The sequence below is a fragment of the Nitratidesulfovibrio vulgaris str. Hildenborough genome (genome assembly GCF_000195755.1).
GTDB classification, from domain to species: Bacteria; Desulfobacterota; Desulfovibrionia; order Desulfovibrionales; family Desulfovibrionaceae; genus Nitratidesulfovibrio; species Nitratidesulfovibrio vulgaris.
In genome coordinates, this window is the sequence record NC_002937.3 from 57,672 (window position 1) to 980,417 (window position 922,746).

The following is a 922,746-nucleotide window of genomic DNA, read 5'->3' on the forward strand; positions in this document are numbered from 1 at the left end:
GGCCACCTTCTGCCCGATGAGCGCGTTAAGCAGAGTGGACTTGCCTGCGTTGGGCGGGCCTATCAGGGCGACCCAGCCGCAGCGGTGCGTGGTCTGGTTCATGGATATCTCCTCGGAGGCTGGGCCTCTGTGCTTCTTGTATGGGATGTTCCACAGCCACTGCACAGCGTCAAGGCGAAGCAGGTTGATGCCCGGAACGGGATGGCACTTTCATGCACTATCGCGGCGTGTGGTGAACATAATAGGATACACAGGTACAAAGCCGCTGGCAAGCGTCATGAAGAGGGTGGCTGCGGGCACGTCGGGGGTCGCCCGGAGACCCGTTCCGTGATAGGATGGTACCAACGTTGTACGTGCATCGAGGAAGCCATGGACGAGACGGAACGCACCGCACCGCACTGTGCGGACGCATCACAGGATGCAAACAGGGAACACGGGACGGGCATGGCGTCTTCGTCTGCCGTCGACCCGAAGGGGGAGGGCGAAGGGGCGCAGGCCCGAGGTTCGTCATCAGGTCAGGCCAATCAGGTCGGTCAGGCCGGAGAGGCCGGAGAGGCAGAAGAGGCCCACACCGCCACGGACGCCGGGGCCCGCACGGGCCTTTCGCCGTGGCAGCGCCTGCGCCACGCGGCGTTGCCGTTTCTGGACGACCTGCAGGGCTATACGTCGCGCACCTTCAGGCACGACGTCCTTGCGGCGCTGACCGTGGCGGTGGTGGCCCTGCCGCAGTCCATGGCCTATGCCGTCATCGCAGGGGTGCACCCCAAATACGGCCTGTACGCCGCCATGCTGCCCGTCATCGTGGCCTCGTTGTGGGGTTCGTCGCGCTACCTCATCGCGGGGCCCACCAACGCCATCGCCATGCTGCTTTTCGCCTCGCTGGCTGAGACGGCGGTGGACGGTGTGCTTATCGGTGCCATGCCCGAAGAGACCCGCATGGCCTATATCTTCGGGGTGGCCATCCTCGCCGGGGCGATACAGGTGGGCATGGGGCTGGCGCGTGTGGGCGAACTTGTGCACTTCATCTCGCACTCGGTCATCGTCGGTTTCACGGCGGGGGCTGCGGTGCTCATCGCCGTGGGGCAGCTGCGCAATCTGCTTGGCGTTTCCTTTGCCGCGGCCCCGGACTTCCCCACACAGGTGCTGCGTACCCTCGTCCATCTGCCGCAGACCAACCCGTGGGCGCTGGGTGTGGGTCTCGCCACCATCGCCCTCGCACTGGCGTTGCGGTATGCACCACGCAACCTGCCGGGGCCGTTCATCGCCATCGTGGTGGCTGCCGCCGCCACGCAGTTGCTGGGTCTCGAAGCGCACGGGGTGCGTGTGGTGGGTGACATCCCGCAGGGGCTGCCACCCCTGTCGCTGCCGCCTGCGCCTGATGGCGACGCCATCCGTATGCTGTTCATGCCCGCGCTGGCCATCGCCCTGCTTGGCGCGGTGGAGGCCCTCTCCATCGCCAAGACACTGGCGGGGGCCAAAGGTGAACCGGTGGACGGAAGCCGTGAATTCGTGGCGCAGGGGCTGGCGAACATGGCGGCGGGGCTCACCTCCGGCATCCCGGGTAGCGGTTCGTTCACCCGCAGCGCGGTGAACTTCACCGCCGGGGCGCGGACACGCTTCTCGGGGGCGTTCACGGGCGTGCTGACGCTGCTGGCGGTGCTCGCCTTCGCACCGCTGGCACGGGCCATCCCCGTGGCATCGCTGGCGGGCATCCTGTGCATCATCGCGTGGGGCATGATCGACCGCGACGGCATCCGTCTTTCGCTGAGGGCCACCCGTGCCGACCGCGCGGTGCTGCTCTGCACCTTCGGGGCTACGCTGCTGCTCGACCTTGAGAAGGCGGTGTTCGTGGGCGTGCTGCTCTCGCTGGGGCTGTTCCTGCGCAAGGTCTCGCATCCGCGCGTGGTGCGGCTTGACGCCAGCGGCAGTAGCGAGTTGCGGGGCCTGGATGGCGGGCCGTGCTGCCCCAACCTTGCCGTGTACGCCATCGAGGGTACGCTCTTCTTCGGGGCCATCGACGAGCTCGAAAAGAAACTCTACGAGTACGAAAACTTCGGGCACAAGGCCGTGGTGCTGCACCTGAGGCAGGTGCACTGGATTGACGCCACAGGCGTACATGCCTTCGAGCGTTTCCTGCGCAAATGCCGTGACAAGGGCGTGACACTGGTGCTCAGCGGGGCAAGGCCGCAGGTGCGCCGCGTGCTGGTGGATGCGGGGCTCATCGAACATATCGGCGAAGCCAACGTCACGGCAGACCTCTCATCCGCGCTGAACCATTGCTACACCACCTGCCTGCGGGACGAGGTGTGCGCGACGTGCAAGGCGGGCAACCACGGCGAGTGCCGCCGTCAGGGTGCCGCCATGTGCGAGGTCGACGCCGAACGCCATCCTGTGGCGCAGGAGTAGGCCTTGCGGGGGCCCCCGCGGTGGGGGCCGCATCCCGTCATATGGGTGCTGTCAGGTCTTCGCGATGCCGGCCTGTTGCTCCGGCACTTCGGGCGCGGCTGCCGGAGCGCCGCCTCTGCCGTGCCTCATGCGTTCGCCATCCGTACCGTCTCTGGAGACAGGCGTGACGGAGACGCATGACAGGCCGGGGTGTTACCGCGTACGGCACGTGCCAGATGCTTCACGGACGTGCCATCCCCGGATGCGTGGAGAGGCCCCGCGCCTGCGGGCCTGACGGCATCACCGGCTGGCGTTGCGAACGGCGTCACGCCTCCGTTGGCAAGCCGCGCCCTGCTGCGGTTGCCCTGCGTCGCGCATCGGTCTATGGTGCCAACCCTGCCGTTCCGCGGCTTCACCTCAGCGCCGGAACCCCGGTCCATCCGTCAGAGCATGAGCGAAACGCTGCCCATATCCCCCGACGCCCCGTGGCTGGCCCCGCTGGCGGGCTATTCCGACCTGTCCTTCCGGCTGCTGTGCCGTGAGGCTGGGGCCGCCGTGTGCTGCACCGAAATGGTCAGCGCCAAGGGGCTCATCTACTGCAGCCCCGGTACCCGCGACCTGCTTGCCACCACGCCGGAGGACGCACCTCTGGTGGTGCAGCTTTTCGGCTGCGACCCCGACATCATGGTACGCGCCATGGAGCCCTTGCTCGAACAGGGGTTCCGGTGGTTCGACCTCAACATGGGCTGCTCCGTGCCCAAGGTGGTGAAGACCGGTTGCGGGGCTGCCATGCTGCGTGACGTGCCGCAGGCGCTTGCCGTGGCCCGCGCCATGCTGCGTACCGCAGGCGCGGGGCGGGTGGGTTTCAAGTTCAGGCTTGGCTGGGACGTAGGTCAGGAGGTATGGGCCGACCTTGGGCGCGCTCTCGCCGACCTCGGTGCGGGGTGGGTGACGCTGCATCCGCGTTATGCCCGTCAGGGCTTCTCCGGCGAGGCACGGTGGAGCGCGCTGGGTGAGCTTGTACGGGCCGTTTCCGTGCCTGTCATCGCCAGCGGCGACCTCTTCACTGCTGCCGATGGCGTCCGCTGCCTGCGTGAGACGGGCGTGGCATCGGTGATGTACGCGCGTGGTGCGTTGAACGACCCCGGAGTGTTCCATGCGCATCGCGAACGTGTCGCCGGAAGGCCCGACCCCGGCTATACGCCGCAACGGTTGCGGGCACTCATCACCCGCCATGCCGAACTTGCACGGCAATATGCGCCGGGACGCTCGGCCCTGCTCAAGATGCGCACCTTCGTGCCCCGCTATGTGCGGCATCTGCCGGGAGCGCGGGCGTTGCGCCAGCATCTCGCCTCATGCTTCGAGTGGGAGATGCTGGATGAACTGCTGGCCACCTTTTTCGCGGACGTGCCCACCTGTCCGGTCACGCCGGAAGGACGGGGCGGTAACGCGGACGCCATGTCCGAATGTGTGACCGGTGCTGCGGAACACTCTGGTTGCAGGACGCACTCGGACATGTCCGGCCATGTAGCTGGCAGCGCGTCCTCTGAAGACCCTTCCGATGGCCCCTCCCGTTACCCCGCAGGAGAATCCGCCATGACGTCCGGCGAGGAGTCCGCCACGGCGGCGGGCACGGCAGGTCGTGGCCCGGAGGTCTCTTCCACGTGTTGTACGGGGCGCGCACAGCAACCCACGGAGTCAGACGCATGAATGTCATTCGCGCCCGCACGGCGGGTTTCTGCATGGGGGTGAGCCTCGCCTTGCGCAAACTCGACCGCGAGGTCGACCGTGCCGAGGAGAAGGCAGCGCAGGGCAGCCCGCGTTGCCGTATCGCCACCTTCGGTCCCATCATCCACAACCCTCAGGTACTGGAAGCCTATGCGGGCATGGGCGTGCGCTGCCTGCGACAGGTGGACGAGGTGGAGGCGGGCGACCATGTGGTCATCCGGGCGCACGGTGTCCCGCAGCAGCAGGAGAAGGCCTTGCGGTCCCGTGACGCGGTGGTGGTCGACGCCACATGCCCCAAGGTGAAGAAGGCCCAGCTTGGCATCGAGGAACAGTGCCGGGCCGGGCGCACGTTGCTGCTCTTCGGCGAGGCCGAGCACCCCGAGGTGCGGGGGCTTCTGTCCTACGCCGGAGAGGGGGCGCTGGTCTTCGGTTCGGTGGACGAACTCGAAGGGCTGCCGCTGCAACCGGAGACGGAGTACTTTCTTGCGGCGCAGACGACGCAGGACAGGGTGGCCTTCGAGGTTGCGCGGGCGTGGCTGCACGAACGACTCGGCCATGAGGTGCCCGTGCTGGAGACCATCTGCGACGCCACGCGCCTGCGGCAGCAAGAGGCCATCGACATCGCCCGCAAGGTGGATGCCATGGTGGTGGTGGGCGGCTTCGACAGCGGCAACACCCGGCGCCTTGCCGACGTGGCCGCCGCGCAGGGAGTGTTCACCGTGCATGTTGAGAATGAATCGCAGCTTCCTGTGGAACAATTGCGTGGCTGTGGCATCATAGGCCTAACGGCGGGGGCATCGACGCCGAAAAGTATTATTGACGCGACGCAGCGTTTCCTCGAATCTCTATAGTGATGCTGGCGTAGGCAAATCACGCGCCGTCGGAGGTCGTATGTCCCAGACGAACATCCTGCTCGAAGCGGGCACCAATGAACTCGAAATCGTCGAGTTCCATCTCGAAGAGGCCGCCGACACCCCTGAAGGTGCGCCCTATCGCGGGTATTACGGCGTGAACGTCGCCAAGGTGCTCGAAATCATTCGCATGCCCAAGGTGACGGAACTGCCTGAGGTACAACACCGCTCGGTGTTGGGGGCCTTCAATCTCCGTTCGCATATCATCCCCCTTGTGGACCTCAGCCTGTGGCTGGGCAAACGCCGGGCCGAAGGCACCGAACCCCCCAAGGTCATCGTCACCGAATTCAACAATGTGACGACGGCGTTCATGGTGTCGGGGGTCAACCGCATCCACCGCATCAGCTGGGAGTCTGTGGAACCGCCCAACAGATACGTGGCGGCGGTGTCCAACAATTCCATCACAGGCGTGGTGCAGCTTGAGGGGCGCATCGTATTCCTTCTCGACCTCGAAAAGATCGTGGCCGACCTCAATCCGCAGCTGGGCCTGCGTCTCGACCATGCCGTCGACTGGTCGGCCAACACCCGTTATCGTGCACTCATCGCCGACGACTCCGGCCTCATCCGTGAAATGCTCAAGGACTTGATGCAGAAGGCCAATTTCGAGGTCGAGGCGGTGAACAACGGCCGTGAGGCGTGGGACCGTCTGGCCGAACTCAAGGCCAAGGGCGAACAGGAAGGGCGGCCCATCACCGACTACGTGCAGGTTCTCGTCTCGGACATCGAAATGCCCAGCATGGACGGACACAACCTGTGCAAGCGCGTGAAAGAGGACAGCTACCTGCGCGGCATTCCGGTCATTCTCTTCTCGTCGCTCATCACCGACAAGCTGCGGCACAAGGGTATGGCCGTCGGGGCCGACGACCAGATATCCAAGCCGGAGGTGACACACCTCGCCAAACGCGCCCTCGCCCTCATCGAAGGGCGGGGATAGCGTATCACGTGACTGTCGCGGCATGTGCGCCAGTCACGTGAGGGAGGGCACACCCGCTTTTCAAGCCTCCCCCGCGAGAAGAGGGAACGCCCCTTCCCGCACATACATGCAGACCAGGCCCCCGTCGCGTCATCCGGCTCGGCGGGGGCTTTTGCGTGGCGTGGCTGCGGTGATGCGGCAAGACGTGCCGCAGGGGTTGACGCGTGGCGAAGGCTCGGACATAACACCGTTTCAAACAAGGGTTGAAACGGTGTTTTTTATGACGCAGCAGCAACAGGAACAGGGAACGCGCGAGAGGTTGCTCGAAGCCGCCGCGGAGGTCTTCGCGGAACACGGCTACGAGGCGGCCACGGTGCGTGAGATATGTCGCAGGGCCGGGGCCAACGTGGCCGCCGTGAACTACCATTTCGGCGGCAAGGAGATGCTCTACGCGAGCATGCTCAAGCATTTCATGGCCGTATGTGCGGCCCGTCACCCGCTGGATGCGGGCACGGGGCCGGATTCGACGCCGGAAGAACGTCTGTATGCCTTCGTCCGCAACCTGTTGTACCGTATCATGGGTGATGACGAGGCGCATGGTAAGCTGGTGGCGCAGGAGACCATAGACCCCTCGCCCGCCTTCGACGACATCGTCCACGAGTTCATGTTGCCCGTGCGCGCCGCCGTGGAGGACGTGGTCAAGGCGTTCCTCGGGCAGGACGCACCGGAGGCCTCTGTGCGTGCCTGTGCCGCGGGTATCGTGGGGCAGGCCATGTTCTACCTGCAGAATCGCAGTATCCTCGAACGGCTGTACCATGACCTCACCTATGACAATGAAGGACTCGACCGCATGGCGGAATCCATAACGCGTTTTTCGCTGGGCGGCATCGCCGCGTGGCGTTTCGGGGGAGGCGAGGCATGAGACTCATGCGACTGTTGCCGTTGCTGGGGCTTCTGGCGCTTGCCGCCTGCGGTGACGAACAGGGTGTGCGCGAGGCGTCACGCCCCGTGGGGGTGGAGGTCGCCGCACCGCTGGAGGGGGTCACGGGACGCCGCTACACGGCCACGCTGGAACCGCGTGAACAGGTCTCCGTGGCCTTCAGGGTCGGCGGCTATGTCGAAGACATCCTCACCGTGTCCGCCGGTGCGGAGGCGAAGGGGAACAACGCCCGCCGTGTGGATGCCGAACGTGGAGACCGGGTGCGCAAGGGACAGGTGCTGGCACGGTTGCGCACGACCGACTATCAGGGCCGGGTCGCAGCGGCGCGTGGCGCCGTGGACGAGGCCGTGGCCGCACGGCGTCAGTCAGCGCTGGACCTTGAGCGTCTGGGAACGCTCCTGCGCGACAAGGCCGTGGCCCAGGCCGACTATGACCGGGCGCGCGAGAAGGCCGATGCCACCGTCGCCCGCGAAGAGGCGGCGCGCGGCAGGCTGGCCGAGGCCCTCGACCAGTTGCGCGATACGGCGCTCATCTGCCCGCTGGACGGTGTGCTCACGAAGCGCTCGGTGGAGCGTGGCACGCTGGCGACGCCCGGCATGGTCGCCTATGTGGTGGCGGACATGACGCGGATGAAGGCCGTGTTCGGCGTGCCCGACACGCTGGTGGATGCCGTGCGCCCCGGAGCGCATCTCGATGTGCTCGTGCCCTCTGTGGGAGTGGCGCAGCAGGGGCGCGTGACGGCGGTTTCGCCTGCCGCGGACAAGCGCAGCCGCATCTTCGATGTGGAGGTGACGCTCGACAATGCCGGCGGACTGCTGCGCGAGGGCATGAGCGCGACTGTTGAACTGGGGGGCGGCAGTGCCGGCCCCGCACCCGCCGTTCCGCTGGCGGCGGTGGTGCGCCCTGCCGGGCGTGCCGAGGGCTATGCCGTCTTCGTGGTGGAAGATGTCGACGGCGGCACGGTGGCGCATGAACGCGAGGTCGTTCTGGGCATCGTGGAAGGCAGCCGTGTCGAACTGACGCAGGGCGTCAGGCCGGGTGAGCGCGTCGTGGTGCTGGGGGCGACCCTGCTCCATGATGGCGAACACGTGCGCGTGCTGCCCGGCGGTGCGGAGGTTGCACCCCGATGAGCGAGGGCGGACACAACGACGAACGCTGGCTGCACACGCGCAACAGCGCGCGCTTCTTCGTGGAACAGCGTCACATCGGCTGGGTGCTGCTCGTGGCGACGCTGGTGTGGGGCGTGTGGGCGTGGCATGCCATGCCGCAGCGCAAGGACCCGGAGATTCCCGTGCGTGCCGCCGCCGTGCTGGTGGCGTGGCCCGGTGCCCCTGCCGAGAGGGTCGAAGAGCGCATCACCCGCCGCGTGGAAGAGGCTGTGGGCGGCAACAAGTGGGTCGAGAAGATAGAGTCGGTCTCGCGCACGGGGCTTTCGGTGGTCACCCTGCATCTGCATGAGCGTGTGGCGCAGACAGACACGGTGCTGGACGACATCGGCTTCCGGTTGCAGGAGGTGGGGCAGCTTCCGGATGGCGCGGGGCCGCTTACCTATATCAAGGACTTCGGTGACACCTCTACCCTGATGCTCACGGTGGCGAGTCCGCGCGTGAGCGGGGTGGAGCTCGACATGCGAGCCGTGGGCGTTGCGCGTGCGGTGCGTGCGCTGCGGAATGACGCAGCAGGGGAGGCCCGAGCCGAAGGTGGCGTGATGGCGCGTGCCTCGCAGGCACGTGTCGGCGCGTCTGGTGCCGTCGCCACCGGGCGTCGGGATGTCCCCCGGACCGGCGTTGCCAAGGCAGAAGAAGGTACCCCGCTCCCTGCCATCAATGATGCAGGGGCCGGACGCATGGCCGTTGCGTGGGTCGCACCGTCCGCCATGGATGACGCGGTGTTGCGCCGCCTCGGCGGCCTTGCCGCCGACTGGCTGGTGGCGCACGGCGACGCGACCGCGCCGCGCCTGCACACCGAACCGGGCCTTGTGGTGCTGGATGTGTCGACCCGGCATGACGCCGCAGCGTTGTCGGCGCGTCTAGCCGTCTTTCGCGCTGAACGGGTAGGCGCCAACGCCCTGCATCCCGATCTGTGGGAACCCGCCGTCTTCGCTTCCGGGGACGATGCCCGCGCGGCCCTCGAAGCCGTGGCTGCCGACCGCTATTCGTGGCGCGACCTCGAAGCCTACACCGAAAAGGTGCGGGCCACCCTCGAACGGCTTGGCAGCGTGGGCAAGGTCTCCCGCTGGGGGGTGCGGCCCGAGACGATCTTCATCGACTGGTCGCAGGAGCGGCTGGCCTCGCTGGGGCTCGACCCGCAACAGGTGGCGCAGACGCTCGCCGCCCGCAACACCTCATTGCCCGGCGGGCAGCTTGAGACGCGGGGCCGGGGGGTGCTGCTCGACAGCGAAGGCGAATTGCGTTCGGCGACCGACCTCGCCGAGGTGATGGTGGCGACATCCGCCTCGGGTGCGCCCCTCTATCTGCGCGACGTGGCCGATGTGACCCGGTCGTACAGGGCACCCGTCGAAAACCTCAACCATTTCGTGCACCGCGATGCCGACGGTACATGGCGTCGTGGCAAGGCCATCACCCTCGCGGTGGAGATGCGTTCGGGCGAGCACATCGACGCGTTCTCGCGCGAGGTGGACGCGGCGCTCGGCGACCTGACGCAACGCCTGCCCGAAGACCTGCTCGTGGTGCGCACGTCCGACCAGCCTCGTCAGGTGACGGAGAAGGTCGACCTGTTCACCCTGAGTCTCGAAGAGGCGGTGGTGCTGGTGGTGGCGGTGGCCTTCATCGGTTTCCGTGAGTGGCGTTCGGCGCTGCTCATGGCCCTGTCCATTCCGCTGACGCTGGCCATGACCTTCGGCATGATGCACCTTCTTGGCATCGACCTGCAGCAGATTTCGATAGCCTCTCTCATCCTCGCGCTGGGCCTGCTGGTGGACGACCCGGTGGTGGCGGGCGACGCCATCAAGCGCGAGATAGCGGAGGGAAGGCCACGCCGTCTCGCGGCGTGGCTGGGGCCCACCAAGCTCGCGCGGGCCATCCTGTACGCGACCATCACCAACATCGTGGCATACCTGCCCTTTCTGCTGCTCACGGGTGACAAGGGGCGCTTCCTGTATTCCATGCCCATCGTGGTGGCGTGTTCGCTGGTGGCCTCGCGTATCGTGTCCATGACCTTCATCCCGCTACTCGGTTCGGTGCTGCTCGACGCGGGCAGACGTGAGGGCACGGTGGAGGAACGGCGCGCACGTGGGCTGGGCCGGCTGTACTACGCCGTGGGCGGGTGGGCCATCGACCACCGGTGGAAGGTGCTCGCGGGCTCATTGCTGCTGGTGGTGGCGGGCTTCTGGTTGCAGGGGCAGCTCAAGCCGCAGTTCTTCCCCAAGGACAGGTCGTATCTTTCGTACGTCGACCTCTGGTTGCCGGAGGACGCCACGGTGGAGGCCACGGCGCGCGTCGCGGCCGATGCCGCCCGCATCGTCACCGACAGGGTCGCGGCCTTCGATGCGGAGACGGGCCGGGCCGCCAAGGGGCTGCCGCCTGCGCTGCGTTCCGTGACCGTGTTCACGGGGGGCGGGGGGCCGCGCTTCTGGTTCTCGGTGACGCCCGAACTGCGTCAGCCCAACTACGCGCAACTGCTCGTGGAGGTGTCGGACAACCATCTCACGAAAGAACTCATCGGCCCCTTGCAGCAAGCCCTGTCCGAGCGTCTGCCCTCCGCGAGGGCGGATGTGATGGAACTGGAGAACGGGCCGCCCATCGGCGTGCCCGTGCAACTGCGCCTCTACGGCGACGACATCCCCGCCTTGCGGGCGGAGTCGGAACGGCTGAAGGCCATCCTGCGGGCCGACCCGGATGCCACGCGCGTCAAGGACAACTGGGGTGCCGACACCTTTGTCGCCCGCTTGCGGGTCGACCCGGACAAGGCGGCACTCTCGGGGGTGACCATGCTCGACGTGGCGCGTGCCACGGGCAACGCCGCCACGGGAACCACCGTGACGGCCTTGCGCGAGGGACGGCTCACCGTGCCTGTGGTCTCGCGGTTGCGGCCGGATGAACGTGCCGATGCCACCGATGTGGAGGGTCTCTATGTGGCGGGGCAGGGGGGAACACGCGTGCCCCTGGCGCAGATCGCAGAGCCTGAATATGGCATGGAGACGGCGCGCATCTTCCGGCGCAATCAGCAGCGCTGTGTGGTCATATCGTGTTTCCCGCGCGAGGGGGTGCTGCCTTCAGAGGTGGTGGCCCGCGCCATGCCCGCCATCGGGCGTTTCAGGGCGGACCTGCCCCCGGGCTTCCGGCTGGAGTTCGGCGGCGAGCATGAAGAGCAGGTGAAGGGGTTCAAGGAGCTGGCGGGGGTGATGGGCATCTCCATCGCCATGATCTACATGGCGTTGCTCTTCCAGTTCCGCAATGCCGTGAAGCCGCTCATCGTCTTCGCCGCCATCCCCTACGGCATGACGGGGGCGTTCGCTGCCCTGCGTCTCATGGGACAGCCTTTCGGCTTCATGGCATTCCTCGGCATCGCCAGCCTCATCGGTGTCATCGTCAGCCATATCATCGTGCTGTTCGACTTCATCGAGGAGAAGCGCGAAGAGGGTGAAGACCTTCGGACGGCCCTGCTGGATGCGGGCATCGTACGCTTGCGGCCGGTCATGATCACCGTGGCTGCCACGGTCATCGCACTCTTCCCTCTGGCGCTGCACGGTGGTGCATTATGGGAACCGCTGTGCTATGCACAGGCTGGCGGACTGACGGTCGCCACGTTCGTGACCCTGCTCATGGTTCCCGTCCTGTATGCCATCGCGGTGCTCGACCTGAAGGTCGTGAAATAGACTTCCCATTGTTCGTTTAAACAGGTTGACGGCGGAGTGGGTTGTCTGTAGATAACGCAAGAATAATTAGCTTGCTAATAAGTAACAGGCTTGCTCCGCCTGCGGGACGACTTCGCTACGGGGCGCATATCTTGCCGACATTCCCGGAGGAAACATGGCTTTGAGGTTCTTCATGGGGCAGCGGGTGCTGCCTTTCGTGCTGGTGGTCGCCATGATGGCGGCGCTTACGGGGTGCAAGGAAGAGGCCCAGAAGGGGGCACCGCCCGCTCCTCTCGTCGAGGTGAAGACCATCACCGCAGGCGATGTGCCCGTGACCAGCGAATATGTGGCCCAGACAGCGGGTTCGCGCGAGGTCGAGGTCAGGGCCCGCGTCACAGGCATCCTGCTCAAGCGCACCTACACCGAAGGGCGCCCCATCAAGAAGGGCGCACTCATGTTCGAGATCGACCCCGATACGTACAAGGCGGCGCTCGATCAGGCCGAAGGCCAGCTGGCACAGGAGCAGGCGCGCCTTTCCCGTGCCCGTCTCGAACGTGACCGCGTTCTCGCCCTCTACGCCGACAACGCCGTCAGCCAGAAGGACCGCGACGATGCCGTGACGGAGTTCGACTCTGCCAGCGCTGCCGTCAAGGTGGCACAGGCCCGTGTCAAGGAGGCCCGCATCAACCTCGGCTATACCCGCGTCGATGCGCCCATCGCCGGGGTCACCAGCAAGGAGGTGCGGTCGGAGGGTAGCCTTGTCAGCCCTTCCGCCGACGGCAGCCTGCTCACGACGATCACGAGACTCGACCCCCTGTACGTCAACTTCGGGGTTCCCGGTACCGAGATGAGTTCGCTGCGTCGCCTCATCGAATCCGGCAAGGCCGAGATGCCTGCCGACGGCCTTGCGGTACAGCTGACCCTGCCTGACGGCACGGTCTACGCCCGCACCGGCAAGATCACCTTCACCGACAAGCAGGTCGACCAGACCACCGGCACCGTGCGCAGCCGCGCCGAGTTCCCGAACCCCGAAGCCGAGGTGATGCCCGGTCAGTTCGTCCGGGCCAAGGTCCTCGGCCTCGTGCTCAAGAACGCCATCATCGTGCCGCAGCGTGCCGTTCTCGAAACCCAGAAGGGCCCCATGGTCTATGTGGTCGGTTCCGACATGGTCGCCAACCTGCGCCCCGTGGTCGTGGCCGAGGCTCTCGGCGGCGACTATCTCATCGAGAAGGGTCTTTCGGGCGGCGAGACCATCATCGTGGAGGGCATCATCAAGGCGCGACCCGGCCAGCCCGTGCGCGTGGCCCAGCCCGCCAACGGGGCCGCCCCCGCAGCCGCCCAGCCCGGCGCAGCCAGCTAGCCCGGAGGAACCCGGATGTTCTCTCGCTTTTTCATCATGCGGCCCATCTTCGCCACGGTCGTCTCGCTGGTCATCATACTGGCGGGCTTCATGGCGATGCGCGGGCTGCCCATCGCACAGTATCCCGACATCATCCCGCCGCAGGTCGAGGTCGAGGCCACCTACTCCGGGGCCAGCCCCGAGGTCGTGGCCGCCACCGTTGCCGCGCCGCTCGAACAGCAGATCAACGGCGTGGACAACATGCTGTACATCAACTCCACCAGTTCGAGTACAGGCACCATGAACCTCATGGTGACGTTCGAGGTGGGGACCGACCCCGACCAGGCGACCATCAACGTCAACAACCGGGTGCAGGCCGCGTTGCCGCAGCTGCCCGAAGACGTGCGCCGCCGCGGCGTCACGGTGACCAAGAAGTCGTCGAACATGCTTCAGGTCATCTCCATGAACTCGCCCGACGAGCGGTACGACACCATCTACATCAGCAACTATGCGCTGGTGAACGTCATCGATGAACTGCGCCGTCTCAAGGGCGTGGGTGACGTGGTGCTGTTCACGGCGCAGGACTACTCCATGCGCGTGTGGTTGCAGCCCGACAAGATGGCCCAACTGCGCCTCACGCCTTCTGACGTCATCGGTGCCATCCAGGAGCAGAACGCCCAGTTCGCCGCCGGTCGCATCGGGCAGCAGCCGCTGCACGACCCGGTCGAACTGACCTTCATGGTCAACACCAAGGGGCGCCTCTCCACCCCTGAAGAGTTCGAGAACATCATCCTCCGCGTCGAGGAGGACGGCTCGACCCTCAAGCTCAAGAGTGTGGCCCGCGTCGAACTCGGCGCCAAGGACTACAACTTCATGGGCAAGGAGAACGGCAAGCCCACGGTTCCCATCGGCATCTTCCTCGCGCCGGGGGCCAACGCGCTGGAGACGGCAGACCGTGTCAGCGCGGCCATGGCCGAGATGTCGCTGCGTTTCCCCGATGGTGTGAGCTATTCCATACCGTACGACACCACCAAGTTCGTGCGCGTCTCCATCGACGAGGTGGTCAAGACGCTGTTCGAGGCCATGGTGCTGGTGTTCATCGTCATCTACCTGTTCCTGCAGAACTGGCGTGCCACCATCATTCCCTGCCTCGCCGTCCCGGTGTCGGTCATCGGTGCGTTCGCGGGCATGTACATGCTCGGCTTCACCATCAACACGCTGACCCTCTTCGGTCTGGTTCTTGCCATCGGCCTCGTGGTCGACGACGCCATCATCGTGCTCGAGAACGTCGAGCGCATCATGGCCGAAGAGCACCTGCCGGTGAAACAGGCCACCATCAAGGCCATGCACGAAGTGGCCAGCCCCATCGTCGCCACCGTGCTGGTGCTGTGCGCGGTGTTCATCCCCGTCGCCTTCGCGGGCGGCCTCGCGGGGCAGATGTACAAGCAGTTCGCCATCACCATCGCGGTGTCCATGGCCATCTCCGGCCTTGTGGCGCTGACCCTTTCGCCCGCCCTGTGCGCCATGTTCCTGAAGCCGGGCCATCAGGAGCCCAACAGGTTCTTCCGCTGGTTCAACAACTGGTTCGAAGGCGTCACCAACCGCTATACGGCGGGCGTCACGTTCCTGCTCAAGCGCATGGCGCTGGGCCTTGTGCTCTTCGCCGGGTTGTGCGGTGTGACGTGGCACCTGTTCAGTATCGTGCCCGGCGGCCTCGTGCCCGACGAAGACCAGGGGTATGTCATGGCCATGGCCATCCTGCCCGACGGTTCGGCCCTCAACCGCACGGAAGTGGTCACCGACCGTCTTGCCAAGGCGGCCTCCAACGACTCCAGCGTACAGAGCGTCATGGCCTTCACCGGCTACGATGCGGTCTCCGGCACCAACAAGCCCAACACGGGCTTCAGCTGGATCATGCTGAAGCCGTGGGAAGAGCGCAAGGAGGAGTCGGAATCGTCATACTCGGTGGTGCAGCGCATCTTCAGGGAAGGTGCGGGCTATACCGAGGGCGTCGTCATCGCCTTCAACCCCCCGCCCATCTCGGGCATGAGCACCACGGGCGGCTTCGAGGTGTACCTGCAGAACCGTGGCACCGGCGACAGCAAGGAGCTTGCGGCCATGGTGCAGAAGTTCGTTGGCGCGGCCCAGAAGCGTCCTGAACTTGCAGGCGTCTCATCCACCTTCGGTGCCAATACCCCGCAGCTCTTCGTGGAACTCGACCGTAACCGCGCCAAGGCGCTGGGCGTGTCCATCAATGAGCTGTTCGCCACCATGCAGTCGACGTTCGGTACCTACTACGTCAACGACTTCAACAAGTTCGGACGTACGTTCATGGTCATGGTGCAGGCAGATGCCCAGTACCGCGACAACCCCGACGACCTCACGAAGGTGTACGTGCGCTCGAACAAGGGCGACATGATCCCGCTCGCCTCGCTCATCAAGGTGGAGCGCATCACGGGGACGGAAGTCGTTGAGCGCTTCAACGTGTTCCCCGCCGCGAAGATCGTGGGCGGCCCTGCCCCCGGCTACAGTTCGGGACAGGCTCTTGCTGTCATGGAGGAGCTCGCCGCCGAGGTGCTGCCCGCCGAGTATTCCCTCGGCTGGATCGGCTCGGCCTATCAGGAGCGCCTCACGGGCGGTACCTCGTTCATGGTGTTCGCCCTCGGCCTCGTGATGGTGTTCCTCATCCTCGCGGCGCAGTACGAGAAGTGGTCGTTGCCCCTGGCGGTCATCATGATCGTGCCCTTCGCCCTGTTCGGTGCCATGGCCGCCACATGGCTGCGTGGCCTCGACAACGACGTGTACCTGCAGGTCTCGCTGGTGACACTCATCGGCCTTGCGGCCAAGAACGCCATCCTCATCGTGGAATTCGCCATGATGCAGGTGCATGAGGGCAAGGGCATCGTCGAATCGGTGACCGAGGCGGCACGACTGCGCTTCAGGCCCATCATCATGACGTCCATGGCCTTCGTGCTGGGCTGCGTGCCGCTGGCCATCAGCTCGGGTGCTGGCGCGGCAGGACGGCACGCCATCGGTACCGGCATCATCGGCGGCATGCTGGCGGCGACCTTCATCGCCACCTTCTTCATTCCGCTGTTCTTTAGGCTTATCATGGAACTGAGCGCCCGTTTCACCGGCGGCCATCAGGCTTCCGGCGACGGGGAGGAGGCACGATGATACGGCGCATGACCGCGATGCTGCTTGGCGCCGCCCTGCTTTCGGGCTGCGCCATCGGCCCCGACTATCAGAGGCCCGGTATGGACCTGCCCTCCGCATGGCGTGCTGAAAGCGCCGATGCGGGCATGGTGGCGGGCGAGAAATGGTGGACGCTCTTCGGGGACGCCACACTCGACGCCCTTGAAGAGGAGGCGCTGGCGGCCAACGGCGACCTTGCCACGGCCATGGCCAACGTGGATGCTTCGCGGGCACAGCTCACCGTGGCGACATCGTACCTGCTGCCCTCCATCACCGGTCAGGGTTCGTCGGTACGCCAGCGCGGTTCGGAGCGTGGACAGAATCCGCCCGTCGAAGGCCGCGAGGTGACCGACCTGCACAAGGCTTCGGCCCTTGCCTCGTTCGAACTCGACCTGTGGGGCAAGTACCGCAGGGCGCATGAGGCCGCACGTGCCGGACTTCTCGGCACCGAGGCCGCCTATGCCACGGTGCGGCTTGCCGTGGTGTCGCAGGTGGCGCAGTCGTACTTCGGCTTGCGTGCCGCAGACAGGCAGCTCGACATCGCCCGCCAGACCCTCACCTCGCGTGAGGAGTCGCTCAAGATACGAGAAGCCCGCTTCAACTCGGGGCTCACCTCCGAGCTCGACTACCGGCAGGCACAGGCCGAGACGGCCTCCGCAAGAGCTTCCGTGCGGCAACTCGAACAGGCCGTGGCCGCTGCCGAGACGGCACTCTCGTCGCTGCTGGGACGCAGCCCGCGTGACATCGTCGAGCGCAGCCCCGAACGCGGTCTCGACATCGAGACCTTCGCCGTGCCGCCGCAGATTCCCGCCGGGTTGCCCGCCGGGCTTCTGGCCCGTCGTCCTGACGTGGCGCGCGCCGAGGCCGACCTGCATTATGCCACCGCCTCCATCGGCGTGGCCAAGGCCGACCTCCTGCCCGCCATCTCCCTGACGGGGCTCATGGGGTATGAGAGCATAGACCTCACCCGTCTCGTGTCCTCGTCATCGGGGACCTGGAGTTACGGGGCCAGCGCCACCATGCCGTTGCTCGACTTCGGGCGTACCCTCGCCAACATCGACATGGCCGACGCCAAGCAGCGTGCGGCACTCGCCGCCTATGAGCAGGCCGTGCGTGACGCCTTCCGCGAGACGCAGGACGCCCTCGTGGCCAATCGCAAGACGCGGCAGGTGGTGGATGCACAGGCCACGCAGGTGGCGGCGCTCGAGCGTTCGCTCACTCTCGCGCGACTCCGCTATGAGAACGGCTATTCCAGCTACCTCGAAGTGCTCGATGCGGAGCGCAGCCTCTTTCAGGCCCAACTGAACCTGGTAGAGGCCCGGCGCAACCAGCTGGATGCGGTGGTGCAGGTCTGCAAGTCGCTTGGCGGAGGATGGAAGGCCCCCGGCGAAGAGGGCGCGGATGCTACAGGGGCGGCAGAGGCCGCTTCCGGCGACGCCGATGACGCCGCCCCGCAGGGTGTTGCCCCCACCCCTCCCCGGACGGAGGGCTAATCGTGGGCCTTGACTATCCCTCCTGGCAGATGGTGGAGGAGAACCCCCGTGAAGGGTTCGGCATGACCGTCGGGGAAGTGGCCCGCCAGTGGCGCATCCTGCTGGATGCACGGTTGAAGCCGCTGGGGCTCTCCTTCTCACGGTGGGCCGTGCTGGTCACCCTGCATTTCGAGGGGCCCATGTCGCAGGTCGAGTTGGCACGCTACATAGGGGTCGAGGCTCCTTCGCTGGTGCGCCAGCTGGACAAGCTCGAAAAGGAAGGTCTGGTGCGTCGTGTCCAGCATCCCGCAGACAGACGCATCAAGGTCGTCGAGATAGACCCCAGGGCCTTCTCCATCTGCGAAAAGGTGCGCGCCATGGCGCTGCAGCTGCGCGACGAGGTGTTCGAAGGTATCGATGAACCCACCATCCGTGCAGCCCATCAGGCCTTGCTGACCATACGCGACCGCATGGCCCGTATGCAGGCATAGGACACATGATCGTATGCTTCAGGGGGTGCATCCCCCTTCAACCGACCGCCTCGCGGGGCGGCTTCATGACAACAGGAGATAGGATTCGATGCAGTTGAAAGAACTCGCCCGCCGTTTCGGTGTGGTGCTGGCGGCCTTCGGGCTTTCGTTCTCGCTCGTCGGCAGCGCAATGGCCGATGATTCCGTGCTGCGCTATGCCTATGGCGCTGACAGCGACCCCCTGAACATCACCGTCAACGGGCGTGCCGTGGGTGACGCCGAGGTGGGCAAGGGGAACTTCGGCATCACCGAGTACGGTGCGGGCATCGAGTACAAGTGGTTCAGCATGAGCTACAGCCGCGCCGACTACAACTGGAGCGACGTGGGCGGCCTGCCTTTCGGCAACGGTTCAGACGACCCGTGGGAAAGCCTCCAGACCCTCACCTTCGGTGCCAAGGCCGACGGCAGCTTCACCGACACCCTCGGGTGGTTCGCTGGCGGTACTGTCATCTCCGGTTTCGAAGAGGACATGGACGGGTCGTTCAGTCTCTTCTACCGCGGCGGCATCACCTATCGCTTCAGTGACGAATGGCGTGCCTCGCTGGGTCTCATGGGTATCGCCTCCCAGTTGAACCCCATGGCAGCCCCGGTCATCGGCCTCGACTGGCGTAGCCCCCGCGACCTCGGCTGGTCGGCGGGTCTCGGCATTCCGGCCACCTTCGTGAACTACCGCTTCAACGACTGGGCCGCACTGCGCGGGGCCGCCCGCTGGGACCGCAGCCAGCATCGCCTTGCCGACGACAGCCCCGTGTCCGAGAAGGGCTATGTGCAGCAGTCGTCGGTGACCACGGGTGTGTATCTCGACCTCAGCCCGCTTGAGCGTCTCACCGTCACCGTGGGTGCCGAATACTATCTCGACCGCGAGATGAAGCTTTACGACGAAGACCGCGACGAAATCGACACGTGGGACGTGGATAACGCCCTCGGTGGCGTGCTGCGCGTCCGCTACTCCTTCTGATTCCGAGAGGGTGGCTGCCCGCAAGGGCGGTTCCCATCCATATGTCCGGGGGGCCTTGTGCCCCCCGTGCCTGTTTCATGACCCCTTGGCGCGAAGGTTCGTGCCCGCCTTGCGGGCATCCTGTCCTGACGGGAGAGTCCGGCCGCAATGCCGACCGTCTCGTCATGCGGCGTCACCAAGGGGCCAGCCATCCTGCGGGCCTGTCGGGCCGGGATAGTACCACCATTCACCACAACGCAAGGAGGTGCTCCATGCGACATGTGTCGCAGCTGCTGTGCCTTGCGCTATGCAGCTTCTTGTTCGTTCTTTCGGGCACCATCCCTGCCGGGGCCATGGTCCCGGTGCGGGAGGCCGGAGCGTTGACGGGGCAGCCTCGGATACCACAGGGGCATCATGCTGCCGTACTCCGCACCGTGTCGCCATCCGTCCTGTCCGTAGCGAGGGGTGACGATAGCGCATGGCAGTCGCTGGAGGTGCCCGGCACCGAACGTCAGGGCGACCTCGCGGGCGGGGTGTCCTATTACCTGACCTACGACGTGCTCACGCCCGACGTCGCAAGTGACGTGTGGGCCGAACGCCCCGCAGCGCCCGCCCTGACCGTGGATGCCGGGGTCGTGGCGGCCTTCGGGCCGGACATGCGCCTGCAAGTGGGGGCCACGGCCCTGCTGGCACCCGTTGACGGTTCTGTGCTGCCTACCGCACTGTTGCACGTGGACTTCGGTGCGGACACGCTCACACTGGGCCTTCCGGAGAGTTCGTTCCGGCATGTGCTTGGCGACGGGCTTGCCCTTCGGCTATGCGCCAACCTGCGTTCCGGGTACGAGCCCGCATCCGCCAGCCCCACGGTCGTTCCGCGTGCCGACCGCGTCGCCCCCGGCATCGCCGCGGCATGGCTGGACTGGGACGTGGGGCGGGGGCTGCTGCTGACACTGGGGGCGGAGTACTTCTTCGCCACGGGTATGCCCCGGCTTGACGGGGCAGGAAGTCGTGCCCCAGCCGTCGATTCGGCAGGGGTCGGCGGGGTGCTTGGCGTACGACTGGTGTTCTGACGGCACTGCGGGTATGCGGAGTCGCGTTCACGACCGGTCGTCCGGCGCGACCGGGCATGGCGTGCGCAGGTCTGACCGGCTGGACGAAGGCCGCATGAGCCCGTAAGACACCGACCACCTCAAGGGCACCGCACGGCCCGCAGATATCCGCCGCTGTGGCGGCGTGACCAGAAACACGGACGGCCGAGGCCGTCTCGCAACCGCAGGAGTCATCATGCACGACGCACGTTTCGTGGAAAGGATGCTGGATGTCATCGAGCAGGACATCGTTCCCCTCACCGCCCACGGTGTCCGCATCGGCTGCAAGGTCTTCGGCGCGGCGGTGCTGCGGCGCGACGACCTCTCGCTGGTGCTGGCAGGCACCAACCATGAGGCCCTTTCCCCCCTGTGGCATGGCGAGATATGGACGATACGCCAGTTCTACGAGATGCAGGGACACCCCGACCCGGCGGATTGCGTCTTCCTGTCCACGCATCAGCCGTGCTGCATGTGCGCCTCGGCGCTGGCGTGGTCGGGTTTCCGCGAGGTCTACTACCTCTTCGGGTACGAGCATACGGGCGAGGACTTCAACATCCCCCACGACCAGCGCATGATACGCGAGATGTTCGGGTGCACCGAACCTGCGGCGGAGACGAGCTACACCACCAGCCGTTCGCTGGTGCAGATGATGGACGCCTTGCCGGAAGCCGCCTCGTTGCGAGCCCGGTTCGAACGTGTGCGGGCCACCTATGCCGCACTCTCCGACACCTATCAGCGGGGCGAGAAGCGCATGGTGCTGAAATAGGGACAAAGGAAGCCCGACGCCGTTGGCACCGTGAGAACCGTGGACGAAGTTGCGCCGTCGGTGCACGTGCGCAAGAGAACTCGTCTCCGCATCTTCCATGAAGAGCGGCAGGTTACGGCAACTGCGCCGGGATGCACGCGGCCTTTCGGCCAGGCCTTGCGGATTGAGAGTCAGCAAGCCGTGCCGTGGTCGAAGTATATGGCTACGGCAGCACCGACGCCTGAGACGAGAAGTACGGCAAGGAATGTCGAGAGAACGGGGGCGTCGGTGAGAAGCAGCCCGGAGAGGGTGTAGAGACCTTCCAGCATGGTGTCCTCCAGCGGTCCCCTTGTCGCCTTATGGCATGGGCGGCATGCCCTGTGCCACCTTTCGGCCCCCTCCCTGTTTGGTTCTTTGCCCGTGTCGGGGCCTTGGCGACCATGATGCCGTGCGGGCGTCTGGCTGGTGACGGGGCGTGGGCATCCGCGGGATTCCGGCATCCGGCGAGGTCATCCTGTCCCATCGGAAACGTGGCGCTCGGTCGGGCCTTTCGAGGGGTACCGCATATACACCATGAGCATCGCCTGTCGCAAACACGTGGCGACTGCGTGAACATTGCGTGACGGTGTGTCGATCTTCCGGGCCGCTGCCACGGCGCAGCCGCATACGGCACGCTGCGGATGTATCACCCGTGTTCGCCCGGACGTCGCTCACGCCTCTACGTCGTTTTCTTCCTGACTTCCGATTCGTTCCCTGCTTCAAACCTCGGGGGCCGCGTCTGACAATCTTCCCGCACTGGCGGTCGGCCTGTGCGTCGTGGCATCCGGGCCGGCTGCATACCGGCGGCCTTTTCAGGGCATGGGCAACACCCGGCCTTCAATCGATGCCCTTTCGCACCAGCGGCATGATACGGTCGAGTACGGCCTGTGCCAGCGTCGTCCGCAGCCCTGTCCCTTCTGCGATGCCGTGCCTGTCGGGCCTTCCGGAGGTCTCGGGCGTGTCGGGGGTGTTACCCCACGTCTCAGTCGGTGCCCCGGTCGTACAGGGGAGAGGTGCGTCCTCGAACGTGTAGCGCACCCGCAGGTGTGGGCGCGTCATGACGATGAGCCTTGCGAGGTCGACAGGCGTACCCGAAAGGACGAGGTCGCAGGGTGTGGCGGAGATGGTGTCGGCAAGGTCGCGCACCTGTTCCGGCGAATAGCCCATGGCGGGCAGGGCCCGGTCGAGGTGCGGATAGGCTTCGCGGGTGGCCCGTAGCGACGGTGCGGCATGGGGCCACGGGTCGACGGTCTGTGCTGCGCCGAAGACGCGTGCGGCCACGCTGGCGGCCCCGAAGGGCATGCCGCCATGGGTGAGGGTGGGGCCGTCCTCCACCACAAGGACGCGTTTGCCAGCGATGGCGTCGGGGGTGTCGACCGTCACGCGTGAGGCCCCTCCAAGCAGCAGGGCGCCGGGATTGGCGGCGGCTGCGTTGACGCAGACGCGGGCCACCTGTTCAGGTCTGGCATCGTCGGCCTTGTTCACCACCACGATGTGCGCCATGCGCAGGTTGGTCTCGCCCGGATGGTAGCCGACCTCATGACCGGGGCGCAGCGCGTCGCACAGGGTGATGTGCACGTCGGGCCGGAAGAATGGCGTGTCGTTGTTGCCGCCGTCCCAGATGATGACATCGGCCTCGGCTTCGGCTTGGGCGAGGATGCGTTCGTAGTCCACCCCGGCGTAGACCACCAGTCCGGCTTCGACGAGATGTTCATACTCTTCGCGTTCCTCGATGGTGCAGCGTGCGTCGTCCATGTCCTGTACGGAGGCGAAACGCTGCACCGCCTGCGCAGCGAGGTCGCCGTAGGGCATGGGATGCCGTACCACCACCACACGCAACCCCTCGTGCCGCAACGTGTCGGCCACGTGGCGCGTCACGGGCGACTTGCCGCACCCCGTGCGCACCGCGCACACGGCCACGACGGGCCGATGGGCGACCAGCATGGTGCGCGAGGGCGAGACCAGCGTGAAGTCGGCACCGCAGGCCAGCGCACGCGAAGCCTTGTGCATGACCTCCTCGTGGGAGACGTCGCTGTAGGCGAAGACCACTTCGTCGAGACGCACGCCGAGACAATAGGTGGAAAGTTCCTCTTCGGCGATGACGGGGATGCCCTCGGGGTAGGCGGGGCCCGCAAGCACCGCGGGGTAGTTGCGGCCCGCGATGTCGGGTATCTGCGCGGCTGTGAAGGCCAGCACCCTCACTTCGGGCGCGTGCCGGTAGAGCATGTTGAAATTGTGGAAGTCGCGCCCTGCCGCCCCCATGATGACCACGTTGCGCGGGCCCTCTTGGTGCCGGTCTCTACCGTGCAGGTCGGTAGCGCCTGGGGATTCCGGGGGTGTCGGCCTGCCGGTGACAATCGCAGCGTCCTTCATCAGCGTCTCCTTTCCGTTGCAATCGGCACACACGGGTGGAGTCCACGGGGGCTTCCCTGTGTGGACAGCCGCGAGCGAGGCGACGTCGCATCCAGTGCCGGGGGGCGACCGGTTGCGAGGCGGGCGTTGTCGCTACGGGGGCGAAGTGCCGCCCCCGGTGTCACATCGCGGCGAGGCCTGTCACGCGGGGGCCATGCGCCCCGACTCCACGGTGAAACTCTGCGCTTCGGGAACGGTATCCAGTAGCAAGGATACCGTATGCGGATGACATGTAAAGAACAGTATCTGATGTCCCGGCCCCGTGGCGTCGCCCCGTGCCAGCGTCGCCAGCGCGCGGGCGGTGCGGGCGGCACGGGCGGGGTCGAAGTTGACGAGGATGTCGTCCATGACCACGGGCAGGGGTTCTGCATGGGCGGCGTGGCTGCGGATGTAGGCCAGCCGCAGGGCGAGGTAGAGTTGTTCCTGCGTGCCCCGTGAGAGGGCCTCGGGCGCGATGGCTTCGCCGTGCGGTGGCGTGACGTGCAGGCTGTTGTCCTCCAGCGACGCGGCGATGCCCGTCCATGCCCCGTCGGTGATGGTCGCGAAGATGGCCGAGGCATCGCGGATGACCTGCGGCTGCCGCTCCTGTTCGAAACGTCGTTTTGCGTTCACGAGAAAGTGCCGTGCCAGTGCATGTCGTGCCCACACGAGGCCGTTCTGGCGGATGGTCTCGAGGAGGGACGCCTCCTGCCTGCGAAGGGCAGCGAGGGTGTCCGCCGTGGCCAGCGCGTTCATGCTGGCGCGGAGTGTGGCGGCCTCATCCATGGATTCGGATTCGCGGGCGCGCAGGTGTTCGCGTTCTGCCCGCAGGGTGGCGATATCCTCTTCGAGGGTGGCGAGGTCGGTGGCGGCAAGGGCCGTACGCAGGGCCTCAAGAGGTTCGTCTCCCGCGGCGACGGCGAGGGCGTTGTGCCGTTCGGCCAGCTGGCGTAGCAGGTCGTTACGCGTCTCCCATGCGGCGGCGCGGTGCCGGAAGGTCTCCGTATCCCGGGCGGCGCCCTCGGCAAGCAGGGCTTCGATGGCGGCGCGGGTGGTGGTGAGGGCCGTGGTGGCGCTCTCAAGTTCTTCGACCAGCACGGCGCGTTCGTTGAGAAGACGGTCGCGGCGTTCCTGCTGTGCGTGTGCCTCGTGCGCGGCCCGAGAGAGCGCATCGAGGGTCGCCAGCCAGTCGATGGCGGTCCCCATGTCCGTTTCGGAGGGGCGTGCAGCGGTCGGGAGGGAGGCGGGCGCGTGTTGGCCGGCTGTGCCGCCCTCGCCAGCGGCAAGGGCGGCGGTGAGCGTTCCCGGGGTGCGTCCCAGACGGGCGCAGAGGGCGGCAAGCGGTACGACGAGGGCGTCGCGTTCGGTCTCGCGCTGGCGGATGTCGGCGAGGAGGCGTTGCCCCCGGTCGTCAAGGGTTATGCACTCTTCGGCGATGGAGAGGGCATCACGGGCGGTGGCGGGCGTGAGGCTGGCATCGAGTCCCTGTGCCGCAAGCAGGTCACGCCATGCGTCCTGCGTGCTGGCGGTGCGGTGTGCGGCTTCGCGTAGCACCTTCTCCGCGGCGGTCTGCGCCGCGCGGCATCGTTCGAGACGCTGGCGTGCGGTGGCGAGGGCCGCCTCCGCCTGTCGGCGTTCCTGCCAGAGGCGTGCGGCGTCGCGCTGTGCCGCGAGGTATGAGCGCACCATCTCTGCAAGGGCGGCCCCTTCCGGCAACGACAGGGTGGCGAGGTCGGGCACGGTGGCGGCTTCCGTCGCCAGCGCGGCGACATGCGCCTCCAGTGCGGCGACGGTACGTGCCGCATCGGCCTCGCGGTCTGTCAGGGCGCGTAGTGTGGCGGCCCGTTCCATCAGGGGGGGCACGGCTTGCAGTTGCAGGCCGGGGGCGATGGCGGCAAGGGCCGCTTCGAGTGCGGCGCACGCCTTTGCGTGGTGGCGTGTTGCCTCTTCGGCGTGTTGCCGCGCTGTATCGTCACGCATGGCGACACGGTTCGTCTCCGAAGAACAGGTCTCGCATTCTTCGAGGTGACGGCGCAGCGTGGCGAGGGCGTCGCGCCAGCGTTCGATGCGTGCGGCGGCCCGTTCGAGCGCGGCGTCGTCGGCACCCTCGGCCCCAACTTGCGCTGTGAGTACGCCGACCTCGTCCGTGAGGCGGGCGCAGGTGGTGTGCAGGGTGTCGCGGCGTGCGGCAAGGCGGGTCGTCTCGGCGGTGTGGGCCGCCAGACCGGGGGCCTTGCGGGGCCATGTGGCTGCGGTGAAGCCCAATCCCGCGACGGCGAGGGCCGTGCCCAGCGGAGACGCCACCGTGATGCCGCCAAGGAGTGCCAGCAGGGATGCAGTGGCAGGCAGGGCCGCGACGGCGGGAAGAAGCGTTGCCAGAAGACCGACACCGCAGACGCACAGGGCGGCACCGAGGCCCGCCAGCGTGGAGTTGCCACGCCCCGCAGGCGTGGCCGCGTTGTGCGCGGCAAGGCGTTCTTCGATGCCGTCGAGGGTGTTGCGTTCAGTGCGCAGGTCGGCGGCGACGCGCGAGAGACGCCGCAGGGCCGCTGCCCTGGTCTCTATGGCGGACGCGAGGGGGGTGATGTCGGCCAGACGCGATGCGCGCTGTCCCGATGTGCGAAGCCCTGACGTGTCTTGCGCAGAGTTGCCGACGTTTGACGTCATCCGGCCCGGTACGTCATGGGCGTTGCCGTGCGTGAGTCCGCCCGGTAGGGCGTCCCCGGTCGCGTCTCCGGTCGCGTCCGCGCTGCCGTGATGAGGGGGGGCGTTGCCGAAGACCTCGCAGGTGAGGGCGTCATGCGCTGCAATGGCACGGCGCTGTGCCTCGCCCAATCTTTCGCGTGCCGTGGCAAGGTCTGTGGTCGTCTGAACAGCCTCGCGCCGTGCGGCTTCAGCCGCGTCGCGCGAGGTGGACACCGCATGGTCGAGGGCCAGCAGGTCTTCACGTGCGGTCAATAGCCGTGCTGCCAGCTGTGTGGCCCCCGGCGCTGCCCCAAGGGCAGCCCCTTGTGTCTCCTGTGCGTCAGGGCGGTCTGCGGCCCCGTCTGTCGTGCCGGACGCCATTGCCGTAGCGTCCGCGGCGTCACCGTCATGGTGCGGAGTGGTGAACGCGGCGGGCAAGAGCCCCTTGAGGGCGTCGCGTGTGGCCTCGCGGGCCGAGGAGAGGGCATGGCGGGCCTGAGGCAGGTCGCCGAGTGCCCCTGCGGCCCTGTCCAGCCGTGTGGCGAGGCGTTCGGCGGCTTCGGGGGAGAGAGGGGTGACCTTCGCGGCGGGCATGGCGTCCAGCGCGGTCTGCGCCAGTGCCACATCCTGCGCTGTACTGTCATGCTCGCGCTGGCAGCGGGCCAACTCGTCCGCGGCGCGTTGTTCGTCGCTGGCGGCGTCGAGAAGGGCCTTCTCGTGTCCGGCGATGCGTTCGCGGGCGAAGAGCGAGCGGTCGAGGGCGCGGGCGCGTTCCACAGTCCAGTCGGGGCCGAGGGCGGCGAGTCTGGTCGCCAGCATCTCACGGGCATGCGCGAGGTCTGCGGCGAGACCGGGCAGGGCCCCCATGGCGTTGCGGCAGCTGGCCTTGCGTTCGGTGAGCGTGTCGATGTCGGGCAGCACCGCAAGCAGTGCGGTGTCGGGGCGCAGGCCTTCAAGAGCCTCGTCGAGCCGTTGCTGCCGGGTGCGCAGATTCGTTTCGGTCAGCGCACGTTCTTCTGCCCGTTCCAGCAGTTCTTCGAGGCGGCGCACCCCATCGGCCGGAAAGGCGGTGACCACGGGGGAGAGGGCGTCGAGTTGGCCTTCGAGGCGCACGCTCTCCTCCCAGTGCTGCCACGCGGTGATGCGTCGCGCAAGGCGCGCCGTGTCGTCCTCGATGCTGCTGCGACGTTGCCGCAGGTCGGCCAGTTCCGTTTCGAGAAGGGCCAGCCGTTCCGCCGTGCGCTGATAGGTGGCGGCGTCGCTCTCGTGGTTGCGGAGGGTGTCGCGCACCTGCTTCAGGCGGGCCAACAACTGGTTGATGACAGGCTTCTGTCCGCCGTTCTTGAACAGGTCGGCCAGTTGCCCGTCGAGTTGCTTCAGGGCCTCGCCCGGCGGGCGCACGCCCATGCCGAAGCTCGCGCCGTACAGGGCGTTGCGCACCCCCTCGGCGTTGAGACTCTGGAAGCTCTGCAGTTCGTCGAGGCTGAAGCCGTAGACGTTGCGGTACACTTCGCGGGTGACCCCGGCGAAGAGGCGTTCGGCCAGCATGGCGTCCAGAGGTGCGCCCTCCGCGTCGGCGAGCGAGAGTTGCCCGCCGTTGCCGCCCGGTTTGCGGGTGAGCCGCACGCGACCGGCAAGCCCCGTCTCCAGCAGCAGGCTGCCGCCCCCCGCCCCTCCGTTGAGGGGTGCCCCGGAGCGTTGCTTGCCCTCGCGGGAGCGCCCGTCGGGGTAGCCTGCCAGCATGGCGCGAAAAAAGTCGAGGCAGGTCGACTTGCCGGCCTCGTTTCTGCCGAGGAACACGGAAAGCCCCGGCGTGAGGTCGGGCAGGGCCTGGGGGGGAAGGATGCCGAAGCCGTCGATATGGCCGTTGACGATGCGCATCAGTCGGACTCCAGAAGGTCGAGGCACAGGGTCCCCGCATCGGCGATGAGGGCGGCGAGCGTCGCCTCGTCGAGGGGGGGCAGTGCCTTGCGGGCGGCATGGTGCTCGTAGAGGGCGGCAAGGGCGGTTCGTGCCCCGGACATGCCGTCGGGCGATTGCAGGGCCTCCGTCGCGTTGCGAAGCGTTGCGCCCAGAAGGTCGTCACGGCGTAGCATGGCGTCCATGTCCACGTCGGGGCGCGTGTGCACCTCCATGTCCTTGACCCAGCACGGGGGAGTGAGGTCGGCCACCTCGCCTCGCAAGAGGTCGAGCAGGTCGGAGGCGTCGGTGGGGCGACGCAGCAGCCTGTCGAGCGGTCCGCGCCCCTCGAACACGAGGCGGATGACCATGCCGGTGCATCCCGCATGGGCCTCGGCTGCGGCCTCCTCGATGGCACGCACCGTGCGGGCGACGAGGCCGTCCACATCGGCGAGGGGGGCATCATACGCGGAGGTCGCAGCGGTGGCTTGCCGGGGCGTGTCCGTCGGGGGGCGGCCTTTGCTTTCCATGGTGCGCATGGCTGGCTGCGGGCCGATATCTACACGTACCGCCTGCCACCGTATGGGGCCGAGGGGGCGTTCTTCGAGGACGATGCCCCCTGCCGCGTCGACCCGGACGAGGGTGCATCCGTGGTCGCCCTCTTCGCCGATGTGCAACCCCTGTGTGCTGCCGGGGTAGACGACGCGGGGCGTCTCGCACAGCACCTGACGCAGATGGATGTGCCCCAGCGCCCAGTAGTCGAGCCCTGTGGACGCGAGGTCCTCGACGGTACAGGGCGCGTAGCGCTGCTCGCCGTCTGCCGTGCCGATGGTGCAGTGCAGCACCCCCACCTGCGGGCAGGCATCTGCCGTGCGTGCGAAGCGGCGGGCGAGGTTGCGCGTTTCGCGCGTGCTGGCGTGGCTGATGCCGTGCACCAGCGCGATGGTCTCGCCGTCGCGGACGACGGGATGGACGCTCACATCCTCACCGAAGACCACCGTGCCCGAGGGCATCACCAGCGAAGCGATGCGCGACGAGAGGGGGTCGTGGTTGCCGTGGGCGATGAAGACGGGAATGCCTGCCGCGTCGAGGCGTGCGCAGGCGTCGCGCAGGGCGATCTGGGCACGCAGGCTGCCGTCCTCGTGGTTGTAGACGTCCCCGGCGAGGACGAGGAAGTCGGCCTGTTCGGCGAGACACAGTGCCACGAGGCGGTCGAGGGCGACGAACGTGGCGCTGTGCAGACGTTCGGCGAACGCGGGCGGCATGTCGGCACCGAGGCCGCCCGAAGCGGCATCGAGGTGCAGGTCTGCGGCGTGGACGAAGGTTATGGGGCGCATGGACGTTCCGGGGTTCGGGTGCTGCGTCCGCGCGGTGGCGCGGCATGGGCAACCTAGCACAGCCGCCCGCCGACCGGAACCGTGCAGCACCGTGGGGAAAGCGGGGGAACAGGGGCAAGGGCATCTGCCGTTTTCAGGAGGATGTTGCTCCGTTTCACGACGGATAGTGGGCAGGTGTCCGGTTCGGCCCGGATGTCCTGTCCGGTCAGGACTCCCCCTGTCTCGTCTCTGTGCGTTGCGCACAAAGGCATGGCGTACCCGCCCCGTGTCACTCGTTCGTTCCGGATGCATTCCGAGGCGGCCCCTATGTGGTCAGATGTGGCCGCATGCGTCGCTTGGGGGGGCCGGAGTTCGTCGGGGATTCGCCCGGTGTACGCCCGGGGCCGTCCGGGGTGCGCAAGGCCCCGTTCCCGCCCGTGCCAGCTTCTGGTAGACGGAACACATGACAGCCGCCCCCGATCATCCGTCGCCCCCGGCAACGCAGCCCGGTCATGCCCCCCGGTCTGCCCGGTGGGTCATGCACATCGACATGGATGCCTTCTTCGCCTCGGTGGAGCAGCTGGACGACCCGTCACTACGCGGACGCCCCGTCATCGTGGGCGGTTCGTCGGAGCGCGGGGTGGTGTCCGCTGCTTCCTACGAGGCGCGCCGTTATGGTGTGCGTTCGGCCATGCCCACGGTGACGGCGCGCAGACTCTGCCCGCACGGGGTGTTCGTGTCGGGGCGCAGGCACCGCTATGCGGAAGTCTCGCGCATGGTCATGGCGGTGCTGCACGACTTCTCGCCGGTGGTGGAACAGGCTTCGGTGGACGAAGCCTACCTCGACGCCACGGGGCTGGAGCGCCTCTTCGGCCCGGTGGACGAGATGGCGCAACGCCTCAAAGGGCGGGTGCGCGAGGCTACGGGGGGGCTCACCTGTTCGGTGGGACTCGCGCCCGTGAAGTTCCTCGCCAAGATTGCCTCCGATGTGAACAAGCCCGACGGCGTCTTCATCCTGCCGCCGGAGGATGTGGCGGCGTTTCTCGCCACGCTGCCCGTGGGGCGCATCCCCGGCGTGGGCAAGCGGATGCTGGAGTCGCTCGACCTGCTGGGTGTGCGCACGGCGGGCGATGTGCTGCGCCACCCGGTGTCATTCTGGGAACGTCGCTTCGGCAAGGGCGGGCTGGTGCTGTATGACAGGGCGCGAGGCATCGACCCCCGCCCCCTCGAACCATGGACGCCCCCCAAGTCGGAGAGTGCCGAGGTCACCCTCGCTGCCGATACGGCCGACCGCGCCGTGCTGCGCCGGTGGCTGCTGGCGCAGGCGGAGAGGGTGGGCGGTTCGTTGCGGCGGCAGGGGCTGGCGGGTCGCACCATCACCCTCAAGGTCAAATATGCCGACTTCAGACAGCTGACCCGCAGCCGCACCCTGCCTGAACCCGTCTCCGCCACGCAGACCATCTTCGAAGAGGCGTGGGCCCTTCTTGAGGCACTCGACCTTGAGGCGAAGGTGCGTCTGGTGGGATTGGGGGTCTCGCATTTCGGCGGTGAACGGCAGATGAGCCTGCCCATCGGCGGCATGCCCCGCCGCGATGACACCCGCCGTGAACGGCTGGATGCCACACTGGACAGGTTGCGGGCGCGCTTCGGTGCCGGGGCGGTGATGCGCGGCGACCTTGTGGATTTCGGCGACGAGTGACGCCGTCCCCGCGCGGCCTTGTGCCGGACGCCACGCCTCTTCGATACCCATGGTGGCAGGCGGCGTGGTATCCGTGGTAGTCTCGAGGTGGCGCATGTGGCGTCGGGGGCAGTAACCGTGGCGGTATTCGTGGATTTGCGGGGTGCGCCCTATGGACAACCGGGGCGCGTCGGCGTATCTGTCACGCCACGGAGAAGGGCCGCTCCCGGTGTGACGGAAGTCCCCGGTATGGCAGGCATGACGGCGCATTCGCCGTGGACTCCGTGCCGCGTCGCGCGTCGCGCGTGGCGACCCCGCGTGCGGGCTTTCCGGCCTCGCCCGCACATGCCCCCGCTTTGCGGTACGGGCATGTTCTGCTAGGCTTCTTCGGGCATCCCGCCCGAGACCCCAACCAGAGGTACCCTGATGAAAGTCATCATCATGTGCGGCGGCAAGGGAACCCGCCTCCGCGAAGAGACCGAGTTCAAACCGAAGCCCATGGTCGAGATTGGCGGTCGCCCCGTCCTGTGGCACATCATGAATATCTACGCCCGCGCCGGGTACAAGGACTTCGTCCTGCCCCTCGGCTACAAGGGCGAGGTCATCAAGCAATATTTCTACGACTACCGGATGCGTAACAGCGACTTCACCGTCGACCTCGCCACCGGTGACGTGCGCACCCACGAGACGGGCTGCTGCACCGACTGGCGCGTGACCCTGTCCGACACCGGGCAGGAGACGCTGAAGGGCGCACGCATCAAGCGCATCGCCAAGCACATCGACACCGACCGCTTCATGGTCACCTACGGCGACGGCGTGTCGGACATCGACATCGCCAAGCTCGTGGAGTTCCACAAGAAGTCCGGCAAGATTGGCACGTTCACGGGTGTGCGCATGCCCTCGCGCTTCGGCGCGGTGCAGACCGACGAGAACGGCAACATCCTGTCGTGGCAGGAGAAGCCGGTACTCAACGAGTACATCAACTGCGGCTTCTTCGTGTTCAAGCGCGAGTTTCTCGACTACCTCGATGAAGAGGAGTCGTGCGACCTCGAGAAGCAGCCGCTGGAACGTCTGGCCGCCGAAGGGCAGCTTTCGATGTACCCGCACGAGGGCTTCTGGCAGTGCATGGACACCCTGCGCGACTACCAGAAGCTGAACGCCATGTGGGACAAGGGCGACGCGCCCTGGGCCCGCGGGTGGAAATAGGAGCGGAACATGTTCGGTGACATCTATCGCGGCCGTCGCGTCCTCGTGACCGGGCACACCGGTTTCAAGGGGTCGTGGCTCACGGCATGGCTGCTGCACCTCGGGGCCGAGGTGGCGGGCTTCTCGCTGGACGTGCCCACCTCGCCCGCCAACTTCGAGGTACTCGACCTCTCTGGTCGCATCTCCGACCTGCGTGGCGACATCCGCGACCGCAAGGCCATGTGCGAGGCCATCGAGGGCTTCAAGCCCGACGTGGTGTTCCACCTTGCGGCGCAGGCGCTGGTACGCAAGTCGTACGACGACCCGGCGGGCACCATCGAGGCCAACGCCATGGGTACGCTCAACGTGCTCGAGGCCGTGCGCTGCACGCCGTCCGTTCAGGCGGTGGTGTGCATCACCTCCGACAAGTGCTACCGCAACGACGAGTGGGTGTGGGGCTACCGCGAGACCGACCATCTGGGTGGCGAAGACCCGTACTCCGCCTCCAAGGGCTGCGCGGAAATCATCGCCCAGTCGTACTTCAAGTCGTTCTTCAAGAATGGCCCCCGCTGCGCCACCACGCGCGCGGGCAACGTCATCGGCGGCGGCGACTGGGCTGCCGACCGCATCGTGCCCGACTGCGCCCGCGCATGGTCGCAGGGGCGCCCCGTGCCCATCCGCAGCCCGTGGGCCACGCGCCCGTGGCAGCATGTGCTCGAACCGCTTTCCGGCTACCTGTGGCTGGGGGCGAAGCTGCTGGTCGACGCCAAGGGGCCCTTCCCCCTTTCGGGCGAGGCCTACAACTTCGGCCCGGCTGCGGACGTGAACAACACCGTGGCCGAGGTGGTGGACGCCCTCGCCCCCTACTGGCAGGGCTTCTCCAGCGAGATGGACAGGGCCGGGCAGGCGGGCATGAAGGAATGCACGCTGCTCAAGCTGTGCTGTGACAAGTCGCTGGCCTACCTGCGCTGGCAGGCCACGCTCACCTTTGCCGAGACCATACGCTTCACGGCCGAATGGTACCGCGCCTTCTACGCACCCACAGGCGGTGCGCAGGACATGTACGCCTTCACCATGGGCCAGATACTCGAGTACGCGGACAAGGCCCGCGCCAAGGGACTGGAATGGACGGCATAGCCGGGGTCGAGACGCAAGACCTGCGCATCATCCCCACCGACGGCGGGCCGGTGCTGCACATGCTGCGGCCCGACGCGCCCCTGTTCATGGGCTTCGGCGAGTTGTACTTCTCCGAGGTGCTGCCCGGCGCGGTGAAGGCGTGGAAGCGCCACACCCGCCAGACCCAGCATTTCGCCGTGCCGGTGGGACGCCTCAAGGTCGTCGTCTACGACGACCGCGAAGGGTCGCCCACCCGCGGGCGCGTGGAGGAACACATCCTCGGACGACCCGATGCCTACCGCCTGCTGCGCATTCCGCCGCTGGTGTGGTACGGCTTCACCGCCGTGGGTGATGTGCCCGCGCTCATATGCAATTGCGCCGACATCCCGCACGACCCGCAGGAGGGCGAGCGCAAGGACAGGGATTCCGCCGACATCCCGTACCACTGGTAGAATCCGTCGCGGCGGCGGTGCGGTGTCCCCTGCGGATGCCTGCCGTCGCCGCGTGTATCGGGCCCCTTCCGCAGAGTGGGCGCGGAGGGGACATGTCTGTGCCCCTTGCCGTCGTCTGCCGTGCCAGCCTGTTCCTCCCTGCCCGCCAGTAGCCTGCCCGTTCCGCATCGTCGCGCTGATGGCAGGCCAGCCGGAGGGCATCTGACAGGGCGGAATCAGGCGGGACAGCGGCGGCCTGACATCTTTCGACGATGCGCCTGCCGCGCGGGGCGCGGTACGCATCGGCCGGGGCAGGGCGCTTCGCCCGCAAGTCCCCTTTCATGAGGAAACGCCATGAGCACTCCCCTCCGTCTTTCCCGTTCCATCGTCGGACAGGCCGAAGCCGAGGCCGTAAGCCGCGTCATCATCGAAGACGGCTACCTTGGCATGGGCAGTGAAGTGAAACGCTTCGAAGAGGACATCGCCGCCTTTCTCGGCGTGCCTGCGAACCATGTCATCACCGCCAACACCGGTACCGCCGCCCTGCACCTTGCCGTGCAGGCAGCCGTGGAACCGGGGCGCGAGGTGCTGGTGCAGTCGCTGACCTTCGTGGCGTCGTTCCAAGCCATCTCCGCAGCCGGGGCCGTGCCCGTGGCCTGCGAGGTGCGCCCCGAGACCTGCACCATCGACCTCGATGACGCCGCCCGTCGCCTCACCGACAAGACCGCGGCCATCATGCCCGTGCACTACGCCAGCAACCCCGCCTACCTCGACGACGTCTACGCCTTCGCCCAGCGGCACGGGCTGCGCGTCATCGAAGACGCGGCCCATGCCTTCGGGTGCCGCCACGACGGCAGGCTGGTGGGCACGTTCGGCGACATCGCCTGTTTCAGCTTCGACGGCATCAAGAACATCACCAGCGGCGAGGGCGGCTGCATCGTCACCGCCGACCAGACCGTGGCCCAGCGCTGCCGCGACGCTCGTCTCCTGTCCGTGGAGAACGACACCGAGAAGCGGTTCACCGGGCAGCGAAGCTGGGACTTCGATGTCACCCGTCAGGGGTGGCGCTACCACATGAGCAACCTCATGGCCGCCATCGGGCGTGTGCAGCTGTCGCGCCTGCCCGGCGAGTTCGGCCCTGCACGCAAGGCGCTGGCCGCCATCTACCGTGAAGAACTCGCGGGCGTTCCCGGCGTAACCCTGTTCGCAACTCGGCCGGAGGATGACATCATCCCCCATATCTTCGTGGTGCGCATCGACGCCGCGCGGCGTGACGCCGTGAAGGAGGTGCTTGCCGCCGCGGGCGTGCCCACCGGCATGCACTACAAGCCCGCGCATCTGCTCTCCTTCTATGGCGGCGGGCGCACCTGCCTGCCGGTGACAGAGGCCCTGTATCACGAGATAGTGACCCTGCCGCTGCACCCCGGCATCACCGCCGAAGAGGTGCGCGTCATCTGCGCCGAACTGCGCAAGGCCCTTGCCGCCTGATGGAAGCCGGAGTCCACATGTCCACAGCACGCGACGCCGCGGAGGACGCCATGCCCTCGTCGACGACCGTACCCACGCGCCGGGGCCTCGTCTCCGGCCCTTCGTCCAGTGACGCCCACGGCGACATGCCCGCTGTCAGCGTCATCATGAACTGCCTTAACTGCGAGCGCGACCTTGCGGAGGCCATCGGAAGCGTCTTCGCCCAGACCTTCGACGACTGGGAGATCGTGTTCTGGGACAACGGTTCCACCGACCGCAGCGCGGAGATAGCGCAGGGGTTCGGCGAGCGAGTGCGCTACTTCCGCGCCACCGAGACCGTGCCGCTGGGGGCTGCCCGCAACCTTGCCATCGCCAAGGCGCGGGGCGAGTTCATCGCCTTTCTCGACTGTGACGACGTGTGGCTGCCCGAGAAACTCGAACGGCAGGTGGCGCTCTTCCGCGCCAACCCGCGCGTGGGCCTCGTCTGCACCGACACCGTCATGTTCACGGGCGCGAAGGACCTGAACAGGCTCTTCGAGCACGCGCATCCTGCGCGTGGTCACGTGTTCCGCGAACTGATGACCACGCAGTGGATTTCCATGTCCTCTGCCGTCATCCGGCGCAATGCCCTCGACGGCATGGACCACTGGTTCGACGAGTCGCTCAACGTGTGCGAAGAGGCCGACGTCTTCTACCGCATCGCGTGGGACTGGGAACTCGACCATGTGGATGCGCCGCTCACCCGCTGGCGGGTGCACGGGGCCAACACCACCTTCCGCAAGTTCGGGCAGTTCGCCGAAGAGACGTTGCGCATCCTCGACAAGCATCGGGCCATGTACCCCGGCTATGACGAGCGGTACGCCGACCTCGTGGCGTTGCTGCGCCGCCGCGCCGCCTTCCAGCGGGCCGTGGCGCTGTGGCGCGAGGGCAGGGGGGCCGAGGCGCGCGCCACCATCGCCCCGTTCGACGCCTCGCCCAAGTTCCGTCTTTTCCGGCTGGCGACGTACCTGCCGGGAGCGTTGTTCGACCCGCTGGCGCGTCTGTACTTCGCCCTGCCTGCCTTTCTGCGGCGATAGCGCGAAAGAAAGGGATGATTTCGCGGGCGGTGCGGCATGAGGCCGTGCCGCCCGTTTTGCGGTCTTTCCTCTGTATTTCGCTGTGCATGGCCCGTGCTACCCGATGCAGGCGGTGCTGACCATGTAGTCGATATGACGTGTCGCAGACGTCGGCACATGTGGTATATCGACTGCATGGGGGGGACTGCGTCTTGCCAACCGCAGGCAGGGGGGATAGACGGCGCAGGGTGTCGTGCCAGCGTATATGACGGTGCTACGATAGGCGAGGTTCTGGCGTCGACGATGGGCGTCGGGTGGCCTGTCTTGCGAGGCTGCGTATCCTGCAGGGCGACGCAGCAGCCCACATCAGGCGAGGAGGTTTCATGGACGGACGGGCATTGTGCGGGCGGGCCGTGCGCGGTCTGCGCAGCCGCGTGCCGGGCGCTTCGGTGCGGCACGGTATCAAGACGGGGCTGGCGGCCCTCCTGTCGTATCTCGTCACCGAATGGCTGCATCTCGACTTCGGCTACTGGGCGCCCATCACCGCCGTCATCGTCATGCAGACCAGCGTGGCGGAGTCCATCGAGATGAGCCTGTACCGCACGGTGGGCACCATGATAGGCGCACTCATGGGCGTCGTCTCCATCCTCGCCTTGCCCGACACCTTCGAGGGCAACGGCGCGGGGCTGTTCATCACCACCGGCCTCTGCGCCTTTCTCACCCGGTGGGATGCGCGCTACCGCATGGCGGCCATCACCGTCACCATCGTCATCCTCGCCAGCGTGGGGCAGCCGGACAGGATGCACTTCGGCCTCTTCCGGGTGCTGGAGATTCTCGTGGGCGTGGTCTGCGCTGTGCTGGTATCGCTCACGCTGTGGCCCCTGCGCGCCGGAGAGGCGCTGCGTGCCGACCTCGCCCGGCAGTTGCAGGCGGCGGCTGAGCGCGTGGGCGTGCTGGTGGAGGCCTTTCTTGCCGAACAGCAGGCCCTGCCCGAAGACATGTTCGATGGCGTGGCGGGTACGCTCAAGAGCAATCATGACAGACTCCGCAAGGCGCGGCGGCACGAATCGTTCCTGCACCGTGACGACCACGAGCATCTCGAAGCGCTGGTCATGGCTACCGACCACGCCGCAAGCCATCTTCAGGCCATGCTGCACAGCCTGAACGGCTGCCGGGGCGAGGGGTACACCATCATCATGGCGAAGGAGTTGCGCGACCTCGCCGCCGCAGCCTCGGAGGGCCTGCGCTGGCTGGCGGCCCCTGATGCCGCCACACCGCCCCCGGCGTTGCGCGGTGTCATCGACGCCGCCGAAGCGCGTCTCGCCGCCCTGCGCGAGGATGGTGCCACACGGCGCTTCTATCTGGGCAAGCTCATGCAGTTCTATGCCTTCTACCATGCGCTGCGTCGTCTTGCCGAGGACGTGGAGGCCATCGTGGAACGGCGTCAGGCGTGTTCCATGGCATGACCGGGCCGTAGGGCCGAAGTTCAGACAGACCGTAGTGGAGGAGCCCATGCCCGATACCCTCGACCTCATCGGCTACGCTGCGGGGTTGCTCACGTCGCTTGCCTATGTGCCGCAGGTGGTGCGGCTGTGGCGGACCCGTTCGGTGGCGGACATCTCGCTGCCCACCTTCTGCCTGCTCACCGTGGGCATCGGCCTGTGGCTGCTGTACGGCATGGGGCGGGAGGCGGGGCCGGTCATCGTCGCCAACGCCGTGGGTATGCTGCTCACCCTCGCCATCGTGGTCATGAAGTTGTGGTTCGGACGGCATAGCGCACAGGCGACGGATGAAGGGATAGGGCATCCGGTCAGGCAGGATGCTGCGAAGCCCCACCTTCGGCGCGACGCATAGCTTTACGCAGGGGCACTGCCGCACACCACACCGACTCCCACGGTCTGACATGATGTGAAGCCGTGTGCGAGCATGAGGCCCATGCCTTGAACGCGGGGCCTGTGCCGGGGACGCGATGGTGTACCCTTGGTTTTCGCCCATTCTCCGTCGCCACACATGTTTTCCCATGCAATATGCCGCAGCCCCTTTCCGAAGGCGCGTCTCACCTTCAGCCTCTCCCCGCACCCCACTGCGTGTGCCCGCCGAATCTCCCCCGCGGGATGCCTTCCCTGTGTCTTTTTCTTGTTGCGCTCCGTTCTGATGTGGTATTGAGCAGGGCTACACCGTCTCGTGCCCGTGTAAGCGGGCGAACGTTTCTCCCGGAGGCCATGGATGTCGTTTCTGCTTTCGCTGCCGCCCGTCGCCCAGGCCCTGTGCGCCGGCCTTTTCACGTGGGCCATGACTGCTCTCGGGGCGGCCTTCGTCTTCACGGCGCGGGAGATTCCACGGCGTGTCCTCGATTTTATGCTCGGCTTCGCCGCCGGGGTGATGCTTGCGGCGAGCTACTGGTCGTTGCTCGCGCCTGCACTCGAGATGAGCGAGTACATGGGAACATGGTCGTTCGTCCCTGCCGTGACGGGGTTCCTTCTTGGCGGGGTGTTCCTGCGGCTGGTGGACAGGTTCCTGCCGCACTTGCACGTCATGCAGAACCAGAAGGAGGGCATGTCGTCCAGTTGGCGGCGCAGCACGTTGCTGGTGGCTGCCATCACCTTGCACAACATCCCTGAAGGCCTCGCCGTGGGGGTCGCCTTCGGTGCCGTGGCCGCGGGGCTGCCCTCTGCCGACCTCGCGGGGGCACTGGCACTTGCCATGGGCATAGGTATCCAGAACCTGCCGGAGGGCACCGCCGTCTCCGTACCGTTGCGCCGTGAAGGGCTGTCGCGGACGAAGGCGTTCATGTACGGGCAGTTCTCCGGCACGGTCGAGCCCGTGGCGGCGGTGATAGGTGCGGCGGCGGTGACGGTGGCGCAACCCCTGCTTCCCTATGCCTTGGCTTTCGCCGCCGGGGCGATGGTCTTCGTCGTGGTGGAGGAGGTCGTGCCCGAATCGCAGGCTTCGGGGCACGGCGACCTTGCCACGGCAGGGGTCATGCTGGGGTTCGCCGTCATGATGACGCTGGACGTGGCACTCGGATGAGCATTCCGGGGCGTGCATCCCCGGTACGGAGGGCATGATGATGACACCGGCCGTACGCATCGAACATGACAGCATGGGGGCTGTGGAGGTTCCCGCCGACCGCTACTGGGGGGCCCAGACGCAGCGCGCACTGGAGCATTTCCGCATCGGCACGGAACGGATGCCGCAGGAGATGGTGCAGGCGCTAGGGCTCATCAAGAGGGCGGCGGCCGAGACCAATGCCGCGTTGGAGCTCCTGCCCCGGCAGACTGCGGACGCCGTGGCGCGTGCCGCCACCGAGGTGGCGTCCGGTGCACTGCCCAACCATTTTCCCCTCTGTGTGTGGCAGACAGGTAGCGGCACCCAGACCAACATGAATGTCAACGAGGTGGTGGCCAACCGTGCATGTGAACTGCTGGGCGGTGTGCGTGGCGACCGGAAACTCGTGCACCCCAACGACCACGTCAACCTCTGCCAGTCGTCCAACGATGTCTTTCCTGCGGCCATGCACATCGCAGCGGCGCTGGGCCTGCGCAGCATGCTGCTGCCCTCGCTTCAAGCGCTGGAGGCCGAACTGGAGGCACGGGCACACGAGTTCGCGGGTCTGGTGAAGGTGGGCCGAACCCACTTGCAGGACGCGGTTCCCCTCACTCTGGGGCAGGAATTCTCGGGGTATGCGGCTCAGCTTGCGTTGTGCCGCCGTCAACTGGAGGGCATGATGCCCCTCTTGTGCGCCCTCGCGCTGGGGGGCACTGCCGTGGGCACCGGGCTCAATGCCCATCCCGAGTTCGCGCGGCGTGCCGTGGCGCGTCTGGCGGGGTACACCGGCCTGCCGTTCCTGCCAGTGGACAATCCTTTCGCCGCTCTTGCGGGGCACGAGGCCCTTGTGGCCTATAGCGGTGCCCTGCGTACGCTGGCAGTGGCCCTTTTCAAGGTGGGCAACGACATCCGGTTGCTGGCGTCCGGCCCGCGCTGCGGTATCGGTGAACTGGAACTGCCTGCCAACGAACCCGGTTCTTCCATCATGCCCGGCAAGGTGAACCCCACCCAGTGCGAGGCCCTGACCATGGTGGCGGTGCAGGTCATGGGTCTGGACAACGCCGTGGGCATCGCCGGTTCGCAAGGGCATCTCGAACTCAACGTGTTCAAGCCACTCATCGCGAGAAATGTGCTCGAATCGGCGCGTCTGCTGGCCGACAGCATGCGTTCATTCCGTATGCATGCGGTGCGGGGGCTGCGGGCGGTGCCCGAACGCATCGCCTCGCATGTCGACCGGTCGCTCATGCTCGTCACGGCCCTGTCGCGGCATGTGGGCTATGACCGGGCGGCAGAGGTCGCCCATCTTGCCCATGCCGAGGGACTGACGCTACGGGAGGCGTGCCTGCGCCTTGGCCTCATGGACGGCGAAGCCTTCGACAGGGCCGTCGACCCTGTCCGGATGGCGCACCCGCACGACATGGGCTGAACGTCCTGCGCGCTCCCAACCTGCGGGGTCGTACGCCCTGTCTCCACATGCATGGTGGCGCCGCTGAAATCCGCAAGTACAGCACCTGCCGCCTGACACCTGCCTCCGCGTTGCAAGGGGGTGCGTCCGGGTGTGAGACCGCAGGGGGGCTCTCAGGACACGGGGCCGCCGCAGTCGTGCGTGTCGTCTCCCTCTTCCGCTCCCGGTTCTTTCATCGCATCGAGGGGCAGTTCCACGATGAACCGCGCGCCATGTTCCGGCAGTCGCAGGCGTTCCAGCCGGAGGGTGCCGCCGTGGTGCTCGGATACGATGAAGTATGAGACCGAAAGCCCGAGACCTGTGCCCATGCCGGGGGGCTTGGTGGTGAAGAACGGTTCGAAGATGCGCCGTGCCAGTTCATGGGGGACTCCGGGCCCGTTGTCCGTGACGCGGATTTCCAGCAGGCGGCCCACACAGCGGGTCTGCAGGTGGATGGTGGGCCGTGCGTCTTGCGGGGGGGCCTCATAGAGCACTTGCGCGGCGTTCTGAAGCAGGTTGAAGAGCACCTGCTCCATCTCTATGGGGTTGCAGACGATAGACGGCATGCCCTCCGCAAGGTCCTTCACGATGAGGATCTGCCTGAAATCGTACTTCTTCTTGAGGTCGTAATGATGGGCGGCGAGTTCAAGGGCCCTTTCGACCACCTTGTTGATGTCGATGGCGCAGCGCCTGCCCTCATCGCCCCTGCCGAAGCTGAGCATGTTCTCCACGATGTCTGCCGCACGGCGTCCGGCTTCTGCGATGCCTGCTATGAACCGGGGCAGTTTGCGCCGTTCGAGGTAGGTGTGCATGAGGTCGAGGTCGAGCCCTATCTCTCTCGCGATGTCGCGGTTGGCAGGCAAGCCGGGCGCGAGGCGGCGCTGTACCGTGTCCGCCCCTTGCAGGATGACGGCGAGCGGGTTGTTGATCTCATGAGCCATGCCCGCCGCCAGCCCCCCCAGCGAGAGCATCTTCTCCGTCTGGAGCATGAGCGATTCCATGCGGACGCGGTCGGTGACATCGTCTATCCGTACGACGAGTTGACGGCCTTCGGCCGTGGCGGCGGGGTAGAAGACCACATCCCTGTAGGTGGTATGCCTGCCGTGGCGCGATGCGTGGCGTGCCTGCCGCAACGGGGTCGTCGTGCGCAGCCCTGCCTGAAGCAGGGCGGCTTCCAGTTGCAGTGCCGGGGCGATATCCTCGAAGGGGAATCCCAGCGCCTCATCCGGCGACAGCCCGGATAGCTTCGAGGCTTCGTTGTTCCAGTACTGGACGCGGCCCTCCGTGTCACAGACCACCACGGCTGAAGGCATGGCGTCGAGGACGGCACGGCTGACGGCGCGTTCGGCGGAAAGGGCGGCGCGGGCCTCCTCCAGTTCGCGGATATGCCGGTACTCCCGCAGGGCGGCCACCACCGAAGATTCGAGGCTGTGTGCCGTCAGCGAGGTCTTTTCGCGGTAGTCGTTGATGTCATACTCATGGACGACACGCTCTTGCGGGGCCGACCCCGGCTGGCCCGTGCGGACGATGATGCGTGTCCGCCGGTTGTGCATCACGTCGCGCATGTGACGGACGAGGTCGAGACCCGCGTGTTCCGTCTCCATGACCACATCCAGCAACAGCACGGCGTATTCTTTCTCCGCCAGCAGGGTGCGGGCCTCGCTGGCGCTGGATGCTCCCGTGAGGGCGATGGCCCGCCCGTCGAATGTCACGTCCTTGAGTACGAGGTTGGTCACGGTCAGTACGGCCGGGTCGTCGTCCACCACCAGTACGTCCCACGGCCCTTGCGAGGCAGGCAGGGGCGAGTCGGCATCGTCCTGCGGGTCGTCGATGAAGTCGAGCATGTCCGGGTCTGTCGAGAGCATGATGCCTCCGGCGTGAGAGCAACGTGAACCGATGGTATTCGTCCACACCCGTTTTGTCATGCCGTTATAAAGACCGCGTCCGCGCCGCCGGCGTCACTGTGCGGTCGTATCCCGCCTGCCCGGTGCGGACGCATCCGTGAGGGGAAGGGCGCATGCGAATTCGCGCCGGGGCGGCAAGGCCCATGGTTCGCGTGACACGGGGGCACCCGTGGCCGCGGCGAGCCCGCACAGCATCCCCTTGAAGAGGCCCTTGTGCAGCGGGTAGAGGGCCCACCAGTAGGCCAGTCCCGCCAGCCCGCGCGGCAGGAACCACGAGAGCATCCACAGTTCGGTCCCGCCCGTGGCGGTGGGGGCGAGTCTGAATTCCAGCAGGGCGTCGCCCGGTACCTTCATCTCTGCCAGCAGCAGCAGACGTTCGCCGGGGCGCACGTCGAGAACCCGCCAGAAGTCCAGCGCATCGCCGACGCCGATATCGGTGGGATGCCGCCTGCCACGGCGCAGACCGGGGCCTCCCACCAGTTTGTCGAGCATTCCGCGCAGCCGCCATAACAGGTCGCCATGGTACCATCCGGTTTCGCCGCCGATGGCGCTTACCGGCTTCCATACCGTTTCGGGCGGGGCTTCGACCTGAATGGCGTAGGCGCATTCGAGCAGGTCTCCCCCCGCATAGGAGGCGTCCCCGCAGGTCATCCATTCGGGCATGTCGGGTCTGCCTGCGTCTGTCCAGCATGTGGGGACGGATTGCTCGCGAACCCTGTCGAGGGCCTTGCCTATGGCTTCGCGGCATGACAGCAACCGCTGGGGGATGATGTCGCGGATGCGGTCGTCGGCGCATACGACCCGGTTGCGAAGCCCCTGTATCAGCGGTGTTGCCAGGGCCTTGGGTATGGGGGTGACCAGATTTATCCAGTGGGCCGAAAGTTCGGGGCTGAGCACGGGGACGGGGATGATGGTGCGCCGTCGCAGCTGCGCCACCTCGGCGAAGATGTCGAACAACTCCCGATAGGAGAGGATGTCCGGCCCGCCGATATCGTAGGTCTGGCCCATGGTCTCGGGGTGGTCGAGACAGCCTTCGAGGTAGCCGAGGACGTTGGATATGGCGATGGGCTGGCAGAGGGAGTGCACCCAGCGCGGGGTGAGCATGACAGGCAGGCGGTCGACGAGGTAGCGCACCATCTCGAACGAGGCACTGCCCGAACCGAGTATCTGCGCGGCCCGCAGGACGGTGAGAGGGGTCTCTCCGCGGGCGAGGATGTCTGCGACCTCTGCGCGGGAGCGCAGGTGCGGTGAAAGCTCTTCTCCTTCGGGTACCAGCCCGCTGAGGTAGATGATGCGTCCCGGTCGGGCTTCGTCGCAGGCACGCACCATGTTGGAGGCCGCAGCCCTGTCCGCCTTGGCGAAGGTGTCGCGCCCGGTGACGTGCGGGTTCATGGAATGGACGAGGTAGAACACGGCGTCGCACCCTTCGAGTGCGGGCACCAGTGAACAGGCGTCGTCAAGGTCGCCCCGGATGATGTCGAGGCGGGGATGGCGCGCCCACGGGCGACAGAGCAGCTTGGCAGGGGTTCGGACGAGGGCGCGAACGCGCCAGCCGTGGTCGAGAAGACGGGGGACGAGCCTGCCGCCCACATAGCCTGTCGCCCCGGTGACACAGACCGTGCCGCGTGGTGTACTGTCGTTGTCCATGGAGTGCCTCCCGCAAGTCGTTCCCCCTCTGCCGCGCCAGTCATGCGGTAAGGGAGGGGCTTCATTCTAACAGAGCGTGGCCCAAGGTAAAGATGTATACGCATGAGCCGGTGCAAGCAGGGAGGAAAAATGACGGACGAGGTTCGACGGGGTGCGGTTTTGACCCCACAGGCATCGGCACGCCTTGATGAGGCCGTGTCGTTGTTCGCACGGGGCGAGTACCATGCATGCCATGATGTGCTGGAAGACCTGTGGCGTGAAGATGGAAGCCCTGTGCGGGACATCTACAAGGGGGTGTTGCAGGTAGGCGTGGCCTACTGGCATGCCGGACGCGGCAACTTGCGCGGGGCCCTTCGTCTGGCGGTGCGGGGAGTGGAGCATCTTGTCCCGTTCATGCCGTCCGCCTTCGGTCTCGACCTTGCAACGCTCGTGGAGGATGTGCGTCACGCCTCGCGCCTATGGGAAGAGGCGGCGATGCGTGGGGATTCTGCCCCGGATGTCCCGTCTCCACGTCTGGTGCGCGCCACGTCCCCCCGGCCGGAGGAGTAGAAGACCCTTCCCCTCCGGTGTCGCCGGAAAGGAAGGGTCTGAAGCTGGCTTTGTGCGGAAGGCTTCAGCCGTTAGAGACCGGCCTTGCGGAAGGCCTCGGCGATGCTCTCGCGGTAGGGGGCACGCAACACTCCCATTTCGGTGACGATGCCCGCGATGAGATGCGCCGGGGTCACGTCGAAGGCGAAGTTGAACACGGGCACGCCATCGGGCGTGATCTGCGTTGCACCCACATGCGTCACTTCGGTGGGGGTACGGTTCTCGATGGGGATGTGGTCGCCGTCGGGGGTCTCGCGGTCGATGGTCGAGAGAGGCGCTGCGACATAGAACGGAATGCCATGCTCACGCGCCAGCAGGGCCACGGAATAGGTGCCGATCTTGTTGGCGGCGTCGCCATTGGCGGCGATGCGGTCTGCCCCCACCACCACCTTCTGCACCATGCCACGTTTCATGAGCAGGCCGCAGGCGTTGTCGCACGCCACGGTGACGGGAATGCCATCCTCGTGCAGTTCGAAGGCCGTAAGACGTGCCCCCTGCAGGAACGGGCGCGTCTCGTTGGCGATGACGGTGATGTTCTTGCCCGCCTCCACAGCACCACGGATGACGCCCAGTGCCGTGCCGTAGCCTGCCGTGGCCAGTGCGCCCGCGTTGCAGTGCGTCATCACCGCGTCACCGTCGTCGATCAGTTCCGCACCGTGTTCTCCCATGCGGCGGTTGATGGCGATGTCGTCGCGGTGGATGCGTTTGGCCTCGTTCGTCCAGTAGGTGATGAGCGTGGCGAGGTCGGCCCTGCCCAGCGAGTGCCATGCCGCGCGCATCCTTTCCACGGCCCAGCGCAGGTTCACGGCGGTGGGGCGGGCATTGGCGATGCGTTCGATGAGGCCGTCCAGCACGGGGCGCCATGTCTCCATGCCGCTTTCGGCCGTTTCGTAGGCCGCGAGTACGCAACCCCACGCGGCGGTGACGCCGATGGCGGGCGCGCCACGCACGACCATGACTTGCAGGGCGGTCACGATGTCGTCGGTGTTGCGGCAGACGAAATCCTCTTCGCGGGTGGGCAGGTAGCGCTGGTCGAGCAGTATGAGCGACCGTGACGCGGCGTCGTAGCGTATATGGCGTTCCATCGTGAACCTCCGGGATGTTTGCCGACGCCGTGGCGCGGGCTTTCAACGGGTGTAGCCGCATGGCGCAGGCGTGGCAAGGCCGCGCAGAAGGGTGAGATGCGCGGGCGATAGCTTGCCGGGGGCGCCGGATGGTCACGCGAGTCTGTGGCTGACTTCGGCCCCTGCCAGAGTGTGGGCTATCCGTGGCGGTGGGCCCGGGGAAGGACAAGGGAGGCGCGCATACTCGTTGGAACAGGATGTCGCCTGTTCGTATAAAAGATAGTGGCACTCTAGGCGGATGGTGCCGACCGCATCCCCATCTCTTGACAAGGTACGGCAGGCGGTGCATGGTTCGCCCATGAACAGCGCACGTATCTTCAACCTCGCCTCCAATTGGTGGTGGCCCTGCTAGCAGGGCCGGGTTGTCACGCGCGCGTATAGGCAAGCATGACGCACAAGAAACCGCGGCCGGGAATCCCGACCGCGGTTTTCATATGCGCCAGAGGTCGGGCCGGCATACCTTCAAGGAGACCAGCCATGACCGCTACCGCCACCACCCTTCATCGTCCCGACACCTCCACCGGCTTCTTCGGCGCGTATGGCGGGCAGTTCGTGCCCGACCAGCTCAAGCCCATCCTCGACGACCTCGCTGCCACCTTCGACGCCTGCAAGGACGACCCTTCGTTCATCGAAGAGTTCACCTACTACCTCACCCGGTATTCCGGGCGGGCGACGCCTCTCTTCCTGTGCTCCAATCTGACCGCACGGCTTGGGGGGGCGCGTATCTATCTCAAGCGCGAAGACCTCAACCACCTCGGGGCCCACAAGGTGAACAACACCATCGGCCAGATTCTGCTTGCCAAACGCATGGGCAAGAAGAAGGTCATCGCCGAGACCGGGGCCGGGCAGCATGGCGTTGCCACCGCAGCCACCGCGGCGCTCATGGGGATGCAGTGCACCATCTACATGGGGGCTGAGGACATGGAGCGCCAGAAGCTCAACGTCTTCAGGATGCGCATGATGGGGGCGGAGGTCGTGCCCGCCATGAGCGGTCAGCGCACCCTCAAGGAAGCGGTGGACGAGGCCCTCGCCGCATGGGTGCAGGACGCCAACGAGACGTTCTACCTCTTGGGTTCGGCGGTGGGGCCGCATCCATACCCCGCCATCGTGCGTCATTTCCAGTCGGTCATCGGTCGTGAGGCGCGTGCCCAGATACTTGAGGCCGAAGGACGCCTGCCCGATTGCTGCATCGCGTGCGTGGGTGGTGGGTCCAACGCCATCGGTCTTTTCGCGGAGTTCGTGCCGGATACGTCGGTGCGTCTCATCGGGGTCGAACCTGCCGGACGCGGTCTCACCTACGGCGACCATGCCGCAACCCTGTGCCTTGGTGAACCCGGCGTCCTGCACGGGTTCTATTCCTACATGCTCAAGGACGACAAGGGTGAGGCCGCTGCCGTGTATTCCATCTCGGCAGGGCTGGACTACCCCGGTGTCGGGCCTGAACACAGCCACCTCAAGGACATGAACCGGGCCGAATACGTCAGTGTGACGGACGTGGAGGCTGTTGATGCCTTCTTCACCCTGTCGCGTGCCGAGGGCATCATCCCCGCGCTGGAATCGTCCCATGCTCTCGCCCATGCCATGAAGATGGCGCCTGCCATGCCGAAGGACGCCATCATCGTTGTGAATCTCTCCGGGCGCGGCGACAAGGACGTGGCACAGATAGAGGAGATGGTGTCGAACGGGCTTGTGACACCCCCTGCCATGGTGCGTGGGCTGTAATCGTCGATAGCTGTCCTGTCTTGCCGCCCATCGATGTCATGTGGAGTCGGTGGGCGGCAGAGTCGCACCGGGGGCTTGCGGGGCGATGTCCTGATCATGTCTCTCCCATGCCCCCCCCCTTTTTAAGAAGCCTGAACCGTTGGGCCCCAACGTTTTGCCGTAAGGCGAAGCAGGAAAATGCGAAGTTGCTGCAAAAAGTCGTTGACGGCGGGGCGTGAAAAGGCCTAGAAGGCTCCTCCGCGACGAGGACGGCTGCATGGCCCACGAGTCGCACGATCTTTGAGAGACAGGTTCGCGACGCCATCGAAAAAAAGTTTCGAAAGGCGGTTGACAGCGAAGGCGAAGCGGGGCATAACGCCTCCTCGCCGCGACGGAAACGCGCGGCCTGTTTTTCGGTTCCTTGAAAAGTGAATAGCGAGTCGGGAGAATAGAAGATCAGCCTATTTGAGTCATGTCCCGAAAGGGATGTGGTCTCTCCATTTTCTAACTGGAGAGTTTGATTCTGGCTCAGATTGAACGCTGGCGGCGTGCTTAACACATGCAAGTCGCGCGTGAAAGGGCTTCGGCCCGAGTAAAGCGGCGCACGGGTGAGTAACGCGTGGATGATCTACCCATGAGTTGGGAATAACGGCTGGAAACGGTCGCTAATACCGAATACGCTCCGATTTCAACTTCGGGGGAAAGGTGGCCTCTGCTTGCAAGCTACTGCTCATGGATGAGTCCGCGTCCCATTAGCTAGTTGGTGGGGTAACGGCCCACCAAGGCGACGATGGGTAGCCGGTCTGAGAGGATGACCGGCCACACTGGGACTGGAACACGGCCCAGACTCCTACGGGAGGCAGCAGTGGGGAATATTGCGCAATGGGCGAAAGCCTGACGCAGCGACGCCGCGTGAGGGATGAAGGTCCTCGGATCGTAAACCTCTGTCAGGAGGGAAGAACCGCCACGGTGCTAATCAGCCGTGGTCTGACGGTACCTCCAAAGGAAGCACCGGCTAACTCCGTGCCAGCAGCCGCGGTAATACGGAGGGTGCGAGCGTTAATCGGAATCACTGGGCGTAAAGCGCACGTAGGCTGCTTGGTAAGTCAGGGGTGAAAGCCCGCGGCTCAACCGCGGAATTGCCTTTGATACTGCCGAGCTAGAGTCCGGGAGAGGGTAGTGGAATTCCAGGTGTAGGAGTGAAATCCGTAGAGATCTGGAGGAACATCAGTGGCGAAGGCGACTACCTGGACCGGTACTGACGCTGAGGTGCGAAAGCGTGGGGAGCAAACAGGATTAGATACCCTGGTAGTCCACGCCGTAAACGATGGATGCTAGGTGTCGGGGCCTTGAGCTTCGGTGCCGTAGTTAACGCGTTAAGCATCCCGCCTGGGGAGTACGGTCGCAAGGCTGAAACTCAAAGAAATTGACGGGGGCCCGCACAAGCGGTGGAGTATGTGGTTTAATTCGATGCAACGCGAAGAACCTTACCTAGGTTTGACATCCGGAAGACCTTCCCGAAAAGGAAGGGTGCCCTTCGGGGAATTCCGAGACAGGTGCTGCATGGCTGTCGTCAGCTCGTGCCGTGAGGTGTTGGGTTAAGTCCCGCAACGAGCGCAACCCCTATTGCCAGTTGCTACCAGGTAATGCTGGGCACTCTGGTGAGACTGCCCCGGTTAACGGGGAGGAAGGTGGGGACGACGTCAAGTCATCATGGCCCTTACGCCTAGGGCTACACACGTACTACAATGGCGCATACAAAGGGCAGCGATACCGCGAGGTGGAGCCAATCCCAAAAAGTGCGTCCCAGTCCGGATTGCAGTCTGCAACTCGACTGCATGAAGTTGGAATCGCTAGTAATTCGAGATCAGCATGCTCGGGTGAATGCGTTCCCGGGCCTTGTACACACCGCCCGTCACACCACGAAAGTTGGTTTTACCCGACACCGGTGAGCTAACCAGCAATGGAGGCAGCCGTCTACGGTAGGGCCGATGATTGGGGTGAAGTCGTAACAAGGTAGCCGTAGGGGAACCTGCGGCTGGATCACCTCCTTTACCGAATACGAAACTCCCGACTCGCTGCTCACTTTCAAGGAGCCGAAGTGCTCTTTGCAAAGCAGAGCCGACGGGCCTGTAGCTCAGGTGGCTAGAGCGCACGCCTGATAAGCGTGAGGTCGGAAGTTCAAGTCTTCCCAGGCCCACCACGTCAGGCGACACGCACCAAGTGGGGGCGTAGCTCAGCTGGGAGAGCACCTGCCTTGCACGCAGGGGGTCAACGGTTCAATCCCGTTCGCCTCCACCATTTGGTGGACGACGGATGGTTCTTTGTCATGCGCGAATATGGTCGCAGTCACGAAAGATTCGTGGATGTCATCCAGGTTCGCGCCTGGCCTCGGCGGTAAGCCGAAGCTCATTGAAAATTGAATAGGGTTGGAAAGGAAGTTCGAAGAGAACAAGTTACCAAGGGCAACAGGTGGATGCCTTGGCGCTGGAAGGCGAAGAAAGACGTGGTAGGCTGCGATAAGTCTCGGGGAGGAGCCAAACATCCTTTGATCCGGGAATGTCTGAATGGGGAAACCCGGCAGGAGTCATGTCCTGTCACCCGCAACTGAACAAATAGGTTGCAGGGAGCCAACCCGGGGAAGTGAAACATCTCAGTACCCGGAGGAAAGGAAATCAAACGAGACTCCCGAAGTAGCGGCGAGCGAACCGGGATTAGCCCAAACCGGATGGTTTCGACCATCCGGGGTTGTAGGACCTCGATGTGGGATTGACTACTAGGCAGGAGAAGTGAGCTGGAAAGCTCCGCCATAGCGAGTGATAGCCTCGTATCTGAAACCGAACGTCACCCTAGAGGCACCTGAGTACTGCGAGGCACGTGAAACCTCGTGGGAATCTGGGAGGACCATCTTCCAAGGCTAAGTACTAACCAGCGACCGATAGTGCACTAGTACCGTGAGGGAAAGGTGAAAAGAACCCCTGTCAGGGGAGTGAAATAGAATCTGAAACCTGTTGCCTACAAGCTGTGGGAGCATCCTTGAGATGTGACCGCGTGCCTTTTGCATAATGAGTCAGCGAGTTACTCTGTCGTGCGAGGTTAAGCGAAAGTGGAGCCGTAGCGAAAGCGAGTCTGATAAGGGCGATAAGTACGACGGAGTAGACCCGAAACCGGGTGATCTATCCATGAGCAGGTTGAAGCAAGGGTAAAGCCTTGTGGAGGACCGAACCAGTAACGGCTGAAAACGTTTTGGATGACTTGTGGATAGGGGTGAAAGGCCAATCAAACTCGGTGATAGCTGGTTCTCCCCGAAATATATTGAGGTATAGCCTCGGGAAATTGTCTCGCGGAGGTAGAGCACTGACAGGGCTAGGGGTCCCACCAGATTACCAAACCCTTTCAAACTCCGAATGCCGCAGAGATGTACCCCGGGAGTCAGACGGCGGGTGCGAAGGTCCGTCGTCAAAAGGGAAACAGCCCAGATCGACAGCTAAGGCCTCCAATTCCATGCTCAGTGGGAAAGGTGGTGGAGTTGTTCAGACAGCCAGGACGTTGGCTTAGAAGCAGCCATCGTTTAAAGAAAGCGTAATAGCTCACTGGTCTAATGACTCTGCGCCGAAAATGTAACGGGGCTAAGCATGGAGCCGAAGCTTCGGGATCGTCTAGTACGATCGGTAGGGGAGCGTTCTCTGTGGGCTGAAGGTTTGCCGGAAGGCACGCTGGACTGCAGAGAAGTGATTATGCTGACATGAGTAACGATAAAACAGGTGAGAAACCTGTTCGCCGTAAACCCAAGGTTTCCTGGGTAAAGGTAATCTTCCCAGGGTTAGTCGGTCCCTAAGGCGAGGGCGAAAGCCGTAGTCGATGGGAAACGGGTTAATATTCCCGTACCTGTGCGTTCGCGCGATGGAGGGACGGAGAAGGATAAGCGAGCCGGCTGTTGGCTTAGCCGGTGCAAGTGCGTAGGCTTGGGGGAGAGGCAAATCCGCCCCCTTTAAGGCCGAGACACGAGTCCGTGACCGCAAGGTCTGAAGTCGCCGAGTCCATGCTCCCTAGAAAAGCTCCTAAGTATAGTGCGTACAGACCGTACCGGAAACCAACACAGGTGGGTGGGGTGAATAACCCAAGGCGCTCGAGAGAACTCTGGCCAAGGAACTCGGCAAAATGACCCCGTAACTTCGGAAGAAGGGGTGCTCTCTAAGGTGTAGGGTATACATCCAAAGCCTCGGAGAGCCGCAGTGAAATGGTGGTGGCGACTGTTTACTAAAAACATAGGTCTCTGCGAAGTCGCAAGACGACGTATAGGGACTGACGCCTGCCCGGTGCCGGAAGGTTAAGAGGAGGGGTCAGCGCAAGCGAAGCTCCGAATCGAAGCCCCGGTAAACGGCGGCCGTAACTATAACGGTCCTAAGGTAGCGAAATTCCTTGTCGGGTAAGTTCCGACCTGCACGAATGGCGTAACGATCTCCACACTGTCTCGGCCAGAGACTCGGTGAAATTGAAGTCGCGGTGAAAATGCCGTGTACCCGCAGAAAGACGGAAAGACCCTGTGCACCTTTACTATAGCTTGACATTGGGTTTTGGGCTTGCATGTGTAGGATAGGTGGGAGGCTGTGAACCCTGTACGCCAGTATGGGGGGAGCCATCCTTGAAATACCACCCTTGCAAGTCTAAGGCTCTAATCCCTACCCGTGATCCGGGAGGGAGACAGTGTCTGGTGGGTAGTTTGACTGGGGCGGTCGCCTCCCAAATTGTAACGGAGGCACGCAAAGGTTCCCTCAGCCTGATTGGAAACCAGGCGTCGAGTGCAAACGCATAAGGGAGCTTGACTGCAAGACAGACATGTCGAGCAGGGACGAAAGTCGGCGTTAGTGATCCGGTGGTTCCGCATGGAAGGGCCATCGCTCATTGGATAAAAGGTACGCCGGGGATAACAGGCTGATCGCGCCCAAGAGTTCATATCGACGGCGCGGTTTGGCACCTCGATGTCGGCTCATCACATCCTGGGGCTGAAGCAGGTCCCAAGGGTACGGCTGTTCGCCGTTTAAAGTGGTACGCGAGCTGGGTTTAAAACGTCGTGAGACAGTTTGGTCCCTATCTTCTGTGGGCGTAGGAGAATTGAGAGGGCCTGTCCCTAGTACGAGAGGACCGGGATGGACATACCTCTGGTGGTCCTGTTGTCGCGCCAGCGGCATAGCAGGGTAGCTATGTGTGGAAGGGATAACCGCTGAAAGCATCTAAGCGGGAAGCCTGCCTCAAGATAAGTTCTCCCCTCTTTTAGAGCTGAAGGGCCCAGGTAGACTACCTGGTCGATAGGCTGGAGGTGGAAGTGCGGCGACGCATGGAGCTGACCAGTACTAATAGCCCGAGCGCCTTGTTTTCTTCATAAAACTCCTTTCCACCCTATTTGATTCTATTTCGGTCCCGTACGAAGTGGCGGCGTAAGCATAGCCAGCCTTCCCGGACGGTGACCAAAGAATCTGTCCTGGCGTCCATGGAGGAGGGGGTACACCCGATCCCATTCCGAACTCGGAAGTTAAGCCCTCCATCGCCGATGATACTGCGGGGTAGCTCGTGGGAAAGTAGGCCGACGCCAGGACTTTTCTTTTTCAGAACACAAGGGGCGGTGACCATATCGGTCGCCGCGCCTTCGTGCGTTCTGGCACCAGCCGTGCCGCCTTGCGAAGCCCACCCCTCTGGGCCGCATGACGTCCCTCCTCGAGGCCCCCCATTGGAGCGTATCAAGCCCTCTGACCCCTTCGCCGACATCCGCTCGGAGCATCCCTCCTTGCCGCAGGATAGGCCCCTGCCTGGGCTCTCCCTCGGATGCCCTCTTTCTGCTGTGCCAAGCTTGCATAGCCTTGTTGGAAAGGCTCGCTCTTTGGCGTCTCTATTCAGCTTGATGAGCTGCTTTCCGACTGGAGGATGAGGGTGCAGTGACCTTCCCCGCCAAGAGTCCAGGGATACGTACGTAATAGGGGCTTCAGTATCTTGACCTTGCCCTGCGCTGCTTGCCGTGTGGGTGTTGTCTGTCCGTTGGTGTCGTCTCAACGTAACCCGCTGTCAGGATACACCCACAGTGGGGTAGCCCCGTGGCCGCCCCAACAAGGCACAGAGTGAGGTACTGGCTCATTACTTCCTTTCGGCTGTATCATCATGATGGACGGCCTGACTTCCGTTTCTATCTTGCCAGAGACGTCAGAATGAGGCCCAAAGTGTGCATGAGGCCGTATGCCACATGTGACGCTGCCTGACTGATACCCGGTGCGTACGTCTCATGAGTTTGCAACCTCCTGTCGCTGCCTCGGAGAGAGGCATTTCGGCCATGGACAGGAAGCTGACTGCAGAGGGGTGTGCGGGGCTGATTCGACTCACTCGCCTTTCATCGCAGGGGGTGCATGACCGAGACCGTGACCACGGCAGGATGTACCAAGGGGAAGGCACTGGCGCATTGGTCGTAAACGGACTAGGAAGTCGCTGCACCGACCGAACATCACACGCAACGGAGACCCGGTTTTGGCACAAGGAACACGAAAGGACCGTCGCTTCAGACAGGCAGACAGAGAGGCATTGCTCGCCCTGTTCGCCTACGCGCTCTATTTCATCTGGTGGTATGTCTTCGCGTATGGCTTGGGTAGCGGAAACCCAGACGACTACAGCTACGTGCTGGGCATGCCGGCTTGGTTCTTCTACAGTTGCATCGTCGGCTATCCCCTCATCACGCTCACTCTCTGGGCCATCGTACGGCTGTTCTTCAAGGATATGCCGCTAGGGGAAATCGATGACGACCCCGGCAGCCCTCACGGCGGTGCGTCCCCTTCGAAGGCGCAGGACGCGAAGGTCGTCTGTCCTTCCTCGTCTGTGACGGATGCCATGGCAGCCTCGCACGACACATGTCGGCCTGCACCCCTTGCCGGGTTCGCCTGTGGTGGTTCCGCCTCTGCAGGGGCCGGTGAAGGTCCGACTCTCAGTGTTGAACCCGGCGACGGCACGAAAGGAGGGCGAGCATGAGCGCACAGTTCATGACGACGGTCCCTGTGGTGCTGTATCTGGCGCTTTCGTTCGGTGTGGCGTTGTGGGCACGTGGCAGGACAGCGGAAGGCGGTAGCGCCAAGGACATCATCGAGGAGTACTATATCGGCGGGCGGTCCATGGGGGGCTTCGTGCTGGCGATGACCATCATTGCCAGCTACACCAGCGCAGGTAGTTTCGTGGGCGGCCCCGGCGTGGCCTACCGTCTTGGCCTCAGCTGGGTGCTTCTGGCCATGATTCAGGTGCCGACCACGTTCCTGACGCTTGGTGTACTGGGCAAGCGTTTCGCCATCGTCGCGCGCAGGGCCGGTGCCGTGACACTCACAGACTACCTGTTGGCACGCTACCGAAGCCATACCGTGGTGATTCTCTGTTCCGCCGCATTGCTCGTCTTCTTCATGGCGGCCATGCTTGCCCAGTTCATCGGTGGTGCACGCCTGTTCCAGACCGTGACAGGCTACCCGTATGTCGTGGGGCTGGCCCTCTTTGGCGTCACGGTGGTCCTCTATACCGCCGTGGGCGGATTCAGGGCCGTTGTCGTGACCGATGCCGTACAGGGCATCGTCATGGTCGTGGCGGTTGTCGTGGTGCTCCTTGCCGTCATCGACGCTGGCGGTGGGATGACGCAGTGCATCGCCACGCTCAAGGCCATCGACCCCGGGCTCATCACCCCGACGGGGCCGGGCGATGCGGTCCCTCAGCCCTTCATGCTCTCGTTCTGGGTTCTTGTAGGACTGGGTGTGCTTGGCCTGCCCCAGACGACGCAGCGCTGTATGGGCTACAGGGATTCGCGGGCCATGCACGACGCAATGATCATCGGCACACTGCTCATCGGTTTCATGATCCTGTGCGCCCACCTTGCGGGAACCTTGGGACGGGCCGTGCTGCCGGACCTGCCCGCGGGCGACCTCGCCATGCCAAGTCTCATCGTACAGCTGCTCTCGCCTTTCTGGGCGGGGGTCTTCATCGCGGGGCCGTTGGCAGCCATCATGTCGACGGTGGATTCCATGCTGCTGCTGGCTTCGGCTGCCATCGTCAAAGACCTCTATGTCCGCTATCGCCTTGGCGGGGACACTTCAAGACTGCGCCCGGTCACCATGAAGCGCATGAGCGTCGCCAGTACGGCGGTCATCGGCGTGCTGGTCTTCGTCGCGGCCATGGAACCGCCAGACCTGCTGGTGTGGATCAATCTCTTCGCGTTCGGGGGCCTCGAAGCCGTCTTCCTGTGGCCTCTGGTTCTTGGACTCTACTGGCGGCGCGGGAATGCCACCGGTGCCATCGCCTCGATTCTTTCGGGCGTGACTGCCTTCGTGTGGCTGACCATCGCCAAGCCCGACATGGGCGGCATACATGCCATCGTGCCCACCACGCTGTTGTCCCTTGTCATGTTCGTGGCGGGGTCGCTGGCAGGGCGTCCTTCCGGTCGGGAGGTCGATGCGCTCTTCGGCGGCGAGCGTTCCTGATTGCGGGTGCGCGTTCCGGCATGACGCCGATACCGGCCTGTGCGGCAGGGCGAGGCTACTCGTGTCTGGAGTAGGACTTCATCACGCCATTGCGGATGGCCTCGACGGTTCCTGCCCGCTGCATGGTGGCGAGAACGCGGTTGAACTGCGTGATGAAATCGTACTTGAAGGCAAAGCGCCCCTTGTCATTGTCGGTGATGCCCAGATGCCCGTATTCCTCTGATAGGACAGCGGTCTCGACGAGTTTTCCCGTCACGTCTCCCCGGCGGGCGAGGCGTTCCCACTCCACGAAGATGGATGCCGGGTCGTTGACGTACCCCTGAAGCCGGTCCCGATTGAGCTTCAGAAGGTTTTGTTCGGTCGTGCCGCTGTTGTCCCAGCGGATGCGTCCCTCGGTGATGGCTTTGGTCGCTTTACTGCAGAGTGGGGTGGAGAAGCCCGCATTCGTCCCGATGGCGAATCCGTCATAGTCGTCGGGCCAATGTTCGCGCGGGCGGGTCATGGACCGTTCATGGACGACCAGAGAGAGTCGTTCTTTGAGGATGGGGTCGGAATAGCTTATGTAGGGCCGTTCATGTGGACGGTAGTAGGGGGGGATGATGCCGAAGGCCTCTCCGTTCATGACCTGCAGCAGGCCCCGCTTCCACGGTACAGGCTGGATGCTGACGGCGTATCCGGGCATGCGCGAGGCGATTTCCCTGACGATTTCCACATAGATGCCCTTGACCTCTCCGGAATCGGCATACGAGTAGGGCGGGTAGCTGTCGTCGCACAGGATGACCACCGGCTGTGCCGCATGGGTCGGGAAGACGATACCGCATGACGCCAGCCAGACAATGGCGAAACACAGTCGTATCATGTCCTCCCTCCCGTGGTAGGTGCACCATTCTGATGCACGGTACATGGCGAATGGGCTGGCAGCCATTATTACAGCCTTGCCGTCAGGTAGACGTGCGGCGTTGTTGCAGGACTCATGTCCGGAGTGGGGGCATGTGCAAAGGGGCATCTCCTGATGGCCCGCACCTGCTGCATGGCTGCTTCGCCGTCGCCCGAGGCGGACGTGACCTGTCGTCATTGCGAGATTCTACGGAGGGGATTCCCTTTGTGCCTGTCGCGATGTACGGCTTGATGTGTTGATTCTGATGGCTGTACACGGTGATGGGCCAAGAGGTCGCACCGGGCTGTGGCGAGATGTCCTGGGTGGCACGGTCACGAGGATATCCCCATGGGGTATCGCATGCCGAATGAATGCCGGGAAAGCCTTTCTCCGGGAATACTGGCAGGCGGCAAGGCCATCATCCTTCAGGCGCGACAGGGTGAAGCCTGTATGTCTTTGGGGGATGACTGCAAGGCGGGTGAGGCCCCTGCCGTGACGGTGCAGGCTACCGGGTTGCCTGGTCGAACAGGGCGCAGGTTACGAAGGAGTAAGCGAAACATGGAGAAGAACGACAAGATTTACGTTGCGGGCCACCGCGGACTTGTGGGCGGGGCCATCGTCCGCAACTTGCGCTCGCGGGGCTTCGGCAACCTGCTCATGCGCAGTAGTGCAGAGCTTGACTTGCGGTGTCAGCGGGCTGTCGAGGACTTCTTCGCCGCGGAGAGGCCAGACTACGTGTTCCTCGCCGCCGCCAAGGTCGGGGGCATTCTCGCCAACGACACCTATCCGGCTGACTTCATACGCGACAACCTCCAGATGGAGGTGAACGTCATCGACGCGGCCCATCGTGCAGGAGTCCGCAAACTCTGTTTCCTGGGGTCGTCGTGCATCTACCCCAAGTTCGCGCCGCAGCCCATGAAAGAGGAACACCTGCTCACGGGCGAACTTGAGCCGACCAACGAGTGGTATGCCGTGGCAAAGATAGCGGGCATCAAGATGTGTCAGGCATACCGCCGCCAGTATGGCTTCAACGCCATCGCGGTCATGCCGACCAACCTGTACGGCCCGGGTGACAATTTCGACCTTTCCGGTTCGCACGTGCTGCCCGCGCTGTTGCGGAAGTTCCACGAGGCGAAGCAGGCGGGGGAACCCGAGGTCGTGGTGTGGGGGACGGGGACGCCGCGTCGCGAATTCCTGCATGTCGACGACATGGCGGATGCCTGCGTCCATCTCATGGAGGTGTACGAGGGCGAGAACATCGTCAACGTCGGGGTGGGCGAGGATGTCACCATCGCGGAGTTGGCGGGCCTTGTCGGACAGGTGGTGGGCTACACCGGACGCATCGTCTATGATGCTTCAAAGCCGGACGGGACACCGCGCAAGCTGCTGGACGTGACACGACTTGCGGCCACAGGCTGGCGGGCGCACATCGGGCTTGCAGAAGGTATCACCTCCACCTATGCGTGGTATCTTGAGCATCTCGGCGGACGCGCTTCTGCTGGCGGGCAGACTGTCCACGGCGGGGCATAGGCCCCATCGACCGCCGAAGCCGTATCCCTGAACCCGCAACACCGGGAGACTTATGCGACTCGCCGTTCTCATCGATGCCGACAACGCCAAGGCCGACGCCATATCCGACCTGCTTGCCGAAGTCTCGAAGTTCGGAGTGGCTACCGTCAAGCGCGCCTACGGCGACTGGACCACCACCAACCTGCAAGGCTGGAAGAAGCAGCTGCACAAGTATGCCATACAGCCCATGCAGCAGTTCAGCTACACACGCGGCAAGAACTCCACCGACGCATCCATGATCATCGACGGCATGGACCTTCTGTACACTGGCAATTTCGATGGGTTCTGCATCGTCTCATCGGATTGCGACTTCACACGCCTTGCGACCCGCTTTCGCGAAGCCGGGCTTTCAGTCTATGGCTTCGGTGAGAAGAAGACACCCGAACCCTTCGTGGCAGCCTGCGACCGCTTCATCTTCACCGAGATACTGGGCAAGGGCGAAACGCAGGAGAAGCCTGCCGCAACGGGCAAGGCGGACGAGTCGGCGGCAAGCAAGGAGTTGCTCAAGCTGTTGCGCAAGGCCGTGGCTGCGGTGTCGGGAGAGGACGGCTGGGCCTCGCTGTCCAACCTCGGTTCGCATATCTCGAAGATACGCCCCTCGTTCGACTCGCGGAACTACGGTTATTCCAAACTCAGTACGCTGGTGAAGAACCTCGACATCTTCGAGACGCGGATGGTGCCCAGTGCCGATAAACTGCACACCGACGTATTCCTGCGCCTGAAGGACGGCAAATAGCCCGGTAGGGCCGGTAGCGGTAAAGCCGTCGCGGTGTGGTGACGGTGCGCCGCCTGCTAGGCGGGAAGTTCGATGATGAACCGGGTGCCTTCGCCGGGGGCCGATTCCACGCGCAGCAGCCCCTTGTGAAAGCGCGTGACGATGAAATACGAGACCGAAAGGCCCAGCCCCGTCCCCTTGCCGGGAGCCTTCGTGGTGAAGAACGGTTCGAACACCTTGCGACGGACGTCTTCAGACATGCCGGGGCCGTTGTCTTCGACCTCGATGCGTACGCCCTTCTCCGTGCGGCGGCTGCGCAGGGTGATGGTCGGGGTGGTACTACGGACTGCCGCCATGGCGTGCAGTGCATTGCGCACGAGGTTGACGAGAACCTGTTCCATCTCCCCGGGGGCGCAGAGAATGGGCGGCAGGTCGGGTTGCGTCTCGAAGAGGATGCGCACCCGTTTGAAATCGTAGTCGTCGTGGATGTCGAAGTCGGCAGAGGCGAACTCCACGACCTTGTGCAGCAGGGCGTTGAGGTCGGTGGGTATCTTTTCGAGCGAACTGCGACGGCTGAACTCCAGCATGTTGCGCACGATGCGCGCCGCGCGTTCGCCCGATTCGCGGATGCCGTCCAGAAGAAACAGGATGCCGCGTCGCTGCATATATTGCTGCATGGCCTCCAGCGACAGGCCGCAGGCCTCTGCATCGGCGGCGTTGGCAGCAAGCGTCGGCGAGAAGCGCCTTCGTACGTTCTGCACACCCTGCAACACCCCCGCGAGGGGGTTGTTGATCTCATGCGCCATGCCTGCCGCAAGCCCCCCGATGGAAAGCATCTTTTCGTTCTGTACGACCATCTCCTCAAGGCGGACCCTGTCTGTGACGTCATCAAGCCGGAGCATGGCTTCGCCCCTGTGCGTTTTCAGGGCATCCTGCAACGGGTAGACGACCACATCGTCGAAGCGTTGCCCGCTGTCGAGGCGCAGGGCCGTGCGTTCGGCCCGCAATGTCGTGCCGCTGGCAAGCGATGTGCGCACCAGTGCAGCATAAGGGGCAAGACGCGGCAGGCTGGTGAGCGGCATCACGGGATGCTCGCGAGGCTCTCCATCGCCAGTTGGCGAGGCCGTTGCCCTTTCGTGCGGTCTGGGGTCACCGAAGCCGAGCAGCCGTCGGGCCGCGGCGTTCCAGCAGGTGACGTTCTCATCGGCGTCGATGCCGAACAGGGCCGAGGGCATGGCCTCGATGATGTCATGCAGGTGGCGTCGGGTCGTCTCCAGCGCGATTTCAGTGCGCTTGAGCGCGGTGATGTCCAGTACCACGCCCTGCCACAGGAAGCCGCCTCCCGCCCTTGGGGAAGGGGCGGAGCGCACATGCAGCCAGCGCACCTCTCCTTCATCGGCGAGGATGCGCAAGCGCAGGTCGAGCGGTTCGAGCGTCCTCTGGGCGTGGCATTCTGCCTTGGCAAGCCCTTCGAGGTCTTCCGGGTGGATGCGTTCGGCGACGACCGCGTCGAAGTCGTCGTAGAGGCGCTGGATGGGAACGCCCATCAGCCTGCCAGCCTGGCTGCTGGCATAGAGAAGGCGGCTGGTTCCCTCCGGCAACACCTCGCAGGTGTAGATGGCCCCCTCGTGCAGGCTGTCCCCGAGGGCAGTGAGAATGCGTTCATGCTCCCGCAGGGCATCGCGTTGCAGTACGAGTTGGGTCTCGTCGATGGCGAGGCCGTCCAGTATCCGGCACGCCCTGTCTGACGCATGACGGGCCATGCGCAGGTGAAGCCAGTGGATGCGCCCGGAGACGTGGGTGTAGCGCACGGTGATGTCGACGGGGGTGCCGTCGTCCAGACAGCGCTGGCAGGCTTCGCGGAGAAGGGCGCGGTCGCTCCTGTCGAACCTGGCCAGAAGGACGGAACTGTCTTTGTACAGTGACTCTGGCCTGATGCCGAGTTGTCTCTCGATTCCCTGACTCACGTACATGAACCGCAGTCCCTGTGCGTCCAGCGAGACCCGGAAGATGCCGCCGTGCGGCAGGTTGTCGCCGATGGCGGCGAGCATGCTCTCTCGTTCACGCAGGGCGTGCTGCTGTTCGACGGCGGTTGTCACGTCGGTGCAGACCCCGTCCCATGCGTGGCTGCTTCCGTCGTCATGGCGGGGTTTGGCACGCACATGGAAGATGCGGCGGCTGCCATCCGCCACGGCGATACGCAGCATCATGTCGAACGGGGTGCGGGTGCGGATGGCGTGTTGTTGCAGGGCGGTATGGCGAGACCTGTCCTCGGGGACGACAAGGGCCTCAAGGGCACGCGGGTCTGCGAGGACCGCTTCGGCGGAAAGGCCGAAGAGGCGTTCGACGCCCCGGCTGACGTAGGTGTACCTGTGCGGGCCGTCAGGTGGTGCGTCCACGCTGAAGAGCATGCCGTCGGGCATGTTGTCGCCGATGGAACGGATGGTGAGGTCACGTTCACGTAGTGAACGTTCCTGCTTCTTGAGATGGGTGATGTCGCTGACGCTGCCGTCCCAGATGCTGCTGCCGTCGGGCTGCGGGCGCGCGGCGGCGTGCACCTGTATCCAGCGCATGGCCCCGTCGTTCATACGGCGGATACGTATGGCCCCGTGAAAGGAACCCTGCGCCTGAATGGCGTTGGCGTCGAACATGTGACTGTCTTCAGGGACGACCACCAGTCGCAGAAGTTCTTGCGCGTTCATGGCCATCTCGAAGGGGATGCCGAAGAGTGAGGATACGCTGCGGCTGCGGTAGCGCGGGATGATGGTGCCGTCGGGAAGCACGCGTTGCGAGAAGATGGCGCAGTCGGGCAGGTTGTCGCCAATGGCGCGTAGTGTGGCCTCTTGCTCGAACATCTGCAACTCGCTGCGGCAGGGTGTGTCGGCGGGGGCGAGGTCTCCCGCGATGAAGGTCCTGTCCCCATGGGGCACCGGGAATATGCGCAGACGGAGGTAGCTGTCTCCCATAGCCGGTTTGATGAGCAGCGCGTGCGCCGGACTCAGGCCGCTTTGGACATCGGCGAGTGCCGTTGCCATCTGGGTGAAGGCGTCGGGCGTGAAAACCTCTGTGATATGCCGTCCCGTGAGGGTGTCCGGTGATGGCCCGACCGCGTTGCCGTGGCGACCGATGGCGTCGTGGCAAAGCAGGTCGGCCAGTGCAGGGTTGAGCAGCACGAGGCGTAGGTGGTCGTCGAGAACGAAGCGGGGTGTGGGGTCGGCATCCAGGACATGTCCGTGGAGTGCCGACAGGCCCGCCGCGGAAGTCGTCTTGTCTGGTACTGCGATGTCAGGTGTGCAGACCGTGCCCTCCGGCATGACCAGCGGCGATGTTCCGATACTGTCGCGCGTGCCGTTTTCCCCCGACCGACCTGCGCAGACATCCGGTGTCTCCCCCATCATTTCCCCCTTGCAGACAACGATGCGTGGTCAGGGGCACGCTACCACGGGCCACCACAGTGCGCAATGCGACGTGTCTGACTGCGGCACCGGCCTTGGGCCCGTATGACGCAGAGGGGAGGACGGGGGCTCTTCGTGCTCTGGTGTATGGCACCTGCAAGCCCCTGCCCCCTGAAGCCACATGATGCCCACTGATGCAGAGATGCTGTCGCCCGCAGGCTGGCGGCTGCACTGCGCAGCGATGTCTCTGGCGTGTCAGGCGGCGACCTCCCTGTACAACTCCCATTGCCGGGTGAACGCCGATTCGAACGAGCGGCTTTCGGCGTACGCGCGTGCCTCGGCACTCATGCGTCCCAGCCGGACGGGGTCTGCCGCAAGGTCGAGCATGGCTGCGGAGAGGGCGTCGGCCTCGCCTTCGGGGACGATGCATCCGGTGCGGCCGGGCAACAGGTTCTCTCTGGGTCCGCCCCGGTCGGTGACGATGACAGGCAGGCCCGAAGCCTGAGCCTCGAGCACGACGTTGCCGAAGGTGTCGGTGCCGGACGGGAAGACGAATATGTCCGACGATGCATACGCTTCAGCCAGTGCGTCGCCCTCGATGTACCCGGTGAAGATGACGGGAAGGTCGGTGAGGGTGCGTGCCAGTTCGTCGCGTATGGGCCCGTCGCCCACCAGTACGAGGGCCAGCCCCGGATTCTGGGCGCATGCCGTGCGAAAGGCCTCGGCGAGGATGTGCAGGTTCTTCTCGCGGGAGAGGCGGCCCACATAGAGCAGGCGGGTGCGTCCTGCGGCTTGCGGGTGTGCGTTGAAGTAGCCGTTGCGGTGAACGGGGCTGAACGCCTGCGTATCGATGCCGCGCGGATAGAAGACGATGCGTTCTCGCGGGATGCCCCGGGCGACGAGTTCGTCGCCGGTGGCGAGCGACGGCACATACACCTTGTCCATCTGCCCGTAGTACCAGATCATGTACTGCCACATGGCCTCTTCGAGCCCTGCGTCTTCGGTGAGTTGCATCACGTATTGCGGGAAGGCCGTGTGGTAGGTGCCGTGAATGGGGAGTTTCAGTATGCGCGCCACGGCGAGGGCCACAAGCCCCATGGGCCCGGGTGTGGCCGAGTGCAGGTGGGTGAACCCTGCATCATAGCAGTGGCGCAGGATGCGGAGCATGGGCGGATAGTGGAGCTTCAGTTCGGGGTATTCGGGCATGGCGAATGCCCCCGTGGGCGTGAAGGTGCGTACGTCGGCGCGTCCGGCGAAGGGCTGCTGCACCTCGTCCGGCGGGGCACAGGTGAGCACCTGCAGGCGCTTGCCGTGTTTGATCGCCATGTCCAGTTGCGTCTGCAGGGTGCGGGCCACCCCGTTCACATCGTAGAAGGTGTCGGTGAAATGCCCCACATGCAGCCGTTCGCGTTCGCCGTGTGCGGGCAGGAAGTGGGCGGCGCACTGGCGGGCGAAGGCCCTGTCTTTCGTGAACAGGGTGTAGGCCACGAAGTAGGGCGACAGGATGGCATACAGCGACCCGGCCGACCCGATGACCTGAAAGACGCTGAAAAGGTCTGCACCGACGGCGTTGTCCAGCAGCGTGTCGGCGAAATGCCTGAGCACCTTGTCCGACGCGCGGTCGACGAAGCGCATCCATGCCTGTTCGACCTCGTGTCCAGTGGCACCGTCACCTGCGGCGAGTGCCTGCAATTCGACGTCGTCGCTGATGATCCGCAAAGCTTCGTGGCGCAGGTGCTCTTGTACGGAGCGTGATGTGGTCGCCCGCCGCGGGCGGCGGAAGTGGATGAGTCCGTGCAGCCGTGCCAGCAGCCCCCCGGAGGGTTCAGGTGTGGCGGTGAGTGCGTGGTCGGCGAAGCGCAGCAACGGGTCGAAACCCACATGCCGCGCCAGCTGGAAGCGCTGCTTATAGAACTGGTAGGCGATGGCATAGAGGTTGTGGGCCATGGTCTCGGGCGAGGCGTCCGTGCCAGCCTGTTCTCCGCGACCCTGCATGACGCCTTCAAGCAGGCTTTCGACGCGCGCCAGCCCCTCTCCCCGCACGCCGCGCACGGTGGTGTGGCTACGGGCGATGTTGAGCGACGAGTGGTCGTCCGACCCGGCCATGAGGTGCTTCACGCAGGGCATGTCCATGCGGGGGGCGAGGTCGTGGCGCTCGGCCATGGCGTCCATGGTCTGTGGTGTCAGGCCACGTAGCAGGTCGCGGAGAATGGCGTTCTGGTAGGCGTCGCGCGAGCCGTTCAGTTCGAACACCCTGAAGAGCAGCAGCAGTCTCTCCATGTGGCTCACGGTGAGGCGTTCGTTCATGGAGTACATGGCATGGGCGCAGGCATGGGGAATGCCGGTGGCCACGAGATAGTCGACGAGGTCGTAGACGTTGGGGCGCAGCATGGTGATTTCACCGTGTTGCGCCTCTGTGATGTTCCACGCCAGCACGTGTATCTTGCAACCGTCTTCGGGGAAGTAGGTGGTGACCTCCTCGCTGATGAAGGCTCCCGGCAGGTGGGCGATTTCAAGGCTGCCGGCGATGGTGTTGTGGTCGGTGATGGTGACAAGGTCCATGCCCCGCTTGCGGGCGATGTCGTAGATGGCTTGCGGTGCGGTGTAGCTTTCCGAACAGCCTAGCTTCTGCAACAGCCATTGCGATGGACGGGTCGAAAAGCGGGAATGGACATGCAGGTCGACCTTCAGGGTGTCTGCGGACATGCCTCCTCCTTGCCTGCTGGCGGGCGTTCGGGGTGTATGGAGAGGGGATGCGCCCGCCGTGTGCCGGTGCGGTGGCTGACCGGTGTCGCTGCCTGACGTTGTGGTGACGATTCTGTCGTGGCGAGCCGTGGCGTGCAAGTCGCATTTGACATGTTTGTATTTTAAGAGGCATAGATGTCGTGCAAAGAATGCATTAGATTTGCGATATTGTAATTTCACGGAGGGTGCTACATGCTGGGAGTCGTGAAGAACGCGCGCGTGGGAACCCGGCTTGCGGGGGTTGTGCTTGCCTTCGGAGTGCCCCTCGCCGTGTTGCTGTGGTTCACGGTGGAGGGCTTCAATGCGGGCATCCGTTTCGCCACGCTGGAGTTGCACGGTGATGCCTACCTGCGTCCGCTCGTGTCCATGCTGTCTCCGCTTCATGAGGTGGGGCGTGCCGTCCGGACGGGGGACGCGCAGGCGGTGCAACGTGCCGCTGGCAACGTCGACAGGGCGATGCAGCATCTGGACGAAGTCAACGCCGAAGCGGGTGAGGCCCTGCAATTCACCGACGAAGGGCTGGCCCTGCGCAAGCGTGAAGGTGTGCACCCCACCCGTCTTGCCGCGCGATGGCGCGGCGTACGCGACGGCTGGCGGGCCATGCCCCCGGAGAAGGCCGAAGAGGCGACGCTTGCGCTGGTGGCAGACGTGCGCACCGCCATCACGCATGCAGGTGACACCTCGAACCTCATCCTCGACCCCGACCTCGACAGCTACTACCTCATGGACGTGGTGCTGCTGGCGCTGCCACAGACCCTCGACCGGCTTGGCGTCATCGCTGCCAGAGGGCGGGACCTTCTGGCCGGGGACGATTCTCCGGCGGCAAGGATGGAACTGGCCGTACTGGCGGCCCATCTGCGCGAGTCGGACATGGCGCGTATCGAAGGGTCGCTTGCCACGGCACTCAACGAGGACGCCCAATTCTACGGGGCTTCGGCGTCGTTGCGCGGGGCTGTCGACGGTGCGTTGACCCGCTACAGGGCAGAGACCACGGGCCTACTGCGAATCATGGACAACCTCGCCGGAGGAGGCAGCGCCGACACGGCCGGCTTCACACGTGCCGTGGCGGCAAGCGAGGCCGCGACACTGGCCCTGTGGGAGACCTCGGCCCGTGAACTCGACGTGCTGCTCAAGGTGCGTATCGCCGACTACGAGGCACGCCGGACGCGAGCGTTGGGGCTGAGTCTGGCGGCGGTGCTTTTCGCCCTGGTGCTGTCGTGGCTCACGGTGCGTTCGGTGACGCGTCCCTTGTCCCAGCTGGTGGAATACACGCGTTCCGTGGCCCAGGAGGGGGCAACCGCCCCTCTCGAAGGGCGCTACACGGCGGAATTCGCGACACTGGCGGCTTCGTTGGCCTCCATGGTGGATGGCCTCGCAGGACTGGTCGCGCGCTCTGAAGCGGCACAGCGCGACGCGGAGACCCAGCATGAACGCGCCGTGGCCGCCGTGGCCGACGCCGTGGCTGCGCGCAAGGCCGCAGCGCAGGCTACCGCCGAAGGTATGCAACAGGCGGCATCGAGCATCAGCGGCGTGGTCGAAAGGCTGGGTGCCGCAGCCTCGCAACTGGCCGCGCAGGTCGAACAGGTGAGCGGCGGGGCGATGCAGCAGCGCGATGCGCTGGCGCGTGTCGCAGGGCGGGTGGAAGAGATGAGTGCGGGCGGTGAGGCCGTGCGTTCAAAGGCCGTAACCGCCGCTGAAGGGGCCGGTGCCGCCAGCGAACAGGCCTTGGAAGGCGGGGCCGCCGTCGAGCGCTCCATGCGCGCCATCGCCGTGGTACTCGACCAGACCGGGCGGATGCGTGACGGCATGGACGAACTCGGACGCCGTGCCGGGGGTATCGGGGCCATCATGGGGGTCATCGGTGACATCGCCGACCAGACGAACCTTCTGGCACTCAACGCGGCCATCGAGGCGGCCCGTGCAGGCGATGCCGGACGGGGCTTCGCCGTCGTCGCCGACGAAGTGCGCAAACTCGCAGAGAAGACCATGAACGCCACGCGCGAGGTCGGCGACGTGGTGCGTGCCATACAGGACGGCACCCGCGCCAGTGTCGAACAGGTCGAACGTGCCGTGGCCGCGGTCGAGGAGGCCTCGTCGCATGTGCGGGCCTCTGAAGAGGTGCTGCAGGGCATCATGGGCAAGACGCGGGTGGCCGCCGATGAAGTGCGCGATATCTCCGGTGCCGTCGATGCGCAGGCCGCGGCGAGTCGTCTCGCACTGGATGCCGTGGACGAGGCGGAGAGGGTGTCCATGGAGACCATGACGGGCATGGACGAGGCCCGCAGCGCCGTCCATGAACTGGCACGCCATGCGCAGGAACTCCGGGGCGTCATGGAGACGTTGCGCACGGCGTAGGGCTTTGGGACGGAGGCGCTGCTTGCACCATGCGCCGTTCCCGTCCGCCTGTCTCTCGCGGTGGACGGCGGTGGAACAGGTGAACGGAAAAAGGCCGGTTCTCACGAACCGGCCTTCTCGTTTGCGGATGTCGTTTCAGGCTAGTCGGCGGTCTTCAGCATCTCCCAGTACTTCTCGTATACGTCGAGAGCCTTGCCCACGCCGTTGGTGAACTCGGAGTTCTTCAGGTCGGCGTCGGTGGGGGACGTGGCGCGGCTTTGCGCGTGCCTGGCGTCGAGAATCTTCTGGGCCGCGAGATTGGGCGTCGAGTAGTTGTATTCCTCGACACACAGCTTGGCGATGTCGGGGCGCAGCAGGAAGTCGATGAACTTGTGGGCGTTGTCCTTGTGCTCGGCCCCGATGGGGATGGCAAGGCTGTCCACCCACAGCGGCAGGCCTTCCTTCGGGTAGACGAAGGCGAGGTCGGGGTTCTCGTTCATGGCGATGAAGGCGTCACCGTTCCAGCTCATGCCGCCCTTCACCTCTTCGGCGATGAACGCCTGCTTGGTGGCGGTCACGTCGAAGACGCGTACCGAGGGCTTCAGCTTGAGCAGCCATTCGTAGGCGGCCTTTATCTCGGCTTCGCTGGTGGAGTTGACCGAGTATCCCAGCGCCTTGAGCGCGATGCCGAAGGTGTCGCGCAGGTCGTCGGAGAGGATGACCCCACCCTTGAACTCGGGGCGGAAGAGGTCGTTCCAGCTGGAGATGGTGGCAGGGTCGACGACCTTGCGGTTCACCATCAGGCCGGTGTTGCCCCACATGTAGGGCACGCTGAACTCGTTCTGCGGGTCGAAGGGCTGATGCAGCACGCGCGGGTCGAGGTTGGCGTAGTTGGTGAGCTTGGCCCTGTCGATTTTCGCCAGCAGGCCGTCCTTGCGCATCATGTCGATGAAGTAGGTGGAGGGCACCACGATGTCGTAGCCCTTGCCGCGCAAGAGCTTGATCTTGGCGTACATGGCCTCGTTCGATTCGTAGGTGGTGTACACCACCTTGATGCCCGTCTCCTTGGTGAAGCGGTCGAGCACCGTCTGCGGAACGTATTCCGACCAGTTGAAGACGTTGAGCACCTTGGGCTCGGCACTGACGGCGACGCCGGTCCAGAGCAGCAGCATGACGACGGTCGCAAGCAGTCTCTGCATCCTACTTCCTCCTCATGTTGGTCAGGGCCTGCGCCAGCAGGACCAGTACGATGGTTACCCCGAACATGACGGCCGAGAGCGCGTTGATGTCGGGCTTCACGCCAAGACGGACCATGGAATAGATCTTCAGCGGCAGCACCTCGAAGGAGGGGCCGGTGACGAAGAAGCTGATGAGCACGTCGTCCATGGAGAGGGTGAACGACAGCAGCCACCCGGCGGCCACGGCGGGCAGGGTGAGCGGCAGGATGATGTGGCGGTAGGCTGCGGCTTCAGAGGCTCCGAGGTCGCGCGCGGCCTCCACGAGGTGCTCGTCGAACTCGGCAAGGCGGGCCAGCACCGTCACGGTGACGAAGGGCAGGCCCAGCGTGGTGTGCGCGATGAGCAGGGTGACGAAGCCGAGCTCCATGCGCAGTGCGATGAAGAAGATGAGCAGCGAGATGCCCATGACGATGTCAGGCGACACGGTGAGCACGTAGATGGAACTGTGCAGCACCTTGCGCCCCGGAAAGCGGTAGCGGTGCAGGCACATGGCCGCCAGCGAGCCCAGAAGGGTGGCGAGCGTGGCCGAGAGTGTGGCCACCGAGAGCGAATTCAGGGCCGCGTCGACGAGGGGCGTGTTGGCGAGCAACTTCGCGTACCAGTCGAGGGTGAAACCGCTCCACGCCGTGGAGTACTTCGAGGCGTTGAACGAATAGACGATGACCACGAGGATGGGCAGGTACAGGAAGGCATAGACCAGCCATACCCACGCCATGCCGAGACGACGCATGAACATGGCTACCCGGCCTCCGTGAACAGCGCTGCATCCTGTTCGTGCTTCTCGCGCGCGGCCACCCGGCGGCTTGCCAGCCACCACGCCACGATGAGCAGCACGAGAAGCAGCGTGAGGATGGTGCTCGCGGCGGCGCCCAGCGGCCAGTCACGCGCCACGAGGAACTGGTTCTTGATGAAGTTGCCGATGAGCATGGCCTTGGCCCCGCCCAGAATCTCCGGGATGTAGAAGCAGGCCAGCGAAGGCAGGAAGACAAGCATGGAACCCGCCACGATGCCGGGCATGGTGAGCGGCAGCGTCACGTGCCAGAAGGCGCGCAGACTGCCTGCGCCAAGGTCCTTGGCCGCATCGAGGAGTTTCCGGTCGAGTTTGTCGATGGAGACGTACAGCGGCAGGATCATGAACGGCAGCAACGTGTAGGTGAGACCCACGAACACTGCGAGATCGCTGTACATGAGCGATATGGGGGCGTCGATGAAGCCGAGGAAGAGCAGCACGTCGCTGACCAGCCCCTGCGACTTGAGCAGGATGATGAGCGCGTAGGTGCGGATGAGCGAGTTGGTCCAGAAGGGGATGATGACCAGCAGCAGGAACCACGGGCGGACGCTGCGCCGCGCCATGGCGATGCGGTAGGCGAAGGGGTAGCCCACCAGCAGGCACACGAAGGTGCTTGTGGCCGCCAGCGCGATGCTGTCCCACAGGATGCGCAGGAAGGTGGGGTCGAAGAGGCGGGCGTAGTTGGCCAGCGTGAACACGGGTTCCACGAAGTCCTGTTCGCCCCGTTGCAGCACGGTGACGAGCAGCAGCCCCGCGTTGGGCAGCAGGGCGAAGAGCCCCAGCCACAGCGCCACGACTGCGATGCTCGCGTTGCGGAAGGCGTTACGCTTCGCCATCGGGCAGCACGACCTCCCAGCCGTCGACCCAGCTCACCGTGACGGTCTCGCCGGGATTGTAGTTGATGTCGACGTCGTCCTCGTTGAAGAACTCGGCAGCCATGAGCCTGCGACCATCGGAGAGGGTGACGATGAGGTCCACCGTGGCACCCTTGTACACCGACTCCTCGATGCGTCCGGTGAGATGCGGCCCCGCGGGGCGGTCTTCGGTGAGGGTGTACACGCGCAGGTCTTCGGGGCGCAGCAGCACGTTCACCTTGTCGCCGGGGGCGAAGGTGCGCTGGCTGCGTATCGGGAAGGTCACTCCCTCGATGACGGCATCGTACAGCCCGTCGCCGTGGTTCGCGGCGATGACCGCGTTCAGGATGTTGATCTCACCCACGAAGCGCGCCACGTACAGGTTGGCGGGTTCTTCGTAGATTTCCTGCGGCGAGCCTATCTGTTCGATCTTGCCGTCGTTCATGACCACCACACGGTCGGACATGGCAAATGCCTCTTCCTGATCGTGGGTGACGAAGACGAAGGTGATGCCGAGCTGCCGTTGCAGGTGCTTGATCTCGAGCTGCATCTGCTTGCGCAGCTTGTAGTCGAGTGCGCTGAACGGTTCGTCGAGCAGCAGCACCAGCGGGTTGTTGACCACGGCGCGGGCGATGGCCACGCGCTGCTGCTGCCCGCCCGAAAGCTGGCGGGGGCGGCGGTCGGCGTGGGCTTCGAGATGCACCATGCGCAGGGCGTCGTGCACGCGCCGGGCGATCTCGTCCTTGGGGCGACGCTGCATCCGCAGGCCGAACCCCACGTTCTCGCGCACCGACATGTGCGGGAAGAGCGCGTAGTTCTGGAACACCGTGTTGACCTGCCGCGCCTCGGGCGGGGCGTCATCCATGCGCTGTCCCTTGAGGGTGATGACACCCGCATCGGGCTTCTCGAAGCCGGAGATGAGCCGCAGGATGGTGGTCTTGCCGCAGCCCGAAGGGCCGAGCAGCGTCAGGAATTCGCCGTTACGGATTTCGAGGTCGATATTGTCGAGTGCGCAGGTGTCTTCGAAGTTCTTCGTGACGCCGCGCAATTCAATGATGTTGTCCTTTTCCGCCATGCCTTGCTCCGGCGGGAGATACCCGCCGTCTGTTAGGGGGTGGCAAACGAAGCCCGGTGCCGGTGCGCTATATGCGCTCCTGCTCCGGGGTCGGGCGTCGGTCCGGGGGCGGACTGGTGAAACGGAGGTGGGTGACGCCTACCGGGTGCAGGGCGCGTGCATACTTATGGCACGGCCCCGGGCGTCACTGGCGGACGCCTGGGCGCACGACGTTCGACCCGTTGCCGGGCGGCGTGTGCGGCGGCCGGGAAGCCCGGCGCGGAGGATACGGTAGGTTCTGTTCATGTTGTCCGGTGGGTCTGGGTGCGGCTGGCGCACCATTGTGTTCAGGGGGGGTTCTGCCATGTATGGGCGTCGGGCACAAGAGGAAATCGTCCCCTGTACCCCTTGGGGCAGAAGGAGTGACGGGGGCGGGAGTCAGCGGCTGGCGAGGTCGAAGCGGACGGGCAGCAGTACCCATGTGGGTACGGCGCGTCCTTCGCGTCTGCCGGGGGCGAAGCGCCACCGGGCCACAGCCTCCATGGCGCTCTGGTCGAAGATGCCGGGCGGGGTGGATTCCACGACGGAAAGGTGACCGGGGGCACCGTTCTCATGCACCAGAAGGCGCAGCACGACCCGGCCCTCGGTCCCTGTACGGCGTGCCCGGCGCGGGTAGTCCGGGGGCACCTTGCTGCAGACGGACGGGGGGGCGTCCACGTCGGCGAGGGCATACCCGAAGGGGGTTGCCGGACCTGCCTCGCCGTGCCCTGACGACTTGCCTTGCCCTGTCTTGGCGGTTTCGCCGCTGCCGCTGCCGCTGTTGTCGCCGGTGATGTCGCCGGTGCCGTCGTTGCCACTGCGCGGGGCAGCGTTGGCTGGTGTCCCCGATGTCGCCTTTGTTGCGGATGCCGGGGCAGTGGCTTCATGCGCAGGCGTGTCGGGCGGTGAGGTGACGTCTGTTGCCGTCGTATCGCTAGGGTGTGTCGTCGCGGCGGTGGGCTTTTCGGGCACAGGTTTCGGGGCGGGCTGTGCAGTTTTCATTTCGGGCCGATTGTCTACTCGCTTCTCGGGCCGCTTGTCGTGTCGGGGCGCGATGTCCCTCGGGCTTGTCTTGGCGGCTTGGCTGCGTTGGGTGGGCGTGGTTTCCGGTCGCGTTACCGTCTCTTGCTGCGTCTGCTGTGAAGGGTGGGGCGTGGCTGATTCACGGGACATGCGCCCCGAAGGTTCAGCAGGTGCCCCCGATGTGCCCTGCCCTGCGCCACCCGGCAGGCTTGCGAGGCTGACCATCATGTGCCCCGTCGACGAGGACGTGATGGTGCTGCCCCCAAGGGGGGCGGCTACCAGTGTCGCCACGGCGCACAGGTGGACGAGTACCGAACCCCACACCCCGCGCCAGCTGGCAAGTCGCGTTCCCATGCCCTTTGCTGTGAAGGTCTTCCGGCTGCAACCCGTGTGCAGGGAGGGCATGTCCGGCAGCGGCTGTCCTGCGGCTGGCGGGGTGTTCTTCTTCGATTCCTCCGGCTGTGCGGCAACAAGCCCATCAGCACACGATTGTGGCACTGCGTCCGTTGCCCCGTCCCGGGCGTGGCATCTCGTCATGTTTCCCCAGTCCCACGCCGGAGGCGTGCACACGACCGGCGTCTCCTCTTCGACGGGGGGATTGGCGCGCGCCAGCCTTCCGGGGTCGCGCCCGGAGTGCGTCAATGAACCCGGTTTGTTGCGTGTTGACATGCGCTGGAATTGCCTCTAGCAGTGTGTTACGAATTATATTTTCGTATGAACTGAACTCATATTCATCTATCAAAATGTCACACTGATGGGCAAGCCGTGTGACGCATCAGGCCTTTTTCGGGTCTGGCGAAAGCGCGGCGTGGGTGTGGCGACCGGGAGGCAGCATGGGCAAGAGGCTGATGGCGGCACTGGCACTGGCGGCGATGGTCTGTGCCGGTACGGCACACGCAGAGGACGCACCCCCCGCATCCGGCGGGGCGACATTGCTTGAAGAGGAGGTGGTGGTCTCCGCGCCCATCATCGAAGGCAACGAGGTGACACGGTACGCGGGGCAGTACACCGAGGTCACGCAGGAGCAGATTACCGACCTCAACGCGCAGGACATGTCATCCGCCCTGCGACGCACCCCCGGCGTGAACATCTCCCGCTACAATCCCGTGGGGTCGTTCGGCGGTGCCGAAGGCGGTGGTGTCTTCATCCGGGGCATGGGTTCCAGCCGTCCCGGCAGCGAAATCATGACCATGTACGACGGTGTGCCGCGCTACAACCCTGTCTTCAGCCATCCCTTGCTCGATATGCTGCCCATGGACCCGGCACAGTCCATCCGCGTGTACAAGGGGGTGCAGCCCACAGAATTCGGCAACGCCTTCTCCGCCATCGACGTCATCCCCAAGCGCATGACCGAAGACGGCTACCGCACGCGCCTGTTCACCTCGTACGGCAGCTACAACACCTTCACGCAGGGGGTGGAACACGGCGGCAAGCAGGGTGGCGTCGACTACTACGCCGGACAGAGTGTGCGTCTCTCCGACGGGCACCGTGAGCATTCCGACGGGCAGATAGAGAACTACTTCGGCAGACTCGGCTACGACCTGTATGAGAACTGGAACGTATCGTGGTTCGGCAACGTGACGCGCAACGTGGCACGCGACCCCGGCAGCAGCCTCTCTACGGGCAACGACGGGCGTTTCTACACCGACGACGTGCTCAACGTGATCACCCTCGCCAACGACTACGGCGATGCCGACGGACACATCAAGGTCTACTGGAACAACGGCTACGCCAACTGGGCAGGGCAGAAGGGCAATGCCGACACGACCATCAGCGACTGGGACCTCTACGGGCTGCGCGCCCGCGAGGCGTTTCGCGCGTGGGAGGGCGGTGAGGTGACGGCGGGCTTCGACTACGACGTCATGAGCGGCAAGGCCCTTTTCGAGAACGACAACGGCACCTCGTCGGAGTTCGAACGTGAGGACTTCGTCCTCTTCTCGCCCTACGCCGCCGTGAGTCACGAGTTCGGTTCCCGTGACGATTTCTACGCCATTCCCTCGGCGGGGATGCGTTTCTACACGCATAACGAGTTCGGCGACCAGGTGGCACCCCATACCGGACTCGTCTTCGGGTACCGCGACACGGAACTTCACGCGGGCTACGCACGCGGCGTCAACTACCCCGGTCTGAACGTGGCGGTGTTCTCCGAGAACGTCATTCCACCCATCATGGGCGGCCCCTTCCGTGACGACTGGAAGAACCTCGACCCCGAACTCGTCGACCATTTCGAAGCGGGCGTCAGCCAGAAGCTGTGGGGCAAGGTGAAGGCCGACCTCACCGCGTTCTGGGATGAGGGAACCGACCGTTACGCGGTGGTGCAGGGAACGCCGAAGCGGTTCCGCAACATCGAATCGTTCACCATCCAGGGGCTTGAGGGCACCCTGACCTACACCCCCTTCGCCGACCTTTCGGTGTACGCCGGGGCCACATGGCTGGACACCTTCCCGAGTGACCTCCCCTATGCGCCCGAGTGGACCTTCAGCGCGGGCCTCAACTGGCGCTTCCTGCAACACTTCAGGCTCAGTCTCGACGCACAGTATGTGACGGGCGAGCAGGTACTGAGTCAGGGCCGCACGGAGAATGCCGTCAATGCGAGCGAGGTCGACCCCTACCATGTGGTGAACGGCCGCATCGCCTATGTCTTCGACTACGCGCCGTGGGAAATCAAGGAAGCAGAGGTCTACCTCGCGCTGGAGAACATCACCGACTCGGACTACGAATACCGCCCCGGTTACCGTATGCCGGGTTCCAGTGCCACGGTGGGGTTGAGCGTGACCTTCTAGCATGACCGGGGCGGCTTTCGCCGCCGCACTGTGGGATGACGCCCGTCCCCTGCCGCATGTCGGCGGGGGGCGGGCATACCGCGCCTTGGCGCGAAGAGGAGCGAAAGGGAATGACACCTCTCCACGGGGCTGCGACCCCGGCATCCGCTTCTGCCGCTGGCAGCATGAAGGCCAGCCACGAGGCGTCGGCCGACCCGCGTTCACGGTTCTTCGACGAACGTGCCGCCACATGGGAGCAGCGCTGCTACCCGCCTGAAGCACGCCGGAGGCTGGCTGCGCTCGTCCCGCGTTTCGGCGTGGAACGCGGTGACTGCGTGCTGGACATGGGCACGGGCACGGGAGTGCTCATCCCGTACCTTCGCGATGGCGTGGGCGATGCAGGGCGCATCCTGTCCTTCGACGTGTCCTTCGAGATGGTCCGCCGTGCGGGCTGCAAGGAACGCGACGCCAAGGGGCTGTGCGTGCAGGCCACGGCCATGCGCATTCCCGCCCGTGACGGCGTCTTCGACCGCGTCGTATGCTTCGCGGCCTTTCCCCACTTCGCGGACAAGCCAGCCGCCATGCGCGAGATGGCGCGGGTGGTGCGCCCCGGAGGCGAGGTCGTCATCGCCCACCTGTTGAGCCGTGCCGAACTCGCCCGACACCACGGCGGGCATCCTGCCGTGGCCGAAGACGCGCTGCCCGATGATGCGACCATGCGTGGGCTGATGCACGACGCGGGCCTTGTGGAAGGTTCCATCACCGACGGCCCCGGCATGTACGTCGCCCGCGCCCGCAAGCCGCGCACTTGCCGCGCCGGGGAGGGTGGCGTGCCCGGTACGCCCGGTACGCCCGGAGGGCGTGCGGGCGGTTCAGCGGGTGGGGAGGGTGCGGAGTCTGCCATCGCCGGTGACGCGGAAGGGAACGGTTCCGGTGTGGAGGCGGGTTTCGAGGCGCGACGGGTGTTCACCGCCTTGAAACAGAACGACGCCATGCACCACTCCGCCGTCTATGGTGTGCTCTCCGGCTTGCTTCGTGCCTTTGCCTGCGATGCAGCCCTCCCGCACGGTGCACCGGGCCAGGGGGGCGCGTTGCGTATCCTCGACGTGGGATGCGGCGAGGCCGCCGACGTGGTGCAGGCCCTCGAGGGCGTCACGGTGGGGGCCTACACGGGGGTGGATACGTCCGCGCCAGCGCTGGCCGAGGCGCGGCGGCATCTTGCCGCACTGGGGTGCCCGGTGACCCTCATCGAGGGCGACTACCGCCTTGCGCTGAACACGTCGCAAGGCAGTGTCGACGTCCTGTGGATGGGACTGTTCCTGCATCACCTTCCGCGCGCCCTGAAGGCGGACTTTCTGCACACGGCCCATGGACTGCTGGCACCCGGTGGCATGGTGCTGGCGCATGACCCCATCATGGGCGAGGACGACACGCGCGAGACCATGCTGGCACGCATGGAGGCCATCGGGCGGGAACGCTGGCATTTCCTGACGCCTGAAGAGGTGGGCATGGTGCATCGGCACTGGTCGTGCCACGGGCATCAGGAACGTTTCAGCGACCTGTGCGCACTGGGAGAGGCCGCCGGTTTCGAGGTGGACATGGTGTGGCACGACGCCGACCGGACTTACGGGCTGGTGCGTTTCATGCGGCGCGGCTGAGACCGGCGGTCCCGCGATACCCCTATACGCATCAATGTGACCCGCTGGCTGGCTGCGGCCCGACGCGGTCCCTAATCCCGGGCAGGCCGACCGTTGCGGAAGTGGCACGCCGGTCGCGGTGCAGGCGGGCACGCCGCCGGCTTTCAGTGGTGGATTGCACGGTACATGAGCCCGTGAAGGAGGCGATATGAACGAAGTACATCCAGATGTCGGGCGAGGCATGGCCTTGTGTGCCGGGCCTGTGGCCTTGGCGTCCGCGCTGGTCATCCTGATGCTCTCGTGCTTCATGATGGCCCCTTCAGAGGCGCGGGCTGCGGAACGCCTCATGGTGCTCACGGGCACGACCCTCATCGAGGACGTGGTCAAGGACGTGGGAGGCGCGCGCGTGGAGACGCGCACCGTCATTCCGGGGGCCGCGTGCCCCGGGCATTACGACATGCGCGCCTCGGATATCGCAGCCTTCGCCCGTGCCGACATCATCCTGCTGCACGACTGGCAACGCGGGCAGAGTCACATCAAGGCCATGCTCGCCACCGACGCAGGCGCGGCAGGCAAGGTGCGTGTGCCCGAAGCCCCCGGAAACTGGATGCTCCCACAGGTGCAGGCGCGCGGTACTGCTGCTGTGACCGCCCTGCTGGCAGAGGCCGATACGGCGTTCGCAGAAGACTACGCCCGTCGCGGTGGTGAGCGAGTTGCCCGCATCGGGGCCGTGGGCGAAGAGGTGCGCGAGGCCGTGAAGCGCACCGGAGTCGTGGGTCAGCCTGTCATTGCCGACGCCATGCAACGGCCGTTGCTGGAGTGGATGGGCTTGCGCGTGGTGGCCGACTATGGGCGCTTCGAGGAGATGGGCGCAGAGGCCCTCGGGCGGGCCATGACCGCCGCGCGCGAGGCCGGGGCGGTGCTGGCCGTGGACAACCTGCAATCCACGGGCGGGGCAGGGGCGGCCCTTGCCGCTGACCTCGGTGCACGGCATGTGGTGCTCACCAACTTCCCCGGTGGGTTCCCGGATGCGCCGGACTGGGAGTCGTCGCTTCGCCGAAACGTCGAAATCGTGCTGGGGGCCTTGCGTGACAGCGTCTCGGTTGCCGAGGCTCATGGCGACGGGGGTACGATGTCGCCGGTACCCGTCGCATCGACCACACTCCGTACCGCATGTCCTGCGCCTGTGGGCCTTCCATGAACACGGTGCATCCTGAAACGCCTGCAACTGGCATGTGCACCGCGTATTCCTCCGACTGTCCGCCTGCTTCGTCCGCCTTGCATGGCGGTCCGGCAGCGCCCCCGGCTGCCGTCGCGGCGCCTGTGGTGTCGCTGCGCGAGGTCTCCGTCGTCCGGCGGGGCAGGTGCATCCTCGCGGTGGAGTCGTTCGAAGCGCAGTCCGGTGAATTCGTGGTCGTGGTCGGCCCCAACGGGGCCGGAAAATCCACACTCCTCGGCGTGATGAACGGCTTCGTCCGCCCCGCTTTTTTCAGGCCCGCCTTCTTCAGGCCCGGCAGTGGCGGCCCCGGCAACGGCAGGGCCGAGGTGCTGGGGTGCGACATGCGCTCCTTCGGGGGCTGGCGGGTGCGCAAGCGTGTCGCCCTCGTTGCGCAGATGGTGGACGTGGATGCACGGCTGCCCATAAGCGTTCTCGAGACGGTGATGGTGGGCGGCTACGGCAGGCTGGGGCTGTGGCGCAGGCCCGGAAAGGCATTGCGCGAACTTGCGTTGTCGCACCTCGAACGCACGGGTATCGCGCATCTGGCGCATCGTCCCTTCGGGCAATGTTCGGGTGGTGAGCGACAGCGGGCGGCCATTGCCCGTGCCCTCACGCAGGAACCCGACATCCTGCTTCTGGATGAGCCCACCTCGGCCCTCGACTGGCATGCCCAGCGGGGCATCCTCGCGCTGGTGGCCGACATCCATGCCGAACGCCGCCATACGGCGCGCCCGCTGACCACGGTGATGGTCACGCACGACCTCAACGCCCTGTATCACGGTGGCGAGGGTGAGGCGCGGCGCACCGTGCCCGACCGGGTGGTGTGCATGGCAGAGGGCCGTGTGACATGGTCGGGGCCCGTGGCGGACGCACTGGACGCCGAACGCCTGACGGCCCTGTACGGAACCCCCATCGACATCATCCGTCACGGGCCTCGGCCCGTGGTTCTGTTCTAGGAGGCCGCGTGGGTTCGTCACCGTTCGATCATGCCTTCATGCTGCATGCCCTCGCCGCAGGCGCCCTCGCCGGAGTGGCCTGTTCCGTGGCGGGGGTCTTCGCCGTGCTGATGCGGCTGACGTTCATCGGGGTGTGCCTCGCCCATGCCGCGTTCGCCGGAGGCTTGCTGGCACTGGCCTTCGGACTGCCCTCGCTGCCCGCAGCCCTTGCCAGCAGCATGGTCGCCGCACTGGTGGTCGGGCCACTGGCTGACAGGGGTGAGATTTCGCCCGACACCGCCGTGGGTATCGTCTTCTCGGCCATGATAGGTGTCGCCGTCCTGTGCATGGGGCTGTTGCCCGGCCCCAAGACCGAGGCCCTGAACCTGTTCTGGGGGTCGATACTCACCGTGCGCCCCCGCGACGTGTGGCTGCTTGCGGCGGTGGCGGGAGTCGCCGTCGTGGGTGTCGCGGTGTTCTTCAAGGAAGTGCAGGCGGTGGCGTGCCACCGTTCTGTGGCCGCTGCCGTGGGCATACCCGCCACGGCGGTGTTCTACGCCATCCTGCTGCAGACCGGGGTGACGGTCACGGCGTGCCTGCCCAGCGTGGGCGGGTTGCTGGTCTACAGCCTTCTGGTGAGCCCCGCTGCCGCTGCCTATCAGCTCACCTACAGCCTCGGGCGCATGTTCCTGCTGGCGATGTTCTTCGGAGCCCTGTCGGGCGTGGGGGGAGTGCTGGTGGCGTGGTATCTCGACGTTCCCGCAGGGGCGGCGGTGGTGCTCTTCTCTTGTGCGCTGTTCCTGCTGGCCGCGTGGTTCTCGCCCAAGCGAGACCGGGCTGCGCGGTCGGCCTCTTCGAGGGGGTGAACCTGCCTTTCGTGCAGCACGCCAGCCATTGGCAGGGCGTGAGTCCGCTGCGGGGCGAGTCAGCGTTCTTGCGGCACATCGGGCCATGCATCCGAACGCTTGTCCGGTCGTGCCCTCGTTCGCCGTCCTGACGACCTGTCCGGGCGGACGCTCCATCGTTCAGCCCATATGTCGGGCTTTCCCTGTGTCCACCCGCCTGAAACATGAGCGGGACGGAGTTCGCTCCGTCCCGCAGGGTGTCGTCTAATGGATGACCTTGCCCAGAAACTCCCGCAGGCGGGGGTTCTTCGGGTCGGCGAAAAGCTCGTTCGGCGGGCCTTCCTCCTGAATCTTGCCGTAGTCGATGAAGATGACCCTGTCGGCCACTTCGCGGGCGAAGCCCATCTCATGGGTGACCACGACCATGGTCATGCCTTCACGCGCCAGCTGTTTCATGACTTCAAGCACCTCCCCCACAAGTTCGGGGTCGAGGGCCGAGGTCGGTTCGTCGAACAGCAGCACCTTCGGTTGCATCGCCAGCGAACGGGCGATGGCCACGCGCTGCTTCTGCCCGCCTGAAAGCTGGTCGGGGTAGGCGTGCGCCTTGTCTGCCAGCCCCACCTTTTCCAGCAGGGCCAGGCCGAGGGCCTGCGCCTCCTGCCGGGCCATGCGGCGCACCTTGACGGGGCCGATGGTCACGTTCTCCAGCACGCTCATGTGCGGAAAGAGGTTGAACTGCTGAAAGACCATGCCCGCCTCGGTGCGCACATGGTTGATGTCGGTCTTGGGGTCGTAGAGGTCGTAGCCGTCCACGATGATGGTACCGGACGTGATTTCTTCAAGCCGGTTGATGCAGCGCAGGGCCGTCGACTTGCCCGACCCCGAAGGGCCGATGACGACGACCACCTCGCCGGTTCTCACGGTGAGGTCGATGCCGCGCAGCACGTGATGGTCGCCGTACGACTTGTGCAGGTTGCGTATCTCTATCATGGGGGTCATGGGAAACTCCTGTGCGGTTCGTGCACCGGAAGAGGCTCGCTGTAGCTGCCCCTTCCGGGTACGCCGTGCGTGACTAGCGTGCCGAGCGCGCCGAGAAGCTGCGCTCGAGACGGCGCAGGGCCCACGCGATGCTCAGGGTCATGGCGAGGTAGAACACGGCGACGGTGAGCCACACCTCGAAGGCGCGGAAGTTGACGGCGATGATCTCCTGCCCTTGCCGGGTCAGTTCGCCGACGCCGATGACGACGAGCAGCGAAGTATCCTTGAGGGAGATGATGAACTGGTTGCCCAGCGGCGGAATCATGCGTCTGAAGGCTTGCGGCCAGATGATGTAGAGCATGGTCTGGAGGCGTGTGAGGCCGATGGAACGGCCTGCCTCGGACTGCCCCGTGTCGATGGAGGCGATGGCGCCTCGCACGATTTCGGCGATGTAGGCCCCGGAGTTCACGGCAATGGCAAGGATGCCCGCCGTCTCGGGAGGGATGCGCATTCCGGTGGCCAGAGGAACGCCGAAATAGAGGAACATGACCTGTACGATGAGCGGCGTGCCACGGATGGCTTCAATATAGATGGTGGCCGGAACCTTGAAGGCCGCCTTGCGGCCCGAGTTGGCAAGGCCCGCCACTGCGCCGAGCAGAAAGCCCAGCGCGAGCCCGCCGAGCGTGATGAGGACGGTGAGCTTCACGCCGGCGAGCAGCAGCGGAGCCGTATCCAGCATCACCTGTGGTTGGAAGTCGAATGCCATGGGCTGTCGTTCTTTGTCTTGCGGGCGCGGCGTACCACCGTCGCCCCGGTTCGGAAAAGGACATAGGGAAGGCCCGAGCCTTCCCTATGTGTTACATGCGCAAGGCGTTGCAGGCTACTTCTTTTCGGGGGCGTAGCCGAACCACTTCACGAAGAGCTTGTCGTAGGAGCCGTCGGCCTTGAGCTGCTTGAGGGCGTCGTTGACCTTGCCCACAAGCTCGCTGCCCTTGGGGAAGCCGATGCCGTAGGACTGGCCCTGATACAGCGGGCCCACGACCTTGACCTTGCCCTTGCCGGCGGTCATGGCGAATTCCTTCACGACGGGCATGTCGAAGATGACGGCATCGGCACCGCCAGCCATCAGTTCAAAGAACATGCTGTCGTTGTTGGGGAACAGCTTCAGTTCCTTGGCCTTGCCGAACGACTTCATGAAGTCGACGGACGAAGTGGCGGTCTTCACGGCGACGATCTTGCCCGCGAGGTCTTCGACAGCCTTGATGCCCGTCTCGTTCTCGCGGACGAGGATCATCAGGCCGGAATCGTAGTAGGGGTCGGAGAAGTCGACCACGGCGGCGCGTTCGGGCTTGATGGTGATGCCAGCGATGCCCACATCGACGTTGCCGGTCTGGAGGCCGGGGATGATGCCGTTGAAGTCCATGGGCTGCAGCTTGTAGTCCACGCCCGCGATCTTGGCGATGGCCTGCCACAGTTCGATGTCGAAGCCGGTGTACTTGCCGTCTTCACCCTTGAACTCGAAGGGCTTGAAATTGGTGTCGTGGGCGACCACGAGCTGCTTCGCGGAGGCGGTGGCAGCGAGGCCGAGTACGAGGGCGAGGCCGAGTACGAGCTTGACGAGACGTTTCATGGAACCTCCCTTTGCGGTGCGCGGCCTGACCGCGCGGCTGTGTTGTTCGGAAGATGCTTTGCGGTACAACCGCGAAAACTTCGCACAATCCGCTGCTGAATGCAAGAAAACGCGAGGTGGAGTGCGCTGGTTTTGAGTGTTTTGCTCCACTACGCAGAGCGTTTTTTTGATCATTTCGACGGGAAGGAAACCACGTTTTTCGATCGGGTCGAGACGCGTTTTTTGTCGTTTTCGAAGGGGCAAGTGAGGCGATTCTTGCGTGAGGACACCTCGTGACACCGTGGTGGCCTGTCATGCAGGAAAGAGGGGCGCATTCCATATGCGTATGATTTGATTGTGTTTTTGTGAATCGGCGGCAGGCTCGCGCGTCCTGTAGGCGTGGGCCAACCGCCATCGCAAGCGCAGTCATGTGCGAAAAACACGCGGCGGGCGCGTCGCGTTTTCACTTTTTTTCATTCCTCAAGTCATCGATTCCGATGTGGTGCCGGAGCAGAAAACGCGCGTTTTCTGTTCTCTGGGGGCAGCAGAAACGAGGCCCCGTGTCTGTCTCACCCCATGTTTTTGTTTGGTCGTTCAGTGTGTGAGTGGGGGGCAGGGCACTCCGGTCGACTTGCCTCACCATCCTGCATACGACGGTTCAGGGCATGTTCCTCTGTGGCCAGTGCCTCTTTCCTCTGGGGTGTCGGCAGGTCGCGGTACCGGCGATGGCTGTGGGGGCAGCCCTGGGCGACCGACGTCTGCCCGTGGCCCCTTCGATATGAGACGTTTTAAGGACATCTCATGCGTGTGGCTGCCGGGAGAGAGCCACGTCTCCAGCAGAGGGCGAAGCGCCTATCTATATGATGTATACTGCGCTTGGTGCATTCCGGTGGCGCGGTGCGTCCGGGCTTTCGGACATGCATCGGGGCGCATGACCACATGCCACGTTATGCGGTGTGGCGAGGCACCGTTCATGCCGTCCCGCCGTGCCGCGAGACGCGCGCGCACCCCGTGCGCCTCTCCCGAACGGATTGTTCGTGCTGGAGAAGTGGGGTACATGTGGCGGTGATGGAGGCCCGACAATGAACTGGAAGCTCATCCCCCCCGGCGGAATCACGTCGAGCCTGCGGCTTCGCGTCGGGCTTCTGCTCTTTCTGCTGGTGGTGGTATCCATGGCGGCAGCAGCCCTGCCCCTACTCATGGTGGGGGGGCGTCTGACGCTGCCCGAACCTCTGGCGGACTTCGCCGCGAACCCGGCGGCCGATGCCATCGCCCTGCTGTGCACCATTCTCTTTCTGGCCGGGCTTCTCGGTGTGGTCATCTACCGGCAGGTGCTGGGGCCCATACGGCGTCTTGCCCTCGAAGGGGCCTTCGGCGGAGAGGTGACAGGCAACGAGGTCGAGGTTCTCGTGGGGCGTGTGCGCCACCTGCTGGACACCATGCACCGCACGCAGGCGCAGCTTGAAGAGAGTCACGAGACCCTGCGCCAGACAGAGAAACTGGCGCTTGTGGGCAAGCTTGCGGCAGGGGTGGCGCATTCGGTGCGCAATCCTCTCACGTCGGTCAAACTGCGTCTCTTCTCGCTGGAACGTAGCCTCACGCTGGACACCCAGCAGCGTGAGGACTTCGAGGTCATCGCCGACGAGATTCGCCATCTGGACGCCATCGTCTCGAACTTTCTCGAGTTCTCGCGCAGGCCCAAGCTCAGGATGCAGACCGTCAGCCCGTCCGATGTGGTGGACAACACGCTGCAACTGCTCAAGCACCGCATCGAGTCCTTCAACGTGCAGGTGCAACTGCACCGCGCCGAACGGCTGCCCGTGGTCAAGGGCGACCCGGAGCAACTCAAGGAGGCGCTGGTCAATCTCGTGCTCAATGCGTGCGAGGCCATGGGCTACGACGGACGACTCGACATCACCGAGGAACGGGGCATCATCAACCCGCTTGGTCGTGCCGTCGTCATCCGCATCGCCGACAGCGGTCCCGGTGTGCCCATCGACCGCCGCGACGACATCTTCCAGCCGTTCTTCAGCACCAAGGAGGAGGGCACGGGCCTTGGTCTGCCCATCGCCAAGAGCATCTTCGAAGAGCATGGCGGCTGGCTTCATCTGCATTCCGCGCCGGGCCGCGGCGCCACCTTTGTGGCCGTGCTGCCTGCGCTCAAGGACGACTCATGGCTAAGATCCTGATCGTCGACGACGATCACCAGTTGAGGCAGAGCTTCCAGCGTTTGCTGGCGGTGGAGGGGCACGATGTGCGTGGCGCATCATCGGGCGAGCAGGGCCTACGCATGGTGCGCGAGGAACTGCCCGAGTGCGTGATCATGGACGTGCGCATGCCGGGCATGAACGGCCTTGATGCGCTGAAGGCCCTGCGGGAGATCGACGCCCGTCTCCCGGTCATCATCATGACGGCCTATGCCACCACCGAGACGGCCATCGAAGCCACCAAGTTCGGTGCGTTCGACTACATCCTGAAGCCCTTCGACATCCCCGACATCCTCGCGCTCATCGACAAGGCGGTGGAGGCGGGCCGCCGGATGCGCGGACGGGTGGCCATGACGCCCGAGCCCGGTGACGGCGGTGACGCCGAGGCACTGGTGGGCACGAGCCGCGCCATGCACGAGGTCTACAAGGCCATCGGCCGTGCCGCGCCCACGGACGCGCTGGTGCTGGTACGCGGCGAGTCGGGCACGGGCAAGGAACTGGTGGCCCGTGCCATCTACCAGCACAGCCTGCGGGCCGAACGCCCCTACCTCGTGATCAACTGCGTCGCCATACCGGACACCCTTCTCGAGAGCGAACTGTTCGGCTACGAGAAGGGGGCCTTCACCGGCGCCACCCATCGCAGGGTGGGCAAGATAGAGCAGGCGAGCGGCGGCACCGTGTTCCTCGACGAGATAGGCGACATGCCCCTCGGCATCCAGGCGAAGCTGCTCCGGCTGTTGCAGGAGAGGCAGATCGAAAGACTCGGCGGACGCGAGACCATCCCCGTGGACGTGCGCATCATCGCCGCCACGAACACCGACCTCGAAGCCGCCGTGGCGGACGGGCGCTTTCGCGAAGACCTCTACTACAGGCTCAAGGTCGTCACCCTGTGGCTGCCCCCGTTGCGCGAGCGCCGCGAAGACATCCCCCCGCTTGCCCGCTTCTTCCTCTCCCGTTTCGCACGTGAGATGGACACCCCCGACCCCGGCATCTCGACCGAGGCCCTCGCCTACATGGAGGCCCATCCATGGCCGGGGAACGTCCGCGAACTCGGCAATGCCATCCAGAAGGCGCTGGTGTTCAACCGTGGCGCCCCCTTGCTGCCAGAGGACATCCGGCAGGCGCTCGAAGGCGTGCGCGGCAGCACCTCCACCCGCGAAGGCGACGAAGGGGCAGGCGACGACCTGCTGCAACTGGTGCGACGTACCCTCTCCGGGGGTGACGACAACGCCTTCGAGACCATCATGGACCATGTGGGGCGCATCGTCGTGCGCGAGGCCCTGCAATATACCGGCGGCAACCGCACACGTGCGGCGCGCCTTCTCGGCATGTCGCGTCCGACATTGCTGGCCCGCATGGAACGCTACGGCCTCAAGGTCGAGCAGCAGGTCTCCTAGCCGCGCGTTCCGCCTTCGCAGGCATGTTTTCACCATTCCTCCCGGTCAGGGGCTGACGGGGAGAGGTGCGTTGCGTCCCGGCGCACGACCGTGTAGCCTGAAGAGTGGACGATGTTCCATCACGGGGGAGACCATGACACAGGCAAGCATCGCCCGGACGGTGCTCATCATCGAGGACAGTCCGGTTCAGGCCAAGATCATCCGTAAACAGATTCAGGCCTATACACAGTTCGACGTGCGGGTGGCCCACTCGCTGGCCGACGCCGAAGACGTGTTGCGCGAGGCGCATGACACCATCTTCGTCGCCGTCATCGACCTCAACCTTCCGGACGCGCCCGACGGCGAGGCCGTCGACCTCTGCCTGCACTGGCAGATGCCGTCCATCGTGCTCACGGCCACGTTCAACGAGGACATCCGACGCCGCTTCATCGAACGGCGGGTGGTGGACTATTTCTTCAAGGGCTCCATTCAGGACATGGACCCCATGGTGACGAGCATCGAGCGTGTCTTCAAGAACCGTTTCGTCCATGCGCTGGTGGTGGACGATTCCCGCACCCAGCGCGGCATCATACGGCAATTGCTCGAAGTGCAGTGCGTCAACGTGCTCGAAGCCGAGAACGGTGTGGAGGGGCTGGCGGTGCTCGAGGCCAACCCGCAGGTGACCCTCGTCATCACCGACTATCAGATGCCGGAGATGGACGGCATCGAACTGGTGCGTGAACTGCGCCAGCGCCACCGCATGGACAAGATTGCCATCGTGGGGGTCTCGGCTGTGGGGTCCGGGCCGCTGACCGCACAATTCCTCAAGCATGGGGCCAACGACTTCCTGACCAAGCCCTTCGAGGTGGAGGAGTTCTACTGGCGCGTGAATCAGACGCTGGAGGGGCTCGACCTCATGTGCGACCTGCGTTCGTGCCGCGAACAGCTGGAGAGCAGGTGAGCGGGCGGGTGCATCCCGGAAGGGTGTGGCGCCATGGCGACAGCCGCGCCGTGCGCGGCCCCGTCCTGTACTGGATGCACCGCGAGCATCGTGCCCATGACAACTGGGCACTGGTGCACGCCATCGGAGAGGCGAAGGCCGCGGGTGCACCTCTCGCCGTGGTCTGGTGCCTCTCGCCCCGGTTCCTTGATGCCGCCTACCGGCAGTTCCATTTTCTGCTGCGCGGGATGCGGGGCACGGCAGAGACCCTGCGCGAGCACGGCATCCCCTTCTTCCTGCTGCAAGGCGACCCTGCGGATGAGGTGCCCCGCTTCGCCGCGACCCACGGCACCGGACTGGTTGTCACCGACTTCGATGTGCTGCGCCTCAAGCGTGCGTGGCTGGGGCAGGTGCGCGAGGCACTCGCCTGCCCGCTGCACGAGGTCGACGGACGTAACGTGGTGCCGTGCCGCATGGCCTCCGACAAGCGCGAGTACGCGGCGCGTACGCTACGCCCCAAGATTCACCGCCTGTTGCCAGAATACCTCGACCCCTTCCCGTCTCTTGCGACCGAGGCGTCAGGCGTCGCGGCGTGGAAAGCCCCCGTGCCCGACGCGATGGCAGCACCCGACTGGGACGCGCTTCTTGCCGCACACCCCGCCGACCGTAGCGTGCCAGCCCTCACCGGGCCGGATGCGCCCGTCCCCGGCGAAGAGGGGGCCCGCAGGACGCTGGAGACCTTTCTCACCAGTCGCATCCACCGGTACGAGAAGCGTAACGACCCCAATGCGGATGCCGTGTCGGGCCTGTCGCCCTATCTGCATTTCGGCATGATGGCGGCGCAGCGGGTGGTGCAGAGGGTGACGGCGAGCACCGCCGGAAGCGCGGACGCCCGAGCCTCCTTCATCGAAGAGCTCGTGGTGCGACGCGAGCTTGCCGACAATTTCTGCCTGCACACGCCCGACTACGACGCCGTGACCTGCTTTCCCGCATGGGCGCAGGGCACACTGGACAGGCACAGGGACGACCCGCGGCCCCACCTCTACGATGAGGCGGCGCTGGAGAAGGCGCGTACCGCAGACCCCCTGTGGAATGCGGGACAGACGCAACTGATGCGGTGCGGCGTCATCCATGGCTACATGCGCATGTACTGGGCCAAGCAGCTTTTGCTGTGGACCCCCACGCCCGAAGAGGCCATGCGCATCGCCGTGCGCCAGAACGACCGATGGGCCCTCGACGGTCGCGACAGCAACGGCTACGCGGGCATCGCATGGTCGCTGGGCGGTGTGCATGACAGGCCGTGGGGCGAACGCCCGGTGCAGGGCACGATACGTTGCATGACCTACAACGGTGCACGGGGCAAGTTCGACGTGGCTGCCTACATAGCCCGCATGGAGTCGTTACGCGGCGGGGGACAGGCGCGGTTGCCGAAGTCGCCATGCCAGCGTCAGTAGCGAAGCTACCTGTCAAAGGACATCCGGGGACTACCCGGTCGATGCCAGTCGACCTCCCGCCCGCCCCTGGCCCCCTCTCGGGTTGTGCCGTGTTCTCGCCACCGCCATCCCGCAGCTGTGTATCCGCTCCGGGGTAGCCCCTCTGTGTGCTCTTCTGCTCTATCGTTTTCGGCTCGCATCCGTACCGTGTCTTCGATGATAAACGGTGTGCTCCCTAGCGCGTCACCATTGCGCCTTGTTCCCCTTCCGGGGGCGGTGGAGAGACGCTCCCCGCCCGTCCTGCCTCCTCTGCCCGTTTTGCCTGTACAGGCCATCCTGCCGTTTTCGGACGTGCCACTCCGGCGACCTGCCACCCCGGTGCGTCGAATCGTCCGGGCCGCACTGCCCGTGCGGACCTACGTTGCACCCCTTGCCCCTGTCCTCGCGGGCTGACGCTGTCCTGCGCTCCCTCATCGACCGGAATGGTCACGGTGATGTCACCTCGTCGTGGCATCACGTCAGGGCATCACGTCGTGGCATCACGTAGGGGCGCGTAGGCGACGCCTATGCTCCGGTTGTGCTTCGGTGCTTGCCACCCATTTGCGGAAAATGTAGATTCCACCCCTTGTGGCGTTTCATAACCTCCAGCAAAGGACACCCTGATGACGGCTTTCGTTCCCGATTTCGGCAAGGCTGGCGGGCTTGTGCCTGCCATCGCCCAGGATGCCGACACCGGAGAGGTGCTCATGATGGCCTGGATGAATGCAGAGGCCTTCGAGATGACCCTCAAGACCGGTGAAGCCCATTACTTCAGCCGCAGCCGTGGCCGGCTGTGGCATAAGGGCGGAACGTCGGGACATACCCAGCATATCAGGGCCGTCCGCCTCGACTGCGACAGCGATACCATTCTGCTGCTCGTGGAACAGAGAGGTGGCGCGGCCTGCCATGAAGGGTACAGAAGCTGTTTCTACCGCGAAATGAAGGACGGCGAGGTCTCCATCTGCTCGCCCAAGGTGTTCGACCCCAAGGAGGTCTACAAATGAGTATCCGCACTCCCATGAAGCTGGGCATTCCCAAGGGCTCTCTCGAAGAGGCCACCATCAACCTGCTCGCCCGTTCCGGCTGGAAGATACGCAAACATCACCGCAACTACTTCCCCGAGATCAACGACCCCGAACTCACCGCCCGTCTGTGCCGCGTGCAGGAGATTCCCCGTTACATCGAGGACGGCATCCTCGACGTGGGACTCACCGGCAAGGACTGGCTGCTCGAGACCGGGTCCGATGTGGTCGTGGTGTCCGACCTCGTGTACTCCAAGGTGAGCAACCGTCCCGCACGCTGGGTGCTGGCCGTGGCGGGCGACTCGCCCTACACCCGCCCCGAAGACCTTGCGGGCAAGCGCATCGCCACCGAACTTCTGGGCGTCACCAAGCGGTACTTCGCGGATGCGGGCATCGAGGTGAACGTGCAGTACTCGTGGGGCGCCACCGAGGCCAAGGTCGTGGAAGGTCTCGCCGACGCCATCGTCGAGGTGACGGAGACGGGAACCACCATCAAGGCCCACGGCCTGCGCATCATCTCCGAGGTGCTGCTCACCAACACCGTGCTCATCGCCAACCGCGCGGCGTGGGAAGACCCCTGCCGCCGCCGCAAGATCGAGCAGATAGACCTGCTGCTGCAAGGCGCGTTGCGTGCCGATTCGCTGGTGGGTCTCAAGATGAACGTGCCCACTCGCTGCCTCGACGCGGTGCTCGACCAGTTGCCCAGCCTGAACTCGCCCACGGTGGCAGGGCTGCGCGACAACACGTGGTTCGCCGTGGAGATCGTGGTGGACAACGGGGTGGTGCGCGACCTCATTCCCCGCCTGCGTGAGGCAGGGGCCGAGGGCATCATCGAATATGCCCTGAACAAGGTCATCTAGCTGGCCGAATCTTCAGCCTGTCCGTCCGGGCGGGGCGGCGCTGCCGTCCCGCCCTTGTCTTTTTCTCATCGTCCTTCCACCTCCATGACAGGAGGCCCCATGTCTGCACCCATTCCCACCCGGTCGGTGAAGTTGTCTCAATCGCCCTGTGCGGCAGATTCGAGCGAATCGGCCCATCGCGTCCCGTTCCGTATCCCTGAACGGCTGTACGGCATCGTCGGGCATCCGCTCGGCCACACCCTGAGCCCGTTGCTGCACAACTGGGGCTTCGCCCTGCACAGCCTGCCTGCGGTGTACATGGCGTGGCCCGTGCCGCCGGGGAGGTTCGCGTCGTTCATGGAGGCTGTGCGCACGCTGCCTGTGCATGGTGCCAGCGTCACCATCCCCCACAAGGAGGAGGCATTGCGCCTGTGCGACCGTGTCACGGACAGGGCGCGGGCGGTGGGGGCGGTGAACACGCTCTTTCTTGAAGACGGGGTCGTGTGCGGGGAGAATACCGATGTGACAGGCTTTCTCGCCCCGTTGCGTGCCCGTGGCGTGCGCATCGACGAAGCCCTCGTGCTGGGTGCGGGCGGTGCTGCGCGCGCCGTGCTGGCGGGGCTTGTCGAACTGGGGGTGCGCCGGGTGCGCATCTCCAACCGTACCCACGACAAGGCCATGGAACTTGCCGGGGCGTTCGGTGCCGATGTCGTGCCGTGGGATGAGCGCGGGAGTGCCGCCGCGGGGCTTGTGGTCAACACCACCCCGTGCGGGATGCAGGGCGCACGCATGGGCGAATCGCCTTTGCCCGAAGGGGCATTCTCGGGCCGTGGCATGGCCTACGACCTTGTGTACAACCCCCTCACGACGCGCTTTCTCGCCGATGCGCGTGCGGCAGGGTGGGAGACGCAGGACGGGCTTGGCATGTTCGTGGAACAGGGGCGCGAGCAATTCCGCATCTGGACGGGACTGGACCTGCCTGCCGAGGGTGCGCGTCGTCTGATTGCGGAAGCCCTCGGGCTGTGAGTGGCGCAGAGGTTGACGCCGCCTCTCCCGCTAAGGCATCGGGTCTGCCGGGGCTCTGTTGGGTCGACCGGGTGTTGACTGGCCCTCGGGGGGGGTGGGGCGTTGTCGGGTACTTGAGGCGGGTGGTGTCTACCGGGATGCCGACCATGAGAGGCCGCAGTGGTGAGTGCCGGGTGACCGCAGGGTGAGCGTTTGGGACGAGTTGTCGGGGTGAGTTTCTGGGCGGGCTTCTGTGGCGTTCCGCCGTGGCGACAAGCGCGAGACCGGATGCGCTGAGGCATAGCCCTTGGCGGATGCTTGGCGGTGGTCAGGGGTCTCGTCTTTTTCAGGTGAAGAGTATGCTGGTTGTCGGTTGGCTGTCGATGCGTTTCCGATCGCTTTGCGATGATGTCACGCAGGCTGGCTTCGTGCGTCGCGGGTTTTCTCTAGCTGGTGCAGTGGCGCTGGGCTTGTGGGTGTCATGCATTGCCGCGCCATCGTACGGCCTTGCCGCTGACGGCAGCGACCTGCGTGGAGGTAAACCGGGGGCTTCCGTCGCTGAAGACCCGATGGTGTCGCTGGATGCACTGACAGCCCGCCTTGAAGCACGGTTTGGCGGACAGCGACCCACGGCGTGGGGCGAACGGCTTCCCGGCGTACTCACGCATCTTCCTGCCGCTGCGCTACGCGCTACGCCATCGCCCACGGGGGACGATTCGCTTGCACGACAGCGTGGTGCGACTCCGGCGCAGGGCCCCGCAACCCCGCATCGGGGCGTAGCATCCGGTCAACAGGTCCCCACGTCCGGGCAGTTGGCCGACACAGCCGGGGCGCAGGTCATGGCCCTCACCCTCGATGCCTGCGGTGGCGGCTATGATGCTGGCATTATCGCTATACTGCGCCGACTGCGGATTCCGGCGACCATCTTCGTCACCGGGCGGTGGATACGGGAACACCCCGACGCCTTCGCCGACCTCGCCGCCGACCCGCTTTTCGAGATGGCCGACCATGGTGAACGACATCGCCCCGCTTCGGTGACGGGGCGTAGTGCCTACGGCATCCGTGGGACGGTGTCCGTGCGTGAACTTGTGGAGGAGGTGGAATTTCCTGCGCGAGCCATTCTTGCCGCCACGGGAAAGCGCCCCGCCTTCTTCAGACCCGGCACTGCCTTCTGCGATGATGTGGCGGTGCAGGTGGTGGGGGCGCTGGGCATGACCGTGGCGGGGTACACCGTCGCCGCCGACGCGGGTGCCACCCTGCCTGCGCCCGCCGTGCGGCGCAACGTGGAGGCCGCGCCGTCCGGGGCCATCCTGCTGTGCCACATGAACCGCCCTTCCAGCGGCACGCGTGAGGGGCTGGCGCAGGCCCTTCCCGTCCTGTTGCAGCGCGGGGTGCGCTTCGTCACCTTGTCGGCGGGAGTGGCGTCGGGGCTGTGACCTCCGAGGCTGTACAGTCGCTACGGGGGTAGCCGTCGGGCCACGGACTATCCGGATTGCCCGGTTTCTCCGGACCGACTGGACTCCCCGGTTTTCCGGGGCCAACCGGGCAAGGCGGTGAAGAGACTGTCCGCCTGCGGGCCGAGTCGGGCCATGCAGTCGTCGCGGAAGGCACGCAATGCTTCGGCAGTGGGAATGACACCGCGCGGGAAGGCGGGCATCCACGTCTCTCCGCGCAGGATGGCCACGGCCCATCCGCGTACCTCCGGTGCGAAGAAGGCAGGCGTGCGCCGGACGATGGCGGCCTTGGCCTTCGCGTCATCCGCCGAGGCCCCGACCCAGAATCCGTCGTCGCGCAGCCGGTAGTGCACCAGCGGATAGGGTACGCGCACCCGCCGCATACCGCACGATGCGGCACGCACCCAGAAATCCCAGTCCTCGTAGGCCGTGGCGGCGGTGTAGCCACCTGTGGCCTCCCATACCTCGCGGCGGAAGAGCGAGGCGGAATGGCAGGGGTTCTGCGTCGGCAGGACGTTACTGTCGTCGTCGGGGATGTTCACACGGCGGATGTGTTCGCCCCTGTGTTCGAAGTAGTCGCTGCTGGCGACATGGGCATGGGGTGCGTTGTCGAGGGCTTCGACCATGCGTACAAGGGCTTCTGGTGCCAGCGTGTCGTCCGGGTCGAGGCACAGCATGAGCGCCGCTTGTGCACGCCGCAGTCCCGCATTGCGGACGGGGCCCGGTCGGCCGACCCTCGACAGGGGCACGACGGTGAACGCTTTCCACGGGTGGCATGCCTGCCAGCGGGCGGCACGTTCGAGTGAGTCGTCGCCGCTGGCGTCATCCACCACGATGACCTCCATCCGCTGCACCGGAAGGGTCTGGGCCGCGAGGGAGTCGAGGCAGGCGTCGAGGTACCTGCCGTAGTCGTGGTTGGGGATGACGATGGAGACCTGTGGCGACATGGTTTTCCTGTTATCTTGAGGATTGCGCCCATACGCTGCGCTGTCGTGCCGTTGCCTGCATGGGCGTATCCGGTTTGCCATGCCGCGTTCATCCATCCGGTTGCGGTCAGTCTGCCGACCGGCGGTCGACCGGGTGCAGCCCCGCAGCCCCCCCGCAGCCTGTGGCCACCCGTAGCTATCCGCAATCGCGCCTTGTACCGCCCTCGGGCCGTCCTTGGGCCGCCCTTGGGCAGGAGGTCGGGGAGGTTTCGGTGCGCATCGGACAAACCCCGCCCGGATGTCTCTGCTAGATGTCGATGGAAAGCTCTTTGAGCTTGAGCCACAACTGCTTGCGGCTGATACCGAGCAGGTCGGCAGCCTGTATCTTGCGGCCCCCCGTGCGTTCCAGCGCCTCCATGATGCGACGTCTCTCGAAGCGTGCCACCCCTTCGGCAAGGGACGCCGGGGTGTCGCCCGCGTCATCGTCGCAGGCGGGTGGCATGGACTGCGTGGCTGCGCGGATGCGTTCAGGCAGGTGCCCCACGTGAATCTCCCCTTCGGTGCAGAGCAGTACGGCATGTTCCACGGCGTTGCGCAGTTCACGCACGTTGCCGGGGTAGTCGTAGGCCAGCAGGGCAAGGCGGGCCTGTTCCGAGAGCGTGGCCTGACGTTCGTGCAAGGCGCAGAATCGCCGCAGGAAGCGTTCGGTGAGAAGGGCCACGTCGCTGCCACGTTCGCGCAGGGGCGGCAGCGTCACGGGCACGACGTTGATGCGGTAGTAGAGGTCTTCGCGGAATCTGCCGTCGGCTATGGCCTCCTCGAGGTTCCGTGCCGTGGCGAACACCGTGCGCACGTTGACCTTGCGCGGGGTGTTGCCCCCCACGGGGGTCACCTCCTGGTCTTCCAGCACACGCAGCAGCTTCGCCTGAAGGGGCAGGGGCATCTCGCCCACCTCGTCGAAGAACAGCGTACCGCCGTCGGCAGCCTCGAACTTGCCGATGCGCGCCTGCTGGGCACCGGTGAAGGCTCCCTTCTCGTGCCCGAACAACTCCGATTCGAGCAACTGTTCCGGCAGTGCCGCGCAGTTGATCTTGATGAACGGCCTGTCGCGGCGCTTGCTGCGGCGATGCAGCGCACCCGCCACCAGTTCCTTGCCCGACCCGCTGGGGCCGAGCACGAGTACCGGCACACAGGCGTCGGCGAGGGCGCGGATGCGGTCGAAGACCTTGAGCATGGCCGGGCTTTCGCCGATGAACTCGCCTTCTTCACGTTCTCCGCGCAGTCTGTCGTTCTCGCGCTTGAGGTCGAGAAAGCGGAAGAACCGTTCGACGGCGATGAGCAGCCCGTCACTCTGGAAGGGCTTGCACAGGAAGTCGAAGGCCCCGGCCTTGATGGCCTGTACGGCCAGTTCCACTTCGGGGAAGGCAGTGATGAGGATGACGCCCGTGCCCGGATGCATCTCGCGGATGCTGTCGAGCAGTTCCATGCCGCTCATGCCGGGCAGGCGCAGGTCGGTGATGACGAGGTCGAAGGGTCGTCGGTGCAGGGCGTGGCGTGCCGCCTCGGCGGTGTCCGCCGCGGCGACCTCGTAGCCTGCGCGCGAGAGCGCGTGCTGCATGCCGAGGCGCATGGAGAGTTCATCTTCGACGAGAAGTATGGAGTGGGGGGTCATGGCGTCTCCCTTGCGAGTGGCAGGCTGATGACAAAGGTGGCACCGGCGGGGTGGTCTTGCCCTGCGTGTTGTCCGCCGTGCGCGTGCGGGGTGGTGTCCGGGGGCGTGTCGGTACAGGCTCCCTTGTGGGCTTCGGGGCAGCCCTCGGGGGATGCCTCTGCGGATGGTGCCTCCGGTGCGGGCGGCGACTGTGCAGGCGGCGTCTGGATGAAGAGTGCGGAATCGGAGGGCCCCGCCTCGTCATGCGGCGGTTCCAGTGTCAGCGTGCCGCCGTGCCGCATGACGATGGACGCCGACACGGCAAGGCCGAGTCCTGTGCCGCTGCCTGCGGGCTTGGTGGTGAAGAACGGGTCGAAGATGCGTTCGCGGTGCTCTTCGGCCACACCGGAACCCGTATCCTGCACTTCGATGCGAACGTCGTCTCCGGCGCGACGGGCCGTGATGGTGAGCGTGCCACCGTCGGGCATGGCATCGGCCCCGTTGAGGACGAGGTTGAGCAGCACCTGCCCCATCTTGTCGGGGTCGATGGCAAGGGGGGGCACGTCGGGCGAGACATGGCGCACTACGTTGATGCGCCTGCGTTGCAGCGTGTAGTCCACGAGGGCCAGCGTGCGGTCGATGAGGTCGTCGGCACGCGCCTCGCGCACGGAAAGCGGGGCGGGGCGCGCATAGTGCATGAGTTCGCGCACGATGCGCCGTATCTTTTCGAGTCCGTCGTCGATGACCTCGATATGCTGGCGGCGGGTGGCTTCGTCCATGCCGCCTTCGGTGAGGTTGCGGAAGCAGAGGATGACCCCGCCGAGAGGGTTGTTGATTTCATGGGCCACGCCCGACGCCAGCTGGCCGATGGTGGCAAGCTTCTCGGTCTGGTACATGCCCTCCACTGCCCGCAGGCGTTCGCGTTCGGCGTCGCGCAGCCTGCGCGTCATCCACATGAAGCTGGCCTGCAACGTGCCTATCTCGTCATCGCGACGGGGCAGGTCGGGCAGCGGGCCCGCAAGGTCGCCGCGTGCGGTGATGTCGTTCATGGTGCGCGTAAGGGCGGCGAGGGGGCGCGCGAAGTGCCGCCCCGCATACCAGACCCCGGCGAGGGCCACCAGCAGCAGTACCGCGCTGATGCCCAGTACCTCGCGGCGCAGGGCGTCGAGGCTGCGGTACATCTCGCGCAGCGAGAAGCCGATGCGGCACACCCCCCAGCGTTTGGAACCGATGGACAACGGCACCGCGATGTCCAGATGGGGCCCGAGGTTTGCCGTGTCCTGTCTCGATACCGTCGGAAAAGTCGCCGCCAGTGCCGTGCGGGTCGTCTCGTCGGTGTGCCGCCTGCCGTATTCGCGCAGGTTGTTGTGCGCGATGACGCGGCCTTCGGGGTCGAAGACCATGAAATAGACGATACGCGTGTCGAGGCGCATGACGTCGGCCACGAAATAGTCGAGATAGTCCGACATGCCCGACGTGTCGACCATGCCGAGGTCTTCGTAAATACGGGCGTTGGTGAACAGCACCGCCGAGATGCGCGCGATGCCCATGCCCTGTTGCGTGGCGTTGCGCAGCAGCAGGTCCTCTTCGCGCTGGATGGTCACGAAACTGAGCACACCCGCGAAGATGGCGATGCACGGCACCGCGAAGAGGATGAACTTGGCCTGCATCCCGAATCTCACGGCTGTGCCTCCTGCGTATCCGGCGACAGCCCCACCCTGCGCTCCATGGTGCGGAACATCTCGTACACCGAGGCGTCCACCGTGCCGAATCCATGGCGCAGCACTTCGTTCCAGCCTTCCGAGAGTCGGGCCACGTCGGGGGCGTCGGGGTCGATGCCAAGCAAGGCGTCACGCAGGGCGTTGCGTACCTCTTCGGGGACATCGGCCCGCGCCACGATGATGAAGCCGGGGAAGGGCTGCGTGGCGTCCACGACCTTGAGTCCCACCCCGAGGTAGCGCACGGCCATGGGTTCGCCAAGGGCCCCGGCGTCGTATTCACCGCGAAGGACGGCACGCGCCACGGCATCGTGCGTTGTCAGGTTGGCATAGGTGGCGAAATCTTCGAGGGTGATGCCGTGTTCGGTGAGGTGGTCGAGGGGCGCGAGGTAGCTTGCGGTGGAGTCGGGCGACCCGAAGGCGAAACGCTTGCCCTTGAGGTCGTTCGGCGAGCGGATGTCCTGCCGGTCTTCGCGTGCCACGATGAGGCTTCGCGTCGTGGGGGTCCCGTCCCGGCCCAGGACGGCACAGAGCGGTATCAGCGGGGTGCGGCCCCGTGCCTGCAGGAAGGTGCGGCCCGCCAGCAGCGCGATGTCGAGGGTGCCCGCCTCCAGCCTGTCCACGATGGTCGAGTAGCGGTGTTCCAGTACCAGTTCGAAGCGCCATGGCTGGCGTTCGGCGAGAAAGTCGAGGAACGGCTGGTACTGCTGGTAGATGACCAGCGGGTGATTCAGCGTGATGACGCCGAAGCGGTAGGCGCGGGGCTTCGTGCCCGTTCCATTGACCTGCTGCTGTGTTCCGGCTTCGGGCGGGGGCGTGGCGGCATGCGCCGGGGCTGCGCGAGACGACGCGACCGCGAGGCACAGCGCGATGAGAATCAGGGCAAGGGGGCGGGCCATATGCGACTCCGGCCCGAAGGGGCCAGTGGGCCTTCGGCCCGTCGCGGGCCTAGGCCATGATGGTTATCTTGCAAGGGCTCGAACGGTTGAGGCGTTCGGCGAGATGCGGGGTGGTGAAGTCCATGCCCCAGCTGTGCGGGGGCAGCACTATCTCGTCTGCGCCGTTCTCGGTGGCGGCGGCAAGTACCTCGCGCAGGGGTTCGCCCCATCGCACCCCGAGCAGCGCGTGGACGCCGCTCTTGCGCGCCCGCTCGACGAAACCGCCCAGACGCGCCTCGCATTCGCTCTCGCCCTGCTCGCGCACGTAGTTTAGGAAGGTCTCCTTGTCACTCTGCGTGGCAAGCTGGTCCACCAAGCCATAATGCATGAGGTCGGTATCCACAACATGCAGGGCCATCACGCTGCCGCCTTCGCGGCGGAGGGTGGCGATGACGTGGTCTTCGGCGTGCCGTGCCTCTACGGAACCGTCGCTGCCGAGAAGGATGCGTCGCATGGCGTTCTCCTTGTGTGGTGCCGCCGCCGGAGGGTTCCGGCGGCGGCGTTGTGCTGGCGATGCTGGTGATGCCCAGTGATGCTAGGCGAGGAACTTGGCGAGGGTGATCACGGCGAAACCGAGGAAGACGACGATGGCGTCCTGACGGCGCGACTTGGAGAGGGACTTGAAGAACGACATGGTTATGCTCCTTTAGCTCATGAAGAGGAGGACAGCGGCAAGGGCGAGGGCGGCCTTGAGGCCAGCTACGCCGAAGCCGAACAGGAACCCGTTGAGGCCCGCAGCGCGCAGGTCGGAAAGACGGGTGGTGAGACCGATGCTGGCGAAGCCCAGCAGGAAGGCCCATTCCATGAAGTGCTTGGCCATCTTCACTTCGGGCTTGGTGAGAACGCCCGCCGTGTTGAGGCACACGATGGCGAGGAAGCCCAGGACGAACAGCGGGAACTTGTCGCGGATCATCTGCCACTTGTTGATCTTGGCGACTTCGTTGCCCTGTTCGGCTTCCTGTGCGGCGGCCATGATGGCGAGCATCAGCACCACGAAGGGCAGGAAGACCACGCGGCCGATGTTGTAGATGCCCGCGACGATGCCCGCTTCCTGACTGAAACCGAAGCCCGCGGCCAGCACCTGCGCCGAGTTGACGATGCCGACGCCCGCGAAGGCACCGAACTGCTCGGGGGTGAGGTTGAACACCTTGCCGATGAGCGGGAAGGCGATGAGCGCCAGCAGGCCGAACATGAGCACCACGGCGATGGAGTAGGCCATGTCCTCGTTCTTGGCCTTGACCGCGGGGGCGATGGCGATGGTGGCGGAAACGCCGCACACCGACATGCCCGCCGCGAGACACGCGGCAAGAGGCGTGGACATGCCGACCTTGCGGCACAGCCACATCATGACCAGCGCCGTTCCGAACAGGAACACGGCGATGAACACCAGCGCCTGTGCACCCACTGAGACAAGGCCAGCCAGCGAATAGCTGGAACCCATGATGACGATGCCCGTCTTGGTCATGATGGTCGAGTAGCGCAGCCCCGGCTGGAACACGGCGGGAACGCCCACGGTGTTGCGGATGATGATGCCGAAGATGATGGCGAGGATGAAGTCCTTGAGCGAGAGATAGGTCTTGAACAGCGGATAGGCTTCAAGCTTGGGTGCCACGAAGCTGGCGACGAGGGCCACCGCACAGACCAGCAGCAGGCCGGGAAGGCTCTCCGTCACGGCCCGTGCGAAACTCTGCTGGGCTTCGACAGGCTGGGAGATGACGTTCTGGGACATGGGACACTCCTGAGGGCAAAAGTTTACCTTGCCATGAGCAAATGGAGTGCCATGCCTTTTAGGTGTTCAATCACAGATGGTTACATCTTCGATGTCGTGTTTCTCGTGTGTGTTTGCGGGAAGGGAATGGAACGGTTCCACCAACGATGTTCCTTTGAGGGAACATGTTCCTGTTCGGGTACGCAGTCTGAAGGAACCTGAGCCCATCCTCGCTCCTGCCATGGCTTTGTGGTAGCGATAGGCCAAGGTGTATGACGGGATGTGAAGGTGGGCCTTCGTACAGCGGCATCCGGTGCAGGGTGTCACGGGACACCGGGCGGTAGACCGGGTGCGGAATCTCGCCGGAACACGTTGCAGGCCGCATCACGCCAGCCTTCACGGGCATGACCTGAAGCCCCGCACCGTCCTGTTTCGAAGCCGTCACACAGGAGCGTTGCATGAAGAAACGCCTTTTCGTTCTCCTTGTTCTTTTGGGTGTGGCGAGCGCTGCGGGGTGGTACGTGACCCGGCATGCGCCCGGAGATGGCCCGGAAGTGCTGCATGGGAACATCGACCATCGGCAGGTGGACCTCGCCTTCAAGGATGCAGAACGTGTGTCCACGGTGCAAGTGGACGAGGGTGACGCCGTTGCCGCCGGGGATGTGGTCGCCACGCTGGAAACGGAGCGCCTCGACCTTGAGATTGCCCGTTCCCGTGCCACGGTGCGGGCACAAGAGGCCGTCCTCGCCCGTCTTGAAGCCGGGTCCCGCCCGCAGGAGATTCGCCGTGCGGAGGCCGACGTGGCGGCGGCGGCAGCCGATGCGGTCAATGCCCGTGCCGTTCATGCGCGCATGGCCGCGTTGCTCGCCGTCGGGGGGGTGGCCCCGCAGGATGAGGAGAACGCCCGTGCCGCGCGTGATGTGGCCGAGGGCCGCGCCGCGCAGGCCAGGGCCCAACTCGCGCTGGTGCGCGAGGGGCCGCGTTCCGAAGACATCGATGAGGCGCGGGCCGCACTGGCGGCGCGCCGTCAGGAACTGGCGGTGCTCGAGCGGCGGCGTGTGGAGAGCGTGCTCGTCGCCCCCACGGCGGGTGTGGTGCGCAAGCGCCTTCTCGAACCGGGCGATATGGCTGCCCCGTCGCGCCCGGTGTGCACCATCGACCTCACCGGGGTGAAGTGGGTGCGGGTCTTCGTGCCGGAGTCCATGCTTGCGACCATGGTCCCGGGGCGCGCGGCGGAGGTGTCCGTCGACGGCGCACCGGGCAAGGTCTTCGCGGGCAGGGTGGCCCATGTGGCCGCGTCTGCCGAATTCACGCCCCGCAATGTGGAGACGCCTGAACTGCGCACATCGCTGGTGTACGAGGTGCGGGTGCTCGTGGATGACCCGGGAGGGCTGCTGCGACTCGGCATGCCCGCCACGGTACGGCTGGTGTCCCTCGCTCCTTCTGCAGCCTCTTCGGGTGGAGACGTGAACGCCTCCGACAGCGGGCCACTTGCGAGCAACAGGTCACGTGCGATGCCGCACAGGGGGGACGCTGGCCAGAGCGCTGCTGCGGCGAGCGGTGCGGCGCATGGCGGGGGGCACGATTCGTGACCCGTCGTCAGGGCCACGGCAAGGCACATGAAGTCCCTCGCGCGGTGTGCACGGTGCAAGGCGAAGGGGCTGCGCTCCTGTGCCGGGGGCTGGTTCGGGGCTTCGGTTCCGGCAAGGCGCGTGTCCGTGCCCTTGATGGTGTCACCGTATCACTCGCGAGAGGCACGGTGACAGGCCTCGTGGGGCCGGATGGCGCTGGCAAGACCACGCTCTTGCGCATCGCCGCCGGGTTGCTGGTCCCTGACGAGGGCGAGATGACCGTGCTCGGTCATGATGCTGTGCGTGACCCGCTCGCCATCCAGTCGCGCATCGGCTACATGCCGCAGCGTTTCGGCCTGTACGAAGACCTCACCGTGGCCGAGAATCTCACCCTCTACGCCGACCTGCAAGGCGTGACGTACGAAGCGCGTAAGCGTCGCTGGCCGCATCTCATGCGCCTGACGGGGCTGGCCCCCTTCATGGACAGGCTGGCTGGCAGGCTTTCGGGCGGTATGAAGCAGAAGCTGGGCCTCGCCTGCACGCTGGTGAAGTCGCCCGACATGCTGCTTCTCGATGAACCCACCGTAGGGGTCGACCCCCTGTCGCGCCGTGAGTTGTGGAACATCGTCCATGGTCTCGTCCGGGAGGACGGCATCACGGTACTCGTCAGCACTGCCTATCTCGACGAGGCGGAGATGTGCGACCGGGTGCTGGTGCTGGCCGGGGGAAGGGTGTTGGGTGACGCCCAGCCCGCAGACTACCTCAAGGGTCTTGCGGGATGCGCCTTTGCCGTCGCACCAGACGGGAGGCCCCCCCGCGAGGTGCAGCACGGACTGTACGGTGTGCCGGGCGTGCTGGATGCGACGGTGCGGGACGGCCGCGTGCACCTGCTGTGCGCGACGCCCCGGACTGTGGAGAGTCTACCGGGTGACGGCCCGTTCATGCCCCGTCCGTTACGTTTCGAGGACGGTTTCATGGCCCTCTTCCGACGCCGCAGGGCCGACGGCGAGACGCCATCTGCTCCCGACGCCGCAGGGGAGGGGCAGAACCTCACCCATGTCGCACCCGCCGAGGCCGACGTCTCTGGTGCTCTTGGTGCGTCAGGCGCGTCGGGTGGGGTGGCAGGGCGAGTCGGAAGGGCAGGGCCGGACATGTTGGAGGGGCGGGATGACCTTCGTACGGTCACACCTCCACCCGTCGGAGACGGAGATGGGGCCTCGTCGTCGGCATCGCGCCCTGTGGTGCTGGCATCCTCTGGGAATGACACGGTGACGGGGCACTCCAGTGAAGGGGCGCACCCGCATGCCGTGCCGGGACCTGCCCTTGTGGAGGTGCGCGGTCTCGAACGGCGTTTCGGGGCGTTCCGTGCCGTGCATGACGTCTCGTTCGATGTGCGGCAGGGTGAGGTGTTCGGCCTGCTGGGGCCCAACGGCGCGGGCAAGAGCACCACCTTCAGGATGTTGTGCGGCCTGTTGCCGCCCACGGCGGGAACGCTGCGTGTGGGCGGGGTCGACCTGCGTACGGCGGCGGCCGAGGCACGCAGGCAGGTGGGGTATGTGGCGCAGCGGTTCTCGCAATATGGCGGGCTTTCGGTGCGCGAGAACCTCGACTTCTACGCCGGGGCCTACGGGCTGCGGGGGGCGCGTCGCAACGAGCGCATCCTCTGGGCGCTGGAGGAGATGGGGCTGGCCCCGTGGCGGGATACCGCAGCGGGGACGCTGCCGCTTGGGCACAGGCAACGCCTTGCGCTGGCGTGTGCGCTGCTGCACGAACCGCGCATCCTTTTTCTGGACGAGGTGACCTCGGGCGTGGACCCTCTGGCGCGCCGCGCTTTCTGGCGTCGTATCACGGGGCTTGCGCGGGACGGGGTCACCATCATCGTCACGACACATTTTCTGGAAGAGGCGGAGTACTGCGACAGGCTGGCAGTGCTGGCAGGGGGTGAACTGCTGGCGCTGGGGACACCCGACGACGTACGCGCGCTTGGCGGCGGAACGTCCATCGAGGAGGCGTTCATCACGCTGGTGGAACGCCGTCGTGCGTCGCCGCAGGGTGGGGCGCCAGCCGGGGAATCCACCTCGGGGGACGCCGCTGTTGTTCCGGACTCTCTTGGTCTTGAGGGGCCGCAAGGGGAGACGACGGGCCTGTCGTCCTCTCCGGGGACGTCTCCGGAGACGTCCCCGGCACGGTTGTCACCACCTTCGCACGATGACGCGCCGTCTTTCACGGTATGTCCGGCATCGTCGCGTCCGGGACCGTCGCATCCGGGACCGTCCGTTGACGGCGCGGTGTGTCCTGCCATGGAAGGGGCGGGAGGGGCTGAACGGGCTGAGCGGGCCGCGACACGTGCGAAGGACGATGTCTCGCCGTTGCAGGCCTATCTGATGCGGATGCGCGGGCTGCTGGTGAAGGAGGCGTTGCAGATTGTGCGCGACCCCAGCAGCATAGCCATCGCCCTCGTCATGCCCGTGGTGCTGCTTCTGCTCTTCGGCTACGGCGTAAGCCTCGACGCGCGCAACATCCCCGTGGCGGTGGTGCTGGACGAGCGCAGCGACGAGGCCGAGTCGCTGGCTGCGCGCTTCCTTTCGGGAACCACCTTCAAGGGGGCGGTGTACCGGGATGCGGCGGCGGCCCTCGAGGATTTCCGTCAGCGACGAGTGGAGGCCATGGTGCGTGTCCCCGAAGGGTTCGCCCGCGGTCTGCAAGCGGGAGGCACCCCGGTGGTGCAGCTGGTGGTCAACGGTGTGGACGCCAACAGGGCGCGCCTCGTGATGGGCTACGTGAACGGGGCATGGCAGGGGTGGCTTGCCTCGCGGGCGACGGGCAGGCCCGGCTACCCGTCGATGGTCACGATGCAGGATGACGGCACCCCGCTGCGGGGAGGGCCGCCCGTGAACGTCAGTGCGCGCGTGTGGTTCAACCCCGAGGCTGAAAGCCGCAACTACCTCGTGCCGGGGCTGGTGGTGCTGGTGATGACGCTCATCGGGACACTGCTCACGGCACTGGTCATGGCCCGCGAGTGGGAACGGGGGACGATGGAGGCGCTGCTGGTGACCCCGGTGCGCATCGGCGAGTTGCTGGTGGGCAAGCTGCTGCCCTACTTCGTACTCGGCATGGCGGGTATGGGGCTGTGCACCTCGTTGGCATTGTGGCTGTTCGACGTGCCATTGAGGGGCTCGGCACTCGTGCTGCTTGGCATGGCCTCGCTCTTTCTTCTGGCGGCACTGGGGATGGGGCTGCTCATCTCCGTGCTGGCGCGGAACCAGTTCGTCGCCGGACAGGCTGCCATCCTTGTGGCGTTCCTCCCGGCCTTCTTCCTGTCGGGTTTCATCTTCGACCTCGCAGCGGCCCCCGCGCCCATCCGTGCCGTGTCGCACCTCATCGCAGCGCGGTATTTCGCCTCGTCACTCAAGACCATCTTCCTCGCGGGCGACGTCACGGCGGTGCTGCTGCCCGACGCATTGGCGCTTGCCATCCTCGCCACCGTGCTGCTGGGCCTTGCGCGGCGGCGCATGCACAAAAGGCTGGAGTAGGGCATGGAGACGCTCGTCCGCATCATGGCGCTCATCCGCAAGGAGTTCCTCGCCCTGTTCAAGGACAGGCGCAGTCGCGTGGTGGTGATCATCCCTCCGCTCATCCAGACCATCGTGTTCGGGTACGCGGCCACCTTCGATGTGGAGAGGGTGCCCTGCGCCGTCATGGACGAGGACAGGAGTGGTGCGTCGCGCGAACTTCTGGCGCGGCTTGAGGGTTCACGCGCCTTCCGCGTGGCCCTCGTCGCCACGGACGCCCGCATGATGGCGGATGCCGTGGACAGGGGGGAGGTGGTCATGGCCCTGCGCATCCCGCAGGGGTTCGAGCGCGCCGTGCACTCCGGCGCGGTGACCGTGCAGGCGGTGGTGGACGGGCGCAACTCCAACACGGGCACGCTGGCGGTCAACTACCTCCAGACCGTGGTGGCGGGATACAACGAGACGGTGCTGCACCGCATCTCCGGGGCAGGGCCTCCGGCGAATCTGGTGATGCGGGCGTGGTACAACCCCAACCTGCTCAGCCGCTGGTTCTTCGTACCGGGCATCCTCGCCATGGTCACGCTGGTGGTCACGCTGCTGGTGACGGCGCTGTCGGTGGCGCGGGAACGTGAACAGGGCACCTTCGACCAGTTGCTGGTGGCCCCGTACCGCCCTGCGGAGGTGCTGGTCGGCAAGGCGGTGCCCGGCATGGTCATCGGCCTCGTGGAGGTGACGGGCATCCTGTGCCTTGCGGTCTACTGGTTCGACGTGCCCATGCGGGGCAGCCTTCTCACGCTGTATGCGGGGCTGGGGCTCTTTCTCTTCTCGGTCGTGGGCGTGGGGCTCATGGTCTCGTCGCTGGCGGCGACCATGCAGCAGGGGTTGCTGGGAACCTTCCTGTTCACCATGCCCGCCGTCATCCTCTCCGGCTTCGCCACGCCCGTTGCCAACATGGCGGACGGGGTGCGGCAGATGACGGTGGTGAACCCCTTGCGCTACATCCTCGTCATCATCCGTTCGGTGTTCCTCGAAGGGGCCGACGCGGCGGTGCTGGCCCGTGAACTATGGCCGCTTGCCGCCATCGGCCTTTTCTGCATGACCGTGGCGACATGGCTGTTCAGGCGCAGGGTCTACTAGGTGACCGACGCCGTTGGCGTATCCCCGCGCCGTTGACCCTCGCTTGTTCGTCATGTGCGGTGTATGGCATCGCAACAGACCCCATCAGGCCCCGACAGGCACCGGAAGACACCGACACAGGCGTCATCAGGTGCCCTAAGGTGCCATCGGGTTTTATCGGGCGTTACCGCGAGGCCGTGGTGCATCGAAACATCTCGGCGGTAACGACCGGATAGCTACTCTCGTGGTTCGACCGCGCCAGAAACGCCTGATACGCCGGGTGCGCCGGGCAGTCCTTCGCGTGCGAGTTGCAGCCCGAGGGCAAGCAGCACGGGCCCAAGCAGGAGCCCCATGGGGCCGAAGGCTGCAAGACCGCAGATGATGGCAAGGAATATCAGTGCGATGGGGGCTTCGATGCCTGTCTTCAGGAAGATGGGCCGCAGGATGTTGTCCGACCCCGAGACGATGATGGCACTCCACAGCACGAGACCGATGGCCGCCGTGGTCTTGCCTGCGAACCACAGCCACGCACAGGCGGGAATCCACACCGCCATGGTGCCCACCACGGGGATGGGCGCCACCATCGCGGCGATGAATCCCCAGAATGCCGCTTGCGGTACGCCCGCCACGGCGAAGCCGATGCCGCACAGCACGCCCTGTATGGCGGCCACAAGGACCACGCCCGCCAGCACACCCACCACAGCCCCCCTGAAGGCCGTGACGCAACGGTCGAGCATCGCGCGGGGCATGGGCAGCAACGCCAGCGCGAAGCGCTGGATGTGCCGGGCGTAGGCGGTGAACACGAAGATGAGCATCAGCACGATGAAGCCCTGAAGCACGGCGTTGAGCGCACCGCCCGCAAGGCCCACCCCTCCCGCCAGCGCCGTCCGCGCCGCGGTGCCGAGGATGCCCGCCGCATTGCGTGCAAGCCCGCGCAGACCCCCCTCCAGCCCCGGCAGGTCGCGTAGCCGTGCGTCGATGTCATCCACAAGTTGTTGGGCCTCAGGGCTGGTGAACCAGTTCGATTCGCGCAGACCGTCGAGTACGGCAAGGCCCTGCACCGCCTGCGGTGCGGCGAGGCTGCCCACCACCGCCACCGGGATGACGAGGCACATGCCTGCCAGCGCCGTGGTGAGACCGGCGGCCACCAGCGGGCCGCGCCACGCTTCCAGACGTCTGCTCAAGGGGCGGAAGGCACAGGCAAGGCAGGCGGCAAAGAACAGCGCCTTGAGAAACGACGAGAACAGGGCCGCACCGGCGGCGAAGGCGGCCAGCAGAAGCCAGCGTGTGGACATGGGGTATCCCCTGCGTTTGAGGTGGGAGAGGTCGACGCAATACGCGTCATACAGCACGAGGGTTGCGCGTGTCCACTTGCGGACGTAGCAGCCGGGTTATCTTTCCGGCGCAGTATCCCGGGAGTCGCTCCTCTCCGGTTGTCACGGTTGGCGAATATATCCTTGCTTGTGTCACAAAAGCTCTGTAGGTACAGGAGGATGGGCATTAGATTCTAACGGTGGATCCCATCGCCGTGGAGGTTGCATGGGGCTGGATACGCGCTACAGGGCCATCTTCAAGTCGTTACCGCAGCCGGCGTTTGTCATCGACGGCCGGCGACGGATTCTCGATTGCAACGGGGCGGCTGTGCGGATGCTGGGCGTTGCGCCCTCGTGCCATATCGGCGACAGGCTCGAAACCTGCCTGCCGGGGCTCGAACCGGATGAGCTTGCGCCATGCGGGCCCACGGAGTTCGAGCGCAGATGGAACATGCACGGTGAAGAAAGGCATTTCCGTGTGCGCGTGGCCCCTGTGCTGGAACAGGAACGCAGACCCCCGGCCGTCGATTCAGGTAACGGTGCGGTTGTGGTCATCACCGACATCACCGAGCGGCGTCGGCAACTTTCCGAGCGGTTGCGGCTTGGGGCCATGGTCGAGTTCATCGACGACGCCATCGTCGCCTTCGATGGTGAAGGGCGCATCACCGCATGGAATCCGGGGGCCGAACGCACCTACGGATACCGGCGTGACGAGGTGGTCGGCCAAGATGTCATGCTGCTGATGCCACGAGACCGTAAGTACGAGGCCGTCGGGCTGCACGACAGGGTGCTTCGCGGGGGCGAGACGGTGCGGGTGGAGACGTTGCGCCGTCGCGCCGGGGGCGAGGTCTTTCCTGTTTCGCTCACCCTTTCGCCGGTTCAGGATGATGCGGGGCGAATCGTAGGTGTCTCGGCCCTCGCCCGCGACATCACCGACCGCTGGCGATTGCAGGAGGCGCGGGCCCGCCATCTGGGTGACCTGCGTGGTGCACTGGCAGGCACGGTACGCGCCTTGTCGCGTGCCGCCGGACTGCGCGACTCGTACACGGCCCTTCATCAGCAGCGGGTGGCGCGGCTTGCCGTGGCGGTGGGGCAGGAACTTGGCATGGGGGCCGCCAGTCTCGAGACACTCGAAACGGCGTCACTTCTCCATGACATAGGCAAGGTGTCCATCCCGGCGGAGGTGCTGGTCAAACCCGTCAAGCTGACGACGCTGGAGATGGCCCTCGTCCGTAGTCATGTGGAACAGGGGTGGGAGGTGCTGCACGACGTGCCCTTCTCAGGGCCTGTCGCCGAGGTGGTCTACCAGCATCACGAACGGCTTGACGGAACAGGCTACCCGCGCGGCCTGCGTGGTGACGCCATCCTGCAGGAAGCACGTATCGTCACCGTGTGCGATGTGGTGGAGGCCATGAGCAGCCACCGGCCTTATCGTCCGGCGCTGGGCGTCGAAGTGGCCCTTGCCGAGGTGGAACGCCACGCAGGGACGCGCTACGCGCCGGAGGTGGTGGCAGCACTACGCCGTGTGCTTGATACGCCCGATGGTGGTTTGCGCCGCGAATTGGCAGAGACCTTCTCGGATTGAGGACGCCGTAGCGAGGCGGGTTGTTCAAATCGCCTGCCGGGTGCGAATCGATGTGCCCATGGGCTGCCTACAAGGGCGTGAACATATCCGGTTTCATTCCGGTTGCATCGGGCGCGTGGGGCAGCACCGGACCGGTATCATGCCGTGCCGCGCCATCCCCTGCCGCGTGAGGGGCCGGTCAGCGCACTGCCGTGGCGACAAGGGACAGAAGGTCACCCGGAGCCTCGAGAAGCAGGTGCGCCCCGGCGGCCTTCAATTCCTCCGTACCTCTGAAACCCCACGGACAACCCACCGCGACCATGCCCGCCGCAAGCGCGGTACGCATATCCACGTTGCTGTCGCCTACGAAGGCTACCTCGGAAGGCGCGATGCCCCACGCCGATGCCATGCGCAGTGCCGCTTCAGGGTGCGGTTTGCGGGGTACGTCGTCCTTCGCCCCGGCGACCATGCCGAAGCGTGAAGGGCCGAAATAGTGTTCGACCATCTCCACGGTGAAGGGGTGGGGCTTGTTGGAGAGGACTGCCATGGGGATGCCCCTGATGCCGAGGGCTTCAAGCATGGGCATGATGCCCGGATAGGGCGCTGTGAACACGTCCCACGCGGTCCTGTATGCCACGCCCATGCGTTCCACCCCCCGGCGCACAGCCTCTTCGGGGCTGCCGGGAGGCAGGGCGCGGCGTAGCAGAGTCTCCATCCCATCACCCACGAAGTGCCTGTAGGCGTCGACAGGATGTGCGGGATGTCCGCCCGCCATGAGTGCGGCGTTGCCAGCCTCGGCAAGGTCTCGCAAGGTATCCAGCAAGGTTCCATCAAGGTCGAAGATGCAGGCGCGGATGTTCATGCCCGCCTTCATACTGCATGCCGCCCTGCCCTGTACAGATTCAAGGGGCGCGGCAAGGCGCGTCGCAACGTCTCGTCGTGGCGCAGGATATCTTTATAGCTGTAAAAAAAGCTGACACCGGGTATCGTGGGCGTTGATGGTGTGCTGTGTGTGACTTTATCATTATATTCTGGTGTGTTGCTGTTAAGACGTTAGATTGCGGGCTACATCTGGCAAGAATGCTGACGGTGGATGCCCGGAAGGAGGTCGCAGACTTATAAAAATCTTTTACTACAGTTGGTTATGAATAAAACCATGCCTGTGGGTACGGTATGGCACACCCGTTGCTTTTGTGAACGCGTGTCTCCGCCGCAGGGCTGCGGCAGGGGGTGCGACACTAGGTTCCGAAACTGCGTGCAGATTTACGGAGGAGTCACGTAATGGGTTTCGCAAGAGACGTATATGAATTCATGAAGGCAGGAGCCGTGGCCCACGCCAAGTGGGATATCGAGGTCTCCACGTCCATCATCCGCAACCGCAAGAAGATGCTCATCCTGCTTGCGATGCTGGTGCCCGTGTTCCTGTTCAACTTCGCCGAAGCGGGTGCGGTGCTTGGCAGCAAGACCGCCTACGCCCCGGCCTTCTACACGACGAAGATCTTCTTCGTCTCCATCGCAGTGGGTCTTGCGGCGGGCCTCATCACCGGCTGTATCGGTGCGGGGGGTGGCTTCATCATCACCCCGGCACTCATGGCCGCGGGGGTCAAGGGCATTCTCGCCGTCGGTACCGACCTCTTCCACATCTTCGCCAAGGCCATCATGGGCACCACGGTGCACAAGAAGCTGGGTAACGTGTCGGTGAAGCTGGCGGTGTTCTTCCTCATCGGTTCCGGTGGCGGTACGTTCATAGGCGGCGCCATCAACAAGGGCCTGTACAACAAGGACCCGCTGCTCTCCGAACTGTTCATCAGCACCATCTACGCGGTGCTTCTGGGCTTCCTCGGCTTCTACGCGCTGTATGACTTCATCAAGGCCAGCCGTGCAGGCGGCGGCGGTGACGCCCACGGCGGCGGTTCCGGCACCACGGCCATCTCCGTGAAGCTGCAGGGCATGAACGTGCCCCCCATGATCACCTTCGACGAAGACCTCGTGCCCGGCGGCCGTCGCATCTCCGGCTGGATCGTTGCCGCAGGCGGCGTCGTGGTGGGTATCCTCGCGGCCATCATGGGCGTCGGCGGCGGCTTCGTCACCTTCCCCATGTTCGTGTACATCTTCGGCGTGTCCTCCATGACCACCGTGGGTACCGACATCCTTCAGATCATCTTCACCGCCGGTCTCGGCGCCATCGCCCAGTACGCCATCTACGGCTTCGTGTTCTACACGCTGGCCATGGGCATGCTGCTCGGTTCGCTGCTCGGCATCCAGATCGGTGCGCTGACCACCAAGGTGGTCAAGGGCATCCATATCCGCGGCTTCTACGCCGTCTCCATCATCGCGGGCTTCATCAACCGTGCCGCCACGCTGCCCAAGAAGCTGGTGGAACTGGAGATGGTGTCGCTGCCCAAGGCGTTCGTCACCAACGTCGAGTTCTTCGGCAACATCATCTTCTGGGTGGTGGTCGCCGTGTTCGGCGTGTGGGTCTTCGGTAAGTTCTTCGCCAACATAGGCAAGCTGAGAGCGGAGGCGTAAGATGATCAACAACAAGTCGAGCTTCATGAAGGGATTGCTGCTTCTGGTCTCCTTCGCCGCAGTCTTCGTAGTCATCATGACGCCGGTCTTCCCGACCGACTCGGGCAAGAAGGAAAACGGTCTGCACTATGCGGACGACCTGTTCAACAAGCTGTCGAAGGGTTCCTCGTACTTCATCCCCGAAGTGCAGAAGAAGGTCGACGGTCTCGCTGGCAAGCAGATTGACCTTGCTGTGACGGTGAAGAAGGCCGACAAGGCCGCCGATGCCGCGAAGGTGTTCACCGCCGCTGGCATGACGGCCACGGCTGAAGGTGAAATCCTGAAGGTGAAGGGCGACCTCGGTGCGCTGCTGAGCGCCACCGTGAAGGACGCCGACTCCATGTACCATAACGATGCGGCTGCTGTTTCCGCCCGTTACGGCATGGAAGCCGCCGATGCCATGGAAGCCTCGTGGGAAGCCTACGCCGGCATGATCAAGGCCCTGCAGAAGGCCAAGCTCATCCCCGAATCGCAGGCTGTGGACATGGTGATGAAGAAGGCCATCGAACCCGGTTACAACTTCTACGGCATCAATGCCGCGAAGGTGACCGACAAGATGGGCATCATGACCGGTCTGCTCGTCTTCTACGTCATCTACACCATGTGGTACGGCTTCGCCATCTTCGAACTGTTCGAGGGCATCGGCCTGACCATGAAGAAGTCCAAGGTGAAGCAGGAAGCCTAGCCCCCTGCGGACGAAGGATTCTCTGGGCCCCCCGGTACGCCGGGGGGCCTTTTCGTTTGTGCTGTGCGGCATGGGGCGAAGCCGCCGTGGCTTGAGCGCGGGTTGTGGCGCGTATGAATGCCAACGTGCTCATGGCTGGTTCAGCCGGGGCAGTCCTTCCGAGGGCACTGCGGGCGCAAGCTGGCGTGGACCATCAGGGCTGGTCACGTCTACGCCGGTTGCCGGGTGAGGAAGGGAGACTGGAGGCCATGCGCGGACGGGCGTCACCGGGGTCTGCCCCTGTCGTGGCGGCCCCACTGGATGAGCGCGGTCGCGCTGGCTGTGCCGGGTACGCCGTCATGAGACGCACGGCTACGGGTGTCACGAGGCGAGGAGGTAGTCTTGTCCGGGCAGGTAGCCTGCGCCGTGCAGGAACAGTTCAAGCTCTTCGGCAGCGCCGTGTCCTGCCAGAAACGCCAGCATGAATCCCTGCCCGGGGGCTGGCATGGCCTCGCGTCCCACGACGGGAAGCCCCTCGACGATATTGCCTATCTTGTGCGGGTCGATGTCGACCCACGCCCGGATGCGGATGCCGTGTTCGCACAGCGGGCGGGCGCGGCGGCGGCTGGCCTTGCCCGCGCCGATGACCCAGACGTCGGGATGCTGCGGGTTGTGTGCGCACAACCAGCGCGCGAGGTACCGTGTGCGGAGGGCCACGAAGCCCGCTTCGGCGTAGTTGTCGTGCGTGCGAGTGAGGCGTCCCGGCGGGTCGTTCCAGACCAGCAGGTGTTCGGGCAGCTTTTCCATGCGCACACCGGCCTCGAGCCAGCGCAGCCAGAGTTCGTAGTCCTCCGGGAAGGGGCCGTTGGCGTAAGGGCCGAAGCGGTCGATGAGTTCTCGCCGGAACATGACCGAAGGATGCACGAGAGGCGATTCGCGAAAACGTCCGAGCGCGATGTCCTCATGGCAGAGAAGCGAGTTCGTCCAGTCCACATACCGCACGAAGCCGCCGCACTGGGCGGCGTCGCCGCCGAAGGTCACGCGACTGGCCACAAGGCCTAGGTGCGGCGCGTTGTCGAGGGCGTGGCATTGCAGGGCGAGTCGTTCGGGGTGGCAGGTGTCGTCGGCGTCCATGCGGGCCACATGGCGTCCCCGCACGTGGAGGAGGCCGTGGTTGAGGGCATGGACGATGCCCCCGTGTTCCACATGCAGGGGCCTTATGCGGGCGTCGCGGGCGGCGTAGGCCGCGAGAAGGGCCGGAGTCTCATCCTGCGACCCGTCGTCCACCACGACGGCCTCCCAGTCTTGGAACGTCTGTGACAGGAGTCCGTCGAGCGCGGCGGGCAGGTGTCGCACCGCGTTCCACGCCGGGATGAGGACGGAGACGGCGGGCGTGACGGAAGGGGAACGGTGGCTCACGGGTGATTCTCCGGCAGGCCATCTGGCAGTCTGGCCTTGAAAAAGCCGCCTGCCCGGTACGGGGAGGCGGCCTGGGCTGGTCAGTCCTTGGGGTTGGCCACGGCGTCGCGGATGCGGCAGACACCGCAGGTGCTTCCCGACGAGGTGGGGTACCCGCACGTCTCGCACGGGGCGAGCGTCATGCCCGTGGTGGCTTCCACATGGGCGAAGGCGGGGCGTCCGCGTTCGAGGAAGCCCTGATAGAAGTCGAGCTTGCGGCCCGGCATGGTCTCTTCAAGCTGCTGCCACAGGGTCTTGTAGAAGGTGAAACTGGCCCCCTTGCTGTAGGGGCAGGGCGCATAGTGATGCTCGATGCCCATGAGGAAGGCGTAGTTGGCCGTTTCGAACTCGGTGAGACGCCACAGGGGTTTGACCTTGCGGGTGAAGCCGTCCTCGCTGTCGAGACCGGGACCCTGGTCGCTGAGGTAGGCGGCGTCCCAGCGCAGGGTGTTGCTGAACAGCCGTGCAACCTCGTCGTCGAGGTTGTGGCCGGTGGCGAGCACCGTGAAACCCTCGTCGATGGCCGTCTTGTTGAAATAGTAGCGTTTGATCTTGCCGCAGGCCGAACAGATGGGACGGGTGAGGCGTTCCTTCACGGCAGGGATGGCGAGACCTTCGTTGGCCATCTCCTTGACGATGAGCGGCAGCCCGTGCAGGGCGCAGAATCGTTCGACGACCCCTCGTGCGGCGGGTGAAGAGACGGGAATGGCAAGGTCGATGTGCAGGCCTGTCACGTTGTAGCCTTGCCGCGACAGTTCCAGCATCAGGGCCAGCGAGTCCTTGCCGCCGGAAAGGGCGACGAGGATGCGGTCGTCGTGGGTGAACAGCTTCTGTTCGTGGATGCCCCTCTCGACCTGACGCGAGAAGAACAGCTTGAAGCAGTCGGGGCAGAATCCTGTGTTGTGGCTAGGGAGCGAGACGACGGCAGTCGCCTTGCAGCGCTTGCATTTCATGGTGTTTTCCGTGGGTTCGTGTGCTGGCGGCATCCTTCCGGCGGACGCCGTGCCTGTGTCGGGCCGCAACGCAAGGCGTGCGGGGTGCGTCGTCTGCCATGCCGTAACACAGAAGCGCTGGCGTGACGCCACGCGCGCAGTGGTGGACATGGAGTGCGACGGGCCTAGCCGCTGGAGGTGACCTTGCGGACGAGCAGTTCGTCGTTGGGCAGCACTTCGCGGTCCGGGGTGAGCAGTTCGCCATTGCGGGCCACAAGCGCTGTGCCGGGGCGGATTTCGAGCTTCTTGAGAAGCTGGAGTACCGTCTTGACGCGGGGCATGGTGACCACCTGCTCTTCGGGCTGGATGCGGACCGTGATGGTGGGAGGTGTGTACTCCGTCATGGGACTTCCGGGTTGAGGTTACCGGTGAAGCCGCATTCGCGCGCGGCTGCACCTCATGGCGAGCGGAGATTACCTGTTTCATGGCGGATGGCAACCGCCGCCTGCACGCCCGCGGCGATGATTAATCGCCTTTTACCGTTGTTCTCGCGGTGCAAGGCGTGGTATGTTGAGGGCATCATCTCCGCAACTCCTCGGGTGCGTTCCCGCTACATGACAGGAGGTTTCCGGCATGGCTGACAAGAAGATTCTCGTCGTCGACGACGAAGTGCACATCAGGATGCTGTATCAGGAAGAACTGGAGACCGAAGGCTACACCGTGGCGCTCAGCGACGGACGCGAGCCCATTCTCGACGTGATCGACCGCGAGAAGCCTCTGGCGGTGGTGCTGGACATCAAGCTGGGCACAGACCTTTCGGGACTCGACCTGCTGCAGCAGATACGCACCCGCGAAAAGACCCTGCCCGTGATTCTGAGTACGGCGTACGACAGTTTCCAGCACGACCTCAAATCCATCGCCGCAGACTTCTATGTGGTGAAATCCGTCGACCTCTCCGAACTCAAGACCAAGGTGGCGCTTGCCGTGGAAAGGGCGAAGGCGTTCGTCGCCTGACGCGCGTCGCCTCCCTGTACATCGCGCTGGTACGGCACGCATGGTGCGTATCGTCTCCTTCCGGGCTCGTTCGCCCCGTCTGTTGCCACGAGGGAACACGGGGCGAACTCGTTGCTGGCGTGGTACAGGCACGGTCCTGCCGCCCTTCGGGTGGCGCATAGCTGTCCCGGTGGGAAAGCGGCGCCGGGGGGTGGCGACATCCGAAAGCCTTTGTCGTTGCGCGTTCAATGGTACGCTGTTTGCTCTCTCTTGTGCGGAGCATCATGTCTTGCGCGATATCGCGCAAGCGAGCCGCAGGGGTAGCCATGCACGCCGAAACAGCAGGCGCACCGCGCCATCGCCGCACAGCCGTCAACCGTACCATCTACGCCGCCATTCTCGTGGCGTCGGTGATGCCCATCGCCATCATCCTCGGCGTCATGCAAGTGCACCTCGAGTCGACGTACAGTGCCATCGTCAGGCGTGGTTTGCGCGAAATAGCAGACCGGCACAGCCAGAAGGTCGATGACTTCCTGCACGAAAGACTCGCCAGTGTGCAGACGCTGGCCATGTCGCAAGGCGCGTTGCTCCTCGACCCCGCGCAGCTTGCCAGCCACCTTGAGACCTTGCAGCGCGTGCACAAGGGCGTCTACGTGGACATGGGACTGGTGGATGCGAAAGGCATCCAGCAGGTGTACGCGGGGCCACTCGACCTGCGCATGGCCGACTACAGCGGCAAGGAGTGGTTCCGTGAGGCCGTGTTGCGTGATTCGTTCATCAGTGACGTGTTCATGGGCATCCGGCAGGCACCGCACTTCATCGTCACCACCAAGGTCGTGCTGAACGGCCAGCCGTGGATACTGCGCTCGACCATAGACTTCGCCAGCTTCGTGAGTCTTGTCGAGGATATCCGGGTCGGGGCCACGGGCGTTGCGTGCATCATCAACCGTCAGGGCGAATTCCAGACGGCGGGCAACCGCCATCCCCTGCCGGAGGGCACGGCACTGGCGGCACAGGCCCGAAGGCTGTTCGGTCCCGGCTTCACGGCCCGTCCGACAGAACGTGTCTTCGAGGACGGCGGCAACCTCTACGCCATGTCGTTGCTGAAACATGGCGACTGGGTGCTGGTGGTGCAGGAACAGCGTGAGGAGGCCCTTGCCGCCCTCGCCGACGCCAAGCAGACGCTCTTCGCCGTGCTGGTGCTGGTGAGCATTGGTGTCATCGTGGGCGGGGTGCTGCTGGCGTGGCGCATCATGGACCGCCTCGACGAGATGGAAAGGGAGATGGCAGCGCTGAACGCACAGGTCGTGGAGGCGGGCAAGCTGGGCGCCCTCGGCGAGATGGCGGCTGGCATCGCCCACGAAATCAACAATCCCGTGGCCATCATGATGGAAGAGGCGGGCTGGATAGAGGATATCCTTGCCGACCTTGGCGAGGGCAACCCGGCTGCGCCGGAAATCGCGCGCAGTGCGGCACAGATACGCAGTCAGGGCAAGCGCTGCCGCGACATCACCCACAAACTGCTCAGTTTCGCCCGCAAGTCGGACCGCGACCTGCAACGGCTCGACCTCAACCATCTCATCCGTGAGCTTGTGGGGCTGTGCGACCAGCGTGCCGCCTCCGCCGGGGTGACGGTGTCGCTGGCGCTGGTGGACCAACTGCCGGCGGTGTTGGCGTCACCTTCCGAGATGCAGCAGGTGTTCCTCAACCTGTTCAACAATGCCTTCGACGCCATGGAAGGCAGCGGGGGGGCGTTGCGGGTGACATCGGGCGTGGCGGCGGGCAATATGGTGTTCGTCACCGTGGCGGATACCGGGCCGGGCATCCCCGAGGCCATCCTGCAGCGCATCTACGACCCCTTCTTCACGACGAAGCCCGTGGGCAAGGGCACCGGACTCGGCCTCTCCATCTGCTACGGTATCGTCAAGAAGCTGGGGGGCGAGTTGCGGGTGAACAGCCTTACGGGTGTGGGCACGTCGTTTCAGGTGCTTCTGCCCAGGGCGGGAGAGGGCGTACAGGCCGTTGAACGCCATGATTGAAGGCGGCAGACGCTTCGAGGGACTCATGCCGATGGGGTGCTTTGCCACCTGCAATGAGTAGCCATGCGTCTTGACGGCTGAAGCAAACAGTCAGGAAAGGAAGACCGATGACGAAGACGGAATCCGGGCGAAGCCTGCTGCTCATCGATGACGAGGACGGATTCCTCGCAGTGATGCGGAGAAGGTTCGAGCGACGCGGCTACGACGTGGCTACGGCGGGCAGCGGCGCGGAGGCCCTGCGTCTGTTGCGGGAAAGGCGTTTCGAGGCCGCTGTGCTCGACCTCAAGATGGGCGACATGGATGGTTTCGAATTGCTGCGCATCTTTCGGCGCATGGCCCCGGAGATGCCCGTGGTGATGCTGACGGGACACGGGGGTGAGACCGAGGCGGCCGAGGGGCTGCGGCTTGGCGCTGCGGGCTACCTTCTCAAACCGTGTGATTTCGAGGCGCTTGTGGAATGTCTGGATGGTGCGCTGACGCAGGACGACTCCGGCGGTGCCACGGACGGGCAGGCTACGTGACCCTGCCGCGTACGGGAGGGGATGCGTCCCGGGGCGTGCGGAGTGCCTGATGCACAGACATCCCATGAGGGCCGGAAGGTCGGATTCACCGGCGTGCGGTGTGTCTGTGGCCTCTGTGCCGGGCCGTGAGGTATCCCTGTCGTTCCCGTGCATGCCGTTGCGGTGCCCCGCTGGAGGGACGGCTGCGCAATGGAGGAAGGACTGCGAAGCTGACATGCGCCGCGTGCCGCGTGGATGCCATGCCGTCACCCTGTCCATGCCGGATGCCTCTGCCCTGCCGACACCGCGCCGCCCTTGCCCTTGGCGGTGGTTCGTGGTAGCCGCACACGATGTTCGACCTCGACATGTCCATGCAGGTCAGGCGTCTCGCCGTGGCCTTCGTCCCCATGCTTCTGGGCATCGTTTGCCATGAGGTGGCCCACGGCTGGGCCGCATGGCGACAGGGGGACCCCACGGCCCGTTCCCTTGGGCGTCTCACGCTCAATCCTGCCCCGCACATCGACCCCATGGGCGGGCTGATGTTCGTGCTCACCTCATTGATGGGACCGTTCATCATCGGCTGGGCCAAGCCCGTGCCGGTGAACCCCCGCTGGTTCGCCAACCCGCGGCGTGGCATGATGCTGGTCTCTCTGGCGGGGCCCGGTGCCAACGTCGTGCTGGCTGTGGCCTTCGGTCTCGTGCTCAAGCTCTTCGTCATGCTGCTGCCTCCCATGCAATGGCAGGGAGACGGCACCTACGACTTCTTCATGAACATGCTCATCACCGGGGTGTGGGTCAACTTCACCCTCGCGTGGTTCAACATGCTTCCGCTGCCGCCCCTCGACGGCGGTCACGTCGTGGCGGGGCTTCTGCCCTCGCGCCTTGCGTGGCGTTACGAACAACTCGAACGCTACGGCTTCGTCATCATCATCCTGCTGCTCGCAAGCGGTATCGTCGGGCGTGTCATCTACCCGCTCATCCAAGGCTCCGTCTACATGGTGCTCTGGTCGCTGGGTCTCGCCTGACAATCGCCCCATTCCCGGAGGAGAATCCATGACCAGACCCGAATCACGCACTGTTTCCGGCATGCGCCCCACAGGGCCGCTGCACCTCGGCCACTATTTCGGGGTGTTGAAGAACTGGGTGGAGATGCAGCACGAGATGGAGGCGTATTTCTTCGTCGCCGACTGGCACGCCCTGACCAGTGACTTCGCCGAACCTTCGCGCATCAAGGAATTCGTCCCTGAACTGGTGAAGGACTGGGTCGCCGCCGGTCTCGATCCCGAGAAGTGTGTCATCTTCCAGCAGTCGCAGGTGAAGGAGCACGCCGAACTGCACCTCATCCTCTCCATGATCACGCCGGTCAGCTGGCTGGAACGCAACCCCACCTACAAGGAACAGCAGCAGGAGATAACCACCAAGGACCTCGGCAACTACGGGTTCCTCGGCTATCCGGTGCTGATGGCTTCCGACATCCTCATCTATCGCCCCAAGTGGGTTCCCGTGGGGCAGGACCAGTTGCCGCACCTTGAGCTGACCCGCGAGATAGGCCGACGCTTCAACCATTTCTACGGTGACTTCTTCCCCGAACCGGAAGCGCGTCTGACCCCGGCGGCCAAGTGTCCCGGTCTCGACGGGCGCAAGATGTCCAAGAGTTACGGCAATGGCATCTACCTGCGCGACACCATCGAAGAGGTGGCACCCAAGGTGCGCGGCATGTTCACCGACCCCGCCCGCCTGCGCAAGAGCGACCCCGGCAACCCCGATGTCTGCAACCTCTTCCCCTATCACGTGCTGATGACCGACGCCGAGAAGCAGGCAGAAATCCGCGAAGGATGCACCAGCGCGAAACTCGGCTGCGTGGACTGCAAGAAGATGTTCCTCGAAAGTCTCGCCCGTTTCTTCGAGCCGCTGCATGAGCGTCGCCGTGTCCTCGACGCGGACCCCGAGCGCGTACGCGCCATCCTCGAAGACGGCAACACCCGCGCCCGCCGTGAAGCCGCCGCCACCATGGACGGCGTGCGTTCGCGCATCCACTTCTAGGGGGCTATGGCATGACATCCTCCGAAGAGCGCGACGCCACACAGGCGTTTCTGGACAGCCTGCCCGAGCTTGAATCGGGCGAGAGCTTCAGGTTCTCGTGCCACCCCGGCGTGCGGTGCTTCAACGCCTGCTGTTCCGACCTCACCATGCCGCTGACGCCGTACGACGTGCTCCGCCTGCGGCGGAATCTCGGCATGGACAGCGAGACCTTCATCGCCGAACATGCCCGTGTGGGGCAGTACCCCGATACGGGCTTCCCGCTGCTGCACCTGCGCATGAGCGACCATCCACTGAAGCTGTGCCCCTTCGTCTCCGACGAGGGCTGCACGGTCTACCCCGACAGGTCGAGCGCATGCCGTACCTACCCCCTCGGGCGTGCCACCCGTGAAGACGAGGACGGCAACGTGGTGGAGCAGTTCTTCGTCGTGCAGGAGGAGCACTGCCGGGGCTTTGAAGAGACCAAGGCGTGGACGTCGGCCACATGGTTGCAGGATCAGGGACTGGAGCCCTACTACCGCTGGAACGACGCCTATATGAGCCTCATGGCACGGCAGCGTCGCACCGGGACGGTACTGGGGCCCAAGCATGCGACCATGTGCCTGCTGGCGTTCTATCAGCTTGACCGCTTCGCCGATTTCGTGCGCGGGGTGCATCTGTTCTCCCGTCTCGATGTGGACGAAGCGCGGCAGGAACGCATCCTCGCCGACGAGGAGGAACGCCTCGGCTTCGCGCTGGAGTGGGCTGAACTCGTGCTCTTCGGCGATTGCGCCACCTTGCGGATGCTCTAGGGGCATTCGTAGTGCACCCGCCGCGTCGCTGGTCGTCCACTCCGTCGCCTCGCCGCGTGCGGTCATGACGCGAGGCGTATGCGCCGTATAGAGGCACCACGCCACGTCCCACCGGTCGGGTTCGGGCTGGATAGCCTTGCCGGAAGCCCGACCATCGCACACACCGTATCCAAGGCCACCCGCCCGTAAAGGCGGGTGGCTTCTCATCCCGCAGGAGGTTGCACCATGGCAGACACCACCGTGCCGCAAGGGGCGACAGGCGACGCACCCGGCAAGCATGCAGAGGGTGCGCACTCGGAAGGTGTGTCGGCCCCCAGTCTGGATGCCTGTGCCGGTGCGCTGCCAGCGCACCCCGGCGTGGTGACTCTGTCGCGTCTTGTCGACTGTCTCGCACCGCTTCGTGCCGCCGGAAAGCGCATCGTCTTCACCAACGGCTGCTACGACATCGTGCATCCGGGGCATGTGGACCTCTTGGCGCGTGCCCGTGCCGAGGGCGACCTGCTGGTGCTGGGCCTCAATTCCGACGAGTCGGTCAGGCGGCAGGGCAAGGGGGCGGACCGTCCGGTGAACCCCTTCGAGGTTCGCGCCTTCGTGCTGGCGCATCTTGCCAGTGTGGACTTCGTCGTCCGCTTCGACGAGGACACGCCCTATGAACTCATCAAGGCCGTGCGTCCCCATGTGCTGGTGAAGGGGGGCGACTGGGCCATCGACCGCATCGTCGGACGTGACATCGTGGAAGGTGACGGGGGACGGGTGTTGAGTCTGCCCCTGTTGCCGGGATTCTCCACCACCGCCCTCATCTCACGGATACGTACCACGCACCCCTGAAAGGCGTCGCAAGACCGCCGTCTTCTCTCCTCCCTCGCTTCCGGGGGTGTGTCTCCTCATTTCCCGCATCGTCCGAACGTGTTTTCCTGATGCAGTCTGGGGCCGAAGCCCGCATGCGCGACGCCGGCATTGCCCTTTTCTGTCCTGATTCAGTCCGGGTACTGTCCTGATTCAGCATGGGGGCTGTTCGCCGTTGCGCCGTGCATGCCAGCCAGAAGCGCTCCTGACGGTGCTGGAGATGTCTTGCCATGCCGGAGTCTTCTTTGTGGCGAGGGTCGGGTGATTGACGTGGTGCGCAACGCGGCATGACCCGGCCCATGAACGAGGAATGCCCGTGCAGGGCTACACGGGCATTCGAGGGAGGAGTGGGAGGGTCGGGTTTCGGTCAGGGTTTTGCCTCCCGTTCTTCGAGCAGGCGTTCGTAGACGTTTTCGATACGTTCGAGCAGTTCCTCGACGGGGCAGGGTTTGAGCAGATAGTCGCTGGCCCCGGCGCGCATGGCGTCGAGCGCGATGTCGGTGTAGGCGTGTCCGCTCAGGATGATGACCGCAGCATCGTCGCCCCGGCGCCGCATGGCGCGCAGCACATCCCGTCCGTCCATGTCGCCCAGCTGGATGTCGAGCAGGACGACATCTGCCGGGTTGCCGGAGAGATGTTCGAGGGCGTCGCCGCCACTCCGGGCCTCATCGACGTGGAGTCCGCGGTGGCGCAGGCGCCGTATCAGGGCGTCGCGGAAGCCGTCCTCGTCGTCGACAAGCAGGATGCGGCAGTGGGTGAGAAGTTCGCTTTCCATCGATTTCTCCCGTGATGACGCCGGGCGGATGCTGCGTGATCGTTTTGTCCCGTTTTCTCGTCGTACCTCGGCCTGCGGCCAGCGTCCGTCCTGATGGAGGGGCGAGGCGCGGCCTTAAAAAATGTCAGGCTGGACCCTTCCGTTCAGCATGCGGCTGCCTGTGCGCAGACGACATCACCCACCCGCACGGGGACTGATGCGTCGATGACGAGCACCGTGTCGTCGCGGTGGATTTCGCGTACCACGCCGTCGCCCACGAGACTTCCGTCACGTCGCATGATGCGGCAGGCCATACCGCTGGACACACCCATGGCGCGCCCGATTTCGCAGGTTGCCTCGAAACCGTCACCCGTGGGCTTGAGCTTGTAGATTTCGCCGCACCCCTCTTCTCGCAGCCTTCTGGCCCACAGGTGGCCCAGCAGGAAGTCCACAAGCGCAGCGAACAGGCCGAAGGGCAGAATGCAGGCTGCGGTCACGAACGGGTCGCGGTCGAGCCACCGTTCGATACGTGAGAATGATGCTGCGCGCATGGTCTCGGCATCGGGCCAGACCACGACTTCGAAGACGAGGGCCGGGTTCTGCTTCTCGCCGTAGGGGTCGCGTACGCTGATGACGTAGTTGCCTACCGTGGGCACGTCCCCAAGTTTCACCTCGCCGCGCCACATCCCGCCGCCGAACCAGTAGCCGGAGTAGAGTGCCTGCGGTTGCAGCACCACCTGGCCGTCGCGCGAACCGCCGTCGACCACGAACTCCTCGACGCGCTCCGTGTTGGGCGGCATGGGGCCGCTGACGGAGTAGACGCCGCCGGGGATGCCGTCGATGCGGTTCACGCCGCGCTGCATCTGGGCCAGCAGACCATCAGCCAGCGAGAGAAGGCTCAAGGCCAGCAGGACCATGGCGATGCGGCTTGAGAACCACTGTGCCCGTGCGATGGTGACGCTGCGTTGCATCATGAAGGCTGCCTTTCTTCGTGTCCGACGTTTTCGTGTCCGGCGTCTTCGCTGCGGGAGTTGCGGAGAAGACGCTTGCCAAGCCAGCCCACGAAGAGGGTGGGGACGAGGGCCGTGAAGAACGTCTTGCAGAATACGGGGGTGAACTCGTCGGGCTGGAGTGAGGCCCTGTACATGGCGAGGAACACGCAGGCCACCACGAGAAGGTTCACTGTAAGTACGAGGCCCCTGCGGGCAAGTTCGTGTCTGTAGTCACTCATGTCTATTCTCCCTGTGGGCGGCGGGGCCGGCCATCCGGCCCCGCCTTGCGTAGGGGGGGGTGTCTTTGCAGACTACTTCTTGAAGATGTCGGTCTTGCTGATGTTCATGAAGCGGAGCGATACACCTTCGGTCTTGTAGTATACGCGCACTTCGTCACCGGCTTCCCATGTATGATCGGGCATCGAGAAGTACTCGTCGGGTACCGAGAAGGTGCAGAGCATCTTCTGGCGACCGGAGTAGATGGTGATGGTCTTCTTGTCGCGATCGACCATGGGGAACTTCTTCGCCGTATCGGTGGCCTTGTCGAACACCAGCGGGTGCTGCCTGTCGATGTTCTGCTGAAGGTCGATCACGGTGATGGTGATGTCTTCGAACGCCTGGGTCTTGGGGTTGAAGATCTTCACGATGTTGGCCTTCGTGTCGAGCTTCATGCGCAGGCCGGCTTTGGGTTCAGGCCCCATCTCCGCCGGGTCGGCCGGCAGTTTGTAGGTGTGGGGCGGCAGGGTCGAGTAGTCGGGGTTCATGGGCTCTGCCAGCTTGTCCTGAATCAGGGTGACGGTCTTGGCCTGCTTGTCGAAGGCGATGACGCGTCCCTGGTCGACCTTGCCGTATTCGCCGCAGCCCACAAGGCCGAGAGGAAGGGCCATTACCATCAGCGTGAGCAGTATGCGCTTGATGTTCATCATAGTCTCCTTTCGTGGGCCGCTAGTTGGCGCGCTTGCGGGCCAGTTCCATCTGAACGCCCTGAACCATGCGGACGAAGATGTACAGCGACATGCAGGTCACGAGGCCAAGGACGAGTACGGTGGCACCGGCGTCGAGGAAGGCCTTGTACTGGGGCACCCAGGGCTGGACGAGCTTCATCAGGATGGAGATGGCGCAGCCGACGACGGCGAGGCCGAAGGCGATGCGGATGCCGTAACCCTTGATGTACTTGGTGGCGACAGCGCCCACCTGCGCACCCATGGCGGCACCGACGAGCATGATGATGGCGGCTACGAGTTCGGTACGACCCTTGTATGTGTAGGTCGCTGCACCGTAGAGGCCGGAGATCATGACTTCGAAGAGGTCGGTACCGACGGCCACGTGGGTCGGGCAGCCGATGAGGTAGATGAGGGCGGGCATGCGGATGAGACCGCCGCCGATGCCGAGGATGCCTGCGAGCCAGCCGGTGAGGAAACTCACGAAGATGGGCAGCCATGCGGAGCAGTAGATGCCGGCTTCCTTGAGGTGCACCATCGGGGGGATCTTGATCTTGTGCAGGGCCTTGTGCCATTCGACGCCCGTGGCGCCAGCTTCGAGCTTCACACCCTTGGCCGCGGCTTCACGTTCCTTCTGGCGACGCTTGGCCACGTCGTGGAAGACCATCCACGCGATGAGCGCGAGCAGCACGATGTAGATCCAGCGAACGACCTTCTCGACGCTGCCTAGCCGTTCGAGCCACATGACCATCTGTGCACCGGCTTCGAAACCGACGACCGTACCCACCAGCATGATCATGCCGAGTTTGTAGTCGACGTTGCCGAACTTGCCGTGGCGCATGGTGGAGATGAGCGACTTGCCCGCCATGTGCGCGATGTCGGTGCCGATGGCGAATGCCATGGGGAAGCCGAGGATGTTGAGGCCGGGGGTGACCATCCAGGCGCCGCCCATGCCGAAGAAGCCGCCGATGATGCCAACGCCCACGCCCAGGATGATGAGGCCGGGCCAGAAGATCTTAACGCCCGCGATGGGCATCAGGATATACAACCATTCCATGGTGTCCTCCGTCGTCCTTTCCTAGTGTTCCGCGAGATCGCGCGACTTCAGGTCGATGCCGATGTGGTTCATGATGATGTCGGCGATGACGCCGAAGATCACGCCCACGAGGGGAATCAGGATGATGGTGAGCACCGTGAACTGGAGATGGCTCTCATTGTAGAGGTTCGCCCACCAGGCGAGGACGCCGTCGAGTTTGCGCGTGTCGGCTACGATGACGACGGGGGCACCGCCGCCACCAGCGGCGAGCGCCGTGCCGGGCAGTGCGATGAGCATCAGCATCAGCGACCACCAAAGCTTGTTGAGTCTGGCCTTCATGTCTTCCTCCTTGCATGTTGCGTTCGGTGGCAAACTCCCGGCCCTGCCGGGGCGACCCTCTGCGGCCGGGTGCCACCCTGCCTCTTCCGCGTTCCGCCCTCTTGCCCGGGGCGGAGTGTTCCCGAAAAGCGTAAGACGCGTCGCGTCTGTTGCCTTTGCTTGAGCAATGGCCGTGCCAAAGCTGATTTTCGTGATGGCAACATGCTGAAATCGAAGGAAGCTTGTAAGAAGTGTTGCGCGATGCTCCGAAAGGAGTTACGCAGAAACAACACCTCTGCGCGATTCGTTCCGTCTGCGAAAACCTCTTTATGGGGGGGATATGCGCTTCTACCGGCCGCCCATCATCGGCAGCGTCTTCAGAACCGACCGCTCCGCCAGGGAGTGGAGCATCCCCAAACGGATGCTCCTTGTCGGAGTGCCGCTTCTGGCGGCGGTGCTGGCGTGTTTCGCCTTCGTCACCTACAAGGTGGGCGCGCACTATCTGACGACAGCATATTCGCGGAATTCTCTCACCCGTGCCAAGGCACAGGCCCACGAGATAGCATCCCGACTGGAGACGGCCCGCAACGAACTGCTGTTCATGGCCGACGGCATCCTCGACCCGAAAAGACTTGCCCGCTACCTGCAAGGACGCACGGAGGCCGAAGGGCTGCGCTACCGCGAGATAGCCTTCCAGGGAAACGGGGGCAAAGACGATGCCTTCGTGCTGCTCAACACAGGGCGTGGGGTGGTATCCATACCTCCCGATACGGCCCTCGCCACACGCTTCGGCCCCTTCACGCGGCAGAGTGCGCCCACCGACCCGCAGCCGGGGCAGGTGTATCTTTCGCAGCCGCTGGAGGTCATCTATCCCAGTGTGCCGGTGCCCGGTGGCGTGCAGACTCTGCCTCTTCATGTCATTCGCCTTTCGACGCCTGTCTTTGCAGAGGACGGCACCATGCGCGGCATGCTGCTGCTGTCGCTGGACGTGGTGGCCTTGCGCAACGTGCTGTCACTCTACGCCTCGCAGCGTTCCCCTCTGCACATCTATCCGCAGGAGAGCGAGCGGTATCGCAGTTTCATGTTCGACCCCGCGGGGTGGATACTCTTCCAGTCGGAATCGCCCGACCTGCCCGATGCCGACCTCTCCAATGACGTTGTGCGGTCCGGATTGCAGGGCGACCTTGGCAGGACAGGGCTGGACATCGCCTTCAGGCCCGGGCCGGAGAATGAGAACTACTGGGCCATGGTGTCGGAGGTGCAGGCGGGACGGGCTGGCTTGAGCACGCTGGGTTCGCGCTTCGCCGACGCCGCGTCCCTCAACCGTTCCAGCTTCGTGAGTTATGTCCCCATCGTCTTCCGGGGCGGGCCGGGGCAGCTGCCCTCCGTGTATGCCGGGCTGGGGTTCATCGACACCAGCTTCATGGTCATGGCCTCGTCCTACAAGTTGGCGGGTGCGCTTTCCGTTGCCCTCGGGCTTGGGGTGTTCGTCATCACCATCGTGATGGTGTCCATGGGGGTGCGCATTGCGCGCCCGCTTATCCAGCTTGCCAACGCCATCGAGAACAAGGCCGCTGAGGATGACATGTCACCCATGCAAGATGCGCTACTTCCACGGGAAGCGCATTTGTTGCGCAAGGGGGTGAACATGATCCTTGCGCGATTGCGTGAAGTGGTGCAGGCGTCGTCGTTGCATGATGCGCGATCGCTCGCTGCGCGCAAGAGGCAAAAGGTCTGTTTTGATACTGAGCTTGCCGTGAGCGCCTCCGACATGCCCGACCCCGACAGCGAGAAGATGCCGGGCATCGTGGGGGTCAGCCCTGCCGTGAAGTCGCTGCGTGCCCTCATACGCAAGGCCGCATCCATCGCCGCCGACGTGCTCATCATCGGCGAGACCGGTACCGGTAAAGAGCTCACGGCAGAGGCGATTCATGCCAACAGCAGCAGGGCGAAGGGGCCTTTCGTCAGCATCAACTGCGGGGCGCTTGATGAGAACCTGTTGCTCGACGCCTTGTTCGGTCACGTGAAGGGTGCGTTCTCTGAAGCGAAGGGAGAACGCAAAGGGGCCTTTCTCGCAGCGGATGGCGGTACGCTGCACCTCGACGAGATAGGCAACGCCTCTCCCAAGGTGCAGCAGGCCCTTTTGCGTGCCCTGTCGGTGCGTCGCATCAGGCCGCTTGGCAGTGACGACGAGATAGGCTTCGACGCCCGCATCATCGCCGCGACCAACGTCGACCTGCTGGAAAGCGCGGGGCAGGGGGCGTTCCGCGAAGACCTCTACTACAGACTGGCGGTCATCACCATCAAGACGCCTCCGTTGCGCGAACGCCGCGAAGACATTCCAGCCCTTGCCGGGTATTTCATCAAGCTGGCGTCCGTTGAGACGGGGCGCACCCTCATGGGGCTTTCACGTGGTGCCCTGGATGCCTTGCTGCGCTACCCATGGCCGGGCAACGTGCGCGAGATACGCAACGTCATCACCCGTGCCGTCGCCTTCGCCGAATCGGACATCATCTATGAAGAGGATTTGCGCTTCGGCTTTTCGGACGCAGGTGCCGAGGCTTCGGCCGAGGCCGACCCCGTCGCTGCAGAGTGGCCCGGTGTACCCGGCCTGTCGGGCATGCCCGGCAGCGTGACCGTCGCTTCTGCGGGGGGGCATCAGCAAGGCAGGGCGGGCACGGGGGCAGGACAGGGGGGCGAGGCCTACCCCGCCTCGGGTGGGGCGACCGGCATGACCGACGCATCGATGGCTGACGTCTCCCCGAATGGAGGCGGCGAGGGCGTTGGGGGCTTCCCTGTGGCATCGTTCCCCGCCGATGGCGGCGCCTTCGATGATGCAGCGCGTCCTCGTCGGCGTTCGTCCACCATGGGCAGGGGGTATGATGCCCCTCCGGCTGGCGATGATGCGGGTGGTGCGCCTCCTACGCGTGAAGTGGTGGAACGGTCCATGCAGGGTGATCGTGCAAGACCCGGTGCGGCGTTGCGCGATGCGGATGTTCTCGCCAGCCTCAACCCCCGACAGCAGTCGGTGTGGCCGCGCATCCTGCGCGAGGGTGGCATCACCCGTAGCGCCTATCAGCAGGCACTGGGTGCAGAGGTTTCGGTGCGTACGGCACAGTACGACCTTCAGGACTTCATGAAGCGTGGAGTCCTTGCCAAGGTCGGGCGTGGGCCTGCTTCGCGCTACGTGCTTATGGAGGACTATCGGGGGTAGGCATGGCGCAGGTGCGCCACACTCTGCCGTGATTCTGGTTGTTGCGCCGGATGCAACGTAGGAGGGCATGTGTCGCTGATCGATTTTTTCCGCCGTCGCCGGACTACTCCCACTGCCGAAGAGCGTGACGCCATCATGAAGGCGTTTCGCCAGAGGTATACCCATTTCAAGGACTTGCTACAGTCCAACAGTGAACTGGGGCGTATCATGTCCGACATGGAACAGACCCTGACAGGGCACAGCCTCTTCGGCATGAACTACATCCGTTCACAGGCGACGCGGGCGGTCTTTCATACGATGCGCATGGTGACGGCACTCAACGCCATCGCCGACGACCGTTTCAGCGGTCTGGTTGCCACGGTGGAAAGCATCAACACGCGCATCAGCGACATCCTCGATGCCCGTGCCCCGGTACGCGTTGCGGAATTCGTGCTGCCCCTCGCGGAAGTGAACCGCGATGTGGTCGACTGGGTGGGTGGCAAGAACGCCAATCTGGGTGAGATGATGAACCGGGTCGGTGTTCCCGTGCCGCGCGGCTTCGCCATCACCACCACCGCCTACCGGGCGTTCATGGACGGCAACGGCCTGATGGAGGAGACGCGCAAACTCTTGCGTGACGCCTTCGCAGACGACCCGGAAGGCCTCGTGAGAGTGTCGAAGGCCATCATGCGGCGTATCGACGAGGCCATCGTCCCCGACGAAGTGGTGGAGGCGATGCAAGCCGGATGGGATGCCACTTTCGGCCCCGGCCCCGTACGCTGCGCGTTGCGCTCCAGTGCTGTCAGCGAGGACGGCAGTCTCTCTTTCGCCGGGCAGTACCGCACCGTGCTCAACGTCACCCGCGATGAACTGCCTTCGGCTTTCCGTAGTGTGTTGGCCAGCATCTTCTCGCCGCGTGTCATCGCCTACCGCTTGCATCAGGGGGTGCCGTTCGAGCATTGCGCCATGGCCATGGTCTGCCTTGAGATGGTGGACGCAGTGGCAAGCGGAGTGGCTTTTTCGCGGCATCCTGTCGACCTGTTGTCGGATGCCGTCGTCATCAACGGCATCTGGGGGCTTGGCGAATACGTTGTCGACGGCGTCGTGCCGCCGGATACGTGGCTGGTGTCTCGCGTCCGGCCCGACAGGGTCGCAGAACGTTCCATAGCCACCAAGAGTGTGAGACTCATGCCAGCCCTGCACGGTGGGGGCACGGTGGAAAGTCCTGTGCCACCTGAACAGCGTTCCATGCCAAGCCTGACGGATGCGCAGGTGATTGCGCTGGCTGACATGGCGCTGCGCCTTGAAGAGCACTACAGGCATCCGCAGGACATGGAGTGGGCGCTGGATGGCGCCGGGCGGCTGGTGGTGTTGCAGACCCGTCCCATGCGGCTGGCCGATGCGCGTTCCGACAACCTGCCCGCTTCGCCCCGCATCGAGGGTGCAGGGCTGCTTCTCGAGGGCGGGGATGTGGCGTGTGCTGGGGTCGGCTGTGGCCCGGTCGTGATCCCGTCATCGGCAGAGGAACTCGCGGCATTCCCCTGCGGCGGGGTTCTCGTGGCGGCGCACTCGTCACCGAATTATGTGCTGGTCATGGACAGGGCGCAGGCCATCATCACCGATGCGGGCAGTGTCACAGGGCACATGGCGTCGCTTTCACGCGAGTTCAACGTGCCGACGCTGCTCAATGCGCGCGACGCCATGCGAACGTTGCGCCCCGGTCAGGAGGTGACGGTGGACGCCATCTCGGGCCGCGTCTATGAGGGGTGCGTCGAAGAGTTGCTGGCGCTGCGTCGTCCGCGGCAGGTGTGTCTGGGCGACACGCCCGTCCATATCGCCCTGCGGCGCGTCGCCGACCATATCCTGCCCCTGCACCTTGTCGACCCCAAGGCCGCCACGTTCATCCCGCGGTCGTGCACCACGTTGCACGACGTCATGAGGCTGGTGCACGAATTCTCGTACACAGAGATGTTCCGGCTGAGTGATACGGCTACCGTGGCGGGGTCGGTTGCTGTGGAACTCAAGGCGAGTGTGCCGCTGGACTTGCACGTCATCGACCTTGGCGGCGGGCTTGCCGATGTGGACGGGCCCTACGCCTACCCCGAGCAGGTGGCGTCGGCACCCTTCGGCGCGCTGCTCGAGGGAATGCTCGACCCGGAGGTGCATGTGCGCGGGCCGCGGCCCATCGACATGGGGGGCTTTCTCTCCGTCATGGGGCGGCACATGATCGAACCGCCCAACATGCACACAGAACGCTTCGGCGACCGCAGCTACGCCATCGTCTCCGACAAGTACATGAACTTCAGCTCGCGTGTTGGCTACCATTACAGCATCCTCGACGCCTACTGCGGCGCGACCATGAACAAGAACTACATCACGTTCGAGTTCAAGGGCGGGGCTGCGGACGAGGTGCGGCGGGAACGCCGGGTGAAGTGCATCGGCATCATCCTGCGCGAACTCGGTTTCACCATCGAGGTTCAGGGCGACCGTGTGCAGGCGCGCTACCTCAAGTACCCGCCGGAGGAGATTCGTGCCCGACTCGTGCAACTGGGCAGACTGCTCATCGTCACCCGGCAGATGGATATGCTGATGACCACCGAAGCCGCAGTGCAGACATTTGCCGATAACTTCCTCAAGGGTGACTATCATTGAGGGGCGCGGGCGGATTCGCGGCACACCGTTGCAGAAGTTCTGATCGAGAACAGAGCAGAGATTACAGGAAAAGCCCCCTTGATGGGGGCTTTTTGCGTGCGTGGAGACCTTGGGTGCAGACTGGTGCAGAATTCGTGAAAGAGCGGGCTAGGCGATAGACCTAACCCGCTGGTTTGTATGGTACCCGGAACGAGGATTGAACTCGTACAGCCCGAAGGCCGAGGGATTTTAAGTCCCTTGCGTCTGCCAGTTCCGCCATCCGGGCACGAAGCGGTTACTTCCTAGTATGGCGACGTGTTGGCGTCAACGGTGGACTTGATGGCAGTATGACGGGGCGTGCAGTGCAGTGGCGCTGCCCCTGCCGGGCGTCGCGCCCCTTTGCGGGGCATGCCTGTGGGCAGGGCAGTCCCCTCAATCAGCCATCAAACCCCAGTCGGTGCGCCACTGGTGCGCCGTCTACGTCCAGCAGCGTCCCAGCCCCTCACGCGCACCGGGCACGCGCAGCACGCCCTCACGCCATACCCCGTCGGCAAGCAGGTAGAGGTGCAGTGTGCCGAGGTTGCGGTCGACGAAGAGGATACGCCCCTCCACATCGCCTCGCAGCATGGGCGAGACGGCATCGCACACGGCATGGAATAGCCCTTCGTCATGTTCGGCGAAGAGGCATTGCACGTTGAGGGCGTCACCCGTGGGGGCGAACTCCACATGCGCACCACCCACGTCTTCGAAGGTGGTCTGCATGGTCTCGACGAGTTCGGCCTCGCGTTCGAGGAGTTCATTGTAGGTGAGAGTCTGGTCGTAGACGAAGTTGGCGAACATCTCACTGTGCATGAGGGCCATGGCGCCTCCGTGGGTGCCGCAGGGTCTCGACCCCATGGCAGGCATGGTCGTCGACGGCACGCCGCGCATGATAGCCGAAATCACGCTTCAGCGTCAAAATATCTGGTCGCGGGGGCCTCGTATGCGCAGATGTCATGCCCACTGGTCTGCTTCATGGGTTTTCGGCACAGGGTCGGGCTAGGGCACTACGGCGCGAAACGTGGCCGGTCTACACGAGGCGGAGTTGCGGCCGTTCTGTCCCATCTCCGGCGCCGCGAGGGCAGGCTGGCGTCGCCGTGCTGCCGTGTGCCCGGCAGGTGCATCCGGCTCGCGCCGGGTGTCCCGTGGCTGTCGCGTCGGGTGTCCCGTGGCTGTCGCCCCGGCGGCAGCGTCGCTGTTTGCCAGCGGCCGGCGGGCAGCCGACCTCTGCCCGCCATGCGTGGTGCTGTGCACTGGCCTTGCGGTGGGCCATCTGATAGAAAGGAAGAATGCACAACGACGCCCGCCAACGCATGGTGGTGCTCGGTCTGGACGGCCTGCCGCTGGACCTCGCCCGCGACCTCTGCGCCGCAGGGCGCACCCCGCACCTCTCCCGCATCGTCAACGCCGCCGGAACCCGCACCATCGAGGCGGAATTGCCCGAACTCTCGCCGGTGAACTGGACGTCGTTCTACACTGCCGCAGGGCCCGAGGAACACGGCGTGTTCGGGTTCACCCGCATCAACGCCGCGACCTATGCCCTGTCCTTGGCCGACTTCACGCAGGTGCGGGTGCCGACCCTCTTCGACCGCCTTGGCGAGGCGGGCTTCACCTCGCGCGTGGTGAACCTGCCCAACACCTATCCCGCACGCCCCATACCGGGAATGCTGGTCTCGGGCTTCGTGGCCACGGACCTTGCGCGGGCGGTGCATCCGCCCTTCCTGCTGGGGCCGCTGGCAGGTGCGGGCTACCGGCTTGAGGCCGACACCTCGCGCGGTGGCGACGACCCGGCACACCTGCTTGTGGAATTGCGCGCCACACTCGAAAGTCGCCGCAAGGCGTTGCGCTTGCTGTGGCCCGACCTCGCGTGGCATCTCTTCGTCTTTGTGCTGACGGAGACGGACAGGCTCTTCCATTTCCTGTGGGATGCGGTGACCGACGTTGCCAACCCGCTGCATGGGCCGTGTATGGATGTGCTGGCCCTGTGGGACACGGTGATTGGCGAAGTGCTCGACCTCGTGGCGGCACTCCCCGGCGGTGCCCGTCTCATGGTGCTGGCCGACCACGGTTTCACCCGGCTGGTGACCGAGGTCGACATCAACACGTGGCTGCGTCAGGAAGGGCTGTTGCAACTGGCCCCGGCGGGCCCCGCGGCAGATGCGGGAATGGAACTCGACGCCTCGCGCATCCTTCCCGGCAGCGTGGCCTTCGCCCTCGACCCCGGGCGCATCTACCTGCATACGCGCCGACGCTTCGCACGTGGCGGGCTTTCCGATGCCGAGGGCGTGGCCTTGGCTGCACGCCTGCGCGAGGGGCTGCTGGGATTGACCTACGCCGGACGCCCCGTGTTGCGTGATGTCCTGCCCGCCGACGGCCTGTACGACGGCCCCTGCCGCGACATCGCCCCCGACCTCGTCTGCGTCCCGCACGAGGGCTTCGACCTCAAGGCCAAGTTCAATCGTCCTGCCGTGTTCGGGCGTTTCGGGCGCACCGGAACGCATAGTGTGCACGGGGGCATCTTCCATGACAGCGAGGGTGGTGCCCCGCACCGCCTGCGTGACGCCGGAAGGCTGGTGCTCGAACATTTCGGCCTTTCCCGTCGACCCGACGCCGGAGGGCGTCTTGTGACCACTCCAACACAGGGCGCGTCCTGCATGCCCATAACGATGCACAAATGATAGAATTCGCCAAAGAACTCAACGCGGCCCAGTATGAGGCCGTGACCACGCTCGACGGCCCGGTGCTGGTCATCGCCGGTGCGGGCAGCGGCAAGACGCGCACGGTGGTCTACCGCCTCGCCAACCTGCTTGAGCGCGGCGTGCCCGCCTCGTCCATCCTGCTGCTGACGTTCACCCGCAAGGCGGCCAACGAGATGCTGCAACGCGCCAGCCGCCTGCTGGGCTACGGGGTGCAGGGCATCGCCGGGGGCACCTTCCACGCCTTCGCCTATTCGCTCTTGCGCCAGTACCATCCGGCACGCCTTGAGGGGCGCGACCTGACCATCATGGACGGGGCCGACAGCGTGGCCGCCATCCAGCACTGCAAGGATGCGCTCGGCATCGCGCGGGGGGACAAGTCGTTCCCCAAGACACAGACGGTGCTGTCGTTGCTCAGCAAGTCGCGCAACAAGGAACTGCCGCTGGACGAAGTGCTGCGCCGCGAGGCGTACCACCTGCTGGTACATGCAGACGGGGTCTCGCGCATCGGCGAAGCCTACGCCGAATATCGCGCGGAACACGGCCTGCTGGACTATGACGACCTGCTCTTCGAGGTGGAGCGCCTGTTGCGCGAACGGCCCGACCTGCTGGCCCACCTGCGCGACAGATACCGCTACATCATGGTCGACGAGTATCAGGACACCAACCTCGTGCAGGCGCGGCTGGTGCAGCTTCTGGCGGGAGAGGGCGGCAACGTCATGGCCGTGGGGGACGACGCCCAGTCCATCTACGCCTTTCGCGGCGCCAACGTGCAGAACATCCTGTCGTTCCCGCAGTTCTTTCCCGGTACGCGCATCATCAAGCTGGAAGAGAACTACCGTTCCACCCAGCCGGTGCTCGACCTCACCAACGCCATCCTCGCCGAGGCACCGCAGGCCTACCGCAAGCACCTGTACACCAGTCGCGAGGACGGCGTGCTGCCGCAGGTGGTGCGACCCCTGAGCGACCTCACGCAGGCATCCATCGTGGTGAGTCGCGTGAGTGAACTGCTGCGGACGTATCCGCCCCATGAAATCGCCGTGCTGTTCCGGGCGGGGTTCCACTCGTACCATGTGGAGGTACAGCTCAACAAACTGGGCATCCGCTTCCGCAAGTATGGCGGGGTGCGCTATTCCGAGGCCGCGCACGTCAAGGACGTGATGGCCTACGCCCGCCTTGTGCTCAACCCCCTCGACCTGCCGGCGTTCCAGCGTGTGGCGGCCCTGTCGCGCGGTGTGGGGCCCAAGACCACCCTGCGCCTCTACGAGGTCGCCCGACAGGGTGACCCGGCGGCGACGGCCCATGCCTGCGCGCGTTATCCGCAACTGCGGGCCGACCTTGAACTGCTCGACAGGCTTCGCAAGCGCACACCTGCGCCCGCCACGCTGCTGGAAGAGGTCATCGAGCATTACCAGCCGCGTCTCGAAGCCGCCTACCCCGACGACTGGCCGCGCAGACAGCAGGGACTTGAACAGCTTGTGCAGATAGCCTCGGCCTATCGCGACCTCGACCTCTTCATCTCCGACCTGTCGCTGGAAGACCCCGGCACCGAGGAGGAGGACCGCGACAGCGTGGTGCTGTCCACCATCCATTCCGCCAAGGGGCTTGAGTGGAGTGCCGTCATCATCCTCGACCTCGTGGAGGACAGGTTCCCGTCGCGCCATGCCGTGACGCGCGCCGACGACTTCGAGGAGGAGCGCCGCCTGATGTACGTGGCCTGCACCCGCGCCCGCGAACGGCTCATGCTCTTCGTGCCGTCCAGCCTCTACCAGCGCGGGGAGGGTGGCAACCAGCCCGCCGCGCCCAGCCCCTTCGTCCGGGAGTTGCCCGCGGCACTGTACGAGGAGTGGTACGAGAGCTATACCGGAGGTCTGCAACGGCGTGATACGTCGCGTCCGGTTGCGCGTCCGGCCGTGGCATCCACCTTCGGTTGCGCACCGCGTCCCGAATCGGCACCGGTGCCCGGCGGGCCGTCGCCCGTTGCAGGGGCGGCGAAGCTGGGGTTCTGCACGCACAAGATCTTCGGGCGGGGCAAGATCGTCCAGCATCTGCCGCCCGACAAGTACAGGGTGAACTTCCCCGGCGTGGGGCTCAAGGTCATCCTGGGCGACTATCTGACGCTGGAGGATGACGCATGAAGGGCCTTGCGAGCGAAGAGGACTTCATCGCCTGCATCGACAGGCATTTTCCCAACGCGCACAGACACGTGGTGGTGGGGCGCGGAGACGATTGCGCCGTGCTGGCCTGCCCGGAACGCCTGTGCGTGAGCACCGACCTGTTCATCGAGGACGTGCATTTCAGACGTTCGTACTTCAGGCCCGAAGAGATAGGCCACAAGGCGCTGGCCGTGAACGTGAGCGATGTCGCCGCCATGGGCGGTGTGCCGCTGGGGTTCAGTCTCGCACTCATGACGCCCCCCGGCATGACCCGCGAGTACGCAGACGCGCTCTTTGCGGGCATGTCCGGACTGGCTGCCGCGTATGGCATGGTGCTCACCGGCGGCGACCTGTCCCGTGGCGGAGTGCTTGGTCTTTCCATCACCGTGTGGGGTGAGCCCGTGCCGGGGCGCCGGTTCCTGCGTCGTGGCGGATGCCGCCCCGACGATGTGCTCTTCGTCGTGGGCAGCCTCGGCCTCGCACGGGCGGGCCTGTGCGCGCTGGAGGCTTCAGGGCGTGACGCCCTGCGCCTGTACCCCGAAGCGTGCGCCGCGCATCTCACGCCCAACCCGCAGGTGTCAGCGGGGCAGTTGCTGGCGCGGTACCCCTCTGTGGCGTTGATGGACCTCTCGGACGGGCTGGCGCGCGATGTGCCCCGTCTTGTGGGGCTCGACCGCGACGGCGGCCTTGGTGCCGCCCTTGAACTGCACGAGGACGACCTGCACGACGAGGTCATGGCCTATGCCATCGCCAACGGACTCGACCCGGTGGAGGAAGCCTTCGCCGGAGGAGAGGACTACGCGCTGCTGGGGGCCTGCCCCGAAGACGACTTCGAGGCGCTACGTGAAGAGGTGCAGGGCGTGGTACGTGTCGGCACCGTGACTGCCGACGGCCTGCTCACCCTCAACGGCCTGCCGCCTTCCAACAGCGGTTTCGATCATTTCGCCTGACCTCACGAGGAGGTTCGCCCATGCAACCTGTATTGCGTCCCATCGGCACCGTGCGCTCGCGTCTGACCCGCCTCGACGACTGTCCCAAGAACGGAGACGAGGGGGCCCCCGAGGCATGGATAGACATCCTGCCCGAATTCGCGGCGGGGCTGGATACGCTGGAGGCAGGGCAGGAACTGACCCTCGTCACGTGGCTGCATCTCGCCGACCGCGACACACTCGCAGTGCATCCGCGTGGCGACACGTCGCGGCCCATGCGCGGGGTGTTCAACACCCGTTCGCCCGCCCGTCCGAACCCCCTCGGCCTGCACGACGTGCGCCTCCTGGGCACCGCCCCCGGGCCGGACGGGATGGTGCGCCTTCTGGTGGCACCGCTTGAGGCCCTGCACGGCACTCCGGTGGTGGACATCAAGACCAGCCTCAGCCAGCGGCGTGATACGGGATGGGGCGACGGCGTCCCTCTGCGTGAGGCCGAGACGGTTCGCCGTCTGTGTCACACGGCGTGGCAACGGGGTCTGCTTTCGGGCTTCAACGGCAACGTGAGCCTGCGCCTAGGGGCGACCTGTCTCGTCACCTGTACGGGGGCGGCCAAGGGCGACCTCTCTCCCGGCGACCTCGCCGTGGTCGACATCGCCTCCGGCAAGCGCATCGCAGGAGGTAAGCCTTCCTCTGAACTCGCCATGCACCTTGAGGTCTATCGTCGGCAGCCCCGGGCACAGGCCATCGTGCACACGCATCCGCCACGCCTGCTGGCCCTCGGGCTGCGTGTCGCCCCGCAGCAGATGCTGCACATCGACGTCTACGAGGCGCAGATGCTCGTATCGCGCCTCGGGTCTGCCCCCGCCCATGCCCCCGGAACGCAGGCACTGGCCGATGCCGTGGGCGAGGCGGCCGTCACCCGCGAGGCGGTCTGGATGGAACGCCACGGGCTGGTGTGCTGGGGGGAGACGCCCATGCAGGCGCTTGCGCTGGGTGAAGAACTGGAACACCTCGCGGGCATCCATCTCTCGGTTTTGTAGTCACGGCGGCTTGATGCGCACCTGCGGCTGACGGGAAAGATGACGTGCGACAGGGCCGGTGAATGGCGTCATCTCTTGATATGACCCCGTTACGACAATCCCCGTCCTCGCATGAGGACGGGGATTGTCGCTTGTGGAAGAGGCGGACGGGGCACGGACTCGGTTCGTTCAAGGTCTCCCGTATCCTGCCCGCGGATTCGTCTCCGGGGGCGGCTACACTACGGGCTCGTCGTCGCAGGTGCAGTGCTGTGCGGCCTGTGCATCACGTTCGGCACGCCGTTCCTCGCGCCGCAGTTCACGGCGTCGGCGGGCTTCTACGCAGCGGCGTTCGTGGGTGGGCGTTTCGCACAACAGCGGCGGCACGGCCACGGGCTTCCTGTCCGGCCCCATGGCCACGAACGTGAGATAGGCCGAAGCTGCGTGGCGCACCTCGCCGGTCAGCAGATTCTCGGCTTCGACACGCACACCCACCTCCAGTGACGTGCCTCCCGTGAGGTTCACGCTGGCTTTCAGCAGCATGAGTTCACCCACGTTGACCGGCGCGCGAAAGTCCATGCGGTCGATGGACGCGGTGACCACGGGTGTGCGGCAGTGCCTCATGGCGGCGACAGCCCCGGCGAGGTCTATGTGCTTGAGGATGACGCCCCCGTGCACGTAGCCCGCCGGGTTGGCGTCCTGCGGCAGCGGCCTGTGCGTCATGACCACTTCGCTTTCCGATACCTTCTTGGCCTGCATGATGCCCTCGTATGGCGGTGCGGGGCTAGCCCGCGAACGTGACGCCGCCCTTGCCCAGCAGGTCGTGCAGGTGCACGAGGCCCACAAGCCGGTGGTCGTCGTCGGTGATGGGAAGCACGGTGATGGCCTTCTGTTCCATGATGTCGATGAGTTCGGCCACCGACTGGGTCTGCCGTGCGAAACGGGGGTTGCGCGTCATGATGTGGGTGACTCCCACGCGCGGGCCGTAGGTGCCGCGAAGGACGGCACGGCGTACGTCACCGTCGGTGAGGATGCCGGTCAGCCTCCCACCGCCGTCCGTGAGGGCCACGGCCCCGAAGCCGCCCTTGTCGAGGGCGAGAACGGCCTCTTCGCACACGGCCTCTTCGTTGACCACCGGAATGCCCTCGGTGTGCATGAGTTCAGCCACGCGCAGCCGCAGCCGCTGGCCCAGTGAACCGCCGGGGTGGTAGCGCAGGAAGTCGTTCTCGGTGAAGGACTTCCAGTCGATGAGGCAGACCGCCAGTGCGTCGCCAAGGGCGAGTACCGCCGTGGTGGACGCCGTAGGGGCAAGCCCCAGCGGGCACGCTTCACGCGGTACGCCGCAGTCGAGCACGATGTCGGCACCGCGTCCCAGTGACGAGTCGGCGCGGCCGGTCAGGGCGATGATGGGCGTGCCGATGGCGCGCAGGCTGGGCAGGATGGCGTTGAGTTCATCCGTCTCGCCGGAGTTGGAGATGGCGATGACCACGTCGTCGGCCTTGAGGCTGCCCATGTCGCCATGTGCGCCCTCTACGGGGTGCAGGAAGAAGGCGGGGCTGCCCGTGGACGAGAAGGTGGCGGCCAGCTTGCGGCCCACCAGCCCCGACTTGCCGAGGCCTGTCACAACGACACGGCCGCGGCATCCTGCCAGCAGGGCCAGCGCGGATTCGAACGAGGGGCCAAGCCTGTCGCGTACGGCACGGATGCCCTCCGCTTCGATATCGAGAACGTCGCGGCCGCGTTGCAGCCAGTCGGTCTGATGTATCTGGTCGTCTGTCATGTCATGTACTCCTTGCGGCCCTTCTTGTAAGGCACGGGCCGCAGGTTGAAAAGGGCACAAGAGTGCCTTCCGTAAAAGGGCGCTGGTGTGACGGTGCCCCCTTCGGGGGGCTGGCGGGGCATCCTGCGCAATGTAACGGGAACACAAGAGTGCACCGCCCTTGTCGCGCAGGTTGCATGGTGGCGTCCTTGGGCAGGCGTGGCAGCGATGTACGCCAGAGGGGCATCGTCGGTGGGGCTTGTGTCACGCAAAAGGGCCTCCGGCATGCCGGAGGCCCTTCATTGCATGGTCGCTTGCGGCGGCTAGCAGCCGCATTCAAGGCAGAGTTTGCCGCCACCGGCGCAAGGGATGGGATAGTCGCCGGTGAAGCACGCGAGACAGTAGTTCTCGGGATGCGAGACCGAGCGCAGCAGCCCTTCGATGGTGATGTAGTGCAGCGAATCGATGCCGATGAAGCGTTCGATTTCGGATACGCTATGATTGGCGGCGATGAGTTCGCCCTTGGAGGCGAAGTCGATGCCGTAGAAGCACGGGAACTTGATGGGCGGGCAGCTCACCCTGAAGTGGACTTCACGCGCACCCAGTTCTCGCAGTTTCTTCACGCGCGTCCGGATGGTGGTTCCGCGCACGATGGAGTCGTCCACGATGCAGATGCGCTTGCCCTTGATCATGCTCTTCACCGGGTTGATCTTCACCCGGACGCTGAAGTCGCGCATGTCCTGCGAGGGCTGGATGAAGGTGCGCCCCACATAGTGGTTGCGGATCATGGCGTGTTCGTAGGGCAGCCCCGACTCCTGCGCGAAGCCGACGGCGCTGTAGACCCCCGAGTCCGGGAAGGGCATCACGAAGTCCACATCGGGGGCCGATTCGCGGGCCAGTTCCTGCCCCATGCGCTTGCGGCACTGGTACACGTCTTCACCGAAGACCAGCGAGTCGGGCCGTGCGAAGTAGATGAGCTCGAAGATGCACTGGCGTGTGGGGGCTTCGGTCTCAATCTTGTAGCTTTGCACCTTCGTATCTTCGATGACCACCATCTCGCCCGGGTCGAGCGAGCGTATGAACTCTGCTTCCAGCAGGTCGAAGGCGCACGTCTCGGACGCGAACACATGCGCACCCGCCACGCGGCCCAGCGCCAGCGGACGGAACCCGTGCGGGTCGCGTACGGCGATGAGCTTGTTGTTGGCGAGGATGAGCAGGGCGTAGGCCCCTTTCACCTTGCGGCATGCCGCCATGACGGCCTCTTCGAGCGTATGCCCGTTGAGGTTGCGGGCGATGAGGTGCACGAACACCTCGCTGTCGATGGAGGTCTGGAAGATGGAGCCCTGTTCCTCCAGTTCGCGCCGCAATTCCAGCGTGTTCACGAGGTTGCCGTTGTGCGCGATGGCGATCTCGAGACCCTTGTAGCGCACGATGAACGGCTGCGCGTTGCGGATGAGCGACGCGCCCGTGGTGGAGTACCGGATATGCCCGATGGCGATGTCGCCCTTGAGTTCCTTGCCGAGGTGGCGTTCGTTGAAGACCTCGGGCACGAGACCCATGCCGCGGTGTTCACGCAGTTTCTGTCCGTCCCACGTCACGATGCCGGCGCTCTCCTGCCCGCGGTGTTGCAGGGCGTAGAGGCCGAAGTAGGAAAGACGGGCGGCCTCGGCATGGTTGTAGATGCCGAAGATGCCGCAGTAATGCCGGATCATGGCTCCCCCTTCTTCAGGAATGACGGCCTACAGGCCGTAGTATTCCTGAAGGCTCTTCACGTTCACGCCGCAGGTGCGGCTGGCTGCGATGGACTTGGCGATGGCACGCGCCCCGGAGACCGTGGTGCTGTAAGGCACGCCGTACATGAGTGTGGCCTGCCTGATGGACTTCGAGTCCTGCACGGTGCGCTTGCCCGATGCCGTGTTCACCACGAGGGCGATGTCGCCGTTCTTGATCATGTCGACGATGTTCGGACGCCCTTCGTAGACCTTGTTGACGTGGGTCGTGGGTACGCCATGCTCCTTGAGCAGCTTCGCCGTACCGGCGGTGGCCACGATTTCGAAGCCAAGGTCGGCGAAGATGCGCGCCACGTCGGGCACCAGCGTCTTGTCGCGGTCGTTGACCGAGATGAACACCTTGCCCTGCTGCGGCAGACGCTGTCCGCCCGCAAGCTGGCCCTTCAGGTACGCTTCTTCGAAGGTGGGCGCAATGCCCATGACTTCACCGGTGGAGCGCATTTCAGGGCCAAGCAGGATGTCCACGCCGGGGAAGCGGTTGAACGGGAAGACAGACTCCTTCACGGAGACGTAGCCCGAACGGCGCATGGACCACGGGTCGAGTTCCTTCAGGGTCTTGCCGAGCATCACCTGCGTCGCGAGGCGCGGCAGCGGCACGGCTGTGGCCTTGGAGACGAAGGGCGCGGTGCGCGAGGCGCGGGGGTTGACTTCAAGGATGAAGATGACGCCGTCCTTCACCGCGAACTGGATGTTCATGAGGCCCACCACGCGCAGTTCCTTGGCGAGGGCCACGGTCTGGCGGGAAATCTCGTCGGTGATGGACGAGGGCAGGCTGTAGGGGGGGATTGAACAGGCCGAGTCGCCGGAGTGGATGCCCGCCTCTTCGATGTGTTCCATGATGCCAGCCACGTAGACGTCGGTGCCGTCGGAGAGGGCGTCCACGTCCACCTCGGTGGCGTTCTCGAGGAACTTGTCGAGCAGGATGGGGTGCTCGGGGGCTTCACCCACCGAGTTCTGGAAGTAGGAGGTCAGCTGTTCCTCGTCGTAGACGATCTCCATGGCGCGCCCGCCCAGCACGTAGCTGGGACGCACCACCACGGGGTAGCCGATGGAGTTGGCGCCGGCGATGGCCTGCCTGAGGTTCATGACCGTGGCGTTGGCGGGCTGGCGCAGGTCGAGCTTGTGGATGAGCGCCTGGAAGCGTTCGCGGTCTTCGGCGCGGTCGATGGCGTCGGGCGAGGTGCCGAGAATGGGCACGCCTGCGCGTTGCAGCGGTACGGCGAGGTTCAGCGGGGTCTGTCCGCCGAACTGCACGATGACGCCGTCGGGCTTCTCCGCCTCGATGATGTGCATGACATCCTCGAAGGTGAGCGGCTCGAAGTACAGGCGGTCGGAGGTGTCATAGTCGGTGGAGACCGTCTCGGGGTTGGAGTTGACCATGATGGCCTGCACGCCCATCTCCTTCAGCGCGAAGGAGGCGTGACAGCAGCAGTAGTCGAACTCGATGCCCTGCCCGATGCGGTTGGGGCCGCCACCGAGGATGATCACCTTGCGGCGCGACTCGGCCTCGATTTCGTGGCCCGTCTCGTAGGTGGAATAGTAGTAGGGGGTGTAGGCCTCGAACTCGCTGGCGCAGGTGTCCACGAGGTAATAGGTGGGGCGTATGCCCGTGGCGTCGCGCAGGGCGCGTACGTCCGATTCGGGCCGCTTCCACATCTCGGCCAGCTGCCTGTCGGAGAATCCGTATTCCTTGGCGCGGCGCAGCAGGGTCACCAGTTCGCCATTGTCGGGGGTCATGGAGTTGGCGAGGGCGAAGTCGCGCAGGTCGCCTTCCATGTCGACCAGTTCGCGCATCTGGCGCAGGAACCACGGGTCGATGTTGGTGATTTCATGGATGTCGTCGATGGTCATGCCCGAGAGCATGGCGAGACGGACGTAGAAGATGCGGCGCGAGTTCGGCGTGCGCAGCTTGGCGACGATCTCCTCATGTTCGGGGAGCTTGTCGCGGAAGCGCGAGCCAAGGCCCGGTGCGCCCACCTCGAGCGAGCGCAGCCCCTTCTGGAGCGACTCCTTGAAGGTGCGGCCTATGGACATGGCCTCTCCCACGCTCTTCATGGCGGTGGTGAGTTCGTCGCGTGCGCCGGGGAACTTCTCGAAGGTGAAGCGCGGAATCTTGGTGACCACGTAGTCGATGGTCGGCTCGAAGCTGGCCATCGTCTCGCGGGTGATGTCGTTGGGTATCTCGTCGAGGGTGTAGCCCACGGCGAGCTTGGCGGCGATCTTGGCGATGGGGAAGCCCGTGGCCTTGGATGCCAGAGCGGAGGAGCGCGACACGCGGGGGTTCATCTCGATGACCACCATGTCGCCGTTGTCCGGGTTGATGCCGAACTGCACGTTGGAGCCGCCCGTCTCGACGCCTATCTCGCGCATGATGGCGATGGAGGCGTCACGCATCATCTGGTACTCGACATCGGTCAGGGTCTGTGCCGGGGCCACGGTGATGGAGTCGCCCGTGTGCACGCCCATGGGGTCGAAGTTCTCGATGGAGCAGATGATGACGCAGTTGTCGGCCTTGTCGCGCATGACCTCCATCTCGTATTCCTTCCAGCCGAGCACGGACTGCTCGATCATCACCTCGCTGGTGATGCTGGCGGTGAGACCGCGCGAGGCGATCTCTTCGAGGTCTTCCATGTTGTAGGCGATGCCGCCGCCCGTGCCGCCCATGGTGAACGCGGGGCGGATGATGAGCGGAAAGGGCATCTCCGTTCCGAGGCGACGCACGTCGTCCATGGAACGGGCGATGCCGCTGGCAGGCACCTTGAGGCCGATGTTGGCCATGGCAAGGCGGAACAGCTCGCGGCTTTCGGCCTTCTCGATGACCGCACGGTTGGCGCCGATGAGCTCCACGCCGCATTCATCCAGCACACCGGAGGCCGCCAGCGCGAGGGCCGTGTTCAGGCCCGTCTGCCCGCCCAGCGTGGGCAGCAGCGCGTCGGGACGCTCCTTGCGGATGATGGCGGCCACCGTCTCGGGCTCGATGGGCTCGATGTAGGTACGGTCGGCGAGACCGGGGTCGGTCATGATGGTGGCGGGGTTCGAGTTGACCAGCACCACCTCGTAACCCTCTTCCTTGAGGGCCTTCACGGCCTGTGTGCCGGAGTAGTCGAACTCGCAGGCCTGCCCGATGATGATGGGGCCGGACCCGATGACCATAATCCGCTTCAAGTCTGTGCGTTTGGGCATGTCGCTTCGTGTGGGGTGAAAGGTTGTCCGCGGGGCTGCAAGGCGGAGAAATCCTGACGGTACGAAGCGGAAGGAGGCGAACGCCCACGGAAGGGGGCGCGGGGGAGATGCCGTCCGCCCGCGATTGCGCCAGCGGGCCGCCCTCGGTACGCGCCGGTCAGCAATCTCCCTACCATATACCGGCAGGGGGTGACATGCAAGGGGCACAAGCCTTGGGCGCAGGTGACGCATCTCTGTATCCCGTTTCTGCAATCAGGCTTCGCTTGCGCCAAGGTGGCTCGTTGCCGTGTGATGATAATGCCGAAAGTCATTGCGTGTCGCGACGCTTGATGTGTACTGTGAGTGCAGTGCTACTGATGCAATATCTGCTTTGATGTTGTCATGATAATCACTTTCTTTTTCTTCATGGCAATGATTATCATCGATAGGAGTTGAGTAGTGCATCGCATTGGCATGAAATTGCAATGTGGTATCATATTCACTGTCCTGACAGGCTCCCTTGCCTGTCTGCACGGTTTTGACGTTGATGCATATGCTGATGACGGAAGACACGATAGGCATGGGGAACGACATGCATGGTCAACTGTGTCAAAAATGCCTGATGTTTATGTGAAATCTTGCGGAGGGTGCCACATGGCGTACCCTGCTGTACTGTTGGCGCATGAGGGATGGGCATCCATCGTCGGTTCAGCAAGCGACCATTTCGGGACGGTGGTCGAGATGTCTCCTGCGCAGCAGCAGGCTGTCGCCGCCTATCTTTCCGATAACGCGGCCGACAGGTCCGGCACCAAACTGGGCCGGAAGATCGCCCGTTCCATGTCTGATGGGAACGTGTCGCGCATCACGGAAGTGCCCTACATCAGGCACAAGCATCGCGATATCGGGGCTGCCGTGCTGACCAGGGAAAGTGTAGGCGGGCTGGCGAACTGCATTGCCTGTCATCCCGGGGCAACTGGCGGGCAGTTCGATGATGACGACGTGGCGATTCCGACGGACTGATACGGGCGCATGGCACGAGCAGGCCACCATTCACTTTGACTGCGGAAGGATGTGCGACGGATGATGTCTGAACAGCGCAGGGCTATCGCCTTGTCCCTCGTGTGCGGTGTGTGCATCCTCGTCCTGAAGATGCTCGCGTATCTCGTGACAGATTCAGCGGCACTCATGTCGGATGCATTCGAGTCCATCGTGAATGTGGTGGCGAGTGCTTTTACCATGTGGACCCTGTATGTGGCGCAGACGCCGCCGGACAGGCGCCATCCCTATGGGCATGGGCGAGTCGAGTTCTTCGCCGTGTTCTTCGAAGGGGCTCTCGTCATTGTTGCCGCACTGGGCATTATCGTCGCAGCGGCGCCTCGTATCATCGAACCGCGCGCAATGGTGCAGCTTGACATCGGCCTTGGGCTATCGGTCGTCGCCTCTGCCATCAACCTCGTTCTCGGCCTTTATCTCATCCGTGTGGGACGGCGCGAAGACAGGCTGGCACTCGTTGCCGACGGTAAGCACATCATAACTGACGTGTACACGACCGGTGGGGTGCTTGCGGGTTTGCTGCTCGTCCATGCCACAGGATGGCTGTGGCTCGACGGGGCCATCGCATGCGTCGTGGCCCTGCACATCCTCGGAGCGGGGTATGGGCTCGTAAGGGAGGCGGTGCGTGGACTCATGAACGAGCGCGACGAGAAGCTGCTGCTGCGTATCGAGGATGTCCTCAGACGCCATGAGCAGGATGACGGGATTGCAACGCATGATATCCGGGCATGGAGGTCGGGCCGGGACATCCATGTCGACCTGCATCTCGTGCTGCCCCGGCATATGACCATGGAGCAGGCACAGGCGCGCGCCACGGTCGTCGAAGATATCCTGCGGGGCCAGATTCCCCATGTCGTCGAGGTACTTGTGCGGGCCGAGGCCTGCGATGAGGCACAGTGCAGCGCCTGCCGCCATGCTGGCAGGTGCCATGAGAGGTAGGGGCCCTGCGTACGGTTCAGGGATTACGGGGTATTGGCAGCAGATGGCGTGTCGCTCCGGTGCCGCGGGCGGTGCGTAGCCTGCGGGGGGGCGTAACACATGACTTAAGCCCGGCGCTGGCCTAGCGTATCCCCGGCAGGTCGTACCCCCCGGCAGGGGATGCCACGTGGCCCACAGCGTGCGGGTGCGACTTCGTGTCGCTCAATGGAAAGGCCCGCATGTATGCGGGCCCTTCGTTTGTCTTTATGGGGGGGCAGTCACGGGGCAACCCGCGAGGCGCGCAGCTAGATGCGGCCTTCCTCCACGGCGTGACATGCCACCAGAGCACCGCCGGGCTGCGGCAGGGCGCGGGGCACCTCGTTCATGCAGCGCTTGTCGGCGTGGGGGCAGCGACCGTGGAAGACGCAGCCCGAAGGCAGGTTGATGGGCGTGGGCACGTCACCGGAGAGGCGGATGTGCTTCAGGCCCTTCTGCCCGATACGCGGAATGGCGGAGAGCAATGCCTGCGTATACGGGTGGCGCGGTGAACCGAACAGGTCTTCGCTGGTGGCGAGTTCACACAGTGAACCGAGGTACATGACCGCCACACGGGTGGAGATGTGCTCCACCACCGAGAGGTCGTGGCTGATGAACAGGTAGGTCAGGTTGCGCTGTTCCTGCATGTCCATCATCAGGTTCAGCACCTGCGCCTGAATGGAGACGTCCAGTGCGGAGATGGGTTCGTCCGCCACGATGAACTCGGGGTCGACGGCAAGGGCGCGGGCGATGGATATGCGCTGGCGTTGCCCGCCCGAGAACTCATGCGGATAGCGCGTGGCCCACACAGGGTTGATGCCCACCTGTTCCATGACGGCGGCGACCCTGTCGAGCACTTCGCCTTCGCCGATGCCGGGGTTGTGGAAGCGGATGGGTTCTTCGAGAATCTGGTTCACGCGCATACGCGGGTTGAGCGAGGCGTAAGGGTCCTGGAAGACCATCTGCATGCGGGTGCGGTAGGGCAGCATCTCCGTGTCGGAGAGGTGGTCGATGCGCCGGTCACGGTAGTGGATTTCGCCGGAATTGGGGCGGTACAGGCCGATGACCGTGCGTGCGAGGGTCGATTTGCCGCAGCCCGATTCACCGACAACGCTGAGGGTCTCGCCCTCGTTGATGGTGAACGAGACGTCGTTGACCGCATGGACGACAGTGCGCTTGCGGACGATGCCGGAGCCGGTGAGCCTGAGCTGGTCGAGAAAGCCGCCGGAGATGTCGAAGTGCTTGACGACATTGCGCAGGTTGAGAAGAGGTTTCTGTTGCATCGTAACTCCGCTAGTCCAGCAGGTGGCACGCCACAAGTCCGCCGTTGCGCTTGGGCAGGAGGCGCGGCCGCGAGGTGCGGCACACGTCCTGACACAGCTCGCAACGGTTGTGGAAGGGACAGATGCCGTGCGCGATCTCGGAGAGGCTGGGCATGGCACCCGGAATCTGGTTCAGGCGATGCCGCTTGCCCACGCAGCCCCCGCCACAGCTGTTGCCCTGCGGCAGGGCGGCGAGCAGCCCCTTGGTGTAGGGGTGCTGCGGGTCGGCCACGATGCGCGCGGTCTCGCCCATCTCCACGATGCGGCCCGCGTACATGACGGCTATCTTCTGCGTCACCTGCGAGACCACGCCGAGGTCGTGCGTGATGAGGATGAGACCCATCTTCTCGGACTCGCACAGTTCAAGCAGCAGGTCCATGATCTCGGCCTGAATGGTCACGTCGAGGGCCGTTGTCGGTTCGTCGGCGATGATGAGGCTCGGCGAGGTGAGCAGGGCTATGGCGATGACGATGCGCTGGCGCATGCCGCCGGAGAACTCGTGCGGGTACTGCTTGAGCCGCTTCTCGGGCGAGGGGATGTAGACCTTGCGCAGCTTGTCGAGGGCGATCTCTTCCGCCTCGCGGCGGCTCATCTTCTGGTGCGCGAGAATCGTCTCCACCATCTGCGAGCCGATGGTGAGCACCGGGTTCAGCGTCATCATGGGATCCTGGAAGATCATGCTGATGCGGTTGCCGCGGATGTCACGCAGCGTTTCGGCATCGGTGGTGACGAGGTCGTTACCCTCGAACAGCACCGAGCCACCGGCGATGAAGCCGGGCTTGCTGATGAGGTTGATGATGGAGAAGCCGGTGACGGACTTGCCCGCTCCCGACTCGCCCACAAGTCCGAGACGTTCGCCACGGCCCAGCGTGAACGAGACGTCGTTCACGGCGGTGAGCGCTTCGTCGCGGAGAGCGAACTTGACGGTGAGGTTCTGGACGTCGAGCAACGCTTCCATGGCTAGTCCTTGTAAAGCTTGGGATTGAGGAAGTCGCGCAGCCAGTCACCGAGCAGGTTGATGGACAGCACCAGCAGAATGAGCATGATGCCCGGGAAGAGCGTTATCCACCAGCTTCCGCTGAAGAAGTACTGGAAGCCCGACTTGATGAGCGAACCGAGCGAAGGCTGCGTGACCGGCATCCCGAGACCCAGGAACGACAGGGCCGCCTCGCTCATGACCGCGTTGGCCACCTGCACCGTGGAGATGACAAGCACCGGGGTGAGCGTGTTGGGCAGGATGTGCCGCAGCATGATGCGCCGTGCCGGAAGGCCGATGACGCGCGCCGCCTCGACGTATTCCTTCTTCTTCTCGGCCAGCACCGAGGCGCGTACGGTACGCGCTATCTGGGGCCATTCCGAAAGGCCGATGACGAAGATGAGGAAGGGCACGGCCACCTCTTCGTAGCGGCCCACGCCCACGACCATCTGCAGGATGGCGCCGAAGAAGATGGCCACCATGTAGGACGAGAACGAAAGCTGCACGTCGGCCACGCGCATGAGGATGGAGTCGATGCGCTTGCTGCCGTAGCCGGACACGAGACCCACGAAGATGCCGATGACGGATTGCAGGGCCACGGCGCCAAGGCCGATGACCAGCGAAACGCGCATCCCGTAAAGCATGGCCGAGAGGATGTCGCGGCCCTGGTTGTCGGTGCCCAGCAGGAAGTCGGCGGTGCCTTCGGGCTTCCATGCGGGCGGAAGTTCCGCGTTCATGATGTCGAGGGTCGCACCGTCATAGGGCGAATGGGGGGCGATGAGCGGCGCGAGAATGGCCGACACGGCAAGGATGAACAGCAGCGCGAAGCTGCCCACGGCCACGGGGTCGCGCAGGAAGCTGTAGAGGAAGTACGACTTGCGGAAGCGTCTGATGAGGGCGACCATGCTATTTCCTCCCCGCGATGCGGACCATGGGGTTCACCAGACCGTAGACGATGTCGACCACGGTGTTCACCGTCACGAAGATGGCGCCGCAGAAGATGAGGTACGCCACAAGCAGCGAGGTGTCGGCGCGTTCCACGGCGTCGATGAACATGAAGCCCATGCCCTGCCACTGGAAGACCGTCTCGGTGAGGATGGTGAAGGCGATCATGGTGCCAAGCTGCACCCCGCCGACGGTGATGACCGGCAGCAGCGTGTTCTTGAAGGCGTGAACCATGATGACGCGCCATGTCTTAAGGCCCTTGGCGCGGGCGAATTTGACGTACTCGGTCTCGAGCACTTCCTTCATCTCGGCGCGGATGAGGCGGATGAAGAGCGGCAGCATGATGGAGGAGAGCGAGATGCCGGGCAGGATGATGTGCTTGAAATTGGCCCACGTGGTGAGGTTCGTGTCCCATGAGCCGATGACGTGCTCAGGGTTGCCGCGCCCGAAAGAGGGCAGCCAGCCGAGGTTCACCGAGAAGATGTAGATGAGGAATATGGCGGTGAGGAAGACCGGCACCGACACACCGATGGTGCTTACGCCCATGAACAGACGTGAAAGCACGTCCTTGGGGCGGCACGCCGCATAGACGCCCACGGGTACGGAGATGAGGATGATGAGGCATGCCGCCACGAACACCAGTTCGAGGGTGGCAGGTGCCTTGTCGAGTATGACGTCGAGGGCGGGCTTGCGGTAGAAATACGAGATGCCGAGGTCGCCCTTGAGGGCGCCCGAGGCGAAGCGGGTCCACTGGACGGCGAACGGGTCGTTGAGGCCAAGCTCTTCGCGCAGGGCCTCGCGCTCCTTCACAGATACCGAAACGCCCATCATCTCACGCGTGGGGTCGCCGAACGAATACTTGATGGCGAACCCGAGCAGGCTGATGATGAACATGACAAGGAGCGCCTGGGCAACCCTGCGTATGATGAATGCAAACATGGGTGTTCTGCTCGTTGGAGGTTGCTGACGCGAGGCTCGTGATGACAGGCCCCGCGGGAGGGCTACACAATTATGTGAGTGCAGGCAAGTGCGTGAAACACCGTGCCCGGAGCCTTCCCGCGGGGCGCAACGCATCGCGGGAGGCGTCAACCTCCCGCGATTTTTGTCGTTACTGCATCATCAGATCGCCGAAGTAGGGGAAGTCCTGTGCGTTGACGACCTGCTTGGCGTTCTTGACGGTCTTGCGAGCTGCCCACGACAGCGGTTCCCAGTGCAGGGGCACGAAGGCGGCGTCGTTGTAAGCCATCTGCTCCGACTCCTTCAGGAGCGCGTCACGCTTGGCCGGGTCGGTCTCGCGGTTGGCGGCGTCGATGAGGGCGTCGAACTTGGGGTTGGCGTAGTTGCCGCTGTTGTACTGGCCCATGCCCGTGTCCTTGTTGGGGGTCATGAGCAGGTACTCGGAGTAGTTGGCGGTGTCCTCGGTGTCAGGATGCCAGCCGATCATCTGGATGTCGGCAACCTGGGCGTCGAACTGGTCCCAGTACTGCGCCTTGGGCATGGTCTTGAGGTTCACCTTGATGTTGATGCGAGCCATCATCGAAACGAAGGCCTGCGCGATCTTCTCGTCGTTCACGTAGCGGTTGTTGGGGGCGATCATCGACACTTCGAAGCCCTTCTCGAAGCCGGCGTCCTTCATGAGCTTCTTGGCGTTGTCGAGATTGTAGCGGGGCTTGAGGTCGGCGATGTAGCCAGCGAAGCCCTTGGGGGCCTGCTGCTGCGTGGTGGTGGTGTAGCCCTTCATGACCTTGGCCACGATACCGGCGGTATCGGTGGCGGCGATGATGGCTTCACGCACGCGCTTGTCCGCGAACTGGGGGAACTTCTTCTGGTTGAGCTGAATGGTGATGATGCGGGCGCTGGGCATGGTGATCAGTTCCACATCGGCATTCTTGGAAAGCTGGTCGTAGTCCTGCACGGGCACGGGCGAGATGAAGTCGACGTCACCCTTCAGGATGGCGGCCACGCGGGTGGCTTCGTTCTTGATGGGGGTGAGTTCGATGGTGTCGACGTTGCCGCGCTTGCCCCAGTAGCCCTTGTTGGCCTTGAGGATGAGCTTCACGCCCTGTTCACGCTCGGCCACGCTGTAGGGACCGGTGCCGGAGGCGTTGTCGTTGGCGAACGAGTAGCCGCTCTTCACGATGGCGTCCTTGGGCTGACCCTTGGCGTCGGTGCCAGTGTAGAACTTGCTGTCCATCGGGAAGATGTAGGTGGCGAGGTTCATCACGAGGCCGTAGGGCTCGGTGGTGATGATGTCGATGGTGTTGTCGTCGATGACCTTGGGCTCGGCGAACTTGATGAACAGGCCCTTGAAGTCGGGGGACTTCTTCAGGCGGTCGAGCGTCCATGCCACGTCCTTCGCGGTGAAGGGGTTGCCGCTATGGAACTTCACGCCCTTGCGCAGGTGGAAGCGCATGGTGGTGGGGTTGATCTGTTCCCACTTCTCGGCAAGGCGCGGCTCGAACTTCATGTCCGGGGTCCAGCGTACCAGCGGGTCGAAGACCCAGTGCGAGTATGCCAGGATGGGGCCGGAAAGCTGCATGTGGGGGTCGAGGGACTCGGGGTCGGACGCCATGGCGATGCGGAAGGTCTTGCCTTCGGCAGCGTTGGCGATGCCGCCGAGGGCGAGCATGGCCGCAAGAGCCAGGGACAACAACGCGATGAGACGCTTCATGCGGAACCTCCAGAAAAGGTGTGTGCAACACGGCAACGCGCCGGGAATGCCCGCCCCGACGCATGGTTGCCACGGTCACGTGACCGTATTCACAAGATAACACTCCTGTAAATCATCCGCCCCGCACCCCGTCAAGGGGGATGGCAGCCAAATATGCAGAATGCCGCTGACGGGCCGATGAGGGAAGGTCTTTTCCGAGTTGACGACGTGTGCGCAGGGCAGTGTCGCGGTCGTATGTGTGAGAGATGCTTTCGAATGCTGACGAGTCGCATCGACTGTGGCCCTTGGCGCACCGGGAATCCGTGCCTGCATCGTGTCATCAATGGTGGCAGGCGGGTACATTGCATCCGCTGTTTTTCGCCAAACCTATAATTGTCGACGCCTCAGGTCGGGGTTGCTTGTACAAAGTCATCATCGCCCCGGGGAGGCATCATGAAAGGATCCAGAGTCATCACAGCTGCCTTTGTCGTTCTGGTTCTGACCCTCATTGGCACGGTGCTGTTGCATGTGCAGGTCGAACGCTACCACGCGCAACGCGAAACCGCGGCCGAAGGGTTGATGCAGGTCAGTGCCGAAGGCAGCCGTCTCGTCCAGTTCTATGGTTCTGGCAAGGATGCGGGTGAAGGTGCGGGCGTGGCGACGCTTGAGCGGAAGGTCTCCTCGCTGCGCGCTTCGCTGCGTGGGCTTCATGAAGGGCGCGAGAACCCCGATTTGGCCGCTTCTCTCGGTTCGTTGGCGGAACAGGTGCAGGGCCTCAAGGTCGCCATGGAATCCGCCGCCCGACCGGAAGAGATGCTTCGGCGTACGGCCGACCTCTCACAGGCAGCGGCACGCGCCGAGAATCTCGTCGACAAGGCTATAGAAGGCCGCGTCGGATGGATGTCGCGGCTTGAAGGGGCCATGCTCTTCGTGACGTTCTTGGGCGTGGTACTGGCGGCGTTTCTCCTGCAATGGCGGGTCTTCAGGCCATTGTCCATGGTCGAGGCCTACGCGCGCGAACCCAACGGTGAGCGGCTGGCGCTCGGACGTGGCGTGGCCCGTGGGGTTGCCGCCATGGGGGCGGCTGTGGATGACATGCACCGCGACCGGGACAGGGCCCTTGAGAACGCCGAGCGTGAGCTTGAAGCGTTGAGGGCAGAGAAACGGGCGCTGGAGGAGCCCTTGCGCCGTGCGGAGGAACAGGAACGCATGGTGGCGGCCCTCATGAAGGGCATGAAGGATGCGGCGTCACGGGCTGGGGGTGTGTCTGAAGGGGTCTTCGGGGCCGTCGAGGAGATGAACGGCTGGATAGAGAGGGTGAACCGGGGCATCGAGGTGCACCATTCACGTATGGGGCAGGTCTCGGAAGCCATGGACGAGATGAACGTCGCCTCCGTCGAGGTGGCCCGCAACTCCGGTGGCGCGGCCCGGTCGGCTGAAAGTGCCCGCACTCTTGCCGGAACAGGTGCCGACCGGGTGCGCGAGGCACTGGATGCCATCAGCGCCATGCAGCGCAGGGTACTGGAGTTGCGCGATACCATGGGTGAACTCGGGCATCGTGCCGAGGCCATCGGACGCATCATGGACGTCATCAACGACATCGCCGACCAGACGAACCTGCTTGCCCTCAACGCCGCCATCGAGGCCGCCCGTGCGGGTGAGGCGGGGCGCGGCTTTGCCGTGGTAGCCGACGAAGTGCGCAAACTCGCCGAGAAGACCATGGGTGCCACCAAGGAGGTGGGCGACGCCGTGCAGGCCATGCAGAGTCAGGCGCGCACGAGCATCGCGGGTGTCGAGGAGGTGGGACGCCAGATGGAAGGTACGGCGGCCGCTGCGGAGGGGGCGGGCGGCGCCATGGGCGAGATAGTCGGTGTGGTGGAACAGACGTCGATGCAGGTGGGCGCCATCGCCACGGCGGCGGAACAGCAGGCGGCGGGGCTTGAGAGCATCAGCGAGGCCATCGGCGAGATATCGCGGGTGGCGGGCGAGACCGCAGAGAGTATGCGCCAGTGTACACGCGCGTTGCAGGGCATCGGGTCGCGCATGGAGGAACTCGATACGGTGGTGCAGTCCATGGCCGAAGGCCGTGTCGGTCTCGCCGGGGGCGGCGACAAGCTGTTCGAGTGGGATGATGCGCTGAACATAGGGGTGGCAGACGTGGACCCGCAGCACAAGGTGCTGGTGGACCTCATCAACGAGGTCTATGCCGCAATGAAGGCGGGGGCGGACAGGTCAGTGCTGCAGGACATCGTCAGGAGGCTTCGCGAATACACCGTAAAGCACTTCACCTACGAAGAGGGTGTCCTGCACACGTCCATGCGGTACCCGGACATGCAGGCGCACCTCAAGCAGCACAGGGCGTTCGTCGAACGCATCGCGCAATTCGAAGAGGCGCTGGGCAGCGGCCGTGTGACGCTGGACATGGAGATGATGCGCTTCCTGAAGAACTGGCTGAAGCAACATATCATGGGAACGGACAAGAAATATGTGCCATACTTCAACGGAGATGGCACACCGAAATAGCCAGCAACACGCTTCGGAGGAGCATTCTCTGACGGGGCGCACGGGCGGGTGTTCCGGGGAACATCCGGGAAAGGGCCGGGACGTTTGTTCCGGCCCTGCACGTCATGGGCATACGACTCTGCTGAACGGCGTATGAGCGACTACCCGCGCCGCAGAAGGCAACCGCCACACCCGGTCGTGTACGTCCGGTGGTTGCTCCTCTTGGGGTGTCTCTACGGGTGTCGTGCCTCAGGCGAGTCCTACGATCATGCGGGCTATGGCCGCCGAAAGTCTTGTGCGTGGCGTGGCGAGGTTGACGCGCAGGTGCCCTTCGCCTCCGGTACCGAAGAATCTGCCACCACTCGGCACGACACCTGCGGCGACGAGGCGACGCATCATCGTGGTCTCGTCCATGCCCGATGCCCTGCAGTCGAGCCATGCCAGATAGGTTCCTTCCAGCGTTGCCATGCGCACCCATGGGAGATGGCTGTGCAGTCTATCCTGCAACATGGCGGCGTTGTCGGCGATGTACATCCGCAAGGCGTCCAGCCACGGTGCGCCGTGCCTGTGGGCCGCCTCCTGCGCGACCATCCCGAAGAGGTCGCCGTGTGCGAGGCCGCGCCCGACCACGGCATGGGCGATTCGCTGGCGTAGTGCCCCGTCTGTGGCGACGACATAGGCGTGGGGCAGACCCCCGAGGTTGAAACTCTTGCTGGCCGAAACACAGGTGACGACCCGGTCCGGCTGGCATTGCGGCAGCGAGGCGAAGACCGTGTGCGTATGGCCCGGCAGGACGAGGTCGTGGTGTATCTCGTCTGCCACAACCATCACTCCGTAGCGCTGGCACAGGTCGGCAAGGGCGGAGAGTTCGTCGCGGGTCCAGACCCGGCCCACGGGATTGTGCGGGCTGCACAGCAGTAGCAGGCGAACGCCGCCTTTGAAGATGCCCTCCAGCCCACCAAGGTCCATGCCCCATCGTCCGTCCGTCTCAACCAGCGGATTCTCGACGACCCTTCGACCGGCAGCCCTCACGCAATCGAAGAGGGGCGGGTAGACGGGCGGCTGCACGGCCACGCCGTCGCCGGGGGCCGTGAGTTCGCGGATGAGCAGGGCCATTCCGGGCACCACGCCCGGCACCGTGACGAGCGACTCCTTGCCGGGTGCCCAGCCGTGGCGGTCTGCCAGCCATGTTGCCGCTGCCTCGCGAGGTGCCGAGGATTCGGCCGGGTAGCCGTAGATGCCCTGTGCCGCCACGTCCTTCACCGCGTTCTGCACGGCTTCGGGGGCGTGGAAGTCCATGTCCGCGACCCATAGGGGAATGGCATTCTGCGGCACAGGGCCGAAGATGCGCTCCATGTCGTCCCATTTGAGACTGCCCGTTCCGGTGCGGTCGATGAGTGTATCGAAGGTGTGGTCGAAGGCGGTGGACATCCGGCAGCATCCTTGTGCGAGGTGTTCGGTCGAAAGTGCGGAAGGCTATCCTGTCGCGGGCCCGAGGAAAAGAGGCGAAAGCGGGGCTTGCTGGAGACGGCATCCGTTCGCTGTCGGCAGGGGTGAACCCTGCCTGCTCACGTCGCCGCTCTCTGTCGTCGTGTCCGGCAGAGAGAAGGCCCGCGACGCCTATCGTCGCGGTCATGACAGGATGGCAACCCCCTTGGCGGGGCTTGCCGGAGACGGCATCCGTTCGCTGTCGGTAGGGGTGAACCCTGCCTGCTCACGTCGCCGTTCTCTGCCGTCGTGTCCGGCAGAGAGAAGGCCCGCGACGCCTATCGTCGCGGTCATGACAGGATGGCAACCCCCTTGGCGGGGCTTGCCGGAGACGGCATCCGTTCGCTGTCGGCAGGGGTGAACCCTGCCTGCTCACGTCGCCGTTCTCTGCCGTCGTGTCCGGCAGAGAGAAGGCCCGCGACGCCTATCGTCGCGGGCCTTACGCCTGTGGGAGGGCGTTGTTGCGGGAACAATGACCGAGGTGTGCAGGGCACGCCTCGGGGGTGGTCTATGGGCAGGATCAGGCCTGCCGGCTGAAGGCGGCCACCGCATCGCGGACGGCGTCGGGGCCTGCTGGGCAGGCTTCGTGCACGACAAGGCGCACCCCGGCATCCGCACAGGCCCGGGCGAGGTCGGCGAGGCCCGTGGCGGGGATTTTGCCGTCCTCATGGCTGGCGCACATCGTCGGGGGGCAGGCGAAGACGAGAAGGGCCTTCAGTCCTGCGGCAAGGAACTTCGGAAGCGACTTGGCGGCAAAGCGACGGGCGCAGCGCACCTTGCGCAGCATGGTCTGTGGCGGCAGGGGCACGTCACCGAGGTCGGGGCGCAGGCGGGCGTCCGAAAGGGCCATGCCCTGCGGGATGCAACCTGCCTCGTACGGCGTTGGCAGGGCGTCGTCGAGGGCCTGACACAGCACTACGAGGGTCTGCACCTCTCCTGCGGCGATGGCCTTCTCCACATCACCGAGGCGCGGCTGCCGCTGACCTTTCGGGGCGGGGGGCATGGAGGCAGGCACCGGGCGCGCCGCCACCTTGCGCACGGCGTCGATGCCGGTACAGGGCAGGGATGCGCCCACCTCTGCGGAAACCAGTTCAAGGGCGTGTGTGGTGCAGGCGGTGACGCAGGCGGGTCGCAGCCCGGCGTCGAGACGGTCGCGGCACAGGTCGCATTTGACGGCCTTTTCGGTGACGGGGTTCCATTGCGGTACGCGCCACGGGCAGGCGGTGATGCACGCCTTGCAGCCGACGCACGTGTCCGCGTCGATGGCGACGATGCCGTCGCTTTCGCGCTTGGCGATGGCCCCTGTGGGGCAAACGGGAACGCACCACGGTTCGTCGCACTGGAAGCAGGGCATGAACATGGTGCGGATGTCGGGCCTGCCGTCCACGTCGTGCGGTCCGGAGGCGATGTGCATGCCCAGACGCGCCCCGACGGGGACGTTGTTGGCGACCTTGCAATGCACCTCGCACGCCTTGCAGCTGATGCAGCGGTCCTGGTCGGTGACGATACAGTATCTGCTCATGATGTCCTCCTACCTGACCCCTGCTTTGCGGACAGTGACGAAGTGCTCTTGCAGCGAGACGCAGCCGCCCGACTTGTCATACACCGAGAGGCCCCCCGGCATGAGGTCCTGGTCGGCCACGCCGCGTCCGTAGGCACGCGACTCCACGGGCAGGCGGTGGCCGAAGCCGTGAATCATGAACAGTGCCTCGGGATGGACGTAGGGGGTGACCGTGACAGGCATGATCCCCGCACTGCCGCGTGCAGAGAAGACCTCTACGAGGTCGCCGCAGGCGATGCCCAGCGCGGCGGCGCGTGTGGGGTGCATCCATGCGGTGTTCTCGGGCATCTGCTCATGCAGCAGCGGGTTGTTGACGGTGTGCCCCTGCGTGTGCAGGGCGCATCGCCCGAAGGCGACCCTGAAGCCGTCTTGCGGCGGATGCGCCGGAGAGACGTACGGGGGCAGCGTGTCCAGCCCCGCCTTGGCCCATTTGCCGCTGACCATTTCAATCTTGCCGCTGGGCGTGGGGAAGGTGAACCCTTCGATGTCGCGGTAGAGGGGCTTGTCGGCAAGTTCGACGAACCCTTTGGCGTCGAAGTCGGCGATGGAGACCCCGGTGCCGTCAAGCTGGTAGTTCCACATGTCCTCGATGGAGTCGAAGGCCAGTGCGTCGATGCCCAGTCTGCGCGAAAGGCCGCTGATGATCTCCCACTCGGCCCTTGAGTCGGCCACGGGTTGCATCGCCCGCTTGCGGACGAAGAACTGCGGCTTGAGTCCGCCCTTGTGGGCGACGACGGACTCGCGCGAGAGGTAGGTGGACAGGGGCAGCACCACGTCGGCGAACCATGCGGTGTCAGACCACGAGAAGGTGACGCTCACCAGCAGGTCGAGGTGGTCGAGTTTGCGGCGCAGGGTATCCGGGTCTGGCATGGCCATGAGCGGGTCGTGCCGGTAGCAGATGTAGGCCTTCACCGGGTACGGGTCGCCGCTTTCGATGGCGTCGTAGGCGAAGTTGACGATGCCGGGCCCCGCATCGAACTGCGTGTGCCGCCAGCCCACGCCATCGGCGCGCTTCTCGTCGGGTTTGGGCAGCAGGTCGACGAACTTCTTCAGCCCCTTGCGCCCCACGTCCTTGGCCGTGTTGGCCAGCGGCAGGCCACCCTTCGCACCGATGGCGCCCATCAGTGCGTTGATGATGTAGGCCGTGCGCGACACCATGAACGAATCGTTGTAGCGGGCGGTCATCCAGCCCGGGTGCCAGACGACGTGCGGTGCCGCCTCCGCCAGCTTGCGGGCGAAGTCCGTGATGGCAGCCGCGGCGATGCCGGTCTCGCCTTCGGCCCATGCGGGGGTGTAGGGGGCGACGAAGGTGCTGAGGGCGTCGAATCCGTCGACATGTCGCTCGACATAGGCCGCGTCGTACAGCTTCTCACCGATGAGCACGTTGATGACGGCGAGGTTGAAGGCGTAGTCCGTGCCGGGGCGTACCATGAAGAAATCGTGGGCCTTGCTGGACGAGACCGTTGCCCTGATGTCGATGACGCTGAGTCGGCACCCGTTGCCGAGGGCGTCGAGGACGGCGTTGGCCTCACCCACGTTGATGGCTTCGAGGATGTTGCGGGTCTGGAGTACGATGTGCTTGCAGTTGCGGAAGTCGTACACGACCTCCTTGCGGCCCATGCCGGTGACGGAACGGCAGGCGTGCTGCACGTTGCGGGCGCACGAGGCGTCGTGGTTGCAGTAGTTGGGCGACCCGAGACCGCGCACGAAGGCCTGATGCAGGTCCATGAACGGGCCCCCGCGGTCTGACCACAGGATGCTGCGGCCCCCGTGTTCGGCGGTGACGATCTTCAGGCGGCTGGCGATATGGTCGAGGGCCTCGTCCCATGAGGCTTCGCGCCACTTGCCCTCACCGCGCGCACCGACCCGGATGAGGGGGCGCAGCGGGCGTTCGGGGTCGTTCTCCAGCGCGATGCCGGCCGCCCCGCGGGCACAGAGTGCGCCCTTGAGGGCCGAGTGCGGGTTGCCCTGTATCCAGCGGGCCTTGCCATCCTCAACATCGACCATGATGGGACAGCGTACGCTGCACATGCCGCATACGCTGTACACGCTACGTCTTTCTGCCATCCTCTCCTCCGCGGTGTGCCCGACATCGTGCCGGGAGTGGTCGCACGGGGCGTGGTGGCCCGATGCGTGTCGCAGGACATCATCATGTGGTGCGTAGCACCACATAGCCCCGACCCTTGTGTCCCGCAAGATTCCATGCGGTTGCGAAATGCGTCACATCCTGCACAAGAAAGTGTCCTACATGAGACATGTTATTGTAAGGTGATTGTTCTTATGCGTACAAACCCCGTTCGTTTCTTGTCATCCTCCACTGGAGGCCCTGTAGACTGAGGTGCCGGAGGGCGCGTGGTGCGTCGTCCCATCAGGACGCGGGTGCGTCGTACCATCAGGACGCGTCGGACGTTCTGCCCTCAGCCACATGGTACCACGCATCGCCGTGGTGGGGATGATAATCGGAAAAAGGGGAGGCAGTGCTGTGCGGCAGCACGGGCGGGACATCCTGCCCGTCCCGGATGCGGGCGGCGTTCATGTCAGCCACTGCGGGCGACAGGGGTAGATGGCGGTGCATGTCGGCCATGCGGACTGCCATCGTCCCGGACAGGGAGACCGGGTGCGGGGGCGGGCTGGGGTGCCCTGTGCCGGGTCGCTGTGCGGGCGCAAGATAAGATGTGGCGGCGAAATCCGGCCCGCGGGAGTGCCCCGCAGGCCGGACGGAAGATGGTGTGGTTAACCCCGGCCGAAGGGACACTTGGGGAAGCTGCATGAACGGCATTCCATGCACAGCCCACCATGTCCCATCCGCGCAAGGTCGAGACGGGTCACGGAAAGCCCGGCGAGAAGCCGCGGCAGCAGCAGGTCGAGGGCCGTGGTCTTGAAGAAGAGGGCGCACGCCGGTACGCCGATGACCTGCGCCCCGCCGATGCGCCCGATGAGGGTCATGGTGCCGGGCAGCACGGGTACGCCATGCAGCATCTCGGTCAGTCCGGCGTCGAGAAGGCCCTTGCGTGTCATGTCGTCGGGGTCGACGGAAAGTCCCGCCGTGGTGACGATGAGGTCGGCGCCTGCTGCCAGAAGGTCATGCACGCCACGCGTGATGAGGGGTGCGTCGTCGGGTGCGATGACCGTCCCTGCCATGTCACAGCCCAGCTGGTTGGCCTTCTGCGTGATGATGGGGGCGAACTTGTCTTCGATGATGCCTCTGAACACCTCCGTACCCGTGACGAGAACCCCGACCTTCGCCTTGCGCATGGGGGCAACGCTGAAGAGGGGGCCGCCTTCAAGCAACGTGGTCGCCTTGGCGAGGTTCAGCGTGGAGAGATAGAGGGGGATGGCGCGTGTGCCTGCCACGCGCGTGCCCGCAAGCACCACACCGTGCGTGTGACGGGTGGCGCACATGACATCGGGCACGAGGTTGAACTGTTCCAGACGGCGCGTATCCACCACGAGCACACCGTCACGGGTGGCGCGGAAGTTGATCTTGCCTTCGCGTACGGGGCCTTCGGGTTCGATGCCGTCACCGGGCATGAGTTCGCCGAAGGCGCGGGCTGCCTCGTCCTCATGCACCCACCCTTGCATGTCGCCGGTCTCTTCGCGGACGTATACCCGGTTGCGTCCCATCATCTGCAAGCGGCATACGTCGCCCGCCCCAAGCTCCTGTCCTGCCACGAACTCGGCCCCTTTGCTCTCTCCGGGCACGATGCGCGTCATGTCATGCAGGGCGTGCTTGCCCACGGCCTCTTCGACGGGCACGGCCCTGAGTTCGGGCTGTCCGGGGAAGGAGAGGCCGGGGCCCACCTCGTAGGGCGACTCACCCTGACACGAACGACAGATGCCCCCGAATGCGGAGGGGTGGTACTCGCCGCACAGCGGACATGCCACGATGGTGCCGCCCTTGCCGCCGTGGCCCAGCGCATCGGGTCGGATGGTGACGGGGCGCAGGGTCAGCAGGTCGAAGGCCGCCTCGCGAATCTCCTGCTGCAGGCGTTCCGTATCCTGTTCACGCTTGGGTTTGAGCTTGAGGAACCATGCCTTGATTTCAGGGAATCGCTCAAGTTTCTGGCTGTCGATGTGCACTCGCACGCCCACACCGGTGTGCTTGTCGAAAAGGGAGAGGGCGTAGAGGCCGAAGTTGCGGATGCGCAGCCAGCCGTTGCCGATGGTGCAGGGCGTGAGCATCTGCACGGCGTCGGGCAGGCATTGGCCCGTCTCGCTGATGGCGTCGAAGAGGATGCCTTCGGGAAGGGCGCGTCGCGCCATCTCCACCATGTAGCCGCCGATGATGAGGCCGGGTGCGGGATAGCCGTGGAACTTGCGGGCCTCTTCCATGAAGGCGTCGTGCGTGTACGGGCCGATGAGCATGGAACCTCCGGGCGTGATTGTGGCGTGCGTGAGGGGCGACCGTGTGGTCGCGTGACGGTTTGCCATAGCAGAAGGCGGACAGGTTTGTCGCCCCCTGTCATGTTGGTGCAAGAACAAGGGCATATGCGTTGCGCTACGAGTGGACGCAGGTGCTTCCGGGACTGCTGGCGGTGTCGTTTGGGGCTGTCCGTTTATGCGCGAGGTGTGCTGCCGGAGGAGACGTGACAGGCACGGCGGCAGGCTGCCGGAGGATGTCTACGGGGCGGGCGGGAACGGACGCAAGGGCGTGTCGGTGCGCAGGCGCTGGGCCCGCAAGGCTGCGAGGCATTCGCCCGGGATGTCGGTGATGATGCCGGATACGCCCATGCGGGTGAGGCGCGCCACCTCGCGCAGGCTGTTCACCGTCCACACGTTGACGTGAAGTCCGGCGGCGATGCAGGCACCAAGCGCGTGGTCATCCATGAGGGTGCTGCGGGGGTGCAGGGCCACGGCCCCGGCCTCGTGGCACAGGGCGAGAGGCGCGTTGTCGCCGATGGATTCGATGAGAAGTGCCGTGGGGATGTGCGGCCTCTTGCGATGGGCTTCCCGCATGTAGTCGTGCCGGAAGGAGGAGAGCAGGACCGATGCCGCCATGGCGTGGTCATCCACCAGTGAGAGCACTTCGTCCACGACCGTCGCATCACCGGGTGTGCCCGCAAGGTCCTTGATTTCGACGTTCACCCGCCAGCGCAGGGAACGCGTCAACGCCAGTGCTTCAGCCAGCGTGGGGACAGGTTCACCCTTGTACGCGCGGCACATGCCGGGGCCCACTTCACCGAGGGCTATCCGACCGAAGGGGTCGCCTTCCACGAACCACGACCCGGCATCAAGGCCTCGTAACTCATCCAGGGTGAGTTCATGCACGGGCCATGGGGCGCGTCCGGCAAGGGCCGGGTGGAGTCTTGCGTCGGTGGTGCGGGCGCAGGTGTCGTCGTGCATGACGACCAGAACCCCGTCGCGTGTGCGGCAGACATCGAGTTCCCACAGGTCGGCACCGTGGTTGTGGGCGAGGCGGGCCGCCGCAAGGGTGTTCTCGGGGGCGTGCGCCCGTGCACCACGGTGGGCGATGACCAGCGGGCGTTGCCCGGAAGATGAGAAGAACGGGTTCGGCGTCATGGCTTCGGTGTGTTCTGGTGCGGGTCTGCCATCGGGTCTGCATTGTGACCGGAAGGTTACACTGCCAGATACAGGCCTTTGCGTCGAGTCCCGTGAGCGCGGGTGGGGGGAGTGCCGTACGGCACTCCCCGTTGACTTGCGAGTCGGGCCTAGGGCTTGCCGAATCCGTAGCGGGCGAGCACGGCCTGCCCTTCGGGGGAGAGGACGAATGCGACGAAGCGCTTCGCGGTCTCCGCGTCACGTGCGGCGGTGGCCACGGCGATGGGATAGCTGACCGGCTTGTGCCCGGTCATGGTGGCGGCGACGCGAACCTTGTCGCGGGCGATGGCGGCATCGGTGGCGTAGACGAAACCGGCGTCCACCTCTCCTCGGGCCACATAGTCGAGTGCCTGACGGACGCTTTCAGCCACGATGAGCTTGGGTGTGAGGGTCTCCCACAGCCCGGCGGCAGTGAGGGCGGCCCTCGCATAGCGCCCGGCCGGCACGGAGTCGGGGTTGCCCACGGCGATATGGCGCACCTCGGCGGCCTTGAGGTCGGAGGCTGCGGCAATCTTGAGCGTCGAGGCTGCGGGCACGATGAGCACGAGGCCGTTGGTGGCGAAGTCCTTGCGCGTGGCCTTGTCCACCAGTCCGCCTGCTGCGGCCTTGTCCATGGTCTCCTGGTCGGCGGAGGCGAACACGTCCACGGGGGCGCCTTCCTGCATCTGGCGCAGTAGCGGGTTGGAGGCGGCGAAGTTGGTCGTCACCGTGTCGCCGGTCTTCTTCTCGAACAGCGTCTTGAGTTCGGTGAAGGCGTTGGTGAGGCTTGCCGCCGCCGAGACCGTGATGTTCCCGGCAAGCGCATCACCGGTGCGAATGCCCAGAAGCGCGGCCACAAGGAAGAGCACAAGGGCACCTCTGTGCAGTGCTTTGCAGAGTGTGAAGCGGCGGAGGAAGGCGAAGCGTGATGACATGGACATGGGGCCTCCTTGCGGATGCGGGTGGATGATGCATGACCGGAAGCGTGGATACTCCTCTCCCGATTATGGCAGCGTTAGCCCTGCGTATCGCACCCGGCAACCCGGTCACCCTCATGGTGACGAACGTGACCGCATTCACGCACGGCTGGACTTGGGGCAGGAGTGGAGGCATCGTACCCTCATACTTGAGCAACCGGAGACCCCATGAAAGACGTCGCAGTCTCGGATGATGAGGTGGCCCGTGCCCGGCAGGAGGCCGATGGTGCCCCGCGAAAGCAGGCGCAGGTGGCCGCGGCGGATGGCGTAGCGCCCGGACACCCTGGCCTCACCGTTGCAGGGCGGCATGGCGCGGCGACAGGCGGGGCGCTCGCCTTCGAGGTGCCCGATGACGTGCGCTATCTCACTGCGGAGCAACTGGAACGCCTCACGTCATCGTTCCGCGCGTGGTACGGGGCCGCCTCCAACGCAACGCAACGGCGCGCACGAGGCAGACTCTGGCTGGCCTTTCTGCTGTTCCGTTTCGGGGCGTTGCGTCTGGGGGAGGTGCTTGGCATCGACGACGAGGCCGACGTGGACAGGGGGCACGCGCTTCTGCATGTACGGGGCGTCCAGCCGCGAGACGTGCCGCTGCCTGAACCGGTCATGGCAGAGGTGCTGCGGGTGCTCGACGACCCCATGATGTTCTCCCTGCGCGGACAGGTGCTGCGGCTCGACCCCGGCTATCTGCGCCGCAGGTTCTATGAGCGTTCGGGGGGCTGCGGCATCCCCCGCGACCATCTCTCGCCTCGTGTCCTGCGGCATTCGCGAGCCATCGAACTCCTGCGGGGCGGTGTGCCCCTCAAGGTGGTGCAGCAGGTGCTCGGGCACCAGTCGGTGAGCCTTGCAGGCAACCTCCTGCGCTTCTCCGAGGACGACGCACGGCGCATCCTGCGCAACTATCTGCGCAAGGAGTCGCGGGTGAGGACGAGTGCGCGCAACGCCTTCACGGGGCGGGTCGTCTCGGTACGGCGCAGCGGCTTTCTGGTAGAGGTGGAGACGCTCACCCCTTCAGGCTTGCGGGTCGTGTCCATCATCACCGAAGAGAGTCGGCACAGCCTCGACATCGCACCGGGGGCTCTCGTCACGGCCACGGTGAAGGCCCCGTGGGTGATGCTGGCCCCGGCAGGGACGGGGGCGACGGGGCCGGGCCAGCCTTTTATGGGCCAGACCGGCACGGACGCGTCAGCAGACCAGCCGACTGTGGCCCCGCCGGTGGTGGCACAGGCTGCCACTCCCGCAGCGTGCCGCGAAGACGAATCCCGCGAGACACCGTGCCTTGCGGCGGCATGTCAGGCGGGGGCGGATGCCACCCGTGGCGAAGACGCTGCCGGTATGGACGTCGTGAAGGGCGGCGGGTGTTCTCTCGTGCGCAACCGCTATGCCGGAGTGGTGGCGCGGGTGCATGACGGAGGCGTAGCGGCCGAGGTGGTCGTCGACCTGCCCGAGGGGACGACCTTGTGCGCGCTTGTCAGCGGGGCGTGCGTGCGTGAACTCGCCCTCGCCGAGGGTGTGCCCGTGACAGTGCTGTTCAAGGCGTTCTCGGTCATTCTCAACGTGGTATGACCGCGCCCTCCAGCAGAAGCCCCTCCAGCATCTCCACCGTGGAGGGCATTCCGCTTCGCGCGGTGGCGAAGTCCAGCGGCGGCAGGGTGCGCCCTTCGGCATAGACGACCAGTGTCTGGGCGAAGGCGTCCACATCGTCGGGGTCGTGGGTGATGATGAGGGCGGGCACGCCGCACCGTTCGAGCAGTGACCCGAATTCATCACGCATGCGGCGGCGCAGCAGCGGGTCGAGTGCCGAGAAGGGCTCGTCCAGCAGCAGCACCGAGGGGGATGTGGCCAAGGCCCTTGCCAGTGCCACGCGCTGCCGTTGCCCCCCGGAGATGTCGGCCGGGTACCTGTCTGCCACGTGTCCGATTTCGAAGAAGTTCAGAAGTTCATCCACCCGCTGGCGTCCCTCACGCCCCAGCCTCCATGGGCCGCGTTCCATGCCGAACCCCACGTTGCGACGTACCGTCAGATGCGGGAACAGGGCGTAGTCCTGGAACATGTAACCGACATTGCGGCGGCGGGGCGGGATGTCCACGCGGGGACTTCCGTCGGCCTGTGCGTTGAAGAGCGTTCTGCCGTCGATGGTGATGACGCCCTCATCGGGCCGCGCGAGGCCCGCCACGCAATGCAATGTCAGCGTCTTGCCCGAACCGGAATGCCCGAAGAGCACCACCCGGCGCGCGTTCGAGGTGAAGTCGGCCCGCAGCGTGAACGGACGCCCGCACCCCGCCAGTTTTCTGGAAATGCGCACCTCGATCATGACCACATCCTCCTGCCGCAGTGCGCAAGCCTCTCGGCCAGCAGAAGCACGCTCATGCATAGCACCGACGTGACAGCCACCAGCAGGGTGGCCTGTGCGTCGTTGCCCGACTGGAAGGCGTCGTAGATGGCAAGGGCGAGGGTCTGTGTCCTGCCCGGCAGGTTGCCAGCCAGCATGAGCGTCGCGCCGAATTCGCCCATGCCCCGCGCGAACGCCAGCATGGTGCCCGCGAAGATGCCACGCCATGCCAAGGGCAGCGACACCCGCACGAAGACCTTCCACTCGGACGCCCCCAATGTCCGTGCGGCACGCTCAAGCGAATGGTCGACCGATTCGAGGGCGGCGCGCGCCGCCTTGTAGATGAGCGGAAAGACCACCACCGTGGCGGCGACCACGGCCCCCTGCCACGAGAACATGAGGTTGATGCCCGCCTCCGCAAGCCATGGCCCCATGAGGCCGCGGCGTCCCACCAGCAGGATGAGGTAGTAGCCGAGTACCGTGGGCGGCAGCACCAGCGGCAGGGCGCACAGGGCGTCGATGATGCCCCGTCCCCTGAAAGGGCCGCGGGCCACGAACCATGCCGCCCCCACCCCGGCGAAGAACGAGAAGAAGGTCGCAAGGCCCGCCACCCGCAGGGTGAGCATGACGGGGGCGGCGAGACTGACGCCGGAGGGGAGAATCGGGGCGAGGTCTGACATGGGTCTTCCCGGTTATGGTGTCATGTGGATGCGTGGCGTACGCCCCTTGCCCGTCGTCCCATGGGGAGTGCCTGTGTGGCGGTGGTGCGTTGGGCGGGCGTCAGCCTCAGCCGCCCCGTTGTCCCGGTTTGCGCCCGCGGGCACGGGAGCATGTGCGACTATGCGGAGAGTGGCGGTGCCGGGGCAACATGGTCACGGAATGTTGCCGGGTGGTGACCGGAAAGGGGCATGCGCGGGGAGAGGCTGCCCTCTTCATGCGGGGGCTTCCGACTCTCGCATCGGAGGCCGACGATTTCGACTAAACAGAAAACGCCGCCCCGTTTCGGGGGCGGCGTTCATGTGTAACCGTATCGTGCAGGTCAGGTCAGGACGAACACTTGGCGCAGATGCCAAGACGTGAATAGTCGCCCCGTACGTAGTCGCGGATGAGGTCGGTGAAGTAGCGGGAGTTCCAGACTTCCTTGATGGATGTCTCGGCCACGTTGCCCACCTTCACCGTCTGCTTCCAGTCGTGGCAGCAGATGATCATGTCGCCGTTCTCCACGATGTACGCCTGCTTGAGGAAGAGGTCGCAGTTGCGTTTGAGCTTCGGCTTCGATGCCTTGAAGGTCAGCGAGTCCGCCCCGGCGCGGTTGTCCATGGCGTGCACCTTGAAGACGATGTCGCGCTCCTTCCAGTACTTGCGGGCGTAGTCGAGCTCGGGTTTGACGATGTTCGTCTCCACCGTGGTGACGATGACCTTGGGGTTCTTCGCCCCCAGTCTGCGCTTGGTGGCGAGAAACGTATCGATGTTGGTCAGTGTGCGGTCGAGGTCGAGGTCCATGCTGGTGCGGTAGGTTTCAGGCGAATAGCCGTTCACACTGATCCACAGATGGGTGAGTCCCGCCCTGATGAGCGCCTCGCCCGTCTCTTCGGTGAGCAGGGCGGCGTTGGTGTTGATCTTGCTCTTGGTGAAGAAGGGCATCTTGTCATGGATGTAGCGCAGCATCTCGGGCATCCGCTTGTCCATGAGGGGTTCGTTGGTCAGGTAGGGGCTGACGCGACCGACGAAGTGGCGGGCACATTCGTCGACGATCTTGCGGAAGAGGGCGTCGTCCATCCTGCCGTGCGGGATGTCCTTCGGGCTATGCTTGTGGGGGCAGAAGATGCACTTCGCATTGCAGGTCGAAAGGGTCTGGAACTCGATCGTCCGTGGGAATGACGGGCGAAAGCGTTTGCCTGTGGTCGCCCACGTCCATACCTTCTTGAGGTAGCTGTCGCCCTCTGCGGGCATATAATACCGTGCCATGTGCATCCTCCGTGGGCAATTCGGGGAAGTCCCCGTTCACGGGGGAGGTTTCGCAGATTCGGCCACATATGGCAATGGCACAGCCGAAGGTGATGGCGCCTGCCCCACTGCCGGGGAATGGCCCGAGAGGGGGCACGCCGGAACCGGTGTGGCGTGCCCCCCGACCCCTAGGCTTCGCGTGCGTTCATGCGGGAGATGAGTCCTTCAAGATTCTGTGCCTGCGATGCCAGTTCTGTCACTGCAATCGACGACTGGCGCATGGCTTCGGCCGTCTCGGACGAAATGCGGTTGATGTCCTCAACGGAGTGGGCAATCTCGTCACTGGCTGCGGACTGCTGCGACGAGGCCGTGGCGATGCCCGAGACCTCTCCCGTGGCGGCCTGTACCGCCGCGACGATGCGGTTGAGCGCCTCGCCGGATGCGCGCACCTTGTGGGAAAGCGTCCCGATGCGCCCCACCACATCGTCCGCCGCATGGATGCTCAGTTCGGTCCCGGTCTGAATGCCCTTGATGGCAGCCCCTACCTCATGGGTGGCATGCATGGTCTTCTCCGCCAGTTTGCGCACCTCGTCGGCGACGACGGCAAAGCCCCTCCCCGCCTCGCCTGCGCGGGCAGCTTCGATGGCGGCATTGAGTGCCAGCAGGTTCGTCTGGTCGGCGATGTCGGAGATGACGGTCATGATGCGCCCGATGGCCATGGCCTGCTGTTCGAGGCCCGCCATGTCCTCCTTGAGTTCACCCGCCTTTGCGGATGTTCCGGACATGGCCGCCACGACCTCGTTCACGATGTCTGCGCCTTGTTCGGCCTCTTTGCGTGCCTGATTGGCATGTTGCGCCGCATCTTCGGCGTTGCGCGCCACTTCAAGCACGGTGGCGTTCATCTCTTCGATGGCCGTGGCGGTCTCGGCGACCCGTCTTGCCTGTTCCTCTGCACCGCGGCTTGATTGCTCGACCTGTGCGGCCAGTTCTTCCGAAGAACTGGAAAGCCGCTCCATGACGGTCTGCAAGTCTGCCACAGCCTGTGCCAGTTTGCGGCTTTGGGCCTCGGCTTCGGCCCGTGCCGCGTCGGCGGCCTCGGACGCATGCTGCGCCGCCTCGGCCTCTTTCGCGGCTTCGGCTGATTTTTCCGTGGCATCCTGCATGGATGCCATGATGGTCCCCACCATGGCGCGCACCGCTTGAAGCAGGTCTTGCAATTCGCCGCCATAGAGATGGTCGTTATGGGTCTTATGGTCGTAGTCGCCAGCTGCCACGGCGCGGGCCGTGGCCGTGAGGTCGCGTACCGGGCGTGATATGGCGCGGGTGGTGACGCTGGCTGCTGCTGCGCACAGGAGGACGGCAACAGCTATCAGGATGGTGCCCGTTCTGCGTTCCTGTGTCACAAGGGTGGTACAGGCGAGCATCGCACTGCTGGCGGCGGCTGCATTCTCTGTCTGCACCGTGTCAGCCGCGGTCGCCACGGCATTGTAGACCGGGCGCAACGTTTCCTTTTCGAAGGTGTGCGCGGCTTCGTACATGCCATCACGCGTGAGACTCATGAGCTTCGTGCTCAGCCTCGTGTATTCGTCGTAACTCTTCGTAAGCTCGTCCCATGCCGCACGCTCCTTGTCGGTGCTGATGTCCGGCAGGTTCTCATAGGCGGTCATGGCCTTTTGAATGGCCTTGCGACTCGATTCGATGAGCCTCTCCCCTTCCGCCAGTGCCTCCGGGGCTTCCGCCGCGAGATAGCGCAGTTGTCGGACGCGCATGCGGGCGAGGTTCCCCTGCATGTCGCCAATGGCTGTCATGCTGGGCAGGTAGATGGTGCCAACGGAGTGTGCGGCGGTGTCGATGCGCGAAAAGGCGAGAAGGGTCATGCCGCCGAAGCCCATGAGGGTGATAAGGGCAACGCAGAATCCCGCCATGATGCGCTGGCCGATGGTCATGCGTCTGAACACGTGAAGCTCCTTGCGAGCAGGGCTGCTCGTGCTGATGGTGGCCCCCGCCCCCCTCTGTCATGCCTTTCGTGTCTCGTGCCCTACTCAATAGGCTCGGCGCACCCCCTTCACAATGGGGGGCAACCCTCATGGCGTGGCATGTAAAATGCTGTATTCACACATCGTTTCTGGCGCGGGATGTTCTGGTGCCCACAGGGGGTAATGTGGTGAAATCATGGCTGATTGCAATGCCGTACAAACGTTGGCGAGAGGCGGCGGGCTTGGTCTGTAATCTGCTGCCACGCCTATGCGTTATGGTCGAGGTGGCATGGAAGGAAGCCCTGCTGCTGAACGCGTCGGCAAACACAAGTCTGACAGGCAGGATAAGAGGTGATGTTCCCGGATATGTGGGCATTACCTATGGGGGAATCCCTACCTCGCCGGTTGGAGTGGCATACAGATTCCTTCATGCGGGTAATGATGGAGATCGTTGTGGTTTAAGCTTCTATTTAAGTGGCTTATGTGGAGTGTTTATTAGTTTTGAGTCATTGTTCACAAAATCACAATAACATTACAAAAAAACATGCCAAAGCCGTGTCTGCTTGTGCAGAATATGCGATTTTTCACATGGAGGACAAACCTTGTCAGGGCGTGACGTGACTGCTAGAGGCGGTCGCCGTGCCTTCCGGCCTTCGGTATGGGTGGCACATCCGTTTGTCGTAACGCGGGGCAGCCCCGCATCATACCTCGCCCGAAGGAGAAGCCATGTCGCTGAGCTACAAGGAAATGCACCAGACCCTTATGGAAGAACTGCGCCTCTACCATTACCCTGTTGCGGTGAAGTTCTTCTTCGATGATGAAGAACTTGCCACATTCAAGGAAAAGGCCGAGTTCTACGTTCCTGTGAAGCCCATGACCTTCTGCCAGTGGGAACTGGCTGCCCGCATGAAGGGGCAGACCGTGCTGGCGACCCGTGAAGACCTCGGCTGCTCCAACGCGCTCGTGTCCTTCGGCTGGAAGGACATCGACGACAACGAAATCAAGAGCCACATGAAGTACGTGCGCTCCATCGAGCAGGCCGAGAAGTTCGTGCGCTCCAAGCCCCGTCTCGACATGGGCTCGGTGAAGGCCATCGCCGTAGGCCCGCTGGGCGATGCCATCGTCGCTCCTTCGGTGGTGCATTTCTACTGTGACAACATGCAGTCGTACCACCTTGCCGTGGACTACATGGCTGCCATGGACCAGCACCCCCTGCGCACCAACGTGACCATGAACTCCTCCGCATGCGGCGGCACGGTGTTCTCGTTCCTCGAAAAGACCGCCAACATGCTTCCTGCCTGTTCGGGCAGCTACAACGCAGGCAAGACCGAGCGTGGCGAAATCAACTTCATGATCCCCGGTGAGCATATCGAAGCCACTGTGGAACGCCTGCTTGAGCGGAAGCGCAACCTCGGTTCCAGCGCCATCACCCGCCCCGGCGACGGTTTCCCCGGTGCCGATGTGTGCAAGAACTGCCCGCTCATCATCTTCAAGAAGGAAAAGTAGACGCGCCGGGTGTGGCCCGGTCTCCGCGTGGCCATGCGCGGGGTGTCTGCATCGTCAAGCCCGCCGGACTGCCGTCCGGCGGGCTTTTCATATGGCTTCTGCACGTTGCCGGGGAGCGGCTATGACAGAACTCTGCCGACATGCGCTGTGGCAAAAAGTGCTCCCTATACCTCTCCGGAGGGTGCAACGAGGGGCGGTGCCCGCCCTTGGGCATAGTGATTCTGGGGGGGAGGCGTGTGTTTCTGCACCGTGCCAGCGAATGTTCGCGTGGGCTCTGGAACCATCGCCCGGCGCTGACAGGCAGCCGAAAAGGCTTTTCTGGTCGTGAGACGTTGCTCGCTGAAGCCTCTGCGACGCCATGGACAAGACGGGGAAGGCAGGGCAGCGGGATGGCGATGTCCGCGGCGTGCTGTGCGGGACGTCACGCCTTGCGGTATTTGTTTCTCTTGCGCTCGTACATGAGATTGTCGCAGCGCTTGAGCAGGTCGTCGAGGTGCTCCCCTTCGCGGGAACAGGCCAGGCCGTAGCTGAACGCGACACGGTAGGGCATGGCGTTATGCTGCGCAAGACGCTCTTCGACGTTGCAAAGCTTCTCGTAGATGGCCGCAGGGTCGTCAGAGAATTCCAAGACCGCGAACTCGTCACCGCCAAGGCGCATCAGGCGCGTCTTCCGGTCGAAGACGAGACGCATCGTGGCGGCGAGGGTCCGAATGGCGTCATCCCCGGCGTGGTGTCCATAGCGGTCGTTGATGGCCTTGAGTCCGTCCATGTCGATCATGGCGACGCACAGCCGAAGGGGATTCATGGTGCGGGCCACGTGGATGGCGTTGCGGAAGGCAGTCCGGTTATCGAGACGTGTGAGTTCGTCGGTCTCCGCGTTGCACACCATCACCCCCACAAAGAGGATGACGGTAGAGATTGCCCAACTGCTCCAGATGGTCAGGATGGTGGCGTGCACCAACTGGATGGCGCCTATGAGCATCGGGAGCGCGGCGGTGACCGCCAGCAGTATGGTCTCTTCCCTTTTGAGTTCCCTGAACTGTCTGAAGATGAAGAACACTGTGAGCATCTGCCCGCAGTAGAAGGCCAAGGGGGAGAGCGCGAACCATGGTCCGCGAGAATACCTGTTGTCAGGAGCTATTTCGAACAGGATGCCGCCGTTGAAGCTCAACAGTGACAGGATGATGTTACAGATGACGGGGAATGCGCCGATAGCAATTGCCCAGCCCTGCATTGCGGTGCCCGTCCATCGGTGGACGAAGAACCAGAGCAGCAGCCCCGGAACGGGGACAAGCGCGAAGCCGAGGCTATTGACCAGTCTGGCCCAGGGAACCAGCCAGTCATGGGCGGCGACCTCGGGATTGAAACGGCTATCGATTGCGACACTTGTCACTTCAAGGGCGAGAAGTCCCATGATGACGATGATGATGGCTACCAGAAGCCCATGTCCGGCCCTGCACCTGTCCAGTTTGAAGTAGGCCACCAGCAGCGTGAGCAGCAGCATGAGGCACATGAAAAGATCGATCTGGGTGGTGGTCAGGAGATCCATCGGAGAGACGTACCTTCATGCCGGAGGGCGGGCGATGGGCAGGCTTGCGAGGAATCCCGCACGGCCCTTGGTGACCGCGTGCAAGACGGGAGAAGAGGCGTGACGGCAGCCTCGTCGCGGAGAGGCAGTAGAACCTTTGACGTCTGCCTCGTCAAGGGATGATGCATTGTTCACTACAGGCGGTGCAGTGCCATTGCTGGACGGTTCACGCTGCACTCCTGTGCTTGGTGTAGCACTGTGTGGTCGTATGCGGTGTGGTTGTGTGCTCCTGAAGGCGGCTTGTCCCCGCGAGCGAAGTCTCTCCCCGTGGTTTTCTTCTGAAGTGAGCGCTGAAAGGCCAAGGCCTTCGTCACGTGGGCCTCAGGCGCCTGTGCTGGCGTGGAGGGGCTGGGCATGTGGGCATGGCCCGTCGTGGAGTGTCGTTCACGTAATGGCCCTCCTGCGCTTGGCATGAGGAGGCCTCCACCACGCATGTGGGTACGGTAATGAGGAGTGGAGACGTCGGGCTTCTGCGGGGTTGCCCGTGGGCGTATACCGTGTGAACCGGTCTCGACGTTGTGTGTGCGGCCAGCCGGAAGAACCTGTCTGAAGCCTTGAGGAGTAGGTCTCAAATACGAAGCCCCCGCATGAAGATGGGGGGCTTTTTGCAGTATTTTCCTGTGCCAATTCGTCCGCTACGCAATGTCAAAGCGTTCGCGCGTGCATGCAGGGGGGAGGCAGGCAAAAAGTGAGTCACCGAGTGAATCCTGCTTGCCAGCAGTTCAACCGGTGACTCGTAACTTTCTGTTATCATTGGTGGGTCGTGCAGGATTCGAACCTGCGACTCTCTGCTTAAAAGGCCCACGCGATGAACACGGTAAAGTAACGTATCGTCGCGTAATGTGGGCTGGATTTGGATGCCGCGTAGACTTTCAACGGAGGCATAAGGGGGTAGCATACGGAGGCAAGCTTTACACTCCACTTTACATCATTGCTGTTCAATCCTTGGACTGCGTATGTGGGGCGGACGAGCGTCCCTTCATTAAGGCTGTACCATTCATCCAACTCTGCGCGTCGGGCAAGATACGCTCGGCCGCATCCTTCAGCCCGCGCCGCTGCGCGGGCCTCCGGGCGGGCGCAGTCCCCCGCGCCCCCTTCCCCCCCTCTCCGGAGAAGCTGACCAAAATCTCCCATAAGCCTGCGCGCACCTCTGGCAGCTGCGGGTCCTTCCCCTATGGGGGCCAGCCTACGGCTGCTGCCGACCCCACGATTTGGCCGCGAACTGTGGAACGCATTGCGTGGAAAAATGGAATCCGCGCGGGTGCGACACCTTCGCTGCATACGCCAAGAGACAATCGTAACACTGCACCCCGCCCGTTGAGGGGCGTCGCACCATGCACGGGCGGGCTCATGGAGTACCGCCATGCATGAAGATCGTACCGGCGATGCGTTGCCTGAAGTCGGTGCTGCGGCACCGTCTGTGCCTACCACAGCGGACATGGCCGCGAGAGTGGCAGCCCGCGTCAAAGATGAAGAGGCGTCACGCCCGGTTGCCCCGAAGGATGAAGTACCCGCGCTCAGTGACGACTTCATACTGAAGTGCCTGAAGGCCAATCGCGTTGGCGACGCCATGCTCTTCAACGCGTTGCACCGGGGAAAGTTCGTCTACGTCAAACGCTGGGGGCGCTTCATCCGCTGGGCCGGGCACCACTGGGAAGAGGACATCATGGAGACCTCACAGGCTGCGGTCGAGGCCGTGTGCGAAGCGTACCTCCGTGCTGTCTCGAGCCTGTCGAAGCAAGCCGACGACGCCGTGGGGGACGAGAAGGCCCTGCTCGAGCGCAAGCGCGAGGAACTGCTCAAGCGTGTCAGCTTCCTGCGGGCACCGTCCGGGCGCGAGCAGCTGCTCCGGTGTACCCACACCATCGCCGACCCCCTTGCCATCACGGGTGATGAACTCGACCAGCAGCCGTTCCTGCTTGCCTGCCGGAACGGGGTCATCGATCTGCGGACAGGTGAGTTCCGCCCCGGCCATCCTGACGACTATGTGCTCAACGCCTGTCCCATCGAATGGCCCGGCATCGACGCGCCGTGCCCGCAGTTCGAGCGGTTCATGTACTCATGCCATGAGAACGAGGCCATCGTGTCGTTCCTGCAGCGCGTGTTCGGCTACGGCATCATGGGAGCGAGGGATGATCACTACTGGTTCGTGTTCTACGGGGCGCGGGGGCGCAACGGTAAAGACACCCTTCTGAAGATCCTGACCGCCATCCTTGGCGATGACCTCGCCTCGACCATCGACACGGCGCTGTTGCTGGATACCAAGCAGCCGCGAAGCAGCGCGGGGCCTTCGCCCGACGTGCTCGCCCTTCGCGGCAAGCGCATGGCCTTCGCCACCGAAGCCGAGGACGGCCAGAAGTTCGCCATGTCCAAGATCAAGTGGCTGACGGGCGGCAGCAACCTCATGGCCCGGGGCCTTCAGGACAAGCTCTACACCACATGGAAGCAGACGCATCTGCTGTTCCTTCTGACCAACGAGATACCGCGCGCCAAGGCCGACGACGACGCCTTCTGGACGCGCACCCTCGCCGTGCCGTGGAAGCTCCGCTTCGTGGATCATCCGACCACGCCTGACGAACGGCCCCGTGATCCACAGATGGAGCACAAGCTGATGAAAGAGCTTCCCGGCATCCTCGCGTGGCTGGTGCGCGGGTGCCTCGAGTACCAGCGTGTCGGACTCAACCCGCCTGAAGAGGTGCTGGCCTGTACGCGCGAGCGGCGCAGAGCCTTCGACGATGTGGGCCGCTTCCTGACCGAGTGCTGCGAGATCGAGCAGGTCGTCGAGGGCATCGAACCTGCCACGCGGACAAGCGCCACGGTGCTGCTCAACGCCTTCAACTGGTGGCTGCACAAGAACGTGGACTCTTCCTACTCGTATAGCGCCCGGCGGCTTGGCGACATCCTCGCCAAGAAGGGCATTCCCAAGAAGAAGTCGGGCGGCATGGTCTACCTTGGCGTCTCGCTTCTGCCCGAGGTCGAAGACGAGATGGCTACGGATGCGAGTTCGTCTGACGCATCCTCTGCCAAAAGGAAGAAGCTCTTTGACTAGGCCGCACGGAAACCTCCCAAAAGCTCCAGTCGTAATGACGGATGCGCAGTCACAACGGTCAGTGATGATTGGAGGAATAGTCGCGTCTGGAGCTTGGGAGAGTCCGCAGCGGTATCTTGCCACGCACATGCGCATGATTGCGAGTTGTGTGCATCGCCCACGTCAAATGTCCCATGCTCCCATTCATTAAACTTATTATGGAAAAACATAAGGTTAAAGAAAGAAATGAACTGGGAGGTTTCAGGGATATTGGGAGGTTCAGTCGAATGAGAGCGCCGTTGCTTGAAAGACTTGCTGCCCGTGGTCTGCAGCCCAGAAAGGTCTCCACCGGCAGGGGGGACAGGGGCGAGGAGTACGCCAGCCCGTGCCCGGTGTGCGGCGGGCGTGACCGCTTCCGCATCTGGCCTGAACAGCCGGGCGGGCCTGCCTGCGCCAAGGCCGGAGTGGTCGGCACATGGTTCTGCCGTCAGGAACAGAAGGGCGGCGATGTGCTCGAGTACCTGCTCACGGTCGAGCGTCTTGAGTGGGCCGAAGCCTGCAAGGAACTCGGCATAGAGCGCACGACCTTCGTACCCGGCAGGCTGCCCGCCATGCCCAAGGCGATCCGCAAGGCCAGCTTCCAGCCGAAGCCCTCGGCCTTGCCGGGTGACATCTGGTCAGCCCGGGCAGGCAAGTTCGTGGCAGACGCCCATGCCGCCCTGCTGCGCACTCCCCGGGCGCTGGCCTATCTTGCCGAACGCGGCCTTCCAGAGGCCGCCGTGCGTCGCTACCGCCTTGGCTACCTCGCCGGGGAACAGGGACGGCAGGGCGTCTTTCGCGCTCGCTCTGCGTGGGGTCTTCAGCCCAAGGAAGGCAAAGACGGCAAGCCGAGAACCAGCATGTTCATCCCTCGCGGCATCATCATTCCGGCCTACGGGCCTGCCGGGCAGGATGGCGCGCCGGTGCGTATCCGAATCCGCAGGCCCGACGGCGATGTGGAGCAGTGGGGCGACAAGTACATGCTCGTCGAGGGCGGTTGCGGGCGCACCACGATGCTGCTGGGCGAGGCTCCTCGTGCGGTGGTCGTGGTCGAGGCCGAACTGGACGCCATGCTCGTGCGTCATGCCGCTGGCGACCTTGTCGGTGCGCTGGCCGTGCTGACAAACCGGGGCCGTCCTGACGCCACAGCCCACACAGCGTTGCAATCCGCAGCATCCATCCTCGTTGCACTGGACTACGACGGCCCGGGGGCAGACGGCTGGGCGTGGTGGCGCGAGACCTACCCGCAGGCCAAGCGGTGGCCCGTTCCTGCTGGAAAGGACCCCGGCGACGCCTTCAAGCAGGGCGAGGACCTGCGGGCGTGGATTCTTGCCGGGTTGCCTCCGGTGCTGGCCATGGAACATGCCAAGGCTCGGGGCGCGGAGCAGCTTTCGTCTGTCGAGCAGGCTCCCACAGCGTCCTCCGCACCCGCCGTTGCCCCGTGTGCGACTGCACCCGCACCCATTCCCTCCCCGGCGGCTGCCGCAGCATCGGCTCCTGCATCCTCGTGCGGCCTCCAGCCGGACGTTATGCAGACGGTGCTTGCCTTCCGTACCCTGTGGGAGGGCATGCCGGTGAAGTACGTGCGCTTCAACTCCGGGGGGTACGAGTGGCAGTACCCGGCCCCGTGGGGCAAGCGCCACATGGCCCGCCTGCACGAACTGCTTCGGCGTTTCGACGCCACCCCGACCTTGTGGGACTACTTCGCGGAGCACCCGGCCCGCATCATCACACCGGACAATTTGCTGTGCAGGGCACGGCGTTCCAACGCCAACAGGCCGCATCAAAACGACGCGGCCTGTTGCTGACAACCAAGGTGAGGGTTGCCCTGCAGAGTCGCACCTCTTCAGGGCGACCGGATGTAACAGCATCCGATCAGGACCGGCCCAACCCTCATGCCAACGGCGGCAGAGGCATAACAGGAATCCTAGCGGATGGAAAACCTCAACATAGAGAACTGGCCCGTGGACAGGCTTCACCATAGCGAACATGCCACCCGTCGTAATGAGGATGCCATACCCCGTATGGTGGACGCCCTGCGTATGTTCGGCTTCCGGATACCCTTGCTGGTCACCGGGGCCGGAGAAGTGGTGGACGGCCACTTGCGGCTGAAGGCGGCGCTCGTCATGGGCATGGCCAGTGTGCCGGTGATCGTCGTGGATGACATGACACCAACGCAGGTGCGGACCTTCCGGTTACTGATCAACCGCTCGGCGACATGGGCCGAATGGGACGACGAGGCATTGCGCGTCGAACTGGCCAGCCTGCGCGACTACGGCGTGGATGTGACGATGACCGGCTTCGCCGATGCGGAACTCGACGCCTTCCTGCAGGGTGTCTCCCTTGCCGGAGAGAGCGATCCGGACATGGTTCCTCCTCTCCCTGAAACGCCTACATCCCGCCCGGGTGATGTCTGGAACATGGGTGGGCATCGTCTTCTCTGCGGCGACAGCACGTCTGTGGAAGATGTTGTCCGGCTCATGGCTGGCGAGCAGGCAGACATGCTGTGGACCGATCCGCCTTACAACGTCGACTACTCCGGCAAGGCCGGGAAAATCCGGAACGACAAGATGAGTCCGGAAGACTTCGATGCTTTCCTGCTGCGTCTTCTGTCGCGCTCCTATGAAGCCTTGGCCGACGGGGCTGCCGCCTATGTGGCCCATTCCGAGGCCGGAGGCGGTACGGCGTTTCGCAAGGCCTTTGCCCACGCCGGCTACAAGCTCGCGTCATGTCTCATCTGGCGCAAGCATCAACTCGTACTTGGGCGAGGCGACTACCACTGGCAGCACGAACCCATCCTCTACGGGTGGAAGCCGACGGGCAAGCACCGCTGGTACGGCAACCGTAAGCACACCACGCTGCTGGAGCACTTCGCCGGGCAGACGGTCCTGCCAGCTGGCGAGGGAGTGTGGCAGGTGGCTACGGGAGACGCTGTGCTGCTCATCCGGGGGCAGGATGTGACGGTGGAGGAGGTTTCCACCTCGATTCTTGCGGTGGCAAAGCCCGCACGCTCCGAGTTGCATCCCACGATGAAGCCCGTGGCACTCGTGGAACGCATGGTGGCCAACAGCTCTCCTCGCGGCGGGCTGGTGCTCGACCCCTGCGGCGGTTCCGGAACGACACTCATCGCCTGCGAGCGCATGGGAAGGCGCTGCAATACGATGGAGCTTGATCCCCGTTTTGCGGACGTGATTGTCCGGCGATGGGAGGAAGTCACAGGCAAGACAGCGGTACTGGAAGGCGGCGCGTCATTTGCCGATGTGCCGCTGGCGAGGGAGGTGGCCCATGCATGAGCATGATTTGCTGTCTCTCGTGGACAAGAGTGCGGAGACCGATCTGCCCTTGCTGCTCAAAGCCAAAGAGGCCGCCAAGCGTCTGGTGAATGATGATCCGTCTGCGGAGCACCTGCGGCTCCTTGAGCGGGTCACAAAGATGCTGGAGCAAGTGATGCACACAAAGCAGAGCTTCGGCTCGCTCAAGGATGTGCTGGCACATCTGCAGGAGCAGGGGCGAAAGATCAGCCAGAGCAAGCTGTATCAGGACAAGGGCAGGGGGCTTCTGAAGGCACAGCCTGACGGAACCTACCGCAAGCGTGACGTGGACCGTTACGCGGCCAGCCTGCCCACGCATGCCCTGCCCGAGAAGGAAACGGCAGAGGCGCAGGAATACGCCTCGCGCAAGGCCAAGGCAGAGGCCGAGAAGCTTGAGGAACAGGCCAAGGCCGAACGGTTCAAGAACGAGGTGCGCGCCGGCAAGTACATCCTGCGCGATGACGTGGAGGTCGAACTGGCGGCCCGTGCCGGGGTGCTGGCAACGGGGCTGCGAACCATGTTTGAGACGAGCCTGCTCGACCTCATCCACACCGCCGAGGGTAATCCGAAGAAGGCACCCGACCTTCTGTCGTTCTTTGAACGCCAACTGGATGCGGCACTCAACGAGTATGCGCGGCCTATGACCTACGAGGTGCGTTTTGACGATGCAGACGACCCTATGCCCGACACCTGCGAAGAAGGATGATGTAAGGCGTATAGCGATGCGCCTACCGGCCAACCTCCATCCAGACCTGCGCGTCCGCGTCCTAGCGCGCTTGAAAAAGAGCGCAGGAAAATGGTCCTTCTCGTTCTCGCGTGGTGAGCGCGCCGTCATGCGGCGGCGTACACCCATGCCAGTGAGCCAGTGGGCCGAGCAACATAGAGTGGTTGGATACTCTTCAGTCCCCGGTCGCTGGCATAACTCCATCACACCCTACAGCGTGGGCATCATGGATGCCAGCTTTCACGAGGCGGTGCGGAAGATCGGCGTGTGCAAGTGCCCGCAGTCGGGCATCACCGAGGCCATTCACAATTGCATCGGGTACGCCATCGACCGCTCCCCGGGGCCGGTCATGTATGTCTACCCCGATGAACTCACCGCCCGCGAGAATGCCAAGGACCGCATCCAGCCCATGATAGAGGGTAGCCCGCGTCTCGCCACGTACCTGACGGGGTCGGCGGACGACAAATCAAGCCTGCGCATCAACCTGCAGCATATGCCGATCTTCCTTGCGTGGTCAGGTTCCCCGGCACGGCTGGGCAACAAGCCCATCCGCTACCTCGTGTTGGATGAGTTGGACAAATACCAAGAAAGCAAGAAAGAGGCGTCTCCCGAAGCCCTTGCCGAGAAGCGCACCATCACGTGGCGGCACAAGGCGCGTATCTGGAAGCTCTCCACCCCGACCGTCGAAGCTGAAGGCATTTGGAAATTCATGACGCGCGAGGCGCAGGCCGTGTTCGATTATCATGTGCGTTGCCCACACTGCGCGATGGAACAGCTGATGACCTTCGATAGAATCCGCTGGCCGGAGGACGTCCGCGACCCGGAGGACGTGCTTTCGCGCCAGCTTGCCGAGTATGTCTGCGAGCATTGCGGCAGCGTATGGCATGACGGCGACCGCGACCGGGCCGTGCGCCTTGGCCTGTGGCGTGAACGGTCGACAGGGCTTGAACTGAAGGCCCACCTCGACACGCACCGGCCCGCGAACATCGGCTTTCATCTGCCTGCGTGGCTCTCGTACTTCGTGTCGCTGTCCAAGGTGGCGGCGTCTTTCCTGCGGTGGAACGCCTCGAAGAATCAGGTGGACCTGAAGGACTTCTGCAACAACTTCAAGGCGGAGCCATGGCGCCTTCATCGTGTGGATCGTGACGAGGACCGCATCCTTGCCCTGTGCGACGACAGACCGCGCGGCATAGTACCGGGGCCGCTTGGCGACGATGGTACGCCGCGCATCGCTGCGTTGGTGGCAGGTATCGACACGCAGGGTAGCGACGAGCACCGGGGCTACTTCCGTTATGTCATCCGCGCTTTCGGCTGGGGGCAGGAGGATGAAAGCTGGCTCATCCAGTGCGGCACCGCGCCGACCTTTCCGGCACTGGCCGAGATTCTCTGGGGCAGTGTCTACCGCGACGGCCATGGGAACGAATACCGGGTTCGCCTCGCCCTGCAAGACTCCATGGGCCACCGGACGAAAGAGGTCTACGCCTTCTGTGCCGCCAACAAGGGCCGCATCTTTCCCACGCAGGGCAAGCAGCATCAGGCTGCACCCCTGACCTATTCGCCCCTGGAGTACTATCCGGGCACGCAGCGCCGCATTCCGGGCGGTCTGCGCCTGCTCAAGGTGGATACGACGTTCTTCAAGAACGACCTTGCGGCGAAGCTTTCCATTGCGCCGGAAGACCCCGGTGCCTTTCACCTGCACCACGACACGCCGCTGGAATACGCGCGGGAGATGGTCGCAGAATACTACGATGAACAGAAGCAGGCGTGGGTCTGCCCTTCGGGGCGGGATAACCACTATTGGGACTGCGAGGTGCTCGCCCTTGCCGGGGCCTTTGCCCTTGGCGTGCGTAACTGGAAGCAGCCACAGCAGCAAACGAAGACGCAGCATGAGGCACAGTCAGTGCCGGCGTCTCCGAGATATGGAGCCCGTCCGGGCTGGTGGGGAGGTGCGAGATGAACAGCGGGAAAGATTTGGGGCGCAAGCTCAACTGGAGGCAGGCGTGCGACGTTTTAGGATGCAGCCGTTCCTTCTTCTATAACCTTGTGAACACGGGCCTTTTGCCTTCGCGGCGGTACGGGCGCGTCAAGGGCATATGGGTGTATGAACGCGATTGTCTAGAGCACCTCGCTAGAACATCGTCTTGCGTTGAATCGGGGCAAAATCATGTCTGAACGGCGCAAAGTACATTCGTCTTTTTGCCTTAAAAGCGAGGCAAGGCGGCAGAAGGTCGAGCTCTATGATGCGTCCGAGTGGGGAGAGCCTTCAGGACGCTTCAGGCTTCGTATCGATGGGCGGTGGGCAGACGGGCGTTCTGGCGCGCATGCCTATCACTCCACAGCTGAGATCGGGGCAATGCTGGCAACGGCGTTGACGGGGCAAGATGTTACTCCCGAGTCGCCGCCCCCTCTGTTGCGGGGGATGCGGGTGTCAGTGCCGAACGGACGCCGCTTCGCGGGGCTTGCTTTGCGTGATGTCACCTTTGTGCTGACTGAAAGCCCCCTCCGTGATGCTTCCGGTCACTGGTTCGTGGGGGTGGTCAGGGTCGGAGGAGGCATGAGGCTCGTGCCGGTGGAAGATGTCAGAGTGCTATAGGCTCTGCATGTCATGCCGGTGGGGTCGGTAATGCCGACACCATCCAGCACCGAAAGGGATGTCGGTAATGACGACACCCTTTAGCAACAAAGGGGGAGTCGGTAATAGTGGACACCCTTTCCCTCCGAAGAAATGGGCCAGAGCCGCCGACGCGTGATGAGAAAAAAACAGCGTTTTCTCAACTTTTTGTCCAGCACGTCCACCACGTCCACCACGTCCACGACAACATGCCGGCAGCGTACTACGTTGCCGGCATGTCTACCCTCTGGACCCTTGAAGAACTCGACGCGCAGATAGCGGACTGGAAGGCAGCCTTGCTGGCGGTCTCCTCTGGCCGTTTTTACACGATCAGCGGGCAATCTGTGAGCCATTACTCGCTGCCTGAAATCCGCGAACAGCTGGCGTACCTGCAGCGCGAACGGCAGTTGCTGCTTGCCGCGCAGTCGGGGCGTCCGCGTCGCCCCGGGCCGCTCGCCGTGCGGCCCGTCATCGGACGGGGGTAGCGGATGCGCGCCCTTCGTCCACATGCCCGCCGCCCGTTCAGGCGTCCTGCCTGTCAGGGCATCCGTGCCTCCTTCAGTCACGCCGTTGTCGGTCGTGCCTCCTCCCCGCTGGTTCCCGGCGTCGTGCAGCCTGTCTCGCGCGACGCCGGGGCCTTCAGGGGCACGCTGTCCAACTATCGGCCGTGGCGGCCCAGCCTTGTGGCGGGCGGTCAGGAGCGCACCACCGCCTCCACCCGGAGTGAGGACCTTGTCGCCAACGACTGGGCCGGGCGTTCCATGGTGGACACCATCACACTCAACGCGGTGGGGGCCAACGGCCTGTTCCCGCAGTCCATCATTCCGGCGGCGTTGCTGGGCCTTGATGAAGAGCAGGCGCGCGACATCGGCGACAGGATGGAGTCCATCTTCAAACTGTGGTGCGAGTCTGCCGGGCTTGAAGGGCAGCACTTCGCAGACCTTCAGTTCATGGGGCTGCGTTCGGCGCTCGTCCATGGCGAGATGCTGCACATCCCGGTCATGGTGGACCCGACGAAGGAAGGGGGCTTTCTCGGCCTTCGCATGCAGCCCGTGCATCCGGAGAGGCTCTGCACCCCGTCTGACAAGCGCGCCCTGCACAATATGCGTGACGGTGTGGAACTCGACCGCCTTGGCAGGCCCTGCGCCCTGTGGGTGGCGGAACCTGCGCCGGACCTCTGGAGCGGTCGGCTTGGCTGGGGGGCGCTTGGCAGCGACAGCTTCAGGCGCATTCCGCACAGGCTGTTCCACCGTCCGGGGGCGTTCCATTGCTTCCGCCGCACCAGCGAGGAGCAGTACCGGGGCGAGCCTATCCTCTCCCCGGCGCTCAAGCTGTTCCGGCACCTTGCCGACAGCCTCGAATACGAGCTCATCGGGCAGATCGTGGCGGCGAGCTTTCCGCTGTTCATCAAGGTGGCTGACGGCACGCAGGGTGTCGAGGACTACCTCGGGCAGTTCCAGCAGGGACCCGGCGGGCAGGGCGGGCAAGAGCGCGTCTACCACCAGAGTTACGCCCCCGGGCAGGTGCTCTACGGCAACCCCGGCGACGACGTGAAGCCGCTCTCCAGCGACCGGCCCGGTGCCAACTGGACGGGCTTCGTCAACTTCGTGGTGCGGGCCATGGGCGCATCGGCGGGCATACCCTACGAAGCCCTGCTGAAAGACTTCTCCAAGACCAACTACTCCAGTGCCCGCGCGGCCCTGCTCGAGGCGTGGCGCGTCTACATGCTGTGGCGTCAGTGGCAGGCGCGTTCTTACTGCCAGCCCATCTACCGCATGGTCATCGAAGAGGCGTACCTGCGCGGCCTCATCTCCCTGCCCACGTCTGCCCCCGGTTTCTACGAGGCATTGCCCCTCTGGACCGCCTCCATGTGGATAGGGCCGGGGCGCGGCTACATCGACCCCGTCAAGGAAGCCAAGGCCAACATCTCGCTCATCGAAAGCGGCCTTTCCACCTACGGCGAGATTCTCGGTGAACGGGGGCTTGCCGTGGAGGACGTGTGGGCGGCCCGTGGCTACGAGGACCGCCTCATGCAGCGTCTTGCGCCCCGCCTTGCCGCACGTCTCGACGCCGCCAGTTTCGTGGCGGGCGCACCGCCGGAAGACGATGGCTTCCCGTCTGACGACGATGGCGACGGGGACACCAATCACGACGACGCCGAGGAGGGCGACGATGCCGCAACTGCATGACCTTTTTGCCGAGCGCATGTGGGCCGCCATGCCCGAAGCCCTTGGACATTTCTTCTCGGCCTTTCGCCATGCCGAAGCCTCCGATGACCCCGGCCGTCCTCTCCCTGCTGATGCTTCCCCCCCGCACGGCGAGGAGAGGGCGGCCACCTTCGGCGTGTCCGGAGGCGAAGAACGCCCCTATGAACTGTGTGATGGCGTCGCCGTCATCCCGGTCATGGGCATGCTCACGCCCCGCCGAAGCTGGTCTTGGGGCTACGGATACACCACCGGCATGCTCGACCAGATTCGCCCGGCCATTGCCGCGGCTCTTGCCGACAGGGGCGTGCGCGCCATCCTGCTGGATGTGGCCAGCCCGGGCGGGACCGTGGCGGGCATGAAGGAGCTTGCCGACTACATCGGTGCCGAACGCGCCAAGGGCACGAAGCCCATGGCGGCGTATGCCAACGGACTCATGGCCAGCGCCGCCTACATGATCGGCTCGGCAACGGGGCGGGTGCTGGCACCTGCCACGGCCACCGTGGGCAGCATCGGCGTGATCTCGGTCTACGAGGACTGGTCCAAGTGGAACGAGAAGGCCGGCCTTTCCTACGCCTATCTGACAGCTGGCCAGTGGAAGGCCGTGGGCAACCCCGACACCCCCCTTGCCGACAACGAGCGCGCCTACCTGCAGGAACGGCTGACCGCTCTCTACAGACATTTCACCGACGGGGTGAGCGCGAGCATGGGACTCGACGCCGCGAACCTGACGACGTGGGCGGACGGCAAGGTCTTTGTCGCCTCCGAAGCGCCGCAGGGCCTCGTTACCGCCATCGTGGCCGACCGCGAAGCGGCCATAGCAACCCTTGCCAAGGAGATGACCATGGACAGGGCGAACCTTGCCAGCCAGCACCCCGAACTGCTGGCGTCCATCGAGCGCGAGGCCGCAGAGAAGGCCGTGGCTGCCGCTCGTACCCAGTTCGAAGAGAAGGCCACGACGGGCCTCGGCGACAAGCAGCAGGCGTGCCTTGCTGCGGTCAGGGCCGTGGCGGGCGACGAGGCCGCAAGCCGCGTGCAGGCACTGCTCGAGCAGAACCTTTCCGCGTCGCAGATCGAAGCCGTGGCGTCGCTGCTGCCCAAGCCCGCAGCGCAGGCCACGACCGAAGCCCAGCCCCGGCATGAGGAACCGAGCGCCAGCCATGAGGAGCGCATCCTCGCTGGCATCGTCGGGGCCCACGCCGCGCCGCTTTCCGGCGTTCCCGGCAACCCCGGTGCGGAAACCCCTGCACAGTTCGGCCAGCGCATGGCCGGGCTGCTGACCCGATAGGAGCCGCCCATGAATGGCGTAACCACCTACGAGAAGACGTTCGTCCCGTTCCTCGGCGCGCATCCGCCGCTGATGGAATCCGTCACCATCGCATCATCGGGCGCGGCGCGTGACCTCATGGCCGGTACCGTGCTCGCCGTCGTCACGGCGTCGGGCAAGCTCAAGGAACTCGCCCCCGGCGCGTCCGACGGCAGCCAGACCCCCACGCACATTCTCGCTGAAGATTGCAGCGTGCCCGCTTCGGGCGATCTCGTGGCGGTGGCCTACACCCACTGCGAAGCGCTCGACCGCGGACTGGTGTGGCCGCAGGGCATCACGGCACCGCAGAAGGCCGCAGCCATCGCCGCGCTTCGTGATGCGGGCATCTTCGTGACCCTCAACCAGCCCGCCTAGGGAGAACCTTCATGGACTACTTCGACTTTCGCTACCTGACCGAGGCCGTACAGGTCATGCCCGGCCAGCCCGGGCTGCTGCAGAAGATCCTCTTCCGCGAGCGCATCTCCAACCCCGCGAAGATCCTCCAGTTCGACGCGGACCGCTTCAAGAACAAGGTCGTGCCGTACACCTCCGCCGTGAAGGGCGGGACCATCCTCGAGAACACGCGCCGTTCGACCTCCTTTCTGCAGTTCCCCAAGTTGCGGCCCAAGAAGCAGCTCGACCCCGAGAAGATCCTCGCCCGGCCTTCCGGCATGGCACCCTATGTGGCCGGAGGCCAGAGTCTGGAGCAGGCCGCGCAGAAGAACCTTGCCGTGGAACTGCAAGACCTGCGGCGTCGCCTCGACCTCACCGTGGAGAAGGCCTGCGCCGATGTGCTGCAGGGTGCCCTGACCATCCCCGAACTTGGTCTGGCCTACGACTTCGGCATGCCCGCCGAGCACAAGGTCACGCTCACCGGCACGGCGAAATGGTCGGATACGGGCAGCGACCCCAACGCCGACCTCGAGGCGTGGACGAAGAAGACCAAGGACGCCACGGGCTACGCGCCTGACGTGCTCATTCTCGGCACCACGGCCTGCAACGCCTTCCTCTCGCACGCCAAGGTCAAGGAACGGCTCGACCTGCGCCGTGTCGAGGGCGGGCTTCTCGCCCCCGACTTCGCGGCGGACTTCAAGGGCTACTATGGCGGGCTTCAGGTCTACACCTACGGCGGCAGCTTCTTCGACGCCACCGACACCGCCCGCGAGATATGGCCCGCCAACAAGGTGGCGCTCTTCTCCTCCAAGGCCCGTGCCGTGCTCGAGTTCGGCCTCATCGAAGACCTCGATGCAGGCCCCGGCGGAGTGCAGGCCGAGTTCTTCTCCAAGATGTGGACCGAGCGCGACCCCTCCGTGCTGTGGCTGCTGGGCGAGACCGACCCGCTGCCCGTCACCTATGAGCCTGCATCCATCGTCACCGCCGTGGTGGCCTAGGAGGACTCATGGCCAAGAGCGTGAAAGTGCGTCTGCTGTGCGCTGTGACCCACGGTTCCAAGGGGGGCCGAAAGGACTACGCCCCGGGCGATGTCGTGGCACTGCCCCCCGACCTTGCCGACGAGTTGCTGGAACAGGGTGCCGTCGAACCTGCCGACCGCATCCTGAAGCCGGTGGATACGCTCGAAGACCCGGCAGCCTCGCCGCAGGCCCAGCTTGGCAGCCTGCTTGACGACAAGGCCCGTAAGGACACTACGCCTGAATCGGGGACCGATTCCGGGGCGGGGTGCGGTGGCGATGAAGCCGCCGGAGACACCCCCGAGGCCTGATGATGCTCGACCAGCTAGCCCTGTGGTGCGGCATCCAGTGCCGTGAACTGACGGAGAACTCTGTGTTCAAGTCCGCTCTTGCTGCCGTGTTCGCGTGGGTGGCCGGAATGCTGGGAGGGGTGGCCAACGTGTTGCCCTTCCTCGCCATTCTGCTGGTGCTCGACTACGTGCTGGGCTTTGTCCGCGCCTGCCGCATCAGGCGCATCAGCGGGGCCAAGATGCGCGCCGGCGCGTGGAAGTTCCTCTTCTACTTCGCCGCCGTGTTCGTGGTGGCCACCGTGGACGGCGCGCTCGGCAAGGCGTGGACGCTGTTCCATGTGCCCATGGGGGCGTTCTTCGTCTTCTACCTTTGCGTCAACGAGGCCATGAGCTGCCTCGACCACCTCAAGTTCTTCGGTGTGCCCATTCCGGAGTGGCTCTCCACCCGGCTGCGCGACTACCGCGAAACCTTCTGTCCGCCCGCAGGCCGGGCGGCTTCAGGAACGAAGTGATGACCTACGACGTAGCATTCATGCGTGCCATGGAGTTCACGCTCCCGCGCGAGGGCGGCCTCTCCGATGATGCCGACGACCCGGGGGGCGTGACCAACCACGGCATAAGCCTGCGCTGGCTCCGCTCTCTCGGACAGCTTGAGGGCGATGTCGACGGTGATGGCGATGTGGACGCGGACGACATCCGGGGCCTCACCCCCGAACAGGCCACGGCCTTGTATCACCGTCACTTCTGGCTGCGGCCGGGCTTGCAGTCGCTGCCGCAGGGCATTGCCATCTGCCAGTTCGATGCGGGCGTGAACTGCGGCCTGACCCGGGCCGTCCGCATCCTGCAAGAGGCTCTTTGCGGCATGGGCCAGTCCGTGGCCGTGGACGGCATCTTCGGCGGCAAGACCTTCTCTGCCGTCATGTCGCTCTGCCGTCTTCCGTATGGCGAGCCGCGTCTTGCCACCGCCATGTGTCTTGGCCGCATCCGCTTCTATGTGGACCTCGCGGCTTCGCCCAAGCGCGCCAAGTACCTTCGCGGCTGGGTGAGCCGCGCAACCGACCTTGCCAGCCTCGTGGGCTGACACAGGCAGGAGGCCCCATGAAGAGATTCCGCACCCTGTCCCTCGTGCTCTCCGTGCTGCTGCTCGCCGCGTGCAGTGACTTCGAGAACAACGCCTACAACACGCTGGTCATCGCGGGCGAGACCTACGACGCCACCATGTCCGCCCTCGCAGACGGCCACGCCGGGGGCACTCTCGACGATGCGCAGTATGCCAAGGCCAAGGCCGTGGCCCGCATCTACCGGGGGGCCTTCCAGTCGGCGCGGATAGCCCTTGAGGAGTATGTGGCCAGCCCCGGCGACACGCAGCGCGACAGGGTCACGCAGATGCTGGTGGCCATGACGGGCCGCCTGTCCGAGTTGCTCGACTGCGCCCGTGGCATGGGCGTCGGCGTCCACGACCTGAATACGGGGCAGCCTGCCCCGGTGAAGGAGGAAGACCATGTCTAAGGAAGTGCTCGTCACCGTGCTGCGGCTGGCCCTCACGCATGGCGTTCCCGCGGTGCTGGACGCCGTCGAACGCTGCAAGGGTGAGGTCACCGTGGAGAAGATTCGCCAGTTGGCCGACCTCGTGCCCGACCCGGACAGCTACGACAGGCCGGAGCGCTGACCATGGCTGACAAGAGGCTTGCCCGTCTGGACACGTTCCACGCCAAGCATGTGCTGGGAGAACTCTACCGTAAGGTGGAGCGGCTCCCGAACGGCATAGAACGGGTGGTCGTGCACTCGCTGAACCGGGCCATCTACGCCATGCGGACGGAGACGAGCAAGGCCATCCGCGAGGAGTATGCCGCTCCCAAGAAGGATGTGGATGCCACCATGTGGGTGAGGCACGCTCGACCCGGTACGAAGATCGCCGTTCTCTATGCGCGGGGACGCATGTCCATCCCCCTCATCCGCTGGGGGGCGAAGCCGACGAAGAAGGGCGTCACGGTGAAGATCCGCCAAGGTGCGGGCCGGAAGCTCATCTCGACGACAGGCGGCAAGAAGGATCGCCCGCTACTGGGGGCATTCATCGCCAAGGGAGAGGTCTACGGGCGCACCCAGAAGGCGAGCTACCCGATCGTGCGCCTCTATGGTCCGTCCTTCCTCTCCGTTCTCGGCAGGCCGGAGACGCGGTTCCGTCAGCAGGTGCGTGCGGAGGAGATCTTCTCCAAGCGTGTTCTGGTCGAGGCAAACCGCATTCTGGACAAGGTGAAGGCATGAGACTCGCAGACCGCGCCCGTCTGGATCAACGCCGCATCTTCGCTTCCGGCTTCACGGAGCCTGTGACCATCGCCTTCGCCAGCGGCGAGCAGGTGGCCACCAACGGCATCTGGTTCGAAGGGGCCGAACTGGTGGAGGCTGGCGACTACCTGCAGGTGAGCAGCAGCAAGCCCAGCATCGTGGTGCTTCGCGATGGACTGCCCGGCAAGCCCCGTGCGGAGGACGACCGGGTCTGCTTCTGCGACCAGTGGTTCACCGTGGCGGACTGCGAACCCCTGCACCCCGGCATGTGGCGCATACGCCTGCACAAGGAGTCTGCATGACCACGCGCAAGGCCATCGTCGACCATGTCGCCGCCTTGCTGCGGTCGGCGCTGGGGGATGCGGTCAAGGCTGTGCACGCTTCGCGCGTGCGCCACATCCAGTCTGCCGACCTGCCAGCCGTGGGCGTCTATGCGCTCAAGGAGAAGGCCGACCACAAGGACACCTCGCCCCGGCGCTACGAGCGTTCGTTGACCCTCGCCGTCGAGGTCGTGGCGGAAGCCAACCGCGACCTCGACGCCATCCTCTACGACCGTGCCGACAGGATCGAACTTGCCCTCCTGGACGACCCGACCTTCGGCGGCCTCGTGGATGACAGCGAACTGGACGCCGTGGAGATATCCCTCGCCGCATCGGGGGAGCGTCTCATGGGGTGCGCCCGTATCGACTGCACCGTGACCTACGAGCGGCCCCTCGCGGATGCGCCGCTGGACGTCTTCGCCACCGGGGGCGTCAGCTGGGACCTCGTTTCACCTGCTGGCACCCCGGACGGCACTATCGACGCTCAAGACACCCTGACCCTGCCACAGGAGGCTCCCCATGCCCCACATCCCTGAGACCCTGCACATCAGACCGCGCACCGGGCTTGTGGTGCGCGACCCCGCGACCATGCAGCCCCTGCCTGCCGAAGGTGCAGAGGTGCCGACCGATTCGCACTGGCTGCGCCGGCTGCAAGCGGGAGACGTGGTGCCCGTCACCGCCGGACCTTCCAAGCCCAGAAAGGGAGACTAGGCCATGACCATAGGATTCAACGAAGTACCCAACGCCATGCGTGTGCCGTTCGTCTATGTGGAGATAGACAACAGCAATGCCGTGTCGGGGCCTGCGCTCATGCCCTACCGCACACTGGTCTGCGGGCAGAAGCTGGCTGCGGGCGCGCAGGCACCGCTGGTGCCGGTGCGCGTGACCTCGGCACAGCAGGCCGTGGCGCTGTTCGGTGCCGGTTCCATGCTGGCGCAGTCCTGCGCCACCTATCTGGCAGCGGACCCTACCACCGAGATGTACGCCATCGCCACGGAGGATGCCCCCGCCGGGCAGGCTGCCACCGGCAAGGTGACCCTCACCGGGGCCGCCACCGAAGGCGGCACGCTGGCCCTGTACATCGGGGGGCGTCGCATCCTCTGCGGTGTCACCTCGGGCCAGCAGGCGGCAGCCGTGGCCACGGCCCTTGCCGCCGCCATCAACGCCATGCCCGACTGCCCGTGCAGTGCCAGCGCCACGGCGGGTGATGTGACCCTGACCTCTCGTCACAAGGGGCTTGCAGGCAACGGCATCGACGTGCGCCTGAACTACAATGGCGAATCCACGCCCGCCGGACTCATGGTGGCCATCACCGCCTTTACAGGCGGTACGGCCAGCCCCGACGTCGCGCCGCTCATCGCCGCCCTTGGTGATGCCCACTGGAACGTGCTGGTCTGGCCGTGGACCGATGCCGCAAGCCTGACCGCCATCGAAAGGGAACTGATGGACCGCTGGGGCGCGTTGCGCATGATCGAGGGCGTGGCCATCTCTGCCGCCACCGGAACCCATGCGGAACTCGGCACCCTCGGTGACGGGCGCAACAGCCAGCACCTCACCGTCATGCACTGCCACGGCGTGCCCACCCCCGCGTGGGAGGTGGCCGCCTCGACCGCTGCCGTGGCTGCCTACTACGGCAACATCGACCCCGCGCGCCCCTTCCAGACGCTGGAACTCAAGGGCGTGCTTCCGCCGGCGCAGAAGGACAGGTTCACGCAGCGCGAGAACAACCTGCTGCTGTTCGACGGCATCTCCACCTTCTACGTGGATGCCGGGGGCGCGGTGCGAGTGCAGCGACTCATCACCACCTACAAGACCAGCCCCAACGGGGCGGAAGACCCCAGCTACCTCGACCTCAACACCGTGCTCACGCTGGGCTACCTGCGGTACGACTTCCGCAACTACATCCTGCGCAAGTACCCGCGCCACAAGCTGGCGGATGACAACGCCCGCTTCGGGGCAGGGCAGCCCGTGATCACGCCCAAGGTCGGCAAGGCCGAGGCCATCGCCCGTGCCCGGATGTGGGAGGAGATGGGCCTTGTGGAGAACGTGGACGTCTTCGCCCAGCAGGTCATCTGCGAGCGCAACCAGCGCGACCGCAACCGGCTGGACTGGATGCTGCCGCCCGATCTGGTCAACCAGTTTTGCGTGGGCGGCGTGAAGCTCTCATTTATTTTGTAACCAAAGGGGCTTCGGCATGGCCTGAAGCCCCGCCTACAAGGAGCAGACCATGGCAGGCAATGCCCGCGCCGGACGCATCTACCTCAAGGTCGACGGCGTCCTTCAGGAGGCCAAAGGCGAGTTCTCGTACAACCTCGGCACCGACAAGCGAGAGGCCATCGTCGGGGCCGATGCGGTGCATGGCTACAAGTCGTCCGTGCAGGTGGCCTTCGTTGAGGGGGCCATCACCGACAGCATCACGCTCGACCTCAAGAAGCTCACGTCGCTCGACGGCGTCACCGTCACGCTCGAGTTGCACAACGGCAAGACCATCGTGCTGCGCGATGCGTGGTACGCGGGCGAGGGCACGGTGAAGACCGGCGAGGCGGAGATAGCCGTGCGCTTCGAAGGCAAGCAGGCCGAGGAGGTGCGCTGATGGAACGCCGCATGACCCTCAAGACCCCTCTGCAGAACGGCAGCGAGACCATCACCGAACTGGTGTTCCAAGGCCCGCTCAAGGGCAGGCACATGAAGGGACTACCCCTCGCGCTGTGCTACGACCACCTGCTCACCATCGGTGGCAGGATGTGCGGCCAGCCGCCCAGCGTCATGGAAGAGTTGAGCGGCGAGGACCTCGCCACCGTGCTCGGTGTCGTCACCGATTTTTTGCCCGCTGGCCCGAGGACTGGACAGTAGCCGTCGGGCTTATCGCCTACACCTTCCACTTTCCGCCCGGCGACCTGCTGGACATGGACGTGGATGACCTCCGCTTCTGGCTCGACCGGATCAACGACTTGCCCAAGGAAAGCATGTGAGCACCCGCGAAACAGCCCTTACCTTCGTCATCGGAGCCGTCGACAGATTCTCGGCACCGTTCCGCAGTCTGAACGACCGTATGGAACGGCTGCAGCAGAAGGTGTCGGGGGTCACGCAGGCGTTCGGCAACCTCGAGGCGGAACGCTCACGGTTCAGCCGGCTGACCGGCATGGAGCGGTTCGGCAGGTTCGGTAACGAGATGCATGGCCGGGTGCAGCAACTCGCCGGTTCGTTCGCGGCGCTGGCCGCTACGGGCAGTGCCGCTGCACTCGGCCTTGGCTACGCCTTCAAGACGCAGTTCGTGGACACGGCCAGCCAGTTCGAACGGTTCGAGACCATCCTCACCACGCTCAATCAGGGCGACACGGGCAAGGCCAAGAAGGAGATGGGCTGGATATCCGACTTCGCCGCCAAGACGCCTTATGAGTTGGCGCAGGTCACGGACTCGTTCGTCAAACTCCGCAGCTACGGTCTCGACCCCACCAAGGGTCTACTGAGGACCGTAGGCGATACTGCGTATGCCATGGGCAAACCGCTTGACCAAGCTGCAGAGGCCATCGCCGATGCTATGACAGGGCAAAATGAACGGCTCAAGGAGTTCGGTATCAATGCCTCCAAAGTTGGAGATAAAATTGTCTATGACTATGTAGATGCTACGAATAAGCAAGCCAAGCTCATGGTCAAAGCCAATGACCGGGCCGCCATACAGGCTGCAATTACCAAGATATGGGCCGAGAAGTACGGCGGCGGCATGGAGGCAGGATCCAAAACTTTCGGCGGCATGGTGTCGAACCTCTCCGACTCGTGGGGCAATTTTACGCGCATGGTCATGTCCAACGGCGTGTTCGACTGGATGAAGGGCAAGCTCGAGGGCGTGCTGGCCAAGATCGACGAGATGTCTGGCGACGGCAGATTGCAGGCGTGGGCCAAGGACATCGGCGAGAAGCTGACCCGTTTCTTCGATGCGGCATGGAACGCGCTGCCCAAGGTGTGGGAGGGCATCCAGCGGTTCGGCGACAAGCTGGCGTGGGTGGCCGACCTCGTGGGCGGCTGGGACAACCTCGGCATGGTGCTGGCCGCCGCCTTCAGCGGACTGCTTGGCCCGCTGGTGGGCCTTGTGGGAGTGTTCGCGCAACTCGGGCTGGTGATGATGGCGACGCCCTTCGGCTGGGTGGCTGGTGGCATCGGGCTTCTGGTGGCTGGCATCACGGCCCTGTGGCTCAAGTGGGACAAGATCGTGGCGTGGGTGCGCGACAGCATCCCCGAGTGGATGCAGCGGGGCGTCTTCGCAGAGAGCGGCGACCCGGTCGGAGCCTCGGAGGATGACGCTCCGGAGCCTCGCCCTCTCTCGTCCCTCTTCGGTGGTGGCGAGGACGAGGCGACGCCACGGCCCAAGCTCGGCGCGGCCTCCGTGGCGCAGCACCGGCAGGAGATGCGCAGCACCCATACCGAACGCTCGGAGTCGAACGTCAGGCTCGAGGTGGTCGCGCCGGCGGGCACCCGCGTGAGCCAGAGCGGGGCACCTGTGGATATCGACACCGTCTACACTGGCGAGTCCGCCCGTAACTAGGAGCGACCATGCAGAACACACCCGCATGGCGCAGGAACCTGCGCGAGGCCAGTTTTCGGGGCGTACCCTTCTACGTCGATGTCCGCGACATGGAGACCGGCAGGCGCACCGCCCTGCACGAGTTCCCCGGGCGCGACATCCCCTATGTGGAAGACCTCGGGCGCAAGGCGCGCACCATCTCGGTAGAGGCGTATGTGCTCGGCCCGGACTACATGCCCGGGCGCGACGCCCTGCTCGATGCCTGCGAGAAGGCAGGGCCGGGCCGACTGGTCGTGCCGTGGACGGGTGAGGTCGCCGTCGTATGCACCGGCTGCCGTCTGCGCGAGTCGCGGGCCGATGGTGGCATGGCCGCCTTCAGCCTGTCCTTCGCCGAGGCGGGCGAGGCTGCCACCCCCGCCGGGTCTGTCAGTTCATCCCGCCGGGCGGACTACCGGGCCGACAACGCGCTGGCCGTGGCAGGCAGGCGTCTCGACCGCGACCTGTTGCGTGACGGCATGCCCGCAGGTGTGTTGTCCGACGCGCTCATGGCCATGCGTTCGGTGGCGGATGATGTCGCCTCGTACCGTTCCGTCTACGGCGACCCTTCGGGACTGGCCGGACATGTGGCAGCCCTTTCCGGGCTTTCCCTCTCGGGCTTCGCGGCCCTTTCGCCTTCCAGCCTGCTGTTGCCCTTCTTCGGCGACAGTGCCGGCATTCCCGCATCAGGTCATGGGCAGCGCTCGCGCGAGATGCTCTCCGTTGCGAGGGCGACACCACAGGTGACCATGCCTGCCGGGGCCGGGCGGGTGCGTACCGTGCAGGCCGAGAACCGCATGGCCATCGCCGCCTATCAGCGTCAGGCCGCCGTGGCCGAGGCGGCACGGTCGGCTGCGCTCTCCGCCCCGGAGTCGCGGCGCGAGGCTGCCACACTGCGGGCGGACGTGTGCGACGCCATCGACGGGGTACTGGACGATAGCCGCGACGATGCCGTGCATACCTCGTTCACCGACCTGCGTACCGCCACGGTGCGTGCCCTGTCCGAGAGCGGCGGTTCCGCGCCGGAGGTCATCACCGTAAGGCCGCCTGTGGTGCTGCCCTCGCTGGTAGTGGCCCACAGGGTCGAGCACGTGGCCGCCCTCGATGCCGAGCGCGACCTGCTGCGGCGTAACGCGGTGCGGCACCCCGGTTTCCTGCCCGCTGAAGAATTTGAGGTGTTGCGCCGTGCGTAACGTCATTTCCTTGGGCGACGCAGTCGCGAGCGGTAGCGAGCAGATAGCGCAGATGGCGGGCCGCGAGGCTATGCCGCGCGGCATCATGCCCGACATCGAAGCGGGTAAGGAGGTTCTCCGTCGTGCGTGACCAGACCGACAGGGCCGAGCGCATCGCCCTCGACATCGACGGCGTGCAATGGCTCGGCTGGGAAGAGGTGACCATAACCCGCGCCGTGGATGCCGTGGCAGGCTCCTTCGAACTGTCGCTTGCAGACCGCTGGGTCGAGGGCATGACGGCCCTGCCGCTGGCACCCGGTATGCGTTGCTCCATCCGCGCGGGCAGTGATGAACTCATCAGGGGCCACATCGATGCGGTCAAGCCGAGCCTTGCCGCAACGCAGCACGCCATTCGCGTTTCCGGACGCGACGCCAGCGCCGACCTTGTGGACTGTGCGGCCCTGCATACCCCCGGTGAATGGCGGCAGATAACCTGCTCGAGGCTGGCCACAGCATTGGCCGCGCCCTTCGGGGTGCGCGTGCGATGTGAGGGCGCAGAGGGCGCACCCCTTGCCGTACACAAGATAGAGCCGGGCGAGACGGCGTGGGAATGCCTCGAGCGGGGCCTGCGCCAGCGAGAACTCATGGCCATGCCCGGCGCTGGTGGCGAGATCGTGCTCGTGGCCATCGGGGCAGGGCGGGCCACGACGGCACTGGTGCAGGGGCAGAACGTGCTCTCGGCCGAGGTCGAGTTCGACGCCCGCGACCGCTTCAGCGAGTACCGTGTGCTGGCCCAGCAGCGCGGTTCCGACACGGTGGACGCTGCCGGGGCCGCCTCGGTGGTGGCGACAGCCAGTGATCCCGTCATCGGTCGCTACCGCCCGCACGTCATCTCCGGGGAGACGCCCAAGGATGGTGCCACCGCCCGCCGCCGTGCGGAATGGGAGGCCAGCGTGCGCGCCGGGCGTTCCGTATCCGTCAACGTCACGGTGCAGGGGTGGCGGCAGGGCGACGGCTCGCTATGGCCGCTCAATGCCATGTGCCGCGTGGTTCTGCCGTGGCTGCGTATCGAGCAGGACCTCATGATCGGCAAGGTCGTGCATCGGCTCTCGTCCGGCGGCACCACCACCGCGCTCACCCTTCGCAGCCCGCTGGCCTTCGCGCAGGAGTTCGAGAAGAAGCTCAAGAAGGACAAGGACGGCAAGCCCGCCGACCTGTTGCAAGGGGCGCGCGAACTGTCTGAAGCGGAGAAGACCCGCATCCTCAACGGAGAATAGGATGGACCGCAACACCTTCAACAGGATGCTCGACCCCTTCAAGCGCAAGCTCTGCGGCATGGCCGCCCGTGCCGTGGTCAGGCTCGTGTCCGACGGGGTCAGGATGCAGGCCCTGCAACTGGGCCTTCTCGACGGCGAACTGGCCGACGGGGTGGAGCGTTTTCAGAACTACGGACTCACCTCGCATCCCCACCCGGGGGCCGAGGCCGCCGTGATCTTTCTCGGTGCCGACCGCGGGCACGGTGTGGCCATCGCCGTGGACGACCGGCGTTACCGTCTCGTGAGCCTACAGCCCGGCGAGGTGGCCCTCTACACCGACGAGGGCGATGTCATCCACCTCATGCGCGACAGGCGCATCAAGGTGTCGACGCTGCACCTCGAGGTGGAGGCGCAAGAGGATGTGACCATGACCACCAGGCGTTTCGGCGTCACGGCTTCAGAGGGAGTCACCTTCACCACTCCGGCCTTCACGGCGCGGGGGGCTGGCGGTGGTGCGGCCTCGGCCCGTTTCGAGGGCGCGCTCCATACCACGGGCGACCTCACCACCGATGCCGACGCCAAGGCCGGGGCCGTGTCGCTCCGCGCGCATACCCACCCGGAGACCAACGGCGCGGCGACCCTGCCGCCCATCGGAGGCTGATGTGGCAGACCTGTTGCTGGCGTTCGGCAGTCTTGGTGCCGACCTCGCCCTGACCCATCTTGCCGGGGCCAAGGACCTTGCCATTGACGACGGCCTGCTCTCTGCCGTGGTGGTCAGCCTCTTCAGCGACCGCCTTGCCGACGGGGGCGACGAACTGCCCGCAGGCGAGGCCGACCGCCGGGGCTGGTGGGCCGACGCCACCCTGCCCGGCGGCAAGGACCGCATCGGCTCGCGCCTGTGGCTGCTGCGCCGCGAGAAGCAACTTCCCGAAGTGGTCGCCCGGGCGCGTGACTATGCGCTCGAGGCTCTGCAATGGCTCGTCGACGAGGGGCGGGTGGAGTCCCTTGAGGTGTTCGCCAGCGTGGTCGGGCCGGGCCACCTGCACATCACGGTGCAGCTGCGGCTGCCGCGCGGGGCTGGCGGGTGGCAACAGACGTTCGGCTACCGTCCGGAAACGAACCGGTTCGACCTTGCATAGGAGGCACCATGCCCTTTGATCGTCCAAGTCTGCCTGCGCTGGTAGAGCGTGCCGAGTCCGATCTTTCGGCGCGGTTGCTCGACGGCGAGCAACCCCTCCGGCGTTCCGTGGCCGGGGTGCTGGCCCGGGTTACAGCAGGGCAGGCCCACATGCTCTATGGCTATCTCGACTGGCTGGCGCAGCAGCCCTTTCCGGACACGGCAGAGGCCGAGTATCTGGCCCGCCTTGCGCGGGTATGGGGCATCGGCCGCAAGCCCGCCGTGGCCGCAGCCGGAACCGTGACCCTGCAAGGTCAGCCTGGGGCCGTGCTGCCTGCCGGGCAGGAACTGCGGCGCGATGACGGAACCCTCTACCGGGTGCAGGCCGACAGCCACGCCGCCGGCGCGACGGTCACGGCCAGCGTGACCGCGCTTGTGGCAGGGCAGGGGGGCAACGTCGCCGCCGGGCAGTCTCTCATGCTGACTTCGCCCGTGGCCGGGTTGCAGCCCGTGGCGCAGGTGACGGGTAACGGCATCACCGGCGGGCTGGATGCCGAAGACGATGCGAGCCTTCGCGCCAGACTGCTGCGACGCATTCAGGAACCGCCCCACGGCGGGGCCGCTGCCGACTATGTGGCGTGGGCACTCGAGGTGCCCGGCATCACCCGCGCGTGGGTCTACCCGGGGCGAATGGGCGCGGGGACGGTGGGGGTGGCCGTGGTCGCCGATGGCCTGGCTTCAGGCCCCATCCCGGATAGCACGTTGCTGGCCAAGGTGCAGGCGCACCTTGAAGGCGTGCGCCCGGTCACCTGCGAGGTGACGGTGTTCGCGCCGCAGGTGCTGACCGTGCCCATCACCGTGCGCCTCGTGCCCGATAGCGAGGCCGTGCGTGCGGCGGTGCGGGCTGAACTGCGCGACCTGTTCGCCCGCGAATCCTCGCCCGGTGCGGTCATCAGGGTGTCGCACCTGCGCGAGGCCGTCTCCGTCTCACCCGGTGAGGAGGACCACGTCCTCCAATCCCCCACGGCGGACGTCGTGCCCGCCAGCCACCAGATGCCGGTGCTGGGCGACATCACCTTCGCCACGGCCTAGGAGCACGCATGCAACCCTACACAGAAGACGACTACGCCGCGCAACTCTTGCAGCTGTTGCCCCAAGGCCCGGCATGGCCGCGTGACCCGGAGGCCGTGCTCACGGCCCTTGCGCGGGCGCTGGCCATGGAACCTGCCCGCGTGGATGCCACAGGCCACCGTCTGCTTGCGGAGATGGACCCGGCGCAGGCGCTGGCCCTGCTGCCGGAGTGGGAACGTGTCTGCGGCCTGCCTGACGGATGCTCGCAACCGGGCGAGACCATCGCCGAACGCCGCGAGAACGTGGTGCTCCGCCTTTCCGCCCGTGGCGGGCAGACCCCGGAATACTATGCGGAACTGGCGACGCTGCTGGCCGGGGGCGTCTGCACCGTGCGGGAGTACCGGCCTTTCAGGGTGGGGCATTCCGCCGTTGGCCAGCCCCTCTCCAACGGGGCGTGGGTGCATACCTTCACCATCGGTGCTCCCTCCGTTCCGGTGCGGGGCTTCGCCGTGGGTGCCGGTGCGGCAGGCGAACCCCTGCGCCGCTGGGGGCATGAGCGGCTCGAGTGCGTCATCAGGCGGCTGAAGCCCGCGCACACCCATGTGATCTTCACCTATGGCGCAGCCAGCGCCCAGCAAGGAGCGACCCATGCATAGAATCGACGGCCCCGGTGCCACGCAAGACAACCGTTTCACCGATGGCGACCCCACGGCAGGCATTCCGCCTACCATCGTTACCGACGACTGGGCCAACGCCGTGCAGGAAGAACTTTCGGGCGTCATCGAGGGCGCGGGCCTCACGCTGGACAAGGCGAAGCACGACCAGCTGAAGGCCGCCATCACCAAGATGATAACCGACCGGGCCGCACCGCTGGCCACCACGGAACAGGCGGGGCTTGTGGAACTGGCCACCCCGGCGGAGGTGCTGACGGGCACGGATGCAGACCGGGGCGTGACCCCAGCAGGGCTGGCGAACCTGCTGCACAACCTCACCACCCCAGCGCAGTTCGCCCGCGACAAAAAAGCCGCCACCACGGAGTTCGTGCAGCGGGCACTTGGCAACTTCGCAGGCATGACAGGCTACGCAGCCAGCACGACCCTTGAAGCCGGTGACTGCGGCAAAGTCATCATGGCACAAGGGGCAGGGTTGACGTTCACGCTGCCGCAGGCGTCATCCGTCCCTCAAGGCTCGGTGATTGAAATCTACGGAAACGGCGCGGGCGTCATGGTAGCGCGGCAAGGTTCCGACACGCTGGTGAACGGCCTTGCGGGGCCTGCCACGAGCATTGCCATTGGCGGCTACGACACCGCCCGATTCGTGGCCGTGTCGAGTGCATGGTACGTGCTGGGCGGCTCAATCCACCTTACCGGAGCCTCGAATACGGCCGCCAACCTGACGTCCACCGGTTATCAGCGGTTCCCGAGCGGGCTGCTATGGCAGTGGACGCACATCACCGATGCAATCGCCGCAGGGGGCAACAGGGTGCTGACGTTCCCTTACGCCTTCCCGGCGTCGGTGCTGTTCGCTCATGCGACAGCCCGTCACGGCCAGCAGGCGGGCGCGGGTGCTCTCTCCGTCGTCATATCCGGCTTACAAAGCGTGACCGTCTACAACAACGGGGCTGCCGCCGTGAACGGTGCATTCCTCACCGCGCTTGGATTCTAGGAGGACAGGATGATTTTCTATTCGCCCCAGACAGGCGGCTTCTATGCCGCCCACCTTCATGCCCACATACCGGCCGACGCGGTGGCCATCACCGCCGAAGAGCACACCGCACTGCTGGAAGCGCAGACGCGGGGCTTTGTCATCCGGCCGGATAGTGCAGGGCGACCCGTGGCTATGGCAGCACCGGGGCCTTCACTGGCCGATGCCAAAGCCGCCAAACGTGCGGAGATTGCCGCCGGGCATGATGCCGCCCTCGCGGGTGTGGTGGCTATCTCCGACCCCACGCCCACCGTTGTGGCTGTTGAAGCTGCACTGCTGGCCACCACCGACCCAACCGGGCTGGACTATGCCCGGCAGAAGCTGGCCACGCGCCGGGCAGAACTTGAAGCGATGGTTGAAGCCGCGCAGACGGTGGAATCGGTCATGGCCGTGGCGGTGAGCTATCCGGTGTAGGCGTACCATCGTTGCTATGGCCTCTACAGGGGGGCGACGTTTCGCGCTATGATGCCTTCATGCGTGAACCGTTTGACCCCCACAAGAAGCTCTTCAGCCTTGGCTGTACGCCGTGCCTGCACCGCAAGCCCGACGGAACGCCCTACATCTATCTGCGCTACTGGCGGCGTGTCATACCCGGAGAGCGCCGCAAGTGCGAGTACATCGCCGAGATGTGGCGCAGGCTGCTCATCCTGCAACTGGACGTCCGCAAGGGCCAGCAGCCGCGTAGCGTGCGTGCGTTGCTGGCCCACGGCACCATAGAGGTGCGGCAGGGCAGGTATGTGCGGCCAGCGGGGTGAAAGCAGCCGGATAAACTGCCCGCCATTAGATCTATACAAAATACACACGGTACACACTTTTTGCTTGACTCAAGTGTGTACCGTGTGTATTTTGTATTCATGAAGACGACGGAACTGGTAAAACGGCTGAAGGGGCTAGGGTTTCAAGAGGTCGGGGGTAAAAAGCACATCAAATACAGACACCCCGACGGAAGATGGACGGTCATCAGCAAGGGTAGCCACGAAATCTCCGTCGACCTCTTGAAGAACATGGAAAAGCAAATCAAGGAAAAACTAACGTAAACAGGAGGGGGGCTCCCCCCCCCCTCCTCACGGAGATTATACTATGCGCTACCCTCTCCTCGTATCCAAAGACGCGGGCAGCAGTTACGGCGGTATTCTTCCGGACTTCCCCGGCTGCTATCCTATGGGTGAGACTCTCGACGAACTGCTCGACAACGTACAAGACGCTGTCGAAACGTGGATGCTCGGCGAAGACCCCGAGATATTCCCGCAGCCGTCTCGGCTTGAAGACGTGCAGCGGCTCGAAGAGGCCGATGGCAAGGTGCTTCTGTTGGTGGAGGTGAACCCGGACTTTCTGGATAGCACTCCGCAGCGCATCAATATCACTGTGCCGCGTTACGCTCTTGGGCTTATCGACAAAGCCGCCAAGGCATCTGGCTCAACCCGGTCAGCCTATCTGGTAAGCTCGGCACTCGAGCGAGTGCAGCCACGAGGGTAATAAGAAAGCAGGCAGGTCGGGGGTCCCGGCTTGCCTGCTTGAAGTTGTTTTGTGCTGTCTTCGATGTGTCAAATGAGCTTTTGTGAACGACTATTCATAATGGCTTGCGGCCTCGTCAAACGCTTCACAAAACTCTTCATGATCTTTTTTCCACTGCGCTATAAATACTGGGGCACATTTTTGACAGACGTACCATTTTTGTGGACGGGGAACGGGGCAAGGGTCACGGAAAAAAGTTAGCCCCGTTGGATCGTCGCACATATTACAAAGGCCTTCATTGTCGTCGGACAGTATAAGCTCAGGGCACTGCTCCTCAATGGCTTCCTTCGACATCATAGGATTATCTCCTTTGGTGTTGGCGGTGGTTGGTAGCAAATATAGCTGTTCTATTGCGTCTTCACCTTGATATACCAGTAGTCGACGTGCGGCCCGGCGGCATGTGCTTCTGCTGTCTTCCAGCCATCCCAGCGAACGACGGAGGAGGACGCGAACATCGGCGGAACGGTGATGCCAATGGCTTGCCCGCAAGCAGGCCCGAAGGGGACCGGACTACCCGGATGGATGGTTATCCAATCGGCTTTGCCGCTGATGTAGACGATCTCGACCTCGGTACCGTCCTTGAGCTTGTAATAGGCGCGTTGACCATACTTGCTCTTTTCCGTGTCAGTGGGCTTGCCGAGCATTTTGGACACTGCTCCGGTGTCTTTCCCGGCAACGGTGGCAATGTCCATAAGCCGCTCTGTGGTGGCGGATGCCGCGCCTGCGGGAGGCAACTCGGGGCATTCAGCCTTGCCCAATTCCACCCATGTGCCAGTCGGCTGGTCCTCGTCGAGCACGCGGACCACAGCGCCCCCGATGCCATTTGCCGCCAATGTGCCGCAAAATCCTTGTGCAAGCCCGTTGTATGCGCCCGGCTTTTTGCCCTGCCCCGTGACTCCCACCAGTAGGGACGGGACAAAGCCCTTGCTGTTCCACGCGGCACTCCGTACGAGCTTGTGCTTCTGAACAGTCGCCAAGGCCGCTGCGTACGCCTCCTGTCGAATGGTCGGATTCCGCATGTCGGACGCGGTATATGTGAGCCAAACGCGCTCTTTCCCTTGCTCGCCAGCGCGTACTACCAAGGCATGGGTGTCGGGTTTGATTTGCCATAGGTTGCGAACGCATGGCTCTGGAAGCCCCTTGCAGGCCGCGTCCTTCTCCTGTGGTGCCCCATAGTCCTTGGCTACACTTGCTGAAAGAGCGTTGTACCAAGCGGCTATGTCGCCTTGAGCTATGCCGTCAGGTATGATGCCAATGCTGTATAGGCCTCCGTCAAAATTGAAGGCCATCTTGCCGGGGCCATTGCCGACTTCGATGTCGTAGATCATGACTTTGTCGGTCTTATGGGCAAGGTGGTTGTCGGTTACGTTCGACTCGATGGCAGACTGGGGGGACCCCCAAGGCCATCTATCTAGCTCCACCACGTCTTTCGCCTGCGTAGGAACGGCCCAGAGGCAGACGAAGACCATCAACCATCCGCACCGCATAGTTAGCCTTCGTGGTTGGTGCGTACCGAAAGGACTTTGTGCGCGTCTTCTTCGGTCAAATGATCATAACCGTCTTTGGAAAGGTCTTCCCAAACGGTCAGCATTCGTTCGTATATGTGGACCATAGGCGCATGGCTGTTATGGTCTTTGGGCTTTGTCCACTTCAAGCTTTCGTACCGCGGTGAGCCATGGCTCCCTTGGAGGAAGAACTCCATATATGCAAAGTGGTCGTCTTCTGTGTTGCCGTCAAACCCGTCGAACAGCGCATTACTTGGGATGTTCTTCCCGTCGTCGACTCCAAGCAGCCGTTGAAGCCAGTCAAACATGTTAAGCGTGTTGCGGACGACATCAATTACATCACTCGAAGGTTCGTTTAATATGCTCGTATTAGTTATCCAGTAATAATCTTCAAGGTAACCACGCTCTATGGCTTCCCTGCAAAGTTTATGGTTGTCGGCATTCTCAGCGTCAATGAGTTCCAATATTTGATGCTGATTTGCGATGATGAGTCTTTCAACAGCTGTCAGTTTCATATGGAAGCTCCTTGAAGTTGAAGGTGCGTGCTCACTATGGAGCGGGCTGAAAAAAACCCCGCAATCACGGGGTGCAGTCTACACTTACAACCGTCTTCGAACGTAGATCACAGGGGCAATGGTGACCACCTGATCGCGCAACACATCAATGAAGAAGTTCCGGCGCACCCCTTGGGCGTCCGGGTCGAGCCATCCCTGCATGCGTAGATAACCCGCCCTCTCTCCCTCTCCCAAATACATCTTGATGGTCGCCATGTTATCGCGACGGACCACGTAGACTGCATCGCCCTCCAGCACTGGCTGCTCGGGGTCGCAGTAGCAGATTTGCCCACTCGCGATGCCTGCGGGAACCATTGATTCACCCGCGGCTACGACGGCCACCATCTTCTCTCCCATAATCAACGGCGACGCGCTCACCGCGATGCTGGTCTGCTGATTCCATCCTTCGACACCACATGAGGCCAGCCCCATCATGGGGACGGCCCTCAGCCGCGGGGGGGCTGCGGACATGGTGGGAGGCTGTTGATGGTCGAACGGGTCGCCTTCGCCCGTAACGAGCCAGCGGTACGAGCAGCCGAACTTCTCCGCGATCACCGCGAGATCGCTTGCCGAGGGCCATTGGCCCTTCTCCCAATTCTGCGTCTTTCCTTGAGAAGCCCCAAGGCAGCGGGCAAGACCAAGTTTCGTTGCCCCAAAGTGGGTAACGTATTCAGACTTTAAAAAAATATCGCAAAGCATTTTATAGTGTTGCGACCAATCTTTGCCCTTTGTTTGCATATAAAACCGCAATAACAGTTGAGTAAACTGTTTTTAAAGTTTAGAGCTAAAGCCAACGTACCCCTTTTCCACGAGAGGTTAGGTAAATGGTTAACAGAACCCCACAAGCGGCGCAATCCGCCTCCCTCGGGTTCACCGTGCCGCGCCCGGTCGCCCTCAAGACCTTTCTCCGTTCCGCTGGCTACCTGAATACCGATGTCGCTGAGATGTTCGGAGTCACGCCCGGGCGGGCCTCTGTCATTCTTGGCAGTGATGCATGCCCTGAAAAGTACCGTGACATCCTTCGCGGACTGCAGGTTCCCGAGGAGTTGCTTCCTCAGCGCAGCCCCGAGCGGCCCGGCCCTCAGCGGCGTCGCTCTGAAGCCGAGGCATAGGCCAAGTCGACTCTACTGCCCTGCATAAGCTGAACGCGAAAGTACACGAGAATCTAATATGTCAACTCTCATTCCCCCTCATGGTCATCATTCAGACAGAACGGAGAACCCGATGCAGCAGCGCCCCCAAGATCTGCCTTCGGTCGAGGACCTCCTCGCAGGAAAGCATCCCGACTTTATCGCGACGTATGAAAATGCCTGCCCGGTTTTTTCGCGCTTCCTCTCCAACCCGGCCGACCCCTTTGGAGTGTATCAGCCTCCCAAGGGTGACGAGTTGGGCAACGATTAACCTGCTGTTGAGAATAGAGGGGCAACCATCTCATGACCGAGCACGACTCCATCCTTGAAGTGTTGCAGGAAGACGTGAAGCGCGCACCCTCGGGTCGTAGCGCGTCGCAGATCTCCGCGCTCATGGGCAAGGGCTATTCAACGCTCATGAATGAACTGAACGGCTCCATACCGGGCCACAAGTTCGGCTTGTTGCAGCTCATTCCGCTCATGCAAGCCACCGGGTCGACGCGCCCGCTCGACTACCTGTGCGGGGCCATGGGGTGCGTCTGCCTGTCTCTGCCAGCAGGATTGCGGCCCTTGGCCAGCGCAGAGCGTGACGCCATACGAGCCGTGCGCGAGTTCGGAGAACTCATGGCCACGCTCGGCGATGCGCTTGGTGATGGCTCCATCAGTGCCGAAGAGGGACGTCGCATCAAGGCCGATGGGTATGAAGCCTTGCGGGCCATCATCGCTATCGTCAGCCGGGCAGAAGAGGCAGAGCGCGTTCGCTCGTAGATCTCGGGGTAGCGGCGGATGCCGTGAACATAGTGGCGCGGTATCCCCCGGTATCACGACAGTAAGGCAAGGAGGAGACCATGCGGATGCATCCCTCGGCAGTGCTCGCAGAAAGGGCTCATGCGATCTTGCGGCAACTCGACGAACTCTTTGACGCGCGGGGAGTCACACAGGCCGACAAGGCCGCGCTGGTGCCAGCTAGGCTTGCTGTGCGCCGCGTGCGGGATAGGCACAGGTCAAAATGCAGCCCCATGGGCAACCTTACCCCGGAGAGTTCCGCGATGGAGGAGTGCCATGATGTCTGATGCCCAAGCAGATGCATGGTTTGTGCGAGGCATGGCGACTGCAGCGGCCTACATCGCAGAGGAAGGCGAAGACGTCTTGGCTTTTGAAGTGTTGCTGCAACATGGCTACCAGTGGAGCGACTTAATCGAGGCTGGGGTTGACAATTACGACCTCAAGCGCCTCGCAGCGGGTATCGGCCAGAGTGGCATGCGCAAGCTGGGCTTCAAGAAAGGGTGCAGGGGCGGTGGCCGCGATGCCTGATGCCGACTTGTGGCTGTGGGGACCGTTGGTTGTGTGCTCCACATTGGCCGCATGGTGTGGCGTCATGGCGTGGCGGCATCGGAAGCGATAGCAGCACTAGTACAAGGCGGCTCTAGCCTGACCTTCAGCCAAAGGACGAACAATGAAAGGTAAGAAATTCCATCTGTCTGTGGCGATTGACTATCTCTTGGATGAATACCTGTTCCCCGATGAAAAGCTCGCGGGAAAGTTCCTGCGGGACGGCGTGCCGATGAGTGCTTCGGATGTTCGCGAGTTCCTCCGCGAGGAGAAGGCGGCAGGGAAGAAGCTTTTTCCTCTCAAGCCCTGTGATCGATTCGACCCCTATGAAAAAGGGTGCCTTGGTCACGAAATCGATATCTAGGAGTCCCCATGGACGCCCACTGCTCTCTACTAGGCCGCCCGGCAAGCGATACAGACTGTAGCAACGCGGTCTGCGCTGCCTCTCCGGAGCAACTCGCCCACTGCAAAGGGTGCGCTAGGGGGCAGCAACTGGCTGCGTCAGCAACACGCTTCCGCCGGGTACCCTTGGCAGTCAATCAGACGATGTTGGTGATGGAGGATGACATGGCATCAAAAGGAACATGCAAGGCTTGCGGTCGTGAGGCACCGCTTCCGGCTCGTGGCCTTTGTTGGTCGTGCTACACCGCATATCGGAAGGGAGAGGTGGTAGACACCCATGAACGCGCGCCTTCTCCTTCTGCTCTAAAAGACACCTCGGCCGCCCAGTCCGCTCCCGCAGTTCCTGCGGAATGTGGTGATGATGTCGCTGTCGTTCCGAAGGGGGCAATCATCATCGGTGGACGAACGTTCATGGCGGTACAGACACCCCCCAGCATCGAAAAGGGAACTCCGCGCCTGTCCATTCGGAAGCGGAGATGCCGACTGAACAGGGCGGCCGTCAGGCTGCTGGGGGATGCATCTCATGTCGCGTTGTACTGGTCAGCGTCCACGCGCGAACTGGCCCTTGAGCCTCTTATGGAGGCGGTAAAGGGGAAGGCCTCACGAGTACGCAGGGCGGTGGACGTCAGCAAGGGAGCAGAGTTTTCCAACGCCGCGTTGGGCACACTCTTTCCGACGGCCCCTGCGGCTTTCGTCTTATCCCGCGAAGGGAGCTACATCGTCGGGCGCGAGCACAACAAGGAGTCATCATGACACAGAACACCCCCTATATCGAAGGAGAGCGGCTCTACAGGGCGTTCTTCAGGCGCGGGAGCGATGGTCTACACATCGTCGAGGGGCACGTCATCATCAGCAACGAGTCACGATTCGTGGTGCGGTGCCGTGGCAGTGAAGAGAGCCATGCCCAGACAGCGCCTGCCGGGTGGCATCGCTCCCGGGTGGAAGCACTGGACCACCTGACGCGCGGTCTTGAGATCACACGGCGCAGGGTGGAGGCAGACGGGCTCGTCCTGAAGGCGAAGATCCAGCATACGCACGCGCTCCGCGAGAGTATTCAGCAGGAGGGCATGTAGGCATGTATGCACAGATGATTCGTGATCGTCTCAACGATGCCTTCGAACGCGCCGTGCGCGACTGCTCGAAGCGTGTCAGCACTGAATGGGGTGATGGAGTCCTTTTCGCTGGTGATGGCCTAGACCGATTCCCCGCGATGCTGGGGGAGGAAATCGGAGCCATCCTTGCAGAGCTTCGGGCCTCGCGGGCGGCGACTTTTGTTGCGGCCAAGGTGCCTATGCCGGGCGAGGCCTCCGACGCGACGGTGGACGCTCTCGTCGCCCCCCCTGTGCGTAAGAAAGATTGGCCCGGCTGCTCCATCATCATGATGGCCGACGAACCCTCTGGACGATTCAAAGAGGGCTCGCGCTTGCTCGTCACACGCCGCATGCACTCGCGGGACACCATGCACACAGCACAGGACATCTCGTCATGGGATACCCGCGTGCTCAAGGTCGAGGGGCGCTGCCCCACCTGCTACGCCCTGCACGCTGCCTACATCCCCGAGCACTGGATAGCCGATGGCAAGGCGGTGTTCGTTCAACGGCACGGCGCTGCAGCAGAGAGGGATACCGATGAACGCTAACCATATCCTCTCCATCCAGCGGGCTGGCAATGGCCTGATTGTCCATGAGAATGATGCGTGCCAAGTGTACGAGACCCGTCAACACCGTGCGACCGCGATGCGCGAGATGCTGCAGCGCATAGCGGCGGTCGTGGTCAATACAATGGAGACGACCAAGCTGGACGTGCGAATTGAGGTACGGGACAGGACGACAGGAGAGGAAGCAGAGACCAGCCCACCCAGCCTGTGGCTGTCCCCTGACGATGTGGAACGTGAATACAACCTGCCACAGCGTTATCTGGAACAGCTGCGGCGCGATAATATCGGCCCGCGTTACTCCAAGCCGACAGCGAAGCAGGTGCGCTACAGGCGTTCCGACGTCGAGGATTGGCTCACAAACGCCTACCAGCCGACGCAGGATCAACCGTGCAGCTAGTTATTGCTCGCGTTGGCCAGCGCTTGGCCTACAATGCTCAACTTCTCTCGTTGCTGGGAGGGGATGAGGTGCGCATACCTCAGGGTCATGCTGAGGGTCTTGTGACGCATCAGCCCCATGAGTTCCTGCAGCGTGACTTGACCAGACTGCGCCAGCCAAGAAGCGAAGGTGTGCCGCCACGTGTGAAACGTGATGCGTTGGCGGTCATCCGTAATGCCGGCGTTGAGGCCCAGCCTTTCGACGGTGCGCGAAAACGTGGAGGATACTCGGCGTTGCCGGCGTCCATCGGCTGTGGGGAACAGGAGTTCCCCAGGGGCTCCCACAAACTCTGCCAGCATCTCGAAGATATCACCGTCAGCGTGGACCCTCGCCCGCTTGTGCTGCTTGTCAGTGAAGTTGATGAACCCCGTCGCAGGGGAGAGGCTCTGGCCAGTGAGGCCAAAGATCTCCGTTACCCGGAGACCAGTGCGCAACGAGAGCAAGCTCATGGCGTACAAGGGCCGAGAAGAGCGCTGCAGCGTAGCCAGCAGGGTCGTGGCCTCTTCAGGGGTGAAGAAGCGTTCACGGGCAGAGTCGACAGCGGGCATGCGATAGGCGCTCTCACGACGGGAGCTGAAGGGGTTGGCCCCTCTGTACCGTTGATCGCGGATAGCGCGGTATACGGCCCGACGTGCAAAGGCGACCAAGTGAACCACGCTCTGCTCAGACAGATGATCAAGCAACCTGCCCGTGATCTCTGTGAGCATGGTGGATGTTACGGCCACCAAGGGCAGCGCATGGAGAAGCGGCCCCAAATGCTTGTCATAGTGAGCCCGAGCTTTGTCGGCCGAGGTCTTCTTCTCAGCCTTGGCCATTCGCATATAGTGCTCGACGGCATCCCCAACGGTGAACGACTCTGCATCGGCAATGGGCAGGCCCCGGCCCACGTCCCGGCAAATCTCCATGCGCTCAAGCAGGGCCGACTCGGGGGTCACTCCCTCGGAGGCCCAGCCAATCCGCTTCCAGTGCCCTTTACCTTGGGCATCTTGGTACCAGATCGAGTAGCAGCGGTCTGGCTTCCCGCGAAGAGTACGAGATACGCTCTCGCGGTAGAAGACGCCCTTGTGCTTTGTCTTGATGTGTCGAGAGTTATTAGCCATGCCCAAAGCTATCCAGTGGGGTCAAACCGGGCAAGCCAATTTACAATTGCTTTACACAAAGAGAGAAGGGAGTCACAGTCTAGTGCTGTAACTCCCTGTAATATCATGGTGGGTCGTGCAGGATTCGAACCTGCGACTCTCTGCTTAAAAGGCAGGTACTCTACCGACTGAGTTAACGACCCCCGAAAGGTTCGGTCTTATATGCGCGGCGGTGTGCCACTGTCAAGCATTGAGGGCGCGTCAGGCCGTGATGCGTTCAAGGCCGCCCATGTAAGGACGCAGCACTTCCGGCACGATGACGGAACCGTCTTCCTGCTGGTAGTTCTCGAGAACGGCGACAAGGGTGCGTCCCACCGCGAGGCCGGAACCGTTCAGCGTATGCACGAACTCGGGCTTGCCACCACCGGCGGGCCGGAAGCGGATATTGGCCCTGCGTGCCTGGAAGTCGCCGCAGTTGGAGCACGACGAAATCTCGCGGTACTTGTCTTGACCGGGCAGCCAGACTTCGAGGTCGTACGTCTTGGTGGCCGAAAAGCCCATATCGCCACTGCACAGGGTGATCACTCGGTAGGGCAGGCCAAGGTTCTGGAGCAGCGCTTCGGCATGTCCCCTCATCCGTTCCAGTTCATCGAACGAGCGTTCGGGGTGGGCAAAACGCACCATTTCCACCTTGGTGAACTGATGCTGGCGGATGAGCCCTCGCGTGTCCTTGCCGTAGCTGCCCGCCTCGGAACGGAAGCAGGGCGTCTGGGCCGTGTACCCGAGGGGGAGGTCGCCCTCTTCGAGTATCTCATCGGCGTGCAGGTTGGTCAGGGGCACTTCGGCGGTGGGGATGAGGAAATAGTCCCAGCTTTCAAGGCGGAAGAGATCCTCCTCGAATTTGGGCAGTTGCCCCGTGCCGGTCATGGTCTTGCGGTTGACCATGAAGGGGGGCAGCACCTCGGTGTAGCCGTTGGCACTGATATGCGTGTCGAGGAAGTAGTTGGCAAGGGCACGCTCAAGCCGCGCTGCCCACTTCCAGTAGACAGTGAACCGGCTGCCAGCGAGCTTGCCTGCACGCTCGAAATCAAGCCCGCCAAGGGCGACGCCGATATCCCAGTGTTCGCGAGGAGTGAAGCTGAAGGCGCGCGGTGTCCCCCAGCGGAGCACTTCGACGTTGTCGTTCTCGTCGCGGCCTTCGGGGACGCTCTCGTGCGGAATGTTGGGGATGGTCAGCATCCAGTCGTTCTGTTCCGACTTGACCGCTTCCGCTTCGAGGTCGAGCGCCTTGATGCGCTCTGAAACACCGCCAAGGCGTTCGATGAGTGCCGATGCGTCCTCGCCCGCGCGCTTGGCCTTGGCCACTTCAGCCGAGGCCTTGTTGCGTTCGCTCTTGAGGCTTTCCACCTCGGTGAGCAGTGCCCTGCGACGGGTATCCAGCGTGGTGAACGTTGCGATGTCGATGTCCGAATGGCGCATGGCGAGTGCCTTGGCGACCACTTCGGGGTTCTTCTGCAAAAGTTTGAGATCGAGCATGAGGGTGCCACTCCTTGAAAATGCACCGACCTTGATACCCGTCCGCGGGTGGCTGCGTCAACCGTGGCGAAAGCGGTGCAAGCCGGGAGGGACGTCGCCCGCCGTCAATTGAACGCGCTTTCCTCCCGCAGTTGTTCGGCGTGGTGGTCGCGCAGGAAGTCCATGAGTCTCGGAACCTCGCGGTCGTCCAGCATGTCTGCGGTCTCGTCGCGCATGTAGTAGCCTATCCACGCGGGGCAGGTCAGCGACCTGGGCGGACCGGTGCGGCGGGCGTCGGTGAGCCATAACACGACGGGTTTGCCCTTGTAGGTTCCGGAAATGGTGAATGCGGGAACATTGTTGGGTGCAAGGGCTATGACCCAGCCAAGGGCAAGGAGGATGCGCTGGGCGCGGATGCGGGCGTCATCCACGCGGCCCATCTTGCGGAGACGTTCACGAAAGAGCGCAGCGGGAGACGGGCCTCCGGAGATGCGGGGTTCTGTTTTCATGGCCATGTGATCCCCCCTTGTTCGCTGTGGGTTCTGACTGGTCATAGAAAAACATGGAATCTCCATATGACTATGGGGAGATGCGCTCTGTGTGTCAACGTATATAGATATGGGGGGGCGAAGGTGGTTAAAAAATTGAACCAAGTTCAGCAGGCAACCCCCGGAGCAGGGACGGAGGGTTTAAAAAGTTGTACTTTTCCGGGATGCGGTCACGAGTGCCGAATTTGTAGTAATATGCTGAATATGCTATTGTTTTTGTGTGAATGGCCTTTGTTGGGCTGTTTGGCACGTGTGTTGCTGTAGTATATGCAACCTTCCTTCCTTCTCCAAAATAACAGCGATTGCTCCAAGACGACCCGCGCACGAGAGCGCGGGTCGTCTCTTGGTATCAGGGTCTCCCCGATGCGCGTCTGTCTCCGTCGAAAGAGGCAGGGGCGTGCACCGGCACGCCGGAGGGGCTGATGCCCGGCCCGTTCTGCCGGTAGCACGGTATCGCTCAGCGCTGCCTGACTTGCCACGGGGGGCCAGCATGGAACGCTCGTCAATCGTCATCCATTTCACGGACGGCTTTCGTGATGAGTCCGGCGAGAGCGCGGCATGCGTCCTCGTCAACATCAAGAAAGCGCAGACCTGTCATGTAGCGTCCCGCCGAAGGGTCGACCCATGTCACCTCCGCGATGGCATGCAGGTACTGGTCGGCGTCGTTCTCATAGTATTTGAAGAAGCCGGGCGAGTATTTGTTCAGAGTGGGGATGTGAACCTTGATCTGCAGTTTGTCACCCGGGGTGAAGCGGCGCGATGCCTCGACACAGAGACCCCCGGCACTGATGTCGGCACAGGTGGTCTCGAACCTTGGCTGGGCCGCGATGGGAAACTTGAATTCGTGCGCGAGGACATGGAACGCCTTCGGCAGACGTTTGTACCTGCGCCGTTCGTCGTCGTTGCTCATGAATCTACCTCGTTGCAATGGTTGCGAAAGAAACACCCATAGCATGACGCTAGCACAAACAGGGTGTCTGCGCCACCCCGCGAGAATCACAGCGCGGTATCGTGTCAGTACCTGTTGACTTGATGCCGTCAGGTAGTATCTGTGCGTGACCAATCCAGCACAGGAGGACCAAGCCATGTTCAAGATTGCCCTGCCGTCGCGCGACGGTATCGTTGACGAGCATTTCGGCCATTGCGAATACTTCACGCTTCTGACAGTGGACGAAGGCAGGCGTGTTGTGGAAGAAGAGCAGCTGGCACCCCCTCCCGGTTGCGGCTGCAAGTCCAACATCATCCCCGTACTGGTCGAAAAGGGTGTGCGCGTGCTGCTGGGTGGCAACATGGGCGAAGGCGCCGTCATGAAGCTCAGACAGCATGGCATCGAAGTGGTGCGCGGCGCTTCCGGCCCTGTGTCCGAGGTCGCCGCGAAATGGCTTGCCGGCGAACTGGCCGACAAGCAGGAACTCTGCACGGCGCACGGCCATCATCATGAGGGCTGCGGCGGCCATCATTAAAGAAGGATTACCATGAACGCTTGTCCCTGCGGCTCAGGCCTCGCTCTTGAGGCGTGCTGCGGCCCCTATCTGCATGAAGGAAAGACCGTCCCGACGCCCGAAGCCCTGATGCGTTCGCGCTATACCGCGCATACGCTCGGCATGTACGACTACCTCGACGAGACGACTCACCCCGACACACGTGAGGACGTCAGCACCGAAGAGATGCGCGCATGGTCGGAGGCCGTCCAGTGGGAGGGGCTTGAAGTGCTCGAAACCCGCGGGGGGCATGAGGGAGACGTCACGGGCGAGGTCTCTTTCGTGGCCCGGTACATGCTTGGCGGGGTTCCGCAGGAATTGCGCGAGGACAGCTTCTTCCGCCGCGAGGGTGACCGCTGGTACTATGTCGACGGCATGGTGCACGGCAGTGAACCCTACCGCCGCGAACAGCCGAAGGTGGGGCGCAACGAGCCCTGCCCCTGTGGCAGCGGCCGCAAGTACAAGAAGTGCTGCGGCAAGTAATGTCGATGCGAGACCGGGCGGGCGACCGTCCGGTCTTTTCGTATGCGTCGATACCCCTTGCGCGGGGAGAAGATACGCCTCCGGTGGCACGGTCCGGGTGGCGGGGCAGTCTGCATATGCAGCTGAAGCCCCTTTTCCTGTCCATGCACCGCGCAGCTACCGCTGTCCATCGGCCTTGGCATCTTGGCGATAGCCTCCGGCTGTGGCTTCATGCCGTTGCTGGGCATGTGACCTCGCCCCGGTGCTGTCGGTCGTCATACGTGGGATTTTTCTGCCCTGCCTGCCCAGCGGGAGTGGCGGACACGGAAAAAAGCAGGTAGGGATGGGGCATGTCGTATTGCAGGATTGTCAGGGCCATACGTCGTTTCTGCCTCGACTGTCAGGGGGGGGCGGCGCGCGAAGTGCGGATATGCACCGACCTTGACTGCGCCTTGCGGGTCTGGCGCATGGCCGGCGCCCGTGTCGGAGAGTTGGCCATGGACGCCAGTGACGCCCGTCCTCCGGGGCATGATGCCTTGTCCGCTTCCTGTGGGGTCGCTGCCCTTCCCTCCCCCCGCGATACCATGCAGGCGACCATGCCGGAGGCTGTCCCGCAGACTCCCTGCACGCCGACTGGCCCCCTGCAAACAGGGGGGACCGAGGACGTGGCGGCCGGGAAGGCGTCATTCCGGTGCGCGTCGCCTGTTGACGGCGCGGCGTCGCCCTCTCTGGACAGGAACGGCGACCGGGCAGGCTTTCCCGCCGAGTGCGTACCCCCCGGAAACGAAGGCGCGGCGGTCCCTCCCTTGCGGGCCATCCGTCGCTTCTGCCTCCATTGCTGCGGCTTTCGCGACGCCGTGCGCGGGTGCGACGCCCGCGAGACGTGCGCGTTGTGGTCATACCGTTTCGGTGTACAGCCCGAAACCTACCGCCGGGTGCGTAGCCGCTTCAGCGGCCCGCGTACCCTTGTCCTGCCGGGATTTTCCGTAGGTCGTCGTACCTGATCGTAGGTTGTTTTCCCTCTGGAGGCGATATGCGTCGTGGTCTGGGGCTGAGTCTTGTCGGGCTGCTGCTGATGGTGTCCCTTCTCGCTGGATGTGCAGCGCACAGGGGTGAGCGGGTGTCGAAGTCCGGCTTCCTTCGCGACTATTCGCAGTTGAAGCCGGGTGACGAGGGCATGGCGGTGCTGATCTACCGCAAGCCCGATGCCGACATGCGCAAGTATCAGAACATCATCATAGACCCTGTACGAGTGCTGCTGGGGCCTGAGGCGCAGTGGGAGGTCGAGCCGGGTGAACTGTACAACCTGGCCCGTGAATACAGGGCAGCCTTGATTCGTGAGGTGTCGCCCCTGTATCCCGTCGTGGACACGCCAAGCCCGGAGACGATGCGCCTGCGTGTGGCGCTGACCGACATCAAGCCCGGCAGTCCGGTCCGGGGCGTACTGACGCTGCTTCCGGTGGGCATGGCCATTGCCGGGGCAACGAAGGCCACCACCGGCGAGTTCTCGGATGTGGGCAAGGTGGAGACGGAGATGGAACTCATCGATTCCGTCACGGGCGAGAGGCTTGGCGCCGCTGTAGACCGGCAGGTGGGCACCAAGGCCCCGTTCAGGGGAGAGTTCGATGATGCCCGCGATGCCTTCGACTTCTGGGCCAAGCGGCTGGCGAGGGGCCTCGCGCAGGCCCGGGCACAGCGGTGAGGGCCTGCAGTCGCCGTCTGCCCGGCAGGGCAGGTTCCGGTCGCCCCTCCTGACCGCCGTCACCGGCGGTCTTTTTCCTGACGCAGGCGCTGGCTGGCCGTGAGCAGCCTGTGCAGCACGAGGGCGGCGGGCAGACCCGCCATGATACCCCACAGGGCTGCCCGGTGTGCCGCATGGTCGGCGGTGATGAGCACCCCGTTGCGGGCCTCGTTCTTGGCGGTGGTGGCCCCGTCTGGCGTCGTCCATGCTCCCAGCCAGTATTCCGTTCCCGGAACAACCAGCGAGTAGACGCGCCGCGTCTCTGTCGAGCCATCTGCACGTCGCGCCGTCCATTCGGTGAATCCGCCCCCCAGTACGGCGCGCGACTGCATCTCCTGTACGAAAGGCACTCCACGGGCATCGGTCGCGTTGGCGAAGTCCACCCCGGCGGCACCTTCCATGCCCGGCGTGTACAGGTGCACCGTGCCGCGCGAGAGAATGACATAATCCCACGGCCCTTCGCCGTACCGCACGGGCGAGATGGAGCGGATGAGCTTGGCCTCGCGTTCGTCGGGCGGGGTGGCCTGCGCGACCTCGCCGAGTGCCTGTGCCAGCGCACGCACGGTGGACATGATGCGCTGGTCGTCGGCGTGGCGCGCCTGCCCTTCGACCCGTAGGGCGCAGTCCTCGGCCACGCGGGCATTGCCGGGGGCGAGGGCCAGTAGCATGGCGATGACCGGCAACAGCGCCAGCACCACGGCGGGAAGCATGGCGAGCGCCCGCTCCGGCAGGGAACGTAGCGATGCGCAAAGGCGGCGGGACGTTGGCAGGGCTTGCATCCCCTGACGTGTACCTGTTTCCGCGTCGGCTGTGAACCGGGCAGAGAGGCGTGTCGCGCCGGAAAGCCCGCGCCGGACAGCCGTGGCGCCATCCGCCACAGGTATCCCCCGCAGTGTCTGCGCCTTGGTCAGGGCTTGCCGGTGTTCAGTCCACAGGCCACATGCCGGAAGGTTGTCGCAACGTAACGGCCCGACAGGACCTCGACGATGGGGAAGCAGGGGGGCGAGGTGGCGGGAGTGCATCCTGCCAGCAGGCCGAAGACACGACGGTCGAGGTCGTCCAGCGTGTCGGCGACCACCTCTTCAAGGAGGCGGAGGCGGGCCGTCTCGTCCATGTCCGCCGTGCGGCACCGGAGAGGGCGCGCCTCATAGAGAAGGCATCTCTGGTCGTGAAGCAGCGGGCACGGAACGCCGGACCCGCGAGAGGTCTTCTGTCGCAGTTCATCCCGTTGCGTGGACGAGAGGAGGGCATCCATGGCGGCGGTGAGTGCGGCCGCCTCGGCGAGGGTGAGCGTAGGCGGCGTGGCACAACAGCGGACATGGTCGCGTCCGCAGCGGGGGGCATCTGCGAAGGCTTCGGGGGATATGCCGGGAGTGGCGGCCTCGACGTGTCGTTCCACCTCCTGCACGAGGCGGGCGAGGTCGCGCAGCACCGGCGTCATGGCGTCCGCCACGCCGGGTTCCACGGCGGCTTCACGCACCGTGAGCGCCGGGTTGCGCCGGGCAAAGCGCCGGAGTGACCGCCATTGGGTGTAGCTTGTGGGACGCGACCTCAGCCGTGAGAGAAAGTGCTCTGCCCGTCGAGGCGAGAGGCCGCGTCGCAGCAGGTAGGCATGGAGCACCGTGCCCGTGCGTCCCACCCCCCAGCGGCAGTGCACGTATACCTTGCGGCCCCGCCATACCGATTCGTCAAGCCAGTCCAGCACCTCTTCCAGCGCGTCGGGTTCCGGTGCGCCCTCGTCCTCGATGGGCAGGAAGCGCACTTCGAAACCCGCAGCCTCTTCGGTGTCGGCGAGGGTGCACAACTCTTCGCAGACGTTGAGGATGGCGACGATGCCCTGTTCACGAAGGGCTTCGAGGTGCGCGGCAGACACGGGGGCAGGCCCTGCCGCGATATGCGGCGTGACCCATGTGACCGGAAAGACCGGGTGCCCCGAATGCGGTTTGACGGTCAGCCCTGCGAGGGCTGCGCGCAAGGTCTGCCCCGTGGCCCCGAGGAGGGCGCGCAGAAAGGTCATGGGTGCGTGCCCGTTGCGTGTGGCGGCAACACGGCAGGTGGTGTCACCCGCAAGCCATGCCCCTGCATGCGAGGCACGAGGAACCGGGGAGTGGCTTGTTCGCGTATCCTGCCCGCGAAGGGATGCGCACGGCCCCTGACGGTTGCGGCGGCTGTCTGCCGTGAGAGGGCCGCGGGCATCAGTCGTCCTCCGGGGTGTTGATACGCGTGAGGAAGTTGTCGGCCTCGGCGTCGGCCTGTTCCTCGGTGGAGAGACGGATGTCCATGAGACGGGTCACGGCCAGCACCCGGCCCAGCAGGGCGAGACGCTTCTGGATGAGGGCTTCGCTGCCGGGGCCGTGGCGGGCGTCGATGAGGTCGCCCTTGATGCGTGTCGAGAAGCCGGACTGTTCGAGTACCCGTGACAGGAAGCGCAGACGCAGGCTGCGCCCTTCGGCGTGCCCCCCGCCGCCCTTGAGCCTGAACTGGATGTAGTTGGCCCGAGTGTCTCCGGCGCAGAGGCTGTCGATGACGGCGAAGTGGTAGCCGAAGCGCAGCATGATGTTGGCATACGTGGACGATGCCACGGCGTAGCTGGCGAGTTGGGGCGAGTCGCGGCGGAAGATGCCCGCGCTGATGCGGTCGAGTTCCTCCCAGTCGGCGGCGGGTGGCAGGGCCGCCCACGCCGCAGGTTCGGACGACAGGCCGAACCATATCGCCCACAGTGGCAGGCTGCGGAAATCGTCGGGGGTGATTTCGCGCTTGCCGATGGCTGACGGGAAGAACCCGTCGTCGAGGTTCAGCACGTACATGACCACGGGGATGTCGCCACGCACCTTGCGGGCACCCGAAAGGCCGCGTCCGTCACGTTCCACGAGGCTGAACATCTCGCGCACGGCCATCTCGTGGCAGAAGCGCACGATGTCGTGCAGCGAGCGGCAGTTGGCGGGCGCGAAGTCGCTGGACGACGGGTCGACGAGAGTGAGACGCGCCACATGGGGCATGGCCCGCGACAGGCGGTGCATGGGGCCGCGCAGTGCCATCGCCCCCGGAGACGAACGTCTGGGCGGCGGTGTGGCGGGGCGTCCGGCAAACACGACGCCTTCATGCGCGTCGACGGTGACGAGTGTACCCACGGGCAGGGTGGCGAACACGCTGTCGTCGCCCGTGACGAGGACGGGGACGGAGGATTCGCGGGCGACAGAGGCGAAGTGCGAGGCCCGGCTGCCTTCCACGGAGATGACGCCCTCCATGCGGTCGAGGACGCGCGCCAGCGAGGGGCCGAGGCAGGGCGTGACCAGCACCGTGCCGGGTGGAAGGTCGCCGATGTCGGCGCATGAGAGCACATGCACCACTGTTCCGCATCCGGTGCCGGGGGCCACGGGGTCTGCCCCCTCCAGCAGGGGGGTAAGCCCTGATACGTCGACGCGCGGCGGTGGTGCGACGGCGGCGCCGGGTACGGGACGCGACTGCACGATGGAGATGCGTCCCGATTCGTCGATGGCCCACTCCACGTCCTGCGGTTCGCCGAAGAGCGTCTCCAGTTCCATGGAGAGTCGGGCGAGGCGCTTGAGGTCTTCGGTGGTCAGCGGCAGCCCCTGCGCCCGTTCGAGGATGCGATGCCGCGCCCCGCGTGACAGCCATGCCGTGGTATCGCCGCTGCTGCCGTCCATGAGCGGGGCACCCATGCCACCGACGGTGTGGATGGCGATGACCCCGGCTGCGGAGTCGTCCGATGCCGCCGGGGCATCGGGGGCTTTCGTCGCGGTGGCAGTGGTGGACGGTGTGCCGTTGTCGTCTTCGGACGTTTTCGCGGCCCTGCCGGTGGCCGCAAGGGAGAGGATGCGGGCAGGGGGGGATGGTGCGCGGGTGTAGGCGACGCCTGAGGCCTTCGCCTGCACCAGCGGCATCAGCAGCACCGCCATGGGGGTCTCGGTGTCGGCGAAGCCGTGGATGATGCGGTACGAGACCGCGCGGGGCGTGTACTTGCCCGCCAGCACCGTGCGGTAGGCGTCGGGGAGGTCGGCGGGAGCGACCCCCAGTACGCTGGTGTGCTGCCCCGCGAACGACGCCTCGCCGTCTTCGGCTACCGCGCTCGACCGTACGGCCAGCGGGGCGCGTTGCGGCGAGAGGGCGTGTCCCGCTTCCAGGAGTTCCGTCTCCAGCACGGGGGGCAGTTCAACGGTGAGCACAAGTTCACGCATGGTGCGGCAGAGGTCGACGAGGCTGTTGCCGTCGGCAAGGTCGACCTGCCGGAGAAGGTCGTCGAGAGGGGCGCGCAACCCGTTGTATTCGATGATGTAGTGGAAGGCGGAGGCCGTCACCACAAAGCCGTCGGGCACGGGCAGCATGGTGCGCTGGCGCACCTCGGCAAGGCGTGAAGCCTTGTGACCGGCGACCTCGGGTCTGCCCGCCACCTCGGAGAGGGGCAGCACATAGGGCGGGGCGAGGTCGGGTTCGGGGATGCTCACCGCCATGCGGGCGTAGAAGGCCACCTTCGAGGCATAGTCCGCAAGGTCCATCCAGCGCAGGGGGTTCATCTCGCGCAGCCGGGCGACCATGCCCATGACGTCGGTCTCGAGGGCGTCGCACTGGGCCACCACCCGCGTCCAGTCCACATGGGTGCTGCCGTAGTGGATGTCCTCGATTTCCGCGATGCGCTCAAGGCATCGCCCGTCCTGCTGGATGAGTTCGCGGAAGGCCTCGTATTTGCGGCGCAGCAGTGCGCCGGGGGCAAAGACCCGGTATGTCCAGTGGCGGAAGAGTTCGCCGAAGGCCATGCTCCCTCCGTGGGGCGTCAGGCGCCGAGTACCTCGCGCACCTTGCTTTCGAGTTCGTCCTTGTCGATGGGCTTCACGCAGTATTCATTGGCCCCCAGTCGCAGCGACTCGCGCGCCGTCTCAAGCGTGGGGTAGCCCGTGAGCATGATGACGCGCAGGTCGGGCCTATGCTTCTTCATCTCCTCGAGCACCTCCACGCCTGTCATGCGGCGCAGCTTGATATCGAGGATGGCGAGGTCGGCCCCCTTGTCACGGATATGGGCGATGGCCTCCTCCTCGTCCGTGAACGCCGTGACGTGATGCCCCTGTCGTTCGAGGATGCGCTTCACCAGCACGCCTGCATCGATAACGTCGTCGAGTACGATGATGTCGGACATGTCCATCTCCTATCCTTCCTGCGGAGGGGGCGGGGGGTTGATGGGTTCGAGGGGCAACGTCACGCGCAGGAGCGTTCCGGGGCCGGGCACCTCGCCTTGCGGCGCGGCGGCGAGCACCCCGGCGGGCAGGGGTTCGGTGATGGTGCCTTCAGGCAAGGGGCTTACGGCCTCGAGCGAACCCTGATGGTCTTCGATGATGCCGAACGACACCGAAAGCCCCAGCCCTGTGCCCTTGCCCACCGGCTTGGTGCTGAAGAAGGGGTCGAATATCTTGCGCAGGTTCTCGGCCGCCACACCCGTGCCGGTGTCGGCGAATTCGGCTGTGACGGTCATGTGGGCGATATCGAGGCGCGTGCGTATCTTGACGATGCCCCCGTGAGGCAACGCACCGAGGGCGTTGTTCAGAAGGTTCATCCACACCTGCTTCAGCTTGTCAGGGGCACCATAGATGATGGGCAACCTGTCGTCGAGCACGGTGATGATTTCGACGTTCTCCAGCGAGAAGGTGTGCCGCACCAGCGAGACGACCTCCATGATGGAGTTGTTGAAGCACATCTCCTTCTTCTGGCTTTCGGTCTGGCGCGAGAAGCCGAGCAGGTCGGAGACGATCTTGCGGCAGAACTTCGCCTGCTTCTCGATGATGCCGAGGTCGTCGCGCAGCTGACCTTGGGGTACGTCGTCCTGCAACAGCTGCGCGTAGCCGAGGATGATGCCCAGCGGTGTGTTGATCTCGTGCGCCACGCCCCCCGCCAACTTGCCTATGGATTCCATCTTCTGCGACTGGAGCAGCTGCCCCTGATAGTCGCGCAGTTCCGTGATGTCGCGCGCCGTGCTCAACACGCCGGAGACGCGCCGCGTCTCGTCGAAGACGGGAACCTTGACCACATGGAAGTGATGGGTCTTGCCGTGGCGTTGCAGCGACGTCTCAAGGTGCGAGGGCTGCCCTGTGGCGAAGACGCGAACCGTGTCGGCGGCAAAGGCCCCGGCTACGGCCTCGGGGAGGATGTCCTTCTCGTGGCGTCCCGTCAGTTCATCGGGTTCCCTGCCTGCGAAGTCGGCGTAGGCACGGTTGACCGTGAGGCAGCGTCCCTCGTCGTCGAACATGGCCACAAGGTCCGGTGTGGCCTCCAGCGTGGTGTGCAAAAGTTCCTGCTGCCGGGTGAGGTCGCGTTCCGTGGCCCGCAACTCCTCGATGCGGCTGTGCAAGGCCCCCGCCAGCACGTTGAACGCGTCGGCGAGTTCCTCGATCTCGTCTCCGGGCTGGCTCGCTTCGAGGCAACCGTGGCACTCACCGGGGAGCGTACCGGCTTCGAGGGCGGCACTGCATCGAGGGCAACGGGTGCCGAGCATCACCCAGCATCGTTTGCCGGGGCCGCCGAAGGCAGGGCAGTCGCGGTCGTCACAGCGGTGGGTGTCCCAGCAGTGGCGGCGTGTGGCGAAGGTGCTGCGCTCCATGCCCAGTTCGCTGCACACGATGTTCTCGGCGTGTTCGCGCAGGGCGTTGAGGCGGCGGGTCACCCGGTGGGCGAACTGCGTGCCTATCAAGGTGGCTATGGCGAGCGATATGCCGCACACGAGGGTGATGGTGAGGGCGAGGTCGTTGACCGATTCGACGATCTTTCCGCGCGAGAGGCCCACGCGCACCGTGCCCAGCGGCTTGCCCGCGATGCGCACGGCGGCGGCGAAGTCGTAGATGTGCCCCTGCCCGGTGTCGAGAAGCAGCGTGGCGGCGTCCTGCTGCGGTTCGAGCCGGTTGACCTTGAGAAGTTCCACCGGAAAGGTCTTGCCGAAGGTGTGGGCCATGACCGTGCCGGTATCATCGAGGATGAACCCGTAGACCACGTCGCGGTCGACGCCGCGCAGGTCGTTGACGATGTTCGACAGACGCAGCAGGTCGGAAGAGAGCAGCGAGTCGGCCGCGCGCAGGGCGATGTTGGTCGCAAGCGCCGTGCCCCGCCTCTTGCCCTCGTCGAGCAGGGCTTCGGTGGCGAGCCGTGTCACATAGATGGAGATGAGCACCGCCACCAGCAGGACGATGAGCGTTATGCCCATGTTGATCTTGTGGCGGAAGGGCATGCAGCGGAGCGAGAACCGTTGCAGGAGGGGAATACGCGGCATCCTCATTCTCCGATCACCTTCGAGGGGTCGAGCCCCAGTTTGGCGAGCAGGTCGCGGACGGGGTCGTAGTCCCTGTCCTCGGCCGGGATGATGCCCTTCATTCCCGCTGCGTTGAGGATGGCCTCATGTTCGGGGTCGCGGTCGGAAAGGGTCAGCAGTGCCTTGCGCACCTTGGCGACGATGGACGGGTCGAGTCCCTTGCGGGCCGCGTACACCCAGCTCGGATAGCCGGGGGTGGTCGCCAGTACGCGCATGCTGCCCGGTTCAAGCGTGTGGTTCACGATGTCGAGGGTCCCTTCGCGGATGGAGGCGAAGTCGTAGCGTCCGGCGTGAACGCCGAGCACCGCCTTCTCCTGCTTGCCGCCGGGACCGGGGGCGAAGGCGATCTCTGCGAAGTCCTTGGGGCCGATGCCATGGTCGAGGAACATGCCAAGGGCGAAGAGGAAACCCCCGGCAGAGAGTGGGTCGACGGCTATCCAGCGTTTGCCCTTGCAGTCGTCGAGGGTCTGGAGGGCCTTGTTGTCGCTGCGGCAGACGATCTGCCCGCGGAACACGGGTTCGCCGGAACGTTCGACGATGCGCGCAAAGGCACGTGCGCCGCTGCGTTCGAGCGCGATATAGGCAACGGGGTTGGAGAAGGAGATGTCTATCTCGCCGCGTTCGACCATGCGCAGGTGGGCATCGAACGTGTCGGGAAAGACCTGCCGTACCGGAAGCCCCGTAGCCTTGCGCAGGTATTCCACGATCTGCCCGTGGCGCATGAAGGAGGTGGCATGTGAATACTGCGGCAGGTAGGCGTAGGTGATGGAGGGGGGCGTCTGGGGGGGCGGCAGCTCTTCGCGGTGTGACAGGTCAACCTTTGCGGCGGGGTCGCGGTCGCACCCGGCGATGGCCAGCCCTATGGTCAGGGTCGCCAATACCAACAGGGTGGCCGAAAGGCAGGTACGCATGGCGAGTTGCTTCATGGCAGTCACATCGAGGCTGCGTCGGGTGGTTCCGACGGTTTCTGGTGTCGCGTCCTTCCGGGAGAGGCGATGCGCGCATCACGCGCCATCGTGACAGCCGATGGCCTCCACGGAGGCTCTGTCCGCAGGTCGCCGCCCCGGTGGCACCGGTCTCTCCGTGAGGGATGCCGCGCCGCTGGCGGCACATGTTGCCCCCCTGTCTGTCGACGCCATGCAATGCATCCGATGGAATGGGCCGGATATGTGTTGCCTGAATGCAGGCCGCACGGACGGACTGTCGGGGGCGGGGCGGGATCGTGTCTCCGCCTGCTCAGGGTCAGCCGTCGTGCCGCATCTGGTCCGTTGGCCCCTTGGCGTCTCCTGCCATGCCGGATGCGGCGGCAGCCGTTGTCGCAAGCTGCTTTCTGCGGGCGAGAAAGCTCCTACCTTTGGCATAGGTGATGCGTACGGGAATGTACAGGAGCAGAAACCAGAAGGTGACCGAGGGCTGTGCGCCGATGATGGGCACGTCCCATGGCAGGATGGGGGTCGCGCCGGAAAAGCGGTCGGACATCCACCCCATGGCGAAGGGCAGCGGCCAGATGCTGACGCAGAAGAGCGCCGCGCCGAACGAGAAATAGTGCCCGAAGGCGTCGTGCGCCTGACTGTTCACCGCCTTGTAGCTTTCCTTGTCGCCCATGCGCAGCGCCGTTTCGGAGAGCTTGTGGTGGTGTTCCATGTCGGTATGCAACTCTTCGAGGCGGCGGCGGTTCAGACGCATGACGATGCGAAGCGACACGTCCCCCACGGCAAGGCAGATGATGGTCAGGCACAGGGTGCCGAACAGGAAGCCCGAGAGGGCGTCTTCCGGCAGGCGGTACGGTACGATGAGTACCGGGTCGAGAAATCGGGAGATGTCGTTCATGGCTTCCTGTATAGGGAAAGGGGGGACGGGGTCAGTGCCCCGTCCCCCCCGGTGTACGGTGTCCGTCTGTGCTTGGCTAGCCGAAGATGCGGTAGTTGAAGAAGCCGCGCAGCACGTAGTCGATGCCCACGTAGAGGGCGAGCACGATGAAGATGCGCTTCAGCAGGGTGTCGGAGAAGTACTTCGAGGTGCGGGGGCCGATGATGGAGCCGATCACGATACCGACAAGTTCGGTGCCGATGAGGGTCCAGTCGAGCGGGGTGCCCTTGCTCACGAGGGTGATGATGGAGGTGATCATGCTCACGAGCACGGCGAGGGCGGAAGTGCCCGCAGCGAGGTACATGGGCAGTTCGGAGATGCTGGTCAGGAAGGGCACCAGCAGGAAGCCGCCGCCCACGCCGAGGAACGCGGCGATGGCGGAGATGACGATGCCGCCGACCACGGGCAGGATGGGGTTGAACGAGAATTCGACGCCCGAGAAGGTGAACACGCAGCGCGACATGGTGAAGGCCTTCACCTTGACGCCGATGGCCGACTCGTCGATCTTTTCGCCGGACTTCTGCTTCTTCACGGCTTCTTCAAAGGCCTTGGCGGCTTCCTTGGCCTTCTTCTTGTGGGCCTGACCGGCAGGGGAGGTCTCCCAGAAGAGGTAGAGGCCGAGCACGAGCACGAAGAGGCCGAAGTAGCCCTGGTAGGACGAGAACGACACCTTGCCGGCGGTGAAGTAGGCCGAAGCCCATGCACCGATGATGGAGCCTGCGCCGAGGGCTACGGCCAGCGGCAGCACGAGGCGACCCATGCGGTAGTAGTTGAACGAGGAGATGAGGCCCGACGTACCCACCAGCCACTGGTTGGAGGCCTTGATGGAGTCGGTGACGATCTTGTTGAGCGGGGTGTTCTTGCCGAGCGACTTGGCGTAGCCGCCAAGGCCGAACACGGTCATGTGGCCGACACCGGCCATGACGCCGCCGAACGCGCCCACGGTGGAGAAGATCCAGCCTACCCAGATGGCCCACAGGAAGGAGAGGACGGGGCTCACATGGGGCGCACCGGGGATGCCGAGGAAGCCGGCGGGGGCGTTGGGGTCGATCTGCCCTGCACCCGTGCCCTGCGGCATGGCGTTGATGGCATCGGAAAGCTTGTCGGCCCAGGCGGGCTCGAACCAGAGCGCGCCGATGGCGAGCGCGCCGAGCATGATGACGAGGTTTCTGGAGATACGCACGGTGGACTCCTTTTGAATGTTGTTCCGTCGGGCGCCGAGGGCGACTGCGTTCCCGGCGGCGTTGGCCTTTTGGTTATGATCCCTCTCCGGCGCTCTCGTCGGGCCGCGTGTGGCGCGGCGATGACGGGACGCTCGGAGTGTGATGCGCGCACCTACCCCGGTCGGGCGTAATGGTGCAAGTTTTCGGGTCCATGCGAAAAAAGGGACATTTGGCACAAGCTTGAAGCCTTGAAGTGGTGTTTTTCTGTAAGGTGCTTGTTCATGTTTGGAACAAGCGTGGCTTCCAAGGGTGGTAGTGCTCCCTGTCTTTCATCGATGAGACTCGTTTTCATCTGTCCGTCCACCATTCCAGAATAGCACACTCGTTGCGGCAGGCCATGAGAAACTGTGCTTAGTGTTGAAGCACGCCCTCTTGTCGGGGTGTGTCACCCTCGATGATGAAGAGGCGGGGAGGCTCAAGCCTCTCCGCCTCTTCAGGGTTGTCGTGTTCCTGGTCTCCGGGCGTTCTCTCAGCGCATGGGGCTGGTCGCCTCATCTACGAGGTAGAGGATGTTGCGATAGGGGATGCGCCCGTGCAGCGACAGGCCCACTTCACAGGTGCGGCTGGTGGAGTAGCCCTCGGTGCAGGTCTCGACCTGTTCACGAAGCCCTGCAAGCGCCCCGGCGTTGAGTTCAGGGAAGCTGAAGCCACGGTCGCCCGCGAAGCCGCAGCAGTAGATGTCTTCGGGTACCACCGTCTCGGTGGCGCAAAGCTGCGCCAGTTGCAGCAGCTTCCCTTCAAGTCCCATCTTGCGTGCGGTGCAGGTGGCGTGCAGGGCAACCTTGCGCTCAAGGCGCGTGAACGTGAGCTTGTCGGTGAGGTGTTCCAGCGCGAATTCGATGGGTTCGTACAGCTTGAGTCGCCTGTCGAGGGTCTCGCGCATGCGCATCAGGCATGGGCTGGTGTCGCAGAGCACGGGATACTCACCGTCGTTGGAGACCTTCAGCAGGGCCGCGTCGAGTTCCTTGGCCTTCATGTCGGCCTGCGCCTTGAAGCCCTTGCTCTCGAAGGGCTGACCGCAACACAGATCGCCAAGCCGTTCCGGGAACAGCACTTCGTAGCCAGCCTTGATGAGCAGCGAGACGGTCTTCGCGGGGAGCGGGTCGCGTTCGTTGTCGTCACGGGCGGGTCCCATGCTCCGGGCGATACAACTCGGGAAGTAGACCACACGACGTCCCGGCACGGTGGCCATGCCGCCTGAACGCGGAACCGAAGACCCGCCGGGCATGGCCCGGTTCCACAACGGAATCTTCTTGAGCGACACCACGCGCAGGAAGGACGACCCCTTCTCCATGACGTCCGTCCCCACAAGACCGTGCAGCAGGTCGACGGTCTTGAGCGATGTGTTCACCGTGCGGCACACGAGGCCGAAGTGCTTCGCCACCCAGTCGGCGCTGCGTGTGGCATATTTGCCCGTCTGGTCGGCCCGCAGTTCCTTGATGAAGCTGCCGGTGTTGATGCCCACGGGGCAGCGCGTGGCACACAGGCCGTCGGTGGCGCAGGTGTCGTCGCCGAGATAGCCGTAGCCCGAGAACAGTTCCCTGAGCAGGCGGGACTTCTCCGCACCGTCCTGCATCCTGCGGATTTCGCGCCAGCCCACGATGCGCTGACGCGGGGTGAAGGTGACGTTGCGCGAAGGGCACACCGGTTCGCAGAAGCCGCATTCGATGCACTTGTCGATGATGGAGTGCGCAGGGGGCAGCGGTTTGAGATGCTTCACGTGGGCTTCGGCATCCTCGTTGATGATGACGCCGGGGTTCATGAGTCCGTTGGGGTCGAACAGGGTCTTGATTTCCTTCATCAGTACATAGGCGTCGTGTCCCCACTCCATTTCGACGAAGGGGGCCATGTTGCGGCCCGTACCGTGTTCGGCCTTGAGCGAACCGTCGTAGCGTTCGACCACCATGGTCGCCACGTCGTCCATGAAGGCCCGGTAGCGCTCGATTTCTGCGGGGCTGTTGAAGTCCTGCGTGAAGACGAAGTGCAGGTTGCCCTCCAGCGCGTGGCCGAAGATGATGGCTTCGGTGTAGCCGTGCTTGGCGAACATACCCTGAAGTTCGACGGTGGCGTCGGCAAGGCGGGCGATGGGAAACGCCACGTCTTCGATGATGACGGTGGTGCCCACCTTGCGCACGGCCCCCACGGCGGGGAAGAGACCCTTGCGTACCGCCCAGAGTTTGCCGAATTCGGCGGGGATGTCGGTGAATTCGACGGGGCCGACCTTGGGGATGGCGTCGATGGAGGCCGTGATGCGGGCTATCTGCTCTTCGAGCTTCGACTTCTCTGCGGCGCGCGTCTCGACCAGCAGGGCGGCTGCCTGCCCCGAAAGCCCGATGAGGCAGCCCGGCATGCCGGGCTTGTCAGCCACGGAACAGAGGGCGGCGCTGTCCATGAGTTCCACGGCGGAGACGGGTTCGCCGCGCAGGATGGTGGTGGCTTCGCACGCGTCGCGGATGGTCGGGAAGATGACAAGAGCCGAGGCCTTGTGCGGATGCTCGGTCACCGTGTGGTAGGTGACTTCAGAGATGAAGCCCAGTGTGCCTTCCGAGCCGACCATGAGATGCTGCATGATCTCGAACGGGTCGGAGAAGTCGACAAGGGCGTTCAGGCTGTAGCCCGTGGTGTTCTTGATCTTGAACTTGTGGCGGATGCGGTCGGCGAGACCGGGGGTGTCGAGCACGCGCTGCCGCAGGGCTGCGAGCCCTTCCAGAATGGCCCCGTGGCTGCGCCCGAAGGCCGCGCGGCTCTTGTCGTCTCCGGTGTCGACCACTGTACCGTCGGCCAGCACGAGGCGCATGCGGTGCAGGGTCTTGTAGCTGTTCTCCGCCACGCCGCAGCACATGCCACTGGCGTTGTTGGCCACGATGCCGCCTATCTTGGCTGTGTCGATGGACGCGGGGTCTGGCCCTATCTTCTTGCCGAATTCCGCCAGCAGCCGGTTGGCGTGGCTGCCGATGATGCCGGGTTGCAGGCGTATCTTGGTCGCGTTGTCGAAGATGGCGTACTTGCGCCACCCGTCACCGAGGCGGACGAGGATGGAGTCCGTCACCGACTGCCCTGAAAGGCTGGTACCCGCAGCGCGGAAGGTCACGGGCAGACGCATGCGGTGGGCCAGCTTGAGGATGGCGACAACTTCGTCCTCCGTGTGCGTGTCGACGACCACCTTGGGGATGAGGCGGTAGAAGCTGGCATCCGTGCCATAGGCGAGGGTGCGTAACGGGTCGGTGAAGACGCGCTCGCGAGGGACACATTCAAGAAGATGGCGCAGGAATGTCTTGTAGGCCGTGGGCAGCATCGATGCCTCCTGTAGGTGCTGTGAATGGCGGCTTTCCGGCTGACGGAAAGACCGGGAACCCTCCGCCACAGCGCGTATGCAGAGTGGGGAGGGTTTTGCACCATAGCACGGCGTGGGGGCTGCGGGAAGAGGGGCAACCGCTTACATCTGCACCATGTCCGTGCATCGGCTGTCCTTTCTTCCATCGTAGCACGACGGGGCGGCTGATGAACGGAGGCATCGATGTGGCAGGCAGCCTTCAGGGGCGCGGTCATGTCGACGGATTGCCGTGCGAGATGGCGGTTCACCTCCGGCAAGCCGGAGTGCCGCTGCGGGCAAGGTCGTGTGTGTGGACTAACGCATTGTAATGAAGGGATGTGACGTGCTATCGGGAAGGTAGGCGTCTCCTGCGATGCAATCCCCTCCTTTGGCAACGTGCGATGGGGGCGCAGGGCGTGTTTCGAACTGTCATCGTTGTGTCGCCGCAGGCGTCGAACTCCATTCCATACCAAACTGCATCAGGAGCCTTCATGCGATTCTGTACCTCGATTTCGCCCTCCCATTCGGGTCGCTACGCCACTCGTACGCCGCACATCACTGAACGCCACCGGGAAAAGACGGGAAGACGCAATGTGTTGTCATCGCTGCAATCCGCCATGGCCATGTGCCTTCTCGCCTTCTGCCTGACGGCCCTTGGCGGGTGCGCCTCACGTCAGGTGGCGCAGGACGGACTGCACCTCACCGGAGACGGCGACCGTTATGCGGTGCTGCACATCGTGCCGCCCATGGAAGGAACCGACGTGCCTGCAGCCTATGTGCTTGGCATGACGTTTCCCACGTCGGCATTCACCCGTCACGGGCTGGATGAGGCTGTGGTGAAGACCCTGCGAGAGAGTGACAGGGTGTCTTTCGTCGTGGGCTTCGAGTTGGAGGACGCGCAGGGTGCGTATGTGCGGGAGTTCTACCCCCAGATGTCGTGTACCGTGGGAGAGAGAACGTCGCGTTGCGTGGCGGCGGGGCTTTTCGACGGGGTGGCGGCTGAACGTGTACTTCAGGCCACGACGTTCAGGCTCATCCGGGAGTAGCCTGTTCCGGGGGGCGCGCACGCTCCCCAGAGAATCTTGCAACCGCAGGAATCCCCGGTGGCGGCACATGGCGGTGCTGTGTGCCCGTTCATTCGGGCCGTTGTGCCCGCTACCACTCCACGGGTACCCGCACGGTCTGTCCCGCCTTGTTGGTGAAGAGCAGATAGCCGTTGGCAAGTCCGTACAGGTACAGGTCGCGGGTCAGTTCCACGTCTTTGCGGCAGTATTCGGCGATGAGGTCGAGCCTGCCCTCTTGCCACCAGCGCAGGGCCTGCAAGCCGTCGGCACTTTTGGGGGCGTTCAGCGTCGCCTGTGCGAGATTGTCCAGCGACACCCGGTAGGACAGGCGGTCTTTCACCTTCTGGAGCATGTCGAGTGTCGGCAGGGTGTGCAGGTCGAACGGGGCGAAGGGTGACAGCACCGTGTAGTCGAAGCGCACGATGTTGAAGCCCACCACAAGGTCGGCCTCGCGCAGACGGTGCAGCATGGCGGGCACCTCGTCCTGCGGGTACGCCGTGAAGCTGTCGTCGCCACTGTCGTGCAGCACGGCGATGCTCACGCCCATGCGGTCGGCCCGGTGCCAGCCGCCCACCTCGGCGGCGGAACGCCGGGTCTCCACGTCCAGCACCATCACGCGGGGGGCAGACTTCCGTTCTGCGGCTACCGTGCACGAGGAGGCCGGTGACGCCTTCTCCGGTGGCGCCATTGCTGATGACGCAACAGAAACCCCATCCGGCGTCGTGGCTGTATATGTGGCGTTCATGGTGTTCTCCTGACGGGTGTCATCGTCCGGGTGAGATGGCGAAATGCTGGCTGCATCATATGAAGCGGGCATGATGCACCCGCGATCCCCTGCAGGGCGGCTGCCATCACGGGCGGTTTCGGGCGGTGCGCCTTCTGGCTGCTTGTCGTGTACGCCGTGTTCTTCCGTCGGCAAGAGAGGCACTCCGTCAGACGGCATCACCGCGTGAAGGCTTGGCCCGTCGTCGCGTTCCGGGGTTCCCGCTGCCATGCGGTCGAGTAGGAAGAGTGCCCCCGCCTTGTCGATGGGCCGATTGCCCGACCCGCATTTGGGCGAGTGCACGCACGAGGGGCAGCCCGTCTCGCACGGGCAGTCGCCGATGGCGTCGCGGGTGCGGGCGAAAAGTTCATCGGCGCGCGCGAAGGCAAGTCGCGAAAGTGCGGCACCGCCGGGCATGCCGTCGTAGATGAACACCGCCGGGCGTCCCACCTGCGGGTGCATGGGGGTGGATATGCCCCCGAGGTCGTTGCGGTCGGTCATCACCAGCAGGGGTAGAATGCCGATGGCGGCGTGTTCCAGCGCATGGATGGAACCCATGAAGTGCAGAAGTTCGCGTTCGGTGGCTTCACGCGCCGCGTCGGGAATCTCGAACCATAGCCCTTCGGTCTCGAAGACGGTGGGCGGCAGGTCAAGCGGAGTCACGCCGAGGAGTCTGCCACCGCTGGCGCTGCGCTTCTCGTAGCCTGTCACGGTCTCGGTCACACGCAGGCGTCCGAAGAAGACGCGCGTTCCCCAAGCCTCGCGCCTGTCTTGCACGTCGAGAATCTCTGTCTGCTTGTTGCCGCGCACTCGCGTGTACCAGCCCACACGGGCGGGACTCGCCATGACCTTGCGCGCGCCGGGGTCAAGCTGCTGCACCACCCACGTACGCCCCCGGTGCAGGTACACCGCGCCGGGATGCGTCTCGCGCAGGGCGCGATGTCCGTCCACGCTGCCGATGATATGCCCTTCGCCGTCTTCGATAGTATAGGTCGAACCACTGCCGCGCAGGTCGACATGCCGCTGCGGCCGTTTGCGTGACGCCAGAAGCGTCGAACCGTCGGCACTGCGCAGAAGCAGTCCCTCCCGCTCAAGACGCTGTACCGCCTCTGATGCTCCGGGTGAGGCAAGCCACGGGTCGGCGGCGGAGAGGGGTATCTCGGCGGCGGCGCATTCCAGATGCCGTGCGAGGATGACCGGGTTGTCGGGGTTGAGCACGGCGTGTTCCGCGCCACGTGCGAAGAAGTCCTCGGGGTGGCGCATGAAGTACTGGTCGAGTGCGTCTTCGCCCGCCACCAGCACCACGGCGGACTCCTGCCGTGCGCGCCCCACGCGTCCGCCGCGTTGCAGCGTCGACATCACCGTGCCGGGGTAGCCGACAAGGATGCAGAGGTCGAGCGAGCCGATGTCGATACCCAGTTCAAGCGCGCTGGTGGTGATGACCGCCAGCAACTGGCCCGAGGCCATGCGTGCTTCGACATCGCGCCGTTCCTCGGGCAGGAACCCGGCCCTGTAGGCGCTGATGCGGTCGCGGTAGGGGCCTGACTTCTCCGCGGCCCACAGGCTGACAAGCTCGGTCATGCGCCGCGACTGGCAGTAGACGATGGTGCGCAGGCCGCGCTTGAGTGCCGAGCGCAGAAGCTGGATGGCGGCAGTGGCGGGGCTTTCTTCGGGGTCGAGGAATATGAAGTGCCGCTTGCCCTGCGGTGCCCCGCTTTCGGTGACGACCTCCGGGGTCAGCCCGGTGAGATTGTGCGCAAGTTCGCCCGGATTGCCCACGGTTGCCGAACAGAACACGAAGGAGGGCTGCGCCCCGTACCGTTCGCATACCCGACGTAGCCTGCGAAAGACCTGCGCCATGTGCGCCCCGAGCACCCCGCGGTAGGTATGCACTTCGTCTACGACCACGTGGGTGAGCGAAGCGAAAAGGCTCGCCCATTGTTCATGGTGGGGCAGCAGGGCAAGGTGCAGCATCTCCGGGTTGGTGAGCAGCACCGGGGGCGGGGCATTGCGGATTTTGCGGCGAAAATGGTCTGTGGTGTCACCGTCGTAGATGGCGGCAGCGGGGCGCGCATCGCGGGGCCAGTGGGCTGTCAGGGCGTTGAAGGTCGCCAGCTGGTCCTGTGCGAGGGCCTTCAGGGGAAAGAGGTAGATGGCGCGTGCGTCTGGGTCGCGCAGAAACTGTTCCAGCACGGGCAGGTTGTAGATGAAGGTCTTGCCGCTGGCTGTGGGGGTCGCCACCACGACATCCCTTCCGGCACGGATGATGTCGGTGGCGCGGGCCTGATGGCTGTACAGGTCGGCGATGCCCTGCCGCGTGAGGATGTCCTGCACGGCGCGCGTCCAGGGGCGGTGCTGCGGTGCGGTCTGTGCCTCGCGTTGGGGGATGACCCGGTGATGGCGCACCTGCCGCCCGAAGGTGCGTGAGGCGAGGAGCGCGGCGATGTACTCCGCCACAAGGTCGGAGGCGTTGGCCTCATTGTCCTGCAAGGGGGAAGGCGGGCGGTGTGATGGGGGCTCCAGAAGTGAACCCTGCGTGAGAGACCTGCCCGTGTCGTCATGAGCCGGATGCTGCCCGACTACCTCGTCGGCTACGAGAGTACCGGAGGCAAGGCCGCCGGAGAGTGCGGTGTCCCGGCGGGGCACAACAGGCCCGTTGTCCACGATATCGAGACCGTCTTGCGGATGCGGCATGGTGGGCGTCTCGTCCGATGGGGGCTTGGTGTCGCGCATATGTCTGTGAGGTAGGGCAGGCGGTGTGCAGTGTCAACGCATGGTGCATCGTCGCAGGACTCGCAGGCCCGCCGCGCTTCGAAGTCATTCCGCCATCATTTTCAGTCACCCCTGAACCGTTGGGCCCCAACGGTTTCCCATGCGCTTGCGCAAAAAAATGCGAAGTTGCTGCAAAAAGTCGTTGACGGCGGGGCGTGAAAAGGCCTAGAAGGCTCCTCCGCGACGAGGACGGCCGCATGGCCCACGAGTCGCACGATCTTTGAGAGACAGGTTCGCGACGCCATCGAAAAAAAGTTTCGAAAGGCGGTTGACAGCGAAGGCGAAGCGGGGCATAACGCCTCCTCGCCGCGACGGAAACGCGCGGCCTGTTTTTCGGTTCCTTGAAAAGTGAATAGCGAGTCGGGAGAATAGAAGATCAGCCTATTTGAGTCATGTCCCGAAAGGGATGTGGTCTCTCCATTTTCTAACTGGAGAGTTTGATTCTGGCTCAGATTGAACGCTGGCGGCGTGCTTAACACATGCAAGTCGCGCGTGAAAGGGCTTCGGCCCGAGTAAAGCGGCGCACGGGTGAGTAACGCGTGGATGATCTACCCATGAGTTGGGAATAACGGCTGGAAACGGTCGCTAATACCGAATACGCTCCGATTTCAACTTCGGGGGAAAGGTGGCCTCTGCTTGCAAGCTACTGCTCATGGATGAGTCCGCGTCCCATTAGCTAGTTGGTGGGGTAACGGCCCACCAAGGCGACGATGGGTAGCCGGTCTGAGAGGATGACCGGCCACACTGGGACTGGAACACGGCCCAGACTCCTACGGGAGGCAGCAGTGGGGAATATTGCGCAATGGGCGAAAGCCTGACGCAGCGACGCCGCGTGAGGGATGAAGGTCCTCGGATCGTAAACCTCTGTCAGGAGGGAAGAACCGCCACGGTGCTAATCAGCCGTGGTCTGACGGTACCTCCAAAGGAAGCACCGGCTAACTCCGTGCCAGCAGCCGCGGTAATACGGAGGGTGCGAGCGTTAATCGGAATCACTGGGCGTAAAGCGCACGTAGGCTGCTTGGTAAGTCAGGGGTGAAAGCCCGCAGCTCAACCGCGGAATTGCCTTTGATACTGCCGAGCTAGAGTCCGGGAGAGGGTAGTGGAATTCCAGGTGTAGGAGTGAAATCCGTAGAGATCTGGAGGAACATCAGTGGCGAAGGCGACTACCTGGACCGGTACTGACGCTGAGGTGCGAAAGCGTGGGGAGCAAACAGGATTAGATACCCTGGTAGTCCACGCCGTAAACGATGGATGCTAGGTGTCGGGGCCTTGAGCTTCGGTGCCGTAGTTAACGCGTTAAGCATCCCGCCTGGGGAGTACGGTCGCAAGGCTGAAACTCAAAGAAATTGACGGGGGCCCGCACAAGCGGTGGAGTATGTGGTTTAATTCGATGCAACGCGAAGAACCTTACCTAGGTTTGACATCCGGAAGACCTTCCCGAAAAGGAAGGGTGCCCTTCGGGGAATTCCGAGACAGGTGCTGCATGGCTGTCGTCAGCTCGTGCCGTGAGGTGTTGGGTTAAGTCCCGCAACGAGCGCAACCCCTATTGCCAGTTGCTACCAGGTAATGCTGGGCACTCTGGTGAGACTGCCCCGGTTAACGGGGAGGAAGGTGGGGACGACGTCAAGTCATCATGGCCCTTACGCCTAGGGCTACACACGTACTACAATGGCGCATACAAAGGGCAGCGATACCGCGAGGTGGAGCCAATCCCAAAAAGTGCGTCCCAGTCCGGATTGCAGTCTGCAACTCGACTGCATGAAGTTGGAATCGCTAGTAATTCGAGATCAGCATGCTCGGGTGAATGCGTTCCCGGGCCTTGTACACACCGCCCGTCACACCACGAAAGTTGGTTTTACCCGACACCGGTGAGCTAACCAGCAATGGAGGCAGCCGTCTACGGTAGGGCCGATGATTGGGGTGAAGTCGTAACAAGGTAGCCGTAGGGGAACCTGCGGCTGGATCACCTCCTTTACCGAATACGAAACTCCCGACTCGCTGCTCACTTTCAAGGAGCCGAAGTGCTCTTTGCAAAGCAGAGCCGACGGGCCTGTAGCTCAGGTGGCTAGAGCGCACGCCTGATAAGCGTGAGGTCGGAAGTTCAAGTCTTCCCAGGCCCACCACGTCAGGCGACACGCACCAAGTGGGGGCGTAGCTCAGCTGGGAGAGCACCTGCCTTGCACGCAGGGGGTCAACGGTTCAATCCCGTTCGCCTCCACCATTTGGTGGACGACGGATGGTTCTTTGTCATGCGCGAATATGGTCGCAGTCACGAAAGATTCGTGGATGTCATCCAGGTTCGCGCCTGGCCTCGGCGGTAAGCCGAAGCTCATTGAAAATTGAATAGGGTTGGAAAGGAAGTTCGAAGAGAACAAGTTACCAAGGGCAACAGGTGGATGCCTTGGCGCTGGAAGGCGAAGAAAGACGTGGTAGGCTGCGATAAGTCTCGGGGAGGAGCCAAACATCCTTTGATCCGGGAATGTCTGAATGGGGAAACCCGGCAGGAGTCATGTCCTGTCACCCGCAACTGAACAAATAGGTTGCAGGGAGCCAACCCGGGGAAGTGAAACATCTCAGTACCCGGAGGAAAGGAAATCAAACGAGACTCCCGAAGTAGCGGCGAGCGAACCGGGATTAGCCCAAACCGGATGGTTTCGACCATCCGGGGTTGTAGGACCTCGATGTGGGATTGACTACTAGGCAGGAGAAGTGAGCTGGAAAGCTCCGCCATAGCGAGTGATAGCCTCGTATCTGAAACCGAACGTCACCCTAGAGGCACCTGAGTACTGCGAGGCACGTGAAACCTCGTGGGAATCTGGGAGGACCATCTTCCAAGGCTAAGTACTAACCAGCGACCGATAGTGCACTAGTACCGTGAGGGAAAGGTGAAAAGAACCCCTGTCAGGGGAGTGAAATAGAATCTGAAACCTGTTGCCTACAAGCTGTGGGAGCATCCTTGAGATGTGACCGCGTGCCTTTTGCATAATGAGTCAGCGAGTTACTCTGTCGTGCGAGGTTAAGCGAAAGTGGAGCCGTAGCGAAAGCGAGTCTGATAAGGGCGATAAGTACGACGGAGTAGACCCGAAACCGGGTGATCTATCCATGAGCAGGTTGAAGCAAGGGTAAAGCCTTGTGGAGGACCGAACCAGTAACGGCTGAAAACGTTTTGGATGACTTGTGGATAGGGGTGAAAGGCCAATCAAACTCGGTGATAGCTGGTTCTCCCCGAAATATATTGAGGTATAGCCTCGGGAAATTGTCTCGCGGAGGTAGAGCACTGACAGGGCTAGGGGTCCCACCAGATTACCAAACCCTTTCAAACTCCGAATGCCGCAGAGATGTACCCCGGGAGTCAGACGGCGGGTGCGAAGGTCCGTCGTCAAAAGGGAAACAGCCCAGATCGACAGCTAAGGCCTCCAATTCCATGCTCAGTGGGAAAGGTGGTGGAGTTGTTCAGACAGCCAGGACGTTGGCTTAGAAGCAGCCATCGTTTAAAGAAAGCGTAATAGCTCACTGGTCTAATGACTCTGCGCCGAAAATGTAACGGGGCTAAGCATGGAGCCGAAGCTTCGGGATCGTCTAGTACGATCGGTAGGGGAGCGTTCTCTGTGGGCTGAAGGTTTGCCGGAAGGCACGCTGGACTGCAGAGAAGTGATTATGCTGACATGAGTAACGATAAAACAGGTGAGAAACCTGTTCGCCGTAAACCCAAGGTTTCCTGGGTAAAGGTAATCTTCCCAGGGTTAGTCGGTCCCTAAGGCGAGGGCGAAAGCCGTAGTCGATGGGAAACGGGTTAATATTCCCGTACCTGTGCGTTCGCGCGATGGAGGGACGGAGAAGGATAAGCGAGCCGGCTGTTGGCTTAGCCGGTGCAAGTGCGTAGGCTTGGGGGAGAGGCAAATCCGCCCCCTTTAAGGCCGAGACACGAGTCCGTGACCGCAAGGTCTGAAGTCGCCGAGTCCATGCTCCCTAGAAAAGCTCCTAAGTATAGTGCGTACAGACCGTACCGGAAACCAACACAGGTGGGTGGGGTGAATAACCCAAGGCGCTCGAGAGAACTCTGGCCAAGGAACTCGGCAAAATGACCCCGTAACTTCGGAAGAAGGGGTGCTCTCTAAGGTGTAGGGTATACATCCAAAGCCTCGGAGAGCCGCAGTGAAATGGTGGTGGCGACTGTTTACTAAAAACATAGGTCTCTGCGAAGTCGCAAGACGACGTATAGGGACTGACGCCTGCCCGGTGCCGGAAGGTTAAGAGGAGGGGTCAGCGCAAGCGAAGCTCCGAATCGAAGCCCCGGTAAACGGCGGCCGTAACTATAACGGTCCTAAGGTAGCGAAATTCCTTGTCGGGTAAGTTCCGACCTGCACGAATGGCGTAACGATCTCCACACTGTCTCGGCCAGAGACTCGGTGAAATTGAAGTCGCGGTGAAAATGCCGTGTACCCGCAGAAAGACGGAAAGACCCTGTGCACCTTTACTATAGCTTGACATTGGGTTTTGGGCTTGCATGTGTAGGATAGGTGGGAGGCTGTGAACCCTGTACGCCAGTATGGGGGGAGCCATCCTTGAAATACCACCCTTGCAAGTCTAAGGCTCTAATCCCTACCCGTGATCCGGGAGGGAGACAGTGTCTGGTGGGTAGTTTGACTGGGGCGGTCGCCTCCCAAATTGTAACGGAGGCACGCAAAGGTTCCCTCAGCCTGATTGGAAACCAGGCGTCGAGTGCAAACGCATAAGGGAGCTTGACTGCAAGACAGACATGTCGAGCAGGGACGAAAGTCGGCGTTAGTGATCCGGTGGTTCCGCATGGAAGGGCCATCGCTCATTGGATAAAAGGTACGCCGGGGATAACAGGCTGATCGCGCCCAAGAGTTCATATCGACGGCGCGGTTTGGCACCTCGATGTCGGCTCATCACATCCTGGGGCTGAAGCAGGTCCCAAGGGTACGGCTGTTCGCCGTTTAAAGTGGTACGCGAGCTGGGTTTAAAACGTCGTGAGACAGTTTGGTCCCTATCTTCTGTGGGCGTAGGAGAATTGAGAGGGCCTGTCCCTAGTACGAGAGGACCGGGATGGACATACCTCTGGTGGTCCTGTTGTCGCGCCAGCGGCATAGCAGGGTAGCTATGTGTGGAAGGGATAACCGCTGAAAGCATCTAAGCGGGAAGCCTGCCTCAAGATAAGTTCTCCCCTCTTTTAGAGCTGAAGGGCCCAGGTAGACTACCTGGTCGATAGGCTGGAGGTGGAAGTGCGGCGACGCATGGAGCTGACCAGTACTAATAGCCCGAGCGCCTTGTTTTCTTCATAAAACTCCTTTCCACCCTATTTGATTCTATTTCGGTCCCGTACGAAGTGGCGGCGTAAGCATAGCCAGCCTTCCCGGACGGTGACCAAAGAATCTGTCCTGGCGTCCATGGAGGAGGGGGTACACCCGATCCCATTCCGAACTCGGAAGTTAAGCCCTCCATCGCCGATGATACTGCGGGGTAGCTCGTGGGAAAGTAGGCCGACGCCAGGACTTTTCTTTTTCAGAACACAAGGGGCGGTGACCATATCGGTCGCCGCCCCTTCGTGCGTTCTGGCACCAGCCGTGCCGCCTTGCGAAGCCCACCCCTCTGGGCCGCATGACGTCCCTCCTCGAGGCCCCCCATTGGAGCGTATCAAGCCCTCTGACCCCTTCGCCGACATCCGCTCGGAGCATCCCTCCTTGCCGCAGGATAGGCCCCTGCCTGGGCTCTCCCTCGGATGCCCTCTTTCTGCTGTGCCAAGCTTGCATAGCCTTGTTGGAAAGGCTCGCTCTTTGGCGTCTCTATTCAGCTTGATGAGCTGCTTTCCGACTGGAGGATGAGGGTGCAGTGACCTTCCCCGCCAAGAGTCCAGGGATACGTACGTAATAGGGGCTTCAGTATCTTGACCTTGCCCTGCGCTGCTTGCCGTGTGGGTGTTGTCTGTCCGTTGGTGTCGTCTCAACGTAACCCGCTGTCAGGATACACCCACAGTGGGGTAGCCCCGTGGCCGCCCCAACAAGGCACAGAGATGTGTCGAGAACTCTTCTGTTCACTTGTGGCTGCATCTGCGGGAGTTCAAGGCAGGTCTTTGCCTAGGCGTGGCTTGTCGCCATCATATTGGCGAGGACGCCTGCGGAATGCATGGCAAGTTTCCTACTGGAGAAACGCTTGGCGCAGGCTTGATGGGTGTCGATGCGTTGTCCACGAATGGGCCTCTGGTGCACGTGTGAGGTTCGTTTTATAGGCATCATACAGGTTCGCTCAGGCTGCGGTTGGCGCCCTCTGTTGTTTGGTGGCATGAGCGCACCTACCATCGCCCATTACCTTCAATCACATCGTCGGAGTATGTGTATGCAATCGATTCCGTGCAAGGTCGTACCTCTCACGCAAGGGCACTATAGCGCCGTCGAGGCTGTCTGGGAGGCGTCGGTACGCTCGACGCACGCATTCTTGAGAGAGGACGACCTGTTGACCATCAGGGCTAGACTGGTTTCGGACTTCCTTCCGGCGGTGACGCTGTACGGCGTATTCATGGAGGGCTCTTTGGCTGGTTTTGCGGGGACCGCCAGCCGCAAGCTGGAGATGTTATTCATCGCCCCATACTGGCAGGGGCGCGGTCTAGGCAGGAGGCTTGTAGAATCTGCCATACGCCATGAGGGAGTCGCCTTCGTCGATGTCAACGAACAGAATCCACGGGCACTGGCGTTCTACAGGCATATGGGGTTCGAGGTGGTGGGCCGGTCTGAGCGCGATGGTATGGGGATGCCATACCCGCTTCTGCACATGATGCTTCGCCATGAGCATGACCAGAAGTGACATGGCGTTGTTGCGTGCCTAGCTGCGCGGGGCTGAGGTGACGGGTACGGGGGGGCGTGCTACGGATGCCTCCGGTGCGGAGTGCACGCAGCCGCAAGCCGCACGATGCTTCGCGGGCAATGGCAACATGGACACGCCCCTAGGGCGATATGCCAGCGGGTCAGTTGTCGTCCGCCTCGTCACCCTCGGGTTGTCCGTTCTGAGGGGCTGGGCAGCGCGCGACATCCGGCAGGCGTCGTGGCAACGATACGGTGAATGTCGTACCGTGCCCGGGCTCAGAAGCCACGGCGATATGCCCGCCATGCTGCTGCACGACCTGATTGGCCACGAACAGGCCAATGCCCGTGCCAGCGGACCCCTTGGACGAGAAGAACAGGGTGAAGAGCTTCTCGCGGGTTTCACGGTCCATGCCGACGCCGTCGTCACGTACCGAGAATTCAACATGGTTGGCGTCTCCACCCACGGAGAAGGTCACCGAGTGTTCCGGTCGGGAACGTTCGGCGGCACACGCTTCAACGGCGTTCTCAAGCAGGTTGACAAGGGCTGCCGAAAGGGCTCCCGCGTCTGCCTCGAACGTGCCCGATTCCGCTGCTATCTCAAGCTGGAAACCCACGCCACGGTTGACGGCCTTGCCCTCTATGAGTTCGGCTGTCTCGGTGGCGAAGCGCTCTGCCACCACCACTTCCCAGTTGAGGTCGCGCTTCTTGGCGTAGTAGAGGATGTCGAGCACCATCTTGCGAAGGCGACCGGTCAGGTGACGGATGTCCTCGAAACTGTCACGGACTCGCGCCTCGTCGTTCCTGTCCAGCCCGCTGCCAAGGCGGTACACGCCGCCGTCCAGTGCGGTGAGCAGCCCCTTGATACCGTGGGCCGTGGAACCAAGCAGCAGCCCTAGCTGTGAAAGCCTGTCCTGCAACTGGCGGACTTGCGTGATGTCGGTGGACATCTCCATCACTTCGGTGATGTTGCCCGCAGCGTCGCGCAGGGGTGAGGTCCAGACCAGCACGTTGGCCTGTCTGCCGTCGCCTGTGGTGACGACCGTCTCGTACTGGTGGGGTTTGCCGTCGTCGAAACTGCGTTCGACGGGGCAGCCCTGACATGCGGCGAGACGGTGGGCGAAGATGTCATGGCAGTGGCGCGCGGCGGGTTCGCCGAAGTCATGGTGGAAGCGTCGATTGGCATCCACGACCTTGAGTGAACGGTCGATGACGGCGATGTAGCAGGGGGCCTCGTCGAAAAGCTGCCGATAGCGCTCGCGGGTGATGCGCAATTCGTCCTGCAACCTGCGCACTTTGGAGACGTCCACGGAAATCTCGAGCACCATCTCGATTTCGCCGTCGTTGTCGAGAATGGGTGCCGTATGCACGATGACGGGAATCTCCTGCCCGTGCTTGTCGATGAGTATCTCGTTGCTGCGCTGCCCTTCGCCCGTCTCGATGACCTTCCAGACCGGACAGCCGTTGCCGCTGCCTTCGCGCCCCTTGTAGACCTCCCAGCTGGGTTGTCCCACCTTGTGTCCGAGGCGTTCCTTGTAGAGGTCGTTGGTAGCCACGATTTCCAGATAGCGGCTGTGCATGGAGACGAAGCAAGGAAGCTCGTTGAAGATGCCCGCCTGGTCGAGCATCCGCGAGAGGGTCTGCACACCGGAGGCGATGCCGTCCATGACCTGCAAGGCGGCGAGTTGCCTCTCGGCAGCCACGAGACGGGCAGACTGCTTGGCGACCATGTCCTCGAGATTCTCGGTGTATTCGCGCAGGCGTCGGCGCATGGTGATGCGCTCTCGGGCACGTCCGAGTGCGATGTCGAGTACGTCGTCGTTGATGGGCTTGGTGATGAAGTCGGTGGCGTCGCGCTTGAGACTCTGGATGGCGAGTTCCATGTCGCCATGCCCGGTGAGCATGATGACTTCGACCTCGCTGTCGCGTGACTTGATGCTCTCAAGCAGTTCAAGTCCGGACATGCCCGGCATCTTGATGTCGGTGAGGACGATATCGGGTCTTTCTTCGGCGAAGCGGCGCATTGCCTCTTCGCCGTCGGCGGCAGTGGTGACGCGGTAGCCGGCGTCGGCAAGCGTTATGCCGAGCACCTTGCGGATGCCTTCTTCGTCATCCACCAGCAGAATGGACTCGCTCATGCCTGCCTCCGGTTCGCGGTGCTGCGTGGGGCTATGCGGCGTGATGGTCGCACGGGTCGGGCATGATGGCAAGCCCCCAGGGACGGATGTGTCTTACCATGACGGGGGGTTGCGTGGCATGGGCGACCACATGCGCCGTAGGGGGACAGCGGAACGCCATGCGATGGACGGGTGGACCAGGTCCGGGTACGGCTGCACCGCCGCCCGCAACGTGTGGGCTGGTGCGGCAGGAGGTGCGGGGGCGCAGCCGTACCGACCGGCTAGTGTTCCCCTTCGGCGGAACGGATGCCCTCGGGGTTTTCAAGTGTCTGCCTGATGATCTCGAGCAGCTTGTTGGGGTCGAAGGGCTTCTTGAGCGATGCCACGGCATTGCGTATGGCGAGATGGATGCCCGAAAGACCGCTGATGACGATGACCGGGACGTTACGGAACTCGTCTTCGCGGGTCATCTTGCGGTAGAACCTCGGCCCCCATTCGTTGGGCATTTCGAGGTCGAGGGTGACGAGGTCGGGCTTTTCGCGTCGCAATACGTCGAGCGCTTCCGACCCGTCCGAAGCGGAACAGGTGGCGTAGCCGTTGTCGCTCAGTATGTCGACCATGTACTTGACGATGTACGGGTCGTCGTCAACGACCAGAATCTTGTACGCCATGTGCGTTCTCCTTGGTCTTACCCGCAGGATGCGGTGCATCCTGTCAGGCGCTCCGCCAGTGCCAGTATTTCGTCGGGGCGTGGCGGTTTTTCCACATAGGCTTCAGGGGGCGGCAGCGTGCCCGCCGCGGCATCGTACAGTTCGAGGGCGTGTGCGAAGGTGCTGCCCTTCACGCCGGAGAGCATGATGACCGGCGTCGCGGCGAGGTCGGCATCGTTGCGGAGTGCGCGGTACATGACCAGCCCTCCGCCCCCCGGCATCATCACATCAAGCACGACGAGATGCGGTCGTATCTCTCGCGCCCTTGCCAGTCCTTCCTGCCCGTTGCGGGCGACCACGGCCTCGTGGCCGCCCGTTTCGAACAGGGTGCGCAGGAAGAGCCTCATGCCCATCTCGTCGTCGACGATGAGAACCCGCATGGCGCCCCCCCGCGACCGTCTAGACGACGGCCTTTTCGGGCTTGCTGACACTGGCCACGGGGCATGCCGAACGCAGGACGACCTGCTCGACGGTGCTGCCTATCTCGGCCTCTTCAACTTCGCCCTCCTTGGTGTGGTGGGCCATCACGATGAGGTCGGCCTGCCGTGCCCGTGCGTACTTGAGTATTTCGACGTAGGGAGTGCCCTCCCAGATGTCGACCTGATAGTTCTCGAAGTCGCCCATCTTCGAGACGTAGCGCTCTTGCATGAGTGCCTGTGCCTTTTCGATGCGCCTTTCGATTTCGACCTGTCCTGCGAAGACGCCCATGGGGTTGGCAGCAAGGTCGCAGGCGTGGAAGAGATAGAGCTTTGCCCCTATCTGGGAGGCCGTCTTGAGGGCGAAGTTGAACGCCGAGTCGGCCGCCTTGGAGAAGTCGGTGCTGAAGACGATGTTCGAGAACAGGTTCCAGCAGGTGGTGCAGGGCCTGTTGACGATGAGGACAGGACAGCGGGCTGAACGGGCGACACGCTGCATGGTGTTGCCGATGACGCTGCGCACTCGCGATGCGCCGGGGTCTTCTTCCCGCGTGTTGGCACCCATGACGATGAGGTCTGCCCCTTCCTGACGCGCGAAGCGCAGTATCTCGGTGTGCGGCACACCCGCCACCACCTGCATGACCACGTCGGGGGAACCGTAGGTTTCAAGCTGGTACGAATAGGTCTGCTTCATTTCCTCGAGCACCCAGTCGCGGTAGTCCGCGTCGTGGTGCTCTTCTTCACCGGTGCGCAGGTCGCGGACGACCTGACTGAACCCGCGGGAGGGCACACCGAGAACATGGAAGACGTAGAGGCGCGCCTTGTTGCGTCGCGCAAGGTCGAAGGCCACCTTGGCGGCATTGTCGCACGCTGGAGAGGCCGACGTCGCGAATATGATCTTCTTGAACATGAGTTACCTCCCTAGGCTGCATTGTCCCGAACCACCCTGAAAGCCGAGCTCCCAGGCTATCCCCTCGATGATGTCGAACAGTCGGAAGGTCGTGTCGCACTCGAGCACCCGGGCCGCTTCACCGAAGAGCACATGCCGTGCCCTACCGAGATGCAGGGGCATGTCGAGCAGACAGCCCAGCGGCACGAAGCGAATCTCGTGTTCGCTACGCGCCGGAGAGCCAGCCTCCCCGGTGATGCCGCGCAGGGTGTGATACACCTCCACCCGTGCGGCGTCGGGAAAGCCGACCAGTTCCACAGTCCGCCCCAGTTCGAGTCGCTCGAACGACTCGGTGAGGCATCCCTGACCAGCGCATTCCTCCACCTCGCGCAGTGCGTGGGGCAGGAACGGGCTCATGCGGACGAGCGATGGATGGACGCCAAGCAGGGCGAAGTAGCCGCGCAGCGAGTACCCCTCGTCGAGGGTCACGTTGCGCGCAAGGCATGCCAGCGGGTCGGCGACGGTTGTGCCGTCCATTTCCCGCAGGATGCCGTCGTTGCCCAGCCTGATGTCGTCCATTCAGTCCGTCCTTCCGGGTTTCTAGTCGCGTACGTGGCAGCCACCACAGCTGGTGGGGCCCTTGCCGGACGTCTTGTGGCAGTTCATGCACTGCCGGTGATAGGCGTTGACCAGATGGGTGCCCTTGGTAGCCGCCTTCGCGTGGCAGTCGGCGCAAGGGGTGCCTTCGCTGGAACCTTCAGGAACTATCTTGCCATCTTTTGCGTCGTGATGACAGACGGCACAGTTCTCAAGCTTCGCTTTTTCGTTGTGTGCGTCGTGGTCGAACACGGCGGCGGGGCGCTGTTGCGGCTTGAGGGCCTCGGGTTCGAGGCGCGGCGTATCGGTGCGGGCGAAGGCCACCGCCAGCAGCAGGGCGAGGGTGGCGAAGGCCAGCATGACGGTGCCGATGCGTCGGAACATGGCGTTCTCCTTCGTGGGCCGGGCGCTAGACCGCACCGGGCTTCTCCATGCAGTCGTAGATGATGTCGCCGAGGAACTTGGTGTGCATCCCCAGTTTGTAATGGTGGATGATGTCCTCCAGGCCGCCATGGCAGTTGTGGCAGGGGGCGATGACGGTCTTCACTCCCGTGGCTTTGAGTTGCTCGGCCTTGATGCGGTTGCCCTCCACGCGCACGCCCTTGAATGGCGGGCCGCAGTTGATGACGCCGCCACCGGCACAGCAGCAGAAGTTGTGCTCGCGGTTGGGTGTCATCTCCACCACATTGGGGCAGAGGGCGTGGACGACCTCGCGCAGCTTGTCCATGAGCCCGCGCCCGCGCACGATGTTGCACGGGTCGTGGATGGTCACGGGTTCTTCGAACCGCTTGGCGAGCTTGATCTTGCCCTGATCGAACAACTCCCAGAAGAACTCCACAGAGTGCACCACCGGTACCGGATGCATCTTCCAGCCAAGCCAGCGGTTGCCCACGTCGTAGATGGAACGGAAGGCGTGGCCGCATTCGCCCATGACGATGCGCTTCACCCGCAGGCGCTGTGCAAGTTCGAAATGGGCGCGCTTGATGCGGCCCATGACTTCGCTGTCGCCGCTGAACATGGCCATGTCCGAGTTGTCCCATCCCGGCGTGGCGGGCATGGTCCAGCTTACGCCTGCCTGGTCCATGATGACGGCGGCCTGGTAGATGAGTTGCGTACGGAACTTCGGTTCCGGGGCGATGACGGAATAGAGGATGTCTGCGCCTTCCACCTCGAGGGGGATGCGCATGGTCGGAATCTCGCTTCGCGCTTCATCTTCCTGCCAGATGAGGCTGTCGACCCATTCGTCTTCCTTCACCCACATCTGGTTGAAGGTGGCTGCGTGGCTGTGGGCGGTGTCCTGCATGTAGCGGGGGGTGACCCCCAGCCTGTGGCAGATGCGCCTGACGAGGCTGATGACGTAGCCCGTGTCGATGCCGATGGGACAGTAGTGGATGCAACGTCTGCACAGGTTGCATTCGGTGTACGCTATCTGCGCCATGTCGTAGATGACGTCGGGAGATACCCGCCCGCCTTCGCGCAGCAGCCGCCACATGGTCTGTTCCATCTTGCCCACGGGTGAGTAGTCGGGTTCGCCGTCGTGCGAGATGCAGTAGTGACATGCCTTGGCGCACAGGCCGCAGCGCATGCAGGTTTCGTAGTAGACCTTGAGCCGCGCCCCGGCTTCGCCTTCGGTGACGGCCTTCACGACCTTCTCGATGCGTTCCGGAGTGAGTGCTGCGATGCCGCGCATGAGCCCGGCGTCTTCGATTCTGCGTTCAGTGATGCCCATTGCTTGTCTCCCTACCCCGTTACCAGTCCTTGCAGTGGCGCACCGCGCCGAATTCCGAGCCTATGTACGCGCGGGTGAACACCGAGAAGACCGCGTGGCTGAGTCGTGTGAAGGGCAATGCCACCAGCATGGCTTCGCCCGAGAGAACATGCAGAGTGGCGAACACGAGATTCTGCGTCATCACGTACTTGGCCAGAATGCCCGTGAGCAGGGGAACCGCCGCAAGGCCCAGCACCAGCCAGTCCATGGGGCGCGTCACGAAGCTCACCGTGGGGTCCGAGAGGCGCCGCCAGGCGAAGAAGCCGCAGGCCGCCAGCGCCACTATGGTCAGGATGTCGGCAACGGCTTCGGGCAGGGCCCAGACGCCCACGCCGAAGGCGTAGTCCCACATGGTGGCATGCCCCGGCGCGAAAAGCGCCAGCAGTACGATGCTGATGTGGAAGGCGAAGGTGGCGACGGTCATGGCGGGGTTCTCGCGCCAGCCGAGCGTGGCGAAGGGGGTGACCCAGTGCATTATGGAGTTCAGCGAGTGCTTCGACTCCATATAGGCAACGGCCACCATGTCCTTGCGTCGGGCCAGCGCGCCCATGGTCGAAAGACGCCACGCGCAGCCGCCCAGAAAGACGGCAAAGGCGATCCATGCCCCTGGGCCGATGAGAAGGTTGTAGAATGCCTGCATGTTGCCCCCTAGAAGTCGTTGCATGCGACGATGTGCCGCACCGCCGCGCCGTTCTGCACGCCACACATGAGCAATCTGTCACCGTCAGGCCCGAAGACGGGGGTGCCGGCCTGCGAAAAACCTTCGCGCCACGGCTTGCCGTCGACGATGAAGTGGAAGGTGTCGCCCTTGCGGGCCTTCACCGCCACATGTGCGCCGTCTGCACTGAAGACCGGAGCCCAGACCATGTCCCACTCACCGGGCCAGACCTTGTCATCCACGATGACGGAGAAGCGGGTGTTGTCGTGGTTGCCCACGGCGGCAGCCCTGCTGCCGTCGGGCGACAGGACGAGGTCGGAGACGACGGGGAATCTGTTGCCCCACGGGATGCCGTCGCAGGCGACAGTGAAGCTGCCGTAGTCCGGGGCGACGATGGCCCAGAGTCTGCGTCCGTCGGGAGAGAAGCGCGGATGCCAGCACTGGAAGAAGCTGGCGGGCCATATCAGGTTGCCGTCAAGCGCCATGCCCCATCGGCCATCCTTGCGGACAGGTGCCGCCACGGACCCCGTGGCAGGGTCGAAGACGGGTTCCCAGACGCACGGGAAGGTGACAGGCCACGGTTCGCCGTCCACCGCGATGGTGTAGTCGTACAGCGAGAGTCGCACCTGCGCCGCCACGCGTCTGCCATGGGTGTCGAAGACGGGCGTCCATGCATTGATGAAGACCCGTGGCCATGGTTCGCCGTCGATGGCCACGGTGTAGGCACCCTTCTGGTAGGTCTCGATATCGGCCTGACCAAGCGACACTGTCTGCACGACGGCGGCTGTGCGTGCACCGGAAGGTGAAACGGAAAAGTTGTTGGCGTTCTCGTAGAGGGTCTCCCACGGGGTGCCGTTGATGGAAAGACCGTACTGCATGTCCTGTTGCACAGGGAGGATGATGTCGCCGTTGCTGCCGAAGTGCGTGTCCCAGACGAAGCCGTACATCTCTTCCCACGGGGTGCCGTCAACAGCGAGAGTCCATTCGCCGTCGATCTGCACAAGGGCGGTAAGCCGCCCGTCGGGCGTGTAACGGGGATACCACGCCTTTTCGAACGTGGTGTCCCAGACCGTGTCGTTGACCCGCAGGCTGAATGCCCCCTCTTCGACGCAGACCACGGCTGCGAAGGCGCTGCCGTCGGGGGCGAACTGCGCCTCTTCCTGCCAGAGGTGGCCTTCGAGCGGAGCAACGGACTCCGCGATGACCTTACGACCCAACTCCCAATCCCACGCGGTCGGCGACCTCATGCGTGCCTCCTTGCTTCAGTGCCCGTGTATGCAGTCCGGATTTGGCGATGCCGGAAGCGGTATGTACATTTTCAAAAGCATCATAGCATGATGGACTGTTTAATGTAAGTGGCATTTTGATATTTTGCGAATACTACTGTCATGGTAGACAACATTGTCGACTGTATAAGTAGAAAATAAGATGCTTGTGAAAATAATATCTATCGATGTGTTTTGAAAAAGGTCATCTGTGTGCTATCTAATGCATTGGTCATTCAGTTCATGGTGTTGCGCGATGTTGGTTTGCGAAAAGAAGTTGTTTTATGGTATGCCTCAAAGAGGCATGATGGTGTTTCCAGAGTGAAACGTTTTTGATTCAGAAAAATCAAAGTGCGTCATGCTAAACTTTCTGTATTTAGATTATATGAGTCAACATTAGTCGCAGAAGGTGCATATTGTATGGCGCGTCTCTGTCGAGGTGACATTGCCATCCGGAATCGGATTATGGCATCGTCATGGGGGAGAGGCCGACAGTGCCGGTTGCGGGTAGCGCGGGGGGGCTATGCGGATACTGACGAACAGCCGTTACGGGACACGGATGCTGCTGGACATCGCCTTGCACCAGCGCGAGCGGCCCGTCCTGATGAAGGACGTGGCAGCCAGACTGTCCATTTCACAGAAGTATCTCGAAAAATTGAGCCGTCCTCTCAAGGAGGCCGGACTTCTCGTGAGCCAGCGAGGGCCCACGGGCGGGCATATGCTGGGGCGCCCTGCCGTTGAAATCACGGTGGGCGACGTGGTGCGGGTCATGGAAGGGGGCGATGAACTGGTCGGGTGCGGGCGTGATGAGGCTGCCTGTTCCCACGCGCCGGGCTGCCTTACGCGCATGATATGGAAGGAATGCAGTCACGCCATGTTCGCACGCCTTGACGCCATCACCTTCGACGAACTGTTGCGGTATGCCGACCAGGGAGTGAAGTTCGGCGACTTCTGCCCCAACGTGCTCGCAGAGCATGCCCTCACTGGTGAACACGACCTTTGCGAGGCCGACGGCGGTTAGCGCGGGCAGCCCCTTGCCCCGCTGCCAGCGGTGCGTCGGTGCATGATACGATGCATGATACGGCGAAGGCTGGGGTGAGCCCTCTTGAAGCACAGTGCAGGACCCGTCCGTATCCTGCCGTGGTGCGTCGGCAGCGCGAGCTGCCCGCTTGACTGCCTTCTGTGCTGCTTTCAGAAAGATGGATACGACGCGGTATGAGGTGGGCGCTCGGCAGGGCCTTCATCCGGCAAGGAGGGGCGATGGACAGTGCACGGGTTCCGTGGCGACGCACACTGGCGTTCCGCGTCGTGGGCGCGGCAGCCGTTCCGCTTTTCGTGGCGGTGGTGATCCTCTCGTGGGGCAGCATCACCTACCAGAAGTCCCACCTTTTCGATGAACTCTCGAACGGTGCCGACCGCCTGAGCAACACCATCCGTCTCGGGGCGCGCTATGCCATGATGATCAACGCGCGTGACGAGATCAACCAGATCATACGTGACGTGTCCGGTCAGAAGGCCATCGCCTCCATACGCATCTACAACAAGGAGGGGGTGATCAAGTTCTCCGGTGATGCGTCCGAGGTCGAGGAACGTACCAACATCCGCGACGAGGCATGCCGACGCTGCCACGAGACGGAACCGCCCCGGCCCTCGCTTTCGCTGCAGGAAAGGGTGCGTGTCTTCACCGGGCCGGAGGGGCAGCGCTATCTGGGTAGCCTTTCACCCATCTACAACGAACCCGGCTGTTCCGGCCCGCCGTGCCACTTTCATCCTGAAGAGAAACTCGTACTCGGAGCCCTTGATGTGGTGCTGCCCCTCGAAGGGGCCGAGAGCGAAATCCTATCCTTCCAGCGCCGGGTCATCCTTCTTGCGGCGGCGGTGTTCCTGCTTGGCGGCGGCGGCATCGCCCTGTTGCTGGACAGGTTCCTCACCCGTCCCGTGGGCGTGCTCATCGAAGGTACGCGCCGGGTGGCGCGGGGCGAGGCGGTCAACCTCAATGCCGTGCGGCAGGGCGACGAGATAGGTGAACTGGCGCGTGCCATCTCACGCATGTCGCGCGACATCGTCGACAAGCAGGAGGAGTTGAATCGCCAGCGCGACGAGTATCAGCAACTTTTCGATCAGGTACCGTGCACCATCACGGTGCAGGACACGTCGCTTCGGCTGCTCAAGTACAACCGGGAGTTCCGCGAACGCTTCAATCCCACACCCGGCGAGCATTGCTTCAAGGCATACAAGGGGCGCACCGACAAGTGTCCGCATTGCGCCGTGGCGCGCACCATGGAAACCGGGTTGCCGCACTGCAGCGAGGAAAGCGGTTACAACGCGGATGGAACGCGCGCGCACTGGCTGGTGCACACGACGCCCGTCTTCAACGCGGAAGGCGCCGTCGTCGCAGCCATGGAGATGTGCCTCGACATCACGGCACGCAAGGAACTCGAAGAGCGCCTTCGGCGTTCCGAACTCAAGTACCACGCCATCTTCAACAACATCCCCAGTGCCGTGTTCGTCCTCGAAGAGGCGTCGCTGGACATCATCGACTGCAACTCCACGGCAGAGGCCGTCTACGGGTGGAAGGCCGAAGAGGTGCGCGGACGTAACTTCCTCCATCTGTTCGCCCCCGACGAGCGCGAACGGTATGCCTCGCAACTCCGGGCCTTCACCGTGCTCAACCGGGCGCGTCATTTCAAGCGCGACGGCACGCCCTTCTTCGTGGACATCATGCTCTCGCCCTCGGAGTACAACGGACGGCAGGTCTTGCTGCTGACCACCAGCGACATCACACAGCGACTCGAGGCGGAACAGAAGGTCATTCAGGCGGGCAAGATGGCAACGCTGGGCGAAATGGCCACCGGGGTCGCCCATGAGTTGAACCAGCCGCTCACGGTCATCAAGGCCGCCAGCGGGTTCTTGCTGCGCAAGGCACGCAAGGGCGAGCCCGTCGCCCCTGACGTCCTGTCGACCATGACGGCGGAGATGGACGCCCATGTGGACAGGGCAAGTCGCATCATCGAGCACATGCGCGAATTCGGACGTAAATCCGACATCGTACTGGAAAGGGTGTCCGTCAACGAGGTGCTGCGCTCCGCCACCGAGTTCTTCAGCAGACAGATGACCGTGCGGGGCATCACCATCGAATGGCAGCTGGACGCGAGCGAACCCGTGGTCATGGCCGTGGCGAACCGCCTCGAGCAGGTGGTCATCAATCTTCTGCTCAATGCCCGGGATGCCATCGAGGAGCACGCCGCGGCGCATGATGCGCGACGGGTCATCACCCTGCGTACCGAAACGGACGGGCGCGAGGTGGTCATGGAGGTGTGCGACTCGGGCCCCGGCATCCCGCGTGCCTTGCAGCAGCGCATCTTCGAGCCGTTCTTCACGACGAAGAAGGTGGGCAAGGGCACGGGTCTGGGCCTTTCCATAAGCTACGGTCTGGTCAAGGACTTCGGCGGCAGCATCTCGGTCGGTGACGCCCCGGGGGGCGGGGCCCGTTTCACCGTGCGCATGCCCGATGCAGGGAGGAATGCATGAACGGTGCACGGTTGCTGCTTGTGGACGATGAAGAGGGCATTCGCACCGTCCTTTCGCTGGTACTCGCTGACATGGGCCACGACGTGCGGACGGCCGCCAACGGCAACGAGGCCCTTGCCCTGCTGCATGACCGCCCCGCCGATGTCGTGCTGACGGATGTGCGGATGCCCGGTATGGACGGACTGGCGCTTCTGGCGGCAGTCCGCGAGGCATGGCCCGACACGGGGGTCATCATGCTCACCGGGCATGGTGACATGGAACTGGCGGTGAAAAGCCTGCGACTGGGGGCTACCGATTTCCTGACCAAGCCTGTGGGGGACGAGGCGCTGTCCGTCGCGCTGGACCGGGCCTTCGAACGGCGGCGACTGCGCATGGCGCTGCGTGCCCATACAGAGCACCTCGAGGCGCTCGTGGAAGCGCGAACGCGTGAGCTTGTGGAGGCCGAACGTCTTGCAGGCATGGGCGAGACCGCTGCCATGCTGGCGCATGCCATCAAGAACATCGCCTCGTCGCTGGAGGGCGGGCTGTTCGTGCTTGGCAAGGGCATCGAACTTGGCAGGCGCGACTACCTTGAGGACGGCTGGGGTCTCGTGCGTGAGCATGTGGCCCGTGTGCGCGACCTCGCGTTGCATCTGCTCAACCTTGGCAAGCCGCTCACTGGTGATGCCGCACCCGTCGACCCGGACGCCCCCGTGCGCGAAGTCGTACAATTGCTGACAGCCCGTGCCCGTGAACGCGGAGTCGCGCTCTCGATGGCGTACGGTGCAGGGCCGACGCCTCTGGTGCTGGACGGTGAAGCTGTGCGACGGGTGCTGACCGACCTCATCCTCAACGCCATCGAGGCGTTCAGCTTGCCGGAAGGCCGTTCCGGAGAGGCTGCCGTGCATGTGTCCTCGTTTCGCGCGGAATGGCTCGATGGTCGCGCAGCCGTGCGTTACGTCGTGCGGGATAACGGGCCGGGGCTGCCGATGCGCTTGCGGCCCGAACGCCGGGAGGAGGCTGTGGCCGCCTTGCTGGCGGGGTGCCTTGCCGGGCATGGCGACCTGTCGCCGTCGGTCGTTCCCTCACAGGGTGAGGACTGTGCGCCGGTTGATGCTGCAGGTACGGGCAAGGGCACGGGCACAGGGATGGGCGCGCTGTCGGCGGAGGCTTCAACGGGGACGCACCCTGTCGCAGACGTTGCCATGGGGGGAGGCGATGCCGCGCTGCAGCTGTCACCAGTCTCTGATGACGGCATCGTACTTGGCGGCGGAGGAGGGGCGTCCGTTTTCCCCTCACCGGGTGACGACCCGGCCCGTTGGGGCGTTGACGCGGTCACAGGTGAAGCACTCCGGGGGCGTTTGCAAACGACCAAACAAGGAGGCAGTGGCGTCGGACTGCTGACCGTGCGGCGAATCGTCCATGAACTGGGCGGGGAGTTTCGCCTCGGCGATGCGGAAGGGGGCGGGTGCGAGGCGACCGTCGCGCTGCCTGTCGCCCACTCCTAGCCTGTCCCCGGTTAGCCAGTCGCCTCTTCCTCGTCTGTCGTCTGGCCCTGTCTTGCCGACACGTGTCCCGTTTCTGGCCTCATCCGGGATGCCGTCGCCCTGTTGCCATTCTGGCACGGAGGCTTGCCGTATGCGGCATTGTAGCGGGGCGGTGGTGGCGTTGCTGGCGGCAGCGACATGCGTGTATCGCATGTCGCCCCATGTGATGCCCCGTTCGATCAAGGGTTCAACCTCCCCGCATCCTTGCAGGAGATGTTGCCGTATCAGCGGCTGGTCTGGCATGTCCCGGCCTGTGTGTGTCCCCGGAATGGGGCCACGCCTTCCCTGACCTGAACACCGGGCGTGTGAACGGCGCGGTGGGTCGACGAACAATGTTCCTTTCCTCACATTGACATTGAAAATTATTTTCAATATCAGACACGGAGCCGATGGCTTGCATCGGCCCGGTGTCATGTCGTTTGCGTGCCCCTGAAGGCGCAACGTGGCATGTCTACTGTAACTTCAAGAGCACTGGAGGAAGGATCGTGAAAAAATGGCTTGGGCTAGCCCTGGGGTTGGGCCTCATGGCGGGCGGCGTCTCGTCCGCGACGGCAGCGGAGATAAGAGCCAGCGGTGAATGGGCGTTCGACCTTTCGTGGACGGACAACCTCGGTTACCGCTCTGCCGCACATGGTGACAAGGAAGACGACTTCAATGCCCACCAGCGTCTGCGTACCCAGATAGACATCATCGCCAGCGAGAATCTTTCCGGCGTGCTGTTCCTTGAGATGGGCGATTCCCTGTGGGGTTCGGAAGATGCAGCCCTCGGCGCCGACGGCAAGACCGTCAAGGTGCGTCGTTCTTTCGTGGACTGGAACGTACCCGGTACAGGCCTCGCCGTGCGTATGGGTATTCAGGGACTCGACCTGCCCGGTGCCACCTTCGGCGCCAGCCCCATTCTCAGTGACGAGGACGTGGCGGCGCTCACGCTCTCCTACGCCGTGAACGACACCGTGGCCGTGACGGGCTTCTGGGCCCGCCCCTACGATGGCGCCAACTCCAACGCGGCCGATGGCAACAGAGGGTTCGACGAGGTCGACCTCTTCGGCCTCTCCGTGCCTGTGACGCTCGACGGTTTCAGCATCACGCCCCATGCCATGTATGCCAGCATCGGCAAGGATGTGGACGGCTCGAACTTCGATGAGAACAAGTGGAACTCCGGTTCGTGGGAAGCTTTCTCCGACGGGATGCACAGCATCGCCCAACAGCACAAGGGGGTGACCCCCGGCGAGTCGTCGCGTGCGTGGTGGGCTGGCGTGGCCTTCGAGATGTCGCTGCTTTCGCCTTTCGAACTGAAGGCCGACCTCACCTACGGCACGGTCTCCAACGATGACGAGGCACTGGAACGTTCCGGCTGGCTGGCCTCCGCCATGGCCTCGTACAAACTCGACATGGTGACCCCCGCCGTGTTCGGATGGTACGGCAGCGGTGAAGACGACGACCTTGGCAACGGTTCGGAGCGTATGCCCTCCGTCTCGGCGCAAGCGTGGGCCCCCACCAGCTTCGGTTTTCCGGGTTCCGCCTTCCAGCAGGATACCAACTTCGCGCGTAACGGCGCGGGCCTGATGGGGCTCGGGGTGCAGGCCGGTGACATCAGCTTCATCGAAGACCTCACCCACGTGGTGCGCGTCGCCTACATGCGCGGCACCAACGACGCCGACCTCCTGCGGCGCGACACCACCTTGCGGGGCGACCTCGCCCCCGGTGCCGGTGCAGTATTCCTCACCGACAAGGACAGCGCGTGGGAAGTCAACTTCGACCATGAATACAAGATCTACGAGAACCTGACCATGATCGTCGAGATGGGGCTCATCCGCCTCAACCTCGATGAGGATGCGTGGGGCGACGAGGCAGACAATCTGGGTACGGCCAAGAAGGCCACTGTCAACCTCGTGTACGAGTTCTAGTCTTCGTCCGGGGCGTCATTCCCTGAGACGCCCCGGTCTTCAGCCGGTGTGGCGGGCCGCACCCCGCACGGCACTACAGGCCGCATGGCCCGCTGCATCCCGGGGTGTCTCGCGTGATGCCCGGCATGAGTAATGAAGAGGCCACTCCCGTCTGTCTGGCGGGGGTGGCCTCGTCATCGTGCGTTGCGGGCGCTGAGGATGCAGGGCGCTTCATCGTGCCTCGCCTGACACGTGCACGGTCTTCGCCGTGCACACTGGAGAGGGCCATGAGCGCCTCCGTACAGGCGGCTGGTGCCTGTCGTCTGGCGGACTCAGGCTTCCCAGATGGTGAGCCTGTCTTCGGGCAGTTCATGCTCTTCGACGAAGGCGGCGGCAAGACCCTCTTCACCTTCGGGGACGATGAGCACGACCTGTCCGCCCAGTTCCTTGGCGCGTCGGGTGAAGGCCTGAAGCCGCTCGACAAGTTCCATCTCTGCGAAGACTTCGGGGGGGCAGACCTCGAAAAGGTAGGTGATGCCCTTCTGGTTGGTCGCCTGCATGTCCGGGATGTGCCCTTCGACCGCCTCGGGTTCGGGCAGGTCTTCGGCGTCCGTCACGCGGATGTCGCGAAAACCGCTTTCCTCAAGGGCTTCGTAGGTCACTTCGAGCATGTCCTCGTAATCGAGGTCGTCTTTTCCTGCCATGGTGGCTCCTCCGGGCTGCCTACGGGGCAGCGGATGGTTGTTTTCGTATGGGGAGACGCCGCTGGTGCCTGCGGTCTCGCGTATTCAGGTACCCCAGTGGTCGTCTTCAGGGACTTCGACGGCATCCGGTCGCATGGGGCTGCCCGTCGTGGGTGTTCTCTGTGACGCCTGACCTGTCTCGAGGGGCATGGTGCAGACGCAAAGAGGCTTGCACGGTCGCAGTGCGTTTCCAGAGGGGATGGGGGTTCCGATAGTCGGCCCCATGACGTGCGTCAAGTGCCGGGACGCGCGTTGTCAGTGCAGGCAGACGGGGCCGTCGTTGTCGAGGTACTCCGAGAGGGTGACGAACTGACACCCCGCAGCTGCCAGGTCGTCGAGGATGCGAGGCATGGCGTCGACGGTGGAGCGGTGGTTGTCATGGAAGAGGAACACCCCGTGCACCTTGCCCGAACTGCTGCGGGGAAGCACCCGTGCCATGGGTTGGCGCGGGCTCTGCCAGTCTCGGCTGTCGATGGACCACATGACGATGGTCAGGTTCTCGATGGCGGCCTGCTCCAGCGTATTCTTGTCGTAGCGCCCGTACGGGGGGCGCAGGTAGCGCACGGGAATGCCGAGCTCAAGGAGGGCGGCATCGGTGCGGGCTATCTCGTCACGCTGCGTTTCGGGGGCGAGGTTGCGCAGGTTGACATGGCTGTAGGTATGGTTGCCCACTTCGTGGCCTTCGGCGGCGATGGCGCGCATGGTCTGCGGGTAGCGGGCTACACGCGAGCCGAGTACGAAGAACGTCGCCTTGATGTTGCGCTCGCGCAGGATGCCGAGAAGCCGGGGAGTGTGTGGCCCGGGGCCGTCATCGAAGGTGATGGCGCATGTGTTTGTGTGCGCTCCGAGCATGGCAAGCGAGAACCCGTCGAAAATTTCTTCGGCGTACGCCGAGATGGGGCAGGCCAGGCAGAGCAGGGAGCACAGGAGCGTGAGGGCGGCGTGGGGCATGTCAGTCTCTCGATCATGCGTGTGTACGGGCATGTCTTGCGCCCGCAGGACCAACTATCGCAGAAATGCAAGGCGTCGTACAGGGGATGCACCAGTGCGTGTGCACTTTGCGTCAGGGGATGGTGCCGTTGCGCAACACCCGTCGGTGTTGCTGGCATGCAGGTGCATGTCTCTGGTGTTCCGCGCTCAGGAGTATGCCCGGTCACGGTCGATATCGCCTGTCGTGGCTGGATGACTGTCGCGTGCGTCTTGCCTGTTCACCGTGTGCTGCGCGAGCGGGGTTTACGCATTCTACGCAACTGCCACATACGAGGAGTGAGCGAACCTTCTGGAGGCTGTTTGGAGGAGGGGGAGGGGGTACTTGGTGGCTTTTTTGTATCCATATGAAATTATGCGCAAAAAAAATGAAGCGATTTTGCCGCCAGAAAAAAAGCAGTCTGCTCGGGATTTTTCGTTGACAGCACAAGGGGTGGCATATATACACAGCCTCCTCAAGGGCAGTTAGCTCAGCTGGAAGAGCACCGCCTTCACACGGCGGGGGTCGCAGGTTCGAGCCCTGCACCGCCCACCACGCGGAGCCGTAGTTAAGACGGTTATAACGCCGGCCTGTCACGCCGGAGGCCGAGGGTTCGAGTCCCTTCGGCTCCGCCATGTCCCCAAGGGGGAGCAACGCTCCCCCATTATTTCGCAGATAAGGGTCTCGCAAGTGATCCTCTTCATGCGGAGCGGTAGTTAAGACGGTTATAACGCCGGCCTGTCACGCCGGAGGCCGAGGGTTCGAGTCCCTTCCGCTCCGCCATTTTTCGACATAAGCCCCGCAAGTACCAAGAGTGCTTGCGGGGCTTATGTTTTGCGTGTTTCGCGTTGCGACTGGCGATTAAGGGCGATGGCAAACCGCGTTAACAGCCGGGGCAGCTTGGGGGCAACTTTGGGGATAACAAGGCGCAGGTCGCAGGCGTTGCCCCCAGATGCTCAGGACACCAAGTGCCCGCAAGTACCAGTGAGTGCTGCGGGCCTTGTGTCTTTCGTGCCTTGTGCTTCGCTTGCCCTGAAACCGGTCGCCGTCAGGCGGTGTGACCTTGCGCCGCCGCCGTGAGTTTGCGTAATGCACCCTGCATCATGCGAAGCGAAGGATGGTCGTCGGGGATGCCGTATTCTTTCGCCAGCCTTTCGGGTGACAGGTGGATGAAGACGGTGCGCCCCGCGTCTTCACGAACCATGCAGCGCAGGGGCAGGTCGAGGGCGATGTCCGGGGCGGTCTGCATGAGAGGGGTGCCCACCTCGGCCTTGCCGAAGATGGCAACGCGGCAGAAGGGCAGTTCCATTCCTGCCTTGCTCGCGTTGGCAGCGTGGTCGACCGTGCAGAACACGGTCGCCCCCAGAGTCTCCAGCATGGACAGAACCCGTTGCCAGACGACTTCTGCAGGGGCGTTGCAGTGGTGCACAGGGGATGGTGCGTTCATGGCGTCTCCTGTCGGTACAGGTGAATCGGGGTATTCATGCACATTACTCTGGGCGATACCATGAATGGACCCGCAAGGGTAGCGTCGACCGTGTCTGCGTTACCGGACTGGAAGCGGGCGCATCCCTTGTGCTAGGGTACCTGCATGTTGGTCGTCCGTTGCGCGGCGTGTCGCCGCAAGCTTTTCAGGTACAGGAAGATTGGCAAGGGAGAGGTGCTGCGCTGCCACAAGGAGCGCATCATGCGTCTGTTCGAGGCCGAAGAACGCGACGGGCGTCTGTGGTGCCCGTGCGGAAGGGCCGTAGGCGTGGATATGGGGACGCGGTGGAACATGCTCGGGGGCACGTTCACCTACTCCGGCACCAAGGACAACAACTGACGCACGGGGGCCGTGAGGCTGACTGGGGGCCTGCCAGCCCGTGCCTGCCAGCCTCTGTCCGGCTGTCCTCGTTGTTCCTGCGGCTGACGTCTCTCCGGGGGGCGACTCCGCCGCACCGTAACTCTGTCAGGCCGCCGCCTCGTCGTCCCGTTTCCCGTCGCTTCATAGGAGGCTTCTTGCGTCGCGCCGACACCCTGCATCGTTATGAGTCACGTGTTAACAGGCTCATCGATCATATCGTGAACAATCTTTCCGGCCCGTTGACACTGGAAGAGATGGCCGCCGTATCGTCCTTCTCGCCCTTTCATCTGCATCGTATCTTCTCCACTGTGATGGGCGAGACCCTAGCCGCGTTCATACGCAGGGTACGCATAGAGCGCGCTGCCGTGCTGCTGCTCTGGAATCCTACGCGCTCCGTGACCGACATCGCCTTTGCGTGCGGATTCTCCTCATCGCAGAACCTTGCGCGGGCCTTCACCCGCCATATGGGGATGCCCCCCGGTGTCTACCGGCGTTGCCGCAGGGAAGAAGGGTGCGGGCTGACACCAGCAGGGGCAGGCAATGATGATAATGGCAAGAACGGAAACGCAGGCGGCATGGGGCTGTGGCATGGTGGCGATGCAGCCGGTGCCAGCGGGCACCATCTGCATCTCGCCCATTCATTGCTCGAAAGGAGTGCCACCATGGATGTACGGATTGAAGAGATGCCCAGATTTCATGTCGCCTATCTGCGTCATGTGGGGCCTTACACCGAAGCGACAATCGGCCCGGTATGGGGCAGGCTCATGGAGTGGGCCGGTGCCAGGGGGCTCCTGCGTCCGGGCGTGAAGACGCTGGGCGTCAGCTGGGACGACCCCGAGGTGACGCCTCCCGAACATTGTCGCTATGACGCCTGTATCGTCATCGCCCCCGGCGTGGAGGTTGATGGCGGTTGTGCCACGCAGGAGGTGGGCGGCGGTCTGTATGCCGTGTACCGTCGTCCTGTGGCATGCGGGCAGTTCACCGAGGCATGGAATGAACTCTTCGGGCAGTGGCTGCCGACCAGTGGTATGCAGGCCGACGACAGACCCTGTTTCGAACTGTACAACGACGTTATGCAGGCTCCTCCCGAAGGCCCGTGGGACGTGAGCATCTGCATGCCCGTGAGACCTCTGTAGCAGGGCCGCTACGCGGTTTCATCGACAGGCACTGTGAATGAGGCCCGTTGCGCCAATGGCGTGACGGGCCTTCATGCGTTGTCGGGATGAAGCAGGGACCCCGTCTCCCGACAGGGGGATGTCCGTCCTCGGGCTCGCCTATCGTCCCGGAGGGCAGGGAAGGCGACAGGGCCACAGGCGGAGGGATGCCTGCCAAGGACGCCGGGGGCTATTGCCTCTCTGCCCGCCGCCCCCTTCGGCGTGTGGACGCAGCCGGGATGTTTTCCGGCAAGGCGTCGCAGACTGCGGGAGCATCATGCGTCAAGGATGATTCTTCCTTCGACATCGAGTGTGAGCGAGGGAACGTGGGCCACTTCCCACGGGTGCCCGTCGGGGTCGGCGAAATAGCCTCCGTAGCCCCATGGCTTGTCACGGGCGGGGGCGATGAGCCTTCCTCCAGCTTCCACCACCTGTGCCAGCCGCGCATCGACTTCATCGCGCGAGGCGACGTTGCAGGCAAGGGTGACTCCGCCCGGCGTGGGGGCATTGCCGGTGAGTCCGCAGTCTTCAAGAAGGGCGTCACGCGGGAAGAGGGCAAGTGTGGCACCCCCGCCATGCAGGAAGACGATGTGTTCGTTGCTGCATGATGCCACCTTCCAGCCCGTGCGGGCGTAGAAGTCGCGGGAACGGGCGAGGTCGGTGACGCCTAGGGTGACAAGCGAGAGTGTTCTGCTCATGGTGACTCCTGTGGTTTGCAGCACCATAGCGCAAGGCGCTGCATTCGTCATGACATACTGATGATGCAATGCGGACAAGGTAGGGGCCTGGTGTGCCCTCTATGACGCACTGCTTCTGCGTTGTCGTGTTGCACTGTCGATTTGGTAGAGTGTGCTATCACATGGGGTGACGACTGCTCGCACTAACAGAATGGAGACATATACCACTGAAAAGAAGTGTGAGTATCGCGTCTTGAAAAAGACGCGAGTGGGCACTTGCTATGCGCCGGGAGCGGGAGTAAGGCTACCGCTTTCCGACAGCGGAAAATCGCAAAGGAGGCGCATATGGCGATTCCATCTGGTGCGACAGGCAAAGAGCCGTTCCTGCCGCGTACCCTCACGGTACTGAGGGAAGGATATGACGGCGGGACGTTCTTCAAGGACCTTGCGGCGGGGCTGACCGTGGGCATCGTGGCCCTGCCACTTGCCATGGCTTTTGCCATCGCCTCGGGCACGACGCCCGAACGGGGGCTTTTCACGGCCATCGTCGCAGGCTTTCTCATCTCCCTGCTTGGCGGCAGCCGCTACCAGATTGGCGGGCCCACGGGCGCGTTCGTCATCATCATCTTCAATGTGATCATGAAGCATGGGTACGACGGTCTTGTCGTGACCACGCTGCTTGCCGGGGCCATGCTTCTGGTCTTCGGGCTGTGCCGCTTCGGGGCACTCATCAAGTACATTCCCTATCCCGTGACCACGGGATTCACCGCAGGTATCGCCGTCCTCATCTTCTCGCAGCAGGTGAAGGACTTCCTCGGCCTTTCCATGCAGTCGGTCCCGCCGGACTTCTTCGAGAAGTGGCAAGCCTACATACACAACGCCGCAACGTTCGACCCTGCCACCTGTGGCATCGCATTTCTTGCTCTTGGGGCCATCATCCTCACCCGCAAGACGATCCCCCGTATTCCGGGGCCTGTCGTGGGGGTCGTGCTGGCGTCGCTGACGGTGTGGGCCCTGGGCCTTGATGTCGAGACCATCGGCAGCCGCTTCGGCGGCATACCCACTGAACTGCCCACGTTCACCCTGCCGACCGTCACCCTCGAACGGGTCCGGCAGCTTCTGCCTGACGCCATGACCATCGCCCTTCTGGCGGGCATCGAATCGCTGTTGTCCTGTGTGGTGGCCGACGGCATGACCGGCGACAAGCACAACTCCAACGTCGAACTTGCGGCGCAGGGCGCGGCGAACATCGCGTCAGTCATGTTCGGCGGCATTCCCGCCACCGGGGCCATCGCCCGCACGGTCACCAACATCCGCTCCGGCGGCAGGACGCCCGTGGCAGGCATGATCCATGCCGCCGTGCTGGTGGGCTTCATCCTCTATCTCGCGCCCCTTGCCTCGTTCATTCCCCTGGCAAGTCTCGCGGCCGTACTGATGGTCGTCGCGTGGGACATGAGCGAGATGCACAAGTTCCTGCGCCTCTTGCACGCACCCAAGTCCGACGTGCTGGTCATGTGTCTGACCTTCGCGCTGACGGTCGTCATCGACCTGACCGTGGCGGTGTATGTGGGCGTCATGCTGGCCTCACTACTCTTCATGCGCCGCATGAGCGAGGTGACGCAGATATGTACCTGCCTCGACGGTGAGGCCACCAAGGTGCAGGGGCGTGAGACCGCGGAACTTGACGTGCCCGAAGGTGTGAAGGTCTACGAGATAGACGGGCCGTTCTTCTTCGGTGTGGCGGACAGGTTCCAGAACGTGCTTGCTGCACTCGACCGGCAGCCTGAAGTGTTCATCCTGCGCATGCGCAAGGTCTCGACACTGGACTCCACCGCCGTCAACGCCCTTGAGGTGTTCTGGCGCAAGTGCCGTAGCGACGGTACGCAACTGCTGCTTTCGGGAGTGCGTGAGACCATGCGCACCACGTTGCGGCGCATGGGCACACTTTCGCTCATCGGTGAGGGGAATATCTGCGAGAACATCGATGCGGCGTTGGCCCGCGCTGGGCAGGTGCTTGCCGAACGCCGTGAAGCCGAGGACAGGCCACAGTAACGTTGATGACAGACGTGACGTTCCCCATGAAGGAACGCTGGAAACGCCAGCCTCTGGGTCGGCGTTTCTGCGTATCGTGCGGGGCTGCGTGTGGCACTGTCTGTAGGCGTGCGCCGGATACCGCGCGCCGGATGCCGTGTACTGAAAGACGTGCGGTGGCTGGCGTGAGTGACACGATGGGGGATGACGGCGTCGGCCCAGTGACGAGAACGCTGTTTGCAATGTGTGATGGGGCTTGGGGAGGCGGTCTGTCGCAGACGCACGTGCGGAAGAAAGGCAGGGGCGTACCACAGAAGTACGCAGAAGGGCGGACTATCCCCGCACCGCGTGCAGGGCCGCCTCCACTTCGCGGCGGAATTTCCTCTCGAAGACCGACGTGTCGAACGTTCGTGCATGTCGCCGCAAGCTGTCGGGGACGAAGTCCCTCTCCATCCTCTCATGGCGCATGATGGCATCATGGCAGGCTGTTGCGGTCTGTTCATGAAAGAGAACGCCTGTTTCGCCATCAAGCACGGTCTCCAGCGCGCCGCCCTTGCCGTACGCGATGACGGGACGCCCCGAGGCCATGCATTCCACGGGGACGATACCGAAGTCCTCTTCTCCGGGAAAGAGCAGGGCGCGGCATCCGGCGTACAGGGCGCGAATCTCATCCTGCGTGCGCCACCCGAGGAAGGTGACACCCTCCGGGGCGTTGCGTTCCAGCATGGCACGCTGTTCGCCATCACCCACCACCACCAGTCTGCGCCCCGCCTTCCGGCATGCCTCGATGGCGATGTCCACGCGCTTGTACCCCACAAGTTGTCCGAGGCAGAGGTAGTAGCCGCCTTGTCGGACGATGTCAGCGACTTCGTCATCAGGCAGGTCGGCAACGTCGGGGGCTTGCGTGAACAGGTCGCACTCGACGGGAGGGTGGACAACAGTTGCCTCGCGCCGCCAGTGCTTGGTGATGCGACGCGCCACATTGCGGGAATTGGCGACGAATCTGTCCACGCGTTGTGACGAAGCGACGTCCCATTGGCGCAGATAGTGGAAGAAGATGCGCATGAAGGGCCGCATCAGAGGCGAGGCGTTGTCGAGGTAGTCCTGCTGGAAGTCCCACAGGTAGCGCATGGGGCTGTGGCAGTAACAGACATGGGCTGTGTCGGCGCGAGTGAGGACCCCCTTGGCGGGGCCGGATTCGCTAGAGATGACGAGGTCGTAATCCCGCAGGTCGAACTGTTCGAGGGCAAGCGGCATGAGCGGGAGGTATTTCTGGTAGTGCCGGACACTGCCGGGGAGGCGCTGGATGAACGATGTGCGGATATGGCGTGCCGCCAACATGGAGGAAAGTCTCTCCGGTGCGACGACATGCGTGAAGATGTCTGCCTGCGGGTACATGCGGCACAGGGCCTCGATGACCTTTTCGCCGCCGCGCATCCCCACCAGCCAGTAGTGGACGATGGCTATGCGCATGTTCGTGGGCGGTCTATCCGCCTGTGCAGGCGTCTGTGGCGAGGAGGATGGCGTGGGGCTGTTGCCGTCCGTGCACGATGGACTGCTGTCTCGTGGCGTCGGCATCAGTAGGCCCCGTCGCGATGCAGTACGACCGGAATCGTCCGCGCGATGATCCAGATGTCAAACCATACCGACCAGTTGCTGATATAGTACATGTCGCGCTGCACACGTTCAGGGTAGCTCAGGTTGTTACGACCGCTGACCTGCCATAGCCCGGTGATGCCCGGGCGCACACGCGTGTACGTGGCGAATGCCGCGTCGTACCGCTGCACCTCGGAATCGACGATGGGTCTTGGGCCCACGAGGCTCATGTCGCCGCGCAGCACGTTCCATAGCTGAGGCAATTCGTCGAGACTCGTCTTGCGCAGGAATGCGCCGACACGGGTCACACGCGGGTCGCAGCGAAGTTTATGGTCGCGCCGCCATTCCGCGTCCAATTCCGGCGACTGCTCAAGACATTCCGCGAGTCTTGTGTCGGCGTCGTTGTACATGGTGCGAAATTTGAGGATGTCGAAGTGGTATCCATCGCGCCCGATGCGTCGTTGCGTGAACAAGGCGGGGCCGGGTGTCTCAAGGCGGATGCACAGCGCGATGACCGCCATGACGGGTAGAATCAGGGGTAGCGCCAGAGTGGTGGCGATGAGGTCGAGGGTGCGTTTGACCGTGAGTCTTCGCGGGTCGAGCAGATTCTGGCGCACCATGAGGCCAGGCAGGCCTCCGATTTCGATGGGGGATAGCCATATGTTGCCGGTGGACATGGTGGAAGAGCGCAGGAGAATCACACTGCAGAAGAGGCGGGAAAGGTGTTCGACAAGGTGTGCCCGGTCGGCTTCGTCATAACTCTCCATGACGACAATCGCGTAGGCTTCAGGGTGACCTGCGGCGTACTGCCGTGTGGTCTCGGCGTCGAAGGCCGGCAGGCAGCCGAAATCATGGCATGTGGAATGCTCGGCGGAGACGATGGCGACGGGCTCAAGGCCCAGAGAGGGGGATGAAAGCAGGATATGCGCCAGCGGTTGCACATGGTGGGGCTTGCCGAAGAGAAGCGCCGGGGCCGCCCAGCCCCGGTGGCGGGCCATGCGCTGCCGGACGAGGTGTCGTGCGACGGGCACTGCCACGAGACTTACGAGCCCTGCAAGGGCGAAGGTCAGGCGAGAGTACAATTCACCGCCGCGGGTGAAGAAGATGAAGATGGCGATGGCAAGGTAGGTACAGCACGTGGCGAGTGAAAGGCGTTTGAGTTCGCACGGCGGCGGGAGGGGGACGCTCTGGTAGAGGCCCATGGCGAAGCTGGCTGCGGGGAAGAGCAGCAGAAAGGGTAAAAGACGAAGGTAGTGCGTGGGGTCGAGGTAGCCGTCGAACGCGTGGCGCAGAAGTCCGACACCGATAGCCGTGCCAAGGATGACTGCCATGTCTGTCAGAAAGAGCGTCACCGCTACGGTGTGCCGAGACATGACGTGATTCTCGACAAATTTCTTCAGAAACGAAAGCACCATGCTCAAGTTTGTACATGCGCTGAATGGATATGACAAGTATCTTGGGTATCTGATATGTCGTAAAATGATGTATAGTTGAGGCCTAACATCCTGAGCATTATATTCTTTGTATTATACTAGGCGTGATGAGGGATGTGTTTTTAAAGCAATTGTCAAATACCGTTTGAAATGCCTTCACGAAAAAAAGCCCCTATGTGCGGGGCTTTACAGGCGAAATGTCGGGCGTGAGCGACCGGGGCTCACAGCCCTGCGAAGCGCAGGTCCGCGGCAAGCAGGTCCGCCAGCTTGCGATGGCCAGCGGGCAGGGTGAGGGCGTCGATATCTGCCAATGTGGCCCATCGATGGTCGGTGGCGGCAGTGATGACGGGATGTTCAGGGGGGGCGCTACGGCTGCTGGCGTCGATGTGCAGCAGATAGCAGTGCAGTACCACCCTGTAGGTCGTGTAGCCATGCCGGATGACAGCCAGTTTGTCCGTGGGGCGCACGGCGAAGTCCGTCTCTTCGCGGAATTCGCGGATGATGGCCTCTTCCGGTGTCTCTCCCGGTTCGATGCGCCCGCCGGGGAATTCCCAGAATCCGGCCCAGACTCCGGTGTCGGGGCGACGTTGCACGAAGATGCGGCCTTCATGGACGAGTACTCCCGAGACCACATCCAGCGGGACGATGGGCTGTCTGCGGCCCGGCACAGGGCGTTCATGCGGAATGCCAAGATGGAGGCTTTCGCAGAATCGTGCCACCGGGCAGGCTGTGCAGTCGGGCTTCTTACGGCAGACGAGGGCGCCAAGTTCCATGAGGGCCTGATTGAAGTCGCGGGCGCGGCCCTTGGGCAGGGTGCGTGCCGTCAGCATGCGGATGCGTGTGGCTGCCGTCTTCTCACGCACCGGGGTGTCGATGTCGAACACCCTTGAAAAGACGCGTTCCACATTGCCGTCTACGGCGATGACGTCGTGGTTGAAGGCGATGCTGGCGATGGCACCCGCCGTATAGGGGCCGATACCGGGCAGGGCACGGATGGCATCGGGCAGGTCGGGGAAGATGCCATCGTGCTGTTCCATGATGACACGCGCCGCCGCTTGCAGATTGCGTACACGGCGGTAGTAGCCGAGTCCCTCCCATGCCTTGAGCAGGTCGGCTTCAGGTGCTGTGGCCACGCTTGCCACGTCGGGAAAGCGTTCCATCCAGCGCAGGTAGTAGTCCACGCCGCGCTCCATCTGCGTCTGCTGGAGCATGATTTCCGAAATCCATACACCGTAGGGGGTGTAATGCTCACGCCACGGCAGGGGTCTGCGGGCGGCGGCGAACCAGTCGAGAAGGGCCTTGGCGAAGGCGTCGTATTCGTGCTGCGGGGCGTTGTCGTGCATGGTGCGGGTGTAGCGCAGGGGCGTGCTACCGGCAAGCCCGGCGGGTGTGCTGCGCATAGCATGAATCATAACGTATAGAAGTCTCGCACGTTACGGTGCTCGAATGCAGGAACGGCGAAGGCGTGCATTCGCCTTCGCCGTTCCGTCATGGCACGTTCAGGGTGCGTATGGTCTTGCCGGAGTTTCTTGCAGCAGAACAGCGTGTATGCCGTAGGCGCCTGCATGGCGGCGCACTGCCGCTGCGCAGGGCTGCCTCCACCCCGGTGAACGAGTCGTCACAGGCAACTCACCTCGTGTGTCGCCGCTATTGGCGTCCGGTGGCCCTGGCGTTCCGCTACGCGCTCTTGTCCTTCTTCCAGCGGGGCTGTTGCAGGTCTTCGAACGCGGACAGGGCCGCCGTGGCACCTGACCCGACTGCCGTGACGATTTGCCGAACGCCGCCGATGACGTCGCCCGCCGCGTACACGCGAGGGATGTTGGTGCGCATGTGTCTGTCCACCTTGATGGAACCGTCCGGTTCAAGGTCGACCCCGAGGTCGGCAGCCTGTTCGCTGTTGGGTACATGGCCGATGGCCACGAACACGCCATCGAACGGCACGTCGCGCGTCTCGCCGGTCTTGGTGTCGCGCAGGCGCACGCCGCGCACTTCGGTGTCGCCCATGACCTCTTCGACCACGGCGTTCCAGATGACAGGGATGCCCTCACGCGTGAGCGAGTCCTGCAAGGCCTTCTCCGCCCTGAAGGTGTCACGCCTGTGGATGACGGTGACCTCGACGCCGAGGTTGCGCAGGTGCAGCGCGTCGGTGAGGGCCGTATTGCCTCCGCCCACCACGGCGACCTTGCGCCCGCGGTACACGAAGCCGTCGCACGAGGCGCAGTAAGAGACGCCCTTGCCGTAGAACCTGTCTTCGCCGGGGACGTCCAGCTTGCGCCATTGCGCCCCGGTGGCGAAGAGTACCGCCCGCGCGAGGAAGACGTTGCGCGGGGTGTGTACTTCGATGCGCCTTCCCAGCTTGATGTCGTCGACACCCTCGTTCTCGCGGATGGTGGCGTACTGGCGGGCGTGTGACGAGAGCACCTCGACCAGCTTGATGCCTGCGATGTCGGCGAAGCCAGGGTAGTTCTCCACGACGGGTGTCACGGTGACCTGTCCGCCCACGATGCCCTTGTCGAGCACCACGGTGGCAAGACCGCTACGTTCGGCGTAGATGGCTGCGGAAAGACCCGCGGGGCCTGCCCCCAGTACGAGGAGGTCTGTCTCCGTCACCTCCACGCCTGCGTCCGAACCTGCGCCCTGACCTGTTCCTGCGCCGTGGGCACCGCCCTTGGCGGCATGTTCGTTCAGCCAGCGTTCGGCGTCCTTCAGGGCCACGAGCTCGACGACGAAGCGTTCTTCGGGCATGAGACCGATGCCCTTGTAGGACTCATCGAACTGGGTATGCGGGACCGACCCGACGCCGTATCGGGCCGAGAGGTCGGGGAATTCGTCGGCGTTGACGCACTCGGCGGAGACGAGGTCGGGCCGTTCGATGGCGCACTTGATGGCGTTGGCGCACTGGGCAGGGCAGTATGGGCAGCCGGGCGACGAGAACACGCGTGGCGACCGCGCCCCGTCCAGCTGGGCGAGGATGGTCTTCGCGGCTTGCGACAGGCCAGACGTGCGCGCCGAGACGAGGAAGATGGCTTCGATGAAGGCCCTTGCCTCTTCGCCCAGCGGTGCCCCGGTGAAGCGGATGCGGTATTCTTCGGGGTTGAACAGCAGCGTGGGCGAGAGTGTCACCCCGCGCTTGCGCGCCATATCCGAGTCGAGGCCATGGAAGGCAGGCTTGATGCGCGGTGCCAGCAGAGCGAGGTCGGCCACGAAACGGCGGGCGTAGTCGTCGAAGAGGTTCTTGGGGTCGCCTCCGGTGTAGACCTCGATGGTCACGTCGCCGGGCAGTCCGGCGAAGACCTTCTGCAACTGGTCACGCCCTTCTTCGGGGATGAGCCATTCATGGGCTTCTGGAGTGGGCGTTTGCGTCTGCGTATCCGCAGCCTGTGCCGCGGTCTCTTTTTTCTTGAACAATCCGCTCATGGTGAAGACTCCTGTTGAACGGTGAGAGGACATTGCCATGCCCATAGCATGGAGTAAGCATCGCGCACAACGCGTAAAGGGCCTGATGCGCTTTGTGCTTGCCTTTCGCCTCCGATGTCGGCAAAGCGGGGGTAACGCCGCCACCGTGCCCCGCCCCGTTTGCGGGGCGTATGCCATGAACATGCGGCCCTTCCGGTGCAGTGGCGCAGGGCGGGGCGCAGGGCCGCGCGGCGCATACACCAGCACCTGAAGGAGCCACGCATGAGCAATCCCATGATCCTTATGGAGACCTCGTCCGGCGACATCCTCGTCGAACTTTTCGCAGACAAGGCCCCCGCCACGGTCGAGAACTTTCTCGCGTATGTGGATGAAGGGTTCTACAAGAACACGGTGTTCCACCGCGTCATCAAGGACTTCATGATTCAGGGCGGCGGCTACACCGTGCGCATGGACGAGAAGCCCACCCGTGCACCCGTGCGCAACGAGGCCGACAACGGCCTGAAGAACCTGCGCGGCACCCTCGCCATGGCGCGTACCGCCGAACCGCACAGCGCTGCTGCCCAGTTCTTCATCAACACCGTCGACAACGAAGACCTCGACCACACCGCCCCCACTGACGAAGGCTACGGCTACTGCGTCTTCGGACAGGTGGTGGAGGGCCTTGAGATTGTGGACAAGATTCAGAAGGTGAAGACCAAGCCGCAGGGCATCCACTCCGACTGTCCGGTGGACATGGTGGTCATCACTGGCATGAGTCGCTTCGACTAGGACGGCCCTGCCATCTGTGTGATCGACATTACGGGACGCCTTCGGGCGTCCCGCTGTCGTTCCGGGGTGCATGCCGTCGTCAGCCGCGCCCCGCGAACGGCGTGATGGCCCATGCCATGCTTGCGGCGACGGCCTCGCGCTGCTACTCAATCGCAAGCATCAACCACCCCACCAGCGAGGAGGACCCATGCTCGCGATTCTCGACTACAAGGCGGGCAACCAGACCAGTGTCCGCCGGGCACTGGACCATCTGGGCATCCCTTGCGTCATCACCGCCGACCCCGAGGTCATTCAGGGTGCGGCGGGTGTCATCTTCCCCGGCGTGGGGGCGGCAGGGCAGGCCATGAACGAACTGGTCACCACCGGTCTCGACGAGGTGCTGCGCCGTCAGGTTCAGGCGGGCAGGCCCCTGCTGGGCATATGTGTCGGCTGCCAGATCATGCTCGACTACAGTCAGGAGAACGACACCAAGGCGCTCGGCATCATCCCCGGCGAATGCAGGCTGTTCAACCCGGCATGGACGGACGAGGATGGCGCGCCCATCCGCGTGCCGCACATGGGCTGGAACCACATCGTCCAGCGCAGGCCGTGCGAACTGCTGAAGGGCATCGAACCGGAGGCGGAGTTCTACTTCGTGCATAGCTACTACCCGGCACCGCCCGAAGAGTACGTCATCGCCACCTGCACCTATGGTGCCGAGTTCTGTGCCATCCATGGCGGGCCGGGCCTTTGGGCCGTGCAGTTCCACCCCGAGAAGAGCGGACGCCCCGGTCTGCGGCTGCTCGCCAACTTCCACAGATACTGCACGGAGGCCGCCGATGCTCAGTAAGCGAATCATCCCCTGCCTCGACGTGCGCGCGGGCAGACTCACCAAGGGCGTGAAGTTCGAGGGCAACGTGGACATCGGCGACCCGGTGGCCACTGCGCGGCGCTACTATGAAGAGGGCGCGGACGAAATCGTCTTCTACGACATCACCGCCTCGCACGAGGACAGGGGCATCTTCCTCGATGTGGTCGAGCGCGTGGCCTCGGAGATATTCATCCCCTTCTCGGTGGGTGGTGGCATCAACACGGTGGACGATATGCGGGCCGTGCTCATGGCAGGTGCCGAGAAGGTCTCTGTCAATTCGGGCGCGGTGAAGACCCCCGACATCATCAGTCAGGGGGCTGCGGCCTTCGGGTCGCAAGCCATCGTGGTGGGCATGGACGTGAAGCAGGTCGAGAAGTCCGCAACCATCCCATCCGGTTATGAGATCGTCATCCACGGCGGGCGCAAGTACATGGGCATGGACGCCATCGAGTGGGCGAAGACGTGCGAGTCGCTGGGCGCAGGTGAACTGTGCGTGAACTCCATCGACGCCGACGGCACCAAGGACGGCTACGAACTGACCCTCACCCGCATGATAAGTGATGCCGTGACCATTCCCGTTATCGCCTCGGGCGGCGCGGGTAGCCCGGAACACATGTACGATGCGCTGACCAGAGGCGGGGCTTCGGCTGCGCTCATCGCCTCCATCGTGCATTACGGCACCTACACCATCCCCGACCTCAAGCGCCGTATCTCCGGCATGGGCGCGAAGATGCGCATGGTGTGGTAGCTCTGTACACCCTGTTCGAGCATAGTGTGTCGCCCCTCTGAAGGTATCGATACAATGAAGAAACAATACTGGATGGCTGTTTATGGGATCAAATGAATTCATGATGTTCTATGAAAGGCTCGTTAGCGAGGGCGGTGATCGTTTGTACTATCAGTTTGGCAACGCAGTGACTGCTTGTCAGTACAAGACCGTCATCGATGTCGCTTCGCAGTATGTCTCAAGGAAGGCGAAAGTGCTCGACTGGTCGTGCGGGAACGGGCATTTTTCGCATTTTTTGACAACGAAGTGTGACAACATTCATGCAACATCTTTTGATGACAATATCAATAGCGTTCTTATGGGGAATCCAAAGTTCTCTTTTAAAAGAATTGAACCTGAAGAGCATACGAAGATGCCGTTCTCTGATGGAGAATTCGATTCGGTGTTCAGCATCGGAGTTCTAGAGCACGTGCATGAAACTGGCGGAGATCAGGTGGCATCGTTGCTTGAGTTGAATAGGATCATCAAGAAAGGTGGGCATTTTCTTTGTTTCCATCTTCCAAATGCACATAGTATTGTAGAAAGAATGGGGCAGTTCGTGCCGCAATGGGTGCGGACGCGATTCCATCTCGGGAGCCCTCATTCGAGGCGATTTTCGCGTGAAAATGTAGTGGCTATGTTGAAGCAGTCAGGTTTTTCAATGGTGGAGTATGGTTTTTATAACCTCATGCCACGCAACAGTATCAATGCCTTGCCGGAAGTGCTCAAGAAAAGTGCGCATTTTGCTGATATATACAACGCAATAGACTCTTTTTTGCAGGCTAATTTCTCTAAGTACAGTACGCAGAGTTATTTTGTAGCCAAAAAGTTATAGTCGCTGTTTTTGAGTCGTCGGAGTCTTTTTTCGCATCGCATCTATTGTGCACTACGGCACCTACACCATACCCGGCCTCAATCGTCGTCTCTCCGGTATGAGCGCGAAGATGCGCATGGTGTGGTAGCTATAAGCCCACGAGACCATGAAAATGAGACCGCCGGACGTCTGCAGGACGTCCGGCGGTTTGTTCTTTGTCAGATTTGCGGGGCGTGAGGAGTCTCATTCCGCCCGGAATGTGCCGCTCTTGCCCCCCGACTTGAAGACGAGACGGCAATCGCGGATGACGATGTCCTTCTGTACCGCCTTGCACATGTCATAGATGGTGGCGGCGGCGGTCTGCGCGGCGATGAGCGCCTCCATCTCGACCCCCGTCTGTCCCGTGGTGCGGACTTCCGCCTCCAGCGCGATGGAGGGCGGGGTGTCGCGTACCTCGAAGCGTACGTCGGCATAGCTGATGGCGAGGGGGTGGCACATGGGAATGAGTTCCGCCGTGCGTTTCGCCGCCATGATGCCGGCTATCTTGGCGGTGGTGAGCACGTCGCCCTTGGGCAGGGCGCGGTGTTTGAGCAGGTCGAGGGTTGCGGCGGAGACCTCCACCACGGCGCGCACGATGGCGGTGCGTTGCGTGGGGTTCTTGTGCCCGACATCGACCATGGTGACGGCCCCGTCTTCTGTCATGTGCGAGAAGGCGGCCCTTTCTTTCACGGGGTCGCCGCAGGTCTCCGGCCCGCAGTCGAGGTCGTGTCCCGCCCGGTCGAGGGGCGAGGTCTCATGGCTTTCGGCGGAGACTCCCTTGCTGCGGTTAGCGTGGCTGTCAGATGTGGCGGAAGTGGTCTTGCGGGGCATGGTGCGCTCCTCGGTTCAGTTCTTCAGGGTCACGCGCTGCGTCTTGCCGCCCTTGACGGTGACGCGCTGCATGAGTCCCACGCCTTGCGGTTTTTTGCGGGCGTTGGTCCAGACGATGCCTGTCGTCACATAGAAGTCCCCGTCCGTCAGGTTACGGAAGGTGAAGTCGCCGCTGTTGTTGCAGTACGTCTGCGGCTGGTCGGCGAGGTAGGCGGGGTCTTCCGTCACCTTCTGGCGCGGCGGTGCGCCGTCACCAAGCGGAAGGACCCCGGACGTGTCATCGCCATAGAGGATGTTCATGCGTTCGCGCGAATACGCAGTGACGGGAATCAGCGTCACGGGGCGACCGGCACAGGTGACGACCTTGCCGTCGTCGGTACGCGCCTCGGCATGACCGGCGATGGTGTTGCGTCCCTTGACCAGCTTTTTGCGGGCCTCTGCCCTGTCATACTGCTGGGTCATGACGGCAGGGGGAGGCGTGCTGCGTGTGGCGGCGGTGCCGCCGTCATGCCGTGAGAGGGCGGGGGGCAGGGAACAGCCCTGCAACAGCAGCAGTGGCAGCAGGAGCATCAGCAATGGCAGCGGGGTGATGACGCAATGGTGTCGGGTCAGGGCGTATCTCATGGTTGCCGACTACCAGAGGCTTCGTCAGGGCACAAGGCCGGGGTGCTCAGTGTCTGCGGATGGGCTTGCCGCTGCATCAGTCGGGGCGGATGTCATGCCCGGAATCTCACGAAGCGAGACGCATAGTCGCGTGCCCGTGGGCGGGGCGTCATCCAGCGTGTGCACAAGAAGCTCTTGTCCCTCCACATCAAGCAGCAACTGCATGACCTGTCCGGTGAAGCGGGCGGAGACGAGTACCGCCGGGCCATCGGCCCATGGGCGTACCGCAAGGGCTTCGGGCCTGTAGAGGCGTAGTCCCTGCATGGTGTCCGCACACGCCGTGGCTGCCGCGGGGGGCGTGTCGATACCAAGCGTACGGCGTGTCGTCTCGTCCAGCACGGTGACCGGGCCAAGGAAACGGGCCGTGGCCTCGTCGGCGGGATGCCGGTAGACATCCAGCGGCGGTGCCAGTTGCGCCAGCGTACCACCAAGCATCACGCCCAGCCTGTCGCCGATGGCGAAGGCCTCTTCGAGGTCGTGGGTGACGGTCACCGTGGCTACGCCGAATCGTCGGACGACGTCGCGTACAAAGGCCGCCATCTCGCCGCGCAACCCCCTGTCGAGGTTGGCGAAGGGTTCGTCCAGCAGAAGGACTGCGGGGTCGCAGACAAGGGCCCGCGCCAGCGCCACACGTTGCCGTTGCCCTGCGGAAAGCTGGGCCGGATAGCGCGATGCCATATGGGCGAGGTCGTCGGTGTCGAGGCGGAAGGCGCGTAGCATGGTGTGGACGCGTTCTTTGAGTGCCGCGCCGCGCACGCCCCGCGCCCGTGGCCCGAAGGCCACGTTCTCGAACACCGAAAGATGCGGGAAGAGCAGATAGTCCTGAAAGACGAGCACCACGCCGCCCCCGTGTCCTTGAGGGGGCGTCACGCGGATGGTGCCCTCGTCGGGCGCGTCCAGTCCGGCGATACAGCGCAGGAGCGTGGTCTTGCCCACGCCGGACGGCCCCACGAGGCAGACGACTTCGCCCGCGGCGGCGGTGAGGTTCACGTCATGCAGCACTTCGCGTCCGGCGAGAGTGCGGCCCAGACCTTCTACCGCAAGAACCACGAGACCTCCGCGAGGTAGCGTTCGATGGTGCGCAGTGTGTCGGGGTGGGCCAGCGGGCGTCGGTCTGTGGCGTATTCCTGCCATGCCATGTAGCACCACGCCAGACCGCGCAGGAGCACCGCCCGCACGAGCACGTCGGTACGCACGGCAAGGGCGTCGAGGTCGGGGACGTCTGGTGCCATGTCGCCGTGCGGTTGACCGCCGGGGGCGTCGGGCGCAGTCGTGTGGAACGCGGCCTCGTGAGTGACGCCCTCTGCGGTGTCGGTGGTGTCGAAATGGCAGTCGGCCACCGTCTCACGTCCGGCAAGGCGGGTCAGCGCGTCGCGGTAGGCTGCGAGAAAGCGCCTGCGGTCGGCTTCATCCAGTACCGTGTCCGTCTTCCACAGTGTGGTGGTGGGGGCGAGAAAGTGCCCCAGATCCTGATAGCGAGGTGTGACCACGGCCTTCTCCCAGTCCACGAGGCGGGCCACGCCATCGTGCACGAGAAAATTGCCCGAATTGACCTCCGTGTTGGCGATGACCTGCCGTTCACCCTCGAACAGGGCGCGGGTGTCTTCGCCGAGGCGTACCACGCGCTCATGGTAGCGCAGTAACGCATCACGCACGTCGGTACGGGGGTGGTCGGGAAAGCGGTGGATGAGCCGCAGTCCGTCGGCGGCGATGTCGGCCACGGGGTCGGGTTGGCGCAAGAGCGGACAGCCTCGCGGCACGACCACGGAATGGACGGCTGCGAAGGTGTGTGCTGCGGCTTCAAGGTCGGTGCGATAGTCGAGTGGGCGTCCCGGCAGGTATTCCATGAGCAGCGCACCGCCTGAAAGGTGGCGGGGGCGCGACTTCACACGCAGGGCGCGCGGGGTGACGCCGGAAGGATGGACAGCACGCAGCACGGCGTATTCATAGCCGATCTGGTCGGCAAAGCGCAGCTGGCTGCCGTGATTGACGCGCAGCACCTCGTCACGCCCTTCATGACGGATGCGCCAGTTCTCGTTGTATTCTCCGGCAGCGAGAAAACTGATGGCAGAAGCGGGCACGGGCGTAGCGTACCACGCCATGTGTTCGAGAAAGCGTTGTACGGTCTCGATGGTTTCCATGGCGGCCTCCTTGCGGGGCGCTACGCGCCCGGTGCCGCACAGTGTTACAGCAACGGCGGAGGCGTCGCAATGCCGGATGGCCGCGCGGGGCGCCTCGACTGGCATGGGATGCCTGTCTGGCGTGGATGGCGCGTGGCGTGTGGCTGTGGGCTGTGGTCCATGGCGGCAGGCATGACGTGCCACACATGGTGCCGCTTTGCTGATGGGAAGAGGACGAGGTATGCAACCGGGTATGCAGCCGGGCATACCGCCGGACAGGGTGTCGGGCGGGGTTTCGGTATCTAGGGGTTGGAAATCACGGCGAAATGGGGTAGGCCTGTGTTTCCGGTCAGAAATCCGTATCCCGAACACCCTCAACGCAAAAGCCGTCGCCGGTCCTTCCATCATGACCTCCGAACAGAAGCAACAGCTCAGGGACAAGGTAGGCCGTGAGATCGAACGCCTCACGCGCGATATCGAAGCCCTGAAGGAACTCACCCGCCCGGTGCCCCCGGGTGCGGACAGTCTGGATGAAGTCTCTCGCATGGATGCCATCCAGAACAAGAGCGTCAATGAAGTGGCCCTCGCCACGGCACGCAAGCGTCTCGCCGGACTGGAATACGCGGTGAAGCGCCTTGGCGACGACGACCCCGAATACGGGTACTGCGTGGAATGTGGCGAAGCCATTCCCTTCGCTCGCCTGATGTCCATGCCCGAAGCGAGCCGCTGCGTGAACTGCGCCGAATAGCCTGCGCGGTTCCGGTATTCCCCGATGCCAGCCCCGACCGGCCTAGCCGTGCGGGGTCTTTCATGTCGCCCTGATGGTTCTCAGGCAGCCCGCAGTGGTGCCCCGTCACGGCGTATCCCCCGTTGCGTTTCGTGGTGAACGGCGTGCACGCCGTCGCGCCTGCCTCTCCGTTGTCCGGTCTGTGCGCCGCCCGGCCTCTTTCGCGTCCCGCCTCGCCTTAGCAGCCACCCGTCGCCTAGCCATCGCGAGGGCATGTCGGCATGATGCCAGACATGTCCACCAGATGTGCGCGCCAGACGTGCGCACCAGACGTGCCCGTCAGCCCGCTACGGCGTGCCTTTCCGCTGGTGTCCCCCTGTGCTACACCCGACAAAACGGTGGAGCCTCCATGTCTGTATCCCTGCTTGCGCACTGGCGCACCCTCGCCCCGTCGATACGTAGCCGACTGCTTCATGGCAGCGTGGGCAGCGCGCATTGTCTGCGTCTCGCCTCGCGCTGTCTCACCGCAGCCGGGGCGTCCGGAGTCGGTAGCGGTGACGCACAGACCGCCTTTCGCCTTGGCCGTGCCCTGCTGCTTGCCGCATGGGAAGAAGACCCCTGCAACGGTCAGTTGGCCTCGCAGGTGCTCGCCCTGCACGGGCGTGTCCCGTGGCTGGGTGAGGCCACTGCACGGTTGCTTGCCGCCGTGGCGGGGGCGTGGCGTGCGCCCGCCGACCTCGGGCCGCTGGAACGACTAGCCGCCGCAGGAGACTGGCAGGGGGCTTTGGGCCTTGCCGCGGGGCATGTCGTACGCGCGGCCGATGCCGGAACCTGCGATCTTTTCTGGTTGCGGCAGGCGTTGGTGTGTGCCGAACTTTCGGGCGATGCGGCTTGGGGTGCAGACCTCGCCGCGCGGGCACTGGGCGATGTCCCGGCACCGGAAATGTTTCGCCGCGGCGGTCTTGCACCGCTTGCAGCGCTGGCCGCCTACCTCGAAGGGTGCCGACTCGCCACGTCAGGCAACGCTGCCGACTTCGCCCGCGCGCTGGGCCTGTTCCGGGGGTGTTCCGCGCTGGTGGGTGACCATGTGACGTCCCCGGAGGGCGCATGGCTGGCACCCTTGGAAAGGGCCGGCCACTGCATGACGCGTCTGGGGGCGCGTGATGGCGCGCTTTCCCTGTGGCGCGTGGTGCTTGCGGCGCGCCCGTGGCATGTGAGTCTCATCCTGCGGGCGCACGATGTGGCGCAGGGGTACGACCAGCCCGCGCCCACCCCGCCGGGAACCACGGCGGCCCTGCTCTATTCGTGGAACAAGGGCGAAGAACTCGATGAAGCACTACAGGCGCTGGCAGCATCGCTGGATGACATCACCGTGGTCGCCTGCCTCGACAACGGTTCCACTGACGCCACGGGCGATGTCATGCGTGTGTGGGGCGACCGCATGGGGCGCGACAGGTTCGTGCCTGTGCGTCTTGCCGTCAACGTGGGGGCCCCGGCTGCCCGCAACTGGCTGATGCAACTGCCGCAGGTGGCGACGTGCGAGTACGCCGCCTATCTCGACGATGACGCCGCCGTGCCCGCCGACTGGCTACGTCACTTCGCCCGTGCCGTGGCCGTGCGGCCCGATGCCGCAGCGTGGGGCTGCCGTGTGGTGGACTGGCATTCGCCTGCACTGGTGCAGTCTGCGGCGTTGCACATGGTGCCCGCTTTCGAGGTGCGCAATGTGGCGGGGGGTGCCGAGGCCGGAACAGGTGAAGACGGCCTGCCCGAAGCAGAAGCCGTCTATGCGCCCACACTGGCGCACGGGCTGCCTTTCACCGTCAGCGACCTGCATTGCCAGACCACCGACCTTGGCAGGTTCGACCACATCCGCCCGTGCGTCTCGGTGACGGGGTGCTGCCATCTCTTCCGTACGCGCGACCTTCTCGCACGCGGCGGGTTCGCGCTCTCTCTTTCGCCGTCGCAGTACGACGACCTCGAACACGATTTGCGCGCCGCCCGTGACGGACGTCTGGCCTGCTATGACGGTTTTTTCGCCGTGCGTCACAAGAAGCGCACCGGCAAGGCCGCCCGCATGTCCGGGGCGCAGTACGGCAACGGGCTGGGCAATCGTTACAAGTTGCACGGCATGTATGATGCGCTCGCCGTGGCCCGCATCCACCGCATGGAACTCGAAGCTCTGGAACAGGATTTGCTTGAACGCATGGCGCGACTCGATGTCCTGCACAGACGGGGCTGAACAGCGGCCCGTTACATGGCGCATCGCCATCCGAAGCCGGTACGCCTCTCTTCGTGAAAGGCTACCCGGGGCTCGGGCGGCGTCATCGGGGCGCCTCGTGCGCGTCGTCTTCAGGGCGGGCGCGGGCATTCCAAGACGATTCTCCGGAGGAGAACCATGCATGTCAAATATCTGATCGTCGGCGCAGGCCCCACGGGGCTTGGCGCGGCACGTCGCCTTGCGGAGCTTGGCGAGAACGACTTTCTCGTGCTCGAACGCAATGCCTACGCGGGGGGGCTCGCGGCCAGTTTTCGCGACAGCGCGGGCTTCACGTGGGACATCGGCGGACACGTCGTCTTCTCGCATTACGAGTATTTCGACCGCCTCATCGAAGAGGCGCTGGACGGCGCGTTCCTCGAACACATGCGCATCGCGCGGGTGCGCATCGCCGACAGGTGGGTGCCCTATCCCTTCCAGAACAACATCCGCCATCTGCCGCAGGACATGCAGTGGGAGTGCGTGGAGGGGCTCATGCCCGGCAAGAGGCCGGAGGCGCAGCCCGTCAACTTCCGCGAATGGATAGACTGCGTGTTCGGGGCGGGCATCGCCCGGCATTTCATGGTGCCCTACAATTTCAAGGTGTGGGCCACCCCCGCTGAACTCATGGGCTACCGCTGGATAGGCGAAAGGGTGAGCGTCATCGACCTCGAGATGGTGGTGCGCAACATCATCCTTTCGCTCGATCAGGTGAGCTGGGGGCCGAACAACGTGTTCCGCTTCCCCCTGCATGGCGGCACGGGTGAGATTTTCCGCCGCATGGCCGACAGGCTTGGCGACCGGGTGCGGCGCAGTACTGCCGTGGTGGGCGTGGATGCAGAATCCCGTACTGTGCGGTGCGCCAACGGCGAGGTCTTCACCTACGACCATATGCTCTCCACCGGGCCGCTCGACCTTCTGGTGCTGGAACAGGTCAACGCCGCCTCGGAGACGCTGCGCGACGCCGCGCGGCAACTCGCGCGCAATTCGGTGTACGTGGCGGGTGTGGGTGTGGACGGCATGCAGGAGGACGACACCTGCTGGATGTATTTCCCCGAGGATACGTCGCCGTTCTACCGCCTGACGAACTTCCATAACTATTCTCCCAACAATGCCGCGTTGCCGGGGCGTTCGCGTGCGCTCATGGCGGAGACGTCATGGTCGGCGCACAAGCCCGAGAAGCTCGACACCCTCATGGACAAGACCATAGAAGGGCTTGTAAACACGACCATGCTTCGCAACGAAGAGCGCGACCGCATCCTCTCCACGTGGTCCATCGCCGTGGACTACGGCTACCCCGTGCCCACCCTCGGGCGCGATGCCGCGCTGGCTACGCTCCAGCCATGGCTGGAGGCGCGTTCCATCTACTCGCGCGGCAGGTTCGGCGGGTGGAAGTACGAGGTCGCCAACATGGACCATTCGGTCATGCAGGGTGTGGAGTGGGCCGAGCGGATGCTGCTCGGCAAGGAAGAGACGACGTATAGGGTGTGAGCCCGGGCGGAGTGTCCGTGCCGGGTTTGCGCCTTCCGTGAACATGTGAAAGGTGCGCCGCACTGCCTTGCGGCGCGCCGTACAGAGGAACGGCAGACATGGACAACATCCGCTTCGAGGCCCGGCGCGAAAAGCTGCGGGCCGCCATGCGCGAACGCGGGCTGGCGGCCCTGTTCGTCAGCCACGACGCCAACCGCTATTACCTTTCCGGTTTCGAACTGCACGACCCGCAGACCAACGAGAGCGCGGGCTATGTGCTCGTCACCGCCGACGGGCGCGACTGGATATGCACCGACTCGCGGTATCTCGATGCCGCACGGCGCATCTGGGACAACGAGCGCATCTTCATCTACGGTGCCGATGCCCCCGCGCAGATGAACACCCTCATCCGCGACCATGTACGCGGGACGGTGGGCTTCGAAGCCCGTTCGGTGAGCCTCGAATTCTTCGAGAAACTCTCTCCCGGCCTTGCCATGGAGCGCGTCGACGGCCTCGTGGAAGCGCAGCGCATCATCAAGGAACCTGAAGAGATCGAGGTAATGGAGCGTTCATGCGCCCTCAACCATCGACTCATGGAGTGGGTGCCCTCCATCCTGCGGCCCGGTCGCACCGAGGCTGAAGTGGCGTGGGACATCGAATCGTTCTTCCGTTCCAACGGCGCGTCCGAACTTTCGTTCGCCAGCATCGTGGCGGTGGGCCCCAACGGTGCGCTGCCGCACCATCGCGGCGGGCGCGACGTCATCACCGACAACTGCTCGGTGCTGGTGGACGTGGGCGCGCGTCTCGACGAATATTGTTCCGACCAGACCCGTACCTTCTGGGTGGGCGACAAGCCCGCCGACCATTTCGTGCGCGCACTGGAACAGACGCAGACGGCGCAGGCCAAGGCCATCGCCGCCATGCACCCCGGCATGCGTGCCTGCGACGCCTACAAGGTGGCGCGTGACCACTTCGAGAGCGTCGGCGTGGCGGCACACTTCACCCACGCACTGGGGCACGGCATCGGGCTCGAGACGCACGAACCGCCAAGCCTCAACCCCCGCAACGAGATGGTGCTCAAACCCGGCATGGTGGTGACTGTTGAACCAGGGCTGTACTATCCCGAGTGGGGCGGCATCCGCTGGGAATACATGGTGCTGGTGACCGAAGACGGCGTCCGCGCCCTGTAGCGCAACTCTTGCGCGGCGAGGCGACGGCGCAAGCGCGCCTCTCTTCACCGCCGTTCATGATGTCGATGTGTGATGAGGGCCGGGAGCTATCCCGGCCCTTTTTGTGTGCGGCGATGCACGGGACAGGCAGCGTGACTGTCCACGAGGCTGGACACAAGGGAGGGCGACTGTTGCGGCAGGCCGCCGTCATGGCTCTCTCCGGCAAGGACAGCAGCCGGATAAAGCCTGCCGCGGGATGATGTCTCGTCCTCCGGCAAGTCGCTGCGGGGCACATCGCCACTGCACCCATTCGGCATCATCGGATGAGCCGTCTGCCTGTGCAGGACGTGCCTGTAAAGGCAGCCTTTGCCTGCCAGTCCTGAGGTCGGCGCTGGCTTCATCCTTGCCGTACTCGCCGCATTCACCCCGACATCTGCGAGAGTCCCTTCCGTATCCGTCTTGAAGCCCGCTGCGAGGTCCACCCCTCGTGGCGTAGCTGTCTCCTTCGTTGACATGTGTCACGGTAGCGGGCATGGCACAGCGCATGAGCCAATCCGTCCGCAAGTCCCGCCCTCGTCGGCCTCGCCGTCCCGGCCCGCCGCTGCCGCCGCCGCGACTCTCGGCCTGCCTGTATGTACGCATCGCTCCTTGTGATGTGGCCATGTTCCGTTTTCTGCTTGAGGCCCATGACAATCTTGCGCTGTTCACCGTGCTGGACAGGCACGAGGCACTGCTCAAGGTCGTACACTCGCCCCATCAGGAACGTGCCGTACGTCGGGCACTGACTGACATGTGCGAGACGGTGCCCTTCACCGTCATCGACTTCCCCCGCCCCGTGGCGGCCCCCGCTTCGTAGTCGCACGTGTAGCACTGTGCGTCGGCAACGGGGCTGCTGCGGGCGGCGTGTTTTCCGTGCTGCGGAGAATATCTGTGTGTGCCGTCCGTAGAAGCGACAGGTGTCGTATGTCCCTCGCCTGCGAGAGGGACACGGGCTGCCGTGACGTCGTCCACGAGTGACGATTGTCAGGTGCTGACTCTCCCGCCTTGGGCTGGCCTTTTTGTGTCACGCTGTCGCAACGCTGCGGTGGCTTCCATTCCGGGACGATGACCAGCCTTCGTCTCGCCTGCCGTACACAACCCTTTTCGATACTGTCGCCGGTGTATGCGCGTTCGTCCGTTCAAGGGTGTTTGCGCTATGGCGCGATGCGCCGGAAAGCCAGCGGCGTCTCTTTCCGCGGCACTTTCCGTCCTTGCCAAAGCACGGCGTATGCTTACCTGCGTTGGTAGGCAAACAGACCGACTATCCGCTATGGCTGCGATGACGGTGTTTCGCATCGCAGGATGTGGCGCAGCACGCGCAAAGTCAGTGCTGCATGAGGCTGAACGACTTCACAACCACCCGCACCGCCAAACTACGTCGTCACACCCGCTCCTTCCTCGAAAGGGGGAGGGCAAGGAGAACACATATGGCACGTTTCCGCTCACTCAAGTCCGACCTGCGCACCCGTCTGGAATCTTCGGACTGGAGGCGTGAACTTGACGCCATCGCCGCGCTGTCAGGTAAGGAGACCGTGGGCCCGCTGATGTCGTTCCTGCTTCTGGGGGGTGCCATGAAATGGCGTGCCGCTGTCGCCCTCGGGCTGTGCGTGGCAGGGCTTGCCGAAGCCCATCGCGAGGATGCACGCGTGGTCGTGCGTCGTCTCATGTGGCACATGAACGAGGAGTCGGGGAACATCGGCTGGGGCATCCCCGAAGCCATGGCGGAGATTCTCGCCAGTCATCGCGGGCTGGCGGAGGAGTACCACCGCATTCTCATCTCCTATGTGCGCGACACCGATAAGGACAACAACTTCTGCGATCATGCCCCGTTGCGCAGGTCGTGCTACTGGGCCGTGGGGCGGCTGGCGCAGGCGTGGCCCGACCTCGCCCGTGGCGCAGGGGAACCCTTGCTGGCGGGACTGCATGATGAGGATGCGCCGTGCCGTGGTGCTGCGGCATGGGCCTTGGGTCAATTGATGCAAGCGGTGCAGGCCGTCGGGGCGACCTCCGGGCAGCCAGCAGGGAAGGCACATGCGGAGGCTGCCGCCACGCTTGATGGCGATTTTGTGCGACGCCTCTCGGATGGTTTGCGTGAGCTTTTCGATAACGATGCGGAAGTGGAGATTTTCGAGAATGGGGAAGCGGGCACCCCAACGGTGGGGGCGATTGCACGGCGTGTAGCACACCTGTTGCCGTCGGGTATATCAATTTAAACATGCAGATGAGCATCATATCAGACCGGCAAGCGAAAGACCTCCCGGGTTTCACTCCGGGAGGTCTTGAAACTACCCTTGGTAGCCGTGCCGACGCGCATTAGCGATGCATTCGGACTTGTTTGCATAGCCCTGTGAAGAGGCACCCGTGATGCGCCCGTTGGACGCTATCCTGCGCCACCGCCATTTGCCTTCGGAATCAGTGTAGAATTCCCATGAGTCGACAGACATGATGTCCTCCCGGATCTATTTTAAAAATGCATATCAATTAATCTATATCATGGCAAGACCATATGCTCGTTGATGATGCGTCGGGTGGATGTTGACTCATGGCAGTACAAAAGGAAGGGACGGGTGAAACCCGTCCCTTCGCTTTTACCTTGTCTGAACCGTATCGACGTCGACGCGACTAGATGCCGTTGTAGCACACCCGGTCGTCGTACTCGACCTGCTTGCCCTTGTTCCATTGCGAAACGGGGCGGTAGTACCCCACGATGCGGGTATACACCTCGGCATCCTGCCCGCAGGAGGGGCACTGGTGGTGTTCGCCCTGCAGGTAGCCGTGGTCCTTGCAGATGGAGAAGGTGGGGGTGATGGAGAGATACGGTATCTTGGTGCGCGTGAACGCCTTGACGATGAAGTTGCGAATGGCGGCAGGGTCTGCCACGGCTTCACCGAGATAGGTGTGGAACACCGTGCCACCGGTATAGAGCGGTTGCAGCCTGTTCTGATGTTCCAGCGCGTTGAACACGTCTTCGGTGAGGCCCACGGGCAGCGCCGTGGAGTTGGTGTAGTAGGGCGTGCCGTTGCCCGAGGCGCGAATCTCGCTGTAGAGGGTCTTGTCTATCTTGGCGAGACGGTAGCTGGTGCCTTCGGCAGGTGTGGCTTCGAGGTTGTAGAGGTTGCCCGTCTCTTCCTGGAAGCGCGTGGTGACCTCGCGCAGGTGGTTCAAGGTGCGCTGCATGAGTCGCACGCCCGCCTCGCTGTCGATGCCCTTGCCAAGAAGGTTCATGCACGCCTCGTGTCCACCCACGAGACCGATGGTGGAGAAGTGCCCTCTGAAGCCGTTCTTGAGGTAGCGGCGCGACCACGGGAACATGCCCCGGTCGAGGTTCTCGGTGATGAGCTTGCGCTTGAATTCGAGGGAATCCTTGGCGATTTCGGCGTATTCGGCGACGAGGTCGAGGAAGTCCTCCTCGCCCTGTGCGAGGTAGGCGAGTTTGGGCAGATTGAGCGTCACCACGCCGATGGAACCGGTGAGGTCGCCCGCCCCGAAGAGTCCGCCGACCTTGTTGCGCAATTCGCGCAGGTCCATCTGCAGGCGGCAGCACATGGAACGCACGTCTTCGGGGTTGAGGTCGGAATTGATGAAGTTCTGGAAGTACGGAACGCCGTAGCGCGCGGTGAGCTTGAGCAGCAGGTCGCCAATCTCCGACTCCCACGGGAAGTCGGTGGTGACGTTGTACGTCGGGATGGGGAACGAGAAGATGCGTCCGTTATGGTCGCCATCGAGCATGACCTCGATGAAGGCGCGGTTGAGCATCTCCATCTCGGGCGCATAGTCGCCGTAGGTGGCGTCCTGATAGGCGCCACCGATGATGACAGGCTCGTTGGCGATGTGCTTGGGCGGAACGAGGTCGAAGGAAAGATTGGTGAACGGACTCTGCCCGCCCCATCGCGAGGTCGTGTTCAGGTTGAACACGAACTTCTGCATCGCCTGACGCACCTGCTTGTAGGTGAGCCCGTCGTTGCGGACGAAGGGGGCGAGATAGGTGTCGACGTTGTTGAACGCCTGTGCCCCGGCCCACTCGTTCTGAAGCGTGCCGAGGAAGTTGATCATCTGGCCCAGCGCGGTGTCGAGGTGCTTCGCAGGGCCCGCGCTCGAGCGGTTCTCGAGGTTGAACCCCTCCAGCAACAGGTCGCGCAGGCTCCACCCGGCGCAGTATCCCGCAAGGCCGAACGACAGGTCGTGGATGTGGAAGTAGCCGTGTTCGTGCGCCTGCCTGACCTCTTCGGGGTACTTGTCGAGGGCGTACTTGGCTTGCAGCGTCCCGGAAAGGTGCAGCATCAGGCCCTGGAACGAGTGCGTCATGTTGGCGTTCTCGTTCACACGCCAGTCGGCCTTCGAAAGGTAGGTCTCGATGGTCTCGGTGATGTCGAGGAAGGCGGCCTTGTGCTCGCGCAGTTCGCGGCGTTTCTCGCGATAGACGATATAGCGACGGGCCACGGCGTACAGGCGCGATTCCATCAGCACCTGTTCGACGTTGTCCTGCACCTGTTCCTGTTCGGGTATCTCCACGTCGTGGAGTTTGGCCTCGACCTTGCGCGCAAGGCGCTTAGAGAGCAGTGGGTCCTTGATGCCGTTGGCCTTCAGCGCCTTGAGAATGGCTTCCGCTATGCGGTCGGTCGACCACGTTTCCAGACGCCCGTCGCGTTTGCGAATCTGCTTCGGCATGTTGAGCCCTCCGGGGGGGTACGAAGTCCTGAATCTTGAGCGTGAAGCCCTTCGGCAGGTAGGTTCTCGCCTCGGCCACGTCCGCATCGGCGAGGATGGGGACACGTGTCATGCGGAACATGAAGGCCTCGGGGAATTCACGCGCCAGAGTGAAGACGCGCTCGAGCGATGTCTGTGCCTCTTCGGGGCTGGTGGTCCCGCCAGACAGACGCGGATACAGCCGCCACGGGCCCTTCACGTCGATGGAGAAGGCGTCGGCGAGACCTTCGCGCAGAAGGCTTTCGAGCACATCAGGGCATAGCCCGTTGGAGTCTATCTTCAGCGGCAGGCCATAGGCCTTGAGGTCGGCCGCCAAAGCTGCGAGGCCGGATACGCGCGTCGCCTCCCCCCCGGTGATGACGATACCGTCAAGCCAGGTACGGCGCGCATTGAGGTAGGCTTCAATGTCCTTGCGGGCAAGCACGGGCAGCTTCTCCGCTTCCCATGCCAGTTGCCAGTTGTGGCAGGTGGGGCAGCGCATGTTGCAGCCGCCAAGAAAGATGACGCAGGAACTTCTGCCCGGCCAGTCGCACAGGCTGAGACGTTCGAAACCGTGAATGTGATGCCACGCGGAAGACATGATGGATGACGAAGACCTGTGGGTGCAGTGTGCAGGCCCGCCACAGGGGCGCGGACCATTGATTTATGAATATTCTGGGGGTCGCAAGAAAGTCTAGGAAATTTGTAACCGCCCGTTACGATGTACACCGGAACCTACTCCAGCGTAGGGGCTTTGTATAGTGGCCTAGAGAAAAAAAGCGGGTATCCCTTTTCTGGATAATTTTTTATAACAGTATGTTGAAAATACAATCAGGCGGTTGCATCGCAACATTTCTGCCGGAGGTGGGCTCCTCCACATGTGCAAGAGAGCATGATTCGGGCGCAACAGAAGCACTGGCGCGGGTTTCTGGGGGGATGGCTGCGTATGGTATCGTTTGTGTCAGTGATTCTGGAGTGTTGAGGTGTGAAGTGGCGTTTTTGTCCACCGCTTGATCGATTTATCTATTTTTTCGGGGTGTCCGTCTGGGGTGTTCACGGTGTTTCCCCTCCGGACGCAAAAGCAGGCGGTACGTTGCGTACCGCCTGCTGGTGTCTGCCAAAGGGGAGGTGAAGCCTACTCGAAGCAGAATTCCACCGTGAACTCACCATGGTTGGTCAGGAAGGGGATGGCCATGATGGGACTCTTGGTCACGTGGCTGATGGTGTGCCCGTCGCCCATGATGACCGAAGGTGTGGACCCCTGAAAGACCATGCCCATTTCGGCGAGACCGGCGCGTGCCTGCCCGGAAATCATGTTGGTAACTTCGCCGACGGCGTCCTTGGTGTCCTGGAGGATATCCTGAATATCGTCTCCCAGCATCCCCTTCACAAGCGCGATGGCGCATGACTTGGTGAAGGTGACGGAGATGCTGCCGTTCTTGTGCCCGGTGATGCCGATGACGGCCGAGACGTCGCCCTTCGCCACGTTGTTCTTCTTGACGTAGGGCTTGCCGGGTTGCGGCTGTATGCCTGCCATGGTGGACAGGACGTTGACGGTCGCCGCAATGAAGGGCTTGGCGACTTCTATGCCGTTGACGCTCATGGATTCCTCCTCGGGGACACGTGCCACATGGCACAGTGCCGTGTCTTCCGAAGATACGACAAGAGCGCGTATCCGTCCAGTCCGGCGAGGTTGCCTCCCCCTCTTCACAGGCCTCTGCCGCGGGCACGGAGAGGGGAGGGCGGCAAGTGTCCAGCCCCGTGTTCAGGCCATATCGGGAGTCGTGCGTTGCCGCATCCCGTTCTCATCTCTGCCCCCTGTCGATGGTGACGGGGGAGGGAGGCCGGTTGACTCGGGTCGCGAGTCCTTGTCCCGTCCTCGACCGCTGCCGGGAGGACGTCCTGCGCAGCAGGCAGCCTTTGCCGTTCCGGTGGACTGCGGTGGCGATGCTACTGCGGGCCGGGTGCTGCGCTCACGGCTATGATGTTGTCACGTATGGATGCGTGCAGGCGGGTCTCTCCGCCCCATCTGGCTTCTGCCTCGGCAAGGGCGGTCTCGAAGGCCAGCCTCGCGTCTTCGGTACGTCCTGAAAGGGCCAGAATCAGCCCGAGGTTGTTGCGCAGTTTGGGAATGAAGCCTTCAAGACCCATTCCCTGTGCCTGACGCAGGGCCTGATGCAGCAGGAACGAAGCATTTGCGAGGTCGCCCATGGCACAGGCTCTCATGCCCTGCCTGTTGAGGGCACCTATCTGGCTGGCGGCGCACATGGCGTCTCCTTCGGGATTCTGGTTGCAGGATTAGGCGTTGAAGCCGTCGAGCGCCTGACGCAGGGTGGACACGCCGCACGAGTGGAGCATCTGCACAGGGATGTCGTTGGCCTTGGCGTACGACATCACCTCGCGGCGCGCCGCGTGCGAGACCTTGTTCGTGAACACGATGACGAGTTTCGAGTTGCCGACCTTGTCTGCGATGCGGTTCTCCTTTCCGGTGAACACCTTGAGGTCCACACCACTGTTCCGTGCAGTGTTGATGTAGTCACGCTTCAGACGGTCCATGCCACCTATGAGGGTCGCGCACATGACGGGCTCCTTGGTTTGTATGGAACCCTTTTATTGAAAACGAAAATCAATGTCAACACGGAGTGACAAAAAAGGCCGGACAAGTCCCGGCCTCTTGGTGTTCTTTCTCGTAAACCGCTACCGTGAAAGCTATTCTTCCTGCCATGAAATACATTCCACAGGGCAGGTGCTGATGGCATCCTCGACACACTCGGCTTTGGAGTAGGGGGCGATGACCTCGGCGTATTCGCCTTCGCTGGACATCCTGAACGCCTCGGGGCAAAGTTCGACGCATGATTCGCAGGCCATGCACTCCTGTTGGTCTATGTACAGACGCTTTCCCATACGCTACCTCCATAACGGTATACTTGGTTGCTGCAACATAACACGCCGCGCGGGTCTGTGCCAGCGCGGAAACGATAGAGGCGGATGTCAGGGATGACTGTTGACGCGAAAAAGGTGCGCGAACATTTCGCACGGGCAAGGGCCTACTATCAGCGACGCGATGCCGTGAGGGCCTTGGCTGCGGCCTGTCTCGGGGTGCAGGGCATGGCTTCGGCCCCGCTGTCCGGGGTCGGTCTCGTCGAGGCGCAGGGTGCGTTGCGCGAGGTGTTGCAGCTCTTTTCGAGGGATGCGGCCATGCGGGCTGCCGCCGCAGACCTTGCCCCGCAGGGGTTCGCCTACCAGCGTGGCGGAGAGAAGGCGCTGTTGGCAGTGCTTCGCATCGTCCACGATGAACTTGATGCCGCGGGGTCTCGCGAAAGCTACGAAGATGCGCTGGCACGCAAGCAGCGCATCGACGCTGCGTTGTTGCAAGGGATGCGCCTGCTTCAGCAGAACAAGGTGTCGGAGGCGGATGCCAGCTTTGCCGTGGCGGTGCAGAACTACCGCGACGAGCACAGGCTCTTTCTGTGCGTGGGGCGGCTTCTCGTGGATGCGGGGGAAGTGCGGCGCGCCATCCCCTACCTCAAGCGGGGCATGGAGGTCGACCCTGCCGACGAGACCATGGCGGGGCTTCTGGCCGAGGCCATGCGCAGACGCGACGGGGCCGCCTGACGCGCGTTCCTTCTCTTCCCCCCATCGAGTGACCGGGCGTCGCACCGGCGGCATCCTCTGTTCTGGCACGGCTCGTGCTTTGCGTCAGGTGGCGGAATATTCTGCCGAGGAGCCACGACCATGATGCACGGACTCTACACGGGCGCCACGGGCATGAGGACGCAGGCCGAAGGTATGAACGTGGTGGGTAACAACCTCGCCAACGTGAACACCATCGGCTTCAAGCAGTCCATGATGCTGTATCAGGACCTGATGAGCCAGACGGAACCCACGGGCAGTGCCTATGTCTCCGGCATATCGCAGGTGGGACTCGGTGCCCGGGTGGGCGACGTGCGCGTGCTGCGTTCGCAGGGGGCCTTGCTTGCCGGGTCGGACACCACGGACTTCGCCATATCGGGCAAAGGCTTCTTTCAGGTGACCAGCGGGCAGGACACCCACTACACCCGCGCAGGCAACTTCCGCTTCAACAAGGACGGGCAACTGGTCGACCCCAACGGGTTCAACCTGATGGGCCACGCCATCACCGGTGAAACCGAAGGCCCGCTGGCAGCCGTGACGCTGGTGAAGGATGCGGACGGGCGTCTTTCCATGCCCGCCAAGGCGACAGGGGGCATGACCTCTGTCTTCAACCTCGGTTTCGACAAGGATGCCAGCAGCAGCACCGCCAATCCGTTCTTCGGGATGCTCGAGGCATGGGACGGCACCGCTACGCCGCCGCTTGGCGACAATGCGGCAGGCTACACCCAGACCATGCGCGTCTATGACGCTGCGGGCGACACCCACGAACTCACCATCCGTTTCGACAATGCCACCACCGCGGGCGGCAAGCGATACGTGGAGTTTCTCGTCACCATGCCTCCCGGCGAGGACGGCGGTGCGGCGGCGGGTAGCGCGGGTGCGGGGCTGCTCATGTCCGGGACGTTGCAATTCGGGTCGTCAGGGCAGTTGCAGGACATCATGGCCTTCACGCCATCAGGCGGCGACCCCAAGGACCTCGCCAACTGGGTGCCCGCCACGCTGGACGCCTCTGGCAGGCCGCAGTTCAACGCCACCTTCGCGCAAGGCGGGGCGCAGACAGTGGGCCTCGACCTTGGCATCACCACCACCGCATGGAACAATGCACCCGCTTCGGCGGCGGGGGTGGGCCTCGACCCGACGCTTCTTGGCGGGGCCACCACGCCCAAACTGGCTGCCACGTCGACCACCGCCTACAAGGGAAGTTCGTCGTCGACCTACATGAAGCAGGACGGCTATGCGGAAGGCGTACTCATGAACCTTGAGGTGGCAACGGATGGCATCGTCAGCGGCAAGTACAGCAACGGTCAGTCGCAGTCGCTGTTCCGCGTGCCCATCTTCCGCTTCACCAGCGAGGACGGGTTGCGAAGCGAGGGCATGAACCACTACTCCGCCACCACGGAGTCTGGTGCGGCACAGGAAGGCAAGGCCGACACAGAGAATTACGGCAAGCTCATGGGCAAGTCGCTTGAGCAGTCCAACGTGGACATGGCCCGCGAGATGGTGAACATGATCGTCACCCAGCGCGGATTCCAGACCAACAGCAAGGTGGTCACCACGGCGGACACCATGATTCAGAAGGCGCTGGAACTCAAGCGCTGATGCGTGTCGTGCCACTGCGGGGACGTCCCACGGTTGGCAGGCATCATGAGGGGCTGCCCGCTGGACGGGCGGCCCTTTGTCTTTGTTGCCGGGGCACGGGCAAGGCGGGGGTTCGGGGCGTCTTGCAGCGTGTGAGCAGCTTTATCCACGTTGGCGGGACAGTGTGTGCGGTGCATTCCGGGCGTCATTTGCCGGGGCGTCATTATCGGGCGGAGTGGTCGCGAAGGCTCGCGATTCGGCTGCCCTGTCTTCTGCCTGCCTGCATCTTCCCCGCTGTTCTCTGTTGCCAGCCCAGAAGGGGCCGCACCTTATTGGCGCGACCCCTTCGGTATGGAATGGCCCGGAGGGGCCTTGTGCGGCCCGCAGGGCTATTGCGGGCGCGGGCGTTGCGTCACATGGCCTCGGCCTGTGGCTGGGGCACGGGGAAGACGGTGTCGTAGGCGAGGTTGAAGAGGAAGGCGTACACGGGCACCAGCACGAGATAGCCCGCGTCAAGCAGCACCGCTTCGACGAATCCGAAGTCGAGCATGTACATGATGAGCGGCACTGAGACGAAGGCGAAGCCTATCTCGAAGGTGATGGCGTGGGCGGCGCGCAGCCAGAAAGGACGTGGCGCAAGCGGTCTGCCCAATCGCAGCAGCATCCTGTCGAAGGCGACGTTGTAGAGATAGTTCCATAACATGGCGAGGGTGCTCATGATGACGCTGAGCATCCCGAAGGAATGGGCGGGTACGCCGAGAACGCCCGGAAGGACGAGTACGGTGGTGGTGATGAGCAGGATTTCGAACAGCAGGGTGTGACGAATCCTGTCGGCACGGGTACGCATGAAAGGCTCCTTGCAACTGATGTCGCCGTGTTCTATCTGGAAGACGGATTGATGCAAGTTAAAGTCTATCTGAAAAACAGATGGAGGCGAGGGTGCAGTACAGCTGGGAACAGGTAGAGGCCTTTGTCAGGGCAGCCCGTCTGGGCTCTTTCTCCGCCGCGGCGCGCGAGTTGGGCAAGGCCCAGTCGGCAGTGAGCACGGCCATCGCCAACCTCGAGGCGGACCTTGGCGTGAATCTCTTCGACCGTGCCGGACATCTGCCGGTACTGACCCCCGAAGGTGAGGCGCTGCTTGGTGATGCGGAGCGGTTGCTGGCGCGTGGAGAACGCTTCGGCAGCAGGGCGGCGACGCTCGCCACGGGGGTCGAACCGCGCCTTGTGCTGGCGGTGGACGAGCTTGCGTGGGGGCCTGCCCTCGTGGACAGGCTCACCGGGTTCGCGGAACGCTGGCCGGATGTGGAGATGGAGTTCCTGTTCGGCATCGTGGGGGATATCGCCCTCATGGTGGCCGAGGGGCGGGCGCACATGGGTATCATGGTCCCCTTGGCCGACCCGCGGGGGCGCAGGGTCTATGCCGAGGAGGCTTGGCGTGACGCCGAAAGCAGGCTGGCGGGGCTGGACTACTTTCCGGCAGGGGCCGTGCCAGCACTGCCCGTGGTGGCGGCGGGGCATCCGCTGGCGGGACGCCGTGCGGTGTCACCGGATGAACTGGAGGCGCTGCGCCAACTGGACATCACCAGCCGGGGCGGAGAGCGTCCCGATGCCCTGTCGGGGCAGGTGTGGCGCGTGGACAGCTACTGGGCGCTTCGCGACCTCGTACGTGCCGGACTGGGCTGGGCCTACCTGCCGGAAAGTCTTGCCGCATCCGACCTCGATGCGGGCAGGCTGGTGCGCCTCGACCTTGCCCCCGCGGGCGAGGTCTGGCGGTGGCCGTTGTACCTCGTCCGTGATGCTAGGCGCGCACCGGGCCCAGCGGCGCGGTGGCTTCTGGAGGCACTGGCGAAGGCCGTCTAGGTGCAGGGGGACGGGGTGGCCCGAGTGCTGGTGGCGGCGCTGGTGACGTTGCCGGATGACGCCGGATGACGCCAATGGCTGCCGCATGGCGCAGGGTTGCCACGGGCGATGAAGGCGCGGGGCTGCGAAGGTGGGTCAGCTGGCTGCGAGGGCCAGAAGCTGTTCGTAGCAGCCGGGCAGGGGCTGCTGGTCGGTGATGTGCTGGCGCAGGAAGTCGTTGATGGGCCCCACCATGGCGATGGCCTTGTCGATGTCGGGGTTGGAACCCGTGGCGTAGGCCCCGATGTTGATCATGTCCTCGACCCGGCGGAAGGTCGCCATGTGGCGGGTGAGTATCCGGCCCGCGTTGACGATGTCGTCGGGGCAGATGTCGGTGCGAAGGCGGCTGATGGACTTGAGCACGTCGATGGCCGGAAAGTGCCCCTGGTCGGCAAGTTCACGCGTGAGCACGATGTGACCGTCGAGGATGGAGCGCACGGCGTCGGCGATGGGTTCGTTGAAGTCGTCGCCATCCACCAGGACGGTGTAGATGCCGGTGATGGTCCCCTCGGGGCTGCGGCCCGCACGTTCGAGAAGGCGTGGCAACTGGGCGAAGACGGTGGGCGTGTAACCCTTGGTGGTGGGCGGTTCACCCACGGCGAGGCCCACTTCGCGGGCAGCCATGGCGAAGCGCGTCACCGAGTCCATCATCAGCAGCACGTCCTTGCCCTGGTCGCGGAAGAACTCCGCCACGGCGGTGGCTGCGTAGGCCGCGCGCATCCGCACCAGCGGAGACTGGTCCGAGGTCGCCACCACGAGCACCGAACGGGCCATGCCCTCCGGGCCGAGGTCCTTCTCCATGAACTCGACCACTTCTCGCCCGCGTTCGCCGATGAGACCGATGACGTTGACCTGCGCCTCGGTGTAGCGGGCCATCATGCCCATGAGCGTTGACTTGCCGACGCCGGAACCCGCCATGATGCCCACTCGCTGCCCGCGGCCGAGGGTCAGCAGGCTGTTGATGCAGCGCACGCCCACGTCCAGCGGCGTGTCGATGCGCGGCCGGGTGAGGGGGTTGGGTGGCGAGGCGTAGAGGGGGGCCCATGCCTCCGGCATGACGGGCGTGCCGCCATCGAGGGGGGCGCCGAAGGCGTCGAAAGCCCGGCCCAGCAGTCCTTCGCCCACGGGAAAGACCGGGGGAAGGCTGGAGTTGCGGATGAGGCTGCCGGGGCGCACCCCGCGCAGTTCACCGTAGGGCATGAAGAGCAACCGTCCGTCACGGAAGCCCACCACTTCGGCGGCGACGCTTTCACCGCCGTCATCGGGCAGCATGTGGCACACGGCACCCAGTGGTGCCTTGATGCCGGAACCTTCGGCCACGAGGCCCACGACCTTGGTTATCTTGCCGAAGGTCTGCATGGGGGCGCATTCGCGCAGAAGGTCGAGACAGGCTCGCGGGCCGCCGCTCATGCGTCGTTCCCCACGGGGCCGCTGCCAGACTTCTCGGCGGGCAGGGTCAGGTGCGCCAGCACCTCTTCGATGACGGCGCGGCGTGTCTCCATGCGGTTGTCCGCCATACCGTCGTCACTCTCGACCACCAGCCCGCCGGGGGCCATGGACGCATCGCCGCGCACCGTCCACGATTCGAGCCCCGCCAGTCTCTCTCTGGCGGCCTGCACCATGTCGGCCACGGCGGCCTCGTCTTCGGGATTGACCCTGATGATGAGGTGGCGGCGGCTGTCAAGGGCCTGTGCCGCCTGAACGAAGAGGGCGCGCAACACCTCTGCGCGCTCTTCGGCGAGTACCACGCCTGTGTAGCGTTCGACGCTGGCGCGCAGCAGGGCGACGAGGTCTTCGCGCCATGTGCCGAAGATGGCAGAGCATTGCCCCTGTATGGCCTGCAACACGGCGGCCACCGAATCGCCCATGCCGACCCTGAATTCGTCGAGTTCGGCGCGTGCGGCATCCAGACCGGCGGCATAGCCCTCTTCATGGGCCTTCGCACGCAGGGCGTCGGCTTCACGACGGGCCTCGTCCAGCACCTCCCGGGCGCGGGCGGCGGCCTTCTCTCGGACGCGTTCCATGTATTCGGCTTCGGTGCGTTCGTCCCACAGTGGACGCCGCGTTCCCTCAAGGTCGGTGATGGTCGCCTCGTCCATGGGGCCCGGCCCCATGTAGATGGTGCCCCATCGTTTCGCCTCGCCGTCAGACGAAGACATCTCCGCCTCCGCGACCGATCATCACACGGCCTTCGGCTTCGAGCCTGCGTACGGTCTTCACGATGTTCTGCTGCGCCGCCTCCACGTCCGAAAGGCGCGTGGGGCCCATGATTTCGAGGTCTTCCCGGATCATGGTGGCGGCGCGTTCCGACATGTTCTTGAAGAACTTCTCCTTGAGGTCGTCGGCGGAACCGCGCAGGGCCATGGTGAGGTCTTCGTTGGAGATGTCCTTGAGCAGTTCGCGGATGCCGCGGTCGTCCAGCGAGGAGACGTCCTCGAACACGAACATGAGGTTGCGGATGTCTTCCGCCATCTGGGCCGATTCTTCCTCGATTTCGGCGATGACCTCCTCTTCGGTGGCGCGGTCGACGGCGTTGAGGATTTCGGCCACGGACTGGACACCGCCCACCTTCTTGCCTTCCTTGCCGCCCATGGCGATGAGCTGGCTTTGCAGCACCTTGTCCACTTCCATGAGCATGTCTTCGGGCACGGCTTCGAGCCGCGCGAGGCGCATGAGCACTTCGGTGCGGACACCGGCAGGCAGGTTGGTGAGCAGGTCGGCGGCGCGTTCCGACGGCATGTGCCCGAGGATGAGGGCCAGCGTCTGTGGATGTTCGTTGCGCAGTATCTGGGCCAGCAGCCGGGGGCTGATGTTGCCCAGTTCGCGGAAGGGCGCAGGGCCGGACTCGAGGTTGAGCTGGTCCATTATGTACTTGGCCGTCTCGCTGTCGAGGTTCTTCATGAGCAGGCGCTTCACCGCATCCTGCCCGCCGGCGATCATCTCCTGCCCGGTGACGAGCGCGTGATGGAACTCGCGCAGGACATCCTCGACCACTTCCTTGGGCACCGTCTCCATTTCGACGATGGCCTTGGATACGGCGGCTATCTCCTGCCTGTCCATGCGCTTGAAGACTTCCGACGTGAACTTGTCGCCCATGGCGAGCAACAGAACCGCGGTCTTCTCCGGGCCTTTAAGCTGCCCCGGCCTTTGTTCCTTCGTCATTTTTCAACCAGCTCCTGATGATGCCAACGGCCTGGTCCATGTTCTGCTCCGCGAGCTGCATGGCATGGGCCTTGATGTCTTCGATCTTGCGCAGCGCATCCAGTGCGTCCACTTCCTCGTCGCCTTCGATGAGCGCGAGACGCTCTTCGCCTGCGGGCAGCCCTTCAAGCCCTTCGATCATCTCGCCTTCGACCTTGGGCCTGATGAGGGCCATGACCACGGGCCTGACCACCAGCAGCAGGAAGAGGAAGACCAGCAGGGCGTTGAGCAGCGGCTTGCCGAGTCGCAGGGCGTAGTCGAGGAACAGTTGCGGCAGGCTCGCCTCCTGCGGCAGGTCGGGGCCGCCGAAGGAGATGGAGTTGACCTCCACGGTGTCGCCGCGTGCCCTGTCGTAACCCACGGCGCTGGAGACAAGCTGGCGGATGCGCTGCATCTCTTCGGCGTTGCGCGGGACGAAGGTGTAGGTGCCGTCTGCAGCCTTCTCATACGTGCCGTCGACGATGACCGCAACGGAAAGACGGCTCAGGTCGCCCACGTTGGCGACGATGTTCTGCTCTTCTTTATTGATTTCGAAGTTGGTGGTGCGCGTCTCGCGCGTGCCTTCCTGCGTGCTGGCGCTGCCGGAGATGCCGTCGCCCCTGAAGTTGGCGTCGGGGGCACCTGCCTCGAGGTTGGCGCGGCCACGGGTGCTCTCTTCGCTGCGCTGTTCGGAACGCACCACGGTCTTCTCCGGGTCGTAGAGTTCACGCCGTATGGTGCGCTGGCTGAAGTCCACGTCGGCGTTGACCTTGGCGATGACCTTGCCGGGGCCGATGACAGGGTAGAGCAGTTCCTCGATGCGCCGTTCGAGGTTCTGTTGCAGGCGCATCTTGTATTCAAGCTGCGTGGTGGTGAGGCCCTGAAGGCTGTCGTCCTCGGTGGGGTAGTAGAGTATCTTGCCCGAGGTGTCGGCCACGGAGACACGGTTGCGGTCCATGCCCTCCACCGCCATGACCACGAGGTTGACGATGGCCTGCACGTCCTGTGCTTCCATCTTCTTGCCTTCGCGCAGCTTGACCACCACAGAGGCCGAGGGCTTCTGCTGCTCTTCGATGAACAGGCTGCGGTGGGGGATGACAAGGTGCACCCTTGCGGTCTCCACACCGGGGAATTCGCTGATGGTGCGGATGAGTTCGCCCTGAAGGGCACGCTGGTAGTTGATCTTCTGTACGAAGTCGGTCTGGCCGACCTTGAGGTCGTCGAATATCTCGAAGCCGATGCCCTGCCCCACGAGGTTGCCCTCGCCCGCCACCTTGATGCGCAGGTCGTACAGCTTGTCGGCGGGCACGAGCACCGTTCCGCCGTCGTTCTCGAGCTTGTACGGCACCTTGTTGGCCTGAAGCAGCTTCACCACGCGGTTGGCGTCTTCGCCTGCGAGGTTGGAGTACAGGACCCGGTAGTCCGGGCGGTTGATCCAGAGGATGAGCGTGAAGAAGATGCCGACGGTGACGAGCGCGAGCCCGACGATGAAGACGCGCTGGGACATGGAGATGCGCGACCAGAAGGCTCTTGCCTTGTCTGTGGCGTCGGTGATCATGGGAGACATCGTTTCCTCCGGGGGCGGTCGGGCTGGCGGTGGAGTGGCGTTGCGGCGCGGCTAGAACTGGATGCGACTCAGTTCGCGGTAGGCTTCCATGACCTTGTTGCGCACGGCAGAGGTCATGCTCACGGCAAGCCCGGCCTTCTGCAGGGTGATCATCAGCTCATGCACGTTCTGCGTCTCGCCCGAGGCGAACGAGGTGATCATCTTGGATTTCTCGCCCTGCATCTCGTTCACCTTGCCGAGAGAGTCGGTGAGCGTCTCCGTGAACGACTTGCCGGGTGCCTGCCCCTGCTGTGGCAGCATGGCACCTGCGGACGTGGTCTTCTCGGCCTTGGTGAAGTTGGCGAGGGCGTTGGTGTAGGCCTTGAGGCCGATACTCTGGATGGTCATGTCGTTCTCCGTGCCTAGCGGCCTATTTCAAGGGCCTTGCTGTACATGGCCTTGACGGTGTCCACGGTGGTGACGTTGGCCTCGTAGCCGCGCTGGGCGGTCATGAGGTTGGCCATCTCCTCCACCACGTTGATGTCAGGGTACGAGACGAACCCCTGCTGGTCGGCATCGGGGTGCCCCGGTTCGTACACGCGCTTGAAGGGCCGCTGGTCGCGTACCACGTTCATCACGCGCACACCGCGCAGTTCACGGTCGAGTGCAGACTCCATCTGCTTGCTGAAGGGGCCGTCCACCTCGGTGGCGGCCATGATGGTGGTCTTGCGGCGATAGGGGCCGCCCTCGGCCGTGCGCGTGGTCTTGGCGTTGGCGAGGTTCATCGAGATGATGTTCATGTTCGTGCGTTCCGCCGTGAGCGCGGAAGCGCCGATATCGAGCGCGGTCATGAAGTCCATTACTTCTGGCCCTCCATGATGATGGTCTTGATGCCTTCGAAGTTGCCTTTGATGACCGTGGCAAGGGCGTTGTACTGCAGCGACGCCTTGGCCATCTTGGTCATCTCCTTGTCCAGATTGACGCGGTCCTCACCGTGGACGACCCGCGGCTTGAAGGTCTTCGACCACTCAGGGCCGAAGCCCTCGGGGTCGAAGACGGCGGGCAGATGCTGTTTCTCGGTGATGGTCATGCGCCCTTTGGCGTCCAGCCCCAGTGCCGACTGAAGCTCCTTCTCGAACTCGAGCTCGCGCGGCTTGTAGCCGGGCGTGCGCACGTTCGCGATGTTGCTCATGACGACATTCTGACGCTGGAGTTGCATGTCCATGACCTTGCCCACAAGGTTCACGTGGGATTCATACATGTTTTTCATGCGGTTACCTCCGTATCGTCATGTCCGTGGCAGACGTTGCCGGTTGCGTGTCCGCTTCCGACGACAGGAGGAAAGCAAAAAGGGTTCCACGTATGATTTCGTTTCTATTCCAATGTGTTGAGTGGATTGTCAGGCGTGAGTGACGTCGGTAAGCCGTCGCCGGGAAGGTCGTCAGCACGTCTGTTTTGGTATGCACCAAGCCCCCGTGGGGGCGCAGGGGAGGCACCCTGTTACAATGGATAAAGGAAAGTATGCGGCGGACGGGGCGCTGGATGGCGACTGACATGGCGGGTTGTTTCCACAGGCATGGGTGGCTGCCGGCGGCGCAGGGGGGCTTCGCACCCTGCGGCACAGCTGGTGCAGGCATCCGTCGTGTGGCGTGAGGAAGGAGTTGCCTAGCGCAGCACTCAGGCGTACGAATCGCCTGCCTCTGGTGGACTTGCGGCGGCGGAAGGGTGACGTAATTGCCGGATGTCATCGTTGTGTGTTTCTGTAAGATGCTGTAAAAATGGAAGTTGATTTTTTGGGCATGGCGCTTGCTTGGTATCTCGTGCCTGCTCTGCCAGCGGCCCCCGTCATGCAGGCGGCAAGGGCGCGCAGACAAGGCTTCAACGTCCCACTGTCATGGAGGGGAAACCATGAGCAGCCATCTGGATTACGAAATCAACAAGGAATTGGGCGAGTGCTACCTGTTCATGGGTGACCTCGAAAAGGCGGAGGACTACTACCGCAAGGCTGCCGCCAGCAATGGCGTGCATCCCGACCCATATCTCGGACTCGCAACCATCGCCGTCCAGCGCGGTGCGCTTTCGGACGCACTCGTCCTCTACCGCAAGGCGGCGGACATCGAAGCGGGAGACAAGGCCCTTGCGGGCATGGGTCTCGTGGAGATGGAACAGGGCGATGCCGAGGCGGCCTACGGGCACCTCGCCGCAGCGCTGGCGCTGAATCCCGAGAACCTTGTCGCCATGAATTGCATCGTGCGTCTCGGATACCATTTCGGGCGTGTCGCCGATGTCGTGCCGTACCTCGAGAATTATCTCTCTCTCGTCCCGGGAAAGGACACCGTGCGTACCACGCTTGCGGGCTGTCTCATCACCCTCGGACGCCCTGAAGAGGCACGTGCCCATCTTGAACAGGTGCTGGCCAGCGACCCCGCCAACCCCGAGGCGCGCTCACTGTATGAAGGTCTCGCCGCCTAGTGCGGCGTGCGATACTCCCCTCCCCATGATTTTCCGGCCCCTTCGCTGGCGCTGGGGGCCGGAAAATCTCTTAACGCCGAGGGCAAGGGCTGCATCCTGAAGATGCGGCCCTTTTTGCGTTCTTCCGGGGGGGATGAGGGTGACGTGGTACAGGCGTGCGCGTGCCCGGTGTCCGTCCTATCAGGGGGCCGTCGGGGCTGCATGAACGCGCGCTGGGTCACTTTGCGTGGCGCGGGTCGCTTCCGCGTCGACTGCGCAGGGGAGGGCGTCTGCAACCGGCATGATGCTGCGAGGCAATGCCCGTGAGACACCTTCCGGCGTCAGCGGTAGGCCGAGGGGGCGATACCGGAACAGCCGACAGGTCACGGACGGGCTGGAGGCTGCCTTGCAGTGCCACAAGCACCGGGCGAGTCGCCAAATGCAAAGGCCGCCCGGAGGCGGCCTTGATGGATGGCATGCAGCGTGCGGTGACTACTTCAGGTTGGCGGCGTACCAGTCGCCAGCCAGTCGCAGCCCCTCGCGCACGTCGTACACCGGGGCGTAGCCCAGAAGCGTCTGTGCGCGGGTGATGTCGGCCAGCGAGTGACGCACGTCTCCCGCGCGGAAGTCGCGATGCACGCAGGTGGCCCCGGCGGCTTCGGGCTTGTGACGCACCACCTCTTCGCGAATGAGGTCGAAGAGTTCGTTCAGTGTGGTGCGCTGGCCGAAGGCCACGTTGTACACCTTGTCGCGTGCTTCGGCAGGGGCCAGCGAAGCGAGGATGTTGGCCTGCACCACGTTGTCGATGTAGCAGAAGTCGCGGCTGGTCTCGCCGTCGCCGTTCACGAACACGGTCTCGCCGCGCAGCAGGCTGGCGAACCACTGGGGGATGACGGCTGCGTAGGCACCGAAGGGGTCCTGGCGCTGCCCGAAGACGTTGAAGTAGCGCAGCCCGATGGCGGTGAAGCCGTAGCAGCGCGCGAACACGTCGGCGTAGAGTTCGTTGACGTACTTGGTGACGGCGTAGGGCGAAAGCGGCTTGCCGATGATGTCCTCGACCTTGGGCAGCGTCGGTTCGTCACCGTAGGTGGAACTGGACGCCGCGTAGACGAAGCTCTTGGCGCCGGCATCACGGGCGGCCACCAGCATGTTGACGAAACCGGTGATGTTGCACTCGTTGGAGAGGATGGGGTCGTCGATGGAGCGCGGTACCGACCCGAGGGCCGCCTGATGCAGCACATGGTCGACGCCCTTGCAGGCTTCGTGGCAGGTGGCGAGGTCGCGGATGTCGCCCTCGATGAAGCGGAACGACGCCCAACGCTCTTCGCCCACGAGGTCGCGCACCATGTCGAGGTTGCGCTGGTAGCCGGTGAGGAAATTGTCGAGGCCCACCACGCGCTGTCCCTGCCTGAGCAGGGTCTCCAGCAGGTTGGAGCCGATGAACCCGGCTACGCCCGTGACAAGCCATGTGCGCGGGCTGGCGTTGATGTCCTGCAGGACGGAGTCGAACGTGCTCATTGTATACCTCCGGGCGGTACGGGCCGCCGTTGTGTGCGATATGCCGCGTGCCCCGGCGGGGCATACGGCCTAGCCGGATGTATACACTTGGACGAGGCCTGTAAAGGCGCGCACGTTAGAAGCTGCGAGCGCTACAGTTCAAGCAGGCGCGCGACGCGTGCCGGGTCGAGTCCGCCATGCGCGTCGGCGGGGCCGTCACCCAGAAGGCGCAGCACTTCGCCGTAGGCCTGGTCGGCGTCATCGGCAGCGGGGCGCACGGGCACACCGGCAAGCTGGTCGGCAGGGCTGGTGGTGCTGCGTTTGCGTTCGGCGAGGTCGCGGACACGGTGCAGCAGCGAGTCGACGCGGGAGAACGGATCGTTCACGGAATGGGTGGCGGTGATGGTGGACATGGCTACCTCCGGCAGGGTTTTCCTTGTGGCGGAAACAAGCAAGAAGCGTGCAAGCTGGTGCGTCGAGCGCCTTGATGGCGCCTTCGATGTGGCGCTTCGACGTCACGTTTCACCATGGCGCATCGGGGACGCCTCGTCGGGCAAGGCTGCCGTGTGCGGCCGCACGGCAGGCGTAACCATCGTAAGGGGCAAGTGCAGCCTTGCGTTTCCGGGGCGACACGGTACACTCTTGCAGGCGGCTTCTGCCGCCGAACCGTGTCTGCCGCCGAACCGTGTCGGGCAAGACGCGGGCCATTTTCCGGAGGCCGCACATCGCATGGCACGTCATCTTCTTCTCTTCGACATCGGCAACACCAACGTCAAGGTGGGCATCGCCACCGAAGGCACCGTGCTCACGTCCTACGCCCTGCCTACCGACGGCACGCAGACGGGTGACGGCTTCGGGCTGGCGCTGCTGGACATCATGCGTCATGCGGGGCTTGGCGCGGACGACATCGACGCGTGCGTGGGCAGTTCTGTTGTGCCAAGCCTCGACCCCCTGCTGCGCCACGCCTGCGAGCGTTTCCTGTGGCGACCGTTGCAGTTGGCGCATGTCGACCTGCCCGTGCCGCTCGAGAACCGCTACGAGCGCCCCACCGAAGTGGGTGCCGACCGGCTGGTGGCGGCGTTCGCCGCCCGCAGGCTCTATCCCGACGCACGGGCGCTCGTCTCCGTCGATTTCGGCACGGCAACGACATTTGACTGTGTCGATGGCGACGCGTATCTTGGTGGACTGATTTGTCCCGGTGTCCTTTCCTCTGCCGGGGCGCTTTCGTCGCGTACGGCGAAGCTCCCCCGCGTGAGCCTCGAAGTGAGCGAGGACATGCCCGTTGTCGGGCGAAGCACCACCACGAGCCTCAATCACGGCTTCATCTTCGGTTTCGCCGCCCTTGCGGAAGGTGTGACCGCGCGGCTGCGCAAGGTGTTGCCCGAACCGCTTGAAGTGGTCGCCACAGGCGGCTTCGCCCGTGCCGTGGCCCGGGTTTCGGACTGTTTCGACCATGTCAGGCCCGACCTGCTGCTGGAGGGCCTGAGATTGCTGTATCTTGAAAGCGAACAACGCTGACAGGCTAATGGCCCGGCAGACCCTCCCGCGGGCTGACCGGCGCAAGGCGGCGCACCGTCGCCGCACCTCAGAAAGCAAGGAGATGCACATGAGCACCATCGTTTCCGTCTGGGCGCGCGAGATTCTTGACTCCCGCGGGAATCCCACCATCGAGGTCGAAGTCTCCCTCGAATCCGGCCATTCCGGGCGTGCCGCCGTGCCGTCCGGTGCCTCCACCGGCACCCGTGAAGCCCTCGAACTGCGTGACGGCGACAAGGGCCGCTACAAGGGCAAGGGCGTGGAGAAGGCCGTGGACAACGTCATGGGCGAAATCGCCGAGGCCGTCATCGGGCTCGACGCCCTGCGTCAGGTGCAACTCGACAACACCCTTCTCGACCTCGACGGCACCGACAACAAGGAACGCCTCGGGGCCAATGCCATGCTGGGCGTCTCGCTGGCGACCGCCCGTGCCGCTTCGAGCTTCCTCGGCCTGCCGCTGTACCAGTACCTCGGCGGGGTCAACGCCAAGGTGCTGCCCGTGCCGCTGATGAACATCATCAACGGTGGCGCGCACGCCCCCAACAACCTCGACATCCAGGAATTCATGATCATGCCCATCGGTGCCGCCACCTTCCGTGACGCGCTCCGCATGGGTGCCGAGACCTTCCATACCCTCAAGGCCCTGCTCGCCGCCGACGGTCACGTGACCAGCGTGGGCGACGAGGGCGGCTTCGCCCCCAACCTCAAGAGCCACGACGAGGCCTTCAAGTACATCACCCGCGCCATCGAGGAGTCGGGCTACATCCCCGGCGCCGAAATAGCGCTGGCCATCGACGCCGCCGCCTCCGAGTTCTACCGCGACGGCAAGTACCATCTGGCGGGTGAGGGCAAGACCTTCTCCAACAGCGAGATGACCGAATGGCTCGGCGAGTTCACCGCCAAGTATCCGCTCATCTCCATCGAAGACGGCCTTGCCGAAGGCGACTGGGAAGGCTGGGGCGAGCTCACCTACAAGCTGGGCGACACCGTGCAGCTTGTGGGCGACGACATCTTCGTCACCAACCCCGACATCCTCGCGCAGGGCATCGATGAAGGCGTGGCCAACTCCATCCTCATCAAGCTGAACCAGATTGGCACGCTCACCGAGACCCTCGACACCATCGAGATGGCGAAGCAGGCGGCCTACACCACGGTCATCTCGCACCGTTCGGGCGAGACCGAAGACCACTTCATCGCCGACCTCGCCGTGGGGCTCAACGCCGGGCAGATCAAGACCGGCTCGCTGTGCCGCAGCGACCGTCTTGCCAAGTACAACCAGTTGCTGCGCATCGAAGAGGACCTCGACGATGCGGGCATCTACTTCGGCCCCATGATCGCCTCCCACTTCGGCTACGAGGGCGACGAAGAGTTCGAGGACGCCTAGTCCGCTTGCCTTTCGCGCCCGCAGCCGTTATGAAGCCGCCAGCGAAGGCCCGCCCCGACGGTGTGGCCCGCCAACGGAGATGACATGACGGATACGGGTACGTTCAGCGGGGCTTATGGCCCCACCGCCACGCGCCCTTGACGTGCGTCCGTGAACCGGCCGGAACCCCTACAGGTTCCGGCCGGTATTCTTTTCAAGCAGGAGGAGAGCCGATGCAATTGCTCGACGGCAAGGCCACAGCGGCCACCATTCGCGAAGAACTGCGCGCCGAGATAGCCGCGCTGACCCCGCGCGCCCGCCGCGCACCGGGGCTTGCGGTCATCCTCGTGGGTGAGGACCCCGCGTCGCAGGTCTATGTGCGCAACAAGGAAAGGGCCTGCCACGATACGGGTATCGTGTCCGAGGCGTTTCGCCTTGCCCCCACCACGACACAGGAAGAGCTTGAACGGCTCATCGCCGACCTGAACGTTCGCCCCGACATCGACGGCATCCTGTTGCAGCTGCCCCTGCCGCGCGGTCTCGACGCCCAGCGTTGCCTCGAGGCCATCGACCCCGCCAAGGACGTGGACGGCTTCCATCCCCAGAACATGGGGCGTCTCGCCCTCGGGCTGCCGGGGTTCCGTCCCTGTACCCCTGCCGGGGTGATGACGCTGCTGGAGCGGTACGACCTCTCGCCCTCCGGTCGCAAGGCCGTGGTGGTGGGCCGCAGCAACATCGTGGGCAAGCCCCTCGCCCTCATGCTGGGCGCACCGGGCAAGTACGCCAACGCGACGGTGACGGTCTGCCACTCGGGCACCCCCGACCTCGCGGCCGAATGCCGTACTGCCGATTTCCTCTTTCTTGCCATCGGGCGTCCGCGGTTCGTCACTGCCGACATGGTACGTGAAGGCGCCGTCGTGGTGGACGTGGGCATCAACCGCACCGAGACGGGTCTTGCGGGCGACTGTGACTTCGAGGGCGTAAGCCGTGTGGCCTCTGCCATCACCCCCGTCCCCGGCGGCGTGGGCCCCATGACCATCGCGCAACTGCTGGTGAACACCGTCCAGTCGTGGAAGGTGCGCTGCGGGCTGTAGTGTTGCGGGCACAGCGCGTCGGGCTTCGGGGCTGGCGTCCGTAGCGCATGGCGGGACAGTGATTGCCTGCTGCCGTGCCGCCCGTCGTACCTTCCCTCTTGCCGTCCCCCTTGCCGCCGCGCGCCAGTACAACTGGCCCTTCTCTTCGGATATATGATCGCATCGAAGCGCGTCGCCCCTAGGTGGCGCGCTTCTTCATTGCCCGTCGCGGGTGGAGGTGGCGATGGAGGGAGTACAGGCCGCTGGGGCGCAGACTGCCGGGGCAGGGTATGGTGCCTCTGTCGTGCGCCGGTGCTCACCGCCTGCCGAATCTGCTGACGCCGGGGATGAAATCCCGTCCCGGTCGGTCGTTGCGTTGACACCGCCCCTTGGTGCGGCGTAGCAACAACGGGACAGACGGAACATGACGACAGACCCAACCCCCCTACAACGTTACAAGGAAGGGCCTCGTGAGCGTCGATTTCACCTCTTCGTTCAAGGACCCCGCGCTGTGTCGCGGGCTGCTCGACCGGCTGCACCGGGAACTGGACAGGCCTCTGCGGTTCATGGAGGTGTGCGGTACGCACACCGTGGCCATCTTCCAGAGTGGCATCCGTCCGCTTCTGCCCGAGGGCGTCCGCCATCTTTCCGGGCCGGGGTGCCCGGTCTGCGTCACCCATGAAAGTGAGGTGGCGGCGTATCTCCAGCTTGCGGAACGCGGCGACGTCATCATCGCCACCTTCGGCGACCTCATGCGCGTACCGGGCCCCGGCGGGCGCAATCTCAAGCTGGCACAGGCGCAGGGCGCACGCATCGAGGTGGTGTACTCCTCGTTCGACGCGCTGAAGCTGGCTGCGGACAACCCCGGCGAGAAAGTCGTCTTCCTCGGCATCGGCTTCGAGACCACCGCACCCACCGTGGCTGGCACTGTGCAGATGGCCCGTGCACAGGGGCTGGACAATTTCATGGTGCTCTCGTTCCATAAACTGGTGCCGCCCGCGTTGCGCGCCCTGCTGGTCGACCCGGAATGTGCCGTCGACGCCTTCCTGCTGCCCGGCCACGTCTCCACGGTGCTGGGCATCGAACCCTATCGCTTCGTGGCCACCGAATTCGGTACGCCGGGGGTCATCGCCGGTTTCGACCCTGTGGACATCCTTCAGGCGTTGCTCATCATGGTCGAACAGCGCAAGACGGGAGAGTATGGCATCGTCAACGCCTACCGTCGCGCAGTGGACGATGCGGGCAACCCGCGGGCACGACAGGTCATGGACGACGTGTTCATGCAGTCCGATGCGCTGTGGCGTGGCATCGGCCTCCTGCCGGGCAGCGGGCTGGTCTTCCGCCCCGAGTATGCAAGGTTCGACGCCATGCAGCGTCTGGGACTGACTCTGCCCGAAGCGCGCGATACGCCCGGTTGCAAGTGCGGTGATGTGCTCAAGGGCAAGATGCAGCCCAACGAATGTCCTCTTTTCGGCAAGGCCTGCGTGCCCGCAAAACCGGTGGGCCCGTGCATGGTCTCCACCGAAGGCAGCTGTGCCGCCTACTACAAATACAACGTCGAGGCGTAACGAATCATGAGCGGCGAAACCCTTCTTCTCGATTACGGCAGCGGCGGGCGCGCATCGCACCGCCTCATTTCCGACCTCTTCCTCCGCCATTTCGACAACCCCATCCTCGGCACGCTCAACGACGCCGCCCGTCTCGACCTGACAGGCCCCCTCGCCATGAGCACCGACAGCTACACCGTAGACCCCATCTTCTTCCCCGGCGGCGACATCGGCACGCTGGCGGTGCACGGCACCGTCAACGACGTCTCCATGCTGGGCGCACGGCCGCGCTACCTCAGCTGCGGTTTCATCCTCGAAGAGGGACTGGACATGGACATCCTCGAACGGGTGGTCGCCTCCATGGGGAAGGCCGCGCGTGAGGCGGGGGTGTTCATCGTGACGGGTGATACCAAGGTCGTGCCCCGTGGGGCCTGCGACAAGATGTTCATCAACACCACCGGCATCGGCGAGATTCTGGTCGACCCCGCGCCCTCGGGCGACAGGGCGCGCCCCGGTGACGCCATCCTCATCAGCGGCAGTATGGGCGACCACGGGCTGACCATCCTCTCGCAGCGTCAGGGGCTGAACTTCGCTGCGGATGTGTGCAGCGACTCGGCCTCCCTCAACAGGGTGGTGGAGAAGCTGGTGCTGGAGGTCGGCGACATCCACGTGCTGCGCGACCCCACCCGTGGGGGTCTCGCCACGACACTGAACGAGATAGCGGGCCAGTCGCAGGCCGTGTGCCATGTGCTGGAGACGGCCGTGCCCGTGCGCGAGTCGGTGCGCAACGGCTGCTCGTTCCTCGGACTCGACCCGCTGTATCTAGCCAATGAGGGCAAGCTCATCTGCATCCTGCCCGAGGAGAGGGCCGAGGCCGCGCTTGCCGTGTTGCGCGAAGGGCCGCACGGTGAACACGCTGCCCGCATCGGGAGTGTGAAGTCCGTCGGTGAACTCGGGGCAGCCCGGGCCGGTCAGGTGGTGATGGAGACGGCCCTTGGCGGGCACCGCCTGCTTTCCATGCTCGAAGGCGAGCAGTTGCCGCGCATCTGCTAGGGCTTCGGACTCTGCTCGAGGGCTTTCCGGGAACACTCCTGTTCGCCGATGCAGCCATCGCCACCCTCCCGTAGACGACCATCCATAAAGCAAAGGCCCGTCCGGCATGTACCGGACGGGCCTTGTCTCTTGCGTTTCCGCAGTCGCAGGGCCGACTAGCGTGCGCCCTTGGGGAAGAGGATGACCCCCACGGTCTTGAGGACGATCTGGATGTCGAGCAGGGGCGACATGTTCTTGATGTAGTAGAGGTCGTATTCGAGTTTGTAACGGGCGTCCTCCACCGAGGCCCCGTAGGGGTAGCACACCTGCGCCCATCCGGTGATGCCGGGCTTCACCGAGTGGCGCACGTAGAAGTAGGGGATGACCTTCTCAAGCTGCCGGACGAACTCCATCCGTTCAGGGCGCGGGCCTATCATGCTCATGTCGCCGCGCAGCACGTTCCACAACTGGGGCAGTTCGTCGATGCGCACCTTGCGGATGAAGCGACCCACGCGGGTGACACGGCTGTCGCCCTTGGTGGCCCATACGGCACCGTCCTTCTCGGCGTCGGTGCGCATGGAGCGGAACTTGAGCACCATGAACTCCTGCTCGTTGATGCCCACGCGCTTCTGGCGATAGATGACCGGGCCGGGCGACTCCATGCGGATGGCGATGGCGGCGACCAGCATGATGGGCGCGGTGGTGATGAGCAAAGAGAGGGAGACGATGACGTCGAACGCGCGTTTGAGACGACGGACGGAACCCTGCGTATTGAGGTTGAAGCCGTCTTCGGTGAGCAGCCATTCGTCGCGTATCTGGTCGACGGGGATGCGCTTGGCGACGTGTTCGTACAGGGTGCGGATGTCGACGACCATGAGGCCGCGCAGCTTGGCGTCGAGAAGGTCGCGGGCGATGTCTTCGTCCACGGGTGCGTCGGGCAGCATCACCAGCATGGTGGCACCGTAGCGCCGGGCGATTTCGACGGGTTCATAGGGTGCACCAAGGCAGGGGCCCGCATCGGGGTCCACGTCGCCCTCGCCCACATAGCCCAGAATCTCGGCTTCGGGCATCCCTTCGTTGAGCAGTTTGCGGACACGACCCGCCCTGTCGACACCCACCAGCACCACGCGGGGCCGGGTGGTGAAGCGCTGGCCGAAGCGGTGGTAGACCATGCGCCACAGCAGCGTCATGCCCACCACGAGCAGGAGCAGCACCACGAAGGTGGTGCGCTCGAAACGCCAGTGTTCGAACGAATAGAAGGTGAAGCCGGTGAAGATGATGCCGAGCACCGAGGCCACGCTCACGCGGGCGATGCTGTCGCGCACGTCCTCGTGCCCGACGTTGTAGCAGTCGAGCACGTAGAAGAAGAGCAGGAAGAAGAAGGTGGTGAAGGTGGATGCGCCCGTGTAGTCGACGAGGACGTTGTATTCGGCAGGGAGCATGATCTCGCCCGACACATAGAGGGCGACGAGGATGCACAGTGCGTCGAGGGCCTGAAAGTAGGCGTTGCGGATGCCGTTCACTGGGGATTGCCTCCGGCGCGGGGGGCGGCGTCGAGCCGCATGACCCGCATGATGTGTGCGGCGACCTTCTCCGCGTCGAACTCCCGTTCGGCGAGGTCGCGTCCTGCCCGGCCCATGCGCTGCACGAGGGACGGGTCTTCGATGAAACGTTCCATGGCTGCGGCGAGGGCTTCGGGTGAGCGCAAGGGCACCATGAAGCCGTTGACGCCGTCTTCGACCACCTCGCGGCAGCCGGGTGCGTCGGTGACGATGGCGGCGCGGGCCATGCTCATGCCCTCCATGACGGAACACGGCGTGCCCTCGCGCCACGATGGGAGCACGACGACGCTCGCCTCGCGCAGGAAGGGCCGAACGTCGCGCGTCTGGCCCATGTATTCGATGACACCTTCGCGGTGCCACTGGTTGATGGTCTCCATGGGTACGCTGCCAAGCCCCTGCTCGGGCGGGCCCAGCACCCTGAAGCGGGCTTCGGGGTGGCGCGCCTTGAGCATGCGTGCGGCTTCGGCATACTCATAGAGGCCCTTGGCCTCAATGAGTCTGCCTACCAGCAGGAAGGTGACGGGGGCGGTGACGGTCTCGGCAGGGGCGAAATGGTCGAGGGCCACCCCCGTGCCGCGGCTCATGGCCACTTCGGTTCCCGCCGGGACGATGCCCTTTGCGGTGAACACGGCCCTGTCCTCCTCGTTCTGGAAGAAGACGGTGTGCACACAGGCGAGGGCTGCGCGGTACATGAGCACCGCGACCCTGTTCAGCAGGCGTTTGACGGGGGTGTCGGCCTCGAACATGTAGCCGAGCCCCGTGATCATGGCGACGCGCCCCGGAACGCGGGCCAGCGCGGCGGCGGTGGCACCGTAGATGACGGGCTTGATGGTGAAGCAGAAAAGCCTGTCGGGGCGTTCCTGCCTGAAGATGCGATAGAGTGCCGCGAAGGTGGCGACGTCACGCACGGGGTTGAGACCCTTGCGGTCGAGCGGGTAGTGGCGCACGCGCACACCCATGGAGGTCAGGGCTGCGTCACCCTCGGCGTCACCGGGAGGGATGATGCACACCACGGTGTGCCCATCGGCCTGAAGGCGCGCGATGAACACGCTCCAGAAATTGACCATGGCCCGGGCCTGATTGCCCAGAATGGCGACGTTCATGTCGCGCCGGCCTCGCTTGCTGCGGTGAGAAGACAAGGCGGGAGGGCGCGGTACGCCCGCGCCGGATGATGCTCCCCCCTCATCCGAGTTGCGCAGTATAGCAGGTGCGGAGATGCCTGAAAAGAGGGAGAAAACCGGGTGCCCCGGCCTCCGGTATGGCTGTGGTGACGGGGGCTGCGTCCGGGGCTTCGTGTGGCAGTCCCGACTCATTGCGGTGGGTTCATTGCAGGGGACACATCGCAACGGGCATCAGCCCCGGCAGGCGTGGCCAGCCGCATCGCCCTGCTGCTTCAGGCTGGCTGGACTGCCTGAAGCCTGTCCCGTGCAACCTGCAGCCACGCGGGTAATGCGTCAAGAACGCCAAGGGTTTCAAGGTGTCTCATGTCGCATCCCGGCAGGGTGAGGTTGCCGCCTGCCGCAAGCAGGGCATCGATGGCGTCGGGGGTCTGCAACAGGTGGTCGATGGCGTTGGCCACGTGTACCACCGTCACCGTGCCCAATACCGTCTCTGAGTCCGCAGGATTGTGATGTCGCGCGATGGCCGTGACCACGGGGATGGGTAGCCCCCACGTGCCAAGCAGATACGACCCCACATCGGCATGGGTGGCCTTGTGGTGCCTGCGTTCGATGTCGATGAACGAACCTTCTCCAGCCGCCATGCGTTCGAAGACGGCATTGACCCTGTCGGGGGCGATGGCGGCAAGGGCAAGCTTGCCCACGTCGTGCAGCAGGCCGGCTGAAAGGGCGTTGTCGCGCTCCTCGTGGGACAGTCCCGCCTGCGTGGCGATGCCCTGTGCTAGCCCGGAGGTGCGGACACCGTGCTCCCACAGCCCGGTCAACTGCCGGACGGCGACGGGCGCACCCCCCAGGGAATCGAAGAGGTGTGCGGCCAGCACGAGTGAGCGCAGGGCCCGTACGCCCAGCAGCACGACGGCCTGTTCCGGCATGGAGATGCGTCTGGCGAAACCGTAGAAGGCCGAATTGACGAGGCGCAGCAGGTTCGCCGAGAGGGCCATGTCCCTCTGGATGAGTGTGCCAAGCCTGCGTAGCGACGGGTTGGGGGCGTTCAGTTCGGCGAGCACTTCGCGCAAGGTCTCGGGAAGGGAGGGCAACGCGTCGAGGCGCGACAGCCTGCCGTAAAGGTCGTCATCGGCGATGAGTGGGCGTAGGCGCAGCGCGTCTTCCAGTGCGGGGACGAGACGGGCGGCATCGCACGGTTTGCTGATGGACTGGTGCGCAAGAGAGGACGTATGCAGATGCGAGGTCTCTTCGGTATAGCCCGAGAGCACCAGCCGTAACGTGGTGGGGCGCGCGGTGCGGATGTGCCGCAACAGGGTGGCGCCGTCCATGCCCGGCATGCGGATGTCTGCCACCACCACGTCGACTTCCGTCTGGTCGACGATGCGCAGGGCATCTGCGGCGTCGTGGGCAAAGAGCATGTTCCATCGGTTCTGTTGCGGGGCAAGCATGCGCCGCAGGCCGTTGAGCACGTTATGGTCGTCGTCGACGAACAGGATGACGGGCAGCATCATGCCTCCTGCGAGGGCGAAGTGAAGGGCAGACGGATGAAGAACGTGGAACCGAGGCCCGGTTCGCTTCGGAAGAACAGTTGGCCCCCCAGTCTGCCGACGATGCAGGCGTGGGCGATGGCCAGCCCCTGTCCCGTACCCCGTTCCATGGGCTTGGTCGTGAAGAAGGGGTCGAAGACGTGTGCTGCGTGTTCGGGTTTGATGCCCGCGCCGTTGTCGCTGACGCTGACCTCGGCCCAGCCCGCCTTGAGTCGGGATGTGATGACGATGCTCCCCTCATGCGCCGGGTCTTCGGCCTTGCGGTCCTCGATGGCATGTACGGCGTTGATGAGCAGGTTGAGCACCGTCTGGTTGAACTCGGACGGCACACAGGGGACGGGAGGCAGCCCGGGGGCGAGGTCGAGTCGAAGCGAGGCCACGCGGCGCCATGAACTTCGGGCGACGTTGACGGTGCTTTCGATGTTGAAGTTGATGTTGACGGGGACCACGGTGCCATTGCCGGGGTGGGCGAATTGCCGGACGGAACGCACGATGGCGGCGATATGCTCGACCCCCTCAAGACATTCGCGCAGTGCCCGCGGGGCTTCGTCGCGCAGGTAGGCGGTGTCCAGGTGCTGCATGGCGTCGAGCGCCGCGTCGATGGAGGGCACGTCGCTGCTACCGTCTCGCGCTGTGCGGAGGGCCGTGTCGCAGGTCGTATAGGCCTTCATGATTTCGTCGAACGCATGTTGCAGGAACGTCAGATTGCTGCCGAGGTACTGGACGGGGGAGTTGATCTCATGGGCGATGCCCGTGGCGAGACTGCCCACGGCCTCCAGCTTCTGGGTCTGCGCCAGCTGGCTTTCGAGGATGCGGCGTTGCGTGATGTTGGTGATCATGGCCGTGAGCCCGATGAAATGCCCGTGGCTGTCTCGCAGGATGGAGGGAGAGACAAGGGAGAACGCCCGTCCGCCCTTGGAAGTGAGCCATGTTATCTCTTGCAGTGAGGGAGGGGCTTCTTCGGGGAAGAGAAGGTTCTGAAACGCCTGACGACTTTCGGGGGCCACAAGGTCGAGTGCCTCGCGTCCGGCCAGTGCATCGGCATCATGCTCCACCATGGCGCAGAACGGGCCGTTGATGTAGGTCATGCGGCCTGCGGCGTCGGTGAAGAGCAGCCCTTCCTGCATGGTGTCCAGCAGCATCCTGTAACGAACCTCGCTGCGGGCGAGGTCGGCCTCTGCACGGCGCAACGCGGTGACGTCGCTACGCATGAGCACCGCACCGGTCAGGGGTGGCATCAGGGGTGCCAGCTGCAACATGAAGTGACGCCGTCCGTCGGCCATGACCTCGTATTCGAGCGACCCACCCTCGCGTCGTCCTGCCAGAATCTCGCGCAGCAGCGTCGCCGCATCGCCCGCCGAGGGGATGTCCGGCGTCTTGGCGTCAAGGGCGGAGAGATAGTCGGCCCCCGGCAGGCAGCGCATGGGTTCGGGCAGGGACATGTCCGCCGCGGCATGAAGCCACGAGGCGTTCACGTGGGTGATGCGTCCGGTTCCGTCCACCACGGCGACCTGCGCCGGGAGCGTGTCGAGAATGGCCGCGATGTGGGCATGTGCCCGCTGGTGCTGGAGCAGGGTCGCCGTGCGGTCGAGGGCCGCGCCGAGCATTCCGCCCACGGTTTCCGCGAGGGCGATGTCCTCGGCACTCCATTTGCGGTTGCCGATGTCGTCCATGGCGAGGCAGCCGGCGAGTTCGGCCCGACGGCGCAAGGGCACGGCGAGGGTGGAGACGAGGCCCATCTCCCTGTGCCTGTCCCGTTCGTGCTCATGGCCCTTGCCGAGGGAACCTGCGTCTTCGATGGCGACCGTTTCGAAGTCGGTCAGACGCCACAGGCTCCACGGCAGCATGTTGAGCGGGGTGGCATCGAGTGTGCCCTTCCGCGACGTCGCCCCGGCAGCACGCCATTCGTGGCGCAAGGACACTGTCGTCTCGCCGGGGGGCATTTCGATGAACCATACGTGCCTGACGCCGAGAAAGTTGCCCAGCCGTTCCGTCACCGCTGTCAGTGCCGCCTGCGTCGCCTCCGGTGTGGAGCCTGCAAGCAGCGTGGCGATGTCACCCACAAGGTGCTCGCGCTCCATCCGTCGCTCGAGGGCTTCACGCGCCGAATGCCGTTCGCTGATGTCGCGGGCGTTGCTGAGCACGACCTGCCTGCCCTGAAGCAGAAGCAGCCTGTCGGTCATCTCCACCGGCACCGGTCTGCCGTCCATCCGGCGTAGATGCGACTCGGCGAACGTCATTCCCCGGAGACGGATGCGGTTGATGTGCGCTGCAAGTTCTGCGGCGTCGTCGGGGGGGAGCAGGTCTCCGAACCACCTGCCGCGCAGTCGCTCATGGTCGGCACCGAGCAGGCGCAGAGCCGCGGCGTTGATGTCGAGGATGATGCCTTCAAGGTCGTACAGTACAAGGGCTTCGGTGACGTAGTCGAAGATGGAGCGGTACTGTTCGGCGCGTTCGCGGGTGGCGGCGACCGTTACGATCTGTTGCAGGCATGAGCTTATGATCTGCCCGCAATCCTCAAGGAGCGCATAGGCCCGTGGCGGTAGCGGCGCGGCGGGCGTGCGCCACAGTTCGATGGATCCGGTCTCGCGCGAGGCCACGTCGAACGGGTGGATGATGTGCGGAGGAAACGCCGGGAGGCCCGGCGGGTCGTAGGCCGTGCCCAGCCACACGATGCGCGCGGCATAGCACCCCTCGCCGAGGGCCGGGGGCAGTAGCCATGCCACCGTGCGCATCTTGTCGGCGATCTGTTCGGCGTTGTCGGCATCACGCAACGAAACCAGCGACAGAAGCATCTCGTTGAGGCAGGCCGGACCTGAGAGGCCGCGTGAGGCAGCCTTGCCGGACTGCTGTCCGATGTGCGTGGCGGTAACGGTGGTCATGGTACGAGTATCGCATATCAGCGGGCGTTTGACATGATTTATTCCATGATGGCGGCAGGTGGCGAAGGGAGAACTCCGGGCTTGCGGAAACGAAGCCTGCATGGTCCACGCATCTCCTCCACTTCGGGCGGGGGTTGGCACATGCCGTCACTGTTGCTACACCTGCTCACGTCACGCGCGTGAAGCGCCAACAGCAAACCGGGGTACCGCCATGTCCGTCCATTCCCGGGAAAGCACCGCCGACAGGCCCTGTGCCGCGACCTACGCCCTGCCTTCCCTTACCTTCGGGTGTGATGCCCGCTGGCCCGTTCCCGGTGAGGATGCCTGCCACGCCCTCTGGGACGCCTACGCCATGCCGGAGCATATCCGGGCGCACAGTACCCTCGTGGCGGGCATCGCAGGGGCCCTGGCCGACCTCGCGGTGGCGGCGGGCATGGGCGGGGTGCACCCGGCCACGGTGCGCGCCAGCGGTTTGCTGCACGACATCGCCAAGGACTACACCATCAGGCATGGCGGCAACCATGCGCAACTGGGGGCGGCATGGGCGTTGGCGGCCACCGGCAACCCCGCCATCGCGCAGGGGGTCATGCACCATGTGCACTGGCCGTGGGGCGAAGACCTCGGCCCGTGGTTCCTGCCGCTGGTCATCATCTACGCCGACAAACGGGTCAAACACGACCGCATGGTCACGCTCGAGGAACGCTTCGACGACCTCATCGACCGCTACGGCAGGACGGAGAGGATACGCGAGCGCATCCGCGAGTCGCACCATCAGGCCACAACCATAGAACGCGCCCTCGTGGCGCGACTGGGGATACGCCTCCATGAAAGTACTCTTGATCGCGGGCGGCTGGTCGAGCGAGCGTGACGTCTCGCTCGCCGGGGCGCGGGGCATCGAAAAGGCCCTGTGTGCGCTGGGCCACGATGTGACGTGGTTCGACCCCGCAACGTCGTTGGACGGGCTGCTCGAAGCCGCATCGTCGCACGATTTCGCCTTCATCAACCTGCACGGTTCACCCGGTGAGGACGGACTGGTGCAGGCCATGCTCGACACCGCAGGCTGCCCCTATCAGGGGTCCGGCCCTGCCGGGTCGTTCCTCGCCCTGAACAAGGCGGTGTCGAAGCAGTTGCTGCGTCGGCACGGCATCCTCACGCCCGACTGGGCCTTTCTCGCCGCAAGGCCCGCAGCCGACTGGGAACCGGGGCTCGGGTATCCGCTCTTCGTCAAGCCCAACACCGGCGGGTCGAGCCTGTGCCTTTCGCGCGTGACGCAGCCCGAGGGGCTGGCCCCGGCACTGGAGGCGGTGTTCGCCCATTGCGGCGAGGCCATCGTCGAACCGGCCATTCCCGGCGTGGAGGTGACCTGCGGCGTTCTGGGCGATACGGCCCTGCCGCCCATCCTCATCCGCCCTGCTGAAGGGGCGTTCTTCGACTACACCAGCAAGTACACCCCCGGCGGTGCCACTGAACTATGCCCTGCGCCGTTGCCCGCAGAGGTGACGGCGCATGTGCAGGACGTGACCCTGCGCGCGCACAGGCTACTGGGGCTTCGGGGCTACAGCCGCGCCGACTACATCCTGCGTGACGATGGCGCGCTCTTCCTGCTCGAAGTCAACACCCTGCCCGGCATGACACCCACCAGCCTCGTTCCGCAGGAGGCCGCCGCCATCGGGCTGGACTTTCCCGCGCTCATCGCGCGACTCATCGAACTGGGCATGACAGCCGCCGGAAGGTAGCGTCTGCCGCGAAGCATGCACGGGCGCGTCACTCCGCAAGGGGCCGCGCCCGTGCCGTATCAACCCCCACCGTCCCGGAGGAGTGATGCCCCTGCGCCTGCACCACCGCGCCCTTCTCGCCCTGTACGGCGCCGTCTGGCGTCTCGCCCGCCCCGTGCTCGCTCGGAATCGTCGACTCGCCCACCGCTTCGAGGAACGGCTGGTGCCCCGTCAGTGGGCGACGCCCGTCGATGTGTGGGTGCAGTCGGCTTCGGGGGGCGAATCGTATCTCGCATGGGAACTGCTGAAGGCGTTGCCTGTGGCGGTTGCGCAGGACGCTGGCGTGGGTATGGCAGACAGGCCGGGTGGCCGTGCCGAAGGGGGAACGCAACCCGGTAGCTGTGGCGACGTCCATAACGGCATGGGGACTGCCACCCCCTCGGGATGTCGGGCTGATGGGGCGGGTATGCCACCTGTGCGGAAGGTGCTTCTCACATCCTGCACGGAACAGGGACTCGACGTGCTGCACAAGGCGGTGGCATGGGCGGCTGATGAACGGCCCGACCTTGATGTGCAGGTGCAGGTCTTCCCCTTCGACGAACCGTATCTCATGGGCGAGGCGCTGGCACAGGCGAAGCCACGCGCCGTCGTCCTGCTGGAGACGGAATTGTGGCCCGGGCTTCTTGCAGCCTGCACGGTCGCCGGCATCCCCGTTGGGGTGGTCAATGGGCGCATGACGCCGCCCAGCCTTGCCGCGTATCTTGCCATTGAGGGCTTCTGGCAGGCCGTGGGGCCGTGTCGCGTCGCCGCCATGAGCGATGATGACGCCATGCGCTTCGCCCTGCTTCTGGGCAGGCGTGCAGGCGCGGACGGTGTGGACGTGATGCCGAACATGAAGTTCGACCGCGTGGTGCCGGACGTCGTAGCGTCTTCGGGGGCGTCAAGCGCTGAAGCGCATGGGAACGCCGCGAAGTGCGATGCGGTGCCGCCTTGCACCGGGGGTGGTGCGTTGTCGGGCACAGGGGGGACCGTCGCCGGTGGCAGGCCGGATGCCGATGCACCGGGCACTCCCGCCCCCATGGGCGAGGTGCTGCGCGAGGGGGCGTCCCTCGTCGTCTTCGGGTCTGTGCGCGAAGAGGAAGAGACGGCCCTTCTGTCCGTGCTGCTTCGACTGCGTGACGAACGTCCACGTACGGACATCGCCATCGCACCACGGCACATGCACCGCGTCGAGGCATGGTGCCACATGATGCGTCATGCGGGCATCACGCCCGTGCTTCGGTCGTCGCTCACGACGCCTCCTGCACCCGGCGCGGTCATCGTGTGGGACACCTTCGGCGAACTGGGCGCGCTGTATGCCGCGGCCCGTGCGGTGTTCGTGGGTGGCAGCCTCGCGCCTCTGGGGGGGCAGAACTATCTCGAACCGCTCGCCCGTGGCGTCGTGCCCTGCGTGGGGCCGTATCTTGGCAACTTCGAGTGGATAGGGGACGCCTTGCGCCAGCAGGGGCTGGTGCAGGTCGTGCCCGATGCCGATGCCCTCGCCGGGGCGCTGCTGGGTCAACTCGAACGCCCCATGCCGCGTGACAGGGTGCTCGAACGGTTCATGGCGTGGGCCGAACCCCGGCGCGGGGGGGCCTTGCGTGCCGTGCAGGTCGTGGAAGAACTGCTGGCGATGCCTACGCAACAGGGCGACCGCTAGGGCCGCCCTGTTCTGCATTCTTCTGCGCTGTCGCGCGTAGTGTCGCTTCGTCGGGCCTGCTTAGGGCCTGTTCAGGTCGTGTCCATTCCGGTGGCGTACCCGTCTGCGCATCCCGGCGTCCGGTCACGAGTCGGTGTCCGTCTTCGTGCGGATATAGGTGCCGCTGCCGGGCGTTCTCACCCTTCTGATGCGTCGTCCTGTCAGGCTTTGGTGCCTTCCGCGCGTGCCATGTCCCTGAAGAAGGCCAACAGCGGTGCTTCGCATCCTTCTTCGACCACGCAGGGCCAGTTGATCACTTCGCGTCCCGTCCGTTCCGAGACGGGGCAACGTCCCTCTGCATAGCCGAGGCTGTCGAGGCCGTGGGTGGCCCCCAGCACGGGCACCGTGAACCACGTCCACGCGGTGTGGACGCGTGCGTCCATGCGTGCGCGATGGCGGTCGGCGTCGGGGTGGCGATAGGCCAGCCTGTGGCCCACGATGTCACGCCGGGGGTCGCGGTAGGACTCCGGCAGCAGTGCCTCGAGTGGGGTGTCGTGTGCCGCGTCGAGATAGGCGGCAAGCAGGGCCCTGCGGCGCGTGGCTTCGCGTGGCCAGCGGTCGAGTTCGTACAGGCCGAGGCGTGCCAGCATGGCGGGCATCCGCGCCGGGAAGGGATAGGCCCCCGTGCGTTCGACGGTGTAGTCGTCATCGAGGAAGGTCATGCCCGTCTTGAGCACACGGCGCGTCAGCGAACGCAGGAGCATGGCGCACTGGTACGCCCCGTAGCTTCCGGGTCTGGCAAGGCGGCGTTCGAGGCGCAACTGGCCGATGATGCGGCGTTGCTGTTCCTCTGGCAGCGTCGGCAGGGTGCGGACGGTGCGGTCGACCTCTTCCTGCAAGCCCGCATCGCGGGTGTAGAGCACACCTCCCACGAGGGTGTTGAGCGGTTTGGAGTGGTCGGTGGAGAAGAAGGCCGCGTCGCCGAAGTTGCCAACAGTGACGCCGTCGAGGGTCGAACCCAGCGTGAGGGCGCAGTCCTCGATGAGCGCGATACCTTTGGCCGAGGTGATGGCGCGTAGTTCGTCCACCCGGCACGGGATGCCGAAGCTGTGCTGGGCGATGACGGCGCGGGTGCGCGGCGTGAGGGCCCTTTCCACGGCTTCGGGGCTGGTGCCGAACGTGGCGGGGTCGACATCGGTGAACACCGGGGTCGCCCCGGTACGCAGTACCGCGCTGGCGACCACCGCGCAGGTGAATCCCGGCAGCACCACCTCATGCCCTGCGCCTACGCCAAATGCCTTGAGCGCCGTGAAAAGTGCCATGCGTCCGCCTGCCAGTGCACGGGCCTGCCCGTCGCCCACCACGGCGGCGAAGGTGCGTTCGAAGGCGCCCATGACGGATTCGGCCTGTGCGGGGTCGTCCTTGGCGCGTTCCACTTCGGACATCTGCGCATCGGTGAGATGGGCGTGCCCGGTGACGAATCCGTAGTAGGGCCGGGTGAGCACCATGCGCCCCAGAAGGGCGAGGCGACCGGCCACGGCGGCGAGACGTGCTGTGCTCATGCGTCCTCCCTGTCGCCGGACTGCGTCTGCGGTGACGTCATGCCCAGCAGGGCGCGCCAGCGCGGAAGTGTCTTGTCGAGGGCGAGAAAGTCGTCGGGCAGGTCGGGTGAACGCGGCGCGGCGAGTGCGGCGGCAAGTCCCTCTGCATCCTTGACGAAGGTCATGCCGGGTACACCAAGCAGCGGGCACATGTTGAAGTCGTTCTCCGCCACCTGCACCACCAGCGGCAGCCCCTTGCAGGCGGCTTCGAGGGCCACGGTGGTGGAGTTGGACGCCCAGACGACGGTGCCGGGCACCAGAAGTTCAGGCACGGGGGTGTTCGATACGGCGGGGATGCCGCCCTCTGCGAAGCGTGCCGCCAGTCTGCCTTCCACAGGCAGGTTGGGGTGCGGCTTGACCACCACCTCATAGCCTGCCAGCAGCCCCTTGCGGGCTGCATCCGCAAGAACGTCAAGCTGGTTGTCGGTCTCGTCCGGGAAGAAGCTGGTCATCACCAGCAGCCGGGGCGTTGTTCCCGGCAACGGGGCGGCTTCGTGCGGTGTCAGCCGCGTCTGTCCCGCGAGGTAGAGGTAGCGCAGTGCCTCGATGGTGGCGAGGCGGTCTTCGGGCATTCCCGCATCGCGCATGGCGCGGAGTGCCCCGCTGCCGTTGCAGCAGATGCGGTCGGGCAGGGTGGCTGCGGCATCGGGTTCGGTGAACGCTCGCGGGTCTTCGTAGTAGCGCAGGTCGGTGGGGCGCACCGTGGAGTGCTGCGTACCGAATACCGGGCCGAGACCCCGTTCATGCATGGCATGGGCGAGTGCCTTCTCCCACGGGTGATTCTCCATGGGGAAGATGGCCCATTCCTGCGGGGTGGGCTGCTGCGCCGCCATGCGGCGGAAGGCCACGCGCATGAGGTGCCGTTGCAGCCCAAGCCAGCCGCGTGTCGCATCGGCCCAGTTGCGGGACATGTAGGGCCAGAACGGCATGTTCGACCCCGGCAGACGGCAGCGCGAGGCCACCAGCCCTTCCACGCCAAGACCGCGTAGGGCGATGCGGCAGTAGTCCGCCACGGCGCGGGCGATGGCGGCGGCGGGCAGGAATTCTTCGATGAAATGGAAGGCGATGCCGTCGCGCCCGTTGCGACGCAGGGTGTCACGAAGCGCGATGGCTTCGCCCAGCGTGAAGTGCGGCGTCGGTTCGAAGATGAACAGCCACGTGACACCGTGGGTGCCTTCGCCAAGCGCGTCGTGCAGGCTTTCCCAGTAGCGTGAACGCAGACGCCCTTCACGGGCGGCCTTCACGTCCACATTGGGGAAATAGGTGGCGATGGTGCCGGGGCGGGGGTGCGCGGGCAGTGTACCCTTGAAGGCGGGCAGATGGCGCTTCTCGCGCAGCAGCCATGCGCCAAGGCGGGCCACGGCCTTGACCGGTGCGGGAAGCCGTTCGTAGATGCCACGAATCGAAAGGTCGAGGGTGCGCCCCTTTCCGGCGGGGCGATGGGCGAACACGCGCCCGGTGAGGCGGCAGAAGTCGCGCAGGCACGCCACCAGCGCGGCGTCATCGGTGCGCACCTCAAGGCGGCGGTAGTCGTGTTCCTCGATATGCAGTTCAAGGGCGCGCAGCTTCACCACTTCATAGAGGTGACGGCATATCTTGGGATGCTTCTCGGCCAGCGGCGTCATCCACCAGTGCGAGAAGGTATCTCCGACGGCAAGGAGGTCGCGTAGGGTGGCGCCGCCCTTGCCTACAGGGGAAAGCCCCATGTCGTGCGCCCATGTGATGTACTCGCGGCGCAGGCGGGTGAAATGCGTCTCCACCAGCGCGGGGACGGATACATGCCCTTCGGCTACGGACATGCGTGTCCAGTGGGCGATGTCCATGCCGAGGGGCAGCGACGGCGCGTCACCGTCGAGCAGAAGCAGGGTGTTCAAGGCGACTCCCGGTGGAGTGGCGGCTTGCGCCGCGGTGCGTTGCGGGCCGCGCAAAGGCGCGGCCCGTTGATGGTCAGTCGGCAGCGAGGGTCTCAAGCCATGCGGAAAGTCCGGTGAGGTCGTCACCCCACGGATGCGTTCCTCCCGCGAAGGTGTCGCCGCGCCCGTAGAACAGTGTGCCCACATCCTCCGCGGCGCGCAGGTCGGTCTTGCTGTCGCCGACCATCACCGTGGTGGCGGGGTCGACATCAGCCAGTTTCACGACCTTGGCGAGCAGTTCGGACTTGCCGGGAGGCGAACCGTAGATGCCCGCGAAGAAGCGCGACAAGCCGCGCTCGTGCAGGATGTGCGTCAACTCCTCATGGGGTGCGCCGGAGCACACGTACATGGGGACGCACCCGTGCCATGCGGTGATGGCGTCGTAGGCACCGGGAACGAGTTGGGCGTTGAGGACGCCCTCGAAGGCGTATTCGGCGTAACGGCGACCCAGTTCATTGAGTTCGTCGCTGCTGATTTCGCGACCGAGAACCTCGCGGAACATCCACTCGAACTTCTTGTAGCGGCTCACTCCGCCGTTTTCGAGGTGGTAGGCCACCAGCCTGTCGCGAACCTCGCAACCGAAGGGTTCGGCGACGCGCGCGAAGGCTTCGGTCTTCACGTTCACGCTTTCGAGAATGACGCCGTCGCAGTCGAAGACGATGCAGGAAAGGGGCATGGAACTCCTCTTGAGTGGGGTGCTGGCGATCAGCCCTTGAGGGCGTCGAGCAGGTTGCGGATGGTGTCGGTCTCCATGCGGATGCGGGCTTCCACGGCGTAGGAACCCACATGCGGCGTGAGGATGACGTTGGGCAGGTCGCGCAGCGGGCCGGTGTAGGGCTCCTGTTCGAAGACGTCCAGCGCCGCACCGGCTAGGCGGCCCGAGGCGAGGGCGTCGTGCAGTGCGGCTTCGTCCACGAGTCCGCCGCGCGCGGCGTTGATGAGCCATGTGCCTTCGCGCATGAGGCCGAGACGCGTGGCGTCGATGAGATGACCGCCGCCAGCGGGCTTCGAGCAGTGCAGCGAGATGATGTCGGCCCAGCCCATGAGGGCGTCCATTTCCATCTTCTGGTGGGTGGCGTCCTCTGCGTAGGGGTCGGAGAAGGCGACTTCTGCACCGAAGGCTTCGAAGAGGCGCGCCGTGGCACGACCGATGCGGCCGAAGCCGACAAGGCCCACCTTCTTGCCGTTGAGCAGGTTGCCCATGCGCTTCTTCCACGTGCCGCCGCGCAACTCGTGGTCCATGCGCGTGACCTGCCGCATGAGGTCGAGGGCGTAGCCCAGCGTGAGTTCGGCCACGGCGAGGGTGGGGCCGTCGGGCGTGTTGCGCACGGCGATGCCCTTCTCTTCGGCGGCGACCCGGTCGACGCTGTCCATGCCCGTGCCGCAGCGGGAGATGACCTTGAGGCCCGGCAGGGCGTCCATGACGCGGCGGGTGAGGGGTTCGGTACCCGCAGCCACGCCCACGCAGCCCTGCAGGATGTCGATGGCCTCGTCTTCGGTGAGGGCGCGGCCCGTGGTGTTCAGAACGTACTCGATACCCGCCTCGCGCAGCAGGTCCAGCGGTGCGTCGCTGAACTTGGCGAAGGAGGATGTGGTGATGGCGATCTTCATGTCGCTTCCTTTGCGTCCGGCTGTGCCGGATAGTCGTTGTGGCGGTGTCGCTTCGGCGGGTGCTCGGCGTCTTCGCGACGCAGCCACCCCCATACCTGACCACGCGGCCGCACGGGGCGGCTGGCATCAGGCCGGGCGAGACCTATTCTGCGGGGCCGCGCCTGCGGATGAACCGTGCGGGTACGCCCGCGACCACGGTGTAGGGTTCCACGTCCTTCGTGACGACGGCACCCGCCCCCACCACGGCCCCGCGCCCGATGTGCACGCCGGGCACCACGGTGCAGTTGGCGGCTATCCATACGTCATCGTCGATGACGACTTCGCCGTATTCGTGCCCCTGGAACATGATGGGGGTGTCGAGCCTGTCGAAACGGTGGTTGGCGGCGCGAATGACGGTGCCGGGGCCCACGGTGGCGTGTGCGCCGATGCGGACGGTGCCGCCGTCGGCGTCCACCACCACGTTGATGTTCAGCGCGGCGTTCTCGCCCATGACGAGTTCACCCGTGCGGGCGTAGAGGTGGCACCCCTTGCCGAGGCGTACGCCGTCGGCAAGGCGCATGTGCCCCGCGCCCTGAAGCGTGAGCGACTGCCCGAAGCGCACCTTGCCGCACACGCCGCCGAGAAGCCTGAACAGCGGACGCCACGCCACGAGACGCACCGCCGTGCCGAGCACGGTGGGCACCCACGCGAAGAGGGCGAACCACAGTTCTTCGAGAAAGACGGCGCAACGAGCCATGCGTTTGTCCTACTTCGTGTAGACGGCGCGCAGGGTGTCTTCGCGCATCATTTCGATGACACGTGCGAGGTCTTCAGCCGTGTCGACGCTGAGGGTGCGCTTGTCGGTGGGCACCATGCGCACCTTCTCGCCGTGTTCGAGGATGCGCATCATGTCCACCGACTCGATGATCTCGAGCGGGCTTTCCTGCATCTCGTTGAACTTGAGCAGATAGTCGCGGCGGAAGGGGATGATGCACACCTGCTTGCGCATGGGCACTTCGGTGACGCCCTTCTTGCGCGAAGGCACAGGCTCGCGCGAGAAGTAGAGCGCGTCGTTGTTGAAGTCCACCACGACCTTGACTTCGTTGGGGTCTTCGAACTCGGCCACGGTCTCCATCTCGGCCATGAGGTTGACAACGTTGATGGACGGGTCTTTCAGCATGGGTTCGATGGCGGCGTCAATCATGTCGGGGGTGACCATGGGTTCGTCACCCTGCACCATGACCACGATGTCGGCCTTGCGGCCCGTGGCCTCTTCGATCTTGAGCATGGCCTCTGCGGTTCTGGTGGTGCAGCGCACATGGTGGTCGCCGGTCATGACGGCCTTGAGGCCCACGCTTTCGGCGTAGTCGTATATCTCCTTGTCGCAGGTGGCGACATAGGTCTCGGTGAGGCACTTGCTCATGGCGGTGCGGAAGGTCACATGGCCCACCATGGGCACGCCGTGGATGTCTGCCATGGGCTTGCCCGGAAAACGGCTGGAGCCCATGCGGGCGGGGATGATGGCTATGATGTTCATGATGTCGCTCCTTGCGGCATTGTGTCGTTCTTGGGGTATGCCCGGTCGTTTCCGGGTGTCACTGTGTGCCCCTGCATGTCCCTGACGGCCCTTGCCTGCGCCTGTTTGCACCTGTTCGCACCTGTTCGCACCTGTTCGTCAGGGCAGATGCGATGCGCCGGTTATCAGGTCGTCTCCCCGGTGGTCTCCCCGGTCGTCTCTGGGGGGGGCGGCCTCCGGGCTGGTGCGCCTTGCGGCGGTGGGGGGTGCCCGGGCACGAGTGTACCAGCCGTGCCGGGCGCGTATGGACGGCACCCGGCACGGCGGCGAAGTCTATTCGTCCTTGCTGACCAGATACCCGCCCACGTCGTGCATGTCGGGGTGCATCTCGCGGTGCACGTCCTCCATCACGCGCAGGATGCCCTGTCCGAGGTCTGTCGTCAGGATGGGCGTCATCTTCTTGCCCACCTTGGGCATGAAGGCATACGGCGTTATCTGGTAGTGCCCGCTGTTGGGGTCGTGCTGGTAGACGACCTCGATGTCCTTGCCGAGCATCTCGCCTATCATCTTGAACAGGTCGCCCACGCGCATGGGCTGGTTGCCCGAGAGGACGATGTTCTCGTTGGCGTATTCCGGCTTCAGCACCTCCACGGTGCACAGGGCCGCATCCTCGACGTGGATGTACTCGCGCAGCGCCGTGGGGCTGCCGTAGTAGGTGATGGCGCCCTTCTCCAGCGCCTCGGCCACGAAGCGGTTGATGGCGTTGCGGATGTCGGCACGCGAACCGTAGAGCGAACCGTAGCGCAGGATGGTGTAATCGAGACCGTGCATGGCCTGATAGTTCTCGATGTACAGTTCGCACGCCTGCTTGCTGCAACGGTAGAACCCGCCCGACTTGCCGTACACGTACAGCGAACTGGCGAAGACGTAGCGCTTCACCCCGGCCTTGCGGCAGGCTTCCAGCGCGATGACGTTGCCAAGCACGTTGATGCGCGCGGTGTCGACCGGGCGGCGGTTGGCCTCGCCGATGTCGGCGATGCCCGCGTAGTTGAAGACCATGTCCGCGCCTTCCACGGCACGGGCAACCAGTTCCTCGTCGAGGATGTTGCCGGTGATCATGGTCTGGTCGGGACGAAGGTAGGGCGAGGGCCGCAGGTCGACCACGGTCACGTCATGCCCGGCCTCGGAAAGCTTGTCGCACACATGTGAGCCGAGAAAACCGGCTCCGCCGAAGAGCGTTATCTTCATGGTCACTTCCGTTCTGCTGTAGGGGCGGGGCACTGTGCCCCGTGGTAGAGGAACACGGCGTCGATGCCGTAGGCGATGAAGCGGTAGCCTTCGGCCACCTTGGCGCGTACCAGCGCCTCGTCCGGCTGGACGATGTGCAGGCCCATGGGCACGCCGTGTGCCACGGCCTTGTCGCGGATGCGGTCGAGCGCGGCCTTGAAATCGGGGTGGTCGAACTGTGCCGTCAGCCCCATGGACCCGGAAAGGTCGTAGGGGCCGACCATGATGGCGTCGAGGCGCGGGTGCGCGAGGATGGCGTCGAGGTTCTCCACGGCGCGGATGTGCTCTATCTGGGCCACGAACACGAGGTCGCGCGCGGTGGTGTTGCGGTAGGCGTCGAACTCGCGGCCGAAGAGGTTGCCCCGGCAGTAGCCCACGCCGCGGATGCCCGAAGGCCCGTCGGTGCGCGGGTACAACGCCCATCCGATGGCGGCGTCGAGTTGTTCGCGCGTTTCGATCATGGGAAAGATGATGCCGTGTGCGCCCGAATCGAGCGCGGCCTTGATGTCGGTCAGCGTCGCTTCGGCCACGCGGGCGAACGGTGCCGTGCCGCCGAGTTCGATGGCGCGGAACAGGTCGGGCAGCATGGCGCGGGTGAAGGCGGCGTGCTCGAGGTCGACCGCCACCCAGTCGTACCCGGCGCGGCCCAGTATCTCGGCCACGTCGGTGGAGGGCAGTTGCATCCATGTGCCGATGGTGGCTTCGCCCCGTTGCATCTTGGAGCGGATATCGTGTGCGGTAGTCATGTCGTTCTCGGTACGCGTCCGTGGCGCGTGGGTCGCCGTCGTGCGGTGTGCGCGGCGGTATCGGAGATGGCGAGGCGACCGCGACTGTCGCGGCGCTTCACGGTGTCCCGGCAGGGCGCGGCTGCGCGATGCGATGTCGGGGCTTTTCAGGCGGTGGCAGTATATCCTTGCGTGATGTCGGGTGCAATAACCCTTGCGGGGGCTTGGGGGCGAAAGACATCGGCCGGGTGGAACAGAGATGGTGCCGGGAGGGAGAGGCGGGGATGATGGCGTACCCCGCTTTTGCCGGGGCTGTACCTCGCGGAGGGGACACCGGCTGCATCGGCTGGCACTGCGTCATGTGTCGGCCGGTGAATGACGCCCCTGCCTGCGGCCTGTGCACAGGCCGCAGGCAGGGGGCTGATACTCCAGTGTCTGTCCCTTCCGCAGGGTGGCCGGGTGGCGTCCGGTAGCCCCTTTGCGCCGGGTCAGCTACGGGCCTTGTCGTTGAGGTCGGCCATGAGGCCGCGCAGGATGCCCGTCTTGTCCTCGATGCCCCGGATGGCCGTATCGGCCTCAGACAGCAGCGAGCCGTTGTCGCGTGCGACGGCGTCTATCTCGGCGATGCTGCGGGTTATCTGCTCCGATGCGGCGGACTGTTCCTCGGCTGCTGCGGCGATGGCCTGAACCTGTGCCGCTGCGGCGTCTGTCATGCGCAGAATCTCACCGAGGGTGGCGGCGGACTGTCCGGAACGCTCGGCAGCGGCGCGGATGGCCTTCAGGGCATCTTCCATGCTCGCCACGTTGGAACGGGTAAGTGTCTGGATGTTGCGCACGGTGATGCCCACCTCGCCGGTGGCCTGCATGGTCTTCTCGGCAAGCTTGCGCACCTCGTCGGCCACGACGGCGAACCCTCGTCCCGCCTCGCCCGCACGGGCCGCCTCGATGGCGGCGTTGAGGGCCAGCAGGTTCGTCTGGTCGGCGATGTCGTTGATGACGTTGACCACCTTGTCGATGGCGGCGGACTGGGCGTCGAGTTTGCGCATGTCGTCGGCCAGACCTGTGGCCACGGTGTCAAGCGACTGCATGGCATCGAGCGTGGCCTTGACCGAGTCGACCCCCTCGCGGGCCTTGTCGCGGGTGAGGGCCGTCTGTTCGGCTGCGCCTGCAGCACTGTGGGCCACGTCGAGAACCGTCGCGTTCATCTGGCTCATGGCCGTGGCGGTCTCGCCCACCCGTTGCAACTGGATGCCGGACCCACTGTTGATGGAACCCGACAGGGCGGCAAGACGGTGCGAGTCGGTGTCGAGGTCGGTCGTGACCTCGCCGAGGCGCACGGCGGTGCTGGACATCCCCTCGCGGGAGGCGAGGGCCACACGGGCCATCTCGTCCGCACGGGCAGCCGCTTCAAGGGCACTCTGGGTCTGGCGTTGCGCCTCGGCCTCCTTGGCATGGAGTGCTGCGAAGTTGTCGCGCAGGGTCGTCACCATGTCGGCGAGGGCGCGTTGCAGGGTGGCGGCCTCATCCCTGCCCGACGTGTCGAGGGTGATGTCGAGTTCACCCGCCGTGATGCGCGTGGCGGCATGGGTCGCCGCAGCGAGGGGCCGCACGATGGAACGGGTCAGGGCCATGGCTGCGGGGACGCCCAGAAGCAGCAGCACCGCAAGCACCACACCGAGGGTGATGAGGGTCTCGCGCTGGCTGATGTCCGTCATGGTGGCGTGCAGGGTCTCGCGCGCGGCGTCGATGTTGTCGATGTAGATGCCCGTGCCAATCCAGTAGCGTGTGCCGGGAATGGCCTCGGCATATCCCAGTTTGGAGAGGTCGCCCTTGCCCGGTTTGGGAAAGACGAAGGTGACGAACCCGCCGCCGCTCGCCGCCACCCGCGCGAGTTCACGTACGTAGTACACGCCTTCGCGGTCGGTGGTGTTGCCGAGGTCCTTGCCGATGAGTTGTTTCTGGGTCGGGTGGGCGGCGTTGACCGTACCCGTGTAGACGAAGAAGTAGCCGGAGTTGTCGCTTTCGAAACGCGCCTTCTCGATGGCGTCGGCGATGATGGCGAGTTTCTCCTCGTCGGTCTGTACGCGGGCGGTGAGTACCTCCAGCGACAGGGCCGTGGAGTGGGTGATGGACTGGATGCGGTTCTTCTGTTCGTCAAGCAGCATGGTCTGCGAGGTGGAGACACCTGCGGCTGTCACTCTGGCGATGGTGCCGTAGAAGGCCGCTACGATGCAGACGATGCACAGCGCCATGACGGTGAAGAGCGCCGTCATGCGTGTGGCGATGGAATAGTTGCGTAGCATGTCTCTCTCGCAGGTTCTGGGGGTGATGGGGGCGCTGGCCTGAACGTGCGACACAGGTATCTGTCCGCCGTTACGTGCCGGTGAAAGAACGTAGACTTTACCTGCAAATGCCACGAAGGCAATGGGGGATGTGGAGTATACTGGTGTGGTGTAAGGCTGCGCTCCCGTACTGCGATACTGTCATATGGTGGGGTGGCATGACGTTCACGGTATGGTGGCAGGGAGGGTGATGCCGTTCAGGACATGGTGTCCGCGAGCAGATGCCGGACTGGCTGTGCATGCTGATGAAGTGCCACACGGTGTGTTCCCGTGCGGCACTTCAGTGTTCTTTCCGGTCGCAGGATCCTTATCTGTTGCGACGCAGTCTGCCGAGGGCGCGCGTGGCAAGCCCGGTCAGGTCGGCCCGTGTCAGGCCTGCGAGAGGCGGGAACAGGAGAACCCCGCCGCCTACGATGCACGAGTAGAGCACGCCCGAGACGAAGAAGCGGACGATGGCCGTGGCATCGCCGAGGCCCATCGCCATCGTGCCCGTGCGGCACAGCCACGCCGCACCGACGAGGAAGGCCAGCGCCCCGGCCTGATGGGCGACGTTGCGCCAGAAGTGCATGGGTATCATGCGCGAGCCCACCCAGAGCATGAAATTGACGGAGACGAACTGGAGCAGCACGGTCTTGATGGCAAGCCCGGTGGCCCCGAGGCCGAAGCCGAAGTGCGAGGCAGGGGCAAGCAGCAGCCACGACATGCAGAACCCGATGCAGTACTCGGTGACGGCGATGTTGCGCATGGTGCGGGTGCGCCCCATGGAATAGAACACCGCGCCTGCCAGTTGCCCGTAGCCCTGATGCACGGGGTACAGGGCCATTATCTGCACAGGCACGATGGCCGCCGCATACTGCGCTCCGCCGAAGATGGCCACCACGGCGGGGGCTTCGACGGCGGTGAAGCACGAGAAGTAGCCCGCCACGGTGAAGAGCAGGGGGGCGAAGCGGTCGAGCAGCCTGCCCATCTCCTTGAGGTCCTTGTTGCCGTAGGCGATGGACAGCTCGCGCATGACCAGCGGGGTCATGGCGGAAACGAACAGGAAGCAGGCGATGCCCACCTTCTGCGAGAGGGCGAAGAATCCCTGCTGCACGCTGCCTTCGAAGGTCTGGAGCAGCCAGCGTTCCGCCACGAGAAACACCGTTGAGGCCAACGCCTGCACGAAGAGGGGCGAACTGTACGTCCAGAATTCGCGGGTGTAGGCGCGTCGCGCCTCGCGGTCGAGAGTGAAGTCGGGCTTCTGCCAGCAGCCGCGCAGGACGAGGCCGAACCCCGCCGCCAGCAGGAGAAGCGTGGCGTACTGCTGCGCGAAGAGCACCCCCATGTTGAGCCACCCGGCCCAGAACAGTCCCGCAAGAACGGCCACGCTACCGAGGTTCACCGCCGTGCGCACCATCTCGCTGGAGACCGTGACACCCAGCGCGTCATTCATGGAACGCAGCACGCGCCCCCACCATGTGAGGAAGGCCCACAGCGCGGCCAGCGGCACTATCCATGCCGGAACACCCGGCAACAGCCAGTCGCCAAGCACAGGCACGAAGGCCAGCCCCGATGAGAGCATGGTCACCACCAGCATGAGGGCGGTGGCGCGAAGGTAGAAGGAGACGAGGCCGAATTCCTGCTGTCGCCGTGACAGGGCGTTGTAAAAGCAGGTCGAGGTGCCCATGTCGAGGAAGCCCGTGAACTGCTGGAACATGTTGGTGGCGAAACTGTAGTCGCCGTAGGCCTTGGGGCCGAGGGCGCGAGGCAGTATGGCCTCCATCGTCAGGTACACGGGGATGCTGGCGACGTTGGCAAGCAGCTTGTAGGCGTAGCGTTTGGCGAGTGTCTGCTGGGGTTGGGCCATGATGGAGTCCGTTCTGTGCGTCGGGGCGGCGCGCGTTACGTCGTGTGTGATGGTGCAGGGCGCGGTTGCCGCGTCGACCGGTGTGGACGGAAAAGAGGCGGCATCGGGGATGGTCGGGAACCCCTTGTCACCTGACGTGTCACATCGTGTGGCTTATCACGTGGTGTGTCGCGGATTGTACCGCGCGTGACGGCGTGCTTTGGGACAGCGTACGGGGCGCAGAGAGCAGGGGACTGAAAATCCCCCGGTCCGTCGTCTCGTACGCTACGGTTTCAACCGGCCGCCACCAAAAACGTCACGGCAAATGTCGTACCACGCGGGCGGGTACGCCCGCCACCAGTGTCGCGGGGGGAACGTCGCGTGTGACCACGCTGCCTGCCGCCACGATGGCTCCGTCACCGATGGTCACGCCCTTGAGCACGATGCAGCGCATCCCCAGCCAGACATGTTGACCGATGGTCACGTCGGCATCGCGTTCGAAGGCGGGTGTGTCCAGCCGCGTCTCGGGGGGCCACATGGCGTGGAAGTCGGAGTCGGTGATGACGCAGTTGGGCGCGACCATGGTGCCCTTGCCGATGCGGATGGTGCGCGACCGGGCGGTGATGGCCGTGCCGTTGAGACTCACGCCGTCCTCGAGGATGATGCGTGCCGTGGGCGCGAAGGTGCGAAGTCGCGTGGGGGCGTGGATGGTGGCAGAAGTGCAGCGCCGTGACGAGGAGATGATGCTCACCCCGTCGCCGAGTTCGATGCGGCTGCCCGGCCAGCGCGAGAGGATGACCGTGCCGAAGCACTCGCAGCCCTTGCCGACGGTGATGCCGAGGCAACCGGCCTTGGCCCGCAGCATGAGCGTGCCCCATGCCCCGGAAAGCAGGCGATGCCCCGCGATACAGCCGTAGCTGAAGAGGTCGCGCGGGGTGAGGCCGCGGTCGCGTATCTTGTGCAGTGCGTTGCGAAGTCTGCCGGACATGGGCGTGCGTCTCGCGGGCTAGAGGGTCCGCAGGGTCTGCGTCCATACCCTGTCGAAATCGTCGTCGGTGGTCAGGGCATAGCGGGCGGACCACCGGGCGCGTGCCTCGCGTACCGGGGCGGAGTGCCACCAGCCGGGAACGTCGTCCCAGATGCGGGCGATGTGCGCTGCCGCAGCCGCAGGGGTGCGGTGATAGATGCCCGCCTCCTCAAGCCAGCCGAGGGCCTCTTCCGTCTCGGGGCACACGCGCCAGTGTTGCATGTTCCAGAACAGCACCATGGGTACGTCGGCGGCCATGGCCAGTTCAAGGGTTGTGCCGTGGTGGTCGAGGACAAGCAGACGGCAACGGAGCATGTGGTCGTCGAGGCTGCCCGTGCAGCGTTCCACGTCAGGCACCCGTCGCAGCACCCATGGCGCGTCTTCGAGTCCGCTACGGGTCTCGAAGTAGGGCCGGTACAGGGTGGCCTTGCGGGTGGCTTCGGGCAGGGCTTCGAGGAACGTCACCTTGTCGTTGCGGTAGTGCGTGAATTCGAAAGGCTGCGGCTTGGAGTCGAGTCTGTAGTTGAAGGTACTCATCTCCGCGCCCACGAGGATGAGCCTGCCGCTTTCGTCCCGGTGCCTGCCGCGCAACTCCTGAAGCTGCGCGTGGGGCACGGGTACGAAGTTGCCCTTGTGCGGCCCGTGCGAGGTCCACCCCCATGTGAGGAAGGCGTGCTGGTTGTACTCGTAGACGGGCGATGTGCCGTAGGTGCGGACATGCCCGTAGTTGCCGCCATGCTGGATGAAGACCAGCCGGGTGCCGGCAGCGCGTGCGGCGGCGAGATGAAAGCGGTAGGGGTCGTCGTAGAAGCTGGCGACGCTGGCGACACGGATGCCGGGACGGGCAGCGGGCTTCACGCGGCGCGGGAGCGGCGTGGTGTAGAAGCTGCGCGGGATGGACGGCAACAGTACCGTGTCGGGGTCGAAGCACCACTGCGGCATCCTGCCCCGCAGCCTGTCGAGGGGTATCGTGTTGTCGGCGGAGTTGCGGTTGGCCATGAGGGCCAGCGAATACAGCAGCGAACGACGGGTGGAGAAGCCCTTCACGCGGGGGAATGGCAGTTTGTAGAGCAGGGTGCGCGCCATGTGGCGCAAGCCCTTCTCGGGAGCGCCGCAATGGCGCGTGACGGGTTGCGCCCAGCGCACGGTCCACGCCGCCGGGACCATGCCCTCGATCATGCGCGAGAAGACCCAGTGGTTGAACAGGTTGTCCTGTGCGCCGTGGAGGACGAAATCGTGCGTCGAGTGGAAGGAGAAGGCGCAGTCGCCGGGCAGCAGGGTGACTTCAAGTTCTTCGTCACCGAAGAGGCGTAGCATGTCCTGTACGCGACGTTGCCGTTCCACCAGCAACTGTCCGCAGAGTGCCAGCCACGGGATGAGGGCCACCTCCCAGAAGGCGCGTGGCAGGTCGGCACCGTGGTGCGCGCCCAGCCGCAGGGCGATGTCGTCGATGCGGCTGATGGCATAGGTGTGGGCCTCGTCCTGCGCTTGTGCCAGAAGGTCGGGGTCGGCGAAGGGCGGCGGGCAGATGGTGAAGGATGTCTCCCAGCCGGGAAAGCGTTCCTCCTGACCGGCGAAGGCCCACGGCCCCGCCATGATATGCGTCTCGGGCGTGGCGTCTTCGGGGGCGGCCCCGAGGACGAGGACGCGGCGTGCGGTGCTGTCGCTCATGGATGTGACCTGCGCCGCCGTGCCGTGGGGCACGGCGGCGCGGTTGCGGTTGCTATTCGAGATGGCCCCATTTCAGGACGGTGTCTTCGGCGATGTCGGCGCGTGCCTTCATGCCCACGACCTCGTCATAGCAGCGGGGGCTGATGCCGTGGGCCGGACGCTTCCACGTCAGGTCGGCGGGTTCGAGCACCTTGCCCGCGGGAATGGCGCGGGCGGCCACGAGGCTGCGGCGGGCGTTGCGGCGTGCCGGTTCCTCGGAGGGCAGCGAGGTGATGTTGCACGGGCCCACCATGCCGGTGACGCGCTCCATGTTCGTGCGGAAGACCTTGAGGTCGTCCTTGTCCATGGCGTGGTAGTGGTCGTTGCCCGGCAGGGTCTTGTCGTGGCTGAAGTGCTTTTCGAGGATGGTCGCACCGAGCAGCGTGGCCACTTCGAGCACCTTCATGTCACGCGGGAGGGTGTGGTCGGAATAGCCGATGAGGTGCTGCGGGAAGTGCTGGCGCAACACGGGGATCATGCCGAGGCCCGCGTTCACGTCGTCGGTGGGGTAGTTCAGCACGCAGTGCAGCAACGCCAGCGGGTTGCCCTTCTCTTCGATCCACGACACGGCCTCTGCGATCTCATGCAGGTAGGCGGCCCCGGTGGAGAGGATGATGGGCTTCTTGAAGTCGCACAGGAAGCGGATGAACGGCTTGTTCGTGATGTCCGACGAGGAGATCTTGAACACGTCCATGAGATCGTCGAGGAAACCTGCCGACTCCACGTCGAACGGCGTGGAGAGGAACTCGATGCCCGCCGTGTCGCAATGTCGCTTCAGGGCCTCGAACTCGCCCTTCCAGAACTTGTCGTGGCGGGTGAACAGCTCGTACTGGCTCTTGGTGGGTTCCTTGGTGGTGTCCCAGTAGGCCGGAGAGTCCTTGGATGCGAGCGTGGCCGCCTTGTAGGTCTGGAACTTGATGGCGTCGGCACCGCCTTCGCACGCCTCGTCGATGAGGCGGCGCGCGATGTCCATGCTGCCTTCGTGGTTCACGCCCGCTTCGGCGATGACATAGGGCCGTGCGATGCCGTCGGCGGGGACGGGGCGGTGTGCGAACAGTTCGAGAAGTTTCATCGTGCTCCTCCCTTGGTTGGGTTGGGGCTGTTGGGCTTATGCCGTGCGGGGGAGCATGGCGACCAGCTCCTCCGGGGTGATGTCGGGATGGATGTCCATAAGGGCGAGGTACCGGTAGTCGGCGGGCGTGTCCATGTCCAGTTTGAGGTCGGGACGGTGCAACGCCGGGTCGGCCGGGTCGAAGGTACGTATGGTGTAGCGTTCGGGGTGCGCCCAGATGAACGACAGGCAGTGCTCGCGGTGTTCGGGCAGCGTCGCCTCGCGGGCCACTTCCTCGAGCAGTGCGAACGAGAGCGTCTCCGCCCCGAGACCGTCGGGGTAGAGGTTGCCGCGCGGGATGTGGTTGTAGGCGTAGTCGCACCCCTCGGCCCGCCAGAAGCGGATGAGGTCGTCGATGGCACCGCCCCAGATGAGCGGGTTGTCGGCGCACACGCGCACCACCTGCTCTGCGCCGTAGGCAGCCCCGGCGAGGCGGAAGCGTTCGAGCACGTCGTCTTCCGGCCCGCGGAACACCGCCACCCCCTGCCGGGAGAGGTGATGTTCGAGGATGTCGTTCTCGGGCTGCGTGGAGGTGGCTACCACCACCTCGTCGACGAGGGTGGCACGGCGTACGCGGCGCACGACCCAGTCGATGACGGGCAGGCCGTGCAGCGAGAGCATCATCTTGCAGGGCAGGCGGCTGGAACCGAGGCGTGCCTGTATGAGGGCTACGGTCTTCATGCGTTCTCCGGTGCGGGGGTGTCGTCGAGCAGCGCGGTGATGCGGCGTACCACGTCGGCCTTGTTGCGGATGAAGTCGAACCGCGCCTGCCTGTCGAACAGACGGCGGCGGTTTCCGGCGTCGAGAAGCTGGGTGAACACGCGGGTGAGCTTGGCCCCGTCGAAGTGCTCCATGACGCCGAGGTAGGCGAAGCCGTTGCGTCCGCGGGCGAAGGTGTGCCGCCCCTCCCGTTCGTGATGGGCCATGACGATGGCAGGCACGCGCATGTGCGCCAGTTCATACACCGTGCGTCCGGCGGAACAGATGGCGAGGTCGGCCCCCTCCATCATGCGGGACATGACGTTGGTGGCGTAGGTGAACTCCACGAGGGGCGAACCAAGCCGTTCCACATGTTCCTGCATGGCGTCCTTGTGGGCGTAACCTGGGCCCGCCACAAGCCGGATGGTGATGCCGCGTTCGCGGCACAGCGGTTCGATGGCGTCGAGGGTGCCACGGCTGAAGTCGGAGTGGTCGGTGCCGCCGAAGGTGACAAGGACGCAACGCACCGGGTCGCGATAGTCGTTGCGAACGCCGTTGACGAATTCGTCGCGCAGGCAGAAGAAGCGGTGCCCGTGCAGGAAACGCGGGTCGTCGACCTTCTCCTCGTACAGGGCGTTGACCACAAGGTCTGCCAGATGCGCGCCGGGCCCTTCGTCCTCGAAGTTGACCACGCGCACACCCGCCTCCCTGAGGCGGCCCACATAGTCGGCATCGGTGTTGAGGATGTCGTTGATGACGAGGTCGGGTCGCAGGGACAGTACATCCGCCGCAAGGTCGTCGCCCTGCTGCACCCGCGTACGGTAGTCGCGTGCGGCGATGTTGCTGGCTGCAAGCTCGCTTTCACGGGTGCACAGGAAGGTGATGCGGTGGTCGGCCACCTCGTGTGCCAGCATCAGCGCACGGAAGATGTGTCCCATGCCGATGGCGGGGTAGCCCGCCACCACGAACACGATGTGCTTGCGGCAGAGCAGCTTCTCGCAGATCCACCAGTCCTGGTAGCTGTTTATCTCGATGGCCCGGTCGTTGAGGAAGTAGGGGACGACCTTGCGTACCTCGCCGCGGGTCAGCGCCGAGGCGTCGAGCATGACCAGTGCCTTGCTCTCGACATAGATGGAAGGTTCGGTCTCGTCCTGCGACAGCAGGGCGTCGAGTCCCCCGTTGCGCTTCTCCCACACGCGGTGGCGCACGCTCTTGACGGTGACGAGGCAGTCGGCCCCTTCGCGCAGGAAGGTGGCGTAGGCGTCTTCGATGTCGTCGGCGGTGAGCAGGGGGCAGCTTGCGCGGTAGATGACGATATGCCCGTAGCTGCGGGCGAGGTCTTCAAGAACGCCGCGCAATTCGCGCACGATGTCCAGCGTGGCGAGATGCAGTCCGGGGTTGCACACATGGCGCACCCCGTTGCGTTCGCAGATGAGGGCGATTTCCTGACTGTCGGTGACGACCACGATGTCGTCGCCGGGGGCAAGCGCCTTGGCGGTGTCGATGGCACGCTGGATGAGCGTCACCCCCGCCAGCCGTTTCACCAGCTGGTCGGGGATGACCGCGTTCTTCTTGACCGCGGGGATGACGACGCAGCGTCGCGTGTCGCTCATGCGGCGGCTATCCCTTGCGGAGGGTTTCGAGCACGTCGATGGTCGAGGCGAGCATGTGGTCGAACTCGCCTTCTGTCAGCCAGTGCTGGAACGGGAAGGAGACCATGTTGTCGAAGAAGAGGTCGGCGTTGGGGCAGTCCGCCGTGCCGAAGCCCAGTTTCTTGTAGAACGGGTAACGGTCGAGCGGGTAGTACTGCACCACGCACTTCACGCCCTTCTCGTCATGCATGGCGCGGATGAAGTCGTCGCGCCTGCCGTTGGTCATGCGGGCGGCCAGCAGGTGGTAGTTGTGGCGGGTGGTGTCCACCCGGTGGAATTCGAGTTCGGGGTAGTCCGCCAGCGCGTCGATGAAGCGTATGGCGCGTTCGCGCTTCTCGGCGTTGATGCGGGAGACGCGTTCAAGCTGTTTGATGCCAAGCGCGCACTCTATCTCGCCGATGCAGTAGTTGTTGGGCCACAGGAACTCGCCATCGATTTCGGGCATGTCCACGTTGCCCATGGCGGGCTTCCAGTAGTCGGGGCGCTCGAAGTCGAAGCCGCAATGCCCGTTGTGGCGCAGGGCGGGCACCAGCTTCGCCAGTGCGGGGTCCTTCACCACGAGCATGCCCCCCTCGCCGAGGGTGGTCATGTTCTTGTGCGAATGGAACGAATAGATGGCGAAGTCGCCGAAGGCACCGGACATGACGCCGTCGATGTCCGCGCCGATGGACTGCGCGGTGTCTTCGACGACCAGCAGGTTGTGCCTGCGCGCGAGGTCCATGATGGCGGGCATGTCGGCCACGTAGCCGTACAGGTGCACCACGACGATGGCCCTGGTGCGCGGCGTGAGCACCTTCTCGATGCTCTCGGCGGTGACGACGCGGGTGGCGAGGTCGATGTCGGCCCACACCAGTTTCGCCCCCTTCTTGGCGAAGGGATAGGCCGAAGCGGTGAAGGTGTGTGACGGGATGATGACCTCGTCACCGGGGCGGAAGCGGCAAAGCTGGGCCGAAAGCTCCAGTGCCGAGACGCCGTTCATGACTGCGAAGCTGTGCTCCACACCGATGAACCGGGAGAACCTCTGCTGGAATTCCTGCATGTAGCGGCCCTGCGTGAGCGTCTCCGCATTGCGCATGGCGTCCACCACGGTGGCGATTTCCTCTTCGGTGTACCTGAGGGCGCGACCGCTGAAATTGACCTTGAGTTCCATCCGTCAGACTCCTGATGTGTCCTGCCGGGAGGGTTGCTGCGTGGGCCGACCGGGTGTTCCGCCTGTCCCGGTGGCGGTATGGCATGGTCGCGGGAGGGTGTCCCCCCGCGACCCGGTATGCGTGGACGCGCCGCTACATGGCCTTGAACAGGGAGATGACCTTCTCGCGGGTGAGGATGTCGCGGAAGCCGGGGCCGAGGGCGTTGGTCAGCGGCTTCTCGTGCACCACCGACGAGGCGACGAGGGACTCGTACTGCGCGTCGGTGAGGTTCGCGCACAGCCCCTTGGGCAGTGTGACGCCCTGACGTTCCATCATGGCCACGAAGTGCTTGTGGTCTTCGGGGTAGAACTCTTCGAGCACGCTCATGGCATGGCAGTTGGCGATGCCGTGGTGGGCGTGCAGCACCACCGAAAGACCGGCGGAGATGGGATGGATGACGCCCACGTTGCCTGCGCTCATGCCGCCGAGGTACGAGGCTATCATCATCTTCTCGAGATTCTCGTCGCTCATCATGTCGTCGGAGAGGAAGATGTCGAGGCACATGCCCACGGCCTTCTCCGCCAGCGCGTCGATGATGACGTTGCGGTAGCTGCCCCGCAGCGACTCGATGCAGTGCATGTAGGTGTCCATGCCCGTGTAGAAGTACTGGTCGCGGGGTACGGTGCGGGTGAGTTCAGGGTCGAGCAGCAACTGGTCGTACATGGTGAAGTCGCTGTTCATGCCCAGCTTGATGCCGCGCTGCACGTTGGTGAGCACGCAGGTGCGCGAGCATTCGGCCCCGGTACCCGAAAGGGTGGGTACGCCTATCTTGTAGACGGCGGGGAACTTCACGAGGTCCCAGCCCTGATAGTCTTCGGCCTTGCCGGGGTTGGTGAGCATGTTGGCCACGGCCTTGGCGGTGTCCAGCACGGCACCGCCGCCGATGCCCACCACGCAGCAGGGCTGGCGGTCGTCGTCGGCGCGTATCGCGGCGGTGAAGGCGTCGATGTCGGTGGTCTTGGGTTCTTCGGTGGTGTCGACGAAGTGCAGCTGGTCGCCCTGCTGCATGGGCAGACGGTCTATGAGGTCGTGCCCGCGGAAGAAGTGGTCGACGAAGAAGACGACGGGGCCCTTTTCGGCACGGCGTTCCGCCAGCAGGTCGCCCAACTGGGCGAACGAGCCTTTGCCGAAGACATAGTAGGGAACGTTCTTTGTATTGCGGTACATGCTGCAAACTCCTGATGGTTGCGAGGGGGTGGGCCGCAGTGGTGCATTCTAGGGACAATCATCGATGCGGGCAAGCGCACCCTGCGTCGTTCACTGGATGTTGTCGTGACGTCGCGTGCGGCGTCGTGCCTGCCGGGTGGCAGGTACGCATTCCGGTTGTCTCGGTGATGTGCTGTGGGATGGGGGCATGGCCTTCGCCCCTCCGGGGTGGCGTCGTGGCCCGATGTCTCTCCGGGTCGTCCAGACCGCCGGAGAGATGGAGAAGATGTCTGGACGGCGCACAGATAGGGAGAAGCGGTGATGAAGTCAATGCCCCCTGCGGGGCCGCGTCGGACGTGGCTTGCAGGTCGTCGGTCATGGAGTCGGTCAGGGATGCGGAGAAGGGCTGTCTTGTGGATGGACGGGGTGATCGTCCGGCGTATGGGGGGCAAGACAACGGTGCGTGTGCGTGCTATGGAAAAATCGTCTTGGCCGACATCTTGCGCGATGTCCTGCCCGACATCCTGCCCGATGTCCCGTCCGGTGTTTTGCCGGATACGTGCCCGATGCCCTGCGGCATCCGGTCATACCGTACCATACAACCATGGAGCGACACATGTTCCTACGCCTGTTCGCCTGTGCCGCGACTTCGCTCTTCTGCCTCGTGTCCACAACGGCCCAGTGCGGCCCGGTTCCAGCCTCGGTCGTGGAAAAACCCGCGCTTGCGTCCCCCATGCACATGCTGGCCGTGGACGGTACCGTCTCATACCGTGAGCGTATCGCCCTGCCGCCCGGCTACACCCTTGTGGTGCGCCTGCTCGATGTCAGCCGGCAGGACGCCCCGGCCACGGAGGTCGCCCGCGTCGAGCTTTCCCCCGACAGGCAGGTTCCCGTGCCCTTCCGGCTTGAAGTCGAGGAGGCCCGCATCGACGAACGCATGACCTATGCGGTGGAGGCCACCATCTTCGTGGACGGACAGCGCCGTTTCATCACCGACACGCTGTATACCGTCCTCACGCGGGGCAAGGGGCATCGGGTGCACCTCGTTCTCGTGGGTGCCGGTGTGAACAGGGTCCCTGCCGCGACGCCGAAGTCCTTCGTGTTGCCCGATGGCGGGGCGTCTCCCGTCACAGGTGCGGCCACACCCCCGCAGAAGCCGGAACACGGGGGCGATGGCGCACAACCCGTGCCCGTCGTGAATGACGGGGCTTCGCCGTCGGCCCCGGTGGATGCCGGGGGCGTCAAGCCCGGCCAGCCCGGCCAGCCCGGCCAGCCCGCCGTCTCGCCCGCCACCCCGCCGTCCCCCGAAAAGCAGGGGGAAGGGAAGGACGGTACAGCCGTGAAGGACTCCGAAGCGAAACAGGGCGGGGGGGCTTCACCGGTTCCGGCTACGCCCACAGGCGAGCCCGCCGCTCCCGAAGGCACATCCGGGGCCGTCCCGCCTCCTGTTCCCGCGTCGTCCGGCACTCCCGGTACGCCCCCCGGTACGCCCCCCGGTACGCCCGGCACTCCCGCCCCCTAGGCCGCCCGGGCAAGACCCCGCGCATGTCCCACTGTGGGGGTCTCGTGTCTCCGGCATCGGCTCGCTGCGGCACAGCGGGCCGGGTGTCTCGCCTTTGGCGTGACCTTTACGCTGGGTGTGTCCCTAGTCTCCCGCCCTGGACGGCCCTGCGAAGGCCATGCGATTCTTGCCCTCCGCCTTGGCCCTGTACATGGCTTCATCAGCCAGTCGTAACAGGGACGGGGCGTCGTCGGCGTGTTGGGGGTAGAGGCTTGCCCCGATGCTCGCCGAGACGGAACAGGGGATGTCGGTACAGGTGAACGCCGGGGCCATGATGGAGAGGATGCCCGCACCGATGCGTTCCACCGCTTCCTTGCCTGCGACATCCCAGAGGAGGACGGCGAATTCGTCTCCGCCAAGCCGTATGGCGATGTCCGTATGCCGTAGTCTGCGGCGCAGACGCCCGGCGACCTGCTGGAGAAGGGTGTCGCCCACGGCATGACCGTAGGTGTCGTTCACGGCCTTGAACCCGTCGAGGTCGATGAAGAGCAGCCCCAGTGTCCTTCCGTCTTCAGCCGCCCGTGTGAGCATACGGGGGAGCATGTCCTCCATGTGCGCGCGGTTGAAGAGTCCGGTGAGCGGGTCGGTCACGATGCGGCGGGTGAGGTCCATCTCCGCCAGTTTGTGGGCAGTGATGTCGTGGGCCATGCCTTCCACGGCGGGTGGGGGACCGTCCTCCTCCGGCACGGAGTCGACGGGCCACAGGGCCAGTGAAAGCCACACCGTCTGTCCGTCGTCCCTGCGCACCCGGACCTCGAAGGGGGCGGGCGGGGCACCCGTGCCGAGCCTGTGCAGGGCTGCATCCCATGCCTCGCGCCCTTCGGCGAACATGTCCGGCAGGTTGAGGATGTTCTGTGCCCTGTTCGCATCGGACGACTCGTCATCGTCCGGCGCAACGCATGTGAGTTCGCCCCTCTCGCCGGAAGACGGCGCAACCTTCAACCCCAAAAGCTTGCACATGGCGGGGTTCGATTCCGTGATGTACCCTTCGGGGGTGACGGAAAAGAAGCCGTCCGAGGCGTTGTGCACCAGTGCCCGGATGCGCGCCTCGACCCGGCGCAATGCGTCCTCTGCCTGTTTGCGACCGGTGATGTCGGTGATGATGCCGACAAGACCCCGTGCCGTGCCCTCGTCATCCACGACAGTTGCCTTGTCGAAGAGCACATGGCGCAAGCCGTGAGGTGTTGTGAACGCTGACTCATAGCGCTGGCTTGCTGGGCCCTTGGCGTCAAGGAGCGCCTGGTCCATGCTGTGGTAGACGGCAGCGAGGTCGGGAGGTGCGATGTCGTCGGCGTTCTTGCCTTGCAGGTTCTCCGGGGTAAGGCCGAGCATGTCGCTGAAGGCATGGTTGAACAGCGTGTAGGCTCCGTTCATGTCCTTGAAGAAGAGCGGGCAGGGAAGGGCATCCACCACGTTTTGCAGGAAACGGTGGGCGTCGCGGAGTCCCTCCTTGCGGTGATCCAGTTCCGTGACATCCATGACCCACCCCTCGATGGTCTTCATGGCGTTGTCGATTCGCAGGTGCAGGATGCATGCACGTTGTGCATGTCCCGGACGCTGCAGATGGATGACGTCGGTCGTCATCTCGCCAGCTTGCTGCAGGCGTTGAAGGATGTCGTCGCGGGCAGTCGGCGAGGCATAGAGGTCGCGCGGGGTCTGTCCCTCGATCATGGCGCCTGCGTCAGGCCAACCGAAGAGGTGTGCGAGACTCGTGTTGGCGTAGAGCAGGTGCTCGCCGTCCAGCGTGCTCCGGAACACACCCACGGGCAGGTCGTCGAAGAGGACGGGTGGCGTGTCCGGCTGCGTGTCCGGCGATGCAGGTCTCGGGCGGGCGCGCCGCCGCCCCAGCCGTACGCCTACGACGACTGCGACCAGGGCAATGATGGCGGTGAGTAGGCTTTCGGGCATCGTTCGTGTCCGTGTGCTGCTCGGCACGGCTTGCGCGGTGCCTCGTGGGTGATATAGCGTCCAGTATACCCTGTCGTTCCGGCGGCGGCTAGGGGCGTATGCGATAACTGCGGAGGGGCCATGACCGAACCGTTCCGGTGTCCGTGGGCACGAAGCCCTGAAGAAGTACTTTACCACGATACGGAGTGGGGCGTGCCCAGTCGTGACGACAGGGTCCACTTCGAGTTTCTCATCCTTGAGGCGGCGCAGGCCGGATTGAGCTGGCTGACGGTGCTTCGCAAGCGTGAGGGGTATCGCCGTGCCTTCGCCGCGTTCGACCCCGAAGCCGTGGCCCGCTTCGGCCCTGCCGACGTGGCACGGCTCATGGCCGACGCGGGCATCGTCCGCAATCGCCTCAAGATAGAATCGGCCATCCATAACGCAGGGCCTTTCCTGCGTCTTGCCGAGCGACACGGTTCCTTTGCGGCGTGGTTATGGGACTTCGTGGATGGGCGACCTGTCGACGGTCGGCGGGAGAGTCTCGCCGACGTCCCCGCCACGACGCCACTCGGCGAGAAGGTGAGCAGGGCACTCAAGGCCGAGGGGTTCCGCTTCGTGGGGCCCACGGTGGTCTACGCCCATTTGCAGGCCACGGGGCTCGTCAACGACCATCTCGTGACCTGCTTCCGCCATGAGGCGGTGGCAGGGCTTGCGTGAGGGCGCAACAGGTGTTCAACCCCGTCGGCAGGCGGGTGCACAATGAGGCTGGCATGACAGACCCCCGGTACATGGCTCTATTGCTCGACATCGCCGCCCGCAAGGAACGCGGGGCCCTTCTCGAAGTGGACGACCCGTACCCTTGGCAGCCCCGCCCTCGCTGGGGGCATGGCAATGCCCCTCATGCCGCATTGCGCGACCTGTTCGATGCGCGGCGCAGCGAGTACATCCCCCTGCTTGATGCCATGGTAGCCCATGCCGGACGGTTCGCCGCCATACGGAGAGACTTCGATGCCTCCGCACCGCATGAACCGCACTGGGACAACGGCTGGCTACCCTCACTGGACGGCATGTCCATCTACACGCTGCTGGCACAGATGCGTCCGTCACGCTTCGTAGAGGTGGGGTCGGGCAATTCGACACGGTTCGCCGCACGCGCCATACGCGATTGCGGGCTTGCCACGCGCATCGTCTCCATCGACCCTGCCCCGCGTGCCGAGGTTGACAGGCTGTGCCATGAGGTGGTGCGTGCCCCGCTGGAGAACGTGGATATGGCGTTCTTCGACACCGTGACGGCGGACGACCTCGTCTTCGTCGACTGCAGCCACAGGGCGCAGCAGAACTCCGACGTGACGGTCTTCTTCCTTGAGATGCTGCCCCGGTTGCCCGTCGGGTGCGTTGTGGGCATCCACGACATCTGCCTGCCGCTGGACTACCCGCCGGGGTGGGAGGGGCGCTACTACAATGAACAGTACATGCTGGCGACGCTGCTTCTCTTCGGGGCGGAACGCTTCAGCCTGCTGCTGCCGGGGTACCATGTCTCCACGACGCCCGACCTCGCCGCACGGCTTGCCCCCCTTGCCGCCCTTCCGGGGCTTGCAGGGCTGCCCTGCGCCGGGAGCGTGTTCTGGATGCGGAAAAGGGCGTGATGCCCTGCCCGATGTCCGCCCGCGCTGCACGCCAATGCGAAAAGGCCACGGATTTCTCCGTGGCCTTTCTATTCATGGAGCCCATGAGCAGAATTGAACTGCTGACCTCATCCTTACCAAGGATGTGCTCTACCGACTGAGCCACATGGGCGTCGTGCGACGGGATTCCGTCGGGCGGAGGATGAGCTAGCTTTTTTTGTCGTGACCGTCAACCCCTTGGCCGTCCATACCATTCACTGAAACGGGGATGGAGCGTGCAACGGAGTGGTTTCTGTCATATGGCATATGAATTGCTATCGTTTTGCCGGTGGCGACACCCCGTCGTCCCTTGTCTGACAGCCAGCGCCACTCTGCCGGGAGATGCCATGGAACAGGGCTTCGATGCACTCGATTTCACGAGACTTGAACTGATGCGTAACGCCGAAGTGACAAGACTTGCCGAAGCGGACTATCTCGAACGCGAAATCCTTCCCGGACTCGGGCTGAACGGGGAGAAGCTGCACCAGTTTCCTGCCCATCTGCACACCTTCTGCGGGCAAGGGTTGCGTTCGTGGCAATACCCCAATCAATTCGGGCGATACCTTGCCACCATCGCACGTTTTCCAGTGCAGACCTATGTCGAGATAGGCGTGCGGCATGGCGGGACGTTCGTGGTGACGCTCGAATACCTGCGCCGTTTCAATCCCCTTGTGCGAGGGCTTGGCATCGACATCTTCAGGTCGCCCGCCCTCGAAGCCTACCGCGAGCACAATCCCAGGGCCGCCTTCCTGCAAGTGGACAGCCGTAGCGAACGTTTCCGGCGTCTTGTGGACGACTATCCGGTCATAGACCTCGCCTTCATCGACGGAGACCACTCGTTCGATGCCGTGCGGAGTGATTTCGCCCTTCTCCATGGCAAGGCACGGCTCATCGGCTTTCACGACATCGTCAACGACGATGCGCCGGGTTGTCCGGAGGCATGGCAGAGCATCCGGTTCGAACATGCCCGCGACTATGTCTTCATGGAGTTCACGGAACAGTACTTCGATACGGTGCGCCATAACGGCATGACGTTCCTTGGCATCGGCCTCGCCATCAGACGCGACACGCTTCCCGCCGCGCGGGCATGACCGCGCAACGCGCCGGAAGTGCAGGGTGATAGATACAGTCGATGCACAGGGTCTCTCCGTATCATGGCAAACGATTGGTCTTCGGGCTTTTGCTGTCCTACCTGTGTGCTTGTCTCGGATGTCGTGCGAACCGCATCTGTTCCGCTTCTGCCCGGCTGATGAGACAGGGAGCCTCGCTTTCGCCGAAGTCTCCCGACAGTACCGGTACGAAATCCCGGCATCCGGCGGTTTGCAGCCGTGTCGCAGATGCCGTGAGGACATGCATCACCAAGGAGACAGGTCATGATCAATGTCAGCGAAACCGCGCTCAAGGAACTTGAGGCCTATTTCACCGATCACGAACGCGAACCCATCCGGGTCTACCTCGCCCCCGGCGGTTGTTCCGGGCCGCGCCTTGCGCTCGCCCTCGACAAGCCGGGCGATGACGACCTCACCGCAGATGTCGCCGGGTTCACCTTCTGCATCAACAAGGCCCTGTTCGAGAAGGTGGGCAAGGTGTCCATCGATATGGGCGGTATGGGCTTCTCCATCGCCACCGAGATTCCCCTGCCAGCCCCTGCGGGCGGTGGTTGTTCCGGTTGCGGCAGTTCCAGCAGCTGCTGCGGGTAACATCGCCTGCCTGCGTGCCATGGCGGATACGTCCGTTGCGGCGCATCTACGGAATCAGCGCCCGGTGGCTTTGCCGCCGGGCGTTTCGCGTATGCGTGGCCCCTGTTGTTGCACTGCCGGTCTGCAACGGCTTCGTTCGCGACGTCCCCGTCTGTGGCTTCTCGGCCATGGCTTTCCTGCACGGCCTTCTCCCGCCCCCCCCCCCCGCTTGCAGCCTCCCAGCCCACCACGCGTCAGGGCCTGTGACCTGTGCGGGGGATGCAAGGCCCCCGCAGCCACAGGTTTCATCATGCACGCAGGCACTTCAGTCCGGCTGCTTCAGGGGACCACTAGGCGACCCCATGCCCTCGCGACAAGTGTATAGATTGGTTGCACAATCTTGAACTTTACGCTTGACCTCATGAATTGAGGGGCCTATGAGCAAAGGGTAATCAATCTGTCACGAGGTAGATACCCCCATGCGTACCACCACTACGACCCGGCAGCCCGCTTGCTTCGGCAAGGCCTTCGGCCTAGCTGCCCTCGTAGTATGCGTAGTACGCGTAGTACGCATCGCGTCGTGACGGGGCCCAGCTAGCAGCAAGCAACAGCAACCCCCGCCGGCGCGTGTCGGCGGGGGTTTTCGCATCCAGCGAAAGCACAGGTTCAGAGCACCCTCGCCGGAACGGCCGGTGGACAGACCGCAGGAGGTCGTCCATGTACCGTATGTCTGGCGCGGAGCTCGTCATCCGCCTGCTCGAACGACAGGGGATAGACTGCATTTCGGGCATTCCCGGCGGGGCCAACCTGCCCCTCTACGACGCACTGTCGCACAGCAAGCGCATCCGCCATGTGCTGGCCCGTCATGAACAGGGCGCGGGCTTCATCGCGCAGGGCATGGCCCGTTCCACCGGCAGGCCTGCCGTCTTCTTCGCCACCTCCGGCCCCGGGGCCACCAACACCCTCACCGCCATCGCAGACGCCAAGCTCGACTCCGTGCCGGTCATCTGCATCACGGGGCAGGTGCCACGCAGCATGATAGGCAGCGACGCCTTTCAGGAAGTGGACATCTACGGCATGAGCATTCCGGTGACCAAGCACAACTTCCTCGTGCGTTCGGTCGAAGACCTCCTCACCGTCATCCCCGAGGCGTTCCGCATCGCCACATCGGGCCGTCCCGGCCCGGTTCTCGTGGACATCCCCAAGGATGTGCAGACCGCTGAAGTCGCCTTCGAGGCGTGGCCCGAAACGGGGGGACCCGACCCCGCCGAGGCCCCGGACATGGAAGGGCTCGCCCGTGCGGCACGTATGCTGGCAGAGGCCGAGCGTCCCATCCTGTTCATCGGCGGTGGCGTCGTCGCCTCGGGGGCGGGGGAGGTTGCGCGCGTGTTCGCCGAACGCACGGGCCTGCCCACAGCCATGTCGTTGCTGGGGCTTGGCACCCTGCCGCCCGAACATCCGCTCACGCTCGGGATGCTGGGTATGCACGGGGCACGTTGCACCAACATGCTGCTTGAAGAGTGTGACCTGCTCATGGTGGTGGGGGCCCGTTTCGACGACCGCGCCACGGGCCGCATCGAACAGTTCTGTCCGCACGCGTCCATCATCCATGTGGATATCGACCCCAGCGAAATCGACAAGCTTCGCACGGCCCATGTCGCCATCACCGGGGATGCCGGTCGAGTGCTCGAAGCGTTGCTGCCCATGCTGGAACCCGTCGACAGGAAGGCATGGCACGGGCATGTGGCCCGCATGAAGGCGGCGCATCCATTGCTCACTCCCGGCGCGGACGACCCTCGCACGCCCTATGGACTTGTGACCTGCACCGCCGCCTGTCTCGACGATTCGGCCATCATCGCCACCGACGTGGGGCAGCACCAGATGCGTACGGCACAGGCCTACCCCTTGCGGCGTACGCGCCAGTGGCTCACCTCCGGCGGGCTGGGTACCATGGGGTTCGGTCTGCCAGCAGCCATCGGCGCGGCCCTCGCCAACCCGGAGCGTACGGTGGTGTGCTTCACGGGCGACGGCAGCCTTCAGATGAACATCCAGGAACTCGCCACCGCCGCCGAGACGGGGGCCAATGTGAAGATCGTGCTGGCGAACAACAACGCCCTCGGCCTTGTGCAGCAACAGCAGGATCTTTTCTACGGCAGGCGCATCTTCGCGTCCGACTTCACGCACCGTATCGACTTCGTGCGCATCGCCGAGGGGTTCGGGGTGCCTGCGGTGGACCTCGGGCGGAGTGCCGACCCCAAGCGTGACCTCGCCCGCGCCCTGCGCGCCAAGGGGCCGTGCCTCATCCATGTCCCCGTGGCCGTCGAGGAGAACGTCTACCCCATGGTCCCGCCCGGAGCAGCCAACACCGAGATGATAGGAGGAGAAGCCCATGCGCCTGCCCACGCCTGATGACATGAACGGAGCCGCACCCGCCGCAGGGGGCCTCATCGCCCTGCGGCTCACGGTGAACAATCACCCCGGCGTCATGACGCACATATGCGGTCTCTTCGCGCGCCGTGCCTTCAACGTCGAGGGCATCCTGTGCATGCCCGTCGGCGAGGGGACGAGCCGCATCTGGCTGCTGGTGAACGAGGACGAGCGCCTCGAACAGATGATCCGTCAGGTGCGCAAGCTTCAGGACGTGCTGGAAGTGCTGCCCTTCCCGGCGGACATGAGCGCGTTCACCCGCCTTGAGGACAGCATGAAGGTATGGGAGAGCGGCGGCTGCCGCCTGTGACGACGGCAGAGCGTGGCGCGGCGGTTCCCGTTGCGGGCCGCCGCGCGCGGTCAGTCGTGCAGTCCCAGCAACAGCGGGCGCAGGCGGGCGCAGGGGGCCGCGTCCACATCGTAGGCATGGGTCCCGATGGCCCTGACAGGCAGCATGCCCACGAGGGCGTTGAGCATGTAGGCATGCCGGAACGAGAAGAGTTCCGCCACACGGATGGTACAGTCGTGTACGGGCAGCACGGTGCGTGCCGCGTCGAGTGTCGTGCTGCGTAGCCGCGTGAGCCCTGCCGGGGCGCAGAAGTTGGTGCCGTCGCTGAAGAGCAGGGCGGCGGTGGTGGTCTCGAGGACGATGTTGCCGGGCAGTGTCACCACCACGTCGTCGTACCCGTCGCGCAGGGCGGCGCGGCGTTCCAGCCAGTTGCCGAGATAGTTCATGGACTTGTGCATCCCGAGCGGTGACTGGGCCGGTTGCGAGGCCAGCCGTAACGTACGGGTGGCGTCGGGACGCGGCGGTGTCCACGGGGCTGCCAGCACAAGGGGCGAGGCTGCGGCATCGGCATCTTCGATGGGGACGAGGATGTTGATGCGGGCGGTGGTGTCGCGCAGTCCGCAGGCTTCGACCACGTGCGCGATGACAGCCGGGTAGTCGCAGGGCTGATAGTCCACCGAGAAGCGGGCGAGGCTGCCTTCGAGTCTGGCGATGTGGGCATCGAGCAGCCACGGTTCGGCACCGTTCCAGAGCAGGGTCTCGAAGAACCCGGCCCCGTAGCGGAAGGCCGGACTGTCCACGCCGAGGGTGACGCCGCCTTCGTGCAGTGCGCCCTTGTACCAGTATGTCATGCCGTCTCCTTCCTGAATGCCGACGTCTTGTCGACGGTCTCGCGGTATTCGCCCTCGGGGTCGGAATCGACGGTGAGCCCGCTGCCTGCGTACAGATGCAGGAGGCCTGTCGTCGTGTCGTACATGGCTGTGCGAATGGCTATGGAACTGTCCATGTCACGGGGGCCCGCCACGGCGACGAGACTGCCGCAGTAGACGTCGCGCGGGTGGGGTTCGATGCGTTCGATGAGGCTCATGGTACGCGGTTTGGGGCAGCCCGTCACCGAACCGCCGGGGAAGGCGTGACGCAGAAGGTCGAGGCAGGTCGTCCCGTCGCGCAGGGTTCCCGTCACGTCGCTGCACATCTGTATGAGGGGCCCGACGGCGAAGGTGGCGCAGTGCCGCGGCACGCGCACACTGTCGTAGGCGCATGTGGCGGAGATGTCGTTGCGCAGCAGGTCGACCACCATCGAGAGTTCGGCGTGTTCCTTGGGGTCGGCCCGCAGGGCGGCTTCGAGGCGTGCCCGTTCTCCGGGCGAGGTGGTCGCCGGGTCGAAGCTGCGCGTTCCCTTGATGGGCTGGGCCAGTACCTCACCCCCCCCCACACGCAGGAATCGTTCGGGCGAGAGGGAGAGTATGCGATGGCGTCCCGCATGCAGATAGGCGGCAAAAGGGGTGGGGCGTTGCTGCCACAGGCGCAACAGGAAGGCCGCAGCGTCCATGCCGGGGCGGCGGGCGGTGAAGCGTGAGGTGAGGTTCAGCTGGTAGGTGTCGCCCCTGCGGATGGCAGCCAGCACCTGCCGTACCCCATCCGGGTAGGTCGTGGCATCCAGCGACGGGACAAGTTCGTCCAGTGCGAGGGCGAGGTCGTCGCCCGGCGCGGTGCCGTCTCGCGGCGCCGCGGACAAGCCCCTGCCTTCCCCGTGGTTCCTGACGTCCCCGTAGGGATTGTCGCCCCCATCTCCCCCGCTTCCCTTGCCGGTCGCTGCTGCCCGGGGTGCTCCCTGCTTCTCCTGTCGCATCGCCGTACCAGCCTCGCGGTGTTCTTCCGTCAGTGTCTCCGTAAGCGTATGGGCGCGTTCTTCCGTGCGTAGCGCATCAAGCAGGCGACGCAGCATGGGCAGCCTGCGTTGTCCCGTTGCCGAGACCTCGGCTTCAAGGTCGCCGCCATGCGGATACCAGCGCAGTAGGCAGTGGTAGCGGCGTAGCACGCCGTATCCCGACTCGGCAGGCTTTGCGGAGGCGATGCCGTGCAGCGCCATGCCCCACCCGTAGGAAAGCCAGCCAAAGGCGAGGCGTGGCACGTCGGAGGCGATGCGCACCTGTTGCGTGCCGTCGCCGAAGCAGAAGGCATGGAGGTCTGTGAGGTCTCCGTCGGGCGGAGGCGATATCTCGCCAGCCACGTCGAATCCCACAAGGCAGCATGGACGGGCGGGCGACGTCGCATCGGATGCCGTCCAGCCGGGGGGCATCCCGCCGCCGTCGGGGGCAGGGTGACACAGCAGCATGTCCGCCCCTTCGCGTGCCAGCGCGAGGGCGAGACGGGCGAAGGTGGCACTGTCAACGCAGTCGGAGAGTATGCAGCGCATGATGGATGAGCGTCACGCCGTCAGGCGTGAGGAACGATTCGGGGTGGAACTGATAGCCCATGAGGGGCCGCGACTCGTGCCGCAGGGCCATGACCAGCCCTGCCGGGGTGCGGGCGCATACCCGCAGTCCCTCGCCGGGCGTCACCACATGCAGCGAGTGGTAGCGTGCCACGGTGAAGGTTCGTCCGTCGTCGAAGAGGGCGGTATCGGTCTTGCCGTGGACGCAGCCGTCGAGGGGCGCGGTGACCCCGCCGAAGTGCATGTTGAGTATCTGCATCCCGAGGCAGATGCCCAGCACGGGGACGCGACTGTCGATGACGCGCCCGTAGCCGGGATATTCCTCCGGCGCACCGGGGCCCGGAGAGATGACCACAAGGTCGTGGGCCTCCGGTTGCATTTCGGGCAGCCGGTCATGGCGCAACACCACGGGGGGCGTTCCCGTGGCCCGCGCCAGCAGGTGCTCGAGGTTGCACGTGAAGCTGTCGCGGTTGTCGACAAGCAGGGTACGCAGCGGTCGGGGCGTCATGCGAGGGCGGGGTCTATCCATATGATGCTGGCTTGCCTGCCCGTGACCCTTTCGCGGCGATACGAGAAGAACGTGTCGGCCAGTGTGCCCGTGCACAGGTCGAGGGCGTGGATGCGTTCGGGCGCAAGTCCCGCCTGCGCCAGTTGGTGCCGGGTGAGCGTCCACAGGTCCATGGTGCGTTCGCGGGTGCGAAACCAGCGGGCGAAGTCGTCGCCCCATTCACTGTCGAAGTTGACGAACTCCGCGGCGGCGGGGCCGAGACTGGGGCCGCGCACCGCCAGCAGGTCGCGGGGCGCAAGGCCGTAACGGTCGCAGAAGGCGCGCACGCCGCTGGCGGGGAAGTCGATGCGGTTGCCGCGCCAGCCCACATGCAGGGCGGCGATGTAGCGGCCGCTTTCATGGGCGATGAGCACGGGCTGGCAGTCCGCCGTCTTGATGACGAGGCCGAGGCCGGGGCGCGACGTGGCAAGGCCGTCAGCCTCCGTCTGCGGCGGTGTCGCAAGGTCGAGGGGGGCGGGGTCGAAGACCATGACGTCGCCGTGCACCTGACGGCATTCGGCCCAGCCGTCCAGCCCCAGCGACGATGAAAGCTCACGCCGGTTGGCGATGGCAGCCTCCGGGGCGTCGCCCACTTCGAGGGAGATGTTGCCGCCTCCCCACGGGTCTTGCGAGGCCCCGCCACACCGCGTGTGGAAGGCGCAACGGACGGCTGGCACGCCGGGAAAGGCGAAAGGTATCCACGTCATAGCCATATGAGGCCCTCCTCGGTGCAGAGCGCGTTCACGGGACGGTCCCACGCTTCGGCGGGGAGGGCGTCCACAATCTGGAAGGCATGGGCGAAGCCGACCAGCGGCGTCGCGGACATGCCGGGGGTGGAGAGGAAACGGTCGTAGTAGCCGCCGCCGTAGCCGAGGCGGTTGCCCTGTCTGTCGAAGGCGACGCCGGGGATGATGGCGAGGTCGGGCGCAAAGGTCGGGGACTGCGGGTCGACAGGCGGGCAGCGCAGGGGCGAGGGTTCGGGAATGCCATGACTGCCGGGGCCGAGGTCGGCGGCACAGAGGCACGGGGCAAGGCACATGACGCCGGAACAGGCGGGGTCGCAGCGGGGCAGCAGAACCTCCTTGCCCGCCTCCCACGCGGTGCGCAGTAGCAGGTCCGTGTCGAGTTCGTTGCGGACGGCGACGTAGAGCACCACCTGCCGTGCCGTGACCCATGCCGGATGGGCAAGCAGGGCCGCCTGTGCCAAGGCGCCGTGACGCTGGGCCTCCTCCCTGTCGAGGTCGCGTCGCCGTTGCAGCATCTCCCGCCGCAGGGCGGTCTTGGCGGTTGCCATGTCCTGCGCAGCCGCGCCGCGGATGATGGAAGAGGGGGCGGGCGGTATGCCAGTCGGTGCCGGGGGGCTGTCACCTGTCGCGCGAGAATCGCCACCTGTGGCTTGAGCGGAAGTACCCGATGCCGAAGATGGGTCCACAGGTGCCGTCGCTGCGGAGTGTGCCGCGGTCACCTTCGCGTCATGCCGCGGCTTCCGTGTCGCATTGCCAGCTGATGCGGGAGATGCCGGAGATGCCGGTGAGGTGCTTCGTGGTTGGGTCATGGCGCGTTCCGGTCGTGGATGGTGCGTGTCATGCGGCGCTGGTGTTGTCGCAACAGCCTGTCGGCACGGGGACTTTTGTCAAACGCGAACGCATGCGCTACAGTGGCATCAGCGGCTCACTGATGGCGAGGCTTACGCAGCGGACACCTGACATGGTGCATACGACCTGACGATAAGCCCGCGGGGCGTCTCCGATGCGGTTCCCCACGGTGTTATCCTGGAATGAAGCGATGGCACCGGCGTCGCGTATCCCGTGACCTCGTCACATGTTCCCCGGTCGTTTCGCCGGGCGCACTACTACTAGCAAGGAAGGCAATGCCATGCAAAGCACACTCTGGTGGCTGGCGTTCGGTGACATCCACGACAATGTGTCGCGGCTTGAAGAACTGCCGGGACTTGCGGATGCCACAGGGGTCATCGTGACAGGCGACATCACCGTGGGCGGCGGTATCAAACAGGCTGAACGCTCTCTGGAGGCTGTCGCCCGCGTCAATCCGAACGTCCTCGCCCAGATAGGCAACATGGACAGGGGCGAGGTGACGGAATGGCTTGAGACCAGAGGGTGGAACCTGCACGCCTCTGTGCGCGAGGTCGCACCCGGTGCCGCCATCGTGGGGGTGGGGGCGTCCACCTTCACGCCATTCGGTACGCCCAGTGAATTCCCGGAATCGCGCTTCTCCGCATGGCTGGATGACATCCACAGGACGCTTCGTGAACGGGGGCTGCGACGTGTGCTGCTCGTTTCCCACAATCCCCCGCACCACACCTTGTGCGACAGGGTGGGAGACAGGCACGTGGGCAGTACCGCCGTACGCGAGTTCATCGAAGAGGTGCAGCCCGACGTATGCGTGTGCGGGCACATCCACGAGTCGCGTGGTGTCGACCGCATTGGGCGTACGGTGGTGGTGAACCCCGGAACGCTGCTTTCCGGGGGCTATGTGGTTGTGCGGCTTGCCGGGGAAGGCGGCTTCGCGGCTGAACTCAATGTGCTGAAACCCTAGAGGGCGGTTGCATCCCCCCTGGTGTTCGCACCCGGAAAAGAAAAATGTGCTTTTTTGAAATTCCTTGTTGACATCGGAGAGGCACAAGCATAGTTTCCGCTTCCCGGACGAGAGACGCCTTCTGGCGGATGTCCGGAACATGTCGCGGGGTGGAGCAGCACGGTAGCTCGTCGGGCTCATAACCCGAAGGTCGTAGGTTCAAATCCTGCCCCCGCAACCAGAATCGCAAGCGCGTATGGGAACACCCCATACGCGCTTTTCGCGTATGCGGCGGTGTCTTGTTGCTTCCTCGTCCCTGTTGTCATTTCTCCCATTTTTTGTGCTCTGCGAGCATGTCCTTCGCGTCGTGCATGGGCTTTGGCTGTGCGTGCGCTGTGAGGGTTGTCGGGTGTCACACAAGTTGAGAAAATGCGTCACGCAAGTTGAGCACGTTGCTTCAGAATCTGCCGGGGCGCACAGCGTTGTGCGCCTCGTTCGTTTGTAAGGGGTGTCACGCGGAAACCCTGTCCACATCGCACGCCCCACGGCGTGGACATGGGGGCAATGACACACCCCCGCCGATAGCCACTCATGCATACTGCCCCCGTCATTCTCTTCCCCGTCTCCCGGTGGGGCGACCGCTGTCGGTCCTCATCCGTAACGATGTCGCGGGGCAGGCTGCTGCTGGAAGAGGCGCAGACAGTTGATGCCCTTCGAAGGTGGCTGTCCTGCGGGAGGCGGTGCGCGATTCTGCCGCATGGCGTTCAGCAAAGGGGATGTCCGGCGTCGTCTGGGAATGGCTTCTCCTGTCCGGCGGAGTGGGGAGGGGGCATGACGCAAGCCGTGAATACATCGGTTGGGGGTAGCGGCGGGAAGGCACAGCCCCTTGCAGGGGAACGTGGCAGGGTCTGAGGTGCAGCAGCGTTGTCTTTCATGGGAGTGTCGTCGGTCAGCCTCACGGAGGGTTGTGAAGGATGCGTGGTGGCTGAAAGGGCTGCCGAAGGGAACAGAAGTCCAGAATCGGTGCATTTCTGGTGAAACAGAATATATCTACATAGTTGAGCAGGAATGTTGCGAATGCAACGTGTGTATTTTTTCAGCGTTGCGAATGCAACATTTTATTGATTTGATGTTGCGAATGCAACATTTTTCAGTAAAATGCTTGCAGCATGGAGTGGTTTTTATGTTGCATTGGTAACATCGATACATTTTTTTGTGATTTTTTTATCGAGTATGTGGCGGCCTGTGCAGTATGTCACTATACATAAATGTACAATCGTTCTATCAGTTTTTTAAAAATATATCTTTAATTACAGTGTATTTTGCGAATATTCCGGTAATTATCAAAAATAATGACAATTACGTTAATATTATCAAGATGCTCTGCGCGTCATGTGGCCAGTTCAAGATGATTTTGATCTGTTGATGGCTCATTTGCTTTAAATTAACTTTGCATCGGGTTTCAGGATTATTACACCCCTTGTAAAGAAGGAAGGACTGCAAATGAAACGTGTAGCTGCCATACTTGTAGCGTGCGGGCTCGTTTTAGGAGCCTACTCTGGTGCGCATGCGGCAGACATCAAGGCCAAGGGCGTTTGGGCCATCGATTTTTCATGGCTTGACAGTGGCGATTACACCTCAATGGCTGACGACGGCAAAAGCGACGACGACTTCTCGGCAAGCCAGCGTCTGCGTACACAGATAGACATCATCGCAAGCGATTCCCTGAGGGGGGTCGTGTTCTTCGAAATCGGCAATACCGTGTGGGGCCGTGGTGCCAACGACCACGGTGGCGCCCTCGGTGCCGACGAGGCCAATATCGAAGTCCGTCGTTCGTACATCGACTGGATAGTGCCCAACACAGACCTGAAGGTCCGCATGGGCATTCAGGGTCTGGTCATGCCCGGCGCGGTGGCTGGCACCTCTCCTGTATTCCAGGATGACGTGGCGGCCCTCACACTGAGCCAGCGCATCACTGACATGTACAGCGTCACGGCGTTCTGGGCGCGTCCTGCCGACGTGAGCAACGGTTCCGAGAAGGGCAATGCCTTTGATGAAATCGACGTGTTCGGCCTCGTGGTGCCCGTGACGCTCGACGGGTTCAAGATAAGCCCCTACGGCATGTATTCTTCGCTGGGCAAGGACGCCAACTTCGTCGGTTCGACCAACGGCGGCGCTCCGCTGCTCGCAGGCATGCGCAGCATGTCCGAAGTGGCTAACGGCAGTGCCGCCAAGCCGTTCGATGGCCGCTCCAACACGTACGATGCGTGGTGGGCCGGTACTTCCTTCGAGATGAACTACCTCGCTCCCTTCTCGCTGAAGCTGGACGCCGTCTACGGCAGCAAGACCGCTGACGATGCCGATTCCGCCGAGCGTGCTGGCTGGTTTGTCGCCGCCCTGGCAGAGTACAAGCTCGACATGGTGACCCCCGGCGTCCTCGCATGGTACGGCTCCGGCGAAGATGACGACCTCGGCAACGGTTCCGAGCGCATGCCCTCCCTGTCTCCCACCGCATGGGGTGTGACGAGCTTCGGCTTCCCCGGTTCGGTGTACCGTCAGGACCTCTACTTCGGACGCAACGGTGCAGGCAGCTGGGCCCTTGGCCTGCAGCTTGACGACATCACCTACATGGAGAAGCTGTCGCATGTGGCCCGCGTGGTCTACATGAAGGGCACCAGCGACGGCGACGTGATCAAGAACAACGCGGACGTGCGTAGCGCTTTCGAACCCGGTCGCGGAGAAGTGTTCCTCACTGAAGAGGACAGCGCCATCGAAGTGAACTTCGATACGACCTACAAGATCTACGATAACCTTTCCGTGGTGCTCGAGACCGGCTGGATCAAGCTCAACATGGACAAGGACGTCTGGGCCGACAAGGACTACTCTGACGCGAAGAAGTTCGTCTTCAACTTCGTGTACGACTTCTAGCCGAAGGCTTGCCTGAAACCCGCCTAGCCGGGGGCCGCAAGGCTCCCGGCATAGTGCGTTCCTGTGACGGGGGGGATGCCCGGCACAATGAAAGGCCCTTGCACTGCTGTGCAAGGGCCTGCCGTTTTCAAGCACCTGACCGGCCGGGGGGTGACTTTCTGCTCTTAGGGGGATGCCCGCGATGCCCGACAGGTTGTGGGGCTCCGGGACCCATGTCTCCTTACAGGGATTGTCTTTGGTGCGACCCGCAACGCAACGGTGCAGGCTGTCTGGGGCGGGGTGACGACTGCCTGATGCTCTCAGGCGCTTCTGCGGGTGGCCGCAAAGGCGAGGATGAGGCCCAGCATGATGCCGAGAGCGGCTGCGAACAGCATCTGGAATTCGCCCGGAAGCATGAAGGTGATGGTGTGCGCGGGTATCCAGAAGAAGGGGATGGTCTTGCGGAACACGAAGTTCCACATGATGTCCCAGTCTATCCTGCGCAATATCCCCGCCACGTCCATGGGGCGCAGGGCTCCGGCAAGAGTGCCGCCGGTGTCGCTGATGTGGGTGTCGGTGACCTTGTGCAGGGTCATCATCCACGGCCCGAAGACGCAGTTCAGGGTGGCGCTCACCGCGAAGGCGGTGAGCAGCTTCAGCCCGAGCGGGCCTGAGGCCAGTGTCGCTGAGGAAACGCCGAGCCCCATGGCCCCGAGAAGGGCAGGAACCCCCACTGCGAAGATGCTGAACGCTCCCTTGATGATGACGCCAAGCAGCCCCCAGACCAGCATCTTGGGCAGCACGCCGAAGCCGGGGCGGTCATACGCCCCGCTCACGAGCCGGAGCGCAAGACACTCCCCGAAAGTGGCAAGGACGGCGAATTTCACGAAGCTCATGGAGTAGCCGTGATGTTTGCTCAGGTCTTCGAAGGTCTCCATGGCACCGGGGACGAACGAGAAGAAAGCCAGCACGGAACAGACGGTCCCGATGGCGATGATGTCGGATCGTTTCATGATGGTGTTCGATATGGTTCGGGGCGGTGCCTTGTGGTCACCGCCCCGGTTGGTTAGCTAGATGGCTGCCTCGGCGCGGAGGGCGTCGGCGTGGAGTCGTGCCTCGATGTACTGCGCGAGGGTCGCAACGGCCCGGTCGCATACCGGGAATACCGGAATGCCGCAGGCGTTGAGGACGTCACGCAGGGGGTCGTACAGCTTGCCACCGTCGATGACGCCAAGGATGGGCTTGTCGCAGCCTGCGGCAACACTGCCGAGAAGGGAGGCGATGCCATTCGCCGCTGTCATGTCGAACGCGGGCACGTCCGTCCCGGACAGGGTGTGCATGGCGGGCGAAAGGGGGTCGAGGCCTATGACGACGGCGTCCACTCCGTCATCGCTGGCGAGAATCCCCGCTACCGTGGCGTGGGCCTCGTCATCGGCCGAGGGGTTGATGTCCAGCGGGTTGTGCACGCTGACAAGACCCGCCAGCTTCTTGGCCTGTAACACTGCGGTGATCCTTTCGTGCGTTGCTTCAGAGAACGAGGCAAGGCGAATCTGGTAGTCGTCAGACTGGATGGAGTCTGCCATGCCGACGGCCTCGAAACCTGCACCGCTGACTGCGGCAAGGCGGTTGCCGCGTATCCTCTTGGAGGCGAGAGTCTCTGCCAGCATGAAAAGGTCCTGAAACTCCGTGAAGTTGCGGGCGACCATGGCCCCGGCCTGACGCACGCACGATTCGCAGACCATGTAGTCGCCTGCGAGTGAGGCCGTGTGGCCGCTCGTGGCGTTTTTGCCCTCGGGGGTGCGTCCTGCCTTGTAGAAGAGTACCTCCTTGCCTGCGAGGACGGCTTCACGCACGGCAGTGCAGAACTCGAGCCCGTCGAGGTCGTTGAACCCTTCGGCGTATACGGCGATGACATCCACCTTGTCGGAGTCTTTGAAGTACTTCACCATGTCGCCAAGGGTCAGGTCTGTCTGGTTGCCCATGGAGACCATGTAGGCGGGGTTGAGTTCAGGGCATTGACTCGAACGGTGAAGCATGAACGCACCCGACTGGCTCACCAGCGCGGCACGGTGGTAGCTGGCCTCACGGTTCTTGGGCAGCTTCTCTTCAGGGATGAACCACGTGTCGTACCTGCCGGGGTGCGAGACCACACCCATGCAGTTGGCGCCGAGGAACACGGGGCCCCCGTCGCCCTTGCCGTGTGCTTCGTTGATGGCGGCGATGACCTTGGCGGCACGTTCGCGGCTCTCTTCGGTCTCGCCCATGCCACCGGGGATGAGCATGGCGGTGTTGGCAGCGTCGAGACGGATGACCTCGTCAACGAGGTCGGGAACCTGTGCCGCGCCGACAGCCACGACGAACAGGTCGAGCTTCTCGGGCAGAGACGCGAGATCGGGAAAGCACTTCACCCCGTCGATCTCGTCAGCGCCCTCGCGCAGAAGGTACACATCCTCTTTCGCGTAGCCCGCGGAAAGGACGTTGTCGAGGATGATGCGGCCGAAGTTCTTGCGCGTCGTGGAGACACCGACGATGCCTATCTTGCGGGGGTGCAGCAGGCGGTCGATCTTGGCGATGGGCCGCCCGCTTTCGCGCGGGGTGGGTCTGCCGAAACGGCACATGCCGTCGAGCGGCACCATGAGAAAATCGGTGAAGGCGTAGGGGTTGATCTCCATTTCTTCGATCACGAACTCGGTGTCGGGGTTCGTGGGCGAGTAGCGGCGGCCCATCTCGATGAACGAACTGAAGCATTCGACGAGCTGTTCGTCCGTCACGACACGACGCTGACCGCGGGTGAGACCGGCGAGCTTCTTGTAGGAGATGGTCTTGCGGAAGAGTTCGAAGAAGGTCTCGCCGTCGGTCAGTTCGCACGAGGCCGCCACGATGGCCTGCCCCTTGCGGAAGCGTTCGGCGTACAACTCCGTGTCGGTGCCGCCGAGACCGGCGCTGACGACCATGCCGAATTCGCGGGTGTTGCGCAGGCCCACGATGAGTTCGTTGCCGAAGGACGAAGAGTCGGGGGGCATGAACTGCACCATGAGCACGCCCTTGAGGTCGCCCCGTATCGCCGTGACCAGCGCCTCGCCGGACAGCCCGCGGTAGGCGGACGGCGCGTGGGCGGGGTCGAGGTTGATCATGTTGGCATAGTTCTCGGGCACTTCGCAGAGCATGCGGCGCACGGCGGAGCGGATCTTCTCGGGGCTCTTGGGAACGATGCGCACTCCGCCCACTTCGGTCTTGTGGATGATGGTGGGCGAAACGATCTTCAGCACCACCTTCTCGCCGGGCAGGGCCATGAGTTCGTCATCGGAGGGGCGGGCACCGCGGGGGATGAGGATGCACTTGGGCGGGGTCTCCGCACCGGAGCTTCCAAGCAGATTGTACACTTCGTATTCAAGCAGGTAGTCGCGTCCCTCGTCTCGCGCGCTCCTGAAAAGCGACGTGATGGCGTCGTGGTCGATGAAGGCGCCGTTCTGTTCTTCCATGGTATTCGCCCTTTCCGGTGAGTGTTTCGTGACAGTCGGCACGGCCTTCAGGCGGGCCGACGAGAGGGGGGAGGGGACCCTCCCCCCGGGTCGGAACGTACTAGTCTACAGAAGGCCTCGGCCCACGTTGAAGGCCGCATGGTTGGCAGTCCAGATGGCAGGCTTGGGGCTGACGTTGCGCAAAGCCTGCAACCACAGTTCGGCGGGGAAGCCGTCGAACGGGGCGAGGGTGCTGAGTGCGCCGATCATGACCACGTTGGCGATGCGGCCTGTGGGGTCGCCCAGTTCAAGGGCGGCCTTGAGTACGTCGATGATGATGACGTTGTATCCGTCCAGCGTGCCGAGGATGGCGTCGCGGTGCGGGTAGGCGTCTTCGCTCACGCCATAGGGCAGGACGCGGGTGTCGGCCAGCAGCACGGTGCCTCCGGGGCGCAGCATGCCCACATAACCGGGACGCAGCACTTCGCTCATCTCCATGCTGACGAGACAGTCTGCGGTGCCGGGCAGCAGTACCGGAGAGACGACCTTGCCGCAACTGAAGGTCGAGATGACGGGCCCGCCCATCTGGGCCATGCCGTGCGTCTCGCCCTTGACCACGTTGGTGTCGCCGTATCCGGCGAGGAATGCCAGCTGGGTCAGCACGCGGCCGAAGAACAGGTTGCCCTGCCCACCCACACCGCGGATGGCCACGGCGATCTTCTCGGGCAGCGTGAAGGAGCCGGGTGCGGGCATGGCGATTTCTTCAGGCGCTTTGGGCAGTTCGACACGCGCGGTGGCCCTGGTGTCAACGGCCTCGGCGGCCTTGATGGCGTGCACGGGGCACATCTGCCCGCAAGCCGCGTTCTGGCTCACGCAGCCGGAGCACAGGTTGTTGAACGAAGGCAGGCCTTCGGCGTCGGCGCTGATGCCGGGGCATATCTGGCACTGGCCGCAGCGTTTGCAGAGGTCTGCGTCGACCGTCATGCGCGTGCCGTAGGCGGACTTGGGCATCTTGCGGATGCACACGCCGGTGACGACCATCGTGGTGAACTCGCCGTTCGCCGCATCTTCGAGGGCACTGGTGAGCGCCGTGCGGATGCCCTTGCGGTCATAGCCGTTCACCACCACGACCTTGGCCCCGTGTGCCTTGAGGGATGCCTGAAGGTCGAAGGTGTTCTCCTGTCCGGCGAGGTTCACCGGCGAGGTGGGGCCGGGCTGGCCACCGGTCATGGCCGTCCAGTTGTTGTCCAGCACCACCTTCACACCGGCGATGTGGCGGAAGATGGTGTTGCGGGTGGCGTCCATGCCGCTGTGGCATTCGGTGCCGTCGCCGAGCAGCGAGATGCATTTGGCGGCCTTGTCCGGGTTGGCGACGATGAAACCTGCCCTGTGGGCCTCGCCGGCTCCCATGGCCACGTTGGTGTCCATGGCATCCATGAAGTACAGCAGGGTGTTGCAGCCGATGTCGCCGAAGCAGGCCTCGATCTTGCCGCGCTTCTTCATGGAGCGCACGGTCTCGCCGAAGAGGCGGTACGGGCAGCCCGCACAGATCATGGGCGCGCGAGGCAGCGGTGCCACGTCCGAGGCTGCGGGGGACTTCAGGCTGTAGCCGAGCAGGGCGGCGATGCCGGCGGGGTCCCACTCGGTGACGGTGTCGGCGGGAGACTTGCCCTTGACGGCAAGACCGGCGCGCTCAAGTTCTTCCTGAAGGTAACGGTACCCGTCCTCGACAACGTAGACGTCGCCCTCGATGGAGGCATGGAACTCGCGGATGAGGTTCATGGGGAGCGGACAGGTGAAGCCGAGGGAGAGGATGTCTATGTCTTCTCCGAGGGCCTGCTTCACTTCACGGACCATCATCTCGCCCACGCCGAAGGTGATGACGCCGACCTTGCGCGAGCCGCGTTCCCAGACGTTGAGCGGGCTCTTCTCGACCATGTCGGCAAGGGCGGGCATGCGTTCAGTGACGACCTTGTCGTAGTTGCGCCGGGCGGTGACGGGCAACGTGTTGAATGCCTTCAGCGGTACGCTGGAGACGACGCGTTCACGCGTGCGGATTTCGGAGAGGCGGACAAGCCCTTCGCTGTGGCACAGGGTGCCGCTGGCGAGAATGACCACGGGGGTCTTGTACTGGCGGCTGATGTCGGCGGCGATTTCCGCAGCCTCGTGCATCTCCTGATGGTTGCGCGGTTCGAAAATGGGGGTGAAACAGCTTCTGATGAAGGGACGCGGGTCCACCAGATGCTGGGTCGAACTGGGCGTGAAGTCGGATGCGAGGTAGTATACCAGCGCACCGCGGTCTTCCGTGAAGAACGCGCTGCTGGAGAAGGGGTCGCCCGCCTGGAACAGGCCGGGTATCTTCATGGTCACGATGCAGTCTTCGCCCGCCAGCGAGTGCCCGTGCCCCATGGACACGGCGACGGCCTCGCTCACGGACCAGCCCACCTTGATCATGTCCTGAACATTGGAGAGGCCCTTGTCGATGACTTCGGTGGACGGAGTGCCCGGGTAGCCGTCAACGGCGTGGATGCCGGAGCGGACGCACCCTGCGGCAAAGGCTATGTTGCCCTGCAGGACGGCGGCTTCACCCGCGTTCTGGGTGCAGAGTTGCTTGATGGCGTTCATGTGAGGTCTCTTCTGGTGTGGCGCGAGGCCTTTCTGTGCGGTGATGGGGCGGGCCGCCCATGCAGGCGGCCCGCAATGCCTGTACTAGTGCATCAGCTTGTGCAGCACGGTCTTCAGCGAAGCGGCGAGCAAGTGGTTCTTGCCGGTGGCTGCCGCGCAAGACTCGGTGAGGGCGTTGCGGATGACTTCGGAGACATCCTGGAAGATGGCGCTCTCGTCGAGGTCGACCTTGCTGCTCATCAGGTAGTTGAAGGCACGGGCCATGCCGCAGTTGGCGATGAAGTCGGGAATGACGTCCACCACGCCGTCGGCGTATTCGGCCGTGGGGCCGTAGAAGATGTTGTCGTCCCTGAACGGCACGTTGGCACCGCAGGCGATGAGGCCGAGTCCGTTGTCCTTCAGGGTGGCGACCTGTTCGCGGGTCACGAGACGGGATGCGGCGCACGGCAGGAAGACATCTGCCCCGACGCTCCACACCAGCTTCTGGGTGTCTTCGGCGGAAAGCAGGTTGTCACCGGTGAGGGTGTTGCCGACGCGCTTGGCCAGCAGTTCCTTCACCTGTTCGAAGGTGAGGCCCTCGGTGGAGACGAGGCCAGCGGCACGGTCGATGATGCCGACGACCTTCGCGCCATTGGCGGCAAGGTAGTAGGCTGCGGTGCCGCCCACGTTGCCCCATCCCTGCACGATGACGCGCTTTCCGGCGACGCTGTCACCCTTGATCTCGTAGTAGTGTCTGACCGATTCGGAAACGCCGAAGCCGGTGATCAGGTCGGCCACGAGATACTTCTTCGCCGGGTCGGGGGTGTAGGCCGGGTTCACCACGGGCATGGTGACGCCGCCGCGCAGCTGGCAGATCTTCTGGATGCGCAGTTCTTCGGAGGGGTGGAAGTGACCGTTGACGATGCCCTCCTGCGGGTGCCAGAGGCCGTATTCCTCGGTGTTGGGGATGACGTCCTTGATCTCGCAGACGTTCAGGTCGCCACCGGTGCCGTAGTAGCTCTTCAGCAGCGGCATGACAGCCTTGTACCAGCGGTTGAGCACGTCGTTCTTCCGGGGGTCTGCCGGGTCGAAGTTGATGCCCGACTTGGCGCCGCCGATGTGCGGGCCCGATACGGCGAACTTGATTTCCATGGTCTTGGCGAGCGACACGACCTCGTGCTTGTCCAGCCCCTTGCGCATGCGGGTGCCGCCACCGGCGGCGCCACCGCGCAGCGAGTTGATGACGGCCCAGCCGGTGGCGTCGGTTTCCGCATCGTGCCATTCGAACACGATTTCAGGGGCCTTGTTTTCGAATGCGTTCAGAAGGTCTTTCATGACAAACTCCTTGAATAGCTTTTATTTTTCGTTCAGTCCCCGTGCCAGCCAGCTTGCGAACTGCGCCAGGACGGAGTCATCCAGTGAAGCGAACTGATACATGCGGCCTTCGACGGAAATGACGGGGGTCTTCCCTTTCAGGCCCTGCCTCGACAATTCGAGGTAGCAGGTGACCTCCTGGACGTGAGCCAAGACCCCCTCCTGCGCGAGGAGGGTTTTCAGGCGCCTTGAGATGCGCTGGGCTTGGTTCGTGTCCGGGGTCAGTACGGTTATCCGCAACCCCGTCATGTATTAGGCGGGGGCGCTGTGGATGAAGCGCTCTGCTTCGAGGGCTGCCATGGTCCCGTCTGCCATGGCGGTGGTGAGCTGGCGATATTTCTTCTGGCGCACGTCTCCTGCTGCGTACACGCCGGAGAGGCTGGTGGCCATGTTCTCGTCGGTCACGATGTAGCCTTGCGCGTCCATGTCGAACTGGCCCCGGAACACTTCGGTACCGGGCTTCTGGCCCATGAACACGAAGATGCCGTCGAATTCCCGGGTGAACACTTCGCCGGTGGCGACATCGCGCAGCGTGACAGAGCGCAGGGTCTCGTCGTAGTCCACGGAGACCACTTCCGTGGAGCGCATGAGCGTGGCGTTGGGGCGGGCGGCAAGGAGGTCTTGCGCCTTCTGGGCGGCGAAGAAGCGGTCCATCCTCTCGACGAGGGTGAGTTCCGCGATGCCCTGGTCGAGAAGGGCGAGAGATTCGTCGAACCCGCTGTTGCCGCCCCCCACCACGAGCACGCGCTTGCCGATGTAGGGCGCGCCGTCGCAGATGGCGCAGAAATGCACCTGTTCGCATTCCCCGGCGGCTTCGAGGGGCACCGGCTTGCGTCCGGTGGCGACGATGACGGCCTTGGCGGTGTACACTTCGCCATCAGCCTCCACGCGCTTCTCGGGGCCTGTGAGGTCCATGCTGTCGATGCACACGGCCTCTTCGACGGTGACGCCGAGATTGTTCACCTGTTCCTGCATGCGTTGTGCGAGTTCCATGCCCCCGATGGACGTGTACGAAGGCATGTTCTCGACGACCTTGGTCCAGTTGACGAGCCCGCCGCAGGCATTCTCGTCCAGTATGAGGACGCGCAGGTTGGCGCGTGCGGCGTATATCGCCGACGTCATACCGGCGACGCCTCCCCCGAGGATGATGAGATCGAATGCATGACTCATTGCAACAATTCTCCGGAATTAGATGGACGCGTACAGGGCCTGCAATTCACGCGGGTTCATGATGCCGGAAAAGACCTTGGCGACCTTGCCGTCCCGGATGAAGACCAGTGTGGGTACGCGCTCGAATCCAAGTTCCTTCATGAGTTCGGGGCGGGCCTCGCTGTCCACGCTGGAGATGGCGACCTGGGGCGCTCTGGCACCGAACTTGTCCAGCACCTTTTCCATGTTCTTGCAGTGCGGGCACAGGTTCTTGTGGAAGAAGACGATGGCGTCGGAAAGCCCTTCGAAATGGGCCATGCCGGCTTCTGTGGTGATGTCCCTTATTGCACTCATTCCAAAAACTCCTTGAAGCTGATCAATGGTTGGCGAGAGCGGCCAGCGCCTCTATGTTCAGCACCTGCAACCTGTTTTCGTTCAGCAGCTTGATCAGCCGCATCTTCTCCATGGTCTTCAGTGCCCTGTAGAGGGTGGCCCTGTGTACGCCAAGGATGCTCGCCACATCCTTCATGCGCAGTGTCCCGAGTGTCATGAGGTCTGCATCAGCAAGGTTCATCAGGTTGTAGCGGAGCAGTATGAACTTCGCTATGCGCTGTTCGAGTGTGTCGAGACCTAGCGATGCGATCTGGTTGCTCAGTACACTGACCTTCATGGATAGCGTACGGATGATGTCCTTTGCGATGCACGGGTACATCTCGAGTATGTCGTCGACCACCTCTTTCGAAAAACAGTATACGACGGCATCACGATGGCAATTGAAAGAGCTGTGGATCTCGTCACCCGTGAAGAATGGCACCTCGCAGAAGAGTGAACTCCGTTCGATGTGCATGAGGATCTTCTCGTTACCGTCCAGTGTCGTACGTTTCATACATACAGACCCTGATTCAAGGTAACGGAGCTGGGTCACGAGCTCCCCCGCACTGACGATCTGTTCACCTTTCTTGAACTCTCGTCTGGTCCCACGGTGAAGCACCTTGGACCATGCCGTGCTGTCCACGTTGATGCACCAGAATTCATCGACAAGATGTCTCTGCATGGCAGACCTCGTTGATGCGGGGGAGCTATAGTGTTCTTGTCGCCTACGACGTGCGCAGCTCGCCGATGAAGAGCTTGAGCTTCTGCAGAAGCTCCTTGGCCTTTTCCGGCTGCTCACCGATGAGGTTCTTCAGCTGGAACTGGTCGTTCCGCCTGTCGTACAGCTCGTCGGTGTGGGGGACGGATACTTCGGCCCCCGGCACGCAGGTCCACATCTCTTCCTTCATCTCCAGCTTGGCAGACTGGGCACCGGCGTTGCCGCCCTTGCCGGAGCCGTCGTAGAAGACCTTGTTCATGGAATCCGTGTCGATCTCCCTCTGCAGCCAGTGGATGTAGCTGTAGTCGTGATCGATGATGGACCATGACATGCCGTAATAGCCCGCGATGGCGAAATCGCGCACCTTGTCGGTCTCGCCGCGCATGACGGGCAACAGGCTGATACCGTGCATGTCGTCGCCTGCATAGGTGGTGATGCCTTCGTGTCCGGCCTCGGCAAGGGCTTCGAGCCCCATGCCCAGACCATCGACCACCGTGGCGGTGATGTCCACGTTCTGTACGAACGACGATATGCGCTTGCCACCCTCAAGGCCGGGGACCCGGATGAGCAGGGGCACGTGCACCAGTTCTTCGTAGGGCCACGGACGGCATTTGCGCATCAGTCCATGACCGTGTTCGCCGCTGCCCATGGGCTGTCCGTGGTCGGAGGTGATGACGATCATGGTGTCGTCCCACAGCCCCTGCGCCTTGAGCGAGTCGAACAGTTTGCCGAGCCATTTGTCGACGAGGGTCACCTTCTCCGCGTAGAGGGCGCGGATGTGTGCGCATTCCTCTTCGGTCATGACACCGTCGATTTCGGTCCACGGGGCGAGCAGCAGCGGGTTGCCCGTGTAGTCGGGGTCGTAGGGGCAGGGCTTCTTCTCCCACATTGACGGCGGGTCCCAGGGCTCATGCGGGTCGAACGAGTCGAGCCACAGGAAGAAGGGGCGCTGCGGGTTGCGCTTCATCTTCAGCCAGTTGTCGGCCTCGGAGATGACCACGGAGGCGTAGTTGTCCGCATCGGAAGCCCAGAACTGGCGCTGGCGCAGGTAGCATTCCGTCTCGCGGATGAGCGACTTGCTCGACGAATCGTATTCGCCGTTCTCATCCTTCTTCAGCCAGTTGGGCGAAAGGTAGTCCTCGGCCTTGAACTCTTCGTCAAGCGGCACGTTGCAGAAGGTCTCGTGGTCCAGTTCGTGACCGTTGCAGAAACGTACGTAGTCGAACCCGCGAGAGTAGCCGTACTTGGGAAGGCGCATGGGGGGGGTGTCATACACCAGCGCTGTCTGCACCTCACGGCACCAGAGCATGTCCGTGATGGAGGTGTCTTCGGTGGTCAGCGGACGCCAGCCGCTGTAGGGCAGCGTGAAACGGCCGGTCATGATGGCGCGCCGCACGGGGATGGTGGGCAGCCCTTCGCTGTAGGCGTTCTCGAACAGGAAGCCGTTTTGGGCGAACTTGTCGAGGTTCGGCGTCTTCACCACATCGTTGCCGTAGCAGCCAAGATAGTTGAACTGCAACGTGTCGAGCATGATGAAGATGACGTTCTTGATGTTGTCTTTCTTTGACATGGTAGCTCCTTATTGCAAGGCGTGGTCGTCGTACGCCGCAGGATCGCCTAGGCGTTCTTGGGCGTTGTTCTCATGATGCCGATACCTGTGATGGCGCAGGCCATGGAGAAGACCGGAACAAGATAGTTGAGGAAGGCGTAAGGCATGTAGTCGGTTGCACTGACCCCGAGGACACCGAGGATGTAGAAGGCGTGCACGCTCCACGGCACCAGCGGGCAGCCGAGGGTCCCTGCGTCTTCGCACGTCCGCGAGAGCACCACCTGTTCGATGCCCGCTCTTCTGAACGATTCGCCGAAGGCGCGCCCGGGAACGACCACGGCGAGCATCTGGCTGCCTGTGCCGAACAGGATGATGTACGCCGCGGCCACGGTGGCGCCGACGAGCGACACCGCAGAGGTGGCACCGCGCAGGATGGCGTCGAGCAGCACTTCGAGCACACGGGCCTTTTCGAGGATGCCGCCGAAGGCCATGCCGCAGGTGAGCAGCAGGGTGGTGGCCATGATGCTCATGAGGCCGCCGCAGGAGAGGAGCTTGTTCAACTCGGGAGAAGGGGTTGCGGCTTTGTAGCCGGTCGTCAGGAACTTGGCGAGGTTGACCACCGACACGCCTTCGAACAGGGCGATTGCCAGTGCGCTGACCACGCACACGACCATGACGGGCAGCACGGGAAGGCGCTTGTAGGCGAGCACGATCATCAGCACAGGGGGGATGAGGGCCACGGGGGAAAGCGAGAACGAGCCTTCGAGAGTGGTCAGGATGGTGTTGATGTTCCCCACGCTTTCTGCTGTGCCCGTGTGCATGGACCCGAGAATGGCGTACCCGATGATCGAGACGACCAGTGCGGGCAGCGTTGTCCAGAGCATCGAGGCGATGTGCGTGAAGAGCGGCACTTCACAGACGGCGGCGGCGATGTTCGTGGAGTCCGAGACCGGTGACATCTTGTCGCCGAAGTATGCCCCGGAGACGATCGCCCCCACGGTCCATGCAGGGTCATAGCCCATGGCGGTACCCACGCCCAGCAGGGCGACGCCTATGGTGCCCATGGTGCCGAACGAGGTGCCAGTGGCCAGTGATGCCACGGCACAGAGTATGATGGTCGAGACGAGGAAGTGGTTGGGGGCGATGAGTTTGAGCCCCCAGTAGATGATGGTTGGAATGGTGCCCGAGGCCATCCATGCGGCGATGATCATGCCCACGAGCATGAGAATCGCCACGGCTATCTGGATGCGCCCCACGGCGGAGAGCATGCCTTCCTGCAATTCCTCCCAACTGTAGCCTATCCTGAGGCACATCGCCCCGGCAACGACCACAGCCACAAGGAGGGGCAGGACCGGAGGCCTGACCGCGACGACAACCGTTCCGTAAAGAATGATGGCTACGGGAACGATGAAAGTGAATACAGCCCACAAAAGTGATGGTTTTCTTGTGTCGGAACTCATAGAGGCCCCATTATCGATGAGTTGCAGTGACCATTTGTTGCAGCGCCTTCCGCCAGTGATGTTCCTTGTGCGGGCTTCGTCTTGTGTGGGCGACTCCGCCAGCAGCTAATCCATGTGTTCACAATACGGAAAGCGGAAATGAGTGTCGGTTGCACCCGCAACAGTCCTCATCCGCCAGCGGATTATCATGCGGCATCCAGAAGATGCATGCAGCATAACTGCCCGTCGGCATGGCTGTTTTTTTCACAAATGGCGGGTTGGGACGTTGTGAAAAAAAAACATGAAGAACGCCTCGTGCACATATGTCCCGCGCACGTCGGAAGTCGCAGGGAGTGGGCTTCACCGATCCCCATGGGCTGGTTGTCGCGCCCATATGTCTGAATTCATGGGGGTTGATGGAGAGGCGTCGGGGGTGGACGCCTTGTGCGTCTTTTCTCATGCGCTGCGGAGGGGCATGCGGGAAGACCGCGTGGATTCCTGAAACCCTGATGGTGCGATTCATCTGTTGCAGCCCCGCCTGACGTGTCATGATGGACGCATATCTGCATCAGGAGGTTCATCATGTCGCGTCACGCAGTTGTGTCCGCCGTCCCCGGGCGACGTCATCCGTCCCGGTGCCCCGCCATGTGCGTGGGGCGTCTCCTCTCAGGCGTTGTGCGGGAGGAGGCCTGCCATCCATTCCGGGCTGTCGTGGTGGTGCTGGGGCTTGTCCTCTTCGGGTGTGCGGGAGGGGGGCAGGACAGGGGTGAGGAAGTCACCATGCGTGCCTGCCGTGTCTGTCACGGTGCCGACCGTCTGTGCGCGGGGCTGGGCAGGCTGGACGAGAAGGGGTGGGACGAGGTCGTCGGGCGTATGGTGACCCATGGTGCCAGCCTGACCGCAGAGGAACGTAACCTTGCCGTCGGCTGGCTGGTGTCACGTAAGCCCGGCGACAAGCCGCCCTGTCCATAGTCGGGGCAAGGATTCCCCGAGTCGGGACGCTGCGCCTTCTGGCCCTGCACGATGCAGGCTTCCGGGCATGCCGCTTTGGTCTGCATTCGGTGTGCGTCGGGGAGGCTTCCCTTGCCGCGTGCGTCGCCCCCTCTCTCCTCCGCTTCTTTTGGGGGCCGGTTCCCTCCGCCAACCGGAGAGGCCTGACGGAGATATGCCCAGACAGCGTAAGCGAGGGATTCCCGCGTTGACGGTGTCTACGGAAAACCGGCGTTGCGGCGCTTCGCATCACGCAGGAAGCCCGCACCATGTAGCATGGTGCGGGCTTCTCTTCCGGTCGCATCGTGGCGGTGGCGCACCGCCGTGGTCGGGCCTGTCGCTAGCGTCGCAGCGACTTGCCTGCGGAGAACGCCTTGGCGATGAAGCCGCCCACGGCGTGATAGGCGCGGGCACCGGGCGCGAAGATGACGGGGTCGACCTTGTTGATGTCGGGCAGCCCATCGGCGTCGAGGCAACTGCTGTCGATCTTCACGTCCATGATTTCACCGATGAACTGGGTATGCAGTCCGATATCCAGCGTATGCGTGAGGCGCAGTTCGACAGCCATGGGAAATTCGGCGACGTAGGGAGCGTCCACATGTTCGCCCGCCACGGGCGTCAGCCCCAGTGCCTCGAACTTGTTCTCCTCTTCGCCGGAGAAGATGCCCGCATAGTCGGCATGGCTGGCGAAGCGGGTGGACGGCACGCATACGGTGAAGGCGCGGCGTTCCATGATGGCGTTGTATGTCCAGCGGTTCTTGCGGATGGAGACCGCGATGCTGGGGGGCTGCGAAGAGCAGATGCCGCCCCATGCCACGGTCATGATGTTGGGCTTGCCTTCGCGGTCGTAGCTGCCCACGAGGAAGATGGGGGTGGGAAAGACGAGGGGGCGCGCCCCCAGTGACTGGAACATCGTAGACTCTCCTGAATGATGTCATGCCCGAGTGGTGCGGGCCTTTCAAGTTTGGCAAACTTCGACTGCACAAACAAGAGGCTTATGGCGATAAATTGCCAAAATTGATATATAGCAACCTTGCGCGGTGGGGCGCTTTCTGGTAGCGCAACAAAGAGTGTGCATTTCCGGTGCGTTCGGCACGGCAGCGGGTCGTGGTGCGGCCGGTGGACTCCAACATCGAAGCCAGGAAGGAAGAGTCGCATGAAGAGATCTTTCGTCTATACCGTCGTCATGGCTCTGGTGCTCGCCTTCGCCAGCGTGGCCGCAGCCGAAGAGAAGACCTACATCAACGGCATCGACGCCAACTATCCGCCCTTCGCCTACGTCGACAAGGACGGCAAGCCCGCCGGTTTCGACGTGGACTCCATGAACTGGATAGCCGCCAAGATGGGGTTCAAGGTCGTGCACAAGCCCATGGACTGGGACGGCATCGTGCCCAGCCTGCTGGCGAAGAAGATCGACATGGTGTGCTCCGGCATGTCCATCACCGACGCGCGCAAGAAGCAGATCACCTTTTCCGAGCCCTACTGGACGGTCTCGCAGGTGTTCGTGGCCAAGAAGGACAGCAAGCTCTCCGTGGATGACGTCTACAAGGGCAAGAAGAAGCTGGGCGTGCAGCGCGGCACCTCTGAAGCCGACGCCCTCCAGAAGCAGGCCCCCGAAAAGGGCTGGAACTTCGAACTGCGCTTCTACGATTCGGCCCCGCTCGCCATCGAGGACGTGCTGAACGGACGCATCGACGCCGCAGGCATGGACATCCTGCCCGCCGAAGACGCCGCCGCCAAGAAGCCCGTCAAGATCCTCGGCACCTTCGGTGAGCCCGAAGACTTCGGCGTGGCCACCCGCAACGAAGACACCGAACTTCGCGGCAAGATCAACGAAGGCTACAAGCTGCTCATGGCCGACCCCTACTGGCAGCAGCTGAAGGACAAGTACCTCCAGAAGAAGTAGCCACAGCCCGCAGGGGCAAGGCTTTGCCGTCCGGAAGGCGGGGAATTCTCCTGTCGCCTTCCGGACCTTTTTTCGGTATGACTTCCGCTCGCGCCGTGACGCGACAGAAACAGAGGAGGGCGGGAACCACCCCGCGGGCGTATGCTGGACAAACTCTTGGTCATATGGGACGCGCTTCCCTATATTCTCGAAGGCTCGGCCGTCACCATCGCCACGGTGCTGGGGTCGCTGGCCCTCGGGTTCTGTATGGGCGTACCCATGGCCGTGGCGCAGGTCTACGGCGGTCGCCCTGTGCGGTATCTCGTGGGGCTGTATGTCTGGTTCTTCCGGGGTATGCCCATTCTCGTGCTGCTCTTTCTCTTCTATTTCGGTCTGTTTCAGGCTCTCGACCTCAATCTGAGCGCGTTCACGGCCTCGTGTCTCGTGCTTGGCATGGCGAGTGCCGCCTACCAGTCGCAGATATTCCGCGGTTCGATACTCGCCTTGCCGCAAGGGCAGCTGAAGGCGGCCCGCGCACTGGGCATGAGCGACGGTGCGGCCATCCGCAGCATCGTCCTGCCGCAGGCGTTGCGTCTTTCCATTCCGGCGTGGTCCAACGAATACTCCATCCTGCTCAAGGACTCGGCACTTGCCTTCGTGCTTGGCACCCCGGAAATCATGGCCCGCACCCACTTCGTGGCATCGCGGACGTATGAGCACCTGCCATTGTACATGACGGCGGGGGCCCTCTACTTCATCATCACGCTGGCGGGGCTGAAGGTGCTGCGCCACCTCGAACGCAAGACCCGTATCCCCGGTTACGCCGGGTACGGCATCTGAGGACGAGCATGACCGACAACGCAACACCCATCCTGCGGGTTGAACATCTTTCCGTGGCCCTTGGCGGTCGTCCCATCCTCCGTGACGTGTCCCTCGATGTGGACAGGGGACAACTCAAGGTGCTCATCGGGCCTTCGGGGGCGGGCAAGAGCACTCTCCTGCAGTGCATCAACCATCTCATCCTGCCCGATGCCGGTACGGTGTCGCTGGAAGGGCGCGCCGTCGACGCACACCGCAAGGCCGACCTCTATGCCTTCAGGCAACAGGTTGGCATGATCTTTCAGGAATTCAACCTGTTCGACCACCTCGACGCGCTTTCCAACGTGAGCATCGCGTTGCGCAAGGTGCGCGGCATGAGTCGCGCTGCCGCCCGTGAACGGGCCATGGCCGAACTCGAGCGTGTGGGGCTTTCTTCGCGTCATGCCCTTTACCCCGCACAGCTTTCGGGTGGGCAGAAGCAGCGTGTGGCCATCGCGCGCGCCCTAGCCATGGACCCCAAGGTGATGCTGCTCGACGAACCCACCTCCGCCCTCGACCCTGAACTGGTGGGCGAAGTGCTGGCGGTCATCCGCGACCTCGCCAAGGGGGGCATGACCATGGTCATGGCCACACACCAGATGGATTTCGCGCGTGCCCTCGCCAACGAGATCGTGTTCATGGAGCGTGGCGCCATCATCGAACGGGGGTCGCCCGCCGAATTGCTGGCGCCCGGCGCCGGAACCCGTACGCAGGACTTCTGTAGTCGCCTCACCGACCTGTGCGAGGAGAGCTGCTAGTGTTCGATCCGGATTTCGTCTTCGGGGAGATGCTCCCCGCGCTGAACCGGGGGCTCATCACAAGCATGATGCTCATCGTGCCGTCGGCCACGCTTGGGCTTCTCTTCGGCATCATCGTGGGTACGGGCCGCGTGTTCGGCCCGGCATGGGTCCGCAAGGCGGGCGACATCTACACGGCAACCTTCCGGGGCGTGCCGCTGGTCGTGCAGCTCATGATCATCTATTTCGGGCTGCCCAACATCGGCATCTACCTCGAACCCTTCCCCGCCGCCGTGCTGGGCTTCGTGCTGTGCAGCGCGGCCTACAACTCCGAATATGTGCGCGGTGCCCTGCTCTCCATCAGGCAGGGCCAGCTCAAGGCGGCGCAGGCCCTTGGCTTCAGCAAGCTGAAGACCGTGCTCTTCATCGTCGTGCCGCAGGCCGTGCGTCGTGCCCTGCCCGGTTGCGGGAACGAGATCATCTATCTCATCAAGTACTCATCGCTGGCGTATGTCATCACCTGTATCGAGCTCACGGGAGAGGGCAAGGTGGTGGCGGCGCGCAGTTTCCGGTTCACCGAAGTGTTCCTGTTCGTCGGCGCCTACTACCTGTTTCTGGTGACGCTGGCGTCGTGGATTCTGCACCGGGTGGAACAGCACTTCAGCATCCCCGGTTTCGGTCGCGCCAAGCAGTAGCCCTCCGCAACCGGGCGGAGGGTTCATGACCGTATCGACGACGAGACTCACCCCCGCACTCCGTACCGCCATCATCGACGCCGTGGGACGCGATGCCGTCCTCGACACTGCGGGTGCCCCCTACGACCGCGACGCCTCTGAATTGCGCGCGACGCCGGACATGGTCGTGCTTCCCGAAAGCGTCGGGCAGATACAGGCGCTCATGCGGCTTGCCACCGAACATCGCTTCCCCGTCATTCCGCGCGGTGGTGGCACCGGACTCGCCGGAGGATGCCTTGCCCTCATGGGCGGGGTGGTGCTGTCGGTGGAACGCATGAACCGTGTACGTGCCATCGACACCCGTAACCTCGTGGCCGAGGTCGACGCGGGTTGCATCACGCAGACCTTGCGCGACGCTGCGGCTGCCGCGAATCTCTTCTACCCGCCCGACCCTGCGGGCATGGACCGTTCGACCGTGGGCGGCAACGTGGCCACCAACGCGGGCGGCCCTGCCTGCGTCAAGTACGGCGTCACCCGCGACTATGTGCTGGGTGTCGAGGCGGTGCTGCCCGACGGTGAACTCCTCCGTGCCGGGGTACGCACCCGCAAGGGCGTTGTGGGGTACGACATGGCGCACCTCCTGTGCGGGTCCGAGGGTACACTCGGCGTCATCACGGGGCTGACCATGAAGCTCATCCCCCTGCCTGCCGCCACCGTGGGCATGGCTGTGGCCTTTGCCGACATGCCCTCCGCCATGCGCGCCGTCGCTGCCGTACTCGGGGCCGGACATCTTCCCTCGGCCATTGAATTCATGGACCACCGCTGTCTTGCGCTGGTGGGCGAGATGCTGCCGTTTCCCGTGCCGGGAGCGCGTCCTTCATTGCTCATCATCGAACTGGACGGACAGCGGGCCACCATCGAACCGCAGCTTGACGCCGTGGCCGCCATCTGCCGGGAACAGGGGGCCACGCAGGTTCTGCCCGCCCCGACCGACGCGGAACGCGCCACCATCTGGGGCGTGCGACGGCAGGTCTCGCTTCGCATCCACGACTATGCGGGGCTGTACCTCTCCGAGGACGTGGCGGTGCCGCTTGTGGCCATCGCCGACCTCGTGGCGGAATTGCCCGCCTTCGAAGAACGCTACGGTCTTGAGATTTTCGCCTTCGGGCATGCCGGGGACGGCAACATCCATCTCAATGTCACCTCCTCCAGCACTGACAACCGTGAACGTGCGGAAGAAGGCGTTGTCGCCCTTGCCCGACGTGTGGTTGAACTGGGCGGGACCATCTCCGGTGAGCACGGTATCGGAGAGGCCAAGAAGCACCTCGTACCGCTTGAACTCTCGGCGCGGTCCATTGCGTTGCAGAAGGGCATCCGCGGCGTGTTCGACCCCCTCGGCATCATGAACCCCGGCAAGGTCTTCCCCTAGCCGCATCGCTGACAGCCATGCGTTGAACGCCCCGGTATCTGTACGGATGCCGGGGCTTTTTCAGGCCGGGAAGACGGCGTGAAGATGCGACGCGAGTGTGGTGACGCCCTTGCGGTTGCTGACCGAGAGTGTCAGGTCTGCGTCTCGGCACACGGCTTCGATACGGTTGGTGGTGTCGAGGCTGGCGGCGAGTCCATCCACGAAGCCGTCGTCGAAGGCGGTGATGCGTACCTTGGAGGGGTCGCGCCCCTTGCCGCGCAGCGAGTCCGCCAGTTGTCCGGCGTCACGCCTGCCCCGGCGCAGGATGTGTAACACGCCGTCCTGCGGCAGCCAGCCTGCCACCCGTTCTATCTTGCGGACAGCGATGTTGCCGCAGTCGCCCCACAGGCGCACCTTGCCATCCGCATCCCGGATGACCACATCGGGTTTATAGTGCCAGCCGACCCCCATCTCCACCTGCGGCTCATGTTCCATCCACAGGATGAAGGCGATGAGCTTGAGCGCGATGTGCCATGCCAATTCACCCTCGGCGGCCTGCAGCAGAAACCGGCGTTGCAGGTCGGGTACGGTGGCCTGCCGCGGCGATGGCGCGAGGGTGCCGGGGGCAAGGGTGGCTGTGCCGAAGGGTGATTGGGGTGTGGCGTTGGCGCTGCGACCGTGACGGAACGGGTCGTTCTTGGGCGGCCCCGTGCGGCGGGACACACCGGACTCGCCGTGCGTGATGCTCCCGGCTGCCCGCACGCCGGCGAGAGGCGCTGGTAGCAGCGAGAATGGCGGCCCGGGAATCCCTTGGCGTGTGACCGTGCAGGTGTACTTCATCGGCATACCCCATCGAAGGGAGAGGAACGTTCGCGGCGGGTCTCGACGTCGCGCGGGAATGGGATGCCACCCGGGGCGGTGCGGATGCCCGGATGTACAAGCCTCGAAGGCGATGGTCCATGCCGATTGCCGCACTCCAGCAGTGTTGGCCTCCTCCCGTGCCGAACATAACTGTGACGGCATCCGCTGTCAGCCCGTGACCATCGGGCGCGGGCAGGTCACCGCGGCACGCCATGCGTCCGTTGCGGCTTGCGCCGAGGGGGGCTATAGCCAAGGGCGGCACAGGCGACAGGGGCCTGCCGCAGCGAGTGTACCGCAGGGAGAGGGCCAGCGGCCATTGACGCTGCCTGCGTCGTCGGTCGGCCCGCAGCATGCGCCCCTCCGCGTTCGTCCGTGTCCACAATCCGCGCCATTCGCGCAGTCAGCAAGGAGCCAACATGTCCGACGTCTTTCGCGTGTCACGCCGAGTGCAGCAGATACGCATCTCCGCCACCAAGCTCATGCCCATGCTCGCCGCCCGCGTGGGCGGTTGCGTTTCACTCGGTCAGGGCGTGCCTTCGTTCCGCACACCCGAACACATCGTCGAGGCCGTATGCCGTGCCCTGCGGGACAAGGCCGATGCGGGGCGCTACACCCTGCAACCGGGTATGCCTGCTCTCCGCGAGGCCATCGCCGCCGACCTTGCCGCCCGCAAGGGCTACATGGTGAACCCCGACTCTGAGGTCGGCGTCACCGTGGGAGCCATGGAAGCCCTGCTCATGGCCCTGCTCACGGTGGTGGACAGGGGCGACGAGGTGATCATTCCCTCTCCGGGGTATGCCTCGCATGCCGAACAGGTGCTCATGGCTGAAGGGGTCCCGGTGCACGTTCCGCTGCGTGCCGACGACTGGGGGCTGGATGTGGACGCCATCCGCGCTGCGGTGACGCCGAGGACGCGCGCCGTCATCGTCTGCAATCCCGGGAATCCCACCGGAACGGTCTATGACGATGCCGACGTGCGCGCCCTGTGCGAACTCGCACTGGAGCGCAACATCATGCTCATCTCCGACGAGACCTACGACTACATGGTCTATGGCGGGGGTGAACCCCTGAGCCCCGCCAGTCTGCCGGAGATGCGCCGCCATGTCATCGTGGTCAACTCGTTCTCCAAGAAGTACGCCCTCACGGGCTGGCGTGTCGGCTACTGCGCCGCAGACGCCGCATGGATGGGTGAACTGCTGAAGGTGCACGACGCGGCAGCCATCTGCGCCCCCGCCGTCTCGCAGTATGCCGCCCTTGCCGCCCTCACCGGGCCGCAGGATTGTGTGGATGACATGCGTGCGGCCCTTTCCGCGCGGCGCAACCTCGCCTGTGCGCGACTCGACGCCATGGCCCCCCACTTCGACTATGTGCAGCCACGCGGTGCGTTCTACATCATGGCGCGGTACACGTTCACCGATGCCCCGTCGGACATGGTCGCCCGTAGGCTGCTGGAAGAGGGGCGTGTCATCACCGTGCCGGGCGCGTCGTTCGGCCCCACGGGCGAGCGGCATCTTCGCCTCTCGTTCGGCATGGAAGAGGCGGAATTGGACGAAGCCTTCGACCGTATGGCGGCGTGGACACAGCGCGTCGTGGCGTCGGGCGGGCTTGGAGGCTAGGGTGCCACGGCGCAGGTTCCGTGTCGGAGATACGCACGAGGGGTGTGCGCGTACGCCTGAAGGCCCGTTGCCGCAGCCGGAAGCACGATGCGGCAGTATGCAGGCCCCTGCACATGGCGCGACGCATCGTCCCCCGAAGGGAGGGGGCGATGCCGGGCCGAGTGTCGTGGCAACTGTCGAAGCCTCCGTCGGGGCTGCTAAAGGGCCTGAAACTCTGGCAACAGCCGGGGCCGCAGCCGGGAATCGTGAACATATGCGCGACCCGCTTGCCGGGACGGGCTGGCTTGAGGCCGTCCCGTTGCTGGGTGACGGCGCGCATCTGGAGGTTTTCTCCCGTGTGGAGGCGTTGCGGCGGAAAGGACGTGTGGTCTATCCCCCGTCCGGTCAGGTCTTCGCCGCATTGCGCGCCACCCCGTGGGACAGGGTGCGTGTGGTGGTGCTGGGGCAAGACCCCTACCACGGCGAAGGGCAGGCCCACGGGCTTGCCTTCTCGGTGCCGGAGGGGGTGCCAGCCCCGCGTTCACTGCGGAATGTCTTCCGTGAGATAGAGACCGACCTTGGTCATGCCTCGGATGAAGGCAAGAAGCGTCATGCTGATGCGCTACCTGAAAAGACTGCTGCCGGACATGATGGTGGCGGTCTTCGTCCGCCCTCCACGGACCTGACCCGGTGGGCCCGCCAAGGGGTGTTACTGCTCAATACGGTGCTCACTGTGGAGGCGGGACAGGCACACAGCCATGCCCGACTCGGCTGGCAGGAGGTGACGGCTGCGGTGGTGGAGGCGCTGGGGCGGTGTCCACGTCCGATGGCCTTTCTGCTGTGGGGGCGTCATGCCGCTGCATACGGCGAAGGGCTGGCGGCCCATCACCTCGTGCTTCATGCGGCGCACCCCTCCCCGCTGTCGGCCTTTCGAGGCTTCTTCGGCTGCCGTCATTTCTCGCAGGTCAATACATGGCTTCGAGCAAGAGGCCTCGACCCCATCGAGTGGTGAGCCCGACGCGTACCGGGGGCAGGGGCGGTGTCGCTAGCAAATACGGTGTCGTACCGTGCGGTCTGGGGGGGCGGTGTCGTCCCTCTGCCACGGCCCCTGTCATCCCTTGTAAGGCTGGAGACGGGAACAGATGTACCGTGTCCGGGCTTGTCATGGCGGGTTTGCCCAGTGGGGTTTGCCAAGTCTGGCCAGACATGACAGGCGGCCCACACATTTTCAGGCAGTATGGCCCATCTGTGTCAGGTGAGGGTGTAGTCTTCGGTGTCGTCCCATACGACTTCGGTCAGCCCCAGTGCCGCGTAGCGTGAGGCAAGGCGGTTGTGCTGTCCGTACAGGAGACCGCGCCATCGTGCCGGTGCATGCAGCCTGTGCGGCGTATGCCCGTGGCGGGCCGTGAAATAGGCCACTTGCGAGGCGATGTGGCGAAGAAGGGCTTCGGCCTTCGCCATCTGCCCCAAGGCGGGGTGCCACGGCCCTGCCAGCAGGGCGGCGCGCAACCCCTCATCCTGCGCCAGCCCGAGGCGGATGACCCGGATGCCTTGCCCCCATGCCAGCAACAGGGCGTCGGCAAGCACATCCAGCGTCGTGTCCACATCCCATGGTCCATAGCGACCTTCGCGCCACAGGCGGGCAAGCCCCGTACCTTCAAGGACGAGGCATGGATACAGCCGCAGGCAGTCGGGGCGCAACGAGGCGACCACCTTCATGTCGGCACGGAAGATGTCCGGGGTGACACCGGGCATTCCGGGCAGCAGTTGCAGCCCTAACCCCAATCCGGCGTCGCGCACCCGTCGGGCGGCTGTCAGTGCATCATCGCCATGGCAGCCCCGCCCCGCATGGGCGAGGGCCGTGTCGTCGAATGTCTGCACCCCGAGTTCGATGAGATTCATCCCAAGTCCGGCGAGGGCTTCGGCCTTGCCGGGGGGCAGTGCGTCGGGTCGGGTGGAACAGCGTACGGCGACCACCATACCGCGTTCGCGCCAGCGGGCGGCAAGGGCGAGGCAGGCGTGCTGGTCGTCCTCCGGCAGGGCCGAGAACGTTCCGCCATAGAAGGCTATCTCCACGGCGGGGCGATTGTGTCGGGCCCTTTCTTCAAGGATGGCATCAACCCGGCGCAGGACGTCCGCCACAGGTTCGACGGATTGCCCGGTCTGGGCGTCCTGTGCGCAGAAGACGCAACGTTGCGGGCATCCGGCGAAGGGCAGGAAGACAGGAAGGATGCGGTGGCGCGGTGTTTGTGGTTCCGGATGGGGAAAAATCATGGTTGGGGGATTGCCTTGTATTGCCAGCTTGTTACTATAAGGCTGGCGTAGATGTGCCGCCTTTGAGGATGTCACGTCGGAGGCTCATGTGGCAAGCCCTGCAATATATGGTAATTGTAGAAAAAAAGCCTTGCGGTTGTGACTTTGACTGATTATATAACTAGTTGCATGTCTTCAGTTCCGGGCCTTGTGGAAGGCCGGGATGTCCAACGTTGAAGGAGAACCCCATGTCCCAGAGCGATTGCATCTTCTGCAAGATCATACGTGGCGAGATTCCCTGTGCGCAGCTCTATGCCGACGACCACGTCATCTCCTTCATGGATATCGGCCCTGTCAAGCGCGGGCACGCGCTCGTGGTTCCTCGTGAACACCACGCCACCGTCTTCGACATGCCCGCCGAACTCGGCGCGCATGTCATGGGGGCGGCGCAGCGGGTAGGCAGGGCCATCATGGCTGCTACCGGTGCTGAAGGTTTGAACATATTCCAGAACAACTTCGCGGCGGCGGGCCAGGTGGTCTTCCATGTCCACTGGCACCTCATCCCCCGTTTCTCCGACGACGGCCTCGAACTGTGGTCGCAGGGGCAATACGGGAGCATGGACGAGATGCTGGCGCTCGCGGAGGCCATCAGGGAACGCATGGACTAGCCGGCAACGGGCCGGCCCGGAGGACGTATGAGCAAGACCCTGACCAAAGCGGAAATAGTCGATGCCATCTACGAGAAGACCGACCGCAATCGCGCCGAAGTGAAAGGCGTGGTCGAATCGCTGCTTGGCATCATGAAGCAGGCCATCAAGAAGGACCATGCGCTGCTTATCAGCGGCTTCGGCAAGTTCGAGGCCTATGACAAGAAGGCGCGCAAGGGCCGCAACCCCCAGACGGACGAGACCATTACCCTGCCTCCGCGCAAGGTGGTGGTGTTCCGTCTCTCCCGCAAGTTCAGGGCCGAACTCAACGAGTAACGCACTGTGCGGGCATAGCCCTATTTCAGGACGCCGTTCTCCGTGAGGAGGGCGGCGTCCTGTGATTGTTGGCCTGCGGTTGCCGCCCCGTGGCGGCGACCCGGATAAGCGGGTCGGCTGGGGGGCTTGGGCCGACAGCGAGCACCTGCCGTACCTCCCGCTTCGCGAGGTTGCACACTGGTGGCACCAACGCACGGAAAGGGCGTCGGCGTTCGCATGTCGTCGCCGTTCACCGCAAGGAGGGCGGCGTTGTTCCATGTCCTGAGACCGTGGCATCCCATGCAACGCGGCGTCACCTCTCCCCATACAGGGATGGAAGTGACGCCGCGGCAGTGCGAGGGAGCGTACTATTCTGCGACGACGAAATCGCCGGGGAACTCGGAGCGCAGTTGCTGGCGCATCCGCTCGGCTTCACTCAGCGTCGACCACGGGCCCACCTGTACACGCCAGAAGCTGACAAGCTCGGCATAGTAGAAGCGTGCCTTGAAGCCGCGCTGTTGCATCCGTGCAGAAAGGCGGCGGGCGTTCTCCTGACTGGAGAAGGCTCCTATCTGGACATAGAAGCTGCCGGACAGGTCGCCATCCTGCATGAGTCCGGGAACGTCACCGACGGTCTCGAGCCTTACGCGTGCCGTGCCGGGGCCTATCATGCCGATGCGGCTTGCCCCGGTGTGCGTGAGGTCGATGATGCGGTCGCCGACGAAGGGCCCGCGGTCATTGACGCGGACGATGATCTGCTTGCCGTTGGCGAGGTTGGTGACGCGCAGGTTGGTGTTGAACGGCAGCAGCTTGTGCGCCGCCGTCATGGCGTACATGTCGTAGCGCTCACCGTTGGCGGTCTTCTTGCCGTGGAAGTCGCTCCCGTACCACGAGGCGACCCCTTCTTCGACGAAGCCATGGGCGGACTTGAGGGGATAGTAGGTCTTGCCGCGTACGGTGTAGGGCTTGGCGCGCGGCCCTGAAGGCTGGCCCTTGGGATAGGATACACCGGAGCGTGATGAGCCGCACCCCGAGACGAGGCTGGCGGTGCAGAACAGGAGAAGTGAAACGAGAAGAAGGCGCAGGATGGTGTTTGGCATCGTTCCTTGAAGGGGAGGCCGCCCGTGGCGGCCTCCCCCGGGGTTGAGGTTGACGGGGCGTGGCCCCGCGCAGTGCGGGGCTATTCGTCCTCGTCCTGTGCCACGTCATCCTCGATGGCGTCGGCACGGCGCAGCAGTTGCTCTATCTGGATGTCGGCACCGATGATGCCGGTGATGTTGTCGTGCTCGTCCGTGACCGCCGTGGAGACGGTGAGGATGAGCTGCCCTGTGAACTGCGACTGGTACACGTCGGTGATGTGCAGTTCACCGGTCTGCATGGGCCTGATGAACCACTGGCGGTTGGAGAAGTCGTAGCCGATGGGCAGCTGGTCGTACTTCGCCTGATAGGCCGGGTCGGTGATGGCTGCCGAGAGCAGCTTGCCGCGGTTGTCGGTGAGGTACAGGTACTGGATGAAGGGGTATTCCTGCACGAACTCGCGCATGCAGGGGTACTTGTCGTCGCCCACGCCCATGATCTGGCATTCCTTGGCCAGCTTGATGATGAGGCCCGCCGAGAGCTCGCCCGCCATCTTCTTGATCTGGTCGAACTCGGAGCCGAACAGCTCGGGCATGAAGCGGCGCACCAGCGTCTGCATCTCCTTGTTGGAGAACGAGGTGTTGCGGCCGTCTTCGTAGGCCTTCATGATCTTGTTGTAGATGTGTCCCACGGCGGGGTGCTTCTTCGACACCTGATTCTCGACGGGCAGGCCGAGGTACTGGTTGATCCAGTAGGCGACCCCGGCGCGGCCCGACTTGTCGGTGATGATGATGGGCACCGGGCGGTTGAGAATCTTGCGCGTGTCGAAGATGTTGTAGATTTCCTCGTTCTTGGCGAGGCCGTCCACATGGATGCCGGCGCTGGTGGCGTTGAAGTCCTTGCCGACGAACGGGTAGTTGTCGGGGATGCGGTAGTCGAGTTCGGTCTCGAAGTAGTGGGCGATTTCCGAGATGACCTGCGTCTCGGCCGCGTCGTCGTCGCCGGTGAGCGAGATGTATTCGATGACGAGGGCTTCGAGGGGCGTGTTGCCGGTGCGTTCGCCGAAGCCGAGAAGGGTGCAGTTGACCCCGGCGCATCCGTACATCCACGCCGTGACGCCGTTGATGAGCACCTTGTGGAAGTCGTTGTGCCCATGCCATTCGAGCCATTCGCCTGGGACGCCGGCCTCGTCTGTGAAGGCGCGCACGATGCGCTGCACGGAACGTGGCAGGGTGGCACCCGGATAGGGCACCCCGTAGCCCATGGTGTCGCACAGCCGTATCTTGACCGGCAGGCCGCTGTCCTTGGACATCTCCATGAGTTTCTGCGCAAAGGGCAGGCAGAAGCCGGGGATGTCGGCGCGGGTGATGTCCTCGAAGTGGCAGCGCGGGATGATGCCCCATTCAAGGGCCTGTCCCACCACCTTGAGGTAGTTCTGAAGAGCCTTCTCGCGGTCGAGACCCAGCTTGAGGTAGAGATGGTAGTCCGACACGCTGGTCAGCATCCCCACTTCATCGAACTCCATGTCCCGCGCGATCTTGAGGTCGTCGACGTTGGCCCGTATCCAGCCCGTGATGCGCGGGAACTTGTAGCCCTTGGCCCTGCATGCCTCGATGGCCCGGCGGTCCTTCTGCGAGTACATGAAGAACTCGGAGGCGCGGATGAGCCCGCTACGCCCGCCCAGCTTGTGGAGCAGGTCGTACATATGGGCCATCTGCTTCACGGTGTACGGCGGGCGGGCCTGTTGGCCGTCGCGGAACGTCGTGTCGGTGATGAACATGGGCTCGGCGGGGCGCGGCATCAGAAAGATGTCGTCGAACTCCACGCGGCTTATCTTCGAATAGGGGAAGATGTCGCGATACAGTTCGGGATTGTCTCTGTTCTCAAGCCTTACCCTTGTGGAGGCTCTGTTCAGATGGAGCAGGGTCATGGCGTGGTCGCCCTCCTTGAGGATGTGGGGTGGGACATCTGTGCGACGGCGTTGCGGAGTGCGAGGGCCTCGGGGCAGTCCGGGCGCAGCGTCTCGGCTTCGTCGATGGCACGCAGGGCCTCGTCGGGGCGGCCTCCTTCAAGCAGCGCCTCGGCTGCCTGAACGTACAGAAGTTCGGGCCTGTCGCCGTACAGCGCGGCTACGAGGCGGGGGTGGTCGTCGCCGAACACGTCGCGCACAAGACCTGCGCGGTCATGCAGAAGACGGGCCAGAAGCCTGTTGTCGCCGTGTGTGGCGAAATACAGGCACAGCAGCCTGCGGCTGCTGGCGAGAATATAGCGTATACGGCGAATCTCGCGGTCCATGCTCTCGCGGGTCTGCGCCAGCATGGAGGCGAGGGGTTCGACGATGGCGAGCAACTCCTCGTCCATGAGCCTGCCCTGAAGGGCACGGTACTGCGGGGCGTAGTGCTGGTGCTGGTAGGCGTCTTCCTTGAGCTTGATGCACTCGTGGAAGACATAGCCGATGGCCCAGTCCAGCATGAGCGCCACGGGGCTGGCATGCGGGTCGCTGCGGAACAGGTGATGTGCCGTGTCCTTGAGGCGCCAGAGAAGCCCCTTGTTGACGGCTTCGCCAAGCAGGTCGCGCATGACGGGAAACGACACCGCGCCGGAGGCTTCGAAACGCTCGAACTGTGCTTCGAGGACGGCGCACGCCATGCAGTAGTCGCGCATGACGTCACGCGCGAATTCGGAAAGGTTGGCCTGTACCCAGCGTCTCGACATGGTGCGTCACTCCCGGAAGATGCGCTTATAGCCGTTTTTTGCGTAGACCGGAAGCGGGCGGGCGAATGTGCGGGGCGGGGCCGTCTACAGCAGGCAGACCGACTCGTCGCAGCATCGCTTGAGAAATTCGCTGTAGGCGTAAAGAATCCGCTGCTCTGCGGCGCGTCGCGTATCGTCCATGGGAGGGACGGGATGCGCTGCGGCAAGGTGGTCGATGTCGGCGTGCCGTGGCAGCGCACGCATGCCCGAGGCCAGTTGCGTGCCATCGGCCACGGCATAGAGGGCAGCGTCGCGCAGGTCGGACACCGCCACCAGCGGTGCGGGCCCTCCGGTCATGAGGCGTGCTGCGGCCAGGCTTTCGCGGGCGAAGGTGTTGACCTGACCGGGGCAGAAGAAGACCAGCATGAGAGGGCTGCCGTCAGGGGCTGTCACGGTCAGGTCGACCGTACGGCAGTATTCCCCGTCGTCGACGGGAAACCGCACGGCAAGGCGCGGCACGACCCTCTCGGCGGGATACCCGAGTCCTTCGACCAGCAGCCGCGCAAGGGCCTGCCGCAGGTCCTCGTAGGTCGTGGCCTCGATGGATTCTCCGGTGAGGTAGTCGCGAAGCGTCTCGCCAAGGCTCGTCTCGTGCATGGGGTCTCCTTCGCGTGCTAGAGGCTGCCGGCCTCCTTGAGCAGGGCGCGTGCCACGGCCTCGTCGTACAGGAGCATGGGGTCTGTCTCGCGGCCCATGTCGCGGTACATGGCGGCGGCGTTGCGGATGACTTCGAGCGGAATCCAGCCGTGCTTGTCCCATACCTCGGCATGGTCGGCCTGCCAGAGTCTGAATTCGATGGCGCCGTCTGTCACGCGCACGTAGACACGGGCGCGGCGGTTGGTGGGGTCGGGGTAGTAGTAGAGGCCTCGTTCGTCCTGCATGGTCGCTCCATCTGGGAAATTACCGGAAGAACCGGTGACAGGTGGGAATCTGCCCGCTTCGCGGTGTATCGTCAACAGGGGGAGGGCGTTCGGGGTGCACAGGGCCGTGAAGCGTTTTAAGGATACATGGGTTGATCGGGCGGGGTGTTGTCTAATCCGTCTGCTTGGGATAGGGTGCCAGAAGTTGCATCGTCCATGCTTCCCTCTTGTCCGGAGGGGAACATGCGCCATGATGCACTGATGACAGGGGTTGCAGCCGTGCCGGAAGGCCGCCGCACTTGACAAGGTGGCGGAATCATTCTAGCAATGGCCCTACTTTGTCCAAAAAATCACGAGTTTTTCGCGCGCCAGGGCCGCACCGACCGAAGTCCGGGCCGCGAGAAAGCAGAAAGCCCCGTGCTGCCATTCGGCAGGACGGGCGCGCCAACGTCGGTAGTGAGACTACAACCAAACCAATGTGGAGGTAAGGCAATGGCGAAACATGCAACTCCCAAGTTGGACCAGCTCGAGTCCGGGCCCTGGCCCAGCTTCGTGTCCGACATCAAGCAGGAGGCTGCGTACCGGGCGGCCAACCCGAAGGGGCTGGACTACCAGGTACCCGTCGACTGTCCGGAAGACCTGCTCGGCGTTCTCGAGCTGTCCTACGATGAGGGTGAAACCCACTGGAAGCACGGCGGCATCGTCGGCGTGTTCGGTTACGGCGGCGGCGTCATCGGCCGTTACTGTGACCAGCCCGAAAAGTTCCCCGGCGTGGCGCACTTCCATACCGTGCGCGTGGCCCAGCCTTCCGGCAAGTACTACTCTGCCGACTACCTGCGCCAGCTGTGCGACATCTGGGACCTGCGCGGTTCCGGTCTGACCAACATGCACGGCTCCACGGGTGACATCGTTCTCCTCGGCACGCAGACCCCCCAGCTCGAAGAAATCTTCTTCGAACTGACCCACAACCTGAACACCGACCTTGGTGGTTCCGGTTCGAACCTGCGTACCCCTGAATCGTGCCTCGGCAAGTCGCGTTGCGAATTCGCCTGCTACGACTCTCAGGCCGCCTGCTACGAACTGACCATGGAATACCAGGACGAACTGCACCGTCCGGCGTTCCCCTACAAGTTCAAGTTCAAGTTCGACGCCTGCCCCAACGGCTGCGTGGCCTCCATCGCCCGTTCCGACTTCTCGGTCATCGGTACCTGGAAGGACGACATCAAGATCGACGCCGAAGCCGTCAAGGCCTACGTGGCCGGTGAGTTCAAGCCCAACGCCGGTGCCCACTCCGGTCGTGACTGGGGCAAGTTCGACATCGAAGCCGAAGTCGTCAATCGCTGCCCCTCCAAGTGCATGAAGTGGGACGGTTCCAAGCTGTCGATCGACAACAAGGAATGCGTCCGTTGCATGCACTGCATCAACACCATGCCCCGCGCCCTGCACATCGGCGACGAGCGTGGCGCCTCCATCCTCTGCGGTGCGAAGGCTCCCATCCTCGACGGTGCCCAGATGGGCTCTCTGCTGGTTCCCTTCGTCGCCGCCGAAGAGCCCTTCGACGAGATCAAGGAAGTCGTCGAGAAGATCTGGGACTGGTGGATGGAAGAAGGCAAGAACCGCGAGCGCCTCGGCGAGACCATGAAGCGCCTCAGCTTCCAGAAGCTGCTCGAAGTGACCGAAATCGCTCCGGTGCCCCAGCATGTCAAGGAACCCCGCACCAACCCGTACATCTTCTTCAAGGAAGAAGAAGTACCTGGTGGCTGGGATCGCGACATCACGGAATACCGCAAGAGACACCTGAGATAAGAAGAGGGGTGCAGAAAGATGGCATTCATATCTTCCGGGTACAATCCCGAAAAGCCGATGGCAAACCGTATCACGGACATCGGCCCCCGCAAGTTCGACGAGTTCTTCCCGCCGGTCATTGCCAAGAACTTCGGTTCGTGGCTGTACCATGAGATCCTCGAGCCCGGCGTGCTCATGCACGTGGCCGAGTCCGGCGACAAGGTGTACACCGTACGCGTTGGTGCTGCTCGCCTGATGTCGATCACCCACATCCGCGAGATGTGCGACATCGCCGACAAGTACTGCGGCGGTCACCTGCGCTTCACCACGCGTAACAACGTGGAATTCATGGTCGCCGACGAGGCTAGCCTCAAGGCCCTGAAGGAAGACCTCGCCAGCCGCAAGTTCGACGGCGGCTCGCTCAAGTTCCCCATCGGCGGCACCGGCGCTGGCGTGAGCAACATCGTTCACACCCAGGGCTGGGTACACTGCCACACCCCTGCGACCGACGCCTCCGGCCCGGTCAAGGCGATCATGGACGAAGTCTTCGAAGACTTCCAGAGCATGCGCCTTCCCGCTCCGGTTCGCATCTCGCTGGCTTGCTGCATCAACATGTGCGGCGCCGTTCACTGCTCCGACATCGGCGTTGTGGGTATCCACCGCAAGCCCCCGATGATCGACCACGAGTGGACCGACCAGCTGTGCGAAATCCCGCTGGCCGTTGCCTCCTGTCCCACCGCTGCGGTGCGTCCCACCAAGCTGGAAATCGGCGACAAGAAGGTCAACACCATCGCCATCAAGAACGAACGCTGCATGTACTGCGGTAACTGCTACACCATGTGCCCCGCGCTGCCCATCTCCGACGGCGAAGGCGACGGCGTGGTCATCATGGTCGGCGGCAAGGTTTCCAACCGCATCTCCATGCCCAAGTTCTCGAAGGTCGTTGTGGCGTACATCCCCAACGAGCCGCCCCGCTGGCCTTCGCTGACCAAGACCATCAAGCACATCATCGAGGTGTACTCGGCCAACGCTTACAAGTACGAGCGTCTGGGCGAGTGGGCTGAGCGCATCGGTTGGGAACGCTTCTTCTCCCTGACCGGCCTCGAGTTCTCGCACCACCTCATCGACGACTTCCGCGACCCGGCCTACTACACCTGGCGTCAGAGCACCCAGTTCAAGTTCTAGCCGGCATCGTAACCATACCGGGGGCGGTAAACGCCCCCGGTTCACTAAAAGGGGTACTTCCATGGAAGAAGCCAAGCAGAAAGTCGTTGACTTCCTGAACTCCAAGTCTGGTAGCAAGAGCAAGTTCTACTTCAACGACTTCACCGACCTGTTCCCCGACATGAAGCAGCGTGAAGTGAAGAAGATCCTCACCGCTCTCGTGAACGACGAGGTTCTCGAATACTGGTCCTCGGGCAGCACCACCATGTACGGCCTCAAGGGCGCTGGCAAGCAGGCTGCGGCCGAGCACGAAGACTAGCCTTCATGCTTAAGGAGCATCGCTCCAGCCAGGAAGCGTATGAACCGCATGGTTCATACGCTCTTTTCTTATGGCCTGCCTTGCACAAGGCAGCGGTAATGCATACGGGAAACCCATGAGCAGTGCGCGACTCGTCATCGCCGGATTGAACGGCGGCACCGGCAAGACCATCCTTTCTCTCGGCACGGTGCGCGCGTTGACCAACGCCGGGCATTCCGTGAAGCCCTTCAAGAAGGGTCCGGACTACATCGACGCCGAATGGCTTGGTCTTGCCGCAGGTAGGGCGGCTACAAACCTCGACCCGTTCTTCCTTGATGCGGCGCGGCTGCAATCGCTTTTCCTCCATGCCTCTGCCGGGGCGTCGATTTCCATCATCGAGGGCAACCGCGGGCTCTATGATGGCCGGGACGTGACAGGTTCCTGTTCCACTGCTGAACTCGCCCGCATTCTCGATTCGCCCGTCGTGCTCGCCATGGACTGCACGAAGATGACGCGTACAGCCGCCGCCATCCTTTCAGGTGTTGCCGCGTTCGAACCGGGTGTGAAGCTTGCCGGGGTTGTCCTCAACCGTACGGCCAACGAACGGCACCGTTCGATGTTGCGGCAATGCATCGAGCACTATACCGACATCCCGGTGCTGGGTGCCTTGCCGCGTCTGCGCGACAACCCCATCCCCGAACGGCACATGGGTCTCGTGTCCGACCGCGAATTCGCGCAGTGTGCCGGAGAACTCGACCGTGTGGCCCAGTTCGTCGCCCAGCATGTGGATGTGGAACGCATGGCTGAAATCGCCCGCAGCGCCCAGCCTCTGGCGTCGAACGAACCCTTCTGGCCCGTGGTGGCGGAGGGTGATGGCGTCAGGCCCCGCATCGGCTATGTCCGTGACGCCGCCCTGTGGTTCTACTACGAGGAGAACCTTGAAGCCCTTCGTCAGGCAGGTGCCGACCTCGTCGAGTTGCGCATCATCGATGGCGACCCGTGGCCCACGCTCGACGGTCTCTATCTCGGTGGCGGGTTTCCCGAGACGCTTGCCAGCGAGTTGTCCGCATGCCGCGAGCGTCTTGCCGGAATCCGCGAGGCAGCATTGGCAGGGCTTCCCGTCTACGCCGAATGTGGCGGGTTCATGGTGCTTGGCGAATCCATTGTCATGGATGGGGTCGAATACCCCATGAGCGGAGTCTTTCCGGTACAGACCGTCTTCCATCCGAAGCCGCAGGGGCTTGGCTACGTCGAGGCCGAGGTGGTGGCAGAGAATCCCTTCTTTCCGCAAGGCATGGTCTTTCGCGGGCATGAGTTCCATTATTCCGCCTGCCGTCCAAGAGACGGGGGGGCCGTGACGCACGCGCTGCGCCTCAATCCCGGTACGGGGATGGGCGGCGGGGCGGACGGCCTTGTGCAGGCGAACACCTTCGCGGCGTATACGCATATCTTCGGGCCGGCAGTGCAAGGGTGGGCCGAGCGTTTCGTCAGGGCCGCACGGGGCCACCGGGACCAGCTGAACAAAGGCACCGACCTCAGCTGACAGCCTCCCGGTCACCTTGCGGGTGGCTGGCGATGCACAGTCAGAGCATGCCGCTTGTCGGTATTCTGTGTCAGGACAGACCCGGCTATCAGCGGATGCTGTAATCGCTGTATCCGGATTCGTCGTATCTTCCGGCACTCCCCGTTAACTGGCTGAAGCCGAGTTTGCCTGCCATCAGATGCGGTGACAGTCTTCCCTGTTTGCCATGGCGAAAGACACCACAGCCTGCACACCATTCGGAACGCCGCTGCGGTCGTTACCTCGGTCCTTACGGCGTATCGACCGATGCTCTTTGCGGTCGCTGGAACCTGTTGCTGTGGCTGCGTGCACAGCGGGACAGGGCCTGTAGCCGTATTCGGCGCGTGCACGCCTGTCCCGCAGTCCATCCATCATTCGAGGGCAGCCCTGCCCTTGTTCACGTGTCGTTGAGGCCGTCAGTTGCCATGCGCATGCGTCCTGAACGAGAGCGGAAAATCGTCATCGGTTGGCCGTGTATACCCCGGTCAGCACGAGGGCGGCACCAAGAATCAATGAGGGCGACAGCGGTTCGCCTAGGAACAGCCAGCCGGAGAGGATGGCGGTGATGGGGACGAAGTTGATGAAGACCCCTGCCTTGGCTGCCCCGATGCGGTCGACACCTTCGTAGAACCATGTGAAGCCCAGCGCGGTTCCGAACATGCCGAGATAGAAGATGCTCGCCCATACATCGGGCGTGTAGGTGGTGATGGCATCCAGCATGCCTTCGTGCAGTGCGAAGGGCAGCAGCATGCATGCCCCAGATGCGCAAGACCATGTGACCGCCGCCAGAGGAGAGAGACTGCTCATGGCCTTCTTGCCGAGAAGCGAATAGGCGGCCCAGCTGGCAAGGCAGCCCACGAGGGCGACATCACCCCATGAGACGCCACCCTGCAGGAACGAGACCGGGTCGCCACGTGTGACGGCTACCAGTGCTCCACAAACTGAAATGGCGATGCCGATGCATTTGCGCCGGGTGAGAGGTTCGCCCAGAAAAAGTGCTGCCCCAAGGGCTATGACGATGGGGTTGTTGGCCACGACTACGGCAGCGCGCCCTGCGGGGATGGTCTGCAGGGCTGTGAAGAAGAGCGCGTTGTACGCGAAGATGCCGGTGGCACCGAGAAGCAGCACGAACAGGATGTTGCGGCTGCCGCTGACCTGGGGCAGGGCGCCTTCGCGACGTCGTATGTGCCATACGAGAATGGCCGTGGCGAGGGTGAACCGCAAGAATGCGAGGGCGAATGGTCCGGCGTGGGCCGCGCCTATGCGTCCGGCGACAAAGGTCCCACCCCAGAAGAATGCGGCGAGAAGGAGTTTGAGATAAAGAATCACAAGGAATCTCCATAAGGCGGATTGCAGGGAAAATGCCGTATTATAGTGTGCAGTACAGTCGCTTGCCATGTATTGTTGACTGCATTGGCACTGTATCGTCGTTATGCATGTTAAAAGTTGCTTTGAGTGCCATTAGTGGCATAACAGACCGAAAATGCGTCTGTTTGACACGAAGCTTGCCGTCTGTCATGTTAAGGGAACGACGAAACGGCAACCACGTTGCCAAGCAGGAGGCTTATGATCAAGCGACTGACAGCCGCCGTGGTCTGCCTCGCCATCCTGCTCGCGCATGTCGCTCCGGCTTCGGCGAGCAATTCCGGGATACGCAAGCAAGGCAAGGCGTCCTGGTATGGTGAGGAACAGCACGGCCTACCGACTGCCAGCGGTGAAGACTTCGACATGAAGGCTTTTACGGCCGCCCACAGAAAACTCCCCCTCGGCAGTGTCGTGAAGGTGACCAACGTCCGCAACGGGCGTTCGGTTCTTGTAACGGTCAATGATCGCGGGCCGTATGCCGGCAACCGCATCATCGATCTTTCCTATGTGGCGGCAAGCAGACTGGGCATGGTGCGCCAGGGCGTCGCCTCCGTCAAGCTTGATGTCATGGCCAACGCAGACGGAACCCCCATCCACTCTGGCAAGGCGTTCTACATCGACATTCGGCGTTTCGCTTACAAAAGCGATGCCCTGCGTCTTGTGAGGTCTCTTGAGAAAACGGGTCTCGCCTCGGCGCGGGCCGTGCGTCTTGAAGGCACCTCGAACAAGGCGTGGATGGTGGCCGTGGGGCCCTTCCGCAACTTCCATGATGCCGCCGGGGTGCGTTCCACGCTGCAACGCAAGCAACCACAGAGCGAAATCATTCTTGAACGGGGCGACTTGTAACCGCAACGTCCAATATTCTTCTGGAAAAAAACGCGCGTTGTTGGCACAATAGGCAATATTCTCAGTCGGAAGACAAGGAAATCCCTGCCTATGTCCGATTCTCCTGCGCGTATACTCTGCATCGACGATGACGATGCCGACCGCATGAACCTCGTGGCCTACCTTGAGGACAGCGGTTACATCGTCCTTGAGGCGGCGAATGGCCGTGCAGGGCTGGACGTCTTTCGGGCTGAACACCCCGACCTGATTCTTGTCGACCTCCGGATGCCCGTCATGGGCGGTATGGAGGTCGTCGCGCATATGCGTGAGGAGGCACCGGGCGTGCCTGTCATCGTCGTGTCGGGGGCGGGTATTCTCGAAGAAGCCGTCGAGGCGCTGCGGCGCGGGGCATGGGACTATGTGACCAAGCCCGTCCTCGACATGCGGGTGCTGGAACACGCCGTGATGAAAGCGCTCGAGCGCGCAAGACTCCTCGACGAACGTCAACGCTATCAGGAGCGTCTAGAGTTCGAGGTCGAGGCACGCACGCGTGAACTGCGGGTTTCGAACGAGCAACTCCGCAGTACTCAGTCGGAGTTGGAGGACAAGAGCCTCTTTCTCGAGACGCTCATCGAAAGTCTGCCCAATCCGCTTTTCTACAAGACGCTTGATGGCGTCTATATCGGATGCAACAAGGCCTTTTCACAGCTTCTGGGCATTCCCCGCGAGAAGATGGTCGGCAGGTCGGCACGAGACCTCTTGCCCGACCATGCCTATGCCCAGATCATAGCTGGTGATTGCCCTTCGGGCAGTGATGCCGGAGAGCACTCGTGCGTCTTCGATATCCTGGGTGCCGACGGGCATATCCATACCCTCGCATTGTACAAGAGCACCTACAGCGACAGTCAGGGGCAGGTCTCCGGCATCGTGGGCACTTTTCTCGACATCACCGAACTCAAGCGCAAAGAGGCGCAGATAGTCCATCAGGCGACACATGATGAATTGACGGGGCTGCTCAACCGCTTCGGCATGCGTCAGCATGTCGACCGTCTTATCGTGGGCGGGCAGATGTCGTTCGCCCTGCTGGTCATCGACCTCGACGACTTCAAGACGATCAACGACAGCCTCGGGCACGCCCTTGGCGACAGGCTGCTGCACAAGGCAGCAGAGCGCATCGTCGAACTGGTGGGTAGTCAGGGCATCGTAGGACGCCCTGGCGGGGACGAGTATGTCGTGCTCCTCTACAATGTCGATGCAGAGGCCGCCCATGCCATGGCACGTCGTATTCTCGACATTTTCACGGACAGCCTGTCCGTGTCCGGCCACGAAGTCTACATATCACTCAGTATCGGCATCGCGGTGTACCCCGAAGATGGGGATGACGCCGCCAACCTCTTCAAGTGCTGCGACATCGCCATGTACCGGGCCAAGGAAGAGGGGGGCGCCCGTGCCCAACGGTATCTCGCCGCCATGCAGGACGTGATCACCAGTCGGCTTGCACTTGAAAAGAACCTTCGCAAGGCGCTGGAACGGGGCGAGTTCGTCCTGCATTACCAGCCCAAGGTCGACATCAGGACAGGGGCTGTGACAGGCATGGAGGCGCTGGTGCGGTGGGTTCGTGACGATGGGACCATCGTTCCGCCGCAGGATTTCATCCCCGTGGCGGAGAAGACCGGACTCATCGTCGCTCTTGGCGAATTCGTGCTGCGCGAGGCCTGTCGCCAGATGCATGCGTGGCAGAAGCGGTTCGGGCGGCTCAAGATGGCCGTCAACATTTCGGCCCGGCAATTCCAGCCCGGACTTCCGGATACTGTCGCTTCGGCCCTTGCCGATGCGGGCCTCGACCCGGGGCTGCTCGAGCTTGAGATCACCGAAACGACCATGATGCGCGACCTCGCGTTGACGGTTTCGGTGCTTGAGCGGCTCACCACCGGGGGCATCGCCGTCGCCATCGACGACTTCGGCACGGGCCACTCTTCGCTCTACTACCTCAAGACGTTCCCCATCAGTTCCATCAAGATCGATCGTTCGTTCGTGCGGGACATACCCAATGACGAGACCGATGCCACCATCGTGACCACGGTGGTGAGCATGGGGCGCAACCTCGGCATCGGCATCGTGGCTGAAGGTGTCGAAACCGAGGCTCAGCTCGATTTCCTGCGGAGCCTGGAGTGCCCCGAGGTTCAGGGCTACTACTTCTCGAAGCCCCTTCCGCCCCACGCTTTCGAGGCGTGGATGGAAAACCGCCTTAGAGTCTGATTCCCGTCATCCAGCGATGTGATCGAGGCCTGACCGAGAGGCCATATGTGGCTGCGGTGTCTTTGTGACGTGTGCTTCCGGGGACCGGACGGCGTGGCAAGATACTCGGCATCAGGTCGTTTCCGGCAGTGCACGAAAGGCATAGGGGCGACCCACGTGTGACGACAAAGGCCGGATGCCCGCGGGCATCCGGCCTTTACGTCGGCAACATGTGTGAGGCTGTCAGCCGAGGTGCCCCAGAGTCACCGGTGCACCGGTAAGCTGGGCAGCCCTGCCGTAGCCGCGAAGCCGACGCACTTCACGCTTGTTGTCCTGCAACTGGCTGCGCAGTTGGGTATGCAGGCGTCGTGCCTCTTCGGTGAGCTTGCCTTGCAGGCACTGAAGTCTGACCAATCTGTCGCGCAGGGCGTCGAGGGTTTCGGGCGCCCGTCGCTCCCATGCCTGATGCAGGAGGCGTTCGCGTTCGGCGGCTGTGAGGTCGGCAGCATCCACATCGCCAGCGGCGAGTGCTCCGAGTTCGCGTTCTCCGAGAGAGAGTGCCTCGTCGAGCAGGGCGAGACTGTCGGTGGTCATGGCGACTACCCCTTGACCGCCTTGCGGATGTCTTCCCGCAGGGATTGAATGACCTGCTTCCAGTTTTCGCAGACGGGCAGGAACTCGTATTCGAGCAGGTCGGCGAGCAATATCCAGTCTTCGTTCTCGAGGACCTCGGTCATTTCGGTGAGCAGGTCGGAAATCTGGTCGACGTTGGTCTGGAAGTCGACACCACCCCGCAGGGAGAATTCCGCACGCAGGGTGCTGATCATGCCCATGAAGTCGCGGGTCACGTCGATGAGGTCCTGCAACAGCTCAAGGGCTTCGGTGTCGTCGGCCTGACGGAAGAGCGTGGCGACCTGCTTCGCCCCGGAAGTCATGACCTGTATCACCTTGTACAGTTCGCGAGAGATGTTCACTGCCATCTCGCCGACGGGCACGGTGCGAATCTCGAGCGACCGGATTTCGTCGGTCTGCACGTCTTCAGCCTGATGCGGATAGATTTCGGAGAAGGTCTCTTCGTTGACGAGCACATCCGTGACGATGCGATTCTCCAGGTAGTCCTCGGTGAGCACCTTCACCAGTATCTCTTCAAGATTGGCGAAGCTGTCGAGCTTCATATCGGTCTGGCGACCGTCGATTACGATCATTTCTGCCTCCTGCGATCCCGGTCGGGAAGGTTTTGCGCTGTTCACAAGAATAAGCAAATTCCGGGCCAACGTCCTTGATCCGGATGGGGCAGGTATGCAGGGGCGCAGGTCGGGAAAGGCGTCAGCAGAGAGGCAAGCGGGACAGCAGGAGAAGGCGGGGGTCAATCGGTGGCTACGGAGAGGTGGTCGTGCCATGCCGTCGCAAGTGCGCGATACAGAGAAGCGAGTTGCAGAATGGTATCAAGTGATGCCCCCGCCGTCTGCATCTCTGACAGCCACAGGTGGGCAAGGGCCCTGAAGTGGGGGCTTTGCTCAAAGAGGGCATGGATGCGTCCGCAGGTGGTCAGAAAACGCTGTTTCGCAAGGTCGGACGAGGTGCGTTGCAGCAGTAGCCCCTGTTCACCCAGAAGGTGCAGCAATGCCGATGCCTGTCCGAGGACTGTGGCGCAGTCATGGCGAAATGCCTGGGGCAGGGCGCAGGGGAGGTCTGGTGCCCTCAGCGAGGGAAGGGGACAACCCGCCGTCGCGGCAGGGCGCTTGAGGTCAAGGAATTGACGATAGAAGTGCCGTTGTTCGCGTATCCATGCCGTGCGGGTTTCCTGTTCATGCCCAGATGCTGAAGCATCGTCATGCCCATGTGCAGAAGCATCGTCATGCCCCGATGCGAAGGCGTCGCCATGTGCAGATGCGGAGGCGAGGTCGATGAAGCCGTGGGCGTCGCGCCGTGCGACCCAGACTCGCGCGCCTTTGGCCGGCACACTGTGCCATGCGCCCTTCGTGAGTCGACCAAGCAGCAGTGCCGCAACGTCTGCGGGGCGGATGGCGTCATGACATGCATGGTCGTGCGGGCACGGGACGCCGAAGGGGCAGGGGTGGCAGGGCATGTCGGGTTCGAGACAGCAGGCGTCGTCGCTATAGGGGCCCGTGTCCCACGGCTGTGCCGTGGCGAGGAATATGGCGAGTACGGGAAGCCCCAGTCCGGCGGCGAGGTGCATCGTTCCGGTGTCGTTGGTGACGAGTGCGCGCGTGCACGAGAGGGCCGCTGCGAGGTCGGGCAACCGGGTGCGTCCCACCAGACTGATGAACGGTGCGGTCGCGGCGGTCGCGTAGCCCTCGGCAAGGTGCTGTTCAGCAGTGCTTCCGACAAGTACGGGACACAGTCGCTGTTCACGCCAAAGCCTGTCCCCGACCGCGGCGAAGGATGCCACAGGCCAGCGGCGTCTGTCCTCGCTGGCACCGGGTTGCAGGGCGACGAAGCCCTCGCATCCTTCCGGGGCCGCTTCGGCGAGTTGCCGGTGCACGACCGCGCGTCGTTCTGCGTCGGGGCAGCGCAAGGTGAAGACGGGCGTCTGGTCGCCGACACCTGCGACGCGGCGTATCACGTCCACCAGATTGAACGGGCTGCATCCCCTGTCACGGCTGGCTGCCTGAAGGAACGTGCTCCATGCGTCGGCGTCGAGTCCGAAACCGTGTTCGTCGAGGGCGAAACCGAGCAACGGGCCGCCCTGGGGCACCAGCCTGCGGGCGAGCAGCCTGCCAGCGAGCGTGGCAGTGAGGTTCAGCACCCCGTCGGGGCGGAATGACTTTGTGAGATCATCGCACCAGTCCGTGATGTCGGCGGTGGCGCGCCGCCAGTCGTCATCCAGTCCTGCCAGCAACCGGGCACCGGGCAGAGGCGCGACGTGTGCCACCCCATACAGCAGCGAGGCTGCTTCGGCGAAGTTGTCGAGGCATACGAGGGCGGTCTCGTGTCCTTGCGCGTGCAGCCCTGCGAGTGCGGGCTGTGTTTGCAGCAGGTCGCCGAAGCGGGTGAGGTTGATGACGACGAGACGCATGGTATCGATTGGCAGGTCAGGGTTCGAGACGGAGCACGTCTTCGTGCCGTCCGATGACGACAAGCTTGTCACCCTGTTGCAGCACTTCGTGGGCTGCGGGTACGAAGCGGTATTCGCGGAAGGCGGCGGGCTTCACCGCCACCACCATGACGCCGTGCTCGTTGGCGAGTCTCAGGTCGAGCAACGTCCGCCCGGCCCATTTGTCCACCGTGAGTTCCTGCAGGAGAATCTGCCCTCCGCCGCCGAGGGGCAGCAGGTCGAGCATCCCCGGATTCACGAGCCTGTGGGCAAGGTGCGTGGCCACATCATGTTCGGGAAGGATGACGTGATCGACACCAAGGCGTGTGAGCACCTTCTTGTGCTCCGTGCTCACGGCCTTGACCCATATCTTGCGGACGCCGATTTCCTGCAGGTTGAGGGTCACAAGCAGCGAGGTCTCCATGGAGTTGCCGACGCTGACGATGACGCAGTCGAGGTCCTGGAAGCGCAGTTGCTGCAACACCGCGGGGTCGGCGGCATTGCCCTGATAGACCTGCGATAGGATGTCCTGCGCCTGCCGGATGCGGCCCTCGGTACTGTCGATGCCGACCACGGAATGCCCAAGTTCGACGAGGGTCCGTGAGACCTGCAAGCCGAACTTGCCAAGACCGATGACGCCTATTTCGAGTTTCGGTGTAGCCATTGCAATCTCCTGGGCGGGGTGTGCGCGCCGCGAAAGGATGCGGCTGTCAGGCACATCCTAGCCGATGGGCATGTCCATTTCGGGCCAGCGGTACTTGGGTTCGGTCTGCAGGCTCTGCAACGTGGTCAGAAGCCATAGCGGGCCGAGGCGACCGACGAACATGATGAGGGTGATGCACAGTTTGCCGCCTGTAGTCAGGTGCGGCGTGACCCCGGTGGAGAGTCCGACCGTGCCGAAGGCCGAGACGGTCTCGAACAGGAGGTCGATGAAGTCGAAGCGGGGGGCTGACGGGTCGACCACTGCGTCGGTGGTGAGGGTGAGTATGGTGACCCCTCCCACCACGGTGAGGGTGGCGAAGAGAAAGAGCGTCAGCGCCTTTTCGATGGTCGCCCTGTCTACGGCCCTGTCCATGAGGATGATCTGCCGTCGTCCCTTGAACTGGGCGGTGACGAAGCCGGCAAGCACCCTGAACGTGGTCGTCTTGATGCCGCCTGCGCACGAACCCGGCGACCCGCCCACGAACATGAGGAAGATGATGACCAGCAGCGTGGTGTGGGTGACGGCACCGAGGTCGATGGTGTTGAATCCCGCCGTACGGGCCGACACGGACTGGAAGAGCGCGGGCAGCACGAGGTCGGCGCGGCTCATGCCGTTGCCGGAACGCCACGCCTCGATGCACCAGATGGCGGCGGCACCGCCCACGATGAGCAGCGCCGAGGTGCGGAGCACAAGGCGGCTGTGCCTCGACAGCCTGACCGAACGGTCGCGAAGCGCTGAAAGGCATTCGTCCAGCACAGAGAAGCCCAACCCGCCGAAGATGATGAGCAACATGATGGTGGCGTTGACGCCCACGTTGTCGCGGAACGAGACGAGGTTGTCGGGCATGAGGCCGAAGCCCGCGTTACAGAATGCCGAGATGGCATGGAAGATGGCGGCATAGACATCAATGCGCCCTTCTCCGAAGATGAAGAGCGCCGCGGCACCGCTGAATTCGATGCATAGCACGACCACCACCACGCGTTGCAGGAACGTGCCGAGGTGGAACGACGGGTCGTGCAGCAGTGCCTGCCCCACGGCCAGCCTGTCGGTGATGGAGACCCGGCGTCGCCAGAGGAAGAAGATGAGGCTCGAATAGGTGGTGATGCCGAGGCCGCCAAGCTGGATGAGCGCAAGAATGACCATCTGCCCCATCGTGGAGTAGGTCGTGCCGGTGTCGACGACAGCAAGCCCCGTCACGCATACCGCCGATGTTGCCGTGAACAGGGCGTCTACGAACGAGACGGCCTTTCCGGTGCCGCAGGCCTCAAGCGTGAGCAGCACTGCCCCCGCGAGAATGACGGCAGCGAACGAGAGCACCGGAAGGGCCAGTGGCCCGAAGTGTTTATGGTACGCCATGTGGCGCATGATAGCCCTGCGGGGGGCGCATGGCAAGTTGCCGACTTGCGGCGACCGGCGCGATGCACTACCTTGGTCGCCGTCCCACGACACACCACATATCAGAGAGGTAGTACGCATGGCCCTGTTCACCAAGGAGGAGGCGCTCCGCTATCACGCCTGCGGTCATCCCGGCAAGGTCGAGACCGTTCCCGTCAAACCCTGTGCCACCCAGCGCCATCTCTCCATGGCCTATACGCCGGGCGTCGCCGATGCCTGTCGCGCCATCCACGCGGATGCCGCCGAGGGCTACGCCTACACCAACAAGGGCAACCTCGTCGCCGTGGTCTCCAACGGCACGGCCGTCCTCGGCCTTGGCGACATCGGGCCGCTGGCTGGCAAGCCCGTGATGGAAGGCAAGGGCGTGCTGTTCAAGGTCTTCGCCGATGTGGATGTGTACGACCTGTGCATCGAGCAGAAAGACCCCGCGAAGATCATCGAATTCGTCAGGATGCTCGAGCCTACCTTCGGCGGCATCAACCTCGAAGATATCAAGGCGCCGGAATGCTTCGAGATAGAGCAGACGCTCATCCGCGAGATGGACATTCCCGTCTTCCATGACGACCAGCACGGCACGGCCATCATCTCCGGGGCGGGTCTCATCGCCGCGCTCGAACTCGCGGGCAAGAAGGCCGAAGAGGTCAAGGTCGTCGTCTCCGGTGCCGGTGCCGGTGCCATCGCCTGCACCAACTTCTTCATGGCACTGGGCGTCCGCCGTGAGAACGTCTACATGTTCGACTCGCGAGGGCTTCTGCACAAGGGGCGCGCCGGGCTCAACGCCGCGAAGCTGGCCTTTGCGCAGGAGCGCGACCACGGCAGCCTCGCCGATGTCATGCGCGGCGCCGACGTGTTCCTCGGCCTTTCGGTTGGCGGCATGGTGACGCCCGACATGGTGGCGTCCATGGCGGCGAACCCCATCGTCTTCGCCTGCGCCAACCCCGACCCCGAAATCGCCTACCCAGACGCCAAGGCCGTGCGCGACGATCTCATCATGGCCACCGGGCGTTCGGACTATCCCAACCAGATCAATAACGTGCTGGGCTTCCCCTTCATCTTCCGCGGCGCACTCGACGTGCAGGCACGCACCATCAACGAGGAGATGAAGATGGCCGCCGCCCGCGCGCTGGCCGCGCTGGCCAAGGAACCCGTGCCCGCCGAGGCGCTGGCCCCCTATGGTCTTGCATCGGCTTCGTTCGGCGTGGACTACATCATCCCCAAGGCCCTCGACCCGCGTGTCATCGAGTGGGTCGCCCCCGCGGTGGCCGAGGCCGCCATGCGTACGGGCGTGGCGCGCCGCGTCATCGACCTCGACGCCTACCGGGTCGAACTGCGCGAGCGCATGAAGGCAGCCCGCGCACGCATCGGGGCCTTCATCGACAGCTACGGGCTGGATTTCTAGCCACGGGACGTCTTGCATCCTGCTGGATGCGAGCGGTGCCCATTTGCGGAGGATAAGGTGGACATCCGTTTTCAGGCCGGAGGGCACGCCGCATGGCGTGCCGGGGCCGTCATGGTTTTCGTGTTCAAGGACGAACCGCTTGCCGAGGTCGACAGCCAATTGGTGGAGGCCGCGCCGTGGCTGACCATCGCCCCGGCGGGCAACGACTTCAGGGCCGCGAAGGATGAAGTGGCCGTGCTGCACGGCCCGCCCGCGTTCGACATCCCGCGCGTGGTCGCGGTGGGGCTTGGCAAGCGGGAGGATTGCACGCTTGAGCGTATCCGCCTTGCCGCAGCCGCAGGCATCCGCCGTTGTCGCGACCTGCGTGTCGAGAACGTCGGTGTGGTCGCGGCACAGTTGGGGCGCATGGCCCCCACGGAGCATGACGCCCTGCGGGTGGCCGAAGAGGTGGTGTGCGGTGCCCTTCTCGGTCTGTACCGCTACGACCGCTTCCGCACGGTGAAGGACGACGAGAGGGCGGAAGACCCGCGCTGGCTGGCACTCCTGTGCGAGGGCAAGAACGTCCCCGACGACCTGCACGGTGCCGCCCGCAAGGGCGAGGCGGTCGCCTTGGGCATGGGGGTCGCCCGCGACCTCGTCAACGGGCCTGCCAACATCGTAACGCCCGCGTTCCTTGCTTCGGAAGCTGAGGCCCTTGGAAGGAAGCATGGCTTCCGGGTCGAGGTGCTGGGCCGTGACGAACTGTCATCCATGGGGATGGGGGCCTTTGCTTCGGTCTTCCGCGGTGCGGAAGAGGAGGCAAGACTCATCGTCATCGAACATGCCCCCGCCGGAACCGAAGAACAGCAGCCGCTGGTCTTCGTGGGCAAGGGCGTCACCTTCGATACCGGCGGCATCAGCCTCAAGCCCGCTGCGAAGATGCATGAGATGAAGGGCGACATGGCCGGGGCCGCTGCCATTCTCGGTCTTTTCGCCGCGCTGGGCGAGCGCGACCTGCCTCGTCGCGTGGTGGGTGTGCTGCCGTGCACCGAGAACATGCCCGACGGCCGGGCCACGCGCCCCGGTGACGTGGTCACCACCCTTTCGGGCAAGACGGTGGAGATTCTCAACACCGACGCCGAGGGCAGGCTTCTGCTGTGCGACGCGCTCACCTACGCGCAGCGCCGCTGGCAGCCCGAGGCCCTTGTCGACCTTGCCACGCTCACCGGGGCGTGCGTCGTGGCACTCGGGACCGAAGTCGCCGGACTCTTCTGCGACGACGCGGCCCTTGCCGATGCCATCGCCTCGCGCGGCGAGACCGTGGGCGACCTCTTCTGGCCCTTGCCGCTGTGGAAGTCGTATGCCGAGAACCTCAAGAGCGATGTGGCCGACCTCGCCAACGTGGGGCCGCGCGAAGGGGGTGCTGTGAACGCGGCGCTTTTCCTGCGCCAGTTCATCGACGATGGCGTGCGCTGGGCGCATCTCGACATCGCCGGGCCTGCCTTCACCGCCAAGAAGTCGGCCCTGTGCCCGGGCGGTGGAACGGGTTTCGCCGTACGCACGCTGTTCGAACTTGTCAGCGAAGGCATTCCCGCCGCGTAGGCGAGGCGCCGTCCGAGGCTGTCGGCAACAGCAGGAGGCTGCGCAACAGGTGTCCTGATGTCTTTTAGCCCGGTGCGCGCGGCGGCGGGGCAAGCCCGCAACGCGTGAGCAACCATCGCCGAGACGCATCGCGCCGTGACGGCGTTCATGGAGGGTCGCCCCTTGGGGCGGCCCTTTTCCGTCTGCGAAACCGTTCCGGGTGTGCGGGGTGAGGAGGGGGGCGACTGTGGGGCATGGGGCGCCCGCAGGTGTCGTCAGTCGGCCTCTTCGATGTAGCCGGGCGGAAGCAGGATGTCGGGGATGTCTCCCGAGACGACGCGGTTGCGCCCCTGTTCCTTGGCCATGTAGAGTTTACGGTCGGCCTTGCGGATGTGGTAGTCGGTGTGTCCTTCGCGGGAGCATTGGTGCACCCCGAAGCACAGCGTCACCCTGATGGGGATGCCGTGGTACGAGAACGGGTACGATTCCGTGAGGGTCCGCAGTTTTTCGGCCAGACGGGTCGCCCCTTTCTCGTCGGTATCGGGCAGCAGCAGAAGGAATTCTTCACCGCCCCATCGACAGACGGTATCCTGCGCACGCATGTTCGTCCGCAGCATATCGGCCAGTTTGCGCAGGACATAGTCGCCGCATTCGTGCCCGTGCGTGTCGTTGATGGTCTTGAAGTGGTCTATATCACAGAGGATCAGTGACAGGGGCGTGTTGTTTCGCAGGGAACGTTGCCGCTCCTGTTCGAAACGTTCGCAGAGTGACCTTCGGTTCGCAAGCCCTGTGAGAGGGTCGGAACGTGCGCAGAAGGCCAACTGGTGGGTGAGGGCCAGCAGTCTGCGTTCGGAGTGCCGCCGGGCGGCTTCGGCGACCGATACGAGGGAGATGCTGGCGGTCAGGGCCAGCAGGTAGCGCGGGGCGAAGCTGTCACCATACTCGAAGGGACTGAGTTCTTCAGGGCCGTACAGGATACAGATGATACCGAAGACCAGCAGTGCCACGAGCATGCCGCCGCGCCGCAACCCGAAGGTGAAGAGCAGCAACGGTGGCAGCGAGAAGACCCACAGGTGCCCCATACCGGCGACGCCACCCGTGGCCATGAGCCACCAGTCGACGCCGATGAGGGCAAGGGCAAGCAGAAGGTTGATATTGCTTCGCTTTCCTGTTCTGCCGAGATGGAGCATGGAGAAGAGGGCAAGGGCGGCGATGCCGCACAACAGCAGGGCCATGCCGCCGTATCCCTGCATCCAGTCGAAGAAGGCAAGAGACAGGCAGAAGACCATGGTGACGGCGTTGAACATGTTGGCCACGCCGACGTGGTGTATGGCTTCAGGCTGCGGGGCATGGGACAGCCCGTTGCTGAAGACCCGGTCGATGAGGGTGCGCATGAGGGTGCTGTTCGATGTGCGAACGCCATCTATGGCGGACTGGTGTCAGGGCGCATGATCCCCCCCTGGGCGCATGCTGCTGAACGAGCTTTGCCGATATCGGTCAAACAATCATTTCTATACATAAAAGTTGTCGACTGTCAGTGACAAGGCGGGGATAATGTGTCTCCTACCTTCAAAATGGGTGAATGCCCTACTTCTAGGTGGGGGATGCGTGATGCCAGCGACCCCAGAATGGGGCATGTCTCGATAACACCCGTTGCCGGTGCCCGCCTCTCCCCGCACTGGGGCGGGGTGATTACGCTTTTTCCGCTGTATTGACGGAACCTGCGACCCATGAAGGGCGCAGGTAAGCGGCTGGTGGCGGCTGGTGCTATCCTGAATGATGGCGCGAGGGGGCTTCGCCTCGAAATCACCTTCTGGATGGTCGTTGACAAGGGGGGGCATCATACATAGAAGGTGCCACTCCACACCCGTGCATGAAGACTCGCGTGTGGTTCAGGCCGGGGCGGTGGCGTGCGTGTGGTACGCCACTCTAGAGGAACCTGTAATCGGGGTTTGTATGAGGTTCGAGAATTGGCAAGAAACCGTACGTTGCAGCAGTGGGGTGTCGAAGACTCCGCTGAACTCTATGGTATCCGCAACTGGGGTGCGGGATACTTCGATGTCGCACAGAACGGCGATGTCGTCGTATACCCCTTCGGTCATAACCGCGGTCCTGCCGTAAGCATTCCCGAGATCATCGGGGGCATGCGGGAGCGCGGCTACGACATGCCGGTGCTCCTGCGCATCGAGAACATCCTCGATTCCCAGATCACCAGTCTTCACACATCCTTTCGCAACGCCATCGGCTCGCTCGGCTACAAGGGCGAATACCGGGGCATCTTTCCCATCAAGGTCAATCAGCAGCAGCAGGTGGTCGAGAAGATCGCCCAGTTCGGTTCGCACTACCACCACGGTCTCGAGGTGGGCAGCAAGGCCGAGCTCATCGCCGCCGTCTCGCAACTGCGCGACCGCGAGGCGTGCCTCGTGTGCAACGGCTACAAGGACGAGGAGTTCATCGACCTCGGCCTGCATGCGGTGCGTCTCGGCTTCATGTGCATCTTCGTACTGGAGATGCCGGGCGAACTCGACCTCATCCTCGAAAGGGGCGAGGCGCTCGGCGTGAAGCCCATCATCGGCGTCCGGGCCAAGCTTTCCGTCAAGGCGGGCGGGCACTGGACCGATTCGGGCGGCGAGCGTTCGACCTTCGGCCTCACCACGTCGCAGATTGTGGACGTGGTGGACAGGCTCAAGGAAAAGGGCATGCTCGACTGCTTCAAGCTGCTGCACTACCATCTCGGGTCGCAGGTGCCCAACATCCGCGACATCCGCGCCGCCGTCATGGAGGCTTGCCGCATCTATGCGGGCCTCGTGCAGGAAGGGGCGGCCATGGGCTTCCTCGACCTCGGCGGCGGTCTCGCCGTCGACTACGACGGTTCGCACACCAACTTCGTCAGCAGCCGTAACTACACGCTCGACGAATACTGCGCCGACATCGTCGAGGCGGTCATGACCACCCTCGACGAGCAGAACATCCCCCATCCCCATATCGTCACCGAGTCGGGGCGGGCCACCGTGGCCTACTATTCCATGCTGCTCTTCAACATCCTCGATGTGAGCCGCGTGGAGATAGGCAACCTGCCCGACGCCCTGCCCGAAGACACGCCCGAACCCGTGCGCAACATGCGCGAGGTGCTTGCGGGCATGACCCTGCGCAACCTGCAGGAGTGCTACAACGACGCGCTCTACTACCGCGACGCCGTGCGGCAGCTCTTCCTGACAGGGCAGGTGACCCTGCGGCAGCGTACGCTCTCCGAGCGGCTGTTCTGGGCCATCATGAAGCGCATCGCGCAGGAGAAGCAGAAGCTCAAGCACGTGCCCAAGGACCTTGCCGAGATCGACGTGGCCCTCGCCGACATCTACTACGGCAACTTCAGCGTGTTCCAGTCGCTGCCCGACTCGTGGGCCATCGACCAGCTTTTCCCCGTCATGCCCGTGCACAGGTTGCAGGAACTGCCGTCACGGCAGGGCATCCTTTCGGACATCACCTGCGACAGCGATGGCCGTATCGACCACTTCATCGACCCGCAGGGCATGAAGGGAACCCTCGACCTGCATCCCCTGCGTGATGGCGAGGAATACTACCTCGGCGTCTTTCTCGTGGGGGCCTATCAGGAGACGCTGGGCGACCTGCACAACCTGCTTGGCGACACCAACGTGGTCAGCGTGCGCGTGCATGAGGACGGCACCTACGAGTTCGTCCGCGAGATACGCGGCGACTCCGTGGCCGACATCCTCTCCTACGTGGAGTATGATCCTCGCAGGATATACGAGGACATCCGCGAACTGGCCGAACGTGCGGTGCGCGAAGGGCGCATCACCGCCTCCGACCGTTTCCGGGTGATGCAGGCCTACGAAGACGGACTCCGCGGCTACACCTACTTCGAACGGTAACGGAAAGGGGCGCGCCCGCCGCAGGCGGGGTGTGCCCCTACCCGGTGATTCCCGGCCCGGTGCATCATGCGTGCGTCGTGCAGGGGTGTCGTATATGCTGTGTCCGGGCTTCTCGTTCTGATGGTCCCGGAACAGAAGCAAGGTGGCGTGTGACATGGGCTGGCGTGTTGCGTCCGGCCCCGTGACAGGATCATATGGCGGCAAGTCGCCCCTCTCCGGGGGCATGTGTGCCGCAAAGGAGATGCGCTATGGCGAAGGTTCTCATCATCGGTGCCGGTGGCGTGGGTGGCGTGGTCGCCCACAAGTGCGCGCAGGTCGCGGACGTGTTCTCTGAAATCGTGCTGGCGAGCCGCACGAAGTCGAAGTGCGACGCCATCGCCGCCGACATCAAGGCCCGCACGGGGCGTACCATCGAGACGGCGCAGGTCGATGCCGACAACGTCCCCGAACTGGTGGCGCTGATCAAGGCCTGCAAGCCCGCGATGGTGCTCAACCTCGCGCTGCCCTATCAGGACCTCACCATCATGGACGCCTGCCTCGAGACCGGAGTCCATTACCTCGACACGGCCAACTACGAGCCTCTGGACGAGGCCAAGTTCGAATACAAATGGCAGTGGGCCTATCAGGAGCGTTTCCGTGAGAAGGGCCTCATGGCCCTTCTGGGCAGCGGCTTCGACCCCGGCGTGACCAACGTCTTCTGCGCCTATGCCCAGAAGCACCTGTTCGACGAAATCCATGTGCTGGACATCATCGACTGCAACGCGGGCGACCACGGGCACCCCTTCGCCACCAACTTCAATCCCGAGATCAACATCCGTGAGGTCACGGCCCGCGGCAGGTACTGGGAACGCGGTGAGTGGGTCGAGACCGACCCGCTTTCGTGGGCCATGAACTACGACTTCCCCGAGGGCATCGGCCCGAAGAAGTGCTTCCTCATGTATCACGAGGAACTGGAGTCGCTGGTGCAGAACCTCAAGGGGTTGAAGCGCGCCCGGTTCTGGATGACCTTCTCCGACAACTACCTGAACCACCTCAAGGTGCTCGAGAACGTGGGCATGACCCGCATCGACGAGGTGGAACACAACGGGCACAAGATCGTGCCCATCCAGTTCCTGCGTTCGCTGCTGCCCGACCCCGCCTCGCTGGGGCCGCGCACCAAGGGTCGTACCTGCATAGGTTGCCTCATGCAGGGCGTGAAGGACGGCAAGGAGAAGACCGCCTACATCTACAACATCTGCGACCACGAGGCGTGCTACCGCGAAGTGGGTTCACAGGCCATCTCCTACACGACGGGCGTACCCGCCATGATAGGGGCCATGATGATGCTCACCGGCAAGTGGACAGGGCAGGGCGTGTTCAACATGGAACAGATGGACCCCGACCCGTTCATGGAGAAGCTGAACCTTCACGGGCTGCCGTGGGTCGTCGTCGAGAAATAGTCTGACACGGGACGGGGGCCGCGAGAGTGCGACCCCCGTCTTCTCGAATGTCGTCGCGTCCCTGCCGTAAACGGATGTGCCTATCCGCAAGCGTAAGGATCGATCGACGCAGTGGACGTATTCCGGGTTTCGTGCCGTCCCGGCGCGCCTGACCACGCCGTGGCGCAGTCTTCACCGTCAGTGCCCGTCGGTTGCCCCGTGTCGTCCGCGCACAACCTCCTGCACAGTGGCAAGCTACCGGTAGATGCTGTCCGGCCTACCCCTATGGAGACCACCCATGATGGATGAACGCTATCTCGCCGCGCTCGACCCCGCGCGGTTTCCCTCCCCCTGTTTCGTCATCGACGAGGACAGACTGGTGGCCAACGCCGCCATCCTCGACGAGGTGCAGCGTCGCACGGGTGCCCGCGTGCTACTGGCCCTGAAGGGCTTCGCCGCATGGAGCACCTTTCCGCTGCTGAGTCGTGCACAGGGCGGCGTGCTGCACGGCACCTGCGCCAGTTCACCGCATGAGGCGCGCCTCGGGCGCGAGACCTTCGGCGGCGAGGTGCATGCCTTCGCGGCAGGGTACAGCGAGGACGACATGGCCGAACTCGTCACCATCGCCGACCATATCGTCTTCAATTCCTTCGCGCAGTGGCGGCGGTACCGCCCCGTGGTCGAGGCCTCCGGCAGGCATATCGAGTGCGGCATCCGGGTCAACCCGGAGCATTCGGAAGGGGCCGTGGCCATATACAACCCCTGTTCACCGGGGTCGCGTCTCGGTGTGCGCGAGCGTCATTTCGAGCCGCAATCGCTCGAGGGCATCACCGGATTGCATTTCCACACCCTGTGCGAACAGGACGCGGGCGCGCTGTCGCGCACGCTGGATGCCTTCGAGTCGAAATTCGGCAGATACCTTGAGGGAATGCGCTGGGTGAACTTCGGCGGCGGGCACCACATCACCCGCGAGGGGTACGACCTCGACCTGCTCTGCCGCTGCATCGAGCGTATCCGCGACAGGTACGGCGTGCAGGTGTACATCGAACCCGGCGAGGCCGTGGCGCTGGATGCCGGGGTGCTGCTGTGCAGCGTCCTCGACGTGGTACAGGCCGATGTGCCCGTGGTGATTCTCGACACCTCGGCTGCGGCGCACATGCCCGACGTGCTGGAGATGCCCTACCGCCCCGGTTGCATAGGGTCGGGGCTGCCTGACGAGAAGGCGTGGACATGCCGTCTTGCCGGCAAGTCATGCCTTGCCGGTGACGTGGTGGGTGACTATTCGTTCGATAGGCCCCTGCGACCCGGAGACAGGCTGGCGTTTCTGGACATGGCCATCTACAGCATGGTCAAGACGACCACCTTCAACGGCTTGCAGCTTCCGGCCATCGCGCTCTACCGTGCATCTTCCGGCAAGCGCGAGGTGGTGAGGACCTTCGGCTACGAGACCTTCCGCGACAGGCTGTCATAGGCAGGTGACGCGGCGTCCATTCAACGTTCAAGGAGGCACCCATGTGCGGCCAGTGCGACCCGAAGAGAAGGCCCGTTGCGTCGGTGGCACCCCCGCCGGGCACTCCGCCGTCTGTGGAGGTATCCCCCGAGGCACGGGAGTACATCGCAAGGCGTGGCGGCGTGGTCAGCCTCTGGCAACGTCTGCAGGCCGGTTGCGGCTGAGCGGGGTGCGGCTCGGTATCGAGCCTCCCCGCCGTGAGCGTGGGAGAACCCGTGGCGGGCAAGATGCCCCGCGACATGCAACGGACTGAACGTGACGGGCTGGTGCTCTGGGTGGACGCCCGGCTTGAACCGGCACCGGGGGCGACTTCGGTGGTGGTGGCGTTGCGGCGGCTGTTCGGTCTCATCCCCTATCTCGACATCAAGGCGCGTGAACACCTGCGCCGCTGAAGGAACATCCATGACAGACTCGCCGCACAAGCGTTTTCTGGCTTCCGAACTGGACGATATCGCGCCGGAAGAGGCCCGGTTCCATGTCATCCCCGCGCCTTTCGAAGCCTCTGTCTCGTATGGAGGGGGAACGGGCGCAGGGCCTGACGCCATCCTCGACGCCTCTGACCAGCTTGAGTTGTGGGACGGGTTATCCATCCCGGCGGCGCAGGGCATCCACACGCACCCCCCCGTGGACTGCACGGGCGACGCCGAGGCGGTTCTCGACCGCATCTCCCGAGCGACCCGAAGCGTTCTTGATGCGGGGGGGACGCCTGTCCTGCTGGGTGGTGAGCACACCGTCACCTATGGGGCACTTGCGGCCCTGCGTGAACGGTTCGGCCGATTCGGGGTGGTGCAGTTCGATGCCCATGCCGACTTGCGCGACAGCTACGAGGGGTCGCGGTGGAGTCACGCCAGCGTGATGCGGCGTGCCGTGTCCGACCTTGGGCTACCGCTTGTGCAGTACGGGGTGCGCGCCTTGTGCACGGAAGAGGTGGCTTTCCGGCGTGAAGCCGGGGTGACGCACTGGGATGCGGCGCAACTGGCCCGTTCAGGCGTGCCTGCACGACCGCTTCCCGATGACTTTCCGGAAAGTGTCTATGTGACTTTCGATGTGGACGGCCTCGACCCTTCCATCATGCCCGCCACGGGAACGCCCGTGCCGGGTGGGCTTGGCTGGTATGATGCCCTGCGGCTGGTGGAACGTTCCGTGTCCGGACGCAGGGTGCTCGGTTTCGATGTCGTTGAACTCGCCCCCATCGCAGGATGGCACGCCGCCGATTTCGCGGCAGCGCGGCTGGTCTACGACATCATGGGCATCATCCAGCGCATGGCCCGATGACAGGCCGCTTCGTACGCTTCTGCGGTCGCGCGGCTTCGGGGTGATTCCCTGCGCGATGGCTTGCAGCACGCCTCGCCGGACCTCGTCGGGCGTGGCCCCCGGAATGGAAGGAACATCCCCCGTGCGGTTCTTCGCATGGGGGATGTTGCGTTTCAGGGGCTCATTGCGTTCGCATCCCCGTGAGAGCGATACCGGGCCGATGCACCCCGGTGGGCGTTCCGGAGGAACGCTTCTGACTGGCGCATCGGCGTGACCTACTGCCAGTGTCGCAGATTGCGGCGCTGTAGCTGCACAACGCGGGCGGCTGTCAGGGATGGTCGAATGAAAGTTCGCCGGGCGCGACATTGACGTCGAAGCAGACGCCCCGGCGCAGCAGGTCGAACAGCCGGTCTCCGGGTACGGCGGGACTGAAGAGAAAGCCCTGCACAACACGGCAGCCATGGTCACGCAGGAAGTGCATCTGCGCACCGGTCTCCACGCCTTCGGCGATGACGTCGAGGTCGAGATTGCGTGCCATGGCGAGCATGGTCAGGGCGATGGTGCGGCTTCCGGCCACGTGGGGCAGGTCGCGCACGAAACTCTGGTCTATCTTCAGGGTGTGCAGGGGCATGTGCTTGAGGTGGTACAGCGAGGAATACCCCGTGCCGAAGTCGTCGACGGCGAGCGTGATGCCGAGGGCCGCCAGCCGGTCGAGTCGGCGCAGGGTGCGCGTCACATCCGACATGATGGCGCTCTCCGTGATTTCGAGTTCGAGGCGCTCGGGCGGGACGCCCGTATCACGAAGCGCAGCCAGCACTCGCCCCACAAGGTCTGCGTGGCGGCATTGCACCAGTGACAGGTTCACCGCCATGGTGATGTCGGGCAGTCCTTCATCCATGAGTGCGCGGGTGAAGGCGAGTGAACTGCGAAGCATGTGTTCGCCGAGGTCGAAGATGAGGCCAAGGTCTTCGGCTACGGGAATGAACTCGCCGGGCGAGATGCGTGTCCCATCGGGCAGTGTCCACCGGGCCAGTGCCTCGGCCCCCACGATGCGCCCGGTGGCGAGGTCCACACGGGGCTGGAAGTGCGGCACGATTTCGCCATGACGCAAGGCGTGGCGCAATCGTCCCTCGAGTTCCATGCGGCTGCGTATCCTGTCGTGGAGGTGGGGCGAGAACCGCTCATAGGTGTTCTTGCCCTGCGCCTTGGCGCGATACATGGCGAGGTCGGCGTTGGTGAGCAGTTCGTCCGGCCCCTTGCCGTCGGCGGGATGGATGGCGATGCCGATGCTGAGCCCGACATGGAGTTCCCTGTCGAGCAGTGCGATAGGTTGCGAGAAGTGATGCAGGATGCGCTCGGCCACGAGCACGACCTCGCGTTCTTCACCGGGGTTGGCCACGAGGATGACATACTCGTCGCCCCCAAGCCGCGAGAGGGTGTCCTCGGGACGGATGAGCAGGGTGAGATGCTCTGCCACCTCGGCAATGAACTTGTCACCGGCCTCATGCCCGAGGCTGTCGTTGATGGTCTTGAAGTTGTCGATGTCGATGTACAGCAGCCCGCATAGCCTGCCCGTGCCCTGTCCCTCCTTGAGTTCGCCTGCCAGACGTTCCAGCAGCAACGCACGGTTGGGAAGTCCGGTGAGGGCGTCGTGCATCCCCTGATAGCGTATCTGCGCCTCCTTGGCCTTGAGGTCCGAGATGTCGTGGAAGAGGGCCACATAGTTGGTCGTGGCGCCCGACTCGTCGCGGATGGCACTGATGCTGAGCCATTCAGGGTAGTTCTCGCCGTTGATGCGGCGGTTCCATATCTCGCCTTCCCATGCGCCGCGTTCATGTAGCGAGTGCCACAGGCGTTCGTAGAATCCGCGGTCATGCCTGTTGGATTTGAGGATGCGCGGGTTGCGCCCCACGGCGTCGCGTTCGTTCCAGCCGGTGATGGTGGTGAATGCCGGGTTGACGGCGAGGATGGCGCCCGAGGCGTCGGTGATGAGGATGCCCTCAAGGGCATTGCGGAAGACGAGTTCGAAGAGGTTGAGGCGGTGCTCAGTGTGAATCCGCGACGAGATGTCGCGGAGTGCGACGAGAAGGGTGCGCTCTCCCTCGATGTCCAGAGAACGGACGCTGACTTCAGCAGGGAACGCTACGCCCCCGCGGAGAAGCTCGGTACGGGTGCGCAGCGGGGTGTCTTCACTCTCCGGGACGGGCAGGGCGTGCCCTTCCCGGCATATGTCGCGGGCTTTCAGGGCCAGCAGTTCATGGCGCGACAGCCCGAGGGTGGCTTCGGCCATGCGGTTGCAATCGAGCAGGGTCCCGTCGTCCCGCTGGAGTAGCAGTCCGTCGGGCGCGTAGTCGAAGAGGGCGCGGAAGCGTGTGGAGGAGCGGTGGAGTGCCTCGTTGGCCACACGCAGTTCTTCCGTGCGGGTCGCGACCATGGCCTCGATGTTGGTGAGTCGCTGGCGCAGTCCCGCCTCGGTGTTCTTGAGGGCGGAGATTTCCATGGCGACCGTGCCGACCCCTTGCATGCCTCCGGAATGGTCGCGAACCGGGAAACGTTGCACGAGGAACGTCCTGTCGCTGCCATCGTGTCCGTACCGCGGCAGGGTGACTTCCAGTTGTGACGGGGTGCCTTCACGCTGCATCCGTTCATTGTCGGCCGCCAGCAGCGCGGCGATGCGTTCGGGCAGGAGTTCGGCACGGTGCCTGCCGCGTGCGATGCCGTCCGGAAGGCGCAAGAGGGTGTGCCCCGCCTTGTTGAGCAACTGGACCCGCCCCTCGAAGTCCGTGAGGGCGAGCAGTCCCGGCATCTCATCCAGCAGAATCTGCCACGGGGCGTAAGGCCCCATGCCCGATGCCGGGTCGACATCGGGCGCGAAGGTGTCGTCATCCGTGTGGAGGACTATCGACAGGACCGCTGTTCCCCATGCCGTTCGCGGCAGGGGGATTGAGGTGCACCGCACGGGTTGTTCCTCTGCGGAGAGGGGGATGGTGTGCGCGTGGGCCTCCATACGCAAGAGCGTGGCCCTGTCCGCCTGCCGTAGTGCTCTGGCGCTGCTCTTGGGGAGCACGCTTTCGGGCGGGGCGTTACGGAATGCACGTTCGGGGATGCCGAAGAGCGCCGCGAAGGCGGGGCTGACGAAGCGGAAGATGGAGTCTGCGTCACGCAGGGCTACGGGCAGACCGCTATGACGGAGTGAGAGCAACGTGTCTGCAGAAGGGGGCGTGAGGTCTAGGCATACCAGAAGACCATCCTCGCCGGGAAGCGAGGTGAACGTTGCCCTGCACGCTGTCGGCCCCTCGCGGCACAGCAGGAGGGCATTGCCCGACCATGGAGGGACAGGGGTGCGGGGCGTCGTCTGCAGCACTGTCTCGAGGCGTACGCCGCACACCTCTCCGAGGAGGGCCTCCCCGCTGGCGTCGGCGTGTCGTACCACGCCGTCGACGCCCACGCGCAAGACAGCGAAGTTGGTGGCTTCTGCCGTCTGAAGCGTGCGAGGTGACTGGCTGCCTTCGGGGGAAAGTCGCATGTGGCCTCCGTTAGGGAACATCAATTTCCGAGTATATGCGAACTGTGCTCCTGCGCAACCACTTCGGCATACCTGACAGGCACGGGCTTGCCTTGCGTGTGGCAACGTGCAACTATGCGCCAGAATCAGTGAACCTCATGCTGCCCCTGCAGGGGAGCAGAACACCTATGGAGGTGCCGATGTCGTTTTCGAAGATACTGCTTCCCGTCGACGGCTCCGAACATGCCCGACTGGCGTTGCGACATGCCCTGGCCCTGGCCGAGGGGGGCTCCACAGTCGTGCTTGTGCACAGTTACGGTGATATCCCGGCACTGATAGGTGGTGAGGCACGAGAGCAACTCATGAAGGAATGCGTGACCGAGGCCGACGCATTGCTCGAGCCATACAGGACCGCACTTTCCGGTGCGGGTGTGCCCTATGTGGAACATGTGGTCGTCGGTGCGCCGGTGCAGGCCATTCTCTCCGTCTGCGAGAGGGAGGCGTGCGACCTCATCGTCATGGGGTCGCGGGGGCTGACCGACTTCGAGGGAATGGTCATGGGCAGCGTCGCCCACGGGGTGCTGCACCAGAGCACCGTTCCGGTACTGGTCGCGCGATAGCAGGAAATCGACGGGCGGCATGGTCGGTCTTGCGTCCGTGCCGCCCCTCTCCATATGACGAGGACGAGAGGTGCGCAGGGTGAACCTGCGCCACCGGACTCTGGACGATTGCGGAACGGAACGGGAGAAGCCATCACCGACACCGGAATGCCATGACCACGCTGCACTGGATACTGCTGCCCATCTCCTACGCGCCATCTGTGGTCGCTGCGCTGCATGCCCTGCTCACCAAGCGCGACCCGCGTTCGGCCCTCGGCTGGATTGCCGTGAGCCTCACGTTCCCATTGGCTGGCCCCTTCTTCTATTTCATCTTCGGCATCAACCGCGTCCATAGCCGTGCGGCCCAGCTTCTGGCAGCCACGGAGAACAGGAGGCGTCGTCAGGGTGAGAGGTTGCATGGAGGGCCGGAAGAGGACGACCCGCCGGGTACCGTTTCGGATACCTACATACCCCCACGGTTTCGCGCCCTGGCACGTGTCGGACGCATGGTCACCGGAAGACCCCTTGCGGGGGGCAATACCGTGCGTCCGCTGTATAATGGCGAAGACGCCTATCCCGCCATGGTCGAGGCCATCGACAAGGCCGAACACAGTGTCTTTCTCACCACGTACATCTTCGGTGGCCGGCGCATAGGCGAACAGTTCGTGGATTCCCTCGCCGATGCGGCTGAACGCGGGGTCGACGTCCGGGTCATCATCGACGGTGTGGGGGGACTCTATTCGTGGCCGAGGGCGTGGTCGCGCCTGAAGCGTCGCGGAGTGCGCGTCGAGAGATTCCTGCCGCCGCACCTGTTGCCACCGCAGCTTTCCGTGAACCTGCGCAACCACCGCAAGGTGCTGGTCTGCGACGGGCATGTCGGTTTCACGGGCGGCATGAACGTGGGTGACCATCACCTCATGGCCACCGACAATCCGCGCCGTGTGCAGGATGTGCATTTCCTGTTCACGGGCCCCATCGTGGCACAGTTGCAGGAGGTCTTCCTGCGTGACTGGGGTTTCCTCACGGGAGACTATGCCCTGACGGCCCCGGTTCACGATGAACCCTGTGGCGATTCGCTCTGTCGTACGGTGCTCGAAGGGCCGGGCGACCGCGCAGAACGTCTGCACGACCTGCTATGCGGCATCATCTCCAGCGCCTCGCGCTCGGTGCGCATCGTGACCCCGTACTTCCTGCCGTCGCGTGAGATCATCAGCGCCCTGCGGGCAGCGGCCCTGCGCGGGGTCGATGTGCGCGTCATGCTGCCTGCCCGCAACAACCTTCCCTTCGTGCACTGGGCCACACGACACCTGCTGGAAAGCCTTGTGGACAGCGGGGTGCGCGTCTTCTACCAGCCGCCGCCCTTCTCGCATTCCAAGCTGTTGCTGGTCGACGGCTACTATGCGCAGGTCGGGTCGGCCAACATCGACACGCGCAGTCTGCGGCTCAACTTCGAATTGACGGTGGAGGTCTTCGACACCAGCGTCGTGCGGCAGTTGAACAGGCATTTCGACACGGTGCGGCGCATGAGCGAAGAGGTTCAGGCCAGTATGCTGGCCAGTAGACCCTTCGCCACGCGGGTGCGGGATGCCCTGTTCTGGCTCTTCTCTCCGTATCTGTGAGCAGACGGGGAGGCATGGGCGCATGGTGGCGATCCCTGTCCGGGACATGCCGGAAAATGCCATGAAATGACCTTGTCTGGCGGCATGTTGCGTCGGGGCTTGACAGCCTCTGCGCCGTGCGTATGTAGGGGGTCGCGCGACACCTCGTGTCGCAGACGTCAAGCCTGAAGAGGTATCCCCGCTGATGCTTCGTTTCCCCTTGTTCCTTGCCATGCTCATGGTGCTGCTCCTGCCCGGAGACGCACTCGCCTGGGGGCCGGGTATCCACATGGCTACGGCCTCGTGGCTTCTCGACCATCTGCCCCTGCTGCCCGCCGCCCTCGCACAGGTGGTGGGGGCCCATCCCGCCGCCTTCCGCTACGGTTCGCTTTCCGCCGATATCTTCATCGGCAAGGGGTGCAGGGTGAAGCCGGGGCACAGCCATAACTGGTCGACGGCGCACGCCCTGCTGGACGAAGCCGACACGCCCGAGTTGCGTGCCTATGCGGCGGGCTATCTCGCCCACCTCGCTGCGGACACCGTGGCCCATAACCACTACGTGCCCAACCTGCTGCCCGGCACACCCGGCAGCGGCAAGTTCTCGCATGTCTACATCGAGATGCAGGCTGACAGGCTTGTGGAGTGGGACGGTGCCTCGTACAGGCTCTTCGATGCCATGTCCGAAGCCGATAGCGCCCTGTTGCGTGCCACGGACAAGGCCGCCTTGCCGTTCCGTCTCAAGAAGCAGCTGTTCCGCGGTAGCGTGGCGGTGGCGGGGCGTCAGTCGTTCCGGCGTTCCTTGCGCATCGTGCACAGGATGATGCCCCACGCTGCCGACCGTGCCTACCTCGGCATGATGCTCGACATCAGCGCGCGTGCCGTGGTGGACGTCTTGCGTGACCCCTACGGTTCCGCCGTGCTTGATATCGACCCCATAGGCAGCGAGGCCCTCGATACGGCCCGTACAGCCTGCCGGTGCGCCACGCCGCTGGCCTTCCTTACGGTCGACCGCGAACTGCGCTTTCCGCTGGACGCCCGTCTGGCGTCCCTTCCCGCCTCTGGCGTCCCCTCGGGCAAGTCTGCCCACGCAGCCTGAATCCTGCCTGAGTCCTGCCCGCGTCCTGTTGCGGCTGATGGTGGATGCCTGTCGCCTTGCACCGGGCAGGGGCGTTGTCCTCTGCCGTCTGTCAGGCTGTCCTGCATAGGCGGTCTGCGCTGCGCGTCTCTTGCCCCGTCAGCGGCAGATGCTCTTCGCCTCGCCCCGTCGGTTCCAGCGTCGTTTGCAAGACCCTGCCGATGCAGGTCAGAGCAACGCGGAAAGCACCGAGATGGCAGCCGCCCCTATCACGACGATGCCGGGGTCGACCTTGCGCCACAGCGCCACGAAACCTCCTATGGCAAGGAGCGCCGGGAGTGGTTCGGGAGGCAGTGAGCGGACCACGGCGACCACCAGTGAGAACAGAAGCCCCGAAAGGGCGGCGAGGCTGGCGCGTACGCCGCGGTGATACAACCGGGAGCGTTCGATCAGAGACACCAGCGTATCCGCCGTCAGCAGGAAGAGCAGTGACGGGGTGAAGATGGACACCGCGGCGATGACGGCACCGAGAAGCTGGTCGACCCGCCATCCGATGAAGGCCGATGCCATGATGATGGGGCCGGGAGTTACCTGCCCGATGGCGATGCCGTCGAGAAAGGCCGAATCGGGCATCCAGCCCCGCAATTCCACCACCTCGTGTCGCATGACGGGCAGCGATGCCAGCGCACCGCCGAAGGCCACGAGGTCGGTACGCATCATGGAGACGGCTAGCTCATACAGCCGTGGTGCAGCGAGCGCCAGCACCACGAGGAACGTCAGCGTGAGTGCAAGACCCGCCGTCAGTCGTATCGCACCCTTCCTGAAGTTGCGGTTCTCCCGGGGGCAGCCAGCGCCCGGCATCGTCTGTGCTGTCTTGGTGCAGGGCTGTGGCACGGGCACATCCTCCTCCCTGTAGACGAGGAGTCCGGCGGCGACGGCGAGGCCCAGCGGAAGCAGCGGGTGCAGTTCAAGGAGTGCCAGTCCGCATACGGCAAGGGCTATGACCCTGTCGGCCCACGACCGGAGATAGCGAACGGCGAAATCCATGCCGCCATGCACCATGATGGCGAGTGTCACAGCCTTGATGCCCGTGAACGCGTGCTGGAAGGCCGGAAGTTCATGATTCTGCCAGTACAGTGCGGCAAGGGTCGTGATCATGGCGAAGGCGGGCAGTACGAAGCCTGCGAAGGCTGTCAGCATGCCGGGCACACCGCGTAGCTTCAGTCCGCAATGCGCCGATACCTGCATGACCGTGGCACCCGGTACGGCCTGACAGATGGCGACCGTGGCCTTGAACGATTTTTCATCGAGCCATCGACGCCGTTCAACGACCATGCGCCGCACATGGGGCAACATGGCGGGGCCTCCGAAGGCCGTCAGACCCACGCGCAGGAAGGAGAGGAACAGGGCCGCATGGCCGGGGGGGCGGTGTGGTGCGTCATCGGGCTGAGGTGCCGCCTCGTTGGCGACTGCCGCTGTGCCGGTGGCGTCGCCCTTGGCAATCTCATTCGTGTCTCGTCCGCAAGGGCCTTGCCCTTCAGGCGGGGCATGATGCCCTGCGTGTTGCGCCGTATCCGCCATGTTCTTCCATCCTTCTGCGAAAGTACAATGCCATGGGCTTGCAGGCGTCGGGTACAGGCACGTGCCCGTGAAAAGCATGAACCGACGAAGATGATCCAGTTTGCATTTCTTTCTGGGACCTTATCGTGGGCACTCCCTGACGCAATGGGCTACCAAGGAACGCCGTCCATGTTGAAGGCCCGCAAAGGGTATCCTGCGTACGGCGCACGGGGCGGGCTGCTGTAAGGTTCGTGCAGGGTACGCGGTATCGGCGTGGTGCCTTCTTGCTTCGATGGTCTTTTGGCTGCACATCATGAAGCGGGTGCGGGCGGGGCATATCCCGTAAGTGCCCCACGGTCTGCAGCCAAGCCGCCGGGTGTTCATGGACGTTGGCCTGGTCTGTCATGACGTTTCATGTCGTTCCGAATCCACCCTTGAAGCGTAACCATGTAACCTTCTCCGGCAGGGGGCGAGCCCATCGGAGTACAGGAGAACGCCATGCATCATGATATGATTGCCATTACCGCCGAAGTCGTCGCAAGGGAAGGGCATGAGGCCAAGGCCGCTGAACTTCTTGCAGGACTCGCCGCCGCCACCTCACACCATGCCGGAGTGCTGCGGTACGAGGTGCAGCGTCAGGCCGGAAATCCGCGCGTATTCATGGTGGTCGAACTTTGGGCCGACCGTGCCTCGCTGGAGGCGCACAAGAATACGGAGGATATGCGGTGCTTCATCGAAGCTGCCCCGGCAGTACTCGAAGGCGCATGGCTTGTGCGTGAATGGCAGGGCGTTGCGGCGTCTGTAATCCCCGCAGCGTAGGTTCTCTGCCCTGTCCCGGGACTTCTCGGATGTGTGACCGGCGTATACGCTTCAGGGCTGGCGCCGGTATCTTACATCCGGGGCGGGATGCGGACGAGGATGTCTTCGGGCAGCTGTCTGCCTGACTGCTGACGCGCCTTGCGCCGGGCCATATGCCAGCCCATGTACCAGTCCCCGTGCTGGGGGGCCGTAGGCAGTACACCTTGTCGATGGCTTGCCCGAGTGCCCTTGGTGTCACGTTCATGCGGTGACAGACGTTGGCAGCGAAGTGCAGGGCAATGAAGTGAAGACCGGGCTGGCCTTGTCCGCAACGATGGGGACAGCCTGAACATGAGAAGGGGCACGGCGTTCGCCGTGCCCCTTTGTCAGACATGGTTGCAGGTGCAGCTGCCGCTATTCGGAAGCCGTCTCGGCAGCCTGAGGGGCCGCAGGCGCCTCGGCCTTTTCGGCCTTCTTCGAGCGGCGGGGCGTACCCTGCAGCTGTACCACGAACTTCTCGGGGGCGGGCGCGCGGTGCACGTTCACCATCGAGAGGCACTGCGTGGGGCAGGCATCGACGCATACAGAGCAGTAGACGCAGGCGAAGGGGTCGCAGTCCCACGTGCCGGCCTTGGGGTCGACCGTGATGCACTGCGAGGGGCACTTTATCTGGCAGCTCTTGCAGAAGATGCAGTCTTCGATCTTGTTCACGAGACGCCCGCGGAAGCCTTCGAAGGCCGGACGGGTCTGGAACGGATAGAGCCGCGTCGCGTACTTGCGCGACAGGTTCTTGAGGACGTTGCTGAGCATGTACATGGTGTTGTCTCCCTGCTGCTAGCGCTCTGTGCAGCTGATGCACGGGTCGATGGACAGTACCGCCACGGGCACGTCCGCCAGTTGCAGACCGCCCATGATGGCGAGCAGCGGCGGGATGTTGGCGAATGTGGGAGTGCGGATGCGTACACGTTCAAGGTGCTTCGAGCCGTTACCCTTGACGTAGTACATGAGCTCGCCACGCGGCTGTTCCACACGCGCCACGACTTCACCTTCCGGCTTGCCGGGAACCTTCACGGAGAGTTCGGTGTCCGGAAGCTTGGAGATGGCCTGACGCACGAGGTCTACCGACTGGAGCACTTCGAGGAAGCGCACCTTGCAGCGTGCCCACGAGTCGCCGTCGGGTACGGCGATGGGTTCGAAGTCGAGTTCGTCGAAGGCCGCGTACTGCAGCTGGCGGGCGTCCTGCGCCACGCCGCTGCCGCGCAGCATGGGGCCGACGGCACCAAGCTGGATGGCCTGCTGTGCGGTGAGTACGCCCACACCCTTGGTGCGCTTGCACACGGTGTAGTCGTCGAGGATGGTGGTCATCAGGGCACGGATTTCGCGTTCGAGGTGGTTCATCTCGTCGAGAATCCACTTCTGGTGTTCAGGCGACAGGTCGCGGCGCACACCACCCACGATGTTGGTGGAGATGACCACGCGGTTGCCCGCTGTGGCTTCGTTGATGTCCATGACGCGCTCGCGCACTTTCCAGAACTGCATGAACAGGCTCTCGAAGCCGAAGCCGTCGGCGAAGAGACCGAGCCACAGCAGGTGGCTGTGGATACGGTGCAGTTCCGACCAGATGGTGCGCAGGACCTTGGCGCGACGGGGCACTTCGACGTTCATCATGCACTCGAGCGACTGGCAGTAGCACATGGCGTGGATGCACGAGCAGATGCCGCACACGCGCTCGACCACGTAGACCATCTGGTTGTAGTCGCGGATGGAGGCGAGGGTCTCGAGGCCGCGGTGGACGTAGCCGAGGGCCGGAATGGCTTCGACCACGGTCTCGTCCTCGACGACCAGCTTCAGGTGCAGGGGCTCCGGCAGAACCGGATGCTGCGGGCCGAAAGGAATGATGGTGCGGGACATGGGACCTACCTCTTATGCCTTCTTCTGGATGGTGGAGATCTTGCAGAACGGGGCGGACATGCTGCCCGTGATCTCGTCATCCAGGTAGAGGGTCCTGTTGAAGTCGAGCACCAGACCGTCAAAGGTCAGGCCGAACTGGTCACGGGCCTCGTTTTCGATGAGCAGGGCGGCGAAATACACCGGCGTCAGGCTGGGGATGGGCTGGTCCTTGGGGGTCGTCAGCCGGTAGTGCACGAACTCGAGGTCCTTGTCGAAGTGGTAGATGATGTCGACGTTGCCGTCGCCAAGATCGACCACCGAGTAGGTGACGAGCCTGTAGTCCTGCTCGAAGAGCGCCTTGGCCTCGCCGACGATGGCGTCGATGGCGATGGGTTTGGCGTTCAGTATCTCGGTATGGTTGGGCATGGTGTTTCCTCGTCTTAACGTCGTGAGAGGCTTGCCTACTCGATGACGGTCACTTTGGGCATCTCGGCGAGACCAAGCTTGGCCTTGACCACCTCAAGCGCGGTGACCACGCCGTCGATGATGGCCTCGGGCTTGGCCGGGCAGCCCGGCACATAGACGTCGACGGGGATGACCTGGTCGACGCCGCCGACGACGTTGTAGCACTCGCGGAACACGCCGCCCGAACTGCCGCAGGCCCCGATGGCGATGACGGCCTTGGGGTCGGGCATCTGGTCGTAGATGTTCTTGAGCACCTTCTTGTTGCGATGGTTGACCGTGCCGGTCACCAGCAGTACGTCGGCGTGCTTGGGGTTGCCCACGTTGATGATGCCGAAGCGTTCGACGTCGAACACGGGGGTAAGGCAGGCGAGCACTTCAATGTCGCAGCCGTTGCACGAACCACAGTCGAAGTGGACGACCCACGGGGACTTGAGGCGGCCCTTGTTGATCCAGTCTTTGATGAGACTCATCTCTGCCTCCGCCTAGCTGACGTACAGCCAAAGGATGTTGAACATCGACAGCACGAGGCCCACGCCGAGCGCGCCCTTGAGCATCCACTGCCACGTCATGCGGGCAGTGATGTTGTCGATGAGCACTTCGATGAAGTAGGTCACAGCCAGAAGCAGCAGCATGCCGGTCAGGCTGGTGTGCCAGAACAGGGTGCACAGGCCGAGAATCAGCACCACGTCGAACCAGTGGCCTATCTCAAGCAGTGCAAGGTGCGGGCCCGAGTACTCGGTGAGCACGCCGCGCACGATTTCCTGATGCGCGTGGTGACATGCGGAGATGTCGAAGGGCGACTTGCGCAGCTTGATGGTCAGCGCATAGCCCAGCGCGATGAACAGGAACGGCATCTGCGTGAGCAGCGGCTTTTCCAGCGCGTAGACGTCGGAGATCATGAAGCTGCCCGTGGCCATGGAGATGCCCACGAACACGAGGATGATCAGCGGCTCGTAGGCGAGCATCTGGATGAGCTCACGCTGTGCGCCGACCTGGCTGTAGGGCGAGTTGACCGACAGGGCACCCACCACCTGGAAGACCGCGCCCACCGTCATCACGAAGAAGAGCAGCAGCAGGTCGCCCTGCATGAAGAACAGGAAGACCGCAAGGGCGGAGGAGACCACGTAGATGTAGGCGCACAGCACCTGCCACGAGTTGACCACCATCGGCGCTTTGCCGAGGAGCTTCAGCACGTCGTAGAAGGGCTGGAGTATGGGCGGCCCGAAGCGCGACTGAAGGCGGGCGGTGATGCGACGGTCGAGACCGGCGATGAGACCGCCGAGGACGGGCGTGGCCGCAAGCCCGATGAGGGCGAGGATGAGTTTGAACATTACAGCATCCCTCCGATCATGAGGATCAGAAGCACGATGGCGACGACGTTGCCGGGCTTGGTCAGCTGGGCTTCGCCGAAGAGCTTCTCAAGGTAGTAGTTGCCTGCGGCGTTGGGCACGAACTGGTTCATGGGGCCGTTGAAGCCGACCACGCCGTCCTGCGTCATCTGCGAGCCGCCCATGTAGGGCAGGCTTGCCGCCGAGTCGGGCGTGTTACGCGCGGCCCGCCATGCGTAGTAGAACCCGGCACCGAGGAGCAGGTACAGCGGGTACACGGCGAAGGCACCCATGGTGTTGCCGATGGTGCCGATGCTCACGCCGTAGGCGCTGGCCTTGGCGTACATGGCGATGGCCGGTTCGACGAGGCCGGTGTAGACGAACGGGGCGAGCAGCGAGAGCACCAGCGCGCCACCAACCAGCGAGACGAGGGGCAGCCGGATGGTGATGTCCTGTTCTTCCTGCATCGGGCCGAAGCCGGGACGCGAGCTGCCCAGCATGATGCCTGCCCAGCGTGCCCAGAACAGCACGGTGAGTGCGCTGCCGAGGGCGATCATGATGACCAGCAGCGGCATGGCAGACATGGCGCCCGCCGCAGACTCGATGGCCATCCACTTGGCGATGAGCATGCCGAAGGGCGGCAGCATCATGGTGACGATGCCGATGACGGTGATGACCGCGGTGCGGGGCATGCGCTCGAAGAGGTTGCGCATGTCCTCGATGTTGCGCGAGCCGATCTTCTGCTCGATGGCACCCACGCACAGGAAGAGCAGGCCCTTCGAGATGGCGTGGAAGATGATGAGCATCATGGCCGCTGCCACCGAAGCCGCCGTGTTGATGCCGGCACACGCCACGATGAGGCCGAGGTTGGCGATGGTGGAGTAGGCGAGGATCTTCTTGCCGTTGCTCTGGCCTGCCGCCAGTGCGGAGGTGACGATGAAGGTGAACGCGCCGAACAGCGCCACACCCGTGGAGAGGGCCGTCCCCGCATAGCCGGGGGCCATGCGCAGGATGAGGTACACACCGGCCTTGACCATGGTGGAGGAGTGCAGCAGGGCCGACACCGGCGTGGGAGCGACCATGGCTCCGCACAGCCAGCTCTGGAAGGGCAGCTGCGCCGACTTGGTGAAACCGGCGAGGCACAGCATGGCCATGGGCAGGAGCACGGCGGTGGTCCGCATCTCGGGTTCGACCGCACGGGCGAGGATGTCCTGCACCGAGAGGGTCCCCATGCCCTTCTGGAGGAAGAGCAGCGCGAAGACGAAGGCGACCCCGCCCACCATGTTCATCCACAGGGCGCGGGTGGCGTTGGTCTTGGCCTCGTCCGTGCCGTCATGCCCGATGAGCATGAACGAGCACAGCGTGGTGATTTCCCAGAAGAAGTACATCCATGCGAGGTTGTTGGAGAGCACGAGGCCGTTCATGGCGCCGAGGAAGAGCACGACGAAGAAGAAGAACCGGGGCTGCTTCGTCTGGGGCAGGTGCAGGTGTTCTTCGTGCTCTTTCATGTAGCCGAGGCCGTATACACAGATGAGGCCGCCCACAAAGCTGATGATGAGCACCATCGTCAGCGAGAGGCTGTCCACGTAGAAGCCGGGTACGGTCGCGCCATGATCCATCAGGAAGAACTCAAGATAGATAAGGCCAACTATCTGCAGCACAGTCATGCCCATGATGAGCAGATGCCGCATCTTTGTACCCAGATACAGGATGTAGAAAAGCAGCGCGAAATCGAGGAAGGCTATCAGCCCGTCGAGTCCGATCCCGAGAAACGACTTCGGGGCGAACATTATCGGGCCGCTTCCTGCCATTCCGAGAGCAGACAGGGCCGTGACCGCCACCGCACCGGGGACGATCAGACGCCGTGCCGCTTCTCCCCTGACGAAATAGACCGCTAGGGCCGCCAGAAGAGGAAACGCGACGCATCCGAAAACAAGGGTGTCCAGCATACGCACCTCGTACCATGAAAAGGGGGCAGCAACCTCTACCGGGGAGATCGGTTGCTGTCTGTCGTTGCACGTCCTAGGGGGGACGTGAGCCCTTGGATTCCCGCACCGAATGTAATGTCGCAACTACACGAATGCGTCAAGGGTAGTGAAAAAAAATCAGTAGGTTGTGTAATCAGTCGAAGTGCTGCGGTAGGAATTGAAAACCCTGCACTGGTGCTTGCCCGAATTGCCGCATGGCTGCTTGATGGGAGCCAAGCTTGTGCTTGACTTGGCTAAACGGTCGTTTAGAAAGGCGGTGGAGGAAGACCGTATGCAAGGCGGAAGTCGTGAGAGATTGCTCGAAGCCGCAGGAGAGACCTTCGCCGAAAAAGGCTTCCACAGGGCGTCGTTGCGGGAGATATGCACCCGCGCCGGTATGAACGTGGCGATGGTGAAATACCATTTCGGCGACAAGATGGGGCTGTACCGCGAAGTGTTGCATGCGACCTTCGATGCTGCGGCAAAGGCAAGGATACAGCGTACGCTGGTGGCATGCCCACGTCAGAGGCTCTATGACTTCATCCATGACCAGTTGCTGCGCGTGCGGGGCGGACGACGACCGCCATGGTACAATCGTCTCATGGCGCGTGAGCTCGCCTCGCCTTCCCCGGCGCTCGACGAACTTGTCGCGCGTGGCATCCTGCCCGTGTCACGCGAGTTGCGAGGCATCGTGATGGATCTACTTGGCGAGGGCGCAACAGACCGGGAAATCACATTGCATTCGCTTTCAGTGGTGGGACAGTCGCTGCATCATCATCACGCACGGGCCATCATCGAACGTCTCTATCCAGACCTCACCTATACGCAGCGAGACATCGCCGCTTTGGCTGAACACATCGTGCGTTTCTCTCTCGATGCCCTTGATGCAGCCAGGAAGCGCATCACGGAACGGGCCCACGGCGCACAGGATAACGTTGCCGAGAGAGGCGTTCTCCATTCCGGACGGGATGTTGCGCATCCTTCGGATGCCGGCTGACATGTTGGCACAGAGTTCTTTTGCATCATGCAAGGCGGCGATTTTGCCTCATCCCATCCCTCGGCCCGGCACATTCTTCGTCTGAGTCCGCATCGTAGCGCCGCGATGCGGATGCCCTGAACGAGTCCAGTCGCAACAACAGTAGAAGAACATCATGAACGGATTATCATGCTGTTTCCGGGCAGCCGAAGGCTTCCGGACGGTTCAAACTGCAACGAACGGAACCACCATGAACGACCATTCTGCCATGCGCGCCGTCTCCTCCTTCTCGACAATGGCCTCGGTGCGTCGTGTGGCATGCACTCTGCTGGCGTGTTGCCTCGTGGTCGCGGGCGCGTGCTCACGCGATGAGGGCAAGGCGAAGGGGGCGCGCGCCAAGGGCCCGGCACCTGTGACGGCGGCTGTTGCCGCCCGGCAGGACATCCCGGTGCGTCTCAAGGCCGTGGGCAATGTGGAGGCATCCGCGACGGTGCAGGTGCGGTCTCGCATCACGGGTGAACTCACGGGCATCCATTTCCGTGAGGGCGACGACGTGCGCAAGGGGCAGAAACTCTTCACCATCGACCCGCGGCCCATGGAGGCGGCCCTGCGCGAGGCGCGTGCACGGCAAGAGCGCACCCGTGCCCAGCTGACCAAGGCGGAGGACGACCTCAGGCGCTTCGCCAGCCTTGTGGAGGGCGGTTTCGTCAGCCGTGAGCAGTATGAGCAGATACGCACCACCGCCGAGGGGTTGCGCGCGTCGCTGCGCGAGGCTGAGGCCGCCGTGGAGAGTGCGGCCCTGCAGCGCGACTACTGCATCATCACCGCACCGGCCGATGCCCGGGCAGGGGCCGTGGGCGCGCACATCGGCAACATGATCAAGGCCAATGCCGACGACTGGCTGGTGACGCTGGACACCGTGGAACCCGTGTACGTGAGTTTCTCGATTCCCGAGGTGCACCTCCCGGCGGTGCTTGCCTTGAGGCAATCGGGCACTGGCAGGGTGCTTGCGCGCCCTGACGGCGGGGACGAGGTGGAGGGCCGACTGGACTTCGTCGACAACAGCGTCGACACGGCGACGGGCACCATCCGTCTGCGGGCCACCTTCGACAACCGGACGCGCAGTCTGTGGCCGGGGCGTTTCGTGGATGTCCGCCTTACGCTGGCCACGCACAAGGATGCCGTGGTCGTTCCCTCGCGGGCCGTACAGGCGGGTGTGGACGGCCCCTATGCCTATGTGGTGGCTGACGGACGCGCCGAGTTGCGCAACCTCGCCGTGGGCGTGCAGGCGGATACGATGACGGAGGTGCTGCAGGGCATCGCACCCGGTGAGAAGGTGGTCGTTGAAGGCCTGATGCGGCTCACGCCCGGGGCCGAGGTCGTCATCCGGGCAGCGGATGCGGGCCGGAATGCGACAGCATCTCCAGCAGACACCACGGCGACGCCAGGCGGGCCATCCGGGGACACTCCGCCAGGTGGCGCGTCGAAGAGTGCTGGGGCTGCGGCTGAAAAGGGAGCGGCAGATACGGCAACCGACAGCAAGCAGGCAGGCGGCAACGCCGCACAGACGTCCGTGCCGACGCAGGGGCCGACGCAGGGGCCGACGGGCACGAAGGCTGCGGAGGCCCGCCAGTGAACGTCACGGAGTTCTTCATCCGCAGGCCGGTGACGACCACGCTCGTCATGCTGGGGCTGCTCTTCTTCGGCGTGATGGGCTACCGCCAGCTTCCGGTGAGCGACCTGCCCAACGTCGACTTCCCCACCATACAGGTGCGGGCGCAACTGCCGGGGGCGGACCCGGAGACCATGGCCTCGTCGGTGGCTGCCCCTCTGGAACGGCAATTCGCCACCATCGCGGGCATCGACTCCATGAGTTCCACCAACACGCAGGGCAACACGCGCATCACCATCCAGTTCAACCTTTCGCGTGACATCGACGCGGCGGCGCAGGACGTGCAAGCCGCCATATCGACAGCGCAGCGCAAGCTGCCGTCAGACCTGACCACGCCACCCAGCTACCAGAAGGTGAACCCGGCCGACCAGCCCATCCTCTTTCTCGCGCTCACATCGCCCACGCTTCCCCTCTCCAAGGTCAACGAATACGCCGAGACGCGCATCGGGCAGACCATCTCCATGGTCTCGGGGGTGGCGCAGGTCAACGTCTACGGTGCCAAGAAGTACGCGGTGCGGGTGCAGGTCGACCCGAGGCGGCTGAAGGCGCTGGGCCTCGGTATCGACGAGGTGTCCGCCGCCGTGGACAAGGCCAACAGCAACCTGCCCACGGGCACCCTGCAAGGCGAACACACGGCGAGCATCATCAAGGCATCCGGGCAGTTGTATGACGCTGCGGCCTACAGGCCCGTGGTGGTCGCCTACCGCAACGGAGCGCCCGTGCGTCTCGAAGAGTTGGGCCGGGTCGTGGATAGCGTTGAACAGGACCGCATCCTCAACTGGTTCAACGACGAACGGGGCATCGTGCTGGCCGTGCAACGCCAGCCCGGCACCAACACGGTGGAGGTGGTCGAATCCATCAAGAGGCTGCTGCCCGAATTCGAGCGGCAGTTGCCCGCCGCCGTGAAGCTGAACATCCTGTTCGACCGGTCCGAGTCCATCAAGGCGTCGGTGGCCGAGGTTAAGTTCACGCTGGTGCTCACGGTGTGCCTCGTGGTGCTGGTCATCTTCCTGTTTCTGCGCAGCCTGTCGGCCACCGTCATTCCCAGCCTCGCCCTGCCCATGTCGGTGGTGGTGACCTTCGCCGCCATGCACATGATGGGCTTCAGCCTCGACAACCTCTCTCTCATGGCCCTGACGCTGGCGGTGGGCTTCGTCGTGGACGATGCCATCGTCATGCTGGAGAACATCGTGCGGCACATGGAGATGGGCAAGACTCCGCTACGGGCCGCCCTCGACGGTGCGCGCGAGATAGGCTTCACCATCATATCCATGACGGTGTCCCTTGCGGCGGTGTTCATCCCCGTACTGTTCATGGGGGGCATCGTGGGACGGTTGTTCCACGAATTCGCCGTGGTCATCACCGTCGCCATCCTCCTTTCGGGCTTCGTCTCCCTGTCGCTCACGCCCATGCTGTGCGCGCTGTTCCTCAAGCCGCATGTGGGGCAGAGACGGCACGGGCGGGTATACAACGCGCTGGAGACCTTCTTCGAGACGCTGCACCGGGGGTATGAACGTTCGTTGCGGTTCACGATGCGGCACCACCGCATGACGTTCGGCCTGTCGATGGTGGTGCTTGGTGTCACGGTGTGGCTTTTCGCCGCCATGCCCAAGGGCTTTCTGCCCAGTGAGGATACCGGGCAGATTTCCGGCTTCACCGAGGCCGACCAGTCCGTCTCCTTCGGGCAGATGGTGAAGCTGCAGAAGACCCTGCACCCCATCATCGCGGCTGACCCCGGCGTGGACTCGTTCTCGTCCACCGTGGGCGCGGGCGGTCCCAACGTGGGCGGCAACTCCGGGCGTTTCTTCATCAGGCTGAAGGATTTCGACGAGCGCGACGAGCATGTCGACACCATCATCAACCGCCTGCGGGCCAAACTCTCCGGCTTTCCGGGCATCAACGTCTTTCTCGTCAACCCGCCCAGTATCAACGTGGGCGGACGCGCTTCCAAGAGCCTCTACCAGTACACACTGCAAGGGCCTGACACCGCCGAACTGTACAAGGCGGGAACGGAACTTGAGGCGGCCCTGCGCGAGTTGCCCCAACTGCGCGACGTGACCAGCGACCTCCAGATACGCAACCCCGAAGTGCGGGTGGACATCGACCGTGACAAGGCCGCCGCACTGGGCCTCAGCGTGCATCAGGTGGAGGACGCCCTGCAATCGGCCTACGGTACGCGGCAGGTCTCGACCATCCTCGCACCGGACAACGACTATCAGGTCATCCTCGAACTGTTGCCCGAATACCAGCGCGACGCGTCGTCGATGTCGTTGCTCAATGTGCGTTCCGCCAGCGGGCGTCTGGTGCCGCTGGATACCATCGCCACCCTGCGCCCCTCGGTGGGGCCGCTGGCCGTGAACCACTCCGGGCAATTCCCGTCCGTGACCCTGTCCTTCAACCTGCGCCCCGGCGTGTCCCTCAGTGAGGCGGTGCAGGCTGTGGAGGGCATCGCGGGGCAGTATCTCCCGCCCACCGCCACCGGAACCTTCCAGGGCACGGCGCAGGCCTTCCAGTCGTCCATGCAGGGCATGGCGATGCTGCTGTTCATGGCAGTGGTGGTCATCTACATCGTGCTTGGCGTGCTGTACGAAAGCTTCATCCATCCGCTGACCATCCTTTCCGGTCTGCCCTCGGCCGGGCTGGGGGCACTGGTGACGCTGTTCATCTTCGGCATCGACCTCAACCTGTACGCCTTCGTGGGCATCATCATGCTCATCGGCATCGTGAAGAAGAACGCCATCATGATGATCGACTTCGCGGTGGAGGCCGAACGCAAGAACGGTGCAAGCCCTTATGAGGCCATCCTGCAGGGATGCCTCATACGATTCCGGCCCATCATGATGACGACCATGGCCGCACTCATGGGCACGCTGCCCATCGCCGTGGGCTGGGGGCCGGGGGCCGAGGCCCGCCAGCCTCTTGGCCTCGCGGTGGTGGGCGGGCTGCTGGTCTCGCAGTTGCTCACGCTGTACATCACCCCCGTGTACTACACCTACCTCGATGCCCTGAGTCGCCGCATCAAACGGCGCATGGGGCGGGTGGCGCAGGACGTCGAGGCCGTGGCCTCCGGTGGTGACGGCGCATAGGGCCATGAAACGGCATTGAAATCAGGGAGACGCCATGTTCCTCGTACTCGTCCACTATACGAAACCGTTGTCCGACATCGATGCCCTGCGCCCTGCGCATATGGCCTTCCTTGATGAACACTTCGCCAAGGGCACGTTCCTCTTCTCCGGGCCGCGCGACCCCCGCGTGGGCGGGGTCATCGCCGCCACATGCCCCGATGAGCCCACCTTGCGTGCCCTGCTTGCCGAAGACCCCTTCGCAAGGGCCGGGGCCGCGACCTACGAGGTGATTCGCCTTGCGGTGAACAAGGCGGCCCCCGACCTCGCCCGCCTGCGCGACTGCTGAAAAAGGCCCGGCACCCTGCGCACGCGGGGCGTCTGTAGGTGGACACGAGGCCCTCGCTCACATTGGCCCCGGCACCCTGCGCACGCGGGGCGTCTTGGGGGCAAGGATAGCGAGGCGGCATGAGGCAGAACGAAGGGCTGTCGCCCGGACGCGAGGGCTGCGATATCACCCCCACGCCCGCCTTGCGCTGGCGGGGGACAGGGCAGACACTTCGCAGGATGAAGCGCCACGGCACTGCAAGCCGACACGGCGGCAGTTGCAGAGAGTGGTGCGGCATGGCATGACGACCCTGCCCTTCACGCCGTGAGGTATGGCGGGGCAAGGCCTGCGGGCCGTACCTTGCGTCCGTCAGTGTGTACGGCCCTGTGGTGGGCGCAACGCATTCCCGCACCGGCTTGTGCCTTTTTCACCGTCGTTTTCACCATGCATACCGTCAGCACGGCAGAAGCCGTCGCAGCAGGAGCCTTCGTGGACCTAGCCCTCTTCTTCCGTAACGAGGTCAAACCCGCACTGGGCTGCACCGAACCAGGCGCGGTGGCCTATGCCGCCAGCATCGCCGCCCGGCATTGTCCCGGCGAGCCTCTGTCGGTGGCGTTGTCACTCTCCCTCTCCATGTTCAAGAACGGGCGTGACGTGGGCATTCCGGGCACGGGCGGTCTGCGGGGCAACCGCCTCGCCGCCGTGCTGGGTGTGCTCGCCGGAGATGCGGACAAGGGGCTGATGGCGCTGGAACACATCGACATGGCGGTCGTGGAGAGGGCGCAGACGCTTCTCGATGCCGGAATGGTCACCGAAGAGGTTGTGGATGGTGTGCCCGGAGTCTATGCCGCTGTGACCCTGCGCTGTGCGGGGCATGAGGTCACGGTCACCGTGGCGGGGCGTCACGACCGTGTCGCTTCCATCGTGGTGGACGGCGAGGTCGTGGGCGGAGAGGGGATGGAACGTGCGCCCGAGGCGGACGGCACCCTGCACGGGGGCGCATCGTGCGAGCCTTCCGCATCCTTCACGAAACCTCCGTTGCCAGCCTACCTCGAAGAGTTGCGCGAGTGCGACTTCGCGCAGTTGTGGGACATGGCTGCGGGCATCGACGCCACACTCGAACAGGAGTTGCTGCGCGGGGCGGCCATGAACATGGCGGTGGCGCGCATGGGGCTCGAGTCGGGCTGGGGGCTTGGCGTGGGCCATACCCTTGCCGCACATGCGGAAGCCGCTGACCTGCACGCCCGCATCCGCTTCATGGCGGGGGCTGCCGCCGACGTGCGCATGGCGGGGGCACCGCAGCCCGTCATGAGCAGCGCGGGCAGCGGCAACCACGGCATCACCGCCACCGTCCCGGTGGCTGTCGCAGCCGAGGGCCTTGGCGTCTCCCCGCGTGTGCAGGCAGAGGCACTGGCCCTCAGCCATCTTGTGACCGGGTATCTCAAGGCCCACACCGGACGGCTGACCCCCATCTGCGGTTGTTCCGTGGCAGCGGGGGCAGGGGCTGCCGCAGGCATCGTGAAGGTGCTGGGCGGCAACGCTGTGCAGGCCGAAAGGGCCGTGGCCTCGTTGATGGCTTCACTCATGGGCATGTTGTGCGACGGGGCCAAGGGGTCGTGCGGGCTCAAGGTCGCCACGGCGGCGGGCGAGGCGTACGCCGCCGCGCTGCTGGGCATGGACGACCGCGGTGTGCAGCGGCCCGAAGGGGTGGTCAACCCTGACATCGCCACCACCGCGCGCGCCCTCGCGCGACTCAGCCGTGAAGGTTTCGCGGCTGCGGATGCGGTGATGGTGGAACTTCTGGGTGGCGGCAAGCACTGACATTGCCGGGGCACGGATTTTTTGACTTGTATGGGCAAGGGCCGCAGCGGAAGCTGCGGCCCTTGTGCGTTGTCGTGGGATGTCGCGTGGCCTGCGGGGCTGCCTGGCCCGGCTGGTGCGGACAGCGCGGTCATCCGGGCGTGGCGTCGTCTATACCCCCACCGTGGTGAAGGAGAAGGTGCGCACGTCGAAAAGCCCCCGGTCGGTGAGTTTCAGGGCCGGAATGACCGGCAGCGTCAGAAAGCTGAGGGTCATGAAGGGTTCGATGTCGCGCGATATGTGCAGCGTCTCGTGGGCGATGGAGAGCATCTGCGCGAAGGTTGCGCTCACTTCCGTCGCGGGACGGTCGGACATGAGTCCGGCAACGGGCAGCGGCAGGCTTGCCAGCACACGCCCCCCGGCGCACAGGGTGATGCCGCCGCCGGTACGTTCGAGTTCACGCACGGCAACGAGCATGTCGGCGTCGTTGTCGCCCGCCACCACGATGTTGTGCGAGTCGTGGGCCACGGTGGTCGCCACGGCACCGCCGCGCAGCCCGTAACCTTCGATGATGCCCACGCCCACGTTGCCCGTTGCCTTGTGGCGTTCCACCACGGCCAGCTTCACGAGGCCATCGCCGGGGGTGAAGCACCCGGAGGCGTCGCGGGGCACGTCACGTTCAAGGGCGTCGGTCAGCAGCGAATGGGGTTGCAGACCGATGACCCGCGCCAGTCCTGTGGGCAGGGGCAGCCGGAAGGCCGTATCGTCGAGGGGGCGGATGTTCACCGTGTCGCGCACTGCCGGGTCGGCATGGTCGGGCAGGTCGACGACGACGGCCCCGTCACGGGCCACGAGGCGGCCCGCCGCGTAGACCTTGCGCACAGCGAAGCCGGTGAGGTCGTCCACCAGCACGAAGTCGGCCACACGACCGGGGGCCACAGCGCCACGGTCACGGAGGCCGAAGCACTCCGCGGCGTTGAGGGTGGCGATGGTCACGGCGGTGACGGGGTCGACGCCGTGGCTGACGGCGATGCGCAGATGGTTGTCGATGTGCCCGTCACGCAGGATGTCCGCCGGCTGGCGGTCGTCGGTGCAGAAGACGCAGCGGCGGGCGTTGCCGGGAGTGATGCCGGGGGCCAGCCGCGCCATGTCGCGTGCGGCAGACCCTTCGCGTAGCAGCACGTACATGCCGAGGGCGATGCGTTCGTGCATCTCGTCGACGGTGGTGCATTCGTGGTCGGTGGCGATGCGGGCGGCGGCATAGGTGGCAAGGTCGCGTCCCGCGAGGCCGGGGCTGTGCCCGTCCACGGTCTTGCCCCGGTCAAGGGCGAGGGCGATCTTGTCGAGCACGTCGGCATCTCCGGCGAGCACACCGGGGAAGTTCATCATCTCGCCGAGTCCTGCCACGCGCGGGTCGTCCATGAGTGTGGCGAGGGCGGCGGCGTCGAGCACCGCCCCGGCATTCTCGAAGGGGGTCGCGGGCACGCACGAGGGCAGGGCCAGACGCACGTCGAGGGGCAGGTCGCGGGTGGCGTCGAGCATGTAGCGCAGCCCGGCGAGTCCGCAGACGTTGGCTATCTCGTGCGGGTCGGCGATGACGGCCGTGGTGCCGCGCGCCAGCACGAGGCGTGCGAACTGGGCGGGCGAGACCAGCGACGACTCGATGTGCACATGGCCGTCGATGAGTCCGGGCAGCAGGTAGCGTCCTTCGGCGTCGAGGGTGGCGTGGGCCTCTGCCTCGAAGAAGCCGAGAAAGCGCCCGCCGCCGATGGCGAGGGGGGCTTCGACGATGCGCTGCGAGAAGACGTCGACGATGCGGGCGTTGCGGACGACAAGGTCGACCGGGGCACGGCCTGCTGCCATGTCGACGAGGTCGTTGAGAAGGGGGCGGTATGTCATGGAGTCTCCCGTTGTGTGGCATGTGGGCGCGGTGCGCACACCGCGAGCGGAGAGTATAGACGTTTCGGGCGAGGATGGCGAGACGCGCGGAAACGGAGGCGGGTTCGGGTTGCCGTTACGTGGCCGTCGTTGCGTCTGCATCCGCGCAGCGCCGTGTCGTGCCGTGTCGTGCCATGTCGTGCCATGTCGTGCTGTGTCGTGCCGGGGCGAGGCGGAGGTCTGTGACGGTCACGCGCTGCCGGTCACACCATGAAGGGGGGCCGTCATGGAAGGTGCCGTCATAGGGGGTGCCCTGACGGTAAGTGCAGCCGCCGCATGAGGGAATGCGGGGCGGGGAGGGAGATGAGGTGCGTCTCGGGCCGGACTGCCGCCACATGCCGCGCCGCAGGGGGTTGTGCGGCGCGGCATGGCGGAGGACGCCGCAGTGGGAGATGCGGCGTGGTGTGCTACAGGCGGGACCGCAGCACGATATCCGTGATGGGGCCGCGCGACCGTTCGCCCTTGAGGACGATATGGGCGTAGTTGCGGAACCCCTTGAGCTTCTTGACCACCCAGTTGAGACCGTTGTTCGATTCGTTGAGGTACTGGTTGTCGACCTGCCGCGTATCGCCAAGGCAGAAGCACTTCACGCCTTCGCCCATGCGCGTGAGAAGGGCGCGTGCCTCGTTGCGCGAGAGGTTCTGCATCTCGTCGATGATGACCACGGCATTCTCGAGGTTCATGCCACGCACATAGGCTATGGGCTGTATCTCGAACCGTTTGGGGTTGAGCTTCATGTTGCCCGCCTCCACACTCTGGAAGACGCGGTTGGCAGGGCGCAGGTCATGCAGCTTGAGCAGCAGGTCTTGTACGTAGCGGATGTAGGGGTGCATCTTCTCTTCGATGTCACCGGGCAGAAATCCCATGCGCGCGCCTATCTCCACCACCGGTTTGACGAGGTATATCTTGCGATAGGGCGTGTCCTTGCGTTCGAAGACGAGATGCAGCGCGGCGGCAAGGGCGAGGAAGGTCTTGCCGTATCCGGCTTCGGACTGGATGGAGACGATGTCGATGCCGGGATGCAGCATCAGTTCGAAGGCGAGGTTCTGGTGTACGCTGCGGGGAGCCACCTTCCAGACCTCGTGCTGCCATGTGACGGCGCGTGGGCCGTCCGGCCCGTGGAAGACGGGTTGCCCGTTCTCCCACCGGAAGCAGTTGGGCACGGGGTCTTCACCATCCATGACGAAGCCGGTGTAGCGTTGCGATTCGGACTGGAAAGGCACGGAGTCGCGGTAGCCCTCCACCGGGATGCCCCGCACGCGCGCCTTGAGCTGGAGAATGCGGTCGTTGGTGATGAGGATGGGGCTTTCGAGGGCGGAAGAGGCGATTTCGCCGAGGATGCGGTCGTCACCGATGGTGCCGGGGGAGGGGGCGACATCGTCCGCCAGCGGCGGGAGAAACGTCACCGCCTCGTCACCCACCAGTGCGTTGATGGCCTGCCCTACCACATGACCGATGCGCGGGTCGCGCTGGAGGCCGTCCAGCTCGGCAAGTACGGTCCACGGCACATGGATGCGATTCTCCTCGCCGTTGCGCAATGCGGCGATGCACCGTGGATTCTCGATAAGGACGTTGGTGTCGAGGACGAAGTTCTTCGAGGCCATAACGCTCCTTTTGCGTCATGATGCGCTGCCCGTGTCGCTGTTTGAAGGCGGTACGGTGACAGGAACGTGCAACGGGACGCGACGCTACGGGGTGTCTGGCGGTACCGGACGGCTGGTGGCTTCGGGCTATCGCCGTGCGGGCTCTTGGTCGTGCGGGGAGGCAGGGGCGGTGTCGTCGCGGCTGCGCCGGAGGTGACGCGGAGCATGCCGCGCTAGAACGTCATGGCCGTGGCACCGTTCAGTTCATGCAGTCCCGTGGCGGCAAGGTGGAAGAGGTCGCCAAGCGTCATGTGGCCGCAGTCGCCATGAACCAGAAGGCGTTGCAGCACGAGGGCGGTGAGCCATGCGTCGCCTGTGGCGTCGTGTGCGTCAGCCACATCGATGTCGAACACGCGTGCCACGGCGTAGAGGTCGGCGTCCTTCGTGGCGAGGGCTGCGGCGCGGGCGGGCAGCCTGTGGCGCAGGGCAAGGTGCAGGCCTCGCACGTCGAGGGTGCGGCGGGGCCACGGGCGCACCCCGTGGCGTTGCGCCGCGGCATCGAGGAATGCGGCATCGAGGCCCACATGCCACCCCGCGGGCACGCTGTCTCCACAGAAGGTGCGAAAGGCGGCAAGGGATTCCGCCGGGTCGTCGTGGGTGGCTGTCTCGTCGGGCAGGAGACCGTGCACGGCGATGGCATCCTCTTCCGGGGGCAGATGCGGGCGCATCTTCGCCTCGAAGCAGCGTCCGGCGAGGATGCGCTCACCGCGCATGGTCACGCCAGCCACGGCGATGATGGCGTCGCGGCGCGGCACAAGCCCCGTCATCTCAAGGTCGAGTACCACGAACGTTGCGGCGTGGACGGGTTGCCGCAGCCGTTCAGCCTCTCCCGACCACGGGGTGTGCAGCAGCGGCAGCCGCGTCAGTCCGTCCAGCAGGCGTGAAGCGACGCGTCTCGCCTTGTGCATGGTGCCTTCAGGGCGCGTCATGGTCTTGCCCTGCCCTTGTCCGCGGAGGCCGCGGCGACACAGTGTCCCGACCGTTGACGTGGTGGATGAATCTGGCGACGGCGGCTTCGGCCCTGCGCAGGGCGAGGGCTTCGAGGGGTGACCGCGGGGCGGACGGCATGTCGGTGGGGACTTCCGGGGCGGGGCCGCCACGGGCCGCATCGTGGGCGGTGATGAGCAGAAGCACGTCGAGGGCGCATCGTGCTTCAGGGTAGACCGAAGCCGTGTCTGGCTTCGCCTGTCCTTCTGCAAGGCGGAGGCGCGACCGCGTGCCGACAGCGTCGACGCCAAGGCGCACAGCGAGAAGGCGTACCGCATCCACGAGGGCCTGAAGCATGGCGTGCGGGTCGGGATGGCTGAGGGCCTGTCCGCGGGTCATCGCATCTGCCGTGGGTGTGTGCCGGATTGCGGGATGGGCGGCGTGACAGACAGCATGACGGGCGGCATCGCGCACTGTCGAGGTGAGCGATTCCGCACCGTGAAGGGTACGTGCGTCGCACAGGTCTGCGGTTGGGATGCGGGGGGCCAGCAGTGGCGGGCTGCCCATGCCGGAAGCCGAAAGGCCGGGGGGAGGGGAGGATGCGGTCGCAGACTCCCTAGCCCCACGCCCCGCCCGTGCGAGGGAGATGGACGGGGCGCTGCCGTTGACCCCGGCGGCATCACTGGCCTCCCCCTCGGCTTCGTTGGTGGCCTCTCCATTGGCACACAGGGCCATCCATCGGTGCAGGGGCAGCGTGAGTGCCGGGGCCATGCGTCCTTGCGGGTCGCGGGCAAAGCCCAGTGCCGCGAGTCCGTCGGTGACGAAGGTGGCTACGCTGCGGCAGTAGCGGGCTGCACGCATTCCTGTCTCAGGGGACGCCTCGTCGGGCGGGGGCATGAAGACGATACCCGTCCGTTGCACGGGGCGCAGCAACGCCTCTTCGCGGGCCGCCGGCCCGAAGGTCATGAAGGCGTAAGGCACGGGGGGCGGCCCCAGCGTCTCTTCCGCCATGTGGATGAGGCGTAGTGCAAGGCGGTCGTGCAGACGGGCGGTCACCGTGTGCAGTGCTTCGGGCCCGGCCCCTTCGCAAAGCAGGTCGAAGGCCAGTGCATCGACGCGGGTGGCGACCCCCACGAGGTCGGAAAGCCCCTTGGCCTCGCGCAGGGCTGCGAAGAGGGCCGCAGGGGATGTCCCGCGCAATGACAGGAGGTCGTCGGAGGACAGCAGACAGGGTGGCGTGTCGTCTGCACGGCTGTCGTGGGGCGACTCCCGGTGGTGTGTGCTGTCCCTGCCCTGCCCGTCAAACCTGTCGACCCCGGTGTGCCCGTCCCCCCCGCCACGTTCCCTGTCTCCGTCGTCCCCTTCTTGTGCTGCGCATCTCGCATCGGGGTGAAGCATGGCGTGAGGGGCTTCGCCATGCGCGAGAGTCTCGGGTACGACGGCCACATGGTGGATGCCACGTGCCGTCATGGCAAGCAGCGCGTCGAGGGCGGGTGTCTCGGGGGGCAAGGTGAAGACCGGCGATGACATGATGCCGCCTACGGGCTGCGCGCTGTCCCCACCCCGCGCCAGCACACGGGCTGTGAGGTCACGCACGGTGACGATGCCGCAGGGACAGCCGCCTTCGACCACCAGCACGGCACTGCCGCCGCTGTCGACCATGGCGCGTGCCGCTTCGCCGATGGCGTCGCCGGGGGCGACACACGGGGCGGGGCGGGTGGTGAGCGTTGCCAGCGTGGTATGGTGCCATGTGTCCGCCTCGTGCCGCGCCAGCAGGGTCGTCCGTCGCATCTCCGCCGCCGCCCTGTCACGAAGGGCCGCGCTGCAACGGGGGGCGAGCAGCGCAACAAGCCCCGGTGTGGTTGCAAGGGCGTCTGCCACGGCATTCCGTTCCAGAAGGATGCAGAGTACGTCGGTGAGGGCCGTGCAGGGTGCGGTGCCGGTCGTGTCGGTCGCGCCAGTCGCGTCGTCGAGCCATGCCCCCGGCGCGAGCACCGTTCCGGGCCAGCCGGGGCGAGTGGGGCCTTGCACCATCCCCTTGCGGATGAGGTGCAGGTGCGTGCCGATGTCATCAGGGGCTGCGGGAAGCCGCCCGCCCCTGGGGACGAAGAGTACCTCCGCCGTCGCGGCGACTCGCCGCAACGCACCCGAAGGGCAGTCCGAGAAGGGGGCGATGCCGCGCAGGAAGCCGATGATGTCTTCGGGGATCACGTGTCACCTCACCCGATGAGATGCAGCCCGAAGCGGTGTTCGAGCCATGACGCGAAGGTATCCACGACGATGAGGCAGCGCCGCAGCCCTTCGCGTTCCAGCGGGGCGAGGGCTCCCACGTCCAGCAGGGCGCTGCCGCCTCCCTTCGTGGCCTTCGCGGGGGAGGTTCCCCCGGAGGATGGTGCGGCTGCCATGACCAGCGATGTCGTGCCGGTTGCGTCGTGCAGGGCCTTTTCATCTGTCATCATGGCTTCCGTTGCCCACGACGGACCTTTCTGCTGCCGGTCTACGGGCTGGGCGTGGGCCTCGTGCGCGACCTGTCCCCGCAGGCGAAGCCCGAGCAGGACGTCCCACGCATGGGCGATGTCGTCGCCGAGTTCCCCGCCGGGAATGCCGCATTGCCTGAGGGCGGCAAGGCGCGACGCGGTATCGGAGGGTGACGTTATACCCCGGCCGGCAGCGTCGTTGTGCGATGCGTTGCCCGAGACGGATGCGCCGGCCCGTTCAAGGGCGAGCGCTCTCGCCCCCTGCATCAGGGTGAAGAGACCGCACCGTTTGAGGTCGATGTACTCGCCGTCCTTGCCGTCGCGGATGACTGGCAGCCGGTTGAACATGCCGAGCTTCGGAGCATGGCGCACGGCTTCGCGTCCCATGAGTCGCAGGGGCAGCGAGGTTGTGGCAAGGCGGTGGCAGAGGTGGTCGGTCAGGCGCGGGCAGAGGTCGAATCCGTCGTTGAGCCCGCGCAGGTCGGCAAGGATGGAGAGTGTGACCACGGCAGGGGCGTCGGGGGTGCGGCAGGCCCCGTCCACGACAGTGCGCCAGCTTCGCATGGTGCGTCGCCACGCGGGGCTGGAGGGCATGATGCCGTGAGGGCAGGGCGGCAGCCCCGCATGGACGAGCATCTGTGCCAGTGCCTCGCCGAACCGGGCGAACCATGCCGCCACTGCGTCAGGGGGGATGTCGCCGCTGGCGTCGGACAGCACGAGGGCCACATCCTGGTCGGTGGCGAAGAACTGTTCCCGTCGGGCGTGGCTGCCCAGCACCCCCACGGCGAATGGCGATGGAGGCGGGGTGGGCATGGTCTGGAGTGCGAGGTGGGCGGCGCGTGTCACCAGCCTGTCGCGCAGCCCTGCGACGATGCGACCCAGTCGTACTGCAGCGATGCCTTCGGACGTGTATCGGCGGATGAGACGATGCAGGGTCTCGTGCGCCATGCCGAGTGCGGTGGCGTCGGTGGAGGTGTCGATGGCCGAAGCCACGGCAAAGGGGCTTGCCGTATCACCGGACAACAGGTCGCGTTCCTCGAGGATGCCCCGGGGCGTGCCCTCGCCGGATACCACCAGCAGATGGCGTATGCCGTGTTCGGCCATGCGAAGCACGGCCTCGCCCGTGGTCGAGCCTTCACCGATGGTGACGACCCCTCCCCGCATGACCCGCCCGAGTGGGCGCGCGTGGGCCATGCCCCTGTGTTCGGCGACGAGGCGGGTGATGTCGCGTTCGGTGATGATGCCTTCGGGGCGGGTCGCCTCGCCCACCAGCACCGCCGAGACCTGCGCTTCTACCATACGCGCTGCCGCTTCGCCCAGTGACGTCTCACGGTCGAGGGTCAGTGGTGGATGCAATACCAGCGAGGAGAGGGGGGTGAGGCATGAGGGCGGTGAGGTGTCGGCACCCCCGGGGTCTCTCCGTCCGGGTGACGTTGGCGGGGCGGCGGGCCGTGGTTCCTTTGTCATGAGTCCCTGCCCTTTCAGGTTGCATCACTGTTGCCGGGGACATGTGGTGCGCTTTCGCCATCCGGTGGCGTATCCCTCCCGTCGTCGCAGGGAGGGATACGCCGTCTTGCGTTCGTCCTGTCATCCCATCATCGGCATCAGAGGGGAATCACTCCGCGCCTACGCCGAGGTAGTTGCGAATCTTCTGGGCGTCGAAGCGGGCGGACTCCTCACTGTCGGGGCGCAACAGCGACCCGGCGATTCCGGCCATGAACGCGGCGGGCATGGAAAGCAGGGCCGGGTTTTTGAGCGGGAAGGGGGCCGTGCCGAGGTGGAACACATCCGTCCAGACGGTGGGGCTGACGATGATGAGGCCCACGGCGAGAACGCCCCCGGTGACAATGGCCCACACTGCGCCGGTGGTGCTGCAGCCGCGCCACATGATGGACAGGAGGAGTGCGGGCAGGTTGGCACTGGCGGCGATGGCGAAGGCCAGTCCGACCATGAAGGCCACGTTCTGTCCCTTGAAGGCGATGCCCAGCAGCATGGCGATGACGCCGAGGGCGATGGTGGCGCGTTTGGCCACGCGGACCTCATCCGCCTCGTTCGACTGTCCGCCCTTGAAGACATTGGCGTAGAGGTCGTGGGAGAAGGTCGTCGCCCCTGCCAGCGTCAGACCCGCGACCACGGCGAGGATGGTGGCGAAGGCGACGGCGGCGATGAAGCCGAGGAACATGGTGCCACCTGTCACTTCCGCCAGCAGCGGGGCCGCCATGTTGCCGCCCTTGTCGAACATGCGGATGGCGTCGGGGCCGACAAGCATCATGGCACCGAAGCCGATGATGAAGGTGAGCACGTAGAAGTACGAGATGAGACCGGTGGCATAGAACACCGATTTACGGGCGGCGCGGGCGTCGGGCACCGTGTAGAAGCGCATGAGGATGTGCGGAAGCCCTGCCGTGCCGAACATGAGTGCCATGCCCAGCGAGATGGCGTCCCACGGGTTGGACACGAGGCCGCCGGGGGCCAGCATCGCCTCGCCGTGCTTCGCGGCTGCGGTCACGAAGAGACGGGTGGGGCTGTAGTCGAACTGCGCGAGAACCATCACCACCATGGCCGTGGCACCGCCAAGGAGCAGCACCGCCTTGGTTATCTGCACCCATGTCGTGGCCAGCATGCCGCCGAAGAGCACATAGGCCATCATGATGAAGCCCACGGCCACCACGGCGTATTCGTAGCGGATGCCGAACATGAGCTGCACCAGTGCTCCCGACCCCACCATCTGGGCGATGAGGTAGAAGCACACCGTCATCAGCGACCCGCACGCGGCAGCGATGCGTATGGGCTTCTGCCGCAGCCTGTAGGCCACGACATCCGCGAAGGTGTACCGGCCGAGATTGCGCAGGGGTTCGGCGATGAGGAACATCATGAGCGGCCAGCCCACGAGAAAGCCGATGGAGTAGATGAGGCCGTCGTACCCCTTCAGCGACACCAGTCCGGCGATGCCGAGAAACGAGGCCGCACTCATGTAGTCGCCCGCGAGGGCGAGGCCGTTCTGCAGTCCGGTGACGCTACGCCCCGCCGCATAGAATTCCGAGGCCGAACGGCTGCGGCGTGCCGCGAACCACGTGATGGCCAACGTGAAGGCGACGAAGGCGAAGAAGAAGAGGATGGAGACGGCGTTGGGCTGTCCGAGAGTGCTGGTGAACTCAGGCATGGTCGTCCCCCTTCATGCTTTCGACGATGGTTCGAACGTCGCTGTCGTATTTCGTGTTGGCCCACCATACGTAGATGCCCGTGAGAAGCGACGCGGAGATGATGATGCCGATGCCGAGTGGAATGCCCACGGTGAGACCGCTTTCGAGACGGGCGGTGAGCAGGTCGCGTCCGAAGGCCAGCAGCATGATGAACCCGAAGTAGATGACCAGCATGAGCGCGGTCATGGACATCGAGACGGTGCGGCTGCGGCGGACGAACAGGTCGAAGTGACGTTCGTCGGGGGCCTTGTGCGTTGTCGGGCCTGACATGGGATGCCTCCTTTCCTGTGTGTTCCGATAGGAAAGGAGCATATGTGTATTTTTGTATGGTTTCACTCCCATATCGGCAAGCGGCGCCCTGACATGGGACGAGTGCCGTTAACGGGCGCCAGGGCAGGGTGAATGCCCATGGGCGGCGCTGCCCGCGCTGGGCGTTGGGCGTCTGGGGCAGGTGTGAACGGTCATCCGCACGTGGTGGGCGGTGACCCGCCGTCGGGTGGCAAGACCAGACGGTGAACGGCATCAAGGCGGGCCGATGCGTCGCCAGTGGCGGGAAATGGCATGACGACGCCGAGAAGCATGGCGTGGGGCGGCACGCGGTTGCCACTGCGCCACGGTTGTCCTATAAGGGGCCGATAGTCTGACCTCTTTACGGAGAATTTCATGAAGCGCGCGCTCATCACCGGCATCACCGGGCAGGACGGGGCCTACCTCGCCGAATTCCTGCTTGCCAAAGGCTATGAGGTGCACGGCATCAAGCGCCGGGCCTCGCTTTTCAATACCGACCGCATCGACCACCTCTATCAGGACCCGCACGAGAAGCGCAGACGGTTCATCCTGCATTACGGCGACATGACCGATGCCAGCAATCTCATCCGCATCGTGCAGGAGGTGCAGCCCGACGAGGTCTACAACCTCGCGGCGCAGAGTCATGTGAAGGTGTCGTTCGAACTGCCTGAATATACGGCCAATGTCGACGCACTGGGGCCGTTGCGGCTGCTTGAGGCCATTCGCATCCTCGGCCTGGAGAAGAGCACGCGCTTCTATCAGGCCTCCACATCGGAGCTTTTCGGGCTGGTGCAGGAAGTGCCGCAGACGGAACGCACCCCCTTCTATCCCCGTTCCCCCTACGCCTGCGCCAAACTCTATGCCTACTGGATTGCGGTCAACTACCGCGAGGCCTACGGCATGTACGCCTGCAACGGCATCCTCTTCAATCACGAGTCGCCTGTGCGCGGCGAGACCTTCGTCACGCGCAAGATTACCCGTGCGCTGGCGCGGACGGTGCTTGGGCTGACCAACGGTCTGCATCTCGGCAATCTCAACGCCCTGCGCGACTGGGGGCACGCCCGTGACTACGTGGAGATGCAGTGGCTCATGTTGCAACAGGACAAGCCCGAAGATTTCGTCATCGCCACCGGACATCAGTATTCGGTGCGCGACTTCGTGGCCACGGCTGCAGGTGAACTCGGTCTTGCACTGGAGTGGCACGGCGAGGGCGTGGACGAGAAGGGTGTTGTCACGTCGGTGGATGCGAAGGCGCTGGAACGGTTGACCGGTGCCGCCGGGGCTTCGTGCCCCGTGAAGCCGGGCGACGTTCTGGTGCAGGTCGACCCGCGCTACTTCCGTCCCACCGAGGTCGAGACGCTGCTGGGCGACCCGACGCGGGCCCATGAACGCCTCGGATGGAAACCGCGGACGACCTTCGCCGACATGGTGGCGGAGATGGTCCGCGAGGACGTGAACCTCGCCCGCCGCGACGCCGTATGCAAGGTGGCCGGTTTCAGGGCCTTCAGTTACAACGAATAGTCTTCACGGGTGCGGCCTTCGGGCCGCACCCGCCGCCCCAGGGTCGCAAGGGCCTTCTCCAGTGCTGTGAAGTCGTAGGGCTTCTGCACATAGGCGTCGGCCCCTTTCGCCATGAACCGTTCTCGGTCGCCCTGCATGGCGTGTGCGGTCACGGCCACGACCGGAATGGTGGGGGGCAGTCCCGCGACCTGTCCCGTACGGATGGCCTGCAAGGTTGCCATGCCATCGAGGACGGGCATCTGGATGTCGAGGAACACGGCATCGAAGTGCTGTTCCGCGAGTGCCTGCAACGCCTGACTGCCGTCTTCCACGGCATGGGCGCGGTGACCCAGCTGTTCCAGCATCCGTGTCAGGGTGAGGCGATTGATGGCATCGTCTTCCGCCACGAGCAGGTACAGGGCATGCCTGTCGCCTTCATCCTCCGTCTCCTTGACCTTCCTGCCCTGCGGGCGCCGGGTCTTTCCGACCGGGATGGCGAAATGCATGGCCGTACCCATGTCCGGCGCGCTCTCCACTTCGATGCTGCCCCCGAAGAGTTCCATGAGTCTGCATACGATGCCAAGGCCGAGTCCCAGTCCGCTGTGACGGCGTGTGTAAGAGCCGTCCAGTTGGGTGAAGGGCTGGAAGATGCTCTCGATTCTGTCTTCGGGGATGCCGGGACCGGTGTCGCGTACGGTACAGAACAGGACGATGGCGTCGCCGCGCATGGAGGCTGTGGAAAACTCCACACGTACGCCACCCTTCTCCGTGAACTTGACCGCGTTGCCGACAAGGTTGAACAGCGTCTGCCGCAAGCGCAGAGGGTCTGTCCGAACGTAGGTGGGGGTACCGGGGGCAATGGTCGTCTCCAGCGTGATGCCCTTGCCTGTGGCGTCGAGGCTGAAGGTGGAGAACACCTCGTCCACCAGTTCCCTTATGTCGCAGGGGATGGCTTCGATGACAAGCTTGCCCGCCTCGATGCGGGAAAGGTCGAGGATGTCGCTGAGCAGTCGCACGAGGTTCTGCCCGGAACGGATGGCGGTGGTCACATACTGCCTCTGTTCGGGAGAGAGGGACGACAGTTCGAGCAGTTGTAACATGCCCAGCGCTCCGTTGAGCGGAGTGCGCAATTCGTGGCTGACGTTGGCAAGGAACTCGCTTTTGGTACGATTTGCCTCTTCGGCGCGTTTGCTCGCCTCGCACATGGATTCCAGCGCGTTGACCGCATCGGTGATGTCATAGCAGTAGCCGATGAAACCGGAGAAGGTGCCGTCGAGGTCGGGAAGGGGCTTGCCGCAGTCGACGAGCCAGCGGAATTGACCGTCGTGCCGCTTCAGGCGGTAGTTCATCTCGAATGCCTGCTGGAGTGCGAAGGCTTTCTGATAGATGCTGACGCAACGGTCGTAATCGTCGGGGTGCACTCCCCCGGCCCAGCCGTAGCCATACTCCTGTTCCATGGTCCGGCCCGTGAAGTCGAGCCATGTGGTGTTGAACCAGTCGCATGCACCAGTGGTGTCGCTACGCCAGATGAGCATGGGGGCGTGGTCGAGGATGCGCAGATACCTGTCGGCGGCATTATGCATGCGCGTCGCGTCGTATCGTCGTTCCGTGGCGTCCACGGCAACGCCGTACCATTCCGTGCCGCCCCCCCGTGCCGGAGTGGAGGTGGCCTGTACATGAACCCATTTTGTACCGCCTGTGCAATGCAGGGGGATTTCGACATCCACAGGCGTCCCTTCCCCGTCTGTCGCAGAGATGCCCGCAAGGATATGTGGCACGACATCCGGGCCGAACAAGGCGACCAGCGCGTGCGGGTCGGCTTTGATCTCTTCCTGCGACAGCCCGCACAACTCGACCGTTCCGCCGCCGACGTACTCGACCCTGATGTTACCATCATGCGGGGCGCACAACTTGAACACCACGCCGGGAACGTTACGCGAGACCTCGTCAAGAGAACGTGCCTCCTGCCGCATGGCTTCGGCATGTTTGACGTGGGTGATGTCCATGAAGGTGAGCAGCATATGCTCTGTCGCCCCTGTCTCATCACGGACGGCATGGATGCGTTGCTGGCACCACCTGCCATCCGTGAGGCGTGCCTCGCTGTCGTGTGTTCCCCCTTCACTGAGGCCAAGAGCCAGCGATTTGAAGAGATTGTCAGGTTCCGCAAGGCACGAGGCGATCTGTTGCAGCGGCCTTCCCACATCGTGGGGTTGCAGGTGGAAGATTGCAGACATGCCCGCATTGAAACGCCGCACCCGTAGCGATTCGTCCAGCGAGGCGATGGCGATGGGAATCGTGTCGAAGAGTTGAGCGTAGTCTTCTCCAAGAATGCGTAGCTGGTCGTTCTTGCGCTCGAATTCGGCGTTGACGGTGTAGAGTTCCTCATTGATGGAATGAAGCTCTTCGTTCGTCGCCTGCAGTTCTTCATTGGCCGAGAGCAGTTCCTCGTTGGTGGCCTGCAATTCCTCGTTGGTGACGTGCACCTGTTCGATACTGTCACGCAGGCTCGAACGTGTCTCGGCAAGTTCCGCTTCGAGTTCGGCGACCCGTGACGCCAGCAGTCCTGTGCCGTGCCCCGTCGCTGCGGGTTCGACAAGAGGCCGGATGAGCACAGGGTGCGATGACTGGAGCGCCACGTGGTAGTGCTTCCCGTCGGATGGCTTGTTACCGATGGGCATGACCTCGACATCCACGAGGCGGTCCCCGCCATTGCCCGGTACGCGGATGCTCTTGAAGCGGGCGGTCTCCCCGGTCGTAGAAGCCCGTTGCAGCGCGGAGGAGAGGGCAAGGCGCAAGTCGCCCTCGACCATGTCGGTGATGGGGCGGTCGGTGCGCCCGGTATGCTGCGTGAGATATGAGGCCCCGTTGCCGAAGAAATGCAGCACGGCGAAACGGTCGTCCACAAGCATGCCGTCCGGGGCGAAACGTTGCAGAAGCGCGTCGTAGTCGCGCAGCAGTTGTCGTTCAGAGGGTTGTGGCGAGGATGTGGCCAGACGGTGCGCGTCGATGACAGCCGGGTGCACCAGATGGGTTGCCGTCATGCCGAGGGTGTCGGGACGTTTCGTGAAGATGCGTAACCGCGGGTCGAGAGGTTCGAAGATGGGATGCAAGCGTCCTGTGGTCTCGCTCGCTCCCATGAACAGGACACCGCCGGGGCGCAGGGCCATATGCAACCGGGCGATGGCCCTCTCCTGTGCATCCACCCCGAAATAGATGAGGAGGTTTCTGCAACTGACGAGGTCGACACGGGTGAAGGGCGGGTCGGCGAGGATGTTGTGCTGCGTGAACAGCACCAGAGACCGCAACTCCGGGGCGACCCTGTAGGTCTCATCACCTTCGGGAATGAAGAATCGTTGCAGCCGTCGGGGTGAGAGGGCCTGCAGGCTGTCTTTCGTGTAGACCCCTGCCGAGGCGCGGTCGAGGGAGTGCCTGTGGACGTCGGTCGCGAAGATGGAGATGCGCCCCGTGAAATCGAACTGCGGGGCGGCTTCCAGCAACAGCATCCCGAGGGAATAGGCCTCTTCGCCGCTGGCGCATCCGGCGACCCACAGCCGGATTTCACCCCGGTCGCCCTGTTTCCTGAAAAGTTCCGGTATGACTGTGGCGGCGAGTGTGTCGAAGGCGGTTTCATCCCGGAAGAAGGTCGTCACCCCGATGAGCAGGTCGCGGAACAGGGTCTGCACCGCTTGCGGGTCGTCACGAAGGTGCCGGGCATAACCTTCGATGTCGGCATGTTGTTCAAGCCGGATGCGGCGCATGATGCGCCGTGCGATGGTGGCCGGTTTGTAGTCGCGAAAGTCGAGCCCGCCATGGCGTTGCAGCAGCGTGAAGATGGTCTGCAGCGCGTCGGGGGCAGGGCCTCCGGAGGCGGGGTCGGCAGGCAGGCCGGGATGTTCGAACGGAAGTGGCGAGCCCGATATGAAGGCGGCGAGTATGTCCGGCATTTCGTCTGGAGTGGCAAGCACGGCAGCCCGGCAGGCCGCGGCTGCTGCTTTGGGCATGCCATCGAAAGCCGCGCTTTCGGGGAGTTGGACGAGAACCAGACCTCCGGCGGCGGAGATGGCCTCCAGCCCCGACGCCCCGTCGGTGCCGGTGCCGGAAAGGACGACCCCTGCGGCGTTCTCTCCATACCATGCGGCGAGGGAGGCGAAGAAGGTGTTGATGGGCATGGAGGGGCGGTTGTCATATGAAGACTTGTCGCGCAGGATGAAACCGTCCAGCGTTATCTCCATCTCCTTGCCGGGCGGCAACAGGTAGATGTGGTCGGGTGCCGGGCACATGCCATCCTGCACAACGACGATGGTCATGACAGTCTGGCGGGCCAGCAGTTCATCCATGAAGCTTGGGAAATCGGGTGACAGATGCTGGATGACCACGAACGCGGCCCCGGTGGTGGTGGGCATATGCCTGAAGAGGCCCTCAAGGGCTTCCAATCCCCCCGCAGAGGCGCCTATGCCGACGACAAGGGGAAGATGCACGGCATCATGTGTGGTGGGGTGGTGCCCGGCACGCCCCTTCGCGGCGCGATGGCTGTCGACCTGCCGAGGCACGGCATTCTCTTCCGGCAACGTGCCGGAAGGCGCTGTTGGGGGAATGTCGAGACGGGGTGCAGCCATGAAAGGCCTCCGGTCGCATAGGTTGCGGCACAGAGACCAGACTAGCATGGAAGGAGGCTTGTATATCGCCGGACGGAAATTAATCATCGGCTCGGCGAAGTGCCGGACAGCCGATGCGTATCGACTGAAACGGGCTGTAACGAGGTAGGCAGAGCCTGTCGGCATACAAAACAGGAAAAGGGTCGCAACATGTGTTGCGACCCTTGCTTCCGATGGTGCCGAAGGGGAGACTCGAACTCCCACTGGGGAACCCCAACTAGACCCTGAACCTAGCGTGTCTACCAATTCCACCACTTCGGCGCGAGGGGGACGTATAGCCTGACATGGCATCGGGTGCAAGCGAAAAATGCGGCCTTGCCAAAAGAGCGGTGTCGCGGATGCCGGCAAGGGGCGTGAACGGCAGAGGCTACCCGCGCCATGGGCGTGGCCCCGTGTGCATCGGCAAAGGGGCGGTTGGCCTTGCCTGAAGTTCCCTGATGGCTTCACGGTGTACGGTGGACAGGATATCTCTCGCCGGAGACTCTGCCGCCCTGGGCTGCGGAGTCCTGCTGCCTGAAGCCTTCGGGGGCGGAAGCTGCAAGGATGTCGCAACGTCCAGTCCGGACCCCTCGCCCCGTAAGGGACATCCTCTGACAGGTATGCAAGATGTGCTGCCGGGAGAGGAGGCACATGCATGGTCGTATGCCTTGAAGGCGCAAGCTTGAACCGCAGGGCCGTTTGGGGTAGCAAGAAAAGCCCGCACGGCCCGCCTGCGGGCGACGTCCCACGCATACAGGAACCACATGGAAATCGCGCGCGAACTGCAAGAGATAACCCTCGACCTTTCACGGGGGACATGCGTCACCATCGGCAACTTCGACGGTGTCCATCAGGGACACCGCAAGCTCATAGGCCGCACCCGACAGAAGGCTGCCCTGCGCGGCATGCCCTCGGTGGTGGTGACGTTCTGCCCGCATCCCCTCCGGGTTCTGGTCGGCCCGCATACGCCGCCGCTCATCACCGACTACGACAAGAAGCTAGACCTGCTTGAAGGACTCGGTGTCGACCTCGCGCTCATGCTGCGTTTCACACGCGAACTCGCCGCCCTTGAGCCGGAGGACTTCGTCCGTACCGTGCTCGTCGAAGGGCTCAACGTCCGCGAACTGGTAGTGGGCTATGACTTCTCGCTCGGCAAGGGGCGCAAGGGCAACGCCGAAGTGCTGGCGCAGCTGGGCGCCCGCTACGGCTTCGAGGTCGAACAACTCGACCCTGTCATCGTCAACGACGCGGTGGTCAGTTCGACGCGTATCCGTGACCTCATCCGCGCCGGAGAGGTATGGGAGGTACGCCCCCTGCTGGACAGGTTCTACGTGGTGCGCGGCAAGGTCGTGCACGGCATGGGGCGCGGTGGCAGGCTGCTTGGCTTTCCCACCGCCAACATCGAACCGCGTGACGAACTCCTGCCCATGCCCGGCGTCTACGCCACGTGGGTGAACGTCGATGGCGCGTTGCACAGGGGGGTGACCAGCATCGGGCACAACCCCACCTTCGGCGACGAACGCCTCTCGGTCGAGACGCACATCCTCGATTTCGACCGCGACATCTACGGCTGGGACATCAGCGTCGCCTTCGTGCAGCGCCTGCGCGAACCCAAGCGTTTTTCCGGCCCCGAAGAACTCGTGGCGCACATCCGCCACGACGTGAGCCTTGCACGGCAGATTCTCGACGCGCCAGAGGCGAGGCTGTAGGCCCGTGTTACGCATCCTGGCCACCCCATGGCGCGAATTCGCGCGCCTGTATTCCTCGGTGGCCTTCGTGCGCCTTGCGGTACTCGGCATCGGCCTTGGCGTGGTGTCGGGGTGCGCGGCCATGCTCTTCTTCCTAGGCATCGAGTACGCCAAGCATCTCATCCTCGTTGCATGGGCCGGTCTTTCGTTGCCAGCCCCCGCGGGCGAGGGGCTGTTCCATGACGCAGCGGCGGGCGGCGCGTATCGTCCGTGGGTCATTCCACTGGCCACCTGCGCCACGGGCCTTGTCACCGGCTGGCTGGTGCAGCGTTTCCTGCCGGACAGTCTCGCGGGCATGACGGACGGCACCGACGCCATGATTCGCGCCTTTCACAGGGGCAAGGGCGTCATCCGCAAGCGTGCCCCGTTCATCAAGGGGCTGACGTCCATCCTCACCATCGCATCCGGCGGTAGCGCCGGGCGCGAAGGGCCCATCTCGCAGATAGGCGCGGGGTTGGGGTCGTTCGTGGCCGACAGGCTGCACCTTTCCACCAAGGAACGGCGACTGCTCATGCTGGCGGGGGCCGCGGGCGGCCTCGGGGCCGTGTTCCGTGCGCCCCTCGGCGGTGCACTCACCGCGATAGAAGTGGTCTACCGCGAAGATTTCGAGGCAGAGGCCATGCTGCCCGCCATCCTCTCCTCGGTGGTGGCGTATACGCTCTTCGCCTACGTCTTCGGTACGGAACCCATGTTCGCCATCCCGCGATTCAGCTTCAGCGACATGCGCGAACTTCCGTTCTACCTCACCCTCGCGCTGGCATGTGCCTTCACCGGGTGGGCCTATGTGCGGACCTTCAGGTTCATGAAGTACGGCGTCTTCCTGCGCCTTGCCGAACGTGTCGGCATCATGTGGACGACGGCGCTGGGCGGCCTGCTGGTGGGCCTCTTCGGCATCATCTACACCCCCATGCTCTCCGACGGTTACGGCTGGGTGGAACAGGCCATTCTCGGGCATCTCACCGTCACCACCATGGTGACCATCATGGTCGCCAAGACGCTGGCAACCGCCATGACGCTGGGGTCGGGCATGAGCGGCGGCATGTTCGCGCCCGCCCTCTTCGTGGGCGGCATGACCGGGGGCGTCGTGGGCTATGCGGCGCACGACCTCTTTCCGCACATCGTGCGTGAACCGGGCGGGTATGTGCTTGTGGGCATGGCGGCGTTCTTCGCGGGCGTGGCCCATGCCCCCGTGGGGCCGCTCATCATGGTGTGCGAACTGACGCAGGGCTACGGCCTGTTGGCCCCGCTGATGCTGGCTTCAGCCGTGTGCATCCTGCTCAATCGCAAGGTGTCGCTGTATGAGAACCAGGTCGAGAACAAGTTCGAATCGCCCGCCCATGCCAGCGACGCCACGGTGAACCTTCTGGAGGGACTCACCGTGCGCGAGTGCTTCCACCGTGGCAGGGTGCCGACCCTCGAAGAGGGCACCACGCTGAAGGCCCTCACCGACGTCATCGCAGGTACGAGCGTGTTCACCTTCCCGGTGCGCGACGCCTCGGGAGCGCTGTCGGGCATTCTCGCCGTGCAGGACGTGCGCGCCCTGCTGTACGAGGAGAGTCTGTTCGACCTCGTGGTGGTGCGCGACCTCATGCGGCCGCTGCTGACGCTGGCCGAGAGTGACGACCTTTACGCGGCGCTGCTGCGCTTCGTGGACACCGACCTCAGCCATATCATCGTCGTCGATGATGACGACCGCGAGAAGGTGCTGGGGCTGCTGTACCGCGCCGACCTCTTCAAGGCCTACAGCGACGCGTTGCGTATCGCCCGCGAGGATTAGCCGCCACTGCGGGCGGCAGGCGAGAGCTTCCGCCCTTGTCACTCACTGCGGGAGAACCTGCCCCGGCGGGGCTGACTGCCCGTTGCGCGCCATGTCGCCTCTCCCCGCTGTCTTCTCCCCGTCTCTTTGTCCGCCTCCCTCATTTCATGCCGCGTGCGTTGCAGGCCAGCCACGGGCAGAAACGCAGGGCATCCGCCGTGAGCGTGGTCGTCTCGCCTTCGCCTTCGTACAGGATGAGCGGAGGTTCCACGACAAGGCCGGGTCTTGCCCCGCGCATCGCCTCCACCAGAACGAGAACGGCTGGCCCGGTAACGCGGCTGTGGACGCAACGCAGCCGTTTCGCCTCAAGTCCGGCGTCGGCGAGTGCGGTCAACAAGGCTGATAGACGTGCCGCGCCGTAGACGCATGCGAAGCGTCCGCGTGTCCGCAGAAGAAGGGCCGCAGCCCCGATGAAGGCTGCAAGCGTGCCCTTCGTCTCGAACAGGGCGGCGTTGCGCGCGGGCGTGGCGGCAGGACGTCCCGTGCCGGGAATGCGGTATGGCGGATTGGCGACCACGAGGTCGCACGTCCCCCGGAGGCGGGCGGCGAGACCATCCCTTTCGAGAGGCGCGTCGGCATCGTCCGCCGGTCGGCTTGCGGCCGTGTCATCGTCCGGGTGTGCGCCATGGCGCAGTGTGATGTTCCCCGCTTGCGCCGGTGCGCCGTGGGTGGGCGATGCGAGGCTGGCGCCTCCCGTGTCGCGGCGAGTGCTGTCACATGCGTGGGCATCGCAGGGGGGGCGGGCGCAAAGGCGGGTCAGGTCGGCATGGTGCACGGTGAAACGTGTGCTGAGACCAAGGCGGTGAGCATTGGCGCGGGCGGCGTTCACCAGTGCGGCATCCTGTTCGATGCCCACGCCGGAAAGCCGCGAAGACCCGAGAAGCAGCGCCAGCCCCACCACGCCGCATCCTGTGCCGAGGTCGGCGAAGCTGCGGGCGGCTGTGCCACCCGCGAAGGATGCAAGCAACAGGGCGTCGGCGCTGAAGCGAAAGCTGCCCGCAGGCTGGTGCAGCCCCCGTGGAAAACGGGCGCGGGCCGCGGCCTCGTCTGGGCCATCGTCCGTGTCCTTGTCTGCGGAAGCCGGGGGGGCACCCTCCGCATCTTTCGGAGACGCTGCGACTCTCGCTGGCGTTGCGGGAGCCTCGGTGGACGGCGCACCTGCTGCGTCCTCCACGGCGTTGTCACTCGCGTTGCCGGAGGGTTGCAGAGGGGAGGGGACGACGATGGTTCCGGCAACGTTACCAGCATCATCGCCGGCGGCGTTGCCGGTGCCGGCCATGTCGCAGGGACGTCCGGCGGGCGTGGGGTTGGAGGTGTCGTGCATGGCTTCAGGGTAGGCGAGCCAGCATTGCGGTGCAAGACGTTGCCACGGCTTTTCGTGTGCCTGCGGCAACCGCACGGACGAGCGAGACCGCATGTCGGGTGCGAGACTGCCATCACGGTACGTGCCGACGGGCCCCTTGCCGCAGGGTATGGGGCGGCCGCCCTGCTTTCGTGCGGTGGCGCAGGGCATCATGCGGTAACCCGTGCGGTGCATCCCGAAGGTTCTTCTGCGGGGCGCAGGGAAGGGCCTCGGAATGGGGCGTTTGGCCGAATGTCGGTGCGGGTTTGCGCATGGCATGGTTTGCAGGTACAGGAAAGGGGCGAAGAGGTGGGGCACGGCTTGCGATGTCTTGCGGGGGATGTCCTTGCACGTGTCTGTAGCGACGCGACAACCGCCAACCTCCTCCGGGAGCCATCGCAAGGCCCGGTCATGCAGCAGTTTAGAGCCGACCTTCATATCCATTCGCGCTTCTCAAGGGCCACCAGCAGTCGCCTCAACGCCCGGCATCTGGCGGCGTGGGCCGCCGTGAAAGGGATCGATGTGCTGGGTACCGGCGACTTCACCCACCCGCAGTGGCTTGCTGAACTTCGAGAGCAACTCGTGCGCGACGACGCTTCGGGCCTCTACAGGCTGCGTGACCCGCGCGGACTCTCCGACGAACTGCCCGCCTTCGCCGACAGGGTGAAGCAGTCGCGGTGCCTGTTCGTGCCACAGGCCGAGATAAGCTCCATCTACAAGCGCGGCGGCAAGGTGCGGAAGGTGCACAACATCGTGTACATGCCCGACTTCGACGCCGTGGACCGCCTCAATCGCAAGCTTGCCGAGGTGGGCAACCTCGTGTCGGACGGGCGGCCCATCCTCGGGCTGGATGCCCGCGACCTGCTGGGCATGGTGCTCGATGCCGACCCGCGCGGGGTTCTCGTGCCCGCCCATATCTGGACGCCATGGTTCGCCGTGTTCGGTTCCAAGTCGGGCTTCGACACCCTCGACGATTGCTTCGGCGACCTCACGGGCGAGATTTTCGCTCTTGAGACGGGGCTCTCGTCCGACCCGGAGATGAACTGGCTGTGGAGTCATCTCGACCGTTTCGCGCTCATCTCCAACTCGGACGCCCATTCCGGCGACAATCTCGGGCGCGAGGCCAACCTCTTCGAAGGCGAGATGTCGTACGACGGCATCTTCCGCAGTCTGCGCGGTGACGCCGTGGATTGCCGCTTTCTCGGAACGCTGGAGTTCTTCCCCGAGGAGGGCAAGTACCACCTCGACGGGCATCGCGCCTGCAATGTGGTGTACGAACCGCGCGAGACCGTGGCGCGTGGCGGCCTGTGCCCTGTGTGCGGCAAGCCGCTGACGGTGGGGGTGCTTCACCGTGTGCTCGAACTCGCCGACCGCGACACCCCTGAACAGGTGGCGGGGCGGCAGGGCTTCCGGTCGCTGATACCGTTGCCCGAGATCCTCGGCGAGATTCTGGGGGTGGGGGCCAAGAGTCGCAAGGTCGCAGACTGGACGGGTCGACTGGTGCAGCGCTTCGGGCCTGAACTCGCCATCCTGCAGGATGTGTCGCTGGACGCCCTGCGCCGTTACTGGGAACCGCTGGGCGAGGGCATCGCCCGGATGCGCCGTGGCGAGGTGCTGCGACAGGGCGGCTACGATGGCGAGTATGGCGTGGTGCGTGTGTTCACCGAACGGGAACGGGCGTCGCTGCGCGGTGGCGGCGGGTCGAAGGCCGCGCTGCCGTTGCTCGACCTCGGAGGGGCGGCATCCGCACCGGCCGTGCATGACACTCCGGGCCGGAGGAATACCGGGACGAAGGATGCGGGCGCCGGGGGTATCATCTCACCCGCTGTCGCAGGGGCGGACGTGGCGACGTCTGCGAAGGCGTCCGGCGGCAGGGCCGCAAGCGCATCTGAAGCCGGGGGCGCGAACGCGTCTGCCGAGACGACCACCCCGCACGATACCACTGCCGTCCGGCAGACCTCCGCAGATGGCGGGGGAGAGGGACCGGGACTGGCTTCGCTCTTCATTTCAGCGCGTCCGGCAGAACCGCCTGTGGATTTCAATCCGGAACAGCGTTCCGCCATCGCAGGCGGGCCGGGGCCGGTACTGGTGCTGGCAGGTCCCGGCACGGGCAAGACCCGTACGCTGGTGGGGCGTGTGCAGCGGCTTGTGGCCGAGGGGGTCGCCGCACGGCGCATCGTGGCCGTCACATTCACACGGCGTGCCGCCACGGAGATGGACGAACGCCTGTCCGTCACACTGGGCGACGGTGCACCGTTGCCACGTACCGACACGCTTCATGCCCTTGCCTTCGAGTTCTGGCATCGGTCATCGGCGCAGCCGCCCGTGCTCCTTTCGGAAGAGGCCGCCCGCCGGGTCTTTGCCGAGGCCAACCCCGACGCCACGGCACAGACGCTACGCGAGGCATGGGACGAACTGGCCGTGTGCCGCGAGCGCATGCAGGTGTGTTCGCTTGCGCTGGCCCCTCTTCTCGACCGCTATGTCCAGCAGAAGGCCGCGTGGAATCTCGCCGACTATACGGATTTGCTGGAATTCTGGCTTGAACAGATACACAACGGCCTCTATGTGCCCCCGTGGCGTCATGTGCTGGTGGACGAGATACAGGACCTCTCGCCGCTGCAACTCGCCCTCGTGCGTGCCTTGCTGCCGCCGGGAGGCGAAGGGTTCTTCGGCATCGGCGACCCCGACCAGTCCATCTACGGTTTCAGGGGGGCGCACGGCGACGTGAAGGGGGCACTGGATGAGGCATGGCCGGGCCTCTCGGTGGTGACGCTTCGCGCCAACTACCGTTCGTCGGCGAGCGTACTCGATGCCGCCGGGGCACTCATGGAGGGACGTTCGGCGTGCGGGCGTCTGCGGGCCGTACGTGACCTGCCCGCCGACATCAGACTGTTCGAGGCCCCGTCCGCAGAGAGTGAGGCCGCATGGATAGGCGACCGGATACGGTCGCTCATCGGGTCCACGGCGCATACGCTGGTGGATGCCGCACCTGAGGGTGCGCTACCCGGAGAGGGAACGTTCGGCCCCGGCGACATCGCGGTGCTGGTGCGGGTGCGTGCGCTCATTCCCGTGCTGCAACGCACGTTGTCGCGGCTTGGCGTGCCCGTGGCAGCCCCTGAGACGGAGGCCTTCTGGGCCGACCAGCGGGTGTCTCTCATCCTCGCCGCCGCCGGACGTTTCGTGGGTATCGGCAGTGCGGTCGCCGGAGGGCCCGGCGACGAGGTGAATTGTCCTGACAAGATGCTGGCGCGTGGCCCGCTGGGCGTTGCGGCCTACCTGCGCGAGTCGCCTCCCTTCGATGAACTGTTCTGGCAATCCGCGGCATTCAAGGCGTTGAGCAAGGCGTATGACACGCACGGGGGATGGGTGGGGCTCATCAACTGGGTGAATCTGCAAAGCGAACTCGAGACCGTGCGCAGGCGTAGCGAGAAGGTGCAGGTCATGAGCCTTCATGCCGCCAAGGGGCTCGAATTCCGTGCCGTTTTCCTGCCCGCGCTGGAAGACGGCATACTGCCCTTCGCCGGGGCGGCGACGCTTTCAGGACACGCCGACCGGGAACACATGCGCACCGACCTTGAGGAGGAACGCCGCCTGTTCTACGTGGGTATCACCCGTGCGGCAGAGGGCCTCTACCTCAGCCGGGCGTCGCGTCGCACCCTCTACGGGCGCGAGGTGCGTCTCAAGGCGTCGCGTTTTCTCGATGATGTGCCGGTGGCGGGGGTCAAGCGTTCAGCGCTGGTGCGTCACAGCAAGCATAGCGTGAAGCAGTTGAGTCTGCTTGGGGGCGGCGACTGATACGTCAGAAATGCTAGCCTGCATTCCGGGTGATGTGCCGGGGTATGCCCCCGGTCATGGCGCAATCGTGCTGACAGGCCCGTGGGCGGCCGGGGTGCGCGGACTTGAACCTAGTGCAGCCCGCAGACGCGGTAGACATACCGTTCGTACAGGGTCGAGACCCTGCCTGCGGCGCGTTTGCTGAGTCCGGCCTCGCGCAGGCGACAGTATACATGAAGGGGGTTGAAACGGTGTTGCAGGAAATGGCGGACGTGACGCATGGTACTCTCCTGTCTCCCGCATGGGAGACGCATCGGATTTTGCAAGGCCCGTGCCCTTTCGTCGACCCTCTGTCTCCATGCCCTGTTGCAGCGAAACACTTGTCGTCAGGAGCGGTACGGTGACGGATTATGGTCGCAGGGTGGAGGCATGACCTGCAAGCGCGCCCTTACCGCATACCCTGAGCTTCTGTCCAGAACCGTGGCGGCCCCTTCTTGGGTAATGCCTGGAACTGTTCGGGATAATGCCATCTTTCTTTCAGGTGAAGTGGACGAGGTGGGGTTGTGCTTCTTCGAGACCGCAGCGTGTCTCGCCTACGGTGAGAACGACCTTCCGGAACATCTTGCCGACCTGCCACTGGGGTGGCATGTGCACCTGCCGGGCGACCTGCCATGGTGTGACGGAGGTGCAGAAGCTGCCGTCCCTGCCCTGCGGCTCATGGACAAGGTGGCCTTCCTCGGTGCACATCGCGCCGTCCTGCATCCGCCCGTGGGCTTTGCCGACGGTGCCGCACGCCTTGTCGCCTTCGTGCGTGCGTGGGAGGCTGCCGGACGCAATCCTGAAGACCTGTGCCTCGAGAACATCCGGGGCGAAGACCTGACAGGGTTGTGGCGCACCCTGTGCGACCTCGGCTGCAAGGTATGTCTGGACATGGGCCATGTGCTGTCCTACGGTCAATATGGCCTTCTGTCCCTGCCGGGCCTCTCCGGGAGAACGTCCATGTTGCATGCCAATGCTCCGGGGCCGGCGGGAAGGCATCTGTCGCTCGATACACTCGACGGGGCGGGAGGCGGCGTGGGGCGCGCCATGTGTGCGCTGCTGCCCGACGATGCCGTGGTCATGGTCGAGGTGTTCGACTGGGAGGGGGTGCGACGGTCGCTGCCCTTGCTCGAAACATGGTTCGCCGCGCAACGCTGACGGCGCGACACAGAGGTGGCAATGTCGTATTTCCGCAAGCTGGATACGAAGCTTCCCCATCTGCTGGAGCTTCTCAACCGCGAAGAACGCTGGCTCATCGTCATCAATGCCGACCCCGATGCCATGGCGTCGGCCATGGCGCTGCGGCGCATCATGATCCATCGCGTGGCGGATGTTGCCATCGCCCGTGTCAACGAGATCACCCGCCCCGACAACCTCGCCATGATCCGCTACCTGCGCATCCCCATGGTCAAGCTCACGCCTACCGTGGCAGCGCAGTTCGACCGCTTCGCGGTGGTCGATTCGCAACCGCATCACCATCCGCTCTTCCGTGACCTCAGCTTCTCGCTCGTCATCGACCACCACCCCCTCAGCGAGAAGAACCCCGTCATCGCCGACTTCAAGGAGATACGCACCGAGTACGGCTCCAACAGCACCATCATGACGGAGTTCCTGTACAACATGCACATCAGACCGGGGCAGTTGCTGGCCACGGCGCTGCAATTCGGCATCAAGACCGACACGGCAAGCTTCGAACGCGCAGCGTGCGATGTCGACCTGCGTGCCTACCGCTATCTTTCCAAGTTCTCGAATCCGGCGCTGCTTTCGCGCGTGGCCCGCAGCGAGTTCAGACTGCACTGGCTCGACTATTTCTCGAAGGCGTTCATCTCGATGCACAAGTGCGGGTCGGGGCAGTACGTCTATGTGGGCGAGGTCGAGAATCCAGACATCCTCGTCGTCATCGCCGACTTCTTCATGCGCGTTCACGAGATTCGCTGGACGGCCGTGTGCGGTGTGTATCAGGACACCATCGTTGTCATCTTCCGTGGTGACGGCGTCACCCGCGACCTCGGGCGCTACGCTTCGGCACAATTCTCTGACATCGGTTCGGCAGGCGGGCACAAGGCCATGGCGCGTGCCGAGATCCCCCTCGAGAAGGCTGCGGGGCGCAACGTCGAGTTGTTCATCTTCAAGAAGTTGCTGGCACCGCGCAAGTCGGCGCGTCCTCGCGAGGAGGCGAAGCCGTGAGTCGTCTGCGGTACCCGTCATCCCGGTCGATACTGTGATGGATGTTTCGGAGGCGGCCAATGGCCGCCTCCGTCGCGTATGCGCCATGTGAAGCGCTGCATGGCACATTGACGAGGCAGATGGCGGGGGCTCTTCCGGCTTCGGACCGTTTACTGTCAGGTCGCGGCACCGTCTCCGGTATGGCGGGCCGTGGCATCGACGCAGAGAATGTGGCTGCGGCCCCCCGCACAGTTGAAGCGCACCCCCACGGTGATGCACAGGCTACCTGTCGCGGCCGAGATGTAGGGTTGCGATACGCTGGCATCCACACCTCCGCGCAGGGGCTGGAACCATTCCTTGAGCGAGTGGTCGGTGCCGCGCGTGGCGGGACGATAGAGCACGACACGCTGCGGGATGCCTTCGCAGGGGCGGCACACGGAGTCGGTGGTCTGGCTGCCGAAGGCGTCGAGCACATAGAGGCATTCCATGTCGGGCATGTGCGGCAGGGCCTCTCGCAGGATGCGCCCGAAGCGGCGGGGCGACTGCCCGTCCAGCGCAAGGCGCAGCGGTCTCACAAGTTGCAGAAGCCGCTGGTGCTCCTGTTCCTCGGCCCGCAGGCGTTGCAGGGTCATGCCTGCATACAGGAGCATCGAACGGCGAAGTGCGGCAATGGGCTCGCGTGGTGCGGGAACGGGTTGCGGGTGTCCCATCAGGTAGCCCTGAAGCATGTCGACGCCGAGGTCGATCATGGTCGCCGCCTCCTCTTCGCGTTCGACCCCTTCCGCCACCGTCACGGCACCGATGCGCCGCGCCAGCGCCACCAGAGAGCGCATGACCTCGCGCCTGTGGAAGGTGGCGTCGCAGCCTGCCACGAGGTCGCGGTCGAGTTTGATGACGTCAGGGCGCAGGGCGGCGATGCGTGCGAGATTCGAATAGCCTGCCCCTACGTCGTCCAGTGCCAGCAGAAAGCCCGCTTGCCTGTGGCGTTCGCAGAACCGTGAGAGGGCCGCGTCATCGGGTACGGCCGATTCGATGATTTCGATGACCACGTTGTGCGGGGGAATGCCCCAGCGCTTGGCGCATTGTTCGATGTGCCCCGAACCCACAGAGTTCTTGTCGAGAAGTGACGCGTCGATGTTGACGAAGAGCAGCAGGGCCGGGTGTGCCACATGGTGGTCCGAAAAGGCCGCGAAGGCCCTCTCGCGGCAGAGACGGTCGAGTGCGAGTCTTTCGGCAGGGGTCTTCGCCGCACCGAAGAGGCGCAGGGGGCTGATGCTGCCGGTGCCCGGCGGGTCGCCGGGGGCCATGCCGCGTGCCAGTGCCTCGAATCCTGCATGACGGCCCGTACGTATTGCCACAAGCGGCTGGAAGTAGGGTGTGACGTCGCCCTGTGTCAGGGCCTTGCGTGCGATGAGGGTGTCTTTCATACGAGGTCCGGGATGCCGGGTCGGGATGGCGGGATGACCCGACCCGGCGGCCCCGGCACGGGCCGGGGCAGATGTTGTGCGAAATGTGTCGGGCCATGTGCCGGGCTTTTCTGGTTCACTCCGAAGGCTTCGTCGCGCGCCTCCCCGTTGATGCGTGCAAGCCGTCCATGCCCTGTGGCACTTGGAGGTCGTGCCGGTGACGGGTGCGGGCTATCCGTTCTTTATCGGCGCGGTCGGGTGACCCTTCACTCGGTGATGTCATCCGCAGGCAGGGTGCTGGGGTGCGGGCCGAAGAGCCTTGCCCCTCGCAAACTGTCAGCTTCGAAGACGCACAAGGGGTAGGGGATGAACCCCGTGCCATGGCGTGAAGGACGTCGGACTCGGCTGTTGTCGCGAATCGCCATCCGCGGCCACAGTGCCTGTGGAGATGAACGCGACGCCGCTGCCGGCGGTGTGTGGGGCGGCGGTGAGAAGAAGTCCCAGCATGAACCCGGCGAAGGCACAGGCGACGGTCGCTACGACACGGACGCGTCTGCCCGGAGGCAGGCGTCTGTCGGGGTGACGCGAAGGGGCGGCGTGCGAGCGCGACCTGTGGCGGTCTGTGATGGTAACGGGCGGCGTCAGCCCAGACATCAGCCCGGACTTTGACCCGGACGTGACGTGGCCGGAGTGGAACATGGGCGGTGCGTGGTGTCCTGACATGGTCTCCCCCACTGTTGAGGTTCGACAGTACCCAAGCAATGGTCGGGCCTCATTGTCAGAGAAGGCATGATTTCAGTGTGTTAGGTGGTGATGTGGTTGGGTTTGAGATTCGATAGCACGATGAATTTAACATAATGCGTATTTTTTCGACTTAAAAAATAGCATAATTGTAATTGTACGGCAGGCGACTTTCGCACCTTTTTCAATTTTCTACTTGACAGCGCGAGGCGCGGGTTCGTATGATTCACATCAGCTACAAGAAAAAGGATATTGAAAGGTCAAGGGCAACATGCTTACCATCAACGCCACGTACTTCCCCACTTCCGGTGCCAGCTATTACTGGTACTTTTTTAGCTATGGAGAAGCCCGTGGCCTGGTGGGTCGCGCCTAGACCTCATTAAAGGATCAGGTGCACCGAGACAACAGGGGCCGCGGGCGAAAGCCAGCGGCCCTTTTCTTGTATCCGGCGTCGGAGCGCGCACTGCCGCCGGAAAGGAACGAGGGGACGCCCGAACGTTCCATCAGCAGGGGATGACACATGCGGCGGAACCGCCAATGAACGGGCGCAGCGCGCCGCAACAATGCTTCATGACGAGGATGGCATCATGCACATAGGCAAGAAGATCAGAATGGAGCGGCTCTTCAACCGCACCACAGGGCGTTCGGTCATCGTTCCTCTCGATCATGGCGTGAGCGTCGGCCCCATCGACGGACTGGTGGACATGCGTGACACGGTCAATCAGGTAGCCGAAGGCGGCGCGGATGCTGTGCTCATGCACAAGGGCCTCGTGCGTTGCGGGCACCGCGAGGGCGGCCGCGACGTGGGCCTCATCGTACATCTCTCGGCCAGCACGTCGCTGTCGCCGTTGCCCAATGCCAAGACCCTCACCGCGACGGTCGAAGACGCCATCAAGCACGGTGCTGACGGCGTGTCGGTGCACGTCAACCTCGGTGACGAGACCGAGCGCGACATGCTCGCCGACCTCGGCCGTGTGGCCACCATCGCCAACGACTGGGGTGTGCCCCTTCTGGCCATGATGTACGCGCGCGGCCCGCGCATCCGCGACCAGTACGACCCGCAGGTGGTGGCGCATTGCGCCCGCGTGGGTGTTGAACTGGGGGCCGATGTGGTGAAGGTGCCCTACACCGGTGATATGGATACCTTCGCCCATGTGGTGCAGTCGTGCTGCGTCCCCGTGGTCATCGCAGGCGGGCCCAAGCTCGACTCCACCCGCGACTTCCTCCAGATGGTGCATGACGCCGTCCGTGCCGGGGGTTCCGGTCTTTCGGTGGGGCGCAACATCTTCCAGCATGCCCGCCCCTCGCAACTGGTCAAGGCCGTGCGCGGCCTCGTGCATGAGGACTGGGACGTGGAACAGGCCATCGCCATCGTGGGCGAGGACTAGGCGTCGCCATGCGTACCATCCTTTTCAAGAGCGTCCCCTTCAGCAAGGAGGCTGTGACGCTGGCCCTCGAATCGGGCGTGGACGGCATCATCGTGCCTGAGAAACATGTGGCCCCGGTGCAGGCACTGGCCCGCTGCAAGGTGCTGTGCGACGATGCCGTCTGTACCCTCGAACTCACCGCCAAGGCGGATGAGGAGGAGGCGGCAAGCCGCCTCGCCGCCGGTGAGGACGTGGTGCTGGCACGGGGCTGGGAAATCATCCCCGTCGAGAACCTGCTGGCACGGTCGGACAGGGTGACGGTGGAGGTGGCCTCGCTGGACGAGGCACGCCTCGCTGCTGGCATCCTCGAACGTGGCGTGTCCACCGTGGTGGTGCTGCCGCAGGCCGTGACGGAACTCAAGGCCATCGTGCAGGAACTCAAACTCTCGCAAGGGCGCATCGACCTCGCCCCCGCCGTGGTCACCGCCGTGCGGCCCGTGGGCCTCGGACACCGGGTGTGCGTCGACACCATGTCGCTGCTGCGCACGGGGCAGGGCATGCTCGTGGGCAATTCCAGCGCCTTCACCTTTCTGGTCAACGCCGAGACGGAGCACAACGAATACGTTGCGGCGCGGCCCTTCCGCATCAACGCCGGGGCCGTCCATGCCTACGCCGTGATGCCGGGCGACCGTACCACCTACCTTGAAGAACTCCGTTCCGGCAGCGAGGTGCTCATCGTGGGGGCCGATGGCGCGACGACCATCGCCACCGTGGGCAGGCTCAAGGTCGAGGTGCGCCCCATGCTGCTGGTCGAGGCGCGCGTGGGCGACACCGTGGGGGCGGTCTTCCTGCAGAATGCCGAGACCATCCGCCTTGTGCGCGCTGACGGTACGCCCGTGAGCGTGGTGGCCCTGCGCGAGGGCGACGAGGTGCTGTGCCGTACCGACGTGGCGGGACGCCACTTCGGGATGCGCATCACCGAAGACATCAGGGAGGCCTAGCCGTGAGCGCACCCGAACCCGTGAACGGCACACCGCCTGATGTGGCGCAACGGCTACAGGCCATCCGCGTGACCATCGACGGTCTCGACCGCGACCTGCTTGCGCTGCTCAATCGACGCGCCGCACTGAGTCTTGAGGTCGGCCGCATCAAGGCCACCGACCCCGGCATCGTCTTCCGCCCCTTCCGTGAGCGCGAGGTGTTCGACAACCTCGAAGCCGCCAATGAAGGGCCGTTGCCCGACGAACACCTGCGAGCCATCTGGCGCGAGATCATCTCCTCGTCGCGCAGCCTGCAACGCCCGCAGCGTGTGGCCTACCTCGGCCCTGAAGGCACCTTCTCGTATTTCGCAGGCATGGAGTTCCTCGGCAGGGCCATGGACTACAGGCCGCAGCCCGGTCTGCCCGACGTGTTCCGCGCCGTGCACGACCGCCAGTGCGAACTGGGCATCGTGCCGCTGGAGAACTCGTTGCAGGGTACGGTGGGGCAGAGTCTCGACCTCTTCCTGCAACACGAGGTGTTCATACAGGCCGAACTCTTCTGCCGCATCAGCCACTGCCTGCTTGGCACGGCGGCGGCACTGGCGGACATCGACACCGTGTACTCGCACCCGCAGCCGCTGGCCCAGTGCGGCGGGTGGCTGCGTGCGCACCTGCCCAACGCCCGCATCATCCCCACCGAATCCACCGCCGCGGCAGCCCGCAGGGCGGCGGGCGAGGCGGGGGCCGCCGCCATCGGTCACCGCAGCCTCGCTGACCTTCTCGGGCTCAACGTGCTGGAACGGGGTATCGAAGACCAGCCAGACAACTGGACGCGCTTCGTGGTCATCGCCCCCGCCCCTGCCGACCAGCAGGGACGCGAGAAGACCTCCATGCTCTTCTCCCTGCCAGACAAGGCAGGTGCGCTGGCTGGAGTGCTCGAACTGCTGGCCCGCGAGGGCATCAACATGAAGAAGCTCGAATCGCGTCCCTTGCGGGGCGAGAAGTGGCAGTACGTCTTCTTCGTGGACGTGGAATGCGACCTCGGCACTGAACGGTACGCCCGTCTCGTCGAAGAACTGCGCACACTGTGCCACACGTTGCGCATTCTCGGCAGCTATCCTGTGGGGCCGCATTTCGACATGGCGGCGCATGAAGCGTTGCCCGGTCTGCCCGATCAGATAGGCCAGGGAGGCCTGTGATGGAACCCGTAGTCGTCACCGCACCGCCGTCCAAGTCGCTCTCGCACCGCGCTCTCATCGGGGCGGCGCTGGCAGCAGGCGAGTCGACGGTGGAACATGTGCTCGAAAGCCGCGACCTGACCTGCACCGCCGACATCCTCCGGGCGGCGGGGGCGCACATCGAACGGCGCGCCCCCGGAAGCTACCTCGTACGCGGCGTGGCGGGCACCCCGGCAGGGGGCTTCGAGGCCCCCGTATCGTGCGATGTGCACGAGTCGGGCACCACCTGCCGTCTGCTCACGGCCGTGCTGGCGGCGGGCATGGGGCGTTTCCGCATCCATGGTGCTCCGCGCATGCACGAACGGCCCATCGGGGAACTCACCGACGCGCTGGCATCACTTGGCGTGCAGATAGCCTTCGAGGCGCGCGCGGGCTTTCCGCCGCTCGTCATCGACGCTGCCGGTATGCGCGGTGGCGAGGTCTCCATCGGCATGGACGAGTCGAGCCAGTATCTTTCCGGCCTGTTGCTTGCCGCGCCGCTGACGCAGGGCATGACCGTGAACGTGGCTGGCAAGAGCGTCGTGTCATGGCCCTATGTGGGGCTCACCCTCCAGACCCTCGAGGATTTCGGCATCGACTTCACCGTGGAGACGCGTGACGCCGTCGACGCCCCGTGGGGCGCGGTGGACTGGCGTAGCCTGCACGAGGCCGTGCCGGGGCTGGTGCGCTTCAGGGTACGTCCCGGCATGTACCGCGCAGGCAGCTACAGGGTGGAGGGCGACTGGTCGGGCGCAAGCTACTTTCTCGCCGCAGGTGCCGTGGGCCCTCGCCCTGTGCGCGTGGAGGGGCTGCGCGTCGACTCCCTGCAGGGCGACCGGGCGTTGCTCGACATCCTCACCGCCATGGGTGCCGACATCCGCCCCGGAGAGGGGCATGTGGTGGTGCATCCCGCCCCGTTGCATGGCGTCGAGGTGGACATGGGCCACTGCCCCGACCTTGTGCCCACGGTGGCGGCGGTGGCGGCATTCGCCACGGGGCGTACTGTCGTCCGTAACGTGGCCCACCTGCGTATCAAGGAAAGCGACCGCATCGCCGCCCCGGTGGGAGAATTGCGCAGGGCGGGCGTGAACGCCGAGGAACGCGCCGACGGGCTGGTGGTGCAGGGCGGTGCCCTCGCCACTGAACCGGGTACGCTCTTCTCCGCCCACGGCGACCATCGCATGGCCATGAGTCTTGCCCTGCTTGGGCTTGGCGGGGTGGATGTGCGCCTTGACGACCCTTCGTGTGTGAGCAAGTCGTTCCCGCATTTCTGGGAACTATGGGAGAAGGTGAGGGCATGAGCGCCGTGAAGATAGCCCTCGTGGGTGACAAGGGACGCATGGGGCGTCTGCTGACGTCGCGCTTCTCCGCTGCCGGGTGCGAGGTCGCCGGTGTGGACAGGCCCCTGACGCCCGACACCGTGCGCCCGGCGGTGCAGGGGGCGGATGTGGTCATCCTGTGTGTGCCCGTGGAGGTGCTGGCAGAGGTACTCTCGATTGTCGCACCGCTGCTTTCTCCCAAACAAGTGCTTGCGGACATCACGTCAGTTAAGGTACGACCAATGGAAGTGATGCAGGCGTTTCACGCCGGGCCGGTGGTGGGAACCCATCCCCTTTTCGGCCCGGACCCGCAGGACGACCATCTGCCTGTGGCTGTGACGCCCGGTTCATCCGCCCGTGACGCGGATGTAACACTCGTGGAGCAGTGTTTTCGCATGATCGGCTGTGACACCTTCCGTACCACGGCGCAAGAGCACGACCGTGCCGCCGCCATGATACAGGGGCTGAACTTCATCTCCAGCGTCGCCTATCTCGCTACGCTGGCCCACAATGAAGAGCTTCTGCCCTTCGTCACGCCCTCCTTCCGCCGCCGTCTCGACGCGGCCCGCAAGATGCTCACCGAAGACGCAGCCCTGTTCGAGGGCATGTTCGAAGCCAATCCTGCCAGTCAGGACGCCGTCCGTTCGTTCCGTTCCTTCCTGAACATCGCTTCCGCCGGCGATGTCGACGTGCTCGTCGACCGCGCACGCTGGTGGTGGCGCACGCATGATGACAGGGGAGGAGCACGCCAGTAACAGGCGTACGGCACCGTCATATCGTTGTTGCAGCCGCGCTCCCTCCCCGGGGGCGCGGCTTTTTCTTTTTCGCCACAAAAGGGGCAAACGCCCGGGACGGCATCCCGGAAAGGCGACACGAGGAGAACGACATGGAGATGGACGACGCGAAAAGGCCCGCAGGCGCGAAACGGCGCACGGGCGGTGAAGAGGACGCAGGTCGTGTCGCCGGTCACGCCACGACGCAGGACAATGCTCATGCGATGCCCAGCACGCAAGCCGGCACGCAAGCCGGGGGCGCAGGTGCCCATGCGGATGCGAATCCGGCTGGATGCCCGGATGGGCGCATCGTGCTGCGGCAGTCGTGCAGCCTGCTTGAGGGCGATGTGGATACGCCCATCAGTCTGTTTCTGGGCATGGTGGGGTCGGGGCAGGGCATCCTGCTCGAGAGTGCCGAGGTGGACGGACGCTGGGGGCGTTACAGCATCATCGGCTTCAACTTCCTTCTGCGTCTCGGCTGTGCGGCAGGGCGGCTTGAGGTGGCAGTACGCGACCCGCGTCTTGCGGCACTGAAGGAGCTGGAGGGGATGCCCTTCATCGAGGGCGTGCGTGCCGTCATGCGGCGGCTGACCATCGAACCGGACCCCGACTTCGCCAACCAGCCGCCCATCACGCGAGCCCTGTACGGGTACATGGGCTACGGCGTGGCAGGTCTGCTCGAACCCAAACTCGCCCCGGTGCTACGGGCGGAAGCGGCAGAGGCGTGTCTTGCCCTGCCGGGCACGGTGGTGGTCTTCGACCATCTCTACAACCGCCTGACCATGCTCTCGCTCACCGACCGCAACGGTCTGCGCATCGACCGTTCGGTGCTCGACCGTGCGCCGCAGACGCCGGAGGTGGGGCCCACCCGCGCGGTGCCCGACGAGTCAGCCTACAAGCGCGCCGTGGAGCGCACCCGCGAGATGATCCGGCAGGGCGAGGCCATACAGGTGGTGCTCTCCACGCGGTTCCAGGCGTCCTTCAATGGCGACCCCTTCACGCTGTACCGCAGACTGCGACGCATCAACCCCTCGCCCTACATGTTCTTCATGCGCCTGCCGGGTGTCTCGCTGCTGGGTTCGTCGCCGGAGGTGATGGTGCGTTGCAGCAAGGGGCGGTTGCAGGTCAGCCCCATCGCCGGAACCCGTCCGCGCGGGGTCGATGACGTCGAAGACGCGCGCCTCGCGGCGGAATTGCTCGATGACCCCAAGGAACGCGCCGAACATGTCATGCTGGTCGACCTCGGGCGCAACGACCTCGGGCGCATCGCCGCCCCCGGTACGGTGCAGGTCGAGCGGTTCATGGAGGTGGAGAAGTTCTCGCACGTCATGCACCTCACCTCGCGGGTGACCGCAGACCTCGCAGAGGGGCACGACGCACTGGACGTGCTGACGGCCACGTTTCCGGCAGGCACGGTGAGTGGTGCCCCCAAGGTGCGCGCCATGGAAATCATCGCCGAGGCCGAAGGACAGCCGCGCGGCCCCTATGCCGGGTGCATAGGCTGGTTCGGACTCGACCGTGACAGCGTGAGTCTCGACACCGGCATCACCATCCGCAGCATGTGGGTGCGCGAGGGGCAGGTGCACTGGCAGGCGGGGGCGGGCATCGTGTTCGACTCGAAACCCGCCGCGGAATGGAAGGAGTGCTGCAACAAGGCGGCGGCCATGCGTGCCGCACTGGATGGAGGCTGTCATGTTCCTGCTCATCGATAACTACGACTCGTTCACCTTCAATCTGGTGCAGGCGTTCTACGGTCTGGGCCTCGCCCCGGTGGTGGTGCGCAACGACGACCCCGCCCTTGTGGCATGCGCGACACGGCCCGACCTCGACATGGTGTGCATCTCGCCGGGGCCAAGCCATCCGCGCAACGCCGGTGGGTGCCTCGCCTTTCTCGACGTGCTGCCCCGTACGGTGCCTGTCCTCGGCGTGTGCCTCGGGCATCAGGTTCTGGGATTGTACGCGGGGGCCACGGTGGAGGTGGGGCCGCGCATCATGCACGGCAAGACCTCGGACATCACCCATGACGGCGCGGGACTCTTCGCGGGACTGCCGCAGCCCATGACGGTGGGGCGGTACCATTCGCTCATCGTGCGGGCCGAAGAGAAGCCCGACCTTCTCGAGGTGACCGCCCGTACGCCCGAAGGCGAGGTCATGGCCATGCGCTACCGCGACAGGCCGTGGGTGGGCGTACAGTTCCATCCCGAATCGGTGCTCACGCCGGACGGTGTGCGGCTTCTGGGCAATTTCCCGGCAATGACGGGCGGCAGCTGCCCCCGCATGACGCCGCATGGTGCGACCGTGCGGCAGGAGGTGACGGCATGACCGCCATAGCGACCATCCTCGAGACGCTTGCCACCGGGTGCGACCTGCATCCCGAGATGGCGGGCGCAGGCTTCGCCAGTCTCATGGACGGCGACATGACACCGGCGCAGGCGGGCTCGTTCCTCATGGGACTGCGCATGAAGGGCGAGACCGCCGACGAGATGACAGAGGCCGTGCGCGCGGCGCTGGCCCGTGCAGTGACGGTGCGCGGTGTCGATGCGCCAAGCATCGACATCGTGGGAACGGGCGGCGACGGCCGTTCGTCGTTCAATTGTTCCACCGCCACGGCACTCACGCTGGCGGGCATGGGCCACAAGGTGGTCAAGCACGGCAACCGGGCGGTCTCGTCCAGTTGCGGCAGCGCCGACGCCATCGAAGGGCTGGGCCTGCCGCTGGAGGTGGACGCTGCCGACGTGCCCGCCATGCTGCATGAGCGCGGTTTCGCCTTTCTCTTCGCGCCGCGCTTCCATCCCGCCTTCAGGCACGTGATGCCCATCCGCCGCGAACTGGGTGTGCGTACCCTCTTCAACCTGCTGGGGCCGCTTCTCAACCCGGCTCGGCCTACGCACATGCTGCTTGGCGTGGCGCGCGAGTCGCTCATGCCGCTCATGGCCGAGACACTGCGGCGTACCGGCGCGGCCCGCGCTGCCGTGGTGTTCGGGGCGGGCGGCTATGACGAGTTGACGCCGCTGGGCCCCGCGCGGGTGCTGTTCCTGCGTGACGGCATCGTGTCCGAACATGAGGTCGATCCTGCTCGCTACGGTATCGCGCCATGCACCCCCGAAGACCTCGTGGTGCGTGACAGGGAGGAGGCCGTGCGGGTGCTGCGTGAACTCCTTTCGGGCGCAGGCCCGCAGGCCATGCGCGACATGCTGGTATTCAACGTGGGCATGGCCCTGCACCTGCTGCACGACGACAGGCCCCTTGAAGACTGCATGAACGAGGCACGCCGCGCCGTGCACGCAGGCGCGGGAAGGAAGGTGCTCCATGCTTGAACGTTTCCGCGCCGCCAAGCGGCATGAGGTGGACAAACTGGAGCAATGCGCCCGCCGTGGCGGTCTGCCTGCGCCTTTCGCAGGCCCGCGCCCCGCGTTCGGTACTGCCCTGCGCGGCGACGGTCTTGCCGTCATCGCCGAGTACAAGCGGGCCTCGCCCTCATGCGGGGTCATCGACACGAAGCTGACTCCCGAAGAGGTGGCCACGGCCTATGAGGCGGGCGGGGCCACCGCCATCTCGGTACTCACCGAGGAAGTGCACTTCAGGGGTGAGCTTTCATACCTCGGCCGCATGACCGCGCCGGGTCTGCCCCTGCTGCGCAAGGACTTCATCATGCACCCCTTGCAGGTGACGGCCACGGCCGCCACACCCGCCTCGGCCCTGCTGCTCATCGTGCGCCTCACGCCCGACGCGGCCCTGTTGCGCGACCTGCGTGAACAGGCAGAGGCGCAAGGCATGGACGCCGTGGTGGAGGTCTTCGACACCGACGACCTCGACATCGCAAGGGCATCGGGGGCGCGCATCATTCAGGTCAACGCCCGCGACCTCGACACGCTCAAGGTGAGCATGCCTGCCTGCCTTGGCATGGGCGTCTTGCGCGATGCGGCGGAGACGTGGGTGGCGGCCAGCGGGATGTCTGCCCCGGAACACCTCGCCGCCGCAGCCACCGCCGGGTACGACGCGGCACTGGTGGGCACGGCCCTGATGCGCGGGGGCGACCCCGGTGCGGCCCTGCGTGCACTGCTGGGGCGGGAGGCGGCGTGACGTCCCGGACGGATGTTTCGCCTCTGCTGCCCGCCCTGCCGGGGGGGATGGCGTCCCCGGCGCTGTCGCCGGATGAACCTGATGAACCGGGTGTATCGGGGGAATCGGGTGCATCGGGTGAACCGGGTGCCAGCACGTCTCGCCAGACCCGCCTGCGGGTCAAGGTGTGCGGACTCACCCGGCAAGAGGATGCCGCCAGCTGCGCACGTCTTGGCGTACACCTTGGCGGGTTCATCTTCCACGCGTCGAGTCCCCGAAACGTCGACCCGGCGTGCGTGGCGGACATGGACACGGGGAGGATGCTGCGGGTGGGCGTGTTCGTGCGTCAGTCCGTGGATGAGGTGGTGCGCACGATGCGCGTGGCGCGTCTGCACATGGCCCAGCTGCATGGCGGGCAGGATGTGGCGTTCTGCAAGGAACTTGTCGCGGCACTGGCAGACATCCTGCCCGAGGTGCTCTCGGGGATGTCGCCCTCGTCGGGCGGTGAACACGCCGACTCGCCGCACGACATGGCCCGTGGCCGCCTTCTGCGTGCCGTGTGGCCCGCAAGACATGCCACCACAGTGTCGTTTGAGCATGAACTTGCGACGCTGGCCCCGTATGTCGGGCACTTCGTGTTCGATGCGGGCACTGCGGGCGGCGGTCATGGCGCGACACTGCCGTGGGATGCGCTGGAGGGGATGTCCTGCCCGCGCCCGTGGCTGCTGGCCGGGGGCCTCGGGCCGGATAACGTGGAAAGGGCCGTGCGGGCCTGTCACCCGTGGGGGGTCGATCTCAATTCCGGCGTCGAATCGGCCCCCGGCATCAAGGACATGCAACGAATCGAAAACGCCCTCGTCGCCCTTGCGGCGTGCGGCGATGTCAGCGGGCCTGAAGCCCGCATCGGAGATGCAAGGTCATGAAGAAAGGTTACTTCGGCGATTTCGGCGGCAGGTTCGTGCCTGAACTGCTGATGCCGCCCCTGATGGAGATTGAGGCGGCCATGCGCGACATCATGCCCACGCAGGCATTCCGCCATGAGCTTGACGACCTGCTGCACAACTTCGCAGGGCGTGAGACCCCCCTCACCCGGTGCGACACCCTGTCGCGTGAACTCGGCTGCACCCTGTGGCTGAAACGTGAAGACCTGCTGCACACCGGGGCGCACAAGGTGAACAACACCCTCGGGCAGGCGTTGCTGGCCCGGCGCATGGGCAAGACGCGTCTCGTGGCGGAGACCGGCGCGGGGCAGCATGGCGTGGCCACCGCAGCGGCGGCGGCACGGCTGGGGCTGTCGTGCATCGTCTTCATGGGGGCGGTGGATGTGGAACGCCAGTCCGCCAACGTCATGCGCATGAAGCTGCTGGGGGCGGAGGTCGTGCCCGTGGAAAGCGGCACGCGCACCCTCAAGGACGCCATCAACGAGACCCTGCGCTACTGGATAGCGGAACAGGGCAGTACGCACTACTGCTTCGGCACGGCGGCGGGGCCGCACCCCTTCCCCACGCTGGTGCGCGACTTTCAGGCTGTCATCGGTCACGAGACCCGGCGGCAGATGCTGGAACGCACGGGTGCGCTGCCCGACATGGTGGTGGCGTGCGTGGGCGGCGGTTCCAATGCCATCGGCATGTTCCACGCCTTCGTGGACGATGCGGACGTGCGCATCGTGGGTGTCGAGGCCGCAGGCACGGGCGAACCGGGGTGCTACAACTCCGCACCCATCAACCTTGGGTCGCCGGGGGTGCTGCATGGCAACCGTACCATGCTGCTACAGGACGGCGACGGACAGATACTGCCGTCGCACTCCGTCTCGGCGGGACTCGACTACCCCGGTGTGGGGCCGGAACATGCCCATCTCGGGGCCACGGGGCGCGTGGTCTACGGCATGGTCACCGACACGCAGGCGCTTGCCGCATTCAAGGCACTCACCCGCGCCGAGGGCATCATCCCCGCGCTGGAATCGTCGCACGCGGTGGCATGGGTGCTTGAGAACCCGCATCTGCTGCCGCAGGGCGGCAATGTGGTGGTGAACCTTTCGGGACGTGGCGACAAGGATATGGACATCGTGCGGGAACACCTGTTCCCCAGCTTGGGAGGCAAGGCATGAGCGCGTCACGTCTCGAACGGCGCATTCGCGAGGCACAGGCGGCGGGGCGTCCCGCCCTCATCCCCTTTCTGACGGCGGGCTTCCCGACGAAAGAACGCTTCTGGGATGAACTCGAGGCCCTCGACGCGGCAGGGGCCGACATCATCGAAGTGGGCGTGCCCTTCTCCGACCCCGTGGCGGACGGCCCGGTGGTGGCGGCCGCCTCGCAGCGCGCGCTGGAGTCCGGTGTGACGCTGCGCTGGATCATGGACGGACTGGCGGCCCGCAAGGGCAGGCTGCGTGCAGGGCTTGTGCTGATGGGGTACCTCAACCCGTTCATGCAGTACGGCTTCGAGCGTTTCGTGAGCGATGCGGCGGACGCAGGCGTGGCGGGGTGCATCATCCCCGACCTGCCACTGGATGAGGACGCCGACCTGCGGGCACTGCTTGCCGCGCGGGACATGGACCTCATAGCGCTGGTGGGGCCCAACACGGGCGAAGGGCGTATGCGCGAGTATGCCGCCGTCGCCTCGGGCTACGTCTATGTGGTGTCGGTCATGGGCACCACGGGCGTGCGGGACGGCCTGCCCGTGGAGGTGGCGGACACGCTGGCGCGGGCACGTCAGTGCTTCTCCATCCCCGTGGCGCTCGGTTTCGGCATCAGCCGTCCAGCGCAACTGGAGGGGCTGTCACATCCGCCCGACGCCGTCATCTTCGGTTCTGCCCTGTTGCGTCATCTCGACGCGGGCGGCGACGCCGCCTCGTTCATGAAGGCGTGGGCGGAGAGATAAGGGTGACTGAGGGCGGCCTTCGGGCCGCCCGTTTCTGTGTTGTTCCCGTTTCTTGGCCACATGGACGGGGGGCACGTCGCTGTACTGCAAGGTCGGTGCGCCATGGCGCGCGGCCTCAAGGCAGATTGAGCGTGAAGATGACCATGCCCACGCATTATCTGGGTGGATGAAGCCTTTTACAGTCACCTTATGCCAAGCCACCGGGGCGTGCCCTCTTGGTGATGAATCGGGTGGCGATGCTTAAAAGAACACTGATACACAAACAAAGTATGAAGGTGACAGGCGTGGTCACGAAGATACTGCCAGCAAGGCCGTGGAGTGTGATTGAGGGAAAAGCAAGAAATGAGAAAGGTTTAAGGAAAAAGGCAGCATGCAGAAGGTATATATTGAACGTGTGCTTTGAAAGCGTTGTCAATATGCTGCATTGATGGTTGCATGTCTGCTTTATGAGCAAAAAGGCAATCGATGTGAGAGCGAATATAAGTATAGAATCTTTTGTAAGGAATTTTGCAAGATACAGTGTGTCATCATATGATGAAATGGTTGCTGTAGCGTATGTTGCGATATATGTGATTGAAAACCATTTCAATAAGGTAATGCTCTTAAATCGATTGGGGCTGACGGCGAGATGATGTCCGGTGACAAAGTATAATCCATATACCGTGAATATGATATTCTTGACAGGAAATATAATACCTAACCACTGAGCAATGTACAGAGATAGTATTCACCTGACACTTGCCGTACCCGGCTGGGGCGCTGATCAGGCTGCGTAGTGTCCTTCGTTGTCTTCTTTCGGCTGCCCTTCGGGACGGCTATCAAGGAAGGCTTGATAGGGTGTCCGGCCGCTCATGTTTCTGCCTTGGTGTGCCCGCTCGTGGTTATAGTGGCGCAAGTAGGCGTCAAGGTCTGCCTGCATTTCATCCAGAGACTCATACCAGTTTTTTCGCCCCTGAATCCTGAAATGCTCGTCGAGCAATGTCCTGTGCAGCCGCTCCACAAAGCCGTTGCTTTGCGGACGTCTGACGCGGGTTGTCCGGTGCTCGATATTTTCCAGTTGCAGGAATAGTTCGTAGGGGTGTCTGTCAGGACGCCCGCAGAATTCCCGGCCATTATCCGAAAGCACTGTGACGACCGGCGTGTCGTGCTCCTCGAAAAAGGGCAGCACGGACTCGTTGAGCATGTGTACCGCCGTAACCGGCAGCTTGCTGGTGTACAGTCTGCCGAAGGCGTAGCGGCTGTGGCAGTCGATGGCCGATTGCAGATAGATTTTCCCCACGCCCTTCAGCGTGCCTACGAAAAACGTATCCACGGCCACCAGATCGCCGCTGCACCGGGTTTCGATATGGCGCTCCCGGAATTCCGGGCTGAATCGCTCCAAGGTGCGAACCTGGTCGTCATTCAGGGCGATTCCGGTATCACGCACATGCCGCTCCAGGCGCAGCAGCCGTTCATGTCGGGTCAGCATCCCGTTGCGGCTCCAGACACCCCGCACGCCCCCGGAACTGACCTGAACACCTTGCAAAACCAACTGTTGGGCCACGCGGACGGGGCCATGCGTCGGAAATTCAAGGCTGTACGCCAAAATCCTATCCTCTGTCGCCTCGTCCACCCGGTTCGGGTGTGGTTCTCGTGGCCCCGGCAGGCGGTCCACAAGCCCTTCTGCGCCAAACGTCTGGTAATTACGGCGGATTTCATAGAACTGCTGCCGCGAATACCCCATGATGCGGCACGCCTTGCTCACGTTGTCGAGTTCGCTTGCAAGCTCTAGCAGGCTCAACTTCCTTCGTGCTACCTTCTTGCCTGTGGTCATGTCGGATTCCTTGCTGGTGGTTGATGAAGCTTCGCAACCTCATCGCTACCCCAGTCGGGAACGGCATGACCACTTCCTTTTGAAGGGCCTACTGTCAGGTAATAACTAGCTCAGCACATCTCTCGCAATAACGACGAGCACGGGAAGAACGACCATATAGCCAATGTAAATCCACATGAACCATAAGTGGAATCCTGGGTTGCTTCCAATATTGTAAAATACTCCAGCGAGATAATCCCGCTGATCGAGAAGAAGTATACCCAGTATTTTGTAAAGAACTAGAGAAAGTAGGGTTGGCACAACATAGCGCCAAAGCGTTTTTCTGTAGTGTTGACCGATGTCGTCGATGCGTTCAGGTATGACTGCACCGGCAAGCATGAAGAACATGGGGACTGCGAGATGGGTGATGACGGCATTTCCCATGGCTACGAACCATAATGGTGAACCCAGAAAATTAGATACCCATGGAGAAGTGCAGTGCAAATTGATGACAGCGAAGCACGCGATAACCTTTAGGGCGTCTATGTATGCAATACGTTCCTTCATGTGGTGTGTCGTGTGATAGTTGTGATGTTGGTGCGGTGCTTACAGAATCTTGCGTGGCCACTCGGTCCAGGCACGAGTTTGTTTGGGGCATGAGCCCCAAGATGCGCAGAGTGCTGGACGGGCAAGCTTCTGATACCTTTTGTTTTTGGTGTGTTACATGCTTTTACGTTAAATGCATCCCAAATGTCCACGTGTAACGGGTGTGTCGTTGTTTTTGACAAAAAAGGTGATTCGAGATAGGCCATTGCCTCGCCCCCGGCGCCAAGTGGCCCGGCACGATACCAGAACCCCGCACGCCTGACGTGCGGGGTTTCCACAAAGGAGCGGTCATGCGTAAGACGGTCTACTGGATTGAAGGTGACGGCATCGGACCCGAGGTGTGGAAGGCTGCCCGCCCGGTCATCGACGCTGCGGTGGAGAAGTCCTACGGCGACTCGCGCTCCATCGAATGGAAGGAACTGCTGGCGGGCGAGAAGGCCCACCGCGAGACGGGCGAATACCTGCCCCAGTCCACGCTCGATACGCTGGCGACGGCTGAACTTGCCATCAAGGGGCCGCTGGGCACCCCGGTGGGCAAGGGTTTTCGCAGCCTGAACGTGACCATGCGCCAGACGCTGGACCTGTACGCCTGCATCCGGCCCATCAGGTACTTCGACGGCATCATGTCTCCGGTGAAGCGTCCCGACCTCGTGGACATGGTGGTCTTTCGCGAGAACACCGAAGACGTGTACGCGGGCATTGAGTACCGCGCGGGCACGCCCGAGGCCAAGCGTCTCATCGCCTTCCTGCGTGATGAACTGGGGGCGAAGGTCGACATCGAAGCCGCCGTGGGCATCAAGCCCATGACGGAGAAGGGCAGCAAGCGTCTCGTGCGCCGCGCCCTGCGCTTCGCCATCGACCAGAAGCGGCCCAATCTCACGCTGGTACACAAGGGCAACATCATGAAGTTCACCGAGGGTGGCTTCCGCGAGTGGGGCTACGAGGTGGCGCGTGACGAATTCGCCGACCTCACCACCACGGAGACCGAGGGCACCGCGGGGCGCCTCGTGGTCAAGGACCGCATCGCCGACGCCATGTTCCAGGAGGTGCTCATCCGCCCCCAGCAGTACAGCGTCATCGCCACGTCCAACCTCAACGGCGACTACATCTCCGACGCGCTGGCTGCGCAGGTGGGCGGCCTCGGCCTCGCCCCCGGCGTGAACATGTCCGACAGCCTCGCCTTCTTCGAGGCCACCCACGGCACCGCCCCCACCATCGCAGGGCAGGACAAGGCCAACCCCGGCAGCCTCATCCTCTGCGGTGCGCTCATGCTGGAACACATGGGCTGGAACGAAGCGGCAGAACGCATCTACAAGGCCGTCAACGAGGCCATCGCCTCGCGGCGCGTCACCGTCGACCTCGCCACGCAGATGGAGAACGCCACCACCGTGGGCACGGTCGCCTTCGGTGACATCGTGACAGCCGGACTGTAGAAGGTCCTGCGCCAACAAGGTCATTCCCGGCCCCCGCCGCTTCGTGCGACGGGGGCCGTCTGCTTTCCAAGCCGGGGCGGGCCTGCTATCAGTCGTCCATGCGACTCGTCGTACTCTCCGACATCCACGGCAACCTCGGTGCATTCGAGGCGGTACTCGCCGACATCGCGACGCAGGACGTGGATGACATCATCTCGCTGGGTGACAATGTGGGCTACGGCCCCGACCCCGGCCCTGTGCTGCGTCTGCTGCGTCAACGAGGCATCGATTCCGTGCTGGGCAACCACGAGGCGGCCATCGCCGACAGGCGTAGGCGGCGCAGGTTCAACAGCCAGTCCCGCGAGGCACTCGACCTCACCGAGGCGTGGCTTGATGCGGACGGGCGGGCCTGCATCGCGTCCATGCCTCCGGTGTTGCTGCGCCACGGGTGCCGTTTCGTACACGGTATGCCGCCGGACTCGCCTTTCACCTATCTCTTCGAATTCATGGGGCGGCGACTGCCCAAGGTCTTCACCCTCTTCGCGGAGGCCTTGTGCTTTGTAGGGCATACGCACGACCTCGAAGTGCTGCGCTGCGACGAGACGGGTGCGGTCGCCTCCGTGCTGCTGCCCACGGCGTCACCGGACGTGGCGGGCCAGATGCCTCCCGGCCCGTTACCCGGCCCGTCACCCGACGCGACACTCGCAACGTCACCCGGTGCGCAGCCTGAAGGCCTGACCCTCTCCACAGCAAGTCCGCGCGTGACCGTGCAGACCCTTGTCCTAGATGCCGGGGCGCGTCATCTCGTCAACGTGGGTAGCGTCGGGCAACCGCGTGATGGCGACCCGCGTGCCAAGTATGTCGTATGGGACGACACGGCGCGCACCCTCACCGTGCGGCGTGTCGCCTATGACGTGGCGGCGGCGGTGCGTCGCTTCGCCGAGGCGGGGGTGGCACAGCGGTACATCGACAGGCTGGGCTGATTCGATCGGCTTGCGTAGAGTTTGCGATGCGTTGCCGGTCGCTGGGCGTCAGTGACCGGCGTGCCGGGCTGCGCCGGTGGGGACACTTTCAGGCTGAATAGATTTCCTGCGAGAGAGACTGAAATGAAGATAGGACGTTACGAAGTCTGCGGTTTACTGGGCCGTGGTGGCATGGGCGTGGTGTACAAGGTGCGCCAGCCTGTGACAGGCCGGGTGGCTGCCCTCAAGCTGCTGAAGCCCGCTGACATCCTCGTCGACCTCGCGGGCATGGACGCCCTGCGAGAGGGCTTCCTGCACGAGGCCACAGTCATGGCGTCGCTGGACCATCCACATGTGGCGGCGGTGTGGGATGTGGACGAGGCGGGCGGGCTGCCCTTCTTCGTCATGGAATACTATTGCCTCAATCTCGGCTTGCTCATGGGCGAAAGCTACCGCGTGGAGGCCCCCACACGACGCCTGCCGCTGGAGAGGGCCGTGCGCTATGCACGCCAGACGCTGGAGGCGTTGCGCCGGATGCACCATGAGGGCATCGTCCATCGTGACGTGAAGCCCTTCAACATCATGGTGACGGGTGACGATGCGGTGAAACTCATCGACTTCGGGCTTTCGCGCCTGCGGGGTGAGACGCGTCTCTCGCCGCGTGGGGTGAAGGTGGGGTCGCCGTACTACGCACCGCCTGAACAGGAGTCCGCACCCGATGCCGTGGACGCGCGGGCCGACCTGTACCCGGTGGGGGTGATGCTCTTCCGGATGCTCACGGGCGTATTGCCCACCGATGAAGAGCGCATGAAGGATGGACGCATCCCCCGTGCCAGTGCCCTTTCCGATGAACTCGATGAAGGGTGGGATGCCTTCTTCGATACCGCCATGGCAGCCGACCCTGCGCGTCGCTTTCCCGATGCGGCATCCATGCTGGCGGCACTCGCCCGTTGCGAGGCCGCATGGCGGAAGCAGGTCGAGGCCACCTGCCGACTTATACCTGAACAGGCTGCGGGGCCGGGGGATGCCAGCGATATGCGGCATGATGCCGGGCACGAATCCGTACAGGCGGGCCAGACTGATGAGACCGGTCAGGCAGGACAGGCGGGTCAGGCAGGACAGGCAGTCACGTGCGAAGGCGCGCCAGCCGCGTCGGGCGGTGTGCGGTGCCGCCCGGTGAAGGTGGGGGTGCACGAGGCCCGCGCGACGTTCGCGCTTGATGCCCTCTGGCGTCCCGCCTCAGCGGCGAGGCAGGGGCTGGAGGCCCGAGACGACGGCACGGTGTCCCATGCGGCCACGGGGCTACAATGGGAGACCGGAGGCTGCGATTTCCCGCTCACGCGTGACGAGGCGGAGGCCTATGTCGAGGCCCGCAACGCCCTTCGTTTCGCGGGGCATGACGACTGGCGCTTGCCCACGGTGGATGAACTCCTCACACTCGTGGACGCTGGCGTCACCGTGGGAGACCCGTGCGTCGCCTCGGTCTTCGCGCCGTTACCCGACCCGCTGTGGACAAGCGACCGCAAATCCTACATGGCCTCGTGGTTCGTGAGTGCTGCCATGGGGTTCGTGGGCTGGCAGGATGATACGTGCCGTTTCGGGGTACGTCTGGTGCGGGGCGGGAGTGCCCGGTGCCGGGAGTGATGCCCGGACGGGCAGTGACGATGACGCATGACATTGTTGAACGGGAGGCATGATGGTGTTCATGGAACAGCCGGGCATGGCAGATGGTACGCCCGGCGACGAGACGGCCTGTCAGGGATGCGGCACCTGTTGCCGTAAGGGTGGCCCGACCTTGCATGCCGAGGACATGCCGCTGTTCGAGGCGGGACATTTTGTGCGTGAGCACTGTCTCACGTTGCGGCGTGGCGAGTTGGCGCGTGATGATGTGGCGGAAGCGCTAGTCCCGCTTGAGGCCGAACTCGTCAAGTTCAGGGGCAGTCGGCCCGGTCTGTGGGCGTGTCAGTTCTTGCGCCCCGGCGAACGTGGCTGTTCGGTCTACGCGCATCGTCCCGTCGAATGCCGCGCCCTGCTGTGTCGTGACACACGCGCCATCATCGACCTTTCACCGCGTGACCGGGTCACGCGGGCTGACGTGCTGCGCGCCACGGGTGCCCCGGCTGCATGGCTTGACGTGGCCGAAGCCCATGAGGATGCGTGCGGTTGCGCCCGTAGCCTCGCCCCTGCCCTCGCGGTACGCGCTGCACCCGATGACGGGGCTGCGTGCGAGGCGTTTCTCGACCTCGTGCGTCTCGACATCGCCTATCGCCAGATAGCCAATGAACGGGCTGACGTCCCGCCGTCCGAGATGGACTTCCTGTTCGGTCGCCCCCTGTTCGTCACTGCATCCATGTACGGCTTGTCTGTCCGTCAGAACGCCGGGGGACTTGTCGTGACGGTGGAGGGGCCGTTGCCGTTCGAGATGTGACAGGCGCAGTGCATGTCTGCCCTGCGATGACGGGCAGCACGGGTGGCGCTCATGCCAACGATGGCACGGCAAGGGCGGCACGGCGCGGGCTGCGCGTCGGGCTTGAACGTCGGCGGCGCATACCGTATCCAGCGTGCAGCGGTTGACGTGCGGCCCGTCTGACAGGCGCACGTCAACCTGTACCCAGATAACGTCATGCGCACGGCGCATGTAAGGAGAGGCTCATGTACATCGTCACCGGAGGCGCGGGTTTCATCGGCAGTGCCATGGTCTGGAAGCTGAACGAGATGGGCATAGAGGACATCGTCGTCGTCGACAACCTGTCCACCAGCGAGAAGTGGAAGAACCTCGTCAATCGCCGCTATGTCGACTACGTCCATCGCGACACCTTCATGGACATGGTGCTGCATGGCGACCTGCCGTGGGATGTGGATGCCGTGGTGCACATGGGGGCGTGTTCCGCCACCACCGAACGCGACGCCGACTTCCTCATGGAGAACAACCTGCGTTACAGCCGCATGTTGTGTGAATTGTGCATGGAGACGGGCGCACGCTTCATCAACGCCAGCAGCGCGGCGACCTACGGTGACGGCAGCCTCGGTTTCTCCGACGACGATACCACCATGCTGCGCCTCAAGCCGCTGAACATGTACGGCTACTCGAAGCAGCTGTTCGACCTCTGGGCGTACCGCGAAGGCAGACTCGACGGCATCGCCAGCCTGAAGTTCTTCAACGTCTACGGGCCCAACGAATACCACAAGGGCGACATGCGCAGTGTCATCTGCAAGGCCTACGCACAGATAGGGCAGGAGGGCGTCATGCGCCTGTTCCGTTCGTGCCATCCCGATTACGCCGATGGCGGGCAGATGCGCGACTTCATCTACGTGAAGGATTGCGTGGAGGTCATGTGGTGGCTGTTGCAGAACCCCGGCGTCAACGGCGTGTTCAACGTGGGCACCGGCAAGGCGCGCACGTGGAACGACCTCGTCACCGCGGTGTTCCGCGCCATGGACCGTGAACCGGTCATCGAGTACATCGACATGCCTGAACAACTGCGCGGCAAGTACCAGTCGTTCACCGAAGCCACCATGGGCAAGCTGCGCGACGCGGGCTGCCCGGTACGTTTCACTGAACTGGAGGATGGCGTCACCGAATACGTGCGCCGGTACCTCGCCGCGGCCGACCCCCACCTGTAGGGGGGCAGGGCATACGACCTGCGCCGCAGGCATGCTGCATCGATCGAAAGGCCACCGGAGACGGTGGCCTTTTGCGTGATGTGCGCCTTCCTGCGCCTGTCGTACCGGGGGCGCAGGGCGTTACTGTCGCGATTCCGGAGTGGTCACAGGGTGTTCGGGCACGTCGAGGATGAAAGAGGTCGTACCGTCGTCCTTGTCCGTGGTGAGTGCGAAACCCAGACGGCTGGCAAGCCTGTAGGCCACGGCGAGGGAGCGCGCATAGCCGCTCACGTCGTCCACCTCGGCCTGTGCGTGGGTCGTGGCGGGAGGGAAGGACACGGTCAGGCGTTGCCCGCCTTCGCCCGGATGGATGGCTATCTGTGTCAGCCCTCCCGGTGAACCGTTGTCGAAGGCCGTGGTGAGCAGGGCAAGCAGCAGTTGCGCCACAAGGTCCTCATCGGTGACCACGGGCGGAAGGTCGGGGGCTGCCTCGAAGCCGAGTCGAAAGGCGCGGCGCATGGCGATGGGGCGCATCATGTCGACGCAGAACCCCGCCACCTCATCAAGGCGGCACGGGCGGTGCGGATGGGCCACGGGCATGAGGCGCGCATGGATGCCGTCGATGAGCCCTTCGAGTTTGGCGGCCTCTTCGAGGATGACGTCGGCCTCGGGGGCTTCGGGGCACCGGCGTTTCAGGGCGCGTGCGAACCCGGCGAGGGCGAACACCGGGTTGCGGAATTCATGGGCCACCTCGTCGGTGACGGCTGCGAGGGTGTTAAGCCGGGTCTGCTGTCCGAGAAGGCGTTCGATGAACATCCGTTCTGTCAGGTCGACGAGGACGCCCTCGATACGTCCGGGCATCCCGCTGTCGGGTCGGGGTGACGGTTCGTAGGTGAAACGGGCCTGAAGCGGTACGGGGTAGCCGCCGCTGTGCATGAAGCGGAATTCCAGCCCGAAGGCCCCTGCGGGGCTGCGTAGCGCCTGCGTGAAGGCGGCCCTGACCTGTGGTGCGTCGTCAGGATGCAGGTTGGCCACGAACCAGCCGGGAACGGCGAGTGCCTCATGGGCTGACCAGCCAAGGAGACTGCGGACGGAGTTGTTGATGAAGGTCAGGTTCAGTCCCTCGTCGAGGGCGAAGACCAGTACCGGAAGGTGATGCACAAGTTCCTGATAGCGCATCTCGGCGGAGTGCAGCAGGGTGCGCAGCCGCTTGCGCTCGAGGCAGTTGGTGATGGTCACGCCAAGCATGTCGAGGTCGGGCAGGGGCTTGGTGAGGTAGTCCCATGCTCCGAGTCTGAAGGCGGCGATGGCATCGCCGATGTCGGCCCTGCCGGAGACCACCACGACAGGGAGGCCGGGGTGGCGGTCGTTGAGCATGGCCAGCAGGTCTTCGCCGCTGATGCCCGGAATGCCGAGGTCGAGCAGGATGAGGTCGGGCGGGCCGCGCTGGATGATTTCGAGTGCCCTGTGTGCGTCTCCGGCTTCAGAGACGGTGTAGCCCGCATCTTCGAGCCATGCGACGACAGACGCGCGCAAGGATTCGTCGTCTTCCACGGTAAGGATATGCGGGGGCGTCGTGCCGTTCTGCATGGTTCACACTCCGGGCCGATGATGCGCGTGAGCGGCTTCGCCCACGGCGGGACGAAGGCTGGTACAGCAAACCAAGCGTAGCCGCTTCGGCGCGGGAGGGGAAGAACAATCCTCGCCGCGGGCGTGGACTTTCTGTGACGGAAGACGTTGTACACGGCAGACGGCAGCGTCGACGGGCGGGCGGTCGCACTATGGCGTCCGTGCGCCGTAACAGGCCGCAGTCCATGCAAGGGACGGACAGTCGCAATAGAGGCGGCAGGCCGCGCCCCGCGCCATTGGGTGTCAGGGGCGCATCACCGTCACGTGCGCCGCTTGAACATGCGCTCCAGTTCGCCGGGGTTGAAGCGCAGTACGGCAGGGCGACCGTGCGGGCAGAAGTCGTGCTCCGGCGTGGCCAGCCACTGGGCGAGCAGTCCTGCGGCCTCGTCCGGGGTGAGACGCTGGCCTGCCTTGATCGCGGCCTTGCAGGCCATCATGGCCCAGAGGTCGTCGAGATTCTCGCGGCGTCCGGCAAGCGCCTCGCGCAGGAAGGATGTGGCCCCCGCCCTGTCGAGCACCGGGGGCATGGCGCGGACACTCAGGGTCTGCCCGGAGGTGGAGCACTCGAAGCCGAGGGCCCGCAGGTCGTCGTCGAGCAGGCGCAGCCGTTCAAGTTCAGCCGGGTGCAAGGGCAATTCGATGGGCAGGGCCAGCAACTGGCCTCCGCCAGCCATGCCGCCGCGTCGCAGGCGCGCATGCAGCACCCGCTCATGTGCGGCGTGCTGGTCGACGAGGACGAGCTGGTCGTTGCCGTGGCGCAAGACGAGATAGGTATCGGCTATCTGGCCGAGATAGAGATGGTCGCCCACGCGGACGCCACCCTCGAGGCCTTCGTCGTATGTCTGCGGGGGTGCCGTGTCTGCCGGAGACGTCTGACGGGCTTCGGCAGTGCCGGACGGTGCAATCATGCCCGGAGGGCAGTCGGTGAAAGGTGCATTGCGGTACGCTGTCCCGTTGTCGTCAGTCCGGTCGTTGGCAGCCCCGGCGTTGCCGGTCAGGGTGCGGTCTGTGGCGTCGCCCCATGATGCATGGCCGTTCCGGGGTGCCATACTGTCAGGCGTCCCGGCTTTGAAGCCGGACACGCCCGTGTCGTATGCGGCGTGTTCAGCCATATGCAGTGCCCGCACGGGGCGCGTGCCGTCGCCGGAAGATGCTGCCATGGGGGGAACATCCATCCGGGGATGGACATCCGCACGGGGCACATCGTCCGGCGTGCGGGGTGAAGGTGCATCGGTGCCGGGCACAGTGTGCGATGGCGAAGCCGCCTCGCCCCCCATGGTCTCGACCAGTACGGTCTCGACGTGCCCGGTCTCGTCGGGGCGGCGCTTGCCGGAGGGCTGCAACACGGAGGCCCGGTCGGCCTCGCCCCAGAATCCGAGGGGGCGGGCATGGGGTGCGGCGGGCGGCACAGGGCGCAACGGCGCGGCAAAGGGGTCTGTGCCCGGTTCCGTCTCATCGGGAATGCCCTGGGCCGAGGCCTCGACCGCATCGCCCACGGCGCGCAGCACGGCCACGAACACCTCGCGTTCGTCGCGGAAGCGCACTTCGTTCTTGGCGGGGTGGACGTTCACGTCCACCTCTTCGGGGTCGATGTCGAGAAAGAGCACCACCTGCGGGTATTCGCGGGCCAGCAGGCGTCCCTTGTAGGCCTCGCGCACGGCCTTGAGCAGCAGCCTGTCGTTGACGGCGCGACCGTTGACGTACAGCAGCAGCCTGTCGGGACGCGGCTGCGCTCCGCGCGGGTCGGCGGCAAGACCGTGCACGCGCACCGTGCCGGTACTGCGGTCGAAGGCGTACAGCGTCTCGACCACGGCAGGCGGCCACAGGGTTCCGAGGCGCTGGCGCAGGGTCTGACCCGCAGGAAAGCGCAGCAACTCGCGCCTGCCTGCGGAGAGCGTGAAGGCGATGTCGGGGCGGGCGAGGGCGATGCGGGCGAAAAGTTCCTGACAGCGCTTCGTCTCGGTGGCCTGCGTCTTCATGAACTTGAGGCGCGCCGGGATGTTGGCGAAGAGTTCTCGCACCTCGACGATGGTTCCCCGGTGCAGGGCGGCAGGGCCGGATGCCAGAACCCTTCCGTGCTCGACCTCGATGCGCGTGGCGACCGTCCCGCCTTCGGCTTTGGCATGGGCCGATGTCATGGCGAAACGGGACACCGAGGCGATGCTGGGCAGGGCCTCGCCCCTGAAGCCGAAGCTCATGATGCGCGCCAGTTCGGCAAGATTGGTCACCTTGCTGGTGGCGTGGCGCGTGACGGCGAGTTCCAGTTCATCGGCGGGGATGCCGTACCCGTCGTCGCGCACCATGATGTACGACTGCCCGCCATCCTCAAGGACGACCTCGATGGCGGTGGCACCCGCGTCAAGGCTGTTCTCGACGAGTTCCTTGACCACGCTGGCTGGACGTTCGACGACCTCGCCAGCGGCAATCTGGTTGCGGAGTTCGGGCGGGAGTACCTGAATGACGCGACGCGCTTGGTGGGTGGATTCGGGCTGCATGATGTTCTATCTAACGCCTCGCCGGGACGGGGGCAAGGGGCGGCCAGAGGCGTCGTCGTGGCACGACGGCAGGTACAAGGGGCTGGCGTTGCAGACTGCCCGGTGTCATGTCCGCGACATGTCCGTGTCGGACGACATGACAGCAGACGGGCGTCGGCATACACTGTGCTCCAACCCGGTATCCATTGAGCAGGGAGTTCATATGACGCCTCCGCCTCTTCTCGAATTCGACGACGTGCGTTTCAGCTACCCCGGCGGGACGGGGCTTTCGGGCATCACGCTGGCGGTGCAGCGTGGCGATTTCGTCCTCGTAGGCGGACCCTCGGGAGGCGGAAAGTCGACGTTGCTGCGTCTTGCCGTGCGCTTCGAGGTTCCTGCATCGGGAGTCATCCGGTATGACGGTACCCCCGTCGAAGAACTGGCCCCGCAGGTGCTCCGGTCGCGGATGGGACTCGTGCAGCAGACGCCCACGGTGGCGGAGGGCTCGGTACGCGAGAATCTTCTCCTACCTTTCTCATTCGCCGTGCACGCCAAGCGCCCCCGGCCCGCCGATGAGGACATCGTGGAGTGGCTGCATCGCTTCAGACTTGAGGGCGTGACCCCCGACACGGAGGCGTCCACGTTGAGCGTGGGACAGCGGCAACGCCTGTGCTGCATACGTACGCTGCTGACCGGGCCGGAGATGCTGCTCATGGACGAACCCACCAGTGCGCTGGATGCCGAAAGCCGCGAGGTGGTGGAGGACATCACTGAGGCCTGCAATGCCGCGGGGATGACCATCCTCATGGTCAATCACACCGACTACAGGCCACGATGTAGGAATGCCCGCCGCATCGAGGTGCAGGGGGGCAGGCTGGCGGGTGAAGAGGCCATCGTGGGGTGCCGCCCATGTGCGGTGTCGCAATCGCCCGGGACATCGGCACCTTCAGGGGCGCCCAAGCCGTCCGTGTCGTCTGCTTCCGCTGACGGCAACGGTGGGGTGGAGGTGCGACCGTGACGCAAGCCTACATCGACATCGACCTTGTACAACTGGGCATCGCATCGGGGTTCGTGCTGCTGGTGGGGGTGCTTTCGCTGGTGCAGAGGCTGGGCCTCGGGCGCGACCTCGCCGTGGGTACGGTGCGCACCTTCGTGCAACTCATCGCCATGGGGTATCTGCTCGAGATCATCTTCGGGCTTGAAGCGGCCCTTCCGGTGGTGGGCCTCTACGTGGTGCAGACATGGTTCGCGGCACGCATCGTGCGCGGGCGTGTGAAGGAGAGGTCGGTGGACTTCTTCGCCCCCACACTGATGGCGGTACAGGGCAGCTTCTTTCTGGTGACCTTCTGCGTGACGGCCTTCATCATCGGCGCGCAACCGTGGTGGAAGCCCCAGTACTTCATTCCCATCGGGGGCATGGTGGCTGGCAACTCCATGAATGCCCTGTCGCTGGCACTCGACAGGCTCTTCTCCGACCTGCGTAACCGCCGTGCCGAGGTGGAGATGCGTCTTGGCCTCGGCGCCGACCCGCGCGAGGCCACCGAGGACATCTTCCGTTCGGCCCTGCGCACTGGCATGATGCCTTCCATCAATTCCATGATGGGGGTGGGGCTCGTCTCGTTGCCGGGCATGATGACGGGGCAGATTCTGGCCGGGGCAGCCCCCGGTGCCGCCGTGCGCTATCAGATCGTCGTCATGCTCATGCTGGTGGCATCCACCGCGCTGGCGGCGTTCATCGTACTGCATCTCGTGCGGGGACGTTGCTTTGGGCGGGCACAGGAGTTACTCTTGAAAGTGTAGACCCAGAACCACGCACCCTCAACCTGATACCGGGAGGACAGCCATGGTACGGATCATCCGCGATTCTCTGCGGCAGCCGGGCGACCCTCCGCATGGGCGGGAGGTTCACAAACGGGATTTCGACCCGGAACTCATGTATGCCGAATGCGCGCGTTGCGGGCGCCCTCTCCTGTGGGAACAGGGCCGTTCCACCCTTTTCGTGGCAGGGACGGGAGTCGCCTATGGCGACCTCGACATGCAGTGCATGATCATCAGCGACGGGTGCCCCCGCTGTCAGCCCGAGAGAACGGGCTACAGACACCGCATCGTGCGTGTGGGCAGCGTGGAGATGCATGACGCACTTCTTGATGATGGCGTCGGCGGCACGGCCTGACGTCCCGAACGGTTTTTTGTGATGCTACGGTGAAAAAGGCCGCTCCCGCGAGGGGGCGGCCTTTAGTCTGCTGCCGCAGGGCAGTGGCCCTCGAAAGGCATGAACAGACGCAGGGTTCACCCTCGCCGTGCGTGAAGGCGTTTCGTGCCTTGCCGTCCGGCACGGAAGTGCCGCAGACGGCGCAGGCCCGGCGTGCGGGGCTTGCCATCATGTCAAAGGCCGCTCCCGTGAGGGGGCGGCCTTTGTTCTCTCTGTCTTCGAGTCGCGCGTGACCTTGGTGGGCCCGGGTTTGAGAAGGGCTAGCCGGGGTAGCGCGCCTCAAGGTCGGCACCGGCCTTGGCGGCATCCTCGCGGAAGCCTGCGCGTGCATCGGCGATGCGCTTGGCAAGGTCGGGGTCGGCAAGTGCCAGCATCTGGGCGGCAAGCCATGCCGCGTTGCGTGCCCCGGCCTTGTCGAGGGCGACGGTGGCGACGGGGAATCCGGGAGGCATCTGCACCGTGGCAAGCAGGGCGTCCATGCCGCCCAGTGCCGAGGCCGTGACCGGGATGCCGATGACGGGCTTGGTGGTGCGGGCGGCGACCGCCCCCGCAAGGTGTGCCGCCATGCCAGCCGCGCAGATGAACACCTGCGTTCCAGAGCCTTCAAGTTCCTCGACGAGGCGTTCGGTGCGTTCGGGGGTGCGGTGCGCGGAACTCACCGTGAAGCGGAAGCTGATACCGAGGCTGCGCAGGACGTCGGTACAGGGTTTGATGGTCTCCTCGTCGGAGATGCTGCCAATGAAGATGGCTACCTTGGGCATGTGCGGCTCCTTGTTATGACCGACCGAGGCCCTTGGCCCCGATGTCGGTGCGGAAGTGGCAGTCGGGCATGCGGATATGGGCGAGGGCCTCGTAGGCGCGACGCTGCGCGGCGGCGAGGTCGTCACCGAGGGCGGTGACGCACAGGATGCGCCCGCCCGTGGAGACGGTATGGCCGTCTTCAAGGCGCGTTCCCGCCTGGAAGACCTTGATGTCGCCAAGGGCTTCGGCCTCTTGGATGCCTTCGATGACCATGCCCTTGGGGTATGTGCCGGGGTAGCCCTTGGCGGCCACCACCACACCGAGGGCGGTCTGGGGCTTGAGGTCGAGGGTGACTTCGTTCAGGCGGCCCGTGGCGCATGCCAGCATGATGGCTGCGAGGTCGCCGTCAAGACGCATGAGCAGCGGCTGGCATTCGGGGTCGCCGAAGCGGACGTTGAATTCGAGGACCTTCGGCCCGGCGGCGGTCATCATCAGTCCGGCGTAGAGGATGCCGGAGAACGGGCTGCCCCTGCGTTCCATCTCGCGCATCACGGGACGGATGACCATCTCGATGATCTCATCATACCGGCTGGCGGGCAGGACGGGGGCGGGGCTGTAGGCACCCATGCCGCCCGTGTTGGGGCCCTTGTCGCCATCGAAGACGGCCTTGTGGTCCTGCGCGGAGGGCAGGGGCAGCACGGTGTCGCCATCGCAGAAGCACAGGAACGAGGCTTCCTCACCGATGAGGCACTCTTCGACGACCACATGGTCGCCCGCACGGCCGTAGGCCTTGCGGCCCATGATTTCGTCAAGGGCGGCGACGGCTTCTTCGGTGGTGGAGGCCACGACAACGCCCTTGCCCGCAGCGAGGCCGTCGGCCTTCACCACGAGAGGTGCTCCCTTTTCGAGGACGTAGGCACGGGCGTCGGCGGGTTCGTCGAAGACGGCGAAGTCGGCGGTGGGAACCCCTGCGTCACGCATGACGTTCTTGGCGAAGGCCTTGCTGCCTTCAAGCTGGGCGGCGTAGGCGTTGGGGCCGAAGCAGGGGATGTTCTCGCGCACGAGGGCCTCTTTGAGGCCGAGGACGAGGGGCAATTCGGGGCCGGGCACGACGAGGTCGATCTTTTGTTCACGGGCGAAGGCCACCAGCGCGGGCAGGTCGTCGTCCGCGATGGGCACATTGGTGCCTTCGAGGGCGGTGCCGCCGTTGCCGGGGGCGATGAAAAGCTCTGTGACGAGAGGGCTCTGGCGCAATTTCCACGCGAGGGCGTGTTCACGGCCGCCAGAACCGACGATCAGAATCCGCACGACTGGGCCTCCGGAGGATTGAGGCAGGGACCCGGGACGGGGTTTTCCCCCACCGTGTTTCATGGTAGCACATCGGCTCGCGCCGAAGGCGCGTTGCGAGGGTTCTTAGAGCATTTCACGGCGGGCGACAACCCGTAAGCCCTGCACCATCATCCCACGAGGAAGCCATGTCGCAGCCGTACCGCTTTCTGCCCAGTCTCGACGAAGAGAAACTTCACGCCATCCAGCTGGAAGGCCTGCGCTGGACGGTGCGCCACGCCTACGAAGGCAGCCCGCGCTACCGTGCGAAGCTGCGTGCCGCGGGCGTCGTTCCGGATGACATCGTCCACCTCGACGATGTGCGCCGTCTGCCCTTCACCACCGTTGCCGACCTGCGCGACGACTACCCCTTGCCGCTGCTTTCCGTGCCCGAGAAGGACGTGGTGCGCATCCACGCCTCGTCCGGTACCACGGGCAAGCGCAAGATACTGGCCTACACCCAGCGCGACGTCGACACCTTCGCACTGCAGATGGCCCGCTGCTACGAGCTCGCGGGGCTGACGCAGGAAGACCGTGTGCAGATTGCCGTGGGCTACGGGCTGTGGACAGCCGGGGCAGGGTTCCAGCTTGGCTGCGAACGCTTCGGTGCCCTCACCGTCCCGGTAGGCCCCGGCAACCTCGAGATGCAGTTGCAGTTGCTCACCGACCTTGGCGTCACGTGCCTGTGTTCCACGGCGTCCATGGCGCTGCTCATGGCGGAGGAGGTCGAACGCCACGGGCTGAGGGGCGACATCAGGCTGCGCAAGGTCATCTTCGGTGCGGAGGCGCACAGCGCCAAGATGCGTCGTACCTTCGAGGAGAAGCTGGGCCTCGAAGGCAGCTTCGACATCGCGGGCATGACCGAGATGTACGGCCCCGGTACCGGTCTTGAGTGCGAGGCGCATGATGGCATCCATTACTGGGCCGACCTCTTCCTCGTGGAGATTCTCGACCCCGAGACGCTGCAACCCGTCGAACCCGGCGAGGTGGGCGAGATGGTGGTCACCTCGCTGCGCAAGGAGGCATCGCCGCTCATCCGCTACCGCACCCGCGACCTCACGCGCCTGATTCCCGGCACATGCTCCTGCGGGCGGAACATCCCCCGCCATGACCATATCCTCGGACGTTCCGACGACATGATCATCTTCCGCGGCGTGAACATCTACCCCGGTCAGATTGCCGATGTGCTGCACCTCTTCCCTGAGGTGGGCTCGGAATACCATATCGAACTCACACGCAAGGAAGGGCGCGACCACATGCTGCTCAAGGTCGAACGGCAGCCCGGTGCCGCAACGGGCGACGAGCGCACGCTTGGTGTCGCCATCGGCAACGAACTGCATCGCAAGCTCATGGCGCGTGTCTCGGTGGCGGTGGTGGCACCCGGCGAGTTGCCCCGGTCGTTCGCCAAGTCCAAGCGCGTCACCGACCTGCGTATGGTGGAAGGCTAGTACGGCGTCGAGAAAATACCTGGGACGGACAAGAAGGGCATCGCCTTCAGGGGTTTGGTCTGGCGGCCTGGTCTGGTGACACGGGATACTGCCGAGGGGCGGCATACCGCAATGCGCGCTGTGACACCGAGGGTTTGCATGGCGGTCACAGCTGCGTTGCCGTGGCCTCTCGTGCATGCGGCACTGGTCGCTGAAAGCGGGCCGGTGTCTCATGTCCACGGGTCAGCGTCCTGCAGGTAGGTGCGCGTCCCCCGAAGTCCGCAGTCCAATGCCCGCAGTCCGGAGTCTGTAGCCCGGAAGCCTGAAGTGTGGGGCCTGAAGAGTGAGTGAGGGCTCAGGGATTCTCGTCGTTACGCAGGACGCGTGCAGCCCAGAGAAGCGACTGGGCATGGAAACGTGCCGCCTGCCCCTGCGACAGCCCCAGCGATGCCAGGATGCTGTCCGCCATCGTCCAGTCGGCCTTCTCAAGGGCTGTGGCAAGGTGCAGCCACTGTGCCGGGATGCAGTCGTCACTCCTGATTTCGCAGGTCCCGCACAGCGCAGATGCGATGTCGTCGTCCAGCGGCAGTCTCTCCACGACTTCGGACATGCTCATGCCCAGCAGGGCGTCCAGACCGCTGAGAAGCCCCATCAGGAACATGGCATCGGGCTGGCGGCGCGTCGCCGCCGGGGCCTCGGACTGTGCCAGTTCAAGGAAGCGCGCGCCGCACGGCGACGAAGGTCAGTTCGTGCCCTTTGGCGCCCTTCGCCGCATCGGACAGCAGCACCGCCAGCAGCCATGTGCGCGTGGGCCTCTCGCCCAGCAGCAGCACGGCATGTTCGACAGAGGACACGGTGCGGGTCAGCCCGTACCATGCCGAGTTGATGTGCCGCAGCAGCCTGTATGAGAGACCGGGGTCGGTGCCGATGGTGCGCCCCAGTTTGCGTGGTTCGGCGGGGCCGCTGAGTTGGGGCAGAAGCCGCACCAGCGTGCTTTGCGCCACCGACGGCTTGCGCCCCGGAACCACTTCGGGGCGGGCGAAGAAGAAACCCTGGAAGAGCGTGAAGCCGAGGTCGAGACACCTGTGGAACATGGCGTTGTCTTCGACCTTCTCAGCCAGAAGCTGTGCACCTCGCCGATGCAGGCTGGCGACCAGCGCAGGGAGGTCGTCCGGGGGCACGGCAAGCACGTCCACCTTGATGATGTCGGCGAGTTCAAGCAGGGCTTCATTACCGGGCTGCCCCACGAAGTCGTCGAGGGCAAGGGTGTAGCCACGGGCCTTGAGCAGCTGAAGCCGTTCGAGCACTTCAGGTGTGGGGTGCACCGTCTCCAGAATCTCCGGGATGCAGACTTCGGCGGGCAGGGCTGTCACGTATTCCTCTTCCAGCAGCCCCTGCGGCATGTTCACCAGCATGTACTGGCCCGGCAGCATGGCTTCCAGCGCAAGGGCGAAACCGTCTGCGATGACCGACGCGGTGGCCCTGTCAGGGTCATCGATGCGGGCATGGCGCGCTTCTTCGCTGTCCCGGAAGAGCAGTTCGTGTCCCCACAGGTTCATGCGCCCGTCGAAGACGGGTTGTCTGGCTATGAATATGGGGCTGTATCCGCTTTCCGTTTCCTGCATGGAGCCTTCCTATTCTTTTATGATAGCTGCGGGACCCCATGTCGTAAAGTAGGGCAAACCCTTCTGGAGGCATCGCCCGATAGTGGTGTAGCCTCATGCCGGAAGGGTATGCCTCTATGAGTGGTCTGCCCTGAAACGGCAACGGGTCGTGTGGTAGACGGCTGACTGCGCCCGGACTGGTCGCGTCCCTGCCGGGTGCGCCTGACATGTCCGATGGAGGGCCCCGCATGGGTCGCTACGTCGCGTGATGCCACGAGTGTCACGAACGGCCGAGGGTTGTTGCCCTCGGCATGGTTTACGCATATAGCGATTTCTCTGCACTTCAGGAGAACGCATGCTGAAGAAGATAGGAACCGTGGAACTCAAGCCGGGCATGTTCGTCGTCGATACGGGCATCTCATGGCTCGAGAATCCCTATCTCTATGCGCACGAAGGACTTGTCGGGTCAGAGAGTGACGTGCGCCGCATCCGTGACGAAGGATACCTCGAAGTCTTCATCGACACACGGCGCAGTCTTTTCGGGCGCGACCCGGACGGCGTCTCCGACGAGGAGATTCTCTCGGGTGCCCTCCAGCAGCTTGAAGACCCCGGCGTCCTCGAACCGCAGGTCCCGGTTGCGGAGGAGATGCGCAAGGCGACGGTGCTGTACGATACGACCGTGCGCTATGCCCGCGGCATCATGGACGAGATGCGCGACAAGGGCGTTGTCGACATGAGCGAGGCCGAACCGCTGGTCGACAGCATGCTGGGCAGCATAACGCGCAACACCAATGCGCTGGTAGGTCTCGCCAAGCTGCGCAACGTCGATGAGTACACCTATACCCACTGCATCAACGTGGGGCTACTGAGCATGGTCTTCGGGCGACATCTCGGTTTCGGGCCGGTGACGCTCGCCCGTCTCGGGCTTGCCGGACTCTTCCACGACCTCGGCAAGGCGCGCATCCCCGACGACATCCTGAAATCCCCCAGAAGGCTGTCTCCTGACGAGTTCGAAGTGATGAAGGGGCATCCGGGCATCGGCTTCGAGTACATGCGCGAACGGGGCGGCGTCCCCGAAGAGGTGCTTGAAGGCGTCTACGAGCATCACGAAAAGCACAACGGGCTTGGCTACCCGCGCGGGCTGCGGGGTGAGCAGATAAGCGTGGCGGGGCGCATACTTGCCGTGGTGGATGTGTACGACGCGCTGACAAGCAGGCGCGTGTACAAGGAACCCATGCTGCCCCACAAGGCACTGTCGCTCATGTATGGCATGCGCGGGCAGGATTTCTCGCCCGGTCTTGTCGAGCGATTCATCCGGTGCCTTGGCATCTACCCTGTGGGCAGCGTCGTCGAACTCAATACCGGTCAGCGCTGCGTGGTGAGCGAAGCCAACTTGCGCAACCCGCTGCAGCCACGGGTGCTCATCGTGCACGATTCGAAGGGCAGGCCTTGTTCGCCTCGTCCTCTCGACCTTGCGGGGCAGACGGCGGTGCGCATCGCCACCTGCCTCGACCCCGTCGGAGTGGGCATCGACCCCGGACGCGCCCTCGGCGCGATGTGAGACGGGCGTGCCCTTGGCGTGATGTAAGACAGCGCGCCCTCGGTGCTGGGCGAATCGGACGCAGTCATGGCGTAACGTCATGACGAAGCTCAAGGGCAATCTGTCTGCATGGCGGTGCGGGAGAATCTTGCATGACAAAGGGGCGCTCCCGGTCGGGAGCGCCCCTTTGTCATGTGTGATGTGTTCCGTGGCCGGGTCAGCCTACAGTCGCGTTGGCGGGTAGCGGGTCAACGGGTCAGGGCATGAGGGGGGCAAGCCTGAGTCCGGCATCCACCGGAAGGCCCAGCATGATGTTGGCGTTGGCCACTGCCTGTCCGGATGCCCCGCGGCACAGGTTGTCGATGGCAGAGACGACGATGAGGCGCCCCGTCCGGGGGTCGACGACGAGGCCGATGTCGCAGAACATGGTGCCCTTCACGTGACGCGTCTCGGGCAGGCGTCCCTTGGGCAGCAGCCGTACCCATCCGCCCCGCGTCTGGTGCGCGGCCCAGTAGTCGGCGTACATGGCATGCACCGTATCGAGGTCGAGCGGTTTCTTCATGCGCAGGTACATGGTGGAGAGGATGCCACGGTCGATGGGCAGCAGGTGCGTATTGAACGACACCGTGAGCGCCTCGCCCGCGATGACCGAGAGCTCCTGCTCTATCTCCGGGGTATGGCGGTGTTTGCCAAGGTTATAGGCCTTGAACGAGTCGTGCACTTCGCAGAAGAGCGAACCCACAGCGGCCTTGCGACCGGCGCCCGACGCGCCCGACTTGGCGTCGATGACGATGTCGTCGCGGTGGACGATGTCGGTGTCCAGCGCCGCGGCAAGGCCGAGGATGACCGAGGTGGGGTAGCAGCCGGGGTTGGCTACAAGCCCTGCCTGAGCCACATCCTTGCCGTAGAGTTCGGGCAGACCGTACACGGCTTCGGGCAGAAGCCCCTTGCGGGTGTGGTCTGTGCGGTACCAGCTTTCGTACACAGTGACATCGCGCAGGCGGAAGTCGGCAGAAAGGTCGACGACGCGCAATCCGCGTTCGCGCAACGAGGCGGCCATCTCCATGGCAGCGCCATGCGGGACGGCGAGAAAGGCGATGTCGCACGAGGCGGCGATGACGTCGGGGTCGGGCGCGACGATGGTGATGTCGCCGCCCGGCAACCCGATGAGGAAGGGGTAGATGTCGTCGAGTCGTCTGCCTGCTTCGGCGCGCGAGGTGGCGAGCACAAGCCGCATGGCGGGGTGCCCAGCCAGAAGCCGGGCCAGTTCCATGCCCGTATACCCCGTGACGCCCACCAGTCCGGCGCGGATGGTCTGCATCATCGTCTCCTATTTCGCCTTCACGACGTATTTCATGCGCAGTTCGTAGAGGATGCCGTCGAGAAGGCGGCGCTCGTCGTCGTCGATGCAGGCGCGGGTCTTGTCCTGCAGCATGGTCAGCACGTCGATGGTGTGCTTGCCCATGAGCAGGTTCTCGGAGATGCGGCCCGTATCAGGGTCGGGCACCTCGCCCAGTTGTACCAGCGCCGACGAAGCCAGCGAGAGGATGAACGTGGAAAAGGTGACCTGCGGCATCTGCGGGGTCGCGTCGCCCCTTGCACCGCCGCAACCGCAACCGCTCTTTCCTTCATCGGTCATATAGGTAGTCCTCCGTTGCGTGTGGCGGGTGCGTCGTGCCTTGCCCGCCGTCCTGTCACGATGTCCTAGACCGGAGTACCCGGCGCCACCTGCAATGCCGCCTCGTAGGCGGCAAGCCCCGTCTCGATGTAGTCGCGCGCGCCCACATAGGCCCCGCAGGTGCGCAGACCAGAGGCCACGGCATGCAGCCCTGCCACAATGTCTGCCCAGTCCACCCAGCCCATATGGCCGATGCGGAGGATGCGTCCCTTGAGGTGGTCCTGACCGCCCGCCATGACGACGCCATGGTTGTCGGCGGCGACCTGCAACAGCCGGGTGCCGTCCACACCCGCGGGCAGCATCACGCTGGTGAGACCCCATGTGAAGCGTTCCGGTGCCAGCGGGGCGAGGCCGAGGGCCGCCGTGCCCGCGCGGGCGAGCATGGTGAGTGCCCACTGCTTGCGGTACACGGTCTCAAGCCCGGCTTCAAGGAACATGTCGAGGCTCTCGCCAAGGCCCACGATGAGGCTGACGGGCGTGGTGAAGAGGGTCTGTCCCTTCTCGCAGTTGGCGCGTTCGCCGGGCAGGTTGAAGTAGAAGCATGAGGGGGCCACCGTGTCGGCCTTGCGCCACGCCCTTTCGGAGAGCGCGATGAGCGCGAGGCCGGGGGGCAGCATCAGTCCCTTCTGCGAACCCGTGAGCAGACAGTCCACGCCCCATTCGTCCATGGGGCAGGGCGAGATGCCCACGGCGGAGATGCCGTCGGCCACCAGCAGCACGTCGCGCTTGCGGGTGACGGCGGCGATGCCCCGTACAGGGTGCAATACGCCCGTGGAGGTCTCGGAAAGCTGCATCAGCACGCCCTTGGCGTCCGGGTGGGCGTCGAGGGCCGCTTCGACTTCGGCAAGGGAGACGGCACGCCCCCACTCGACGACGATGGAGACCACCTCAAGACCGCGCAGGGACGCGATTTCGCGCCAGCGCTGGCCGAACTTGCCGCCTTCGACCACGATAACCTTCTCGCCGGGGACGAAGAGCCCGTGTACGGCGGCGGTCATGGCACCGCTGCCGGAACAGGCAAGCGGCAGCACCGGCTGTGAGGTGCCGAAGAGGATGCGCAACTTCTCCTGCACTTCGCCCATGAGCTTCTTGAAGGCGGGTTTGCGGTGATGGATCATGTCCTGCGCCATGACAAGGCGCACTCGTTCAGGCAGCGGCGTGGGGCCGGGTGTGAGCAGGCGGGGTTTGTTGAGCATCGAAGTCTCCTCAGGCGCGGCTTACGCGCGCGATGAAACACTTGAGGTAATCGGTCTCGGGCATGGCCGGGTGTACGGGATGATCAGGCCCCTGATGTCCCTGGAAAACGATCTGCGCCTGTGTCCTGCGGCGTCCGGCGGCGTGCAGCAGCACGCGGCGCAGGGCGTCACGGTCGAGGTGCTGTGAGCAGGAGCAGGTGACGAGCACGCCCCCGTCGGCAACGAGGTCGATGGCAAGTTCGTTGACGCGCTGGTACGCGGCAAGCCCCTGCTTCACATCCTTGCGGCGCTTGATGAAGGCGGGCGGGTCGATGCACACCACCTCGAAGCGGCGGCCCTCGTCGCGCAGGGTGGCGAGGGTGTCGAGGGCGTCGCCGTGTACTGCGTCGGTCTCGCAGGTGGCGTTGGCCGCCGCGTTGGCGAGGGCGGCGTCCAGCGCGGGGCGCGAGGCGTCGAGAAAGGTCACCGCTACGGCCCCGGCACGCGCTGCCATGACGCCGAAGCTGCCAAGATAGCAGAAGGCGTCGAGGACGCGCGCACCCTGTGCGAATCGGGCGGCTTCGATGCGATTGCACCGCTGGTCGTAGAACCAGCCCGTCTTCTGCCCGCTGGCGAGGGGGGCGGTGAACCGTGCCCCCGACTCTTCGACGGTGACGGTCTCCGGCACGGCACCGAAGGCCGTTTCGACAACGCGGGGCAACCCTTCGAGTTCACGCGATGCCGTGTCGTTGCGCCACAGAAGGGCGGAGAGGCTCAGCATGTCCTGCAGCACCGAGGCGATGTCGTCCCGGTGCATCTCCATGCCTGCGGTGGTGATTTGCGCGGCGGCCACGTCGCCATAGCGGTCGACCACCAGACCCGGCAGAAAGTCGCCTTCGCCGAAGCACAGCCTGTAGAAGGGGACGCCGATGAGGCGTTCGCGCAGGGCGAGTGCATCTGTGAGACGACGGCGCAGCAGGTCGGGGCCCAGCGGGGCATCGGGCTTGCGACTCACCATGCGGGCGCAGATGAGCGACGCGGGGTTGACGTAGGCGGTGCCGAGGGGGCGGCCCCCGGCGTCTACGACGCAGGCGGCTTCGCCGGGGGCGAAGTCCTTGAGGGGCGTGCGGGCGACATCCACCTCGTTGCTGAACACCCAGAGGTGTCCTACACGCAGGCGGCGGTCTTCACCGCGGCGCAGTTGCAGCTTCTTCAATTCCGGGGTCATGTTTCGTCCTTGTGGGCATTGGCCCTGAAAATCGTTGTACGGGGCGTCAGGCGCTGTCGCCGTGTCTGCCCAGGCGCTGTCGCCGTCGTTTGTCTGGGCGGCCATGCCGCTGTCGTTCGCACCGCTGTGCGGGGCACCGTCATCCGTCCCCATCGCGTCATGCGCCTTCACAGGTCAGACGGGCGGGTATGCTCAATGGGCCGAACCCCAGTCCTTGCCTGCACCCCAGTCCACCAGCAGCGGTACGTCCAGTGTCACGCCTCCGGGCCGTACCTCCGACATGAGAAGGGCCAGTCGTTCGCCTGCGGCCTGTGCGTTCGCCTCCGGCACTTCGAGCATCAGTTCGTCGTGTACCTGCAGGATGAGGCGGGCCTTCAGCCCGTGCAGCACGGGGTCGTCGTGGGCGGCGAGCATGGCGAGTTTGATGATGTCCGCCGCACTGCCCTGAATGAGCGTGTTGATGGCCTGCCGGCGGGCCTGCGAGCGCAGTTGCGTGTTCTCGGAGTGCATCTCCGGCAGCAGCCTGCGTCTGCCCGCCAGTGTGGTCACATGCCCTTGTTCGCGTGCTGCGGCCTCCACGTTGTCGTAGAAGTTGCGCAGGTGTTGCAGGCGGCTGAAGTACCGTTCGATGAACTGCTTGGCCTCGTTGACGGTGATGCGCAGTTCCTGCCCGAGTTTCTGCGGGCCCATGCCGTAGATGAGCCCGAAGTTGATGGTCTTGGCGTTGCGGCGCTGGTCGGGCGTGACGTCCTCGGGCGCGGTATCGTAGAGCAGCCCTGCCGTGCGGCGGTGGATGTCAGCCCCTTCGCGGAAGGCGGCGAGCAGGGTCGGGTCTTGCGACATGTGCGCCAGCACCCGCAATTCGATCTGCGAATAGTCGGCCGAGACCAGCAGGTTGCCCTCTGCGGCGGTGAAGCACGAGCGCATGCGCCTGCCGAGGTCGCCCCGCGCGGGGATGTTCTGCAGGTTGGGGTTGCTCGACGAGAGTCGCCCCGTGGCGGTGGCCAGCTGGTTGAACGTGGAATGGATGCGCCCTGCGGCGTCGACCAGCTTGGGCAGCGGTTCGAGATAGGTCGAGCGCAGCTTCTCCAGCTTGCGGAAGTCGAGGATGAGGTCGACCACGGGATGCCTGCCCGAAAGCTTCTCCAGCGCGTCCTGCGAGGTGGTTGCCTGCCCGCCGCGCGTCTTGCCCACGGTGGGCAGTCCCAGCGTGCCGAAGAGCAGTTCGCCAAGCTGTTGCGCCGAGCGGATGTTGAACTGGCCTCCGGCGGCCTTGTAGACCTCCTGCGTGATGCGGTCGAGTTCGTGCTGCACCTCGTCGAGGAAGGCGGCGAAGGCCGTACGGTCGACGGCGATGCCAGCCTCTTCCATGTCGGCGAGTACGGGCACCAGCGGCAGTTCCAGCGTGCGCATGAGGGTATCCAGCGACGCGCCCGCCAGCCTGCCCGCCATGCCTTGCGCCATCTCCAGCGCCAGCAGTCCGGGGTTGTCGGTGGAACGGTCGAGCATGTCGCCCCATCGCGCGGCGAGGCGCGGCCAGCCGTAGTCGCGTTCTTCCGGGTCGAGAAGGTAGGCCGCAAGGCCGAGGTCGAACCATCGGTCTCCGGGGATGTCGCGCCAGATGGCATGGCTGCGCAGCAGTGCCTTCACGTCCGGCGTGGCGATGCGCTTCGCGCTGGCGAGGTGCCGCGCCAGTCCCTGCACAGGGCCGGAGTATTGCACCTCGCACCCGGCTACGGCCACGGCGAACGCCACGGGGCTGGTCGAACCGTTCTGTGTGCCGGAAACCGGAGGGCAGGTGCGGGCGGCATCGCCGCACAGCGGCACGACGGCGATGTCGCGGCCCTGACAGGGCGGCAGCCCGCGCGGGTCGGTGCATGTGGCGACGGTGTCGTTGCGGCGCGTACTCTGGTCGAAAAGGCTCGCCTGCTGGATGAGGGCGCGCTTGCGTGCCTGTGCTTCGCTGACGGGCTTGGCGCCTTTGGCGGACTTCGCGCTGGCGTCGTCGGTGGCGGCTTCCGGGGCTGCCTTGATGGCGGACTGCGCCGGGGGGCTGCCCGTCTCACGTGATGCCGCTTCAGCCGGGGCGGTCGCGTCGTCCTGCGAGGTGTGTGTGCCCGGCATTCCGCGGAGGGTACCGCCTGCGCCGGTGGCACCGGCAGGTGTATGCTCGGCATCGTTGCGGGGAGCGTCGTCGGTATCCCACGGCAGGGGCACGCCGCCTTCGCCGAAAAGGGAGCCCGGTGTGCCGGAGTCTGAAGGACGAGGTGTGGACGGTGCGGCCGGTGCCGCCATCGCGCCCGTGTCCATCGGGGCGGATGCATCGCCTGGCAGCGCAACCTGCACATGTCCGTTCCGCACCATGCCTGCGAGTTCGCGGCTGAGCGCCCGCAATTCGAACTCCTGCAGGAAGGTGGAGGCGGTGCGTGCGTCGAGGGGCTGCACCGAGAGGCGTTCCGGGGTGAGGTCGGCGCACCGGTCTATGGCGAGCGTCGTCAGCTGCCGGTAGAGGAACATGGCGTCGAGGTGCTGCTCGAACTTCTTCTGGAGGTTGGGGGGCAGCCTGTCGAAGCCGTCGCGGATGTCCTCCAGCGTGGGGAAGTCGGCGAAAATCTTGGACGCCGTCTTGGGGCCGACGCCCGGAATACCGGGGATGTTGTCGCTGGTGTCGCCGATGACGGCTTGCACATCAGGCCACTGGGCGGGGGTGAGCCCCGTCTCTGCCGTGAAGGAGGCGAGCGTGGTGAGCTTCTCTTCCTTCGCGCCGGGGTCCCACAGCACCACGTTGGGGTGCAGGCACTGCTTGAGGTCCTTGTCCGCACCGATGATGACGACGGGCCTTTCGTCGCGGTAGCGGGCGGCGAGGGAGGCTATGCAGTCGTCGGCTTCGCAGCCGTCCGAGACTTCAAGCGGCAGCCCCAGCGCCGTGACCATGCGGCGGATGGGTTCCAGCTGCTGCACCAGCGGTTCGGGAGTCGCTGCGCGCTGCGCCTTGTAGAGTGGAAAGAGGTCGTGGCGGAATGTCGGCCCCTTGCCATCCAGCACGAAGGCGAAATGGCGCGGCTTCTCTTCACGCAGCAGCCGCAGGAGGATGCGCGTGACGATGAACAGGGCGTTGGTCGGAAAGCCGTCCGACCGCTGCATGTTCTGGAAGGCGTAGAACCCCCTGAAGATGAAGGCCGAGCCATCCATGAGCCATAGGGGTTCCTGCGTGAAGCCGAGACGTTCTTTGAGTGCCATGACCTACCGGGTGGGTTGAAGGGGCGGGCGGGGTGCCGTGTCGTGGCGGGCATGGTAACGGCTGGGGGGTGTATCTGTAAACTGTCATGCACGCCGTGAACGCGGGTCATACGCGGCGACGCACATCGCGACGCCAACGGTTGAAGGGGCGGATGCACCCTTCGCCGATGCCCAGCATCCGTGCGTGTTCTTCGCTGTCGCGTGCCAGCATGCAGATGTAGCGCGTGTCTTCCCATTTGAGGAAGGGGCAGCGGTCGAGGTGGGGGAAGATGGCGCGTGCAGGAGGACACAGGGCCTTTGTGCAGCAGAAGCCGCAGCCGACGCATGGGCGTGTGGTGAAGAACCGTCCGAACATGACTCCTCTCCCTTGCCGGGCAGCCCGGTCGTTCCCGGCATCCGTCCTGTGTCCCTTGCCGGGGTATCCCCTGTCGCGTTACGTGGCGACCCTGCGGATGGCACCGAGGAACCGGGAACGCAACCTGTCGCCCATGAGAGCGCGTTTCACTGGGTCGAGTCTCAGGAATCCGCCCACCAGTCCGCGCATGAACGCCTGTGAGCGGCTGGCGGGATTGTCGAAGATGAGGTTCTGGAACGTACCACGTTCGAGGCTTTGCAGGATGACCCTCTCGAACGAGTCTTCGGGGTGGAAGACGCGCGCAGGGCGTTCTTCGAGGCGAAGTGCCCCGGTGGGGCAGCGCAGGGCGCAGACACCGCACCCGAGACACACGCTCGTGTCGACCTCCAGTCGGCGGCGGGCCTTGCCCCGGCGGGCGGTGGAAGATGCGGCCTCGTCGTCGGGCACATCGCCCCTCGCGTCGACGGTCTCGTTACTCGCCGTTCGCTGTCCGTCTTTCCGTACGACGTGCAGCGCGTCCACCGGGCAGGCGCGAACGCAAAGACCACAGCCGGTGCAGGCATCGGCATCGCATGTCGCCAGCCAGTTGGACGTGACGAGGATGCCGGTATGCCCCGTGACCTTGATGCCCCGCATGAGGTTGCAGCAACAGCCGCAGCAGTGGCAGATGAAGCCCGCATCGCGCCGGACGTTGTCTGTGGAGAGGGTGAGGCCGAGGTCGCGTGACCGTGCGAGGATGTCGAGCATCTCAGCCCTGTCGATGCGTCGTGCGAAGCCGTTGCGGATGAGGAATTCGGCCCCGCTGCCAAGGGAGGTACACGTTTCAAGCGGGGCGTCGCATGGTTCTTCGCCGATATGCACCTTCTCGTGGCGGCATGAGCACAGGCCCACGGCAAAGGTCGTGTGCCTGTCGACGAGTGCGCGCGCCCGTTCGTGGTCGAGAATCTCCGTCCTCGCTGCTTCTTCCACCGCCTCTTCGTGCGGCAGGGCACGCATGATGGAGATGCGTTGCCCGCTGGCGAAGTTGGCGTCGAAGAACGTCGTATCGCCGAACATGTAGTCGTTGAAGAGACGCGCCCACGTGCCGTGGGGCAGGTCGCCGCCCGTGCGCATCATGGTGAATTCGAAGATGCCGATGACGATGGGGCTTATCATGTACGTTGCTGTGTCGCCTTCACGCAGGTCGATGACCAGCCCTTTCGCACATAACGTGTCCAGCATCGCCTCGACACGTGCCCTGCCCATGCGGCACACGGCTGCGATGCGCGAGGCCGTTGCCGGACGGTAGGGCATGCAGGCCACAAGGTCGGCTTCTTCAGGGGTATAGAGTTCACGCAGCAGGGCGCGGAAGGCGGGGGTGTCCGGCGTGCGGACAGGTGTGTTGTCCAGTTTGCCCGCCAGTCTTCTGTATACGTCCTTGCCAGTGAGATGTCCCATGTGCCTTCCTGTCGTGTGCCGTGCCGGGGAGAGGGTATGCCGTCCCCATGTATCGTGTTGCCGTGTCGTGTATGTCGTGTGGACGTTTACGGCGAGTGTTGCCGGTCGTGAGGTGCCGCGGGCTGCATCCGTGCGGGCCGTCATCATGCCGGATGTGGGGCTACCCGTCATTCTCGGCTTTCCCGCCTCGCTTCTGCCCTATGCCTCTTCCGGCGACTTCACCGTCGCCCTTGCCATCCGTCGACTCCATCCGGTGAACCGTCACGATGGGCCTGTATCCGTGCCCCGGCCACGGTAGGCCCGGTCCGGAGGCGTGCCCGTACGCGGACGAGACGGCTACCCCGGTATCGCCGGGTGGTAGTGGTGAATCAACCAGTCACTGGGCCAGCCATTGGGCCCACAGCTTGCGCGAACGGGGGCCGTCCCATTCGCAGAAATAGATGCCCTGCCATGTGCCGAGGCGTACCTCGCCGCCGTCCACGATGAGCATGAGTGAAGGGCCGAAAAGGCTCGTCTTGATGTGCGCGTCGCTGTTGCCTTCGGCATGGCGATAGTCGCCATGGCGCGGCACGAGGCGTCCCATGTTCACGGTCATGTCGCGTGCCACGTCCGGGTCTGCGGCTTCGTTGACGGTGAGCGCACCCGTGGTATGCGGGCAGAAGAGCAGCAACGCCCCGTCACGCCAGCCTCGTGTGCTCACGAGTTCGCGGATGGCGGACGTGATGTCGAGCATCTGTTCGCGGGTGGTGGTATGCAGGGTGATGGTCTCCATCTTGTTCCTCCGCGAATGGGGTGGTGCCCGGTTGGACGGCCGACAGGGTAGGGCGTACGCGTCGGGGCAGAGTATGCCGTTGTGCCGGGGCGAACGCTTCGGGTCTCGGACATCGGGTCTTGATCTCCGGGCCGTACGCAGCAGGCCATAGGCCCCGGGCCGTATGCAGCAGGACGGGCGCGTCGGGCGGCATCCCGTAAGAGAAAACGGGTGGCGCATGGCCCGTGCTTGAGGCACCGTGCTTTTTTGCCTACAACCACAACATGCCCTACGGCAAGGGGATGTCGCGACATGTCCCTGCCGTCCATTTCCGGCCACGCGCCGGTCACAGCTAGCATCAGGAGCGACCATGCCTGTAATCATGGGCACGGCTGGACATATCGACCATGGCAAGACTTCGCTCGTCCGGGCGCTGACCGGCATCGACTGCGACCGCCTCGACGAGGAGAAACGGCGAGGCATCACCATCGAACTGGGCTTCGCCTTCTGCGACCTGCCCGGTGGCGGGCGGCTTGGCGTCGTCGACGTGCCGGGGCACGAGAAGTTCGTCCGCAACATGGTGGCAGGGGCGTCGGGCGTCGACTTCGTCATGCTGGTCATCGCCGCCGACGAGGGCGTCATGCCGCAGACCCGCGAACATCTTGAGATATGCTCGCTGCTGGGCATCCGGCATGGTCTCGTCGCCCTCACCAAGGTGGACATGGTCGATGCCGACTGGCTTGAACTGGCACAGGACGACGTGGCTGGATTCCTTGCCGGGACATTCCTTGAGGGTGCGCCCATCTTTCCGGTCTCCGCCGTGACAGGGCAGGGTCTCGACACCCTGCGCGAACACCTCGCCACCCTTGAACGTGAATTGCGTCCTGAACGCCGTACCGACCTCTTCCGCCTGCCCGTCGACCGGGTGTTCACCATGCGCGGGCATGGTACGGTGGTGACGGGCACCATGATATCCGGTTCGCTCAAGGTGGGGGACGATGTGGTGCTCTATCCCGAAGGGCGCACAAGCAAGGTCCGGGGGCTGCAAAGCCACGGCGGGCCTGTGGACAAGGCCCTTGCGGGGCGTCGTACCGCAGTCAACCTCCAGGGCGTGGACGTGGCCGAGGTGCAGCGGGGCGAGGTGCTGGCGCTGCCCGGTACGTTGTTCCCCGCGCAGCGGTGGGACGTACGCCTGACCTGTCTCTCGTCCGCAGCGCGGCCCTTGCGTAACCGTACCGAGGTGCACTTCCATCACGGTGCGCGCGAGGTGCTGGCGCGTCTGCATTTTCACGACCGCGACCGCCTCAACCCCGGCGAGACGGCACTGTGTCAGGTGCGTTTCACGGAACCGATGGTGGGCGTGTTCGGCGACAGGTGCGTGGTGCGGACATTCTCGCCCCTGCGTACCGTGGCGGGGGGCGTGGTGGTCAACCCCACAGGTCACGACCTGCGTCGGCGCGACCCGCATTTCGCCGACAAGGTCGCCTTGCTGGCAAGCCTCCCCGAAGCCACCGAAGAGGAACTGGTGCAGGCCCATGTGGACCTTTCCGGCAATGCCGGTGCGGGCTTCGTACGTCTTTCCGTGCTCACCGACCTTGAGTCGAAGCGGCTTGAGAAAGTGCTGCAGGCGCTCGGTGCACGCGGGCGTCTGTTCTGCTTCGACCGTGAGGAGAGGGCCTACGTCGGGGCGGATGCCCTGCAAGCCCTCTCTGCCGGGTGCCTCGACCATGCTGGCGCGTTCCATGCCAAGGAACCGCTCAAGCCCGGCATGGCGCGCGGCGTGCTGGCCTCGGGCTGGGGACGCGGCTTGCACCCCCGCCTCATCCATTTCGTGGTCGAACGCCTCATCAAGCAGGGGGCACTGGTCGCCGAGGGCGACGTGTTGCGCCTGCCCGGACACAAGGTCTCGCTGGCTTCCGACCAGGAGGGATTGAGGGGCAAACTGCTCGCCATCTATTCCGAGGCAGGCATGACCCCGCCCAACCTCAAGGATGTGCTGGAGACCCTGTCGCTGGAACAGAAGGAGGCCGCGCCCGTGCTCAAGCTGCTGCACGATGGCGGCGAACTTGTGCGCGTCAAGGACGGGCTGCTCTTCCATCGCAGTGCGCTTGATGAACTCAAGGGCCGCGTGGCCCGGTGGTTCGACGACCACGACGACCTCGACCCCTCGGGTTTCAAGGAACTCTCGGGCGGGCTGTCGCGCAAGTACATCATCCCGCTGCTCGAGTACTTCGACCGTGAGCGTGTCACCATCCGCGTGGGAGACAAGAGGCAGCTACGGGGGGCCAAGGCCGGGTAGCAGCCTTGCCCAGGGCCATGAGCGCAGCGCATGATGGAGCGGCGGCATCGCTTACGGGGATGTTGTCCGCACAGTACGGAGTCCTTTGACGATTCGGAAGGCGGCTGGCGACAGCCGCCTTTTCGCGTAGGGCCAAGGCGGGCGATTGACCCCTGTTTCACGACGGGCATCAACGTGCCCGCTACGCATGCCAGCCATGGGCATCGGGGCAGGTGGCAAGCTGGCGGGCAGGATGGGTTCTGTGTCTTCCCCGGCAGGCGCGGGCTGCCCGTCCGTGTGCAACAGAGAAGGGCGACCGTTTCCGGTCGCCCTTGGTAGGCGTGAAAGCTGTGGTGTTTGCGAGGCTAGTCGACGAGACGGCCCTGCAACCAGACGATGGCCTCGATGTCGTCGCCCGCCTTGGGTTCGAAGCCGCCAAGAGTGCGCTCAGCGACGTAGAGCATGGCGCGCAGCGCCTTGTCGTCCTTGCCTGCAAGCGACACGGTCAGCATGAACACCTTCTCGCCGTTGAACTGGCAGGTGGCGACCTCTTCAACGGGAACGCGAATCTGGTATTCGCTGGCGTTGACGTACTGCTGCATGATGCGGGCGCCCTTGAGCGGGAGCGTCAGCGGAGGGATGCTGGCGGGGTCGACACCGGGGTTCTTGTCCACGTATGCCTTGGCGTAGCTGTCGAACTGGGGGCCGCCCTTGACCTGGATGCTGTCACGGGTGGCGGGGCGCAGCGCATAGGCGAGCGCGGAAAGGGTGAAGACCTGCTTCTGCCCGACGATGCAACTCCAGCGGTCACGGTAGAGCAGGGGGTCGTAGAACCAGATGCTGTCGTCACCGGCGCGGCAGGCGGCGATTTCGCCTTCGGCGTCGTTGCCCCACGGGTGCACTTCGGTGACTTCAAGCTCGTTCTCGAGCCCTTCCAGCAGCGGCAGGGCACTGACGGGCTGGTAGTTCTCGCCGTTCTGGTCGCCACGGATGATGAGTCCGGCGCGGCAGGGCTCTGTGGCAGGCCATGCCATGAGCACGGTGTGCCCGTCGGGGGTGTGCGACTGCCACGCTTCGCGGGTGCCGCCTTCATTGGCGATGGTCTGGACGAGACCCTTCACGGTTTCGTCGGGATTTTCAACGAGAGCGCGCCACTTGTCGCCGAGACCTTCAAAATGCTTGAGCATGGTTTTCCTTGTCGGTTGCGTAGTTGGGGGCGCGCTCAGAACATCAGCGAGCGCAGCGCGCCCACGAAACCGGCGTAAAGCCGGGTTGTTACGCCTGCATGCTGATGCGTTGCGGCATCGGGAGTCATGCCGAGACGCTGGCGCAGCAACGTATACGCGCGGTCGAAACGCTCAAGATGTTTGCGTCGCCGTCTGGCGTCGCGCTCTGTGATGCGTTCAAGCCTGCGCATGGCAGCGTCGTGGCGCTGCCGGAGATGTTCAATATCATCCATCACGAACCTCATTGCGTCCCGCGTCCAGTCCTCCCCCGGGTGTCGCATTGCGACATAGCTGTATGCAGGTCGTGAATATATTTGAACAAAATATGGTGCGAGAGTGTAGCCTCGCCCCGCCCCCGTGTCAATTGCGCTGCAAGCGAAAATGCACATGACCGGAGGCGACGAAAAGATGTGATTTCTTGGGTGGTTCGCCGCGACCATGACCTAACGCTCACGCCACGACAAGGTGACGTAGAGAGGGCGGGTGTGCGCCATGCCGCCCCCGTGCGTTGCGGCTTCATACCTCTTTGCGTTGCTGTCTGCCCCACGAGAAAGGGCGCGGGTTGCCCCGCGCCCTCATGGCTTACAGCTTAGTTGCGGTCGCGTCCGCCGTCGCGACGTCCGCCATCGCGGCGACCACCGTCACGTCCGCCATCACGGCGACCGTCACGACCGCCGTCGCGGCGACCATCACGTCCGCCGTCACGGCGTCCACCTTCGCGGGGACCGGAGGGGCGAGCGGTGTCTTCGGGCTTCCATTCGATGCCCTGCTCTTCAAGCAGGACGGCCTTGCGGCTGGCGCGGATGCGGTCGCCGTTGATCTCGATGACCTTCACGACCATGTCCTCGCCGAGGCGGGCCACGTCGGACGCCTGCTCGACCCTGTTGGTGTCAAGCTGCGAGATGTGCACGAGGGCTTCGAGGTTGGGCAGGATTTCGACGATGGCGCCGATTTCGAGGACCTTGCGCACCTTGCCGGTGTAGTTCTTGCCGATGTCGGCGCGCTGGTCGTAGTACTGCACCATCTCGCGGGCCATTTCCATGGCTTCGAGCGTGGGCGCGAAGATGGAGACGCGGCCGCTGTCCTCGATGTCGATGGACGCGCCGGTGGTGGCGGTGATGGCCTTGATGTTCTTGCCGCCGGGGCCGATGATGATGCGGATGATGTCGGGGTTGACGAACACCTCGGCATGCTGCGGCGCGTAGGCGGAAAGTTCGGCACGGGGGGCTTCGAGAACCTTGCCCATCTCGCCGAGGATGTGCAGGCGCGCATCACGGGCCTGCTGCATGGCGCGGGCCATGACATCGGTGGGCAGGCCCTTGACCTTGATGTCCATCTGGACAGCCGTGATGCCTTCGCTGGTACCGGCTATCTTGAAGTCCATGTCGCCGAGGGCGTCTTCGTCACCGAGGATGTCGGTGAGCACCACGTACTGGTCGCCCTCCTTGATGAGGCCCATGGCCACACCGGCCACAGGGGCGGTGATGGGCACACCGGCGTCCATCAGCGAGAGGCAGCCGCCGCAGACGGCGGCCATGGACGACGAACCGTTGGATTCCATCGTCTCGGCGACCACGCGCAGGGTGAAGGGAAAGTCTTCGCCGAGGGGCAGGATGGGACGCAGGGCCTTTTCGGCCAGTGCGCCGTGGCCGATTTCGCGGCGGGAGACGCGCACGGGCTTCACTTCACCCACGCAGTAGGGGGCGAAGTTGTAGTGCAGCATGAAGCGCTTGGTGACGTCGCCGGTCAGCGAGTCCATGCGCTGTTCGTCGGTGGAACTACCGAGGGTGGCCACGACCAGCGACTTGGTCTCGCCGCGCGCGAACAGGGCGGAACCATGGGCGCGGGGCAGGATGCCCGCTTCGATGAGAATGGGGCGAACGGTGGTGGTGTCGCGACCGTCGATGCGGCGGCCTTCGCGCACGATGCGTTCGCGCACGATGCGCTTCTCAAGCGCAGAGAGGATGTCGCCCACGGCGCGCAGCGGAGTGGTGTCTTCGGCGTAGGCGGGGTCGGCCACAAGGGCCTCCATCACCTTCTCCTTGACGGCCTTGCGGGCATCCTTGCGGGCCATCTTCTCGGGAATGCGAAGGGCTACGTCAAGGTCTGCGGTGGCAAGGGCGGCCACACGTGCGGCAAGGTCTGCATCTTCGACCGGTGCGGTGAACTCGCGCTTGGCCTTGCCAGCCATCTCGCGCAGCTTCAGCTGTGCGTCGATGAGGGGCTGGATTTCCTTGTGACCCCATTCGAGGGCTTCGACGATGACCGCTTCGGGCACGAAGCTGGCTTCGCCTTCGACCATCACCACGGCATCACGCGAGGCGGCGAGCACGATGTTGAGGTCGCTGCGCTCCATCTCCTTGATGGTGGGGTTGATGACGAACTGACCGTCGATGCGACCGATGCGCGCACCGGCGACCGGGCCGTCGAACGGGATGGACGACAGGCCGAGTGCGGTGGAGGCGCCGGTGACGGCGAGCACGTCGGAGTCGTTGTTCTGGTCGGAGGAGATGACGTTGGCGAGCACCTGCACCTCATCCTTGAGGCCCTTGGGGAAGAGCGGACGGATGGGGCGGTCGATGAGGCGGGAGACGAGGGTCTCGCGCTCGCTGGGGCGGCCGATCTCGCGTCGGAAGAAGCTGCCGGGGATGCGGCCGGCGGCGTACATCTTCTCGGAGTATTCGACGGTGAGCGGGAAGAAGCCGAGGTCGCGGTCAGTGGCTTGCGAGCACGCGGTGACGAGCACCACGGTACCGCCGCACTGTATCCACACGGCACCATCGGCCTGATTGGCGAGGCGACCTGTCTCGAAGACGATCTCCTTGCCGCCGACAGTGGCGGTGACGCGCATGGCGTTGAATATATTGGTCATGTTGTTTCCTCTCCGTCTGCGAAGGGGATTCCGGGGAGAAGGTCGGGCTTTCCGGACGGCGTCCGTGCGGCCCTCTTCCCGGACCCCCCTTACCGAAGACGTGTTGTATCGGCGCGTGCCGATGTTTCGACGGAGGAGGGGGGCCGTGCGGCCCCCCTCTGGACGAACCTGCTACTTTCTCAGACCGAGCTTCTCGATGAGGGCACGGTAACGCTGGACGTCCTTCTTCTTGAGGTAGTTCAGCAGCTTGCGGCGCTGACCAACCAGCTTCAGAAGGCCGGTGCGCGAGTGGTAGTCCTTCTTGTGGACCTTGAAGTGGCCGGTAAGCTGTTCGATGCGGGCGGTGAGCAGGGCGACCTGCACTTCAGGAGAGCCGGTGTCGCCTTCGTGCTTTGCGTGTGCGTCGATGACGGCCTTTTTTGCTTCGATGTCCATAACCACAGCTAGTTCCTCCGATGTTGGGCGTTAACTCCACAGTCCCCGGAGTACGGCCCAGACCTGTCTGCCACCTACGATGGCCGTTTCGACAAGAGCCACGGGCACCTCGCGCGTGTCGAGCAGTATCGCCTTCACACCTTCCATGAATGGCATGTCCGCCACCATCTCGGGTTGATAGGGCAGTGGTATCCCGTTGCGTACGCTCGCCTCCTGCTGGAGGCTGATGCCGACCTTTGGCCAGTGCGGCAACGCGTGCGTGATGGGGATGACCCGCTCTGCGAGGCGTCCGGGTTCTGCGAGCACGGCATCAAGGGTATGCGCCATGTCCAGTCCGAACGGATGACTGTACTCCCGGGTCAGTTCCGTAAGCACGGCGCCGCACCCTAGACGTATCCCCAAGCTGTGGGCCAGGGACCGTATGTAGGTGCCGGAACTGCATCTTACCCGGAAACGTACATGCGGCAGGTCGCACCATACGACCTCCGCAAGGGAAATCTCGACGGTCTTCGTCTTCACCGGGGTCTCGCGGCCTGCACGCGAAAGCTTGTACAGGGGCTGGCCCTGATGCTTTGCGGCAGAATAGGGGGGCACCTCCTGCTCGGAGGAACCCAGCCACGAGTCGACGATGGCGCGCACGTCGGCTTCTGTCACATGGTGCCAGGGCGCGGTGGCTGTCACCGTACCTTCGGCGTCCCAAGTGTCGGTCGTCTCGCCAAGGCGCAGGGTGCCTGCATACACCTTCTCGCCATCGGCCATGAGGTGACCTGAAATTTTCGTCGCATGTCCCAGCAGGACGAGCAACACACCACCAGCCATGGGGTCGAGAGTCCCCGCATGACCTATCTTCTTCTGACCCAGCCGCTTCACCTTCGAGATGCACTGGGCCGACGAGGGGCCACTGGGCTTGTCCAGCACCAGCAGACCATGCTGCTGTACGGGCATCTGGTCAAACATACAGTGACGCTCCATCACCGTCCAGCCCGAGTTGTTCGCCTAGGGCTGCAACGACTTGCCGTGAGGCTTCTTCCGGGGGCAAGGGCATTTCCACGCCCGCCGCGTTCCGGTGCCCGCCTCCGCCGAAGCGTGCGGCCACGGCGCGCACATCATCAGACCCGGTGGAACGCAGGCTGACCTTCGACCCTTCCGGACCGTTGCCGCGAACCATGACCGAGACGCGCACCCCGCGCACCTTGCGCATCTGGGAGGCCCAGCCTTCGAGGTCGGCACGTCGTGCGCCGCATGACTCGATGAGCGCATCGGGAATGACCGATATAGCCACTGTGCCGTCGAACGCAAGACGCATCTCCTGCATGAGCCTGCCCCACAACTGCATCCGGGCGAAAGACCACTGATTGTCGTGCCGTTCGGTGAGGGCCGCCACATCCAGCCCGTTGCCTACGATTTCAGCGGCAAGGGAAAGGACTCGGGCCGAGGTGTTGCCGAACGAGAACGACCCGGTGTCGGAGACAAGGGCGAGATAGAGGCATTCGCCGAGGGCACCGGCAAGGGGCTGGCCCAGCGCGAGGGCGATCTCGGCCACCATTTCGCCGGTGGCTGCCCGCTGGGGTTCGACCCAGTTGTCGACGGTGCCGAAGAGGGGATTGCCCTGATGGTGGTCGATGTTGATGGACGGTAGGTCGGCAAGCGGGGCACGCAGTGCCTCGCCGGGGCGTTTCTCGTCACCGCAGTCCAGCACGATGGCAAGCCTGGGCTGAAAGGGCAGTTCATCGAAAGATGTGTACACCTGACCGGGCAGGGGAACCCATGAGAGGTGCGAAGGCACACCGGACACGTTGCAGAGGCAGAAGCGCTTGCCAAGAGTCGCCAGCACGTGGCCCATGGCACCGAGTGAACCGATGGCGTCGCCATCGGGATTGGCATGGGTGGTGATGAGGATGTCGTCCGCGTCGCGGAGAAGGGCGGCTATGCGAGCCTGTGGTTCCTGCATGGTATGTCCGGGGGCGGTCAGTCGGCCGCGAAGATTTCAATGTCGCTGTAGACCATCTCTTCGGGACAGACGGCCTCCATCATGGCGAGGCATTTGTCGAGACGGCTCTGTAGGTGCTGGTGGCTGTTGCTGACGGAGACTACCGCGAGACGCAGCATGGTGAGGGAGTCTTCTGTTTCGACTTCGGCGATGGCCACGTTGAAGGTGTTGCGCACCTTCTGCTTGAGGCTGTTGGCGATGCGCCGCTTGCCCTTGAGCGAGTCGTTGCCGTGCAGGCGGTATTCTACGGTCAGTACACCAAGAACCATGGTTCATCCGGTGTGGGGCGCATGGTGGCGTGCATTGCAGCACATACCGTGGCGCACCCGCTGTCATCGGGGGTGGAGACGGGCTCCACCCCCGTAACAAGCACTACAGTGTAGCGGCCTCTTCGACCATTTCGAAGGCTTCGATGACGTCGCCGACCTTGATGTCGTTGAAGTTCTCGAGGCCCATGCCGCACTCGTAGCCCTTCTGCACGTCGCGGACGTCGTCCTTGAAGCGCTTGAGGGACGTGATCTTGCCCGTGTAGACGACCACACCGTCGCGCAGCAGGCGCACACCCGCGTTGCGGGTGACCTTGCCGTCGGCCACGTGACAACCGGCGATGACGCCGATCTTGGGCACGCTGAAGGTCTCGCGCACTTCGGCCTGACCGAGGTACACTTCGCGCTGCACCGGGGCGAGCATGCCCGCCATGGCGCTCTTGATCTCATCCACGAGCTTGTAGATGATGTCGTAGAAGCGGATGTCCACGTTCTCCTGCTCGGCGATGTCCTTGACCTTGGAGGTCGGGCGGACATTGAAGCCGATGATGATGGCGTCGGAGGCCGATGCCAGCAGGATGTCGGATTCGGTGATGGCACCGGCACCGCCGTGGATGATGTTGATCTTGACCTTCTCGGTGCTGAGCTTGCGCACGGCCTCGCTGATGGCCTCGAGCGTGCCCTGCACGTCGGCCTTGAGAACGAGGTTGAGCGTGAGCGCCTCGGCGGCGTCGGCACGGCGCGACAGGAAGGTTTCGAGGGTGACCTTCGACTCCTTGGCGAGTTCGCGCTCGCGCTGCTTGACGGCGCGGCTTTCGGCGATGCGGCGGGCGACCTTGTCGTCGGCTACGCTCACGAACTCCTCGCCGGCTTCGACGACACCGTCAAAGCCCTGCACCTCGACCGGAGTCGAGGGACCGGCTTCCTTCACCTTGCGGCCCTGGTCGTCGAACATGGCGCGCACGCGGCCTGCGAACACGCCGCAGACGAAGGCGTCGCCCTGACGGAGAGTGCCTTCCTGCACCAGCACCGTGGCGAGAGGGCCACGGCCCTTGTCGAGCTTGGCCTCGACGACGTGACCGCGGGCGGCCTTGTCGGGGTTGGCCTTCAGTTCGAGGATTTCGGCCTGAATGGCGATGAGTTCGAGCAGTTCGTCGAGACCTTCGCGGGTCTTTGCCGAGACCTTGGCGAAGATGGTATCGCCACCCCAGTCTTCCGCCACGAGGCCCAGTTCGGACAACTCGCGGATGACGCGGTCGGGGTTTGCCCCTTCCTTGTCCATCTTGTTGACGGCGACCATGATGGGCACGCCCGCAGCCTTCGAGTGGTTCACGGCTTCGCGGGTCTGCTCCATGACGCCGTCATCGGCGGCGACGACGAGCACGACGAGGTCGGTGATCTGGGCACCACGTGCGCGCATGGCGGTGAACGCCTCGTGACCGGGCGTGTCGAGGAACACGATCTCGCCCTTCTTGGTGGTCACATGGTAGGCACCGATGTGCTGGGTGATGCCGCCCGCTTCGCCAGCCGTCACGTTGGACTTGCGGATGGCGTCGAGGAGGGAGGTCTTGCCGTGGTCGACGTGACCCATGATGGTGACGACCGGAGGCCGGGTGACCAGCGTCTCGGGCGCGTCCTCTTCCTTGGGCACGAGGTAGTCGTCTTCCGAGAAGCCGACCTTCTCCACTTCGTAGCCGAACTCTCCGGCAACGACAGTTGCCGTATCGATGTCGAGCGACTGGTTGATCGTCGCCATGACGCCGAGACCGAAGAGCACCTTGATGATCTCGTTGGCCTTGAGACCCATCTGGTGGGCCATGTCGGCCACGCGGATGGCCTCGTCGACCTTGATCTTGCGCTTGACGGCCTTCAGCGGCTGGGTCGCGGCGGGACGTACGTCCTTCTTGCCGCGCTTGCCCCGGCCGCGGGGGCCGCGCATCACGTCGTCATCGCTGCGACCACGAGGCCCGTCAGCCTGAAAATCTACGGTACGACGGCCCTTCTGCCGCTTCTTCTTGCTCTGGTCGCCGCGGCCATCGGCACCGGGTACGGGCATGCCGCCGGGTGCACCGCCGAAGCCGCCGGGACGCGGTGCGCCACCCGGACGGGGAGGACCACCGGCGGGACGGTAGCCGCCCTCGCGCTGTCCTTCAGGACGCGGTGCGCCACCAGCGGGCCTGTAGCCACCTTCGGGGCGCGGTGCGCCGGGGCGGTAGCCACCTTCACGCTGACCCTCGGGGCGGGGACCGCCAGCGGGCCTGTAGCCGCCTTCGGGGCGCGGTGCGCCGGGGCGGTAGCCGCCTTCAGGGCGCGGACCACCGGGACGGTAGCCACCTTCGGGGCGGGGTGCGCCGCCGGGGCGATAGCCGCCTTCGCGCTGGCCTTCGGGGCGGTAGCCGCCTTCGCGCTGGCCTTCGGGACGGTAGCCGCCCTCGGGACGCTGACCGCCGGGGCGATAGCCGCCTGCTTCACGCTGTTGCTGTGCCGCCTGCTGCTGCATCTGCTGTTGGGCCACAGCGGCAGGGTCGGGACGCGAGATGACGCGAACCTGCGGCACCACGGCTTCAGGCTGGCGGCGCTTCTTCTTGCGGCGACGCTGCTGTGCATCGTCGTCATCACCATCCGCGTCGGCGTCTGCACGCTCGACGGTGTCGGAAGGTTCGGCGGAACGGACAGGCAGCGTGGGGGCAGAGGACGTACCGTCCGGCACGGCCGAGGCGTCGGGCGTGGCAGGACGCACGACACGCGCCGTGGCGGGCTTGTCGGCCTGCGGGCGTTCGGATTCGGGCTCTACGGTCTTCGCAGGGGCTGCTTCGGCCGTGACGGTCGCCTTTACGGCGGGCGCTTCGGGGGCGGGTGTCTCTGCGGGTGCAGCCTCGACGACCTTCGCCACAGGGGCGGGCTCGTCAGGGCGGCGGATGATGCGCGCCTTGACAGGTTCCGCCTGCGGCTCTTTGCGGGCACGCGCGTGGGCTTCCGTCTCCGGAGCCTTGGCGGGCTTCGCCACAGCGGGCTTGTCGGCTTCTTCGGCCCTTTCGGGCGCGGAGGTCTCGGGCATGGCGGCTGTGGCCTCCTGCTCGGGGGCCTTTGCCTCGGCGCGTGCGGACGCCCTGTCGCCGTCGCGATGGCGACGGCGCACGATCACGTCGGGGTTGCCCTCTTTGCGGGCTCCACCGTCGCGTTGCGCCTGAACGCGCTCCTTGATCCGCGGCAGGTCTTCCTGAGCGATGACGCTGGTGGAGGTCTTGGCCGAGATGTTCATATCCTTGAGCACCTGACCCAGCTCCTTCGTCGTCACGCCCAGTTCGGCCGCGAGATCCTTCACCTTGGTCTTGTTTTCCGTCATTCCTTAAACCCCCTTGCGCTTCCGTCGCCATCCGCCGAACTTGCGGAGCCGCTCCCGGCATGCCGGGTCGCCGCATACGTACCATCCCCTTCCGGGAAGGACCTGTCGCTCGTCGGCGACGGGCGCTGCCCCTTCGGCGGGGCAGACGTAGCGCAGAAGCTCATGCTTGGCAAAGCGCCGTCTACAGATGACGCACATCCGGACCGGCTGGTGCCGTTCCTCGGAAGGCGTCATCGATTATTCCGTCTCCCCGTCTGCGTCGTCCCCGTCTGAGGCGGAAGGCGCAGGGCTGAGGAAGTTGATAGCAGCACGCAGGTCGGCGATGCGATTGTCATCGATGCCGAGCCCGCTGGCGAGTTCCTCGTCGGAGGCTTCCCGCAAACGTTCAATGGACTGGAAACCCGCCGTGACGAATTGCTCGATGGAGATTTCGGCAACGCTGGCGATCTGCTCGAGGCCGCGCCCGATGGCGTTGGCCTCATTGTACCGGGTTTCCGTATAGATATCTATCTTCCAGCCCAGCAGCTTCGCGGCCAGCTTGACGTTCTGCCCCTTGCGCCCGATGGCGTTGGTGAGCTGGTCGTCAGGCACGATGACTTCGAGGAGATTCTCCTCTTCATCGACCACGATGCGCGAAATGACGGCAGGAGACAGGGCATTGCGGGCGTAGGTGGCGATTTCAGGGCTCCACACCACGATGTCGATGCGTTCGCCGCGAAGCTCCTGCACGACGTTCTGGATGCGGGAGCCGCGAATGCCGACACACGCGCCCACGGGATCGACGTCACGCTCACGCGAGAGCACGGCGACCTTGGCACGGCTGCCGGGGTCGCGGGCCACGCCCATGATCTGCACGGTACCGTCGTCGACCTCGGGAACCTCGCGGCGGAAGAGCGCTGCCATGTAGTCGCGGTGAGAGCGCGAGACGATGACCTGCGGCCCGCGTCCTTCCTTGCGTACCTCGATGATGATGGCCTGAACCCGGTCGCCGCGCTTGTAGTGCTCGCGGGGGATCTGCTCCTCTTTGGGGAGCAGGGCCTCGGTACGCCCGAGGTTGATGATCCAGCCGGCCTTGTCCCGGCGCTGGATGATGCCGCTGATGATCTCGCCACGCCGGTCCTTGAACTCGTCGTAGATGAGCTCCTGCTCGGCGTCACGCATGCGCTGGATGATGACCTGCTTGGCGGACTGGGCGGCGATGCGGCCGAGATCCTCGACCTTGAGGCGGAAGCCCATCTCGTCGTCGATCTGGACGCTGGGGTCGTGCTTGCGGGCTTCTTCGAGGACGATGTGGGCGTTGCCGTCCTCGTCCTCGTCATCCAGTTCGGCGACGACGATCTTGAACTGGTAGACTTCGATCTCGCCGCTTTCGTCGTTGTACGAGACCTCGACGTCGATGTCGTCGCCATACTTGCGAACGACCGATGTGCGGACGGCCTCTTCAAGGGTTGCGACGAGCATGTCGCGTTCGAGGCCCTTGTCCTTGCTTATCTGGTCGATGGCTTTCTTGAGTTCCATGCTCATGGAAAAGTCCTCCGGCTCGGTCTTGGCTTTCCGGGGCTGCCTAACGGCGGGGCTTGTGGCCCGGCTCGGGGAACACGTGGATGAGATTGGCCTTGCGGACGCCCTGCCACGATGTGCGCAGGACAGCCTCTTCGGCTTCGGGTGCGGGGGCACCTTCGGGACGCAAAACCACGGTGTCGCCCTCAACGGCCAGAAGCTCGCCGCGGAACTTGCGACGGCCGGGCCATTCGGGGGTGGGGTCGATGAGTGTGAGCTCTATCTGGCGTCCCACATAAGGGGACATCTGCTCCGCGCGGAAGAAGGGCCTTTCGAGGCCCGGTGAGGAGACTTCGAGGACATAGGCGGAGCTGATGACGTCTTCGACCTCCAGCGCGAGGCCCACATGGCGCGAGACTTCGGCACACTGGTCGATGGTGACCCCTTCGGGGCCATCGACGAAGAGACGCACGACGGTGCGACCGCCGTACGATAACTCGATGCCCCACAGTTCGAGGCCGAGCGACGCGAGAAACGGCCCGGCCATATCAGCTATGGTTGCGTCAAGTGCCTGTTTGGTCATTGTTGTTCCTTGTGCAGGGGCGTTACGCCAAAAAAAAGGGGGGCCATCGTCAGGCCACCCGGTAGGACCGCAATCGGTCAACAGGATGTGGAAGCGGTCTGTCGGCGGGCGCATGGCGGGATGCCCGGGAAGCGAGTCGCTTGAAAACCGTCTCGCCGCTTCATCTGATTCGGGGTTCTATAGCGCCGCGGAGGCGGGGTGTCAACCCTCACGCATGTTGTCAAGGGTTTTTGGCGGCGAGAGGGGGCATGACCCCGCACGAGAAGACTGTGCCGTGGTCTGCATATTGCAAAAGCAAGGGCGAAGAAGCCGCGGGCGTCAACACCCCGTAAGGAGGCCCCATGCAGGACAGTATGCTGAGCGGTCTGTTCGGTGCTCTCACAACCGAGCATCGACTCAACAATATCGCCAACAATCTCGCTAACGTGAACACCAACGGCTACAAGCGCGACGTGCTCGCCTTCAAGGACACCATGGCCCTTTTCGCGCATGACGAGATCATGGAGCCCATGGCCAATGTCCGGTCGAAGAAGCTGTTCCCCGAACCCCTGCACGTGGCAAGACCCCGCATCGCCGTGGCGCGCACCGACTTCAGTCAGGGCAGCTTCCATTATACGAGCGACCCGCTCGACCTTGCCATCAGCGGTAACGGGTTCTTCAAGGTGCGCACCCCCGAAGGCGAGTTCTACACCCGCAACGGTCATTTCCGTCAGACTTCCGACGGGCAGCTCGTCACCATGCAGGGGTGGCCCGTCCTTTCAGAGGGCGGCGACATCAACCTGCCGCAGGGCAAGAACCTTCAGGTCGCCTCCGACGGGCGCATCGCCGTGGACGGTGTCGACGTGGGGCAGTTGCAGGTGGTCACCGTGTCCGACCTTGAAGGGCTGGAGAAGCTCGGCGGCAATCTCTACCGGCTGCGAGAGGGCAGCACGGCGGGCGAAGTCCCCGTCGGGCCGGACGTGATCGTTTCACAGGGCTACATCGAGACCTCCAACGTGGAGGTGGTCAACGAGATGGTCAACATGATCGAGACGCAACGCCAGTTCGAAGCCTACCAGAAGGTGATGCAGACCTCGGACACCGTCGACCGCGACGCCATAACCAAGATAGGCAGGGGCCGCTAGGCCGGGCCGTCGGAACATAGCGGGCCGCGCACGGCGTCCCGACAGGGAGAAGGATCATGATGCGTTCACTCTGGACTGCGGCTACCGGCATGGTGGCGCAGCAGCTTAACATCGACGTCATCTCGCACAACCTCGCCAACGTGAACACCTCCGGCTTCAAGAAAAGCCGCGCCGAGTTCGAAGACCTGATGTACCAGAACATGCGCATCGCAGGTTCGGCCACCGAGGGCGACAGCCGCATCCCGGTGGGCATCCAGGTGGGCATGGGCGTGCGCCCCACGGCGGTGCACAAGTTCTTCTCGCAAGGCGACTTCCAGAACAGCGGCAACCCGCTGGACATCGCCATCGAGGGCGACGGCTTCTTTCAGGTGCTGGTCAATGGCGAACCTCGCTACACCCGCGCCGGGGCCTTCAAGCTCAATCAGGACGGTACGGTGGTCACGGCCAACGGCTATGTGCTCCAGCCGGAGTTCACCGTGCCTGCCGAGACCAAGAACGTCGTCGTGACAGAGGCGGGGCACATCGCCGCACTCGATGCCAACGGGCAGGAACTCGCCGCCGCCGACATCCCCCTCTACACCTTCATCAACCCGGCGGGACTCGACGCCATCGGCCGCAACCTCTACGTGCCCTCGGAGGCGTCGGGCGAAGCGGTGGAAGGGGTGCCCGGTGAAGACAACGTCGGGACGCTGGCGCAGGGCTTCCTCGAGATGTCCAACGTCGAGGTGGTCGATGAGATGGTCAACATGATCGTCGGTCAACGCGCCTATGAAATGAACTCCAAGGCCATCTCCACTTCAGACCAGATGTTGCAGACGGCCGTGAACCTCAAGAGGTAGACCGGGCATGAGGCGAAGCGGATTACTTGTGGCTGCGTGCATGGCGTTTGTGTTGTGCGGCGTGGTCGCGGTGCTGGCTGCCACCGGGGATGCAGGATGGCGCATACGGTTGCGCGAAGCCGCCGTGGTGGCGGGTCCGACGGTGCTTCTCGGCGAGGTGGCCGACCCCGTGGGCGAGATGCCCGCCGCGGTGTGGCGCGACCTCGCGGCACGTCCGCTGTGGGCAGCCCCCGCCGACGCCGGGCGTCCCATGATCGTCAACAAGGTGCGACTTGGCGAGGCGTTGCGGGCGGCGCTGGGTGCCACGGCAGACAGCTGCCTGCTTCCGCCGTCCATGGCGTTGCAGCGTGGCGGGGCCGTGTTGCGCGAGGGCGACCTGCGCGACATCGTCGTCAGAACCATGACGCCGCAACTGGCGTCCATGGGGGGCGAGGCTTCGTTCTCCGATTTCAGGCTTCCGCCCTTCGCCTTTCTGGAACACCCGCAGCAGAAGGTGATTCTCGAACCGTTGCAGCCCGCGCCCGGCAGACTTTCGTTGCGCTTCGCCGTGCTGGAGATGGACGGCGCCGTGGTGCGTCGCTTCACGGGCACGGCGTTTCTGGATGTGTGGCTCACGGTCCCCTGCGCCGCCCAGCCCCTCAACCGGGGGGACAGGCTCGAAGTCGAAAAGGTCACGTGGATGCGAAAGAATATCGCGCACCTGCGGGCCGCTCCGTGGGATGGCCGGGGCGGGCCGTGGCAATTGCAGCGTCCTGTGGGGGCAGGGCAGGTGGTCTATCAGGACGACGTGGCCCCCAACCCGGCGGTGACCCGTGGCGGAATCGTGACACTGGTGTACGAGTCGCCAGCCTTGCGTCTTGCCGTACAGGGCGAGGCCCTGGCGGACGGAATGCCCGGTGAGACCATTCAGGTGCGCAATTTGCAAAGCAGAAAGCAGGTGTACGCCACCGTCCGCGACGGAAGCACCGTGGTGGTCAGGTAGGCGCACGGAGGATTGACGATGATACGCAAGACACTGGCCGCCAGTTGCGCGGTGCTGCTCATGGCCGGGTGCAACGCCGCGCGGCAGCAGGCATCGCCCCTGCCACCGGTGGCCCCGCCCCAGACCTATGTCGAGCCGGAACAGGCGGCTGCGAATCCCGGTTCCATGTTCAACGACGCCGAGGCCGACCTCATGTTCTCCGACAGCCGTGCGCGGCGTGTCGGTGACATCGTGCTGGTGAAGATCGTCGAGAACGCCAAGGCCAAGAACAAGGCCGACACCACGTCAGAACGCGATTCGACCAACAACTATACCGTAGGGGCCTACTTCGGACAGGACAGCGCGTCCATCAACCCCATGAACCCCGTGGGTGCGTTCGGGGGCAAGGTGGGCACCAACGCCCTGTTGCAGACCGGGTCGAAGAGCAAACTCGACGGCAAGGGCGAGACCAAGCGCGAGAACACCGTCACCGCTACCATCGCTGCACGCGTGGTTCGCGTGATGCCGGGCGGCCTTCTGCAGGTGGAGGGCGCGCGCGAGACGCGCGTCAACGACGAGACGCAGTACATCGTCTTGAGCGGCCTTGTCCGTTCGCGTGACGTGGCCAGCGACAACTCGGTCATGTCCACCCAGCTGGCCGATTCGCGCATCGCCTACTACGGCAAGGGTGTCCTTGCCGACAAGCAGCGTCCCGGCTGGTTCTCACGCCTCATGGACAACCTCTGGCCCTTCTAGGAGCGCATGATGTCGTTGTTTGACCGTCCTGCCCGTTGGCAGGGGGTGTGGCCCCTTCTCCTTGCCGTGGCGTTGTCCACGTTGCTTCCGCTGGCCATGCCGGGAAGCGCCGGGGCCGTGCGCATCAAGGACATCGCCACCTTCTCGGGTGTGCGCGACAACCAGCTTGTGGGCTACGGACTCGTGGTGGGCCTTGGCGGTACGGGTGACAAGAAGGAGTCGGTGTTCACCGTCAGTTCCATGGTCAACATGCTCGAACGCATGGGCGTGGCCGTCGACCCCAAGCAACTCAAACCCAAGAACGTGGCTTCGGTGATGGTCACGGCGCGCATGCCTGTCTCCGCAAAGCCGGGCGCGCGTCTCGATGTCACCGTGTCATCCATGGGTGACGCCACAAGCCTTCTGGGCGGCGTGCTGTTGCAGACCCCGCTCAAGGGTGTCGACGGCAAGATATACGGCCTCGCGCAAGGCTCGCTCGCCCTCGGTGGTTTCTCCGCCGAAGGGCAGGCGGCGCGCGCGCAGAAGAACATCACCACGGTGGGGCTCATCCCCGGCGGGGCCATCATCGAACGTGGCGTGCCCTTCGAGTTCAACCAGCAGGACAGGCTCACGCTGAACCTGTCCACCGCAGACTTCTCCACGGCCCAGCAGGTGGCCGAACGGCTCAACGCCGCCATGGGCGGGCGCTACGCCAACGCCGTAGACGCCTCGACCGTGGCCATGGACGTGCCCCCCAACTATCGCGGCAATCTCGTGCCGTTGATGGCGTCGGTCGAGAACATCGAGGTCGCCCCCGACGCTCCTGCGCGGGTGGTGGTGGACGAGAAGACCGGAACCGTGGTGCTTGGGCGCGATGTGCGCATATCCCGCGTGGCCGTTGCCCATGGCAGTCTGCAGGTCACCGTGCAGGAGTCGCAGCAGGTGTCGCAGCCCGCCCCCTTCAGTCAGGGGCAGACGGTGGTCACACCGCAGACCAACGTGAACGTACGCGAGGAGAACCGCCGGCTGATGATGATCGAAGGCGCCACGTTGCAGGAACTGGTCGATGGGCTCAATGCCATAGGCGCCACGCCTCGTGACCTCATCTCCATATTGAGGGCCATGAAGGCTGCGGGCGCGTTGCACGCCGAACTCGAGGTCATCTGATATGACTGCCCCGCTCACCGACCCCTCGCTGGCGCGCGCCGCCAGCCAGCAGGACGACCTCGTCGCCCGCAAGCGGAGTCTCGACGCCCTGCGGCAGCGCGTCGGCGCACAGCCCGACAAGGCCAAGAAGCTGCGTGAGGCCTGTGAGGGGTTCGAGTCGGTGTTCCTGCAGAAGGTCTGGGAGCAGATGCGCACCACGGTGCCCAAGGAAGGCTACCTGCACAGCCGTGAAGAGCAGTTCTGGCAGTCCATGTTCGATCAGGAACTGGCGAAGAAGATGTCCTCTGCGGGGGGTATCGGCCTCGCCGACATGCTCTACGACCAGCTTTCGTCCACCCTGTTGAGTGCAAGCCGCCGTAGCGCAGCGCAGGGGACGCATGATGCCGTGCCGGTGGACCCCGTGTCGGCATTGCCGGAACGTGGGGCGGGGCAGACCGCGTCCGTCGTATCGGGAGGTGACGCCACTGCCGGTGCCGCGAAGCCGGGTGAGGCCTCTGCCGCTGCGGGTGCTTCGGCCCCCTTGTACGCGCCTCTTTCCGACGCCGCCCATGGGCAGCCGACTTCCGCAGCCGAGGGTGCCATGGGAGGAATGACGACGGGGCAACCTGCGCCGCCCGTGCCATCTGCCTCGTCCGCGTCGTCACCGGCGTCTTCGGCGAATGCGGCAGACGCCGGTCACGCCAGCCCGGTAGCGGCTGCCGGAGAGGCCTCCACCCCCGCAGTGCCTCTCTCGCCCGACCAGCAGGCCGTGTTGCAGCGCGAATTGGCCGCCTACGCCCGTCAGGTCGCAGCACAGCGCAGTGCCGCACCTGCTGCGGGAACAACCGACACGGAACAGGTAGCCACTGGTGCGGCCGTAGCCGCCGCAGGGCCGACCGCCGCCTCCGGCCCCGAATCTGCCACGACCTCCCCGGCTGCCACGATTCCTCCGGCTGGGCACGACGCAGCGCGCGCCGCGCGTTCGGCCGGTGCCGATTTCATGACCCCGCCGCCCGTGGTGCGAAGCCCGCGCAACGGTCGCCCCGACATCCCCACCACCTACCGCCGCAATGCGGGCCGCCGTACCGACACGGCCAGCCCCGCAGTGACAGGGCCTCGCGTTCCTTCGGGGCAGCCCGTGACGCGCCGCCCGGGTATGACGCCCGCGGAAGGTGCGCAGGCGGTGCAGAACGCCGCGTCTACGTTCGCGCCGTCTGCGGCAGCGGCACAGGGCGTGCCGGCACCTTCGGCCCCGCAGCCTCCGACGCTGCCGGGTGTACCGGCTTACACTCCCGGCGTTCCGGGTATGGTGACGCCCCCACAGGGCGCGACGCAGCCTGTACCGCCGGTCGCATCACCGCCTTCCTCTCCCGCGGGCGCACCCGTGGGAATGCCCGCGACGCGTCTTGCCTCGCCCGTGGGTGGGCCCGCCCCCGCCCCCCTGCCGGGACGTCTCGCATGGCCGGTGGCAGGGCATATCTCCGAAGGTTTCGGCTGGCGTAGCGACCCGGTCACGGGAGAACGTGCATGGCACCCCGGCGTCGACCTCGCCGCCGCCGAGGGTTCACCCGTGCGGGCCTGCTGGGATGGCAAGGTCGTGTTCGCAGGGGAACAGGGCGACTACGGCAATCTCGTCGTCGTGGAACACGCGGGTGGATGGCGTAGCTACTATGGTCACAACGCGGCACTCTCGGTCCGTGCGGGTGATGTCGTCGCCTCCGGTTCGGAACTTGCAAAAGCAGGGGCGACAGGGCGCGCCAACGGCCCTCACGTCCATTTCGAAGTGCGACTCGGCGAACTGGCCCTCAACCCGGAGACCTTGGCAGGCAAGGGGAACGCGCCATCAGCCAGCTGATGCACCCATGACGGAGGTAGACCATGTACGACAGCATCCACGGCAATCTTGTCCGGCAATCACGGGCCATGGCCTTGCTGCTGACGCTGCTTGAGGAAGAGTTTTCCCTGCTTCAGGCCCGCGACAGCGAAGCGGTGATGGGCCTTGAGCTCTCCATCCACGAACTCATGCGCCAGCTGGCCGCCGAACGCTGCGAAGTCAGGGCGATGCTGGATGGCGGTCGTGTGCTCGACTATGCGGCCCTGCTGCCCGAAGGTCAGGGCGATGCCCTGCGTACTGTCATGGCTGAACTTGACGCCACGGAACAGCGCTGCGCCCGTCAGGCGTCGTTCAACGCCGACCTCACGCTGGCACTGCTCGACCAGAGTCAGGAGCTTCTCGACTACCTGCATCGTCGTCTCGTGCCCCCCAAGCCCGTCGCCTATGGCAGACGCGGCACCGTCGCGCCCCAGCGCGTCGAGGCCGCCATCATCCACGGGAGGCTGTGATGTCCATCTCCTCGCTGTTCAACCTCGGCTGGAACGCGCTCAACGGTGCACAGAGTGCCATCCAGACCACCGGCAACAACATTGCCAACGTGAATACCCCCGGGTACTCGCGTCAGGAGGTGCGCTTCGAGGAGGCTCCCACGCTGGACAAGTTCGGCGGGCAGATGGGGCAGGGCGTCTACGCCGCCGAAGTCATAAGGCATTTCAACAAGTTCCTCTTCTCGTCGTACCTCGACAAGTATTCCACCCAGCAACGGTGGGAGAAGCAGTACGAAGAACTGCAAGGGGTGGAGAACCTCTTCAACGAGGCCAACACCTCCGGCATCAACGCGGCCCTGACCACGTTCTTCAACGACTGGCAGGAACTCTCGAAGCGGCCGGACGACAAGTCGGTGCGGGAGGCGCTGCTCGCCCATAGCGACAACCTCACCAAGCTCATCCGCAACGCCGACGACACCATGCTGCGCATGCAGCAGGAAATCGACCAGCAGATAGGGCAGGATGTGGACGCGGTGAACGACATGCTGCGCTCCATCGCCGACATCAACCGTCAGCTCAACATCCACGATGACCCGGGCCGCAACAACGCCAACACGCTCTACGACCAGCGCGACCAACTCGTCCGCAAGCTGGCCGAGAAGCTCGACGTCACCGTGGTGGACAACGGCGGCGGCAACTACACTGTCAACACCAAGGCGGGGCAGACCCTCGTCGACGGCACGGTGGCCTATGAACTGCGCTTCGACGGGCCCAAGTCCGAGGCGCAGCTGACCACCACGTCGGCTTTCGACGGGACGCTGGAGTTCACAGGAAGCGACAGTTCGGAATACACCCTTGAAGTGGTCACGGGCGGGGCTGTCGGCACGGCCACCTACCGTGTGTCGCTCGACGGCGGGCAGACGTGGCTGAAAGATGCCGACGGCAACGAACTGCATTACACGACGCAGACGTCTCCCACCACAGAGCGGGTCAAGGGACTCGACATCTCCTTCACCGGGGCCACACAGCCCATGTCGGCGGGTGACCGGTTCACCATCACGCCCAAGAGCGGCCTGTACTGGGTGACGCCCACGCGCGACCCCCTCAACGTGACCCCGCAGGCCCTTTCCGACGGTACGGACAACACTTCGCGCATCACGGGCGGGTCGCTTGGCGCCCTCTTCACCGTGCGGGACGACAAGATAGGCGAATACCGCGATAAACTCGACGCCTTCGCCAACACCCTCATGTGGGAAGTGAACCGCATCCATTCGCAGGGCGCGGGCCTTGAGAAACTGGCGCAGTCTGCGGGTACGACCAAGGTGCCCAACACCACGGCCTCACTCGGTTCACCCACGGCGGGCATCAATTTCCACGACCGTTTGCAGGATGGCAACATCGGCATCTATGTCTACGACAAGACGACCGGGGCCGTGGTCAACTCCGGTTCCATCGACTTCTCGTCGGTGGTCCCGCCCGGACTCGCCAACTTCAGCAAGGACGACCACAGCCTTCAGGATGTGGTCGACGCCATCAACAACGACGCAAAGTTCACGGGCCTCATCACCGCCAGCATCAAGGACGGCAAACTCGTGGTGGACGGTGTGGGCGACAATGTCTTCTCGTTCGGGGCCGACTCCACAGGGGTGCTTGCGGCGCTAGGCCTGAACACCTTCTTTCAGGGGTCGGGTGCCGCCGACATAGCCCTGCGTCCCGAGTTGCGCCAGAACACCGGGCTCATCAACGCCGGTCAGGTGAACGGCGCGAGCGAGGGCAACTCCGGCGACAACAACAGCGCCAAAGAGATTGCGGCCCTCTCCACCAAGAAGGTCACTGTGTCGATGTTCAGTTCGAACTCGGGCAACCAGTCGCTTTCGGAGTTCTACAGTTCCATCGTCGCCGTGGTGGGTGCCGATACCGCCTCGGCGAAGTTCAACAAGGCCTTCCATCAGGCCATGTCCGACGACATCGACTCGCGCATGTCGTCCGTCTCCGGGGTGAACCTCGACGAGGAGATGGCAAGCCTCGTGAAGTTCCAGCATTCGTACAAGGCCGCAGCCAAACTCGTGACCACGGCGGACGAGATGTTCCAGGTGCTGCTGAGGCTGAAGCAGTAGGAGGTGGGGAGATGCGCGTTTCGCAACGGATGATGTACCAGAACTTTCTGGGCAATATGAACTCGTCGCTGGCCGACCTTGTGGAGTCGAACATCCAGTCGTCGAGTCAGAAGCAGATCAATCGCCCCTCCGACGACCCCGTGGGCATGGCGAGAGTGCTCAACTACCGGGCTTCGCTCGGTGACGTGGAGCAGTATAAGAAGAACGTGGACACGGCCAAGGGGTGGCTCAACCTCGCCGACTCGACGCTCACGAGCATGAACACCGTGCTCACACGCATCAAGGGGCTGGCCGAACAGGCCGCCACCAGCAGCGTCAGTCCCGAGAACCGCAAACAGATCAGCTTCGAGTTGCGGCAGCAGTACGAGCAGCTCATCAACCTCGCCAACACCAAGTTCGAGAACAGGCATATCTTCGCCGGTCACAAGTACGACGAGGCTCCCTTCGTGCAAGGGTTGCAGGTGACGACGAACGACCCCAACCTCCAGTCCGCCGCACTGCCTGCGGGGACGGAGTTTTCGGTCGAGGGCGCGTCGCCGACCAGCATCATGGTGCAGTTCCTCGATTCGGGCACCGTGGGCGGGGCCACACCGCTGAACTACCGCTTTTCCGCCGACGGCGGGGCCTCATGGCAGACGGGTACGCTTGCCGCGGCTGCCACGTCCATCGACCTCGGCACCACAGGGGTACGCCTCAACCTGCCCAACGGGGCGACGCTGACCGCAGCCAACCCGCCCGACCCTGTGGATGCCGACAACGGTTCGCTCATCTATGTGCGCCCCACGGCACTCTACCGCGGTGACGACAACGACCTGCCCCCGCAGGTCGACGCCTACGGTGCTGCCGCCGGCACCACGGCACAGGCGCGCGGGACGTTCTCGGGTGACGTGCTGGTGAAGGTGACGAATACAGGCGGCGTGGATGTGGCCGCCCCGCCCGCCACCGTCAGCTACGCCTACAGCACCGATGGGGGCAGCAACTGGGTGGCGGCGACCTCCACCACGTCGGTGGCGAATCAGGCGACCCTCTCCATACCCGGCGGTTTTCTCACCGTGGATGTGCCAGCGGGTGACACCACGCTGGACGAAGGCCAGCAGTTTCTCGTAAGACCCCGCCGTGCCGACCTCGGTTTCGAGGTGTCGGAAGGCGAGTACATCACCGTCAACTCGGTGGGTAAGGACATCTTCGGGGGTATCTACAAGAATCCTCTCGACCCCGCTGCCACGGCACAGCCCGTGGGCGGCGGCACCACGCCCAACATGTTCGAGACGGTGGGCAGACTGGTCGCCTTCGCCGAGACGAACAATCAGGACGGCGTCCAGAAGTGCCTTGACGAACTCAACGGGGTGAGCAAGACCATACTGACGGCGGCTGCGAGCATCGGCGGGCGCGAGAACAGGCTCGATGTCGTCTCCGGGGTGCTCGACAACCAGAAGCTTGATCAGACGACACGCATGAGCGCCGTGGAGGACGTTGACTTCTCCGAACTCATGACGCGTCTTGCGCAGGAGCAGCTCATCTACAACAGCGTCCTCAAGTCGTCGTCGATGATCATGCAGATGAACCTTTCGAACTTCCTCTAGGCAAGGTCGGTCCATGCTCATCCTCACACGTAAGGCGGGCGAGAGCCTGCACCTTGGTGACGACATCCGCATCACCGTCCTCGGCATACAGGGGAAGCAGGTGAAGATAGGTATCGAGGTGCCCGGCGACATGGTCGTCTACCGGGAAGAGGTGTACAGGCGCGTCATCGAAGAGAACCGTATGGCGCTCGACATCAGCAACGCAGACCTTCTGGCGGCGACGAAGATATGGCACGGCAGAACGAAATAGAGATTCAGACGCGTATCGGGCGTCAGCGTATCACGCTGGACAAGATCATCCATTTCCCGCGTGGTCTTGCCGGGTTCGAGGGGCGTCACGACTTCACCCTGCTGCAATTGCGCGAGGGTGCGCCGTTTCTCGTGCTTCAGAGCCTCGACGACCCCGGATTGGGACTCCTGGTGGCAGACCCCTACAGCTTTCTCACCGACTACCAGATTCGCGTAGGCGACCCGGAACAGCGGCTGCTGAAGCTGGAGAACATCCGGCAGGTGGCGGTGCTTGTCACCGTCTCCATCCCCGCCGGACAGCCCGAGAAGACCGCCCTCAACCTCACAGGACCCATCCTCATCAATCACCGTGCGCGCATAGGCTTGCAGGTGCCACAGACCGACGCCTCGCTTCCTCCGCAGTTCTATCTGCACATGGACGACGCCAACGGTTCCACGACGGTGCGGCGCAAGGCGTCGCCTCCTGCCGCAGGAGAGGACAAAGGCGACGTGCAAGAATAGGCCTCACATGCTTTTGACATAAAACGTCCCGACCGTGGCATTTCACGGTCGGGACGTTTCTATAGGTCGTTTTGGAGAAGCCTGCGGGTATTGCCCCGATGGTCCCATGGGCGGGTGTTCTCCACGCCACATGTTGCGGGGCAGCTGTTCCTTCTTCGGACATCTGAACGTCTGCAGGTGCGACGAAGCATCGGTACAGGTGTGCTGGGGCCCCTCGCAGGTCCGCCTGTTCCCGGTAATGGGGCCGCAGGTGCGGGGGGCTGCCCGCGCCGTCAGGTCGCCATGGCCGAAAGGCGGGCTCCGCATGGCGGGCCCGCTTCGGGGTGTTTCGTGGGTCGCAGGCAGGACTGCTAGCGACGGAACAGTTCTATCTCTTCCTTGACCAGCTTCTCTGCGACCTTGCGTGAATCGACAGTGTAGCTGCCGTTGTTCACGCGTTCACGCAAGGTGTCCACCTTCTCCTGACGGACATCCGGCGCGGCCTGGGCCGCTGCGTAGGCTTCTGTGCGCAACTTGCCTTCGACGGACAGGCTTATCCTGTCCCCCTGCGGGGCTGCGCGTTCCGGTTGTGCGGACCCCTTGCGGGCGTTCGCCTTGCCGGTTTCGGCCTTTTCGAGCTGCGTCCTGTAGGGATCGAGCTGCTTGAGATACGTCTTGATTTCCATGATCAACCTCCCCGTGGGAGTGACGTCAGAGCATGGTCTCGTCGACCTTCGTGAGAGTTATCGCCCAGAGTCTGTCCAGTATGGCTGCCTTCTCCGCTGGCGCTACCTCTTCGGGAACCGAGCCGTGCTGCCTGAATATCTGCACGTCCAGTCCGCCGGGAGGATACGTGAAGGTGAGCCGTTCTCCTGTCTGCCTGTCCAGTTCCGCGCGCACTTCCTCGACGATGGGGTTGTCGCTGCCCGTTACGATGAGATTCTCGAAGATCTCGCGGGCGACTCTCTCGACCATGATCTTTCGTTTCACATCCGGCGGAATCGCTGGCTCTTCTCCGCCTTCGGCATATCGCAGGGCCTGCCTGTAGCGGGCCAGTCGACGGGCCGTCACAAGCTGCCTGTCATAATGCAGGAGCATGTTGCGGATGTAAAACGAGTTCGTGCTCACGACGTTCTCCCCTCATTTCGCTTATCGGATGCCCCCGAAGGAACTTTAGGGCTGGGGAGAACTTTTTTTCACTTTCCTTCGCGCAGAGGGGAGACTCTGCCTGCAAGACACTCATCGGCGTTTCGCGTGGCTTCTTTAGGGTCTTTGCGGTTGACAATGGGGTGCGAGCACACTAGCTAACACCTCAATAGTTGCCTATGCAACTAATGAGGCCATCATGAACAGCAGACTCACATCGTTTTCCTATCGTATCGCCCAACTGCACCGCATCATCACCTTGCGGCTTGGCGAGGCGCTGGCACCGCTTGGCATAGGGCGCAGCCAGTATCCTTTTCTTGCTGAACTCTTTCTCGGGGGCGACGGCAGGTCACAAGAGACGCTTGCCGGGGCATTGCACCTCGACAAGGGGGCGACGGCACGCGCGCTTGCCTCGCTTGAGGCTGACGGGCTTGTGCGCCGGGTCGTCAATCCCGACGACAGGCGCGAACGCTTCGTCGTGCTCACCGCGCGAGGCGAAGCCTTGCGAAAGCCTCTCATCGACCGGTTGCGTCGGGCGACTGAGGTCATCGCGGCTGATTTTTCAGATGAAGAACGGCACCTAACGCTGGGGTTCCTCGACAGGATGCTCGTCAATGTGGGCGCTGAGACCCCACAGCAGCGTGATGCACGGGCTGATAGTCTGGTGGGGGAATATGGCGTGCCGTCCCTCATTTCGCAGGGGAGTGGCACAGCGCATCCGACCTGCTTCGGGAAAGGGCAGAATGACACTGATGCAGAATGCATCTCCTCACCCTCTGTAGGCGCTGCACAGGGGAGTGTCGTCAAGGTGGCTGTGACAGACACCACGGCAAGGGAAAGCCGGACAAAGGGGGCTGCTCATGAGTGATGCCATCACCACCACGGGGGCACCGCGAACCCGCCCCGGTGAGGTGCTCTTCGCCGTCTGCTGTTCGCTGTTCCTCATGCCGTTCATGCTCTCCGCCGTGGGTGTAGCGCTTCCCGTCATCGGGCACGACCTCGGTGCAAGCGCCGTGGAACTCGGTCTCATCGAGACCGTGTACGTCATGTCACTTTCCATCTTCCTGCTGATGATGGGACGCCTTGGTGACATACAGGGAAGGCGGCGCATCTTCCGCTGGGGGGTGGGGGTGTTCACCATCGCCACGACCGCCCTGTGGGTTGCCACTTCCGTGCCCCTGTTCCTTGTCTTGCGCGTGGTGCAGGGCATGGGCGCCTCCATGATCAACGCCAGCGGTCTCGCCATGGTCGTGAGCGTGTACCCGCGCGAAAGCAGGGGCCGGGCGCTGGGTATCGGGGCGGCGGCGGTATATGCGGGCATCTCGTGCGGCCCGGTGCTTGGGGGTATCATCACCTCGGCGATGGGCTGGCGCTATATCTTCCTCATGGCTGTCCCCCTCGGGGCGGTGACGTGGTGGGTCGCACTCACCCGTCTGCATGACGAGTGGCGTGATGCACGTGGCGAGCCCTTCGACATCGTGGGAAGTGCCGTCTATGCCGTAGCCATCGCGCTGCTGGCGCTGGGCGCCGCATGGGTCGAGAACGACCACCGGGCGTGGTGGGCAGTGGCTGGCGGTGTGGCGGGTATCGCGCTTTTTCTGCGTATCGAGTCGAAAAGGCAGCATCCGCTGCTCGACGTGCAACTGCTGTTCAGCAACGCCACGTTCGCGCTGGGGTGTCTTGCCGCGTGCATCAACTATGCGGCCACCGCGGGCATGATGCTGTTCATGAGCCTGTACCTTCAGACCGTGCAGGGACTCGCGCCGGACGAGGCGGGCTTTATGCTGGTGTTACAGCCGCTTCTGCAGATGGTGCTTTCGCCCTACGGCGGGCGTCTTGCCGACAGGTATGCGCCTGAACGCGTGGCGACGGTGGGCATGGCAGCCAGTGGCGCAGCCCTGATTCTGGCGTCGTTCCTCGGGCAGGACTCTTCGCTATGGCATGTGGCGCTTGTCCAGATGCTTCTGGGAATCGGCCTCGGGCTTTTCGCGTCGCCCAACACCACGTCCATCATGAGCAGTGTCGAACCGCGGCATCTGGGGCTTGCTTCCGGCATGACGGGAACCATGCGCACACTGGGCATGATGGTGAGCATGCTTGCCGTGACCATCAGCTTCTCGCTGTTCATGGGCGGACATCCGGTCAGTGCCGAGACCGTGCCCCCATTCCTGCGCAGCATGAGGGCCGACCTTCTCGTCTTCGGGGGGCTGTGCTTCGCGGGGATTCTGCTTTCGGCATTGCGGGTGCGGGTGGCTGCACGCTGAACACGTCACGGGCCGTGTCGATGCTTGCGCGACGTCACGTGATGGTGCATCAAGTCCCCACATGGATGGCACTGTCCATGGCTATCAGCACGGAGGCATGATGTTCACATCAACGGGGCCGTTCACTGCGGCACACCCTGTCATTCTGGCGTCGGGGTCTCCCCGGCGTCGCGCTTTTTTCGAACAGATGGGCATTCCCTTCGAAGTGATTCTGCCCGTGGACGCCGAACCCTCGCCCATAGAGGGCGAACAGCCCGAAGTGTACGTGCGGCGCGCGGCAGAGGCCAAGGCCCGCGCTGTCGCCGCAGACCACAAGGGGCGCCTCGTGGTGGCTGCGGATACGGTCGTGGCGCTGGATGACATGATACTCGGCAAACCCGCTTCAGCGGATGACGCCCTGTCCATGCTGCGACGTCTGGCGGGCAGGACCCATGTCGTCGCCAGCGGATGCTGTGTCGTCTTGCCTGAAGGCGGACGCGAGACCTTCCACTCCATAACCCGCGTGACCATGTGGGATTGCCCGGAAGAGGCCCTCGCTGCCTATGTGGCCACGGGTGAGCCTTCCGACAAGGCGGGGGCTTATGGCATACAGGGCATAGGGGCTTTCCTGGTGCGCTCCATCGAAGGTTCGTGGACCAATGTCGTGGGGTTGCCCGTGGCCGAACTCACCGCCTTGCTGCTGCGCCGGGGCGCCATCCACTGCCAGTTGCCCGTGGAGGCCGTTCATGCCTGATTCGTCGACACGCGACAGGGTCGCCCTCGCCATCGCCCGTCTCGGGCCCTCCGGCGTGTGCCCCGTCTGTCCGGGAACCTGCGGTGCTGCCGTGGCCGCGATGCTCGCGCCGTTCGTCTTTCTGCCGCTGTCGTTGCCCATGCGCTGCGTGGCGCTTGCCGTAGTCTACTTCATAGGGGCATGGGCCGCAGGACGGGCAGAGCATCTCCTCGGGCGTAAGGACCCCGGAGAGGTCGTCGTCGACGAACTCCTCGGGCAGTGGGTGACCATGCTGCCCTTCGCCTCGCTCACGTGGCCGCAGGTGCTGGCCGCCTTCGCTCTTTTCAGGCTGTTCGACATCCTCAAGCCGTGGCCGGTGCGCGCTGCCGAAAGCTGGCTGCCCGGTGGACACGGCGTGATGGTCGATGATGGAGTCGCCGGGCTGGAAGCCATGCTCGTTCTGGCAGGGCTGCTGCACTTCGGGCTGCTCTAGTATCGTCGTGCAGCCACGATGCTGCCGCAAGGCGATACCGACTTCAGTCGGCAAAAGAAAAGGCCGGGAGCAATCCCGGCCTTTTACATGCGCATAAGGTTCAGTGCGTGGCGTGTGGCGATATGTTGCATGCGTTCTTGGGACACAGGCTCGCATCGCGCATGAGGTCCGCCAGCGTGAACGTGTTCAGTTTGCGGTACATGGCCTTGGCGGCCTCGCCCCATATGGTGCGGGTGAGGCATACGGCCATGCGCGGGCAGCAGGGATTCTCCTCGTCGCATTCGACGGGGGCTTCCATCTCTTCGAGGGCGTAGACCACATCCCCGACAGGGATGTCTTCAGCCTTGTGTGCCAGCTGGTATCCGCCATGAGCACCTAGCGTGCTCGTGATGTACCCGGCCTTGCGCAACACGCGGATGAGTTTTTCAAGGTACTTCACCGAGATGCCCTGCCGTTGCGCGATGTCCTTGATGGAGACGGGCTGTTCGGAACCGTGCATGGCGATGTCGAGCAACATGCGGGTTCCGTAGCGGCTTCGGGTGGTGAGCTTCATGGCCTACCTGTTGTCGGGCGCAGGGGCGCCCGTGGTGTCCGGCGTGTCAGGTGTGCCCTTGGCATAGGTCGCCAGTGCCCTGTCGACCAGTGCCAGTAGCAGGACGGGGTCGAACGGCTTGTCGACCGTGCCTACGGCGTTGGGCACCATCAGTTCGAGTCCGGCGAAGTCCGTGACCAGCACGACGGGAACGTTCCCGCAGCCGGGTTGTGTCACCATCCAGCTGTAGAAACGCGGGCCCCAGCGTTGGGGCAATGCAAGGTCGAGGAAGACCACATCGGGACGCGAGGCCTGCACCATCTCCACGGCGTCGGGGCCTTCCGTGGCGGCATCGGCCTTGTATCCCGCCTGTCTGAACAGCGAGACGAGATACGCCGCGATGTCCGGGTCTTCCTGAACTACCAGTATCCTTGCGGGCATGTATGCTCCATGACGGCGGTGCGGGCCGCAGCGCGATAGGCCGCGACCCGCACCGGGGGTGCCGGAGGGGTGACTCCTCCGGCACACACCGCCTATTCTTCTTCGGGTCTCAAGTGCTCGGGTATGATGGCCATCTTGATGATCAGGGGCTTCAGGAAGCTCCAGCGGATGCCGATGCGGTATTCCTCTTCGAGGTCACGGATGGCGTCCCAGCAGTTGTGGCACGGGGCCACGACCAGCTTCGCACCGGTGGCGAGAATCTGGTCGCGCTTGGTCTGCAGGGCCTTGTTGCGCTGCTTGCGGAACTTGCCGATGCCGTTGAAGCCGCCACCGCCGCCGCAGCAGTAGTTGTGCTCGCGGTTGGGGGTCATCTCGCGGAAGTCATCGGCGATGTAGCTCATGATCTCGCGGGTGCACTTGGCAAGGCCGTGGTTGCGGATGTAGTTGCACGAGTCCTGCAACGTCACGGGTTCCTTGATGCGCTTTTCGGGGTCGATCTTGATCTTCCCGGTGCGCAGTGCCATGGCCACCCACTCGACGTAGTGCAGCCAGGGTGCGGGGGTCTTGCCGTCTTCGTACCCGGCCCAGTAGGGGCCTTCGATGGCGGAGGCGCGGTGCGCGTGACCACATTCGGTACCCACGACGCACTTGGGCTTCAGCCTTTCGATGGCGGCGTAGACGCGCTCGACCTGCATCTTGCATGCGGCCCAGTCGCCCGCGAACATGGCGAGAGAGGTCTGTTCCCAGCCTTCACTCGGCACGGTCCAGTTCTCTCCGGCGATGTGGAAGAGGATGGCGGCCTCGGCCACGTCTTCGGGGTAGTGCTTGGGTTCGCGGGCGTTGAGCACGTACATGATGTCCGCGTTCTCGACGTCGACGGGAATCTCAAGCCCGGGCCACTCTTCCTGCTGTTCTTCGGCCATCCATTCGCAGGTCTCGACCCAGTCTTCGGTGGTCACGTCCATCTGGGCGCCGTACACGCGGTGCATGCCGGAGCCGATCTTCAGTTCCCACGGTACGAAACCCTGCGAGTAGAGCAGACCGCGCAGGTAGCTGAACATGACGCCCATGTCGATGCCATGGGGGCAGTACTGACCGCAGCGGTTGCAGCAGGTGCACTGCGACCACGCCACTTCCATGGCGTGGAGCATGAACTGGGTGTCGACCTTGCCCTTGCGGCGGATGATCTCGCCGAGGGTGGACTGTATCTTGTACGCGGGCACCTGCTTGGGGTCACGGTCGTTGACACGGTACAGGAAGCAGCTGTCGGCGCACATGCCGCAGTGGGCGCATATCTCGAGCCAGGTCTTGGTGCGGGACTGGCAGGTCTTCTCGATGTTGGCCCACAGGGCCTCCTGATCGACCTCCAGTTCCTCCATTTCCTTGTAGTACTGGGCACCGCCCTTGTCGCCGAGAAGAGCCTTGAGGTCTTCCTCGGTGTTCACGGGCTTTCTGTTGCAGAACTTACCTTCAGGCATGGTTTCCTCCCTTCAGCCGCCGGTTACCAGGGGAAGGCGGGGCCACGGGTGGCACCACCACGCTTGATGGCGTAGTCCATCCCCAGCTGACCGCGCGACATGAAGAACAGCACGATGTGCGAGAGCTTCGTGAACGGGGCCACGATCAGGAACAGCTCACCGGTGATGATGTGGGCGAGCAGCCACGTGTCGTAGTCGCCCACATGCAGGCGGGCGAGGAAGCCGGTCACGAAGGGAGCGGCCGAGACCGCAAGGATGAACCAGTCGTAGCCGGTGGTGAGGATGCGCACCTCGGTGAGGGCGATGCGCCGCAGGGCGATCATCACCAGACCGATGATGGCGAGCACCGTCAGCGTGTCGGCCACGCCCATGGGCAGCGCGGGCAGGCTGAAGCCGAAGCGTTCTTCGAGGATCACGTTGTGACCGGCGAGGAACAGCGGCACCAGCACCGCACCGATGTGGAACAGGAAGAACGCCACGGTGAAGAAGGGCTGCTGACGCCAGCTGTAGGTGCCGAAGGGCACCAGCCACTTCAGGGCCGACTGGACGGCCCCCTGAAGGCCGATGGCGAGATGGGGCTTGTAGGCCACGCGGTCGAGACGCCAGTCGAGACCGCGGATGTACCAGATGACGCGGGCGAGCAGGCCTCCGAAGAAGACCAGCAGCGACGCCCACAGCATGGGTCCGGTAAGGAATGCGTACATGGTGTTGCTCCTTCGGTCCGGCTAGTATTTGCGGATCTTCTCGTCACGCCCGGTGAGGAAGAGCCAGTAACCCACGTACACCAAGAGCGTCACACCCATCAGGATGTACGTCCAGTTCTTGGTGTGGAGCATGAACTCGTGCAGGGTGTAGATTGCCTGATCCATTGCGTGCTCCTTGCCCTAGTGGGCGTCCTTGTAGTCCGGGTGCTCGTAGAGGACCGGCATCCGGGACGCGATGAAGCGGTACACGGTGATGATCGAGGTCACGATGAACACCGATATGCCGATCTCCATCCAGTGCGGGAAGTACCGCTGGTCGGCCGGAAGCTGCCAGTTGAAGGCGACGAGGCAGACGTTGAAGCGGTTCATCACGATGCCGAGCACGCCCAGCACGGAGGCGAAGCGGATGACGCCGATGCGCTTCTCGCGCACGCCGAGGGCGTACAGGAACGAGGGCAGCGCCACGAAGCCGAGCATCTCCACCAGCCACCACGCACCGTAACCGGTGGCGAGGTAGTGCCAGTCGTTGTCCATGGTCACGTCGATGACCTTGATCATGAAGTAGCCGGCCAGCACGAACGAAGCGGCCTTGCCGAAGCCGAAGACGACGCCGTCGGCTTCCTTCAGGTGCGTCTCGTCCATCATGTGGTGCATGCCCTTGTGGGCGAGGGAGCCTTCGAAGATGACCATCGAGAGGCCCGCCACCATGGACGAGATGAAGAAGAACACCGGCAGGAACGACGAGTACCACAGCGGGTGCAGCTTCGACGGGGCGATGAGGAACAGTGCGCCCAGCGACGACTGGTGCAGGGTCGAGAGCACCACGCCGAAGATGGTCAGCACCAGCGTGAGCTTCACCACCACGTTGCGGATCTTGCGAAGGCCGAGCCACTCGAGGGCGGCAGGCGACCATTCGACGAACAGCACCGTGAGGTAGGTGGCAACGCACAGACCCACTTCGAAGAGCAGCGAGGTCGTGCCCTGCGAGTAGACCAGCGGGTAGGGCAGGCGCAGCGGATGACCGAGGTCGTAGTTCAGTGCCACGACCACGAAGAAGTAGCCGAGGAACGCCGTGGTGATGGCGGGGCGCACTGCGGAGTGGTAGCGCTTCATGCCGAACAGGTAGCACGAGGCCGAGGTGACATAGCCACCGGCGGCGAGCGCCACACCGCAGAGCAGGTCGAAGCCGATCCAGATGCCCCAGGGGTTGTTGTCGTCAAGGTTCGAGACGGCGCCGATGCCCTTCGTGAAGCGAAGAACGGTCAGCACCAGACCCATGACGAGGATGATGCCGGTGATGATGTTGCCCGGCGTCATGAGCGACTTGTTGGTGTTGGCGTGCTGCATCTACGCATCCTCCCCGGGCTTGCCGGCGTCGTCGCCTTCGGGGGCTTCGGGCTGCTCTTTCGCTGCCAGTTCCTCCTCGAAGGTCTTGCGCGCTTCGTCGACGGCCTTCTTCACCTCGCGGGTGACGGCGGCCTCCTTGTCCTTGTCGGCCTTGGCAAGGGCAGCCTTGAGCTTGTCGTCGGCTTCGGCGCGGCTTGCAGCAACGGCCTGCTTCACGGCTTCGGCCTGCTCTTCGGCGGCGATCTTTTCCTTGCGCTTGGTGATGGCATAGGCACCCGTCAGAAGGATGGGCCAGATGCCAACGACCATGGGCACGGCACCCAGTGCGCCTGCGGTGTATTCAGGGGCCGACTTGGTGCCGAGTTCCTCGTTCATGCCGGTCGCGGAGAAGGGCACGCCCGAGAGGTACATCCACGCGGTGCCGCCCATTTCCTGTTCGCCGTACACGTGGTCGATGTAACGACCGGGGTTCTGGCGGATGCGGTCATGGGCGATGCGCACGAGGTCCTTGCGGCGACCGAAGGTGAGGGCCTCCTTCGGGCATATCTCGACGCAGCCGGGGAGCTTGCCCTCGGCCAGACGCGGGTGGCACATGGTGCACTTCTGGATGAGCGGGTCGAAGGCTTCGGCGTACTGGAAGGCCGGCACGTTGAACGGGCAGGCGACCATGCAGTAGCGACAGCCGACGCAGAGGCTGCCGTCATAGGTGACGGAGCCGTCGGGGTTCTTGGTGAAGGCCTTGACGAAACACGCCGAGGCGCAGGCCGGTTCGAGACAGTGGTTGCACTGCTGCTTGCGGAAGACCGGATGGTCGAGCCCGGCAGCGTTGTACCTGTTGACCACGGTCCACGAGTCGGCGTCGGTGCGACGCGTCTTTTCGAGAACCGTCAGGTCGTCGAACTTGGCCTTGGGGGCGGGGAGCTTGTTCACTTCGTTGCAGGCCTGCTCGCACTTGCGGCAACCGATGCAACGGGTGGTGTCGTGCAGCACCCCGTAGCTGTCCTTGTATCCCGGGAAGGTGCCCGTGGACGCGGCCTTGGCCGTGCCCGCCGTGGCCACTGTGGCGGTAAGGCCGGCGCTTCCCAGCAGGGTCAGGAATCTTCTGCGATCCATGTCGTACTCCTCACCGTCCTATTTCGCGCGTTCCTTGTGGCAATCGACGCAGGCGGTGTTCGCCGGCTTTTCGATCTTCATCCGGTCGTGGCAGCCCATGCACTGCTGGTGGTAGGCGGCCTTGAGACCGGGACGGTCGCCCCTGTCGGCGTCGAAGGGCTTGCCGTGGCAGCTCGCGCATTTGGGCGGGGTGAGGCTGGCGGGGCTGTTGTGGTGGCAGCCCTGGCACAGCGTGCCCTTCTCGATGTGGAAGGTGGCGGCCAGCTTGTCTTCACCGATACCGGCGATGAGCGTCTTCACGATCTTGCGGTGCGGGAACTCGCTGGGCTGGTATTCCTTGGCGATGGAGCCGATGACGACCTTTTCGGGGATGTCATTGAGGTCGAAGGTGCCCTTGGGCTGCGGACGGGCCGACAGCATGGAGGCGGCAACCTGCGAACGCTGCTCTGCCTTGAGGTTCAGCAATGCGCCCGCTTCGACCTGCTTGGCGTCGAAGCCGGGGGCGGCCACGTGGCACACGCCGCACTGGGCATCGCTCTTCGTGGGCTTGATGAAGCCGTGGCAACCGGCACAGGTGGGCTGCTGGACGCGGGTGTTGTGACAACCCACGCAGCTGCGCATGGAGTCGGGCTGGTGCATGGCCTTTTCAAGCTGGACGAACTTGCTGTCTGCGGTACCGTTCACGGTATGGCAGGCGGTGCAGGTGTCGATGCGCACATGGTGGCAGGTGCGGCAGTCGTTGGCCTTGGCTTCGTGGGCCTTGTGGTCGAAGGCGACCGGCTTCATGGTGCCCTTCATCTCGCGCGGGGCATCCTTGCCGGGTACGGGCAGGATGAGGGCGGCGTCGGGCTGACCGCGGTCGAGGCGGGGCACTTCGCGTACCACCTTGAACTTGGCCTGCGCCTCGGGGGCGTGGCAGCCGGCGCAGTTGACCGGGCCGGTCTCGGCCTTGGTCTTGGCGACGTCCATGTGGCAGCTGATGCACGCGGTGTGGGCGGCGGTGTCGAGCGCGGGACGCTTGTCCACGGGCTTCTCGCCGTGACAGGCGCGGCACGAGTCTTCCTTGTTCTTACCCCATACGAGCTTCTTGGAAGCTTCGTCATAGACGTGGTGGCAAGCGCCGCAGTTCTTCTGCGGGTCGCCCACGGGCTTGATGGCCTTGGACGCCACGTGACGGTAGTGCAGCGACTTGTCGAAGCCTATCTCCTTCCACGACGAGGCGGCAGAGGGCTTCGGGTTGTGGCACGAGCGGCATTCGCCGTCCTGCGGGCCGGTCTTCTTACCGGCCTTGGCGAGGTCGGTATGACAGCCGATACAGTTGGCGTGGTAGATTTCCTTGAGTTCAGCGGCGCTGTTGTCGTCAAGCCGCATGAACTTCAGCGACATCTTGCCGTCCTTGCTCTTGTGACAGGCGGCGCAGTCCTTGCCCATGCCCGTCACGGCGGTGGTGTGCTGGTCGTGGCGGAACGCCACCTTGGGAAGATCAAGCTTCCCGAAGCGTTCCATGGCCCCGATCTCGATCAGGTCGGCGCGTTTTTCGCCCGGCCCTTCGGGGAGGGCCTTGGTCGTCCCCTGTGACCAGAAACCGCCGACGCCGATGATGGCGGTGGCAGCCAACACTCCCGCCCATCGCAGCAGTGTCCTTCCGTTCCTCATAGTGGCAGTCCTTTGGAAGAATGGGTGATACACATCCTCAGACATCCCCAGCCGGACGTCGCCCCCGTTTCCCCGCGGGGAGCGGCGTCGCCAGACGGACGTGCCACGGTGGTTTCCCGGTCGCCCCCTCCTGAGGGGAACCTGATTCCTTCGTGGCTGTCCTCGTGATACGACAGGCGGGCGGGCGGTGGTGTGGGGAGCATCGCATACCCTACCTGTATAGTATGGAATAAATCCTACTGCGGGGGTATGCTATTGTGTCAAGAGCGTCAAGTGAAAAAACACGCGCAGATGCAATTGCAGCGCATGTGGCAATTGCCCCCTTTTCCCTTGGGGACGTGTGGTTGCGGGCATGAACGTCGATGCGGTGAAAGGGGCGCGGGCCTCTGCTGTGCAACCTTCAATGGTCACCGACCGGTGGCGCGGGAAATGCTATGTTCGTAAACTTGCCGTTAAGTTGGATCGCTCGAGACAAGCGGTGGTTCAGGCTTTTCATAGAAAGGCGCATCAATCCCGAATTCGGGATGGACACGGTGGCGGTGCAGGACCTCCCCGAGTCGTGGCATCGTGAGACGGCAGCCATGCTGCGTGCCGAAGGGCTGGCTTGCGGGGTGCATCTGCCCTTCTTCGACCTGCATCCGGGCAGCTTCAATGACGCCATCCTTGCCGCCTCACGCGAAACCTTGCGTCGGGCAGCTGCACTGGCGTCACTGTATGCGCCACATCATATGATAGGGCATGTGTCATGGGACGGCAGCCAGCATGGTGCCGATGCCGCCCGCTGGCTTGAACGGTCTGCGGGGACGTGGGAAGGGGTGCTGGCGGTCTCGGAGGCGAGGCTGTGCCTTGAGAACACACACGAGCGCAGCCCGGAGCATCTTCGGAGGGTTGTCGATGCGTTGCCGGTGGAAAGGGCAGGCATCTGCTTCGATGTGGGGCACTGGTTCAGCTTCGCGGGGGGTATCGCCCGTGACGACCTCGACCGATGGCTTGATGCCTTCGCGCCTCGCCTCAGCCATCTGCATCTTCATGACAATGACGGCAGTGGCGACCAGCATCTCGGGCTGGGGGCCGGACGCATCCCGCTGGCGGCGTTCTTCGAGGGGCTTGAACGGCGAGGGGTCAAGCCTTCAGCGACGCTGGAACCGCATGACGAAGTGGCCTTCGAACAGTCGCTTGCGTGGATGCGCGCGCGACCGGAGGTCATGACGTTGCTCGGGTGATTCCAGCCGGTTGCCGTCTATCCTTTGAACGTGTCTCCGGAAGTGCCCAGACGACGCAGGATCTTCTGGAGTGACACGCGTTCGATGCCTGAAAGTCGCGCCGCCTCGGATATGTTGCCTCCCGTCTGGCGCAAGAGGCCTTCGACGTAACGGCGGGTGAAATCCTCCACGACAGCCCCCTTCGCCTCTTTGTAGGGAACAAGGGATGGCGTCTCCGCAGTCGTCGGGCAGGTCGTGCCGTCCACAAGACGAAGGTGGGCGGTGTCGATGGTGTCTCCCGGGCAGAAGACGACGAGCCTGCGGATGTAGTTCTGTAGTTCCCTGACATTGCCGGGCCACTCCCTTCCGGCAAGACAGGCAAGTGCGCCGGGTGAGATGCGTTTCACAGGGCTGGAGAGCTCCCGGCAAGTCGCCGCGACGAAGTGGTCTGCCAGCAGTGGGATGTCGTCGCGCCGTTCTCGGAGGGGGGGCGTGTGGATGGTCAGCACGTTGAGCCTGTAGAAGAGGTCTTCCCGGAAGAGTCCCTGCTTGATGCGCTCTTCGAGGGCCCTGTTGGTGCTGGCGATGATACGCACATCCACGAGGGTGCTCGCGCTTGACCCCACAGGGCGAATCTCGCGCTCTTGCAAGACCCGGAGCAGCTTGGTCTGGAGTGCCTCACCGATGTCCCCGATTTCATCCAGCAGGAGCGTTCCCCGTTGCGCAGACATGAAGAGCCCGCGCCGAGTCCTGTCTGCCCCCGTGAATGCCCCTTTGACGTGTCCGAACAGTTCACTTTCCAGAAGCTGGTCGGGGATGGAGGGGCAGTTCACTTTGACTAGTGGGCGCTCCCTCCTGCTGCCGAGGCGGTGCAGCATGTCGGCGACGAGTTCCTTGCCTGTCCCTGATTCTCCCCTGATGAGCACAGAGTAGTCCGTGGCTGCGATGGCCGCGATAGTCTCCTTGAGGCGTTGCATGACCGGAGATTCGCCTATCATCTGGCGTTCGATGCAGCCTTGTTGCATCATTTGACGCAACCGTTTGTTCTCTTTGAGGATGCGTATCCGCTCCAGCGCCTTGTTGAGGGTCCTTTGCAGTTCTTCGCGGCGGACGGGCTTGGTGAGGAAGTCGTATGCGCCGTTCTTGAGGGCGGCGACCGCCGTCTCTATGGAACCGTGCGCCGTGAGCAGGATGACCGAAGTCGTGGGGTCCACGGTCATGGCCTGCTGCATGAGTTCCATTCCATCCATGTCGGGCATCCGCAGGTCGGTGAGCAGCAGGGCGACCCCGCTGCCCTGGATGATGTGCAGCGCCTCAGCGCCGGAAAGCGCCACAGAGACACTGGCTGCCGGAAAGTCCCTGCTCACCAGTCTTGCCAGTCCGTGCGCGAAGTCGGGTTCGTCATCGACGATGAGGATGTGTTCGTCACATGTCGTTGGCATGGTCGCGGGGGTCTCCGTCAGCAGGAAAGTGAAGAATGAATGTGGCACCGTCGTCGGTGGAGACGTCGATGTTGCCGTTGAGGTCGCGCATGATGCCATAGACGACGGCAAGTCCGAGACCCGTGCCGCGTCCTGTTTCCTTCGTCGTGTAGAAAGGGTCGAAGATGCGGTCACGGTGCGCTTCAGGGATGCCCGGCCCGTTATCCCTGATGGTCACCGTGACACCGTACCCCTTGCCGCAGGTGCTGATGGCAATGGTGCCTGTACGTTCCGGCACGGCATCGAGGGCGTTGAGGAGCAGGTTGGAGAACACCTGTCCCAGGGAGTCCCGGTCAGCGTAGACACGCGGCAGGTCGGGTTCAAGGTCGAGTGAGACGTTCACGCCCGACTTGCGGGCTTTCGGCATGAAAATCTCCACGATATCGGACAGCACGTCGTTGATGTCACAGGCCTCGCAGCGTGTGTCCTTGGGGCGGGCGAAGTCGAGCAGGTCACGGACGACACGCTGGGCCTGAAGGGTGTGTCGCAGGATGATGTCGAGGTCATGGCGTGCCTGCGAGTCTCCGACCTGTGTCTGGAGCAGTTCGGCGTAACACATGATGACGCCGAGGGGGTTGTTGATCTCGTGGGCGAGCCCTGCTGCAAGGCGTCCCACCGAGGCAAGCTTCTCCTGCTGCCGCATCTGGTCGAACATGCGCTTTTCCCTCGTCGTCTCACGAAGGTAGACCACGCTACGGTTCCTGCCGTGTGTCTGTGCAAGCGGATAGACGTTGATGACGAACGAGCGTCCATCCTCGAGTGCGATTTCCATCTGGGCAGGCTCTGCCACGGCGTCGGGGAGTCCTGCATCATCGAGAAGGCGCGGCAGACCACCCGGTATAGCCTTTGCCATGCGTTCGGCTGACCCGTTGGCAAACACGATGGCCCCGTGACCGTCAAGGAGCAGCAGGGGGTCGGAGATGCCTTCGAATATGGAGTCGAGCAGGGTGTTCTGCCGCAGGAGGTTGTCGAGCACGTCGATGTTGTCGAGCGCGATGCCCAGCTGACGTCCCAGTGCCTGTGCCAGTTCAGGAGTGCGCGGCCCGTGCGGTCTGTCTTCGCGCCAGAAAAGGCAGAGCAGGCCACGGGATGTCTCGGTGGTCTGGACGGGGATGTACCACGCGCGGGGTGTGAGCCGCGGCAAGCCGTCTCCAAGGAGCACTCCCATGTCCTCTGGCAGTTGTGGCGGTGCTGCGTCTGCGGGCCATGAGAATGACTCGGTACCCGAAAGCAGGCAGGCGTATGCGGCGCTGGCAGCGTTGAAGCGACGGGCGATGAGTTCGAGCGATGTGCCGAGAAGGTCGTGCTTGCCCTGGCTGCGGTTCAGTCCGGCGAGAAGTTCGACGAACAGCCCGACATCGGCACTCCGGGCGTCGGCCTCCGCCTGAAGGTCTGCCGTTCGCGTCGCGACCATCGACTCGAGATTGCTCGCGTAGTCTTTGAGTTGCTGCCTAGCCTGCGCCAGTTGTCGTGTGAAGCCTTCCATGGTGTTGATGACATCTTCAATCTCTTCGTCACGGCGCAGCCTGTCGAGCATGGAACCGTTCGCGTCGAAGCCGAGCTGACGTTGCATGGCGGCTCCCATCCGTCTCAGATTGTAGACGACAAGGCGCGTGAAGAACGTGTGGATGATGGCAAAGAGGATGACCATGCCCACGGCGAAGAGCGTGGCGAAGGAGGTTATGGCCTCCTTCGCCGAACTGAGGGATTCGTCGATGGCGATGGATACGAGGTCGATGCCCGCCAGTTCACCGGGGGAGCGGCCAAAGCCCCGCACAGGGCCATACAGTGCGATCAGTTGCGGGGGGGCATCTTCCGGGGCACCGTGGCACTTCATGCAGGCTTCTTCGAAACGGACGGGGCGGGCGGTTATGAACCGTTCGCCCCTCTCGCCGTTTTCAGTCTCCTCGATGCGGGTCAGTGTCGGGTCGGCCTTGAAGCGTTCTATGAGCCCACGCTCCAGAGAGGCAGCTTCGAAGGACGGGTTGCGGGCGTCGATGGCGACACGCCGGTATTCGAATGCCTCGTTCCCGTGAGCCGGGTCGCTCATGACGTGCCGGGTGACGAACGACGTCGACATGGCTTCGATGATGAACCTGTCGGCTGGCAGGTCCCGGTACATGGCGGGGCGCAACGTGTTGCGCACATAACTCTGCACCGATTCGGCGTGGCTGAGGATGAGCGAGGCTTTGGAACGGGCTTCGGCGGACACAAGCTGGTTCAGGTGCATGTACAGGGAGGCTGCGAAGAACAGCCCCATGGTGACGAGGATGCCCATGAGGCCGAGCATGAACCGTATCTGGAGCGAATAAGGCTTGTGGCGGCGGTGCCCGTTCTCAGGGGGTGCGGAGGGCATGGCGGAAACCGTTCCGGGTTGTCGTGTCCTGTCGGGCGGTCCATATGACCGCGCGGAACATGGGGCTTCGAAGTGTCTTGTCTCTATAGCGCGTCACCTGAACAATGGGCAACAGGCGGCGGTTCTGATGCTTCCTGATGGATACACATGCTAACACGAGTTAGCATGTGCAGTTTTGACGGTCTCTATAAGATCCTGTTTTGTTTCGACTGTTTTCTTTTCTTGCCGTGGCATGCAGCTTGCTTCGTATCGAGTGTCAGTTCAGGTCACAACCAATCCTAAGCATCAGGAGTCACCATGAAACTGCTCGTTCCTTATGATGGTTCACCCCAGTCGGACAAAGCCTTGGACACCGCGGTACATCTTGCGCAAGGCATGGGCGGGGCTATTGTCGTCGTCAATGTGGTGCCTGACCTCTGTCTGATGTCCGAAGAGATACCGGCTGGTGATTGCGATGCCGTATCTAGGGCATTGGACATGAATGGTTCTGTGGCATTGCACCGTGCAGGTGAAAAGCTGAAGGGTTCTGGCGTCGAGGTCGAGACTGTCATGAAGAGCGGGCGTATCGTGGACAGCATACTTGATGTAGCTCAGGAGAGGTCCATCGACTGCATCGTCATAGGTGCTCATGGAAGGCACAAGGCCTTGCGTATGCTTCTTGGCAGTGTGTCGTCGAAAGTGGCCGAACTGTCATCGTGCAATGTGCTTATCGTCAAGTAGTAACATCAGGAGAAACAGGTCATGCAAGAGAAGGGTCTCGCCGGAAAGATGATGGACATCGTGCCCGGCCTGCTCGTCATGGTCGGCACGCTCTACGTACTGCGTACCTATGTCGAACCGTGGATGAAGGATGCCGTGGTCTTCGGCAGGAAGGGCTGGCTGGTGCAGGTTCTCAGCCTCAACTACATCCTGCTTTCGATTCTTACCGGTATGTTCTACCGGAACATCCTGTTCGGCGGCAAGATACCGGGGTGGGCCGAAGAGGGCTTCAGGACGACCCGTCTGTTCATCAAGACCGGTGTCATCATGCTCGGTTCGCTCTACACTTTCGACAAGCTGCTCAAGGTGGGCGGTGTCGCCATCACCCTCATCGTGGCGTTCGTTTTCGGAACGGCCATCTTCATCATGTGGCTGGGTAGCCGTCTTGGGGCAGACAGGTCCGTCACGGCGACCATGGCGGCTGCATGCGGTGTGTGCGGTGTCTCGGCTGCGGTGGCTACCGCCCCCGGTGTGCGGGCCAAGCCCGTCGACCTTGCGCTCTCCATCGCCACCATCCTCGGTTTCGGCATCATGACGATGTTCGTGAGCCCCTTCATCGGCAAGGCCCTGCAACTTTCCGACTACCAGTTCGGAGCATGGGTGGGCACGGGTATCCTGAACTCGGGTCAGGTGCTCGCCACCTGCCTCGCATTCAACCCCGTGTTCGCTCCGGGTACGGCCGTTGCCTATGGTGAGATATGGAACGTCGTGCGCGTCATCTGCATCCCCTTCGTCGTGTTCTTCATCACGGCTTGGTACTGGAAGGGTGAGGCCGATGCCGAACACACCAGCCTCGGCAGCATCCTTGCCTCCAAGTTCCCCATCTTCGTTCTCGGCTTCGTGGGCATGACCGCCCTGTCGTCGCTGCATATGCTCGGTGCCGAGGGGTCCGAGACCCTGCACCTCATGCGCGATGTCATGGCGTGGATCTTCGGCGTTGGCCTCGTGGGCCTTGGAGCCTATATCGACGTGCGCGAGATCAAGGCCGCCGGCGGTGTTCCGCTGCGCATCGGCCTGATTGCAGGCATGGTCAAGTACATCCTCGCCCTGATCATCATCCTCGCCTTCATCCCCAAGGAAGGCGCGTTCTAGGCGCCGTAGCAAGGAGTCCGCAATGTCTGCCGACGACAAGAAGAAGTCCCTCACTGTATTCAGGTCCGACCGCCACGAGGACGTTGCCGCCATCGTCTTCTCCGCCCTGGTCGTAGTGTGCGTGCTGGCCTATATGGCCTTCGTCATCCCCACCGTGAAGATAACGGTGCAGCAGGACGGCAAGCTGACCGAAGTGTTCGTCACCGAAGGGGCACAGGTGAAAACGGGCGACAAGCTGTACGCTCTCGAGGTCGTTGAGAAGAAATGGGTCAACAACGCCATGCAGGAGAAGACGGTGGTGAAGGAATTCACCGCCAAGGCCAACGGCAAGGTCCTCAAGGTCACTGGTCAGCCCGGCGAGGCCGTGAAGAAGGGAAAGCACTCGGTCATCGTGCTTGAGCACGAGAAGGGGACCTTGCCCTAATGAAGATACTGTTGGCCCTTGATGACCATGTGCGTGCGACAGAAGAAGCCCTGCGCATGGCACGTGAGCAGGGAGCACAGTTGGACGCCCTGTTCGTCATGGATGCTACGTGGGATGTCTTCACCGGGCACGACTGGCTTTCGGGGTGCAACTCGCGCATCGGCTTTCTCGAGTACATGCATGATGAAGAGCAGAAGGCCGCCGCAAAGGCTGCGACGAGGTATCTTGACCTCGCAGCCGGGATCCCCGGAGGGTTGGTCACAGCCCGTGGTGATGTGGTGGAGGAGACTCTGGCACAGGCCGCCAGGGGGTATGACCTGCTTGTGCTCGCCAACCCGTTCACGCGGGGGCTTGAGATGATGCGTGATGCGGTGACGCGTATCGCGCGCGATGCCCCGTGCGATGTCCTGCTGGTGAGGGCATAGCCTCAGCAGCGTGCGAATGTGTCCGCTGTTCTGTGATTATCAGGAGGCCGCCGCAGAGATGTGGCGGCCTCTCTGGTCATGTGTCCCACGATGAAGGTCGTGCACCGTGTCCCCCCCCGGGGACGGCGCCTTCGGGTTCGGAGAGACACAGTACACATTAGCTGAAAAGGGTCCGCCTTGCGGGGCTTGTCACTCATCTGTATTGTATTTGCGTATCAACCATTATCGTTAATTTGTTGGATGGTGCATTCTAATGAGCTGAAATAGAAGAATCTAACGTTAGTGTGTGACAGATGCCGTTTGACAGTTTTTCAGAAAACATGGCAGAAACAGAAGTCGGTTATGGGGTATGCCCCCCAAGCGTCTGTCCGCCCGGTGGAGGAGGGGTCTCGCCGTGGCGCATTTTTTACCATTTTGTACTGCCCTCGCTAACATCGGAGGAAGGATCATGCGCAAAGGTTGGTTCAAGGCGCTCATCGCGGGAATGACCGTCGCGGTCATGGCTGGTCCGGTCTTCGCCGGTGACACCATCAAACTGGGCGTACCCGGCGCACACAGTGGCGACCTGGCCTCTTACGGCCTGCCCTCTGCCAACGCCGCCAAGATTGTCGCCAAGATGTTCAACGACAAGGGCGGCATCAACGGCAAGATGGTCGAAGTCATTCCGCAGGACGACCAGTGCAAGCCTGAAATGGCCACCAACGCGGCCACCAAGCTCGTCTCCGACGGCGTGGACATCGTGCTGGGTCACATCTGCTCCGGCGCCACCAAGGCCGCGCTGCCCATCTACAAGGAAGCCAACAAGGTCGTCATGTCGCCTTCGGCCACCACGCCTGCGCTCACCCAGAGCGGCGACTACCCCATGTTCTTCCGCACCATCTCCTCGGACGACCAGCAGGCGAAGCTGGGCGTCGATTTCGCCATCGACAAGCTCGGTGCCAAGAAGATCGCCGTGCTGCATGACAAGGGCGACTACGGCAAGGGCTACGCCGAGTACGCAAAGCAGTTCATCGAGCAGAGCGGCAAGGCCACCGTCGTGCTGTTCGAAGGCGTGACCCCCGGTGCCGTGGACTACAGCGCCGTGGTGCAGAAGGTGCGCAGCGAAGGTGCCGACGCAGTCATGTTCGGCGGCTACCATCCTGAAGCCTCGAAGATCGTCGCCCAGATGCGCAAGAAGCGTATGACCACGCCCTTCATCTCCGACGACGGCGTGAAGGACGACACCTTCATCAAGGTCGCCGGCAAGGACGCCGAGGGCGTGTACGCCTCCAGCTCCAAGGACGTGAGCATGCTGCCCATGTACAAGGAAGCCATCGAACTGCACAAGAAGGAGTTCGGCACTGAACCCGGCGCGTTCTACAAGGAAGCCTTCGCCGCTGCGCAGGCCCTTCTTACCGCCGTGCAGCGTGCAGGCAGCACCGAAACCCCCAAGGTTGTCGACGCCCTGCGTAACAACTTCGTCGAGACCGCCATCGGCAAGATCAAGTTCGACAAGCGTGGCGATGCCGAAGGTACCGGCTTCTCCATGTATCAGGTCAAGAACGGCGTGTACGTCGAACTGAAGTAGCCGAGGAACAGGACATCAACCCCAGGGGGCGGGCCTGTGCCCGTCCCCTGGATTTTGCAATGCGGAAACCTGCGAGAGCAGGTTTTCGCGTGGGAAGGGACACATGGATTGGCAGTATTTCTGTGAACTCTTGTTCGGTGGGCTCACGCGCGGCAGCATCTATGCACTTATCGCGCTCGGCTACACCATGGTGTACGGGATCATCGAGCTCATCAACTTCGCCCATGGCGAGGTCTACATGATCGGCGCGTTCACGGCGCTCATCGTGGCGGGTGTGCTCGGCATCTATGGCTTTCCCGAGGCGGGCATCCTCATCATCGCCGCCATCGTCGCGGTCATCTACTGCGCCGCCTACGGGTTCACGCTGGAGAAGGTGGCGTACAAGCCCCTGCGTGACGCGCCACGCCTTTCTCCGCTGATCTCGGCCATCGGCATGTCCATCTTTCTCCAGAACTATGTCATCCTCGCGCAGACCTCGGACTTCGTGCCGTTTCCGCGCCTCGTGCCCGACCTCGCCATCCTTGAGCCCATCGCCCACATCACCGGGACGAGTGATGTTCTGATCATCGTCACGAGCGCCATCACCATGGTGGGCCTCACCCTGTTCATCAAGTACACCCGCATGGGCAAGGCCATGCGCGCCACGGCGCAGAACCGCAAGATGGCCATGCTGCTCGGCATCGACGCCGACAGGGTCATCTCCCTCACCTTCATCATCGGTTCCTCGCTGGCGGCCATCGGCGGCGTGCTCATCGCCTCGCATATCGGTCAGGTGAACTTCGCCATCGGCTTCATCGCAGGCATCAAGGCGTTCACCGCCGCTGTGCTTGGCGGCATCGGCTCCATTCCTGGCGCCATGGCGGGCGGGCTTGTGCTCGGCCTTTGCGAGAGTTTCGCAACCGGCTACGTGTCCAGCGACTATGAAGACGCCCTCGCCTTCGCGCTGCTCGTGCTCATTCTCATCTTCAGACCCTCCGGTATCCTGGGCAAGCCCAAGACCCAGAAGGTCTAGCCGGCTTCAGGGCAAAAGAGGACAACAATGCAAGGCATCATAAAATCTCTTCAGGTCGGCCTCTGGTTCATGTTCCTGACCTTTCCGCTGATGGTCATACGGGTCGACACGCTGAACGGTACGGTGGACTGGCGGTGGCAGAACATGGTCATGATGGGGCTTGGAACCTTCGCCCTGTCGTTCCTGTGGCGCTATATGCTCGCCCGCAAGGAAGCGGGGGGCGCATCTGCCCGGCAGGGCAACGCCGCCGCGGGCGGGCTGATGGCCCGCGTGCGCAGTGACGCCCGACTCCGGACCCCGGCGCTGCTTGCGGTGCTTGTGGTGTTCGCCGTGCTGCCCATGCTGGTCTCCACCTATCAGACCAACATCATGATTTCGGCCCTGCTCTACGTGATGCTCGGCCTCGGGCTGAACATCGTCGTGGGCCTTTCCGGTCAGCTTGTGCTCGGCTACGTGGCCTTCTACGCCGTGGGCGCCTACGCCTACGCCCTGCTCAACGCGGACTTCGGTCTCGGCTTCTGGACGGTGCTGCCCATCGGGGGAGCTCTGGCTGCCGTCTTCGGCATCCTGCTCGGTTTTCCGGTGCTGCGGCTGAAGGGCGACTATCTTGCCATCGTCACGCTGGGCTTCGGTGAAATCGTCCGCCTCGTGCTGGAAAACTGGGGCAGTGTCACGCGCGGTCCCAGCGGCATCTCCAAGATCGCCCGCCCCGGTCTTTTCGGCATGGAACTGTCGGTGAGCGAAGCCACCACCTACATCTATTACCTCATCCTTGCGGCGGTGATTTTCACCATCTTCGCCGTGGGACGCCTCAAGGACTCGCGCATAGGACGCGCCTGGCAGGCCCTGCGCGAAGACGAAATCGCCTGCGAGGCCATGGGCATCGACCTCACCACCACCAAGCTCACGGCTTTCGCGCTGGGAGCGTGCTGGGCCGGCTTCGCCGGGGTCATCTTCGCGGCCAAGACCACCTTCATCAACCCCGCCAGCTTCACCTTCCTCGAATCGGCGATGATTCTCGCCATGGTGGTGCTTGGCGGCATGGGGTCGACACTGGGGGTGGTGCTGGGAGCGCTGGTGCTCATCCTTCTGCCCGAATACCTGCGTGCCTTCTCGGAGTACCGCATGCTCATCTTCGGTGCGGCGATGGTGCTCATGATGGTGTTCAGGCCGCAGGGGCTGGTGTCGTGCCGCTCCAGAGAGTATGATGTGAACGACCCCGAAGCGGGTAAGAGCGGGGAGAAGGCGTAATGCAGACCGTGCTCGACGTACGAAGCATATCCAAGAACTTCGGAGGGCTGCGCGCCCTTAACGAGGTCGACCTTAGGGTCGATGCGGGTGAGATCGTCGCCCTCATCGGGCCCAATGGTGCAGGCAAGACCACGTTCTTCAACTGCATCACGGGCATCTACGTGCCGACAGAAGGCGAGGTCGTCGTGACCCGCCCCGGCAGCGAACCCGTGCGCGTGAACGGGCAGAAGCCCAATCAGGTGACGGAACTCGGCATGGCCCGTACGTTCCAGAACATCCGCCTGTTCCAGAACATGACGGTGCTTGAGAACGTCATGATCGGCTGCCATTGTCGCACGCGCTCCGGCATTCTCGGAGCCTTGCTGCGCGACGCGAAGACGCGTGGCGAAGAGCAGGAGATCATCGACAAGAGCTATGAACTGCTGAAAAGCGTGCACCTGCAACAGCACTATAAGGAGCAGGCCCGCAATCTGCCTTACGGTGCGCAGCGCAGGCTTGAAATCGCCCGCGCACTTGCCACCAACCCCTTCCTGTTGCTGCTCGACGAACCCGCTGCGGGCATGAACCCGCAAGAGACGCTCGAACTCAAGGGGCTGGTGCTGGAGATACGCGAAAGGCTCAACCTCTCCGTCCTGCTCATCGAGCATGACATGAACATGGTCATGTCCCTTTCCGACCGCATCTACGTGATGGAGTACGGCTCGAAGATCGCCGAGGGCACCCCGGAGGAAGTCAGCCGCAATCCGCGCGTCATCAAGGCCTACCTCGGAGAGGAAGAACATGCTTGAGCTGCGTAACGTCAACACCTACTACGGCAACATACAGGCCCTGCGCGACATCAACCTCACCATCGGCGAGGGGGAGATCGTCACGCTCATCGGTGCCAACGGCGCGGGCAAGAGCACCACGCTGATGACCATCTGCGGCGCTACGCCGCCACGCACCGGTGAAGTGCTGTTCGAGGGAAAGCCCATCCACACCATGAAGCCCAACGAGATCGTGAGGCTGGGCATCAGCCAGGTCCCGGAAGGGCGTCTCATCTTCCCCGACCTGACCGTTCAGGAGAACCTCGACCTCGGGGCCTTTCTGCGTAGCGACAAGGAAGGCATCGCCCGCGACCTCGATTACATCTTCGACCTCTTTCCCATCCTCGCACAGCGGCGTCGTCAGGCAGGGGGTACCCTGTCCGGCGGTGAACAGCAGATGCTCGCCATCTCGCGCGCCATCATGGGCCGCCCGCGGCTTCTGCTGCTGGACGAGCCGTCGCTGGGCCTCGCGCCCATCATCATCCAGCAGATCTTCAACATCATCCAGAAGATCAACGGCGACGGCACCACGGTGTTTCTCGTGGAGCAGAATGCGAACCAGGCGCTCAAGATAGCCCACCGCGGCTATGTCATGGAGACCGGGCGCATCACGCTTGAGGCTCCTGCCGAAAGTCTGCTTACCAACGAAGAAGTGCGAAAGGCCTACCTCGGCATGTAAGGGGCGCATTCATCCTGAACGTCGGAAGGCGCCTGTCACGGGCGCCTTCTTTCGTTGGCGTATCGCATCTCGGAAAAGCAGCCAGCGAAGAGGGAAGGTGTTGACCGGGCGCAGGAGGCATCGTATTCCACGTGGGCTTGTTCAGTAGCTACCTCTCAGGGATGAATCGGCATGTGAAACTAAACGGTGAGGTTTTCGTAAATGCTCGTGACGGTGATGATCCCGACATATAATCAAAAAGATTACGTCGGAAGTGCCATAGAGAGTGCGCTTGCGCAGACCTATGCCGATCTTGAGATCGTTGTGGCGGATGATGCCTCGCCTGATCCTGGTGTTGCCAAGGTTTTGGAACGGTACCGGAACCACCCCAAAGTTCGGCTGTATCGAAATGCACAGAATCTCGGGCGGGTCGCAAATTACCGCAAGACACTTTATGAAAGGGCGCGTGGGGAGTGGGTAATCAATCTTGATGGTGATGATTACCTTGTTGACCCGTGCTTTGTCGAAGATGCTGTAGGCGTGGTCAAGAAGCATCCGGACATCGTAGCTGTTTTGGGGGGACGTAAGGTTCTACAGGCGTCAGGAACTCACAAGGTTCAGCAGGCGAACGTGTGCTTGTCTGGGCGTGTTGCTCCTCGGGATGTCTTTTCGGGCATACTGGATGGGACACTTTTCCCATACCACAACGCGACACTCTATTCCCGAACCCATGCCCTAGCCATCGGTTTTTATGAGCAGGACATAGTATCTTCGGATCTTGAATCCTTTCTACGCTTGTTTGCGCGCGGGGCTGTTGGTGTTCTGCCAAGAATCGTTGGTGTTTGGCGCGAGCATTCGGGAAACACGAGTGGCACGATGGCTTTCAGTGATTATCTCGCTAATATCCAGGTGTTCGAATCGGTCATGCACACTGCTGAAGAACCAGATATCGCCGTCAAATCCTCGTTTCTTAAAAGCTGGAGTTCTCGCTATGCGTATTCAAAGGGCAAAGACTATGCATACCGCCTTTTGAAAGATAGTGATTCACCTTCTCTTTGTTTCGGGTACCTAAAACGGCTTTCCAAAGTGTCATCAGTAGCCGCATTGCGTATATTGATTCAGCCCAAGGTCCTTTTCAATCTTTTGGCGAGAGCATTGCCTTCGCAGATTTCGCGATGCTTCAGATGAATTCTGAAGCTTTCTTGCAATATGATAGAATTGCCGACTAACGATGCAATAAAACTCTTTGCCATAGGCATAGTCCATTACGTACTCGTATCTCAAAAAACGTGAGCGAACGAGTGACAATTGGTTGCTTGCGCCCTTGATTTTCGAGATGCCATGTCCCTGTAGCCTTGCTTGAATGCAAATAGTATCTTGAATGATGTGCCATCTTTTTTTGGGTAGAGTGGGTTGTAATAAACAGGCCTATGCCCGAAGTTGTTATATGTTGTGTTAGGTGAATGGCTCAGGTTCTCTGGTAAATGGCTTTTGTACATGAATGTAGGTCGCAATGAGTAGCTTTCGAGCATGTGTTCTTGGTGCTTCCGGGTTTCTGGGAAGTCACCTCGTGCATCATTTGCTCAAGGCTGGATGCCAGGTTCATGCATTCAGTCGCGATTCCAGGCGAAACCCCTTGTTGACTGATGAGTTAATGTCCTCATGTAGCATCTTCACAGGGGATTTTTTCAATACGCAGGATGTTGAACGTGCGCTTGCAGACTGTGATGTCTGTTTTCATCTGGTGTCGACAACGATTCCAAAGACTTCGAACGATGACCCGCTACGTGATGTTCGAGAGAACCTCTCAGGGTCTTTGACTCTTCTCGAATGTGTAAGGCGTACCGGGGTTCGTAAGGTTGTCTATGCCTCGTCGGGTGGGGCGATTTACGGAAAGCATCTGATGCCGAGGATTTCCGAGAATCATCCGACAGACCCCTTGTGCTCATACGGTATCGTCAAGTTGGCAGTCGAAAAGTATCTGGCATTGTATCATGAACTGTATGGTATCGACTATGCTGCTCTCAGGATAAGCAATCCCTTCGGGCCGTTGCAGCGAACGAGCGCAGAGCAGGGGGTCATCGGGGTTTTTCTCGGCAAAATCTTGCGCAACGAACCGCTGCATGTCTGGGGTGATGGTTCTGTAGTGCGCGACTATATCTACGTCGAGGACGTTGCACGAGCACTGGTTCTGGCGGCACGCTTGAATACCGAGCATCATGTCTTTAACATCGGTTCGGGGGCAGGGCTGAGTCTCAATGATATCATCGATATGATGCGCTCCGTGACTGGGCGTGATGTTGTCGTGAAGTACGATCAGAATCGGGTTTTCGATGTCCCGTATTCCGTGCTTGATGTGTCACTTGCTGAAAGAGAGCTTGGGTGGAGGGCACTATTCCCATTTAAAGTTGGAGTCAGCTTAGCATGGGTGTGGTTATGTGAGAATTCGTAGGAAAAGGTATAGCCGCTTTTTGGGTCTCTAGTGCAGTAAGTGTTGGCGCAAAAGCGGCGTCATGAAGTAAATGTTTTCTTTCCTTTGAGTGTGATTATGTTTGTAGCGAAAATGTATGATAGGATTTATTTAGTTATTGCAAAGTTGTTGACTTTTTTTCTTCCACGTAAATATAGGCGTACTTTGAGAGCCATTCTCGAAAGAAATGATCCTCTGACTTTAGCCCTTCGCTTTATCCGAAGGGGTCGATATGACCTGCCCGGCACTTTTCAGACCAGCCGAAACTTGAGATAGGTTTCTCCCTCAACCACGAGGGAACCGATGAAAAAGGGACGATTTTCCGAAGAGCAGATGGTCGGCATTCTGCGAGAAGCTGACCGTAGTCCAGTGGCCCAGGTGGCCAAGAAGCATGGAATCAGCGAGCAGACGATCTACACATGGCGCCAGCGGTTCGCAGGCATGTCCGCCGATGACGTGAAGCGGCTACGCCTGCTGGAACAAGAGAACACGCGGCTGAAGAAGATACTTGCGGAACGGGACCTTGAAATCGAGGTCATGAAGGAAATCGCCACAAAAAAATGGTAGGCGCACCCGTCCGACGCATCCAGGTGGCATACGCTAGGAGTCGCGGGCTTTCACAACGCAGGGCGTGTGCGCTGTTATCCACTTCCCGGTCGTCGCTCCACTACGAGTCACGGCTGGAGGCTCGGGACAAGCCCCTGATGGCGGCGATGTCAGGTCTAGCTGCGGCGTATCCGCGCTTTGGATATCGCCGGATCAACGTGTTCATGGAGCGTCTGGGTCATGTCATGGGGGCCGACAAGGCGTTCCGGCTTTGATGCAAGGCCGGGTTGCAGGTGCCCAGAAAGCGGCCTCGGAAGCGGATTGCGGCGTCCCGTCCGCGACCACAACTGCCGATGGGTGCAAACGAACTGTGGGCGTACGACTTTGTCTACGACGCCTGTGCAAATGGTCAGCCGATAAAATGCCTGACCGTGGTGGACGAATACACGCGCGAATGCCTGGCTATAGACGTTGCCGGGAGCATCAGGTCGGGCCGGGTGATTGAGGTGCTGTCCCGCCTGATTAGTGAACGTGGAGCCCCTCTGAGCCTACGTTCTGACAACGGACCGGAGTTCGTGTCGAAGGCACTGCTCAGATGGGCGGCTCGGGAGTCTCTGAATCTGGCTCTGATTGAGCCTGGCAAGCCCTGGCAGAACGGTTTGAACGAGAGTTTTAATGGCAAATTTCGCGACGAATGTCTGTCAATGGAATGGTTCCGGTGTCGGGACGAGGCACGCGTAGTGATCGAGGAATGGAGGCGGCACTACAACTCCGTTCGCCCACATTCAAGCCTAAACAACATAACGCCTGAACACTTTTGTCGGCAGTATGGAAAAAAACTGAACCGTGGGGAAACCATCAAGAATTGAGTGGTCCGAAGTTTCCCGGCAGGTCATCTTAAGAGCGAAGAACAAAGGTATGCGAGTGCCCGCAAGGTGCTTGCCCTGTTGTGGACTTACTTTAAGCCGACATCGGTCGTGGATTTTGGTTGTGGGCTTGGCCATTGGCTAGAAGTCTGTGCCAGCAATGGTGTTCAGGAATATCACGGTTATGATGGACATCATGTGGATGTTAAGAACCTGAAAATTCCTGAGCTTTGTTTCACTCAATGTAATCTTGAAGAATATATTGAACCTTTTACTAAGTATGATTTGGCGATGAGTATTGAAGTTGGAGAGCATTTAGCTGCGTCTTCAGCGGATAATTTCGTAAGGTCAATAGTATGCTCAGCTGATGTCGTCTTGTTTTCGGCTGCTGCTCCGTTGCAAGGAGGGACTAGCCATGTAAATGAACAGCCCCCGAGTTGTTGGGCCGACCTTTTTTTGTCATTTGGGTATGTTTGTTTTGATATTTTTAGAAAGCCGCTGTGGAATGATCCTTCTGTTAACTGTGTTCATGCTCAGAATATTTTGTTGTATGCGCGTAACGACAAAAAATTCATTTTTGAGAATCAAGGTCTGAGTTCTGTAGTGAGTCCGGATTTGATATACCATCCTGCCCTATACATTAGTCGAATGAATGAATTTGGTTGTGGTGAACATGGTTCCAAGTTGGTGCGGTCGCTTAAAAAAAGGTGGAAGTATGTACGGCACACCTTTTTTGCCAATTAGAAAGTTTTACGTGGTTTTGTCCTTAGTCGTGTAAACTTTATGAATTGGGGGAGTTTTGAAAATCGTTAGTCCAGAATTGCAAGAGATGCTCGAGCAAAAAAAGCCAGTGGCAATTGAATTCGGAAGTGGGGATAGACCTCGTGATGGTTTTTTCCACATTGACCTCGTTGAAATGGATAGAGTTGATGTCGTTGCGGATCTTAATGATCCTTTATCATGTTTTCCTGATGATTCTGTGATTGAGATTTACGCTCATCATGTGTTAGAGCATGTCCGTAATTTTATACAGTTGATGCAAGAAGTTCATAGAGTATGTATGCGTGATTCAACAGTTACTATTGTTGTGCCTCATTACTCTAACCAATTGGCTTATTCAGACCCAACACATGTACGCTTTTTTGGCTTGTACACAATGTGTTATTTCGTGGAACGTGTTTTTCAGCCGTTTAAAAGAAAAGTTCCTGATTTTTATATAAAAGAAAAGTTTTTGCTTTGTGAAGTTGTGTATGATTTTGAACCTAAGAATACTTTTTTGGGAAGATTATTTACGCGCAGAGTGCAACTTTTTATTAATGCAAACCCAAAGCGGCAAGAATTCTACGAGAGATATCTCTGCCGGTTTTTTCCTGTAGCGAGTGTTCGTTATGTGCTTTCGCCTGTTAAATGATTTGAGTATATGTAGGGGATATGATTCGGTAAGGCCTATGAAAGTAGCATACGTTATCGGTGGTCTTCCATTCGGCGGTGTTGAAAGCTGGTTGCTAGATCTTGCGCGGCATGTTTCTAAAACTTCCGATTTCGAGTGCCGTGTCTTCAATGTCTCTGGAACAGGCGTCAAGATGCCTGAATATATCTCTTCCGGTGTCGATGTCGTGTGTGCTGGGAATAGCCTTGACAGCATTGCAACGCATCGAATCGACACTGTCTTGCGTCTGCGTTCTCAGCTTGTTGAATACGCCCCAGATATCATTCATACACTCCATTTTTCTGGAGACTACTGCGGTCGGCTTGCCTCGATTGGTCTCGGTGTTCCTGTTGTCACGCATTTGCGAAACATAAAGTGTGAACGTAAGTTGAGGCGTCGTTTAGCAAATAAATTGCTGTCGTTCTTTACAGACATGTACCTGTCCGTTTCCAGGGCCGTAGCAGACATGGTCGCCGACGATCACAACATTGCCAAGCGTCCATCCCGTGTCATCTACAACGCTGTTGATCCCCAGAAGCTAGCCGTGGAACCCCATGACCTGACTGCGATGTATGGCGTGTCAGGTCGTATTGTAGTTGGTGTAGGGCGCTATGTGGGGCAGAAGAACTTTGACTTGCTTCTAAGGGCACTCAGGCTAGTTCTTGACGAGGGGCATGATATTTCGGTTGTCCTAGTGGGAGAGGGTGGCGAACGGCCTCACCTTGAGAGGCTGATTCGCGAGCTGTCCCTTGAGGGACATGCGGTGCTTACCGGATACAGGCAAGACGTACCGCGTTTTTTGCGCGCGTCATATGCACTTGCGATGCCTTCTGATTTTGAAGGCCTTCCCATCACGCATCTTGAAGCCATGTTCTGTGGCCTCCCGGCAATCGTATCACGGCATGTTCCATCTCTGGAGATAGCTCGCGAGGCGTCCCTTGTTTGCAAGCGTTCGCCAGAGAGCATTGCACAGTGCATCATCCGACTACTTGAAGACGAAAAGTTGCACTCAACCCTCTCTAATACAGGTTCGCGTATCGCTTCAGAGCATACGATGGATCTCTATATCAAGACTCTCAAGGGCATCTACGATGAACTCGCGAGCAGGGGGAAGGAGATATAGAGGTGTGGTATTCTGGGAATCGTTAACCGCTCTGGGCGTGTGTAGCCCTCCCCTAGAATAGGTCCATTGAAAAATAGAGATTTCTGATCAAGATTGCCTCATGGAGTGCAAAATGAAGAAATCTCGATTTTCTGAAAGCCAAATCATCAGGATTTTGAAAGAAGCCGATGGCGGTCGCAAGGTCGTTGATATCTGCCGTGAAAACGGCGTGAGCCAAGCCACCTACTACCAGTGGAAGGCCAAGTTCGGCGGCATGGAAGCTTCGGATATCCGCAGGCTCAAGGAACTTGAAGAAGAGAACAGCAAGCTCAAGCGCATGTTCGCCAATCTCAGCCTCGAGAACGAGGCCTTGAAGGACGTCATTGCAAAAAAGCTTTGAGGCCAGCCGAGAAGCGCGATTTGGCGGATTTCATACACAGCGAGCATGGTCTCAGTGAGCGGCGGTCATGCGCTGCGCTGGGGCTTAGCCGGACAGTGTACCGGTATGAGCTCAAACCGAGAGATGATTCGCTGATCATTGAAGCGCTCCTGGGGCTGGCCGACAGGTATCCTCGTTACGGTTTCGGTAAGCTGTTCGCGGTATTGCGCCGACACGGTTTTCGCTGGAACCATAAACGCGTCTACCGGGTATATTGTCTTTTAAAGATGAACCTTCGGCGCAAAGGCAAGAAGCGCCTGCCCTCGCGAAACCCGCAACCACTGGCGGTTCCGCCATGCGCAAATGTCTGCTGGTCCATTGACTTCATGCATGACGCATTGGCTAGTGGTCAAAGGTTTAGGACGTTCAATGTGTTGGACGACTTCAGCCGTGAGTGTTTGGCTATCGAAGTTGATACGAATTTGCCAGCGGCACGAGTCTTGCGAGTTTTGGACCGAATAGTGGCTTGGCGCGGGCTGCCTGCCAAATTGAGAATGGATAACGGGCCGGAGCTGATTTCGGTGCTGCTGGCCGACTGGGCCGAGAAGAACGGCGTGGCATTGGAGTTCATCCAGCCAGGCAAGCCCACACAGAATTCGTACATTGAGCGGTTCAACAAGACCTATCGGGAAGAGGTTCTGGACTTCTATCTGTTCAAATCCCTTACAGAAGTGAAGGAAATTACGGAGAACTGGCTGCGGCAGTACAACGAGGAACGACCCCATGAGTCTCTTGGCGATTTGACCCCGGCAGAGTTCCTCCTGAAAAATTCACCCAAGGAAGTCTCTACTTTTGGATGGCACTAACTTGGGGAGGTTTACAATGTCGGGTCAGCATCCCGTTGCGGCTCCAGACACCCCGCACGCCCCCGGAACTGACCTGAACACCTTGCAAAACCAACTGTTGGGCCACGCGGACGGGGCCATGCGTCGGAAATTCAAGGCTGTACGCCAAAATCCTATCCTCTGTCGCCTCGTCCACCCGGTTCGGGTGTGGTTCTCGTGGCCCCGGCAGGCGGTCCACAAGCCCTTCTGCGCCAAACGTCTGGTAATTACGGCGGATTTCATAGAACTGCTGCCGCGAATACCCCATGATGCGGCACGCCTTGCTCACGTTGTCGAGTTCGCTTGCAAGCTCTAGCAGGCTCAACTTCCTTCGTGCTACCTTCTTGCCTGTGGTCATGTCGGATTCCTTGCTGGTGGTTGATGAAGCTTCGCAACCTCATCGCTACCCCAGTCGGGAACGGCATGACCACTTCCTTTTGAAGGGCCTACTGTCAGGTAATAACTAGCTCAGCACACATATGGCAAAATTTCGGCGGCGACATGTCCAACATGCCGCCGCCGATTCTTTTTCAGCCAGTGCCTGCTGCTTTAGGCGATGGCCCTGCTTTCTAAAGCCCCTTCTCCTGCATGAGCATGATCAGGTCGGCGAGGCGGCACGAGTAGCCCCATTCGTTGTCGTACCACGCAACGACCTTGGCGAGGCGTCCGTCCTGCACCGTCGTGTATTCGGCTTCGACGATTGACGAGTGCGGGTCGCCCTTGAAGTCCGACGACACGAGTGGCTTCTCGCTGAAGGCGAGAATACCGCTAAGTCTGCCCTGCGCGGCTTCCTTGAGGTCGGCGCGCAGTCCTTCGGTCGTGGCGTCTCTTTCGAGAATGGCTGTGAAGTCCACTACCGAGACTGTGGGGATGGGCACGCGCAGCGAGTAGCCTGTGAACTTGCCCTTGAGTTCAGGGATGACCTTGGCAACGGCCTGTGCTGCGCCCGTCGATGTCGGGATGATGTTCAGTCCTGCCGCGCGTGCGCGTCGCAGGTCCTTGTGGGGAAGGTCGAGGATGCGCTGGTCGTTGGTGTAGGCATGGACAGTGGTCATGGCACCGGTGGCGATGCCGTACTTCTCTTGGATGATGAGGGCCACGGGCGCGAGGCAGTTGGTGGTGCACGAGGCGTTGGACACCACATGGTGCTTCTGCGGGTCATAGGCGTGGTGGTTGACGCCCATGACGATGGTGATGTCCTCCTCCTTGGCGGGGGCGGAGATGATGACCTTCTTCGCCCCGTTCTCGATATGGACATGCGCCTGTTTCGCCGACCGGAAGATGCCCGTCGATTCGATGACCACGTCAACGCCGACATCACCCCAAATCAACTGCGCCGGGTCTCGCTGTGCGAAGCAGGTGACCTGCCAGTCGCCCACGCGCGCCATATTGCCGTCCACCTCCGGGGTGAAGGGGGCGCGTCCGTAGTTGGTGTCGTACTCAAGCAGGTGGAAGTTCGTGGCGGCGTCGAACAGGTCGTTGATGGCCACCACCTCGGCCTTGTCGCCATAGCGTTCGTGAATGGCGCGAAAGACCTGACGGCCTATGCGTCCGAAACCGTTGATGCCAATTCGTGTCTTGCGCATGGTGCTCCTCCGCCGGGCATCATTCTTCGAAGATGCGGACGTTGTACTTGCTGACGATTTCGTAGTCGGCGCGCAGCGCCTCGTGCAGCCGGGCGTTCTCGATGGCGATGGCCGAAATGCTTGCCACGGCCTTCATGAAGTCTTCTTCCTCATTGGTGAAATCGCGCTCGGTGGCGGAGTAGACGCGGAGGATGCCGATGGCCTTGCCCCCCACGATGAGCGGTGTGGAAAGCACAGAGGTCAGCCCTTCGGACTTGGCCGCCGAGGGGTACTGGAACCTGCCGTCGCTGCATGCATCGCGCAGGTGTATGGTCTTGCCTGCCAGCACTTCACCGTCCATGCCGCTTTTGGCGACCTCGACGGGGCCCTTGCGCATGTACCCGTCGGAAAGACCGTAGGCTGCGCTTGCCAGCAGCACCTTGCGTGTACGGTCGAGAAGCCGGATGGTGCTCGCCTTGCAGTTCAGTGCCGTTGCCGTCTGTTCCGTGATCTTGTCGAGAACGGTTCCGGTGTCGAGGCTTGAGTTGATAACCGTAGCCACACCCCAAAGGGCGCGGAAGAAATCCTGCGATGCCATGCTTCACCTCCATTGGTGCTATGCGACTCGATACATAACCACACATTTCGGCAACAGGGTCAAGTGTACGCTTCGGGGCGGAATGGTGACGACGCGCCTCGTCTGTGGTCTGACGCCGTATGGCAAAAGGGCCGGACATCACGGGGATGTCCGGCCCTTCGTGTAAGGCAGGGCTGATGATGGCGGTCTGGCGCGCTAGCGTGCGCTGCCGTCCCTAGCGAGCGTTGTCGTCGGTGGAGGACGTGCCCGTGTTCTTGGTGGAAGCGCCTGATGCGCTGCCTCCCGATGCGCTGCCTCCTGCAGCGTCATCACTGTCGCGGGCAGGGGTGCCCGGAATCCATCCGGTGGGGATGTGGGTCGCCCCTTCATCCCCCCCTTCACTGCGGGTCTTGATGACCGACACGACCATCGAACCGCCTATGATGAGCGCCGTCACAAGAAGCGCCACATCGGTGGGGATGATCTTGGCGGCGAACCATGCGTTGATGATCATCTTGGCACCGATGAACACCAGCACCAGCGAGAGACCGTACTTGAGGTAGCGGAAGCGATGGATGATGCCCGCCAGCGCGAAGTACAGGGCTCGCAGCCCCAGAATGGCGAAGACGTTGGAGGTGTACACGATGAACGGGTCGCGCGAGACCGCGAAGATGGCGGGGATGGAGTCGAGCGCGAACACGAGGTCGGTGAACTCGATGATGGTGAGCACCATGAGCAGGGGGGTGGCGTAGAGTTTGCCCGCACGCCTGACCATGAAGTGGTTGCCGTCATAGCCCTCGGTCATGGGGAACAGGCGGCGGAAGGTGCGGGTGACCACGTTGCCTGCCATGTCCGGTTCGCTGTCGGCAGCGAGCAGCATCTTGACGCCCGTGACGGCAAGGAAGGCGCCAAAGACGTAGATGACCCAGTGGAAGGCTTCCAGTATGGCGGCGCCAGCCACGATGAGTCCGGCACGCATGACCAGCGCGCCGAGAATGCCCCAGAACAGCACCCGGTATTGCAGGTGGCGTGGTACCGAGAAGTGCGTGAACACCAGCACGAACACGAAGATGTTGTCGACGCTGAGGCTCTTTTCGATGAGATAGCCAGTGAGGAACTCAAGCCCCTTCTGCTCTCCCATGAACATGAAGATGCCGCCGCCGAAGAGCATGGCGAGCACGAAATAGGCAAGACTCATCCACAGGGCTTCCGCGACGGACATGTCGCGGTCCTTGCGGTGCAGGACGCCGAGGTCGAACGCGAGGAGCAGCAGGACAAACAGGTTGAACCCGCCCCACATGACGAAGTCGGACATGAAATCTCCACAGGAAGTGTTTGGGGTGTCGTACGGGGAACCCGCACGGCGGACATCCCGGTCGGGACGCCATTACGGGAATCTAATCCTCTCGCCGCCGGGATGCAAGGGGACAGGCGTGTCAGCCTGCGAGAGAGTCTTCATCGGCGGCGAGGCGTCTCGCCACGGTGGCGGGGTCGTCCCGTTCGAGGACGATGTGGCGGACGGCTTCGCGGGGTTGTTGCGCCTGATGATGGGCATACGCCTTGTCATAGTATCGCAACAGGATGCGCACGGCAGTGGTATGGTCGCCGGCACGCAGGGCGTCGGCGCATCGCCGCCATGCATCGTCGCCAAGGCGCTTGCGGATGCGCTCAAGCCCGTGAAGCATGGCCTCGGTTTCGCCCGTGGCTGCGTATTCGGCCACGAGGCGGGCGACGCGGGCTTCCAGCGGCAACTCGACAGTGACAAGCCTGCCATGTTCGATGTGGGTGAAGAAGGCGTCGCACATGGCTACGGTGCCGATGCGGCTGCTTTCGTCCTCCATCCATATGGGGCGACCATGGTCGAGGCGCGACCATACTTCGTACAGGGCCGCTTCGAATTGTTCGTTGGTGGGTTGCTTGCCAAGGCCGATGCTGCCGAAGGCAGACCCGCGATGGTTCGCAAGCCCTTCGAGGTCGACGACCTGACAGCCGAGGTCGGCCATGGCATGCAGGATGTCGGTCTTGCCCGTGCCGGTCATGCCGCCCAGCACGATGACCCGCGCAGGGCGCGCCAGCTGGGCGCGTACGTGGGCGCGGTAGGCCTTGTAGCCACCTTCGAGCAGGTGCACGGTGTAGCCCGCGCTTTCAAGAAGCCATGCGAGGCTGCCGCTACGCATCCCGCCGCGCCAGCAGTGGACCAGTACCTCGTGGCGGTTCTCGCACAGGTGTTGCGCCCGTGCCAGCATGGCGGAAAGGTGCGGCCCCACCAGTTGCAGGGCGAGATGCACTGCAGCCTCGCGCCCGCTGCGCGCGTAGAGCGTGCCCACGGCCTCGCGCTGCGCGTCATCGAGGACGGGCAGGTTGAGTGCGCCGGGTATGGCGCCCCGCGCGTGTTCAGAGGGGGAGCGGGCATCAAGCACGGGTAGACCCGTGTCGCGCAGGGCAAGGAAGGTGGAGGCGTCTATGATATGCGGCATGTGGTTTCCGGTGGTTGGCGTCGCGCGTGTTGTGCGATGGAATGTGAGGTTTGTCCAGCGTGCGGACGTGTGGGCAGTAGGCAAGGCGCAGGGTGACATGCTACTCGCCTCGACGTGGGCATGTCATGGCGTTCACTGCCGGTGCGTCCGGAAAACGTGACATGTGAACGATGGCAGCGGCTTCGGGGATACGACCAGCGCGGTGCGACCTTGGGATGGGTGCCCGGGGCTGATGTCGCATGGCACGTGTGCCAGTTTGCGGGAATCCGGAGGAATGGATGAAGCTCAAGCTCGAACTGGTGTTCAAGGACAGGGTTGGCATCGTCTCGGATGTCTCGTCACTGCTGGCCGGAGAAGGGTATTCCATCGTCTGCATGGAGGTCGAACGTCGGCATGACCGGTCGCACGTCCATATCGAGGCCGATGGTGCGGGAGAGGGGGCCTTCGCCGCACTGCGGCAGCGGTTCGAGTCCATGCGGGGGCTGCTCGAATGCCGCGAGGTACAGACCTTGCCTGCAGAAGAGCGCGAGAACCGCATCAAGGTGGTGCTGGACACCATCGGGGATGGCGTCATGTCCATCGACGGTGGCGGGCGCATCACCTCCATCAACAAAGTCGCCCGCGAGGCCTACGGTTGCGCCGGAGAGGACGTGACGGAGCGCAGTCTCACCTCGCTGCGCCTGCCCGACCACGGGCTTCTCGACTGCCTGCACGGGCGGGAATTGCACGATGCCCGGCGTGAACTCGCAACCCCGCTCGGAAGGTTGCAGTTCTTCGTCACGCGAACCCCCATACGCGATGGTGTGGGGCGCATCATCGGCGCGGTGGAGATTGCCCGCGACATGCGCGAGATACGTAAACTCGCCCGTACCCTCGTCGATGCCGACCATGTGGGTTTCGACGACATCGTGGGCCACCACCCGGCCATCGAAGCCGCCATCGCCTTCGCACGCCGGGTCGCAGCCACGGATGCCGTCATCGCCATCAGGGGCGAGTCGGGAACCGGCAAGGAGCTTTTCGCCCGTGCCATGCACGCCGAAAGCGGACGCAAGGGACCCTTCGTGCCCATCAACTGCGCGGCACTGCCTGAACAGCTTCTGGAGAGCGAGTTGTTCGGGTACGAGCGCGGGGCCTTCACGGGCGGCAGGCGTGAGGGCAAGCCGGGGCTTTTCGAATCGGCGCGTGGCGGCACTGTCTTCCTCGACGAAATCGGCGACATGCCCCTTGCCTCGCAAGCCAAGATTCTGCGCGTGATGCAGGAACAGAGGGTGCGCCGCATCGGCGGAGAGGCCGAAGTGCCTGTGGATGCGCGCATCATCACGGCGACGAACAGACCCCTTGAGCGCATGGTCGAGGATGGACGTTTCCGGCAAGACCTCTACTATCGCATCAACGTACTGCCCATGCACATACCGCCCCTGCGCGAACGACGCGGGGATATCCCGTTGCTGGCGAATCACTTCCTGCAGCAACTCGCGTCGCGCATCGGCGGGGCTGCCCCGGCGTTCACCGACGGGGCGCTGGCCCGGTTGCGGTCGCATGAATGGCCGGGAAACGTGCGCGAACTCAAGAACGTGGTGGAACGTGCCGCTATCCTTGCCGGTGGTGCCGTGGTGGACGACCAGTTCATCCTGTTCAGTCATGAGTTGGGCAAGGGCGTGTTCAACGCGGCGCGCACAGCCTCTGCTGCGGGGCAGGGCGATACTCTGAAGGAGCAGGTTGCCAATTTTGAAAAGAAAATCGTCGAAGATGTGGTCCGCCGCGCACCTTCCATTCGAAAGGCAGCGAAAATACTAGGAATATCGCACACGGCGCTTCTCGATAAGATGCGGCGTCACGGCGTCATTCTGGAAGAATGACAGACCGCGTGGTTGGTTTACATTCCAATAATAGTATAAATGATTTCATGTTGTTCTTATTGTATCGTCTCGGGTTGGCATGTTTTAGGACCACGGTGTCGTCTTTCTTGATGCACGCGGCGGCAGAGTGCCTTTTGTCGCCGCAACTCTTTGTTTTACCAAACAATCGCTAACATCCTGTTCTGTGTTGCACTTTTTGTAAAATTCAGGCCTCCGTCCCGCGCCGGTCGGCTGGCGGGCATCACGTGCGTAGCGTTGGCAAGGCCTTTGCTATCGTGGTGATGATGGCAGATGGTCTGTCATGGGCAACACTACGAGGCAGGGCACCCGTTCCGCGCAACGGGGCGCCGCAATCGGTCAATGTCACGGAGGCACAGCATGGTCGTCGGTATCCTCAAGGAAATCAAAGCGGAAGAGAATCGTGTCGCCATGACCCCGGCCGGGGTTGAGGTGCTTTGCCACCACGGGCACACCGTACTGGTCGAGGCCGGTGCGGGGGCAGGCAGCGGCTTCATGGACGAGGCCTATGTGGCTGCGGGGGCGACCCTGATTGCCACCCCGGCAGAGATTTATGGGCGTGCCGACATGGTGATGCACGTCAAGGAACCGCAGCCGTCGGAGTATCCGCTCATCCGCAAGGGGCAGGTGGTCTTCACCTACCTGCATCTTGCGGCCGACGAGGAACTCACCCGGGCACTCATGGACACCGGCGCCGTGTGCATCGCGTACGAGACCATCCAGAAGGCCGACGGCACCCTGCCGTTGCTGACTCCCATGAGCGAGGTCGCCGGGCGCATGGCCATCCAGCAGGGGGCCAAGTACCTTGAGATGGCACAAGGCGGGCACGGCGTGCTGTTGGGCGGCGTGCCCGGTGTCGACCCCGGCACGGTGGTCGTCATCGGCGGCGGCGTGGTCGGCACCAATGCCGCCAAGATGGCCTGCGGTCTCGGGGCCAAGGTCTACATTCTCGACATGAATCTCGACAGGTTGCGCTATCTGAGTGACATCATGCCCGCCAACTGCTTCCCGCTCATGTCGTCCCCTTCGTTGTTGCGGAAACTCGTCCGTGAGGCGGATGTGGTGGTGGGTGCCGTGCTCATCACCGGGGCGAAGGCCCCGCGCCTCGTCACCCGCGACATGCTCAAGACCATGAAGCGCGGTGCCGTACTCGTGGACGTGGCCATCGACCAGGGCGGCTGCTTCGAGACGTCGCACCCCACGACGCACGGTTCGCCCATATTCGTCGTGGACGGCGTCGTGCACTACTGCGTGGCGAACATGCCGGGGGCCGTGGCCAAGACCTCCACCCTTGCGCTGACCAACGCCACGCTGCCGTATGCCGTGGCCCTCGCCGACAAGGGGTGGCGGCGCGCCATGTCCGAAAGTCACGAGATGGCACTGGGAGCCAACGTCGTCGACGGCAAGATTACCTACGCGGGCGTGGCCGAAGCGTTCGGGCTGCCTCTCGTGTCTGTGGAGTCGCTGTTCTAGTCTCCATCCACTCTGGGGTGAGGGGGGCGAGGGCCGTGCATGTTGCCGGCTGTGTGCAGGAGGCGCACCGGGGTGATGCCCCTGCGCGCCGAAGGTGACGTCGTTGCGAGGACAGCAGGCACGTGCGGGCGGGGTGTCTGCGGGCTACGGTGTGTCGTGCCGTCCTCATCCCATGATGCCGACGGGGTCGACCGGGCTGCCTTGCCTGTATGATGTCTTTGCCCCGTAGCGATATGTCGCACCCCGTCCCGTCTTTGGCGGGGCGGGGTGTTCCTTGTGCGGGGGCGAACTCTAACGGGCGCTACGTTGTCATTCCGCAGATGAGAGCTTATTCTCTTCAGGAAAAAGCAGCTGAAGAACACGGGCGGTAGCCGTCGCGCAGTGCGCGTCGCAGACGGAGGCGGTCATGGAAGAACGGCGTGAGCATCAGCGTCTGTACCTCAGGCATTACGGTACGGACTACAGCTATCAGGTCATGGTGGGGGGCAGGGAGACGGCCGCCCGCCTGCTGGACATCAGCCTCGGCGGGGCACGCTTCTCCATGAGGGAGCCGTTGCAGTACGCGGAACCGGGAGATGCGGGCAGCGTGGTAGGGCCTTCCCGTGCGCCGGAGTATGCCGGGTACTTCCGTGAGGTGGGCTATACCGTCGCATGGTGTGAGGGCGAACAGTTCGGGGTCGTGTTCGACACCCCTCTGCAGCGTGACTACACCGACCTCTGCTTCGACTTCGCTCCGCGTCTCTGAGTGCTTCCTGCCTCGCTCCTGTTCCGCCTCCAGACCTTCTCTCCTCTCGTGTTCGCCCTGATGGTTCGAATGCGCCCGTGTGCACCCGTGTCATGACGGGGCTGTCTGCGTGGTATCCGTGTCCTGAACGATCGAGGGCCCGTCCCTTCCGCATGGCACCCATGCAAGATGGCGGACTGTTTACGCGTCTTGCGCGCTAACTGCTTGTCCTCACCGGGCCTGACAGGCTATGTGTGGATGTAGAAAGCCTGTCTTGCGTCGTCGCCGGGTGTACGGTGCGCCAACGGGGCGGTCGAAGTCGGGTCCGGATATGTCCGGGGCCGTCTTCGAGACGACCCGACCTTGCCCGGCATGGCCCCGCATACGGGTATGGACCGAGTCTTCCCGGAATGTTGCAGGCCTATGCTGGCAGGCATGACCCAAGGAGCCCTCATGACCAAGGTTTTCCATTCTCCGTTCGTATGGCTGTGTGCGGTGATATGCACGCTTGTTGTGGGAACGTCCTCTGCCCGTGCGGCAGATGACGATGGCGAGGTCGAATGCGTGACGACCGAGTGGAAGCTTCTCGGGTCGAACCACAAGGTGTGCGTGTTCGCCTTTCGCGACCCCGACATCCCCGGCGTTGCCTGTTACATCAGTCAGGCGAAGACCGGTGGCATAGGCGGTTCGCTTGGCCTTGCCGAAGACCCTTCCAACTTCGCCATCTCGTGCAGTCAGGTCGGCCCCATCGATATCCCGGCGAAATTGCCTCGCAAGGCCAACGTCTTCAAGGAGTCCACCTCGGTCTTCTTCAAGGCGACACGTGTCGTCCGCATCTGGGATTCGGCACGCAACACGCTGGTCTATCTTGCCGTGAGCAAGCGTCTCATCGAGGGGTCTCCGTACAACGCCGTCTCAACCGTACCCGTGCGTCGCTGATGTGTGAGGTGCGATGCAGCAAGGCGGGTATCGTTCTTTTCGTGGCAACTGTGCAGCAATGGAGGTCGTAATGCGGAGAGGTCGGTTGCGGGCGGTAGCCCCCGGTTTTGCCATCCTCATGATGCTGGCATGGGCTGCCAGTGCCGTGGCAGGGAAGATAGGTGCCTATTCGGCTGACATGGTTAGCCTTGACGCTGCGGGCAAGGTCGAAGCGTCGACCCGGATATACGTCGACGCGGGGCGGATGCGTCTTGAACTGCCGCCGCAGGAGGGAATGCAGGGCATGACCATCATCGTGCGGCCGGACCTCAAACTGCAGTGGATGGTCGATGTGGAAAGCCGCACCTGCCTTGAACACTCCCTCGACGACGCCCAACTGCGTGCCATCGCCCCCGCCATGGCGGCGGCGACCCCCGACAGCCGCGAGGAACGTCTCGGTACGGAGACCGTTCAGGGGTACAAGGCCGAAAAGAAGCGGGTGACCACGACGCAGAAGGTGATGGGGCAGGTGGTGCGCAACGTCAGCCTCGTGTGGCAGGCGGAAGAGTTCGATATCCCGTTGCGCGAGCGCGACGAGGAGGGCTTCACGGAAGAGCTTCGCAACATCAAGGTCGGGGCGCAGCCTGCATCGTTGTTCGAGGTGCCTTCGGGCTACCGGGTGGTCAAGGGCAAGGTCGGGCAGATGCCGCCCGGCATGATGCCGCAAGGCATGTCGCCGGAAGGGATGTCTCCGGGAGCCATGCAACTGCCGGAAGGGATGACACTGCCTGAGGGCATGATGCCGCCGGGGATGCGGCCCGGGATGCCTTCTGGCGGAAAGACCCAGTAGGGCGGGTTCGGCAAGAGGCGAACCTGCGCGGTCGACCGATTGTACGCCCCCCGGAAGGGGGGCTTTTCGTCTGTCGGGAGAGTGGCTGCGCCCTGGACGGTGTGTCGCGCCTGTCGCCCGCGATGCATGAACCTGATGCGGGAAGGACGCGTCCTGTGCCCTCCCGCCTGAAGGGAGGGAAGGCTGAATGCGGCGGTGGCCGCGTGTTGGCGGCGGCGTAGATGACGGGCGGCTGCCCGGACACGCTGTCATGTCCGGGTATGGCGGCCTGTGCACCACCGCAGCCGTGCGGCCTGAAACGAAGCTAGCGCGATTCCATGATGAACATGCGCGGTTTTTTCGTTTCGGGGTCGCGCACCGTCAGTTCGATGGTGCGCACATTGCGTCGCACTTCGAGCACCGTTGCCTGAAAGGTGTTGTCGGCGTCGTAGTCGTAAATCTCTACGGCGTCCCCGACGACGGGCATCCTGTCCGTGTTCACCTCCACAAGGCCGGTGGTCTCGGCATCGAAACCGTCCCACGCCATGGCGGCAACGGGCAGGCTCAGCATCAGGGCGCAGAAGAGGGCGATGATGGTATGTTTCATGGGCCTCTCGTAGCAGAGGCCCTTTTCGGTTGCAACCGTGAGCAGGGGCGGGGCTTTCGGGGGGCGTCACCCTTGCCTGCGCCAGCTGCGCGCGTTGCCCTTCGGCGTCCAGCGTGCCGGGGTGCCCGTTGATGTGCCGTGCAGTGGCTGTTCTCGGGGGGGCTGGTCGTCCGCAGGTCAATGTCCCCGGTCGGTGGTGCAGCGGCGAACAGCCCTGTTCTTGCCCGGTCATTGGAAAAGATGCAGCAGGTGACCGTAGCCTTGCTGTTCGAGGTCCTCCACCGGGACGAAACGCAATGCCGCCGAGTTGATGCAGTAGCGCAACCCCGTAGGCTGGGGCCCGTCCGGGAAGACATGCCCCAGATGGCTGTCACCATTCCTGCTGCGTACCTCCGTGCGCGTGGTGAAGAGCTTGCGGTCGACACGTTCGACGATGCCCTGCGGGTCTACGGGTCTGGTGAAACTTGGCCAACCAGTGCCTGAATCGTACTTGTCACGCGAACTGAAGAGCGGTTCACCGGACACGATGTCGACATACAGCCCCTCGCGCTTCTCATCCCAGTACTCGTTCCGGAAGGGCGGTTCGGTACCTTCCTCCTGCGTGACATCGTATTGCAACGGCGTGAGCCGTTTTTTGAGTTCTTCTCTGCTGGGCTTCATGGGGGACGCCTCCTGCGTGTGACTTGTGGTTACGGCAGGGCCGTGCCCGACCGGGAACATGGAAACGGCCAGTGCCACGAATCCGGCGACCAGACCGTAAAGCCATAGCCTTGTCATGCGTCGTGGTGCCATGTCCGTCTCCTTTCCTGTTATGGTGCCGTGGTGCCTCTTCGGAGGTAACCCCGGAATGCCGACAGTCAATGCCCCCTTGCGTGAGGCGAAGAACGTGTTCATGGTATCGGGAACGGCTATTCTGCCGTAATCTTGTGCAAGACCGAGAGCAGGTGGCCCCGCATTGAGGGTGGCGCCGTGCGCGGTTAGGGTCGCAACAGGCGTGGTCATTTCGCCGAATCTCAAGGAGACCGCATGTCATATGATGTCGATGATGCGCTGAAGCGTCTTGAGCGCAAGCTCAAGGCCCTGCGCGCCAAGAACTACATTCCCGATTCGCTGCTGGAGATCGTGGCACGCACCGCAGCCATGCAGGCCGATGCGAGGGCCCGTGTCAGTGTGGCCCTGCCTGAAGGGCTGGCCACTCCCGATGCCCATGTCCAGGGTGCCCCCTTGCTTGCGCGTGATGCCTTTCCCTACGACAGGGCCGTGACCGCGCAACTCTTCGGGCGTCTTCTCGCCATGCTGCATGCCGCGGGCGGAAGTCTCGGCATGTCGGCAGACGCATTCAAGGCAAGGCTTGAGGCTGGCGAAGTGACGCTCGAGGCCCTGTGTGACGCCATGTTGCGTGATGACGAGGCGTTCTTCGAGGCATGGGCAGGGAAGATGCCCGAGGCACCCAGCCTCGTGCGATTTCTCGCGCTCGGCAGCCTCGTGCCGTCGCTTGAGGCTGTCGCCTCGCTGCTGGCACTGAACCATGACCCCGAAAGCGTATGGCAGCATGGGCACTGTCCGCTGTGCGGCAGCGCGCCTCTCATCTCCCGCATCGCGGGCAAGGAGGGAGCACGGTACAGCACCTGCTCGTTCTGTCGCCACGAATACCGTACTGCGCGACTCCAGTGTCCCTTCTGCCTCGAAACCGCGGCGGAGAAGCTCGAGTATTTCACAGCCGACGGTGAACCGGGCTATCAGGTGCATGTGTGCCGTTCTTGCGACAGCTACATCAAGCTGGCCGACTTCAGGGAATACGACCGCGAGTCCATCCCGGTGCTGGACGACCTTGAATCGCTGGCGCTGGACATCCTCGCACGACAGCAGGGGTTTTCGCGTCCGACGGCCTCGGCGTGGGGGTTCTAGCATGGAAGCCCCGCCCGTACCGCGTCCCGTCGAGGTGCGCCAGTGGCGCGACGGAGAGTGGCGTCCGCTTGCCGATGTGGTGAGTCACGAGGTTCCGGTCTCCGTGGTTTGGGAGGGCGGTTCATGCAGACTGTGGGCGTGGCCGCAGGATATCGGCGACCTCGCCCTCGGGCATGTGCTGCTCGACAGGCTGCACGACGGGCCACCCGACGGGCCGTCTCCGGCAGGCATCCGGCGCGGTGACGCGCGGTGCACGGATGGCGTGTGGCATGTGCGGTTGGCGCCGAACCCCGCGCCCCCCGCAGTGGCCGACGTAGCTCCAGATGCCGCAAAGGGCGAAGAGCCGCAGCGGGGTGCAGCCTCGGCACCCGGACGTCTCTCTGCACCCGAACTGCTGGAGACCATGCGCATGTTCATGGGGGCACAGGGCTTGTGGGACGGCACTGGCTGTTTCCACAGGGCCGGGGTGTTCTCGGTGACCAAGGGCGAGGTGGTGCGCCGTGCCGAAGACATCGGCAGGCACAACTGCATCGACAGGCTCGCCGGGTGGGCTGCACGCGAGGGGGTCGACCTCTCCTCGCATGTGCTGCTGGTCTCGGCGCGGGTGACGGCAAGTCTCTTCGCCAAGGCGCGCAGGGCCGGATTTACATGGATCGTCAGCCGTTCGGCGGTGACGACAGCCTCTGTGGACATGGCGCGCGAACAGGGGGTGACGCTGGTGGGCTTCGCGCGTGACCGCGAAGAACGTTTCACCGTGTTCACCGACCGCGCGGGGAGGGTCGCTCCGTGAGGGATGCTCTCCATGTGACGGCGGACGATGCCGACGCCACGGATGACGCAATCCCGGACAGCCGGGAGACGGGCGTCACCGGGGTCGTGCTGGCGGGGGGGCTTTCCACCCGTCTGGGGCACGACAAGGCCGTCATCCGTCTGCATGGAGAGCAAGGGCCAGACCTTCTGGTGCGTACGGCGGCCCTTCTGGAACCGCTGGTCGACGAAGTATGGATATCGTGCCGTCCGGGGCGGTGCGTCACCGGGCCATATCTGCGCATCTACGACGAGGTGCAGGGGCTCGGGCCTTTCGGAGGGGTCATGACGGCCTTGCGTGCGGCGCAGGGGCCTGTGCTGGTGTTGTCCTGCGACCTGCCCTTCATGGAGCGCACCCTGCTGGAACGCCTGCTCGAACGTCGTGGTGCGCGGCATCCAGAGGCTCTCATGACCACGTTCCGGCAGGAGGAGACAGGGTTCATCGAGTCGCTGGTGGCGGTGTACGAATACGCCTGCCTGCCGTTCTTCGAGGACGCCCTGACCGACGGGGTGCACAAGCTTTCACGGGTGATACCGGCTGAACGTCGGGAGGATATCGTGTACACCCAGAACGAGGCGTTGCCCTTCTTCAACGTCAACTACCCCGCCGACCTCGAGATGGCGCGGCGTATCATCGGGGCGTTATGAACCACTACGACGACAGGCCCGCTTCCTCTCTCGTCGACCTGCACGGCCGCAGGGTGCGCTATCTTCGGCTTTCCGTCACTGACAGGTGCAACCTGCGCTGCCTCTACTGCTGGGGCGGCGGGGGGATGCGCTTCATCCCCCATGACGACATCCTGCGTTATGAAGAGATGGCGCGGCTGGTCGATGTGGCTGTGGAAAGCGGGGTCGAGAAGGTGCGTCTCACCGGCGGCGAACCGCTGGTGCGCAAGAACGTGTTGCATCTCGTCGAACTGGTGCGGAAGAAACACCCCGCCATCGACCTGCGCATCACCACCAACGGTACGCTTCTCGAGTCGCATGTGGCGGGGCTGCGCGACCTTGGCGTGAGCACGGTCAACGTCTCGCTGGATACGTTCCGGCGCGAGGTGTTCCATGAGGTCACCGGGCGCGACTTCCTGCCGCAGGTGATGGCGGGCATGGAAGCTGTCCTTGCGGCGGGGCTGTCGCTCAAGGTCAATGCCGTGGCCCTGCGCGGTGTCAATGATGGCGAGTTGGCGACGTTCGTCGATTTCGCCCGCAACCATCGCGTGGATGTGCGTTTCATCGAGTTCATGCCCATGGGCTGTGGAACGCGCTGGAACGACGCCAACTTCTGGCCGGCAGACGACATCCTCGCCCGTGTGCACGACCTGGCCGACCTGCGGCCCGTTGTGCCCGACAAGGGCGGACGCGGCCCCGCGCGGCTGTTCGACATCGTGGGCGGGCAGGGCCGTTTCGGTGTCATCACACCCATGTCAGACCATTTCTGTGGCGATTGCAACAGGTTGCGCGTCACTTCGGACGGGCGTCTGCGTACCTGTCTCTTCGCCGACCGGGAATACCGTCTGCGCCCGCTACTGCGCCATCCTAAACTGGGTGTGGAGGCCGTGCGAAGGGTCATCGCCCTTGCCAACAGGCGCAAGCCGCTCGGGTTCAGGCTTCTGGAACGTATGCGCCCCGGTCTTGCGGTGGCCGAACGGCGTATGACCGCCATCGGGGGCTAGGCAGGCGGTACGACGACCGCCTGCATCAAGCCTGAAGCACGCCCCCGGTGAGGCCACGTCATGCTCCTGCCCCAAGGCGGCGGATGCAGGCTCGGCCCCGGCATCAGTTGCGTCGGGCGGCAGCACAGGGCGGGAGCCCAAGGGCCTCACATGCTCACCAGTGTGCGAGAGCGCTGCTACGCGGAACCAACTCCACAGGACTCGCTCGCGGTGTGGAAAGGGGCGCATGGAAGCCGCTACGGTGTGGTATCATCCTGCCGAAGGGGGTCGAAGAGGCGTCCGAAGCCCATGACCTCGAACACGGTGCGCAGGTTGTCGGATGCGCCGGTGATGTGCACCTTGCGGTCCAGCGTCGCGGCCCTGCCCAGCAGGGTGGTGAGCGTGGTGATGGCAGCGCCGTTGAGTGCCGTCGATTCCCCGAAGGCCAGCGTCACCCTTGGCGCACCGGAAAGAAGGGCCTCTTCGAAGGCATGCCGCAGCATGGCTTCGCCCTGACCGCTCACCGTTCCCACCACACGCACCACGGCACCATCTTCTGAAGTCTCGCACCTGATGGACTCCGCACAATCGTGTTTGAGCCGGATGCGGTCGGCTGCACGTTCCAGTGCCGTGACCAGTTCTTCGCGTCGTACGGGCTTGTTGATGAAGTCGGTGGCGTCGAGGTGCAACGCCTCGATGGCGAGGTCCACATCCCCATGACCCGTGATGACGATGACCTCGCACCGGGGGTCGGCCTCCTTGAGGCTGCGCAGTACGTCCATGCCGTCCATGCCGGGCATCTTGATGTCGGTGAGCACCACATCGGGGTGGGCGTCATCGAAAAGCCGCAACCCCTCTTCACCGGAGGACGCCGTGACCGGGGAATGGCCCAGTGCCGTGAGGATGAGGGCGAACATCTTGAGCGTCGGTTGTTCGTCGTCGATGACGAGGATGCGCATGACTTCTCCTGCGGTGTGCTGCGCTGTGGGGCTTGTTATGCCACGGGCCTTCGCTGTTCCGTACCGTCTTCGGTGGTCGTCGGGAAGGTGAGCGAAAACTCCGTGCCTCCAGTGGGAACGCCGTCGATGCGGATGTCGCCGCCGTAGCTGCGGACGATGCCGTAGACGATGGCAAGCCCCAGTCCCATGCCCTGCCCTGTGGCCTTGGTGGTGAAAAAGGGCTGGAAGACCTGCTCGCGCAGAGTGGCGGGGATGCCGCAGCCGTTGTCTTTCACCGAAAGTGTGACCGTATCGCCCTCGTGCGAGGTGGTGATGGTGATGCGCCCGCGCAAGCCGGCGTCGCGTCGCATCCGTTCGATGACGGCATCACGCGCGTTGGTGATGATGTTGAACACCACCTGCTGCAACCGGTTGTTGTGCGCCTTGACGGGCGGCAACGCATCGCCGAGGTGCAACTCGAACTCGACATTCTGCAACAGGAACTGATGCTCTACGAGCAGCAGCACCGAGCGCACCGGGGCGTTGAGGTTGACCGGTTCCTCGAGAATCTCCGACTTGCGCCCGAACGAGCGCAGGGTGTTGATGATCTCTGTCGCACGGTCGACCTGCCCGCAGATATCCAGCGTCACCTCGCGCAACTGTTCCGGCGGCACGGGTAGCCCCTGTTCCAGCGCCATGTTCAGGTAGTCGCTGCCCATGCGGATGGCGTTCAGCGGCTGGTTCAGTTCGTGCGCCACCCCTGCGGACATCTCGCCAAGCGACTTCATCTTGGCCGCCTGCACTATCTGGGCGTCCTTCTCCAGCATCTCGGTGATGTCGGTGGTGGAGACGATGATGGCGGGGCGCGCCCGGTAGCTGATGGGGCAGGCATGAAGGTTCACCCAGAACGTGGAACCGTCCTTGTGGTACTGCGCCACCTTGGGCAGGTGGACGCATCCCGTGGGTGAACTGTCTTCGTCGAACAGGCGGGGGCATTCGCGCATGGCGTCGCCGCCCAGCTTCTCGAAGCTGAGGCCCACAAGCTCTTCCCGTGCGTAGCCGTACTGTTCCACGGCGCGGGGGTTGGCGTCGAGGATGGTGCCCCTCTCGCAATCCACGACGAAGATGGGGTCGGGGCCGCTGTCGAAGAGCGAGCGGTATTTGCCTTCCGACTCTTGCAGGCGTTTGCGGTACAGCTTGATGGACCAGACCATGTTGCGGAACGAGTCGGCCAGCTGGATGACCTCGTCCCCCTGCCGCTTGCGGTAGAAGACGCAGGTGCGACAGCGGTGGAGATGTTCGGGGCTGGTGCGTGCGTGCCGCTGGTCGTCGAAGTGCCAGCAGGGGAGGTCGGTGTCGGAGTAGGCGGGACAGTCGAGGATGTTCCATCCCTGGTCGGGCATGTCGAGGTCGACGGCCGTGTTGAAGTTGCCGCGTGAGAGGTCGTCGGAGATGTTGGTGAGGCGCGAGACAGGGGCGGTGATGTATCGGGCCAGATAGTGGCTGATGATGAAGGTGATGATGACCACCGCCGTGATGAAGCCGAGGAACGTCACCCGCAGCTTGCCCACAAGGCTGTCCATGTGCGCCTTGTTGAGGCCCACGTGCACCGTGCCTATCTGGTACAGCCCTTCGCGGACGGGGACGGCGATGTCGTATGCCTCGCGCCCGTGGACGCGCACCAGTTCCATGGAGCGTGCCGCACCTTCGGGAAGGGGGTTGGCGGCCTTGAGGTGTGAGGGGAAGGGTCGGATGAAGGTGTGGGCCAGCAGCGCGTCGGAGGTGTCGAGCACGTAGATGTAGGCCACGAGTTGCGTGCGTTCGCGCAGTTGCGCCTCATCGAAGATGAGGCCGACGAGTTGCGGGGTGTCGCCGTCGAGGATGAAACCGGCCCCGCGTGCCGCGACGCTGTGCGCGATGGCCGTGCCGCGCATCTGGAGTTCGTCGGTGAGGCTCGAGACCAGAATCCAGCGGGCCAGCAGCGCAATGGTGCCGCTGATGGCCATGATCACCACTAGGATGGTGAAGAAGAACTTCTTCTGGAGGCCCAGCTTGTGGAAGCGGCGCAATATCATGGCTGCCCCCCCTTGTTGCTGGCGGGTCTGGCTGCCGAGGGCGGGGCACCCGCCTCGCGCATGAGTTCGAAGCGACCCCCGACAAGGCGGGTGAAGTAGACGCTGCCCATGCCCTGCCTGCTTTCGGGCGAGAAGCTCACCACCGTGCGTCCCCCGAGGGGGTAGTCGCGCAACGACTCCAGCGCGCGGACGAACCCCTCACGTGTGAGGTCGGGGCCGGCACGCCGCAACCCTTCGACGAGAATGCGCGCGTTGATGTAGCCTTCAAGGCCGATGGCACTGGGTGTGGCGTCGGGATAGTAGCGCTTCAGGAGATTCACGTACTCCGTGGTGCAGCCGAGAATGGCAGGGGCCTCGGGGGCGTCCGGCGGGGGCACGACCTGTGAGAGCAGCACCTTGGCGTCGGTGTGGCCCAGAAGACGCGCCAGTTCCTCCGCGCCCGTGAACGACAGGGCGTGGTAGACGGCATCGAAGCCCGCCTCCTCTGCCATGCGGATGAACCGGGCTGTGGGTTCGGAGGTGCCGACCATGAGAACAGCCTCTGCATCGGAGGCGATGATGCGGTGCAGCCCGTCTTCGATGTTGTCCGTCCCTCTGGCGTATGAGCCTCGCGCCACAGGGGCGAGGCCTAGTTCGCGCAACGCCAGTTCAGTGCCCGTGAGGCCGTCGAAGCCGTAGGCGTCATACTGGTAGAAGACGGCGATGCGCGTGAGCCCGAGGTCGTGGACGAGATGCCGCACGGCGGCGTCGGTCTCCTGATAGTACGAGGCCCGGACGTTGAACACGTAGCGGCTGAAGGGGTCGCGCAACCCGTTGGCACCTGTGAACGCCCCCACGAGGGGGATGCGCGCCTCGTCGACAAGCGGCAGGATGCGCATGGTGGTGGGGGTGCCCACATAGCAGGTGAGGGCGAACACCTCTCCGGAGATGAGCTGTTCCTGCGTGTTGGCGAGACAGCGCGGGGGGTCGTAGCCATCGTCACGGGCGTCCAGTTCGATGCGTCGACCGTGTACCCCGCCGGAATCGTTGACGTGGTTGATGTAGGCCAGTGCCCCGCGCAGTGTCTCGACACCGAGATACCGGGCGTGGCCGGTGAGGGGTAGCGACGAGCCAAGGCGGATGGTGGCTTCCGTGACGCCGGGAACCCTGCCGGGGTGTTCTGCGTCGGGGTCGTCGGGCGTGCAGGCCGCAAGGCCCGTCAGCAGGGCGAACAGAAGGGCGAGCGCAAGCCTCACGAGCGCGGGGTTGTGGCGCGACGGATGGGGCAAGGCAGGCCTCCTGTAACGATGTTAAGCGGTTGAGACACCATAGCCCCGCAGGGGCAAGACGTCCAGTGTCTGCCGCGTGGCGGCGTGAACATCCATTGCCCGCACCCTGCCGTATGAGGTATACGTGCGGTATGAATCCCACCGAAATCGTTCAGGCCTCGTCCTCGGAGGAGGCGGCGCGCAAGCTGCTGCTCGATATCTGCTGGGCGGGGGGGCGTCGCTTCTGTCCGCGCTGCGGCGGTGACAGGCTGTACGGTCTTTCAGGCGGGCGGCACCGTTGCGCCGGGTGCAAGTACACGTTTCAGGACTTCGCGGGGCGCTGGATCAATAACGGCGGGCTCCCTGCGGACGCATGGCTGCGGCTGGTGACCCTCTTCGCGGCGGAGGCGACAGCCCACCAGATGGCGGGCGAGCTCGGGCTTTCGTACAATGCCACCTACAAGGCCGTGACGACGTTACGTTTCGCCATTCTCGCCCATGCGCCCGACGCACGGCAGTTGCTTGGGCCGGAGACAGGGCTGGGGGCCTATCTCAAGGGGCGCAAGCTCACGGGACTGCCCTCGTCACACGGGCGCGGCCCCGTACCGGTCTTCGGCATACTCGAACGCAACGGATGGGTGTTCATCGACCTTGTCTCCGGTCTTTCGGCGGAGACGGTGTTCCACTTCAACCACAGCTTCCACCTGCGCATCGAACGGGCGGGTTACCTCGTTCACACGGCCCCCTACCGGCAGTACGACGCACTGGTGCTCTCCGGTGACGATTCACTACCCTACGAGTACATCCGCAAGGTGGAGACTCCCCCTTCGCAGCGGCGCGAGGGCGTCTTCACCCGTTACGCCGTGGAACGCATCAAGGCGTTCAAGGGCGTCTCGCCGCAGCGTTTCCCCCTGTATCTCAAGGAACTCGAGTTCCGGTACAACCACAGGGGCGAGGCCCTTGAACCGCTGCTGCTGCGCTACCTGTGCGACATGGTGCCCGACATGGAGTTCCGTCATCCCTGAGTCTTTCAGGTCGAAGCGCCTACCCGAAGCACACCGGCGAAGCACAGCGCGCTGAGCCTTCACGCATGGCATCTCCCGCTGAAGCCCCGGCATGAAGCCCTTCGCGAGAAGCCCCGAGGTCGTCTCAGACAAGGAACATCGCTCCGGACCCGCCCCGTCGTCTCATTCGGTACAGAACGGCCGAAGCGTAGCGGCGTAGAGGCGACCTTCGAGATATTTGGCGAGGGCTGCCACCGCGCGGTCGCATGAGCGGAACACCAGCACCCCTCCGGCCTCCAGACGTTCCACCAGCGGGTCGTACAGTGCCCCACCGTCCACCACGGCGATGACGGGCTTCGCGAGGCCCCGCACCGTTTCGGGCAGCAGCGTCGCGATGCTTCCCGGGGCATCCAGCGAATCGCCATCCCGCATGCCTGCGGGGAGTGTCTGCATGGCGGGCGAGAGGGGCACGACTCCTACCACCACGGCGTCCACACCGGGGTCGGCGGCAAGCAGGGACACGGTGCGGGCGTGCAGGGCATCGTCAGCCGCCGGATTGATGTCCAGCGGGTTGCGCACGTCCACCAGCCTGTCGAGTCTGTGCGCCGCCAGTTCATCACGGAGTTGCCGCGCCGTTTCGGGTGACAGGGTGGCCAGCCGCACCCTGAAATCGTCGCCGCTGATGCTGTCGGCCATGCCTACGGCCTCGAAGCCCGCCCCGCTGACGGCGGCGATGCGGTCGCCCCGCACGGTGACTCCGTGGAAATGCACGGCGAGGCGGTACAGGTCTTCGAATTCGGCGAAACTCTCCGCCACAAGGGCCCCCGCCTGTCGCACGCATGAGGTGCAGACCATGTAGTCGCCCGCCACCGAGGCCGTGTGCCCCGCCGTGGCGCTCTTGCCCTCGGGTGTGCGTCCCGCCTTGTAGAACACCACGTCGCGCCCGCAGGCCACGGCATCGCGCACGGCACGGCAGAATGAGAGCCCGTCGTCGTCGGCGAAGCCCTCCATGTAGACCGCCAGTACCCCAAGGTCGGGCACATCCTTGAACCATGTGAGCAGGTCGCCCGCCGTGAGGTCGGTCTGGTTGCCGATGGAGACGAGGTATGCCGGGTCGATGTGGTCGACCAGCCTGCTGACCCGCGTCACCAGAAACGCCCCGCTCTGGCTGATGAAGGCCGACCGTCCGCCCTGTCCCTGTGGCTTGGGGAGCTTGGCGTCGGGAATGAAGATGGTGTCGAACCTGCCGGGGCGCGAAAGCACGCCCAGCGAGTTGCCGCCAAGAAAGACCGGCCCGCCGCCCTGTGCGTGGGCTTCGTCGATGCGGGCGCGCACGGCCGCGGCACGCTCTTCGCTGCCTGCCTTCTCACCAAGTCCGCCGGGGATGAGCAATACCGCCTCGGCAAGGTCGTCCTCGACGAGACCGTCCACGATGGCAGGCACCTGTTCCGCACCCACGGCCACCACGAAGAGGTCGAGGCGACCCATGCCCTTGAGGTCGGGGGTGCAGCGCACGCCCGCCACCTCGTCGCACGAGGGGTGCACCACGACCACGTCGGAGGCGGGAAAGCCCGCCGCGAGGATGTTGTCGAGGATGGTGCGCCCGAAGTTGGCTCTCTTGTCGGAGACCCCGATGATGCCGATGCGTCTCGGGTGCACAAGCCCGGCGATGCGTTCGACGGGGCGCGGTGCACGGCGTGCGGCGGGGCGCGAGAAGCGGCACAGGCCGTCAAGCGGTACCATCTGGTAGTCGGTGAAGGCGAAGGGGTTGATCTCGAGTTCTTCGATGACGAAGGGTGCTGCCGGGTTCTCCGGCGAATAATGGCGTCCCATGGCGATGAAAGAGGCGACGCACTCCAGCAACTGGTCGTCGGAGACGATGCGCCCCTGCCCACGGGTGCGGCCCGCCAGTTTCTCGTAGGCGATGGTGCGCCGGAACAGGTCGAAGAACGTGTCGGCGTCGGTGAGTTCGACAGAGGCGGAGGCCACAGCCTGCCCCTTGCGGAACCGCTGGGCGTACAGTTCGGTATCCGTCCCGCCGAGACCCGCCGTGATGACCATGCCGAATTCGCGGGTGCGGCGCAGGCTCATGAGCAGTTCGTTGCCGAAGGCGGAAGAGTCGGGTGGCATGAACTGGCACATGAGCACGCCGCGCACGTCGCGTGCCACGGCTTCGCGCAGGGGGTCGCCCGTGAGCCCTGTATAGGCGGCCGGAGCCCCGCCGGGGTGGTGTTCGAGCCATGCGGCGAAACGCTCCGGCACCTCGTCGAGCATCCTGCGCCACGTCGAGCGTATCTTTCCGGGATGCTTGTCGATGATCTTCACGCCGCCCACGTCGGTCTTGTGCAGGATGGTGGGCGAGACGATCTTCATCACCACCTTGTCGCCGGGGAAGGCAAGAAGCTCTTCGTTGGAGGGGCGCGCACCCCGCGCCAGCAGGTTGACCAGCGGCACCGATTCCGCCCCCGAGTTGCGCAGGAGTTCGTAGGTCTCGTATTCCAGAAGGATGTCACGCCCCTCTCGGGCGGCTTCCTCGAAGCAGGCGTCGATGCGTTTCCAGTTGATGGCGGGCTGCATACGTTCCTCTCATGGACGGTATCGGGGAAGGGTGCGGCTTGCGCCTTCGGGGCGCGTACGGCGCGTCAGGTGGCATATCCTGCCATCGGCACAGGAGCAATACTGTAGCGGCGGCGCAATGCTTTCACAACGACGGAAGCGGGACTTTGTGCCATGTGAGCGCCTGACGCACCCTGTGAAGTGCCATACCGTGCGTAATTGGCGGTGTGTGTTAATTGTAACATATTGCAATCGTGCAGGAGTGTTCTTTGGGCAAGTGTCTGAACAGACACAAGATGCGTTGCTTTGTCACGGGGGGGCAGGGGGCATAGAACAGGTCATGGTCACAGAGGCGCGTCCGCCGGGGCGGCGCGCATGACGTACCGGGAGTGTTTCATGGATACATGCTGCAAGGCATCACTCAAGACCTGCGGGGCCTCGCCGCTCCCGTTCTCGGGTCTCGGACACGACCTCGCCCCCGTCAGGGCGCGGGCCATGCTGCTTGCCGTCGTTCCCGCACAGCAGCTGGATAGCCCGCCCCCCCGGGTCAGGCTCAAGGCGCATATGCCGCACGGCTATGCCCTTCATGTCATGTTCGGACGAGAGACACGGGGACGCTGAACCCCAGAGGAGGCACGATGACAGTCACACGCAGACATTTCCTCAAATTGAGCGCCGGGGCCGCCGTGGCAGGTGCTTTCACGGGGCTCGGACTCAGCCTCGCGCCCACGGTGGCGCGGGCCGAGTTGCAGAAACTCCAGTGGGCGAAACAGACCACATCCATATGCTGCTACTGTGCGGTGGGTTGCGGTCTCATCGTCCATACCGCCAAGGACGGACAGGGCCGCGCCGTGAACGTCGAGGGCGACCCCGACCATCCCATCAACGAAGGTTCGCTCTGTCCCAAGGGCGCATCCATCTTCCAGCTTGGCGAGAACGACCAGCGCGGCACGCAGCCGCTCTACCGCGCCCCCTTCAGTGATACATGGAAGCCGGTGACGTGGGACTTCGCCCTCACCGAGATCGCCAAGCGCATCAAGAAGACCCGTGACGCCTCGTTCACCGAGAAGAACGCGGCGGGTGATCTGGTCAACCGCACCGAGGCCATCGCCTCGTTCGGTTCGGCCGCCATGGACAACGAGGAGTGCTGGGCCTACGGGAACATCCTCCGCAGCCTCGGCCTGGTGTACATCGAGCACCAGGCGCGTATCTGACACAGCCCCACTGTACCGGCTCTGGCAGAGTCGTTCGGTCGCGGTGCAATGACGAATCACTGGAACGATCTCGCGAACAGTGATTGTATTCTCATCATGGGCAGCAATGCTGCCGAAAACCACCCCATCGCCTTCAAGTGGGTGCTGCGCGCCAAGGACAAGGGCGCCACGCTCATCCACGTGGACCCGCGCTTCACGCGCACCTCGGCACGTTGCGATGTCTACGCGCCCATCCGTAGCGGCGCGGACATCCCGTTCCTCGGCGGTCTCATCAAGTACATTCTCGACAACAAGCTCTATTTCACGGACTACGTGCGCGAGTACACCAACGCCTCGCTCATCGTGGGCGAGAAGTTCTCGTTCAAGGACGGGCTCTTCTCCGGCTACGACGCGGCGAACAAGAAGTACGACAAGAGCATGTGGGCCTTCGAACTCGATGCCAACGGCGTGCCCAAGCGCGACCCGGCACTCAAGCACCCGCGCTGCGTCATCAACCTGCTGAAGAAGCACTACGAGCGGTACAACCTCGACAAGGTCGCCGCCATCACCGGCACGTCGAAGGAACAGCTGCAGCAGGTCTACAAGGCCTACGCCGCCACCGGCAAGCCCGACAAGGCGGGCACCATCATGTACGCCATGGGCTGGACGCAGCACTCCGTCGGTGTGCAGAACATCCGCGCCATGGCCATGATACAGCTGCTGCTGGGCAACATCGGCGTGGCGGGGGGCGGCGTCAACGCGCTTCGCGGCGAGTCCAACGTGCAGGGTTCCACCGACCAGGGGCTGCTGGCCCACATCTGGCCCGGTTACAACCCCGTGCCCAACAGCAAGGCCGCCACGCTTGAGCTGTACAATGCCGCCACGCCCCAGTCCAAGGACCCCATGAGCGTCAACTGGTGGCAGAACAGGCCCAAGTATGTGGCCAGCTACCTCAAGGCGCTGTACCCGGACGAAGAACCCGCGGCGGCCTACGACTATCTGCCGCGCATCGACGCCGGCAGGAAGCTCACCGACTACTTCTGGCTGAACATCTTCGAGAAGATGGACAAGGGCGAGTTCAAGGGCCTTTTCGCGTGGGGCATGAACCCCGCCTGCGGCGGCGCCAACGCCAACAAGAACCGCAAGGCCATGGGCAAACTCGAATGGCTGGTCAACGTGAACCTCTTCGAGAACGAGACCAGTTCGTTCTGGAAGGGGCCGGGCATGAACCCCGCCGAGATAGGCACCGAGGTCTTCTTCCTGCCGTGCTGCGTCTCCATCGAGAAGGAAGGTTCGGTGGCGAACTCGGGCCGCTGGATGCAGTGGCGCTATCGCGGGCCCAAGCCCTACGCCGAGACCAAGCCCGACGGCGACATCATGCTCGACATGTTCAAGAAGGTGCGTGAGCTCTACGCCAAGGAAGGGGGAGCCTACCCCGCACCGATCGCGAAGCTGAACATCGCCGACTGGGAAGAGCACAACGAGTTCTCGCCCACCAAGGTGGCGAAACTCATGAACGGCTACTTCCTGAAGGATACCGAAGTGGGCGGCAAGCAGTTCAAGAAGGGCCAGCAGGTGCCCAGCTTCGCCTTCCTCACCGCCGACGGTTCGACCTGTTCGGGCAACTGGCTGCATGCCGGTTCGTTCACCGACGCGGGCAACCTGATGGCCCGCCGTGACAAGACCCAGACGCCGGAACAGGCGCGCATCGGCCTGTTCCCCAACTGGTCGTTCTGCTGGCCCGTCAACCGGCGCATCCTCTACAACCGTGCCTCCGTGGACAAGACCGGCAAGCCGTGGAATCCGGCCAAGGCCGTCATCGAATGGAAGGACGGCAAGTGGGTGGGCGACGTGGTGGACGGTGGCGGCGACCCCGGCACCAAGCATCCCTTCATCATGCAGACGCATGGCTTCGGCGCACTGTACGGCCCCGGTCGTGAAGAGGGTCCCTTCCCCGAGCATTACGAACCCCTCGAGTGCCCGGTGTCCAAGAACCCCTTCTCGAAGCAGCTGCACAACCCCGTGGCGTTCCAGATCGAAGGCGAGAAGAAGGCGGTGTGCGATCCGCGCTACCCCTTCATCGGCACGACCTATCGCGTCACGGAGCACTGGCAGACCGGCCTCATGACCCGCCGTTGCGCGTGGCTCGTCGAAGCCGAACCCCAGATCTTCTGCGAGATCAGCAAGGAACTGGCGAAGCTGCGCGGCATAGGCAACGGCGACACCGTCAAGGTGTCGAGCCTGCGCGGTGCGCTTGAAGCCGTCGCCATCGTCACGGAGCGCATCAGACCCTTCAAGATCGAAGGTGTCGATGTCCACATGGTGGGCCTGCCGTGGCATTACGGCTGGATGGTGCCGAAGAACGGCGGCGACACGGCCAACCTGCTGACCCCGTCTGCGGGCGACCCGAACACCGGCATTCCGGAAACCAAGGCGTTCATGGTGGACGTCCGCAAGGTCTAGGGAGGTAGGTCATGGGAAAGATGTTCTTCGTAGACCTGAGCCGCTGCACGGCGTGCCGCGGTTGTCAGATAGCCTGCAAGCAGTGGAAGAACCTGCCTGCCGAGGAGACTCGCAACACGGGGTCGCACCAGAACCCGCCAGACCTCTCCTATGTCACGCTCAAGACCGTGCGCTTCACCGAGAAGTCCCGCAAGGGACCGGGCATCGACTGGCTGTTCTTCCCCGAACAGTGCCGCCATTGCGTGGAACCCCCCTGCAAGGGGCAGGCGGATGTCGACCTCGAAGGGGCGGTGGTGAAGGACGAGACGACAGGAGCCGTGCTGTTCACTGAACTCACGGCCAAGGTGGATGGCGAGAGCGTGCGTTCGGCGTGCCCCTATGACATCCCGCGCATCGACCCGGTCACCAAGCGGCTGTCGAAGTGCGACATGTGCAATGACAGGGTACAGAACGGCCTGTTGCCTGCCTGCGTGAAGACCTGTCCTACCGGGACCATGAACTTCGGCGATGAGCAGGAGATGCTCGCCCTCGCCGAGAAGCGTCTTGCGGAAGTGAAGAAGACATACCCCGGTGCGGTGCTGGGCGACCCCAACGACGTGCGTGTGGTGTATCTCTTCACCCGTGATCCCAAGGACTTCTACGAACATGCGGTGGCCGACCTCGCGCCATCCATGATGACCCGGCAGCAACTGTTCGCACGGTTGTTCCGGCCACGTGCCTGACCTGCGAGATGACGCGGCGGCGGGTGGAGGGACCGGTAACGGTTGAAAACGCCCGCCCCGCATACGGCGGGAGAGACCGGGTGGCACAGGCACGAGTTGCCGCGACAGGGTTTCTGCCGAAGAAAGATGCCTGACACGTTCCGCTTCACGGCGGGAGTAAAGGCGACAAAACGCATCCCTGCCTCCGGCGCAAGCCAGAGGTTCAGCACCGCCCGGGGCGCAAGCCTCGGGCGGTGTCCTTTACGGAACGTCATTTGTGTATGCGGGGACGGGCGACCCTTGTGTGGCGGTGCGAAGACAGGCTATCGTGCATCAGCCTCCCGAAGACCCGTTGCGACCAGCAGCGTTGCGTGGCTGAAGCCAGCCCCGACCGGACAAGCCCGGCAGCTGACTTCATCGCGGCACGACCGGAGGATGTCCGGCACTCATGCCCGGCGAATCCGGCGAGAACCCGGGGGGCGGCATGTCCTCTGCAGACAAGGAGCAATCTGTGAAAGCCATAAGCATCATCGGATTCAAGAATTCCGGCAAGACCACGCTCACGGCACGCCTTGCCGATGCCATCGAGGCGCGCGGCCTTACGGTGGCCATCGCCAAGCATACCCATCACGGACTCGACAAGCCCGATACCGACACATCCAGACTGATGAAGCCGAAGCGGACAATCATCGGCGTGGGCGAGGACGAGTGCGCCGTGTTCTGGTCGACGCAACGTCATCTGGCCGACCTTCTCCCCCTCGTGAGGGCCGATGTGCTGCTGGTGGAGGGGGGCAAGAGCCTTGGCTGGTTGCCGCGCATCCTCTGCCTGCGCGAGGCGGACGAGGTGAAGGCGCTGGACAGGGGACTCGCCCTCGCCACGTGGGGGAAGGTGGGAGCACCGCCCCTGCCGCACTTCGGCGCAGACGAGATGGACGGTCTGGCGTCGCTGGTGCTGGAACGGGCCTTCCTGCTGCCGGGGCTCGATTGTGGCGCCTGCGGACAGGAGGATTGCGCCGGTCTCGGGCGTATGGTGGTCGCCGGGGACGCCACGCCGCAGGACTGCTGTTCGGTGGAGGGCGACCTCGCCATCACGGTCAACGGCCATGCCGTGGGTCTCAACCCTTTCGTCGAGCGCATCGTGGCGGGGGCCTTGCGAGGGATGCTCGCAGAGCTCAAGGGCTTCACCCCGGGCGGCGATGTCGTCATCCGGATGCCGCGCGGGTGACGCCGTGCCCGGAAAAATACCATGCCGGGGCTGGACAGCCTGCGTTGAACTGTTTACTTGTGCAATAGGCGTCTGATTGTACACTCAACGTGTACGGTTCCGCCTCCCCCTACGCCCGTCGCCCACACGACGGGTTGTGGAGTAGAGAACTCGCGACCACATCCCTTGGTCGCTTCATCTGCCGGTTCTCGCCTCTTTGCCCTCGGGGGCAGGGATGCCCACACCCCTGCCCCCTCCTTTTCAAGCCTGCCTCCACGCCTTGCCATGTCACCCGGTGGTCGGACCGGGTGATGTGGTGCGTCGTCCGTACCGCTGAAGCCCCGCGAGCATCCCGTATCCTTCACGGGGCGATGTGCCCGTGTGTGAGGGCTCGTACGTATTCTCTTCGTGGACCGCAGACTGATATTCGCTGGCCCGTTCTTTTCCTGCTTGCCACGACCAATCCTCCCCATTAGTGATAAGCACATTCATTTTGGAGGTTGCATGGATACACGATTACTTGTGGAATTGAGGGAGTATCTCGCCGTGGTCGGGCATGAACCCGGTAAACTGCGCCTCAAGGTCGACCTCGGGGTGCGCAACCATCCCGCTGCACGCAATCTTGGGGGTGCGGCGGGAGATGTGCCCGGTATCAGGGGCGTGCGCCTCAACATCTTCACGCAGTCGCTGACCATCGACTACGACCCGCAGGTCATCGCACCTGCATTGTTTGACGCCGTCTTTTCGGCAACGGATGGGGCGAGTCTTGAAGCAGCGGCACGTGCGCTGCATGAAGCGACCATCCGTGTATGATTCCAGAATAAAACGACTGGCATAGTCATGTGTGCACCGTGAGGGCCGTGTGGGACGCGGGAATATAATGTCCGCGTTATGGGCAGAGCGGTTAATAATGGAAAGAGCGGGGCGTCGCATCGTGACAGTCGATGGTGTCGATGTTCCCGTGTTCCGGGGACCATGCAACGGGTAGGGTGGGGTATGACGCTTGCCAGAAAGCTAATCGTCGGCTTCGGTGCAGTGCTGTTGCTGCTTGTGATCATGGGTGGCGTGTCGTTCAATGCGTTGTCGGAAGCGGTAGACGGCTTCTCGGACTACCGGCGCATGGCACGGGGCAGCAACCTTGCCGGTGACATCGTCGAACATGTGTTGCTGATGCGCGTGAATGCCGTTTCGTTCCATGCCAATGGTGAGGAAACGGCGGCCAAGGGGTTCGACAAATCGCGGCAGGACCTTGACGCCACGCTGACCAAGGCTGCCGAGACCATCAAGAATCCTGAACGCGCACGCCACGTGAAAGAGGCCCGGGACGCGTTCACCCAGTACGCGCAAGCGTTCGAGGCCATGCACAAGGTACAGGTCGAAGGCGAGCGTCAGAACGGCATCATGTTCGACCTTGGGCCGAAGATGCAGCAGGTGGTGCAGCGCATGCGCGAAGCCGCTGCACGCGATGTCGACCCTTCCCTGCGGGAGAAGGTCTCTGATATTGCCAGACTTCTCACCGAGACACGGCTCATGACGGCCCGTTTCATGGTCGTGCGCACACCGGAGACCTATGCCGCCGGCAAGGCGGGCGTTCCTGGGATCGAGTCCGTGCTTGGTCAGCTTCAGGCCGCAGGGGGACCCGGTCTGCGTGAAGGTGCGCACGAACTGGCGCAGCTGTTCCGTCAGTACATGGGAGCCTATGAAGTCATGGGCCCTGCCATGCTCAAGGCGGGAGACCTGTTCGACGGCGCACTGGCGACGCACGGGCCCGCCATCGCGGCATCGGCACTGGCCGTGCGCGAGTCGTATCTGCAGGAACAGAACGCCCTCGGGCCCAAGGTGCAGGCTGCCAACGACATGGCACGCATGGTCGTGGGCGTCCTCGTCGTCGTGGCCTTGCTGGTGGGCATCGGCACTGCATGGTTCCTCATCCGTTCGGTGCTGGCGCAGTTGGGGGCCGACCCTGCTGAACTTGCCGGAGTGGCCCGCCGCATCGCCGATGGCGACCTCACGGTGCCGTTCGCGGGTGAGCAGCAACGAGGGGTCTACGCCGACATGAAGCTCATGGCGGGCAACCTCGCCTCGGTCATCGGCGAAGTGCGTGGAGGTGCAGAGAACGTCGCCGCAGGTAGCGAACAGCTGTCCGCCTCGGCGGAGAGTCTCTCGCAGGGGGCAACGGAACAGGCGGCCTCCATCGAGGAGATATCGGCCTCCATGGAAGAGATGACGGCCAACATCCGCCAGAACATGGAGAACGCCCGCCAGACCGAGACCATCGCCGTGCAGGCTGCCGTGGACGCCGAGTCGGGCGGCAAGGCCGTGACCGAGACGGTGGTGGCCATGCGCGACATCGCCGACAAGATATCCATCATCGAGGAGATTGCCCGTCAGACCAACCTGCTGGCCCTCAACGCCGCCATCGAGGCTGCGCGTGCCGGTGAGCACGGCAAGGGCTTTGCCGTTGTCGCAGCCGAAGTCCGCAAGCTGGCGGAACGCAGCGGTGCTGCCGCTGCCGAGATAAGCGACCTTTCGGCTTCCAGTACCGCCGTTGCCGAACGCGCGGGCGAGATGCTCACCAAGATGGTGCCCGGCATCCGTCGCACGGCCGAACTTGTGCAGGAGATTGCCGCAGCCAGCAACGAGCAGAACGCCGGGGCCGAACAGGTGAACAAGGCCATCGCCCAGCTTGATCAGGTCATCCAGCAGAATGCTTCGGCGTCGGAGGAGATGGCTTCGACATCAGAGGAACTCTCCAGTCAGGCCGAGCAGCTGCAAGTGAGTGTGGGCCGTTTCAAGGTCTCCGATACGGATGCCCCGGCACGGCGCAGACCCGCTCCGGCACGCTCGGGGGCGGTCGCCCACCAGCCGGCCAGACCTGCGTCGGGGCGAAAGGGCGCAGGCGCTGTTTCGCTCGACCTTGACGGGGATGACGACAGTGATTTCGAACGGTACTGAACGTAGCGGCGGCCCGCAGGACGGGGCGCTCTTTCGGGGGAAACCATGAGCGAGACGGGTCAGTATCTCACCTTCACCCTTGGGGGAGAGGTCTTCGCCCTCGATATAGGCACGGTGCGCGAAGTGCTCGAACTCACCACCGTGACGCGCATACCACGTACACCGGAGTTCATGCGCGGGGTCATCAACCTGCGAGGCCGGGCCGTGCCGGTGCTGGAGTTGCGCCGCAAGTTCCAGATGCCCGTGGCTGCCGACACGGTGAACACGTGCATCATCATCGTCGAGGCACTTCTTGACGACGAACCCGCCATCATCGGTGCGCTGGTCGATTCCGTGCGCGAGGTCGTCGAGATTCCGGCGACGTCCATCGAGGCGGCACCGCGCCTCGGCACGGCAATCCGGCAGGACTTCATCAGGGGCATGGGGCGGCAGCATGAGGGGTTTGTCATCATCCTCGACGGCAACCGCATCTTCTCGGTCGATGAACTCACGGCAGCCGGAGAGGCCGCCGTACTCGACGCCGCACCGTCTTCGTCCGCGATGCCGGTGGAGGTGCAGACCGGGTGACGGAGATGCCTGCCGGTTCACGGGGTGGTCCGACGGGCTTCGTCGAGTCGCGTCCGGCCCCGGCGTGACCCTGCAGACACCTGCAGATGCCTGCGGATGCCGGGGAGACTTCAGCCTGCAGGATTGCCGGAGTATGGCCCGGGACACCATGCAAGGCAGGTGCACAGGTAAGATGCCCCTTGAGGCGTCTCCGGATGTTGGGGCGTATGGCGCATGTACCGGCTGGGGCGGCATGACGCGCAGGTGACCTCTGCACTCCGCAGGGCACTCGCCGCAGACACATGGCAGACGAGAAACGGCGGGAACAGCAGCCTTGGCTGATGTTCCCGCCGTATTCCGTTTCCGGTGCAGGGGGGGGGCTAACTGCCCAGCACGGCCTGTCGTACGAGACCCGCCGCGATACCCCACACCATGAGGCAGACGAGGCCATCGAGTACGCGCCATGCCGAGGCGTTGCGAAAGACCGGCGCCATGGCCCGCCCGCCGAGGCTCAACGTGCAGAACCACAGGATGGATGCGGTGACGGCACCCGCACCGAAGAGATAGCGCCCGTCACCCTCGAATGTGGTGCTGATGCCGCCCAGAAGGACGACGGTGTCGAGGTATGCATGGGGGTTGAGCAGCGAGACGGCCAGCGCGCTGACGACTGCGGCCCTCAACGGCAGACTGCGTTCCTCGTGGGCGTCGAGTGAACCGCCGCGCAAGGCCGAACGGAAGGCGTTGAAGCCGAACCAGAGAAGAAATGCCGCCCCGCCCCATGTGGCGATGGCCCGCAGCAGCGGGTTGGCGGTGAACACCGCCCCCATGCCCAGTACGCCGATGGATATGAGCAGGCAGTCGCAGACGATGCAGATGGCGGCGACCGACATGTGGTGGTTGCGCCGGATGCTCTGGGAGAGGACGAAGGCGTTCTGTGCGCCTATGGCCATGATGAGGCTCGCTCCCATGCCGAGCCCTTGCAGGTAGGGTGATATGTACATCGCAGGTTCCTCCGTGGTGTGCCCCTGTGTATGCTGCCCTTGAAGATAAGTGAAATTAATGTTTGAACGATGTCGTTAGTGTTGCTAATGAGTGTCCATGTACGATTACCGACAGGTCGAAGCCGTGGCGGCGGTGGTGCTGGAAGGCAGTTTCGAGAAGGCGGCGGCACGGCTGCACATCACGCAATCGGCGGTCTCACAGCGGGTCAAGGCCCTCGAGGACTCCTTGGGGCGGATGCTGGTGGTGCGCGCCAGCCCTGTGCGGGCCACGGATGAGGGGCAGCGCATCGTCGAGCACTACCTGAAGGTGGGGCAGCTTGAGGCGGACCTCGGGGCCTCGCTGGTGACGGACAGGCCGGCGGCATGGACGACCCTGCCCGTAGCCATCAATGCCGACTCGCTGGCCACGTGGTTCCTTGATGCCGTGGGGCCGTTGCTGCGGCGCGAGAGGGTGCTTCTCGACATCGTGACCGAAGACCAGGAGCATACCTACAGGTTGCTGCGCGAGGGACGTGTGGCGGCGTGCATCACCACGCGTGCCGACCCCGTACAGGGATGGCGTAGTCTTGCGCTGGGCGATATGCCATCCCTCTGTCTGGCCACGCCGGAGTTCGCCGCCCGCTGGTTTTCCGAGGGGCTGACGCCTGCTGCGGTGCGCGAGGCACCGGCGGTGCTCTACAATCGCAAAGACTCTCTCCACCACCGGTTCCTTTCCGACCTGTTCGAGGAAGAGGTCGATTTCCCTGCCCACTATGTGCCGTCGTCCGAGCGTTTCGTGGACGTCCTTGCCGGAGGGTTCGCCTACGGTATCGTCCCTGCGTTGCAGGCTGAACGTCACCTTGCCGACGGCGTGCTGTGCGACCTCGCACCGGGGCGTGCCGTCTCGGTTCACCTGTACTGGCATTGCTGGAGCCTCACGACGCGCTTCGTGGAGGAACTGACCGAGAATGTGGTGAGCCACGCCCGGGCGGTCCTCGGCTGGCGTGTGCCTGCCCGGTGAAGGTTCCCGAAGCGCTGTTGACGGGGGGCCCCCGGCATTCTGCCTGCAGGGGGTTGCAAAGGCGCAACCTCGCCATATGGTATGGTTTGGAGTACCCTATGCAGCAGTGTGCCGGACGATTTCCGGCCGCACCTGACAAACAGGAGAAAAACCATGCACTACGACCTTCTCGTCCATGTGGACAGCGACGACGCGGCTGTCCTCGGCCTTGCCCTTGCCAACATCGTCAACTATCGCGCAGCATTGCCGCAGGATCAGTTCCATGTGGTGCTGGTGGCAAACGGCCCTGCCGTGAAACAGTTCGTCCTTCAGGAACAGACGCACGCGCCCGTCATCGCAGACCTGCATGCCGCAGGGGTGTCGTTCCGCATGTGCAATAACGCCCTCACCAAGTTCGGCATCGCCCCCGAGACGTTGCAGACGGCCTGCGAGGTCGTGCCCGCAGGGGTGGTGGAGGTCGTCGACCTGCAGCGCAAGGGCTATGCCTACATAAAGCCCTAGGCCGGGGGGCGCTGAAGCGCCTTTACAAGGTGCGGAACAGGCAGTAGCTAGTGTTCGCCTGCGATCGTTGGCAGTGGCACCGCACAGTGCCGCTGCCGACCATCCGCATGGGGCCGTACCCCGCCTGCCACAGGCATTCAGGGTGCAACGGAGATGTGCATGACCATTCGCGCACTTGTCGTCGACGACGAACGCCCGGCCCGAGACGAACTCGTCTACCTGCTTTCGGCGCATGCCGATGTGGAGACGATGGAAGCCGCATCGGCAGGCGAGGCGTTGTCGCTCATTGCCAGCCATCATCCCGACCTCGTGTTCCAGGACATCGAGATGCCGGGGCGGGGCGGCTTCGACGTGTTACAGGCCGCGTCGCTGATGACGAACCCGCCTGTGTTCGTCTTCGTCACCGCCTTCGACCAGCACGCCATACGCGCCTTCGACGAGAATGCGGCGGATTATCTCCTGAAGCCCGTGGCCCCCGAACGTCTCGCCCGCTGTCTCGAACGTGTGCGCCAGCGTCTCGCCCCCGATGGCGGTAGCACGCAGGTCGAGGACATGATGGACAGGCTGCTGGCGCGCATAGGGCGCGAGCGTCCGCTACCGCGAATCGCCGTGGAACAGGGCGGGCGCATCCACCTTGTGCCGACGCCGGAGGTCGTGCTCATCGAGGCGGAGGAGAAGCGCATCGCCGTCGTGACCGAGGCTGGTCGTTTCACCTGCCACGGTGCCCAGAGTCTTGCGCGTATCGAAGACCGTCTTGCCGGTCAGCCCTTCTTCAGGGCCAATCGGGCCGTGCTGGTCAATCTTGAGCGGGTTGCCGAGTTCTCGCCGTGGTATAACGGCAAATACCATCTGGTCATGAACGACAGCGAGCGCACCGGCGTGACTGTCAGCCGCAACCGGGTGCGCGACTTCAAGCAGGCCCTCGGGGTCTGAGGCGCGTGCATCGTCAGATGTTCAGTTGAGGCGGAGATGGCACGGGCTTGACGCCCCCGCTTCGTGGTTTCATCGTTTTTTTCTTCGCAGGTGGCTTCATGCAGCCGGTTCCGTATATCCCCCCCATGTTCATAACGCTCTCCGAGCGTTTCGGCCTGCTTCTGGCGGGTGGTTTCGCCATCATGACCCTCGCCCCGCTGGACAAACTCGGGCCGGGGCGCACACGTTCGTGGCGGGCCACGGCGTTGCTGGTGGTGCTGTTCTCGCTGTTCACCATCCTTGGCACCTACAACGGCAACATCGTGTTCCAGTCGTTCGCCAACCTGCGCGCCATGGGGGCGGTGACGGCGGGGCTTTTCGGCGGTCCGATGGTGGGCGCGCTGACCGGGCTCATCGCCGGAGGGCATCGCTACTTCATCGACGTGGGCGGGTTCAGTGCCGTGCCGTGCGGGCTCGCAACCTTTCTGGAGGGACTTGCCGCAGGGCTCTTCGCGTGGCGTTTTCCCTCCCGCAGCCTCGACTGGGGCACTGCCATGACCTTCGCCGCCGTGGGTGAGGCTGTGCACATGTGCCTTGTTCTCGGGCTGGCACGCCCCTATGCTCAAGCGGTCGACCTCGTGGAGGTCATCGGGCTGCCCATGATATTGCTCAATGGCGTGGGGGCGGCCATCTTCGTGCAGGCGTTGCGCATGCAGATGCACTTCCGGGACCTGCGCGACTCGTCGCAGGCGCGGCAGATACTCTCCATCGCCAACCGCACGCTCCCGCACCTGCGCGCGGGCTTGAGCGCCGCCTCCGCACGGGCCACAGCCGAGATCATCCTCGACGAGACACGGGTGGCTGCCGTGGCTCTCACCAGCAACGACATGGTGATGGCGCACGTGGGTGCGGCCTCCGACCACCACAGGGCCGGGCATTCCGTGTGCACGCAGGCGACACGCCGGGTGGCCACGGATGGCATTCCGCTCTTCGTGACGGGGCATGACGAAATAGGCTGCCAGCTTGAGGCATGCCCGCTGTGCAGTGCCATCATCGTGCCCCTGCGCAAGGGCGATACCATCCTCGGCTGTCTCAAACTCTACGGAACCAAGGACAGACCGCTCGACCAGACGCTGTTCGAACTGGCCAAGGGACTTGCCGACCTGTTCGCCACGCAGATCGAACTCGAAGACATCGGTATCAAGAACCAGTTGCTCGCCCGGGCGGAGATCCGCCGGTTACAGGCGCAGATCAACCCGCACTTTCTCTTCAATTCGCTGAACACGGTGGCCTCGTTCTGCCGGACGGCACCGGGACAGGCTCGCGAGCTCATTCTCGACCTTGCCCGCTACATGCGACGCAACCTCGATACCAGCCGTGAAGCCATCCATCTTGCCGAAGAGGTGGAGCAGATTCGCGCCTACCTCGTCATCGAGAAGGCCCGTTTCGGAGAGCGCATCCGCGCCGTCATCGACATCGACCCCGAGACGGAACACTGCCTCGTTCCGCCCCTGCTCATTCAGCCGCTGGTGGAGAACAGTGTGCGTCACGGCATCCTCGGCAACGAGGAGGGGGGCGTTGTGCGCCTTGCCACGAGCATGGAAGACGGCCACGTGGTCGTGGTTGTCGAGGATGACGGCGCAGGTATGCCCGAGTCCACGCGGCAGGGTATCCTCAACGGTACGCCTGTCACGGCCCATGGCGAAGGCATCGGTGCGAGCAACTGCAACCAGCGTCTCGTGCAGTTGTACGGGCCCGCCTACGCCCTCTCCATCGACAGCGCCCCCGGCATGGGAACGCGCATCACCTTCCGCGTTCCCGCCTCGACCGACGCCGAGGTGTTCGCCTCGGCAGCTGCCTGAAGTGCTGCCCGCAGGGCAGCTTTTTGGGAGCATCCGTCCTGATGCATTTCGGCATGCGCCCGCAACGACTCACCCGGCAAAAGTGACGTTTCGGTCTTTTGCCGATGGTTGTGTTAACTGCAACTCATTAAGAAGGAGGTAACAAACAACAGCCACGGTGCGTCAGGGGAGACGGGCGACGCCGGGCACCAGAGGAGGGTGACATGCCATCAATGATGTATTTCTTCTTGAGCGTCGCTGCGCTCATCGGCGGGTACATGGTCTACAGCCGTGTCGTCGAACGCATGTTCGGCGTCGACAACTGCAAGGCCACACCAGCCTGCACCATGGCAGACGGCGTCGACTATGTGAAACTGCCTCCCAGCAAGATCTTTCTCATCCAGTTGCTGAACATCGCAGGCCTAGGCCCGGTGTTCGGCCCCATTCTCGGTGCGTTGTACGGGCCATGGGCGCTGGTCTGGATCGTACTCGGCTCCATCTTCGCGGGGGGCGTGCACGACTACTTCTCGGGGATGCTGTCGGTGCGCTACGAGGGCAAGTCCGTGCCCGACATCGTGGGCTACAACCTCGGCAACGGCTTCAAGCAGTTCATGCGCTTCTTCTCGGTCGTGCTTCTGCTGCTGGTGGGCGTGGTCTTCGTCACCGGCCCCGCCAAGCTGCTCGCCAACCTGACCGACATGACGCTGATGACATGGGTCATCATCATCTTCGCCTACTACTTCCTCGCCACGGTTCTGCCCATCGACCAGATCATCGGCCGTATCTACCCGCTCTTTGCGGTCATCCTCGTCATCATGGCCGTGGGTCTCACTGGGGCGATGATCGTGAAGGGCTACGAGTTCTATCCCTCTGCCCATTTCGTGAACCAGCATCCCACGGGGCTGCCCCTGTGGCCGCTGATGTTCATCACCATCGCCTGCGGCGCCATCTCGGGCTTCCACGCCACGCAGTCGCCCATGATGGCGCGCTGCGTGCCTGACGAGAACTGCGGTCGTCCCATCTTCTACGGTTCGATGATCGCCGAAGGCGTCATCGCCCTCATCTGGGCGACGCTGGGCATGAGCTTCTACCCCACCCCCGAGGCGCTCAACGCCGCCATCGCCGCCGGTGGCCCCGGCAAGGTCGTCAATGACGTGTCCATGACGCTCATGGGCCCGGTGGGCGGCATCCTCGCCATCCTCGGCGTGGTCGTGTTGCCTGTCACCTCCGGCGACACGGCGTTCCGCTCGGCCCGCCTGACCATCGCCGACGTGCTGAACTTCTCGCAGAAGGGCAACGGTGCCCGTCTGATGATCGCACTGCCACTGTTCGTCATCGGTGCGGTGCTGTCGCAGGTGAACTTCGACATCATCTGGCGCTACTTCGGCTGGGCCAACCAGACGCTGGCGACCATCGTACTGTGGGCGTCTGCGGCCTACCTCGTGCGTCGCGGCATGCTCCACTGGATTGCCAGCGTGCCCGCCACGTTCATGACGTGCGTGTGCGTGACGTACATCTGCTACGCCAAGATCGGCCTGAACATCCCGCTGGACATCTCCACGTGGATAGGCATCGCCGCCGCGGTGGGTTCGTTGGGCCTCTTCCTCGTGAAGCGTCCGGCGTTCGCGGCGAATCCCGTCGCCTAGACGCTTCGCTATCCGTTCCGACAGGACGCCCCGCCTCGCCGCGGGGCGTCCTTTTTTCCATGCAATCCCGCCTTGGCCTTCATCTCATGCGTCAGGTCCAACAGCGGCGAAGGGGTGTCTCCCCGCCCGACCTCTACCGGGGTATGCGCGATGTCGCTTGTTGCGTGATGCATTTCACCCCTAGGAAACGACGCTTCATCCCGAAGAAACGACATCAGGGCCCTTGCGGGGTGTCACTGTGATGTTTTTTTCATTAAACAATATTTAATGAACGGGTGTCATGCGTGCATTCTTTACCATTACGCATGGTTATGAAGGAGGGATTCATGCCGTCAATGATGTATTTTTTTCTGAGCGTGGCAGCGCTCATCGGCGGGTACATGGTCTACAGCCGTGTCGTCGAGCGTCTGTTCGGCGTAGACAACTGCAAGGCGACCCCGGCTTGCACCATGGCCGACGGGGTGGACTATGTGAAACTGCCGCCCAGCAAGGTGTTCCTCATCCAGTTGCTGAACATCGCGGGCCTCGGCCCGGTGTTCGGCCCCATCCTCGGCGCCCTGTACGGCCCGTGGGCTCTGGTGTGGATCGTGCTCGGCTCCATCTTCGCGGGGGGTGTGCACGACTATTTTTCGGGGATGCTGTCGGTACGCTACGAGGGCAAGTCCGTGCCCGACATCGTAGGCTACAACCTCGGCAACGGCTTCAAGCAGTTCATGCGCTTCTTCTCGGTGCTGCTGCTTCTGCTGGTGGGTGTGGTCTTCGTCACCGGCCCCGCCAAGCTGCTTGCCAGCATGACCGACCTCAACCTGCTCACGTGGGTCGTCATCATCTTCGCCTACTACTTCCTCGCCACCGTTCTGCCCGTGGACAAGATCATCGGCCGTATCTATCCGCTCTTCGCCATCATCCTCGTGGTCATGGCCGTGGGTCTCACCGGTGCGATGATCGTGAAGGGCTACGAGTTCTACCCCGCGGCCCATTTCGTGAACCAGCACCCCACGGGTCTGCCCCTGTGGCCGCTGATGTTCATCACCATCGCCTGCGGCGCCATCTCGGGCTTCCACGCCACGCAGTCGCCCATGATGGCGCGCTGCGTGCCTGACGAGAACTGCGGTCGTCCCATCTTCTACGGTTCGATGATCGCCGAAGGCGTCATCGCCCTCATCTGGGCGACGCTGGGCATGAGCTTCTACCCCACCCCCGAGGCGCTCAACGCCGCCATCGCCGCCGGTGGCCCCGGCAAGGTCGTCAATGACGTGGCCATGACGCTCATGGGCCCGGTGGGCGGCGTCCTCGCCATCCTCGGCGTGGTCGTGCTGCCTGTCACTTCCGGCGACACGGCCTTCCGTTCGGCCCGCCTGACCATCGCCGACGTGCTGAACTTCTCGCAGAAGGGCAACGGTGCCCGCCTGATGATCGCACTGCCGCTGTTCGTCATCGGTGCGGTGCTGTCGCAGGTGAACTTCGACATCATCTGGCGCTACTTCGGCTGGGCCAACCAGACGCTGGCGACCATCGTGCTGTGGGCGTCTGCGGCCTACCTCGTGCGTCGCGGCATGTTCCACTGGATAGCCAGCGTGCCCGCCACGTTCATGACGTGCGTGTGCGTGACGTACATCTGCTACGCCAAGATCGGTCTGAACATCCCGCTGGACATCTCCACGTGGATAGGCATCGCCGCCGCGGTGGGTTCGCTGGGCCTCTTCCTCGTGAAGCGTCCGGTGTTCGCGGCGAATCCCGTAGCCTAGACGCTATCCACCTCGAATGAACCTGACGCCCCGCTGCAAAGCGGGGCGTTCGCTTTTTACGGAGACGGGGCCATACTGAGGGCCGCTGCCCTCCTGAAAACCACTCGCGTGCGCAACCCCTTGCCATGGCATGCTGGTGTGGACTTCAGCGTGGTGCACGCCTACTATGACAGACTGGACATCTTGAGATGACGGCCTGACGGGCTGTGTGTCCGTCAGGCTGAGTCCGGTTTGCAAGGATGCGCAGTGGGGCCGTCACGCCACCGCCGTCGGAACCCGTTTGCCCGGAGGGTCGCCATGAACAGGATAGCCGTCATCGGCGTAGGCAACGTAGGCATGGCGTTCGCCTATGCCGCCGCCATCAAGCGCCTTGCCAACGACATCGTTCTCATAGACGCCAATGCCGCGCGTGCTGAGGGCGAGAGCATGGACCTCGCCGACGCCATGGCTCTTGTGGGGCCGGTGCAGATTCGCAGCGGGGGCTATGAGCAGTGCGAAGGGGCGCGCATCGTCGTGGTCACGGCAGGGGCGAAGCAGATGCCCGGTCAGTCGCGGCTTGACCTCGTGCGGGTCAATGCCGGGATAACGCGGGATATCCTCACTGCGGTCATGCAGTACGCTGACGACCCCCTCTATATCATGGCAACCAACCCCGTCGATGTCCTCACCCATGTGGCCCGAACGGTTACCGGGGTCGCTCCCGGACGCGTCATCGGTTCCGGGACGGTTCTCGACAGCGCCCGCTTCAGGGGGCATGTGGCCGAAATCCTGGGTGTCGACGTGCGGGGTGTGCACGCCCATATCGTTGGCGAGCACGGAGACTCCGAAGTGGCGCTCTGGAGTCGGGCCAATGTGTCGGGCATTCCGGTCGCGGAGATGTGCGCCCGGCGCGGCATCGCCTATGACGCGGCGTTCCGGGAGAAGGCTCTGGGGCATGTGCGGCATGCTGCCTATGAGATCATCGGGCGCAAGGGGGCAACGGGGTATGGCATCGGCATGAGCCTGTGCCGCATCGTAGAGGCTATCCTGCATGATGAGCACAGCGTGCTCACGGTATCGTGCCCCGTCGCCGGGCACTACGGGCTGGGAGATGTGAGCCTTTCGTTGCCGTGCGTCATCGGAAGCGATGGCATCGAAGAGGTGCTGGATGCGCCCATCGCCGAGGATGAGCAGGCGGCGTTGGCGGCATCGGCACGAGTCCTCGGCGAGCATCTTGCCGCGTTATAGACAGGCGCGGGCGAGCGTTGTGCCGTGCCGACAGTCCGCCACTGCGTAGTCCGGCACATTGCCTGAACAGCCGTACCCGAAAAACGGGCCTGAACACCTGTGCCTGAACACCCGTCCTGAATACCGGTTTGACGCCTTGTGTGAAGCGTGGCTGTGGCGGGTCAGCCCTTCCCCCGTCGGTCACGCCCAAGCCGGTCGTAACCTGCACGTTGCCCGGGGCGGAGGGAAGGCCTCTGGGGCCGGATGCGTATGCCGGAGTGCCCCCGTGGCATCCCGGTCGGCCCCTCGACGTGGCGGGGCGAGGTCGGGTATTGCCTCTTTGATGAAGAAGGACACGTGAGGACACGGCAACTCACGGAGACGACGGCCCGTTGCGGCGGGCAACAACCTGAACAGTACGAAGGAACGCGCATGACAGTTGAGCGGGTAAGGGATTTCATCATGGCGCGCGACACCTTCGCACAGCATCTGGGCATGAGCCTCGACGAAGTGCGCGAAGGCTTCGCACGGGCCACCATGCCGGTGGACGACAGACACCGTAATGGCGTGGGGCTTGTACATGGCGGGGCCATCTTCGCCCTTGCGGACCTCGCCTTTGCGGCGGCGGCCAATACGAGTGGCGTGGTGTCTCTCAGTCTGACGGCCAGCATCTCATTCCTGAATGCGGGGCGTAAGGGGCCGTTGGCGGCCGAGGCGCGTGAGATAAGTGCCACCAAGCGCATCGCGACCTATGAGGTGCGCGTGCTCGATGGTGAGGGGACGTTGCTGGCCCTCTGTCAGGCCACGGCCTACCGCAAGAGTCATCCCATTCCGGAAGACGATGAAGAGGGGAAGGCGACTTCGTAGACCGGGCGTCGTCGGCGGGGGATGCTCGACCAAACGCGGGAGGGGCAGCGGCGGAGAGGTCGTCTGCGAAGGATGTCAGTCAGGGCTTTCGGCGCATACAATAGAAAACGGCTGCAACATGGTTGCAGCCGTTTTGCGTGCTGTGGCGTTCCCAAGGGGATTCGAACCCCTGTCGACGGCGTGAAAGGCCGTTGTCCTAGGCCGGCTAGACGATGGGAACGCTTGAACCGACAGTGTCGGGAAGACGCTTATGCAATAAGAGCGCTTCGTTCGTCAACCATTTTTTGAAGTTTTTGCGTGTGCGGGTGTCATTGGCGTGAACGCGCCACTTCGTCGAACATGCGCACGTACTTGAGATAGCAGCGCCCGACGGTACTTTCGGGGTCGAGCGACTGCATGAGACCGCCAAGCCCCTCGGGCCGGGGGGGCAGCGGTACACGGCTGGACGGTGGTACCACGACGCGTGTGGTGTCCAGCGGTGTGCGCCCGAAGAGGAGGTGCACCTCGACGCGGTTGAAGAAGGGCCCGTCCATGAACGCGTTGACACGCTCGAGTATCTCTGGAGACATGTAGGACAGGTCCTGCGCCGCCATGTTGTCTTCCGCCCCCACAAGCAGGATGCCCTTGCGCTGCCCGAGTGGAAAGGCAAGGGCGGCGAGGTCGGGCCCCATGACCATCTCCCAGTTCTCCCACAAGCGGGCAAGCTGGAACTGGTTTTTTGCGCCACGCGCGTTGAGGTATTCCTTGAGGGCATCGGCGATGGGCTTCATGGGCACTCCGTATGTTTCTCATACCACAAACGGTGCCGGATTGCATCGCCGGGACGGGTGCCCGTCCCGGCTGGATTCCTGCACCGGTTGGGTACCCGGACCGTGGGCAGCCTGACCGGGTTCATGGCGTCAGGTCTCGGGCCAGACAGGCGTTCCGCAACGGCAGCAGACCATCAGGCTTTTCCATATCCTGGAACTGCAATAGGGGCAGTCACGCCAGCGCGACCTGCCCATGAGCGCCAGCAGGACCGGTGGCAGTACCGGGATGAAGAGTGCAGCATAACCCCAGAAGACGACAGGACGCCCTAGTCTGTGAGCGAGTCTCACGGTGAACAGGACGAGCATGGTATGTGCGAAGATTGCGGCGGCGATGAGCATGATGTTGTGTGAGGTCATGGTTCCTCCATGGTCTGAGTGTTGAAAATGCACGTCGGCACATCATGTGATGTGGCGGCGTGCATCTGTTTTCTTGTAAGACGCGTGATGTCGTCAGAAAGGTGTATGAAGTGAATGTACCGTTTCACATGGAGAATAGACCTGATGAATGTGAACAGGACATGATTGGTGATAGAATAGCATATGTTTCAAGAAAGGCAACCGCAGTCGGAAAACGTTCATATGATGTAGAATCATGATGGGACAGTTCGGGTGAATGGCTTTGATGGAATCATTTTACGACGTCTGGTTCGTGCCGTGTCGGGTTATGCGGCGTCTGGACTATTCTCTGCGCTGTGACGGATGGCGAGGCAGTGGCATCTGCCCGGTAGCGGCCGCTTCGGAGAAAAGGCCGGATGTTGCGTCGCAAGCCCTGTCCAGCCTCACCGGTTGACTATATGCTTGATGTTGGATATGTCTACATCAAGTTTTCTTGATTTTAAATATCACGCCGTAAGCATAGAAGGCCAACATGTCCCTCGCCCTTCAGTATTTCAAGGCTTTGTCGGATGAGACGCGTCTGCGCCTCATCCATGTGCTCAACCGTCATGAACTGTCGGTGAACGAGTTGGTCTCCATTCTTGAGATGGGGCAGTCGCGCGTTTCACGCCATCTGAAGATTCTCACGGGTGCCGGTTTGCTGACCTCGCGTCGCGACGGACTCTGGGTCTTCTATTCCGCCGCCGCCGAGGGCGACGGGCGCGCCTTTCTCGACGCTGTGACGCCGTTCGTGACCACCGACATGGTGTTGCAGGCAGACCTCGACATGGCCCAGAAGATCATCGAGGAGCGCGCCCTCAAGACAAGACAGTTCTTCAATGCCATCGCCGAAGACTGGGACGAACTCAACCGCGAGGTTCTCGGGGGGTTCGACCTTGCCGGGGCAGTGGCCGAGGCCATGCCGCAGTGCGAGACGGCGGTCGACCTCGGCTGCGGGACGGGCTCGGTCATCGAGCGCATGTTGCAGCGGTCGCAGCAGGTCATCGGGGTGGACGGTTCGCCCCGGATGCTCGAACTGGCGCGTCGGCGTTTCGTCGAAGGCGCAGAGCGTGTATCATTGCGTATCGGAGAACTCGATCACCTGCCCCTGCGCGACGGTGAAGCCGATTTCGCCAGCATCAACATGGTGTTGCACCATCTTTCGGACCCGGGAGTGGCCCTTGGCGAGATTCGCCGGGTGCTGCGCCTCGGAGGCCAACTCATGGTCACGGATTTCGACAGGCACGACAACGAGCGTATGCGGAGCGACTATGGCGACCGCTGGCTTGGCTTCGAAGGCGTCCAGCTTGAAGGATTGCTCCGCGAAGCCGGGTTCACCGTGCGCGAATGCCGCAGGCAGGGGGTGGCCAAGGGCCTTGCCCTGCATCTGATGCTTGCCGAGAAGACACAACAGTAACCCTAGCCGCCGACTGGAGGCTCTCATGACCGACGCCAAGCGCGCCCAGAAACTCGACCTTTCCCTCGACCACAAAGTGGCCGACATGTCCCTTGCCGATTACGGCCGCAAGGACCTGCAACTCTCCGAACGTGAGATGCCGGGCCTGATGGAACTCATCAGGAAGTACGGCGGCACGAAGCCCCTCAAGGGGCTGAAGGTCACCGGTTCGTTGCACATGACCATCCAGACCGCCATGCTCATCCGCACCTTGTACGAACTGGGTGCCGATATCCGCTGGGCATCGTGCAACATCTTCTCCACGCAGGACCATGCGGCTGCCGCCATTGCCGCATCCGGCATGGCCAAGGTCTTCGCATGGAAGGGCGAGACCCTCGAGGACTACTGGTGGTGCACCGAAATGGCACTGACGTGGCCCGACGGTTCCGGCCCCGACCTGCTGGTGGACGACGGTGGTGACGCCACGCTGTTCATCCACAAGGGCGTGGAGGTCGAGAACGACCCCTCACTGCTCAAGAAGGCCTACGACAACAAGGAGTTCCAGATCATCATGGATCGCCTTGCCCTTGCATACGAGCAGGACCCCGGTCGCTGGCAGCGTGTGGCCGCCAAGGTGCGCGGCGTGTCGGAAGAGACCACCACGGGTGTGCATCGCCTCTATCAGCTGGAACAGGAAGGCAAGCTTCTCTTCCCCGCCATCAACGTCAACGATGCGGTCACCAAGTCGAAGTTCGACAACCTCTACGGTTGCCGCGAGTCGCTGGCTGACGGCATCAAGCGCGCCACCGACGTCATGGTGGCGGGCAAGGTCGTGGTCGTTGCCGGTTACGGCGATGTGGGCAAGGGCTGCGCCCAGTCCATGCGCGGCTTCGGCGCCCGCGTGCTGGTGACTGAAATCGACCCCATCTGCGCGCTTCAGGCCGCCATGGAAGGTTACGAAGTCACCACGATGGAAGAGGCAGTGCGTACGGGTGACATCTTCGTGACCGCCACCGGCAACTGCAATGTCATCACCGGGGCACACATGGAGGCCATGAAGGACGAGGCCATCGTCTGCAACATCGGCCACTTCGACAACGAGATCGACATGCACTACCTCGAGAACACCGAAGGGTGCGTGTGCCTCAACATCAAGCCGCAGGTGGACAAATGGACGCTGCGTTCGGGCCGCAGCATCATCGTGCTCGCCGAAGGCCGTCTCGTGAACCTCGGTTGCGCCACCGGCCACCCCAGCTTCGTCATGTCGGCCAGCTTCACCAACCAGACGCTGGCCCAGATTGAGCTTGCCACCAACCCCGACCTCGAGCGCAAGGTCTACACCCTGCCCAAGAAGCTGGACGAGGAAGTGGCGCGTCTGCACCTCGACCGTCTGGGTGTCAAGCTCACCCGCCTCAGCAAGGATCAGGCCGACTACATCGGCGTTTCGCCCGAGGGCCCCTTCAAGCCCGACCACTACCGCTACTAGCGCTCGGCCCTCACGGGCTGCGTGTTTGCAATGAAAGGGCGGGGAAGCATCGGCTTCCCCGCCCTCCGTCGTTCTGGTTGTGCTGGTACCATGCCGCATCATGGCGCTACGCGGTGAAAGGCACGGCCTGCCCCCTCAGGGCACAGTTCGGTTTACGCCGCCTTCAGCTTGACGATGAGCGAACGAAGTTCCTGCGTCATGGCGGACAACTCCGTCATGGCCTTCGCGCATTCGCCCATGGCGCCTGCGGTTTCGGAGGCGATGCGGTTCACTTCATCGGTGCCACGGTTGATCTGTTCGCTGGCGGCGGACTGTTCTTCGCTGGCGGTGGCGATGGCCCGCACCTGATCGGCGCTGCCTTCGATGAGCCCCACGATGCGCGCCAGCGCGTCACCCGCGATGCTGGCGAGTTCCGTGCTCCGCCCCACAGACATGGCCGCTTCGTCCATGCCTCGGATGTTGTCCTTGGTGCCCGACTGGATGGCCCGGACGGCCTCGCCCACTTCCTTGGTGGCGTTCATGGTCTTCTCGGCGAGCTTGCGCACCTCGTCGGCGACGACCGCGAAGCCGCGTCCGGCTTCACCGGCACGGGCCGCCTCGATGGCAGCGTTGAGGGCCAGCAGGTTCGTCTGGTCCGCGATGTCGGTGATGACCGTCATGATCTGTCCGATATTCTCGGCCCGTGTGCCGAGCATGTCGAGACTCAGTTTCAGTTCGCCGGTCTTGGCATCCACATCGGAGATGGCCTCCACCACCGAACCCACCACGCTGGCCCCTTCGTCTGCCTCCCTGCGGGCGTGCTCCGAACTTTCCGCCGCTTCGGCGGCGTTGCGGGCAATCTCCATGACCGAGGCGTTCATCTCCTCCATGGCGGTGGCCGCTTCCGTAGTGCGCTGCAACTGGGTCGATGAACCGCGCGCCGCCTGTTCGACCTGCGCGGAAAGCTCCTCGGAGGCGGAGGATATGCGCTCGACGATACCTTCAAGTTGCGATGCCGCCAGCAAGAGTCCCTCGCGGCGAGCGTTCTCTGCCTGTGCGCGGGCGGCTTCGGCTTCGCGGGTGGCCACTTCGGCCTTGCGGGTCTGCTCTTCGGCCTCCTGCGTCTTGGCTTCGGAGGTGGCGATCATCTCCTTGAGTCGCCGTACCATGACGCGCAAGGCTTCGGCCAGGGTGCCTATCTCGTCCTGTCGTGTAAGGGCCAAATCCTGCCCGAGGTCGCCGTCTGCCACCGCCCGTGCGAAATCCACTCCCTTGTTCAGGGCGTTCACGATACTGCGTACGATGAGGAACACGACAACACTGGTGACCAGCAGCATGATGATGCCTACGGCAAGGGTCGTGTTGCGTATGGCGGCCACGGACTCGTTTATCTCGTCCATGTCCACGGTGACGGCCAATTGCCACCCGGTCCGTTTCTCCGTGGTGTAGACGAGAATCTTGTCCTTGCCTTTGAACGTGTACTCCACTTCGCCAGACGGGTTCCTGAACATGGGGGCTGCCCAGGGCTCATCCTTGAGATTGAGCGTGAGGATGTGCGACTTGTCCGGGTGTGCCGCAATGAAACCGGCCTTCGAGACGAGGAAGGCATATCCTGTCTTGCCTATGCGTATGGGGTCGATGACCTCTGTGGCGAACCTTGCAAGGTCGATGGCACCGTAGATGACGCCGATGACCCTGCCATCACGTTTCACCGGTGATGCCACGACGAAGACCGGCTTGTTGTTGACCTTGCTGAGTACGGCATCCGAAACGGCTGGCGTTCCCTGTATGGCGGTCTTGAAGTAGTCGCGGCTGCCGAGGTTCACCTTGCCGATGTCCTCTTGCCGGTTGCTGGCAACCACCACACCGTCAGGGCCGACGACCGCCAGCGACTGGTAGGTGCTATACTCTTCCAGTGTGTCCCGGAGTGCCTGCACGGCCTTTTTCGTGTGTTCGGGGGTGGGGTCGCTCAACACCCGTGCGAATTCATCACGTTTGGCCTGTGAACCGATGTCACTCTGGCTGTCTTCGACTGTCGTGGAGAGTTCTCTCGACAGCATGTCACGCACAAGGATTGAAGACTGCATGAGTGCTGCTTCAAGATTGCGTGAGGCGGTGGTGTATGCAATGTACGCTGTGACACCCATGCCGAATACAAGGATACTGATGATGGGAACGAGAAAGCGGTTTCGCAGGTTCCAACGCATGGCGTGCTCCTCCTGAAAGGGGGGATGGTTTATGCCATATTACCCTGTCAGAAGCGTCGAAGCCATAGTCCAAAGCTAAAAATAACGCCAACGAGGGCTGTCGCTGGCGTTATTTTCCGGCCTCTTGCAGATGGCAGGCAAGACCGTGGCGCAGATTAGTTCCTCTGCTGTACAGTGAGCTCGACCCAGCGTGCCGTTTTCTCGAGGATGCCGGAGAGCGCGGCTTCGAAACCGTCGAGCAGCGTTGCCCGTCTGTCGTCTGCCAGTGGGACGTACGCTTCGACGTTTTGTGAGGCGATGATGCGCCCTTTGCGGACATCGAGCATTTGCAGGCGCAGGCGGATGTCTACGCCCGTTTCCCGGGCCTCGGTGCGTGCCGCGAATTGCTGGATGTCCACCATGAGTCGCACGTCGGGGAAGACTCCTGCGCTTTCGGCGGAGACTGTGCCGATGCGTGTGCCTGCATCGAGTGCGTCGATGATGTGCCGTTGCAGCATCTGCGGTACATGGCTTCCCCATCGCACATTGGGCAGATAGCTGAGTTCGCGACCCTGCAGGATGGCGATATGGTCGGTGTCGAGCGAGCGCGTCGTCTCAGGCAGTGAGACGGCGAGTTGCACCGGGGCGGCAGGACGGGGTGTGGCATCGGTGCGGGGCATGTCAGGAGACAGCAGGATGCGCTGCGGTGCCGGGCCGGGGTCGAGCACTCGCGCACAGCCTGCGCCGGAGATGGTCGAGGCCGCCAGCAAAAGGATGGCGCACAACGTCGTGAAGTTGCGGAATGGTGTCATCGTTCTTCATACTCCGGTAGCTGGTTGCCGAACATGAAGCGCCGGGGGTCGCTCTCCATCCTTTGCGCCATGCGGTTCAGGGTCGTCACAAGGTGACGAGACTCGATGAGCAGGCGGCGCATATCCTCAAGCCCTTCTGTGCTGAAGCCCGTGACGCCGGGTTCGGCTGCGGCGAGCAGGGCGTCGAGACGGCGTGCGGTGTTGCCCACGGCCACGATGCTGTCGCGCATGTCGCCGCGGGTCAGGTCGCGCATATCGCCCGCCAGGGTCTCAAGACCTGCCGAGGCATTGGCGAGGCGGCGCGTGGTCGTGTCCATGTTGGTGATGATCCTGTCGAGGCTGTCGGCACGTGCGGCCATGCGTGCGGTGACGGTGTCGAGGGCATGGAAGGTCGAGGCGAGCGCGGCCCTGTTCTCTGCGTTGAGCACATCGGCAAGCCTGTTGACCAGTTCGTTGCCCGACCCCACAAGCTGGGGCATTCCCGCGAAGAGTTCCTCGAGACGTGACGCGCGAGAGGCTATGACAGGCACTTCGCCCGCAGTACCGACGAGTAGCGGGGCATGGGGCGAACCGCCGGTTATCTGTACCACCGAGACACCGGTGAGTCCGCGACCTTCGAGACTGGCGACCGAATCTTCGCGGACGGGGGTGGTGGCATCGATTTCGATACGTACCTTGACCTTGGCGGGGTCGTCGGGGTTGAGGGTTATCTGTTTCACGGCCCCGACCTTGACGCCGTTGAAGAAGACGTCGCTGGCCACGCTGAGGCCCATGACGTTGCCGCTGAAATGGACGTCATAGGCCGCCATGGCCTTGCCTTCGCCCCGCCCCGCAGTCCAGAGGACGAAGGCGAGGGCCCCGGTCACGGCGAGGAGCGTGAAGACGCCCACGAGAATGTAGCTGGCACGGGTTTCCATGCGTCACTCCGTTGAAGATGCCCTTCACCGCTGCCGTGTGGACGGCTGTGATGTGGGGCAGGGTATGCCTTGGGGGGCGTGTTGTGCGGCTCGTCCACGCGGGCCTGTGAAGTAGTCGCGAACCCAGGGGTGGTCGAGGCTGATGAGTTCGTCGATGGTGCCCACCTTGAGGATGCGACGGTCAGCCAGCACCGCGACCTTGTCGCATACGGCGTAGAGCGAGTCGAGGTCGTGGGTGACGAGAACGACGGTAAGGCCCAGTGCCTCACGCAATTCGGCGAGGAGGTCGTCGAAGGCGGCGGCCCCGATGGGGTCGAGGCCTGCCGTGGGTTCGTCGAGAAAGAGCAACTCGGGGTCCATGACGAGGGCGCGCGCGAGTCCTGCGCGTTTGCGCATACCGCCCGAAAGTTCAGAAGGGTACTTGTGCGCGGCACCGGGGGGGAGTCCGGCCATGCGGAGCTTCATGAAGGCGATTTCGTCCATGAGGTCGCCGGGCAGCGACAGGAATTCGCGTAGCGGCACCTGGATGTTCTCGAGCACAGTGAGCGACGAGAAGAGGGCACCATCCTGAAAGAGCACCCCCCAGCGGCGGCGCAGGTCGCGCAAGGCCGCCGAGGTGCCGTGCAGGACATCGGTGCCAAGCACTTCTATGCTGCCCCCCTGTGGTCTGCGCAATCCGATGATGGTGCGCAGAAGCACGGACTTGCCCGTGCCCGACCCGCCAATGAGGGCGAGAACCTTGCCGCGCTCGACGTCAAGGTCGAGGCCGTCGTGCACTGTCTGGGCGCCGAAGCGGTTGACGATGCCGCGTAGCCTGATGACGGCGGGAGAAGTGCTGTTGAGGGTTCTCATGGTCGACCTTCGTCTTCAGACGCCGAGGGAGGTGAAAAGGATGGCGAAGAGCGCGTTGAGTACGATGACCATGAAGATGGCTTCCACCACGGCCTGCGTCGTGAGGCGGCCCACCGACTCTGCACTGCCGGTGACCCGGAATCCCTGAAAGCAGCCCACAAGCGCGATGACGAGTGCGAAGAACGGGGCTTTTATCATACCCACCACGAAGTTGCGCAGATGCACTATCTCGTGGAAACGGGCCGTGAAATTGGCCGGGTCTATGCCGAGGGTCCCCCATGCGGCAACGCCGCCACCGAGGATGCCCATGATGTCGGCGATGAAGGCGAGAATGGGCAGCATGACTACCAGCGCCAGCACGCGTGGCACCACCAGCACCTCGATGGGGTCGAGGCCAAGCGCGCGCATGGCCGAAACCTCTTCATTGGCCACCATGGCGCCTATCTGGGCCGTAAACGAGGACCCTGAACGTCCGGCTACGACCAGGGCGGTGAGCAACACGCCCATCTCGCGCAGCGTCGAAATCTCCAGAAGGTTGATGACGAAGACCTGCGCCCCGAAGCGGGCGAATTGTTCGGCCCCCATGTACGCGGTGACAAGGCCGATGAGAAACGAGAGAAGCGCGACGATGGGCACCGCCTGTACCCCTGTCTGTTCCATGTGGCTGCATAGCGAGACCCACCTGAAACGCCACGGACGCAACACGAGTCCCACCAGTGAGATGACGAGCATGCCCATGAAGGCGAGAATGCCGACAGCCTGCTCGGTTTCTTCGACAATGGAAGCCCCGATGGCGTTGAGTGTGCGGGCAAGGGCCGAGGCGTGGCGCACCGTGGGCGCTTCGGACATGTCGATGGCCGCCACACGGTCGATGAGGGCGTTGTGCGCCGGGGCACAGTGCAGAAGCGGGGCGATGCCCTGCTTCTCGAGGGCGGTGCGGAAGGTGGTGATGACGAGGGCGCCTGCGGTGTCAAGCCGCAGCACCCCCGTGAGGTCGAACGTCAGGTCGCCGCACTCGGCCGGGATGGCAAGGTGCTGGAGTTGCCCGCGTGCGCGTGCCGCCGTCGCCACGTCCCATGCCCCCGAGAAACGGAGTATGCCCGTGTTGCCGAAGCTTTCCAGAAGAACGTCTGGCAGCCGCGACCCGTTCTCGGTTATGCCGCGCGGGTCTTCTTCACGGGCAAGCGAAGGGGCGTCGAGTTGCTGGGGAACGTGTGGCATACCGGATACTACCATGCCGAAGGTGCGTTGCCAAACGGGCTGGCCGCAGGGGGCGCGCCGGTCAGGTGGCCCTCTGGATTCGGCATGACGGGGGGCGTCCTGTCAGCGGGGTAGGTGCCCGGTCAGACATCGGGGCAGGTGCTGCACAGATATTGGGCCAAACGCTGGCGGGCAATCGTGCGGGCAGTCCGGTTCGCGGTCAGGGCGGGTATGCTGCCGGGGGGATGCGCAGGGGACGGCCTTGAAGGTGCGTTCTCTGCCTGACGCAGTGAATGTTTCAGGCACACATGAAGGCGACGGGGGCCGGTCGAGTGCCGACAACGTCGTGAAGGAGTCTTGAGACGGCATGGAACAGTCCACACGTCACCATGACAGAGGTGCCAGCACGTGACACTCCTGAATCGGCAGGGGAGGGGACGCCGTAGCCGAGAGCGAAGAACCCCTGCCTGTGCACGGTGGATACCGCACAGAGGCGACGCAGGCTCATTCCTCGTCTTCGTCGTCGTACCACTCGTGTTCGAAGGCGTCGTCCAGACGGTAGTTTCGTACCTGCATGAGCATGGAACCTTCCTGCTCACGGACAAGCCCTTCAACCACGACGTAGGCGTTGAGGTGACTGCCGAGGTCGATGCCCGCGCCTCGCGGCACGATGTGGTACTCGACATCACCTTCGGCAATGGCCACGCGTGCAGCCATGTCGTCACGCGAACGCGGCAGGGGAACGATGTAGCCTTTGACAGTCTTTACTTCTTCCATCTTGGTCATTGCGCTTCTCTCGAAACGGAAAACTGGTGCGGAGGTGGAGGTGTCTGCACAAGAGTGCGAAATATATTTCCTTTCGCGAAAAGGCAACAGTCGTAGGACATAAATCGGAAAATGGGTTTGTTTTTTTGGTTAAAGATAGCTATTTCAGACTGTTGTATAGATGATTTTTTGACGGATTTTCAGATGTGGTGCTGGCGTGGCATGAGTCCGTAACGTGCACCCGACATCTGGGGCTGCAACATGCTCTGCCCGTTATCCTCTTCGACGAGTGAATATCCCGTGACGTCCAGCGTGAAATACCCGTCTTCTATCTGTTCAGCCGTACCGGTGACGACGACTTCCTGCCCGTCGAGTTCAGTGTCCGTGACGCCGCGAAGCAGGAAAATCCTGTCATCCGGGGTTTCAAGAACCGGCCCGTCGTCGGTGACCACCACGATGCCGGTCACCACCACTTCAGACGCGGCTTCAGCCGGGGATTGGGCTGACAGTGCGTGGGCGGGGGCAAGCAGCATTGCTATAAGGACGACAAGACCCTTCAGAAGGGAGCGCCACCCGGAGTGATTGCTACGCATCATGACGTTGTTCCTTGGCAGTGTCGCCCTCGACGACCACGTAGGTCGCAAGGTCGAAGTAGGTCTTACCCTGTCTGGAATAGATGTAACCGGTGGCCGCCACCTTGCAACGACATAGCCGAACGAGTTCAGGATAGTCACCAAGGTTGCCGACGATGAACTCCTGTTCGGAGTTGTCGGCGATAAGTACCGAAGATACAGAATAATCATCAGCCCATCCTTCAGGAAGGATGTAGCCCGTTACGGTTGCAAGACCGTCTTGTGCGGCTATGGTCTGCGGCATGATGTTCCCTGTGTTCATGAAAATGAAACGTGCAGGAACAGGAGCAGGAAACGGGCCAGAGAGATATTTATCTGAAATGTATCAACTTTGATCTTGAGCTTGGGATTTTAGAGAACTTGGAGTTCTGTTTTTTGCGAGGTGCCTTGTCGGCGTCTGGGGGGCAGCTTGTCGATGCAGGATTCTAATCGACTTGTATTGAGCATAACAAGCCATATTATATTGCTATTTTATCGAGTAAGAACTGAAGGTTCTTTTTTGTCTAGAGAAGAACTGTATGTTCTTCTTTACTTCTTCAACCTGCCGCTACCGGGCTTGAAATCCTCTTTTTTCAGGCTGTGTCGGGTCATGAGCTTGTGTATCTGCCGGGTGGTGACCCCGGCGATGGCTGCTGCGCCTTTGATACTGCCCCCGCTGGTGGCGAGGGCGCGTTCCAGATACTCGCGTTCGAAGCTGTCCAGCGCATGACGGCGTGCGGCTTCAAGGGGCAGCGATATGTCAAGGGCGCGGTTGCGCACTGCATGGGGCAGTCCCCTGAATTCTGCGGGAAAGGCTTCGGGCGACAGCACTTCTCCCCCTTCGAGGATGCAGGCGCGTTCGATGATGTTCTCAAGCTCACGCACGTTGCCGGGCCAGTCGTAGCGCATGAAGGCGTCGATGACATCGGGGTGGATGGCCCGAATGTCACGTGAACGTTGCGGGTTGCAGCGCCTCACGAACGCCTCTGCCAGCTGGAGGATGTCCTCTTTGCGTTCACGCAGCGGCGGGATGTCGATGGGAAAGACGTTCAGCCGGTAGTACAGGTCGCGCCTGAAGCGCCCCTGCGCACACAGGGTCGACAGGTCTTCGTTGGTGGCTGCCACGACGCGCACATCGGGCCGGATGACGGTCTCGCCGCCCACACGCTGGAAACATCTGTCCTGCAACACATTGAGGAGTTTGATTTGTACGGACGGGCCGATGGTGCCTATCTCGTCGAGGAAGATGGTCCCGCCTTCGGCGATCTCGAAACGCCCCGGCTTCTTGCGGATGGCGCCCGTGAAGGCACCTTTCTCGTGGCCGAAGAGTTCGCTCTCCACCAGCGCCTCCGGAATGGCCCCGCAGTGTACGCTGATGAAACGTTTGCCGTGCCTGTTGCTGTGGCTGTGGATGAGGCGTGCGATGAGGCTCTTGCCCGTGCCGGTCTCGCCGGTGAGCAGCACGGTGCTGCGTGTGGCCGCCACGAGGCGTATCTTGTCATAGACCTCACGCATCCGGGGGCTGCGGGTGTCGAGTACGATGCCCTCGTCACCTCCGGAGCGGCCCTGTATCAGCCGGTCGCGCAGGTAGTCGAGTTCGGAGCGCACCAGCGCCGATTCGTGCAGCTTCTGGGTTACCAGCCGTACCTCTTCAGGGTGCAACGGGTAGGTGAGGTAGTTGCCTGCCCCGGCCCGCACGGCATCGACTGCCTGCCGGATGGCGTCGGCGCGGGCCAGCACGATGAGGTCGACGGAGGGATGCTGCTGTCTGAAGCCGTGGACGGCCTGACGTATGGTCTCATAGTCCGTCGTGGTGCCGCCGCACAGGATGTCCATGTCCACAAGGGCGATGTCATGGGCGCGCGCGGCAAGGCGCGACTTCATCCCGGCGGTGGAACGACTCAGTTCGAGGTCGATGTCGGGAGTGAAGCAGCGTGGCAGGACGGCGAGGGCCGCAGGGTCCATGGTGGCAGCGAGCACGTAGCGCATGATGCGTTCCTATCCTGTGGTGTCTTCTCACACAAGGGGTTGCCATCCTTGCACTCGTCGGCAAGGCGGGGTAGGGGGGAATCAGGCGACACACTGTAACGCAGGAGGCATGACAATGGCCGACCGTTACCCCATTCTCCCCGGTGGCGCACCCGCCCCGGTGGCCCCCTACTCACCCGGCATGGTCTGCGGCAGCTTTCTCTTCGTCTCGGGGCAGCTTCCGCTTGACGCTGCCACCGGCGTCCTCATCGAAGGCGACATCCGTGAACGTACCCGGCAGGCCCTTCGGAACATGCAGGCCGTCGTCCGGGCTGCGGGCTGCGAATTGTCGTGCGCGGTGCGCGTGAACATCTATCTCGCCGACATGAATGATTTCGCCGCCGTGAACGAGGTCTACAAGACCTTCTTCTGCAAGCCGTACCCGGCCCGGACGGCGATTCAGGCCGCGGCATTGCCGCTTGGTTCCGACATCCTCATCGACGGAATCTTCGCACTGTGAGGTCTCGCCCGTCCCCTTCCGGGGGCGGGCGTTTCCGCACGCATGGCTGAAATGCCGTGCCCGCCTGTCAGCGTCGGGCACCTGTTGCGGGGCCATTCGTACGTGCCGGATGGGACGGTCTCCTCTTGTGGCCCGCAGGGTGAGCGCGGTGCACGGTCGTCAGCGGGCGGGTGCAGACCGTCTTTGACGACCTTCCACGACCCGCCGCATAGCTTTGGGACAGTGGGCACTGCGTGTTGCATCGAACGTGCGGCTGCGGGTGCGCCCCGTGTGTCGCCGTGCAGCCTCAGTTGCCGTCGCGTGCGAGTCCGTGCTTGCGGACAAGTTCGTAAAGATGCCCGCGCGAGATGCCCGCCTCGGATGCGGCGGCGCGTACGTCGGCCCCGTGCCTGTCGAGAAGCCGGGTCACGTAGGCACGTTCGGCGCATGCCTTGTAATCGCGCAGTGTCATGGGCGTGCCGTCGTGTCCCTCTGCCGCAGGCATGCAATGGTCGACCTCGGATGCGCACGGAATGGTCGCGCGGGCGACGGTGACGCGCACTTCCACCGGAAGCTGCCTGGCGTAGAGCGTGCTGTCGTCGTGCGCCGCCGTGCAGGCACGTTCGACGGCGTGGCGTAACTCGCGGATATTGCCCGGCCACGCGTAGCGTTCCACAGTCTCCATGAAATCACCGGCCATCTGCTTCATCGGTGCACCGTGCTGTGCACAGTACCCCTCGATGACGTGCTCGCAGAGGGGCAGTATGTCGGCTGTGCGGTCACGAAGGGGGGGCAGGGTGATGGTAAGCCCGCGCAGGCGGTACAGCAGGTCGCTACGGAAGAGGTCAAGCCGCGTCATCTCATGCAGGTTCTTGTTCGTGGCGGCCACGAGCCTGAAATCGCTGGAGACTTCATGCGCGGAACCCACGGGGCGAAAGCGCCGCAGTTCAAGCGCCCGGAGAAAGCTGCCCTGCATGGCAAGCGGCAGGTCGCCTGCCTCATCAAGGAACAGTGTGCCGCCGTGTGCTTGCCGCAAGAGCCCTTCGCTGTTGCGTTCCGCCCCGGTGAACGCCCCCCGGACGTGTCCGAAGAGTTGACTCTCGACGAGATTCTCCGTCAGCGAGGCACAGTCGAGAGTGACCAGCGGGCTTTCACACCGGGCACTATTGGCGTGTACGGCGCGGGCGAACAGTTCCTTTCCCGTTCCCGTCTCACCGGTGATGAGCACGTTGACCGTACTGGCGGCCGCCTCTTCGACGAGGTCGAGGGCCTCGCGCAGGGCAGGGCTGTCGCCCACGATGGCGTCGCGCCGCAGGGGCCGCCGCCCTGTGGCGCTATTGCGTCCGGCGCGGTAGGCGAGGGCACGCGAGAGTGAGAGCATCACCTCCTGCACTTTGAGAGGCTTTTGCACGTAGTCCCATACACCGTGGCGCAGGGCCGTCTCGGCACCGTCGGCACTGCCATGTCCCGTGATGACGATGACCTCGGGTGTACCGGGCAGTCGGGTGAAGCGCGCCACGTTCTCAAGCCCGTTGCCGTCAGGCAGCAGGACATCGAGAAAGACCACGTCGATACCTTTGGCTGCCTTCTCCTCGGCTTCGGTCAGCGACGCCGCCGCAAGCACTTCATGCCCCATGCCTCCCGCCGTGTCTGCCACAAGAATCCGGACGAGGCTTTCGTCATCAACTACAAGAATGCGCGCCATGTCAGTACCTTATCGACCTTGAATGTCGTTTGCCGGGCGGTTGGCCTCCGCTGGACAGGTGGTTCAGCAGGCAAGCCACACGCAGACTCCACGGCGTCACGTTCCGGCAGATGTGCGCAGTATGAAGCCCGGCGCGGTTCATGCGTCTTCCCTCGTTGCCTGCAGAAGTGCCGTGAGGGTGGTTTCGGCCCCGGCGAGGTCGGTGATGACGGCTTCCAGCATCCTCCGGTCGGGTGCCCCCGCCACGCAGGCCATTTCGAGGGCGCTGGTGCTGGCGGCAAGGTGCCCGAGGTGCAGTGCCTTTGCCGAATTGCACAGGGCGTGCGCTTCACGGCGGAGAGGCGCGAGGTCCCATTCACTGGTCTGGCGGACTTCCAGCGTGCGCATGAGCGCGGTGCGACGGGTCGGCACATCGTCGAGGAAGGCTGCATACAGGCGTGCCAGAAGGCCTTCGTTTCCGGCGAGGTCGGCGAGGGCCGCTTGTGTGTCGTGTACCGGCAGGGGCGTTGTGTCCTGCTGCTGCGACGCGACTGTGGACAGAGGGGCCACAGGGGGCGGATAGGATGCAGCGGATGCAGACGGGAGGGGGGCATCGCCCGGACAGTGGCTGGAAGGAGGGAGTGCAGGCGGGGAAGCGGCTGCCATCGCCGCGGTACCCGGATGCAGCACCCTGTGCACCTGTTCCAGCAGGGTGGCGACGCGCAGGGGCTTGATGATGACGCCATCGGCAGGGGCGTTCAGCAACTGGGCGCGTTCATCGCCTGCGGCGGAGGCCGTGACCATGAGCACCGGGGTGTCGGGGCGTATGCCCGGCACGTCACCTGCCCGCATGTGACGCAGTACATCCAGTCCGTCGAGTCCCGGCATCCGCACGTCCAGCAGGGCGAGGGAGAACCCGCGACCGTCGGCGAGGCATTCGAGCGCCTCAAGGCCGTCACTGGCGCACATGACGTCGTATCCTGCCCCGGTGAGGGCGTCGTGCAGGAAAAGCCGGTTCACAGGGTTGTCGTCTGCCACGAGGATGCGCAACCGGTGTGCAGGTGATGCGACAGAGAGACTTGCCGGACTGCACGTCATGGCGGCGCTGTCGCCGGTCTGGTGCGGCAGCACCTCTTCGGAGGGTGGCAGCGGCGACCTGTACGGCACGTGGGAGTCCTGCACGAGGGGCTGACGCCGGTCAGCCCGTGCCTCCTGTTCCGTTGCAATGCCGAGGCGTGCCGTGAACCAGAAAGAACTGCCCGTCCCCGGTGTGCTGTGGACGCCCGCAGTGCCGCCGCACATGGCGGCGATGTCGCGGGTGATGGCAAGCCCGAGGCCCGTGCCGCCCATTCTCAACTCGTGTGCGGCACCACCCTGCACAAAACTCTCGAAGATGGCGTCCTGTTCGTGCAGCGGAATACCCACCCCCGTGTCCTGCACGGTGAAGCGCAGCATGACGTCCTCCGCACTCCGTTCCTCTTCGCGGACGGCGACGGTGATGGTTCCCCGGCGCGTAAACTTGACCGCATTGCTGACGAGGTTGCCGAGTGCCTGCCGTAGCCGGAAGTCGTCACCCGTGAGCGAGTCTGGCAATCCGGGTGGAATGTCCGCAGTCAGGGTAAGCCCCTTTTGTTCACAGGTGAACCGGAACAGGCCGAGGCATTCGTCCACGGCGTTCCGTAGTGCGAAATGCCGGGGAAGAAGGCGTAATCTGCCCGATTCAAGGCATGAGTAGTCCGTGATGTCGTTGACGATTTCCAGCAGGTTGGCAGAGGCGCCCTTGAGCTGGGCGATGTAGGCGCTTCTCCGTTCGGGTGGGCAGCCGGGCGCTTCGAGCAGGTCGGCCATGCCGATGATACCGGTGAGCGGGGTTCGCATGTCGTGGCTCATGTTGGCGAGAAAGGCGCTCTTCATGCGGTTGGCGGCTTCGGCCACGGCTTGCCTGCTGCTGATGAGCAACGTTGCGCCGCCGATGCCGAACACGCCTACGATAGCGATGCACCAGTAGGTGATGGAGAGGGTATTGAGCCTGTCGGCCTGCACGGCAAGCAGCGGGGCGGCGGCAAGGGCGACGCTGATGCCGCCTCGCTGTCCTCCGGTGACATCGCGTTCGTCGCGGTGGCAGTTCATGCATGTGGCGTCTGTGGCGAGGGGGGCCATGAAGCGGTAGTGCGACAGCGAACCTTTCATACCCTGTTCGAGGGTGAATACTTCCTTCTCGCCGTACCTGAACTTGTCGAGGGCTGCCTTCTCCCACACGTCGGGGGCGTTTTCGGGGCGTAGCGGGAAGAGACTGGTGATGCGGAAGCCGACTCCTTCGCGGTCGTTGAGTATCTCGGAAATCTGCCGGGTCATGTAGGCTGGGTTGACCCGCGTCAGTCGCTGCCCGTCAGAGGTGGTCACCACGCGGTCGTCTTCCGGCAGGTAGGGATTGGGCGGCCCGTAGGCGCTTTCCGGAACGAGGACGCCGCCATGCACGGCGTTCCATGCACGCGTGGCGACTATCTGTGCAAAGAAGCTGCGGGCCTGAAGCAGGGCCAGTTCATGGATGTGGTCGGCTTCGCTGTCGGCGTTCCAGCGGTACAGGCCTAGCAGCAGAAGGCACCAGAGCAGGGTGAGGGCGCAGGGGATACGCAGGGTCTGCCATGTCCAGTTCATGGGCTGGCCTCCACGGTGTCGTCATCTTTTTCTGTCACCTGTCATCTTTTTCTGACTCCTGCAAGGTCGCAAGACGATTCTCCAAGAGGCGTCGTTTTGTTCTCCTTGTATTACAGATGGTTTTTGCGGTGGTTCGATTTTTCACATTCGGCACGCCTTTTGTAAAACATGGCGTGTCCCGGCTCGGGCATGCGGATATGGGAAGGTACTTACAAGAATGCGTAATGGCTGCTATGCTGCTCGCAGGATTCCGGTTCGTGAAGGAGGCCGGACTCCCTTTCAGAAGAGGTACATCCGCTCCGTAAAAGGGCCGGGTCGCCAACCAACAGCAAGGAGGCGGTAATGTCTGAGGAGAAGAGCCGCAACGGGCCAGCACGACTCAAGCTGGTCCTTGGCGGGGCAACGCTGGGGGTCGTGGCGCTGGCGACGGTGGCGTTCGGCATGAAGTACACCGACCAGCGTCCGTTCTGTACCAGTTGCCACATCATGAACCCTGTGGGTGTCACCCACAAGCTTTCGGGACACGCCAACATTTCGTGCAACGACTGCCACGCGCCGCACAATCTGTTGGCAAAGCTACCGTTCAAGGCCATTGCCGGGGCGAGGGACGTGTACATGAACACCCTCGGGCATCCCGGCGACCTCATCCTCGCGGGCATGGAAACCAAAGAGGTGGTCAACGCCAACTGCAAGGCGTGCCACACCATGACCAATGTCGAGGTCGCCAGCATGGAAGCCAAGAAGTACTGCACCGACTGCCATCGCAACGTGCAGCACATGCGCATGAAGCCCATCAGCACGAGAGAGGTCGCCGATGAATAACCAGAAGACGTTCAAGGGGTTGCGCCTCGCCGCGCTGGGACTCGTGGCCGTGGCCGCCTTCACCGCAGGGTGTTCCGACGTGTCCACCGAACTCAAGACCCCCGTGTACAAGACGAAACTGACGGCGGAGGAAATCCGCAACAGCGCCTTCAAGCCCGAGTTTCCCAAGCAGTACGCCAGCTACGAGCGTAACGACGAGACTACGGTGATGACCGAATACAAGGGGTCTGTGCCGTTCAACAAGAACGACAACGTGAATCCCCTGCCTGAAGGCTACAGGCACGCGCAGCCGTACCTGAAGAACCTCTGGCTCGGCTATCCCTTCATGTACGAGTACCGTGAGGCGCGGGGCCATACCTACGCCATTCAGGACTTCCTGCACATCGACCGTATCAATCGCTACGCGGAGAAAGGCGGACTGCCCGCCACCTGCTGGAACTGCAAGACCCCCAAGATGATGGAGTGGGTCAAGGAGAGCGGCGACGGCTTCTGGGCGAAGGACGTCAACGAATTCCGCGACAAGATCGACATGAAGGATCACACCATCGGGTGTGCCACCTGTCACGACCCCCAGACCATGGAACTGCGCATCACCAGCGTGCCGCTCACCGACTACCTCGTCTCGCAGGGCAAGGACCCCAAGAAGCTGCCGCGTAACGAGATGCGCGCACTGGTATGCGGTCAGTGCCACGTGGAGTACTACTTCAACGGCCCCACCATGGGCGTGAACAAGAAGCCGGTGTTCCCGTGGGCCGAGGGTTTCGACCCTGCCGACATGTATCGCTACTACGACAAGCACGGCGACCTGCAGGTGAAGGGCTTCGAGGGCAAGTTCGCGGACTGGACGCACCCGGCTTCCAAGACCCCCATGATCAAGGCCCAGCACCCCGAATACGAGACGTGGATCAACGGCACCCACGGGGCCGCTGGCGTCACCTGCGCCGACTGCCACATGAGCTACACCCGCAGCGACGACAAGAAGAAGATATCGTCGCACTGGTGGACTTCGCCCATGAAGGACCCCGAAATGCGTGCCTGCCGCCAGTGCCACTCCGATAAGACCCCCGACTACCTCAAGTCGCGCGTGCTCTTCACCCAGAAGCGCACCTTCGACCTGTTGCTGGCGGCGCAGGAGGTGTCGGTGAAGGCGCATGAAGCGGTACGCCTTGCCAACGAATACCAGGGCGCCAAGGCCGCAGGCTATGACGACCTGATGATCCAGGCCCGTGAGATGGTCCGCAAGGGACAGTTCTTCTGGGACTACGTGTCCGCCGAAAACAGCGTGGGCTTCCACAACCCCGCCAAGGCACTCGACACGCTGGCCCAGTCGCAGCAGTTCAGCCAGAAGGCCATCGACCTCGCCATGGAAGCGACCCAGTACGGCATCGGCAAGGACCTTTCGGGCGACATCAAGACCATCGTGCCGCCCATCCTGAAGATGAACCGCAAGCTGCAGCAGGACCCGGAATTCATGAAGACCCACAAGTGGTTCCAGTACCTGCCCGTGCTGCCCAAGGCCGATCAGGTGTGGGACGGACAGAAGCGTCTGGTCTCCGCCAAGCAGTAGGTTTTCCCGCTCTTTCGCAAAGGTATGGGGGCGCTCCTTCGGGGGCGCCCCTTCATCATGGTACCGGGACAGGGGGCCTCAGTTGACGCCGTATCGCTTGCTGACGGGCTGCATCTGCAATCCCCGTTTCCGCCTGCCCGTCGTTGGCAGTCCACCGCGTTCTCCCGTTTGCGACCGTCGAACGTTGTGGCCGGGCGCGACCTCTCCTGCCCTGTCGAGGGCCTCGGCGGGACGGATGCCCCCTTGCGATATGTCGCGTGGAACATGGCGTCATCCTTTCCCGGAGAAGGCGGAACAGGCATCGGGTGTCAGCGAGTGCACACGCCTGTAAAAGGGTGCACTGACGACCTGTGGGGTGCAGCCCCTGCACGGGTTCCCACGACGGGCGTAAGCGGCTATGGTGTGGGCGGACCCCAACCCTCGGAGCATCCGATGAAGAATACCCTTTCGGTTCTGGTACGTAATCAGGTGGGCGTGGTCGCGCAGGCGACCGAGGTCTTCCGCCAGCACAACGTGAATCTCAATTCCATATCCTGTGCAGAGACCGAGGCGTTCGACGTGTCGCGCCTCATGCTCACCGTCGAAGGGCAGGAGCATCTGTTCGACGCGGTCAAGGCCGACCTCGCCTCCAAGGACTTCGTGCTCGAAGTGGAGGACCTCTCCGCACGCGACCTCGTCGACCGGGAACTCGCGCTGGTCAAGGTGGCGGTCACGCGCGAGACCACGACGCAGGTGATGCAGGTGTGCGAGGTGTTCCGCGCCACGGTGGTCGGCATGGGGCAGGAGACCATGACCCTCGAGATAACCGGGGACATGCGCAAGGTGGACGGTTTCATCCGCCTGTTGCGTCCCTTCGGCATCCGCAGCCTTGCACGGACGGGGTCGGTGGCACTGGCACGAGGAGACGATTAGCCCATGAGCGTACTGCAAGCCGGGACTGCGACGGAGACGCCCCGCACTTCAGATGCGGGCCGACAGAACGAAGGGGCGGACGGGGCAGTGGCCGCGCCCCGGACGCTCGATGACATCGTGGCGGCGGTGGTGCGGCGTGGCATCCCGGTGCGTGTCGCGGTGGCGGCGTGTGCCGAACCCAACGCGCTCGCAGCCGTACTCGAGGCGCGTGACATGGGCATGGCCGTGCCAGTGCTGGTGGGTGACATCGCCGCGACAGAGAGCATCGCCACGGAACGGGGGCTTTCACTGGAAGGCTGCGAGGTCGAAGACGAACCCGTACCCGTGAAGGCCGTGCAGCGTGCCGTGGACAGGGTGCGTACCGGTGGTGCCGATGTGCTCATGAAGGGCCTCGTCAACACCGACGTGTTGTTACGTGTGGTGCTCAACCGCGTGTCCGGTCTCTCTGCCGGGGGGCTTCTCAGCCATGTGGCCGTGTGTTCGCTGCCTGCGACCTGCGGCGGTGAGGCTTCGGCCTCTTCGCGGCTGGTGTGCATCACCGATGCCGCAGTGAACATCAGCCCCAACATGGAGCGCAAACTCGGAATCGTCCGCAACGCCATCTGCGTGGCACGCAGCCTTGGCATCCCGTCACCTCGCGTGGCGATGCTGGCGGCGACTGAAAAGGTCATGCTGCCCGCCATGCCCGCGACGCTGGATGCCCAGATTGTGGCGCGCATGGCGGACCAGGGGGAATTCGGCGATGCGATGGTGGCAGGGCCCATGGCCCTTGATGTGGCCATCTCGCCGGATATCGCGGCGCGCAAGGGCGTGTCACACCCGGTGGCGGGGCGGGCCGACATCCTGTGCGCTCCCGACATCGAAAGCGGCAACATCCTCTACAAGTCGCTCACCACGCTGGCGCATGTGGAGATGGCGGGCATCCTCACCGGAACGACGGCCCCCGTGGTGGTGCCCTCCCGCGGTGACAGCAGGCGCAGCAAGCTGCTTTCGCTGGCCCTCGCCGCTTATGTCGCCATGGAGTGCCGGCTGTGAGCGCCTCGCAACGGCATGACCGGGGGGCCGAGCGCATCCTGGTCATCAATCCCGGTTCGACCACGACCAAGGTGGCCCTCTTCGAGGGCGAAGTGCCGTTGTTCGACGAGACCGTCGAACATGGCAAGGAGTCGTTGCGTGCCTTTCCCGCAGTGACCGACCAGTTCGCCTTCCGGCTGCGTGCGGTGAAGGACGTGCTGGAACACCACGGCGTTCTCGACACGCCGCTGGACGCCGTGGCAGGGCGGGGCGGGCTGCTGGCCCCCATGCAGGGTGGCACGTGGCGCGTCGGGCCAGCCATGCTGGCGACGCTTGCAGAGGCGCGCCATGGCGAGCATCCGTGCAACCTCGGTGCGGCGCTGGCGAGGCATTTCGCCGACCTGCATGGTGTCGAGGCCTACATCGTCGACCCCGTGGTGACGGATGAGATGGATGACGTGGCCCGGTACACCGGTCTGCCGCAGATACGTCGGCGTAGCGTCTTCCATGCGCTCAGCCATCGCGCTGCGGCGCGTGTGGCAGCGTCGAGGTGCGGTGTCGCCTATGAAGAGGGGCGCTTCCTCGTGGCCCATATGGGTGGCGGGGTCTCGGTGGCGGCGCATCGCTGCGGGCGTATCGTCGACGTGGTCAACGCCCTCGACGGCGATGGTCCCATCACCGCCGAACGCACCGGGCGATTGCCCGTGCTGCCGGTTCTCGACCTGATAGAGCGCGGTCTGCAGACCTTCGAATCCATGCGGCGCATCGTGCTGCGTGAGGGCGGGCTGTGGGCGCATTGCGGCACCAACGACCTGCGCGAGGTCGAACGGCGCATGGAGACCGGGGATGCTGCCGCCGCCGCGATTTTCGACGCTCTCGCCTATACCATCGCCAAGGAACTCGCTTCGCTGGCGCCCGCCGTCCTCGGTACGGCGCGAGGAGGCGTCACTACGGTCACCGCAGTGGTGCTCACCGGGGGCATGGCTCGCAGTGTGCGTCTGACATCACGCCTCGAAGCCCATCTCGGCTGGCTTGGGCCGATGGTGGTTCTGCCCGACGTGGAGGAGATGCGCGCGCTGACACAGGGTGTGCTTCGCGTCCTGCGAGGTGAGGAAGTGGCGAAGGAATACGTCTGAGAGGTCTCCATGGCTGGGCAACGTCTGCCTGTGCTGCCGGGAGACTGCGAATGAGCAGCTGTGCTTTCGTCTATACTTGACGTGACGGTATCCGCGATGCCTATAGTGTGAGGGTTCACCGACATCTTTCTGTGAGGGACGTATGCCGTCATCCAAGGACAACATTCTTGAGAACGCCCGCAGGCTCTTCGCCGACCATGGCTTCAAGGGGACGACCATCGCGCAGATCGCGAAGACGTCCAATGTGACAGATGCAGCCATATACAGACACTACAGATCGAAGCAGGATGTCTTCGATACCATCATAGCAAAGTTCATCGAACGCCATTCCATATTACTCGGCCGCATCCATGAAAGGCAGAAGAGCGGTTACTGTCTTCTTGAGACGCTGGTGCTGGATCATTGCGCCTTCGTGCAGGAGAATATGACGGATATGCGCGTCATCTTCAGTACCTACACGACGATACCCAGTGCACGGGCTGCCATCGACAGAATGCACGACAACGTCGTTGCCACCGTGATGGCCTGCCTTGAACGAGGTATCAGCGATGGTTCGGTACGTGACGACATCGACAAGCACGAGACCGCGACCATCATCGCCATTTTGCTCATGGGGCTGAATCGCCGCCGCATCTATTCGCCCGATTCGCCCGAGTTGGCACGCGGTGTGGTGGCATTCTGCCAGCGCAGCCTGCGCAGCTGACCGATGCCCCTGCCATCCGCGCCCATCCATCAGTGTAGTGTGATGACGCGGCGGGTTTCTGTGGCAACCTGTTTCAGATGCAGGAGATTTTCAGGCCTGTACGACCGTTCGTCTTTCGCCGGACTGTGCCACGCCAAGGATGATGGTACGCCTCGTGCCTCTTTCCCCATCGTTGCATGAGCGGAGAAGGCGACCCGACCCCTGCGGGACAGGGTGACATCACGACAAGGCCCGCCCCGTAAAGGGCGGGCCTTGTCATTGTCATTGTCATCGTGCGGGGGGGGGCGTCTTGCGGAAGGGCCAGAGGCGACTCGTGACCACGTGCACTTCCCGTGGTGTCCGTCGCCTTGCCGTGCGCCGGAAATCCCTACCGACCGGGGTCGAGTCGCATATCCTCAGGTGCGGTGGCGTCGACCTCGTGGTGGATGGCGGATACCGCACCCGGTGCGACGGTGATGTGCCAGCGCAGCACGGAGTCCTTCTCCTGAGGTTCAGGGGTGGAACGGCGTACCACGGTCACGGCGGTGTCGGTGGTCTGCGGGGCCGGGTCTTCGACGACCACCGCGACGTCGCGGGTGCGACCGTTGCGTATTTCGATGTCCCACGCCCACTGCCGCGTCTGGCGGCGCTCGATGATGCCCGTCTTGCCGCTTTGGGCCTTGAGGGGCTTGAGGCGTGCCGTGACGCGCGGGTCGCTGCCGAAGAAGATGTCGAGACCTGCCCCTACGGCCTCGAAGGGGGCCTCGCCGACGCTGGCCCCGTCCACGAGATGCATGGCCATGCCACGCGGAAAGGCCCGGGCTTCGGCGAGGGTCACATGCGCGGCGAGGTAGGCCGCGGTGTCACGGGCGGGGCGGATGGTGTGGGCGAACGTGGCGGGCCAGTCTTCCGTGGCGAGGGTGACGCGTATGGGGGTTGCGGGCGGCAGGTCGCGGGGGCCCAATGCCCATGTCGAGAAGCTGGCGTGCTCTTCTTCACGTGGTGGCGCGGACATCTTGCCCATGTCCGCCGATGCCGCCTCCATGGCGACCGGTGCGGCGGAACGCATGAGCGTCGGGCCGCTGGCGTGCACCGGGCGAGGACCGATGCGCCACGCGCCCACGGGAGGGGGTTGCAAGCGTCCGTCCGGACGGGCGGAGGCGAGGGTCAGTCGCACATTCTTCCAGTCGAGGTCGGCGGACTGCCGCAGTATGGCCTCCTGCATGAAGACGACCAGCCCCCGGTCGGGACGGGCGTCGAGTCTGTAGGCGGCATCCCAGCCGCAGCCGGTGACGTCGTAGGCGTAACGCACCTCAACCGGTGTGTCCGAAGCGCCCGCGATACGCACCGTGGCGCGCGGGGCATTGTCGCCGCCGCCCACACGGGCGAGTTCATCCTCGGCCCGGGCGAGGTGCCGCGCGGCCTCTTCTTCGCGAAGCGAGAGCGCGTCATGCTCCCCTTGCAGGGCGGTGAAGTGCTTCGCCATCAGTGCGTCGACCCGTTCGAGGTCGGCGGGGGAGACGGTTCCCTTCTGCCCCGCCCCGGCCCACAGGGCCATTCGGGCCTCCACGGCGGCCTTGGTTCCCCTTACCTTGGCGAGGTCCGCGCGGGCCGCGTCACGGCGTTCCATGAGGGCCTTGCGGATGGGCGATGGTGTGGCTGCCACCGTTGCGATGTCGATGCCGAGGACATCGCGGCCGGGGACTTCGACTGTGAGGCTGTCCCCATCGGCGCTGGCTGGCAGGTCGAGGGTCAGTGTGGATGTGGCGTCATCCAGCGGGCGGGGGGGCAGCTTCACGGTCACGGCGACCCGTGCCCCGTCCGGGTAGAGGAGAACCTCTTGTGAGGGAAGGGGCGCGGCGTGTGGTGCCACCGGCAGCGCCAAGCAGATGAGGGCTGCCAGCGTCGCAAGGCGCAACGCGATGCCCGGGATGGTGCCCATAGTGCGTCTCATGTGACCTCCGTTGCGCCTGAAGTGGCGCTAGCTACCCGATAAGCCCTAGCACGGGGGCGGTGTGGAGGACAATGCGCTGCACGTCGCACGAGGCTGGCAATGTCTCAGGGGTGCATGCAACGGACGGGAGGGGATGCGCCGCTTGCTGAACGACTGGCAGGCACCGCAGACCCGGACGACGCATGGCATGACTGTTTCGTGTGGCCGTGCGCCTGCTGCCATGCCACAGTTGCCGCGCAAGGCGGTTCAATCGGTGAGTACGGTGTCGTCGTGGCTGTAGGCGGGACTGCAACAGCAGAGGATGCGCAGGCTGGTGACGCCGGTGTTGCGGATGCTGTGGGGTGTTCCTGGAGGGATGCACACCGTGTCGCCGGGGGCGACGGCGAACACCGCATCGTCCAGCGCCATCTCTCCGTCGCCTTCAAGGACATGATAGAGTTCTTCGGTGCGCGGGTGAGTGTGACGCAGGGTCGCACAGCCGGGGGGGACCTCGGCTTCCGCCAGCGATTGGTTGGCGTTGCCATGCACGGCGGGGTGCATGAGTTCGCGGATGATGGACCCGTCGCGTGTGACATAGGGCGGCGCGTCGTCTCGCGTCGTTCGCAATGCAGGGCGCGCTGGCGTGATGCCCGCGTCTGGCGTGTCTGACGTCTCTTGTCTCTCGTCCCTGTCGGGCTGTTGGGTGGCTTCTGGCTTCATGTCCTCTCTCCGTTCTGCGGGTCGTCTTGCGTGAGACGTGAAGCTGGTGGCGATGCGCCAGAAGGGCAACCAGTTGCGTCGTGGAGAAGGCGGTGGCGTTCCTGGGCGTCCCGGCGATGTATCTGACGACGCCCCACCGTAAGGCGGGGCGTCGTGAGCAGACATCAGTAAAGCTGTTTGAGCAGGTCTTCGCCGCTGCGGACGTCGTCCTCGCCACGTTCCATCGCTTCGCCGCTGGTGGCGGAGGGTTGCGTCCCGAGGATGAAGGGCAGCATGTAGCTTGATGAGGATGACGGCCCCGCGAGCATTCCCGTGCGACCATCCACACGGGCGTAGACGATGCCGGGAGGCATGGTGAAGTCGTCGGGCTGGTACAGGTGGTCGACGCCCTGCCTGTAGGTGACGAAGACGGGCAGCGCCGCACGGCCGCCGGTTTCGAAGCGGCCCATGGGGGCCACCTGATCGTAGCCGATGTAGACGCCTGTCACGAGATAGGGGCTGAAGCCCATGAACCATGCGTCCTTCTCGTCGTTGGTCGTGCCCGTCTTGCCTGCGACGGGGCGGCCCAGCGCCTTGGCACGGGTGGCCGTGCCGTCCTGCACGACCTCTTTCAGCAGGGATGCCATGACGAAGGCGTTCTGCGGCGAGATGGCCTCGCGCAGTTCAGGGTCGCGGCGGTAGAGCGTCTCGCCCCATGCGTCCTTGATCTCGACGATCATGCGCGGGGTCGAGACCCGGCCCTCGTTGGCGAAGGCGGTGTAGGCCTGCGCCATGTTCAGCGGCGATACGGCCACGGCCCCGAGGCTGACGGAGAGTTCGTTGGGGAAATGCGGTTCGAGGCCGAGTGCCTTGGCGCGTTCGATGATGGCGGGGATGCCTATCTGCTGCGCCACGCGGATGGTGCACAGGTTGCGCGACTTGGCGAGGGCCGTCCGCAGCAGCATGGGGCCTGCGAAGTTGCCTTCGAAGTTCTCCGGGCGCCACACCTTGTCGGTGTACTCGTTGATGTAGACGACAGGCGCGTCCAGCACCACGGACCCGGCGGTGAAGCCGTTGTCGAGCGCGGCGGAGTAGACGATGGGCTTGAACGACGAACCCGGCTGGCGTCGTGCCTGCGTGGCGCGGTTGAACTGGCTGTCGGTGAAGCTGTAGCCGCCCACGAGGGCCACCACGTCGCCGGTCTGGGGTTCGATGGAGACGATGGCGCCCTGTACGTCCGGGTACTGTTCAAGGGCAAGCTGCACCACGCCGCCGCGCGACACGAGGGCGGGATTGTACGATGTGGCGTTGCCGGCGGGGCCGAGGCCAGAGACCCACACCACGTCGCCTTCTTCAAGCACCTTGCGGGCGTCCTTCACGGGTGCGGCGCCTTCGGGGGCCACGCGGATGTTGGGGGTGCGGCACCATGTCATGGTCTTCACGTCGATGAAGCCGCGGTACTGCCCGAGGCGCACCTCCGCCCCCTGTGCCACCACCTTGGTGACGAGGGCGCGTGCCCATCCGCCACCGGCGAGGGCGTCGGGGGTGAAGTTCTCCTGCTGGAGGAATCCGGCGTACTCCGTCGGCTTGAGCTTCTGTAACGGGCCGCGCCAGCCATGACGGCGTGTGGCGGATTCGAGCCCTTCGCGCAGGGCACGTTCGGCGGCAATCTGGTGTTCGGGCATCATGGCGGTGGTCACCTGAAGGCCCGCTTCGTACACTGCGTCCTCGCCGTAGCGGTCTATCTTGAGGCCGAGGCGGTGCACATTGTCTTCGCTGAAGAAGTCGATGAGCTGGCGTCGCACCTCTTCCACATACCACGCCCCCGCGCGGCCGATGCTCTCGTCCATGCTCTTGTAGACGAGGGGCTCGTGAACGGCGGCTTCGTGTTCCTCCCGGGAAATCCAGCCCAGTTCGAACATCCGGCGCAGCACGTACAGCTGGCGCTGCTTGGTGGCTTCGGGGTCGCGGAAGGGGTTGTACTTGGAGGGAGCCTGCGGCAGCCCGCCGAGCACGGCGCATTCGGCTATGGAGAGTTCGTTGACATGTTTGCCGAAATAGGTGCGGGCGGCACTCTCGACGCCATAGGCACCGCCGCCGAGGTATATCTGGTTGAGATAGATGGTGAGTATCTCGTCCTTGGTCAGGTAGCGCTCGAGGCGGTAGGCTAGAATGGCCTCCTTGATCTTGCGCTCGTAGCTGCGTTCGGAAGAGAGCAGCAGACGTTTGACGATCTGCTGCGTGATGGTGCTGCCACCCTGCTTGATGGAACCCGCCTGCAGATTCTTGATGAAGGCGCGCCCTATGGCCACGGGGTCGATGCCGTCATGCCTGTAGAAGCTGTCGTCCTCTGCGGCGAGAAAGGCCATGGGCAGACGCGCGGGCATGTCGCCAAGAGCCACGAGAAAGCGCTTTTCGCGGAAGAACTGCGCCATGACGCTTCCGTCGCGGGCCTGTACCACGGTGACCTGCGGGGGCCGGTAGTCGGCGATGCGTGTGAAGCTGGGCAGGTCGCGTGAGGCCCACATGACCATGATGACAGCGAGTGACGCGCCGATGGCGACACCGGCGACGACAAGAATGCACAGGGTAAGCAGCGTCTTTTTCATGGCGAAGGGCGTTACAGCGTTTCGCCGTTCTCGTCCAGAGGCGGCAGGCCCCATGCCAGCCGGAGTCTTCCGGCCAGTCTACGGACGTCACGGGCGGTGAAGTTCATGAGGGCGAGGCATCCGGGCACGGTACGTCCCTCGCGGACGGCGACGCAACCGGATGGCGTGAAGATGGCGATGCGCCCGCCCTGCAACCAGAAAGGAAAGACGAGACAGTACCACGGACGTACTTCGCGCGGGAGGGTGCAACCTTCTGGGCCGAGAAAGGCGCAGTTGCCCTTGGCGTCCACGGCAAGCCGCAGATGGAATCCGTGCGGGGGGAACAGTCTCTCTATCTCGCGGGCCTCGCCGGGGAAGAGCCGGATGAGGTTGTCCACGAAGGGGCGGGTGTTGGGTTCGGTGGCGAAACCGCCCCGTTTGTCGCAGTGGTCGACGATGCGCTCCCACTCCGACCGCGAGACGGGAAAGCACAGCGACGCGTCGGTGGGGTCGATGGTGCAGCAGGTCGCACCTGCCATGCCGCAACGCTGGCAGGGCGCGGGCGATGCGTCGTGCGTGGTGCTGTGCGGCATGTCCATCGATGAGGCCCCCTTTAGAACGACCTGAAACTCCGGCGCGGCCACTCGCCATTGAAGCCGCGCAGGACGATGACGGTGAAGACCCGTCCCGGTGCCCCGTGATGCGTCGACTGGTAGCGGTACAGTTCCGCAGAGTCGAACATCTCGAGCAGTTCGCGCGGCACGCTCGTCCCGTCGCGGCGGACGAAGACCGCGTCCCAGCCCACCTTGTCGGCGGGTGAGGGCCACAGGTCGTACTGGCTCATGCGCCGGCCGAAGTCGGCGCAGAAGGTGAACGGTTTGCCGGGTACGTAGAACGCGAGTTCGGCCGTGATGTCGTAGGCGTCGGAGAAGAAGAACACCCTGTCAGGGTGTGGCAGCCCGTGCCGTACCCTGTCGAGTTCACGCCCGAGGTCCTCCCATCCCTTCAGCCGTGCGGCCGGGTTGAGCGAGGCGGGCAAGGGCAGGGTGTTCTGGAAATGTGCGGCGGCGAACAGACAGGCGCCCAGTGTGAACCATAGCGGCACGAGGCGCCGCCAGCGCGGTGCACCGAGGCCGTCAAGCAGGCGTTCAACCCCGGCGGCGGCAAGGATGATGCCGCCCACATAGCTCATGGCGGGCCAGTTGGGGTAGATGCGGGTGTGCAGACTCCATAGCGTGATGACGCCCCATAGCGGCATGAAGGCACAGAACAGCAATGACGACTGGCGTACGGCCTCTTCGCGGCCCGCCGCCTCTGCAGGTTCGCCGGGAGGGACGACGCCCGTCCAGGCGATGCGCAGCGAACGCCATGCCATGCCCAGCATGAGCAGCAACCACCATGGTGTGGCAACGCCCAGTTGCGCGCCGAGGTGTTCCGGCAGTCTGTCCAGTCGCAGAAAGGCCTTGCTGGCCTTGCCGGTGACCCCGGCGAGGGTGCCCACGTGCTTGAACCCCACCCAGTCGTTCTGGGCGTTCCATAGCAGGATGGGCAACATGCCGCAGGCCGCGCCCGCAAGGCAGGCGCACACGACACGCAAGGCGACCCCTTGCGGCAGCAGTCTCTGCCGGTGCAACAGCCACATGTGCAGGCAGGCGATGGCCGCCACGGCGAGCATCATGTACTTGGCCAGTACGCCGACAGCCATGCACATGGCGAGAAGGAGATAGGGTGCTGTGGCGCGCGGTGTGCGCGTGGCCGCGTGGATGCACAGTAGAGCCCCCAGCCAGCACAGCAGCAGCGGGCCGTCGGTGGTCATGAGCACCCCCGCCACCATGAACAGGGGGGTGGTGTTGGCTACGCCGAGGGTGAGCAGGGCGAGGCGGGGCCTGCCGAAGAGCCTGCCCACGCCGAGAAAGAGCATGACCTGCGCCAGTGCCGAACCTGCCAGTGCGCCGAACCGGACACCGAGTTCCGTGTCGCCGAACACGCCAGTCCACATCCCGATGAGCCATGCGATGAGCGGGCCCTTGGAGTAGTACGAGAGTTGCAGCCGCCGGGTCCAGTCCCAGTACTGGGCCTCGTCCTGCACGAGGTCGAGTTGCCCTGACGCGACGAACCAGAAGCGGACGAGCGTGGTGATGGTGATGATGGTCGCGGCGTAGAGCGTGTAGTGCCGGAGATTGTGGTGGTGTTCGCGCACAGAAGACCTCGCGTTGGGATGCCCGGATGTTACCCGCCGCTTGTGCGCCTGTCCAGACGCTACCCCCGCGGTGTCGCGGCCCGGGGATGGCGCTGCTTGCACGGCGACATGTGATGTGGTCGATGAGGCGCGGGGGATCATGGGGCCTGTGGTCTGCGGGGCCTCGACGGTGGTGTGCGGGGGGCAAGACCCATGGTTAACGCGGACGATACGGGCTGTGCAGCACAGTGCCATGCGCAAGGCCGACGGGCAGGCTAGACCACGACCATGCTAGCCCTCGGGTCGGCAGGCCATGGGCGCATATCCTCCGGACAGCGTAGCCCCGTACGAAATGCTCGTCGGACGATACCGTCGCCAGATATGATGGTCGCATGGGCGGGGTGTGGGGGATATCCCTGCCACCGCCCGGGGGGGACGTGGCGTTGCGGCGCGCCATGGGGAGATTCCCTCCATTTGCGCATACCCCCGTTGTAGCAACGGGGGTGATTGCCTATGCTGGTATCAACGGGAGAAGCCATGCAAAGGGTACTCATCATCGAAGACAGCCGCAGTACGGCCCGTCTCATCGCGCAAGGCGTGCAGGAAAAGGTGGGGCTGCAATGCGATATCGCGGCCTCGCTGGCAGAGGCGCGCGTGTTGCTGGCGGTTGAGCCTTCTCCCTACCTTGTCGCCCTGTGCGACCTGTATCTGCCGGATGCGCCGGACGGGTCTGTGGTCGATTTCGTCCTTGCTACGGGAACGCCCGCGGTGGTGGTGAGCGCACATTTCGACGCCGGACTGCGGCAGACCATGCTGCATAAGGGCATCACCGACTATGTGGTCAAGCGCAACCCGGAGGACATGCAGTACCTCATTCGCCTTGTGGCGCGCCTTGCGGCCAACGAGGGGACGGAGGTGCTGGTCGTCGACGATTCTCCGGTGTGGCGAGCGCACATCGCGGCACTCCTGCGGCGGCAGCGGCTCACCGTGCATCTGGCGGCAGACGGGGTGGAGGCGCTTGAGGTGCTTGAGGCGAACCGCAACATCCGTCTCGTCCTCACCGACCATTTCATGCCCCGCATGGATGGCGAGACGTTGACCGCCCGTATCAGGCGCAGCCGTGGCATCGAGGATGTCGCCGTGCTGGCGGTGTCATCCGGCGAGGGGGCGGCGGCGCAGTTTCTCAAGAGCGGCGCCAACGACTATGTCTCGAAGCAGGCGGCGTTCGAGGAGTTGCTGTGCCGGGTGCACATGAATCTGGACTTGCTCGACCTCATGCGCCGCAACCGTGAACTGGCCGAACGCGACGAGTTGACCGGGCTGTACGCCAGACGTCGCTTTTTCGAACGGGCAGCAGACCTGCACCGGCACGCGGCACGTGCCGGTGATGCCATGGCAGTGGTCATGCTCGATGTGGATCATTTCAAGCGAGTGAATGACACCTACGGGCATGTGGCGGGAGACCTTGCGTTGCGACAGCTTGGCATGATGCTGCGGCGTGCGTTCGATGAACCTGTGGTGGCCGGACGTTATGGCGGCGAGGAGTTCGGGCTCGTCGTCGCAGGAGCTTCGGTGCAGGGGCTTCCGGACAGGCTGGAGGCGTTCCGGCATGATGTGGAGCGGCTGGAGGTGTCGCTTGGCGACCGCATGTTCTGGATAACCATATCGGCCGGGTGCCTTCTGGCGTCCGCCTGTGGCAGTACGCCCGACAGCCTGTTCGCCCGTGCCGACGCGTTGCTCTATCAGGCAAAGCAGCAGGGACGGAACCGCGTCGTGGTGGAACGTGACCGGGACGTTCAGGGGGTGCAGGGTGTGGTGTGCACGGACGTCGAACAAGGGGATATGGCGTAAGGGCCGATGCCCTGTCGGTGGAGGGCCGGACAGCAGGTCCGGGGCTGCACCGTCCCCATGTCAGGCCTGCCATATGGGGGGCGGGGTGGATTGAGAGGCGCGCGCGACACGGGCTGCACGGTGGTTCGCGTTTCTGCGCCGGAGTCGATGTCCGAATACTGCGCCTGCGTGCACACGTTGACAGCCCCCGAAATAGAAGGCAGAGTAAAGCTGTTGGCGTGCGGCCTTTTTTCGGCCACCTCTGCGCCAGCCGCATTCTCTCTTCTAGGAGCCTCATCCATGTCCGACGCTTTTGACGTCATCGTGGTAGGTGGCGGGCCTGCAGGCCTGTTCGCCTCGTATTACCTTGCGGAACATTCCGGCCTCAAGGTCTGTCTCATCGAGCGCGGGCAGAGCGTGCGCAAGCGCGGTTGCCCCATCGCCAAGACCCAGAAATGCATGAAGTGCGAGCCCTGCCATATCCTGTCCGGCATGGGCGGTGGAGGACTGTTCTCCGACGGCAAGCTCAACTTCATCCATAAACTCGGCAAGACCGACCTCACGCAGTTCCTTCCGCGTTCGCAGGCCGAGGCGCTCATCGACGAGACCGAGACCATCTTCAATCGCTTCGGCATGGACGGCCCGGTGTTCCCCTCCGATATGGACGCTGCCCGCGACATCCGCAAACAGGCCAAGAAGCATGGCATCGACCTCTTGCTCATCAAGCAGAAGCACCTTGGCAGCGACTGCCTGCCCGATCATATCTTCGCCATGTGCGAACACCTCGCCGCGAAGGGCGTGACCATCCGCACCGGAGAAGAGGTGCGCACCGTCACCGTCGAGAACGGCAGCGTGCGCGGCGTGGTGACGGACAAGGGCGAATACGCCTGCAAATCCGTCATCGTCGCGCCCGGGCGCGTCGGGGCCGACTGGGTCGGTGAGCTTGCGCGAGGCTTCGGGCTGAACATGAGCCAGCGGGGTATCGAGGTCGGGGTGCGTGTCGAGACGCATAACGACGTCATGCGCGACATCACCGACGTCATCTACGACCCCACCTTCTTCGTGCAGACCACCAAGTACGACGACCAGACCCGCACCTTCTGCACCAACCCGGCGGGTTTCATCGCGCTGGAGAACTATCAGGATTTCGTCTGCGTCAACGGTCACGCCTATCGTAACCGCAAGTCGGAGAACACCAACTTCGCCTTCCTGTCCAAGGTGGTACTCACCGACCCGGTATCCGACAACACCGGCTACGGCACGGCCATCGGCAGGCTGGCGACCATCATCGGTGGCGGCAAGCCCATCCTTCAGCGTCTTGGCGACCTGCGGCGCGGTCGACGTTCCACATGGCAGCGCATCAAGAACGGCTACATCGAACCCACCCTGATGAACGTGGTGCCCGGCGACATCGCCATGGCGCTGCCGGAACGCATCGTCACCAACCTCGTGGACGGTCTCGAGCAACTCAATAACGTCATTCCGGGTATCGCCGATGACGGCACACTGCTCTATGCGCCTGAGATCAAGTTCTTCGCCACGCAGGTGGAGACGGACAGCCATCTCGAAACGGGTATCCGCGGCCTCTTCGTCGCAGGCGACGGGCCGGGCGTGGCGGGCAACATCGTCTCCGCGGCCGCCACGGGCATCATCCCCGCCAAGGCCATCATCGAGCGCGAAGGCGCCTGACCACAGTCTGGCGCGTAAGCGCCGAAGATGGCGTAAACCCCGTGAAGCGGGATGCATCACAACGAGAGGGGCCGGACAGCTTTGTCCGGCCCCTTTTGCATCGATGCGTCACCGCCGTCGCGGTGGAAGCGGTCAGAGTCCCTTCCTGCCCGAATCGACAGAGGAGGGAGAGAAGTAGGTCGTGGCTGCTGTCAACGCCAAGGCGTACAGCGCTGCGAAGATGCCCACTGCCGCGTCATAGAAGGGGGGGGCACCAAGGGCGATGCGCATGAACAGGGTGGCGATGACGTAGCCGGAATTGCGGAACACGGCGTGGAACATGGGCATGAAACGCTGCGTGACGAGCACCAGCAGGATGTCCGCGAAGATGAGCACCGTATAGATGGTCTCGAAGAACTCCGGCTTGCGGCCCGTGGTCACGAGCATGACCCCGTCATAGACGGCGATGCCCAGAAAGACGCAGAAGAGCATGAGAGAGATGAGCTTCTTGGTCATCACGTAGCGCATCCGTTCCATGGGGGCGGTGATGTACCCCTGCGGCCGCTGCATACGGTAGTAGAAGCCCAGGCAGACGAAGATGAACAGCGCCGCCGAACCTGATGTCACGATGTGCAGCACGGGCATGAGGTCGAGTTGCAGCGTGATGGGTTCGTGCATGTTGGAGAGCTCCTTGAAGGAGTTCCGCAGCAGGATGAGGGCGAGAATCTCGAACTGCTTGCCCATGGACCGGGCGATGGAACAGGAGATGGTCATGATAAGGCTCATGACCTCCAGTACCAGCAGCATGGAAAAGGCCAGATTCACTGCCTGAAAGTGGTTGGTGGGGGTGATGGCGGAGATGGCGGGCGGCAGAAGACCCTGCCTGTTGGCTTCGATGGCGATGACCCCCATGATGAATACCGCGATGAGTCCTCGTGCCACGCGGCGTTCGGTCTTCGGATGCTCCCAGAAGTGGTGGAGCATGTCGAAGAGATTGGTCAGGGGTTCGAAGCGGATCATGTGCCGTCCTCCGGGCTGGTTGTGCAATCGGCCCGCAAGATAGCAGATGTACATGAAAACGGAAAGGGATTCGCCTTAATTTTCCGCTTACGCGGCGTGTTCCGGCCTTGCCTTGGCGTGCCAGGAACCTTCATGGATGGCGAATCCCTTTCCTCTGTTCGTCCGTGGTGCAATTAATCCTGTGCACCCTCCGTTATGTCTTCCGGTCTCCCCGTTCAGGTGCGTCCCTCACGTGGTTCCCGTACGCCCACTAGATAAGTCGGTTGTGCGTCATGTCAATGTCTGGCGCGACAAGAGTTGTAACCGTCTGTATCCATGGTCAAAAAAGATGGCTTCCAGGCGCGGCACAGAGAGGGGAGAGGTGGCTGTGCACTCATTGCCTGGGGCTTGCCCCGTTGCCTGTTCGGTATTTCAGAAAGGTGTTGACTTGTTCGCTCCATTTGCGTAGAAGCCGTTTCTCGCAACTGTGAACAACAGTTGTGCTGGGTGTTCCCATCGTCTAGCCGGCCTAGGACAACGGCCTTTCACGCCGTCGACAGGGGTTCGAATCCCCTTGGGAACGCCAAACGCAAGAACAGGGCCTGTGTGCAAGCACAGGCCCTTTTCGCGTCTGGTGCTGTCCGCATCCGTCGTCTACCCATGGCCGCGCATCGTCAGTGAAGGTCTGGGGGCGTGCCTGCCCCTTGTGGTGTACGGCGTGATGCCAAGGCAGCTGCAAGGCTTGCGGGACTTGCTGTCGTCCGGTCGGTTAGCGCAATCGCGCACGTCTCTCCGCGTGTGTGCTAGAGGTGCGGGTTGGCGCTTTGCGGGCGGAAGAAGAACTCGACCCGGCGGTTCAACTCGCCCGTGTCGTCATTCTCCGGGACGAGGGGGCGGGTGTCGCCGTAGCCCACGGCCTTGAGGCGACGTGGGCTGACCCCGAGGGACAGGATATGGCGGACGAGTGTCACGGCCCGCGCCGCGGAAAGTTCCCAGTGGGTGGGAAACTGGCTGCTGAACGGTTCACGCGACCCGGTGTGCCCTTCCACGATGAGGTCGTACTTGTGCTTGAGCAATATCGTGTGCACCAGCCTGATGACGGCCTCTCCATCGGGCAGCAGGCGCGCGCTGCCCGGTTCGAAGAGGGCGCGTGAGTTGACGCGCAGGTTGATGCCCCCCTCTTCGGCGCTGATGATGGCGTTCTTTGCTATCTCGGCCTGTTCGTTGACGAGTTCCTTGAGCATGCGCGCCACTTCGAGCTGTTCCTGCTCTGCGGCATCGAGCTTTTCAGTGATCAGCACCTGCGATTCGGTGGTCGGCGAAAAGGCTGCCTCGATATCCTGCGGGCGTTCCCGTTGCACACCGAAGGCATCCTGAATGGAGCCGAGCGCTGCCTGGAATTTTGCGATGTCCGTCTTCGCGAACGATAGCAGCAGGATGAAGAAGCATAGCAGCAGCGACATCATGTCGGCGAAGGTGACGATCCACTCGGGAATGTCGCCCCCGCCGCCATCGCCGCCGTCATCCCCTCCTCTGCGAGGTGGGGGCGGTGGTGGGGCCTGTGTCGGTTCGGCCATGCGTCATTCCTTCGGGCGGAGATTGGGTGGCAGGAAGGCCATGAGTTTCTCCTTCACCAGTTGGGGATGCTCGCCGTTGAGGATGGAGAGCACTCCCTCCATCTTGAGCTGCATCATGAACTGCTCGTCGAAGGAGCGCTCTTCGAGTTTCTTCGCCATGGGCAGGAACATGAGGTTCGAAAGAACCGCCCCGTAGAAGGTGGTGAGCAGGGCGACGGCCATGGCGGGGCCGATGCTGGCGGGGTCGGAGAGGTTCTGGAGCATGTTCACGAGGCCGACCAGCGTCCCGATCATGCCGAAGGCGGGCGCTGCGGAGCCCAGCCCCTTGAAGACGGCCTGACCGCGTCTGTGCCGTTGCTTCATGAAGTTGATCTCGGCGTCGAGCAGTGCCGTGACCTGATCCTGCGAGGAACCGTCCGCCACCATCCTGATGCCCTTCTTGAGGAACTCGTCCTGCAGGGGCACCTTCTCGAGGGCCACGAGGCTTTCACGGCGGGCGGTATCCGCCAGTTTGCAGATGTCCTCGACGGTCTGGACAGGGTTCTCCTTATTGAACTTGAAGGTTCTCATGGCGATGCCCATGGACCCGAGCACCACTTCAAGCGGGAACATGACGAGAATGGCCGTTATGGTTCCCCCGATGACGATGACCACCGAAGGGATGTCCACGAACGGCATGAGAGAACCGCCAAGGAGGATGGCGATGATGATGAGGGCAAAGCCGCCGACGATGCCGATGAGAGTCGCTATGTCCATCTATGCTGTCCGTCCTGCCGGGTGGGTTGCTACCACCGCGCCGTCGCAATACGAGAACCGTACGTTTTTCAGAAAGTCCTGATTCATCAGACGCGCCGGGCCGATGCAGATTTCGACTCCCGGGCGCACCTCACCCCGGACATCGATCGTGCATGTTTCAAGTGTCGATGTGGCGTCAAGTCTGGCCAGCAGGTCTGCAAGCTTGCGCCGCAACCTTTTCAGTGCGGCTGCATAGCGTTCTCCGCGGGCCTTCGCCTTGTCGCCCAGCCTGCCACCCCGTCCCGCCAGCTTGGCGCAGGAGAGCATGACCTCTTCGACGTGCTGTGCCTGCACTTCAAGCCTGTGCACGGCAGTGTTGAGGAACGGGTCGTAGCCTACCTGCACGCGGGTGAGTGTCGACATGCCGCCCCCCAGTCGTTCTCCAACTGTGATCGAGTCCCGTGCAGCGGTCATGCCGCCTATGAGTCGTTCAGCGACCTGTACGGATGCGTTGGACTTGATTTCATTGTGCAGGGACGAGCCCGATACGACAACATGGCTTCCGGCATGGACGATGGCGTTCTCCATGAAAGGGGCTGCCACCGTCTCCCGGACGCGAAGCCTTCCGCTACCTCCGGCCTTGACGCCTCCTCGCGCCTCAAGCCGTTCACATTCGATGAAGGCGCCTTCGATGAGGCCTTCTACCAGCAGGGAACGTGCGCGTACCCGAAAGGCCACACGTACCATTCCCCGGACGATGAGATCACCGAAATAGCGTATATTTCCCACATGGTAGGTGACATCCTCGTCCACGACAAGGGTGTCGCGCACTGCGAGCGCCCGTTCATCCCAGTCGAGATGCCCGCTTCGCGTGGCCACCACGGGCACGCCTTGCCCCTCGGTATGTTCCGTGCTTGCATCACCAAGGGCACAGCCTTCGCCTATCAGGTGCTGTGCCACCTCCGGCGAGAAGTGTTCCCCGGCGGGAACGAGCACTTCGGCTACCACATCACCCGGCGAGACCGGATGGACGAAACCCAATTCGCGGTGGTCTACCCTGCCAGCATGAATGGCCTGCGGTACCGGAGGGCGCAGGTCGCATGAGAGAGGTATCAGCACGTTCAGTGAGTATGGCATGTTACCCCGTGAGGTGAGGGTGTCTTCCTGCATGACGCATTCCTGACATCCGCAAGCAACCAGTATAGCGATATCAGTACGGTAGGCAAGAAGGGAACCATGCCCGCCTATGGGGGATAACCCGCATCCTCCGCGCGATGCATGCTGCCCCCGGGCGCTTCGTTCGCAAAGGCCCCGGGAAGGACGAACCGGTACGGCGTCCCGCAGCCGGGGCGGAGTGGGCACTCCATCTGGGCGTTCTCGACCGATGTCCCGAGGCGTCCTTCGCTGGCAGGGCCGAGGATTATCCGTCAGTCACATCAGGAAAAGGCGGTACGCCTTGAAAGGCGCGACGGCATGGGGTATTGCCCCTCATGTTCCCATGTCGCGCGTATGCGGACAGGTCGCTTCAGGCTGACGTGGGTGCCCAACCCGCCATATCAAGGACATCCCATGCCCATATTCGCCATCCATGCCCAGCCTCTCCATTGCCGCGACGTGGGAGAGGGTGTGCCCATCCTGTTCGGTCATGGCTACCTGTGGGACGGCACGCTGTGGAATGCCCAGGTCGATGCCTTGAGCGAGACGCACCGGTGCATCGTCCCCGACCTCTGGGGGCATGGTCGTTCGGGTGCGTTGCCGCCTTCCACGCGCACGATGAAAGACCTTGCCCGGGACATGCTGGCGCTTGCCGACACGCTGCGGCTGGACGACTTCGTCGTCTGCGGACACGGCATCGGCGGGCAATGGGCGCTGGAACTGGCGCTCATGGCACCCCGGCGGGTGAAGGGGCTGGTTCTCATCGGTACGTTCGCCGGGGCCGAGTCTGAAAGGGCCCGCAACGTGGCACTTGGCCTTCTTGAAAGCATGGAGCGCAGCGGCGGCATGACGCCGCCCATCCTCGATGCGCTTCTGCCATACTTCTTCACGCCGGAAATGCTGGAGGAGGACGGCCCCGTGGTGCGCGCCTTCCGCATGTCGCTGTTGCGTCTGCCCCCGGAACGTCTCGCCACGGTGCTTGAACTGGGCCGCATGATATGCCTGCGTGAAGACCGCATGCATGTGCTGCCCGCGCTCGCTTCGCGCCCCGTGCTGGTGATTGCCGGACAAGAGGACAGGCGCCGTCCCCGCGAAGAGGGCAGGCGTATGGCTGCCGCCCTCGGGGTCCGCTGCGAGGAGATACCGGGCGCAGGGCATGTACCGCCACTTGAGCAGCCTGCCGTCATGAACAGGCTCTTGCGCGATTTTCTCGTGGATTGCCGTTAGCAGACGGTCTGCAGCGGGCGCTGCCCGTGGCAGTGCGATGCAGGGCCGCGGCCCTTTGACGGCAGCCTGCCTGCCGGAGGCGACATGGACGACGCCAGCCTGCGTTCCGCCATCCTCGAAGCGGCGCAACGACACCCCCGTTCCGACGGCGAGGACGTGCTTTCCGTGCCCGGTCACGTGCTGGCGGCGTTGGCGGACGGCAGCGGCAGGCATCTCAGGCTGGTCGAGAGCATGGCCTGCACTGCTGGCGTCTGGCCCGAACGCTATCTCCGCAACACACGCCTTCTCTCCTGCGCCGAACAGGTTCGCCTGCTTGGTGCGCGCGTCTTGCTGGTGGGACTCGGGGGGCTTGGCGGACATGTTCTCGACATGCTCCTGCGCATGGGGGTGGGCACCATCGTCGGCTGCGACGGGGATGTGTTCGAAGAGAGCAACCTCAACAGGCAGTTGCTTTCCGGGGTGGACCGCGTGGGAATGCCCAAGGCCGAAGCGGCCCGGCTGCACGCCCAGGCCGTGAACCCAGCCGTCATCTTCGAGCCTGTCTGTACCTTCCTGCGGGGGGTGGACATGCATCGGCACGCGAAGGGGGCCGATGTCGTCGTGGATGCCCTTGGCGGCCTCGACGACAGGATGGCCCTGCGTGATGCCGCCCGTGCTGCGGGGGTTCCGCTTGTCACGGCTGGCGTAGCCGGGCTTTCGGGCTGGGTCGCCACCGTCGCACCGGAAGGCACCGCCCCTGCCGACCTTTTCGGACAGGGGCGTGCAGCCGAAGATGTGCTTGGCAACTTCGCCCCCACAGTGGGCCTCGCAGCCTCCCTCCAGTGTGTGCAGGTCATGCAGGTTCTCACCGGGCGTTCCGCCCCGGCGGGAATGCTGCTGTTCGACCTTTCCGACCAGACCTTCGTCTCCCTTCCCCTGGCCTGACCTACCATCACGGCGCGCCCGCCCTACCTGCCCCTGAGCGCCCCTGTGGTCTTCAGTCGTGTCCGGCGTACACTTCCTGATGGCGCACCATCGCCCTGTCATGAACGCAGCGACTGTTGCATGGCGCCGCATGTTCGTCACGAGATTCATGTATATGAAATTTGTTTGTGATGTATGTATATGCAATGCGATATCAATATGTTGTTGCGTCCATGTCTTTCAGTTGCGTTCCCGTCTGAAGGAGAGAGGTATGAGTAGGGAGCGTATGGTAGGGTGGCCCGTATATCCATGTGAGCACTACTGCAGTGAGCAGGATGATGGGTGATAATCCTACCTTGAGGCGCATATCGAATATGATATGAATGCTGCACTTCTTTGTAGTGTAAGCATGGCAATGAAGAGTGTGTGTCGTTAATCTATAAAGCATGATCGGAGTTCACCTGTGCGCATTGGAATCATGCAGAAGTTGCTTCTCCCGATAATAGGCGTTGTCATCATTGGCTTGGGAACAAGTGCATGGATCGCTTATGAAGCATCGAGTGTTGCCGTCAGTGAAGCGCTTGTCGAGCAGCAGGCTATTGCTGTCGATGCACTGAGGAGAGAGCTTTCTGGCCTCGTGGACTCCTGCAGGCGTGATGTCGAGCTGGATGCCGATTCATATGAGATCATGCGGTATTTCGCATCGCAAGATGCAGAACGGGAATCCGCGCTCGAAGCCGTGCGCCGTATGTTCGAATCGCGCATAAGCCGTAGGCCGCTACTCCAGACGTTGTCGCTGGTCGGCCCTGATGGTGCCGTGCTGGCAAGTAACAGAAAGGACGGCAATGCCATCAACGTCTCCTCCCGCGATTATTTCAGAAAGGCCATGTCAGGCGAGGTCGCCATCTCCGACGTGTTCGCCAGTGGCATCGACGGGAACCCCATCTTCGTCGTAGCGGCCCCCGTAAGGGTCTCGGGTCGCATCGCAGGGGTGGTCTACAGTGCCGTGAAGCTACAGGGGCTTTCAGAAGGTGCCGTGTCCCGTGTCAAGGTGGGCAAGCGGGGATATGCCTTCATTGCGGATGCCAAAGGTCGTGTCCTGGCTCATCCCCGGCGCGACCTCATCATGAAGCTTGACCTCTCCACGATGGAGTGGGGGCGCGAGATGCTTGGCAAGGACGCTGGCGTGGTGCGCTATCTGTTCGAAGGGCAGGAGAAGATCGTCGCCTTCGAGCGTGAGCCTGTGACGCGCTGGATGGTTGGGGTCACGGCTGAACAGTCGGACATCTTCGACAGCATCGTCTCCATCCGCAACAGGAGCGCCTTGGCCGCTGGTGTGGTGTTGCTGTGTATCGTCGGCGTCGGGGTGTTCGTTGTACGCGGCATCTCGCAGGCCCTGGGGGAAGGGGTGCGTTTCGCCACGGACGTGGCGGCGGGGGACCTTTCGCGTGACATCAACCTGAACCGGAACGACGAACTCGGACAACTCGCCTCGGCCCTGACGACCATGGTGAAGAGGCTGCGGGAGATGATCGCCACCGCAGAGCAGAAGACCTCCGAGGCCGAAGCACAGAGCCTTGCCGCACAGGAGGCCACCCGTGTCGCCGAAGAGGCCCGCAGGCAGGCCGAAGGTGCCCGCCGCGAAGGTCTGCTTGATGCAGCGGGCCGTCTCGAAGGCATCGTCATGCGTGTCACCTCGGCTTCCGAACAGCTGGCCGCGCAGGTCGAGCAGTCTTCGCGCGGTGCCGACCTCCAGCGTGAGCGCTCGGCAGAGGCCGCCACGGCCATGGAGGAGATGACCGCCACCGTGATCGAGGTGGCCCGTAATGCCTCAGAGGCGTCGGAAAGCGCCGACAAGGCCAGACAGCAGGCCACCGATGGTGCAGGTGTCGTCCTGTCCATGGTCGAGGCCATCGGCACGGTGGACGCCCAGACGGGCGAACTGCGCGGCAGCCTCGGCACCCTTGGAGAAAGGGCCGAGGGTATCGGACAGATCATGACGGTCATCTCGGACATCGCCGACCAGACGAACCTGCTGGCCCTCAACGCCGCCATCGAGGCGGCTCGTGCCGGGGATGCGGGGCGCGGCTTTGCCGTCGTGGCCGACGAGGTGCGCAAACTGGCCGAGAAGACCATGAACGCCACTCGCGAAGTGGGCGAAGCGGTGCGCGCCATCCAGAACGGTACGCGTGACAGTATCGCCGGAATGGAACAGGCGTCCATGTCGGTGGGGCGCAGTAATGAACTGGCGGGGTTGGCTGGCGCTGCGTTGCAACGCATCGTGACGTTCGTCGAGGCCAGTGCCGATCAGGTGCGGTCCATCGCCACCGCCAGCGAAGAACAGTCCGCAGCCAGCGAACAGATAAGCCGCGGTACGGAAGAAGTGAACCGCATCGCCGCCGAGACCGCCGACGCCATGCGGCAGTCTGCGCAGGCGGTCACCGAACTCGCCGCCATGGCGCAGGAACTTCAGCAACTTATCGAGCGCCTCAAGCAGGGGTAGCTTCAGCAGATATCGTGCTGCCTGCTGGATAGACACGGAACGCCCTCCATCCTCACCGATGGAGGGCGTCTTGCGTCATGCCTGTGCCCCTGCGAGCCTTCGTCCCTCGTTATCGCGGTGTCCGTGCAGGCACGGGCCTGCTGCCTCGTCGGCATTCGTCATGCCTGTGACCGGACGGGCACCGCCTTTGAAGGGGGCTGCGAACGGGCCTAGTCCGCCGTCTCGTCCGCTTCCGCGTCCGAGGTGCTCTCGGCGGTATGTTCCGGGTTGCCATGTTTGCGGTCGGTGACCAGCAGCAGGCTGAGGTAGTGGGGATGTTCGGGGGCCGCGTGGAGGTCGCGGGCGACCACCTCTCCCTCCATGCCGAGGCGCGACACGAACACGGTGTCGCGTGTGGCTTCATGGCTGGCAAGCATGGTGCGTATCGAACTGAAGTTGCGATACGCCTTGAGGATGACAGCGTTGTCGGCCCGCGTGAGGGCGGTGTCCAGCCGTGCGGCGTCCTGTATGCCTGCAAGCAGGAGCAGGTTCTCGCCCGATTCGCAGAGGATGGTGCGGGTCTTGGCTGCTGCGGCCTGATAGGAGGTCACACCCGGTATGACCTCCACCGGCAGGTCGGGTGCGAGTGCCGTGAGTGTGCGCAGCAGATAGCCGAAGGTGCTGTAGATGAGCGGGTCGCCAAGCGTGAGGAAGGCCGCGTTCCGGCCCGTACGCAGCACCGCTTCGACGGCGTCGGCATTGGCCTTCCACGCGGCGGTGAGCACGGACTGGTCACGGGTCATGGGAAAGTCGAGCCTTTCGATGGTCACGTCGTGCCGCAGGTGGGGGCGGGCGATATCGAGGGCTACGGAGTAGTCGTTGCGCGACGATGCGGCGGCGAAGACCACATCGACCCTGGCGAGGGTCGAGACGGCGCGCAATGTCAGAAGGTCGGGTGCGCCGGGGCCGACGCCGATGCCGTAGAGTGTTCCGGGTTGCATATCAGTTCCTTGCGGTCGTTGTATTCGTGTCGAATGCGGCAGGGTGGAGAAAGCGGGCCAGTTGTTCCACGGCCTCGACGGAACGGGGGCCGGGGCGTGAGAAGGCATGTTCGTCCACCTTGAGCACACGCCCGTCGCGTATGGCGTCAAGGGCGGTGAAGTGGGGGCGCTGGTCGGGGGCGACGGGGGTCGGGTTCATGGGGCCGTACTGGTAGACGTAGGCATCCGGCGCCATGCGAAGCAGTTCTTCCTCGTTCAGGCGGACGACCCGTCCGGGCTGCTGGACGGCGTTGACCCCGCCAGCACGGGTGATGATGTCGTTGACGATGGAATCGGCCCCGGCAGCCAGCAGGTTGGGGTAACGCACCTCGAAGACCACGCGTGGCGGATGCTGTGTGTGGTCCTTGCCGTCGGCTGTCCCTGTGTCGTGCGGCTGGCGTGCGATGGCCCCCGCCACGGTGTCGAGGCGTGCCGTCCATCGGGCTTCGAGGGCGGCGGCATCCTGTTCCGCCCCTGTGAGCGTCCCCATGCGATGCAGCACGGAGAAGAGGTCGCCGAACGAGGCGACCCTGAACACGGCGACGGGAATGCCGAGGGCGCGCAGGGCGTCGACGGAGGTTGCCGCCTCGCGTCGTCCCTCCATCTGGAGGATGAGGTCGGGTGCCAGCCCCGCGACGAGTTCAGGGTTCGGACGCATGTGCGTGCCTATGGCAGGGAGTCCGGCGAGGGCGGGAATCGCTTCGTCGGCATCCGTGCGGGCGACGATGCGCCCACTCTGCCCCATCTCCACCAGAATCTCGTTGAACGCCCCGTACAGGGCGATGATGCGCCGCGCAGGGGCTTCGAGCGTGATGACGGTCCCGGTGTCGTCGGTGCAGGAGACGGGCGCGGCCTCACATGGCGCGGTGTGCAGCACCATGAGGCACACCAGCAGCACCCACACCCGGAACGATGCTCGCCTGTGGTGTGCCGGTGACGGGGTGCGGGTGGACGGTGATGCGCGTCTCATAGATGGCGGATAGGGCTTGTTCATCGAAGACCTGTGCGACAGGCCCGTCGAGGACGACCCTGCCCGATTTGAGAAAGACCAGCCGCGTACAGTACAGGGCGGCGAGATTGATATCATGGATGGCCGCCACGATGCGCAGCCCGTGCCGGTGGCGTTGGGCCAGCAGGTCGAACACCTCCACCATGCGGGCGACGTCAAGCCCGGCAGTCACCTCGTCGAGAAGCAGCGTGTCGGTGTCCTGCGCCAACGCCCGGGCCACGAGCACCCGTTGCAGTTCCCCCCCCGAGAGGGTGGCGGCACTGCGGCGCGCGAGGTGGGCTGTGCCGGTGGCGGCAAGGGCGGCCGCGGCCGCGTCATGGTCGACGGCCGTGTACCCCCGAAGCGGCCCCGTGTGCGGGTAACGTCCCATGAGGACGAGAGAGAAGGCGTCCACATCCGGGATGACCTCGGGGCGTTGCGGTACGGTGGCGATACGCCGTGCACGTTCGCGCGGGGCCATGGCGGCAAGGGGCGTGCCGTCCAGAAGCACGTCACCGCCACGGGCAGGCAGGACACCGGAAAGGGCGAGCAGCAGCGTCGTCTTGCCGCTGCCGTTGGGGCCGAGAAGCCCGACGAGTTCGTCTTGCGCGATGCGAAGGTCGATGCCGTGCAGCACCTCCGTCTGCGCATACCCCGCATGGAGAGCACGACATTCCATCATGGGCGTTCCCGCCGTTGTTCGCGTTGCAGCAACAGGCAGAAGAACGGCCCGCCCACGAGGGCGGTGACGACCCCCACAGGCAGTTCAGCACCGCCGGAAAGCAGCGTGCGGGCCACTACGTCGGACCATAGCAGCAGGATGCCGCCCCCGAACCACGCCCCGATGAGCAGCGGGCCGTGCGCCGCGCCAAGCACCAGTCGCAGCAGGTGCGGTACCACGAGTCCGACGAAGCCGATGACCCCCGAGACGGCGACGCAGCCTGCTGTGATGCAGCTGGCCCCGCACAGGAGCACGCAGCGCACGTAGCCCGTCCTCATGCCCAGTTGACTCGCCTGCGTGTCGCCGAGGGCGAGCACGTCGAGGTCGCGCGCATGGCGCACGACGGCGGCAAGTCCGAGCACCAGCGGCGGCAGCAACACGGCGGTATGCGCCCAGCCACGGCCTTGCAGGCTGCCCATGATCCAGAAGACGATGCTCGATACCGACTCCTCGTCCAGCGCCTTCACGAGTGATACCAGCGCGGCGAGAAAGGTGGAGACCACCACCCCGGCGAGCACGACCGTCTCGCGGCGGAACGACCCGGCTGCCGTGCCGAGAAGCAGGACGAGCGACAAGGCGGCGAACGCACCGAAGAGCGCAGCCGGGGTCACCACGCCGAGCCCCGCCACGAGGGCGGGGGCGACAGCAGCGGGCAGGGTTACGCCAAAGCTGATGGCGACGCTGGCGCCGAGGGCCGCGCCGCTGGAGACGCCGAGCGTGAAGGGGTCGGCGAGCGGGTTGCGCAGCACGCCTTGAAAGACGACCCCTGCCATGGCGAGTCCGCCACCGACCAGCAGCGAGAGGCAGACGCGTGCGAGGCGGATGTCCCCCACCACCAGAAGGCGTATGGGGTCCACATGGCCGGATACGGGGACACCCGCCGCTGCACCGAGCAGACGCATGACCTCAGCAGGGCCGATGTCGAACGGCCCGAAGAGGCAGGCTGCGGGCACGGAGAGCAGCCAGAGGGCGGCCCCCAGTGCCAGCGCGGTGCGGCGGCGGATGCGTGACATGCTAGTTCAGACGGGCCAGTGCGTCGTCGAGGTGACGCAGCCAGATGGCTGCCACTGCGTCGGACTCGGCGGTGCCGTGCAGTACGGGCTTGGCCTCGATGCCCCGTCTGGCAAGCTGACTGGTCCACGAGTCGTCCTCGTCACCCGCCATGTCGTTGCGGGCGTGGTCGCCGGCGACGGCCATGAGCGGCATCAGCCACACGCGCTTGGCCTTGCGCACATCGAGTTCGGCCATGACGTTGTCGAACGAGGGCGAGCCTTCGACGGTGCCGACCAGCAGGTCGGGGTCGAGACGCCACAGGTAGTATTGCAGGCCGGGGTAGCAGATGTCGGCCGGGTGCGGGGTGCCGTGGCCCATGAAGACCACGGGTTCGCCGGGCTTGCGGTCGGCGGGCAGGCTGGCGACGAGGGCTTCGGCCACGGCTTCGGCATCCGCGGTGGTGCCGATGAGGGGCAGGCCGACACTCACGCGGGTAAGGCCCTTGGGTAGGCCCTGAAAGGCGTGTGCGGTCTCAAGCAGGCCGTGGAATTCCTCACCGGGGATGGTGTGCAGACTCTGCACGGCCACATGGGTGAAGCCCTCTTCAGCCATGCCCGCCAGCGCCTCGGCGGGCGACGGTGCGGCGATGCCCTCCGCACGCAGTTTGGCGCGGATCATCTTGGCGGTATAGGCCCAGCGGACGGGGATGTCTGGGTGTGCGGCACGAACCCTGTCACCCATCTTGTCGAGCGCGGGGCGGGCCTCTTCGACGCTGGTGCCGAAGGCGACGAGCAGTATGCCCGTCTTCTGGGCCTTGGGCGCTCCATGCCCGGCGAAAGCCGGTGAGCAGGCGAGGATGATGAGGCAGGAGAAGACGAGGCAGAGAAGCCTCGTGACCATGGGATGGCGAGACATGGCAACCTCCAGGGAGGTTGGCGGGCAATTGGCGTGGACGGCAGGACGGATGACCACAGGGCTGCGCGCCGGGCGCGGCATGTGTCGGGTCGCCACCGTGGGCCCGGTCGGACAAAAGCCCCGTTGTCGCCGGGCATGGCATCGGACGTGTCAGGCAGGTCTTCCGGCTCACCCGACCTGCTCCGGCCTTCCCGGACGGTCGTCCAGTGGCACACGGGGGAGAAGGTCTTTTATGGGCTTACGGCGGCGGGTCCGCTCCCGATTCACACGGGATTCCCTATCAAGCCGCTCAGGGCACCTGACTCGTGCGGCATAGGCCGTAGGTGGACGACGTGTCAAGCATGCTGCCGTGTGCGCCGGTCGCGACAGTGTCGTGCCTGCGTGAAGCCGCGGGCTTCGGGCATGTGCCCCGGCCTAGACATGCCGTGGGCCTATGGCAGAGTGCCCCGCGGGTCTCGGCGTCAGGGGTACCATCAGGAGGGGCACCATGGGACATCGGGGGCCATCGGGGGGGCGTTGTGGGGGCCTGTCCGGCCGGGGTGTCGTCATCCCGTCTGAGGCCTCCCGGCCTGAGGGCGACGTGGCAGGTGCGGCTGGTCGGTGACAAGGGCGCGGGTGGCGGCCGGTCAGGCGAAGGCCAGCCACGCTGCCGTGACCACCACCACCGAGGCGATGCGAAGCAACTGGCTTTGCACGAGCAGCGAAAGGCCCAGTGCGGGCGTGAAGATGCCCGCATGTGCGGGAAACTGGTGGCGGATGGCCCGAAGCGGCGTGGCGATGATGCCGCCGATGATGAGGGCGAGTACCGTCTCGCGTGTGGTGAGACTGCCTGCCGCAAGCAGCGCGCCTGCCGCCGCCACCCCGGAAGAGAATTCCGAAGCCACCGAGAACACCAGCACCCCTGCCGCCTCGACGGGAAGGAACCCGTCGGTGAGCCAGTGGGCAGTGGCGTTGCGCAGGACGTCGAACACACCGCCCTGATGCAGGGCGTACATCAGGAGGTAGGTGGGGGCGGTGAAGAGCACAAGGCGTGTCAGCCTCATGCGGAACCGTTCGGCGAACGGGCGCAGGGTGCGAGTGCGTGGTGTGTGGTGCGTCCGGGGTGCTTCACCGGCTGTATGGGGCATGGTGGTCAGCCGTGTGGCGACCAGCACGCCCACTGTGCGAAGCAGGGCCGCCAGTCCGTTGATGGCGAGATAGGTGACCCCCGCGCCCCGCGCCAGCGGGGTGACGATGAAGAACGTGGTGGGCAGGTGCAGCAGGAAGACGGGAAGCCCCGTACCCATGAGGTAGCCGAGGCGCATCTCCCGCAGGGTTATCCTGCCCTCCCGATAGGCCTCCATGAGCAGGGAGTTGGCGGCGGCGGCAGAGAGAAAGGCGGTGGTGAAGGCCGCCCCGCAGGCTTCGGGCAGCCTGCCCCACCGCATGACCGGCGAGGCGAGGCGGGCGAGCATGGGGGCCCAGCCCCCCCCTTCGATGGCAAGCCCTGCGGCAAGTCCTGCGGCAAGCGACAGCAGCATGACGCCCAGCGGCCTGACAAGCGCGGGCCACGCCCGTGACCATGCCAGCAGCGCGGGGTCGCGCAGAAGCAGGAACGTCAGCGCACCGCCGCCCACGCAAAGGCAAAAGGCAAGGGCGGCCCGGTTTCCGGCGTTGCGGCGGCGTGTCGTGGCCCGGGGGGGCTGTGCAGTCGTGGGGTGGGGGCTATGGGACATGATTCTCCACGGAGGCGTTCCGGCGTGCTTTCGGTTCGTCCCGTCTGATAGGCCGACAGGGGCGGGCAGGCAAGCCTAACCTGTGGCGTTCGGCGGGCATGAGGGGTAGAATCATCGAAGTCCCTTTCAGGAGAGAACCGTGTCGCAAAGCAAGATACTGCTCGAATCCGGCACCAACGAACTGGAGATCGTCGAATTCTACATCGACGAGCCCGGTTATCGCGGTCATTACGGCGTCAACGTCGCCAAGGTGCTTGAGATCATCCGCAAGCAGACGGTGACGGCATTGCCCGAGATGCCGCATCCTGCGGTGCTCGGTGCCTTCGCGCACCGGGGGGGCCGCATCATCCCTCTGGTCGACCTCGCGGCCTACCTCGGCAAGCCCCTGAGCGACGACGCGGCCCAGCGCAAGATCATCATCACCGAGTTCAATCAGGTGGTGACGGGGTTTCTCGTGTCCGGAGTCACGCGCATCCATCGCATCAGCTGGATAGATGTGGAGGCACCGGGGCGTTTTCTGCAGGGGATGAGTTCCAGTTCCATCACGGGGGTCGTGAGGCTTGAGGGGCGTGTGGTCTTCCTGCTGGACATGGAGAGCATCGTTGCCGAGATGCACCCCGACCTGTCCATCCGCATGGGGCGGACACGCGCGACTGCGCAGGAAGCGCCGATGCGGCGCTATACGGTCTTGCATGCCGACGATTCAGGCTCGGTGCGCAAGCTGGTGCGCAACCTTCTCGAAGCCAGCGGACGTTTCGAGGTGTTGCAGGCGGATGATGGGCAAGGTGCGTGGGAGATGCTCGAAACCCTTCGCGCAGAGGCCGAGGGGCGGGGGCAACGCATCGCCGACGTGGTTCAGGCGGTCATCTCTGACATAGAGATGCCGCGCCTCGACGGGCTCACCCTGTGCCGCCGCATCAAGGAGGATGTCGCCTTGCGTGTGCTCCCCGTGGCACTGTTCTCCTCGCTGGTCACCGACAAGCTTGAACACAAGGGGCGTTCGGTGGGGGCTGATGCCCAATTCGCCAAGCCCGACTTGCAGCAGTTGAGCGAGCGTCTGCTTGAACTGCTGGGCGAGACTCCTGCTTGACCGTATGGAAGGCATCCCCTTGGCGGCATATTGCGTCTGTCTGCCTTTCGGGGGCTGCCATCGGCTGAATCATCCCTTTGAGTCATCCCTCCGGATGACGCCCCGCATCATACCCCGTTCCCTCTGGCGGGTTGCGCCGTGTCCGCCGCCGTGTCCCTTGGGTGGGGCTGCGCAGAACCCCGGTAGCGGGGACGCATGCCGCCGCCATGCCCGTTGCCGGATTCCTGTCTCTCTTCTGTAATGTTAAATGCGCGCCATCCTTGCGGATGACGCGCATTCCATGCCGCCTAGGCACAGTTTGCTGCCGTTCTGGCAGCGACGGACATGTTTGTCATGTCCGCACCCTGTCGCCGTCTACTTTGTCCGGAGTGCACGGCGACAGGGTTCTGGGCTCCGACCGACCTGCCCAGTATGTTGGCATCTATTTACCAAGAAGCGTGCCAAGCCTCCGGTTCGTGTAAAAAGTGTTTGGTTTTGCAGTGTTGTCGTTGTGTTGCCGTGGTGCTGCCAACGCGTGGCGAGATTAATCCGCAATAGAGGAATAGTATTCCGCGATTGCGGATATGGATGTGCGCTATTCCGTAATCACAGAAAAAGAGGGGATGACACTTCAGCTTCTGGCCCGTTGCGTCCGCTTCCTGCGAGGGGTCTCGAATCCATAACGCCTTAACATCTCATACAGATGTGACCGCGAAAGGCCGGACAGGGTACAGGCTTCGACGGTGTCGCCGTTGCAGCGCCGCATGAGCTCATTCAGGTAGTCCACGCACAGCGCGTCACGGAAGGCGAAGAATGGAGGCAAGGGCACGTCGGAAGCGAATCCGGCTGTCGGGCCGTCAGAGAGAGGGGTTGTCCGGAGGCGGACAGGGGGATGTCCGTCCGGCGAGACATCTGTCGTGCCCCCCGGTGAGACCGGCGGGGTGGCCTCTTGCAGGGGGCTTTGCCGATTGTTGTCGGGCGCGGCGGGCGCGGTGTCCAGCCTTCGGGCAAGAGGTGTCATCGCCGTCAGTGCATGAGCGTCATGAGTCGCGGTCACGGCGCGGGAGGTCTCGGTTACCTGACCGAAACCGCCCGGTGCAGCCGGTCTCTGGGCGGGGCCTGTGCCACTGACGAGGGCGGGGCGCTGGCCCGACATGCCTCGTGCGATGCTCACCCGGACGTGTTCGGGCAAATGACGGGCGAAGAGTTTCGGTGCGTCCTGCGCCGCAAGCACGGCCCTTTCGAGGGTGTGCACGAGTTCGCGCACGTTGCCGGGCCAGCGGTAGGCGCGAAGCGCTTCGTGCAGGTCGGGCGATACCTGTTTTGCGGGTAGCCCGTACTTCTTGCAGATGCGGGCGAGGTAGTGCCCGGTGAGGGCGAGGATGTCGTCAGGGCGTTCACGTAGTGGAGGAATGGAGATGACCACGGTCCGCATCCGGAAAAGCAGGTCGCTGCGGAACAGCCCCTTGTCGCTCATGGCTTCAAGGTTGCGATTCGTGGCGCATATCAGTCTGAAGTCGCTCGTGATCTCGCTGCGTCCCCCTACGGCCCTGAACCGCTGTTCCTGCAAGACGCGCAAGAACATCTTCTGGGTCGCGAGCGGAAGTTCACCCACTTCGTCGAGAAACAGCGTGCCACGGTGCGCCTGAAGGACGAGTCCGTCCCGGTTGGCGTCGGCCCCCGTGAAGGCGCCCTTGCGATGCCCGAAGAGAATCGACCCGGCCAGTGTCCGTGGCAGCGAGGCGCAGTCGACGGTGATGAACGGCGAGTCGGCACGGTGGCTGTTCTCGTGAACGGCGCGGGCGAAAAGCTCTTTGCCCACACCGGTCTCTCCCACGATGAGGGTCGCGGCGTCACTGGCCGCGGCTTCGGCCACATCGTCGAGGCACCGTCGCAGCCCGCGGCTGGACCCCACGATGGCGTGCTTGAGGATGGAGGGCCCGCGTCTGTCGGGGGGTCTGTCCCGGTAGTCCAGTGCGCGCAGTAGCGGCAGCACCACCCTGTCCACGGGGGCGGGCTTGCAAAGCCATTCCCATGCACCCCCCCGGATGGCCTTCTCGGCCGTGTCGGGGTTGCCTGCCGCACCTGTCACGATGACCTCGGGGGCGGAGGGCAGGGCGCGAAGCCCCGCAAGGGCTTCAAGCCCGCAGCCGTCGGGCAGGCTGGCGGCGAGGTAGATGACGTCCGCCTCCGTGGCTGCCAGAAGTCCTTCCGCCAGCGTGGGTGCGTGACGCGAGGTGTGGCCGAGTCCGGCGGCGAAGTCGGCCACCAGTTGGGCGAACGCCGGGTCGCCGTCTATGACCAGCACGTGGGCCATGCGTTCTCCGTGGTCCCTTGTCAGGCGCGAATGTAGATGCCGGGGCCGATGTCGGCAGATGCACAATGCAACACGCCAGCCATGCCGGGGTGCAGACGGTCGACCGTCTCGCCTCTGTGGTTCTCGAGGCGGTAGGTGCCGGGCAGCAATTCGGGGCGTCTCATACCGGGCAGGAGTACTTCGGCGATGGACGTGGCCTTCCACGGTGAACGCACGGAGACATGCCACGCGCCGTCACCTGCGGGGGCTTCGACCCGGGCCACAAGGGGGTGGCGTACGGCGTCATGCGGCAACCCTCGGTGGCAACGGCGCCCGCCACCGAGGAAGAACCCGGTGGTCAACGGGCGCGAGGCGCAGTTGAGCAATTCGAAGATGTAGTCGTCGCCACGCGAGGTGCGCCGCGCCACATCGTCGATGGCCGTGCGATAGACGTCCACGACCTGCGCCACATAGCCGCCGCTCTTCATGCGTCCTTCGACCTTGAGCGCCGCCATGCCCACGCGTGCGAACCAGTGCGCATAGCGGACGAGGCAGAGGTCTTGCGGGGCCCAGAAGCTGCTGTGGAAGGGCCCGTCTTCGACCACTTCCCATGCCACCTCGCCGGGGCGTGTCTTCTCTTCGACGGCGAGGGCGACGCCCTTGTATTCGAAACGGCAGGGGTGGGTGCAGGCCCCGAGGTTGGCGGAACGGTTGTTGAGCCATGCGGAGAGCAGGCACCGTCCCGAAAGGGCGAGGCACTGCGCCCCATGGACGAAGGCTTCGAACTCCATGCCGGGCGACGATTCCACAAGACGGCGCATGGTGCGCATGTCGAGTTCGCGGGCGAGGTTCACGCGGGTGACGCCCATGTCGCGCCAGAAGGCCACCGCCGCGCTGTTGGCGGTGTTGGCCTGCGTCGAGAGATGAAGCGGCAGCGACGGGCAGTGGCGGCGGGCCAGCAGCACGACGCCGGGGTCGGCGACGATGAGGGCGTCGACGCCCGCATCGGGCAGGCGTTCGAGTTCGTCGATGATGGCCGGGAGGTGCTCCTCGCGCGGCAGGACGTTGAGGCAGTAATAGACGGCGGCATTGCGGGCGTGAGCGTCGCGCACGGCACTGATGAGGGCGTCGCCGGTGAAGCCTCGGGTCCCGGCACGCAGGTTCAGGGCCGGGCCGCCAAGGTAGACGGCGTCGGCCCCGTAGCGGAGGGCGGCGTCGAGTTGTTCACGGTCGCCTGCCGGGGCGAGCAATTCGGGTAGGTGGGGCATCGTTTCGTAGTATGGTGTTGCTGTGCGGTGCCCGGCTGGTCAGACGGGCAGGCCGCGTTCGCGCCGGTGGCGCTTGAGGTTGTCGAGCACATGGGTGGTCACGCGCAGTCCGCCGCGTCCCCGGCCTAGCGAAATGGCGGGCTTGGCCTTGCCGTGGTAGTCCGAACCGCCGGTGAGCACCAGCCCGTGCCGGTCGGCGATGTCCACGCAACGGCGCTCGTCCTTGTGGGAATGCTCGCTGTGGTAGGCTTCGATGGCGTCAAGCCCCGCGACCTTGAGGTCGGCCACGGTGTCGTCGAGCCATTCTTCCGGGCAGCGCAAGAGCATGGGGTGGGCGATGGCCACCGTTGCGCCGCATGAGGCGAGCAGTCGCACGCCTTCGGCTGGTGAGAAGACCTTCTTGGGCGCGTAGGCCGGGGCACCGGGGCCGATGAAGCGGTCGAAGGCCTCTTGCGGAGTGCGGATGTAGCCATGCCTGAGCAGGGCGAGGGCGATGTGCGGGCGCCCCACCGAGACGCCACCGGAAAGGGCACGCACCTCTTCGTAGGTGATGTCCATGCCGAGCGTGCGCAGATTGTCCACGATACGCTCGTTGCGTTCGTTGCGGTGTCTGCGCAGTTCCTTCATGGCGTCGAGAAGTGTCTCGGGTTTTTCGGGCAGCCAGAGGCCGAGGATGTGTATCTCGCCATATTCGCTGCGCACGCCGAGTTCGCAGCCTCGCACGACCTCGATGCCCGTCTCGTGGCCCATGGCTACGGCCTCGTCGAGACCCGCCACGGTGTCGTGGTCGGTGACGGCGACGGCGGCAAGACCCGCCTCTGTGGCCTTGCGGACGAGGTCGGCCGGGCTGTCGCTACCGTCGGATGCCGTGGTATGGGTGTGAAGGTCGATGAAGCGGGGCGTCATGTCTCTCCCGTGTGTCGGCCTGAAGCCGGGTTTCGCGCGATGCTATGACCGGGCGCAGAGGTTGTCAACAAAGGGCGTCCGGGCTTGAGGTCGACGGGCCGACAGCGTATGAAGCTCAAAAAACCACAGGAGACGAACGTGCCCCTCAACAAGGAACTTCTCGACATTCTGGCCTGCCCCGCCTGCCGTGGCGAACTCACTCTTCTCGATGGTGAGGAAGGGCTACGCTGCCCCGCCTGTGCCGTCGTCTACCCCGTGCGTGACGAGATACCCGTCATGCTGGTGGAAGAGGCCGTTCCGGCCGAGGACTGGGAACGCGGCGAACGCACCCCGGCCAAGAGACGCTGAACGCCGCACCGTGCCGCATGGGCCGCAAGGCCTGCGCAACGGGCGGCAAGCCGCTATGGAGGCCACATGGTCATCGACTTCAGTGCCTTCTACGAACTGCCGCGCCTCATCGACCGTCTTGCGGCCGAGGGCGAGTCTTCGTTCGCCGCCTCTCGCGGTCAGGCGGTGTTCCCGCCGCTCAACATCGGCGAAGACGAGAGCGCGGTGTACGTGCGGGCGCTCATTCCCGGCGGCGACCTTTCTGCCCTCGACCTGACGCTCACCGACAAGACACTGGTGCTGCGGGGCGAGTTGCCGCCCGTGCGCGGACGCTACTACCGGCAGGAGAGGCGTACCGGGCCGTTCCAGCGGGTCGTGCTGCTCAATGTGCCCATAGACCGCGACAGGGTGCATGCCGCCATGCGCGACGGGGTGCTCGAGGTGGTGCTGCCCAAGGCGCAACAGGAACGTCTCCGTACCATCCACATCACCACACGCTAGGAGGCCGGACATGTCGCACGACCAAGATGCGCCCGACCGACCCGGGCCCGCCCATGCTGCCCATCCGTGCAGGCCCGAAGGCCCGTTGCGTTCCTGCAAGCCCTCTGCCTCGCAGCCCGCTACGGGACGGCAGGCGGGGCGGCCCCGCGTGCGTCCCGCAGCCGACCTCGTCGAACGCGAAGAGGGGTTCTTTCTCTATCTCGACATGCCGGGTGTGGCGCGAGAAGACCTTGCCGTCGACATCGAGGGGGATGAGATGATCATCTCTGCGGTGACCCGCATCGGCAGCGGTTCCAACGAACGGGTGCACGCGCTCGAATTCGGCGATGTGGAATACCATGCGGCCTTCGCCCTCTCGGACATGGTCGATGCCGAACGCATCACGGCGCAGCTTGCCAATGGCGTGCTGGTGGTCGAGATGCCCCGCCGCGAAGCAGCGCGCCCGCGTCGTATCCGCGTCGAAGTGGGCTAGCCGCTCCGTCTCGCCCAGCCTCGCCGGGGTCTTCGCACGGGGCCGACCGGAAAGCTGGTGCTGCCGCACGAAGGCGAAAGCCCGCAAGCCGGGGCCATGCGCAGGAGGTCTCCCCGCGTCCCTGCGTGACCGTAGGCGTGTGGCCTGTCGGGGGGGCAACGTGAATGGTCTGCAGTGCGGAATGCCGGGGCGGCCAGTCAGGCGTGCTACCGGGCGGCCTGCCGGGGCCGTTGTCGGGAAGTGCGGCGTCGCCTCACGTCAACGCTGTTCACCGTGACGGCGTTCGAGTTCACCCAGTGACTTTGCAAGAAGCCTGCGTTCGAGAGATGCGTGGGCGGTGGAGAGTTTCGTCTGCACGTCGGGGCCCTTGCCCTGTTGCGGGCGTTCCAGCGTAAAGGCCTCCGCAGCCCGACGGGCGAACGCCACCAGTGCGGGCACGTCTTCAATGACGGGTAGTTCTTTCTGGATGCTGTCCACAGGTTCGCGGTATTCGATGACCAGCTTGGTACGGCGCATGTCGGGCAGGAACGTGAAGCGGTAGACCAGCGTGTCTCCCGCCTGTCCTTGCACGGGGGCGGCTTCGTGCCAGACGCTGGCCCACGGGTCGCGGTCGGCGGGCAGGGTGAACGTCGCCACCTTGCCGGGCATCCCTCCCAATTCGATGGTGTCCACACGCACTTCGTGCAACCCTGAAGACACATCATGGGGCCATTGCCACTGGTCGCCCGCCTCGGCAAGGATGACCGAAAGCCTTCGCCCGTCGGTGGTGGGCTGTCCATTGCCGGAGGGGGCATAGAGGGCGTACCAGACCCGTGCCGAGGCCGTGCCCGAAGCCGTGGCCGGAGAGATGTCGGTGACGCCACCCCCCACGGCATGAAGGCCGCTTGCAGGGGAGACCACCAGCGGCGGTCTGCCTGTGGATATGAACGATTCGCCGCTGAAGCCCCGTAGCAGGGGACGGCGCGTCATGACAAGGAACACCATCGCCGCAGCGAGGGCGAACATCAGAAACGGCAGAAGCTTGGACATGGTCTCTCCGGGCTGAAGTGGCAACGGGTCGTCCCCGGCGGGCGACAGCGCATTGTGCCAATCCTCGCCGTGCTTGTCACCCCGCCGGAAGGTGTACCGCTGCGGGCTTGCGCGGGTTTCGGCTGCGTCGTATGAGGCGTGTGCCCTCGCCCTCCGGCACTACCGGGGCGAACCACAACCGGCGCACGGCGCCATGCAGGACGCAAGACCATGTCCACACGCCTTCTCATCGCATCCGACATCCACGGTTCACTGCCGCGGGCTACCTTTCTGGCAGACCTCGCGCGGGACACGGCGCCCGATAGCATCATCCTTCTGGGCGACCTGCTGTACCACGGGCCGCGCAACCCCCTGCCCGAAGGGTACGCCCCGCGTGACGTGGCGGACACCCTCAACGACTGGAAGGCCCGCATCATCGCCCTGCGCGGCAATTGCGACGCAGAGGTCGACCAGATGCTGCTGCATTTCCCCCTCGTGGAGTCGGCGTGGCTGTTCGTGGACGGGCTGCGCATCTTCGCCAGTCACGGGCATCACAACCAGTTGCCCGATCGCTTTCCCGACCTTGCAGAGGGGGACGTCTTCCTCTGCGGGCACACCCACATCCCCCGTGCGGAGACGGTGGAGGGCCTGCATGTGTGGAATCCCGGTTCGGTGACGCTGCCCAAGCAGGGACACCCGGCTGCCTACGGTCTGTACGAGGACGGCGTGTTCAGGGTCTTCGACCTCGACGGTGCCGAAGTGCTGCGCCATGGGCCGCTTCGTGACGGCATGGCGTGATGCGGGAGTGTGCATGACGGATGTCTTGATGGACGGTATGCCGGACGTTTCCCCTGCGCTTCATGACCCGGATGGTGAAGCGACTGCCACCGTCGCCTCTGTGGCGGTACGTCCCGTAGCCGCAGCCCCCGGTGGGCAGCCTGCTGGGCCCGCTGGTGGTCAGGCTGGCTGGAACGCCGACCTCACTCCCGGACTTGTCGCACGATTGCGCCGACCGGTGCAGGTCGGCGCGCGCACGGCCCCCGGCAGCCTCTGGCTTGCCCCGCTGGCGGGGGTGGGCCATGTGGCCTTTCGTGAGGTGATCGACAACCTCGGAGGTTGCGGGCTGCTGTTCACCGGCATGTGCAACGCGCGGGCCGTCCCCACGGAGAACCCGGCACGTTCCAATGCCTTCACGTGGCGTGCGGAAGAACTGGAGCGGTGCGTCTGTCAGTTGTTCGGTGCCGACCCATCCGAGATGGCCGAGGCGGCCCGACGGGTCGAAGCCGAGGGCTTCTTCGGGGTGGACATCAACATGGGGTGTTCCGTGGCTGCCATCGTGCGGCGCGGCTGCGGTGCCGACCTGCTGCGGGACGAGGAACGTGCCGTGCGCATGGTCGAGTCCGTCCGTCGGGCCGTGGATTGCCCCGTGCTGGTCAAGTTCCGCACGGGCTGGAGTCCCGACCCGCAGGGTGCGGTGGCGCTTGCCCGCCGTTTCGAGGACGCAGGGGCCGACGCGCTGGTCTTCCATCCCCGCGTGGCCCCCGACAGGCGCACCCGCCCGCCGTTGCGCCACCACATCCGCCTCGTCAAGGAGGCGGTCGCCATCCCCGTGCTCGGCAATGGCGAGGTGTTCACGCCGGGGGACGCCGCATCCATGCTCGAGACCACGGGGTGCGACGGCATCTCGCTGGGGCGCATCGCACTGGGGCGGCCGTGGGTGTTCGCGGCGTGGACGGGCCTTGTGGACGACAACCCCGCCAGCAACCCCGACCTGTGGCGCGACATTCCGCTGGCCCTGCTGGACGCGCTGGAACGCCGCCATGCCGACCGCAAGTATGCGGCGCGCCTCTTCAAGAAGTTCCTTCTCTACTTCATCGCCAACTTCACCTATGGCAACAGCCTTCGCGGCCCCATGCTCAAAGGGGACGACCCCGCCGACCTGCGTACCGCACTCGTGGATACGCTGGCGACACTGCCTGCCATCACCCGCCGTCCCAGTGCGCTGATGTTCTGACCGCTACGGGGAGAGAGACCCGTTGCGTCAGGCGACCTTCTGTCTCTCTGTCCTGCCGCGCCCGTAGCGGACACCGCACTCCCGTGGGCAGGCCTTGCGGAGGCCCTGTCCGCACCGCCGTGGCGGGTATACATGGTCGACAATGGAAAAGGCCGGACATTTCTGTCCGGCCTTCATGGTTTCCGTCATGCCTTGGGGGTGCCGTTCTTCGTTCCCACCATCCTGTCTTCGGCGGCAGGCGGTGAGGACTTCTGCTGCACCACCTTGGCACCGGGGGCCACATCGTGGGTCACCCACACGTTGCCACCCACGATGGCACCTGCGCCGATGGTGACCCGCCCGAGGATGGTCGCCCCCGCGTAGACAGTCACGCCGTCCTGAAGGATGGGGTGGCGCGGGATGCCCTTGATGAGCGCACCGCCTCCGTCCTTGGGGAACGAGAGCGCCCCGAGGGTGACGCCCTGATACAGGCGGCAGCCGCGGCCGATGATGCAGGTCTCTCCGATGACCACGCCCGTGCCGTGGTCGATGAAAAACTCCTCGCCGACTGTCGCGCCGGGGTGGATGTCGATGCCCGTGCGCGAGTGCGCCATCTCGCTGATGATGCGCGGAATCACCGGCACGTCGAGCCTGTACAGCTCATGGGCGATGCGGTGATGGATCATGGCGTAGATGGAGGGATAGCAGAAGATGGTCTCGCCGGGGCTTTTGGCGGCAGGGTCGCCCTCATAGGCGGCCTTCACGTCTGTGGCGAGCAGTTGCCGTATGCGCGGCAGCGCCCGCATGAACTCCATGGCGGTCTCCTGCGAATGGCTTTCGCAGTTCTGACAGTCCGTGGCGTAGTCGGCGCAGGCGAAGCACCCGCCGCGGCGAACCTGTTCGGCGAGGATGCGGTAGATGGAGTCGAGGTTGGCTGCCAGGTGGTAGCGCATGGACTCCAGAACGATGTTGGACGCTCCAAAGTAGCCGGGGAAGAGTGCCGCACGCAGACGCGCCATAAGTTCGGTCAGCGCCTCCAGCGAAGGCATGGGCGAACCGTGCAGTGACTGATGGTAGACCGCCTCGTACGATTCGGGGGTACACAGGGACTCGACGATGCGTTCGAGTTCGGGCATTCCGGTGAGCGATACGGCGGTGCTGGCATCAAGCTTCTTCATGGCGTTTCCGGTCTGTTTTCGGGTTGGTGGGTGCGGGGCACGGTAGCCGCGGCCGGGGCACACGTCAATGACGCCTCCGCCCCGGTGCAGCCCGTTCCCTTTCCCGTGGCGGAGGCGCAGGACTCCGGGACGTCTTCCGGGCCGGGGACGTGCTGGCCCCGCAGGGTCTACTCGGGGGCGAAGAGCGGTGTCGAAAGGTAGCGTTCGCCCGTGTCGCAGATGATGCACACCACGCGCTTGCCCGCATTCTCGGGGCGTCTGGCGTAGGCGATGGCGGCATGCACGTTGGCACCCGAAGAGATGCCGCACAGGATGCCCTCCTCCTGAAGCAGCCGCCGGGCCATGGTCAGCGCGTCGGCACCGGGGACGGGCATCACCTCGTCATAGACCGACGTGTCGAGCACGGGCGGGACGAACCCCGCACCGATGCCCTGAATGGCATGGGGGCCGGGGGCACCGCCGGAAAGCACGGCCGATTCTGCGGGTTCGACGGCGATGACCCGGATGTCGGGGTTGCGTCCCTTGAGGTAGCGTCCCGTACCGGTGATGGTGCCGCCCGTGCCGACCCCCGCCACGAAGCAGTCGATCATGCCGTCGGTGTCGGCCCATATCTCCGGGCCGGTGGTGGCCTCATGGGCAGCGGGGTTGTCGGGGTTGGCGAACTGTTGCAGCATCACCGCACCGGGGGTGTCGGCCACGATGCGCTCGGCCTCTTCCACCGCGCCACGCATCCCCTTGGCTGCGGGCGTGAGCACCAGCGTGGTGCCGAAGGCCTTGAGCAGTGCCCGGCGTTCGGCGCTCATGCTCTCCGGCATGGTCAGCACCAGCTTGAGGCCGCGCACGGCGCATACGAAGGCAAGGCCCACTCCGGTGTTGCCGCTGGTGGGTTCCACAAGCACCGCGCCCGGGGCAATCTCTCCCCGTGCGATGGCGGCTTCCACCATGTTGAGGGCGATGCGGTCCTTCACGGAACTGCACGGGTTGAAATTCTCGAGTTTGGCGACGACCTCGGCGACACAGCCGAGTGTGACCTTGTTGAGGCGCACCATGGGCGTCTTGCCCACGAGGTCCGTCATGCTTGATGCGATGTCCATGCCCCCTCCTTGTTCTGTCCATGGCAATGAGCACCGCCAGCCGGGTATCGACGGCGGCGCAGTCGTAGGCGTCGGAACATGCAAGGGCGCACGTGGCAACCATGCCTCCGTGCGCCCTTGCCGGCTATCAGCAGGTGCAGGCCGGTTTTCCGGTCATTTCGCCCCGGAACGGCGATATCTCACGTAGACGCCGGATGATGGGCGGCAGTTCACGCACCACGTATTCCACGTCTTCCATCGTGTTGAACCGCGAGAGGCTGAAACGGATGGAACCGTGGGCGAAGGTGAACGGCACACCCATGGCCCGCAGCACGTGCGAGGGTTCGAGGCTGCCCGATGTGCAGGCCGACCCGGAACTTGCACAGACGCCATGCTGGTCGAGCATGAGCAGGATGGCTTCACCCTCGACGTACTTGAAGGCGATGTTCGAGGTGTTGGGAAGCCTGTTCGCCGTGTCGCCGTTGACGACGGCATCCGGAATGGCGGCCAGCAGCCCCGATTCGAGGCGGTCGCGCAGGGCGCGTACCTGTGTGTTCTCCTCGTGCATGGCGGCGGTGGCGAGCTCGCAGGCCTTGCCCAGAGCCACGATGGAGGCGACGTTCTCTGTGCCCGCACGCCGCCCGCGCTCCTGATGCCCGCCGCGCAGGAACGGGCGGTAGGCCGTGCCGCGGCGCACATAGAGCGCGCCCACGCCCTTGGGGGCGTGCAGCTTGTGGCCCGAGAGCGCGAGGTAGTCGACGGGCATGGTCTTCATGTCGAGCGCGACCTTGCCCACGGCCTGTACGGCGTCGGTGTGGAAAGGCACGCCGTGTTCGTGGGCGATGGCTCCCGCTTCTGCGATGGGGAATATGGTGCCCGTCTCGTTGTTGGCGGTCATGATGGAGATGATGGCCGTGTCCTTGCGGATGGCGGCACGCAATTCGTCAAGGTCCATCCTGCCCTTGGCATCGACGCCGAGCAACGACACTTCGACGCCGTTCTTTTCGAGATGCTGGGCAAGGCTGAGCACCGCCGGGTGTTCCACCCGGGTGGTGATGATGTGCCGCCTGTCGGGCTGTGCCTGCAGGGCCGAGCGGATGGCCGTGTTGTCGCTCTCGGACCCGCACGAGGTGAAGATGATCTCTTCGGGGGCGGCGCCGATGGCGGCAGCCACCTGCGCCCTCGCTTCGGTCACATATCGTCCGACCTTGCCGCCGAAGGTGTGCATGCTCGAAGGGTTGCCGTACATCTCCGTGAGAAACGGCAGCATGGCTTCAAGCACGGCAGGGTCGACCTGCGTGGTGGCGTTGTTGTCGAAGTAGATGGTCTTCATGCCGAAACCTCCCTGACCACGATCTCCTGATCGACGTGGTCGCGCAGGGTGCGCTCGACGAACTCCTTGAGGGTGAGCTGACTCGAGGGGCAGCTGGTGCACATGCCGCGCAGGGCTACCATGACTTCGGTTCCGTTCATGTCCACCAGTTCGATGTCGCCGCCATCCTGTTGCAGGCGCGGGCGGATCTCACCGTCGAGCACCTTCATCACAAGCTGCATCCGCTGCACGTTGGTCAGCTTCTTGGGCGGTTCCAGCGGGGTGAGGCATTCCGGTTCCTTGCCGAGTTCCACGTCGAGGATGTGGCGTATCTCTTCGAGACAGTCGCCGCAGCCGCCACCCGCCTTGGTGAAGTGGGTGATGTCCTCGACCGTTTTGAGATTGTTCTCGCGAATGGCGCGGATGATCTGCTCGTCGGTGATGCCGAAGCACTTGCAGACGAGCTTGCCTTCATGCGCATGCTCTACGGCAGGTTCACCGCGCCAGTTGCGTATGGCGGCTTCAAGTGCCTCCTGCCCCATGACGGAGCAGTGCATCTTTTCCTTGGGCAGCCCGCCAAGGTGGGCTGCGATGTCCTTGTTGGAGATCTTGAGGGCGTCTTCGACGAGCATGCCCTTGATGAGCTCGGTCAGTGCCGAACTCGAGGCGATGGCACTGGCGCAGCCGAAGGTCTGGAAGCGTGCGTCCTGTATGCGCCCTTCGTCGTCGATCTTCAGATAGAGCTTCAATGCGTCGCCGCAGGCAAGGCTTCCGACCTCTCCTATGGCGTTGGCGTCATCGAGGGAGCCGACGTTGCGGGGATTAAGAAAGTGCTCGCGCACCTTGTCGGTGTAGTCCCACATAGTGCTGTTTCCTCCGTGTTCTTCCTTGCGTGGCAAGGGTGCACCAGAGCAGATAACACCGCAATGACGGAGGGGGAAGAGGCGAGGGAGAAAAAGCTACAGTACGTTGGCGCCTGAGAGCATCAGCACGAACCGTCGGAACATGTCGAGGTCGAGCTGGTCGCGCATTTCGCTCGACATGATGCGAAGCACCTGGAACGCGTTGCGGGCGGGGGCGTAAGCCCTGTTCGACGTGAGTGCGTCGTAGATGTCGGCGATGGTGATGGCACGGACGGGCAGGGGGATTTCGTCGCCGCGAAGTCCGCAGGGGTAGCCCGACCCGTCGAGCTTCTCGTGGTGGAACAGGATGCAGTTGATGGCGTCCTGCGAAAGGGGCATGCGTGCGCAGGCTCCCACGCCGAAGACGGGGTGTCTGTTCACCTCTTCACGTTCGTCCGGCGTGAGGGCGGCGGGCTTGGTGAGGATGGCGGCGTCGAGGAACGTCTTGCCGATGTCGTGCAGCATGGCACCGAGGCCGAACTGCACGAGGCTGTCTTCGTCGAAGCCGTAGCTCTGCAGCAGCGCCTGTGAATACACGAAGACATGCAGCGAGTGTGAATAGGTATGGTAGTCGTGCGCGACGAGAGAGGCGACCGTCTTCAGCGAGTTCTCCAGCGTGAGAAAACTGATGCCCTCACTGACGAGGGCAAGGATGCGGTCGAACGTCTCTCTCTTCAGGGTGCGCGGAAGTTTCTTCTCGAAGACCTCTTTCACGATTTCGGTGGATGTCTCGTAGAAGAGGCGTGCCCGTTCGGGAAGAGGCAGCGAATCGTCGGACAGAACCCTGCCGAAGTGGCGCTCACGGTGCGAGATGAACGAGGGGTGCTGAGGCGCAGGGACAAAGACCTGCGTGACTCCATGCGCCCGCAGTTGCATCCTGTGGCGCATGGTGAAGGCTTCATCTTCCTTGGCGTAGAGTACGAAGCCGCGTTCCTGTTTGAGATAGATGCTGAACCCGCCCCGCGCATCGGGGACGAGGAGTGAGGTCGGTACGGCGAAGTAGCCATCGACGGACTGTTGGATTGCTGCCGTAGCCTGCATCATGCGAGTGAGCATCCTGTGTATGGCCTATACGGCGGCGAAGCAGCCGCAAATGACCCCCCGCATGAGGCATGACGTAAATGCACAAGGTTGTCAATGGTGTGTGCTGTATTGTCGCAATCGCAGCGTCAACGCAGTGTATCCGGCCATACCCCGGCCATCTCCGCATCGGAGAGCATGGTTATGAATTCGCGTAGCAAGTAGAGGTCAAGCGTTGAATGGTGTTCGCTACGCATCAGTTGAAGCGCCATGAAGGGGGTGAGGCGCGCTTCGCCGGGGGCGGTCGTCAGAAGGTCGTAGGTGTCGGCGATGGCAAGTGCACGCACGGCTGTGGGGATGTTCTCGTCCTTGACGCCCGCAGGAAAACCGCTGCCGTCGAGCCTTTCGTGGTGCAGCATGATGCAGTGCAGTGCCTCTTGTGACAAAGGCACCTGTGCCACCAGACCGACTCCGAGGGTGGGGTGCGTGCGATAGATGTGCTCTTCATGTTTCGTGAGAGAATGCCTGTGGCGCGTTATGGCGCGGGGCAGCCGGGCGAGGCCGATATCATGCAGCAGCACACCCAACCCGGTCCGTACGAGGTCGGTTTGCGCATAGCCAAGACGGGCAAGCAGTGGCACCGTGAGTGCATAGACGTTGACGCTGTGCGAATAGGCACTGAAGTCGCAGTCGAGAAGCTGTCCCAATGCCTTGAGGGTGCCCTGTTCGCACAGGAAGCGCAACGACATGGTCACAAGACTTTGCAATCGTTCAAAGAGAATGCCGTCGACCGGGGCTGGCAAACGTGTGCCGAACGTGTCGCGCAGGAGTTCGGTCGTGGCACAGTGGAAGGCGCTGGCCCTGTGTTCGACCGGCAGCCTGTCGTCTTCGAGAATATGGGCAAGGTGACGTTCGAGGTACAGGCCGAAATTCTGTCTCTGGTCGACACGGACATAGACTTCTGAAGTGCCATTCTCGTGCAATCTGCGGCTGTGTCGTTCCGTGAAGGTCTCTCCTGCCTTTGCATAGAGGATGAGACGTTCATCCTTGCGAATGAACACGCTGAAAGACCCTAGTGCCTGCGGTACGATCAGTAGGGGAGAGATGGGGAAGTAGCGCGGATCGTCGTGGCGGGGCATGGCTTGATTGTGACCGTGGCGTTGCAGCTGTGCGGCGGATGTGTTGCGTTGCGGAGGTCGACCCGGTAAGAGGAAAAGCCCTCCAGCGGTGCTATGGTCCGGTAGGATGCCCGTAGACGCCGTGGGGGAGATGCCGTAGCGGCGGACAATACGCCGCAAGGAGGTCGAAATGCAAGGTTTTCGTGCGCTGTATATTCCCGCCAGCATCCTTACGGTGCTGGTTCTGGTCGCTATCGGGGGCTTCTGGTGCATCGCCGCCAAGGCAGGGACCGGTCCCCTTGAGGCAGGCGCGGTGTGGCGAGTCGCCGCTGCGACGCTCGCCCTGGTCGTCGCTTGCGTGGCCGCTCTGTGCATATGGTTCGGCGTAGCCATCCGCAGGCCCATCGATGATGTCATGACGCGACTCGACCGCATGCTCGACGGTGATACGAAGCTCTGCTTCGCTTGCGACAAGGTCGACGCCTTCGGGGAGATGCGGCTTGCGCTCGATACGCTCGTGGGCAGGTTGCGGCAGAATCTCGGGTTCGCACAGGGGGTGCTCAAGGGAATCGATACGCCCTTTGTCGTGGTCGACGCGCATGAGAAACTCTCCTACACCAACAGCAACCTGCTGGACATCCTGCAACATGACGGTCGGCCGGAAGACTACTACGGCCAGAACGTGGCCCATTTCTTCTACGGTGATGCAAGCAGGCGCACCGTTCTGCGCGACAGCATCGAGCAGGGCACCATCGCCCGCCGTGAGGTCGACCTCGTGGGGCGCAAGGGGGGCAAGCGCAGGCTGCATATCAACGCATCGCCGCTCTACGACCTTGACGGCACACTCATGGGCGCGCTGTGTATCTATCAGGATCTTACGGAGTTGCGCGCACGCGAGGCCGAGTTGAGTGCCCAGAATGCGCGTATCGCCGAAGCTGCCGCCACGTCGGAAGCCATTTCCGACGAGGTCGCCCGCACTGCCGCCGCACTCGCTGAACAGGTGCGGGGTGCCAGCGGGGTTGCCGTGCAGCAGTCGCAGCGTGCACGTGAGGCCACCATCGCCATGGAACAGATGAACGATGCTGTGCTTTCCGTGGCGCGAAGCGCTTCCGAGGCCGCTTCAGAGGCCGAGGCGGCGCGCAGACGTGCCGAGGGCGGCGCAGATGTCGTACGCAACGCCATGGCCGCCATCGACGAGGTCGACCGTCTCGCCGCCGGACTCAAGCAGCAACTCGGTGACCTTGGTGGAAGGGCCGATGGTATCGGGCGCGTCATCGACGTCATCTCCGACATCGCCGACCAGACCAACCTGCTTGCCCTCAACGCCGCCATCGAAGCGGCCCGTGCAGGGGATGCGGGGCGCGGCTTCGCCGTCGTTGCGGACGAGGTACGCAAACTGGCCGAAAAGACGATGCAGGCCACGCAGGAAGTGGGCAACGCCATCCGTGCCATTCAGGAAGGGACCCGTTCCGCCGTACAGGGCATGGAGACCGCCGTGGGGGCTGTGGAACGGTCGCGCGAACTCTCGGCACAGTCGGGCGAGGCCTTGTCAGGCATCGTCGAACTGGTCGTGCAGAGCAGCGATCAGGTACAGTCCATCGCCGCGGCAGCGGAGCAGCAGTCCTCCACCAGCGAGAGCATCAACAGGTCGGTCGAAGCCGTGCGCGAGAGTGCAGATGGTCTTACTGGCGAGATGGAAGCGGCTGGCAGGGCTGTGCGCTCCCTTGCCGAGATGACCGGAAGACTGCACGACCTTGTGCACGGGATGGCGGTCTAGTTGTAACTTGTCTCATGCGAGCAGTAGCCGGGACGATGTCCTTGGTATACAAGTCATGTTGTCCAGTCGTGTCCCAGAAGTGGTCCAAGGCGAGGACGGGCTACGATGGCAGGCCGGTGGAGAGGGTAAAGACTACGTGAGGTCTGGGAAAAAGTGACAGATGGTATGCGGACATTACAGCTGCTGACATGCATAGACCAGGATTTCGAAGAGTTCGCCTGTGGCTTGCGCACAACCGTAGCATCGTATGACAACGTCGACTTGGTTATCTACGATATAGATACTCGAACTCCGGAGAAGATGGCTTCTGCCCAGTACAAGGCTCGAGTTTCACCGACCTACAAGAGCCTGGACTGTCATAACAATATCATCGCTAACCATAAGCCGTCGTGTATTCTTGACTTCCTTGACCGGACAGGTGCTCCATGTCTTTGTATCGATGCGGACTGTCTTCTGACAGGGCGCATCGACCTCGCCGTATTCGAAGGGGCTGACCTCTGCATCACTCCGCGTGGCGTGCGAGAGAGCAAGGCGCACCACCTGCGGAACGGGCTTCTCAACTCAGGGGTTGTGTTCTTCGCGAATAACGAGCGGGTACGAAGTTTCGTGGCTGAATGGCATGAGGCCTGTATGGCTTCGGCCGTTTCAGACCAGAAGGCGCTCAGTGACTTGCTGGAAGGGGGCATCGACTTCTCTCGCCTTGGGGATCAATCGTGCCGGGGGATGACTGTGAGGTTGCTCGACCCCGAAGTCTATAACGATACGACGTGCCGGACGGGAATCATCTTCCATTGCAAGAGCGTAGGAAGGCTTGCCCGGAAATATGTCGCCTACAGGCTGCTTCTTTTGTGGTTGAAGTATATGCCGCGTTTCGCATCGTATGTTATAGGTCTCAACAGGCGCTATCGCTGGATTGTCTATCGTCAAAGGGGTTGATGGTCGTTCGCCAGTTTGCCTTGCGGTCAGTGGCCCTGAAATTATCGTCGTATCAAGAGACGTCGGTCAGGATTGGTCGCATGCATTTTTCTAGTCGATTCACTATGGAAGGCCTATTCCTTGGAATGCTGACAGGGCTTTTTGTGATGCTCGGGCTGAACAGGGGGGTCTATCCCTTCATGTGGGGGGCAGGCATCACGGCCCTGTTCCTGCTTTACCGTGTCTGCCGAAGGTCCGAGATGGCATGCTTCGCCCAGGTGGCCTTGTTGCCTTTTGTCTTTATCGGCTACGTCATGTTGTCACCATCCGACTTCGGTGCGGATTTCCCCCTTGGGGGGATGTATCTATGTGCGTATCTCACCGGCTTGAGCCTCGGTTTTGTCCGTCCTCGCGCCATGTGGATTCCATTGCTGGGCCTCGCTCTTGTCATAGTCTTGTCTCTGCCTGTCGGATGGCTGGTCGTGGGGCGAGAAACTCTTTTTTTTCATGGTCGTCTTAAGCTTTTCTTTCATCATCCTGCGGTGCTTGCCACATTGGCTCTGTGGTGTGCCCTGTATCTGGTCACATCGTGGCGCGATATCCCGGGGCAATGGCGTTGGGTGTGGAGTTGTGCCGCCGGGGCTTGCGTGGTGTTCGCCGTATTGTCCATGGCACGAGCGCCGCTGTTCGGGTTCATGGCCGCGGTAACAGTGCTGTTTGTCCTTCGTTGGAAACGGGTGGGGCTGCGTTTCCTTGTGGCATGCATGGTGTTGGTTGGGATTGGGGTCGTGCTGTTGTCTGCAGGTGAACGGGGGCGTCTTGTGGCCAGTATCGCAGCCCCGTTGGAACAGCCAAGCCTGATTTCGCGAAAGCCCATATGGGAAGCCGCATGGAGCGGTTTTGTCGAGTCTCCTTTGCTCGGCAACACACTGTCTGCGTTTCATTCCCATTATGAGGAGTATATCACTACGAATGAAGAGCGGCTGCACGCCCAATACCCGGTCGTCGAGAGGTCCTTGCGGTATCCGCATAGTACCTATCTGGCCGTGCTCTTCGGCTTCGGTCTTTTCGGCACCCTACTGCTTGTGGTGGCTTTCGTGCCAGCAGTGTGCCTTTCTTTGAGGGCAAACGACCTGTTCTTGCCGTGTGTCGTCGTATTCATGCTTGTATACGGCACGGTGGAGGCATCGCTCCATCGCAAGGATGGTGCTATGGAACTCTTCTTCCCTCTCGGTGTGGCCTGTGGTCGGCTGGTTAGCCGTGAAAGACGGGAGCCTGACGTCATCGCCAAGGCGCAAACGCTGCCGTCCTGAGTGTGACTGTTCTGGTATGGATGCACAGGCGTGAGCAGATATCAGCCTGTCGTCTCAGAATCTGCTCTGCTGTTGAGCCTTTCCATGGTTTGACCATGCAAGAGGGGGATGTCCCGTCGGGACATCCCCCTCTTGCAATTGTCATAGTCTGGTTAAGCCCTATCTGCGGAGAATCGCCTTGGCGAACTCGTCCTGCACATCGGTGATGAAGGGGATGCCGGTCTCGCGCTCGGTCTCGCGGTTGCCGGAGGCGATGTCCTCGCGGGCAATCTGGTCGAGGCGGAACTTGCGGGCCCCGGCCATGAGCTGCTGCACACCGGCGCCAAGCTTGTCGAGCATGGTCCACATGGCGATGGCACCATAGGGCAGGGTCTTCATGGCTTCGGCACCCAGCTTCTGCTGGACGTCGTGGTACCCCGCGAAGATTTCCTCTGCGGTGGAACCGAGTTCGCTCACGGTCTTGGGCAGGCTGTCCCAGTTGCCGCAGACCTTTTCGCGGTTCTCGGGCTTGAGGACGCCTTCGATGTTGGAGCCGAGGAAGCCCGGAATCATCATGGCGCGGCCCATGCAGATGAGCTTGGTGTAGGGTGCGCCAAGGGCCAGTGCCTTGAATATCTGGCTCGGCTTGGCAAAGCCGCCGGCAAAGGAGAGGTCGACCACCTTCTCGCCGCGTGCGGCAAGGATGGAGGCGTATTCGTGCGCCTTCGAGTGCAGCAGGATGGACGGCACGCCCCATGTTTCCATCATGTCCCACGGGCTCATGCCGGTGCCGCCGCCGGAACCGTCGATGGTGAGCAGGTCGAGCTTGCATTCGGTGGCGAAGCGGATGGCCATGGCCAGAGCTTCCATGCCGTAGGAACCGGTCTTCAGCGAGACGCGCTGGAAGCCGAGTTTGCGCAGGTAGGCGACCTGGTTGACGAAGCTCTCACGAACCTGTTCGTAGCTGGACAGGTCGGTGTAGCCGAGTCGGCTGTGGCGGGCAAAACCCTTGACCGCTCCGGCCTTGAAGGCGGCCTGTACTTCGGGGCGGCTCGGGTCGGGGTCGACGAGGTAGCCGCGCTCCTTGAGGAACAGGGCGTAGTCGAGGCTCTTCACTTCGATTTCGCCGCCGATATCCTTCGCGCCCTGGCCCCACTTCAGTTCGATGATGACCTTGTCGCCGTACTTCTCCGCCACGTATTCGGCCACACCGTTGCGGGTGTCTTCGACGTTGAGCTGTACGATGATGGCACCGTGTCCGTCGTAGTAGCGCAGATAGCCGTCGATGCGGCGTTCGAGTTCGGGCGCCTTGACGATGCGACCGTTCTTGAGTTCGGCGGCACGGTCCACGCCCACCACGTTCTCGCCGATGACGATGGGCACGCCGCAGATGGCGCAGCCGGTGGCGAACGCATCCCAGTACTTGGCAGCCACGAAGGTGGAACCGAGGGCGCCGGTCATGAGCGGGTAGCGGCACGAGGTCTTGTGCTCGGCACCGAACGTGGTCTCGAGGGATACGTCGGTGAACAGGGCGTCGCCCTGCGCGGCCTTGGCTGCATCACCGCCATTGGCGCCGTAGTTGTACCCCTGAATGCGGAGAGAATTGTAGGACACGCCAACGTGGGTGGTGTTGCCGCTGCCAGCGGTGACGATGCCGAAATCGCGGGGGTAGAGCGTCTCGCGGCCCTTGAGGCAGGAAAGCCACGTTTCGCACTTGCCCATACAGTCGGCACGGCACAGTGTGCACAGGCCGGATTCAACGATATTGCCACGGTTGGTGGTGCCAAGGACGTCATTGCTCTTCAGCAGCTGGGACATGAGACCTCCAGAGGGGGGGAATTACGAAGTCGGTGTCTGCCCACTAATACCGGTTACGGCAAATGGCAAAATATTGGTGGATGAAAAATCTGTGCAAAATTGATTGAAAAGGACGTGATATTGATATTGATTCGTTAACTATGGGTGTAAATATTTATTGATAGTATTTAGTTTGCGTAATGCCTCGATTATCAGCGAAGTAACTATTGTGAATAATCAGGGTCATAAAATGAAAATAGAACTTTTTTTAAAAAATCAAATCGGTTTATTTGTGATAAGATTATTTTTGAATCGTATAATCATCCATTGATGATCATTCTGTGAAAAATTGCATCGTTAATTACAAAAATGTAACATAATCTAAAAAAAACAAAAAATAGCGCAAAAATCACTTTTTTGTTGTGAGCAGATCTCTTTCATCTGTGCACATCGAAAAAAATAACAAAATTGGGCATGAACTCGTGTGCACGCCATGTCCCAAGCAGGATATTGACAGAAGCGTACAGCTGGATTGCTGCCATGTGCCATGGGTGGGTGCGCTGCCTGAAATGCGATAGCCTTCTCCAGACACTTCCGCGCCCGGTGGCGTACCGGTCAGGCGGCCCGCATGCCACCGTCCGTCCCATTGCCGGTCGAATGCTGTTCATGGCGCCGTTAGCGACTGCACCCGGTCAGGGGGCATGCGGGGGGCTGACTGGGCACTCCCCCGTGCTGTGCTTCCGGAGGCGTGAGGTGCGCGAATGGCGTAGGGTCGCGCAACGGCTGGACATGGGATGGCCCGGTCTGGTGCCGGAAAACGCCCTGATGTGTCGTTTGCGCTTGGCATGAAGCATCCTGACGGGCTATATCTCTGGTATGTTGTGCAAGAATTCTGCGGTGTCCGCTTTTGCGGGGCAGTTCCGCAACGGTCGTGCCGTTGTGGATGTGCTGGCCTATGTCGCGTTGATGGGCGGGTTTCTCACGGTGGTCGTCCACGGAGCGTCGCAGTCGGGGTACGTGTGGCAATGGTACCGGGCGTGGCGTTTTCTTTTCGTGTTGCCCGGTGATGCCGGGGCCGAAGGCGGCGCTTCAGCCGGTCTGCTTCTGCAGGGGCTTGGCGTCACTCTTCAGGTCGCAGCGGGAAGTCTTGTGCTGGCACTGCTGCTCGCCGCAGTGGCCGTGGCTTTACGCCTTTCGTGCCTTCGTACGGGGCGCCTCGTGGCGCGTCTGTATGTCGAATCGGTACGCAACACGCCGCTTCTGGTGCAACTGTTCGTGACCTATTTCGCCATCGCCCCGGTCTTCGGGCTCGGCAGGATGGCATCAGCCGTCATGGCACTCGGTGTGTTCGAAGGCGCCTACATGGCGGAGATTCTGCGGGCGGGCATCGCCGCCGTGCCGCAGGGCCAGTGGGAGGCCTCGCGAAGCCTTGGCATGGACGAACCCGGAACCTACGTTCAGGTCATCCTGCCGCAGGCGTTGCGGCGCGCCTTGCCTCCGCTTACCGGACAGGCAGTGAGCCTCGTGAAGGATTCCTCGCTGGCAAGCGCCATCGCCATCCATGAACTGACCATGCAGGCGCAGACGATCATCGCCGAAACGTTCCTCACGTTCGAGGTATGGCTGCTTACCGCCGCCATCTACCTGTGCGTGACCCTGAGCCTCTCGGCTGTGGCGCGCCTGCTCGAACGCAGGATGCATTTCGATGTCTGATACAACCCCGCAATGAAAAGGAGGTAAGGGTGCGCAGTATCATAATGACCCTGTTGGGAGTTCTCATGGCGATTTCCGTAGCCTCTGCAGCCGACCGTCCGTTGCGTGACCAGCTGGCGGAGGATAGCGTGATCGAGCAGGCGCTCAAACGCGGGACGTTGCGGGTGGGGTTCTCGACCTTCGTGCCGTGGGCGATGCAGGACAAGAGTGGAGCATTCGTCGGCTTCGAAGTTGACGTGGCCACACGGCTTGCGCAAGACCTCGGCCTCAATCTGGAACTCGTGCCGACCAAGTGGTCGGGCATCATCCCCGCACTGCTCACCGGGAAGTTCGATGTCATCATCGGTGGCATGAGCGTGAAACCCGTGCGGAGTCTCAAGGTCAACTTCACCATTCCCTACGACTACGCGAGCATATCCGTCATGGCCAGCAAGTCGGCGGCCGCTGGCCTCAAGTCGCTGGATGATTTCGACAATCCCGAAGTCGTCGTCGTCGCCCGTACGGGCAGCACTGCCGCCTTGGCGGCCAAGAAGCGTTTCCCCAAGGCCAGACTCCGCTATTTCGACGATGAGGGACCAGCCATCCAGGAGGTCCTGTCCGGGCGTGCCCATGCCCTTGTCTCGAGCGACCCGCTGCCCCGCTTCGAAGTGCTGGCCAATCCGGACCGGTTGTTCATGCCTGAAGGCAAGCCTCTCGCGCTCGAACCTGTAGCCTTCGCCGTACGCAAGTCAGACCCCGATACGCTGAATGTGCTCGATAACTGGATCAGGATGGTGGAGATGGAAGGCTGGCTCAAGGAACGCAAGCACTACTGGTTCGAGACACGTGACTGGGAACCGCTTGTTCGCTGAAGAGACTACCCGGCATGATAGGGCTTGCCGTACCCCGGAAACCGTCTGCGGTGCATGGCGGGGCTTGTCGCATGCCTAGGCGTTGTGGAGTATCGCGCGCCGCCCTCATGCTGGATGTGGCCTTTCTTCTTGTGCTCGTGGGCGGGGCCGCATGGTTCGTGTGGCGCATGGACGATGTGATCCATTACCGCTGGCATTGGGGGCGGGTTCTCGAAGGGCTGGTGTATGTCACTCCGCAGGGAGAATGGCATGCCGGGCCGCTGGCAAGAGGGCTGGCAGGCACGGTGCGCCTCAGCCTGTGGGCCATGCTTGCGGCGTTGCTGCTTGGCACGGTGGCAGGTCTTCTGCGTACCCGGAGGCGTTTGCTGGCCCGCCTTCTTGCTGGAACCTACGTGGACAGCGTCCGCAATCTTCCGGCGCTGGTGCTGATTTTCGTGATGTACTTCTTCATCAGTTCGCTGGTGCTGCCAGCACTGGGGCTCGAGGAATCCGTCCGGGGACTTCCTCCTGGGGGGCGTGCGGTCGTCGGCTGGCTGTTCGCCCCCGTGGAGCAACTCTCGGCCTTCCTGTCTGCGGTGGTGACGCTTGCCATCTACGAAGGGGCCTACATCTCGGAAATCGTCAGGGCTGGCATCGAGAGTGTGCCGCGAGGACAGTGGGACGCCTCCTCATCGTTCGGTCTCGGACCTGTGCAACAGATGCGCCACGTGATTCTGCCGCAGGCCCTGCGCCATGCCGTTCCTCCCCTTGCGGGGCAGTTCATCTCCATCATCAAGGACTCTGCCATCGTGTCGGTCATCTCCGTTCCGGAATTGACCTTCCAGGGTATGGAACTCATGGCCGCCACCTATCAGACCTTCGAGATATGGACGACCATCGCCCTGTTGTACCTCGTTCTCACTCTGGGCTGTTCTCTCGTGGCGGAAAGGCTTGAAAGGCGCTTCAGGTGGGGTCTGTAGAAGATACGTGCCGCGAGTGAGGGCTTTCGGGCTGGCTTCACGGAGGGGCGTCTTCCTGCGTGAAGGTACCCCTTCGAGTCGGCTGGCCTTGCGCTGTGATGCCTCCCGGAAGCTGCGCGTACTGTCGTCTGCCAGAATATACTCCATTCGTGCGGGGGACTGTCGCTCGAAATGAACGCCCACGATGACCTGAAGGTCGTCGTGGGCGCTTGTGCTGTGCAGGGATGAGGCAGGCCAGGCCTGCTGAGGGCGTCGTCGTTTCGGTCGCTGCCTGCCCGACGTTACCGAAGGGCCGAGGCGGTGGGGCCAGGGCGGGACGGTGTGGCAGATGCCACGACGGTGACGCGGTCAGCCAGAGTGAGGATGGTGTCGGCGTAAATGGCAAGGTTGTTGTAACGACGGAGTGCCTTGTGACGTCCCGCCCTGTCCATTCCCGGCTTCCAGCCGTTCTCCTTGAGATAGCGCCCGAGACTGGCTACGGCGTCAGCCGTGGTGAAAAGGTCGATACGTCCGTCGCCGTCACCGTCGGCACCGTAGCGCAGCAGACTCGTCGGCATGAACTGGCAGATACCGATGGCACCATAGATGGAACCGGGCATATGCATCGGGTCGAGACCGTTGGCGCGGGAGTGCCGCAATAACGCCTTCAACTCGTTGTAGGCCCAGTCGGCCTTGATACGCATCTTCTCCGCCACCCAGTCCTTGTGGTCGTAGGCACCGGGCAATTGCGCCATCCATTCGGGTATGGCGTCCGGATTGGTCGTGGAAGCCATGCTTGCGAGCGTCTCGAAGGCATTGCGCTTTCCGAGATTGGTTCCGAGGCGCGTCTCTACGAACAGCAGGGACACGGCAACGTTGCGCGGTACGCCGTACGTCGCTTCCATCCGTGAGAAGGCATCAGCGTTGGCCTGAAGAAAAGACAGGCATTTGCGGGCGTTCTCATCGGTGACGACACCAGGATAGAGCGCGGGGCGCGGCTTCTGCGGCTTTGCCGTCGTGGACGGGGCCGGCTTCAGATATTTGGTGGTGTAGAGTTCCTTGACCTTGCGGCCCATGGGGTCTTGCGATGCCGTGGGGCCGAGACGCCTGAAGAGGTCGTCGACATCAGGTCCCGCGATGCCGTCTGCCTGCAGGCGAAGCATGACGGGCCTCCAGCTTGTGGCAATGTCCTGAGGGGCAGGATAGCTGCCGGGGACCACCGGGGCTGGCTGCGGAGTCTGACTGGGTGTCTCGGGGCGTGAGGATGTTCCGGCACAGGCGGTGAGACCGAGGGCCAGAAGACAGGTAAGGAGGGGCCTTACGGCGCGGGCAAGGATGGCTCGACGTTTCATGTGCTGAAGATACTCCAGCCCTTCTGGCGGTGCAAGGCGGCAGCGGGGGAAAAGGTCGAAGCCTCCGGGATGGGGGGGTATCCCGGAGGCTTCGCAGGAAGGAACAGGCCGGTCTCCGCTGGGGGGGGAGTGGCGGAGGGCCGTGAACCGACATGGAACCGGGATGGTCGGGGGGGATGACCATCAAGAACCGGCTCCTGCACTACTGTATAGCAAATGGTGTGCCATGCTCGTGGTGGGGCCAGATGGGCTTCTGAGGCGGTTTTGTTTGCGGCTGCTAGACGAAAGAGCGGGTGTCTTCGGCGTTTCGTGCGGAAAAGCACGTGCGAATACGCACGGCGTGCGATTGCGCACTATTTGCGGAGGCGGCGCAGCAGGGCGAAGCGCGAGAGGCCGAGAAGGGTGGCCGCGCGGGTCTTGTTTCCGTTGCAGCGTTGCAGGGCCTGTTCTACGAGGCGTTCGACGAACTCATGCAGGTTCATGCCCTCGTCAGGGATGCGAAAGTCTTCCGGTGTCGACGTGAGGACTTCGTTGGCAGGGGGGCCCTCGGACCCGGTCCTGTGGGACACATCGTCCGAAAGCCTGATGGGGAGGACGAGGTGCTCCGGGCGAAGCAGCGTCCCGTCATGCAGCAGGACCGCGCGTTCGATGGTGTTTTCCAGTTCGCGGACGTTACCCTTCCAGACGGCGCTTTGCAGCAGGGCGAGTGCTTCATCGTCGATGCCCGTGAATTGCTTTTTCTTGCGGGCGGCTTCCCGGCGCAGGAAGAGGGCTGCCATCTCCGGGATGTCTTCGCGCCTTTCACGCAACGGTGGCAGGATGAGGTGCCCGACCCGAAGCCGATGATAGAGGTCGCGTCTGAACAGGCCGTTTTCGACCATCTGCTCGAGGTCGCGGTTGGCCGCGCATACGATGCGTGCGCGGAAGTTGCGCCGCTTGAGGCCGCCCAGCCTGTAGAAGGTGCGTTCTTCAAGGACGCGCAAGAGCTTGGGTTGCAGATGCAAGGGCAGTTCAGCCACTTCGTCCAGGAAAAGAGTGCCGTCGGCTGCCAGTTCGAGCTTCCCCGGCGAGCCTCCGCTCCGGCTTCCGGTGTAGGCTCCCGCCTCGTGTCCGAAGAGCTCGCTCTCGAACAGTTCGGTGGGGATGGCGGCGCAGTTGAGGTCGATGAAGGGCCTGTCGTCGCCGTCGTGTCCGAAATGGACGAGTCTTGCCACGACCTCCTTGCCGGTGCCCGTTTCGCCTTCGACAAGGACGGGTACGGAAGGGTCGGCATGGAAGATGGCGGCTTCTTCGAGGATGCGCCGCATGGCGGGCGAGGCTGTGACGATGTCTCCGATGCCCGAGACGTTGCGAAGCCGCAGACGAGCCGCTTCAAGGTCCTGCCGCAATGCCGTTGTGGCCTGCGCAACACGTCCTTCCATGTCGGAACGGAGAGTGGCGTTTTCCGAGACCAGCGCCATATGCTCTGCACAGCGGTCGACCACGATGGCGAGTTCGCGGGCGTTGATGGGCTTGTTGAGGTAGTCGTAGGCCCCGCGTCGCAGGGCTTCCACGGCTGTCTCCATGTCGCCGTGGCCGGTGATGAGGACCACATTGCTCTTCGCCGTGGCCGTATCCGACTTGAGGTGGGCGAGAAGCTCAAGCCCGTCCATGTCAGGCATGCGGATGTCGGTGATTATCAGCGGGTAGAACGTACGGGCCGCTTCTTCGATGGCCCGGTGCGGATGCGGCACGGCAGTGGCCTGATGCCCGAGGTCTTCCAGCACGGTGCGGAGGCTTTCGAGGCTGGTGGCGTTGTCATCGACTATCAGGATGCGCAAGACGGGTCTCCGTTATCAGGCGTTGGTGCCGGTCCAAGACCGGAAGGGGACGGGCGGGAAGCTGCAGGACACGGGGGGGCTGCCTCCGAAGCGTTGAGCATGATGGTGAAAACCGCCCCGGTTCGTGGGGGGCGCCTGCTTGCTGCGGTGATGGTGCCGCCCCACGATTCGACGAACCCGTGGACCAGCGCAAGGCCCAGCCCCATGCCGGAATGGGCGTCCTTGGTGGTGAAGAAGGGGTCGAACACCCTGTCCTCCATGAGGCCGAGACCGGGCCCGTTGTCCTCGACGGAGAGCGCGACCCGGTTTCCGTGGCGTCTTGCAGAGACGGTGATGTCGCGCGCAGGCTGTCGTGATGCGTCGAGCGCGTGCATGGCGTTGACGATGAGGTTGATCAGGGTCTGTTCAAGCTGCACTGGAACGGCGAGCACATCAGGAAGGTCGGGCGCGATGTCGAGCGACGCGTCGATGCCGTGATTGCGCAACTGCGCCCCGATGAGACCGAAGGCCTCGGCACAGGCATGGGCGATGGACGTGGGACGACACTGGATATCACCGTGCGTGACCAGCGCCCGCATGTGCTCGATGATGTCACGTATGCGGTCCGCCTCGCGCAGGATGCGCGACAGCCGTTCGAGGAGCATGTCGCGGTCGACCACAGGTCGCTTCTCCACCAGCATCTCAAGCCCCCCGGCATACAGCCGCAACGCGCTCAGGGGCTGGTTGATTTCATGCGCGACGCCTGTGGCCAGTGTACCCAGTGCCTCCAGCCTGCGCGCCTGTGCCAGTTGACGTTCGACGCGCAGCCGGTCGGTCTCGTCGTCAAGCATGATGACGGCCGCTTCGACAGACTGGCCCTGCGTGGAGATGGGGCAGGCCTGTAGCCTGAAGTTGCGCTCTTCGGGCTGCCCCGGCAGGTGCAGTACGAAGCTGCGCTGGTGCGTTGCGCCGTCTCGGAAGACATCGATGGCCGGGCAGCCTGAACAGCGGCTGTTGCCATCACCGCAGAAGTCATGAAGCAGTCTGCACAGGGGCATGCCCACTGGGTCGAGGCCGAACCACTGCAACATGCGGGGGTTGGCCGCTTCTATGCGCAGGGCGGGGTCGATGACGGCAATGCCCTGCGCAAGGTTGTCGGTAATCGACCGTGAACGCTCCTCGCTGCGTGAGAGCGCTTCAAGGGCCTTCACGCCTGTGGTGATGTCGAGCCCCAGTTTGAGCACAAGGGATGAGCCGTCGATATCCTCGAAGGGATAGGCGTACACCCTGAAGGCCGAACCGTTCTTCCGGGTCCAGTCGCTGACGCAGAGTGTGCGGGTCTCGAAGACTTCGCATGGCGGGCAGTGCGCACAGGGCGTGGGACTGCCGCGCAGTACTTCGTGGCAGGCCTTGCCCACCCCGGGGCCGAACAACTGCCGAGAAGCCCTGTTCTCGTAGCGAATCCTGTGGTCGGAACCTATCAGCATCACGTATCCCGGCAGCCTGTCCAGAAGGTTGAGCAGGCGCGAGCGTTCACTGCGAAGGTCGCCGGTGGGTATGCTCTCGGCAAGCGGCAGCGGCATGGCGGCGATGGTGGCACCGCTGCCCACGGGTCTGGCCGCTATCTGGATGTGGACGGGGCCCGAACGGCCACGAAGCGTGAGTGCGAAAGGCGAGAAGTCGCCACTGGCCTGCCGCAGAATGGCCCGTTCTATGGTCGGCAGGTTGTTCTCGGACGAGAGGTCCGCGAGTAGCCTCGTGAGGAACTCCGCAGGGGGCCAGCCCGTGAGCGGTTGCAGGACGGCAGCTGTGGTGCCGAGAGGGGAACCGGAGCAGTCGGGCGCATCGGAAAGCTGCTCGACGAGGCGCGCGACGGCGGACGAGAAAGGGGTGTCCCCTTCAAGGAAGGGGGGACTGATGGCGGAGGGGGGCGTGGGCATGGTCAGTCTGTGGTGTGTTCGATGGGGGGCACTTCCGTCGTGCCCATGCCGGACAGAATGAGGCCGATGGTGCGCGAGAGCAATGATTCCAGTCGTGGAACGAGTTGCCTTGCTCCTGCGGTGTCGTCTTCGACAAGGCACAATCCCACGCGTTCCGTCAACATGGCAAGGGCCACGGCGCCAGCATGCTCCGAAGCGAGGCGCAGCCGTTTGTTGAAGCGTGCGGCTTGTTGTGCGTCACCTTCTTCAAGGGCTCCGGCGAGCAGAGCGAAATGCCGGGGGGCCTCATCGCAGAACGCCTTCCAGACCGGTTCGACAAGGTTGTGGTCTCCCCCGTGCCGCCGGACGACCTCGGACGGGGCAAGCAGGGCCGACCTGTCGGGGATGACGGGAATGTCCCGCGCAGACGATGCCGAAAGGGCGAACCTGTCGAGCATGGCGTTGAAGGCTCGGGCGTTGATGGGCTTGGCGATGTAGTCGGTCATGCCCGAAGCCAGGAAGCGTTCGCGGTCGCCCTTGAGGGCATGTGCCGTGACGGCTACGACGGGGATGTTGCGGTCGACTCCGGGGTACTGGGCGTTGCGGATGCGTCGCAGCAATTCCAGCCCGCCCATGGGGTGCATCTTGACGTCCAGCAGGACGAGGTCGAACCGGTCGGCGGTGAGTCGCTGGAGGGCCGTGGCACCATCGTGGGCGCAGGCACAGACATGCCCTCTCTTGCGGAGCATCTTGCAGGTTATCGTCCGGCCCGTGGCGTCATCGTCCACCACCAGCACCCGAAGCGGGCGTGCTCCTGATGCGGGTGTCGCTGAAGAGGTCGGGGCCTGAGCGTGTTCGGAAGGTGTGTTGATGGCAGGCGTCTCGGGCCGTAGACGGCAGGTGAAGTGAAAGCTGCTTCCCTGTCCTTCGCTACTGCGGGCCCATATGCTGCCGCCCATGATTTCGACGAGGTTTCGGCAGATGGCGAGACCAAGCCCCGTGCCGCCATAGCGTTGGACCGTCTCTTCTGCACCCTGGCTGAACGCCTCGAAGATGGTGCGGAGGTGTTCATCGGCGATGCCGATGCCCGTGTCGCGAATGGAGAACAGCAGGGTGAGGCTTGAGGGCGGCCCGTCGGGAAAGAGCGATTCGAGAAGCGTCTGGTCCTGGGGGATGGCGCTCACTTCGATGATGACCGAGCCCTTGTGGGTGAACTTGACGGCATTGCCGACGAGGTTGGCGAGTACCTGTGTAAGGCGTGTCGCGTCGCCTGTCAGTCTGTCCGGGACATCGGGCGTTACACGGAAGTCCAGGGAGATGTTCTTGCGTTCGGCTTCCGACCGCGATGCCTGCACAACCTGCTTCAGCAGTCTATCCAGTGAGAAGGGACGTTCCACAAGCCGCAACTGGCGAGCCTCAAGCCGGGAGAAGTCGAGCACGTCGTGCAGCAGGGTGAGCAGCGTCTCGGAAGATGCAAGGACGGTGTTCAGGCTTTCGCGTTGTTCGCCCGACAGCGGGGTATCGAGGACCAGTTCCGTCATGCCCACGATGCCGTTCAGGGTGTTGCGTATTTCGTGGCTCATGCCTGCGAGGAACGACGTCTTCGCAAGGCTGGCATGTTCCGCAGCCTGTCGGGCTTCGTCGATTTCGCGAACGGCCCTGTGCTTGAGCAGGGCGACCTCGATGGTGGAGTAGAGTTCGCGTTCGGCAAAGGGCTTGACAAGAAAGCCGAACGGCCCGGCTTTCATGGCCCTTGAGAGGGTCGCTTCGTCGGAGAAGGCGGTGAGAAAGACGACAGGAATGTCGAACTGGTTGGTGATGACATGGGCGGCGTCTACGCCGTCACCGCGCCGCAGGCGGATGTCCATCAGAACGAGGTCCGGCCTGAGACGCTTCGCCGCATCGATGGCTCCGTCTGCATCCGTCTCGACGGCAGGCACTATGTACCCAAGACCTTCGAGCGTGCGCCGTAGATCAAGTGCGACGATCTGTTCGTCGTCGACGACGATGATACGAAGATTCGGCATGTATCTCCGGTTCCGGGTTTCTTCGTGTATGCCCCGAAAAGGCTTCACATGCAAGGCGCGCCAAGGCCCGGAAAAGGCAGGAACGGCCCGGATTCCACGTGAGGGCTGGCGGTGAAGGGGCGATTGCCTCTGTGGTGCCGCCGGTGTTGCCAGCCCGGGTACGAAAAAAACGGGCGACCCTTGCGGGCCGCCCGAAACTGCTGTCTTGGAGCGAAAAGGTCAGATGCGCTGGAGCACCCACACGATACGCCCGAAGATACGGTCGGCGTGCTGGTCGATGGGCAGATACTGCTCGGGGTGGGTGGGATTCTCTGTCCGGAGGATGAACCGGGCATTGGCAGCATCGAGGAACACCCGCTTGATGGCGACACCCTCGAAGGGCATGAAGACGCCATAGAGTTCGCCCGAGACGATGTTCTTCTGGGTGGTGTCTATGCCGACGAAAGCACCCTTGCCGATGACGGGTTCCATGGCGCCTGCATCCACACGCACTATCTGCGTTCCGGGGGCGGCAAACGACTGGGGTACGGCAAGTTTGGCGATGGCCGTGAGCGGTTGCGAAACACCGTTCTCGTCGACAGCGCAGCCCATGGCGAACACAGTGGCGACACTGCTCTTGGCATCAGGGTCGCCGTAACGCGCGGGGTCTTCAAGCACGAGTCCGGCGACGGGGGCGTCGAGCGGTTCATACCCCTGGTCGGTACGCAGGTACATGGGGCCGGAGCCCTTCTTGAGCCAGTCAGGATTCAGCCCGAACTTCTCGAACAGTTTCATGTACCAGTCGGAGGGGACGGAGTTGCGTCGTTTGGCGTCTGATATGCTCGACTGGCGAATGTCGAGGACTTCCGCCAGCTCGACCTGCGTTCTGGTGTTCGTGGCGAGCTTGATGCGCTCAAAGACTTCATCGAACGTAGACAATGCTTTTCTCCGGGCGGCGAAGCCGGGCCTGGGGCCTGGGCATCGCCTCTGATCTGAGTGCTCTCGTCTGTAGGGTATCCTAGCTACCATTATAGACGAGTGCAACACTATTGTTGAAGAAGAGTACGCTCCGCGCTCCGGTTGCATGGAGCTAAAGGTCTTGCGTATGGCGTACTATGGCGAGCAAAAATCGGGCCACCAACGTGTCTTCGTGGAATCTCCAGCGAAGTGGCACGTATGGTGGCCCGATGTGTCACAATCGGAAGCCGATAGTGTCACACATGTTACATGTCTGTCTCGCTCATCTGTAACATGTCATGCGACACAATCAGGGGCGAATCGGCTTGAGCAGCGGGTCATCGGGGGTGAGCACGAACCGCGTACCCTCTTTCAGCGAGTTGCGCAGCGTCTCAAGCCCGCGCATGAACTCGAAGAACTCGGGTGCCTGACCGTAGGCGTTCGCGAAGGTGCGCGTCGCCACGGCGTCACCCTCACCACGGATGATCTCGGCCTTCTGGTTGGCTTCCGCCAGCAGTACGGCCCGCTCACGGTCGGCCAAGGAGCGGATCTTGGTCGACTCTTCCTGTCCTTCCGAGCGATATTGCTTGGCTTGCCGTTCGCGTTCGGCGCGCATGCGTCCGAAGATGGCGCGCTGGTTCTCGGCGGGCAGGTCGGTTCGCTTGATGCGCACGTCGATGACCTCCATGCCGTATTCGGACATGAGTTCAGAGGTGCGACGTGTCACTTCGGTCATGATCTCTGCACGCTTGGAGGCGACCACTTCGGTGAGGGTATGCCGTCCCACATGGACACGCAGCTGCGAGTAGACCATGTCGTCAAGGCGGGTCTGGGCACCGGGAATGGTCCGTACGGTGCGGTAGAAGGTCAGCGGGTCGGTGATGCGCCAGCGTGCGTAGTTGTCGAGTACGATGGCCTTCTTGTCGCTGGTGAGGGCCTCGGCGGAGCGGGCGTCATAATCGAGCATCCGTGCATCGAAGAAGATCACGTTCTGTATGAAGGGCAGCTTGAAGTGCAACCCCGGCCCGGAAACTTGTCCGACAGGTTCACCAAGTTGCAGTACGATGGCCTTCTGCGTCTGGTGCACGGTGTAGAAACTCTGCCCGCCGATGATGAACACGGCCAGCACGGCAATGAGGAGGGTGAGGCTCTTGCGGCTCATGCTAGTTGCCTCCCTTCGTACCGGTCTGTGGCGCGGGTGTGAGTCTGTCCAGCGGCAGATAGGGCAGGACACGGCCTGCGGTCTCGCGAGGCAGGATGATGCGCTCGACGCCGTTGCGCGAGAGAATCTCCTGCATGGTCTCGAAGTACAGGCGCTTGCGCGTCACGTCCTTGGCCGCGTTGTATTCCTTGAGCACGGCGATGAAGCGTTGGGCCTCGCCTTCGGCCTGTCGGGTGCGGGTCTCTCGGTAGCCTTCGGCCTGGTTGACGAGTTCAGCCGCCGCGCCACGGGTGCGGGGCAGGAGTTCGTTGCGGTAGGCTTCGGCCTCGTTGACGATGCGGCTCTTGTCCTCGCGGGCGGAGGCGACATCCTTGAAGGCGTCGATGACCTCCTTGGGCGGGTGCACGTCCTGCATCTGAACTGCGAGCACGCGGATGCCAACCTTGTATCGGTCGAGAATCTCCTGAAGCAGCGTCGTCGTTTCGTTCTGGATACGAAGCTTGCCGTCAGTGAGTGCCGCGTCGATGAGGCTGTTGCCGATGATCTCGCGCATGGCCGCCTCCGCGGCATTGCGGACTACGGCCGCCTGGTCGGTGACGTTGAAGAGGTACTCCACAGGGTCCTTGATCTGATACTGCACGCTGAACTGCACGTTGACGATGTTCTCGTCACCGGTCAGCATGGCGGCCTCTTCGGGGAAGACGCGTCCCTGTCCCTGCTGGAAGGTGGCGCCCTGCGTCGGCGAGCGGAATCCTATCTCCACCCGTTGCACCTGCGTCACCTTGGGCTTGTAGACCCGTTCAACAGGGAAGGGCAGGTGGTAGTGCGGGCCGGGGCCGACAGTACGGTCGTACTGTCCGAACCGGAGCACCACCCCTGCTTCGTCGGGGTTGATGATGTAGACACCGGAAAGAAGCCACAGGACGGCCACAGCCGCTGCGGCAAGTTTGCCGGTAGGAAACGGGAATTCGCGGAAGCGGCGGAACGAATCGCCAAGCTTCTCGAAGTCCGGCCCGGAGGGCGGAGGCGTATCGCCTTGGTCGCCGCCACCCCAGCCGCCCGTCTGCCGCTGCCGTTTTTCTTGCAGTTTGTCCCAATCCCAGTTCATAATACTGAAAAAATAGGGCAGTTGTTGCATCAGGTCAAGGCAAGACCTCGGCGCGGACTGCTTTATGGAGGATGAGCCATCATGAAGGCGTTATCGGCCCATGTGTTCAGGGCCTACGATATCAGAGGGATTGTCGACACCGATTTCGACCCGGAATGGGTCGAGAGACTCGGGAGGGCCTGCGGAACCTACTTTGTCTCGCACGGTCACGGGGCTGCCGTTGTGGGGTTCGATTGCCGCCACAGTTCGCCAGCCTACCACGACGCACTCGTGCGCGGCCTGCTGTCGACGGGGGTGGATGTGACCAGCGTGGGCATGGTGCCCACCCCGGTATTGTATTTCGCCGTGAAACACCTCGGGCGCAAGGCCGGGGTCATGATCACGGCAAGCCACAATCCATCGGAATACAACGGGTTCAAGGTCGTCGCCGGTGAGTCGACCATCCACGGCGAGGAGATTCGCCGCATATGGGAGGTCTTCGAGCGTGGCGAGTTCGCTTCGGGGCACGGCATCGGGTGTTCCCATGACATCGTGCCCTCCTACATCGAAGCCATCACCTCTGATGTGCACCCCGCGCGCAAGCTGAAGGTCGTTGTCGACGGAGGCAACGGTGCTGGCGGCGAGCTTTGCGTTGAAGTGCTGCGCAGGCTGGGTGTGGAGGTCGTGGCGCAATTCTGCGAACCCGATGGCGACTTCCCCAACCATCACCCCGACCCCGTGGTCGAGGCCAACATGACCGCGCTCATGGAACGCGTGCAGGTCGAACGCGCAGACCTCGGCATCGGTCTCGACGGCGATGCCGACAGGCTTGGTGCCGTAGACGGGATGGGGCGGCTGCTGAACGGTGACGAACTGCTTTCGCTCTATGCGCGCGAGATGCTGGCCCGTAGACCGGGCGAGACGGTCATCGCCGACGTCAAATGTTCGCATCGCCTTTTCGACGACATCGAGGCGCACGGCGGCAAGCCCATGATGTGGATCACAGGGCACTCCGTGGTCAAGGCGCGTATGCTCGAAGTCGGCGCACCGCTGGCGGGTGAGCTTTCGGGGCACATGTTCTTCGGCGACAGATGGTTCGGCTTCGACGACGCCATCTACGGGGCTGCCCGTCTCGTGGAACTGCTCGCAGCCAGTGACGTGCCCCTGACCGACCTGCCCGGCTGGCCGCCAAGCCACGCGACCCGTGAATTGCACCTGCCCTGTCCGGAGCACGCCAAGTTCGAAGTCGTGCGGAGGGCACAGGCCTATTTCCGTGAGCGATGCACCATCAACGACATCGACGGTGCGCGTGTGATCTTTCCCGATGGATGGGGCCTTGTGCGTGCCTCCAACACCCAGCCGGTGCTCGTGTTGCGTTTCGAGGCGCAGACGCCGGAACGTCTGGCCGAGATTCGCGCCTTCGTCGAAGAACCGTTGCGACGCTGGGTCGCGGAACTTTCATAGCATCGGGTGTGGTATCGTGTCCGACCGGATGAGTGCGGTCAGGACAAGGAGACTGTGACATGAAGATTCTCAAGGCGAACCGGATGGAGCGCTGTATCGGCTGCCATGCCTGTTCCCTCGCCTGTGCGCGGCTTGTGCACAAGCGTCTGTCGTGGGTGACGGCCGGAATCCGCATCACGTCGGCAGGCGGGCTTTCGACAGGGTTCGAGGCGCGCCTGTGTCTTGCCTGCGACCCCGCACCCTGTGCGCAGGCCTGCCCGACCGGTGCCTACGCGCAACGCAAGGGTGGCGGCGTGAAGGTCGACAGGTCGCTGTGCATCCGTTGCGGGCGTTGCGCCGAAGCCTGCCCGGTGGATGCCGTGCACATGGACGGTGAGACCGGCCTGCCCTACGTGTGCATCCACTGCGGGCGTTGTGTGGCCTTCTGCCCCCATGAATGTATCGAACTGGTCGACCAGCCCGTGGCCGATGCCGCATCGGACGAAGCGGGAAGGGAGACGGGTGACGACAAGGCCCTGCCGCGAAAGGCAGGGCTGGTGAATGACGCTTCGGAGGTGGGGCATGCCGATTGAAGGAACCGCCTCGCGCGTGCTGCATGTGGACCTTGAGTCGGGTGCCTCGCGTGTGCTGCTTTTCGAGGGACGCCCGCACCATCTCGGCGGCAGCGGGCTTGCCGCTGCACTGTATGACGCCTACGGGTTGCCGGAATCTCCGGCTTTCGACCCGCGGCAGCCGCTCATCTTCGCCATCGGACCGCTTTCGGGGTTCTTTCCCCTCATGAGCAAGGTCGTGTGCGGCTTCCGTTCGCCGTACACGGGAGAATGGGCCGAGAGTCACGCGGGGGGACGTCTTGCCCTGTCGCTGCGCTTCGCGGGATATGACGCGCTGATGATCACCGGACGGGCGCGAACGCTCTCATGTCTTGTCGTGGGGTCGCGTCGTCTCGAAATCCACGATGTCCACTACCTGCGCGGACAGGACGTGTTCACTTCCGGGAAGTATCTGCGTCGCTATGGCAAGGAGTCGTCAGGGCATCGTAGCACGGTGCGCATCGGGCCTGCGGGCGAGCGTGGTGTCACCTTCGCGTGCGCCAACGTCGACTCGTTCCGGCATTTCGGACGACTGGGCGCAGGTGCCGTCATGGGCGGCAAGAATCTCAAGGCGCTGGTCGTGACGGGCGACTCGGGCATCGAACTGCCTGAAGGGCGCGACTATCCGAAACTCTACAAGGAAGTGTACCAGTCGGTCACCGGTACCGACATGATGCAGAAGTACCACGACCTCGGCACTGCCGAGAACCTGCTGGTGCTCAATGAACTGAAGGCGTTGCCGTGGCGCAACCTGCAAGCCACGACAGACCCCGCCATCGACGGCATCTCTGGCGAACGGTTCGCGGAACAGCTTCTGCTGCGGCAGACCGCCTGCGCGGGCTGTCCGGTGGGGTGCATCCACATCGGGCTGCTGCGACAGCAGTTCGCCCGCGACCACGAGTTCCTCTACAAGCAGGTGTCATACGACTACGAACCCATCTTCGCGCAGGGTTCCATGCTGGGCCTGACCAACGCCTCCGACGTGCTTGCCCTGCTCGATGAGACGGAGAAACTCGGCCTTGACTGCATGAGCGCCGGTGTCGCACTGGCATGGGTGGCGGAGGCGTTCGAAAAGGGTGTCGTCACCGAGAAGGAGACGCTGGGCCCGGTGCACTTCGGCAACGTGGCCACGTTCGTCGCCGCGCTGCACCACCTTGCCAACGGAACCTCCGAATTCTGGCAGGCGTTGGGCAAGGGGGTGCTGTATGCCGCAGACATCTACGGCGGTGCCGACTTCGCCTGTGTCCTCGGTCAGGAGATGGCAGGCTATGCCACGGGCGAGGTGTATTTCGTCTCACAGGCCCTGGGGTTCAGGCATTCGCATCTCGACAGCGGCGGCTATGCCTACGACCAGTCCGCCAAGGACAAGGACGTGGACAAGGCCGTGCGGCATCTGCTGGATGACGAGTACAAAAGGCTGACCATCAACTGCATGGTGGCCTGTCTCTTCGCCCGCAAGGCCTACCCGCCGGAACGCCTTCAGGAGGCCCTTGCCTCTCTCGGCATGCGCGCCGAGGCCGATGCCCTGCCCGAGTCGGGGCGTGCCATGCAGGCCCTGCGGTGGTCGCTCAAGTTCCGCACGGGGTTCCGTCCGGAGAACGTGCGTATCCCCAAACGGTTCACCGAGGTCGTCACATGGAAGGGCCCCATGGACGTCGACTACATGGATGCCGTGCGACAGGCCTACACGTCCGAGTTGTACCGCATGGTGGTGGACGCCGCACGGGAGGCATAGATGTTGCGCGGTGTCGGGCCACTCATACAGGCGTCGTCATGGCGCGAACTCCTAGCCCGGTTCATGCTGCTGTGTCTTGTGCTGGCCTTGACGGCGGGCGGCTTCTGGTACAACTACGAGCGCCGCTTCAAGGACATTCAGGCCGGGGCGGCATTGCGCGACGGCGGGGCACACCTCCCCGAACCCCAGCGCGAGGCGCTGCACCGGCTCGTTGCCGCCTTTGCCGAGGGCTACGGCATCCGGCTCGTGGTGCAGGTGACCGAAGGCGTTGTGGATGTCCCGCGACTGGAAGGCAACACCCTCTTTGTGGGGGTGAACGTCCATTCGGGCATGTCGGTGGTCGTGTTCCCTCCCCTGCTGCGCAAGGTGACGGGCGAGGGGCCAAGACTGCATCTCGAATCGGAACAACTCCAGCGCCGCATTGCGGCGGGTGAAGAGGCCGGGGCCGTACTGGTCGACGCGCTCACCCTGCTTCTTGCACAGCTGGGCAAGACATCATGAAAGGCTAGCATGTCGCAGTTCGACGTAACGGTGTTCACGGACGGTTCGTGCCTTGGCAATCCCGGCCCCGGGGGCTGGGCGGCCATCATGCGCTGCAACGGGTGTGAGAAGGAGCTTTCGGGCGGCTTCGCCCTGACGACGAACAACCGCATGGAGATTCTCGCCGTGCTGGAGGCCCTTGAGGCCCTTCGCGACCCCTGCAAGGTCACGCTATTCACGGACTCGCAGTATGTACGCAACGCCGTCGAGAAGAAGTGGCTTGCGGGGTGGCAGCGCAACGGATGGAAGACCGCCGACAAGAAACCCGTGAAGAACCGCGACCTGTGGGAACGTCTGGTGCCGTTGCTGGCGAAGCATTCGGTATCCTTCCGGTGGGTGCGCGGGCATAGCGGGCATCCCGAGAACGAGCGTTGCGACGTTCTGGCACGGGCGCAGGCTTCACGCCGGGGATTGCCGGAAGACCCCGGTTTCACGGCCTGATACGGGCGTGTGGCGGGCCATGGCGCGTCTCCCGTACGGGGCCGGCTGCAGACGTTTTGGCGACCGATGTGCCAGCCATAGGTGTGGCACAGGATACCTCCCCGTCGGACGTGTCGACAAGATACCGGGTGGCGGGGCGAGTCCCTTCCGGAACGTGTCGCGTGTCATGGTCTGGCATCTGCCCGGCATTGTTCCGCTAGCCTCTGCGGGTGTGGCCGCAGGCCCCACGGCGCAGATGGGCGGCGAGCCATCGTGGCGGGCGTGGCGCACCTTGCTTTTTGCATGATGCCCATAACGACGCTTCACATGTAATGACCGATGACGTATACGATTCTCCTATCCGGGGGGAGGGAGCAGGAGAATGGCACAGACCGAGCAACAACCCGCCGTCACGCGGGCACGCACGGGGACTACGCTTGCCGTGCCCACAGGGACGAGGATGCTGCTGACTCTTCCGGGAGTCTTCGACAACATCCCCACCGACCTCGTGGGTATCGTCCAGGGCGAATTCCTCATTCTCAAGATGCCCATGGTTCCCGGCATCCGCGCCCGTCTGGGGCAGGGTGAACCTGTCACCATCCGGTATCTTTGCGGCGGCGTCATCTACGGTTTCGGCTCTTCGGTGATCACCTTCATTTCGCGCCCAGGGTTCCTGGTCTTTCTGGCATTCCCGGATGTCGTGGAACAGCTGGAATTGCGTCAGCACAGGCGTGTGAACTGCCTTCTGCCGTGTGCCGTACATGTCCCGGGCTGCGTCCTCTCGGGTATCATGCTCGACGTCAGCCTCGGTGGCTGCCGCATCGCGCTGGACCCCGGATGCACCCTGACCCCTGAAGACCTCGCCGGTCGGGATATGGTCGTCCTGCACCTGCCTACGCTGAGCGAGAACGAGAATACGGTGCTGTCCTGCCGCGTGAAGGCTGCAAATCTCGTCAACGGGCGTATCCATGCAGGATTGCAGTTCTTCGATCTGGACGAGGCTGCGAGAGGGGCATTGTTCGCCTACCTTGAAACCGTATCGTGCCTTATCTGACGGAGTAGCTTCCCATGACCGACGTTGCCACCCTCTGGGAGGGGCTTGGCGTGCCTCTGGTGCGCCTGCTGTCTTCCCTGTCTCTGGGGTTGCTTGTCGCCAACGTCATTGAATCGCTGAACTGGACTCGAGGTGTTGCGCGACTGGCAGCACCGCTTGTCCAGCTGGGGCATCTGCGTGATGTTGCGGGGGCTTCGTTCTCGCTGGCCTTCTTTTCGTCAGTAGCATCGAACTCGTTGCTTGCCGAAAGCTACGAACGTGGAGACCTGTCCCGACGCGAACTCATGTTCGCCAACCTGTTCAACAGCCTTCCCGCCTACCTCACCCATCTGCCGACACTGTTCTTCATGACGTGGACGGTACTCGGGTGGCCCGCCGTGGTCTATGTCGGGCTGACACTCGCTGCCGCAGCCATGCGCACCGTGCTCACGCTGCTGTGCGGGCGCGTGATGCTGCCCCCGTTGCCGGAGGGGTGCGTGACGTGCCGTCTGGACGAACACGGCGAGGTTTCGCGGGGCACTGCCCTGCAACGGGCGTGGCGCATGTTCCGCAGGCGGTTCCCCCGCCTTCTGCTGTTCACGATTCCGACGTATGTCGTCATGTACATGCTGCAGATTACCGGTGGTTTCGCATCTGCGCAGGATTGGCTGGCCGAACATGTACACTGGCTCGGTTTTCTCAGGCCCGAGGCTTTGGGCATCGTCGTGCTGCACCTCGCTGCAGAGTTCGGTGCCGCCCTGTCCGCAGCCAGTGCGGTTCTCAATACCGGTGCGTTATCCGAGCGCGAGATTGTGCTCGCCCTGCTCGTAGGCAATGTCCTCTCTACACCGATGCGGGCGTTCAGGCACCAGTTTCCGGCCTACGCCGGGTACTTCAAGCCCGCCTTGGCACTCAACCTTGTGCTTGCCAATCAGGTACTCCGTGCCTTGAGCATCATCTGCGTCGGGTGTGCCTACTATCTTGTGAGCGCCTAGCCCGGCGGTACACGCGTTCATACGTGCCCGCCGCCATGTCGTTTCCGGCATCGTCCTGTCGTGTTGCGTTCCCTCGGGGTCTGCCAAGGCTGATAGTCTCACACCTTGTGTGCTGCGGCCCCCTGCGGGCGCCTGCCGTCCTTCCACGCAAAGAACGCCGGATAGGGCATGAGAGCCCTCGCTCGAGGGCCTTCTCACCGTGTGTGCCGAACACGGTCAGGCTGACCGGCAGGCCTGTGGGGTGCTATGTCGACGCGCCTTGCTGTACCGAGCCCCCGCAGTGACGCAGGTGCCGCACTCGGCCTGCGCCTTCTCCTCCCTGCTCACATTCGAGCGACAGGCCGTCGCCCATACCTCCCTGTAAGCAACGACAGGGTGTGTGGCGTTCCCGTCCGGTGTCTCTAGCGTAGGTCGCACCTCAAGGGTGGGTACATGGTGTTTCCGTAAGTCTCCTGTCCGGGAACAGAAGGGCTGCAACGAAAAAGGAGCGGGGGTGACCCCGCTCCTTTTGAAGGCGATGCTCGCGCAAGGGTTACTTGCGGTTCAACTCCGCTTCCTGCGGGAAGATGGGCAGATAGCGGTAGGAGAGGCTGAGCACGAGGGCAGCATAGGCGACGATCATCACGCTGGCACCCCATTCGGCCCAGTTCGGCAGGTAGCTTTCCCACGAGTCGAAGGGCATGACCGGGATGGCGAGTGCCTGCACGGTCATGACGTAGCGGTTGATGGTGATGCCGATGCAGTCGAGGATGGCTGCGCTGTAGAACAGCACAGGGTTGTTGCGCAGGGCGGGCACGATGAGGATGATGGCAGGAACCAGACCGCAGTAGAACAGTTCGGCCCACAGCATCCACTTGCCGTAAATCCAGCCGCTGGTGAACATCTGATCGAAGGTCAGCCCCTGACGCGGGAGCAGGTCGTAGGCCCACGCGTAGGTGTCGGCGAACTTGAAGATCAGGTAGACCATGAGCATGGTACCGGCGATCTTGCCCATGAGGCTCTTCACTTCCCACGACACCAGCTTGCGGCCGGTCATCTTCTCCATGAGCGTGCAGACCAGCACCGTGAACACCGGGCCGGAGCCCACGGCGGAGAGCACGTACAGGAAGAAGGTCCAGGGCCAGATGAAGAAGCCTTCGCGGTAGATGTAGGGACGGCCGAAGAGGACGCCGTACATGCCACCGAGCGAACCCTGGTGGAAGGTGGAGAGGAAGGCACCGATACCGGCGAACAGCGGCATCATGACGTGGAAGTTATGCGCCACGGCATGCACCAGCTTGTTCTTGTTGAGCTGACGGTTTTCGAGGATCAGCGGGACGTACTCGATGATGAGCACGAGGCAGTAGCACGTGATGCAGAAGATGACTTCGGTGAGCATCGAGTGCACGTTGGCGTGCCAGTAGCCGAACCATGCGCGAAGCGGCTGGCCGATGTCGAGCACGAGCACGAGCATGGCACCCGAGTAGCACAGAAAGCCGATGATGACGGCAAGGTTGATGATGTTCTTCAGCGGGTCGATGTTCAGGATGTAGCGCAGCAGACCCGAGAAGAACGCACCGGCACCGAGGGCGATGACGGCAAGGTCGAACGTGATCCAGAGGCCGAAACCGAAGTAGTCGTCAAGCCCGGTCACGCCGAGGCCTTCGGCGAGGACGCGGTAGGCCGCGTACAGACCCCAGCCGAAGAACACGAACACGAAGGCCATCCACATCATGAACTTGGAGAGTGAGCAGCGCTCGCAGCCCTCCGGGAACAGTTCGGCATCGACGGGAAGGTTGTAGTTCTTGTCCATGACCTACCCCTTGACCTTTTCGTGTTCGAGATAGTTGTCGCCAAGGCGACGCACCCATTCACGGCGGCTCAGGTAGTACACCTGCGGGTCGGTGCCGAGGCGTTCGAGCAGCCTGAAGGCATACTTGCTCTTGTGGAGTTCATGCACACGATGCTCGGGGTTGTTGAAGTCCCCGAAGATGATGGCGCCGTTGGGGCACGCCTCGGTGCACGAGGTCACGTAGTCACCGTCACGCAGGGCGCTGGGGTCGCGTCCTTCGACACGGGCCTTATCCTTGGCCTGCATGAAGCGGTGGTGGCAGAAGGTGCACTTTTCCACGACACCGCGCGGACGTACGGAGACGTCGGGGGTGAGGGTCTTGTCCATACCTTCGGGCCACGTGGGGTCGAACCAGTTGAAGTAACGGGCATGGTAGGGGCACGAGGCCATGCAGTACCGGCAACCGATGCATCGCGGGTACACCTGGCTGACGATGCCGCCTTCCTCGTTCTTGTCGGTCGCCACGACAGGGCACACCGACACGCATGAAGGCTTGCCGCACTGCATGCACGGACGGGGCAGGTAGGCCACGTCGTGCTCGGGGAACGGCTTGCCGTTGTTGAGTTCGTACACCACAAGCCAGTTCAGCGACTTCAGCTTGTTGCTGGCATCAGGCTGCGGGGCGATGTTGTTCTCGGCCTGACAGGCAACCATGCACGCGCCGCAGCCCGTACATTTGTCGAGGTCGATGACCATCCCCCACTTGATCTTGAATTCCTTGAAAGAAGACATGACGTACGTTCCTTATGCTTTGGCGATGTTGACGCCGGCACCGGTCCAAACCGCGAGCCCTGTAACAGGCTCGGTGCTGGGTGCAAGCAGGTGCATCACGTTTTCGCCCTTGCCCTTGCTGAACTCGTCGAAGGCGGTGTGGCCGAAGCCGAGCGGCATCGCCACGGTGTCGTTCATGACACCTTCGAAGATGTTCACGCGGACCGTCACCTTGCCTGTGGGGTTGGACAGCACGACGCGGTCATGCTGAGCGAGACCCAGCTTGCGGGCGGTCGCACCGTTCAGCATCACGTAGCCTTCCTTGCCCTGAACTTCCCAGCGGCGGATGGTCTTCGTGTTGAACGGCGGAATGGCCGTCTTGCTGGTGCCCATGTTCAGCTTCATGACCGGGGCGAGCGCCAGCGGAAGGGCGGGGGCCTTCACGTCGAGCGCCTTGGAGAGTACGTCGGGCCGGAACGACAGGTTGGCACCTACAGTCGCGCGGCTGGTGAAGGCGGTGCCCTCGGCCAGCTTGTCGAAGTCGGCACCGTGGGCGGCTGCCTTGGCCTTGAGCATGTCTTCGAAGGAGGCTACGCCGAGGTCGAGACCAAGCTTGCCACCGAGGGCGATGAGCGCGTCACCGGCGGGCTTGGTGTCGAACAGGGGAGCCGTTACGGGCGTGGCGAGGCTGTAGACGACTTCGCCGCAACCGTAGGGCGTGCATACGTCGTCGAGTCGTTCAAGCCCCATGGATACGGGGATGACGAGGTCGCACTGCATGGCGGTCTCATCGAGGAAGCTGGTGAAGGCCACCTTGAAGGGAACCTTGGCCAGCGTGTCCTTGAAGGCCGAGCCCTGCGGGAGGGCGTAGACCGGGTTGGCCTCGTAGACCAGCATGGCCTTGGGAGCCTTGGCCTTGCCGGAGGCAATGGCGGAGGCCCACAGGGTGAGGTCCTGCTGCAGCATGGCCTTGCGGTCCATGCCTGCGGGAACGACCTTCCTGGCCACGGGCAGGGCCCGCAGGCCGCCGTCCCGGTTCACCGAGCCAAGCAGCATGTTGAGGGCGATGCCAGCCATGACGGGGGCAGCGCCTGCGCCCTGGCTGAATTCGGAACCCACGATGACCAGAGGATGCTTCGCCTTGGCGAGTGCCTGTGCAAGGGCTGTGAGGGCCTTCGCGTCGACACCGGTCTGGGCGGCGACCTTCTCGGGGGAGAAGGAGGCGGCGAGACTGCGGAAGGCGTCGAAGTCGGGAGCGGAGGACGATGCCCCCGCCTTGATGAGCAGATGGGCCAGACCGAGGGCGAAGGCCGATTCGGTCCCGGGGCGGATGGGCAGCCAGTCGTCGGCGCCTGTGGCGGTGTTGTTGAGCACCGGCCCGGCATAGACGAACTGCGCCGTGGGCTCGGCCCCGTGCGGGTGGCTGGCGCCGAAGGCATGGCGGTTACGGATGGCCGTTCCCCATGCTTCGAGGACGTTGGCACCGATGGCGAGCACGAAGTCGCTCTTCTCGATGTCGTAGCCGATTTGCCCTTCGCCGCCCATGAGGTCCCATGCCTTGGCGGCGGGCTGTGCCTCGCCGGGCATGAGGAAGAAGCTCTTCGAACCGCTCTGCTGCACGAAGGCGGAGAGCAGTTCGTTGATGGTGCCGTTGTCGTCGCCGGAGATGCAGGCGAGGGCGTCGCCGCCCTTGGCGGCCTTGAGGCCGTCAAGCAGCATGGCCTCCGCCTCTTCCCACGAGATCATCACATACGCGCCGTCGGGCGAACGCTTCAGCGGGCGCTTCATGCGCGCGGGGCTGTAGAGCATCTGCACTTCGGCGGCAGCGATGGAAGACACGCCGCCCTTGCTCAGCGGGTGTTCGGGGTTGCCGATGACGCGCACGGGGCGGCCGTCGACAAGGCGTACCCGGACACCTATGCCGGTGGGGCAGAGCTTGCTGACAGTGGGAACGTAGCTGTTGGCCCCCTTGATGTTACGGGGGATCCACGACCAGTTCTGGGACCAGATGGATACGTCATCGAGGCCTTTCCACACCACGGGAGTGGCGAGGATGCCTGCGGTGGCGCCGCCTATGAACTTGAGAAAACCTCTTCTGTCCAGTGCCATTGCACCACCCCTCTGTTACTTGTGGCACACGAAGCAGGCGTTGCTGGAGTTGGTCACGCCAAGGTGGTTCTCATTGGCGTGGCAACGCTCGCACTGCCACATCTTCATGGTCTGCTTGCTGTAACCGGTAAGCTTGTTCTCGTAGTGGGTCGGGGCCTTGTCGGAATCCGCCACGTCGAGGTGGCAGAGATTGCAAAGCTCCCTCTCCGAGAACTGGTGACACTGGTTGCAGCCGTCCAGAGAGTGCGCCGCATGGCTGAAGAACACGTTGTCGGGCTGATACTGGTAGACCAGCCACTTCACTTCCTTGCCGGACTTCACGTACTCAGCCACGAACCGCGCCTCTTCGGGGTCGGACCCGAGGACGTCGGAGTGGCATTCGGCACAGCTCGCGGTGGAGGGCAGGCCAGCAAAGGACCCGTCCTCGCGCAGGCTGTGGCACTGCTTACATTCCATGCCAGCATCATTGACATGGACCTTGTGGCTGAACCGGATCGGCTGTTCTTTCTGGCTGTAGAGCATTTCCGGGAATGCCCACCAACCGAAGACCAGCGCGACGACCAGGCCGACGAAGAACGGCGCTGCGCCACCACATGCGCATTTGCGACCGTTTTCGTTGTCTGCATTGGTTAACTGCCTGTCCTCCATACCCTTCGCCTCAGCAGGTTTGAAGATGGATAACGATAGCCCACACTTGCCAAGCAACCTTAATAGGCGGCTGCGAGAAACCTTGTCAAGGTGAAATATTTCACGAACTAGCGAGTATTTCAGCTAATGGACTGTCATCATTGGAGGGCGTCAGGGGCTGGATGAGAGGCGCATATTGTGCGTCATGTCAAACGCAGGCCCGGAACCGCCCCCCTAGTCTCTATAGGATGACCGTGGGCGGACCTGTCCCTGTCGCGTTCGACATGCAGACTCCCTGCATGTCGATGCGTCTGAAAGAAAGGCTGGCATCTTTCGCGTGACAGTCGGTATACGACACGTTCGAAAGACGCTGCCCGAGAACTTCGATGCGTATCTAGGGCAGATGATGCCGGAAGGGGCGCAGGCGCAGCCGCTCTTGCAGGCGGCCCTGCGCACCTGCTTCTGACGCGGTTGGCGCGCCAGATGGTGAAGCCTCGCCATCCGCCGTCGAGTTGCGTCCTGCCAGTATGTGCCTCTACTTCGGCTTTCTACCGTAGACGTCCTCGAAGCGGACGATGTCATCCTCCTCAAGGTATGGGCCGCTTTGCACTTCGATGAGTTCCAGCGGAATCTTGCCGGGGTTCGATAGCCTGTGCATGGCGCCGCGCGGGATGACGGCCCACTGGTTCTCGGTGAGGAGGGTCTCGGTCTCGCCCACCTGCACCAGTGCCGCCCCGCTGACGACGACCCAGTGTTCGCTGCGGTGATGATGCATCTGCAGGGAAAGGCGCGCGCCGGGAAGCACGGTGATGCGTTTGATCTTGAAGAGTTTGCCCTCTTCGAGAACAGTGTAGCTGCCCCACGGTCTGTGCACGGTGAGATGGACTTCGGCAAGCGAACTGCTCTCGGCCTTGAGCAGTTCAACGACATCCTTCACCCGTTGCGTCTTGTCGAGGGCACACACGAGGGTGGCGTCACGGGTCTGCACGGCGACGATGTCCTTGAGGCCGATGCCGACAAGCTTTCCGCCCCTCGAGAAGAGCATGGAGTTTTCACAGTCGAGGGCCATGGTGTCACCGCGGCGCACGCAGCCCGATTCGTCTTTCTTGCCCAACCGGTAGAGGGCTTCCCAGCTGCCGAGGTCGTCCCAGCCGAAGTCCGCCTCCACGACGGCGATGCGGCTGGCGTGTTCCATGATGCCGTAATCCACCGAGATGGAGGGGATGGATGTATAGCCTTCGATGAGCGGACGGTCGCCCCTGCTTTCCCACCAGTGACCAAGGTCGGACTGGTGCGCGTGCACGGCTTCGATGAGGGACTGGCCGTTGAAGACGAACATGCCACTGTTCCAGAAATAGCGGCCATCCTTCAGGTAGGCCGTAGCTGTGGCATGGTCGGGCTTTTCGACGAAACCTTCGACCTCGAACGACCTGTCTGCGATGCTGTCGCCGCGACGGATGTAGCCGTAGCCGGTCTCGGGATGCGTGGGCGGTACGCCGAAGGTGACGAACCAGCCGTCATCGGCAAGGCGTGTCGCCTCATCGAGGGCGGCTTGCCATCGAGGGATGTCGCCCAGCATGTGGTCGGACGGAAAGACGGCGATGGTGGGCGGTGTCTCGCCTCCGGTGGCCCGCCATGCGGCGTCGAGGCCGAGAAGGATGGCGGGCAGGGTATTGCGCCCGCGCGGTTCGGCGATGACACCGGCTTCAAGACGCGGGTCGAGGGTGCGGGCCTGCGCCCGGACCTCGAAGACGTGTTCTTCGTTGGTGACGACGTGGATGTGGTCGGGCCGGAAATGGGTGAGCGCGCGCTTGAGGGTCTCCTGCAACAGGGTCAGGTCGCCATTGAGCGCGATGAGTTGTTTGGGGAACAGAGAGCGCGAAATGGGCCAGAGGCGAGTGCCGGAACCTCCGGCGAGGATGATGGCGTGACAGGCGGGGGACTGCGCGTTCATGCGTGCTCCGTGTCGGGAGTGAAGCTGAAGGGGGTGCGAAAGTCGCGGAAGGTGCCGTGCCGCTGGTCTTTGGCAGACAGGATGGGTGTCATGTCGGGCCATGTGATGCCGATGTCCGGGTCGTTCCACGGCAGCCCCTGTTCCAGTGCCGGGGCATAGTAGGCGTCGACCTTGTACATGACCTCCGTTCCCGGTTCGAGCGTCATGTAGCCATGGGCGAAGCCGCGTGGCACATAGATCCGCTGGAACGATGCGGCGGTGAGGGTGCAGCCGAACCAGCGTCCGAAGGTGGGCGAGCCCTCGCGCAGGTCGACGGCGACATCATAGATGGAACCCTGGACGGCCCAGACGAGTTTTGCCTGCGTCATGGGAGGAAGCTGAAAATGCAGCCCGCGCAGGACACCCGCATCTTCCGAACGCGCGTGGTTGTCTTGCACGAAGCGCTGACCGTGCGTCAGGGTGTCGAAGAACGACTCCCGGTAGGTCTCAAGAAAAAAGCCACGTTCGTCCCGGTGGGCCTGTGGCGTAAGCAGCCGTAACCCGGGAAGTCCGGTTTCTGTGATGTGCATAGGACATCCTTCATGCGTTTTTCAGCACCCTAACCGAGGCGTCGCCTTTTTTGAAGAGGCGGGGTAGAATAAGAGTCTATTGCCGTGCTCAGACAGATGGGGTAGGTAGCTGATTGTTTGTATCTCCATAACATGATTTTCTTTATATATCAGTGAATACCGTGGGGGCGGGAGGAATGGCGAGAGAGTTACACACTGACGGGGAAGGCGATACTGCGGCCCATGCGCGCATCGCTGCACTTGAGGCCGAGGTTGAGGCCTTGCGTGCACGGGAACGGACGTTGCGCGATATTCTTCTTTCCATTCCCGACATGATCACCGTGCACGACCGTAACGAGAGCATCGTGTTCAGCAACTGGAAGGGTGACGACCTCTACTGGGAGAACCTTGGCGGTGAACGGCACGGAAGTCGGTGCTACGGCTGCTACTTCAGGGGGGAGAAGCAGTGCGACGCCTGTCAGATTGCCGAAGTCTTCGATACGGGCGTGCAGAAGAGCATCGAGCTTTACAACCCCGAGATTCGGGCCTTCAGGTCCATCACGGTCTTCCCGGTACACAACGCCGCTGGTGAGGTCGTGATGGTGGCCGAGTATGTGCGGGACGTGACCGCCACGCGGCGTATGGAACGCGAACTGCGCGTTGCCAAAGAGGCGGCAGAGGCCGCGGACAAGGCCAAGAGCGAGTTTCTCGCCTCCATGAGTCACGAGATACGCACCCCCATGAACGGAGTGCTCGGCATGCTCGACCTTGCGCTCGATACGCGCCTCGACGATGAGCAGCGCGATTATCTCGAGGCGGCACAGAATTCGGCCGAATCGCTGCTCGCGCTCATCAACGACATCCTCGACTTCTCCAAGATCGAAGCCGGCATGGTGGAACTGGACAGTCAGGCCTTCAGGCTACGTAAACGCCTCTCCACCCTGCACACCATGTTCGTGCACCGGGCAGAGGAGAAGGGCCTCGCCTTCGGGTTCCGCATCGGTGAAGAGGTGCCGGACGGGCTGGTGGGCGACCCCATGCGGCTGCGACAGGTGCTGGTCAACCTGCTGGACAATGCCATCAAGTTCACCGAGCAGGGGCGGGTCTATCTGGACGTGCAGCTTGATGCAGCCCAAGGCGCGCTTCCGGCCGAAGGCGAGCCGATACTCCTGCGTTTTTCGGTCACGGACAGCGGGCCGGGTATTCTGGAAAGCCATCGCGAGCATATCTTCGAACGCTTCGTGCAGGCCGATGGTTCGCTGTCGCGCAGGCATCGCGGCACGGGGCTGGGCCTTGCCATCTGCAAACGGCTGGCGACGCTCATGGGGGGGACATCACGGTGGAAAGTGCTCCGGGCAGCGGCAGCACGTTCACCTTCACGGCGTCGTTCGAACGCGCCTCCTTCGACGGTGCCGCTGACGACCGCAAACTGGCGCGTCAGCCGCAGAAGCCCGTGACCCCGGCGCGCATCCTCGTCGCCGAGGACCATCCCATGAACCTCATGTTCATCGAGAAGCTTCTTGCCAAGCAGGGCTACGAGGTACACACCGTCACCGATGGCACCGAAGTGCTGCCCGCGTTGCAACGCGAGCGGTTCGACCTTGTACTCATGGACATCGCCATGCCGGTCATGGACGGTATCGAAGCTACCCGTAGTGTGCGTCAGGCCGGGAACATGATCACGGACAAGAACGTGCCCATCATCGCCATGACAGCCCATGCCATGAAAGGCGACCGTGAACAGTTCCTTGCCGCAGGCATGGACGACTACATCGGCAAGCCCATCAATTCAGACAATCTCTGCAACATGCTGCTGAAGCACCTGCAGCGTGCGCGCAGGGCGGCGGAGTGCGCTTCGGCGTCATCTCCGGCTTGACCGGGAGCGCGCCAGAGGGCATAACGCCCCGGACATGCCCCTGCGGGGGCAGATGCGGAAGGGTGGCAGAGTCCGGTTTATTGCGGCGGTCTTGAAAACCGTTGTGGGGGGAACCCCACCGGGGGTTCGAATCCCTCCCCTTCCGCCAGAACGATGTTTACAGAGTGCCCGCAAGTGCCAAAAAGCGCTTGCGGGCCTTATGTTTATGCGTGTTTCGAGTGGCGGGGAGTGACAGCGAGTGACAGCAAATCGCGTTGACAGCCGGGGCAACTGGGGGGCAACTTTGGGGGCAACGAAGCGCAGCTTGCAGGCCGTGCCCCATCTTCCGCAAGTCATCGTTCTGCCATCGTAACGAAGCGAACCCGCAACTGCCTGCGACAATTGCGGGTTCCTTTCTGATTCCGGTGCCAGCCTACTGCTGCCCCACCTGCACCATCTCCCGGATGACCTCGCGCAGTTCCTGTGCAAGGCGGCTCAGTTCCGTGACCGCTTCGGCGGACTGCGCCATGGCCTGTGCCGTCTCGGAGGCGATGGCACTTATCTCGTCACTGGCCCTGTTGATCTCTTCGCTGGCGGCGGACTGCTGTTCGGCCGCTGTGGCGATGTTCCGAACCTGGTCGGCAGTCGTCTCGACGATGCTGACGATGGTGCCGAGCGCCTTGCCCGCCTCTCCGGCAAGCCGCGTACTCTCGCCCACTGCCTCGGCCGCCTTGTCCATCTCCTGAATGTTTCCCCGTGCGCCGGACTGGATGGCGTGTACGGCCTCGCCCACCTCCCGGGTGGCGTTCATGGTCTTTTCGGCAAGCTTGCGCACCTCGTCTGCGACAACGGCGAACCCTCGTCCCGCCTCGCCCGCACGGGCCGCTTCGATGGCGGCGTTGAGGGCCAGCAGGTTCGTCTGGTCGGCGATGTCGTTGATGACCACCATCACCTGACCGATGGCGTCGGCTTGCACGCCAAGGGTCTCAAGACTGTGCTTGAGGGTCTCGGAGCGTTCTCGCACCGTGCCGATGGCATCGACGACCCGCTGCACCACCTCTTCACCGGAACGCGCCTGCCTGATGGCGGTGTCTGCCTGTTCCGCCGCAAGTGAGGCGTTGCGCGCCACCTCCATGGTCGTGGCGTTCATCTCCTCGATGGCGGTGGCACTCTCCGTGGTGCGTTCGCGCTGGATGTCGGACCCTCGCGCCGACTCTTCGACCTGCGAGGCTATCTCCGTCGCGGCCGATGACACCTGCTGCGAGATGGAGTCCGCGTGGTCAGCGGCCTTGGAGATGGCTTCGTTGGTGCGGCGTATGGCCTCCTCCTGCCGCTTGAGGTCGGTGAGGTCGAGGAAGAGGACGATGGCGCCGATGGCGTTGCCGTCGCGGTCATGGAGAGGGGCTGCCGTCAGCCGTGCCGTGCGCAGGTCTCCCTTCTTGGTTCGCAGGTTCTCTTCGGTCTGGGTCTCCTTGCCGTGCGAGATGGCGAGGGCAGAGCATGTCGGGCATTCATCTCCGAAAAGCTCTTCGGCCTTGCGTCCCTTCGACCAGTATTCGACCGGCCTGGGTTCGGCCATGTAGGTGATGAGATGGTCGTTGACGAAGGTGATGTCACCCTGCCTGTCGGTGGTCACCACGGGAATGGGAATGGCCCGCAGCACCCCTGTGGCGAAGCCGAGGCGTTCTTTCAGTTCTGTCACCATGCGGCGGATGGCTTCGGCGAGTTCGAGGAGTTCCCCCCTGAAGTCCCCGGCGAGTTGTGCGTCGAGGTCACCGCTGGCGATGTTGGCGGCAAAGTCGCGGATGGACGCCACGGGTCGCGTGACCGAACGCGCCACCAGCCACGCCACCCCGAGCATGACAAGGGCCACAAGCAACGCCCCGCCCGAGAGGGCAAGGTTCAGGGTACGCACCGGCTGGTGGACTTCGGCTTCATCGATTTCGGCGATGAGTGCCCAAGTCGTGTCACCGACCTTGAGCGGCGCGTAGACCGAAAGCACAGGGTTGCCGTTGTAGTCGTTGATGATGCGCGCGCCCGACGTGCCCGTCAGTGCGTCGCGGCTGGCTTCGGTGTCGACGCCGTTGCGTTCCACCGTTCCCGCGAACGAGGCGTTGACGGTGCGTCCCTTGGAATCGAGGAATGAATCTGACCTCATGCGCTTGTCGGGGCCGACGAGGTAGGTCTCTCCGGATGTGCCCATGCCGGAACGTTCCTGCATGATGGCGTTGATTTGCTCGTTGGAAATCTGGAGGACGACGACGCCTGCGACCGTCCCGTCGAAGGTGACAGGGGCTCCGGCGAACATGGCGGGAGCCCCCTGGGAGGGCTCGTAGGGCTTCATGTCCGACATGGCGGGCTGACCGGTCTGCATCACTCGTCGCCATACGTCGCGCAAGGGAGTGTCGATGCTTCCGGCTGCGGACGCGAAGTCGTTCTCCTTGGCCACGGAATAGACCACGTCACCCTTGGTGGCATCCAGCAGCAGGTCGTAGAAGCCTGTGGTCGATACGAAGTCGGCAAAGCCCTTGTGCAGCCTGTCATGTACGGCTTTGTACACTGGCGGGGCATCGAACCTGCCGTTGGCGTATCCCTTGAAACCGCCCCCCACACCGCCCGCAGCATTGAATGTCGTCGCAAGGTCTCGAAACGCAGGGCCCAGCCAGGGCGAACGGGCAGCGGTCAGGACGAACTGCTGACGTTCTTCGAAGAAGAGTCGCATCTGGTTGCCCTTGATGGTGCGGATGGCCGTGAGGCTGTCGTAGGCTTGCCGCATCAGCGCATCACTGCTCAATGTGGCGGCCCACAGACCGATGACGATGACGGGCGCGAGGCCAGCCAGCAGGAACAGGACGAGAAGCCTGTTACGCATGGAATCGAGAAGGTGCATGACATACCTCCGGCGTCGGGGCGCATACAGGTGAGGATACTCCAGCCCGGAAAGCGGTGGACATGATATTGTTGTACAATCATTTCATGACACTTCGGCAACATAGGGGCCGGATGGGGCGCGTGGCGCACGGGGTGGTGTTCCGGAGGGGTTTTGGCGTAAGGTGGCGGACAGGAATGGCGAGGTCGCGCGACCTGCCCGCTCTTCATCAATCGAAGGAGCCTACCAAGCGGAGAAGACCATGACCGGACGCATACGTGAAGGCGGCCTCGCTGTGGCCGAACCCCTGCACCGTTGTATCGAACGCGAGATTCTGCCGGGCACCGGCATCTCCCCCTCCATCTTCTGGGCGGGGCTGGAAGAGCTTGTCGGCACCCTCGGCCCCCGTAACCGCGAATTGCTGGCCCGACGGGACAACATGCAGGCGGCGATAGACGCATGGCACAAGGAGCATCAGGGGCGGCCGCACGATGCCGCAGCCTACAGGCGTTTTCTCGAAGACATCCGTTATCTGCTTCCCGCACCGCAGGACCTCGCGGTTGAAACGCAGGGGGTCGACCCCGAAGTGGCGACCATCGCCGGGCCGCAACTTGTCGTGCCCGTGACCAACCCCCGCTATGCCCTCAATGCCGTCAACGCCCGCTGGGGCAGCCTCTACGACGCCCTGTACGGCAGCGACGTGATTGCCGACAGCGACGGGGCTGCACGTGGCGCTGCCTACAATCCCCTGCGGGGCGCGAAGGTGGTGGCGTATGCCGCCGCGTTCCTCGACAGGACATTCCCGTTGGCCGGGGCGAGGCATGCCGACGTGGTGCGCTACGAGTTGACCGGGCCACCGGTGGGTCGCAAGCTGTCGGCCCTCTGTGCCGACGGTACGGTGACGGGCCTGCTGCATCCTGATGCGTTCGCCGGCTATACGGGGGGAGAGCGCCCGACGACGGTGCTGCTGCGCAACAACGGGCTGCATGTCGAATTGCAGTTCGACCGCAGGCACCCGGTGGGGGCTGCCCACCCTGCGGGACTCAAGGATGTGGTGCTCGAGTCGGCGGTGACCACCATCCTCGATTGCGAGGATTCCGTGGCCACCGTCGATGCCGAAGACAAGGCCCTCGCCTATCGCAACCTGCTTGGACTGTTCCGGGGCGACCTTGAGACCTCGTTCGACAAGGGCGGGCGCAGCGTCTTCAGGCGTCTGGCAGCAGACAGGACGTACACCGCACCGGGCGGGGCAGCGTATGCCCTGCCGGGGCGCAGCCTGATGCTGGTGCGTAACGTGGGGCTGCTCATGACCACCGACGCCGTGCTCGACGCGGCAGGGCAGGAGATTCCTGAAGGCATCCTAGACGGGCTCGTCACCGCCTGCATCGGGCTGCACGACCTGCGCGGTGCGGGGCGTCATCGCAACAGCGGAGCCGGCAGCGTGTACATCGTCAAACCCAAGCTGCATGGCCCCGAAGAGGTGGCGTTCGTCTGCGAGCAGTTCAGACGCATCGAAGACATCCTCGGCATGGCGCGCAATACCCTCAAGATGGGGGTGATGGACGAGGAACGGCGAACCACGCTCAATCTTGCGGAGTGCATACGGGTGGCTTCGCAGCGTATCATCTTCATCAATACTGGCTTCCTCGACCGTACGGGCGACGAGATACACACCTGCATGGAGGCGGGGCCCGTCGTGCGCAAGAACGACATGAAGGCCCAGCGCTGGATGCTCGCCTATGAGGACTGGAACGTGGACACCGGGCTTGCCGCCGGTTTCGGCGGAAAGGCCCAGATAGGCAAGGGCATGTGGCCCAAGCCCGACAGGCTGGCGGAGATGGTCGCCACCAAGGGGGCGCACCCGCGTGCCGGGGCCAACTGCGCGTGGGTTCCCTCTCCAACGGCGGCGACGCTGCACGCCCTGCACTACCATGAGGTGGATGTCTTCGCGCGTCAGCGCGAACTTGCCGGATGTCACCGGGCGTCGCTGGACGACCTTTTGGCATTGCCGCTCATGGGTGAGGCGCGTCCCTCGCCCGCTGAAGTGCGCGAAGAACTGGAGAACAACGCCCAGAGCATCCTCGGCTACGTGGTACGGTGGGTCGAGATGGGGATAGGCTGCTCGAAAGTGCCCGATATCCATGACGTGGGTCTCATGGAAGACAGGGCCACCCTGCGTATCTCCAGCCAGCACATCGCCAACTGGTTGCGCCATGGCATCTGCACGGAGGACGAGGTGCGTGACGTCATGCTACGGATGGCGACCGTGGTCGACAGGCAGAACAAGGATGAACCGGGCTACCGGCCCATGTCTGCCGACCCCGGTTCCAGCGTGGCGTTCAGGGCGGCATGCGACCTCGTGTTCGAGGGGGCGCGCCAGCCCAACGGGTATACCGAACCCATCCTCCATGCCCGCAGGCGCGAGGTGAAGGCGCGTAGTCTCACCCGGTAGCGACGTGCGGAAGGCCTCAAGGCGTGATGCTGGCGGGGGGCTTCTCCTGTGAGGTCGCGCGTCCCCGTGTTGCATTCGCGCAGGCGCCAGCACGATGACAGCCGGTCTTCTGCCCGGTGTGCACCAAGATGCGGCGCATGTTCCATGAAGGGCGGACTCTCGTTCTGGCGAGAGTCCGCCTTCAGGTCGCTGATAAGGCAGGCAGACAGCGTGAAGCTGGAACTCGTGATCGTGGCTGCTGCAAGTGAATCTGCTCGTATCTCTTGTTCCGGCGTACAGGTGCAGGACATTGCGCAACCCCCGCACGGCGTTTTTCTTTCGTGCGCTGATGCGGGTACTCGCTGCATCGGAAGCGTGTCTTGTTGTCGCCAGTAGCCCTGTGATAGGCTGGCGTTCCTGATGTGGCGCATGTTCGTCTGTGTGCATCTCACATTGGAGCTGCCCAAGGGTGCGGCGAGCAAAATCTTCAGTGTTGCATCTTTTCGGGAATGTTCGTGCATGAATACGACACAGACGAGGTCTGTCACCGTTGACCGTGGTGCAGCTATGAGGCTATCTGGACTTCTCTGGTGGAGTTGCATGTCTCGCTGGATGGTTCCGTAATCTGGGGGCGCTATGACTGTTTTCCGAAACGTTGTCTTGAGCACGTTTTTCTTGGTCTTTTCATGTGCGTATGCCGATGCCGCCCGCTATGTGGGCACGGCAGCGTGCAAGGACTGCCATGAAGGCGAGTACGAGCGTTTCGTCAAGCATTCCAAGAAGGCCGGTTCGTGGCACAGTGTGGAACGCATGGCCTCCAAGCTGACGGCGGAGGAACTTGCCGGGTGTTATGCCTGCCATACGACAGGCTACGGCAAGGGCGGTTTCGTCAACCATGAGGCCACGCCGCACCTTGCCGATGTGGGATGTGAGTCCTGTCATGGGCCGGGGGGCGACCACGTGGCAAACGGCGATGCCGCATCCATCGGCAAGCCCGACATGAAGACCTGCGAAGGGTGCCATGATGCAAGCCGCGTCCGGTCGTTCGGCTACAAGCCCCTGTTGCATAGCGGGGCGCATTGATGTGACGGCCCGGGGGCTGGCGCGGTAGGCCGGGCGGCGTTGGACTTCCGGCGGCAAATGCCGTATGGGGTCTGATTCTCCACCCGCTGCGACCCCAGCGCGGGCCGCTCCGGGCGTTTCTGCGCCCGCATCACACACCTTCAGGAGGCGCGCCGCCGCATGGCGGCACACGAGGCTATGCCCAGGCAGGAACACATCCGCAATTTCAGTATCATCGCGCACATCGACCACGGCAAGTCCACACTTGCCGACCGTATCCTCGAAGTCACCGGTCTCGTCAGCGACCGTGAGAAGCGCGATCAGTACCTCGACCGTATGGACCTTGAACGTGAGCGCGGCATCACCATCAAGGCCCAGACAGTGCGCATTCCGTTCACTTCGAAGACGGGGCGCAAGTACATCCTCAATCTCATCGACACGCCCGGTCACGTCGACTTCAACTATGAAGTGTCGCGTTCCCTTGCTGCATGCGACGGTGCGTTGCTCGTCGTCGACGCGTCGCAGGGCGTAGAGGCCCAGACGCTGGCGAACGTCTACCTCGCCCTCGACCACGACCACGACATCATCCCCGTGCTCAACAAGATAGACCTGCCCAGTTCCGATGTGGACAGGGTGAAGGCCGAAATCGAGGAGAGCATAGGCCTCGACTGCACCGATGCCATCGCCGTCAGCGCCAAGACGGGCATGAACGTCGACAAGGTGCTGGAAGCCATCGTCGAGCGCCTTCCCGCGCCGGAGGGCAACCTCAATGCGCCGCTCAAGGCTCTCATCTTCGACTCGTGGTATGACTCGTATCAGGGCGTTGTGGTGCTCTTCCGCGTCATGGACGGTGTGCTGCGCAAGGGCGACCGCGTTCGCATGTTCGCCACCGAGAAGAGTTACGAGGTGATTCGCCTCGGCGTGTTCTCGCCTGACATCGTCGACGTGGCCGAACTCGGCGCGGGCGAGGTGGGCTTTCTGTGCGCCAACATCAAGGAACTGGGCGACGCGAAGGTGGGTGACACCATCACCCACACCGACAGGCCCGCTTCGGAGCCTGTGCCGGGCTTCAAAGAGGTACAGCCCATGGTCTTCTGCGGCCTGTACCCCACCGATGCCGCAGAGTATGAGCCGCTGAAGGCCTCGCTGGAGAAGCTGCAACTCAACGACGCCGCCTTCTCCTATGAGCCGGAGACGTCGCAGGCCCTCGGCTTCGGCTTCCGGTGCGGCTTCCTCGGTCTCTTGCACATGGAGATCATTCAGGAGCGGCTCGAGCGCGAGTTCCAGGTCGACCTCATCGCCACCGCCCCCTCGGTCATCTACAAGGTCGAGACCGTGGACGGCAAGACGCAGGATATCGACAACCCCTCCAAGCTGCCCGACCCCACGCGCATCACGTCGCTCTACGAGCCGTATGTCCGCATGGACATCCACGTACCCAACGAGTTCGTGGGCAACGTGCTCAAGCTGTGCGAAGAGAAGCGCGGCATCCAGAAGAACATGGGCTACATCGCGGCCAACCGCGTGGTGATAACCTATGAGTTGCCGTTCGCCGAGATCGTGTTCGACTTCTTCGACAGGCTGAAGTCGGGCACCAAGGGCTATGCCTCGATGGACTACGAGCCCGTCGACTACCGCGAGTCCAGTCTCGTCCGTCTCGACATCCTCATCAACGGAGAGGCGGTGGACGCCCTCGCGGTCATCGTGCACCGCGACAAGGCGTATCACTATGGCCGTGCGCTGGCCCTCAAGCTGAAACGCACCATCCCCCGTCAGCTTTTCGAGGTGGCCATCCAGGCGGCCATCGGGCAGAAGGTCATCGCCCGCGAGACCATCTCCGCCATGCGCAAGAACGTGACCGCCAAGTGCTACGGCGGCGACATCACGCGTAAGCGCAAGCTGCTCGAAAAGCAGAAGGAAGGGAAGCGCCGCATGAAGCGCATGGGTAACGTCGAACTGCCGCAGGAGGCATTCCTCGCGGCGTTGCAGGTGGGCGACGAATAACGCCCGCCACCGCCGCACGCAGAGTGCGGTTTCGGAGGCATCCTCAATGGCTCAGAAGAATCTGCTGCTGGAATACATCGAAGCGTTGCTTGTCGCCTTCGTCCTCGCCATGTTCATCCGTACCTTCGTGGTACAGGCGTACAAGATACCTTCGGGTTCCATGCTTGAGACGCTCCAGATAGGCGACCATCTGCTGGTGAACAAGTTCCTGTACGGCGTGAAGATACCCTTCACCCACGAGTACATGATCAAGGGCAAGGACCCCAAGCGCGGCGACATCATCGTCTTCGAATATCCCAACAATCCGTCCATCGACTACATCAAACGTATCGTGGGCGTTCCCGGCGATGTCATCGAGGTGCGCGACAAGCAGTTGTACCGCAACGGCGAGAAGGTCGAGGAGTCGTACATCCGTCACTCCGAAGGCGATGTGGTGCAGCCGGGCGTACGCGACAACTACGGCCCGGTGACGGTGCCCGAGGGCAAGTACTTCGCCATGGGCGACAACCGCGACGATTCGCAGGACTCGCGCTTCTGGGGATTCGTCGACCGTACCGCCATCCACGGCAGGGCATGGATCATCTACTGGTCGTGGGAAGGTCTCGGCAACGTGCGCTGGGAGCGTGTCGGCAACGTGCTGCACTAGCGGCGACAGTCAATATGCTGAAAAGGGAGGCGGTAACGCCTCCCTTTCTCATTGATGGAGTCCGATAGCATAAGGGGAACGGCTGGTGTTGCCGTATTGCGTATCTAGCCCCCTCGCCCGGAGGAGGGCGGTCTATGAAACCAATTGGGTATCTTCCCCTGCGTGCCATATCGCAGGTCAATTGCCACCATGGATGATGGTGTGATTGCGCGGTTGCCTCTCTTCACTCTCAAAGGGCGACCATCGTCGAAGAAATGTATGCCTCCCGGGTGCAGAGGACGCAACCCTTGCGCCACATGCACGGGGCAAGGAGCAACCGCCTTGTGTGGCGCGGGGTAGGACCCCATTCACGAAGCAGGCTCAGGGACAGGTCCCCTGAGCCTGTTGTCGCTACATGACGGTGCATTGACAGGCGGAGGTGTTTGGATCGCGTGACGCCGCGATTCTGGTCAGAGATATCCTAGATGACCGGGAACCAGGGTGGCCAACTGCGGCACGAAAACCACCAGCAACATGGCGATGGTCATGGCAAGCACGAACCAGAGCACCCATGGCACGGTCTCCTCTATGCCGATGTCCGCGATGCGGGTCGTGACCATGAGATTCAGCGCCAGGGGCGGCGTGAACTGGCCAATGGCCAGACACATGGTCATGATCACGCCGAACCACACGGCGTTCCAGCCGAAATGGGTCATCACCGGCAGCAGAATCGGTATGAAGATGAACAGGATGGACACGCCGTCAAGGAACATTCCGGCGATGATCAGCACCAGAACCACGGCCAGAAGCGTCATCGTCTCGCTGGTCGAGATGCCGATGAGCGCATTGCCCATGGCCTCGAAGGCGCCCAGCGTGCTGCCTGCCCACGCGAAGACCGAGGACAGCGCGATGATCATCATCACCACGGCCGAAACTTCTGCCGACTCCACAAGCAGTTCGTAGATGCCACGCAGGGTCAGCGTGCGGTACACGAAGAAGCCCACGAACAGCCCGTAGAACACGGCGGCCACGGCGGCCTCGGTCGGCGTGAAGTAGCCGGACCGGATGCCGCCGAGGATGATGACTGGCGCGAGAAGCCCCCAGATGGCTTCCTTGAAGGCGATGAGGATGCTTCCGCAGGACGCGTCGTCGCCAACGAGGCCGAAGCCGTGCCGCACGGACAGGGCCCACGCCGGGATGATGAGAGCTATGCCCGCCAGAAAGCCCGGGATGAGGCCCGCCGCGAACAGGGCCGGTACGGACGCCTGCGGCACGAGCACGCTGTAGAGGATGAAGGCGATTGACGGCGGGATGAGGATGGCCGTCGACCCCGCGGCGGCGATGAGGCCAGCGGAGAATGCCTTGGGGTATCCCGCGGCCGCCATCCCCGGTATCATGACCATGGCCACGGCCGCAGCGTCGGCGGGTCCGGAGCCGGAAATGCCGCCCAGAACCATGCAGACCATGATGGACGCGATGGCCAGACCCCCGCGCAGCGGACCCACGAGAGCGACGGTGAAATTGACGAGCCGCAGGGCCACGCCGGATCGCTCGAACACCATGCCAGCGAAGATGAACATCGGAATGGCCAGCAGGGGATACTTGGCCACGCCCGTGTATACGCTGATGGGCACGGACAGCAGGCCGAGCTTGGCTGCGGCGATGGCCACCGTGGCGGATAGACCCATGGCCGTGGCCAGAGGCACGCCGATGAACATCATGACTGCGAACAGTCCGAAAAGGAGGATGGTCATGCCTTGCCCCTGCGCTGGAAAAGCATCAGGACAAGGCGCAGCACGATGACGGCGGCGGCCAGCGGAAGCCAGCCGCTGTACCACCATTGCGGCACGCCGAGGGCCGGAGATGTCACTTCGAAGGAGTAGTCGTCCCAGGCGACCAGGGCCGCGAGCCACGTCAGCATGCCGAACATGGCGACGTTGCACATCCATGCCAGAGCGTTGCAGACCTTGCGGCCTGTGTCGGGAAGGGAGTTCACGAACAGCGTGATGCGCACGTGGCGGCCTTCGGCAAAGGCGGACACGGCACCGACCAGAGTCAGGACCATGAGCAGAAAGACCGAGACCTCTTCGGTCATGGCGAATGAGACGTTGGTGCAGTAGCGCATGACGACGTTGGCACCCGTGATGAGCGTCAGCGCGGCCATGACCAGCGCGGCCAGCGCACGCTCGATGCGGGCGGGCTGTTTCTTGGTGGGTTCCATGGAAGTTCCTTGGCGTCGGCGAGAGACGGCGGGACGACCCGCCGTCACGGAAGCGGCCCGCCGCCGGGGCGGGCCGCGGGATTCCTAACGGGATGCGGCGATGGCGTCCTCGGCCTTCTTCACCAGATCTTTTCCGACCACTTCCGCCCATTTGTCGAAGACGGGGCGGGTGGCTTTCTGAAACGGCTTGCGCTGCTCGTCCGTAAGGCGGGTGACGGTCACGCCGTTCTTTTCAATCTCCTTGAGCAGGGAGTCGTCCTCAGGGGTGATGCCCTTGCGCGCGTCGATCAGGTTCTCGGCAGCCGTTTGCTTGGCCGCTTCAGCCACGATGGCCCGGTCGGCCTCGCTCCATTCTTCCCATACCTTCTTGCTGACCACATAGAACAGCGGGTCGGCCATGTAGCCCCAAAGGGTCAGGTACTTCTGCTCGACGGTGTGCAGCTTGGCGGCATTGAACACGGACAGGGGGTTCTCCTGACCGTCGACGGCCTTGGTAGCCAGGGCCGGTTGTGCGTCGGCCCAGCTCATCTGGGTCGGGTTGGCGCCCAGTGCGGTGAAACCGTCGATGAAGATGGGAGAGCCGACAACGCGGATCTTGAGACCCTTCAGGTCAGCCGGGGACGTGACGTTCACCTTGGAGTTGGAAAGTTCGCGGAAGCCGTTTTCGCCAATGGCCAGCGGTACCACTCCCTGCTTGTCGAGGATGGCGAAGATGTCAGCGGCCACGGGGCCTGTGGTCAGGGCGTCAAAGGCCTTCTCGTCGGGCATGAGGAAGGGCAGGGAGAACAGGTTGAGCTGCTTGACCTGAGGCGACCAGTTGATGGACGAGCCAACGGCCATGTCTATCACTCCCTGGCGGATGGCGGTGAACTCCTTGGTCTGGTCGCCGCCGACAAGACTTGTGCCGGGATATACCTTGATGTTGATCCGGCCTTCGGTATTTTCGCGGACCAGATTGGCCCAGCGCTCGGCCGCGCGGCCCCACGGAAAGGCTGGTCCGAGAACCGTGGAAAGGCGATATTCCGGTTTGTACTCAGCAGCGTTCACCGTGAGCGAGGTGAACACCAGACACAACGCGAGCAGGACAACGAATCTCTTCATGCGCAATTCCCCTATGATGCTGTCGTTGATTTGCAAAAGCCCCCATGTTCACCAGACATCGGCTCTTGTACGGCCGGATGCCGCGATGCTCCGTCCTGCATCTGCTGTCCTGTTGGAAAGCGCACACAGTGCCACATGGCACATAGAGAAGGCTTCACGCCATTGTAATGGCGCTCCACCGGCAATCGTTACCTGACGGTAGGTTCGTCAGGTGAAAAGGATGACGTCAAGTCATGGTAAAGCGGTACGCGATGGTCGTGGTGGGCTCTTCAGAAAGAAGAAATACCATATCAAATGTGGGGCATACCACCGAACCGCAACTTCTGGGGGAATCTTTCATGCTCAGGAAGAACCCTATCGTATCGGCATCTGAACTTAAAGCGCTTCTTGACGGCGATGAGGATGTTTTTAGGGGAATCGTCCCCGGTGGCGTCCCGCAATACTGGAAGCCGTGTTGGAAACAGCGCTTGGCGCAGCCAGGAGTGAGCGCATAGAAGGCCACCCGGCCTGTCGCAGTGGCTTGGATGGGCGCGCCCCTATCACCTCGTCGACAATCAAGAACCTCTCGAGTCCCGCAGGGCCGCTTGGGGTGTCTCTTCACCCAAGTCTCTGCACACTGCCGGAAAATAGCTGCATACGGGCTGTCGCGCATCGTGGGGACATGATGCGCGACATTGTCGTGTAGTTGCTCTTGGTGCCATTTGGTGGTGGGCACAACGCCTTGTGCATGGATTCTGAAGAGCGACCCGTGAAAGGGACCTCTACCCGGCCCGTTTGTGACAGGGGTACCCCGGAAGGCCCGGAATAGCCTTGTCTCGTTACAGTATAGTATTCCGCTGGTATTGCTGTTTTCACTGCCGCGGACGTGCACCGTTCCCGTCGCGTTGCGGGTGCGGGCACTTTGCTATATCGAAAGACGTTTCCGATACTGTTTGGTTAACGTCGACGGGGGGATGTGACGCATCCTCCGGCAGGGGGCGTGATGATAGCTAGAGTGGCTTGCGCAGCCCTTCAGGGGGTGGACGCCACACGGGTAGACCTTGAGGTGGACTTCGCACGGCAGGGGATGCCAGCCTTCACGCTGGTCGGTCTTGCAGAGGGGGCCGTGCGCGAGGCGCGTGAACGCGTCATGGCGGCATTGCGTGCCGTCGGGCTGCGGTTGCCGCCAGCGCGCATCACCGTCAATCTCGCCCCGGCAGACCGGCGCAAGGGCGGCAGCGGCTACGACCTGCCGCTGGCGGTGGCCCTTCTGGAGGCTGCGGGCATCATCCCCGAGGGAAGCACCCGCGGGTGGTTCTTCGCCGGTGAACTTTCGCTGGCTGGCGAGTTGAAGCCCGTGCCCGGCATCCTTCCCGTTGCCATCCTCGCCCGCGACGAGGCGGCGCGCGCGGCGGCAGGGCAGCCCCCGAAGGCGCATCCCGAGGGCGTATCTTCCTGCGCCCGACAGACAGACGCACAGCCCGCTGGCGTCCGGCCCGCCGACACCCGGTCGGCAACTGCCGGGCATGACGGAACCATCCGCGGTATCATCGTGCCCAAGGTCAATGCCGCCGAGGCCGCCGTCGTGGATGGCATCGCCGCGTATGGCGCGTCGACGCTTGGCGAGGTCGTGGCGTTTCTTGCCGGTGAAGGCGACCTTGTCCGGGCCGTGCCACCCGGCATGGCACAGGGCGCAGGCGGAGTGCATCTCTATGATTTCGCAGAGGTGAAGGGGCAGGAGCACGCCAAGCGGGCCATCGAGATTGCGGCGGCGGGGGCGCACAATCTGCTCTTCATCGGCCCGCCCGGCAGCGGCAAGACGATGCTGGCGCAGCGCATACCCTCCGTGCTGCCCCCTCTCACCCCGGCAGACGCCCTTGAAGTGACCAAGGTCTATAGCGTGGCGGGGTTGCTCGACGCGGGGCAGGGGCTGGTGTCGCAACGTCCCTTCAGGGCGCCGCACCATACCGTGTCGGAGGTCGGCCTCGCGGGCGGTGGCGCGTATCCGCGTCCGGGCGAGGTGTCGCTGGCGCACCGGGGGGTGCTGTTCCTCGACGAGTTGCCGGAGTTTCGCAAGACCGCACTGGAAGTGCTGCGGCAGCCGCTGGAGGATGGTGTCGTGACCATCTCGCGTGCCATGCAGACACTCACCTATCCTGCGGACTGCATGCTGGTGGCGGCCATGAACCCGTGCCCGTGCGGCTATGCCACCGACGCAACCCATGCCTGCACATGCTCCACCATGCAGGTGCAACGCTACCGCGCCCGTCTTTCCGGGCCGTTGCTCGACCGCATCGACCTGCATGTGGAGGTGCCAGCCGTGCCGTGGGAGGACTTGAGAAGTGTCAAGGGCGGCACATCTTCGGCTGAGATGCGCGAACGTATCATGGCGGCGCGTGCGGTACAGACGGCACGTTTCGCCGGAACGCACTGCCGCACCAATGCCGACCTCGGGGGCGCACTCCTTGAGGAGCATTGCCGACTGGGTACGCCCGAGCATACCTTTCTGGGCAAGGCCGTGCATTCGCTCGCCCTTTCGGCCCGCGCCTATACCCGCATCCTGCGCATAGCCCGCACCATCGCCGACCTTGACGGGAGCGAACCCCTGCAGGTGCGCCATCTCGCGGAGGCCATCAACTGCCGCGTACTGGACAGGGAGCGCATGTAGCGGGCACCTGTGACGACTCCCCGGCTTGCCCGTGCCGTTCTCTTGGCGTAGTCATCGGAAATCCGACATGATGGAGATATGGAATGCAGCTTTCACGCATGGCGCACAGCACCTTGCGCCCTTTGGTCTTTGGCTCCGACATCGAGGGGTTCCGCACCCGTTGCGGGGGGCCGTTGACAGGCACCTATCATTGCCCCGTCATCGGCGGGACACGGGCCGTCTTCGACCCTGCCACGGCCGAGTTGGTGGATGGCGACGGTGTACAGGTTGAAGCGCCCCACCTCGTGGACGAGTTGACCGGAGTCTGGGCCGCGTTGCTGGCGGGACTGGCAACGCAGGGGGGCGTCCCACCGCACGGAGCGGACTCCGTGCCGGACTCGACGACGGGCGCGACGCCGAGTCAGCCGTCGGGCATCGAAGGTGTCATCGTGCGCGCTGCGCAAGGGGCTTGCCATTTCCGTATCATCGACGTGCGACACTCCTCCCTGCCGTTGTGGCGTCAGATCAATCTGCTGGCCGACCTTTTCTGCGTCCATGAGAAGACGTTCCCGCATGTGCGCCACCTGCCGCACGAACCCACATCGGCACTGGGAAGCGAGGGGCAGTACCGCCGCTGGCTGAAGACGTGGAAACGCCCCGGCGTGGTGGGCGTCTTGCTGAAGCGGGCAGAGTATCAGCCCGGTGCACCCGGCAGTGAAGCCGATGCCTGTCTCGTCCGGCCCTGAGGCTGGCTATGAGGCTGGCCCTGAGGGCATCATCGGCACGCACAGGGTATGGCGGATGAAGCCGGTGCAGCCCGGTGCCTCTTCCTCTTTCTCACCGCGTGCAGGGGCAGGTGTGCTTCACCTGGCGGTCGTGAGAACACGGCCAGAGGGTGCGACGATATCATGGCGCTACAACTTGTTTTTTCGCAAAATGTCGTCGGGCGGCCAGTGAAAACGGAATGTCCACAGGGTCTTTTGACAATAATGTGTCTTTAGGCTAGGTTGGGTGCAGGGGGTTGGAAAGTCGACCCCACGACCACCGTCACGGCGAGGAAACGTATAGGGTAGAACAGTGTAGCGCGTGGGGCATGGCCCCGGGAGGTTCGTATGAAGGGTGTCGTCAGGTTGCTGGCGGTCTGCATGGTCACGTCGCTGCTCATGGCTGCGACGGCGTTCGCCGCCGGGCCGGTGCGTGTGGGGCTCATGTGTCCGCTGACCGGCAAATGGGCCAGTGAAGGGCAGGACATGCGCAACATTGTCGAACTGCTGGCTGAAGAGGTGAACAAGGCCGGGGGCATCAACGGCAACAAGGTCGAACTGATCGTCGAGGACGACGGTGGCGACCCGCGCACTGCAGCACTCGCCGCACAGAAGCTTTCCACCTCCGGTGTTACCGCCGTCATCGGCACCTATGGCTCGGCTGTGACCGAAGCCTCCCAGAACATCTACGACGAGGCGGGCATCGCCCAGATAGCCACCGGGTCGACCAACGTGCGCCTTACCGAAAAGGGCCTCAAGCTCTTCCTGCGCACCTGCCCGCGTGACGACGAACAGGGTCGCGTCGCCGCCAAGGTCATCAAGAACAAGGGCTACAAGGCCGTTGCCCTGCTGCATGACAACTCGTCCTACGCCAAGGGCCTCGCCGACGAGACCAAGGCTCTGCTCGACAAGGACGGCACCAAGATCGTGTTCTACGATGCCCTCACCCCCGGTGAGCGCGACTACACCGCCATCCTGACCAAGCTCAAGGCCGCCAACCCCGACATCATCTTCTTCACGGGCTACTACCCCGAAGTGGGCATGCTGCTGCGTCAGAAGATGGAGATGAAGTGGAACGTGCCCATGATGGGTGGCGACGCCGCCAACAACCTCGACCTGGTCAAGATTGCGGGCAAGGCCGCCGCCAAGGGCTACTTCTTCCTCAGCCCGCCCGTGCCGCAGGACTTCGACACCGCCGAAGCCAAGGCCTTCCTCGCCGCATACAAGGCCAAGCACAACGCCCTGCCCAACTCGGTGTGGTCTGTGCTTGCCGGTGACGCCTTCAAGGTCATCGTCGAAGCCGTGCAGAAGGGCGGCAAGGCCGACGGCGCCGGCATCGCCACGTACCTGAAGACCCAGCTCAAGAACTACCCCGGTCTTTCGGGGCAGATATCCTTCAACGAAAAGGGCGACCGCGTAGGCGACCTGTACCGCGTGTACGACGTCAACGCCGAAGGCGAATTCGTCCTGCAGCGTTAGCCTCAACGACCACACGGGGCGGCCTTGGGCCGCCCCTTTCGCGCGTGGCGCTTCCGGGCATCACGGTAGAGGGACACATGGAAGAATTCCTGCAACAGTTGACCAACGGCCTCGCGGTGGGGGGCATCTACGCCCTCATCGCCCTCGGGTACACCATGGTGTACGGCGTGCTCAAACTCATCAACTTCGCGCATGGCGACCTGTTCACCATCGGAGCCTATCTCGGGTTCACGGTGTTCGCCGCGCTGGGGCTTTCGGGGCATGTCTCCGGGGCGGTGGCCGTATTGCTGGTCACGACCATGGTCATGGGGCTTGTGGCACTCATCGGCTATCTGCTTGAACGTGTGGCCTACCGGCCATTGCGCTCGTCAAGCCGCCTCTCTGCCGTGGTCTCTGCGCTTGGTGCCTCCATCTTCTTCCAGAACGCCGTGATGCTCATCTACGGTGCCAAGTTCCAAGTCTACCCCAACGACATCAGGCCCACCATGGCCGTGAGCTTCTTCGGCATGGACATCCCTCTGGTGCGCATCATGATGTTCGGTGCTTCTGTGGCGCTCATGCTGCTTCTGCATTTCTTCATCCACCGCACCCGCACGGGCACTGCCATCCGCGCCGTGGCCATCGACCAGGGCGCGGCCAAGCTCATGGGCATCGACGTGAACCGGGTCATCGCGCTGGTGTTCATGATCGGCCCTGCACTGGGTGGCGCCGCAGGCGTCATGGTAGGCCTCTACTATGGGCAGATAGACTTCACCATGGGGTGGGTGTACGGCCTCAAGGCCTTCACCGCCGCCATCCTCGGTGGCATCGGCAACATCCCCGGTGCCATGGTGGGCGGTCTTCTGCTGGGCGTCATCGAGGCCCTCGGTGCGGCATACATCTCCATCGCGTGGAAAGACGCCATCGCCTTCCTCGTCCTCATCCTCATCCTGATCATCAGGCCCACGGGCCTTCTCGGCGAAAGGGTGGCCGACAAGATATGATATCGCGCAAGGCAAGCTACGCGGGGCTTGCGGTGCTCATCGCCGTGCTGCCCCTCTTTCTCGACCCCTACTGGACGGACGTGTGCGTGAGCATCGGCCTGTATGCCGTCCTCGCGCTGTCGCTGAACCTCATCCTCGGGCAGGCGGGCCTGTTCCACATGGGCCATGCCGCCTTCTATGCGGTGGGTGCCTATACGGCGGCCATCCTCAACACCGTCTACCATGTGCCCGTCCTGTGGACGATGCCTGTCGCCGGTCTGCTGGCGGCCCTCTTCGCACTGGTGGTGGCGCGGCCCATCATCCACCTGCGGGGTGACTATCTGCTCATCGTCACCATCGGCATCGTGGAGATAGTGCGCATCGCGCTCATCAACAACGTCTTCGGCATCACGGGCGGGGCCAACGGCATCTTCGGCATCTCGCGTCCCATGCTCTTCGGCTACAAGATATCCAAGCCCATCCAGTTCTATTATCTGATATGGACATGGGTCGCGATCAGCATCCTGCTCTTCAGGCGTCTTGAGTGCTCCCGCTTCGGCCGGGCGCTCAACTACATCAAGGAGGACGATGTGGCTGCCGAGGGCAGCGGGGTCGACACCGCCTACTACAAGCTTGCGGCCTTCGTTCTGGGGGCACTGTGGGCGGGCATGACGGGTACGTTCTATGCCGCCAAGATGACCATCATCTCGCCGGAGTCCTTCTCGTTCTGGGAGTCGGTGGTGCTGTTCGCCATCGTCATCCTGGGCGGCGGGAGCAACCGTGGCGTGCTGCTGGGAGCCTTTCTGCTCATAGGCCTGCCTGAACTGTTCCGCGACTTCGCCAGTGCCCGGATGCTCATCTTCGGCCTTGCCATGGTCGTGATGATGATCTTCAGACCGCAAGGCATGTTGCCGCCCCTGCCGCGCAAGTACCGCATCGACAACCTGCTGCGTACGAAGGAGGCCGCATGAGCCTTCTCAGCCTGCGCAACCTGACCAAGACCTTTGGTGGTCTTGTGGCGGTCAACAGCGTCTCGTTCGACGTGGACGAGGGTTCCATCGTCGGTCTCATCGGCCCCAACGGGGCGGGCAAGACCACGGTGTTCAACCTCATCACCGGCAACTACAAGCCCGACTCGGGTGACATCTTCTTCGACGGCAGGGCCATCAAGGGGCTGCTCACGCACCGCATCGTGCAGATGGGCATCGCCCGCACCTTCCAGACCATACGGCTGTTCCAGAACATGTCGGTCATGGAGAACGTGCTGGCTGGCTGCCACTGCCGTATGACGGCAGGGGTGTTCTCGGCCATGCTGGGCACGGCGGGGCACCGGCGCGAAGAGAAACGGGCCATCGAGAGGGCCGTGCGCGAACTCGAGTTCGTGGGTCTCGCCGACCAGCACGACAACCTCGCCAAGAACCTCTCGTACGGGAACCAGCGGTTGCTCGAGATTGCGCGTGCCCTCGCCACCGACCCCCGGTTCATCATCCTCGACGAACCCGCGGGAGGCATGAACGACCAGGAGACGGCTGCCCTCATCGGCACCATACGCGCCATCCGCGACAGGGGCATATCCGTGCTGCTCATCGAGCACGACATGAGTCTGGTGATGAAGGTGTGCGAGAAGCTGGTGGTGCTCGAGTATGGCGCACTCATCGCCGAAGGTACGCCATCGGTCATCAAGCGCGACCCGCGTGTCATCGAAGCCTACCTCGGGGCCGATTCCGACATCTGATCCCGGAGATACAATGTTTCTCGAACTACGCAATCTGCATGTGAAATACGGCAATGTCGAAGCGCTGCACGGCATCGACATCCGGGTTGATGAAGGCGAAATCGTCACCATCCTCGGTGCCAACGGGGCGGGCAAGACCACCACGCTCATGAGCATAAGCGGTCTCGTGAAGCCGTCGGAAGGCGGGGTGTTCTTCAGGGACGAGCCGTTGCACAAGCTGCACAGCCATGAGGTCGTGGCACGTGGCATCACCCAGTCTCCCGAGGGGCGGCGGGTGTTCGGTACGCTTTCCGTGCTGGAGAACCTGTATCTTGGCGCGTTCACGTGCCGCGACAAGGCGCGGGTGGAGCGCACGCTGGGATGGATTTTCGAGCTCTTTCCCCGTCTTGAGGAACGCCGTGGGCAGCTGGCTGGCACGCTTTCCGGCGGTGAGCAGCAGATGCTCGCCATCGGTCGGGCGCTCATGGGCGACCCCAAGGTGCTGTTGCTCGACGAACCGTCGCTCGGCCTTGCCCCCATCCTCGTCAAGTCCATCTTCGACACGGTGCGCACCATCAATCAGTCAGGCGTCACCGTGGTGCTGGTGGAACAGAACGCCCGTGCCGCCCTCAAGCTGGCCACACGTGGTTACGTGATGGAGGTGGGCCGGGTGGTGATGGAAGACTCTGCCGCCTCGTTGCTTGCCAATCCCGAGGTGCAGGCGGCCTATCTGGGCGGTGGCGGCGAGTAGTACCTTGCCTTCGCCCCATTGTGTCTACAAGGAATGACGAAGCCCCCTCCAAGGGGGCTTCGTCGTTGTGGCTGTCGAAGTCTCGTGCACGTCATGAAGCGGTTTGGTCTCACCATGCCACGTCGTGGCGCCACTCATGAGGGAAGAGCCCCGTTGCGTATGGAGGGGCATCTGCCGAGCGGGCAGCCGCGTATCTGGGCGGCCCCAGAAACGGGGCGTCAGCTGCCCATGCCCGTGAGGGTGAAGCGTTCACCGAGGGCGAGTCTTTCAAGCAGTGACCGGGCCTTCTCGGAAGGCATGGGCTTCGCGAAGAGAAAGCCCTGCATCCTCGTCGCCCCGAAGGCCATGAGGTTGGCTGCCTGCATGGTGGTCTCGACACCTTCGCATATGGCTTCAAGCCGCAGGTGCGACACGAGTTTCAGGATGGCCCGGACGATATGTTCGGCATCGCGCCCGTCATTCATGGCCCGGATGAAGCTGCGGTCGATCTTGACCGAATCGAGGGGGTAGTCCTGCAATGAGCCGAGGGATGAGTAGCCGGTGCCGAAATCGTCCAGCGAGAGGCGTACCCCGATTTCCTTCAGACCGGCCATGATGCTCTTGGCGACGCGCGGGTTCTCCATGAGCAGCGATTCGGTGATTTCAAGGACGAGCAACTCGGGTGGCAGGCCAGTGGCGTCAAGGGCGGCTTCGACCTCTCGCAGCCGCTGCCTCGAAAGGAACTGGCGCGGCGAAAGGTTGACGTGAATGACCGGGTCGCCCTGCGGCAGGGTGCCCCGGATGGAGGCTGCAAAGGCACATGCCTTGTGCAGCATCGCCCTGCCAAGGGGGATGATGCGTCCCGTGTCTTCGGCGATGGGGATGAAGGTGGACGGGGGGATGTTGCCCAGCGTGGGGTGCTGCCAGCGTGCGAGAGCCTCGAATCCCTCAAGCGCACCGGATTCGAGATTGACGATGGGCTGGTAGTGGCATGACAGGTCTCCGTTGTCGATGGCCTGCCGCAGGTCGTTCTCAAGGCGCATGGCATGCAGTGCCTGTTCATGCATCCGGGAACCGAACACGCGTAGCTTGTCCTTGCCTGCCCGTTTCGCCTTGTACATGGCGATGTCGGCATCCCGCAGCACCTGATGCGGGTCGGTGTACCCCGAATTGCCGATGACGATGCCCATGCTGGCGGAGATGACAAGTTCGAACCCCTCGATGGTGAGCGGTTGCTTGATGCGTTCGAGGATGCGGCGCGCCATCTTGATGGCGAAACGCGGTGAGGGCGGCTCATGCACCAGCACGGTGAATTCGTCGCCGCTGATGCGCGCGACCGTATCGGTCTCCCTGATGTTGGCGGCGATGGCTGAAGCGATGATCGAGAGAAGGCCATCTCCGGCGGCATGTCCGAGGCTGTCGTTGATGACCTTGAACCTGTCGAGGTCGATGAACAGCACCGCGAAATTACGGTCGGGCGCGCGTCGGCAGGTGGCTATGGCGTGGGCCAACCTGTCGAGGAACAGCACCCGGTTGGCCAGCCCGGTGAGGCTGTCATGAAAGGCGAGGTGCGTTATCTGTGCCTCGTTCCTCTTACGTTCTGAAATATCGCGTGCAGTCAGGTGCAGCATCCTTCGTCCGCGTTGCATGACGGGTGACAGCGTCACCTCGCAGGGCACCTCGCTGCCGCCTGAACGCATGAATATCCATTCGAAGCGGCGATTGCCCAGCGGGGTGGTGTTCTCCACCTGGCGTGCGAACCCCTCGACCGAAGGGATGCCCCCTGGAGTAGCCCCCAATTAGGCCGGACCTCTCTGCCAACCGAAGAGGTAGTGCTAGAGGTATGTCCAGACAGAGTGCTAAAGAGATTTCCACGGTCGAGGTCGTGACCATGGTTCAACGTCGTCGTTGGACCATTGCCGAGAAGCTACGGGTAGTTGAAGAGTCGTCTTTACCCGGAATGAGCGTCTCCTTCGTGGCTCGCAAATACGGCATCGCTCCGAATCTTGTCTTTCGATGGAGAAAGCTCATGAGCGATGGCGGAAAAGTGGCTATTCAGGCCGACGACCGAGTGGTGAGCGTGGCAGAGGCGAAGGCTTTGAAGAAGCGCATTCGGGATTTGGAACGGCTTCTCGGCCGAAAGACGATGGAAGTCGAAATCCTGAAGGAAGCTATCGACATTGCACGCGAAAAAAAACTGATCTCGCGTTCGCCGTTGCCATTCGAGGACGGTTCCCTATGAAGCGTGTAGCGGACTCCCTGCAAGTCTCCCGTTCGCGTTTGGCAGAGCGGCTTGACGGTCCACATCGTACCAGAAAGCCTCGTTACGTGAAGGCGCAGGATGAGGAATTGCTTCGTCTCATCCGTGCCATTCTTGATGAGCGGCAAACCTACGGCTATCGGCGGATACAGGCGTGCCTCAATGCCCATTTGAGAGCTACAGGGCAATCTGAAGTCAATCACAAGCGCGTTTACCGCATCATGCGGATGAATGGCCTGTTGCTCACCCGTCATAACGGCAAACGTCCAGACAAGGCGCACGAAGGCAAGATTGTTACTCTGCACCGCAATACACGATGGTGTTCTGATGGGTTTGAGATCCCATGCGATAACCGGGAGGTCGTGCGTGTCGCGTTCGTCCTCGATTCGTGCGACCGGGAAGTCATCAGCTACGTTGCGACGACCAGGGGCATCTCAGGCTCTATGGTCCGCGATCTGATGCTGGAAAGCGTGGAGCGCCGATTCGGCAATGCGCACACGTCCCATACAGTGGAATGGCTTTCAGACAATGGATCTTGTTATACTGCGAAGGAAACAGTGGAGTTTGCCTCGTGGCTAGGCCTGCGAAGCTGCTTTACCCCGGTGCGCAGTCCAGAGAGCAATGGCATGGCAGAGGCATTCGTGAAGACATTCAAGCGTGATTACGTTGACTGCAACATCTGTCCCGACGCACCGAGCGTTCTGAAGCGCCTTTCCGAGTGGTTCGAAGACTACAACGAAAATGCTCCACACAAGGGATTACGGATGCGCTCGCCAAGACAATTCATCCGACTGTCAGCAACCGCAGGGTGTCCGGTTTAGCGGGGGCAACTCCACCCCCCTCCTGCGCTGGTGGGAAGAATTCGATGAGCGGATGCGAGAGCAGGTCCTTTCTGTCGGCAACGCCAAGCAGCCGCGCAGCTGCGTCGTTGGCACTGGCGATGCTCTCGTCGAGGAGCAGGAGCATGGCATCGGGTGCCTGTTCATAGAGTAGCCGGAAAAACGCCTCGTTCTCTTGCAACGTGTGCGCAGCCTGTTCACGGTCGCGGATGAGTCTGTTGATGGCATGGCCGATGGCGGCGATTTCGTCATCGCCGTCAGCAGGTAGCGGTGAGCGGAAACCGGAGATGCGCACGCGCTCTATGTCGGCGGCGAGAGATGCGGCCCGCCGACCGACATGCTTCTGGAAAAGAACCTGTGCAGTGGCGGCCACAAGGGCTGTACCCACCAGGATCACGAGGCTGAAGAGCATGAGTGCCTTGTTCCCCTGTTCCGAGGCTTCGCGAGGCATCAATATGCGCATGGCGAGTCCGGGGTCGCCCTTGATATCCGTCAGTACCGCTAGGCCTTCCATGGTCGAGTCGTCCAGCGGCCTTACCTGCGGGTCCCTCTTTGCGGCGGACGTGAACAACGCTGCGACTTGCGGCGGGGTGTCATATGAGCCCGGAGTGAACAACTGGGCGGCATGGGGAAGAAGGTCGGAGAAGAACGGCGGTAACGCCCCGAGGGCATAACGTCCCCAGACGAGCCATCCACCGCGTCGCGTGGGGTCGGTACTGCGGGTTATGGGACGGGCACTGACGAAGAGAGGCCCCTCATACAGTGACAGCAAACCGGCAAAGGGGGCGTCGTTCGCAAGTTTGCGGCCAAGTTCACCCTGTGGGGCCAGAGCATCCGTCAGGTCTTTCGGGGGGTCGCGGAAGTAGCTGTTGTCCGCGCCCCGCATGCGGACAAGGATGGGCTGCCCTTGCGCGTCGTAGAAGGCCATGAGGTCGACGTCGTTGTCACTGAACGCCTGCAGGGTGACGTTGCGTTCTACGAAATCGGTATCCCTTCTGGTGACGAACTCGTAGCTGTCGTCCCACGCGGCCCAGTCGGCGCACTGGCGGTGCATGGCATCCCGGGAAGCCAGCAGGAGTGCCTGTGCCTGTCGGGTGGCCGAAAGGGCCTCGCGCGTTTCGATACGCGTGAACGAATCGACAAAGGCGTAGCGCGCAGTGACGAGGACAAGCGCCGTCAATGAGCACATGGCGGCGATGAAGAGCAGGGCGCTTTTCCGGGCGAGTGTCTGCATGGCGGATTCCGTCGACGTTTGTGGGCACATCGTAACGTGACACTGCAACGATGGGAAGCCCGATGACCAAACAATCATTGCCGATACCGGACGGATGCTGCTATATTTCGTTATAACCTTTCATCCGGCCGGGGGTCGTGTGTTCCTGCTCCGCGTCGTCCTGTTCCTGCTCATCTACGCGTCGCTTTCTGGGCCAGTGCTGGCTGCGGGAGAGAAGCGCGTGCTCGTGCTCGAATCGGGCTGGCATGACTGGCACTGGGCAGGAGAGTTCGCACGAGGTGTACACTGGGTTTTCGATGCGACACCCGGCGTCGATGTGGTGCAGAACCGTATCGACCTTCCCCATGCCACCACACCTTCCTATGAGGCCATGCTGGCCGACCTTCTGGTGGCCCGCTATCGCGATGACATGCCGGATGTCGTCATCGCCGGTGACGACAGGGTTTCGAAGTACCTCGATACCTACGGGGCGGACATCTTTCCGCATACCCCGAAAGTCTATTGCTACGTCCTGCCCGGGGGGGGCAGGGTGCAGGGCGTCCTCGCGGGGGGGGTGGTTTCGACACCCGACGTGGCGGGTACGCTGCTTCTGATGCGCCAGATGCAGCCGCGTCTTTCGCATGTGCTTGTCGTGAATGACAGGTCTTCAGGGACGGAGGTCATCGCAGATGAGGTGCGGCGGGCTGCGGCTACCGCCCTGCCGGGGGTGACGCTGGCGTTCATCGACCAGTGGACGGTCGCTGAACTGGCTGCCCGTCTGAGGAGCCTTTCGCCCGGGAGTGCGGTGCTGTTCACCTCCCTTGAGCAGGATGCGGTGGGCGTACGCATCGGGAGTCGCGACCTGCAGATGCTGACGGCCGTCTCCTCCGTCCCTGTCTACAGCCTGTGGGACTGGCATGTGCGGCTTGGTGCCGTGGGAGGTGTCGTTTCCGACGGCATGGGCGTCGGTGGCCGCATCGCCCGTATCGCCCAGCGCTGGCTGAACGGCCTTGAGCCGCATCTCGGTGTCGAAAGCACATCGATCAACATCACTCTTGTCGATGCGCTGACCATGGCGCGTTTCGGCCTCGCCACAGGCGGGCTGCCGGTCGGCGCGTCGGTGGTCAACAAACCCCCGGATATGCGTGAAGCGGCCCCCGGGCTCTTCTATGGCGGGCTTGTCGTACTGCTAGTGTTGTCTCTCGTCGTGGCCGGTCTTGGCCTGAATACCCTTCAGCGGCGCAAGGTCATGCGGCGTCTGTCAGCGGCGGAGTCGCGTTATCGGTCGCTGTTCGAAAACGCGCTGGAGGGTATCTTCAGGTTCTCTCCGACGCAGGGAATACTGGCGGCCAACCCTGCTTTCGCCTCCATGCTGGGCTATGGCGGTGTCGAAGGGCTGCTGGCCGATGCCGGTGGCAGCATGCACAGTCTTTTCGAGAGTGACGAAGAGTACGCCACGCTACTCTCGCGACTTGAAACGGACGAGGTCCTGCGCGGGGTCGAATGCCGCCTGCGCAGGCGCGACGGGACGAGTATCGTCGCGGCCCTGTCGTTGCGCGCTGACCGTGGGGCCGACGGGGACATCACTCTTGTCGAAGGGCGGGCTGTGGACGTCACGGCCGAGAAGCAGGCCCGCGCCGACCTCGAAGTGCAACGTGAACGGCTGCGGCTGGCCCTTGACGCTTCGCGTGACGGCATATGGGACTGGGATACCGTGAACGATACGGTGCACTTCAGTTCTCGGTATTTCACCATGCTCGGTTATGCCCCGGATGCGTTCGCGAACGAACTTGCCGTTTGGCTCGACCTGTTGCACCCGGAAGACCGGGACGAGGCCGTCGAGCGTGCCCGCCGTTTCGTCGAAGGGGTGGCTGATGGCGATGCCTATGAGACGACCTTCAGGCTGCGGGCGGCCGACGGGGCGTATCGCTGGGTTCTGTCACGCTCCATGGCTGCCGCACGCGACATGAATCGCCGCGCCATCCGTGTTGTGGGTGTGCATACGGACGTGACCGAATTGCGAGAGGCGCAAGAGCAGCTTGCGAGCTTCAACCGTGAGCTTGAAGAGCGTGTCAAACAGCGTACCCGTGAACTTCGTGAGGCGAATCAGGCCCTCGAGTTCTCGCTGGACGCCGTACGGCGGATGCAGGACGAACTCGTCCAGTCCGAGAAGATGGCGTCGCTTGGAGGACTGGTTGCCGGAGTTGCCCACGAGATCAATACTCCTGTGGGCATAGGGGTCACTGCGGGGTCGTGGCTTGCCGAGAAGACCGAAGAACTCTCGCGGCAACTGGCTGCCAATACCATGCGCAAGTCCGACCTTGAACGGTACATCGAAACCGCGCGGGAATCGTCTGCGACCATTCTCTCCAACCTCAAGCGCGCGGCAGACCTCGTGCAGAGTTTCAAGCAGGTCGCCGTCGACCAGACCGCTGCTGAAGCCCGCGAGTTCAACCTGCGTCAGTTCCTTGATGAGGCACTGATGAGCCTGCGCCCCCGTTACAAGCGCACATCGCATACCGTGACCGTGGATGTGCCGGAAGACATCACGCTCTACAGCTATCCGGGTGACCTGATGCAGGTCGTCACCAACTTCATGACCAACAGTCTGCTGCATGGCTTCGAGGATATGGAGAACGGTCATATGCGGTTCGTCGCATCCTACGAGGGCGACAAGGTCGTTCTGGAATACAGCGACGACGGCAAGGGAATGGATGCCGACCATGTGGAGAGGGTCTTCGAACCGTTCTTCACCACCAAACGTGGGCATGGTGGCACTGGCCTTGGAATGCATATCGTCTACAACATCGTGACCCAGCGTTTGAAGGGAACCATCGTGTGCCGCAGTGCACCGGGCGAGGGTGCCGCTTTCAGGCTGGTGTTCCCGCGTGACGTTCGCAAGGGAGGGGGAAGTGGTGAACGATGAGCTGCTGTTCGCACCTGAGGGGGCTGATTCGGAGGGGCGGGAGGCCGCTAGTGGCAGTCCGTGGAAGGTTCTTGTCATCGACGATGAGGAGGAGGTGCATGTCGTCACCCGCATGGTCCTCGGCGACATGCGTTTCGAAGGCAAGCCCATCGAGTGCCTGAGTGCCTACAGTGCCCGGGAGGGATTCGAGAAGTTGCGCGACAGCAAGGATGTCGCGCTGGTGCTTCTGGATGTCGTCATGGAGAGCAACCAGGCGGGTCTCGAACTCGTGCACCGCATCCGGGAGGAGCTTGGCAACCACGCCGTGCGCATCATCCTGCGCACCGGACAGCCGGGGCAGGCGCCGGAACGTGAAGTCATCACGCGGTATGACATCAATGATTACAAGCACAAGACGGAATTGACGGCCCAGCGGCTCTTCACCACGGTGGTGGCGGCCCTGCGAGGCTACCGCGACCTGCGGACGATAGAGCGCAACCGGCGCGGTCTCGAGCGTATCATCCATTCATCACGTGACATCTTCCGGTTGCAGAGCCTGCCGGATTTCATGTCCGGCGTCCTGACGCAACTCACTTCGTCACTCAGCGAGGAACCCTCGTCGTTCTACGCCGGTGTTTCGGGCATAGCGGCAGCCAATGGCGGCGACCATGGCTATCAGGTCTATTCCGCGACGGGCCGTTTTGCGGAGTGCGCCCGGCATTCGGCGTGCGAGGCGCTCGACGATACGACCCGCGGGGCCATCGAAAAGGCTCTGGCCACCCGCGAGAGCTATTTCACAGAGAATTCGTTCGTCGGCTATTTCCGTACCCCGCAAGGGGCCGAGAGCGTCTTCTACGTACAGGACGACCGCGTCATCAACGACCTCGACCGGAGCCTCATCGAGATTTTCGCGGGCAACGTGTCCATCGCGCTTGAGAACATCCACCTCAATCAGGAGATAGTGGACACCCAGAGGGAGGTGGTGCTCACGCTCGGCGAGGTGGTCGAGAACCGCTCGCATGAGGCTGCCAACCATGTGCGACGGGTGGCGGAGTATGCGGCGTGCATGGCTCGCCTTGCCGGGTTGCCCGAAGAACAGGTGGCGATGCTGCGCATCGCCAGCCCCATGCACGATGTAGGCAAGATAGGCATTCCCGACAGTGTGCTCCTCAAGCCGGGACGCCTCGACGACGCAGAGATGGCCGTGATGCGGACCCACGCCGCCATCGGCGAGCGCATTCTCTCCGCCAGCACGCGACCCATCATGCAGGCTGCCGCCATCGTCGCAGGGCAGCATCATGAACGGTGGGATGGCGCCGGATATCCGCGTGGCACTTCGGGCGAGGACATCCACATCTACGGGCGCATCGTGGCGCTGGCAGACGTGTTCGACGCGCTGGTATGCCGCAGGGTGTACAAGGAACCGTGGCCGCGGGACAGGGTGGAGGCGCATTTCCGGGAACAGGCGGGAACGCATTTCGATCCCCGTCTGGCAGCGCTTCTTCTTGATAACATTCAGAAATTCTATGACATACTGAAGGCGTGGCCGGACGTGGTCGAGTAGGGATTCACTTGCCTTGCCTGTCGCGCTGTGCCAAACCTTCGCGCAGCAGAGGCCGCACGGCCCGGTACGCCGGGCCGTTCGCGTGAGTGATACCATCCATATAGCGAGGCAAGCACATGGCAAGCATAGGCACTCCCCTCACCCCCACGGCGACCCGCATCCTGCTGCTCGGTTCCGGCGAACTCGGACGCGAGGTGGCGCTCGAGGCCATGCGCCTCGGCGTCGAAGTCGTGGCCGTCGACCGCTATCCCAACGCCCCCGCCATGCAGGTGGCGCATCGCAGCCATGTGGTGTCCATGCTCGACGGTGCGGCCCTGCGTGCCATCATCGAGGCGGAGAAGCCCTACTGCATCGTGCCCGAAATCGAGGCCATCGCCACCGGTACGTTGCTGGAACTGGAACAGGAAGGCTACCGGGTGGTGCCCACCGCCCGTGCCGCGCGCCTGACCATGGACAGGGAGGGAATACGCCGCCTTGCCGCCGAAGAGCTTGGCCTGCCTACGTCGCCGTACCGTTTCGCCTCCACCGAAGAGGAATATCGCGCCGCCATCGAGACAGTGGGGTTGCCCTGCGTGGTGAAGCCGGTCATGAGTTCGTCGGGCAAGGGACAGAGCCTTGTGCGCACCCCGGCCGACATCGACTCGGCATGGGCCTATGCACAGACCGGCGGGCGTGCCGGGGCGGGGCGGGTCATCGTGGAGGGGTTCGTCGATTTCGACTATGAAATCACCCTGCTGACCGTGCGTCATGCCGGAGGCGTCACATTCTGCGACCCCATCGGGCATTTGCAGAAGGATGGCGACTATCGCGAATCGTGGCAGCCGCAGCCCATGGATGCCGTGGCGCTGGAGAAGGCCCGTGCCATGGCCGACGCCGTAACCGGTGCGCTTGGCGGCTGGGGCATCTTCGGTGTGGAACTTTTCGTACGCGGTGACGAGGTGTGGTTCAGCGAGGTCTCGCCCCGTCCTCACGACACCGGGCTGGTGACCCTCATCTCGCAGAACATGAGCGAATTCGCCTTGCATGTGCGTGCCATCCTCGGGCTGCCGGTGCCGTTGCTGCGGCAGAATGGCCCTGCCGCCTCGTGCGTCATCCTTGCCGAGGGCGATTCCGAGGCCCCCCGCTTCCATGGCGTGGATGCGGCATTGGCCGAACAGGACACCGCCCTCTGCCTCTTCGGCAAGCCCGAAGTGCATGGCAGGCGGCGCATGGGCGTCGCCCTTGCGCTGGGCGATGACATCGACGCAGCCCGCGCCAAGGCCCGCAGGGCCGCCGGGAGCGTGACCGTTGAACTGTAGGCGGCGCAGCTGGTGATGCCGGCGGCAGGAGGTCTGCACCTCTGCAACCGCGTTTCATCCGCGATGCTGTTTTGATCGAGGCCCCCGAAAGGGGGCTTCTTTGCGTCGAAAGACGGCTCAACATGGTATGACACGTCTGCGTCAAGCCCCGGAAACGCTACAGGCCGGGGGGCCAATCCCCCCGGCCTGCGACCACATGACTCACCCAGGAGACGGGCGTTGTCAGCTAAGCGCGGGGGCAGGCCCCCGAAGCGTTGTCCGCGTCGCTGCCGCAGGGCGCGTCCACGGAGGGAGCATCGGCCTCGAAGAAGGCACGTGTCTCGGCGATGATGACACCGGACAGGCCCAGAAGGCCGATGAGGTTGGGAATGGCCATGAGACCGTTCACGATGTCGGCCAGCACCCATATGAGTTCGAGATGGACGAAGGCCCCGGCTGCCACAAGACCGATGAAGACCAGCCGGTAGGGAAGGATGCCGCGCACCCCGAAGAGGTATTCGGTGCAGCGTTCGCCGTAGTAGTTCCAGCCGAGAATGGTGGTGAAGGCGAAGAGGATGAGCCCCAGCGTCGCAGCATACTGGCCGAGGGATGATTCGAGTCCTGCGGCGAACGCCGCGTTGGTCATGGCTGCCCCTGCCAGCTGCGGGTCGTTCCATACCCCGGTGACGACCAGCACGAGGCCGGTCATGGTGCAGATGACGATGGTGTCGAAGAACGTGCCCGTCATGGAGATGAGCCCCTGACGCACACACGATTTCGTGCGGGCCGCCGCCGCCGCGATGGGGGCGGAACCAAGGCCCGATTCGTTCGAGAATACGCCGCGTGCCACGCCCGCGCGCATGGCGGTGAGCACCGTCATGCCCGCTGCGCCCCCAAGGGCGGCCTGCGGGTTGAAGGCACTGTGCAGGATGACCATCACGGCATCGGGGATGCGGTCGAGATGCATGACCAGCACGGCGCACGAGGCGATGATGTAGAAGACCGCCATGAAGGGGACGACCTTTTCGGCCACGCGGGCGATGGAACGCAGACCGCCCAGTGTCACCAGCGCCACGGTGGTGGTGAGTACGACGGCGGTGGCAAGCGGCGGAATGCCAAGCGACAGCGAGGCGGCGTCCTTGATGGCGTTGACCTGTGCGAAGGTGCCGATGCCGAAGAAGGCGACGAGGATGCCGCACAGCGCGAAGGCGCGTGCCAGCATACGGCTGCCGAGACCCCGTTCAAGGTAGTACATGGGGCCGCCCGACATCTGGCCGTTGGCGTCGGTGACGCGATACTTCACGGCCAGAAGGCCTTCTGCGTATTTGGTGGCCATACCGAAGAACGCGGCCACCCACATCCAGAAAAGGGCACCGGGGCCGCCAGCCGCCACGGCGGTGGCCACACCGACGATGTTGCCTGTGCCGATAGTGGCCGCCAGTGCGGTGCACAGCGCGGCGAACGACGACACGTCACCTTCCTCGTGGTGTTCGTCGTCACGACCGAAGACGTAGCGCAGGGCAAGCGGAAGCCTGACGACCTGAAGCAGGCCGAGGCGGATGGTAAGGTAGATGCCCGTACCCACCAGCAGGGCGAGTAGCGGGGGCCCCCAGACGAAGGCATTGACGGATTCGAAAAGCTGAAGCGTGGTCATGGTCCTACCGTGTCGTCTTGATGTCGACGGAGGATGACCCGCTACGGGCAGGAACTTCTGGAACGGGGAAAGGGAGGACAGGGGCGCGTCAAGACGCACCCGTGCGATGGGAAGCCGATATCCGGCATGCCGCATGGGGGCGGCCCTCCCTCTGTCCTTTTACCTGAGAGTTTCACCGCCACATGGGGCGGCTTGCTCCTTCGGTGCCCCTTGCGGGGTCTCTCCAGAGGCTCGTCGGACAGCAGTCCTTTCGCCTGAAAGATTTACTTCGTCGGCGCCTCCCTCTGGGGGAGGTCTCTCCTGCTGTCGTCATCCGATTGTCGCAACGAAGCCCTTTAGCGCTTCAGCCCGCCGAAGGCAAGAGGGAAGGCGCAGCCCCTCTTGCATGAGGCGTCACAGGGGGCGTGCCCCGGCGAGTCGTTCGGCAAGGGCGGCAGGGTCCTGTATGGGGGCGGAGCAGGCGTTGTCCTGACAGAGCCATGCCGTTGTCTTGCCGTCGATGGGGGCGAGGTGCGACGTGAACGGCGCGAGCATCGCCAGCCGTTCGGCCGTGTTCCCGTCCCGCAGGTGCATGACCGTGTTGGGCGAGTATGAACGCCGTACGGCATCGAGCATGGCCTCGGTGTCGGGGGCCTGTGCCTCTCCGGCGATGATGACGAGTCGCCCCCCCGTGAGGGCGAAGTCCACCCCGCACAGGAACATGGCCGCCCCTAGCGGGTTGTGGCGCACTTGAGAGGCGAAGGCGCGGATGAGGCCATGCGCCTTCTCCTCGTACGAGGCGTCTCCCAGAAGCCGGGCAAGGCGCAGCAGATTGAGCAGTGCGGCTGCGTTCCCGGAAGGGAGGGCACCGTCGCGCGCCTCCTTGAGGCGCAAGGCGGCCGTGCGCGGGGCATCCGCCGGGGTATGCCAGTACCCGCCGTCGACCGGGTCGAGGAAACGGTCGTCTTGCGCGTGTTGCAGTCGTATGGCCTCCTCCAGCCACTGGGGCTGGTTGGTGGCGGTGTAGAGTTCGAGAAGGCCCCATATCACGAAGGCATAGTCGTCGAGAAAGCCCGGAGTGGAGCCCGTACCTTCGAAACGGCTGTGCAGCAGCCCGCCGTCCGGCGTGTGTTGCAGTGTCAGCACGGCATCGGCGAGGGATGCGGCGGCATCGGTCAGGTGGGGCGCGTCGAAGACATGCCCGCAACGCGCCAATGCCGCTATGGCAAGCCCGTTCCAGTCGGTGAGCAGTTTGTCGTCGCGGTGGGGGCGTCGACGGGTGGCGCGCAAGGAACGAAGCCCCGCGAGGATGTCGTCGTGCCGGAAGGCGAGTTCTTCGGCGTCGATGCCTAGGGTCGTGGCGGCATCATCGCCAAGAGGCAGATGGAGCACGTTGTGCCCTTCGCGCCTGCCGGTGGACTCGTCGGCGATGTTGCCCTCGCCTGTGATGCCGAAAAGCCGCACGGCAAGGTCGGCGTTGTCTCCGGCGGCTTCACGTACTTCGTCGAAGGTGAAGGTGTAGAAGGCCCCTTCGCGTCGTTTCCCTTCCGGCGTGAGGCTGTCGGCGTCCTCTGCGGCGGCAAGTCCGCCACCGGACAGGGCCATGTCGCGCAGGATGTAGTCTGCGGTGGCAAGTGCCGCCTCGCGCATGTCATCCTCGCGAGTGGCAAGCCACGTCTCGGCGGTCGCCAGCATGAACATGGCCTGATCATGGAGCATCTTCTCGAAGTGGGGAAGCAGCCACCGGGCGTCGGTGCTGTAGCGGTGGATGCCGCCGCCCAGTCTGTCCCATAGTCCTCCCCGCAACATGCCGCGCAACGTGGCAAGGGCCATGTCCTGCGAACGTGAGTCGCCGGTGCGCCGCCCGTGGCGCAGCAGAAAGAGCAGCAGATGCGGCGAAGGGAACTTGGGCGCGCCACCGAAACCGCCATGGGCGGTGTCGAAGTTTGCGACAAGGTCGTTGAAGGCGGCCCGAAGGGTCCCGGCGGCTGGGGTGCGCCCGTCGGGCGGCGACTGCAGGAGTTCCGCTGCCCTCTCGCGCATGGCCTTGGCGATGTCAGCGGCGGAGGCTTCGACATCGGCACGGCGTGTGGCGTAGATGTCCCGCACACGGGGGATGAGGTCGAGAAGTCCCGCCCTTCCCCCGCGTGACCGTTTGGGCAGGTATGTGGCGGCGAAGAAGGGCGTACCGTCCGGCAGGGCGAAGATGGTCAGCGGCCAGCCGCCCGTGCCCGTCAGCATCTGACAGGCGTTCATGTAGAGGGCGTCGATGTCGGGCCTCTCCTCACGGTCGACCTTCACGCATACGAAACCCTCGTTGAGGGCCTGTGAGACCTCTGCATCCTCGAAGGACTCATGGGCCATGACATGGCACCAGTGGCAGGTGGAATAACCTACACTGACGAAGAGCGGGACATCACGTTCGCGGGCGAGGGCAAGTGCCGCCTCCCCCCATGGATGCCAGTCCACGGGGTTGTGGGCATGCTGGCGCAGGTAGGGGCTCGGGGCTGTGGCAAGACGATTGGGGCCGGTGGTCTGTAAGGGGGTCCGGGGGTCTGTCATGGGGCCTCCCGTTGTGTCTGTGTGTGCGTCTTGAGGGTGCCGCGCGTGTGCAATGGATGTGCGACTTTGCAACACCATAAGCATTACCGGGCGTTCCGTCACGTGCCGTATGCACCGGCGGCCATGATATGCAAAAATGGCCTGACAGGGGTTGGCTGCCGGGCGCACCGTTTCGCACGTGTCGGGCAGAAGGTAGACACTGGAGACTGGCTACGTGATACGGAGGCTTGGTGACGGGGGGATGCAACACGAGGGGGCAGCGTCGCCCGCATGGGGGTGGCAGGCCCGCAGCAGGGAGGATGTCATGCCCGCACCGGATGTGTGTGGTCGCATTCCGTGAGGCGTGCGTTTTCATGTCTAGCGGCAGGCACGCTGCCGCGAAAGGCGATAGCCGACAGACGGGGGCGTGACGATGAAGGGCGGCCCTGTGGCCGCCCTCTCGCGTGTCCTGTGACGTTCTTCGCCTGTCAGGCCACGACCTCTTCGGGGTAGATGGCCTCGAACGAGCGCTTGTACTCGGCGAAGCGTCCGGCGGCGATGGCGGCGCGCGCCCCGCGCACGAGGTCGAGGAAGTAGGTGAGGTTATGGATGGAGTTGAGGCGGAATGCCAGCAATTCCTTGGCGGTATAGAGATGGCGTAGGTAGGCGCGTGAGAACGTGCGACATGTGTAGCACGAACAGGCCGGGTCGAGTGGGCCGTCGTCTTCGGCGAATTCGCGTCGCTTGATGTTGAGCTTGCCGAGTGAGGTATACAGGGTGCCGTTACGGGCGTTACGCGTGGGCAGTACGCAGTCGAACATGTCCACCCCGGCGGCGATGCCGTTGATGATGTCGAGAGGCGTGCCCACACCCATGAGGTAGCGCGGCTTGTCGGCGGGCAGCAGCGGGGCGCTGTGGTAGAGAAGGTCCATCATCTCGGCCTTGGGTTCGCCGACGGAGAGACCGCCGAGGGCGAAGCCGTCGAAGTCGATGTCCGTCAACGCGCCGATGGAGCGTGTGCGCAGGTCCTTGAAGAAGCCGCCCTGTGTGATACCGAAGAGAAGGTTGCCCGCAGCCCCCTTGGGGTAGGCGTCGCGGCAGCGCTTGGCCCAGCGGGTGGTGAGCCCCACCGACTTCTCGGTGTATGTCCGGTCGGCCCCGTAGGGCACGCATTCATCCAGCACCATCATGATGTCGGAATTGAGGTTGCGCTGGATGGACACGACCTTTTCGGGCGTGAACAGATGCTTCGAACCGTCGAGGTGCGAGCGGAACTCCACGCCCTCTTCGGCGATGCGTCTCAGCCCGCTGAGGCTGAAGACCTGAAAACCGCCGCTGTCGGTGAGTATGGGCTTGCGCCATGCGTTGAATTCGTGAAGCCCGCCACGTCGCGCCACCAGTTCGTCGCCGGGGCGCAGGTACAGGTGGTAGGTGTTGCCGAGGATGATCTCGGCCCCGATGGCTTCGAGGTCGTCCGGGGCGATGGCCTTGACGCTGCCTACGGTGCCCACGGGCATGAATATGGGCGTACGGACGATGCCGTGCGCCGTGTGCAGGCAGCCGGTGCGGGCTGCACCGTCAGTGGCATGGATTTCGAAAGTTCCGGGTGTCGTCATGGGGCGCACAATAGCCGGGGGCGCAGCGTTTGGGAAGCCCCCTCCTATGGGCTTGTGCGGGTGGAGTCGTCCGGCTGTGGCAGGTGGCGCATCACGCCCCACGCGAAAGCCGTCCATAGCGGAGACGTCACCCCTGCCGCTGCGAGGGCCTCTGCCGTCCACGTGTTGCAGGTGCGGAACGGGCTGAAGCGGCCTGTGGCTTCGAAGAAGGTGTCGTCAGGCCCGTAGCCGGGGTGGTCGACACGGATGGCGCGCCCCTGCCTGTCCGGTGCGAGGGTCGTGCGGATGAAGCGGGCAAGGGTATGGCACCCCTCGGCATCAAGCCATACTCTGCGGACATCCATCGTGGTCGCGGGTGTTCCTCGTATCGACTCCACATGCAGGACCGTGGGTGCGAACAAGAGGGATTTCAGGGCCGTGACGGGGTCCACATCATCCCATGTGGGCGTTGAAAGGTAGAAATCCCGCGCCCCCCATCCGAAGGCCACATGGGTGACGGGCCTCGATGCGTCCGGCGTGCCAGCTTGGGGCAGTAGTCGTGTCCAGTCCTCGCCGCACCCCCGAAGTGGCACGATGAGGTCGGTGTGCACTCCGTTGTCGGCGACGAATACCGCCATGTCATGTGTCTGTGGTCTTCCCTTGCGGGGCAACAGGCCGGGGATGATGGATGCCACTACAATAAAACCAAGTAGTGGCAGTATGATGAGGCCTCTTCTCATGGCGTCACGTCCGGCAGGTGAGGTCGGCTTACGGTTTGTGGTGGCGTACGGAGGTGGTTGTAAAATACTGTTGTTCGCCAATGTAGCGTTGGCCTATATGTGGAGATGCAGCTTGTGGCATGGTTGACGTGTTCGAAAAAAAGTCTAGAAAAATGCTAATATTCGCTTTCAAATGACAATCTGAAATGGTCGAGCGCAAGTAGTTGTGTGATTGATTGTTTCAATCAGTGTTTTATATGTAAAGAAAGACTTCATGTAGTCAATACTGCGTTATGAAAACGACGCGCCAAACGAGAATATCATTGCTCTAAAATGCGGGTTCATGGTCTATACTGAAGGTAGGCTGCATAACCGTCTTCGCCGGATGCGGGTAGGGTGGCATCCGGTGTCGGGGGAAGGGGATCCTCCGGGAGGAACACCATGGACGAGATCAGGATCAAGCGCAACGACAGGGACGATCTGGTCTTCAAGGGCGAGCGGCTGGTCCGGGTGGACGACCGCGAATGGATGGGAATCGCGCCCAATTGGTGGGAACTCACGCTCTATCGCACAGAGGTGGGACGGTATGTGCTCGCCTCGGTCTTCCATCGCAACTACCCTCGCGGCAAGACGTTGTACGGGGCACTGCTCTTCGAGCGTCCCGAAGATGTGCGCGACTACATCATCCACGACTGCAACGGGCCGTCCATGATCGCGGAGGCACTGCTGAAGCGGGCTCGGCGCAGATTGCGCGACATCGACAACCCCTTGCCGCCCTTGCCTATATTCTCGCGCGAGGCGGATTACGAGGAGGAACCGGAGTGTCCGCCCCGTGTCGCCTACGGCCCGTTGACGGACTTCGCGGCCTTCGGCGAGCGCGAGGTGCCGTACGCCTAGGCGTGCCGCGGCGCTAGCGTGTTACGTCAGGCGTAGGCTGACCCGGTGGTGAGACCTTGTCCGGTATCGCACGGCCCTTGGCGGAGGTGCCGATAGACGGGGCATGTCGGAGGAGACGCCTATGGGTGCATCGAAGACGCCCTTCATTCCTTTGGGGATGGAGGGCGTTCTGCTGTCGTGGCACACGCGTTTCGCGAGGGGGTGTCTTCGGTCTTCGTGCGGCGTATGTGCGGTGAGGCTAGCGAAGCAAGGTTCGTAACCGGAGAGAACATTCGCTCTCGTGCTTCGCGTCCATCATTATAGCCACACATGGTATGCTGGTAGACCGGCAGCACGGCAGACACGAGCGCCCCATGAGGTGGGCAGGTGCTTCGGGCGTATGTGCGGTGTCATTCCCCGTCGCCGTCGTCGCGCGTCGCCGCCGTCGTCTCAACAGTCAGGGAGGGGCAGCCGGGCATGCCGAACGCAGGTGCATGGGAATGACACGGCATGAAGACATGGCGCCTGTTGTCTGTCGTGCCTCCGGCATAACAGTAGACGCAGCCGCGTGGGCATGTGCCGTAGACCCCGATGTCGAACGACGGCAGACAGCGGCAGAGTGTGCGTTGCCCGGAGTGGCGGGTGTCGCCCGCCACCCGGCCCGTGGCCCTGAATATCCACTCGGCGTCGACGCAACCGGCGGCCTGTTCTCCTGCAATGGCGGCGCAGCAGACTGACAGGGGCATTCCGTTCTCCAGTGCGATGGACGAGAGTCTGTCGAGGATGTCCCGTTTCTCGTGTTCTCCGGGCAATGTCACCTCGGCACCTCTCGCATTGAGTGTGCGAAGGCGGCGGCGCGTCTGCCCGTAGGGTTCCATGAACGCGGTCACGCCACGGTCCACATGGCCCGCCAGCCGGGCGGTCAGCGTGCCGAACGTGTCCTCGTGCCACGTCACCGGGGTATGCCGCGACAGGATGACCGGGTCGTACCGCCACACCACGCAACGGGGGCCCACCTCTTCCGCGAGGCGCAAGAGCGCATCGCAGGCGCGGTCGGCATTGGCAGGCCCGCCGTGGCGTCTTGCGTCGGGTTCGAAGATGCCGGGATAGCCCGTTATCGTCATGTGGAACAGGGCCGGAATGCCAAGGTCGCGCAACGTGCCGAGGTGCGGCAGCAACGGGGCGGGGTCGCGCGTCCAGAAGACGATGGCGGTGACGTCCTGCGGGCGCAACGAGACACGCGTCACCCTTTCCGCCGCGTACGGACTGGGCACGAGGCAGTAGCCTTCATGCAGTCGCTGCATGAACCACGGCGTGTAGTAGGCCGGTATGTCGGTGCGCCGGCTTGCGGAGATGATGCGGGGCTTCGCGCTCATGGTCCTACTGGCGTGCGGTCGAACCTTCCTGCTGTGAAAGACCGAGGAACACCAGCGTGTCGAGCGTGTCCAGAAGGCGCAGGTAGAGGCCGCCGCTGGCCATGGGCGGGCCGAAGAGGGCCGTGCGCTGTTCCTTGAGACTCTGGCGGGACACGGTCTCCGGAAAGGTCTTGGAGAGGGTCATGGCCAGACGTTCAGCCAGAAGGTACCCGGTGACACCCTGATGGAAGAGTGTGAGGTCGCGCATGAAGGTCTCACGCTGGGCGGCCCAGTAGGCCGTTGCGGCTTGCGAGGGCTTCATGGACACCGCGGTGCAGATGCCGGCATGGAGGTTGTTGAGGTTCGCGCCGGGAATGCCAGCCCGCCAGCCGATGAGCCATGCGTTGCGCCTGAAGAACAGGCAGTGGTTGATGCCGATGGTGACGATGTCGTCGAACAGGGCGCGGGCACGCAGAAGTGCCGGGTCGTCCCATTGCACGGGCAGTGCGTCGAGGTCCCATGCGGGCACCTCGTGGGCGGCGGCGCGTATCCTGCCGCTGGAGAGGTGTTCGACAAGGTGCGTCAGCCAGCCGTTGGCGGCGGGCGACCCCGGTGTTTCGAGGTGCGAATAGCTCAATGTGTAGGTGCCCTTGCCGTGATGCCCGTGCAGGATGCAGGGTTGCCCTTCAAGGAAGGTGGGCCGCAGGTGGATGCCGTACAGGGCCTCCCATTCGGCGAAGGTGCCGGGAGGTAGCGTGTCCAGCGGCAGGTCGGCCACCCAGAAGTCGGGGCCGGGTACGGTGTACGAGGCCAGAATCTCGACCTCGCCGTCCTTCTCCGGGGCGAAGCGGCCGGGCCACCAGATGGGGAGAAGCGGCGTGTCGTCAGAGGCGGGGGCTGTGGCGGCGGAAGCTGGCGACGCGGCCACGGTGCGGTCGAAGGCGTCGGGCACGAGAGGGTGCCCCGTCCTTGTGGCGGCATGGATATGACCGGAGACGAAGTGCTGCATCCGGTCGCTGAACGAGGCACGCGACCACGGGCACAGGCCAAGGCCGTGCTGCCCTGAAAGCCCCAGTCCCGCACCGCCGCAGAAGCCGAGATAATGGCCGCCTGAAGCGACGTAGTCGCGGATGGCGGCGATGCCCGCATGGCCCAGCGCCTCGGCCTTGAGGCGCGCCGTGCCGCCCGGCACCACCAGCAGGGCGGGCGGGTTGCAAGAAAGAAGGCCGTGGGCTATCTCCTCTCCCTTGACCAGACGGTAGGGCAGGCCGAGGGCTTCGGCCGCCCGCCAGACAAGCAGTCCCCAGATGTGGGACTCGTCCCAGAGAATGTGAAGGGTTGACATCGTCCTGTCGCTCATTGAGGGTGGGGCGTCCGCTCGCCACATGGGGCGTGTCCTTCTGGGGCGCCGGTTGCTCTGGCCCGGGCGCCTCGCGTCCGGTCCGGCACCATACATCACCTATTCCGGAGATTACAATATGGCGGAGAACGCGTTGCCGAAGGGCTATGAGCCCCGTGACGTCGAAGAACGCTGGCGCAGGCACTGGGAGGACAACCGTACCTTCACCCCCGACATGGACGCGCCGGGCGAACCCTATTCAATCGTCATTCCGCCGCCGAACGTCACGGGCGCGCTGCACATCGGCCATGCTCTCAACCATGTGCTCATCGACGTGCTGTGCCGCAATGCACGGCAGCAGGGCAAGAAGGTCCTGTGGCTTCCGGGCACCGACCACGCGGGCATCGCCACGCAGAACGTGGTGGAACGCGCCCTCGCCAAGGAAGGACTCAGCCGTCACGACCTCGGCCGTGAGGCGTTCATCGAACGTGTCTGGCAGTGGAAAGAGGAGTACGGCAACCGCATCCTCAACCAGATACGCATGCTGGGCGACTCCGTCGACTGGACGCGCGAACGCTTCACCATGGACGAAGGGCTTTCCAAGGCCGTGCGCAAGGTGTTCGTCGACCTGTACAACGGCGGCTACATCTACCGCGGCAACTACATCATCAACTGGTGCAACCGTTGCCACACCGCCCTCGCCGATGACGAAGTCGACCATATGCCCGAACAGGGCCACCTCTACCATGTGCGCTACGACTTCGAGGACGGCAGCGGTTCGGTCGTCATCGCCACCACCCGCCCCGAGACCATCATGGCCGACACCGGCGTGTGCGTGCACCCCGAGGACGAACGCTACGCCGGGTTGATAGGCAAGAAGATTCTCGTGCCCGTCATCGGGCGCGCCGTACCGCTTTTCGCCGACACCTACGTCGACCGCGAATTCGGTACGGGCGCACTCAAGGTCACCCCCTGCCACGACCCCAACGACTGGACGCTGGGCGAACGCCACGGTCTCGCCTTCATCCAGTGCATCGACGAGGACGGCAACATGACCGCCGAGGCCGGACCCTACGCGGGGCTGACCAAGGAGGAGTGCCGCAAGCGCATCGTGGCCGACCTCGAAGCCTCGGGGCAGCTTGTCCGCGTCGAAGAACTGAATCACAGCGTGGGGCATTGCTACCGCTGCAAGACGGTGGTCGAACCGCACATGTCGGAACAGTGGTTCGTGGCGTCGACCAAGCTTGCGCCGCGCGCCCGCGCAGCCGTGCCGCAGATGACGCAGATATTCCCCGAAAGCTGGATGAAGACCTACTTCAACTGGCTAGACAACATCCGCGACTGGTGCATCAGCCGTCAGATATGGTGGGGGCATCGCATCCCTGCATGGACGTGCGGCAAGTGCGGCAAGCTCATCGTCTCCGAACAGGACCCCACGGCATGTCCCGACTGCGGCTGCACCGACCTGACGCAGGACCCCGACGTGCTCGACACGTGGTTCTCGTCGGCCCTGTGGCCCTTCAGCACCATGGGCTGGCCCGACAAGACGAAGGACCTCGCCACCTTCTACCCCACTTCGGTACTGGTGACGGGCTTCGACATCCTGTTCTTCTGGGTCGCGCGCATGATGATGCTTGGCATGCATTTCATGGACGAGGTGCCTTTCAAGCACGTCTACCTGCATGCCCTCGTGCGTGACGGTGAAGGTCGCAAGATGTCGAAGTCCACGGGCAACGTCATCGACCCGCTGGCGATGATCGACAAGTACGGCACCGACTCGCTGCGCTTCACCCTTGCGGCCTTCGCCGCCATGGGCCGCGACATCAAACTCTCCGAAGACCGCATCGAAGGCTACCGCCACTTCGTCAACAAGGTGTGGAACGCCGCACGGTTCTCGCTCATGAACCTGCCGGAGGAGGCACCTGCCGCCCTCGACCTCGATAACGTCAAGGGTATGCATCACAAGTGGATTCTGCATCGCCTCGAAGAGCTCAAGGCGTCGCAGGCTGCGGGCATCGACGGCTACCGCTTCAACGAAGTGGCGCAGGGGCTGTACCGCTTCTGGTGGAACGAGTTCTGCGACTGGTACCTTGAGCTCATCAAGCCCGACATGCAGGCGGGGGGCGAGCGTCAGGCCACGGCCCAGTATGTGCTGTGGACAGTGCTGCGCGAAGCCCTGCTGCTGTTGCACCCGTTCATGCCCTTCGTCACCGCCGAAGTGTGGCAGGCACTGCCCGGTCACGCCGGTGACGACATCGCCACCAAGCTGTACCCCGCCGCACGCCCCGGCTGCCGCGACGTCAAGGACGCGGAGCACATGGAACTGGTGCAGGCCACCATCAGCGCCGTGCGCACCATCCGTGCCGAACTCAACATCGCGCCTTCGTACCGTCTCACCACGCTGGTGCGTCCGGCTTCCGCCGAAGACGCAGCCACCCTCGAAGAGGGGCGCGAGATGCTGATGACGCTGGCCCGCCTCGACGGGCTGACCGTCGCCGTCGACGTGGAGGCCCCCAAGGCTTCCGCCAGCAGCGTGGTCGCCGGTAACGAGGTCATCGTGCCCCTGACGGGCGCGGTGGACTTCGAGGCCGAACTTGCCCGTCTCGACAAGGAACTGGGCAAGATAGAGAAGGACTTCGTGCAGGTGAACAAGAAGCTCGCCAACGAGAGCTTCGTCAGCAAGGCCCCGGCCGATGTCGTCGCCAAGGAGCGCGCCCGCGCCGAGGAACTGTCCGACGCCAAGGCCAAGCTCGAAGCGTTGCAGCAGCGCTTCCGCGACGCCATAGGCAAATAGAGCACTGGGCCGCGCCGGGACACCGGCGCGGCCTTTTTCTTGAGGTCCGCGTCCGGTTTCCTTGTCCGGCCTGCGGCACCAACTCTTACCTGCAATGCCTGAAGCGGGAACCGCGCATGAGCACACAACCCCGAAAGGTCGAGACAACGCATCCCGCCCCGGCGTCCGGCATCCGCTACGCCGCGCCGTGCGGCCTTGATTGCGGGCGTTGCGTCATGTGCTCGCACGGCAAGGTCGCGGAGAGCGCCCGTGCCATACGCGGTGTGCTCGGCCCTAATTTCGCGCGGTACGCTGCGTTCCTTCAGGACATGCAGCCAGCGCTCGTCCACTATCCAGCCTTCGCCGAGCTGCTCGACGCCATGGCCGAGGGATGCTGCGAAGGCTGCCGCGACCGTGAGACGCCTTGCCATGCCTCGTGCAGGGTCCCTGAATGCACGCGCGCCCACGGGGTGGACTGGTGCGGGCTGTGCCCGGACTTTCCCTGTGCGGAGACCGGCCTGCCTGACCGGCTGGTGGAGAAGTGGCGCGAGGCCAACACCATCATCAGGGAGGCCGGTGTCGATGCATGGTTGCGGGAACTTGCCGAAAGGCCCCGCTACCTGTAGTCTGCACGCGGTCGTGACCCCGCCCCGGAGTGCCCCGTCCTCGGCAGGCGCGGGCTTGCGGCATGACGCCGTCGTGTCCCCTGTTGCATGAACAGGCACGGCACGCGTGCCGCGGATGACTTCGGGCCGGAAAGGCCAAGAGAGGTGGACGCCGCCCCGTTGCGACGCCGGGCCGTCCTTTCGCCATTCGACGCTAACGCCGGGCGTGACGCCCGCTTTCATACCGGAGGAGTGATGAAGGTCTATCTCATCGGTGCCGGCCCGGGCGACCCCGGACTGCTCACCCTCAAGGGCAAGGAAATCCTCGAACGTGCGGACGTGGTCGTCTACGACTTTCTGGCCAACGATGCCTTCCTCGCCTATGCCAAGCCCGATGCCGAAATCATCTACGTGGGCAAGAAGGGCGGCGACCATACCCTTTCGCAGGACGGCATCAACCGCCTCATCATCGAAAAGGCCAAAGAGGGCAAGGTCGTGGCGCGCCTCAAGGGTGGCGACCCCTACATGTTCGGGCGTGGCGGTGAAGAGGCCGAAGAACTGCTCGACGCGGGCGTGCCCTTCGAGGAAGTCCCCGGCGTGACCAGCGCCATCGCAGGGCCTGCCTACGCTGGTATTCCGCTCACCCACCGTTCGTATGCCTCGTCGGTGTCGTTCATCACCGGGCACGAGAATCCCGACAAGCCCGATTCGGCGCATAACTGGCAGGCCCTCGCCGCTGGTACCAGCACGCTGGTCTTCTTCATGGGCATGAAGAACCTGCCCGACATCTCGCGCAAGCTCATCGCCGCGGGCATGTCGCCTGACAAGCCCGCCGCGCTGGTGCGCTGGGGGACGACCCCGCGTCACCGCAGCCTCGTCGCCACCATCGCCACGTTGCCCGAAGAGGCCGTGAAGCATGGCTTCAGCAATCCCTCGCTCATCGTTGTGGGTGATGTGGTGCGTCTGCGCGACCGTCTCAACTGGTTCGAGCACAAGCCCCTGCTGGGCAAGGGCGTCGTGGTCACGCGCGCCCGTGAACAGGCCAGCGGCCTTGCTGCGGCGTTGCGTGAACTTGGGGCCGATGTCATCCAGTTTCCCACCATCGACATCCACCCCCTCGACGATTACGCCCCGGTGCATGAGGCCATCCGCGCCCTCGACACCTACGACTGGGTGGTCTTCACCTCGGTCAACGGCGTGAAGCACTTCTGGAACCAGCTTGCGGCGCTGGGGCTCGACAGCCGTGCCCTCGGCGGACGCAAGGTGGCAGCCATCGGCCCCGCCACGGCGGATGCCCTGCGCGACAAGGGCATCGCCCCCGACTTCATCCCCGAGAAGTACGTCGCCGAAGGCGTGGTCGAAGGGATGCTCGCCCGCGGTATGGGCGGCAAGCGCGTGCTGCTGCCCCGCGCCCTCGAAGCGCGTGAGGTGCTGCCCGAAGAACTTCGCAAGGCCGGTGCCACTGTCGACGTGCTGCCCGTGTACGTCACCGTGCCCTCTGCCGCACGCCGTGACGACGTTCTGGCGCGCATGGAGGCGGGCGAGGTGCATTGCGTGACCTTCGGTTCGTCGTCCACCGTGGAGAACTTCTTCTCTCTGGTCCCTGCCGATACGGTGAAGGCGCACCCCGAAGTGAAGCTTGCCTGCATCGGCCCGGTGACCAAGAAGACGCTGGAGGGCTTCGGCTTCACCTGCCATATCCAGCCCGACGACTACACCATCCCCGCACTTGTCGATGAACTGACCCGCGTATTGCCTGAATTGTAAGACCTCGGGCGGCATGTCCTTGCGGATGTGCCGCCCTCCGGTCTCCCTTTTCTGCCTCTCTCGTCAGGTGGCATCTGCCGATGGCAGGGGCCATAGTGCATCAGCCTGTTGACGGCGAAGGCTCGCGGCGCGAATACCCCATGGGGGGGCAGCCGTGCTCTTACTGTGCGTGGCGGCTTTTCTTGCCTTGCAGTCCTGAGTGCCGTCGCTGATAAATGACTGCGTCTCGTGATGCCTTGCGCCCGTCGTACTGGCGTACGAGCGAGCCTTTCCTTGAGCGCTGTCGGCTACGTCATCTGCCGAGGCCACGAGGCCACTGCGCTCGGTCGGCTTTATGGGTGACGCTGCTGGAGACGCGGCCGACGTCGTCCCGACGGGGCCCTCGATCCAGATTCCCTGACCGGATTTCCGGGGCAGCCGCTGGACGAGGACTTCACGCCAGAAGACCGGACAAGGCGGAGGATGTCTTCGGGGCGCGTCGCATGAAGTGTTGCGGTGCAAGAACGTGCGTTGATACATGGCGGTTGACGAAGCCATGCCGTGGGAGTGTAGAGTGGACGCATTCACTCCGCATTCGGTGGCGGGTGGGCGATGCAGGTGACGCGGGCGTCACCATGCATCACCGGACAGGTATGCCGACAACGTATGTAGCCTCTGCCGGCACTGGGCTTCGAAGAACCGGATGACGGCAGGGCAGGGAGGCGACCATGGGGCATGTCAGGGCCGTGTGCATCAGTGAACGCAAGGGCGAACGCAAGGTCGTCGTCGAAGCCATTACCCTGCGTGAGGACTTCGGTGTCGTGGGGGATGTGCACGCCGGGTCCGGCAGGCAGGTGAGCCTGCTGGCGTCGGAAAGTGTCGACACCATGCGCCCGAAGATGCCGCAGCTTGCGGCGGGCGACTTTGCCGAGAATATGCTGGTCGAGGGGCTTGAAGTCACTGCGCTGCCCATCGGCACGCGCCTTGCCGTGGGCGGGGAGGCGTTGCTTGAAGTGACGCAGATAGGCAAGACCTGTCACTCGAAGTGTAACATCCACAAGACGGTGGGATTCTGCGTGATGCCCACCGAAGGCGTGTTCGCGCGCGTGGTGCGCGGGGGCGTCGTACGTGCCGGTGACCCTATCGTGCGCGTAGACGGCTGACCGCATCAGCGCCGACCGGAGTAACCATGCTGCGAATCGCTGTGCTGGCTTCCGGCAACGGCTCGAATCTTCAGGCCATCCTCGACAGGATTGCCTCTGGCGCGCTCGATGCCGAGGTGGGCGTCGTCATCTCCAACAAGCCGCAGGCCCGTGCGCTTGAGCGTGCCCGCAGTGCGGGAGTGCCGTCATTGGCACTCGACCCCGCCGCATACGCCGACCGCGAAAGCTACGATGCCGCCCTCGTGGAAGCCATCCGTGCCGCCGGGGCACAGTGTGTGGTACTCGCCGGCTACATGCGGCTGCTGACCCCGGTTTTTCTGGCTGCCTTTCCGGGGGCGGTCATCAACATCCACCCTTCGCTGCTTCCCAGTTTTCCCGGTTTGCGCGGGGCTGGCGACGCCCTGGACTACGGGGTGCGCCTTGCCGGTTGTACCGTGCATTTCGTGAATGAGGAGATGGACGGCGGCGCTGTCATCGTGCAGGCTGCCGTGCCCGTCACGCCGGGTGAACCGCTGGACGACCTCAAAGCCCGCATCCATGCCATGGAACACCGCATCTACCCGCAGGCCCTGCAATGGCTTGCGCAGGGGCGCCTGCGTGTGGAGGGGCGTTGCGTTCATGTCGCCCCGCCGGATAGTGGTGTGGTGCCTGCGGCGGCTGGCGGGGCGTGGCTGGTGAGTCCGCCCCTTGAACCGGGATTCTGAACCGGACGCACATCGGTAGCACATCAGTCGGGGGCGCGTTTCCGGCGCCAAAGCACGTAGGTGGGGCCCTCTGCGTATCATGCGATGCGCGCCCTTGTGTGTGTCCCGTTCCTTCCCGCCTGGCCCCGCTTGTCCCCGGATGGGCCCCGAGGCCTTCAGGGTGTGCGGCAGGGGCCGGCAGGGGGGGGCGGTGATGCGCACCGGGGGGGCGCGTCGGGTGATGCGAGACAGGTGATACGTGTGTGCTGGCTGTCAGGGGGTGTCCACGGCTTCCGGCTGCATCAGTGCGCCGGTGTTCCGGTACGGCAGCCGCAGGGTGAAGCATGTGCCGTGCCCCGGGTCGGACGTCACGTCGAACGTGCCCTTGTGGTTGCGGGTGACGATGAAATAGGAGACCGACAGGCCAAGCCCGGTGCCGACCCCGACATCCTTCGTGGTGAAGAAGGGTTCGAAGACGCGCTTGCGGATGTCCGGCGTCATCCCCGGCCCGTTGTCCTCCACATCTATGCGGGCCATGTCCCCTTCTCGGCGGGTACGCAGGGTGACGCGGGGCCTCTCTTCTGACGGTGGCTTCTCAGCGAGTGCCTGCGCCGCATTGCGCAGCAGGTTGAGGATGACCTGCTCAATCTCCGTCACGGAACAGACCAGCGGCGGCAGGTCGGCGTCATAGTCACGCACGATCATGATGTGCCTGAAATCGTACTTCTTTTTCAGGTCGTAATCGTTGGCGGCAAGGTCCACTGTCCTGTCCAGCGCGTCGCGCAAGTCAACAGTCGAATGGCGTGTCTCGCTTCTGCGGCTGAATTCCAGCATGTTGGCCACGATGTTGGCCGCGCGTGCCCCCGCCTCGCGGATGCCTTCAAGAAAGGCGGGAATCCTGCGTTCGGCAAGATAGGCGTTGATGGCTTCCAGCGGGCAGCCCACCCTGTTGGCGGTATCGGTGTTGGCGGGCAGGGCAGGGTCCAGCCTGCGCTGGATGTTCTGGGCACCGAGGAGAATGGCCCCGAGAGGGTTGTTTATCTCGTGCGCCATGCCAGCGGCAAGCCCACCCACCGACATCATCTTTTCAGTCTGCACCATCAACTCTTCCATATGGACCCGCGCCGTCACATCATCCACTCGTAGCAGCGCGTGGGCTGTCTCCGAATCGGCGATGGGGAACAGGGCGACGTCTTCGAAGAGGGTACGACCTTCATGCTGGTGGGCAAGGCGGTCATGGCGGAACGTTGCACCGTTCTGTATGGCATCCAGCATCTCATCCGTGACCGGGGAGAGGAAGGGCAGCAGTTCCGCCACGGCGCGTCCACGGCCCTCTTCGCTACCTATGCCCACGCGCTCCCCTGCGGCAGCGTTCATGAGCGATACGCGTCCTTCCCTGTCGAGGGCGAACAGGGCGGAGGGGATGGCGTCGATCACGGTTCCGACGAAGGCCCGTTCGCGTTTGAGGTCAGTCTCACGTTGCCGCACCCTGTCGGACATGAGCATGAAGGTGTCGTTCATGGTGTCCAGTTCGGTGAAGTCGTGCCTATGCGGCAGTGGCGGGCCGTATTCGCCCGCTGCCACCCGCCTGAGCGACGCAGCCAGTGCCTTGAGAGGGTCGCCCACCCGCAGGCGGAGGTCGCGTATCAGCCTGAAGGCGAAGACGACATACAGGGCCGTAAGGAGGACGACCAGAAGCCCGATGCCTCCTGCCACCTCGCTCAGCAGGGCTGAACGGCGCTTCAGCGACAGGATCTTCCAGTCGTGGGGCTCCACTGTGGCGACGGTGGCTACCCAGCTGGTGCCGCCGAGATTGAGCGTACCCTGGGTTGGCGGGTCGTGGCGCCTGAAGAACGGCAGGTCGCCGATGTTGCCCTGACGCTGTATTTCTGTGGGGTCGGGGTGTGCGATGAGGTTGCCGAAGCGATCGGTGATGATGAGGGCTTCGCTTTCTTCGGGGAGCAGTTCCTGAATGGAACGGCTGAAGGCATCGAGCCGCAGGGCACCGAGCAGGCGCCCTTTTGTCCACAGGTCTGTTCCGATCCACACCACGACTTCACCTGTATCCCCCAGGGGGATGGGTTTGCCGATGATGGGGCTTGCCGACTCCTCTCCCCGTGGCTGATGGAGCGGGAAATCGACCTGCACCGGGCCGCGTGGTGTACGTGCCACGATGGTGCCGCTGGCATCGAGGACGATGACGCGGGCGAACAGTTCAAGGGCGTGGGCATCGGTGGCGGTGAGGGTGCGAAGAAGGTCTTCGCTGGGTGTGCGTGGTAGGCGCAGCGCCATCTCGCGTAACGATTCCTGGGCAAGGGCTATGTGGGCATTGATCTGTCGCGTGAGCAGTGTGGTGGTTCGCACGCTGCGCTCTTCGAAGTTGCGCTTCTGCACGAGGTAGAGGAAGGCGCTGGTCGAGGCGAGCGAAAAGAGCGCCAGCAGCATGAGCCACAGCGTGAGCCTGCGTTGCAGGAAGCCGGTGAGGGTCGGCGTTGCGGAGGTATTGACCGGCATCATTGTATGCTGACGAACTCCCCGTTGCGTATGGTCACGATGTAGGGTGGCCGCTGGACATCGCCGTACTGGTCGAGGGTCACGGTCTCGCTGATACCTTGCACCGGGGTTCCTGCCGCGAGCGCTTCACGCAGCCCTTGGGCCCTGCCTCCGGTACGGCGGAGGGCCGCGGCCAGCACCTTGGCACTTTCATAGGCCAGGGCCGCCGCGAAGTTGGGCTCCCAGCCGAACCGTTCCGTGTATGCCTTGCGGAAGGCGAGATAGCCTTCACGCGTGTCGTCGGGCAGGTAGCTGATGGTGAAGACGATGCCTTCGACCGCGCGTCCGCCCGCAAGGAATATCTCGCGCGTGTAGGCCCACGAGGAACTCAACAGCACGGGGCGCGGTGAGTCGTGCGCATCTATGAATTGCGCGAGGGCTGCCGTGTCGCGGGCTGATGCGGCAAGCACGATGGTGTCGGGATTCGTCGAGACTGCACGGATGGCAGCGGCCTCCAGTGTGTCACGCTGGGCTGAGGTGAAGGGGATGCGTTGCAGGAGTCTGCCTCCACCCGCTTCAAACTGCGTGACGAAACCGTCTACGAACGACCCCGCGAAGGCCTGATTGGCCGTCTCGTAGATGACTGAGACGGTCTTCAGCCCCTGTGCGAGGGCGTAGTCCGCCGTGGCGTACGCCCATGAGTCGTTGTCGGGCATGAGCCTGAAGAAGCCGTCCCGCTTGCCGGTGAGCAGGGGTGTCGAGACCGTGGGGGCAATCATGACGGCCCCGTGCTGTTCGACGACGGGAAGGCCTGCGATGGCCTGATTGCTGGTCATGTGCCCGATGATGGCTACGACACCCTGGCGGAGGAGTGCCGAGTCGGCGTCGCGGGCACTCTCTGCCGTGGGGCCGTCGTCCATGGACAGCAGTTCAAGCTGGCGTCCGTTGATGCCCCCCCCGGCATTGATGTGCTCGATGGCGAGTTGGGCACCGTTGCGTCCCTGTACCCCAAGGTCGGAGTTGACACCGGTGAGGGGGCCGGAAAACCCCACGAGAATGGGGGGCGACGGCCGCAACAGGACCACGGCGATGCCAACGGTCAGAACGCCCCCCAGAATGACCCAGATGAGACCAGCGCGCATGTGAAACCCCCGTGCAGCAATGGTAGAACACTTCTGTGTTCTCGAAAACAGGAATCATGCACCGCTGGACGGGGGTGGTCATGTCTGGCAGCATCACCGTACTGATGTAGCCAGACCGGAGGTCACATGAAGTCGTTCCGTCTTGCTCTTTCCACCGAAGAGAAGCGCTTTCTTGGGCAGTTGGTGCAATGGGCCATCCGGCGTACCCTCGCCGGTGAACCGGTCGCGGACGGGGATGTCCCGCGACCGCCTGACGGGACGCTCCATGCCCCGCTGGGAGCGTTCGTCACCTTGCACCGGGATGGGGCCCTGCGTGGCTGCATCGGTTCCATCGTGGGGCACGAACCGCTGTACCTCAATGTCTGCCGCATGGCACGGGCCGCAGCCTTTGAAGACCCGCGCTTTTCGCCCGTGGGTGCAGAGGAGGTCGACGCGCTTCATGTCGAGATTTCCGTCATGGGGCCGGTGACCCCCTGCCCCGACCCGGCGCATGTGGAAGTGGGCAGACACGGGCTGCTGATTCGGCGGGGAGGGCGGACAGGGTTGCTGTTGCCGCAGGTCGCCGTGGAACAGGGATGGGATGCCCTGACCTTTCTGGAACACACCTGCCGCAAGGCAGGGCTGGAGGGCGGCTGCTGGCGCGTGGCAGGAACAGAACTCTACTGGTTCGAGGCTCTGGTGTTCACGCCGCCACGGTGATGCTGGCGTGTCATGATGTCTGTAGGGGGGCGGTGCGGGCCGGGTGACACGCGGTCTCCCGGCGACACGGACTCCGCAAGGCAGGCTGGCGAGAGGGCCGGTTAGTTGGCGGGGGGGCCCGGTATGCATGTGGCACGCACGGGACAGCACCGTTCAGGTGCCCGGCTGGGGGGGCGGAAGGCGGATTGCCTGCCCGTATGGCTGTGCTGCGGTGCGCTTGACACCGCCGGATGGCGGGCATAGGCAGGGCGTTCCATCACATCCGGAGTCATCCCCATGCCGCTCATCCCTGCCGTCCCCGGTCTCGCCGACAGGCGCATGTATGTCTTCCTCCTGCTACTGACCCTCGGGTCGGGCATGAGCTTTCAGGGGTGGAACACCCTCTACACCAACTTCGCGGTGCATGGGGCTGGACTCAGCGGTGCCGAGAACGGCCTTGTCCAGTCCATCCGTGAAGTGCCGGGACTGCTCACCTTCGGCGTCATCCCCCTTCTGCTGCTCCTTCGCGAACATCGTCTCGCCGCGCTCGCCGTTCTGGTGACGGGGGTCGGGGTCATGACCGCAGGGCTTCTGCCCACGCTATGGGGCGTTGTGGCCACAACGCTGGTCATGTCGTTCGGCTTCCACTATTTCGAGGCGGTGAACCAGTCGCTGATCCTCCAGTATTTCGACGTGCGCACCGCCCCACTGGTCATGGGGCGTCTGCGGGGGCTTGCCGCCGGGGGCAACCTCGTCATGGGGGCGCTCGTCTACGTGCTTGCAGACCTGTTCGCCTTCTCCACCCTGTTCTGCATCATGGGTGCGTTCGCCACCGTCGCCGGGGCGTGGGCCCTGACGCGAGACCCGAGCGACCCGGCAAGACCTGCGCAGCGGAGGAGCATGGTGTTGCGCCGCCGGTACTGGCTCTTCTATCTGCTGACCATCCTCGCCGGGGCGCGACGGCAGATATTCACGGTGTTCTCCGTCTTTCTGCTGGTGGAGCATTTCGGGTACGGCGTGCGTGAAGTGGCCTTGCTGTTCATCGTCAACAATGCCGTCAACTGGTTCCTCAACCCGCTCATCGGACGGGCGGTGAACCGGTTCGGCGAGCAGCATCTTCTCACGGTCGAGTATTCCGTACTGGTACTCGTCTTCCTTGGCTACACGGTCACCGACAGTCCGCTTGTCGCCGCCTTCCTGTATGTGGTCGACCACATCTTCTTCAACTTCGCCATCGCCATCCGCACCTTCTTCCAGAAGATTGCCGACCCCGCCGACATCGCGCCAAGCATGGCCATGAGCGTGGCCATCAACCACATCGCGGCCGTGGTCATGCCCGTATGCGGCGGTATGCTCTGGATGCTGGACTATCGCATTCCGTTCTACGTCGGGGCGGGGCTGGCCGTCGCCTCGCTTCTCGCGACGCAACGCATCGGTGCGGAGTTACGGCTTCAGGGCGTGAAGCCTTGCTAAAGAGGAACGCAGGGGCTAATTTCCGACGATACGCACGCAACTGCATGGAGGTCGTCATGTCCAAGCTCCGCATCGTTCTGGTCACCGCCTTCACCCTGTCGCTTCTTGCCTTCGCCACCCTGTCTTCCGCCACCGAGGCGGGGCAGACCAAGCCCCTGCCCGACCGTCCTGCCAAGGAATCCGAACGCGCCACGCAGATCGCCGTGGAGTACGAGGGCACGGACAGCATCGGCGCGCGCCTTGCCATGCGCCTCAAGGAACGGCTGAACAGCAGTTCGCTGTTCCGCCTCACCGAGAAGGATGCCCCCAAGATGCGGATACTGCTCTCCACGGTGCCGGAGTTCCCTTCGCGCCCGGGGGTAGGTTCAGCGTATGCCGTGGTGTGGGCGTTCTCGCAGAGCGAGGGCACCCTCCGCCACTACCTTGCCCGTGAAGTGGGCGTGGTCACCGCCGAGGACGTGGACGGTCTCGCCGACAGGATTGTCGAGAGAACCGACGGTCTTTCGGTCAAGTACGGCTATCTTTTCCAGTAGGCGCGTCATGGAACGACACCTTCTCCTCACCATGGGCGGCGATGGCGGACGAGCGTGGAACCTCAACTTCGCGGGGGGCTTCTTCCGTAACAAGACGGAGATGCGTCTGACGCTCTTCTACGTGGTCCAGGAGGCCTACTGCGACAGGCCGGGGGGATGCGAACTCTCCGAGAACGATATGCGCACGGCGCGTGTGCAACTCGACAAGGCCCGTGAGCACGCCATCAAGCTGGGCTTCGTGCCGGACAATGTCGAATGCAAGGCCGTGCCGAGGCAGTTTGGCGTGGTGCGTGACATCGTGGCGGAAGGCCACAGGGGACTCTACGATGCCGTGGTCTCGGGCAGGCGTTACCGGGGCTTTCTCGAGCAGCTTTACGGCAGCAGCGTGTCACGCGGTCTTCTGTGGGAGGACATCGCCTTTCCCCTGTGGATATGCCATGAACCCGACCCGGGTCTTTCCAACGTGCTGCTGTGCGTCGACGGTTCGGACGAGAACCTCCGCATGGCCGACCACGTGGGCTTCATGCTGGCGGAGGAGACGCATTCGGTGACCTTGTGCCACTTCCGCGACCCCGCCATCGACGGGTTCCTCGCCATCGAGGGGGCGCGGGCTGCGCTGGTGGCCAACGGTGTGGATGCCTCGCGCGTCGAGGTGCTTTCGCTCGAAGCCCACGACAGGGCAGCATCCATCCTGCGTATCGCCGACGAGGGCGGGTATGCCGTTGTCGCGGTGGGCAGGCGCCACGGTCTGCCCGACAACCTCATGCGCCGTATGTTCGGGGGTACGGTCTCGGAGCGTCTCCATACCAAGGTCGACCGCTTTTCGCTCTGGGTGAGCAAATGATGTCATGATGGCGGGGCGTTCATCGCACGATACGGGCGAGGAACTGGAACGCCTGCGCGAAGAGGTCCGTCTTCTGCGCGAGGCGTTGCGGCTTGCCTCTTCAACCTTGCCGACCGGTCCGGACGTGGCGGGGTGCATGAGCGATATCGTCCACGCGTTGCCGGTGCTCGCCTTCTGTTGCGACACTGACGGCAGGGTGGTGACAGCCAACAGCCGCTTTGCCGCCATGTGCCAGTGCTCTCCCGTTTCCCGCACACTGCGTGACGTGCTGCCGACCGCCACAGTGGACGAGCTTCTGTGTCTCGTTGAGCGTGCATGGCAGGCACAGGACGTGCGTAGTGGTGTCGTTCCCATGCCGCCGGGGCTCTTCCAGTGTGTCGTGCAGCCCCGTCTGGATGCCGCAGGCAGGCTGAGCCGCGTTCTGTGCGTGGGGCACGATGTGTCCGGGCTGCTACGTGGCAACCATGAACTCGTGCATGCGCTGGTCGGGGCTTCGCCTGTCACCACGCTCCTTCTCGATAGGGAGTGCACGGTGCTGCTCGGCAATGCCTCCGCTGCAGCCCTCATGCTCTGGCCCCCCGAAGGGCAGGGAGACGGCGACTGCTTCAGGTTCCTGCCCGAAGATATAGCCACGCGGCGCAGGGAGGAGGTCCTCCGTTGCTTTGAAACAGGCTGCGCCGTGGAATTCGAGGATACGCAGGACGGCAGGACCTATCACCATTTCGTGCGCCCCATTCCCGCCAGAGACCATGGCGCGACAGTGGTGGGCGAGGTGGCGGTCTATTCCCTGGATGTCACCCTGCCACGGCGGGCGGAGGCCGACCTGCGCGCCGCGGCCAGACTGCATGCCGCGCTTGCAGAAGCCAGTTCACGGCAGTTCGACAGGCAGTCGGCATTGCTGGACAGGGTGTTTGACGAGGTTCCCGCAGGCATCTGCCTGATGGATATCACCGGGCGTGTTCTGCACCTGAACCGGGCCATGGCGGATGTGGTGGGAGCCTCGGAGACCGAACTCGTGGGGACGGACTGCTTCGCCATGTTGCATCCTGCCGACCGTGCCGCCGCCCGTGCGCTTTTCATGCACGACCTTGAAAATGCGGGCAGCCCGGAGGGCTTTCACGAACTCAAGGAGTATCGTTTCTTGCGCAAGGACGGCACGGCGCGCGAATGTCAGGTCGCCTCTGCCATGCTGCGAGACGGAGACGGACCCATCCTCGGCATGGCGGTGGTGACGGACGTGACCGAGATGCGCCGCATCAAGGCCGAGGCCGCGCGGATGGGCCAGTTGGCCACCATCGGGGAACTTGCCGCGGGGGTGGCTCACGAGATCAATTCTCCTGCCAATGCCATCATCAACTGCGCCGACCTTCTCATGGAGGATGCCTTCGACAGTGCCATGGTACGTGATATGGCGAGGCGCATCCGGAGTGAAGGGCAGCGGGTGGCGGCCATCACCCACAACCTGCTGGCCTTCGCCCGCGAACGCAAGCCACCGCCCCCTCCAGCCCTCGTGGACGTGAAGGTCGTCCTGCGCGACACGCTCGAACTCACGGCGGCCCAGATGCGGGCGGAGGGCATCCTCCTCGAGGTCTCCTGTTCCAGCGGCGCGTTGCATGTGCTGGGCCGCACACGCGAACTCCAGCAGGTGTTCCTCAATATCGTCAGCAACGCACGGCATGCACTCAACGCCATTCCGGGCAGTGCTGCGCGATGCCTGTCGATCAACGCGGAACCGCGGGCTGCGGGTAGTTGCGTGTCCGGCCCCGTCGTCAGCGTTTCTTTCCGCGATACGGGCGGCGGCATCGACCCGAGCATCCGCGACAGGGTCATGGAGCCCTTTTTCACCACCAAGGGAGAGGGCCGGGGGACAGGGCTCGGACTCTCCATAAGCAACGCCATCATCGAGGATCACGGCGGTGTGCTCTGTATCGAGAGTGACGGAGAGACCGGCACCTGCGTGACCGTGGAACTGCCACAGATGGTCGAAGACGGAGACGCCTGATGGCGCATATTCTTCTTGTCGAGGATGACGAGAACCTTCGTTTCACGTTCGAGGCCTTCCTGCGTCGGGCGGGCTATACCGTGGACCCGGTGCCTTCTGTGCCTGCGGCCCTTGAAGCGGCCTTGCGCCAGCCGCCCGATGTCGTCGTGGCGGACATCCTGCTCGGTGGGGAGGAGGGCCTTGTGCTGCCCGGTTCGCTACGCAGCCGCGGCCTTGAAGCCCCCGTACTGCTGGTGACGGGCAATCCGAGCCTTGATACGGCAAGCCGGGCGGTATCGACCGGTGCCTTCGAGTATCTCATCAAGCCCGTGGAACGGGATGCACTGCTCGCTGCCGTGGCACGGGCGCACGCCCACAAGTCGCTACAGGATGAACGGGCCGCACTCCACGACGAATTGCAGCGGCTGCGGGCGCATCTCGAGGCCATTTTCCGTAGCGTGCCCGACGTGCTGGTCTCGGTGGGGCGTGACGGTCGTGTCGTGCGCATCAACGACGCCGGGCTTGGTGTGCTGCGCCTTTCCGGCGAGGAGGTCGAGGGCAGGCACTGGCAGGAGGTGTTCGGCGAATGGGAGTCGCAGCTTGGTGACGTTCTGCGCCATGCCCTCGAATCGCGCCAGCGTGTTCCGCGTCGCAGGGTGAACATCACCGTCGACGAGGGGGCTTCACAGGTTTTCGAAGTGAGTGCCTCGCCCCTGCGCGGAGAGACGGGCGACTACCTCGGTGCGGTGCTCGTTCTTCGTGACATCTCACGGCTGGCGGCGTGCTGCCCCCCCGGTGGTGCGCCGGGCGAATGGGGCCTTGTCGGGCTCTCTCCCGCCATGCAGCGTATCTACCATCTCCTTGAAGACCTCGCGCCGACCGATACCACGGTACTCGTGACCGGGGAAAGCGGAACGGGCAAGGAACTGGTGGCGGAGGCCCTTCATAACGCGGGGCCGCGTGCCACGGGCCCTCTCATCAAGGTCAATTGCGCGGCCCTGCCTGAGACGCTCCTGGAAAGCGAATTGTTCGGTCATGTGCGCGGGGCGTTCACCGGTGCCTTGCGTGACCGGGTGGGACGCTTCCAGCTGGCGCACGGCGGCACCATATTCCTCGACGAGATAGGCGACCTGTCGCCGCAGGTGCAGTTGCGGCTGCTACGCGTCCTTCAGGAACGCGAGTTCGAACGGGTGGGCGACACCCGCACCACGCGTGTGGATGTGCGGGTCATCGCCGCGACCCATCGCAATCTGCGCGAACGCGTAGCAAGCGGGCTGTTCCGCGAAGACCTCTACTACCGGCTGCGGGTTGTCGAACTGCATATGCCCCCTTTGCGTGAGCGGCATGAAGACCTTGCGCTGCTCGCCGAACACTTCGTCGGGGTGTTCAACCAGCAGTTCTCACGCTGTGTCATGGGGTTCACAGAAGCGGCAAGCCGCGCTCTCATGACCCACAGCTGGCCCGGCAACGTGCGGGAATTGCGCCATGCCGTCGAGCACGGCTTCATCCTGTGCAAGGGCGAGCGCATCGACCTTGCCGACTTGCCTCCCGACGTGCAGGGGACGGAAGCTAGCGTGTTCCCCCGGGCCGAGCGTTCAGGGGTGCATGAAGCGGCCGTGCGGGAGGCCCTGAAGAAGGCCGGGGGCAACAAGGCACGGGCTGCAAGGTTGCTCGGGGTGGCCCGACAGACGCTGTACCGCAAGCTGGCCGAGTATGGCATTCGCGACTGACCTCGAGTGCTGGCGTTTGTGAACTGTCACTTCTGGTCGTTATCGGTCGTTCGTAGGCTGTGGAGTGCGCATCGTGCATCATGGTGGCCGGGGCTTCGGTGTGCTGGATCGGCACATAGTGCCAGATTACGGTCAATAGCGGGTTTGCAGCGGTATTCCTTTGATGGTACATGGCGTTAATGGTAGAGGAACAACCATAACGGATGCCAAAGACCAAAGAAGGAGTGACTCCATGCGCCGACTGCTCTTCCTCACTTGCCTGCTTGCGGCAGTGATTTCCTCCTCCGCCTTTGCGGCGGACAAGGTACTCATGATGGCCACCACCACAAGCACCGCCGATACGGGGTTGCTCGACTACCTCGCACCGTTGTTCCAGAAGGATACCGGCATCGAGGTCAAGTGGACGGCTGTTGGCACGGGCAAGGCCCTTGAAATGGGCAAGAATTGCGACGTTGACGTACTGCTTGTCCATTCGCCTTCTGCCGAGGCCAAATTCATCGAAGCCGGTTCCGGTATTGAACGCACCCAGCTGATGTATAACGATTTCGTGCTGGTCGGTCCCGTGGCCGACGCAGCCAAGGCCGCAGGCAAGAGCGTCGATGCCGCCCTCAAGGGTATCGCCGCCGCCAAGTCGCCCTTCCTCAGCCGTGGCGACAAGTCCGGGACGCACAACCTTGAGGTGAAGCTGTGGGAAAAGTCGGGCATGGCCCCTGACAAGGAGTCGTGGTACGTCTCCACCGGTCAGGGGATGCTGCGCACCATCGCCATGGCTGCCGAGATGGGCGGCTACACGGTCACCGACCGTGGGACATGGATCAAGTACGAATCCACTCTCAATGGGGCACCCGTCCTGAAGATCATCGTCGAAGGCGACAAGAGTCTGCTCAACCAGTACAGCGGTATCGTGGTCAATCCGGCCCAGTGCCCCAAGGTCAAGGCCGACCTTGCCCGCGAATACATCAAGTGGATGGCTTCTCCCGCCGGGCAGAAGTACATCGGGGACTTCCTCGTTTCGGGCAAGCCCCTGTTCACCCCTAACGCCGGCAAGTAGCCGCTGTAGGAGTGGACGCCGGATAGTACCGGGGGCGGGGTTGCTTGCAGCCCCGCCTTTCATTCAGGAGCGTCATCCGGGTAAGGCCGGCATCCTCCGTCTTCCGTCGTCAGGCTTCTGATTCGCTTGACCTTTGCCTCATGCGGCGACACGATGTCGGGCAACCCGCGAATCACGGCTGCCCGTGCGGCGCAGCACACAAGATGGGCCTTCGTAATCGGCCTGCCGGGCCGACGGGCTCAACTGGCAAGCCAGCCCTGCTAGACCTGCCGGGTGGGCGGGGGGGCCGAGTCAGCCGGAAGAGTGGCGGGATTGGCCGTTATGGTCGGTCTTTACCATATGCAGCGTGACGAAGCGCCTCGTAAGGGTGCGCATAGACCGTTCTGACGGAGGCGCGGACTGCCGGATACGTGGCAGGACGCGCAGACGGGCGGGGTCCGTCGCCGCGCCGTGAAGGACACATGGACTATATCCTCGATGGCTTCGCCGTGGCCTTGCGTCTCCTGCTGGCAGGGGACCCGGAGACGTTCTCCGCCGTATGGGCCACACTCTCCTCTTCGGCACTCGCCATGGTCGTGGCGTTGTGCGTGGGTATGCCCTGCGGTTTCGCGCTCGGGTTCTTTTCGTTTCCGGGCAGGCGCGTTGCGCGGCTGGTCGTGGACACCATGCTGTGCTTTCCCACCGTGGTCATCGGCCTTCTCGTGTATCTTCTGCTTTCCCGCCGCGGGCCGCTGGCCGACCTCGAAATGCTCTTCACCATTCCGGGCATGGCTGTAGGCCTTGCCCTTCTGGGACTCCCCATCGTCATGGCGCTGACGGCCCTTGCCGTGGAACAGGCCGATGGCAGGTTGCGCCAGACGCTGCTGACACTGGGGGCCGACGGATGGCAGGTGCTCACAGCCACATTGTGGGAGGTGCGCTTCCACCTTCTGGGCGCGGGCGTCACCGCCTTCGGGCGCATCGTCTCGGAGGTGGGCATATCCATGATGGTGGGCGGCAACATCAAGTGGCATACCCGCACCATCACCACCGCCATCGCGCTGGAGACGGGCAAGGGAGAGTTCGCCGTCGGCATCGCGCTGGGGCTGGTGCTTCTCGGCATCGCCTTCGCCATCAATCTGATGCTGGCATTCCTGCGGCGGAGGGCGCGCGCATGACGGCTCTTTTCAGTTTGCGTGGCATCAAGAGGCATTACGGAGGCAGACTCGCCCTCGACATCCCCGCCCTCGACATCCCGGCGGGCCGGTTGCTTGGCGTCTGCGGTCCCAACGGCAGCGGCAAATCCACATTGCTGCGTCTGCTGGCCATGCTTGAGTCACCTGATTCGGGAGAGGTCCTCTTCGAGGGTGCGCCGACAGGCGACCTGCGCACCGCCCGGCGGCAGGTGACGTTGCTCTTGCAGGAACCGTATCTGCTGTCGCGGAGTGTGGCGGAGAACGTGGCGTACGGGCTTTCCGTACGGGGCATACGCGACGAGGAACGTGTACGCGCCTCGTTGCTCGCCGTGGGGCTTGACCCCGACCTGTTCGGTGAACGCCGTCGCAACGAGCTTTCAGGCGGCGAGGCGCAACGTGTCGCACTGGCTGCCCGTCTTGCCATCCGGCCGCAAGTGCTGCTCATGGACGAACCCACTGCCAGCGTGGACGAGGAGAGTGCAGGGCGCATAGCCCTCGCGGCCCGTACGGCGTGCGAACAGGGCACCACCGTCGTGGTCGTATCGCACGACCGGGAATGGCTCGATGCCCTTGCGGATGATCAACTCAGGCTCAAGGCGGGGCGCATCGTCGCCTGATGCTACGGGGCATCCGGCTGTTGCCCGCTGCGCCCCGATGCACCCCGATGCAGCCAGTGTCCTGCGGTGCAGGCGGGCTACGGCGTCAGATATAGGCGTCTTCCAGCGTCGAGAGGTCACCCGTCTCCACGCCCATCTCTTCCGAACGAAGAATACGGCGCATGATCTTGCCGCTGCGGTTGCGTGGCAGTCCCTCACGGAATACGACATCGCGTATGACGGCCACCGGGCCGAGTTCACGCCGGACATGCCCCACCAGTGACGTGGCTAGGGCCTGCTCTTCTGCCGCAGCCTCTTCGGTATCGCGCAGAACGACGAACGCCTTGCCCACTTCGCCCTTCAGCCTGTCGGGCACGCCGATGACGGCGCATTCCGCCACGGCGGGATGCGACGCGAGGGCCGCTTCCATCTCTGCCGTCCCGATACGGTGTCCGGCGATGAGAATGACGTCGTCGGCACGTCCCTGTATCCAGATGTACCCGTCGTCATCCCGGCGGGCCACGTCACCCGTGCAGTACCATCCGGGAAAGCGCTCCCAGTAAAGCCTGCGGAAGGCCTCATCGTCACCGAAGACACCGCATGCCATGGCGGGCCACGGGTTCTTCACCACCAGCAGTCCACCCCTGCCGGGGGGGACGGGGGCACCTTCCCCGTCCACGATATCCACATCCACACCGGGCAGGGGGCGGGCCACCGAACCGGGTTTCAGGGCCGACACCGGCAGCGGGCTGACCATGATCATGCCCGTCTCCGTCTGCCACCATGTGTCGAGCACCGGGCAGCGCCCTCGCCCTATGGTGCGGTAGAACCACACCCATGTCTCCGGGCTGATGGGTTCGCCTACGGTAGCCAGAAGCCGTAGCGTGGTGATGTCGTGGCGCGCGGGGTACAGCGGACCGAATCGCATGAGCATGCGGATGACCGTGGGGACGGTGTACAGGATGGTGACACCCCATCGTTCGACCATGGACCACAGCCTGCCCGCTTCGGGGTACAGGGGGTGCCCCTCGTAGAGGACGGTGGTGGTGCCCGCCATGAGCGGCCCGTACACGCCGTAGCTATGGCCCGTTATCCAGCCCGGTTCGGCAGTGCACCAGAAGATGTCGGTGGGCCGCACGTCGAAGACCCAGCGCATGGTGCGGTGTACGCCCACCATGTAGCCGCCGTGACTGTGCACCAGCCCCTTGGGCTTGCCTGTAGTGCCGGAAGTGTAGAGGACGAACAGCGGGTCGTTGGCGGAGAGGACTTCGGTAAGCGCCTCGGTGGACTGTCCGCGCACGAGGTCGTGATACCAGATGTCGCGCCCGTCGCGCATGGGGGTCTCGAGGTGGGCGCGATGCACGACCACGACATGATGCAGACCGGCCCGTGCCTCCGGTGACAGGGCGTCCACGGCGTCGTCGGCGACGGGTTTGAGCGGTACGACGCGGCCGTTGCGGTAGAATCCGTCAACCGTCAGCAGCAGGGTGGGCCTTGCGTCTTCGACGCGGTCGCACAGCGAACGGGCCGAGAAGCCACCGAACACCGTGCTGTGTACCGCGCCTATCTTGGCGCAGGCGAGCATGGCGAAGACCGTCTCGGGCAGGGGGGGCATGTAGATGACCACCCTGTCGCCCTTCGTCACGCCGAGGGAACGCATGGCATTGGCGAGGCGGTTCACCTCACGGTAGAGGTCGAAATAGGTGAAACGACGGCTGTCACCCGGTTCGCCTTCCCATATGAGGGCAAGGCGGTGGCGGTTGGATGTCTCGATATGCCGGTCGAGGGCGTTGTGGACGATGTTGCACAGCGCACCGGGAAACCAGCGCATGAACGGGGCGTTGCTGTCATCGAGCACACCGTCCCAGCGGCGGAACCATTCCAGCTCTTCGGCGGCCTCTTCCCAGAAGGCGAGAGGGGCCGTTCCGGCCTGTTCGCGTGCGCGGGCCACGTCCTGAGGGTTGACCACGGCATCGGCGACGACGCGTGGCAGAGGGCGGAACACGCGCTCTTCACGCAGCAGCGCATCGAGAGTGGCGGCGGGCGATGCCATGGGCGCGTTCTCCGGTGACGGTGTATCGGAAGCTTTGCGGCGCGTCATGCTACAGCCCCAGTATCTGCTTGAGTTCGCCCAGCCTGCGTCGGCTGATGGGCAGTTCTATGCGGGTACGGCCCGCCGTGCGCAGCAGGCAGTTGCCGCCGCTCACGGCCGCCAGTTCGGTGACCATGTCCAGATTCACCAGATATTTGCGGTGCACACGGAAGAAGCGGTGCGGACGCAGCCGCCCTTCGAGGTTCTTGAGGCGGTAGCTGGTGAGGTACTTGTCGTCAGCGGTGTGCACGTAGCTGTAGTCCTCATAGGCTTCCACGAAGGCGATTTCGCCGTAGGGGATGAGCAGCGTCTTGCCGTCGACGCTCACGGCGAGTTTGTCCAGTTCGACTGGCCGGACGCGCTGGCTGTAGTCCACCGCCTCACCCAGTGCGGAGATGAGGGTGTCCTGTTCGTCCTCTGCAAGGGGAAGCTGCAAGGTCTCGAAGGGAGGGCCCTCTTCCGTGCCGGGCGGGGGCAGGTCGTCCATGGCAGGGGGCGGCAGTTCTTCGGGGGCCGCTTGCGGTTGTTCGCGCCAGCGCGACCCCGGTGCCGGGGCAAGGCGGAAATGCGTGCGGAATTGTCGCAGTCGCATGAGGGTGCGGTCGAACCTGTCAGCCGCGCACGGGAAGATGAGATAGTCGGTGGCGTCGAGTTCAAAGGCTTCGAAGGCGCGCGATTCATCGTCGGCGATGAAGATGAGGGCCGGGTGGTCACGGTTGCCCATGAGTCGTCGTGCCACTTCCATGCCGTCGGGGCCTTCTGCTAGGGAGATGCCGAGAAACACAGCCCCGTAGGGTAGCGCATTGAGCAGCGCCAAGGCCTCTTCGGCCCCTGCGGCCTCACCGAGGACGCGCAGGAAGTCCACGGGTTCCAGCATGGCACGCAGGCGGTGCCGCAGCATGGGGTCGGGATGCACCAGGAGCGTTGAAAGGCGTGTCATGCGCAGCCTGCCGTGGGTTGGCGTCAAACGATGCCAGCATGATACATGCACGGGGCCGGGAAGGAAAGTGCGGGAACACCGGCGAACCGGCATTCCCGCACTCTGGCTGCACAGTGGCTGTGCTTGATCCTGCAAGGGCACAGGCGGGCGTTAGCCGCCTTCATGCCTGCCGCCTCGGCAACCGGGGGCACTGTGCCATGGCCTCGCCGGTGATACAGTGGCGGGGGGGCAGCCCCCATCTGGTGGTCGCACCTTGGGCAGGCTTCTCGTCTGGCCCGGTGGCCGGTGCGTCAGGCGGTGCGCATGGACTTGATGATGTCTCCAAGCCCCGTGGCTTGCCCGCGAAGTCGTTCCAGCTCCTCACGCAGCCGGGTCATGCCCTCGGCGTTGTCAGCCGCACTGCCGCGTATCTCGTCGGTGGAACGGGCTATCTGCTCACTGGCTGCAGACTGCTGTTCAGCGGCGGTGGCTATGGCCCGCACCTGGTCGGCGGTCTCGGCAGTCATGCCTACGATGGAACGCAGGGCCTCGCCCGCGCCCGAAGCCAGTTGCGTGGTCTTCTCCACCTCGGTGGCGGTGGACTGGGCCGTTGCAAGGCTGTGCCGTGCGCTGGTCTGTATGGCGCGGATGAAGTCTTCGACTTCGCGGGTGGCGGTCATGGTCTTTTCGGCCAGTTTGCGCACTTCGTCGGCCACCACGGCGAAGCCTCGCCCCGCGTCGCCAGCCCGTGCCGTTTCGATGGCGGCGTTGAGTGCCAGCAGGTTGGTCTGGTCGGCGATGTCGCCGATGACGGCGATGATGCGTCCGATGCCCTCGGCCTGCTTGCCGAGGTCGTCCATGGCCTCGCCAAGGCGGGTCGCGTTGTCGCTGACGCCTTCGATGGCGTCCAGTGCCTGCATGACGACATCGGCCCCGCGGTCGGCATGGTTGCGCGCCATTTCGGCACTTCCGGCTGCGGCGGCTGCCGACCTTGCCACTTCAAGCACCGAGGCGTTCATCTCTTCGACGGCGACGGCGACTTCAGAGGTGCGTTGCTGTTGCGAGACCGCCCGTGTGAGCGATGCCTCGACCTCTTCACCGATGCTGCCGGTGGTGGTGTTCAACTCCCGTTCTGTCTTGCCTGCGGCGTCTGCGGCCTCGGCGAGATGGGCGTTATGGCGGTGCAACTGTTCCTGCTGGTTGCGGAGTGCCGTCAGGTCGAAGCACGAGGTGAGCAGGCCGCGCAGCGAACGGTCCTCGCCCAAGACGGGCGCGACGGTGACGACCTGAAGGCTGCCGTCTGCGAAGGTCATCTCATCTTCGCGCGTCATGCCATCGTCCTGCGCCCTCTGAAGCAGCGCAAGCAACTCTGATGATGTCACGACCTGTCGCACGGGCAATCCGCTTTCCGGGGCCGTGGTGGCGCACTTGGCGATGGCTGCGAAGGGCTGGTTCCACCATGTGGCCCTTCCTTCAGCATCCACGAGAAGGCAGGGCTGCGGCAGCGCGGTCAGTACGCCACGCGCGAAGGCCACACGTTCGCGCAGGTCGTGCACCATGCGCTCAAGCGATTCGACAAGCACCGCCACTTCTCCGCAGGTATTGCGCAGCATCAGCGGAGTGTGGTCGCCCGCCGCGACCCTGCTGGCGTAGGCGGTGACAGCCGAAAGAGGACGCACGATGGAACGTGTGATGAAGAGGGCAAGAACGGCGAGAACCAGCGTGATGCTGCCCGCCAGCCACATGGCTGTCGTGCGGGCGCTGTCCAGTTCGTCACCGAAGGCGGTGTTGGCCGTTTCGAAATGGGCGTCCTTGCTCTCGACGATGCGGTTGAAGGTGCGGCGTGAGGCCTCGGCCAGCGGTGTCGCCTCCTTCTCGTAGGCCGGGTAGTGCGTGTGCCGTTCCGTATCAGGAACAGCGGCAAGGCGCTCGACAAAGGCGAGTCCACTCTCGGCGAAGGCGAGGGTCGAGCGTTCCGCCTCGGCGATGAGGGCTGCTTCGGCTGCGTCCACGGCACTCGCCCGCAGGGCCACGAAACCCTTGCGCATGGAGTCGATCGTCTTGCGCAGTCGGTCGGTGTCCTTGTCGATGTCGCTTCCGAGCATGACGTTGCGGGTAAGGCGGCTGACATAGTTGAGGTCGCGACCGATGGCGAGTGTGGCGATTTTACCGTTGATGTCGTGCCGCGCCATGAGACGGAAATGCTCACGTGCGTCACCAAGGGAATGTGTCATGAGCCATCCCACGGCAAGGACGGCTATGACCGCGCAGAGCGCGAGAAGATGGATGCGGCAACGGATGGACAGGTTACACTTGGTCATTCAGGGCTCCGGAGGGCATGTCGGTGTTCACTGGGCAGTCATGGTCTTCCGGTGGCGGTTGCGTCGCTGTGCGTGACCGTCATCGGGAGACCTCGGGTTTCGGGTTGGGGCAGCGGGAAGGCAACAGACTGATGATGGGGCAATCGAGATAGCCCCGTAGGTTTGATGCCGGAATGTCATATCAGCAAGAGCAGTGCCATTCTTGTTTCGGGTGTCGCCTCTATCTTGACGTGTGGTTGCAGGGGCCGGAGTCGCCGGAGATACGGAGGCTGTTCCTGTACGGCCCGCAGAGGAGGGGCTGGTGTGCTGTAATGGAACATCGCTCGACCATAATCGAACAGGGGCCTCCCGTTGTCGGAAGGCCCCTGTATCTGGCGATGGGATTCCGGTCGGTGTCACATGCGGAGATTGATCTTCTCCGGCGAAAGCCTGCGTTCAAGGCGGGCGGCGTAGACCGACATCGACCAGCAGCAGATGAAGTACAGGAAGGCGACGGTGCCGTAGATTTCCATGGGGTAGACCATGAGGCGGTTGTTGATGCCCTGCGCCACGAAGGTGAGTTCAAGCACGCCCAGCACGAACGCCAGCGAGGTGTCCTTGAAGATGGCGATGAACTGCCCCACGATGGCGGGAATCATCTGCTTGAGCGCCTGCGGCAGGATGATGCGCCGCATGGTCTGAACGAAGGTGAGTCCGGTCGAGTACGCCGCCTCGACCTGTCCCGCAGGAATGTTCTGGATGCCAGCCCGCACGATTTCGGCAAGGTAGGCACCCGTGAACAGTGTCAGGGCGATGGTCGCCGACCAGAACACGTTGAAGAACGTGTTGAACAGCACGGGAATGAAGAAATAGATCCAGAAGATGACGATGATAAGCGGGTTGCCGCGTATCAGCTCGATATACAGCAGGCAGGGGATGCGGCAGATGCGGTTGTCTGATGTGCGGCCGATGCCCACGACGAGACCGATGAAGAAACTCACGCTGATGGCGATGACCGCCATGAGCAGCGAATAGGCAAGGCCGCCAAGCCCCATGAAGAGTTCATCGGACTGCCCGTTGGGGAAGTGCCATATGAGCAGCGTACGCAGGTTGTCGGCGATGACGCCCCAGTTGAAGTTGTAGAGTCCCCGCGCCGTGACGAAGAGAAGCCCGCCCAGCGCGAGGATGAATGCTCCCTTGCACAGAAGGCTGGCACCCTTGCCCGCCATCTGCATGGCGACACGCATGGTCGCCATGGCGGGTGAATAGGTCGCGCTCGTCGCTGCGCGGCGTCTGCGGCGCAGGGCGCGTCCGATGGGGCGCACGAACACGCGCCGGATGAGGCTGACGGGCAGCAGCACGGCGTCCACGAACATGACGGATAGCGACCGCTTGGGAGCGGTGTCGAGACGCATCTTGCCGTTGACGCCGTTGAGGATGAACGAGATGAGCAGCGACAGCGAGAGATAGAGGACGGTGGCGGCGGATGTCGCCTCGAAACCCTTGAAGGTGAGCGATTCGACCTGTTGCGACTGCCATGTGAGTTCGGCCACACCCACGACCATGGCCAGCGACGAGTTCTTCATGTTGTTGAGGAACTCGCTGCCCAGCGGCGGGATGATGGCCCTGAAGGCCATGGGCAGGATGATGGTGCGCAGCACCTGCACGTAGTTGAGCCCCGACGAGTAGGCGGCTTCAAGCAGCCCCTTCGGGATGGACTGGAGACCGGCGCGGATGACTTCCGCCATGAACGCGCTGGTGTACACCGAAAGCCCGATGGTGGCGCACCAGAATTCGAAGTTGCCGGTGAAGAGCAGTTCGCGGATGTTTTCCGGGAGTATGGCCGGAAAGGCGAAATACCAGAAGAACAGCTGCACCAGCAGCGGCGTGTTGCGGAAGAACTCCACGACGGCGGTGGCGGTGAGGCGCAGCGGTGCAAAGAGCGACAGGCGCGCTATGCCGAGAACGGTGCCAAGGCCGAGGGCCAGTGCGGAACTGATGAGCGAGATACGGACCGTGACACCAAGCCCCTTGAGAATCTCGAGACCGAGATGCGTACCGTAGGTGGTGTTCCGGGTGAAGAGGATATCCCACTGGAACTGGTAGCCGAAATCGAAGACCCAGCCCCAGTAGTAGACGGCGAGCAGGGTGATGGAACACAGTACGAGGTACTGTACCCATGTCTTGTCCAGCCAGTATCGGATCATGTGAGGCGCCGTGTGCTTGTGCCGTTGGTGGAAGAAGCGCAAGCCCGGTCGAGCCGGGCTTGCGCGGTTCTAGCCTGTACGGTGGCGGTTAGGGCCACATTTCGATCTGACCGGCGAGGGGCATTTCGAAGGGAGTGCCGGGGCCGTACCACTTGTTGTAGATGGTCTTGTAGGTGCCGTCCTTCCACATGTCCTGCAGGGCGGCGTTCACGGCGTCACGCAGGGCGGAGTCGTCCTGCGGCATGGCGATGCCGTAGGGCTCTTCGGCGAGGAAGTTGCCCACCAGTTCGAACTTGCCGGGTTCCTTCGCGGAGTAGCCCACGAGGATGGAGGCGTCGGTCGACCAGCCGGCCACGCGACCCATCTGCAGAGCCTGGAAGCACTCGGACTCCTTCTGGAAGGAGATGACGCTCTGGTCGGGGTTGGGGTCACCGGCTTCCTTGAGGGCGCGCTTCACGTTCACTTCGGACGTGGTGCCCTGCATGGTGGCGATCTTCTTGCCCACCATGTCCTTCACGGACTTGAACTGGCCCTTCTTGGCGAGGACCTTCTGACCGTCGAAGAAGTAGGTGATGGAGAAGTCGACCGACTTGTCGCGTTCACGGGTGTGGGTCATGTTCGACACGGAGATGTCGACGCGGCCCTGCTGGACGTAGGCGATGCGGGTCTTGTTGTTGACCTGCACACGCTCGATGTCCACGCCCATGCGCTTGGCGATTTCGGTGGCGATGTCGTAGTCGAAGCCGCCCCATTCGCCCTTCTCGTTGTAGAAGCCGCCGGGGATGGAGTCGGTCATGAGGCCGACGCGGATCTTCTTGTCCTTCATCACGTTGTCATAGGCGGGGCCGGCAAGGGCCGCAGAGCCGGTGAAGACCAGAAAGGCCGCGGCAAGGGCGATGATCTTTCCAAGACGCATGGGTGCACTCCCGTTTGAGATGTTCCGAACCCGTCGGCCGCCCCTCGCGGCACGACGTAAACCGAAGGCCCGCCGCGCCGACGGGCCATCATGCCGTCTAGTGCGTGAGTATCTTGCTGAGGAACTCGCGCGAACGCTCGTGCTGGGGATTGTTGAAGAAGGCGTCGGGCGTGTTCTGTTCGACCAGTATGCCCTGGTCCATGAAGATGACGCGGTCGGCCACTTCGCGGGCGAACCCCATTTCGTGCGTCACGCAGACCATGGTCATGCCCTCGCGGGCGAGTTGACGCATGACGTCGAGAACTTCGTTGATCATTTCGGGGTCGAGGGCGGAGGTCGGTTCGTCGAAGAGCATGATGCGCGGCTTCATGGCGAGACCGCGTGCGATGGCCACACGCTGCTGCTGCCCGCCTGACAGCTGCCCCGGGTACGCACCTGCCTTGTCGGGGATGTTCACCTTCTCGAGCAGTTCCATGGCAGTACGCTCCGCCTCGGCACGGGGGATGTTCCGTACGAGGGTGGGCGCCAGCGTGATGTTCTCCAGTACGGTCATGTGCGGGTACAGGTTGAACTGCTGGAATACGAAACCCACCTCGGCCCTGAGCAGGGTGAGGTTGGTGCGCGGTGCGTTGATGTCTATGCCGTCGACGACGATGTTGCCTTTCTGGATGGCTTCGAGACGGTTGATGCAGCGGATGAGCGTGCTCTTTCCGGAGCCGCTCGGCCCGCAGATGACGACCACTTCGCCCTGGGCGATGTCGAGATTGATGTCATTGAGCACGTGCAGACCGCTCGGGTACCACTTGTGCACATGTTCGAAGTGGATCACGTGATGCTCCGTTCTGTTCGGTGAGGGGAAAAGGCCCCCGCTCCCGTGTAGCAGAACGGTTCCCGGAGCACAAGACGCGATGTGGTCGGCTTTACAAAACTGTCATTTGCGGGGTCTGATGCCGCGACCATGCTCGTCAGGGGGAATGCGGCCCGCCATCCGATTGGTCGTACAATCAGATGGTTGACGAGGGTAGGTGCCCATGCCGTTTTTCCTGAGAGGAAGGTGTTATTTCAAAAACGTCAAGACGGAGGGTCGCTGTAGGGGAGCTCGAACCAGAACACGTTACCGCAGACATCATGGTGGTAGCCCGTATGTCCGCCGTGCAGGTCGACGATTTCGCGCACGAAATGCAGCCCGTGTCCTGTGCCGTATTCGCCTGTGGTGTTGCGTCCACGAAAGTCGGGTTCGAAGAGGTGAGGTACGTCGGCGGCATCGACAGGCGGTCCGCTTGTGCACACCTCGACGCGTACCGCGGGTTTCCCCTCTCCGAAGGCATTCTCCACGAACACGATACGGCAGCACATGGTGAGGCTTTCGTCATCCGGGTCGGGGCGGGTGTACTTGACGGCGTTGGAAAGCAGGTTCGCGATGACCTGACTGATGAGCCCCGTATCGGCAAGCACCAGACGCGGTGTGTCATCGTCGTAGAGGGGCATGCAGACCTTCACGCCCTTCTCCTCGAGTCTGCCCTTGAAGCGCTCGACCTGCGGCAGCACTACGCGTTGCAGCAGGTCGATGTGGCTCTTCTGGAGCACATAGTGCCCCTGATCGAAATGGCTCTGTCGCAACAGGGTCTCGAGAAACATGCTCGACTGCTGGAAGTGCCTGTATATCTCACTGTACTGTTCTTCAAGGCGCTCATGGAGATAGCCGAGCTGATGCATCGCCTCGGCAAGGACGTTGGTGCTGGAGCAGTCTCCATGCAACAAGGTTTCACGCACCTGTGACATGGACTGGATCTTGCCTTCAAGCTGTCTGAAAAGAAGCTTGAAATACATGTTCGGCACGATGACATTGTGCCCTATGTCGTGGACAAGGCTGCGTATGAAGCGAATGTGCTCGCGGTTCTTGAAGAACATGAGCTTGTTGTGCAACTGGAAGCCGACCCTGTTCGCATACTTTTGCAGATACAGTATCTGGTGGTCGGTGAGGGGCTGACGCGGATGCACGACAAGCATCCCGAGTGCATCGCCCACCGGAGTCACGGGCAGGCTCGACCTCTCTGCACTGCGCCCCCTGACAGGAATACGGTATTCGCCATCCCGGAAGGCGGGCTGTTCTGCAAGTTCACCCGGTAGTGGAGGTGTCGCCGTGGTCGGTCCGAGGTCGGGTGAGCGCCGGACAAGACTGCCTGAAGGGTCGAGCGTATAGAGTTCGGCTTCAAGGTCGAAGAACTGTTTGAGCACCAGTACGGCCAACGAGTAGAGGTCTTCGAGAGAGTCGAATTCCTGGGCGAGGTCGAAGAATACATTGAGGGCGCACGTCTGGCGAGGGCTGAAACCGTAGCTGCCGTAGTCCGAGACCTTGGCCCCGATACGTTCGGCGACGGAGGCATAGCCTGCCGCCTGTGCGGTGATGGCGCGGCCCTGTTCGGTGAGGCTGCTCATGCACGGGCTCCTTGAAAGGTTGCCGTTTGAAGCAGTATGCATCATTTAAAGGTATGCGCCAAGGCGTTACCGAAGCCTGCCTGATGCTTTTCGATGGCAGTGGTTTTGGCTGGAACTCTGTCAATGTCTTATTTTCTAACGTATTGACGTGCGTATCTCTAACATGGCAACAGTTTATAGTTAACAGTTGATTGTCGGGGGGGGAGGTCGCATGTTTCTGGTTACTGGCGTGTTCGTCTCTGTGCGGCACGAACGCACGGGTACGGGCACTACCGCGCGTGAGAGTGTCCAGCGGATTACGTGGTTCGGAACGCTACGGGATGACGGGGTGGCACTTGTCATGCCGCTTTCGGACAGGATGCTTCCCACGGGGATAATCCGTGAGGTTCCTGAAGAGCGATTCCTTGAAGAGTTCATGCCTGACCAGGCAACCTATGAAGAGCATTTCCGCGAGACTGCCGAGAGTCTGAGAGGGCGCCTTCAGCTGGCGTCGACACTGCCTACCGACCTGTATCCCGAAGAGCGCATCCTGCTTGACGCCCTCTCCGCACTGTTGCACGGGCGAAGTGCCGCGAAGCCGGTAGATGCGGATATACCCGCCGTGCTCGAATTGCTCGCGCACGGGCAGGAAGGACGCTCCGCAGGTGCGTTCCAGACCCGGCTGAGTGGGGCTGCGGTGGACTACAGACGGCAGGGAGACTATCCGCGGGCCCTGCTGTTCTACGACAGGGCGCTGACCATGCAGGGGCAGGAGGACAGGCTGCTCTTCAACGTCGCACGGGTGCACTACGAGATGGGCGAACTTGCCGAGGCCGAGACGTGTCTGAAGCGTGCCCTCGAAAGCAATCCGGCACTGGAAGAGGCCGGAAGGTTTCTGGCTTTCCTCCAGAAGACGACCCTGCAACCACAGGCGGGAGATGAATGATGGAACGCCGACTCGCCGAACGCCTCGCCCTTGATGCCCCATGCTTCATCGAAGCGGATACGGCAAAGGGGCGGTTTCCCGTGATGCTGTGCAACGTGAGTCCCGGCGGCGCCATGATAGGACTTCCTCCCGGAGAGGAGGTCATGGCGGTGGGTGACATGCTGCGCCTTCGGGCAATGCCCGCCAGTCTTGCCCCGTTCTCCGAAGGCGTTTCAGGGCGCGTGATGTGGTGTGCGGGCAACAGGTGCGGCGTGCAGTTCGACATGCCCCTTCCTGTCACCACGGAAGCATTGCGCACACTGCTGCTGGAGATGGACTGAAGGGCAGCTGTTTGCGGTGGCGATGGCAGGGTTGAACGAACCCCGAAGTCATGCCGCCCGGAAACGCCGTTGTCGTCCTACGCCCACCCGTTCGGGGCGCGTAACAGTCTGGCACACAGTCGCCCCCTTCAGCCATGTCCTTGCCCTGACATCCAGCGCCGTGAGGCCTCTCGCCCATGTCGGGTGTGCCTCCCACGGGCCTTGCTAATGGCCCGAGAAGTCTAGCACATTGTTCAGCCCGCTCTCGCGTGATTCGATGGCCGTCCCCTTGATGAAGTGCCGGTGCAGCCGCCATGCGTCCATGTCGATGTAGTCCACGCGGCCTTCGCTGTCGGGGGTGAGGTGGGGCCGCAGTGCATCCATCAGTTCTTCGATGGGAAACCAGACGCCTTCGAACGATACCCGCAGCAGGTCGCCGTCCAGTTCGATATGTTCATCCCCTGCAACGGAGGCCGCCAGACGGCGCAGGTGCTCCCCTGCGGGATGCAGGCTACCGTAGACCTTCACCAGAACGTGTTCCATGTTCCTTCCTCGTAGCCGGATGTGCCGACGCCTGCCGGATTGCGGGTTTGCGATGCCTGTCGTTGCCGTCGCCCTTCCCCCTTCAGGCGAGGCGGGGCTTGCGTTGCGGTTACAGAATGCGGAACATGCCATCCTCGTAGATGGTCGTCCGCTTGCCGCCATGCAGGTGCGCTGTCACCCTTCTGGGGGTTGTGGCGACCATGTCCCAGTGCAGTGTCGAGGTGTTGAAGCCGAGACGTTCACGTGTTGCTTCATCGAAGTCCGGGGCCGCACCGGCAAAGGTGTTGGCATAGGACTGCCCGAGGGCGATGTGCATCGACCCGTTCTCGCCGCCATGATTCTCGTCGAAAAGCGTATTGGCCATGAATCTGCCGATGGGCGAAAAGCGCTTGTCCACAAGGGCGAATTCGCCCACGCGTGCAGCGCCCGCGTCGATGCTGGTCTGCCCGGCGGCGAACGCCTCCCCTTTTTCGGCTGCGAGTGCGGTGACCACACCCTTCCTGAACGTGAGTCGTATGCCGGAGGTGATGTTGCCGGAGCGGAACGACGGAAGGTCGGCCACATACGAGCCTTCAACAGTGCGCCAGTCCGGCGAGACATAGAGTTCGAAACTGGGGATGTTGCGTCCGGTCACCCCGGCCCAGCGTCGTTGCTGGCCCACCGATAGACGGAGGTCTGTTCCGTCATCGGACTCGACATGCAGGACGACGTCGCCGAGGGCGTCGAGTGCTGTGCGCAACGCTTCGGCCTCTTTGGCTATCCGTCGCCAGCGCGCCACGGGGTCGGCCTCTCCAAGATGGCAGGCGCGCGCGATCTCCTTGGCGTACGCCTCCACATTCATCCCCGCCCATCCGGCAAGGGCTGGTGTGGGCCACAGGCAGAGCGTCCACCCGTAGGTCCCCATCTGTTCGCGGGTGCGTGCGATGGCCGTCAGCGGGGCGCGGGCGCGTTGCGCGAGGGCGATGTTCTCGGCGGGCACGGAGGCAAGATGCGACAGCGACTGGGGGGCAAGCAGTGAGATGGTGCCGTTGAGCCTGTTCTGGAGTTCGCGTTCGCCGGGAATGAGGGTCGTGAGGCGCTTGTTGTTGGCTAGCGTGTAGAAATCATGCTCCATGCGTGGCGTATGGGCCATGCGCGGCACGGGTATCTGCCCGCGTTCGTGCAGGCGGGCGCATATCTCCTCGGCCAGAGGCAGGGCTGGCAGGTCGAAGCGTACGAGCACGAAATCGCTTTTGCGGTACGGGTGACCGCGTCCTCGTTCCAGGCCCCACAACAGGACGGCCGCATAGCGTTCGAGGGTCGTCTGGTCGAACATGTCGTCTCTCGTAAGGTTATCATTGCCGCCTTGTGGCGGTGGTGTAGGGTGACAGTGTGGCAGTGCCTTGCGGGGATGTCCTCGGGCCGCACGGGAGTGAAGGCAGCAGCACGCCCGTCGCAGGTCGCCCCGCCACGCATCCTCCCCCTTGCAGTGCCGACCGTGTCGTGACCCCCTCACGGCACGGTCGGCCATTTTCAATGGTAAGACGCGAACCGTGCAAGACAAGTGCCCTTGCGGGATGGGAAGGCGGGATGCTGGGTCAGTCGTCTGCCTTGACGGTTTGCGGGCGGGCAGGGGCCAGACAGTGGCCCGCATCTCGTGCGGATGCCAGCCCTTCGCAATCGCCAAGGTTGCATGCCTGTATGAAGTCTTCGCACATGGGCCCGTATTCACGGCGCATCATGCGTGCCGCACCACGGGCGCGCCACGCAGGCGCAAGCCGCGGTGCTTCCCGCAGGACACGCGAAAGGTCATCCACTGCGAGCGCGGTGAGGTCGAGTCTGAGGTTGGCGATGCCCCTTGCCAGTCGCGCCCGTACGGGGGCGTCGGGCAACGCCAGTGCCCTGTCGAGGGCTTCGACGGCGTCCTGGGGCCTGTCCAGTTGCAGGAGTGCTTCACCGAGGAACGTCCAGCCGAGGGGCATCTCCGGGGAGGCCTCGACCACCTGACGCATGTCGGCTGCAAGGATGATGGGGTGTCTCCATACACCATCAAGATAGGACAGCGCACGTTCAAGGGTGTCGAGACTGCGCAATGTCCTTGCGAGGGCGGCGAACCTCCTGTCATAGGGGCTTTCCGATTCCGTGCCTGCCTTCTGGCGATGTCGTGCGGCATCGAGGGCAAGCTGCCTCGCTTCAAGAAGGTTCTCACGTGTATGCAACAGGATGCCTTCTCTGAGTTCGAGCTTCTCCGGCGCGCGGAGGGCCGCCCGCAGGGCCGTCGCGGCATCTCCTCCGCGAGGGGTGGTGCGGATGTTGACGGCGACCTCGACTTCTGGCGGGTAGCCGACGACACTCGTGGCCGTGGTGTGCGCTTCGAAGGTCGCCGCCGTGAGAGACAGAAGTCGGGCGGGCGTCTCGGCTGAAAAGAGGGCTGCGGAGTCCCTTCCGAGGGATGCCGTGGAAAGGCGCAACGCCTCGATACGGGCGGCTGCGGCTGCGACGGTCTGGGCGTCGTCGCGCAAGATACCGCCACCGAAGGGGACGATGACGGTGGCTTCCGCGGCCTGAAGACCTGCGGGCAGACTCAGCATGAGCGCCAGTGTGGCAACGATGCAAGTCAAGAGGACGAAGGCCCGGGAGGACTGGTGGAGGTCGCGGCGATGCCTTCCGGGTTGGGGACGGGGCGAGAGAACCGCAGGGTGAAGGTGGGGGGCGGCGTCGAGAGTCATGGGAGTGAGGCCGCGACCGGGCAGTCTCCTGTCATGCACCGTCGTGCACATGGTGCAGGAAGGGAAGCCGGTGCGCCGCGCGGCGTGGCCGCTGCGCTTCGAGGGGGTCGGCACCGCGGGCGATGCCGACCGTCCTGAAGCGTTCATGTGCTATTGCACCGCGCTGCTGATCTTGCGGGCGGCGGGCTGGATGACTTCGCGCAACGTGTCGGAAAGGAGCTTCTCGGCCACGTCGGGAGCGGGAATGACCTGACGGCTCTGGCTGCTGCTCAGCGTCTCGCTGAAGATGCGGCCCTTGCGTCCGGAGAGCGTGATGCCGAGGCTCATCTGCGAGGTGAAGTCGGTGGTCTTCACTTCGCGCAGCGTGACGTCGTTGACGATGCCGGTGACGATGAAGTCGGGGTTGCCGGTACGGGCATGGTCGAGGGTGGTGGCGTACGAAACCTGAAGCCCCTGACGGGTGAGTTCGTCGGCGAGGTTGCGGGCGACCCAGTCGGCCACGGGGGCGGAAGCGACGAACGAAGAGCCGTCACGGCGCTCGCCTATCTGCATGGTGCTGCGCTTGTCTTCGAACATGACCACGGCCACGCGCGGGGCGTTGGGCATGGGCAGGATGCTGGCGTCCGGCGGTGCGTAGAGCAGACGCACGGTGTTGCCGGGGGCACAGGCCGAAAGGGTCAGCATGGCCATTGTGGCGACAAGTGCCGCGACAATGGGGCGGAGATTGCGGATAGTGAGCATGGAGCCTCCTGAAGGACGTTTGATGTCAGATGGGGGACAGCGGCAGGTGCAGCCGTGTCAGCAATTCGTGGTCGGGTGTGGAGTCGGGTGCGTTGAGGTAGACCTCCACACACGGGGCCTCTCTCGTGATGCGTCCGCTGGCGGGCAACCATTCCCAATACAGTGACGCCCAAACCTCCGCAAGGGTCTTGTGCGGGCCCTTGTGGACGATGGTGGCACAGGGTCCTCCGGCGATGATGCGTACGGACACATACCCGTCGGCTTCGATGTGCTGTGGTACACTTACTCCGGCGTCATACCCCGTGGACTCTGAGGCGAGTCCGCACGGCGTGTCACCAAGGACCCCCACGAAGAGGGTCTCGAAGGTGAGCATCTGGTTGTGGCCCATCCACGCGGACAACTCCTGCCACGCTTGCGGCGCGGCCGTGGCATACGGCCCCGGTGCGTGGATGCAGGCGACCCGCAGGTCGGGCATGTCTTCGATGCGGACGTTCATGCGTGACTCCAGAAACACCAATATACCGCAACATGCAGAGTCGCAACGGAAAGTGGTTTTTATTGACTTTGAAAATCATAATCAATAAAACGTCGACATGACAATCCATGCCAGACGCTCTCTGCCGGGACTCGGCGTCAGGGGACGCATCGCCATCATCTACGTCGCACTGGGCATCCTGCCAGCGGTCGCCGCGCTGGTGCTGCTGCATGACAAGGGGCCCCGTGCCGCTGAAACGGGGCTCGCCCTCTTTGCGGGGGGGCTGCTGGTCTTCATGGGGCCATGCGTCGCGTTGCTTTCGCGATGGGTCGTGTTGCGAGATGTGCGCGAGGTGAACGCCTTCTGCCGTATGCTGCGCCAGGGGCGGTGCGAGGTGGCGTTCACGTTGCCGCCCGAGAGGGAGGATGAAGAGGAATTGCTGCGCCTCAAACGCGACCTCAACTGGATGGCGCATGTCGTGTCACGTCGTGAGGGTGAGCTTCTGTGCAGCCTTTCCGAAACGCTACGCAGCCGCGAACGGTACAGGCGTGAAGCCACGACGGATGCCCTGACCGGGGTTGCCACGAGGGGGCATATGGAATGCGTGGGGCAGGCGCTTGCATCGAGCAGTCTGCCATTCGCACTGCTGTTGTTCGACCTCGACGGGTTCAAGGGGGTCAACGATACCCAAGGGCACGATGCGGGCGATGCTGTGTTGCGTGCACTGGGCGATGTGCTGCGTTCGTCGTGTCGCCAGCAGGATGTGCCGTTCCGTCTCGGGGGGGATGAGTTCGGTGTGCTGTGCCGTGGCATGGACACCGAAGAGGCTCTCCGCCTGGCTCACAGGTTGCGGCGTCTGTTCGCAGAGAAGCGCACAGGCACGACCATGAGCGTTGGTGTGGTCGCCGTGCAAGAGCGAAAGACGTGTGAACCCGGATTGTTGGAGAAGGTGTTCAAGGCCGCCGACACGGCTCTGTATGCTGTGAAGCGATGCGGTGGCGATGGCGTACATGCCGGAGAGGTGGCGTGGACGAGTGAAAAAACGGCGTCATGACTGGCTTTGCACGGCTTGCCCAGTTGACAAGGGCTGCAAGCTCTGTAAAACGGACTGCGCGTAACATCGTACCCAAGGCCGCAAAGCATGTGCTGCCTGAGAAACAGACGGAGATATCCATGACCAAAGCTGAACTTGTTGAGAAGATCCACGCGAAGGCCGGTCTGGCCACCAAGGCTCAGGCCGAGAGCGCTCTTGACGCCACCATCGCCGTCCTCGCCGACGCCATGGCTGCCGGTGAGTCCGTGACCTTCACCGGTTTCGGCAGCTTCAAGGTTGCCGACCGCGCCGCCCGCAAGGGTCGCAACCCCCGCACCGGCGAAGAGATTGTCATCCCCGCTGGCAAGGTGGTCAAGTTCACCCCCGGCAAGCTGCTCAAGGACGCCGTGAAGTAGGCATTCCTGCAGCCGACATTTCGAAGGCCCCCTGTATCGGTAAGATACAGGGGGCCTTTGCATGTCTGCGGGGGCATCTCATCGGAGTGTCAGGGCTGCGTGTCCGGGCACTCCCTCGTGTGATACCTTCCGGCGGCAGCATCACGAGGCAGCGTGCAGGGCTGTCATGCCCTGTCGCCATCGGAGGTGTCAGAACTGACCGAGGCCTTTACGTTTCCTGTCCGCGGATAGCGTTTCGTGCCATACCGCGTGCCCCGGCCCTGCGGTCACTGCTGCGCCGTGCTGCATCCGTTCATGGCTTCCCGCTTTTGCGCAGACGCGACCACCAGAACCAGTCTCGCTGGACGGCCGGGAGTGCCGGGTCTTGCGCCTGTGCAACAGCGCACCGCAACACGTCGAGAACGCACGGGTCATGCGGGGCGCCGTCCAACTGGCCGAGTCTCTCATAGAGCGCTGTCGCCTCATGCCGCGCCAGGGCATCCACGTCATGGATTCCCAGTCGCGCGAGGTCGCGCACCGTAGCAGGGCCCACAGACCGGAGGTCGCGCAGTCTACGCATCGCCGTCGGGCCTCATCGGCATGGTATGGGGCGCATCAACGAGGACGGCGGTGATGTCCATGACGTTGGTCAGTGTCGGGCCTGTGCGAAGCAGGCATCCCGTGCCTTCGAGAAAGGGGTAGGCGTTGTTGTCGTCAAGGTGGCGGTGCGGGTCGAGTCCGCGTTCGCGGGCCGTGCGGAGTGTGAGCCCCGATGCGAAGCCCCCAGCCGCGTCGGTGGGGCCGTCGCTGCCGTCGGTGCCGAGGCAGAGCATGGCGATATGGTCGGCGCCGTCGAGGGCGATGGCGGCGGCGAGGGCCATCTCCTGATTGCGTCCACCCGTTCCGTCTCCGCGCAGGGTGACGGTGGTCTCGCCTCCGGCGAGAAGGCAGCATGGGCCTTCGGCGCACACGAAGGTGTCGGCGGTTCGGAACGCCTCGTCGACGAGTTCGCTGGCCTTATGGCGCGCTTCGCCGGTCATGGAGTCGGTGAGGATGCGCGGGATGTAGCCGCGGGCACGTGCCGCGGTGGCTGCCGCTTCAAGCGCCTGCCGGTTGGTTGCGACGAGCCTGTTCTGCACGTGGTCGAAAAGCGGGTCGCCCGGTTTGGGGGTCTCGGGGGCGTGCCCGGCGAGTCCGTCCTCAAGGCGGCGGCGTATGCTGGCGGGCAGGCGCGTGCCGATGCCGTACCGTGTGACGATGCCGTGGCAGTCGGCATAGGTGCTGGCGTCAGGGGCGGTGGGGCCGGAGGCGATGACATCGAGGTCGTCGCCCACGACGTCGGAGATGATGAGAGAGGCAGTGCGTGCGGGGGCGGCGCGGCGTGCGAGATTGCCGCCGCCGAAGGCCGAGACGTGCTTGCGAAGGGCGTTCACCTCGTGGATGGTGGCTCCGCATTCCAGAAGGAGGCGTGTCGCCGTGCGCATGTCGTCGAGCGATATCCCGTCGCACAGTGCCGGAGTGAGAGCACTTGCCCCCCCGGTGAGGACGCAGAGGACGAGGTCGCGTTCTGTCGTCTGCGCCACGAGGTCGAGTACGTCGTGGGCGGCGCGTTCTCCGGCGGCATCGGGCACGGGGTGTGCGGCTTCGCGAAGCCTGACGCGGCGCAGAGGCATGGTGTGACCGTATTTGACGATGACGAGTCCACCATCGAGCCTGTCCCCTAGCACGCCTTCGAGGGCATGGGCCATGGGGGCCGCCCCTTTGCCCGCCCCGACCACGAGGATACGCTCGTACCCTGCGAGGTCGTAGGGGACATCGCCGATGTAGAGGGTCTCGTCATTGCGGCGGACGTGGCGGTGTACGGCCCTGTCCGGGGCCACGGCACCGAGGGCGGCACCGATGATGTCATTGAGGACACTACGTTGTTCGGGGGTCATGGGGCCTCCACAAAAGAATGTATGTCATGCTATGTTGGCACACGATGACGGTCAAGGAGAGGTCATGCACGCCCGGCATGCAGCCGGGGGCGGGCTGGCCGGAAGGTAGTTCATGCGTAGGGCATGGGGTTGCGCAACGTCGGTTCATCAGGGACGTTGCGAGAGACTCGGGTGTTCGGCAAATAAGGGAGTTGCAGGATGAACAGACTCTTCAATCTGGTACTGGCTGCGGCCCTGCTGCTGTCATTGGCGGGGTGCGCCGTGTATTCCGTGCCGCATGACGAGCGCAGTGTCGGCACCATCGTGGATGACAGCGTCATCGTCTCGGACATCAAGGCCGACCTCGTCGGCATGGACGGCAGTGACGGTCTGGCGACCAAGGTCTATAGCTTCGGCGGGCGCGTCTACCTCGTGGGTGAGCCCAGCGTCTCTTTCCGCGACAAGGCCGTTCGCGCCGCGCGGCAGGTCAAGGGGGTACGCTCCGTGACGCCGCACTGGTTCGCGCCGGGAACGGGGCGTACCATGGATGACACGGTGGTCGCTACGCGCGTGCGTACCAATCTCATCGCCGAAAAGGCCCTCAGTTCGACGCAGATAGAACTGGAGGTATACGGTGGCCATGTGGTGCTGATGGGCATGGTGCGGGCCGCTGCCGACGTGGACCGGGCAGTGCGGGTGACCCGCGCCACGCAGGGTGTCCGTGGCGTGTCGTCATACCTCATCCCCTAGCACGGCTGAAGCTGTCCTGCCGCTGTGATGCGCTGGCAGACTGTGGTGTCGCCGGTGCACAGGACGATCGCCTGAAGAACAAAGGCCCCGTAAGGGGCCTTTGTGTTGTGTCTGACGTCTTCAGCGCATGCCGTGCAGGGTTCCGGCGATGACATCGAGCGCGGCGTCTACGAGGTCGAAATGCGCCTGCGTGCCCATGTGCCCAATTCTGAACACCTTGCCTGCCATGGGGCCGAAACTGCCTGTTATGGCGAGGTCGCGCTCAAGCAATGCCTGCTTCCAGCGCGGCCACGAGATGCCCACGGGCAGGTTCACGGCCGTCACCGTGGGCGAGTTGACCGCGTCGGGTGCCGTCCACAATGAAAGGCCAAGTTCAGCGATACGTTTGCGGCAATGGGCGGCTACCTCGGCATGACGCCTGAACACGTTGTCCATCCCTTCGCGCAGGATGGCTTCGGCCCCGGCGGCCAGTGCGGCGATGCCGTGCCAGTAGGGGGTATAGGGGCAGCGGCCCTGCCTCTGTACGTTGCGGAACGGGGCCAGGGCGTCATACCCTTGGTAGCCGACCTCTTCGATGCGTTCCCACGCGGCGGGGCTCACTCCGACGAAGCTCATGCTGGGCGGGGCGGCAAGGCATTTCTGCGAACCGCCGAGGATGAGGTCGACGCCCCATGCGTCGGCTTCGACAGGTGCCCCCCCGACACTGGCCACGGCATCCACGTAGAACAGGGGCACCCCGAGTTCACGGCGCAGGTCGCCGAGGGCCGCAAGCGGGTTGAGCGTGCCCGAAGGTGTCTCGCAGTGGACGGCGGTGAGCATGTGCGGCCTGAACCGGGCGATGGCCTCTTCGATGGGTGCCAGGGCCTCGCGGGTCGCCCCTATGGTCTCGTCATAGGGGAGGGAGACCTTGCACACCTCGCAGCCGATGGAGGCTGCCATGTCGCCGATGCCGTCGCCGAAGACGCCCGTACCCACGGAAAGCACCTTGTCTCCGGGGCGCAGGGTGCTCTTCAGCGCCCCCCAGAGGGCGAGCATCCCCTCGCCTGTCATCAGCACGACGTCGTTGGCCGTGCCCATGAGCGCTCCGAGGGCCACGCCCGTATGCGTGTACAGAGGCATGAAGGCCTCATCGACCTGCCCCGAAGGATAGTCGCGCGCAAGGGCTGCGAGCACATCGGGGTGCAGGGTGACGGGGCCCGGAACCATGGGGATGGTGGTATAGCGCATGTGGTTGCTCCTTGCCCGGGTGGCGGTGTGGCAGACGACCGGCCCTCGCAAGTCCGGCTCATGCCTGCCTGATAGTCCGGTGGCTGGCCTACAGGTCGACAAGTTCCACTTCATCCGGGGCGATGGGCGTTCCGAGGAACAGCCCGCCCGTGCGGGCGAAGCGTGGCACGTCATCGGTGGTGAGAAAACGCGTCGTTCCGCAGTCGTCACCATGCTGCGGGTGGATGAGGCCGCGCGCATCGAGTTCCTGATGCACGGCGAAGGCGGTGGTCGCCGCCGAGTCGACGATGACCACGTCAGGCCCTATCACGTTGCGGATGGCGCGCGCCAGCAGGGGGAAGTGCGTACAGCCAAGCACGAGACAGTCGGGAGTCTCGACACGGTCGCTGCCAGAGGCAGGCTTGAAGATGGGGTCGAGGTAGCGGGCGGCGATGCTCTCGGCTATGGGGCCGTCCACCCAGCCTTCTTCGGCGAGGGGAACGAACAGGGGGCAGGCCTGCCCCACGATGTGCGCCTGCGGGCGCAGGCGATGGATGGCCTTGTGGTAGGCGCGCCCACGGATGGTGGACTCGGTGGCGATGACAGCGATCCTGCCTTGTAGCGATGCGCGACAGCTTGCCTGTGCCCCCGGTTCCACGACGCCGATGACGGGAATGCCGGGGTAGGCCTCACGCAGGGTGTCCAGCGCCACCGAGGTGGCTGTGTTGCAGGCGACCACCAGCAGCTTGATGCGTCGTTCCACAAGCTTGGATGTGGCCTGAAGCGCATAGCGGGCGATGGTCTCGGAGCTCTTTGTACCGTAGGGCAGCCGGGCGGTGTCGCCAAGGTAGAGCATGTCCTCGCAGGGCATACGCTGGCGCAGGGCCTTCAGCACGGTAAGCCCCCCCACGCCGGAGTCGAAGAGGCCGATGGGCAGGCGGGCTTGTTCGACGGTCATCCTATTCCTCCAGAAGTTCGTAGCTGCTCATGGTGACAGGGGCGCGAAGCGTATCGAGCACCCGTTCGAGCAGAATGCCTTCACGGCTTGGCGAGTTGTGGCCGAAAGTGGCGCGGATGCCCATGGTGACGAACTGCACGGCGCGTTCGATGGCGATGGGCAGACTGTCGCCCTGCAGGATGCTGCCCGTCAGCACGCTGGCGAACGTGTCGCCGGTGCCGGGGTAGTGGGCGGGAATGTACTGGCAGTCCACTTTCCAGAAGCGGTCGTGCGGACGGTTGTAGGCGACCACCGATGTTGTCGTTCGGCTGCCCTCCACCGGAACGCTGGTCACCACGGCCACATGGGGCCCCATGGCGGTGAGGCGGCGCAGCCAGTCCTTGAGGGTCGGCTGGTCGATGTGCTCACGGTAGGGTTCATCCAGCAGCAGGGCGGCTTCGGTGAAGTTGGGCGTGATGATGTCCGCCTTGCTCACCAGCCAGCGCATGCGATGCACCATCTCCATGTCCATGGTGGGTTCGAGTTCGCCGTTGTCGCCGAGTACGGGGTCGACCACGGCGAAGCCGTCAGGAGTGCGGAACATGTCGATGCACTGGGCCACGATGGCGACCTGGTCGGGAGAACCGAGAAAGCCCGAATAGATGGCGTCGAAGCGTATGTTCAGGGACTTCCAGTGGTCGAAGAAGCGGCGCATCTCGGCGGTGAGGTCGATGAAGCTGAACCCTTTGAACCCGGATGTATGGGTCGAGAGCATGGCCGTGGGCATGGGGCAGACCTGTATGCCCATGGCAGAGAGCACGGGAATGGCGACCGTGAGCGAGGTGCGGCCGAAGCCTGAAAGGTCGTGGATGGCCGCAACGCGGGGTACGGGGCTGCGCACGGGGTCCTCCTTGTTCACGTCCGGTGGATACATGGCACTCCTTGTGGCCGGTATGCCGGGGCTGCGCACTCAGACGGCGAAGCCCCGGAACGCGGGCCAGCGGTGGGGACACCATCACGGAGTGGCGAAAAAGGCAATAGTCGGACGAGTGCGCGTTCCAAGAGAATCGAGTGGAGAACATGAAGGAGGGACGGGGGGAGGAGAGCCTCCGGTCATCCTCTCGGTGGAGGATGACCGGAGTATGATGCAGGGAGGGACGCGGACAGGGCTTGATGCCCCGGTCAGAAGAAATAGCCGGCGACGTAGCGTGTCGCCGTGGTGGCGAGCACGACAGCGAGCATCCACTTGATGAGGCGCGCAGGCACATGCTTCTGGCACCGTGCGCCAAGATACATGCCGCACATCCCCCCGAGGCCGAGCATGAGGCCGAGCATCCAGTCGGGGGATACAGAGAGGGCCGGATAGAACGGGGCGATGCCCATGTAGAACAGGACGCCTGCGATGGATGTGACGAAGGTGCCCATGAGTGCCGCCCCGGCTACGGTATGCACCGGAAGCCCGAAGACGGAGATGAGGAACGGGGCGATGATGGCGCCGCCGCCAATCCCGTACGTGCCGCCTATCATGCCCACCACGAGGCTGAGGATGAACGTGCCCTGCACCGGGAAGGTATGGGGTTCACCATAGAATTCGTATTCGACGGTGCGCCATGTGCGACGGACGACACGGGTCGTGGGCAGGCTTTCGGGGGCGACGCCCAGCGCCTCGGCCTGGGCGCGGTGGCGGGCGGCAAGTTCGGCGAATCGTTCGTCAGCACGTGCCTTGCCATTGCGTGCGGGGCGCAGCAGGTCGCGTACCATGCGGAAACCGATGTACAGCAGTACCAGCCCCACGAAGAGCTTGAAGTCGCGGGCATCGGGAAGCCACCTCACCCGGAGGAAGGCGCCCACGAGTACACCGGGCAGTGTGCCCGCGACGACCACCCATACGAGAGGCCAGACCATGCGTCCTTCGCGGATGTAGCGGGCGACACCGCTAGGGATGGCGACGATATTGTAGAACTGGTTCGTGGCGCTCACCGAGGGGGCGGTGTAGCCAAGCACGGACATCTGGAAGGGCAGGAGCAGAAACGCTCCGGAGATGCCTCCCATGGAGGCGAAGAACGATACGACGAAGGCGACACAGACGGGAAGCAGGGGATTGGCTTCGATGCCGGCGGTGGGAAAGTACATGGGCACCTCCACGATTATTTGAGGCACGAAAATATCATGTATCGTGTCAGTGAATCTAGCGTACAAGCCCGAACTTGTCACGAGGTTTCCGCGCCCTGTATCATGCCGCCAACGTCTTTGCCGCCACACGGTTCATCGGAATAACGGAGATTTCATGGAAGGTTCCCTCGAAACGCTTTTTGCCGGCGTCGCCTCAAGAGCCAATCCGGCAGGCATGCTCACCATTCCGGACGAGGTGCGTTGCCTCGATACCAACGACCTCGAAAAGCTCGAGTCCGCGTTCAGGGCATGGGTCGCCAAGGGACGAGGCGCAGGAGTCACGTTGGCACGCAGGCGTATTCTCGCTCTTTTCCTTCTCCTGCGGCATACGGGGGCACGTCTGGGAGAAGCCTCGGGTCTGGAGGGGCGGTCGCTTGTGCTTGAGAAGGGGCTGGTGAGGCTCGGCACGCCACCTCGCGATGTGCTCGTGGCGGAGACTGTGCTGGCAGAGATAGTGGGACTGGTCACCACGGGCGGAGGGCGTGAGTCGCCCGTGCTCCCGGAGTATCCCTTCGCGGTCGACCCGGGGCATGTGCGTCGCAAGTTCTACGCGTGCGCAGAGGCTGCGGGACTCGGGCGTGAGATGGGGTCACCATCGGTCTTGCGGCGTTCGCGGGCTGTGGAGTTGCTGCGGGGGGGGGTGCCTCTCCCCGCCGTCCAGCGGCTTCTGGGGCATGGCAATGCGGAACTCACCGCCGCCTATGTCGCCGTGCCGGATGACGCCATGCGTCGTATGGTGGGGGATGCCCTCGACAGGGAGCAGCGCAGAAGCAGTGCCCGCAACGCCTTCTTCGGCAGGGTAGAGGACGTCCGTATCGGGGATGTGCAGGCTTCAGTGCGTCTGCAGACACCGACCGGGCTCGAAGTGCTCGCCATCATCACCAATGACAGTCTCGAGGCCCTCGGTCTCGCACGGGGTGCCTATGCCCTCGCCGAGGTGAAGGCACCGTGGGTCGTACTGCAACGCGGTGAACACCCGCGCTCCAGTGCGGGCAACGTCTATCCGGGAGAGGTCGTCCGTGTCCGCAAGGGGGCTGTCTCGGCTGAGGTCATCGTGAGGCTCGATGCTGGAACGGAGGTCTGTGCCGTCCTCGCCGCTGACACTCTGGCGACGCTTGAACTGTGCGACGGGGCTCATGTCTGGGTCGTGATCAATGCCCTCTCTGTCATCCTCAATGCCGTATAGCGGCGCGTGTCGATGGCGAGGGGGGACACCGGGCCACATCTCCGGCGGGAGTGGCATTCGCTGGATGGCGCGTAGCGAATGGCTGTTGCATGCTCCCCTGCGCCGTCACGACAGGGAATCGTAACGGTCAGCCGATGTCGCGGCGAGTCCACCCGGTGCACGGATGCGACAAAGGCCCCGTGAGGGGCCTTTGTATGACGTCATCATGCCGTTCATGCGGTGGTTGCCTGCAGGCCACATCTCATTCGTGTCCGAGTTCCTTGCGCAGCCAGGCCTTGATCTCGGGCGTCGGTTCGAAAATTCCCTTCAGGTCACCGTATTCGTTGAGGAAGCTGTTCGCGAGTTGCTCGGGAAGGGCCACCGTTGCAAGTTCCTCGGCATGTTCCGAGTTGCGCCTCACAAGGCGTACTACGGGCCAGCCTGCCCATGTATCGACCACGAAGTAGGTGGATACGTCATCCTTCGAGCGCACAGGCGGATACTCCGCATGCCAGTCGTTGTTGCCCCATTCCAGATACATGGTAACCGCATGTTCAGGGGAAAGGTTCCAGTCTATATGGTGTCCGCTGAATGCCTTGAGGTCGTTCATGGTCTCTCCTCGTAGTTTGAAGGGACGGGCCGGACTGCCACTTCCGGCCCGTGGGTAGGCCCTTGCTTGTGAAGGAGTGCATGCCTGAGGAAGCATCACTTGAGTCAACAATAACTATTACTGATATGGTGTCAAGCAGGTTTTGAAAACACGAGGGCTTGACCTCGTGCGCCATGTATGACTTTATCAGGATTCAGGAGACCTGAGCAGGTCAAGGGCGGCCCGGTTGATGCGGCCGTATCGTCAGTAACCCCCAACCAGACAAGGGAGAGTTCATGATGAAACCCGAAGAGTTCGCCCAGCGTTTCATACAAACCGCTGAACAGATGGGCCATGTGCTCACACCGGGAGGGAACGTCATCTGCGATGGCGGCAAGAACATCTCGCCCGGCAAGGTGCAGGTCCTCTACAAGCGCTACGGCGAAGGATGCGTAGGCTGCGCATCCAAAGAGTTCCAGAACGATGCGCGCGGGTTGAAGCTTTTTCGTAGCATAGCGGAACGCGCCCTCGGGTAGCAGAACGCGTTTGCTTCCTGCTGCGCAACATTACGTAGCACCCACTGCTGTCACTGTGCTGCCTGCATGAAAAGAAGGCGGGCCGGAGTTTCCTCCGGCCCGCCGTTGTCGCGTATGGAGCGGCCCTTAGGCGTTGCCGCGTACACGCATGCGTGCAAGTGCGCGCTGCAGGGCAGCTTGCGCCCGAGCGTGGTCGACCTTTTCCTTGATCTGGGCAAGGCGTTGCTCGGCGCGGTCCTTGGCTTTCCGGGCTCTGTCGATGTCGATGTCCTCGGCACGTTCGGCGGATTCCGCAAGCACGGTCACCTTGTTGTCCGAGACCTCTGCAAAGCCGCCGGAGACGAAGACATGGTGCGTCTTGCCATTGGCCTTGTAGTAGAGGCTACCAATCGCCAGAGCGGACAGGAAGGGGATGTGGCTCGGCAATACGCCGAACTCGCCTTCGAAGCCCGGGGCACCCACGTAATCAACCTGCTCGCTGAGAACCAGCTTGTCAGGCGTCACGATTTCGAGGTGGAGCGACTTTTCCATTGGTCAGCTCCTTACTGCTCCTGGCGTTTCTTGTACTTCTCCAGAGCCATTTCGATGCCGCCCACCATGTAGAAGTCGCCTTCTGCGAGGTGGTCGTAGTCACCGTTCAGGATGCCCATGAAGCCCTTGATGGTGTCTTCAAGCTTCACGTACACGCCGGGCGTGCCGGTGAAGGTTTCTGCGACGTGGAACGGCTGCGAGAGGAAGCGCTGGATGCGGCGCGCGCGGGCGACGGTCAGCTTGTCCTCGTCGGACAGTTCGTCCATGCCGAGAATGGCGATGATGTCCTGAAGGTCCTTGTACTTCTGGAGTACCTGCTGAACCTGACGGGCAACGCCGTAGTGTTCAACACCCACCACGTTGGGGTCGAGGATGCGCGACGTGGAGTCGAGCGGGTCAACCGCGGGGTAGATGCCGAGTTCTGCAATCTGACGGGACAGAACGAGCGTACCGTCAAGGTGCGAGAACGTGGTTGCGGGCGCGGGGTCGGTAAGGTCGTCCGCGGGGACGTAGACGGCCTGAACCGAGGTGATCGAACCCTTGGTGGTGGAGGTGATGCGTTCCTGCAGGGCACCGAGGTCGGTACCGAGGGTGGGCTGGTAACCAACCGCCGAAGGCATGCGGCCGAGCAGTGCCGACACTTCCGAACCCGCCTGGGTGAAACGGAAGATGTTGTCGACGAACAGCAGCACGTCCTGGTTCTCGACGTCACGGAAGTACTCCGCGCAGGCGAGGGCGGTCAGGGCGACGCGGGCACGGGCTCCTGGCGGTTCGTTCATCTGGCCGTAGATGAGTGCGGCCTTCTCCAGAACGCCAGCGTCCTTCATTTCGTGGTAAAGGTCGTTCCCTTCACGGGTACGCTCACCAACACCGGCGAACACGGAGATACCGCCGTGCTGCTTCGCGATGTTGTTGATCATTTCCATGAGGATAACCGTCTTGCCGACGCCTGCGCCGCCGAAGAGGCCCATCTTGCCGCCCTTGGGGAACGGGATGAGCAGGTCGACGACCTTGATGCCGGTTTCGAGCAGTTCAACCTTGGTGTTCTGTTCGGTGAACTCGGGAGCAGCGCGGTGAATCGGAAGCGACTTGTCCGCGTTGATGGGGCCGAGTTCGTCCACGGGGCGACCCACGACGTTCATGATACGGCCAAGGGAGGCCTTGCCGACGGGCACCATGATGGGCTTGCCGGTGTCGGAGGCTTCCATGCCGCGCACGAGACCTTCGGTCGCGTCCATGGCGATGGTGCGCACGATGTTGTCGCCAAGGTGCTGGGCAACTTCGCAGACGAGGTCGGGCGCGTCCGTGTTGTTGGGGTTCTTGATATCCAGCGCGTTCAGAATGTTCGGCAGCTGGCCGCTCGGAAACTCGACGTCGACGACGGCGCCGATAACCTGAACGATCTTGCCAATGTTAGCACTCATAGATCTTACGCTCCCTTATTAACCTTTCAGCGCTTCAGCGCCGCCGACGATGTCCATCAGGTCGCGCGTGATCGAAGCCTGGCGTGTCTTGTTGAAGAGCAGCGTCAGTGCGCCAATCATGTCGTCACAGCTCCGGGTCGCGTTGTCCATGGCCGCCATACGGGCAGCATGTTCGCTAGCGGAGGTGTCGAGCAGACCACGGTAGATCTGCACCTTGATGAACCTGGGCAGCAACTCAGCCAGCAGGCCCTCGACAGCGGGTTCGTAGATGTACTCCTTGGAAGGTGCGGCTTCCGCCTCATCCTTCTTCTCGGAGGCAATGGGCAGGATGGGCAGCGTGATGGGCAGCTGCTTCGCCGTGCTCACGAACTCGCCGTACACCAGTACAACCTCGTCAAGTTCGCCGGTCAGGTAGTGGTTGATGACTTCCAGACCCAGCTTGTTGGCCAGTTGGAAGTCGAACGAACCCATCTGGTCGGCGATGGCGGTGACAACTTCGAAGTCCGCCTTGCGGATGGTGTCACGACCTTTCTTGCCCACACAATAGAACTTGACGGTCTTGCCTTCGGCGGCCTTCTGCTTGGCCAGCTTCAGCGCGGTACTGATAAGGTTCGCATTGAAGCTGCCGCACAGCCCGCGGTCGGAGGTGGCGAGAACGATACCACAGGTCTTGATCTCGTCACGTACCTCGAGCAGCGGATGCGCGGAGCCGTCCGCCTTGCTGGCGAGGTCGCCGAGCATGCCATAGAACTTCTCGGCATAGGGCCGGAACCGTTCTATGCGCTGCTGGGCACCGCGCAGTTTCGCCGAGGCCACCATGTTCATGGCCTTGGTGATCTGCTTGGTCTTTTTTACGCCAGCAATCTTGACTTTGACGTCTTTCAACGAAGGCATCTGCTACCTCCCGGTCCTAGGCCTGGTAGCCTTTTTTGAACTCAGCGATCGCAGCCTTCAGACGGTTTTCGATATCTTGGTCCAGAGCCTTCTTGGTCTTGATGTCATTCAGAATGTCGGCCTTGCCGCTTCTGAGGTAATCAAGCATGGCGGTCTCGAACTTGCGGATGTCGGCAACCGCGACGTCGTCCATGAGGCCACGGGTGGCGGCGTACATGGAGGCAACCTGCTCTTCGGTCGGCATCGGCTCGTACTGGGGCTGCTTGAGCAGTTCCACGAGACGGGCACCACGGTCGAGCTTCGCCTTGGTTGCCTTGTCGAGGTCGGAGCCGAACTGGGCGAAGGCGGCCAGTTCGCGGTACTGTGCAAGGTCGAGACGCATGGTACCGGCAACCTGCTTCATCGCCTTGATCTGCGCGGCGCCACCCACTCGGGAGACCGACAGACCGACGTTGATGGCGGGGCGGATACCTGCGTTGAACAGGTTGGGCTCAAGGTACACCTGACCGTCGGTGATGGAGATAACGTTGGTCGGGATGTACGCGGAAACGTCACCAGCCTGCGTTTCGATGATGGGCAGGGCGGTAAGCGAGCCGGCGCCGAGCGAGTCGTTCACCTTCGCCGCGCGCTCGAGAAGGCGCGAGTGGAGGTAGAAAACGTCACCGGGGTAGGCTTCACGTCCGGGCGGGCGGCGGAGGAGCAGCGACATCTGGCGGTAGGCCACGGCCTGCTTGGACAGGTCGTCGTAGATGATGAGCGCATGCTTGCCGTTGTTACGGTAGAACTCGGCCATGGTGCAGCCGGAGTATGCGGAGATGAACTGGAGCGGAGCAGGCTCGGAAGCGGTGGCGGAGATGATGGTGGTGTATTCCATCGCACCGTACTTGCGCAGGGTGTCCGCAACAAGGGCAACCGTGGCCTTCTTCTGGCCGATGGCCACGTAGAAGCAGTGGATGTCCGTGTTCTTCTGGGCCAGGATGGCGTCGATGCAGACGGCGGTCTTGCCGGTCTGACGGTCGCCGATGACCAGTTCGCGCTGGCCGCGGCCAATGGGCGTCATGGCGTCGATTGCCTTGATGCCGGTGGGCATGGGTTCATGCACCGACTTACGGGCGATGATGCCGGGAGCCTTGAGTTCAACGGGACGGAATTCCTTGGCGTCCAACGGGCCGAGGCCGTCGATGGGCTGACCAAGGGGGTTGAGCACGCGGCCCATGACCGCATCACCCACGGGCACAGAGAAGATCTTGCCGGTACGCTTGACCGGGTCGCCTTCCTTGATCTGGGTGTCGTCACCGAGAAGAGCAACACCGACGTTGTCTTCTTCAAGGTTCAGCACCATGCCCATGAGCCCGCCCGGGAACTCAAGCAGTTCCATGGCCATGGCGTTCTGGACACCATGGACGCGGGCGATACCGTCACCGACGTACAGTACGGTGCCGGTTTCGCTCATCTCCACGCGCTGCTCGTAGCTCTGGATTTGCTCTTCAATGATCTTGCTGATTTCTTCGGCTTTGATCTGCATAGCCCTACTCACCCCTCTTGATGTTGTCTTTGAGGATTCCCAACTGGGCCCGCAGGCTTGCATCGAGAATCCGATCGCCGACCTTCAGCACGACACCACCCAGAATGTTCTTGTCGACGCTGAATCCCAACTCAAGCTTGCGACCGGCCTGGGCCTCGAGCTGGGCCTTGACCTTGTCGCGCTTGGCGTTCGCAAGTTCGATGGCCGTCACCAGCTCACCGCGGATGACGCCCTTTTCGGCATCGAGAAGAATTCCGTAGTACGCCTGAATATCCTGGATGAAGGCAAGGCGTTCACGGTCCGCAAGCAAAAGGCAGAAGTTGCGGACGGTGGGGCAGACCTTGAGTTTGTCCAGAAGCTTCGCAATGACGTTGCGCTTCTCATCCGGGGTGAAGACCGGGTTGCGGAACATCCTTACGAGTTCAGGCGCGGTCTCAAGAGTTCCGGCAAGAGCAGCGAGGTCGTTGCCGAACGTCTCGAGGTCCGAGAGTCCCGACTTCTTGCCCAGGGCAAACAGCGCCCGGGCATATCTCCGTGCGACGATGTTGCCGGTCAATTGAGCACCACCTTGGTTAAGTATTTGTCGATGAGCTTTTCGTGCTCGTTGGCCGTGAGCTTTTCAGCCAGCAGCTTCTCGGCGGCAACGATGATCTCGTCGGCCATCTGGGCGCGCATGGCGTCGATGGCAGCCTTGATTTCGTTGTCGGCGGTACGCTTGGCCTGCTCGGTGATGAGCGACGCGGACTTCTCGGCCTTATCGATGATAGCGGCCTTGATGTTTTCGCCCTGAGCACGGTAGTCGGCCAGAATGGCCTGACGTTCGCTCTCAAGGTTCGCGATGCGACGCTCGACCTCTGCAAGCTGCTTCTTGGCTTCGGTCTTACGGGTTTCGAGATCGTTGAGCTCCTGCTCGATGCCCTGGCGACGTCCGGTGAAGAAGCCCACTATCTTCTTGCCGGCCGCCTTCCAGATGATCCCTGCGAAAATGACGAAGTTGACGACGCGGAACGCGAAGTTACCCCAGTCGGGGCCGTGTCCGCTGTCGCCGGAGGCATAGGCCATGCTCGCAAAGAAAAGCGTCATGGCTCCTGCCGCTGCCGTGATTTTCAGCCCTTTCAATGCCCAACCCTCCTTGCTGTGCGCTCGGTGCGCTGGTTATCCGAGGACCTTAGCAGTAGCCTTGGCGGCGAGGGCACCCACCTGGCTCCTGAGGCTGTCCATGGCCGTGGCGACCTGGGCGGACACATCGGCGCGGGCCTTGAGCAGATAGTCCTGTGCCTCCTTGTTGGCGGCAAGAACGATATCATGCTCGCGGGCCTGCCCCGCTGCCCTCGCCAGTTCGCGTTCGGAAGCGGCTTCCGAACGTGCCTGTGCGAGGATTGCCTCATAGTTCTTGATCTTGGCCTCGGCCTGGCCGGAAAACTGCTCGGACTCTCCGAGCAGCCCCGCCATCTTGTCCTGCCGCTGCTTGATGATCTCCCGAACCGGACGGATCAGGAGAGCGTTGAGCACGACCAGCGTGACAAGAAAGTTCACCAGCTGGAATAGCATTGTGATGTTTAAATCGATCATGCCTGCTCCCTAGGTGAGGTTGTGAATTAAAGCTCAAAGTCGGATTGGCTTTAGCTGTTTTCAACCCTTGTGTCAAAAGCTTTTTTCTTTGCATTCGCTTCTTTGCGACCATTTTCAAGGCGCAAGTGTGCGGTATGGTGATGTAAAATCACACAAGTCCCGCGAGGCACCCAAAAAGACGTCTTTGCCTGTTCGTACTTTATTGCAGCTATCCGATCTCACTGATGTTATTGTTTGAGAGAACACTCAATTCTGGGCCGCTTGCATCAGTCCGCGCTCGAAATGCCATTTCGGAACGCCTTCATTCCATAGCCGGGGTGCAGATGAAAAAAAAGCCCGTCTAACCGACGGGCGTGACGAATGCGAATGTGCTTGTTTTCGGGCTTCGCCGGGTGGGCTCGCGTGTCGCTGCCCGGCGTGATGCTGCCGTATCCCAAGGGGACGTGCCCTTTGCCGTACCTGCCGGATTCTCTGAAAGGCCTCGGTGATAAGAGGGGAATCCCGTAAAATCCTTAGGGCGTATGCCGCAAAGCGTGTCTTGCCATTGACACGCCACGCAGGGAGGATGGGGCAAACGCGACCATGACTGCGCCTGCATACGCTCATACCCTGATGAGTGGGGTTAAAAGGGCCTACAGCGGGTTTCCGTGGTCATATGCGAGAGTGTGTGCGAAGCGGGGGCTTCGCGTCTCCTGAGGCCTTCTGGGGCTGTTCGCGGCCTTGCTGCCAAAGAGCGCCATGCCGGGACAGGTGGTTCTTTCTGGCTATAGTCGAGCTTACTGTGCGGTGGCGGTGCTGTCTGCACCCATGTGCACTTCGCCCTCGATGCGGGCACCGTCTTCCATGATGAGCGCAGGTGTGCGGATGGTGCCGTTGATGATGCCGGTCTTGTGGATGACGATCTTACGTGTCGCTGTCACCTCTCCGTTGACGGTACCGCTGAGCACGAGTTGGCCCACATTGAGCGTGCCGTCGATGATGGCGTCGGTGCCGACGATGAGTGTGCCGTCGGACGTGATCTCGCCGGTGAATGTACCGTCGATGCGCACTGCACCCTGAAAGTTGAGCTGTCCTTGGTAGCGGGTTCCCGAACCGAGGAAGGCGTTGATTTCATCTTTGCTCATCACTGGCTCCTGATGTGTGTTTGCAGCGGCAGAACGGCTAGTTGGTCTTGAAGACGAAGCGTCGCATGGAGACGTTGAGAACGAGTCCGATGAGGGAGAAATTGACCAGTGTGGCACTGCCCCCATAACTGATGAAGGGTAGCGGGATGCCCACGACCGGCATGATGCCGACGACCATTCCCGTGTTGATGAGAATCTGCCAGAAGAAGTAGAAGAATACACCTGCTGCCAGCGTGCTGCCGAACCTGTCCTTGGCGTCGCGCGCGGTGTTGAAGATGCTCAGCAGGAAAAGGCTGAACAGGGCAAGCAGGGCGACGCAGCCGACAAATCCCCACTCCTCCCCGAAGACGGCGACGGCGAAGTCGGTATGCTTTTCCGGCAGGAAGCGCAGCTGGCTCTGTGTGCCCCCCAGAAAGCCTTTCCCCCATAACTCACCGGAACCGATGGCAATCTGTGACTGGATGATGTGGTATCCCGCGCCAAGGGGGTCGTTCTGCGGATCGAGGAACGTGAGAATACGCTGCTTCTGGTAGTCGTGCAGGCAGAACCAGCCTAGCGGGAGAAGGGGAGGGACCACGGCAAGGCAGACCTTGAGCACGCGCCACTGGATGCCGTGGTAGAGGATCATGCCGCCGAGAAGCAGCAGGAGATTCAGGGTCGTGCCGAGGTCGGGCTGGATGACGATGAAGGCGGCAGGCACCAGTCCCACGCCCAGCACCTTGAAGAGCTCGGTCCAGTTGAGGGAGTTCTTGTCGCCCGAAAGGAGACGCGCTCCGAGGATGAGGATGCTGATTTTCGCGATTTCGCTTGGTTGCAGGTTGAACAGGCCGAATGACAACCAGCGCCGCGCCCCGTAGATGACCTTGCCGAAGGGCGGAACACATGCCAGCAGGAGGACCGTCAGGATGAAGATGGGCCATGCAAGGCTTTTGAGATGCCTGTAATCGAAAAGCATGAAGGTGATCATGCCGCCTAGGCCGATGAGTCCCCACACCAGCTGCTTCTGGTAGAACGACGAGACTTCGATGCCGTCTTCGATGCGGACGCCGCTGGCAGAGTACAGGTTGGCCGCCCCGACGCAGAACAGGATGAAAGTGAAGGCCAGAAGCCCCCAGTTCATATGCGTGATGAGCCGTCTGTCGATGGGTGTCATGGTCTGTACTCCCCGAAAAGCTTGTCGTACACACGCTTCACGACAGGTCCGGCAGCCGAGCCGCCATGCCCTCCATGTTCGAGCATGCATACCACCACGTAGCGCTTGCCATCCTTCTCGCCCCAAGAGGCCATCCATGCGTGGTCGCGGTGCTCGTAGGCCATCTGTTCGACCTTGAGCCGCTCCTCACCGACAATCCTGACGACCTGCGCCGTGCCCGTCTTGCCGCCGAGTACCGCATCGGGGCGTCGAAGCACCTTGGCGGTTCCTGCGTCCGTGGCGACAGTCAGGCGCATGGCTTCCATGACAAGTTTGCGACCTTGCGTGGTCATGGGGGTCGTGCCCTTGACGATCGTCGGCTCGTCGAGAAGCAGGCTCGGTTTCAGCAGTTTGCCGCCGTTCATCAGGGATGAGACGAAAACCGCCACCTGAACCGGAGTGACCAGCGTGAACCCCTGTCCTATCGAGACGTTCAGGGTTTCCCCACGGTGCCAGGGTTCACCGAACCGTCTGCGCTTCCACGACTTGGAGGGGACTAGCCCCGATTTCTCATGTGGCAGGTCGATGCCTGTGGGAGCCCCGAATCCGCAGGCCTTGGCGAACTGTTCGAGCTTGTCGATGCCGAGTCGCTCGGCCATCTGGTAGTAGTAGACGTCGCATGATTCGATGAGCGAACGCATCATGTCCACCGACCCGTGCCCGCCCTTTTTCCAGCACCGGAATGTCTGGCGGCCCAGTTGCACGGCCCCGTTGCAGTAGACGGTCTCGGAGGGGGAGATGCCTTCGTTGAGGATCATTCCTGTCATCATCAGCTTCCAGACCGACCCCGGAGGGTAGACACTCTGTATGATCCGGTTCTGCAACGGGTGGCGCGGGTTGTCGCGGAGGGCTACCCAGTCCTTCTGGCTGAGGCCTGCGGCGAAGGCGTTGTTGTCGAACGAGGGGGACGTGACGAGCGCCAGCAGCTTTCCGGAGTCGGGGTCCATGACCACCAGCCCCCCGGCCTGGCCTTCGAAGGCGTCCCAGGCTGCCTGTTGTATTCCAGCGTCAAGGCTCAGCTCGATGTTCTCGCCGCTCTCAGGTTGCTCGACGAGCTTGCGGTTGAGGTTGCGCCCGAGGACGTCGACCTCGATCTGGTATTGCCCCTTGTGACCGCGCAGGCGTTGTTCGAGTACGAGCTCAAGACCCTGTTTGCCGACGAAGTCGCCGAGACTGAGCCCTTTGTCGTTCTCAAGCTCCTGTTCGTTCGCTTCTGCCACGTACCCGAGGATGTGCGCGAAGAGAGGTCCTTGCGGGTAGTTGCGTTTCGAGCGGGTGATGATCTCCAGCCCCGGCCAGTGGATGATCTCCGATTCGATACGGGCAAGCAGGTCGAAGGGCATGTCGGAGATGAGCAATAGCGGTTCGAAGGGCTTCACGCGCTGTCTGTCCTGATTGAACTTGGCGGTGAGCTTCTCGACCGGGGTGGCTGTCCATTGCGACACCTGCGCGAGTGTCGCCGGAATGTCGCGGCAGTCCTCACGGATGAGTGCAAGCCCGAAAGCGGGCCTGTTCTCGGCAAGCAGCGCACCTTGCCGGTCACGGATAAGCCCGCGTGAGGCGTAGATGCGTTCCTGTCTGAGGCGGTTGTCCTGCGCTAGACGGGCGTACTCCTCCCCACGGTGAATCTGCAGGTACCAGAAGCGCACCACGAACAGGAAGAAGAGAAACCCCACAAGGCCCTGCAACAGAAGCAGGCCGGAACGGGGCGGCTGGAAACCTTCCGGGTCAAAGTGGATGTGCATCGGGGACGAACCTTCGGCGCAGTTCGAGGGCTGCGCGCCATGTGGGGGGAATGAAGAGCGCCTGAAGGATGCTTTCGTCCATGAGCTGCCGCAACGGGAGTTCCAGGTTCTGCAACGATGCCATCATGTCGCTGATGAGGTAGTGCACCAGTCCCAGACAGGCGCTGAGCAGAAAGACGAATACGAAGTTCTCGACTTCGAAGAGCCAGCGCCCCATGTAGAAGAGGGCGATGGTCGCCCCGTACCAGAGCAGGGTCGACCCGAACGCCAGCGTTCCCATGCCCTCCTGAAGGAGGATGATGGTGGGCAGAAGCCATAGCAGACGGGTGAGTCGTCCTTCCTGTAGTGCGATGATGAGCCCGATGACAAGCGCATCGATACCCGGCAGTAGCAACTGCATCCAGATGCCCACCACGAGAAAGGTCATCCACCATAACGCGTCGCGTGGCGACATGGCGGCCTACCGGGGTTTGCGCGCCTGTGTGGCGGGCGCGGGCTGCGTTTGGGGCTGTGCCGTGCCGTTGGAGGCGTGCACGGGAGCCTGCTGCAGGGCGTATCGTGCAGGAGGCCGCTGCATGAGCAGGACCTCTTCAAGGGATTCGAAGTCGACGAGGGGGGCTGCGAGAACCCCCTGGAACATGGAGAGGTCGGGAGGCGTGACGGTGATGACCCGGGCTACAGGCAGACCCTTGGGAAAGGCCCCGTCGAGTCCCGAGGTCACGAGGATTTCGCCTTCATCAAGTTTGGCGTTGACGGCGACATAGCGCACCTCGAGCGGATTGCCTGGGCCACCGCCCACGAGCACTCCCTGCGTGCGGTTGTCGTGGCTGATGACGGAGACGCGGCTGCCGGAATCCACAAGAAGGAGCACAGAGGCTGTATGTGGCCCGGAACGCAACACGCGTCCGACAACACCGAGATGCGTGGCGACGGGAGTACCGGGGGCCGCTCCCGTGAAGTAGCCGTGGTCGATGGTGATGGTGTCGAGAACCCCTTGCGGCCCCAGACGCGAGGCCAGTACCCGGGCTCCCACGGCCTGCCAGTCGTCGGGGGGGGCGAGGGTCAGCAGTTGGCGCAGGCGTGAAAGTTCCGCCCGGTCTTCGGCGTATTGCGCCAGTTGTCTGCTGGTGACTTCCAGTTGCGCCTTGAGACGGTCGTGGTCTTCACGCACTCCGACGAGGTTGATGTAATGATCCCAGAAGGTGACGACACGGTCGTGCGCCCAGAGGGCAGGACGCAGCACGGCACCCACGACCTCGAGGCCGGTGTTGTCGGCCAGGCGGTCGAGGGTGCCCGTGCGCTGGTTCCACGAATAGAGGCCGAGGTACAGAAAAAGGATCGGTACCAGCAGCAGGATGACGCGCTTGGGAGTCACGTTAATCTATGCAGACCTCTTTGAGGATGTGCAGATTGTCGAGTGCCTTGCCGGTGCCGACGACAACCGTGGAAAGCGGGTCGTCCACTACGGTGATGGGCAGCGACGTCTCTTCACGAAGCAGCTGGTCGAGCCCCTTGAGGAGCGCGCCACCGCCGGTGAGCACGATGCCCCGGTCGACGATGTCGGCTGCGAGTTCGGGCGGCGTCTGTTCGAGGGCGATGCGAACCGCCTGCACGATGCTGTCCACCTGTTCGGAGATGGCCTTGCGGACCTCCTCCGACGTGATGATGATGTTCTGCGGAATGCCGGTGACGAGGTCGCGGCCCTTCACCTCAAGCTGGTGCTCGGGGTCGAGAGGGTAGGCGGAAGCGATCTTGATCTTGATCTCCTCTGCCGTGGATTCGCCGATGAGCATGTTGTACTTGCGCTTCACGTGGGTCATGATGGCTTCATCCATCTTGTCGCCGCCCACGCGCACGGAGCGCGAGTACACGATACCGGAAAGTGATATCACTGCCACTTCGGTGGTGCCGCCGCCGATGTCGACCACCATGTTGGAGGTAGGCTCCTGAATGGGCAGGTTGGCACCGATGGCTGCCGCCATGGGCTCCTCGATGAGGTACACCTCACGGGCTCCCGCGCTCTGGGCCGATTCCTTGACGGCGCGCTTCTCGACCTGCGTGATGCCGGTGGGAACGCATATCATGATGCGCGGCCGGACGAGCCTGCGCGAGTTGTGCACCTTGGAGATGAAATGGCGGAGCATGGCCTCGGTAATCTCGAAGTCGGCGATGACGCCGTCCTTCATGGGGCGTATGGCCTGAATGTTACCGGGGGTGCGGCCGAGCATGCGTTTAGCGTCCTGACCGACGGCGAGGACGACATTGTTGCCGCGCGAGTCCTTCTTCACGGCCACGACCGAGGGCTCACGCAGGACGATGCCTTGTCCCTTGACGTAGACACAGGTATTGGCTGTGCCGAGGTCGATTGCAAGGTCGTTGGAGAACATGCCGAGTACGAAATCCAGAATCTTGGCCATATGCGGTCACTTGCCTCTCTGGGGGGGAATGCGTATGAGGTTCGAGAACAGGGTGTTCTTCTAAAAAAAGCACCATGTCAATCGAAAATAAAATGAACAGATATAATACGTTGTCAGCGTATTTCAGGCGGCGCTTCGGCGTCAGGGTGCAAAAGGTTCCGCTCGACGCGGGAGCATCGTGCCCCAACCGGGACGGCACACTCTCGCGTGGCGGATGTGTGTTCTGCAATCCTGCCGGATCCGGGTCCGGCATGGGTGGGGCCGGTCTGTCGCTTGAGGAACAGTGGGCGCTCTGGCGTGCCAGATATGCCCGTTCGCGCAACGCAGCCCTGTACATAGCCTATTTGCAGTCGTTTTCCAATACATACGGTTCCGCCGAACGACTTCGCGAAATGCTGCTGCAACTCCGAAGGCTTGAGGGCATTTCTGGCATCTCTGTGGGCACGCGTCCCGATTGTCTGGATGGCCCGAAGCTCGACCTGCTCGCCGACGCCGGGTTCGACGAGACATGGCTCGAACTTGGGGTGCAGTCAGCCCATGACGATACATTGCGACGCATCAACAGGGGGCATGACGCCGCCTGTTCTGCCGCTGCCATCCATGGGGCCGCTGCCCGTGGGCTGCGCGTGTGCGCCCATGTCATCTTCGGGCTTCCCGGCGAATGTGCCGAGGCCATGCTGGACACTGTCCGCTGGCTCAACGGTCTGCCTGTCCTCGGGGTCAAGTTCCATGCACTGTATGTATGCAGAGGTACGACACTGGCTGCGCAGTGGCGTGGGGGACTGTACGACCCCATGTCGCAGTCGGCCTATGTAGACCTGATGGTGGAGGCACTGGCGCTACTGCGTTCGGACATCGTCGTGCATCGTGTGGTGGGCGAACCTTCGGGCGATGAGCTTCTGGCCCCGGAGTGGGCTGCGGACAAGCGCGCCACGATGGCCCTCGTGCAGCAGGCCCTTGCCACCCAGGGACTGTGGCAAGGGTGCAGGACGGATGCCCCCGTGCGTCCTCTGTGGTATGATAACCCTGCCGAGTTGACGGGGCGGGCCGACGCCGATGCGGCAGCCTACGCGGCCCTGTGTGAGCGGCAGCCTCTCTATCGTCCTGCCTCGAACACCTCGGCCCCCTGACGGAAGTGCCCGGTCGCGTGGACGTTGCCTGTCTTCAAAGCCACGAACGAATCGGCTTGTACAAGGAGTCATGTATGGTGGATGTGCTGGTGGCCGCACCCTTGCGGCTTGAGCTTCACTGGGAGCAAGGCGTTCTCGCTGAAACGGTTCTCGGTTGGGCGGGCGAGGGTGAGAAACCCGTGTTGCTGACCGAAGAGGCGCGTTCGGTGCAGGCTTGTCTCGTGCGCTATGTGGCTGGCGAGGATGTGGAATGGCCTTCACTGCCTCTGGCGTGGGACCGTGTCACACCATTCCGGCGCAGGGTGTTGCAGGCGCTCGTGGCGGATGTCCCTGCTGGCGCGGTGACGACCTACGGCGACCTTGCGGCACGTGCGGGCAGTCCCGATGCCGCCCGGGCCGTGGGCGGGGCCATGGCCAACAACCCGTGGCCGCTGCTCATACCCTGCCACAGGGTGCTCGGGGGAGGCGGTCGGCTTGGCGGGTTCTCCGGCGCGGGATTGCCCATGAAGCGGTGGCTGCTGGACCATGAAGGCTGCGCCGACAAGGGGGCACGGTGCTGAACCGGGCTTCGCTCGAAGGCGATGTGGAGGCGCGCCTGCGTCGCCTTCCTATCGGGCATTGCCTTGACCTGCGTACATTCAAGCGCAACCGGTCGGTCTGCTTCCATCGTACTGGCGCTGACGCCTATGGCGTGGTCGAGAAGGGATTCCATGAAGAGTCGTGGGAGGGCCTTTCGCTGGATGAGGCCTTGCGGCTGCTACGAACCCTGCTGCGGCGCGAATTCCCCAGAAGTACGAAGGTGCGCTGCTATACGTTGTCCTCTCCTGATGCCGCCGACGTCAATCGCATGGGGCACGGTGCGGGCAGGTTCGGGATTGCGCGATAGGGAGGCGGGCGCAGAGTGGCCCTGGGGAGTGACCGCCGCCGTGCACTGAACGACTCTCCATCCAGACAGAGAGGCCGACGCTCCCGATAGCGTCGGCCTCTCTGACTTGGAGGATGCGTAATACGCAATGAAGGCACAAGATCGCTCTTGTGCCTTCAGGGAGCCGGACACCCGGCAACAACTGTTACCGTTGCTTCCTTTCGGACCTGGCGGGGTTGGCAGCGTTACCGCCGCCCGGCTCCCGCGCGCTGCATTCCTGCGGCGGGGATAATCTGGCGGAGAGGGAGAGATTCGAACTCTCGGTACCGGGTTAGGGTACACACGATTTCCAATCGTGCTCCTTCGGCCATCTCGGACACCTCTCCGTGCGAGACGCAGTACCTAGCAAATGCCCGGACCCTTTGCAAGTGGAAAAAACAAGGGCAGTGGTCGAAACCACTGCCCATCGCCTCTTTTCGTGCGGTCAGGCGTCCTTTCCCGGCTTTTCCCGCTCACGGCGGGGACGTACGGGGCCTCAGCAGCCGCCGTGTCCGCCGGTCATGAAACGGCGACTCACCCACAGCCACACGGCGAGAATGCCCACAAGAACCAGTATGTCCTGGGTGGTCACGGCTAGATGCCCATGACGTTGTAACCGCAGTCCACGAAGTGGATTTCACCCGTCACGGCGGCGGAAAGGTCGGATGCGAGGTACACCGCGCTGCCGCCCACATCGTCGATGGTGACGTTGCGGCGAAGCGGGGCGTGTTCTTCGATGTGGTTGAGGATGTTCTTGAAGCCGGAAATGCCCGAGGCTGCCAGCGTCTTGATGGGGCCGGCGCTGATGCCGTTGATGCGAATGCCCTTTTCGCCGAGGTCGACAGCGAGGTAGCGCACCGATGCTTCAAGTGCTGCCTTGGCGACACCCATGACATTGTAGTTGGTGATGACCTTCTGTGAACCGTAGTAGGTCATGGTGATGACAGAGGCGCCGGGGGCGAGGAGTCCTTCGAACGCCTTGCAGACCGACACCAGCGAATAGGCTGAAACGTCCAGTGCGAGGCGGAAGCCGTCGCGAGAGGTGTCGATGAATCGACCGTGAAGGTCGTCGCGATGGGCGAAGGCCACAGAATGGACGATGCAGTCCACCGTGCCCCACTTCTCGCGCACGAGGTCGGCGGCACCCGCCACTTGTGCGTCGTCGGTCACATCACAGGGAAAGGTGAAGTCGCCCCCGAGTTCTTCACAGATGGGGTCGACGCGCTTCTGGATGGCTTCGCCGACATAGCTGAAGGCGAGGCGGGCACCTTCGCGGCGGAAGGCCGACGAAATGCCGTAGGCGATGCTCTTGTTGTTGGCGACCCCGAAGACGAGTGCTTTCTTTCCTTCAAGCAGCATGTATTACTCCGTTGCGTTGGGCACACGACATGGCGCGGCAAGGTGTCGCGCTGCATGTGCGGCCGTGCGGGGTGGTGTGCGGAAGGGGCGCACGGCCCCTTCCATGCTGCACCCTACAGCGAAAGTGTACGACCGGTCAAAATCTCGTAGGCTTCGAGATACTTCTTTCGGGTCTCGGCGATGACATCGGCAGGCAGGGCAGGGGGAGGCGGGGTCTTGTCCCACGGCTGGGCCGACAGCCAGTCGCGCAGGTACTGCTTGTCGAAGCTCGGCTGTCCCTTGCCGGGGGCGTAGCCCGCTGCGGGCCAGAACCGCGACGAGTCGGGGGTGAGCACTTCGTCGATGAGGATGAGTTCGCCATCCACAAGGCCGAATTCGAACTTGGTGTCGGCGATGATGATGCCGCGGCCTTCGGCGTATTCACGCCCCTGCGTGAAGATGTCCAGCGCGAGACGCTCGACCTTGTCCAGAAGGTCCTTGCCGAGCATGGTCTCGGCCTGCGCGAGGGTGATGTTCTCGTCGTGCTCGCCGAGTTCAGCCTTGGTGGAGGGGGTGAAGAGCGCCTTCTCCAGCTTGGCGGATTCGAGCAGTCCCGCAGGCAGGCTGTACCCGCACACCTTACCGCTGCTCTTGTAGTCCTTCCAGCCCGACCCGGTGATATGCCCGCGCACGATGCACTCAATGGGCAGGGGCTTTGCCTTGCGCACGAGCACTGCGCGGCCTTCGAGCATGTCACGGTACGCTTGCAGCGGGGCCGGGAACCGGTCGACGTCGCGTTCGACGAGGTGGTTCTTCACGAGACCCGCGAAACGATCCATCCAGAACAGGGTAATCTGATTGAGGATGACGCCCTTGTAAGGGATGGGCTCGTTCATGATGACGTCGAAGGCCGACATGCGGTCGGTGGTGACGATGAGCAATGTCGATTCGTCGATGTCGTAGATGTCGCGGACCTTGCCCCGCGAGCGAAGGGGGTATTCCTTGATGTCCGTGCTGGTGACGACCTGCATGAAAGGCTCCTTACTCTTACTGTTGGCTGTTGCGGGATGCTGCCGAACGGGCGTGGGCCTCAAGTCCTTCAAGGCGCGCAAGGCGCGCCACCGCGTCGGCGTTACGCTCGGCGAACGCACGTGACGCGGCGATGATGCTGGTGCGCTTGCAGAACGTCTGCACCGAAAGCGCTGAAGAGAAGCGGGCCGTGCCCATGGTGGGCAGAACGTGATTGGGGCCGGCGAAGTAGTCGCCGAGTGGCTCGGGAGAATAGGGGCCAAGAAAGAGTGCCCCGGCGTGCCGCAGGCTCCCCGCAAGTTCCCAGGGCTGAGCGGTGAGCACCTCAAGATGCTCCGGGGCCACGCGGTTGGCGATGGCCACGGCGACATCCATGTCTGGAACGACGACCACGGCACCCCAGTCGGCAAGGGCCTTGCGGGCGATGTCGGCGCGCGGAAGCGTGGCAAGCTGGCGTTCGAGTTCCGCAGTGACGGCTTCGGCGAGTGCTGGTTCCGTGGTGACAAGTATGGACGAGGCCAGCGGGTCGTGCTCGGCTTGCGAGAGCATGTCGGCGGCGACCCAGTCGGGGCGCGCCGTCGCATCGGCGAGGATGAGAATCTCGCTGGGGCCTGCTATCATGTCGATGGCAACGCGGCCTTGTACCATGCGCTTGGCAGTGGTGACGAAGATGTTGCCCGGTCCGGCGATGACATCCACGGGCGCGATGGTCTGTGTGCCGAAGGCAAAGGCCGCCACGGCCCATGCACTCCCCGCCCGGATGATGTCGGTGATGCCCAGAATGTGGGCGGCGGCGAGCAGGTGCGGATTGAGAGTGCCGTCGGGACGCGGGGGCGAGGCTACGGTGATGCTCGTGACGCCTGCCACCTGAGCGGGGATGGCGTTCATCAGCAGACTTGACAGCAGGGGCGTGTCGCCTCCTTTGCCGCCGGGCACATAAAGACCGGCACGGTCGACCGGGGTTACCTTCTGCCCGAGAATGGTGCCGTCATCATGGGTGACGAACCACGACCGTTCCTTCTGCGCTTCATGGAAGCTGCGGATGTTATCCGCTGCCTGCCTGATGATGGCGATGTCGTCGGCAGGGACGGAAGCCACGGCCTGCGCCACCTCTTCTGAGGTGACGTGCAGTAAGGCGGGGGTGAAATCGGGACAGTCGAAGCGGCGGGTATACTCGGCGAGGGCTTCGTCACCCTTGCTGCGGACGGCGGCGAGAATGTCGCGCACGACGGGTTCGACGGCGTCATCGGGGTCGTATCGTCCGGCGAGCATGTCGCCGAGAAGAGGCCATTGCGCCTCTGACTGGAGAGTGAGGATGCGGCAGGGCATGGGGCCTCCGGGATGAGGTTCTGGCGTGGCCCTTCATATATAAGGCTTGGCGAAAAGTCGAGGCTGCGCCGAAAACGAAGCCGGGGGCCTTGCGGCCCCCCGGCGTGTGTACGTCAGGCGAAGCGGGGCTTAGAATTCGTAGATGAAGTAGAAGGCCAGCTTCTTGGCGTCGGAGGTGTCGGAGTTGGCGTTGCCCCAAGTTTCTTCGTCGAGATCCAGCTTGATGTAGCCCATTTCGGCCACGAGGGAGAGGTTCTCGTAGATCTTGTAGGTGGTGTCGAAGTTCACTTCCCAAGCGCTGTCTTCGTTGGTCAGGAAGACGGCACCCTGTGCAGGGGTGACCTCGTCGACGAGACCGGCGTTCTTCTTGAGCAGGTCGGCGTCGTTGGTACCCTTCATGTAGGCTACGCGGAAGACGTGCGACAGGTTCTCGATGAAGGAGATGTCGGCGAGTTCAAGGCCGAGAGCCCAGCTGCCAGCGCCGTTCAGGCCGAAGTTGGTGTCGTCGTAGTAGACGGAACCGGGGAAGCCGAAGCTGGTCGGGGCCCAGGACTGGGGCGACACGGAAGGCATACGCTCGGAACCGTTGTTGATGTCGTCGTCTTCACCGGAGCCGTACCAGGCGAAGAGACCGGGGGTGACCATGCCAAGCTTGTAGGCAGCCTTGGCGGAAAGCAGCCAGCCGCTACGCTCGGAAGCGTCAACGTCGGCTTCCTTGGCACCGTAAGAGAAGTCGGCCTTCAGCGAGAAGGGATCGAACTTGCTCATTTCGAAGGCCACGCCGCCCCACCATGCGTCGAACGAGTTGGTTTCGGAGTCCTGGTTGCCGAGACCGGAAAGCTGAGAGACGGACAGCATCCCGCTCGTGTAGGCGCCCCACGAAGAACCGTTGTACTTGGTGCTGTCAGAACCGTTGACGTCCTTGCCAGCGGAAGCGTAGGCGGCGTAGGGGGTGACCTTGAAGCCGTCGAGGGTCACGGGCACGGCGAGGCCGAAGATGTCGACTTCGTCAAACGCATTCTTGCCACCATCGGCGTCGGACTTGTCACCGGCGGTGTCGTAGGGGCGAGCCCAGAACGCGGTGGCGGAGACCATGTCGTTGAAGGCGTAGGAAAGGGTCAGGGCAGCCACGTCGTCGTCGAGGATGGGGCTGGAACCGAAGGTGGCGCCGGGCAGGGCGAGGCCCTGGATACCCATGCGGACCTTCAGGTCGGTCTGCGGCACGGTCCAGTCGATGTACGAACGACGGACCTTGACGACCTTGCCGTCGGCACCGAGAGCGCCGTCGTTGGTACCCCAGTCCTGGTGGCCGATTTCGAAGTACACCACGCCCGAAAGATTTTCATTGGCGACAACGTCGATCTGGGTGCGGAAACGCTGGTGGGCGTTGAAGGTGTCACCACCGGAACCGCCCTTGTCCTTGTCGTAGTAGTCGAGGCTGTCGGTGAAGCCGAAGCCGAGGGCCCAGTAGCCCTTGGCCTTGATGTCGGCGGCGTGTGCGCCACCGAAGGCGCCGAAGACGAGACCGGCGGCCAGCAGCAGAGTAACGATGCGTTTCATGTTCGATCCTTCCTTCAGATGCGGTTGCAAATAAAACCTGACGTCACATGACGTTTTGGTTACATGAACTGCAACTGGTTGGCAAGGCATGGAAAGCCATGTGGTGCAATTTTTAATACCGGTATGTCTCTCGTTACTGCACTGGTTGTGTGCATAGTTCGCGTCTGTTGACGTTTTTGTGATTGGCGCTGATTCGTAGGAGTTCGGCATGTGCCTTCAGAACGTCAGGCCGTGCTCACAACGCGCTTGTGGTGTTGGCCGTCGCGACTGTTTCAGTAATCGGGAGGTCAGAAGGATGAGAGCATCGGTGTGGCATGAGTGTGCGTCTTCGTGTCTTGATGTTGCGCATGAAAAAGGGGAGGCCTTGCGGCCTCCCCTCGCATGTCGCGGATGCGGCGATGCTTAGAAGCTGTACTTCAGGTTGAAGCCGAGCTTCATAGCGTCGTCGTATTCGGCGTTGCCCCAGGTGTCTTCGTCGACGTCGAGCTTGATGTAGCCCATTTCGACGATGAGGGCGAGGTTCTCGTAGATGTTGTAGGTGTGGTCGAAGTTCACTTCCCACGCGCTGTCTTCGTCGGTCAGGTACAGGCCGTTGCCGTCCTGCTTCAGGTCGGCATGACCGTTCTTGGCCATTTCGGCGTCGTTGGTGCCCTTGATGTAGGCGACGCGCAGGGTGTGCTTCAGGTTTTCGATGAAGCTGATGTCAGCAAGCTGCAGACCAACACCCCAGGTGCCAGCGCCGCTCACGGTCAGCAGCGAGTCGGTGGCGATGGGGGCGCCGACCTTGTCCATACCGAAGGAGGTGGGACCGAAGTCGGGCGAGATGTAGGGCATGCGCTCGGAACCATTGTTGGCGTCGTCGTCGTCGCCAGAGGCGTACCAGGCGAAGAGACCGGGGGTCATCATGCTCATCTTGTAGTCAAGGGAGCCGATGACGAGCCAGCCGGAGCGTTCCCATTCTTCGCTGTCAGCCTGCACGGAACCGTAGATGCCGTCCATCTTGAAGCGGATGGGGTCGAACATGGACAGTTCGTACGACAGGCCACCCCACCATGCGGTGGTGTCCTTGTCGAAGGTGGTGGTAGCGCCAGCGGGGAGGTTGGCAGGACGAAGACCAGCGGCAGCCTGCTTCCAGGAAGCGCTGTTGTACTTCGTGGCGTCGGAACCGTTGAGGTTCTTGCCGATGGAGGAGTAGGCACCCCAGGGGGTGATCTTCATGCCGTCGAGGGTGACGGGCACGATGAGGCCGAACACGTCCATTTCGTCGAAGCTGGTGGAACCGGCGTCGTCGGTGGCGCTGGCGTCGTAGGGGCGAGCCCAGAACGCGGTGGCGGCGACCATGTCGTTGAAGGCGTAGGACATGGTGATGGCGGCCACGTCGTCGTCCATCACGGGCGAACCGGCCACGCCGCCGGGCAGGGCCAGACCCTGGATACCCATACGGACCTTCAGGTCGGTGTTGGGCACGATCCAGTCGATGTACGAACGCTTGACTTCAACGGACTTGCCGTCAGCACCAAGAGCGCCGTCGTCCTTGCCCCAGATGGTGTCGCCCATTTCGAAGTACACGGTGCCGGAGAGGGATTCGCTGGCAACGATGTCGATCTGGGTGCGCAGGCGCTGCTTGCCGGCGAAGGTGTCACCACCCTTGCCGCCGTGTTCCTTGGACTGGAAGTCGGTGTTGTTCAGGAACTCGAAGTTGAAGTCCCACTGGCCCTTGGCTTTGATGTCGGCAGCCTGAGCGCCGCCGAAGGCGCCGAACACGAGGCCGGCAGCCAGAAGCAGAGTAACGATGCGCTTCATTGTTTTTTCCTTCCTTCAGTTTGCGTTTGCAGGTTTTGCATTCCTGACGCTGGGCTTCTTGCGAAGTCCGGGTATAGCAATAGCGCAGAGATGTGGGTATGACAAGGCTTGAAAACCTTTTTTCGGGTCATTCGTCCAATTTTTTTTACGGTACAATCTTCTTGCCTGCGATGTCTGCATGTGTTTGGCGCTACGTCCGACAACGCCTCACAGCCGTCACGTGTCGGACTGTATCAGTTTGCAAATATGTCATGGCAAGTGCGGGGGCATGAAAAAGTCATCATTTTGACGCAAGCATGGCCTTGCCGCTTCCGGCCTGCCCGGTTCATCTGCCGGTTGCGGTTGGGTGACGAAGCTTGCCCGGTTGGCGCAGGGCCTTATATACACGGCAGCGTTGCGACGCAGCGTCGGTCTCGCCTGCTATGCCAACCGCCGTAGAACCTCTCACCCCCTCGCCAGCACCTATGGAACGCCCAGACCTTTCGACCATTCCTCTCACACCCGGCGTCTACCTATATAAGGATGAGTCGGGGCGCATCATCTACGTGGGCAAGGCGCGTTGCCTGCGGCGCAGGGTCGCGTCCTACTTCCGCGACGTTTCGGCGCTCACGCCCAAGACCGTCGCCATGCTGCGCCATGCCGTGACCATCGACACCCTTTCCACCACCACCGAGAAGGAAGCACTGCTTCTCGAGGCGAGTCTCATCAAGAAGCACCGCCCGCGCTACAACATCGTCCTGCGCGACGACAAGCAGTACGTCCTGTTCCGCATCGGGGCGAAGCATCCGTATCCGCGTCTTGAAATCGTCCGCAAGGCCCGCCGCGACGACGGACGCTACTTCGGGCCGTTCACGTCTGCCAGTGCCGCCCGCGAGACGTGGAAGACCATCCACCGTGCTTTTCCGTTGCGCCGTTGCTCCGACAGGGCCTTCGGCAACAGGGTGCGGGCCTGTCTCTATCATCATATGGGGCAGTGCCTCGGGCCCTGCGTTAATGAAGTCCCGTCCGAAACCTACGCCGCCCTGCTGGAACAGGTCTCGCTTCTGCTCTCTGGCCGGTCGGGCGAACTTGTGGACGCCTTGCGTACAGAGATGGAGGCGGCATCGCAGGGCTTGGATTTCGAACGCGCAGCGGTGTTGCGTGACCGGATACGTGCGCTGGAACGTACCGTGGAGCGACAGGCGGCTGTGTTGCCCGGCGGTGGCGACCTTGATGTGGTCGGCGTGGTGGAGGTCGAGAACGGACTCGCTCTCGGGGTGCTGTTCGTCAGACAGGGGGTGTTGCTCGACGGACGGTCCTTCTTCTGGCCGGGATTGGGTTTTGCCGAGGCTCCGGAGTTGTTGTGGAGTTTTCTTGGGCAGTTCTACGGCCCGCAGGCAACCATTCCGCCACGTATCGTGGTGCCATGGCTGCCGGATGAGGATGGCGAGACTGGTGATGCCTTGGATGGCTCAAGTGATGCTGTCGTTCCTGTAGCCGCTGCCACCACTATCGACGCCAGCCTTGCCGATGTCCGCACGGGCACCGAGGTGACCAGCCTCATCAATGCATCCCATGCTGCCCCGAACGTAGGTGAATCCACGCAAGGAGACACGCTGGCAGGCGCGACGGGGAAAGGGGCGACGCATCTTATGCTCGAAACGGCGCTGGCTGCCTTGCGGGGGGGCATCGTGCGCATCGCGTTGCCGCGCAACCCCGCCGAGAACAGACTTGTCGACATGGCCATGTCCAACGCCCGTGAAGAGGCCCGCCGCAAGGCCGACACGCCCCTTCAAGACCTCTTGGCCCGGGCGCTGCATCTTGCGGGGCCCCCGCATCGCATCGAGGCTGTGGACGTGTCACACACGGGCGGGCGTAACACCCGTGTGGGCATGGTGGTCTTCGAGGACGGCAAGCCATTTCCTGAAGCCTACCGCACCTATGCCTTCGAGGACGGCGACGGCGACGACTACGGTACGCTGGCGGCGTGGGCCGGACGCCGCGTCGAGTCGGGCCCTCCATGGCCAGACCTGCTGCTGGTCGATGGAGGACGGGGGCAACTTGCCGCGGTGGTGCGTGCTTTTGAAGAATGCGGCATGGGGGCGGCCTTCGCCGTGGCTTCCATCGCCAAGGCCCGCACGGAAGAAGGGCGTGCCGACCGTCGGGCGGGGAACGTCTCTGACCGCATCTTCCTGCCGGGAAGGGCCAATCCGTTGCCGTTGCGTGCTGGCGCACCCGAATTGCTGTTCCTGCAACATGTCCGGGACACGGTGCACGACTATTCCATCGGCAAGCACAGACGTGCGCGTGCAGGGGCCGCCCTTACCGGAGAGTTGCAACGTGTCGAGGGCATAGGCCCCGCAACGGCCCGGGCACTATGGGAACGGTTCGATTCGTTGCAGGCCATGGCTGATGCCGGAGTTGAGGGGCTGGCCGCCGTTCCCGGAGTCGGTCGTGCCCGTGCCGCGGCCCTTCATGCCCATCTCGTGACGTTCTTTGGCTCTTCGAAGCAAGGTGGGCACGCGCGGACGGCTCTGCAGCGCAAGGGCTGATCCTGTCTGTGCGCGCAACGGTGGCATCAGTCCGGTCATCCTTTCGAGGCCTCCGTTCGAAACATTCGGCTGAAGCCTCCAGCTGTCGTGTTCGTCGGCGGTCTTCTGGCGTGTCCTGCGTCGACCTTCTTCAGCTTCGTGCGCCTAGCCATTCGCCTTTTCGGTTGCAAGGTGCGTCATGTTTCGCGCATGATGCTGGCATGACAACGGAAGGGGGCGATATGCATCACCTCCGGCCTTGCGCCGCGATGTATGACCTTGCTGGAGAAGCACTCTCCATCAAGGTCGATGACACGTTGCATCGCCTGCTGCACCTTCCCGCCACTCCGGGTACGTCGGTGCCGTGGGGGTCCATCATACCCGAATGGCCACTTGCCTTGGGTGACCTTGCCCGTGGCTGCGATGCCGCCCGCCCTGTCTGCTGCTGGCAACTGGAGTCGCCTGACGGGGAACCCGTGTGTGCTGTCATGAGCCTTGGGCCCGCCATCGGGCTTGATGACGGGCCGGACGTTGCGCCGGATGTTGCGCCGGATGCGGTGCAGCACGACGGGGATGAACGCATCCCCGGTAACGGCAATGCCCGACAGGCCCCAGACAGTGCCGGACAAGGTCGCCGCAACCTGATGGTACAGCTTGTGCGTACGCCGGAACAGCTTCCGCGCCGTAGCGTTCAGGCTGCCCTGTTGCGCGGGCTTTCACACGACTTCGGCAACGCACTCGCCTCCATCATGGGGTTTGCCGAGATAGCCCGTACCCGCCCTGTGGATGACCCCCTTCTGGCCCGTAGTCTGGACAATGTCCTGAAGGGATGCGCACAGGCCCTGTCGCTCATGGACAGGGCACGGGCCATGGCAGGGAGGCAATCCCCCTCGTTTCAGGTATGCGACCTCGAAGCCCTTGTGGAAACATGGTGCGGTGAATTGATGTCCGGTAACGACGCTGTCGGGCAGGCCCTCGTCTGGCATGCGCGTACCAATGGGGGCTGCGGACTGTCGTCGGGCACTGTTCAAGAGGGTTCGGATGCGACGGTCGCCCCCTCCATGCGACCTACCCCCATGGTCGTTCGTTGCGACCCGTCATTGCTGCAACGTGCCTTCGTCGCGATTGTCGACAATGCCCGCGACGCTGCCGAAACTGGCGAAACGGCTGGTGGCGTACATGTGCGATTGTTCACCGATGGTGCCACGGCGCGACGTCATGCAGGGTGGTGCGGTATTGCCGTGTCGGACGGCGGGGCGGGACTCTCGCCTGAGGACTTCTTCCGTTTCGGTGACCCGTATCGCCATGCAGGTGGCGCACGCGAAGGACGCGGAAACGGTGTCGCCCTTGCGCGTGGCATCATGCGAGCCCTTGGCGGTGCCCTGGAGGTCGCCACCTTTCCCGGCAGGGGGACGGTGGTCTACCTTCTGCTGCCACCCGCAGAGGGAGGCGACTGGCTGTTGCCAGGGACGGGTCCCGTTGGGGAGGTTGCATGGCCAGAGTGCTGATTGTCGATGACGACCCCCTCTTCTGCGAGATGTTCTGCGATGCCATGCAGCTTCACGGACACGAGGCCGGAAGTGCATGCACACTGCATGAGGGGCGTGAACGCATCGCGGTTGCGAAGCCCGAGGTGGTCTTTCTGGATGTGCGTCTCCCCGACGGTAACGGGCTTGACCTTGTGACGGACATCGTCGCGTTGGCCGACGGGCCGGAGGTCGTGGTCATCACCGCCGCCGGGGACCCCGCAGCCGCAGAACAGGCCATCACCAGCGGTGCGTGGGATTACATCCAGAAACCAGCCTCCATCGAAACCATGCGCGTGGCCCTCGACAGGGCCTTGTGCCATCGCAGGCGTCGCACTGCCGCCCATGGCGGGGTTCCCGACATGTCGGGTATCGTGGGCGAGAGTCCGCGTCTCAAACACTGCCTCGCCATGCTCGGGGAAGCTGCCGCATCGGAGGCGACCGTACTGCTGACCGGTGAGACGGGTACGGGCAAGGAACTCTTTGCGCGGGCCATCCATCGCAACAGCCCGCGCGCGTCGGGCCCCTTCGTGGCTGTCGATTGCGCTGCCCTCTCTCCGGCACTGGTCGAAAGCGAATTGTTCGGGCATCACCGCGGCGCGTTCACCGGGGCCGTCACCTCCAGAATGGGGCTTGTCCGGCAGGCCGACGGCGGAACACTCTTCCTCGACGAAGTGGGCGAGTTGCCGCTTGAGCAGCAACGGGCGTTTCTGCGGGTGTTGCAGGAACGCAGATTCCGGCCTGTGGGTGGTTCGGAGGAGGTGACCAGCGATTTTCGGCTTGTGGCTGCGACGAACCGCAACCTGTGGGATATGGCCGGACGTGGGGCGTTCCGGCAGGATCTTCTGTACAGGTTGCAAGGCTTCATGGTCTCGTTGCCTCCCCTTCGAGAGCGCGCAGGCGACGTGCGGTTGCTCGTCATCCACCATGCCCGCCGTATCTGTGAACGGCTAGGCCTTGCCGTGAAGAGTTTTTCGCCCGAGATGCTGGCATTGCTGGATGGGCATATGTGGCCCGGAAACGTGCGAGAACTCGTCAACGTGGTGGAGATGCTCGTGCTTTCGGCTCGACATGATTCCGTGATCAGCCCGGAGCACCTTCCGGCCCCTTTCAGGGTGTTGCTCGCGCGGGCCAGGGTTACACGGGCTGATGACGCCCCGTCGGCGTTCGAGGATTCCGGTGACCGGGATGTCGCGCCATTCGGTGGGGCGCTGTCCGGGGGCAAGCCGAGAGACGATGGCGGCAACGGCACAGCGGTCGGAGCATGGAAGGAGCATCGGCAGCGTGAACTGGACAGGGTCGAGCGGGAGTACCTTGTCGAACTGTTACGGGCCAGTGGAGGCTCGGTCACCGTGGCGGGCAGTATTGCCGGGGTTTCGCGGCAACGTCTCTATGCCATGCTGCGCAAGCATGGCATGGTACGGCAGTGGCGGGCTTGATGTTGAAAAAGGTTATTCTGTAAACTTTTTATTTACAAAATGACATCTCGTGTTGACAGTGGCGTCGATTCTAATCGCTCTAATCCCTTGTCCCGCGTGATACATGAAGATGGTATGATATTTGATAAGTGTCGGTATCTGGAATCAGCATATGGAGGGGAGTTACCATGCTGTCTGAACTGACGCGTATCGTCCATAACATCGTGCTCGACAATCCTGTCCCGGCAAAGGCGCTGGCAAAGGAGATAGGCAAGCCCTATTCCACCCTGCTGCGCGAAATCAACCCGTATGACACGGGGGCCAAACTGGGAGTGGAGACCTTGTTGCAGATAATGAAGTGCACAGGCAACATCCGCCCTCTCGAATACATGGCAGAGCAGATGGGATGCAGGCTTGAGCGTGACGCGAAACCCATGCGTGCTTCGCGGATGCGTGAGAACGTGTTCGCAGAAATGCGGGATTGAGCGTGCCCACGCCGCGCCGTGTCCTTGTCGTCGAAGATGACATGGTGACCCAGTGCCTTCTGTCCGGTCTTCTCGACAGTTGGGGCTATGAGGTGCACACCGCCAGCAACGGTCGCGAAGGCATGGCCGTGTTGCGTTGCGTGGGGGCCGATGTGGTCATCACCGACATCATCATGCCCGAACAGGATGGCTTCGCGACCATCGCCCTTCTGCGCCGCGACTTTCCGGATGTGAAGGTCATCGCCATTTCGGGGGGGGCGGCTGCACTGGACATGGAATCGGCCATTCGCACGGCCCATGTCATCGGTGCGGACTTCGTCCTGCCCAAACCCTTGAACACAGTCAGCCTTGAAAAGGCCCTCGCCGCCTTCGATGACATGGCTGCACCGGCACACGGCATAGCCTGAGACCGCCAGATGTTCCGGGGGGGACATCGCCCACGGCGGGCGGGCTGGATAGAATGCCCCGCGATGGGGCATTCTGCATGGTGGCCATAGAGGGATGTGCAGCCTGAAATAGTGGGCAGTGCATTCTGTTCCCATCATCGAACGTCTGCCACATTCCGGCGGACCGCCCTTATGTCTTCAAATCTCGACCGATGGCGCGCATCGTGCGAGCATTGCGCGGCCGTCTGCCATGCACTTTGCCGAGGCAGTGCGGCATGGGGCCGTGCCCTTCAGGGCAGCGGGCCGAGAATGACGCCTCCACCCAGCACATGGTGCTCCATGTCGTAGACCGCCAGTACCTGACCGCGCGCGGCAGGCGGCTGAGGTTCACGGAAGCGGGCGTACAGTCTGCCGTCGCGCAGGGTCACCCGCGCGGATAGGGGCTGCTGCCGATAGCGGATACGCACGGCGACCTCGGCAGGCCAGTCTTCGTAAGGTACGAGCAGGTTGACCTCTTCGGCGACGCAGCCTGGTGAGGCCAGTGCTTCGCGCCCTCCCACCAGCAGCATGTTGTTCTCCATGTCCTTGCCAACGACATACAGCGGTTCGTGCCATGCGATGCCAAGCCCCTTTCGCTGGCCTTCGGTGTACTGCCAGAGTCCGGCGTGGCTGCCTATCTTGCGGCCGCGTGTCGTGACGATGGGGCCGGGACCGGGAAGCCGGACACGTCGGTCCTTGAGAAAGGCGCGGTAGTCATCGTCGGGGACGAAGCATATCTCCTGACTCTCGGAAGGCAGTGGCGGCACGATGCTGCGTCTGGCAAGCTCACCCCGCACCGCCTCCTTGCGCCAGTTGCCGAGGGGGAAGACGGCCTTTTCAAGGCGGGCATGCGGTACGAGTGAGAGAAAATAGCTCTGGTCCTTCGCCGGGTCGACACCGCGTTGCAGCACTGTGCCCCATCGGGGATGCCTGAGCAGGCGGGCGTAGTGGCCGGTGGCTAGGTGCACGGCACCGACGTGTGCGGCGGCATCGGCAAGAAGGCCGAACTTCATGGTGGCGTTGCACCGTGCGCAGGGATTGGGAGTGCGTCCCACCATGTAGTCTTCCATGAAGGGGCGCACGACATGTTCCTCGAACGCCTCCGTGAGGTCGACGACATGAAGGTCGACCCCGAGCCGGTCGCACATGGCCCGGATATCGGGCACGGGGTCGTGCCCCGTCGGGGGGATGAAGCGGGCATGAAGACCGCACACCTGCTGGCCCTGTTCCTTGAGGAGGACGAGGGCGAACAGGCTGTCGGTGCCTCCGCTCATGGCGACGGCGATGGTCATGTGGCTCCTGTCGTCTAGCGCAGTCCTGCGGGAGACCCGAGGGGCGGCAGGGCACGCGAGAGCACATTGCCCACTGATAGCAGGGTCGCTTCGTCGAACGACCGGCCCAGCAGTTGGATGCCCACGGGCATACCGCTTTCGGTGCCAAGGCCCACCGGAAGCGACAGGCCGGGAAGCCCGGCGAGGTTCAGCGACAGGGTGAAGACGTCCATGAGGTACATCTGCAACGGGTCTGCGGTGAGGGCGCCAAGAGGCCATGCGGTGACGGGCGAGACCGGGCCGCATATGACATCACACGTGGCGAAGGCGTTGCGGTAGTCTTCGAGGATGCGCCGTCGTACCTGCGCTGCCTTGCGGTAATAGGCATCGTAGTAGCCCGAAGAGAGTACGTACGTGCCGAGCATGATACGCCGCTGCACTTCGTCGCCCAGTCCTTCCGAACGGGAGCGGACGTACAGGTCCATGAGGTCTTCGGGGGCGTGGGCGCGCTTGCCGTACCGTACGCCGTCGTATCGGGCGAGGTTCGAACTGGCTTCGGCGGAGGCCACGATGTAGTAGGCCGCGATGCTCTGCGGGGTATGGGGAAGTGCCACGTCGACGATGGTCGCGCCAAGGTCGCGGGCTGCATCGAGTGCGGCACGGCACGAGGTCGCCACTTCGGGGGAGAGGCCTTCGCCCCAGAATTCGGCGGGTACGCCGATACGGACGCCCGCAAGGTCGTGGCGGGAGGCGAGGGCGGCTGCGAAGTCCTCTACAGGACGGTCTGCGCAGGTCGAGTCGCGCTTGTCATGCCCGGCGATGACGCCCATGACGATGGCGGCGTCTTCGACGGTGCGGGTCATGGGGCCTATCTGGTCGAGTGACGAGCCGTAGGCGATGAGGCCGTAGCGCGACACGCGCCCGTAGGTGGGCTTGAGCCCCACGCAGCCGCACAGCGAGGCAGGCTGGCGGATGGAACCGCCGGTATCGGTGCCGAGGCTGGCGAAGCATTGCCCCGCCGCGACACTCGCCGCCGAACCGCCGCTGGAACCGCCGGGGACGCGTGCGGTGTCCCACGGGTTGCGGGTGGGCTTGTAGGCCGAATTCTCGGTGGAGGAGCCCATGGCGAACTCGTCCATGTTGTTCTTGCCGAGGATGATGGCACCGGCTTCGCGCAGGCGCTGTACGGCGAAGGCGTCATAGAACGGGACGAAATCTTCGAGTATCCGCGACCCGGCTGTGGTGGGGGTTCCTGCCGTCGTCAGGGCGTCCTTGACGGTGACGGGCACGCCCCAGAGAGGACGCGAGGCATCAGGCCCGGCGGCGTCGAGGGCGCGGGCTTCTTCAATCGCTGCTTCGGCGCGGAGGTGCAGCAGGGCGTCGATTCTCGGTTCTGTCGTCTCGATGCGGGCAAGGCAGTCCAGAACGGCGTCTTCGGCGCGGACTTCACGTCGGGCAAGGGCGTCGCGGATGGCGGCGAGCGAAAGCGTATGCAGTGCGGACATGTGGTGCTTCTCGGAAAAGGGCTAGACGATGCGGGGCACGACGAAGAACTGTCCGTCGGATTCCGGGGCGTTGGCGAGGAGTTCTTCACGGGTGCAATGGGTATGCACCTCGTCGGCGCGCAATACCGTACCATGTTCGGACGGGCTGTAGAGCGGCTCGACATCCGTGGTGTCGACGGCACCCAGCATGTCCATGTAGTCGAGGATGTCGCCGAATTGTCCGGCGAACCGTTCGAGTCGTGCCTCGTCGAGGTCGAGTCGCGCAAGGCGTGCGATGGTGGCGACCTGTTCCTTGGATATCTTCATGGCGTCTCCGTGATGCCTGCTACTGTCTGGGGGCTGCTGCCGCCCGTGCGCGCTGGTCGTGGCGTTCGCGGACGCGTTCGTAGCGTTCCTTGAACGTGCCGGGGGCGACGGGTTCGAAGCCGGTTTCGGTCGGCGTGAAAAGAAAGAGGTCCTGCGAGGCCCTGCCGTCGGTGGACCAGTGCATGGGGGCGATGCTCCACGACATGGCCTGCCCCCGTGTCAGTGCCGCATTGACGGAGGCGGGGGTCCAGCCGTCCTGAACGCCGAGGCGCGAGGCAAGGCGGACGAAGTCGTAGCCGAGGCCGACCCATGCGTCAGGTTCTTCAAGGCCAGCCTGCCGCAAGGCATCGGCCAGCGCCATTCCGGCGGAGGTTGGGGTGGTGGGGTTCCATGCGCCGGGGAAGACGGCAAGGCCGAAGTTGTGCACATCGACCTTCTTTTGCCCTGCGAGTCCCTGTTCCCACAGGGCGGTTCCCAGCAGCACCTGCCGGTCTTCGCCATGGTAGAAGAGGTTGGGGACAAGGGCCTCCATGTGCTTCCACCCATCAGGCAGGAAGACGGCACGGAAGGTGGCACTGGGTACGGGATAGTCGTTGACCTTGCGTGCGCCCACGAATGAGGCCGCCACGGCGTTCCACTCCTCTGGGCGCGACGGTGGGTACGAGGTGGAACGCTGCACGCTGCCGCCGTGCTGGGCCACCTTGTCGGCAAAGAGTTGGGCCATGCGTCGCCCGTATGCCTCGTCAGGGTAGAGTGCGGCATAGGAGGTGATGCCAAGGTCATCTCCGGTGAAGCGCAACAGCGCAGTCACCTGGTCTTCGGGGCTTGTGAAGAAGCGCCATGCGATGCGGCCTTCCTCCCCTTCGTCGAGTTGCGGTACGAAGGCGAAGAACGCGCGCTTCTGGGTGATGCCACGGTCGCGTACCTGCGTGAAGGACGTGGTGCGCAACGGGCCTCCGACCACGGCGCAGGTGGCAGGCAGGGCTTCAAGCTGTGAAAGCCAGTCGGCCGATTCGGTGTTGAGGACGCGCACCTCCGTGTCCTGCCCGCTGCGGGCGAGTTCCCACTGGGCGGAGGATGCGCCGCGCGCCACCTTCCAGCCGATGGCCCCGAAGGGGCCCGACATGGGCAGGGCGAGGGCGACGCAACGCGCGGGTGCCGTGTCGCCGCCCGAGGAGAGAAGCGAACCGAGCAACTGCGGGTCTTCGAACTTCGCACTGCGTTGCAGGCGGGCGAGCACATCGGCTGCGCTGCCGCCCCCTCCGGGTGCGGCGACGAGGCGGCGTGCCTGTTCCAGCAATATGACATTGTAAGGGTAGTTCCCTTCGTTCTCCGGGGTGACCGCGGCACGCAGCTTCTGCATGGTGGCAGGGTCGGTGCGGGCCATCTCGTCGTAAAGCCGGTTCTCCAGTGCTGCGCGCCATGTGGGGGTGGCCTGTGCGTACAGGTCGGAGAGGGTCTTGAGCGACGCCGCCGGGGCATCGTGTTCCCACTGGCGGGTGGCAAGCAGCAGACCCGCCTGCGCACGAAGCGCCCACGGGCGAGAGGTGTCACCGTAGACGGCGCCTGCGCGGCGTATGGCGTCTTCGCGCGGGAGTTGCCCTATGGCGGCGTACCACGTGTCCTGCCACTCGGCCGTGCCGTCGGCACCGGGCTGCAAGGCACGCCAGCGTTGCAGGCTGTCGAGGGCCACATGGGGGTGGCGATTGGCTGCGGCTGCGGCGGCATGGTAACGCCACGCTTCGCGCTGCTGCTCTTCCGGCAGTCCCGGCGTGTTGGCAAGCAACCCGTAGGCGCGTTCCGCTGCGGGCATGTCGCCCTTCTTCCATGCCTCGGCTGCCTGCTGCTGCAAGGGCACACCCGGCGAGACGGGGGTCGCCGGGGTGGCAGGCACAGGGCGCGTCTGCGAGGTGGGAGGAAAGACGATGGACTTGCGCTGCCCGCACGCCGTCAGGGAAAGGGCGAGTGCGAGCATCAGGACTACCGCAGGGCGACGACCCGCCGGGCGGGTTGCCGTGGACATGGCGTGTGGCATGGTATTCATGGGGCACCGTTGCAGGAAAAAGGCCTGACTCGCCACAAGGGCGAATCAGGCCAAGGTACTCGTTGTGTCTTGCTATTGCAAGAGTATGAGTCGGTCTACTTCTTCACTTCGGTGTAGTCGGCGTCGACCACGTCGTCGTCCTGCTTGCGTGCGCCAGCATCGCCCTCGGGCTGGGCACCCGCTTCGGGGCCACCGGCTTGCGCCTGCTGCTTGTACAGCTGTTCCGCGAGCTTGTGCGATGCCTGGGCGAGTTCGTCGGAGGCCTTCTTGATGGCGTCCACGTCTTCGCTTTCGAGCAGGCCGCGCAGGGCGGTCACCTTGGTCTCGATGTCGGCCTTGAGGGCGGCGTCGAGCTTGTCGCCGAGGTCGCGTATGGACTTCTCGGTGCCGTAGATGAGGCCGTCGGCCTGATTACGGGCTTCGATGAGTTCCTGCTTCTTCTTGTCGTCATCGGCATGGGCCTCGGCTTCCTTCACCAGTCTCTGAATCTCGTCCTCGGAGAGGCCGGAGGAGGCGGTGATGCGGATGGACTGCTCCTTGCCGGTGCCAAGGTCCTTGGCGGCGACGTTGACGATGCCGTTGGCGTCGATGTCGAAGGAGACCTCGATCTGCGGCACGCCGCGCATCGCCGGGGGAATGCCGGTGAGTTCGAAGCGGCCCAGCGTCATGTTGTCGCTGGCCATGGGGCGTTCACCCTGCAGGACATGGATGGACACCGAGGGCTGGTTGTCGGCCGCAGTGGTGAACGTCTGGCTCTTGCGGGTGGGGATGGTGGTGTTGCGCTCGATGAGACGGGTGAACACGCCGCCCAGGGTCTCGATGCCGAGAGAGAGCGGGGTGACGTCGAGCAGCAGCACGTCCTTCACGTCACCGGCGAGGATGCCGCCCTGGATGGCTGCACCCATGGCGACCACTTCGTCGGGGTTGACCGAGCGGTTGGGCTCCTTGCCGAAGAACTCGGACACGCGCTTCTGCACCAGAGGCATACGGGTCATGCCACCCACGAGAACCACTTCGTCGATCTGCGCGGCGGTGAGGCCGGCGTCGGCAAGGGCCTTGCGGCAGGGCTCGACGGTGCGCTCGACGAGGTCTTCGACGAGCTTCTCGAGCTTGGCGCGCGAGAGCTTCATCATCAGGTGCTTGGGGCCGGTCTGGTCGGCGGTGATGAAGGGCAGGTTGACCTCGGTCTCCATGGAGGTGGAGAGGTCCTTCTTGGCCTTCTCCGCGGCTTCCTTGAGGCGCTGCAGGGCCATGCGGTCGCGCGCGAGGTCGATGCCGCCGTTCTCGCGACGGAACTCGTCGACGAGGTAGGAGATGATGCGCTGGTCGAAGTCTTCACCGCCGAGGAAGGTGTCGCCGTTGGTGGCGCGTACTTCGACGACGTTGTCACCCACTTCGAGGATGGAGATGTCGAACGTGCCGCCGCCGAGGTCGAACACCGCGATCTTTTCGTTGGCCTTGCGGTCGAAACCGTAGGCAAGCGAAGCTGCGGTGGGCTCGTTGATGATGCGCTTCACGTCGAGACCGGCGATGCGGCCTGCATCCTTGGTCGCCTGACGCTGTGCGTCGTTGAAGTAGGCGGGCACGGTGATGACGGCCTCGGTGACGGTCTCGCCAAGGTAGGCTTCTGCGTCCGCCTTGAGCTTGCCGAGGATCATGGCCGAGATTTCGGGGGCGCTGTAGGGACGGCCCTGTACTTCGACGGCTGCGTCACCATTGGCACCGGCGACGATGCGGTAGGGGCTGTGCTCCTTCCAGCGACCCACTTCGGGGGCGTCGCCACGGCGACCCATCAGGCGCTTCACGGCAAAGACCGTGCGCTCGGGGTTGGTGACAGCCTGACGCTTGGCGATGTCGCCGACGAGGCGTTCCTTGTCGGTGAAAGCCACGACGGAAGGCGTGGTGCGACCGCCCTCGGGGTTGGTGATGCACTTGGGATCCTTGCCCTCCATCACGTATACACAGGAGTTGGTGGTCCCGAGGTCGATACCGATGATCTTGCCCATGCGAAAGTCCTCCTCATGAATGGATGGCTGCATGTCGCGCATCCACGTTGTGTGCTGGGCAGAATGGTAAGTCCGTTGTGGCGGTCGTCCAGTGGGGGAATGCGTTTTTTTTCGTCGAACACCCTGCCTGAACACGCGAAACGCCGGAAGGACGCGGTCTGCATCCCTCCGGCGCAGGAAAGGCCGAAGTCTGGAAAGGCTAAAAAAGAGAGGGAGTTCTAACCCGGAGTACGGCTGACGGTGACCTTGGCGGGACGCAGCAGGCGTTCCTTGAGGCGGTAGCCCTTCATCATGACGGTCGCCACGTGGTCGGCGGGCATGTCACCACGGTCTTCGTGGCTCATGGCCTCGTGCAGTTCGGGGGTGAACGGTTCACCAGCTTCGCCCACGGCTTCCAGACCATGCCTGCCGAGGGCCTCAAGCAGAAGCTTGCGGGTCATCTCGACACCCACCAGCATGTTGCGGCATTCGGCGGAACCCTGACCGTACTGGAGTGCTAGGTCGAGGTTGTCGAGCGTGGGCAGCAGGTCTGCAAGCACGGTCTCTGCGGCGTAGCGCACCTGCTCGTCCTTTTCGCGCTGAAGCCGCTTCTTGGTGTTCTCAAGGTCTGCCAGCGCCCTCAGTCGCTGTTCGTCGGCCTGCGCCTTCTCGGGGCAGACCGGGCATATGTGTTCGCGACAGAGGGGGAGCAGGTCGCCGGGTATGTTTTCGCCCGCGCTGGTCGCCGTCCCGCTGGTGGTGGCGGCGGCTTCGAAGGCCGCAGCATCGTCAGGCGTCGTCGTATCTCTGGACATGTCGCGTCGTTCTCCTTGGCTATGATGCTTGCGCCTCCGCCGTGCGGTTTCGCAGGGCCGGAGGCGAATGAAGCCGGTGTGCACCGCTACGAGGCGGGTACCGTCTTGAAATCTTGTCGTGCGCGCCTTCCGCGATGCTCCGGGGCCGATGCGGAAGAACGCCTGCCGTCGTTCACGCCTTCAACGCGCTGCCGGGCAACCATGCTTCTGGCAGGACGGGCGGTTTGCCGTGTCTTTCTGCACGGTCGAGCAAGCCTGCCCGTGCCTACCCAGTCGCGAACCGTTCGCGCAGCAGTTGCGTCAGCACTCGCGAGACGGCCCCCACAAGGGGCAGTACCTTCCGGTAGTCCATGCGTACCGGGCCGATGACGCCGATGACCCCGAGCGGCGAGGCGCCGCCGTAAGGGGCGCTCACCATGCTGCAGCCGCGAAGTCCGTCCGGTGCCCTTCGCTGTGCCCCACCGCTGACATCGTCGGGGTAGAAGGTCACATGCACGTCGTCTTCGAGGATGGTCCTGTCCAGCAGTTCCAGCAGGCGGCTGCGTTCTTCGAGGGCGTCCATGAGTTCGCGCATCCTGCCCAGTTCGGCGAATTCCGCCTGGTCGAGGATGTTGCGCGTGCCGTTGACGTAGAGTTCACGGTCGTCGTCGATGGAGTCGAGGGCGAGACTGCCCAGCGCAAGTGCCTGTGCGCACATGGCCTCGAGCTGTGCCCCGCCGCCGGAAAGTTCGTGGTGGATGCTGTTGCGTATGCCCGAAAGGGTGTGCCCCCGGTAGTGGGCGTTGATGTAGTTGCCGAAGCGGACAAGTTCGTCGGACCCGAAGTGCGTGTCATCGCGTACAAGGCGCGTCCGCACCATGCCCCCTTCGAGGACGAGGACGGCGAGGACGAGCCCCTCCCCTGCGGGGACGAAGTCGAGGCTGCGCAGGCGTGCCTCTGCCGGGCCGGGAGCCAATACCATGGACACCTGACGTGCATGCTCCGACACGAGGTTGCTGGCACGCCGTAACAGTGCCCCTACCTCGGGTTCGTGCCCGTGAAGAGCCTCGACCATGTGCAGGGGGGCTTCGTCGCGTCGGGCGGACTGGCGCAGCAGGGCATCGACATACAGCCTGAACGCCTTGGGGGTGGGAATGCGCCCTGCGGAGGTGTGCGGCTGTTCGAGGAAGCCCATGTCGGTGAGGTCGGACATGGTGTTGCGCATACTCGCCGGAGACAGTGCAAGGCCCGAACGCCGCGACACCGTGCGTGAGCCTACGGGCGCAGCACTGGTGATGTAGCTTTCGATGATGGTGGTCAGGACGTGTGTCTCGCGTGAACCGAGGGCGCTCATGGCCGTTCTCCGTGCAGATGGCAGATTCCCCGAAGTGTCATGACGGGTAACAACGGGGTCGGGTGCTGTCAAGTGACCCGAGTGCAACACGCTGGACATGCAGCACTTTTACGTCGCGTCCGGCGAATGGCGTCAACGCTGTACAAGGTCGGCGAGGGTCGAGAGCACATCCTCGGCGTGTCCTTCGAGTTTGACGGGCGACCAGACATGGCGCACCACCCCCTCGGGGTCGACGAGCAGCGTGGTGCGCACGATACCGAGCGATTCCTTGCCGTAGAGTCTCTTCATCTGAAGCACTCCATAGTGTTCGGCAACGCTCCGGTCTCGGTCGCTGAGCAGCGTGACGCCAAGGGAATGCTTCGCCGCGAAGTTGCACAGGGTCTTGGGGGTGTCGGGACTGATGCCCACCACTGTGGCACCCAATGCCGTGAAGTCTGGGAGGACGGACGTGAACTCGACCCCCTCGCGCGTGCAGCCGGGGGTGTTGGCGCGAGGGTAGAAGTAGAGCACCAGCCACGTGCCAAGCCACGAGGCAAGCGTCCGTTGCGTCCCTTGCGCGTCGTCAAGCGAGAAGGGAGGGGCCGGTCTGTCCGTCAGGTCGATGGGGCGCATCTGCATGGTGAACCCTCGTTGCGGGATGGGGATATGATGTGTCCGTCCAAAGGGATGGGCATGCACATCTTGTCACGCGCAGTGCCCTGCCTGTCAAGTCGGCTGCCCTCGCAAGCCGATGGGCTGTCTGTGGTGGCTGACGTAGCTGGCAGAAGACAGGCCGGGTCGGGCAGTTGCCGGACACCTGCCGTCAGGGAAGCAGGTTGCGTAATACGTCTCCCAAGCCCTGTACGGCCTTGCCGCCCGCTTCCGCCGGTTTTTCGATGACCTTCACGGCTTCCTTGAGGGTGTTGACCACCATGCGCGCGGGGTCGACGCCATATTGCGGGTCGGAGAGTCGGCCGTGGATGCGTATGGGGATGTCGGGCAACCCTTTGAGATGCAGTGTTGCCATGTAGCCGATGTTGTCGCCGGGAAGGTCGATGATGCCTTTCGCTTCGGCATTGGCCGAAGGTCCGCGCACCACGAGGTCGTCGTTGCGGATGACTCCCTTGTCGGCTTCGAAGGTGCCGGTCAAAAGGTCGAAACGCTTGGCGTCGGTCTTGCCCTGCGTAGCAGATGCATCCTTGGGCACGGCGTCTCCCTCATGAAGGACGATATCCCGCGCCACCAGACGTGCCCTGCCGGAGAGGGTGCGCATGATGTCGGACGTGCCTGTGCCTGCTGCACGGGTGTCACCTTTGACATCGGCCTTGGCGTCGAACGTGCGCTTTCCGGTAAGCGCCGCGACGAGGGCGCCCGCATCGACGCCGCTGGCATCCACCGTGAGGGCATAGGAGGGCATGTCGGTGCGGATGTCGACCGATGCCTTGCCCCGGGTCGGCCCGCCGTAGAGACGGCACTGGAGAGGCGATGCGGTGAAGAGGCCTGCCTTCGCCGTCAGGCGGGTGGCGATGTCATGCATCACGAAGCCGGAGACGGACAGGCGGGTGCAGGAGATGTCCATGTCGAGATGCATCTTGCGCAACGTAGCGAGGACGGTGTCATCCTTCGTGGCGGCAGGTTTGCCGGAGGCCTTGTCCGAGGTGGGGGATGCTGGCGGGGCATCTGCTTTGGGCTGGTCTGAAGGAGGGCCCGAGGCCGTGCCGGACGACTTCATCTTGTGCGCATCCTTGCCGGGGAGGTAACGGTCGATGTCGATGTCACCAAGGGCCACGGTCCCTTTCACAGGGGTGTCGCCCGAAAGCGGAATCAGGACGTCGCCTTTGAACGTGGTGCTGTCGATGCGGGCGTCCATGCCGGAGAGTTGCAGCTTTTGCCCTGCGACGTTGACATCGCCTTTGGCTGTGGCCTTATCCAGCGCGTCTGTCGCACGGGTGTCAAGAAGAATGCCGAATGCAGCCAGGCCTTTGCGGGGAGAGCCTTCTAGGGCGAAGGACAAGGACGCCTCGCGGGCTGCGGAGAGGCTGCCGTCGACGGTCGCCGTCATGAAGGGGGCTGTCAGGTTCATTCCCTCAATGGTCAGTCTCGCCGGTTGCCCCTCCTTCGCCGGGATGATGTTCAGCCGTCCGCGAAGCTGCGTCTGACCGACGGCTGCGGGAATGACCCCCGAGTGCGGGGTGATGGCGAGGGGGGCCAGTTCGAGGCTCACGCTGCCGTCGGCGCGGGGGGTCACCGTAGCGTCGAGGGCAAGCCCCGTGGAGAAGGTCGGTCGTTCCCCCGCAAGCACCAGCGAAAGGCCTACAGCGGCTTTCCCTTCTGCATCGAAGTCGGCGACGAAGTCGATGTCGCGAGCCCGTATGCTCTCGCCTGTGGCGATGTCGCGCAGGGATAGTGTGGCGTCGGCCAGTTCGAGGCGTTGCAGAGAAAAGGCGGGCCGGGGCACGTCCGGCATGGCGGAGGGGGTTGCGCCGGAATCCTTCTCTGAAGGGACGGGGGGGGGGATGGGGCGGCCTGCCGGAGGCGTCCAGTTGCCGTTACCGTCAGCGTCCCGCACGAGGTTGATGTGCAAGCCTTCAAGGCGGATATGGTCGAACTCCATTCTGCGGCTGAAGAGCGGGATGATGCGCAGACTTGCGTCCGCCTTGCCGATGGTCAGGAGGGGAGAGGCGTCGGCGAAGCCTTCGGGCGGCGCCACGGCGAGCCCTTCGAAATCCACGGCGAGTCTGGGCCACAGGCCCAGTGTCACGGGGCCCGAGATGGAGACGGAGCGTCCTGTCACCTCGGCAAGCGCTGTTGCGGCGCGGTTTCGCAGGGCTTCGGGGTCGAATGCCAGCCGGGCGGCCATCACCACGAAGAGGATGATGGCGATGATGGCTGCGAAGGTGAAGAGGGCGAAGCGCATGAGGCGGGGCATGACATTCTCCGTATGACCCGCGGCAGGCACGGGGTTGGCGGTATGATGGCAGGATAGGGGAGGCTGCGCCAGCATGCAAGCGTGGTTCTTGCAAGGTGGCAGCGGCGGACCTGGGTTCTGGCGTGGCGGCGGGTTTCAGGGTACACCGCTGCCATGAAATCCCCCACTCCGGCCCTCATGCTGCAAGGCACAAGTTCCAACGCCGGCAAGAGCATCCTCACGGCGGCGTTCTGCCGCATCCTCTTGCAGGACGGCTACCGCGTCGCCCCGTTCAAGGCCCAGAACATGGCACTCAACTCGCACGTCACGGCTGACGGCCTTGAACTGGGTCGGGCGCAGGCCGTGCAGGCCGCGGCATGTCGTCTCGATGTGGACGTGCGCATGAACCCCGTACTGCTCAAACCCAATTCGGACACAGGTTCGCAGGTCGTCGTCATGGGGCGCCCCGTGGGGAACATGCGCGTGCGCGAATACATGGCCTACAAGCCGGTGGCCTTCGACGCTGCGCGCGCGGCCTACGACAGCCTTGCCGCCGACGTGGACGTGATGGTGCTCGAAGGGGCCGGAAGCCCGGCTGAAGTGAATCTCAAGGCCCACGATATCGTGAACATGGCCATGGCACGCCACGCAGAGGCCAAGGTCCTGCTGGTGGGCGACATCGACCGCGGGGGGGTCTTCGCTTCACTGGTGGGGACGATGGAACTGCTCGACCCGTGGGAACGCGACCTCGTGGCGGGGTTCGTGCTCAACAAGTTCAGGGGGGACGCCACGCTGCTGTCGCCGGCGTATGATGTGGTGACCGGGCGCACGGGCAAGCCCTTTCTCGGTGTCGTGCCGTGGCTGCACGACCTCGGGCTGCCGGATGAGGATTCCGTCTCCTTCCGTGAGACGCTGGCAGGCAGGGCACCTGACGTGCCAGCCGGAGGCGGGATGCTGGACATCGTTCTCGTCGACCTGCCGCACATAAGCAACTTCACCGACCTCGACGCACTACGGCGTGAACCCGATGTGGCGGTACGGGTCGTCCGTTCGCCCGAACAACTGGGTAGCCCCGACGCCATCATCCTTCCGGGCAGCAAGAACACGCTGGGCGACCTCGCGGCGTTGCGCTCACGAGGCATGGCCGAGGCCCTTTGCGCGTTGCGCAGTGCTGAAGGGGGGCATCTCGGGCCAGTCATCGTCGGCATCTGCGGTGGGTTCCAGATGATGGGACGGTTTCTTGCCGACCCGCAGGGTGTGGAATCGGACCATGCCTGCACGGAGGCAGGGCTGGGCCTTCTGCCCGTGACGACGGAGATGGGCAGTGCCAAGGTGCTGCGCCGTACCAGTGCCAAGACCGTCTCAGGCTGGTGCGGTGCTGGCGTGGCGGCGGGGTTGATGCCCGGAACGGGCGGCGGGCACGGTGGTGCGGAGGTATGCCCCGGCGAGGGCTACGCCGTCCATGGCTACGAGATTCATCACGGCGTCACGACGCCTGACGCGGGAGGGGGCGCCGTCCTCGTCTGCCTGCACGAGTCGGACGGCAGCCCGGCAGGGTGGACGACACCTGACGGGCAGGTGTGGGGAACCTACCTGCATGGCGTGTTCGACGCCGATGGCTTCAGGCGCGGCTGGCTGGACGCACTGCGTGTCAGGCGGGGGCTTGAACCGGTCGGTCGCGTCGTGGCGCGCTACGACCTCGACCCGGCACTCGACAGGCTTGCCGACGTGGTTCGCGAGGCGGTCGACATGGGGCACATCTACAGCGTGCTTGGGTTGTCCCCGAAAGGCCGAAGACAGACGTAGAGACATGCCGCGTGTCGGAAAAGGGACGCGGACTTGTGGCGCCATCCGCGTCCCCGGTCGGACTACTGCTTGAATGTATCGAGTTTTTTTGCGATGTCGTCCGCGCTCTTGCGCAGAATGCTGCCGATATCCTGCATGACGAGGCGGGCGCGGAACAGGTTGAGTTGCAGCGTGTCGGTGAAGCCGAGGACATTCGAGCCTTCCGGCAGGGCCGTACCGCCTTCCGACAGTGCAGCGTGAACCAGTCTGCCATCCTGCACCACGAAGACGGTGGTGTCGCGCATGACTCCCGTATGTTCCTTGCGGATGTCGAGCGTGAGCACCACGCCCTCCCCCCTGCGCTCCTTGTTCGTGATGGTGCCTATGCTGCCGTCGGCCATGTAGACATTGTCATCGGCGAGGGCGGGCACGGTATCGAAGACAACCTTGTAGGGATGTTCGAAGAATCCGAGAAATGCGTGGGAGACGCCTGGTACGGCGAGCAAGGTGAGCAGTACGGCCATGCCGCAGATGGCGTGGAATCGTTGCATGTATCCTCCGGTTACTTTCATGGAAGAGGAAGATACGCGAAAGAGGCCTTGCGTAGCAAGATGCGTATGTATTTCTCGGCAACGGGGGACTCTACTCCATAATAAGCTGTGACTGTTGTGCTTTTGCACGAGCGCTGATAGCGGGGAGAAAGGCGTGCGGCATCCGCCCGTTGCGCCTTCCTTCTGCGAGAGAGGTGCGGCTATGCTGGAACTGGTCGTCTTCGTCAGCGGTGCCCTTGTGATGGTTCTCGAAATGGTCGGGGCAAGGGTGCTGGCCCCGCATCTCGGCACGTCGGTCATCGTCTGGACGAGTCTCATCGGCGTGGTGCTGGCGTGTCTGGCTGCGGGGGCGTGGCTAGGCGGACGGCTTGCCGACAGGGCCGTGTCAGAGCGCGCACTTGCGCGCATTCTGGCAGCAGCGGGTGCTGGCACCCTTCTGACGGCCCTGCTGCACGGCATCGTGGGCGAGGCCATATCAGAGAGGGTTCCCGACCTCAGGGCGGGAGCGGTCGTTGCCGCCATCATCCTTTTCGGAGGGCCCGCCACCCTCTTCGGCATGGTCGGCCCGTATGTGGCACGGCTGAGGCTTGCCGACATGCGCACTGCCGGGGCGACCGTGGGCAGGCTTTCCGCCCTTTCGACGGCGGGCAGCATCGTCGGCACCTTTCTTGGCGGTTTCGTACTGGTTTCGTACTTCGGTAGCACCCACATCCTTCTGGGGACGGGAGGTGGGATGGTCGCGCTGTCGCTCATGGCGTGTCGCAGCCGTCCCGCAGCACGGCTGCTCCTGCTTTGCGGGGTTGGCGCCTTGTTGTGGGCTACGGCGTCGTATGCGGCCTATGCGGAAGAAGCCACGGGGATACGCGTCGTGGAGACGCCGTACAACCACATTCGCGTCTACGAGGGGCTCATGCCCGACGGGCTGCGGCTGCGATGCCTCGCCACTGACCCTGGGCGGATGCAGTCGGCCATGTATCCCGACAGGCCCGATGAACTGGCGTTGCCCTATACCCGTTTCTTCGCGCTGGGGCCGTTGCTGGTGCCCGATGCTTCGAAGGTGCTGATGCTCGGAGGCGGGGCCTTCTCGGTGCCGCGCTGGCTTCTTGCCGGTGGTGGCGGGCTCGATGCGTCGCGCCTTTCCGTCGATGTGGTCGAACTCGACCCCGGCATGACGGCGGAGGCCCGCCGTTCGTTCGGCCTGACGGACGACCCGAGATTGCGTGTCTTCCATGAGGATGCGCGGGTCTTCTGCAATCGCAACCGGGAAAGGTACGACCTTGTCCTTGTGGATGTGTTCGGTTCACACTACACGGTGCCCTTTCATGCGGGCACCGTAGAGGCTGCGCGTACCCTTCGGGCCGTGACACGCGATGACGGTGTGCTGCTCATGAACGTCATCGCCGCCATGGATGGGGTCGACGGACGACTCTTTCGCGCCATCCGTGGGGCACTCGCCGCCCATTTCGCCGAGGTGCATGTCTTCGCCGTGCGTGACAGCGAAGACCGGCACGGCGTGCAGAATCTCATGCTGCTTGCCCTGCCGGTGCCGCGGCCGGATTTCGCCCCGTACCTTGCGGACGTAGGTGAGCGAATCCGACATGCCGGGACGCCCACTGCGGCGGCGCGCGACGAGGTTCCCCATACGGGCGGGAACGGCATGGCGACCGTTTCCGGTGGCGTGGTGCCGGATGCCGCGATGCCGGATGCTGCGATGCCGGATGCTGCGATGCCGGATGCTGCGATTCCGGATGCCGCGATGCCGGACGGCGTCATGTTGGACAGCACCTCGGCATCCAGCCCGCATCCCGTCACGCATTTACCCGTCACAGACGTGGAGATGGTGCGACTTCTCGCCTCGCGTGTGCGCGCCCTGTCTCCGGACGACACACCGCCCCTGCGGGATGATTTCGCACCGGTTGAGCGGTACGCACTGGGGTTGTTGCGCAGGTAGGCGGAATAGGAGGCATAGGGAGAGTGGGCGTGCCCGTTGTGGCGCGTTCGCAACCGTTCTCATGCCATGCTCGACGCATCTGGTCGCGTGACATGTGCCACCCTAATTGTTGTCTGTACGGGGGAGGGGCTGCGCATTCCGGGCGTCACGCGGGTGGGCGATTGCCCGCCAGATGCGCCTGATGACGTCTGAAAGGACGGGGGCACGGCGACATGCCTTGCCCGGACAAGATGGGCACGAATCGACACGGAGGGCACCGGAAAATCTGGGCCCTCCGTGTTGTCGGAAGATAGGCCGGAGCATTCCGATGGTGCTACTCTGCGGGCGGGCGCACTCCAAGGGGGTAGGCGTCGCGGTGGGGGGCCGTGGCCTTGCCCAGCCAGTCGATGACCTTGCCGAGATGATCCATGTTCGCCATGGCCTCGGCATCGGATTCAACCTCGCCCTTGTCTCGCCCATAGCCGAGATTCCAGTAGATGGAACCGGGCACCAGCATCTGTGACATGAGGAACATGTGGTTGATGGTGTCATAGACGTGGGTCGCGCCGCCGCGCCGGGCTACGACCACTGCTGCGCCAATCTTGCCGCGGAAGGCCGTTCCGTTGGCGATGGCGACAAGTCCCGAACGGTCGAGGACGGCCTTGAGTTCAGCGGTGACGTCGGTGAAGTAGGTCGGCGAACCGAGGATGAGCGCATCGGCACGCAACATCTTTTCCATGACGTCGTTGAACTTGTCCTTGGTCACCGCGCAGCGACCGTCCTTGTTCTCGAAACACTTGTAGCAGGCGATGCAGCCACGGATGTTGCGTCCGCCGACCTGCACGAGTTCAGTCTCCCAGCCTGCGGCGGCGAGTGGTTCGAGAGCCTTGTTGAGCATGATTTCGGTGTTGCCGCCCTTGCGCGGGCTGCCGTTGATAGCCAGTGCGTACATGGTCGCTCCTTGCTGTGCTTGGCTTCGCAGGGCTTTCCCGGTGTCTGCCGGAAGTGACCCACGCCAAAGCCGGGTGTGCGATGCGTGGCGGAGACGTGCCCGACACAGTGCCATAGTAACGCTACCGTGCCGACAATCAAGAACTGACAGAAAAGTGGGTCGGTACCCTTTTGGTGCCTGATGTCTGCCGATGGCCCCGCACTGCCTGCGGGAAAGGCTTGGGCACCGGGGCGGTCTGGCAGGGTGCATCTTCTGCGGGCACACAAAAAGGGTCACGGTTTGCACCGTGACCCTTCGTGTTCTGGCGGAGAGGGTTCTCGCTGGGGGGGACTCTGATTGCACACCCTTCAATTGATTCTGCTCAAGTATCATTTATACCAAAGGCTGAACTACTTGGTCTGGGCTACCACTCTTGAACGGGGGAAACGATAGGCGTGTTCTGCACGGAATAGTCACATGACGAGATGATGGTGCTGTCATCGCTACGGACTATGCGCGAAGATATGTAGATTTTTTCATGTACAGTGCTGTGTCTAGCAGCACTTGATCTCACGGATGCATATGTTCCAACTACGACGGCTGCTGCATTATGCATTCTGCTGATTTCCTTGACGTCGCGGCTGAGCATGAACTCGCCTTTGCCCTCCTGCATAAAAATAGAGCTTTGGCGTAGCTTCAACTCAACAATTTTGTAGCCGCGTTGAGAAAGGCGTGACCCTACATGTTCGGCAATCATTCTTCCAAATGATGAGGATTCAGATAGATTGTTAACATTCACAAAGCTTGCAACGATGATAGGCTGGTCCTTGGAAAGAGGGAGCCGCAGATTGGCATCAAGGTCATTGGCGATGGCGTAACCGGCTTCCACATAGTCGCTGCCAAGTTCGTAAGGATTCTTTGCCTGCTGTTGTGTTTGTGGTGCACATGCTGTGCTGCATACAATAAAAGAGAGAGAAGTGACGAGTGCTAGCATTCGCAGAGGACGGGAAAAGGATGTTTTCATGGATTTCTCCCTTAATTGCTGACAACACGTAGTTCTTTGCTCGGAAGAATGACAGGGGCTTCCCATGGAACCTTACGTTCCCAGTACTGGTTCTTGTCGGCCCTGTTAATGTAGTACACAGCAATGAAATTGCGCTGAAGCAAACCATTGCTCTTGGCTACAATGCCAATGATGAGTTCAGTGTCTGTTGTCGACATGGTATCCCATTGAGATCCAGCATGGACACCTTCGACTGCTAAACCACTTAGTATCAATATAGTGTCAAGGCTGTCGTGCCATGTCGCATCGTTATGTGTGTAGTAATGTACTCCTGCAAGACCAAGGCCTGCAAGAAGTAGGCTTGTTCCCGGGAACGGAGCATTGTGAGGGCGTGGACCTTGGTGTTCGACAATCTGCGTTCCCCAAGTAACCTCCATGGCGTTTTCCGGTGTCGGGCTAATTGGGTAGCCGCGCAGTAGGGCTTCATGGCGAACGAATTGCGAGAACGCAGTTCCAAAAGTGGATTTGTCATCCTGTGCCACATAAACAAGGGTTCCAGCAGTGAGTTTCAAGCCATCTACCACTGTAGCTGCAAGCTCGCGCCAATGTTCGGCTGCTTCGAGTCGTTGCTGACTTGAAAACGTATGGCTAACGGGTTTGGGAACCCGAGAACATCCGAAAATGCACAAGGAGAGAAATAGTAATGCAGCTATTCTCAGCATGATAGCCTCCTCTATTTTTTTGTCCGAATATCAAATCTCGCTACAAAGTATATTATTATTTCGTGAATATTGCTCGAAAAACACAAAAAGGGCCACGGTTTGCACCGTGACCCTTCGTGTTCTGGCGGAGAGGGAGGGATTCGAACCCTCGATAGAGGTTTATGCCCCTATACCCGCTTAGCAGGCGAGCTCCTTCGGCCGACTCGGACACCTCTCCAGAATGCATGTTGCGAACGTGCCGCACATGCGAGATTGGCTTCCTACCTGATGCCGTGCCGGGTGTCAACACACTATGCCATAAAGTGTGAAGACGGCGTGTTAGCCTAGGCGGGCTTCGGCGGTTCGCCTCCGACAGCGTGCAGAAGCGTGACTGCTACGAACGGTAGTCGGCGTTGCAGTTCACGTAGTCGTGCGTCAGGTCGGAGGCGAGAAGTTCGTAGTGCCCCGTCCCTGCGCCGAGTTCGATGTCTACGGTGACGTCGCGTCCCTTGAGTGGTTCGCGCAGCAGCGTGTCGAAGTCGAGGTCGGTGGGTTGTCCGTTGCGGAAGAGTTCAACACCGCACAGGGTCACCACCACGTCTTCAGCCTTGAAGGAGGCGCCGGAACGACCTACGGCGGCCACGATGCGGCCCCAGTTGGCATCGCGCCCGTACATGGCCGTCTTGACCAGTTGCGAATGACCGACCGTGCGCGCCACAGCTTCGGCCTCTGCGTCGTCGACCGCGCCGGAGACCTTCACGCGCATGACCTTGGTGGCACCTTCACCATCCTGCACCAGCATGTAGGCGAGTCGGGCGAGAACGTCGGTCAGCGCCTCGCCGAGTTTGGCAAGGTCTTCGCCTTCGACGGTGACTCCGCTGGCACCGTTGGCAAGGCCGAAGACCGTGTCGTTGGTGCTGGTGTCGCCGTCGACGGTGACACGGTTGAAGGTACGGTCCACCGCGTCGAGGAACAGCCTCTGCCATGCTTCCGGGGTGACGGCGGCGTCACACAGCACGACAGAGAGCATGGTCGCCATGTTGGGGCATATCATGCCCGCCCCCTTGGCCATGCCCACGAGACGCACCGTGGTACCGGCGATGGCAAGTTCGCGTTCGGCGACCTTGGGGAAGGCGTCGGTGGTCATGATGGCACGGGCGAAGTCGTGGTGGGTGTTCTGCCCGAGGGCGGCTGCAAGACGCGGCGCGGCCTCGCGCCACTTGTCCATGTGCAGCTGCGCACCGATGACGCCCGTTGATGCCGGAAGCACTTCTGCGGCGGGGATGCCACATGCCTTGCCCACGAGGTCGAGGGTGGTGCGGCAGTTGGTCATGCCCTCGTCGCCGGTGCAGGCGTTGGCCTGACCGGAGTTGATGACAACGGCGCGCGCGACGGGGCGTGCGGAGAGATTCTCACGCGCCACGACCACTGGGGCTGCCTGAAACCGATTGGTGGTGAAGACGCCTGCCGCCGTGGCGGGCGTGTCGCTGACGATGAGGGCGAGGTCGGGGCGGGCTTCCTTGCGAAAGCCTGCGGATACCGTGGCGAAGCGGAAACCCTTGGGTGATGCGGACATGGTGCCCTCGTTCAGGCGCGTTGAGGATATGGGGCTGGCGGCGGCACGCGCCGCCCGGTTTCTCTGCCGTACTCCATGGAAGAGACAGCCGGAGACGTGGACAATGCCGTGTCCGGCATCGCGTACAAGGAAAGGGCGGCACGGTGTCCCGCGCCGCCCTCTTCATGGCGTACTGTATGGTTCCGGCTGGTCTTCATCGCGGGGCGTCTGATGAGTAGCCCGCGAACGACCTCTCGTCAATTTTGCATATGTGCCTTGTGGCTTCAAGCCTCATCAGGCTACGCGCCACAGCACTTCTTGTATTTGCGACCGCTGCCGCAGGGGCACAGGTCGTTGCGCCCCACCTTGGGGTCTTCACGATGCGGCTGTGCAGGGCCCGCTTCGGCCTCGCCGCCCGAATAGGCGACGGCTGCCGGCTGTTCCTTGTGGCGGAAGGCCTCCTCTTCCACTCGCTGCACCCGCAACCGGGTGAGTGAACGGAACACGCCTTCCTTGATGCGGAAGAGCATCTCCTGGAACATGGCGAAGCCTTCGCGCTTGTATTCCAGTTTGGGGTCGCGCTGTCCGTAGCCGCGCAGCCCGATGCCGTCGCGCAGGTGGTCCATGTTGCGCAGGTGTTCCTTCCAGCAGCGGTCGAGTTCTTCAAGCATGAAGTAGCGGATGATGTCGCGGTACGACTCTCCCGTGTCCTCGCGCAGTTCATGCAGGATGGAAAGGACGGCGGCGCGGGCCTCGTCACGGGTGGGCAGCGCGGGGGCGGGCTGCATCACGCGGGTGATGTTGCAGACATCGGCAAGGCGTCCCCACACGGCGGCCACGGTGTCTGCACTGGGGGCTTCGCCGCCTTCGGCAGGCGCGTAGACGTCCTCGAGCACGTCGTCGAGGAACTCCTCCATGGTGGGGCCGAGGTCGGGCGCGCTCATGGCGTCGCGGCGCAGGGTGTAGATGACCTCGCGCTGCTGGTTCATGACGTTGTCGTAGTCGAGCAGCGTCTTGCGTATCTCGAAGTTGTGGCCTTCGACGCGCTTCTGGGCGTTCTCGATGGCACGGCTGACCATGCGCGCTTCGATGGGTTCGCCTTCCTCCATGCCGAGTTTCTCCATGAGGCCGGAGATGCGCTCGGAACCGAAGAGGCGCATGAGGTCGTCTTCAAGCGAAAGGTAGAAGCGCGACGAACCGGGGTCGCCCTGACGGCCTGAACGGCCGCGCAACTGGTTGTCGATGCGGCGGCTTTCGTGGCGTTCGGTGCCGAGGATGTGCAGGCCGCCCAACTCGCGCACGCCTTCACCGAGCACGATGTCGGTGCCGCGACCGGCCATGTTGGTGGCGATGGTCACGTGACCGCGCTGACCGGCCAAAGCAACGATCTCCGCTTCCTTCTCGTGGTGTTTGGCGTTGAGCACGCTGTGCGGCACGCCGGTCTTCTTGAGCATGGTGGAGAGCAGTTCGGAGGTCTCGATGGAGATGGTGCCCACCAGCACCGGCTGCCCCGCCTTGTGCAATTCGGCGATGGCCTGCGCTATGGCGTCGTACTTCTCGCGCTTGGTCCGGTAGATGGCGTCGGCGAAGTCCTTGCGCTGCATGGGCTTGTTGGTGGGGATGGAGACCACCTCGAGCGAGTATATCTGATGGAACTCCACCGCCTCGGTGTCGGCGGTACCCGTCATGCCCGCGAGTTTGGCGTACATGCGGAAGTAGTTCTGGAAGGTGATGCTCGCCAGCGTCTGGTTCTCGGCTTCGATCTTCACCGCTTCCTTGGCTTCAAGGGCCTGATGGAGGCCGTCGCTGAAACGGCGTCCGGGCATGAGGCGGCCGGTGAACTCGTCGACGATGACCACCTGTCCTTCCTTGACGATGTAGTCCACGTCGCGGCGGAAGAGGTTGTGCGCCTTGAGCGCCTGCATCAGGTGGTGCTGGGTGGTGATGTTGCCGGGGTCGTAGAGGTTGTCGATGCCCACAAGCTTTTCGCAGAAGGCCACGCCTTCGTCGGTGAGCATGGCCGTTCGCGCCTTCTCGTCCACTGTGAAGTGGGTGTCGCGCGTGAGCTTGCGGACGATTTCGTCCATATGGCGGTACAGCCCGGTGGATTCTTCCGACGCACCGGAGATGATGAGCGGGGTTCGCGCTTCGTCGATGAGGATGGAGTCCACTTCGTCGACGATGGCGAAGTTGTGACCGCGCTGCACCAGCTGTTCGGCGTAGAACTTCATGTTGTCGCGCAGGTAGTCGAAGCCGAACTCGTTGTTGGTGCCGTAGGTGATGTCGGCGCCGTAGGCGGCCTTGCGCTGTTCGTCATCGAGACCGTGCACGATGACACCGACGGATAGGCCGAGGAAGTTGTACAGTTGCCCCATCCATGCGGCGTCGCGCTTGGCGAGGTAGTCGTTGACGGTGACGACGTGCACGCCCTTGCCGGTGAGCGCATTGAGCACCACGGGCAGCGTGGCGACCAGCGTCTTGCCTTCACCGGTCTTCATCTCGGCAATCTTGCCGTGATGCAGCGCCATGCCGCCCACAAGCTGGACGTCGAAGTGGCGCATGTTGAACACGCGCTTGCCCGCCTCACGGACGAGTGCGAACACTTCGGGCAGCATGTCGTCGAGTTTGCGCCCTTCTTCCACCTGCTGGCGGTATTCGGCGATGCGGACGGGGAAATCCTCGTCGCGGAGGGACTGCATCTGCGGTTCGAGGGCGTTGATGGCGGCGACGATGGGGCGAAGGCGTTTGATGTAGCGGTCGTTCTTGGAACCGAAGACCTTCTTGAAGAGGAAACCGAGCATGTATTCTCCCGGAGAGTGGCAGTATGGCGCGCCAGAGGGCGCGGAGGGCACGCTGGGTGCCGAACCCGTCTGAAATAAGTCATCTCACACGGGTTGGCAATGCGGACACACGCATCCCGTTGAGAGAAGGTGAGAATCGAAGGTTTGGCCCGTTCAGGCACCTCACTCGGGGCACGCGTCGGGCGATACCGCTGCCGGTACGGGGTCGATGATGTCCAGCCAGTGGTGCACCGTGGCATCTGCGGGGGCGGTCGCCGTGAGTTGCAGCGTACAGCCGCTGCACCCGGTCAGGATGTTGTGACGCCGTGAAGTGTGGTCATCCGTCGCTGGTCCGGCTAAGCCCGGCACATCTGGTGACTGTCCGTCTGGGGCGTTGCCGGATGTCGCGGAGTGGGTGTCTGGCGCGGGCGACGCGGCAGCCTCCGACGGAAGCAGGTGGTGCCAGCAGTCTGAGGCCACCTCTTGCGACAGGGGGGCATCGGCCAGTTGCAGTACGCCGCCCATGCCGCAGCAGACCGGGCCGCCGGGAGTGGTGACCCTGCCGGGCATGGCGTCGCGCAGCCATGCGAGGTCGGGGTCTTTGCCGTACCAGTGGCAGGGCTGGTGGTAGCGGATGGCTGCGGGGGCGGCTTCGAGTGTCTCGAAGGTCGTCGCCCCCCAGAGGGTGGACAGGGGGCGCAACGACTCGCGCCATGCCTCGCGTTCGCCGTCGGCCCAGCCGAGGGTGTCGTCATCGACGTAGGCTGCGAGTCCGTGGTGGCATGTGGCGCAGAAGGTCGCCAGCACGGGACGTCCTGCCGCACGCCATACCGCAAGGTTGACGGCGCGCGCGGACGACGCCGCGTCGGGGATGCCCGCATGGTCGAGGGTACTGCCGCAACAGGTGAATCCGCGGCCTTCGGCGATGGAGTATCCAAGCCGTCGCAGCAGCGCCTTGGCCGTATGCAACCAGCGGGGGCGTATGCGGCGTGCCGTGCACCCGGCGAAGAGCAGCACGACCTGTCCCTTTCCGGCTTCCTTGTCGTAGTGCGAGACGCGCAACCATGGCGCGGGGCGATTGCCAGCAAGCATGGACGCCGCCGAACGCAACATGGGGCGCAGGGCTTCGGGGGCGACGACCTGCGGGACGAGTCGGCTTGCCTGTGCGAGGGCGGGCCAGAGAAGTCGTCCCTGTTCAATCCAGCGTCGCCATACCCACTGATGCCACAGCGGGTGTCCGCTACGGAGACGTGCAAGCGCGTCGGGCACTGACAGGTGATGCGGACAGGCCACTGCGCAACGCCCGCATGAGAGGCAGCGGTCGGCAAGGACACGGACGGGGGCTTCGGCGAGGGCCTCGGGACGTTCCCTGAAATGGCGCAGAAGGTGCTGCTTGGCCTTGGGGCTGAGTTCTTCACGCCCCGTGGCGAGAAAGACGGGACACACGGCGAGGCATTGCCCGCAGAGAAGGCACTGCTTGTCATCTTGCGAAGGCGTGGACGTCATGAGGCTAACTCCTGAAGGGGCCGCCTGCCCCATCAAGGGCAGGAAAGGCAGCGGCGGCAGCGGCGGCAGCGGGGGACGACGGAGGGGACACAGGCGTGGCGGCGGGTCGTGGCGGGCACGCGGAATGTGCGGCGGCGTCCACCGGCTTCAGTACGCCTTGCCGGGGTTCATGATGCCGTGCGGGTCGAAGGCGGCCTTGACCTGTGCCATGAGTCCGCGTTCCAGCTTTGAAAGCTGACGGTGCACATAGGGGGCCTTGGTCAGGCCCACACCGTGTTCACCCGAAAGCGTACCTCCCAGTGAAAGGATGAGGTCGGTGACTTCGCCCTTGGCGGCGAGGGCGTGTTCGCGTTCTTCCGTCACCGAGGCATCGTGCATGATGTTCACGTGGATGTTGCCGTCGCCCACATGCCCGAAGGTGAGAATGGTGAGGCTGCGTGCCTCGGCGATGGCACGGATGCCCTCAAGGGCCTCGCGCAGCCTCCCGCGCGGCACGGTCACGTCGTCGCTCATCTTGTCGGGCTTGACGAGGAACGAGGCGGGATTGATGGAACGGCGGATGGTCCAGAGAGGTTCTTCCTCGTCGCGTCCCACGCCCACGGCCGACCACACCGGGGCGGCATCGCGCACGGCGGCTGCCAGCCTGTCCACCTCCAGCGGCAGTGCGGCACGGCTGCCGTCAAGCCTGAACAGGAGTGCTGCGCGCACCGTCTTCGGCCATGGCACATCGTTGAGAAGGGCTGCACAGTCCAGCACTTCAGGCCCCATGAATTCCAGTGCCACGGGAAGGATGCCCGCCGCGAAGACGTTGCGCACGGCGTCCATGGCCGCGCCGAGGTCGGAGAATCCGGCCAGCAGCGAAGCCGTGGCCTCGGGCAGGGGCAGCAGCTTGAGCGTCACTTCCGTGAGGCAGCCCAGCGTACCCTCCGACCCGACCAGCAGGCGCACGAGGTCGAGGCCGACGACGTTCTTGTGGCAACGGCTGCCCGTCGCCAGCACCTCGCCACCGGGCAGGACGGCACGCAGTCCCAGAACGTAGTCGCGGGTGACGCCGTAGCGCACGGCGCGCATCCCGCCCGCGCAGGTGGCCACATTGCCGCCGATGGATGAGATGTTCTGGCTTGCCGGGTCGGGCGGGTAGAAGAGACCGCGCGCTTCGACGGCGCGTTGCAGGTCGGCGGTGATCACACCCGGTTGCACCACGGCGACGAAGTCGTGCTCGTCGATGTCGATGATGCGCGCCATGCGCAGGGTGGACAGCACGATGCCGGGACGTTGGGGCACACAGCCGCCCACCACGTTGGTGGCACGGGCGCGCGGATAGACGGGCAGGCGTTCTGCGTCGGCCCATCGCAGCAACTCGACGACCTGCGCTTCCGTGGTGGGACGCACCACGGCGAGAGGCGTGCCGCACTTGCGGCTGGCGTCTGTGCCGAAGACGAGGGTCTCTTCGGCGGAGAACAGCCTGTCGCCTTCGGGCAGCAATCCTTCGAGAAAGCGCCGCTGTGCGGCGGAGAGGCCGTGTACGGCCTCCTCCGCAGTGACATTCGCAGTGTGGGACATGGCAGCTACCGTGACCTGTGCCGAAGGGCTAGAAGCGGGCGAGTTCGCGCTGTGTGTCGCGGTCTTCGGCGCGTCTCTTCAGGTCTTCGCGCTGGTCGTGCAGCTTCTTGCCCCGACCGACGGCGATGTCCACCTTCACCTTGCCCCGTGCGAAATAGAGCTTGGTGGGCACCACCGTGTAGCCCTTCTGTTCCACGGACCGGGCGAGATTTTCGATTTCGTGGGCGTGCAGCAGCAGCTTCCTGTCACGGTCGGGGTCGTGCTGGGCGTACCCGGCGTTGTCGTAGGGGGCGATGTGCAGACCCACGAGAAACGCCTCGCCGTTGCGGAAGTCGACATAGCTGTCGCGGAAGTTGACGTGCCCGGCGCGCAGGCTCTTCACCTCCGAGCCCGTGAGCGAGATGCCTGCTTCGTGGTTGTCGGAGAGTTCGTAGATATGGCGCGCCTTCTTGTTCTGGGCGATGACGTTGGCGCCGGGTGCTTTCTTGCTCATCGTATGGGTACCTAATCGTCCGTGTCGAGCATGGACGAGAAAAAGGTGAGTTCCTCTGGGAACCTGTTGTAGATGGTCTCCTTGACCATGCGGTTGATGGTCGAGACCGTGGTGGCGTTGAGCACATCACGGGTGAGCGTCTTGCACTCCTCCATGTTGGTCTTGCGGATGATGTGCTTGATGCCGGGCACCGCCTGCGGTGCGATGGAGATGGAATCTATCTGCATCCCCATGAGTATGGGCAGGCAGAACGGGTCGGAGGCGACCTCGCCGCAGACGCTGACGGAGATGCCCGCACGGTGGGCCGAGTCCACGACCAGCTTGATGGAGCGGACGATGGCGGGGTGCAGCGGCTGATAAAGGTACGAGACGTGGCGGTTGCCGCGGTCGATGCCGAGCGAATACTGGATGAGGTCGTTGGTGCCGATGCTGAAGAAGTCGACCTCGTGCGCCAGCGCATCTGCGATGAGCACGGCCGAGGGCAACTCGACCATGATGCCCACCGGCATGTCGGGTGCGTGCGGTATGCCCTCGGCGTCGAGTTCCTGCCGCACCTCCTGAAGGATGTGCCGTGCCTGTCGCAGTTCCTGAATGCCCGAGATCATGGGGAAAAGCAGGGCGACGTTGCCATGGACGCTGGCCCGCAGGATGGCACGCAACTGCGTGCGGAAGACATCCTGATGCCGCAGGCAGAAACGAATGGCCCGCAATCCCAGTGCAGGATTGGGTTCCTCCATGCGTACCTGTTCGCGCAGCATCTTGTCCGCGCCCACATCCAGCGTGCGGAAGACGACCTGCCGCGGAGACATGAGCGCGGCCACCTGTGAGTACTCGTCGCAGAGGTCCTGTTCCGAGGGCGGCTGCCTGCGCGCCAGAAAGGCGTATTCGGTACGGTACAGCCCCACGCCGTCGGCCCCGCTGTCGAGCACCTGCGGCACTTCCTCCAGCAGTTCGATGTTCGACTGCACCTCGATGCGGTAGCCGTCGAGTGTCTCGGCGGGCAGTGTGGACTGCCTGCGGATGCTGCGCTGGTAGCTTTCGAACTGATACTTCAGTTCGGTGTATTCCGCGAGTTCGTGCTCGTCGGGGTCGATGAGGATGCGGCCGCGCAGGGCGTCGATGATGACGAGGTCGCCGTCGGCGGTGGCCTCTTCAAGGCCGGAGACGCCCACGACGGCGGGAATCTGGAGGCTGCGGGCGAGAATGCCCGTGTGCGAGGTCTTGCCCCCTTCCGCCGTGGCAAAGGACATGATGCGCGACACCTGCAATTCGATGGTGTCGGCGGGGGTGAGGTCGTGTGCCAGCAGCACCATGCGCTCGCCCGTGCTCTTGAGTTCACGGGCGTTGCCAGCAAGACGCGAAAGAATGCGTTCTGCCACGGCGCGCACATCCTGCACGCGTTCGCGGATATACGGGTCGTCGATGGCGCGAAAGGCCTGGGCGATGGCGTCGACAGCCTGCTCAAGCGCCCATGGCGCGGAGATGTTCTGTTCGCGGATGCGCCGTGCCGCATCGCCCATGAGCTTGGGGTCGCGGCATATCATGCGGTGCGAGTCGATGATGGCGGCATGGTCGCGCAGGTCGGCGGGCACTTGCGCGCGTGCACGGTCGAGGTCGGAAGCGACCTGTGCCGCAGCCTCGTCAAGACGCGCCACCTCGGATTCCGCAGCCCCGGGCTGGATGATGTCATGCGCGGCACTCTGGCGGCTGCGGTCCATGAAGAACGCCTTGCCGATGGAGATGCCGGAAGAGACGGCTATGCCGTAGAGGATGCCCCGGGCCACGTCGCAGAACCTATTCCCTGAAACGGTTGTTGAAGAGCGCGGCGATGTGTTCCACGGCCGCATGTGCGTCGTCGCCCGATGCCCGCACGACGATGCGTGTTCCCTTGGCGGCGGCAAGCGAGAGTATATCAAGGATGCTCTTGGCGTCCACCTCGGCCTCGTCCACGACAAGGCTCATGCGGGCGGCGAAGCGCTGTGCCTCCTGCGCAAGGCGTGCTGCGGGGCGTGCATGCAGCCCCTGTTCGTTGAGCACGTCGACGGCGACCTGCACGCCTTCGGGGGTTTCCTCTATCGTTTCGAGCACGGGCGTACCTCGGTTATTCGTGGTTGCCTAGAACGACGGGACGAGCAACATCCAGTCGCTGGCCCACGGCAGCGCGTAGGCCCCGGCAAGGGCGCAGGCTGCCAGAAAGATGCGTGAAATGTGAAAGCGTCCCACCATGAGCGCCGCCACCGAGAGCATGATGCACGCGATGCCCCACGGCAGCCCGTGCGCGGGGTGCGGCCACACGCGCCATAATAGCACCACAAGCAACAGTCCGTTGCACATCTTGATGCGGTCGCCCCAATTTATAAGGTCCCACTGCTTGAGTCGCTGGAGAACCTTGAGCCCTTCGCGCAGCCCAGCGATGAAGGTGAGGGCCTTGAATGCCTGCAAGCCGAGAAAGAGCGACAACGTGAAAAGGGCCGCAGCCATCTCGTGACCGGAGACCACCAGCGTGCAGCTGACCAGCGACCAGAAGACCAGCAGGCTGCCGCCGAACACGGAATCGCCGATGGCCGAGAGCGTATAGACGGTGGTGTCCTTCACCGACGCCAGCAATTCCGGGGGAAAGGTCTTGCGCGCGATGTTGCCTTCCAGCGACAGGAATACGCCCACCAGCAGCGGGGTCCAGAAGGGATGCGTGTTGAAGTGGCGCAGGTAGCGCTTGCGGGCGTCACGGCAGGCCCTCGGGTCCTGATGGATGGCACGCAATCCCGGTTCGAGGGCATAGACGATGCCGATGTTCTGAAGCCCGCGCGTGTTGAATGACGCCCCGATGAGATAGGTGCGCAGCAGGCATATGAGCAGGGTGCGGGCGTCTGGCATGGCATTGCTGGCGTCGGCTGCGTGACGCGCTTGGTTCGGGTGTGGCGGGGGAGTCTTCCGCCGCTGCCGTTGTCTCCGGACTTGTGTCTTCGCCGCGAGTGCCGCGGGACAGGCTGAAGCCCCGGCTGCATGTCGCGTCGTGCCTGTACTTCGGGGGCACTGCCGACGGTAGAGGGGGAACGACGCTGCCATCCTGCGGCCACCGGTCTGCACTGGTGTCAGCTGTGGGGCATGGGGAAGTGCCCCCTGTTCACGTGTACACGCGTCTGCGGGCCTGCCGTCAAGCCCGCTCCAATCTTCCGTGGATGCGCCGTATACGCAACCGCATCGCTATCCTTTGCACATCGCAAGAGGTATGGCGGTCTGCCACCATGGATGCACATGCCGCCCTGATGGGCGATTGTGGCGCGTCAGCTCACTCCTGCATCAGCTGGTAGACGTCCTTCACAGACCAGCCCCGTACGCGTAGCTGTACGCGCTTTGCCACATCCTTGGTTCTGCCGCCGTCCGCGCGTTCCTCTTCGATGATGGCGAGCACTTGCTCACGCGGGGATACGCTGGCCTCCTCGGGCGGGCCGATCACCACCGTGATCTCGCCGAGAAGGTCGTCAGGTATGGCCGTGTGACACTCTAACCGTCCGTAGATAAACTCCTCATGGGTCTTGGTCAATTCCCGCGCGACGCACAACTCGCGGTGGCCGAGCACGCCATGGGCCACGGCGAGCGTCTCTGCGAGCCTGTCCTTGCGCTCGAAGAAGACCAGCGTGGTGGCAACGGTGGTGAAGGGGGCGAAGAACTTCTCCTGTTCGCTGGCCTTGCGGGGAGGGAAGCCGAGAAACGTGAACGGCAACGGGGCGATGCCGCTGGCGGCAAGGGCCGTGAGCGGTGCCGACGGCCCGGGAACCACCGAAATGTGTACGCCTGCGTCCCGGCAGGCACGGACGAGACGGTAGCCGGGGTCGGCGAAGAGCGGCATGCCCGCGTCCGAAACAAGCGCCGCCGTCGTGCCCGACTGGAGCATCGTCAGCAATTCGGGGATGCGTCCGTCTTCATTATGGTCGTGAAAGCTGATGAAGCGACGGGCCGTCACCCCGCACTTCTGGAAGAGCAGCCCTGTGCGACGCGTATCCTCGGCAAGGACGACATCCACTGCCGCAAGGACTTCGCGTGCGCGGGGCGACAGGTCACCAGGGTTGCCAAGAGGTGTCGCCACCACCCAGAGTTTCGGTGAGGTCGAAGGCATCGGTGATATGCTCCAGTGTGCAGGTTGCACCCCGCTGCGTGACGCACACGAGGTCGAAGCGGCAGGCCCTGTCCCATGCATCGGCGGCTGCCAGCCATGCGCGGGCCGCCCTGATGAGCCGGTGTCGCTTCTGGTGCGTCAGGGCGTCGGTCGGTGATGTCAGGCCATGGGCGGCACGGGTCTTCACTTCAACGAAGACGATGGTGTCGCCTGTTTCGCAGATGATATCGAGTTCGAGTCCGCCGTGACGCCAGTTGCGGGCGATGATGCGGTGCCCGGTGCGCTGGAGAAGGGCCGCGGCTTCGTCCTCGCCGTGTTGTCCGGTGGCATGGCGGGCGTCTACCATAGCGTAAGCTGTTCCTCGGCTGCGGGGTTGGGCCGCACACCCCGGAAAGTGAGCCGATGCTGCGCACATGGGCCATGCGCCGCGATGGCCGCAAGGTGCTCGGCCGTACCGTAGCCCTTGTGCTTTGCGAAGCCGTAGCCGTGGTAACGGCGGTCGAGCGTGTCCATGAGGCGGTCGCGAAATGTCTTGGCAAGGATGGACGCCGCAGAAATGGCGGGTATGCAGCCGTCGCCGCCGATGATGGCCCGCTGTGTAGGCAGGTGTCCGTCGCACGATAACGAGGTGAGCACATGGGGCGGCAGCGTCTTGTCGCCGTCGATGAGAATGGCCGGGGGGGGCTGGCGCAAGACGCGCACCGCACGCGCCATGGCACGGAAGGTCGCCTGCAGGATGTTGATGCGGTCGATGTCTCGCGGCCAGACAACGCCGATGCCCCATGTCACGGCACATGAGCGGATGCCCTCTGCGAGGGATTCGCGCCGTGCCGCCGTGAGCTTCTTGGAGTCGGTGAGTCCCGGCAGGGCATACTCCTGCGGGAGAATGACCGCGGCAGCCACGACGGGGCCTGCAAGGCAGCCGCGTCCGGCTTCGTCGATGCCGGCGAACACAGGTGGCAGGTCGGCAACAGGTGCAAGGCGTTGGGGGCGCGGGGGCATGGCAACCTTCCGTGGCGGATGTCCGGGTGGAGTGGGGAGTGTCAGTGCCAGCAATGCGTCCTGTGCGTCCTGTCCGTCAATGGGCGTACGGTGCTGCAACATCCGCAAGGCGCTGGGCGCGTCGCGGGCGATGGGAATGGCATGGCCCGCAGGGACGCACCGCTGTCGGGGGCGGTACCGTACGCGCCACTCTGCAAAAGCATCCCGCCGAAGTCAGAAGGCATGCACAGGCCACTGGACAGCACGGGGCTGCACATTGGACCGCAGTCATCCAACCACGCCGTAGCGTGGTGAGTCCACAACAAAAAAGGGGGGCAAGGCCCCCCTTTTTCGCGAACAAGACGACCGTATTAGAAACGGTTCTTCGGCTTGATGCGGGCAGCCTTACCGCGCAGGTCGCGCAGGTAGTAGAGGCGGCTGCGGCGCACGCGGCCTTCGGTGATGAGTTCGACGCGGTCGATGAAGGGCGAGTGCAGGGGGAAGACACGCTCGACACCCACGCCGTCGGAGACCTTGCGGACGGTGAACGTGCCGCCGGTGGTGCCGCGGTGGATGCGGATGACGTTACCCTGGAACATCTGGATGCGTTCCTTTTCGCCTTCGACGATGCGCAGGTGCACCTTCACGGTGTCGCCGGACCGGAACTTGGGCAGGTCCATGCGCAGGTGTTCGAGTTCGATCTTCTTCATGATATCCATGATCGTGTCCCCCTTGGACCGGAGTTTTGCTTCGCGAAATTCTTCGGCCTACGCTAATAGCAGTCGCCGAGAAGTCTGTCCATGATGATGGCTGCCGCGGCCCTCACCGAAAGGTGATTGTAGCCGTCCATCCACCTGAGAGGCCGCAGGATGGCATCACATCCTTCAAGCACCTCTGGTGCCAGCCCGTGCCCCGTGCCGAAGACGAGCAGCACGGGCCTTTCTTCGAGCATCGCCCGAACCGATGCGGGAGTGGCATTGCCTGCTCCCTTTGCACTGGTCCCGACTACGTAGGGAACCTGTCCCGTACGTCGTGCGATATCCTCTATGGCCGCGCGCACATCATCCACACCTTTGATCCTTCCCAGCGCTTCCGCCCTGTCGGGGTTGCTGCGTGAACCGGGCCCGAGGGTCCAGTGCCGTAGCAGGGTGTCGAGAAGACGGCGCTGGTCTTCGAGTGGCGTTGTCACATAGAAGCCACCCAGACCATACGTGCATGAACTGCGGCCTATATCGTGAATATCGAGGTTTGTCAAAGATGTTGCGCCAGAATTTTTCTCTTTGAGAACAACAGGATAGTGCACGAGAGCGCAATAGAGGTTACGTCCCGGACGGTTGCGTGACAGGCCTCGCAAAAAGTCCATGTCGGCTTCGTCGAGTTGTGCTTCAGGAAGAATATCGGGACGTTGAGACAGAGTAAGGCGCAGGGAACACTCCTTGCGCCATGCGGCGATACGTCCATGGTCGCCCGAGCGGAGCACTTCTGGCACAACATGCCCCGCATAGTCTTCGGGGCGGGTGTAGTGAGGGTATTCGAGCAGTCCGGCGGAGAAACTCTCCTCCGTTCCCGACTCCTCCTTGCCCATGAAGCCCGGTACGAGACGGGAGACGGCTTCAAGCACCGCGAGGGCCGCCGTCTCGCCGCCGTTGAGGACGAAATCGCCCATGGAGACGGCTTCGATGGGGTAGATTTCCTCAAGGCGTGCGTCGAAGCCCTCGTACCGACCACAGAGGATGGTCAGCGATTCCTCCTGCGCAAGCTCTCGCGCCATGGCTTGCGTGAAGGGGCGTCCCTTGGGGGCCATCATCAGGATGCGACCGGGTTCTTCAATCCCTTGCAACGCCTTTTCCCAGGGTTCGACGCGCATGACCATGCCGGGACCACCGCCATAGGGGCGGTCGTCGACGGTGCTGTGACGGTCGGTGGTATAGGCGCGCGGGTTCACGAGCGCAACGTCGATGAGGCCGGATTCGCGGGCCTTGCCCATGAGACCGGCATCGAGCGGCGAGTCGAAGAACTCCGGAAAGAGCGTGAGAATGGTGCAGCGCATGAGCAGACCGAGGGTCAGTCAGACAGGTAGATGTCGAGCAGTCCCGGAGGAGGTGCTATGCGCGCCGTGCGGGAGTCGAGGTCGATGTCCAGCACGAAGGGGGCGGCAGCGGGGAAGAGCACTTCCTTGCCCTGTGGCGTGCGGATGACCCAGATTTCCTGATAGGCGTCAGTGTCTATGCGTTCGATGACGCCGAGGTGTTCGCCCGACTCGTCGATGACGACGGAGATGCCTTCGAGTTCGAAAAGATACACCTCGTCCTCATCAAGTTCAGGGAGGGTGTCTTCAGGAACAAGCATGACATGACCGCGAAGCAACTCTGCTGCCGTGCGGTCGTTGACGCCTTCGAATATGACGAGTGGCCTGCCCTTGTGCATCCGCATGGACTGCACCTTGACAGGGCGCGGCGCAGCACGCCCGGCCTTGAGGTAGACCGTGCCTTCCAAGAGAAAAGGGGAGTCTGCGTAATAGTCGACGCAGACTTCCCCCTTCAGTCCGTGGGGTCTCGTCAGAAGACCGATTTCAATGAAGCGACTGGCTTCCATCTGCCCCTGCTGTCGTGGTCACGCTACTCGAGGATTTCGAGAACCGACCGTTTTCTGGCTTTCGTGGAGGCGGCGCTGAGGATGGTGCGCATGGCACGCGCGGTGCGTCCCTGCTTGCCGATGACCTTGCCGAGGTCTTCCTTGGCTACCTTGAGTTCGAGCACGGACGTCTGTTCGCCCTCGACTTCAGTGACCTGCACGTCTTCGGGTTTGTCCACCAGCGACTTTGCGATGTACTCGACGAGTTCCTTCAGCATGGCTCACCTCCACAGGTTCTTCCGCAGGATTAGGATTCTGGCGAGGTGCCGCCGCGACTGTCCACCGGACTCGCCGGCACCGGCTAGGCCTGCTGCTTCTTGATCAGGTTACGCACGGTGTCGGTGGGTTCGGCGCCAAGGGCCAGCCACTTCTGCACCTTTTCGGCGTCGATCTTCACTTCGGCAGGGTCAACCATGGGGTTGTAGAACCCGATGTACTCCAGCGGACGACCATCGCGGCGGGTTTCGCTGTTGACGGCGACGATCCGGTAGAAAGCACGCTTCTTGTTGCCCATGCGGGTCAGTCTGAGCTTAACGGCCATGTTCGTAGTCTCCCATTATATTTTGCTATACTACGGTATGCGGAAAAAGGGCAAGGGGGTCACCTTACCCGCCTTTTGTCAACGTTTCTTGCGCTTCTTCTTGTCGCGCTGTTTCTTCTTCTTGGTGGCCGAAGAGCCACCGGGCAGCCCCCCCATGCCGGGGAGTCCGCCCATGCCGGGCATTCCGCCTCTGAGACCGCCGAGGCCGCCAAGCCCCCCCAGTCCACCGAGACCCCCCATGCCGCCGCCCATGCCACCCATACCCCCCATACCGGGGATACGGGGCATGCGGCCGCCGCCGGGCTTGCCCATATTCATGACACGCTTCATCATCTCGCGCATCTGCTCGAAATTCCGCAGAAGCTGGTTGACCTCCTGCACCGTGGTGCCCGACCCCTTGGCGATGCGTGCACGCCGACTGCCGTTGATGACATCGGGGTTGCGCCGCTCCTTCATGGTCATGGAGCTTATGATGGCCTCGATGCGGGCCATGTCCTTCTCGGGCACGCTCATCTGTCCAAGCTTGTCGCGCAGGGCGCCCATGCCGGGAATCATCTTGAGGATGCCTTCGAGCGAACCCAGCTTCTTCATGCGGCGCATCTGGGTGCGGAAGTCTTCGAGGTCGAAAGAAGCGCGCTGGAATTTCTTGGTGAGGGCCTCCGCCTCGTCCGCTTCGATGGTGCTCTGGGCCTTCTCGATGAGGGTGAGCATGTCGCCCATGCCGAGAATGCGCCCCGCAACACGGTCGGGGTGGAATACCTCGATGTCCGAAAGTTTTTCGCCTATGCCGACGTACTTGACCGAGGCCCCCGTCACCGATTTGATGGAAAGGGCCGCGCCGCCGCGGGCGTCACCGTCCATCTTGGTGAGCACGACGCCGGTGATGCCCAGCTTCTCGTTGAAGGCATCGGCCACCGTGACGGCATCCTGACCCGTCATGGCGTCCGCCACGAAGAGAATCTCCTGCGGCGCGAAGGTGGCCTTGAGGGCCGCCAGTTCGTCCATCAGGGCTTCATCGACGTGCAGACGGCCTGCGGTGTCGAGCAGTACGGCGGTGCACTGCTTCTCTTTCGCGTCGGCGAGGGCCGCACGGACGATGTCCAGCGGCTTCATGTCCGGCGTGGACTGATAATATGGTATATCGAGCTGTCGGGCCAGCGTCACGAGCTGGTCGATGGCCGCAGGGCGGTATACGTCGACAGGCACGAGATACGGACGCATCTTGCGCTTGCGCAGCAGGTTGGCGATCTTGGCGGACGAGGTGGTCTTACCCGAACCCTGCAGGCCCACCATCATGATCACACCGGGCTGTGCCCCGCGCAGGTCGAGTTCGGTGGTGCCGCCGCCCAGAAGTTCGACAAGCTCGTCGTGGACGACCTTGACGACCTGTTGTGCCGGGGTGAGGCTCTTGAGTACGTCCTGTCCGAGGCAGCGTTCCTTGACCCGATCGATGAAATCCTTGACGACCTTGAAATTGACGTCGGCCTCCAGCAGGGCGAGACGCACTTCGCGCAGGCCTTCCTGGATGTTGTTCTCGTCGAGTTGGCTCTGTCCGCTGAATTTGCGGAACGCTTGCGTAAGTCTGTCGGATAGACTGTCGAACATGGGTACCCCGTAGAACGTCGTAAGAGGAGGTTCGTTACGGAACTTCCGGGCAGAAGTCAAGGGAAGGCGGCACCGGGGTGCGGTGCCGCTCTCCTTTGCTGTCGTGTACGCGCGGTCGGCGTTCGTGCCGTTTCCGGCAGCCCGTGCGGGCTGTGGTCCCCGCCGGGCGTCCGCCGTCACCCTGTCAGAGGGTGTGTTGGTCGCCAGACTGCCGAACCGCGTGGCTCATCAGCCACGGGCCCGACGGAAGCCCTCTGCTGCGCGGCGGATGATCGTTTCATCGACACAGAAGGTCAGCCTGAAATGCCCAGGACCGCCGAAGCCTGAACCGGGCACGGCAAGGATGCGCTCCTCCATGAGGCGGCTGACGAACGTGACGTCGTCACCGCCCGGCGCCTTGGGGAAGAAGTAGAACGCGCCGCGGGGCATCTGGAAGTCGTACCCCGCCTCGGTGAGCACTTCGGCCATCACATCGCGCCTGCGGGCATAGATGCTGGCATCGACCTGTGCGCCCAGCGCCGCCGCCATGATGTGCTGGCCTACGACCGGCGGGTTGACGAAGCCGAGAATGCGGTTGGTGAGCAGGAGTCCGGCGGCGAGTTTGCCGCGGTTCTCCATGCGGGGCGACAGGGCGATGTAGCCGAGGCGCTCGCCAGCCAGCGAGAGGTTCTTCGAGAACGAACTCACCACGAGACTGTGGTCGTAGAGAGGAAGCACTGATGGCACTTCAGCACCGTCGAAGGCGAGAAAACGGTAGGGTTCGTCGGCGATGAGGAAGACGGGGCGACCGTTGCGGGCGCTGGCCCGTGCGAGGATGTCGGCAAGCCCTTCGAGTTCGGCACGGGAATACACGGCCCCGGTCGGGTTGTTGGGCGAGTTGATGATGACCGCGCGCGTACGGGGGGTCATGGCCAGTTCGATGGCGTCGAGGTCGAGTCCGAAGGTGTCGGGCAGCGTCTTCACGGTGCGGAACACGCCACCATGGTTCTCGACATAGAACCCGTACTCGACAAAATAGGGAGCCATGGAGAGCACTTCGTCGCCCTCGTCGAGAACGGCACGGAAGAAGGCGTTGAGCCCGCCGGCAGCACCGCAGGTGAGCACCACGTCGTCGCCTGTGAGGGACACTCCCTGCTCTGCTGAAAGGTGCGTAGCGAGCTTCTGGCGCGCCCACGCGTAACCGCCGTTGGGCATGTACCCGAAGGCGAAAGGTTCGCCAGCCCTGTCGGCCATGGCGCGCAGGCCGTCGCCCACAGCGGCGGGGGCGGGCAGGTCGGGGTTGCCGAGGCTGAAATCGCATACGGCGTCTTCGCCGTATTGCTGCTTGAGGATGATCCCGGCCTCGAACATCTTGCGGATCCACGAGGCCCGTTCCATGTAGCCGGATATCTGTTGGGAGAGAAGAGACACGGTTGGCTCCGGTGGTTGCGGGTTTCTGTGGAAGGGGCGCGCCAGCCGACGGCCCGCATGACGACGGCGGCGACACCTCATGCGAGGGGTGCCGCCGCCGGTGGGATGCTAGAACGGGGATACGTTGAGGCGGATGCGGTTGATGCGCACGCGGCGCAGTTCCTTCTGCACCTCGAGTTGCAGACGCAACTGCCGCGCCTCATGGATTTCTTGCGCGAAGAAGACACCCTTGGCGTGGTCTTCGGCTTCGGTGAGGCGACGCAGGGCCGCTTCGCAATCCGCTTTGGCCTGCTCTATCTCACCTATCTGGGCCTCAAGAGTGGGGATGTCATCCGGCAATGATGCGTCGTCTGGCAGGTTTGGCATCGATAATCTCCTTCGGCTTGGGCTTCAGGTCGGGAGAGGGCAAGCCGTTGAACAGGGCCCAGAAGGCGGGCATCAGTTCGGTGATGTTGCCGGGGTTGGCCAGCCTCAACCCGCTGCGCAGGAACGAGCCGAAGGCGAGGGCCATCGACCATTCGGGAGCGGGGCTTGCCCATCCGGCACCGGGGATGTCGGTCTCCACACGGGTAAGGGCACCGTCCTCGGCATCGGCCTCAAGGCCCAGTTGTCCGAGAAGGCCCGTCGCGGCAAGGGCATCCGTGCCGGCCGGGAGGGCGGGCATGCGTGCGGGCTTCTCCGAGGCGAAGGTCGCGGCGGCGAGCAGCACGGCAAGGGGTGCGTATGCGGGGGGCAGGGTGGCGAGCGGTGCATCCATGTCGCCGGGTACGGCCGCGTAGGTCGAGGCAATGCCGTCCTTGTCGCGCTTCACTTCGAGGCCACCGGCCTTGAGCAGGGCGATGGCCGCTTCAGCCTCGGCACATGCGGCAGGCCAGAGGCCCGTCAGCCGCACGTTGCCACCGGCCACGGCGGGAAGGCCCAGCAGGTAGGTCGCGACAAGGGGCTCCATGGCGAGAGCGGGTTCAGCGGGAATGGTCATCGTGCCGGATGTGATGCGCACGGTGTCGCCGTCTGCCGTGGCCTTGATGCCTGCTTCATGCAGCAGCGGAAGCACCGCGGCGAGGCACGAAGCCGACACCGGCGTGGCGGGAAGCCGCAACGTGACGGTGCCCGGCCAGAACGATGCAGCCAGAAGAAGTGCGCACAGCGCCTCGGCGGGCAGGTCGTCGGGAACGGTCACATCGTCAGGCAGGATGCCGGAGGATTCGAGGCGGACGGGAAGGCCCTTGGTCTTGGGCACCACGTTGGTGAGGCGCGCCCCGAGTCCGGGCAGGAAGTGCGAAAGGGCGGAGAGGTCGGCGAGCTTGAGCGCTGCGCCACCTGTGATCTTGAGATGGGACTGGGCTCCGATGGCAAGAAAGATGAGCAGGTACAGGTTGAGCGCATCTTCGCCGATGTAGACGACCTTGTCCGAGAAATCGAGAGGGCACCCGGCCTTGGCGTGAACGTTGCCAGCCTCGTCCCATGAGATGGACGCACCGGACTGGTTCAGCGCTTTGACGAAGTCGATCATCGGGTCGTTGATGAGCGCTCCCCTGATGGTGACCTCGGACGCGGCGGCTGTGGCAAGCGCCAGCCAGAGGCGGGTCTGCCTGATGGAGGCGGGCGCATCGATGTTCACATCGACGGCCCTTCGGGAAGGCGAAAGATTGAAGCCGGGGCGCGTGTCCTCCTCGTCACGGTCGATGACGTCGACCTCCTGCAGGAGCGTGAAGAGTTGGTGGACGAAGCGGGGGTCGCGGCTCAGGCGCGCGGCATGTTTCTCCCATGCCTGCCGGAGTTGCTTTTCAAGCGCGGGGTCGGAGCCTTTGCGGCCGCCGGTCGCCTTATTCAGGAGGCGTGCGCGACGCGCGAGAAGCCGTGCCAGTTCCCGGTCGATGTCCAGAAGGGACTGGAGCGGGGAACGATGATGACTGTTATCTTGCATGGTATGCCTTGCGGGAGTTGTGTGATTGGCGTTCCACCTAGCCTGAAAAGCCATTGCTCGCAAGAGAAAAGGAACAGGCAATGTCGGGTGGTGCTGGCGGGGCTTTCGGGGAGATGGGCAAGTCGAGGCGATTGCGCAGCAATTACGCGGGCGGGCATGGATCATATGGTTTGTTCACATGGCAGGCGCCGGGCTTGCAGGCAATGGCGACTCCGGAAGTCTCCTTATGGTCTGGGTACGCTTGTCGGGTGGCAACGGTCAGTGAAATGACGACAGGGACACCTCCAGTCAGTATACCTGTCGTGTGGGCTTTGTGAAAGAGATGAAAAGCAGGGGGGCGCTGTCACTGGATTGTAGTCTGGACGACATGAAGATGGAGCACGGGGGCAGTTCGTGAAAAAAGTGCTCAACTCGGGGGTGCCGGTACGAATCCCTCTTGCGTCAACGGTCTGGACGTTGTACTCAATTTGCGCTCAAGTTCAGTTGTCGTCAGGTTCGCCACAAACACCCGTGTGGGATGTCTTCTCATAAAAGTGTTTGATTTCCGAAGGTTGAAGGCAGCTTGTGAAAGAAGAGTACAAGTCGCTTGACACATCAGGGGTGACATTGTTAATTCCATCACAAGCGCAGCGGGCTCCCCACAACGAAGTGTTGCGGTGAAGTCCGAAAAGGTAGGCCCCCGAACCTACTTTTTCAGCCTCCACCGAAAGGTGGTGAATCCGGCTGAGGCTGCCAAGCAAACCCTTAATTCTGTTTGAGTTGGAGGATAAGGTATGCCGACTTATGTTGATCCGTCCAAGTGCGACGGTTGCAAGGGTGGTGAAAAGACCGCTTGCATGTACATCTGCCCCAACGACCTGATGATCCTCGATCCCGAGGAAATGCGGGCCTACAACCAGGAACCCGAAGCCTGTTGGGAATGCTACTCCTGCGTGAAGATTTGCCCCCAGGGCGCCATCACCGCTCGTCCCTACGCCGACTTCGCCCCCATGGGCGGCACCTGCATCCCGATGCGCTCCGCCGACTCCATCATGTGGACGGTCAAGTTCCGCAACGGCAACGTCAAGCGTTTCAAGTTCCCCATCCGCACCACTCCTGAAGGTTCCATCAAGCCTTTCGAAGGCAAGCCCGAAGCTGGCGACCTCGAAAGCGAACTTCTCTTCACCGAGACGGCTCTCACCGCTCCGAAGGAAGCCCTTGGCAAGAAGTTCGATGTGACCGACGCCGAGACCTCCCAGTGCTGGTACGAGACCGGCTGTCAGGGCGGCAACCGCTAAGCGGACAACAACGCAACTTGGTGCGATAAGGAGATTAAATCATGCCGATGATTCCCGTTAAGGAACAGCCGAAGGGTGTTGCCATCGCCGAACCGACCGTGAAGGAACATGATGTTGACCTTCTCATCGTCGGTGGCGGCATGGGCGCGTGCGGTACCGCTTTCGAAGCCGTCCGCTGGGCCGACAAGTACGCTCCTGAACTGAAGATCCTGCTGATCGACAAGGCCTCCCTCGAGCGCTCCGGCGCCGTTGCCCAGGGCCTGTCCGCCATCAATACCTACCTTGGTAAGAACGACGCCGACGACTACGTCCGCATGGTTCGTACCGACCTCATGGGCCTCGTTCGCGAAGACCTCATCTTCGACCTTGGCCGTCACGTCGACGACTCCGTCCATCTGTTCGAAGAGTGGGGCCTGCCCTGCTGGATCAAGGACGAGCATGGTCACAACCTCGACGGTGCCCAGGCCAAGGCCGCTGGCAAGTCGCTCCGCAACGGCGACGACCCGGTCCGCTCCGGTCGTTGGCAGATCATGATCAACGGTGAATCCTACAAGTGCATCGTCGCCGAAGCTGCGAAGAACGCCCTTGGTGAAGCCCGCATCATGGAGCGCATCTTCATCGTGAAGCTGCTGCTCGACGCCAACACCCCCAACCGCGTGGCTGGCGCCGTGGGCTTCAACCTGCGCGCCAACGAAGTGCACATCTTCCGCTCCAACGCCATGCTGGTTGCCTGTGGCGGCGCGGTCAACGTGTACAAGCCCCGCTCCACCGGTGAAGGCATGGGCCGTGCATGGTACCCCGTGTGGAACGCCGGTTCGACCTACACCATGTGTGCCCAGGTCGGCGCCGAAATGACCATGATGGAAAACCGCTTCGTCCCCGCCCGCTTCAAGGACGGTTACGGCCCGGTTGGCGCATGGTTCCTTCTGTTCAAGGCGAAGGCCACCAACTACAAGGGTGAAGACTACTGCGCCACCAACCGCGCAATGCTCAAGCCCTACGAAGACCGCGGCTACGCCAAGGGCCACGTCATCCCGACCTGCCTGCGTAACCACATGATGCTTCGCGAAATGCGCGAAGGTCGTGGTCCCATCTACATGGACACCAAGACCGCCCTGCAGTCCACCTTCGCGAACATGACCCCCGAGCAGCAGAAGCACCTCGAGTCCGAAGCTTGGGAAGACTTCCTCGACATGTGCGTGGGTCAGGCCAACCTCTGGGCTTCGATGAACATCCAGCCCGAAGAGCGCGGTTCTGAAATCATGCCCACCGAGCCTTACCTGCTCGGTTCGCACTCCGGTTGCTGCGGTATCTGGGTTTCCGGTCCCGACGAGAAGTGGGTGCCCGAAGACTACAAGGTGCGCGCTTCCAACGGCAAGATCTACAACCGCATGACCACCGTCGAAGGTCTGTGGACCTGCGCTGACGGCGTTGGCGCCTCCGGCCACAAGTTCTCCTCCGGTTCGCACGCCGAAGGCCGTATCTGCGGCAAGCAGATGGTCCGCTGGTGCCTCGACCACAAGGATTACAAGCCCGCCATCAAGGAAAGCGCGGACGAGCTGGTGAAGCTCATCTACCGTCCGTACTACAACTACATGGAAGGCAAGGCCGCTTCGACCGACCCCGTGGTGAACCCGTCCTACATCACGCCCAAGAACTTCATGATGCGCCTCGTGAAGTGCACCGACGAATACGGCGGTGGCGTGGGTACCTACTACACCACTTCGGCCGCGGCTCTTGATACGGGCTTCAGCCTCCTCGGCATGCTCGAAGAAGACTCGCTGAAGCTGGCCGCTCGCGACCTGCACGAACTGCTCCGCTGCTGGGAAAACTACCATCGCCTGTGGACCGTGCGCCTGCACATGCAGCACATCCGCTTCCGCGAAGAGTCCCGTTACCCCGGCTTCTACTACCGCGCCGACTTCATGGGTCTGGACGACTCCAAGTGGAAGTGCTTCGTGAACTCGAAGTACGATCCCGCCACTGGCGAGACCAAGATCTTCAAGAAGGCCTACTACCAGATCATCCCCGAATAGGATGAGCACCAGGGCGGTTGCGGGGTACCGCAACCGCCCTTTTCACTTTCACCCGGACGGCCTAAGCCGGGGCAGTAAGCACGCCTTATTGTCTGGGCTTAGGCCGTGTTGATGAAGGCCAAAACACGTAGGGAGGATACCAAGGATGTCGAACTCCATACTCGTCGTCGGAGGCGGATTCAGCGGGCTCACGGCCGCCATCGAAGCCGCTGAAGTCGGCTATGAAGTGTTCATCGTCGAGAAAAGTCCGTTTCTTGGAGGTCGGGTCGCCCAGCTGAACAAGTACTTCCCTAAACTCTGTCCCCCGTCCTGCGGCCTGGAAATCCAGTTCCAGCGCATCAAGAAGAACCCCAACATCAAGTTCTTCACGCAGGCGCAGGTGACAGCAGTGAAAGGGGAGAAGGGCAATTACACCGTCTCCGTCCGCATCGAACCCCGGCACACCGTTCCCAACAGCGCAGACCTCTCCATGCTTGCCGGTGCACTTGAAGGCGAGGTCGAAAACGAGTTCGAACTTGGCCTCGCAAAGCGCAAGCCCCTGTATCTGTCCACTCCCTTCGCCTTCCCCAATCGCTACGTTCTCGACAAGAACGCCCTTTCGCAGGCCGACCAGCTCAAGGTCGGCGCAAGTGCGTTCTGCGACCTGAACGAAGGGCCGCGCGAAATCGAGCTTTCCGTCGGGTCCATCGTGCTCGCCACAGGATGGAAGCCCTACGACGTGACCAATCTTTCGAATCTCGGTGCTGGCAAGATCGCCAACTGTGTGAGCAACATGCAGCTCGAGCGTCTTGCTGCCGCCTGTGGCCCCACCAAGGGCGCCATCACCCGCCCCGGTGACGGGAAGTCACCCAGGAAGATAGCCTTCGTTCAGTGTGCCGGTTCGCGTGACCAGAATCACCTGAACTTCTGCTCGTACATCTGCTGCATGGCCTCCCTGAAGCAGGCCCTGTACGTGCGAGAGCAGTACCCCGATGCCGAAGTCACCGTGTACTACATCGACCTGCGCACACCCGGGCGTTACGACAAGTTCATGCGCAAGGTGCGAGCCGACGAGAAGATCAACCTCGTGAAGGGCAAGGTCGCTGGCGTCGAAGAGGATACGGCAACCGGCGACGTCATCGTCGAGGTCGAGGATGCCGTCAAGGGCGAAAAGCGTAAGGTGCGCTACGACATGGTCGTCCTCGCTACCGGTATGCAGCCGAGCCTCGCGGGTCAGAAGCTGCCGTTCGATGTACCTGTCGATGAAGACGGCTTCATCGTCGGCGGCGAAGAGAAGGGCATCTTCGCGGCGGGCTGCGCCCAGAAGCCCCTTGATGTCATGCGCTCTGCCCAATCGGGCACCAGCGCCGCGCTCAAAGCGATTCAAACGGTGAGAGGGAGGTAGACCATAATGGCCAGCAGAATTGGCGTCTATTTTGACCAGTCGAGCATCGGCGGCGGCCTTGATGTCGAAGCCCTGTCCGACGGCGTCTCGAAGAAGTGGGGAACGCTGACCCCCGTGGTCAAGGTGCTTCCCGTCCTCGCAGCCGAGAAGGCGCGGGACGAGATTCGCGCCGACATCGAAGAGAACGAACTTGACGGTGTCCTGCTCTGCGGTACCTCCCCCCGCGTTGACTGGGACCTCTACAAGTTCGATGGTGTCATCGTCGACCGTGTTAACCTTCGCGAACAGTGTGTCCTGTCCTACAAGAACCCCGACGGCTCCACTGTCGAGGAAGGGGATGACGCTCCTGAACTGCTCGTCAACCTTGCCACCGACTACCTGAACATGGGTGTTGTCCGGTTGCAGAAGACGACGGCTCCTGAAGCCGCCCCTGTCGAGAGCGTGCGCCGGGTGCTGGTGCTGGGTGGTGGCTGGACGGGCCTTACGGCTGCCCGCAACGCCTCCATCGCAGGCCTTGAGGTCGTTCTCGTCGAAAAGGGTGATGTCCTTGGCGGCAAGACCCTGAACCTGCACCAGACCATCCCGCTTCATGCCCCGTATGTCGAGGCACATGCCACCGGCATCGAGCAGAAGATCGCCGACGTCGAGTCCGACGCGAACATCAAGGTGCTCAAGGGCTCTGTCCTGACCAAGCTGGCGGGCATGCCCGGCGAGTTCACCGCCATCGTCAAGACCCCCACTGGCGATGAAGAGATCGCCGTTGGTGCCGTGGTCCTTGCCACGGGCTGGCAGCCGCAGGATGCCAAGCTGCTTGCTCCTCTTGGCTACGGCAATGTCCCCAACGTGGTGACCTCCGCCGAGTTCGAGAAAATGGTCAAGGAAGGCACCATGACCGCCCGTCGTGTTGCCTTCATCCTGAACACGTCACTGTGCGACGGCGGCGACATCTACGCTCCCTTCTGCGCTGACGAGGCCGCTCCCGCCGAAGCTGCCGCCGAGGCTCCTGCCGAAGGCGAAGAGGCTGGCCCCAAGTGCAAGGACCTCGAGAGCATCCGCCATCTGCCGTACTCCAACTCCATCAGCAGCGTGGTTGCCCTCAAGCAGGCCAACTACGTCTGTGACAAGTTCGAGGGCGCGCAGGCGTTCATCCTGTACGACAGCATGGTGGTGCAGGGTATCCACGAGCGCTACTACAAGGCCGCACAGGACCGTCTCGGCATCATGATGAGCAAGGCCGACATCCGCGAAGTCCGCGAAGGTGCCAACGGTACCGTTAGCGTGCTCTGCGACAACACGCTCATCGGCGATGACATCCAGATCGACGTGGACATGGTGGTGCTGCCCACAGGCATCGTGCCTTCCACTGCGAAGGACGCCATCATGAACTTCGAATACCGTCAGGGCCCCGGCTTCCCGGACCTCGACCTCTTCGACGGTTTTGCCGACTCGAACTACATCTGCTTCCCCTACGAGACCCGGCGTACCGGTGTCTACGCAGCCGGTTGCGTGCGCCAGCCCATGACGCTCGATTCGTGCGAGGAAGACGCCATCGGTGCGGCCATGAAGGCCATCCAGTGCATCGAGTCCGCCAATCGCGGTGTTGCCGTGCATCCCCGTTCAGGCGACCTCTCGTACCCCATCTTCAACTTCGTGCGCTGCACCCAGTGCAAGCGCTGCACGGAAGAATGCCCCTTCGGCGCCCTTGATGACGACGAGAAGGGCACTCCGAAGCCCAACTACAGCCGCTGCCGCCGTTGCGGTACCTGCATGGGTGCCTGCCCCGAGCGCGTCATCTCCTTCGCCAACTACAACATCGACCAGATCGGTTCGATGATCCGCGAAGTGAACGTCCCCGCAGACATGAAGAAGGGTGGCCCCCGCGTCATCATCCTCGCCTGCGAGAACGACGCCTACCCCGCGCTCGACATGGCCGCTCTCCGTGGCAAGCCGTGGAGCCCCTATGTCCGCATCATCCCCGTCCGCTGCCTTGGTTCGGTCAACGCCATATGGGTTGCCGACGCCATGTCGAAGGGTATCGACGGTGTCATGATGCTGGGCTGCAAGTACGGTGACGACTACCAGTGCCACTTCGTCAAGGGCTCTGAAATCTGCAACCGCCGCAAGGAGAACATCGCCGAGACGCTGAACCGCCTTGGCGTGGAACCCGACCGTGTGGAGCAGTACGAAGTCGCCATCGACGAGTACGACAAGCTGCCGGGCATGATCGAAGGCTTCATGAACATGATCTTCGAGAAGGGTCCGAACCCGTTCAAGGGCTACTAGGAGGAGATGGAACATGGCTCAATCCGTCAGGATTCAACCCGATCTTGAGTTCGTCAAAGAACTGCAGGCCGTCGGTGGGGAGTCGCTCAAGAAGTGCTATCAGTGCGCTACCTGCAGTGTCGCCTGCCCCATCTCCCCGGCAAGCAACCCCTATCCCCGTAAGGAGATGGTCTGGGCCTCTTGGGGTCTGAAGGACCGTCTGCTGAACGACCCCGACATCTGGCTGTGCCACAACTGCGGAACCTGTTCCGACCTGTGCCCCCGTGGCGCCAAGCCCGGCGACCTGTTGGCCGCACTTCGCAACATGGCCTACCAGCGCCTGACCCAGCCCGCTGTCGTGGCCAAGTGGCTCACTTCGTCCAAGTACCTGCCCATCCTCTTCGGTATCCCCGCAGTCCTCTGGGCGGTCATCTGGATGATCATGGCGGGCGTCAACGGGTCTGCCATCCCGCAGGGCGAAATCGTCTTCGGCAAGCTGTTCCCCGGCGACTACACCGTAGACCCCATCTTCATCCTCACCTTCTTCTCGATGGTCGCCATCATGTGGAAGGGAACAGTGAAGCTGCTTGCGTCGTTCAAGCCTGAAGGCACGACGTTGATGCTTGGCAAGACCAAGCACTGGGTGCTGCATCTTGTGGACGTCATCCTCGAAGAGGTCATGACGCACAAGAAGTTCAAGGATTGCGGCGATGACAAGTCAGACCGCAAGGTCGGTCACCTTGGCGTCTTCTACGGCTTCGTCTTCCTCGCCATCGTCACCGCCATCGTCGCCGCCGGTCACTGGGGTGGCAAGGTGTTCCCGGCCATTGCCCTGCATACGCCGATGCCCCTGCTGTTCCCCGTCAAGATACTCGCCAACATCGGTGCCGTCCTCCTGCTCGGCGGTCTGGCTCTGCTGACCATCCGCCGTCGCAGCCTCGACCCCAAGAAGTCCTCGTCGAACTACTACGACTGGTATCTTCTCGGAGTCATCTGGGCTGTCGCCGTCACCGGCGTCCTGAGCCAGCTGTTCCGCCTTGCGGGCATCGCTCCGGTTGCCTACTTCGTCTACTACCTGCACCTCGTGGTGGTCTGGATGCTGTTCGCGTACCTGCCCTGGTCCAAGCTCGGGCACCTTGTGTACCGTACCGCCGCCATCACCTATGTGCGCGCAATGGGTCGTCGTTAGCAGAACACCGGTCGGCGCGCTGCGGCGCGCCGACATCAGGACGCAAACCGAGAATGCAACTTTCTCCGAAAGAGAATCAGGAGGCCGAAATGTCTGACGAAGGTCGTAGAATGTTCAAAATGGATGCCGTTCTGGGCCTCATCGCCGGAAAGAACGGGGCTGCCGTGTCCGATCTTCTTGGCTACCTTGCCCAGCGTGACCTCGCCGCCGAGGACGAAGCCGCTGTGGCACCCATCGCCAAGGGGTGGCTGTTCAGCCAGCATCCTCCGTTCATGCAGTGCGCCTACAGCGAAGTCGGCAGCTACGAAGACTGGGTGAAGAAGGAATGTGGCCGTCTCGGCGACAACGTATCGCTTCAGCCCATCCCCGCTGCTGAACTCGCCGCCATCAACGGTGTTCTTGACCGTATCGCCGAATACAAGGCGACCATCGCCGCACAGGCCGGTGAAATCGAAGGCCTCAAGGGCCAGGTGAAGGAACTGACCCCGTTCAAGGGACAGGCTGCCGACCTTGAGAAGAAGCTCGCCCAGAGCGAACAGAAGGTGCAGGGCCTCAATGGCGACATCGGCAACCTTCGCAAGGAGCTTGCTCCCTTCCAGGGTAAGGTCGCCATCGACGAGAAGGAAATCGAAAGCAGCGTGAAGGACATCGTCTCCCGCGCCGTGAAGGATGCCCTCAAGAACCTGCCCGTCGCCGCTGCAGGTGCAGCAGCTGTTGCGGGTGATGCTGCCGCTGAACCTGCCGGCTTTGAAGAGTCGTCCTCTTCCGACGGTGGCGTGCCCGATACCTTCGGTTTCGGTGCCAGCGGTGCCAGCGACGACGGCTTCGGCTTCTAGTCGCCCCCGTCTTCATGCCATCAGGGCCCGACCATCCGGTCGGGCCTTTTTCATTTCAGCCCTTGTCCAGTTAATGAAGCCTGACTGCGGGGACAATGCGCTGAAGGCGTGGTGGTGGGGATTCTGATCAGGAGTATATTCTCATCAGGTTCACATGACCTGCGAATTTGGCTAATAGTAGTAGCATACACTATTGCCGACAGGTTGGCTGCCATGAAACTCAGGCACTGTCTTATCATCGTGTTCGCATGTTGTGCCGCTCTCTGGTCCGAGTCGCCCTCGATAGCCGATGACGCTGTGCGAACGTCTCTGGCAGGACTGGAGTGGCACGTCGTCACAGACGTCTGGCCGCCCTTTCGCATCGAGCAGGAAACGGGGCTTGTGGGCATCGATGTGGATATCCTGAAGGCGCTGAGCACCAGCCTTGGACTACGTCTGCGGATTTCACGGGCACCATGGGGCAGGTGTCTGAAGATGCTCGAGACGGGAGCTGCGGACGCCATGATCGGCTTGGCGAAAAGCGCTGAACGCGAAGTGTACATCAGGTACGTGCCGACGAGTTATTATACCTGCTCGCCCCGGTTCTACATTCTGGCCGGCGCAAGGCGCGCAGTCTTGACCTATGATGACCTCGAAGGGATGCGGGTGGGCTATGTCGCCCAGTCTCGTTACTTCGAGCCGTTCGACAGCGATACGAAGTTGCAGAAGTATGCGGTGCCGACAGAAAGGCAACTGCTGGAATTGCTTCTGGCAGGACGTGTGGATGTCATGGTGGGCACGGACTGTCAGGTCGACTACGAACTGGCAGAGGCTGGATTGCTGGAGAGAGTGGTCGTCGCGCCATACCGGCCTGATGCCCATACCCGATTGTATCTGGGCTTTTCCAGAAAATCCCGGTTTGTGCCACGGATTGCATTATTCGATGATGCGATGCGCGACCTGCTTGAGAAGGGGGCGCTGAAGCAGATTCGCGCAAGCTACCTGCCCGATTCGAGTGTGTCCGGGCGTTGAATCCGGGCTGACGGGGCAGCGCGAACCTGTATTGCATCACCCGTGTCTGCCCTGTTCAGCCCTTGATCACCACAACCGGTCTGAAGTGGTCGACCACATCCACGAGTAGGCCGTCCTGTGCGGCAAGAACCGGGGCAATGGGTTTGTAGGCGTCAGGGGCCTCGTCGAGAACTCCCTTGTCTGTGCGGCAGAGAATGCCGTGCATCTGCCGCTCGAATGTCATTTGCTCGATATGGGCGCGCGCCTTCTGTCGCGACATGACCCGTCCTGCGCCGTGTGAAGCCGACGAAAGATAGTACGCGTTGCCGAGGCCTCGCGTGATGTATACGCCGTCACGCTGATTGGCGGGGATGATGCCCGGTTGTCCCGACGCGGCGGGGGTCGCACCTTTGCGATGCAGTACGTTTGCGCCATCGACCTCGGCGTGGTTGTGGTTCTCGTTGATTGTAGATGCCAGCAGGTGCGAGATGGTGGCTTCGTCCAGCGATGGAAAGGCCTTGAGGACAAGTGCGAGCATGGCACGCCTGTTGGCCAGCGCGTACTCCTGCGCCCATTGCATATCCTTGAGGTAAGCCTGCCCCATAGGAGTACGCAGCGCGAAGAGGCGTCCTTGCCGCATGTACCACGCTGCTATGTCCCATCCCGGACGGCGTGAGCCGGAATGCAGCGTGATGCCGACTTCGCTTCGGCTGTTGACCCCCACCTCGATGAAATGATTGCCTCCACCGAGGGTCGCCATCTGGCGCGCGGCCTTCGCCACCACACTTGCCGTCAGCCCCTTGTCGCCGGATGCTGAAAGGAAGCGCGGAGCATCGAACTCTCCGGGCCCTCGCATATCGGTTCCCACGGGGATATCGTGCAGGATGCGATCGAACAGTCGCTGACGCGACAACGCGTCGGGCAGCAGTTCGTCGACTGTGCGACCTGTGTTGACGTGGCACATGCCGCAACCGATGTCGTAGCCGACGAAGCCCGGACTGATGGTGCCTGCGAGAAGGGCGACTCCGCCGATGCACAGGTCGTATCCTGCATGGACATCGGGCATGATGGCGAGCCTGACGAGACAGTCGAGGGAGAGGACGTTCTCTATCTGTTCCCACGCCTTGTCGTCGATGGCGTCAGGGGGGAGCGTGAGAGCGAGCCTTGTATCCTTGGCCGCATCACGGGTTTGGCGCGGTGACGCCGTACCGGCTGGTTCAGGGCGGTCTTCGCCCGTCCTGTTCTGGCCTCGTCTGTTCATGCCATGCCGATTCATGGGTGCATGATAAGGGCGTTTCGCATCCGTGTCACCCGACCCCGTACATTGCCCGCCGAGTTGTCTCTTCATGGCGAGGACGACTATGGTTGGCTTCGGAACATGAGACGATTGCGCGGATAGTGGCAGGGCGGGGCGTTCCCCTCGAAACCGCGCGTCGGTGCGAGGGTGCGATAACGCGCTACACCGGGGTGTGGGGCCAAAGCCATGAGGCGACTTCGCGAGTACGGTGACCGTCGGCTGTTACCAGCTTTGAACAGGCCCTAATGACCCGGAATAGTGATGCAAAGAGGCTCACTGTCGTTGCGGCTGTCCGGTGCGCCGCAGGCACGTTGAGGTGTACCCGTGAAGAGGGGGCTGTCAGGGAAGGCTGGTGGCGGGCATTCCGCCTTTCCAGCGAACAATGAGGGGCTATCACGTCAAGACGCCCCACGGTGGTGCCGCGGGGCGTCTCGTTCATAAGGCGCGTCGTTGGTGGATGCTGGCTAATCCATCCTGAAGTCCACACGAATCTTGTAAAGCTTCGTGGCAGGCAGGTTGAGAATGGGGATGCCCGTGCGTTCGGTGATGCCGTCAAGCAGCGAGCATACCTGCTCCCACGAAGGGCAGATGCAGGTGAACCAGATGTTGTATTCGTGATTCCGCAGGTAGTTGTGCGTGACGTTCACGTGCCTGTTGACCTCGGCCACGAAGGCGTCGATGCGGTCTTCGGGCACCTTGGCGGCGCAGAGTGTGGAACGGAACCCCAGCTTCCATGAATCGAAGTTGGCTCCCAGACGGCGGATGACCTTGCGTTCGCGCAGGGCGCGAACGCGCGCCAGCGCTTCGCATTCCGTGATGCCAAGCGTCTCGCCCAGAACGGCGTAGGGTCTGGGCTCAATGGGAAATCCCGTCTGGATGATGTCGAGCAACCGGCGGTCGACGGCGTCCATCATGTCGGTGGAGGCTTTCCCTGCGCCGTGGTGACCTGCCGCCGTCCCGGACGGGTGACAGCATGCGTTGTGCGCTTCCGTCATGGCCTTCTCCTAGCGGCAGGGCGTCATACGACGCGGTTTGTACGAGCACAGCGGCTCTTCAGCCATGTGGTCACCCGACATGTTGTAGGCACGTGCCCGGCAACCGCCGCAGACCTTGTGATACTCGCAAGGGCCGCACTTGCCGGTGTATTCCTCCTGCGTGCGGAACTGCCTGAAGTGCTCGGACTTGCGCCATATCTCGGGGAAGGGCGTGTTCCGGACGTTACCGCAGTCGAGCTCAAGGTAGCCGCATGGCTGCACCTGCCCGGTGTGGCTGATGAAGCAGAACCCTGTGCCTCCAAGGCAACCACGTGTCATCGCGTCCATGCCGAAGTTGTCAGGGGTGACGGACACGCCCTCTTCCTTGGCGCGCTGGCGCATGATGCGGTAGTAGTGGGGGGCGCATGTGGCCTTGAGATGCATGGAGGTCGTCTTGCGGAAGTCGTAGAACCAGTTGAGCACTTCCTCGTACTCGGCGGCGGAGATGACCTGGTCGGAGAGACCGGCGGCCCTTCCGGTGGGCACGAGCAGGAAGATGTGCCATGCCACGGCACCGATGCGTTCGCACAGCTTGAAGATGTCCTTGAAGCTATGCAGGTTGTCGCGGGTGACCGTGGTGTTGATCTGGAACTCGATGCCCGCGTCGCGCAGGTAGCCGATGCCCCTCATGGACTGTTCGAATGCCCCGGGTACACCTCTGAACGCGTCATGGCTGGCGGCATCGGGCCCATCTATGGAGATGGAGCACCGTTGTACGCCGGATGCCTTCATGCGCTGTGCGTGTTCCGGCGTGATGAGCGTGCCGTTGGGCGACATGACGCAGCGCAGTCCCTTGTCCGTGGCATAGGCGATGAGTTCGTACACGTCGCCACGCATCATGGGGTCGCCACCCGTGAAGATGATGATGGGGTTGCCAACGTCGGGGAAGGTGTCGATGAGCGCCTTGGCTTCGTCGGTGGAGAACTCGCCGGGGTAGGGTTCCATGTGCGCCTCGGCCCTGCAATGCTTGCAGGCGAGGTTGCACGACCGGGTCACTTCCCACGCGATGAGCTTGCAGGTGGGGCTTCCATCTTCGAGGGTGCGTGGTCCGTGGGCAGTGGGATGCGCTCCCATGCCGCCGCCCGGATGTCCGCCCGGATGCCCAGCCGGGGGCCCGCCGGGGTGCCCGACCTTGGTCTTGATGTCATCCATCAGCGCACCAGCCCTTTGGCGAGAAGCTCTTCGGTGAAGTAGGTGATGATGAGGTCGCATCCTGCACGCTTCATGCCGAGAAGCGACTCCATGATCACGGCCTCTTCGTTGATCCAGCCGTTGATACCGGCTGCACGGATCATGGAATATTCACCGCTCACCTGATAGGCGACAACAGGCAGGTCGAAGTTGTCGCGCACCTGTCTGATGATGTCGAGGTAGGGTCCTGCCGGTTTGACGATGAGGAAGTCAGCGTCCTCGTCCACGTCGGCAGCGGCTTCGCGCATGGCTTCGCGGCTGTTGGCAGGGTCCATCTGGTAGGTCTTGCGGTCGCCGAATTGCGGTGTCGATTCTGCGGCTTCGCGGAACGGGCCGTAGAAGGACGAGGCATACTTCACCGCATAGGACATGACCGGGATGTGGGAGAAGCCGTTGGCGTCGAGTCCGGCGCGTATGGCCTGCACACGCCCGTCCATCATGTCGGACGGTGCCACGATGTCGGCCCCGGCTTCGGCATGCGAGACGGCGGCCTTGGTCAGTAGCGACAGGGTGGGGTCGTTGTGCACTTCGCCGGAGGTGTCTCCCTGTCGCACAAGCCCGCAATGACCGTGGTCGGTGTATTCGCACAGGCAGACGTCGGTGACGACAACGAGGGCGGGCCAGCGTTTCTTCAGCAGACGAACTGCCTGCTGCACGATGCCGTCCTTGTTGTAGGCTTCGCTGCCCTTGTAGTCCTTGACCTTGGGGATGCCGAAGAGGATGACGGCACGCAGCCCCTTCGCCACGGCCGCTTCGACCTGCTTCTCCAGTTCCTGCAACGAAAGCTGGAACTGGCCGGGCATGGCCCCTATCTCCTTGCGGAACGCGGGTTCGTCGGTCTCGACCACGAAATAGGGCATGATGAGGTCGGCGGCACAGACCACGTTCTCGCGGACGAGTTCACGCAGGGCCGCCGTGCGACGTAGCCGACGGCCTCTGAAGAAGTCTCCCATCTCGGCCCCCTACGCGCGGATTTCGTCGTCGGTGAGGTAGCAGGCAGGGTCCTGTGCCCATTCGTCGCCGTAGTAGGCTTCGGCGCGGGCGCGGAAGTTGCCGCCGCAGATGTTGAGGTAACGGCAGGTGGCGCAACGGCCGCCCACGTGCTTCTTCTTGTCCTTGAGCTTGTGCAGCAGTTCGATGTTCGGGTCGTCCCAGATTTCGGAGAAGGGCCGTTCGAGTACGTTTCCGAAGGTGTGGTTGCGCCAGAACTGGTCGGCATGCACCTGACCGTCCCACGAGATGCAGCCGATGCCACGCCCGGAGTTGTTGCCCTCGTTGTACTGGAGAAGCTCGAACACCTCTTCGGCGCGCTTCGGGTCTTCACGCAGCATACGCATCCATACGTAGGGGCCGTCGGCATGGTTGTCGACGGTGAGAACCTCCTTGGGCAGCCCGGCGTCGAACAGTTCGCGGGTCTTGTCCATGATGAGGTCGACGATGGCGCGGGTCTCTGCGTGGTCGAGGTCTTCCTTGATGAGTTCGGAACCGCGACCGGAGTACACGAGGTGGTAGAAGCAGATGCGCGGCACTTCAAGGTCGCGCAGAAGCTGGAACAGCTTGGGCACTTCACTCTGATTGCGCTTGTTGATGGTGAAGCGCAGCCCCACCTTGAGCCCTTCGGCCTTGCAGTTCTCGATACCCTGCAGGGCCCTGCGGTACGAGCCGGGCACGGCGCGGAACTTGTCGTGCACCTCTTCACCGCCGTCGAGCGAGATGCCGACGTAGGAAAGGCCCACTTCCTTCAGTTCGCGGGCCTTCTCCTTGGTGATGAGGGTGCCGTTGGTGGAGATGACGGCACGCATGCCACGCCCGGTGGCGTGCTTGGCAAGTTCGACAAGGTCCTGACGCACGAGGGGTTCGCCGCCGGAGAAGAGCATGACGGGAGCGCCGTACTGGGCGAGGTCGTCGATGATGGTCTTGGCCTGCTCGGTGCTGATTTCATCCTTGCCTTCGGGGTCGACGGCCTTGGCGTAACAGTGCACGCACTTGAGGTTGCAGCGCCGGGTCATGTTCCAGACCACCACGGGCTTCTTGTCCTTGGAGAACTGAAGCAGGTGGGAGGGAAGCTGGCCCGAATTACGACCATAGCGGAGCGCGTCGGAGGGTTCGACCTGGCCACAGTAAAGCTTGGAAATCCCAATCATTATAACTCCTGTTGGCTGCCCGGAAGACGCGTCGTGCCCCGATGGCGGGGCACGCGTCGATGGAACGGCGCGCTTCCGGATTTCGCGCCGGAACGTACTTTCTTGCTTCGTAATATAAGACCCGGCGGGGGTTAGGCAAGCCCGGATACGCTTGTGGGCGGTTGCCTCGCCTGCGTGATTACAGGGCGTTGCACGCATTTCGATAAATAGATGCAATCAGGCCGTGCGGGCATGATGCGAAATCCTCCGCCAACCATGGCCCAAGGGCATGAAAGGCGGAGGTGAAAGGCGGTACCGTGAGAGGCGAAGGCCCGTCTACTGGAAGGCGTCGGGCTTCGAGGGGGCCTTGGGGGCAGGGGGATAGAGCCAGTCGTGCACCTCTTTGCCCATGTCGGCGGAGACGGTCTGCACCACGGCCCATGTCGGGTCGGAAGGCATGCGTGCCTTGGTGGCGAACAGCAGATAGTCGTTGGTGAACTGGCGTTCCAACAGTGCGGTGTGCGCCATGGACCAGAGAAGCTGCCCCGAGGCCACGTCGAGAATCTCAATCTGCAACGAGACGCGCGTATCCCCCGCGGTCCCTCCTTCCACGAAGTATGTCACATAGCCGCCCACGACCACCTGCGCTCCCTTCATGCGCGCGAGGCGTAACGCAATGTCCTGCCTGTACGGGGTGGCCTGGTCCGCGAATTCGATGACCGGAAAGACCCGCTGCTGAAGCCACGTCTGCCAGACCATGCGTGAGACGTTGGTTCCCACCAGCGTAGGGTGCTGCATCTGCTGCGTGACGCGAAGCGGCATGAACAGGGCGTTGGGCGGTATCTCAGGGCGGCCTTCGGGGCGGACCATGACCTGCGGGTAGCCGCGTCGCACCCAGTCGTCGAGGTAGAAGGTCGGTTGGCTGGCGAGGTCCATATCCACGCTGACGCGTGGCGGAGATGCACATGAGAGGATGAACAGTGTCGACATGGCGACAAGGATGGCTGCAAACCGGGGCATGGCGCGTCCGTTGTTCGGGTGTCGGAAAAACGCCTCCGAGGAGGTGTCTCCACGGAGGCGAAGCAAGAACGATGCCGGAAGGGATTACTGCAGTCTGGCTGTGGGCGCGGGCGACGTATAGGCAGATTCGAGGACCTGCTCGAACGCCCGGGATATGGATTCGTGCAGTTCAAGCCGCTCTTCGACGGAAAGGTGGTCGAATTCGGCCGACTCGGTCAGTTTCACCAGGGCGTCCATCTCGTGGCGGATGCGCCGTAGCCTGAAGAGCGCACAGGTATCCACAGGGGAGGCCCGTTCGGTCAGGAGTGCGAGTTCGCGCAGTTCGTCGGCCAGCGTGCGGAGGTTCTGCGGGGCGATGATACGGGCCTGCTCACGGTGTTCGCGCCAAGAGCGCACGACGTTTCGCAACCACCGGAACATGCCCTGAAACCTTCCTAGGCTCCGCCGCCCGCGACGACCATCTTGAGCATCTGGACACCCACGGCGATGGCGAGGATGTACAACGGGCCAAGTGCCAGCAGAACCCTGCTCCATGGCAGCCTGTAGGCGTGTTTGACACCTATGACGGTGCACGCCACGAACCACAGCGAGCCGACCGTGGGCCCCAGCAGCGGCACGATGCTCACCACCGTGGGGGCCGCACTGTAGCTCACCACCCGAAGCATGGTACCGAAGTGAGCCTTGTCGGGCTGCACGAGGCGCATCATGAAATGGTAGGCCCCGGTGACGCAGACCAGTTGCAGGATGAGAGTGAACGGCGAGAGCATCAGCGTGGCCCCGATGCCGAACTCCTGCGCGATGCCGCCCAGAAGCGCATGCAATTGCGGGTCGTCGATGCTCGGGCCAAGCATGTTGAAGGTGGTGATGTACCACAGCCGTTCCATCAGCGACTGGAAGATGCCGAGCAGGATGAAGAAGGCCACCGGCCGCATGGACGGCCCGTCGGAACCGATTTGCGTGAAGAAGCGGGGCGCCCCGAACATGACGCGAAGAATGGTCTGGTACAGCCCGGGAAAGAAGCCATGGCGGTCGAGGTTCTCCCACGGGATGCCCTCGCGGGGTTGCCCGGTGCCGTCGTCCGGATTGGGAGGTGTGCCCTGCGCCATATGCGTATCATAGAGCTTGCGCCAGCGGTCGCCTACGGATGAGACGGCGTCCCACACATCTCCCTTGGTGTCGCCCTTGCCCTTGGTGGAGGCAGGCGAGGCATTGTCGTCGGCACGGCCTTGCACGTACGGGGGCACTGCCCTGTCGGTGCGGTCGGCCTCGGGGGACGCTTCCGGTGCCTCGTGGCGGGGCGCACCGGGGATGACCGCGCCGGGGGGCAGCGGGTCGTCACCGCTGTCTTCGGAGGCGGAGGCAGCAGCGGGTGCTGAAGCTGGTGCGTCGGGAGTGTCCGCCTGTACCGGTTGTTCGGGATATGCGGGCGTGTCGCCCCGGTCGCTGGCAACGGGCATCCCGGAGGGGGCTGCCGTCGCATCGACGACTTCGGGCGACGCACTGGCGGGGCCCGTCGCGCCATGAGACTCTTGGGACGCGGGGGATGCGGAGGCCGCATGGGAATCGCGGGTCACGGCCTGCGGTATGGTGGCTTCCGGGTCGCGGAAGCGGAATTTGCAACGGCACTTGGGGCAGGTGGCGATGGCTGCGGAAGGGGGCAGCCTGCCTTCGTCCACCTCCCTCTCGAAGCCGCATTCAGGACAACGTATGAGCATGGGGTTTCCTTTATGCCTGTAATGACAATGGGAGTGTATAGCGGGACGCAGCCCAAGGCAAGGGCGTGACACCGTTTCAGGCGTCTCGGAAGTAGAGCGCCGCATCACCCCAGTGCCGTGCAGCCGCTTCGAAAGCCTGTCGTGGAAGCCCGGGATATTCGTGGCTGAGTCGATGTAGCGACCTGCCTGCGGCAATGTCGAAAGTGCGTAACCGCGCTTCGATGGCTTGCCTGTCCTTCCCGGTCAGGCTGTGGTGCAGGATGGGGTGCCCCGGCAAGAGGATGAACCCTCCATGCAGCCCGGTGACCCGTTCATGGATGCGTCCTTCGAACCGGACGCCGGGGGCATTGCGGAACAGGCGCAGCTGAATGTCGGGCCAGAGGCCGAATCCGACGCGGATGTCGTGCCCGTCAGGCAGAAACGTGTGCCGCGGCAGCGCGATGCCACCAATGCCGCTGCTTGCCGCATGGCTTGTCCATGTGCGGATGCATGACCATGTGCCGGGGCTGAGGATTTCGTCGGCGTCGAGGTAGACGACCCACTCATGCGGGGTGGCATCCAGCATGGCATTGCGTTGCGCGGCGAAATCCGCATCAAGGGGGCGGCAGACATGGCGGACGGGCACGGCACAACCCGGTGTGCGGGAGGGGATGTCCCCATCCCATACTGCGGTCACCCCTGAAAGCCAGCTTGGGATTTGCGCGAAGAAGGTGTCCAGCCCCGGTTCATGCGGGTGGAGGATGGCGCAGACATGAAGGGGCGATACGCCCGAAGGCGGGGTTTTCCGGGTTGACAGGACAGGGGCTGGGTCAGGAGGCGATGGGGGCGAAAGCCGTGTCGCCATGAGAAAGAGTTTGCGTAGTTGCCGTAGCAGGGGGCGTTCGTCGGCGCCCTGACTGGCACAGAAGGTGACCAGCGTCGTCTCCGGGACGACACCGGCGTCGTGCAGAAGAAGCAGCAAGGCCCACGGGGATGTATCGCAAAGCAGCAGAAACGGGGGCTTCGCATCCTGCTGCTTGGGAGACGTCGGGGCATCATCGTGGGGTGATGGCGTGGCTACGGCTGGAGAGTCGGTCGGGAGACATCCCATGGGGCCGTCGGCAGAGATGTTGCGGGCGCGTTCACTGCCTGCCTCCGTGGTGCGGTAACCTTCTGGATTCGTGGAGTATGTTCCCAGACGGGCGCGTGCCATGTCGGGCGACATGGAGCACAGTACCAGCCGGACATGTTCCGGTAAGGCACCGAGAAGCGTCTCGATTTCGTGGCGTGAAGGCGTGCCGAGCAGCAAGACGTGACGGCGTCCCCCGTGGGCTGCGAGGCGTGCCACGCGCTCCATGTCGCGTGAGACGTTGGACGCGGCAGGACATGCCGGGCCGGAGGTCGGGTGCTGGCTGCCACCCTGCTGCGTGCGGGGGGCACTGTGCGGGGGGGCAAGCGCTGCCTCACGGGGGGCGGACATGCCGGGCAAGGCGGCGGCATCGGGGGAGGGCGCACACTGCACGGGGGCATCAGGGATGGGGGAGGCGACAGCGGATGCTGTGGCCGATGCCGGTGGCGATTCGGGCTGTTCCCCGCAAGGCGTTCCGGGCGTTGCGCTTCCTAGCCGCCAGCGGAGTATCTCCGGCGTCCAGAGTGCATGAAGTGGCGGGGTGTTCTGCTGCATGAGCCATGCGTCTCCTGCCGGAACAATGCCCCGTCCCAAAGCAGGATGCAAGGCCGCATCACATTTTCGGGAGGTCTCGCCCACGGGAGAGAATAGCGCCCCGCGGGAGTAGGGAAGGGCTGCCTGAACAGGCAGGGGAAGACCCTCTCGATGCGCCGCAACGGGCGAGGCTAGCCTTCCGGGATATTGCGCCCGGCATGGGCGAGTACGTCGTCGTAGATGTCGGCTGCCCGTTGCGTGATGCGGCGGATGTCGAACAGTTCGACGGCCTTTTGACGACCTGCTTCGCCCATGCGTCGGGCGACGACGGGGTTGCGCAGCAACCAGAGGATGGCTGCCGCATATTCTTCCGCATTGCCTGCCACGATGCCCGTCACGCCGTGCTGTACCAGTTCGAGTTGGGCGTTGTCGCGCAACTCGGGGCAGGGGTGCGTCACGACGGGCAGGGCCGCGCTCATGGCCTCGGCTATGGCAAGGCCGAAACTCTCACCCGTGTCATTGGCGTGGGCGAAGACGGAGAGGCGGCCGTAGAATGCCGCAAGTTCCTTGTCGTCGAGAAGGGGCGGCATGAAGCGTACATGTTCGCCTAGGCCATGGTCAGAGACGAAGGACTCGGCTTCGGGGATGCCGCCGACCACAAGGTAGCGGAAATCATGAAGTTCACCACGGAGCAGCGGCAGAAAGTCCAGCGCAAGGCGTGACCATTTGCCGGGGTCGGGGCGTGATAGCCTGCCGATGACAGGACGGCTGTAGTCCCGTGCGGCGGGCGGCGGCGTACCCTTGATGAACACCCGGGTGTCCACGGGGTTGTACAGTACGTCATAGCGGGGCGGCGTCGCGGGAATGCCGTGGACGGCCGCATACCTGCGGGCGCAGAAGTGCGAGACGAACAGGGTGCGGTCGATGCAGCGGGCTGCCGCAGAAGGGTCGTGTCTGCCGAAGACGTTGGTCTCGATGAAGCGAGGCAGGGTCAACCCAGCTTGTGTGGTACGGCAAGCTGCCCGTAGTGCCCTGAGAAGGGCAGGCGTGGGCCACCCGCCGCGGTGGATATGCACGATGTCGGCTTTGAGACGGCGCGCCCACATTCCCGGGTCGCCCCCTATATGGACGACAACGCCGGCCTCGCGCAGCATGGCACTTCGTGGCCCGTCCTGCGGAGACCAGACGGCACAGGTGTATCGGGTCGCATCCATATGGCAGGCGAGCGATTGCAGGACCTTTTCGGTGCCGCCGCAGCCCATGGAAGGTGCGATATGCAGCACAAGGCGAGGAGAGGTCTGGCCTTTCACTGCTGGCTCCGTTGACGCTGGGGGCAGTCGTATACCGGTTCGGGTAGGTGAGGTCTGTGTGGGCAATGCCGTGGCGACTTGCGGGGAATGGGGTCGCACCCGGTTGCTGCTGGCGTTCCGCACGTCAGCACGTCAGGCTTGGCACCGTGCGAGGCAGGCCTACCCCTGTGACAGCTTCCTGTAGAGATTGCTCGCTGCAAGCCGCTTGTTGGCGAAACCGCCCGGTATGCCCTGCCCGTCGGGCACGGTATGTCCGGCATGATCGGCCTGTCCCGTCGGGACGGCCTGTTTAGAAGGGGCAGAGGGGGCAGCCGGAGGCGCGGGCGCAGTGGTGGTCTGTCCGCCCGGTGACGCGAAGGGGAGTGTGCCGTGCGCGGCTGCGGGGGGAGGCGTCTGCCCATGGGCGGCAGGGCCACCGGGGGCGGCTGGCGCGCCGGTCTGTGGTGCGGGGCGTGTCGCCTCCTGTACCGCGGAGGGGGCCACGTGGGCTGGCGGTGGCATGACAGGCCTTTCGAAAGCCACGCCAGCTGCGGCTGGGGCCTGCGGTGTCGTCTGTCCGTAAGCTGCGTTGGCTTGCGCACGGGCCGCGAAACCCGCGGGCGGGCGTGGCAGACCGGGCATGACCGGGGCCCCACGCTGCGGCATGGCGGATGCGGGCGATTGGCGGGCCGCCACATCGGCGGCGGCTGCCTGCGCTTCGGGCGTGTTGACGATTTGTGCATAGGCACCGCGCAAGCCCGAAAGGACCTTGATGACCTCGTCGATGAGGTTGGGGTCGAGCTTCAGGTTGGCACTGAGCAGTCGGGTGCTGCAATAGAAGTAGAGCTTGTGGAGATTGTCTGCCAGTTCGCCGCCCTTTTCGGCGTTGAGGCTGCTGTCGAGTTCGTTGATGACGTCGAGCGCCTTGGAGATGAGCACGCCCTTACCGGCCATGTCACGGGCCGCCATGCGTTCCTTCGCCTGCGTCAGGAATTTGATCGCACCGTCGTAGAGCAGCAGCAGAAGCTCGCCCTGCGATGTGGTCGTCACCTGAGTCTGGAGGTACGCCTGTGCCGCCTTGTGCATGTATCTCTCCTTACTGCTTGCTGAGCTGTGTTATCTGGCTCTGGAGCGACTGGTTGAGCTGGTCGTAACGGGCGAGCGTGGCTGAGAGCGTAGCGAACTGGTTGCGCATGGTGCGTTCCCACTTCTCGATGCGCGAGGTCTCGCTTTCGATCTTCTTGTCGATGTCGTCCATGATGTCCGTGTAGTTGTTCTCAAGGACGGCCAACGTACCATTCTTGCCCAGCATGTCTGTGAGCATGCCGTCGATGTCGGCGGCCTTGCCCTGTTTGATGCGCACGCGGCTTGAATACGAACCGGGGGCGAGGTTGTCCACCTGCAGCAGAAGACCTCGAGAGTTGCCGTCCATGGAGGTCAGCGTGTGCGAGGCATCGTCGACCTTGGCGGGGCGGCCGTCTATGACGGCGTTGACGATCTTGCCTGAGGCATCGACCTCGTAGCTGACGTCATAGATGCCCGCCTTGGTCACGCCGTTGACCTTGGACTGGTAGGAGAAGTCGGGCGAGTCGGAGACGCCGATGCCATCGGCGGCGAAGAGTTCGGCCACCGCTGTGGGGTTGTTCTTGAGCGCCGCGTCGAGCTTCTCCTGATCGATGGTGAGCAGTCCGTAGTTGGGGTTGCCCTCCTCGGCGTTGGTGAGGATGCCTATCTGGGCGAGCGAGCTGTAGATGTCGCCGCGGTTGATGTTGCCATCCTTGTACTGGTACTCGAAGCCGGTGCTCTTGTCGGCGATGGCTGTCTTGAGCCGCGAGGAGATGAGCTGCACACCGTAGTTGCCGGTCAGGATAGAGCCTTTCTGCGCCTGAAAGAGCGATGCAGACTTGTCGGCACTGATGGTGGCCTTGTTGCTATCGACCTTGGTCTGTTCGGTGATCTTCGAGCGCACGGCGTTCATGCCGTCCACGAAGGCGGTGATCTTCTCCTTGATCTTCTCGATGTCCGTGGCGACCGTAAGCTGCGTCGTCCCCACATCCTTGAGGGAGATGTTGAGACCTTCGATGACGTTGGAGACCGTGTTGCTGGTGGACTTGAGCCAGCCCGTGGCGGGCCAGCCGTTGACGCGGAACTCCGCGTCCGTGGCCTGCTGCGTCTGCCATTTGGTGGGGTCGTTGCCCGGCAGCTTCGAGAGATTCGTGGAGGCGTCGATGGTGAGCGATGCCTCGGAACCGAGGTCCATCCCGTGCATCTGGAACGTCCACGCATTGCCGTTCTGTACGAACGAGGCACGTACACCGGGGTTCTGCGGGTCGTTGTTGATGATGTTCTTGAGCCCGTCGAGGGTGGTGCCGGGGGGCACTGTCATGGTGCGCGTCGTGCCCTTGTAGGTATAGACGAACGACTGGTCGGTGGTGGAGGTGTTCACCTGTTGCGTCTTGTCGGCGAACGTGTCGTTGAACGTCCAGATACCGTTGCTGGCGAGCTTGTTGACTTCGATGCGGTAGGTGCCTTCCAGCGCGGCGGAAGAGGTCGTGGCAGAGGCGACGGCTGCGTTCGAGCTTGAAGCCGTCTTCACGAGGAACTCTTCGAGCGTGTCCATGCCGTCCACGACGTTCTTGAACGTGGCGAGTTCGGTACGCAAGTCGCCGAAGGCGTCCTTGCGGCGTTGCCAGTCCGCCTTCCACAGGGTGAGGCGGTTCATGGGCACTTGTTCGATCTTCTTCAGGCCGTCGATGACCTGTGCGAAGTCGACGCCGCCGCCGAGACCGGTGAAGTTGATACTGCCGGAAAGATAGTCAGCCATGTTCGCTCCCCTGTGCGGAAGTTTTTGCCTTGCACGAGGCTCATCCAAACGGATGCAATCCAGATGCCACGTGACTGGACGCAGGGGCTCCTGCCGTTGTTATCGGCAACGCGAGCGCAGAGCTTTAGAGCGGGAGGTCAGAACTGTCGACAGGCCGACTCGTCGGCACTGAGGGTGGTCAGTCGCGCGAGGGTGTTCCGGGCCGCATCGGGGTCGATGCCGCGTCGCGTCACGAGGTCGGCGAGGTTCTCTTCGGCATCGCAGGGGCGCAGGTAGAAGGGCTGCACATCGTCGTGCGACCACGTCGCCGCGGCAGTGAGGCGTATGAGCGACTGGATGGTGGGCTGGTCATGGTCGGCGGGCAGCAGCAACGCCGCCGGAAGGTGCTCGGCGAAGAAGGCTCGGTTGCGGCTGAGCCCCGAACCGAGCACCACAGGTGCACCGCCGAATCTGAGTATGCGCTCGACAGCCCCCTGCAGATTCAGGGCCTCGACACGGGCGACAGGCACCGGCAGGCTGTCGCAGCCACGGGTGGTGAAACCCTGCATGTGCACGAGGCCCCTGCGGGCATGGGTGACCGCCCACACCAGCATGCCGGGCAACTGGCACGCCCTGTCCGCAAGGGCGTGCATGTAGTCGATGCCCGCTGTCTGCGCTCCGGTGGAGCGGGCGAGGGCCGCCGCGGTCGAGAGGACGAGCCTCAGTCCCGTGAAGCTGCCGGGGCCGTTCACACAGGCGATGCGGTCGATGTCGCCTATGGAGAGGTGCATACGGGCGAAGCCCTCTCGCAACGCCGGGGTGAGCAGTTCAGTCCCGCGTGAGGGGGCGTCCCACGCCTGTGCGAAGAGGCGCTGCCCGTCGCGCAGCACGGCAAGTTGCAGCAGCCCCTCGGCCGCGTTCATGATGAGGGTGAGACCGCTCATTGCCCGATGCGCACGATGTCGTTGTAGGTGGCAAGGAACATGAGACCCAGCAGCAGGACGAGGCCCATGCGCGTGGTCACCTCCTGCACCTTCTGCGGCACAGGTCTGCGGAAGAGCATCTCCAGCCCGAGGAAGATGATGTGCCCGCCGTCAAGGACGGGGATGGGCAGCAGGTTCAGCAGGCCGAGGTTGATGCTGATGAGGGCGGCAAGTGCCAGAACGCCTGTGATTCCAGAGTCCTTGGCTTCACGGCTGACCATCTGTGCGATCATGATGGGGCCGCCCACCGTGTCGAGGGGAACGACGCGTTCGAAGAGCTTCACGACACCCTTGCCCGTCATGGCTATCATCGTCCATGTCTGGCGTGCGCCGGTGACGGCGGCTTCGACCGGGGTCTGCGGCAAGGTCATGGTGGCGCCGGAAGCCTGAATGCCGATGAGGAAGGCGTCCTCCTCGTCACCGAAGATGGTCTTGCGGGTGCGGTGTTCGGGCACGATGCGAAGTTCGTGCTGCCCTTCGTTGCGCGTCAGGCTGAGTGTCACGGGGGCACCCTTGCTGGCGGCAATGGCGTCGGAGACCTGGTCCCACCGTTCGATGGATACGCCGTCGATGGCGACGATGCGGTCGCCCGACTGCACGCCCGCAGCGGCAGCGGGGCCGCCTTCCAGTACCTTGCCCACTTCGGGCAGCACGATGAACTGCCCGTGCACGAAGGTCAGGCCCCAGTAGATGAACCACGCCAGAAGCAGGTTGAACACCGGGCCTGCCGCGATCACGATGAGCCTGTGCCATGCAGGGCGCGCAGAGAACATCTGCCCCTTGGTGAACCCCTCGGGAATCTCGTCGTCGCTTTCACCCGCGAGGGAGACGTACCCGCCAAGCGGGATGAGCGACAGGCGGTAGTCGGTCTGCCCGCTGCGCCAGCCGAAGATGCGTGGGCCGAATCCCAGCGAGAAGGTGTGGACGCCTATGCCCAGTACGCGGGCGGCGAGATAGTGCCCCAGTTCGTGGAAGAAGATGAGACCGCCGAGAACCAGAAGCACAGAAAAGAAGCTGCTCATGCCATGCCGTCCGTGTTGGAGTGTCCGGCCCGTTCGTACACGGTGCGCCTCGTCGCCTCGTCGAGGGCCTCGATGCCTTCGATGTCGTGCGGCGTGGTTCCGTCGTGCATGTCGAGGGCACGGGCGATGATGTCCGGGATGTCGAGAAAGCGGATGCGGTCGCTCAGGAAGAGGGACACGGCCACCTCATTGGCGGCGTTGAGCACCACGGGCATGCCGCGTCCTTCCCGGTAGGCGCGGCGTGCCAGTTCGAGGCACGGGAAAGAGTGTAAGTCCGGCTCTTCGAAGGTCAAGCTGCCAGCCTTGACGAGGTCGAGGCGCGGCACCCCCGCGTCGACGACGCCGGGCCACGTGAGGCAATAGGCGATGGCGATGCGCATGTCGGGTGTGCCGAGATGCGCAATCTGCGAACCGTCTTCGTATTCGACCAGCGAGTGGACGATGGATTGCGGGTGCACCACCACGCCCACGTCGTCGATGCCCACGCCATACAGGTGACAGGCCTCGATGACTTCAAGCCCCTTGTTCATGAGTGTGGCGGAGTCGATGCTTATCTTCGCCCCCATGTTCCAGTTGGGGTGTGCGAGGGCATCACGGCAGCTGACCGCGGCAAGGTCGTCCCTTGAGCGGCCCCTGAAGGGCCCGCCCGAAGCGGTGAGGATGATGCGCCGTACAGAGGCCGGGTCGTGCCCCTGCAGGGCCTGAAAGATGGCGTTGTGTTCGGAGTCGACGGGCAGGATGACCGCGCCGCTTCCGGCGCAGTGGCGGCGGATGATGTCACCCGCGAGCACGAGCGATTCCTTGTTGGCGAGGCAGATGACCTTGCCATGCCGGGCCGCCGCTTCGGTGGCGCGCAGTCCTGCGGCCCCCACCTGTGCGGAGAGGACGGTTCCGGCCTCCGGCAGGGTCGCCATGGTGGCATACCCTTCAGGGCCGATGTGGATGTGCGGGGCGTACCCGGCGGGCAGCAGGTCCCGCAGCTTTGCAGCGCCCGTGGCATCCAGTACGCCGAGGTGTTCAGGACGCCATCGTGCGGCCTGCGCGGCCAGCTTCTCCACATTTCGAGCCCCGGCCAGTGCCACCACTTTGAAACGGTGCGGATGTGCCTCGACGACGCGAAGGGCGCTGGTGCCGATGGAACCTGTGCTCCCCAGCAGGGCGAGTGTGCGCGGTGTCTCGTGCTCCCATTCCGGCGATGGCATGGCGGAGATATAGCGTATCATGCGTGCAGTCCTTCCGGCCCGAGGGCCGCAAGCTCACGTCCGAAGCGGGACATGAGGTCGAACAGCATTCGTATGTCGTCGTCGGTGGTTCGATGGTTGGCGACACACAGACGGACACCTGCGCGGCCGCGCACAAGTGCGGGGGTGAGAAAGCCTTCTCCCGACTGTTCGAGTCGTTGCAGCAGGGCGACCTGAAGGCGGTCGGTCGCGGCCTCATCCCAGTGCGGTGCCCCCGCCATGGCGGAAGGGACGAACCGGGCACAGGCGATGGAGAGGGCCACCGGGGCGAGCACCTGCCACTCGGGTGATTCGGTGCACAGGTCATGAAAAAGCCGCGCCTGCGCCATGTTGCGTTCGATGATGCGTGCAAGTTTCGCCGTGCCGTATGTCCTGAAGGCGAACCAGACCTTCAGGGCGCGGTTGGCCCGACTCAGGATGAACGTGGTGTTCTTCAGGTCGTGTGGGCTTTCCTGGCCGAGATAGGCCGCCTTGGCCTTGAACGTGTCGGTCTGCACGGTGCGGTCGCGGAAGAGGGTGCAGCCGCATTCGAGGGGGATGAAGAACCATTTGTGCGGGTCGACGCAGACCGAGTCGGCCCTTTCGATGCCGTGCAGCAGCGAGCGACCGTGCTGCGTCAGCAGGGCAGCACCGCCATAGGCTGCGTCGACATGCAGCCACAGGCCTTCGTCGGCGCAGATGTCGGCCAGCGCGTCCAGAGGGTCGACGGCCCCGGCGGTGACGGTGCCTGCCTGCCCCACGACACAGAAGGGGGCGAAGCCCGCGGCCCTGTCGGCGCGGATGCGCTCGCGCAGCGCCTCCGGGATGATGCGGCATGCCGCGTCGGAAGGGATGGCCCGGACGTTCTCGCTGCCGAGGCCAAGCAGGGCCGCCGAACGTTCGATGGACATGTGCCCCTGGTCGGAGACGTAGAGCACGGGCGTCTTGTCGAGCGCACACAGGCCTCGCGTGCCGACCTCCGGGAAGTGTGCATGGCGCGCGACGGTGAGGCCCATGAGATTGGCCATGGTCCCGCCGGAGACGATGGTGCCGCCCGCCCCTTCGGGGAAGCCCAGCAGTCTGTGGAACCAGCCGAGTACGATCTCCTCGAGCACTGTGGCGGCGGGGCCGCCCTTGAACGAGAGCGGTGCCTGATTGAGACCGGTGCAGAGCACGTCGCCGATGGTTCCGGCGGGTGCTGGGCTGGTGGTTATCCATGCGAGAAAGCGCGGGTGTCCGATGCGGGTGGCGAAAGGCGCCACATGGTCGGCGACCTCCTGCAAGGCGGCGTCCACGCCGATGCCCTCCACGGGCAGGTCACCGGGAATGGCGGCGACGATGGCGTCGTGAGAGGCGGGATGCACCACCGGGGCGTCGGCGATGTGCGCGATGCGGTCGGCGATCATTCCGGCGACGCGGGTGAGGTCGCCGTGCAGGTCGTCGAGGTCGAGCGTCTCGAAGGGTGGCATGGTCGTGGTCTCCGCCTCCGGCATGTGTCCCATCAGAAGAACGCCAGCACGCTGTCGGCGGCGGCGTAGACGGGCACCACGAAGAGAAGGCTGTCGATGCGGTCGAGCAGACCACCATGACCGGGAAGCAACGTGCCCGAGTCCTTGACGCCGAGGGTGCGCTTGAGTGCCGATTCGAAGAAGTCGCCCAGCTGTGAGGCCGCGTTCAGCAAGACACCCAGCATGGCGAACTGCCACCACGGTCGCACACCCCACCACAGGCCGAGGCCCACGCACATGGCGATGCACAGCACAAGGCCGCCTATGCTGCCAGCCCAGCTCTTCTTGGGGCTGACGCGGGGCCAGATGCGTGCTCTGCCGAGGTAGGTTCCGATGTAGTAGGCACCGGTGTCGGAGATGAAGGCGGCAAGGGCCACCAGCAACTGGTCGCGTAACGAAAGATGCAGCACGGGCAGCAGCAGGAGGGGGACATACAGCAGGCCTGCGGCGAGAATCTGGCCGTCGGCGAAGCGGCTTTCATCGTCGCCACGTCCCCAGTCGCCGAGGAACTGCAACGCGCCAGCGAGAAAGGCTCCGGCAAGGCAGCCCACGATGAGCCATGGCTTGTCGAGGTGCCCTGCCACCAGCATGCCCGCGCCCAGCACGAGGCCTATGGCCTTCATGTGCAGTTTGTCATTGCATGGCCAGAACATGGTGTAGAATTCGAGCAGGGCGAGCGATGACGCCACAAGCGCAAGCAGGACGAGAACCCAGCCCCCGAGGGCGAGTCCGGCGGTGAGCAGCAGGGCGAGGGCCGCGCCCGTTACGAGGCGCTGCAGGTGTGAGGTGGCGAGGGTCATTGTTCGATCTGCTCCTGAGTGCGTCCGAAGCGGCGGCTGCGTCCCGCATAGGTCTCGAGTGCCTTATGCAGTTCGGCGGGGGTGAAGTCGGGCCAGAGCGTGTCAGTGAAGTAGAATTCGCTGTAGGCACTCTGGAACAACAGGTAGTTGCTGATGCGTATCTCGCCGCTGGTGCGGATGACGAGGTCGGGGTCGGGCTGCCCGGCCGTATAGAGGCGTGCGGCGAAGGCCTCCTCCGTGATGTCCGCGGGGGCGACGCCCTCTGTGACAAGACTGCGGCACGCGCGGAGTATCTCTTCACGACCGGAATAGTTGAGCGCGAGGTTCAGCATCATGGCGTCACAATGGGCCGTGCGGCCTATGGCGTGTTGCAGGGCCATGCGCGTTGCCATGGGCAGGTCTTCAAGCGCACCGAAAACGTTGAGGCGTATGCCCTGTCTCTCAAGGTTGGCAAGCTCACGCCCAAGGAAGTCCACCAGCAATTCGAACAGGAACTTGACCTCGCTCTTGGGGCGGCTCCAGTTTTCGCGTGAGAAGGTGTACATGGTCAGGTGGCGGATGCCCACGGTGCGCGCCTCCGTGACGATGGCACGGGCGGCTTCGGTGCCCGCCTTGTGCCCTTCGCTGCGCGAGAGGCCGCGCATGGTGGCCCATCGTCCGTTGCCGTCCATGATGATGGCCACATGGGCGGGCAGGGCTGCTGCCGACACGGATACCTGTTCGTTGCGTGAGTCGCTCACGGTCTTCCTTGTGCGGGGGTTACGTGAATGTGGGGGGCCGTTGCATCCGTGCCCGACGCAGGTAAAGCGAAAGGCAGGCGGGCGAACCCGCCTGCCTGTCAGGCACGGCAAAGGACATTAGATGTCCATGATTTCCTTTTCTTTCGCACCGGCCTTCTCGTCGGTCTTGGCGACGAAACGGTCCGTGAGCTTCTGGACGTCCTCCTGCGCCTTGCGCAAGTCGTCTTCAGAAAGCTCCTTGTTCTTCTCGAGCTTCTTGAGCTGCTCGTTGGCGTCGCGGCGGACGTTGCGCACGGCGACCTTGGCCTCTTCCGCGTACTTGCGCGCCATCTTGCCGAGGTCTTTGCGGCGTTCTTCGGTCAGCGGCGGGATGTTGATGCGGATGATCTTGCCGTCGTTGACAGGGTTGAGGCCGAGGTCGGACTTGAGGATGGCCTTTTCGATGAGCGAGAAGGCGTTGCGGTCCCACGGCTGGATGGTGATGCAGCGGCTGTCGGGCACGGCAACGGAGGCCACCTGGCTGATGGGGGTGGGGGTGCCGTAATAGTCCACCTTGATACCGTCTACCAGCGAGGCGGAGGCGCGACCGGTGCGCAGCCTGGAGAATTCGCGTTCGAGCGCGGCAATGGCCTTTTCCATGCGCTCTTCGGCGTCGAGGAGAATGCTGTCCATATCCATATGTTAGCCTCCTTGTACGATGGTCCCGACCTCTTCGCCGCAGACCACTCGCTTGATGCTGCCCTTGAACATGTTGCACACGATGATGGGCACCTCGTTCTCCATGGCGAGGGTGATGGCCGTGGAGTCCATGACGCCCAGCTTGCGCTGCAGGGTCTCGACATAGGTGAGACGCGGGAACAGCACGGCGTCATCATGCTTCATGGGGTCCTTGTCGTAGACCCCGTCCACCTTGGTGGCCTTGATGATGGCTTCGCACTTCAGTTCCATGCCACGCAACGCGGCGGCGGTGTCGGTCGTGAAGTAGGGGTTGCCGGTGCCGGCGGCGCAGATGACCACGCGCCCCTTTTCAAGGTGACGTTCGGCGCGGCGGCGGATGTAGGGCTCGCAGACCTCCTGCATGGTGATGGCAGAGAGCACGCGCGTGGGGTGCCCGAGCTTTTCCAGCGCGTCCTGCACGGCAAGTGCGTTCAGGACGGTGGCCAGCATGCCCATGTAGTCGGCCGAGGAACGGTCCATGCCCTTGGCGGACGAGGAGAGTCCACGGAAGATGTTGCCGCCGCCGATGACGAGGGCAACCTGAAGCCCCATGTCCACGACGTCCGCGATTTCATGGCATATCTTTGAAACTGTGGCGGGGTCAATACCGAACTTGTTCTCGCCCGCAAGGGCCTCGCCGCTGAGTTTGAGCAGCACGCGCTTGTACTTGAGTTCGCTCATTCCGTCCCTCTCCGGAGGTTGGGGTTGCGTGAAGCAGGTGCCTGTGACCTACTTGTGTTCGAAGGGGCGTCCCCAGTCTCCTTCCTCTATGCGCAGGTGCTTGAGGAAGGCGTAGAAGGCCCCGTGGATTGCGTTGATGAACCCGGCACGGCCATCGAGAAAGCCGCGCTTGATGATGTAGATGCGAATGAAACGCCCCGCGCCGTGGCAAAGCCCGGCACAGAGACCGCCCCGTTTGCCCTTGGCGCGCAGGTCGTCGGCACCTTTCTGGGCATAGTCGTTGACCTTGTCGAGGTGCTGCCTGAAGCTTTCGTAGGGGTAGTGCAGGATGTCGCCCGTGAGCGTCCCCGTCTCCCCGTCGGGATGGAACGAATAGTGCGCGCCAGAGACCTCGACCCTCATGCGTCCGGCACGGAAGAGACGGAGCAGATGATCGGGATACCAGCCGCTATGCTTCAGGAACCTGTCGAAATACCATGACCTGCGCGGAATCCAGTAGCCGGCCTCGCCCGAATCCGCAGCCGTGGCGGCGAGGATGCTGTCGCGAAGCTCTTCGGAGCATATCTCGTCCTGGTCGAGGCTGACAATCCAGCCATCGGAAATCTTCTCGAGTGCGAAGGCGAACTGCGGGCCGGGGCCTTCCCATTTGCGTTGCAGCACTTCGGCACCTGCGGCTTGCGCGATGGCGACGGTGGCATCGGTCGAGAACGAGTCGACGACCAGAATCCTGTCGCAGAAGGCCAGAGACCCGAGACAACGGTCGAGGAGGCGTTCTCCGTTGTAGGTGAGGACAAGGGCCGTGATCGTCGGGCGCATCGCTTTCTCCCGTTGGGCATCGGTGGCGTGTGGCATCATCGCCTGCGGAACATGCTGCATGGTGGTCGTGCGTGTCCCCGTCCGGCAGGCTTCGACTGTCGTGCAGCAGCAGTCGAAGTGGGCACGGAACACTGTCCCGTCTGCCGTGGCTGTTCAGTGGCAGGGGCGTTGCCGTGTCCTGCCAGCGCAGCGCATTCTGCCATTATCGCTCAAAAAAAGGGGGTCTTGCGACCCCCTTTTCGATCTAGCACAGTCCGGCGGGTTACTCCGCGGCCTCTTCGGCAGCGGCGTCCTCGCCAAGCTGGAAGCGGACAAAGCGGGCAACGCCCAGATTGTCGCCCACAGCCTTGCTGGTCTGCTTCAGCAGTTCGGCAACGGTGGTCTTGTCGTCGCGGATGTAGGGCTGCTCAAGCAGGCAGGCTTCCTTGAAGAACTTCTTCACGGCACCCTCGGCGATCTTCTCGACGATGTTCTCGGGCTTGCCTTCTTCAAGGGCCTTCTGGCGGTACACTTCGCGCTCACGGGCGATGAGGGCGGGGTCGACCTTGTCGGCGCTCACGGCAGCGGGGTTGCTGGCCGCAATCTGCATGGCCACGTTCTTGGCGCATTCCAGGAAGGTGGCTTCGGCAGCGGTGGCGGCCTTCTCGCAGGTCATCTCCACGAGAACGGCAATCTTGCCGTTGGAGTGGAGGTAGCTGCCGATGAAGCCCTCACCGGCGACGTTCATCTGCGCGGTGCGGCCGGAGCCCATGTTCTCGCCAAGGGTGGCGATGATGTCGTTGATGGCGGTCTGGGCCGATTCGTCGAGGGCACCCTTGGTGGCAACCTGTTCGGCAAGCTTGCCGGCCAGTTCGACGAACTTCTCGTTGCGCGACACGAAGTCGGTCTCGCACTTGAGTTCGGCAAGGCCTGCGGTCTTGCCGTCGGCAGACACGAAGCAACCGACGAGACCTTCAGAGGTGGCACGACCGGCCTTCTTGGCGGCCTTGGAAAGACCCTTCTGGCGCAGCCAGTCGACGGCCTTGTCCATCTCGCCCCCGCACTCTTCAAGGGCCTTCTTGCAGTCCATCATGCCAGCGCTGGTCTTCTCGCGCAGTTCCTTGACCATGGAAGCAGTTATAGCCATTGGGCGTTCTCCCTTTCTCGTCGTGGTTACTCGGCGGCGGCTTCTGCGGCCTTGGGCTCGCTGGCCTTCTTCAGTTCCTCTTCGGCGTCCTGACCCTTGCGTTCCTTGCGGAGGGCGTCGCCTTCGAGGCAGGCGTCAGCGATGGCGGCGACGAAGAGCTTGATGGCGCGGATGGCGTCGTCGTTACCGGGGATGACGAAGTCGATGAGGTCGGGATCGCAGTTGGTATCGGTGACAGCCACGATCGGGATGCCGAGCTTGCGGCATTCCTTGATGGCGATGTCTTCGCGGTGGGGGTCGATGACGAAGGCGAGCTGGGGCAGCTTGTCCATGTCCTTGATACCGCCGAGGGTCGCCAGAAGCTTGTCCATTTCGCGCTGGAGGCGAAGGATTTCCTTCTTCTGGTAACGGTTGACGGTGCCGTCGGCGAACATGGCCTCAAGCTTCTTCAGACGGTCGATGCTCTTCTGGATGGTGAAGAAGTTGGTGAGCGTGCCGCCCATCCAACGGTTGGTCACGTAGAACTGACCGGCGCGACCGGCTTCGGTGGCCACGGCTTCCTGCGCCTGACGCTTGGTGCCGATGAACATCACGCGGCCGCCGTTGGCGACGGTGTCGACCACCTTGTCATGGGCGACGCGGAACATCTTCACGGTCTGCTGAAGGTCGATGATATGGATGCCGTTACGGGCGCCGAAGATGAAAGGACGCATCTTGGGGTTCCAGCGGCGGGTCTGGTGGCCGAAGTGGACACCCGTCTCCAGCATTTGCTTCATGCTGACGTAAGCCATTGTAGACTCCTTCAGAAAAGGGGGTTTTGCTTCCACCCCGGCCATGGCCCTCAAGCCCGCCCGTGCGGGCACCCCGGGCCGAAACCGGAGTGTGCTTGATATGAAAAGCAGGGTTGCATACCTGATATGCGCGCGGGATGCAAGTGTGCGATGCGGAAAAAAGCGGGCATGGGGCAGAGACCCGGTGCCGGGCTTGACGGCTGTGGCGCGCTGGCACAGGCGCCCCGTGGCGTCTTGTCGGGGGGGGGCTGCCTTCACCGCGGGGTGTCCGGCAGGGCGGCTTCACGCTACGGTCGCGTGTCTTCGTGGCAGGCGGCCATCCGGAGGCCGCCACCCTGCGCCATGTCTACTGGAGGGGCGTATCGCCAGTTGCGTCTTCGTCGGCGGGGATGACGGGGTTGGTCAGCAGCCCCACCTCGTCGATTTCGACGCGTACCTCGTCACCGGCGTGGATGGGGCCGATGCCTTCGGGGGTTCCGGTCAGCACCAGGTCTCCGGGCAGCAGTGTCATCACGCGAGAGATGGAACTGAGCAACTCGAAGGGGTGAACCAGCATGTCAGCGGTGTTGCCCTGCTGACGGACTTCACCGTTCACAACGGTGCGGAGGGTGAGGTTGCCGGGGTCTTCGAGTGCCGTCTCTATCCACGGCCCCACGGGGCAGAAGGTGTCGTACCCCTTGCATCGTCCGAACAGCCCGTCACGCTTCTGGATGTCGCGCGCGGTGACGTCGTTGGCGCACGTGAAGCCGAAGATGTGCTCGCGTGCCTGTTCCGGGGTGATGTTGCGGCATTGCTTGCCCACCACCAGTGCGAGTTCGCCCTCGTAGTCTACTCGACCGACGGCAGGAGGCAGGACGATGGGCTCGCCCGTGCCGATGATGGCAGTGGGGGCCTTGAGGAAAAACACCGGTTCGTCGGGGACGTCCATGCCCAGTTCGCCTGCGTGCCCGCGGTAGTTGAGACCCACGCAGACGACCTTGGAAGGCGCGACCACTGGCAGGAGCGTGATTTCGCTCAGCGGGATGGGGGCTTCGTACCCCAGTTGCCGGTTGAGGCACACCACGCCGTCGTCCTGAAGGGCGGCGAAGAAGACGCTGCCGCGATGGCGGACTCTGATGACGCGCATGTGAACCTCCGTGGGGCGCAAGCCCCGCTAGATGGTTGTGATGACGGGCACCACGATGGGGTCCCGCTCGAGCACCTTGCGGAAGAAACGACGCAGTGCGGAGCGTATGCGGTCTTGCAGGCGTTCCGTCTCACCGGGGGGGATGTTCTCGAAGATGTCGAGGACGATGCATTTGGCGTCTTCGAGCACATGGTTGTAGTGCTGCTCGAAGACGAAGCCCTTGGAGAGCATCTCCGGTCCGTGGAGTACATCCCATGTCACCTCGTCCACGACGAGCACCACGATGACCATGCCCTCGCCGCCGAGGATGTGGCGTTCCTTGAGCACCGAGTGTCCCACGTCGCCTACGCCCTTGCCGTCCACGAGTATGGATTCCACATGGATGCGTTCGCCGAGGCGCACCCCTTGCGGAAGCAGGGTGAGCGGGTCGCCGTTCTCGAGGATGAAGGCGCGCTCCGGGGCGACACCACATTCCTGCGCGAGGCGCGCGTGCTTGACAAGGTGGCGGTATTCGCCATGCACGGGGACGAAGCACTGCGGGCGCATCGTCTCGATCATGGCGCGCAACTCGTCGCGATGGGCATGACCGGAGGCGTGGATGGCCCGGAACTTGTCGTAGTACACCTCGGCCCCGAGGCGGTATATCTGGTTGATGAGCCGGGTGATGGCGCGGGCGTTGCCGGGGATGATGCGTGACGACATCACCACCGTGTCGCCTTCATGGATGGTGAGGTGCTTGTGTTCACCCATGGTGATGCGTGACAGGGCGGAGAGCGGCTCTCCCTGTGAGCCTGTCACCAGCAGGACCATGTCGCGGTCGGCCACGGGGGGCAGTCCTGCCGCATCCATGTGCAACGCGGGGGGAACGCGCAGAAAGCCGTGCTCTCGTGCGAGTTCGATGTTCGTCATGAGGCTGCGCCCGCTCACCACCACGGTTCGGCCGAACTCCGCCGCAAGGTCGAAGACCTCCTGAATGCGCTGGATGTGGCTCGAGAACAGCGTGATGACGATGCGCCCCTGCGCCTCGGTGAAGATGTGCCTGAAGCTGGAGAGTATCTCGCGTTCAGGCAGGGAATGGCCTTCACGTTCGATGTTGGTGGAATCGGAGAGCAGCAGCCGTACCCCTTCGTCGCCGGCGAAGCTGCGGAAGAGGTCGAGGTCGGTGCCGGAACCCTCGAGGGGGTGGGGGTCTATCTTGAAGTCGCCGGTATGCAGTACGCGGCCCACCGGGGTTTCGACACCCACGGCGTACCCTTCGATGATGGAGTGGCATACGGGCAGGAAATGGAAGGTCATGTCACCGAGGGCAAGCGGCGTTCCGGGGGTGACGGGGACGAATTCCACCCTGTCGGCCAGCCCGTGCTCTCTCAGTTTGTGCTCTACGAGTGCCAGCGTGAAACGCGACCCGAATATGGGGATGCCGCGCAGGTGCGGCACAAGCCACGGGAGCGCACCGATATGGTCTTCATGCCCGTGCGTGAGGATGATGCCCCGCACCTTGTCGCGCTGCTGGAGAATATGGTCGAACCGCGGGATGACCACGTCCACCCCGAGGTGGTAGTCGTCCGGGAACATGAGCCCGCAGTCGATGAGGACCGTGCTGTCTGCGGTGGACCAGACCTGGCAATTGAGGCCGATTTCGCCAAGCCCGCCTAGGGGGGTGATGGTGAAGTGGGGGGCGTGTTCCGCCATGGTGCAGCTACTCCGGTGTGACGGGGGCCGACGTCGCGTGACGCCGGGGCATGATGAGGCAATCTCTACTAGCTACAGTAAAAGACGTCTCGTCACAAGGGTATGCGGCTGCTTCATGTGATGTGAGACGGAACGTCATGCGGGCGGACACATGGCGAGGTCGTCGGAGGCCATGGCCCGGCGGCGTCCCGTTCTTTCGGGCTGGCGTCTTCCGACGGGGAGGGGCGGTCGTGTCGCGAGATGCCGGTGGTCTGATGGGCCACGGCAGGAAAAGGCGGGAAGGGAAAATGGGTGGCGGCTACTATGGTGGAGTCTGTGGCGAGGACCTGCGCCGCACCATGGCGCCGTGCCCTCGCGTCGTACCATGGTGCCATGGTCTGGCGTCGTAGGGTGGGTCTTGCTCGCCCTTCCGTCCCGGGCGGGCCGTGCCTCACAGGGAACGGCCCGTCCGGGCGTCGGGGGGTGCCGACAGTCAGGTTCTGGCGAACTGGTCTTCGCGGCGTCGGGCGCAGGCGATGCACAGTCGTGTCGTGGGTACCGAAAGAAGGCGTTGTACCCCGATGGCGTCGCCGCATTCGTCGCACCAGCCGAATTCCTCGTCGCCCGTGCGGGCTAGGGCCGTACGCAGAGAGCGCAGACGCCCCTTGAGCTGTTCGATGTTGGCGCGCTGTTCGGCCATGGAGAACACCTGACGGTGCTCCACATCATCCACCGTGAGGATGTCGTTGCTCATGGCGTTGATGGCGGCTTCGGTCTGGTCGATGTCCTTGCGCAGGTGTGCCCGTACGAGGGCTACGGCCTCTTCGGGTGACTGGATGGTCTGTGTCATGTCTCATACTCCTTGATGAAAAAGTCAGGGTGAAAAAAAAGCCCCCTTGCTCCTGAGGTGGAGAGGGGGGCTGTGGTGCTGCGATGCAGTGGTGCAAGGCTGCTAGAGCGGACTTCCCTTCTCCCGTGATGCATGGCGGACGTGCCGATGCGTGCACGACTCCCAGTCGAGAGTCGTCCCCATCGAGGCGTCTATGCGTATGCCGCATGAGCGGAAGATGATGGTCGTCGTATACATCGTACGTCTTGCCCTACATGTCCGATATGGAAAGGATGACCCATTTGCTGCCGTCGTCGTCGAGGCGGAAGGTGACTATGCCCTTCGCGCCACAGGCGTGACATTCGACGATGCGCTTGCAGATGCCTCTGCGTTCTTCAAGCCAGCGTGTCTCTGTGCGGCCCATGCCACACCTGTTGCAGCTGAAGAGCGGCGCGACGTTGGTCTTGTGCAGCGTAAGCCGGTCAACGGAAAATGGAGCGTTGGCTGCCACGTTGACCGTTGCAGTCGTGTTGGACATTTCTTCCGTTTCTGCCATGTTACACTCCGTAAATGAAAAAACAGCCACCTTCCGCCTGGAGGGTGGTTCTGTATTCGTTGTGCGGTCTTCACCACGTCGATGGAAGAGGCTTACCATCCCCACGACGACTGGTCAACGCCCCGCCATGGGGATGGGCGAGTCCTCGTCAGTGGGGTGGGGGGGGTATAGCGATTGCCCCTTCGCATGGGTACGCTTGCGAATGCTGGTTGTCCGCCGGATGCCTGTTGGTTGCCCGCGGGATGCTGCGGGATGTCGTCTGACGCCAGCCTGATGCCAGCCTGATGCCGGAAGTCGGAAGAGTGGCGACGCAGCAGATGAGGTCCTTTCGCAGTCGCTTTCACGCTTGAAAGGGGCGGGGTACGGCTTGTGCCGCAACCCCGCCCCGCTTGTCTCGTGTAACCGCCCCGGCTGGCGTGGACTTGCCTCGTCAGGGCGACGGCCCCCGGTCTTCGATTCCGGGCCGCCGTGCATGCAGGCCCCGGGCCTGTGCCCTAGGCTTCGGCACGCTCCTTGGCGTGTTCGGCGATGACCTTCTCAGCCACGGGTGGCGGCGCCTCCTCGTAATGGTCGAACTCCATGGTGAACAACCCCTGTCCGCCGGTCATGGAACGCAGGTCGGGGGCGTAGCGCAGTACCTCGCTCATGGGCACATGAGCCTTGATTTCGGTGAGTCCCGCCACAGAGTCGGAACCGAGCACCTTGCCACGACGCGACGAGAGGTCGCCGATGACGTCGCCCATGAATTCGTCGGGTACGGAGACGGTGAGCAGCACCAGAGGTTCGAGAAGGACCGGTTTGACCATCTCCATGGCCTTTTTGAAGGCGATGGAACCCGCGATCTTGAAGGCCATTTCGGACGAGTCCACCGTGTGGTAGCTGCCGTCGTAGAGTTTGACCTTGAAGTCGACCACCGGGAACCCCGCGAGATAGCCACGTGCGGCAGCCTCCTGCACGCCCTTGTCCACGGCAGGGATGTACTGGCGCGGGATGGAGCCGCCGACGATGGCGTCCTCGAAGACATAGCCCGTGCCACGAGGCAGCCCTTCGATCTCGATCCAGCAGTCGCCGAATTGCCCGCGACCGCCCGACTGCTTCTTGTGTCGACCCTGCACCTGTGCCTTGCCGCGCAGGGCTTCGCGGTAGGGAATCTTGGGCGTTTTAAGGAGTATCTCGGCCTTGTAGCGGCGGCGGGCCTTCTCGACGGAAAGCTCGATGTGCAGCTGGCCCATCCCCGAGACGAGGATGTCGCTGCTTTCGCCGTCGCGCGAGAGGCGCAGGGTCACGTCTTCGTCAAGCAGCTTGTGCATGGCGGCGAAGACCTTGTCCTCTTCCCCCTTTTCCTTGGGGGCGAGCGCGTAGCTGATGAGTTGCGGCGGAAGCGCGGGTTTCGGCAGCACGAAGGGGGCCTTCTCGTCGCACAGGGTGTCGCCGGTGCGGGTGCCCTTCAGTTTGGCCACCGCCACGATGGCACCGGGGCCGAGGGCCTCCTTGCATGGGGTCTGTGTCTTGCCGACCATGAAGGCGAGGCTGCCGAGGCGTTCGGGGTCGCCGGTGGTCATGTTCTTGAGTGTCGATTCGGTGGAGATGGTGCCGGAGAGGATGCGCACCATGTTCAGCTGCCCGGCGAAGGGGTCGGCCAGTGTCTTGAAGACGAAGCAGGCTGCGGGGGCCTCATCGGTGGAGGCCCGTTCGTTGCCCTCGGCGTCGACCCATGCCGGGCGGTCGAGGGGAGAGGGGAAGAGGGCATCGATGGTGTCGAGCAACTGCACGCCGCCCTTGTCCTCAAGCGCCGCGGCCACGACGACCGGGACGAGGTCGCCGGAGAGTACGCCCTTGCGCAGTCCGGCAGCGAGTTCATCGGGCGAGAGCACACCTTCTTCGAGGTATTTCTCCATCAGCGTCTCATCGCTTTCGGCGATGTTCTCGATGGTGGTCTCACGCAGGATGGCGACTTCTTCAGCCAGGTCGTCAGGCACCGGGGCCTCTGTGACCGCCCCGTTCTCACCGAACATGAGGGCCTTGTCGGCCATGACGTCCACCACGCCCCTGAAGTCTGATGGGCCGCCGATGGGCACGTACAGCAGTACGGGTTTCATGCCCAGCGTGGAGGCAAGGCCGTTGAAGGCCATGTTGAAATCGGCGCGGTCTCGGTCGAGTTTGTTGATGCAGACGATGGCGGGAAGGCTGGCGTCACGCACTGCCTTCCAGAGTTTTTTCGTCAGTGGCCGTACGCCGTCCACGGCGTCGATGACGAAAACGGCGGCATCGACACCTGTCAGCAGGTAGCCGATGTCGCCGATGAAATTCGTGTCGCCCGGAATGTCCACGAGAAAGTGGCGGTTCCTGTTCCACAGCCATGTGGCGAAGGCGGGCTGGATGCTGCCTCGCCGTTTCACCTCCTCCGGCTCGTAGTCGAGGGTTGTCGTTCCCTCCTCGGATCTACCGAGGCGGTTGACCACACCGGCCCGATACAGCAGCATCTCGGCCAGTGAGGTCTTGCCGCAGCCTCCGGTACCTACAAGTGCATAGGTTCTCTGGGTCTCCAACGCTTTGGACATAATCCTCTCCCTTGGTTCTGGTGACTGAAGGGCGACCTGTCTGGCAGGTGGGCAGTGTCCTCACGGGAACCCGCGGCAGGCGGGTACGGAACGTCCTTTGTGGATTTTCCGTTACATACGACATAGAGAGAGGTTACAAAAGATGTCAAGCCCCGCGGCGACCTCCGAGGCGCGTCGTGGCCCGGGCTTGCAGGGCGGAGGCACCATGTATGTGAATCTTCTTGCAGGGCTGTTCTTTCTGGTCATCGTGGTCATGCTCATGCGTCGCATGGGTGTCGGGCGAATGAGGCCCGGAAGCGTCATGCGCGAGGAGATGGAACGACGCCGCGCAGAGGCCGAACGCAGTGCCGAGAGGCGATGTCTCTCAGAGGCGGGCCGTGATGCGCTGCCCCCTGTTGCCGCCGCTTTGCGCGAGATGCTCGCCGAAGTGCCCGAAGGACGCAGACCGCGTATGGAGGTTGAGTCGGATGTCGTGGTCGTGCATCTTCCGGACGGGCCGTTGCGGGTGACCTACCGCTTCAGGACCATCGCATTGGGCGGCACGCACGGCGAAGGACGATGCAGTCATGGCGAATGGGTGCTCAGCGATGCCCATGGTGAAGTGGGTGTCGATGAACTCGACACGACGGTGCGGCTTCTGGCGCGGCGTATCGCTGCCGCTGTCGCGTGAGCGTCGAGATTGCCATATGCTATGGCACTTGCTAGGGTCTGTTCGAATGGGAGGGCTCGGGGCTATACGTGTCCCGGGCACCTCGCCAGCTTCATGAGTCCGGCAGATGTATGCGCCGGTAGCATGTGCAGACCCGGTGTGTGCGTTTTCCCGGTCATGACGGCTGGACCTTGAACCGTGTCTTCGAACACCATGGGTTGTTCAGTCATGACCGTCAGCCTTGTTTCCGGCAAAGCCGGTGGGCATCAACGAAACCAGTGAGGGGGTATCCCGATGTCAGGTTGCAGCGTCAAGCTTTTCGCACTCTCCACCTGCGTGCACTGCAAGAACACGCGGCGTTTTCTTGAAGACCACAAGGTGGATGTCGATTGCATCTATGTGGACACCCTGCAGGGTGAAGAGCGCAAGCAGGTGGTGGAAGAGGTGAAGAAGCATAACCCCAAGCTGTCGTTCCCCACTGTGGTATGCGCAAACGGCAAGGTGATTGTCGGCTACCGCGAAGATGAACTGAAGGAGGCTCTTTCGTTATGAGCGCACCGGCTACCGCCGAGCAACTCTTCGAGACGTTGCGCAAGTTGCAGGAACCCAAGGGCTATCACTTCAATGCCGACATGGACATGACCATGTCGTTGCTCGAGAATCTCATCGCCACACGTGACAGGTACGGTTACATGGCCTGCCCGTGTCGCCTTGCCAATGGCACCTTCGCGCAGGACAGGGACATCGTCTGTCCCTGCGTGTACCGCGAGGAAGACGTGCGCGAATACGGGGCCTGCTTCTGCGGGCTGTATGTCTCACGCGAATGGAACGAGGGCAAGGTACCGCACGTATTCGTGCCGGAACGTCGGCCTCCGGAGAAAATATTCGGTTGAGGTGCCGCGCCTGCATCGGCCCGGTGTCGCTGTCGCGGCGTGCCTGTGGCGTTTGCGTTGGGGGGCATCCGGCTGTTGTGCACGAGTCCGCCTGCATCTTGTCCGCTGGCGCCTGCCCGCCTGTGCCAGTCCGTGCCAGTCCGTTTTGCCCCCTCCCGTCATGGCCGCCCTGTCTGCATCGTGTCAGCCTGGAGCTTTCGGAGTGCCCGCCCGTGTCTGGCCTTTGTCAACGCGGACGGGCCTTTTCGTCATGGCGCGGGGCGTGGAGGGCGAGTGGTGACCGGATGGTGAGAGCGACCCGCAGGGGCAGGGCGTGACAGGGCACGGCATGTGCTGGAGGCAGAGGCGGCTTGCGCCCCGCAACGGGGATGCCCTGTGGCGTGGTGGCTACGCCCACGCCCGGCGGTTCCCGCATATCCGGCCCCCTCGGCCGCACGGTGGCTATTCCACGTCGAGCAGCGAGGCAGCGTTGGAGAGCAGTTCTTCCATCTCCGCGTCGCAGAAGCCGGTGCGCTGTTGCAGACGGTGGTACTCGTCCGCCGGGTCGTACAGGGGGTAGTCACTGCCGAAGAGGATGCGCTCACGCGGGTGTTTCGCAATGAAACCCTTGAGCGTGGCGTCGTCCATGAATTCCAGCGAGCTCGAGGTGTCCACCCACACCTTTCGTCCCGCCAGCGCATCCAGCGCGTACTCCCACTGCATGAAACCGCCGAAGTGGGCGGCGATGAAGCGGGCTTCGGGGAAGAGGTCGAGCAGGTTCGCAAGCTTGTAGGGGCAGGACGGGTTCTTTTCGGGGGGCAGTCTGTCGCCTATGTGGCACAGGAACACGAAGTCGCGTTGCGCTTCTTCGATGATGGGCAGAAGCCTCGGGTCGTCGAGCCAGAAACCCTGAAACTCGGGGTGCAGCTTGAGTCCCTTCACCCCTGCGGCACGTAGCCTGTCGAGTTGGCTTTGCCAGTCGGTGCAGTCGGGGTGCAGCGTCCCGAAGGGGATGACCTCCGGGTGGCGGCCCAGTTCGACGGCAAAGGCGTTGGCGGGGATGACCTGCGCTTCGGCTGTGGCGGCGCACAGGACGACCACGCGGTCCAGCCCGGCACGGCGCGACCGCAGAAGCAGGTCGTCGAGCAGTCCGTTGCCGACGGGTTCGATGCCGTAGTGGTCTTCCAGCTTGGTGATGACTTTGGAGGCTATCTTCGGATGGAAGGCGTGAGTATGTACGTCGAGGAACATGTTGTGGCGGATTACGGCAGGCGAGTGCTTGCGTCAAGTGTCGCGGGCGGCTACCCCATGAGTTCGCGCAGCCATGCGGGCACGGGTACGGGCCGCCCCTCGCGGTTGACGCAGGCGTGTTGCGTCATGCCGTCGGCAAGCAGCCTTTCACGCCCCTCGTCGCGGATTTCGTAGACGAAGGTCAGGGACGCCCGCCCCCATTCGCTGATGCCTGTCCGTATCCAGACCAGGTCGTCGAAGCGTGCAGGGCTGCGGTATCGGCACCGGGCCTCGCGGACGGGAAGCATGACGCCCCGTTCCTCGACAACGGCGTAGCTCATGCCCCGCGAGCGGATGCACTCGCTGCGGGCGCGTTCGAAGTAGTGCAGGTATTCGGCATAGTAGACGAGACCCATCATGTCGGTCTCGCCATAGGAGACACGATGGGCAAGCCATGTATCATTGACGGGAAAGACAGCCACGAGAATCCTCCTTGCAACGCAGGGGTTCTACTCCATAGCGCAGCATATGGCAAAGTGGCCCTTCAGGGGGGAAAGGTCTTCCGGGGGGGGCTGCGAAAACTGTGGCTGCTGGCTGTGCTGGTCGTGCCGGTCGCGCTGACCGCGCTGACCGGGTGCGCACGGCATGGGGCGCCGCCTGAGGGGACGGTGGTCTCCGTACCCCCGGCGACGGCGGATGAGGCACGTCCTGACGCCACACCCGCCGTACCGTGGGTGGAACTTGAGGGCGACGCCGCACTTGCGGCGGCAGGGTCGCTGGATGCCTCGGGGCAGTCGCTGGCCTCATGGCGCGACATGGCACCGGCCATACGGCAGAGCATCGCCTACCTTGAGCGGAAGGACACGGATGGCGTGGCCCTCGACAGGGGCGGGTTGCGCCTCACATGGGGCGACCTGCTGCGCGGGCAGCGCGTCCTGCTGGAAGTGTTGCCCCGTCTCGACACGGAACCGGGCTTGCTGGCCCGTCACTTCAGGTGGCTGCGCCTCGACCCGCCTGCCGCCTTCACCGGCTATTACGAACCGGTGCTGGATGCCGCACGTAAACCGTCCGGGGCCTTGCGCCAGCCTCTCTACCGTGTGCCCGATGACATGAAGAGCCTCGACCTTGGCCTCTTCAATCCCCGCTACGAGGGAATGCGCGTCACCTACCGCATCGAGGGAGGGCGTGCCGTCCCCTATCACGACCGTGCCGCCATCGACGGACGCGGGGCGCTCAGGGGGCGAGGCTACGAACTGGCGTGGGTCGACCCCGTCGACGCCTTCTTTCTTCAGGTGCAAGGGTCGGGGAGACTGCGTTACGCCGATGGCAGCACGACCCATGTCCTCTATGCGGGGCAGAACGGCAGGCCCTATGTCTCCTTGGGGCGCGTGCTGCGTGAGCGCGGGCACCTGCCTGCCGACGGGGTGAACATGGATGCCATCCGCGCATGGCTTGCCGCCCACCCCGAGCGCGCACAGGAGATGATGAACGCCAACCCCAGCTATGTCTTCTTCCGTCTTGCCAAGGACGGCCCCCTCGGCAGCATGGGGCGACCGCTCATGCCGTGGGTCAGTCTTGCCGTTGACAGGTCGGTGATACCCCTCGGGGCCATCACGGCCTTTGCCGTGGACGTGCCGGGCGGCGGTGGTGCCGGGGCTGCATCGCTGCATGGACTGGGCCTTGCGCAGGATACGGGGGGGGCCATCAAGGGGCATCGCATCGACCTGTTCTGCGGTGCGGGCGAAAGGGCGAAGGCTGTCGCCGGGCATCTGGACGCCCGCGGGCAGGTCTGGTTGCTGCTGCCACGCTAGATGCCATACCTATGCCCCCGGTCGTGGAGTGAATGACATCCAGGCATTGTCGCGCGGCCTGTCTTCGGCGTGTGCGCTGCGTGGAACGGGATGATGGCGGCCACGGGTGGACGCATCCCCTGCTCTGGTTTTCGAGAACCGGGAGTCTTTTCCGGGGTGCCGCGCCCGAGGTGCACCTTCGAGTCCGGGCTTGGCGGCATGGGAACGGGGCAATCCGAGTCCATGCGGTGCGTTGCCATGGCGAGAGGCGGTGGGGTAAGGTCTGGAGCACGTCGAGAATCGGTTTCAGGAGTCCGCATGTATCGCATACTCATCGCCGACGACGAGCCTGTCGTACGCTACACGCTCGCACTCTATCTCGAAGATGCGGGCTACCGGGTGCTACAGGCTGGCACGGTACGCGAAGCACTCGACCTGTTCGATGCCGAGGGTGCCGACATCGCCTTCATCGACTGGCACATGCCGGGTGGGGGCGGGGCAGAGGCGTTGCCCCTGTTCGCCTCGCGCGCGCCCACGTTGCCTGTGGTGGTCGTCTCGGGCACCAACAACGTGAGCGATGTCATCCGGGCGTTGCAACTTGGCGCGTGGGATTTCATGACCAAGCCCATCGTCGACCTCGCCATGGTGGAACAGACGCTGGAACGTTGCCTTGTCAGGGCGCGGCTTCTGCGGGACGAAGGACGCCTTCGCGAACACCTTGAGGAGCAGGTGCTGCAACGTTCGCGCGAACTTGAGGAGGCCAACGCCCAGCTGCGCCGTGAGATAGCCGAACGGCGCGACTTCGAAGCGGCACTCGGCGAGAGCGAAGCCAGATTCCGCCAGCTTGTGGAGAACATCCACGAACTCTTCTGGGTGCGCGATGTGTTCACGTGGCGGCTGCTCTACATCAGCCCCGCCTGTGAGACCCTCTTCGGCGTCTCTCCCAAGCAGGTGATCGAAAAACCCGAGCTTCTGCATCACTTTCTCGCGCAGTCGAACCGCGAGAAGTTTGTGGAAGAGTTGTTGCAGACCGTGCGGGCGGGTGATGTCTTCGATGCCGAGGTGCAGGCGTGGGGGGCGCATGGTGATGATATGGTCTTGCGGGTGCGGGCGTTTCCCGTGCGTGATGCTGCGGGCCACATCTACCGTGTGGCGGGCGTCGCCGAGGATGTGACGCAGCGGCGGCAGGCAGAGCGTCGCATTCTCACGTCACTGCGGGAGAAGGAGATCCTGCTCAAGGAAGTGCACCACCGGGTGAAGAACAACCTGCAACTGGTGGTGAGCCTGCTCAACCTTCAGGCGTCGTCGGTGTACGATGTGCGCGACCGTGCGCTGCTTCTCGACAGTCGCAACCGCATCGCGTCCATGGCGCTGGTGCACGAGGAGCTCTACAGGTCCGACGACCTGTCAGGCGTCGATTTCGCCGACTACCTGCCACGTCTTGCCCGCAAGTTGCAATCTGCCTTCGTGATCGATGTGGAACTCGACCTTCAGCTTGACGTGGCTCCTGTCATGCTACCCGTGGACATCGCCATCCCCTGCGGGCTGATTCTCAACGAACTCATCGCCAACGCACTCAAGCACGCGTTCGCGGAACGTGGGCACGGCAGGCTTTCCGTGTCGTTGCAATGTCAGGGCGGGCGAGCCGTCCTCGCCGTGGCAGACGATGGCGTGGGGCTGCCTGCACCGTTCGAGGCACTCGGTGAGCGGACTCTGGGGGTGCAGCTGGTACGTAGCCTCGTGCAGCAGCTGGGAGGCGAGTTGCGGCAGCAACCCGGCCCCGGTGCGCACATCGTCATCTCGTTTCCCGTGGGGGAAGTCTAGCGCGGTTGCCGAGGTCGCGGACATGGCGGCAGGCAAGACCAGCCATGGGACAGGCAGGCGGCGGCTTGCGATGACCGAACCTCCCGGATGCGTCTTCAGTCTGCGAGGGCAAGGCGCACGAGTGTCGCCGCTGAATCGATTCGAATCCCGGTCCGGGCTGAGGCCGCTTCACTGAAGGTGGCAATGCCGTCTTGCGGGCCGTCCGGCTTGTGCAGGATGAACGGAACGGGGATGGCCATATGCCTGCCGGTCGCGCAATCTGTGGCGTGGTCGCAGGTGATGAGCAGCGTGGCATCCGGCAGTGCCATGTGAAGCGGGCCGACGACTTCCGCGTCGATGCGTTCGATGGCTCTTCTCTTGGCGACCCTATCTAGCGCGTGGGCATGCAGGTCCGGGGCTTCCACATGCAGGTAGACGACGTCATGCCCTGCGGCAAGGGCTATGGCAGCGCGAGTTTTGGCCCCAAGGTCGGTGTCGATGCCGCCCGTGGCCCCGGCGATGGATGGGGCCGTCAT

771 protein-coding genes, 17 tRNA genes, 6 rRNA genes, 1 other RNA gene, 2 pseudogenes and 3 riboswitches (2 of these 800 running past the window's edge) are annotated in these 922,746 nt (G+C 63.8%); of the genes and pseudogenes, 384 read left to right on the top strand and 413 right to left on the bottom strand.

From position 1 onward, the window contains the following. Positions 1-102, bottom strand: partial view of a GTPase Era gene (gene era / locus DVU_RS00245; protein WP_010937363.1) — the beginning only. It extends 825 nt beyond the left edge of the window; only the first 102 of its 927 coding nucleotides appear in the window; it begins with the start codon at positions 100-102; its stop codon lies beyond the left edge, outside the window. Positions 103-369: 267 nt separating this feature from the next. Between era and DVU_RS00250 the strand changes: the two genes are divergently transcribed. The 14 genes from DVU_RS00250 (at position 370) to DVU_RS00315 (ending at position 21,020) form a co-directional block, all read left to right on the top strand. After that, positions 370-2,406: a SulP family inorganic anion transporter gene (locus tag DVU_RS00250; protein ID WP_010937364.1), complete on the top strand. Its 2,037-nt coding sequence runs from the start codon at positions 370-372 to the stop codon at positions 2,404-2,406. A gap of 429 nt (positions 2,407-2,835) precedes the next feature. Beyond that, positions 2,836-4,095 (top strand): tRNA dihydrouridine synthase, encoded by a 1,260-nt coding sequence (locus tag DVU_RS00255; protein WP_010937365.1) that lies wholly within the window; start codon positions 2,836-2,838, stop codon positions 4,093-4,095. Next, the gene (gene ispH / locus DVU_RS00260) at positions 4,092-4,964 is read left to right on the top strand and encodes a 4-hydroxy-3-methylbut-2-enyl diphosphate reductase (protein ID WP_010937366.1); all 873 of its coding nucleotides are present in this window, start codon (positions 4,092-4,094) and stop codon (positions 4,962-4,964) included. Before DVU_RS00255 ends, ispH begins: the two co-directional genes overlap by 4 nt. Before the next feature lie 40 nt (positions 4,965-5,004). Next, positions 5,005-5,958, top strand: a complete 954-nt coding sequence (locus DVU_RS00265; RefSeq protein ID WP_010937367.1) for a chemotaxis protein — start codon at positions 5,005-5,007, stop codon at positions 5,956-5,958. Between the two features lie 259 nt (positions 5,959-6,217). Beyond that, positions 6,218-6,859, top strand: coding sequence for a CerR family C-terminal domain-containing protein (locus DVU_RS00270; RefSeq protein WP_010937368.1), 642 nt, complete (start codon positions 6,218-6,220; stop codon positions 6,857-6,859). Continuing rightward, complete coding sequence (locus tag DVU_RS00275; protein WP_010937369.1) at positions 6,856-8,007, top strand: efflux RND transporter periplasmic adaptor subunit; 1,152 nt, start codon at positions 6,856-6,858, stop codon at positions 8,005-8,007. Before DVU_RS00270 ends, DVU_RS00275 begins: the two co-directional genes overlap by 4 nt. After that, complete coding sequence (locus DVU_RS00280) at positions 8,004-11,714, top strand: efflux RND transporter permease subunit (protein WP_010937370.1); 3,711 nt, start codon at positions 8,004-8,006, stop codon at positions 11,712-11,714. The genes DVU_RS00275 and DVU_RS00280 overlap by 4 nt, the downstream gene beginning before the upstream one ends. A gap of 154 nt (positions 11,715-11,868) precedes the next feature. Further along, positions 11,869-13,053 (top strand): efflux RND transporter periplasmic adaptor subunit, encoded by a 1,185-nt coding sequence (locus DVU_RS00285; RefSeq protein ID WP_010937371.1) that lies wholly within the window; start codon positions 11,869-11,871, stop codon positions 13,051-13,053. Between the two features lie 15 nt (positions 13,054-13,068). After that, complete coding sequence (locus DVU_RS00290; protein WP_010937372.1) at positions 13,069-16,209, top strand: efflux RND transporter permease subunit; 3,141 nt, start codon at positions 13,069-13,071, stop codon at positions 16,207-16,209. Beyond that, positions 16,206-17,720 (top strand): efflux transporter outer membrane subunit, encoded by a 1,515-nt coding sequence (locus DVU_RS00295; protein ID WP_010937373.1) that lies wholly within the window; start codon positions 16,206-16,208, stop codon positions 17,718-17,720. Before DVU_RS00290 ends, DVU_RS00295 begins: the two co-directional genes overlap by 4 nt. A gap of 2 nt (positions 17,721-17,722) precedes the next feature. Further along, positions 17,723-18,190, top strand: a complete 468-nt coding sequence (locus DVU_RS00300) for a MarR family winged helix-turn-helix transcriptional regulator (RefSeq protein WP_011793158.1) — start codon at positions 17,723-17,725, stop codon at positions 18,188-18,190. An 88-nt stretch (positions 18,191-18,278) separates the two neighbouring features. Further along, complete coding sequence (locus DVU_RS00305) at positions 18,279-19,187, top strand: hypothetical protein (protein WP_010937375.1); 909 nt, start codon at positions 18,279-18,281, stop codon at positions 19,185-19,187. A 251-nt stretch (positions 19,188-19,438) separates the two neighbouring features. Then, positions 19,439-20,236 carry a hypothetical protein gene (locus DVU_RS00310; protein ID WP_010937376.1) on the top strand — a complete coding sequence of 266 codons (798 nt, stop codon included), beginning with the start codon at positions 19,439-19,441 and terminating at the stop codon, positions 20,234-20,236. A gap of 214 nt (positions 20,237-20,450) precedes the next feature. Then, the gene (locus tag DVU_RS00315; RefSeq protein WP_010937377.1) at positions 20,451-21,020 is read left to right on the top strand and encodes a nucleoside deaminase; all 570 of its coding nucleotides are present in this window, start codon (positions 20,451-20,453) and stop codon (positions 21,018-21,020) included. A gap of 170 nt (positions 21,021-21,190) precedes the next feature. Here DVU_RS00315 and DVU_RS16735 read toward each other — a convergent pair whose 3' ends face one another. The 4 genes from DVU_RS16735 to DVU_RS00335 form a co-directional block, all read right to left on the bottom strand. Next, the gene (locus DVU_RS16735; RefSeq protein ID WP_223294629.1) at positions 21,191-21,328 is read right to left on the bottom strand and encodes a hypothetical protein; all 138 of its coding nucleotides are present in this window, start codon (positions 21,326-21,328) and stop codon (positions 21,191-21,193) included. 547 nt (positions 21,329-21,875) lie between these two features. Continuing rightward, entirely contained in the window at positions 21,876-23,411 is a 1,536-nt protein-coding gene (locus tag DVU_RS00325) for a cyclic 2,3-diphosphoglycerate synthase (RefSeq protein ID WP_010937379.1), read from the bottom strand. Between the two features lie 180 nt (positions 23,412-23,591). Then, positions 23,592-27,995, bottom strand: a complete 4,404-nt coding sequence (locus DVU_RS00330) for an AAA family ATPase (protein WP_010937380.1) — start codon at positions 27,993-27,995, stop codon at positions 23,592-23,594. After that, the gene (locus DVU_RS00335) at positions 27,995-29,350 is read right to left on the bottom strand and encodes a metallophosphoesterase family protein (protein ID WP_010937381.1); all 1,356 of its coding nucleotides are present in this window, start codon (positions 29,348-29,350) and stop codon (positions 27,995-27,997) included. The genes DVU_RS00330 and DVU_RS00335 overlap by 1 nt, the downstream gene beginning before the upstream one ends. 517 nt (positions 29,351-29,867) lie before the next feature. Here DVU_RS00335 and dinB point away from each other — a divergent pair. From dinB to fumC, 10 genes are all read left to right on the top strand, one after another. Then, complete coding sequence (dinB, locus tag DVU_RS00340; protein ID WP_010937382.1) at positions 29,868-31,028, top strand: DNA polymerase IV; 1,161 nt, start codon at positions 29,868-29,870, stop codon at positions 31,026-31,028. Positions 31,029-31,433: 405 nt separating this feature from the next. Further along, entirely contained in the window at positions 31,434-32,213 is a 780-nt protein-coding gene (gene rfbF, locus DVU_RS00345; protein ID WP_010937383.1) for a glucose-1-phosphate cytidylyltransferase, read from the top strand. A 9-nt stretch (positions 32,214-32,222) separates the two neighbouring features. Beyond that, the gene (gene rfbG / locus DVU_RS00350; RefSeq protein WP_010937384.1) at positions 32,223-33,329 is read left to right on the top strand and encodes a CDP-glucose 4,6-dehydratase; all 1,107 of its coding nucleotides are present in this window, start codon (positions 32,223-32,225) and stop codon (positions 33,327-33,329) included. Next, complete coding sequence (locus DVU_RS00355) at positions 33,317-33,760, top strand: cupin domain-containing protein (RefSeq protein WP_010937385.1); 444 nt, start codon at positions 33,317-33,319, stop codon at positions 33,758-33,760. Before rfbG ends, DVU_RS00355 begins: the two co-directional genes overlap by 13 nt. Before the next feature lie 333 nt (positions 33,761-34,093). Further along, positions 34,094-35,227: a DegT/DnrJ/EryC1/StrS family aminotransferase gene (locus DVU_RS00360; RefSeq protein WP_010937386.1), complete on the top strand. Its 1,134-nt coding sequence runs from the start codon at positions 34,094-34,096 to the stop codon at positions 35,225-35,227. A gap of 17 nt (positions 35,228-35,244) precedes the next feature. Continuing rightward, positions 35,245-36,282: a glycosyltransferase family 2 protein gene (locus tag DVU_RS00365; protein ID WP_010937387.1), complete on the top strand. Its 1,038-nt coding sequence runs from the start codon at positions 35,245-35,247 to the stop codon at positions 36,280-36,282. A gap of 362 nt (positions 36,283-36,644) precedes the next feature. Next, a complete protein-coding gene (locus tag DVU_RS00370) occupies positions 36,645-37,727 on the top strand; it encodes an FUSC family protein (RefSeq protein ID WP_010937388.1) in 1,083 nt (360 codons plus the stop codon). Positions 37,728-37,773: 46 nt separating this feature from the next. Further along, the gene (locus DVU_RS00375; protein ID WP_010937389.1) at positions 37,774-38,115 is read left to right on the top strand and encodes a SemiSWEET family sugar transporter; all 342 of its coding nucleotides are present in this window, start codon (positions 37,774-37,776) and stop codon (positions 38,113-38,115) included. Between the two features lie 372 nt (positions 38,116-38,487). Further along, complete coding sequence (locus DVU_RS00380) at positions 38,488-39,291, top strand: ZIP family metal transporter (RefSeq protein WP_010937390.1); 804 nt, start codon at positions 38,488-38,490, stop codon at positions 39,289-39,291. Between the two features lie 37 nt (positions 39,292-39,328). Continuing rightward, entirely contained in the window at positions 39,329-40,735 is a 1,407-nt protein-coding gene (fumC, locus tag DVU_RS00385; RefSeq protein ID WP_010937391.1) for a class II fumarate hydratase, read from the top strand. Positions 40,736-40,887: 152 nt separating this feature from the next. Here fumC and DVU_RS00390 read toward each other — a convergent pair whose 3' ends face one another. Together DVU_RS00390 and DVU_RS00395 are read right to left on the bottom strand one after the other, a co-directional pair. Further along, complete coding sequence (locus tag DVU_RS00390) at positions 40,888-42,618, bottom strand: ATP-binding response regulator (protein ID WP_010937392.1); 1,731 nt, start codon at positions 42,616-42,618, stop codon at positions 40,888-40,890. 93 nt (positions 42,619-42,711) lie between these two features. Further along, positions 42,712-44,304, bottom strand: a complete 1,593-nt coding sequence (locus DVU_RS00395; protein WP_010937393.1) for an SDR family oxidoreductase — start codon at positions 44,302-44,304, stop codon at positions 42,712-42,714. A 129-nt stretch (positions 44,305-44,433) separates the two neighbouring features. On the opposite strand from DVU_RS00395, the gene DVU_RS00400 reads away from it, so the two are divergent. Beyond that, complete coding sequence (locus DVU_RS00400; protein ID WP_010937394.1) at positions 44,434-44,853, top strand: DUF309 domain-containing protein; 420 nt, start codon at positions 44,434-44,436, stop codon at positions 44,851-44,853. Positions 44,854-44,924: 71 nt separating this feature from the next. Here DVU_RS00400 and mtnA read toward each other — a convergent pair whose 3' ends face one another. Next, complete coding sequence (gene mtnA, locus DVU_RS00405) at positions 44,925-45,977, bottom strand: S-methyl-5-thioribose-1-phosphate isomerase (RefSeq protein ID WP_010937395.1); 1,053 nt, start codon at positions 45,975-45,977, stop codon at positions 44,925-44,927. A 516-nt stretch (positions 45,978-46,493) separates the two neighbouring features. Between mtnA and trpB (DVU_RS00410) the strand changes: the two genes are divergently transcribed. The 8 genes from trpB (DVU_RS00410) to panF all read left to right on the top strand — a co-directional run bounded on the left by trpB (DVU_RS00410) (position 46,494) and on the right by panF (position 56,209). Then, positions 46,494-47,738 (top strand): tryptophan synthase subunit beta, encoded by a 1,245-nt coding sequence (gene trpB, locus DVU_RS00410; RefSeq protein WP_010937396.1) that lies wholly within the window; start codon positions 46,494-46,496, stop codon positions 47,736-47,738. A 484-nt stretch (positions 47,739-48,222) separates the two neighbouring features. After that, a 16S ribosomal RNA gene (locus tag DVU_RS00415) occupies positions 48,223-49,771 on the top strand. Between the two features lie 72 nt (positions 49,772-49,843). Continuing rightward, positions 49,844-49,920 (top strand) — tRNA-Ile (locus tag DVU_RS00420). Positions 49,921-49,942: 22 nt separating this feature from the next. After that, a tRNA-Ala gene (locus tag DVU_RS00425) sits at positions 49,943-50,018 on the top strand. 148 nt (positions 50,019-50,166) lie between these two features. Continuing rightward, positions 50,167-53,096 (top strand): 23S ribosomal RNA (locus tag DVU_RS00430). Between the two features lie 102 nt (positions 53,097-53,198). Beyond that, positions 53,199-53,313 (top strand): 5S ribosomal RNA (gene rrf, locus DVU_RS00435). Together the 16S, 23S and 5S rRNA genes with 2 tRNA genes alongside form the textbook arrangement of a ribosomal RNA operon. Before the next feature lie 917 nt (positions 53,314-54,230). After that, complete coding sequence (locus tag DVU_RS00440; RefSeq protein WP_010937398.1) at positions 54,231-54,725, top strand: YhdT family protein; 495 nt, start codon at positions 54,231-54,233, stop codon at positions 54,723-54,725. Continuing rightward, positions 54,722-56,209: a sodium/pantothenate symporter gene (gene panF, locus DVU_RS00445; protein WP_010937399.1), complete on the top strand. Its 1,488-nt coding sequence runs from the start codon at positions 54,722-54,724 to the stop codon at positions 56,207-56,209. The genes DVU_RS00440 and panF overlap by 4 nt, the downstream gene beginning before the upstream one ends. A 55-nt stretch (positions 56,210-56,264) precedes the next feature. On the opposite strand, the gene DVU_RS00450 is transcribed toward panF, so the two are convergent. Then, entirely contained in the window at positions 56,265-57,068 is an 804-nt protein-coding gene (locus DVU_RS00450; protein ID WP_010937400.1) for a substrate-binding periplasmic protein, read from the bottom strand. A gap of 576 nt (positions 57,069-57,644) precedes the next feature. Between DVU_RS00450 and fcl the strand changes: the two genes are divergently transcribed. Continuing rightward, complete coding sequence (gene fcl / locus DVU_RS00455; protein WP_010937401.1) at positions 57,645-58,616, top strand: GDP-L-fucose synthase; 972 nt, start codon at positions 57,645-57,647, stop codon at positions 58,614-58,616. Positions 58,617-58,668: 52 nt separating this feature from the next. Continuing rightward, positions 58,669-59,391, top strand: a complete 723-nt coding sequence (locus DVU_RS00460) for an NYN domain-containing protein (RefSeq protein WP_010937402.1) — start codon at positions 58,669-58,671, stop codon at positions 59,389-59,391. 56 nt (positions 59,392-59,447) lie between these two features. On the opposite strand, the gene DVU_RS00465 is transcribed toward DVU_RS00460, so the two are convergent. Together DVU_RS00465 and DVU_RS00470 are read right to left on the bottom strand one after the other, a co-directional pair. Beyond that, positions 59,448-62,765 (bottom strand): PAS domain-containing protein, encoded by a 3,318-nt coding sequence (locus DVU_RS00465; protein ID WP_010937403.1) that lies wholly within the window; start codon positions 62,763-62,765, stop codon positions 59,448-59,450. A gap of 255 nt (positions 62,766-63,020) precedes the next feature. Further along, entirely contained in the window at positions 63,021-65,471 is a 2,451-nt protein-coding gene (locus DVU_RS00470; RefSeq protein ID WP_010937404.1) for a glycosyltransferase, read from the bottom strand. A gap of 231 nt (positions 65,472-65,702) precedes the next feature. On the opposite strand from DVU_RS00470, the gene DVU_RS00475 reads away from it, so the two are divergent. Further along, complete coding sequence (locus tag DVU_RS00475) at positions 65,703-67,865, top strand: methyl-accepting chemotaxis protein (protein ID WP_010937405.1); 2,163 nt, start codon at positions 65,703-65,705, stop codon at positions 67,863-67,865. Between the two features lie 140 nt (positions 67,866-68,005). Here DVU_RS00475 and DVU_RS00480 read toward each other — a convergent pair whose 3' ends face one another. The 5 genes from DVU_RS00480 to DVU_RS00500 all read right to left on the bottom strand — a co-directional run bounded on the left by DVU_RS00480 (position 68,006) and on the right by DVU_RS00500 (position 73,511). Continuing rightward, on the bottom strand, positions 68,006-69,043 hold the full coding sequence (locus tag DVU_RS00480; protein ID WP_010937406.1) for an ABC transporter substrate-binding protein: 1,038 nt from the start codon (positions 69,041-69,043) through the stop codon (positions 68,006-68,008). Position 69,044: 1 nt separating this feature from the next. Then, a complete protein-coding gene (gene potC / locus DVU_RS00485; RefSeq protein ID WP_010937407.1) occupies positions 69,045-69,818 on the bottom strand; it encodes a spermidine/putrescine ABC transporter permease PotC in 774 nt (257 codons plus the stop codon). Between the two features lie 2 nt (positions 69,819-69,820). Then, positions 69,821-70,708: an ABC transporter permease subunit gene (locus DVU_RS00490; RefSeq protein WP_010937408.1), complete on the bottom strand. Its 888-nt coding sequence runs from the start codon at positions 70,706-70,708 to the stop codon at positions 69,821-69,823. Continuing rightward, positions 70,695-71,801, bottom strand: coding sequence for a spermidine/putrescine ABC transporter ATP-binding protein PotA (potA, locus tag DVU_RS00495; RefSeq protein ID WP_010937409.1), 1,107 nt, complete (start codon positions 71,799-71,801; stop codon positions 70,695-70,697). Before potA ends, DVU_RS00490 begins: the two co-directional genes overlap by 14 nt. A gap of 417 nt (positions 71,802-72,218) precedes the next feature. Further along, positions 72,219-73,511, bottom strand: coding sequence for an energy transducer TonB (locus DVU_RS00500; RefSeq protein ID WP_014524190.1), 1,293 nt, complete (start codon positions 73,509-73,511; stop codon positions 72,219-72,221). A gap of 164 nt (positions 73,512-73,675) precedes the next feature. Here DVU_RS00500 and DVU_RS00505 point away from each other — a divergent pair, with 164 nt between their 5' ends. The 5 genes from DVU_RS00505 (at position 73,676) to DVU_RS00525 (ending at position 80,261) form a co-directional block, all read left to right on the top strand. Continuing rightward, positions 73,676-75,625 carry a TonB-dependent receptor gene (locus DVU_RS00505; RefSeq protein WP_010937411.1) on the top strand — a complete coding sequence of 650 codons (1,950 nt, stop codon included), beginning with the start codon at positions 73,676-73,678 and terminating at the stop codon, positions 75,623-75,625. A gap of 110 nt (positions 75,626-75,735) precedes the next feature. Beyond that, positions 75,736-77,262 (top strand): class I SAM-dependent methyltransferase, encoded by a 1,527-nt coding sequence (locus DVU_RS00510; protein WP_010937412.1) that lies wholly within the window; start codon positions 75,736-75,738, stop codon positions 77,260-77,262. A 187-nt stretch (positions 77,263-77,449) separates the two neighbouring features. Further along, positions 77,450-78,442 (top strand): metal ABC transporter solute-binding protein, Zn/Mn family, encoded by a 993-nt coding sequence (locus tag DVU_RS00515; RefSeq protein ID WP_010937413.1) that lies wholly within the window; start codon positions 77,450-77,452, stop codon positions 78,440-78,442. Further along, positions 78,439-79,416, top strand: a complete 978-nt coding sequence (locus DVU_RS00520; protein WP_014524191.1) for an ABC transporter ATP-binding protein — start codon at positions 78,439-78,441, stop codon at positions 79,414-79,416. Before DVU_RS00515 ends, DVU_RS00520 begins: the two co-directional genes overlap by 4 nt. Before the next feature lie 8 nt (positions 79,417-79,424). Next, positions 79,425-80,261, top strand: coding sequence for a metal ABC transporter permease (locus DVU_RS00525; RefSeq protein WP_010937415.1), 837 nt, complete (start codon positions 79,425-79,427; stop codon positions 80,259-80,261). A gap of 243 nt (positions 80,262-80,504) precedes the next feature. Here DVU_RS00525 and DVU_RS00530 read toward each other — a convergent pair whose 3' ends face one another. From DVU_RS00530 to glnH, 3 genes are all read right to left on the bottom strand, one after another. Then, a complete protein-coding gene (locus DVU_RS00530) occupies positions 80,505-81,239 on the bottom strand; it encodes an amino acid ABC transporter ATP-binding protein (RefSeq protein WP_010937416.1) in 735 nt (244 codons plus the stop codon). 73 nt (positions 81,240-81,312) lie between these two features. Further along, positions 81,313-81,984: an ABC transporter permease subunit gene (locus DVU_RS00535; RefSeq protein ID WP_010937417.1), complete on the bottom strand. Its 672-nt coding sequence runs from the start codon at positions 81,982-81,984 to the stop codon at positions 81,313-81,315. A gap of 114 nt (positions 81,985-82,098) precedes the next feature. Then, positions 82,099-82,848 (bottom strand): glutamine ABC transporter substrate-binding protein GlnH, encoded by a 750-nt coding sequence (gene glnH / locus DVU_RS00540; protein WP_010937418.1) that lies wholly within the window; start codon positions 82,846-82,848, stop codon positions 82,099-82,101. Between the two features lie 1,061 nt (positions 82,849-83,909). Here glnH and DVU_RS00545 point away from each other — a divergent pair. The 8 genes from DVU_RS00545 to DVU_RS00580 all read left to right on the top strand — a co-directional run bounded on the left by DVU_RS00545 (position 83,910) and on the right by DVU_RS00580 (position 93,124). Further along, on the top strand, positions 83,910-85,016 hold the full coding sequence (locus DVU_RS00545) for a sensor histidine kinase (RefSeq protein WP_011793127.1): 1,107 nt from the start codon (positions 83,910-83,912) through the stop codon (positions 85,014-85,016). Beyond that, a complete protein-coding gene (locus DVU_RS00550; protein ID WP_010937421.1) occupies positions 85,001-86,431 on the top strand; it encodes a sigma-54-dependent transcriptional regulator in 1,431 nt (476 codons plus the stop codon). Before DVU_RS00545 ends, DVU_RS00550 begins: the two co-directional genes overlap by 16 nt. A 133-nt stretch (positions 86,432-86,564) precedes the next feature. Further along, on the top strand, positions 86,565-87,371 hold the full coding sequence (locus DVU_RS00555; protein ID WP_010937422.1) for a response regulator: 807 nt from the start codon (positions 86,565-86,567) through the stop codon (positions 87,369-87,371). Continuing rightward, positions 87,368-88,804, top strand: a complete 1,437-nt coding sequence (locus DVU_RS00560) for a deoxyribodipyrimidine photo-lyase (RefSeq protein ID WP_014524192.1) — start codon at positions 87,368-87,370, stop codon at positions 88,802-88,804. Before DVU_RS00555 ends, DVU_RS00560 begins: the two co-directional genes overlap by 4 nt. Positions 88,805-89,445: 641 nt before the next feature. Next, positions 89,446-89,826, top strand: coding sequence for a phosphoribosyl-AMP cyclohydrolase (hisI, locus tag DVU_RS00565; RefSeq protein ID WP_010937424.1), 381 nt, complete (start codon positions 89,446-89,448; stop codon positions 89,824-89,826). Further along, complete coding sequence (hisG, locus tag DVU_RS00570) at positions 89,823-90,704, top strand: ATP phosphoribosyltransferase (protein WP_010937425.1); 882 nt, start codon at positions 89,823-89,825, stop codon at positions 90,702-90,704. The genes hisI and hisG overlap by 4 nt, the downstream gene beginning before the upstream one ends. 99 nt (positions 90,705-90,803) lie before the next feature. Further along, on the top strand, positions 90,804-91,709 hold the full coding sequence (gene aroE, locus DVU_RS00575) for a shikimate dehydrogenase (protein ID WP_010937426.1): 906 nt from the start codon (positions 90,804-90,806) through the stop codon (positions 91,707-91,709). A gap of 362 nt (positions 91,710-92,071) precedes the next feature. After that, positions 92,072-93,124: a polysaccharide deacetylase family protein gene (locus DVU_RS00580; RefSeq protein WP_223295121.1), complete on the top strand. Its 1,053-nt coding sequence runs from the start codon at positions 92,072-92,074 to the stop codon at positions 93,122-93,124. Between the two features lie 47 nt (positions 93,125-93,171). Here DVU_RS00580 and DVU_RS00585 read toward each other — a convergent pair whose 3' ends face one another. The 6 genes from DVU_RS00585 to DVU_RS00610 all read right to left on the bottom strand — a co-directional run bounded on the left by DVU_RS00585 (position 93,172) and on the right by DVU_RS00610 (position 100,104). After that, entirely contained in the window at positions 93,172-94,089 is a 918-nt protein-coding gene (locus DVU_RS00585) for a glycosyltransferase family 2 protein (RefSeq protein ID WP_010937428.1), read from the bottom strand. 286 nt (positions 94,090-94,375) lie between these two features. Beyond that, positions 94,376-95,740 carry a sigma-54-dependent transcriptional regulator gene (locus DVU_RS00590; RefSeq protein WP_010937429.1) on the bottom strand — a complete coding sequence of 455 codons (1,365 nt, stop codon included), beginning with the start codon at positions 95,738-95,740 and terminating at the stop codon, positions 94,376-94,378. Beyond that, positions 95,737-97,401: an ATP-binding protein gene (locus DVU_RS00595; RefSeq protein ID WP_010937430.1), complete on the bottom strand. Its 1,665-nt coding sequence runs from the start codon at positions 97,399-97,401 to the stop codon at positions 95,737-95,739. The genes DVU_RS00590 and DVU_RS00595 overlap by 4 nt, the downstream gene beginning before the upstream one ends. Then, a complete protein-coding gene (locus DVU_RS00600; RefSeq protein ID WP_010937431.1) occupies positions 97,398-98,336 on the bottom strand; it encodes a PhnD/SsuA/transferrin family substrate-binding protein in 939 nt (312 codons plus the stop codon). Before DVU_RS00600 ends, DVU_RS00595 begins: the two co-directional genes overlap by 4 nt. Positions 98,337-98,385: 49 nt before the next feature. Next, the gene (locus tag DVU_RS00605; RefSeq protein WP_010937432.1) at positions 98,386-98,829 is read right to left on the bottom strand and encodes a universal stress protein; all 444 of its coding nucleotides are present in this window, start codon (positions 98,827-98,829) and stop codon (positions 98,386-98,388) included. A gap of 192 nt (positions 98,830-99,021) precedes the next feature. Beyond that, on the bottom strand, positions 99,022-100,104 hold the full coding sequence (locus tag DVU_RS00610; protein WP_010937434.1) for a YeiH family protein: 1,083 nt from the start codon (positions 100,102-100,104) through the stop codon (positions 99,022-99,024). A 437-nt stretch (positions 100,105-100,541) separates the two neighbouring features. Between DVU_RS00610 and DVU_RS00615 the strand changes: the two genes are divergently transcribed. Genes DVU_RS00615 through DVU_RS00625 form a run of 3 tightly spaced genes read left to right on the top strand, consistent with a single transcriptional unit; the run spans position 100,542 to position 106,303 of the window. Further along, a complete protein-coding gene (locus DVU_RS00615; protein ID WP_010937436.1) occupies positions 100,542-101,675 on the top strand; it encodes an efflux RND transporter periplasmic adaptor subunit in 1,134 nt (377 codons plus the stop codon). Further along, positions 101,672-105,187: an ATP-binding cassette domain-containing protein gene (locus tag DVU_RS00620; protein WP_010937437.1), complete on the top strand. Its 3,516-nt coding sequence runs from the start codon at positions 101,672-101,674 to the stop codon at positions 105,185-105,187. Before DVU_RS00615 ends, DVU_RS00620 begins: the two co-directional genes overlap by 4 nt. Positions 105,188-105,190: 3 nt before the next feature. After that, entirely contained in the window at positions 105,191-106,303 is a 1,113-nt protein-coding gene (locus DVU_RS00625) for an ABC transporter permease (RefSeq protein ID WP_010937438.1), read from the top strand. 215 nt (positions 106,304-106,518) lie between these two features. Here the strand turns inward: DVU_RS00625 and DVU_RS00630 are convergent, their stop codons facing one another. Beyond that, positions 106,519-107,577 carry an AI-2E family transporter gene (locus DVU_RS00630; RefSeq protein ID WP_010937439.1) on the bottom strand — a complete coding sequence of 353 codons (1,059 nt, stop codon included), beginning with the start codon at positions 107,575-107,577 and terminating at the stop codon, positions 106,519-106,521. Positions 107,578-107,821: 244 nt separating this feature from the next. Here DVU_RS00630 and DVU_RS00635 point away from each other — a divergent pair, with 244 nt between their 5' ends. Beyond that, positions 107,822-109,180, top strand: a complete 1,359-nt coding sequence (locus DVU_RS00635) for a PAS domain S-box protein (protein ID WP_010937440.1) — start codon at positions 107,822-107,824, stop codon at positions 109,178-109,180. Between the two features lie 178 nt (positions 109,181-109,358). Here DVU_RS00635 and DVU_RS00640 read toward each other — a convergent pair whose 3' ends face one another. Continuing rightward, positions 109,359-110,021: an HAD family hydrolase gene (locus DVU_RS00640; protein WP_010937441.1), complete on the bottom strand. Its 663-nt coding sequence runs from the start codon at positions 110,019-110,021 to the stop codon at positions 109,359-109,361. 419 nt (positions 110,022-110,440) lie between these two features. Here DVU_RS00640 and DVU_RS00645 point away from each other — a divergent pair, with 419 nt between their 5' ends. Together DVU_RS00645 and DVU_RS00650 are read left to right on the top strand one after the other, a co-directional pair. Beyond that, complete coding sequence (locus DVU_RS00645) at positions 110,441-111,688, top strand: sulfite exporter TauE/SafE family protein (RefSeq protein ID WP_011793113.1); 1,248 nt, start codon at positions 110,441-110,443, stop codon at positions 111,686-111,688. A gap of 1 nt (position 111,689) precedes the next feature. Then, positions 111,690-112,412, top strand: a complete 723-nt coding sequence (locus DVU_RS00650; RefSeq protein WP_010937444.1) for a hypothetical protein — start codon at positions 111,690-111,692, stop codon at positions 112,410-112,412. Positions 112,413-112,772: 360 nt separating this feature from the next. Here DVU_RS00650 and DVU_RS00655 read toward each other — a convergent pair whose 3' ends face one another. From DVU_RS00655 to DVU_RS00665, 3 genes are all read right to left on the bottom strand, one after another. Further along, on the bottom strand, positions 112,773-113,810 hold the full coding sequence (locus DVU_RS00655; protein WP_010937445.1) for a glycosyltransferase family A protein: 1,038 nt from the start codon (positions 113,808-113,810) through the stop codon (positions 112,773-112,775). Between the two features lie 80 nt (positions 113,811-113,890). After that, on the bottom strand, positions 113,891-114,802 hold the full coding sequence (locus DVU_RS00660) for an ATP-binding protein (protein ID WP_010937446.1): 912 nt from the start codon (positions 114,800-114,802) through the stop codon (positions 113,891-113,893). A gap of 164 nt (positions 114,803-114,966) precedes the next feature. Continuing rightward, complete coding sequence (locus DVU_RS00665; protein ID WP_010937447.1) at positions 114,967-115,185, bottom strand: MoaD/ThiS family protein; 219 nt, start codon at positions 115,183-115,185, stop codon at positions 114,967-114,969. 229 nt (positions 115,186-115,414) lie between these two features. Here DVU_RS00665 and DVU_RS00670 point away from each other — a divergent pair, with 229 nt between their 5' ends. The 7 genes from DVU_RS00670 to rfaE2 all read left to right on the top strand — a co-directional run bounded on the left by DVU_RS00670 (position 115,415) and on the right by rfaE2 (position 121,972). Further along, positions 115,415-115,795, top strand: coding sequence for a response regulator (locus tag DVU_RS00670; RefSeq protein WP_010937449.1), 381 nt, complete (start codon positions 115,415-115,417; stop codon positions 115,793-115,795). A gap of 263 nt (positions 115,796-116,058) precedes the next feature. Further along, positions 116,059-117,813 (top strand): sensor histidine kinase, encoded by a 1,755-nt coding sequence (locus tag DVU_RS00675; RefSeq protein WP_226987314.1) that lies wholly within the window; start codon positions 116,059-116,061, stop codon positions 117,811-117,813. A gap of 107 nt (positions 117,814-117,920) precedes the next feature. Beyond that, positions 117,921-118,334, top strand: coding sequence for a response regulator (locus tag DVU_RS00680; protein ID WP_010937451.1), 414 nt, complete (start codon positions 117,921-117,923; stop codon positions 118,332-118,334). A 329-nt stretch (positions 118,335-118,663) separates the two neighbouring features. Beyond that, positions 118,664-119,338 carry a site-2 protease family protein gene (locus DVU_RS00685; protein ID WP_010937452.1) on the top strand — a complete coding sequence of 225 codons (675 nt, stop codon included), beginning with the start codon at positions 118,664-118,666 and terminating at the stop codon, positions 119,336-119,338. A gap of 28 nt (positions 119,339-119,366) precedes the next feature. Then, positions 119,367-120,356, top strand: a complete 990-nt coding sequence (gene trpS, locus DVU_RS00690) for a tryptophan--tRNA ligase (protein WP_010937453.1) — start codon at positions 119,367-119,369, stop codon at positions 120,354-120,356. An 11-nt stretch (positions 120,357-120,367) separates the two neighbouring features. Further along, entirely contained in the window at positions 120,368-121,144 is a 777-nt protein-coding gene (locus tag DVU_RS00695; RefSeq protein ID WP_010937454.1) for a YkgJ family cysteine cluster protein, read from the top strand. Between the two features lie 225 nt (positions 121,145-121,369). Further along, positions 121,370-121,972, top strand: coding sequence for a D-glycero-beta-D-manno-heptose 1-phosphate adenylyltransferase (gene rfaE2, locus DVU_RS00700; protein WP_010937455.1), 603 nt, complete (start codon positions 121,370-121,372; stop codon positions 121,970-121,972). A 385-nt stretch (positions 121,973-122,357) separates the two neighbouring features. Here the strand turns inward: rfaE2 and DVU_RS00705 are convergent, their stop codons facing one another. From DVU_RS00705 to DVU_RS00730, 6 genes are all read right to left on the bottom strand, one after another. Continuing rightward, on the bottom strand, positions 122,358-122,765 hold the full coding sequence (locus DVU_RS00705) for a response regulator (RefSeq protein ID WP_010937456.1): 408 nt from the start codon (positions 122,763-122,765) through the stop codon (positions 122,358-122,360). Positions 122,766-122,908: 143 nt separating this feature from the next. Further along, positions 122,909-123,718, bottom strand: a complete 810-nt coding sequence (locus DVU_RS00710) for a hypothetical protein (protein WP_010937457.1) — start codon at positions 123,716-123,718, stop codon at positions 122,909-122,911. Beyond that, the gene (locus tag DVU_RS00715) at positions 123,715-123,975 is read right to left on the bottom strand and encodes a lipoprotein (protein ID WP_010937458.1); all 261 of its coding nucleotides are present in this window, start codon (positions 123,973-123,975) and stop codon (positions 123,715-123,717) included. Before DVU_RS00715 ends, DVU_RS00710 begins: the two co-directional genes overlap by 4 nt. Before the next feature lie 72 nt (positions 123,976-124,047). Further along, entirely contained in the window at positions 124,048-124,659 is a 612-nt protein-coding gene (locus DVU_RS00720) for a DUF4881 domain-containing protein (protein ID WP_010937459.1), read from the bottom strand. A 22-nt stretch (positions 124,660-124,681) separates the two neighbouring features. Next, the gene (locus tag DVU_RS00725; RefSeq protein ID WP_010937460.1) at positions 124,682-125,734 is read right to left on the bottom strand and encodes a sulfite exporter TauE/SafE family protein; all 1,053 of its coding nucleotides are present in this window, start codon (positions 125,732-125,734) and stop codon (positions 124,682-124,684) included. Between the two features lie 21 nt (positions 125,735-125,755). Then, positions 125,756-126,052 carry a DVU0150 family protein gene (locus DVU_RS00730; RefSeq protein ID WP_010937461.1) on the bottom strand — a complete coding sequence of 99 codons (297 nt, stop codon included), beginning with the start codon at positions 126,050-126,052 and terminating at the stop codon, positions 125,756-125,758. A gap of 319 nt (positions 126,053-126,371) precedes the next feature. Here DVU_RS00730 and DVU_RS00735 point away from each other — a divergent pair, with 319 nt between their 5' ends. Together DVU_RS00735 and DVU_RS00740 are read left to right on the top strand one after the other, a co-directional pair. Then, a complete protein-coding gene (locus DVU_RS00735; RefSeq protein WP_010937462.1) occupies positions 126,372-129,245 on the top strand; it encodes a sigma 54-interacting transcriptional regulator in 2,874 nt (957 codons plus the stop codon). Between the two features lie 69 nt (positions 129,246-129,314). Further along, positions 129,315-131,876 (top strand): PEP/pyruvate-binding domain-containing protein, encoded by a 2,562-nt coding sequence (locus DVU_RS00740; RefSeq protein ID WP_010937463.1) that lies wholly within the window; start codon positions 129,315-129,317, stop codon positions 131,874-131,876. Positions 131,877-132,054: 178 nt separating this feature from the next. Here the strand turns inward: DVU_RS00740 and DVU_RS00745 are convergent. Both DVU_RS00745 and DVU_RS00750 read right to left on the bottom strand, forming a co-directional pair. After that, positions 132,055-132,141 (bottom strand) — tRNA-Leu (locus tag DVU_RS00745). Positions 132,142-132,332: 191 nt separating this feature from the next. After that, positions 132,333-132,716 carry a hypothetical protein gene (locus tag DVU_RS00750; protein WP_010937464.1) on the bottom strand — a complete coding sequence of 128 codons (384 nt, stop codon included), beginning with the start codon at positions 132,714-132,716 and terminating at the stop codon, positions 132,333-132,335. 467 nt (positions 132,717-133,183) lie between these two features. Here DVU_RS00750 and DVU_RS00755 point away from each other — a divergent pair, with 467 nt between their 5' ends. From DVU_RS00755 to tsaA, 4 genes are read left to right on the top strand one after another with little or no spacing between them, the layout of a single operon-like run. Further along, positions 133,184-134,572, top strand: a complete 1,389-nt coding sequence (locus DVU_RS00755; protein WP_010937466.1) for an alkaline phosphatase family protein — start codon at positions 133,184-133,186, stop codon at positions 134,570-134,572. Next, positions 134,569-136,728, top strand: coding sequence for an ATP-dependent helicase (locus tag DVU_RS00760; protein WP_010937467.1), 2,160 nt, complete (start codon positions 134,569-134,571; stop codon positions 136,726-136,728). The genes DVU_RS00755 and DVU_RS00760 overlap by 4 nt, the downstream gene beginning before the upstream one ends. Then, positions 136,725-137,696 (top strand): thiamine-phosphate kinase, encoded by a 972-nt coding sequence (thiL, locus tag DVU_RS00765; protein ID WP_010937468.1) that lies wholly within the window; start codon positions 136,725-136,727, stop codon positions 137,694-137,696. Before DVU_RS00760 ends, thiL begins: the two co-directional genes overlap by 4 nt. A 20-nt stretch (positions 137,697-137,716) precedes the next feature. After that, positions 137,717-138,715 carry a tRNA (N6-threonylcarbamoyladenosine(37)-N6)-methyltransferase TrmO gene (gene tsaA, locus DVU_RS00770; protein ID WP_010937469.1) on the top strand — a complete coding sequence of 333 codons (999 nt, stop codon included), beginning with the start codon at positions 137,717-137,719 and terminating at the stop codon, positions 138,713-138,715. A gap of 213 nt (positions 138,716-138,928) precedes the next feature. On the opposite strand, the gene DVU_RS00775 is transcribed toward tsaA, so the two are convergent. From DVU_RS00775 to DVU_RS16740, 5 genes are all read right to left on the bottom strand, one after another. After that, positions 138,929-139,450, bottom strand: coding sequence for an acyl-CoA thioesterase (locus DVU_RS00775; RefSeq protein WP_010937470.1), 522 nt, complete (start codon positions 139,448-139,450; stop codon positions 138,929-138,931). Positions 139,451-139,475: 25 nt separating this feature from the next. Beyond that, positions 139,476-140,471: a KpsF/GutQ family sugar-phosphate isomerase gene (locus tag DVU_RS00780; RefSeq protein ID WP_010937471.1), complete on the bottom strand. Its 996-nt coding sequence runs from the start codon at positions 140,469-140,471 to the stop codon at positions 139,476-139,478. A gap of 302 nt (positions 140,472-140,773) precedes the next feature. Beyond that, positions 140,774-142,162 carry an amidophosphoribosyltransferase gene (gene purF, locus DVU_RS00785; protein ID WP_010937472.1) on the bottom strand — a complete coding sequence of 463 codons (1,389 nt, stop codon included), beginning with the start codon at positions 142,160-142,162 and terminating at the stop codon, positions 140,774-140,776. Positions 142,163-142,189: 27 nt separating this feature from the next. After that, a complete protein-coding gene (carB, locus tag DVU_RS00790) occupies positions 142,190-145,423 on the bottom strand; it encodes a carbamoyl-phosphate synthase large subunit (protein WP_010937473.1) in 3,234 nt (1,077 codons plus the stop codon). Between the two features lie 252 nt (positions 145,424-145,675). Continuing rightward, entirely contained in the window at positions 145,676-145,996 is a 321-nt protein-coding gene (locus DVU_RS16740; protein ID WP_223295122.1) for a hypothetical protein, read from the bottom strand. A 21-nt stretch (positions 145,997-146,017) separates the two neighbouring features. Between DVU_RS16740 and DVU_RS00795 the strand changes: the two genes are divergently transcribed. Then, a complete protein-coding gene (locus tag DVU_RS00795) occupies positions 146,018-146,422 on the top strand; it encodes a diheme cytochrome c (protein ID WP_223295123.1) in 405 nt (134 codons plus the stop codon). 60 nt (positions 146,423-146,482) lie between these two features. Further along, on the top strand, positions 146,483-147,394 hold the full coding sequence (locus DVU_RS00800) for a cation diffusion facilitator family transporter (protein WP_014524196.1): 912 nt from the start codon (positions 146,483-146,485) through the stop codon (positions 147,392-147,394). A gap of 284 nt (positions 147,395-147,678) precedes the next feature. On the opposite strand, the gene DVU_RS00805 is transcribed toward DVU_RS00800, so the two are convergent. From DVU_RS00805 to DVU_RS00825, 5 genes are all read right to left on the bottom strand, one after another. Then, complete coding sequence (locus tag DVU_RS00805; protein WP_010937476.1) at positions 147,679-148,692, bottom strand: ABC transporter ATP-binding protein; 1,014 nt, start codon at positions 148,690-148,692, stop codon at positions 147,679-147,681. A 10-nt stretch (positions 148,693-148,702) separates the two neighbouring features. Continuing rightward, positions 148,703-149,689 (bottom strand): ABC transporter ATP-binding protein, encoded by a 987-nt coding sequence (locus DVU_RS00810; RefSeq protein WP_010937477.1) that lies wholly within the window; start codon positions 149,687-149,689, stop codon positions 148,703-148,705. Between the two features lie 2 nt (positions 149,690-149,691). Beyond that, the gene (locus DVU_RS00815) at positions 149,692-150,612 is read right to left on the bottom strand and encodes an ABC transporter permease (protein WP_010937478.1); all 921 of its coding nucleotides are present in this window, start codon (positions 150,610-150,612) and stop codon (positions 149,692-149,694) included. Between the two features lies 1 nt (position 150,613). After that, positions 150,614-151,591, bottom strand: coding sequence for an ABC transporter permease (locus tag DVU_RS00820; protein WP_010937479.1), 978 nt, complete (start codon positions 151,589-151,591; stop codon positions 150,614-150,616). 169 nt (positions 151,592-151,760) lie between these two features. Further along, on the bottom strand, positions 151,761-153,323 hold the full coding sequence (locus DVU_RS00825; protein WP_010937480.1) for an ABC transporter substrate-binding protein: 1,563 nt from the start codon (positions 153,321-153,323) through the stop codon (positions 151,761-151,763). Positions 153,324-153,755: 432 nt separating this feature from the next. On the opposite strand from DVU_RS00825, the gene DVU_RS00830 reads away from it, so the two are divergent. Continuing rightward, positions 153,756-155,825 carry a bacteriohemerythrin gene (locus tag DVU_RS00830; protein WP_010937481.1) on the top strand — a complete coding sequence of 690 codons (2,070 nt, stop codon included), beginning with the start codon at positions 153,756-153,758 and terminating at the stop codon, positions 155,823-155,825. Between the two features lie 228 nt (positions 155,826-156,053). Here the strand turns inward: DVU_RS00830 and DVU_RS00835 are convergent, their stop codons facing one another. From DVU_RS00835 to modA, 7 genes are all read right to left on the bottom strand, one after another. Next, complete coding sequence (locus DVU_RS00835; protein ID WP_010937482.1) at positions 156,054-157,235, bottom strand: MalY/PatB family protein; 1,182 nt, start codon at positions 157,233-157,235, stop codon at positions 156,054-156,056. A gap of 201 nt (positions 157,236-157,436) precedes the next feature. Next, positions 157,437-157,586 (bottom strand): hypothetical protein, encoded by a 150-nt coding sequence (locus DVU_RS00840; RefSeq protein WP_164561858.1) that lies wholly within the window; start codon positions 157,584-157,586, stop codon positions 157,437-157,439. Between the two features lie 226 nt (positions 157,587-157,812). Then, on the bottom strand, positions 157,813-158,814 hold the full coding sequence (locus DVU_RS00845; RefSeq protein ID WP_010937483.1) for a 4Fe-4S dicluster domain-containing protein: 1,002 nt from the start codon (positions 158,812-158,814) through the stop codon (positions 157,813-157,815). Positions 158,815-158,823: 9 nt separating this feature from the next. Further along, a complete protein-coding gene (locus DVU_RS00850) occupies positions 158,824-161,025 on the bottom strand; it encodes a thiosulfate reductase (protein ID WP_010937484.1) in 2,202 nt (733 codons plus the stop codon). Positions 161,026-161,586: 561 nt separating this feature from the next. After that, complete coding sequence (locus DVU_RS00855; RefSeq protein WP_010937486.1) at positions 161,587-163,218, bottom strand: FmdE family protein; 1,632 nt, start codon at positions 163,216-163,218, stop codon at positions 161,587-161,589. 255 nt (positions 163,219-163,473) lie between these two features. Beyond that, complete coding sequence (locus DVU_RS00860; protein WP_010937487.1) at positions 163,474-164,373, bottom strand: glycerophosphodiester phosphodiesterase; 900 nt, start codon at positions 164,371-164,373, stop codon at positions 163,474-163,476. 149 nt (positions 164,374-164,522) lie between these two features. Next, positions 164,523-165,332, bottom strand: coding sequence for a molybdate ABC transporter substrate-binding protein (gene modA, locus DVU_RS00865; protein WP_010937488.1), 810 nt, complete (start codon positions 165,330-165,332; stop codon positions 164,523-164,525). A 204-nt stretch (positions 165,333-165,536) separates the two neighbouring features. On the opposite strand from modA, the gene DVU_RS00870 reads away from it, so the two are divergent. Beyond that, the gene (locus tag DVU_RS00870; protein WP_010937489.1) at positions 165,537-166,934 is read left to right on the top strand and encodes a TOBE domain-containing protein; all 1,398 of its coding nucleotides are present in this window, start codon (positions 165,537-165,539) and stop codon (positions 166,932-166,934) included. Here the strand turns inward: DVU_RS00870 and DVU_RS00875 are convergent. From DVU_RS00875 to DVU_RS00890, 4 genes are all read right to left on the bottom strand, one after another. Continuing rightward, on the bottom strand, positions 166,921-167,682 hold the full coding sequence (locus DVU_RS00875) for an ATP-binding cassette domain-containing protein (RefSeq protein ID WP_010937490.1): 762 nt from the start codon (positions 167,680-167,682) through the stop codon (positions 166,921-166,923). The genes DVU_RS00870 and DVU_RS00875 overlap by 14 nt on opposite strands. Continuing rightward, the gene (gene modB, locus DVU_RS00880; RefSeq protein WP_010937491.1) at positions 167,679-168,380 is read right to left on the bottom strand and encodes a molybdate ABC transporter permease subunit; all 702 of its coding nucleotides are present in this window, start codon (positions 168,378-168,380) and stop codon (positions 167,679-167,681) included. Before modB ends, DVU_RS00875 begins: the two co-directional genes overlap by 4 nt. 364 nt (positions 168,381-168,744) lie before the next feature. Then, positions 168,745-169,668 (bottom strand): radical SAM/SPASM domain-containing protein, encoded by a 924-nt coding sequence (locus tag DVU_RS00885; RefSeq protein ID WP_010937492.1) that lies wholly within the window; start codon positions 169,666-169,668, stop codon positions 168,745-168,747. Positions 169,669-169,835: 167 nt separating this feature from the next. Beyond that, positions 169,836-171,605: a methyl-accepting chemotaxis protein gene (locus DVU_RS00890; protein ID WP_010937493.1), complete on the bottom strand. Its 1,770-nt coding sequence runs from the start codon at positions 171,603-171,605 to the stop codon at positions 169,836-169,838. Positions 171,606-172,349: 744 nt separating this feature from the next. Here DVU_RS00890 and DVU_RS00895 point away from each other — a divergent pair. Next, a complete protein-coding gene (locus DVU_RS00895) occupies positions 172,350-173,129 on the top strand; it encodes a DUF169 domain-containing protein (RefSeq protein WP_010937496.1) in 780 nt (259 codons plus the stop codon). Positions 173,130-173,550: 421 nt separating this feature from the next. Here the strand turns inward: DVU_RS00895 and DVU_RS00900 are convergent, their stop codons facing one another. Then, positions 173,551-174,678 carry a GGDEF domain-containing protein gene (locus DVU_RS00900; protein WP_014524198.1) on the bottom strand — a complete coding sequence of 376 codons (1,128 nt, stop codon included), beginning with the start codon at positions 174,676-174,678 and terminating at the stop codon, positions 173,551-173,553. Between the two features lie 1,402 nt (positions 174,679-176,080). Here DVU_RS00900 and DVU_RS00905 point away from each other — a divergent pair. The 35 genes from DVU_RS00905 (at position 176,081) to DVU_RS01080 (ending at position 204,599) form a co-directional block, all read left to right on the top strand. Further along, complete coding sequence (locus tag DVU_RS00905; RefSeq protein WP_010937499.1) at positions 176,081-177,766, top strand: DNA primase family protein; 1,686 nt, start codon at positions 176,081-176,083, stop codon at positions 177,764-177,766. A 266-nt stretch (positions 177,767-178,032) separates the two neighbouring features. After that, positions 178,033-179,592: a primase-helicase zinc-binding domain-containing protein gene (locus DVU_RS00910; RefSeq protein ID WP_010937501.1), complete on the top strand. Its 1,560-nt coding sequence runs from the start codon at positions 178,033-178,035 to the stop codon at positions 179,590-179,592. A 126-nt stretch (positions 179,593-179,718) separates the two neighbouring features. After that, positions 179,719-181,077: a DNA modification methylase gene (locus DVU_RS00915; protein ID WP_010937502.1), complete on the top strand. Its 1,359-nt coding sequence runs from the start codon at positions 179,719-179,721 to the stop codon at positions 181,075-181,077. Then, positions 181,070-181,801, top strand: coding sequence for a hypothetical protein (locus tag DVU_RS00920; protein ID WP_010937503.1), 732 nt, complete (start codon positions 181,070-181,072; stop codon positions 181,799-181,801). The genes DVU_RS00915 and DVU_RS00920 overlap by 8 nt, the downstream gene beginning before the upstream one ends. A gap of 16 nt (positions 181,802-181,817) precedes the next feature. Next, a complete protein-coding gene (locus DVU_RS00925) occupies positions 181,818-183,776 on the top strand; it encodes a phage terminase large subunit family protein (protein WP_010937504.1) in 1,959 nt (652 codons plus the stop codon). Further along, entirely contained in the window at positions 183,773-183,991 is a 219-nt protein-coding gene (locus tag DVU_RS00930; RefSeq protein WP_010937505.1) for a helix-turn-helix domain-containing protein, read from the top strand. Before DVU_RS00925 ends, DVU_RS00930 begins: the two co-directional genes overlap by 4 nt. A 675-nt stretch (positions 183,992-184,666) precedes the next feature. Further along, a complete protein-coding gene (locus DVU_RS00940) occupies positions 184,667-184,915 on the top strand; it encodes a hypothetical protein (protein WP_226987316.1) in 249 nt (82 codons plus the stop codon). 3 nt (positions 184,916-184,918) lie between these two features. Beyond that, a complete protein-coding gene (locus tag DVU_RS00945; RefSeq protein WP_010937507.1) occupies positions 184,919-186,619 on the top strand; it encodes a phage portal protein in 1,701 nt (566 codons plus the stop codon). Next, the gene (locus tag DVU_RS00950; RefSeq protein ID WP_010937508.1) at positions 186,603-187,922 is read left to right on the top strand and encodes a S49 family peptidase; all 1,320 of its coding nucleotides are present in this window, start codon (positions 186,603-186,605) and stop codon (positions 187,920-187,922) included. The genes DVU_RS00945 and DVU_RS00950 overlap by 17 nt, the downstream gene beginning before the upstream one ends. Before the next feature lie 9 nt (positions 187,923-187,931). Further along, positions 187,932-188,315 carry a head decoration protein gene (locus tag DVU_RS00955; RefSeq protein WP_010937509.1) on the top strand — a complete coding sequence of 128 codons (384 nt, stop codon included), beginning with the start codon at positions 187,932-187,934 and terminating at the stop codon, positions 188,313-188,315. An 11-nt stretch (positions 188,316-188,326) separates the two neighbouring features. After that, positions 188,327-189,331 carry a major capsid protein gene (locus DVU_RS00960; RefSeq protein ID WP_010937510.1) on the top strand — a complete coding sequence of 335 codons (1,005 nt, stop codon included), beginning with the start codon at positions 188,327-188,329 and terminating at the stop codon, positions 189,329-189,331. An 8-nt stretch (positions 189,332-189,339) separates the two neighbouring features. Then, the gene (locus DVU_RS00965; RefSeq protein ID WP_010937511.1) at positions 189,340-189,660 is read left to right on the top strand and encodes a hypothetical protein; all 321 of its coding nucleotides are present in this window, start codon (positions 189,340-189,342) and stop codon (positions 189,658-189,660) included. Then, complete coding sequence (locus DVU_RS00970; RefSeq protein ID WP_226987317.1) at positions 189,660-190,151, top strand: phage holin family protein; 492 nt, start codon at positions 189,660-189,662, stop codon at positions 190,149-190,151. Before DVU_RS00965 ends, DVU_RS00970 begins: the two co-directional genes overlap by 1 nt. Further along, positions 190,151-190,720, top strand: coding sequence for a glycoside hydrolase family 108 protein (locus DVU_RS00975; protein ID WP_164928113.1), 570 nt, complete (start codon positions 190,151-190,153; stop codon positions 190,718-190,720). The genes DVU_RS00970 and DVU_RS00975 overlap by 1 nt, the downstream gene beginning before the upstream one ends. A 17-nt stretch (positions 190,721-190,737) precedes the next feature. Further along, entirely contained in the window at positions 190,738-191,148 is a 411-nt protein-coding gene (locus tag DVU_RS00980; RefSeq protein ID WP_010937514.1) for a lipoprotein, read from the top strand. Further along, the gene (locus DVU_RS00985) at positions 191,141-191,308 is read left to right on the top strand and encodes a peptidase M16 (protein WP_010937515.1); all 168 of its coding nucleotides are present in this window, start codon (positions 191,141-191,143) and stop codon (positions 191,306-191,308) included. Before DVU_RS00980 ends, DVU_RS00985 begins: the two co-directional genes overlap by 8 nt. A 2-nt stretch (positions 191,309-191,310) precedes the next feature. Further along, entirely contained in the window at positions 191,311-191,904 is a 594-nt protein-coding gene (locus DVU_RS00990; RefSeq protein ID WP_010937516.1) for a hypothetical protein, read from the top strand. Beyond that, a complete protein-coding gene (locus DVU_RS00995; protein WP_010937517.1) occupies positions 191,901-192,227 on the top strand; it encodes a head-tail joining protein in 327 nt (108 codons plus the stop codon). Before DVU_RS00990 ends, DVU_RS00995 begins: the two co-directional genes overlap by 4 nt. Next, positions 192,224-192,781, top strand: a complete 558-nt coding sequence (locus tag DVU_RS01000) for an NUDIX hydrolase (protein WP_010937518.1) — start codon at positions 192,224-192,226, stop codon at positions 192,779-192,781. The genes DVU_RS00995 and DVU_RS01000 overlap by 4 nt, the downstream gene beginning before the upstream one ends. Next, positions 192,765-192,956 (top strand): DUF2635 domain-containing protein, encoded by a 192-nt coding sequence (locus tag DVU_RS01005; RefSeq protein ID WP_010937519.1) that lies wholly within the window; start codon positions 192,765-192,767, stop codon positions 192,954-192,956. Before DVU_RS01000 ends, DVU_RS01005 begins: the two co-directional genes overlap by 17 nt. Positions 192,957-192,959: 3 nt before the next feature. Continuing rightward, the gene (locus DVU_RS01010) at positions 192,960-194,423 is read left to right on the top strand and encodes a phage tail sheath subtilisin-like domain-containing protein (protein WP_010937520.1); all 1,464 of its coding nucleotides are present in this window, start codon (positions 192,960-192,962) and stop codon (positions 194,421-194,423) included. Between the two features lie 49 nt (positions 194,424-194,472). After that, positions 194,473-194,838, top strand: a complete 366-nt coding sequence (locus DVU_RS01015) for a phage tail tube protein (protein ID WP_010937521.1) — start codon at positions 194,473-194,475, stop codon at positions 194,836-194,838. Further along, on the top strand, positions 194,838-195,098 hold the full coding sequence (locus tag DVU_RS01020; protein ID WP_010937522.1) for a phage tail assembly protein: 261 nt from the start codon (positions 194,838-194,840) through the stop codon (positions 195,096-195,098). Before DVU_RS01015 ends, DVU_RS01020 begins: the two co-directional genes overlap by 1 nt. A gap of 115 nt (positions 195,099-195,213) precedes the next feature. Further along, positions 195,214-196,788: a tape measure protein gene (locus DVU_RS01025; protein ID WP_164928114.1), complete on the top strand. Its 1,575-nt coding sequence runs from the start codon at positions 195,214-195,216 to the stop codon at positions 196,786-196,788. Between the two features lie 8 nt (positions 196,789-196,796). Next, entirely contained in the window at positions 196,797-197,996 is a 1,200-nt protein-coding gene (locus DVU_RS01030) for a DNA circularization protein (protein WP_010937524.1), read from the top strand. 122 nt (positions 197,997-198,118) lie between these two features. After that, positions 198,119-199,252, top strand: coding sequence for a phage baseplate assembly protein (locus tag DVU_RS01035; protein ID WP_010937525.1), 1,134 nt, complete (start codon positions 198,119-198,121; stop codon positions 199,250-199,252). A gap of 1 nt (position 199,253) precedes the next feature. Further along, positions 199,254-199,892, top strand: coding sequence for a phage baseplate assembly protein V (locus tag DVU_RS01040; protein WP_010937526.1), 639 nt, complete (start codon positions 199,254-199,256; stop codon positions 199,890-199,892). A 1-nt stretch (position 199,893) separates the two neighbouring features. Further along, positions 199,894-200,370, top strand: coding sequence for a phage GP46 family protein (locus DVU_RS01045; RefSeq protein ID WP_010937527.1), 477 nt, complete (start codon positions 199,894-199,896; stop codon positions 200,368-200,370). A gap of 8 nt (positions 200,371-200,378) precedes the next feature. Next, positions 200,379-201,440, top strand: coding sequence for a baseplate J/gp47 family protein (locus tag DVU_RS01050; RefSeq protein ID WP_010937528.1), 1,062 nt, complete (start codon positions 200,379-200,381; stop codon positions 201,438-201,440). Positions 201,441-201,448: 8 nt separating this feature from the next. After that, entirely contained in the window at positions 201,449-202,075 is a 627-nt protein-coding gene (locus DVU_RS01055) for a YmfQ family protein (protein WP_010937529.1), read from the top strand. Beyond that, entirely contained in the window at positions 202,068-203,084 is a 1,017-nt protein-coding gene (locus tag DVU_RS16745; RefSeq protein WP_010937530.1) for a gp53-like domain-containing protein, read from the top strand. The genes DVU_RS01055 and DVU_RS16745 overlap by 8 nt, the downstream gene beginning before the upstream one ends. A gap of 9 nt (positions 203,085-203,093) precedes the next feature. Continuing rightward, positions 203,094-203,537, top strand: coding sequence for a tail assembly protein (locus DVU_RS01065; protein ID WP_010937531.1), 444 nt, complete (start codon positions 203,094-203,096; stop codon positions 203,535-203,537). Positions 203,538-203,596: 59 nt separating this feature from the next. Then, positions 203,597-203,878: a hypothetical protein gene (locus DVU_RS01070; protein WP_226987318.1), complete on the top strand. Its 282-nt coding sequence runs from the start codon at positions 203,597-203,599 to the stop codon at positions 203,876-203,878. A gap of 99 nt (positions 203,879-203,977) precedes the next feature. Next, positions 203,978-204,160 (top strand): type II toxin-antitoxin system HicA family toxin, encoded by a 183-nt coding sequence (locus tag DVU_RS16980; RefSeq protein ID WP_010937533.1) that lies wholly within the window; start codon positions 203,978-203,980, stop codon positions 204,158-204,160. 43 nt (positions 204,161-204,203) lie between these two features. Then, on the top strand, positions 204,204-204,599 hold the full coding sequence (locus tag DVU_RS01080; RefSeq protein ID WP_010937534.1) for a type II toxin-antitoxin system HicB family antitoxin: 396 nt from the start codon (positions 204,204-204,206) through the stop codon (positions 204,597-204,599). 90 nt (positions 204,600-204,689) lie between these two features. Here DVU_RS01080 and DVU_RS01085 read toward each other — a convergent pair whose 3' ends face one another. The 4 genes from DVU_RS01085 to DVU_RS01100 form a co-directional block, all read right to left on the bottom strand. Then, complete coding sequence (locus DVU_RS01085; RefSeq protein ID WP_164928115.1) at positions 204,690-204,935, bottom strand: hypothetical protein; 246 nt, start codon at positions 204,933-204,935, stop codon at positions 204,690-204,692. A 50-nt stretch (positions 204,936-204,985) separates the two neighbouring features. Next, positions 204,986-205,966: a hypothetical protein gene (locus tag DVU_RS01090; RefSeq protein WP_164928116.1), complete on the bottom strand. Its 981-nt coding sequence runs from the start codon at positions 205,964-205,966 to the stop codon at positions 204,986-204,988. Positions 205,967-206,127: 161 nt separating this feature from the next. After that, positions 206,128-206,658 (bottom strand): YfbU family protein, encoded by a 531-nt coding sequence (locus DVU_RS01095; RefSeq protein ID WP_010937537.1) that lies wholly within the window; start codon positions 206,656-206,658, stop codon positions 206,128-206,130. A gap of 84 nt (positions 206,659-206,742) precedes the next feature. Continuing rightward, complete coding sequence (locus DVU_RS01100) at positions 206,743-207,435, bottom strand: LexA family transcriptional regulator (RefSeq protein ID WP_164928117.1); 693 nt, start codon at positions 207,433-207,435, stop codon at positions 206,743-206,745. A gap of 86 nt (positions 207,436-207,521) precedes the next feature. On the opposite strand from DVU_RS01100, the gene DVU_RS01105 reads away from it, so the two are divergent. The 8 genes from DVU_RS01105 (at position 207,522) to DVU_RS01140 (ending at position 211,615) form a co-directional block, all read left to right on the top strand. Beyond that, a complete protein-coding gene (locus DVU_RS01105; RefSeq protein WP_164928118.1) occupies positions 207,522-207,809 on the top strand; it encodes an XRE family transcriptional regulator in 288 nt (95 codons plus the stop codon). A gap of 112 nt (positions 207,810-207,921) precedes the next feature. Further along, entirely contained in the window at positions 207,922-208,098 is a 177-nt protein-coding gene (locus DVU_RS01110; RefSeq protein ID WP_164928119.1) for a hypothetical protein, read from the top strand. Positions 208,099-208,130: 32 nt separating this feature from the next. Next, positions 208,131-208,595: a phage regulatory CII family protein gene (locus DVU_RS01115; protein ID WP_010937540.1), complete on the top strand. Its 465-nt coding sequence runs from the start codon at positions 208,131-208,133 to the stop codon at positions 208,593-208,595. 294 nt (positions 208,596-208,889) lie between these two features. Beyond that, positions 208,890-209,141: a hypothetical protein gene (locus tag DVU_RS01120; protein ID WP_164928120.1), complete on the top strand. Its 252-nt coding sequence runs from the start codon at positions 208,890-208,892 to the stop codon at positions 209,139-209,141. 142 nt (positions 209,142-209,283) lie between these two features. Then, positions 209,284-209,523 (top strand): hypothetical protein, encoded by a 240-nt coding sequence (locus tag DVU_RS01125; protein WP_164928121.1) that lies wholly within the window; start codon positions 209,284-209,286, stop codon positions 209,521-209,523. 787 nt (positions 209,524-210,310) lie between these two features. Then, on the top strand, positions 210,311-210,634 hold the full coding sequence (locus DVU_RS01130; protein ID WP_010937544.1) for a hypothetical protein: 324 nt from the start codon (positions 210,311-210,313) through the stop codon (positions 210,632-210,634). A gap of 2 nt (positions 210,635-210,636) precedes the next feature. Beyond that, positions 210,637-211,200 (top strand): hypothetical protein, encoded by a 564-nt coding sequence (locus DVU_RS01135; RefSeq protein WP_010937545.1) that lies wholly within the window; start codon positions 210,637-210,639, stop codon positions 211,198-211,200. Next, positions 211,190-211,615 (top strand): helix-turn-helix transcriptional regulator, encoded by a 426-nt coding sequence (locus DVU_RS01140; RefSeq protein WP_164928122.1) that lies wholly within the window; start codon positions 211,190-211,192, stop codon positions 211,613-211,615. The genes DVU_RS01135 and DVU_RS01140 overlap by 11 nt, the downstream gene beginning before the upstream one ends. Here DVU_RS01140 and DVU_RS01145 read toward each other — a convergent pair. The 5 genes from DVU_RS01145 to DVU_RS01165 all read right to left on the bottom strand — a co-directional run bounded on the left by DVU_RS01145 (position 211,612) and on the right by DVU_RS01165 (position 215,706). Then, positions 211,612-212,754 carry a tyrosine-type recombinase/integrase gene (locus DVU_RS01145; RefSeq protein WP_010937546.1) on the bottom strand — a complete coding sequence of 381 codons (1,143 nt, stop codon included), beginning with the start codon at positions 212,752-212,754 and terminating at the stop codon, positions 211,612-211,614. The two genes, DVU_RS01140 and DVU_RS01145, sit on opposite strands and share 4 nt — an antisense overlap. Before the next feature lie 106 nt (positions 212,755-212,860). Then, positions 212,861-212,936 (bottom strand) — tRNA-Lys (locus DVU_RS01150). A 58-nt stretch (positions 212,937-212,994) separates the two neighbouring features. After that, positions 212,995-214,269 carry a serine--tRNA ligase gene (serS, locus tag DVU_RS01155; RefSeq protein ID WP_010937547.1) on the bottom strand — a complete coding sequence of 425 codons (1,275 nt, stop codon included), beginning with the start codon at positions 214,267-214,269 and terminating at the stop codon, positions 212,995-212,997. Positions 214,270-214,373: 104 nt separating this feature from the next. Beyond that, positions 214,374-214,757, bottom strand: coding sequence for a hypothetical protein (locus DVU_RS01160; protein ID WP_223295124.1), 384 nt, complete (start codon positions 214,755-214,757; stop codon positions 214,374-214,376). A 541-nt stretch (positions 214,758-215,298) separates the two neighbouring features. Further along, the gene (locus DVU_RS01165) at positions 215,299-215,706 is read right to left on the bottom strand and encodes a PilZ domain-containing protein (protein ID WP_011793049.1); all 408 of its coding nucleotides are present in this window, start codon (positions 215,704-215,706) and stop codon (positions 215,299-215,301) included. Between the two features lie 175 nt (positions 215,707-215,881). Here DVU_RS01165 and DVU_RS01170 point away from each other — a divergent pair, with 175 nt between their 5' ends. The 4 genes from DVU_RS01170 to DVU_RS01185 all read left to right on the top strand — a co-directional run bounded on the left by DVU_RS01170 (position 215,882) and on the right by DVU_RS01185 (position 218,441). Beyond that, positions 215,882-216,259 carry a NifB/NifX family molybdenum-iron cluster-binding protein gene (locus DVU_RS01170; protein ID WP_010937551.1) on the top strand — a complete coding sequence of 126 codons (378 nt, stop codon included), beginning with the start codon at positions 215,882-215,884 and terminating at the stop codon, positions 216,257-216,259. Positions 216,260-216,271: 12 nt separating this feature from the next. After that, the gene (locus DVU_RS01175) at positions 216,272-216,760 is read left to right on the top strand and encodes a YchJ family protein (RefSeq protein WP_010937552.1); all 489 of its coding nucleotides are present in this window, start codon (positions 216,272-216,274) and stop codon (positions 216,758-216,760) included. Positions 216,761-217,089: 329 nt separating this feature from the next. Next, the gene (locus DVU_RS01180) at positions 217,090-217,743 is read left to right on the top strand and encodes a hypothetical protein (protein ID WP_014524200.1); all 654 of its coding nucleotides are present in this window, start codon (positions 217,090-217,092) and stop codon (positions 217,741-217,743) included. Between the two features lie 29 nt (positions 217,744-217,772). Then, positions 217,773-218,441, top strand: a complete 669-nt coding sequence (locus DVU_RS01185; RefSeq protein ID WP_010937553.1) for a DUF3313 domain-containing protein — start codon at positions 217,773-217,775, stop codon at positions 218,439-218,441. A 59-nt stretch (positions 218,442-218,500) separates the two neighbouring features. Here DVU_RS01185 and DVU_RS01190 read toward each other — a convergent pair whose 3' ends face one another. The 9 genes from DVU_RS01190 to DVU_RS01230 form a co-directional block, all read right to left on the bottom strand. Beyond that, positions 218,501-219,358: a hypothetical protein gene (locus DVU_RS01190; protein ID WP_010937554.1), complete on the bottom strand. Its 858-nt coding sequence runs from the start codon at positions 219,356-219,358 to the stop codon at positions 218,501-218,503. A 29-nt stretch (positions 219,359-219,387) separates the two neighbouring features. Beyond that, the gene (locus DVU_RS01195) at positions 219,388-220,497 is read right to left on the bottom strand and encodes a protein-tyrosine phosphatase family protein (protein ID WP_010937555.1); all 1,110 of its coding nucleotides are present in this window, start codon (positions 220,495-220,497) and stop codon (positions 219,388-219,390) included. A 178-nt stretch (positions 220,498-220,675) separates the two neighbouring features. Further along, positions 220,676-223,255, bottom strand: a complete 2,580-nt coding sequence (locus DVU_RS01200; RefSeq protein WP_014524203.1) for a PEP/pyruvate-binding domain-containing protein — start codon at positions 223,253-223,255, stop codon at positions 220,676-220,678. Positions 223,256-223,272: 17 nt separating this feature from the next. Then, positions 223,273-223,632: a response regulator gene (locus tag DVU_RS01205; RefSeq protein WP_010937557.1), complete on the bottom strand. Its 360-nt coding sequence runs from the start codon at positions 223,630-223,632 to the stop codon at positions 223,273-223,275. Positions 223,633-223,641: 9 nt separating this feature from the next. Further along, positions 223,642-225,750, bottom strand: coding sequence for a PAS domain-containing protein (locus DVU_RS01210; RefSeq protein WP_014524204.1), 2,109 nt, complete (start codon positions 225,748-225,750; stop codon positions 223,642-223,644). 2 nt (positions 225,751-225,752) lie between these two features. Continuing rightward, positions 225,753-226,715: a phosphate/phosphite/phosphonate ABC transporter substrate-binding protein gene (locus tag DVU_RS01215; RefSeq protein WP_011793043.1), complete on the bottom strand. Its 963-nt coding sequence runs from the start codon at positions 226,713-226,715 to the stop codon at positions 225,753-225,755. 316 nt (positions 226,716-227,031) lie between these two features. Beyond that, positions 227,032-227,619: a hypothetical protein gene (locus DVU_RS01220; RefSeq protein ID WP_010937559.1), complete on the bottom strand. Its 588-nt coding sequence runs from the start codon at positions 227,617-227,619 to the stop codon at positions 227,032-227,034. A 76-nt stretch (positions 227,620-227,695) separates the two neighbouring features. Then, on the bottom strand, positions 227,696-228,814 hold the full coding sequence (locus tag DVU_RS01225) for a sulfite exporter TauE/SafE family protein (protein ID WP_181409389.1): 1,119 nt from the start codon (positions 228,812-228,814) through the stop codon (positions 227,696-227,698). A gap of 536 nt (positions 228,815-229,350) precedes the next feature. Next, positions 229,351-232,176, bottom strand: a complete 2,826-nt coding sequence (locus tag DVU_RS01230; RefSeq protein ID WP_010937562.1) for an FAD-binding and (Fe-S)-binding domain-containing protein — start codon at positions 232,174-232,176, stop codon at positions 229,351-229,353. Positions 232,177-232,685: 509 nt separating this feature from the next. Between DVU_RS01230 and DVU_RS01235 the strand changes: the two genes are divergently transcribed. After that, on the top strand, positions 232,686-233,240 hold the full coding sequence (locus DVU_RS01235; protein ID WP_010937564.1) for a hypothetical protein: 555 nt from the start codon (positions 232,686-232,688) through the stop codon (positions 233,238-233,240). Positions 233,241-233,349: 109 nt separating this feature from the next. On the opposite strand, the gene DVU_RS01240 is transcribed toward DVU_RS01235, so the two are convergent. Then, the gene (locus DVU_RS01240; protein WP_010937565.1) at positions 233,350-236,715 is read right to left on the bottom strand and encodes a DEAD/DEAH box helicase; all 3,366 of its coding nucleotides are present in this window, start codon (positions 236,713-236,715) and stop codon (positions 233,350-233,352) included. A 503-nt stretch (positions 236,716-237,218) separates the two neighbouring features. On the opposite strand from DVU_RS01240, the gene DVU_RS01245 reads away from it, so the two are divergent. The 6 genes from DVU_RS01245 (at position 237,219) to DVU_RS01270 (ending at position 243,615) form a co-directional block, all read left to right on the top strand. After that, positions 237,219-238,767: ribosomal RNA gene (locus DVU_RS01245) — 16S ribosomal RNA — on the top strand. A gap of 72 nt (positions 238,768-238,839) precedes the next feature. Then, positions 238,840-238,916 (top strand) — tRNA-Ile (locus tag DVU_RS01250). Between the two features lie 22 nt (positions 238,917-238,938). Then, positions 238,939-239,014 (top strand) — tRNA-Ala (locus DVU_RS01255). Between the two features lie 148 nt (positions 239,015-239,162). Further along, positions 239,163-242,092: ribosomal RNA gene (locus tag DVU_RS01260) — 23S ribosomal RNA — on the top strand. Between the two features lie 102 nt (positions 242,093-242,194). Continuing rightward, positions 242,195-242,309 (top strand): 5S ribosomal RNA (gene rrf / locus DVU_RS01265). An 841-nt stretch (positions 242,310-243,150) separates the two neighbouring features. Then, a complete protein-coding gene (locus tag DVU_RS01270) occupies positions 243,151-243,615 on the top strand; it encodes a GNAT family N-acetyltransferase (RefSeq protein WP_010937566.1) in 465 nt (154 codons plus the stop codon). A gap of 160 nt (positions 243,616-243,775) precedes the next feature. Here the strand turns inward: DVU_RS01270 and DVU_RS01275 are convergent, their stop codons facing one another. From DVU_RS01275 to tmcD, 9 genes are all read right to left on the bottom strand, one after another. Next, positions 243,776-245,749, bottom strand: coding sequence for a hybrid sensor histidine kinase/response regulator (locus DVU_RS01275; RefSeq protein ID WP_010937567.1), 1,974 nt, complete (start codon positions 245,747-245,749; stop codon positions 243,776-243,778). Positions 245,750-246,009: 260 nt separating this feature from the next. Further along, positions 246,010-246,399, bottom strand: coding sequence for a DVU0259 family response regulator domain-containing protein (divK, locus tag DVU_RS01280; protein WP_010937568.1), 390 nt, complete (start codon positions 246,397-246,399; stop codon positions 246,010-246,012). 17 nt (positions 246,400-246,416) lie between these two features. Beyond that, positions 246,417-246,818 (bottom strand): response regulator, encoded by a 402-nt coding sequence (locus DVU_RS01285; protein ID WP_010937569.1) that lies wholly within the window; start codon positions 246,816-246,818, stop codon positions 246,417-246,419. A gap of 19 nt (positions 246,819-246,837) precedes the next feature. Next, a complete protein-coding gene (locus DVU_RS01290) occupies positions 246,838-247,764 on the bottom strand; it encodes a universal stress protein (protein ID WP_010937570.1) in 927 nt (308 codons plus the stop codon). A gap of 3 nt (positions 247,765-247,767) precedes the next feature. Beyond that, positions 247,768-248,322 carry a hypothetical protein gene (locus DVU_RS01295; protein WP_010937571.1) on the bottom strand — a complete coding sequence of 185 codons (555 nt, stop codon included), beginning with the start codon at positions 248,320-248,322 and terminating at the stop codon, positions 247,768-247,770. A gap of 21 nt (positions 248,323-248,343) precedes the next feature. Beyond that, positions 248,344-248,724, bottom strand: a complete 381-nt coding sequence (gene tmcA, locus DVU_RS01300; protein ID WP_010937572.1) for an acidic tetraheme cytochrome c3 TmcA — start codon at positions 248,722-248,724, stop codon at positions 248,344-248,346. 25 nt (positions 248,725-248,749) lie between these two features. Continuing rightward, complete coding sequence (gene tmcB, locus DVU_RS01305) at positions 248,750-250,069, bottom strand: electron transfer complex ferredoxin TmcB (protein WP_010937573.1); 1,320 nt, start codon at positions 250,067-250,069, stop codon at positions 248,750-248,752. A 19-nt stretch (positions 250,070-250,088) separates the two neighbouring features. Continuing rightward, positions 250,089-250,748: a TmcC family electron transfer complex membrane anchor subunit gene (tmcC, locus tag DVU_RS01310; RefSeq protein WP_010937574.1), complete on the bottom strand. Its 660-nt coding sequence runs from the start codon at positions 250,746-250,748 to the stop codon at positions 250,089-250,091. 8 nt (positions 250,749-250,756) lie between these two features. Then, complete coding sequence (tmcD, locus tag DVU_RS01315) at positions 250,757-252,013, bottom strand: electron transfer complex subunit TmcD (protein WP_010937575.1); 1,257 nt, start codon at positions 252,011-252,013, stop codon at positions 250,757-250,759. A 541-nt stretch (positions 252,014-252,554) separates the two neighbouring features. Here tmcD and DVU_RS01320 point away from each other — a divergent pair. The 4 genes from DVU_RS01320 to DVU_RS01335 all read left to right on the top strand — a co-directional run bounded on the left by DVU_RS01320 (position 252,555) and on the right by DVU_RS01335 (position 258,995). Continuing rightward, a complete protein-coding gene (locus tag DVU_RS01320) occupies positions 252,555-253,052 on the top strand; it encodes an RrF2 family transcriptional regulator (protein ID WP_010937578.1) in 498 nt (165 codons plus the stop codon). A gap of 239 nt (positions 253,053-253,291) precedes the next feature. After that, positions 253,292-255,562, top strand: a complete 2,271-nt coding sequence (locus tag DVU_RS01325; protein ID WP_010937579.1) for a PAS domain S-box protein — start codon at positions 253,292-253,294, stop codon at positions 255,560-255,562. After that, positions 255,559-257,049, top strand: a complete 1,491-nt coding sequence (locus DVU_RS01330; protein WP_010937580.1) for a response regulator — start codon at positions 255,559-255,561, stop codon at positions 257,047-257,049. The genes DVU_RS01325 and DVU_RS01330 overlap by 4 nt, the downstream gene beginning before the upstream one ends. Before the next feature lie 524 nt (positions 257,050-257,573). Continuing rightward, the gene (locus DVU_RS01335; protein ID WP_014524205.1) at positions 257,574-258,995 is read left to right on the top strand and encodes an outer membrane homotrimeric porin; all 1,422 of its coding nucleotides are present in this window, start codon (positions 257,574-257,576) and stop codon (positions 258,993-258,995) included. A 311-nt stretch (positions 258,996-259,306) separates the two neighbouring features. On the opposite strand, the gene DVU_RS01340 is transcribed toward DVU_RS01335, so the two are convergent. Together DVU_RS01340 and DVU_RS01345 are read right to left on the bottom strand one after the other, a co-directional pair. Then, entirely contained in the window at positions 259,307-259,678 is a 372-nt protein-coding gene (locus DVU_RS01340) for a hypothetical protein (protein ID WP_010937583.1), read from the bottom strand. A 294-nt stretch (positions 259,679-259,972) separates the two neighbouring features. After that, the gene (locus DVU_RS01345) at positions 259,973-260,668 is read right to left on the bottom strand and encodes a polysaccharide deacetylase family protein (RefSeq protein ID WP_010937584.1); all 696 of its coding nucleotides are present in this window, start codon (positions 260,666-260,668) and stop codon (positions 259,973-259,975) included. Between the two features lie 495 nt (positions 260,669-261,163). Between DVU_RS01345 and DVU_RS01350 the strand changes: the two genes are divergently transcribed. From DVU_RS01350 to DVU_RS01360, 3 genes are all read left to right on the top strand, one after another. Next, positions 261,164-261,239, top strand: a tRNA-Val gene (locus DVU_RS01350). A 3-nt stretch (positions 261,240-261,242) separates the two neighbouring features. Continuing rightward, positions 261,243-261,319: transfer RNA gene (locus tag DVU_RS01355), tRNA-Asp, on the top strand. A 71-nt stretch (positions 261,320-261,390) separates the two neighbouring features. After that, positions 261,391-261,467, top strand: a tRNA-Asp gene (locus DVU_RS01360). 265 nt (positions 261,468-261,732) lie between these two features. Here the strand turns inward: DVU_RS01360 and DVU_RS01365 are convergent. Continuing rightward, on the bottom strand, positions 261,733-262,131 hold the full coding sequence (locus tag DVU_RS01365; protein WP_010937585.1) for a DUF302 domain-containing protein: 399 nt from the start codon (positions 262,129-262,131) through the stop codon (positions 261,733-261,735). A 144-nt stretch (positions 262,132-262,275) separates the two neighbouring features. On the opposite strand from DVU_RS01365, the gene DVU_RS01370 reads away from it, so the two are divergent. Next, positions 262,276-262,509 carry a hypothetical protein gene (locus DVU_RS01370; protein WP_014524207.1) on the top strand — a complete coding sequence of 78 codons (234 nt, stop codon included), beginning with the start codon at positions 262,276-262,278 and terminating at the stop codon, positions 262,507-262,509. Positions 262,510-262,685: 176 nt separating this feature from the next. Then, positions 262,686-263,666: an AraC family transcriptional regulator gene (locus tag DVU_RS01375; RefSeq protein ID WP_010937586.1), complete on the top strand. Its 981-nt coding sequence runs from the start codon at positions 262,686-262,688 to the stop codon at positions 263,664-263,666. 293 nt (positions 263,667-263,959) lie between these two features. Here DVU_RS01375 and DVU_RS01380 read toward each other — a convergent pair whose 3' ends face one another. Next, complete coding sequence (locus DVU_RS01380; protein ID WP_010937587.1) at positions 263,960-264,382, bottom strand: VOC family protein; 423 nt, start codon at positions 264,380-264,382, stop codon at positions 263,960-263,962. 324 nt (positions 264,383-264,706) lie between these two features. Between DVU_RS01380 and DVU_RS01385 the strand changes: the two genes are divergently transcribed. Then, entirely contained in the window at positions 264,707-266,413 is a 1,707-nt protein-coding gene (locus DVU_RS01385; RefSeq protein ID WP_010937588.1) for a SulP family inorganic anion transporter, read from the top strand. A gap of 312 nt (positions 266,414-266,725) precedes the next feature. Here DVU_RS01385 and DVU_RS01390 read toward each other — a convergent pair whose 3' ends face one another. The 4 genes from DVU_RS01390 to DVU_RS01405 all read right to left on the bottom strand — a co-directional run bounded on the left by DVU_RS01390 (position 266,726) and on the right by DVU_RS01405 (position 272,838). After that, the gene (locus tag DVU_RS01390; RefSeq protein WP_010937589.1) at positions 266,726-267,865 is read right to left on the bottom strand and encodes a glycosyltransferase; all 1,140 of its coding nucleotides are present in this window, start codon (positions 267,863-267,865) and stop codon (positions 266,726-266,728) included. A gap of 104 nt (positions 267,866-267,969) precedes the next feature. Then, the gene (locus DVU_RS01395) at positions 267,970-269,361 is read right to left on the bottom strand and encodes a sugar transferase (protein ID WP_223295125.1); all 1,392 of its coding nucleotides are present in this window, start codon (positions 269,359-269,361) and stop codon (positions 267,970-267,972) included. Between the two features lie 281 nt (positions 269,362-269,642). Further along, on the bottom strand, positions 269,643-270,821 hold the full coding sequence (gene mutY, locus DVU_RS01400) for an A/G-specific adenine glycosylase (RefSeq protein ID WP_014524209.1): 1,179 nt from the start codon (positions 270,819-270,821) through the stop codon (positions 269,643-269,645). A 277-nt stretch (positions 270,822-271,098) separates the two neighbouring features. Continuing rightward, positions 271,099-272,838, bottom strand: a complete 1,740-nt coding sequence (locus DVU_RS01405; protein WP_014524210.1) for an FAD-dependent oxidoreductase — start codon at positions 272,836-272,838, stop codon at positions 271,099-271,101. 261 nt (positions 272,839-273,099) lie between these two features. Here DVU_RS01405 and DVU_RS01410 point away from each other — a divergent pair, with 261 nt between their 5' ends. The 4 genes from DVU_RS01410 to DVU_RS01425 all read left to right on the top strand — a co-directional run bounded on the left by DVU_RS01410 (position 273,100) and on the right by DVU_RS01425 (position 276,057). Then, a complete protein-coding gene (locus tag DVU_RS01410; RefSeq protein WP_010937593.1) occupies positions 273,100-273,606 on the top strand; it encodes a peptidylprolyl isomerase in 507 nt (168 codons plus the stop codon). 187 nt (positions 273,607-273,793) lie between these two features. Further along, complete coding sequence (hisH, locus tag DVU_RS01415; protein WP_010937594.1) at positions 273,794-274,435, top strand: imidazole glycerol phosphate synthase subunit HisH; 642 nt, start codon at positions 273,794-273,796, stop codon at positions 274,433-274,435. Next, positions 274,425-275,204, top strand: a complete 780-nt coding sequence (gene hisF / locus DVU_RS01420) for an imidazole glycerol phosphate synthase subunit HisF (RefSeq protein WP_010937595.1) — start codon at positions 274,425-274,427, stop codon at positions 275,202-275,204. The genes hisH and hisF overlap by 11 nt, the downstream gene beginning before the upstream one ends. Before the next feature lie 100 nt (positions 275,205-275,304). Continuing rightward, positions 275,305-276,057 (top strand): class I SAM-dependent methyltransferase, encoded by a 753-nt coding sequence (locus DVU_RS01425; protein ID WP_223295126.1) that lies wholly within the window; start codon positions 275,305-275,307, stop codon positions 276,055-276,057. 222 nt (positions 276,058-276,279) lie between these two features. Here the strand turns inward: DVU_RS01425 and moaC are convergent, their stop codons facing one another. The 4 genes from moaC to DVU_RS01450 all read right to left on the bottom strand — a co-directional run bounded on the left by moaC (position 276,280) and on the right by DVU_RS01450 (position 279,710). Beyond that, a complete protein-coding gene (gene moaC / locus DVU_RS01435; RefSeq protein WP_223295154.1) occupies positions 276,280-276,765 on the bottom strand; it encodes a cyclic pyranopterin monophosphate synthase MoaC in 486 nt (161 codons plus the stop codon). Positions 276,766-276,921: 156 nt separating this feature from the next. Next, positions 276,922-277,530, bottom strand: a complete 609-nt coding sequence (locus DVU_RS01440; protein ID WP_010937597.1) for a lipoprotein — start codon at positions 277,528-277,530, stop codon at positions 276,922-276,924. A gap of 24 nt (positions 277,531-277,554) precedes the next feature. After that, the gene (locus DVU_RS01445) at positions 277,555-278,619 is read right to left on the bottom strand and encodes an ABC transporter ATP-binding protein (protein WP_010937598.1); all 1,065 of its coding nucleotides are present in this window, start codon (positions 278,617-278,619) and stop codon (positions 277,555-277,557) included. After that, positions 278,604-279,710: a phosphotransferase gene (locus tag DVU_RS01450; protein WP_010937599.1), complete on the bottom strand. Its 1,107-nt coding sequence runs from the start codon at positions 279,708-279,710 to the stop codon at positions 278,604-278,606. Before DVU_RS01450 ends, DVU_RS01445 begins: the two co-directional genes overlap by 16 nt. Positions 279,711-280,095: 385 nt before the next feature. On the opposite strand from DVU_RS01450, the gene DVU_RS01455 reads away from it, so the two are divergent. The 6 genes from DVU_RS01455 (at position 280,096) to DVU_RS01480 (ending at position 287,561) form a co-directional block, all read left to right on the top strand. After that, positions 280,096-280,437: a TraR/DksA family transcriptional regulator gene (locus tag DVU_RS01455; RefSeq protein WP_010937600.1), complete on the top strand. Its 342-nt coding sequence runs from the start codon at positions 280,096-280,098 to the stop codon at positions 280,435-280,437. A 388-nt stretch (positions 280,438-280,825) separates the two neighbouring features. Further along, complete coding sequence (locus tag DVU_RS01460; RefSeq protein WP_014524214.1) at positions 280,826-282,655, top strand: glycosyltransferase family A protein; 1,830 nt, start codon at positions 280,826-280,828, stop codon at positions 282,653-282,655. Between the two features lie 156 nt (positions 282,656-282,811). Then, positions 282,812-284,161: a protoporphyrinogen/coproporphyrinogen oxidase gene (locus DVU_RS01465; protein ID WP_010937602.1), complete on the top strand. Its 1,350-nt coding sequence runs from the start codon at positions 282,812-282,814 to the stop codon at positions 284,159-284,161. 98 nt (positions 284,162-284,259) lie between these two features. Further along, positions 284,260-285,330, top strand: a complete 1,071-nt coding sequence (locus DVU_RS01470) for a M24 family metallopeptidase (RefSeq protein ID WP_010937603.1) — start codon at positions 284,260-284,262, stop codon at positions 285,328-285,330. A 511-nt stretch (positions 285,331-285,841) separates the two neighbouring features. Then, positions 285,842-286,165 carry a DUF4911 domain-containing protein gene (locus DVU_RS01475; RefSeq protein ID WP_014524215.1) on the top strand — a complete coding sequence of 108 codons (324 nt, stop codon included), beginning with the start codon at positions 285,842-285,844 and terminating at the stop codon, positions 286,163-286,165. A 610-nt stretch (positions 286,166-286,775) separates the two neighbouring features. Then, a complete protein-coding gene (locus DVU_RS01480) occupies positions 286,776-287,561 on the top strand; it encodes a DVU0298 family protein (protein ID WP_010937605.1) in 786 nt (261 codons plus the stop codon). A gap of 72 nt (positions 287,562-287,633) precedes the next feature. On the opposite strand, the gene DVU_RS01485 is transcribed toward DVU_RS01480, so the two are convergent. From DVU_RS01485 to DVU_RS01515, 7 genes are all read right to left on the bottom strand, one after another. Then, positions 287,634-287,792 carry a YegP family protein gene (locus DVU_RS01485; RefSeq protein WP_010940654.1) on the bottom strand — a complete coding sequence of 53 codons (159 nt, stop codon included), beginning with the start codon at positions 287,790-287,792 and terminating at the stop codon, positions 287,634-287,636. Between the two features lie 178 nt (positions 287,793-287,970). Then, a complete protein-coding gene (locus DVU_RS01490; RefSeq protein ID WP_010937606.1) occupies positions 287,971-290,016 on the bottom strand; it encodes a ribonucleoside triphosphate reductase in 2,046 nt (681 codons plus the stop codon). Beyond that, positions 289,898-290,635 (bottom strand): anaerobic ribonucleoside-triphosphate reductase activating protein, encoded by a 738-nt coding sequence (locus tag DVU_RS01495; protein WP_010937607.1) that lies wholly within the window; start codon positions 290,633-290,635, stop codon positions 289,898-289,900. The genes DVU_RS01490 and DVU_RS01495 overlap by 119 nt, the downstream gene beginning before the upstream one ends. A 534-nt stretch (positions 290,636-291,169) precedes the next feature. After that, positions 291,170-291,637: a chemotaxis protein CheX gene (locus DVU_RS01500; protein WP_010937609.1), complete on the bottom strand. Its 468-nt coding sequence runs from the start codon at positions 291,635-291,637 to the stop codon at positions 291,170-291,172. 347 nt (positions 291,638-291,984) lie between these two features. Further along, the gene (locus DVU_RS01505) at positions 291,985-292,302 is read right to left on the bottom strand and encodes a hypothetical protein (protein ID WP_010937610.1); all 318 of its coding nucleotides are present in this window, start codon (positions 292,300-292,302) and stop codon (positions 291,985-291,987) included. 30 nt (positions 292,303-292,332) lie between these two features. Further along, positions 292,333-292,614 carry a DUF2325 domain-containing protein gene (locus tag DVU_RS01510; protein ID WP_010937611.1) on the bottom strand — a complete coding sequence of 94 codons (282 nt, stop codon included), beginning with the start codon at positions 292,612-292,614 and terminating at the stop codon, positions 292,333-292,335. A 129-nt stretch (positions 292,615-292,743) separates the two neighbouring features. Further along, on the bottom strand, positions 292,744-292,938 hold the full coding sequence (locus DVU_RS01515; protein ID WP_010937612.1) for a ferredoxin: 195 nt from the start codon (positions 292,936-292,938) through the stop codon (positions 292,744-292,746). A gap of 93 nt (positions 292,939-293,031) precedes the next feature. Between DVU_RS01515 and DVU_RS01520 the strand changes: the two genes are divergently transcribed. Together DVU_RS01520 and DVU_RS01525 are read left to right on the top strand one after the other, a co-directional pair. Continuing rightward, on the top strand, positions 293,032-293,649 hold the full coding sequence (locus tag DVU_RS01520; RefSeq protein WP_010937613.1) for a tetratricopeptide repeat protein: 618 nt from the start codon (positions 293,032-293,034) through the stop codon (positions 293,647-293,649). Between the two features lie 120 nt (positions 293,650-293,769). After that, entirely contained in the window at positions 293,770-295,266 is a 1,497-nt protein-coding gene (locus DVU_RS01525) for a flagellar hook protein FlgE (RefSeq protein ID WP_010937614.1), read from the top strand. Positions 295,267-295,657: 391 nt separating this feature from the next. On the opposite strand, the gene DVU_RS01530 is transcribed toward DVU_RS01525, so the two are convergent. Further along, on the bottom strand, positions 295,658-296,092 hold the full coding sequence (locus DVU_RS01530; RefSeq protein ID WP_010937615.1) for a PACE efflux transporter: 435 nt from the start codon (positions 296,090-296,092) through the stop codon (positions 295,658-295,660). Positions 296,093-296,184: 92 nt separating this feature from the next. Between DVU_RS01530 and DVU_RS01535 the strand changes: the two genes are divergently transcribed. After that, positions 296,185-297,105, top strand: coding sequence for a LysR family transcriptional regulator (locus tag DVU_RS01535; RefSeq protein ID WP_010937616.1), 921 nt, complete (start codon positions 296,185-296,187; stop codon positions 297,103-297,105). Between the two features lie 135 nt (positions 297,106-297,240). On the opposite strand, the gene DVU_RS01540 is transcribed toward DVU_RS01535, so the two are convergent. The 7 genes from DVU_RS01540 to flgB are packed head-to-tail and all read right to left on the bottom strand — an operon-like array spanning position 297,241 to position 303,140. After that, positions 297,241-298,554, bottom strand: coding sequence for a FliI/YscN family ATPase (locus tag DVU_RS01540; protein ID WP_010937617.1), 1,314 nt, complete (start codon positions 298,552-298,554; stop codon positions 297,241-297,243). Beyond that, the gene (locus tag DVU_RS01545; RefSeq protein ID WP_010937618.1) at positions 298,551-299,303 is read right to left on the bottom strand and encodes a FliH/SctL family protein; all 753 of its coding nucleotides are present in this window, start codon (positions 299,301-299,303) and stop codon (positions 298,551-298,553) included. The genes DVU_RS01540 and DVU_RS01545 overlap by 4 nt, the downstream gene beginning before the upstream one ends. Further along, positions 299,290-300,306 carry a flagellar motor switch protein FliG gene (gene fliG / locus DVU_RS01550; RefSeq protein WP_010937619.1) on the bottom strand — a complete coding sequence of 339 codons (1,017 nt, stop codon included), beginning with the start codon at positions 300,304-300,306 and terminating at the stop codon, positions 299,290-299,292. Before fliG ends, DVU_RS01545 begins: the two co-directional genes overlap by 14 nt. Continuing rightward, positions 300,275-301,891, bottom strand: coding sequence for a flagellar basal-body MS-ring/collar protein FliF (gene fliF / locus DVU_RS01555; RefSeq protein WP_010937620.1), 1,617 nt, complete (start codon positions 301,889-301,891; stop codon positions 300,275-300,277). Before fliF ends, fliG begins: the two co-directional genes overlap by 32 nt. Before the next feature lie 51 nt (positions 301,892-301,942). Further along, a complete protein-coding gene (gene fliE, locus DVU_RS01560; protein WP_010937621.1) occupies positions 301,943-302,278 on the bottom strand; it encodes a flagellar hook-basal body complex protein FliE in 336 nt (111 codons plus the stop codon). A gap of 14 nt (positions 302,279-302,292) precedes the next feature. Further along, the gene (gene flgC, locus DVU_RS01565) at positions 302,293-302,730 is read right to left on the bottom strand and encodes a flagellar basal body rod protein FlgC (protein WP_010937622.1); all 438 of its coding nucleotides are present in this window, start codon (positions 302,728-302,730) and stop codon (positions 302,293-302,295) included. Then, positions 302,730-303,140 (bottom strand): flagellar basal body rod protein FlgB, encoded by a 411-nt coding sequence (gene flgB / locus DVU_RS01570; protein WP_010937623.1) that lies wholly within the window; start codon positions 303,138-303,140, stop codon positions 302,730-302,732. The genes flgC and flgB overlap by 1 nt, the downstream gene beginning before the upstream one ends. 638 nt (positions 303,141-303,778) lie before the next feature. Between flgB and DVU_RS01575 the strand changes: the two genes are divergently transcribed. After that, positions 303,779-304,342 (top strand): tetratricopeptide repeat protein, encoded by a 564-nt coding sequence (locus tag DVU_RS01575; RefSeq protein WP_010937625.1) that lies wholly within the window; start codon positions 303,779-303,781, stop codon positions 304,340-304,342. A gap of 471 nt (positions 304,343-304,813) precedes the next feature. On the opposite strand, the gene DVU_RS01580 is transcribed toward DVU_RS01575, so the two are convergent. Both DVU_RS01580 and DVU_RS01585 read right to left on the bottom strand, forming a co-directional pair. Beyond that, positions 304,814-305,839 carry an SDR family oxidoreductase gene (locus DVU_RS01580; protein ID WP_010937626.1) on the bottom strand — a complete coding sequence of 342 codons (1,026 nt, stop codon included), beginning with the start codon at positions 305,837-305,839 and terminating at the stop codon, positions 304,814-304,816. A 131-nt stretch (positions 305,840-305,970) separates the two neighbouring features. Then, on the bottom strand, positions 305,971-306,231 hold the full coding sequence (locus tag DVU_RS01585; protein ID WP_010937627.1) for a hypothetical protein: 261 nt from the start codon (positions 306,229-306,231) through the stop codon (positions 305,971-305,973). A gap of 316 nt (positions 306,232-306,547) precedes the next feature. On the opposite strand from DVU_RS01585, the gene DVU_RS01590 reads away from it, so the two are divergent. The 5 genes from DVU_RS01590 (at position 306,548) to hypE (ending at position 312,390) form a co-directional block, all read left to right on the top strand. After that, a complete protein-coding gene (locus DVU_RS01590; protein WP_010937628.1) occupies positions 306,548-307,336 on the top strand; it encodes a type III pantothenate kinase in 789 nt (262 codons plus the stop codon). An 88-nt stretch (positions 307,337-307,424) separates the two neighbouring features. Further along, positions 307,425-308,738: a phosphopyruvate hydratase gene (eno, locus tag DVU_RS01595; protein ID WP_010937629.1), complete on the top strand. Its 1,314-nt coding sequence runs from the start codon at positions 307,425-307,427 to the stop codon at positions 308,736-308,738. Between the two features lie 212 nt (positions 308,739-308,950). Further along, a complete protein-coding gene (gene folD, locus DVU_RS01600) occupies positions 308,951-309,811 on the top strand; it encodes a bifunctional methylenetetrahydrofolate dehydrogenase/methenyltetrahydrofolate cyclohydrolase FolD (protein WP_010937630.1) in 861 nt (286 codons plus the stop codon). A 449-nt stretch (positions 309,812-310,260) separates the two neighbouring features. After that, positions 310,261-311,358 carry a hydrogenase formation protein HypD gene (hypD, locus tag DVU_RS01605; RefSeq protein ID WP_010937632.1) on the top strand — a complete coding sequence of 366 codons (1,098 nt, stop codon included), beginning with the start codon at positions 310,261-310,263 and terminating at the stop codon, positions 311,356-311,358. Positions 311,359-311,364: 6 nt separating this feature from the next. Beyond that, complete coding sequence (gene hypE / locus DVU_RS01610) at positions 311,365-312,390, top strand: hydrogenase expression/formation protein HypE (protein WP_010937633.1); 1,026 nt, start codon at positions 311,365-311,367, stop codon at positions 312,388-312,390. 155 nt (positions 312,391-312,545) lie between these two features. Here hypE and DVU_RS01615 read toward each other — a convergent pair whose 3' ends face one another. The 4 genes from DVU_RS01615 to DVU_RS01630 all read right to left on the bottom strand — a co-directional run bounded on the left by DVU_RS01615 (position 312,546) and on the right by DVU_RS01630 (position 319,484). Continuing rightward, positions 312,546-313,892, bottom strand: coding sequence for a sugar transferase (locus DVU_RS01615; RefSeq protein ID WP_011793001.1), 1,347 nt, complete (start codon positions 313,890-313,892; stop codon positions 312,546-312,548). Then, a complete protein-coding gene (locus tag DVU_RS01620; protein WP_010937635.1) occupies positions 313,889-315,034 on the bottom strand; it encodes a glycosyltransferase family 4 protein in 1,146 nt (381 codons plus the stop codon). Before DVU_RS01620 ends, DVU_RS01615 begins: the two co-directional genes overlap by 4 nt. 290 nt (positions 315,035-315,324) lie before the next feature. Beyond that, entirely contained in the window at positions 315,325-316,566 is a 1,242-nt protein-coding gene (locus DVU_RS01625) for a response regulator (protein WP_223295127.1), read from the bottom strand. Continuing rightward, positions 316,563-319,484, bottom strand: coding sequence for a PAS domain S-box protein (locus DVU_RS01630; protein WP_010937638.1), 2,922 nt, complete (start codon positions 319,482-319,484; stop codon positions 316,563-316,565). The genes DVU_RS01625 and DVU_RS01630 overlap by 4 nt, the downstream gene beginning before the upstream one ends. A 211-nt stretch (positions 319,485-319,695) precedes the next feature. On the opposite strand from DVU_RS01630, the gene DVU_RS01635 reads away from it, so the two are divergent. The 3 genes from DVU_RS01635 to DVU_RS01645 all read left to right on the top strand — a co-directional run bounded on the left by DVU_RS01635 (position 319,696) and on the right by DVU_RS01645 (position 322,898). Continuing rightward, positions 319,696-320,352, top strand: a complete 657-nt coding sequence (locus DVU_RS01635; RefSeq protein WP_010937640.1) for an HD domain-containing protein — start codon at positions 319,696-319,698, stop codon at positions 320,350-320,352. Continuing rightward, positions 320,309-321,220, top strand: coding sequence for a D-alanine--D-alanine ligase family protein (locus DVU_RS01640; protein ID WP_010937641.1), 912 nt, complete (start codon positions 320,309-320,311; stop codon positions 321,218-321,220). The genes DVU_RS01635 and DVU_RS01640 overlap by 44 nt, the downstream gene beginning before the upstream one ends. Positions 321,221-321,305: 85 nt before the next feature. Then, complete coding sequence (locus tag DVU_RS01645) at positions 321,306-322,898, top strand: 3-deoxy-D-manno-octulosonic acid transferase (RefSeq protein WP_010937642.1); 1,593 nt, start codon at positions 321,306-321,308, stop codon at positions 322,896-322,898. Positions 322,899-323,098: 200 nt separating this feature from the next. Here DVU_RS01645 and DVU_RS01650 read toward each other — a convergent pair whose 3' ends face one another. The 17 genes from DVU_RS01650 to DVU_RS01730 form a co-directional block, all read right to left on the bottom strand. Next, positions 323,099-324,439 (bottom strand): DegT/DnrJ/EryC1/StrS family aminotransferase, encoded by a 1,341-nt coding sequence (locus DVU_RS01650; protein WP_010937643.1) that lies wholly within the window; start codon positions 324,437-324,439, stop codon positions 323,099-323,101. After that, positions 324,436-326,352, bottom strand: coding sequence for a TIGR04326 family surface carbohydrate biosynthesis protein (locus DVU_RS01655; protein ID WP_014524217.1), 1,917 nt, complete (start codon positions 326,350-326,352; stop codon positions 324,436-324,438). Before DVU_RS01655 ends, DVU_RS01650 begins: the two co-directional genes overlap by 4 nt. A gap of 73 nt (positions 326,353-326,425) precedes the next feature. After that, positions 326,426-327,067, bottom strand: coding sequence for an HAD family hydrolase (locus DVU_RS01660; RefSeq protein ID WP_010937645.1), 642 nt, complete (start codon positions 327,065-327,067; stop codon positions 326,426-326,428). Positions 327,068-327,096: 29 nt separating this feature from the next. Further along, entirely contained in the window at positions 327,097-328,002 is a 906-nt protein-coding gene (locus tag DVU_RS01665; protein ID WP_010937646.1) for a phosphoglycerate dehydrogenase, read from the bottom strand. Positions 328,003-328,144: 142 nt separating this feature from the next. After that, positions 328,145-328,738 carry an acyltransferase gene (locus tag DVU_RS01670; RefSeq protein ID WP_010937647.1) on the bottom strand — a complete coding sequence of 198 codons (594 nt, stop codon included), beginning with the start codon at positions 328,736-328,738 and terminating at the stop codon, positions 328,145-328,147. Between the two features lie 9 nt (positions 328,739-328,747). Beyond that, a complete protein-coding gene (locus tag DVU_RS01675) occupies positions 328,748-329,518 on the bottom strand; it encodes a 3-deoxy-manno-octulosonate cytidylyltransferase (RefSeq protein ID WP_010937648.1) in 771 nt (256 codons plus the stop codon). A 312-nt stretch (positions 329,519-329,830) separates the two neighbouring features. Then, entirely contained in the window at positions 329,831-330,745 is a 915-nt protein-coding gene (locus tag DVU_RS01680; protein WP_010937649.1) for an NAD-dependent epimerase/dehydratase family protein, read from the bottom strand. A 2-nt stretch (positions 330,746-330,747) separates the two neighbouring features. Then, complete coding sequence (locus tag DVU_RS01685; RefSeq protein WP_010937650.1) at positions 330,748-331,530, bottom strand: HpcH/HpaI aldolase family protein; 783 nt, start codon at positions 331,528-331,530, stop codon at positions 330,748-330,750. A 467-nt stretch (positions 331,531-331,997) separates the two neighbouring features. Beyond that, the gene (locus DVU_RS01690; protein ID WP_014524218.1) at positions 331,998-333,812 is read right to left on the bottom strand and encodes a methyl-accepting chemotaxis protein; all 1,815 of its coding nucleotides are present in this window, start codon (positions 333,810-333,812) and stop codon (positions 331,998-332,000) included. 346 nt (positions 333,813-334,158) lie between these two features. Continuing rightward, positions 334,159-335,697: a lipopolysaccharide biosynthesis protein gene (locus tag DVU_RS01695; RefSeq protein WP_010937653.1), complete on the bottom strand. Its 1,539-nt coding sequence runs from the start codon at positions 335,695-335,697 to the stop codon at positions 334,159-334,161. A 295-nt stretch (positions 335,698-335,992) separates the two neighbouring features. After that, positions 335,993-336,664, bottom strand: coding sequence for an acyltransferase (locus DVU_RS01700; RefSeq protein ID WP_010937654.1), 672 nt, complete (start codon positions 336,662-336,664; stop codon positions 335,993-335,995). Between the two features lie 18 nt (positions 336,665-336,682). Then, positions 336,683-338,374: an LIC12162 family transferase gene (locus DVU_RS01705; protein WP_014524219.1), complete on the bottom strand. Its 1,692-nt coding sequence runs from the start codon at positions 338,372-338,374 to the stop codon at positions 336,683-336,685. Between the two features lie 52 nt (positions 338,375-338,426). Further along, entirely contained in the window at positions 338,427-339,485 is a 1,059-nt protein-coding gene (locus DVU_RS01710; RefSeq protein ID WP_010937656.1) for an N-acetylneuraminate synthase family protein, read from the bottom strand. Between the two features lie 36 nt (positions 339,486-339,521). Beyond that, on the bottom strand, positions 339,522-340,205 hold the full coding sequence (locus DVU_RS01715; protein WP_010937657.1) for a cytidylyltransferase domain-containing protein: 684 nt from the start codon (positions 340,203-340,205) through the stop codon (positions 339,522-339,524). After that, positions 340,202-341,836, bottom strand: coding sequence for an NTP transferase domain-containing protein (locus DVU_RS01720; protein ID WP_010937658.1), 1,635 nt, complete (start codon positions 341,834-341,836; stop codon positions 340,202-340,204). Before DVU_RS01720 ends, DVU_RS01715 begins: the two co-directional genes overlap by 4 nt. 7 nt (positions 341,837-341,843) lie before the next feature. Next, a complete protein-coding gene (locus DVU_RS01725; protein WP_010937659.1) occupies positions 341,844-343,025 on the bottom strand; it encodes a DegT/DnrJ/EryC1/StrS family aminotransferase in 1,182 nt (393 codons plus the stop codon). 133 nt (positions 343,026-343,158) lie between these two features. Then, positions 343,159-344,232, bottom strand: a complete 1,074-nt coding sequence (locus DVU_RS01730; RefSeq protein WP_010937660.1) for an iron-containing alcohol dehydrogenase family protein — start codon at positions 344,230-344,232, stop codon at positions 343,159-343,161. Between the two features lie 595 nt (positions 344,233-344,827). Here DVU_RS01730 and DVU_RS01735 point away from each other — a divergent pair. Beyond that, entirely contained in the window at positions 344,828-345,733 is a 906-nt protein-coding gene (locus tag DVU_RS01735; protein WP_014524220.1) for a YbaY family lipoprotein, read from the top strand. Positions 345,734-345,856: 123 nt separating this feature from the next. Here DVU_RS01735 and DVU_RS01740 read toward each other — a convergent pair whose 3' ends face one another. Then, entirely contained in the window at positions 345,857-347,680 is a 1,824-nt protein-coding gene (locus tag DVU_RS01740) for a sensor domain-containing diguanylate cyclase (RefSeq protein WP_010937662.1), read from the bottom strand. 120 nt (positions 347,681-347,800) lie between these two features. Here DVU_RS01740 and DVU_RS01745 point away from each other — a divergent pair, with 120 nt between their 5' ends. Both DVU_RS01745 and DVU_RS01750 read left to right on the top strand, forming a co-directional pair. Continuing rightward, positions 347,801-348,376, top strand: a complete 576-nt coding sequence (locus tag DVU_RS01745) for a DNA-3-methyladenine glycosylase I (protein WP_010937663.1) — start codon at positions 347,801-347,803, stop codon at positions 348,374-348,376. Between the two features lie 53 nt (positions 348,377-348,429). Continuing rightward, positions 348,430-349,305, top strand: coding sequence for a class I SAM-dependent methyltransferase (locus tag DVU_RS01750; protein WP_014524221.1), 876 nt, complete (start codon positions 348,430-348,432; stop codon positions 349,303-349,305). A 75-nt stretch (positions 349,306-349,380) separates the two neighbouring features. On the opposite strand, the gene DVU_RS01755 is transcribed toward DVU_RS01750, so the two are convergent. Continuing rightward, positions 349,381-349,456, bottom strand: a tRNA-Thr gene (locus DVU_RS01755). 214 nt (positions 349,457-349,670) lie between these two features. Here DVU_RS01755 and DVU_RS01760 point away from each other — a divergent pair. From DVU_RS01760 to ilvN (DVU_RS01775), 4 genes are all read left to right on the top strand, one after another. Beyond that, the gene (locus DVU_RS01760) at positions 349,671-350,414 is read left to right on the top strand and encodes a class I SAM-dependent methyltransferase (RefSeq protein ID WP_010937665.1); all 744 of its coding nucleotides are present in this window, start codon (positions 349,671-349,673) and stop codon (positions 350,412-350,414) included. Positions 350,415-350,696: 282 nt separating this feature from the next. Further along, positions 350,697-351,023 carry an IscA/HesB family protein gene (locus DVU_RS01765; protein WP_010937666.1) on the top strand — a complete coding sequence of 109 codons (327 nt, stop codon included), beginning with the start codon at positions 350,697-350,699 and terminating at the stop codon, positions 351,021-351,023. A gap of 696 nt (positions 351,024-351,719) precedes the next feature. Then, positions 351,720-353,411, top strand: coding sequence for an acetolactate synthase large subunit (gene ilvB, locus DVU_RS01770; protein ID WP_010937667.1), 1,692 nt, complete (start codon positions 351,720-351,722; stop codon positions 353,409-353,411). Next, positions 353,392-353,739 carry an acetolactate synthase small subunit gene (gene ilvN / locus DVU_RS01775; protein WP_014524222.1) on the top strand — a complete coding sequence of 116 codons (348 nt, stop codon included), beginning with the start codon at positions 353,392-353,394 and terminating at the stop codon, positions 353,737-353,739. Before ilvB ends, ilvN (DVU_RS01775) begins: the two co-directional genes overlap by 20 nt. Before the next feature lie 50 nt (positions 353,740-353,789). On the opposite strand, the gene DVU_RS01780 is transcribed toward ilvN (DVU_RS01775), so the two are convergent. Genes DVU_RS01780 through DVU_RS01800 form a run of 5 tightly spaced genes read right to left on the bottom strand, consistent with a single transcriptional unit; the run spans position 353,790 to position 357,996 of the window. Then, positions 353,790-354,569: an aminotransferase class IV gene (locus tag DVU_RS01780; protein WP_010937669.1), complete on the bottom strand. Its 780-nt coding sequence runs from the start codon at positions 354,567-354,569 to the stop codon at positions 353,790-353,792. Beyond that, positions 354,566-356,137, bottom strand: a complete 1,572-nt coding sequence (locus DVU_RS01785; RefSeq protein WP_014524223.1) for an anthranilate synthase component I — start codon at positions 356,135-356,137, stop codon at positions 354,566-354,568. The genes DVU_RS01780 and DVU_RS01785 overlap by 4 nt, the downstream gene beginning before the upstream one ends. Beyond that, positions 356,109-356,663, bottom strand: coding sequence for an aminodeoxychorismate/anthranilate synthase component II (locus tag DVU_RS01790; RefSeq protein ID WP_010937671.1), 555 nt, complete (start codon positions 356,661-356,663; stop codon positions 356,109-356,111). Before DVU_RS01790 ends, DVU_RS01785 begins: the two co-directional genes overlap by 29 nt. After that, positions 356,660-357,415, bottom strand: coding sequence for a polyphenol oxidase family protein (locus DVU_RS01795; protein WP_010937672.1), 756 nt, complete (start codon positions 357,413-357,415; stop codon positions 356,660-356,662). Before DVU_RS01795 ends, DVU_RS01790 begins: the two co-directional genes overlap by 4 nt. Beyond that, complete coding sequence (locus DVU_RS01800) at positions 357,406-357,996, bottom strand: 5-formyltetrahydrofolate cyclo-ligase (protein WP_014524224.1); 591 nt, start codon at positions 357,994-357,996, stop codon at positions 357,406-357,408. The genes DVU_RS01795 and DVU_RS01800 overlap by 10 nt, the downstream gene beginning before the upstream one ends. Positions 357,997-358,577: 581 nt before the next feature. Between DVU_RS01800 and DVU_RS01805 the strand changes: the two genes are divergently transcribed. The 3 genes from DVU_RS01805 to DVU_RS01815 all read left to right on the top strand — a co-directional run bounded on the left by DVU_RS01805 (position 358,578) and on the right by DVU_RS01815 (position 362,165). Then, a complete protein-coding gene (locus tag DVU_RS01805; protein WP_014524226.1) occupies positions 358,578-359,258 on the top strand; it encodes a metallophosphoesterase in 681 nt (226 codons plus the stop codon). Between the two features lie 143 nt (positions 359,259-359,401). Then, positions 359,402-359,478: transfer RNA gene (locus tag DVU_RS01810), tRNA-Met, on the top strand. 1,262 nt (positions 359,479-360,740) lie between these two features. Beyond that, on the top strand, positions 360,741-362,165 hold the full coding sequence (locus tag DVU_RS01815; protein WP_010937678.1) for an outer membrane homotrimeric porin: 1,425 nt from the start codon (positions 360,741-360,743) through the stop codon (positions 362,163-362,165). A gap of 299 nt (positions 362,166-362,464) precedes the next feature. On the opposite strand, the gene DVU_RS01820 is transcribed toward DVU_RS01815, so the two are convergent. The 10 genes from DVU_RS01820 to nhaC all read right to left on the bottom strand — a co-directional run bounded on the left by DVU_RS01820 (position 362,465) and on the right by nhaC (position 374,831). Continuing rightward, positions 362,465-363,157, bottom strand: coding sequence for a hypothetical protein (locus DVU_RS01820; RefSeq protein WP_010937679.1), 693 nt, complete (start codon positions 363,155-363,157; stop codon positions 362,465-362,467). Between the two features lie 57 nt (positions 363,158-363,214). After that, positions 363,215-365,626 (bottom strand): acetate--CoA ligase family protein, encoded by a 2,412-nt coding sequence (locus DVU_RS01825; RefSeq protein WP_014524227.1) that lies wholly within the window; start codon positions 365,624-365,626, stop codon positions 363,215-363,217. A 105-nt stretch (positions 365,627-365,731) separates the two neighbouring features. After that, positions 365,732-368,230, bottom strand: a complete 2,499-nt coding sequence (locus DVU_RS01830; RefSeq protein ID WP_010937681.1) for a 2-oxoacid:acceptor oxidoreductase family protein — start codon at positions 368,228-368,230, stop codon at positions 365,732-365,734. A gap of 84 nt (positions 368,231-368,314) precedes the next feature. Then, on the bottom strand, positions 368,315-369,544 hold the full coding sequence (locus tag DVU_RS01835) for a Glu/Leu/Phe/Val dehydrogenase family protein (protein ID WP_010937682.1): 1,230 nt from the start codon (positions 369,542-369,544) through the stop codon (positions 368,315-368,317). A gap of 21 nt (positions 369,545-369,565) precedes the next feature. Further along, positions 369,566-369,736, bottom strand: coding sequence for a hypothetical protein (locus DVU_RS16750; RefSeq protein ID WP_223294615.1), 171 nt, complete (start codon positions 369,734-369,736; stop codon positions 369,566-369,568). A gap of 99 nt (positions 369,737-369,835) precedes the next feature. Next, positions 369,836-370,753, bottom strand: coding sequence for an NAD(P)/FAD-dependent oxidoreductase (locus DVU_RS01845; protein WP_010937684.1), 918 nt, complete (start codon positions 370,751-370,753; stop codon positions 369,836-369,838). A gap of 18 nt (positions 370,754-370,771) precedes the next feature. Beyond that, on the bottom strand, positions 370,772-371,086 hold the full coding sequence (locus tag DVU_RS01850; protein WP_010937685.1) for a thioredoxin family protein: 315 nt from the start codon (positions 371,084-371,086) through the stop codon (positions 370,772-370,774). A gap of 22 nt (positions 371,087-371,108) precedes the next feature. Further along, complete coding sequence (locus DVU_RS01855; RefSeq protein ID WP_010937686.1) at positions 371,109-371,786, bottom strand: Crp/Fnr family transcriptional regulator; 678 nt, start codon at positions 371,784-371,786, stop codon at positions 371,109-371,111. Positions 371,787-371,829: 43 nt separating this feature from the next. Continuing rightward, positions 371,830-373,392, bottom strand: coding sequence for a sulfatase (locus DVU_RS01860; RefSeq protein ID WP_010937687.1), 1,563 nt, complete (start codon positions 373,390-373,392; stop codon positions 371,830-371,832). A 47-nt stretch (positions 373,393-373,439) separates the two neighbouring features. Next, entirely contained in the window at positions 373,440-374,831 is a 1,392-nt protein-coding gene (gene nhaC, locus DVU_RS01865; RefSeq protein ID WP_010937688.1) for a Na+/H+ antiporter NhaC, read from the bottom strand. 561 nt (positions 374,832-375,392) lie between these two features. Between nhaC and DVU_RS01870 the strand changes: the two genes are divergently transcribed. Continuing rightward, positions 375,393-375,782 (top strand): hypothetical protein, encoded by a 390-nt coding sequence (locus tag DVU_RS01870; protein ID WP_010937690.1) that lies wholly within the window; start codon positions 375,393-375,395, stop codon positions 375,780-375,782. A 358-nt stretch (positions 375,783-376,140) separates the two neighbouring features. On the opposite strand, the gene DVU_RS01875 is transcribed toward DVU_RS01870, so the two are convergent. Then, complete coding sequence (locus tag DVU_RS01875) at positions 376,141-376,713, bottom strand: flavin reductase family protein (protein ID WP_010937691.1); 573 nt, start codon at positions 376,711-376,713, stop codon at positions 376,141-376,143. Positions 376,714-376,956: 243 nt separating this feature from the next. Here DVU_RS01875 and DVU_RS01880 point away from each other — a divergent pair, with 243 nt between their 5' ends. The 5 genes from DVU_RS01880 to DVU_RS01900 all read left to right on the top strand — a co-directional run bounded on the left by DVU_RS01880 (position 376,957) and on the right by DVU_RS01900 (position 381,383). Continuing rightward, entirely contained in the window at positions 376,957-377,706 is a 750-nt protein-coding gene (locus DVU_RS01880; protein WP_010937693.1) for an ABC transporter substrate-binding protein, read from the top strand. A 141-nt stretch (positions 377,707-377,847) separates the two neighbouring features. Next, entirely contained in the window at positions 377,848-378,525 is a 678-nt protein-coding gene (locus DVU_RS01885) for an amino acid ABC transporter permease (RefSeq protein ID WP_010937694.1), read from the top strand. 8 nt (positions 378,526-378,533) lie between these two features. After that, positions 378,534-379,301, top strand: coding sequence for an amino acid ABC transporter ATP-binding protein (locus DVU_RS01890; protein ID WP_010937695.1), 768 nt, complete (start codon positions 378,534-378,536; stop codon positions 379,299-379,301). Further along, positions 379,301-379,975 carry an amino acid ABC transporter permease gene (locus DVU_RS01895; protein ID WP_010937696.1) on the top strand — a complete coding sequence of 225 codons (675 nt, stop codon included), beginning with the start codon at positions 379,301-379,303 and terminating at the stop codon, positions 379,973-379,975. The genes DVU_RS01890 and DVU_RS01895 overlap by 1 nt, the downstream gene beginning before the upstream one ends. Before the next feature lie 25 nt (positions 379,976-380,000). Next, positions 380,001-381,383, top strand: coding sequence for an FAD-binding oxidoreductase (locus DVU_RS01900; protein WP_010937697.1), 1,383 nt, complete (start codon positions 380,001-380,003; stop codon positions 381,381-381,383). Positions 381,384-381,443: 60 nt separating this feature from the next. Here the strand turns inward: DVU_RS01900 and DVU_RS01905 are convergent, their stop codons facing one another. Continuing rightward, positions 381,444-382,085, bottom strand: coding sequence for a YaeQ family protein (locus DVU_RS01905; RefSeq protein WP_226987319.1), 642 nt, complete (start codon positions 382,083-382,085; stop codon positions 381,444-381,446). A gap of 554 nt (positions 382,086-382,639) precedes the next feature. Between DVU_RS01905 and DVU_RS01910 the strand changes: the two genes are divergently transcribed. Both DVU_RS01910 and DVU_RS01915 read left to right on the top strand, forming a co-directional pair. Beyond that, complete coding sequence (locus tag DVU_RS01910) at positions 382,640-383,839, top strand: pyridoxal phosphate-dependent aminotransferase (RefSeq protein WP_010937699.1); 1,200 nt, start codon at positions 382,640-382,642, stop codon at positions 383,837-383,839. A 166-nt stretch (positions 383,840-384,005) separates the two neighbouring features. Next, positions 384,006-384,830 carry a uracil-DNA glycosylase gene (locus DVU_RS01915; protein WP_223295128.1) on the top strand — a complete coding sequence of 275 codons (825 nt, stop codon included), beginning with the start codon at positions 384,006-384,008 and terminating at the stop codon, positions 384,828-384,830. A gap of 239 nt (positions 384,831-385,069) precedes the next feature. On the opposite strand, the gene DVU_RS01920 is transcribed toward DVU_RS01915, so the two are convergent. Beyond that, positions 385,070-386,092: a radical SAM protein gene (locus tag DVU_RS01920; protein ID WP_010937701.1), complete on the bottom strand. Its 1,023-nt coding sequence runs from the start codon at positions 386,090-386,092 to the stop codon at positions 385,070-385,072. Positions 386,093-386,319: 227 nt separating this feature from the next. Here DVU_RS01920 and DVU_RS01925 point away from each other — a divergent pair, with 227 nt between their 5' ends. Together DVU_RS01925 and DVU_RS01930 are read left to right on the top strand one after the other, a co-directional pair. Further along, positions 386,320-386,739, top strand: coding sequence for an HIT family protein (locus DVU_RS01925; RefSeq protein ID WP_010937702.1), 420 nt, complete (start codon positions 386,320-386,322; stop codon positions 386,737-386,739). Positions 386,740-386,766: 27 nt separating this feature from the next. Further along, positions 386,767-387,054, top strand: a complete 288-nt coding sequence (locus tag DVU_RS01930; protein WP_010937703.1) for an integration host factor subunit alpha — start codon at positions 386,767-386,769, stop codon at positions 387,052-387,054. Positions 387,055-387,401: 347 nt separating this feature from the next. Here the strand turns inward: DVU_RS01930 and DVU_RS01935 are convergent, their stop codons facing one another. The 5 genes from DVU_RS01935 to DVU_RS01955 all read right to left on the bottom strand — a co-directional run bounded on the left by DVU_RS01935 (position 387,402) and on the right by DVU_RS01955 (position 391,745). Continuing rightward, entirely contained in the window at positions 387,402-388,133 is a 732-nt protein-coding gene (locus DVU_RS01935; protein WP_010937704.1) for a septal ring lytic transglycosylase RlpA family protein, read from the bottom strand. Between the two features lie 80 nt (positions 388,134-388,213). Beyond that, positions 388,214-390,040 (bottom strand): triose-phosphate isomerase, encoded by a 1,827-nt coding sequence (locus DVU_RS01940; RefSeq protein ID WP_010937705.1) that lies wholly within the window; start codon positions 390,038-390,040, stop codon positions 388,214-388,216. Beyond that, the gene (locus DVU_RS01945) at positions 390,037-390,825 is read right to left on the bottom strand and encodes a tetratricopeptide repeat protein (protein WP_010937706.1); all 789 of its coding nucleotides are present in this window, start codon (positions 390,823-390,825) and stop codon (positions 390,037-390,039) included. Before DVU_RS01945 ends, DVU_RS01940 begins: the two co-directional genes overlap by 4 nt. 84 nt (positions 390,826-390,909) lie before the next feature. Continuing rightward, on the bottom strand, positions 390,910-391,461 hold the full coding sequence (locus DVU_RS01950; RefSeq protein WP_010937707.1) for a type I restriction enzyme HsdR N-terminal domain-containing protein: 552 nt from the start codon (positions 391,459-391,461) through the stop codon (positions 390,910-390,912). Positions 391,462-391,478: 17 nt separating this feature from the next. Continuing rightward, positions 391,479-391,745: a hypothetical protein gene (locus DVU_RS01955; protein ID WP_011792913.1), complete on the bottom strand. Its 267-nt coding sequence runs from the start codon at positions 391,743-391,745 to the stop codon at positions 391,479-391,481. 471 nt (positions 391,746-392,216) lie between these two features. Here DVU_RS01955 and dsrA point away from each other — a divergent pair, with 471 nt between their 5' ends. The 4 genes from dsrA (at position 392,217) to DVU_RS01975 (ending at position 396,514) form a co-directional block, all read left to right on the top strand. Further along, the gene (dsrA, locus tag DVU_RS01960) at positions 392,217-393,530 is read left to right on the top strand and encodes a dissimilatory-type sulfite reductase subunit alpha (RefSeq protein WP_010937709.1); all 1,314 of its coding nucleotides are present in this window, start codon (positions 392,217-392,219) and stop codon (positions 393,528-393,530) included. Positions 393,531-393,548: 18 nt separating this feature from the next. Beyond that, positions 393,549-394,694, top strand: a complete 1,146-nt coding sequence (gene dsrB / locus DVU_RS01965) for a dissimilatory-type sulfite reductase subunit beta (protein WP_010937710.1) — start codon at positions 393,549-393,551, stop codon at positions 394,692-394,694. Positions 394,695-394,755: 61 nt separating this feature from the next. After that, positions 394,756-394,992 (top strand): dissimilatory sulfite reductase D family protein, encoded by a 237-nt coding sequence (locus DVU_RS01970; protein ID WP_010937711.1) that lies wholly within the window; start codon positions 394,756-394,758, stop codon positions 394,990-394,992. Positions 394,993-395,107: 115 nt separating this feature from the next. Continuing rightward, positions 395,108-396,514 (top strand): cobyrinate a,c-diamide synthase, encoded by a 1,407-nt coding sequence (locus DVU_RS01975; protein ID WP_010937712.1) that lies wholly within the window; start codon positions 395,108-395,110, stop codon positions 396,512-396,514. A 477-nt stretch (positions 396,515-396,991) separates the two neighbouring features. Here the strand turns inward: DVU_RS01975 and DVU_RS01980 are convergent, their stop codons facing one another. Continuing rightward, positions 396,992-397,861, bottom strand: a complete 870-nt coding sequence (locus DVU_RS01980) for a DMT family transporter (protein WP_014524230.1) — start codon at positions 397,859-397,861, stop codon at positions 396,992-396,994. Positions 397,862-398,098: 237 nt separating this feature from the next. On the opposite strand from DVU_RS01980, the gene DVU_RS01985 reads away from it, so the two are divergent. Both DVU_RS01985 and DVU_RS01990 read left to right on the top strand, forming a co-directional pair. Next, on the top strand, positions 398,099-398,743 hold the full coding sequence (locus tag DVU_RS01985) for a septal ring lytic transglycosylase RlpA family protein (RefSeq protein ID WP_010937714.1): 645 nt from the start codon (positions 398,099-398,101) through the stop codon (positions 398,741-398,743). Between the two features lie 90 nt (positions 398,744-398,833). After that, positions 398,834-400,981, top strand: a complete 2,148-nt coding sequence (locus tag DVU_RS01990) for a GGDEF/EAL domain-containing response regulator (RefSeq protein WP_010937715.1) — start codon at positions 398,834-398,836, stop codon at positions 400,979-400,981. Positions 400,982-401,203: 222 nt separating this feature from the next. On the opposite strand, the gene DVU_RS01995 is transcribed toward DVU_RS01990, so the two are convergent. The 5 genes from DVU_RS01995 to DVU_RS02015 form a co-directional block, all read right to left on the bottom strand. Continuing rightward, entirely contained in the window at positions 401,204-401,554 is a 351-nt protein-coding gene (locus DVU_RS01995) for a hypothetical protein (protein WP_010937716.1), read from the bottom strand. Positions 401,555-401,559: 5 nt separating this feature from the next. Then, on the bottom strand, positions 401,560-402,165 hold the full coding sequence (locus DVU_RS02000; RefSeq protein ID WP_010937717.1) for a hypothetical protein: 606 nt from the start codon (positions 402,163-402,165) through the stop codon (positions 401,560-401,562). A gap of 161 nt (positions 402,166-402,326) precedes the next feature. Further along, on the bottom strand, positions 402,327-404,000 hold the full coding sequence (locus tag DVU_RS02005) for a glycosyltransferase family 9 protein (RefSeq protein WP_010937718.1): 1,674 nt from the start codon (positions 403,998-404,000) through the stop codon (positions 402,327-402,329). A 16-nt stretch (positions 404,001-404,016) separates the two neighbouring features. Then, a complete protein-coding gene (locus DVU_RS02010; RefSeq protein ID WP_010937719.1) occupies positions 404,017-404,682 on the bottom strand; it encodes a potassium channel family protein in 666 nt (221 codons plus the stop codon). A 57-nt stretch (positions 404,683-404,739) separates the two neighbouring features. Then, a complete protein-coding gene (locus DVU_RS02015; protein ID WP_010937720.1) occupies positions 404,740-406,077 on the bottom strand; it encodes a TrkH family potassium uptake protein in 1,338 nt (445 codons plus the stop codon). A gap of 118 nt (positions 406,078-406,195) precedes the next feature. On the opposite strand from DVU_RS02015, the gene DVU_RS02020 reads away from it, so the two are divergent. Both DVU_RS02020 and DVU_RS02025 read left to right on the top strand, forming a co-directional pair. Next, positions 406,196-407,515, top strand: coding sequence for a malic enzyme-like NAD(P)-binding protein (locus tag DVU_RS02020; protein WP_010937721.1), 1,320 nt, complete (start codon positions 406,196-406,198; stop codon positions 407,513-407,515). A 57-nt stretch (positions 407,516-407,572) separates the two neighbouring features. After that, positions 407,573-409,096, top strand: coding sequence for a leucyl aminopeptidase (locus DVU_RS02025; protein WP_010937722.1), 1,524 nt, complete (start codon positions 407,573-407,575; stop codon positions 409,094-409,096). Positions 409,097-409,350: 254 nt separating this feature from the next. On the opposite strand, the gene DVU_RS02030 is transcribed toward DVU_RS02025, so the two are convergent. Further along, the gene (locus DVU_RS02030; protein WP_010937723.1) at positions 409,351-410,469 is read right to left on the bottom strand and encodes a GGDEF domain-containing protein; all 1,119 of its coding nucleotides are present in this window, start codon (positions 410,467-410,469) and stop codon (positions 409,351-409,353) included. Positions 410,470-411,045: 576 nt separating this feature from the next. On the opposite strand from DVU_RS02030, the gene speA reads away from it, so the two are divergent. The 5 genes from speA (at position 411,046) to speB (ending at position 417,168) form a co-directional block, all read left to right on the top strand. Beyond that, positions 411,046-412,965, top strand: a complete 1,920-nt coding sequence (gene speA / locus DVU_RS02035; protein WP_011792905.1) for a biosynthetic arginine decarboxylase — start codon at positions 411,046-411,048, stop codon at positions 412,963-412,965. A 248-nt stretch (positions 412,966-413,213) separates the two neighbouring features. After that, on the top strand, positions 413,214-414,404 hold the full coding sequence (locus tag DVU_RS02040) for a saccharopine dehydrogenase family protein (RefSeq protein ID WP_010937725.1): 1,191 nt from the start codon (positions 413,214-413,216) through the stop codon (positions 414,402-414,404). Between the two features lie 277 nt (positions 414,405-414,681). After that, entirely contained in the window at positions 414,682-415,854 is a 1,173-nt protein-coding gene (gene nspC, locus DVU_RS02045; protein WP_010937726.1) for a carboxynorspermidine decarboxylase, read from the top strand. 254 nt (positions 415,855-416,108) lie between these two features. Continuing rightward, positions 416,109-416,285, top strand: coding sequence for a hypothetical protein (locus DVU_RS16675; protein ID WP_010937727.1), 177 nt, complete (start codon positions 416,109-416,111; stop codon positions 416,283-416,285). A 10-nt stretch (positions 416,286-416,295) separates the two neighbouring features. Further along, positions 416,296-417,168, top strand: coding sequence for an agmatinase (gene speB, locus DVU_RS02050; protein WP_010937728.1), 873 nt, complete (start codon positions 416,296-416,298; stop codon positions 417,166-417,168). Positions 417,169-417,475: 307 nt separating this feature from the next. Here the strand turns inward: speB and DVU_RS02055 are convergent, their stop codons facing one another. Continuing rightward, complete coding sequence (locus DVU_RS02055; RefSeq protein ID WP_014524234.1) at positions 417,476-420,673, bottom strand: EAL domain-containing protein; 3,198 nt, start codon at positions 420,671-420,673, stop codon at positions 417,476-417,478. Positions 420,674-420,852: 179 nt separating this feature from the next. Between DVU_RS02055 and DVU_RS02060 the strand changes: the two genes are divergently transcribed. The 3 genes from DVU_RS02060 to DVU_RS02070 all read left to right on the top strand — a co-directional run bounded on the left by DVU_RS02060 (position 420,853) and on the right by DVU_RS02070 (position 423,945). After that, entirely contained in the window at positions 420,853-421,272 is a 420-nt protein-coding gene (locus DVU_RS02060) for a universal stress protein (RefSeq protein WP_014524235.1), read from the top strand. 152 nt (positions 421,273-421,424) lie between these two features. After that, positions 421,425-422,870, top strand: a complete 1,446-nt coding sequence (gene cls / locus DVU_RS02065) for a cardiolipin synthase (protein ID WP_010937731.1) — start codon at positions 421,425-421,427, stop codon at positions 422,868-422,870. Positions 422,871-423,054: 184 nt separating this feature from the next. Then, positions 423,055-423,945 (top strand): zinc dependent phospholipase C family protein, encoded by an 891-nt coding sequence (locus tag DVU_RS02070; RefSeq protein WP_011792899.1) that lies wholly within the window; start codon positions 423,055-423,057, stop codon positions 423,943-423,945. A gap of 207 nt (positions 423,946-424,152) precedes the next feature. On the opposite strand, the gene chrA is transcribed toward DVU_RS02070, so the two are convergent. Continuing rightward, positions 424,153-425,505, bottom strand: a complete 1,353-nt coding sequence (gene chrA, locus DVU_RS02075) for a chromate efflux transporter (RefSeq protein WP_010937733.1) — start codon at positions 425,503-425,505, stop codon at positions 424,153-424,155. 477 nt (positions 425,506-425,982) lie between these two features. Between chrA and DVU_RS02080 the strand changes: the two genes are divergently transcribed. Continuing rightward, positions 425,983-426,303, top strand: coding sequence for a putative quinol monooxygenase (locus DVU_RS02080; protein WP_010937735.1), 321 nt, complete (start codon positions 425,983-425,985; stop codon positions 426,301-426,303). Between the two features lie 393 nt (positions 426,304-426,696). Here DVU_RS02080 and DVU_RS02085 read toward each other — a convergent pair whose 3' ends face one another. Genes DVU_RS02085 through DVU_RS02110 form a run of 6 tightly spaced genes read right to left on the bottom strand, consistent with a single transcriptional unit; the run spans position 426,697 to position 431,914 of the window. Then, on the bottom strand, positions 426,697-427,098 hold the full coding sequence (locus tag DVU_RS02085) for a 4Fe-4S dicluster domain-containing protein (protein WP_010937736.1): 402 nt from the start codon (positions 427,096-427,098) through the stop codon (positions 426,697-426,699). 18 nt (positions 427,099-427,116) lie between these two features. Next, entirely contained in the window at positions 427,117-428,193 is a 1,077-nt protein-coding gene (locus DVU_RS02090; protein WP_010937737.1) for a hydrogenase large subunit, read from the bottom strand. 12 nt (positions 428,194-428,205) lie between these two features. After that, a complete protein-coding gene (locus DVU_RS02095; protein ID WP_010937738.1) occupies positions 428,206-428,598 on the bottom strand; it encodes an NADH-quinone oxidoreductase subunit C in 393 nt (130 codons plus the stop codon). A 35-nt stretch (positions 428,599-428,633) separates the two neighbouring features. Then, entirely contained in the window at positions 428,634-429,107 is a 474-nt protein-coding gene (locus tag DVU_RS02100; protein WP_010937739.1) for an NADH-quinone oxidoreductase subunit B family protein, read from the bottom strand. A gap of 12 nt (positions 429,108-429,119) precedes the next feature. Beyond that, positions 429,120-429,968 (bottom strand): respiratory chain complex I subunit 1 family protein, encoded by an 849-nt coding sequence (locus DVU_RS02105; RefSeq protein WP_010937740.1) that lies wholly within the window; start codon positions 429,966-429,968, stop codon positions 429,120-429,122. Then, the gene (locus tag DVU_RS02110) at positions 429,968-431,914 is read right to left on the bottom strand and encodes an NADH-quinone oxidoreductase subunit 5 family protein (RefSeq protein ID WP_010937741.1); all 1,947 of its coding nucleotides are present in this window, start codon (positions 431,912-431,914) and stop codon (positions 429,968-429,970) included. Before DVU_RS02110 ends, DVU_RS02105 begins: the two co-directional genes overlap by 1 nt. 310 nt (positions 431,915-432,224) lie before the next feature. On the opposite strand from DVU_RS02110, the gene DVU_RS02115 reads away from it, so the two are divergent. From DVU_RS02115 to DVU_RS02135, 5 genes are all read left to right on the top strand, one after another. Beyond that, on the top strand, positions 432,225-432,929 hold the full coding sequence (locus DVU_RS02115) for a DUF1956 domain-containing protein (RefSeq protein ID WP_014524237.1): 705 nt from the start codon (positions 432,225-432,227) through the stop codon (positions 432,927-432,929). A 229-nt stretch (positions 432,930-433,158) separates the two neighbouring features. Continuing rightward, positions 433,159-434,544, top strand: a complete 1,386-nt coding sequence (locus tag DVU_RS02120; RefSeq protein ID WP_014524238.1) for an efflux RND transporter periplasmic adaptor subunit — start codon at positions 433,159-433,161, stop codon at positions 434,542-434,544. Continuing rightward, complete coding sequence (locus tag DVU_RS02125) at positions 434,541-437,666, top strand: efflux RND transporter permease subunit (RefSeq protein WP_010937745.1); 3,126 nt, start codon at positions 434,541-434,543, stop codon at positions 437,664-437,666. The genes DVU_RS02120 and DVU_RS02125 overlap by 4 nt, the downstream gene beginning before the upstream one ends. A 34-nt stretch (positions 437,667-437,700) precedes the next feature. Next, positions 437,701-437,991, top strand: a complete 291-nt coding sequence (locus tag DVU_RS02130; RefSeq protein ID WP_010937746.1) for a YciI family protein — start codon at positions 437,701-437,703, stop codon at positions 437,989-437,991. A 468-nt stretch (positions 437,992-438,459) separates the two neighbouring features. Beyond that, the gene (locus tag DVU_RS02135; RefSeq protein ID WP_010937747.1) at positions 438,460-439,791 is read left to right on the top strand and encodes an L-cysteine desulfidase family protein; all 1,332 of its coding nucleotides are present in this window, start codon (positions 438,460-438,462) and stop codon (positions 439,789-439,791) included. Between the two features lie 150 nt (positions 439,792-439,941). On the opposite strand, the gene ade is transcribed toward DVU_RS02135, so the two are convergent. From ade to DVU_RS02170, 7 genes are all read right to left on the bottom strand, one after another. Further along, positions 439,942-441,669 (bottom strand): adenine deaminase, encoded by a 1,728-nt coding sequence (gene ade / locus DVU_RS02140; RefSeq protein WP_010937748.1) that lies wholly within the window; start codon positions 441,667-441,669, stop codon positions 439,942-439,944. Between the two features lie 446 nt (positions 441,670-442,115). After that, on the bottom strand, positions 442,116-443,312 hold the full coding sequence (locus DVU_RS02145; protein WP_010937749.1) for a PhoH family protein: 1,197 nt from the start codon (positions 443,310-443,312) through the stop codon (positions 442,116-442,118). Positions 443,313-443,524: 212 nt separating this feature from the next. Next, positions 443,525-444,280, bottom strand: a complete 756-nt coding sequence (locus DVU_RS02150; protein ID WP_014524239.1) for a 3'-5' exonuclease — start codon at positions 444,278-444,280, stop codon at positions 443,525-443,527. Next, positions 444,267-446,489 carry a DUF294 nucleotidyltransferase-like domain-containing protein gene (locus DVU_RS02155; protein WP_010937751.1) on the bottom strand — a complete coding sequence of 741 codons (2,223 nt, stop codon included), beginning with the start codon at positions 446,487-446,489 and terminating at the stop codon, positions 444,267-444,269. Before DVU_RS02155 ends, DVU_RS02150 begins: the two co-directional genes overlap by 14 nt. An 8-nt stretch (positions 446,490-446,497) precedes the next feature. Next, the gene (locus tag DVU_RS02160) at positions 446,498-448,222 is read right to left on the bottom strand and encodes a DUF294 nucleotidyltransferase-like domain-containing protein (RefSeq protein ID WP_010937752.1); all 1,725 of its coding nucleotides are present in this window, start codon (positions 448,220-448,222) and stop codon (positions 446,498-446,500) included. Positions 448,223-448,370: 148 nt separating this feature from the next. Continuing rightward, on the bottom strand, positions 448,371-449,918 hold the full coding sequence (locus DVU_RS02165) for a sodium:solute symporter family transporter (protein WP_010937753.1): 1,548 nt from the start codon (positions 449,916-449,918) through the stop codon (positions 448,371-448,373). Beyond that, complete coding sequence (locus DVU_RS02170; protein WP_010937754.1) at positions 449,911-450,228, bottom strand: DUF485 domain-containing protein; 318 nt, start codon at positions 450,226-450,228, stop codon at positions 449,911-449,913. The genes DVU_RS02165 and DVU_RS02170 overlap by 8 nt, the downstream gene beginning before the upstream one ends. A gap of 393 nt (positions 450,229-450,621) precedes the next feature. Between DVU_RS02170 and gmd the strand changes: the two genes are divergently transcribed. Continuing rightward, positions 450,622-451,767: a GDP-mannose 4,6-dehydratase gene (gene gmd, locus DVU_RS02175; protein WP_010937755.1), complete on the top strand. Its 1,146-nt coding sequence runs from the start codon at positions 450,622-450,624 to the stop codon at positions 451,765-451,767. Here gmd and DVU_RS02180 read toward each other — a convergent pair. Both DVU_RS02180 and DVU_RS02185 read right to left on the bottom strand, forming a co-directional pair. Beyond that, entirely contained in the window at positions 451,755-456,362 is a 4,608-nt protein-coding gene (locus DVU_RS02180) for a chemotaxis protein CheB (RefSeq protein ID WP_014524240.1), read from the bottom strand. The genes gmd and DVU_RS02180 overlap by 13 nt on opposite strands. Before the next feature lie 213 nt (positions 456,363-456,575). Further along, positions 456,576-456,662: transfer RNA gene (locus DVU_RS02185), tRNA-Leu, on the bottom strand. Positions 456,663-457,144: 482 nt separating this feature from the next. Here DVU_RS02185 and DVU_RS02190 point away from each other — a divergent pair. Both DVU_RS02190 and DVU_RS02195 read left to right on the top strand, forming a co-directional pair. Further along, on the top strand, positions 457,145-458,089 hold the full coding sequence (locus tag DVU_RS02190; protein ID WP_010937757.1) for a bifunctional riboflavin kinase/FAD synthetase: 945 nt from the start codon (positions 457,145-457,147) through the stop codon (positions 458,087-458,089). A 4-nt stretch (positions 458,090-458,093) separates the two neighbouring features. Beyond that, a complete protein-coding gene (locus tag DVU_RS02195) occupies positions 458,094-459,905 on the top strand; it encodes a chloride channel protein (protein WP_010937758.1) in 1,812 nt (603 codons plus the stop codon). 139 nt (positions 459,906-460,044) lie between these two features. Here DVU_RS02195 and DVU_RS02200 read toward each other — a convergent pair whose 3' ends face one another. Continuing rightward, positions 460,045-461,481: a tRNA1(Val) (adenine(37)-N6)-methyltransferase gene (locus tag DVU_RS02200; RefSeq protein WP_014524241.1), complete on the bottom strand. Its 1,437-nt coding sequence runs from the start codon at positions 461,479-461,481 to the stop codon at positions 460,045-460,047. A gap of 216 nt (positions 461,482-461,697) precedes the next feature. Between DVU_RS02200 and DVU_RS02205 the strand changes: the two genes are divergently transcribed. Beyond that, positions 461,698-465,081 carry a UvrD-helicase domain-containing protein gene (locus DVU_RS02205; RefSeq protein ID WP_010937760.1) on the top strand — a complete coding sequence of 1,128 codons (3,384 nt, stop codon included), beginning with the start codon at positions 461,698-461,700 and terminating at the stop codon, positions 465,079-465,081. Positions 465,082-465,191: 110 nt separating this feature from the next. Here DVU_RS02205 and DVU_RS16680 read toward each other — a convergent pair whose 3' ends face one another. Then, complete coding sequence (locus DVU_RS16680) at positions 465,192-465,341, bottom strand: hypothetical protein (RefSeq protein WP_014524242.1); 150 nt, start codon at positions 465,339-465,341, stop codon at positions 465,192-465,194. Positions 465,342-465,489: 148 nt separating this feature from the next. Between DVU_RS16680 and cbiR the strand changes: the two genes are divergently transcribed. Further along, entirely contained in the window at positions 465,490-466,257 is a 768-nt protein-coding gene (cbiR, locus tag DVU_RS02210; RefSeq protein WP_010937762.1) for a cobamide remodeling phosphodiesterase CbiR, read from the top strand. A 21-nt stretch (positions 466,258-466,278) separates the two neighbouring features. Further along, a complete protein-coding gene (locus DVU_RS02215; protein ID WP_010937763.1) occupies positions 466,279-467,286 on the top strand; it encodes a DHH family phosphoesterase in 1,008 nt (335 codons plus the stop codon). A gap of 155 nt (positions 467,287-467,441) precedes the next feature. Here the strand turns inward: DVU_RS02215 and DVU_RS02220 are convergent, their stop codons facing one another. Continuing rightward, entirely contained in the window at positions 467,442-468,692 is a 1,251-nt protein-coding gene (locus DVU_RS02220) for an EAL domain-containing protein (protein ID WP_010937764.1), read from the bottom strand. A 1,307-nt stretch (positions 468,693-469,999) separates the two neighbouring features. Between DVU_RS02220 and DVU_RS02225 the strand changes: the two genes are divergently transcribed. The 12 genes from DVU_RS02225 to trpA all read left to right on the top strand — a co-directional run bounded on the left by DVU_RS02225 (position 470,000) and on the right by trpA (position 482,007). Continuing rightward, the gene (locus DVU_RS02225; protein WP_010937767.1) at positions 470,000-470,800 is read left to right on the top strand and encodes a 2-amino-3,7-dideoxy-D-threo-hept-6-ulosonate synthase; all 801 of its coding nucleotides are present in this window, start codon (positions 470,000-470,002) and stop codon (positions 470,798-470,800) included. 8 nt (positions 470,801-470,808) lie between these two features. Beyond that, positions 470,809-471,780, top strand: a complete 972-nt coding sequence (locus DVU_RS02230) for a 3-dehydroquinate synthase II family protein (RefSeq protein WP_010937768.1) — start codon at positions 470,809-470,811, stop codon at positions 471,778-471,780. Between the two features lie 2 nt (positions 471,781-471,782). Then, entirely contained in the window at positions 471,783-472,958 is a 1,176-nt protein-coding gene (gene pheA, locus DVU_RS02235) for a prephenate dehydratase (RefSeq protein ID WP_010937769.1), read from the top strand. Then, positions 472,958-474,277 (top strand): 3-phosphoshikimate 1-carboxyvinyltransferase, encoded by a 1,320-nt coding sequence (locus DVU_RS02240; protein WP_010937770.1) that lies wholly within the window; start codon positions 472,958-472,960, stop codon positions 474,275-474,277. The genes pheA and DVU_RS02240 overlap by 1 nt, the downstream gene beginning before the upstream one ends. After that, positions 474,274-475,050: a prephenate dehydrogenase gene (locus DVU_RS02245; protein WP_014524243.1), complete on the top strand. Its 777-nt coding sequence runs from the start codon at positions 474,274-474,276 to the stop codon at positions 475,048-475,050. Before DVU_RS02240 ends, DVU_RS02245 begins: the two co-directional genes overlap by 4 nt. Before the next feature lie 131 nt (positions 475,051-475,181). Continuing rightward, positions 475,182-476,780, top strand: coding sequence for an anthranilate synthase component I family protein (locus tag DVU_RS02250; RefSeq protein WP_010937772.1), 1,599 nt, complete (start codon positions 475,182-475,184; stop codon positions 476,778-476,780). Beyond that, complete coding sequence (locus DVU_RS02255; RefSeq protein ID WP_010937773.1) at positions 476,761-477,390, top strand: anthranilate synthase component II; 630 nt, start codon at positions 476,761-476,763, stop codon at positions 477,388-477,390. The genes DVU_RS02250 and DVU_RS02255 overlap by 20 nt, the downstream gene beginning before the upstream one ends. Beyond that, a complete protein-coding gene (gene trpD, locus DVU_RS02260; RefSeq protein ID WP_010937774.1) occupies positions 477,387-478,385 on the top strand; it encodes an anthranilate phosphoribosyltransferase in 999 nt (332 codons plus the stop codon). The genes DVU_RS02255 and trpD overlap by 4 nt, the downstream gene beginning before the upstream one ends. Further along, positions 478,378-479,151, top strand: coding sequence for an indole-3-glycerol-phosphate synthase (locus DVU_RS02265; protein WP_010937775.1), 774 nt, complete (start codon positions 478,378-478,380; stop codon positions 479,149-479,151). The genes trpD and DVU_RS02265 overlap by 8 nt, the downstream gene beginning before the upstream one ends. A 47-nt stretch (positions 479,152-479,198) precedes the next feature. Next, on the top strand, positions 479,199-480,053 hold the full coding sequence (locus DVU_RS02270; protein WP_010937776.1) for a phosphoribosylanthranilate isomerase: 855 nt from the start codon (positions 479,199-479,201) through the stop codon (positions 480,051-480,053). After that, on the top strand, positions 480,050-481,237 hold the full coding sequence (gene trpB / locus DVU_RS02275; RefSeq protein ID WP_010937777.1) for a tryptophan synthase subunit beta: 1,188 nt from the start codon (positions 480,050-480,052) through the stop codon (positions 481,235-481,237). The genes DVU_RS02270 and trpB (DVU_RS02275) overlap by 4 nt, the downstream gene beginning before the upstream one ends. Continuing rightward, positions 481,234-482,007, top strand: a complete 774-nt coding sequence (gene trpA / locus DVU_RS02280) for a tryptophan synthase subunit alpha (protein WP_010937778.1) — start codon at positions 481,234-481,236, stop codon at positions 482,005-482,007. The genes trpB (DVU_RS02275) and trpA overlap by 4 nt, the downstream gene beginning before the upstream one ends. Before the next feature lie 763 nt (positions 482,008-482,770). Here trpA and DVU_RS02285 read toward each other — a convergent pair. Together DVU_RS02285 and DVU_RS02290 are read right to left on the bottom strand one after the other, a co-directional pair. Beyond that, entirely contained in the window at positions 482,771-483,820 is a 1,050-nt protein-coding gene (locus DVU_RS02285) for an IS481-like element ISDvu4 family transposase (RefSeq protein ID WP_010937781.1), read from the bottom strand. A 105-nt stretch (positions 483,821-483,925) separates the two neighbouring features. Then, positions 483,926-484,366: an acyltransferase family protein gene (locus DVU_RS02290; RefSeq protein WP_010937782.1), complete on the bottom strand. Its 441-nt coding sequence runs from the start codon at positions 484,364-484,366 to the stop codon at positions 483,926-483,928. Positions 484,367-484,695: 329 nt separating this feature from the next. Here DVU_RS02290 and icd point away from each other — a divergent pair, with 329 nt between their 5' ends. The 5 genes from icd (at position 484,696) to rfaD (ending at position 490,403) form a co-directional block, all read left to right on the top strand. Further along, on the top strand, positions 484,696-485,838 hold the full coding sequence (gene icd / locus DVU_RS02295) for an NADP-dependent isocitrate dehydrogenase (protein ID WP_010937784.1): 1,143 nt from the start codon (positions 484,696-484,698) through the stop codon (positions 485,836-485,838). Between the two features lie 98 nt (positions 485,839-485,936). Continuing rightward, positions 485,937-486,800 (top strand): metallophosphoesterase family protein, encoded by an 864-nt coding sequence (locus DVU_RS02300; RefSeq protein WP_010937785.1) that lies wholly within the window; start codon positions 485,937-485,939, stop codon positions 486,798-486,800. 123 nt (positions 486,801-486,923) lie between these two features. Then, entirely contained in the window at positions 486,924-488,423 is a 1,500-nt protein-coding gene (locus DVU_RS02305) for a protein kinase domain-containing protein (protein WP_010937786.1), read from the top strand. Between the two features lie 49 nt (positions 488,424-488,472). After that, positions 488,473-489,207, top strand: a complete 735-nt coding sequence (locus DVU_RS02310; protein ID WP_223295130.1) for a YkgJ family cysteine cluster protein — start codon at positions 488,473-488,475, stop codon at positions 489,205-489,207. A gap of 224 nt (positions 489,208-489,431) precedes the next feature. Next, positions 489,432-490,403, top strand: coding sequence for an ADP-glyceromanno-heptose 6-epimerase (gene rfaD, locus DVU_RS02315; RefSeq protein WP_010937788.1), 972 nt, complete (start codon positions 489,432-489,434; stop codon positions 490,401-490,403). Positions 490,404-490,523: 120 nt separating this feature from the next. Here the strand turns inward: rfaD and DVU_RS02320 are convergent, their stop codons facing one another. Both DVU_RS02320 and mutL read right to left on the bottom strand, forming a co-directional pair. Further along, positions 490,524-491,972, bottom strand: a complete 1,449-nt coding sequence (locus DVU_RS02320; RefSeq protein ID WP_010937789.1) for a response regulator — start codon at positions 491,970-491,972, stop codon at positions 490,524-490,526. Positions 491,973-492,271: 299 nt separating this feature from the next. Continuing rightward, positions 492,272-494,506 carry a DNA mismatch repair endonuclease MutL gene (gene mutL, locus DVU_RS02325; protein ID WP_010937790.1) on the bottom strand — a complete coding sequence of 745 codons (2,235 nt, stop codon included), beginning with the start codon at positions 494,504-494,506 and terminating at the stop codon, positions 492,272-492,274. Here mutL and DVU_RS02330 point away from each other — a divergent pair. The 3 genes from DVU_RS02330 to DVU_RS02340 are packed head-to-tail and all read left to right on the top strand — an operon-like array spanning position 494,505 to position 496,658. Beyond that, on the top strand, positions 494,505-495,503 hold the full coding sequence (locus DVU_RS02330) for an ABC transporter ATP-binding protein (protein WP_223295131.1): 999 nt from the start codon (positions 494,505-494,507) through the stop codon (positions 495,501-495,503). The genes mutL and DVU_RS02330 overlap by 2 nt on opposite strands. Next, positions 495,500-496,285, top strand: coding sequence for an ABC transporter permease (locus tag DVU_RS02335; RefSeq protein ID WP_010937792.1), 786 nt, complete (start codon positions 495,500-495,502; stop codon positions 496,283-496,285). The genes DVU_RS02330 and DVU_RS02335 overlap by 4 nt, the downstream gene beginning before the upstream one ends. A 43-nt stretch (positions 496,286-496,328) precedes the next feature. Further along, on the top strand, positions 496,329-496,658 hold the full coding sequence (locus DVU_RS02340; RefSeq protein ID WP_010937793.1) for a hypothetical protein: 330 nt from the start codon (positions 496,329-496,331) through the stop codon (positions 496,656-496,658). 299 nt (positions 496,659-496,957) lie between these two features. Here the strand turns inward: DVU_RS02340 and purE are convergent, their stop codons facing one another. Continuing rightward, positions 496,958-497,458 carry a 5-(carboxyamino)imidazole ribonucleotide mutase gene (gene purE / locus DVU_RS02345; RefSeq protein WP_010937794.1) on the bottom strand — a complete coding sequence of 167 codons (501 nt, stop codon included), beginning with the start codon at positions 497,456-497,458 and terminating at the stop codon, positions 496,958-496,960. Between the two features lie 13 nt (positions 497,459-497,471). Then, positions 497,472-498,746, bottom strand: a complete 1,275-nt coding sequence (gene purD, locus DVU_RS02350; RefSeq protein ID WP_010937795.1) for a phosphoribosylamine--glycine ligase — start codon at positions 498,744-498,746, stop codon at positions 497,472-497,474. 167 nt (positions 498,747-498,913) lie between these two features. On the opposite strand from purD, the gene DVU_RS02355 reads away from it, so the two are divergent. After that, positions 498,914-500,212 (top strand): phenylacetate--CoA ligase, encoded by a 1,299-nt coding sequence (locus DVU_RS02355; protein ID WP_010937796.1) that lies wholly within the window; start codon positions 498,914-498,916, stop codon positions 500,210-500,212. Positions 500,213-500,546: 334 nt separating this feature from the next. On the opposite strand, the gene DVU_RS02360 is transcribed toward DVU_RS02355, so the two are convergent. Then, entirely contained in the window at positions 500,547-500,843 is a 297-nt protein-coding gene (locus DVU_RS02360; protein ID WP_150103613.1) for a YuxH family protein, read from the bottom strand. Positions 500,844-500,901: 58 nt separating this feature from the next. Beyond that, positions 500,902-501,816: an EAL and HDOD domain-containing protein gene (locus tag DVU_RS02365; RefSeq protein WP_150103614.1), complete on the bottom strand. Its 915-nt coding sequence runs from the start codon at positions 501,814-501,816 to the stop codon at positions 500,902-500,904. Positions 501,817-502,150: 334 nt separating this feature from the next. Between DVU_RS02365 and DVU_RS02370 the strand changes: the two genes are divergently transcribed. Next, positions 502,151-503,356, top strand: a complete 1,206-nt coding sequence (locus DVU_RS02370; protein ID WP_010937797.1) for an HD-GYP domain-containing protein — start codon at positions 502,151-502,153, stop codon at positions 503,354-503,356. Positions 503,357-503,591: 235 nt separating this feature from the next. Here DVU_RS02370 and argC read toward each other — a convergent pair whose 3' ends face one another. The 7 genes from argC to DVU_RS02405 form a co-directional block, all read right to left on the bottom strand. Beyond that, the gene (gene argC / locus DVU_RS02375; RefSeq protein WP_010937798.1) at positions 503,592-504,656 is read right to left on the bottom strand and encodes an N-acetyl-gamma-glutamyl-phosphate reductase; all 1,065 of its coding nucleotides are present in this window, start codon (positions 504,654-504,656) and stop codon (positions 503,592-503,594) included. 9 nt (positions 504,657-504,665) lie between these two features. Beyond that, entirely contained in the window at positions 504,666-504,974 is a 309-nt protein-coding gene (locus DVU_RS02380) for a DUF1844 domain-containing protein (RefSeq protein ID WP_010937799.1), read from the bottom strand. 65 nt (positions 504,975-505,039) lie between these two features. Further along, on the bottom strand, positions 505,040-506,209 hold the full coding sequence (locus DVU_RS02385; protein WP_010937800.1) for a pyridoxal-phosphate-dependent aminotransferase family protein: 1,170 nt from the start codon (positions 506,207-506,209) through the stop codon (positions 505,040-505,042). 10 nt (positions 506,210-506,219) lie between these two features. Further along, the gene (locus tag DVU_RS02390; RefSeq protein ID WP_010937801.1) at positions 506,220-507,416 is read right to left on the bottom strand and encodes a class I SAM-dependent rRNA methyltransferase; all 1,197 of its coding nucleotides are present in this window, start codon (positions 507,414-507,416) and stop codon (positions 506,220-506,222) included. Between the two features lie 192 nt (positions 507,417-507,608). Then, the gene (locus DVU_RS02395; protein ID WP_010937802.1) at positions 507,609-510,656 is read right to left on the bottom strand and encodes a DNA polymerase I; all 3,048 of its coding nucleotides are present in this window, start codon (positions 510,654-510,656) and stop codon (positions 507,609-507,611) included. 106 nt (positions 510,657-510,762) lie between these two features. Beyond that, positions 510,763-511,011 carry a hypothetical protein gene (locus tag DVU_RS02400; protein ID WP_010937803.1) on the bottom strand — a complete coding sequence of 83 codons (249 nt, stop codon included), beginning with the start codon at positions 511,009-511,011 and terminating at the stop codon, positions 510,763-510,765. A gap of 78 nt (positions 511,012-511,089) precedes the next feature. Next, the gene (locus DVU_RS02405) at positions 511,090-512,448 is read right to left on the bottom strand and encodes an ATP-binding protein (protein ID WP_014524245.1); all 1,359 of its coding nucleotides are present in this window, start codon (positions 512,446-512,448) and stop codon (positions 511,090-511,092) included. A 76-nt stretch (positions 512,449-512,524) separates the two neighbouring features. On the opposite strand from DVU_RS02405, the gene DVU_RS02410 reads away from it, so the two are divergent. Further along, positions 512,525-512,746 (top strand): hypothetical protein, encoded by a 222-nt coding sequence (locus DVU_RS02410; protein WP_164561746.1) that lies wholly within the window; start codon positions 512,525-512,527, stop codon positions 512,744-512,746. Between the two features lie 78 nt (positions 512,747-512,824). Here the strand turns inward: DVU_RS02410 and DVU_RS02415 are convergent, their stop codons facing one another. Then, positions 512,825-513,220 carry a secondary thiamine-phosphate synthase enzyme YjbQ gene (locus tag DVU_RS02415; RefSeq protein ID WP_010937805.1) on the bottom strand — a complete coding sequence of 132 codons (396 nt, stop codon included), beginning with the start codon at positions 513,218-513,220 and terminating at the stop codon, positions 512,825-512,827. 349 nt (positions 513,221-513,569) lie between these two features. Here DVU_RS02415 and selB point away from each other — a divergent pair, with 349 nt between their 5' ends. Continuing rightward, complete coding sequence (gene selB, locus DVU_RS02420) at positions 513,570-515,498, top strand: selenocysteine-specific translation elongation factor (RefSeq protein WP_010937806.1); 1,929 nt, start codon at positions 513,570-513,572, stop codon at positions 515,496-515,498. A 344-nt stretch (positions 515,499-515,842) separates the two neighbouring features. Here selB and DVU_RS02425 read toward each other — a convergent pair whose 3' ends face one another. The 11 genes from DVU_RS02425 to rimP form a co-directional block, all read right to left on the bottom strand. After that, positions 515,843-516,664 (bottom strand): hypothetical protein, encoded by an 822-nt coding sequence (locus DVU_RS02425; protein WP_010937807.1) that lies wholly within the window; start codon positions 516,662-516,664, stop codon positions 515,843-515,845. Between the two features lie 35 nt (positions 516,665-516,699). After that, positions 516,700-516,936, bottom strand: coding sequence for a hypothetical protein (locus DVU_RS16755; RefSeq protein WP_223294609.1), 237 nt, complete (start codon positions 516,934-516,936; stop codon positions 516,700-516,702). Positions 516,937-517,292: 356 nt separating this feature from the next. Then, entirely contained in the window at positions 517,293-519,575 is a 2,283-nt protein-coding gene (gene pnp, locus DVU_RS02435; protein ID WP_010937809.1) for a polyribonucleotide nucleotidyltransferase, read from the bottom strand. 171 nt (positions 519,576-519,746) lie between these two features. Continuing rightward, entirely contained in the window at positions 519,747-520,010 is a 264-nt protein-coding gene (gene rpsO, locus DVU_RS02440; RefSeq protein ID WP_181409373.1) for a 30S ribosomal protein S15, read from the bottom strand. A 30-nt stretch (positions 520,011-520,040) separates the two neighbouring features. Beyond that, positions 520,041-520,967, bottom strand: a complete 927-nt coding sequence (gene truB, locus DVU_RS02445; protein WP_014524247.1) for a tRNA pseudouridine(55) synthase TruB — start codon at positions 520,965-520,967, stop codon at positions 520,041-520,043. Beyond that, entirely contained in the window at positions 520,960-521,961 is a 1,002-nt protein-coding gene (locus DVU_RS02450) for a DHH family phosphoesterase (RefSeq protein WP_010937812.1), read from the bottom strand. Before DVU_RS02450 ends, truB begins: the two co-directional genes overlap by 8 nt. 17 nt (positions 521,962-521,978) lie before the next feature. After that, positions 521,979-522,269 carry a DUF503 domain-containing protein gene (locus DVU_RS02455; RefSeq protein ID WP_010937813.1) on the bottom strand — a complete coding sequence of 97 codons (291 nt, stop codon included), beginning with the start codon at positions 522,267-522,269 and terminating at the stop codon, positions 521,979-521,981. 103 nt (positions 522,270-522,372) lie between these two features. Further along, on the bottom strand, positions 522,373-525,612 hold the full coding sequence (gene infB / locus DVU_RS02460; RefSeq protein ID WP_010937814.1) for a translation initiation factor IF-2: 3,240 nt from the start codon (positions 525,610-525,612) through the stop codon (positions 522,373-522,375). 3 nt (positions 525,613-525,615) lie between these two features. Further along, the gene (locus DVU_RS02465) at positions 525,616-525,846 is read right to left on the bottom strand and encodes a YlxR family protein (protein ID WP_010937815.1); all 231 of its coding nucleotides are present in this window, start codon (positions 525,844-525,846) and stop codon (positions 525,616-525,618) included. A gap of 3 nt (positions 525,847-525,849) precedes the next feature. Continuing rightward, positions 525,850-527,136: a transcription termination factor NusA gene (nusA, locus tag DVU_RS02470; protein WP_010937816.1), complete on the bottom strand. Its 1,287-nt coding sequence runs from the start codon at positions 527,134-527,136 to the stop codon at positions 525,850-525,852. A 40-nt stretch (positions 527,137-527,176) separates the two neighbouring features. Continuing rightward, entirely contained in the window at positions 527,177-527,695 is a 519-nt protein-coding gene (gene rimP / locus DVU_RS02475) for a ribosome maturation factor RimP (protein WP_010937817.1), read from the bottom strand. A gap of 341 nt (positions 527,696-528,036) precedes the next feature. On the opposite strand from rimP, the gene flgF reads away from it, so the two are divergent. Genes flgF through fliW form a run of 11 tightly spaced genes read left to right on the top strand, consistent with a single transcriptional unit; the run spans position 528,037 to position 539,272 of the window. Beyond that, positions 528,037-528,819 (top strand): flagellar basal-body rod protein FlgF, encoded by a 783-nt coding sequence (gene flgF, locus DVU_RS02480; protein ID WP_010937818.1) that lies wholly within the window; start codon positions 528,037-528,039, stop codon positions 528,817-528,819. Positions 528,820-528,875: 56 nt separating this feature from the next. Next, positions 528,876-529,658, top strand: coding sequence for a flagellar basal-body rod protein FlgG (gene flgG, locus DVU_RS02485; RefSeq protein ID WP_010937819.1), 783 nt, complete (start codon positions 528,876-528,878; stop codon positions 529,656-529,658). Between the two features lie 40 nt (positions 529,659-529,698). Then, positions 529,699-530,640: a flagellar basal body P-ring formation chaperone FlgA gene (gene flgA / locus DVU_RS02490; protein ID WP_223294608.1), complete on the top strand. Its 942-nt coding sequence runs from the start codon at positions 529,699-529,701 to the stop codon at positions 530,638-530,640. Between the two features lie 18 nt (positions 530,641-530,658). After that, complete coding sequence (locus DVU_RS02495; RefSeq protein WP_010937821.1) at positions 530,659-531,375, top strand: flagellar basal body L-ring protein FlgH; 717 nt, start codon at positions 530,659-530,661, stop codon at positions 531,373-531,375. Positions 531,376-531,384: 9 nt separating this feature from the next. Then, positions 531,385-532,521, top strand: a complete 1,137-nt coding sequence (locus tag DVU_RS02500; protein ID WP_010937822.1) for a flagellar basal body P-ring protein FlgI — start codon at positions 531,385-531,387, stop codon at positions 532,519-532,521. A gap of 1 nt (position 532,522) precedes the next feature. After that, entirely contained in the window at positions 532,523-534,355 is a 1,833-nt protein-coding gene (locus DVU_RS02505) for a peptidoglycan DD-metalloendopeptidase family protein (protein ID WP_010937823.1), read from the top strand. A gap of 23 nt (positions 534,356-534,378) precedes the next feature. After that, the gene (locus DVU_RS02510; protein WP_010937824.1) at positions 534,379-534,843 is read left to right on the top strand and encodes a flagellar protein FlgN; all 465 of its coding nucleotides are present in this window, start codon (positions 534,379-534,381) and stop codon (positions 534,841-534,843) included. Continuing rightward, positions 534,843-536,939 carry a flagellar hook-associated protein FlgK gene (gene flgK / locus DVU_RS02515; RefSeq protein ID WP_010937825.1) on the top strand — a complete coding sequence of 699 codons (2,097 nt, stop codon included), beginning with the start codon at positions 534,843-534,845 and terminating at the stop codon, positions 536,937-536,939. The genes DVU_RS02510 and flgK overlap by 1 nt, the downstream gene beginning before the upstream one ends. Positions 536,940-536,950: 11 nt before the next feature. Further along, a complete protein-coding gene (gene flgL / locus DVU_RS02520; protein ID WP_010937826.1) occupies positions 536,951-538,522 on the top strand; it encodes a flagellar hook-associated protein FlgL in 1,572 nt (523 codons plus the stop codon). A gap of 13 nt (positions 538,523-538,535) precedes the next feature. Next, on the top strand, positions 538,536-538,772 hold the full coding sequence (csrA, locus tag DVU_RS02525; RefSeq protein WP_010937827.1) for a carbon storage regulator CsrA: 237 nt from the start codon (positions 538,536-538,538) through the stop codon (positions 538,770-538,772). After that, complete coding sequence (gene fliW / locus DVU_RS02530) at positions 538,751-539,272, top strand: flagellar assembly protein FliW (RefSeq protein ID WP_010937828.1); 522 nt, start codon at positions 538,751-538,753, stop codon at positions 539,270-539,272. The genes csrA and fliW overlap by 22 nt, the downstream gene beginning before the upstream one ends. Before the next feature lie 350 nt (positions 539,273-539,622). Here fliW and flgM read toward each other — a convergent pair whose 3' ends face one another. After that, positions 539,623-539,937 (bottom strand): flagellar biosynthesis anti-sigma factor FlgM, encoded by a 315-nt coding sequence (gene flgM / locus DVU_RS02535; RefSeq protein ID WP_010937829.1) that lies wholly within the window; start codon positions 539,935-539,937, stop codon positions 539,623-539,625. A gap of 25 nt (positions 539,938-539,962) precedes the next feature. Next, entirely contained in the window at positions 539,963-540,379 is a 417-nt protein-coding gene (locus tag DVU_RS02540) for a DVU0524 family FlgM-associated protein (RefSeq protein ID WP_010937830.1), read from the bottom strand. 217 nt (positions 540,380-540,596) lie between these two features. Between DVU_RS02540 and DVU_RS02545 the strand changes: the two genes are divergently transcribed. The 4 genes from DVU_RS02545 to DVU_RS02560 all read left to right on the top strand — a co-directional run bounded on the left by DVU_RS02545 (position 540,597) and on the right by DVU_RS02560 (position 543,866). Then, positions 540,597-541,265, top strand: coding sequence for a MarR family winged helix-turn-helix transcriptional regulator (locus tag DVU_RS02545; RefSeq protein ID WP_010937831.1), 669 nt, complete (start codon positions 540,597-540,599; stop codon positions 541,263-541,265). Further along, a complete protein-coding gene (locus tag DVU_RS02550) occupies positions 541,258-542,661 on the top strand; it encodes an MFS transporter (RefSeq protein WP_010937832.1) in 1,404 nt (467 codons plus the stop codon). Before DVU_RS02545 ends, DVU_RS02550 begins: the two co-directional genes overlap by 8 nt. A 100-nt stretch (positions 542,662-542,761) precedes the next feature. Next, positions 542,762-543,394, top strand: a complete 633-nt coding sequence (locus DVU_RS02555) for a Maf family nucleotide pyrophosphatase (protein WP_010937833.1) — start codon at positions 542,762-542,764, stop codon at positions 543,392-543,394. After that, positions 543,387-543,866 (top strand): phosphatidylglycerophosphatase A family protein, encoded by a 480-nt coding sequence (locus DVU_RS02560; protein WP_010937834.1) that lies wholly within the window; start codon positions 543,387-543,389, stop codon positions 543,864-543,866. The genes DVU_RS02555 and DVU_RS02560 overlap by 8 nt, the downstream gene beginning before the upstream one ends. Before the next feature lie 100 nt (positions 543,867-543,966). Here DVU_RS02560 and DVU_RS02565 read toward each other — a convergent pair whose 3' ends face one another. The 8 genes from DVU_RS02565 to hmcA form a co-directional block, all read right to left on the bottom strand. Then, the gene (locus DVU_RS02565; RefSeq protein ID WP_010937835.1) at positions 543,967-544,419 is read right to left on the bottom strand and encodes an Rrf2 family transcriptional regulator; all 453 of its coding nucleotides are present in this window, start codon (positions 544,417-544,419) and stop codon (positions 543,967-543,969) included. A 3-nt stretch (positions 544,420-544,422) separates the two neighbouring features. Beyond that, a complete protein-coding gene (locus DVU_RS02570; protein ID WP_010937836.1) occupies positions 544,423-544,839 on the bottom strand; it encodes a response regulator in 417 nt (138 codons plus the stop codon). 92 nt (positions 544,840-544,931) lie between these two features. Further along, a complete protein-coding gene (hmcF, locus tag DVU_RS02575) occupies positions 544,932-546,317 on the bottom strand; it encodes a sulfate respiration complex iron-sulfur protein HmcF (RefSeq protein WP_010937837.1) in 1,386 nt (461 codons plus the stop codon). A 23-nt stretch (positions 546,318-546,340) separates the two neighbouring features. Beyond that, positions 546,341-547,021, bottom strand: coding sequence for a sulfate respiration complex protein HmcE (gene hmcE / locus DVU_RS02580; protein ID WP_010937838.1), 681 nt, complete (start codon positions 547,019-547,021; stop codon positions 546,341-546,343). Positions 547,022-547,042: 21 nt separating this feature from the next. Continuing rightward, positions 547,043-547,186, bottom strand: coding sequence for a sulfate respiration complex protein HmcD (gene hmcD, locus DVU_RS16685; RefSeq protein WP_010937839.1), 144 nt, complete (start codon positions 547,184-547,186; stop codon positions 547,043-547,045). Between the two features lie 15 nt (positions 547,187-547,201). After that, on the bottom strand, positions 547,202-548,368 hold the full coding sequence (gene hmcC / locus DVU_RS02585; protein ID WP_010937840.1) for a sulfate respiration complex protein HmcC: 1,167 nt from the start codon (positions 548,366-548,368) through the stop codon (positions 547,202-547,204). Further along, positions 548,369-549,481, bottom strand: coding sequence for a sulfate respiration complex iron-sulfur protein HmcB (hmcB, locus tag DVU_RS02590; RefSeq protein WP_010937841.1), 1,113 nt, complete (start codon positions 549,479-549,481; stop codon positions 548,369-548,371). A gap of 18 nt (positions 549,482-549,499) precedes the next feature. Continuing rightward, the gene (gene hmcA / locus DVU_RS02595) at positions 549,500-551,137 is read right to left on the bottom strand and encodes a sulfate respiration complex hexadecaheme cytochrome HmcA (protein ID WP_014524248.1); all 1,638 of its coding nucleotides are present in this window, start codon (positions 551,135-551,137) and stop codon (positions 549,500-549,502) included. A gap of 434 nt (positions 551,138-551,571) precedes the next feature. On the opposite strand from hmcA, the gene DVU_RS02600 reads away from it, so the two are divergent. Next, positions 551,572-552,360 (top strand): sugar phosphate isomerase/epimerase family protein, encoded by a 789-nt coding sequence (locus DVU_RS02600; protein ID WP_010937844.1) that lies wholly within the window; start codon positions 551,572-551,574, stop codon positions 552,358-552,360. A 17-nt stretch (positions 552,361-552,377) separates the two neighbouring features. On the opposite strand, the gene DVU_RS02605 is transcribed toward DVU_RS02600, so the two are convergent. Both DVU_RS02605 and DVU_RS02610 read right to left on the bottom strand, forming a co-directional pair. After that, positions 552,378-553,781, bottom strand: a complete 1,404-nt coding sequence (locus DVU_RS02605) for a sigma-54-dependent transcriptional regulator (protein ID WP_010937845.1) — start codon at positions 553,779-553,781, stop codon at positions 552,378-552,380. Next, entirely contained in the window at positions 553,765-556,176 is a 2,412-nt protein-coding gene (locus DVU_RS02610) for a c-type heme family protein (RefSeq protein ID WP_010937846.1), read from the bottom strand. The genes DVU_RS02605 and DVU_RS02610 overlap by 17 nt, the downstream gene beginning before the upstream one ends. Before the next feature lie 297 nt (positions 556,177-556,473). On the opposite strand from DVU_RS02610, the gene DVU_RS02615 reads away from it, so the two are divergent. The 16 genes and pseudogenes from DVU_RS02615 (at position 556,474) to DVU_RS02690 (ending at position 571,828) form a co-directional block, all read left to right on the top strand. Further along, positions 556,474-556,896: a universal stress protein gene (locus tag DVU_RS02615; RefSeq protein ID WP_010937848.1), complete on the top strand. Its 423-nt coding sequence runs from the start codon at positions 556,474-556,476 to the stop codon at positions 556,894-556,896. Between the two features lie 21 nt (positions 556,897-556,917). Then, positions 556,918-558,027, top strand: coding sequence for a YeiH family protein (locus DVU_RS02620; protein ID WP_010937849.1), 1,110 nt, complete (start codon positions 556,918-556,920; stop codon positions 558,025-558,027). Positions 558,028-558,049: 22 nt separating this feature from the next. After that, on the top strand, positions 558,050-558,451 hold the full coding sequence (locus DVU_RS02625) for a biotin/lipoyl-binding protein (protein WP_010937850.1): 402 nt from the start codon (positions 558,050-558,052) through the stop codon (positions 558,449-558,451). Continuing rightward, on the top strand, positions 558,451-558,876 hold the full coding sequence (locus DVU_RS02630; RefSeq protein WP_010937851.1) for a universal stress protein: 426 nt from the start codon (positions 558,451-558,453) through the stop codon (positions 558,874-558,876). Before DVU_RS02625 ends, DVU_RS02630 begins: the two co-directional genes overlap by 1 nt. A 448-nt stretch (positions 558,877-559,324) precedes the next feature. Continuing rightward, positions 559,325-560,443 carry a branched-chain amino acid ABC transporter substrate-binding protein gene (locus DVU_RS02635; RefSeq protein WP_010937853.1) on the top strand — a complete coding sequence of 373 codons (1,119 nt, stop codon included), beginning with the start codon at positions 559,325-559,327 and terminating at the stop codon, positions 560,441-560,443. A gap of 103 nt (positions 560,444-560,546) precedes the next feature. Continuing rightward, a complete protein-coding gene (locus DVU_RS02640; RefSeq protein ID WP_010937854.1) occupies positions 560,547-561,455 on the top strand; it encodes a branched-chain amino acid ABC transporter permease in 909 nt (302 codons plus the stop codon). Between the two features lie 27 nt (positions 561,456-561,482). Beyond that, a complete protein-coding gene (livM, locus tag DVU_RS02645; RefSeq protein ID WP_010937855.1) occupies positions 561,483-562,706 on the top strand; it encodes a high-affinity branched-chain amino acid ABC transporter permease LivM in 1,224 nt (407 codons plus the stop codon). Beyond that, entirely contained in the window at positions 562,706-563,494 is a 789-nt protein-coding gene (locus DVU_RS02650) for an ABC transporter ATP-binding protein (RefSeq protein ID WP_010937856.1), read from the top strand. The genes livM and DVU_RS02650 overlap by 1 nt, the downstream gene beginning before the upstream one ends. Then, on the top strand, positions 563,487-564,191 hold the full coding sequence (locus DVU_RS02655) for an ABC transporter ATP-binding protein (RefSeq protein WP_010937857.1): 705 nt from the start codon (positions 563,487-563,489) through the stop codon (positions 564,189-564,191). The genes DVU_RS02650 and DVU_RS02655 overlap by 8 nt, the downstream gene beginning before the upstream one ends. A gap of 201 nt (positions 564,192-564,392) precedes the next feature. Further along, positions 564,393-565,358 carry a glycosyltransferase family 2 protein gene (locus DVU_RS02660; protein ID WP_010937858.1) on the top strand — a complete coding sequence of 322 codons (966 nt, stop codon included), beginning with the start codon at positions 564,393-564,395 and terminating at the stop codon, positions 565,356-565,358. Positions 565,359-565,683: 325 nt separating this feature from the next. Beyond that, positions 565,684-566,622 (top strand): NAD-dependent epimerase/dehydratase family protein, encoded by a 939-nt coding sequence (locus tag DVU_RS02665; RefSeq protein ID WP_010937860.1) that lies wholly within the window; start codon positions 565,684-565,686, stop codon positions 566,620-566,622. A gap of 321 nt (positions 566,623-566,943) precedes the next feature. Further along, positions 566,944-568,055: pseudogene (locus DVU_RS02670) on the top strand (IS3-like element ISDvu3 family transposase). Next, positions 568,056-568,796, top strand: coding sequence for a methyltransferase domain-containing protein (locus DVU_RS02675; protein WP_014524249.1), 741 nt, complete (start codon positions 568,056-568,058; stop codon positions 568,794-568,796). Between the two features lie 55 nt (positions 568,797-568,851). Next, complete coding sequence (locus DVU_RS02680) at positions 568,852-569,463, top strand: class I SAM-dependent methyltransferase (protein WP_223295132.1); 612 nt, start codon at positions 568,852-568,854, stop codon at positions 569,461-569,463. Positions 569,464-569,500: 37 nt separating this feature from the next. Beyond that, positions 569,501-570,604 carry a glycosyltransferase family 4 protein gene (locus tag DVU_RS02685; RefSeq protein WP_010937865.1) on the top strand — a complete coding sequence of 368 codons (1,104 nt, stop codon included), beginning with the start codon at positions 569,501-569,503 and terminating at the stop codon, positions 570,602-570,604. Between the two features lie 112 nt (positions 570,605-570,716). After that, positions 570,717-571,828, top strand: a protein-coding gene (locus DVU_RS02690; protein ID WP_150103615.1) for an IS3-like element ISD1 family transposase whose coding sequence is annotated in 2 segments (ribosomal slippage) — positions 570,717-570,969 and positions 570,969-571,828 — 1,113 coding nt in all. Because the reading frame shifts where the segments join, the coding sequence is not laid out codon by codon here. Positions 571,829-571,844: 16 nt separating this feature from the next. On the opposite strand, the pseudogene DVU_RS02695 reads toward DVU_RS02690, so the two are convergent. The 5 genes and pseudogenes from DVU_RS02695 to mnmH form a co-directional block, all read right to left on the bottom strand. Continuing rightward, positions 571,845-572,204, bottom strand: a pseudogene (locus DVU_RS02695) (helix-turn-helix domain-containing protein); the annotation flags it as partial. 211 nt (positions 572,205-572,415) lie between these two features. Then, on the bottom strand, positions 572,416-573,432 hold the full coding sequence (gap, locus tag DVU_RS02700; protein ID WP_010937869.1) for a type I glyceraldehyde-3-phosphate dehydrogenase: 1,017 nt from the start codon (positions 573,430-573,432) through the stop codon (positions 572,416-572,418). A 19-nt stretch (positions 573,433-573,451) separates the two neighbouring features. Beyond that, positions 573,452-574,009, bottom strand: coding sequence for a GAF domain-containing protein (locus DVU_RS02705; RefSeq protein WP_010937870.1), 558 nt, complete (start codon positions 574,007-574,009; stop codon positions 573,452-573,454). A gap of 214 nt (positions 574,010-574,223) precedes the next feature. Then, entirely contained in the window at positions 574,224-575,303 is a 1,080-nt protein-coding gene (locus tag DVU_RS02710; protein ID WP_010937871.1) for a TerC family protein, read from the bottom strand. A gap of 121 nt (positions 575,304-575,424) precedes the next feature. Beyond that, a complete protein-coding gene (mnmH, locus tag DVU_RS02715; RefSeq protein ID WP_010937872.1) occupies positions 575,425-576,465 on the bottom strand; it encodes a tRNA 2-selenouridine(34) synthase MnmH in 1,041 nt (346 codons plus the stop codon). A 278-nt stretch (positions 576,466-576,743) separates the two neighbouring features. On the opposite strand from mnmH, the gene DVU_RS02720 reads away from it, so the two are divergent. The 5 genes from DVU_RS02720 to DVU_RS02740 all read left to right on the top strand — a co-directional run bounded on the left by DVU_RS02720 (position 576,744) and on the right by DVU_RS02740 (position 582,307). After that, complete coding sequence (locus tag DVU_RS02720) at positions 576,744-578,324, top strand: sigma 54-interacting transcriptional regulator (protein WP_010937873.1); 1,581 nt, start codon at positions 576,744-576,746, stop codon at positions 578,322-578,324. Between the two features lie 378 nt (positions 578,325-578,702). Then, positions 578,703-579,815 carry an alanine dehydrogenase gene (ald, locus tag DVU_RS02725; RefSeq protein WP_010937875.1) on the top strand — a complete coding sequence of 371 codons (1,113 nt, stop codon included), beginning with the start codon at positions 578,703-578,705 and terminating at the stop codon, positions 579,813-579,815. A 406-nt stretch (positions 579,816-580,221) separates the two neighbouring features. Next, the gene (locus tag DVU_RS02730; RefSeq protein ID WP_010937876.1) at positions 580,222-580,560 is read left to right on the top strand and encodes a PilZ domain-containing protein; all 339 of its coding nucleotides are present in this window, start codon (positions 580,222-580,224) and stop codon (positions 580,558-580,560) included. 432 nt (positions 580,561-580,992) lie between these two features. Next, positions 580,993-581,478, top strand: a complete 486-nt coding sequence (locus DVU_RS02735; protein ID WP_011792825.1) for a CreA family protein — start codon at positions 580,993-580,995, stop codon at positions 581,476-581,478. Between the two features lie 70 nt (positions 581,479-581,548). Beyond that, positions 581,549-582,307: a DUF4412 domain-containing protein gene (locus DVU_RS02740; protein WP_011792824.1), complete on the top strand. Its 759-nt coding sequence runs from the start codon at positions 581,549-581,551 to the stop codon at positions 582,305-582,307. Positions 582,308-582,611: 304 nt separating this feature from the next. Here the strand turns inward: DVU_RS02740 and DVU_RS02745 are convergent, their stop codons facing one another. Continuing rightward, entirely contained in the window at positions 582,612-582,893 is a 282-nt protein-coding gene (locus tag DVU_RS02745) for a DUF5334 domain-containing protein (protein ID WP_010937878.1), read from the bottom strand. Between the two features lie 228 nt (positions 582,894-583,121). After that, positions 583,122-583,685 carry a peptide-methionine (R)-S-oxide reductase MsrB gene (msrB, locus tag DVU_RS02750; RefSeq protein ID WP_014524252.1) on the bottom strand — a complete coding sequence of 188 codons (564 nt, stop codon included), beginning with the start codon at positions 583,683-583,685 and terminating at the stop codon, positions 583,122-583,124. Positions 583,686-583,919: 234 nt separating this feature from the next. On the opposite strand from msrB, the gene DVU_RS02755 reads away from it, so the two are divergent. From DVU_RS02755 to moaA, 4 genes are read left to right on the top strand one after another with little or no spacing between them, the layout of a single operon-like run. Beyond that, positions 583,920-584,801: a formate dehydrogenase accessory protein FdhE gene (locus DVU_RS02755; protein ID WP_010937880.1), complete on the top strand. Its 882-nt coding sequence runs from the start codon at positions 583,920-583,922 to the stop codon at positions 584,799-584,801. Position 584,802: 1 nt separating this feature from the next. Beyond that, on the top strand, positions 584,803-585,591 hold the full coding sequence (locus DVU_RS02760) for a formate dehydrogenase accessory sulfurtransferase FdhD (protein WP_010937881.1): 789 nt from the start codon (positions 584,803-584,805) through the stop codon (positions 585,589-585,591). Beyond that, complete coding sequence (locus tag DVU_RS02765; protein WP_010937882.1) at positions 585,588-586,256, top strand: molybdenum cofactor guanylyltransferase; 669 nt, start codon at positions 585,588-585,590, stop codon at positions 586,254-586,256. Before DVU_RS02760 ends, DVU_RS02765 begins: the two co-directional genes overlap by 4 nt. Next, on the top strand, positions 586,253-587,278 hold the full coding sequence (moaA, locus tag DVU_RS02770; protein WP_010937883.1) for a GTP 3',8-cyclase MoaA: 1,026 nt from the start codon (positions 586,253-586,255) through the stop codon (positions 587,276-587,278). The genes DVU_RS02765 and moaA overlap by 4 nt, the downstream gene beginning before the upstream one ends. A gap of 236 nt (positions 587,279-587,514) precedes the next feature. On the opposite strand, the gene DVU_RS02775 is transcribed toward moaA, so the two are convergent. Genes DVU_RS02775 through DVU_RS02785 form a run of 3 tightly spaced genes read right to left on the bottom strand, consistent with a single transcriptional unit; the run spans position 587,515 to position 591,538 of the window. After that, on the bottom strand, positions 587,515-588,216 hold the full coding sequence (locus DVU_RS02775) for a response regulator (protein ID WP_010937884.1): 702 nt from the start codon (positions 588,214-588,216) through the stop codon (positions 587,515-587,517). A gap of 35 nt (positions 588,217-588,251) precedes the next feature. Next, positions 588,252-590,270: an ATP-binding protein gene (locus tag DVU_RS02780; RefSeq protein WP_010937885.1), complete on the bottom strand. Its 2,019-nt coding sequence runs from the start codon at positions 590,268-590,270 to the stop codon at positions 588,252-588,254. Continuing rightward, positions 590,267-591,538 (bottom strand): ABC transporter substrate-binding protein, encoded by a 1,272-nt coding sequence (locus DVU_RS02785; protein WP_010937886.1) that lies wholly within the window; start codon positions 591,536-591,538, stop codon positions 590,267-590,269. Before DVU_RS02785 ends, DVU_RS02780 begins: the two co-directional genes overlap by 4 nt. Before the next feature lie 131 nt (positions 591,539-591,669). On the opposite strand from DVU_RS02785, the gene DVU_RS02790 reads away from it, so the two are divergent. Beyond that, positions 591,670-592,542 (top strand): transposase, encoded by an 873-nt coding sequence (locus tag DVU_RS02790; protein ID WP_011792819.1) that lies wholly within the window; start codon positions 591,670-591,672, stop codon positions 592,540-592,542. A gap of 162 nt (positions 592,543-592,704) precedes the next feature. Here DVU_RS02790 and DVU_RS02795 read toward each other — a convergent pair whose 3' ends face one another. Then, positions 592,705-595,098, bottom strand: coding sequence for an acetate--CoA ligase family protein (locus DVU_RS02795; protein WP_010937888.1), 2,394 nt, complete (start codon positions 595,096-595,098; stop codon positions 592,705-592,707). A 375-nt stretch (positions 595,099-595,473) separates the two neighbouring features. On the opposite strand from DVU_RS02795, the gene DVU_RS02800 reads away from it, so the two are divergent. The 7 genes from DVU_RS02800 (at position 595,474) to DVU_RS02830 (ending at position 604,160) form a co-directional block, all read left to right on the top strand. Then, positions 595,474-595,698, top strand: coding sequence for a hypothetical protein (locus DVU_RS02800; RefSeq protein ID WP_010937889.1), 225 nt, complete (start codon positions 595,474-595,476; stop codon positions 595,696-595,698). A gap of 17 nt (positions 595,699-595,715) precedes the next feature. After that, positions 595,716-598,733, top strand: a complete 3,018-nt coding sequence (gene fdnG / locus DVU_RS02805) for a formate dehydrogenase-N subunit alpha (RefSeq protein ID WP_010937890.1) — start codon at positions 595,716-595,718, stop codon at positions 598,731-598,733. Positions 598,734-598,744: 11 nt separating this feature from the next. Beyond that, positions 598,745-599,455 (top strand): 4Fe-4S dicluster domain-containing protein, encoded by a 711-nt coding sequence (locus DVU_RS02810; protein WP_010937891.1) that lies wholly within the window; start codon positions 598,745-598,747, stop codon positions 599,453-599,455. Positions 599,456-599,918: 463 nt separating this feature from the next. Then, entirely contained in the window at positions 599,919-600,659 is a 741-nt protein-coding gene (locus DVU_RS02815) for a molybdopterin-guanine dinucleotide biosynthesis protein MobB (protein ID WP_010937892.1), read from the top strand. Positions 600,660-601,142: 483 nt separating this feature from the next. Then, entirely contained in the window at positions 601,143-601,451 is a 309-nt protein-coding gene (locus DVU_RS02820; protein ID WP_011792814.1) for a hypothetical protein, read from the top strand. A gap of 183 nt (positions 601,452-601,634) precedes the next feature. Continuing rightward, a complete protein-coding gene (locus DVU_RS02825; RefSeq protein ID WP_010937894.1) occupies positions 601,635-603,593 on the top strand; it encodes a HAMP domain-containing methyl-accepting chemotaxis protein in 1,959 nt (652 codons plus the stop codon). A gap of 45 nt (positions 603,594-603,638) precedes the next feature. Further along, a complete protein-coding gene (locus DVU_RS02830) occupies positions 603,639-604,160 on the top strand; it encodes a chemotaxis protein CheW (protein WP_010937895.1) in 522 nt (173 codons plus the stop codon). A 359-nt stretch (positions 604,161-604,519) separates the two neighbouring features. Here DVU_RS02830 and DVU_RS02835 read toward each other — a convergent pair whose 3' ends face one another. Continuing rightward, positions 604,520-605,140, bottom strand: coding sequence for a LysE/ArgO family amino acid transporter (locus DVU_RS02835; RefSeq protein WP_010937896.1), 621 nt, complete (start codon positions 605,138-605,140; stop codon positions 604,520-604,522). 97 nt (positions 605,141-605,237) lie between these two features. Here DVU_RS02835 and DVU_RS02840 point away from each other — a divergent pair, with 97 nt between their 5' ends. The 8 genes from DVU_RS02840 to DVU_RS02875 all read left to right on the top strand — a co-directional run bounded on the left by DVU_RS02840 (position 605,238) and on the right by DVU_RS02875 (position 614,861). Next, the gene (locus DVU_RS02840; protein WP_010937897.1) at positions 605,238-606,140 is read left to right on the top strand and encodes an ArgP/LysG family DNA-binding transcriptional regulator; all 903 of its coding nucleotides are present in this window, start codon (positions 605,238-605,240) and stop codon (positions 606,138-606,140) included. A 153-nt stretch (positions 606,141-606,293) separates the two neighbouring features. Next, entirely contained in the window at positions 606,294-606,641 is a 348-nt protein-coding gene (locus tag DVU_RS02845; RefSeq protein WP_010937898.1) for a DsrE family protein, read from the top strand. A gap of 159 nt (positions 606,642-606,800) precedes the next feature. Beyond that, positions 606,801-607,574: a LytR/AlgR family response regulator transcription factor gene (locus tag DVU_RS02850; RefSeq protein WP_010937899.1), complete on the top strand. Its 774-nt coding sequence runs from the start codon at positions 606,801-606,803 to the stop codon at positions 607,572-607,574. A 98-nt stretch (positions 607,575-607,672) separates the two neighbouring features. Next, entirely contained in the window at positions 607,673-609,415 is a 1,743-nt protein-coding gene (locus DVU_RS02855) for a LytS/YhcK type 5TM receptor domain-containing protein (protein WP_014524255.1), read from the top strand. Positions 609,416-609,618: 203 nt separating this feature from the next. After that, positions 609,619-611,040: a carbon starvation CstA family protein gene (locus tag DVU_RS02860; RefSeq protein ID WP_010937901.1), complete on the top strand. Its 1,422-nt coding sequence runs from the start codon at positions 609,619-609,621 to the stop codon at positions 611,038-611,040. A gap of 326 nt (positions 611,041-611,366) precedes the next feature. Continuing rightward, entirely contained in the window at positions 611,367-612,788 is a 1,422-nt protein-coding gene (locus tag DVU_RS02865; protein ID WP_010937902.1) for a carbon starvation CstA family protein, read from the top strand. Positions 612,789-613,085: 297 nt separating this feature from the next. Continuing rightward, positions 613,086-614,015, top strand: a complete 930-nt coding sequence (locus DVU_RS02870; protein ID WP_010937903.1) for an L-lactate dehydrogenase — start codon at positions 613,086-613,088, stop codon at positions 614,013-614,015. A 411-nt stretch (positions 614,016-614,426) separates the two neighbouring features. After that, positions 614,427-614,861 (top strand): PaaI family thioesterase, encoded by a 435-nt coding sequence (locus tag DVU_RS02875; RefSeq protein WP_010937904.1) that lies wholly within the window; start codon positions 614,427-614,429, stop codon positions 614,859-614,861. A gap of 143 nt (positions 614,862-615,004) precedes the next feature. Here DVU_RS02875 and DVU_RS02880 read toward each other — a convergent pair. The 3 genes from DVU_RS02880 to DVU_RS02890 form a co-directional block, all read right to left on the bottom strand. Beyond that, positions 615,005-615,081: transfer RNA gene (locus tag DVU_RS02880), tRNA-Glu, on the bottom strand. 88 nt (positions 615,082-615,169) lie between these two features. Beyond that, entirely contained in the window at positions 615,170-615,631 is a 462-nt protein-coding gene (locus DVU_RS02885) for a DUF721 domain-containing protein (RefSeq protein ID WP_011792807.1), read from the bottom strand. Between the two features lie 129 nt (positions 615,632-615,760). Further along, entirely contained in the window at positions 615,761-616,027 is a 267-nt protein-coding gene (locus DVU_RS02890; RefSeq protein ID WP_010937906.1) for an Rcat domain-containing protein, read from the bottom strand. Between the two features lie 511 nt (positions 616,028-616,538). On the opposite strand from DVU_RS02890, the gene DVU_RS02895 reads away from it, so the two are divergent. After that, on the top strand, positions 616,539-617,462 hold the full coding sequence (locus tag DVU_RS02895) for an ArsR/SmtB family transcription factor (protein ID WP_010937909.1): 924 nt from the start codon (positions 616,539-616,541) through the stop codon (positions 617,460-617,462). A 25-nt stretch (positions 617,463-617,487) separates the two neighbouring features. Beyond that, positions 617,488-618,927 (top strand): adenosylhomocysteinase, encoded by a 1,440-nt coding sequence (gene ahcY / locus DVU_RS02900; RefSeq protein ID WP_010937910.1) that lies wholly within the window; start codon positions 617,488-617,490, stop codon positions 618,925-618,927. Positions 618,928-619,079: 152 nt separating this feature from the next. Here the strand turns inward: ahcY and DVU_RS02905 are convergent, their stop codons facing one another. The 9 genes from DVU_RS02905 to DVU_RS02945 all read right to left on the bottom strand — a co-directional run bounded on the left by DVU_RS02905 (position 619,080) and on the right by DVU_RS02945 (position 628,238). Beyond that, positions 619,080-621,113, bottom strand: coding sequence for a methyl-accepting chemotaxis protein (locus DVU_RS02905; RefSeq protein ID WP_010937911.1), 2,034 nt, complete (start codon positions 621,111-621,113; stop codon positions 619,080-619,082). Positions 621,114-621,268: 155 nt separating this feature from the next. Next, positions 621,269-621,904 (bottom strand): ABC-type transport auxiliary lipoprotein family protein, encoded by a 636-nt coding sequence (locus DVU_RS02910; protein WP_010937912.1) that lies wholly within the window; start codon positions 621,902-621,904, stop codon positions 621,269-621,271. Next, positions 621,901-622,821: an MlaD family protein gene (locus DVU_RS02915; RefSeq protein WP_010937913.1), complete on the bottom strand. Its 921-nt coding sequence runs from the start codon at positions 622,819-622,821 to the stop codon at positions 621,901-621,903. Before DVU_RS02915 ends, DVU_RS02910 begins: the two co-directional genes overlap by 4 nt. A gap of 24 nt (positions 622,822-622,845) precedes the next feature. Next, complete coding sequence (locus DVU_RS02920; RefSeq protein WP_010937914.1) at positions 622,846-623,673, bottom strand: ABC transporter ATP-binding protein; 828 nt, start codon at positions 623,671-623,673, stop codon at positions 622,846-622,848. Between the two features lie 15 nt (positions 623,674-623,688). Continuing rightward, a complete protein-coding gene (locus tag DVU_RS02925; protein ID WP_014524256.1) occupies positions 623,689-624,894 on the bottom strand; it encodes an ABC transporter permease in 1,206 nt (401 codons plus the stop codon). A gap of 483 nt (positions 624,895-625,377) precedes the next feature. Next, the gene (locus DVU_RS02930) at positions 625,378-625,659 is read right to left on the bottom strand and encodes a hypothetical protein (protein ID WP_010937917.1); all 282 of its coding nucleotides are present in this window, start codon (positions 625,657-625,659) and stop codon (positions 625,378-625,380) included. A 179-nt stretch (positions 625,660-625,838) separates the two neighbouring features. Beyond that, positions 625,839-626,234: a hypothetical protein gene (locus DVU_RS02935; RefSeq protein WP_014524257.1), complete on the bottom strand. Its 396-nt coding sequence runs from the start codon at positions 626,232-626,234 to the stop codon at positions 625,839-625,841. Then, positions 626,224-626,514: a hypothetical protein gene (locus DVU_RS02940; protein ID WP_010937920.1), complete on the bottom strand. Its 291-nt coding sequence runs from the start codon at positions 626,512-626,514 to the stop codon at positions 626,224-626,226. The genes DVU_RS02935 and DVU_RS02940 overlap by 11 nt, the downstream gene beginning before the upstream one ends. A gap of 284 nt (positions 626,515-626,798) precedes the next feature. After that, complete coding sequence (locus DVU_RS02945) at positions 626,799-628,238, bottom strand: sigma-54-dependent transcriptional regulator (protein ID WP_010937922.1); 1,440 nt, start codon at positions 628,236-628,238, stop codon at positions 626,799-626,801. A gap of 115 nt (positions 628,239-628,353) precedes the next feature. Between DVU_RS02945 and DVU_RS02950 the strand changes: the two genes are divergently transcribed. After that, on the top strand, positions 628,354-628,737 hold the full coding sequence (locus DVU_RS02950; RefSeq protein WP_010937923.1) for a Rid family detoxifying hydrolase: 384 nt from the start codon (positions 628,354-628,356) through the stop codon (positions 628,735-628,737). A gap of 286 nt (positions 628,738-629,023) precedes the next feature. Here the strand turns inward: DVU_RS02950 and DVU_RS02955 are convergent, their stop codons facing one another. Both DVU_RS02955 and DVU_RS02960 read right to left on the bottom strand, forming a co-directional pair. Further along, positions 629,024-630,421 (bottom strand): sigma-54-dependent transcriptional regulator, encoded by a 1,398-nt coding sequence (locus DVU_RS02955; RefSeq protein WP_010937924.1) that lies wholly within the window; start codon positions 630,419-630,421, stop codon positions 629,024-629,026. 138 nt (positions 630,422-630,559) lie between these two features. Beyond that, complete coding sequence (locus DVU_RS02960) at positions 630,560-633,058, bottom strand: ATP-binding protein (RefSeq protein ID WP_010937925.1); 2,499 nt, start codon at positions 633,056-633,058, stop codon at positions 630,560-630,562. 342 nt (positions 633,059-633,400) lie between these two features. Here DVU_RS02960 and DVU_RS02965 point away from each other — a divergent pair, with 342 nt between their 5' ends. From DVU_RS02965 to DVU_RS02990, 6 genes are all read left to right on the top strand, one after another. Further along, positions 633,401-633,880 (top strand): NapC/NirT family cytochrome c, encoded by a 480-nt coding sequence (locus DVU_RS02965; protein ID WP_010937927.1) that lies wholly within the window; start codon positions 633,401-633,403, stop codon positions 633,878-633,880. Then, a complete protein-coding gene (locus DVU_RS02970; RefSeq protein WP_010937928.1) occupies positions 633,873-635,447 on the top strand; it encodes an ammonia-forming cytochrome c nitrite reductase subunit c552 in 1,575 nt (524 codons plus the stop codon). Before DVU_RS02965 ends, DVU_RS02970 begins: the two co-directional genes overlap by 8 nt. Positions 635,448-635,879: 432 nt before the next feature. Then, positions 635,880-636,359, top strand: a complete 480-nt coding sequence (ilvN, locus tag DVU_RS02975; RefSeq protein WP_010937929.1) for an acetolactate synthase small subunit — start codon at positions 635,880-635,882, stop codon at positions 636,357-636,359. A gap of 3 nt (positions 636,360-636,362) precedes the next feature. Next, positions 636,363-637,394 carry a phosphate acyltransferase gene (locus DVU_RS02980; RefSeq protein ID WP_010937930.1) on the top strand — a complete coding sequence of 344 codons (1,032 nt, stop codon included), beginning with the start codon at positions 636,363-636,365 and terminating at the stop codon, positions 637,392-637,394. Further along, positions 637,391-638,509, top strand: coding sequence for a butyrate kinase (gene buk / locus DVU_RS02985; RefSeq protein WP_010937931.1), 1,119 nt, complete (start codon positions 637,391-637,393; stop codon positions 638,507-638,509). Before DVU_RS02980 ends, buk begins: the two co-directional genes overlap by 4 nt. Before the next feature lie 142 nt (positions 638,510-638,651). After that, entirely contained in the window at positions 638,652-639,212 is a 561-nt protein-coding gene (locus DVU_RS02990; RefSeq protein WP_010937932.1) for a TetR/AcrR family transcriptional regulator, read from the top strand. A gap of 367 nt (positions 639,213-639,579) precedes the next feature. Here DVU_RS02990 and DVU_RS02995 read toward each other — a convergent pair whose 3' ends face one another. The 5 genes from DVU_RS02995 to DVU_RS03015 all read right to left on the bottom strand — a co-directional run bounded on the left by DVU_RS02995 (position 639,580) and on the right by DVU_RS03015 (position 646,611). Continuing rightward, positions 639,580-641,145, bottom strand: a complete 1,566-nt coding sequence (locus tag DVU_RS02995; RefSeq protein ID WP_010937934.1) for a DUF4139 domain-containing protein — start codon at positions 641,143-641,145, stop codon at positions 639,580-639,582. 246 nt (positions 641,146-641,391) lie between these two features. Further along, the gene (locus DVU_RS03000) at positions 641,392-641,844 is read right to left on the bottom strand and encodes a cupin domain-containing protein (RefSeq protein ID WP_014524258.1); all 453 of its coding nucleotides are present in this window, start codon (positions 641,842-641,844) and stop codon (positions 641,392-641,394) included. Positions 641,845-642,008: 164 nt separating this feature from the next. Further along, entirely contained in the window at positions 642,009-644,432 is a 2,424-nt protein-coding gene (locus DVU_RS03005) for a penicillin-binding protein 1A (RefSeq protein ID WP_010937936.1), read from the bottom strand. Between the two features lie 11 nt (positions 644,433-644,443). Further along, the gene (locus DVU_RS03010; RefSeq protein WP_010937937.1) at positions 644,444-645,010 is read right to left on the bottom strand and encodes a hypothetical protein; all 567 of its coding nucleotides are present in this window, start codon (positions 645,008-645,010) and stop codon (positions 644,444-644,446) included. A gap of 14 nt (positions 645,011-645,024) precedes the next feature. Next, the gene (locus DVU_RS03015) at positions 645,025-646,611 is read right to left on the bottom strand and encodes an ArnT family glycosyltransferase (RefSeq protein WP_010937938.1); all 1,587 of its coding nucleotides are present in this window, start codon (positions 646,609-646,611) and stop codon (positions 645,025-645,027) included. A 516-nt stretch (positions 646,612-647,127) separates the two neighbouring features. Between DVU_RS03015 and DVU_RS03020 the strand changes: the two genes are divergently transcribed. Together DVU_RS03020 and DVU_RS03025 are read left to right on the top strand one after the other, a co-directional pair. Beyond that, a complete protein-coding gene (locus DVU_RS03020) occupies positions 647,128-648,441 on the top strand; it encodes a diguanylate cyclase (protein WP_010937939.1) in 1,314 nt (437 codons plus the stop codon). Between the two features lie 279 nt (positions 648,442-648,720). Then, positions 648,721-650,109: an NAD(P)/FAD-dependent oxidoreductase gene (locus tag DVU_RS03025; protein ID WP_010937940.1), complete on the top strand. Its 1,389-nt coding sequence runs from the start codon at positions 648,721-648,723 to the stop codon at positions 650,107-650,109. A 132-nt stretch (positions 650,110-650,241) separates the two neighbouring features. Here DVU_RS03025 and DVU_RS03030 read toward each other — a convergent pair whose 3' ends face one another. After that, positions 650,242-651,108: a hypothetical protein gene (locus DVU_RS03030; RefSeq protein WP_010937941.1), complete on the bottom strand. Its 867-nt coding sequence runs from the start codon at positions 651,106-651,108 to the stop codon at positions 650,242-650,244. 488 nt (positions 651,109-651,596) lie between these two features. On the opposite strand from DVU_RS03030, the gene DVU_RS03035 reads away from it, so the two are divergent. Beyond that, positions 651,597-651,673 (top strand) — tRNA-Glu (locus tag DVU_RS03035). A gap of 217 nt (positions 651,674-651,890) precedes the next feature. On the opposite strand, the gene DVU_RS03040 is transcribed toward DVU_RS03035, so the two are convergent. From DVU_RS03040 to DVU_RS03050, 3 genes are read right to left on the bottom strand one after another with little or no spacing between them, the layout of a single operon-like run. Further along, the gene (locus DVU_RS03040) at positions 651,891-652,664 is read right to left on the bottom strand and encodes an OmpA/MotB family protein (RefSeq protein ID WP_010937942.1); all 774 of its coding nucleotides are present in this window, start codon (positions 652,662-652,664) and stop codon (positions 651,891-651,893) included. A 3-nt stretch (positions 652,665-652,667) separates the two neighbouring features. Then, entirely contained in the window at positions 652,668-653,420 is a 753-nt protein-coding gene (locus DVU_RS03045) for a motility protein A (RefSeq protein WP_010937943.1), read from the bottom strand. After that, positions 653,421-654,569 (bottom strand): FapA family protein, encoded by a 1,149-nt coding sequence (locus DVU_RS03050; protein ID WP_010937944.1) that lies wholly within the window; start codon positions 654,567-654,569, stop codon positions 653,421-653,423. It abuts the gene before it with no gap. Between the two features lie 399 nt (positions 654,570-654,968). Here DVU_RS03050 and DVU_RS03055 point away from each other — a divergent pair, with 399 nt between their 5' ends. The 3 genes from DVU_RS03055 (at position 654,969) to DVU_RS03065 (ending at position 659,187) form a co-directional block, all read left to right on the top strand. After that, positions 654,969-655,781, top strand: coding sequence for an alpha/beta fold hydrolase (locus DVU_RS03055; protein WP_010937945.1), 813 nt, complete (start codon positions 654,969-654,971; stop codon positions 655,779-655,781). A gap of 84 nt (positions 655,782-655,865) precedes the next feature. Further along, the gene (locus DVU_RS03060; protein WP_014524260.1) at positions 655,866-656,705 is read left to right on the top strand and encodes a HesA/MoeB/ThiF family protein; all 840 of its coding nucleotides are present in this window, start codon (positions 655,866-655,868) and stop codon (positions 656,703-656,705) included. Positions 656,706-657,372: 667 nt separating this feature from the next. Beyond that, positions 657,373-659,187: a methyl-accepting chemotaxis protein gene (locus DVU_RS03065; protein WP_223295134.1), complete on the top strand. Its 1,815-nt coding sequence runs from the start codon at positions 657,373-657,375 to the stop codon at positions 659,185-659,187. Positions 659,188-659,396: 209 nt separating this feature from the next. Here DVU_RS03065 and cobI read toward each other — a convergent pair whose 3' ends face one another. The 6 genes from cobI to DVU_RS03095 all read right to left on the bottom strand — a co-directional run bounded on the left by cobI (position 659,397) and on the right by DVU_RS03095 (position 665,538). After that, positions 659,397-660,167, bottom strand: a complete 771-nt coding sequence (gene cobI, locus DVU_RS03070; RefSeq protein ID WP_010937949.1) for a precorrin-2 C(20)-methyltransferase — start codon at positions 660,165-660,167, stop codon at positions 659,397-659,399. A 1-nt stretch (position 660,168) separates the two neighbouring features. Continuing rightward, positions 660,169-661,086: an ABC transporter substrate-binding protein gene (locus DVU_RS03075; RefSeq protein ID WP_011792785.1), complete on the bottom strand. Its 918-nt coding sequence runs from the start codon at positions 661,084-661,086 to the stop codon at positions 660,169-660,171. Continuing rightward, on the bottom strand, positions 661,061-661,876 hold the full coding sequence (locus DVU_RS03080; RefSeq protein ID WP_010937951.1) for an ABC transporter ATP-binding protein: 816 nt from the start codon (positions 661,874-661,876) through the stop codon (positions 661,061-661,063). Before DVU_RS03080 ends, DVU_RS03075 begins: the two co-directional genes overlap by 26 nt. Continuing rightward, positions 661,873-662,928, bottom strand: coding sequence for a FecCD family ABC transporter permease (locus DVU_RS03085; RefSeq protein ID WP_010937952.1), 1,056 nt, complete (start codon positions 662,926-662,928; stop codon positions 661,873-661,875). Before DVU_RS03085 ends, DVU_RS03080 begins: the two co-directional genes overlap by 4 nt. A gap of 1 nt (position 662,929) precedes the next feature. After that, positions 662,930-663,823, bottom strand: a complete 894-nt coding sequence (locus DVU_RS03090) for a sirohydrochlorin cobaltochelatase (RefSeq protein WP_010937953.1) — start codon at positions 663,821-663,823, stop codon at positions 662,930-662,932. A gap of 136 nt (positions 663,824-663,959) precedes the next feature. Then, positions 663,960-664,140, bottom strand: a riboswitch (cobalamin riboswitch). 309 nt (positions 664,141-664,449) lie between these two features. Then, the gene (locus DVU_RS03095) at positions 664,450-665,538 is read right to left on the bottom strand and encodes a hypothetical protein (RefSeq protein WP_010937954.1); all 1,089 of its coding nucleotides are present in this window, start codon (positions 665,536-665,538) and stop codon (positions 664,450-664,452) included. A gap of 139 nt (positions 665,539-665,677) precedes the next feature. On the opposite strand from DVU_RS03095, the gene DVU_RS03100 reads away from it, so the two are divergent. Then, a complete protein-coding gene (locus tag DVU_RS03100) occupies positions 665,678-666,628 on the top strand; it encodes a chemotaxis protein (protein ID WP_010937955.1) in 951 nt (316 codons plus the stop codon). 610 nt (positions 666,629-667,238) lie between these two features. On the opposite strand, the gene DVU_RS03105 is transcribed toward DVU_RS03100, so the two are convergent. Genes DVU_RS03105 through DVU_RS03115 form a run of 3 tightly spaced genes read right to left on the bottom strand, consistent with a single transcriptional unit; the run spans position 667,239 to position 671,077 of the window. Next, entirely contained in the window at positions 667,239-668,924 is a 1,686-nt protein-coding gene (locus tag DVU_RS03105) for a sigma-54-dependent transcriptional regulator (protein ID WP_010937956.1), read from the bottom strand. Positions 668,925-668,944: 20 nt separating this feature from the next. After that, positions 668,945-670,171, bottom strand: a complete 1,227-nt coding sequence (locus DVU_RS03110; RefSeq protein ID WP_010937957.1) for a peptidase U32 family protein — start codon at positions 670,169-670,171, stop codon at positions 668,945-668,947. A 39-nt stretch (positions 670,172-670,210) separates the two neighbouring features. Continuing rightward, complete coding sequence (locus tag DVU_RS03115; RefSeq protein WP_010937958.1) at positions 670,211-671,077, bottom strand: PHP domain-containing protein; 867 nt, start codon at positions 671,075-671,077, stop codon at positions 670,211-670,213. A gap of 138 nt (positions 671,078-671,215) precedes the next feature. Here DVU_RS03115 and DVU_RS03120 point away from each other — a divergent pair, with 138 nt between their 5' ends. From DVU_RS03120 to DVU_RS03130, 3 genes are all read left to right on the top strand, one after another. Continuing rightward, entirely contained in the window at positions 671,216-671,425 is a 210-nt protein-coding gene (locus tag DVU_RS03120; RefSeq protein ID WP_010937959.1) for a Trm112 family protein, read from the top strand. Between the two features lie 66 nt (positions 671,426-671,491). Next, entirely contained in the window at positions 671,492-671,905 is a 414-nt protein-coding gene (locus tag DVU_RS03125; RefSeq protein ID WP_010937960.1) for an Hsp20/alpha crystallin family protein, read from the top strand. Between the two features lie 10 nt (positions 671,906-671,915). Beyond that, a complete protein-coding gene (locus tag DVU_RS03130) occupies positions 671,916-672,377 on the top strand; it encodes an Hsp20/alpha crystallin family protein (RefSeq protein ID WP_010937961.1) in 462 nt (153 codons plus the stop codon). 258 nt (positions 672,378-672,635) lie between these two features. Here DVU_RS03130 and DVU_RS03135 read toward each other — a convergent pair whose 3' ends face one another. Then, positions 672,636-673,406, bottom strand: a complete 771-nt coding sequence (locus DVU_RS03135) for a DUF4851 domain-containing protein (protein WP_010937962.1) — start codon at positions 673,404-673,406, stop codon at positions 672,636-672,638. 210 nt (positions 673,407-673,616) lie between these two features. Here DVU_RS03135 and yfcE point away from each other — a divergent pair, with 210 nt between their 5' ends. Beyond that, positions 673,617-674,183: a phosphodiesterase gene (yfcE, locus tag DVU_RS03140; RefSeq protein ID WP_010937963.1), complete on the top strand. Its 567-nt coding sequence runs from the start codon at positions 673,617-673,619 to the stop codon at positions 674,181-674,183. Between the two features lie 217 nt (positions 674,184-674,400). Then, positions 674,401-675,399 (top strand): tRNA dihydrouridine synthase, encoded by a 999-nt coding sequence (locus DVU_RS03145; protein WP_010937964.1) that lies wholly within the window; start codon positions 674,401-674,403, stop codon positions 675,397-675,399. Positions 675,400-675,584: 185 nt separating this feature from the next. On the opposite strand, the gene epsC is transcribed toward DVU_RS03145, so the two are convergent. The 6 genes from epsC to DVU_RS03175 all read right to left on the bottom strand — a co-directional run bounded on the left by epsC (position 675,585) and on the right by DVU_RS03175 (position 681,924). Beyond that, on the bottom strand, positions 675,585-676,556 hold the full coding sequence (epsC, locus tag DVU_RS03150; RefSeq protein ID WP_010937965.1) for a serine O-acetyltransferase EpsC: 972 nt from the start codon (positions 676,554-676,556) through the stop codon (positions 675,585-675,587). Positions 676,557-676,723: 167 nt separating this feature from the next. Next, a complete protein-coding gene (cysK, locus tag DVU_RS03155; RefSeq protein WP_010937966.1) occupies positions 676,724-677,650 on the bottom strand; it encodes a cysteine synthase A in 927 nt (308 codons plus the stop codon). Between the two features lie 127 nt (positions 677,651-677,777). Further along, complete coding sequence (gene nifS, locus DVU_RS03160; RefSeq protein WP_010937967.1) at positions 677,778-678,962, bottom strand: cysteine desulfurase NifS; 1,185 nt, start codon at positions 678,960-678,962, stop codon at positions 677,778-677,780. Then, complete coding sequence (gene nifU, locus DVU_RS03165) at positions 678,959-679,804, bottom strand: Fe-S cluster assembly protein NifU (RefSeq protein WP_010937968.1); 846 nt, start codon at positions 679,802-679,804, stop codon at positions 678,959-678,961. Before nifU ends, nifS begins: the two co-directional genes overlap by 4 nt. A 96-nt stretch (positions 679,805-679,900) precedes the next feature. Beyond that, on the bottom strand, positions 679,901-680,887 hold the full coding sequence (locus DVU_RS03170) for an HD-GYP domain-containing protein (RefSeq protein ID WP_011792769.1): 987 nt from the start codon (positions 680,885-680,887) through the stop codon (positions 679,901-679,903). Positions 680,888-681,012: 125 nt separating this feature from the next. Then, a complete protein-coding gene (locus DVU_RS03175; RefSeq protein ID WP_223294603.1) occupies positions 681,013-681,924 on the bottom strand; it encodes an HD-GYP domain-containing protein in 912 nt (303 codons plus the stop codon). Between the two features lie 247 nt (positions 681,925-682,171). On the opposite strand from DVU_RS03175, the gene DVU_RS03180 reads away from it, so the two are divergent. From DVU_RS03180 to DVU_RS03190, 3 genes are all read left to right on the top strand, one after another. Continuing rightward, a complete protein-coding gene (locus DVU_RS03180) occupies positions 682,172-683,758 on the top strand; it encodes a methyl-accepting chemotaxis protein (protein WP_010937971.1) in 1,587 nt (528 codons plus the stop codon). A gap of 300 nt (positions 683,759-684,058) precedes the next feature. Continuing rightward, positions 684,059-684,694 (top strand): putative nucleotide-diphospho-sugar transferase, encoded by a 636-nt coding sequence (locus DVU_RS03185; RefSeq protein ID WP_223294602.1) that lies wholly within the window; start codon positions 684,059-684,061, stop codon positions 684,692-684,694. Positions 684,695-684,774: 80 nt separating this feature from the next. Continuing rightward, entirely contained in the window at positions 684,775-685,986 is a 1,212-nt protein-coding gene (locus DVU_RS03190) for an O-antigen ligase family protein (protein ID WP_014524264.1), read from the top strand. Positions 685,987-686,145: 159 nt separating this feature from the next. Here the strand turns inward: DVU_RS03190 and DVU_RS03195 are convergent, their stop codons facing one another. Next, complete coding sequence (locus DVU_RS03195; protein WP_010937974.1) at positions 686,146-687,783, bottom strand: glutamate synthase-related protein; 1,638 nt, start codon at positions 687,781-687,783, stop codon at positions 686,146-686,148. A gap of 855 nt (positions 687,784-688,638) precedes the next feature. On the opposite strand from DVU_RS03195, the gene DVU_RS03200 reads away from it, so the two are divergent. From DVU_RS03200 to DVU_RS03210, 3 genes are all read left to right on the top strand, one after another. Beyond that, positions 688,639-689,475, top strand: a complete 837-nt coding sequence (locus DVU_RS03200; RefSeq protein WP_014524266.1) for an amino acid ABC transporter permease — start codon at positions 688,639-688,641, stop codon at positions 689,473-689,475. A gap of 65 nt (positions 689,476-689,540) precedes the next feature. Then, complete coding sequence (locus DVU_RS03205; RefSeq protein WP_190275552.1) at positions 689,541-690,326, top strand: transporter substrate-binding domain-containing protein; 786 nt, start codon at positions 689,541-689,543, stop codon at positions 690,324-690,326. Between the two features lie 71 nt (positions 690,327-690,397). Then, positions 690,398-691,285, top strand: coding sequence for an amino acid ABC transporter permease (locus DVU_RS03210; RefSeq protein WP_010937979.1), 888 nt, complete (start codon positions 690,398-690,400; stop codon positions 691,283-691,285). A gap of 281 nt (positions 691,286-691,566) precedes the next feature. Here DVU_RS03210 and DVU_RS03215 read toward each other — a convergent pair whose 3' ends face one another. From DVU_RS03215 to hflK, 7 genes are all read right to left on the bottom strand, one after another. Beyond that, positions 691,567-692,616, bottom strand: a complete 1,050-nt coding sequence (locus DVU_RS03215; RefSeq protein ID WP_010937980.1) for a lytic murein transglycosylase — start codon at positions 692,614-692,616, stop codon at positions 691,567-691,569. A 353-nt stretch (positions 692,617-692,969) separates the two neighbouring features. Beyond that, entirely contained in the window at positions 692,970-694,436 is a 1,467-nt protein-coding gene (locus DVU_RS03220) for a sigma-54-dependent transcriptional regulator (protein ID WP_010937982.1), read from the bottom strand. After that, positions 694,424-696,355 (bottom strand): PAS domain-containing sensor histidine kinase, encoded by a 1,932-nt coding sequence (locus DVU_RS03225; protein ID WP_014524268.1) that lies wholly within the window; start codon positions 696,353-696,355, stop codon positions 694,424-694,426. The genes DVU_RS03220 and DVU_RS03225 overlap by 13 nt, the downstream gene beginning before the upstream one ends. Before the next feature lie 2 nt (positions 696,356-696,357). Then, positions 696,358-698,361 (bottom strand): response regulator, encoded by a 2,004-nt coding sequence (locus DVU_RS03230; RefSeq protein WP_010937984.1) that lies wholly within the window; start codon positions 698,359-698,361, stop codon positions 696,358-696,360. Positions 698,362-698,580: 219 nt separating this feature from the next. Beyond that, positions 698,581-699,279, bottom strand: coding sequence for a LexA family transcriptional regulator (locus DVU_RS03235; RefSeq protein ID WP_014524269.1), 699 nt, complete (start codon positions 699,277-699,279; stop codon positions 698,581-698,583). Between the two features lie 328 nt (positions 699,280-699,607). Next, complete coding sequence (gene hflC / locus DVU_RS03240) at positions 699,608-700,459, bottom strand: protease modulator HflC (RefSeq protein WP_010937986.1); 852 nt, start codon at positions 700,457-700,459, stop codon at positions 699,608-699,610. A gap of 1 nt (position 700,460) precedes the next feature. Next, positions 700,461-701,567 (bottom strand): FtsH protease activity modulator HflK, encoded by a 1,107-nt coding sequence (gene hflK, locus DVU_RS03245; protein ID WP_190275553.1) that lies wholly within the window; start codon positions 701,565-701,567, stop codon positions 700,461-700,463. An 81-nt stretch (positions 701,568-701,648) separates the two neighbouring features. On the opposite strand from hflK, the gene DVU_RS03250 reads away from it, so the two are divergent. From DVU_RS03250 to DVU_RS03280, 7 genes are all read left to right on the top strand, one after another. Continuing rightward, positions 701,649-703,010: a phosphomannomutase/phosphoglucomutase gene (locus tag DVU_RS03250; RefSeq protein ID WP_010937988.1), complete on the top strand. Its 1,362-nt coding sequence runs from the start codon at positions 701,649-701,651 to the stop codon at positions 703,008-703,010. A 59-nt stretch (positions 703,011-703,069) separates the two neighbouring features. Then, positions 703,070-703,582: a 4Fe-4S binding protein gene (locus DVU_RS03255; RefSeq protein ID WP_014524270.1), complete on the top strand. Its 513-nt coding sequence runs from the start codon at positions 703,070-703,072 to the stop codon at positions 703,580-703,582. Continuing rightward, complete coding sequence (locus tag DVU_RS03260) at positions 703,572-705,335, top strand: aldehyde ferredoxin oxidoreductase N-terminal domain-containing protein (protein WP_014524271.1); 1,764 nt, start codon at positions 703,572-703,574, stop codon at positions 705,333-705,335. Before DVU_RS03255 ends, DVU_RS03260 begins: the two co-directional genes overlap by 11 nt. Then, a complete protein-coding gene (locus DVU_RS03265; RefSeq protein ID WP_010937991.1) occupies positions 705,336-705,836 on the top strand; it encodes a hypothetical protein in 501 nt (166 codons plus the stop codon). A gap of 9 nt (positions 705,837-705,845) precedes the next feature. Beyond that, on the top strand, positions 705,846-706,316 hold the full coding sequence (gene rnhA / locus DVU_RS03270; protein WP_010937992.1) for a ribonuclease HI: 471 nt from the start codon (positions 705,846-705,848) through the stop codon (positions 706,314-706,316). Between the two features lie 361 nt (positions 706,317-706,677). Continuing rightward, on the top strand, positions 706,678-707,349 hold the full coding sequence (locus DVU_RS03275) for a flagellar brake protein (protein WP_010937993.1): 672 nt from the start codon (positions 706,678-706,680) through the stop codon (positions 707,347-707,349). Positions 707,350-707,363: 14 nt separating this feature from the next. Continuing rightward, on the top strand, positions 707,364-708,323 hold the full coding sequence (locus DVU_RS03280) for a membrane protein (protein ID WP_010937994.1): 960 nt from the start codon (positions 707,364-707,366) through the stop codon (positions 708,321-708,323). Positions 708,324-708,855: 532 nt separating this feature from the next. On the opposite strand, the gene qrcD is transcribed toward DVU_RS03280, so the two are convergent. From qrcD to rfbC, 6 genes are all read right to left on the bottom strand, one after another. After that, a complete protein-coding gene (gene qrcD, locus DVU_RS03285; RefSeq protein ID WP_010937995.1) occupies positions 708,856-710,115 on the bottom strand; it encodes a menaquinone reductase integral membrane subunit QrcD in 1,260 nt (419 codons plus the stop codon). Positions 710,116-710,118: 3 nt separating this feature from the next. Continuing rightward, on the bottom strand, positions 710,119-710,886 hold the full coding sequence (gene qrcC / locus DVU_RS03290) for a menaquinone reductase iron-sulfur cluster-binding subunit QrcC (RefSeq protein WP_010937996.1): 768 nt from the start codon (positions 710,884-710,886) through the stop codon (positions 710,119-710,121). Between the two features lie 12 nt (positions 710,887-710,898). Further along, complete coding sequence (qrcB, locus tag DVU_RS03295) at positions 710,899-712,974, bottom strand: menaquinone reductase molybdopterin-binding-like subunit QrcB (protein WP_010937997.1); 2,076 nt, start codon at positions 712,972-712,974, stop codon at positions 710,899-710,901. Positions 712,975-712,989: 15 nt separating this feature from the next. Next, positions 712,990-713,622: a menaquinone reductase multiheme cytochrome c subunit QrcA gene (gene qrcA, locus DVU_RS03300; protein ID WP_010940677.1), complete on the bottom strand. Its 633-nt coding sequence runs from the start codon at positions 713,620-713,622 to the stop codon at positions 712,990-712,992. Positions 713,623-714,136: 514 nt separating this feature from the next. Then, complete coding sequence (locus DVU_RS03305) at positions 714,137-715,555, bottom strand: mannose-1-phosphate guanylyltransferase/mannose-6-phosphate isomerase (protein WP_010937999.1); 1,419 nt, start codon at positions 715,553-715,555, stop codon at positions 714,137-714,139. After that, positions 715,552-716,124 carry a dTDP-4-dehydrorhamnose 3,5-epimerase gene (gene rfbC / locus DVU_RS03310; protein WP_010938000.1) on the bottom strand — a complete coding sequence of 191 codons (573 nt, stop codon included), beginning with the start codon at positions 716,122-716,124 and terminating at the stop codon, positions 715,552-715,554. The genes DVU_RS03305 and rfbC overlap by 4 nt, the downstream gene beginning before the upstream one ends. Before the next feature lie 176 nt (positions 716,125-716,300). On the opposite strand from rfbC, the gene DVU_RS03315 reads away from it, so the two are divergent. The 3 genes from DVU_RS03315 (at position 716,301) to DVU_RS03320 (ending at position 718,127) form a co-directional block, all read left to right on the top strand. Beyond that, a complete protein-coding gene (locus DVU_RS03315) occupies positions 716,301-717,560 on the top strand; it encodes a PAS domain-containing protein (protein WP_223295135.1) in 1,260 nt (419 codons plus the stop codon). Continuing rightward, complete coding sequence (locus DVU_RS16760) at positions 717,557-717,979, top strand: response regulator (RefSeq protein WP_223295136.1); 423 nt, start codon at positions 717,557-717,559, stop codon at positions 717,977-717,979. The genes DVU_RS03315 and DVU_RS16760 overlap by 4 nt, the downstream gene beginning before the upstream one ends. A gap of 56 nt (positions 717,980-718,035) precedes the next feature. After that, positions 718,036-718,127: transfer RNA gene (locus tag DVU_RS03320), tRNA-Ser, on the top strand. A gap of 264 nt (positions 718,128-718,391) precedes the next feature. Here DVU_RS03320 and DVU_RS03325 read toward each other — a convergent pair. Continuing rightward, entirely contained in the window at positions 718,392-720,848 is a 2,457-nt protein-coding gene (locus DVU_RS03325) for a methyl-accepting chemotaxis protein (protein WP_010938001.1), read from the bottom strand. Positions 720,849-721,089: 241 nt separating this feature from the next. Here DVU_RS03325 and DVU_RS03330 point away from each other — a divergent pair, with 241 nt between their 5' ends. The 4 genes from DVU_RS03330 (at position 721,090) to lepB (ending at position 726,970) form a co-directional block, all read left to right on the top strand. Then, complete coding sequence (locus DVU_RS03330) at positions 721,090-723,279, top strand: malate synthase G (protein ID WP_010938002.1); 2,190 nt, start codon at positions 721,090-721,092, stop codon at positions 723,277-723,279. Between the two features lie 615 nt (positions 723,280-723,894). Further along, entirely contained in the window at positions 723,895-724,341 is a 447-nt protein-coding gene (locus DVU_RS03335) for a cytochrome c family protein (RefSeq protein WP_010938003.1), read from the top strand. A gap of 177 nt (positions 724,342-724,518) precedes the next feature. Beyond that, positions 724,519-726,324 (top strand): translation elongation factor 4, encoded by a 1,806-nt coding sequence (gene lepA, locus DVU_RS03340; RefSeq protein WP_010938004.1) that lies wholly within the window; start codon positions 724,519-724,521, stop codon positions 726,322-726,324. Between the two features lie 46 nt (positions 726,325-726,370). Then, positions 726,371-726,970: a signal peptidase I gene (gene lepB / locus DVU_RS03345; protein ID WP_010938005.1), complete on the top strand. Its 600-nt coding sequence runs from the start codon at positions 726,371-726,373 to the stop codon at positions 726,968-726,970. 449 nt (positions 726,971-727,419) lie between these two features. Here the strand turns inward: lepB and DVU_RS03350 are convergent, their stop codons facing one another. The 3 genes from DVU_RS03350 to DVU_RS03360 form a co-directional block, all read right to left on the bottom strand. Continuing rightward, the gene (locus DVU_RS03350; protein WP_010938006.1) at positions 727,420-728,703 is read right to left on the bottom strand and encodes a TRAP transporter large permease; all 1,284 of its coding nucleotides are present in this window, start codon (positions 728,701-728,703) and stop codon (positions 727,420-727,422) included. Next, positions 728,700-729,170: a TRAP transporter small permease gene (locus tag DVU_RS03355; protein ID WP_010938007.1), complete on the bottom strand. Its 471-nt coding sequence runs from the start codon at positions 729,168-729,170 to the stop codon at positions 728,700-728,702. Before DVU_RS03355 ends, DVU_RS03350 begins: the two co-directional genes overlap by 4 nt. An 84-nt stretch (positions 729,171-729,254) precedes the next feature. Then, on the bottom strand, positions 729,255-730,307 hold the full coding sequence (locus DVU_RS03360) for a DctP family TRAP transporter solute-binding subunit (protein WP_223295137.1): 1,053 nt from the start codon (positions 730,305-730,307) through the stop codon (positions 729,255-729,257). Between the two features lie 946 nt (positions 730,308-731,253). Here DVU_RS03360 and DVU_RS03365 point away from each other — a divergent pair. From DVU_RS03365 to DVU_RS03395, 7 genes are all read left to right on the top strand, one after another. Next, positions 731,254-732,918: a YifB family Mg chelatase-like AAA ATPase gene (locus DVU_RS03365; protein WP_010938011.1), complete on the top strand. Its 1,665-nt coding sequence runs from the start codon at positions 731,254-731,256 to the stop codon at positions 732,916-732,918. An 83-nt stretch (positions 732,919-733,001) separates the two neighbouring features. Beyond that, positions 733,002-733,643 carry a hypothetical protein gene (locus tag DVU_RS03370; RefSeq protein ID WP_010938012.1) on the top strand — a complete coding sequence of 214 codons (642 nt, stop codon included), beginning with the start codon at positions 733,002-733,004 and terminating at the stop codon, positions 733,641-733,643. Between the two features lie 366 nt (positions 733,644-734,009). After that, positions 734,010-735,140, top strand: coding sequence for a branched-chain amino acid ABC transporter substrate-binding protein (locus DVU_RS03375; RefSeq protein ID WP_010938013.1), 1,131 nt, complete (start codon positions 734,010-734,012; stop codon positions 735,138-735,140). 77 nt (positions 735,141-735,217) lie between these two features. Beyond that, positions 735,218-736,123 (top strand): branched-chain amino acid ABC transporter permease, encoded by a 906-nt coding sequence (locus DVU_RS03380; protein WP_010938014.1) that lies wholly within the window; start codon positions 735,218-735,220, stop codon positions 736,121-736,123. Further along, the gene (locus tag DVU_RS03385; protein WP_010938015.1) at positions 736,120-737,073 is read left to right on the top strand and encodes a branched-chain amino acid ABC transporter permease; all 954 of its coding nucleotides are present in this window, start codon (positions 736,120-736,122) and stop codon (positions 737,071-737,073) included. Before DVU_RS03380 ends, DVU_RS03385 begins: the two co-directional genes overlap by 4 nt. Further along, the gene (locus tag DVU_RS03390; protein WP_010938016.1) at positions 737,070-737,837 is read left to right on the top strand and encodes an ABC transporter ATP-binding protein; all 768 of its coding nucleotides are present in this window, start codon (positions 737,070-737,072) and stop codon (positions 737,835-737,837) included. The genes DVU_RS03385 and DVU_RS03390 overlap by 4 nt, the downstream gene beginning before the upstream one ends. A gap of 13 nt (positions 737,838-737,850) precedes the next feature. Continuing rightward, positions 737,851-738,567, top strand: a complete 717-nt coding sequence (locus DVU_RS03395) for an ABC transporter ATP-binding protein (RefSeq protein WP_010938017.1) — start codon at positions 737,851-737,853, stop codon at positions 738,565-738,567. 218 nt (positions 738,568-738,785) lie between these two features. Here the strand turns inward: DVU_RS03395 and DVU_RS03400 are convergent, their stop codons facing one another. Beyond that, a complete protein-coding gene (locus DVU_RS03400) occupies positions 738,786-740,294 on the bottom strand; it encodes a putative bifunctional diguanylate cyclase/phosphodiesterase (protein WP_010938018.1) in 1,509 nt (502 codons plus the stop codon). Positions 740,295-740,389: 95 nt separating this feature from the next. On the opposite strand from DVU_RS03400, the gene DVU_RS03405 reads away from it, so the two are divergent. Beyond that, positions 740,390-741,627 (top strand): IS3-like element ISDvu2 family transposase gene (locus DVU_RS03405; RefSeq protein WP_150103616.1). Its coding sequence is split into 2 segments (ribosomal slippage): positions 740,390-740,735 and positions 740,735-741,627, totalling 1,239 coding nucleotides; the frame shifts between segments, so codons are not numbered across the junction. Here DVU_RS03405 and DVU_RS03410 read toward each other — a convergent pair. Then, positions 741,590-742,879: a CHASE4 domain-containing protein gene (locus tag DVU_RS03410; RefSeq protein WP_010938021.1), complete on the bottom strand. Its 1,290-nt coding sequence runs from the start codon at positions 742,877-742,879 to the stop codon at positions 741,590-741,592. The two genes, DVU_RS03405 and DVU_RS03410, sit on opposite strands and share 38 nt — an antisense overlap. 139 nt (positions 742,880-743,018) lie before the next feature. Between DVU_RS03410 and DVU_RS03415 the strand changes: the two genes are divergently transcribed. The 3 genes from DVU_RS03415 (at position 743,019) to purT (ending at position 748,625) form a co-directional block, all read left to right on the top strand. Then, positions 743,019-745,784 carry a sensor histidine kinase gene (locus tag DVU_RS03415; protein ID WP_223294599.1) on the top strand — a complete coding sequence of 922 codons (2,766 nt, stop codon included), beginning with the start codon at positions 743,019-743,021 and terminating at the stop codon, positions 745,782-745,784. Then, entirely contained in the window at positions 745,774-747,327 is a 1,554-nt protein-coding gene (locus tag DVU_RS03420) for a response regulator (protein WP_223294598.1), read from the top strand. Before DVU_RS03415 ends, DVU_RS03420 begins: the two co-directional genes overlap by 11 nt. A gap of 116 nt (positions 747,328-747,443) precedes the next feature. Next, positions 747,444-748,625 (top strand): formate-dependent phosphoribosylglycinamide formyltransferase, encoded by a 1,182-nt coding sequence (purT, locus tag DVU_RS03425; protein ID WP_010938024.1) that lies wholly within the window; start codon positions 747,444-747,446, stop codon positions 748,623-748,625. 226 nt (positions 748,626-748,851) lie between these two features. Here purT and DVU_RS03430 read toward each other — a convergent pair whose 3' ends face one another. The 4 genes from DVU_RS03430 to DVU_RS03445 all read right to left on the bottom strand — a co-directional run bounded on the left by DVU_RS03430 (position 748,852) and on the right by DVU_RS03445 (position 755,113). Next, positions 748,852-750,258 carry an alanine/glycine:cation symporter family protein gene (locus tag DVU_RS03430; protein ID WP_010938025.1) on the bottom strand — a complete coding sequence of 469 codons (1,407 nt, stop codon included), beginning with the start codon at positions 750,256-750,258 and terminating at the stop codon, positions 748,852-748,854. A gap of 148 nt (positions 750,259-750,406) precedes the next feature. Then, positions 750,407-750,488, bottom strand: a riboswitch (glycine riboswitch). 2 nt (positions 750,489-750,490) lie between these two features. After that, positions 750,491-750,571, bottom strand: a riboswitch (glycine riboswitch). An 80-nt stretch (positions 750,572-750,651) separates the two neighbouring features. After that, positions 750,652-752,799: a thioredoxin domain-containing protein gene (locus DVU_RS03435; protein ID WP_010938026.1), complete on the bottom strand. Its 2,148-nt coding sequence runs from the start codon at positions 752,797-752,799 to the stop codon at positions 750,652-750,654. Positions 752,800-753,266: 467 nt separating this feature from the next. Further along, positions 753,267-754,394: a tRNA guanosine(34) transglycosylase Tgt gene (gene tgt, locus DVU_RS03440; protein ID WP_010938027.1), complete on the bottom strand. Its 1,128-nt coding sequence runs from the start codon at positions 754,392-754,394 to the stop codon at positions 753,267-753,269. A gap of 44 nt (positions 754,395-754,438) precedes the next feature. Next, on the bottom strand, positions 754,439-755,113 hold the full coding sequence (locus DVU_RS03445) for a TIGR02117 family protein (RefSeq protein WP_010938028.1): 675 nt from the start codon (positions 755,111-755,113) through the stop codon (positions 754,439-754,441). A gap of 420 nt (positions 755,114-755,533) precedes the next feature. On the opposite strand from DVU_RS03445, the gene DVU_RS03450 reads away from it, so the two are divergent. Beyond that, on the top strand, positions 755,534-755,989 hold the full coding sequence (locus DVU_RS03450; RefSeq protein WP_010938030.1) for a hypothetical protein: 456 nt from the start codon (positions 755,534-755,536) through the stop codon (positions 755,987-755,989). A 389-nt stretch (positions 755,990-756,378) separates the two neighbouring features. Here the strand turns inward: DVU_RS03450 and DVU_RS03455 are convergent, their stop codons facing one another. Both DVU_RS03455 and DVU_RS03460 read right to left on the bottom strand, forming a co-directional pair. Then, a complete protein-coding gene (locus DVU_RS03455) occupies positions 756,379-757,344 on the bottom strand; it encodes a DUF1848 domain-containing protein (RefSeq protein WP_010938031.1) in 966 nt (321 codons plus the stop codon). A 4-nt stretch (positions 757,345-757,348) separates the two neighbouring features. After that, positions 757,349-758,668: a BPL-N domain-containing protein gene (locus tag DVU_RS03460; protein ID WP_223295138.1), complete on the bottom strand. Its 1,320-nt coding sequence runs from the start codon at positions 758,666-758,668 to the stop codon at positions 757,349-757,351. 133 nt (positions 758,669-758,801) lie between these two features. Here DVU_RS03460 and DVU_RS03465 point away from each other — a divergent pair, with 133 nt between their 5' ends. The 5 genes from DVU_RS03465 to purN all read left to right on the top strand — a co-directional run bounded on the left by DVU_RS03465 (position 758,802) and on the right by purN (position 765,653). Continuing rightward, complete coding sequence (locus DVU_RS03465) at positions 758,802-761,456, top strand: valine--tRNA ligase (protein WP_010938033.1); 2,655 nt, start codon at positions 758,802-758,804, stop codon at positions 761,454-761,456. Positions 761,457-761,572: 116 nt separating this feature from the next. Beyond that, positions 761,573-762,061, top strand: coding sequence for a DUF3795 domain-containing protein (locus DVU_RS03470; protein ID WP_010938034.1), 489 nt, complete (start codon positions 761,573-761,575; stop codon positions 762,059-762,061). 234 nt (positions 762,062-762,295) lie between these two features. Further along, on the top strand, positions 762,296-763,807 hold the full coding sequence (gene cobA, locus DVU_RS03475; RefSeq protein WP_010938035.1) for a uroporphyrinogen-III C-methyltransferase: 1,512 nt from the start codon (positions 762,296-762,298) through the stop codon (positions 763,805-763,807). 707 nt (positions 763,808-764,514) lie between these two features. Further along, positions 764,515-764,949, top strand: coding sequence for an MOSC domain-containing protein (locus DVU_RS03480; protein WP_010938036.1), 435 nt, complete (start codon positions 764,515-764,517; stop codon positions 764,947-764,949). 26 nt (positions 764,950-764,975) lie between these two features. Beyond that, entirely contained in the window at positions 764,976-765,653 is a 678-nt protein-coding gene (gene purN, locus DVU_RS03485; protein ID WP_010938037.1) for a phosphoribosylglycinamide formyltransferase, read from the top strand. Positions 765,654-765,905: 252 nt separating this feature from the next. Here purN and DVU_RS03490 read toward each other — a convergent pair whose 3' ends face one another. Beyond that, positions 765,906-768,149 carry a sensor histidine kinase gene (locus tag DVU_RS03490; protein ID WP_011792734.1) on the bottom strand — a complete coding sequence of 748 codons (2,244 nt, stop codon included), beginning with the start codon at positions 768,147-768,149 and terminating at the stop codon, positions 765,906-765,908. Beyond that, a complete protein-coding gene (locus DVU_RS03495; RefSeq protein ID WP_010938039.1) occupies positions 768,146-769,267 on the bottom strand; it encodes an ABC transporter substrate-binding protein in 1,122 nt (373 codons plus the stop codon). Before DVU_RS03495 ends, DVU_RS03490 begins: the two co-directional genes overlap by 4 nt. A 126-nt stretch (positions 769,268-769,393) precedes the next feature. Between DVU_RS03495 and amrA the strand changes: the two genes are divergently transcribed. From amrA to DVU_RS03540, 9 genes are all read left to right on the top strand, one after another. Further along, positions 769,394-769,966: an AmmeMemoRadiSam system protein A gene (gene amrA / locus DVU_RS03500; RefSeq protein ID WP_010938040.1), complete on the top strand. Its 573-nt coding sequence runs from the start codon at positions 769,394-769,396 to the stop codon at positions 769,964-769,966. 276 nt (positions 769,967-770,242) lie between these two features. Beyond that, on the top strand, positions 770,243-771,418 hold the full coding sequence (locus DVU_RS03505) for an MFS transporter (RefSeq protein ID WP_010938041.1): 1,176 nt from the start codon (positions 770,243-770,245) through the stop codon (positions 771,416-771,418). A gap of 56 nt (positions 771,419-771,474) precedes the next feature. Further along, entirely contained in the window at positions 771,475-771,951 is a 477-nt protein-coding gene (locus tag DVU_RS03510) for a hypothetical protein (RefSeq protein ID WP_010938042.1), read from the top strand. A gap of 7 nt (positions 771,952-771,958) precedes the next feature. Further along, positions 771,959-772,795 (top strand): universal stress protein, encoded by an 837-nt coding sequence (locus DVU_RS03515; protein WP_010938043.1) that lies wholly within the window; start codon positions 771,959-771,961, stop codon positions 772,793-772,795. Between the two features lie 4 nt (positions 772,796-772,799). Beyond that, positions 772,800-774,797 carry a PAS domain-containing protein gene (locus DVU_RS03520; RefSeq protein WP_010938044.1) on the top strand — a complete coding sequence of 666 codons (1,998 nt, stop codon included), beginning with the start codon at positions 772,800-772,802 and terminating at the stop codon, positions 774,795-774,797. Continuing rightward, on the top strand, positions 774,797-776,506 hold the full coding sequence (locus DVU_RS03525) for a sigma-54-dependent Fis family transcriptional regulator (protein ID WP_010938045.1): 1,710 nt from the start codon (positions 774,797-774,799) through the stop codon (positions 776,504-776,506). Before DVU_RS03520 ends, DVU_RS03525 begins: the two co-directional genes overlap by 1 nt. Before the next feature lie 232 nt (positions 776,507-776,738). Further along, positions 776,739-777,557 carry a substrate-binding domain-containing protein gene (locus DVU_RS03530; protein ID WP_010938046.1) on the top strand — a complete coding sequence of 273 codons (819 nt, stop codon included), beginning with the start codon at positions 776,739-776,741 and terminating at the stop codon, positions 777,555-777,557. A 461-nt stretch (positions 777,558-778,018) separates the two neighbouring features. Then, positions 778,019-778,714, top strand: a complete 696-nt coding sequence (locus DVU_RS03535) for an ABC transporter permease (protein ID WP_011792728.1) — start codon at positions 778,019-778,021, stop codon at positions 778,712-778,714. Then, positions 778,711-779,349, top strand: coding sequence for an ABC transporter ATP-binding protein (locus DVU_RS03540; protein ID WP_010938048.1), 639 nt, complete (start codon positions 778,711-778,713; stop codon positions 779,347-779,349). Before DVU_RS03535 ends, DVU_RS03540 begins: the two co-directional genes overlap by 4 nt. 85 nt (positions 779,350-779,434) lie before the next feature. On the opposite strand, the gene acs is transcribed toward DVU_RS03540, so the two are convergent. From acs to DVU_RS03575, 7 genes are all read right to left on the bottom strand, one after another. After that, positions 779,435-781,381, bottom strand: a complete 1,947-nt coding sequence (gene acs / locus DVU_RS03545; RefSeq protein ID WP_010938049.1) for an acetate--CoA ligase — start codon at positions 781,379-781,381, stop codon at positions 779,435-779,437. A 49-nt stretch (positions 781,382-781,430) separates the two neighbouring features. Beyond that, positions 781,431-782,360, bottom strand: coding sequence for a LytR/AlgR family response regulator transcription factor (locus DVU_RS03550; RefSeq protein WP_010938050.1), 930 nt, complete (start codon positions 782,358-782,360; stop codon positions 781,431-781,433). A 290-nt stretch (positions 782,361-782,650) separates the two neighbouring features. Beyond that, complete coding sequence (locus DVU_RS03555) at positions 782,651-784,660, bottom strand: methyl-accepting chemotaxis protein (protein WP_010938051.1); 2,010 nt, start codon at positions 784,658-784,660, stop codon at positions 782,651-782,653. 395 nt (positions 784,661-785,055) lie between these two features. Beyond that, entirely contained in the window at positions 785,056-786,846 is a 1,791-nt protein-coding gene (locus DVU_RS03560) for an amino acid ABC transporter permease (RefSeq protein ID WP_010938052.1), read from the bottom strand. Between the two features lie 88 nt (positions 786,847-786,934). Beyond that, positions 786,935-787,762 carry a transporter substrate-binding domain-containing protein gene (locus DVU_RS03565; RefSeq protein ID WP_010938053.1) on the bottom strand — a complete coding sequence of 276 codons (828 nt, stop codon included), beginning with the start codon at positions 787,760-787,762 and terminating at the stop codon, positions 786,935-786,937. 97 nt (positions 787,763-787,859) lie between these two features. Beyond that, positions 787,860-788,591: an amino acid ABC transporter ATP-binding protein gene (locus tag DVU_RS03570; protein WP_010938054.1), complete on the bottom strand. Its 732-nt coding sequence runs from the start codon at positions 788,589-788,591 to the stop codon at positions 787,860-787,862. Between the two features lie 242 nt (positions 788,592-788,833). Beyond that, positions 788,834-790,201 carry a sensor histidine kinase gene (locus DVU_RS03575; RefSeq protein ID WP_010938056.1) on the bottom strand — a complete coding sequence of 456 codons (1,368 nt, stop codon included), beginning with the start codon at positions 790,199-790,201 and terminating at the stop codon, positions 788,834-788,836. Positions 790,202-790,412: 211 nt separating this feature from the next. Between DVU_RS03575 and DVU_RS03580 the strand changes: the two genes are divergently transcribed. Continuing rightward, the gene (locus tag DVU_RS03580; protein ID WP_010938057.1) at positions 790,413-791,126 is read left to right on the top strand and encodes a tetratricopeptide repeat protein; all 714 of its coding nucleotides are present in this window, start codon (positions 790,413-790,415) and stop codon (positions 791,124-791,126) included. Then, positions 791,123-791,446 (top strand): PilZ domain-containing protein, encoded by a 324-nt coding sequence (locus DVU_RS03585; RefSeq protein WP_223295140.1) that lies wholly within the window; start codon positions 791,123-791,125, stop codon positions 791,444-791,446. Before DVU_RS03580 ends, DVU_RS03585 begins: the two co-directional genes overlap by 4 nt. Positions 791,447-791,650: 204 nt before the next feature. Here the strand turns inward: DVU_RS03585 and DVU_RS03590 are convergent, their stop codons facing one another. From DVU_RS03590 to DVU_RS03610, 5 genes are all read right to left on the bottom strand, one after another. Further along, the gene (locus DVU_RS03590) at positions 791,651-791,968 is read right to left on the bottom strand and encodes a hypothetical protein (RefSeq protein WP_011792721.1); all 318 of its coding nucleotides are present in this window, start codon (positions 791,966-791,968) and stop codon (positions 791,651-791,653) included. Positions 791,969-792,077: 109 nt separating this feature from the next. After that, positions 792,078-793,283 (bottom strand): aminopeptidase, encoded by a 1,206-nt coding sequence (locus tag DVU_RS03595; protein ID WP_010938060.1) that lies wholly within the window; start codon positions 793,281-793,283, stop codon positions 792,078-792,080. 262 nt (positions 793,284-793,545) lie between these two features. Then, a complete protein-coding gene (locus DVU_RS03600; protein ID WP_014524274.1) occupies positions 793,546-794,823 on the bottom strand; it encodes a tetratricopeptide repeat protein in 1,278 nt (425 codons plus the stop codon). A 3-nt stretch (positions 794,824-794,826) separates the two neighbouring features. Further along, the gene (locus tag DVU_RS03605) at positions 794,827-795,417 is read right to left on the bottom strand and encodes a lipoprotein (RefSeq protein ID WP_010938062.1); all 591 of its coding nucleotides are present in this window, start codon (positions 795,415-795,417) and stop codon (positions 794,827-794,829) included. A gap of 25 nt (positions 795,418-795,442) precedes the next feature. Continuing rightward, a complete protein-coding gene (locus tag DVU_RS03610; protein WP_010938063.1) occupies positions 795,443-795,913 on the bottom strand; it encodes an AraC family transcriptional regulator in 471 nt (156 codons plus the stop codon). A 97-nt stretch (positions 795,914-796,010) separates the two neighbouring features. Here DVU_RS03610 and DVU_RS03615 point away from each other — a divergent pair, with 97 nt between their 5' ends. Together DVU_RS03615 and DVU_RS03620 are read left to right on the top strand one after the other, a co-directional pair. Next, on the top strand, positions 796,011-796,946 hold the full coding sequence (locus DVU_RS03615; protein WP_010938064.1) for a GGDEF domain-containing protein: 936 nt from the start codon (positions 796,011-796,013) through the stop codon (positions 796,944-796,946). Continuing rightward, on the top strand, positions 796,943-797,341 hold the full coding sequence (locus tag DVU_RS03620; protein WP_014524275.1) for an HU family DNA-binding protein: 399 nt from the start codon (positions 796,943-796,945) through the stop codon (positions 797,339-797,341). The genes DVU_RS03615 and DVU_RS03620 overlap by 4 nt, the downstream gene beginning before the upstream one ends. A gap of 292 nt (positions 797,342-797,633) precedes the next feature. Here DVU_RS03620 and DVU_RS03625 read toward each other — a convergent pair whose 3' ends face one another. Together DVU_RS03625 and DVU_RS03630 are read right to left on the bottom strand one after the other, a co-directional pair. Continuing rightward, positions 797,634-797,900: a helix-hairpin-helix domain-containing protein gene (locus DVU_RS03625; RefSeq protein ID WP_011792717.1), complete on the bottom strand. Its 267-nt coding sequence runs from the start codon at positions 797,898-797,900 to the stop codon at positions 797,634-797,636. Beyond that, a complete protein-coding gene (locus DVU_RS03630) occupies positions 797,893-799,257 on the bottom strand; it encodes a glycerate kinase type-2 family protein (protein WP_010938066.1) in 1,365 nt (454 codons plus the stop codon). The genes DVU_RS03625 and DVU_RS03630 overlap by 8 nt, the downstream gene beginning before the upstream one ends. Positions 799,258-799,455: 198 nt before the next feature. On the opposite strand from DVU_RS03630, the gene DVU_RS03635 reads away from it, so the two are divergent. Next, entirely contained in the window at positions 799,456-799,986 is a 531-nt protein-coding gene (locus DVU_RS03635) for a BON domain-containing protein (protein ID WP_010938067.1), read from the top strand. 120 nt (positions 799,987-800,106) lie between these two features. Here the strand turns inward: DVU_RS03635 and DVU_RS03640 are convergent, their stop codons facing one another. From DVU_RS03640 to DVU_RS03655, 4 genes are all read right to left on the bottom strand, one after another. Continuing rightward, the gene (locus tag DVU_RS03640) at positions 800,107-801,213 is read right to left on the bottom strand and encodes a pyridoxal-phosphate-dependent aminotransferase family protein (RefSeq protein ID WP_010938068.1); all 1,107 of its coding nucleotides are present in this window, start codon (positions 801,211-801,213) and stop codon (positions 800,107-800,109) included. An 88-nt stretch (positions 801,214-801,301) separates the two neighbouring features. Next, the gene (gene murI, locus DVU_RS03645) at positions 801,302-802,150 is read right to left on the bottom strand and encodes a glutamate racemase (RefSeq protein WP_010938069.1); all 849 of its coding nucleotides are present in this window, start codon (positions 802,148-802,150) and stop codon (positions 801,302-801,304) included. Position 802,151: 1 nt separating this feature from the next. Next, on the bottom strand, positions 802,152-803,030 hold the full coding sequence (locus DVU_RS03650) for a pyridoxamine kinase (RefSeq protein WP_010938070.1): 879 nt from the start codon (positions 803,028-803,030) through the stop codon (positions 802,152-802,154). 281 nt (positions 803,031-803,311) lie between these two features. Continuing rightward, on the bottom strand, positions 803,312-804,262 hold the full coding sequence (locus DVU_RS03655; RefSeq protein ID WP_010938071.1) for a sulfite exporter TauE/SafE family protein: 951 nt from the start codon (positions 804,260-804,262) through the stop codon (positions 803,312-803,314). A gap of 154 nt (positions 804,263-804,416) precedes the next feature. On the opposite strand from DVU_RS03655, the gene DVU_RS03660 reads away from it, so the two are divergent. After that, the gene (locus DVU_RS03660; RefSeq protein ID WP_010938072.1) at positions 804,417-805,487 is read left to right on the top strand and encodes a TOBE domain-containing protein; all 1,071 of its coding nucleotides are present in this window, start codon (positions 804,417-804,419) and stop codon (positions 805,485-805,487) included. 241 nt (positions 805,488-805,728) lie between these two features. On the opposite strand, the gene DVU_RS03665 is transcribed toward DVU_RS03660, so the two are convergent. Further along, complete coding sequence (locus tag DVU_RS03665; RefSeq protein WP_010938073.1) at positions 805,729-806,076, bottom strand: DVU0772 family protein; 348 nt, start codon at positions 806,074-806,076, stop codon at positions 805,729-805,731. Between the two features lie 275 nt (positions 806,077-806,351). On the opposite strand from DVU_RS03665, the gene DVU_RS03670 reads away from it, so the two are divergent. Next, the gene (locus DVU_RS03670) at positions 806,352-806,591 is read left to right on the top strand and encodes a hypothetical protein (RefSeq protein ID WP_010938074.1); all 240 of its coding nucleotides are present in this window, start codon (positions 806,352-806,354) and stop codon (positions 806,589-806,591) included. Positions 806,592-806,717: 126 nt separating this feature from the next. On the opposite strand, the gene DVU_RS03675 is transcribed toward DVU_RS03670, so the two are convergent. The 13 genes from DVU_RS03675 to DVU_RS03735 all read right to left on the bottom strand — a co-directional run bounded on the left by DVU_RS03675 (position 806,718) and on the right by DVU_RS03735 (position 819,015). Then, complete coding sequence (locus tag DVU_RS03675; protein ID WP_010938075.1) at positions 806,718-807,122, bottom strand: F0F1 ATP synthase subunit epsilon; 405 nt, start codon at positions 807,120-807,122, stop codon at positions 806,718-806,720. Between the two features lie 11 nt (positions 807,123-807,133). Continuing rightward, positions 807,134-808,546 carry a F0F1 ATP synthase subunit beta gene (gene atpD, locus DVU_RS03680; RefSeq protein WP_010938076.1) on the bottom strand — a complete coding sequence of 471 codons (1,413 nt, stop codon included), beginning with the start codon at positions 808,544-808,546 and terminating at the stop codon, positions 807,134-807,136. Positions 808,547-808,564: 18 nt separating this feature from the next. After that, complete coding sequence (locus tag DVU_RS03685; protein WP_010938077.1) at positions 808,565-809,440, bottom strand: F0F1 ATP synthase subunit gamma; 876 nt, start codon at positions 809,438-809,440, stop codon at positions 808,565-808,567. A gap of 16 nt (positions 809,441-809,456) precedes the next feature. Further along, entirely contained in the window at positions 809,457-810,965 is a 1,509-nt protein-coding gene (atpA, locus tag DVU_RS03690) for a F0F1 ATP synthase subunit alpha (protein ID WP_010938078.1), read from the bottom strand. Between the two features lie 4 nt (positions 810,966-810,969). Then, positions 810,970-811,521, bottom strand: coding sequence for an ATP synthase F1 subunit delta (gene atpH, locus DVU_RS03695; protein WP_010938079.1), 552 nt, complete (start codon positions 811,519-811,521; stop codon positions 810,970-810,972). Further along, positions 811,518-812,084 carry a F0F1 ATP synthase subunit B family protein gene (locus tag DVU_RS03700; RefSeq protein ID WP_011792710.1) on the bottom strand — a complete coding sequence of 189 codons (567 nt, stop codon included), beginning with the start codon at positions 812,082-812,084 and terminating at the stop codon, positions 811,518-811,520. The genes atpH and DVU_RS03700 overlap by 4 nt, the downstream gene beginning before the upstream one ends. Before the next feature lie 36 nt (positions 812,085-812,120). Next, the gene (locus DVU_RS03705) at positions 812,121-812,537 is read right to left on the bottom strand and encodes an ATP synthase F0 subunit B (RefSeq protein WP_011792709.1); all 417 of its coding nucleotides are present in this window, start codon (positions 812,535-812,537) and stop codon (positions 812,121-812,123) included. Between the two features lie 776 nt (positions 812,538-813,313). Then, on the bottom strand, positions 813,314-813,661 hold the full coding sequence (locus DVU_RS03710) for a bactofilin family protein (protein WP_010938085.1): 348 nt from the start codon (positions 813,659-813,661) through the stop codon (positions 813,314-813,316). Positions 813,662-813,698: 37 nt separating this feature from the next. Continuing rightward, positions 813,699-814,814, bottom strand: coding sequence for a rod shape-determining protein RodA (rodA, locus tag DVU_RS03715; protein WP_010938086.1), 1,116 nt, complete (start codon positions 814,812-814,814; stop codon positions 813,699-813,701). Then, a complete protein-coding gene (gene mrdA, locus DVU_RS03720; RefSeq protein ID WP_010938087.1) occupies positions 814,811-816,598 on the bottom strand; it encodes a penicillin-binding protein 2 in 1,788 nt (595 codons plus the stop codon). Before mrdA ends, rodA begins: the two co-directional genes overlap by 4 nt. Then, positions 816,582-817,052, bottom strand: coding sequence for a hypothetical protein (locus DVU_RS03725; protein ID WP_010938088.1), 471 nt, complete (start codon positions 817,050-817,052; stop codon positions 816,582-816,584). The genes mrdA and DVU_RS03725 overlap by 17 nt, the downstream gene beginning before the upstream one ends. Positions 817,053-817,058: 6 nt before the next feature. Then, on the bottom strand, positions 817,059-817,973 hold the full coding sequence (gene mreC, locus DVU_RS03730; protein ID WP_010938089.1) for a rod shape-determining protein MreC: 915 nt from the start codon (positions 817,971-817,973) through the stop codon (positions 817,059-817,061). A gap of 1 nt (position 817,974) precedes the next feature. Next, complete coding sequence (locus DVU_RS03735) at positions 817,975-819,015, bottom strand: rod shape-determining protein (RefSeq protein ID WP_010938090.1); 1,041 nt, start codon at positions 819,013-819,015, stop codon at positions 817,975-817,977. Between the two features lie 74 nt (positions 819,016-819,089). On the opposite strand from DVU_RS03735, the gene DVU_RS03740 reads away from it, so the two are divergent. From DVU_RS03740 to DVU_RS03750, 3 genes are all read left to right on the top strand, one after another. Beyond that, positions 819,090-820,145, top strand: a complete 1,056-nt coding sequence (locus DVU_RS03740; RefSeq protein WP_010938091.1) for a TIGR01212 family radical SAM protein — start codon at positions 819,090-819,092, stop codon at positions 820,143-820,145. 74 nt (positions 820,146-820,219) lie between these two features. Next, the gene (locus tag DVU_RS03745) at positions 820,220-820,705 is read left to right on the top strand and encodes a methylated-DNA--[protein]-cysteine S-methyltransferase (protein WP_010938092.1); all 486 of its coding nucleotides are present in this window, start codon (positions 820,220-820,222) and stop codon (positions 820,703-820,705) included. Further along, positions 820,699-821,031: a hypothetical protein gene (locus tag DVU_RS03750; RefSeq protein WP_010938093.1), complete on the top strand. Its 333-nt coding sequence runs from the start codon at positions 820,699-820,701 to the stop codon at positions 821,029-821,031. Before DVU_RS03745 ends, DVU_RS03750 begins: the two co-directional genes overlap by 7 nt. Positions 821,032-821,183: 152 nt before the next feature. Here the strand turns inward: DVU_RS03750 and ffs are convergent. From ffs to DVU_RS03785, 7 genes are all read right to left on the bottom strand, one after another. After that, positions 821,184-821,277: signal recognition particle sRNA small type (ffs, locus tag DVU_RS03755), an RNA gene on the bottom strand. Positions 821,278-821,304: 27 nt separating this feature from the next. Then, positions 821,305-821,396 (bottom strand) — tRNA-Ser (locus DVU_RS03760). A gap of 247 nt (positions 821,397-821,643) precedes the next feature. Continuing rightward, a complete protein-coding gene (locus DVU_RS03765; RefSeq protein ID WP_010938095.1) occupies positions 821,644-822,408 on the bottom strand; it encodes an enoyl-ACP reductase FabI in 765 nt (254 codons plus the stop codon). Between the two features lie 113 nt (positions 822,409-822,521). Next, complete coding sequence (locus tag DVU_RS03770; RefSeq protein ID WP_010938096.1) at positions 822,522-823,418, bottom strand: phosphoribosylaminoimidazolesuccinocarboxamide synthase; 897 nt, start codon at positions 823,416-823,418, stop codon at positions 822,522-822,524. Positions 823,419-823,434: 16 nt separating this feature from the next. After that, positions 823,435-824,745 (bottom strand): histidinol dehydrogenase, encoded by a 1,311-nt coding sequence (gene hisD / locus DVU_RS03775; RefSeq protein ID WP_010938097.1) that lies wholly within the window; start codon positions 824,743-824,745, stop codon positions 823,435-823,437. Positions 824,746-824,874: 129 nt separating this feature from the next. Then, on the bottom strand, positions 824,875-826,305 hold the full coding sequence (locus DVU_RS03780; protein WP_010938098.1) for an outer membrane homotrimeric porin: 1,431 nt from the start codon (positions 826,303-826,305) through the stop codon (positions 824,875-824,877). 402 nt (positions 826,306-826,707) lie between these two features. After that, entirely contained in the window at positions 826,708-828,108 is a 1,401-nt protein-coding gene (locus DVU_RS03785) for an outer membrane homotrimeric porin (protein WP_010938100.1), read from the bottom strand. Positions 828,109-828,572: 464 nt separating this feature from the next. Here DVU_RS03785 and uvrC point away from each other — a divergent pair, with 464 nt between their 5' ends. From uvrC to DVU_RS03810, 5 genes are all read left to right on the top strand, one after another. After that, positions 828,573-830,639 carry an excinuclease ABC subunit UvrC gene (uvrC, locus tag DVU_RS03790; protein WP_014524276.1) on the top strand — a complete coding sequence of 689 codons (2,067 nt, stop codon included), beginning with the start codon at positions 828,573-828,575 and terminating at the stop codon, positions 830,637-830,639. A gap of 221 nt (positions 830,640-830,860) precedes the next feature. Beyond that, positions 830,861-832,126, top strand: coding sequence for a sensor histidine kinase (locus tag DVU_RS03795; protein ID WP_010938104.1), 1,266 nt, complete (start codon positions 830,861-830,863; stop codon positions 832,124-832,126). Then, positions 832,111-833,583 carry a sigma-54-dependent transcriptional regulator gene (locus DVU_RS03800; RefSeq protein WP_010938105.1) on the top strand — a complete coding sequence of 491 codons (1,473 nt, stop codon included), beginning with the start codon at positions 832,111-832,113 and terminating at the stop codon, positions 833,581-833,583. The genes DVU_RS03795 and DVU_RS03800 overlap by 16 nt, the downstream gene beginning before the upstream one ends. Before the next feature lie 167 nt (positions 833,584-833,750). Continuing rightward, the gene (locus DVU_RS03805; RefSeq protein ID WP_010938106.1) at positions 833,751-834,047 is read left to right on the top strand and encodes a phage regulatory CII family protein; all 297 of its coding nucleotides are present in this window, start codon (positions 833,751-833,753) and stop codon (positions 834,045-834,047) included. Between the two features lie 2 nt (positions 834,048-834,049). Continuing rightward, positions 834,050-834,454: a response regulator gene (locus tag DVU_RS03810; protein ID WP_011792700.1), complete on the top strand. Its 405-nt coding sequence runs from the start codon at positions 834,050-834,052 to the stop codon at positions 834,452-834,454. Positions 834,455-834,723: 269 nt separating this feature from the next. On the opposite strand, the gene mnmA is transcribed toward DVU_RS03810, so the two are convergent. The 9 genes from mnmA to DVU_RS03855 form a co-directional block, all read right to left on the bottom strand. Next, the gene (gene mnmA, locus DVU_RS03815; protein ID WP_010938108.1) at positions 834,724-835,764 is read right to left on the bottom strand and encodes a tRNA 2-thiouridine(34) synthase MnmA; all 1,041 of its coding nucleotides are present in this window, start codon (positions 835,762-835,764) and stop codon (positions 834,724-834,726) included. A gap of 14 nt (positions 835,765-835,778) precedes the next feature. Then, a complete protein-coding gene (gatA, locus tag DVU_RS03820) occupies positions 835,779-837,248 on the bottom strand; it encodes an Asp-tRNA(Asn)/Glu-tRNA(Gln) amidotransferase subunit GatA (RefSeq protein ID WP_010938109.1) in 1,470 nt (489 codons plus the stop codon). A 21-nt stretch (positions 837,249-837,269) separates the two neighbouring features. Next, positions 837,270-837,554: an Asp-tRNA(Asn)/Glu-tRNA(Gln) amidotransferase subunit GatC gene (gatC, locus tag DVU_RS03825; RefSeq protein ID WP_010938110.1), complete on the bottom strand. Its 285-nt coding sequence runs from the start codon at positions 837,552-837,554 to the stop codon at positions 837,270-837,272. Positions 837,555-837,573: 19 nt separating this feature from the next. Further along, positions 837,574-839,529: a penicillin-binding protein activator gene (locus DVU_RS03830; RefSeq protein WP_014524277.1), complete on the bottom strand. Its 1,956-nt coding sequence runs from the start codon at positions 839,527-839,529 to the stop codon at positions 837,574-837,576. A gap of 164 nt (positions 839,530-839,693) precedes the next feature. Further along, positions 839,694-841,604, bottom strand: coding sequence for a molecular chaperone DnaK (gene dnaK / locus DVU_RS03835; RefSeq protein ID WP_010938112.1), 1,911 nt, complete (start codon positions 841,602-841,604; stop codon positions 839,694-839,696). 218 nt (positions 841,605-841,822) lie between these two features. Beyond that, complete coding sequence (locus DVU_RS03840) at positions 841,823-842,398, bottom strand: nucleotide exchange factor GrpE (RefSeq protein WP_010938113.1); 576 nt, start codon at positions 842,396-842,398, stop codon at positions 841,823-841,825. Positions 842,399-842,663: 265 nt separating this feature from the next. Further along, on the bottom strand, positions 842,664-843,731 hold the full coding sequence (hrcA, locus tag DVU_RS03845; RefSeq protein ID WP_010938114.1) for a heat-inducible transcriptional repressor HrcA: 1,068 nt from the start codon (positions 843,729-843,731) through the stop codon (positions 842,664-842,666). Between the two features lie 132 nt (positions 843,732-843,863). Next, positions 843,864-844,349, bottom strand: a complete 486-nt coding sequence (locus DVU_RS03850) for a peroxiredoxin (protein WP_010938115.1) — start codon at positions 844,347-844,349, stop codon at positions 843,864-843,866. Between the two features lie 184 nt (positions 844,350-844,533). After that, positions 844,534-846,639, bottom strand: a complete 2,106-nt coding sequence (locus tag DVU_RS03855) for an AsmA family protein (protein ID WP_010938116.1) — start codon at positions 846,637-846,639, stop codon at positions 844,534-844,536. A gap of 153 nt (positions 846,640-846,792) precedes the next feature. Here DVU_RS03855 and DVU_RS03860 point away from each other — a divergent pair, with 153 nt between their 5' ends. After that, positions 846,793-848,424, top strand: coding sequence for a cobyric acid synthase (locus tag DVU_RS03860; protein WP_010938117.1), 1,632 nt, complete (start codon positions 846,793-846,795; stop codon positions 848,422-848,424). A gap of 62 nt (positions 848,425-848,486) precedes the next feature. Here DVU_RS03860 and DVU_RS03865 read toward each other — a convergent pair whose 3' ends face one another. Further along, positions 848,487-848,954: a hypothetical protein gene (locus DVU_RS03865; RefSeq protein ID WP_010938118.1), complete on the bottom strand. Its 468-nt coding sequence runs from the start codon at positions 848,952-848,954 to the stop codon at positions 848,487-848,489. Positions 848,955-849,156: 202 nt separating this feature from the next. Between DVU_RS03865 and DVU_RS03870 the strand changes: the two genes are divergently transcribed. Then, positions 849,157-850,905 (top strand): fused MFS/spermidine synthase, encoded by a 1,749-nt coding sequence (locus DVU_RS03870; protein ID WP_010938119.1) that lies wholly within the window; start codon positions 849,157-849,159, stop codon positions 850,903-850,905. Positions 850,906-851,218: 313 nt separating this feature from the next. On the opposite strand, the gene DVU_RS03875 is transcribed toward DVU_RS03870, so the two are convergent. From DVU_RS03875 to DVU_RS03990, 24 genes are all read right to left on the bottom strand, one after another. After that, positions 851,219-851,836 (bottom strand): flavodoxin family protein, encoded by a 618-nt coding sequence (locus tag DVU_RS03875; protein WP_010938120.1) that lies wholly within the window; start codon positions 851,834-851,836, stop codon positions 851,219-851,221. Between the two features lie 403 nt (positions 851,837-852,239). Then, complete coding sequence (locus DVU_RS03880) at positions 852,240-852,839, bottom strand: FlgO family outer membrane protein (protein WP_010938122.1); 600 nt, start codon at positions 852,837-852,839, stop codon at positions 852,240-852,242. A gap of 11 nt (positions 852,840-852,850) precedes the next feature. Then, positions 852,851-853,540 (bottom strand): hypothetical protein, encoded by a 690-nt coding sequence (locus DVU_RS03885; RefSeq protein ID WP_014524278.1) that lies wholly within the window; start codon positions 853,538-853,540, stop codon positions 852,851-852,853. 122 nt (positions 853,541-853,662) lie between these two features. Then, a tRNA-Ser gene (locus DVU_RS03890) sits at positions 853,663-853,757 on the bottom strand. 156 nt (positions 853,758-853,913) lie between these two features. Continuing rightward, positions 853,914-855,095 (bottom strand): bifunctional glutamate N-acetyltransferase/amino-acid acetyltransferase ArgJ, encoded by a 1,182-nt coding sequence (argJ, locus tag DVU_RS03895; protein ID WP_010938124.1) that lies wholly within the window; start codon positions 855,093-855,095, stop codon positions 853,914-853,916. 278 nt (positions 855,096-855,373) lie between these two features. Next, the gene (secA, locus tag DVU_RS03900) at positions 855,374-857,875 is read right to left on the bottom strand and encodes a preprotein translocase subunit SecA (protein WP_010938126.1); all 2,502 of its coding nucleotides are present in this window, start codon (positions 857,873-857,875) and stop codon (positions 855,374-855,376) included. 162 nt (positions 857,876-858,037) lie between these two features. Next, complete coding sequence (locus DVU_RS03905; RefSeq protein WP_010938127.1) at positions 858,038-859,360, bottom strand: (Fe-S)-binding protein; 1,323 nt, start codon at positions 859,358-859,360, stop codon at positions 858,038-858,040. 147 nt (positions 859,361-859,507) lie between these two features. Continuing rightward, positions 859,508-860,923 (bottom strand): FAD-binding oxidoreductase, encoded by a 1,416-nt coding sequence (locus tag DVU_RS03910; RefSeq protein ID WP_010938128.1) that lies wholly within the window; start codon positions 860,921-860,923, stop codon positions 859,508-859,510. 28 nt (positions 860,924-860,951) lie between these two features. After that, positions 860,952-861,416 (bottom strand): SsrA-binding protein SmpB, encoded by a 465-nt coding sequence (gene smpB / locus DVU_RS03915; protein ID WP_010938129.1) that lies wholly within the window; start codon positions 861,414-861,416, stop codon positions 860,952-860,954. Positions 861,417-861,427: 11 nt separating this feature from the next. Continuing rightward, on the bottom strand, positions 861,428-863,200 hold the full coding sequence (gene ptsP, locus DVU_RS03920; RefSeq protein WP_010938130.1) for a phosphoenolpyruvate--protein phosphotransferase: 1,773 nt from the start codon (positions 863,198-863,200) through the stop codon (positions 861,428-861,430). A 10-nt stretch (positions 863,201-863,210) separates the two neighbouring features. Next, a complete protein-coding gene (locus tag DVU_RS03925) occupies positions 863,211-863,504 on the bottom strand; it encodes an HPr family phosphocarrier protein (RefSeq protein WP_011792685.1) in 294 nt (97 codons plus the stop codon). A 27-nt stretch (positions 863,505-863,531) separates the two neighbouring features. After that, complete coding sequence (locus DVU_RS03930; RefSeq protein WP_010938132.1) at positions 863,532-864,290, bottom strand: PTS system mannose/fructose/sorbose family transporter subunit IID; 759 nt, start codon at positions 864,288-864,290, stop codon at positions 863,532-863,534. Between the two features lie 415 nt (positions 864,291-864,705). Then, a complete protein-coding gene (gene rsmI / locus DVU_RS03935) occupies positions 864,706-865,533 on the bottom strand; it encodes a 16S rRNA (cytidine(1402)-2'-O)-methyltransferase (protein WP_010938133.1) in 828 nt (275 codons plus the stop codon). Next, positions 865,475-865,879, bottom strand: a complete 405-nt coding sequence (locus DVU_RS03940; RefSeq protein WP_010938134.1) for a YraN family protein — start codon at positions 865,877-865,879, stop codon at positions 865,475-865,477. The genes rsmI and DVU_RS03940 overlap by 59 nt, the downstream gene beginning before the upstream one ends. After that, a complete protein-coding gene (locus DVU_RS03945; protein ID WP_010938135.1) occupies positions 865,873-866,535 on the bottom strand; it encodes a ribonuclease HII in 663 nt (220 codons plus the stop codon). Before DVU_RS03945 ends, DVU_RS03940 begins: the two co-directional genes overlap by 7 nt. Before the next feature lie 350 nt (positions 866,536-866,885). After that, positions 866,886-867,233, bottom strand: coding sequence for a 50S ribosomal protein L19 (rplS, locus tag DVU_RS03950; protein ID WP_010938136.1), 348 nt, complete (start codon positions 867,231-867,233; stop codon positions 866,886-866,888). A 53-nt stretch (positions 867,234-867,286) separates the two neighbouring features. Next, the gene (gene trmD / locus DVU_RS03955; protein WP_010938137.1) at positions 867,287-868,564 is read right to left on the bottom strand and encodes a tRNA (guanosine(37)-N1)-methyltransferase TrmD; all 1,278 of its coding nucleotides are present in this window, start codon (positions 868,562-868,564) and stop codon (positions 867,287-867,289) included. A gap of 14 nt (positions 868,565-868,578) precedes the next feature. Then, on the bottom strand, positions 868,579-869,109 hold the full coding sequence (gene rimM / locus DVU_RS03960; RefSeq protein ID WP_010938138.1) for a ribosome maturation factor RimM: 531 nt from the start codon (positions 869,107-869,109) through the stop codon (positions 868,579-868,581). Between the two features lie 23 nt (positions 869,110-869,132). Next, positions 869,133-869,366 (bottom strand): KH domain-containing protein, encoded by a 234-nt coding sequence (locus DVU_RS03965; protein WP_010938139.1) that lies wholly within the window; start codon positions 869,364-869,366, stop codon positions 869,133-869,135. A gap of 83 nt (positions 869,367-869,449) precedes the next feature. Then, on the bottom strand, positions 869,450-869,689 hold the full coding sequence (gene rpsP / locus DVU_RS03970) for a 30S ribosomal protein S16 (RefSeq protein WP_010938140.1): 240 nt from the start codon (positions 869,687-869,689) through the stop codon (positions 869,450-869,452). A 78-nt stretch (positions 869,690-869,767) separates the two neighbouring features. Beyond that, positions 869,768-871,294: a signal recognition particle protein gene (gene ffh / locus DVU_RS03975; RefSeq protein ID WP_010938141.1), complete on the bottom strand. Its 1,527-nt coding sequence runs from the start codon at positions 871,292-871,294 to the stop codon at positions 869,768-869,770. A gap of 228 nt (positions 871,295-871,522) precedes the next feature. Next, positions 871,523-872,704 carry a pyridoxal phosphate-dependent aminotransferase gene (locus DVU_RS03980; RefSeq protein WP_010938142.1) on the bottom strand — a complete coding sequence of 394 codons (1,182 nt, stop codon included), beginning with the start codon at positions 872,702-872,704 and terminating at the stop codon, positions 871,523-871,525. 108 nt (positions 872,705-872,812) lie between these two features. After that, positions 872,813-873,070: a hypothetical protein gene (locus DVU_RS03985; protein ID WP_014524279.1), complete on the bottom strand. Its 258-nt coding sequence runs from the start codon at positions 873,068-873,070 to the stop codon at positions 872,813-872,815. Continuing rightward, entirely contained in the window at positions 873,033-874,631 is a 1,599-nt protein-coding gene (locus DVU_RS03990; protein WP_010938144.1) for a 3-phosphoshikimate 1-carboxyvinyltransferase, read from the bottom strand. Before DVU_RS03990 ends, DVU_RS03985 begins: the two co-directional genes overlap by 38 nt. A gap of 773 nt (positions 874,632-875,404) precedes the next feature. Here DVU_RS03990 and aprB point away from each other — a divergent pair. The 7 genes from aprB to DVU_RS04025 all read left to right on the top strand — a co-directional run bounded on the left by aprB (position 875,405) and on the right by DVU_RS04025 (position 884,626). Then, entirely contained in the window at positions 875,405-875,908 is a 504-nt protein-coding gene (gene aprB, locus DVU_RS03995; RefSeq protein WP_010938146.1) for an adenylyl-sulfate reductase subunit beta, read from the top strand. 41 nt (positions 875,909-875,949) lie between these two features. Beyond that, positions 875,950-877,944 carry an adenylyl-sulfate reductase subunit alpha gene (aprA, locus tag DVU_RS04000; protein ID WP_010938147.1) on the top strand — a complete coding sequence of 665 codons (1,995 nt, stop codon included), beginning with the start codon at positions 875,950-875,952 and terminating at the stop codon, positions 877,942-877,944. 145 nt (positions 877,945-878,089) lie between these two features. Then, on the top strand, positions 878,090-879,328 hold the full coding sequence (locus DVU_RS04005; protein WP_010938148.1) for a CoB--CoM heterodisulfide reductase iron-sulfur subunit A family protein: 1,239 nt from the start codon (positions 878,090-878,092) through the stop codon (positions 879,326-879,328). A gap of 6 nt (positions 879,329-879,334) precedes the next feature. Beyond that, positions 879,335-881,611 (top strand): hydrogenase iron-sulfur subunit, encoded by a 2,277-nt coding sequence (locus DVU_RS04010; protein ID WP_010938149.1) that lies wholly within the window; start codon positions 879,335-879,337, stop codon positions 881,609-881,611. Positions 881,612-881,624: 13 nt separating this feature from the next. After that, entirely contained in the window at positions 881,625-882,779 is a 1,155-nt protein-coding gene (gene qmoC, locus DVU_RS04015) for a quinone-interacting membrane-bound oxidoreductase complex subunit QmoC (RefSeq protein WP_010938150.1), read from the top strand. Between the two features lie 89 nt (positions 882,780-882,868). After that, the gene (locus DVU_RS04020; RefSeq protein ID WP_010938151.1) at positions 882,869-883,615 is read left to right on the top strand and encodes a hypothetical protein; all 747 of its coding nucleotides are present in this window, start codon (positions 882,869-882,871) and stop codon (positions 883,613-883,615) included. A 213-nt stretch (positions 883,616-883,828) separates the two neighbouring features. Then, the gene (locus DVU_RS04025) at positions 883,829-884,626 is read left to right on the top strand and encodes a substrate-binding periplasmic protein (protein ID WP_010938152.1); all 798 of its coding nucleotides are present in this window, start codon (positions 883,829-883,831) and stop codon (positions 884,624-884,626) included. Between the two features lie 55 nt (positions 884,627-884,681). Here DVU_RS04025 and DVU_RS04030 read toward each other — a convergent pair whose 3' ends face one another. From DVU_RS04030 to DVU_RS04165, 28 genes are all read right to left on the bottom strand, one after another. Then, positions 884,682-885,866, bottom strand: coding sequence for an RtcB family protein (locus tag DVU_RS04030; RefSeq protein WP_014524280.1), 1,185 nt, complete (start codon positions 885,864-885,866; stop codon positions 884,682-884,684). A gap of 500 nt (positions 885,867-886,366) precedes the next feature. Then, positions 886,367-886,897, bottom strand: coding sequence for a siroheme decarboxylase subunit alpha (gene ahbA / locus DVU_RS04035; protein ID WP_010938154.1), 531 nt, complete (start codon positions 886,895-886,897; stop codon positions 886,367-886,369). A gap of 9 nt (positions 886,898-886,906) precedes the next feature. Next, complete coding sequence (gene ahbD, locus DVU_RS04040) at positions 886,907-888,088, bottom strand: heme b synthase (RefSeq protein WP_014524281.1); 1,182 nt, start codon at positions 888,086-888,088, stop codon at positions 886,907-886,909. Further along, positions 888,088-889,080, bottom strand: a complete 993-nt coding sequence (hemB, locus tag DVU_RS04045) for a porphobilinogen synthase (RefSeq protein ID WP_010938156.1) — start codon at positions 889,078-889,080, stop codon at positions 888,088-888,090. Before hemB ends, ahbD begins: the two co-directional genes overlap by 1 nt. Before the next feature lie 9 nt (positions 889,081-889,089). Beyond that, the gene (ahbC, locus tag DVU_RS04050; RefSeq protein ID WP_010938157.1) at positions 889,090-890,271 is read right to left on the bottom strand and encodes a 12,18-didecarboxysiroheme deacetylase; all 1,182 of its coding nucleotides are present in this window, start codon (positions 890,269-890,271) and stop codon (positions 889,090-889,092) included. A gap of 315 nt (positions 890,272-890,586) precedes the next feature. Then, the gene (locus DVU_RS04055; protein ID WP_010938158.1) at positions 890,587-891,270 is read right to left on the bottom strand and encodes a lipoprotein; all 684 of its coding nucleotides are present in this window, start codon (positions 891,268-891,270) and stop codon (positions 890,587-890,589) included. A gap of 84 nt (positions 891,271-891,354) precedes the next feature. Continuing rightward, positions 891,355-891,690, bottom strand: a complete 336-nt coding sequence (locus DVU_RS04060; protein WP_011792671.1) for a hypothetical protein — start codon at positions 891,688-891,690, stop codon at positions 891,355-891,357. 14 nt (positions 891,691-891,704) lie between these two features. Next, a complete protein-coding gene (locus tag DVU_RS04065) occupies positions 891,705-892,985 on the bottom strand; it encodes a YIP1 family protein (RefSeq protein WP_014524282.1) in 1,281 nt (426 codons plus the stop codon). Positions 892,986-893,061: 76 nt separating this feature from the next. After that, complete coding sequence (locus DVU_RS04070) at positions 893,062-894,648, bottom strand: glycosyltransferase family protein (RefSeq protein ID WP_010940669.1); 1,587 nt, start codon at positions 894,646-894,648, stop codon at positions 893,062-893,064. 170 nt (positions 894,649-894,818) lie between these two features. Then, a complete protein-coding gene (locus tag DVU_RS04075) occupies positions 894,819-895,937 on the bottom strand; it encodes a glycosyltransferase family 4 protein (RefSeq protein ID WP_010938160.1) in 1,119 nt (372 codons plus the stop codon). Positions 895,938-896,096: 159 nt separating this feature from the next. Continuing rightward, entirely contained in the window at positions 896,097-897,002 is a 906-nt protein-coding gene (gene fliS, locus DVU_RS04080) for a flagellar export chaperone FliS (protein ID WP_010938161.1), read from the bottom strand. Between the two features lie 10 nt (positions 897,003-897,012). Continuing rightward, the gene (gene fliD / locus DVU_RS04085) at positions 897,013-898,740 is read right to left on the bottom strand and encodes a flagellar filament capping protein FliD (RefSeq protein WP_010938162.1); all 1,728 of its coding nucleotides are present in this window, start codon (positions 898,738-898,740) and stop codon (positions 897,013-897,015) included. Between the two features lie 137 nt (positions 898,741-898,877). Next, on the bottom strand, positions 898,878-899,663 hold the full coding sequence (tsaB, locus tag DVU_RS04090; RefSeq protein WP_010938163.1) for a tRNA (adenosine(37)-N6)-threonylcarbamoyltransferase complex dimerization subunit type 1 TsaB: 786 nt from the start codon (positions 899,661-899,663) through the stop codon (positions 898,878-898,880). Next, complete coding sequence (gene rseP, locus DVU_RS04095; protein ID WP_010938164.1) at positions 899,660-900,724, bottom strand: RIP metalloprotease RseP; 1,065 nt, start codon at positions 900,722-900,724, stop codon at positions 899,660-899,662. The genes tsaB and rseP overlap by 4 nt, the downstream gene beginning before the upstream one ends. Then, the gene (gene dxr, locus DVU_RS04100; RefSeq protein WP_010938165.1) at positions 900,721-901,947 is read right to left on the bottom strand and encodes a 1-deoxy-D-xylulose-5-phosphate reductoisomerase; all 1,227 of its coding nucleotides are present in this window, start codon (positions 901,945-901,947) and stop codon (positions 900,721-900,723) included. The genes rseP and dxr overlap by 4 nt, the downstream gene beginning before the upstream one ends. Continuing rightward, positions 901,944-903,413, bottom strand: a complete 1,470-nt coding sequence (locus DVU_RS04105) for a pyridoxal phosphate-dependent decarboxylase family protein (RefSeq protein ID WP_041722895.1) — start codon at positions 903,411-903,413, stop codon at positions 901,944-901,946. The genes dxr and DVU_RS04105 overlap by 4 nt, the downstream gene beginning before the upstream one ends. 32 nt (positions 903,414-903,445) lie before the next feature. After that, entirely contained in the window at positions 903,446-904,252 is an 807-nt protein-coding gene (locus DVU_RS04110; protein ID WP_010938167.1) for a phosphatidate cytidylyltransferase, read from the bottom strand. Further along, on the bottom strand, positions 904,249-904,992 hold the full coding sequence (gene uppS / locus DVU_RS04115) for a polyprenyl diphosphate synthase (RefSeq protein ID WP_010938168.1): 744 nt from the start codon (positions 904,990-904,992) through the stop codon (positions 904,249-904,251). Before uppS ends, DVU_RS04110 begins: the two co-directional genes overlap by 4 nt. Before the next feature lie 117 nt (positions 904,993-905,109). Further along, positions 905,110-905,670, bottom strand: coding sequence for a ribosome recycling factor (gene frr, locus DVU_RS04120; RefSeq protein ID WP_010938169.1), 561 nt, complete (start codon positions 905,668-905,670; stop codon positions 905,110-905,112). A 3-nt stretch (positions 905,671-905,673) separates the two neighbouring features. After that, entirely contained in the window at positions 905,674-906,390 is a 717-nt protein-coding gene (pyrH, locus tag DVU_RS04125; protein ID WP_010938170.1) for a UMP kinase, read from the bottom strand. Positions 906,391-906,438: 48 nt separating this feature from the next. Continuing rightward, positions 906,439-907,206 carry a glycosyltransferase family 2 protein gene (locus tag DVU_RS04130; RefSeq protein WP_010938171.1) on the bottom strand — a complete coding sequence of 256 codons (768 nt, stop codon included), beginning with the start codon at positions 907,204-907,206 and terminating at the stop codon, positions 906,439-906,441. Positions 907,207-907,468: 262 nt separating this feature from the next. After that, a complete protein-coding gene (gene tsf, locus DVU_RS04135) occupies positions 907,469-908,332 on the bottom strand; it encodes a translation elongation factor Ts (RefSeq protein ID WP_010938172.1) in 864 nt (287 codons plus the stop codon). A gap of 26 nt (positions 908,333-908,358) precedes the next feature. Next, the gene (rpsB, locus tag DVU_RS04140) at positions 908,359-909,123 is read right to left on the bottom strand and encodes a 30S ribosomal protein S2 (RefSeq protein WP_010938173.1); all 765 of its coding nucleotides are present in this window, start codon (positions 909,121-909,123) and stop codon (positions 908,359-908,361) included. 346 nt (positions 909,124-909,469) lie between these two features. Further along, complete coding sequence (locus DVU_RS04145; protein WP_010938174.1) at positions 909,470-910,249, bottom strand: fumarylacetoacetate hydrolase family protein; 780 nt, start codon at positions 910,247-910,249, stop codon at positions 909,470-909,472. Between the two features lie 27 nt (positions 910,250-910,276). Next, positions 910,277-911,941 (bottom strand): ribonuclease J, encoded by a 1,665-nt coding sequence (locus DVU_RS04150; protein ID WP_010938175.1) that lies wholly within the window; start codon positions 911,939-911,941, stop codon positions 910,277-910,279. Between the two features lie 472 nt (positions 911,942-912,413). After that, positions 912,414-912,770, bottom strand: coding sequence for a TraR/DksA family transcriptional regulator (locus DVU_RS04155; RefSeq protein ID WP_010938177.1), 357 nt, complete (start codon positions 912,768-912,770; stop codon positions 912,414-912,416). A 250-nt stretch (positions 912,771-913,020) separates the two neighbouring features. Next, a complete protein-coding gene (locus DVU_RS04160; RefSeq protein WP_011792655.1) occupies positions 913,021-913,305 on the bottom strand; it encodes a hypothetical protein in 285 nt (94 codons plus the stop codon). Positions 913,306-913,799: 494 nt separating this feature from the next. Beyond that, positions 913,800-915,866: an elongation factor G gene (locus tag DVU_RS04165; RefSeq protein ID WP_010938180.1), complete on the bottom strand. Its 2,067-nt coding sequence runs from the start codon at positions 915,864-915,866 to the stop codon at positions 913,800-913,802. A gap of 205 nt (positions 915,867-916,071) precedes the next feature. On the opposite strand from DVU_RS04165, the gene DVU_RS04170 reads away from it, so the two are divergent. The 3 genes from DVU_RS04170 (at position 916,072) to DVU_RS04180 (ending at position 917,408) form a co-directional block, all read left to right on the top strand. Further along, a complete protein-coding gene (locus DVU_RS04170; protein ID WP_010938181.1) occupies positions 916,072-916,536 on the top strand; it encodes a hypothetical protein in 465 nt (154 codons plus the stop codon). Between the two features lie 273 nt (positions 916,537-916,809). Continuing rightward, positions 916,810-917,067, top strand: a complete 258-nt coding sequence (locus DVU_RS04175; protein ID WP_010938182.1) for a glutaredoxin family protein — start codon at positions 916,810-916,812, stop codon at positions 917,065-917,067. Continuing rightward, entirely contained in the window at positions 917,064-917,408 is a 345-nt protein-coding gene (locus tag DVU_RS04180) for a ferredoxin-thioredoxin reductase catalytic domain-containing protein (RefSeq protein ID WP_010938183.1), read from the top strand. The genes DVU_RS04175 and DVU_RS04180 overlap by 4 nt, the downstream gene beginning before the upstream one ends. A gap of 226 nt (positions 917,409-917,634) precedes the next feature. On the opposite strand, the gene DVU_RS04185 is transcribed toward DVU_RS04180, so the two are convergent. From DVU_RS04185 to DVU_RS04195, 3 genes are read right to left on the bottom strand one after another with little or no spacing between them, the layout of a single operon-like run. Further along, on the bottom strand, positions 917,635-917,823 hold the full coding sequence (locus DVU_RS04185; RefSeq protein ID WP_014524284.1) for a hypothetical protein: 189 nt from the start codon (positions 917,821-917,823) through the stop codon (positions 917,635-917,637). Between the two features lie 26 nt (positions 917,824-917,849). Further along, positions 917,850-918,638, bottom strand: a complete 789-nt coding sequence (locus DVU_RS04190; protein ID WP_010938184.1) for an amidohydrolase family protein — start codon at positions 918,636-918,638, stop codon at positions 917,850-917,852. Between the two features lie 50 nt (positions 918,639-918,688). Further along, positions 918,689-919,099 carry an acyl-CoA thioesterase gene (locus tag DVU_RS04195; protein WP_010938185.1) on the bottom strand — a complete coding sequence of 137 codons (411 nt, stop codon included), beginning with the start codon at positions 919,097-919,099 and terminating at the stop codon, positions 918,689-918,691. Positions 919,100-919,153: 54 nt separating this feature from the next. Between DVU_RS04195 and mltA the strand changes: the two genes are divergently transcribed. Together mltA and DVU_RS04205 are read left to right on the top strand one after the other, a co-directional pair. Continuing rightward, positions 919,154-920,428, top strand: coding sequence for a murein transglycosylase A (gene mltA / locus DVU_RS04200; protein ID WP_010938186.1), 1,275 nt, complete (start codon positions 919,154-919,156; stop codon positions 920,426-920,428). A gap of 297 nt (positions 920,429-920,725) precedes the next feature. Continuing rightward, on the top strand, positions 920,726-922,231 hold the full coding sequence (locus tag DVU_RS04205) for a sensor histidine kinase (RefSeq protein WP_223295141.1): 1,506 nt from the start codon (positions 920,726-920,728) through the stop codon (positions 922,229-922,231). A gap of 95 nt (positions 922,232-922,326) precedes the next feature. Here the strand turns inward: DVU_RS04205 and DVU_RS04210 are convergent, their stop codons facing one another. Continuing rightward, a protein-coding gene (locus DVU_RS04210; protein WP_014524286.1) for an alkaline phosphatase family protein crosses the window boundary here: on the bottom strand, positions 922,327-922,746 show its final stretch. The gene runs 717 nt beyond the window's last position; the window shows 420 of its 1,137 coding nt (coding positions 718-1,137); the start codon falls outside the window, past its right edge; the stop codon is at positions 922,327-922,329.

What these genes read in the sequence shown, in the direction of transcription:
- DVU_RS00250 (WP_010937364.1), top strand. Translation starts at nt 370, where the DNA reads ATGGACGAGACGGAACGCACCGCACCGCACTGTGCGGACGCATCACAG.
- DVU_RS00255 (WP_010937365.1), top strand. Translation starts at nt 2,836, where the DNA reads ATGAGCGAAACGCTGCCCATATCCCCCGACGCCCCGTGGCTGGCCCCG.
- ispH (WP_010937366.1), top strand. Translation starts at nt 4,092, where the DNA reads ATGAATGTCATTCGCGCCCGCACGGCGGGTTTCTGCATGGGGGTGAGC.
- DVU_RS00265 (WP_010937367.1), top strand. Translation starts at nt 5,005, where the DNA reads ATGTCCCAGACGAACATCCTGCTCGAAGCGGGCACCAATGAACTCGAA.
- DVU_RS00270 (WP_010937368.1), top strand. Translation starts at nt 6,218, where the DNA reads ATGACGCAGCAGCAACAGGAACAGGGAACGCGCGAGAGGTTGCTCGAA.
- DVU_RS00275 (WP_010937369.1), top strand. Translation starts at nt 6,856, where the DNA reads ATGAGACTCATGCGACTGTTGCCGTTGCTGGGGCTTCTGGCGCTTGCC.
- DVU_RS00280 (WP_010937370.1), top strand. Translation starts at nt 8,004, where the DNA reads ATGAGCGAGGGCGGACACAACGACGAACGCTGGCTGCACACGCGCAAC.
- DVU_RS00285 (WP_010937371.1), top strand. Translation starts at nt 11,869, where the DNA reads ATGGCTTTGAGGTTCTTCATGGGGCAGCGGGTGCTGCCTTTCGTGCTG.
- DVU_RS00290 (WP_010937372.1), top strand. Translation starts at nt 13,069, where the DNA reads ATGTTCTCTCGCTTTTTCATCATGCGGCCCATCTTCGCCACGGTCGTC.
- DVU_RS00295 (WP_010937373.1), top strand. Translation starts at nt 16,206, where the DNA reads ATGATACGGCGCATGACCGCGATGCTGCTTGGCGCCGCCCTGCTTTCG.
- DVU_RS00305 (WP_010937375.1), top strand. Translation starts at nt 18,279, where the DNA reads ATGCAGTTGAAAGAACTCGCCCGCCGTTTCGGTGTGGTGCTGGCGGCC.
- DVU_RS00310 (WP_010937376.1), top strand. Translation starts at nt 19,439, where the DNA reads ATGCGACATGTGTCGCAGCTGCTGTGCCTTGCGCTATGCAGCTTCTTG.
- DVU_RS00315 (WP_010937377.1), top strand. Translation starts at nt 20,451, where the DNA reads ATGCACGACGCACGTTTCGTGGAAAGGATGCTGGATGTCATCGAGCAG.
- DVU_RS16735 (WP_223294629.1), bottom strand. Translation starts at nt 21,328, where the DNA reads ATGCTGGAAGGTCTCTACACCCTCTCCGGGCTGCTTCTCACCGACGCC.
- DVU_RS00325 (WP_010937379.1), bottom strand. Translation starts at nt 23,411, where the DNA reads ATGAAGGACGCTGCGATTGTCACCGGCAGGCCGACACCCCCGGAATCC.
- DVU_RS00330 (WP_010937380.1), bottom strand. Translation starts at nt 27,995, where the DNA reads ATGCGCATCGTCAACGGCCATATCGACGGCTTCGGCATCCTTCCCCCC.
- DVU_RS00335 (WP_010937381.1), bottom strand. Translation starts at nt 29,350, where the DNA reads ATGCGCCCCATAACCTTCGTCCACGCCGCAGACCTGCACCTCGATGCC.
- dinB (WP_010937382.1), top strand. Translation starts at nt 29,868, where the DNA reads ATGCACATCGACATGGATGCCTTCTTCGCCTCGGTGGAGCAGCTGGAC.
- rfbF (WP_010937383.1), top strand. Translation starts at nt 31,434, where the DNA reads ATGAAAGTCATCATCATGTGCGGCGGCAAGGGAACCCGCCTCCGCGAA.
- rfbG (WP_010937384.1), top strand. Translation starts at nt 32,223, where the DNA reads ATGTTCGGTGACATCTATCGCGGCCGTCGCGTCCTCGTGACCGGGCAC.
- DVU_RS00355 (WP_010937385.1), top strand. Translation starts at nt 33,317, where the DNA reads ATGGACGGCATAGCCGGGGTCGAGACGCAAGACCTGCGCATCATCCCC.
- DVU_RS00360 (WP_010937386.1), top strand. Translation starts at nt 34,094, where the DNA reads ATGAGCACTCCCCTCCGTCTTTCCCGTTCCATCGTCGGACAGGCCGAA.
- DVU_RS00365 (WP_010937387.1), top strand. Translation starts at nt 35,245, where the DNA reads ATGTCCACAGCACGCGACGCCGCGGAGGACGCCATGCCCTCGTCGACG.
- DVU_RS00370 (WP_010937388.1), top strand. Translation starts at nt 36,645, where the DNA reads ATGGACGGACGGGCATTGTGCGGGCGGGCCGTGCGCGGTCTGCGCAGC.
- DVU_RS00375 (WP_010937389.1), top strand. Translation starts at nt 37,774, where the DNA reads ATGCCCGATACCCTCGACCTCATCGGCTACGCTGCGGGGTTGCTCACG.
- DVU_RS00380 (WP_010937390.1), top strand. Translation starts at nt 38,488, where the DNA reads ATGTCGTTTCTGCTTTCGCTGCCGCCCGTCGCCCAGGCCCTGTGCGCC.
- fumC (WP_010937391.1), top strand. Translation starts at nt 39,329, where the DNA reads ATGATGACACCGGCCGTACGCATCGAACATGACAGCATGGGGGCTGTG.
- DVU_RS00390 (WP_010937392.1), bottom strand. Translation starts at nt 42,618, where the DNA reads ATGCTCTCGACAGACCCGGACATGCTCGACTTCATCGACGACCCGCAG.
- DVU_RS00395 (WP_010937393.1), bottom strand. Translation starts at nt 44,304, where the DNA reads ATGGACAACGACAGTACACCACGCGGCACGGTCTGTGTCACCGGGGCG.
- DVU_RS00400 (WP_010937394.1), top strand. Translation starts at nt 44,434, where the DNA reads ATGACGGACGAGGTTCGACGGGGTGCGGTTTTGACCCCACAGGCATCG.
- mtnA (WP_010937395.1), bottom strand. Translation starts at nt 45,977, where the DNA reads ATGGAACGCCATATACGCTACGACGCCGCGTCACGGTCGCTCATACTG.
- trpB (WP_010937396.1), top strand. Translation starts at nt 46,494, where the DNA reads ATGACCGCTACCGCCACCACCCTTCATCGTCCCGACACCTCCACCGGC.
- panF (WP_010937399.1), top strand. Translation starts at nt 54,722, where the DNA reads ATGAGCGCACAGTTCATGACGACGGTCCCTGTGGTGCTGTATCTGGCG.
- DVU_RS00450 (WP_010937400.1), bottom strand. Translation starts at nt 57,068, where the DNA reads ATGATACGACTGTGTTTCGCCATTGTCTGGCTGGCGTCATGCGGTATC.
- fcl (WP_010937401.1), top strand. Translation starts at nt 57,645, where the DNA reads ATGGAGAAGAACGACAAGATTTACGTTGCGGGCCACCGCGGACTTGTG.
- DVU_RS00460 (WP_010937402.1), top strand. Translation starts at nt 58,669, where the DNA reads ATGCGACTCGCCGTTCTCATCGATGCCGACAACGCCAAGGCCGACGCC.
- DVU_RS00465 (WP_010937403.1), bottom strand. Translation starts at nt 62,765, where the DNA reads ATGGGGGAGACACCGGATGTCTGCGCAGGTCGGTCGGGGGAAAACGGC.
- DVU_RS00470 (WP_010937404.1), bottom strand. Translation starts at nt 65,471, where the DNA reads ATGTCCGCAGACACCCTGAAGGTCGACCTGCATGTCCATTCCCGCTTT.
- DVU_RS00475 (WP_010937405.1), top strand. Translation starts at nt 65,703, where the DNA reads ATGCTGGGAGTCGTGAAGAACGCGCGCGTGGGAACCCGGCTTGCGGGG.
- DVU_RS00480 (WP_010937406.1), bottom strand. Translation starts at nt 69,043, where the DNA reads ATGCAGAGACTGCTTGCGACCGTCGTCATGCTGCTGCTCTGGACCGGC.
- potC (WP_010937407.1), bottom strand. Translation starts at nt 69,818, where the DNA reads ATGTTCATGCGTCGTCTCGGCATGGCGTGGGTATGGCTGGTCTATGCC.
- DVU_RS00490 (WP_010937408.1), bottom strand. Translation starts at nt 70,708, where the DNA reads ATGGCGAAGCGTAACGCCTTCCGCAACGCGAGCATCGCAGTCGTGGCG.
- potA (WP_010937409.1), bottom strand. Translation starts at nt 71,801, where the DNA reads ATGGCGGAAAAGGACAACATCATTGAATTGCGCGGCGTCACGAAGAAC.
- DVU_RS00500 (WP_014524190.1), bottom strand. Translation starts at nt 73,511, where the DNA reads ATGTCAACACGCAACAAACCGGGTTCATTGACGCACTCCGGGCGCGAC.
- DVU_RS00505 (WP_010937411.1), top strand. Translation starts at nt 73,676, where the DNA reads ATGGGCAAGAGGCTGATGGCGGCACTGGCACTGGCGGCGATGGTCTGT.
- DVU_RS00510 (WP_010937412.1), top strand. Translation starts at nt 75,736, where the DNA reads ATGACACCTCTCCACGGGGCTGCGACCCCGGCATCCGCTTCTGCCGCT.
- DVU_RS00515 (WP_010937413.1), top strand. Translation starts at nt 77,450, where the DNA reads ATGAACGAAGTACATCCAGATGTCGGGCGAGGCATGGCCTTGTGTGCC.
- DVU_RS00520 (WP_014524191.1), top strand. Translation starts at nt 78,439, where the DNA reads ATGAACACGGTGCATCCTGAAACGCCTGCAACTGGCATGTGCACCGCG.
- DVU_RS00530 (WP_010937416.1), bottom strand. Translation starts at nt 81,239, where the DNA reads ATGACCCCCATGATAGAGATACGCAACCTGCACAAGTCGTACGGCGAC.
- DVU_RS00535 (WP_010937417.1), bottom strand. Translation starts at nt 81,984, where the DNA reads ATGGCATTCGACTTCCAACCACAGGTGATGCTGGATACGGCTCCGCTG.
- glnH (WP_010937418.1), bottom strand. Translation starts at nt 82,848, where the DNA reads ATGAAACGTCTCGTCAAGCTCGTACTCGGCCTCGCCCTCGTACTCGGC.
- DVU_RS00545 (WP_011793127.1), top strand. Translation starts at nt 83,910, where the DNA reads ATGAACTGGAAGCTCATCCCCCCCGGCGGAATCACGTCGAGCCTGCGG.
- DVU_RS00550 (WP_010937421.1), top strand. Translation starts at nt 85,001, where the DNA reads ATGGCTAAGATCCTGATCGTCGACGACGATCACCAGTTGAGGCAGAGC.
- DVU_RS00555 (WP_010937422.1), top strand. Translation starts at nt 86,565, where the DNA reads ATGACACAGGCAAGCATCGCCCGGACGGTGCTCATCATCGAGGACAGT.
- hisI (WP_010937424.1), top strand. Translation starts at nt 89,446, where the DNA reads ATGACGGCTTTCGTTCCCGATTTCGGCAAGGCTGGCGGGCTTGTGCCT.
- hisG (WP_010937425.1), top strand. Translation starts at nt 89,823, where the DNA reads ATGAGTATCCGCACTCCCATGAAGCTGGGCATTCCCAAGGGCTCTCTC.
- aroE (WP_010937426.1), top strand. Translation starts at nt 90,804, where the DNA reads ATGTCTGCACCCATTCCCACCCGGTCGGTGAAGTTGTCTCAATCGCCC.
- DVU_RS00580 (WP_223295121.1), top strand. Translation starts at nt 92,072, where the DNA reads ATGCGTTTCCGATCGCTTTGCGATGATGTCACGCAGGCTGGCTTCGTG.
- DVU_RS00585 (WP_010937428.1), bottom strand. Translation starts at nt 94,089, where the DNA reads ATGTCGCCACAGGTCTCCATCGTCATCCCCAACCACGACTACGGCAGG.
- DVU_RS00590 (WP_010937429.1), bottom strand. Translation starts at nt 95,740, where the DNA reads ATGACCCCCCACTCCATACTTCTCGTCGAAGATGAACTCTCCATGCGC.
- DVU_RS00600 (WP_010937431.1), bottom strand. Translation starts at nt 98,336, where the DNA reads ATGGCCCGCCCCCTTGCCCTGATTCTCATCGCGCTGTGCCTCGCGGTC.
- DVU_RS00605 (WP_010937432.1), bottom strand. Translation starts at nt 98,829, where the DNA reads ATGCGACGCATCCTTCTCGGCAGCGACGGTTCCGTAGAGGCACGGCAC.
- DVU_RS00610 (WP_010937434.1), bottom strand. Translation starts at nt 100,104, where the DNA reads ATGTCCCAGAACGTCATCTCCCAGCCTGTCGAAGCCCAGCAGAGTTTC.
- DVU_RS00615 (WP_010937436.1), top strand. Translation starts at nt 100,542, where the DNA reads ATGAAGAAACGCCTTTTCGTTCTCCTTGTTCTTTTGGGTGTGGCGAGC.
- DVU_RS00625 (WP_010937438.1), top strand. Translation starts at nt 105,191, where the DNA reads ATGGAGACGCTCGTCCGCATCATGGCGCTCATCCGCAAGGAGTTCCTC.
- DVU_RS00630 (WP_010937439.1), bottom strand. Translation starts at nt 107,577, where the DNA reads ATGTCCACACGCTGGCTTCTGCTGGCCGCCTTCGCCGCCGGTGCGGCC.
- DVU_RS00635 (WP_010937440.1), top strand. Translation starts at nt 107,822, where the DNA reads ATGGGGCTGGATACGCGCTACAGGGCCATCTTCAAGTCGTTACCGCAG.
- DVU_RS00640 (WP_010937441.1), bottom strand. Translation starts at nt 110,021, where the DNA reads ATGAACATCCGCGCCTGCATCTTCGACCTTGATGGAACCTTGCTGGAT.
- DVU_RS00645 (WP_011793113.1), top strand. Translation starts at nt 110,441, where the DNA reads ATGGGTTTCGCAAGAGACGTATATGAATTCATGAAGGCAGGAGCCGTG.
- DVU_RS00650 (WP_010937444.1), top strand. Translation starts at nt 111,690, where the DNA reads ATGATCAACAACAAGTCGAGCTTCATGAAGGGATTGCTGCTTCTGGTC.
- DVU_RS00660 (WP_010937446.1), bottom strand. Translation starts at nt 114,802, where the DNA reads ATGAAATGCAAGCGCTGCAAGGCGACTGCCGTCGTCTCGCTCCCTAGC.
- DVU_RS00665 (WP_010937447.1), bottom strand. Translation starts at nt 115,185, where the DNA reads ATGACGGAGTACACACCTCCCACCATCACGGTCCGCATCCAGCCCGAA.
- DVU_RS00670 (WP_010937449.1), top strand. Translation starts at nt 115,415, where the DNA reads ATGGCTGACAAGAAGATTCTCGTCGTCGACGACGAAGTGCACATCAGG.
- DVU_RS00675 (WP_226987314.1), top strand. Translation starts at nt 116,059, where the DNA reads ATGTCTTGCGCGATATCGCGCAAGCGAGCCGCAGGGGTAGCCATGCAC.
- DVU_RS00680 (WP_010937451.1), top strand. Translation starts at nt 117,921, where the DNA reads ATGACGAAGACGGAATCCGGGCGAAGCCTGCTGCTCATCGATGACGAG.
- DVU_RS00685 (WP_010937452.1), top strand. Translation starts at nt 118,664, where the DNA reads ATGTTCGACCTCGACATGTCCATGCAGGTCAGGCGTCTCGCCGTGGCC.
- trpS (WP_010937453.1), top strand. Translation starts at nt 119,367, where the DNA reads ATGACCAGACCCGAATCACGCACTGTTTCCGGCATGCGCCCCACAGGG.
- DVU_RS00695 (WP_010937454.1), top strand. Translation starts at nt 120,368, where the DNA reads ATGACATCCTCCGAAGAGCGCGACGCCACACAGGCGTTTCTGGACAGC.
- rfaE2 (WP_010937455.1), top strand. Translation starts at nt 121,370, where the DNA reads ATGGCAGACACCACCGTGCCGCAAGGGGCGACAGGCGACGCACCCGGC.
- DVU_RS00705 (WP_010937456.1), bottom strand. Translation starts at nt 122,765, where the DNA reads ATGGAAAGCGAACTTCTCACCCACTGCCGCATCCTGCTTGTCGACGAC.
- DVU_RS00710 (WP_010937457.1), bottom strand. Translation starts at nt 123,718, where the DNA reads ATGATGCAACGCAGCGTCACCATCGCACGGGCACAGTGGTTCTCAAGC.
- DVU_RS00715 (WP_010937458.1), bottom strand. Translation starts at nt 123,975, where the DNA reads ATGAGTGACTACAGACACGAACTTGCCCGCAGGGGCCTCGTACTTACA.
- DVU_RS00720 (WP_010937459.1), bottom strand. Translation starts at nt 124,659, where the DNA reads ATGAACATCAAGCGCATACTGCTCACGCTGATGGTAATGGCCCTTCCT.
- DVU_RS00725 (WP_010937460.1), bottom strand. Translation starts at nt 125,734, where the DNA reads ATGGAATGGTTGTATATCCTGATGCCCATCGCGGGCGTTAAGATCTTC.
- DVU_RS00730 (WP_010937461.1), bottom strand. Translation starts at nt 126,052, where the DNA reads ATGAAGGCCAGACTCAACAAGCTTTGGTGGTCGCTGATGCTGATGCTC.
- DVU_RS00735 (WP_010937462.1), top strand. Translation starts at nt 126,372, where the DNA reads ATGCGCTTCTACCGGCCGCCCATCATCGGCAGCGTCTTCAGAACCGAC.
- DVU_RS00750 (WP_010937464.1), bottom strand. Translation starts at nt 132,716, where the DNA reads ATGGCCCTCATGCACAGTGAGATGTTCGCCAACTTCGTCTACGACCAG.
- DVU_RS00755 (WP_010937466.1), top strand. Translation starts at nt 133,184, where the DNA reads ATGCACAACGACGCCCGCCAACGCATGGTGGTGCTCGGTCTGGACGGC.
- DVU_RS00760 (WP_010937467.1), top strand. Translation starts at nt 134,569, where the DNA reads ATGATAGAATTCGCCAAAGAACTCAACGCGGCCCAGTATGAGGCCGTG.
- thiL (WP_010937468.1), top strand. Translation starts at nt 136,725, where the DNA reads ATGAAGGGCCTTGCGAGCGAAGAGGACTTCATCGCCTGCATCGACAGG.
- tsaA (WP_010937469.1), top strand. Translation starts at nt 137,717, where the DNA reads ATGCAACCTGTATTGCGTCCCATCGGCACCGTGCGCTCGCGTCTGACC.
- DVU_RS00775 (WP_010937470.1), bottom strand. Translation starts at nt 139,450, where the DNA reads ATGCAGGCCAAGAAGGTATCGGAAAGCGAAGTGGTCATGACGCACAGG.
- DVU_RS00780 (WP_010937471.1), bottom strand. Translation starts at nt 140,471, where the DNA reads ATGACAGACGACCAGATACATCAGACCGACTGGCTGCAACGCGGCCGC.
- purF (WP_010937472.1), bottom strand. Translation starts at nt 142,162, where the DNA reads ATGATCCGGCATTACTGCGGCATCTTCGGCATCTACAACCATGCCGAG.
- carB (WP_010937473.1), bottom strand. Translation starts at nt 145,423, where the DNA reads ATGCCCAAACGCACAGACTTGAAGCGGATTATGGTCATCGGGTCCGGC.
- DVU_RS16740 (WP_223295122.1), bottom strand. Translation starts at nt 145,996, where the DNA reads ATGTCGTTCCCCATGCCTATCGTGTCTTCCGTCATCAGCATATGCATC.
- DVU_RS00795 (WP_223295123.1), top strand. Translation starts at nt 146,018, where the DNA reads ATGCCTGATGTTTATGTGAAATCTTGCGGAGGGTGCCACATGGCGTAC.
- DVU_RS00800 (WP_014524196.1), top strand. Translation starts at nt 146,483, where the DNA reads ATGATGTCTGAACAGCGCAGGGCTATCGCCTTGTCCCTCGTGTGCGGT.
- DVU_RS00805 (WP_010937476.1), bottom strand. Translation starts at nt 148,692, where the DNA reads ATGCAACAGAAACCTCTTCTCAACCTGCGCAATGTCGTCAAGCACTTC.
- DVU_RS00810 (WP_010937477.1), bottom strand. Translation starts at nt 149,689, where the DNA reads ATGGAAGCGTTGCTCGACGTCCAGAACCTCACCGTCAAGTTCGCTCTC.
- DVU_RS00815 (WP_010937478.1), bottom strand. Translation starts at nt 150,612, where the DNA reads ATGGTCGCCCTCATCAGACGCTTCCGCAAGTCGTACTTCCTCTACAGC.
- DVU_RS00820 (WP_010937479.1), bottom strand. Translation starts at nt 151,591, where the DNA reads ATGTTTGCATTCATCATACGCAGGGTTGCCCAGGCGCTCCTTGTCATG.
- DVU_RS00825 (WP_010937480.1), bottom strand. Translation starts at nt 153,323, where the DNA reads ATGAAGCGTCTCATCGCGTTGTTGTCCCTGGCTCTTGCGGCCATGCTC.
- DVU_RS00830 (WP_010937481.1), top strand. Translation starts at nt 153,756, where the DNA reads ATGAAAGGATCCAGAGTCATCACAGCTGCCTTTGTCGTTCTGGTTCTG.
- DVU_RS00835 (WP_010937482.1), bottom strand. Translation starts at nt 157,235, where the DNA reads ATGTCCACCGCCTTCGACCACACCTTCGATACACTCATCGACCGCACC.
- DVU_RS00840 (WP_164561858.1), bottom strand. Translation starts at nt 157,586, where the DNA reads ATGACCGCGACGATAGGCGTCGCGGGCCTTCTCTCTGCCGGACACGAC.
- DVU_RS00845 (WP_010937483.1), bottom strand. Translation starts at nt 158,814, where the DNA reads ATGAGCAGATACTGTATCGTCACCGACCAGGACCGCTGCATCAGCTGC.
- DVU_RS00850 (WP_010937484.1), bottom strand. Translation starts at nt 161,025, where the DNA reads ATGTGGTGCTACGCACCACATGATGATGTCCTGCGACACGCATCGGGC.
- DVU_RS00855 (WP_010937486.1), bottom strand. Translation starts at nt 163,218, where the DNA reads ATGCTCATCGGCCCGTACACGCACGACGCCTTCATGGAAGAGGCCCGC.
- DVU_RS00860 (WP_010937487.1), bottom strand. Translation starts at nt 164,373, where the DNA reads ATGACGCCGAACCCGTTCTTCTCATCTTCCGGGCAACGCCCGCTGGTC.
- modA (WP_010937488.1), bottom strand. Translation starts at nt 165,332, where the DNA reads ATGTCCATGTCATCACGCTTCGCCTTCCTCCGCCGCTTCACACTCTGC.
- DVU_RS00870 (WP_010937489.1), top strand. Translation starts at nt 165,537, where the DNA reads ATGAAAGACGTCGCAGTCTCGGATGATGAGGTGGCCCGTGCCCGGCAG.
- DVU_RS00875 (WP_010937490.1), bottom strand. Translation starts at nt 167,682, where the DNA reads ATGATCGAGGTGCGCATTTCCAGAAAACTGGCGGGGTGCGGGCGTCCG.
- modB (WP_010937491.1), bottom strand. Translation starts at nt 168,380, where the DNA reads ATGTCAGACCTCGCCCCGATTCTCCCCTCCGGCGTCAGTCTCGCCGCC.
- DVU_RS00885 (WP_010937492.1), bottom strand. Translation starts at nt 169,668, where the DNA reads ATGGCACGGTATTATATGCCCGCAGAGGGCGACAGCTACCTCAAGAAG.
- DVU_RS00895 (WP_010937496.1), top strand. Translation starts at nt 172,350, where the DNA reads ATGTCGCTGAGCTACAAGGAAATGCACCAGACCCTTATGGAAGAACTG.
- DVU_RS00900 (WP_014524198.1), bottom strand. Translation starts at nt 174,678, where the DNA reads ATGGATCTCCTGACCACCACCCAGATCGATCTTTTCATGTGCCTCATG.
- DVU_RS00905 (WP_010937499.1), top strand. Translation starts at nt 176,081, where the DNA reads ATGCATGAAGATCGTACCGGCGATGCGTTGCCTGAAGTCGGTGCTGCG.
- DVU_RS00910 (WP_010937501.1), top strand. Translation starts at nt 178,033, where the DNA reads ATGAGAGCGCCGTTGCTTGAAAGACTTGCTGCCCGTGGTCTGCAGCCC.
- DVU_RS00915 (WP_010937502.1), top strand. Translation starts at nt 179,719, where the DNA reads ATGGAAAACCTCAACATAGAGAACTGGCCCGTGGACAGGCTTCACCAT.
- DVU_RS00920 (WP_010937503.1), top strand. Translation starts at nt 181,070, where the DNA reads ATGCATGAGCATGATTTGCTGTCTCTCGTGGACAAGAGTGCGGAGACC.
- DVU_RS00925 (WP_010937504.1), top strand. Translation starts at nt 181,818, where the DNA reads ATGCGCCTACCGGCCAACCTCCATCCAGACCTGCGCGTCCGCGTCCTA.
- DVU_RS00930 (WP_010937505.1), top strand. Translation starts at nt 183,773, where the DNA reads ATGAACAGCGGGAAAGATTTGGGGCGCAAGCTCAACTGGAGGCAGGCG.
- DVU_RS00940 (WP_226987316.1), top strand. Translation starts at nt 184,667, where the DNA reads ATGTCTACCCTCTGGACCCTTGAAGAACTCGACGCGCAGATAGCGGAC.
- DVU_RS00945 (WP_010937507.1), top strand. Translation starts at nt 184,919, where the DNA reads ATGCGCGCCCTTCGTCCACATGCCCGCCGCCCGTTCAGGCGTCCTGCC.
- DVU_RS00950 (WP_010937508.1), top strand. Translation starts at nt 186,603, where the DNA reads ATGCCGCAACTGCATGACCTTTTTGCCGAGCGCATGTGGGCCGCCATG.
- DVU_RS00955 (WP_010937509.1), top strand. Translation starts at nt 187,932, where the DNA reads ATGAATGGCGTAACCACCTACGAGAAGACGTTCGTCCCGTTCCTCGGC.
- DVU_RS00960 (WP_010937510.1), top strand. Translation starts at nt 188,327, where the DNA reads ATGGACTACTTCGACTTTCGCTACCTGACCGAGGCCGTACAGGTCATG.
- DVU_RS00965 (WP_010937511.1), top strand. Translation starts at nt 189,340, where the DNA reads ATGGCCAAGAGCGTGAAAGTGCGTCTGCTGTGCGCTGTGACCCACGGT.
- DVU_RS00970 (WP_226987317.1), top strand. Translation starts at nt 189,660, where the DNA reads ATGATGCTCGACCAGCTAGCCCTGTGGTGCGGCATCCAGTGCCGTGAA.
- DVU_RS00975 (WP_164928113.1), top strand. Translation starts at nt 190,151, where the DNA reads ATGACCTACGACGTAGCATTCATGCGTGCCATGGAGTTCACGCTCCCG.
- DVU_RS00980 (WP_010937514.1), top strand. Translation starts at nt 190,738, where the DNA reads ATGAAGAGATTCCGCACCCTGTCCCTCGTGCTCTCCGTGCTGCTGCTC.
- DVU_RS00985 (WP_010937515.1), top strand. Translation starts at nt 191,141, where the DNA reads ATGTCTAAGGAAGTGCTCGTCACCGTGCTGCGGCTGGCCCTCACGCAT.
- DVU_RS00990 (WP_010937516.1), top strand. Translation starts at nt 191,311, where the DNA reads ATGGCTGACAAGAGGCTTGCCCGTCTGGACACGTTCCACGCCAAGCAT.
- DVU_RS00995 (WP_010937517.1), top strand. Translation starts at nt 191,901, where the DNA reads ATGAGACTCGCAGACCGCGCCCGTCTGGATCAACGCCGCATCTTCGCT.
- DVU_RS01000 (WP_010937518.1), top strand. Translation starts at nt 192,224, where the DNA reads ATGACCACGCGCAAGGCCATCGTCGACCATGTCGCCGCCTTGCTGCGG.
- DVU_RS01005 (WP_010937519.1), top strand. Translation starts at nt 192,765, where the DNA reads ATGCCCCACATCCCTGAGACCCTGCACATCAGACCGCGCACCGGGCTT.
- DVU_RS01010 (WP_010937520.1), top strand. Translation starts at nt 192,960, where the DNA reads ATGACCATAGGATTCAACGAAGTACCCAACGCCATGCGTGTGCCGTTC.
- DVU_RS01015 (WP_010937521.1), top strand. Translation starts at nt 194,473, where the DNA reads ATGGCAGGCAATGCCCGCGCCGGACGCATCTACCTCAAGGTCGACGGC.
- DVU_RS01020 (WP_010937522.1), top strand. Translation starts at nt 194,838, where the DNA reads ATGGAACGCCGCATGACCCTCAAGACCCCTCTGCAGAACGGCAGCGAG.
- DVU_RS01030 (WP_010937524.1), top strand. Translation starts at nt 196,797, where the DNA reads ATGCAGAACACACCCGCATGGCGCAGGAACCTGCGCGAGGCCAGTTTT.
- DVU_RS01040 (WP_010937526.1), top strand. Translation starts at nt 199,254, where the DNA reads ATGGACCGCAACACCTTCAACAGGATGCTCGACCCCTTCAAGCGCAAG.
- DVU_RS01050 (WP_010937528.1), top strand. Translation starts at nt 200,379, where the DNA reads ATGCCCTTTGATCGTCCAAGTCTGCCTGCGCTGGTAGAGCGTGCCGAG.
- DVU_RS01055 (WP_010937529.1), top strand. Translation starts at nt 201,449, where the DNA reads ATGCAACCCTACACAGAAGACGACTACGCCGCGCAACTCTTGCAGCTG.
- DVU_RS16745 (WP_010937530.1), top strand. Translation starts at nt 202,068, where the DNA reads ATGCATAGAATCGACGGCCCCGGTGCCACGCAAGACAACCGTTTCACC.
- DVU_RS01065 (WP_010937531.1), top strand. Translation starts at nt 203,094, where the DNA reads ATGATTTTCTATTCGCCCCAGACAGGCGGCTTCTATGCCGCCCACCTT.
- DVU_RS01070 (WP_226987318.1), top strand. Translation starts at nt 203,597, where the DNA reads ATGCGTGAACCGTTTGACCCCCACAAGAAGCTCTTCAGCCTTGGCTGT.
- DVU_RS16980 (WP_010937533.1), top strand. Translation starts at nt 203,978, where the DNA reads ATGAAGACGACGGAACTGGTAAAACGGCTGAAGGGGCTAGGGTTTCAA.
- DVU_RS01080 (WP_010937534.1), top strand. Translation starts at nt 204,204, where the DNA reads ATGCGCTACCCTCTCCTCGTATCCAAAGACGCGGGCAGCAGTTACGGC.
- DVU_RS01085 (WP_164928115.1), bottom strand. Translation starts at nt 204,935, where the DNA reads ATGATGTCGAAGGAAGCCATTGAGGAGCAGTGCCCTGAGCTTATACTG.
- DVU_RS01090 (WP_164928116.1), bottom strand. Translation starts at nt 205,966, where the DNA reads ATGATCTACGACATCGAAGTCGGCAATGGCCCCGGCAAGATGGCCTTC.
- DVU_RS01095 (WP_010937537.1), bottom strand. Translation starts at nt 206,658, where the DNA reads ATGAAACTGACAGCTGTTGAAAGACTCATCATCGCAAATCAGCATCAA.
- DVU_RS01100 (WP_164928117.1), bottom strand. Translation starts at nt 207,435, where the DNA reads ATGCAAACAAAGGGCAAAGATTGGTCGCAACACTATAAAATGCTTTGC.
- DVU_RS01105 (WP_164928118.1), top strand. Translation starts at nt 207,522, where the DNA reads ATGGTTAACAGAACCCCACAAGCGGCGCAATCCGCCTCCCTCGGGTTC.
- DVU_RS01110 (WP_164928119.1), top strand. Translation starts at nt 207,922, where the DNA reads ATGCAGCAGCGCCCCCAAGATCTGCCTTCGGTCGAGGACCTCCTCGCA.
- DVU_RS01115 (WP_010937540.1), top strand. Translation starts at nt 208,131, where the DNA reads ATGACCGAGCACGACTCCATCCTTGAAGTGTTGCAGGAAGACGTGAAG.
- DVU_RS01120 (WP_164928120.1), top strand. Translation starts at nt 208,890, where the DNA reads ATGATGTCTGATGCCCAAGCAGATGCATGGTTTGTGCGAGGCATGGCG.
- DVU_RS01125 (WP_164928121.1), top strand. Translation starts at nt 209,284, where the DNA reads ATGAAAGGTAAGAAATTCCATCTGTCTGTGGCGATTGACTATCTCTTG.
- DVU_RS01130 (WP_010937544.1), top strand. Translation starts at nt 210,311, where the DNA reads ATGACACAGAACACCCCCTATATCGAAGGAGAGCGGCTCTACAGGGCG.
- DVU_RS01135 (WP_010937545.1), top strand. Translation starts at nt 210,637, where the DNA reads ATGTATGCACAGATGATTCGTGATCGTCTCAACGATGCCTTCGAACGC.
- DVU_RS01140 (WP_164928122.1), top strand. Translation starts at nt 211,190, where the DNA reads ATGAACGCTAACCATATCCTCTCCATCCAGCGGGCTGGCAATGGCCTG.
- DVU_RS01145 (WP_010937546.1), bottom strand. Translation starts at nt 212,754, where the DNA reads ATGGCTAATAACTCTCGACACATCAAGACAAAGCACAAGGGCGTCTTC.
- serS (WP_010937547.1), bottom strand. Translation starts at nt 214,269, where the DNA reads ATGCTCGATCTCAAACTTTTGCAGAAGAACCCCGAAGTGGTCGCCAAG.
- DVU_RS01160 (WP_223295124.1), bottom strand. Translation starts at nt 214,757, where the DNA reads ATGAAAACAGAACCCCGCATCTCCGGAGGCCCGTCTCCCGCTGCGCTC.
- DVU_RS01165 (WP_011793049.1), bottom strand. Translation starts at nt 215,706, where the DNA reads ATGAGCAACGACGACGAACGGCGCAGGTACAAACGTCTGCCGAAGGCG.
- DVU_RS01170 (WP_010937551.1), top strand. Translation starts at nt 215,882, where the DNA reads ATGTTCAAGATTGCCCTGCCGTCGCGCGACGGTATCGTTGACGAGCAT.
- DVU_RS01175 (WP_010937552.1), top strand. Translation starts at nt 216,272, where the DNA reads ATGAACGCTTGTCCCTGCGGCTCAGGCCTCGCTCTTGAGGCGTGCTGC.
- DVU_RS01180 (WP_014524200.1), top strand. Translation starts at nt 217,090, where the DNA reads ATGTCGTATTGCAGGATTGTCAGGGCCATACGTCGTTTCTGCCTCGAC.
- DVU_RS01185 (WP_010937553.1), top strand. Translation starts at nt 217,773, where the DNA reads ATGCGTCGTGGTCTGGGGCTGAGTCTTGTCGGGCTGCTGCTGATGGTG.
- DVU_RS01195 (WP_010937555.1), bottom strand. Translation starts at nt 220,497, where the DNA reads ATGACCTTTCTGCGCGCCCTCCTCGGGGCCACGGGGCAGACCTTGCGC.
- DVU_RS01200 (WP_014524203.1), bottom strand. Translation starts at nt 223,255, where the DNA reads ATGGCCTTCGGCGAACTCTTCCGCCACTGGACATACCGGGTCTTTGCC.
- DVU_RS01205 (WP_010937557.1), bottom strand. Translation starts at nt 223,632, where the DNA reads ATGTCCGACATCATCGTACTCGACGACGTTATCGATGCAGGCGTGCTG.
- DVU_RS01210 (WP_014524204.1), bottom strand. Translation starts at nt 225,750, where the DNA reads ATGCCGCGTATTCCCCTCCTGCAACGGTTCTCGCTCCGCTGCATGCCC.
- DVU_RS01215 (WP_011793043.1), bottom strand. Translation starts at nt 226,715, where the DNA reads ATGAAGCAACTCGCCATGCGTACCTGCCTTTCGGCCACCCTGTTGGTA.
- DVU_RS01220 (WP_010937559.1), bottom strand. Translation starts at nt 227,619, where the DNA reads ATGAACGACATCTCCCGATTTCTCGACCCGGTACTCATCGTACCGTAC.
- DVU_RS01225 (WP_181409389.1), bottom strand. Translation starts at nt 228,814, where the DNA reads ATGCTCGGCGCGCTCGCCATCGGCGCGCTCTGGTTCGAGCCCGCCTGG.
- DVU_RS01230 (WP_010937562.1), bottom strand. Translation starts at nt 232,176, where the DNA reads ATGCTGCCCACGGCCTACAAGACATTCCTGCGCCATCTTCTTGAATGT.
- DVU_RS01235 (WP_010937564.1), top strand. Translation starts at nt 232,686, where the DNA reads ATGCGATTCTGTACCTCGATTTCGCCCTCCCATTCGGGTCGCTACGCC.
- DVU_RS01240 (WP_010937565.1), bottom strand. Translation starts at nt 236,715, where the DNA reads ATGCCGCATCCGCAAGACGGTCTCGATATCGTGGACAACGGGCCTGTT.
- DVU_RS01270 (WP_010937566.1), top strand. Translation starts at nt 243,151, where the DNA reads ATGCAATCGATTCCGTGCAAGGTCGTACCTCTCACGCAAGGGCACTAT.
- DVU_RS01275 (WP_010937567.1), bottom strand. Translation starts at nt 245,749, where the DNA reads ATGAGCGAGTCCATTCTGCTGGTGGATGACGAAGAAGGCATCCGCAAG.
- divK (WP_010937568.1), bottom strand. Translation starts at nt 246,399, where the DNA reads ATGGCGTACAAGATTCTGGTCGTTGACGACGACCCGTACATCGTCAAG.
- DVU_RS01285 (WP_010937569.1), bottom strand. Translation starts at nt 246,818, where the DNA reads ATGCGGGTTCTCATCGTCGACGACGAGATGGGCATGAGGCTCTTCCTG.
- DVU_RS01290 (WP_010937570.1), bottom strand. Translation starts at nt 247,764, where the DNA reads ATGTTCAAGAAGATCATATTCGCGACGTCGGCCTCTCCAGCGTGCGAC.
- DVU_RS01295 (WP_010937571.1), bottom strand. Translation starts at nt 248,322, where the DNA reads ATGGACGACATCAGGCTGGGCAACGACGGCATCCTGCGGGAAATGGAC.
- tmcA (WP_010937572.1), bottom strand. Translation starts at nt 248,724, where the DNA reads ATGTTCCGACGCATCGGCACCGTCATGCTGGCCTTCGCCACCCTCGCC.
- tmcB (WP_010937573.1), bottom strand. Translation starts at nt 250,069, where the DNA reads ATGGGCATCACTGAACGCAGAATCGAAGACGCCGGGCTCATGCGCGGC.
- tmcC (WP_010937574.1), bottom strand. Translation starts at nt 250,748, where the DNA reads ATGCAGGCATTCTACAACCTTCTCATCGGCCCAGGGGCATGGATCGCC.
- tmcD (WP_010937575.1), bottom strand. Translation starts at nt 252,013, where the DNA reads ATGAGGTCGCCGACCGCGTGGGATTGGGAGTTGGGTCGTAAGGTCATC.
- DVU_RS01320 (WP_010937578.1), top strand. Translation starts at nt 252,555, where the DNA reads ATGCGGATACTGACGAACAGCCGTTACGGGACACGGATGCTGCTGGAC.
- DVU_RS01325 (WP_010937579.1), top strand. Translation starts at nt 253,292, where the DNA reads ATGGACAGTGCACGGGTTCCGTGGCGACGCACACTGGCGTTCCGCGTC.
- DVU_RS01330 (WP_010937580.1), top strand. Translation starts at nt 255,559, where the DNA reads ATGAACGGTGCACGGTTGCTGCTTGTGGACGATGAAGAGGGCATTCGC.
- DVU_RS01340 (WP_010937583.1), bottom strand. Translation starts at nt 259,678, where the DNA reads ATGGCAGGAAAAGACGACCTCGATTACGAGGACATGCTCGAAGTGACC.
- DVU_RS01345 (WP_010937584.1), bottom strand. Translation starts at nt 260,668, where the DNA reads ATGCCCCACGCCGCCCTCACGCTCCTGTGCTCCCTGCTCTGCCTGGCC.
- DVU_RS01365 (WP_010937585.1), bottom strand. Translation starts at nt 262,131, where the DNA reads ATGAACGCACCATCCCCTGTGCACCACTGCAACGCCCCTGCAGAAGTC.
- DVU_RS01370 (WP_014524207.1), top strand. Translation starts at nt 262,276, where the DNA reads ATGTTGGTCGTCCGTTGCGCGGCGTGTCGCCGCAAGCTTTTCAGGTAC.
- DVU_RS01380 (WP_010937587.1), bottom strand. Translation starts at nt 264,382, where the DNA reads ATGAGCAGAACACTCTCGCTTGTCACCCTAGGCGTCACCGACCTCGCC.
- DVU_RS01385 (WP_010937588.1), top strand. Translation starts at nt 264,707, where the DNA reads ATGGCGATTCCATCTGGTGCGACAGGCAAAGAGCCGTTCCTGCCGCGT.
- DVU_RS01390 (WP_010937589.1), bottom strand. Translation starts at nt 267,865, where the DNA reads ATGCGCATAGCCATCGTCCACTACTGGCTGGTGGGGATGCGCGGCGGC.
- DVU_RS01395 (WP_223295125.1), bottom strand. Translation starts at nt 269,361, where the DNA reads ATGTCTCGGCACACCGTAGCGGTGACGCTCTTTCTGACAGACATGGCA.
- mutY (WP_014524209.1), bottom strand. Translation starts at nt 270,821, where the DNA reads ATGCGCAGCACACCCGCCGGGCTTGCCGGTAGCACGCCCCTGCGCTAC.
- DVU_RS01405 (WP_014524210.1), bottom strand. Translation starts at nt 272,838, where the DNA reads ATGAGCGGATTGTTCAAGAAAAAAGAGACCGCGGCACAGGCTGCGGAT.
- DVU_RS01410 (WP_010937593.1), top strand. Translation starts at nt 273,100, where the DNA reads ATGAGCAATCCCATGATCCTTATGGAGACCTCGTCCGGCGACATCCTC.
- hisH (WP_010937594.1), top strand. Translation starts at nt 273,794, where the DNA reads ATGCTCGCGATTCTCGACTACAAGGCGGGCAACCAGACCAGTGTCCGC.
- hisF (WP_010937595.1), top strand. Translation starts at nt 274,425, where the DNA reads ATGCTCAGTAAGCGAATCATCCCCTGCCTCGACGTGCGCGCGGGCAGA.
- DVU_RS01425 (WP_223295126.1), top strand. Translation starts at nt 275,305, where the DNA reads ATGATGTTCTATGAAAGGCTCGTTAGCGAGGGCGGTGATCGTTTGTAC.
- DVU_RS01440 (WP_010937597.1), bottom strand. Translation starts at nt 277,530, where the DNA reads ATGAGATACGCCCTGACCCGACACCATTGCGTCATCACCCCGCTGCCA.
- DVU_RS01450 (WP_010937599.1), bottom strand. Translation starts at nt 279,710, where the DNA reads ATGGAAACCATCGAGACCGTACAACGCTTTCTCGAACACATGGCGTGG.
- DVU_RS01455 (WP_010937600.1), top strand. Translation starts at nt 280,096, where the DNA reads ATGACCTCCGAACAGAAGCAACAGCTCAGGGACAAGGTAGGCCGTGAG.
- DVU_RS01460 (WP_014524214.1), top strand. Translation starts at nt 280,826, where the DNA reads ATGTCTGTATCCCTGCTTGCGCACTGGCGCACCCTCGCCCCGTCGATA.
- DVU_RS01465 (WP_010937602.1), top strand. Translation starts at nt 282,812, where the DNA reads ATGCATGTCAAATATCTGATCGTCGGCGCAGGCCCCACGGGGCTTGGC.
- DVU_RS01470 (WP_010937603.1), top strand. Translation starts at nt 284,260, where the DNA reads ATGGACAACATCCGCTTCGAGGCCCGGCGCGAAAAGCTGCGGGCCGCC.
- DVU_RS01475 (WP_014524215.1), top strand. Translation starts at nt 285,842, where the DNA reads ATGGCACAGCGCATGAGCCAATCCGTCCGCAAGTCCCGCCCTCGTCGG.
- DVU_RS01480 (WP_010937605.1), top strand. Translation starts at nt 286,776, where the DNA reads ATGGCACGTTTCCGCTCACTCAAGTCCGACCTGCGCACCCGTCTGGAA.
- DVU_RS01485 (WP_010940654.1), bottom strand. Translation starts at nt 287,792, where the DNA reads ATGTCTGTCGACTCATGGGAATTCTACACTGATTCCGAAGGCAAATGG.
- DVU_RS01490 (WP_010937606.1), bottom strand. Translation starts at nt 290,016, where the DNA reads ATGCCGAAGCAGATTCGCAAACGCGACGGGCGTCTGGAAACGTGGTCG.
- DVU_RS01495 (WP_010937607.1), bottom strand. Translation starts at nt 290,635, where the DNA reads ATGTCTTCCGCGTGGCATCACATTCACGGTTTCGAACGTCTCAGCCTG.
- DVU_RS01500 (WP_010937609.1), bottom strand. Translation starts at nt 291,637, where the DNA reads ATGAGCGTCAACGGCATAGAAGTCGCCAAGCCCTTCATTGCGGCGACC.
- DVU_RS01505 (WP_010937610.1), bottom strand. Translation starts at nt 292,302, where the DNA reads ATGTGCGCCGCCAGCCAGATAGGTGCCCTCAACAGGCAGGGCATGAGA.
- DVU_RS01510 (WP_010937611.1), bottom strand. Translation starts at nt 292,614, where the DNA reads ATGTGCGCGACCCTCATAGGTGGCATGGACCGTCTGAAGCGTGACTAC.
- DVU_RS01515 (WP_010937612.1), bottom strand. Translation starts at nt 292,938, where the DNA reads ATGGGAAAGCGTCTGTACATAGACCAACAGGAGTGCATGGCCTGCGAA.
- DVU_RS01520 (WP_010937613.1), top strand. Translation starts at nt 293,032, where the DNA reads ATGACTGTTGACGCGAAAAAGGTGCGCGAACATTTCGCACGGGCAAGG.
- DVU_RS01525 (WP_010937614.1), top strand. Translation starts at nt 293,770, where the DNA reads ATGATGCACGGACTCTACACGGGCGCCACGGGCATGAGGACGCAGGCC.
- DVU_RS01530 (WP_010937615.1), bottom strand. Translation starts at nt 296,092, where the DNA reads ATGCGTACCCGTGCCGACAGGATTCGTCACACCCTGCTGTTCGAAATC.
- DVU_RS01540 (WP_010937617.1), bottom strand. Translation starts at nt 298,554, where the DNA reads ATGAGCGGCGGCCCGCGAGCCTGTCTCGACCTTCTGCGCGAATGCGCC.
- DVU_RS01545 (WP_010937618.1), bottom strand. Translation starts at nt 299,303, where the DNA reads ATGTCTTCGTCTGACGGCGAGGCGAAACGATGGGGCACCATCTACATG.
- fliG (WP_010937619.1), bottom strand. Translation starts at nt 300,306, where the DNA reads ATGACGAAGGAACAAAGGCCGGGGCAGCTTAAAGGCCCGGAGAAGACC.
- fliF (WP_010937620.1), bottom strand. Translation starts at nt 301,891, where the DNA reads ATGTCTCCCATGATCACCGACGCCACAGACAAGGCAAGAGCCTTCTGG.
- fliE (WP_010937621.1), bottom strand. Translation starts at nt 302,278, where the DNA reads ATGACCATCCAGAGTATCGGCCTCAAGGCCTACACCAACGCCCTCGCC.
- flgC (WP_010937622.1), bottom strand. Translation starts at nt 302,730, where the DNA reads ATGGACTTCATGACCGCGCTCGATATCGGCGCTTCCGCGCTCACGGCG.
- flgB (WP_010937623.1), bottom strand. Translation starts at nt 303,140, where the DNA reads ATGAAAAACATGTATGAATCCCACGTGAACCTTGTGGGCAAGGTCATG.
- DVU_RS01575 (WP_010937625.1), top strand. Translation starts at nt 303,779, where the DNA reads ATGAGCAGCCATCTGGATTACGAAATCAACAAGGAATTGGGCGAGTGC.
- DVU_RS01580 (WP_010937626.1), bottom strand. Translation starts at nt 305,839, where the DNA reads ATGAGCACGTTCGACTCCGTCCTGCAGGACATCAACGCCAGCCCGCGC.
- DVU_RS01585 (WP_010937627.1), bottom strand. Translation starts at nt 306,231, where the DNA reads ATGTCCACCATCACCGCCACCCATTCCGTGAACGATCCGTTCTCCCGC.
- DVU_RS01590 (WP_010937628.1), top strand. Translation starts at nt 306,548, where the DNA reads ATGGCACGTCATCTTCTTCTCTTCGACATCGGCAACACCAACGTCAAG.
- eno (WP_010937629.1), top strand. Translation starts at nt 307,425, where the DNA reads ATGAGCACCATCGTTTCCGTCTGGGCGCGCGAGATTCTTGACTCCCGC.
- folD (WP_010937630.1), top strand. Translation starts at nt 308,951, where the DNA reads ATGCAATTGCTCGACGGCAAGGCCACAGCGGCCACCATTCGCGAAGAA.
- hypE (WP_010937633.1), top strand. Translation starts at nt 311,365, where the DNA reads ATGAGCGGCGAAACCCTTCTTCTCGATTACGGCAGCGGCGGGCGCGCA.
- DVU_RS01620 (WP_010937635.1), bottom strand. Translation starts at nt 315,034, where the DNA reads ATGAACGTCGCCATTCTGGGCAATCAGGCCCGGGCCATGGTCAATTTC.
- DVU_RS01625 (WP_223295127.1), bottom strand. Translation starts at nt 316,566, where the DNA reads ATGATGCTGCCCGTCATCCTGTTCGTCGACGACGACCATAACGTGCTC.
- DVU_RS01630 (WP_010937638.1), bottom strand. Translation starts at nt 319,484, where the DNA reads ATGACCACCGTTACCGCCACGCACATCGGACAGCAGTCCGGCAAGGCT.
- DVU_RS01635 (WP_010937640.1), top strand. Translation starts at nt 319,696, where the DNA reads ATGTCCGTCCATTCCCGGGAAAGCACCGCCGACAGGCCCTGTGCCGCG.
- DVU_RS01640 (WP_010937641.1), top strand. Translation starts at nt 320,309, where the DNA reads ATGAAAGTACTCTTGATCGCGGGCGGCTGGTCGAGCGAGCGTGACGTC.
- DVU_RS01645 (WP_010937642.1), top strand. Translation starts at nt 321,306, where the DNA reads ATGCCCCTGCGCCTGCACCACCGCGCCCTTCTCGCCCTGTACGGCGCC.
- DVU_RS01650 (WP_010937643.1), bottom strand. Translation starts at nt 324,439, where the DNA reads ATGAGCACAGCACGTCTCGCCGCCGTGGCCGGTCGCCTCGCCCTTCTG.
- DVU_RS01660 (WP_010937645.1), bottom strand. Translation starts at nt 327,067, where the DNA reads ATGCCCCTTTCCTGCATCGTCTTCGACTGCGACGGCGTCATTCTCGAA.
- DVU_RS01665 (WP_010937646.1), bottom strand. Translation starts at nt 328,002, where the DNA reads ATGAAGATCGCCATCACCACATCCTCCTTCGCCAAGTTCAGCGACGCA.
- DVU_RS01670 (WP_010937647.1), bottom strand. Translation starts at nt 328,738, where the DNA reads ATGGCTCGTTGCGCCGTCTTTCTCGAAGAACTGTGGTTCGCCCTCTTC.
- DVU_RS01675 (WP_010937648.1), bottom strand. Translation starts at nt 329,518, where the DNA reads ATGAACATCATAGCCATCATCCCCGCCCGCATGGGCTCCAGCCGTTTT.
- DVU_RS01680 (WP_010937649.1), bottom strand. Translation starts at nt 330,745, where the DNA reads ATGAAGATAACGCTCTTCGGCGGAGCCGGTTTTCTCGGCTCACATGTG.
- DVU_RS01685 (WP_010937650.1), bottom strand. Translation starts at nt 331,530, where the DNA reads ATGACTACCGCACACGATATCCGCTCCAAGATGCAACGGGGCGAAGCC.
- DVU_RS01690 (WP_014524218.1), bottom strand. Translation starts at nt 333,812, where the DNA reads ATGCTACGCAACTATTCCATCGCCACACGCATGACGGCGCTCTTCACC.
- DVU_RS01695 (WP_010937653.1), bottom strand. Translation starts at nt 335,697, where the DNA reads ATGGCCCAACCCCAGCAGACACTCGCCAAACGCTACGCCTACAAGCTG.
- DVU_RS01700 (WP_010937654.1), bottom strand. Translation starts at nt 336,664, where the DNA reads ATGTCCGGCAGACTTCGCAACGCACTGCACAAGATACGCGACCGCGGC.
- DVU_RS01705 (WP_014524219.1), bottom strand. Translation starts at nt 338,374, where the DNA reads ATGAGCGACAGCACCGCACGCCGCGTCCTCGTCCTCGGGGCCGCCCCC.
- DVU_RS01710 (WP_010937656.1), bottom strand. Translation starts at nt 339,485, where the DNA reads ATGAAACTTCTCGAACTGTTCGCACACCGCCCCGTCCCCGCCGACGGC.
- DVU_RS01715 (WP_010937657.1), bottom strand. Translation starts at nt 340,205, where the DNA reads ATGAAGACCGTAGCCCTCATACAGGCACGCCTCGGTTCCAGCCGCCTG.
- DVU_RS01720 (WP_010937658.1), bottom strand. Translation starts at nt 341,836, where the DNA reads ATGAGCGACACGCGACGCTGCGTCGTCATCCCCGCGGTCAAGAAGAAC.
- DVU_RS01725 (WP_010937659.1), bottom strand. Translation starts at nt 343,025, where the DNA reads ATGGAACTCAAGGTCAATTTCAGCGGTCGCGCCCTCAGGTACACCGAA.
- DVU_RS01730 (WP_010937660.1), bottom strand. Translation starts at nt 344,232, where the DNA reads ATGTACCGCAATACAAAGAACGTTCCCTACTATGTCTTCGGCAAAGGC.
- DVU_RS01735 (WP_014524220.1), top strand. Translation starts at nt 344,828, where the DNA reads ATGTTCCTACGCCTGTTCGCCTGTGCCGCGACTTCGCTCTTCTGCCTC.
- DVU_RS01740 (WP_010937662.1), bottom strand. Translation starts at nt 347,680, where the DNA reads ATGCCCGAAAGCCTACTCACCGCCATCATTGCCCTGGTCGCAGTCGTC.
- DVU_RS01745 (WP_010937663.1), top strand. Translation starts at nt 347,801, where the DNA reads ATGACCGAACCGTTCCGGTGTCCGTGGGCACGAAGCCCTGAAGAAGTA.
- DVU_RS01750 (WP_014524221.1), top strand. Translation starts at nt 348,430, where the DNA reads ATGACAGACCCCCGGTACATGGCTCTATTGCTCGACATCGCCGCCCGC.
- DVU_RS01760 (WP_010937665.1), top strand. Translation starts at nt 349,671, where the DNA reads ATGGAACAGGGCTTCGATGCACTCGATTTCACGAGACTTGAACTGATG.
- DVU_RS01765 (WP_010937666.1), top strand. Translation starts at nt 350,697, where the DNA reads ATGATCAATGTCAGCGAAACCGCGCTCAAGGAACTTGAGGCCTATTTC.
- ilvB (WP_010937667.1), top strand. Translation starts at nt 351,720, where the DNA reads ATGTACCGTATGTCTGGCGCGGAGCTCGTCATCCGCCTGCTCGAACGA.
- ilvN (WP_014524222.1), top strand. Translation starts at nt 353,392, where the DNA reads ATGCGCCTGCCCACGCCTGATGACATGAACGGAGCCGCACCCGCCGCA.
- DVU_RS01780 (WP_010937669.1), bottom strand. Translation starts at nt 354,569, where the DNA reads ATGACATACTGGTACAAGGGCGCACTGCACGAAGGCGGCGTCACCCTC.
- DVU_RS01785 (WP_014524223.1), bottom strand. Translation starts at nt 356,137, where the DNA reads ATGCGCTGCATACTCTCCGACTGCGTTGACAGTGCCACCTTCGCCCGT.
- DVU_RS01790 (WP_010937671.1), bottom strand. Translation starts at nt 356,663, where the DNA reads ATGACGCCCCGACCGCTGCGTACCCTGCTTGTCGACAACCGCGACAGC.
- DVU_RS01795 (WP_010937672.1), bottom strand. Translation starts at nt 357,415, where the DNA reads ATGGCTATGACGTGGATACCTTTCGCCTTTCCCGGCGTGCCAGCCGTC.
- DVU_RS01800 (WP_014524224.1), bottom strand. Translation starts at nt 357,996, where the DNA reads ATGGCAACCGCCAAGACCGCCCTGCGGCGGGAGATGCTGCAACGGCGA.
- DVU_RS01805 (WP_014524226.1), top strand. Translation starts at nt 358,578, where the DNA reads ATGCAAAGCACACTCTGGTGGCTGGCGTTCGGTGACATCCACGACAAT.
- DVU_RS01815 (WP_010937678.1), top strand. Translation starts at nt 360,741, where the DNA reads ATGAAACGTGTAGCTGCCATACTTGTAGCGTGCGGGCTCGTTTTAGGA.
- DVU_RS01820 (WP_010937679.1), bottom strand. Translation starts at nt 363,157, where the DNA reads ATGAAACGATCCGACATCATCGCCATCGGGACCGTCTGTTCCGTGCTG.
- DVU_RS01825 (WP_014524227.1), bottom strand. Translation starts at nt 365,626, where the DNA reads ATGGAAGAACAGAACGGCGCCTTCATCGACCACGACGCCATCACGTCG.
- DVU_RS01830 (WP_010937681.1), bottom strand. Translation starts at nt 368,230, where the DNA reads ATGAACGCCATCAAGCAACTCTGCACCCAGAACGCGGGTGAAGCCGCC.
- DVU_RS01835 (WP_010937682.1), bottom strand. Translation starts at nt 369,544, where the DNA reads ATGAAAGACCTTCTGAACGCATTCGAAAACAAGGCCCCTGAAATCGTG.
- DVU_RS01845 (WP_010937684.1), bottom strand. Translation starts at nt 370,753, where the DNA reads ATGAGTCATGCATTCGATCTCATCATCCTCGGGGGAGGCGTCGCCGGT.
- DVU_RS01850 (WP_010937685.1), bottom strand. Translation starts at nt 371,086, where the DNA reads ATGAGTGCAATAAGGGACATCACCACAGAAGCCGGCATGGCCCATTTC.
- DVU_RS01855 (WP_010937686.1), bottom strand. Translation starts at nt 371,786, where the DNA reads ATGCAGAGACATCTTGTCGATGAATTCTGGTGCATCAACGTGGACAGC.
- DVU_RS01860 (WP_010937687.1), bottom strand. Translation starts at nt 373,392, where the DNA reads ATGTCAAAGAAAGACAACATCAAGAACGTCATCTTCATCATGCTCGAC.
- nhaC (WP_010937688.1), bottom strand. Translation starts at nt 374,831, where the DNA reads ATGAGTTCCGACACAAGAAAACCATCACTTTTGTGGGCTGTATTCACT.
- DVU_RS01870 (WP_010937690.1), top strand. Translation starts at nt 375,393, where the DNA reads ATGTCGCGTCACGCAGTTGTGTCCGCCGTCCCCGGGCGACGTCATCCG.
- DVU_RS01875 (WP_010937691.1), bottom strand. Translation starts at nt 376,713, where the DNA reads ATGTTCCAGTCACTGGGGGCGCGCCCCCTCGTCTTTCCCACCCCCATC.
- DVU_RS01880 (WP_010937693.1), top strand. Translation starts at nt 376,957, where the DNA reads ATGAAGAGATCTTTCGTCTATACCGTCGTCATGGCTCTGGTGCTCGCC.
- DVU_RS01885 (WP_010937694.1), top strand. Translation starts at nt 377,848, where the DNA reads ATGCTGGACAAACTCTTGGTCATATGGGACGCGCTTCCCTATATTCTC.
- DVU_RS01890 (WP_010937695.1), top strand. Translation starts at nt 378,534, where the DNA reads ATGACCGACAACGCAACACCCATCCTGCGGGTTGAACATCTTTCCGTG.
- DVU_RS01900 (WP_010937697.1), top strand. Translation starts at nt 380,001, where the DNA reads ATGACCGTATCGACGACGAGACTCACCCCCGCACTCCGTACCGCCATC.
- DVU_RS01910 (WP_010937699.1), top strand. Translation starts at nt 382,640, where the DNA reads ATGTCCGACGTCTTTCGCGTGTCACGCCGAGTGCAGCAGATACGCATC.
- DVU_RS01920 (WP_010937701.1), bottom strand. Translation starts at nt 386,092, where the DNA reads ATGATTTTTCCCCATCCGGAACCACAAACACCGCGCCACCGCATCCTT.
- DVU_RS01925 (WP_010937702.1), top strand. Translation starts at nt 386,320, where the DNA reads ATGTCCCAGAGCGATTGCATCTTCTGCAAGATCATACGTGGCGAGATT.
- DVU_RS01930 (WP_010937703.1), top strand. Translation starts at nt 386,767, where the DNA reads ATGAGCAAGACCCTGACCAAAGCGGAAATAGTCGATGCCATCTACGAG.
- DVU_RS01935 (WP_010937704.1), bottom strand. Translation starts at nt 388,133, where the DNA reads ATGCCAAACACCATCCTGCGCCTTCTTCTCGTTTCACTTCTCCTGTTC.
- DVU_RS01940 (WP_010937705.1), bottom strand. Translation starts at nt 390,040, where the DNA reads ATGACCCTGCTCCATCTGAACAGAGCCTCCACAAGGGTAAGGCTTGAG.
- DVU_RS01945 (WP_010937706.1), bottom strand. Translation starts at nt 390,825, where the DNA reads ATGTCGAGACGCTGGGTACAGGCCAACCTTTCCGAATTCGCGCGTGAC.
- DVU_RS01950 (WP_010937707.1), bottom strand. Translation starts at nt 391,461, where the DNA reads ATGCACGAGACGAGCCTTGGCGAGACGCTTCGCGACTACCTCACCGGA.
- DVU_RS01955 (WP_011792913.1), bottom strand. Translation starts at nt 391,745, where the DNA reads ATGCAGGACGAACGAGGCCTCTACTACTACCCCGACCCCACCAACCGC.
- dsrA (WP_010937709.1), top strand. Translation starts at nt 392,217, where the DNA reads ATGGCGAAACATGCAACTCCCAAGTTGGACCAGCTCGAGTCCGGGCCC.
- dsrB (WP_010937710.1), top strand. Translation starts at nt 393,549, where the DNA reads ATGGCATTCATATCTTCCGGGTACAATCCCGAAAAGCCGATGGCAAAC.
- DVU_RS01970 (WP_010937711.1), top strand. Translation starts at nt 394,756, where the DNA reads ATGGAAGAAGCCAAGCAGAAAGTCGTTGACTTCCTGAACTCCAAGTCT.
- DVU_RS01975 (WP_010937712.1), top strand. Translation starts at nt 395,108, where the DNA reads ATGAGCAGTGCGCGACTCGTCATCGCCGGATTGAACGGCGGCACCGGC.
- DVU_RS01985 (WP_010937714.1), top strand. Translation starts at nt 398,099, where the DNA reads ATGATCAAGCGACTGACAGCCGCCGTGGTCTGCCTCGCCATCCTGCTC.
- DVU_RS01990 (WP_010937715.1), top strand. Translation starts at nt 398,834, where the DNA reads ATGTCCGATTCTCCTGCGCGTATACTCTGCATCGACGATGACGATGCC.
- DVU_RS01995 (WP_010937716.1), bottom strand. Translation starts at nt 401,554, where the DNA reads ATGACCACCGACAGTCTCGCCCTGCTCGACGAGGCACTCTCTCTCGGA.
- DVU_RS02000 (WP_010937717.1), bottom strand. Translation starts at nt 402,165, where the DNA reads ATGATCGTAATCGACGGTCGCCAGACCGATATGAAGCTCGACAGCTTC.
- DVU_RS02005 (WP_010937718.1), bottom strand. Translation starts at nt 404,000, where the DNA reads ATGCGTCTCGTCGTCATCAACCTCACCCGCTTCGGCGACCTGCTGCAA.
- DVU_RS02010 (WP_010937719.1), bottom strand. Translation starts at nt 404,682, where the DNA reads ATGGCTACACCGAAACTCGAAATAGGCGTCATCGGTCTTGGCAAGTTC.
- DVU_RS02015 (WP_010937720.1), bottom strand. Translation starts at nt 406,077, where the DNA reads ATGGCGTACCATAAACACTTCGGGCCACTGGCCCTTCCGGTGCTCTCG.
- DVU_RS02020 (WP_010937721.1), top strand. Translation starts at nt 406,196, where the DNA reads ATGGCCCTGTTCACCAAGGAGGAGGCGCTCCGCTATCACGCCTGCGGT.
- DVU_RS02030 (WP_010937723.1), bottom strand. Translation starts at nt 410,469, where the DNA reads ATGCGCACCCTCATCGACCGGGTCTTCAGCAACGGGCTGTCCCATGCC.
- DVU_RS02040 (WP_010937725.1), top strand. Translation starts at nt 413,214, where the DNA reads ATGGCGAAGGTTCTCATCATCGGTGCCGGTGGCGTGGGTGGCGTGGTC.
- nspC (WP_010937726.1), top strand. Translation starts at nt 414,682, where the DNA reads ATGATGGATGAACGCTATCTCGCCGCGCTCGACCCCGCGCGGTTTCCC.
- speB (WP_010937728.1), top strand. Translation starts at nt 416,296, where the DNA reads ATGACAGACTCGCCGCACAAGCGTTTTCTGGCTTCCGAACTGGACGAT.
- DVU_RS02055 (WP_014524234.1), bottom strand. Translation starts at nt 420,673, where the DNA reads ATGCGACTTTCCCCCGAAGGCAGCCAGTCACCTCGCACGCTTCAGACG.
- DVU_RS02060 (WP_014524235.1), top strand. Translation starts at nt 420,853, where the DNA reads ATGTCGTTTTCGAAGATACTGCTTCCCGTCGACGGCTCCGAACATGCC.
- cls (WP_010937731.1), top strand. Translation starts at nt 421,425, where the DNA reads ATGACCACGCTGCACTGGATACTGCTGCCCATCTCCTACGCGCCATCT.
- DVU_RS02070 (WP_011792899.1), top strand. Translation starts at nt 423,055, where the DNA reads ATGCTTCGTTTCCCCTTGTTCCTTGCCATGCTCATGGTGCTGCTCCTG.
- chrA (WP_010937733.1), bottom strand. Translation starts at nt 425,505, where the DNA reads ATGGCGGATACGGCGCAACACGCAGGGCATCATGCCCCGCCTGAAGGG.
- DVU_RS02080 (WP_010937735.1), top strand. Translation starts at nt 425,983, where the DNA reads ATGCATCATGATATGATTGCCATTACCGCCGAAGTCGTCGCAAGGGAA.
- DVU_RS02085 (WP_010937736.1), bottom strand. Translation starts at nt 427,098, where the DNA reads ATGTACATGCTCAGCAACGTCCTCAAGAACCTGTCGCGCAAGTACGCG.
- DVU_RS02090 (WP_010937737.1), bottom strand. Translation starts at nt 428,193, where the DNA reads ATGTCCCGCACCATCATTCCTTTCGGCCCGCAGCATCCGGTTCTGCCG.
- DVU_RS02095 (WP_010937738.1), bottom strand. Translation starts at nt 428,598, where the DNA reads ATGCCCAACCATACCGAGATACTGAACGCCAAACCCATCGCCATCGAC.
- DVU_RS02100 (WP_010937739.1), bottom strand. Translation starts at nt 429,107, where the DNA reads ATGAGTCTCATCAAAGACTGGATCAACAAGGGCCGCCTCAAGTCCCCG.
- DVU_RS02105 (WP_010937740.1), bottom strand. Translation starts at nt 429,968, where the DNA reads ATGTTCAAACTCATCCTCGCCCTCATCGGGCTTGCGGCCACGCCCGTC.
- DVU_RS02110 (WP_010937741.1), bottom strand. Translation starts at nt 431,914, where the DNA reads ATGCTGGACACCCTTGTTTTCGGATGCGTCGCGTTTCCTCTTCTGGCG.
- DVU_RS02115 (WP_014524237.1), top strand. Translation starts at nt 432,225, where the DNA reads ATGCAAGGCGGAAGTCGTGAGAGATTGCTCGAAGCCGCAGGAGAGACC.
- DVU_RS02120 (WP_014524238.1), top strand. Translation starts at nt 433,159, where the DNA reads ATGAACGACCATTCTGCCATGCGCGCCGTCTCCTCCTTCTCGACAATG.
- DVU_RS02130 (WP_010937746.1), top strand. Translation starts at nt 437,701, where the DNA reads ATGTTCCTCGTACTCGTCCACTATACGAAACCGTTGTCCGACATCGAT.
- ade (WP_010937748.1), bottom strand. Translation starts at nt 441,669, where the DNA reads ATGACATACCGCCCCCTTCTCAACGACCTCGTCGACATGGCAGCAGGC.
- DVU_RS02145 (WP_010937749.1), bottom strand. Translation starts at nt 443,312, where the DNA reads ATGGCCTCGAAGAACTTCGTCCTCGACACCAACGTCCTTATCGAGAAT.
- DVU_RS02150 (WP_014524239.1), bottom strand. Translation starts at nt 444,280, where the DNA reads ATGACGCGCCCTGAAGGCACCATGCACAAGGCGAGACGCGTCGCTTCA.
- DVU_RS02160 (WP_010937752.1), bottom strand. Translation starts at nt 448,222, where the DNA reads ATGACAAAGGAACCACGGCCCGCCGCCCCGCCAACGTCACCCGGACGG.
- DVU_RS02165 (WP_010937753.1), bottom strand. Translation starts at nt 449,918, where the DNA reads ATGCCTGAGTTCACCAGCACTCTCGGACAGCCCAACGCCGTCTCCATC.
- DVU_RS02170 (WP_010937754.1), bottom strand. Translation starts at nt 450,228, where the DNA reads ATGTCAGGCCCGACAACGCACAAGGCCCCCGACGAACGTCACTTCGAC.
- gmd (WP_010937755.1), top strand. Translation starts at nt 450,622, where the DNA reads ATGAAGCGCGCGCTCATCACCGGCATCACCGGGCAGGACGGGGCCTAC.
- DVU_RS02180 (WP_014524240.1), bottom strand. Translation starts at nt 456,362, where the DNA reads ATGGCTGCACCCCGTCTCGACATTCCCCCAACAGCGCCTTCCGGCACG.
- DVU_RS02190 (WP_010937757.1), top strand. Translation starts at nt 457,145, where the DNA reads ATGGAAATCGCGCGCGAACTGCAAGAGATAACCCTCGACCTTTCACGG.
- DVU_RS02200 (WP_014524241.1), bottom strand. Translation starts at nt 461,481, where the DNA reads ATGCACCGCACGGGTTACCGCATGATGCCCTGCGCCACCGCACGAAAG.
- DVU_RS02205 (WP_010937760.1), top strand. Translation starts at nt 461,698, where the DNA reads ATGCAGCAGTTTAGAGCCGACCTTCATATCCATTCGCGCTTCTCAAGG.
- DVU_RS16680 (WP_014524242.1), bottom strand. Translation starts at nt 465,341, where the DNA reads ATGCGTCACGTCCGCCATTTCCTGCAACACCGTTTCAACCCCCTTCAT.
- cbiR (WP_010937762.1), top strand. Translation starts at nt 465,490, where the DNA reads ATGACCTGCAAGCGCGCCCTTACCGCATACCCTGAGCTTCTGTCCAGA.
- DVU_RS02215 (WP_010937763.1), top strand. Translation starts at nt 466,279, where the DNA reads ATGTCGTATTTCCGCAAGCTGGATACGAAGCTTCCCCATCTGCTGGAG.
- DVU_RS02220 (WP_010937764.1), bottom strand. Translation starts at nt 468,692, where the DNA reads ATGAAAGACACCCTCATCGCACGCAAGGCCCTGACACAGGGCGACGTC.
- DVU_RS02225 (WP_010937767.1), top strand. Translation starts at nt 470,000, where the DNA reads ATGCACATAGGCAAGAAGATCAGAATGGAGCGGCTCTTCAACCGCACC.
- DVU_RS02230 (WP_010937768.1), top strand. Translation starts at nt 470,809, where the DNA reads ATGCGTACCATCCTTTTCAAGAGCGTCCCCTTCAGCAAGGAGGCTGTG.
- DVU_RS02240 (WP_010937770.1), top strand. Translation starts at nt 472,958, where the DNA reads ATGGAACCCGTAGTCGTCACCGCACCGCCGTCCAAGTCGCTCTCGCAC.
- DVU_RS02245 (WP_014524243.1), top strand. Translation starts at nt 474,274, where the DNA reads ATGAGCGCCGTGAAGATAGCCCTCGTGGGTGACAAGGGACGCATGGGG.
- DVU_RS02250 (WP_010937772.1), top strand. Translation starts at nt 475,182, where the DNA reads ATGGAGATGGACGACGCGAAAAGGCCCGCAGGCGCGAAACGGCGCACG.
- DVU_RS02255 (WP_010937773.1), top strand. Translation starts at nt 476,761, where the DNA reads ATGTTCCTGCTCATCGATAACTACGACTCGTTCACCTTCAATCTGGTG.
- trpD (WP_010937774.1), top strand. Translation starts at nt 477,387, where the DNA reads ATGACCGCCATAGCGACCATCCTCGAGACGCTTGCCACCGGGTGCGAC.
- DVU_RS02265 (WP_010937775.1), top strand. Translation starts at nt 478,378, where the DNA reads ATGCTTGAACGTTTCCGCGCCGCCAAGCGGCATGAGGTGGACAAACTG.
- DVU_RS02270 (WP_010937776.1), top strand. Translation starts at nt 479,199, where the DNA reads ATGGCGTCCCCGGCGCTGTCGCCGGATGAACCTGATGAACCGGGTGTA.
- trpB (WP_010937777.1), top strand. Translation starts at nt 480,050, where the DNA reads ATGAAGAAAGGTTACTTCGGCGATTTCGGCGGCAGGTTCGTGCCTGAA.
- trpA (WP_010937778.1), top strand. Translation starts at nt 481,234, where the DNA reads ATGAGCGCGTCACGTCTCGAACGGCGCATTCGCGAGGCACAGGCGGCG.
- DVU_RS02285 (WP_010937781.1), bottom strand. Translation starts at nt 483,820, where the DNA reads ATGACCACAGGCAAGAAGGTAGCACGAAGGAAGTTGAGCCTGCTAGAG.
- DVU_RS02290 (WP_010937782.1), bottom strand. Translation starts at nt 484,366, where the DNA reads ATGAAGGAACGTATTGCATACATAGACGCCCTAAAGGTTATCGCGTGC.
- icd (WP_010937784.1), top strand. Translation starts at nt 484,696, where the DNA reads ATGCGTAAGACGGTCTACTGGATTGAAGGTGACGGCATCGGACCCGAG.
- DVU_RS02300 (WP_010937785.1), top strand. Translation starts at nt 485,937, where the DNA reads ATGCGACTCGTCGTACTCTCCGACATCCACGGCAACCTCGGTGCATTC.
- DVU_RS02305 (WP_010937786.1), top strand. Translation starts at nt 486,924, where the DNA reads ATGAAGATAGGACGTTACGAAGTCTGCGGTTTACTGGGCCGTGGTGGC.
- DVU_RS02310 (WP_223295130.1), top strand. Translation starts at nt 488,473, where the DNA reads ATGATGGTGTTCATGGAACAGCCGGGCATGGCAGATGGTACGCCCGGC.
- rfaD (WP_010937788.1), top strand. Translation starts at nt 489,432, where the DNA reads ATGTACATCGTCACCGGAGGCGCGGGTTTCATCGGCAGTGCCATGGTC.
- DVU_RS02320 (WP_010937789.1), bottom strand. Translation starts at nt 491,972, where the DNA reads ATGCAGAACGGCACGACGCCCCCGCATATCCTTACCGTGGAAGACGAC.
- DVU_RS02330 (WP_223295131.1), top strand. Translation starts at nt 494,505, where the DNA reads ATGATGTTCTATCTAACGCCTCGCCGGGACGGGGGCAAGGGGCGGCCA.
- mutL (WP_010937790.1), bottom strand. Translation starts at nt 494,506, where the DNA reads ATGCAGCCCGAATCCACCCACCAAGCGCGTCGCGTCATTCAGGTACTC.
- DVU_RS02340 (WP_010937793.1), top strand. Translation starts at nt 496,329, where the DNA reads ATGGTACGGATCATCCGCGATTCTCTGCGGCAGCCGGGCGACCCTCCG.
- purE (WP_010937794.1), bottom strand. Translation starts at nt 497,458, where the DNA reads ATGCCCAAGGTAGCCATCTTCATTGGCAGCATCTCCGACGAGGAGACC.
- DVU_RS02355 (WP_010937796.1), top strand. Translation starts at nt 498,914, where the DNA reads ATGTCGCAGCCGTACCGCTTTCTGCCCAGTCTCGACGAAGAGAAACTT.
- DVU_RS02360 (WP_150103613.1), bottom strand. Translation starts at nt 500,843, where the DNA reads ATGGGGCTTCTCAGCGGTCTGGACGCCCTGCTGGGCATGAGCATGTCC.
- DVU_RS02365 (WP_150103614.1), bottom strand. Translation starts at nt 501,816, where the DNA reads ATGCAGGAAACGGAAAGCGGATACAGCCCCATATTCATAGCCAGACAA.
- DVU_RS02370 (WP_010937797.1), top strand. Translation starts at nt 502,151, where the DNA reads ATGCTGAAGAAGATAGGAACCGTGGAACTCAAGCCGGGCATGTTCGTC.
- argC (WP_010937798.1), bottom strand. Translation starts at nt 504,656, where the DNA reads ATGCAGACCATCCGCGCCGGACTGGTGGGCGTCACGGGGTATACGGGC.
- DVU_RS02380 (WP_010937799.1), bottom strand. Translation starts at nt 504,974, where the DNA reads ATGACCGATGAAGGAAAGAGCGGTTGCGGTTGCGGCGGTGCAAGGGGC.
- DVU_RS02385 (WP_010937800.1), bottom strand. Translation starts at nt 506,209, where the DNA reads ATGCTCAACAAACCCCGCCTGCTCACACCCGGCCCCACGCCGCTGCCT.
- DVU_RS02390 (WP_010937801.1), bottom strand. Translation starts at nt 507,416, where the DNA reads ATGACCCCGGAATTGAAGAAGCTGCAACTGCGCCGCGGTGAAGACCGC.
- DVU_RS02395 (WP_010937802.1), bottom strand. Translation starts at nt 510,656, where the DNA reads ATGGCACTCAAAGAACGTCTCGGCTTCACGCAGGAACCCCTATGGCTC.
- DVU_RS02400 (WP_010937803.1), bottom strand. Translation starts at nt 511,011, where the DNA reads ATGTTCGGACGGTTCTTCACCACACGCCCATGCGTCGGCTGCGGCTTC.
- DVU_RS02405 (WP_014524245.1), bottom strand. Translation starts at nt 512,448, where the DNA reads ATGGGACATCTCACTGGCAAGGACGTATACAGAAGACTGGCGGGCAAA.
- DVU_RS02415 (WP_010937805.1), bottom strand. Translation starts at nt 513,220, where the DNA reads ATGGAGACCATCACCCTGCATACCACCACCCGCGAACAGATGCTCGAC.
- selB (WP_010937806.1), top strand. Translation starts at nt 513,570, where the DNA reads ATGCCTGTAATCATGGGCACGGCTGGACATATCGACCATGGCAAGACT.
- DVU_RS02425 (WP_010937807.1), bottom strand. Translation starts at nt 516,664, where the DNA reads ATGCTCAAGCATTTTGAAGGTCTCGGCGACAAGTGGCGCGCTCTCGTT.
- DVU_RS16755 (WP_223294609.1), bottom strand. Translation starts at nt 516,936, where the DNA reads ATGGATGATATTGAACATCTCCGGCAGCGCCACGACGCTGCCATGCGC.
- pnp (WP_010937809.1), bottom strand. Translation starts at nt 519,575, where the DNA reads ATGACCAATATATTCAACGCCATGCGCGTCACCGCCACTGTCGGCGGC.
- rpsO (WP_181409373.1), bottom strand. Translation starts at nt 520,010, where the DNA reads ATGGACATCGAAGCAAAAAAGGCCGTCATCGACGCACACGCAAAGCAC.
- truB (WP_014524247.1), bottom strand. Translation starts at nt 520,967, where the DNA reads ATGTTTGACCAGATGCCCGTACAGCAGCATGGTCTGCTGGTGCTGGAC.
- DVU_RS02450 (WP_010937812.1), bottom strand. Translation starts at nt 521,961, where the DNA reads ATGCAGGAACCACAGGCTCGCATAGCCGCCCTTCTCCGCGACGCGGAC.
- DVU_RS02455 (WP_010937813.1), bottom strand. Translation starts at nt 522,269, where the DNA reads ATGGTTCTTGGTGTACTGACCGTAGAATACCGCCTGCACGGCAACGAC.
- infB (WP_010937814.1), bottom strand. Translation starts at nt 525,612, where the DNA reads ATGACGGAAAACAAGACCAAGGTGAAGGATCTCGCGGCCGAACTGGGC.
- DVU_RS02465 (WP_010937815.1), bottom strand. Translation starts at nt 525,846, where the DNA reads ATGACGCCTTCCGAGGAACGGCACCAGCCGGTCCGGATGTGCGTCATC.
- nusA (WP_010937816.1), bottom strand. Translation starts at nt 527,136, where the DNA reads ATGAGCATGGAACTCAAGAAAGCCATCGACCAGATAAGCAAGGACAAG.
- rimP (WP_010937817.1), bottom strand. Translation starts at nt 527,695, where the DNA reads ATGACCAAACAGGCACTTGACGCAACCATAGCTGATATGGCCGGGCCG.
- flgF (WP_010937818.1), top strand. Translation starts at nt 528,037, where the DNA reads ATGCAGGACAGTATGCTGAGCGGTCTGTTCGGTGCTCTCACAACCGAG.
- flgG (WP_010937819.1), top strand. Translation starts at nt 528,876, where the DNA reads ATGATGCGTTCACTCTGGACTGCGGCTACCGGCATGGTGGCGCAGCAG.
- flgA (WP_223294608.1), top strand. Translation starts at nt 529,699, where the DNA reads ATGGCGTTTGTGTTGTGCGGCGTGGTCGCGGTGCTGGCTGCCACCGGG.
- DVU_RS02495 (WP_010937821.1), top strand. Translation starts at nt 530,659, where the DNA reads ATGATACGCAAGACACTGGCCGCCAGTTGCGCGGTGCTGCTCATGGCC.
- DVU_RS02500 (WP_010937822.1), top strand. Translation starts at nt 531,385, where the DNA reads ATGTCGTTGTTTGACCGTCCTGCCCGTTGGCAGGGGGTGTGGCCCCTT.
- DVU_RS02505 (WP_010937823.1), top strand. Translation starts at nt 532,523, where the DNA reads ATGACTGCCCCGCTCACCGACCCCTCGCTGGCGCGCGCCGCCAGCCAG.
- DVU_RS02510 (WP_010937824.1), top strand. Translation starts at nt 534,379, where the DNA reads ATGTACGACAGCATCCACGGCAATCTTGTCCGGCAATCACGGGCCATG.
- flgK (WP_010937825.1), top strand. Translation starts at nt 534,843, where the DNA reads ATGTCCATCTCCTCGCTGTTCAACCTCGGCTGGAACGCGCTCAACGGT.
- flgL (WP_010937826.1), top strand. Translation starts at nt 536,951, where the DNA reads ATGCGCGTTTCGCAACGGATGATGTACCAGAACTTTCTGGGCAATATG.
- csrA (WP_010937827.1), top strand. Translation starts at nt 538,536, where the DNA reads ATGCTCATCCTCACACGTAAGGCGGGCGAGAGCCTGCACCTTGGTGAC.
- fliW (WP_010937828.1), top strand. Translation starts at nt 538,751, where the DNA reads ATGGCACGGCAGAACGAAATAGAGATTCAGACGCGTATCGGGCGTCAG.
- flgM (WP_010937829.1), bottom strand. Translation starts at nt 539,937, where the DNA reads ATGGAAATCAAGACGTATCTCAAGCAGCTCGATCCCTACAGGACGCAG.
- DVU_RS02545 (WP_010937831.1), top strand. Translation starts at nt 540,597, where the DNA reads ATGAACAGCAGACTCACATCGTTTTCCTATCGTATCGCCCAACTGCAC.
- DVU_RS02550 (WP_010937832.1), top strand. Translation starts at nt 541,258, where the DNA reads ATGAGTGATGCCATCACCACCACGGGGGCACCGCGAACCCGCCCCGGT.
- DVU_RS02555 (WP_010937833.1), top strand. Translation starts at nt 542,762, where the DNA reads ATGTTCACATCAACGGGGCCGTTCACTGCGGCACACCCTGTCATTCTG.
- DVU_RS02560 (WP_010937834.1), top strand. Translation starts at nt 543,387, where the DNA reads ATGCCTGATTCGTCGACACGCGACAGGGTCGCCCTCGCCATCGCCCGT.
- DVU_RS02565 (WP_010937835.1), bottom strand. Translation starts at nt 544,419, where the DNA reads ATGAAGCTCACCACCCGAAGCCGCTACGGAACCCGCATGTTGCTCGAC.
- DVU_RS02570 (WP_010937836.1), bottom strand. Translation starts at nt 544,839, where the DNA reads ATGCCCGCAAGGATACTGGTAGTTCAGGAAGACCCGGACATCGCGGCG.
- hmcF (WP_010937837.1), bottom strand. Translation starts at nt 546,317, where the DNA reads ATGCCTGAAGGTAAGTTCTGCAACAGAAAGCCCGTGAACACCGAGGAA.
- hmcE (WP_010937838.1), bottom strand. Translation starts at nt 547,021, where the DNA reads ATGTACGCATTCCTTACCGGACCCATGCTGTGGGCGTCGCTGCTGGTC.
- hmcD (WP_010937839.1), bottom strand. Translation starts at nt 547,186, where the DNA reads ATGGATCAGGCAATCTACACCCTGCACGAGTTCATGCTCCACACCAAG.
- hmcC (WP_010937840.1), bottom strand. Translation starts at nt 548,368, where the DNA reads ATGCAGCACGCCAACACCAACAAGTCGCTCATGACGCCGGGCAACATC.
- hmcB (WP_010937841.1), bottom strand. Translation starts at nt 549,481, where the DNA reads ATGGATCGCAGAAGATTCCTGACCCTGCTGGGAAGCGCCGGCCTTACC.
- hmcA (WP_014524248.1), bottom strand. Translation starts at nt 551,137, where the DNA reads ATGAGGAACGGAAGGACACTGCTGCGATGGGCGGGAGTGTTGGCTGCC.
- DVU_RS02600 (WP_010937844.1), top strand. Translation starts at nt 551,572, where the DNA reads ATGTTCGTAAACTTGCCGTTAAGTTGGATCGCTCGAGACAAGCGGTGG.
- DVU_RS02605 (WP_010937845.1), bottom strand. Translation starts at nt 553,781, where the DNA reads ATGCCAACGACATGTGACGAACACATCCTCATCGTCGATGACGAACCC.
- DVU_RS02610 (WP_010937846.1), bottom strand. Translation starts at nt 556,176, where the DNA reads ATGCCCTCCGCACCCCCTGAGAACGGGCACCGCCGCCACAAGCCTTAT.
- DVU_RS02615 (WP_010937848.1), top strand. Translation starts at nt 556,474, where the DNA reads ATGAAACTGCTCGTTCCTTATGATGGTTCACCCCAGTCGGACAAAGCC.
- DVU_RS02620 (WP_010937849.1), top strand. Translation starts at nt 556,918, where the DNA reads ATGCAAGAGAAGGGTCTCGCCGGAAAGATGATGGACATCGTGCCCGGC.
- DVU_RS02625 (WP_010937850.1), top strand. Translation starts at nt 558,050, where the DNA reads ATGTCTGCCGACGACAAGAAGAAGTCCCTCACTGTATTCAGGTCCGAC.
- DVU_RS02630 (WP_010937851.1), top strand. Translation starts at nt 558,451, where the DNA reads ATGAAGATACTGTTGGCCCTTGATGACCATGTGCGTGCGACAGAAGAA.
- DVU_RS02635 (WP_010937853.1), top strand. Translation starts at nt 559,325, where the DNA reads ATGCGCAAAGGTTGGTTCAAGGCGCTCATCGCGGGAATGACCGTCGCG.
- DVU_RS02640 (WP_010937854.1), top strand. Translation starts at nt 560,547, where the DNA reads ATGGATTGGCAGTATTTCTGTGAACTCTTGTTCGGTGGGCTCACGCGC.
- livM (WP_010937855.1), top strand. Translation starts at nt 561,483, where the DNA reads ATGCAAGGCATCATAAAATCTCTTCAGGTCGGCCTCTGGTTCATGTTC.
- DVU_RS02650 (WP_010937856.1), top strand. Translation starts at nt 562,706, where the DNA reads ATGCAGACCGTGCTCGACGTACGAAGCATATCCAAGAACTTCGGAGGG.
- DVU_RS02655 (WP_010937857.1), top strand. Translation starts at nt 563,487, where the DNA reads ATGCTTGAGCTGCGTAACGTCAACACCTACTACGGCAACATACAGGCC.
- DVU_RS02660 (WP_010937858.1), top strand. Translation starts at nt 564,393, where the DNA reads ATGCTCGTGACGGTGATGATCCCGACATATAATCAAAAAGATTACGTC.
- DVU_RS02665 (WP_010937860.1), top strand. Translation starts at nt 565,684, where the DNA reads ATGAGTAGCTTTCGAGCATGTGTTCTTGGTGCTTCCGGGTTTCTGGGA.
- DVU_RS02685 (WP_010937865.1), top strand. Translation starts at nt 569,501, where the DNA reads ATGAAAGTAGCATACGTTATCGGTGGTCTTCCATTCGGCGGTGTTGAA.
- gap (WP_010937869.1), bottom strand. Translation starts at nt 573,432, where the DNA reads ATGCGCAAGACACGAATTGGCATCAACGGTTTCGGACGCATAGGCCGT.
- DVU_RS02705 (WP_010937870.1), bottom strand. Translation starts at nt 574,009, where the DNA reads ATGGCATCGCAGGATTTCTTCCGCGCCCTTTGGGGTGTGGCTACGGTT.
- DVU_RS02710 (WP_010937871.1), bottom strand. Translation starts at nt 575,303, where the DNA reads ATGTCCGACTTCGTCATGTGGGGCGGGTTCAACCTGTTTGTCCTGCTG.
- mnmH (WP_010937872.1), bottom strand. Translation starts at nt 576,465, where the DNA reads ATGCCGCATATCATAGACGCCTCCACCTTCCTTGCCCTGCGCGACACG.
- DVU_RS02720 (WP_010937873.1), top strand. Translation starts at nt 576,744, where the DNA reads ATGAAGCTCAAGCTCGAACTGGTGTTCAAGGACAGGGTTGGCATCGTC.
- ald (WP_010937875.1), top strand. Translation starts at nt 578,703, where the DNA reads ATGGTCGTCGGTATCCTCAAGGAAATCAAAGCGGAAGAGAATCGTGTC.
- DVU_RS02730 (WP_010937876.1), top strand. Translation starts at nt 580,222, where the DNA reads ATGGAAGAACGGCGTGAGCATCAGCGTCTGTACCTCAGGCATTACGGT.
- DVU_RS02735 (WP_011792825.1), top strand. Translation starts at nt 580,993, where the DNA reads ATGACCAAGGTTTTCCATTCTCCGTTCGTATGGCTGTGTGCGGTGATA.
- DVU_RS02740 (WP_011792824.1), top strand. Translation starts at nt 581,549, where the DNA reads ATGCGGAGAGGTCGGTTGCGGGCGGTAGCCCCCGGTTTTGCCATCCTC.
- DVU_RS02745 (WP_010937878.1), bottom strand. Translation starts at nt 582,893, where the DNA reads ATGAAACATACCATCATCGCCCTCTTCTGCGCCCTGATGCTGAGCCTG.
- msrB (WP_014524252.1), bottom strand. Translation starts at nt 583,685, where the DNA reads ATGGCACCACGACGCATGACAAGGCTATGGCTTTACGGTCTGGTCGCC.
- DVU_RS02755 (WP_010937880.1), top strand. Translation starts at nt 583,920, where the DNA reads ATGTCATATGATGTCGATGATGCGCTGAAGCGTCTTGAGCGCAAGCTC.
- DVU_RS02760 (WP_010937881.1), top strand. Translation starts at nt 584,803, where the DNA reads ATGGAAGCCCCGCCCGTACCGCGTCCCGTCGAGGTGCGCCAGTGGCGC.
- moaA (WP_010937883.1), top strand. Translation starts at nt 586,253, where the DNA reads ATGAACCACTACGACGACAGGCCCGCTTCCTCTCTCGTCGACCTGCAC.
- DVU_RS02775 (WP_010937884.1), bottom strand. Translation starts at nt 588,216, where the DNA reads ATGCGCATCCTCGTCATCGACGACGAACAACCGACGCTCAAGATGTTC.
- DVU_RS02780 (WP_010937885.1), bottom strand. Translation starts at nt 590,270, where the DNA reads ATGATATTGCGCCGCTTCCACAAGCTGGGCCTCCAGAAGAAGTTCTTC.
- DVU_RS02790 (WP_011792819.1), top strand. Translation starts at nt 591,670, where the DNA reads ATGAATCCCACCGAAATCGTTCAGGCCTCGTCCTCGGAGGAGGCGGCG.
- DVU_RS02795 (WP_010937888.1), bottom strand. Translation starts at nt 595,098, where the DNA reads ATGCAGCCCGCCATCAACTGGAAACGCATCGACGCCTGCTTCGAGGAA.
- DVU_RS02800 (WP_010937889.1), top strand. Translation starts at nt 595,474, where the DNA reads ATGGATACATGCTGCAAGGCATCACTCAAGACCTGCGGGGCCTCGCCG.
- DVU_RS02810 (WP_010937891.1), top strand. Translation starts at nt 598,745, where the DNA reads ATGGGAAAGATGTTCTTCGTAGACCTGAGCCGCTGCACGGCGTGCCGC.
- DVU_RS02815 (WP_010937892.1), top strand. Translation starts at nt 599,919, where the DNA reads ATGTCCTCTGCAGACAAGGAGCAATCTGTGAAAGCCATAAGCATCATC.
- DVU_RS02820 (WP_011792814.1), top strand. Translation starts at nt 601,143, where the DNA reads ATGGATACACGATTACTTGTGGAATTGAGGGAGTATCTCGCCGTGGTC.
- DVU_RS02825 (WP_010937894.1), top strand. Translation starts at nt 601,635, where the DNA reads ATGACGCTTGCCAGAAAGCTAATCGTCGGCTTCGGTGCAGTGCTGTTG.
- DVU_RS02830 (WP_010937895.1), top strand. Translation starts at nt 603,639, where the DNA reads ATGAGCGAGACGGGTCAGTATCTCACCTTCACCCTTGGGGGAGAGGTC.
- DVU_RS02835 (WP_010937896.1), bottom strand. Translation starts at nt 605,140, where the DNA reads ATGTACATATCACCCTACCTGCAAGGGCTCGGCATGGGAGCGAGCCTC.
- DVU_RS02840 (WP_010937897.1), top strand. Translation starts at nt 605,238, where the DNA reads ATGTACGATTACCGACAGGTCGAAGCCGTGGCGGCGGTGGTGCTGGAA.
- DVU_RS02845 (WP_010937898.1), top strand. Translation starts at nt 606,294, where the DNA reads ATGCACTACGACCTTCTCGTCCATGTGGACAGCGACGACGCGGCTGTC.
- DVU_RS02850 (WP_010937899.1), top strand. Translation starts at nt 606,801, where the DNA reads ATGACCATTCGCGCACTTGTCGTCGACGACGAACGCCCGGCCCGAGAC.
- DVU_RS02855 (WP_014524255.1), top strand. Translation starts at nt 607,673, where the DNA reads ATGCAGCCGGTTCCGTATATCCCCCCCATGTTCATAACGCTCTCCGAG.
- DVU_RS02860 (WP_010937901.1), top strand. Translation starts at nt 609,619, where the DNA reads ATGCCATCAATGATGTATTTCTTCTTGAGCGTCGCTGCGCTCATCGGC.
- DVU_RS02865 (WP_010937902.1), top strand. Translation starts at nt 611,367, where the DNA reads ATGCCGTCAATGATGTATTTTTTTCTGAGCGTGGCAGCGCTCATCGGC.
- DVU_RS02870 (WP_010937903.1), top strand. Translation starts at nt 613,086, where the DNA reads ATGAACAGGATAGCCGTCATCGGCGTAGGCAACGTAGGCATGGCGTTC.
- DVU_RS02875 (WP_010937904.1), top strand. Translation starts at nt 614,427, where the DNA reads ATGACAGTTGAGCGGGTAAGGGATTTCATCATGGCGCGCGACACCTTC.
- DVU_RS02885 (WP_011792807.1), bottom strand. Translation starts at nt 615,631, where the DNA reads ATGAAGCCCATCGCCGATGCCCTCAAGGAATACCTCAACGCGCGTGGC.
- DVU_RS02890 (WP_010937906.1), bottom strand. Translation starts at nt 616,027, where the DNA reads ATGACCTCACACAACATCATGCTCATCGCCGCCGCAATCTTCGCACAT.
- DVU_RS02895 (WP_010937909.1), top strand. Translation starts at nt 616,539, where the DNA reads ATGTCCCTCGCCCTTCAGTATTTCAAGGCTTTGTCGGATGAGACGCGT.
- ahcY (WP_010937910.1), top strand. Translation starts at nt 617,488, where the DNA reads ATGACCGACGCCAAGCGCGCCCAGAAACTCGACCTTTCCCTCGACCAC.
- DVU_RS02905 (WP_010937911.1), bottom strand. Translation starts at nt 621,113, where the DNA reads ATGCGTTGGAACCTGCGAAACCGCTTTCTCGTTCCCATCATCAGTATC.
- DVU_RS02910 (WP_010937912.1), bottom strand. Translation starts at nt 621,904, where the DNA reads ATGACACCATTCCGCAACTTCACGACGTTGTGCGCCATCCTTTTGCTG.
- DVU_RS02915 (WP_010937913.1), bottom strand. Translation starts at nt 622,821, where the DNA reads ATGGAAACCCGTGCCAGCTACATTCTCGTGGGCGTCTTCACGCTCCTC.
- DVU_RS02920 (WP_010937914.1), bottom strand. Translation starts at nt 623,673, where the DNA reads ATGAGAACCCTCAACAGCACTTCTCCCGCCGTCATCAGGCTACGCGGC.
- DVU_RS02925 (WP_014524256.1), bottom strand. Translation starts at nt 624,894, where the DNA reads ATGCCACACGTTCCCCAGCAACTCGACGCCCCTTCGCTTGCCCGTGAA.
- DVU_RS02930 (WP_010937917.1), bottom strand. Translation starts at nt 625,659, where the DNA reads ATGACCAAGATGGAAGAAGTAAAGACTGTCAAAGGCTACATCGTTCCC.
- DVU_RS02935 (WP_014524257.1), bottom strand. Translation starts at nt 626,234, where the DNA reads ATGATGCGTAGCAATCACTCCGGGTGGCGCTCCCTTCTGAAGGGTCTT.
- DVU_RS02940 (WP_010937920.1), bottom strand. Translation starts at nt 626,514, where the DNA reads ATGCCGCAGACCATAGCCGCACAAGACGGTCTTGCAACCGTAACGGGC.
- DVU_RS02945 (WP_010937922.1), bottom strand. Translation starts at nt 628,238, where the DNA reads ATGCGCTACGTGCTCGCTGCCACCATGGACCCTGCGGCCCTCGCCGTC.
- DVU_RS02950 (WP_010937923.1), top strand. Translation starts at nt 628,354, where the DNA reads ATGGCCGACCGTTACCCCATTCTCCCCGGTGGCGCACCCGCCCCGGTG.
- DVU_RS02955 (WP_010937924.1), bottom strand. Translation starts at nt 630,421, where the DNA reads ATGGCGCGCATTCTTGTAGTTGATGACGAAAGCCTCGTCCGGATTCTT.
- DVU_RS02960 (WP_010937925.1), bottom strand. Translation starts at nt 633,058, where the DNA reads ATGAACTGGACATGGCAGACCCTGCGTATCCCCTGCGCCCTCACCCTG.
- DVU_RS02965 (WP_010937927.1), top strand. Translation starts at nt 633,401, where the DNA reads ATGTCTGAGGAGAAGAGCCGCAACGGGCCAGCACGACTCAAGCTGGTC.
- DVU_RS02970 (WP_010937928.1), top strand. Translation starts at nt 633,873, where the DNA reads ATGAATAACCAGAAGACGTTCAAGGGGTTGCGCCTCGCCGCGCTGGGA.
- ilvN (WP_010937929.1), top strand. Translation starts at nt 635,880, where the DNA reads ATGAAGAATACCCTTTCGGTTCTGGTACGTAATCAGGTGGGCGTGGTC.
- DVU_RS02980 (WP_010937930.1), top strand. Translation starts at nt 636,363, where the DNA reads ATGAGCGTACTGCAAGCCGGGACTGCGACGGAGACGCCCCGCACTTCA.
- DVU_RS02990 (WP_010937932.1), top strand. Translation starts at nt 638,652, where the DNA reads ATGCCGTCATCCAAGGACAACATTCTTGAGAACGCCCGCAGGCTCTTC.
- DVU_RS02995 (WP_010937934.1), bottom strand. Translation starts at nt 641,145, where the DNA reads ATGAGACGCACTATGGGCACCATCCCGGGCATCGCGTTGCGCCTTGCG.
- DVU_RS03000 (WP_014524258.1), bottom strand. Translation starts at nt 641,844, where the DNA reads ATGAAGCCAGAAGCCACCCAACAGCCCGACAGGGACGAGAGACAAGAG.
- DVU_RS03005 (WP_010937936.1), bottom strand. Translation starts at nt 644,432, where the DNA reads ATGAAAAAGACGCTGCTTACCCTGTGCATTCTTGTCGTCGCCGGTGTC.
- DVU_RS03010 (WP_010937937.1), bottom strand. Translation starts at nt 645,010, where the DNA reads ATGGACATGCCGCACAGCACCACGCACGACGCATCGCCCGCGCCCTGC.
- DVU_RS03020 (WP_010937939.1), top strand. Translation starts at nt 647,128, where the DNA reads ATGCAAAGGGTACTCATCATCGAAGACAGCCGCAGTACGGCCCGTCTC.
- DVU_RS03025 (WP_010937940.1), top strand. Translation starts at nt 648,721, where the DNA reads ATGTCCGACGCTTTTGACGTCATCGTGGTAGGTGGCGGGCCTGCAGGC.
- DVU_RS03030 (WP_010937941.1), bottom strand. Translation starts at nt 651,108, where the DNA reads ATGATCCGCTTCGAACCCCTGACCAATCTCTTCGACATGCTCCACCAC.
- DVU_RS03040 (WP_010937942.1), bottom strand. Translation starts at nt 652,664, where the DNA reads ATGGCCGAACCGACACAGGCCCCACCACCGCCCCCACCTCGCAGAGGA.
- DVU_RS03045 (WP_010937943.1), bottom strand. Translation starts at nt 653,420, where the DNA reads ATGGACATAGCGACTCTCATCGGCATCGTCGGCGGCTTTGCCCTCATC.
- DVU_RS03050 (WP_010937944.1), bottom strand. Translation starts at nt 654,569, where the DNA reads ATGCAGGAAGACACCCTCACCTCACGGGGTAACATGCCATACTCACTG.
- DVU_RS03055 (WP_010937945.1), top strand. Translation starts at nt 654,969, where the DNA reads ATGCCCATATTCGCCATCCATGCCCAGCCTCTCCATTGCCGCGACGTG.
- DVU_RS03060 (WP_014524260.1), top strand. Translation starts at nt 655,866, where the DNA reads ATGGACGACGCCAGCCTGCGTTCCGCCATCCTCGAAGCGGCGCAACGA.
- DVU_RS03065 (WP_223295134.1), top strand. Translation starts at nt 657,373, where the DNA reads ATGCGGTATTTCGCATCGCAAGATGCAGAACGGGAATCCGCGCTCGAA.
- cobI (WP_010937949.1), bottom strand. Translation starts at nt 660,167, where the DNA reads ATGCAACCCGGAACACTCTACGGCATCGGCGTCGGCCCCGGCGCACCC.
- DVU_RS03075 (WP_011792785.1), bottom strand. Translation starts at nt 661,086, where the DNA reads ATGGTGCTGCACACCGCGCCATGTGAGGCCGCGCCCGTCTCCTGCACC.
- DVU_RS03080 (WP_010937951.1), bottom strand. Translation starts at nt 661,876, where the DNA reads ATGATGGAATGTCGTGCTCTCCATGCGGGGTATGCGCAGACGGAGGTG.
- DVU_RS03085 (WP_010937952.1), bottom strand. Translation starts at nt 662,928, where the DNA reads ATGTCACGCATCCGCCGCCGCACCGCGCTGGCACTGGGGGCCGCCCTC.
- DVU_RS03090 (WP_010937953.1), bottom strand. Translation starts at nt 663,823, where the DNA reads ATGTCTCGCCATCCCATGGTCACGAGGCTTCTCTGCCTCGTCTTCTCC.
- DVU_RS03095 (WP_010937954.1), bottom strand. Translation starts at nt 665,538, where the DNA reads ATGTCCCATAGCCCCCACCCCACGACTGCACAGCCCCCCCGGGCCACG.
- DVU_RS03105 (WP_010937956.1), bottom strand. Translation starts at nt 668,924, where the DNA reads ATGGCCCACGTGCTGGTCATAGACGGCGACCCGGCGTTCGCCCAACTG.
- DVU_RS03110 (WP_010937957.1), bottom strand. Translation starts at nt 670,171, where the DNA reads ATGCCCCACCTACCCGAATTGCTCGCCCCGGCAGGCGACCGTGAACAA.
- DVU_RS03115 (WP_010937958.1), bottom strand. Translation starts at nt 671,077, where the DNA reads ATGACGCCCCGCTTCATCGACCTTCACACCCATACCACGGCATCCGAC.
- DVU_RS03125 (WP_010937960.1), top strand. Translation starts at nt 671,492, where the DNA reads ATGGTCATCGACTTCAGTGCCTTCTACGAACTGCCGCGCCTCATCGAC.
- DVU_RS03130 (WP_010937961.1), top strand. Translation starts at nt 671,916, where the DNA reads ATGTCGCACGACCAAGATGCGCCCGACCGACCCGGGCCCGCCCATGCT.
- DVU_RS03135 (WP_010937962.1), bottom strand. Translation starts at nt 673,406, where the DNA reads ATGTCCAAGCTTCTGCCGTTTCTGATGTTCGCCCTCGCTGCGGCGATG.
- yfcE (WP_010937963.1), top strand. Translation starts at nt 673,617, where the DNA reads ATGTCCACACGCCTTCTCATCGCATCCGACATCCACGGTTCACTGCCG.
- epsC (WP_010937965.1), bottom strand. Translation starts at nt 676,556, where the DNA reads ATGAAGAAGCTTGATGCCAGCACCGCCGTATCGCTCACCGGAATGCCC.
- cysK (WP_010937966.1), bottom strand. Translation starts at nt 677,650, where the DNA reads ATGGACATCGCATCAAGCATGACGGACCTCGTGGGCAAGACGCCCATG.
- nifS (WP_010937967.1), bottom strand. Translation starts at nt 678,962, where the DNA reads ATGAAGACCATCTACTTCGACAACAACGCCACCACGCAGGTCGACCCT.
- nifU (WP_010937968.1), bottom strand. Translation starts at nt 679,804, where the DNA reads ATGTGGGACTACACCGACAAGGTGCGCGAGCACTTTCTTAATCCCCGC.
- DVU_RS03170 (WP_011792769.1), bottom strand. Translation starts at nt 680,887, where the DNA reads ATGATGCAGGCTACGGCAGCAATCCAACAGTCCGTCGATGGCTACTTC.
- DVU_RS03180 (WP_010937971.1), top strand. Translation starts at nt 682,172, where the DNA reads ATGCAAGGTTTTCGTGCGCTGTATATTCCCGCCAGCATCCTTACGGTG.
- DVU_RS03185 (WP_223294602.1), top strand. Translation starts at nt 684,059, where the DNA reads ATGGCTTCTGCCCAGTACAAGGCTCGAGTTTCACCGACCTACAAGAGC.
- DVU_RS03190 (WP_014524264.1), top strand. Translation starts at nt 684,775, where the DNA reads ATGCATTTTTCTAGTCGATTCACTATGGAAGGCCTATTCCTTGGAATG.
- DVU_RS03195 (WP_010937974.1), bottom strand. Translation starts at nt 687,783, where the DNA reads ATGTCCCAGCTGCTGAAGAGCAATGACGTCCTTGGCACCACCAACCGT.
- DVU_RS03200 (WP_014524266.1), top strand. Translation starts at nt 688,639, where the DNA reads ATGTTGTGCAAGAATTCTGCGGTGTCCGCTTTTGCGGGGCAGTTCCGC.
- DVU_RS03205 (WP_190275552.1), top strand. Translation starts at nt 689,541, where the DNA reads ATGGCGATTTCCGTAGCCTCTGCAGCCGACCGTCCGTTGCGTGACCAG.
- DVU_RS03210 (WP_010937979.1), top strand. Translation starts at nt 690,398, where the DNA reads ATGCCTAGGCGTTGTGGAGTATCGCGCGCCGCCCTCATGCTGGATGTG.
- DVU_RS03215 (WP_010937980.1), bottom strand. Translation starts at nt 692,616, where the DNA reads ATGAAACGTCGAGCCATCCTTGCCCGCGCCGTAAGGCCCCTCCTTACC.
- DVU_RS03225 (WP_014524268.1), bottom strand. Translation starts at nt 696,355, where the DNA reads ATGCCCACGCCCCCCTCCGCCATCAGTCCCCCCTTCCTTGAAGGGGAC.
- DVU_RS03230 (WP_010937984.1), bottom strand. Translation starts at nt 698,361, where the DNA reads ATGCCGAATCTTCGTATCATCGTCGTCGACGACGAACAGATCGTCGCA.
- hflC (WP_010937986.1), bottom strand. Translation starts at nt 700,459, where the DNA reads ATGAGCCGCAAGAGCCTCACCCTCCTCATTGCCGTGCTGGCCGTGTTC.
- hflK (WP_190275553.1), bottom strand. Translation starts at nt 701,567, where the DNA reads ATGAACTGGGATTGGGACAAACTGCAAGAAAAACGGCAGCGGCAGACG.
- DVU_RS03250 (WP_010937988.1), top strand. Translation starts at nt 701,649, where the DNA reads ATGAAGGCGTTATCGGCCCATGTGTTCAGGGCCTACGATATCAGAGGG.
- DVU_RS03255 (WP_014524270.1), top strand. Translation starts at nt 703,070, where the DNA reads ATGAAGATTCTCAAGGCGAACCGGATGGAGCGCTGTATCGGCTGCCAT.
- DVU_RS03260 (WP_014524271.1), top strand. Translation starts at nt 703,572, where the DNA reads ATGCCGATTGAAGGAACCGCCTCGCGCGTGCTGCATGTGGACCTTGAG.
- DVU_RS03265 (WP_010937991.1), top strand. Translation starts at nt 705,336, where the DNA reads ATGTTGCGCGGTGTCGGGCCACTCATACAGGCGTCGTCATGGCGCGAA.
- rnhA (WP_010937992.1), top strand. Translation starts at nt 705,846, where the DNA reads ATGTCGCAGTTCGACGTAACGGTGTTCACGGACGGTTCGTGCCTTGGC.
- DVU_RS03275 (WP_010937993.1), top strand. Translation starts at nt 706,678, where the DNA reads ATGGCACAGACCGAGCAACAACCCGCCGTCACGCGGGCACGCACGGGG.
- DVU_RS03280 (WP_010937994.1), top strand. Translation starts at nt 707,364, where the DNA reads ATGACCGACGTTGCCACCCTCTGGGAGGGGCTTGGCGTGCCTCTGGTG.
- qrcD (WP_010937995.1), bottom strand. Translation starts at nt 710,115, where the DNA reads ATGGACAAGAACTACAACCTTCCCGTCGATGCCGAACTGTTCCCGGAG.
- qrcC (WP_010937996.1), bottom strand. Translation starts at nt 710,886, where the DNA reads ATGTCTTCTTTCAAGGAATTCAAGATCAAGTGGGGGATGGTCATCGAC.
- qrcB (WP_010937997.1), bottom strand. Translation starts at nt 712,974, where the DNA reads ATGGCACTGGACAGAAGAGGTTTTCTCAAGTTCATAGGCGGCGCCACC.
- qrcA (WP_010940677.1), bottom strand. Translation starts at nt 713,622, where the DNA reads ATGGAGGACAGGCAGTTAACCAATGCAGACAACGAAAACGGTCGCAAA.
- DVU_RS03305 (WP_010937999.1), bottom strand. Translation starts at nt 715,555, where the DNA reads ATGAACGCGCAGTCCCCCGCCTGTCACGCCATCATCCTCGCCGGAGGT.
- rfbC (WP_010938000.1), bottom strand. Translation starts at nt 716,124, where the DNA reads ATGCACATCACAGAAACCGGACTTCCCGGGTTACGGCTGCTTACGCCA.
- DVU_RS03315 (WP_223295135.1), top strand. Translation starts at nt 716,301, where the DNA reads ATGGCGAGAGAGTTACACACTGACGGGGAAGGCGATACTGCGGCCCAT.
- DVU_RS03325 (WP_010938001.1), bottom strand. Translation starts at nt 720,848, where the DNA reads ATGCACCTTCTCGATTCCATGCGTAACAGGCTTCTCGTCCTGTTCCTG.
- DVU_RS03330 (WP_010938002.1), top strand. Translation starts at nt 721,090, where the DNA reads ATGACCGGACGCATACGTGAAGGCGGCCTCGCTGTGGCCGAACCCCTG.
- DVU_RS03335 (WP_010938003.1), top strand. Translation starts at nt 723,895, where the DNA reads ATGACTGTTTTCCGAAACGTTGTCTTGAGCACGTTTTTCTTGGTCTTT.
- lepA (WP_010938004.1), top strand. Translation starts at nt 724,519, where the DNA reads ATGCCCAGGCAGGAACACATCCGCAATTTCAGTATCATCGCGCACATC.
- lepB (WP_010938005.1), top strand. Translation starts at nt 726,371, where the DNA reads ATGGCTCAGAAGAATCTGCTGCTGGAATACATCGAAGCGTTGCTTGTC.
- DVU_RS03350 (WP_010938006.1), bottom strand. Translation starts at nt 728,703, where the DNA reads ATGACCATCCTCCTTTTCGGACTGTTCGCAGTCATGATGTTCATCGGC.
- DVU_RS03355 (WP_010938007.1), bottom strand. Translation starts at nt 729,170, where the DNA reads ATGGAACCCACCAAGAAACAGCCCGCCCGCATCGAGCGTGCGCTGGCC.
- DVU_RS03365 (WP_010938011.1), top strand. Translation starts at nt 731,254, where the DNA reads ATGATAGCTAGAGTGGCTTGCGCAGCCCTTCAGGGGGTGGACGCCACA.
- DVU_RS03370 (WP_010938012.1), top strand. Translation starts at nt 733,002, where the DNA reads ATGCAGCTTTCACGCATGGCGCACAGCACCTTGCGCCCTTTGGTCTTT.
- DVU_RS03375 (WP_010938013.1), top strand. Translation starts at nt 734,010, where the DNA reads ATGAAGGGTGTCGTCAGGTTGCTGGCGGTCTGCATGGTCACGTCGCTG.
- DVU_RS03380 (WP_010938014.1), top strand. Translation starts at nt 735,218, where the DNA reads ATGGAAGAATTCCTGCAACAGTTGACCAACGGCCTCGCGGTGGGGGGC.
- DVU_RS03385 (WP_010938015.1), top strand. Translation starts at nt 736,120, where the DNA reads ATGATATCGCGCAAGGCAAGCTACGCGGGGCTTGCGGTGCTCATCGCC.
- DVU_RS03390 (WP_010938016.1), top strand. Translation starts at nt 737,070, where the DNA reads ATGAGCCTTCTCAGCCTGCGCAACCTGACCAAGACCTTTGGTGGTCTT.
- DVU_RS03395 (WP_010938017.1), top strand. Translation starts at nt 737,851, where the DNA reads ATGTTTCTCGAACTACGCAATCTGCATGTGAAATACGGCAATGTCGAA.
- DVU_RS03410 (WP_010938021.1), bottom strand. Translation starts at nt 742,879, where the DNA reads ATGCAGACACTCGCCCGGAAAAGCGCCCTGCTCTTCATCGCCGCCATG.
- purT (WP_010938024.1), top strand. Translation starts at nt 747,444, where the DNA reads ATGGCAAGCATAGGCACTCCCCTCACCCCCACGGCGACCCGCATCCTG.
- DVU_RS03430 (WP_010938025.1), bottom strand. Translation starts at nt 750,258, where the DNA reads ATGACCACGCTTCAGCTTTTCGAATCCGTCAATGCCTTCGTCTGGGGG.
- DVU_RS03435 (WP_010938026.1), bottom strand. Translation starts at nt 752,799, where the DNA reads ATGACAGACCCCCGGACCCCCTTACAGACCACCGGCCCCAATCGTCTT.
- tgt (WP_010938027.1), bottom strand. Translation starts at nt 754,394, where the DNA reads ATGACGACACCCGGAACTTTCGAAATCCATGCCACTGACGGTGCAGCC.
- DVU_RS03445 (WP_010938028.1), bottom strand. Translation starts at nt 755,113, where the DNA reads ATGAGAAGAGGCCTCATCATACTGCCACTACTTGGTTTTATTGTAGTG.
- DVU_RS03450 (WP_010938030.1), top strand. Translation starts at nt 755,534, where the DNA reads ATGGACGAGATCAGGATCAAGCGCAACGACAGGGACGATCTGGTCTTC.
- DVU_RS03455 (WP_010938031.1), bottom strand. Translation starts at nt 757,344, where the DNA reads ATGAGCGCGAAGCCCCGCATCATCTCCGCAAGCCGGCGCACCGACATA.
- DVU_RS03460 (WP_223295138.1), bottom strand. Translation starts at nt 758,668, where the DNA reads ATGTCAACCCTTCACATTCTCTGGGACGAGTCCCACATCTGGGGACTG.
- DVU_RS03465 (WP_010938033.1), top strand. Translation starts at nt 758,802, where the DNA reads ATGGCGGAGAACGCGTTGCCGAAGGGCTATGAGCCCCGTGACGTCGAA.
- DVU_RS03470 (WP_010938034.1), top strand. Translation starts at nt 761,573, where the DNA reads ATGAGCACACAACCCCGAAAGGTCGAGACAACGCATCCCGCCCCGGCG.
- cobA (WP_010938035.1), top strand. Translation starts at nt 762,296, where the DNA reads ATGAAGGTCTATCTCATCGGTGCCGGCCCGGGCGACCCCGGACTGCTC.
- DVU_RS03480 (WP_010938036.1), top strand. Translation starts at nt 764,515, where the DNA reads ATGGGGCATGTCAGGGCCGTGTGCATCAGTGAACGCAAGGGCGAACGC.
- purN (WP_010938037.1), top strand. Translation starts at nt 764,976, where the DNA reads ATGCTGCGAATCGCTGTGCTGGCTTCCGGCAACGGCTCGAATCTTCAG.
- DVU_RS03490 (WP_011792734.1), bottom strand. Translation starts at nt 768,149, where the DNA reads ATGATGCCGGTCAATACCTCCGCAACGCCGACCCTCACCGGCTTCCTG.
- DVU_RS03495 (WP_010938039.1), bottom strand. Translation starts at nt 769,267, where the DNA reads ATGCGCGCTGGTCTCATCTGGGTCATTCTGGGGGGCGTTCTGACCGTT.
- amrA (WP_010938040.1), top strand. Translation starts at nt 769,394, where the DNA reads ATGAAGTCGTTCCGTCTTGCTCTTTCCACCGAAGAGAAGCGCTTTCTT.
- DVU_RS03505 (WP_010938041.1), top strand. Translation starts at nt 770,243, where the DNA reads ATGCCGCTCATCCCTGCCGTCCCCGGTCTCGCCGACAGGCGCATGTAT.
- DVU_RS03510 (WP_010938042.1), top strand. Translation starts at nt 771,475, where the DNA reads ATGTCCAAGCTCCGCATCGTTCTGGTCACCGCCTTCACCCTGTCGCTT.
- DVU_RS03515 (WP_010938043.1), top strand. Translation starts at nt 771,959, where the DNA reads ATGGAACGACACCTTCTCCTCACCATGGGCGGCGATGGCGGACGAGCG.
- DVU_RS03520 (WP_010938044.1), top strand. Translation starts at nt 772,800, where the DNA reads ATGATGGCGGGGCGTTCATCGCACGATACGGGCGAGGAACTGGAACGC.
- DVU_RS03525 (WP_010938045.1), top strand. Translation starts at nt 774,797, where the DNA reads ATGGCGCATATTCTTCTTGTCGAGGATGACGAGAACCTTCGTTTCACG.
- DVU_RS03530 (WP_010938046.1), top strand. Translation starts at nt 776,739, where the DNA reads ATGCGCCGACTGCTCTTCCTCACTTGCCTGCTTGCGGCAGTGATTTCC.
- DVU_RS03535 (WP_011792728.1), top strand. Translation starts at nt 778,019, where the DNA reads ATGGACTATATCCTCGATGGCTTCGCCGTGGCCTTGCGTCTCCTGCTG.
- DVU_RS03540 (WP_010938048.1), top strand. Translation starts at nt 778,711, where the DNA reads ATGACGGCTCTTTTCAGTTTGCGTGGCATCAAGAGGCATTACGGAGGC.
- acs (WP_010938049.1), bottom strand. Translation starts at nt 781,381, where the DNA reads ATGGCATCGCCCGCCGCCACTCTCGATGCGCTGCTGCGTGAAGAGCGC.
- DVU_RS03550 (WP_010938050.1), bottom strand. Translation starts at nt 782,360, where the DNA reads ATGACACGCCTTTCAACGCTCCTGGTGCATCCCGACCCCATGCTGCGG.
- DVU_RS03555 (WP_010938051.1), bottom strand. Translation starts at nt 784,660, where the DNA reads ATGACCAAGTGTAACCTGTCCATCCGTTGCCGCATCCATCTTCTCGCG.
- DVU_RS03560 (WP_010938052.1), bottom strand. Translation starts at nt 786,846, where the DNA reads ATGATCCGATACTGGCTGGACAAGACATGGGTACAGTACCTCGTACTG.
- DVU_RS03565 (WP_010938053.1), bottom strand. Translation starts at nt 787,762, where the DNA reads ATGCGTCTTGGAAAGATCATCGCCCTTGCCGCGGCCTTTCTGGTCTTC.
- DVU_RS03575 (WP_010938056.1), bottom strand. Translation starts at nt 790,201, where the DNA reads ATGAGCAGCCTCACCGAACAGGGCCGCGCCATCACCGCACAGGCGGCA.
- DVU_RS03580 (WP_010938057.1), top strand. Translation starts at nt 790,413, where the DNA reads ATGTTTCTGGTTACTGGCGTGTTCGTCTCTGTGCGGCACGAACGCACG.
- DVU_RS03585 (WP_223295140.1), top strand. Translation starts at nt 791,123, where the DNA reads ATGATGGAACGCCGACTCGCCGAACGCCTCGCCCTTGATGCCCCATGC.
- DVU_RS03590 (WP_011792721.1), bottom strand. Translation starts at nt 791,968, where the DNA reads ATGGAACACGTTCTGGTGAAGGTCTACGGTAGCCTGCATCCCGCAGGG.
- DVU_RS03595 (WP_010938060.1), bottom strand. Translation starts at nt 793,283, where the DNA reads ATGTTCGACCAGACGACCCTCGAACGCTATGCGGCCGTCCTGTTGTGG.
- DVU_RS03600 (WP_014524274.1), bottom strand. Translation starts at nt 794,823, where the DNA reads ATGAACGCTTCAGGACGGTCGGCATCGCCCGCGGTGCCGACCCCCTCG.
- DVU_RS03605 (WP_010938062.1), bottom strand. Translation starts at nt 795,417, where the DNA reads ATGCTCACTATCCGCAATCTCCGCCCCATTGTCGCGGCACTTGTCGCC.
- DVU_RS03610 (WP_010938063.1), bottom strand. Translation starts at nt 795,913, where the DNA reads ATGAACGTCCGCATCGAAGACATGCCCGACCTGCGGGTCGCCTGCATC.
- DVU_RS03615 (WP_010938064.1), top strand. Translation starts at nt 796,011, where the DNA reads ATGACAATCCATGCCAGACGCTCTCTGCCGGGACTCGGCGTCAGGGGA.
- DVU_RS03620 (WP_014524275.1), top strand. Translation starts at nt 796,943, where the DNA reads ATGACTGGCTTTGCACGGCTTGCCCAGTTGACAAGGGCTGCAAGCTCT.
- DVU_RS03625 (WP_011792717.1), bottom strand. Translation starts at nt 797,900, where the DNA reads ATGCGTAGACTGCGCGACCTCCGGTCTGTGGGCCCTGCTACGGTGCGC.
- DVU_RS03630 (WP_010938066.1), bottom strand. Translation starts at nt 799,257, where the DNA reads ATGACCCCCGAACAACGTAGTGTCCTCAATGACATCATCGGTGCCGCC.
- DVU_RS03635 (WP_010938067.1), top strand. Translation starts at nt 799,456, where the DNA reads ATGAACAGACTCTTCAATCTGGTACTGGCTGCGGCCCTGCTGCTGTCA.
- DVU_RS03640 (WP_010938068.1), bottom strand. Translation starts at nt 801,213, where the DNA reads ATGCGCTATACCACCATCCCCATGGTTCCGGGCCCCGTCACCCTGCAC.
- murI (WP_010938069.1), bottom strand. Translation starts at nt 802,150, where the DNA reads ATGACCGTCGAACAAGCCCGCCTGCCCATCGGCCTCTTCGACTCCGGC.
- DVU_RS03655 (WP_010938071.1), bottom strand. Translation starts at nt 804,262, where the DNA reads ATGTACTTTCCCACCGCCGGCATCGAAGCCAATCCCCTGCTTCCCGTC.
- DVU_RS03660 (WP_010938072.1), top strand. Translation starts at nt 804,417, where the DNA reads ATGGAAGGTTCCCTCGAAACGCTTTTTGCCGGCGTCGCCTCAAGAGCC.
- DVU_RS03665 (WP_010938073.1), bottom strand. Translation starts at nt 806,076, where the DNA reads ATGAACGACCTCAAGGCATTCAGCGGACACCATATAGACTGGAACCTT.
- DVU_RS03670 (WP_010938074.1), top strand. Translation starts at nt 806,352, where the DNA reads ATGATGAAACCCGAAGAGTTCGCCCAGCGTTTCATACAAACCGCTGAA.
- DVU_RS03675 (WP_010938075.1), bottom strand. Translation starts at nt 807,122, where the DNA reads ATGGAAAAGTCGCTCCACCTCGAAATCGTGACGCCTGACAAGCTGGTT.
- atpD (WP_010938076.1), bottom strand. Translation starts at nt 808,546, where the DNA reads ATGAGTGCTAACATTGGCAAGATCGTTCAGGTTATCGGCGCCGTCGTC.
- DVU_RS03685 (WP_010938077.1), bottom strand. Translation starts at nt 809,440, where the DNA reads ATGCCTTCGTTGAAAGACGTCAAAGTCAAGATTGCTGGCGTAAAAAAG.
- atpA (WP_010938078.1), bottom strand. Translation starts at nt 810,965, where the DNA reads ATGCAGATCAAAGCCGAAGAAATCAGCAAGATCATTGAAGAGCAAATC.
- DVU_RS03705 (WP_011792709.1), bottom strand. Translation starts at nt 812,537, where the DNA reads ATGATCGATTTAAACATCACAATGCTATTCCAGCTGGTGAACTTTCTT.
- DVU_RS03710 (WP_010938085.1), bottom strand. Translation starts at nt 813,661, where the DNA reads ATGAGCAAAGATGAAATCAACGCCTTCCTCGGTTCGGGAACCCGCTAC.
- rodA (WP_010938086.1), bottom strand. Translation starts at nt 814,814, where the DNA reads ATGACACCCATCGACAGACGGCTCATCACGCATATGAACTGGGGGCTT.
- mrdA (WP_010938087.1), bottom strand. Translation starts at nt 816,598, where the DNA reads ATGCACATCCACTTTGACCCGGAAGGTTTCCAGCCGCCCCGTTCCGGC.
- DVU_RS03725 (WP_010938088.1), bottom strand. Translation starts at nt 817,052, where the DNA reads ATGTCGCCACGCGACGCGTTATGGTGGATGACCTTTCTCGTGGTGGGC.
- DVU_RS03735 (WP_010938090.1), bottom strand. Translation starts at nt 819,015, where the DNA reads ATGGCCAAGATTCTGGATTTCGTACTCGGCATGTTCTCCAACGACCTT.
- DVU_RS03740 (WP_010938091.1), top strand. Translation starts at nt 819,090, where the DNA reads ATGTCAATCGAAAATAAAATGAACAGATATAATACGTTGTCAGCGTAT.
- DVU_RS03745 (WP_010938092.1), top strand. Translation starts at nt 820,220, where the DNA reads ATGGTGGATGTGCTGGTGGCCGCACCCTTGCGGCTTGAGCTTCACTGG.
- DVU_RS03765 (WP_010938095.1), bottom strand. Translation starts at nt 822,408, where the DNA reads ATGCTGCTTGAAGGAAAGAAAGCACTCGTCTTCGGGGTCGCCAACAAC.
- DVU_RS03770 (WP_010938096.1), bottom strand. Translation starts at nt 823,418, where the DNA reads ATGCAGGTCGTCACCAGCACGGACATCAAGGAATACCCCCTTCGCTCG.
- hisD (WP_010938097.1), bottom strand. Translation starts at nt 824,745, where the DNA reads ATGCCCTGCCGCATCCTCACTCTCCAGTCAGAGGCGCAATGGCCTCTT.
- DVU_RS03780 (WP_010938098.1), bottom strand. Translation starts at nt 826,305, where the DNA reads ATGAAACGCATCGTTACTCTGCTGCTGGCCGCCGGTCTCGTCTTCGGC.
- DVU_RS03785 (WP_010938100.1), bottom strand. Translation starts at nt 828,108, where the DNA reads ATGAAGCGCATCGTTACTCTGCTTCTGGCTGCCGGCCTCGTGTTCGGC.
- uvrC (WP_014524276.1), top strand. Translation starts at nt 828,573, where the DNA reads ATGGAACGCCCAGACCTTTCGACCATTCCTCTCACACCCGGCGTCTAC.
- DVU_RS03795 (WP_010938104.1), top strand. Translation starts at nt 830,861, where the DNA reads ATGCATCACCTCCGGCCTTGCGCCGCGATGTATGACCTTGCTGGAGAA.
- DVU_RS03800 (WP_010938105.1), top strand. Translation starts at nt 832,111, where the DNA reads ATGGCCAGAGTGCTGATTGTCGATGACGACCCCCTCTTCTGCGAGATG.
- DVU_RS03805 (WP_010938106.1), top strand. Translation starts at nt 833,751, where the DNA reads ATGCTGTCTGAACTGACGCGTATCGTCCATAACATCGTGCTCGACAAT.
- mnmA (WP_010938108.1), bottom strand. Translation starts at nt 835,764, where the DNA reads ATGACCATCGCCGTCGCCATGAGCGGAGGCACCGACAGCCTGTTCGCC.
- gatA (WP_010938109.1), bottom strand. Translation starts at nt 837,248, where the DNA reads ATGTCCGCACTGCATACGCTTTCGCTCGCCGCCATCCGCGACGCCCTT.
- gatC (WP_010938110.1), bottom strand. Translation starts at nt 837,554, where the DNA reads ATGAAGATATCCAAGGAACAGGTCGCCACCATCGCACGCCTTGCGCGA.
- DVU_RS03830 (WP_014524277.1), bottom strand. Translation starts at nt 839,529, where the DNA reads ATGCTCGCACTCGCCCTTTCCCTGACGGCGTGCGGGCAGCGCAAGTCC.
- dnaK (WP_010938112.1), bottom strand. Translation starts at nt 841,604, where the DNA reads ATGGGCAAGATCATCGGTATCGACCTCGGGACCACCAACTCCTGTGTA.
- DVU_RS03840 (WP_010938113.1), bottom strand. Translation starts at nt 842,398, where the DNA reads ATGTCCAGAGATACGACGACGCCTGACGATGCTGCGGCCTTCGAAGCC.
- hrcA (WP_010938114.1), bottom strand. Translation starts at nt 843,731, where the DNA reads ATGAGCGCCCTCGGTTCACGCGAGACACACGTCCTGACCACCATCATC.
- DVU_RS03850 (WP_010938115.1), bottom strand. Translation starts at nt 844,349, where the DNA reads ATGCAGATGCGCCCCATCGACCTGACGGACAGACCGGCCCCTCCCTTC.
- DVU_RS03855 (WP_010938116.1), bottom strand. Translation starts at nt 846,639, where the DNA reads ATGCCCCGCCTCATGCGCTTCGCCCTCTTCACCTTCGCAGCCATCATC.
- DVU_RS03860 (WP_010938117.1), top strand. Translation starts at nt 846,793, where the DNA reads ATGAAATCCCCCACTCCGGCCCTCATGCTGCAAGGCACAAGTTCCAAC.
- DVU_RS03865 (WP_010938118.1), bottom strand. Translation starts at nt 848,954, where the DNA reads ATGCAACGATTCCACGCCATCTGCGGCATGGCCGTACTGCTCACCTTG.
- DVU_RS03870 (WP_010938119.1), top strand. Translation starts at nt 849,157, where the DNA reads ATGCTGGAACTGGTCGTCTTCGTCAGCGGTGCCCTTGTGATGGTTCTC.
- DVU_RS03875 (WP_010938120.1), bottom strand. Translation starts at nt 851,836, where the DNA reads ATGTACGCACTGGCTATCAACGGCAGCCCGCGCAAGGGCGGCAACACC.
- DVU_RS03880 (WP_010938122.1), bottom strand. Translation starts at nt 852,839, where the DNA reads ATGAAAACATCCTTTTCCCGTCCTCTGCGAATGCTAGCACTCGTCACT.
- DVU_RS03885 (WP_014524278.1), bottom strand. Translation starts at nt 853,540, where the DNA reads ATGCTGAGAATAGCTGCATTACTATTTCTCTCCTTGTGCATTTTCGGA.
- argJ (WP_010938124.1), bottom strand. Translation starts at nt 855,095, where the DNA reads ATGTCCGCATCACCCAAGGGTTTCCGCTTCGCCACGGTATCCGCAGGC.
- secA (WP_010938126.1), bottom strand. Translation starts at nt 857,875, where the DNA reads ATGCTCGGTTTCCTCTTCAAGAAGGTCTTCGGTTCCAAGAACGACCGC.
- DVU_RS03905 (WP_010938127.1), bottom strand. Translation starts at nt 859,360, where the DNA reads ATGACGTCCACGCCTTCGCAAGATGACAAGCAGTGCCTTCTCTGCGGG.
- DVU_RS03910 (WP_010938128.1), bottom strand. Translation starts at nt 860,923, where the DNA reads ATGTCCCACACTGCGAATGTCACTGCGGAGGAGGCCGTACACGGCCTC.
- smpB (WP_010938129.1), bottom strand. Translation starts at nt 861,416, where the DNA reads ATGAGCAAGAAAGCACCCGGCGCCAACGTCATCGCCCAGAACAAGAAG.
- DVU_RS03930 (WP_010938132.1), bottom strand. Translation starts at nt 864,290, where the DNA reads ATGCCAGACGCCCGCACCCTGCTCATATGCCTGCTGCGCACCTATCTC.
- rsmI (WP_010938133.1), bottom strand. Translation starts at nt 865,533, where the DNA reads ATGCCTTCGACCTCACCGAAACTCTGGGTGGTGGCGACACCTCTTGGC.
- DVU_RS03940 (WP_010938134.1), bottom strand. Translation starts at nt 865,879, where the DNA reads ATGGTAGACGCCCGCCATGCCACCGGACAACACGGCGAGGACGAAGCC.
- DVU_RS03945 (WP_010938135.1), bottom strand. Translation starts at nt 866,535, where the DNA reads ATGCCCCCGCGCCCCCAACGCCTTGCACCTGTTGCCGACCTGCCACCT.
- rplS (WP_010938136.1), bottom strand. Translation starts at nt 867,233, where the DNA reads ATGGATATCATGAAGAAGATCGAACTCGAACACCTGCGCATGGACCTG.
- trmD (WP_010938137.1), bottom strand. Translation starts at nt 868,564, where the DNA reads ATGCGCTGCACCATTCTCACGCTCTTTCCGGAGTTCTTCGACTCGCCG.
- rimM (WP_010938138.1), bottom strand. Translation starts at nt 869,109, where the DNA reads ATGGAAGCCAGTCGCTTCATTGAAATCGGTCTTCTGACGAGACCCCAC.
- DVU_RS03965 (WP_010938139.1), bottom strand. Translation starts at nt 869,366, where the DNA reads ATGCTGAAGGAACTCGTCGAGTACATCGCAAAGTCGCTGGTGGACAAA.
- rpsP (WP_010938140.1), bottom strand. Translation starts at nt 869,689, where the DNA reads ATGGCCGTTAAGCTCAGACTGACCCGCATGGGCAACAAGAAGCGTGCT.
- ffh (WP_010938141.1), bottom strand. Translation starts at nt 871,294, where the DNA reads ATGTTCGACAGTCTATCCGACAGACTTACGCAAGCGTTCCGCAAATTC.
- DVU_RS03985 (WP_014524279.1), bottom strand. Translation starts at nt 873,070, where the DNA reads ATGCCAAACCTGCCAGACGACGCATCATTGCCGGATGACATCCCCACT.
- DVU_RS03990 (WP_010938144.1), bottom strand. Translation starts at nt 874,631, where the DNA reads ATGCAAGATAACAGTCATCATCGTTCCCCGCTCCAGTCCCTTCTGGAC.
- aprB (WP_010938146.1), top strand. Translation starts at nt 875,405, where the DNA reads ATGCCGACTTATGTTGATCCGTCCAAGTGCGACGGTTGCAAGGGTGGT.
- aprA (WP_010938147.1), top strand. Translation starts at nt 875,950, where the DNA reads ATGCCGATGATTCCCGTTAAGGAACAGCCGAAGGGTGTTGCCATCGCC.
- DVU_RS04005 (WP_010938148.1), top strand. Translation starts at nt 878,090, where the DNA reads ATGTCGAACTCCATACTCGTCGTCGGAGGCGGATTCAGCGGGCTCACG.
- DVU_RS04010 (WP_010938149.1), top strand. Translation starts at nt 879,335, where the DNA reads ATGGCCAGCAGAATTGGCGTCTATTTTGACCAGTCGAGCATCGGCGGC.
- qmoC (WP_010938150.1), top strand. Translation starts at nt 881,625, where the DNA reads ATGGCTCAATCCGTCAGGATTCAACCCGATCTTGAGTTCGTCAAAGAA.
- DVU_RS04020 (WP_010938151.1), top strand. Translation starts at nt 882,869, where the DNA reads ATGTCTGACGAAGGTCGTAGAATGTTCAAAATGGATGCCGTTCTGGGC.
- DVU_RS04025 (WP_010938152.1), top strand. Translation starts at nt 883,829, where the DNA reads ATGAAACTCAGGCACTGTCTTATCATCGTGTTCGCATGTTGTGCCGCT.
- DVU_RS04030 (WP_014524280.1), bottom strand. Translation starts at nt 885,866, where the DNA reads ATGAACAGACGAGGCCAGAACAGGACGGGCGAAGACCGCCCTGAACCA.
- ahbA (WP_010938154.1), bottom strand. Translation starts at nt 886,897, where the DNA reads ATGACGGAAGCGCACAACGCATGCTGTCACCCGTCCGGGACGGCGGCA.
- ahbD (WP_014524281.1), bottom strand. Translation starts at nt 888,088, where the DNA reads ATGGATGACATCAAGACCAAGGTCGGGCACCCCGGCGGGCCCCCGGCT.
- hemB (WP_010938156.1), bottom strand. Translation starts at nt 889,080, where the DNA reads ATGGGAGACTTCTTCAGAGGCCGTCGGCTACGTCGCACGGCGGCCCTG.
- ahbC (WP_010938157.1), bottom strand. Translation starts at nt 890,271, where the DNA reads ATGATTGGGATTTCCAAGCTTTACTGTGGCCAGGTCGAACCCTCCGAC.
- DVU_RS04055 (WP_010938158.1), bottom strand. Translation starts at nt 891,270, where the DNA reads ATGCCCCGGTTTGCAGCCATCCTTGTCGCCATGTCGACACTGTTCATC.
- DVU_RS04060 (WP_011792671.1), bottom strand. Translation starts at nt 891,690, where the DNA reads ATGTTCCGGTGGTTGCGAAACGTCGTGCGCTCTTGGCGCGAACACCGT.
- DVU_RS04065 (WP_014524282.1), bottom strand. Translation starts at nt 892,985, where the DNA reads ATGCTCATACGTTGTCCTGAATGCGGCTTCGAGAGGGAGGTGGACGAA.
- DVU_RS04070 (WP_010940669.1), bottom strand. Translation starts at nt 894,648, where the DNA reads ATGCAGCAGAACACCCCGCCACTTCATGCACTCTGGACGCCGGAGATA.
- fliS (WP_010938161.1), bottom strand. Translation starts at nt 897,002, where the DNA reads ATGCACAAGGCGGCACAGGCGTACCTCCAGACTCAGGTGACGACCACA.
- fliD (WP_010938162.1), bottom strand. Translation starts at nt 898,740, where the DNA reads ATGGCTGACTATCTTTCCGGCAGTATCAACTTCACCGGTCTCGGCGGC.
- tsaB (WP_010938163.1), bottom strand. Translation starts at nt 899,663, where the DNA reads ATGAGCGGTCTCACCCTCATCATGAACGCGGCCGAGGGGCTGCTGCAA.
- rseP (WP_010938164.1), bottom strand. Translation starts at nt 900,724, where the DNA reads ATGAGCAGCTTCTTTTCTGTGCTTCTGGTTCTCGGCGGTCTCATCTTC.
- dxr (WP_010938165.1), bottom strand. Translation starts at nt 901,947, where the DNA reads ATGATACGCTATATCTCCGCCATGCCATCGCCGGAATGGGAGCACGAG.
- DVU_RS04105 (WP_041722895.1), bottom strand. Translation starts at nt 903,413, where the DNA reads ATGCCACCCTTCGAGACGCTCGACCTCGACGACCTGCACGGCGACCTC.
- DVU_RS04110 (WP_010938167.1), bottom strand. Translation starts at nt 904,252, where the DNA reads ATGACCCTCGCCACCTCACACCTGCAGCGCCTCGTAACGGGCGCGGCC.
- frr (WP_010938169.1), bottom strand. Translation starts at nt 905,670, where the DNA reads ATGGATATGGACAGCATTCTCCTCGACGCCGAAGAGCGCATGGAAAAG.
- pyrH (WP_010938170.1), bottom strand. Translation starts at nt 906,390, where the DNA reads ATGAGCGAACTCAAGTACAAGCGCGTGCTGCTCAAACTCAGCGGCGAG.
- DVU_RS04130 (WP_010938171.1), bottom strand. Translation starts at nt 907,206, where the DNA reads ATGCGCCCGACGATCACGGCCCTTGTCCTCACCTACAACGGAGAACGC.
- tsf (WP_010938172.1), bottom strand. Translation starts at nt 908,332, where the DNA reads ATGGCTATAACTGCTTCCATGGTCAAGGAACTGCGCGAGAAGACCAGC.
- rpsB (WP_010938173.1), bottom strand. Translation starts at nt 909,123, where the DNA reads ATGGCTTACGTCAGCATGAAGCAAATGCTGGAGACGGGTGTCCACTTC.
- DVU_RS04145 (WP_010938174.1), bottom strand. Translation starts at nt 910,249, where the DNA reads ATGCGCGTCATCAGAGTCCGCCATCGCGGCAGCGTCTTCTTCGCCGCC.
- DVU_RS04150 (WP_010938175.1), bottom strand. Translation starts at nt 911,941, where the DNA reads ATGGCGGAACACGCCCCCCACTTCACCATCACCCCCCTAGGCGGGCTT.
- DVU_RS04155 (WP_010938177.1), bottom strand. Translation starts at nt 912,770, where the DNA reads ATGACACAGACCATCCAGTCACCCGAAGAGGCCGTAGCCCTCGTACGG.
- DVU_RS04160 (WP_011792655.1), bottom strand. Translation starts at nt 913,305, where the DNA reads ATGGCAGAAACGGAAGAAATGTCCAACACGACTGCAACGGTCAACGTG.
- DVU_RS04165 (WP_010938180.1), bottom strand. Translation starts at nt 915,866, where the DNA reads ATGTCCAAAGCGTTGGAGACCCAGAGAACCTATGCACTTGTAGGTACC.
- DVU_RS04170 (WP_010938181.1), top strand. Translation starts at nt 916,072, where the DNA reads ATGTATGTGAATCTTCTTGCAGGGCTGTTCTTTCTGGTCATCGTGGTC.
- DVU_RS04175 (WP_010938182.1), top strand. Translation starts at nt 916,810, where the DNA reads ATGTCAGGTTGCAGCGTCAAGCTTTTCGCACTCTCCACCTGCGTGCAC.
- DVU_RS04180 (WP_010938183.1), top strand. Translation starts at nt 917,064, where the DNA reads ATGAGCGCACCGGCTACCGCCGAGCAACTCTTCGAGACGTTGCGCAAG.
- DVU_RS04185 (WP_014524284.1), bottom strand. Translation starts at nt 917,823, where the DNA reads ATGCGGGAACCGCCGGGCGTGGGCGTAGCCACCACGCCACAGGGCATC.
- DVU_RS04190 (WP_010938184.1), bottom strand. Translation starts at nt 918,638, where the DNA reads ATGTTCCTCGACGTACATACTCACGCCTTCCATCCGAAGATAGCCTCC.
- DVU_RS04205 (WP_223295141.1), top strand. Translation starts at nt 920,726, where the DNA reads ATGTATCGCATACTCATCGCCGACGACGAGCCTGTCGTACGCTACACG.